Origin of the sequence: Kitasatospora setae KM-6054, from assembly GCF_000269985.1 — a bacterium.
GTDB classification, from domain to species: domain Bacteria; phylum Actinomycetota; class Actinomycetes; order Streptomycetales; family Streptomycetaceae; genus Kitasatospora; species Kitasatospora setae.
In genome coordinates this window covers 972,503-1,890,045 of the sequence record NC_016109.1, presented here as the reverse complement: position 1 = coordinate 1,890,045, position 917,543 = coordinate 972,503, and the positions used below count along the sequence as shown (strand labels likewise).

The following is a 917,543-nucleotide window of genomic DNA, read 5'->3' as shown; positions in this document are numbered from 1 at the left end:
AATGCCCCCGTAACTTCGGGAGAAGGGGGGCCATTGCTGGTGACGGGACTTAGCTCCCTGAGCTGGTGGTGGCCGCAGAGACCAGCGAGAAGCGACTGTTTACTAAAAACACAGGTCCGTGCGAAGCCGTAAGGCGATGTATACGGACTGACGCCTGCCCGGTGCTGGAACGTTAAGGGGACCGGTTAGTCACGATTCGTCGTGGCGAAGCTGAGAACTTAAGCGCCAGTAAACGGCGGTGGTAACTATAACCATCCTAAGGTAGCGAAATTCCTTGTCGGGTAAGTTCCGACCTGCACGAATGGCGTAACGACTTCTCGACTGTCTCAACCACAGGCCCGGTGAAATTGCATTACGAGTAAAGATGCTCGTTTCGCGCAGCAGGACGGAAAGACCCCGGGACCTTTACTATAGCTTGATATTGGTGTTCGGTTCGGCTTGTGTAGGATAGGTGGGAGGCTTTGAAGCCGTGACGCCAGTCATGGTGGAGCCATCGTTGAAATACCACTCTGGTCGTGCTGGATGTCTAACCTGGGTCCGTGATCCGGATCAGGGACAGTGTCTGGTGGGTAGTTTAACTGGGGCGGTTGCCTCCTAAAGGGTAACGGAGGCGCCCAAAGGTTCCCTCAGCCTGGTTGGCAATCAGGTGTTGAGTGTAAGTGCACAAGGGAGCTTGACTGTGAGACTGACGGGTCGAGCAGGTACGAAAGTAGGGACTAGTGATCCGGCGGTGGCTTGTGGAAGCGCCGTCGCTCAACGGATAAAAGGTACCCCGGGGATAACAGGCTGATCTTCCCCAAGAGTCCATATCGACGGGATGGTTTGGCACCTCGATGTCGGCTCGTCGCATCCTGGGGCTGGAGTAGGTCCCAAGGGTTGGGCTGTTCGCCCATTAAAGCGGTACGCGAGCTGGGTTTAGAACGTCGTGAGACAGTTCGGTCCCTATCCGCTGTGCGCGTAGGAGTGTTGAGAAGGGCTGTCCCTAGTACGAGAGGACCGGGACGGACGAACCTCTGGTGTGCCAGTTGTCCTGCCAAGGGCATGGCTGGTTGGCTACGTTCGGGAGGGATAACCGCTGAAAGCATCTAAGCGGGAAGCCTGCTTCGAGATGAGCACTCCCACCTCCTTGAGAGGGTAAGGCTCCCAGTAGACGACTGGGTTGATAGGCCGGATATGGAAGCCCTGTGAGGGGTGGAGTTGACCGGTACTAATAGGCCGAGGGCTTGTCCTCAGTTGCTCGCGTCCACTGTGTTGTTCTGAAACAACGACCCCCGCCGACACGGGTGGGTGGCGGACAGTTTCATAGTGTTTCGGTGGTCATAGCGTGAGGGAAACGCCCGGTTACATTCCGAACCCGGAAGCTAAGCCTCACAGCGCCGATGGTACTGCAGGGGGGACCCTGTGGGAGAGTAGGACGCCGCCGAACAATCATTGAGAGAAAGCCCCCCGACGGGATGTCGGGGGGCTTTCTCGCGTTTTGGGGAGGGGGCTGATTTTCCCGAGGGTGCTCAGCGGGCGCGTGCGTGGTGGTCGTTGGCGACCAGGACGCGGGCCAGGCGGGCGGCGGTGGTGGTGACGGCGGGCCAGGCCGGGGAGGTGAGGTGGTCGGCGGGGGTGGCGTCGGGTGGGAGGGTGCCGGCCAGGGTGTGCAGGGCGGTGCCTAGGTCGGCGGTGAGGGCGGCTTCTTCGCCGGTGCGGAGGGTGTGGCCGAGCCAGGGGAGGGGGGCGTCGGCGTCGCAGGCTTCGGTGAAGAGGGTGCTGAACAGGGCGGCGGGGTCGAAGGCGTCGTCCTGGAGGCCGGGGGCGGCCAGGGTGAGGACCGCGGTCACCAGTTGGTGGCGCAGCGCGGGGAGGGTGGGGCCGCGGTCGGTCACCGGGGGAGCGTACCGGCAAGGGGTGCGAGGGGTCAGGCGTAGGGGGCGAGTGGGGGGTCGAGCGGGGCGTCGGTGAGGCGGTTGGCGAAGGTGGAGAGGGTGTAGGCGCCGATGCCGAGGACGATTTCGAGGGCGTTGCGCGGGGTGAAGCCGTGACTGAGGAAGGCGGTGAGTTCGGGTTCGGGGACGGCGCCGGTGTGGTCGAGGACGGAGTGGACGAAGCTCCGGACGGCTTCCAACCGGGCCTCGGGCAGGGGCTGTTGGGTGCGGAGGGCGGTGATCAGTTCGGGGGCGGCGGCCAGTCGGGTGAGGGTGGCGGTGTGCATGGCGACGCAGACGTGGCAGCCGTTGCGGGTGGCCAGGGTGAGGATGACGGTCTCGCGGACCACCGGGTCGAGTTCGGTGGAGTCGAAGAGGGCGGTCAACTTGAGGAAGCCGTCGAGGAGTTGGGGGGCGTGGGCGAGCCGGGCGGCGGCGGAGGGCAGGTGGCCGAGGTGGCGGGTGACTTGTTCGAGTTGGCGTCGGGCGGCCGGCGGGGCGGTCTCGGGGGTGAGGTCGGGGAAGTGGGCGCCGGTGGTCGGGGTGGTGGGGGCGGGCGTGGGCATGGTGGTGCCTTTCTCGGGCGTCACGCGTGGTGCGGCACGGGGTGGCCGGGAGGACGGGTCGCGGCAGCGCGTCCTAGAATGGACAACGTGGTTGACCAAAACGTAAACCAGGTTGTCGATCTGCGCAACGAGGAACCGGATCTTCCGGTCCTTCCGGTCCGTCCGGCTCGCGACGGCTTCGAGCTGCCGCTGCTGCTGTTCGCCGGATTCCGCACGATCATCGACGAGTTGCACGCCGAGCTGGCCCGCGAGGGGCACCCGGACGCGCGGCCCGCGCACGGCTTCGCGCTCCAGGCGATCGGGGTCGGCGGGGCCACCGCCAGCGAACTCGGCCGCCGGCTGGGGGTGTCGAAGCAGGCCGCCGGGAAGACCGTCGACCGGCTGGAGGCGCTCGGCTACGCGGAGCGGGCGGACGATCCGCAGGACGCGCGGCGGAAGGTCGTCCGGCTGACTCCCGGCGGGCTGGACGTGCTGGCCAGGTCGGCGGCCGGGTTCGACCGGATCCGGGCCCGCTGGGCGGCCGCGCTCGGCGAGCAGCGGCTGCGCGAACTGGAGGACGGCATCGCCGAGTTGGTCGGGCCGTCCGGGTTCCGGCTGGACGCGGCGGGGTGGCTCGCCGGGTAGCGGGCTGCCGGGCCCGAGGGGCGCGGAGACCCGGCCGCCCCCCCGCGCCGGGGGGCGGCCGGGGGCGGGCGGGCAGGAGCGGTGGGCTACTTGCCGTTCTTGTCGGGGTCGGCGGCGAGGGTGATCACGCCGAGGTAGCCGTCGCCGTCCTCGGTGATCTTCAGCAGCATGGACTCCCGGTAGATGTTGTCGCCGTCGTTGAAGGTGTCGCGGCCGCTGTGCGAGCTGTACGGCGCCTTGCCGAACACCGTGGTGTTCAGCGACTCGTCCATCATCAGCTGGGTGGTCAGGGTGCGTTCGTTGTTGATGTGCACCATCGCGTGGACGTGCACGGTGCGGCCCGCGTACCAGCCCGGCCAGATGGTGGTGAACTCGACGATGCCGTCCTGGTTGGTGACCTGGGCGCCGCGCAGGTAGCGCTTGTCGTCCTGCGGGGTCAGGCCGGCCATGCCGTCGTTCGCACCGCCACCGCCACCGCCACCGCCACCGCCGATGTCCGGGCCGCCGGAGGGCGGGGGCCCGGTCGGGGCGCCGGAGGGCGGGGTGCCGCCACCGCCGGGGCCGTCGCCGAGACCACCGCCCGTGCCGCCGGCGCCGCCGGTGGAGAGCTGCTCGGCGCCCGAGTACCTGCCGCCGGCGTCGCAGTGCCAGATCTCCACCACCGCGCTCGGGACGGCCTGGCAGGTCTCGCTGTCCTGTACCCGGATCGCCAGGCGCAGCCTGACGCCCTCGCGGTCCTCGCGGATGTCGCTGCGGATCTTGTCGGCGTCGAAGTAGTACGGGCCCTGGGTGGTCTGGGCGGTCAGCGTGCAGGTGTTGGCGTCCGCGAACAGGCCGGTCAGGTCCTCGGTGGTGGACGCCTGCGGGGAGATCGAGGCGTCGGCCCCGGTGGTGGTCCTGGCCGGGGTGCCGCCCTCGCCGGAGCCGGAGCAGGCGGCCAGCAGCGCACCGAGGCCGATGCTGCTGATGCCCGCCAGTGCGCGCCGGCGGCTGACCCGCCGGCCCTCGTCGTGGTCGTGCCCGTCGTGCCCGTCGTGCCCGTCGTCCTCGGTGGGCCGCTGTGCGCGCTCCGCTGCCATGGGTTTCCCGTCCCTTTTCGGTCTCTTTACCGTCCCGCGCAGCGTAGGAACGGCAGATGAGCGTCGACTTGGGACGGGATGAGAGAAGTGCTCGGACGGGGGCGCGGACCGGGCGTCAGCGGGTGGCGCGGCGCTCGGCCTCCGCCTCGTCCTCGGCTTCGGCCTGTTCCGGGGTGGGGGCGGTGCCGCCGAGGGAGGCGGGCAGCCACCAGGAGTCGTCCGGGCCGGCCGGCTTCGCGGGGTAGTCGCGCTGGGCACGGTCGAGCATCTCGGCCATGGCGGCGCGCAGGCGGCGGGTCACCATCACGGGCTTGTCGGTCGGGGCCAGGTGGATCGGCTCGCCGATCATGATGGTCACCGGGACGTGACGCTTGGTCAGGGTCTTCGGGCGGCCCTTGGTCCACAGTTGCTGGGTGCCCCACAGCACCACCGGGAGCAGCGGGGTGCCGGAGTCGGCGGCCATCCGGGCCGCGCCGGTCTTGAACTTCTTCAGCATGAACGAGCGGCTGATGGTGGCCTCCGGGAACACCCCGACCACCTCGCCCTCGCGCAGTGCCTGCACCGCCGCCTCGTACGCGGGCTGGCCGTCGGTGCGGTCCACCGGGATGTGCTTCATGCCGCGCATCAGCGGGCCGGAGACCTTGTGCCGGAACACGTCGTCCTTGGCCATGAAGCGGGTCTTGCGGCGGGCGACCCGGTACGCGCCGAAGCCCGCGAAGATGAAGTCGAGGTAGCTGATGTGGTTGCTGACCAGGACGGCGCCGCCGGTGGCGGGCACGTGCTCGGCGCCGACGATGGAGATCCGCAGGTCCAGCGCCTTGAAGGCGGCCAGCGCGGTGCGGATCACCGGCGGGTACACGAACTCAGCCACGGTCAGCCCTACTTCCCACGGGCCATGCGCCCGGTCCGGTGGAACCCGGGGCGGGCGGGCTGGGCCGAGAGGTCGCGGCACGCCGCGGCGGCCACGGGTGTTTCCCCCCGATGATCCCCCGAACGGGCACGGTCTGTCACGCGGGGCCCCTGGCGGGGCCCGGTGACGGGCGGCTCAGACGCGCTTGAGGAGCAGGTAGAACTCGCAGCCGAGGCAGTAGTCGAAGGCGGCGTTGAGGAAGGCGGCGGCCAGGGCGAGGCCGGCCGCGGTGAGGGTGAGCCAGGGGAGGCCGGCCAGCGCGCCGAGGGTGGCGACGAGGGTGAAGCCGAGGCCGACGGACTGGGCGAAGCGCGGCGGGCGGGCGTCTTCCAGTTCGGCGGGCGGGCCGAGGCGCGGCCGGACCAGGACGCGGTAGAGCCAGCCGTACGGCGCGTAGCGGAGGCCGGCCAGCGCGCCGACGGCGAAGACCAGGGTCTGCAGCGCGAGCAGCAGGCCGCTGCCGGTGATCAGGGCGGCGGCGAGCACGAGGGAGGTGAGGACGGCGGCGAAGCGGGGGCCGCGGGGGTCGATCTGCGCGGACGGTACGGGCGCTGCGGACTCTGCGGGCCGCGCGGGCGGGACGGGGGGCACGGAGGCGCTCCGGAGGGGGAGTGGGCGGTCGGCTGACGGGGCGTCGGGGGACGGGCGGTCAGCGACAGCGGGTGGTGCAGGCCCGGCACAGGTCGATCACCCGGCGGCTGGTCAGCCGGGGGTTCGACGACGGGGTGCGGCGGGCGGTCACGCGGTCATGTTATCGGGGCGCGCCTTCCGGGCCCAGGGGTGGGTTTGTCACACTGGGTGGATGACCGGACTGATCGTGTGCCTGGTGGTGCTGGCGGCGGCCGGCGCGTTCGGATCGGTGCGCAAGGCGCGGGACGGGAGGCTGCGGGTGCGGGGCGAGGACGGTGCGGACGGCGCGGTGCGGCTGACCGGCGCGGAGCTGGGCGAGCCGTTGGGCGAGCGGGCGACGCTGGTGCAGTTCTCGACCTCGTTCTGCCAGCCGTGCCGGGCGACCCGGCGGACGCTGGCCGAGGTGGCCGGGATGGTCGAGGGCGTCGCGCACGTGGAGGTGGACGCCGAGTCGCAGCTGGAGCTGGTGCGGCGGCTGGAGATCCTGCGGACGCCGACCGTGCTGGTGCTGGACGCGTCCGGCCGGGTGGTGCGGCGGGCCGCCGGGCAGCCGCGGAAGGCGGACGTCATCGCGGCGCTGGGCGAGGCGGTCTAGCGGGTGGCCGGGCCCGGCCGTCGGCACCCGCCGGGGGTCGTCCGGCGGGTGCGGGGGCGTCCGATCTCACATGCTGATCGGGGGGCCGAGTGCGGTGCCGGGCGGACAGCGGGCTGTGGGCTGGGGCAGGATGGGCCACAGGTGGCGGGAGGGTGTCCGCCCGGGACCTGCGGCAGCGTAAGCTACTGGCGAGTAGTGACGGCTGGGCTACTCGTGAGTATGCTGCCGGGAGCTCCGGAGGGGCACCCGCGCACGCCGCTCGGGCCGCGGGCCCCGCGGGTGGGTCGGGCAGTGCCCGGCGCGCGCGGAGCAGGTGCCGCAGCCGCCGGATCGGACCAGTAACAGGAGAGCAGGCCGTGAGCTTGAGGATCGTTGTCTGTGTGAAGTACGTGCCCGACGCGACCGGTGACCGTCGCTTCGCGGACGATGCCACCACCGACCGGGAGGGCGTGGACGGCCTCCTGTCGGAGCTGGACGAGTACGGCGTCGAGCAGGCGCTGCGGATCGCCGCGGCCCACGAGGGCGCCGAGGTGACCGTCCTGACGGTGGGCCCGGACGACGCCAAGGACGCGCTGCGCAAGGCGCTGTCGATGGGCGCGGACAAGGCCGTGCACGTCAACGACGACGACATCCACGGCACCGACGCGCTCGGCACCTCCGCGATCCTGGCCGCCGCGCTGGAGAGGACCGGCTACGACCTGGTCGTGTGCGGCATGGCCTCCACCGACGGCGTGATGGGCGTGCTGCCCGCGCTGCTGGCCGAGCGCCTGGGCGTCCCGCAGGCCACCCTGCTCTCCGAGGTCACCGTCGAGGACGGCCAGGTCAAGGGCCGGCGCGACGGCGACGCGGCCTCCGAGACCCTCCAGGCCCCGCTGCCCGCCGTCGTCTCGGTCACCGACCAGTCCGGCGAGGCCCGCTACCCCTCCTTCAAGGGCATCATGGCCGCCAAGAAGAAGCCCGTGCAGTCCCTGGACCTCGACGACCTGGGCATCGACGCCGACACCGTCGGCCTCGCCGGCGCCTGGACCAGGGTCCAGGACGTCACCGCCCGCCCCGCCCGCACCCGGGGCGTCATCGTCACCGACCAGGGCGAGGGCGGCAAGCAGCTCGCCGCCTACCTCACCGAGCAGAAGTTCATCTGACCGGCCGCCGGGAACACAGGAATACGGAGCACCCCACCATGAGCGAGATCCTGGTCCTCGTCGACCACGCCGACGGCGCCGCCCGCAAGCCCGCCCTCGAACTGCTCACCCTCGCCCGCCGCCTGGGCACCCCCGCCGCCGTGGTCCTCGGCGCCGGCCCCGCCGCCGCCGACATCGCCGCCAAGGCCGCCGAGTACGGGGCCGCCACCGTCCACACCGCCGACGCCGACGAGTTCACCACCCACTCCGTCGTCCCCAAGGTCGACGCCCTCACCCAGATCGCCCAGGCCACCGGCGCCACCGCCGTCCTGCTCACCTCCTCCGGCGAGAACAAGGAGGTCGCCGCCCGCACCGCCCTGCGCCTGGGCTCCGGCCTGATCACCGACGCCGTCGACCTCGAACCCGGCGAGAACGGCCCCGTCGCCACCCAGTCGGTGTTCGCCGCGTCCTACCAGGTCAAGTCGACCGTCACCACCGGCACCCCGGTCATCACCGTCAAGCCCAACAGCACCGCCCCCCAGCCCGCCCCCGCCGCCGGCACCCTCCAGCGGGCCACCGTCGCCTTCACCGGCAACGCCGCCACCGTCACCGCCCGCACCCCCCGCGTCGCCACCGGCCGCCCCGAACTCACCGAGGCCGCCATCGTCGTCTCCGGCGGCCGCGGCGTCGGCGCCGCCGACGGCTTCACCGTCGTCGAACACCTCGCCGACGCCCTCGGCGCCGCCGTCGGCGCCTCCCGCGCCGCCGTCGACGCCGGCTGGTACCCCCACAGCAGCCAGGTCGGCCAGACCGGCAAGCAGGTCTCCCCCCAGCTCTACGTCGCCGCCGGCATCTCCGGCGCCATCCAGCACCGCGCCGGCATGCAGACCAGCAAGACCATCGTCGCCGTCAACAAGGACCCCGAAGCCCCCATCTTCGAACTCGTCGACTACGGCGTCGTCGGAGACCTCTTCAACGTCCTGCCCCAACTCACCGACGAGGTCAAGTCCCGCAAGGGCTGAACCGTCCGGTGAACGGGTCGAACGGATCGAACGGATGAAGGGCGCGTCCCCCGCGGGGGACGCGCCCTTCGCTCGTGCGGTCGTGCGGTCGTGCGGGGGGTCAGCGGCCCGCGAGGGAGTGCACGAAGCGGGTGCCGTCGACGGTGCCCAGGCCGGAGGACAGGTCGTAGCCCTTGGTGGCCTGGTAACCCGTCACCGACTCCCACGAGTTGTCGCCCGCGGTGACGTCGGTGATGCCGCTGGCCTGCTGCGGCAGCAGGGCCAGCGCGTACAGGCGCGGGTTGAGCTGGCCGAGGCGGTGGCCCGCCAGCTGGTTCGCCAGGGCGACGACGCCGGAGAAGATCGGGGTCGCCTCGCTGGTGCCGCCGACCAGGTGCCAGCCGACCCGGGTCGGGTCGTACGACTCGTACGTCCAGGCGGCGCCGTCCACGGCCGCGCTCATCGAGATGTCGGGCGTGCCGCGGTGGTCGCCGGTCACGTTCGCCACCGCGGCCTGGTACCACGGGCGTTCGAAGACGCCGGAGACGCCGCCGCCGCCCGCGCCGTACTGGTCGTGCCACACCTTGTCCGGCGCGGTGCGGTTGCCCGCGTCGTCCAGGGTCAGCTGGGTGCCGCCGACCGAGGTGACCAGCGGGTCGGCGGACGGCCAGGAGTTGACCCGGTACGGGTACAGGTCGCTGCCGTTCTCGGTCGCGTCGGTCGCGCCGTTGTCGCCGGAGGCGGCCAGCACGGTGACGTCCTTCGCGGCGGCGAACCGGAAGGCGTAGCGGAGCTTCTCGATCGACTTGAAGTCGCCCTTGTCGTAGCCCGGGAAGGTGTTCTCGGTGGCGCCGAAGCTCTGCGAGACCACGTCCACGTCGTGCGACTGGATGACGGCCTTCTCGGCGTCCATCATCTCCGGCAGGCCGGTGACGCCCTCGGTCTCCGCGACGCCCGTCTCCACCAGCACGATGTGCGCGTCCGGGGCGATGGCGTGCGCGTACTCGACGTCCAGGGTGGTCTCGCCGGCCCAGCCGGTGTGGTCGGCGTTGGTCGGGTCGAACACCGGGACGTTCCCCCACTTGACCACCTCCACCTGGGTGTCCGGGATGCCCCACTGCTTGTCGAAGGTCTCCAGGTCGTGCTGGACGGTCGGCGAGCCGAACGCGTCCACGATCACGATGGTCCGGCCCTTGCCCGTCACGCCCTGCCGGTAGAGCGGGTCCAGGTGGTAGGCGGTGCGGTACTGCAGCGGCGAGTAGCAGTGGATGCCGATCTGCGCCACGCAGTCCGAGGTCGATATCGGCGCGACCCGGCCGACCGCGTCGATCTGGCCCGCCGAGGCCGGCCGCAGCGTGAACGCCGCCGGGAGGTGCGCGGCGGACCGGGCGGTGGCGGTCGCCCCGGTCAAGGCGGTGGCCCCGACGGCGAACAGGGCGGCGGTGCGCAGCGCGGTGGAGCGACGGGTGCCCGCGGTGGCGGGGTGCGTGCCCAAGGGGACTCCTCTGGGAGTGGGGCCCCGGCCGGGTCCGGTCGGGGGCGCCCCCCATCCCATCGGCCGGGCCCGCCCCCTTCCATAGTCCGAGACGGCCGCCGGAGTGACCCCGGCAGGCCACCGGATTCGGTAAAGGGGACCGCCGGTTTCGGTAACGCCCCAGGCCCGCCCGGGCCGGACGGGGCACTGCTGCGCCCCGGGCGCCGAACTCGTAGAGTCAGGCCGCATGGGACTGCTGACAGCACTCGACGGCGGGTACGGGGACCGGGCGGACGCCGTGACGGTGGCCGGAACCGCGCTCTCCTGGGAGCAACTGCTGGGCGCCGCCGGAGCGGTGGCCGAACGTGCGGCCGGCGCGCCCGCGCTCGCCGTACTGGCCCGGCCGACCGCCGAGACGGTCGCCGCCGTGGTCGGCGGCCTGCTCGCGGGCGTCCCCGTGGTGCCGCTGCCGCCCGACTCCGGGCCGGTCGAACGCGCGCACATCCTGCGCGACAGCGGCGCCACCCTGCTGGCCGGCACCGCACTGCCCGAGGACGCCGAAGGGCTGACGGCCCTTCCGGTCGACCTGGCCGACCGGCCGGGCGGCGGCTGGCGGCCCGCCGCCGAGGACCCCGACCGGACCGCGTTCGTGCTGTACACCTCCGGCACCACCGGCGCCCCCAAGGGCGCGCTGATCCCGCACCGGGCCGTCGCCGCCGGGCTCGACGGCCTCGCCGACGCCTGGCAGTGGGACGCCGGGGACACCCTCGTCCACGGCCTGCCGCTGTTCCACGTGCACGGCCTGCTGCTCGGCGTGCTCGGCGCGCTGCGCACCGGCAGCCGGCTCGTCCACACCGGGAAGCCCACCCCCGCCGGGTACGCCGCCGCCCGCGGCAGCCTGTACTTCGGCGTCCCCACCGTCTGGTCGCGGATCGCCGCCGAACCCGACGCCGCCCGCGCGCTGGCCGGCGCCCGGCTGCTGGTCTCCGGCAGCGCCCCGCTGCCCGTCCCGGTCTTCGAACGGCTGCGCGCGCTCACCGGGCAGGCACCCGCCGAGCGGTACGGCATGACCGAGACGCTGATCACCGTCGCCACCCGCGCCGACGGCGAACGCCGGCCCGGCGCGGTCGGCGTGCCGCTGCCCGGCACCCGCACCCGGCTGGTCGGCGAGGACGGGCGGCCGGTGCCCGCCGACGGCGAGAGCGTCGGCGAACTCCAGGTCCAGGGGCCGACGCTGTTCGACGGCTACCTCGGCCGGGCCGAGGCCACCGCCGCCTCCCGGACCGCCGACGGCTGGTTCCGCACCGGCGACGTCGCCGTGATCGGACCGGACGGCTTCCACCGGATCGTCGGCCGGGCCTCCGTCGACCTGATCAAGAGCGGCGGCTACCGGATCGGCGCCGGCGAGGTCGAGGCCGCCCTCCGCGACCACCCCGGCGTCGCCGACGCCGCGGTCGTCGGCGCACCCGACCCCGACCTCGGGCAGGCCGTCGTCGCGTACGTCGTGGCGAACGGCGAACACGTGCTCGGAGAACGCGAGTTGATCGACTTCGTGGCGGGCCGACTGTCCGTGCACAAGCGGCCCCGGCGGATCGTGCTGGTCGGCGACCTGCCGCGCAACGCGATGGGCAAGGTGCTCAAGAAGCAGCTCCTGGAGGACGGCCGGTAGGCGCCACCCGCCGGGACGCCCTTTCAGGAGGGCGGGGAGTGGGTACCACTGGGGGTGGCGCGGGGGCCGGTGCCCCGGGCTGCCCGGCGAGCGGCCGGGCCGGTACCAGGAGGGGCAGGGGATGCTGTGATCGTCTGGGTCAACGGGGCGTTCGGGGCGGGCAAGACGAGCGCCTGCCGGGAGATGGTCCGACTGCTGCCGGGAAGCCTGCTGTTCGACCCGGACACCCTCGGGCCGGTCCTGCGCGCCGCCCGACCGGACACCGAACCGGCCGGCTTCCCCGAATCACCCGCCTGGCGGCGGCTCGCCGCCGAGAGCGCCGCCACGCTCGCCGCCGAAGCCGACGGACCCGTCCTCGTCCCCGCGACGCTCCTCCGGCAGGAGCACCGCGACGAGATCTTCGGCTCGCTCGCCGGCCGCGGCCTCCCCGTCCACCACATCGTCCTCGACCCCGTCGAGACGATCCTGCGCGCCCGGATCGCCACCCGCGAGGACGTGCCCGGCGACCCCGAAGCCACCGCCGAGCTGCGCCGGCGCGCCCGCGAAGCCCTCCCCGCCTACCTCACCGCCCGCGGCTGGCTGGCTGGCGACGCCCGCATGGTCGACAACGGCGTCCTCACCCCCCGGCAGACCGCCGAACGGATCGCCGACCTCGTCCGCAGCGGCGCCGCCCGCTGCCCCATCGTCCGCAGCGAAGGCGGCGACGGGGACACCGTCGCCGCCGCCGTCCTGCTCTTCGACGACCGCGACCGGGTCCTGCTCGTCGACCCCGCGTACAAACCCGACTGGGAGTTCCCCGGCGGCGTCGTCGACTGCGGAGAGTCCCCGACCGCCGCCGGCATCCGCGAGGTCGCCGAGGAACTCGGCCTCCGGCTCCACCCCGAAGAACTCCGCCTGCTCGCCGTCGACTGGGAACCCGGCGCCGGCCGCGGCCGCGGCGGACTCCGACTCGTCTACGACGGCGGCCGGCTCGGACCCTCCCAGGTCCTCCGACTGCGCCTGCCCGCCGGCGAACTCCGCGACTGGCACTTCGCGACCCTCCGCGAAGCCGCCGACATGCTGCCGCCCGCCCGGATGCGACGGCTCGTCGCCGCGCTCCAGGCCCGGGCGGACGGCGGACTCCGCTACCTGGAAGGCGGACGGCCGGCGGCGCGGGGGGCGGCCTCGACACGCTAGCCCTGCCGGGCGGGGGGCGGGTGGCGAGGCTGTGCCGCCCGCCCGCCCCGACCGCTGCGCGGGGGCGATGGGTGGTGGGGGCGCCGGGGGACGGGGTGGGCGGGTTCGGCGGGTGGGCTGCCCGCTGCGGGTGGGGCGGGGGAGGGGAGGGGCAGGGAGTCGAGGGCGTTCTGCGGGCGGGTGGGTTCGGCGGGTGGGTTGCCCGTTGCGCGCGGGGCGGGGGCGGGCGGGCAGGATGGGGGGATGCCGTTCACGTTGAGTCATGCCGCCGCCGTGCTGCCCGGGTTGCGGGCCGCGAAGCGGAAGGGGGCGCTGGTGGCCGCCGGGTTGGTGGCCGGGTCGTTGGCGCCCGATGTGCCGTTCTTCGCGGAGTCGTTCGTCCGGGGGGTGTACCGGCACGGTGGGTTGACCCACCGCTGGTGGGCCGCGCCGAGCGTCGACGTGCTGGTCGGGGCCGGGCTGGTGGCCGGCTGGTACGGGCTGTGGCGGGAGCCGGTGCGGGCGGCGGTGCCCGGGCGGTGGAACGCGGTGGTGCCCGACGGGCGGCCGGGCGGCGGCGAACTCGCCCTCGCGGCGGGCGCGTTGGCCGCCGGGGCGGCCACCCACCTGGTCTGGGACTCCTTCACCCACCACGGCCGGGCCGGCGTCCGCGCGCTGCCCGTGCTGGACCGGGAGGTCGGCGGCGTCCCGCTGCACGCCGCCCTGCAGTACGGGACGTCGCTGGCCGGCCTGGCCGTCCTGGCCCGGTACGCCGGGCCCTGGCGGGAGAGCCGGAAGGGCACGGCGGCGCTGCTGGCGGCCGCGGCCGTGCTCGGCGCGGGCGAACGGGTGCTGCGCGGCGAGCGGGGCGTCGTCGACGAGGCGTGCTTCGGCGCGGGCGCGGGGCTGGCGGTGGGGGCGGCGGTGCTCGGGCTGGTGGGCGGAAAGCGTCCCGAAACGGGGTGAACTCCACCCCGCTGCGGCGTGGTCGACCCTGCGGCGGTTCGTGTCGGGACGGTGCGCTGGGGTCTGCCGCGCCGTGCCCGGACGGGCGCGGCGGGGAGGGAGAACCATGGCGGCGTTGCAGGTGGCGGACCGGAAGCTGGGGCTGGCCCCGGAAGCCCGGAAGGCCGCGTTGCGGATGGACCGGTCCGAGCGGCCCCGGCTGATCGTGATCGTGATCGTGATCGGCATCGGCGAGGCTCTGCGGTTCTGCCGGGGAACGGGGGCCGGGGAACGGCGCGGTCGCGGGGCCGCCGTTCCCCGGGGTGGTCAGAGGTAGCCGTTGGTGGCGAGGTGGGCGCCGATGGCGCGGTAGGTGGCGGGGTCGTCCGGGGTGATGGCGGCGAGGCCGTCGACGTAGCGGTTGTACATGCAGAAGGCGGCGGCGATCAGGACGGTGTCGTGGATGGTCTCGTCGTCGGCGCCGGCGGCCCTGGCGGTGGCGATGTCGGCGGGGGTGACGGCGAGTCCGCTCTCGGCGACCTTGCCGGCGAGTCGGAGCAGGGCGCGCTGGAGGTCGGTGACGGGGGCGGTGGCGAGGTCGGTCTGGACGGCTTCGACGAGGGCGAAGTCGCCGTCGAGGCGGTGGGCGGCGGTGGCGCCGTGGGCGCCGGCGCAGTAGCGGGTGCGGTTGAGGGAGGAGACGTAGGCGGCGATCAGTTCGCGTTCGCCGGGGGTCAGCGGGGAGTCGCCGCGCAGGAGTTGTTCGGCGAGTTCGCTCAGGCGCAGGCCGGAGGCGGGCTTGGCGTCGAGCAGGCCCCGGATGCCGGGGGCGTCGGTGGGGAGCGTGATGTGGGGCATGGGGGTCACTGAAGCGGGTGGGGGACGGGCTTGGCAAGCCCTTGACCTGGGGGAGTCCGGCGGCGCGGGGACGCGGTGGGTGCGCGGCGCGGTGGCGGGTGGGCAGATTAGGATGGGCGACCGTGACTGACACCGGTAGCACCAAGGACCTGGACCCCGTCGAGCCGGTCGCGGCCTTCGCCGACGACGCCGGTGACGAGGAGTCGGAGGAGTTCGCCAGTACCGAGCCGCAGGACGCCGAGACGGCGGCGCTGCTGGACGGCGTGTGGGACGTGGTGGTGGTCGGCGCGGGCCCGGCGGGGTCCTCGGCGGCGTACGCGGCGGCGTCGAAGGGGCGGCGGGTGCTGCTGCTCGACAAGGCCGAGCACCCCCGGTACAAGACCTGTGGCGGCGGCATCATCGGCCCGTCCCGGGACGCGCTGCCGGAGGACTTCAAGCTGCCGCTGCAGGACCGGATCTCGGCGGTGACGTTCGCGCTGGACGGGAAGTGGACGCGGACCCGGCGCTCGAAGCGGATGCTGTTCGGCGTGGTCAACCGGGACGAGTTCGACCTGCGCCTGGTGCAGGCCGCCGAGCAGGCGGGCGCGGTGCTGGTGACCGGCGTGACCGCGACCGGCGTGGAGCAGCAGGGCGGGGACAGCCGCACGGTGTTCGTCACGCTGGCGGGCGGCCGGAGGGTGGAGGCGCGGGCGGTGGTCGGCGCGGACGGTTCGGCGAGCCGGATCGGCCGGCACGTGGGCGTCAGCTTCGACCAGATCGACCTGGGCCTGGAGGCGGAGATCCCCGTCCCCGAGTCGGTGTCGCGGTACTGGGCGGGCCGGATCCACCTGGACTGGGGCCCGCTGCCGGGCAGTTACGGCTGGGTGTTCCCGAAGACCGACTCCGGGACGCTGACGGTCGGGGTGATCTCGGCGCGCGGCGAGGGCGAGCGGACCAAGGAGTACCTGGCGGACTACATCCGCCGGCTGGGCCTGTCCGGTTTCGAACCGCTGGTGGAGTCCGGGCACCTGACGCGCTGCCGGGCCGAGGACTCGCCGCTGTCGCGCGGCCGGGTGCTGGTCGCGGGGGACGCGGCCGGGCTGCTGGAGCCGTGGACCCGGGAGGGCATCTCGTACGCGCTGCGCTCGGGTCGGCTGGCCGGCGAGTGGGCCGTGCAGGTGGCCGAGGCGTCCGGCGCGGCGGACGTGCGGCGGCAGGCGCTGAACTACGCGTTCGCGATCAAGGCCGGGCTGGGGGTGGAGATGCGGGCCGGCAAGGTGATGCTGGCCTCGTTCGAGAAGCGCCCGTACCTGTTCCACCTGGCGGTCTCGCTGATCAACCCGGCGTGGCGGGCGTTCGCCCGGACCACCCAGGGGCACACCACGTTCGCGCAGCTGATGCGGGACCACCGGGCGGCCCGCCGGCTGGCGGCGACCGCCGGGCGGTAGCCGCCCGGGACGGGGTGGAGCCGCTCGGCGGCGAGGACGACTCCTCGCCGCCGGGCGGCTCCCGTGCGCCCGGCGCCGGGGCGGCCGGGCGGGGCGCGGGGGTTGGGATTCGGGGGGCTTCCCCGCGCCCCGATCAGGGGGCCGGCCGGGGGTTCCCGGCCGGCTGGGGCCCAAGGGCCGGCCGGGGCCCACAGGCCGGTCGGGTTACTTGAGGCCGGTGTCCAGGGCGTTCATCAGGGTGCCGGACGGGGTGTCGCCGGACATCTCCCAGACCATCACGCCGAGCAGGTTCTTCGACTTCACCCAGGCGGTCTTCTGGCCGATCGACCAGGTGTCGTCGAAGGTCCACCACTGGCCGCCGTTGCCGGTGTAGCCGTAGGTGGAGACCGACACCGGGTCGTGGTAGACGGTCAGGTTGGGCACCGAGGTGATCAGGTTGTTGTAGCCGCGGGTGCCGGCCTCCTCGGCGAACTGGCCGGGCGCGGCGCCGCCCGCGGCCTGCCAGGCGCCGTGCGCGCCGCCGTCGGTGACGTTCTGCCAGCCGCGGCCGTAGAACGGGAAGCCGATGGTGAGCTTGCGCGGGTTGACGCCGGCGTCCAGGTACGCCTTGACGGCGCTCTCGATCGAGAAGTGGAACGGGTACGGGTCGGTGGGGTCGTTGTAGAGGTTGGCCTGCTGGCCGGTCTTGTTCGGCTCCCACGAGTTGTCGCTGCCGGAGCCGTGGAAGTCGTAGCCCTGCACGTTGGCGATGTCGAGGGACTGGAAGATCTGCGAGAGGTCCCAGCCCTGGCCGATCTTGGCCGGGTCGGCGGGGGTGAAGGCGGTGAGCAGCTTGTGCGAGCCGCCGAGGGCGTCGAGCTGGCGGCGGAACTCGGCCAGCAGCAGGGTCAGGTTCTGCTTGTCGTTCGCCGAGTAGTGGTTGCCGGCGTGGCCGTCGGGCGAGCCGGGCCACTCCCAGTCGAGGTCGATGCCGTCGAAGATCCCGGCGCCGGTGCCCGGGCCGCCCGCGCCGTTGTAGGCGGGCAGGTTGCCCTTGATCCAGATGTCGATGCAGGACGAGACCAGCTTCTTGCGGGAGGCGTCGGTGGCGGCCGCGTCCGAGAAGTACTTGGAGTAGGTCCAGCCGCCGAGCGAGACCACGACCTTCAGGTTCGGGTACTTCGCCTTGAGCTTCTTCAGCTGGTTGAGGTTGCCGCGCAGCGGCGACCAGCCGTCGTCGGCGACGCCGTCCACGGACTGGGCGGCGCTCATCGGGCGGGCGTAGTCGGCGTCGGCGTCACCGGCGCCGGTGCCCTGGTCGGGGTCCTGCGGGTTGGCGGTGGTGCCCTTGGTGACGCCCGCCAGGCAGGTCAGGTTGACCGGGTCGATGTTCTCGAACGCGTAGTTGACGACGTCGAGCTTGGCGGCGCTGCCGGAGGTGTCGAGGTTCTTGACGAAGTACTGCCGGCCGTAGATGCCCCACTGCACGAAGTAGCCGACCCGGGAGTACTTTCCGGGCCCGGCCAGGTCGCCGGTGGTGACGTTCAGCGTGGTGGAGGCGGGCGAGTTGTTGTCGGCCGCGTCGCGGGCCTTCACGGTGAAGGCGTACGGGGTGGCGGGGGAGAGCTGGCCGATGGTGGCGGTGGTGGTGGCGCCGGTGGTGGTCTGCACCAGGTTGCCGCCCTGGTAGACGTCGTACGCGGCGACCCGGTTGTTGTCGGTGGCGGCGTTCCAGGCCAGCGAGACGCTGGTGCTGGTCACGCCGGTGGAGCGCAGGTTGCCGGGCGCGGTCGGCGGCACGGTGTCGCTGGCCGGGTCGACGGTGGCGGCGCTCAGCACGGTGCTGACCGGGCCGGTGTTGCCGCGGGTGTCCTTGGCCCGGACGGTCAGGCCGTAGGTGGTGGCCGGGGTCAGGCCGGTCAGCGTGGTGGCGGTGCCGGTCGCCGAGCCGAGCACCACCGAGCCGTTCAGCACGTCGTACGAGGCGACCGGGAAGTCGCCCTTGGACGCGGCGGTCCAGCTCAGCGAGAGGCTGTGCGCGGTGGCGTCGACCAGGGTCGGCGCGCCCGGGGCGGTCGGCGGGACGTCCGGGGTGCCGTCGCACTTGTCGCCGTTGACGCGGCAGTTGAGCGGGGCGGCGATCGGGCCGTTGCCGATGAACCAGAAGCTGTACGGCTCGGTCGAGCCGTTGGCGGGCACCGTCGCGTTGTAGTACGCGTTGGTGGCGACCACGTGGCTGCCGGTGGTGGTCGAGGTGCCGTTGTAGGTGCCGGTCATCGTCACGCCGGACGGCAGGTCGAATTCGAGCGTCCAGCCGCTGACGGCGGTGGCGTTCGGGTTCTTGACGACGAACGTGCCCTTCCACCAGGACCCGTAGTTGTCGCTGGTGAAGGTGGCGGTCAGTTTGGCCGCGGCGTGCGCGGGCGTGGCGGCGAGCAGGGCGATCGGCAGGGCGAGCGCGGCTAGCAGGGCCAGCAGGCGGGCCCTGAGCCAATGCCTGGTGCGGACGTGCATCGGTACTCCCTGTCTGGTGTGGGGGATTCCGTACAGGGGTGCCGGGAGCGGCACTCAGGAGGGTAGGTGGACTGGACCAACCCGTCAACAGGTCTATACCTCAACGGAATTGACGATCTTCGGGGGCAAGGGTCGGGGCGGATCCCCGCCCCCCGGGCGCAAGGGTGGGGGCGTACGCCCGCGCCCGGACCCGCCCCCGGCGCCGGGGGCGGCGAAGCCCGCCGCCGGTCGGTCTCGGCCGCCGGGCCGGTCGCGCGGGCCCGCCGCGCGCCGTCGCGAAGCCCGGCCGGCCGCCGCGCGACCGGCCGTCCGGCCAGCGGATCCGTGCCGTTTCCGACCCCCGGCCGACGGACACCGGTAATGGCGGGAGAGGGCCTGTGCAAATAGTCGAAGTTGGGTTTATGGTGTTTCTCGTCTCACCATGCGGACGGGGGGTTGTCCTCGCATATGCTGGATGATCTGCTGCTGAACGGGGGGCGTCGAATGGCGACCCGGGGCGTGAACTCCCTTGTCTAGTGCGGGAGTTGTACGCCCGAATAGGGCATTTCGACAGGGGGGAAGCACGTGAGCGCCGCAGCGGTCAGCGTGGGAGCCCGGTCGGTCTGTTGTTCTTTGCGCTGCGCATTCCATTCTTGAGCGCCGGCCGCCTTCCGGCCGTGCCGCATTGAAGATTTCACGAACTTGCAACACATAACCGCGGATCCCATCGGGACGTCGGCCGCCCGCTATTGAAGGGCGGCTCCTTCGCCACGTGCTAAAGGGGTAAGTCTTGCGATTCCTGCACGATCTCATCGAGGAACAGTCCGGGGCCGGGGCGGCCCGCCCCGCCCTCACCGCCGACGGCGTCACCTGGAGCCGCGGCGAACTGCGCGACCACGCGGTCAGGTTGGCGGCGCGCCTGGCGGACGCGGGCGTGCGCCGGGGCGACCGGGTCGTCATCCACGCCCCGAACGGCCCCGGCACGGTGGCCGCGCTCTTCGCCTGCTCGTACGCCGGAGCCGTCGCGGTGCTCCTCAACCCGCGGGTCCGGCCCTTCCACCTCGCCCACATCACCGCCGACTGCGCACCCGTACTGGCCCTCGTCGCACCGGAGTTGACCGACGTCCACGCCGACACCGGGGTGCGGACCACCGTGCTGGAGGAGAGCCTCTGGACGGCGGCGGGAGAGGGAGGGCCAAGCGCGGGAACGGAGGCGGAGCCGCCGGAGGTCGGCGGGCGCTCGGAGGACGACCTCGCCTGCCTGATCTACACCTCGGGCAGCACCGGGATGCCCAAGGCCGTGATGTCCCCGCACCGGCAGATGCTCTTCGCGATCGGGGCGATCGGCGGGGTGCTCGGCTACGCGGCGGACGACACCGTCTTCTCCTGCACCCCGCTCTCCTTCGACTACGGCCTCTACCAGGTGTTCCTCGCCCAGGCGGTCGGCGCCCACCTGGTGCTGGACGGCGACGAGTCGGCCGGACCGGCGCTGCTGCGCCGGCTGGAGGAGACCGGCGCGACCGTCTTCCCGCTCGTCCCCGCGCTGGCCACCACCCTGGTGCGGCTGCTCGGCCGGGCCGGCACCCACCGGCTGAGGCTCCGGCTGGTGACCAACACCGGCGCCGCGCTCGGCGAGTCGCAGATCTCCGCGCTGCGGGCCGGCGTCCCCGGTCTGGCGGTCGCCCCCATGTACGGGCTGACCGAGTGCAAGCGGGTGTCGGTCCTGGCCCCGGCCGAGGTGGACGACCGGCCCGGCTCGGTCGGGCGCCCGCTGCCCGGCACCAGCTGCGCGGTGATCGACCCGGAGGGCCGGGTGCTCCCGGCCGGCGCCGTCGGCGAACTGGTGGTCTCCGGCCCGCACGTGATGCCCGGCTACTGGAACGCCCCGGAACTCACGGCGGCCCGCTTCCGCCCCGGCCCCGACGGCCGGCCCGCCCTCTACACCGGCGACCGCTGCCGGCTCGACCCGGACGGCTACCTCTACTTCCTCGGCCGGGACGACGACGTCTACAAGCGCAAGGGCTTCCGGGTCAGCACCCTGGAGATCGAACAGGCCGCGCTGGACGTCCCCGGCGTCGACCAGGCCGCCGCGCTCCCGCCCGTCGGGGACGGCCCGGCCCGGCTGTTCACCACCGGCAAGGCCGGCGCCCGGGAGATCCTGGCCGGCCTCCGCGAACGCCTGGAACCGCACAAGGTCCCCGACAGCTGCGAGGTGCTGGACGCCCTGCCGCTGACCCCGCACGGCAAGACCGACAAGGCCGCCCTCGGCGCCCTCACCCCGGCGGCGGCGAAATGACCGCCCGCGTCCCGGCCCCCGCCGCGAGCACTCCTCCCGCGACCGCTCCCGCCGCGACCACCCCGGAGGAGGCCGCCACCGCCTACGGCACACCGCTCTACCTCTACGACCTGGACGTGGTGGCCGCGGCGCACGCCGACCTGGTCGCGGCGCTGCCCGAGGGCGCCGTCATCCACTACTCGCTGAAGGCCAACCCGCACACCGAGGTGGCCGGCACGCTGGCCGCGCTCGGCTGCCGCGCCGAGGTCAGCTCCACCGGGGAGCTCGACGCCGCGCTGGCCGCCGGGTTCCACCCGGCGGACGTCACCTACAGCGGCCCCGCCAAGACCGCCGCCGAGATCGCCACCGCGCTGCGGGCCGGCGTCACCCGGTTCTCGGTCGAGTCCGTCCGCGACCTGGAGGTCCTGGAGGAGCTGGCGGACCTGGCCGACCCGGCGGAGTCGGCGGAGTCGGCGGGCCCGGGGGACCCGGCCGGGCCGGGCGGCGTGATCGAGTGCCTGCTGCGGATCAACGCCGACCGGCCGGTGCCCGGCATGGGACTGGCCATGGCCGGCGTCAGCACCAAGTTCGGGGTGGACTTCGCCCGGGTGCTCGCGACCCCGGAGGCGTTCCGGGACCGCGGCCGGGTCCGGATCACCGGCCTGCACCTCTACATGGGCACCAACCTGCCCACCGAGGACGTGCTGCTCGGCCAGTTCGAGGCCGGGCTCGCCATGTGCGGCGAACTGGCGGCCGCCCTCGGCCGGGACTTCGCCGAACTCGACCTCGGCGGCGGCTTCGGCACCCCGTACGCCGGGCCCGGCGAGCGCCCCGCCTACCCCGGGCTCCGGGCCGGCCTGGAGAAGCTGCTGGACCTGCACGTGCCCACCTGGCGCACCGGCGGACCGGCCGTCTCCTTCGAGTCCGGCCGCTACCTGGTCGGCTCCTGCGGCACCCTGGTGACCACCGTCGTCGACGTCAAGGAGTCGAAGGGCCAGCGCTACGCCCTGGTCGACAGCGGCATCCACCACCTCGGCGGCCTCGCCGGACTGCGCCGGCTGCCGCCGCTGCGCCCCGGCCTGCTCCGGCTGTCCGGCGGCGGCGACCCGGCTGTCGGGCGGGAGGCCGGGCCGGACGCCGGGCCGGTGACCGTGGCCGGGCCGCTCTGCACCCCGCTCGACCAGTGGGGCAGCTCGTCCGACCTCCCCCCGCTGCGGGCCGGCGACCTGCTGGCCGTCCCCAACACCGGCGCGTACGGCCTGACGGCCAGCCTGGTGGGCTTCCTCGGCTATCCGGCGCCGGTCGAGGTGGTCACGGGCAGCGGACGCCCCACCACCGCCACGCGCGCCGTCCTGACCCGCGTCCCCGTCGAGAGGACCCCGCACCATGACCACGCCTGACCCCGAACTCGTCGCGGTGCTCCGCCGCCACCTGCCGGAGCTCGCCGAGGACACGCCCATCGCCGAGGACACCCCGCTCGCGGAACTCGGCCTCGACTCGATGCGGGCGGTGGACCTGCTCTTCGACATCGAGGACACCTTCGGCGTCGTCCTCCCCGACGAGGCGCTCCGGGCCGACACCTTCACCAGCCCGGCCGGCCTGCGCGCCGCCCTCGACCGGGCCCGGAGCGGGGTGTCCGGATGAGCGCCGCCCCCACCCGGGAACCGTCCACCGCCACCAGCGTCACCACCGCCACCGCCACCGCCACCGCCGCCGACCCGGTCCTGACGGCACGTCAACTGTTCGGCGTGCTGCGGGAGAACGCCGCCGCCGACGACGAGAACGCGTCCTTCCCGGTCGCCTCGCTCGACGCGCTGCGCGCCTCCGGCCTGATGGGCCTCTCCGTCCCGGTCGAGTACGGCGGGCTCGGCGGCTCGCTCGCCGACCTGGCGGCCGTCGCCCAGGAGCTCGGCCGCGGCTCGCTCTCCACCGCGCTGATCTGGGCCATGCACTGCCAGCAGGTGGCGACCCTCGCCGAGTACGCCGGCCCCGCCCTGCGGAGCCGGCTGCTGCCCCGGATCGCCCGCGGCGAGGTCTACGTCGCCTCGGTGACCTCCGAGAAGGGCAAGGGCGGCCACCTGACCTCGGCCGCCGCCGCGCTCGGCCGGGAGGACGGCGACCTGCTGATCGACCGCGACGCCCCGATCGTCACCGGCGGCGCCCAGGCCGACGGGTTCCTGATCACCATGCGGGACTCCGCCGACGCCTCCGCGAACGCCGTCACCCTGGTCTACGCCGACCGGGAGCAGCTGGAGACCACCCAGCGCGACGGCTGGAACCCGATGGGGATGCGCGCCACCCACAGCGTCGCGATGACCCTGCGCGGAACCGTCCCCGCCGACCAGCGGGTCGGCGCGGCCGGCGGCTTCGCCGAAGCCTCCGCCGCCGTGTTCGCCCCCGCCGCCCACATCGGCTGGTCGGCGAGCTGGCTCGGCGCGGTCTGCGGCGTGCTGCGCGACGCGCTCACCACGCTCCGCGAACCGTCCGGCCGCCGGGACTTCGACCTGCGCTCCGAACTCGTGCTGGACCGGATCGCCCGGATCCGGCTGGACGTGGACGCCGTGGACGCGTTCCTCGCCCAGGTCGTCCGGGAGATCGAGGAGATCCGGCGCACCGGCGGCGACATCGGCGCCGCCCCCGTCCAGCTCCGGCTCAACGGGCTCAAGGTCTTCGCCTCGGAGACCCTGATGAGCGCCGCCGACCGCCTGATGGACCTGCTCGGACTGCGGCACGGCTACATGCGGGGCTCCGCGATCCCCGCCGAGCGGCTGTTCCGCGACCTCAAGTCGGCCCGGCTGAACTACTCCAACGACCGGCTCACCACCGCCAACGGCACCCTGGCCCTGTTCGACCCCGAGGTGTCCCTTGGCTGACCTCCGGGAACCGGTGTCCGTGCTGCTCGGCGGCGCCCGGGTGCACACCCTGCTCGGCCCGGTCCCCGCCGACCCCGACCTGACCCTGCTCGGCCCCGCCGAACGGGCCGCCGCCGCCCGGATGGCCCCCGGCCGGCGGGCCGAGTACGCCGCCGGCCGGACCCTGCTGCGCCGGCTCGCCGCCCGGGTGCTGCACCGGCCCGCCGCCGAACTCACCCCCGCCGAGGACACCGACGGCGGACCGCCCCGGTTCGCCCAGGCCCCCCGGCTCGGCACCAGCGTGTCGCACAGCGGCGGCCTGGTCGCCGTCGCGGTCTGCCTCGACCGCGGCGTCGGCATCGACGTCGAACCGGTCACCGCGCCGCACCCGGCGACCCTGCGCCGCTGGGCCGAACTCCCCGCCTACCGGGGCCTGGCCGACCTCGACGGCCCCGAGCGGGCCCGGCGCTTCACCCGCACCTGGACGGTCCAGGAAGCCTGCGCGAAAGCGATCGGCGCGGGCCTCGCCGCCCGGCCCTGGCGGATCCCCGTCGACCCCGCGCGGCGGCGCGGAAGCTGGGGCGAGGTCCGCTGGACGCGGCTCGACGCCGGCCGCGCCGCGGTCCGCCGGGGCGCCCCGGCGGCCCACGTCGCCCCGGCGGACCGCGCCGAGCTCGCGCTCGCGGTGGCCACCGCCCCCGCCGACGGCCACCGGCGGGAGTACGCGTGGTGACCGGGACCCCGGCCGCCGCCCGGCCGCACCTGCCCGCCGTCGACGGCGAACTGCTCTCCTGCTACGGCGCGGCGCTGGCCGCCTACCTCGACGCCATCGGTGGCGGCTGGCTCCCGGTGCTGGGCAGCGCCAGCCCGCTGGACGTCCGGCCCGAGGCGGACGGCGTCCTCGCCTTCCGCCACCTGCCGCCCGGCCTGCGCGCGGCGGGCGGCCCGCTGCCGCTGGTCCGGCGCGCTTCCCCGTCCGGCGCCGAGGCGCTGGCCGGGATCGGCGACGAACTCGCCGCCGCCGGGGCGGTCGTGGTGGTGGGCGACGCCTTCGACCTGCCCTGGCTCACCGCGCACGGGCGGCGGCACGCGCCGCACTGGTTCGTGGTCGACGGCCACGACGGCGGGCGCTGGCACGTCCGCGACGAGTTCCGGGCCAGCGACGACCTCGGCGACCAGACCCCCTGGAGCGGCTGGGCCGACGACGCGCAACTGCGGGCCTGGAACCGGCGGGTGCCCGACCTCACCCTCCCGTTCCTGCTCCAGGAGCGGCACGCCTTCGCCGACGAGGGCGAGGACGACGCGCACCTGCACGCCGACCACCAGTGGTTCGCCGTCCGGGGCCCCGCCGACCCCGCGCCGCCGCCCGACCCCCGCCCGGAGAGCTGGCACTCCGGGCCGGCCGCCCTGCACGCGCTCGCCGACCACTTCGAACGGCACGGCGGCCGCGAGGACGGCTACGTCCAGGCGGACGAGATCTGGACCGCCGCCCGCCAGCGCGCCCTGCACGCCCGGCACGCCGAGTGGCGCGCCGGCCCCGCCGCCGACCCGGCGGAGGCGGCCGCGGCGGCCGCCCTGGCCGAGTCGGCCGCCGACTGGGCGCGGCTGCCGATGATGATCCGCTTCGCCCGCCTGTCGCTGCTGCGCCCCGGCGAGCCGCGCACCGGACCGCTGGTGGCCGCCCTGCGGGAGCTGGCCGCCGCCGACCCGAACTGACCACCGCACCAAGCAACTCGGCCATCCCGTTCACCCCGTACGAGAGGACAACCGACCACCATGCCGAACACCGGTACCGACCAGCAGCTCCCGGCGCTCATCGTGCGCCGCCTCGCCGAGGCCGCGAGCCTCCCGCTGGACCCCGGGGTCGCGCTCACCGCGGAGATCGGCTCCGAGGAGCTGCCGATCGGGTCGATCGCGTACGTGCAGGGCCTGATCGCCGTGGAGGACGAGCTCGGCGTCGCCTTCGCGGACAAGCTGTTCGCCGAGGTCCGCAAGGCCACCCTGGGCGACGTCGTCGCGTACGCGTGGGCCGCCGTCACCGCTGCCGAAGGAGCCTGACCATGACCGGCATCCCCACCACCTGGTACAACATCATCCCCGACCTGCCGGAGCCGATCGCGCCGGACCAGCCGGCGCCCGGCGGGGGCGGCGGGCTCAACCCGCAGATCCCGACCGGGCTGGTGCGGCAGGAGCTCAGCCGGGCGAGCGAGATCGCGATCCCGGCCGAAGTCCTGGAGCACTACCGGGCGTTCCGGCCGACGCCGCTGCGCCGGGCCGAGCGGCTGGAGCGCGAAGTGGGCGGCGGCGCGCGGATCTACTACAAGTACGAGGGCGGCAACGTCAGCGGCAGCCACAAGCTGAACAGCGCGCTGGCGCAGGCCTACTACTACAAGCAGGCGGGCGCCAAGCGGCTGGTGACCGCCACCGGGGCCGGGCAGTGGGGCACCGCGCTGGCGGCGGCCTGCCGGGCCTTCGGGCTGGAGTGCCACGTCTACATGGTCGGCAACAGCTACCGGGCCAAGCCCTACCGGCGGGTGGTGATGGAGATGCTGGGCGCCACCGTCGTCCCCAGCCCCACCCCCGACACGGCCGCCGGGCACGAGGCGCTCGCCGCCGACCCGGCGACCGGCGGCAGCCTGGCCATCGCGATGGCCGAGGCGCTGGAGGACGCCCGGCGCGACAGCGGCAGCCGGTTCGCCACCGGCAGCGGGGAGTCCTACTCGCTGCTGCACCAGACCGTCATCGGCCTGGAGGCGCAGGAGCAGATCGCCGCGTTCGGCGAGACACCCGACGTGGTCGTCGCCAGCCTCGGCGCGGGCAGCAACTTCGGCGGCCTCGCCGGGCCCTTCCTGCGCGACCGGCTGCGCGGCGGCGAGGGCCCGCGCTGCATCGCGGTGGAGCCCGACGCCTGCCCGAAGCTGACCCGCGGCGTCTACCGCTACGACTACACCGACTCCTCGCGCTCCACCCCGCTGCAGAAGATGTACACGCTGGGGCACGCCTTCTCCCCGGCCGCCATCCACGCCGGCGGCCTGCGCTACCACGGCACCGCGAAGATCGTCAGCTCGCTGTACTCCACCGGCACGATCGAGTCCGTCGCGTACGGCCAGAACGAGGTGCTGGCCAGCGGGCTGCGGTTCGCCCGGGCCGAGGGGATCATCCCGGCGCCCGAGTCGGCGCACGCGGTGCACGCCGCGATCGTCGAGGCCCGGAAGGCGGCGGACGCGGGCACCGAGCCGGTCATCCTGCTCTGCCTCAGCGGGCACGGCCAGTACGACCTGGCGGCTTACGACGCCCACCTCCAGGGCACGTTGGAGGACAGCGGCCTCTCCGAGGAGGAGCTGGCCCTGTCGCTGAGCAGCCTGCCCGAGCAGCCGGAGGTCGCCGTCCGTGTCCACTGAGACCGATGACACCGCGGCGGCCCCGGCCGCCGGAACCGCCGCGGCCCGCCCGCCGGGCGGCCTGCGGCACCCGCTGCCGCCGCTGCTGGTCACGATGGCGCTGTGGGGCAGCGGCTTCGTGGTCTCGAAGATCGTCGTGGAGGACGTCCCGCACAGCGTCGCCGCGACCCTCAGGTTCGGGTCGGGCGCCGTCGTGCTGCTGCTGATCCTGCCGCTGATCCTGCCCGGCCGGGCCGGCATCCGGAAGGCCGAGATCAGGCCGCTGGCCATCGCGGGCCTGCTCGGCGTCTTCCTGTACAACGCCGTGCTGTTCTTCGGCCTGACCTACGCGCCCGCCGTGGACGGCGCGATCATCGTGCCGATCCTCAGCCCGATCCTGACCACCGCCGCCGCGCTCCTGCTCCGCTGGGAGAAGGCGCAGTGGCACCGGGTCGCCGGGCTGGCGGTCGGCGCGGCCGGCGCGGTGCTGTTCTTCCTCGGCGTCGCCGGGGCGGGCGGCGGCCGGGACCGGCTGCTGGGCGAACTGGCCTACGTGGTGGCCGCGGTGAGCTGGGCCGCCTACACGATGATCGGCAAGCGGATCCTGGTCCACATCGAACCGGTCCGGGCCACCGCCTACTCGATGGCCTTCGGCTCGCTGGTGCTCGCCGCGCTCGCCGCGCCGGACTACGGCGACGTCGACTGGGGCGGCCTCTCGGCCGGCTTCTGGTGGACGATGGCCTTCCTGGTGTTCGGCCCGACCGCGCTCGCCTACGCGTTGTTCTACCGCGGCGTGCGCGAGGTGGGCCCGACCACCGCGTCCGTGCTGATGTTCCTCGTCCCGGTCTCCGGCACGCTGCTCTCCTTCCTGCTGCTGGACGAGTCGATCGGCGTCGGCCAGAGCGTCGGCTCGCTGTTCATGCTGCTGGGCGCGGTGCTGGCGGTGACCGGACCGAAACTGTTCCGGCGCCGGACGGCGGAGCAGTGACCGCTCCCGCCGCCGTGCCCGCCGCCCCCGCCCTCGACCTCGCGCCCGCCGCCGACCTCGACCTGGACGCGTCCGGGCTGGACCTGGGGCGGTACCTCGAACGGATCGCCGCCCCGGGCGCGGACGCGCTCGCCGGCCCGGTCGCGGACGCGGCCACCCTGCGGCGCCTGCACCGGGCGCACCGGCTGGCGGTCCCGTTCGAGAACCTGGACCTGGTCCGGGGGCTCGGCGTCTCGCTGGCGCTGCCCGACATCGAGGCGAAGCTGGTCGGCGCCCGGCGCGGGGGCTACTGCTACGAGCAGAACCTGCTCTTCGCGGCGGTCCTGCTCCGGCTGGGCTACCGGGTGTCCGGGCTGATGGGCCGGACGCTGCTGGGCTCCGCGGTCCCCCGGCCGCGCACCCACATGCTGCTGCGGGTCGGCCTCGGCGCGGGCCCCGACGGCGCCGGTCCCGACGGCGGGGAGTGGCTGGCCGACGTCGGCTGCGGCAGCCTCGGGCCGCTGGAGCCGCTGCCGCTGGACCCCGGCCGGACGGTCGACCAGGACGGCTGGACCTACCGGATCGCCGGGACGGGCGGCCCGGGCGGGGAACTGGCGCTGCAGATCCGCCGCGGCGACTCCTGGTTCGGCCTCTACTCCTTCACCCTCCAGGCGCACCACCTGGTGGACTACCGGGTGGCGAACCACTTCAGCGCCGGGCACCCCGACTCGGTGTTCGTCCGGGACGTGCTGGTCCAACTCCCGGGCGCCGCCGCACGGATCGCCCTGCGCGGCCGGAACCTGGTCGAGGACCTCCCGGACGGCCGGACCGTCCAGCGGGAGCTCGCGGACGCCGGAGCGGTGCGCGCCGTGCTCGCCGAGCGCTTCGGCCTGGAGGTGGACCTCCCCGGCTAGCCGGGCGGGAACGGGCAGGCCCCCGGCCGACGCAGTGTCGGCCGGGGGCCCGTACGCCGTCATGCCGGCGCGTCAGGACGTCGGTCCGCCGGTCAGCAGCTGAGGTTGCTGCCGGTGGGCACGCCCAGGATCGCGGTGAAGCTGGTGTACGCGTTGACCCGGCTCTGCACCTGGGCGGGGTTGCCGCCGTTGCACTCCAGCGAGCCGTTGATGGAGCGGATGGTCTCGCCGAAGCCCTTGCCGTTGACCATGGCGTTGTGCGCGGTCATGGTGCCGGGGCCGTTCTGGGTCATCCAGTACCAGATGCCGGTCTTCCAGGCGACGGCCGCGTCGGTCTGCACCAGGTTGGGGTTGTTCAGCAGGTCGATGCCGAGGGCGTCGCCGGCCGCCTTGTAGTTGAAGTTCCAGCTGAGCTGGATCGGCCCGCGGCCGTAGTACGCGGCCTGGCCGGCCGGGCAGCCGTAGGGCTGGGTGGTGTCGCAGTAGTGCGGGTAGTTCGCGGTGTTCTGCTCGACCACGTACACCAGGCCACCGGTCTCGTGGTTGATGTTGGCGAGGAACGCCGCGGCTTCCTGCTTCTTCACGGTGTCCGAGCCGGTGCCCGCGAACGCCGGGTAGGCGCTCAGCGCGTTGACCAGGCCGGAGTACGTGTAGAACGGGTTCCGGTTCGGGAACATCTGGTTGAACTGGGCCTCGGAGACCACGAAGCCGCCCGGGTTGGGGGTGGTGACCGACGGGCTGGGGGTCGGGGTGTCGGTGCTGCAGGTGGTCGGGCTCCAGTACCAGGTGGAGATGGTCGGGTCGTAGCCCGGGTTGTCGTGGGTCGCCACGTAGAACTGGCCGTTCGGCACGTACTTCACGACGGTGCCGGTGGTGTACTGCGTGCCGGCCACCCAGATCGACAGCTCGCACGCCTTCGGGGTGGAGCTCGGGCTCGGGTTGGTGCTGACCGAGGTGCTGGGGGTCGGGCTGGTGGTGGTGCCGCCGCCGCAGGCGCCCTGGTCGGCCCAGACGCCGGAGCCGCCGGTGGTCGGGGTCTCGCCCTGGGTCCACCACTTGGCGTTCCAGTTGTGCCCGTTGTACGAGGCGGACATGCCGCCGGTGTACACCTGGGTCGCCGAGTACGGGGTGGTGCAGGCGGTCGCGGCGGTCGAGGTGGTGGGCACCATCACGGCCAGGCCGGTCGCGGCGAGCGCGCCGGTCAGCAGCGCGGCCACCTTGCCGCGGCGGGAGCCGGCCCGGTGCGCCGGACGGCTCGTGGTACGGGTGTTGCGGGTGTGGGACATGCGGCCACTCCTTGTGGGGGAACGAGCGGTGTACCCAGCACTCAAGCGAGGTTGTCCATCGACTGTCAATAGGTCTAGACCTTAAGGAAGTTGGGGACGTGTACGGAACTCCGCCCGGCGTGGCGGCGGCCGGCCCGGCCCCGGGCGCCCGGAAGATCGGGTACTGGTCAGTAGGGCCGGGGTGTGCCAGGGTGCACACGACGCCCCTCCGACCCACCCTCAGCCGGAAAGGCAGGCCACCGATGACCAGCGAAGCGCCACTCGTCCGCCGCACCACCGCCGACGCCGTCACCACCCTCCAGCTCGACTCCCCGCACAACCGCAACGCCCTCTCCACCCGGCTGATGGCCGAACTCACCGCCGGACTCGCCGCGGCCGCCGCCGACCCCGAGGTCCGCGCCGTCGTCCTCGGCCACACCGGCCGGGTGTTCTGCGCCGGCGCCGACCTCTCCGAGGCCACCGGCGACGACCCCACCGTCGGCCCGCGCGGCCTGGTCGCCCTGCAGCGCGCCCTCGTCGACTGCCCCAAGCCCGTCATCGCCCTGGTCGACGGCCACGTCCGGGCCGGCGGCCTCGGCCTGGTCGGCGCCTGCGACCTCGCGGTGGCCGGCCCCGACGCCACCTTCGCCTTCACCGAGTCCCGGCTCGGCCTCGCCCCCGCCGTCATCTCGCTGCCGCTGCGCCCCAAGCTCGACCCGCGCGCCGCCGCCCGCTACTACCTGACCGGCGAGACCTTCGACTCCGCCGAGGCGGCCCGGATCGGCCTGGTCACCGAGGCCGCCGACGACTCCGCCGCCGAACTGCGCACCGTCCTGGACGCGATCCGGCTCTGCTCGCCGCAGGGCCTCGCCGAGTCCAAACTGCTCGCCAACGCGGCCGTCCGGGAGTCCTTCGAACGGCACACCGAGGAACTGGTCGCGCTCTCGGCGAAGCTGTTCGGCTCCGAGGAGGCGCAGGAGGGCATGCGCGCCTTCCTGGAGAAGCGGCCCGCCCGCTGGGTGCGCTGACCTCGGCCTTCCGGGGCCGCGCGGACCGAAGTTACCGGCCGGTGTGAGTTTGGTCCCGTTGCGGGCCCAGCGGGCGCACCGGCCGCTACGGTGAGCGCATGTCGATCGTCCGCAGGCTGCTCGGACCCGTCCGCGAGAGGTCGCGCCGGGCGGCCGGGCACGCCGTGCACCGCGGCTGGCGGTGGCTGCGGGACGCGGGCGCCGTCAGCAACCGCAACCCCGGCCCGTACCGGTTCGGCGAACTCGGCGACGGCACCACGCTCGCGTTCCCGCTCGGCACCGTCTTCAACGAGCGCTGGATCACCATCGGCCCGTTCTCCATCATCGGCGAACAGGTCACCCTGTCGGCCGGGTTCCTGCCCGGGCTCGACCTCGGCCCCGAGCCGATCGTCCGGATCGGCGGCGGCTGCGTGATCGGCCGCGGCAGCCACATCGTCGGCCACCAGCGGATCGAACTCGGCGACGACGTGTGGACCGGACCCGACGTCTACATCACCGACCAGGCCCACGAGTACCGCGACACCGAAGTGCCGATCGGCAAGCAGTGGCCCCGCAACGAGCCCGTCTCGATCGGCGCCGGCTCCTGGATCGGCACCGGCGCCGTCATCCTCCCCGGCGCCCGGATCGGCCGCAACGTCGTCGTCGCCGCCAACTCCGTCGTCGCCGGCGAGGTCCCCGACTACGCCGTCGTGGCCGGCGCCCCCGCCCGCCAGGTCCGCACCTGGAACCCCGAGGACGGCTGGCAGCCCCCCATCCGCCACGACCCGCCCCGCCCCGTCCCCGACGGCCTCACCGCCGCCCAACTCCGCGCCCTGGTCGGCTGGGACCTCCGCCTCCCCGGCGAAACCCCCGCCGACAGCAGCCCACCGCCACCCGCCCCGTAGGGCCGGCGCCGGCCGAGCGCGAGGCGGGCTGCTCGGACCGTCGACGGGGAGGAAGCGGGCACGGTCTCAGCTCGGCTCGTACTCCGGGTGGGGGACGGCGAGGCGCCACACCGCCTCGAACGCCGAGCGGCAGAGCTCGACGGTGCCGGGCGCCGTGACGATCTCGTCGTCGACGAAGTCGCCCTCGCCGCTGAAGTGGTGGACGAGCAGGACGCCGTCGTCGACCAGCCAGAAGTCGTTCGGCGGCAGTGCCAGGCCGCCGGCCCGACGACGTGCGAGCCAGCGGACCTCCTCACCGGCAGCGATGTTTCGGAACGTCACATCGTGCTCGAAGCGCGTGTACTCCGACAGCGGCTCCGAGACGACGCGCGCCCGGCGCAGCCTTCGCCGCCCGCAGCCTTCGCCGCCGCGAGCAGTTCCAGCGCCCGCGTGCTGTCGCGCAGCAGGAGCTGTTCCTCCACTCGCAGGCCGACGGCCACCAGGTCGTCCGCGAGCTGCTGCGGGGTGCCGGTGTAGTGGTGTGCGACCGCCAGGCCGAGCGCTTCGGCGACCACCGCGGACGTCGTCACGCACCGCGGCATCACCTCGTCCAGCACGTCCCAGCCCTCGCCGCTGCCGGGGTACATCCACCTGATCAGCGCCGGGGCGTCGAGGACGACCTTGACGGCTCCCGGGGTCTCGAACTGGGCGAGCACCCGCCGGGCCCGCTCGGACGGGTCCGCCGACCGCACCTCCCCCCGCTCGAATTCGCCGGCCCGGACCGATGGTCGACGTCTTGGAGTTCAAGCTGTCGGGCGGTTGCGGTGAACTGTGGCCGGGCGGGGAAGGCTTGGGATATTTCCGGTGGTGGGGAGGGGGTAGCGGGCGTGGTTGCGGCGGATGGTGGGGATTCGGCGCTGCGGCGGGCGAGGCTGGCTCGGAACATGACGCAGGAGGACGTCGCCGAGGCATTGAACCTGATCACGAACCTGTCGGCGGACGGAAGTCTGGTGAGCGCCTGGGAGTCGGGCCGGCGGCGTACGGGGCAACGCAATCGTCAGGGGCTGTGCAGGCTGTTCGGGGAGAAGCCGGAGGTGCTGTTCGCCCATCAGGACGGTGAGGCCGTCAGCACGCTGGAGTCTTCGGGGACGGGCGTGGTGCTGAAGGTGCTCACGCGGTGGACGGATCTGGTGGAGGCGATGGTCGGCGTGGTGGCAGGCGCACGCGAGCAGTTGGTCGTCACCGGCAGCCGGTCACGGGAGAAGGCGTATCTGGCGGCGATCGAGACGGCGGTGGCGCGGGATCCGGGTCTGGTGCACTACCGGGTGCTGTACGGGCCGCCGCGTCACCGCGAGCTCGCGGACCACCTGGTGCGGCTGCTGGAGCTGCGTGATCCGGGTGAGCGCCGTCACGGCGTCAAGACGCTGCACATCGGCGTCGTCGAGGGGCCGGCGCTGGAGCGGTTCTTCGTGGCTTCGGAGACCCAGGCGGTCGTGCCGCTGCCGTCGCTGCACGGCTCCGACGGGTTCGACTGCGGGGTGCTGCTGGGGCGCGAGGCGGCGCAGGGCCTGGTCCACCATGGACGGGAAGCGGCTGCCGGGGCGCGCGCGGTGGAGACGTTCGAGACGGTGCGCGCGCTGCCGGTGCGGCACGGCTGACCAGTGGGGAGCGGGAAGTGAGCAGCAGTGCGGACGTCCGGGTCGGAGAGCGGGCGGCGTCGGTCGTCGAGCTGGCGCAGGCGCTGATCCGCCGGCCGAGCAGGGCCGGCATCGACGACTACGGGCCGGTGCTCGGGGCGCTGGAGGACTGGCTCGGTGCCCGGGGCCTGCCGCACCGGCGGCTGCACCACCGGGACGCGCCGGCGGGGCTGCTGGTGGAGATCCCCGGAGGCCGGCCGGGCCGCTGGTGGGCGCTGGACGCCTGCGTGGACACCGCCCCGTTCGGCGACGAAGGCACATGGTCGTTCCCCCCGGCCTGCGGTGACGTCGTATCGGGCTGGCTGCTCGGGCGGGGCAGCGCCGACTCGAAGCTCGCCGCCTCCTTGTTCTGCCACATCGCGGCCGACCTGTGGCCGCGTGCCGGCGACCTGTACGGCGGGCTCGCGGTGCTGCTCGACGTCGACGAGCACACCGGCGGCTTCGGCGGGGCGCGCGCCTACCTCGCCGACGAGCGCGCGGTGCGCCCGGCGGGCGTGATGATCGGCTACCCGGGGCTGGAGGAGGTGGTGGTCGGTGGTCGCGGCCTGTGGCGGGCGGTGATCTCCGTGTACGGCCCGTCGGGGCACTCCGGATCGAGCCGCACCCAGGTCGGTGCCGTATCCCGTGCCGCGCACCTGGTCCGCCTCCTGGACGGGGCGGGCCTGCCCGCGGCGGACGGCACCTCAGGGTTTCCACTGGGGCCGAAGCTGACGGTCACCGCCTTCCACGGCGGGGCGGGCTTCTCGACCGTGCCGGATCTGTGCGAGCTGAACGTGGACGTGCGCACCGTCCCCGGCTTCGACGCCCATGATGCCGAGAAGCTGATCCGGGGGGCGGTCGCCGAGCTGGACGCGGAGATGCCCTCCGCGCGGCCGAGCGAGGTTGCGCCGCAAGCGAGTTGGCCGCCGTTCCGTCTGGGGGCCGGCGAGCAGCCCGCCGCCGCCCTGTTCGCCGCGGCCGCGGCTCAGGGCCTCGATGTGCGCGCGAAGGTCGCCGGCCCGTCCAATATCGGCAACCTGCTCGCCGGAGAGGGGATCGCGGCGACCGCCGGCTTCGGAGTGCCGTACGAGGGGCTGCACGGCACCGACGAACGGGCGGACCTGGCGGCGCTGCCCGAGGTGTACGCCGTCTACCGGCAGGCCGTGCTGAGCCTGCTGTCCGCACCGGATTCGGTCCCGGAGCGGCCGGTGTCCTAGCCGTGTCCCGGATTTCTTCCAGCCGGATCCTATTCTCGTCCCAACTTCGTCTCTGGGAAGGAGAGTTGAGGCACGGTGCCATGGAGTCATCGTCCCGTTCTGTGCAGACGAGGAGCCCTCCATGGCCACCGCCGACCCGCTCACCCCCGCCATTTCCACCGCCCGCACCCGCCGTCCGCACCGCGCCACCACCGCGGACCGCCGCCCGGGCCGCGCCCGGCGGCCGGTCGGGGTGCTGGTCGACGGCATGGACCTCACCGGCAAAACCACCCTGGCGCGCCTGCTCGCCGAGCAACTGCAGGACTCGGGCCTGCGCGTGTTCCACCACCGCGGCGCCCTCGCCGAACGCCACCCGCTGCGCCGCTCGTTGGAGCGCACCGTGCCGGGGGAGCGCCCGGCCAGCAGTCGCCTCAACGCGGCGTTCATCGCTTCCGCCATGCTCGACCGCGTGCTGCCCGGCGTGCTGGACGACGTGCTGGTCGACGTGGTCGTCCAGGAGTCCTATGTGGATCGGGCCGTCGCCTACGGCGTCGCGGCGGGGAACTGGCCCGCCGCCCGATGGGCCGCCCGCCACCCGGGCGCTTTCCCGCGCTTCGACCTCGCGCTGATCACCCGCGCCGGCCACGTCGTGCGCCTGGAGCGCTTGGCCGGGCGCGACCGCGCGGACGGGGTGGACGCGGTCACCGTCGCGGACGCCGCCTTCGAGGGCCGCTTCTGCCGGGCCCTTCACCAGGTCGCCCGGCGCCACCGGCGCGTGCGGCACATCGACACTGCGGCCACCGCCTCCGAACAGGCCGCCCGCGCCGCCGCCGACCTGGTCCGCCGACTGGCCGCCGCGCGCGCCGCCGAGCAGATCGGTGCCGAGCGAGGGAGCGGGCGATGATCAGGATCGTCGTGGAGGGCATGGACTTCACCGGCAAGACCACCGTCTGCCGCCACCTCGCCGAGTACCTGGACCAGCAGGGCACGACGGTTGTGCGCTCGACCACCTCCCTGACCGGCGGCCCCATACCCGCCCTGATCGAGGCCGCCTACCGCATCCCGCACCTGCCCGACCCAGTGCGCTCCGCGCTGTTCCACCTCGCCTACCTGCCGGACCTCGCCGCCCGCCCCACGCCGCCGGGCGGCCACAACCCCGCCGGTCAGCAGGTCTGGCTCCAGGAGTCGTACGTGTGCCGGGTCTGGGCGCACGACCTCGCCCGCCGGCAAACCGTGCTCGCACGGTTCGCCGCGCGCCTCGCCCCGACGCTGCACCGCCGCGTCGACCTGGCCGTCCTGCTGCACAGCCCCCACGAGGTACGGCATGACCGCTACCTGCGCACCGGCGCACCCAACCTGCGAGACGACCGACGGTTTGGCCCCGACGCCGACCACCATCGGCGCGTTGAGGAGCACCTGACCCGCCTCGCGCAGGGCTTCGGCTACCACCTGATCGGCACCTCCGAGCAGCCGCCCCACGAGAGTGCGGCGCAGATCGCCGCGCTGCTCGCCGAACTCGCCCCGAGGCACCCGTGACGGCCCGCACCACGACAGCGGCCGACCCGGAGCCCGTCCGGCCGTGGCAGGTGCTGCCCGGCTTCCACATCGCCTCCGCCGCCACCGCCCACACCCTCTCGCACCAGCCCGCCACCGTCCTGTGCCTGCGCCGCCGCCCACCCGAGCGCGGCGACTACCCGCCCGCCTGGGCGCCGCCGACCACCCTGGTCCGCCACCTGCCCCTGACCTACTGGGACGAGACGGCACTGCCACGACTGCGCCGGGCCGTGCACGCCGTCCAGCACAGCCGGCGCCCGCTCCTCGCCCACTGCCTGCTCGGCCTGGACCGCGCCGGACTCCTCGCCCTGGCCATCCTCACCGCGAGCGGCGACACCCCCGCCCAGGCCCTCACCCGGTACGCGGAGCGCGGCGTGCGCCTGCCCGACGGCCAGGCCATGGACCTCCTGACCCGCTACACCCGAACCCTGAAGGAGCGCCGATGAACGACCTCGCCCTCGACATCCTCGCCCCCGGCACCCGCTACTTCCCGCCCGAACGGCTGGACAGCGGCCTCGGCGGCAACGAGGCCACCCTCCTCGCCTGGTGGCGCCACCTTCGCGTGCGCGGCGTCGCCGTGCGCGTCCTGCTCGGCGAGCCCGCCGCCGACCGGCCCCGCCCAGACGCCAGCCTCGCCGCGGACGGCTGGTGCACCCCCGCCACCGCCCCCGCACCCGGCCGCCCCACCCAGGCCGTCATCGCCTGGCGCAACGCGAACCTCCTCGCCGACGTCCCCGCCGGCGCCACCAGGGTGCTGTACATCGGGGACCGCTCCACCCCCGGCATCGCCGGCACCACCCCCGCCTGCGACCTCGCCTTCGTCGGCTCGAAGGCAGCCCACGCCCTGTACGCCCCACTGCTGACTCCCCGTCACGGCTACGTCGTCCACTCCTGCGGCCACGACATCGACCCCGCCCCGCTCGCCGACGTGCCGCGCCGCCGCTTCCACTGCGTGCACGCCAGCGTCCCCGAACGCGGCCTCGATCCGCTCCTCACCCTGTGGCCGCGCCTGCGCGAACAGATCCCCGAAGCAACGCTGACCGTGATGGGCGGCTACCGGCTGTGGGGCTACAGTCCCGACCAGGCCCGCTCGCTCGCCCACCACCAGGTCCCGGCGCTGACCCGGCTCCCCGACGGCGTCACCCACCTCGGTGAGGTCGACCGCACCACCTACCTGCGCACCCTCGCCTCCAGCGAGCTCATGCTCTACCCCACCGACTACGACGAGATGTGCTGCATCGCCGCCCTGGAGGCGTCCGCCTGCGGCACCGTCCCGGTCCTCTCCGACCGGGCCGCCCTGCGCGAGCGCGCCGCCGCCGGCACCGCCGGCCTCCTCGTCCCCGGCCCCGCCGCCCACCCCGACGTGCAGGCCGCGTTCGCCGACCGGGCCGCCGCGCTGCTCAACGACCAGCAGCGCCTGAACCGGCTGCGCGGCGCGGCGTACGCGCACGCCGCCCGGCACACCACCGCCCGCGTGATCGACCACCTGCTGGAGGTGATCCGACGATGCCGGTAACCCCCGCCCCCGCGACTGCCCCGGCCGTGGCGGTCGCGGTCGTCACCCACACCGCGCCCGCCACCCTGCCCCTGGTGCTGTCCGCCCTCGCCACCCAGGCCCCGTTCGGCGCGGTCACCGTCCTGTTCACCGGCGCTCCCGGCAGCACCGCCCACACCCGGGCCCACCGGGCTGCCGCCGCGGTCGGCGCGTGCGTGGACGAGACCGGGACTCCCCTGCGGATCGGAGCCGCCCGCGCCTGGCACCTCACCCACCTCGCCGCCACGGCGCCGCACCTCACCCACGTCGCGTTCCTCGACGACGACTGCCCGCCCCGCCCCGGCTGGTGGATGGCCGCCCTGGCTGCCGCCGACGGCGGAGCCGTGCTGGCCTTCGGCCCACGCCATCCGGCCCGCCCGCAGGGCGCCGGAGGCCGGATCCGCGCCTGGGAAGCCGAATCCTCCGCCAAGGTCACCGCCGCGCGCACCGCGCCCACCCTCGTGCGGCACGCGCCCTCGATGATGGTCGCCGGCGGGAACATGCTCGTCGACCTCCGCGTCGCCCACGCCCACGGAATCACGGCGCCCGCCTTCGCCTGCGGGGCCTTCGAGGACGTCGACTACCAACTCCGGCTCGCCGAGGCCGGATTCGCGGACCGGATCCGCTTCGACCCGCGGATGGCCACCGACCACCACGACCACCTCGGTGCCCGCGCGCTGCTGTACAAGAGCGCCCTGTCCGGCCAGGGCCTGGCCCGCTGCCGCACCCTCCACGGCGCCCGCCTGTGGAACCTGTCGCGGTGGCGGCCCTGCCGCACCCTGCTGCGCACCTGCCGGTCAGCCTACGGCGCCCACGAACTCCCTTATTCCTTGAGGCTGTTGACGCTGGTCCGCGCCGCGACCGTCGCGGCCGCGTACACGGCCGCCCGCCTACACCAGCTCGCGGCGCTCCGTGCCCGCGACCGCGACCACCAGACTCCACCGCTCCACCGCGATGCGGGCGGCGGCCTCCAGTTGGGCGGCGCCCCGCTCACCCCAGCCGAGCAGGTCGGCGGCGTCGGAGGGTGACACCAGTGCCCGCCCGTACGCCCGGCCCGTGCACGGGTCCGCCGCAACGGGGTCGGCGCGCTCCAGCAGCGCCGCGTACCGCACCTGCGCGTAGGGAGCGCGCTTCGCCTCTCGTACCACCTGGTAGCCCACCGGCGCCCAGTCTTTCAGGACGAGCCGGCTCTCCTCGTAGCACTCACGCTGCAGCGTGGCGACCAGATCGACGTCCTCCTCCTCGGGAGTCCCGCCGGGCAGGTTGTACCGCCCAGCATCGTCCTGGACCACCACAGCGCCGCTGGCAGCGTCGAACACCACCCCGTACACCTGCCGGACCGGCAACTCCTGCGGCGGCGGCCACTGCTCCACCCATTCGACCGTGAACACGAACTGCCTCCCAGAGCCCGAAACGCGGCTTCCAGCCTTCCACGCCCGACGCGCCCCGCACCTCGATTTCCAGCAACACCTTCAGCGGTCTGACGTGGTCACCACCTCATGGTGACCGGGAGCAGGACACCAGACCCGAAGATCCACTCCGTTGCCAGAAGGTTGTGCAGAGCTACTTGTCCGGTGGCGGCAGCTGTACGAGAGCAGAGCCTCCTCGGAGTGCGGTGGCCGATCGTTGTGCCAGAGCTTTCCGCATCCGACCGGGCGGGCGCCTCCAACTTGCCCGAACTTGCTCGGATACAAGGGGACCTGGCTGTCCGTCGGTTCTGATCGGCGGGTGGAATGGGGGGATTCGCCGGGTGTGGCACTGGGTGCAATGACTGTCACAGCTTCGCAACAGGGGAAACCGGGAGGGGCGGATCGGCGTGGTGGGGTCTGTCGGGTCGGGCAGGATGTCCGTCCGATGGATCTTGGAAGTGCAGGTCGGGCCGCGGGGGCGTCGACGGAAACACGGCCGGATTCGCGCTATTCACCTGTCATTGCTCATCTGGGGGGACTCGCACGATGCGTCTCAACCGTCTTGCCGTGGCCGCCGTTCTGGCTGCCTCCGCCCTCGCGCTCACCGCCTGCGAGCCGGACGGCTCCGCCCCGGCGGCCACCGCCGCCGCGACCACCGGCGTGCCGGCTGCCGCCACCTCGCCCGCCGCCGCGTCGAAGCCGGCCGCCGGCGGCACGGGAAAGTCCACCGCCGCGGCCACCGGAAAGGCCTCGAAGCCGGCCGCTGACTGCACGGCCGACGCGGCCGGCCGGACCGTGGTCGAGGCCACCGAGAACGCGTACGCGGTGCACGTCTGGATGCGGGCCAAGTCGGCGAAGTTCGTCTGCGGCCCCGACGTGCCGAACGACGGCTACTGGGAGGCGCAGGGCGCCGCGCGGCTCTACGAGTTCGACAACGACGTGAAGACCATGCTGCTGGACGACAAGCTGCAGGCCAAGAGCGTCGACCTGTTCGTCTTCATGAAGGCCCAGGAGGCCTGCCTGAAGAACGCCGAGCCGGCCGCGCCCTACCGCTGCTTCGGCAACCAGTACGAGATCAAGGTCGGCGGCGCCCAGAACAAGATCGTCAGCATCACCCAGCTGTACCACCCGTAGCGGAACGGCGGCGGAACGACGACGGCGGCGGCGGGCGGGCGGGTCAGGCCGCGCGGTGGCGGCGGACGGCGAGGGCGAGCAGCCCGGCCAGGGCGGAGCTGGCGGCGACCGTGAGCAGCGCGGCGGGCAGCGAGAGGGCGTCGGCGAGGAACCCGATCACCGGGGGGCCGACCAGCATGCCCGCGTAGCCGAGGGTGGAGGCGGTGGCCACGCCCTGCGGCCCGGCGGCCTCGCCCGCCTGGCCGATCGCCAGCGGGAAGACGTTGGCCAGGCCGATGCCGACCAGGACGAAGCCCGCCAGCGCCACCGGGACGGACGGCGCCAGCGCGGCGGTCGCCATGCCCGCGCAGGCGGCCAGGCCGCCCAGCAGCATCAGCCGGGTCTGGCCCAGCCGTTCGGTCAGCCAGGTGCCGGAGAGCCGCCCGGCCGTCATCGCGAAGGCGAAGGACGCGTAGCCGGTGGCGGCCAGCGCGGCGCTCGCGTGCACGTCGTCGGTCAGGTGCAGGGTCGCCCAGTCCGCGAGCGCGCCCTCGCCGTACGCGGTGCACAGCGCGACCAGGCCGAGCAGTACGACCAGCAGCCGGGCCTGCCCGGCGGACGGGCGGGTGGCGGACGGGCGGGTGGCGGACGGGGTGGTGGCGCGGGGGGCGGCGGCCGGGGTGCGCAGCAGGACGGCGCCGGCCAGCGCGGTCACGGCCAGGCCGAGCGCGGCGGCCGCGGCGAGCGCCCAGGCGGCGCTGATCCGGCTGGCGAGCAGGCCGCCGACCGCGGCGCCGAGCAGGCCGCCGAGGCTGTAGCCCGCGTGGAAGCTCGGCATGACGGGCCGCCGGAGTTCGGTGACCAGGTCGACCGCGGCGCTGTTCATCGCCACGTTGGCGGCGCCGTAGCCCGCGCCGAACAGCAGCAGCACCGCGCCGAGCGAGAGCACCGAGTGGGTGTGCGCGGGCAGTGCGGTGGCGAGCGAGAGGACGGCGAGCGAGGCGGCGGTGACCCGGCGCGAGCCGTAGCGCAGGCAGAGCCGCCCGATCAGGGCCATGGTGGCGACCGCGCCGACCGAGACGCACAGCAGGGCCAGGCCCAGCGCGCTGTGCGAGGCGGCGACCTGGGCGCGGACGTCCGGGATCCGGACCACCCAGGAGGCGAACAGGAAGCCGTCGACGGTGAAGAAGGCGGTGAGGGCGAGGCGTGCCGCCGACCAGGAGGAGCTGCGGCCGGACGGGGTCTCGGTGGCGGCGGCGGGGGAAGGGAGGGAGGAGCGGGCTTCTGTTTTGTTCAGTAGCGGCACAAAGTCAGAATAGAGGAGTGCCGCACACACCTTCAAGCCCGATGACGAGTCAGAGCCGGGGAGCGGGGCCGGAGCAGAGCCCGGACCAGAGCCCCGGTTCGAGTCTGGGCCAGCACCCGGCCCCGCCGACAGGCCCGTTCAAGCCGTCGCACCGCCGGGCCGCGCCCGACCGCGGCCGGACCCTGCTCGGGCCGGCCCTGCGCCTGATCCACACCGGCCAGGCCCCCACCCGCTCCGCGCTCACCGGCGCCCTCGACGTCACCCGCGCCACCGCCGGCGCCGTCACCGGCGAACTCGAGGCGCTCGGCCTGATCACCGTCGACTCCCGCCCGGCCGGCGGCGGCCGCGGCCGGCCCTCGCACCGCCTCGCCCTCGCCGACCCCGGCCCCGCCGTGATCGCCGCCCAACTGCACGCCGACGGCGTCTCGGTCGCGCTGGCCGGCCTCGGCGGCCGCCTGCACGACCCCGTGCACCTGCCGCTGCCCGCCGACACCGGGCCCGCCGCGCTGCTGCGCACCGCCGCCGAGGCCGGCGCCCGGCTCGCCCGGGCCGGCCGCCGCCGGGTCCTCGGCGCCGCGCTCGCCCTGCCCAACCCCGTCACCGAACCCGACGGCACGGTGCCCTCGTCCCTGCACTTCGCCTGGCCGCCCGGCACCCCGGTCGACGCGCTGTACGCCGCCGAGACCGCCCGCGCCGACCCCGGGCCGCGGGCCCGCGCCCCGCTGCCCACCGCCGTCGCCAACGACGCCAACCTCGCCGCGCTCGCCGAGCACCGGCACGGCGCCGGCCGCGGCGCCCGCCACCTGCTGCTCGTCACCTCCGGGCACCGCGGCGTCGGCGGCGCCCTGGTCGTCGACGGGCGGCTGCACACCGGCAGTTCCGGCCTGGCCCTGGAGGTCGGCCACCTGACCGTCGACCCGCTCGGCCGCCCCTGCGCCTGCGGCAACCGGGGCTGCCTCAACGCCGAGACCGACACCGACGCGCTGTTCGCCGCGGCCGGCCGCCGCCCCGACCCGGACCGCCCGCTGCTCCCGCAGGCCCGCGCGCTGGCCCGCGACCCGCACGCCGCGGACGCCGTCGCCCGGGTCGTCGACCGGCTCGGACTCGGTCTCGCCGGGCTGGCCAACATCCTCAACCCGGACCGGATCGTGCTCAGCGGCCTGCACCTCGACCTGCTCGCCGCCGCCCCCGACCGGCTCGCCGCGGTCGTCGCCGACCGCTGCCTGTGGGGCCGCAGCGGCCGCATCCCGATCGTCCCCGCGCAGGTGGCGCACGCCGGCCTGGTCGGCGCGGCGGAACTCGCCTGGGAGCCCTACCTGGACGACCCGCAGGCCGTCGCGGTGAACTGACGGGACGTCAGGAGGCGGTGCGGGTGGCGAGGGGGACCACCCGCGCCGTCACTGCTCCTTGTCCTTGCCGAAACGGAGCTTCCACGGCGCCAGCGCGGACTCCAGCTGCACGTCCAGGCTCATCTTCGACATGCCCTCGACCCGCTCCTCGAACCGGATCGGCACCTCGCTGATCCGCAGGCCCTGCTTGACCACCCGGTAGTTCATCTCGACCTGGAACGAGTACCCGTTCGAGTGCACCGACTCCAGGTCGACGCCGCGCAGCGCCCCGGCCTCCCACGCCTTGAAGCCCGCCGTCGCGTCCTTCACGCCCAGCTCCAGGATCGCGTTCACGTAGAAGTTCGCCCACGCCGACAGCGCCTTGCGGTGCCACGGCCACTCCGAGGCGGTCGACCCGCCCGGCACGTACCGCGAACCCAGCACCACCGAGGCGTCCGTGGTCAGCAGCTGCTCGACCATCACCGGGACGGCCGTGTGCGGGTGCGACAGGTCGGCGTCCATCTGCACCACGACGTCCGCGCCCTCGTCCAGCGCCCGCGTCATGCCCGCCACGTACGCCCGGCCCAGGCCGTCCTTCTCGGTGCGGTGCAGCACCGAGATCCGGCCGTCCGACTCCGCCGCCAGCTTGTCCGCGACCTCGCCGGTGCCGTCCGGGGAGTTGTCGTCGACCACCAGCACGTGCAGGTTCGGCATGCCCAGCTCGGCCAGCCGGCCGACCAGGATCGGCAGGTTCTCCCGTTCGTTGTAGGTCGGCACGACCACGACGATCTTCGGATGGGCCTCAACCATGTTTCATTACCCTCGGTGTAGAGAACTGCGTGACCAATCGGATGCGGCAGTCTAGAAGTTCGCCGCGCCCCCGGGCCCGCTGACCCCCGCCGGCCCGGCCCGGGGGATGATCGCGGGTATGACGCAGCCCTCCCCGGACACCACCGCCGAACCCCTCCAGTACGCGGCCTTCACCGCCGACCCGGCCGGCGGCAACCCCGCCGGAGTGGTCCTGGACGCCGCCGCCCTCGACGACCCGGCGCAACTCGCGCTCGCGGCCCGGCTCGGCCACTCCGAGACCGCCTTCCTCACCGCCGACCCCGGCCCGGAGGGCGACGGCGAAGGTGCTCCCGGCCCGGAGGGCGACGGCGGAGGCGCTCCCGGCCGGGAACGCCGCTACGCCGTCCGCTACTTCAGCCCGCTCGCCGAGGTGCCGTTCTGCGGCCACGCCACCATCGCCGCCGCGGTCGCCCTCGGCGAACGGCACGGCCCCGGCGAGTACCACTTCACCACCAAGGCCGGGCCCGTCCCCGTCACCGTCGCCGCCGACCCCGGCGGCGGCTACCGGGCCACCCTCACCAGCGTCCCCGCGAGCACCGCCGACGCCGCGCCCGAGGACGTCGCCGCCGCCCTCGACGCGCTGCGCTGGCGGGCCGCGGAACTCGACCCCCGCATCCCGCCCCGGATCGCCTACGCCGGCGCCCGCCACCTCGTCCTGGCCGCCGCCACCCGGGAGCGGCTCGCCGACCTCGACTACGACTTCGACGCGCTCGCCGCGCTGATGCGCCGGCTCGACCTCACCACCGTCCAGCTGGTCTGGGAGCGGGACGCCACCACCTACCACGTCCGCGACCCCTTCCCGGTCGGCGGCGTCGTCGAGGACCCCGCCACCGGCGCGGCCGCCGCCGCCCTCGGCGGCTACCTTCGCGAACTGCGCGGCCTCGGCACCACCCGGCTCACCCTCCACCAGGGCGAGTACCTCGGCCGGCCCGGCCTGCTGACCGTCGACCTCGCGGCCGGCGACGCGCGCGTCCGGGTGACCGGGCGGGCGGTCCGGATGCCCCTCGCGTCCCCGCGGGCGCACCCGTACGCATAAGGGGAAGCTGGGGCCTCGGTAATCGTCACTTATCGTAGTCGACTGTTACACTGGGTGGGGCATTCGGGGACCCGGCCGGGGGACCGTGCGGGCCCGGCCGGGGAGCCGGCGGGCGGCGAGGAGAGCGTGCGATGAGCGACCACACCCAGGACGTGGACCGGACCGACCCCGAGTACCGGGCCTGGCTGAAGGAGGCGGTCCGCCGCGTCCAGGCCGACGCCAACCGCTCCGCCGACACCCACCTGCTGCGCTTCCCGCTGCCCGCCGAGTGGGGCATCGACCTGTACCTCAAGGACGAGTCCACCCACCCCACCGGCAGCCTGAAGCACCGGCTGGCCCGCTCGCTGTTCCTGTACGGCCTGTGCAACGGCTGGATCCGGCCCGGCGCCCCGGTCATCGAGGCGTCCAGCGGCTCCACCGCCGTCTCCGAGGCGTACTTCGCGCAGCTGATCGGCGTCCCGTTCGTCGCCGTGATGGCCCGCAGCACCAGCCGCGCCAAGATCGAGCTGATCGAGTTCCACGGCGGCCGATGTCACCTCGTCGACAACGCGGGCGAGGTCTACGCCGCCGCCGCCGAACTCGCCGCCGAGACCGGCGGCCACTACATGGACCAGTTCACCTACGCCGAGCGGGCCACCGACTGGCGCGGCAACAACAACATCGCCGAGTCGGTCTTCGCCCAGCTCAGGCTGGAGCCCCACCCCGAACCCGCCTGGATCGTCGCCACCGCCGGCACCGGCGGCACCTCCGCGACCATCGCCCGGTACGTCCACTACATGCAGTACGACACCCGGATCTGCGTCGCCGACCCCGAGAACTCCTGCTTCTTCGACGGCTGGGTGCACCACGACCCCGACGCCCACTGCCCCACCGGCTCCCGGATCGAGGGCATCGGCCGCCCCCGGATGGAACCCTCCTTCGTGCCCGGCGCGATCGACCGGATGATGAAGGTCCCCGACGCGGCCTCGATCGCCGCCGCCCACCTGCTCGCCGACGTCCTCGGCAAGAAGGCCGGCGCCTCCACCGGCACCGGCCTGTGGAGCGCGCTGCGGATCGTCGCCGAGATGCGCCGCGAGGGCCGCAGCGGCAGCGTCGTCACGCTGATCTGCGACCCCGGCGACCGGTACCTCGACAAGTACTACGCGGACGAGTGGCTCGCCGCCGAACGGATCGACCCCTGCCCGCACCGCGCCGCCCTGGAGGGGTTCCTCGCGGGTGGCGACTGGGCGGAGGGCTGAGGGCCGGCCGAGGGCCGAGGGTCGGCCCGGGGCCGAGAGTCAGTTCCTGCCGTTCCCCGCCCGGCGCTCGGTGAGCAGCAGGGCGGCCGTGACCACCACGAAGACGGCGGTGGCGGCGTGCACGCCGAAGGCCGTCGCGGTGCTGCCGTGGTGCAGCAGGATGGTGGTGGCGTCGCCGAACGGCGTCACCGACTCGGCGAGCAGCGCCCAGCCGAGCGCCCGGCGGTGGCCGGTCAGCAGCAGGGCCAGCGGGACGAGGCCGGAGACGACGTCCCGGACGCCCTTCACGGTCAGGAAGTCGGCGGCCTCGCCCCGCGGCCAGACCGGCATCCCGAAGCCGGAGGCGGTCTGCTCCGGGGCGAACAGGTAGCTGACGCCGACGTAGCCGATGCCGAGCGCGACCAGGACCGTGAACACGGTGGCGAGGTTGACGCGCAGGCGGCCGCTGGGCTCGCGGACGGCGGTGCCGGTGCTGGTCGTGGTGCTGGTGAGTGCGGACATGGTGGTTCCCCCTGGTCTCTGACGCGGCGTGAAGTGCGGTGCGCCGCCGGTTGGTTAGCGGCGCTAGCGACAAGAATGATGCTAGACCGGCCGGCGGCCGGATGTCTAGCGATGCTAGGATTCCATTCATGGCTATCAAGGAACGCCGGGCGCGCGAACGCGCCGAACGGGAACAGCTGATCGTCCGCACCGCCCGCGAACTCGCCGAGGCCGAGGGCTGGGACGCCGTCACCACCCGCCGCCTCGCCGAACGCATCGAGTACAGCCAGCCCGTCCTCTACAGCCACTTCGCCGGCAAGGACGCGATCGTCGCCGCCGTCGCCGTCGAAGGCTGCGCCGAACTCGCCACCCTGCTCCGGGCCGCCGCCGCCGACGTCCCCGACCCCCGGGCGGCCTTCGCCGCCGTCGCCCGCGCCTACCTCGCCTTCGCCGAGGCCAACCCCGCCCTCTACGACGCGATCTTCACCCTCCCCAGCACCCTCCCCTTCGGCACCCCCGAAGCCCCCGCCCCCCTGCACGCCGCCTTCGCCGCCATCGCCGAACCCGCCACCCGCAGCGCCAACGCCGCCGGCCACGACCCCGGCGGCTACACCGAACTCGCCTGGTCCGCCCTGCACGGCATGGTCACCCTCGCCCGCACCGGCCGCCTCCGCCCCGACCTCGACCAGCCCCGCATCGACGCCTTCACCGCCGTCTTCTGACCCACCGTCTTCTGACCTGCCGTCTTCTGACCCGTCGTGCGCAGACCAGGTGCCCGACGGGCCGGGCCGGGCCGGCTCAGCGCGTCGAGACCTCGGCGAGCAGGTCGGTGAACGCGGTGGTCAGCCGGTCCGGGCGGGTGCGGGTGTAGGCGGCCAGGGCGCGGCGCACCGGCGGGTCGGGGCGCAGGACGGCGGCGTCCAGCCCGGCGGGGAGGACGGAGGCGGGCACCAGGGTCGGGCCGAGGCCGGCGGCGGCCAGGGCCGGGGCGGCGGAGGTCTGCTCGGTGCGGACGGCCGGGCGCGGGGTGAAGCCGGCCCGGGCGCAGGCGGCGTCCAGCACCTCGGCCAGGCCGTGCCCGGGCGCGTAGTGCACCCAGTCCCGGTCGGCGAGCGCGGCCAGCGGCAGGACCCCGCCGGGCGTCCCGGCCAGCGGGTCGTCCGGCGGCAGCACCAGGGCGAACTCCTCGACGCCCAACTCCCGTACGGGGCCGTCCCAGTCGTCCGGCAGCGGCCCGACCGCGAGGTCCGCCCGGCCGGCCGCCGTCGCGGCCCGCAGCAGCTCCGCGTGCGGGTACTCGCGCAGCCGGATCCTGACCCCCGGGTACCGGGCCCGCCAGGCCCGCAGTACCGGCGGCAGGAGGCCGAGCGCCACCGAGTGGACGGCCGCGACCTCCAGTTCGGCCTCCACCAGGCCGCCCGCCCGGCGGGCCGCCGCGTGCAGCCGCTCGGCGTCGGCGAGGACCGCCCGGGCGTGCGGGAGGACGGCCCGGCCGAGCGGCGTCAGCCGGACCGCGCGCGGCAGCCGCTCCAGCAGCGGGCCGCCCAACGAGCCCTCCAGCGCCCGTACCTGGTGCGAGAGCGCGGGCTGGGTGACGTGCAGCAGCTCGGCGGCCCGGGTGAACGAGCCGGTGTCGACCACGGCGGCCAGGTACGCCAACTGGCGAAGCGTTGCCATGCACGGAGTCTATGGGAACGGTCGAAAACAAGCCTTGGACCTATCAGGGCGGCACGCAGCAGGCTGGAGACCGGGCCGGGAGGAACCCCACCGGCCGCCCGATCCCCGCACCCCCGAGGAGAACCCGCCATGTCCGCAGACCTGTCCGGCCGCCGCCTGGTCGTCATCGGCGCCGGCTCCCGCACCGGCCGCCGGCTCGCCCGCACCGCCTCCGCCGCCGGCGCCGAACTCGTGCTGGCCGGCCCCGACCCGCGCAAGCTGGAGTGGACCGCCGGCGAACTGGCCGGACCGGCCACCGTGCTGCCCGTCGACCTCACCGAGGAAGCCTCGATCGAGGCGCTGGCCGCCCGGCTCGGCCGCTTCGACCACCTGGTCTCCACCGCCGCGGTGCCCGCCAACGGGCCGCTCGCCGAGCTCGAACCCGCCGCCGTGCGACGGGCGTTCGACGCCAAGGTGATCGGCCCGCTGCTGCTCGCCAAGCACCTCGCCGGGCAGATCGCCGCCGACGGCTCGCTCACCTTCTTCTCCGGCGTCGCCGCCTGGCGCCCCGTCCCCGGCCGCACCGTGATGGCCACCACCAACGGCGCCCTCGCCTTCCTGGTCCGGGCCCTCGCCGTCGAGATCGCCCCGGTCCGGGTCAACGCGGTCTCCCCCGGCATCGTCGACACCGGCTCCTGGGACGGCCTCGGCGCCGACAAGGCCGCCTTCCTCGCCTCGGTCGCCGCCCGCAACCCGGCCCGCCGGGTCGGCACCACCGACGACCTGGTCAAGGCCGTCCTGCACGCCATCGACAACCCGTACGTCACCGGCACCGTCCTGCACGTCGACGGCGGCGCCCGGCTGGTCTGAACCCCCGGACGCCGCCGGCGGCTTGACCCTGACGCAGGCGGCAGGGTTCGTCACCCGCGTGGTCCTGCCGGTGGACGGCGGCGCGGTCGTCGGATGAGCGCGGCGGTCCGGGCGGGTGGGAGGATCGGCCGGGTGAGGATCGGTCAACTGGCCGCCCGGACCGGCACCACCGCCCGGGCCGTGCGGCACTACGAGCAGGCGGGGCTGATCGACGCCCGGCGCGCCGACAACGGCTACCGGGTCTACGGCGAGGAGGCGGTCGTCCGGGTCCGCAACATCCGGGCGCTGCTCGCCGTCGGCCTCACCCTCGACGACGTCCGCGCCTTCCTGCCCTGCCTGGACGGCGACGTCACCGGCCACCGGCCCACCGACCGCACCCTCGCGGTGGCCCGCGACCGGCTGGCCGTCCTCGACCGCCGGATCGCCGAACAGACCGCCCTGCGCGACCGCCTCGCCGCCGCGCTGGCCGCCCACCGGCCCTGACGCGGCCCACCGGCCCCGGCGGCTCAGCGCCGGGCCCGGGACCAGTCCCACTCGTCCGCCCGGTGCACCTCGTCCAGCAGCACCCGTTGCAGCCGGTCCCAGACGCCCGACTCCTGCCAGTCCCGCAGCCGGCGCCAGCAGGTCATGCCCGAGCCGAAGCCCAGCTCCTGCGGCAGCCACTCCCACTGGATGCCGGTCAGCAGCACGAACAGGATCCCCTGGAGGCAGCGGCGGTCGTTCAGCGAAGGGCGGCCGGTCCCCTGCCGCCGGGCGGGCAGCAGGGGTTCGATCCGCCCCCACGACTCGTCGGAGACCAGCCACGGCGCTCTCTTGCCCACGGGGGGTTCAACGAGCGGGGCCGCGAACGGACATGGGCGGGGCCGGTCAGGCCGGGAGGTCGGTGGGGACGAGGAGTTGGAGGTCCTCGGTGGTGGGGGAGGGGAGGTGGGCGACCCGGGAGGCGTGGCGTTCGACCATGGTCTCGAAGACCTGGCGGGCGGTGCGGCCGTTGCCGAAGCCGGCCGAGCGGTCGATGGCGGTGAAGTGGCCGAGCAGGGCGGCCTCGGTGTCCTCGGACAGCCGGTACTCGTGTTCGGCGGCCTGGGCGCGGGCGATGTCGAGCAGCTCGGCGGCGCTGTAGTCGGGGAAGGTGACGGTGCGGGAGAAGCGCGAGGAGAGGCCGGGGTTGGCGGCCAGGAAGCGCTCCATCTCGGCGGTGTAGCCGGCCACGATGACGACCACCTCGTCGCGGTGGTCCTCCATCAGCTTGACCAGGGTGTCGATCGCCTCCCGGCCGAAGTCCCGGCCGCCGTCCTCGGGGGCGAGCGCGTACGCCTCGTCGATGAACAGCACGCCGCCGCGGGCCCGGTCGAAGGCGCCGGCGGTGCGGATCGCGGTGGAGCCGACGTGCTCGCCGACCAGGTCGAGCCGGGCGACCTCGACCAGGTGGCCGCGCTGCAGCACGCCCAGCGAGGCGAGGATCTCGCCGTAGAGCCGGGCGACCGTGGTCTTGCCGGTGCCGGGGGCGCCGGTGAAGACCAGGTGGCGGCGGGGCGAGGGCGCCTTCAGGCCGGCCCGCTGCCGGGCCCGGCCGACCGAGATCAGGTCGATCAGGGTGCGGACCTCCTGCTTGACCGTCGCCAGCCCGACCAGCGAGTCGAGCTCGGCCAGCGCCACCTCGGCGGGCCGGCAGTCCGGGATCGGCGCGATCGCGGCGGCCCCGGCCGGAGCGGACGAGGAGTGCTGGACGAGGGTGGCCAGCGGGGGAGCGGCCGGCGCGGCGGGCCCCGGGACGGCGGACGGTACGGCGGACGGTACGGCGGGCGCGGCGTCGTCCGAGGTGCAGCCCTCGGCGACCGGGCCCGGCTCGGAGAACTCGAACCCGGCCCGGGCGTTGCGCTCGGCCCGGCAGCGGATCAGCCTGGTCCGGCAGCCGTCGATCACGTGGAAGCCGAAGCCGCCGCCCTGCGAGACCCGTACGGTGTCGAACTCGCCGCGCCCCTGCGCCGACACGTACACCCCGGCCTCGCTCGCGCCGCGCACCGTGCACTCGCGCAGCACCGGGTCGGCGCCCTTGGTGACGATCACGCCGGTCGCCACGTCCGAGATCTCGCAGTCGGTCAGCAGGCCGCCCGAGCCGTGGTCGCGGAACCACAGGCCGGTGCCCGCGCCCTGGATCCGGCAGCTCGCCAGGTCGGCGCTGGCGCCGCCGCTGACCGAGACGGCGGACGAGCGGATCGCGCTGAACGAGCAGTCCCGGGCGGTCGCGGTCGAGCCCTGGTCGAGGACGAACAGCGCGTCCGGCAGGTCGTCCAGCGCGCAGTCGGCCAGCTCCACGGCCGCGCCGTCGCTCACCCAGAGCGCCGGGTAGTCGCCCTGCGCGGAGTGGAACCGGCAGCCCTCGGCCAGCACCCGGGTGCCGCCGTCCCAGACCGAGAGCGCGCCCCGGCCGAAGCCGTGCACGGTGGTCTGGCGCAGCGTCAGCTTCGCGCCGCCGCGCAGGTCGGCCGCGTTCTCCGGGACGTCGTGCACCCGGCAGGAGGACAGCTCCAGTTCGGCGCCGCTGTCCAGGCTCAGGCCGTTGCCGGACACCCGGTGCACCGCGCAGTCGAACAGCCGGCCGACCGCCTGCGCCTCCGCCTGCACGCCCGAGCCGCGCACCTCGGAGACCTCGCAGCCGACCAGCTCCGCCTCCGTCCCCGGATCGGCCAGCAGCACGCCCGCGCCGCCCGCCCGGCGGACCTTCACCCGCTCCGCGCGCAGCCGCGAACCGCCCAGCACCGCCAGGCCGCTCTGCCCGGCCGCCGCCAGCTCGCAGTCCACCAGCTCGGCCCGGGAGCGGGCGCGCAGCCGCACCCCGAGGCCGGCCGGGTTCTCCACCACGCAGTTCAGCAGCTGCCCGCGGGCGCCGTCGGCCAGCTCCACGCCCACCGAGGACGCGGCCTCCACCCGGCAGTCCGCCAGCACCGCGCCGTCCGCGCCGTCCGCCAGCAGCACCGCCGGGGCGGACCGGTCGGAGCCCTCCAGCACCAGGCCCCGGACGGTCGCCGCCGCCGTCACGGTCAGCGCCGGGCCGCCGCGCACCGCGCTGGCCGGCGGCGCGATCCGCACGCTGCCCGCGCCCTGCTCGGCGACCAGCGACACCGGCTTGTCGATCAGCACCGCCTCGCGGAAGGTGCCCGCGCGCAGGGTCAGGGTGTCGCCGGGTTCGGCGACCTCCAGGGCTTCGCGGAGCGTCGCGTACTCGCCACCGCGCCGGCGCCAGCGCGAGGCGCTGTCCTGCGTGACCCGGACCCTGAGCTCACCCATGGCGATCTGTCATCCCCGCCTTCGTCTGTTGAGTCGGTTGCGGCAGTTGCGTCGGTTGCGGCGGTTGCCTCGGTCGCGGCAGCTTGGGCTGTCGCGCCGGTCGAACCGGTCGCGCCGGTCGCGCCGGGGCGCGGTGCGGTCGGCCCCACCGTAGCGCGCGGGGCGGACCCGGCGGGCCGCCGTCCGGGCCCGGCGCCCGGTTCAACGAACGAGGCCGGGGGTGGTTCCGGTGGCGCGAAGCTGACGCCGGTCGGGGCGGTGCGCGGGACGGCGGCCGGGGCTCAGCGCCGCTCGGGCTCCGGCGCCGGGCCGCTCTCCAGCACCTCCACCTCGGCGCCGACCTCCAGCGTCCCGAGGACGTCGGCGCCCCGCGGGCCGCGCACCGGCACCAGGTTCTGGCCGAACACCAGCTTCTGGTCGAACCGGTGGTGGCGCCCCAGCGCGCGCAGCGGCTCGGGGCCGCGCCGCTCGCCGGTCTCCTGGTCGGTGGTGGTGACCAGGCAGCGGCCGCACGGCTTGACGACCCGGAACTCGACGGCGCCGACCCGGATCCGCCGCCAGCCGTCCTCGGCCCAGGGCGCGGTGCCGTCGACCACCAGGTTCGGCCGGAAGCGCTCCATCGGCAGCGCGGCGCCCTTGCGCGGGTCGTCGGGGTGGTCGTCGGCGATCCGGGCGTTCAGCTCGGTCAGCGAGGCGGTGGTGGTGACCAGCAGCGGGTAGCCGTCGGCCAGCGAGACGGTCTCGCCCGGGTCCGCGTACGCCGGGTCGATCGGGCGGCTGGTGGCGGGGCGGTCCAGGTGCACCAGGCGGACCTCGCCGAGGCCGGCGGGCAGCCGCTCGGCCAGCCAGCCGGAGGTCTCCTTCGGCGCCTCGGCGGCGGAGAAGCGCGTCCCGAAGACGGAGACCTCGGTCTCGGGGGCGCCGGCGGCCAGGGTCGGCGCGGCCAGCGTGTGGACGGCGCCGTCCGGGCCGGTCAGGGTGAGCGAGCCGCCGTCGGCGGACGGGACGGCCCGGAACTGCCCGATCGAGGGCTCGTCGCGCTGGGTGACCGCGGTGCCGGCGGCGTCCACCAGCATCCAGCGGCGGTCACCCGCCAGGCCCCAGGGCTGCACCGTCGCGGACGGCGGGCTGAGGCGGTACATCGACTTGACCGGGTACAGGTGCAGGGAGGCGAGGCGCGGCATGCCGCCTATCCTGCCAGGCGCCCGCACCCCGGTACGAGCGGTTCCCCGCACCCGGGGAACGGGGTGCGGGGAACCGGAGGGGTCCTTGGGACAGGGCCCGGGGGCCGGCCCGGGGCCGGCGGGTGTGGGGGATGAAACGCGTCGTCGCGTGGTGACCTTGCCCCCCGAGGGGTTCTCAGCCGGCCTGCGGGTACTGCCGGTACTGCGGGTACTGCTGCGGGGCCGCGGCCGGGCGCAGGCCGTTGCCGCCGAAGGAGTTGCCGCCGAACGACTGGTCGCCGAACTGCTGCTGCTGCGGGGCCGGCTGGGCCCCGAACTGCTGCGAGTTGAAGGTCGGCGTGAAGCTCTGCGGGGCGTTCGCGAAGCCGCTGCCCGGAGCCTGCGGCGCCGGGTAGCCCGGCGCGGGCTGCGGCGGGAACGGCGCGGCCGGGCGCTGGTTCGGGAAGCCCTGCGGGGCGCTCGCGTAGCCGCCCTGCTGCGGCATCGGCGCGGCCGCGTAGCCGCCCGGCTGGGCCGGGATGTACGGCGCCGGGGCCGGGGTGCTGCTGGGGCCGGGGCCGAGCGCGAGGCGGGCCGGGGGCAGCGCGGGCAGGTTCGACTGGGGGGCGTCGAAGCCGGTGCCGAAACCGCTGCCGTAGGCGGAGGACCAGGAGGAGGCCGGGAGGGCCGGGGGCACGTTGATGGGTGCGATCTGCGGAATGCCGCGCTCTGCGACCAGGCTGTCGTAGATGGGCGTGCCGGAGGAGAAGGACGGAGAGGGGTAGCCGACTCCGTCGTAGGAGCGGGGCGAGGTCATGGGGCATACCGTAAGCCCACAACACGCCCGCTGAGGAGAGCGGAACGGCCTGGAGTTCAACTGTTTACAGACTCTTCGCTCGCTTAAATCGGGCATTTGCGGGCATGGTCGGGCGAAATGACGTCTCGTTTCGGTCATCCGGGATCCATCGTCCGTGCACCACCCGCTCATCCGGGGTGGGACAAAAGCCCCCGATCGGCTCGTCGTAAGGTTCCGTTAAACCACCAGTGGTCCAGACCGGTGATCCACTTCGGGCGGCGCGCCCCCGACCCCGCCCGCGCTCCCGCCCGGAACGGGCCCGGCCCGGACGGCGGGAGCCGTCCGGGCCGGGGGTGCGCCGGTGCGGCGCGCGGGGTGCGGGCGCGTCAGCGGGCGGCCGCGGCCGCGGCGGCCTGGGCCGGGAAGCCCGGGCGGCCGGCGAGCTCGCTGGTGCAGTGCGCGCAGCGGGTCGCCGCGGCGGGCACGGTGCTGAGGCACTCGGGGCAGTCGGCCTTGGCCACCGGGGTGTCCTTGACCGGGTTGAAGCGGTTCTGCAGCTTGCCGACCGGCATCACCACGGCGAAGTAGATCACCGCGGCGACCAGCACGAAGCTGATCAGGGCCTGCAGGAACGCGCCGTACGGGAAGGTCACCCCGGTGACCGTGAACGCCTCCTTGCTGAAGTCGCCGACCGCACCGGAGGCGATGCCGATCAGCGGGGTCAGGAAGGCCGCGACGAAACCGGTGACGACGGCCGTGAAGGCCGCGCCGATGACGATGCCGACCGCGAGGTCGACGACGTTGCCGCGCAGCAGGAAGCTGCGGAATCCCTTGAACATGACGGCCATCCTGGCCCCCCAACCTCCCTTCGGTCCAACCGAGTTCACCTGATCCGACTAACGGCCGAACCGCCTTGCGAGGCTCGCTCAGGCGCGCCCGAGCGCCTCCCGGACCTCCGCCGCGAAGGGCTGGACACGCACCACCGCGTCGGCGACCCGGCGGACCGCCGCCGCGTCCATGTGCGACCACAGCGGGACGGTCAGTACCGAGGCCGCCAGCCGGTCGGTGCGCGGCAGCTCCTCCGCCTGCCCCAGGTGGGCGTACGCCTTCTGCCGGTTGACGGGCGGGTAGAAGTACCGGCGGGTGTCGATGCCCTCGGCCTTCAGTGCGTCGGCCAGCTGCCGGTTGTCCAGGCCGAACGCCTCGGCGTCCAGGATCAGCGTCAGGTCCTTGAAGGTCGACGTGTCGCCCTCCTCCGGCAGGGCCAGCCGCAGGCCGGGCAGGCCGGCCGTGGCGCGGGCGAACTCGGCGACCAGCGCGCCGCGGTGGGCGACCCGCTCGGGCAGGCCGGCCAGCCAGGTCAGGCCGACGGCCGCGTGCAGCTCGCTCATCCGGGCGTTCAGGCCGGGGAACAGCGTGTCGTAGTCGCCCGGGTTGCCGTAGTCGCGGGCGGTGCGGATGGTCCGGGCCAGCGCGGCGTCCCGGGTGGCGACCAGGCCGCCCTCGCCCGCCACCGCGACCTTGGTCGGGCTCATCGAGAACACCTCGGCCAGGCCGAAGCCGCCGACCGGCACGCCGCGCCGCTTCGAGCCCAGGCCGTGCGCCGCGTCGTACACCAGCGGCAGCCCGGCCGCGTCGGCGATCCGCCGCAGCTCCTCGGTCTGGCAGGGCGTGCCGTACACGTGGGTGGCCATGATCGCGGCGGGGGAGTCGGCCGTCTTCAGCCGGGCCTCGGCGTCCACCGGGTCGAGCGTGATGTCCTGCTCCCGGGCCTCGGCGAACAGCGGGGTGCCGCCCGCCCAGTGCGCGGCGTGCGCGGTCGCCGAGAAGCTGAAGCCCGGCATCAGCACCGGCCGCCCCCCGCCGACCCCGGCCGCCTGCAGCACCAGCATCAGGCCGGCCGTGCAGTTGGAGACCGCCACCACGTGCGGCACCTCCAGCAACTCGGCCGCCCGCTCCTCCAGTTCGCGCACGGTCGGCCCGTTGGTGAGCATCCCGGAGTCGAGCACCCCGGCCAGCCGCTCCAGCAGCCCCTCCCGGTCGGGCACCCGCACCCGGGTCAGCGGCAGGCCCTCGGGGAAGGCCGGAGCCCCGCCGAGGACGGCCGGGCGGTCGAGGTCGTGGGCCGTGCGGTCGGTCGTCATGAGGTCGAGCCCCCCTGGGTTCGAGACGGACCCGGCGCGCCGACGGCGGCCGGGAGTTCGGGGCCTGGCGGCCGGGCGGCGCCCCACTGGCCGGGCTGCGCGCGCCAGCGCGGCGGCCGCCGCCGGCCCCGGCGGGCCGGCCGGTCCGCGGCCGGCTTCGGGATCGCCAGCAGCACCAGCACCAGCGGCAGCACCTGCACCCGCTCGCGGGACAGGATGCCCATGTTGTTGATGGTCGAGAACGCCCAGCAGAACAGCAGCGTGTACACCACGGTGAAGGCCACGTACGAGCGCTGGACGAACAGCTTCGGGATCCGCGCCAGCTGCGGCCAGGCCCGGACGAACATCACCAGCAGCGCGAAGCACTCCACCGACTGGATCAGGTTCTGGATGTTCGACGCCTCGAACGGGAACGGCCGGAACAGCACGCTCACCACCGACATCGGCAGTTTCACCGGGTTCAGGCTGAACGCGGGCGCCGGCTCGTCCGCGGTCGCCGCGTTGATCACCGAGTCGCCCTGCGAGGTGCGCCGCGAGGTCTCCGACAGCACCTGGTTGACCGCGTCCCCGCCGGTGCCCGCGGTGCCGAAGAACGTCGACACCTGCTGGAGCATCAGCATCACGCCCACGCCCAGCACCGCCGCCGTCAGCACCGTCCGCAGCGGCCCCAGCGCCGACACCTGCTGCGGCCGCTTGCGCAGCAGGTACGCCACGCTCAGGCCCGCGCCCGCCAGCACCGTCACGTGCGGCCGCACCATCGCGGTGCCCAGCGAGCCCAGCGCGATGCACGCGAACGCGCCGAACCGCCGGTCCAGCAGCCGGGCCACCCCGTACGTGGTCAGGCCCAGGCAGAACATCATCCAGGCGTCCTTGCCGATGCTGGACGGCCAGAACAGCAGCGACGGCAGGAAGAACACCAGCTTCGCGTAGCGCCGCGAGTCCGCCTCCGGGAAGGCGATCTGGAGCGCCCGCCAGAAGAACAGCAGCCCCCAGAAGCCCATCCAGGAGAACACCAGGAACCCGCCGACCAGGGTCGGCCCGGTCACCGCGTACACCACGCCGGTCACGATGATGACGAAACCGGTGCCCGCGACCTTCATCCCCAGGTCGTAGTGCAGGCCCGCCGAGAAGTCCGCCGTGGTCAGGTAGCGGGCCAGCTCGGAGCCCTTCTGGTGGTACATCTTGGCGTCCGCCGCGCCGCCGTACAGCACGAACGCCATCAGGTAGCGGGGGAACGCGCAGGCCAGCTTCGCCGCCATCGCCACCATCAGCAGCTTGAACACCCCGCGCTCCGGGTTCGCCCCCGCCACCCGCGCCAGGATCGGCGTGCCGATCGCCATCAGCGCGGGCGCCACCAGCAGCGCCCCCCAGGTGTCGTACGTGGTGTGCACCATCGCCAGCACGAACACCGTCACGTAGGCCAGCACCACCGCCCAGGCCAGCAGCGTCAGCCGGCCCCGGCGCAGCACGCCGCGCAGCCCGGACGTGGCGGAGCGGGCCGCGACCAGCACCGCCATCAGAAGACCTCCAGGTCGCCGAGGCTGAACCGCCAGTCGGCCAGCGCCCGTCCGGCGGGCAGCGGGCCGGCCGGGGTGCGGGCCGCCAGCACCATGCCGGTGCGCGGCGCCCGCAGGCAGCCCGCCCGCAGGCCCGCCGCGGCCGCCTCGGTGCCCGGCGCCAGGTGGGTCGCCGCGTGGTCGCAGCCGGAGGCCGCCGCCGCCCGCAGCAGCCGGCCCGCCGTCTCCCGGTCGCCCGGGCGGACGATCAGCTCGGCCAGCGTGAACTCGGCCAGCGGGCCGCGCCGGCGCGGCCGCCCGAACGCCACCCCGACCAGCTCGCCGCCCCGCTCGACCGTCGCCACCCGGTAGTCCAGGCCCGGCGCCGCCCCGTACCGCCAGGCCAGGTACCCGGCGGTGCGGACGGTGTGCAGCCGCGGATCGGCCGCGTCCGCCCGCGCGCGCTCCGCCAGCAGCCCGGCCAGCCGCGGGTCCGGGCCGGCCAGCCAGTCGGCGGCGGACGGCAGTTCGCAGCGCGGCGGCCCGGACGGGCCCGGCCGCCGGGTCAGCGCCGCCCGGGCCCCCCGGGCGAACGACACCGGCCGGGCCACCCGCAGCGCCACCGGCACCCGGCCCAGCTCCCGCCAGCCCATCTTCAGGTAGCCCGGCAGGCTGTTCCCGTTCGGCGTGTTGAACACCAGCTCGGTGTCACCGGAGACCTGTTCGAGCAGCTCGGTGGTCAGCCGGCGGAAGATCCCCCGGCCCCGGAAGTCCGGGTGCGTCGCGGTGTCCACCGGGCGGACCGCCCGCACCGTCCGCCCCGCGCCGTCCCGCCACTCCCAGCGCAGGAACAGCCGCACCCCCACCACCCGGCCGCCGTCCGCCACCGCGACCAGGCCCGGGCTCGACCCGAACGGGTTCGCCCGGTGCTTCCAGTCGAAGAACTCCGCGCTGCGCCGCCCGGTCGGGCCGCCCGCCAGCGAGGCCGTCAACAGCTCCAGCACCGCCGGCACGTCCGCCGGCTCCAGCCCGCGGTACGTCAGTCCGTCACCCACGTCGTGCTCCGCCCCACCCGTTCGGTTCGCCGTCCAGTCCGCCGGTCAGTTCGCCGGTCGGTTCGCGTCCGCCAGGACCCGGGCGTACACCCGCTCGATCGCCCGCTGCGCGCCCGCCACGTCGAAGGACCTCGACCGCTCCCGGGCCGCCGCGCCCATCCGCTCCCGCAGGCCCGGATCGGCCAGCTCGCCCAGCGCCGCCGCCAGCGCCGCCGGATCGCCCGGCGGCACCAGCCGGCCCTGCACGCCGTCGTCCAGCACCTCCGGCATGCCGCCGACCCGGGTCACCACCGACGGCAGGCCCGAGGTCATCGCCTCCATCAGCGCCACCGGCAGGCCCTCCTGCCGCGAGCTCAGGCAGAACACGTCCCAGCCGGGCAGCAGCGCCGGGACGTCCGCCCGCGTGCCCGCGAACAGCACCCCCTCGCCCGCCCGGGCCCGCAACTCGGCCTCCAGCGGCCCCGAACCGACCAGCACCAGCCGGGCGTCCGGCTCCCGCTCGCGCAGCCGGGCGAACGCCGCCAGCATCGTCGCCTGGTCCTTCTTCGCCGTCAGGTTGCCGACCGAGCCGACCACCAGCGCGTCCGGCGGCAGCCCCAGCTCGGCCCGGGCCGCCCGGCGCGCCGCCGGCCCCGACGGCGCGCCGTCCAGGTCCGGGCCGTGGTGCACCACGCTCAGCCACTCGCCCGCCCGCCGCCGGGACACCCCCGCCGCCACCGCGTGCGACACCGCGATCACCGCGTCGTTGCGCCGGTACGTCAGCGCGTTCGCCCACCGGGTCGGCCGCCGGTAGCGCTCCCACAGGTTGTGCTCGGTGTGCACCAGCCGTGCCCCGCCCCGGCCCGCCGTCAGCAGCCGGGCCGCGACCGCCGGCACCGGCATGTGCGTGTGCACCAGGTCGTAGCGGCGCTCCGCCAGCAGCGCCCGCAGCCGCAGCGGCCAGCGCCACCCCGGCGCCCCGCCCAGGCAGTGCGCCTCGACGCCCGCCGCCGCCAGCGCCGGCACCAGCGCGTCCTTGTGCGGCAGCACGTACGCCACCTCGATGTCGTAGCGCGAACGGTCCGCGTGCCGCACGCAGTTCAGCAGCAACTGCTCCGCCCCGCCCCGGCCCAGGCCCTTCGCCAGCCAGAGCACCTTCACCCGGCCGCCGCTCACCGCTCCTCGCCCAGCCGCAGCTGCAGGGTGGTCTCCACCGGCTCCTCCGGCGGCAGCTCCGCCGGGCGGCGGCCCCAACTCGTCGTGCCGTCCCGCCGCGCCGCGCCCTCGCCCGCCGCGCCGTACACCGGCTCGCCCCGGCGGCCGTCCGCCGCCCGCTGGTGCTCCGCGCGGCGCGGCTCGGGCCGCCGCGGCTCCGGCCGCCGCTGCTCCGGCCGGGCCGACTCGGGCCGGTGCGGCTCCGCGCGGTGCGGCTCCGGGCGGTGCTGCTCCACCACCCGCTCCGCCGCCGCCGGACCGCCCGGCAGGGCCGGCCGGCCCGGCTCCGCGCCCGGCTCGCCGCGGCCGCCGCCGAGGCGGCCCGGCAGTCGCAGCCCCCGGTGGCGCCGCCCGGTGGCGACCTCCGCCCCGAGCAGCGCCACGCCCGCCACCGGCACCCCGGTGCGGGCCAGCAGCTCGGAGACCCGGTCGGCCTCCTCCGGGCGGACGTTGCCCGCCATCAGCGTCACCAGCACGGTGTCCGCGTGCTGCACCAGGTCGTACGCGTCGTTCGCGTTCAGCAGCGGCGAGGAGTCGATCAGCACCACGTCCGCGTGCCGCCGGGCCAGCGCCAGCACCTCCCCGGCGCGCAGCACCAGCGCCGCCGGGTACGCCGTCGCGTGGCCGCCCGAGATCATCGCCACGTTCGGCACCCGGGTCGGCCGGATCAGCTCCACCAGGTCGGTCCGCTGCTCGCCGGAGAGCAGCTCCGCCATGCCCGGGCCCTCGTCCATCCCGAACTGCTCGTTCAGCTCCGGCTGCCGGAAGTCGCAGTCCAGCACCAGCACCTGGCGGCCGGTCTCGCCGAGCGCCGCCGCCAGGTTCGCCACCGTGCTGGTCCGCCCGTCGCCCGAGCGGCCGGACATCACCAGCACCACCGGCGCCGGCTCCACCGCCCGCCGCACCCGCCGGTCGTCCGGGTCCAGGCCGCCCTGGCCGAGCTGCCCCGACAGCGCCTCCGGGCCGGTCAGCAGCAGCGTCGAGCGCAGCGAGCGGTACGCCTCGGTGGCCGGATCCGCCGGACGGGCCGTCACCAGCGGCTCGCGCAGCCGCCGCAGCCGGCGCGACAGGCTCGGGATCTCGCCGATCACCGGCAGGTTGAACGCCTCCTCGGTGCCGTCCCTGGTCCGCAGCCGGGTGTCCATCCGGGACAGCATCAGCGCCGCCACCACGCCCAGCGCCAGGCCCAGCACCACCGCCAGGGTCAGCCGCACCCCGCGCGAGGGCGAGGACAGCAGGCTGCCGCCCAGCTCCTTCGCGTCGATCGAGCCCCACTGCTGGATCGCGTCCGTCTGGCTGTAGTTCTGCAGGTCGGCGATGGCCCCGAGGGTCTTGGTCAGCGCCGCCGTCGCGGTCGACAGCTGCGGCTGCAGCTTGGCCTGATCGGACGCGTTCGCCTTGCTGAACGACTTCTGCAGGTCGTCCAACTGCTTCTGCTGGGCGTCCGCCTGGTTCTGCAGGCGTTTGATCGACTCGTCCGCGCTCTTCTTCGACTCCTGCGCGTAGCCGATGATCGTCGCCTCCGACAGCGCCGCCGCCAGCTCCAGGCAGGACGGCTGGGTCGGACCCGTCGTGGTGAACAGCAGCATCTGCGGCGACTCCGCCACCACCGTCCGGCGCGCGGTCAGCCCCGCGACGTCCGTCAGGTGCAGCTTCTGCGCCGCCGCCGTGGTCACCGCCGAACCCTGCGCGTACGACAGCACCTGGTCCGCGCGCACCGTGTCCGCCGCACCCGCCACCGGCGTTATCGCCACCTTGCACTGCCACTTGCCGTTGTCGACGGTGTCACCGGCCGGCGTCAGCAGGAAGCCCACGACCAGCGCGGCGGCCGTACAGGCCGCCAACAGCCGCCAGTACCGCCGCAGAACGGTGAACAGATTTGCCGGTTCCACCGGTTGGTTCCCCTCGCCTCGTCACGGTGCACACGCGCCCACGGCCGCCCCCCGCCCACCAGGGCGACGCGCATCGGTACGGCCGGCCCGGACACGCCGGACCACGGAATCCCCCTCGGGAGCGGCACCGGGCCCGGGCCCCGCGCGCCCCGGCTGCGGCCAGAGAAGAAAAATGAGACGCCAGAGGCCGCCCCCCAACGGCCCTCCCCTGCGCCCGATGCTTCCCGCCCCGGACCTGCGGCGCAAGCACTTTGGCCATACTGACACCTGGGTTTGGTCGGAATCCGGACGCCCGCAGACGAACTGACGTGACGTCATCAAATCCGCGTCCGAGGGCCGATCGGACGAGCGGCGCGGCGGGTGTCCGGCCGGGCGGTCCGGTCCGTGGCCGAACCGCCCCGCCGCCGTCAGGCCAGTGCGCGCCCGTAGAACTCCACCATCCGCGCCGACACCCGCTCCAGCGTGTACCCCGCCAGGAAGCGCGCCCGCGCCGCCTTCGCCCGCACCAGCGCCTCCTCGCGCTCCGCCAGCACCCGGGCCAGCGCCCCCGCCAGCTCCTCCGGCCGCTCCGGCGGCACCAGCAGCGCGCACTCCTCCGAACCGCCCACCGTCTCCCGCAGCGCCGCCACGTCCGCGCACACCAGCGGCACCCCCACCCCCATCGCCTCCATCGCCGCGCTGCCCAGCCCCTCCCAGCGCGACGGCACCGCGAACGCCTCCGCCGCCGCCATCAGGTCGAACACGTCGTCCCGCGGCCCCAGGAACCGCACCCCCGCCGTCCGGGCCGCCAGCTCCTCCAGCCGCGGCGTCTCCGCCCCCCGGCTGCCCGCCAGCAGCAGCACCGCGTCCGGCCGCGCCTCCCGCACCCGGGGCCACGCCGACACCAGCACGTCCAGGCCCTTCTGGTACTGCTGCCGGGCCGCCGCCAGCACCACCGGCACGCCCTCGTCCAGCCCCAGCCCGGCCCGCACCGCCGCCCGCCGCTCCGCCGTCACCCGCCCCAGCAGCAGCGGGTCCCGGCCGCGCGGCACCACGTCGATCCGCCGCCGCGACACCCGCAGCCGGCGCGCCATCACGTCCGCCACGTGCTCCGTCAGCGCGTGGAACCGCCGCACCCCCTGCGCCGTCGCCGCGTCCACCGCCTGAGCCGCCCGCACCTTCCACGGGCTCAGCCCCCGCGCGCGCAGGTGCTCCGGCCCGTACGCCGAGTTCACCAGGCTCGACACCACCGGCACCCGGGCCGCGAACGCCGCCGCCCGGCCCAGCACGTCCGACTCGTACAGCGTCGTGTGCACCAGGTCCGGCCGCAGCCGGGCGAACTCGCCCCGCAGCGCCGACACCCGCGCCCCCCGCGAACCCCGCAGCACCGGCAGCACCCCGGCCCCCGCCGCCCGCAGCTCCTCCTGGAACCCGCCCGGCGACTCCTTCAGGAACGCGACGTGCAACTCCACCCCGGCCCGCACCAGTAACGGGGCCATCGCCACCAGCCCCTGCTCCGCCCCGCCCACCCGACTCACGCTGTCGATGACGTACACCACGCGCACCGTGCCAACCCCCTCGCCCAGGCCACCCCCTGACCGCCGCTCAGCATCCCAGCCCGACCCGCCCCGCGTCCGCCGAAGCCCGGAACTGCCCGCCCGCCGGGCCGCCGTTCTGCGCCGAACCCCCGCCCCGCCCCCGCCCGCTCGCATAGGGTCGGCGCCATGGCCGAGCCGCGGGTACTCCACGTCATCACCGACCCCAGGGCCCGCGGCGCGCAGCGCCTCGCCCGCGACCTGCACCGGGAACTCTCCCGGCGCGGCCAGCACTCCGCCCTCGCCGCACTGCACCCGCACCCCGACGCCGGCCCCGACGCCGCCGACACCCCCGTGCTCGGCCCGTCCCGGCACCACCCCGCGACACTGCGCGCACTGCGCCGGGCCGCCGCCCGGGCGGACGTGGTGGTGGCGCACGGCTCGTCGACCCTCCAGGCGTGCGCCCTCGGCCTGTTCGCCTCCCGCACCCCCTTCGTGTACGTCAACATCGGCGACCCCCGGCACTGGACCGCCGACCCGCTGCGCCGCCTGCGGGTCGGCGCGTTCCTGCACCGGGCCGCCGCCGTCGCCGCGATCTCCCCGCAGGCCGCCGAAGTCCTGCGGACCCGCTTCCGGCTCCCGGCCCGCCGACTGCGGACCATCCCGAACGCCCGCCCCGCCGACCGCTTCCCGCCCGCCGCCACCCCCGCCGACCGCGCGGCCGCCCGGGCCGGGCTCGGCCTGCCCGCCGACGGCCCGCTGATCGCCTGGGTCGGCGCGCTCAGCCCCGAGAAGCGGCCCGACCTCGCGCTCGCCGCGCACGCCCTGCTCCCCGCCGACGTCCACCTCGCGCTGGCCGGCGGGGGCCCGCTGCGCGCCACCCTCGCCGCCGGCCCGCGCACCCACCTGCTCGGCCCGCTCGACGACCCGGCCGCGCTCTACCGGGCCGCCGACCTGCTGCTGCTCACCAGCGACTCCGAGGGCGTCCCCGGCGTGCTGATCGAGGCCGCGCTGGCGGGCGTCCCGGCGGTGGCCACCGACGTCGGCTGGGTCTCCGACGTGGTCCGCCCCGGCGTCAGCGGCCTGCTCGTCCCGCCCGGCGACCCCGCCGCCCTCGCCGCGGCCCTGCGCACCCTGCTGGCCGCCGACCGCGCCCGCTACGCGGCCGCCGCCCGCGCGCACGCCCTCGACCGGTTCGACCTCGCCCCGGTCGCCACCGCCTGGCAGGAACTGCTGCGCGAGACCGCCCGCGCCCGGTAGGTCCTGTTACGACGGAAAACCTTCAGGTGTACGAACCGGCCTTGTACGGAAGGTCGTTGACGCTCCGTCCGGCGGACCCGTGGCACAGCGTCCGTCACAGGGCTGTACCGGACGCCCCGGGCCGCAACCGTCCGGCAGCCGGACACCGTGATGACGCATGCCGCCGACCGGCGGCCCACCGCACCAGCATCACCCCACCCGGAGCACCAGATGAACGTCCGCAAGCCCGCCGTCCTCGCCACCCTCGCCGCCTGCGCCGTGCTGGCCCTGACCGCCTGCGACCCGGAGCCGGCCGGCCCCTCCGGCGCCGCGTCCGCCACCGCGTCCGGCGCGGCGTCCGGCGCGGCGGGCACCCCGGTCGCCGCCCCGCCCGCCCAGGCCACCGCCTCCACCGGCGGCAGCGGCACCGGCCCGGCCGCGTCCGCCGACCTGCCGATCTGCGGCAACTCCGAGAAGGAGAGCGACGTCAAGGTCGAACTGACACTCGACAGGAGCGCCAACCCGCGGATCAACGGCGTGATCAAGCTGACCAACACCAGCGGCCACGACTGCGTCGTCTACGGCCCCGCCGACCTGCGCACCAACCACGTGCCCACCGAGTTCACGAAGCTCAGGAGCGGCGTCCTGGGCGGCGGCAGCTTCGCCACCGACAAGGCGCACGGCACCGTCCTGCACAACGGCGTCCCGGTCTACCAGGCCGTCAGCTGGCTGGCGTCGCCGCCGGTCGCCGCCAACGCCACCTGCACCACCGGCGACGTGCTGCAACTGGTCCGCAACGGCGACGTGCTCTCGCTGGACATGCAGGTCAAGGACGGCCGTTACTGCCCGGTCGCCGCCGAGGGCACCGACCAGATCCAGATCGGCGTCCCGAAGACCAGCGAGGCCGAGGCCCGCGCCCAGTGGAAGCACGACGCCAAGTAGCACCGCTCCTCCCCGACACCAGGTGGGCGCCGGAGCGGGGGCGCGCCCGCCCACCGGACCGGCCGGGGAACACCCACCGGCCGCCCAACCCCCTTGCGGCGCAAGGACGGCGGCGCCAGGGGAGCAGACGGAGCCTCGAACGCCCGACGAACGTTCGAACCGCGCCGTCGCCGCACCGCCGCCGCGCTGCTCCGATCCGGCGAATTCCGCCGTCCGGGCCCCGCCGGCCTGGAACGCCGCACACCCGGCCTGCCAGGCTGCCCGGGTGAAGTCGCTGCTCCGAACCACTGTCCTGCTCGCCGTCGCCGGGGGCCTGCTGGCCGCCCCGGCCACCGCCGCCGAGGCCGTGTCCGCCGCCCCGAAGCCGCTGCTCGGCCCGAACGGCCTCTCCGCTCCGAACGGCCTGTCCGGCGCGCAACTCCCCGCCGCCTTCCGGCCGTCCGGCCCCACCCAGCAGCACCCGCCGGTGCCCGCCGACCGCCCGCTGGAGCCCGCCGCGCCCGCGAGCACCGCGCCCGCGAGCACCGCCGTGAAGTCCGAACGCGTCCACCAGGCCGTCGAGTTCTTCTGGTACGACTGCTCGCACTCCGCGCTGCTCGAACAGCCGCTGACCCGCTGGGCCGCCCGGCACCAGCAGGACGTCACGCTGCGCCGCGTCCCGGCGATCTGGACCGGCAGCCCCGACGAGGCCGCGCAGCGCGCCCACGCCCGGCTGTTCTACGCGCTGGACCGGCTCGGCGAGGTCGACCGGCTGCAGGCCGCGGTGTTCCGCGCCGTCCGCGAGCAGCGCACCGACCTGACCACCGAGCGGGCCGCTGCCGACTGGGCCGCCAAGCAGGGCGTGGACGCCGCGAAGTTCCGGGCCGCGTACGGCTCCGCGGAGGTCGACCGGGCGGTCGAGGAGGCCCCGAAGCTGTTCGCGCAGAACCGGGTCGCCGAGCTGCCCACCGTGGTGGTCGACGGCGCCGGCCGCACCTCGCCGAGCAAGGCGGGCGGCGTCGACGCGATGCCCGCCGCGCTCGACCAGCTGGTCGCCGAACAGCCCGCCCGCTGAGTCCCGTCCGGTCGCCGAGTCCCGTCCCGCCGGGCCCGCTCGGCCCCAACTCCCTGGCCGGAAAGGACGGTTCGGTCCGGAACCGTCCCGTACCGGGCTGAGCTGCCGCAATCTTCACCGAACCCGCCCCCGGCCCGCACACTCTGTGTCATTGTGGTCCGCGGGTCGGCCGGGCAGCACCGGCGGCCCGGCCCCGACGGCAGCGGTGCGTCCGGTTCCCCCGGCCGCGTCCCGCGCGCGGGGCGCGGCCGGGCCCGGCCGGGGGGATCGGCCGGGCGGGCCGGAGACGGCAGCCGGGCGGCGCAGGCACGCCGGACGGCACAGGCACCAGGGGCGAGCACAGCCTCCGGGGAGGGCGGGAGTCCGTGGGGGGACAGCGCGCGCAGGTCATCGACGAGCGGCAGGGGCGGGCCGCCCCGCCGGGCGCCCCGGTCCCGGCCGGGCCGCCGCCCGAGCTGGTCTTCACACGCCGGCTGCGCCCCGTCCAGGTGGCCCGCGAGCTGTGGGCGGCCCGGGAGTTGGTGCGGGCGCTGGCCGAGCGCGACCTGCGGGCCCGGTACAAGCAGGCGGTGCTCGGCTTCGCCTGGGCGGTGCTCACCCCGCTGGCGCTGTGCGCGATCTTCACCCTGGTGTTCCACCGGGCCGTCAAGATCGAGACCGGTGCCGTCCCGTACACCCTGTTCGCGTACCTGGGCCTGATCGTCTGGCAGTTCTTCTCGAACACGATGAACCAGGGCGCGCTCAGCCTGGCGAACAACCTGAGCCTGCTGAACAAGGTGTACTGCCCGCGCGAGGTGTTCCCGCTCGCCACCATGCTGGTCGCGACCGTCGACATGGTGATCGGCGTCGGCGTGCTGGGCCTGATGTTCCTGGTGTTCTGGACGGCCCCGGCCGCGACCTTCCTCTGGGTGCTGCCGCTGCTGGTGATCCAGTTCGCCTTCACCTACGGCATCGCGCTGATCCTCTCGGTCGCCGTGGTCTACCTGCGCGACGTGCGCCACCTGCTGCCGATCATCACGCAGATGGGCGTCTTCGCCACCCCGGTCGCCTACCCGCTGGCCAAGATCCCGCAGCGGCTCCAGGAGATCTACGTCGGCGTCAACCCGCTCGGCGCGGTCATCGAGGGCTACCGGAAGGCCCTGCTGTACGGCGAGGCGCCCGACGCCCGGATGACGATGATCGCCGCGGCCAGTTCGCTGGTCTTCCTGGTCGGCGGGTACCTGGTCTTCAAGAAGCTGGAAACGGGGATCGCCGATGTCGCGTGACTACCCTCTGGGCACCATCCGCACCGACCAGGTCTGGAAGCGCTTCCGCGCCGACCAGCAGCGGATGCTGCTGCGCGACCGGGTCGACCAGGTCGCCCGCCGCCTGCGCGGCGACCGCGGCGAGGACTGGCGCTGGGCGCTGCGCGACATCAACCTGCACATCGAGCCCGGCGAGTCGGTCGGCCTGATCGGCTCCAACGGCTCCGGCAAGTCGACGCTGCTGAAGATGCTGACCCGGGTGATGTACCCGTACGCGGGCGTGATCGACGTGCGCGGCCGGATCGGCGCCCTGATCGAGATCCGGGCCGGCATCCACCCCGACCTGACCGGCCGGGAGAACATCTACCTGTTCGGCGCGCTGCTCGGCCTCAAGCGCCGCGAGGTCGCCGGCCGGTTCGACGACATCGTCGAGTTCGCCCGGCTCGGCGGCGCGATCGACCGGCAGGTCAAGTTCTACTCGTCCGGCATGCAGATGCGGCTGGGCTTCGCGGTCGCCGCCTACCTGGAGCCGCACGTCCTGCTGGTCGACGAGGTGCTGGCGGTCGGCGACGCGGTCTTCCAGCAGCGCTGCCTGGACCGGATGCGCGAGGTCGCCGAGCAGGGCACCACGATCGTCTTCGTCTCGCACGACCTGCCCGCCGTCCAGTCGATCTGCCGCCGCGGCGTCTGGCTGGAGCAGGGCACCGTCCGGGTCGACGCGGGCATCAAGGACGCGCTGGCCGGCTACCGGGACTCGATCGAGGCCCAGTCCGAGGCGTCCGCCCGCACCGGCGAGCCCCTCCAACTGCTCAAGTACGAGGTGCGCGGCGAGGACGACGACGCCGCCACCCTGCACACCGACGAGCCCGTCACCGTCGAGCTCACCCTGGCCGGCGACTACCGCGGCGACGCCACCCTGCACCTGGGCGTCAGCGAGGGCACCTCCAGCCCGATCTTCCAGATCAGCCACGAGATCCGGATGACCGGCGGCGACCACAAGGTCGCCTGCGTCATCCCCCGGCTGCCGCTGCCGCGCGGCCGCTACACGCTCTGGACCGGCGTCTACTCGATCGGCAAGACCGACGGCGGCACCCTGATGAGCTGGCACTCGGCCGGCCAGTTCGACGTCTTCGGCCCGATGCTCGACACCCCGCCGCGCGCCGTCGTGATGGCCGCGCCGGTCTTCGTCCCGCACCAGTGGGAGGACTGACCGTGCGCTCCGTCCGGGTCCTGGTCCACCTCAACAACCTCGCCCTCGGCGGCGCCCAGCTCAACGCCGTCGACATCGCCCGCACCCTGCGCGACCGCGGCCACCAGCCCGTCCTCTTCGCCCAGGGCGTCGACGGCCCGGCCCCGCTGGTCGAACTCGCCGCCGAGCACGACCTCGACCTGGTGGTGGCCGGCGACCCGGGCACCCCGCACGCCGTGATCCGGGCCCGGCTCACCAAGCTCGCCGAGGAGCACGGCTCCCAGCTGGTCCACGCCTGGGAGGTCCGGGCCGCCCGCAACGCCTACTTCGGCCCCGGCCGCCAGGGCCGCCTCCCGATCGTCACCACCTTCTACGGCATCCGGATGCTCCGCGGCATGCCCCGCTACCAGCCGCTGGTCCTCGGCCTCGGCGCCCTGATGCCGGACGGCCGCGCCTTCGGCCACCGCGACCTGCGGCTGATCGAACCCCCGGTCGACACCGACGCCGACGCGCCCGGCACCGCCACCGACGCCGCCACCGCCTTCCGCGCCGAGGTCGGCGCCGCCCCCGACCAGCTCCTGCTCTGCATCGTCACCCGGCTGGTCTCCGGCCTGGAGAAGGACGCCGGCGTCTCCCGCACGATGGCCGCCGTCCGCCTCCTCGACGACCCGGGCCTGGTCCTCGCCGTCGTCGGCGGCGGCCCCAGCGAGGAACGCCTGCGCGCCGAGGCCGCCCGCCTCAACGAGGAACTCGGCCGCGAGGCGATCGTCCTCACCGGCCAGCGCCCCGACCCCCGCCCCGCCTACCAGGCCGCCGACCTCGTCCTCGGCATGGGCGGCTCCGCCCTGCGCGGCCTGGCCTTCGGCAAACCCGTCATCGTCCACGGCGCGAGCGGCTACACCGCCATCCACGAACCCGGCCCGCTGGTCGAACCGCACGCCTCCCGCTGCATGTACGGCCACGGCGACCACCCCGCCGACGCCAAGGCCCTCGCCGCCCAGATCCGCGCCCTCGCCGACGCCCCCGCCCGCCGCGCCGAACTCGGCGCCTGGGGCCGCGACTGGGTGGTCGGCCGCTTCTCCCTCGACCACGTCTCCACCGCCTTCGAGGAGATCTACCGCGAACTCCTCCGCCAGCCCCCCGGCCGCACCGCCTGGCTCCGCGACCTGGAACAGATGTCCCGCTACGAGTTCGTGAAGCCCACCGCCCGCCGCCTGCTGGGCCGCTGAACCCGTTCCGGTGGCGGCCCTCAACTCCCTTGCCGCAGCACCATCGTGACGAAACCGGCGCCGCCGCCACGGCTGCCCGGCCACCGCTCGCGCCAGCCGTCCGCCACCCGGAGGGCCTGCTCGCGGTCGGGGCCCGGCGGCTGGTCGAGGGCCCAGTCGGCGAGCGCGCCGGTCCGGGCCCAGGCGTAGGCGTCGAGCTCGGCGCGGCTGGAGGTGTGGCCGGCCACCGGCAGCCAGCCGGCGGCCCGGACGGCGGCGAGCGTCCCGGCCAGGTCCGGCAGCCCGCCGTCGGACGGCCCCGGCGGGCCGCCGCCCTCCCGGTAGGCCGTGCCGAGCAGCGCCGTGCCGCCCGGGGCGAGCAGCGGGCCGATCGCGGCGAGGGCCGGTCCGGGGCCGCCGAGGGCGGGCGTCGGGCCCACGCACAGGACGGCGTCGAAGGGCTCGGACGCGGTGAACTCCCGTACGCCGCCGTGGTGCAGGCCGATCCGCCGGTCGACGCCGAGCAGCCGGGCGGCGCGCTGGGCGGCGCGCAGCGCCTCCGGGTCGGGATCGGCGCCGACACCCCGCAGGGCGGGACGGGCGGCCAGCGCCCGCAGCAGCCACGGGGCCTCGCCGCAGCCGAGGTCGAGCAGCCGGCCGGCCGGGCGGTCCCGCAGCAGGCGGTCGAGCAGGGTGCGGACCGCCTCGTCGGACAGCGGGGCGGCGATCGGGTGGTCGCGGTGCGCGATCCGGGAGATCTCCTGACGCTCCATCGTCGGATCCTGCCCGCCGCGCCGCCCCGCTACTCGGCGGACGGCTCGGCCGGTTGCTCGGTGTGCGCGGGCGCGGGCGAGTGCGGCTGCGGCTGCGCGTGCGGCTGCGGCCGCGGGTAGGTGCGGCCCTTCCAGGCGGCGCCGCGGCCGCGCCAGTGCTGGACGGCCGAGTCGACCGTCATCAGCAGGTACAGCAGCGCGGTGAACGGCAGCAGCGGGGCGGCCGTGACGCGCTGCCGGTAGTAGCGGAGCATCGGCGCGTACGTCCCGGCCATCACCGCCCACGCGGCCAGGCCCGCCCCGGCGGTCCGCCACGAGCCGGCCGCGGCCCCGGCGACCGCCGCCACCGGCGGCACCAGGTAGACCAGCGCCAGGCCCGCGACCGTCCCGGCCAGCAGCAGCGGCGAGTACCGGAGCTGGGCGTACGCGCTGCGCGAGACCATCCGCCACAGCGGGCCCAGGCCGGGGTAGGGGCGGACCGAGTCGACCCGGTCGGCGAGGCCCAGCCAGGTCCGGCCGCCGGTGCGCTTGACCGCCCGGGCCAGTGACACGTCATCGATGACGGCGCCGCGGATCGCCGCGACCCCGCCCGCCCGCTCCAGCGCCGCCCGCCGCACCAGCGAGCAGCCGCCCGCCGCCGCGGCCGTCCGGGAGCCCGGCCGGTTGGCGCGCCGGAACGGGTACAGCTGGGCGAAGAAGTACACGAACGCCGGGACGATCAGCCGCTCCCACCGGCTCGCCACCCGCAGCCGGGCCATCTGCGAGACCAGGTCGAGCCCGGCGCCCTCACCCGCCGCGACCAGCGCCCGCAGCGAACCCGGACGGTGCGCGATGTCGGCGTCCGTCAGCAGCAGCCACTCCCCGTCCCCGGCCTGCCCGACGCCGTGCCGCAGCGCCCACAGCTTGCCCGTCCAGCCCTCCGGCAGCGGCGGGGGAGTGGTCACCGTCAGCTCCAGCCCCCCGGTCCGCGCCGCCAGCTCCCGGGCCAGCGCCCCGGTGCCGTCCGTGCTGTGGTCGTCCACCAGCACCACCCGGGCCCGCCCCGGATACTCCTGCCCGAGCACGCTCGGCAACGAGGACGGCAACACCTCCGCCTCGTCCCGGGCCGGCACCAGCACCACCACCGCCGGCCACACCGCCGGCTCCCCGTCCACCGCGGGCAGCCGCTGATCCGTCCGCCAGAACCCCCCGTGCCCCCACGCCAGCCCCACCCACACCACCAGCGACACCACCGAGACCCACCACAGGACCGTCACCCGGGCAGTCTGCCCGATCCGCCGCCGCCGACCCCCGAGGCGCGACGGCGCGGGGCTGCCGGGAGGGCGACGGGTTGCGGACGCGGCGGGTGCTCGCGGTGGCGGGGGCCCGGGCCGGGGGTCAGACGCGGGCGGCGGTCAGGAGTTCGCCCTGCGGGTAGGTGAGGGCTTCGGGCTGGAGGGTGGCGGGGCGGCCGGTGTGCAGGACGGTGAGGGTGGCGTCGCCGGGCGGGGTGGCGGGGGTGAGGCGGCGGAGGGTCTGGGCGGCGATGGCGTCGGCGGAGCCGTGCAGCCGGGCCGGGCCGGGGAGGGCGGCGGCGATCAGGTCGTCGATCAGTTCGTAGTGGGTGCAGCCGAGGACCACGTCGGTGGTGTCGGCGGGGGTGCGGGCGGCGGCGGAGGCGACGGCGGCGGCGATCGCGGCCCGGTCGGCCCGTTCGACGGCTTCGGCCAGGCCGTGGCAGGCGACCTCGTGGACCCGCGCGGCCCCGCCGAACTCCTCGATCAGTCCGCGCTGGTACGCGCTGCCGGTGGTCCGCGAGGTGGCCCAGATGGCGACCACGCCGCCGGCCGCGGCGGCCGGTTTGATCGCGGGGACGGTGCCGATCACCGGCAGCGCCGGCTCGAACTCGGCGCGCAGGTGCGCCAGCGCGTGCACCGAGGCGGTGTTGCAGGCGACCACGAGCGCGTCCGGCCGGTGCGCGACCGCGGCCCGGGCGCACGCCAGCGCGTGCGCGGTGATGTCCTCGGGGGTGCGCGGACCCCAGGGCATGCCGTCGGGGTCGCAGGAGACGACCAGGTCCGCGTCGGGCCGCAACCGGCGGATCGCGGCGGCGGCGGCGAGCAGTCCGATTCCGGAGTCCACGAGGGCGATCTTCACGAGCACCGACTCTACCCCGGGGGTGCGGGGAGCGACGGCCCCCGGTGGGCCGCCCGGCGCCGGCCCGGGGCGGGCGCGCGGCGGGCGCGGGGCGGGCGTGGCCTACGCCGTCCGGCTGACGGTATGACCGGTTTGCAGGCAGGTCCCGGTCCGTGACCGGCGGATCGCGGTGCGGCCGCCCAGGGTTGGGTCCCATGGGACAGCTGACAGCATCCAACGAGCGGAAACCGGCCGACGACCGGGTGTCGGGCACCGCTTGCACCAACCTGGTGGTGGCCACCATCGGCTTCGCGCTGACCTTCTGGGCGTGGAACCTGATCGCCCCGCTCGCGGGCGAGTTCGACAAGACCCTGCACATGTCGTCGTTCGCGCAGTCCTTCCTGGTCGCGGTGCCGGTGATCGTCGGCTCGCTGGGCCGGGTCCCGGTCGGGGCGCTGACCGACCGCTTCGGGGCGAAGCTGATGTTCCCGCTGATGTCGGCGCTGACGATCGTCCCGGTGCTGCTGCTGATCCCGGCCCGTGACTCGTACGGGGCGCTGCTGGCCGTCGGGTTCTTCCTGGGGCTGGGCGGCACCACCTTCGCGATCGGGGTGCCGCTGGTGAACTCCTGGTTCCCGCCGCACAAGCGCGGGCTGGGCGTCGGCGTGTTCGGGATGGGCATGGGCGGCGTCGCGCTGTCCGGGTACTTCACGCCGCGGCTGTGGAAGCACGGCCACGACCTGCCGTTCCTGGTGATGGCGGTCGCCCTGGCGGTGTACACCGTGGTCTCGTTCCTCCTGCTGCGCGACCGCCCCGACCGGGTGGTCCCGACCGCCTCGCTGGCTTCCCGGCTCGGCCGGGCGGGCCGGCTGCGGGTGACGTGGGAGCTGTCCGCGCTGTACGCGATCGGGTTCGGCGGCATCGTCGCGTTCGGCGTGTACCTGCCGACGTACCTGAAGACCTGGTACGAGCTGTCGGCCACCGACGCCGGCACCAAGGCGGCCGGGTTCGCGCTGGTCACGGTGGTCTTCCGGCCGTTCGGCGGCTGGCTGTCGGACCGGATCCACCCGGCCGTGGTGACCTGCTGGGCGCTGTCGGTCACCGCGCTGTTCGCGATCGTCCAGGCGTTCGACCCGGACCTCAGCCCGGTCGGCACCATCGCGTTCCTGGTGATGGCGGCCGGCCTCGGCACCACCAGCGGCTCCGTCTTCGCCCTGGTCGCGCAGGTCACGCCGGTCGCCCAGGTCGGCTCGGTGACCGGCATCGTCGGCGCGATCGGCGGCCTCGGCGGCTTCGTCCCGCCGCTGGTGATGGGCGCCATCTACAGCGCCAAGAGCAGCTACTCGATCGGCTTCATGCTGCTCTCCGACCTGGCGCTGGCGGGCGCCGTCTACGCGATCGGCCGGATGCGCGGCATCCGCCCCACCGCCGCCGACTGAGCCCGCGCCCGCCCGGCCGAGCGGCCCGCGCCCCCGGAGAGCCGAGGGGGTGCGGGCCGCTCCTCGCGTACCGGAGCCTCAGCCCTGCGCGCCGAGCAGCCGCCGCACGGCCGGCTCCAGGCCGGACAGGATGGTGTCGAAGCGCCGGGTCGAGGTGGTCGAGTCGACCTGGAGCCGGCTGATCCGCAGCGGGTGCTCCGGCAGCCGGGGGCCCAGCCGGTGGTCGGAGAGGAAGCCCAGCCGGTAGCCGAGCCGGCGCAGCACCGCGTCCGCCCGCTCGTCGTAGCCGCCGTCCGGGTAGGCGAACGCGGACGGGGCCTCGCCCAGCCAGCGGGTCAGCACCCGGTGCGCGCCGGCGATCTCCGCGTGCACGGTCGCCTCGTCGCAGCGCCGCAGCGAGGGGTGCCCCAGGGTGTGGTTGCCGACCGTGACGTCCGCGTCCCGCAGGACGCGCAGGTCCTCCGGGCGGAGCTGCTCGCGGGCCGGCGCGCGGCGGTGCGCGGAGACCCGCAGCTCGGCCAGGCTGCGCCGGCGGTCCGGGTCGGGCATCGCCTTCAGCAGCGCCAGCATCCGGTCCGGGTCGGCGCCGCGGGGCAGCAGCCGGGCCCGGCCGCCGTGCTGGGCGAGGAACCCCGCCTCGTGCCACCAGAACGGCTTCTCGGTGCCGACCAGCTCGGCGATCACGAACGCGGCCGCCGGGATCCGCCGCGCCACCAGCTCCGGCAGGGCGTGCCGCAGCACGGTGCGGTCCGGGTCGTCGAAGGTCACCAGCACCGAGCGCGGCGGCAGCGGCCGGCCCTCGGCCAGCGAGCGCTCCACGTCCCGCACCGACACCGGGGTGGCCAGCCGCCGCAGCCGGTCGAGCTGGGCGCCGAACGACCGCGGGTCGGTGATCCCGTGGTAGGCGAGGACGGCGAGGCGCTGCGCCGCCCGGGCCCGGAACAGCGGCTGGGCGGGGCTGAACCGCAGCCAACTGCCCCGGTCCCGCTCCCGCCCCCGCTCCCGGGGCCGGCGCGGGGCGGCGGCGGACGGCACGACGGGCTGGGGCGGGGCGCAGACGGCGGCGGCGGTGGTGGCGTACGACACGGTTCCCCCCTCGGTCGCCGGCAAGCGGCGTGGCGGTCCCGTCGGCAGGCGGAGCCCGGCCTCCGACCCCGGGCGCGGCGGCTCCGCACCCGAGTGATCTAGTCCGCGGCGGGCACTCCCGATCCCGTTCGTCGGACGGCTCCTGGATCGCTCAATGTAGTGGAGACCCACGACGTCCCGGGATGGTTGTACGCCGGACGGCGAGATTTCGCGGGCGGTCCGGAACCCGCCCGAAAGCACCCCTGAAGGGCACCGGAAGCGCTTGCGGACGGAGCCCCTCCGGGCGGCGTGCACAAGGGCACAAGGTCTGTGGCCCGCACCCCGGGACCGGGTTACCGTGGAGGGCATGGCAGACACCCGAAGTGACCGCGCCGTCACCCGCCGGTCCAGCGTGTTCGGCGGCTGCGCGCTGCGCCGGCACCAGCCGCTGCTGGCCCTGGTCGGCCTGGCGTGCGTGGGGATGGGCATCGCCGTCGCGGTGCTCGTCCCGGAGACCGACGGCCCCGCGTGGGCGATGGCCGTGGTCGGCTGCCTGGCGGCGGGCCTGCTGCTGCTGGCCCGGATCGGCCTGGCCCTGCTCCGCCCCGGCGGCGGCGCGACCCCCTGAGCCGGGCCCTGGGCCGGGTCTTGCGCCGGGCCCTGAGCCGGGCCGCCGCCGGGGCCGGACGACGCCCCGGTGACCGGCTCGCGACCGGAGAACGTCCACCAATGGGACAGGACCGGTCGGACCGGCTGATTTTCGGCCTACCTACGCACTTCTTTCACGTTTCCGGGGCAGCAGCCCCACAGTTCCCCCTACTGTGAAGCGCATCGCCCGCGGCAGCCGCGGGCCGGGGGAGTCACAGGGGTCGGTGCGGGGGCACCGCGAGGGGGAGTCATGGCGAGCACCGCCGCCCAGGCCGGTGGCATCCGGTCGAAGGTCAAGCAGCAGCTGGCCCGCGCGGCCGGCCGGGTGCCGGGCGAAGGCGCCACCGTCCTCATCTACCACCGGGTCGGCGGCGGCACGCCCGACGAACTCGACCTGGCCACCGCCGACTTCACCGCCCAGGCCGACCTGCTCGCCGAGCTCCCGCCCGGCCGGGTGGTCTCGCTGGACACCGCCGCCGACCGGCTCGAAGCCGGCCTGCGCACCCCCAGCACCGTCCTCAGCTTCGACGACGGCTTCGCCGACACCTACGAGACGGCCTGGCCGCTGCTCCGGGAGCGCGGCCTGCCGTTCACCGTCTACCTGGCCAGCGGCCTGGTCGGCGGCCCGATGCGCTGGGAGGGCTCCACCGCCAAGGGCGCCCCCGCCACCGGCCTCAGCTGGGAGCAGCTGCGCGAGATGACCGCCTCCGGGCTGTGCACCGTCGCCAACCACACCCGCAGCCACGCCCGCCCCGAACTGCTCACCACCAGCGAGCTCGACGCCTGCGGCGACGACGTCGAGCAGCACCTCGGCACCCGCCCCCGGCACTTCGCCTACACCTGGGGCCGCCCCGTCCCGCACATGGACGCCGCGCTGCGGGCCCGCTTCCGCACCTCCGCCACCGGCCGGGTCGGGCGGAACCTGCCCGGCTTCGACCCGGTCCGGTTCCACCGCGTCCCGGTCCGGCGGACCGACCCGATCGACTTCTTCCGGGCCAAGCTGTACGGCCGGCTGATCCCCGAACGCGCCTACGCCCGGATCGTCGCCACCGCGAAGGCGGTGGGCGCCGGTGCCTGACCAGCTCCCGCTCCGCCTGCGCGGCGAGGACGGCCGGCCGCTGCGGGTCGCCCACCTGACCACCGTCGACATGTCGCTGCACCTGCTGCTCGCCACCGAACTCACCGTCGACGTCGAGCACGGCCTGCACACCTACGGCATCAGCGCCCCCGGCCCCTACCTCGACCGGATCGAGCGCACCGGCGCCCGGCACCGGCCGCTGCCCTCGCTCACCCGGGCCTGGCAGCCGCGCGCCGACCTGGCCGCCGCCCGCGAACTGCTCGCCGCGCTGCGCGAGATCCGCCCCGACGTGCTGCACACCCACAACCCGAAGACCGGCGTGCTCGGACGCGTCCTCGGCCGGCTCGCCCGCGTCCCGGTCGTCGTCAACACCTGCCACGGCCTCTGGGCGCAGGCGCACGACCCGCTCGCCAAGCGGCTCGCCGTGCTCGGCGCCGAGGCGTTCGCCGCCCGCTTCTCGCACGCCGAGCTCTACCAGAACGCCGAGGACCACGCCACGCTCGCCCGCTGGGGCGTCCCCGCCCGGCGCGCCCGGGTCGTCGGCAACGGCGTCGACCTCGACCGGTTCCCCGCCCCCGGCCCGGACCGGGACGCCCTGCGTACCCGACTGCGCGCCGAACTCGGAGTCGCCGACGACGAGTTGCTGGTCGGCGGAGTCGGCCGCCGGGTCGCCGAGAAGGGCATCAGGGAGTACGCCGAGGCGGCCCGCGCGCTGGCCGGCAAGGCCCGCTTCGTCTGGATCGGCCCCGACGACCCCGACAAGCCCGACGCGCTGCGCGCCGCCGAGGCCGGCGTCGAGTTCCTCGGCGCCCGCGACGACATGCCCGCCGTGTACGCCGCCCTCGACGTCTTCGTCCTCCCCTCCTACCGGGAGGGCTTCTCCCGCTCCGGCATGGAGGCCGCCGCCAGCGGCCTGCCCCTGCTGCTCAGCGACATCCGCGGCTGCCGCGAGATCGGCACCCACGACCAGCACCTGCTGCTCACCCCGGCGGCCGACGCCGCCGCCCTGACCACCGCCCTGGACCGGCTCCTCACCGAGCCGGGCCTGCGGATACGCCTGGGCGCGGCGGCCCGCCGCCGCGCCCTCGACCGGTTCGACCAGCGCGCGGTCGCCCGGGTCTCGCTGGAGACCTACGCCGCCGTCGCCCGCGCCCGCGGGCTGCGCTGGACCACCGACTGAGCCCCGGCACACCCAGCACAGCGCACCGCCCGCACACCCAGCACCGACCACCGTCCGCACGACGACAGCCGTCCGCGCGCCGAGCAGCCCGAGGTGCGCCCGTGACGACACCACGCACCAACCCAGTTGGGGGAGAAATGAAGCGAGGGGGGGACCTCGCGATCACCACGCTGGCCGGGATCATCGCACTCCCGCTTGGCCTGCTGATCGCCCTCCTGATCCGCGCCACCATGGGCGGACCGGTGATCTTCCGGCAGATCCGCTCCGGCCGGCACGGCCAGGAGTTCCGCATCCTCAAGTTCCGCACCATGCGCGACAAGCAGTACGAGGACGAGCCCGACGCCCCGCGCATCACCCGCCTCGGCGCGCTGCTGCGCAAGACCAGCCTGGACGAACTCCCGCAGCTGTGGAACGTCGTCCGCGGCGACATGGGCGTCATCGGCCCCCGCCCCACCCTGCCCGAGCAGGTCGTCCACTACACCGACCGCCAGCGCGGCCGGCTCGCCCTGCGCCCCGGCCTCACCGGCTGGGCCCAGGTCCGCGGCCGCAACTCCATCACCTGGCCCGAACGCATCGAACTCGACCTCTGGTACATCGAGCACCGCGGCCTCCTGCTCGACCTGCGGATCCTCGCCCTCACCGCGAGGATGCTGCTGCGCCCCACCGGCATCACCGCCGCCGGCGGCGTCAACCCCGGCTTCCCCGTCCCGGCCCCCGCCGAGGCCCCCGCGCCGCGGATCGTCCTGCCCCGGCAGGCCACCGCGACCGCGCCCCGGCTGGCCCGGGAGGAACTGCGCGGTTGACCGGGGAGTAACGATTCGGCCGGGCGGCAGCGGGCGACCGCGACCGCCCGGCCGAGCACGTTGCCGGTGACGGACCCTCGCCACGCCCCCCACTGGCCCCCACTGGCCCCCCACTGACACTCACGAAGGACAGGAGAACGGCGCATGGTGTGGATCGCGGGCGCGGGCGGCGTCGGCCGGGAGGCGCTCGACGTGGCGCTCGCCGCGGGCGTCGGGGTCGCCGGGTTCCTGGACGACCGGCTGGCCGGCGGCGAGGTGCGCGGGCTGCCCGTCCGCAAGCCGTCCGAGCTGCCGGCCGGCGCCCCCTACCTGATCGGCATCGCCGACCCGGCGGTGCGCGCCCGGCTGGCCGCGGCCCTGGACGCGGCCGGCGGGCACCCCGTCACCCTGGTGCACCCCCGGGCGATCATCGCCCCGGAGACCGAACTGGCCGCCGGCTGCCTGGTGATGGGCGGCGCGCACGTCTCCAGCAGCGTCCGGCTCGGCCCGCACAGCCAGGTCCACTACAACGCGACGGTCGGCCACGACAGCCGGCTCGGCGCCCGCGTCACCGTCTACCCGGGCGCCAACGTCTCCGGCGCCGTCCGGCTGGAGGACGACAGCACGGTCGGCTCCGGCGCGGTCGTCCTCCAGGGCCGCACCGTCGGCCGCGCCGCGTTCGTCGGCGCCGCCGCCACCGTCACCCGCGACGTCCCCGCCGGGACCACCGTCATCGGCACCCCGGCCCGCCCGATGCCGCGCCGGGACGCCGAGGGGGCGCACTAGGCTGCCCGCATGGGAATCCCTGCGTTTCTGGCGGAACTGCGCGAGGTGGTCGGGCACCGGCCGCTGTGGCTGTCCGGTGTGTCGGCGGTGGTGGTGGACGAGGCCGGGCGGGTGCTGCTCGGCAAACGGGTGGACAACGGCCGGTGGGCGCTGATCGGCGGCATCATCGACCCGGGCGAGCAGCCCGCGGACACCGTGGTGCGCGAGTGCCGCGAGGAGACCGGCGTCACGGTGCTGCCCGAGCGGCTGGTCTCGGTCGCGGTCTCGCCGATGATCGAGTACCCGAACGGGGACCGCACCCAGTACCTCGACCTGGTCTTCCGCTGCCGCCCGCTCTCCGGCGAGGCCCGGGTCAACGACGACGAGTCGACCGAGGTCGGCTGGTTCCACCCGGACGAACTGCCCGAGCTGGAGGCCCGCGCGCTGGAGCACATCGCCCGCGCGCTGGCCGGCAAGGACCCGACCCACTTCGAACTGACCGAGGGCCGGGAGGGCTGACAGCGCCCGGCGCACGGCACCGGCGGGAGCGCGCGCCCGGCGCACTCCCGCCGGCCGGTGCGGCTCAGAGCGTGCGGAACCAGTCCGCGGTGCGCCGCAGGCCCTCCGCCAGCGGGACGGGCACCACGTCCGGGAACAGCTCGCGCAGCCGGGAGTTGTCGGCCTGCGAGTCCCGCACGTCCCCCGGCCGCGGCTCGACGTGCTCGGCCGCGACCGGCCCGCCCAGCACCCCGCCCAGCAGGTCGATCAGCTCCAGCAGCGAGGTCCGCGTCCCGAAGGCCAGGTTCACCGGGTCCGCGGAGACCACCCGGCGCAGCACCGCCTCGGCCAGCACCTGGGTGACCGTGCCGACGTAGGTGAAGTCCCGGCTCTGCCCGCCGTCCCCGTGCACCGTCACCGGCCGCCCGGCCAGCGCCGCGTCCAGGAACGCGGGCACCACCGCCGCGTACGCGTGCCCGGCCGGCTGCAGCGGGCCGAACACGTTGAAGAAGCGCAGCGGCAGCACGCCCAGGCCGTAGCAGTGGTGGTACGCGCCGAGGTAGGACTCGGCGGCGAGCTTGGAGACCGCGTACGGGCTCATCGGCACCGTGCGCATCGACTCCCGCTTGGGCAGCTCCCGGTTGGCGCCGTACACCGACGAGGAGGAGGCCGCCACCACGTACAGGCCGCCCGCCCGGCGGGCCGCCTCCAGCACCTCCAGGGTGCCGGTGGCGTTCGCCCGGTGGGTGGCCAGCGGGGCGGCGATCGAGCGCGGCACCGACGGCAGCGCCGCCAGGTGCACCACCGCGTCGGCGCCGGTGAACGCCGCGTCCAGCAGCGCCGGGTCGAGGATGCTGCCCTCGAAGAAGGCGGCGTCCACCCCGGCCAGGTTCGCCTTGCTGCCGGTGGACAGGTCGTCCACCACGCGGACCTCGGTCACCTCCCGGCGCGACGTCAACTCCCGGGCCAGATTGGCCCCGATGAACCCCGCTCCGCCGGTGATCACCACACGCATCGACGCGTACCACCCCTCGGTCGGGCCCCGGGACTCCCCCCGCCGGGCCGATGGGCCGACTCTAGCGGCGGACCCGTACCCGGCGTACGCGAAACCGGCACAGTCGCTGCCACACCGGAACGCATCGGACACCCCGGCCCGACCGGCGGCGCGGCCGGTCAGCGCTTCGGGAGGCGGGCGGTCTCCTCCGCCGCGTCCAGCACCGCCGCCAGGTCGCCGCCGGCCGTCGCGGTCGCCACCGCCGCGACCGCGCCCTCCACGAACGGGGCGTCCGCGAACCGGGTCGGGAACGGCAGGCCGTGCTCGTCGGCGGCCGCCAGCACCGCCAGCACGGTGCGGACCGGACCGTCCAGGTCGCACAGCACCGCGACGCCGTGCCCCTGGTCGACCCGGCGGGCCGCCGCGGCCACCAGCAGCGCGCTCACCCCCGGGCCGCCGTCCGCCGGGCCGTCCGCCGGGTCGCCGCCGGTCGCCGCCACCGGCGCCGGGTCGTCGGTCTCCGCCACGGCCAGCGCCAACGCCCGCACCGCCTCGGCCAGTTCCCGGCTGTGCGACACCAGCACCAGCCCCACCCGGCCCAGCCCGGACGGCCGGGCCGGGCGCGGCACCGACGGCGCCGGGGCGGTCACCGTGCCGGTGGCCGCCCCCACCGGCGGGGCCGACGGCGCGGTGCTGATCGGGATGACGTCGGCGCGGCTGCCGTCCCGCTGGTCCATCGGCTGCTCCCGGGTGCGTCGCTGACTGGCTCCTGCCCGCCCATCCTCACCCCGGCCCCGGCCCGATCCCGTCCTTTGGCGGCCTCTAGCACAGGTGTCGGCCGCGGACGGCCGGATCGGCCCATCTCCACACCCCGCCGGGGCCGCCCCGGCGGAACCGCCGGACCGGGCGCCCCCGAGTGGCTAGGGTGGACGCCCAGGACAACGGCCGGAAGCGGCCAGGAGCAAGGGGAGGGCACCCGCAATGGCGATGACGCCGGCAGAGGCGGCACAGGCGGCGGACGAGCGGCGCAAGATCGAGCTCGACCTCAGCGGGGCCGAGTGGCAGAACGCGGCCGGGGACGAGCAGGGCGTCCAGATCGCCTTCGTCGACGGCTACATCGCGATGCGCAACGGCGCGGAGCCGGACGGGCCCGCGCTGGTCTTCACCCCCGCCGAGTGGCGGGCCTTCGTGCTCGGGGCCCGGGACGGCGAGTTCGACCTGCGGAACCAGGGCCAGGGCCAGGGCCAGGGCCAGTAGCGGTAGCAGTATCCGACGGACGGCGGGCGATAGTGCCGGAGATGACCCGGTTCGCCCCCCGTTCACCGGCCCGTCACGCGGCGGAGGCCGGAGTTCCGGGGGCGCCGGCCCGGCCCCGGGGCCCGCGCGCAGGTGACGAGTGGGCATACGCCGAGGTTACAAAAGAGTTCTGATGGACCGAATCTTGTTGACTGGTCGACAAGCCTGCCAGCAGAGTAAGAGCAGGCAGACGCCGTGCCTACCGCCCCCACGCGGTATAGGCACGGCGCCCGCTTGTGCTGCCCGTCAACGGCGCCGATGACGGGCTCTCCCAACCCCACTGCCGCACAGGGGTGCGGCCGCCGTCGCAGCGGGAGTGACCCGACCGGGAAGAGCTACTCCCCGGCTGGGCCGAGCCCGGACCCCGCACGCCCCCACGCGGCGGTGATCCGGGCAAGGTCCGCGAGTGCGACGGCGAAGGGCCCCGCGAACCTGGCTCATGGTGTTATGTGGCTGTAGACGCACCGATCCTGATGGCGCGTGGACCGCCCGGAGCCGCCGGTTGATCACCCGCAGGCTCCAGGAACGGTCCAAGGACCATTGAATCAGCAAATGGTGCTCGGAGTTCACACGACCGCGTGCGCAGTGAGGGAATGCGCGCAAGGCACGCTGCGACAAACCGCTCCCTGTGGACATCGCCCCGGAGCGCCCGTCGTGCTGAACCGAACGTAGCCCGGACGGTTGCTCAGAGTCAACATTGGTCCCTGAGCGTAGATCTCGGCCTGATCGCGGACCCGCGCAGCGGCCCCCGCCCACCGGACACGTACGATGGGCCCATGTCATTTCTCCGCCGTCGCTCCGGACAGCCCGCGGGCCCGGACTTCGACGTACTGGCCATGGATCCGGGCGACTGGCCCGGCGACTACCAGGCCATGATCCTGGCCGGTCAGGACGGGTCCTGCCAAGGCATTTTCCTGCAGTACGACCTGCTCGGCGGCCGCGGCCCGGCCATGCTGATCGGCAACGTCCCGCAGGAGTCGCCCGCGCGCGAGAGCGAGGACGGCGTGCCCCTCGAAGCCCGCCAGCTGCTCGCCTCGTTGGAGAACGAGGAACCGGTCGACTTCGTCTCCGCCGAGGACTTCCCCGTCCTGCTCGGCGACGACCTGCTGATCGTCCGCAAGGTCAAGGTCAGCGAGGAGCGGCTCTACTGCTCCCAGTTCGGCCGCAGCGACGGGGTGCAGGTCACCATCGCCTCCTGGGACCGACCGATTTCGGACGACCTGTACCAGCTGCTCAAGCCGCTCCCGGCCGAGATGTTCCAGTAGGCCGGGCCCCGACATGCCCCGGCCGCTGCTGCTGACCCGACGCCTGCACGTGGACCTCCGGCGCACCGCCGGCGCGGCCTGTCCGGCTTCCTGACCGCCCCCAAGCCAAGTCACGGACGTCCGACAGCCCACGCCGCCCGCCCGGAGGCCCCGCCATGACCCGCACCGCCGCGCAGCCGACCGTCCCCACCCCCGCCGTGGCGGAGCCGACCGACGGCGCCGTCGACCGCGCCCTCGCCCGGCTGCCCCGGGTCGTCGACCTGCTGGCCGCCCGCGCCGCCGAGCACGACCGCGACGGCACCTTCCCCTACCAGGGCATCGAGACCGTCCACGAGGCCGGACTGCTCACCCTCACCGTCGGCCACCGCCACAACGGCCCCGGCGCCGGCCTCGCCGACACCGTCCGGGTGCTGGCCAGACTCGGCCGCGGTGACGCCTCCGTCGCGCTGCTCACCGCCAACACCCTGCTGCACCACGCCGAACAGGCCCGCACCGCGCCCTGGCCCGCCGCGCTCTACCGGCGGCTGCTCACCGAGTCCCGGCGCGGCCCCGCCCTGGTCGGCACGCTGCGCGCCCCGGCCGGCCGGCCGCCCGCCGTCACCGCGCACTGGCAGGGCGGCGCCTGGCGGCTCAGCGGCCGCGCCGCGCACTGCCCCGGCGCCGAGGCGCTCGCCTGGCTGGTCGTCGAGGCCCGCACCGCCGAGGGCCAGCCCCGGACCGGCCTGTTCCTGGTCCGCGCCGACAGCCCCGGCCTGGAGATCGACCCCGCCGCCGACCAGCTCGGCCTGCGCGCCGCGGCCGGCCACGACGTCCTGCTGGAGGACGCCCGGATCGGTACCGACGCCGCGCTGCTCCCCAAGGGCCCGGCCCCCGCCGCCGACCCCGTCGCCGCGGCCTGGCGGCAACTCGCCCTCACCGCCGTCCTGTTGGGCACCGCCCGGGCCGCCCTCGACTGGTCCGCCGGACGGCTCCGCGGCACCGCCGCCCTCCACCGCCGCCCGCTCGGCGAGCTCGACGCCGCACTGACCGGCGCCGAGGAACTCGTCCACGCCCTGGCCGCCCGCACCGACGCCGACCCGGAGGCCGCGAACCGCGCCCCCGCCGTCCAACTGCTGGCCGCCCGGACCGCCGCCGACACCGTGCAGCGGGCCCTCACCCTCACCGGCAGCGCCGGCCTCGACCGGCGCCACCCGCTGGAGCGCCACCTGCGCGACACCCTCAGCCTGCGCACCCAGCTCCCCGCCGAGGACGCCGTGCTGGACGCCCTCGGCGAGGCCCTGCTGACCGGTTGAGGCTCAGCGGGTGCCGACCGCCGCGCGGACCGCGCGGCGGGCCAGCGCCGCGTCGTCGTACAGCCGGCGGATCATGATCCGCTGCTCCTCGCCCGCGCCCGGGACGTCGTGCAGCCGCAGCTCGCGCATCAGCACCAGCACCAGGTTCACCAGGAACGCGTCCCGGGCCAGCGTGCCGCCGGACTGGGCGAGCTGGCTGATCTGCCGACGGGCCGCCGTGTCGCCGGAGAGCACGCTCCACAGCACCGCCAGGTCGTAGCCCGGCAGGTACCAGCCGGCCTGCTCCCAGTCCAGCAGGACCGGGCCGGACGGGGCCAGCAGGATGTTCCCCAGCAGCGCGTCGCCGTGGTTCAGCTGCCACGGCATCGAGGCCAGGCCGTGCAGCAGCCCGCGCAGGTCGCCCGCGTCCCGGTCGGTCAGCAGGCCCAGCGAGTGGAACCGGGCGATCTCGGTCTGGTAGTCCAGCGGCTTGCCGAACACGTCCGTCGGCGGCCGCCACAGGTTCAGCGTGCGCACCGAGCCGAGCACCGCGCGCACCTCGCCCGGCGTCGGCGCGTTCACCGGGTGCCGCTCGCGGGCCGCCGGACGGCCCGGCACCCGCTCCAGCACCAGCACGCAGCGGTCGTGGTCGGCCGCCACCAGCCGGGGCAGCCGGACCGGCGGACGGTGCCGGACGAACGCCCGGTACACCGCCACCTCGTGGTGGAACCGCTCGATCAGCTGCTCCGCCCGCTCCCCGCGCAGCGCCGCCGGCGCCAGGCACTTCGCCACCACCGGGGCCCGGCCGATGGTGCCCGCGATCAGGATGTGCCGGCTCCCCTCCCGCAGCACCTGGCGCGGCAGGAACGCCGGACATATCCGCGCGACGTTGGCGAGCACCGCCCGCACCGCCGGGGTCTGCAGCGCCGCCGGGTCCACCCGGTCCACGAACGCCTCCGGCGCCCGGCCCGCGGCGGGACGGCCCAGCCGCCCGGCCTGGTCGGTCAGCGGACGGGTCACCAGGGTGGTGCGCCCGCGCGGGTCGCGCAGCTCGGCGGCGCGCGGCGCGGGACGGCCCGCCCCGGCGGTCGGGGGGCGCAGGGCGGGGCGCGACGGGCGCGCGGTCGTGCCGTCCACCCCGGTCGGGGCGGAGGCGCGGCTACCGGTGCTGGCTGTCGAGTACATGGGCTGGTGAGGGTCCTTCCTTGACCGGCGGCAAAGCTGTGAGGGGCCCCTGGCTGGGGTCGGGGCCGGCCGGGTGGGGCGCGGGCGCCGGGCACGGTCGGCGGCCGCCCGGAACCGTCCGCACCCTGGGGAAGTGCGTCCGTCCCGACCTGCCGCGCCCTGCCCGGCGCCCCCGCGCCACCCGGTGCGCCACCCCCCGGTCCGCGACCTCCGGAAGGCCGCCTGACGTACCGTCGGATCGGAGTCCGGGCCGGTCGGGGGCCGTTCCGGCGCGGGGCCGGGGTGGCGCATACCTACCTGACACCCGAACGGCACTGGCACACCACGTAGCGCACCCTGGCGAACCCTGGCGAATGGTCGCTTGGCATGTGACAGAACGACTAGGGTCGACAACCAGCCGAGGATCCTGGGGGCTTCAGTTGAGCAAGGGGCCGAACACCAGACTGGCCGACCACTTCGCCCTGACCGGATGGTCCAAGGGCGAGCTGGCCCGGCTGGTCAACCGGCGGGGTGCCGCGCTGGGCGAGCAGCAGCTGTCCACCGACACCTCCCGGGTCCGGCGCTGGATCGAGCAGGGAGAGATCCCGCGCGACCCGGTGCCGAGGGTGCTGGCCGCCGTGTTCACGGAGCGGCTCGGCCGTGTCGTCACCACCGAGGACCTTGGTCTCGAACGACACCGGCCCACCAGGTCCGGCAGCAGCGCCACACCGCCGAAGGAGCCCTGGGCACCGGATCGGACGGCCGCGGTCCTCACCGAGTTCACGGGAATGGACCTCATGCTGAACAGACGCGGACTGGTCGGCGCCTCCGCCGCCCTCGCGGCCGGCGCGGTCATCGCCGACAACCTGCACGACTGGCTCACCGGCGGCGCCGTCGCCGAGGCGGCCGGCCGCCCCGGCCCCCGCCACGTCCTCACCCGGGGCGGGCCCCGCCCCGTCCTCGACGTCTACGAACCCGGACCGGTCGGCCACGAGGAGGTCGCCGCCCTCGAACACGCGGTCGAGGTGTTCCGGGCCTGGGACGCCTCGCGCGGCGGCGGCCTCCAGCGCAAGGCCGTGGTCGGCCAGCTCAACGAGGTCGGCGGCCTGCTCACCCACGGCCACCCGCCCGCGCTGGAGCGCCGGCTCTGGACGGTCGCCGCCAACCTCGCCGTGCTGGCCGGCTGGATGTCCCACGACGTCGGCCTCGAACCCACCGCCCAGCGCTACTTCGTGATCGCCGCGCAGGCCGCCCGGGAGGCCGACGACCGCCCCCGGGCCGGCGAGGCGATCTCCCGCGCCGCCCGCCAGATGCTCCACCTCGGCCGGGCCGACGACGCCCTCGAACTGATGCGGCTGGCCAACGCCAGCGCCGGCCCCCGGGACGGCACCCAGCCGCGCACCCGGGCCATGCTGCACACCGTCGAAGCCTGGGCGCAGGCCGCGCTCGGCCGCTCCGAGGACACCCGCCGCACCCTCGGCGAGGCCGAGGAACTGTTCGTCCGGGACAGCCCCGAACCGCCGCCCAGCTGGATGCAGCTCTTCAACGAGGCCGAACTGCACGGCATGCAGGCCCTGGTCTACCGCACCCTGGCCGAGCACGACCCCGCCGCCGCCCCGCTCGCCGTCCGGCACGCCAGGGCCGCCATCGCACTGCGCCAGAAGACCGGCCGGGAGCGCTCCGCGCTGCTCGACCGGATCACCCTCGCCTCCGTCCACTGGATCTCCGGCGAACCCGACGAGGCCCAGGTGCAGGCCAAGCTCGCCCTCGCCTCGATCAACGACACCTCCTCCAAGCGCACCTGGGACCGGCTGCGCGAGATGTACCGGCTCTCCACCCGCTACCGGGGCCTGCCCGAGGTCGCCGAACTCCGCGACCGGATCCACGCCGCGCTGCCCGCGCCCGGGAACGCCCGGCCGATCTGACCGGGGACCGGGGCGGCGGCCTTTCCGCGCCGCGCCCCGGCCGATTCGTGTCCGAACGCACAATGCATGGGGGAAGGGGCGGATCCGGTACGGACGGAACCGGTTTGTTGCGGCTGTGCTGCGGATATCCGTTGCCCTGTGTGCGGATCGGCCCCCCAGGCGGTAACCTTCGGTGATTCCGGCGCCCGGGCGCCTGAGCTGTGCCAACCGACCCCGGCGACGGAAATCCCGTTGCCACGACGACCGCCGCAACGGATGCTGACCTCATGTTCGAGCCAGTGATAGCGCCCAGCGCCAGCCTCCTCGGCCTCCTCCAGAGAGGCCGCGGAGACGGGCAGCTGCATGCGTTGGCCGCAGACCGCGACGAGGCGATCGCCGCCGTCGAGACCTGCGTCACCGACGACCCCCGCGCCGACTGGCAGGTCGAGAACCGCTCCCTGTACTACGCACGCCTCTACATGGAGCTCGAAGCCCCCCTCACCGGCATCGAGCTCCACCTGCACTCGCCGGAGGACAGCACCGACACCGACGAGGCCCGCACCGGCCTCGCCCTCTCCGTACTCGGACACCTCGCCGGCTACGGCCGCCGCGACGCCCTCGACCTGCTCCGCGCCTACACCACCACCGGAACCAACTGGGCCTGGGCCCTCGACGAACTCGCCCTGCGCGACACCGACGAGGCCCTGCTCGCCCTCGCCCCCGCCGTCCTGGACCGCTTCCCGGCCGGCCCGGAAGGCGACGCCGACCTGCGCGAGACCATCCGCGGCGCCTACGAACCGCGGGTCTGGCGACTGTGGGCCCCGCACCACCCCAGAGTGGCCGCCGCCGGCGAGCAGTCGCCGTTCGACCTCTGGCAACGCCAACTGAACCGCCCCGGCGTCACCCCCGGCTGGTCCACCGCCGACGTGCTCGCCTGGGCCGACCAGGGCGAGAGCACCGCACCCGACGCCCTCGCCCGCCGCGCCGCCGCCGCCGCCCGCTGCCTCACCGCCGTGGTCCGTCCGGAGGACGCACCGCTGCTGCACGACGCCGCCGGCTACGGCCCGGCCGGCGCCCGCTGCGCCGCACTGCGCCACCTCGTCGAACAGCGCGACCCGGCCGCCGCCGGACTCATCGAGACCGCCGCCGCCGACCTGGACCACCGGGTCGTCCGCGCCTCGCTGGAACTGCTCGGCCGGATGCGGGGTCCCGAGGCGCTCGCGCACGCCCGCCGCTGGGTCGACCCGGCGACCGGCGGCGCGGACAGCGCCCTCGCCCAGGCCGCCGCCCGGCTGCTCGCCGACGCCGGCGAACCCTGCGACGCCCCGCTGGTCGTCGCCGCCCTGCACCAGTGGATCTCGCTGAACGGCGTCACCGGCGCCGCCCTCGGCAGCCTGGTCGACGGCGTCGGCCGCCTGCACGCCACCGCCGCCGTCCCCGCCCTCCGGCACGTCTACGGCGAGGCCGCCTCCTCCGAGCTGCGCGGCCGGGCCGCCCAGGCGCTCGCCGTCACCGACCCGAACTTCGGGGCCGGCCCGGCCGTCGAGTGCCTCTGGGACTGCGAGGAGTCCACCCGCGAACTCGCCGCGACGCACGTCACCACCACCGGCGACGTCCGCGTCCTCGAACGGCTCCGCCGCCTCGCCGCCGACCCGGCCGAGGAGGCCGAGGTGCACGCCGCGGTCCGCGGCCGGCTGACCGCCCGCGACCGGTAGGGGTATCGGTACCGGCCGCACCGGTCCGGGTCGGGCGGGCGGCCGGGACCGGTAGGGTCGGCGGCATGCAGCCACCCACACGCCGCCACGGCCGGTACGTCGTCCCCGTCGCCCTCGCGCTGGGCCTGGTGCTCGGCGCGGCCGGGGCCGCGGCGGCGCACGTCGAGGTCGAGTCGTCGACCGCGCAGGCGCTCGCCGTCGGTGCCGAGGTCGCCTTCTCCGCCGAGGGCGAGTCCTCGACGGCGGGCATCGTCGACGTCAAGGTCGCCCTGCCCGCCGGGATCGCCCCCGCCGACATCACCCTGGTCAAGGCCCCGAGCGGCTGGACCCTCACCCCCACCGCCGACGGCTACGCGGTCGCCGGTCCGGCGCTCGCCCCCGGGGCGGCCGCCGACTACACGGTCAAGGTCCGGCAGCTGCCGGACGCCGAGTCGGTGGTGTTCAAGACCCTGGTCGACTACTCCGACGGCCACACCGACCGCTGGATCGAGCTCCCGCAGGGCGGCAGCAAGCCCCAGCACCCGGCGCCGGTGCTCGCGCTGAGCCCGGCCGCGCCCGGCGCGACGCCGCTGGCGGCGGCGGGCAGCCCGTCGGCCTCCGCTTCGGCTTCGGCCTCGGCTTCGGTTTCCGCGTCGGCCTCGGTCTCGGCTTCGGTCTCGGCGTCCGCGTCGGCTTCGGCGTCGTCGAGCCCGACCGCTGCCACCCAGAACGACGCGGACGGCGGCGGTGGCGGCAGCACCGCCGCGATCGTGCTCGGCGGCGTCGCCGGTGTCGCGGTGCTGGCCACGCTGGTGGTCCTGGTGCTGCGGCGGCGGAAGTCGCCGCCCGCGTAAGGGGGTTGTCGGTGGAGGCTGCCAGGATCACGGTCCATGAGCGTCATCGGCAGCTACCTGCGGCTGGCCCCCGCCGAGATCGCCCGCGTCCTCGCCGAGCCCGGCTGGGTCGCCGGGTTCAAGGCCGAGCAGGCCGCGCTGGAGCGCGGGCGCGGCCCGTCCGAGCTGCGGTTCCACGACACCGAGAAGGCCTGGGCGGGCCTGGCGCACCTGTACGCCCGGCGCGGGCTGCCGGTCGAGGTGGTCGAGGGCGGCGAGCCGCTGCCCGAGGAGGACGACTGGGGCTACGGGCCGCCGTCGCTGCTCGCGCCCGAGCAGGTCGCGGACGCCGCACGGCGGTTGGCGGCCGTCCCGTTCGCCGAGCTGGTCGACGGCCTCGACCCGACCGTCCTGGCCGCCGCCGAGGTCTACCCCGTCCGGATGTGGGACGACCCGTTCGCCTTCGAGTACCTGGCCGCGCACCACGCCGACCTGCTGCGCTACCTGGAGCGGGCCGCGCGCTACCGGCACGGGCTGCTGGTCTGGTACTCCTGACTGCTTAGATGACCGCAGCCGGGGCGGGGGCGGGGGTCGGGGCGGGGTGCGGGAGGCGGCGGACGGCGGGGGAGAGCAGCGGGAGCAGGGCGAGCGAGCCCTGGGCGAGGGCGGCGGCGGTGGCCAGCACGGGAGCGCCGAAGCGGGCGGTGAGCGGGCCGCAGGCGAGCTGGCCGAGCGGGATGGCCAGGTAGCAGAGCACGTCGGCGTTGGCCGAGACCCGGGACAGCACGCCGTTCGGCAGGTGCTCCTGGAGCGAGGTCTCCCAGGCGGTCGCCGACAGCGCCAGGCCCAGGCCGGAGGCGGCCGCCGCCGCGAACAGCAGCGCGGCCGGGGCGTGCCGGCCGAGGGCGAGCAGCGGCAACGGGAGCAGCAGCCCGGCGAGTTGGCCGGCGGCGAGCAGGCGGCGGGGCGCCAGCCGGTAGGCGGCGGCGTCGGCGAGCAGCAGTCCGGCGCCCCGGGCGGCCAGCAGGACGCCCCACAGCGCGGGGCCGGCCAGCGCCGGGCCGAGGATCTGCCAGGGGCCGACCAGCAGCAGGTTGGTGGCGCAGCAGGACCAGGTGGTCCACCAGAGCCAGCGGGTGTGCCGGAACACCGTCCAGCCCTCGCGCAGTTCCCCGTACAGGCCGGTGGGCCGGTCGGGGTCCCGGCGCGGGCCGGTCGGGAGTCCGGCCAGCAGGTAGGCGGCGGGCAGGTAGCTCGCCGCGTCCAGGGCGACCGCCCAGCCGGGCCCGGCGCCCGCGACCAGCAGGCCGGCCAGCACCGGGCCGAGCACCTTGCTGCCGTTGCCGGCCATGCCGAGCAGGGCGTTCGCGGGCCGCAGCCGGTCGGCGGGGACGAGCTCGGGCAGCACCCCGCGCAGCGCGGGCGCGGTGAACGCCGTCAGCGCGCCGTTCGCGAACTCCAGGGCGGCGAACGGCGCGAGCGCGTAGTGGCCGGTGAGCAGCAGCGCGGCGGCCGCGCCCTGGCTGAGGCCCGCGCCGAGGTGGGTGACCAGCAGGACGGTGCGCCGGGGCAGCCGGTCGGCGACCGCGCCGCCCAGCAGCATCAGGCCGAGCAGCGGCACCATCCGGACGGCCAGCACGGCGCCCAGGTCGGCGGCCCGCCCGTCGGCGGCGTCGAGGACGGCGAAGGCCAGCGCGACCGGGGCCATCGCGCTGCCCAGCAGCGAGACGGCCCGGCCGAGGAAGAAGCGGCGGAAGCCGGAGTGGTGAAGGAGTGGTGGAAGCACCCGCAGAGTGTGGGAGGGCGGGCGCCGGCGGCTCTATTGTTTCGGGTTCCACCGAAAGGTTGCCGCAAGCCGGTCGTGCGCTTGCCGTGCGCTTGCCGCGCGCTTGCCAGCGGCCGGCCGCGAGCCGGTCGGGGTCGTCGGGACGAAGGGAGAGGTGTGCCGTGGTCGTGCTGCGGCTGGACTCGTTGGCGCTGTCGCGCTCCCGGTTCGCGCTGTCGCCGTTCGCCGAGACGCTGGCGGCCGTCGTCCAACTGGCCCGCCCGTACAGCGAGCCGTGGGCCGCGGCCTGGCGGGAGCGGCACCGTCCGGCGTTCCTCGCCCGGCTGGCCGGGGACGGGTACGCGCGCGGGCTGGTCGAGCTGATCGCGGCGACCAAGTACCTGCCGGACCACCTGACGCTGCCGCCCGGCGGCGGCATGGAGACCACGCTGGAGTCCGAGCTCGCCGAGGTGGCGCGGGTCCCGGACGAGACGGCGGTCGCCGGACTGCGGACCGCGCAGCGACACGCCTGGGCCGGCCAGCGGCTGGACTGGCTGACCGGCCACGGCCACGGCGCCCGGGCGGCCGCGCTGTTCCGGGAAGTCTGGGACACGCACCTGGCCGCCGACTGGCCGACCCGGCGGGCCGCCCTCCAACGGGACGTCACCCACCGCGCCGGGCTGCTCGCCGCGCACGGCTGGCCGCGGGCGCTCCAACGGATGAACCGCACCAGCGAGTGGGTCGGCGCGGACGCCATCCGGTTCAGCGACCGGCCCGGCCCGGACCGGGTGGTCGGACCGGACGGCATGCTGTTCGTCCCGGTCACCGCGCAACGCAGCTCCTGGCTGTGCGAGGCCCCGGGCCGCCCGTTCGCCATGGTGTACGCGGCCCGCGGGACGGGCGAGGAAGCCGACGCCGCCCCGACCGGAGACGGCGAGGCGCTGGCCCGGCTGCTCGGCGTCGGCCGGGCACAGATCCTGCGCAACCTCGCCGTACCCGCCACCACCAGCGAACTCGCCCTGCTGCTCGCCCAGTCGGTCGGCACGGTCGGCGGCCACCTGGCGATCCTGCGCGACACCGGCCTGGTCGGCCGGACCCGGGTCGGCCGCCGGGTGCTCTACCACCGCACCGAGCTGGGCGACCGGCTGGCGGCGGGGCCGGGCTGAGACCTCCCCCGCGACGGGCCGGCCGACCGGCCAGGCGACGCAGAACTCGTTGCCCTCGGGGTCCACCCACACACAGAACTAGATGTTCTGGAGTGAGACATGGGTACGGCGCTGCTGGTCAGGGAGTCGGATACTGCGTCAGCCTCGGTCACTACGAGAACGACAAGCAGATTGCGGCCCGGTACGGGCGCGACACCAGCAAGGGCGGTAACTGACATGACCAACGATGTCGAGAAGGCCGCCGAGAAGGCGCGTTGTGCCGAGCGCGCTGCCGAGTACGACCGCGAGTTCGTGAAGTCCTGGCAGCAGCAGGCCGACGGGCACTCCACCCGGGGGCACGAACTGCATGCCGAATTCCTCGAACTCCTCTCCGCCGAACCGTGGTTCAGGGCATATGTTGCCCACCGCGCCGAGCGGTACAAGCGGGAGAAGACCCTCACTGCTGCGCAGAACGCGCAAGGCTACCTGGGACAGCCGGTCACGATGCCTGTGCAGCGCTGGTACGACCTGCGGTTCCTTGACGACCCCACCGGCGAAGTGGACAAGGCCGCGGAAGCTCTCGGCGCGACCTATGCCGCCGAACTGGAAGCCAAGCGCACTGCCTACGTTGAAGCCACGGCCTGACGTGGCTGTTGACGCGTTCGACCCGGGGCCGGACGGAACCTATCCGCATTTCCCCCGGGACGCGCAGGGGCAGCCTGTGTGGGCCGACTCCCCAACTGGTCTGCCAGTAGCCAACGGTGGGGACCCGATGCCGCGCGGGGTCCAGCGGATGCGCGACCCGGGATCCGGCCGTGTGCTGCTGGTGGACGTGACCCCGAGGCAGCCGAACGGTGAGCCGATCAACCCGCCGGCCGTTCCTCCGGCGGCTCCTGCATGAGGCGGCGGAGCGGTGAAAGGCCGACCATCCCACCTGCCGCTCACAACGTGGACGGCGGGCCCGGGTGGGCTGCGATACGCCGAGCGTTCCTCGGCCGGTATCCAATGTGCCAGGTGTGCGGAGAGGAAAAGGCTTCGCTGGTGCACCATTTCCCGCGCTCCCGGGAACAACTGCTCTCGGACGGCGTGCGCTACCCGAACGCGCCCGCTCGCCTTCGGGGCATCTGCGCGTTCTGCTACTACACGTCGTACGCCGCAGAGGTGCAGGAGGCAAACCTCCGATGCCGTGAAGTGGCGTCCGCGGAGCGGCGGCGGATCGTCCCGGTGCTCGAAGTGGCCGCCTGGCTCGGCGAAGTGGACCACTCGACCGTCAAGGACCTGTGCGTCTGCGTCGCCCGCATCGACCAGGCCGAACGCGACCTGTCGACACGCGGACTGATCGTCACCGCCGAGCGCGGCACCGTGAAGAACGGGGCCGCCACCATCGCAGCACAGTACCGATCACAACTCGCACGCTAAATAAGCGAGTTGGGACTCTCGCCGAGTTCACGGGCCGCCATCGCACCGCCGGAACCAGACGACGAATCCGACATCTGGGACTGAACACAAGTCCCGCCCTGTCCACCCCTGCGGGTGGCCGGGGCCGGGCTCTCTGTCGTTCCTGGGGCCCCGTGAGTGACCCTGGGCAACTGCGCGCCGAAGCGTGGGGCAGTCACTGCCCACCGCCTGACGGTCGAGTTGCCGAGGCTCGCGGCGTAGCTGGCGGTCCGCCGTTCGAGTGAATCGAGCGGCGGACTCTGTGGTTGGGTCCGGCGTAGGCTGCCGGTTATGACGACGGCGGTAGGGAGTTTGATCGAGGAGCTGCGCCGAGGGCTGGGCATGTCTCAGGACCAACTAGCAGCCCGTCTGAACAAGTTGGGGAACTGTACGACCATGACACGGCAGCTGATTTCCCGATGGGAGAACGGCTACCAGGGGCGGAAGCCTGGTCCGCGCTGGCTACCACACTTGGCTACTGCCTTGGAAGTACCTCTACATGCCTTGGAGAGTGCGGACGTGATTCGACGATCTTTCTTGACGAGCGTCGCCGCAACTGCGATAGCTCCCGCGGCCACTGCGGATTTGCTGTCCCATGGGTTCGCCGCCGCTCTCCACGGCGGGCCATCGGCAGACGACTGGCAGGGACGGCTGTATGTCTATGGCCAGGACTACATGTCTTCTGGCGCGGAGGAGATTCAGCGTCGCCTTGCCGCGGACATGGTGGTCCTGCAGCAACAGATCGAGGGGTCCCGCATGTGGGAGGTGGCGGCGAGACTGTCCGTGCTGTTCGCCAAAACCTTTCCGGGCAGCGACGCCGCCAGGACGACGACTTGGTACGGCATGGCCGCTGCTGCCGCTGACCGATCCGACGACCGGGGTACGCGGGTATGGGTGCGGGGGCGGGCTGCTATCGCTCTCGGCTACGAAGGAGCGTCCCTTGCCGTCGCGGAGAGGCTTGCGGACCAGGCGTTGGCAATCGACTCTCGCCCGTCCTTGGGCCGGCTCAACGCCATCATGGGCAAGGCGCATGCTGCCGCACTTCGGGGCGACCGGCGAGCGGCCTTGCAGCTCAACGACGAAGGATGGAGGGTGTTCGAACGAGTTGCATCACCCGCGAACGCACAGTCGGACTATGCAGTCCCCGAGTGGCGAATGAATGTCTTTTCGTCTCTGTTGCTTGCCCGACTCGGCGAGGAGAAGCGGGCCGAGTACGCGCAGGAGCAAGCGCGGGCGCTGCTCCCTCCGACGCTGCCGCGGTTCGCAACACACTTGGAACTTCACCGAGGGCTGATGCTCGCACAGGCAGGAGACCGAAGGGGTGGCGTGGCGTATGCCCGTGCTGCACTCAATGCGCTTCCCGCAGACAAGCAGTCCCTGACGCTGCGTCTGCTGCTGGCAGAAGTTGAAGCCGCGTAGCGGTTGGCTACCCCTTGTGGCTACCCCGTAACTGACAGGTAGTCATTAGTCGCAGATTTTCCCCGAACAGTTCGCACGGCTCGGGGAGACACCGCGTGATCTACTCGCTCGAACAGACTCGCCAGCAGTGGCGGGCCGCCGCACTGGCGGTCGGCCGCAACCCGCTGGACGACTACGACCCGAAGATCAACCAGCAGGTCGGCACTGGGTGGTCGGTCGGCTGGCCCGCGTGCCAGTGTTCCCGGCCGAAGTGCCCGTACCGCCCGGAGCCGACGTGATGGGGCCGAGCTGGCGGGCCCTCGCTGACGTCGCCCTGGCGGTCGTCGTCGGTGGCGTACCCGTCGTTCCGGTGGTCCTGGCGCTGCTCGACCAGAACAACGTACGGCGCTGGGCGTGGGTGTTCGTCGCCCTGGCGCTCGCCATGGTCATGGTGGCGTTCGGTCCCGGCTGGACGCTCCGCGCGCATCGCCGGTTCGGTCGCCGGCACCGCCGCAGACAGGGCCCCGGGTGAGAGCCCCGGGCACGATCCCGCCCGAGATGATCCGTGCCGCGCGGTGGTCCCCCGGGTGGTACTACCCGTGCGGTCGTGAGCGGTACTGGACCACCGCCGTGCCCGCGATGGGGCCACGCAGCGTGGTGACCGTATGCCGCGACCACCACCGGCCCTACCTGGTGCGGCCCGCCTAGGCTCGCCGACTTGCCCGCTGGTGCCGCGCGTTGAAGCGCCAGCGCAAGGGCATGTCGAACCCCTGATCTCCCGGAGCCTCCCCCCTTGCTCCGGGTTCCCCGCCGATCCCACCTCCAGTTGGCGGGGAGGCACGCGCCCCCGCGCGTGCCGGGTGTCCTGCCCACTACTTGAGCCCCGGGCAGGGCACCCCTTCCCCAACTCCCTTGCCACGGTCGAGCTGTACGGGGGCAGCTCGACCGAGACAAGGCCCGATTTCCGTCGGTCCCATCCGACGGAGGGGCGCGCCGGTCGCGTCCTGGTGTGCCCCGTCCCCTCCTCGGAACGACAGGGCGGGGCACCTCCTCCCAGCACCCTGCCCCGGTCGAGCCGTACGGCGGACAGCGCTCGACCGAGGGCGGGGCCCAACCACCACCACCGCGAGGACCGATGAACGTCTTCCAGCCGGCGGTCGAGCCGGTATCCGAGCCAACGCCCGAACAGCGGACTTGGCTGGTCGCCTTGTACGACGCGGGTACGCCCTTGTACCTGGTCGCACACGCCACGGGGCGCTCTGCGCCCTGGATGCGCAGACGGCTCGAACGGTGGGGGCGCCGGTCCGGGGGCACGAGGAGTCGCAGAAGATCCGAAGGAAGCGGGGGACGGAGGTTCCCACGCTCCCGGATTTCCCCGTCAGCGCCGGCGGAAGTGTTTTCGTGCCCGGGGGGTCCGAGGCCCAACGTGTGTATCTGTTCGGGCCCTCGCCCGGGTCGGTCGCGCTCGACACCCGAACCGACGGGCGGCACGGCATCGTGTGCAGCTCGGACACGGGCACCGTGTACCTGCGGGAGCCCGGTCGGAACGGGGCTCGATGGGACTGCCCGATGCAGTACATCGCCCCGCCGGCCCCCGACGCCGCCGCGCTCGTCCGGAAGCTTGACGCCCAACGGCCGCCGCACTCCGAGGGCAGTGCAGCGGCACCGCGGGCCGCCTAAACCCCCGCCCCCGGTGACGAGTGTCGGACGGCTCGGACGACCGGGGGCGGGGCCGACCCGATCACGACTCTGCAAGGGGCAACTCCCATGGGATACGCCGACGTTCCGGCCGACATGTACCAGCGGACCCGGCGGGGGGCTCAGGGCTTGGCCCGGGACGACCAGGGCCGGGTGCTGTTCGTCCGGACCCTGTACGGCAAGGGCTGGATCATGCCGGGAGGGGCGGTCCACGACGACGAGTGGATCCCCGACGCGATGGCCCGGGAGTGGGCCGAGGAGACCGGCCTGCACCGGGAGTTCGGCGCCCTGCTGGCCGTCGACCAGGTGCCGGCGGACCCGGACAGCGGGTCGAATCCCGGCATCGACTTCGTGTTCGACGCGGGCGTGTTCACGGACGGACAGGCGGCGGCGCTGCGGGTGCCCGTCGGCGCGGTGACCGAGATCGGCGGGTACGAGTGGGTGCACCCCGACAAGTTCGACGGGCACGAGTGCATCGCCGAGTACACCGCCCGCCGGGTCCGCCAGGCCCTCGCCGCCCACCGCGCGGGGCTGTGGGTGCCGTTCCTGCGCCACGGCGTCCCCGACCCTGCGGTGTAGCACGTCACAGATTCCGCCCGGGACTCGCTCACCGGGCGGTGCCGGACCCGGCGGTCGTCGCAGGAAAGCCTCCCGCCGGGGCAGGGCCGCCATCCCACAGCCCGGATACCGACCGGTGTTCGGTTCGCACCGACACGAGGAGCCGTCAGGATGAACACGCCCACGCCCGGCCCGAGCCACCCGCCCGTACCCGGCCCCATGCCGCCGGGAAGCAGCAGCGGCACCACGGCGGCGTAACAGCACACGTTCGATCAACCAGACGTAGAGAAGGAGTTGGACCATGGGTTGGGGAACCGGCAAGGGCGGCGAAAGCGGTGGCGGGAAGCACGGGGGTAAGAAGGACCCCGGTACGGCCACCCCGAGCCCCGACAGCCAGAGCGGCAAGAGCGGCAACAAGCACGGCAAGGACAAGTAGTTGACGGACCACGTGCACCAGTCGGAGCGGGCCGCCCTGCGCGGCCTGCTCTCGGCCGTCAGCGAAGATCTCGGCCACGACGTGGCCCCCGAATGGGTGGCGGCGGCCGAAGCCGCACCCCGGACGCTCTTCCTGCCCGATCGGATCTGGCTGGGAGACGAACACGGCGGCTACACGCCGTGCGATCGCCAGAGCGACCCGGTCGGCTGGGCCGCAGCAACGTACAGCAACGCGCCAGTAGTCACCCAAGTCAACGACGGAAAGGACCCCGGGGACGACCCGTGGCCGTCGTCGTCCGCTTCCGCCCCCGCGATCGTCTTCCGCATGCTCGACATGCTCGACCTTCACGACGGCGCGACCGTGCTGGAGATCGGGACCGGCACCGGGCTGACGGCCGCGTACATGAGCCACCGGCTCGGCTCCGAGAACGTGGTGACCGTCGAAGTCGACCCGGAAGTCACCGAGCTTGCCCGCGGCAATCTGGCACGGGCCGGGTTCCACCCGGAAGTGGTCTGCGGGGACGGTACGCGCGGGTGGGGGCTGCGGGCCCCGTACGACCGGGTGTCGGTGACCTGCGCGCTGCGGAGCGTCCCGGCCGCGCTGATCGAACAGACCGGGCGCGGGGGGAAGATCCTGACTCCCTGGGACAACCCGTGGATCTGCTGGGGTCTGCTGCTGTTGACCGTGACCGGGGGTGGCAACGCGGAGGGTCGTTTCAGTCCGTACAGCGCGTTCATGCTCGCCCGCAACCAGCGGACGGACCTGCGGATCTACCGGGACGTGGTGCGCGACGAGCACCTGCCCGAGGAGTCGCGCACCGAGCTGCCCGCCCACGACATCGCCGCGGACGGGTGGGAGTTGGCGTTCACCCTCGGGATGCTGCTCGGCGACGTGTGGAAGGCGTGGGACAACGAACCGGACGTCGACGGGGTCGCCCGCCGGCTCTGGCTCGCCACCACGGACGCGACGTCGTGGGCAGCCGTGGACCGGGCGGGTGAGGGGTCGGACGGGTTCACCGTGTGGCAGTACGGCGAACGGCGCCTGTGGGACGAGGTGGCCGAGGGTTACGCCTGGTGGCACGCCCAAGGGGAACCGGGACCGGAGCGCTTCGGGCTGACCGTCACGCCGGACGGCACGCATCGGTTCTGGCTCGACCGCCCGGAGAACAGCGTCCGAGTCCGGAGCGAGCGGGGTTAGGCCGTCGATACCGGGTATCGCGGGTGTTCGACTCGCTTCCCTGGTGCGACAGGTCGGGAATGCGGTATCGAGCCCTGGAGTGCTGGGCGGTGCCGCCCGAGAAGTAGCCGCAGTAGACAGCAAAATGCCCCGTTCGGCCAAGTGCCGGGCGGGGCTGTGTCGTTGGTGCTGGTCGTACCGGTGCGCTCAGAACCGGTAGTCAAGTGTGTCGGGGTCGCGGAGGATTCACCAATGGCCGGCCGGGCCCTGGTCCTGCTCCTCGATCCGGGTGGCGCCGAGCTTCTCCAGCCGGGTGACCACGGCTTCGAGTTCTCCGCCGGAGTGGATGTCGATGTGCAGCCGGTTCTTGCCCTGCTTCGGCTCCGGGACGTCCTGGAACAGGATCCGGCGGCCCTGGCCGATGCCGCTCACCGGGGCGTACGGGTCCTCGGGGTGGCGGACGGCCGAGTGGCCGCGGAACAGCTTGCGGCCGTCGCGTTCGAGCACCGCGGTGGCCGGGAGGGCGGCCGGCGGCGAGCAGGTCGTCGATCAGCGGGGTCGGGTCCTCGACAAATGGGGCCAGGATGGGGACATTTTTGCGTTCACGCCGTTAATCGCCCGACGGTGCTATCTGTAGGCGCATTCCTTCATATACTTCTCTCAGGTCCCGAGCATCGGAAATCCTTCGCACCTCTACTGCTTTGACGACTTCGAGGGCGCGCCAATGGTTAGATGGTGCGACTCGACCGGATAGCATGGCGCGCTGTGCCGAATCACATGCTTCATCCAATCGATCAGTGGCCATCAGGGAGAGTGCCAGATCAATATTTGCGGATGCCACCCGGCGAGGCCATTTGCTAACGTCGTCGGAGGGCGAGAGTCGCGAAATAACCTCTCGCGCATATGCTTCGGCTGCCGGATCGCCGAGCCATGCAAGTGTGGTCGCCGCATAGGCGAGCGACTTGGCCGGGTCATATTGGAAATGATGTTCCGGCCGATTTGGAATACCCATCGCTGCGGAAAGTGCCTGCACTCGATCTATTGCGGCATAGGTCTCGGTAGAATATCCCAAGCGTGCAAATGCTCGCCCCTGCTGCGCAAGGGACTGGATTTCAATCGAGCTTCCGGCGGGCGCCAACTGCTGAGCAGTAGCGCTGAGTTCTGCCGCCTTGGAGTAGTCGCCATCAGTGAGAATCCGCCAAGCATCAGTTTCAAAGCACCATGCCTGAATTTCTGAGTTCTCGGCATGCTGCGCTAGAGTCATCGCTGTTCGCAGCCTTGCCGTTGCTGCGTCTTGCTGATTGAGATCGATGTGCAGAGTTGCACCAAGGAGAGAGAACCAACCACCTATTACGAGTAGCTGTCGATGTTCGGCGAGGGTCTTCTTTGCTTCCATGAGTTTGGCTACATAAAGCGCATGTTTTCGCACCTGCCCCAAGAGTTCTTGCGGGGCTGCGGTCGGATATTTGGTTGCGAGATCATGAAAAGTCATCTCAAGACGGTCAAGAGTTTCTCGGCCTACGTCGCTGGCAGAGACCCTGCGCGCAAGCTCCAGTGCTTCGATCTCATCGTCATGTTCCAGCGTGATGGCGGAGGAGATTTCGCCCCGCGCAGGCTTCGGGGTGACTGTGGCGTATAGGAGAGAATCGAGCTCTATTAGCGTGACTCGCAATACCTTGGCCAGGGTTGGGCGCTGCCAATCCTGGGGGTCTACCTTCCCGCTTTCCCAGCGCGCCACAGTGGAGCGATCCACGCCAAGGTCCTGAGCAAAGGAGTCCTGAGTGAATCCAAGGGCCTTTCGCCTTTCAACAAGGGCCCTGCGTCGCTCTGCCATGCCGCCTCCCGGTCTCTGACCCCCGTTCTAGCAGGCCAGAGCACTCGATGCAGAGACTCTGAGACATGGATGCCACGCAGATGCGTCATCGCTGCTCTGTCCAAGTGCGAACAGCAGCCCTGTACTGGTGCATCACACAGTCCGGCGCTGATCGGAGGGACAGCAGTGAAACGCCCAAGCATCGTGACCGGCGCCCTGGTGGTCGCGGTCGCCCTCGGCCCGGCCGCTCTGGTCGCCCTCGGCGCGTTCGACTCCGGCCCTCACGGCGGCGTGTGGTGGTTCTTCGGCCTGGCGGTCGCCATGCTCGGTGTCGTCGACGGCGGAGACTGGGAAGCGTGTTGGCGCCGACGACGGGCCGTCCGGCGGTCCCGCCTGCGAATCAGGGTTCGCCACGTCCGATCCGGCGGGCCGCCGTGATGCTCGCGGCCGAGGCGTTTTCCACGCTGGTTGGGATCGGCGAGGCGGTACTACCGGGGCCGCCCGAGGAAGACGACGGGAACGAACGGGTACCCGGGGACTGCTGGCTCTACTGCGAACGCGAGTCGGTCCCGGTGCTCTGGCTCGGACCGGTCACCGCAGCCGGCGGGGTCCTGGCCGGGCTGCTCGCCTGCGCGGAGTGCATCGCCGTGCTTCACGGCAAGGCAGTGGCCGCGACGCTCGGGCGGGATCGTTCACCGCTCGTTCGCCCCGGTCGGGCCCGGCATGCCCGTTCCCGGTCCGCTTGATCTCCCCGGAGCGTAGACACCCCCGACGCTCCGGGGTTGCCGCCGGTCCGACCCGGCGGAAGGTGCGCGGTGGGGCGCAGCGCACCCGTTGCCCTGGTCCGGCTCCCCGGCAGGACCGGGGCGACACCCAAGACCCCCGGCGGAAACCTGTGCCCGCCGGGAAGCACAACCCCCGCCCCGGTGACGTGACGCGTGGACGGCACGGACGACCGGGGCGGGGCCCAAGACCAGAACTCAGGTACGGAGAGCGGCACATGAACGAGTGCCCCGAGGGGCCCGGACACAAGGTCGAGCGGTCCACGCAGCCCGGAGCCATGCAGAGCGGCCCGCAGGGGCCCGTCTGGCGGTGCCTGACCTGCGGCCGGTGGGGCGGCGTCATGACCGCAGAGTGGGCCGCCCTGTTCCCTGGTGAACCGGTGCTGTTCCCCCTCGGGTGGACACGTGCCGGCTCGCCCGTGCCGATCCGCAGCACCCGCGCGTAGCCGCGCCCTTGAACTCCCGTCCTGGCGGGCGGTCGGGAATCACCCCTTCCGCCAGGGCGGGCCCGACTCCCGCTCCGGGCACTTCAACCCCCATGCCCCGGGCGGGGCACGACCACCCCGCCCGGTTCGGCTCTGGACACGGCGAATCGGCCGGGGTGGGATAGGCAACTCGGTTTCATGGCCGAGGTGTTGAACTTTCGACGTTCGCAGGAAACGGAGGTACAGCACAGATGACGCAGGCGCCCGCACCGTGGGGCACTCAGCGAATGGGGCCGTACGCGGCCACCACCACGGTTCCGCAGTACACGCCCGTGATCGACCCCGAAACCCAGATCGCGGTGATCGTGGACGAGCACGGCCGGACGGTCGAGCTGGGCAGCCACGGCACCAGCACGAGCGGTTTGACGCCCACCACGACCACCCCGGGTGACGGGGCCGGGCCGGGTGGCGCGACCGACTCCGACAGCACCGAGTCGTACGACCAGGACCAGAGTTCCGGCTGATGCGTGACAGCAGGTCGGTACTGGTGCTGACCAACCCCTACGACGTGACTGCGGACGTGGTGCTGCGGCTCCTTGCCGAGCGCCGGGTTCCCGTGGTCCGTCTCGACCCCGGCATCGACCTGCACGCGGGTGCCTCGCTGACCGCCACGTACCGCACGGGCGACCAGCGGGGCACCCTGCGCACGGCGAGCCGGGAGATCGACACCACGCGGATTCGCTCCGTGTGGGTGCGCAGGCCCTCGCCCTACGAGGGGCCGCCGGGGTTGACCGGCCAGGACCGCCGGTTCGCCGCAGAACAGGCCCGGTGGGGAGCAGGCGGCATCTTGGCGTCACTGCCGGGCGCGCACTACGTCAATCACCCGTGGAACAACCGGGCCGCCGAGTTCAAGCCTGCGCAGCTCTCGACCGCGCAGCGCTGCGGGTTCCTGGTGCCCAGCACGGTGATCACCGACGACCCGCACGAAGCGCGGACGTTCGCCGCTCAGCAGTCCGGCGGAGTGGTCTACAAGCCCGTGTGGAACTCGCCCTACCGCGTGGAGAATCAGCCGCACAGTGTGTGGGTCCGGGAGGTGCGCGCGGCCGAGATCACCGACGCCGTGTCCGTCTGCCCCCACATGTTCCAAGCCAAGGTGGACAAGGCGTTCGACGTGCGGGTGACCGCCGTGGGCAGCCGACTGTTCGGGGTGCAGATCGACAGCCCCGATCTCGACTGGCGCTACCGTCAAGACCTGATGACGTGCACACCGATCGAGGTACCCGCGTCGGTCGCGCGTGCGGTTGCGGCCTATCTCGCCGAACTCCGTTTGCACTACGGCGCGTTCGACTTCGCTGTGACCCCTGCGGGTGACTGGTACTTCCTTGAGTGCAACCCGAACGGCCAATGGGCATGGCAGCCGGCGCAGACCACCGCCGCCATCGCACAAGCTTTAACCGACCAGCTGGAGAAAGGCCCCGAGACGTGAGCACATCGGCTCAGCTTCGCAGCGCCTTGGCGGACAGCCTCGCCGAGGACGGCACCCTCACCGAACCCGAGTGGCGCAGCGCGGCCACCACGGTTCCCCGCGAGCTGTTCACGGGGTCCTACTTCCTGCCGGTGGCGGGCAGTGTCCCCACGAGATACCGGCCTGTCCGGGAGGGTGATCCCGGGTGGCTGGAGGGTGTCTACTCCGATGAGACGCTGATCACCCAACTGGACGGCCGGATCAGGCCCGACGACGTGACCGAGGACGCCGTGACCGGCTCCCCGTCGTCGTCGTCCACCCTGCCCTCCCTGGTGCTGCGGATGTGGCGGCAACTCGGCGCGGAGGCCGGTCACCGGGTGCTGGAGATTGGCACCGGAACCGGGTACTCGACTGCCCTCGGTGCGCACCGCCTAGGGGACGCCAACCTGACCAGCATCGAGTACGACCCGGTGGTCGGCGGGGCCGCTGCCACGGCGCTCAAGGCGGCCGGGTTCGCGCCCCGGCTGATCATCGGTGACGGGCTGCGCGGCGACCCACAGGGCGGCCCGTACGACCGGCTGATCGCCACCTGTTCGGTCCGTTACGTCCCGCTGCCGTGGCTGCACCAGGTGAAGCCCGGCGGGAAGATCCTGGCCACCCTCTCCGGGTGGAGCTACGCCAACGCTCTCGCACTGCTCGACGTGACCGGCCCCGGAGAGGCCACCGGCCGGTTCCTCCCCGGGTACACCAGTTTCATGATCGCCCGGCCGCACGACCGGCCGCCCCGCCCGACGCTGGCCCTGCTGCCCGGAGAGGAGCGTCCGAGCCAGATCGACCCCGCCAAGCTCGACGACTGGACCGGCGGTTGGATCGCGCAACTCGCGGCCCCCTCCGCCGAACGCATGGGGGCGGGGGCGGAACAGATCCTCTGGGACGTCTCCACCGGTTCGCAGGCTCGGACCACCCCCAACACTGACGGTGGGTGGACCGTCGTCCAACGCGGTCCCGTGCGCCTCTGGGACCGGGTGGAACGAGCGGTGCAGCAGTGGCAGACCGCCAACGAGCCTCACCAGGAACGGTTCGGGATCACTGTCTCGGCCGCCGGACAGCGCGTCTGGCTCGGCGCCGAGGACGGCCCCGGGTGGGACCTGCCGATCTGACGCACGCGGGCCTGTGGGCCAACACCGTGCACCGCTCTGGCGGGTGGTCAGACAGCAAAACGCCCCGTTCGGCCAAGTGCCGGGCGGGGCTGTGTCGTTGGTGCTGGTCGTACCGGTACGCTCAGAACCGGTAGTCAGGTGTGTCGGGGTCGTGGAGGATCCACCAATGGCCGGCCGGGCCCTGGTCCTGCTCCTCGATCCGGGTGGCGCCGAGCTTCTCCAGCCGGGCGACCACGGCTTCGAGTTCGCCGCCGGAGTGGATGTCGATGTGCAGCCGGTTCTTGCCCTGCTTCGGCTCCGGGACGTCCTGGAGCAGGATCCGGCGGCCCTGGCCGATGCCGCTCACCGGGGCGTACGGGTCCTCGGGGTGGTGGACGGCCGAGTAGCCGCGGAACAGCTTGCGGCCGTCGCGTTCGAGCACCGCGGCGGCCGGGAGGGCGGCAGCCCGGAACTCGGCGAGGGCGGCGGCGTCCCGGGTGTCCACGACCGGTTTCCACGTGAGCGCCATGGCACGGGATTCAATCGGACGTCGGATCGAGTGGCAATCAGCGTGGGGGTGTGCCGGAACGGCGGCGGGGACGGGCGGCCGGGGGATCCGGCGGCCCGTCCCCGTGGGCGGCGGTGGGGCGGGGGGGTCAGTGTGCGGCGCCCGCGTCCGGTGCCAGGACGCCGGTGGTGACGAGGGCGATGATGGTGATGCCGAGCAGGATCCGGTAGATCACGAACGGCGTGAAGCTGTTGTGCGAGATGTACTTCAGGAACCAGGCGATGGCGGCGTAGCCGACCGCGAAGGCGATCAGGGTGGCCAGGATGGTCGGTCCCCAGGCGGGTGCCGGGCCCTCGCCGATCTTGAGCAGTTCCAGGCCGCCGGAGGCCAGCACGGCGGGGATGGCGAGCAGGAAGGAGTAGCGGGCGGCGGCTTCCCGGCTGTAGCCGAGGAAGAGGCCGGCGCTGATCGTGCCGCCGGAGCGGGAGACGCCCGGGATCAGGGCGAGCGACTGGGCGCCGCCGTAGATCAGGGCGTGCCTGAAGTTCAGCGACTCGATGCCGCGGGCGTTGCGGACGGCGCGGGAGCGGTCGGCGATCGCCAGGATCACGCCGAAGACGATCAGCGTGGTGCCGATCAGGCGCAGGTCGCGCAGGGTGGTCTCGATGGTGTCCTGGAACAGCTTGCCGAGGATGCCGATCGGCAGCGTGCCGAGGATCACGTACCAGCCGAGCTTCGCGTTCTGGTCGCGCCGCCACTCGGCGCGGAACAGCGAGAGCGTCCACGCCTTGACGATCGCGCCGATGTCCTTGCGGAAGTAGATCAGCACCGCCGACTCGGTGCCCAGCTGGGTCACCGCGGTGAACGCCGCGCCCGGGTCGTCCCAGCCGACCAGGGCGGAGAACACCCGCAGGTGGGCGCTGGAGGAGACCGGCAGGAACTCGGTCAGGCCCTGCACCAGGCCGAGCACGGCCGCGTGGAACCACTCGATCACCGGACACCCGCCGCGGATATCTCTCGGAGGCTCAGCATGGCGGTTGTCCTGTTCGCTCGTGGGGCGGTGGCGGTCCGGCGGCTCGGGGTGCTGTCCGGTGAGCCCAGATGATAAGGGGTCCGGGTGTCCCGAAGATCGCAAAGGGATACCGGATGACGAATCCGACTTATCGGACCGGGGTGGAGGGTTCGGCCGCCCACTCGGCGCGGGTCAGCGCGTAGACCACGTCGCCGTGCTCGCTGCCCGGGATCGGGTCCGGCCAGTCGACGAGGAACGACCGGACGTGGCGCAGGCCGGCCCGCTCCAGGACCCGGCGGGAAGGCGCGTTCACCGCCATCGTGGTGGCCACCACCCGCCCGGCCGCCCGCTCCGCGAACGCCGCCCGGACCAGCCCCGCCGCCGCCTCGGTGGCGTACCCCCGGCCCCGGGTGGCGGGCAGCAGGCGGTAGCCCAGCTCCAGGTCCGCCGGGTCCGGCCGCTCGACGAGTCCGACCGAGGACGGCGGGCGGAGCGCCGCCCAGCCCAGGAAGCGCCCGGCCGCCTCCACCGCCCAGCAGCCCAGCCCGTCCGGCAGTTCGGCGTACTCGCGCAGCAGGCCCGGCAGCAGCTCGTCCGCGACCCGGGCGGGCGGGACGGGGCGGCCGTCGTCGAGGTACCGCATCACCTCCGGGTCGCCGCAGAGCGCGGTGACGGCCGGCAGGTCGGCGGGGGTGAGGCGGCGCAGGACGAGGCGGGCGGTGCGCAGGCGCGGCGGGTGCGGTCGGGACGGGGGCATGTGGCGAGCAGAGCACCGGGGGCGGGGGCGGGGCAAGTGCTTTCCGCCGGGGGTGCTTCGAGGTGCTTCGAGGGGCGGAATGGAGGAGCGGGTCACTGTGTTGTCCTGGAAAGTTCACTGTGCTGAACTGTCCGTTCCATTCGACCCCGGGGGAAGCGTCATGATCGCCCTGCTGCTCGCGCTCGGCAGCTCACTCGCCTACGGCTGCGCCGACTTCCTCGGCGGCCTCGGCGCCCGCCGCGCGCACGTGCTGCGCACCGTCCTGATCGCCGCGCCCGCCAGCCTGGCCCTCGAACTGCTGCTCTGGCCGCTGCTCGGCGCCCGGTTCGAGGCCGGGGCGGTCGGCTGGGGCGCCGCCGCCGGGGCGGCGTCGGCGGCGGCGTTCGCGCTGCTCTACCGGACGCTGGCGATCGGCCCGATGAACGTGCTGTCGCCCGTCACCGCGCTGGTCTCGGCGATGCTGCCGGTCACCGTCGGCCTGCTGCAGGGCGAACGGCTCGGCGCCGCAGGACTGGTGGGCCTGCCGTTGGCGCTGGTCGCGGTGGTCCTGGTCAGCGCGGGGACGGCCGACGGGCAGGCCCGGGTCACCCGCCGGGCCCTGCTGCCGGCGCTCGGCGCGGGCACCGCGATCGCCGTCCAGCTGGTCTGCCTGCACCAGGCCCCCGCCGGCAGCGGCGTCGCCCCGCTGATCGTCGGCCGCGCGGTCACCTCGCTGCTCACCCTGGCCGCCGCCGTCCTGCTGCGCCGCCGCCTCGGCCCCGAACGCCCCGCGTACGGCCTGGCGGCCGCCGCCGGGGTGCTCGACTCGGGCGCGGGCGTGCTGTTCCTGCTGGCCGCCCGCGGCGGCGACCTCGCCGTGGTCGCCGTGATCACCGCGCTCTACCCCGCCGGCACCGTCCTGCTGGCCCGCGCCGTCCTCGCCGAGCGTGTCCACCGCGGCCAACTCGCCGGCCTCGCCACCGCCGCGTTCGCCGTCGGCCTGCTGGCGTTGGCCTGAGCCCCCGCCCGGCCCGGCGAGGTCCCCGGCCTACTCGGCGGCGGGCTGCGGGTGTTCGGCGAGCCATGCCTCCAGGGCGGGGCGGACGGCGTCGGCGACGCAGGCGCGGGCGGGGGCGTTGTCGAGGTGGCGGCGGGTGGCGCCGCCGAACTCGGGGACGTCGAGCTTGACCGAGACGACGGCGGTCAGGGCGGCTGGCGGGGCGGTGCGGCCGAGGACGGCGCGCAGGGCGTCGTGGAGGCCCTGGAGGTGGGTGCCCTCGCTGGTGGGGCGGCTGTTGGCGTAGCCGTGCAGGCCGCCGTGGCCGGTCCAGGAGAGGGCGAGGTCGAGGGTGCCGCCCATCCGTTCGTCGGTGGCGCGGACGGTGAGGGTCTCGGCGGGGTCGCCGCCGAGGTGGGCGACGAAGTCGGCGCAGGTGAGCCGGCGGAAGCGCTCGGTGCGGGGCGGGAAGGGGCGGGGAGGGGCCTTCCGGGGCGGGCGGGGGGAGGGGAATCCGGGGAATTCTCCGGGTGGGGCGGAGGTCAGCTGAAAGCCTCGACGCGGACGCCCGCGGAGGCGAGCGCGCCCCGTACCCGCCAGGCGAGTTGGGCGGCGCCGGGGGTGTCGCCGTGGACGCAGAGCGAGCGGGCCTGGACGCTGACGGGCTCGCCGCCGACCGCGGTGACGGTGGCGTCGCGGGCGATGCCGACGGCGCGGGCGATCACCTGCTCGGGGTCGTGCACGACGGCCTCCGGGTCGCGGCGCGGGACGAGGGTGCCGGCCCAGGTGTAGGCGCGGTCGGCGAACGCCTCGGTGACCACCGGCAGTCCGACGCCCTCGGCCACCGCCAGCAGCCGGGAGCCGGGCAGGCCGAGCAGCGGCAGCGGGCCGTCGCAGATCGCGCCGGCCCGCAGCACGCCCGAAACCACCGCCTCCGCCTGTTCGTTGTCGTGCACCACCCGGTTGTAGAGGGCGCCGTGCGGCTTGACGTAGGAGACCCGGGAGCCGGCCGCGCGGGCGAACACCTGGAGCGCGCCGATCTGGTAGGCGATCTCGTCGGCCAGCTCGTCCGGCGGGACGTCCATGGCGCGGCGGCCGAAGCCGGCGAGGTCGCGGTAGGAGACCTGGGCGCCGATCCGAACCCCGCGCTCGGCGGCCAGCGAGCAGACCCGGCGCATCGTGGACGGGTCGCCCGCGTGGAAGCCGCAGGCGACGTTGGCGCTGGTGACCACGGAGAGCAGGGCCTCGTCGTCGGTCAGGCTCCAGCGTCCGAAGCCCTCGCCCAGGTCCGCATTGAGGTCGATCACCGTGTCGGCCACTGTTCTCCTCGTCCGCCCTTCCGCGCGCGGGCCGATCCGGCCGCGAGGTCCGTTCCTGGGGGTGATCGTAGGGCCTGACTGTTTCGCCGGTGGTGGTGGTCGCCGTCCCGGCGCCAGGTTTTACCCGGGGGGTCGCGGACGGGCCGCGCGACGGCCACCCGCTCGGCGCAACGCCCGCCGGGGAGGCGGCGGGCGCGGGGTGTTGACGGCTGGTCAGGAGTGGGCGGCGAAGGCGCGGACGGGCGGGGCTCCCGGTCCGGCGGTGGTCAGGCGCGCGGCCAGGGGCGGCCCTGGATCCGTTCGATGTCGCGGTTGAAGCGTTCCAGCACCTCGGCGAACTCGGCCAGGTCGGCGGACGTCCAGCCGTCGACGACCCGGGCCAGGCCCTGGATCGACCAGTCGCGGTCCTGGTGCAGGCGGCGCAGGCCCTCGTCGGTGATCCGCAGCTTGCGGGCGACCCCGCCGTCCGGGTCGGGGATGCGGTCGACCAGGCCGGCCCGGAGCATCGCGGCGGTCTGCCGGTTGACGGTGGAGGTGTCCAGTCCGAACGCCTCGGCGAGTTGGCCGATGGTCAGCGGGCCCTCGGTCTCGATCCGGCTGAGCAGGGTGTAGGCGCTGCGCTCCAGGGCGTCGGGGCCCCCGTTGGTGCGGGCGGTGGCGAGCACCTGGTGCCGGGCGAGCAGCATCATTTCCCGTTCGATCAGAGCGAGTTCCTCGTCGCGCCGCATGCTCTTCCGGCTCCTCCGTCCCTGGTGTCACTTTTCGGCAGCATAACCCGCAGGGCTGCCATATGTATGGTACACATTGTATGCATCATGCATATGTAGTCAGAGCGAAGAGATGGAAGTACCCCATGAGTCAGGCACGCACCGGCCCCGTCGTCGGAGTGCTCGCCGGCGCGGGCATCGTGGTCTCGCTGATGCAGACCCTGGTCGTCCCGCTGATCCCCAAACTGCCGTCCCTGCTGCACACCTCGGCCGCCAACGCGTCCTGGGCGATCACCGCCACCCTGCTGGCCGGCGCCGTGGCCACCCCGGTGCTCGGCCGGCTCGGCGACATGTACGGCAAGCGCCGGATCCTGCTCGTCAGCCTCACCATGCTCGTCATCGGCTCGCTGATCTGCGCGTTCGGCAGCTCGCTCGCCCCGATGGTGATCGGCCGCGCGCTCCAGGGCGTCGGCGCCGGCGTCATCCCGCTCGGCATCAGCATCATGCGCGACGAACTCCCGCCGCAGAAGCTCGGCTCCTCGATGGCGCTGATGAGCTCCTCGCTCGGCATCGGCGGCGCGTTCGGCCTGCCGCTGTCCGCCCTCATCGCCCAGAACGCCAGCTGGCACGCGCTGTTCTGGATCTCCGCCGCGCTCGGCCTGGCGATCGCCGTCGCCGTGTTCCTGCTCGTCCCCGAGTCGCCGGTCCGCTCCGGCGGCCGCTTCGACGTGGTCGGCGCGATCGGCCTCACCGCCGGCCTGGTCGCCCTGCTGCTCGCCATCTCCAAGGGCAGCGACTGGGGCTGGGGCTCCGGCACCACCCTGGGCATGCTCGCCGCCGCCCTGGTGATCCTCCCGGTCTGGGGCTGGTGGGAGCTGCGCACCGAACAGCCGCTGGTCGACCTGCGCACCAGCGCCCGCCGCCAGGTGCTGATGACCAACCTGGCCTCCGTGGTGATCGGCTTCGCGATGTACGCGATGAGCCTGGTCGCCCCGCAGCTGCTCCAGCTGCCCACCGCGACCGGCTACGGCCTCGGGCAGTCGATGGTCCAGGCGGGCCTCTGGATGGCCCCCGCCGGCCTGGTCATGATGCTGCTCTCGCCGATCTCCGCCAAGCTCTCCAGGGCCAAGGGCCCCAAGGTCTCGCTGCTGGTCGGCGCCGTCGTCATCACCGGCGGCTACCTCGCCGCGCTCGGCCTGATGGGCCACGCCTGGGGCGTGCTGGTCTTCTCCTGCCTGATCAGCGGCGGCATCGCGTTCGCCTACGCGGCGATGCCCGCCCTGATCATGGGCGCCGTCCCGGTCTCCGAGACCGCCGCCGCCAACGGCCTCAACACCCTGATGCGCTCCATCGGCACCTCCAGCTCCTCCGCCGTCATCGGCGTGGTGCTGGCCCACATGACCACCGACTTCGGCGGCCACCCGCTGCCCTCGGAGAGCGGGTTCCGCACCGCCTTCCTGATCGGCGCGGGCGCGGCCGTCGCCGCCGCCCTGGTCACCCTGGCCATCCCCGGCGTCCGCCGCGCGGTCACCGGCGGCGGCGCCGGGGGCGTCGGCGGCCAGGCCGGCCCGAAGGACGCGGCCCCGCGGGGCGGCGTCACCGAGGGCGCGACCGCGCAGTAGCAGCAGAGCAGTAGCCGTCACCGGGGGCGCGACCGCGAAGCAGCCGGCCGCGCCCCCGCGTCGTCGCCGTGCCGGGCCCCCGCGCCCCCGCGTCGTCGCGTCGTCGCCGTGCCCGGCCGCGCCGGGCCATGGCTTTCGCGCAGGTCACGGCAGTAGGGTGCGCGGATGGCGACCCATGAGCGAGAGATCACCGCACCCGTCGAGCTGTGCCGCCCCGACGGGCGGCTCGACCCCGACGCCGTCGGCTGGTCGCGGACCCCGCTGCACCGGGCGAACCTGCGCGGGTGGGGGCGGACCAAGCGCTGGGAGTACTGGTGCGTGACCACGCCCACCCACCTGCTCGCGCTGACCGTCAGCGACCTCGACTACCTCACCCTCGACACCGCCTACTTCCTCTCCTGGGACGAGTACGGCGTCCTCGAGGACCACGAGCGCACCGCGATCGCCCCCGGTCTGCCCGGCCGCCGCACCGCCTTCCCCGAGGGCGTGGCCGGCTCCGGCGGCCCGTACGGCGGGGACCTCGCCGGCGGCCCCGCGCGGCCGAGCCGCCGGAAGGTCCGGATCTCGATCACCCACGAGCCCGGCGGCACCCGGCTGCGCGCCCGCGCCCTCACCGCCGACCTGCGCCCGCTGGAGGCCGACCTGCTGGTCGCCCTGCCGGACGGCCACGAGACCCTGTCGGTGGTGGTGCCCTGGGACGACGAGCGCTTCCAGTACACCTCCAAGCACACCGCCCGCCCCGCCACCGGCACCGTCCGGCTCGGCGACCGGGTGTACGACTTCGGCGCGGACGGCGACGCCTGGGGCGTGCTCGACCACGGGCGGGGCCGCTGGCCGCGCTCGCTCGGCTGGAACTGGGGCGCCGCCTCCGGCCGCACCGACGGGCACACCGTCGGCCTCCAGTTCGGCGGACAGTGGACGGCCGGCACCGGCAGCACCGAGAACGCGCTCTGCGTGGACGGCCGCCTCAGCAAGATCGGCACCGAGCTGGCCTGGCACTACGACCCCGCCACCCCGCTCGCCCCCTGGCGGATCACCACCCCCGGCAGCGACCGGGTCGACCTCGCCTTCGTCCCCTTCCACGACCGCCGCACCCGCACCGAGGCCGGCCTGATCGCCAACCGCACCGACCAGTGCTTCGGCCGCTACCGGGGCACCGTCCGCACCGACGACGGCCTGCGCGTCGAGGTCGACAACCTGCTCGGCTGGGCCGAGGACGTCCGGATGCGCTGGTGACGCCCCCGCCCATGTGCCGCCTGCACGGCCCGGGACCCGACCTCGCCGCCCTGGTCGGCCGCCGGCTGACCGCCGTCGTCGCGTCCTGGTACAGCCACGGCGGCGAGCGCGCCGCCGAGCCCGTGGTGGTCTGGCTGCGCGACGACCACGGCGGCTGCACCTTCGTCGGCACCGGCGCCGACTGGTGCCTGATCGTCGCCGACGACCGCCCGCACGCCGACGTCGACCTCGGCGACCTGGGCCGCCTCGACGTCCGCGACGCCCCGCACGGGACCCCCTTCGCCCCGCACCTCGGCCACCCCGTCCTCGCCGTCCGCCAGGAACACGCCCCGGGCACCGGCCGCACCGCCCTCGAACTCGACTTCCCCACCGGCACCGTCCGCTGCGAGTCCTGGGACGGCGACCTGCGGATCACCGCGCGGCCGGAGCACGCCGACGACCGGGCCGGCCGGAGGGCTTAGGGCCGGAGGCTCAGGGGCGGGCGGTTCAGGGGCAGGGGACGACGCGGGCGAAGTCGTGGTGGGTGGCGACGGCCTGCTGCCACTCCAGGGTGCGGATCATGCGGTGGACGATCAGCAGCGGGACGACGCCGACGACGCCGAACGACATGTCGACGAATTGCCAGAACAGCGGTATGCCGCGCAGCGGGCCGCAGATCAGGGCGAGCGGGATGACGCCGCCGCAGGCCAGCATGGCCCAGCGGACCACCCAGACGTTGCGGACCGGGTCGCGCAGCGGGCCCCAGAAGGCGGCGGCGATCACCAGGTGGGCGAAGGCGAGCCAGTCGGTGCCGTAGGCGAGGAAGGGGTAGTCGCCGTAGCCGGTGGCGACGCCCTCGCGGACGTGGTGCACCCAGGCGTCGAGGGCGGGGGAGAGGCCGTCCAGGCCGGTGGCGTCGACCAGCCGGGCCAGCAGCGAGGTCTCGGTCTGCAGGGGGAAGGCGGTCAGGCCGCTGAGGGCCAGGCAGACGACGAACAGGGCCAGCCAGCGCCGGATGCGGCGGCGGACGAGCGCGGTGTCGGCGGCGGGTGCGGAATCCGGTCCGGCCGTGGTGGAACCGGCCGGGACGGTGGCGGTGTCGGACATGGGGAGCCCCCCTCATGGCGCGGGTGCCGGAGACGGCACGCGGTGTCGCAGCAAGGACTCTAGACCTGAATTTGAACGCGTTCAACACGCCGGGACAGGCCCCCCAAAAGGGGTTTTTCGGACCTGTCAGGGGAAAGCCCTAATCTTGTCCCCCGTGACCGCCATCGCAGACCAGCCCACCCGGCCCGCTCCCGGCCCGGCCGCCGACGAGGGACTCGCCCGCCGGCTCAAGGCGCTGGCCTGCACGGCCCCGCTGCACGACCTGGACAGCCGCAAGGTCAACCTGGCCGGCGAGTACGCCTCGTACACGATGGCCGAGGTCGGCCTCGCCGCCATCGACCTGGTCACGCTCAACATGGACTTCGACACCGGCGCCGACCGGGACATAGTGCTGAGCCGCCTGCTGCCCCGGATCGCCGCGCAGAACCCCGGCCGGGCCGCCGCCGAGCACGAGCGGGTCGCCCGCTGGGTGCTGGAGTCGCTGATCAACGTCGGCAGCGTCGACCGCGGCTTCCGCGCCGTCTACGGCACCTTCGGCGCCGACGGCGGCTACACCCGGCGCGACTACGACTTCAAGCTGATCGAGGAGGTCCCCGGCCAGGACGGCGGGGTCTACCTGCGGACCACCGACGAGGCCGTCAACGTGCTGGTCGGCGCCCTCGACACCGACGTCACCAGCGCCCAGATCGCCGCCGAGGTCAAGCTGGAGGTGCTGATCCGGCGCGGCCGCCTCGCCGACGCCCAGCTCGCCGCCGAACAGGCCCGCTACCGCACCGTCCAGTACGCCGAGACGCTGCGCCGCGCCCTGGAGGCCACCCGGCGCAACGTCCGCGCGGTCGACTGGATGGAGACCGTCCCCGACCTGATCGACGAGGCGCTCGACCACATCGCCGACCGGTACCGGCACGAGAACGCGATCCTCACCAACATCCGCAAGGCCCGCGACGAGAGCGTCGACGGCGAGCACAAGCGCCGCGCCGCCGAACTCGTCGACATCGTCAAGGACTGCATCCGCCGGCACACCCAGCTGCAGACCCGGCTGCTGGAGGCCGGCCCGCTGTTCCGCGCCGAACAGGACCGGCAGGCCTTCGCCGCGCCCACCGCCCGCAGCGGCGTCGACCTGTACGGCCAACTGCTCGCCCCCGTGCTCACCCTCCCGCTCGGCGACGCCACCCGGCCCACCGACGCGTTCTTCGCCCGCGCCACCGGCCTGCGCACCCCCGTCTCGGTCCGGGTCGCCGACCTGGTCGACCTGCTGCTCACCCCGCCCGTCGAACGCGAGCACCTCGGCGCCGAGCTCCCCGAACCCGACCTGGTCGCCACCCCCGACGACAGCCGCTTCTCCGAGGCCCAACTGGAAGCCGCCCTCGACCTGCTCGACCTGCCCGCCGACGCCCCCCGCCGGCTCTCCGGCCTGCTCGCCGACGCCCGCGCCCGCGGCGCCGAACCCGGCGGCGACGGCGACGGCGAGGAACTCGCCTACCTGGTCACCCTGCTGGCCGTGCACGCCGCCAGCCCGCCGGTCGGCACCGCGTACCGGCAGGGCGAGGAACGGCTGCTGTTCGCCGTCGACGACGGCACCCGGCTGGACGACCCCGGCTTCGGCGGCGCCGACCTGATCGTCGGCAGCGCCCTGCTGGACGCCGCGGGCATGGCCGCCGACCGCAAGGACGCCAAGGGCACCGGGGCGGCCGGGTGACCCGTACGCGCACCGCCCGCACCCGCCGCACCGCCCGCACCCGCCGCACCGCCCGCACCCGTACCGCCTGCCGGACCCGCACCACTCGCACCGCCCGGATCGAAGGAGCCCTCGGATGACCACCACCAGCGAGGCGTGGACACCGCCCGAGAGCGAACCGGCCGCCGCCGCGCCCGCGCCGATCAGCCCGGCCGACGTCGCCGAGGCCGCCCGGCTGGTCTCCTTCGGCCTCCAGGCCAAGCTGCTGCCCGCGCGCGACGCCGAGTACGCCGAGCTGGTCCGCCGCTACCGGGACGACCCGTCGTTCGGGCGGCTCGCCGACGCCGTCGCCACCGGCATGGGCCTGGTCGTGCTGGAGGTCTCCGCCCGGGCCGGGATGGCCGTCGCCGCCGCCGAGGACTCGGTGTTCGCCGTCCGGATGGGCGACTACTCGCGGCGCGCCGCCTCCGAGTCCACCGACCGCTTCCTGCACGGCCTGGCGCACCTCGCGGTCGCCGCGCTCGCCTTCCCCCGCCCCGAGGACCTCGCCGACGACGGCTACCTCGGCCGGGTCACCGTCAACGGCGTGGACGCCTTCGTCCGGCAGGCGTGCCGCCGGCTGGAGGAGCGCGCCGAGGCCGAGGGCACCAACACCGACCCGGCCAGCGACGCCCCCGGCCTGGAGGCCGCCTGGCGGGTCTGGGCCCGCCGCTCCGCGACCGGCGCCACCAAGGACGCCCGCCGGCTGGCCGGCTCCACCACCGGCATCGTCTCCAAGGCGGTGTCCTTCCTGGTCGACTCCGGCTTCCTGCAGAAGACCTCCGACGACTCCGGCGGCACCTACCGCACCACCGCCCGCTACCAGCTCCAGGTCCGCGACCTGGCCGGCGGCGCCGCGATGGCCGAACTCCTCGACCTGGGCGTCGTCCCGGTCAGCGACGGCACCCCCACCCTGGCCCCGCCCGACGAGAGCGACGACCTGGTGGCCGACGCCGGCCTCCCGTTCCACGCCCTCTGACCCACCCACGGCACCGCCGCAACCGCTCCAGGAGAACCACCGCACATGTACGAGCTGAACCGGGTCCGCCTGTACTCGATCGGACCGGCCGGCGCCCGCTACGCCGACACGGTGCTCGACCTGCGCGGAGTCGGCGAGCCGGTGCCCGAGCCGCAGCCGCAGCAGATCGGCCTGTTCGGCGAGGAGCCCGAGGGCCCGCAGCGCCGCCCCGCGCCGGCCGGCGTGCTGTTCCTGGAGAACGGCGGCGGCAAGTCCGTGCTGCTCAAGCTGATCTTCTCGGTGATGCTGCCCGGCCACCGCAACACCCTGGGCGGCGCCTCCTCCGGCGTGCTGCGCAAGTTCCTGCTCGCCGACGACTGCGGCCACGTCGCCCTGGAGTGGCAGCACACCGTCACCGGCGAACTCATCGTGGTCGGCAAGGTCAGCGAGTGGCGCGGCCGCCAGGTCTCCTCCGACCCGCGGAAGTTCGCCGAACTCTGGTACTCCTTCCGCCCCGGCCCCGGCCTCACCCTGGACGCCCTGCCGGTCGCCGAACGCCCCGCCCTCACCGGCGACCAGCAGGCCCGCGGCCGCCGCCGCACCATGAAGGGCTTCCGCGACGCCCTCACCGAGGCCGGCAAGGCCCACCCCTACCTCGACGTCACCTTCGAGGAGATCCACGACCGCTGGATCGAGCACCTCGGCGCCCTCGGCCTCGACCCCGAACTCTTCCGCTACCAGCGCGAGATGAACGCCGACGAGGGCGAGGCGGCCGGCCTGTTCGCCGTCCGCAACGACGCCGACTTCACCGACCTGCTGCTGCGCGCCGTCACCGACACCCGGGACACCGACGGCCTCGCCGACCTCGTCCACGGCTTCGCCGCCAAACTCGGCCGCCGCGCCGAACTCGCCGCCGAACGCGACTTCACGGCCGGCTCGGTCGACCTGCTGCAGCGCATCGTCGACGCCACCGCCGCCCGCGAGACCGTCCGCGAGGGCCACCGCGCCGCCGACCGCCGCACCCGCCGGCTCGCCCTGTCGCTCACCGCCCGCTCCGGCGTCGAACGCGACCGCGCCCACGACCTCGCCGTCGAGGTCGCCGCCGCCGCGAGCGCCGTCACCGCCGCCGAGACCGACCGCACCCGGCACTCGCTGATCGTCTCCGAACTGACCTACCGGCACGCCACCCTCGGCCTGGAGGCCGCCACCGCCGACGCCGCCCGGCTGCGCCGCGAACTCACCGACGCCCGGGCCCAGTCCGCCGCCTGGCAGGCCGCCGAGGCCGTCCTGCGGCACCGCGCCGCCGCCGACCGGGCCGGCCGGGTCGCCGCCGCCATCCGGGAGGCCGAACTCGACGCCGCCCCCGCCCTCGCCGCCCGCGACCGCGCCGCCGGCGCCCTCGCCCGCGCCCTGGAGACCGCCGCCGCGAGCGCCGAGACCCGCGCCGACCAGGAGGAGCTGCGGGCCGACGAACTCCAGCAGGACGGCGCCACCGCCCAGGCCGAGGCCACCGCCGCCGCCACCGCCGCCCAGAAGGCCCGCTCCGAGGCCGAACACCTCCGCCAGCGCCTCACCGAGGTCGAGCAGGAGACCGCCGCCGCCGTCGACGCCGGCTGGATCGACGACTCCGGCGCCGAACCCGACCCGGCCCGCGCCGCCCTGCACGCCGCCGACGCCGAGACCGCCGCCACCGAGGCCCTCGACCGGGCCCGCACCGCCGCCGAGCAGAGCGCCGTCCGGGCCCGCGAGAGCGCCGCCGCCGAGGCCCGCGCCGAACTCGCCGCCGCCCGCGCCGCCGACGCCCGCACCGCCGCCGCCCGCGCCCTCGCCGCCGAACAGCGCACCGCCGAACAGCTCGCCGCCGAACCCCGGCTCGCCGAACTGCTCGCTCTCACCCCCTACCAGGACGGCGCCGACGAGTCCGAGGGCTTCCTCACCCCGCGAGTCCTCGACGCCGCCGCCGAAGACCTCCGCGAACTGCTCGACCAGGCCGTCGCCACCGCCGAACGCACCCTGTTCGACCTGCGCACCGCCGCCGCCGACGACTCCCGGATCCTCGCCGCCCTCGGCGACGGCGGCCTGCTGCCGCCCGGCCCCGACGTCCTCGCCACCGTCGAACACCTCGGCGAACAGGGCATCCCGGCGCTGCCCGGCTGGCGCTACCTCGCCCAGTCCGTCGACCCCGCCGACCACGACGCGATCCTCGCCGCCCGCCCCGAACTCGTCGACGGCGTCGTCGTCACCGACCCCGCCTCGCTCGACCGGGCCCGCGAAGCGCTCGCCGCCGCCGCCCTGCTGCCCCGCTCCACCGTCGCCGTCGGCACCGCCGCCGCGCTGATCGCCCCGATCCGGGAAGAACCCGCCTTCTTCCTGGTGCCGCCGAACCCGGCCATGCACAACGAGACCGCCGCCGACGACGAACGCCGCGCGCTGCGCACCCGCGCCACCGCCCGCGAGGAGCACATCCGCGAACTCGCCGCCCGGCTCGGCGGCGACCGCGCCCTCGCCGCCCGGCTCGCCTCCTGGCACGCCAGCTGCCCGCCCGGCACCCTCGCCGAACTCGCCGAGGCCGCCGCCGCGGCCGCCGGACAGGCCGAGACCACCGCCGCCGAACTCGCCACCCTGCGCGCCGACCACGCCGAGGCCGACGCCGAGCAGCAGGCCGCCGCCGCCCGCCACGAGGAGTGCCGGGAGGCCGCCCAGCGCGCCCGCCGCCGCGCCGACGCGCTGGCCGGCCTCGCCTTCCGCCTCCGCGAACGCGCCAACTGGACCCGCCGGCTGCGCGAACTCGCCGACGACACCGCCGAGTGCGAACGCCGCCAGGCCCAGTGCGCCGAACGCGCCCGCACCTGCGACGAGGACCGCCGCGCCGCCCAGCGCGCCGCCGACGACGCCCGCCGCACCGCCCGCACCCTGCGCGGCGAACGCGCCGAACTCGCCGCTGTCGACACCAGCGCCGAACCGCAGCACCCCGCCCCCGCCTCGCTGCCCGCCCTCCGCGAGGCGTACCGGGCCGCCGCCCAGCTCTACGAGAAGGTCGGCGTCGGCGCCGACCTGCGCGCCGAACAGGCCCGCGCCGAGAGCGACGAGACCGCCGCCGCCGCCGAACTCCAGCGCCTCAGCAACAAGGTCAAGGCCCGCGCCGAGGAACTCCTCGCCAGCCCCGACGGCGCCGACGGCCCCGCCCGGCAGGCCGCCGCCGCCCGCGCCGAGGAACTCGTCGCCCTGATCGAGGCCCGCTCCGACGCCGCCTCCGAGGAGGTCGGCCGGCTGCGCGGCGACGCCGAACGCTCCGCCCCCGCGGGCGGCGAGGCGCACACCGAACTCCCCGAGGACCTGCTCCCCGCCGACCCCGAGCACGCCCAGGCCCTGCTCCGCACCGCCACCGCGCTGCTCGCCGAACGCCGCGAACGCGTCGAGGCCGCCCGCACCGAACACGGCGACCTCCAGCGGACGCTGGACCAGGCGCAGGCCGCCGCCGGCGACTTCGAGGAACTCGCCGGACAGCTCCGCGACGCCCTGCGCGACAACGGCGAGGAGAGCGACGCCGAAGCCGACGCCTACCTCGGCTCGCTCGCCGCCGCCCGCTCCGCCGTCACCGACACCCGGCGCGCCATGCGGGCCGCCGCCACCGAGCTCACCGGCGCCGAACTCGCCGTCCGGGACGCCGCCGACGCCCTCGTCCGGCACGCCAACGCCGCCCGCTACGAGGCCGTCCGCACCCCCGCCCGGCAGCAGATCCGCGAGCTGCCCGCCGTCGCGCTGCCCGACCACGCCGCCGCCTGGGCCGCCGCGTTCGCGCCCCGGCTGCGCGTCCTCACCGACGAACTCGCCCAGCTGGAACGCAACCGCTCCTCCATCGTCGACCGGCTGCGCGGCCTGGTCGAGACCTCGCTCGGCACCCTGCGCGCCGCCCAGCGGCTCTCCCGGCTGCCCGAGGGCCTCGGCGAGTGGTCGGGCCAGGAGTTCCTCCGGATCCGCTTCGACGACCCCGACCACGCCGTCCTGGTCGAACGCCTCGGCGAGGTCATCGACGAGGCCACCCGCGCCGCCGTCAAGAAGAACTCGGACCTGCGCCGCGACGGCATGTCCCTGCTGCTGCGCGGCGTCGCCGCCGCGATCGGCCCCAAGGGCGTCTCGGTCGAGATCCTCAAGCCGGACGCCGTGCTGCGCGCCGAACGCGTCTCGGTCGGCCAGATGTCGGACGTCTTCTCCGGCGGCCAGCTGCTCACCGCCGCGATCGCGCTCTACTGCACGATGGCCGCGCTGCGCGCCAACGACCGCGGCCAGTCCCAGCTCCGGCACGCCGGCACGCTGTTCCTGGACAACCCGATCGGCCGCGCCAACGCGACCTACCTGCTGGAGCTCCAGCGCGCCGTCGCCGACGCGCTCGGCGTCCAACTCATCTACACCACCGGCCTGTTCGACACCACCGCGCTCGCCGAGTTCCCGCTGGTGATCCGGCTGCGCAACGACGCCGACCTGCGGGCCGGCCTGAAGTACATCTCGGTCGAGGAGCACCTGCGCCCCGGCCTGCCCGCCCCGCAGGCCCCCGACGGGCCGGCCGTCCACGGCGAGATCACCGCGACCCGGGTGTTCCGCAAGCCCGAGTAGCGGACGCGCGGAGGCCGCGGCCCCGGACGGTCGTCCCGTCCGGGGCCGCGGCCCCGTCATGCGCTCGTGCGGTGGTGCGGTGGTGCTACTGCCGGGTCGAGACGGTCACCGAGGAGACCCGCATCGGGTGCCCCGGCTCGGTCGCCGCGCCGGGCGAACTGCCGAACGCCTCCGGCAGGTTGCCGCCGATCGCGACGTTCAGGATCAGGAAGATCCCGTGGTGGACGGCCTGGTCCCAGGCGGCCGGGTCGACCCGGTCGGCGGTGACCTTGAAGTACTCCTGGCCGTCGCGCAGCCAGCGGACCTGCTCGGGGCTGGTGGAGCGGTCGACCTCGACGGTGTAGGTGTGGAAGGCGCCCCAGCAGTCCGCGCAGGGCCGCTCGCCGGAGCCCAGGCCGTTCGGCTCCTGGCAGGGGCCGCCGGGCGTGGTGCCGCAGTGCAGGGTGCCGAACACGCCGCGCCCGCCGACGGATTCGACCACGTCCAGCTCGCCGACGCCGGGCCAGCCGGTGTAGCCGTCGCGCAGCTTGCCGCCGAGCGCCCAGAACGCGGGCCAGTACCCGGCCGCGGCCTTGCCGCTGACGGCGGGCAGCGCCAACTCGGCCTCCACCCGCAGGACTCCGCCGGCCGGGGCGGCCAGGTCGGCCCGCCGGGACTCGATCCGGCCGGAGGACCAGCGGCCCGCCGCGTCCCGGGTCGGCGTGATCTCCAGCGCGCCCTTGCCGTCCAGGCGGACGTTGGCGGTCGAGTCGGTCATCGTCTCGACCTCGCCGGTGCCCCACCGGGCGGCCGGGCAGCCGGGGTAGCAGGTGCCCAGGTCGTACTGCCAGGTGGCGGCGTCGGGCCGGCTCCCGGCCGGGCCGTCGAACTCGTCCCGCAGCAGGGTGGTCCAGCCGGTGCCGAACACGCCCTGGTCGGTGAGGAGCTTGTCGAGCCGCGGGGTGAGCACCACGGCGGCCGCGTTGGTCAGGTGCGAGTCGTCGCGGTACAGCAGCACGTGCTCCAGGACGGCCGGGCAGCCGCGCCCGCTGGGCGGGCAGAGCACCGAGTTGACCTCGACGGTCTTGACGCCGGGGAACTTCCCGGCGGCGATCTCCTCGGCCAGCGGGTCGGCGTACAGGCCCTCGGTGCGCGGGAAGTCGCAGGCGGAGGTGGTGTTCGGGTGCCCGGAGACGCAGGCCGGGACGTCCCGGCCGGGGATCGGGGTGTCCTGCAGGTAGACGATCGGGACGCCCAGCTCCCGCAGCGGGGTGAGGGTCTGCTCCCAGCCGCGCAGCAGCGCGGCCCGGTCGCCGGTGTAGCGGTTCAGCGTGGAGACGACGATCAGCTTCGGCTTCGGGCCGTCCTTGAGCCGGGCCAGCGCGTTCGCCCGCCAGGTGTCGCACTCGTGGTAGGTGCGGCCCAACTGCGGGTTGACCACCTCGATCTCCGGCAGCGGGCAGCCCTGCTTCACCAACTCCTCCACGGAGAGGTGGTGCTGGGCGGCGATGCCGAGCAGCGCGGAGAACCACTGGCCGGCGTGCGAGTCGCCGAGCAGCACGATCCGGTCGTCGCCCGCGCCGAACCGGCACGGCGGGCTGGTGGTGTCGGCCGGGTTCACCTCGCAGGCGCCGTCCGGCGGGAAGTCCTGCCGGGCCTGGACGGGGTTGGGCACGGTCGGCGCGTGCGGCGGCGGCGCGGCGGCCAGCAGGCTGCTGCCCTCGCGGGCGCCCGGCGGCAGGCCGGACGGGTCCGGCGGGGTGGCCGGGCCCAGGTTGCGGATCGTGCCGGAGCCGACCACCAGCGCCAGCAGCACCGGGAAGACCACCGCGGTCAGGCCCAGCGACAGCCCGCGGCGCGGGATCTCGCCGAGCACCCGGCTGCGCCGCAGCGGCTGCTCCAGCCAGCGCAGCGCGGCGTACGCGGGCACGGCGGCGGCGGCGGTCAGCGCGGCCTTGACGCCCCAGTGCAGGGTGCCCCAGCGCGCCTCGGCGAGGACCAGCACCGGCCAGTGCCACAGGTACAGGTTGTAGGAGAGCCGGCCGATCGCGCGCGGCGCGCCGAGCGACAGCGCCCGGCCGACCAGGTGGGTGCCGCCGGAGCCGGCCAGGATGATCGCGGCGGTGGCGGCGGTCGGCAGCAGCGCGGCGTAGCCCGGGTAGCGGGTGCCGGCGTCGAACAGCAGGGTCGCGGCGAGCACCCCGGCCAGGCCGCCGAGGCCCAGCAACTCCCGTACCAGCCGGGGTATCCGGCGGATCGGCAGCAGGGCGACGACGGCGCCGGCGGCGAACTGCCAGGCCCGGGTCGGGGTGGAGAGGTAGGCGCCGGCGCTCCAGTGCAGCGAGAGCCAGAACGAGCCGGCGCCGAGCAGCACGGTCAGCCCGAGCAGGGCGCGGCGGCGCCAGGCCCAGCGGGCGGCGAGGGCCAGCAGCGGGGCCCAGAGCAGGTAGAACTGCTCCTCGACGGCGAGCGACCAGAAGTGCAGCAGGGCGCTCGGGTCGCGGCCGGCCGCCAGGTAGTCGGTCTGTTCGGCGATGAAGCGCCAGTTGGCGACGGACAGCGCGGAGGCGAGCACGTCGCGCTCCAGGTCGGCCCGGCGCAGCGGCGCGGTGAGCAGGGCGCCGAACACGGCGGTGACGGCCAGCACGACGGCGGCCGAGGGCAGCAGCCGGCGGGCCCGGCGGGAGTAGAACTCGGTCAGCCGGACGCGTCCGTGCCGCGCGGTCTCGGTGCGCAGCAGGCCGGTGATCAGGTAGCCGGAGACGACGAAGAAGACGTCGACCCCGACGAAGCCGCCGGCCAGGCCGGGAACGGCGGCGTGGAAGGCCAGTACGGCGAGGACGGCGACGGCCCGCAGGCCCTCGATGTCGGGGCGGAACTTCGGCCGCTCGACCGGTGCTTGGCTCAGCACGACGGTGAGCGGGGCGGTACTCGGGGCGGTACTGGTGGACACGGGAGCGTGGACCTTTCAGCCCAGCCAGGGCAGCATCGGGGCCGCCCAGCCGGAGGCGAGCAGGGCGATCAGGGCGAGCGTGCTCGTGACGGCGAGGGCCTCGGGCCAGCGCCGCGGCCGCATCGCCGGGCGGGCCCCGGATTCGGTGGACTCGGTGGCGCTGGGCCGGAGTTCGGCGTACAGGTCGCGGATCAGCGGCACCCCGAGGTGCAGCTGCACGGCCAGGTACAGGGCCAGGCCCCAGGTGGTGTTCCAGCCGTGCAGGTAGGTCGCGACGGCCACGCCGAGGCCGGTGGCGGCCAGCGTGCCGGCCGTCCAGACCAGTGAGGCGACCAGCACCTTGCGGGCCATGCCGCCGGAGCGGCCGGGCTTGGCGACGCCGGTGGGCACCCAGGCGGCGCTGCGGCCGCGGGCGGTGTGCCAGTAGGCGGTGGCGGCGGCGAAGCTCATCAGCACGTTGGCGCGCAGCACTTCGGAGCGCCAGCGGGTGCGGCTGACCCGGGGCAGCAGCACGTGCCACAGCCAGAGCAGCGAGAGCATCGGCAGCACGTACCAGGCGCGGACCTCGCCGGGGAAGGCGAACAGCATGACCAGCGGCGGCAGCGGCGCGGTGAGCACGTTGACGGCGGCGGCCAGGTAGCCGACGATGCCCTCGTCGAAGCAGCGGCGCATCCGCCAGGTCATCGCCTTGCGGGCGGCCCGGTCGCCGATCAGGTGCAGGTTGCCCATCGTCCAGCGGTACTGCTGGTTGACGAAGCTGGTGGTGGAGTCCGGCGAGGTGCCCTTGGCGACCAGCACCGGCACGTACCGGGTGGTGTAGCCCTGCTGGTGCAGGGCGAGGCCGGTGTACATGTCCTCGCTGTGGTCGAGCCGGGCGAAGCCGCCGGCGGCGTCGATCGCGGCGCGCCGGTAGACGGCGTTGGAGCCGCAGCAGATGGCCGCGTCGGAGGCGTCCCGGCTGGGCTGCACCCAGCGGAAGAACCACTCCTGGGCGGAGCCGGCGGCGCGCTGCACCCAGCCCATCGAGGCGTCGGTGTCGAAGCACTGCGGGCTCTGCACGATGCCGACCTTCGGGTCGCCGAAGTACGGCAGCAGGTGCCGCAGCATGTCGGCGCGCGGTGCGAAGTCGGCGTCCAGGATGGCGATGAACTCGCCGCTGCCGAGGGTCAGCGCGTGGTTGAGGTTGCCGGCCTTCTTGAACTCGCCGCGGTTCGGTCGGACCACGTAGTGATAGCCGAACTCCTTTGCCAGCGAGGCGACTTCGGGCCGGTCGGCGTCGTCGAGCACCCAGACGTCCAGCTGTCCGGGGTACTCGCTCCGGGCGACCGCGCGGTAGGCGTTCTCCAGGATGTCGAGCGGTTCGCCGCAGGTCGGCAGGTACAGGTCGACGGACGGCGGTGCGGCCGGCTGCCAGGCGGCGACCAGCAGTTCGTGGCCGGGCCGGGTGTAGCGGCGGCGGCGCAGTCCGTTCAGGCAGGTCAGCGCGAGTGCGACGGCGTTGACGCCCAGGACGGCGAGGAACGGCCACAGGGCCGGGGTGCGCAGCGAGAAGCTGAGCATGGTGCCCGCGCTGAGCGTGAAGGCGAGGGCGGAGAGCAGCGGGACCCAGCGGCGCTGAGGTCCGAAATACCAATAGAGCTCCTGATCGGATGGTGGTGACGGAAGGTGATTGGCAGTCATTGGGCCCCCCACGGCCAGACATTGACACCTGTCGCCGAGCAGATTACCTGATTGGTATAGACCAAATGACCACGCAGGATGAACACCGGGGCAACTCAGGTGAAGGCGGTGTGACCAGCCATGACCGTGTCAGGCGAGGGTGACGCCACGGTGGGCGAGTGGCCTCCGGGACGGGTGACGTGCAGAGTGGCACGGCGGTTCCGGGGCGCGGGTGGCGGGCGCTCGCCGGGCGTTCTGGCGGGATTCCGCCGAGACCTGACGGATCGTCAGGTGGCACTGGGTGACGATCGGGGCACCCGGTAACGGCCCTTCGGGGCAGCCGGCGGCGGCCCTTTCGGGCGCCCGCTCGGCGTTCGGTGCTCGGCTCTCGGTGCTCAGCGCTCGGCGGCGGTGGTGGTGGCAGCGGGGGAGAGCGCCGCGCAGGACGGGACGGCGGCCAGCACCGACTCCAGCAGGCCGGGGAAGCGGGCGGCCAGGTCGTCCGCGCGCAGCGCGTTCATCTTGGAGGTGCCGCGCCGGTGCTGGCGGATCAGCCCGGCCTCGCGCAGCACCCGGAAGTGGTGCGTCATCGTCGACTTGGTGACCGGCAGGTCGAACGCCAGGCAGTTCAGCTCGCTGCCGCCGCTGCCCGCGAGGTCGGCGACGATCCGCAGCCGCATCGGGTCCGCGAGCGCGTGCAGCACGGCGACCAGGTGCAGCTCCGACGCCGGGGGCTCGGGGAGCAGTCCCGGGCAGTTCGGGTCGTGGTCGAGGGGCGTGTCGCGGGGCACGTCGTGGGCCATGGGCCCATGGTACGACATCTCTCGTAGTTTGACAGTTCTCGTAGTACGGTGTGTATCGTACGAAGCGCGGCAAGGCCGCAAGACGCAGTGAAGCCGAGTCCGGAACCACAGGAAGGACGGGCAGCAGTGAGCGCCCTCTTCGAGCCCATCACCCTCCGTTCGCTGACCATCCCCAACCGGATCTGGCTCAGCCCGATGTGCATGTACTCGGCCGCCCCCGAAGGACCCGAGACCGGCGCCGTCACCGACTTCCACCTCGCCCACCTCGGTTCCCGGGCCGCCGGCGGCGCCGGACTGGTCATGGTCGAGGCGACCGGCGTCCGCCCCGACGGCCGGATCTCCCCGTGGGACCTCGGCCTGTGGAACGACCGCCAGCAGGAGCAGCTCGCCCGGGTCGCCGCGCTGATCGCCCAGCACGGCGCGGTGCCCGCGATCCAGCTCGCCCACGCCGGCCGCAAGGCGTCCAGCCAGAGCCCCGCCACGGGCAGCGGTCCGCTGCCGATCGACCAGGGCGGCTGGCAGGTCGTCGGCCCGTCCCCGATCCCGTTCGACGAGGACCGGCAGGTGCCCGCCGAGCTGACCGAGGCGCAGATCGCCGAACTGGTCGAGGACTTCGCCGCCGCCGCCCGCCGCGCGCTGGCCGCCGGGTTCCAGGTCGTCGAGGTGCACGGCGCGCACGGCTACCTGCTGCACCAGTTCCTGTCGCCGATCTCCAACCACCGCACCGACGGCTACGGCGGCGACTTCGCCGGCCGCAGCCGCCTGGCCCGCGAGGTCGCCACCGCGGTGCGGGCCGTCTGGCCGGCCGAACTCCCGGTGTTCTTCCGGGTCTCCGCCACCGACTGGCGCCCGGCGGAGCCCAGTTGGACGGTCGAGGAGTCCGTCCTGCTGGCCAAGGAGCTGCAGCTGATCGGCGTCGACCTGGTCGACGTCTCCACCGGCGGCAACGTCCCGCACGCCGAGATCACCATCGAGCCCGGCTACCAGGTGCCGTTCGCCGAGACCATCCGCCGCGAGTCCGGCATCGCGGTCAACGCGGTCGGTCTGATCACCGACGCCGACCAGGCCGAGCGGATCGTCGCCGACGGCCGCGCCGACGCCGTCATGCTCGGCCGCGAGCTGCTGCGCGACCCGTACTGGCCGCTGCACGCCGCCCGCGAACTCGGCGTGCCCCGCAACTGGCCCGCCCAGTACGGCTTCGCGGTCGGCCCGCGCGGCTGACCGCCACCGCCCCGACCGGCTCCGAACGCCCCCCGACCGGCCCCCGGACCTGCTGACAGGCTCGGGGGCCGGTCCGCGCGGCCCGGCCGCCGGGGCTTGCTAGGGTGCCTGCGATGAGTGAAGCGACGGCGCGGCTGCGAACGGCAATCGCGGGGAACCTGAAGCACGCCCGGCTGGTCCGCGGCCTGAGCCTGCGCGACCTGGCGGAGCGGGCCGGCGTGAGCAAGGGCCTGCTGTCGCAACTGGAGCACAGCGCGGCCAACCCGACGATCGAGGTGCTCGGCGCCGTCGCCGCCGCGCTCGGCCTGGAGGTCGCCGACCTGATCCGCACCCCGCTGTTCGAACCGCAGGTGCTCTCCGCCCGCTCGGCCGAAGAAGCCTCGCGCACGCTGTTCGCCGGCACCGAGGCCCGCCGGATCGCCCTCTACGAGACCGCGCTGCCCCCCGGCGGCACCCACGACAGCGCCCCGCACGGCCGCGGCTCCGAGGAGTTCGCCTACGTGCTGTCCGGCGCGGTCGTGCTGACCCTGGAACAGCGCTCGGTGGCGCTGCGCGCGGGCCAGGCGGTCCGCTTCTCCGGCGAGGGCGAGCACAGCTACCGGGCGGCCGAGGACGGCCCGGTCGAGCTGATCACGCTGCTCGCGATGCCCTCCGACTGACCGCTCGGGCGACCTGGGCGGCCCGGCGCCCAGGTCGCCTGACCGGCCGTCAGGGCTCCAGCAGGACCAGGCCGCGGTAGCTCGGGGTCCCGTACCAGGCGAGGCGGTCCAGGGTGGCGGCGGGGAGCGGGAGGTCGACGGCGTCGAGCCAGCTCTCGCCGAAGTTGGCGTCCGTCCACGGGTCGTGGGCGAGGAACACGTCGGGGCCCGCGGTGCCGTGGACGGTGATCCAGTGCGGGCAGCTCTCGTCGTGCATGCCGAACTGCTCGATCAGCACCAGGGCGACCGCGCCGCCGGCCAGCGCGGTGCGCAGGGTGTCGAGCGAGAACGCCTCGGTGCGGACGTCCAGGCCGCGTGCGGCGGCCTCGCGGCGGAACCCGTCCTGGAGGAAGGCCCGCAGGTCGCGCTCCTCGTCGTTGACGCACAGCTCCAGCAGCACCGGCTCCTCGGTGGAGAGCAGCACCCGGGCCCGGGCGCCCTCGTCCGCCGCGGCCAGCGCCAGGCCGACCGGCTCGCAGCCGCCGACCGTGGTGGCCCGCCGCCACAGCCGCAGCTCGGCCTCCCGGGTCGGCCGCCCGCGCAGGCCCAGCGCGGCCAGGCCGATCTGGAGCGCGGCCGGGCCGCAGGTGAAGTCGGTGGTCTGCCGCAGGTACGGGACCGCGCCGGGCTCGGCCGGGGACGGCTCGCGCAGCAGCACCTGGCCGCGCGGCGGCGCCGCGTGGAACGGGCCCGCCACCGGCCCCGACCAGCGCGGCGGCTCGGGCAGCGCCCGCCAGCCGGCCGCGAGCGAGTGCTCCCAGTCGGTGTCGTCGGCGTCCGGGGCGAACTCGCGCTTGACCGAGACGGCGCCCTCGGCCCAGGCCCGCGCGACCACCGCGTCCACCAGCCGCGCCGTCAGCGCGGCCCGCTCGGCGGGCTCGGCGGCCGCCGTCCAGACGTCCGCGATCTTGCGGTAGGCGGTCAGCGGGCGGTGCACCTCGAAGGCGGCGCCGACCAGTTCACCGTCCCGCCGGGCCGTGTACAGGGTCGCCACCTGCACCCCGCCGTGCCGGTTCCACCGCCGCAGCAGGGCCGGGGGCAGGGCGTCGAGTCCGGCGGCGACCGAGGTCACGTCGGCGGGGACGGGCAGCGCGTCGATCAGCGGGTCGGCGGCAGGCACGGTCAACAGGCTCCGTAGCTAGGGGAGTGGGAGGAGGATCAGCGGGTGGCGAGCAGCTGCCGGGTGTACGGGTGGGCGGGCGCGCCCAGCACCGTGCCGGCCGGGCCGTGCTCGACCACCCGGCCCCGGTGCATGACGTAGACGCGGTCCGCGACCTGGCGGGCGATGCCCAGGTCGTGGGTGATGAACAGGACGCCGAGGTCGAGTTCGCGGCGCAGCCGGGCCAGCAGGTTCAGCACCCCGGCCTGCACCGACACGTCCAGCGCGGACACCGCCTCGTCGCAGACCAGCACCCGCGGGCGCGGGGCCAGCGCCCGGGCGATCGCCACCCGCTGCCGCTCGCCGCCGGAGAGCTCGCGCGGGCGGCGGTCCAGGTGGTCGCGCGGCAGGCCGACGAGCGCGAGCAGGTCGGCGGGGTCGTCGCCGGGGCGTCCGGCGGCGCGCAGCGCCTCGCGCAGGGCGGTGCCGACGCTGTGCCCGGGGTTCAGCGCCGCGTACGGGTCCTGGAAGACGATCTGCACCCGGCCGGGGTCGGCCGTCCGCCGCCGGGGGGTGCCGGGGCTGCCGGGGTCGTCGGGGTCGGCGAGCGGGAACTCCACCGTCCCGGCGTCCGGCCGCTCCAGGCCGACCAGGCAGCGGGCCAGCGTGGTCTTGCCGGAGCCGGACTGGCCCAGCACCACCACCGCCTCGCCCCGGTCCAGCCGCAGGTCCACGCCGTCCACGGCGGGCCGCTTGGTCCGGGCGAACCGCTTGACCAGCCCGGACACCAGCAGCGCGGGCTCCGCGCCGACCGTCCCGGGCCGCTCCGCCGACCGTTCCGCCACCGCCGCCGCCACCGCCGCCGGGTTCGGGGCCGCCGCCTGGGTCTCGCCGATCCGCAGGCAGGCGGCCAGCTGGCCGCCACCGCCGGGGGCGGGGGCCAGGACGGGGGTGTAGCGGTCCCGGCAGTCGTCCCGGGCCAGCTCGCAGCGGTCCGCGAAGGCGCAGCCCGCGCCGACCGCGTGGGCGGCCGGGACCCGGCCGGGGATGGTCGGCAGCAGCGGCAGCCGCCGGTCCGCCGGGGGCTCGCAGGCGGCGAGCCGGGCGGTGTACGGGTGGGCGGGGGTGTCCAGCACCTGCGGGCCGGTGCCGGTCTCGACCAGCCGGCCCGCGTACATCACGCCGATCCGGTCGGCCCGGCGGCGGGCCAGGCCGAGGTCGTGGGTGATCAGGACGACGGCCATCCGGCGGTCCCGCTGGAGCCGGGCGATCAGCTCCAGCACCTCGTGCTGGGTGGTGGCGTCCAGTGCGGTGGTCGGCTCGTCGGCGATCAGCAGTTCCGGGTCGGCGGCCAGCGCGGCGGCGATCGCGACCCGCTGCCGCATGCCGCCGGACAGCTGGTGCGGGTACCGCCCGGCGGTGTCGGCGGGCAGGCCGACCTCGGCGAGCAGCGCGGCCACCCGCCCGGCCCGCTCGGCGCGGGAGGCCCGGGAGGCCCGGGAGGCGCGGGACGGTTTGCCGGGCAGCGCCCAGCCGATCTGCGCCCCGCAGGTGTGCACGGGGGAGAGCGAGGTGAACGGGTCCTGGAGCAGCAGCGCGATCCGGCCGCCCCGGACGGTCCGCCACTGCCGGGCGTCCGGGTCGAGCGGGACGGCTTCGCCCGCCAGCTCCAGCGCGCCGGTGGCCCGGACCCCGGCGGGCAGCAGGCCGCTGAGCGCCTTGACCGTCATCGACTTGCCCGAGCCCGACTCGCCGACCAGGGCCAGCGTCTCGCCGCGCTCGACCCGCAGGTCGAGGCCCGCCACGATCACCCCGGCCGGCCCCGTCACCCGCAGGTCGCGCACCGCCAGCAGCGGGACGGCGACCGCGGTGGCGGTGGCGGCGGGGGAGACCGCTGCCGGTTCGGCTCGGCTCATCGGACGGCCACCTTCCGGTCCAGGCGCTCGGCGAGCCAGTCGCCGAGCAGGTTGACGCTGGTCGCGGCCAGGATGATCAGTACGCCGGGCAGCACCGGGGCGAGCGGGTTGTCGACCATCACCCGCTGGCCGTCGGCCAGTTGGCGCCCCCAGTCGGCGGCGCCGGGCGCCACGCCCAGGCCCAGGAAGGAGAGCGAGGAGAGCGCGACCATCGCGAACGCGGTGTTCAGCAGCGCGTTGGCGACCGCGACCGGCGCGGTGTTCGGCAGCACGTGCCGCAGCATGATCCGGCCCGGCCGGATCCCCAGCACCCGCGCCGACTCGATGTACGGGCGGGTGGCCTGCTCCATCACCGCGGCCCGGACCAGCCGGACGTCCGTCGGCGAGAAGAGGACGACCAGTACCAGCACCGTCACCCAGTAGCCGCCGCCGAGCATCCCGACCACCACCATCGCCAGCAGCACGGCGGGCAGCGCCAGCAGCAGGTCCGCGTACCGGCCCACCACGGTGTCCAGCCAGCCGCCGCGGAACCCGGCCAGGGTGCCGAGCAGCAGGCCGACCAGCATCGAGCCGCCGGCCACCACGACCGGCCCGACCAGCGCCGAGCGGGCGCCGCGCACGGCGAGCGAGAGGACGTCCCGGCCCAGCGCGTCGGTGCCGGACAGGTGGCCCTCGACGCCGGCGCCGACCGTGCCCAGGTAGAGGTCCTGGTCGAGGGCGTGCGGCGCGAGCAGCGGGCCGGCCAGCGCGCAGAGCACCGCGACGGCGAGGAACAGCGCGCTCAGCAGCACCGTCAGCGGGGCGCGGCGCAGGGCGGCGAGGCGCGGCAGGGCGCGGCGCGGCGGAGCGGGGCGCGGCGGAGCGGGGCGGCCGGTCATCGGGCGTCCACCGCCCGGGCCCGCATCCGGGGGTCGATCGCCAGGTAGGCGAGGTCCACCGCCAGCGTGACCAGCGAGACGAGCAGGGCGATCGCCAGGGTCAGCGCCTGCACCACCGCGAAGTCCTTGAACAGCACCGAGGACTCCAGCAGCGAGCCGAGCCCGGGCAGCGCGAAGGTGGTCTCCACCAGGACGGTGCCGCCGAACAGGTAGGCGACCAGCAGGCCCAGGCTGGTGACGATCGGCACGGCCGCGTTGCGCAGCACGACGCCGAGCACCCGGCGCCCGCCGAGGCCGCGGCCGCGGGCGAACACCACGTAGTCCTCCTCCAGTTCGCGGACCACGGCGGCCCGGGTCAGCTTGACCACGAACGCGCCCAGGCCCAGCGCGAGCGCCACGGACGGCAGCGCCAGGTGCCACAGGCCGTCCAGGAAGCCGGTGCCGGTGCCGTACACCGGGAACCACTCCAGGCCGACGCCGAAGACGTACAGCAGCAGCAGGCCGACCGCGAAGCCCGGCGCGCTCACGCCGACCACCGAGCCGCCGACCAGCAGCCGGTCCAGCAGTCGGCCGCGCCGCAGCGCGGCGGCCACCCCGGCCGGGACGCCGAGCAGCACGGACAGGCCGAAGGCCAGCCCGCACAGCGCGGCGGTCAGCCCGAGCCGCTCGCCGAGCACGGACGACACCGGCTCGCCGGTCCGGACGGAGCTGCCGAGGTCGCCCCCGAGCAGGCCGGACAGCCAGCGCCCGTACTGCCGCAGGAACGGTTCGTCCAGGTGGTACTGGGCCCGGACCTGGGCCAGCGCCTCCGGGGTGGCGTTCCGGGTGCCCAGCAGGTTGCGGGCGATGTCCCCCGGGGCGAGGAACAGCAGGCCGTAGACCAGCAGCGACAGCAGGAACAGCAGCAGCAGGGCGGTGCCGAGCCGCCGCGCCACGAAACCCGCCAGCGGGCGCGCCCCGCCCGCGGCCGCCTGCACCGGCCCGGCCGGCTCGGGCTTTGTCACGGGCGCTTCGGGCGCGGGGGCTTCGGGCGCGCCGGGGTCAGACGGCCGCATGGATCCGGGTGGGCCACTGCGACACCATCGTGTAGGAGGTGTAGCCGGTGACGCCGACGGTGTCGCGCAGCGCCAGCGCCGACTGCCCCCACCAGAGCGGCGCGTAGGCGGCGTCGGCGGCCTGCGCCTGCTGGGCCTGGAGCAGCAGTTCGGCCCGGGCGGCCGGGTCGCCGGTCGTCGCGGCCCGGCCGACCAGGTCGGTGACCTGCGGGTTGGCGTACTTGGCCGGGTTGTCGGGGCCGAGCAGCCAGGAGACGATCTCGCCCGGGTCGCCGGTGGTGTTGAAGTACCAGAAGAAGGTCAGCCCGGGGAAGGAGTTGATCTCGGCGATCCACTGCTCCAGCGGCAGCTCCTTGACGTTCAGCGTGACGCCGATCTTCTTCAGCTCGGCGGCGAACGCCAGCGCGGCGGTGCCCAGGTGCGGTCCGCTGCTCGGGTATGACAGGTCGGCGGTGAACCCGCCCGGCACCTTCGACCGCGCCAGTTCGGCCTTCGCCTTCTCCAGCGAGTACTCGTACTGCGGGACGGTCGCCAGCTTGGCCGCGGCCTGCTCCGGCGTCCACAGGCCGCCGAACTGCTCGGGGGTGGAGAGCGCGGTGGCGACCCGGCCGTGCCCGTGCAGCACCTCCTTGACGATCGCGGCCCGGTCGACCGCGTGCGCGACCGCCTTGCGCACGTGCGGGTCGTCGAACGGCGCGACGGTGGTGTTGAAGGTCAGGCCCGCGTACGAGCGGTCGGGCGTGTAGACGATCCGGGTGCCGCCGATCGACTCCCACTGCCGGGCGGCGGTCAGCGGCACGTTCAGCGAGGCGTGCGTCTCGCCGGACTGCCAGGCCAGCCGCCGGGTGTTGTCGTCCGGGATGAAGTCGATCCGGAGCTTGGCGACCTTCGGCGCGGTGCCCCACCAGTGCGGGTTGCGGGTCAGTTCGAGGTGCGAGTCCGGCTTGAACTCGGTGACCTGGTACGGGCCGGTGCCGGTCAGCAGCGACGCGGCGGTGCCGATCTTCCCGCCGGTGCTCTCCCAGTACGCCTTGGGGGCGATCCAGAGCGCCTGCGCGGCGGTCGCCAGCCACTCGAAGGCGACCGAGCCGCTCTTGCTGACCAGGGTGACCTCGTTCGGGCCGGTCTGCCGCGCGGACTCCAGGTCGGCCCAGTAGCTCGCGGTGCCGGGGGAGACCGTGCTGTCCGCCGCCATCGTGACGGAGTGCAGGACGTCCTCGACGGTGACCGGGCTGCCGTCGTGGAAGCGGGCGCCCTCGCGCAGCGTGTAGACGTGCGTCCGGTCGTCGGTCTTCGTCACGGCGGAGGCCAGCGCCGGGACGAGCCGGCCGTCGCCGTCCACGCCGACCAGGCCCTCCATCGCGACGGTGGCCGCGTAGTAGTTGAGGATCCCGGACTCCTGCCCGGGGTACAGGTTGGAGAGCGAGCCCGGCAGCGAGACCCGCAGCAGCGGGATCTCCTTGCCGGTGTCCCGGCCCGCCGCGGCCTGCCCGCCGCCGTCCGCCGCCCGGTCGCCCCGGGAGGGCTGCGCCCCGCAGGCTTCCAGCAGCGCACCCACGGACAGCACGGCGGCGCCGGTGAGGGCGCCCTTGAGGATGCTGCGCCGCCGGAGGGCGGGCGGCGGGGAGACCTGGGACATCGTGTTGCCACCTGTGCGCGTGGTGCCGAAGCCCGTGTCCATTGGAACGGGCCATTTGGATTGAATTAGTAAACACCTGGCGCCTGAGGATGGCTACGGAGAGGGCTGTGACCTCTCTCGCAGTGGCCGAAAACATCCGCATAGTGAGACAGGAGCGTCCAATCCGACCCCCGGCGACCGACCCCGGGGCGGGGTCGGCGCACCACGGGTGAAAGTCCGGATGGCGGACGGTTCGATTCCGGATACTGGCGGCGGCCGGTCTCAGGAGGCCGCCGCGCTGCCCGCCGCGCTGCCCGCCGACGCGGGCGCCGGGTCCCCGGCCTCCGCGTCCCCGTCCCCGTCCTTCCAGCGGCCCGGCTCGACCATGAACGCCCCGAGCGCGACCCCCAGCAGCGGGACGGCCGGCAGCAGGGTCAGCACGCCCTGCGGGCCGTGCCGCTGGGCGATCAGGCCGAACAGCGGGGCGATCAGGCCGCCCACGCTGACCGCCAGGCCGAGCGTGACCCCGGCCGCCGTGCCCGGACGGTTCGGCAGGTAGTCCTGGCCGAGCTTCACCAGCACCGCGAACGGCAGGTTCAGCGTCGCCCCCGCCAGCACCGCGAACAGCAGCGGCGCCCACGCCCCCGGCGCCACCCGCAGCAGCACCAGCGCGGGCACGGTCAGCGCGGTGCCCCACTGCGCGGTGCGCACCATGCCGATCCGGTCGGCCAGCCGCCCGCCGCCCAGCGTCCCCGCGACGCCGCCCAGCAGGAAGCAGGTCAGCGCCGCCCCCGCCAGCAGGTGCGAGGCGCCCAGCTCCCGCAGCCAGTACAGCTCGATGAAGGTGCTCACCCCGAAGAACACCACTGAGCGGACGACCTCCACCCCGGTCAGCACCGCGAACGGCCGCCAGCGGTCCCGCCCGCCGCGCCGCGCCGCCCCGGCGGTGTGCGGGTACGTCCGGTGCCGGGCCCGGAACAGCAGCGCCGCCATCAGCAGCGCCGGCAGCGTGAACACCGCCGTCGCCCGCACCCCCCACGCCGCCAGCAGCGGCGTCGCCAGCACCGGCGCCAGGAAGAACCCGACGCTGCCGCCCGCCGCGAACACGCTCATCGCCCCCGCCGAGTCGCCCGCCGCCTCCCGGGCCGCGCGCCCCGCCGCCGGGTGGAACGCCGCCACCCCCAGCCCGGAGAGCAGCACCAGCACCCACACCAGCGGATAGCCGTCCGCCAGCCCGCTCAGCCCCGCCCCCAGCCCGGCCAGCGCCAGCCCGGCGGCCGCCAGCCAGGGCAGCGGCCGCCGGTCCACCAGCAGGCCCACCAGCGGCTGCGGCACCGCGCTGCCCAGCGTCGCCGCCAGCGTCAACCCGCCCGCCGCGACGTACCCGTAGCCGCGCTCCAGCACGAAGTACGGCACCACCGCGGGCACCAGGCCCTGGTACAGGTCGTCCACGGCGTGCGCCGCGCCCCACATCCGCATCCGGCGCCAGGTGCCGGCCGTGCCGCCCGCCGCCTCGTCCCTCACTTCGTTCGTCATGCCGACCAGGCTGGCGGTCGGGACGGGGTGCGGGCTTCCGGTACTCTGCCAATCCGTGTCGCCAACCCGCCAAACCGCCGTGGGCGGGCCGCCGCCCGCCGCGCGCCACCAGCCGGAGACCGGCCCGAGCCGGCACCCGCTCGCGCACCGGCAGCGGATCGACTGGCACTGGCACGACGTCAACCAGCTGATCACCCCCGGCCGCGGCGTGCTGGAGGTCAGCACCCCGCAGGGGCGCTGGGTCGTCCCGCCGCACCGCGCGGTGTGGCTGCCCGCCGGCGTACCGCACGCCCAACAGGCCCACGGGTCGAGTGAGTTGCGCTGCCTGATCTACCCGGCCGAGACCAACCCGCTGCGGCTGAGCGCGCCCGCCGTGCTCGCCGCCACCCCGCTGCTGCGCGAGATCATCGCCCACCTGACCGGCCCCGACGCCCCCGCCGGACGCCCGGCCCGGACCCTCGAACAGGCCGCCCTGGACCAGCTCGCGCACGCCCCCGAACTCCCGCTCGGCCTGCCGCGCCCCGCCGACCCCCGGCTGCGCGACCTGGCCGAACTGCTCGCCGCCGACCCGGCCGACGGCCGCTCGCTGGCCGAGCTCGGCCGCGCCGTCGGCGCCGCCGAACGCACCCTCAGCCGGCTGTTCCAGCGCGAGCTGGGCCTCGGCTTTCCGCAGTGGCGCACCCAACTGCGCCTCCAGCACGCCCTGTTGCTGCTCGCCGAGGGCCGCTCGGTGACCGGCACGGCCGCCGCCTGCGGCTTCCGCTCGCCGAGCGCGTTCATCGAGGCGTTCCGGCACGCCTTCGGCACCACGCCCGGCCGCTACCAGCAGGACTGACGCCGGGTCGGCGGTGCCTGGTCAGCGGTGCCGGGTCCGGGTCTGGACCTCCCGGCCGTATCCGCGCGAACCGTCCAGCGGGTCGGCCGAGTTGGGGACGCGGCGGCGGGAGGCGGCGACCTGGCGGGAGACCACCACGTCGATCAGGCACCAGGCGGTGAGGAAGACGCCCACCGCCATCAGCGCCAACGCCGGTGTCAGCAGGTCGGTGTGGGCCCAGGAGGCGAACAGCGCCACCACGAAGGCCACCAGGGTGAACGCGAACGACACCCCCGCCCGGACGGCGGCCGCCCGTACCTCGTCCGGCAGCCGACCGCGCCGACGAACGGCCATCGCCACTCCCTGTGCGTCCGTGTGCCCGGGCCCGCCCCCGCCGTCCGGGTGCGCCAAGACCTGGCCTGCCCAGCCCGGTTGAGGCTATGCCGCCGACCGGGCCAATCCCACCGGGAGCGGGCGTGTCGCGCCGATCTCGTCCCCCGTCCCCGTCAGGATCGTATTCGGCCCCGCAAGGGCGCCCTCCCGGCGGGCCCGCCGGGAGGCCGGCCGGCCGGGCGGCCGGGGGTCGGTCAACCGTGCGGGCGGGGTGGGGAGTTCAGTTCGGCAGGGTGGCGTCGAGTTCCTCCAGCGCGCCGACCACGATGGTCCGCATCGCCCGTTCGGCCAGCTCGGGGTCGCCCGCGCAGATCGCCTGGGCGACGTCCCGGTGCAGCTGCACCGCGTACTCGCGCGGGCGGTGCGGCATCAGCCGGTGCTCGGTGCGGCCGGTGAGGACGGCGCCCACGGTGTCCTTGAGGTGCGCGAACATCTCGTTGCCGGAGGCCCGGAGCACCGCCGCGTGGAAGGCGATGTCGTGCGCCAGGAAGGCGTCCAGGTCGGCGGCCCGCGCGGTGACGGTCAACTCGACGGCCAGCGCGCTCAGTTCGCGGCGGTCGTCGTCGCCGGCGTGCCGGGCCGCGAGCGCCGCCGCGGCGGGCTCCACCGCGACCCGCAGCGAGCCCAGCGAGCGCAGCTGCGCGGACCGGTCGGCGCCGGCCAGCCGCCAGCGGATCACCAGCGGGTCGAACACGTCCCAGTCGGCCTTCGGCCGGACGGTGATCCCGACCCGCCGGCGCGGCTCGACCAGCCGCATCGACTCCAGGATCCGCACCGCCTCCCGCACCACCGTGCGGGACACCCCGTACCGCTGCTCCAGCTCCTCGGCGCGCAGCACGGTTCCCTCCGGCAGTTCGCCGGAGGCGATCGCCGGGCCGAGGTCGGCGAGCAGGCGGCCGGGCAGGCCCTGGATCTCCATCGGCCCAGCTTATCGGCGCCCGTGGCGGGAAGGCGGTGCCCGTCCCGCCCGGCCGGACCGCCGCCCACCAGGCCGGACGCGTAAAAGTATGACGATTAGGTTTCGACCGCTTGAATAAGTCATACCTTTGCGTCAAGGTTGCCCACGCAAGCAGGCAAGGACAGGAGCACCACCCATGGCTCTCAGTGCCGAGAACCAGCAGCCGCCCGTCGTCGTGGTGATGGGCGTCTCCGGAGTCGGGAAGACCACCGTCGCCCGGCTGCTCGCCGACCGGCTCGGCCTCCCGTACGCGGAGGCCGACGACTTCCACCCCGCCGCCAACATCGCCAAGATGACCGCCGGCACCCCGCTCGACGACCGCGACCGGCAGCCCTGGCTGCGCGCGCTCGGCGACTGGCTCGGCGAGCGCGCCGCGGCCGGCAGCGGGGGAGTGGTCACCTGTTCCGCGCTCAAACGGGACTACCGCGACGTGCTGCGGGCCGCCTGCCCGGACGCGTTCTTCCTGCACCTGACCGGAACCCACGACCTGGTCGGCGACCGGCTGGCGCACCGCACCGGCCACTTCATGCCGCCCTCGCTGCTGGACTCCCAGTACGCCCTGCTCGAACCGCTGCGGGCGGACGAGGACGGCACCGCGCTGGACGTCGGCACCGACCCCGAGACGCTCGTCGACCGCGCCGTCGCGGCCCTGGCGCAGCGCAACCGCTGAACCCCCCCACCCCACCCCCACGTCACACCCCCGCCGCCGGACGCCCGACAGCCGGCCGGAGGCGGGCCGTCAATGGAGACCCCCGTGACCCCCACCCTGCTGGCCGCCGGCGCGCCGGCGCTGCCGCACACCGCGAGCAACGGCCAACTGCTGCTCGCCGTGCTGCTCGCCATCGGCGCCATCGTGCTGCTGATCACCCGGTTCAAGCTGCACCCGTTCCTGGCCCTCACGCTCGGCTCGGGGCTGCTCGCCGCCGTCGCCGGCGCGCCCTTCGACAAGCTGCTGGCCAGCTTCTCCACCGGCTTCGGCGCCACCGTCGCCTCGGTCGGCCTGCTGATCGGCCTCGGCACGATGCTCGGCAAGCTGCTCGCCGACTCCGGCGGCGCCAACACGATCGCCGACACCGTGCTGGCCCGCACCGGCCCGAAGCTGCTGCCCTGGGCGATGGCGCTGATCGCCGCCGTGCTCGGCCTGCCGCTGTTCTTCGAGGTCGGCGTGGTGCTGCTGGTGCCGATCGTGCTGCTGGTGGCCCGGCGCGGCAACGCGCCGCTGATCGCGATCGGCATCCCCGCGCTGGCCGGCCTCTCGGTGCTGCACGGCCTCGTCCCGCCGCACCCCGGCCCGCTGGTCGCGGTCGACGCCCTGCACGCCGACCTCGGCGTCACGCTGGCGCTCGGCCTGCTGATCGCCGTCCCGACCCTGATCGTGGCGGGCCCGCTGTTCGGCCGGCTCGCCCAGCGCTGGGTCGGCCCGCTGGAGCTGCCCGCCGAGACCGCGCCGGTGGAGACCGCGAAGCGCGAGCGCACCCCGCGGTTCGGCGCCGTGCTGGCGACCATCCTGCTGCCGGTCGTGCTGATGCTCGGCAAGGCGCTGGCGGACGTCCTGGTCGACGACCCGAAGGCGACCGTGCAGCGGGTCTTCGACTTCGTCGGCTCGCCGCTGATCGCGCTGCTCGCCGCGACCCTGCTGGCCATGTTCACCCTCGGCCGGGCGGCCGGCTTCGACAAGGGCAAGGTCTCCGAGACGGTCGGCTCGGCGCTCGGCCCGATCGCCGGCATCGTGTTCATCGTCGGCGCGGGCGGCGGCTTCAAGCAGACCCTGATCGACGTCGGCGTCGGCCAGGCGGTCAGCGAGTGGTCCGGCAAGTGGCACGTCTCCGCGCTGCTGCTGGGCTGGCTGATCGCGGTGCTGATCCGGCTCGCCACCGGCTCCGCGACGGTCGCCACCATCACCGCCGCCGGCATCGTCGCCCCGCTGGCCGCCGACATGTCGACCAGCCACTCCGCGCTGCTGGTGCTGGCGATCGGCGCCGGCTCGCTGTTCCTGTCGCACGTCAACGACGCCGGGTTCTGGCTGGTCAAGGAGTACTTCGGGATGAGCGTCGGCCAGACCCTGAAGTCCTGGTCGGTGATGGAGACGATCATCTCGGTGGTCGCCATCGCGCTGATCCTGCCGCTCAGCCTGGTCATCTGACCACGGCCGCACCCTCCCCGCGGACCGCGACGCCCTCCGGACTTCCCGCTTCTCCCGGAGGGCGTCGCCCTGCCCTCAGCCCCGCAGCAGCTCCGCGGTGCGCTTGCGCACCTCCGCGCCGTCCAGCCCGCGCACCGTCAGCGTGGTGCGCCGCCGCAGCACGTCGTCCACCGTGTACGCCCACTCCTGCTCGGCCGCGTACACCACCTGCGCCCACACGTCCGGCCCGTCCGGGTGGATCCGCTCGCCCAGTTCGGGGCGCTCGGCGATCAGCCGGGCGATCTCGAAGGAGAGCGTGCCGTAGTGGGTGGCCAGGTTGCGGGCCACCAGCGGGTCCATCCGGCTGCCGGGCTCGCGGTCGGTCAGCAGGCGGCGGGCGACGGCCTGCGGGGCGCCGATGCCCGGCAGCGGGACGGTCGGCGGGATCGGCGAGACGTCCTCGGCCAGCCCGACGCCCGGCGCCCGCTTGAGCTGCTCCAGGATCACCCGGCCGATGTGCCGGTAGGTGGTCCACTTGCCGCCCGCCACCGACAGCATCCCGGCCCGGCCCTCGGTCACCACCGTCTCCCGCTTCGCCGCCGCCGTCGACCCCGGCCCGCCCGGCAGCACCCGCAGGCCCGCGAAGGCGTACGTGATGTCCTCCCGCCGCAGGTGCTCGCCGCGCACCGCGTGCCCGGCCTCGGCCAGGATCTGGTCGACGTCCGCCTCGGTGGCCCGGACGTCCAGCGGGTCGCCGGTGTACTCCTCGTCCGTGGTGCCCAGCAGGACGTGGTCCTCCCACGGGATCGCGAACGACACCCGGTAGTGGTCGATCGGGATGGTCAGCGCCGCCCGCCACGGCGCCTGCCGCCGCAGCACCACGTGCGCGCCCTTGGACAGCCGGATCGACGGAGCCGCGCCCGCGTGCTCCATCCGCCGCAGGTGGTCCACCCACGGGCCGGTGGCGTTCAGCACCAGCCGGGCGTCCACCCCGAACTCGGTGCCGTCCAGCGCGTCGCGCACCTCCGCGCCGGTCACCCGGCCGCGGGTGAAGCGCAGCCCGGTCACCTCGGCGTGGTTGAGCGCCACCGCGCCCGCGTCCACCGCCGCCCGCACCGTCATCACGGCCATCCGGGCGTCGTTCATCTGGTGGTCGCCGTACACCGCGACCCGCCGCAGCCCCTCGGTGCGCAGCCCCGGCACCGCCCGGGCCGCCGCCGCGGGCGACACCACCCGGCCCAGCCCGTCGCGGAACGCCGACAGCGCCGAGTACAGGAACACGCCCGCGCCCAGCTTCGGCGCCGAGTGCGGCCCGTCCTCGTACACCGGGACGAAGAAGGTCAGCGGACTGACCAGGTGCGGCGCCACGTGGGTGGCCAGCGCCCGGCGCTCCCGGTGGTTCTCGGCGACCAGCCGCACCGCGCCGGTCTGCAGGTAGCGCAGCCCGCCGTGGACCAGCTTGGACGAGGCCGAGGAGGTCGCGCCCGCGAAGTCCCCGGCCTCCACCATGGCGACCTTCAGCCCGGCCTGGGCGGCGGTCCACGCGGTGGCGGTGCCGAGGATCCCGCCGCCGATCACCAGCAGGTCGTAGCGGGCCCGGCCGAGCAGCTCGCGGGTGGCGGCGCGGGAGGCGACGCGGCCGGCGGCGCGCTCGGCGCCCAGGGTCGGGACGGTGGCCGAGGTGGGCGGGGTGGTTGCCATGGCGTGTGTCGGACCGGCCCTGGGCCGGGTCCGCTGCTCCTTCCGGTCGGTGGGGGTGCTGCGAGGGCGGGGCGGGGCGGCCGCGGGGGCGGGCCCGGGTCAGGCCCCGGGCTGCTCGGGCTGCTGCTCGTCCTGGTCGATCCAGCCCATGGTGCGCTCCACGGCCTTCAACCAGTTGCGGTGCTCGCGCTCGCGCGTGTCGGCGGCCATCCGGGGCGTCCACTCGGCGGCCCGGTGCCAGTTGGCGCGCAGCGTCTCCAGGCCGTCCCAGAAGCCGACCGCCAGGCCCGCCGCGTAGGCCGCGCCGAGCGCGGTCGTCTCGGCCACGTACGGGCGCTCGACCGGGACGTCCAGCACGTCGGCGATGTACTGCATCAGCAGGTTGTTGGAGGTCATGCCGCCGTCGACCTTCAGCGCGGTCAGCGTCACGCCGGAGTCCTTCTCCATCGCGTCCACCACCTCGCGGGTCTGCCAGGCCGTCGCCTCCAGCACCGCCCGGGCCAGGTGCCCCTTGGTGACGTACCGGGTCAGCCCGGTGATCACGCCGCGCGCGTCGGAGCGCCAGTACGGCGCGAACAGGCCGGAGAACGCGGGCACCACGTACGCGCCGCCGTTGTCCTCGACGGTGCCCGCCAGGGTCTCGATCTCGGCGGCGGTCGAGATGATGCCGAGCTGGTCGCGCAGCCACTGCACCAGCGAGCCGGTCACCGCGATCGACCCCTCCAGCGCGTACACCGGCGGCCGGTCGCCGATCCGGAAGCCGACCGTGGTGAGCAGGCCGTGGTACGAGTTGACGATCTTCTCGCCGGTGTTCAGCAGCAGGAACGTGCCGGTGCCGTACGTCGACTTGGCCTCGCCCTCGGCGAAGCAGGTCTGGCCGAACAGCGCCGCCTGCTGGTCGCCGAGCGCCGCCGCGACCGGCACGCCCGCCAGGTCGCCGACCGCCTCGCCGTACACCTCGGCGGAGGAGCGGATCTCCGGCAGCATCGCGAGCGGGACGCCGATCGACTCGGCGATCCGCTCGTCCCACTCCAGCGTGTGCAGGTTCATCAGCAGCGTGCGGGAGGCGTTGGTGACGTCGGTGACGTGCCGGCCGCCGTCCACGCCGCCGGTCAGGTTCCAGATCAGCCAGCTGTCCATCGTCCCGAACAACACGTCCCCCGCCTCGGCGCGCTCGCGCAGGCCCTCGACGTGGTCCAGCAGCCAGCGGATCTTCGGCCCGGCGAAGTAGCTGGCCAGCGGCAGGCCGGTCTCCCGGCGGAACCGGTCCTGGCCGACGTTGCGGCCCAGTTCGCGGCAGAGCGCCTCGGTGCGGGTGTCCTGCCAGACGATCGCGTGGTGCACCGGGACGCCGGTGTGCCGGTCCCACAGCACGGTGGTCTCGCGCTGGTTGGTGATCCCGACCGCCCGGACGTCCGCCGCGGTCAGCCCCGCCCGCTCCAGCGCGCCGCGCACCACCGAGCGGACCCTGGTCCAGATCTCCGCCGCGTCGTGCTCCACCCAGCCGGGCTGCGGGAAGAGCTGCGCGTGCTCCTGCTGCTCGACGGCGACGATCCGGCCGTCCGCGTCGAACAGGATGCACCGGCTGGACGTGGTGCCCTGGTCGATCGCGGCGATGTGGCGGGCGGTCCTGCTGGCGGTCATGCGGTTCCTCGGCTCACGGACGTCGACGGGGCGGGGGTGACTCTTCGTCAGTCCCCGTGCGCGCGGGTCCGGCAAACCAGGCGGGCGGGCGGTCCGCCGAGCCTCTCCGGACTGCTGTTCGACAATGTCGAACAGCCTTCGGAAGCCAACCGCAGCCGGATGCCCCCCGTCAAGGCGGTGTGACGCAACCCGCCCGCCGCACGGGCGCGCGACCGGCCCGCCGCATGGGCGCGCGACCGGCCCGCCGCATGGGGCGCGGAAGTCGCCGGGGGCTCAGAACCGGTGCGCGCCCAGGTCCCGGGAGATCGCCCGGGCCGCCGTCCGCACCGAGGCCACCAGCGCCGGGCGCACCGCGCCGTCCGGGCCGCACACCGTCTCCACCGCGCCCGACACGCACACCGCGCCGACCGGGTTGCGCCGCCGGTCCTGGATCAGCGCCGCCACCGAGGCCACCCCCTCCCAGGTCTCCTCCACCGCGTCCGCCCAGCCGCGCTCGCGGACCAGCGCGCACTGCGCGTCCAGCGCCGCCGGCTCCGTCACCGTCCGGGCCGTGAACGGCTCCCACGGGCCGTCGCCCAACTCGCCGCGCGCCACCGGGTCGTACGCCAGCAGCACCTTGCCCAGCGCCGTCGCGTGCAGCGGCTGCATCGAACCGACCTCCAGCACCTGCCGCGAGTCGTCCGGCCGGAACACGTGGTGCACCACCAGCACCCCCCGCTGGTGCAGCACCCCCAGGTACACCGTCTCCCCGGCCGCCCGCGCCAGGTCGTCCGCCCACACCAGCGCCCGGGCCCGCAGCTCGTGCACGTCCAGGTAGCTCTGGCCCAGCCGCAGCAGCTCCGCGCCCAACTGGTACTTGCCGCTCTCCGGATCCTGCTCGACGAAGCCCTCCTGCTGCAGCGTCCGCAGGATCCCGTGCGCGGTGCCCTTCGCCAGCCCCAGCCCCGCCGCCACCTCCGACAGGCCGAGCCGGCGCTCCCCGCCCGCCAGCAGGCGCAGGATCGCGGCCGCCCGCGACAGCGACTGGATCGCACCGGGCACCCGCCCACCTCCACTGACCACCGGTCGACAATGCCGACCACCATGCCGGAACGGGGCGACGCGCCCCGGACGACCGTACTACCCGGCCGTCCGGTTCCGCCCGCCCGCCCGTTCCGGCTGCCCGGCATGGTCAGCCGCGGGTTCGCGGGCTCAGGCGTCGGCGTCGGCGTCGACGCCGGGCTCGGCGACCCAGCCCGCGATCAGGACCAGGCCGGTCGGCCGGTGCACCGCCAGGAACGCGAACGGCCGGTCGAACGCGGCGCGTGCCCAGCGGACCGGGAAGCGGGCGGAAGACCCCGAGGCGCCCCGGGGCACCTCCAGCTCGGTGACCGCGCCGGCCTCGAAACCCGCCGCGGAGAACTCGGCGGTGGCGGCCTGCCCGGCCCGGCCGACCTTGAGCGGGACGGTGCGGCTGATGCCGGGGAAGTGGCTGCCGTCGCCGGTGGCCGCGCGCAGGCCGAACGCCCCGGCGTGCGCCAGCAGGTCGTGCTCCACCCGGACCTCGAAGCCCGCCGTCACCAGCAGGGCCTGGTGCTCCGGCTCGCTCGACTCCACCGAGCGCAACCGCAGGCCGGGGCCCGGCGCACCGTCCGGCAGGTCGGTCAGCCGCCGCCGCTCCGCCGCGCCCGCCACCAGCTCGAACCCGGCCCCGACCACCGCCGCCGGCTCGGCACCGGGCTCGCCCAGCACGAGGTGGACGTCCACCTCGCCGCCGCCCGCGACCCGGACCTCCGTCACCGGGCCCGCCGAGGTCTCCGCGAGCGCGAGCCGCTCGAACAGCCCCGGGCCGGACGCCTCCAGCATCAGGGGCTCCAGCCCGGCCCAGGGCCCCTGCTGCGGCTGGTGCCGGCAGCGGTGGAACCGCCGTGCCCACCTGGTGCGCACCGTCAGCGCCGAGGCCAGCACCAGCAGCGCCCCGCTCGGTTCGATCGACAGCCCCGGCACCAGGCCGCCGGTCCGCTCCCGCGCCCAAGCGTCCAGCGCCGCCCGGTCCTTGGCGGCGTCGCCGGTCAACTGCCCCCACAGCGAGGCGTCCAGGCTCTCCCGCCAGCCGTCCTCGACCCCGGCGTCCGCCGCCGTCCACACGCCGAGCGCGGCCGCGCAGCCCGGCACCCTCCGGATCAGTTCCAGCAACTCCCGTGCCTGGGCGGGTGCTTGGTCGGCGGGGGCGCCCAGGGCCTGTGCCAGTTCGGTGCGGGCCGGGCCGGCGGCGCCCGCCGCCAGCGCCGCGAGCAGCGGCCAGACGCCGAGCGCCGTCCACGCCTGGTTGACGGTGTGGTCCAACTCCCGCCCCCAGCGCGCTCCCAGCGCGTTGACCCGTTCGATCGCGTCCGTCGCCATGCTCGTCCCCCCTCGGTCACGCGCCCGCTCAGGACGCGGTGCCGGGCTCGGCGACCCAGCCCGCCATCAGTACCAGACCGGTCGGCCGGTGCACCGCCAGGAAGGCGAACGGCCGGTCGAAGCTCGCGGTGGCGGCCCGGGGTCGCTCCCGGTGCGGCGGCACGCCCGCGCCCAGCCGGGCCCGGAGCGCGGTGACCGCGCCCGCCTCGAAGCCCGCGGCCGAGAAGGCCGCCAGCGTGCTCTGCCGGGCCTCCGCCACGTACAGCGGCATCCGGCGGCTGATGCCGGGGAACCAGCCCTCGTCCTCGGCCCCGGCGGCGGTCAGGCCGAACAGTTCGGCGCGTTCGCACAGGTCGTGCAGGGCGCGGACGGTGAACGCGACCGTCCGCAGGGTGCCCAGGTCCTGCTGGCGGCCGTCCGTGCGGGGCGCCAGCCGCAGGCCGGGGGCGGGTGTGCCGTCCGGCAGGTCGGTGAGCGGGATCCGGGGCAGCGCGCCCGCGACCAGGTCGAACCCGGCCGCGACCACCGCGCCGGGGGTGGCGGCCGGTTCGCCCAGCACGAGGTGGACGTCGATCCCGCCGCCGCCCGTGATCCGGACCTCCGTCACCGGGCCCGCCGCGCCCCGCGCCACCGAGATCCGCCGGAACAGCTCCGGTCCGCTGTGCTCCAGCCCGTCCACCGGGCGGCCCGCCCACGGCCCCGCCGCCACCTCGGCGAACCCGGGGCGGAACGGCACCGGCCAGCGGGTGCGCACCAGCAGGGCCGAGGCGAGCACCAGTTGGGTGTCCTGGTCGAGATCGAGCGGCAGCCCGGGGAGCAGTCCTTCGGTCTGCTCCCGGGCCCAACCGTCCAGCGCCGCCCGGTCCTTGTCCCGGTCGCCGGTCAACTCCCGGTGCGCGGAGGGGCCGAGCAGCGCGGCCCAGGCCGGTTCGACCCCGGCGTCCGCCGCCGTCCACACGCCGAGCGCGGCCGCGCAGCCCGGCACCCTCCGGATCAGCTCCAGCAACTCCCGCGCCTGGGCGGGCGCTTGGTTGGCGGGGACGCCCAGGGCCTGTTCCAGTTCGGTGCGGGCCGGGCCGGCGGCACCCGCCGCGAGCATGGCGAGCAGGGGCCAGACGCCGAGCGCCGTCCACGCCTGGTTGGCGGCGTGGTCCAACTCCCGTCCCCAGCGCGCTCCCAGCGCGTTGACCTGCCCGGTCGCGGTCGGCCGGGCGGGCGGCGCTCCGAGGGGCAGCGGCCGGTTCCGGTCCGGCGGGGGCGGGTTCCGCTCCGGCGGGGGCGGCGGCGAGGGGCGGTGGTTCACGCGGCGCCGCCCAACTGCCGCCAGAGGGCGTCGGGGTGGCGTACTCCGGTCCGGTAGGTCCAGTGGATCCGCATCCCGTCGTCCGGTGCTCCGAGCGCGTCGGCGGCCACCCCGGCGGGGAGCAGCCGTACCCGCGGCCACTCCGGGGAGGCCACCGCGAGCGGCTCGCCGGCCGCCTGGCGGTGGGCGAAGTGGGCGACCCAGCAGGCGTTCGACATCCGCGGGCATCCGCCGACGACCCGGTCCAGCGTGTCGCGCAGGGTGCTTCCGGCGGGGACGAGCCACTGGCCCTCGTGCGGGGCCCGGCAGTCGTCGCCCATGCAGACGCTGTCCCGGGTCGTGACGATTCTCATGCCCGGGAGCCTACCCGCTTTTCGTCGCTTTGACGATAAGCGGAGGCGGTTCAGGCCCGCAGCGCCGCCGCCAGCCGGGCGATCCCGTCCGTCCCGACCCGGCAGCAGCCGCCGACCAGCCGGGCCCCGGCCGCCACCCAGTCCGCCGCCAGGGCCGGGTCGAAGGCGGCCTCGCCCGTCCAGTCCCGGGCCGCCGCGTCCCAGCCCTCCCCGCTGTTCGGGTACGCCACCGCCGGCAGGCCGGTCACCTCCGCCGCCAGCGCCACCGCCGCGTCCACCTCGCGCGGCGCGCAGCAGTTCACGCCCACCGCGATCGTCTCCGGCACCTCCGCCACCAGCGCGAACACCTCCGACAGCGGCTCCCCGCCCCTGGTCAGCCCGTCCGCCGCGCCGAACGAGAACCACACCGGCACCCCCAACCCCCGTACGCAGTCCGCCAGTACGGCCGCCTCCAGCAGGTCGGGCACGGTCTCCACCGCCAGCACGTCCGGCCCCGCGGCCGCCAGCGCCTCCAGCCGGGGGCGGTGGAACTCCGCCAGCTCCGCCGCCGACAGCCCGTAGTGGCCCCGGTACTCGGAGCCGTCCGCCAGCACCGCCCCGTACGGGCCGACCGAGGCCGCCACCCAGCGCGGCCGGCCGTCGCCCAGCTCCGCCGACACCTCCTCGGCCGCCAGCCGGGCCACCTCCACGCTCAGCGCCAACAGCCGGTCGGTCTTCGCCGCGTCCACCCCGCGGGCGGCGAAACCCGCCCGGCTGGCCTGGTAGCTCGCCGTGGTCGCGACCTGCGCGCCCGCCGCGAAGTACGCCCGGTGTGCCGCCAGCAGCTGCCCCGGCTCGTCCAGCAGCAGTCGGGCCGACCAGAGCCCGTCCGACAGGTCGCAGCCCTGCTCGGCCAGCCGGTTCGACAGTCCGCCGTCGAGCAGCACCGGGCCGTCCGCCATCGCCGCCACCAGGGCCGCGCCGGAAGGGGAAGCACCGAAGTCCGTCACCATCCCTCCAGCCTGCACCCGCCCGCCGTCCCCGGCGAACCCGGGGGTGGTGGACCGGGGTGCGGCGGATCCGGGGCGCATTCCGGCCGACCGCGCGCCGGCCCCGCTCCGGGCTCCGGGCATCCTTCGATCCTAAGCCCGGTGCGATGCCCGGATGGTGGCGGAACGGGCCGGGTCACCCGCCCGGGAGCCGTCTGTCGAAACGGTTGACGCTGTCCCCAAATCGTGGTGCGGAGCCGCGAGTTCAGAGACCGTCGAACCGACGGAGCGTCAACGAACCGCGAAACTCACCCGGTTGGCGGCACGTGTGCGATCCGTTGCGCAGCGTGCCGGTAGTGTGACGTTCCGTTGCCACGCCGATTGTGTGACGGCCCGTCCGAACACACCGCGGGCGCCGGCTCGCCGACCCTGTCCCCGGGCCGCCCGCCGCCCGCGCCAGACCCACACTGGAGAACCTCCACCATGACCACTTCCGTGCAGCTCGACCGTACCCAGAAGCGCTTCGACCTCTGGGACGTGAACGGCGACGGCCAGATCGACCGCGCCGACTGGGACGCCGAGGCCCAGCGCATCCTGCAGGCGTTCGGCGAGGCCCCCGGCACCCCGGCCGCCCGCCAGCTGACCGACGCCTACCTCGGCATGTGGGGCTTCTTCGCCGACAAGGCCGGCATCGACGAGCAGACCGGCGCGCTCACCCCCGAGCAGTTCAACCACATCGCCGAGGAGCACGTCCTGGAGAACGGCGGCGCCGGCTTCGGCCGCGTCGTCACGCCGACCATCCAGGCCATCGTCGAGCTGGTCGACGTGGACGGCGACGGCCAGGTCAACCCGGCCGAGTTCAAGTCCTGGCTGGACGCGATCGGCGTCCACGACGTCAACCCGCTGGAGGCGTTCGCCCAGATCGACGCCAACGGCGACGGCCAGCTGTCCGTCGAGGAGCTGGTGCAGGCCGTGCGTGCCTACCACCTGGGCGACATCGACGTCCCGCTGCTCGGCCGCTGAGCGGTCCTGCCACCAGGCTGACCACCGAGGGCCCGGAACGGGGATGGCGCCCCCCGTTCCGGGCCCTGCCGCTGCCCCGTCCGTTCTTCCGACCCCGTTCCGCCTCGGCGGACCCCCGACCCCGTTCCGCCTCGGCGGACCCCCGACCCCGTTCCGCCTCAGCGGACCTCGTCCGCCGGGACGAAGCGCACCGGCAGCTCCGGCCGCAGGTCCAGCTTCTCGCCGGTGAGCAGGTGGTCGGCGGCGATCAGCACGTTGTAGTGGTTGGGGAAGTGGCAGCCGTCGAAGCCCAGCACCGTGCCCACCCGGTGCTCGCCGACGTACACCTCGTCGCCGCGGTCCAGCACCCCGGCGACCGCGATCTCCGCGAACCCCAGGAACCCGACCCGGTCGATCCGCGCGCCCGCCACGGTGTCCCGCTGGTCGGTGGTGACCAGCTCGTGCACCTCGCCGGCCCGCACGCACCGGCTGGCGAACGGCTCCAGGCTCATCCCGCGCTCGGTGCGGCTGTGCAGCAGCACCTTCACCAGCGTGCCGGTCACCGTCCGCTTCGGCCCGTTCTCGCGCAGCGGCGGCACGCCCTGCCAGTCCTGCCAGCCGGCCAGCGGGTCCCGGATCATCCGCGCACCCCCGCCCCGGCCGCGTCCGCCGCCGCCACCGCGGCCGCCTCGGCGCGGTACGCCGCCTCGACCACCCGCAGCGCGTCCACCCCGTCCGGGCCCCGGTCCGTCGGCCGGTCCGTCCCGCCGGGCCCTTCGCCGCGCAGCAGCCCGGCGAACTCGCCGACGATGCCCTCGTACTCGTGCCACAGCGACTGCTTGAAGCCCTCGTGCCCGGCCAGCAGGTCCGCCCGCAGCGCCGATCCGTCCGCCAACTCGACCTCGACGTCCTTGAGTTCGCCCGGGTACGACCAGTCCAGCAGGATCCGGCCGCGCACCCCGCCGGGGCCCGCCAGCTCCAGCTCGGCGGACCGGTCCACCCCGCCGCCGTCGCGCGCCACCCGGGCGCCGGTCAGCTCCAGCGGGCCGGCCAGCAGCCGCAGCAGGTCGTACGCGTTCGGGCCGTTGTCGGCGACACAGCCGCCGCCGCACCGCTCCGGGTCCAGGTACCAGCGGTCCCGGCCGACGTGCTCCTCGATCAGTTCGAAGTAGCGCGCGGTCACCGACCGTACGGGGGAGGGGTGTCGGGCCACGGTCGCGGCCAATTCCCGCACCGCCGTGTTGTAGCGCCGGTGGAAGGCGGTGAACAGCGGCACCCGCCGCTCGGCCGCCAGCGCCGCCAACTCCTCGCCCTCGACGGCCCGCAGGGCCAGCGGCTTCTCCACGCAGACCGGCAGTCCGGCCCGCAGCGCGTCCCGGGCGATCGCCAGGTGCAGGTCGTTCGGGACGGTCACCACCACGGCGTCCAGCCCGCCCGCCGCCAGCATCTCCCGGTGGTCGGTGAAGCACGCCACCCGGCCGCCGAACGGCTCCAGCACCGCCGCGTCCCGGTCGCACACCGCCGACAGCCGCACCCCCGGCACCCGCTCCAGCGCGGCCAGGTAGAACCGCGAGATCACCCCGAGCCCGACCACCCCGAACCGCAGCCCGCTCACCGGCCGCCCTCCCCGCAGGTGTCGGCGTCCACCGGTCGGATGCCGAACCGCCCGGCGATCTCCGCCAGTTCGGCCAGCAGCGGCGCGGCCAGCGGCACCCCGTCGCGGTACGACTCGGCGGTGCGCCGGGCCTCGTGCCAGCCCGGGTACGCCACTGGGCCCGAACTCCCTTCGGCCGGCGGGCAGTCCAGCACCGTGCCGAACAAGGTACGGGCGTCCAGCGCCAGTTGCCCGGGATCCCGGAGCGTCGCCGGGGCGATCGCCAGCGCGAACACGCCGATGTCGTCGTCCCGCCCGGACGGCCGTCCGTCGCCGGTCAGCGCGTCCGGCTCCGGGCCCAGGCCGGCGCCCGGCAGTAGCGCCGCCAGCACCTCCACCATCAGCCCCAGCCCGAAGCCCTTGAACTCGCCGCCCGAACCGGCCCCCAGCCAGAGCAGGTGCGCCTCGCCCCGGTCGAACGCCCCCGGGTCGGTCACCGGCTGCCCGTCCGGCCCGGCCAGCCAGCCCTCCGGGATCGACCGGCCCGCCCGCTCGGCCGCCCGGACCCGGCCGGTCGGCACCGCCGTGGTGCTCATGTCCAGGACGTACGGCGGCAGTTCACCGGCCGGCGCGGCCACGCTCCACGGGTTGGTGCCGAGCAGCGCCACCGCGCCGCCCGGCGGCCGGGCGATTCGCTGGCGGCCGCAGTTCGACGCCAGCAGCCCGATCATCCCGCGCCCGGTGACCCGCGCCGCGTGGTGGCCCGCACAGCCGAAGTGGGTGGCCCGGCGCACCGACACCAGCCCGATCCCGTACCGCTCGGCCCGCTCCGCCGCCAGCTCCATCGCCGCCCCGGCCTGCCACAGCCCGAGCGCCCCGGCCGCGTCCACCAGCACCGCCGCCCCCCGGTCGGCCAGCACCACCGGCTCCGCCAGCGGATCGGCCCGCCCCTCGGCCAGCAACGGCAGGTAGAGCCGGCCCAGGTTGGCCAGCCCGTGCGAGTCCATCCCGGCGGCGTCGCCGTAGCAGAGCGCCTCCGCCGCCTCCCGGGCGCGCTCGGGAGGCAGCCGGTGCGCGGCGAACACCTCGGTGGTGAAACGGATCAGGTCGGCGTACGGGACGCGGACGGTGCCGGCGGCACTGGGCGCGGACGCCACGGTGGTCACGGGGAACAGCCTCCAGTCGGGAAGGGGAATCAGGTGGTCTCGGGGTCGGCCGGGTCAAGGGCCGCCGGTTGGTCTCAGGTCCGGGGGTTGTTCTCAGGTCCGGGGGTTGTTCTCAGGCCGGGGGTTGTTCTCAGGCCGGCCGTTGGTCTCAGGCCCGGCGGCTGGTCTCAGGCCCGGCCGTGGCGGGCGAAGGCCACCAGCAGCCGGGCCACCGCCGAGGCGAAGGCGTCGAGCTGCGCGGCCTCGGCGAACTCGCCCGCCGCGTGCGCCCGGTTGGCGCCCAGCTCGCCCGGGCCGAGCACCACGGTGAACGCGTCGTCCGGCAGGCCGGCCGTCCAGATCGCGTCGCAGGTGAAGGCCGGTTCGGTGTCCGGCATCCGGGCGATCCCGGCCGGTCCGGTCAGCAGTTCCTCGAACGCCGGGTGCCGGTTGTCCAGGACGGGCAGGCCGCGCTTGGGCCAGTCGAGCCGGGTGATCCGCGCGCAGTCGGCGGCGGTCCGGGCGAACTCCGGCAGCCCGCCGAACAGGTGCCGGAACTCCGCCAGTCCGGAGCGGACCGCGGCCGCCACCGCCCGTTCCGCCCGGCGGCCCGAACCGGCCTCCCGGTAGGGGAGGTTGAGCAGCAGCTCACCGATCCCGTAGACCCGGTTGTGCAGCGGGCCGGTGCTCATCCCCGCCACGCAGACCGGGTCGCGCGGTCCGGCCGCGCCGCCCAACTCCCGTGCCAGGTGCTGGGCGAGGAAGCCGAGCAGGACCGTCGCGTTGTGGCCCGCCTCCGGGCAGTCGTCGATCGCGTCCTCGCCGCGCACCCGCAGCCGGGCGGTGGCGGCGGCGGTGGAGCGGGGCAGGAAGCGCAGGCCGGTCGGCTCGCAGAACACGTTCAGCGCGCCCACGTACCCGGCCTCGACCAGCGGACGGGTGCCGAACACGCCCATCGCGCCGCCCTCCTCACCGGACACCGCCTGCACCAGCACCGCGACCTCCCGCCCCACCCGGGGCTCCGCCGCCACCGCCGCCCGCACCCCGGCGAGCAGCGCCACCGCCGGGCCCTTGGCGTCGATCGCGCCCCGCCCGGTGAACCGCCGCCCGTCGAAGCCGACCGGCTCCCGGCCGGCCACCGTGTCCAGGTGCACGTTGAACATCACCGTCGCCGCCCGTGGCAGCGCGGGCCCCAGCCGCAGCACCAGGCTCGGCTGGCAGGCCAGGAAGCCAGGACCGGCCGCCGACCGCACCGCCTGCCGGACGGTCAACGGCACGTCCGGCCGGTCGAGTTCGGCCACCCCGGGCGCGCCCCGGTACAGCTCGGCCAGGCCCAGACCGGCCGCCGCCCGGGCGTACGCCTCCAGCGCCTCGGGCAGCAGCGGCGGCGGCGCGCCCGGCCCGGCCTCCAGCGGCCCGGCGGTCGGCAGCCGCAGCAGGTCGAGCAGCAACTCCCGCTCGCCCGGCGAGAGTCCGGCCTCCAGTGGAAGGGTCTCAGTGAGCACCGGACGCCACCCCCACGGCCGCGTCGGCGCTCGCGTCGGCGGGTTCCGCCTGCCTGGGCGTCGGTGCCTCCCAGGCCAGGCCGCCCGGGACGAGCCGCCAGCCGGGGGAGTGCGGCAGCACCTCGCGTTCCACCAGCGCGGTCAACGCCCGCCCGGCGGCGACGAATCCGCTCTCGGACCCGTTCTCGGAGCGGCCGTCCGCCGCCAGGCCCTCGTGCGGCCGGGTGGCCAGGTGCGGTTCCAGCGACCAGCCGCCGCGCCAGCCGCGCGCGGTCAACAGCCGCAGCGACTCGGCGAGTCGGGCGTCGCCCGTGCCGGGCAGCACGTACCGGGTCCGCTCGCCGTCGCCGACCGCGTCCTTGATGTGCACGTGGTCGACGTACTCGACGCTCCGGCGCAGCAGTTCGAACCCGTCGTAGCCGTACGGCACCCCGTTGCCGGTGTCGTGCAGCAGCCGCAGCCCGGGGTTGTCCACCGAGGTCATCAGGTCGAGCGTGTTCTCGATCGAACTCCCGCCCCAGCCCGCGCAGTTCTCGTGCAGCACGACCTGGTTGCCATGCTCCGCGCCGATCGCGAAGCCGTGCATCCGCTCCAGGGCCAGTCGGCGCCACTCGGCCGCCGGCAGGCCGGTGGCGTTGGGGTAGGACATGATCCGGATCCGGTCGGTGCCGAGCAGTTCGGCGCGGACGGCGAGCCGGTGGAACTCCAGGACGTCCGCCGTGGGGTCGCCGGTGATGTCGGAGGCCCAGTTGCCGATCCGGGAGGCCAGGCCGGAGACCCGGATGCCGTGCCGCTTCAGGGTGGTGGCGATCGACCTGACCTGCCGGGTGTGCAGGTCGGCGACCCAGACGCCGTCCACCGTGCGCAACTCCAGCTCGCGCCAGCCGAGTTGCTCCAGGGCGTCGATCTGTCCGGCCAGGTCGGGGGCGGCCTCGTCGCCGATCCCGCCGAACCGGATCGCGGGCCGCCGGGCCGCCGGTGTCCGGTCGTCCCGCCGCTGCCGGGCCCGCCCGCCCTCGCGGAGGGTGCTCACCGGGCGGCCGCCGTCCGCCGCGCCACGGCCCCGCCGCGCCCACCGCCCCGCCCACCGCCGGGCGCTCCGCCGGGCACCCCGCCCCGGCCGCCGTCGGCGGCGATCGCCTTGGCCCGGTCGAGCAGCCGCACCACCTGGGCGTTCACCCCCAGGTCGGGGTGCGGCCCGCGCCCCGACCCGGGCGCCGCGTAGTAGCCGTAGGTGTGCTCCAGGAAGCCGCCGAGCGCGTCGTCGCGCAGCAGTTCGGTGTGCTCGCCGTCCCGGTCGATGACGGTCAGCCGGGCGTACGCGTCGGCCTCGCTGCCGGGGAAGTGGCCGATCAGGGTGCCGTGCGCCAGTTCCAGGGTGACCCGGCGCTCGCGCACCGGCGAGGTGAGGTCGGAGCGGATCCGGGTCCACGCCCCGCTGTCGTGCTGGAGGTTGAGCCAGGCGGTGCCGAGCCGGGGCAGCACCCGGCCGCCGACCACCATGTCGGTGCCGCCCGCGCCGGTCACCTCGCCGGGTCCGGCCAGCGCCAGGCAGAGGCCCAGCGAGTGCGGCAGTTCGACGTCGAACGCGGTGGGGTGCCCGTCGCCGGCCAGCGAGCGGGAGAAGCGCGGCTTGCGCTGGACGACGTGGATCGTCCGCAGCGGCCCGTACGCGTCCTGGGCGAGCAGCGCGCGCAGCCGATCGGTCAGGCGGCTGCCCAGCCACTGGGCGACCACCACCAGGTCGATCCCGTACCGGTCGCGCAGCGCGAGCAACTCGTCCAGGCCGCGGCTGTCGGCGGCCACCGGCTTCTCCAGCAGCACCCGGCGGTAGCCGAGCCGCCCGAGCGTCTCCAGCGCGGCGGTCCGCTCGGTGGGCGGGGTGCACAGGTGGACGACGGTGCGCTCCGGGTCGGACAGCCGGGGCGCCTCGGCCAGGCTGGTCGGGCGCAGGTCGGCGGCGGCCCCGGGGCGGCGGTGCGGGTCGACGGCGAGCACCGGCCCGGGGGCGAACAGGTGCGCCGTGCCGGGCGCGGCGCGCAGCCGGCGCAGCACCGGGAGGTGGAGTCCGTGTCCGGCCCGCCCCATTCCGACGAGTAAGGTACCGAGTCCGTTCGACATGGCGAGACGTCATTCCTTCCGCGTCGTGGTACTGCCTCGTCCGGTATTCAAGCAGTACTTCGGCGGCGATCCGATCGGCCGTCAAATCCCTTACCAGGAAGGCCATTCGAAGGAGTGAAACCTGGCATCTCGGCAGTTGGACGCGGTGTACGGGGCATAGGTTCGAGGGCGGTTCTCTTGAGCCCGTCTAATCCATACAATCCGATGAGAGTTTCATGGGTGCCACTACCGCTCCGGACACCTCCCCGGCCGTCCCCTTCTTCACCCAGGCCGAGACCTTCGAATCCCTCTGGCCCACCACCCGGCGCCACCTCGACGCACTGATGGACCGCGGCAAGTACTCGCACGGCCCCAAGGTCGAGGAGTTCGAGACCGCCCTCGCCGCCTGGACCGGCGCCCGCCACGTGATCGGCGTCAACAGCGGCACCGACGCCCTCGTCCTGCTGCTGCGCGCCGCCGGACTGCGCCCCGGCGACGAGGTGATCGTCCCCGCCTACAGCTTCGTCGCCTCCGCCACCTCGGTCGTGCTGGCCGGCGGCCGCCCGGTCTTCGCCGACATCGACCCGGTCAGCTACGGCCTCGACCCGGCGAGCGTCGAAGCCGTCCGCACCGACCGCACCCGGATGGTCATGCCCGTCCACCTGTTCCACCAACTCGCCGAACTGGATGCCCTGCTGGCCACCGCCGACCGGCACGGCCTGACCGTCGTCGAGGACAGCGCCGAGGCTTTCGGCATGCGCTGGGACGGCCTGCACGCCGGCCTGCACGGCGCCGGCGGCGTACTCTCCTTCTTCCCCACCAAGACCCTCGGCGCGATCGGCGACGCTGGCGCCGTCCTCACCGACGATCCCGAACTCGCCGAAGCCGTCTCCGCGATGCGCCACCACGGCCGCACCGGCCGCACCCTGGACGACTTCCCCACCATCAACCGCCCCACCGAACTCCTCGGCACCAACAGCAAGATGGACGACATCCAGGCCGCCGTCCTGCTCGCCAAGCTCGGCCGCGCCGACCAGGACATCGCCCGCCGCGCCCACCTCGCCGCCGCCTACACCGAACGCCTCACCGGCACCCCCGGCCTCACCCTCCCCACCGTCGTCCGGCGGGACGCCGCCACCAATCCGGTCTGGTACGTCTACCTGATCGAGTCCGACCACCGCGACGAACTCGCCGACCACCTCGCCCGGCACGGCGTCCAGACCGAGACCTACTACCCGACGCCGCTGCACCTCCAGCCCTGCTTCGCCGAACTCGGCCACCGACCGGGCGAGTTCCCGCACGCCGAGGCCGCCTGCGGCCGCGCCCTCGCGCTCCCGCTCTACCCCGACCTCGCCGACCGCCAACTGGACCTGGTCAGCGACCTGGTCCGCGACTTCCAGCACGGAAAGCAGCGCTGACCCGCCGATGACCGCCACCACCACCGCCAGCGCGGCCGCCGCCGAAACCGCCGCCGCCACCATCCCGTTCTTCCCGCCCGACCTCTTCGAGGACGACCGCGACCTGCTGCTCGACACCGTCCGGGACGTCGCCACCGACCCCGCCCAGCGCTTCATCCTCGGCGAACGCACCGCCCGCTTCGAGGAGTTGCTGCGCACCGAACTCGGCGCCGGCCACGTCATCGCCTGCGGCAGCGGCACCACCGCGCTCACCCTGATCCTGCGCGCCGCCGGCCTCGGCCCCGGCGACCAGGTGATCGTCCCCGCCTACGGCTGCGCCCCGCTCGCCAACACCGTCCTCGGCGTCGGCGCCACCCCGGTCTTCGCCGACGTCGACCCGCACACCCTGGTCATCGACCCCGACGCCGCCGAAGCCCTGATCACCCCCCGCACCAAGGCGCTGCTGCCCGCCCACATGTTCTCCGTGATGGCCGACATGCCCCGGCTGCGCACCCTCGCCACCCGGCACGGCCTGCGGCTGATCGAGGACTCCGCCGTCGCCCAGGGCGCCGTCCTGGACGGCCGTCCGGCCGGCACCTGGGGCGACGCCGGCCTGTTCTCCTTCGTCCAGGTGAAGTCCTTCGGCGGCCCCGGCGAAGGCGGCGTCGTCATCACCGACGACCCCGAACTCGCCCGCACCGTACGGATGCTGCGCAACCACGGACAGGACGGCGTGCACCGCTTCCGACACCACCTGATCGGCCTGAACAGCCGCTTCGACGAGGTCCTCGCCGGCTTCCAGCTCCGCCGCCACCCCGGCCTGGCCGGCCGCCTCGCCCGCCGCGCCGAGATCGCCGCCCACTACACCGCCCACTTCACCCCGCTCGCCGACCGCGGCGTCCTCCCGCCCCCGCCCGGCACCAACGGCCGCTGCTACTACGTCTACACGCTGCTCGCCGAACGCCGCGACGACCTCAAGCGGCACCTCGCCGTCCACGGCGTCGACAGCCACGTCTACTACCCGCAGGCGCTGCCCCAGCAGCCCGCCTTCGCCCCCGCCGCCCCCGCCGACGGCCACTGGCCGCACGCCGAACGGGCCGCCCGGCAGAGCCTCTCGCTGCCGATCTACCCCCACCTCACGGACGCCCAGGTCGACCGGATCACCGAAGCCGTCCTCGCCTTCCCCGGCTGACCGCCCCCGCGCCGGGCGCCCCCGTCCGACACGGGGGCGCCCACCGGCTCACCCCGCCGCCCCCACCGCTTCCTCCGCTTCCTCCGCCTCCGCCGGTCCGGCCGCTTCCGCCGCCCGGACGGCCGCCGCCGCCAGCTCCGCGACCACCCGCCGGTCCGGCTTCCCGGAGCCGAGCAGCGGCATCCGCTCCAGCAGCACCAGCCGCTCCGGCAGCTTGTACCGCTCCAGGCCGCACAACTCCGCCAGGAACAGCGCCAGTTCGCCGAGATCGAGGGCCTGCCCGCGCGGCACCGCGCACACGCACATCCGCTCGCCGAGGTCCGGGTCCGGTACCGGCACGCACACCGCCTCGGCCACCTCCGGGTGCCCCTCCAGCAGGTGCTCCACCTCTGCGGTGGAGATCGACACCCCGCCCCGGTTCACCGTCTGCCGGATCCGGTCCAGCACCCGCAGCGAGCCGTCCGCCTCCAGCACCCCCCGGTCGCCCGAGCGCACCCAGCCCCCGTCCACCCGCAGCCGGGCGTCCAGCTCCGGTGCCCCGACGTGGCACAGCGGCGTCATCGGCCCGCGCGCCTGCAACTCGCCCGGCACCCCGGCCGGCACCGGCCGCCCGTCCGGCCCGCAGACCCGGAACTCCGCGACCGCCGGATCCGGCCGGCCCACCCGCAGCACGTCGCCGTCCGGATCCGTCCACCGCGCATGGCAGTTGAGCCCGTCGCTGGCCCCGTACACGTTCACCACCGGACAGCCGAACCGCCGCAGCGCCGCACCGAGCACCGCCGGGGAGAGCGCCGCCGCGCTCGACACCACCGCCCGCAGCGAGGACAGGTCCTCGCCCGGCGCCGGGAGCAGCTCCGCCATCCGGCGCAGCATGGTCGGCACCGCCGCCAGGTGCGTCGGCCGCCACCGCCCCACCGCCGCCAGCGCCCCCGCCGGGTCGAACCGCTCCCCGACCGGCGGCAGCAGCACCGTCGCCCCGCACCGCACCAGCGCCACCACCGCCAGCGAGCCGTACGCCGTCGCCGGGCTGACCAGCAGCAGCACCCGGGGCGGCGTGCCGTCCGCCGTCTCCAACACCCGCTCCACGTACCGTCCGCGCCCGCCCGCCAGGGCGTTGTGCGAGTACGCCACCAGCTTCGGCGCGGCCTCCGAACCCGAGGAGACCAGGATCCGGGCCGGCGCTTCCGCGTCCACCGCCACCGGGGCCCACCCCGCCCGCTCCGGCCACGGGTCCTCGCCCAGCACCACCACCTCGTGCAGGTCCGGCAGTTCCGGCCGCAGCCCGTCCACCAGGGCCTTCCACTCCGGCACCGTCACCACCGCGTCCACCCGCGCCGTCCCCCACACCGCCAGCAGGTCCCGCCGCCCGTGCCCCGGCGTGCACGGCAGCGCCACCGCGCCCAGCGCCGCCACCGCCAGATCCACCACCAGCGCCCGCCGGTCGGCGGGCACCTTCACCCCCACCACCGAGCCGGGCCGCACCCCCCGCCCGGCCAGCCCGGCCGCCAACCCCCGTACCCAGCTGTCCAGTTCGGCGTACGTCAGCTCACCGCCGCCGTCCACCACCGCCATCCGGCCGGGCACCGCCGCCGCCCGCTCCGCGAACAGTTCGTACAACCCCCGCCCCGGGCACCACCCTTCAGTCACCCAGCGCTCCCGCAGCGCCCGGTCCACCCGGTCGGGGAACTCCACACCCGCCACCGAAACCCACGTCACGACCACCACTCCCGTTCACGTTCCGAAACCGCCCGACCCACCCGAACTATCCGAACTCCCAAGGCGCGCGGACGAACGCGCACCCGTCCGCGCCGAACTCCAGCACCGCCGCCAGCCGCGGATCCCGCGCCAGGACCGCCAGGTCCGTGCACACCTCCGCGTCCACCACCCCGCCACCGGCACCCGTACCGGCGTCCCCACCCACCCCGCACAGCAGCCGGGCCGCCGACAGCAGCGAGGACTCCACCCGCTGCGCCCGCCCGGTCCGCTCGCGGGCCTCCAGCCCGGCCACCGTCCCCGCCGCGCACACCAGGCCGCCCAGCACGTCGCAGACCGTCAGCAGGGTCGGCCGCGGCGGCCCCCCGGCCGGGGCCAGCAGCGCGGCCAGCCCGGAGTGCGCCTGCACCGGGTAGTCGGTGCTCAGTCCGGGCCCGCCGCCGCTGGCCTGCGCGTACACCAGCCCGGGGCGCAGCGCGGCGACCGCCTCGGCGTCCAACCCGAGCCCGGCCACCTTCGCGGGTGCCAGACTGTGCAGCAGGACGTCCGCCCCGCCGATCAACTCCCGTACCGAGGAACGGCCTTCCGCGCTGCGCAGGTCCGCCTCCAGTACCCCCTTGCCGCGGTTCAGCGCCGCGAACCTGGCCGACACCGCCGCTCCGCCGACCTCCGCCAGCGGCGGCACCCCGCGCAGCGGGTCCCCGCCCGGCGGCTCGACCCGCACCACGGCGGCCCCGAGCAACGCCAACACCCGCCCGGCCAGCGGCCCCTGGACCCGCCGGGTGATCTCCACCACCGTCACACCGTCCAGCGGGCCGCGCGCGAAACCGGACCCGCCACCGCCCCCCACCGCCGCCGTCGCGCCGGCCCGCAGCCGCCACGGCATCCCGCCCAGTACGGCCGGCCGCTCCGCCACCGCCGTCAGCTCCACCCCGCACTCCGCCGCCACCCGCACCAGCCGCGCGTACCCGACCGCCCGCGCCGCCGCGAACAGCTCCGGCGGCAGCGGACACGCCGCCGTCCCGTACCGGCTCTGGAACGGCGGCCAGGCCCGGCCCACCACCCTTCGCGGTACGCCCAGTTCGGACCAGAACCGCAGCCAGCCGTCCGCCTCCAGCGCCTCCAGTTCGAACCACACCCCGTCCGCCGAGCCGAACGGCGGCCCGCCCGTCCCGGTCGGCTCCGCCCACCCCTGCTCCGGCGCGGTCGCCGCCGCCAGGTACTGCGACAGCCCGAGCAGCGCGCCCTGCACCACCGACACGCCCACCTCGCGGTACGCCGCCCCCAGCCGCCGGGCGCGCAGCGCCGCCAGCGCCCCGGTCGCCCCCAGCACCCCGGCGGCCACCGACGCGAAGTCCACCCCCAGCACCGTCGGCCCGCCGTACCGTCGCCCGTGCACGTGCGCCACCCCGCACGCCGCCTGCACCTCCCGCTCGCTGCCCACCGGCAGTGCCGACGGCCCGGCCCAGGACACCCGGCACGCCAACTCTCCGCCTACCTCAAGCACTTCCCCCTCCGCCACGCCCACCCCGGAGGCCCGCAGCAGCCCCGCCGCCACCTCCTCCGCCACCCGGGGCCGCACCCCGAGCGCCGCCGCCGCGCCCCCCGTCACGGCCGCCGCCCGCGCACCGCGTACACCACGTTCGAGCAGGCCAGGAACCGCGGATCGGCGAACAGCCCGCGCAGCTCGGCGAGTTCGTCGTCGCTCAGCCCCTCCCGGAGCAGCGCCTCGCGCAGGTGCCCGGTGTTGTGCAGTTGCATCTCCAACTGCGGTGTCCCGGGCGCCAGCAGGTCGATCCGGGCCCGCGCCTCGACATCGGTGAACCCGGCCCGGAGCAGCGCGTCGGCGCACTCGCGCCCCCAGCCCTGGTGCGAGCCGCGGGCCCGGAAGGCCCGCAACTTCGCCTGCTGGTACCGCTCGTAGAGCTGCCGGGCGCGCGCGTCCGGCGCGGTGAGCAGCGGCGCGTACTCGGCGTCGAACTCCAGCAGGTGCAGTACGCCGCCGGGCCGCAGCGCGGCGAACAGCCGGGCCAGGACGGCGTCCCGCTCGGGCAGGTGGGAGAGCACCAGTCGCGCGTGCACCAGGTCGAACGCGCCCTCGGGCAGCTCGTCCCGCACCACGTCGTGCCGCCGCACCACCAGGCCGGGCCGCTCCGGCACCGGCAGCGGCACCAGGTCGGTGGCCAGCACCGAGCCCCCGGGGGCGACTTGACCGGCCAGCCAGAGCGCGACGCTGCCCGCCCCGGTGCCCACGTCGAGGCAGCGCATCCCGGGCCGGACCCCGCCCGCCCGCAGCGCCTCGACGCTGACCGGGTCGAGCCAGGCCGCCAGGCAGCGGTGCTGCCCGGCGGCGTGCGCGCTCCCGTTGTCGAACAGGTACGAGCCGGTCGCGGCGGTCACCGGACACCCCCCGCCGCGCCCGCGCCCGCGCCCGCAGCCGCGCCCGCGCCCGCAGCCGCGCCCGCGCCCGCAGCCGCGCCCGCGCCCGCGCCCGCAGCCGCGCCCGCGCCCCGGACCGACCCCGACCCCGCCGCGTGCGCCAGCACCCGCCGCGCCGCCAACTTCCCGGACCGCACGGCCCCTTCGCTGCTCGGCCGGAGCATCACCCAGTCCCCGGCGTACTCGACGGCCCGGGTCGGCCGGTCCAGGAACGCGGCCCGCTCCCGGACGGCGGCCGGCGCGCCCTGCGGCAGCCCGAGCGGGAAGCGGTGCACCAGGGTCCGGACGGTCGCGGCCCGCAGGCCGGGCAGGAACCGCTCGGCCTCGGCGCAGAGCACCTCCGCGATCCGCTCGTCCGACTCGCCGAGCAGCCCGGGGGAGGCCCACGGCGAGGCGAACACGCTGACCAGGCCCTTGCCCTCGGGGGCCCGCCCTTCGGCCTTCAGGTGGTCGAGGATCAGCCCGGCGCACACCCGGCTCTCGCTCTCCGGCACCGACAGCGCGTAGCTGGACGCCCCGGTCGGGCCGGGCAGCGGCCGGTCCAGCAGGCAGGCCGTCTTGAGCATCGGCGTGTAGCTGCCGGCCGCGAGGTACGGCCGTTCGTCGGCCGGCAGGTCGTCCCCGCGCAGGTCGAGGGCGAGCGGCGCGGGCACCGCCAGCACGGCCTGCCGGGCGGTCACCCGGGTGCCGTCGGCGAACTCCAGCAGCACGCCGCCGTCGGATCCGGCCCGCTCCCGGACGGCGGTGACCCGGCGGCCGAGTTCGACCGGCAGCCGGTCGGCGAGCAGGCGGGCCAGGGTGTCCATGCCGTCCCGGTAGGTCATCCAGCGGGCTCCGGCGCCGCCGACCGAGAGCAGGGTGGCGGCCATCGGGGCGAGCGCGGAGTCGTCCGGCCGCCAGCCGAAGCAGTGGCCGGAGAGCGGTTGCAGCATGCCGGCGAGGAGTTCCCGTCGTCCGGCCGATCCGGCGCAGTACTCGCTCAGGGTGGCGTCCCCGCTGGGTGCGGTCTCCGGCCGGTCGGGGTCGAACCCGCGCCAGGCGGTGGCGAGTTCGGCGGCGAACCGGAGCCAGGCCCAGCGGCCCCGCCAGGACAGTCCGGCGCCGGTCAGCAGGCCCTTGGGGTGGCCGAGGTGCGGGTGGGCCCGGCCGTGCCGCCAGAGCGCGAAGCCGGGTTCGATCACCGGCACCCGCTCGGCGGGCAGGCCGACCGCCCGGATCAGCTCCCAGGTCGCCTCGTACCCGGCGCCGGCGATGGTCTCCGCGCCCTCGTCCAGCAGCCAGCCGTCCACCCGGCTGGAGGCCATCCGCCCGCCGACCCGGTCCGCGCCCTCGTAGACCCGCACCGACCGCCCGGCCGCGGCCAGGTGGTGCGCGGCGGCCAGTCCGGCGATCCCGGCCCCGACCACCGCGACGTCGACGCCCGACGTTTCCGATACTTCCGAGGTCATCTCAAACCACCTCCGCCGAAAGGGCGTTCACGTCCACAGTCCGGTTCCGATGCCGGCGCTCCCGGCCAGCACCCGCTCGCGCAGCTCGTGCCGCCGGACCTTCCCGGTGGCGGTCCGCGGCACCGCGTCCCAGCCGACCACCAGCGGTTCGGCCAGCGGCGGCAGGTCGCGCACCGCGTCCCGCCAGCGCGCCGGATCGAGCGCGCCGTCCGCGGTGACCAGCACCGGCTGCGGGCGGCCGTCGGCCACCGACAGCAGCACGGCCTCCTCGACGTCCGGCAGCCGCTCGTGCAGGACGTCCTCCAGTTCGACGCAGCTCAGCCCGGGCACCATGTCGACCTCCCGGTCGAGCACGAAGACCCGGCCGTCCCGGGTGCGGGTGCCGAGGTCGCCGGTGTTGAACCAGCCGCCGTCGAGCTTGCGCCCCCAGCGCTCCGGCTCGTCCAGGTAACCGAGGCAGAGCGCCCCGGTGCGGGCGTACAGCAGGCCGGTCTCGCCGGGCCGGGCGGTCCGGCCGGGCCGCCGCGGGTCGGCGACCTTGACCCGGACCCAGCCGGGCACCGGCCGCCCCAGGTCACGGGTGGTGGGGTGGCGCAGGCCGGACGCGGCCAGCGCGCCCCGGGTGAGGAAGCGGAAGCTCAGCGGCCCGGTCTCGCTCTGTCCCCAGCCCTGCATCCACAGCGGCCGCCGCCGCCGGGTGGCGTCCAGGAAGGCCCGGACGGTCGGCGGGTGCATCGCGTCGAAGGTCGAGATGAACAGCCGCACGTCCCGGAACGGGTTGTCCGCCCCGGCGGTCAGCGGCTGCCAGCGCACGTAGCTGGACGGCAGCGCCTCCAGCACGGTCGGCGGGTGCGCGCCGAGCAGCGCGGCGGCCGTCGCCGGGTCCGAGTCGGGCAGCAGCGCGACGGTCCGCGGCGCCCGCCAGAACGCGCTGACCGTCCAGGTCAGCGCCCGCCCGTGGGCGAACGAGATCGCGCTGGCCACGGTGTCCTCGCGGCGCGCCGACAGGACGGGCCAGGGCCGGGCCTCGAACGCGGACAGCCGCCGGATCAGCGTCCGGGTGGAGTGCACCACCAGCTTGGGGACGCCGGTGGTGCCCGAGGTGTGGATCACCGCCAGCGGCTCGTCCTCGCCCCGGGAGCGCACCGCGGGCACCGGCCCGCCGCGCAGCCCGTCCACCGTCAGCGCGCCCGCCCAGTCGCCGTCCAGGCAGACCGTCCGCCCGGCCGGCGCGGTCAGCTCCACCCCGGCCGCCCGCGCCCCGGCCAGCACGCCCCGCTGGGTGACCAGCACGTCCGCCCGCAGCCGCCGCAGCAGCGCGCCCAGCGCCTCGGGGGGCACCCGGTCGGACAGCAGCGCCGGCACCGCCCCGATCCGGGCCGCCGCGCAGGCCAGCAGCACGTAGTCCCAGTGGTTGCGCTTGACCACCGCCACCGACGACCCCGGCCCGGCCCCGGCCGCCGCCAGCCAGGCCGCGGTCTCCCGCACCAGCTCGGCCAGCTGCGCGGTGTCGTACCCGGTGCCGCGCTCCGGCGCCAGGTCCAGCGGACGGCCCAACCGGACGTCCACCGAAGGACGTTGCTCGGCCAGCGTGTCGAACAGCGGCCCCAGGTCGAGCGGCAGCCGCCGGAACAGCGGCCCGCGCCCGCCGCTCACGCCCCGGGCCCCCGCCCGCGCCCCCGCGCCGCGCCCGCCGCTCACAGCCCGCCGCCGGTCACCGCGAGCGCCAGGTCCACGCCGACCAGCAGCGCGCAGCAGACCCGGTGCAGCCGGATCCCCAGCCGGCGGGCGAGCAGGATCTCGCCCCGGACGAACCCGAGCACCCACTGCCACCCGCGCAGCGCCACCACCGGCGCCATCACCAGCGGGAACCACCAGGGCGCGAACCCGGCCACCGCCGAGCCCACCAGCAGCACCGCCTCCAGCGCCGAACACCCGGCCACGAACGCCGCGTTGCCGCGCGGCGGGAGCAGCACCGCGGCGGTCCTGCGCCCCACCGCGCGGTCGCCCGGGATGTCGTTGGTGTTGGAGTACACGCCGAACAGCAGCGGCCCGAGGCCGAACACCAGCGCCTGCACCACCGCGAAGCCGTCGGCCCGCCCGGTCAGCAGCCCGTACAGCGGCAGCACGAAGAACCAGCCGAGCGCGGCCAGGAAGAACTCCTGGAAGCCGTTGTAGCTGATCCGCAGCCACCAGGTGTACTGGAAGCCGAACACCGCCAGCGCCGCCGTCCCGGCCACCGCCCACCCGGGCCGGGCGGGCGCCACCGCGACGGCCGCCGCCCAGCACAGCACGCACAGCGCGACGGTCAGCCAGCCGAACCGGATCGCCTGCCGCTCCGTCAGGGTGCCCGCCACCAGCGGCTTGCGGGCCAGCCGCCGGGCCGGCGCGTCCGGCCCGTAGTTCACCGCGTCGCTGCCGTCCCGGTAGCCGGTGACGTCGTCGAAGGTGCACATGGCCGCGCTCATCGCGACCTCGCCGCCGAGGAACAGCACCAGCACCGCCAGGACCGCTCCGGCGTCCGCGCCCGTCCCCGCGGCCAAGACCAGCGCGGCCACCAGCGGGACGCTCAAGTAGTAGTCCCAGATGTCGAGTTTGGCCAGCCTGGCGTACGCCCGCCAGGGGATCGGGGCCACCTCGGGGGCAGCGGGAAGGGCGACGTGCTCCACGGGAAACGCAGTCCTCTCGACCGGGGGCGGCCGCAACCCGGGACGCGACTGCCGCGGGGGGCCGGAGACGAACGAGCCGACCGCGCGGAGGGTGCGCCCATTCGCCAGGACGGACCAGGGGTCGGCTGATCGCCATCATGGCATAGCGGGACCGTTCGGACGCATTTCTCCGATCGAATGCAAAAAGGGCGATCGGGTATTTCCCCGACCGCCCGTGCGATCATCCGACCGCCTATTCGCGCAGGCGCACTACGCGGAGAAGCTCCCCGCCCCGCCCGGCACGTGCGTCCCGTAGCCCGGCTGCACCACGACCGAGGGACCCAGGCAGAACGGGTTGCCGTAGACCTTCACCGGCCGGTCCGTCTGGTTGGTCAACACATGCGCCACCGTGGGAAGTTGCTGACAACCGACCGGGTCGCGGTAGACGTCCAGCGGCTGCGCCTCGGTCGAGAACACCACCACGTCGCCGCTCGCCGCCCGCCCCGCCGCCGGAGCCGGGGCCGCCAGGCCGAGCACCGCGCCCGCCGCCACCAGGGAAACCAGAATCGCTCGCACAATCATCCTTGACGAAGAGAGTTCCCGCACCGGTTCGCGGGATCACCCCCATCGCTATCGTGCGCACACCACCGCATTCCAATCCCGGTTCCCGGATTCACCCGCCCGGCCGGACCGCACCCCCGCCCGCCCCGCGTCACCGCACCCCCGCACGCCCCCACGAGCACCCGCCCGGCCCCACCGCCCCGACCCCGCCCCGCCCGTCACCCGTCCGCACTACCATCGCCCCCATGACGACCCAGCCGTCCGCCCGCCCCACCCCCTTCGGCCCCCACACCCACTGCCACTGGTGCGGAGCGCCCTACCCGGCCGGCACCGACGCCTGGCCGCGCACCTGCCCGGCGTGCACCGAGATCAGCTACCGCAACCCGCTCCCGGTCACGGTCGCGCTGCTCCCCGTCCACCACCCCGACGGCGACACCCGGCTGACCGTCATCCGCCGCACCATCGAGCCCGGCCACGGCCTGCTCGCCCTGCCCGGCGGCTACATCGACTACGGCGAGAGCTGGCAGCAGGCCGCCGTCCGCGAACTGCGCGAGGAGACCGGCATCCTGGCCGACCCCGGCGAGGTCCGGCTGGTCGCCACCGACTCCGACACCCTCGGCGGCTTCCTCTGCCTGTTCGCCCTCCTTCCGGCCCGCAACCTGGCCGACCTGCCGCCCTCCGTCCCCACCGACGAGACCGAGGGCTGGCAGCTCGCCACCGTCGACACCCCGCTCGCCTTCCCCTTCCACACCCGGGTGGCCCGCTCCTGGTTCGACGGCGAGTTCCCCCGCCACTGACCCCCGCCACTGACCCCGGCCCGGCCCCGGCCCGGCCCCGCCCCGACCCGACCCCGCCCCGCGACGGCGGTGTCGGGGCGGCGGCCGCCGCTACCGCCCCAGCACCGCCATCGCCGCGTTGTGCCCCGGGATCCCGCTCACCCCGCCGCCGCGCACCGCCCCGGCCCCGCACACCAGCACCCGCGGCCGCCCGGTCCCCACCCCCCACCGCCCGGCGTCCGCCGCGCCGCCCGGCTCCCCGTCCCGGAACGGGAACGCCAGGTCCCGGTGGAAGATGTTCCCGCCCGGCAGCCGCAGGTCCGCCTCCAGGTCCAGCGGCCCGCGCACCTCCAGGCAGGGCCGCCCCGCCGCGTCCACCGCCAGGCAGTCCGCCAACGGCTCCGCCAGCACCCCGTCCAGCGCCGCCAGCACCCCCGCCAGCGCCGCCGCCCGCACCCCGACCGGATCCTCGGCGAACAGCCGGGCGGGCAGCTGCAGCCCGAACAGCGTCAGCGTGTGCGACCCCTCCGGCACCCCCGGCCCCAGGATCGACCGGTCCGCCAGCGAGTGGCAGTAGATCTCCGACGGCGCGGGGGAGGGCAGCCGCCCGGCCGCCGCCGCCCGGTACGCGCCCTCCAGCTCCCGGTACGACTCCGCGACGTGGAACGTCCCCCCGAACGCGTCCCGCGGGTCCACCGCCCCGTCCCGCAGCCGGGGCAGCCGGCGCAGCAGCATGTTCACCTTCAGCTGCGCCCCCTCCGGCCGCTCCCCGCCGCGCCCCTCCCCGCCCAGCAGCCGCTCCAACTCGGCCGGCGCCGCGTTGCACAGCACCCAGCGCGCGCCCACCTGCCGCTCCACCCCGTCCGCGTCCAGGTACCCGACCTCGGCCGGCCCCGCCGCCCCGCCCGGGTCGACGGCCACCACCTCGCACCCGGTCCGCAGCTCCGCCCCGCCCGCCAGCGCCGCCTCCGCCAGCGCCCCGGTCACCGCCCCCATCCCGCCCACCGGCACGTCCCAGTCGCCCGTCCCGCCGCCCACCACGTGGTAGAGGAAGCACCGGTTCTGCCGCAGCGAGGGGTCGTGCGCGTGCGTGAACGTGCCGATCAGCGCGTCCGTCAGCACCACCCCGCGCACCACGTCGTCGGCGAACCGCCGCTCCAGCGCCTCACCCAGCGGCCGCTCGAACAGCTCCGCCCACGCCACCGGATCGTCCACCCGCGCCCGCAGCTCCGCCCGCGACGGCAACGGCTCGGTCAGCGACGGGAACACCCGCTCCGCCACCCGCCCGGTCATCCCGTAGAACTCCCGCCAGGCCGCGAACTCCCGCTCCCCACCCGTCAGTTCCCGGAACGACTCGCCCGTCCGCCCGGCGTCCCCGCCGTCCACCAGCAGCCCCCCGGCCCGCCCGTCCCGCTGCCACGGCGTGTACGAGGAGATCCGCCGCCGCCGCAACTCCACCCGCACCCCCAGGTCCGCCAGGATCCGCCGGGGCAGCAGGCTCACCAGGTACGAGTACCGCGACAGCCGGGCGTCCACCCCCGCGAACGCCCGCTCCGACACCGCCGCCCCGCCGACGCGCCCCAGCCGCTCCAGCACCAGCACCCGCAGCCCGGCCCGCCCCAGGTACCCGGCCGCCACCAGCCCGTTGTGCCCGCCACCCACGATCACCACGTCGTACGCCACCGTCATCCCGCCGGTCTACCACCCCCCGCCCGCCCCCACCAGTGCGCGTGCCCGCCCACCCTGGACCCCCGGACGCTCACGTGGCATGGTCAGCACCGTCAGCACCCCCAGGACGGCACGCCACCAGCCCGACCGTCCCCACCACGGCCTGGAGAACACCCACGTGAGCACCCCGCCGACCCCCCAGGACCAGCAGCAACCGCACCCCGAGCCGCTCTGGCGCCCCGACCCCGCCCGCGCCGCCGCCAGCCGCCTGGTCGCCTTCCAGCGCTGGGCCGCCGAACACCACGGCGCCCCCGCCGCCCCGCTCGCCCCGGTCAGCACCGACGCCGAGGCCGCCACCCGCTACGCGGACCTCCACCGCTGGTCCACCGACGACCTCACCCGCTTCTGGACGGCCGTCACCGCCTACTTCGACGTCCGCTTCCACACCCCGCCCACCGCCGTCCTCGCCGAACCCGCCACCATGCCCGGCGCGCGCTGGTTCCCCGGCGCCACCCTCAACTACGCCGAGCACGCCCTGCGCGCCGCCGAGGACCCGGCCAACGCCGACCGCCCCGCCATCCTGCACCTGGACGAGCGCACCGCCGAGCCGACCGCCACCACCTGGCCCGAGCTCCGCCGCCAGGTCGGCTCGCTCGCCGCCGCCCTCCGCGCCCACGGCGTCCGCCCCGGCGACCGGGTCAGCGCCTACCTGCCCAACATCCCGCAGGCCGCCGTCGCCCTCCTCGCCACCGCCGCCGTCGGCGCCACCTGGACCAGCTGCGCCCCCGACTTCGGCGCCCGCAGCGTCCTCGACCGCCTCCAGCAGATCGAGCCCACCGTCCTGTTCGCCGTCGACGGCTACCACTACGGCGGCAAGGACCACGACCGCACCGGGGTGGTCGCCGAGCTCCGCCGCGAACTCCCCACCCTCACCACGGTCATCCACGTCCCGCTGCTCGGCACCCCCGCCCCCGAGGGCACCCTCCGCTACGACGACCTGGTCGCCGCCGACACCGAGCCGGTCTTCGAACCCGTCCCCTTCGACCACCCGCTCTGGGTCCTCTACTCCTCCGGCACCACCGGCCTCCCCAAGGCCATCGTGCAGAGCCAGGGCGGCATCCTGGTCGAACACCTCAAGCAGGCCGCCCTCCACCTCGACCTCGGCCCCGACGACCGGTTCCTCTGGTACACGTCCACCGGCTGGATGATGTGGAACTTCCTGCTGGCCGGCCTGCTCACCGGCAGCACGATCGTCACCTACGACGGCAGCCCCGGACACCCCGACACCGGCGCCCTCTGGTCGGTCGCCGCCCGCACCCGCGCCACCGTCCTCGGCACCTCCGCCGCCTACGTCATCGCCAGCCGCAAGGCCGACCTGCACCCCGGCCGCGACCTCGACCTCTCCGCCGTCCGCTGCCTCGGCACCACCGGCTCCCCGCTCCCGCCCGACGGCTTCCAGTGGATCTACGACGAGGTCGGGTCCGACCTCTGGCTGGCCTCCGTCAGCGGCGGCACCGACGTCTGCTCCTGCTTCGTCGGCGGCGTCCCCACCCTCCCCGTCCACCTCGGCGAGATCCAGGCCCCCTGCCTCGGCGCCGCCGTCGAGTCCTGGGACGCCGACGGCCACCCGCACACCGACACCGTCGGCGAACTCGTCGTCACCAAGCCCCTCCCGTCGATGCCGATCGGCTTCTGGAACGACCCGGACGGCCACCGCTACCACGACAGCTACTTCGACACCTACCCCGGCACCTGGCGCCACGGCGACTGGATCACCGCCACCTCCCGGGGCACCGTCGTCATCCACGGCCGCTCCGACTCCACCCTCAACCGCCAGGGCGTCCGGATGGGCTCCGCCGACATCTACGAGGTCGTCGAACGCCTCCCCGAGATCGCCGAGTCCCTGGTCATCGGCCTGGAGGAACCCGACGGCGGCTACTGGATGCCGCTGTTCGTCGTCCTCGCCCCCGGCGCCGAACTCGACGACGCCCTCACCGCCCGCATCCGCACCTCGCTGCGCACCGAACTCTCCCCGCGGCACGTCCCCGACGAGGTGATCACCGTCGCGGGCCTCCCGCACACCCTCACCGGCAAGCGCCTCGAAGTCCCGGTCAAGCGCCTGCTCGGCGGCACCCCGCTCACCAAGGCGGTCAACCCCGGCTCCGTCGACGACCTCGACCACCTGCGCTTCTTCGAGCGGCTCGCCGCCACCCGCAAGCAGTCCTGACCCCGGCCCCGCACCCGGAAAGGCCCCGAAACGGCCCCGAGGGGTCCCGCTGCCACCCCCCACGGCGACAGCGGGACCCCTCGGGAGATCACTCCCCGCCCCTCACCCCTCCTCACCCCTCCTACCGGCCGGTCAGTACCCGCTCCGCCGCCGCCCGGGCCTCCCCGGCGGTGTCCGCCGCCCGCGCCGCCTCGGCCGCCCGCTGGCACTGCGCCAGCGTCGCCCCCGCCAGCGCCGACCGCACGTACGGGATCGCCGCCGCACCCATCGACAGGCTGGTCACCCCGAGCCCGGTCAGCACGCACGCCAGCAGCGGGTCCGACGCCGCCTCCCCGCACACCCCGCAGCTCTTCCCGACCGCCTTCGCCGCGTCCGCCGACGCCGCGATCAGGTCCAGCAGCGCCGGCTGCCACGGGTCCTGCAGCCGCGCCAGCGACCCGACCTGCCGGTCCGCCGCGAACGCGTACTGCGCCAGGTCGTTCGTCCCCAGCGACAGGAACTCCACCTCCCGCAGGATCGCCGCCGCCCGCAGCGCCGCCGACGGGATCTCCACCATCGCGCCGTACTTCGCGTCCAGCCCCACCTCCCGGCAGGCCGCCGCGAACGCCCGCGCGTCCACCCCGTCCGCCACCATCGGCGCCATCACCTCCAGGCGCACGGTCAGCCCCTCGGCCGCCCGCGCCAGCGCCCGCAACTGCGTGCGCAGCACCTCCGGGTGCTCCAGCAGCGTCCGCAGCCCGCGCACCCCCAGCGCCGGGTTCGGCTCGTCCCCGGGCGTCAGGAAGTCCAACGGCTTGTCCGCCCCCGCGTCCAGCACCCGCACCACCACCCGGCCGCCCGGGAACGCCTCCAGCACCTTCCGGTACGCCTCGACCTGCTTCTCCTCGCCCGGCGCCTTCGCCGAGTCGTCCAGGAAGAGGAACTCGGTCCGGAACAGCCCGACGCCCTCAGCCCCGTTCTCCAGCGCCGCCGGCACGTCCGCCGGACCGCCCACGTTCGCCAGCAGCGGCACCATGAACCCGTCCGAGGTCCGCCCCGGCCCGGTCGAGGCCGCCAGCGCCGCCTTCCGCTCCGCCGCCAGCCGCCGCAACTCCTCCTGCCGCTCCGCCGACGGCTCCACCAGCACCTCGCCCGAAGCCCCGTCGACCGCCACCACCACCCCCTCCGCCACCTCGGTCGCCCCCGCCAGCGCCACCACCGCCGGCACCCCCATCGCCCGCGCCAGGATCGCGCTGTGCGACGTCGGCCCGCCCTCCTCCGTCACGAACCCCAGCACCAGCGACGGATCCAGCAGCGCCGTGTCCGCCGGCGCCAGGTCCCGCGCCAGCAGCACGTACGGCTCGTCACTGTCCGGCACCCCCGGCATCGGCACGCCCAACAGCCGCGCCACGATCCGGTTCCGCACGTCGTCCAGGTCCGCCACCCGCCCCGCCAGGTACTCACCCGCCGCCGCCAGCAGCTCCCGGTACGCCGCGAACGCCTCGTACACCCCGCGCTCGGCGCTGCTCCCGGCCTCGATCCGCCGGTTCACGTCCGCCAGCAGCTCCGGGTCCTGCGCCATCAGCGCCTGCGCCTCCAGCACCGCCTGCGCCTCACCGCCGGCCAGGTTCCCGCGCGCGTTCAGGTCCGCCGCCACCGCCTCCACCGCGGCCCGCGCCCGGTCCCGCTCCCGCGGCACCTCCTCGGCCGGCACCTGGGTCACCGGTGGCTCCAGCACCGCCGTCCCCATGTGCCGCACCTGCCCGATGGCGACCCCGTGGCTGACCCCCACGCCCCGCAGCGTCCGCTCCATGGTTCCGAAACCCCTTCGCCGTCCGTCGCCGTCAGTTCCGTCAGTTCCAGATGAACAGCTCGCCGCCGGCCGTGACCTCACCGGACTCCGCCACCCCGCTCAACTGCTCCGCCGAAGCCTCCAGCGCCACGATCGGCGAGATCGGCGACTTCCCCGCCGCCTCCACCGCGGCCGGGTTCCACTTGATCACCGGCTGCCCCCGCTTCACCCGGTCCCCCTTGTGCACCAGCAGCTCGAACCCCTCCCCGTTGAGCTGCACCGTGTCGATCCCCAGGTGCGTCAGCACCCCGTGCCCGTTCTCGTCCATCACCACGAACGCGTGCGGGTGCATCGACACCACCTGCCCGTCCACCGGAGCCACCGCCTCGATCGGCTCCCGCAACGGATCGATCGCCGTCCCGGGCCCGACCATCGCCCCGGCGAACACCGGATCCGGAACATTGGCGAGGCCGACGGCGCGACCGGCGAGCGGCGACGTGACAGTGGTCATGGTGGAGCCTCCCAGGTACGGAGTACATCGCGTGCGGCCGCGGGGCAGCGGCCCATTGATCGACTGAACCCAAATTACGTCAACTTCGGACATCTCATGACATAACGCCCGCGAGCCGCCCGGGTGAAGATCGCCACCCGCCCTCATGGAAGCGCATACGAACCGACCGCCCCGCACCATCTCCGCCGCCCCCGCCACCCACAAGTGGTCTAGTCCTCTCGGCCGACCCGCCGCACTCTACGGCATCCGAGTGACCCCCCAACCGCCACGCCCGCACCCCTCACACGCGCCCAACCGGGCGACCCCGCCCGTCCCCCGATTAGGCGCCCGGCCACGGACCCGCTATGGTTGCTCAGGTCGCCGCGCAACGGCGGTAAACAGAGCAAGTCGGATGAGTAAAGCTTCGGTCAACGCCAAGCAAACAGTCTGATAAGCTCGAAACACGAAAGAACGAAGCGCCCGGAGATGCGGTCGGAAGGCCGGTCGAAGGAAGCGTCCGTTCCTTGAGAACTCAACAGCGTGCCAAAAGTCAACGCCAGATATGTTGACATCCCCGGCCGGCCGACTCGTTCGGTTGGTTGGAGATTCCTTTATGAAGTAACACTAGCGAGGACGCAGTGCGCGGGACCGCCCTATTCCGGCTGGTCGCCGCGCCGCTCTTTGTGAGAAGCATTCACGGAGAGTTTGATCCTGGCTCAGGACGAACGCTGGCGGCGTGCTTAACACATGCAAGTCGAACGGTGAAGCCCTTCGGGGTGGATCAGTGGCGAACGGGTGAGTAACACGTGGGGAATCTGCCCTGAACTCTGGGACAAGCCTTGGAAACGAGGTCTAATACCGGATACGACCGCTTCCCGCATGGGGGGCGGTGGAAAGCTCCGGCGGTTCAGGATGATCCCGCGGCCTATCAGCTTGTTGGTGGGGTAACGGCCCACCAAGGCGACGACGGGTAGCCGGCCTGAGAGGGCGACCGGCCACACTGGGACTGAGACACGGCCCAGACTCCTACGGGAGGCAGCAGTGGGGAATATTGCACAATGGGCGAAAGCCTGATGCAGCGACGCCGCGTGAGGGATGACGGCCTTCGGGTTGTAAACCTCTTTCAGCAGGGAAGAAGCGCAAGTGACGGTACCTGCAGAAGAAGCACCGGCTAACTACGTGCCAGCAGCCGCGGTAATACGTAGGGTGCGAGCGTTGTCCGGAATTATTGGGCGTAAAGAGCTCGTAGGCGGCCTGTCGCGTCGGATGTGAAAGCCCGGGGCTTAACCCCGGGTCTGCATTCGATACGGGCAGGCTAGAGTGTGGTAGGGGAGATCGGAATTCCTGGTGTAGCGGTGAAATGCGCAGATATCAGGAGGAACACCGGTGGCGAAGGCGGATCTCTGGGCCATTACTGACGCTGAGGAGCGAAAGCGTGGGGAGCGAACAGGATTAGATACCCTGGTAGTCCACGCCGTAAACGTTGGGAACTAGGTGTTGGCGACATTCCACGTCGTCGGTGCCGCAGCTAACGCATTAAGTTCCCCGCCTGGGGAGTACGGCCGCAAGGCTAAAACTCAAAGGAATTGACGGGGGCCCGCACAAGCAGCGGAGCATGTGGCTTAATTCGACGCAACGCGAAGAACCTTACCAAGGCTTGACATACACCGGAAACTGGTAGAGATATCAGCCCCCTTGTGGTCGGTGTACAGGTGGTGCATGGTTGTCGTCAGCTCGTGTCGTGAGATGTTGGGTTAAGTCCCGCAACGAGCGCAACCCTTGTTCTGTGTTGCCAGCATGCCTTTCGGGGTGATGGGGACTCACAGGAGACTGCCGGGGTCAACTCGGAGGAAGGTGGGGACGACGTCAAATCATCATGCCCCTTATGTCTTGGGCTGCACACGTGCTACAATGGCCGGTACAAAGGGCTGCGATGCCGCGAGGCGGAGCGAATCCCAAAAAGCCGGTCTCAGTTCGGATTGGGGTCTGCAACTCGACCCCATGAAGTTGGAGTTGCTAGTAATCGCAGATCAGCATGCTGCGGTGAATACGTTCCCGGGCCTTGTACACACCGCCCGTCACGTCACGAAAGTCGGTAACACCCGAAGCCGGTGGCCTAACCCGTGAGGGGAGGAGCCGTCGAAGGTGGGACCAGCGATTGGGACGAAGTCGTAACAAGGTAGCCGTACCGGAAGGTGCGGCTGGATCACCTCCTTTCTAAGGAGCACACGGCAGCTTCGGGCGAATGTCCCGGAGTGCTAGCTCATGGGTGGAACGTTGACTATTCGGCACACACGGTGATGGAGATCGCGAGTACTGCCCTTCCGGGGCGTGGAAAGCGGTGTTCCGGAGGCGGGTGTGTCGGGCACGTTGTTGGGTCCTGAGGGAACGGCCAGTGGTCGTTGTCTTCAGGTTGCCGGCCTCATGCCGGGCGTCCCTGTCTTGGGGGTGTCGGGTTTGGGTGTCTGGTCGTTGTTTGAGAACTGCACAGTGGACGCGAGCATCTGTGGCCAAGTTTTTAAGGGCGCACGGTGGATGCCTTGGCACCAGGAACCGATGAAGGACGTGGGAGGCCGCGATAGGCCCCGGGGAGCTGTCAACCGAGCTTTGATCCGGGGGTGTCCGAATGGGGAAACCCGGCAGTCGTCATGGGCTGTCACCCATACCTGAACACATAGGGTATGTGGAGGGAACGCGGGGAAGTGAAACATCTCAGTACCCGCAGGAAGAGAAAACAACCGTGATTCCGGGAGTAGTGGCGAGCGAAACCGGATGAGGCCAAACCTTGAGCGTGTGAGACCCGGCAGGGGTTGCGCTCAAGGGGTTGTGGGAAAGTTCTTCAGTCGTCTGCCGGCGGCTGGGCGAGTCAGAAACCGTATGGGTAGTCGAAGGACATGCGAAAGGTCCGGCGTAGAGGGTAAGACCCCCGTAGACGAAATCTGTACGGCTCGCTTGAGCTTCTCCCAAGTAGCACGGGGCCCGAGAAATCCCGTGTGAATCTGGCGGGACCACCCGCTAAGCCTAAATATTCCCTGGTGACCGATAGCGGATAGTACCGTGAGGGAATGGTGAAAAGTACCGCGGGAGCGGAGTGAAATAGTACCTGAAACCGTGTGCCTACAAGCCGTGGGGGCAGCCTTCGGGCTGTGACTGCGTGCCTTTTGAAGAATGAGCCTGCGAGTTTGCGGTGTGTAGCGAGGTTAACCCGTGTGGGGTAGCCGTAGCGAAAGCGAGTCCGAATAGGGCGTTCGAGTTGCATGCCCAAGACCCGAAGCGGAGTGATCTAGCCATGGGCAGGTTGAAGCGCGGGTAAGACCGTGTGGAGGACCGAACCCACCAGGGTTGAAAACCTGGGGGATGACCTGTGGTTAGGGGTGAAAGGCCAATCAAACTCCGTGATAGCTGGTTCTCCCCGAAATGCATTTAGGTGCAGCGTCGCGTGTTTCTTGCCGGAGGTAGAGCACTGGATAGGCGATGGGCCTCACCGGGTTACTGACCTTAGCCAAACTCCGAATGCCGGTAAGTGAGAGCGCGGCAGTGAGACTGTGGGGGATAAGCTCCATGGTCGAGAGGGAAACAGCCCAGAACACCGACTAAGGTCCCCAAGCGTGTGCTAAGTGGGAAAGGATGTGGAGTCGCAGAGACAACCAGGAGGTTGGCTTAGAAGCAGCCACCCTTGAAAGAGTGCGTAATAGCTCACTGGTCAAGTGATTCCGCGCCGACAATGTAGCGGGGCTCAAGCACACCACCGAAGTCGTGTCATTGCAGCATATAGGGCCAACGCCTGCTGTGATGGGTAGGGGAGCGTCGTGTGCCGGGTGAAGCAGCCGAGGAATCGAGTTGTGGACGGTTCACGAGTGAGAATGCAGGCATGAGTAGCGATACAAGAGTGGGAAACTCTTGCGCCGATTGACCAAGGGTTCCTGGGTCAAGCTGATCTGCCCAGGGTAAGTCGGGACCTAAGGCGAGGCCGACAGGCGTAGTCGATGGACAACGGGTTGATATTCCCGTACCCGCTTTGAAGCGCCAACGTCGAACCTCTTGATGCTAAGCCCGTGAAGCCGGCCCGGAGTCTTCGGACAAAGGGACGTGGTGGAGCCGGTGACCCAACGGGGTAGTAGGTGAGCGATGGGGTGACGCAGGAAGGTAGTCCAGCCCGGGCGGTGGTAGTCCCGGGGTAAGGGTGTAGGCCGAGTGATAGGCAAATCCGTCACTCATCAAGGCTGAGACCTGATGCCGAGCCGATTGTGGTGAAGTGGATGATCCTATGCTGTCGAGAAAAGCCTCTAGCGAGTTTCATGGCGGCCCGTACCCCAAACCGACTCAGGTGGTCAGGTAGAGAATACCGAGGCGTTCGGGTGAACTGTGGTTAAGGAACTCGGCAAAATGCCCCCGTAACTTCGGGAGAAGGGGGGCCATTGCTGGTGACGGGACTTAGCTCCCTGAGCTGGTGGTGGCCGCAGAGACCAGCGAGAAGCGACTGTTTACTAAAAACACAGGTCCGTGCGAAGCCGTAAGGCGATGTATACGGACTGACGCCTGCCCGGTGCTGGAACGTTAAGGGGACCGGTTAGTCACGATTCGTCGTGGCGAAGCTGAGAACTTAAGCGCCAGTAAACGGCGGTGGTAACTATAACCATCCTAAGGTAGCGAAATTCCTTGTCGGGTAAGTTCCGACCTGCACGAATGGCGTAACGACTTCTCGACTGTCTCAACCACAGGCCCGGTGAAATTGCATTACGAGTAAAGATGCTCGTTTCGCGCAGCAGGACGGAAAGACCCCGGGACCTTTACTATAGCTTGATATTGGTGTTCGGTTCGGCTTGTGTAGGATAGGTGGGAGGCTTTGAAGCCGTGACGCCAGTCATGGTGGAGCCATCGTTGAAATACCACTCTGGTCGTGCTGGATGTCTAACCTGGGTCCGTGATCCGGATCAGGGACAGTGTCTGGTGGGTAGTTTAACTGGGGCGGTTGCCTCCTAAAGGGTAACGGAGGCGCCCAAAGGTTCCCTCAGCCTGGTTGGCAATCAGGTGTTGAGTGTAAGTGCACAAGGGAGCTTGACTGTGAGACTGACGGGTCGAGCAGGTACGAAAGTAGGGACTAGTGATCCGGCGGTGGCTTGTGGAAGCGCCGTCGCTCAACGGATAAAAGGTACCCCGGGGATAACAGGCTGATCTTCCCCAAGAGTCCATATCGACGGGATGGTTTGGCACCTCGATGTCGGCTCGTCGCATCCTGGGGCTGGAGTAGGTCCCAAGGGTTGGGCTGTTCGCCCATTAAAGCGGTACGCGAGCTGGGTTTAGAACGTCGTGAGACAGTTCGGTCCCTATCCGCTGTGCGCGTAGGAGTGTTGAGAAGGGCTGTCCCTAGTACGAGAGGACCGGGACGGACGAACCTCTGGTGTGCCAGTTGTCCTGCCAAGGGCATGGCTGGTTGGCTACGTTCGGGAGGGATAACCGCTGAAAGCATCTAAGCGGGAAGCCTGCTTCGAGATGAGCACTCCCACCTCCTTGAGAGGGTAAGGCTCCCAGTAGACGACTGGGTTGATAGGCCGGATATGGAAGCCCTGTGAGGGGTGGAGTTGACCGGTACTAATAGGCCGAGGGCTTGTCCTCAGTTGCTCGCGTCCACTGTGTTGTTCTGAAACAACGACCCCCGCCGACACGGGTGGGTGGTGCACAGTTTCATAGTGTTTCGGTGGTCATAGCGTGAGGGAAACGCCCGGTTACATTCCGAACCCGGAAGCTAAGCCTCACAGCGCCGATGGTACTGCAGGGGGGACCCTGTGGGAGAGTAGGACGCCGCCGAACAATCATTGAGAGAAAGCCCCCCGACGGGATGTCGGGGGGCTTTCTTGTTGTAGGGTCAGTCCCGCACGGTTGTCGGTGGTTAGTACAGGAGGCTCCGCACGGTGGAGGTCCAGGAGACGCGAGTTCAGACCGACCGGGTCCTCACGATCCCCAATCTGCTGAGCATGGCTCGGCTGGTGGGCGTGCCGATCTTCCTGTGGTTGGTGCTGTGGCCGGTCTTCGGGGGGCCGAAGAACGACGGGTGGGCGATCGTCGTTCTGATGTTGAGCGGGGTCAGTGACTACCTGGACGGGAAGCTGGCTCGGCGGTGGGGGCAGATCAGCCGGCTGGGGCAGTTGTTGGACCCGGCCGCGGACCGGTTGTACATCGTTTCGACGTTGGTGGGGTTGACCTGGCGGGAGATCCTGCCGTGGTGGTTGACGGCGTTGTTGGTGGCGCGGGAGGCGTTCGTCGGGGTGGTGCTGTTGCGGCTCAACCGGGCGGGGTACGGGCCGTTGAACGTGAGTTTCCTGGGGAAGGCGGCGACGTTCAATCTGATGTACGCGTTTCCGCTTCTGCTGCTGGGGGTCGGTGAGGGGTGGGTGCACCGGGTTGCGGGAGTGGTGAGTTGGGCGTTCATCTGGTGGGGGACGACGCTGTACTGGTGGGCCGGCGCGCTGTACGCGGTGCAGGCCCGGCAGATCCTCCAGGCGGAGCGTTCGGCTGCCGTTTGAGATCAGCATGAGATGTTTTACACGGCCTCCACGGTGAGTCGGACGTTTTCTTCCGGGTAGACATGCGTCGGACCGGTTTGATGGACCCGCAGGGGTTCACCACCGCGAAGGAGGACGCACCCGTAATGAAAGCCGTTGTGATGGCGGGCGGGGAGGGCACTCGACTCCGCCCGATGACTTCCAGCATGCCCAAGCCGCTGCTGCCGGTGGCCAATAGGCCGATCATGGAGCACGTGCTGCGGCTGCTGAGGCGGCACGGCCTCAACGACACCGTGGTGACCGTGCAGTTCCTGGCCTCGTTGGTCAAGAACTACTTCGGTGACGGTGAGGAACTGGGCATGCACCTCACCTATGCCAACGAGGAAACACCGCTCGGTACGGCCGGCAGTGTGAAGAACGCCGAGGACGCGCTGCGGGACGATTCGTTTCTGGTCATCTCCGGTGACGCACTGACGGACTTCGACCTTTCCGATCTGATTGCCTTTCACCGTGAGAAGGGCGCACTGGTGACGGTGTGCCTGACCCGGGTGCCGAACCCGCTGGAATTCGGTATCACCATCACGGACGAGGAGGGGAAGGTCGAGCGCTTCCTGGAGAAGCCGACCTGGGGGCAGGTGTTCTCGGACACCGTGAACACCGGTATCTACGTGATGGAGCCGGAGGTCTTCGACTACGTGGCGGCCGGCGAGTCGGTCGACTGGTCGAGCGACGTGTTCCCGCAGTTGCTCAAGGAGGGCAAGCCGGTCTTCGGCTACGTCGCCGAGGGCTACTGGGAGGACGTGGGCACGCACGAGAGCTACGTGAAGGCCCAGGCGGACGTCCTGGAGGGGAAGGTCCAGGTCGAGCTGGACGGGTTCGAGATCTCGCCGGGCGTGTGGGTGGCCGAGGGCGCCGAGGTGGACCCGGAGGCGGTGCTGCGCGGGCCGCTGTACATCGGCGACTACGCCAAGGTCGAGGCCGGCGTGGAGCTGCGCGAGCACACCGTGCTGGGGTCGAACGTCGTCGTGAAGCGCGGGGCGTTCCTGCACAAGGCCGTGGTCCACGACAACGTGTACGTGGGGCCGCAGAGCAACCTGCGCGGGTGCGTGGTCGGGAAGAACACCGACGTGATGCGGGCCGCGCGGATCGACGAGGGGGCGGTGATCGGTGACGAGTGCCTGATCGGCGAGGAGTCGATCATCGCGGGCAACGTCCGGGTCTACCCGTTCAAGACGATCGAGGCCGGCGCGTTCGTCAACACGTCGGTGATCTGGGAGTCCCGCGGCCAGGAGCACCTGTTCGGGGTGCGGGGCGTGTCGGGCATCCTGAACGTGGAGATCACGCCGGAGCTGGCCGTGCGGCTGGCGGGGGCGTACGCGACCACGCTGAAGAAGGGCGCGACGGTCACCATCGCGCGTGACCACTCGCGCGGTGCGCGGGCGTTGAAGCGGGCGATGATCTCGGCGCTGCAGACCAGCGCGATCGACGTCCGCGACCTGGAGAACGTGCCGATGCCGGTGGCCCGGCAGGCGACGGCGCGGGGGAGTGCGGGCGGGATCTTCCTGCGGACCACCCCGGGGGTGCCGGACTCGCTGGACATCCTGTTCTTCGACGAGCGCGGGGCCGACCTGTCGCAGGCCGGGCAGCGGAAGCTGGACCGGGTGTACTCGCGGCAGGAGTTCCGGCGGGCGTTCCCGGGCGAGATCGGCGACCTGCTGCACCCGGCGAGCGTGTTCGACTCGTACGCGACGAACCTGTTGCGGGCGGTGGACACCTCGGGGGTGCGGGAGGCCGGGCTGAAGGTCGTGGTGGACGCGGCGCACGGCAGCGCGGGTCTGGTGCTGCCGAGCATCCTGGGCCGGCTCGGGGTGGAGACGCTGACGGTGGCCGGCGGCCTGGACGAGGCGCGGCCGACCGAGGACGCGGACTCGCGGAAGGCGGCGCTGGCCAGGCTGGGCGAGCTGGTGGCGTCCTCCCGGGCGGCCTTCGGGGTGCGGTTCGACCCGGTGGGTGAGCGGGTGTCCTTCGTGGACGAGCTCGGCCGGGTGATCCAGGACGACCGGGCGCTGCTGGTGCTGCTCGACCTGGTGGCGGCCGAGCGCCGCTCCGGGCAGGTGGCGCTGCCGGTGACGACCACGCGGATCGCCGAGCAGGTGGCGGCGTACCACGGCACCCAGGTGATCTGGACGACGACCTCGCCGGACGACCTGGCGAAGGCCGCGGCGGCGGAGGGCACGGTCTTCGGCGGGGACGGGCGCGGCGGTTTCGTGGTGCCCGAGTTCTCCGGCGTGCTGGACGGCGCGGCGGCGTTCGTGCGGCTGGTCGGCCTGGTGGCGCGGACGCAGCTCACGCTCAGCCAGATCGACGCCCGGATCCCGCAGGCGCACATCCAGAAGCGGGACATCGCGACGCCGTGGGCCGCCAAGGGCATGGTGATGCGCTCGGTGGTGGAGGCGGCCGGCAGCCGGAAGCTGGACACCACGGACGGCGTCCGGGTGGTCGAGCCGGACGGCCGCTGGACGCTGGTCCTGCCGGACCCGGCGGAGGCCGTCACCCACCTGTGGGCCGAGGGCCCGGACGACGAGGCGACCGAGCGGCTGCTCGACGAGTGGGCCACGGTCGTGGACGGCGCCGGGAGGTAACGCGGGGGAGACGTGGTGGGGGCGGGCCCGGCGGGCCCGCCCCCACCCGGGTTTGTCACGATCCTGTGCCGAAACCGTCCTGCGGGCCCGGGAGCTGGTCGTAAGGCACCTCGTGGTCGTGAAACGATGTCCCGCATGCCAGCAACGCCGACACCGAGTGACCCGGAGGGGCGCTTCCGCCGCCCGGACGCCTCGATGTCCCTGCTGACCACCGTCATGGAGCACTCGCTCGACGACGGGTACGCGGAAGCGGCCCGGGCGCGCGGCGCGGAGGGCAGCTCGCGGCTGCCGACGACGGCCAAGGGACGGCTGGTGCTGGCCGTCGGGCTGGCGCTGGCCGCGGTCGTGGTGACGGTGGGGGCGGTCAACACGCACGCCGCGGCGCCCGTCCTGGCGCAGGAGCGGGACGCCCTGGTCAGCCGGGTCAACGACGCCAACGCGGCGGCCGACGAGCTGCAGCGGCAGGTCGAGGAGGACCGCGACAAGGTCGAGCGGGCCCAGGACGCGGCGCTGCAGACCGGGGACGGCGACGCGGCGGCGCTGCTGGCGGCGCGGACCGGGACGGGGGAGATCACCGGGCCCGGCGTCAAGCTGGTGATCGACGACGCGTCCGGCAGCGGCTCCGGCGGCAACGTCAGCGATCCGCGCAACACGACCGCGTACGGCAAGAACGGGCGGGTCAAGGACCACGACCTGCAGTACGCGGTGAACGGGCTGTGGCTGGCCGGCGCGGAGGCGGTGTCGGTGAACGGGCAGCGGCTGACCGCGCTGTCGGCGATCCGGGCCGCCGGTGACGCGATCCTGGTGGACAACCGGCCGCTGGTGCCGCCGTACACGGTGCTGGCGATCGGGGACGGGCCGCGGCTCGCGCAGGCCTTCCAGGACAACCAGGGCGGCCGTTACCTGAAGATCATCCAGGACAGCTACGGGATCCGTTCGACGGTGTCGGCGCAGAAGTCGCTGACGCTGCCGGCCGCGCTGGGCGTGACGCTCCGGGTGGCCGGGGCGGAGGCGTCCGCGGAGCCGGGCGCGAGCCCGAGTCCGAGTCCGAGCGCGGGTCCGTCGTCGGGCGAGGCCGCGAGTCCGTCCCCGTCGCCTTCGGCGTCGGGGACGCCGAAGGCCGGGGTGCCGTCGAAGTCCGCGCGGTCGACCGCGAAGTCCACTCCCACCGGAACAGGAGCTGCTACACCGTGATTGCCGTACTGGGTCTGCTGATCGGCGTGGTCGTCGGCGTTTTCGTGCAGCCGGAGGTGCCGAACGCGGTCGTGCCGTACCTGCCGATCGCGGTGGTGGCGGCGCTGGACGCGGTGTTCGGCGGCGTGCGGGCGATGCTCGACGGGATCTTCGACGACAAGGTCTTCGTGGTGTCGTTCCTGTCGAACGTCGTGGTGGCGGCGCTGATCGTGTTCCTGGGCGACCAGCTGGGCGTGGGTTCGCAGCTGTCCACCGGCGTGGTGGTGGTGCTGGGCATCCGGATCTTCTCGAACGCGGCGGCGATCCGCCGGCACGTGTTCAGGGCGTAGGGGGCGGCTGTGAGCGAGGAGAAGGAGCCCCGGGAGCGGGCCGAGGAGCCGGCGGCGGAACCGGCCGCGCCGGAGGAGGCGACGGAGGCCGGGGCGGCCGGGGAGCGGTCGGACACGCCCGGGGCGGAGCCCGAGATCGGGCCGGAGCCGGAGCCTGCGCCCGAGCCCGAACCGGTGGGGGAGGCCGAGAAGCCGGCGGCGGCGTCGCGGGAGCCGGTGCCGCTGCCCTCGGACGGGCGGACGCGGCTGCTGGCGGCGGTGTGGCCGCCGCGGGTGTCGCGGGGGCAGCTGGTGGTGGCGCTGCTGCTGTTCGCGCTGGGGCTGGCGCTGGCGATCCAGGTGCGCTCGACCAACGACCACAGCGAGCTGCGCGGGGCCCGCCAGGAGGACCTGGTGCGGATCCTGGACGAGCTGGACGGCAAGCAGCAGCGCCTCCAGTCGGAGAAGACGCAGCTGGAGCAGTCCCTGGCGCAGTTGGAGAACTCGTCCAACCAGGCCAAGGAGGCCCAGGAGCAGACCCGGAAGAAGGCGGCCGAGCTGGGCGTGCTGGCGGGGACCGAGAAGGCGACCGGCCCGGGGATCGTGCTGACGATCGATGATCCCCAAGGGCAGGTGAAGGCGGATATGCTGCTGGACACCCTGCAGGAACTCCGAGCGGCGGGGGCGGAGGCGATTCAGATCAACGACGTGCGCGTGGTGGCCGGTACGTACTTCACCGACAACTCGTCGGGCGGCGTGCAGATCGACGGCAAGAGCGTCTCGCAGCCGTTCCGCTTCACCGTGGTGGGCAACCCGCAGGACCTGACTCCGGCGCTGAACATCCCCGGTGGCGTGGTGCGCAGCCTGGAGAACCACCAGGCCCGGGCGACCATCGTCCAGCAGCAGAAGGTGCTGGTGGACGCGCTGGCCACGCCGAAGCCGCTGCAGTACGGCAAGCCGGCGGCGAAGTGACGGGGCGCGCTCCGTACGGTTCGTCAGCTGCGGGCGCCCCCCGGTGGTGGGTTTCCGCGGCGGGTCGGCGACACTGGGTCTTACCGTTCGTCAGTCCCCGGTCCGATGCCGGGCCCACCGCCACACCGAGCCTTGAACCCTGCCCCGCGGGCGGTTCTGTCACACGCAAGGGGATTCGCCCGTGAGTTTTTTCTCGAAGCTTTTCGGCCGCAACAAGAAGGCGGCGGAGGCGCCCACCGCGCGCTACCGGCAGGAGGAGGCCGGGGTGCCCCCGATGCGTCCGGCGCCGGAGGGGCAGCGTCCGATGTACCGGGACGACGTGACCCAGGGCGCGGGCATCCAGACCGGGCAGTTCGACACGGCGTACGGCGCGTCGGTTGATTCGTCGGGCGGGCCGCGCATAGGTTTCGCGTCAGGACCCTCAACCTCCGGTGGAGGGTTTGCCCCGGACCCCTATGCCGGGCACGTCCAGTCGGGTGTGCCGCGCCAGGAGGCTGTGAACATGGCTGGCACCAGCCCGTGCCCGCGGTGCGGCAACCGGAACCCGGCGCAGGCCCGGTTCTGTTCGAACTGCGGTACTCAGCTGCGTGGCGGCGGGTTCCCGGAGGGCGCGGCCGAGACCACCTCGACCATCTCGATCTCCGGCATCGAGTCGTACGACCCGACGGCGACCTCGACGGGCGCCACGCCGGCGCTGTCGGCCGAGGTGATGGCGGCGATCGACGCGCTGCCGCCGGGCTCGGCGCTGCTGATCGTGCAGCGCGGCCCGAACTCGGGCAGCCGGTTCCTGCTGGACTCGGACGTGACCACGGCGGGGCGGCACCCGCAGGGTGACATCTTCCTGGACGACGTGACGGTGTCGCGTCGGCACGTGGAGTTCCGTCGGCAGCACGACGGCGGCTTCTCGGTCGCGGACGTGGGCAGCCTGAACGGCACCTACGTGAACCGGGAGCGGATCGACGAGGTGCTGCTCGGCAACGGCGACGAGGTGCAGATCGGGAAGTACCGGCTGGTGTTCTTCGCCAGCCACCACCGGGGGTACTGACCACTTCTCCGTTGGGAGCCCGAGTGACCCCACAGATTTCCACCCCGTCCCTCGGGACCTCGCCCGTGCCGGCCTCGCGCCGCACGGGCGAGGCGCGCCGGCGGGGCGACGAACTGCTGTCGATCGGCGCGGTGCTGGCCTTCCTCCGGGACGACTTCCCGGAGGTGACCATCTCCAAGATCCGCTTCCTGGAGGCGGAGGGCCTGGTCGAGCCGCAGCGCACCCCGTCCGGCTACCGGAAGTTCTCGGCGGCGGACGTGGAGCGCCTGGCGTACGTGCTGCGGATGCAGCGCGACCACTACCTGCCGCTGCGGGTGATCCGCGAGCACCTGGACGCGATCGAGCGCGGCGAGCAGCCGCCCGCGCTGCCCGGCGCGGAGAGCCGGCCGGGGCCGCTGGAGGAGGCGGACCGGGAGCTGGCGGCCGCCGCTGCCGCCGGGCCGGGCGGGGTGCGGCTGGGCCGGGCCGAGCTGATCGCGGCGGCCGAGGCGCAGGAGCGCGAGCTGGTCGAGTGGGAGGCCTACGGACTGGTCCAGCCGGGCCCGGACGGCGGCTACGACGGGGACGCGCTGCAGATCGCCCGGTTGGTGGCGGAGCTGGGCCGGTTCGGCCTGGAGCCGCGGCACCTGCGCGCGATGAAGGCGGCCGCCGAGCGCGAGGTCGCCCTGGTGGACCAGGTGGTCGCGCCGCTGCGGCGGCACCGCAACCCGCAGACCCGGGCGCACGCGGAGGCGACGGCGCGGGAACTGGCCACCCTGTCGGTGCGGCTGCACGCGGCGATGGTGCAGGCGGGACTGCGCTCCAGGAGCTGAAAGGCCGGTGACGGGCGGGCGGCGGCGGTCCTGATCCCGAGGGCCGCTGCCTGCTGCGCTTTCCTATCGGGGGCGCGCGCCCTAGGGTTGCTGGTGTGAATGAGCTCGACGTCGTGGGTGTCCGGGTGGAGATGCCCTCCAACCAGCCGATCGTGCTGCTGCGCGAGGTCGGCGGGGACCGCTACCTGCCGATCTGGATCGGGCCGGGGGAGGCCACCGCGATCGCCTTCGCCCAGCAGGGCATGACCCCGGTGCGGCCGTTGACGCACGACCTGTTCAAGGACGTGCTCGGCGCGCTCGGCCACCAGCTGACCGAGGTGCGGATCAACGACCTGCGGGACGGGGTGTTCTACGCCGAACTGGTCTTCGCCGGTGGTGTCGAGGTGAGCGCGCGCCCCTCGGACGCGATAGCGCTGGCGCTGCGCACCGGTACGCCGATCTACGGGAGCGAGGAGGTGCTGGCGGAGGCCGGCATCTCGATCCCGGACGAGCAGGAGGACGAGGTCGAGAAGTTCCGCGAGTTCCTCGACCAGGTCTCGCCGGAGGACTTCGGCGGCGGCCCGCAGTAGCCGTCGCGAGTGGTCGCGAGCGGTCGCCGGTTCGTCCGGACCGCTAGCCCGGGTGGTGGTGGGCCGCAACTCGGGATTGCTGAAAAGTCGTTCCGGTACCCGCGCATGGGGCACGAATAACCACTCGATGGGGTGAAGTTTGTGGAAGCCCCCGGCGTGGCGATCGTTGACGGTGCTCGGGCGACTGCCTACCGTCAGGTGATGGCCCGCCGGACGGGCCACCCGCAGCCCGGGGCCCGCCAGGGCTCCCGCGGGTCCCGTGGGGCCTTGGGCGGTACGGACGGAGGTTGGCGATGAGCGGCACCGGCGACGAGACGCGTTCCGGAGCGCTGTGCGCGGTGCACGTGCCGCGCGCCGGCCGGGCCCTGATCGGGCGGCCCTGGCGGCCCGAACCCGAGGCGGAGGAACTGCCCCGGCTCGGCCGCTTCCCGGCCGTCCAACCCGGGCAGCCCGCGATCGAGCGGCTGGCCCCGACCTCCGCGCTGGTCGGCTACCGCGGCCCGACGGCCTGCGCCGCGGCCGGCATCACCTACCGGCAGCTCGACTACTGGGCGCGCACCGGACTGCTGGAGCCCTCGGTGCGCTCCGCCTACCCGGCGGGCGCGCAGCGGCTGTACAGCTTCCGGGACATTCTGCTGCTGAAAATCGTCAAGCGGCTGCTGGACGCGGGCGTGTCGCTGCAGAACATCCGGGTGGCCGTCACCCACCTGCAGTCCGCCGACCAGGCCGGCCTGACCGGGCTGACCCTGATGTCCGACGGCGCGACGGTCTACGAGTGCACCTCGCCGCAGCAGGTGGTCGACCTGCTGAACGGCGGCCAGGGCGTGTTCGGCATCGCGGTCGGCGCGGTCTGGCAGGAGCTGGAGGGCACCCTCGGGCGGCTGCACGGCGAGCGCACCGACACCGGCGAGACGCTGGTCGGCAACGACCCGGGCGACGAGCTGGCGCAGCGGCGCAACCGCGCGGTCTGAGCGCGCGCCCGCGGCCCGCGGTGACGCGGCCGGGGAACCGGCGGGCGGGCCGGGGTCGTCCTGGTCGGTGTGTCGACGATCTTGAGGTGGGCGGGGCGGCGGGCCCGGAGCGGGTGGCTGGCGGTACGGCCGGCGGACCGGCGGCGGCAGCGCCGGTGGTTCCAGGCGGTGCTGCTCTGCTCCGTCCTCGGGCTGGCGCCGAACGCCTGGCTGTACCTCACCCAGTCCGCGAAGGTCGGCACGGTGGCGAGCGCCCCCGAGGCGCCCGTCGCGGTGGTGTTCGGCGCCGGGCTGGTGGACGGCGAGCCCTCCCCGTACCTGGCGCACCGGCTGGACGCCGCGCTGGAGCTGTACCGGGCGCACAAGGTGCGGGCGATCCTGGTCACCGGCGACAACGGCACCGTGCAGTACGACGAGACCGACGCGATGCGCGGCTACCTGATCGGGCGCGGGGTGCCCGCGGTGCGGGTGGTCGGCGACTACGCGGGCTTCGACACCTGGGACTCCTGCACCCGGGCGCACCGGATCTTCGGCGTCGACCGGGCGGTGCTGGTCAGTCAGACCTTCCACGTCCGGCGGGCGCTGGCGCTGTGCGAGGCCGCCGGGATCGACGCGTACGCGGTCGGGGTGGAGGAGTGGCACGACACCACCTGGAGGTACGGCGGGCTGCGGGAGACGGCCGGGGCGGTGAAGGCGGCGGCGAACGTGCTGCTGCGGCCGGACCCGACGCTGCTCGGGCCGCGCGAGGACGGGGTGGCGCGGGCGCTCGCGGACGCGGCCTCCGCCGGGTAGGCGGGATTGTCGGTGTGGCGGGGGATGATCGAGCGGTGCGGACCGTGCCGAGCATCATCCACCTCGACATGGACGCCTTCTTCGCCGCGGTGGAGCAGGCGTCCAAGCCGAGCCTGCGCGGAAAGCCCGTCATCGTCGGCGGCCTCGGCGGGCGCGGGGTGGTCTCCACCGCCTCCTACGAGGCCCGGAAGTTCGGCGTGCACTCGGCGATGCCGATGGCGCAGGCCCGCCGGCTCTGCCCGAACGCGGCGTTCCTGACCGGCCGGTTCGCGGCCTACCGGGCCAACAGCGAGATCGTCATGGGCCTGCTGCGGGAGCGCTCCCCGCTGGTCGAACCGCTCAGCCTGGACGAGGCGTTCGTCGACCTGGAGGCCGGACCGTACGGGCCCGCGCTGGCCGCCGCGACCACGCCCGCCGAGGCGGCCCAGCTGGTGCTGGCGCTGGCCGAGGACCTGCGGGCCGACATCGTCGAGCACACCGGGCTGACCGCGTCGGTCGGCGCGGCCGGCTCCAAGCTGATGGCGAAGATCGCCTCCGAGCGGGCCAAGCCGGACGGGCTGGTGCTGATCGAGCCCGGCTCCGAGCGCGCGGTGCTCGCCCCGATGCCGGTGCGCGCGCTGCCCGGGATCGGCCCCGCCACCGAGCAGGCGCTGCGCCGCGCCGGGCTCGCCACGGTCGCGGACCTCGCGGAGGCCGGCTACGGGGAACTGGTCGCGCTGCTCGGGAAGGCGCACGGCGCGGGCGTGTTCCAGATGTCGCTGGGCTGGGACGAGCGGCCCGTGGTGCCCGACCGGGACGCCAAGTCGGTGTCCGTCGAGGACACCTTCGAGGTCGACCTCGCCGACCGGGACCGCATCACGCGCGAGGTCGAACTGCTCGCCGCGCGCTGCGTGCGCCGGCTCCGGGCGACCGGGCGCTCCGGGCGGACGGTGGTGCTGAAGGTCCGGCGCTTCGACTTCTCGACGCTGACCCGCTCCGAGACGCTGCGCGGGCCGACCGACGACGAGGAGGTCATCACGGCGACGGCGCGCCGGCTGGCGGCGCAGGTCGACGTCACGGGCGGCGTGCGGCTGCTGGGGGTCGGCGTCGCGCAACTCGCGGACTTCACGCAGGAGGACCTGTTCGCGCAGTTGGAGCGGGAGGAGAAGGAGGCCCGGGAGGCCGGGGAGCAGGCGGTCGAGCAGGACGTGGTGGTGGAGGAGGAGGCGGCGGTCGCGGAGCCGGCGGCGCGGCGGTGGTGGCCGGGGCAGGACGTGACGCACCGCGAGTTCGGGCCCGGGTGGGTGCAGGGCAGCGGGGTCGGGCGGGTGACGGTGCGGTTCGAGACGCCGTACTCGGGGGTGGGGAAGGTGCGGACGTTCGCGGTGGGGGACGAGGAGCTGGAGCCCTCGGAGGCGCTGCCGTTGCGGGCCGCGGCGGGGTAGGGCGGGGAGCGGGGGCGGGGGAAAGGGACGGACCCCCGCGCCGATGCCCTTGGCGTGGGGGTCCGTCCGCTGCTCGCGTGTGTCCAGGACGCGAGGGGGCGCTGTCAGGCGCCGGTCTTGGTGAGGGCCGGGGAGGGCTGCTCGGTGGGGGCGGGGGCGGACTTGACGGTGCGGATGGCGAAGGGGACGGCGGCAGCGATCAGGCACATGGCGCCGGCCACCCAGAAGGCGCTCTGGTAGGCGTTCTCGGTGGGGAGCTGGATCGGGATCGGGAGCTTGAGGGTGTCGCCGGTCAGGATCGCGCTCATCACGGCGGTGCCGACCGCGCCGCCGACGGTGCGCAGGACGGCGTTCATGCCGTTGGCGATGCCGGACTGCTCGGCCGGGACGGCGCCGTTGATGTAGGCCGGCATCGCGGCGTAGGCGAGGCCGACGCCGAGGCCGAAGACCGCGGAGGAGAAGTAGAGGTCGAACTCGGCGCCGTGGCGCAGCGCCAGGTAGGCCATCGAGACGGCGCCGAGCAGGCCGCCGAGGACCAGCGGGAGGCGGGGCCCGCGGCGGGCGATCAGCAGGGCGCCGAGCGGGGCGGCGACCATCGAGCCGAGCGCGGAGGGCAGCAGCATGACGCCGGCGTGCAGGACGGTGGCGGTGAAGCCGTAGTGGGCGAGCTTCTCCGGGGTCTGCGCGAAGTTGCTGATCACCATGAACGAGCCGTACATGCCGAAGCCGATCAGCAGGCCGGAGATGTTGGTGAAGGCGACGGCGGGGCGGGCCATCATCGACAGGTCGACCAGCGGGTGGGCGACCTTGGACTCGACCAGGATCCAGAGCAGGGCGACCACGGCGGCGACGGCGAACAGGCCGAGGGTGCGGGTGGACGTCCAGCCCCAGTGGTTGCCCTGGCTGACGGCGATCAGCAGGGCGGAGAGCCAGCCGGCCAGGGTGAGCGCGCCGAGCGGGTCGGCGCCGCCCTCCTTGTCGACGACCGGGTCGGCGGGGACCCGCAGGACCACCAGGGCGACCGCGATCAGGCCGAAGACCAGGCCCATCCAGAAGATCGACTTGTAGCTCCAGTGCTCCAGCAGCAGGCCGGTGGCGACCAGGCCGAGGCCGGAGCCGACGCCCATCGAGGCGGAGATCGCGGCGACGCCGCCGGTGACCTTGTGCCGGGGCAGCTCGTCGCGGACGATGCTGATCGCCAGCGGCAGCACGCCGCCGCCCGCGCCCTGCAGCACCCGGGCGATCACCAGCCAGGTGAAGGAGTGGGTGCCCACCGCGAGGGCGGAACCGAGGACCAGGCCGGCCAGCGAGACCAGCAGCATGGGCTTGCGTCCGCGCAGGTCGCCGAAGCGGCCGAGCAGCGGGGTGAGGACCGCCGCGGAGAGCAGGTTGGCGGTCATCAGCCAGGTGATGTTGGAGCCCGAGACGTTCAGCTCGCGGGCCAGGCCCGGCAGGATCGGGACGACCGCGGTCTGCACCACGCTGAAGGCCAGCATGGCCAGGATCAGGGCGGGCAGGACCCGGGCACTGGTGGGCTTGGCGGCCGTGGGGGTGGGCTGTGGTGCCTCACGCACGGGGGACTCCTCCGACGGGTTGCTTCAGACGGTTGCTCCGGATGCCCGCTCCGCGGTGCTTCATGCGGGAGATAGTGCAGGAGCTGAAGTAACGATGTCGGGAGATGCTTCACTATGTCAAATATCGATTGGTGAAGCTTTGGCAAAGCGGCGACCCCGGCCCGCCGAAGCGGACCGGGGCCGGGGGGCTGGCGGACCGTCGCTCAGGAGCGCAGCGGCTCCGGCCGGGCGTGCTCGGCGCCGCCGTTCGCGGCGGCGGCCGACTGCGGCTTCGCCAGGGTCGGCGACTGCGGCTGCGCGTTCCACGGCTGGCGCTGCTGCGGCGCCTCGCCGTCCTGGCCGGCGGCGGCCGCGTCGTGCACCTCCACCTGCTCGCGGCGCAGCTCCTCGCGGACCACCTCCTCCTCGGTGTACCGCTCCACCACCAGCCGCACCCGCTCGATCGGCGCCAGGTACTTGCGCACCACCGGGCGCTCCTCGCGCAGCGTGACCTCCTCGACCGCCTCGGCGATCTCCTGCTCGCTCAGCGAGGCCCGCTCCGCGTCCGAGACCGGGATCCGCTCCACCCGCACCCGCTCGCGCACCACCGGCACCCGGCGCTCCACCTGCTCGGTGGTCACGTACTTGCGCAGCCGGGTGGTGCCCACCGCGTGCCACTCGGTGGTGATGTCGATCCGCTCCTCGCGGCAGGTGATCTCCACCGGCGCGGTCGGCTCCGCCGGCCCCGCGTGGGCGCCCGGGGCGGACGGCGACTGCGGGGTCTGCTGGGGCTGTTGCTGCGGCGGCTGCTGCTGCCGGGCGGGCTCGGCCTTGGCCGCCGCGAAGGCGGTCGGCGCGGCCACGGCGGCGGGGGCGGCCGGGGTCGGGGTCGGGGCCGGGGCGGAGGCGACGGTGCCGAAGTCGTGGTCCGCCGACGGCTCCTGGCGCGGCTGCTCCTTGGCGACCGTCCCGGCCGCTCCGGCCGCCGCGGCCGCCTTCGCCGCCGGCTCGGCCGCCGGGCCGGAGCCCGCGTCGCCGCCCGCGTCCAGCCCGTAGTAGCGGTACAGCTGCAGCTCCTGGGCGGGCGAGAGGTGCTGGCCCACGCCGAAGTCCGGCGACTCCTTGATCAGCGACTTGTCGTACGGGACGCGCAGCTCGTCGCCCGCGAACTCGCTGGTGGTCAGCGGGACGAAGGCGTCCCGGCCGAAGATCCCCGTGCGGACGGCCGCCCACTCCGGTTCGCCGGTGGCGTCGTCCAGGTACACCTCGTCGACCGTGCCGATCTTGTCACCGTTCCGGTCGACCGCCTTGTGCCCGATCAGGTCGCGCGGATCGATATCGGTCTGCACGCTGTCCTCCAGTCCTGCCGCTCCTCGGGGATGTTCGGGGGGCGGCCGGAGGAGCGTGGTGGGCCGCCACTCCACACCAAACGGCACGTAACGGACGGCGGCACTCCGGAAGCCGCCGTCCGGGGCAGATCACAGGGCCGCACCGGTGATACGCGGAGCCCGCGCTGGTAACCTCGGAGGCGACCGCCGAGCCCGCTCGGGAGAGTCCCGACCCCGCCGAGCAGGTGGGACGCGGGGCGCCGAAGGAGCAACCCCTCCCCGGAATCTCTCAGGCATCCGTACCGAACGGGACAGGTCACTCTGGAAAGCAGGGCAGGACCGTCGGCACCGGAGCCGGCGACCCCGGCCCTCGCCGACGGTGCAAGCCGCCCGGGCCCGCCCGGACGCGCGAAGCTCTCAGGTACCGATGACAGAGGGGGAGGCTGACGGGTTCGTACGCCCAGGCGCTCCCACGGCCGCCGACCGCGTGCGCACCACCGCCGGTCCGCGACCAGGAGGCCCGACCCCCATGAACGCCCAGCCGACGCTCAGCGACCTTGAGCAGGCCAGCCCCTTCGAGCACCGCCACATCGGCCCCGACAGCGAGGCCCAGCAGAAGATGCTGGCCCAGGTCGGCTACGCCTCGCTGGACGAGCTGTCCGCCGCCGCCGTCCCCGACGCCATCCGCAGCCTCACGGCCCTCGGCCTGCCCGCCGGCCGCAGCGAGGCCCAGGTGCTCGCCGAACTGCGCGAGCTGGCCGACCGCAACCAGGTCCTCACCTCGATGATCGGCCTCGGTTACTACGGCACCTTCACCCCGCCGGTCATCCTGCGCAACGTGCTGGAGAACCCGGCCTGGTACACCGCCTACACCCCGTACCAGCCGGAGATCTCGCAGGGCCGCCTGGAGGCGCTGCTCAACTTCCAGACCGCGGTCGCCGACCTGACCGGCCTGGACACCTCCGGCTCCTCGCTGCTCGACGAGGGCACCGCCGCGGCCGAGGCGATGTCCCTGGCCCGGCGCGTCACCAAGGTCAAGGGCGGCGTCTTCCTGGTCGACGCCGACACCCTGCCGCAGACCATCGCGGTGATCCGGACCCGTGCCGAACCGACCGGCGTCGAGGTCGTCGTCGCCGACCTGTCGGACGGCATCCCCGCCGAGATCGCCGAGCGCGGCGTCTTCGGCGTGCTGCTCCAGTACCCCGGCGCGTCCGGCGCCGTGCGCGCGATCAAGCCGGTCATCGACCAGGCGCACGAGCTCGGCGCGATCGTCGCGGTCGCCGCCGACCTGCTCGCCCTCACCCTGCTGCGCTCGCCCGGCGAGCTCGGTGCCGACATCGCCTGCGGCACCTCGCAGCGCTTCGGCGTCCCGATGGGCTTCGGCGGCCCGCACGCCGGCTACCTGGCCGTCCGCGCCGCGTACGCCCGCAACCTGCCCGGCCGCCTGGTCGGCGTCTCGGTCGACGCCGACGGCAACCGCGCCTACCGGCTCGCCCTGCAGACCCGCGAGCAGCACATCCGCCGCGAGAAGGCCACCTCCAACATCTGTACGGCGCAGGTGCTGCTCGCCGTGATGGCCTCGATGTACGCCGTCTACCACGGCCCCGACGGCCTCGCCGACATCGCCCGCCGCACCCACCGCTACGCCGCCGCGCTCGCGGCCGGCCTGCGCGCGGGCGGCGTCGAGCTCGCCCACGACACCTTCTTCGACACCGTCACCGCGGTCGTCCCGGGCCGGGCCGACGAGGTCGTCGCCGCGGCGCTGGCCGGCGGCGTCAACGTGTTCCGGGTCGACGGCGACCGGGTGTCGGTCTCCTGCGACGAGACCACCACCCGCGAGCACCTGGCGGCCGTGTTCGCCGCGTTCGGGGTGCCGGCGGAGATCGCCGAGGACGCGGACGCGCTGCCCGCCGCGCTGCTGCGCGAGGACGAGTACCTCACCCACCCGGTCTTCCACAGCCACCGCTCCGAGACCGCCATGCTGCGCTACCTGCGCCGGCTCTCCGACCGCGACTACGCGCTCGACCGCGGCATGATCCCGCTGGGCTCCTGCACCATGAAGCTCAACGCGACCACCGAGATGGAGCCGGTCACCTGGCCCGAGTTCGGCCAGCTGCACCCGTTCGCCCCGGTCGACCAGGCCGAGGGCTACCTGACGCTGATCCGCGGCCTGGAGCAGCAGCTGGTCGAGGTCACCGGCTACGACGCGGTGTCGATCCAGCCGAACGCCGGCTCGCAGGGCGAGCTGGCCGGCCTGCTGGCCGTCCGGGCGTACCACCGGGCGAACGGCGACACCCAGCGCGACGTCTGCCTGATCCCGTCCTCCGCGCACGGCACCAACGCGGCCTCGGCGGCGATGGCCGGCATGCGGGTCGTCGTGGTGAAGACCCTCGCCGACGGCGACGTGGACGTCGAGGACCTGCAGGCGAAGATCGCCCAGCACGGCGAGCAGCTGGCCGTCCTGATGGTCACCTACCCGTCCACCCACGGCGTGTTCGAGACCGAGATCACCCGGATCTGCGCCCTCGTCCACGAGGCCGGCGGCCAGGTGTACGTCGACGGCGCCAACCTCAACGCGCTGGTCGGCCTCGCCAAGCCCGGCAAGTTCGGGGCGGACGTCTCGCACCTCAACCTGCACAAGACCTTCTGCATCCCGCACGGCGGCGGCGGCCCCGGCGTCGGCCCGGTCGCGGTCCGCGCGCACCTCGCGCCGTACCTGCCCAACCACCCGCTGCAGGCCGAGGCCGGCCCCGCGACCGGCGTCGGCCCGATCTCGGCCGCGCCCTGGGGCTCGGCGGCGATCCTGCCGATCTCCTGGTCGTACGTCCGGCTGATGGGCGGCGAGGGCCTCAAGCGCGCCACCCAGGTGGCCGTGCTCAACGCCAACTACATCGCCAAGCGGCTCGCCCCGCACTACCCGGTGCTCTACACCGGCCCCGGCGGGCTGGTCGCGCACGAGTGCATCATCGACCTGCGGCCGCTCAGCAAGGAGACCGGCGTCAGCGTCGACGACATCGCCAAGCGGCTGATCGACTACGGCTTCCACGCGCCGACCATGTCGTTCCCGGTCGCCGGGACGCTGATGATCGAGCCGACCGAGTCCGAGGACCTGCACGAGATCGACCGCTTCTGCGAGGCGATGATCGCGATCCGCGGCGAGATCGAGAAGGTCGGCGCGGGCGAGTGGGCGGCCGAGGACAACCCGCTGCGCAACGCCCCGCACACCGCGGCGATGCTGGCCGGCGCCTGGGAGCACCCGTACACCCGCGAGGAGGCGGTCTTCCCGGCCGGCGTCAACCCGGCGGACAAGTACTGGCCGGCGGTGCGCCGGATCGACGGTGCGTACGGCGACCGGAACCTGGTCTGCTCGTGCCCGCCGCTGGACGAGTACGACGCGTAACGCATGACGGAGGCCGCCCGGCGGGGGAGTTCCCTCGGCGGGCGGCTTTTCCGCGTCTGCCCTTCCGTCTCGCGCAGTTCCCCGCGCCCCTGGCGGGGCGGGGAGGGGGCGCCTCCGGCGGGGGAAAAGGGCGAAGCCGCCCGGTGGAGGGGCGGCTTCGGGGGTGGGCGGGGTGGATCAGGAGTAGACGGGGCCGGTGAACTTCTCGCCGGGGCCGGAGCCGGGGGCGTCGGGGACGAGGGACGCCTCGCGGAAGGCGAGCTGGAGGGAGCGCAGGCCGTCGCGCAGGGGGGCGGCGTGGAAGTTGGAGATCTCCGGGGCCCCGGCGGTGACCAGGCCGGCGAGGGCGGTGATGAGCTTGCGGGCCTCGTCGAGGTCCTTGTCGGCCTCGCCGTTCTCGGCCAGGCCGCACTTGACGGCGGCGGCGCTCATCAGGTGGACGGCGACGGTGGTGATCACCTCGACGGCGGGGACCTCGGCGATGTCCCGGGTCAGGTCGTCGAAGCCGAGGGCCTGGTCGGACTCGTGCGCGTGGTCGGGCTGGCTGGTCAAGGCGTCACTCCGGGGTGCTGGTGCGAAAGCGCGGTACGGAAGGAGCGTACAAGGCGGGTGGGGAGGGGTCGGAATACCGGTCGGGCGGAAAACGCTGGTATGATTCGAGACTGACCGGCCAGGGGACCCTTCGGGTTGCCCGGCCAGCAAGTGGAGGCTCCACTCCAGGAGGCCCGAGAGGGCAACCGCGACAGTCTCCCACCTGATCGGCCGAAGGGTCGGCAGGTTCGGTCCGCGATGGGCGCCCGTACGGGAATGTTCGTCGACAGTGGTGCCCGCGAGGGCATCCCGGAACGTGTGGAGCCCCGCCTGTACCGTGCGGGGCTTTTTTCGTGCGCTCGGTGTCCTCCGCGGAGGACAGCGGAGCATGAATGAAGCCCCGCCCAGTGGTCGAAAACCACTACGTGCGACCGCCGCCCGACGGCCGCATCGGAAAAGGTGCAACCGAGGAGGCCCCATCAGCACCGAGCCCCGCATCAACGACCGGATTCGCGTCCCCGAGGTGCGACTCGTCGGTCCCAGCGGCGAGCAGGTCGGCATCGTCCCGCTCGCGAAGGCGCTGGAGCTTGCCCAGGAGTACGACCTGGACCTGGTCGAGGTCGCCGCCACGGCGCGCCCGCCGGTGTGCAAGCTCATGGACTACGGCAAGTTCAAGTACGAGTCCGCCATGAAGGCCCGTGAGGCGCGCAAGAACCAGGCGCACACGGTCATCAAGGAGATGAAGCTCCGGCCGAAGATCGACCCGCACGACTATGACACCAAGAAGGGTCACGTCGTTCGGTTCCTCAAGCAGGGCGACAAGGTCAAGATCACGATCATGTTCCGCGGTCGTGAGCAGTCCCGCCCCGAGCTGGGCTTCCGACTGCTGCAGCGGCTCGCGGACGACGTCCAGGAGCTGGGCTTCGTGGAGTCCGCTCCGAAGCAGGACGGCCGAAACATGATCATGGTTCTCGGCCCGCACAAGAAGAAGACCGAGGCCATGGCCGAGGCCCGCGCCGCCGCTGACGCCCGCAAGGCGGAGCGGCTGGGTCGCGGACCGGCCGCGGACGACGTCGACGACGACGTGGCGGAGGTCGAGGAGACCGAGGCCGTCGAGGCGGAGGTCGAGGCCGACGCCGCCGACGACGCCGCTGTCGTCGAGGACGCCGCCGCCGAGGTCGAGCAGCCCGCCGAGGCCGCCCAGGACGCCTGACCCCCGGGTCAGGAGCCGGGCAGCCGAGGCACCCGGTTCCGGGGCGTCCCGCCCTGGAGACGAGATCCATCCAGTTCCGGCCCGCACCGCACGGTGCGGGCCGGAACGGACCGACGAGGAGATACGGCGACATGCCGAAGCAGAAGACGCACAGCGGCGCCAGCAAGCGCTTCAAGATCACTGGCTCCGGGAAGGTGCTGCGCGAGCGTGCCGGCCGTCGCCACCTGCTCGAGCACAAGCCCTCGACGCTGACCCGCAAGCTGGCCGGCACCGTTGAGCTGGCCCCGGGCGACGCGAAGAAGATCAAGAAGCTTCTCGGCAAGTGATCGCCCGCCCGCGACCGGGTCGCGGGCACCAGCTGATCCTTTCCGACCGAATCGAATAACGGACCGCCGGCACGACCCGAGGTCCGGAACCAAGGAGTAATGAAGTGGCACGCGTCAAGCGGGCAGTGAACGCCCACAAGAAGCGCCGGGTCATCCTCGAGCGGGCCTCCGGCTACCGCGGTCAGCGTTCGCGCCTGTACCGCAAGGCCAAGGAGCAGGTCACCCACTCGCTCGTCTACAACTTCAACGACCGCAAGAAGCGCAAGGGCGACTTCCGCCAGCTCTGGATCCAGCGCATCAACGCCGCTGCCCGTGCCAACGGCATCACCTACAACCGCTTCGTCCAGGGCCTCAAGGCCGCGGGCGTCGAGATCGACCGCAAGATGCTGGCCGAGCTCGCGGTGAACGACTCCGTGGCGTTCCGCGCCCTGGTCGAGGTCGCCCAGAAGGCGCTCCCGGCGGACGTCAACGCCCCGAAGGTCGCCGCCTGATCCAGGCACTCGCCCTGAAAGCGTTCCCCGGACCCGCAGGCCGCCCGGCCTGCGGGTCCGTCGCGTACCGCGACCCCGTCGCGCGTCGCGCCCCCGCCCGTCCGTGACGAAGATCGTGAGCATGAGCACCGAGACCCCCCTGCTGACCTCCCTGCGCTCCCCGCGCGTCGTCGCCGCCCGCCGCCTCGCCAAGCGCAACCAGCGCGGCAAGGAGCGGCGCTTCCTGGCCGAGGGCCCGCAGGCCGTGCGCGAGGCGGTGGCGTTCGGGCGGCTGCCGGACGGCGAGCACGCCGTGGTCGAGGTGTACGTGACGGCGGAGGCCGCCGAGCGGCACGCCGACATCGTGGCCGCCGCGCGGGCGGCCGGGCGGCCGGTGCTGACCGCCACCGAGGAGGTCGTCGCGGACATCTGCGACACCGTCACCCCGCAGGGCATCGTCGCGCTCTGCCGGTTCATCGACACCCCGTTCGAGCAGGTGCTGGCGGCCCGGCCCAAGCTGGTCGCCGTGCTCGCGCACGTCCGCGACCCCGGGAACGCCGGCACCGTGCTGCGCACCGCGGACGCGGCCGGGGCGGACGCCGTGGTGCTGACCGACGCGTCGGTCGACCCGTACAACCCGAAGGCGGTGCGGGCGTCCGTCGGGAGCCTGTTCCACCTGCCGGTGGCGACCGGGGTGCCGGTCGAGGAGGCGGTGGCCCGGCTGCGGGCGGCCGGGGTGCGGGTGCTGGCGGCCGACGGCGCGGGAGAGCGCGACCTCGACCAGGAGCTCGACCAGGGCACCCTGGAGGGCCCGTGCGCCTGGGTGTTCGGCAACGAGGCCTGGGGCCTGCCGGAGGAGACGCGCGCGCTGGCGGACGCGGTGGTGCGGGTGCCCATCCACGGGCACGCGGAGAGCCTGAACCTCGCGACGGCCGCCGCCGTGTGCCTGTACGCCTCCGCGCGCGCCCAGCGCTCCCCGCGCGGGTGTCGCGCCGAGGGCTGAGCGCGCTAGGGTCGATTCCTGGGCCTGCGAGGGGGCAGGCGGGGGAGGACACCCTATGGGCGGCGTCAACTGGGCACCGGTCGCACCCGACGACCTGCCCGACGGACTGGTGGTCGCGGACGGACAGGGCCGGGTGGTGGTCTTCAACCGCGCCGCGGAACGCATCACCGGGCGCTCGGCACACTGCGCGATCGGCGTCGAACTGGCGCTCGCGCTCCCGCTGGAGGACCTGGAGGGCCGCCGCTGGTGGCCGCTCACCGACCCGTACGGCGGGCTCGCCACCCGCACCGGGCAGCCCGAGCGGAACCTGCTGTTGGACGGCCGCGAGGTGCTGGTCTGCGCCCGGTACGTGCGCGACGCGCCGCGCGGGCCGGTCCGGCAGGTGGTGGTCACGCTGCGCGGCACCGAGGCGCGGCGGCGCACCGAGCGCTCGCACGCCGAGCTGATCGCCACCGTCGCGCACGAACTGCGCTCGCCGCTGACCAGCGTCAAGGGCTTCACGGCGACCCTGCTGGCCAAGTGGGAGCGGTTCAACGACGGCCAGAAGCGGGTCATGCTGGAGACCGTCTACGCCGACGCCGACCGGGTGGTGCGGCTGATCGCCGAACTGCTCGACATCTCCCGGATCGACGCCGGCCGGCTGGAGATCCGCCGGCAGCGGGTCGACCTGGCGGCCGCGGTGCGCCGGCACGTGGCGGGCAAGGTCGCGGCCGGGATCCCCGCCGAGCGCTTCGACATCCGGGTCGACGGGCCGCCCGCCGAGCAGTGGGGCGACCCGGACAAGCTCGACCAGGTGCTGGCCAACCTGCTGGAGAACGCCGTCCGGCACGGCGAGGGCACCGTCACCATCGAGGTCGGCCCGGCCAAGGAGCTGGTCGAGGTGCCCGGCACGCCGCCGCGGGTGGTCGAGGGCACCGCGGTGACCGTCAGCGACCAGGGCGCGGGCATCCCCGAGGAGGCGATGCCCCGGGTGTTCACCCGGTTCTGGCGCGGCTCCAGGCGCGGCGGCACCGGCCTCGGCCTGTACATCGTGAAGGGCATCGTGGAGGCGCACGGCGGGGTGATCCGGATCAGCCGGGCCGACGGCGGCGGCGCCCGGTTCCGGTTCGTGCTGCCCGGCGGCGTCCCCGACTTCATGCTCTGAGCCGGTCCGCCGCGCGGTCCGTCGCGGTGGGCGGTCGCGGCCTGCGACTACACTCGACCCTTGGCGTTCCTGGACGCCCGGCGACGCAGCAGACCTGATCACGAGCAGGAGCACGGGAAAGATAGAGATGTCGGCACCCAATAAGTCGTACGACCCGGTCGAGGTCGAGGCCCTCAAGCCCGAGGTGGTGGAACAGGCCCGGGACGAGGCGCTCGCCGCCTTCGCCGCCGCCGCCGACCTCGACGAGCTCAAGCAGGCGAAGGTCGCCCACACCGGCGACCGCTCCCCGCTGTCGCTCGCCAACCGCGAGATCGGCGCGCTGCCCCCGCAGGCCAAGGCCGCCGCGGGCAAGCTGATCGGCCAGGCCCGCGGCGCCGTCAACCAGGCCCTGGCCGCCCGCCAGGTCGAGCTGGAGGCGGAGCGCGACGCCCGGGTGCTGGTCGAGGAGGCGGTGGACGTCACCCTGCCGTACGGCCGCGTGCCGCGCGGCGCCCGGCACCCGCTGACCACGCTCGCCGAGCGCATCGAGGACACCTTCGTCGCGATGGGCTACCAGGTGGCGTCCGGCCCCGAGGTCGAGGCGGAGTGGCTGAACTTCGACGCCCTCAACCTGCACGCCGACCACCCGGCCCGCTCGATGCAGGACACCTTCTTCGTCGAGGCGCCCGACGGCACCGCCGACTCCGGCATGGTGCTGCGCACCCAGACCTCGCCGGTGCAGATCCGCGCGATGCTGGCCGGCGAGCCGCCGCTGTACGCCGTCAGCCCCGGCCGGGTCTACCGGACCGACGAGCTGGACGCCACCCACACCCCGGTGTTCCGCCAGGTCGAGGCGATCGCGGTCGACGAGGGCATCACCTTCGGCCACCTCAAGGGCACCATCGAGGTGCTGGTCGAGAAGCTGATCGGCGGCGGCCTCGAACTGCGCTGGCGCCCCTCGTACTTCCCGTTCACCGAGCCCAGCGCCGAGATCGACCTGCAGTGCTTCGTGTGCCGCGGCGCCTCGGTGGGCAACCCCGACCGACCGTGCCGGACCTGCTCCTCGGAGGGCTGGATCGAGCTCGGCGGCTGCGGCGTGGTCAACCCGCGGGTGCTGGTCGCCGCGGGCATCGACCCGAGCCGCTACAGCGGATTCGCGTTCGGCCTGGGCCTGGAGCGGATCCTGATGAACCGCCACAACGTCGCCGACATGCGCGACATGGTCGAGGGTGACGTCCGCTTCACCCTCCCGTTCGGGATGGAGATCTGATGCGCGTCCCGCTTTCCTGGCTGCGCGAGTACGTCGACCTGCCGGCGGGCGAGACCGGCCGCGACGTCGCGGCCCGGCTGGTCCGCGCGGGTCTCGAGGTGGAGACCGTCGAGCAGCTCGGCACCGACATCAAGGGCCCGCTGGTGGTCGGCGAGGTGCTCTCCATCGAGGTGCTGTCCGGCTTCAAGAAGCCGATCCGGCACTGCTTCGTGAACGTCGGCAACGCCAACGGCACCGGTGAGCCGCAGGAGATCGTCTGCGGCGCCACCAACTTCGAGGTCGGCGACAAGGTCGTGGTGATCCTGCCCGGCGGCGTGCTGCCCGGCCCGTTCCCGATCTCCGCCCGGCAGACCTACGGCCACACCTCGGCCGGCATGATCTGCTCCGCCCGCGAGCTCGGCATGGGCGACGACCACAACGGCATCATCGTGCTGCCGCCCGAGTTCGAGGCCGGCACCGACGCCATCGAGCTGCTCCAGCTGGTCGACGAGGTCCTCGACATCGCGGTCACCCCCGACCGCGGCTACTGCCTGTCGATGCGCGGCGTGGCCCGCGAGGCCGCCGCCGCGTACGGCCTGCCGCTGGCCGACCCGGCGCTGCTGGACGTGCCGCCCGCCAACGCGTACGGCTACCTGGTGAAGGTCGCCGACCCGGTCGGTTGCGACCGGTTCGTCGCGCGCACCGTCACCGGTGTCGACCCGGCCGCGAAGTCGCCGATCTGGCTGCAGCGCCGCCTGCAGAAGTCCGGGATCCGCCCGATCTCGCTGGCCGTCGACATCACCAACTACGTGATGCTGGAGGTCGGCCAGCCGCTGCACGCCTACGACCGCGGCCGGGTCGACGGGCCGATCCAGGTCCGCCGCGCGGTCGAGGGCGAGACGCTGACCACGCTGGACGGCGTGCAGCGCAAGCTGTCCGCCGAGGACCTGCTGATCTGCGACAACTCCGGCCCGATCGGCCTGGCCGGCGTGATGGGCGGCGCCACCACCGAGATCCTCGACCCGGTCGTCGACGCCGAGACCGGCGCCGTCACCGGCACCACCGAGATCATCGTCGAGGCCGCGCACTTCGAGCCGATCGCGATCGCCCGCGCCGCCAAGCGCCACAAGCTGCCCTCCGAGGCGTCCAAGCGCTTCGAGCGCGGCGTCGACCCGGAGGCCGCCCGGGCCGCCGCGCAGCGCGCCGTCGACCTGCTGGTGCTGATCGCCGGCGGCACCGCCGAGGCCGGCGTCACCGACATCGCCGCCCCGCACCCGGTGCGCACCATCCCGATCGACGCCGACCTGCCCGACCGGGTGGCCGGCGCCGAGTACGGCCGGGAGACCGTCACCCGCCGCCTGCAGGAGGTCGGCTGCTCGGTCAGCGGCACCGACATCCTGGAGGTCACCCCGCCGTCCTGGCGGCCCGACCTGACCGACCCGTACGACCTCGCCGAGGAGGTCATCCGGCTGGAGGGCTACGACAACGTCCCCGCCCGGATGCCGGTCACCCCGCCCGGGCGCGGCCTGTCCGAGGCGCAGCGCTTCCACCGGCGGGTCGGCGTGGCGCTGGCCGGCGCGGGCTACGTGGAGATCAACGCGTACCCGTTCGTCGGCGAGGCCGCGTTCGACGGCCTCGGGCTGGACGCGGACGACCCGCGCCGGCGCACCGTCAAGCTGGTCAACCCGCTGAACGACGCCGAGCCGGCGCTGCGCACCACCCTGCTGCCCGGCCTGCTCGGCGCGCTGCGGCGCAACGTCGGCCGCGGCAACACCGACCTGGCGATCTTCGAGACCGGCACGGTGTTCCTGCCGAAGGCCGAGCCGAAGGTCGCGCCCCGGCTGCCGGTCGACCGCCGCCCCACCGAGGAGCAGCTCGCCGAGCTGGACGCCGCCCTCCCCGACCAGCCGCGCCGGGTCGCCGTCGCGCTGACCGGCGAGCGGCTGCCGTCCGGCTGGTGGGGCAAGGGCGCGCCGTCCGGCTGGGCGGACGCGGTCGAGGCCGCCCGGGTGGTCGCCGCCGCCGCGGGCGTCGAACTGACGGTGCGCCAGGCGCAGTACGCGCCCTGGCACCCGGGGCGCTGCGCCGAACTGCTGGTCGGCGACGAGGTCGTCGGCCACGCCGGCGAACTGCACCCGCGCGTCGTCAAGGCGCTGCACCTGCCGGAGCGCACCAGCGCGATGGAGCTCGACCTGGACCTGCTGTTCGCGGACGGCCGCCGGGTCTCCGGCCCGCCGGTCTCCGCCTACCCGGTGGCCACCCAGGACGTGGCGCTGATCGTCGACGCGGGCGTGCACGCCGCGGACGTCGAGTCGGCGCTGCGCGACGGCGCGGGCGAACTGCTGGAGTCGCTGCGGCTGTTCGACGTGTTCACCGGCGAGCAGGCGGGCGCGGGCAAGAAGTCGCTGGCCTACACGCTGCGCTTCCGCGCCACCGACCGGACGCTGACCGCCGACGAGGCGTCGGCGGCCCGCGAGGCGGCCGTCACGGTGGCCGGCGAGCGGACCGGCGCGGTGCTGCGCGGGGCCTGACGGCCCTTCGGAACGCGGTGGCGGAGCCCCGTCGCACCCCCTGGCGGGGGAGCGGCGGGGCTCCGTCGTGGGCGTGGGCGGGGCCGGCCGGACGGTCGGACGGACGGGCTTTGCGCGGCCCGGCCCGGGGGTGCTAGGTTCTCGTCGCCAGCCTTCGAACGCGCCCACGCGGCCGCGTCGGAGGCTTTTTTCATGACTGGTCATGGATATCTGGCGCTGCTGCGGCAGCGGGAGTTCGCGGGGTTGTACACGGGTTTCACCCTGCTGACGGGGGCCGGGACGCTGTCCGGGTTCGCGCTCGGCGTGCTGGTGCGGGAGCGCACGGGGTCGCCCTTCCTGACGGCGATGAGCATGTACGGCTCGTCGTTCGCGGCCGTGCTGGGCGCGCTGACGCTGATGTCGGTCGCCGACGGGGCGCGGCCGCGCCGGACGCTGGTGGCGCTGCACCTGCTGGCGCTGGCGGCGACGGCCGCGCAGGCCGTGCCCGGGCTGCCGCTGGCGGTGCGGTTCGGGCTGCTGCTGGTGGTCGGGCTCTTCCAGGCGCTGGGCACCGGGACCCGGATGGGCCTGCTGGCGGAGATCGTGCCGGCGGCGGGCTACGCGCGGGCCCGGTCGCTGCTGAACGTCACCGCGGGCGGGGCGATGGTGCTCGGCTTCGCGTCCGGCGGGGCGCTGCTGACGCTGCTGACCCCGTACCGGCTGATGGGCGTGGCCGCCGGGTTGACGGCGCTGGCGGCGGCCGTGGTGGCGGCGACGGTGCGGGAGCGGTCGGTGCGGCCGCCGCGCCGGTCCGGGCTGCGGGAGACCTGGCGGGGCAACGTCGAACTGCTGGGCCGGCCCGGGCGGCGGGCGCTGCTGCTCAACCTGTGGGTGCCCAACGGGCTGGTGGTGGGCTGCGAGGCGCTGTTCCTGCCGTACGCGCCCGGGCGGGCCGGGACGCTGTTGGCGGCGAGCGCGGCCGGGATGCTGGCCGGCGACCTGCTGGTGGGCCGGCTGCTGGACGCGGCCCGGCGGGCCCGGCTGGCGTACGGGCTGCGGCTGCTGCTGGCCGGGCCGTTCCTGCTGCTGGCGGCCGGGCCGCCGGTGTGGGCGGCGGCCGTGGCGGTGGGGCTGGCGGGCGTCGGGTTCGCGGCGACGCTGCCGTTGCAGGAGCGGCTGCTGGCGCTGACCCCGGACGCGGCGCGCGGCCAGGCGCAGGGCGTGGAGTCGGCGGGCCGGATCGCCTGGCAGGGCGTCGGCGCGGCGCTGGCGGGCGCCCTGGCGCAACTGGTCGGGGCGCGCTGGGCGATCGGGGCGCTGGCGGCGCTGTCGCTGCTGGTGACGGTGGTCTCCCGGCCGGCGGTGCGGCGGGCGGGGCGGGCGGCGGCGGGGGCTGGTGCGGCGGCCGGGGCCGGGGGCGCGGCGGTCGGGCCTGGGGGCGGGGTCACAGCGGTCGGTGCATGACGTACAGGTCGACGTAGCCGTGGCGGGGGTGGTGGAAGCCCTCCGGGACGGTGCCGACCACCGTGAAGCCGAGCGAGCGGTAGAGGCCGACGGCCGGGGCGTTGGAGGCGACGACGGCGTTGAACTGCATGGCGCGGAAGCCCTGTTCGCGGGCCCAGCGGAGGGCTTCCACGCACAGCGCGCGGCCGGTGCCGCGGCCGGCGTGGTCGGGGTCGACGAGGAAGCTGGCGCTGGCGACGTGGCCGCCGTTGCCCCACTGGTTGTTGTTCATCTTGGCGGTGCCGAGGACGGTGCCGGCGGCCTCGTCGACGGCGACCACGGTGCGGTTCGGGGCGTCCAGCAGCCACCAGTCGCGGGCGGTGTCGGACGTCAGGTCGGTCGGGTAGGTGAAGGTCTCGCCGGCGGCGATGACGCGCCGGAAGAACGGCCAGACGGCGGACCAGTCCTGCGGGGTGGCTTCACGGATCTCCATCCGGCCCAGGATGGCCGCCGCCGGCGCCGTCGGCCAGCGGTTTTCGGCGGGGGCGGGGCCGGGGGTGCGGCGGGGGCGGGGTGGGCGAGGGGGCGTTGGTGGCGGTTCGTTCGGTGGAATGTCGTACGCCGGATGCCGTCAGACGTCTTGCGGCGGCGTGATGCGGACGCTTCAATCTAAGTTAGGAAACTTTCCTAACCCTCATCCGCGGGCACCCCCGTGCCCGCGGCCGGCACCCCCAGACGGAGCGTCAGATGCACCCCAGCAAGCACCGCACCGCCCGCACCGCCCGCACCACCCGGGCCGCCCTCGCGATCCTGGCCGGCGTCCTCCCGCTGACCCTGGCCGCGACCGGCGCCGGCCACGCCGCCACCCCCGCGGCGGGTGGCACGAGCGCCGTGCGCGCCGCGGCGGTGGCCGCCGTCGGGCTGGACGACCCGGCGAAGAAGGAGATCGCGATGAAGCTGGTCTCCTCGGCGGAGAACTCCTCGCTGGACTGGAAGGCCCAGTACAAGTACATCGAGGACATCGGCGACGGCCGCGGCTACACCGGCGGCATCATCGGTTTCTGTTCCGGCACCGGCGACATGCTGGAGCTCGTCCAGCACTACACCGACCTCAAGGCCGGCAACGTGCTGGCCAAGTACCTGCCCGCGCTGAAGAAGGTCAACGGCACCGACTCGCACACCGGCCTCGGCAGCGCCTTCGTCAACGACTGGAAGACCGCCGCCAAGGACACCGTCTTCCAGCAGGCCCAGAACGACGAGCGCGACCGGGTCTACTTCAACCCGGCGGTCAAGCAGGCCAAGGCGGACGGGCTGCGCGCGCTCGGCCAGTTCGCCTACTACGACGCGATCGTCATGCACGGCCCCGGCACCAGCGCCGACAGCTTCGGCGGGATCCGCGCCGCCGCCCTGAAGAAGGCCAAGACCCCCGCCCAGGGCGGCGACGAGGCCACCTACATCAAGGCGTTCCTGGACGCCCGCAAGGTCGTCATGAAGCAGGAGGAGGCGCACGCCGACACCAGCCGGGTCGACACCGAGCAGCTGGTCTTCCTCAACGCCAAGAACTTCGACCTCAACCCGCCGCTCAAGTGGAAGGTCTACGGCGACCCGTACGAGATCAACTCCTGACGGCGGGCTGACGGGCCCCCGCCCGGCTGAGCCCCTCCCCGGCACCCGAACGGCCCGGCGTCCGCACGCGCCGGGCCGTTCGCTTCGCTGACGGACGGTCAGCACACTTGCTCCGCAAGGTTGTTACGGATCGGACACATTCCGTGCGGATCCCCCGCACGGCTCGTAGCGTCGCCCCTGACCCGTGTCCGTCCCGAGGGGAAACCATGCGCCGCACCCGAGCGATCGCCGCCCGCCTGACCGCCGCGCTGGTGCTGGCGCCGGTACTGGGGGCGGCGGTGGCGGGCTGCGGGGCGGACGGCGACGGCGCGGCGCGGGGCGCGGACGACGGCCGGCGGGCCGCGCTCGGCGACGTCGAGGTCACCGCCTGCCGGGTCGACGACGAACTGCGGTGGCCCTCCGCGACCGTCCGGATCACCAACCACACCGCGACCACCAGCAACTACGTGGTGCAGATCGCCTTCGAGGACGGCAACGGCAGGCAGGTCACCGTCGGCGTCGCCGCCGCCAGCGCCGTCCCGCCCGGCCAGGACGCCCTCGAACGCGCCCAGGGGACCGCCGACCCGTACGGCCCGGTCAGCTGCCGGGTCGCCGACGTCGCCCGCTACGCCAGCCCCTGAAGCCGGAGCCGGGCCGCCCGCGTCACGAAGCCGGGGCGGCCCGGAAGGCGGTGACGACCGGTCAGGACGCGGTGTAGTCGTAGAAGCCGCGGCCGGACTTCCGGCCCAGCAGGCCCGCGTCGACCATCCGGGAGAGCAGCGGCGGGGCCGCGTACAGGGGCTCCTTGTACTCGTCGTACATCGACTCGGCGATCGAGACGATGGTGTCCAGGCCGATCAGGTCGCACAGGCGCAGCGGGCCCATCGGGTGGGCGCAGCCGGCCTCCATGCCCTTGTCGATGTCGGCGGCGGTGGCGACGCCGGTCTCGAACATCCGGACGGCGGAGAGCAGGTACGGGACGAGCAGGGCGTTGACCACGAAGCCGGCCCGGTCGCGGGCGCGGATCGGCTCCTTGCCGAGCACCTCGACGGCGAACTGCTCGGCGCGGGTGGTGGTCTCGGCGGAGGTGGTCAGGGTCGGGATGACCTCGACCAGCTTCTGCACCGGCGCCGGGTTGAAGAAGTGCAGGCCGATCACCTGCTCGGGGCGGCCGGTCGCGGCGGCCAGCTTCACGATCGGGATGGAGGAGGTGTTGGAGGCGAGGATGGCGTCCCGCCGGGTCACCACCTGGTCCAGCGTCTGGAAGATCCTGACCTTGACGTCCTCGCGCTCGGCGACCGCCTCGACCACCAGGTCGCGGTCGCGGAAGTCGGCGAGTTCGGTGGTGAACGCCAGCCGGGCCAGCGCCGCGTCCCGGTCCTCCTCGGACAGCTTGCCGCGCCGCACCGCGGTCTCCAGCGAGTTGGTCAGCCGGGTCCGCCCCAGCTCCAGGGCCTCGCCGCTGGCCTCGGAGATCAGTACGTCCAGGCCGGCCCGGGCGAAGACCTCGGCGATGCCCGACCCCATGAGGCCGCAGCCGACTACTCCGACGCGCGCGATGTCGCTCACTCAAATGCCCTTCGGGACGGAGCCGGGGGTCACCCGGCCGGGGTGTCGCGGGCGCCGTGGCCCGCCCGGACGACGGTACTACCTGCCTTAACGCCCGTTCACATCGGTGCGGGCCGGACCGCCCCGCCCGCCGGGCGCGCCGGGCGCTCGGCCGAACGGGTGAGCGTCGGCGGTGCGCCGCGCGCGCTCCCCCCGCGCGCCCCCCGGCGGGGACCACAATGCGGCCCAGGTCCGGCCCGGAGACGGGACCGGAGGAGGGACCGGAGGAGGGAGCAGGCAATGGGGACGGGATCACTCGCCGGACAGGTCGGACTCGTCACGGGGGCGGGCAGCGGCATCGGCCGCGAGACCGCCATCGGACTCGCCGCCGAGGGCATGGCCGTCGGCCTGATCGGCCGCACCCAGGACAGGCTGATCGCCACCCTCAAGGAGTGCGTCCGGCACGGCGCCCGCGGCGTCGCCGTCACCGCCGACGTCACCCGCCCCGGCGCCGTCCGGGAGGCCGTCCGCTCGATCGAACGCGACCTCGGCCCCGTCGACCTGCTGGTCAACAACGCCGGACAGGTCGACCGCGCCGAAGTGCCGATCTGGGAGACCGACCCCGCCCAGTGGTGGCAGGTCGTCGAGACCAACCTGCGCGGCCCCTACAACCTGCTGCGCCACGTCCTGCCCGGCATGGTGCGGCGCGGCCGCGGCCGTGTCGTCAACCTCAACAGCGGCTTCGCGCTGCGCCCCGACGGCCGCTACACCGCGTACGCCACCTCGAAGGGCGCGCTGCTCCGGCTCTCCGACAACATCGCCGACTCGGTCGGCGAGCACGGCGTCGTGGTGCTCGACATCAGCCCCGGCGCCGTCGCCACCGAGATGACCGCCGGGATGGAGATGTTCCGGGACATGAAAGCCTGGGGCTCCATCCCCTACATGGTCGCCGTCACCGTCGACGCCGCCCGCGGCCGCTTCGACGGCCTGCACGGGCGCTTCCTGCACGCCGGACGCGACAACCTGGAGACGCTGGTCGCCTCCGCCGCCGCCATCCGCTCCTCCGACGCCCGCACGCTGCGGCTGCGCCCGTACGGGCCGGAGGACCCGATGGCGTAGCGGCGGCCTTCGGGAGGCTGCTCTCGGGAGGCGGCCTTCGGGAGGCTGCTTTCGGGAGGCGCTTCTCAGGAGGCGTCGAGCAGGGCGGCCAGGTCGGCGTCCGGGAGGGAGCCGGCCGGGCGGCCGGTACGGGCGAACTCGGCGGCCAGCCGCTGCAGGGCGGCGTTCAGCGGGGCCGGGACGCCGTGCAGGCGGCCCAGCAGGACGATCTCGCCGTTCAGGTAGTCCGCCTCGATGTCGCCGGTCCCGCGCGCCAGCGACTGCCAGGACGAACCGCCGCCGCGTACCGCGCCCGGCAGCGGCAGCAGCGTCACCCGCTCGCCGCGCACCGCCTGCTGCTCCTCCTCGGACGGGTGGGCGATCCCGGCCGCCGCCAGCACCGCCTCGCCCTCCGCCCGCACCCGCCGCCAGGCCCGCATCCGCAGCTCGCCGTCGATCGGGCCGGCCACCGCCTCCAGCGCGTTGCCCAGGTTGCTCAGCAGCTTCGCGTACTTCCAGGCCATCACGTCCGGGCGGGCGTACGCGTCGAAGTGCGCGCCGGCCAGGTCGGCGGCGATCCGGGCGGCGGTGGCGTCTGTGCCGTCGGTGGCGGCGTCGGTGCCGGGGGAGTGGTGCGGGGCGTGCGGGTAGCGGCCGAGGTGCAGCACGCCCGAGCACGGGGAGCCCGCCGCGGAGACCGCGCCCGGCTCCAGGTGGGCGGACGGCAGCCACACGCACATCCCGTAGACCCGCTCGAAGCGGCGCAGCGCCAAGCGCTCGTTCTCCACCCCGTTCTGCGCGCACACCAGCGGCAGCCGCTCGGCCGCCGTCCCGCCGCCCGCGACCGGGCGGGGCGCCCACTGCTCCAGCAGGGCCGTCGAGTGCTGGGTCTTCACCGCGAGCAGCAGGACGTCGTCCGGCGCCAGCTCGACCTCGTCCGGGCCGCCGACCGCCGGGACCGGCAGCCGGTGCGTGCCGTCCGGGACGGTCAGCCGCAGGCCGCCGGCGCGCAGCGCGGCCAGGTGCGGGCCGCGGGCGACCAGCAGGACGTCGTGTCCGGCCTGGTGCAGCCGGCCGCCGATGGTGCCGCCGACCGCGCCGGCGCCGATGATGAGGTAGCGCATGGGGTGGAGCATGCCACGGGCGGCAACCCGGTCGCCGGGGCGGGGAGTTGGTCAGGCGCAGAGCTCGGAGGCGGTCACCGCGTGCAGGCCCTTCTGGGTCAGGCCGTCCAGGATCGCCGGGAGGGCCGTCACCGTGCCCGGGTGGCCCATGTGCAGGGCGACCACCGAACCGGCCGCCGCCGCCTTCAGCACCCGGCGGGTCACCGTGTCCGCGCCCGGGTCCGCGTAGTCGTGCGGGTCGACGTCGAAGGACAGCACGTGCGCGTAGCCGACCTGCCGGGCCTGCTCCTTCACCATCGCGTTCGCGTACTGCGTGGCGGACGGCCGGAACCAGCGGCCGATCGAGCCGGTCAGGCGCTCCAGACGCTGCGCGCACTGCGCTATCTCCTCGTGCGCCTGCTCCGGGCGCATCGTCGAGATGTCCAGGTGGTTCTGGGTGTGGTTGCCCAGCTCGTGGCCCCCGGACAGGATCCGCTGGGCGATCTGCGGCTGCTCGTCCAGCCAACTGCCCACCGCCAGCACCGTCAGCCGGGCGCCGTGCTGCTCGGCCGTCGTCAGCAGCGCGTTGGCGATCGCCGGATCGCCCTGCCCGTGGAAGGTCAGCGCCAACTGCGGCCTGCTGTGCGGACCGGACACCACCTCCTGCGGAGTGTCCGGGGCGAGCGGCGGCAGCGCGAACGGCGTCGCGGACGGGGAGGCGCTCGCGGACGGGCTCGGGCTCAGGCTCGGGCCCGCGGACGGCGACTCGGCCAGGTGGGCGGGCTGCGGACGGGCCGCCACCGAGGGGCCGTTCGCCCCCTTGCCGTCGGAAGGGCCGCCGCACGCGGCGACGAGACCGCCGGCGGCACCGAACGCGGCCAGGCGGGAAGCGGAACGCAGAACACTGCGGCGGTCGACAGTCATCGCGGCCTACCCTATGCGGACGCCTCGGCAGGGCGGCAACGGCTACCGCCCGGACGAGTGGCCGGGCGGTGAAGAGGGAGGGGCGGGAGCGGGGGAGGGAGCAGGGACGGGGGAGGGAGCAGGGACGGGGGAGGTGCTCAGGGTGCCGAACAGCAGGGCGGCGGTGACCAGGGCCGCGCCGAACAGTTGCGGCACGGACGGGACGGCGCCGGCCAGCAGCGCCCCGGACAGCGTCGCGGTCAGCGGGACCAGCCCGCCGAACAGGCCCGCCCGGTCGGCGGGCAGCACGGTCAGCGCCGAGTACCAGAGCAGGAACGCGCCGCAGGTCAGCACCGGCCCCAGGTAGAGCAGGGCGGCCAGCTCGCCACCGGACGGCAGCCGCGGCGCGGCCGGCGCGAACGCCGCCAGGGCGGCGAACAGCGGCACCGCCAGCGCCGTGGTGTACGCCGACACCCGGACCGGCCCCAGCCGCGGCAGCAGCGGCACGGCGAGCAGCGAGAACGCCGCCTCGCACAGCAGCGTCCCGGTCGCGAACAGCAGGCCCAGCGCGTCGCCGTGCCCGAAACCCTGGGTCAGCGCCGCCCCGCACACCACCAGTACCGCCGCCACCAGCAGCCGGGCGGCCGGCCGGCGGCCCGCCAGCAGCGGGCCCGCCACGCCCAGCAGCAGCGGGGTGCAGCCCACCACGCTGCCGACCACCGCCGGGTCGGTGTGCCGCAGCGCCGCGACCAGCAGCAGGTTGAACCCGAACAGGCCGGTGCCGGAGAGCGCCAGCAGCAGGGCGAGTTCGCGGGCCGTCAGCCGGTGCGCGAGCCGCGGCCGCCGCCGGGCCAGCGGCAGCAGCACCGCCGACGCCAGGGCGTAGCGCAGGGCCTGGCCGCCGGCCACCGGGTACGAGGCGAAGACGGCGCTCACGCCGGTGGACGCGCCGAGCAGCGCCATCGCGGCGGCCGCGCGGGCGGTGCCGGCGGGAAGGGCGGCCCGGGAGGGCGGGGCGGTCTGGGCGGTTGGGGAGGGCGGGGCGGTCGGGGCGGTGGTTTCTGCCATGGGTGCCACGCTAGGAGCGAGGTGGTTCGGTTCCCAGGGCCACTTGAGGGCCTCCGGAGGGGACCACTTCGCGGGCGTGTCGGGGTTGCGGACCCGGCCCGGGACGGCGTGGACTGTACGGAGGGGGCCGGGGCCGGTTCTGGGGGCAGAGTCGGAGTCGGAGGAAGGAGCGGGCGTGGTACGGGAGTTGCTGGTCGCGTGGGAGCCGGCGGGCGGGGAGCTGACCGGACGGCTGGTGCGGGCGCTGCGGGACGCGGTGCGGGAGGGGCGGCTGGTCGGCGGGGAGCGGCTGCCCGCCAGCCGGGCGCTGGCCGTCGAGTTGGGGGTGTCGCGCGGGGTGGTGGTCGAGGCGTACGAGCAACTCGCCGCCGAGGGCTACCTGGTGGGGCGCCGGGGGTCGGGGACCAGGGTTGCGGAGGGGGTCGCGGTGGAGCGTCCTGAGCCGGCCGGGGCGGTGGCGGAGGCCGAGCCGCCGTACGACCTGAAGCCGGGCACGCCGGACCTCGGGGCGTTCCCGAGGGCGGCCTGGGCCGGGGCGGTGCGCAAGGCGCTGCAGGGCGCCGCGAACCGGGAGCTCGGGTACGGGGACCCGGCCGGACTGCCGCGGCTGCGCGGGGAGTTGGCCGCCTACCTGGGGCGGGTGCGGGCGGTGGCCGCGCGGCCGGAGCGGGTCGTGGTGGTCAGCGGCGTCGGGCAGGGGCTGGCGCTGCTGGCCGGGGTGCTGGCCCGGCGCGGCTGCGGGCGGATCGCGGTGGAGGACCCCGGCTCGCCCGGCACGCTGGAGCTGCTGCGCGCCCACGGGGTCGAGCCGGTCGGCGTACCCGTCGACGAAGAGGGCCTGGTGGTAAGGGAGTTGGCGGCTTCCGGGGCGGAGGCGGTGCTGGTCACGCCCGCGCACCAGTACCCGACCGGCGTCGCGCTGTCGGCCCGCCGCCGGGGCGAACTCGCCGCCTGGGCCCGGGCGGGCGGGCTGGTGGTGGAGGACGACTACGACGCCGAGTTCCGCTACGACCGCGAACCGCTGGGCGCCGTCCAGGGGTTGGCGCCGGAACGGACGGTGTACCTGGGCTCGCTCAGCAAGACCCTGGCGCCCGGGCTGCGGCTCGGCTGGGCGGTGCTGCCCGGCGGCTCGGGGAGCGGGCTGGGGGGACGGTCGGGGGGCCGGTCGGCGGGCGGGTTGGTCGAGGAGTTCCGGGAGGCCAAGCGCTACGCCGACCTCGGTACCGGTGCGGTCGACCAACTCGCCTTCGCCGCACTGCTGGAGGGCGGCGGCTACGACCGCCACCTGCGCGCCGTCCGCCCCCGCTACCGGGCCCGCCGCGATGCCCTGGCGGCCGCGCTCGGCGAGCACCTGCCGCAGGCCGTGCTGCGCGGCGTCGCGGCCGGGCTGCACCTGTACGCCGAACTGCCGTCCGGCACCGGCGAACGGGAGTTGGCCGCGGCGGCGCTCCGGCGCGGGGTGCGGGTCGCGCCGGTCGGGCCCGGGCGGCTGGCGCCCGGGCCGGCGGCCGTCGCGCTCGGCTACGCCGGGACGGCCGAGCGGCGGCTGCGCGAGGCGGCGGCACTGCTCGGCGCGGCGTACCGTGAGGTCGGCTGACGAGGAGAGTTGACGATGCGTCAGGAGAACGGCACGGCCTGGTCGGTGGCGATCACGATCACCACCGCGACCACGGCGAGCACCGCCGCCAGGTTGATCGCCTGGACGAGTCCGCGCTGCTGCTTGGGCGCGTAGCCGAGGGCGGCGCCGGCGGCCAGGCCGGTGAGCAGGCCGCCGAGGTGGCCCTGCCAGGAGGCGAAGCCCGCCGAGAGCGCCATCCACAGCACCAGGGTGACCATCATCTGGTTGCCGCCCAGCGGGTCGTAGCCCTGGCGGCGGCTGAGCACCCAGTACCCGCCGGCCAGGCCGAAGACCGCGCCCGAGGCGCCCAGCGCCAGCGTGTTCGGCGCGATCCAGTAGGTCAGGGCGGAGGAGCCCAGCGCCGACAGCAGGTACAGCGCGAGGAAGCGCAGCACGCCGAGCCGGTCCTCGACCACCCGGCCCAGGTTCCACAGCCAGTACATGTTGAACACGATGTGCAGGATGCCCATCGGCCACTCGGTCGGCCCCAGGTGCAGGAACGCGCCGGTGATCAGCCGCTCCCACTCGCCGTGCGCGATGCCCGACAGGTGCGGCACGTAGGTGGCCGGGTCGTAGTCCGCGGGCGGCGGCAGCACGCCCGAGCCGAGCACCGCGAACCGGTCCACCGTCTCCGGCCGGACCAGCTCGACCACGTACGCGGCCACGTTCAGCGCGATCAGCACGATCGTCGCGTACGGGCGGGAGGTGATCCGCCCGCCGAACGCCGTCCGGGCCTGCCGGACGTTCTGCCGGCCGGACTTGACGCACTCCACGCACTGGTAGCCGACCGCCGCGTCACGCCGGCAGTCCGGGCAGACGTTCCGGTCGCAGCGGGTGCAGCGGACGTACGACTCCCGGTCGGCGTGCCGGAAGCAGGTCGGCGACGGCGGCTCGGGAACCGGGGCTCCCGAGGCGGGATGCGTGGCGGCCATGAAACGGGTCCTCCCCTGGGCGGTGGCGCTCGGGCCCGGGGGTCTCCACGGCGAGCTTCCACGGCGAAACGGCGCTCACCCTAGAGCACGGCGCGGACGGTGCGTCCACCAGGGAGGGCGGGGAGGGCGCCGCCGCTCGGCGGCGCGGGGTTCACCGGCGGGTGGCGCTCAGGACCGTGAACTTCGGGCTGCCCGCCACCGTGCGGCAGTTGCCGAACAGGCGGCGCAGCCTGACGTGGTAGCCGAGGTGCCGGTTGCCGACCACGCGGAGTTCGCCGCCCGGGCGCAGGACGCGGCGGGCGCCGGTGAACATGCGGTGGGCGATGGCGTCGGTGGTGGCCTGGTGGGAGTGGAACGGGGGGTTCAGCAGCACCAGGTCGGCGGAGGCGGAGGGGACGTCGGCGAGGGCGTCGCCGACCAGGAACTCGGCGCGGCGGCCGGGGCCGAGATTGCCGCGGAAGGTCTCCTCGGCGGAGGCCACGGCCTGGAACGACTCGTCCACGAAGAGGAGTTCGGCGTCCGGGTCGGCGAGCGCGGCGGCCGTGCCGAGGATGCCGTTGCCGCAGCCCAGGTCGACGATCCGGCGCGGGGCGCCGGCGGGCTCCGGCAGGTGCTGGAGGAAGAAGCGGCTGCCGATGTCGAGGCGGTCCGCGCAGAACACGCCCGCCTGGTTGGCGACCTGGCGGCCCGACAGGACGCCGATCCCGTCCGGCAGCCGGTAGCGCAGCGGCCACGGGTTGGCGGGCCGGACGGGCTCCGGGGCCGGGGCGGTGTGGATCAGGCGGGCCTTGCGGACGGCGAGCGAGGTGCGGGTCGGGCCGAGGATCCGCTCGAACAGGTTCAGCGTGGAGGTGTGGATCTCGGTGACCATGCCGGTCCCGGCGACCACCGTGCCCGGGTGCACCGCCGGGGCCAGCCGGTGCAGCTGGTCCTCCAGCAGCGCCAGGCTCTTCGGGACGCGCACCAGCAGCACGTCGATCCGCTCCGGCGGCGCGTCCTGGGTGCTGCGGACCGCGACCGCCGCCGGGTCGGCGCCGTTGCGGGCGAGGTTCGCGGCGATCGCCCGGGAGGCGAGGTACGAGTCGGTGACCGCCGTCAGCGCGGCGCCCTCCGCCGCCGGAGCGGCGGCCAGCGCGGTCGACAGCGCGCCCCAGCGGTCGCCGAGCACGGTGACCGCCCCGTCCAGCGGCACCGCCTCGTCGTGCAGGTGCCGCAGCAGGTACTCGTCGGCGGCGTCCCAGGCGCGCAGCCGCTCCCGCGGGTCCTCCGGGAACCGGGCCAGCTCGAACTCGCCCCAGGCGGTGGTGAAACAGTTCATCGTGCCCACCAGGCTAGCGGAGGGCGCGATGGCGCTCGGATGACTACGGAGAGTGGCGAATGGACGGGCCGGGGCGGCGGCAGCGGGTGGTCGGGGCGGTGCTCGGCTCGGCGGTCGGGGACGCGCTCGGCGCGCCCTTCGAGTTCGGGCCGGCCGGGATGTCCGGGGCCAGGTTCCCCGGCCCGGCCGCGATGTGCGGCGGTGGCGCTGGACGAGGGTGGGCGCCGCTGAGCCGCCGGGGGCGTCAGGTGGTGAGGACCAGGGCCGCGTTGTGGCCGCCGAAGCCGAAGGAGTTGGTGAGGGCGGCGCCGGCCGGGAGCGGCCCGGAGGCGGTGAGCAGGTCGAGGGGGTGGAGGTCGGGGTCGGGGTCGGTGAGGTTGCGGACGGCCGGGGCGTACTGGTGGTGCAGCGAGTAGGCGGTGGCGAGGGCGGAGAGGGCCCCGGCGGCGCCGAAGAGGTGGCCGGTCATCGACTTGGTGGCGGTGACGGCGGGGCGGTGCGCGCCGAAGACGCGGGTCAGGGTCTCGGCCTCGGTGTGGTCGCCCAGCGGGGTGGAGGTGGCGTGCGCGTGGACGAGGCCGATCGCCTCGGGCGGCAGGCCGGCGTCGGCGAGGGCGGCGCGGACGGCGCGGGTCTGGCCGTCCGGGTGGCCGGCGGTGATGTGGTGGGCGTCGGAGGTGACGGCGGCGCCGGCCAGGGTGGCGTAGCGGCGGTGGCCGGGGCGCAGGGTGGCGCGTTCGAGGACGAGCACGGCGGCGCCCTCGGCGATGACGAAGCCGTCGCGGCCGGTGTCGAAGGGGCGGGAGGCGCCGGCCGGGTCGTCGTTGCGCAGCGAGTGCGCGCGGGCCTGGGCGAAGCCGGCCAGCGGGAGCGGGTGCAGGCAGGCTTCGGTGCCGCCGGCCAGCACGACGTCGGCGCGGCCCAGCCGGATCAGGTCCAGGCCGAGGGCGACGGCCTCGGCGCCGGACGCGCACGCGCTGACCGGGGTGTGGGCGCCGGCCCGGGCGCCGAGGTCGATGGAGACCCAGGCGGCGGGGCCGTTGGCCATCAGCATCGGGACGGTGTGCGGCGACACCTTGCGGACGCCGGAACGCTCCAGCACCCCGTTCTGGTCGAGCATCGTCACCGAGCCGCCGGTACCGGTGCCGATGACCACCGCGAGCCGCTCGCCCTCGACAGCGGGCCGGCCGGCGTCGGCCCAGGCTTCGCGGGCGGCGATCAGGGCGATCTGCTCGCTGCGGTCGAGCCGGCGGGCCTCGATCCGGTCGAGGACGGCGGACGGTTCGACGGCGAGCTGCCCGGCGATCCGGATCGGCAGCTCGGCGACCCAGGGGCGGTCGATGGCGCGGATGCCGTTGTGCCCCTCGCACATGGCCCGCCAGGTGTCGGGCGCGGTCCCGCCGAGCGGGGTGGTGGCCCCGAGACCGGTGACCACGACGCTGTCGTGTGCGGTGCGCATGGTGATACTCCCGTTGTGAAGGCAGCACAATGACCGGGCCCGTCGGCGGTCGGCCGGGCGGATCCGATGGGGCTCACTCTTCCAAGGGGGGAGGGCGGGGAGGGTTGCCGGGCGTGACTGAGTCGCCCCTGCTGGGTTTGTAGGGTTCACACAGGTTTGTCTGAGGGGGTGTCAGGAGATCGCGCGGCCGGGGGCGGCGCGGGTGCCGGTCAGGGCAGCAGGGTGCGGGCCCGGGTCAGCAGGGCGGTCAGTGCCAGGTCGAAGGCGGCGTCGGTGCGGCCCGGCCCGGCGGCGCGCAGTGCCTCGGCGAGGCGGGGGGTGTCGGCGTTCGGGTCCCAGACGGTCTCGGGGGCGGCCAGGTCGAGCACCGAGCCGAGCACCACGTTCTCCACGGCGGTGAGCAGCGGCATCGCGGCGGCCGGCGGGAAGCCGCTGTCGAGCAGCAGCGCGACGGCGCGCTCGTACTGGGCGAGCACCTCGGGGGCGGCGACCTGGCTGGTGGTGAGCAGCAGGATGGTGCGCGGGTGGGCGGCGAACGCGGCGCGGTACGAGCGGGCCCACGCCTCCAGGGCGGTGTCCCAGGGGCGCAGGTCGAGGGTGGTCAGGTCGATCGCGGCGGAGACCTGGACGCGCAGCAGTTCGACGATGCCGGCCCGCCCGTCCACGTGGTGGTAGACGGAGGCGGTCTGCACGCCGAGCCGGCGGGCGATCCGCGGGACGCTGAAGTCGCCGTCCTCGTCGACCAGGGCGAGCGCCGTCGCGCCGATCCGCTCGCGGTCGAGCAGGGCCTTGCTGGGCCGTCCCATGCGCTGCCGCCCCCGTCGCGATGTCCGTCGCCGCCGTCGTGACCTCGGATTCCGGGTCTTCCCAGAGGGTAGTGCGCCGGGCTAGGGTGCCAAAACCATCAACCTTTAGGTTTATGGTCGTCCGCAGTCGGGACCACCAGCCGGACCCCCCACCCGGCCGCCAGAAGGGCTCCCCATGACCGACACCCCCACGCTGCGCCGCGGCAGCCTCGGCACCGCCGACATCGCCTTCTTCGTGGTCTCCGCCGCCGCCCCGCTCACCGTGATGGCCGGCGTCGCCCCGCTCGCCCTGCTGATCGGCGGCATCGGTGCCCCCGCCGGCTACCTCGCCGCCGGTATCACGCTGGCCGTCTTCGCCGTCGGCTTCACCACCATGAGCCGGCACGTCCGCAACGCCGGCGGCTTCTACGCGTACATCACCCAGGGCCTCGGCCGCCCCGCCGGGTTCGGCGCCGCGCTGCTCGCCCTGCTCGGCTACCTCGGCATGAACATCGGCGTGTTCGGCCTGCTCGGCTCCGCCACCAGCGACACCGTCGAGGCGCTCACCGGCCACCGGATCCCCTGGCTGCTGCCCGCGCTGATCGGCCTGGCGGTGATCTGGTACGGCGGCTTCCGCTCGATCGACTTCGGCGCGAAACTGCTCGGCGTCCTGCTGCTCGCCGAGACCGGCATCCTGGTGCTGCTCGCCGCCGCCGTGCTGCTCAAGGGCGGCGCGCACGGCCTCAGCCTGCACTCCTTCGCGCCCGGCAACGTCCTCACCGACGGCATGCCCGGCGTGCTCGCGATGGCGTTCGCCGCGTTCACCGGCTTCGAGTCGACCGTCATCTACCGCCGCGAGGCCCGCGACCCCGACCGCACCGTCCCGCGCGCCACCTACCTGGCCGTCGCCTTCCTCGGCCTGTTCTACGCCTTCGTGGTCTGGACGGTCATCCAGGCGTACGGCGACACCGAGGTCGTCGCGGCCGCCGCCCAGGACCCGGGCGGCCTGTTCTTCACCGCCATCGACCAGTACGTCGGCGGCTGGGCCGCCGACCTGATGCACGTCCTGATCGTCACCAGCATCCTGGCCTCGCTGCTCGCCTTCCACAACGCCACCAGCCGCTACGGCCTCGCCCTCGCCGAAGAGGGCCTGCTGCCCCGCGCGCTCGGCCGGATCCACCCCCGGCACCGCTCCCCGTACGTCTCCGGGCTCGCCCAGAGCCTGCTCACCCTGCTCGTCGTCGGCGTGTTCGCCGCCGCCGGGGCCGACCCGTACACCCAGCTGCTGCTGTGGGTGAACACCCCCGGCATGCTCGCCCTGGTCGCGCTGCAACTGCTCGCCGCCGTCGCCGTGCCCTGCTGGTTCCGGCGCCGCCCCGGCCACGGTGAGGGCGCGCTGCGCACCGTCGCCGCGCCCGCCCTCGCCGCCGTGCTGCTGACCGGCGCGCTCTGGCTGGTGGTCGACCACATCGACCTGCTGACCGGCGCGTCCGACACCGTCAACCGGGTCCTGATCCTGATCGTCCCCGCCGTCTTCGCCGTCGGCGTGCTCTACGCGCTGCGCACCCGCGCCCGCCGGCCCGGGGTGTACGCGGCGTTCGGCGCCGAACCGGCCGAGGCCGTTGGCGCCGACGTCGCTGCCGCTGAAGCTGACGCTGGCGCACCCGCCGCGGCGACCCCCGGCCGCTGACCGAACCACCCCCGCACCACCAGGAGTCCACCGTGTCGCCCGACACCATCGTCCTCGCCCGCACCGTCCACACCCTCGACGCCACCACCGACGCCACCACCGCCGGCGCCACCGCCGTCGCCGTCGCCGACGGGCTGATCACCGCGGTCGGCACCGCCGCCGACGCCCGGCGGTGGCGCGGCCCCGGCACCGAGCTGATCGACCTCGGCGACGCCGTCCTCGTCCCCGGACTGGTCGACGGCCACAGCCACCCCGCGCTCGGCCTCGAACTCACCACCGGCACCGACCTGTCCGCCGTCCGCGACCTGGACGGCCTGCGCGCCGCCCTCGCCTCGGCCGAACGGCTCGACGGCTGGGTGCTCGCCTGGAACCTCGACCACAACGCGTTCGGCGACCGGCCCGTCCACCGCTCGGCCGTCGAGGACGTGCTCGGCCCCGACACGCCCGCCTTCATCCGCCTCTACGACGGCCACTCCGCGCTCGCCACCGGCCCCGCCCTGCGCGCCGCCGGCGTCACCGGCCCGCGCACCTTCGCCCAGCGCGCCACCGTCGTCTGCGACCCCGACGGAACCCCCACCGGCCACCTGATCGAACACGCCGCGATGGACCTGGTCACCGCCGTCATGCCCAGCCTCCCGCTCGACCAACGCCGGGACGCCCTGCACGCGTTGCTGCTCCGGATGGCCGGCGGCGGCCTCGCCGGGGCACACGTGATGGACGCCGGCGGCGACATCCTCGACCTGGTCCGCGCCATCGAGGACACCCGCCACCTGCCGCTGCGCCTGCGCATCGCCCCCTGGTGCATGCCCGGCACCGACGCCGACGGCCTGCGCGAACTCGCCGCGCTGCAAGCCGAATCCGGACGGAACTGGCTGGTCGGCGGTGTCAAACTGTTCGTCGACGGCACCGTCGAAGGCGGCTCCGCCTGGCTCGAACACCCCGACTGCCACGGCGAGGGCACCGCCGCGCTCTGGCTCGACCCCGCCGAATACACCGACGTCGTCCGGCAGTTGGACGCGTACGGGGTGCGCACCGCGACGCACGCGATCGGCGACGCGGGCGTCCGGCACGTACTGGACACCGTCGCCGCCCTGCCCGGCCGGGGCCGCGGCCGGCACCGGATCGAACACATCGAGACGCTCGGCGACGAACAGGCCCGCCGCTTCGCCGAGTTGGGCGTCCCCGCGTCCATGCAGCCCACCCACTCCGCGTACACCAGGGCCGACCACACCGACGCCTGGTCCACCCGCCTCGGCACCGAACGCGCCGACCGGGCCTGGATCTGCCGCACCCTGCGCGACACCGGCGCCACCCTCGCCCTCGGCTCCGACTGGCCGATCGCCCACCACGACCCGCGCGGCGTCCTCGCCTACGCCCGGCTGCGCCGCCACGCCGGCACCGACACCACCCCCGTCAACCCCCTCCAGGCCCTCACCCCGCTGATGGCCCTGGAGGGCTACACCACCCACGCGGCCCGCGCCGCCGGCGAATCCGACCGCACCGGCCGGATCGCCCCCGGACTGCGCGCCGACCTCACCGCCTTCGCCCTCGACCCGCTCACCGCCGACCCGGACGCCTTCGCCGGGACGGCCGTGCCGCTCACCATGTCCAACGGCGTGGTCACCAACCGGGGCGGGTCGTAGGCGGGTTCAGCCCGAAGCCGAAGGCTCCGCGGGCTCTGCGGGCTCCGAGGGTCTCGCGGACTCTTCGAGGTAGGCGTGCAGGGCGGCCGCGCCTGACAGCAGGGCGCGGCCGCGGGCGGTCAGCCGGTCCTGCCAGGCGGCCAGGGTGGGGCGGACGGCCTCCGGGTCCGCCCCGGCCGCCCGCAGCCGGTCCAGGATCTCGGCGGTCCGGGCCAGGCCGTGGCCGCCGCGCCGGAGCTGCTCGGCGAGCAGCGACTCGCGGACCTGTGCGGGCGGGTAGACGCGGTAGCCGGTGCGGGGGTCCCGCCGGGGGGTGACCAGGCCCGCGCGCTCCCACGCGCGCAGGGTGGCCGGGCGCAGGCCCAGGCGGTGGGCGAGCGGGCCGATGTGGGTGCCGGCGGCGGGCCCTCCGGTGCGGACGGCGGGCTCGTCGGCGTCGGTGTCGGCGGGCGGCAGGTGGTCGAGAGCGGTGCGGACCGCCGCCAGGGTCCGGCGGTCCTCGGCCAGCACGGCGTGGCCCGCGTCGACCAGGCGCAGCGCCTCCGGCAGGTCGCCCGAGGTGGCCGCCCGCACGATCGCGGTCGCCGCCTGGTGCCCGTGCCCCGGAACCAGCGCCAGGAACGCCCGCAGCGCCGCCGCGTGCCGCTCCCCGTACTGCCGGTAGCCGTGCGCCGAGCGGGCCGCGGGCGGCAGCACGCCCGCCTCCTCGTAGTTGCGCACCGCCTGGGTGGACAGGCCGTGCGCGCGGGCCAGGTCGATCGGGCGCAACGCCATGGTGTTTGAAGCTTTCCTGCTCGAATCCCGGGCTGAGAGCGGAAAAGTCTACACCGGGACTTCAACGATACGTTGGAAGCCATGACCGCCTCGCTCGGGAACGCCGCCCGCCCCTTCTCGCCCGCCGCCCTCACCGACCTCGTCCCCGCCGGCACCCGGCTGCTCGCCCTCGGCGAGCCCACCCACGGCGCCGAGGAGTTCCTCGACCTCCGCAACGAACTCCTCCGCCACCTGGTCACCGCGCACGGCTACCGCTCGATCGCCGTCGAGAGCGACTGCCAGGCCGCCCTCACCCTCGACGCCTACGCGGGCGGGGCGGGTGGTTCGGCTGGTTCGGACGGTTCGGACGGTTCGGACGGCGAGCTGGACACCGTGGTGCGGGCAGGGTTCAGCCACGGCTTCGGCGCGTACGCCGGGAACCGCGAACTCGTGCGATGGGTGCGGGAGTTCAACGCGGGAGTGGCGGCCGGCGAGCGGGTCAGGATCTACGGGGCGGACGGGCCGCTGGAGTACACCGGGGCCGCCGCGCCCGGCCCCGCGCTGCTCCGGCTGCGCGCCTTCCTGGCCGCCCGGCTGCCCAGCGAACTCCTGCCCACGGAAGCCGAGTTGCTGCGCCTGCACGGACCCGGCGCGCGCTGGACCGAACCCGCCGCCGCCCTCGACCCGGCCCGCTCGGTCGGCCGCACCGAGGACGCCGGCCGACTGCGGCTGCTCGCCGACGAGTTGGGCACCCTGCTGGCCGCACACCGGCCGCAGTTCCAGCACGAGGAGGACGCGCTCTGGCGCGCCGAACTCGACGCCCGCACCGCCGCCGGCCTGCTCCGCTACCACGCCGCCACCGCCGACCCCGGCCCCGGCCGGTTCGACTCGCTGATGCGGCAGCGCGACCTGATGATCGCCGACAACCTCGAAGCGATCCTCCGCCGCGAAGCCCGCCGCGGCCCCATCCTCGCCTTCGCCCACAACCGGCACCTCCAGCGCGAAGCCGGCCGCCTCACGCTCGCCGGCCGTCGACTCCACTGGTGGAGCGCCGGATCCCTGCTCGCCTCCCGCCTCCCCGACGGCTACGCCTTCCTCGCCACCACCTTCGGCACCCGCCTCCCCGACGACCACCCCGCCCCCGACACCCTCGAAGGTCTGCTCTCCACCCTCCCCGGCCCGCGCACCGTCCTCGACCCGGCCCGACTCGCTGCGGTCGTCAAGGAGTGGGGATGGGTGAAGGAGCGGGTCCCGGCCGACCACACCTACTTCGGACTGGACCCGGCCGAGCTGGAACGGGTGGACGGCGTACTGTTCGTCCGCGAGATCGCCCGCCAGCAGGGGCTGTTCGGCGGAACGGCGGACTGACCGGCCCGGGCCCGGCCCAGTCCGCGCGGCTCGGCTCGGCTCGTGCGGCTGTGCACGGCTCCGCGTGGCAGCGAAAACACCTGGCCGAGGGTGCGGCGGCCGGGGATGATGCCCGGATGAGGCGTGTGTGGGCCGGGCTGGCCGGGAATCCGGCGCTGCCCGCAGCGGTGCTGGAGTGGCTGGTCGGGCTGGAGGACCCCGATCTGGGGCTGGAGTTGGCCGAGCGGACGGACCTGACCGAACAGCAGGTCGAGGCACTGGCCGAGCGCGGGATCGCCGAAGCCGGACAGCTGGTCGCGGCCGGCCGGATACCGGCCGAGCGGGTCGACCCGCGACGGCGGCCGTTCGCCGCGCTGGCCCTGCTGCGGGCCGGGCGGGCGCCGGAACCGGACGAGTGGGCCCGTTTGCTGCTCGAACGACCCGACCTGTGGCGGGAGTTGGCGTCCACCGAACGGCTTCCCGCCGCAGCCGCCCGGCACCTGCTGGCCGCTGCCGACCAGGACGTCCTGATCGAACTCGCCGAGGCGCAGCCCGATCCGGGCGTCCTCGTCGCACTCGCCGCGCATTCCTCCTGGCACGTCCGGCGGGCCGTCGGCTGGAACCCCGCCGCACCGCCCGACGTCCTCGCCGACCTGCTGAACAACCGCCCGGCACTGGAGAGTTGCGAGGTCTGCGAGCGCCACCCCGTCCCCTGGACGCACCCGCCGGACTGCCCGGACCCCGCCTGCGACCTGCCCGCCGGAGCCGCCTGCGACGGCAGCCACCAGTACGCCCGGCACGCCATCGTCGAAGGCGCGCTCGCCCACCCGGCGGCGCCCGCCGCCGACGCGCTCCGCCAACTGGACGCACCGTCCGCGTTCCTGCGCGCCCGGCTCGCCGAACGCACCGACCTCGACCCGGACGCGTATGCCCAACTCGCCGACGAAAAACAGCTGTTCGTGCTCACCGCACTCGCCGAGAACCCGGCGATCGGTGAACCGCTGATCCGCCGACTGGCCACGATCGCCCACGAGTCGGTGCGCCGGGCGGTGGTCCTCAACCCCGCCGTCCCGCTCGACCTCCTCGACCGGGCCCGGGACGGCGTCGTCCTCAAGCTCGGCACTGCCCTGCCGCCCCGGATCGCCGCCGCCGACCCCGACGAGACCGAACGCCTCGCCGCATCCCCCGACCCCGAGATCCGCCGCCTGCTCGCCCTGCGCCGCGACCTGCCCCCGCACGTCCGCGACCGCCTCGCCGACGACCCGGCCGCCCGGGTCGCCAACGCCATCGCCCCCCACCCCGGCCTGGACACACGGCAGTTGACCTCCATGCACCGCCGCCACGGCCGCCACGTCGGCCCCGGCATCGCCACCAACCCGAACGCCCCCGCCACCCTGCTGCGCGCCCTCACCACCGGCGACCACAACGTCGCCACCCTGCGCGCCCTCGCCCGGCACCCCGCCGCCGACGGCCCCACCCTCACCGCCTGCCTACGCGACCGCCGCGCCCGCGAACAGGCCGCCACCCACCCCGCCCTCCCCCTCGACCACCTCCGCACCCTGCTCGCCGACCCCGCCACCACCCACCACGCCGCCGCCAACCCGTCCCTCCCACCCGCCGACCTGCTCCGCCTGCTGCCCCCGGGAGCCCTGCCGGACTGAGCCGCACAGGGCCGCGGGGCCCGCCCGGTCAGCGCCGCCGGCGGCAGCAGGCGCTCCGCCAGGGCGCGGGCGGCGGACGGGTCGGGTGGGGCGGGGGCCGGGTGGCGCGGGCCGTCGAGGGCGGCGGCGGGGAGCGAACGGGCGGGCAGCGCCGACCAGTCGGGGCGGTCGAGGACGTGGACGTGCGCCTCGGCGTGCGCCCGGCCGTCGTGCTCGCCGGACGGGGAGACGTGCAGCCGCAGCCGCCGGGCGTCCAGCCACTCGGCGCCCAGCACCCGGCGGCCGGGCGGGCCGGTGAGCAGCGGGACGGTCCGGCCGGTGTCCGGGCGCGTCGGCGCAGGCGACGGCGAGCAGTCGGCGGCCCGGGTCGGCGACGGCCAGGACGGGTTCGCCGAGCGGCTCGATGAGCGGGCCGGCGGACGGGGGCATGCGGGACTCCTCGGGACGGGCCGTCACCGGTCGGGCCGGTGGACGAGCGGGGTGAAGCAGCCGGGCGGTCAGCGAACGCGCCGACGCGGGCCGCCCCGGGCAGGGACGGCCCGCGACGGCGGGAGACCAGACAAGCAGGGATTCGGGTGAGCAGGGACTCAGGGGCTCAGCGGGTGGTCTTCTCCTCGCGGCCCTCGACCACGACGGCCGGTTCCAGCGGGGAGGCGATCTCCTGCGGCTTGCTGCGCGAGGCCCAGTCGCGGATGCCGAGCACCACCATGACGAAGAAGATCGAGTACACGATGCCGGAGAAGTACAGCTTCGAGTGCACCGCCAGCGGCACGCCGACCAGGTCCACCGCCAGCCAGACGAACCAGAACTCGATGTAGCGGCGGGCCTGGCTGTACATCGCGATGATCGAGCCGACGAAGATCCAGGCGTCCGCGCTCACCATCCACATCGGCGCGCCCGGGTAGAACGAGGCGTCCTGCCACTTCAGCACCGCGGCGAAGGCGATCGTGCCGAACACCATCGCGGCCATCAGCACCGCGCGTTCGTTCCAGTTCGCCCAGCGGACGTTGATGGCGCCTTCCTGTTCGCGGCTGCGCTTCCAGGTCGCCCAGCCCCAGGACGCCGAGATGATGATCACGACCTGCCTCGCGGCGTTGCCGCCGAGGTGCACGTTCAGGCTGGCGATCAGCAGGAACACCGAGCCGAGGATCTGCACCGGCCAGGCCACCAGCGACCGGCGCAGCGCCAGCCAGACGGTGGCGAGCGCCAGGATGTTGCCCAGGAAGTCGGACCAGTAGACGGGGAACAGGCCGAAGAAGCTGAACTGGCTGTTCAGCCAATTGAATGCGCTCATGACTCACACCTTTGTTCGTACGGAGCGAGGTGGTGGGGGAGGTGGCCGGCCCCCGGAGGGGAAGGGGGAGGGGCCGGTCGGGCACGCGGGCGTCGGGCGCGGTGACGAGGGTGGGGGGCGGGGGTGCGTGCCGGGGGAGAAGGGGATGGGTGGAGAACGGTCGGCCCCGCCGGGAAGCGGGGGAGAGGGCGGGGCCGACCGGGTCTGGGGGTGGGGTCAGGTCGGGGTCGCGGCCGTGGGGCGGGCGCGCAGGCCGGCGGGGGAGGCCAGCAGGGCGTCCGAGCGGCGGACGTCCTCGCGGGCGGCGGCGAGCAGGGCGTCGACGGTGGCGAACCGTTCGGTGTCGCGCAGCCGGGCGACGAACCACAGCTCGACCCGTTCGCCGTACAGGTCGTCCGAGGTGTCGTGGCAGTGCACCTCGACGTGCACCTCGGACGAGTCGCCGAAGGTCGGGTTGGTGCCGATGCTGACCGTCGCCCGGTGGACCCCGCCGGTGGCGGGGCGGGCCAGCCAGCCGCTGTAGATCGCGGGCGGCGGGACGACCGTGCCGGGGACGGGGGCCAGGTTGGCGGTGGGGAAGCCCAGGCCCTTGCCCCGGCCGGCACCGTGCACGACGGTGCCGGCGAGGGGTGGCGGGAGCGGGGCGTGCTCAGGCATGGGGGGTGAGCTCGCGGAACTGGCTGGTGTGGAAGACCAGCGGCTCCACGCCCGGGAACAGCCGGGCGGTGAGCAGCTCCAGCAGGACGATCTCGTGGTCCCCGCCGTCGTACACCGGGCCGACCCGGGCGGTCAGCCAGAGCGCCGCGTCGTGGATCAGTACCGCGCCGTCGCCGGTCGGCTGCCAGGGCGTGCCGTCGAACCGGTCGCCCGCCCGGGAGGCGAGCTTGCGGCACAGCGCGCCCTGGCCGTGGCTGAGCACGCTCAGCCCGAGCACCGGGGCCTCGGCCAGGCGCGGCCAGGTGGTGGAGGTGCGGGCCACGCTGATCGCGACCATCGGCGGTTCCAGCGAGATGGACACGAAGGAGCTGGCCGCGAACCCGACCGGTTCGCCGTCGCGCAGCGCGCCGATCGCGACCACGCCGGTCGGGTACGCCCCGAACGCCTGCCGCAGCGCGCCCGCGTCCAGCTCGCTCGGCTCGCTCGGCCCGGTCGGCCCGGCCGGCTCGCTCGGCCCGCTCGGTTCGGTGGGGTGGTGGGCGGGAGTGGCCATGGCCGTCGCCGTCCTCTCGTGGTGCTGGGGCGGATCGGTGGAACGGGTGGGAAAGGGTGGCGCGGCGGAGGTCAGTGCCGGTGCCGCGCGGCCGGGTGGCTGGCGGGCAGCGCCCGGTCGCCGGAGCCGGTCAGCCGCTCGCGCAGCGACTCGCCCGGCCCGTACGCGCCGCGGAACACGCCGCGCTCGCGCAGGATCGGCAGCACCGACTCGACGAACTCGACGGTCGAGGCCGGCTGCACGGGCGGCGAGAGCAGGAAGCCGTCCAGGTCGGCGCCCTCCGCCAGCGCGCAGATCTCGTCGGCGATCTCCTCGGCGGTGCCGACCACCGGGCGGGCGCCCACGCCGTGGGTGTGCCAGTCGGCCAGCACGTCGCCGACCGTCTTGTCCGCGAACCGGGCGACCTGGGTCTGCGACATCTCGGTCGACAGCTCGCTCATCGGGGTGTCCGGCGCGTACGAGGACAGGTCGAGGCCGGTGAACATCGCGTACGAGGCGACGGTGACCTCGGGGCGCTGCGCGTCCAGGATCCGCTGCCAGCGGCGCTCGGCGTCCGAGGTGGTGGCGCCGACCACGCAGGAGAACGCCGACATCACCTTGACCTCGTCGGCCTTCCGCCCGGCCCGCACGGCCTCCGCGCGGATCGCCTTCGTGTGGGCGGCCAGCTGTTCGACGCTGCCGCTGCCGACGAACATGCACTCGCCGTGCCGCCCGCCGACCCGGCGGCCCGCCGGGGAGGCGCCGGCCTGGAACAGCACCGGGGTGCCCTGCGGGGAGCGGGCGGTGTTGCCGTAGCCGTGCGAGCGGAAGTACGCGCCCTCGTGCTCGACCGGGTGCACCTTCGCCGGGTCGGCGAACCGGCCGGCCTTGTCCTTCTCCAGCGCGTCCGGCTCCCAGGCGCCCTCCCAGTACTTGTAGACCAGCTCCAGGAAGTCCTCGGCCATCGCGTACCGGTCGTCGTGCGCGACCATGTCCATCCCGAACGCCTTGACGGCGGTGTCGGCGGTGCCGGTGGTGACCACGTTCCAGCCGAGGCGGCCGCCGGAGAGCTGGTCCAGGGTCGCGAGCCGGCGGGCGAACGCGTACGGCGGCTCGACCAGCACCGAGCCGGTCACCACCAGGCCCAGGTCGGTGGTGGAGGCCAGCAGCGCCGAGGCGATCACGAACGGGTCCAGCCGGGGCAGGTCGAGGGTCTCCTCGGTGGCGATCGGCGGGCGGACCCCGTCGATCTCCGACCAGCCCCAGGCGTCGGCCAGGAACAGGAAGTCCAGCTTGGCGTCCTCGCACAGCCGCGCCACCTCCTGCCAGTAGCCGAGGGTGTCGAACAGGTGGCGGCGGCTGTCGGGGTGCCGCCAGGTGGCGGTGCCGCTGGCGTTGGTCTGGGCGTTCTCGAACAGGCCGAGCTTGAGGCTGCGCATGGGTGTTCTCCGTTGAACAGGACGGGCGGGAGGGAGGCGTGGGGGCGCCGGCGGCGCCGTCAGGACGCGGCGCGCGCGTCGAGCTGCTCCGCGTACGGCATCGAGGACTGGGCGCCGAGCCCGGTCACCGCCAGCGAGGCCGCCCGGACGGCGCGGGCCGCGGCGGCGGGCAGGTCGGCGCCGCGGGCGAGCGCGTCGGCGAGGGCGCCGCAGAAGGTGTCGCCGGCGCCGACGGTGTCGACGGCGTCCACCACGGGGGCGGGCAGGTGGACGCCCGGGCGGCCCGGCTGCTTGATCAGCGCCCCGTCCGCGCCGAGCGTCACCACCACGGCGCCGCACGGCAGTTCGGCGCGCTCCAGCAGTTCGCGGGCGGCGGCCGGGCCGGACACCGGCCCGGTGCCGAGCAGCGCGGCCAGCTCGCCCAGGTTGGGCACCAGGACGTCGACGGCGGCCAGCACCTCGGCGGCCACCGGACGGGCCGGGGCCGGGTTGAGGACGACCGTGCCGCCCTGCGCGCGGGCCCGCAGCACGGCGGCGGCCACCACCTCGGCGGACACCTCGTGCTGCACCAGCACCACCTCGCCGGGGGTGCGGGCCAGCCACTGCGGCAGGTCGTCGACCGAGAGGACGGCGTTGGCGCCGGGGTTGACCACGATGGTGTTCTCGCCGAGCCGGTCGACCACCACCGAGGCGATCCCGGTCCGGGCGTCCGGCGCGGTCAGCACCGCGTCCAGGTCGACGCCCTCGGCGGCCAGCGCCCGGCGGATCGGCTCGCCGTCCGACCCGACCCGGGCCACCAGCCGCACCTGCGAACCGAGCCGGGCGGCCGCGACGGCCTGGTTGGCGCCCTTGCCGCCGACGCCCTCGACGAAGCCCCGCGCGAGCACGGTCTCGCCGGGCCGCGGCAGGTCCTCGACGGTCAGGACGAGGTCCCGGTTGACCGAACCGACGACGGTGATGGACGGCATATCTGGGGCTCCTCGGGAACCGTGGGAGATCGATCTCCCACACTCTGGACCAGCACTCACGAAGCGTCAAGTACCCTCGTGCTGCGCATTCCGCCAGCTCAGGCGTGCCGGAGCGGCGCGGGCCGATCCGAGACCGGGCCGACACCGTTCCGACACCTCGACCGCCGCGAAACCGCACGCCACGCGCACCACACGGCACGCCGCACGCCGTACGCACCACGCCACCCGCACCACACGGCACGCCGCACGCACCACACACATCGCACACCGCACCGCCGCCACCACGCCGCCACACCGCACCGCCGCACCCCACACCGCCGTACCCCACACCGTTCCGACCGGGGAGGACCCCACGTGACAGCGCCCCGACTCCTCGACGTGGCCGCCGCCGCCGGCGTCTCCCGCGCCACCGCCTCCCGCGTGCTGGCCGGCACCCCGCGCAACGTCGACCCCGACCTGGCCCGCCGGGTCGAGGAGGCCGCCCAGCGCCTCGGCTACCGCACCAACCACTCCGCGCGGGCGCTGCGCACCGGCACCACCGGCACCGTCGGCGTGGTCGTCCCCTCGCTCGCCAACCCCTACTTCGTCCAGCTCGCCGACGCGATCGCCCAGCAGGTGCGGGCCGCGGGCGGGCAGCTGGTGGTCTCCGACGCGGCGAACTCGCCGACCATCGAGGCCGAGCAGATCGAGACCCTGCTGAGCGGGCGGGTGGACGGGCTGCTGGTCGTCCCGGTCTCCGCCGCGGCCTCCGGGGCGGCCGTCCGGGCCGCCGCCGGGCGCGCCCCCGTGGTGCTGTTCGACCGCTGGGCGCGCGGCTCCGGCACGGTCGCCGTCACGCTGGACAACGCCGCCGCGATGGGACTGCTGCTCGACCACCTGGACGGCCTCGGCCGCCGCCGGATCGCCATGGTCGCCGCCGGCCAGGCGTCCTCCTCCGGCGCGGAACGCCTCGCCGCCTTCACCGCCGCCCGCGGCGCCGACGCGCCCACCGTCCTGCTGCCCAGCTTCACCACCGACGCCGGCCGCACCGCCGGCCGCCGGATCGCCGGGCGCCGCGCCGAGATCGACGCCGTGGTCTGCGGCGCGGACGTCCTCGCCGTCGGCCTGGTCAGCACCCTGCAGCGGGCCGGGGTGTCGGTCCCCGGCGAGATCGCCGTCACCGGCTTCGACGACACCGAACTGCTGGAGCTCCTCGACCCCCCGATCACCTCGCTCCGGCACCCGCTCGCCGCGATGGCCGAACGCGCCCTCGCCCTCCTCCAGGCCCCCGCCGCCGACCGCACCGAGGACGTCGAGCGCTTCACCCCGCAGCTCGTCGTCCGCAGCTCCACCGACGCGAACGCCCCGGCCTGACGGACGCCCCGGCCCACCACCGCGGGTCCGGAGCCCGCTCCCCGAACCCCGCCGGCGCGCCGTCCGCCACCCGACCGGCTCGGCCGGCCGGCCGTTCCACGCGTCGGCCGGTTCCGGCGGCGCGAGGTGCACCCGGTTTCCCAGGCGCGGCACTGTGCGGTGCCCCGCCGACAGCGCGCCCCGGGCCCGGCGGCGCGCCCCGGTTCCGGCGGCGCGGGCCTACTTCCCGCGGCCCGTGAACCGGTTGACGTCGGCCCGCAGGCGCAGCCAGGTGGGGTCGCCGGGGGCGCTCTCGGTGACGGTGTCGAGCTTGTCGCGGTCCCAGTCGCGCTCGCCGTCGGTGTAGTGCAGGTGGGCTTCGAGGTCGCCGTCCGCGGGGGCCTCCTCGGTGGCGGCGAGGAACGCGGCCGCGTCCTCGGCCGGGGTGGTGGTCGCGGGGGCGGGGGCGGGGGCGGGGTCGTCGTCCTCGGGGAGGGGGGTCAGCAGGGTGAGGCCGCCGTTCTCCTGGGCGACCAGGAGTTCGCCGGCGGCGGTCGCGGCGAGCGCGGTGACGGCCAGGGTGGTGGGGCCCTGGTGTTCGACGGACTGCCCGGCCTCCAGGTCGAGTTCGATCAGCGAGCCGGTGGGGGTGCCGATCCACAGCACGCCGGGTCGCCGGCCGAAGGCGAGGTTGTGGCGCGGCCATTCCTCGTCCCGGGAGAGGACGGTGTGCAGCACCCGGCGGAGCGAGGGGAAGGCGAAGACGTCCAGCGAGTCGACGTAGGCGTTGCCGCGGAGGGCGAGGTGCCGGCCGTCGGCGCTGAACAGCGGGGCGCCGTAGCCGTCGACGTCGAGGATCAGCGCGCGCCGCAGTTGCCGCATCGCGCCGTCGGGGCCGCCGGGGCGGCCGAACACGCAGAAGGTGGCGCCCTGGTCGCTGACCAGGGTGGCGACCAGTTCGCCGGAGGGGTGGACGCCGATGCCGGTGTCCCACCAGCGGGCGGTGGTGGCGGCGCCGGTGGCGGGGTCGAGGACGGTCGAGCGCTCGCCGTCGTTGTCGGTCGAGGCCCACAGGGCGCGGCCGTCGGGGCTGTGGGCGAGCGCCTCGCAGCCCGCGGGGGCGGGGAGCGGTTCGGCCGGGCCGTCGGGCGTCCAGCGGCGCAGCAGCGCGCCGTCGGCGACGGTCAGCAGCGGTTCGCGCGGGTGCCAGGCGAGCGGGGGCAGGCAGGTGTCGTGCCAGGCGCTGGTGAAGAGTTCGACGTCCAGGCCGCCGAGGGCGCGCAGCTGCCCGTCGGAGCAGTCCCAGACCCGGATCCGCGAGCGGTCGGCGTCCTCGTCGGTGCTGATCCCGGCGGCCAGCGGGAGGCGGGGGTGGCAGGCGAGCAGGTCGACGGGGCGGCCGTCTTCGGTCAACAGCCCGGCCAGCGAGGCGAGATCGGTCATGGGGCCACCCTAGGAGGTGGGCACGACAGGTTTCCGGCCTGCCGGATCCTTGCATGATTTTGCTAGCCTGCGTATATTCATGCTGGGCTCCAGGAGGGAATGCCATGGTATTGCGAGTAGCGGTCGCGGGCGCGAGCGGGTACGCGGGCGGCGAGGTGCTGCGCCTGCTGCAGGCGCACCCCGAGGTGGAGATCGGCGCGCTGACCGGCGCCTCCAACGCGGGCCGGCCCCTCGGCGCGCTCCAGCCGCACCTGATCGGCCTGGCCGACCGGGTGCTGGAGCCGACCGACCCGCAGACGCTGGCGGGCCACGACGTCGTCTTCCTCGGCCTGCCGCACGGGCAGTCCGCCGAACTCGCCGCCCAGCTCGACGAGGACGTCCTGGTGGTCGACCTGGGCGCCGACCACCGGCTGAAGTCGGCGGCCGACTGGGAGCGGTTCTACGGCTCCGCGCACGCCGGGACGTGGCCCTACGGCCTGCCCGAGCTGCCCGGCCACCGCGAGGCGCTGCGCGGCAGCAGGCGGATCGCCGTCCCCGGCTGCTACCCGACCGCCGTCAACCTCGCCATGTACCCGATGTACGCCGCGGGCCTGGCCGAGCCGGAGGCGGTGATCACCGCCGCGTCCGGCACCTCCGGCGCCGGCAAGGCCGCCAAGACCCACCTGCTGGGCAGCGAGGTGATGGGCTCGATGAGCCCGTACGGCGTCGGCGGCGGCCACCGGCACACCCCGGAGATGTCCCAGGGCCTGTCCCCGGTCGCGGGCGAGCCGGTCACCGTCTCCTTCACGCCGACGCTGGCGCCGATGCCGCGCGGCATCCTCGCCACCTGCTCGGCCAAGGCGCGGCCCGGCACCACCGCCGACGGGCTGCGGGCGGCCTACGAGAAGGCGTACGGCGACGAGCCGTTCGTCCACCTGCTGCCCGAGGGCCAGTGGCCGCACACCTCGTCGGTGTACGGCTCGAACGCGGCCGTGCTGCAGGTGGTGCTGGACGAGCACGCCGGGCGGATCATCGCGATCAGCGCGATCGACAACCTGGTGAAGGGCACCGCCGGCGGCGCGGTGCAGAGCATGAACATCGCCCTCGGCCTCCCCGAGGAGCTCGGCCTCCCGCTGAACGGAGTCGCACCGTGACCACCCCCCAGGACCAGAACACCGGCGTCACCGCGGCCAAGGGCTTCCGCGCGGCGGGCGTCACGGCCGGCATCAAGGCGTCCGGCAACCCGGACCTCGCGCTGGTCGTCAACGACGGCCCGCTGCACGCCGCGGCCGGCGTCTTCACCTCCAACCGGGTGCACGCCGCGCCGGTCAAGTGGTCCCGCCAGGTGCTGAACGACGGCGAGTTGGCCGCCGTGGTCCTCAACTCCGGCGGCGCCAACGCCTGCACCGGCCCCGAGGGCTTCCAGGACACCCACGCCACCGCCGAGAAGGTCGCCGCCGAGCTCGGCGTCGGCGCGATCGAGGTCGCGGTCTGCTCCACCGGCCTGATCGGCGTCCGGCTGCCGATGGACAAGCTGCTGCCCGGCGTCGAACTGGCCGTCGCCGCGCTGTCGGAGACCGGCGGCGAGAGCGCCGCGATCGCCATCAAGACCACCGACAGCGTGCACAAGACCGCCCAGGCCACCGCCGCCGCGGGCTGGACGGTCGGCGGCATGGCCAAGGGCGCGGGCATGCTCGCCCCCGGCCTGGCCACCATGCTGGTCGTGGTCACCACCGACGCCGTGGTCGACTCCGCCGCCCTGGACGACGCGCTGCGCGCCGCCACCCGCACCACCTTCGACCGGGTCGACTCCGACGGCTGCATGTCCACCAACGACACCGTGCTGCTGCTGGCCTCCGGCGCCTCCGGGGTCGCCCCCGAGCAGGCGGAGTTCGCCGAGGCGGTGCGCGCCGTCTGCGCCGACCTGGCCCGCCAGCTGATCGGCGACGCCGAGGGCGCCTCCAAGGACATCCGGATCGACGTCGTGAACGCCGCCACCGAGGCCGAGGCCGTCGACGTCGCCCGCACCGTCTCCCGCAGCAACCTGCTCAAGTGCGCCATCCACGGCGAGGACCCCAACTGGGGCCGGGTGCTGTCCGCGATCGGCACCACCTCCGCCGCCTTCGACCCGGACCGGCTGGACGTCGCCATCAACGGCGTCTGGGTCTGCCGCGACGGCGGCGTCGGCGAGGACCGCGACCTGGTCTCGATGAAGGACCGCGAGGTCGTCATCACCGCCGACCTCAAGGCCGGTCGGGCCTCGGCCAGCATCTGGACCAACGACCTGACCGCCGAGTACGTGCACGAGAACAGCGCCTACTCCAGCTGACCCCAGGGGGACGACCCACCGCCATGCAGATCGCACCCAAGGGCGAACAGGCCCGCAGCAACGCCGCCCTGCCCAAGGCCCGCACCCTGATCGAGGCGCTGCCCTGGCTGGAGCGCTTCCACGGCAAGACCGTGGTCATCAAGTTCGGCGGCAACGCCATGGTGGACGAGGACCTCAAGGCCGCGTTCGCCCAGGACGTCGTCTTCCTCCGGTTCGCCGGCCTGCACCCCGTCGTGGTGCACGGCGGCGGCCCGCAGATCAGCGCCCAGCTGGAGAAGCTCGGCCTGGAGTCCTCGTTCACCGCCGGCCTGCGGGTCACCACCCCCGAGACCATGGACGTGGTCCGGATGGTGCTCGCCGGGCAGGTCCAGCGCGAACTCGTCGGCCTGCTCAACACGCACGGCCCGTTCGCCGTCGGCATGACCGGCGAGGACGCCCACACGATGACCGCCGCCAAGCGCTACGCCGTGGTCGACGGCGAGCAGGTCGACATCGGCCTGGTCGGCGACATCGTCAACATCGAGGCCGGCGCCGTGAAGGCGCTGATCGCCGACGGCCGGATCCCGGTGATCTCCTCGATCGCCCGCGGCACCGACGGCCACGTCTACAACATCAACGCCGACACCGCCGCCGCCGCCATGGCGGTCGCGCTCGGCGCCGAGATGCTGGTGGTGCTCACCGACGTCGAGGGCCTCTACAAGGACTGGCCCGAATCCGACGACGTGATCAGCCAGTTGAACGCCAGCGAGCTGGAGGAGATGCTCCCCACCCTGGCCTCCGGCATGCTCCCCAAGATGGAGGGCTGCCTGCGCGCCGTCCGCTCCGGCGTGGGCACCGCCCGCGTCCTGGACGGCCGGGTCCAGCACAGTCTGCTGCTGGAGATCTTCACCGACGAGGGCATCGGCACCATGGTCGTGCCCGACGACGACGGCACCGTCCTGGGGGGCCTGGCATGAGCGGCAACGACAGCATCACCGCGCGGTACCAGCAGAGCCTGATGAACAACTACGGCACCCCGCGGATCCCGCTGGCGCGCGGCGAGGGCTCGTACCTCTGGGACGCCGACGGCACGCGGTACCTCGACCTGGTCGGCGGCATCGCCGTCAACGCGCTGGGCACCGCCCACCCCGCGATCGTCGAGGCGGTGACCCGGCAGATCACCACCCTGGGCCACGTCTCCAACCTGTTCATGGCCGAGCCGACCATCGAACTCGCCGAGAAGCTGATCGAGCTGTCCGGACGCCCGGGCAAGGTCTTCTTCTGCAACTCCGGCACCGAGGCCAACGAGGCCGCCTTCAAGATCTCCCGGCTGACCGGCCGCACCCACCTGGTCTCGCTCCAGGGCGCCTTCCACGGCCGCACCATGGGCGCCCTCGCGCTCACCGCCCAGCCCGCCAAGCAGGACCCGTTCAAGCCGCTGCCCGGCGACGTCACGTACGTCCCGTTCGGCGACGTGGAGGCCCTGCGCGCCGCCGTCACCACCGACACCGCCGCCGTCTTCCTGGAGCCCATCCAGGGCGAGAACGGCGCCATCCCGCTCCCGGACGGCTACCTGGAGGCCGCCCGCGAGATCACCCGGGCCACCGGCACCCTGCTGGTCCTGGACGAGATCCAGACCGGCACCGGCCGCACCGGCCACTGGTTCGCCCACCAGGCGTACGAGGGCGTCGAGCCGGACGTCGTCACCCTCGCCAAGGGCCTCGGCGGCGGCCTGCCGATCGGCGCCGTGCTGGCCTTCGGCCCGGCCGCCGACCTGCTCGGCCCCGGCCACCACGGCACCACCTTCGGCGGCAACCCGGTGGTCGCCGCGGCCGGCCTGGCCGTGCTGCGCACCATCGAGGAGCAGGGCCTGCTGGAGCACGCCGCCAAGCTCGGCGAGCGGCTGCGCTCCGGCGTCGAGGCGATCGGCGACCCGCTGGTCGACCACGTCCGGGGCAAGGGCCTGCTGCTCGGCATCGTGCTGACCGCGCCGGTCGCCGCCCGGGTCCAGGCCGCCGCCCAGGAGGCGGGCTTCCTGGTGAACGCCGCCACCGCGGACGCCGTCCGGCTGGTCCCGCCGCTGGTGCTCACCGAGGAGCAGGCCGACGCCTTCCTCGCGGCGCTGCCCGCCATCCTCCGGACGGTCCGCGAAGCCGCCCCCGACGCGAACAGCTGAGCGTCTTTCAGGAGAATCATCAGTTATGACCGAACACCGACCCGAGCCCGCGACCCCCGCCAACGGCCCCACGCCGCAGGTCCCGCAGACCCGCACCGCGCGCCACCGGCGGATCGTGGACCTGCTGACCCGTCAGCCCGTCCGCTCGCAGAGCCAGCTCGCCAAGCTGCTCGCCGACGACGGGCTGGTGGTCACCCAGGCCACCCTCTCCCGGGACCTGGACGAGCTCGGCGCGGTGAAGATCCGCAACCGGGACGGCGCGCTCATCTACGCCGTCCCGGCCGAGGGCGGCGACCGCACCCCGCGCGCCCCGATGGGCGAGTCCGCCAGCGAGGCCCGGATGGCCCGGCTGGCGGGCGAGCTGATGGTCTCCGCCACCGCCTCCGGCAACCTGGTGGTGCTGCGCACCCCGCCCGGCGCGGCCCAGTTCCTGGCCTCCGCGATCGACACCGCCGAGGTGTTCGAGATCCTGGGCACCATCGCCGGCGACGACACCGTGCTGCTGATCAGCCGCGACGCGGCGGGCGGGCAGGCGCTCGCCGACCACCTGATGCAACTCGCCCAGGCCAAGTCGCAGTAGTTCCGGGCTGTTTTAAACACGCTGTGCGGTACTGGTTTGTGAACTCATACGCGGTGGTGCATACTTATGCCTAACGCCGCATGGAACCTGTGTTGTGAATGGAGATAGCCGTGACCGATCGCGTCGTACTCGCCTACTCGGGCGGTCTGGACACGTCCGTCTGCATCGGCTGGATCGCCGAGGAGACCGGCGCCGAGGTCATCGCGGTCGCGGTCGACGTCGGCCAGGGCGGTGAGGACCTCGACGTCATCCGCCAGCGCGCGCTCGACTGCGGCGCCGTCGAGGCCGAGGTCGCCGACGCCCGCGACGAGTTCGCCAACGAGTACTGCCTGCCGGCCCTCAAGGCCAACGCGCTGTACCAGGGCCAGTACCCGCTGGTCTCCGCGCTCTCCCGCCCGGTGATCGTCAAGCACCTGGTCGCCGCCGCGCAGAAGCACGGCGCCACCACCGTCGCCCACGGCTGCACCGGCAAGGGCAACGACCAGGTCCGCTTCGAGGTCGGCATCCAGTCGCTGGCCCCGAGCCTGAAGTGCATCGCCCCGGTCCGCGACTACGCGATGACCCGGGACAAGGCGATCGCCTTCGCCGAGGCCAAGAACCTCCCGATCGTCACCACCAAGAAGAACCCCTACTCGATCGACCAGAACGTCTTCGGCCGCGCCGTCGAGACCGGCTTCCTGGAAGACATCTGGAACGCCCCGATCGAGGACGTCTACGAGTACACCCAGAACCCGGCCACCGAGCGCGCGGCCGACGAGGTCGTCATCACCTTCGAGGCGGGCGTCCCGGTCGCGATCGACGGCCGCAAGGTCACCGTGCTCCAGGCCATCGAGGAGCTGAACAAGCGGGCCGGCGCCCAGGGCGTCGGCCGCCTCGACATGGTCGAGGACCGCCTGGTCGGCATCAAGTCCCGCGAGATCTACGAGGCCCCCGGCGCGATCGCCCTGATCACCGCCCACCAGGCCCTGGAGAACGTCACCGTCGAGCGCGAACTGGCCCGCTACAAGCGGCAGGTCGAGCAGCGCTGGGCCGAGCTGGTCTACGACGGCCTGTGGTTCTCCCCGCTCAAGCGCGCCCTGGACGGCTTCGTCAACGAGGCCAACCAGCACGTCTCCGGCGAGATCCGGATGGTCCTGCACGGCGGCCGCGCCGTCGTCAACGGCCGCAAGTCGGACCAGTCGCTGTACGACTTCAACCTCGCCACCTACGACACCGGCGACACCTTCGACCAGTCCATGTCCAAGGGCTTCATCGAGATCTTCGGCCTGTCCTCGAAGATCGCCGCCCGCCGCGACCTGGCCTGATCCACCGGCAGCACCCCGCCCCGGCCGCCCGCGGCGGCCGGGGCACCGCCACACCCAGACCCACCCCTCGAAGGAGCCCACGCGATGACCGCCGACCAGCCCGCAGACGTCCGCCTCTGGGGCGCGCGCTTCGCCGACGGCCCCTCCGAGGCCCTGGCCAAGCTCTCCGCCTCCGTCCACTTCGACTGGCGGCTCGCCCCGTACGACATCGCCGGCTCCAAGGCGCACGCCCGGGTCCTGCACAAGGCCGGGCTGCTCGCCGACGCCGAGCTCGACGGCATGCTGGCCGGCCTCGACCAGCTGCTGGCCGACGTCGAGTCCGGCGCCTTCACCGGCACCGTCGCCGACGAGGACGTGCACACCGCGCTGGAGCGCGGCCTGCTGGAGCGCCTCGGCGCCGACCTCGGCGGCAAGCTCCGGGCCGGGCGCTCGCGCAACGACCAGATCGCCACCCTGTTCCGGATGTACCTGCGCGACCACGGCAAGGCCATCGGCGCGCTGGTCCTCGACCTCCAGGAGGCCCTGGTCGGCCTCGCCGAGGCGCACCCGGCCACCGCGATGCCCGGCCGCACCCACCTCCAGCACGCCCAGCCGGTGCTCTTCGCCCACCACGTGCTGGCCCACGTCCAGGCCCTCGGCCGGGACGCCGAGCGGCTGCGGCAGTGGGACGCCCGCACCGCCGTCTCCCCGTACGGCTCCGGCGCGCTGGCCGGCTCCTCGCTCGGCCTCGACCCGGAGGCCGTCGCCGCCGAGCTCGGCTTCGAGCGCGGCTCGGTCGGCAACTCGATCGACGGCACCGCCTCGCGCGACTTCGTCGCCGAGTTCGCCTTCGTCACCGCGATGATCGGCATCAACCTCTCGCGGATCGCGGAGGAGATCATCATCTGGAACACCAAGGAGTTCGGCTTCATCACGCTGCACGACGCCTTCTCCACCGGGTCGTCGATCATGCCGCAGAAGAAGAACCCCGACATCGCGGAGCTCGCCCGCGGCAAGTCCGGCCGCCTGATCGGCAACCTGACCGGCCTGCTGGCGACCCTGAAGGCCCTGCCGCTGGCCTACAACCGCGACCTCCAGGAGGACAAGGAGCCGGTCTTCGACTCCTGCGACACCCTGGAGGTGCTGCTCCCGGCCTTCACCGGCATGGTCGCCACCCTGACCGTGCACCGCGAGCGGCTGGAGGAGCTGGCCCCGGCGGGCTTCTCGCTCGCCACCGACATCGCCGAGTGGCTGGTCAAGCAGGGCGTCCCGTTCCGGGTCGCGCACGAGGTGGCCGGCGCCTGCGTCAAGGTCTGCGAGGCCGAGGGCATCGAGCTCGCCGACCTGACCGACGCCCAGTTCGCCGCGATCTCCCCGCACCTCACCCCCGAGGTCCGCACCGTCCTGTCGGTGCACGGCGCCATCGCCTCCCGCGACGGCCGCGGCGGCACCGCCCCCTCGGCGGTCGCCGTCCAGCTCGCCGAGGTCAAGCAGGACCTCGCCGTCCAGCGGGCCTGGATCGGCTGAGCCCGGTCCGCCGTTCCCCGGGCCGCCGCCCGCCCCCGGGCCTACCCTTGAGCCATGGCCGAAGCAGCCGCCGCGCTCGCCGAGGGGTTCCGGGGCGAGATCCTGGTGCCCGGGGACGCCGGGTACGACGCGGCCCGCGCGGTGTGGAACGCCGCCGTGGACCGGCGGCCGGAGCTGATCGCCCGCTGCACCGGCGTCGCGGACGTGCTGCTGGCCGTCGCGGTGGCCCGGGAGCACGGCCTGCCGGCCGGGGTCCGCGGCGCCGGGCACGGCCTCGCCGGGCTGGGGACCTGCGACGGCGGGCTGCTGATCGACCTGTCCCGGCTGACCGGCGTCCGGGTCGACCCGGCCCGCCGGCTGGCCCGGGCGCAGCCGGGGGTGACCTGGGGGGCGTTCGACCACGAGACGCAGGCGTTCGGCCTGGCGACCACCGGCGCGCCGTACTCGGGCGCCGGGATCGCCGGGGCGACGCTCGGCGGGGGAGTCGGCTGGCTGGCCCGGGCGTACGGGCTGACCTGCGACAACCTGGTGGAGGCGGACGTGGTGACCGCCGACGGGCGGCTGCTGACGGCGAGCGCCGCCGCCCACCCGGAGCTGTTCGCGGGGCTGCGCGGCGGCGGCGGCAACTTCGGGGTGGTGACCTCGTTCACGTACCGGCTGCACCGGGTCGGCCCGCACGTGCTGTGCGGCGCGCTGTACGTGCCGGTGGAGCTGCTGGCGCCGACCCTGGCCGCGGTGCGCGACTTCATGGCGGACGCCCCGGACGGCCTGACGGTGGGCGTCGAGTTCGGCCGCCCGCGCGGCGTCCCGCGGCTGCCGGACCGGACGGCGCTGCGGATCGGCCTGTGCTGGTCCGGCCGGGCCGACCGGGGCCGGGAGGCGGTCGCCCCGCTGCGCGCCCTGCCGGGGGTGGTCGCCGACACCGTGCAGACCCGCCCGTACGCGCTCTGGCAGCGGATGCTGGACGCGGACCGGGGCCCGGGCGCGGGCAACTACGGCCGCTCCGAGTTCCTCTCGGTGCTGGACGGCGCGGCGATCGACCGGCTGGCCGCCCGGGTGGCGGCGATGCCCGGCCCGCAGGCCCGGCTGCAACTGGCCTTCCTGGGCGGCGCGGTGGCCCGGGTCGGCCCGGACGACACCGCCTACACGCACCGGACGGCGCCGTACCTGCTGAACGCGGTGGGGCGCTGGACGGACGGCCCGGCCCGGCCGCAGGTGGAGTGGGCGCGGGAGTGCTGGGAGGCGATGCGCCCCTTCTCCTCCGGCGGCGCGTACGTCAACCTGATGGGCCAGGAGGGGCAGGCCCGGGTGGTGGAGGCGTACGGGCTGGCGAAGTACGAGCGGCTGGTCGCGCTGAAGGACCGCTACGACCCGGCGAACCTGTTCCGGTTCAACCAGAACATTCGGCCGAGCGGGTGAGGACGCCACCCGAGGGGGCGTGACGCTCGCCACGTCGGGCGTCCGGAAGGTTGAGAACAGCCGGCGCCTGGGTAGAGCGGTGGCGAACGTCTCTCTTGACGGTCGTCCGGCCGCCCGGATACTGAGCGTGAGCGCGTCAGTCCCGGTGACCCGGACCACCGTCCGGCGGGACGCGTCGCGCTTCTCCCGGGCCGGGCCGATCCCCGTCCGGGCACACCTCGGAACAGGAACCGGTGCCAGACCCTCACTCGCACGCGCCGGGCACTTAACGATGGAGGCCCCCGCACATGGGCATGAGTGTGATCATCGCAGCGGCACGACCGGAAGAGGCGGAGCAGATCCTCAAGCTCCAGTACCTCGGCTACCAGAGCGAAGCGGAGCTGTACGGCGACTGGACGCTGGAGCCGCTGACCCAGACCCTGGAGAGCCTCCAGGCCGAGCTGTCCGAGCACCGGGTGCTGGTGGCCCGGCTCGGCGACGAGGTGGTGGGCAGCGTCCGCGGCTGGGTGGACGAGAACGGCGTCGGCCAGATCGGCCGGCTGGTGGTGCACCCGCGGATGCAGCGGCACGGCCTCGGCCGCCGCCTGCTGGAGGGCCTGGAAGCCCAGCTGACGGCCGACGGCGCGGCGGGCGGCTTCGAGCTGTTCACCGGCCACCGCAGCCTAGGGAACCTGCGGCTGTACCGCAGGCTCGGCTACCGCGAGACCGAGGTGCGCGAGGTGTCGCGCCGGCTGTCGATCGTGACACTGGCCAAGCCGGTGCCCGCCACCCTGGCCGCCTGACCCGCCTGACAGCATCCTGCGGCGCCCGACCCGAACGAGGGGTCGGGCGCCGCAGTGCTTGTGCCGCAAGGGTCGTGTCCGCAGTGTGGACGCCGAGTCCCGGAAAATGGGACGTGGACCAAATGTCTGATTTACTGGGTTCCATGACCACGACGACGACATGCATCCCCACCGGCGCGACGCCGGCAGGTGAGTCGCGCATGTGCTGCCGTCGAATGTGTCGCCGCTGAGGCACTCGCCCGGCACCCGTTGACGCCCCGTCCGCTGATGACTCGTTAGGGCCACGCCCACAGGCGGCCCGGCCGACCGGCGGACATGATCGTAGCGACGCCGGCCGCCCGCTCTTCCCCCGGCACCCGCGTGCCCCTCCCGCCACTGGCGCGGACGCCCCACGGCTGTCCGCAGACGAACAACGGAAGCAGCTGTGATCACCACCAACGGCCTGACCAAGGTCTACCGCTCCCAGGACCGCGAGGTCCGGGCGCTGGACGACGTCGACCTGCACGTGCGGCAGGGCGAGGTGTTCGGGGTCGTCGGCACCAGCGGCGCCGGCAAGTCCACCCTGATCCGGTGCGTCAACCTGCTGGAGCGGCCCACCTCCGGCACCGTCACCGTCGACGGCGTGGAACTGACCGCGCTGTCCGGCAGCGAGCAGCGCGCCGGGCGCGAGCTGCGCGCCGCCCGGCAGCGGATCGGCATGGTCTTCCAGCACTTCAACCTGCTCTCCTCGCGCACCGTCCAGGACAACGTCGAACTGCCGCTGGAGATCATCGGCCTGGACCGCCGCGAGCGCCGCCGCAAGGCCGCCGAACTGCTCGACCTGGTCGGCCTCGCCGACAAGGCCCGCAGCTACCCCGGCCAGCTCTCCGGCGGCCAGAAGCAGCGCGTCGGCATCGCCCGGGCACTGGCCGGCGACCCCAAGGTGCTGCTCTCCGACGAGGCCACCAGCGCGCTCGACCCGGAGACCACCCGCTCGATCCTCAGGCTGCTGCGCGAGCTCAACCAGCAGCTCGGCCTGACCGTCCTGCTGATCACGCACGAGATGGAGGTCATCAAGTCGGTCTGCGACTCGGCCGCCCTGATGCGCGGCGGCCGGGTCGTCGAGGCCGGGCAGCTCACCGACCTGCTCGCCGACGGCCACTCGCGGATCGCCCGGGACCTCTTCCCGCTCGGCGACTTCGGCACCGGCGGCGACCCGGAGCGCACCGTCCTGGAGATCACCTTCCAGGGCGACGCGCCCGCCCAGCCGTTCGTCTCCCAGCTGGCCCGCACCTACCAGATCGACATCAACATCCTCGGCGCGGCCGTCGAGACCATCGCCGGCCGGCTGGTCGGCCGGATGCGGGTCGAACTGCCCGGCAGCCACACCGACAACGTGGTGCCGATCGGCTACCTGCGCCAACAGGGCCTCCAGGTGGACGTCCTCGACCTGTCGAACGGAGCGGCGGCATGACCTGGGACCAGATGCAGGAACTCATGTGGCCCGCCACCTGGGAGACCTTCGGCATGGTCGGCATCGCCGGCCTGGCCAGCCTGGTGATCGGCCTGCCGCTCGGGCTGCTGCTGGTGCTCACCGACCGGGGCGGCCTGCTGCAGAACCTGGCGGTCAGCCGGGTGCTCGGCACGGTCGTCAACCTCGGCCGCTCCATCCCGTTCGTGATCCTGATGGTCGCCGTGCTCCCGCTCACCCGGGCGGTCGCGGGCACCACGCTCGGCTGGCAGGCCGCCAGCGTCCCGCTCGCGATCGGCGCGATCCCGTTCTTCGCCCGGCTGGTGGAGACCGCGATCCGCGAGGTCGACGGCGGACTGGTCGAGGCGCTCAAGTCGATGGGCGCCGGCACCGGCACCATCGTCCGCAAGACCCTGCTGCCCGAGGCGCTGCCCTCGCTGGTCGCCTCCGCCACCACCACGGTGATCGCCCTGATCGGCTACTCCGCGATGGCCGGCACGGTCGGCGGCGGCGGCCTCGGCGACCTCGCCATCCGCTACGGCTACCTGCGCTTCGAGACCGCCTTCATGTGGGTCATCGTCGCCGAGCTGGTCGTCATCGTCACCGCGATCCAGCTGCTCGGCGACTTCGCCGCCCGCCGGCTCTCGCACCGCGGCGACTACCGCAGCCCGCTCGGCTTCTTCCGCTCCGCCACGGCCAAACCGGACGGCACCGAGGAAGACCTGCTCTCCTCCCGCTGACCCGACTCCTCCGCCCCTCCGCTCCTCCGCTCCTCCTCCCACCGACTTCCCGTCCCCGCACCACGGGACGGGCACCCCCGGCCCCACCAGGGCCGTTCGCATCCCGCAGAAAGGCACTTTTCGTGCGTAACGTCCTGAAGACCACCGCCCTGACCGCCACCGCCGCCGGCCTCGCGCTCACCCTCGCCGCCTGCTCCTCGGACTCCGGCTCCGGCTCCGGCGCCTCCGCCGACCCGAACAAGCCCCTGGTGGTCGTCGCCAGCCCCACCCCGCACGCGCAGATCCTCAAGTTCGTGCAGGACAACCTGGCGGCCAAGGCCGGCCTCAAGCTGGACGTCAAGGAGGTCACCGACTACGTGACCCCCAACACCTCGGTCCAGGACGGCTCCGCGGACGCGAACTACTTCCAGCACCAGCCCTACCTGGACGACTTCAACAAGAAGAACGGCACCGACATCGTCTCGGTCGAAACCGTCCACCTGGAGCCGCTCGGCGTCTACTCCAAGAAGGTCAAGAGCGTCGGCGAGCTCAAGGACGGCGCCCAGGTCGCCGTCCCCAACGACGCCACCAACGAGGGCCGGGCGCTCAAGCTGCTCGCCGCCAACAACGTCATCACCCTCAAGAGCGGCGCCGGCACCACCGCCACCGTCCAGGACATCGCCACCAACCCGAAGAACCTCAAGTTCAAGGAGCTGGAGGCGGCCCAGCTGCCGCGCTCCCTCGACGACGTCGACGCCGCCGTCATCAACGGCAACTACGCGCTGGGCGCCAACCTCAAGCCCGCCACCGACGCCCTGGTGCTGGAGAAGGCCGAGGGCAACCCCTACGCCAACATCCTGGCCGTCAAGAAGGGCCACGAGAGCGACCCGCGGGTCAAGAAGCTCGCCGAGCTGCTGCACTCCGACGAGGTCAAGAAGTACATCAACGACAACTTCCAGGGCGCCGTCATCCCGGCGTTCTGACCCCTCGCCCGACCGTCCGGCACCCCCTCGGTGCCCCCGGCCTCCCCGCCGGGGGCACCGTGCTGACGAGCCGTGAGGTGCGGAGCGGGTACGCTGGCACGCCCGACGAAGGGGCGGGGCGTACGGTGTGTCCACGACCCGGCGAGGAGAGACGGCATGGTTGCGAACTTCCCCGAGACAGCGATCAGCACCGAACGGCTGCTGCTGCGCGCCCTTGAGGAGCAGGACGCCCCCGGACTGACCGCCATGCTCGGCGACGAACTCGTCCAGACCTGGACCGGCCACCCCCGCCCCTACCGGCCGGACGACGCCCGCGAACTGATCACCCGGCACGCCCCCGAACGGCGGGCCCGGGGACGCGGAATCGTCTTCGCCGTCACCGAACACCTCACCCAGCGGCTGGTCGGCCTGCTCGAACTCGACCGCACCGACTGGCACCTGCGCGCCACCGAGGTCCGCTTCGTCACCGCCCCCTGGGCCCGCGGCGAGGGCTACGCGCCCGAGGCCGTCCTCGGCACCGCCCAGTGGCTGTTCGAGGACCGCGGCTTCCAACGCCTCGAACTGCGCACCGCCGCCGGCAACACCGCCGCCCAGCAGGTCGCCCAGAAGACCGGCGCGATCAGCGAGGGCGTGCTGCGCAACGCCGCCATAGTCCGCGGCGGCGAATGGGGACCAGGCCCCGAGGAGCACACCGACCTGATCGTGTGGAGCCTGCTCCCCGAGGACCTCGACCCGCCGGAACCGGTCCATCCCGACGACCGCTACCACGCGCTGCCCCGCTGACGCCCCGGCCCGCTGACGCCCCGTCCCAGCCTGCTGACGCCCCGCCCCGCCGCGCGCCTCTCCGCGCCCCTCCGTACCTCTCCGCGCCCCTCCGCGCCCCTCCGCGCGCGGAGTCCGCACGTCCGTACGCCCGTTGTTCACACCCCGGCGCGCGCCACGGCTCCGCACCACCCCGGCCAGGCGGTAGCCTCTGCCCAGGGAGCGCCCCCGGCGCACCCCACCAGGGGCGGACACGGCGTAGGGAGAACAGCCGCAGATGGCTGACCGGATCACGGTCATCGGGTGGGACGGCACCCCACTGACCCAGGCCGCCGCCGGCGCGCTCGCCGGAGCCACCCTGGTCGCCGGGGCGGGCTACCAGCTCGCCGCCCTCCCCGTCCCCGAACGCGCCGAACGCATCGGCCTCGCCGACCTGCGGGCCGCCGCCCGCCGGATCGCCGACCACCGCGGCACCGCCGTCGTCGTCGCCGAGGGCGACCCCGGCTTCTTCGGCGTGGTGCGCACCCTGCGCCGCCCCGAGTACGGCCTCGAACTCGAAGTGCTGCCCGCCGTCTCCTCGGTGGCCACCGCCTTCGCCCGGGCCGGCATGGCCTGGGAGGACGCCCAGGTGGTCTCCGCCCACGGCGGGCGCCTGCGCCGCGCGGCCAACGTCTGCCGGGCGCACCCCAAGGTCGCCGTCCTCACCACCGGCGGCGCCGGCCCCAGCGAACTCGCCCTGATGCTGCGCGGCGTCCCCCGCACCTTCGTGGTCTGCGAGGCGCTCGGCACCTCCGAGGAGGACGTCACCGTCCTCACCTCCGAACGCGTCCCCGACCACGACTGGCGCGACCCCTCCGTCGTCCTGGTCATCGGCAACGTCCCGCCCGCCGAGGCCGCCGCCGGCTGGCTGGCCGGCAAACCCCTCGACCACCCCGGCGCCCAGCGCGGCTGGGCGCTCCCCAGCCAGGCGTACGCCGGAGCGGACGCCGAGGCCCGGCGCCCCCGCGCACTCCCGCCGCACGTCCGCGCGCTGGCCCTGGCCCGGCTCGCCCCCGCCCCCGGCGACCTGCTCTGGACGGTCGGCGCCGGGGACGGCGCGCTCGCCGTCGAAGCCGCCCGGTTCGGCGCCGCCGTGGTCGCCGTCGAGGCCGAGCCCGCCGACTGCGCCCGGATCTCCGCCAACGCCCGCAAGGCCGGCGTCGAGGTCGAGACCGCCGCCGGCTCCGGCCCCGAGGTGCTCGGCGCCCTCCCCGAACCCGACGCCGCCGCCGTCGAGCACGGCGGCCCCGCGATGGTCCGCGCCATCGCCGCCCGCAAACCCGAACGCCTGGTCGCCGTCGCCCGCACCCTCGCCGAGGCCACCGAGACCCGGCACATCCTGGACGGCGCCGGCTACCGCACCGACGGCCTGCTGCTCCAGTCGGCCCCCCTGCGCGCCGAACCCGCCGACGGCGCCGGACCCTCCTTCGGACGCGGCGACTACACCCTGCTGATCTGGGGCGAACCGTACGACTGAGCTCCGGAAGAGCTCCGAACGCGCCCCCGCGCGCTGTCCGGACCAAGGGGTACGGTGATCCCGGTCGCATCCGGACACGGTTTCGAGATCGGCCCCGGTTACGGCCGGTAGGGTTTCCCCGGGGGACCAACCCGTCGAAGCAGCACCGCGTCCGATCAGGTCCGGTTGCAGCCCATTTGACACGTTGCACCCCGGAACGGCCCGCTTCGCGGGCATTCGACGTGGTGCGCACCCGCCCGGAAGAATGCCGTGAGGGTCCGGAGCGGCCGCGCGGTCGTGCCGGTTGCCCGGGGCCGTCGTTGTTTCTGATGGCACGCCACCCGTGCGGGTGACGGCCGGTGGAGTAAGGGACGGGTCGGTGCGGTTCCGTTCCGGCGAAGTGGGCGGGGCCTCCGGGGACCTCGCCGAGGACGCGCAAGCGGCCTGGAAGGAGCATTGACATGACCGACGGCGGCCACGCCCCCAGCGCCGGTCCCCTCGCGCCCGAACCCGGGCCCGGCGGACCCGTTCCGGAGCCCCACCTCGGCGCGCCCCTCCAGCCCGCCGCGCCGGTCGCACCCGGTGCGCCCGCTGTACCCGGTGCGCCCGGTGCGCCCGGTGCGCCCGGTGTGCCTGGTGCACCCGCCGGGTCCTGGCACGGCGACCAGCGGCCCGCGTACACCTTCCTCGACCAGCCCGACGGCGACGAGGACGACGACGTCCTGCTGATGCCCGGCCCGCAGACCGCCTGGGGCGACGCCGTGCAGCCCGCCGCCGAGGGCGCGGAGGCGGCCGAAGCCGCTGCCGTGCCCGCTGGTGTTGCCGGTGTTGCCGGTACTGCTGGTGTCGCTGGTGTCGAGCAGCCGCCCGGCACGCCCGTCGCGCCGTCCTGGCCGCCGCTCGAACCGCCCGTCCTCACCCTCGCCGTGCCGGTCGAGGCCGCCGTGCCGGCCGCGCCCGCCGCGGTCGAGGCGCCCGCCGAGGAGGACGCCGCCGGCACCCTGCACCTCGGCGCCCCGCAGGCGCAGCCCGCTGCCGTCCAGCAGCCGGTGCCGCCGCAGCCGCGCCGCCCGCTGCACGCCGGACCGCCGATCCCGGACCCGTCCCTGATGACCGGTCACGTCCCGGTCCGCTCACTCGCCGACCGTGGCCCGTCCGTGCCCGGCGGCACGCCCGCGTACGGGGTGCCGGTGCCGGTTGCCGAGCCGGTGCAGCAGGCGGCGACGCCCGCGCAGGGTGTGCCGGTGCCGGTCGCGGTGCAGGCCGTCCCGGTGCCCGCGCCCGTGCAGCCGGAGGTGGTGGAGGCCGCCGCGGCCGTCGTCGCCGCCGTGCCGGTCGAGGCCGCGCCCGCCGCGAGCCTGGCCCCGGTGTTCGTCGAGCCGGTGGCCGAGGCGACCCCCGTCGCGGAGCCGGTCGCCGTCGAGCCCGCTGCCGTGCCCGCTCCCGCGACCGAGGCTGAGGCCGAGGCGGTGTCCGAGCCGGCCGCCGCCGAGGCGGTCGAGGTCGTCGAGCCCGCTGCGGCCGTCGTCGCCGAGCCCGCTGCGGCCGAGACCGAGCCTGAGACCGAGCCCGCTGCGGCCGAGGTCGTGAACGCGGAGACGGTGAGCGGCGAGGCCGTCGCGGAGCCGATCCCCGACGCGGCCGCCAAGTCGTCCGGACGGGGTGCGCACCGGCGCATCTCCGCCTTCCTCGCCGCGCCCGCCGGCCTGCCGCTGCTGGAGCCGGAGACCCCGGCCGCCGAGCCCGCCCCCGCCGAGGCCGTTGCGGTCGAGCCCGCCGTCGCCGAGCCGGTCGAGGCCGTGGACGCCGTCGAGCCCGTCGCCGTCGAGTCCGTCGCCGTCGAGTCCGTCGCCGTCGAGGTGGCGCCCGAGGCCGTCGAGGCCCCCGCCGAGGAGCCGGCGACCGAAGCCGAGCCCGCTGCGGAGGCCCCCGCCGAGCAGCCCGAGGCCGCGCAGCCCGAGCCCGCTGCCGAGGTCCAGGCCGAGGCCGAGGTCGCCACCGAGCCGGTCGCGCCGGTCGAGCAGCCCGAGGCCCCGGTCGAGGCGCCGGTCGTCGAGGTCGAAGCCGCGCCCGTCGCCGCCGAGCCCGAGGCAGTCGAAGCCGCCGCGCCCGTCGCCGCCGAGCCCGAGCCCGCCGTCCAGGCCCAGTCCGAGGCCGAGCCCGTCGCCGCCGAGGCCGAGCCCGAGGCCGGTCCCGTCGCCGAGGCCGAGCCCGAGGCCGGTCCCGTCGCCGAGGCCGAGCCCGAGGCCGGTCCCGTCGCCGAGGAGGAGCGCCCGCCCGCCGCGCCCGGCTACGACGAGGCCGGCCGGGAGGCCGTGCACCAGGTGATCCGGGAGCGGCGCGACATCCGCAACGGCTTCCGGTCGGACGCGATCCCGCACGAGGTGCTGATCCGGGTGCTGGAGGCGGCGCACACCGCGCCCAGCGTCGGCTACTCGCAGCCGTGGGACTTCGTGGTGATCCGTTCCGCGAAGACCCGCCGGAGGATGCACGAACTGGCGGAGCGCCAGCGCGAGGCGTTCGCGGACTCGCTGCCCAAGGGCCGGGCGAAGCAGTTCAAGGAAATCAAGATCGAGGCGATCCTGGAGACGCCGGTCAACATCGTGGTGACCGCCGACCGCACCCGTGGCGGCCGGCACACCCTGGGCCGGCACACCCAGCCGCAGATGGCCCCGTACTCGGCCGCGCTGGCGGTGGAGAACCTGTGGCTGGCGGCCCGGGCCGAGGGCCTGGGCGTCGGCTGGGTGAGCTTCTTCGACGAGGAGGAGCTGGTCCGCGAGCTCGGCCTGCCCGAGCACCTGGAGGTCGTCGCCTACCTGTGCGTCGGCTACGTGGACGCGTTCCCGGACGAGCCGGAGCTGCAGCAGCAGGGCTGGGCGAAGAAGCGTCCGCTCTCCTGGGTGGTGCACGAGGAGCAGTACGGCAACCGCGCGCTGCCCGGCGAGGAGCCGCACGACCTGCTGTCCGACACGCTGCGCGGCATCCGCCCGCTGGACGCCAAGGCGCTCGGCGAGGCGTGGGACCGGCAGAAGCGGATGACCAAGCCGGCCGGTTCGCTCGGCGTGCTGGAGCTGATCGCGGCCCAGCTGTCCGGCCTGGCCCGGCAGTGCCCGCCGCCGATCCCGGAGCCCGGCTGCGTGGCGATCTTCGCCGGCGACCACGGCGTGCACGCCCAGGGCGTCACCCCGTGGCCGCAGGAGGTCACCGCGCAGATGGTCGGCAACTTCCTGGCCGGCGGCGCGGTGGTCAACGCCTTCGCCGCGCAGGTCGGCACCGAGGTGTGCGTGGTCGACGTCGGCGTGGCCGCCGAACTGCCGGACGCGATCCAGCAGGGCCGCACCACCGGCCTGCTGCCGCGCAAGGTCAAGCCCGGCACCGACGACATGACCCAGGGCCCGGCGATGAGCCGGGACGAGGCGCTGCGCGCGATCGAGGTCGGCATCGAGACCGCCCGCGACCTGGTCGCGGCCGGCAACAAGGTGCTGATCACCGGCGACATGGGCATCGCCAACACCACCGCGTCCGCCGCGCTGATCTCGGTCTTCACCGAGACCGACCCGGCCGAGGTGACCGGGCGCGGCACCGGCATCGACGACGAGACGCACCTGCGCAAGGTCGAGGTCATCCGGCAGGCCCTCGACCTGCACAAGCCCGACCCGGCCGACCCGATCGGCGTGCTGTCGGCCGTCGGCGGCCTGGAGCACGCCGCGATCGCCGGGTTCCTGCTCGGCGCGGCCTCGCTGCGCGTCCCGGTGATCCTGGACGGCGTGATCGCCGGTTCGGCCGCCCTGGTCGCCAAGGCGATCGCCCCCGAGGTGCTGGCCGCCTGCATCGCCGGGCACCGCTCCGCCGAACCCGGCCACCAGACCGCGCTCGCCAAGCTCGGCCTGCGCCCGCTGATCGACCTCGACCTGCGGCTCGGCGAGGGCACCGGTGCCCTGCTGGCCCTCCCGCTGGTGCAGAGCGCGGCCCGGGCGATGCACGATGTAGCCACCTTCGACTCCGCCGGAGTCACCGAGAAGGTCTGACCCGCCGTTCCCGGCCGCCCCGGCCACCCCCACCAGTGCGAGAGGGGGCGGCCGGGGCCCCCACCCGTACCGGCTCAAGGGCGCGCCGGCACAGGGCTCCCGCCCACGGGCCGTCCGGCCCGCCGCCGGACCGCCCAGCACCGCCGCCACCCAGGAGCTCCCCCTCATGACCGCGCCCACGCCGCACCCGTCCACCCAGGGCCTCACCCCGTACCCGGTCGGGCTGCTGCTCGCCGGCCGCCGCGTCGTCGTCGTCGGCGGCGGACAGGTCGCCCAGCGCCGACTGCCCGCGCTGATCGCGGCCGGCGCCGAGATCCACCTGATATCCCCGGCCACCACCCCCGCCGTCTCCGCGATGGCCGACGCCGGCGAGATCACCTGGCACCAGCGTCCGTACGCGGACGGCGACCTCGCCGACACCTGGTACGCCCTGGTCGCCACCGACGACCCGGCGGTCAACACCGCCGTCTCCGCCGAGGCCGAGCGCCTGCGGGTGTTCTGCTCGCGCAGCGACGACGCCTCCGCCGCGACCGCCTGGACGCCCGCCTCCGGCCACGACTCCGGCGCCACCGTCGCCGTCCTCACCGGCGACCCCCGGCACTCCGCCGCGCTGCGCGACTCGATCGTGGCCGGCCTGCGCGACGGCTCCCTCGCCGCCCGCCAGTACCGCGCCCGCGGCGCCGGCGTCGCCCTGGTCGGCGGCGGGCCCGGCGACCCCGACCTGATCACCGTCCGCGGCCGCCGCCTGCTCGCCGACGCCGACGTGGTCGTCGCCGACCGCCTCGCCCCCCGCGAACTGCTCGCCGAGCTGCCCCCGCACGTCGAGGTGATCGACGCCTCCAAGATCCCGTACGGCCGCTACATGGCCCAGGAGGCGATCAACCGGACCCTGATCGAGCACGCCAAGGCGGGCCGGTTCGTGGTCCGCCTCAAGGGCGGCGACCCGTACGTCTTCGGCCGCGGCGGCGAGGAGCTGCTCGCCTGCGTCGAGGCGGGCGTTGCGGTCACGGTCGTCCCCGGCATCTCCTCCTCGATCAGCGTCCCGGCGGCCGCCGGCATCCCGGTCACCCACCGCGGCCTGACCCACGAGTTCACCGTCATCTCCGGGCACGTCGGCCCCGGCGACCGCTCGCTCACCAACTGGGCGGCCGTCGCCGGGATGACCGGCACCCTGGTGCTGCTGATGGCCGTCGACAAGATCAGCGCGATCGCCGCCGAGCTCGTCGCCCACGGCCGGGCCGCCGACACCCCGGTCGCGGTCGTCCAGGAGGGCACCACCGCCGGCCAGCGCCGGGTCGACGCCACCCTCGCCACCATCGGCGCCACCGTCGAGGCCGAGGGCGTCAAGCCCCCGGCGGTCATCGTGATCGGCGACGTGGTCCACGTCCTCGGCGGCTAGCCGGACGGCGCGCGCAGCGGGAAGGGGAACGGCCGCGGGCCGTTCCCCTTCGTCGTTTCCGGCCGCCGGGCCGCGGCCGCCGGGCTTGGGCGACACGCCGCCGGGCTCGGGCAACACGCCGCCGAGCTCAGGCGACACGCCGCCGGGCTCGGGCGGCAGGCTGCCCGGTCGGGGCGGTCCGGACGGTCCGGACGGTCCGGGCGGCGTGTCGCAGGTCGCGGGCGGCCAGGGCGATCATGACGGCGGGGATCAGCAGGTCGGTGGCCAGGATGCCGCCGGTGTTCCCGGCCGCGTGGTCGCCGTGGGCGAACCACTGGTGGAGGTGGCCGGCCGCCGCGCCCTGCGCCCGCTGGAGGCCGAGGGGTACGTGGCGGTCGACATCGACCCGGCCCACCGCCGCCGCCTGGTCACCCTCACCCCGCTCGGCCTGGCCGCCTTCCTGGCCGAGGGCAAACCGCTGGAGGAGGAGTTCCGCGCCGCCCTGCTGGAATCCGGCTTCCCCTACGAGCGGTACCTCGCCGACACCCGGCGGCTCGCCGCCCTGCTCGCCCCCGCCCCCGCCGCCGCCCCCGCCGCCCCCGTCCCGGTACGGCGCCCGGCGGGGAAAGCCGGGGAGGCCGGCTGAGCGCGGGCCGCGGCACCCGGCCCCGACGTGCGAAAATCGTCCGGTGTCCGAGCCACTCACCGTCACCGACGCCGCCGACCCCCGGCTGAGCGACTACACCGACCTGACCGACGTCGAACTGCGGCGCCGGCGGGAGCCCGCCGAGGGACTGTTCATCGCCGAGGGCGAGAAGGTGATCCGCCGGGCGCTCGCTGCGGGCTTCCGGATGCGGTCGATGCTGCTGACCGCCAAGTGGCTCGGCGTGATGGCGGACGTCATCGAGGGGACGGACGCCCCCGTCCACCTGGTCGACCCGGTCCTCGCCGAACGGGTCACCGGCTACCACGTGCACCGGGGCGCGCTCGCCTCGATGGAGCGCAAGCCGCTGCCCGGCGCGCCCGAGGTGCTCGCGGGGGCCCGCCGGGTCGCCGTCCTGGAGGGGCTGGTCGACCACACCAACCTCGGCGCGATCTTCCGCTCCGCCGCCGCCCTCGGCATGGACGCGGTGCTGCTCTCGCCGGACTGCGCCGACCCGCTCTACCGGCGGGCCGTCAAGACCTCGATGGGCGCGGTGTTCTCCGTCCCGTACGCCCGCCTCGACCCCTGGCCGGACGCGCTCGGCGCCGTCCGGGACGCCGGGTTCGAGCTGCTCGCCCTGACCCCCTCCGGCGCCGAGGACTTCACCGCCGCCCGCCCGCACCTGCTGCCCAAGGCCGCGCTGATGCTCGGCGCCGAGGGCGACGGCCTCACCCCGAAGGCCCTCGCCGCCGCCGACCAGCGGGTGCGGATCCCGATGGCGCACGGCATCGACTCGCTGAACGTCGGCGCGGCCGCCGCGATCGCCTTCTACGCCGTCAACCACGGCTGACCGGCCCGCCCGGGAGGCGCGTCGGCGAGCCCCCGGGAGGCGCGGGAGGCGGGCCTCAGGCCGCGGCGAACAGCGCCGCGTCCGCGTCGTCCAGCACGAAGCCGTTGTCGAAGCGCACCCGCACCGACGAGCGCGGGCCCAGCTCCCCGTACGCCCGCCAGCTCGGCTCCAGCTCGGCGAGCTGCGCCTCCAGCCGGCGCAGGCTCTCGGCGGGCATGGTGTGCCCGTAGTCCTCGAACAGGGCCCGCAGCCGCTCGTACTCGCGCACCTCCTCGGGCGGCGGCAGCTCCCCGGTGACCCGGACGACGGTGCCCTCGACGCCCGCGCCCAGCAGCAGGAAACCCGCCGGCGGGCCGTCCGCCCCGACGGACGCCCCGACGGACGCCCCGACGGACGCCCCGCCCAGCGCCAGGTCGTCGAGCAGCCTGACGCGCTCTCCCTCCACCAGGGCCATCGTCCCCGCACCTCCCGGATCACCGTCCGCCGCCGCCGGGACCGGCCGCGGTCGGACCCACTGGGCCGCGCCCACTGGTCACCCCCATTATCGGACGGCCGACGGACCACCGGACTTCCCTCCGCACCGGGTCCTCCGCTAGACAGTGCGGTGTGATCATCACCCTTGGAGAGCGCGCCCTCGCCCGACTCCGCGACTACGCCCGACTGCCCGGCTACCGGGGCCCGTTGGTGCTGGCCGCCCTGCTCGCCGCGGTGCTCTGCCTGCCGCACGGCTCAGTGCACGGCGCGCTGATGGTGGCCTGCGTCCTGGCCGGCTTCCTCGGCACGCTGCTGACCGTGCTCTTCGTACCGGTCACGCTCCCGCTGCTGGCCCTCGTCCTGCTGCCCGCCGGCTGGCTGGCCCACCGCCACCGCGCCCGGCTGCGGCCGCCCGCCCGCCCCGGCAACAGCGTCCTGCTCGGCTGCGCGCTCGGCGTCACCGCCCTGCTGCTCGGCTGCAGCGTGCCCGGCGCCGACTACGGACTGCTCGGACTCGGCGCGTTCACCCTGCTCGCCCTGCCCGGCGGCTGGCTGCTCTGGCAGCAGACCCCCTGGGCCCACCGGGACGCCCCCGCGCCTGGCCGGTGGCGCTGGGCCGCCGTCCCGCTGCTGCTCACCGCCGGCGCCCTGCTGATCCACTACGACGTCCCGGCCGACGCCCGGTTCGCGGCCTCCCGCGACACCCTCACCACCCACGCCCGGCACACCCTCGCCACCGGCTCCACCGACGCCGCCTGGGTGGCCGGCTACCGCCTCGAACACGCCGAACTCGCCTCCGGCGGCGTCACGTTCACCATCGCGGGCGCCGGCGTCTTCGCCCCGCACGGCTACGCCTACCTCCCGCAGGGCCTCCCCGCCAAGCCCACCGTCTCCTACACGGACCTCGGCGGCGGCTGGTACAGCTGGTCGGGCGCCGACCACTTCTGAGCCGGCCGCTGCCACGCCACGCCTTCCTACGCGGCCCGGCGGGCCGCCGGCGGGCTGATCGGTTGCGGCGCCGGCCGCCGCGGGTCGTGGTGCCGGCGGCCGGTCAGGTCGCCGACCCGCAGCACCAGGTCCGGCGCCGGGGGAGCGGGCCACAGCGTCAGCCGGTGCTCCTCCACCGCGCGGGCCGCCGTGTCCGCCTCCCGCCCCCGGTCCCGCCCCCGGGTCTGCACCCGCACCCGGTACCAGCCGCGCCCGGCCCGCGCCAGGTTCCCCGGCCCGGCGACGTCCACCCCGTCCCAGGCCCGTAGCCGCAACTCGCCGCTGCTGTACAGCGACAGCTCCACCACGCTCTCCCACTCCGGCCCCGGCTCCGGCGGCCGCCCCCCGGCGCTCCCCACCGCCAGCCGGACCAGCCCCGTGTGCGTCCCGCACAGCACCGTCAGGTGGTCCGGGCAGCCCGCGGCCACGCCGTTCCCGTGGAACAGCCGGTCCAGCGCGTGTGCGTCCCAGCCGTCCGGCAACTCCGGTCCGTACAGGAAGTACTGGCAGTACGCGACGTGCATCGCGTCGGTCGTCCACATCATGCGCACATGCTGCCGCCCCGTACTGACAAGCCGTCACCGCGCGTTCGGCCCCCTCCGGTAACGTCCCGGCCATGCCGACCGCACCGACACCCGTCGTCCTGGAGGGCCGCCTGGTGCGGCTCGAACCGCTCAGCACCGCGCACGTCCCCGCCCTGTTCGCCGCCGGCGGCCGCGACGAGGAGGTCTGGCGCCACCTCAGCGCCCCCACCCCGCAGACCGAGGACGACCTGCGCGCGATCGTCACCGCCCGCCTCGCCGACGCCGCCCGCGGCCACCGCCTCCCGCTCGCCGTCCTCGACCGGGCGAGCACCGCCGCCATCGGCACCACCAACCTGCACAGCTGGGACGTCCGCACCGGCCGGATCGAGATCGGCGGCAGCTGGCTCGGCCGCCGCTGGTGGCGCACCGGAGCCAACCGCGAGGCCAAGCTCCTGCTGATGGCGCACGCCTTCGACACCCTCGGCTTCACCGAGATCCGCTGGCGCGTCGACGCCGCCAACACCCGCTCCCGCCAAGCCGTCACCCGCCTCGGCGCCCGCCCCGCCAACCCCGCCGCCGCCTCCTCCGCGTCGCACGGCCTGCTCCACTACACGCTGCCCGCCACCACCTGGCCCGCCACCCGCACCCGCCTCACCGCCGACCGCTGAACGGAGCACCGACCGCATGCTGACCGGCCTCGCCGCCAACCCCGCGCTGCCGGCCGACCTGGTCGACCGCCTGCTCGCCCGCACCGGAGGCCGGTACACCCGCCAACTCGCCGCCCGCACCGACCTGACCGCGGGACAGCTCGCCACCCTGCTCGAACGGCACCCGACCTCCACCGTCCTCCACCAGCCGCTGCCCCGGGCCGAGCACCACCGCCTCGCCGACCACCCCGACGAGCGGGTCCGGGTGGCGCTGGTCCGCGCCGGCGCGCCCGACGACCGCCACCTGTGGGAACGGCTCGCCGCCGACCCGTCCCCCCGGGTCCGGACGACCCTCGCCGAGTCCGACCGCACCCCCGCCGACCTGCGCGCCCGGCTCGCCCGCGACCCCGACCCGGAGGTCCGCGCCGCCCTCGCCCAGTGGTGGCCCGACGCGCCCGAACCCGTCCGCCGCATCCTGCTGACCGACCCCGAGGAGCGGGTCCGGGCCGCCGCCTGCGCCCGGTACTTCCGCCGCCTGCCGCACCCCGTCCCGCCCGCCGACCTGGTGCCGGCCCTGCTCGCCGACCCGCCCACCCGGGCCGGCGCCGTCCCGCACTGCGACCCGGACACCACTGACCTCGACCGCCTCGCCGCCGACCCCGACCCGGAGGTCCGCCGCGCCCTCGCCACCCACCCCCGGCTGCCCGCCGCGATCCGCGACCGCCTCGCCGCCGACCCGCGCGCGACGGTCCGCCTCGCCGTCTTCGCCCGCCCCGACACCCCCGACGCCGACCGCGCCGCCCTCCACGACTCGCTCACCGGCCCGTTCGAACCACCGGGGGAGGACGTCGACGAGGAGACCGCCATCGAGATCGAGATCGACCGGTTCGAGATCGGTGTCGGGCTCTGGCTGCTGCACCTGCCCTGGGCCACCGCCGACCCGCTGCCGCACCTCGACTCGCCGTACGCCGTCATCCGCCGCTCCGCCGCCCGGGCACCCGGCCTGCCCACCGAGGCCCGCGCCCGGCTGCTCGCCGACCCCGACAACGAGGTCGCGCTCGCCGCCGCGGCGAGCAGCCCCGACCCGATCGACCTGGCCACCGCCGAACGCCTCGACCGCGAGCACCGCCCGCCCAAGCGGATGCACTGGCGCCCCGCCGACAGCCATCCGCTACCCGTCACCGCGCTGCGCCGCCTGGCCACCGATCCCGAACCCCGGATGCGCCAACTCGCGCTACGCGACTCCGAGTTGCCCGCCCACCTACTGGAACGCCTGGCCGCCGACCCGGAGCAGCGCGTCCGCCACACTGCCGCGAGCCACCCCGGCCTCACCCCGGCCTCACCCCGGCCTCACTGCGCGCGCTGCTCGCCGACCCGTCCGCGCCGGTCGCCGAGGCCGCCGCCGCCAACCCGGCACTGCCGGTCGAGGAGATGCGGGCGATGCTGGACGCCGCCGGGCTGTGACACGACCAGGCCCGCCGAGCCCGGTCAGGACCCCGCCCGACCCGCCGTCGGCAGAACGGCTAGCGCGCCGAGCCCGAGACGCCCGAGCCCGGCCAGGACTCCTCCAGGCCGCCGTCCGCGCGGACGGTGTACCGGGTCGAGGAGACCGCGCCGGTCCGGTCGACCTTCTCCTCGCGGATCAGCGCGCCGTTCTCCACCCGCCAGACCGCGCCGGCCTCCGGGTTGGCGGCCGAGGCCCGGTCGGCGATCAGGACGGGGGCGCCGCCGGTGAAGCCGTACAGCTGCACCAGGTCGACCGGCACCGCGCCCTCCAGCCGGCGCAGCACCACCAGCGCGGCCTGCGCGTCCCGGTAGCGGGCGGGCAGCACGGCGGCCAGCGAGACCGGCGGGCCGCCCTCGGTGGAGTGCCCGTCGCGCAGCCGGATCGCCGGGCCGCCGGACGGGTCGGTGTAGCTCAGGTTGGGCCAGTCGACCTGCGGCGGGGTGCCGAGGGACGGGGCGAGCCCGGTCTCCGCGTGCCCCGTGGCGCCCGCGCCGTCCACCGACAGCGCCGTCCCGGCGGCCTGCCCGGTCTGCCCGGCCTGGCCGGTCACCACGGTGTCGGGGCGCGGGGCGAGGCCCTGCGCGTCCCGGTTCTCACAGCCCTGCGCGACGGCGATGGCCAGTGCCACGCCGAGGGTGACCGTGACGAACACCACCAGCCGCTGCCGCAGCAGCCGCTGGCGGGGGGTCGGCCGCCCGCCCAGGGTGTGCGGGACGCGCCCGGGCGGGGGAGTGCGGTCGCGGCCGGGTACGGGGGTGCGCTGCCCGAGGTGCGCGGGGCGGCGCTCGCGGACGGTGTCGCCGTCCCGGGCCGGGTGCCGCCCGCCGGGGCCGCCGGGGCGGGCGGCGGGGCGCGCGGCGTCCTGCCGTGGCATCGCGGGCGCGGCCACCGCCCGGCCGCCGGGCCCGCCCGGGCCGTCCGCCTTCGCCGCCGGGCGCCCGCTCTCCGCCCGGCTGCCCGCCGGGCGGCCGCCGGCCACCGGGCGCCCGCCCGCCGCGCCCGGGCGGACACCGCCGCCCGCCGCCGCGCCGGGCCGGACCGGCCGCGCCTCGGCCTCCTCGACGTGAGCCGCCGGGGCCGCCGGAGCCGCCGGAGCCCCCGCCTCGTCCACCCGACCGGCGGCGGCGGCCGCCGCCCGTCCGGCCCGGCCGCCACCGCTCCCGCCGCGCGCCGCGAGTTCGCTGAGGCGCTCGTGCAGCGCCGCGGCCGGCGGGCGCTCGGACGGCTCCTTGGCCAGGCAGGCGCGCACCAGCGGCGCCAGCACCGGCGGGATGCCGGTCAGGTCCGGCTCCTCGTGCACCACCCGGTACAGCATCACCTCGGACGAGGCGCCCGACCCGAACGGCGACTCGCCGGTCAGCGCGAACGCCAGCGTCGCCCCGAACGCGAACACGTCGGTGGCGGGCGTGACGGCCGCGCCGCGCACCTGCTCGGGCGCCAGGAAGCCGGGCGAGCCGACGGCGGTGCCGACGTGGGTGAGGGTGGAGGCGCCGCGCGACCAGGCGATGCCGAAGTCGATGATCCGCGGACCCTTGGGGGAGAGCAGGATGTTCGACGGCTTGAGGTCGCGGTGCACCACCCCGGCCTCGTGCACCTTCACCAGCCCGTCGGCCAGCGCGGAGCCGATCCGCGCCGCGTCCGCCCAGGCCATCGGCCCCTCTTCGGAGACCTGCTTGTACAGCGAGGGCCCGGGCACGTACGCGGTGGCCAGCCAGGGCCGGTCCGCCTCGATGTCCGAGCCGACCACCCGGGCCGTGCAGCCGCCGCGGATCCGCGAGGCGGCGGCGATCTCCCGGGCGAACCGGGTGCGGAACTCGGCGTCCTCGGCCAGCTCGGCGCGGATCAGCTTCAGCGCGACCCGCTGCCCCTTGCGATCGGAGCCGAGGTACACCACGCCCATCCCGCCGGCGCCCAGCCGCCGGTGCAGCCGGTACGGGCCGACGATGCGGGGGTCCTCACGCCTCAGCCGCATCATTGCCATCTGCCCGTACCCGTTTCCGTTCCGTCCGCCCGCGGAGTGAGGCCCCGTCGGATCGGGGCATCGTCAGACGACTGTCTCGGGACAGCTTACGGACAGGCGGCGACCCCGCGTCGACACGCAACACGCGAACCGCCGGTCGGATTGTCGGATTGACGCCGTACGTGTGTTCCGGGGCCGCCCCGAACCCGCCCACCACCAGCGGCGATCCGGGCCCGAACCGATCCGCCCGCGCCGCCCGGCCACCCCCGCGCCAACCCCTCGCCCCACCCTCGCCGGCTCCCCGCCCCACCGCCGACAGCCCGTCAGCACCCCACCCCGCCCGCCGGGCTGACCGCCGGACCGCCCGGCCCCCAAGGGCCGCCCCCGGACCGGTCTAGGGGTACCGGCCACCCCGTCTCCGCCTCCAGGAGTACGCCGGAGCGCCGCGCCTCATCCCAGCGGAGGCGGTCGGAACCGTGCGCGGGCATGAGGACCCCGAAAGTCCCGCCGCATACGGTTGTTACCAGCGAGGGCGGCCCCGCTCGTCCCCCGAGAAGCCGCCCCCGCTGCCAACGGAACCGCACCCCGGTCCCACCCGACGAACCCGACCACGCAGCAGCACCAGCCCGGCAGGAGCACAGCACACCATGGCACCGCTCAGCAGAGCCCTTCGCCGCCGCCACCTCCCCGCCACGGAGACCCGGCACCCGGTCGTCGCCCTCGCCATCGTCCTGCCCTGCGCCGTGCTGCTGCTCGCCCTGTTCGGAGCGTGGGACCAACTGGCGACCCAGACCAAAGCGGTCGCCGACCTGATCGGGCGCTGACCCCCTCATGGGGTAGGGGTCTTCGCCGGCCGGAGCCGCCCTCACGGTCGTGGACGGACCGAGTGAGTGGCACAGGCTGCAGCTCCGGCCAGACGGACGGCCGGGAACGACACGTCGGTGAGGGCGTGCCGTTCCCGGCCCTTCGCCGTTCCCTTCCACCCCGCCCCGTCCCGTCCCGTTCCATCCCACCGCCGGAACGACGAGAGCCGCAGTCCGATGTCGGACTGCGGCTCTCAACCGTGGTGCGCGATACTGGGATTGAACCAGTGACCCCTACCGTGTCAAGGTAGTGCTCTCCCGCTGAGCTAATCGCGCGGGTGCGCCAGGACTTTCCGCAGGTGGGAAGCCTGAGTGCGCGATACTGGGATTGAACCAGTGACCCCTACCGTGTCAAGGTAGTGCTCTCCCGCTGAGCTAATCGCGCGGGTCGATCCGTCGGATCGTGATCCGAAGACCAGTGCGCGATACTGGGATTGAACCAGTGACCCCTACCGTGTCAAGGTAGTGCTCTCCCGCTGAGCTAATCGCGCGGGGAGGACCGTCGGTCGAGACCGAACGGAACCTCTTGGAGGTGGAGACGGGATTTGAACCCGTGTACACGGCTTTGCAGGCCGTTGCCTCGCCTCTCGGCCACTCCACCAGGCAACTTCTTGTACTGCTGTCCTACTGCTACTGCTGTGTTGAACTCCTGGAGAAAGATCCTACCCTGTTCTCCATCGAGCGGACGACGAGATTCGAACTCGCGACCCTCACCTTGGCAAGGTGATGCTCTACCAACTGAGCCACGTCCGCCTGTCTCCCGAGGTGCTTTCCGGTTTTTCCCGGCTGCGCTCCCTGGCGACGTGTTGAACTCTAGCGGATTCCCGGCCCAGCTGAAAAATCCGTTCCCGCAGCGTGGCGCGGGGGTGGCCGCCGGACGCCGAACCGCCCGGCCCGGCCCGGTCGTTCCCGGAGGCCCCCGACCTAGACTTCCCGGTACCGGGGCGATCCCCCGGGGCCCGCCCCGCGTCCGCGCGGACCAGCAGCGGGCAGCACCGAAATCCGCGCAGGAGAACCGTGTCCGGCCGCACCTCCCCGCCCAGCCCCGACCAGCCGATGGCCCGCTTCGCCGGCCGCCTCGCCACCGGGCTGCGCGAAGTCACCCACGACCCGGCCGCCTTCGAACACGGCGGATTCTGGGCCGTCGCCCACGACTTCGAGGGACGGCTCACCTGCGCCCGGTTCGCCGACGTCCGCCCCGATCCGGCCCCGCCCGCCACCGACCGCTGGCAGGGCCCCGCCCCGGACGCCTGGCACAGCTCCCTCGACGCCGACGCCTACCGGGCCGGAGTCCGCCGGATCCGCGAGCACATCGCCGCCGGCGAGGTCTACCAGGCCAACCTGTGCCGCGTCCTCAGCGCGCCGCTGCCCGACCCCGACCGCACCGACATCGACGCCCTCACCGGCCTGCTCGCCGCCCACAACCCCGCGCCGTACGCCGGAACGATCCGCCTCCCCGGGCACGGCGTCGAGATCGCCACCGCCTCGCCCGAGCTCTACCTCTCCCGGCGCGGCCGCACCGTGCTGTCCGGCCCGATCAAGGGCACCGGCCGCACCGAGGACGACCTGCTCGACAAGGACCACGCCGAGAACGTGATGATCGTCGACCTGGTCCGCAACGACCTCGGCCGGGTCTGCGGGACCGGCACCGTCACCGTCCCCGACCTGTGCGCCGTCGAGAAGCACCCCGGCCTGGTCCACCTGGTCTCCACCGTCCAGGGCACCCTGCGCCCCGACGCCGGCTGGCCCGAGCTGTTCGCCGCCACCTTCCCGCCCGGATCCGTCACCGGCGCCCCCAAGAGCAGCGCCCTGCGGATCATCCGCGCCCTGGAGACCGCCCCCCGCGGCCCCTACTGCGGAGCGATCGGCTGGGTCGACGCCGACCACGGCGAAGCCGAACTCGCCGTCGGCATCCGCTCCTTCTGGATCGAACGGACCGACCCCGGCGCGCCCGTCCTGAAATTCGGCACCGGCGCCGGAATCACCTGGGACTCCGACCCCGACCGCGAATGGCGGGAAACCGAGCTGAAAGCCGCCCGACTGGTGGCGATAGCCTCCACCGGCACCCCCGAGACACCCGAAGGAGCAACCCGCCGATGATCTGGGTCAACGGAACCCTCACCGCCGAGGACGACGCCGCACTCCCCGTCCTCGACCACGGACTCACCGTCGGCGACGGCGTCTTCGAAACGCTCAAGACCGAGCACGGCGAACCCTTCGCGCTCACCCGGCACCTCGACCGCCTCACCCGCTCCGCCCGCGGCCTCGGCCTGCCCGACCCCGACCACGACCGAGTCCGCGAGGCGTGCGCCGCCGTCCTCGCCGCCAAGCCGCTGCCGCTCGGCCGCCTCCGCATCACCTACACCGGCGGCACCTCCCCGCTCGGCTCCGAACGCGGCACCGCCGCCCCCAGCCTGGTCGTCGCCCTCGGCAGCGCCAACCCCCGCCCCGAGACCACCGCCGTCGTCACCGTCCCCTGGCGCCGCAACGAGCACTCCGCCGTCGCCGGCCTCAAGACCACCTCCTACGCCGAGAACGTCGTCGCCCTCGCCGCCGCCCACCGGGCCGGCGCCAGCGAGGCCCTGTTCGCCAACACGGCCGGCCGGCTCTGCGAGGGCACCGGCTCCAACGTCTTCGTGGTCCTCGGCGGCCGCCTCCTCACCCCCACCCTCGCCTCCGGCTGCCTGGCCGGCATCACCCGCCGCCTCGTCCTCGACTGGACCGGCGCCGAGGAGACCGACCTCCCCCTCGAAGCCCTCGCCGACGCCGAGGAGGTCTTCCTGACCTCCACCCTCCGCGACGTCCAGGCCGTCACCCGGGTCGACGACCGCGAACTGCCCGGCGTCGGCCGGGTCACGCGTGAGGCGATGGAGGTCTTCGCGGAGCGGGCGGCCAAGGACGGCGACCCGGTCTGACGACGGCCGGGGCGGGGTAGGACGGGCGGGGTAGAAGCGTGCCAGGGGCGGGAAGGGGAGACGGCATGACCACCACGTTGCGGCCCGACGGGGCCGAGGAGCCGGGGGTCGGCGGCGGGCGGACGCAGCGCTGGCACGTCATGGTGAACGGGCGGCGGGTGGGCGGGCTGCGGACCAACGCGTGGGCCCGCAGCGGCCGGTACCCGGGCGAGATCTGCGAACTGGAGATCGCCGAGCCCGACCGCCGCCGCGGCCGCGGCACCGTCGCCGTGCTGGCCGCCGAGGAGGTGCTGCGCTCCTGGGGCTGCGTCCGCGCGCAGCTCCTCGTCCCGGCCGGCGCCACCGTCGCGCTGCGCCTCGCGCAGACCCTCGGGTACGTCGAGCAGATGCGCAACCTCGACAAGGACCTCGGCGAACTCCCGCCGCTGCCCGCCGGGTTGACGGCCCATCCGATGACCGAGCAGGAGTTCCCGGCCTGGCGGCAGACCGCCATCGACGGCTACCGCGCCGACCTGGTCGCCGGCGGCCTCGGCGCCGACGAGGCCGCCACCCGGGCCGCCGAGGACCACCGCCGCGCCCTCCCGGCCGGCCTCGGCACGGTCGGGACGGTGCTGCGCCGCCTGCGGGACGCCGACGGCACCGTCCTCGGCACCGTCTGGGTCACCCTCCACCAGGACCGGCACCCCGACGGCGGCTCGATCGCCTGGGTGATGGTGGTCGAGGTCGCCCCCGAGCACCGCGGCCGGGGCCACGGCCGCGCCCTGATGCACCTCGCCGAGCGCGAGTGCCTGCGGGCCGGCGTCCGCCACCTCGGCCTCAACGTGTTCAGCACCAACGCGGTGGCCATCGGCCTGTACGAGTCGCTGGGCTACCGGCCCACCCGGTACGTGCTCAACAAGCCGCTGCTCTGACCGCCGGCCCGCCCGCCCGCCCGCTCAGCCGCTCAGCCGCTCAGCCGTTCCGCTCCAGCAGCCCGACGATCCGCTCCAGCAGCCCGTCCTGCGACTTCCCGCCGTCCAGCCGCTCCCCGGCCACCACGTACGTCGGCGTGCCCTCCACGCCGATCGCCCGGCCCTCGGCCACGTCCGCGTCGACCCACAGCATGTGCCGGCCGTCGATCAGCGCGGTGTCCACCTCGTCCGCGTCCAGCCCGACCGCGCCCGCGATCTCCACCAGCGCCCGGGCCCCGCCCCGTTCGACCTCCTCCAGCCGGTCCAGCACGGCCTCGGCGAACTCCCAGCCGCGGCCCTGCTCGAACGCCTCCGCCGCGGCCTCGGCCGCCGGGTACGCGTGCTTGTGCTTCTCCAGCGGGAAGTGCCGCAGCTCGACGGTCAGCGCGTCGCCGAACCGCTCCCGCAGCGCCCGGACGTCGTCCAGCGCGGTGCGGCAGTCGGGGCACAGCAGGTCGCACCAGAACTCGACCCGGGGCAGCGCGACGGGGGAGGGGGCGGGGGAGGAATCACTCATGCCGCCCAGTCTCCCAGGCCGCCACCCGCCCGCCGACCGCCCGGACCGCGCCGGGCCGCTCCGGATCGCTCCGGACCGCCGGGGCTCAGCCGCCGGTGGCCGGCACCGCCTCCGCCGAGCGCTGCCGGGCCCGGTACGCGGCGACGTGCAGCCGGTTGCCGCAGGTGCGGCTGTCGCAGTAGCGGCGCGAACGGTTGCGCGACAGGTCGACGAACACCCGGGCGCAGCCCGGTGCCTCGCAGCGGCGCAGCCGCTCCAGCTCGCCGGCCATCACGATGAACGCCAGCGCCATGCCGAGCTCCGCGGCCAGGTGCCGGCCGACCGCGGCGTGCGGGGCGAAGTAGTGGATGTGCCAGCCGTGGTCGTCGTGGTTGGTCAGCCGGGGCGTGGTGCCGGCCTCCGCGACCAGGGCGTTCACCAGTCCGGCGGCCCGCTCGACCGACCCGGCCGAGAACACCTCGCGCAGCCGGGAGCGCAGCTCGTGCACGGCGGCCAGGTCGGCCGGGCCGAGCGAGTCGATCTCGCTGATCTCCTGCCGGACCACGAACGCGCTCAGTGCCGCCACGTCGGGCAGCTGTTCGCTGCCGCACGCCTCCGGCGCCGTGTTCAGCAGCTCCACCAGGATGCTCAGCGCGCACTCGGTGTCATGGGTGATCAGCACGTGGGGGCTCCTCACGCGGCGCCGGCCCCGGGCCGTCGCGTCGGTCATCGCGCGCCGACTCTACCGGCCCGGGCCCCGGGCGGGGGCGAGACCGGGGCCTGCGGGCGGACGGTCGAGCGGGCCGGGACGCGACTGCGCCCCGGGTGTCCCCTCCGGTGGGAGGGGACACCCGGGGCGGGACCCCGAGGCCGCCGGGGCGGCTGCGAGCTGCGACCGTGCCCCCGAGTAGGACGGTGCGCATCGAGGCGTTCCCGCCGCCGCGCGACGGCGGGCGTACTCGTTCGGGGTTCAGTTCTCGGCGAGGATGTGGGACAGCTCCCGGTCGAGGTCGAAGTGACGGTGTTCGGTGCCGGGGGGCACCGCGGCGTCCGTCCGCTTGAGGAAGGACTCAAGCGCCCGGGCCGGGGCCTCCAGCAGGGCCTCTCCTTCCGGAGAGCTCAGGGCGATGCAAACCACGCCTTGACCGTGACTGCGGGACGGCCACACCCGGACGTCGCCGGTACCGGTCGGTCGGTGCAGCCCCTCCGCGAGGAGGTCGCGGGCGAACACCCACTCCACGGTCTCGTCTGCTCCGGTGTGGAACGTCGCATGCACGGCATAGGGGTCGGCAGTGTCGTAGCGCAGGCCCGCGGGGACGGGCAGTGAGGACTCGCTGGACACGATGAGGCGCAGGTGCAGCTCGCAGCTGACCGTGGTGTTCATAAGCGCCAGGGCCTTTCGCTCAGTGTGCGCTCGGGGAATCGCACGTCGGCGAACGGACCATCCCACCTGAAAGCCCGGTGTAAACCCGTCTGTCCCGATTCCGGTGCGAGTCGTACCCCTTCCGGCGCATTGCGGAATCCTCCGGCCGGTCCGGGTGCCGGGGCGGCGGGCCGGTAACGCCAGGGCATTACCGGCGGTCGCACCGGGGCGGGCCGCGGAGGAACTGGAGGAACCCACGAACCTGGCCCGCTCCGGGCCGGCCGGTCCGGAGCGGCGACCGCGCCGAGCCGGGCGGTCACTCGGCGTGGCCGGTCCGGGCGGATGGTCCGGTCGGTCGGTCGCGCCGCTGGTCGGGGGCGCCGCCGCCGGGCGTCCGCCGGGGCGCGGGGCCGGTGGCGGGCTCGGCGGGGGCGAGGGTGTTCGGAGCACCCGCGCGGATGGGGTAATGTTTTCCCTGCACCCGGGCGATTAGCTCAGCGGGAGAGCACTTCGTTCACACCGAAGGGGTCACTGGTTCGATCCCAGTATCGCCCACCGGAATGCACAGGCGTAGGGCTCCGACTTGTTTATCAGGTCGGGGCCCTACGCCTTTTCCGCGTGCTCCGACCGGAGTTCTGACGCGCATTCAACCTGCCCTCCCGGAAGGGGAACTGGGGGACCGTCCGCGGAACGGGGTGCGGAACGGGCCGGGGAACGGATTGTGAACCCGGCCCCAAGTGGTGCTACAGTTCTTCTCGTTGCCCGGGCGATTAGCTCAGCGGGAGAGCACTTCGTTCACACCGAAGGGGTCACTGGTTCGATCCCAGTATCGCCCACCGAGCACCAACCGCAGGCCCCGACCACGCCGTCGGGGCCTGCGGCGTTTTCCGACACGGCCCCACGCAGCCCGACACGGCCCGGCCCGGCACGCCGCTGACGGCCACTCAGGCCGCCAACTCGCAGGCGTGGCCCGGCTCCAGGCGTTCGCCGCAGCGGCAGCGGGCCGGACGCAGCGGCCAGGCGGTGTCCACCCGTTCCGGCCGCTCCTCCCGGTCGAACCACCGCTGCAGCCCGCGCGCCTGCGCCGCGTGCCAGACCGCCTGCCGCAGGTGCAGCTCGGCCGGCGTCAGCCCGCCCAGCTGCGCCGCGTGCCGGGCCGCCACCGCGCGGACCAGCTCCATCGCCGCCAGCGCGTCCGCCGCCGCGTCGTGCGCGCCCACCAGCGCGACGCCGTAGTGCGCGCACAGGTCGGTCAGCGTGCGCCGGCCCTTGCGGTAGCGGTCCGCCTGCTTGTCCAGCACCCGCGGATCGAGCACCAGCAGCTCCGCCCCGTCCAGCGCCTCCGCCAGCGAACCGGCCCGGTGCCGGCGCAACTCCCGGTCCAGCAGCGTCAGGTCGTACGGCGCGTTCATCACCACCAGCGGCACGCCCGCCCGGGCCTGCTCGGCCAGCGCCCGGGCCACCTCCAGCGCGACCGCGCGCGGCGGCCGCCCGTGCGCCCGCACCCGCTCGTCCGAGATGCCGTGCACCGCCCGGGCCGACTCCGGGATGGGCACGCCCGGATCCGCCAGCCACGTCCGGACGGTGGCCGTGCCGGCGGGTGCGGACTGCACCACCAGGGCGGCCGAGACGATTCTGTCCCGCTCGACGTCGACACCGGTGGTCTCGGTGTCGAAGGACGCCAGCGGACCGCGATACCAGGAACCAAGCTGCTGCATGACGCCCCCTCAGACGCCGCACGGTCCTTGCCGGGAGCCGCTGCCACCGAGGACCGGTGCCAGCGGCCGCACCGTGCTGGAGTGATACCGCACTCGGCGGCCCGCCAACCGTCCCGGTGGCCGAATGGTGGCGGAACGTGACCGAACGACCGCGCGGCCGCTCCCCGGGCCGTGGCGACGGGGACGCGGCCCGGCTCGGTACCATGCACGGTGCAGCGGTCGTGCTGCGCCAAGGTAGCCAGAACGTCAGGAGAGACCGGTGACGGACGTCCGGATCATCATCAACCGCGAACCCGATCGGGAAGAGCGCGTGGTGACCACGGGCACTACGGCCGCCGAGCTCTTCGCCGACGACCGCGCCGTGATCGCCGCCCGGGTCGGCGGCCAGCTCAAGGACCTCGCCTACGCCGTCCTGGACGGCGACGAGGTCGAACCCGTCGTGATCTCCAGCCCCGACGGCCTCGACATCCTGCGGCACTCCACCGCGCACGTGATGGCCCAGGCCGTCCAGCAGGTCTTCCCCGAGGCCAAGCTCGGCATCGGCCCGCCCGTCCGGGACGGCTTCTACTACGACTTCGACGTCGAGCGGCCGTTCCAGCCGGACGACCTCAAGGTCATCGAGAAGAAGATGCAGGAGATCATCAAGCGCGGGCAGAAGTTCTCCCGCCGCGTGGTCACCGACGAGGCCGCCCGCGAGGAGCTCGCCAAGGAGCCCTACAAGCTCGAACTGATCGGCCTCAAGGGCTCCGCCGCCACCGCCGGCGAGGGCGCCGACGTCGAGGTCGGCGCGGGTGAGCTCACCATCTACGACAACCTCGACCCGAAGACCGGCGAGCTCTGCTGGGGCGACCTCTGCCGCGGCCCGCACCTGCCCAGCACCCGGCACATCCCGGCCTTCAAGCTGATGCGCTCCGCCGCCGCGTACTGGCGCGGCAGCGAGCGCAACCCGATGCTGCAGCGCCTCTACGGCACCGCGTGGCCCACCAAGGACGAGCTCAAGGCCCACCTCGACTTCCTGGAGGAGGCCGCCAAGCGCGACCACCGCAAGCTCGGCAACGAGCTCGACCTGTTCTCCATCCCCGAGCAGATCGGCTCCGGCCTCGCCGTCTTCCACCCCAAGGGCGGCATCATCCGCCGCACCATGGAGGACTACTCGCGCAAGCGGCACGAGGAGGAGGGCTACGAGTTCGTCTACACCCCGCACGCCACCAAGGGGAAGCTGTTCGAGACCAGCGGCCACCTCGACTGGTACGCCGACGGCATGTACCCCCCCATGCAGCTGGACGAGGGCGTCGACTACTACCTCAAGCCGATGAACTGCCCGATGCACAACCTGATCTTCGACGCGCGCGGCCGCTCCTACCGCGAACTGCCGCTGCGCCTGTTCGAGTTCGGCACGGTCTACCGGTACGAGAAGTCCGGCGTGGTGCACGGCCTGACCCGCGCCCGCGGCTTCACCCAGGACGACGCGCACATCTACTGCACCCGCGAGCAGATGGCCGACGAGCTGGACCGCACCCTGACCTTCGTGCTGGACCTGCTGCGCGACTACGGCCTGAACGACTTCTACCTGGAGCTCTCCACCAAGGACCCGGAGAAGTTCGTCGGGTCGGACGATGCGTGGGAGGAGGCTACCGCCGTCCTCGCCAGCGTGGCCGAGAAGCAGGGCCTGCCGCTGGTGCCGGACCCGGGCGGCGCGGCCTTCTACGGCCCGAAGATCTCGGTCCAGGCGCGCGACGCGATCGGCCGGACCTGGCAGATGTCGACCATCCAGCTCGACTTCAACCTGCCGGAGCGCTTCGACCTCGAGTACACCTCGGCGGACGGCTCGCGGCAGCGGCCGGTCATGATCCACCGGGCGCTGTTCGGCTCGATCGAGCGCTTCTTCGCGGTGCTGCTGGAGCACTACGCGGGCGCGATGCCGCCGTGGCTGGCCCCGGTCACCGTCACCGGCATCCCGATCACCGACGAGCACGTGCCGTACCTGCTGGACGTCGCGGCCGAGCTGAAGAAGCACGGGATCCGGGTCGAGGTCGACACCTCGGACGACCGGATGCAGAAGAAGATCAGGAACGCGCAGAAGACCAAGGTCCCGTTCATGCTGATCGCGGGCAACGACGACGTCGAGGCCGGCGCGGTGTCGTTCCGCTACCGCAGCGGCGAGCAGAAGAACGGCGTGCCGAAGGACGAGGCGATCGCCGAGATCGTCGAGGCGGTGCGCAGCCGGGTGCAGGTCTGATCCCGGTAGGGCCGGTGTGACGGGCGGGGCGGTCTCCTTCGGGAGGTCCGCCCCGCACTGCTCTGTTCGTGGGCCGGGGCGCTTATGCTGGCGGGCATGACCAGTGAGCCGGAACTGCAGCGGGGCGTGGGGGAGCCGGACGGCTTCCGTCGCCTGTGGACACCCCATCGGATGGCGTACATCCAGGGCGAGAACAAGCCCACCGGCCCGGCTCCGGACGACGGTTGTCCGTTCTGCTCGATCCCGAAGCTGAGCGACGAGGACGGGCTGATCGTGCAGCGCGGCGGGTCGGTGTTCGCGGTGCTGAACCTGTACCCGTACAACGGCGGGCACTTGATGGTGGTGCCGTACCGGCACGTCGCGGACTACACCGAGCTGGACGGGCCGGAGACGGCGGAGCTCGGGGAGTTCACCAAGAAGGCGATGACGGCGCTGCGGGCGGCCTCGGGGGCGCACGGGTTCAACATCGGGATGAACCAGGGGGCGGCCGCCGGGGCGGGGATCGCCGCGCACCTGCACCAGCACGTGGTGCCGCGCTGGGGCGGGGACACCAACTTCATGCCGGTGGTGGGGCAGACCAAGGTGCTGCCGCAGCTGCTGGCGGACACCCGCAAGATGCTGGCCGAGGTATGGCCGGTTTGAGCCTGTCCCGGGTGGCGGGCTGACTATGCGTTCAGGGGCGTACGGGAGGTCTCCCGTACGCCCCTGAACGCGTGCCGCGGCGGGGCCGGCTCAGCCGGCGTCGTACTTGTCGGCGCGGAACGGGCGGGCGCCCTGGAGTTCGCCGCGCAGGACGTTGGAGCGGTTGGCGATCCGGTCGGTGGCGACGTCGTGCTCGTCCAGGAACTCGATCACGGCGGCGTGGATGATGCCGAGGACCGGGCTGGGCAGGTAGATCGTGTCGTCCGACTTGTAGCGGCTGTTCCAGGTCGGGTCGGCCCACGCCTGGCGCAGGCAGAGCGGTTCGGGGAAGGAGATGCCGCCGCCGAGCCACTTCTGCAGGCCGGGGATCTTGTGGAAGGGCGCCCGGACGGCCTGGCGGACCACCTCGTCGTCGGTGACGACCGGGAGTTGGACGGTGCGGGTCTCCCAGAAGCGGAGGGTCTTGGCGACGTCCTTCTCGGGGGTCTTCGGCTTGGAGGTGAAGTAGCCGTTGATCGGGCCGAGGGTGTGCGGGGTGACGTGGATCTGCAGGTTCTGCGCCAGCACCATCGTGTTGATGACGATGGTGGAGACCAACTGGCCCTTGTGCAGCACGAACTGGACGGCGATCCGGTGCCGGGTGTCGGCGCCGAGGCTCTGCTTGCTGGCCAGCTCCTGGACGGCGAAGTCGCGCATCCGGTCGCCGTCCATGTCGGGGCCGGAGGGGCGGCCGATCTCGTCGGCGCCCTCGCCGGTGTCCAGCACCACCCAGTGGCTGATCTGCGGCTTGGGCAGGCCGCCGTTGGGGACGTCGCTGCTGGTCAGCCGGGAGAGGCGGTCGGCGATCCGGCGGGTCAGGTCGGCGACGTGGAAGGTGCGGAAGTCGGGGTGGCCCTCGGCGGGGCGGAGGTCCTCGCGCAGCGACCACTCGGCCCAGCGGGCGCCGATCCCGAGGATGCCCTTGGGGCCCGCGTAGTGCTGGATGTTGGTGTTCTGCTCGGTGGTCAGCCGGTCCAGGCCGGCCTTCAGGGTGTTGGCCTTCTTGTCCAGGTGGTCCTTGGGCACGGCCTTGGGGACGACGGCGGCGACGGCGCTGCCGCCGACCAGGTCGCCCCAGCGGGCGCGCTGCTGCATCACGCTGGCGACCACGGTGCGCTTGGCGAGGTACCAGCCGAGGGCCGGGCCCAGCATGACCACCCGGAAGTACAGGCCGAGCAGGCCGTCGAACGGCGGGCGGATCAGCAGCAGCAGGGTCAGGCCGAAGGCGAGCAGCAGGGCGGCGGTGCCGACGAAGCCGTCCCGGGCGGCGGACTTCTTGCTGCCGAGCCAGGCGCGGGCCTGGTAGGCGGCCAGCCAGACCAGCGTGCCGGGGAGGAAGAGCACGCCGAACAGCAGGGTGAGGCCGGCCAGTCGGCGGTCCCGGGCCTCGCGCAGGTCCTGGGCGGCGAGGCAGTGCTCGACGACCATCCGGATGTCGGTGCCGTGCGAGGGGACGAGCGGCTTGCGGCCGCCGCCGAGGGTGCGGTCGATCAGCGCGCGGCTGAACGCCTCGCCGGCGCTGGGGCGGAAGAGCGCGAACCGGCCCTTCTTGATCCCGATCCCGGCGAGGGCCTCCAGCTCCGTGTACTCGCCGGTGCGGTACGCGGCGGAGGAGAACGCCTGGGTGACCGCGGTCTGGTTGCCGACGTCCGTCCGCGGTACCTGCGCGCCCGGCGTCATGTCGAGCTGAGTCACCTGTGCAGCTCCTTCTCCCCTGATCGATCTGCGGCAGGTTACCGTGCGGCGGCCCGGCTGTGCGGATCATCAGCTGATCCTGGGTCACATCTCGGCCGCGTGCGGTGGTTTCGGGGGGATGTTGCCCCGTGCGGGCGGGTTCGACGCCCCCGGTTTGTCGGCCGGCGCCGCGGGGGTGGAGGATCACCGCCATGACGAGTGCGTACGCACCGGGGCCGGTGCTGGTTTTCGACGGCGATTGCGCGTTCTGCTCCAGCTGCGTGCGGTGGGCGGAGCGGTACCCGCGGCAGAGCCTCTCCTCGGCGGGGTGGGACGCGGTGGCGTACCAGTTCGCCGACCTGGCGGCGCTGGCGGAGTTCACCGGCGGGGAGGTGTCGGCGGAGCGGGCCTCCCGGGAGGTGCTCTGGATCACGCCGGACCGCCGGGTGTACGGCGGGGCGCAGGCGGTGGCGCGGCTGCTGATGCGGTCGGGCGGGCTGTGGGCGTGGGCCGGCGGAGTGCTGGCGCTGGCGCCGGTCCGGCCGGTGGCGGACGTGGTCTACCGCTGGATCGCGAGGAACCGGGACCGGATGCCGGGCGGCACCCCGGCGTGCGCGCTGCCGCGCCGCTCCTGACCGCGGCTACCCGTCCGGGTGCCGGGCGGCGAGGTGCGCGGGCATCGGGGCGTGCCGCAGGTAGCGGCGGGTGAACCGGCCGGTGCCGTGCGAGAGCGAGCGCAGGTCGAGCGGGTAGCGGGCGAGTTCGAGCTCGGGGACCTCGGCGCGGACCAGGCTGAGGCCCTCGCCGCCGACCTCGGTGCCGAGCACGTGGCCGCGGCGGGCGGAGAGGTCGCCGAGGACGGCGCCCTGGTACTCGTCGGGCAGCAGCACCCGTACCTCGTCGACGGGTTCGAGGACCTCGACCGAGCCGTGCTCGGCGGCCTCCTTGAGGGCGAGCGCGGCGGCGGTCTGGAAGGCGGCGTCGGAGGAGTCGACCGCGTGCGCCCGGCCGTCGGTGAGGGTGACCCGGACGTCGGTCATCGGGTGGCCGCGCAGGCCCCGGGCGAGCTGGGCGCGGACGCCCTTCTCGACCGAGGGGACGAAGTGCCGGGGGACGGTGCCGCCGACCACCCGGTCGACGAACTCGAAGCCGCCGCCGGGCAGCGGTTCGACGGTGAGGTCGCAGATCGCGTACTGGCCGTGGCCGCCGGACTGCTTGACGTGCCGGCCGTGGCCCTCGGCGGGGGCGGCGAAGGTCTCGCGCAGCGCGACCTGGTAGTCGACGGTGTCGACCCGGACGCCGTGCCGGGCGGTGAGCCGGTCCAGGGTGACGGCGAGGTGGGCCTCGCCGGTGCACCACAGGACGAGCTGGCCGGTGTCCGGGTTCTGTTCGACGCGCAGCGCCGGGTCCTGGGCGGAGAGCCGGCCGAGGGCCTGGGAGAGCTTGTCGTCGTCGGCCTCGGAGCGGGCCCGGACGGCGGTCGGGAGCAGCGCCTCCGGCAGCGGCCAGGGCGGCAGGGCGGCGGCGTCGGGGGCGTCGGCGCCGGTGAGGGTGTCGCCGGTGCGGGCGCTGGTGAGCTTGGTGACGGTGGCGAGGTCGCCGGCGACGGCGTGCGGGACGGGGCGCAGCTGGTGGCCGAGCGGGCTGTGCGGGGCGGTGAGGTGCTCCTCGGTGCCGTCGGGGAGGCGGGCGGCGGTGTCGGGGCGCAGGGTGCCGGCGAAGACCTTGAGCAGGCTGAGGCGGCCGAGGTAGGGGTCCTCGCCGGTGTGCACGACCTGGGCGGTGAGCGGGGCGTCCGGGTCGGCGGGGGGCAGGTCGTCGGTGCGGTCGGCGGGGGAGGGGAAGGCGTCGGCGAGCAGGTCGAGCAGGGCGTCGCAGCCGGTCCGGTCGGGGGCGGTGGGGGCGGTGGCGAGGACGGGGTGCAGGGTGCCGGCCAGCACCTCGCGGCGCAGCCCGGCGGTGAGGGCGGGGAGGTCGAGCGGTTCGCCGTCGAGGTAGCGGGCGAGCAGGGTGTCGTCCTCGCCGGCCAGCGCCTCGACCAGCCGGGCGCGTTCGGCGGCCGGGTCGGGGGTGTCGCCGGGGGCGCCGTACGTCCGGCCGGTGAGCAGGTCGGTGAGGCCGTGCAGCCGGCCGTCGCGCAGGTCGACGTGGTGCAGCGGGCGGACGGTGTCGGGGGTGCCGAGGGTGTCCTGGAGCATCCGCAGGACGTCGTCGAGGCGGACCCGGGCGGTGTTCAGGTGGGTGAGGACGACCGCGCGGGGGAGCCGGGTCCGCTCGCAGCGGCGCCAGAGCTCCAGGACCGGGCGGGGCAGCTCGGGGTCGGCGGCGGAGTGCACGAACAGGGCGGCCTCGGCGGCCCGCAGGGCGGCCTGGAGCTCGCCGGCGAAGTCGGCGTAGCCGGGGGCGTCCAGCAGGTTGACCTTGTGGCCGCGCCAGGGCAGCGGGAGGAGCGCGAGCTGGACGGAGCGCTGCTGCCGGTGCTCGATCTCCTCCCAGTCGGCGGTGGTGGTGCCGTCGGGGACGGTTCCGGCCCTGGTCAGGACGCCGGCGGTGTGGGCGAGGGCTTCGGCGAGGGTGGTCTTCCCGGTGCCGCCGGCGCCGACCAGGGCCACGTTGCGCAGCAGGTCGGGCCGGTCGGCGCTCGGTGCGGGGGTGCGGGCCGTCCGGTCCGGCATGGCTGGCCTCCTGCCGCTCGATCAGCGTGGATACCATTGTCCGGCCGGGCGGGTGCATCCGCGCGGTCGCCCGGCGGGCTCAGGTCCTGTCCGGTCGAGCTTGTCGGACCGGCGCGCGGCGCCGTGCGCCCGGCGGGGCCGACCGGAGGGGACCCGGTGGCCCGCGGGTGCCATTCCGAGGAGCGGAGCGGACCGGAAGGCCATGCTCAACAAGTACGCGCGTGCCTTCTTCACACGTGTCCTCACCCCGTTCGCCGCGCTGCTGCTGCGCTGGGGCGTCAGTCCGGACGCGGTCACCCTGATCGGCACGGCCGGTTCGGTGGCCGGCGCGCTGGTGTTCTTCCCGCGCGGGGAGTTCTTCTGGGGCGTGATCACCGTCACGCTGTTCATCTTCTCCGACCTGGTGGACGGGAACATGGCCCGCCAGGCGGGCCGCTCCAGCAAGTGGGGCGCGTTCCTGGACTCGACGCTGGACCGGGTCGCCGACGCGGCGATCTTCGGCGGCCTGGCGATGTGGTACGCCGGGGGCGGGAACGACGACCTGCTGTGCGCGGTGGCGGTCTTCTGCCTGGCCAGCGGCCAGGTGGTGTCGTACACCAAGGCGCGCGGCGAGGCGCTGGGCTTCCCGGTGAACGTGTCGGGGCTGGTGGAGCGGGCGGAGCGGCTGGTGATCAGCCTGACCGCGGCGGGTGTCGCGGGCCTGCACACCTTCGGGGTGCCGTACGTGGAGTGGCTGCTGCCGGTCGCCCTGTGGGTGGTCGCGGCGGGCAGCCTGGTGACGGTGGCGCAGCGGATGCTGACCGTGCGCCGGGAGTCGGCGGAGCTGGAGGCGGCGGCCGCCGCCGAGGGGGTCAAGTGAGGGAACGGTTGGTCGACGCCGCGTACGCGGCCGGCTGGGCGGGGCTGCGGCACCTGCCCGAGCCGGTCGCGCGCGGCCTGTTCGACGCCATCGCCGACGTGGCGTGGCGGCGGCGGGGCAAGGGGGTGCGGCAGCTGGAGGCCAACCTGTCGCGGGTCCACCCGGACGCGGACGGGATCCGGCTGCGCGAGCTGTCCCGGGCCGGGATGCGCTCGTACCTGCGGTACTGGCGGGAGTCGTTCCGGCTGCCGGCCTGGAGCCGGGAGCGGATCGCCGGGGCCGTGACGGTGAAGAACCTGGAGCAGTTGGACGAGGCGATGGCGGCCGGGCGGGGCGCGGTGCTGGCGCTGCCGCACATGGCGAACTGGGACCTGGCGGGCGCGTGGATCGCGTCCGCCGGCGGGCGCCCGTTCACCACGGTCGCCGAGCGGTTGAAGCCGGAGTCGCTGTTCGACCGGTTCGTGGCGTACCGGGAGGGCCTGGGGATGGAGGTGCTGGCGCTGACCGGCTCCCAGGTCTCGGTGGTCGGGACGCTGGCCCGGCGGCTGCGCGAGGGCCGGCTGGTCTGCCTGGTCGGCGACCGGGACCTCTCGGAGGCCGGGATCGAGGTCGACTTCTTCGGCGAGCCGACCCGGATGCCGGCCGGCCCGGCGGCGCTGGCCCAGCGGACCGGGGCGGCGCTGTTCCCGGTGTCGCTCTGGTACGACGGGCCGGTGCTGCGGGCCGAGATCCACCCGGAGGTGCGGCCGTCCGGCGAGGGCACCCGGCAGGAGCAGACCGCCGCGATGACCCAGGCGCTGGCGGACGTGTGGGCGGACGAGATCCGCGCGCACTCGGTCGACTGGCACATGCTGCAGAAGCTGTGGCTGGCCGACCTGACCCCGAGGCGGGCCGCGGCATGAGGATCGGCGTGGTGTGCCCGTACGACTGGGACGTGCCGGGCGGGGTGCAGTTCCACATCCGCGACCTGGCGGAGCACCTGATCCGGCTCGGGCACGAGGTGTCGGTGCTGGCCCCGGCGGAGGACGAGGAGGCGCTGCCGCCGTACGTGGTCTCGGCCGGGCGGGCGGTGGCGGTGCCGTACAACGGGTCGGTGGCGCGGCTGAGCTTCGGGATCCTGTCGGCGGCCCGGGTGCGGCGCTGGCTGCGCGAGGGCCGGTTCGACGTGCTGCACGTGCACGAGCCGAACTCGCCGTCGCTGTCGATGCTGGCCGCGTGGGCGGCGACCGGGCCGATGGTGGGGACGTTCCACACCTCGAACCCGCGCTCGCGGGCGATGATCGCGGCCTCGCCGATCCTGCAGCCCGGCCTGGAGAAGATGTCGGGCCGGATCGCGGTGTCGGAGTACGCCCGGCGCACCCTGGTGGAGCACCTGGGCGGCGACGCGGTGGTCATCCCGAACGGCGTGGACGTGCGGTTCTTCGCGGACGCCGAGCCGAACCCCGCGTGGCAGGGCGGCGCGGCCGAGGGCGGGCCGGGCACCATCGGCTTCATCGGCCGGATCAACGAGCCGCGCAAGGGCCTGCCGACGCTGCTGGCCGCGCTGCCGCGGATCCTGGCCGAGCGGCCGGGCGTGCGGCTGCTGGTGGCCGGCAAGGGCGACGAGGCGGAGGCGGTCGCGGGCCTGCCCGCCGAGGCGCGGGCCCGGGTCGAGTTCCTCGGCATGGTCTCGGACCGGGACAAGGCCCGGCTGCTGCGCTCGGTCGACCTGTACGTGGCGCCGAACACCGGCGGCGAGTCCTTCGGCATCATCCTGGTCGAGGCGATGTCGGCCGGCGCCCCGGTGCTGGCCAGCGACCTGGACGCGTTCCGCCAAGTACTGGACGGGGGCGCGGCCGGCGAGCTGTTCCCGGTCGAGGACGCGGACGCGCTGGCCGCCTCCGCGGTCAAGCTGCTCGGCAGCCCCGAGCGGCTGGCGGCGCTGCGCGCGGCGGCCTCCCGGCACGTGCGGCGCTTCGACTGGGAGACGGTCGGCGCCGAGGTGCTGTCGGTGTACGAGACGGTGACCGACGGGCGGCCGCCGGTGGCCGAGGTCGAACCGTCCGACCGCCGTTCGCGTCCGAGTCGTTGAGCCGTCCCCGCAGAATCGCCCCCCGCAGAATCGGAAGAGGTAGCCCCGCATGCCGCTGATCACCGTCGACTACACCGACCGGCTCGCCGGCACCTTCGACCGGCGGGGCTTCGGCCTGGCGCTGAACCGGCTGGCGGTGAAGCTGCTGGACGCCAAGCCGGCCGGCTGCAAGACCCGGTTCCGGCGCACCGAGGAGGCCGTGGTCGGGGCGGACACCGAGACCTTCGCGCTGGTCGCGGTGAAGGTGGAGATCTTCCCGGGCCGGAGCGCGGAGGCCAAGGCGGCGCTGGGCGAGGCCGTGCTGGCGGCGCTGCCCGGCTACCTGGGCGGCGAGGCCGGGCCGGTGCAGGCCACCGTGCAGGTCGAGGAGTTCGACCACCGGGCCTACCGCTCGGCGGTGCTGGGCGGCTGAGCCGGTACCGTAGCGCCCCGTGGCTACCTGGATCTGGGCCGTTGCGGCCGTCGTACTGTTCGCCGTCTACCTGAGCTGGACGGCGGGCAGGCTCGACCGGCTGCACGCTCGGATCGACGCGGCCCGGGCCTCGCTGGACGCCCAACTGCTGCGCCGGGCCTCGGTGGCGGTGGAGCTGGCGACCTCCTCGCTGCTGGACCCGGCGGCGTCGATCCTGCTGCTGGAGGCGGCGCACGGGGCCCGGCAGGCCGAGGCCGAGCAGCGCGAGGTGGCGGAGAGCGCCCTGAGCCTGGCGCTGCGCGCCGTGCTGGACGAGCCGGCGCAGGTCGCCGCGCTGCGGGACGCGCCGGGCGGCGAGGAGGCGGTGCGCGACCTGGTCGAGGCGGTGCGCCGGGTACCGATGGCCAGGCGTTTCCACAACGACGCGGTGCGGGCGGCGCGCGCGGTGCGCGAGCACCGGCTGGTGCGCTACTTCCGGCTCGCCGGCCGGGCGCCGTTCCCGATGGCCTTCGAGATGGACGACGAGCCCCCGGCGGCCCTCACGCCCGAGGGCGCGCCCGCGTAGGCTTGGCACCGTTTCCCGCCCCAGCCGGATCGCTGGACCGATTGTCGTATGGCGGGGGTGGCCCTGGACCATGTGGCGTATGGGTCGAGGAGCCCCCGGGCCTACGATAGATCGATAGCACCGGTTCATTTCTGAGTGAGGTCTTCACGTGTCCACCACCCCCACTTCCGCCGAGCAGCCCCAGGTCGGCACCGCCCGGGTCAAGCGCGGCATGGCCGAGCAGCTCAAGGGCGGCGTGATCATGGACGTGGTCAACGCCGAGCAGGCGAAGATCGCCGAGGACGCCGGTGCGGTCGCGGTCATGGCGCTGGAGCGGGTCCCCGCCGACATCCGCAAGGACGGCGGCGTGGCCCGGATGTCCGACCCGAACATGATCGAGGAGATCATCGCCGCGGTCTCCATCCCGGTGATGGCCAAGTCCCGGATCGGCCACTTCGTCGAGGCCCAGGTCCTGCAGTCGCTCGGCGTCGACTACATCGACGAGTCCGAGGTGCTCACCCCGGCCGACGAGGTCAACCACTCCGACAAGTGGGCGTTCACCACCCCCTTCGTCTGCGGCGCCACCAACCTGGGCGAGGCGCTGCGCCGGATCGCCGAGGGCGCGGCCATGATCCGCTCCAAGGGCGAGGCCGGCACCGGCAACGTGGTCGAGGCCGTCCGCCACCTGCGCCAGATCAAGAACGAGATCGCCAAGCTGCGCGGCTTCGACAACAACGAGCTGTACGCGGCCGCCAAGGAGCTGCGCGCCCCGTACGAGCTGGTCCGCGAGGTCGCCGAGCTCGGCAAGCTCCCGGTCGTGCTGTTCTCGGCCGGCGGCGTGGCCACCCCGGCCGACGCCGCGCTGATGCGCCAGCTCGGCGCCGAGGGCGTCTTCGTCGGCTCCGGCATCTTCAAGTCGGGCGACCCGGCCAAGCGCGCCGCCGCCATCGTGAAGGCCACCACCTTCTTCGACGACCCGAAGATCATCGCGGACGCCTCCCGCAACCTGGGCGAGGCCATGGTCGGCATCAACTGCGACACCCTCCCCGAGGCCGAGCGCTACGCCAACCGCGGCTGGTAGCCACCCCGCGTGAGCGGCCCGCCGTGCGAGGTACCGGCACGGCGGGCCGCTGCGTGGAGTCCGGGCCCCGAAGTTCGAGAACGAAGAGGTAGTAGACCGTGAGCATCCCCACCATCGGCGTGCTGGCCCTGCAGGGCGACGTCCGCGAGCACCTGGTGGCGCTGGCCGCCGCCGACGCGCTGGCCCGGCCGGTGCGCCGCCCCGAGGAGCTGGCCGAGGTGGACGCGCTGGTGATGCCGGGCGGCGAGTCCACCACGATCTCCAAGCTGGCCGTGCTGTTCGGCCTGATGGACCCGCTGCGCGCGCGGGTCGCGGCCGGCATGCCGGTGTACGGCACCTGCGCCGGCATGATCATGCTGGCGGACAAGATCCTGGACGGCCGGGACGACCAGGAGACCGTCGGCGGCATCGACATGACCGTCCGCCGCAACGCCTTCGGCCGGCAGAACGAGTCCTTCGAGACCGCCATCCCGTTCGCGGGCCTGCCCGGCGACCCGGTCACCGGCGTGTTCATCCGCGCCCCCTGGGTCGAGGCGGTCGGCGCGGACGTCGAGGTGCTCGCCGAGGTGCCGGCCGCGGACGGCCCGGACGCCCGGATCGTCGCGGTCCGCCAGGGCAACCTGCTGGCCACCTCCTTCCACCCGGAGCTGACCGGCGACCACCGCGTCCACGAGTACTTCGTCCGGATGGTCGAGGCCGCCGGGCGCTGAACGCCCGTGCGGCGCGGTGACCGTGTGCCACCCGGCGGTGCGGCACCGGTAAGATCTCCCCTGTTCATTTCCCATTGGCGACGAAAAGGAGCTGGCGATGTCCGGCCACTCTAAGTGGGCTACCACCAAGCACAAGAAGGCCGCGATCGACGCCAAGCGCGGCAAGCTCTTCGCCAAGATGATCAAGAACATCGAGGTGGCGGCCCGCACCGGCGGCGGCGACCCGGCCGGCAACCCGACGCTCTACGACGCCATCCAGAAGGCGAAGAAGAGCTCCGTCCCGATCGACAACATCAACCGGGCCGTCAAGCGCGGTTCCGGCGCGGAGGCCGGCGGCGCCGACTACTCGACGATCATGTACGAGGGCTACGGCCCGAACGGCGTGGCCGTCCTGATCGAGTGCCTCACCGACAACCGCAACCGCGCCGCCTCCGACGTGCGCGTCGCGATGACCCGCAACGGCGGCAACATGGCCGACCCGGGCTCGGTCTCCTACCTGTTCAACCGCAAGGGCGTCGTGATCGTCCCCAAGGCGGACGGCGTGGACGAGGACAAGATCCTGGACGTCGTGCTGGACGCCGGCGCCGAGGAGGTCAACGACCTGGGCGAGGCCTTCGAGGTGATGTCCGAGGCCACCGACATGGTCGCGGTCCGCACCGCGCTGGTCGACGCCGGCATCGACTACGACTCGGCCGACGCCAACTTCGTCCCCAGCATGCAGGTCGAGCTGGACGCCGACGGCGCCCGCAAGATCTTCAAGCTGATCGACGCGCTGGAGGACAGCGACGACGTGCAGAACGTCTTCGCCAACTTCGACGTCTCCGACGAGATCATGGCCGAGCTGGACGCCTGATCCCGGCGATCCCGCGCCCTTCCCCGCCCGGCGGCCCGCTGACGGCCGCCGGGCGGAGGCGTGTCCGGGGCCGTGTCCGGAGCCGGTTGTCGGCGGCCGGGGGTAACCTGCGCAGATCGGAGAGAGGCGGCGCCGTGCGCGTGCTGGGTGTGGACCCTGGGCTGACCAGGTGCGGCGTCGGGGTGGTCGAGGGACTGCCCGGGCGGCGGCTCGACATGCTCGGCGTCGGCGTGGTGCGCACCCCGTCGGACGACGAGATCGGCCCGCGGCTGCTCGCCATCGAGCAGGGCCTGGAGTCCTGGCTCGACCGGTACCAGCCCGAACTCGTCGCCGTGGAGCGGGTGTTCGCCCAGCACAACGTCCGCACCGTGATGGGCACCGCGCAGGCCTCGGCGGTCGCCGTGCTCTGCGCGACCCGCCGCGGCATCCCCGTCACGCTGCACACCCCCAGCGAGGTCAAGGCCGCCGTCACCGGCTCGGGCCGGGCCGACAAGGCCCAGGTCACCGCCATGGTCACCCGGATCCTGCGGCTCGACGCCCCGCCCAAGCCGGCCGACGCGGCGGACGCCCTCGCGCTGGCGATCTGCCACATCTGGCGCGGCGGCACGACGAACCGGCTGACCGCGGCCATCAAGGCGCACGCCGCGGGCGGCGGCTCCTGGCACGGCGCCCGGCCGGACGGGCCCGACGGGCCCGGTCGGGCGGCGGCCGCCCCCCGGGCGGCCCGCGGCGGCGCGCCGGGCCGCCCGCGCAGTTCCCCGCGCCCCTGACGGTCGGGCGCGGGCAGACGGCAAGCACTGGAACCATCGAGAGGAACGACTTCACCGTGATCGCCTTCGTGCAGGGCCCGGTCGCCGTGGTGGGGGCCGGGGTGGCCGTGGTGGAGGTCGGCGGGGTGGGCATGGCGGTGCAGTGCACGCCGGCCACGCTGGCCACGCTGCGGGTGGGGGAGACCGCCCGGCTGGCGACCTCGCTGGTGGTCCGGGAGGACTCGCTGACGCTGTTCGGCTTCGTCGACGACGACGAGCGGGCCACCTTCGAGGTGCTGCAGGCGGCGCCCGGGGTCGGCCCGAAGCTCGCCCAGGCGATCCTCGGCACGCACTCGCCGGAGGCGCTCCGGGTGGCGATCGCCGGCGGCGACGAGAAGGCGCTGATCGCGGTGCCCGGCATCGGCAAGGCGAAGGCCGCCAAGCTGCTGCTGGAGTACAAGGACAAGCTCGGCGCCCCGCACGGCAGCGTCCCCGCGCAGAAGCCGGTGGCGGCCGGCCCGGCCCCCTGGCACGAGCAGCTGCACGCGGCCCTGGTGGGCCTCGGCTACGCTCCGCGGGAGGCGGAGGAGGCGGTCGCCCGGGTCACCCCGGAGGCCGAGGCGCAGTCCGTGCCGGACGTCGGCGCCCTGCTGCGACTGGCCCTGCGCGGGCTGAACCGGGCCCGCTGACCGGCGCCGGAGCAATGTGACGACACGTCACCAAGTCGACATGGAGAGCGGTTTACCGATGAGCCCGTACGAGTCCGACCCCGCTGACCGCCTGCTGACGGCGTCCGCCGACGGCGAGGACCAGGCGGTCGAGGCGGCGCTGCGCCCCAAGCTGCTGGACGAGTTCATCGGCCAGGAGCGGGTGCGCGAGCAGCTCTCGCTGGTCCTCCAGGCGGCCCGCAAGCGCGGCGCCGCGCCGGACCACGTGCTGCTCAGCGGCCCGCCCGGGCTCGGCAAGACCACCCTGTCGATGATCATCGCGGCCGAGCTGAACGCCCCGATCCGGATCACCTCCGGGCCGGCCATCCAGCACGCGGGCGACCTGGCGGCGATCCTCTCCTCGCTGACCGAGGGCGAGGTGCTGTTCCTCGACGAGATCCACCGGATGTCCCGGCCCGCCGAGGAGATGCTCTACATGGCGATGGAGGACTTCCGGGTCGACGTGATCGTCGGCAAGGGCCCCGGCGCCACCGCCATCCCGCTGGAGCTGCCGCCGTTCACGCTGGTCGGCGCGACCACCCGGGCCGGCCTGCTGCCGCCGCCGCTGCGCGACCGGTTCGGCTTCACCGGCCACATGGAGTTCTACGCCCCGGCCGAGCTGGAGCGGGTGGTGCACCGCTCGGCCGGCCTGCTGGACGTCGAGATCGACCCGGCCGGCGCGGCCGAGATCGCCGGCCGCTCGCGCGGCACGCCCCGGATCGCCAACCGGCTGCTGCGCCGGGTCCGGGACTTCGCCCAGGTCCGGCACGACGGCCTGGTCAGCCGGGAGATCGCGGCCCGGGCGCTGGAGGTCTACGAGGTCGACGCGCGCGGCCTGGACCGGCTGGACCGGGCGGTGCTGGAGGCGCTGCTCAAGCTGTTCGGCGGCGGCCCGGTGGGCCTCTCGACCCTGGCGGTGGCGGTCGGCGAGGAGGCCGAGACGGTCGAGGAGGTCGCCGAGCCCTTCCTGGTCCGGGAGGGCCTGCTGGCCCGCACCCCGCGCGGCCGGATCGCCACCGCGGCGGCCTGGCAGCACCTGGGGCTGACCCCGCCGCAGGCACCGGCGGCGGCGAGGGCGGCGCGGGGCGTCCGGCAGAACGGGCTATGGGCCGACGGGCAGGCATAACTCCGTCGCCTTATCGGGGGTTTATGTGCATGCCAAGGCTCGCCACTTTCGGCGGCACACTGGCATGCTTGGCGTTGTCCGTTCAGTGCGGGTCGCCTAGACTCCGCCGGACCGCCCCAGTCACCCGACGGGCCGACGTACACGCACTGGCCGCCGCACCGGCGGCCGACAAAGGACCCTGGCTGTGCAATACATCATCTTCCTCCTTCCGCTCCTCGCCATCTTCATGATGATGCGCTCGCAGAAGAAGCGTCAGGCCCAGGCGCAGAGCATGCAGAGCACGCTCCAGCCGGGGGCCGGGGTCCGCACCATCGGTGGCATGTACGCCCTGGTCAAGGCGGTCAACGACGAGACCGTCGAGCTGGAGGTCGCTCCCGGTGTGGTGGCGCACTACACCAAGGGCGCGATCGCGGCCGTCCTGGAGCCGCTGGAGTACGACGCGATCATCAACGGCCGTCCCGCCGAGGATGCGTCGGACGAGGCCGCCGAGGCCGTCGAGGCGGACGCCGAGGAGAAGCCGCTGAGCCTGTCCAAGGACGAGGCGAAGGCCGACGCCGAGGCTCCCGAGAGCAAGTAGTACGGTCGGGGGCGACCCTCGACCAGCGGCATCCGCCGCAAGCCCAACAGGACCTCTTGGGCCGTCGTGCGTCCGTCGTCCTCCGCTCCCGCCGCGCGGGGGAGGAGGCCGGCCGCCGGGCGGCATGGACAGGGAGAAACGAGCAAGGTGGCAACACCCAAGTCGCGGTCGCGCGACGGATACCCGGGACGGGCGCTGGCGCTCATCCTGGTGGTCACCGTCGGCCTTGTGGCCCTCATGTTCGGGACGGGCAACACCAAGCCCCGTCTCGGTATCGACCTCGCCGGTGGTACCAGCGTCACGCTGACCGCGAAGTCGGATGACCCCTCCGCGGTCAACAAGACCAATCTCGACACCGCGGTGAACATCATCCAGAAGCGTGTCAACGGCATGGGCGTCTCCGAGGCGGAGGTCCAGACCCAGGGCAATGCCAACATCATCGTCAACATTCCCGACGGTGGTAACACGCAGCAGTCCATCGACAAGGTCGGTGACACCGCCAAGCTCTACTTCCGCCCGGTGCTGGCCGCCGAGCCGTCCGGCGCGGCCGCCCAGCAGCCGAGCCCGTCCGCCAGCGCCTCCGGCGGCGCCTCGGCCTCGCCGTCGGCCGGCGCCTCCGCCGTGGCCGGCTCGCCGAGCGCCTCCGCGTCGGCCCCCGCCTCGGCCTCGGCCTCGGCGACCAAGGCCGGCCGCGCCCTCTCCGGCGCGCTGCAGGCCGACCCGACGGCGTCCGCCTCCGGCTCGGCCTCGGCCCAGCCGTCCGCCTCCGCCCAGGCTTCGGCGCCCGCCGCCAACCCGAGCGCCGCGCCGACCCCGGACGCCGAGACCCTCGCGCTCCAGCAGAAGTACGCCGCGCTGGACTGCAGCGACAAGGCGCAGCGGCTGAACTACCAGAAGACCAACGACCCGACCGCCCCGGCGATCGCCTGCTCGTACAACGACGAGCAGGGCCTCTGGTACAAGTTCGTGCTCGGCGGCGTCGCGGTCAACGGCCAGGACGTCACCAAGGCGCAGGCCGTGTACGACACCCAGACCGGCAAGGGCTGGATGGTCGACCTGTCGTTCAACGACACCGGCTCCAAGGCCTTCGCGGCCACCACCGGCCAGCTGGCCACCCAGTCCTCCCCGGCCAACCAGTTCGCGATCGTGCTGGACGGCCAGGTCGTCTCGCACCCGTACGTGCAGGAGTCGATCACCGGCGGCAACGCCGTGATCAACGGCACCTTCACCTCGGACGAGGCCAAGTCGCTGGCGAACGTGCTGAGCTACGGCGCGCTCCCGCTGGACTTCGTGAAGAGCGACGTCACCACCGTCTCCCCGCAGCTCGGCTCCGAGCAGCTGAAGGCCGGTCTGATCGCCGGTCTGATCGGCATGGTCCTGGTGGTCGCCTACTCGCTGGTCTACTACCGCGGCCTGGGCCTGATCTCGATCGCCGGCCTGGTCGTCTCGGCGGTCCTGACCTGGTCGATCATGAGCCTGCTCGGCGCGGGCATCGGCTTCGCGCTGAACCTGCCCGCGGTCTGCGGCGCGATCGTCGCGATCGGCATCACCGCGGACTCCTTCATCGTCTACTTCGAGCGGATCCGGGACGAGGTCCGCGAGGGCGCCCAGCTCCGGGCCGCCGTGCAGCGGGCCTGGCCGCGGGCCCGGCGCACCATCCTGGTGTCGGACTTCGTGTCCTTCCTCTGTGCCGCGGTGCTCTACCTGGTCTCGGTCGGCAAGGTGCAGGGCTTCGCCTTCACCCTGGGCCTGACCACCCTGCTCGACGTCGTGGTGATCTTCCTGTTCACCAAGCCGCTGATCACCCTGCTCGCCCGTACCAAGTTCTTCGCCAGCGGCCACCCGTGGTCCGGCCTGGACCCGAAGCGGCTCGGCGCCCGTCCGCCGATCCGCGGCTCCCGCCGCCGTTCCACCACCACCCAGGAGGTCTGACCCATGTCGCTCCGCAACATCGGTCACCGCCTCTACCAGGGCGAGGTCTCCTTCGACTTCGTCGGCAAGCGGAAGATCTGGTACTCGATCTCCGCGGTGATCGTCCTGGTGGCCGGCATCGGCCTGGCCATGGGCCTGCACCTGGGCATCGAGTTCAAGGGCGGCTCGGTCTACACCGTGCACAAGCCCGGCCTGTCGGCCTCGCAGGCGAAGGACACCGCCGACAAGATCATCGGCTCGAACACCGCGCTGGCGCAGACCACGGACAAGGGTGACGTCCGGATCCAGGTCAGCGCCCAGGAGTCGATCCCGGCGACGACCTTCACCAAGGAGTTCTCGCAGGCGATCGGCGTCCAGGAGCAGGACATCAACGCCCAGGTGATCGGCCCCTCCTGGGGCGCCGACATCTCCAAGAAGGCGCTGACCGGCCTGATCGTCTTCATGGTGCTGGTCACCATCTACATGGCGATCGCCTTCGAGTGGCGGATGGCGGTGGCCGCCCTGGTCGCCCTGATCCACGACCTCCTGATCACCATCGGCGTCTACGCCCTGGTCGGCTTCGAGGTCACCCCGGGCACCGTGATCGGCTTCCTGACCATCCTCGGCTACTCGCTCTACGACACGGTCGTCGTCTTCGACACCGTGAAGGAGAACACCCGGGGCCTCACCAAGCAGTCCCGCCGCACCTACAGCGAGGCCGCCAACCACGGCCTCAACCAGACCCTGGTGCGCTCCATCAACACCACGGTCGTCGCCCTGCTCCCGGTCTCGGCGCTGCTCTTCATCGGCGGCGGCTTCCTGGGCGCGGGCACCCTGAACGACATCTCGCTGGCCCTGTTCATCGGCCTCGCGGCCGGTGCCTACTCCTCCATCTGCGTGGCCACCCCGCTGCTCGCGCAGCTCAAGGAGCAGGCGCCGGACATGAAGGCGCTGGCCAAGCGGGTCGCCCAGCGGCGCGCCTCGGAAGCCAAGGCGAAGGCCGAGGCCGAGGCCAGGGGCGAGGAGTTCGACGAGGTCGAGGGCGAGGACGGCGACGGGGAGCAGGTCGCGGCCGGTATGGTCGGACAGCGTAACCAGCCGGTCAGCCGCGCCCGCGGCAAGGGACGGCCGTCCGGCAAGCACTGACCCTCCGCGAAGGAACCCCCGTGACCTCCACCACCGACCCCGCCCTGTCCGAGCTGCTCAACAGCCGGATCCGGGACGTGCGGGACTACCCGAAGCCGGGTGTCCTGTTCAAGGACATCGCCCCCCTGCTGGCCGACGCCGAGGCGTTCGGCGCGCTGACCCGGGCGCTGGCCGAGCGGGCGCGGGAGCTCGGCGCCACCAAGGTGGTCGGGCTGGAGGCGCGGGGGTTCGTGCTGGCCGCGCCGGCGGCGTTCGCCGCGGGCCTCGGGTTCGTCCCGATCCGCAAGAAGGGCAAGCTGCCCGGCGAGGTGTTCGCCCGCTCGTACGACCTGGAGTACGGGTCGGCGACGCTGGAGGTGCAGTGCGACGCGTTCGAGCCGGGCGAGAAGGTCCTGGTGGTGGACGACGTGCTGGCCACCGGCGGGACGATCGCGGCCTCGCTCGACCTGGTCCAGGAGGCCGGGGCCGAGCTGGTCGGCGTGGTCGTGCTGATGGAGCTCGGCTTCCTGACGGGGCGCGCGAAGCTCGCCTCGCACCTGCACGGGGCGCCGCTGGAGACCCTGGTCGTGGTCTGACGGCCCGCTGTTCGAGCACCGCCCGGGAACGGATCCGTTCCCGGGCGGTGGCGTTCCCCCGGCGGACGCGCCGCCGCGCGGGGGCGCGCTGTCGGTACGATGAAGGTTGATCCGACGTAGGAGTGTCCTTGCCCGACGAGGTTGTGCCCACGGCCGCTGCCGCCAGTTCCCGTTCCTCGCAGGGCGGGATGCGGGCTCGGCTTGCGCGGCTGGGCGGACAGCGCAGTTCGATGGTCAACCCGGTGCTGGAGCCGCTGTTCCGGACGATCCGGGCCAACGACCCCAAGGCCGACCCCGGGCTGCTGAAGGACATCGAGCGGGCTTACGCCGTCGCGGAGAAGTGGCACCGCGGGCAGAAGCGCAAGAGCGGCGACCCGTACATCACCCACCCGCTGGCGGTGGCCACCATCCTGGCCGAGCTGGGGATGGACGCGCCCACCCTGATGGCCGGGCTGCTGCACGACACCGTCGAGGACACCGACTACGGCCTGGAGACGCTCCGGCAGGACTTCGGCGACTCGGTGGCACTGCTGGTCGACGGCGTGACCAAGCTGGACCGGGTGAAGTTCGGCGAGGCCGCGCAGGCGGAGACCGTCCGCAAGATGGTCGTGGCGATGGCCAAGGACCCCCGGGTGCTGGTGATCAAGCTCGCCGACCGGCTGCACAACATGCGCACGATGCGCTACCTGAAGCGGGAGAAGCAGGAGAAGAAGGCCCGCGAGACGCTGGAGATCTACGCCCCGCTGGCGCACCGGCTGGGCATGAACACCATCAAGTGGGAGCTGGAGGACCTGGCCTTCGCCATCCTCTACCCCAAGATGTACGACGAGATCGTCCGGCTGGTGGCCGAGCGCGCCCCCAAGCGGGACGAGTACCTGGCCACCGTGATCGACCAGGTGCAGGGCGACCTGCGCGGGGCCCGGATCACCGCGCAGACCACCGGCCGGCCCAAGCACTACTACTCGGTCTACCAGAAGATGATCGTCCGGGGCCGGGACTTCGCCGAGATCTACGACCTGGTGGGCATCCGGGTCCTGGTCGACACCGTCCGCGACTGCTACGCGGCGCTGGGCACCATCCACGCGCGGTGGAACCCGGTGCCGGGGCGGTTCAAGGACTACATCGCGATGCCCAAGTTCAACATGTACCAGTCGCTGCACACCACGGTGATCGGCCCCGGCGGCAAGCCGGTCGAGCTGCAGATCCGCACCTTCGACATGCACCGCCGGGCCGAGTACGGCATCGCCGCGCACTGGAAGTACAAGCAGCGGGCGGTGGCCGGCGCGTCCAAGGTGCGCACCGACACGCCGACCCACGGGCGGCAGCACGACAAGGCCGACGCGGTCAACGAGATGGCCTGGCTGCGGCAGCTGCTCGACTGGCAGAAGGAGACCGAGGACCCGAGCGAGTTCCTCGAGTCGCTGCGCTTCGACCTGTCCAGCAACGAGGTGTTCGTCTTCACCCCGAAGGGCGACGTGATAGCGCTGCCCGCGCAGGCCACCCCGGTGGACTTCGCGTTCGCGGTGCACACCGAGGTCGGCTACCGGTGCATCGGCGCCCGGGTGAACGGCCGGCTGGTGCCGCTGGAGTCGACCCTGGAGAACGGCGACACCGTCGAGGTGTTCACCTCCAAGGCGGAGAACGCCGGCCCGTCCCGGGACTGGCTGAGCTTCGTCAAGTCGCCCCGGGCCCGGAACAAGATCCGCGCCTGGTTCTCCAAGGAGCGCCGCGAGGAGGCGATCGAGCAGGGCAAGGAGTCGATCGCCCGGGCGATGCGCAAGCAGAACCTGCCGATCCAGCGGATCCTCACCGGGGACTCGCTGGTCACCCTCGCCCACGAGATGCGCTACCCGGACATCTCCTCGCTCTACGCGGCGATCGGCGAGGGCCACGTCGCCGCGCAGGCGATCGTGCAGAAGCTGGTCCAGGCGATGGGCGGCGAGGAGGGCGCGGTCGAGGACCTCGCCGAGACCGCCACCCCCTCGCACCAGCCGCGCTCGATGCGCCGCCGCGCCAAGGGCGACCCCGGCGTCATCGTCAAGGGCGTCGACGACGTCTGGGTGAAGCTGGCGCGCTGCTGCACGCCGGTGCCCGGCGACCCGATCGTCGGCTTCATCACCCGCGGCAACGGCGTCTCGGTGCACCGCGCGGACTGCGTCAACGTGGAGTCCCTCCAGCAGCAGCCCGAGCGGATGATCGAGGTCGAGTGGGCGGCCACCCAGTCCTCGGTGTTCCTGGTCGCGATCCAGGTCGAGGCGCTGGACCGCTCCCGGCTGCTCTCGGACGTCACCCGGGTGCTCTCCGACCAGCACGTCAACATCCTCTCGGCGGCCGTCCAGACCTCCCGGGACCGGGTCGCGATGAGCCGGTTCACCTTCGAGATGGGCGACCCCAAGCACCTGGGCCACGTGCTCAAGGCGGTGCGCGGCGTCGAGGGCGTGTACGACGTCTACCGGGTCACCTCGGCGCGCAACAAGTAGCCGCCCCGCCCGCGCCGCCGCACCGCGCCCCGCCCGCTCCGGTCGCCGCCCGCCCCCGCCCCGCCGACACTGGCCGGGTGGGGGCGGTCGGCTTTCCGGGAGGCAGCGTGCACGGGATACGGGTGGCGACGGCGGTGGCGGGCGCGGCGCTCGTCGCGGCGCTGGCGGCCGGCTGCGGGAGCACCGGCGGGAGCGCCGCCGCGAACCAGGTGGCGCCCGCGGCCACCGGCGGGGCGGTGGCGGGGTCCCCGCTGGCGGCCTCGCGGGGCGGCGGCAACGGCGTCGAGCGGCTCACCGCGGACGAGGCGCTGGAGCGCTCGGTGGCGGCGCTCAAGGCGGCCGGCACCGTCCGGGTGGCCGGCGCGGTCACCGGCCAGGGCGGCCGGATCGAGATGGACCTGCGGATCGACACCGCCGGGAACTGCGCCGGCACGCTCAGCCAGTCCGGCACCGGCGGCTTCCAGGTGGTCAAGGCCGGCCCCGACCTGTGGGTCAAGCCGGACGCCGCGTTCTGGGCGGGCCACGGCGGCAGCGCGATGTCCGACCTGGTCGGCGACCGGTACCTGAAGACCACCGCCGACGACCCCGACTTCGGGGACATCGCCGAACTGTGCGACCTGAACACCATCGCCGACCAGCTCGGCGGCGCCCGGAGCGAACTCACCAAGGGCGAGCCCACCACCGTCCAGGGCCGCCCCGCGCTCCCGCTGGCCGGCGACGCCGGCAGCGGCACCGGCACCCTGTACGTGGCCGCCACCGGCGACCCGGTACCGCTGAAGCTGGAGAAGAGCACCGGCTCGGTCGAGTTCAGCGAGTTCGGCACCCCGGTGCCCAGCGCCACCCCCGGACCCGACCAGAGCCTCGACCTGGACCGGCTGGGCTCGCCCGAACCCTCCGCCAGCGTGGTCTGAGCACGCGCGAGGGGCCCCCGTCCGGTGCGGACGGGGGCCCCTCGCGGCGGGTGCGCCGGATCAGGAGGTGAACTCCTGCAGCGACTTCTGCGCCTGGTCGAGCAGCGCCTGGCGGCCCTCCAGCTCGGCCTCCAGCTTGGCGGCCCTGGACGCGTTGCCCGCGGCCCGCGCCTTGTCCAGGTCGGCGCGGAGCTTGTCCACGGCGGCCTGCAGCAGGGTGGTCATGCCGGTGGCGCGGGCCCGCGCCTCCGGGTTGGAGCGCTGCCACTCGGCCTCCTCGGCCTCGCGGACGGCGCGCTCCACGGCGCCCAGCCGGCCGTCCAGCTTCGGACGGGCGTCGCGCGGGACGTGGCCGATCGCCTCCCAGCGCTCGGAGATCTCGCGCAGCGCGGCCTTGGCGGCCTTCAGGTCGGTGATCGGCAGGATCGCCTCGGCCTCGACCAGCAGCGCCTCCTTGGCCTTCTGGTTCTCGCCCTGCTCGGCGTCGCGCTCGGAGAACGCGGCGGACCGGGCCTGGAAGAAGACGTCCTGGGCGCCGCGGAAGCGGGCCCACAGCTCCTCCTCCGCGTCCCGCTGGGCGCGGCCGGCCGCCTTCCACTGCGTCATCAGGTCCCGGTAGGCGGCGGCCGTCGGGCCCCACTCGGTGGAGCCGGACAGCGCCTCGGCCTCGGCGACCAGCTTCTCCTTCACCGCGCGGGCCGAGTCGCGCTCCGAGTCGAGCGCCGCGAAGTGCGACTTGCGGTGCTTGGAGAACACCGAGCGGGCGTGCGAGAAGCGGTGCCACAGCTCGTCGTCGCTCTTGCGGTCCAGCCGCGGCAGCGCCTTCCAGTTGTCGACCAGGGCGCGCAGCCGGTCGCCGGCCTCCCGCCACTGGTTGGACTCGGCGAGCTGCTCGGCCTCGGCGACCAGCGCCTCCTTGGCGGCCCGGGTCTCCTCCTGGGCCTTCGCCTTGGCGGCCTTGCGCTCGCCCTGCCGGGTCTCGATCTCGCCGGCCAGGGTCTCCAGGCGCTTGGCGAGCGCGTCCAGGTCGCCGACCGCGTGCGCCTCGACGACCTGCGCGCGCAGGTGGTCGAGCGCGGTCTGCGCCTCCTTGGCGGCCAGGTCGGTCTTGCGCACCCGGTGCTCCAGGAGGGCGATCTCCGCCTCCAGGCCCTGGAACTTGCGCTCGAAGTAGGCGAGGGCCTCCTCGGGGGAGCCGGCCTGCCAGGAGCCGACCTGGCGTTCGCCGTCGGCCGTCCTCACGTAGACGTTCCCCTGCTCGTCGACACGGCCCCACGGGTCGCTGCTCACAGCGCCTCCTCCACATGACGCCACGCCCACGGGCGGGAGCGTCGTCCACAGTTGATGTGCGGCGGACCGATGGAGTCCGCCGTCCCGAGCCGTCGTGGTGTCGCGCCGAGGGTGACGGCCGACGGTCAGGGCACCCTATACAACAGCAACATAGGCGACCAGCGCCGGTGCTGTCCGCATCCGGCGCCGGTCGATTTTCGCGGCGGGTCAGCCCTTGGCGGTGGTGATGCTCGCGACCTTGACCGGCGTGGCCGGCGCGCCGTCGCCGCCGCCGCCCTGGACGCCCGCGTCGGCGATCTTCTGCAGCACGTCGAGGCCGCCGGTGATCTTGCCGAACGGGGTGTAGCTGGGCGGCAGTTGGGTGTCCTTGTAGACCAGGAAGAACTGGCTGCCGTTGGTGTTCGCGCCGGAGTTGGCCATCGCCACGGTGCCCGCCGGGTAGGTGGCGCCGGTCAGGTTCTCGTCGGCGAACTGGTAGCCGGGGCCGCCGGTTCCGGTGCCGGTCGGGTCACCGCACTGCAGGACGTAGATGCCCTGCGTGGTCAGCCGGTGGCACTTCGTGTTGTCCCAGAACTGCTGACCGGCCAGGAACGCGAAGGAGTTGACCGTGTGCGGGGCCTTCGCCGCGTCCAGCGAGAAGGTGACCTTGCCCGCCGAGGTGTCCAACGTCGCGGTGTAGGCGGCCGCGGTGTCGATCGTCATGGCCGGCTCGGCCGCCCACTGCTTGCCGGAGGCCGACGGACTCGGCGCGGCCGAGGCGGCCTTGGAGTCCTTCTTGTCGTCCGAGTCGAGCGCGCCGCTGGCGACGGTCGCGATGCCGCCCACCACCACGACGGCCAGGGCGCCGGCCACGATCGCGTTGCGCCGCCTGCGCTTGGCGGCCGCCTCGGCGCGCGCCTGCGCCTGGCGCTCGTACTTCTCACGGGCGAGCTGCCGCCGCCGCTGTTCGCTGGTGACCACCGGACGTTTCTCCTGCTGGACGGTGTGGATGGGGGAGTTGCTGCTGTCGTGTGCGGATCATCGCACCCGCAGGCGGCCCAGTGTAAGGACCCCGCGCGTCAGGACGGGATCAGCGCGACATGAGAAAGGGCTGAACGCACCGGACAACCGGTTCGCCCGCGGCCCGGTGCCGCCGGTAGGCTGCGGGGGAAAAGCAGACCGCCACCGCATGGAACGTAAGGACTCGCGTGTTCGTCGCCGGATTCCCCGCCGGGGCCTGGGGCACCAACTGCTACCTGGTCGCACCCGCCGCCGGCGAGGAGTGCGTGATCGTCGACCCGGGCCACGAAGCGGCCGCCGGGGTCGAGGAGTTGATCCGCGAGCACCGGCTCAAGCCGGTCGCGGTACTGCTCACCCACGGGCACATCGACCACGTCGCCTCGGTCGTCCCGGTCTGCGGCGCGCGCGGCGTCCCGGCCTGGATCCACCCCGAGGACCGCTACATGCTGGCCGACCCGGAGAAGGCCCTGGGCCGCTCGCTCGGGCAGCAGCTGATGGGCTCGATCACCGTCGGCGAACCGGACGACGTCCGCGAGTTGACCGACGGCGGCGTGCTGGAGCTCGCCGGGCTGCACCTCACCGTCGACCACGCCCCCGGCCATACCGGGGGGTCGGTGACGTTCAGGACGCCCGCGTCGGCGGAGGTTCCGCCGGTGCTGTTCTCGGGCGACCTGCTGTTCGCCGGCTCCATCGGGCGTACCGACCTCCCGGGCGGGGACAGCGCGGCGATCATGCGCTCGCTGGCCCGGGTGTGCCTGCCCCTCGACGACGCGACCGTGGTGCTCTCCGGCCACGGCTCCCAGACCACCATCGGCCGTGAGCGCGCCACCAACCCCTACCTCCGGCAGGCGGGCGGTGCGCCGGGCGCGCCGGCCTTCCCGCGACGAGGAATGTGACGGAAGAGAAGTTGAGCACCTTCACCGCCCCCAAGGGCACCTACGACCTGCTCCCGCCCGAGTCGGCGACCTTCCTGGCGATCCGCGAGCGCCTCTCCGCGCCCGCCCGCCGCGCCGGGTACGGGTACATCGAGACCCCGGTCTTCGAGGACGTCAAGCTGTTCTCCCGCGGTGTCGGCGAGTCCACCGACATCGTCACCAAGGAGATGTACAACCTCACCACCAAGGGCGGCGACGAGCTCGCGCTGCGCCCCGAGGGCACCGCCTCGGTGCTGCGCGCCGCGCTCCAGGCGAACCTGCACAAGCAGGGCAACCTGCCGGTCAAGCTCTGGTACTCCGGCTCGTACTACCGCTACGAGCGCGCCCAGAAGGGCCGCTACCGCCAGTTCGCGCAGGTCGGCGCGGAGGCGATCGGCGCCGAGGACCCGGCGCTGGACGCCGAGTTGATCATCCTGGCCGACGACGCCTTCCGCTCGCTCGGGCTGCGCGACTACCGGCTGCTGCTCAACTCGCTCGGCGACCAGCGCTGCCGCCCGGCCTACCGGGCCGCCCTGGTCGCCTTCCTGGCCGGGCTCGACCTGGACGAGGAGACCCGCCGCCGCGCGGAGATCAACCCGCTGCGGGTGCTGGACGACAAGCGCGAGTCGGTGCAGGCCCAGCTCGGCGACGCGCCCAAGCTGCGCGACCACCTCTGCGAGGAGTGCAAGGCGTACGACGCGAAGGTGCGCGAACTGCTCACCGCCAACGGCGTCGCCTTCGTCGACGACCCCAAGCTGGTCCGCGGCCTGGACTACTACACCCGGACCACCTTCGAGTTCGTGCACGACGGCCTCGGCGCGCAGTCCGCGATCGGCGGCGGCGGCCGCTACGACGGCCTGTCCGAGATGATCGGCGGCCCGGCGCTGCCCTCGGTCGGCTGGGCGCTCGGCGTGGACCGCAGCTACCTCGCGCTGGAGGCCGAGGGCGTCGCCCTCGACCTGCCCGCCGCCACCTCGGTGTACGTCGTCGCGCTCGGCGAGGAGGCCAAGAACGTGCTGTTCGCCAAGGTGGTGGAGCTGCGCCGGGCCGGCGTGGCCACCGACCTGGCGTTCGGCGTCAAGAGCATCAAGAACGCCATGAAGTCCGCCGACCGCTCCGGCGCCCGCTTCGCGCTGATCGCCGGCGACCGGGACCTCGCCGAGGGCGTCGTCCAGCTCAAGGACCTGACCACCGGCGAGCAGACCCCCGTCGCCCTCGCGGCGCTCGTCACCACCCTGAAGGAGAAGCAGCTGTGATCCGCACGCACGACGCGGGCACGCTCCGCGCGGAGCAGGCCGGCACCACCGTCACCCTGGCCGGCTGGGTGGCCCGCCGCCGCGACCACGGCGGTGTGGCCTTCATCGACCTGCGCGACGCCTCGGGCACCGTGCAGGTCGTGGTCCGCGACCTGGAGTCGGTGCACGGGCTGCGCTCCGAGTACTGCGTCAAGGTGGTCGGCGAGGTCCGGGTCCGCCCGGAGGGCAACGAGAACCCGGACATCCCGACCGGCGCCGTCGAGGTCGTCGTCGAGTCGATCGAGGTGCTGTCCGAGGCCGCGCCGCTGCCGTTCCAGGTCGCCGAGTACGAGCCCGGCTCGGTCAACGAGGAGGTGCGGCTGCGCTACCGCTACCTCGACCTGCGCCGCGAGGGCCCGGCCCGCGCGCTGCGGCTGCGCTCGAAGGTCAACCACATCATCCGCACGGTGATGGAGGAGAACGACTTCCTCGACATCGAGACCCCGTACCTGACCCGCTCCACCCCCGAGGGCGCCCGCGACTTCCTCGTCCCGGTCCGCCTCCAGCCGGGCCACTGGTACGCCCTGCCGCAGTCGCCGCAGCTGTTCAAGCAGCTGCTGATGGTGGCCGGCATGGAGCGGTACTACCAGATCGCCCGCTGCTTCCGCGACGAGGACTTCCGGGCCGACCGGCAGCCCGAGTTCACCCAGCTCGACATCGAGGCGTCGTTCGTCGACCAGGAGGACGTCCTGGCGCTCGGCGAGAAGATCGTCGGCCGGATCTGGAAGGACGTGCACGGGTACGAGATCCCCGACCCGCTGCCCCGGCTGGCCTACGCCGACGCGATGGCCCGCTACGGCTCCGACAAGCCGGACGTCCGCTTCGGCCAGGAGCTGACCGACCTCACCGCGTACTTCCAGGGCACCGAGTTCCGGGTCTTCCAGGCCCCGTACGTCGGCGCGGTCGTGATGCCCGGCGGCGCCTCGCAGCCCCGCAAGCAGCTCGACGCCTGGCAGGACTGGGCGAAGGCCCGCGGCGCCCGCGGCCTCGCGTACGTCCTGGTGGACGCCGAGACCGGCGAGCTGCGCGGCCCGGTCGCCAAGAACCTGTCCGAGGAGCACCTGGCCGGCCTGGCCGCCGCGGCCGGCGCCAAGCCGGGCGACGCGGTGTTCTTCGCCGCCGGCAAGAAGACCGCCTCGCAGGAGCTGCTCGGCGCCGCCCGGCTGGAGATCGGCCGCCGCTGCGACCTGATCGACGAGTCCCAGTGGGCGTTCCTCTGGGTCGTGGACTTCCCGATGTTCGAGCCGATCGAGGACGACAAGGGCGAGTTCCAGGGCTGGCACGCCGTGCACCACCCGTTCACCGCGCCGACCGCCGAGTCGCTCGCCACCTTCGACACCGACCCGGGCAGCGCGCTCTCCAACGCGTACGACCTGGTGCTGAACGGCTCGGAGCTGGGCGGCGGTTCGATCCGCATCCACCAGCGCGACGTGCAGAAGCGGGCGTTCGACGCGATCGGCCTGTCCGAGGAGGAGGCGGCCGCGCAGTTCGGCTTCCTGCTGGACGCCTTCAACTACGGCCCGCCGCCGCACGGCGGCATCGCGCTCGGCCTGGACCGCGTGGTCACCCTGCTGGGCGGCTACGACACCATCCGGGACGTCATCGCCTTCCCGAAGACCTCCACCGGCGGCGACCCGCTGACCGGCGCCCCCACCACCATCACCCCGGCCCAGCGCCGGGAGGCCGGCGTGGACGCCCAGCCCAAGGCCAAGGACGGCGCCAAGGACGGCGTCAAGTCCGAGGCGGAGAGCGGCGCCTGACCCACCGTCAGGTGACCGTCCGGTCCTGACGGCGCATCACAAAGATCACGATTCGTCCCGGCCCCGGCCGGTGCGCGGCCACCAGGAGTAGGCTGCCACCGCCCGGGGCCGGAACGCTGCACCACCCGGTGGGCCGCACAACGGGGTGCAGAGCGCAAGAAGGGTCAAGGATGACCGTACGAACCAGAGTCGAACTCCCCTCCGACACCGCCGAGACGCGGCGGGTGCACATGGCGGCCTTCCCCGGCCCCGAGGAAGCGGACCTGGTGGACGCGCTGCGCCGCGACGCCGCCTGGCTGCCCGCCCTCTCGCTGGTCGCGGTGGACGACCGCGAGGTCGTCATCGGCCACGCGCTGCTCACCCGGCTGCGGATCGGCAACGGCAAGGGCCTCGCGCTCGCGCCCGTCGCGGTCGCCCCCGAGTGGCAGCGCAAGGGCGTCGGCACCGCCGTGGTGCGGGCCGCGCTGGACGCCGCCGCCCAGGCCGGCGAGCGCGTCGTGGTGGTGCTCGGCGACCCGGACTACTACGGCCGGTTCGGCTTCACCCCGGCCGCCGGGCACCGGATCACCGGCCCGTTCGACGTCCCGGAGACGTACTTCCAGGCCCTGCCGCTGCCCGGCGCCGACGGCGTCCCGCACGGCGTGTGCCGCTACCCCGCGCCGTTCGCCGAGGTCTGAGCGGCCGCCGCTTCGGGGGACCGGCCGCCACCGGTCGCCCGGAACTGCACCTCCAGGTGCAGCCGGCAGGACTCGGCGAACGCCTCCATGGCCGGCGTGGCCGGCCGCCCCGGCAGCCGGAACAGCCCCACCAGGCTCGGGCCCAGCCCGCGCACCGGCAGGCAGCGCACGTCCGGACGGCCCGCCCGGCGGCCCACCGAGCGCGGCGCGAAGCCGATCCCCTGCCCGCAGGCCACCGCGGCCATCCACTCGTCCGCGTTGTGCGCCACCGCGCCGATCCGCACCGGCCGCTCGCCGCGCTCCGGACCGCCCAGCCAGTAGCCGCGCCAGGCCCCGGACTGCTCCGGGATCGCCACGAACGGCTCGTCCCACAGCTCCGCCGCGTCCACCTCGGACCGGTCGGCCAGCCGGTGGTCGGCCGCCACCACCACCCAGCGCTCCTCGGTGCCCAGCGGCAGGCACGCGTACCGCTCGGCCAGCGCCGCCGGGGCGTGCCACAGCGCCAGGTCCAGCACGCCGGAGGCCAGGCCGGAGGACTCGTCGAACCAGTCGTTCTGCCGCATCCGGAGCCGCCAGCCCGGCATCCGGCGGGCGAAGTCCTCCACCGCGGCCCGGCCCAGCAGGTTGATCGTCGAGCCCTCGAAGCCGACCCGCAGCTCCCCGCCCGCCCCGGCCGCCGCCCGCCGGACCGCCCGCAGCGCCTCCTCCCAGCCGGCCAGCAGCGGCGCCGCGCGCGCCAGCAGCTCCGCGCCGGCCGCCGTCGGCGTCATCCCGGCCCGCGAGCGGTGGAACAGCTCCACCCCCAACTCCCGCTCCAGCGCCCGCACCTGCTTGGTCAGCGTCGGCTGGCTCACGCCCAGCCGGGCCGCCGCCGAGGTCAGCTGGCCCTCCTCGCCGACCACCGCGAGGCAGCGCAACATCCGGGTGTCCACATCCATGCCGCCAGGTTATGGACCAATGCATTGGACCGGGACCACCGGGGTGTCGCACAGTTGTCCGGCCTTCCCCGGCGCGACCGGCACCGGCGGCACGGGGGTCCGTCGGTGCCCGTCCGGGGAGGCCCGCCCGACCTGCGCGGACGCCCGCCGCGGCTTAGCCTGGGGGATCGTCATCGGCGCGGTGAGCGGAGGTACGCAGTGGCAGCGGCCAAGGGTGCGAAGGCGGGCAAGCGGGGATCCGGCGGCAAGCGGATGCCCAAGAAGGCGTACGAGGACGAACTGCTCCGGCTCCAGCGCGAACTGGTCAAGCTCCAGGAGTGGGTCCGCACCGAGGGCGTCCGGATGGTGATCGTCTTCGAGGGCCGGGACGCCGCCGGCAAGGGCGGCGCGATCAAGCGGGTCACCGAGTACCTCAACCCCCGGATCGCCCGGATCGCCGCCCTCCCGGCGCCCACCGAGCGCCAGCGCGGCCAGTGGTACTTCCAGCGCTACGCCGAGCAGCTGCCGGCGGCCGGCGAGATGGTCCTGTTCGACCGCTCCTGGTACAACCGGGCCGGCGTCGAGAAGGTGATGGGCTTCTGCACCGACGAGGAGTACTGGCAGTTCCTGCACCAGTGCCCCACCTTCGAGCGGATGCTGGTCGAGGCCGGGATCCTGCTGCGCAAGTACTGGTTCTCGGTCAGCGACGTCGAGCAGGAGCGCCGCTTCCGCGACCGGCTCGACGACCCGATGCGGCAGTGGAAGCTCTCCCCGATGGACGTCGAGTCCATCACCCGCTGGGAGGACTACTCGCGGGCCAAGGACGAGATGTTCGTCTACACCGACATCCCCGAGTCCCCCTGGAACGTGGTCGAGAGCGACGACAAGCGCCGGGCCCGGATCAACATGATCGCCCACCTGCTCTCCAGCGTCCCGTACCACGAAGTGGTCAAGCCCGCCGTCACCCTGCCGCCCCGCCCCGAGCCGCGCGGCTACCAGCGGCCCCCGCGCGACCTCCAGAAGTACGTCTTCGACCACGCCGCGGCCGTGCTGGCGCAGCACGGGCAGTAGGGTCGAGCAATGGCGAAGTACTTCGACGTGCACCCCGAGACGCCCCAGCCGCGCACCGTCTCCACCGTGGTGGCGAGCATCCGGGACGGCGCCCTCATCGCGTACCCCACCGACTCCTGCTTCGCGCTCGGCTGCCGACTGGACAACCGGGACGGGCTGGACCGGATCCGCACCATCCGCAAGCTCGACGAGCGCCACCACTTCACCCTGATGTGCGAGGACTTCGCCCAGCTGGGCAGGTTCGTCCAGCTCGACAACAACGTCTTCCGGGCGATCAAGGCCGCCACCCCCGGCAGCTACACCTTCATCCTCCCCGCCACCAAGGAGGTGCCGCGCCGGCTGCTGCACCCCAAGAAGAAGACCGTCGGCGTCCGCATCCCCGACCACGCGGTCACCCGGGCGCTGCTCGCCGAGCTCGGCGAGCCGCTGGTCTCCAGCACCCTGCTGCTGCCCGGCGAGGAGGAGCCGATGACCCAGGGCTGGGAGATCAAGGAGCGCCTCGACCACGTCCTCGACGCGGTCGTCGACTCCGGCGACTGCGGGACGGTGCCGACCACGGTGGTCGACTTCTCGGACGGCACCGCCGAGATCGTCCGGTACGGCGCGGGGGACCCGGAGCGCTTCGAGTAAGGCCGCGGAGCGGGGCTGTCGGCGGCGTCGCATAGGCTCGGGGCGTGGACGAGCCCGACCTTTTCACGCACGCCGCCGAGGAACGCCAGAGCACCGAGCCGGGGCGCGCCCCGCTCGCGGTGCGGATGCGGCCGCGGACGCTGGACGAGGTGGCCGGGCAGCGGCAGCTGTTGAAGGACGGCTCGCCGCTGCGCCGGCTGGTCGCCGGGTCGAAGGGCCCGGCGGCGACCAGCTCGGTGATCCTGTGGGGCCCGCCGGGAACGGGCAAGACCACGCTGGCGCACGTGATCAGCCAGGCGGTGGAGGGCCGGTTCGTCGAGCTCTCGGCGATCACGCACGGCGTCAAGGAGGTCCGGGCGGTGATCGACGGCGCCCGGCGCGCGGTCGGGATGAGCGGCCGGGAGACCGTGCTGTTCCTGGACGAGATCCACCGCTTCTCCAAGGCCCAGCAGGACTCGCTGCTGCCCGCCGTGGAGAACCGCTGGGTCACCCTGATCGCCGCGACCACCGAGAACCCGTACTTCTCGGTCATCTCCCCGCTGCTGTCGCGCTCCCTGCTGCTGACCCTGGAGTCGCTCACCGACGAGGACGTCCGGATCCTGCTGCGCCGGGCCACCGCCGACGAGCGGGGCCTGGGCGGCAGCGTCGAGCTGAGCCCGGAGGCCGAGGACCACCTGGTCCGGCTGGCCGGCGGCGACGCCCGGCGGGCGCTGACCACGCTGGAGGCGGCGGCCGGGGCGGCGCTGGAGCAGGGCGAGAAGGTGCTGACCCTGGCGGCGACCGAGACCGCGGTGAACCAGGCCGCGGTGCGCTACGACCGGGACGGCGACCAGCACTACGACGTGGCCAGCGCGCTGATCAAGTCGATCCGCGGCAGCGACGTGGACGCCACCCTGCACTACCTGGCCCGGATGATCGAGGCGGGCGAGGACCCGCGGTTCATCGCCCGCCGCCTGATGATCTCCGCCAGCGAGGACGTCGGCCTGGCCGACCCGACCGCGCTGCCCACCGCCGTCGCCGCCGCCCAGGCGGTCGCGCTGATCGGCTTCCCGGAGGCCCGGATCATCCTCTCCCAGGCCGCGATCGCGCTGGCCCTGGCGCCCAAGTCGAACGCCGCGTACCTGGCCATCGACGCCGCCCTGGCGGACGTCCGGCAGGGCCTGGCCGGCGCGGTGCCCGCGCACCTGCGGGACGCGCACTACGGCGGCGCGAAGAAGATCGGGCACGGCAAGGGCTACCAGTACCCGCACGACCTGCCGGAGGGCATCGCCGCCCAGCAGTACGCGCCGGACGAGGTGCACGGCAAGGAGTACTACCGGCCGACCAGGCGCGGCGGCGAGGCCCGGTACGCGGACATCGCGGAGTGGACCAGGGCCCGGCTCAAGGGGGAGTAGTCGGAGGGGGTCGGACGGTCCCGTATAGTAGGGGGGTGTGTCCCGGGCCCGGGGTTCCGCGAGGAACGACCGGCCGCACCAGCGGGGCACCGAACCGGGCTCTCCCGCAAGGGAGTTCCCCAGGAGCGGCGCGCACCGGCCTTCGGTGTCGCGGGCGTCCCCCCACCCTCACCGGTCGGCGGACCCCCGTGTGCAAGCACATAGTGCCCGGTCGCGGAGAGCGGCTGACCGTCCGGCAACGGGCGGTTTTTCTCCGGACCGCGAGAAGCGTCCTCCGTCAACACCTGGTGACAGCCGTAACTGAACAGGAAAAGGAAACATGGCGAACCAGAAGCGCCCCAAGGTCAAGATCGCCCGTGCCCTCGGCGTTCCGCTGACCCCGAAGTCCGTCAAGTACTTCGAGGCCCGTCCGTACCCGCCCGGCCAGCACGGCCGCGGCCGCAAGCAGAACTCTGACTACAAGGTCCGTCTGACCGAGAAGCAGCGTCTGCGCGCGCAGTACGACCTCAGCGAGAAGCAGATGGCGCGTGCCTTCGAGGCCGCCAAGAAGATCGAGGGCAAGACGGGCGAGGCCCTGGTCGGCCTGCTGGAGGTCCGCCTCGACGCCCTGGTCCTGCGTTCGGGCATCGCCCGCACCATCTACCAGGCCCGTCAGATGGTCGTGCACGGCCACATCGAGGTCAACGGCGCGAAGGTCAACAAGCCGTCGTTCCAGCTGAAGCCGGGCTACGTCGTCACGGTCAAGGAAAAGTCCAAGGAGAAGGTCCCCTTCCAGGTGGCTCGCGAGGGCGGCAACGCCGGCGAGGGCCAGACCCCGAAGTACCTCGAGGTCAACCTGAAGGCCCTGGCCTTCCGCCTGGACCGCGCGCCGCAGCGCCGCGAGGTCCCGGTCGTGTGCGACGAGCAGCTCGTCGTCGAGTACTACTCGCGCTGACCCGCGAGCGGAACGCCCCCTCGGTCTCCGGACCGCGGGGGCGTTTCCCGTTCCCGGGGGGACGGGCCGCCCTCCAGGGCGCGGCGGACCGCGGCGTCCAGGGCGAGCCGGGAGCCGAGCCGGAAGGCCGCCGCGTGCTCCTCCTCGGTCAGGCCGGCCCGGGCCCGCCGCTCGCACTCCAGGTGCGGGCCGTTGAACGAGCGGGAGCCGAAGAACGGGGTGCCGACGGCCCGCCAGAGCCGGTGCGCGGCGCCCTGCAGCACCCGGGCCTCGAACAGGTCGGCGCGCGGGCCCTCGGTGGCCAGCAGCGCCAGCAGGTCCATCGCCAGCACGATGCCCAGCAGGTCGCGGAACAGGTGGTTGAGCCGCATCGACTCGCGGGCGAGGGCCCGGGCCCGGCCCAGGTCGCCGGCCTGCCGCCGGGCGAAGGCCATCGCGTACAGGCAGTACCCGTACGCCCACTGCTCGCCGTGCTCCTCGCAGGTCTCCCGGACCCGCTCCATCCAGGCCCGGCCGTTCGCCTCGTCGCCCTGGAAGAGGTGGGCCAGGGCCAGTTCGAACATGGCCATCAGGACGTTGGAGTTGAGCTCGCCGAGCGCGTCGTAGTGCCACAGCGCCTCCTCGAACAGCTCGGCGGCGCGGGCCGGCTCGTCGCCGATCAGGGCCGCGCAGCCCTGCCGGTGGACGGCGTAGGCCAGCGCCCGGTCGTCGCCGGTCTCCAGGGCCTGCCGGCGGCACTCCTCCAGGACCGGGCGGGCCCGGTCCAGGTCGCCCTGGAGGGTGGCCAGGTAGCCGGTGACCCAGAGCGCCTTGGCCCGGGCGTCGGTGGGCTCGGGGGCGAGCGCCAGGGCCCGGTCCAGCCAGTGCCGGCCCTCGCCGAGGTGGCCGGTGCCGACCCAGAAGTACCAGAGGGTGCCGGCCAGCACGAGGGCCTGCTGCTCCTCGCCGGGCTCGGCGAGCGAGAACTCCAGCGCGGCGCGCAGGTTGGGGTGGGCGAGCCGGGTGCGCTCGGCGGTCTCGGGCTGCCGGGGGCCGAACCACTCGACCTCGCCCCAGGCGGCGACGCCCAGGTACCAGTCGCGGTGGCGGCGCCGCAGCCGGGGCTCGTCGTCGCCGGTCCGCAGCCAGCCGGCGCCGTACTCGCGCAGCGTGTCGAGCATCCGGAAGCGGGCCGGGCCCTCGCCGTCGAGCCGCTCCAGGACGGACTTGTCGACCAGCGAGTCGACGAGTTCCAGCACGTCGTCGGCGTCCAGGCCGTTGCCGGCGCAGACGTACTCGGCGGCGTCCAGGTCGAAGCCGCCGGCGAAGACCGCGAGCCGGGCCCAGAGGGAACGTTCCTGCATGGTGCAGAGTTCGTGGCTCCAGCCGATCGCGGTGCGCAGCGTCTGGTGCCGGGCCGGGGCCGTCCGGTCGCCGCCGGTGAGCAACCGGAACCGGTCCTCCAACCGGGCGGCCACCTGCTCGACCGAGAGCGCCCGCAGCCGGCCCGCCGCCAGCTCGACCGCCAGCGGGATGCCGTCCAGCCGACGGCAGAGCAGCGCCACGCCGTCCCGGACCCGGCCCTCCAGCCGGAAGCCGGGCAGCACCGCCGCCGCCCGGTCGGCGAACAGCAGCACCGCCTCTGCCTCGCCCCGGCCGGCGGCCGGCTCGACGGCCAGCGGGGCGAGCGGCAGCAGGTGCTCGCCCGCGGCGCGCAGCGACTGCCGGGAGGTGGCGAGCACCCGCAGGCCGGGCGCGGCGCGCAGCAGCGCGTCCACCAGCTCGGCGCAGGCGTCGACCAGGTGCTCGCAGCCGTCCAGCACCAGCAGGGCCTCGCGGTCGGCGAGTTGCTCGACCAGCACGTCCAGCGGCGGGCGGGCGGTGTGGTCGGTCAGCCGGAGCGCCTCCAGCACGGCGTGGCCGAGCAGCAGCGGGTCGCGGACCGGGCCGACCTCGGCCAGGTGCGCGCCGTCCGGGAAGCCGCCGGCCAGCCGGGCGGCGGCCCGCAGCGCCAGCCGGGACTTGCCCACCCCGCCCGGGCCGGTCACCGTGACCAGCCGGGCCCGGCCCACCAGCGCGGCCAGCGCGTCGAGTTCGGCGGCCCGGCCGACGAAGCTGGTCACCTCGGCGGGCAGCGGTCCGCGGCCCCCGGGCGCTGCCGACGTGCTGCCCATGGACGCCCCCGTCGCTAGGAAACCCGTCGGGCCGCCGGGAAACCCGCGACCCGTCGGCCTGTCGGCCCGCGCTGCGCGAGCCGAATCCCCCAACGAGGTGACCTGACGGTAGGTTACGCGCGGTTCCGGGGCGTCCGACCGGGACGGCGGCGGGGCGCGGACGGGGCGGCGGCGGGACGGGGACGGGCCCGGAACGGGTCGACCGGCGGATATACCGGTCGGGGAACGGGCCGTCGGCGCGATAGGGTTTCAGCGGACGTTGTCCAATTTCCGCAAAGACAGCGAGGGAGCGCGTCAAGGTGACCGTGGGAGAGCTGGCCGGGCTGCTGGTCGCCGTCTTCTGGGCGGTCCTGGTCACCCTGCTCGCCGTGGTGCTGGTGCGGCTGTCGAAGGTGCTGCGGGAGGCGACCGGGCTGGTCGCCGCCGTCACCGAGCAGGCCGTGCCGCTGCTGCGGGACGCGAACGCCGCCGTGCGCAGCGCGAACGAGCAGCTGGAGCGGGTCGACGAGATCACCGCCAACGTGCAGGACGCGGCGGCCGACGCGAAGGCGCTGTCGTCCACCGTGGCGGCGACGCTGGGCGGGCCGCTGGTGAAGATGGCGGCGTTCAGCCACGGCGTGCGCAAGGCCGTCGCCCGGCAGCAGGCCGGGCCGGTCGGGGTGCCCCAGCAGGCCGGTGAGCGCGAGGAGTTGGCCCGGATGATCCGGGCCGAGGTGCGGGCCGCGACGGCGCCGCGCGGCGGGTTGCTGGCCCGGGTCCGCCGGGCCGTGAGGGGCTGACGGCGATGGTGCGCAGGATCTTCTGGATGGCCGTCGGCGCGGGCGCCACGGTCTGGGCCATGAGCAAGGCCGACGAGGCGGTGCGCCGCCTCACCCCGGACTCGCTGTCCGGCACCGCGGCCCGCGGCGCCCTGCGGTTCGGCGACGCCGCCAAGCGTTTCGCCCGGGACGTCCGGACCGGGATGGAGGAGCGCGAGCGCGAGCTGCGCGCCGACCTCGGCCTGGACGGCACCGCGGTGGTCGAGCCGCCGCGCCGCCGCGCCCTGGGCGGGTCGGCCGCCGCCGACGACGGGGTCCGAGCTATCTCGGCGGCCCCGGGCTCCCCGGCCGCCGCCCTGCCCCCGTCCCCGCGCACCGAGCGCCGCACCACCCCCCAGACCATCGTTGCCAAGCCCCGACAGCGCGAGCTGCCGGGCCGCACGACCGATCGGAAGGACCCCCACTGATGGAGTCGGCAGAGATCCGCCGCCGCTGGCTGCGCTTCTTCGAGGAGCGCGGCCACACCGTCGTCCCGTCGGCCTCGCTGGTCGCCGACGACCCCACCCTGCTGCTGGTCAACGCCGGCATGGTGCCCTTCAAGCCGTACTTCCTGGGTGAGATCAAGCCGCAGTTCTCGCGCGCCACCAGCGTGCAGAAGTGCGTGCGCACCCTGGACATCGAGGAGGTCGGGAAGACCACCCGGCACGGCTCGTTCTTCCAGATGTGCGGCAATTTCTCGTTCGGCGACTACTTCAAGGAAGGCGCCATCAAGTTCGCCTGGGAGCTGCTGACCAGCCCGGTGGCGGACGGCGGCTACGGCCTGGAGCCGGAGAGGCTCTGGATCACCGTCTACCAGGACGACGACGAGGCCGAGCGGATCTGGCGCGAGGTGATCGGCGTCCCCGCGGAGCGGATCCAGCGCCTGGGCATGAAGGACAACTTCTGGTCGATGGGCGTCCCCGGCCCGTGCGGCCCGTGCTCGGAGATCAACTACGACCGCGGCCCCGCGTACGGCGAGGAGGGCGGCCCGGCGGTCAACGGCGAGCGCTACCTGGAGATCTGGAACCTGGTCTTCATGCAGTACGAGCGCGGCCACGGCGACGGCAAGGACGGCTTCGAGATCCTCGGCGACCTGCCGAGCAAGAACATCGACACCGGCCTCGGCCTGGAGCGCCTGGCCGCCGTCCTGCAGGGCGTCGACAACCTCTTCGAGATCGACACCTCGCGGATGATCCTCGACCGCGCCGCCGAGCTCACCGGCCACACCTACGGCGCCGACCACCGGTCGGACGTCTCGCTGCGCGTGGTCACCGACCACTTCCGCACCGCGCTGATGCTGGTCGGCGACGGCGTCACCCCCGGCAACGAGGGCCGCGGCTACGTGCTGCGCCGCATCCTGCGCCGGGCGATCCGCAACATGCGGCTGCTGGGCGCCACCGAGCCGGTCGCCAAGGACCTGATCGACATCTCGATCAAGGCGATGGCCCCGCAGTACCCGGAGCTGGAGACCGACCGCAAGCGGATCGAGACGGTCGTCGTCGCCGAGGAGAACGCCTTCCTGCAGACGCTGCGCTCCGGCACCAGCCTGCTGGACGCCGCGGTCACCGAGACCAAGCAGTCCGGCGGCGCGGTGCTCTCCGGCGAGCAGGCGTTCAAGCTGCACGACACCTACGGCTTCCCGATCGACCTGACCCTGGAGATGGCCGAGGAACAGGGCCTCCAGGTCGACGAGGCCGGCTTCCGCCGCCTGATGCAGGAGCAGCGCGACCGCGCCAAGGCCGACGCCAAGGCGAAGAAGACGGGCCACGCCGACGTCGCCGCGTACCGCGAGGTCGCCGACCGGGCCGGCGCCTCCGTCTTCACCGGCTACGCCCACACCGAGGGCGAGGCCACCGTGGTCGGCCTGCTGGTGGACGGCGTGCCGTCGCCCGCGGCCACCGAGGGCGACGAGGTCGAGCTGATCCTCGACCGCACCCCGTTCTACGCCGAGGGCGGCGGCCAGCTCGCCGACCACGGCCGGATCCGCCTCGACTCCGGCGCGGTCGTGGAGGTCCGGGACGTCCAGCAGCCGGTGCCCGGCGTGATCGTGCACTCCGGCGGGGTGCTGTTCGGCGAGGTGGTGCTCGGCGCGTCCGCGTACGCCACCATCGACACCGACCGCCGCCGGGCCGTCTCGCGCGCCCACTCGGCCACCCACCTGACCCACCAGGCGCTGCGCGACGCGCTCGGCCCGACCGCCGCCCAGGCCGGTTCGGAGAACGCGCCGGGCCGCTTCCGCTTCGACTTCGGCTCGCCCGCCGCCGTCCCCGGCTCGGTGCTGACCGACGTCGAGCAGAAGATCAACGAGGTGCTGGTCCGCGAACTCGACGTCACCGCCGAGGTGATGACGATGGACGAGGCCCGCAAGCAGGGCGCCATCGCGATGTTCGGCGAGAAGTACGGCGACTCGGTGCGCGTGGTCACCATCGGTGACTTCTCCAAGGAGCTGTGCGGCGGCACGCACGTCGGCAACACCGCCCAGCTGGGCCTGGTGAAGCTGCTCGGCGAGTCCTCGATCGGCTCCGGCGTGCGCCGGGTCGAGGCGCTGGTCGGCGTCGACGCGTACAAGTTCCTGGCCCGCGAGCACACCGTGGTCGCCCAGCTGACCGAGCTGGTCAAGGGCCGCCCGGAGGAGCTGCCGGAGAAGATCTCCGGGATGCTCGCCAAGCTCAAGGACGCCGAGAAGGAGATCGAGAGGTTCCGCGCGGAGAAGGTCCTGCAGGCCGCCGCGGGCCTCGCCGAGGGCGCCGAGGACGTCCGGGGCGTGGCCCTGGTCGCCGCCCGGGTCGGGGACGGCACCGGCGCGGACGAGCTGCGCAAGCTGGTGCTGGACGTCCGGGCCCGGCTCGGCTCCCGCCCGGCCGTGGTCGCCGCGTTCACCGTCGCGAACGACCGCCCGCTGACCGTGATCGCCACCAACGAGGACGCCCGCGGCCGCGGCATCAAGGCCGGCGAGCTGGTCCGCGCCGCGGCCAAGACCCTCGGCGGCGGCGGTGGCGGCAAGGACGACGTCGCGCAGGGCGGCGGCACGAACCCGGCCGCCGTCGCGGACGCCATCGAGGCCGTCCGGGCACTGGTGGCCGAGCGCGCGTGAGTGAGCAGCCCATGGAGGAGAAGGTCTTCCGGCGCGGCCGGCGGATCGCCGTCGACGTGGGCGACGCCCGGATCGGGGTCGCGGTCTGCGACCCCGACGGGCTGATCGCCACGCCGGTGGAGACCGTCCCCGCCGGGGGCCGCTCGCAGGCCCGGCTGAAGGCGATCGTCGAGGAGTACGACGCGGTCGAGGTCGTGGTCGGCCTGCCGCGCTCGCTGAACGGCAAGGAGGGCCCGGCCGCCGCCAAGGTCCGCGAGTACGCGGGCCGGCTGGCCGGCCTGCTGTACCCCGTCGGCGTGCGGCTGGTGGACGAGCGGATGACCACGGTCACCGCCGCCGCCGGGCTGCGGGCCTCCGGCCGGTCGTCCAAGAAGGGCCGCTCGGTGATCGACCAGGCGGCCGCCGTGGTGATCCTGCAGTCGGCCCTTGAGACCGAACGGGTGAGCGGTCGGGCGCCCGGTGAGAGTGTCGAACCGGTCATCTGATCGGGGCGGGTTAGCTTCCCGGTAGAGGGGCCCGTGCGGACGCGCGTCCGCACGGGCCCCTCTCTCCTTGCCCGCCGCCGGAAGGGCCCCCGTGACCGACCCGTACAGCGCGCCCGGACTCACCCCCGGCCACCTCGGCGCCCCCGTCGTCGAGCCCGAGGGCGCCCCGCCCGGACTCCCGTACGGCGTCGAACCGCCCGACCCCGAGCAGGTGCGCACCCGCGCCGCGTGCTGCCTGAGCGTCGCCGGACTGCTCGGCGTGGCGCTGTCGGCCGCGCTCGCGCTGGTCGTGCTCTGGCCCGAGGGCAGGCAGCCCGCCGCCGACTACGCGGGCGGCGGCAGCGGGCAGGTGCAGGTCTCGGTCCCGCAGGGGGCCAGCCTCACCCAGATCGGCAAGGTGCTGACGGCCAAGCACGTGGTCGCCTCCACCCGGGCGTTCACCGACGCCGCCGCCAAGAGCCCGGCGGGCAACCAGATCCACCCCGGCACCTACACCCTCAAGGAGAAGATGTCGGCGGCCTCCGCGCTCAACGTGCTGCTCGACCCCTCCAACGCCAACGCCCTGACCATTCCCGAGGGTTGGCGCTCCAGCCAGGTCTTCGGCGCGATCGACACCCGGCTCGGCCTGGCGGCCGGCACCGCCAAGACCACCGCCGAACAGCACCTCGCCGACCTCGGCCTCCCCGCCGACGCGGCCGGCCACCTGGAGGGCTACCTCTACCCCGCGACCTACCCCGTCACCGGCGACAGCACCCCGCTGACCCTGCTGAAGGACATGGTCAAGGAGGCCGGCGGCATCCTGGACGACCCCTCGGTCGCCGAGGCCGCGGCGGCCAACGGCGTCTCCCCGTACGGCCTGCTGGCCGTCGCCAGCCTCGCCCAGGCCGAGGCCGACAACCCCGAGGACATGGCCAAGGTCGCCCGGGTCGTCTACAACCGCCTCGCCAAGAACATGCCGCTGCAGCTCGACTCCACCATCAACTACGCGCTCGGCCGCTCCACCCTCACCACCACCCACGACGACACCCGGCTCGACTCGCCGTTCAACACCTACGCCCACCCCGGCCTGCCGCCCACCCCGATCGGCAACCCCGGCCGCGACGCGCTGCGCGCCGCCGTCCACCCCGCCGACGGTGACTGGCTGTACTTCGTCACGGTCCAGCCGGGCGACACCCGCTTCACCGACAGCGACGAGCAGCAGCGCAAGAACGTCGAGGAGTTCAACGCCTACCGAGCCCAGCACGCCCCCACCGCTCCCAGCGGCCCCGCCACCCCCTCACCCTGAACCACGGACGGTCCCGGCGCTTGGCTACGCTGCGGTACGGTAGCGTCTCCCACCACGTGCCATGCGAATGGCACGCAGGTTCGACGGGCATCCTGGACACACCCGGTGAGGGGATCGATGACTGATCAGAGCGGGCGCTACGGCTCCCAGGGCGACCAGCCGTGGTACCCGGGCGAGCAGCCCCAGGCCCAGGGCCCGTACGGCCAGCAGCAGGACTACGGCCAGCAGTACCCCCAGCAGCAGGGTTATCCGCAGCAGCAGGGCGGCGGTTCGTACGGCGGGCAGCAGCAGTTCGTCCAGCAGCCGGGCATGCAGGCGCAGCAGGGTTACCCGCAGCAGCAGCAGGGCGGCGGTTCGTACGGCGGGCAGCAGCAGTTCGTCCAGCAGCCGGGCATGCAGGCGCAGCAGGGTTACCCGCAGCAGCAGGACGGCGGTTCGTACGGCGGGCAGCAGCAGTTCGCGCAGCAGCCGGGCATGCAGGCGCAGCAGGGTTACCCGCAGCAGCAGGACGGCGGTTCGTTCGGCGGGCAGCAGCAGTTCGTCCAGCAGCCCGGGGCGCAGGCGCGGCAGGGCATGCCGCAGCAGGGCTTCCCGGCCGGGCAGCAGCCGCAGGCGCAGCAGGTGCGGCAGCCGGAGCCGGAGCCGGTGGGCGGGCCCGGGCCGGACGGGATCGACTGGGAGGCGGAGGCCGCCGCGCTGGAGAACCCGGGCGGTGGCGGGCAGCGGGCCGACCAGCGGGTGGACGAGGCCGAGGAGTGGGCCGAGGAGGAGTACCTGGAGGAGGAAGAGGAGCACGGCTCGTTCCTCTCCGAACAGGACGACTCCCGGGAGGCCGAGCGCAAGCGCAAGGAGAAGGGCAAGAAGTCGGGCCGCCGCAACGGCGGTGCCTGCCTGGTGGTCGCGCTGGTGCTGCTCGGCGGCGTGGGCGCCGCGGGCTGGTGGGGCTACGGCTTCTACCAGAAGAACTTCGGGCCGCCGCCGGACTTCGGCGGCGCCGGCACCGGCTCGGTGAACATCACGGTCAAGGAGGGCGCCCTCGGCGACTCGATCGGCCGGACGCTGGTGGACGCGGGCGTGGTGAAGAGCGTCAAGGCGTTCACCAACGCGTACGAGAAGGACTCCCGGGGCCGCGGCATCCAGCCCGGTGTCTACACGCTGAAGCACCAGATGTCCGGTGAGGCCGCGCTGGTGGAGCTGGTGGAGTCCAACGGCGGCAACGCGCTGATCATCCCCGAGGGCCTGAAGGCCGTCGACGTCTACGCCAAGGTCGACGGCAAGCTCAAGCTCCCGCCCGGCACCACCGCGAAGGTCGCCAAGGAGCAGGTCGGCAGCCTCGGCCTGCCCGCCTACGCCAACAACAACCCCGAGGGCTTCCTCTGGCCGACCCGGTACTCGGTCGCCGAGGGCATGAAGCCCGAGGAGGTGCTGAAGCAGATGGTCGCCAACGCCGTGCAGCGGTACGGCGACCTGAAGCTGGAGGAGGCGGCGCAGAAGCTCGGCCTGAAGAACGCGTACGAGGTGGTGACCGAGGCCAGCATCCTGCAGGCCGAGGGCAACAACTCGCAGGACTTCGGCAAGATGGCCCGCGCCATCTCCAACCGGCTCACCACCACCGTCACCCAGCACAAGCTGGGCCTGGACACCACCCTGCAGTACTCGCTGGGCCGCACCAAGCTCACCGACCAGGAGATCAACGACGCCTCGAACAAGTACAACTCGTACATCAACCCGGGCCTGCCGCCGACCCCGATCGGCAACCCCGGCGAGGAGGCGATCGAGGCGGTGCTCAACCCGCCGGCCGGCGACTGGGTGTTCTGGCTGGCGACCTCGCCGCAGGAGACCAAGTTCGCGTCGACCGGCGCCGAGCACGCCAAGAACACCCAGGAGTGGTGCGCCAGCCGGAACCTCAAGTACGACGCCAAGCACGTCACCTGCTCCTCCAACTGACCGGGGCGCGGACGGGCCGCGTCCGGTGGGCGATATCGCTTTGCGGGCGGAGCGGGTGGGGCGGGTAGCGTGATCCGGATGGAGACCACGGAGAGCGCCCCGCCCCTGTCCGAGCCCGTGACGCCGGAGGCCGTGACGCCCGAGCCCGCGCTGCTGGAGGCCGACCGCGTCGACGTGGTGCGGGGCGGGCAGTACCTGCTGCGGGACGTCTCGCTGACCGTCCGGGCCGGCGAGCACTGGGCCGTGCTGGGGGCCAACGGGGCCGGGAAGAGCACCCTGCTGTCGCTGCTCGGCGCCGTCGAGCACCCCACCGCCGGCACCGTCAAGGTGCTCGGGCGGCAGCTCGGCCGGGTCGACGTCCGGGAGCTGCGCGCGCACCTCGGGCACGTCAACCCGCGGCACCCGCTGCGCTCCCCGCTGACCGTGCGGCAGGTCGTGCTGACCGGCACCACGCAGACCATCGAACCCGACCTCTGGCACCGGCCGACCGCCGAACAGCTCGACCACGCCGAGGAGTTGATCCACACCCTGGGCATCGGCCACCGGGCCGAGCACGCCTGGACCACGCTCTCCCAGGGCGAGCGCGGCCGCGTCCTGATCGCCCGCGCGCTGATGCCCGAACCCCGGCTGCTGCTGCTCGACGAGCCCGCCACCGGACTCGACCTGACCGCCCGCGAACAGCTCCTGGAGAGCCTGGACGAACTGCGCGCCCGCTACCCCGAGGTGGCGTCCGTGCTGGTCACCCACCACCTGGAGGAGCTCCCCGGCAGCACCAGCCACGCCCTGCTGCTGCGCGACGGCCTGACCACCGCCGCCGGGCCCGCCACCGAGGTGCTCACCACCGAACTGGTCTCCGCGTGCTTCCGGCACCCGATCCGGATCACCCACAGCGAGGGCCGCTGGTCCGCCCGCACCCGCCGGGGCGCCGAGTGAGCACCGCCCCGGCGGGGCGGCCGGCGGCCGCCGTTCCCGCCTGGACGCTGCGCCCCGCCACCGCCGCCGACCTGGAGCCGCTCGCCGAACTGCGGGCCGCCGCGCTGCGCCCCGACCTGGAACGCCTCGGCCGCTACGACCCGCACCGGGTCCGGCAGCGGCTGCGCGACGCGTACCGGCCCGAGCACACCTCGGTGATCGAGGCGCCCGGGCCGGTCGGCTGCCTGGCGCTCGCCCCCGACGAGCGGCCCGGCACCCTGCTGCTGGAGCACTTCTACCTCGACCCGGCGCTGCACGGCCGCGGCCTCGGCACCGCCGTGCTGCGCGCGGCGCTGGCCCGGGCCGACGCCGCGGGCCTGGCCGTCCGGCTGAACGTGCTGAACGGCAGCCCCGCCCGGCGGCTGTACGAGCGGCACGGTTTCGCGCTGGAGTCCGAGGACCCGGTCGACGTGTACCTGTACCGCCCCGCCCGTCCCGCTGCCCCTGGAAAGGACGCTTCGTGACCACCCCGCACCGGGCCGCCGTGCTCGGCTCGCCGATCGCCCACTCGCTCTCCCCGGCCCTGCACACGGCCGGCTACGCCGCGCTCGGCCTGACCGGCTGGCGGTACGGCCGGCACGAGGTCGACGAGGCGGCGCTGGCCGGGTTCGTCGGCGGGCTCGACCCCGCCGAGTGGGCCGGGCTCTCGCTGACCATGCCGCTCAAGCGGGCGATCCGCCCGCTGCTGGACACCGTCAGCGACACCGCCCGCGCGGTGGACGCCGTCAACACCGTGGTCCTCGACCGCGACGGGCGGCGGCACGGCGACAACACCGACGTGCCCGGGCTGGTCAACGCGCTGCGCGAGCGCGGCGTCCACCGGGTCGAGTCGGCGGCCGTGCTGGGCGCCGGGGCCACCGCCTCCTCCGCGCTGGCCGCGCTCGCCGAGATCTGCGACGGCGAGGTCACCGCGTACGTGCGCGGCCCCGAGCGGGCCGCCGAGATGCGGGCGCTGGGCGAGCGCCTCGGCGTGCCGGTGCGCACCGCCGACTGGGCGGCGGGCGCGGACGCGCTGGCCGGGCCGCTGACCGTCTCCACCACGCCGGTCGGCGCCACCGACGGCTTCGCGCCCGGGCTGACCGCCGCGCCGGGCGTGCTGTTCGACGTGCTCTACCACCCGTGGCCGACCGCGCTGGCCGCCGCCTGCCTGGAGCGCGGCGGCACCGTGCTGGGCGGGCTCGACCTGCTGGTGCACCAGGCGGTGCTGCAGTTCGAGCGGTTCACCGGCGTCCCGCGCGGGCCGCTGGCCGCGATGCGGGCGGCCGGGGAGGCGGCGCTGGCCGGCTGAGGCGGCCGGGCGGGGGCGTTGTCCACGGACCTGACGGACGTTGTCCGGTACCCGGACCGTGGCCCCGACCACGTGCGGGACGTGAAAAGATCGGAGTCATCCCGCCGCTTCCCGGCGGCCGGGGGCAGGACGAGGCCGGGTCGGCCGCAGGAGCGCGGCGGGCCGCTGACGAAGGAGCTTTCGGTGGGTAGCTTGCGCTGGCTCACGGCGGGGGAGTCGCACGGCCCCGCTCTGGTCGCGACGCTGGAGGGCCTGCCGGCCGGGGTGCCCGTCACCACCGCCATGGTGGCCGACGCGCTGGCCCGCCGCCGGCTCGGTTACGGCCGCGGCGCGCGGATGAAGTTCGAGCAGGACGAGGTGACCTTCCTCGGCGGCGTCCGGCACGGCGAGTCCATGGGCTCCCCGGTCGCGATCATGGTCGGCAACACCGAGTGGCCGAAGTGGGAGCAGGTCATGTCGGCCGACCCGGTCGACCCCGAGGTGCTGGCCGGGCTGGCCCGCAACGAGGCGCTGACCCGGCCGCGCCCGGGCCACGCCGACCTGGCGGGCATGCAGAAGTACTCGATCGACGAGGCCCGGCCGATCCTGGAGCGCGCCAGCGCCCGGGAGACCGCGGCCCGGGTGGCGCTCGGCGCGGTCGCCCGCTCCTACCTCAAGGAGACCTGCGGCATCGAGATCGTCAGCCACGTGGTCGAGCTGGCCGCCGCCAAGGCCCCGGCCGGCGTGCTGCCGCTGCCCGCCGACGAGGCCCGGCTGGACGAGGACCCGGTGCGCTGCCTGGACGCCGACGCGTCCAAGGCGATGGTCGCCGAGATCGACCAGGCCCACAAGGACGGCGACACCCTGGGCGGCGTCGTCGAGGTGCTGGCGTACGGCGTGCCGGTCGGCCTGGGCTCGCACGTGCACTGGGACCGCCGCCTGGACGCCCGGCTCGCGGCCGCGCTGATGGGCATCCAGGCGATCAAGGGCGTCGAGGTCGGCGACGGCTTCGAGCTGGCCCGCGTCCCCGGCTCGCAGGCGCACGACGAGATCGTCCCGACCCCCGAGGGCGTCAAGCGCACCTCCGGCCGCTCCGGCGGCACCGAGGGCGGCCTGTCCACCGGCGAGCTGCTGCGGGTGCGGGCCGCGATGAAGCCGATCGCGACCGTCCCGCGCGCCCTGCAGACCCTGGACGTGCGCACCGGCGAGCCCGCCAAGGCGCACCACCAGCGCTCCGACGTGTGCGCCGTCCCGGCGGCGGGCATCGTCGCCGAGGCGATGGTCGCGCTCGTGCTGGCGGACGCGGTGGCGGAGAAGTTCGGCGGCGACAACGTCTCCGAGACCCGCCGCAACGTGCAGTCGTACCTCGACAACCTGATCGTCCGATGAGCACACCGGCCACGCCCGCGGTGGTGCTGGTCGGCCCGCCCGGCAGTGGCAAGTCCACCGTCGGGCGGGTCCTCGCCGAACGCCTCGGCCTGCCGTTCCGGGACACCGACACCGACATCGAGCGGGCCGCCGGCAAGCCGATCCCGGAGATCTTCGTCGACGAGGGCGAGCCGCACTTCCGGCAGCTGGAGCGGGACGCCGTCCGGGCCGCCGCCACCGGCCACCCCGGCGTGCTCGCGCTCGGCGGCGGCGCCGTGCTGGCCGAGGAGACCCGGGCGCTGCTCGGCCCGCTGCCCGTGGTCTTCCTGGAGGTCGCGCTCGGCGACGCGGTCAAGCGGGTCGGCCTGGACGCCCCCCGCCCGCTGCTCGCCGTCAACCCCAGGGCCCGCTGGCGCGAGCTGATGGAGGCCCGCCGCCCGCTCTACCTGGAGGTCGCCACCGCCGTGGTCGACACCGAGGGCCGCACCCCCGAACAGGTCGCCGACGCCGTACTCGAAGCACTGGAGTGGAGGAACCCCCGTGTCTGACACCGACATCGTCAGGATCCAGGTGGCCGGCAGCGACGGCCACGCCCCCTACGAGGTGCTGATCGGGCAGCAGCTGCTCGGCGAACTCGCCCCGCTGATCGGCCCGAAGGCCAAGCGGGTCGCGATCATCCATCCGGAGGCGCTGGAGGCCACCGGCGAGGCGATCCGCGAGGACCTCGCCGCGCAGGGCTACGAGGCGATCGCGCTCCAGGTGCCGAACGCCGAGGACGCCAAGAGCGCCGAGGTCGCCGCGTACTGCTGGTCGGTGCTCGGCCAGACCGGCTTCACCCGCAGCGACGTGGTGGTCGGCCTCGGCGGCGGCTCCACCACCGACCTGGCGGGCTTCGTCGCCGCCACCTGGCTGCGCGGGGTGCGCTGGATCTCGGTGCCCACCACGCTGCTCGGCATGGTCGACGCGGCCGTCGGCGGCAAGACCGGCATCAACATCGCCGAGGGCAAGAACATGGTCGGCGCCTTCCACCCGCCCGCGGGCGTGCTGGCCGACCTCGGCACCCTGGAGACGCTCGGCAAGCACGACTACGTCTCCGGCCTGGCCGAGGTGATCAAGGCCGGCTTCATCGCCGACCCGGTCATCCTCGACCTGATCGAGGCCGACCCGGAGGCCGCCACCAGCCCGGCCGGCCCGCACACCCTGGAGCTGATCCGGCGCGCCATCCAGGTCAAGGCCGACGTGGTCTCCGGCGACCTCAAGGAGTCCGGCCGCCGCGAGATCCTCAACTACGGCCACACCCTGGGCCACGCCATCGAGCGCAACGAGCGCTACAAGTGGCGGCACGGCGCGGCGATCTCCATCGGCATGGTGTTCGCCGCCGAACTCGGCCGCCTCGCCGGGCGGTTGGACGACGCCACGGCCGACCGGCACCGCGCCGTGCTGGCCTCCGTCGGCCTGCCGCTGACCTACCGGGCGGACGCCTGGCCGAAGCTGCTCGACGCCATGAAGATCGACAAGAAGTCGCGCGGCGACCTGCTGCGCTTCGTCGTCCTGGACGGCCTGGCCAAGACCTCCATCCTGGAGGGCCCCGACCCGTCCGTGCTGGTCGCCGCCTACGGGGAGGTCTCCGGATGAGCACCCGCGTCCTCGTCCTGAACGGCCCCAACCTGGGCCGGCTGGGCTCCCGCGAGCCCGACGTGTACGGCTCCACCTCGTACGCCGGACTGGTCGCGCGGTGCGCCCAGCTCGGCGCCGAACTCGGCCTCGACGTCGAGGTGCGGGAGACCAACTCCGAGGCGGAGATGGTCGGTTGGCTGCACGAGGCGGCCGACGCCAAGACCCCCGTGGTGATCAACCCCGGCGCGTTCACGCACTACTCGTACGCGATGCGGGACGCCGCGGCGCAGCGCACCGCGCCGCTGGTCGAGGTGCACATCTCCAACCCGTACACCCGCGAGACCTTCCGGCACACCTCGGTCATCGCCGCCGTCGCCTCCGGCACCATCGCCGGCTTCGGCCTCGGCTCGTACGAACTCGCGCTGCGCGCCCTCGCCGAGCAGCTCACCGCCCGCTGAGCGGTGCCCCGGCCCGGTGGCGGACTTGTGCCCGCCACCGGGCCGACGTGTACATTCGGCGCAGGGAGGTGACGGTGAGCCAGTACGCGCAGAACCAGCACGCGGGGGGCCAGGTGCCGCCCCGGCCGGCCGCGTCCCCGCAGCCCGCGGGCCCGCCGCCGACGGGCCCTCAACCGCCTTACCACGGCGGCACCCAGGCGATCCCGACGCTCGGGCCGACCGCCCCCAGGACGGACCGGCCGACCGTCCCGCTGAAGGCCGTCGGACCGGTCGCCCCCGGCGGCACCGGCCACTTCCTGCTCCCCGCCGGAGGAACCGTCCAACTCCCCGCCGCGCCGCCCCCGCAACCCGCGTTCCCGGCCCCGCAGCCCGGCTTCCCGGGCCCGCCGCCGCTCGGCCCGCTCGCCGTCCTGCTGATCGGCCCGGCCGGCGCCGGCAAGACCACCGTCGCCCGGTACTGGGCCGAGCGCCGTCCTACCCCCACCGCGCACATCAGCCTCGACGACGTCCGCGAGTGGGTCCAGGCCGGCTTCGCCAACCCGCAGTCCGGCTGGAACACCGCCTCCGAGGCCCAGTACCGGCTGGCCCGCCGCACCTGCGGCTTCGCCTGCCGCAACTACCTCGCCAACGGCATCTCCTGCATCATCGACGACGCCGTCTTCCCCGACCGCCCCGCGATCGGCCTCGGCGGCTGGAAGCGCCACATCGGCCCCGGCATGATCCCCGTCGTCCTGCTCCCCGGCCTCGACCGGGTCCTCACCCGCAACGCCGAACGCTCCGGCAACCGCCGCCTCTCCGACGACGAGGTCGCCCGCATCCACGGCCGGATGGCCGGCTGGCGCACCTCGGGCCTCCCGATCATCGACAACTCCAACCTGAGCGTGCCGGAGACGGCGGCGGCGCTGGACCGGGCGGTCATGAGCCGGCTGCAGGCGCGCTGAGGTCGCGCCGCGGGGCGGGCGGGGCGCGTGGGTCCCGCCGCCCGGGGTGCGGTCAGTCCTCGGTGAAGTAGTGGTCCTGGGCGAGGTCGTCGAGCAGGCCCGGGTGGGTCGGGTGCCAGTCCAGGAGGGCGCGGGTGGCAGCGGCGGAGGCGGGCAGGTCGAGCGGGACGACGCGGGCGAGGAAGCCGAAGTGCTCCTCGGCCCGGGCGGCGTCGACGGGGGCGGTGGGGAGGCCGAGGCGGGTGCCGACGCGTTCGGCGATCGCGCGGAAGGGGACGCCCTCGTCGGCGACGGCGTGCAGGCGGGTGCCGGCCGGGGCGTGTTCGAGGGCGAGGCGGTAGAGCCGGGCGGCGTCGCGGGTGTGGACGGCGGGCCAGTGGTTGGCGCCGTCGCCGAGGTAGCCGGAGACGCCGGTCGCGCGGGCGGTGCGGATCAGGATGGGGACGAAGCCGTGCCGGTCGAGCGGGCTGTGCACGACCGGGGGCAGCCGGACGACGGAGCTGCGCACGCCGTCGGCGGCCGCGTCGACCAGGGCCCGTTCGGCTTCGGTGCGCGGGGCGCCCGGGGCGACCCGGGACTCCAGGGCGGGCTGCCCGGGGGCGCCGCCCGCGGCGGTGCCCCCGGTGCCGACCAGCGGCTTGCCGGTGCCCGCGAGGGCTTCGACCAGGGCCCGGACGGCCTTCAGGTCGTCGGCCATGGCGCCCGCGTAGTCGCCGCCGAGCATCACCTCGTGCTTGAAGGCGAGGTGGACGACGCCGTCGGCGGCCGAGGCGGCGGCCCGCAGGCCGTCGAGGTCGTCGAGGTCGCCGCGCCGGACGTCCGCGCCGAGGGCGGTGAGCGCGGCGGCGGAGGCGTCGGAGCGGGCGAGGCCGGTGACGCGGTGGCCGGCGGCGAGCAGGTCGGGGACGAGGGCGGAGCCGAGGTGGCCGGTGGCTCCGGTGACGAGGACGCGCATGGGTGGACCTCCGGTTGATGAGACCTTGTCCCGTCACCATAGCCCGCCGGGGCCGGTGACGCGACCAAGTCCCGTCGCGTAGAATCCGGACCATGGCCAGATGGGACCCGAACGCCCGCGAGCGGCTGGTGCGCGCCGCGCTCGACCTCTTCGTCCGCCAGGGCTACGACCGCACCACCGTCGCCGAGATCGCCGAACGGGCCGGCCTGGCCAAGAGCACCTTCTTCCGGCACTTCGCGGACAAGCGCGAGGTGCTCTCCGGCGGCGACGCGCTGGCCCGGCTGTTCGCCGGCGCGGTCGCCGCCGCCCCGCCCGGGGCCGGGCCGCTGGAGGCCGCCGGGGCCGCGCTGGCCGCCGCCGGGGAGCACGCGTTCACCGCCGAGCGGTACCCGACCGTCCGCGAGCGCCAACAGGTGGTCGCCGCCAACCCCGAGCTCACCGAGCGCGAACTCCTCAAGCGCGAGGCCCTCGCCACCGCCCTGGCCGACGCGCTGCGCGAGCGCGGCGTCCCCGATCCGGCCGCCGTCCTCACCGCCGCGCTCACCCTGCTCGCCCTGGGCGCCGCCCTGGCCCGCTGGACCGACCGCCCGGGCCTGGACTTCGCCGCGCTGGCCCGCGAGGAACTCACCGCCCTGCGCGACACCGCCGCCACCCTCTGAGGAGCCCCCGTGCGCCCGCCCGTCGCCGACGTCGGCGAGCACGACGCCCTGATCGACCGCACCGCGCTGGCCGGCCCCGGCCACCCGCTGCTCGCCGTCACCACGCTGCGCCCCGAGGACTGCGCGGAGCCCGCGTGGTACGAGCAGGAGACCGCGTACGGCACCGAGTTCCGCGCCCCGGCGGCGGCCGTCGAGGAGATCAACGCCAACCTGTCGATCGGCAACCTCGGCTTCGAGGAGTTCGCCGCCGCCGCGCACCGCGACCCCGAGGGCCGGTACCGGCCGGGCGCCTGAGGCCGGGCCCGTCCGTCCGGCCTGGGAGAATGGACCCCTCGCCGACCACCACGACCGAGGAGTTGACGCCGGTGCCCGAGGGGCATGTGATCCACCGCCTGGCCGGGGAGCACGACGAACTGTTCGGCGGCCGCCCGGTGCGGGCGTCCAGCCCGCAGGGGCGGTTCGCCGAGGGGGCCGCGCTGATCGACGGGCGGGTGCTGGACGAGGCGCAGGCGCACGGCAAGCACCTGTTCCTCGGCTTCGGCGAGCACTGGCTGCACGTGCACCTCGGCCTGTACGGCACGTACGCCTTCGGGGCGGGCGAGCCGCCCGAACCGGTCGGGCAGGTCCGGCTGCGGATGGTGGGCGACACCGGCTACGCCGACCTGCGCGGCCCCACCGCCTGCGAGCTGCTCACCCCCGCCGAGAAGGCCGCCGTCCACGCCCGGCTGGGCCCCGACCCGCTGCGCCCCGGCGACGCGGGCGACGCGGCCTGGTGGCGGATCTCCCGCAGCGGCAGCACGATCGCCGCCCTGCTGCTGGACCAGAAGGTGCTGGCGGGCGTCGGCAACGTCTACCGCGCCGAGGTGCTGTTCCGGCTCGGGATCAGCCCGCACCGCCCCGGCCGCGCGCTCTCCCGCCCGGAGTGGGACGCGATCTGGGCCGACCTGGCCGCCCTGATGCGCGACGGCGTCGCCGCCGGCCGGATCGACACCGTCCGCCCCGAGCACACCCCCGAGGCGATGGGCCGCCCGCCCCGGGTCGACGACCACGGCGGCGAGGTGTACGTCTACCGCCGGTCCGACCGGCCCTGCCTGGTCTGCGGCACCCCGGTCCGCACCGAGGAGCTGGCCGCCCGGAACCTGTTCTGGTGCCCGCGCTGCCAGCGGGCGTGACGCCCCGTCAGCGGGTCAAGCCTTGACGCAAGGTTGACCACGCCTTGGGCGAGGGCTCCGGAACGGCGCTCCTATTGTCGGGTCCATGCCCGTGCAACCGTTCCAGGGCCCGCGCCCCACCCCGGCGCTCCCGGTCCTGCCGTACCGCAAGCCCACCAGGGGACGCGACTACTGGGTGCTGGACGACGTCCTCCCGGACCCGGACGCGGTGCGGGCCAGGCACCTGGCGCGCACCGACTGGGACGAGGGCTACCCGCACCGGCCGGAGTCCTGGCCCGGCCTGCGGGCGATGCCCGGGCTGGAACCGGACGAGCTGGCGCACGTCGAGGCGCTGGTGCGGGCGGCGACCGGGGCCGGGCGGATCTGGGCGCTGGACCAGGCCGAGGGCGGCACGTTCAACCACAACTGCGTGCAGGTGGTCGGCGCGGGGGAGTGCGAGCCGCGCCCGCACACCGACTCGCGCTCGCTCTGCCGGTACGCCGCCGTGCTCTACCTCAACCCGGCCGTGCCCAAGCGCTGCGGCACCAGCTTCCACCGGCAGAGCTTCCCCGGCGGCCGGCTCGGCGGCAACAGCGTGGTCGCCCCGCACGACAACCTGGTGGACGCCCTGGGCACCCGCTTCGTCCCGCCGGACTCGTTCACCGAGGACCTGGCCGTGCCGCACCGCTACAACCGGCTGCTGCTCTACACCGCCAACCTGATCCACACCGCGACCGAGTACCACGGCGCGACGCTGGAGGAGAAGCGGATGACCTGCGTCTTCTTCTGGATGGCCTGACAGTCCGTCACCACGTTCCTGACCAGGCGTGATCTGCGCCACCCGGGCCCCGGTGCGCTCTTGCCGCCGGGCCCGGGCCGGGCCTACGGTGGGCGGGCCGTGGTGTTCGGGAAGCCGGTGCACCGCGTCCGTCACGAGAGTGTGCGGCGCGGGAGTCCGGAGCGGCCCTCGCCACTGTGATCGGGGAGTCGTCGGCTCCCACCCCGTGCCACTGGCCGCCCGCGGCCGGGAAGGCCGGGAGCCGGCGCGCAACACCCCGTCAGCCAGGAGACCGGCCACGGCATCTCACGAAGTGATCCACGAGGTGCTGGAGCGTGAACGCGGATGACCGCGCATGAGTCGACCCTGCCCGGGAACGAACCCGGGACCCCCCTGCCCGCCTTCCGCTGGCGGCGCGAGGACACCCTGCGCACGGCCGGGCTGATGGCGGTGATCCTGGTGCTGCACGCGGTGGCGTTCGGGACGCTGCTGTTCCTGGTCGCGCCGCACCACTACGCCGTCGGCACCCAGGTGTTCGGCGTCGGCCTCGGCGTCACCGCGTACACCCTGGGCATGCGGCACGCCTTCGACGCCGACCACATCGCGGTGATCGACAACACCACCCGCAAGCTGATGGCGGACGGCCGCCGCCCGGTCTCGGTGGGCTTCTGGTTCGCCCTCGGGCACTCCTCGATGGTGGTGCTGATGGCCGCCCTGGTGGCCGGCGGCGCGGCGCTGGCCGGCACCCTGATGGACGAGGACTCCGCCACCCACCAGGTGCTCGGCACCATCGGCACCACCGCGTCCGGCGCCTTCCTCTACCTGATCGCAGCGCTCAACCTGGTCGCCCTGCTGGGCATCTGGCGGGTGTTCCGGGCGATGCGGGCCGGCGAGTACGACGAGGCCGAGCTGGAGAGGCATCTGGCGGCGCGCGGTCTGCTGGCCCGGCTGCTGAACCGGGCCACCCGCTCGATCAGCCGCCCCGGCCAGATGTTCCCGGTCGGGATGGTGCTCGGCCTGGGCTTCGACACCGCCACCGAGGTCACCCTGATGGTGATGGCGGGCTCCGGCGCGGCCTCCGGCCTGCCCTGGTACGCGGTGGTCTGCCTGCCGCTGCTGTTCGCCGCCGGGATGAGCCTGTTCGACACGCTGGACGGCACGTTCATGAACTTCGCCTACCAGTGGGCGTTCGCCAACCCGGTCCGCAAGGTGTACTACAACCTGACCATCACCGGGCTGTCGATCGCGGTGGCCTTCGTGATCGGCACCATCGAGCTGGTCGCCGTGCTGCACGACAAGTTCGACCTGGCCGACCCGGTCACCGGCTGGATCGCCGGACTCAGCCTGGACAACGTCGGCTTCGTGATCGTCGGCCTGTTCGTGCTGGTCTGGGCCGCGGCGATCGGCTACTGGCGGATCGCCAAGCGCTCCCGCGCGTTCGCCGGGGCCGGCGCCGGGGCGTCCTGACGGCGGGTTCTGACGGCGGGTCAACCGGTGGCCAGGAGCAGCGTCCCGGCCACCGCGAGGCCCGCGCCCAGCACCTGCACCCGCAGCAGCCGCTCCTTCAGCAGGCCGCGCGCCATCAGCGCGGTGACCACCGGGTAGAGCGAGGCCAGCACGGCCGCGACCGCCACCGGACCCAGGTAGGAGGCGGCCGCGTACAGGCCGTTCGCGGCCACGTCGGCCACCCCGACGGCGGTCAGCGCGGGCAACTCGCGCAGGCCCGCCCGCAGTTCGAGCGGCTGCCGGCGGGCCGCGGCGGCCAGCAGCCCGGCGCCGACCGCGGTGTTGGTCAGCCGCTGCACGCACAGCGTCAGCAGCAGTGCGCCGCCCGCGCCGGCGTGCGCGACCAGCGCCAGCACCGCGCCGAAGGCGAACGCCGCGCCCAGCGTGAGCGCCAGCACCCGCCCGCCGACCGCGGGCCCGCCGCGCTGCGGGCCGCCCGCCAGGGCGACCCCGGCGACCGCCACCGCGATGCCCGACGCCTGGACGGGGCCCGGCCGTTCGCCGAGGAACAGGCCGACCCCGATCGGCACCAGCACGCCGACGGTGGCCAGCGGCGAGACCACGCCCATCGGCCCGAGCGCCAGCGCCCGGTAGAACGCCAGCAGCGCGAACGGGCCGATCGCGCCCGCCGCCACCGCGTACCAGAGGGCCGGCCCGGCCCCGGCCCAGCCGCCGCTCGCGGTCACCGCCACCGCGAGCACCGCGGCGGCCGCCGCCTGCGAGAGCACCACCACGGTCAGCGCGGGCAGCCGCCGGGTGATCGCCCCGCCGCCGTAGTCGGCGACGCCCCAGAGCAGGCTGGCGAGCAGCGCGAACGCGGCGCTCATGAGGCGGCGGGCAGGGCGTGGGGGAGGGCGGGAGGGGCGGCGGACAGCATGGTGGACTCCGCAGTACAGTCGGTGGACCTGTCGATGCCGCCGCAGCATAGTTCACTCTGATGCACTGGCCCAAGCAGAATATTGGACTGCCCCGTGCTGGACGCCGATCTCGTCACCCAGGCCCTCGCCCGCAACCTCAAACGGCTGCGCCTCGAACGCGGCCACACCCTGGACGCCCTGGCCGCCCGCTCCGGGGTCAGCCGGGGCATGGTCGTCCAGATCGAACAGGCCCGCACCAACCCCAGCGTCGGCACCGTGGTCCGGCTCGCCGACGCGCTCGGCGTCTCGATCGCCCGGCTGCTCGACTACGACGCCTCCTCCGAGGTCCGGATCACCCCGGTCGAGGACGCCGTCCGGCTGTGGACCGGCCCCGGGGGCGGCAGCGGAACCCTGCTCGGCGGCACCGAGGCCCCCGGGCCGCTGGAGCTGTGGTCCTGGCGCCTGCACCCCGGCGAGGCGCACACCTCCGACCCGCACCCGCCCGGCACCGTCGAGATCGCCCGGGTCGACGAGGGCGTCCTCACCCTCACCCTGGACGGCCGCGACCACCGCGTCCCGGCCGGCTCCACCGCCTCCTACGAGGCCGGCACCGCCCACGGCTACCGCAACGACGGCGACGCGCCCTGCCTGGTCACCATGGTCGTCTCGGTGCCCCCGCCCGGGGCCTGAGCAGGCCGAAGGGCCCCGGGGGAGCCCGGGGCCCTGCGCGTCGTTCCGGTCAGCCGCCGTACCGGCGCCGGTACAGCTCGACCCGGCCCTCGGTGTCCATCAGGCGGGCCCGGCCGGTGTGGAACGGGTGGCTCGCCGAGGACGTCTCGACGTCGACCACCGGGTACGTCCGCCCGTCCGCCCACGCGACCGTGCGGTCGCTCGCGGCGGTGGAGCGGGTCAGGAACGACAGGCCCCCGGTCTTGTCCCGGAAGACCACCGGACGGTACTCGGGGTGGATTCCCTGCTGCATGACTGTTCCTCCTCGCCGGCTGCGTGCGCGGGTGCGCGCACGGGTGCGTGATCGATCGGACGGGTGCGGTGCGGGCGCCGCGGTCAGCGGGCCTCGCGGAACTCCACGTGGCGGCCCGCCACCGGGTCGAACTTCCGCAGGGCCATCCGGTCGGGGTCGTTGCGGCGGTTCTTCCGGGTCACGTACGTGAAGCCGGTGCCCGCCGTGGACCGGAGCGTGACCACCGGTCGCAGTTCGCTGCGTGCCATCGTCTCGTCCTTCCTCTCCCGGCAACGATTGCCGTTTTCATCAGGTCACAACGCGACGCCCCCCGCCCGCATTCCCGCCCGCGCCCCCGTTTCCCGCGCCCCCGTTCCCCGTGCCCGGCCGCGCCCCGCCCCCTACGGCCGGTCCCGACAGGCGCCCCGGCGGACCCGTTCGTACGCTCGGACCATGTCCGACGCGCACGCCGCCCGACGCGAACGCCTCCGCGAGTACTGCAGCGCCTCCGGAGCCGACGCCGCGCTGATCACGCGCGCGGCCAACGTCCGCTACCTGACCGGCTGCCCCCCGCTGGGCGCCGCGCTGCTGCTGACCCGGGAGCGGGCGGTGCTCGCGGTGCCCGAGGACGCCGAGCCCGGCGAGGGCGGCGAGCGGCCCGGCGACCCCGAGGTCACCCGGCTGCCGGTGCCCGCCGAGGGCGACGCCGCGTTCGCCGCCGCCGAGGCCGCCGCCCGGCTGCGGGTGCGCGACCTCGCGGTCGAGGAGCACGACCTGACCGTGGACCGGCACCGCGCCGTCGCCCGGCTGCTGGGGGCGACCCGGCTGCTCGACCTGGACCGGGCGGTGGAACGGCTGCGGGTGGTCAAGGACGAGTACGAGCTCGCCGACCTGCGGATCGCCGCCGAGATCGCCGACCAGGCCCTCGGCGAGCTGCTCGAATCGATCCTGGTCGGCCGCACCGAGCGGCACCTGGCGATGGAGCTGGAGCGCCGGATGATCGACCACGGTGCCGACCGGGCCGCCTTCCCGGTCTCGGTCGGCACCGGCAGCCACTCCGGCCTGGAGCGGCACCAGCCCACCGACCGCCGGGTCGAGGAGGGCGACTTCCTGACCGTCGCGCTCGGCGCCCGCTACCGCGGCTACGGCATCTCCACCGCCCGCACCTTCGTGATCGGCGCCGCCCCCGCCGCCTGGCAGGTCGAGCTGCACCGGCTGGTCTTCCGCGCCCAGCGGGCCGGCCGGGAGGCCCTCGGGCCGGGCGTCGAGCAGCACGTCCCGGACGACGCGGCACGTTCGATCCTCCAGGCCGCGGGCCACCCCGAGCGGTCCGTCCACGCGCTGGGACACGGCATCGGTCTGGAGATCCGGGAGGCTCCGCGCCTGGGGCCCGCCGACATGGGTAAACTGGACAACCGCGTGCCGGTCACCGTCGGTCCGGGGGTCCATCTCCCCGGTCGGGGCGGTGTCCGGATCGAGGACACGCTCGTGGTGCGGCCTCCCGAGGAGGGCGGGCCCGAGCTGCTCACCATCACCACCAAGGAGCTCCTCGCGCTGTGACCGGAAGCGGTCCCGGCGGCGCGCGGCTTGGTGTTCCTTGACAGCGGACATATCAGGAGTAAGTGCGCCCGTGGCTACCACGAACGATCTCAAGAACGGCATGGTCCTCAAGCTGGACGGCGGCAAGCTCTGGACCGTCGTCGAGTTCCAGCACGTCAAGCCCGGCAAGGGCCCGGCCTTCGTGCGCACCAAGCTGAAGGAGGTCCTGTCCGGCAAGGTCGTCGAGAAGACCTTCAACGCGGGCATCAAGGTCGAGACCGCCAACGTCGACAAGCGGACCATGCAGTACTCGTACCGTGACGGCGACACCTTCATCTTCATGGACCTCGACACCTACGACCAGGTCCCGGTCGAGGCCGCCACCGTCGGCGACGCCGCCAACTACCTGCTGGAGGGCTTCGAGGCCCTGGTCGCGCAGAACGAGGGCGTCCCGCTGTACATCGAGCTCCCCGCCGCGGTCGAGCTGGTCATCGCCGAGACCGAGCCGGGCCTGCAGGGCGACCGCTCCACCGGCGGCACCAAGCCCGCCACCCTGGAGACCGGCGCCGAGATCCAGGTGCCGCTGTTCGTCACCACCGGCGAGAAGGTCAAGGTCGACACCCGCGACGGCAGCTACCTCGGCCGGGTCAAGTAACCGTGGCAACTGCTCGTAGCAAGGCCCGCACCCGGGCCTTCCAGATCCTGTTCGAGGCGGACCACCGCGGTGTGTCCCCCGAACGGGTGCTCGCCGACTGGATCGCGCGGGCCCGCGACCCCCGTCCCGACGAGGGCATCCCGCAGGTCGCGGAGTACACGATGCAGCTGGTCGAGGGGTACGCGCAGCACGCGCGGACCATCGACGACCTGATCTCCACCTACGCGGTGGGCTGGACGATCGACCGGATGCCGATCGCGGACCGCAACGTGATCCGGCTCGGCGCGTACGAGCTGATCTGGGAGGACGGGACGCCCGACGCGGTGGTGCTGGACGAGGCGGTGGAGATCGCCAAGGAGTTCTCCACCGACGAGTCGCCGGCCTTCGTGAACGGCCTGCTCGCCCGCTTCATGGAGCTCAAGCCGAGCATCCGGCGCTGAGCCCGCACGCCCCTCGGAGGCCGCCGGACCTGTCGGTCCGGCGGCCTCCGCGCGTAAGCTACCGACAGGTAATGTCTTGCCTCGTCCTGTCCACAGCTTGTCACCTGCGCAGAAGGGCCGCGGAGCCATGCCCGAGACCACCCCCGCCACCCCCGCCTTCGAGTTCGACCGGGCCGTCGCGCTCACCCCGCACCCCGAGGAGGCCGGGCGCTACGACGGCGAACTCGGCGACGGCTGGCAGATCGGCGGCGGCGTCAACGGCGGCCTGCTGCTCGCCTTCGCCGCACGCGCCCTCGCCCTGGAGGCCGGCCCCGGCCACCCGCACCCGCTGACCGTCAGCGGCACCTACATATCGGCCTCCCGCCCCGGCCCGGCCACCGTCCGCACCGAGATCGTCCGGCGCGGCCGCAGCCTCGCCACCGGCAGCGCGGTGCTCTCCCAGGGCGGCACCGAGCGGCTGCGGGTCACCGCCGCCTTCACCGACCTGGCCGGCCTGGACGGCGAGGTCGCCACCACCGCGCTCCCGCCCGCCCTGCCGGCCCCCGAGCAGTGCGTCGGCGTCGAGCACGCCCCGCGCGAACTCCTCAGCCAGGCCGCCCTGTTGGAGCGCCTCGACCTGCGGCTCGACCCGGCCACGATCGGCTGGGCGCTCGGCCGGCCGTCCAAGGAGGGCCGGATCCAGGGCTGGTTCCGGCTCGCCGACGGCCGCCCCGCCGACCCGCTCTCGCTGCTGCTCACCGCCGACGCCCTCCCCCCGGTCACCTTCGACCTGGGCCGCCCCGGCTGGGCCCCCACCATCGAACTGACCGTCCACCTCCGCGCCCTGCCCGCCGACGGCTGGCTGCGGGTCTCGCACGCGACCCGGAACGTGGCCGGCGGCTACTTCGAGGAGGACTGCGAGATCTGGGACGAGAACGGCCGACTGGTCGCCCAGTCCCGGCAGTTGGCCATGGTGCCGCGCGCCTAGCACACCCGTGCTGACGGCCGGTTGCAGAGTTGTGACAGGCCGTGTGTGTGGGACGGGTGTGGGCGGGGAGGACTGGGTCAGCAGTTGCTCGACCGAGATACCCCGGGAGCCACCGATGTCCAGGAACAGCCGCCGGCCGCGCCGTTGCAGTGCAGAGCCCTCGCGTCGGGGCGAGGAGGCCTTCGTGACCGGGATCCTGACCAGCGAGGCGGACTTCGAGCGGGTCCGCGGCTGGCAGGTGACGGACGCGCCGGACTACCCCGGCTACCTGCGCGAGGCGGGCGAGCTGCTGGCCGAGGCGGTCGAGGAGTACGGGGTGGTCCGGGCCCGGATGTTCCACCCGGAGGACTTCGCGGACTACTGCCTGCTGCACGGGCTGGACGTGCGCGAGCAGGCCGCCCGGGACGGCTACCTGGTCAACCCGCCGCTGCAGACCCAGCTGGTCACCTACCGCGGCGAGGACCTCGCCGACTTCCTGCCCCGGCTGGTCCGGGCCCGGGAGGGCGGCCTCGCGCTCGGCCACGCGGACCTGCTGATGGACGGGGCGCTGCGCGGTGCCGGGCCGGCCGCCGCCGACCCGCGGGCGCGCTGGACGTACCAGCAGGCGTCCGAGGTGTTCCGCCGGGTGCTGGTCGGCGCGGGCTGCGGGGCGTACGAGTTCCGGGTGGTGGTGGACGCGCCGGGCGGGCCGCTGGAGGCGCGGGTCCGGGTGCTGCACTGGGAGGACGGCGCGGTCCGGATCAACGACGAGGACCTCGAACTGGTCACCGCGGTGCTCTGCGCCGGCCTGTACCGCGAGCTGCCGGGCGCGGCCGTGCTGCACGGGACGCAGGGCTCCGGCGCGCTGTGCGGCGAGTACCGGGAGGTGGCCTGGGCCTGGCGGAGCACCGGCTACGAGTGGTCGCCGGCCGGGCTGGCGGTGCAGGGCGTCGCGGCGGAGCCCGGCTTCAGCCTCGGCACGGTGGTCTGAGCCCGCTCCGGGGCGGGTCCGGGGACGGCGACAGCGGGGCGGGAGAACGGCTGGTGCCGTTCTCCCGCCCCGCTGTGACGTTTCTTCAAACGGGGGAGCCGACCGGAGGTCAGCCCGCGTCCTCCTCGCGGACGGCGCGGCGCGCGTCCGGGTTCAGCACGCCCCAGCTGATCAGCTGCTCGGTGAGGATCGAGGGGGACTGGTCGTAGATGACGGCCAGCGTGCGCAGGTCGTCCTGGCGGATCGAGAGCACCTTGCCGTTGTAGTCGCCGCGCTGCGACTGGATGGTCGCGGCGTAGCGCTGCAGCGGGCCGGCCTTCTCGGACGGGACCTGGGTCAGCCGCTCCAGGTCGAGGACCAGGCGCGGCGGCGGCTCGGCGGCGCCGCCCGGGGTGCCGCCGGGCAGCAGCTCCTGCACCGGGACGCCGTAGAACTCGGCCAGCTCGGCCAGGCGCTGCACGGTGACCGCGCGGTCGCCGCGCTCGTAGGAGCCGACGACCACAGCCTTCCAGCGACCCTGGGACTTCTCCTCGACGCCGTGCAGGGAGAGCCCCTGCTGAGTGCGGATCGCCCGGAGCTTGGCTCCGAGCTGCTTCGCGTAGTCGCTGGACAATGGATCTCCCCGGACGAGATTGCTTCGCGTGATTGCTTCGCGTGCGCTGAAAAGTGAGTCACCGAAGGGTCTCTGCGGAGCACCTTCGTAACTCACTGTGAGGTTACGTAGAGTGAGGGTTGCGCGTCAAGCCGAATGGGGCACTCGTGCGAACGGGCTCCGGGCGGGCCGCGATCAGCACACTGCTACCATGGGCGATGCCTCGACCGCGGTCGGGCCCCGGCTCCGGTCGGGAAATTCTCCAGACATCCTTTAAGGCCCGTCCCGTGAGGCGGGGAAGGAGGTCTGCTTCGGCATGACCACACCCAGTTCGAACCCGCGCGCCCCGCACCAGGTGCTGGACGCCACCGACATCGCCCGGGTCATCACCCGGATCGCCCACGAGATCGTGGAACGCGCCAAGGGCGCGGAGGACGTGGTGCTGCTCGGCATCCACACCCGCGGCGTCCACCTGGCCCGCCGGCTGCAGGCACGGCTGTCGCAGATCACCGGCTGGGACATCCCGTTCGGGACGCTCGACATCACCATGTACCGGGACGACCTGCGGCTGAAGCCGGCCAGGGCCCTGGAGCACACCGAGGTCCCCGCCGGGGGCATCGACGGCAAGCTGGTCGTCCTGGTCGACGACGTGCTGTTCTCCGGCCGGACCATCCGGGCCGCGCTGGACGCGCTCAGCGACATCGGCCGCCCGCGGGCCGTCCGGCTCGCCGTGCTGGTCGACCGCGGCCACCGGGAGCTGCCGATCCGCGCCGACTACGTGGGCAAGAACCTGCCCACCTCGCTGCGCGAGGCCGTCCAGGTCAGGCTGGTCGAACAGGACGGGCTGGACGCCGTCCTGCTGGGAGACCGCGACTACGCCGCCCGGTCCTCCCAGGCCCTGGCCGCCGACCCCGAACTCCCGGAGTAGAGCCGCGTGAAGTGCCACCCCGTCTCCACCGAAGCCCAGGAGGCCGCCCAGTGACCACCTACCTGATCCGCAACGCCCAGCTCCTCGGCGGCGCCCCCCAGGACATCCACATCGTCGACGGCGCCTTCGCCGCGATCGGCGAGAACCTGGACGTCCAGGCCGACATCGACATCGACGCGCACGGCCTGGTCGCCCTGCCCGGCTTGGTCGACCTGCACACCCACCTGCGCGAGCCCGGCCGGGAGGACGCCGAGACCGTCCTCACCGGCACCCGGGCCGCCGCGATGGGCGGCTACACCGCCGTGCACGCGATGGCCAACACCTTCCCGGTCGCCGACAGCGCCGACGTGGTCGAGCGGGTCTGGCGGCTGGGCCGCGAGTCCGGCTACTGCGACGTGCGGCCGGTCGGCGCCGTCACCGTCGGCCTGGAGGGCAAGGAACTCGCCGAGCTCGGCGCGATGCACGACTCCGCCGCCGGCGTCCGGGTCTTCTCCGACGACGGCAAGTGCGTCGACGACCCGGTGCTGATGCGCCGCGCGCTGGAGTGGGTGAAGACCTTCGACGGCGTCGTCGCCCAGCACGCCCAGGAGCCCCGGCTGACCGCCGGCGCCCAGATGAACGAGGGCGCGGTCTCCGGCGAGCTCGGCCTGGCGGGCTGGCCCGCCGTCGCCGAGGAGTCGATCATCGCCCGGGACGTGCTGCTCGCCTCGCACGCCGGCGCCCGGGTGCACATCTGCCACCTCTCCACCGCCGGCTCGGTCGAGATCGTCCGCTGGGCCAAGAGCAAGGGCTGGGACGTCACCGCCGAGGTCACCCCGCACCACCTGCTGCTCACCGACGAGCTGGTCCGCACCGACGACGCGGTCTACAAGGTCAACCCCCCGCTGCGCACCGCCGAGGACGTCGAGGCGCTGCGCCGGGCGCTGGCCGACGGCACCATCGACGCCGTCGCCACCGACCACGCCCCGCACCCCGAGGCCGACAAGGACTGCGCCTGGGCGGTCGCCGCGATGGGCATGGTCGGCCTGGAGACCGCGCTGTCGGTCGTCCAGCAGACCATGGTCGACACCGGCCTGCTGAACTGGGAGGGCGTCGCGGACCGGATGTCGCACCGCCCGGCCCGGATCGGCCGGCTCGCCGGGCACGGACGGCCGATCTCGGTCGGCGAGCCCGCCAACCTGGTGCTGTTCGATCCCGCGTACCGTGGAGTCGTGAACCCCGACACCTTCGCGACCCGCTCCCGCAACAGCCCGTACAAGGGGATGGACCTGCCCGGACGGGTGCACGCGACCTTCCTGCGCGGCGAGGCCACGGTGCTCGCCGGAGAGCTGGTCGAGCGCTGATGCCGCTCGCCACCGAGAAGGGCCAGGTCACCGACTGGCCCGGCTACATCGGCGCGACGGTCGGCCTGCTGGTCGTGATCGCGCTGGTGTACTGGCTGATGCGGCAGGGCTGGAACTGGCGGCGCACGCTCCAGTCCGACCTGCCCGAACCGCCCGCGGCGCCGGCCGAGACCGGCCCGGCGCTGCTGACGGCGCCCGGCCGCTACCACGGCTCCACCACCGCCGGGAACTGGCTGGACCGGGTCGTCGCGCACGGCCTGGGCACCCGCAGCCTCGCCGAACTGACCCTCACCGAGCGGGGCCTGCTGGCCCGCCGCCCCGGCGAGGACGACCTGTGGATCCCGGCCGCGGCGCTCACCGGCGCCCGCACCGACTCCGGCATCGCCGGCAAGGTCGTGCCCAGCGGCCTGCTGGTGGTCGGCTGGACGCTGGACGGCCGCGCGCTGGAGAGCGGCTTCCGCCTGGACGCCGCCGCCGGGCACGACGACTGGGTCGAGGCCGTCGAGGCACTAGTGACACGTACGAAGACGATGATGAAGACGGAAGAGGCCGCCACATGACCGCACCTGCCCCCACCACGCAGCGCACCAGGCGCGTGCCTGCCGTGCTCGTCCTGGAGGACGGCCGGACCTTCCGCGGCCAGGCCTACGGCGCGGTCGGCGAGACCTTCGGCGAGGCGGTCTTCAACACCGGCATGTCCGGCTACCAGGAGACCCTGACCGACCCGTCCTACCACCGCCAGGTGGTCGTGATGACCGCCCCGCAGATCGGCAACACCGGCTGGAACGACGAGGACGACGAGTCGCAGCAGATCTGGGTGTCCGGCTACGTCGTCCGCGACCCCTCCCGGGTCGCCTCCAACTGGCGGGCGAAGCGCTCGCTGGACGAGGAGCTGGAGCGCCAGGGCGTCGTCGGCATCAGCGGCATCGACACCCGCGCGCTCACCCGCCACCTGCGCGAGCGCGGCGCGATGCGGGTCGGCATCTTCTCCGGCCCGGCGCTCGCCGAGCAGGCCGAGCTGCTGGCCAAGGTGCAGCAGGCCCCGGAGATGAAGGGCGCCGACCTGTGCGCCGAGGTCGCCACCAAGGAGACCTACGTCGTCCCCGCGATCGGCGAGAAGAAGTTCACCGTCGCCGCCGTCGACCTGGGCATCAAGGGCATGACCCCGCAGCGGATGGCCGAGCGCGGCATCGAGGTGCACGTGCTGCCCGCGAACTCCACCGTCGAGGACGTCTACGCCGTCCAGCCCGACGGCGTGTTCTTCTCCAACGGCCCCGGCGACCCGGCCACCGCCGACCACCAGGTCGAGGTGCTGCGCGGGGTGCTGGCCAAGAAGACCCCGTTCTTCGGCATCTGCTTCGGCAACCAGATCCTCGGCCGGGCCCTCGGCTTCGGCACCTACAAGCTCAAGTACGGCCACCGCGGCATCAACCAGCCGGTGCAGGACCGCACCACCGGCAAGGTCGAGGTGACCGCCCACAACCACGGCTTCGCCGTGAACGCGCCGCTGGACAAGGTGAGCGACACCCCCTTCGGGCGGGTCGAGGTCTCCCACGTCTGCCTCAACGACGACGTGGTCGAGGGCCTCCAGGCGCTCGACATCCCCGCCTTCAGCGTGCAGTACCACCCCGAAGCGGCAGCCGGCCCGCACGACGCCGCCTACCTCTTCGACCGCTTCGTGAGCCTTATGGAGGGCCAGCGTGCCTAAGCGCACCGACATCAAGTCCGTTCTGGTCATCGGCTCCGGCCCGATCGTCATCGGCCAGGCGGCGGAGTTCGACTACTCGGGCACGCAGGCCTGCCGGGTGCTCAAGGCCGAGGGCCTGCGGGTCATCCTGGTCAACTCCAACCCGGCGACCATCATGACCGACCCGGAGATCGCCGACGCCACCTACGTCGAGCCGATCACCCCCGAGTTCGTCGAGAAGATCATCGCCAAGGAGCGCCCCGACGCGCTGCTGCCGACCCTCGGCGGCCAGACCGCGCTGAACACCGCGATCTCGCTGCACAAGGCCGGCACGCTGGAGAAGTACGACGTCGAGCTGATCGGCGCCGACGTCGAGGCGATCAACAAGGGCGAGGACCGCGAGCTCTTCAAGGGCGTCGTCGAGGCCGTCAACGCCAAGATCGGCCACGGCGAGTCCGCCCGCTCGGTGATCTGCCACTCGATGGACGACGTGCTGGCCGGTGTGGAGACCCTCGGCGGCTACCCCGTCGTCGTGCGCCCGTCCTTCACCATGGGCGGCGCCGGCTCCGGCTTCGCCCACGACGAGGAGGACCTGCGCCGGATCGCCGGCCAGGGCCTGGCCCTCTCGCCGACCACCGAGGTGCTCCTGGAGGAGTCCATCCTCGGCTGGAAGGAGTACGAGCTGGAGCTGATGCGCGACAAGAACGACAACGTCGTGGTGGTCTGCTCCATCGAGAACTTCGACCCGATGGGCGTGCACACCGGTGACTCGATCACCGTCGCCCCGGCGATGACCCTCACCGACCGCGAGTACCAGATCCTGCGCGACATCGGCATCGCCGTGATCCGCGAGGTCGGCGTCGACACCGGCGGCTGCAACATCCAGTTCGCGGTCGACCCGGTCGACGGCCGGGTCATCGTCATCGAGATGAACCCGCGCGTCTCGCGCTCCTCCGCGCTGGCCTCCAAGGCGACCGGCTTCCCGATCGCCAAGATCGCCGCGAAGCTCGCCGTCGGCTACACGCTGGACGAGATCCCCAACGACATCACCGAGCAGACCCCGGCCTCCTTCGAGCCGACCCTCGACTACGTCGTCGTCAAGGTGCCGCGCTTCGCGTTCGAGAAGTTCCCGTCCGCCGACGCCACGCTGACCACCACCATGAAGTCGGTCGGCGAGGCCATGGCGATGGGCCGCAACTTCCCCGAGGCGCTGAACAAGGCGCTGCGCTCGCTGGAGAAGAAGGGCTCGCAGTTCACCTGGGTCGGCGACCCGGGCGAGAAGGCCGAGCTGCTGGCCAAGGCCGTCGTCCCGACCGACGGCCGGATCAACACCGTCATGCAGGCGATCCGGGCCGGCGCCACCCCCGAGGAGGTGTTCGACGCGACCCGGATCGACCCGTGGTTCGTCGACCAGCTCTTCCTGATCAACGAGATCGCCGTCGAGCTCGCCGAGGGCGACAAGCTCGACCCCGAGCTGCTGCGCCACGCCAAGCGGCACGGCTTCTCCGACCAGCAGATCGGCGAGATCCGCGGCCTGAAGGCCGACGTGGTCCGCGAGGTCCGGCACGCGCTCGGCATCCGCCCGGTGTTCAAGACCGTCGACACCTGCGCCGCCGAGTTCGCCGCCAAGACCCCGTACTTCTACTCGTCCTACGACGAGGAGAGCGAGGTCGCCCCGCGCACCAAGCCCGCCGTGATCATCCTGGGCTCCGGCCCGAACCGGATCGGCCAGGGCATCGAGTTCGACTACTCCTGCGTGCACGCCTCCTTCGCGCTCGCCGACGCCGGGTACGAGACCGTCATGGTCAACTGCAACCCGGAGACCGTCTCCACCGACTACGACACCTCCGACCGGCTCTACTTCGAGCCGCTCACCCTGGAGGACGTGCTGGAGATCGTCCACGCCGAGCAGCAGGCCGGACCGCTGGCCGGCGTCATCGTCCAGCTCGGCGGCCAGACCCCGCTCGGCCTGGCCCAGGCGCTCAAGGACAACGGCGTGCCGGTCGTCGGCACCTCGCCCGAGGCGATCCACCTCGCCGAGGAGCGCGGCGCGTTCGGCCGCGTCCTGCGCGACGCCGGCCTGCCCGCGCCCAAGCACGGCACCGCGTTCTCCTTCGAGGAGGCCAAGGCGATCGCCGACGAGATCGGCTACCCCGTGCTGGCCCGCCCGTCCTACGTGCTCGGCGGCCGCGGCATGGAGATCGTCTACGACGAGCCCTCGCTCGCCTCCTATCTGGAGCGGCACGCCGGCCTGATCTCCGAGCACCCCGTGCTGATCGACCGCTTCCTCGACGACGCCGTCGAGATCGACGTCGACGCCCTCTACGACGGCGAGGAGCTGTACCTCGGCGGCGTCATGGAGCACATCGAGGAAGCCGGCATCCACTCCGGTGACTCCGCCTGCGCGCTGCCCCCGATCACCCTCGGCGGGTACGACATCAAGCGGCTGCGCTCGGCCACCGAGGGCATCGCCAAGGGCGTCGGCGTGCGCGGCCTGATCAACATCCAGTTCGCGCTGTCCGGCGACATCCTGTACGTGCTGGAGGCCAACCCGCGCGCCTCCCGCACCGTGCCGTTCACCTCCAAGGCCACCGCCGTCCCGCTGGCCAAGGCCGCCGCCCGGATCTCGCTCGGCGCCACCATCGCCGAACTGCGCGCCGAGGGCCTGCTGCCGCGCGAGGGCGACGGCGGCACCCTGCCCGCCGACGCGCCGATCTCCGTCAAGGAGGCCGTGATGCCGTGGTCGCGCTTCCGCGACGTGCACGGCCGCGGCGTCGACACCGTGCTCGGCCCGGAGATGCGCTCCACCGGCGAGGTCATGGGCATCGACCGGGTCTTCGGCACCGCCTACGCCAAGTCCCAGACCGGCGCGTACGGCGCCCTGCCCACCAAGGGCAAGGTGTTCGTCTCGGTCGCCAACCGCGACAAGCGCAACCTGGTCTTCCCGGCCCGCGCGCTGGTCGAGCTCGGCTTCGAACTGCTCGCCACCACCGGCACCGCCGAGGTGCTGCAGCGCGGCGGCATCCCCGCCACCGTGGTGCGCAAGCACTCCGACGGCGAGGGCCCGGACGGCGAGAAGACCATCGTCCAGCTCATCCACGAGGGCGGGGTCGACCTGATCATCAACACCCCGTACGGCACCGGCGGCCGCCTCGACGGCTACGAGATCCGCACCGCCGCGGTCTCCCGGGGCGTCCCCTGCCTGACCACCGTCCAGGCGATGGGCGCGGCCGTGCAGGGCATCGCCGAGCTGCGGCGCGGCGACGTCGGCGTGATGTCGCTGCAGGAGCACGCGGCGCTGATCAACTCCGGCCGCAACTAGGCCCTGTCCGGTCGATCTTGCCGGGCGCGCGACGCCGGATCATCCCGGCTGGAAGCACCGGCCCCACACCCAAGTACATCCAGTACGAGGGCGTGGGGCCGGCACTCCCAGCCGGGCGCCCGACGCCGCGCGCTGATCCGACAAGATCGACCGGACAGGACCAGGTCGAAACCGTGGGGGGCACGCCGGTCCGGTCACCGGCTGCCCCCCACGTCCATGTCCCGGCTCGGCTCGGCTCTCGGAGGTTCACCCCGCGATGTACAAGCTCCTGTTCAACCTGGTCTTCAAGAAGATGGACCCGGAGAAGGCCCACCACCTGGCGTTCTTCTGGATCCGGCTGGCCCACTCGGTGCCCGGCCTGCGCTCCCTGGTGCGGGCCCTGCTCGCCCCCCGCGACCCCCGGCTGCGCACCGCCGCGCTCGGCCTCGACCTGCCCGGGCCGTTCGGCCTCGGCGCGGGCTTCGACAAGAACGGCATCGGGATCGACGGCCTCTCCATGCTCGGCTTCGACTTCGTCGAGATCGGCACCGTCACCGGCGAACCGCAGCCCGGCAACCCCGCCCCCCGGCTGTTCCGCCTGGTCGAGGACCGCGCCCTGATCAACCGGATGGGCTTCAACAACCAGGGCGCCGCCCGGGTCGCCACCCGCCTCTCCACCCGCCCGCACACCACCAGCACCCCGGTGATCGGCGTCAACATCGGCAAGACCAAGGTCGTCCCGGAGGACGAGGCGACCGCCGACTACCTGAAGAGCGCGAAGGCGCTCGCGCCGTACGCCGACTACCTGGTCGTCAACGTCTCCTCGCCGAACACCCCCGGACTGCGCAACCTGCAGGCCGTCCAGGTGCTCGGCCCGCTGCTCTGGGACGTCCGCAAGGCCGCCGACGAGGTCACCAACCACCACGTCCCGCTGCTGGTCAAGATCGCCCCCGACCTCGCCGACGAGGACATCGACGAGATCGCCGACATGGCCCTCCACCTCGGCCTCGACGGCATCATCGCCACCAACACCACCATCGGCCGGGACGGGCTGCGCACCCCCGCCGCCCGGATCGAGGAGATCGGCATGGGCGGCCTCTCCGGCGCCCCGCTCAAGGCCCGCGCGCTGGAGGTCCTCGAACGGCTGCGCAAGCGCACCGACGGCCGGCTCGCCATCATCTCGGTCGGCGGCATCGAGACCGCCGAGGACGCCTGGCAGCGGATCCTGGCCGGCGCCGACCTCGTCCAGGGCTACTCCGCGTTCATCTACGAGGGGCCGTTCTGGATGCGCAAGGTGCACAAGGGCCTGTCGGCCCGGCTGCGCGCGGCCGGGTACGCGAACATCGGCGAAGCGGTGGGCAAGGGCAACCGCTAGGCCCCGGACGCCCGGCGGGGCGCCCCGCCGACGAGGAACACGACGAACACGACGGAAGACGGCAGATGACTGACACCACCCCCTTCGGCACCCGCCTGCGCACCGCCCTCGACACCCGGGGCCAGCTCTGCGTCGGCATCGACCCGCACGGCTCGCTGCTCACCGCGTGGGGCCTGAACGACGACCTGGCCGGCCTGGAGACGTTCTCCCGCACGGTGGTCGAGGCGCTGGCCGACCGGGTCGCCGTGCTGAAGCCGCAGGCCGCGTTCTTCGAGCGCTTCGGCAGCCGCGGCATCGCGGTGCTGGAGCGCTCGGTGGCGGAGGCCCGGGAGGCCGGGGCGCTGGTGCTGATGGACGCCAAGCGCGGCGACATCGGCTCGACCATGGCCGCGTACGCGGAGACCTTCCTGGCGCCGGACAGCCCGCTGTTCTCGGACGCGCTGACCGTCAGCCCGTACCTGGGCTTCGGCTCGCTGCAGCCGGCCGTCGACCTGGCGCACGCCAACGGCTGCGGCCTGTTCGCGCTGGCGCTGACCTCGAACCCGGAGGGGCACGAGGTGCAGCGCGCGGTCGGCGCGGACGGGCAGAGCGTCGCGCAGGCGGTGCTGCGGCGGCTGGCGGCGGAGAACGCGGGCGCCGAGCCGCTCGGGTCGTTCGGCGCGGTGGTCGGCGCGACGCTCGCCGACGCGGGCGTCGACCTGGCGATCAACGGCCCGCTGCTGGCGCCCGGAGTGGGCGCGCAGGGTGCCACCGCGGCCGACCTGCCGCGCGTCTTCGGCGACCAAGTCCGCAACGTCGTCCCCTCGGTGAGCCGTGACGTGCTCAAGCACGGGCCGTCGGTGCAGGCCCTCCGGCAGGCCGCGCAGGTGTTCGTCGACGATGTGAGGGCCGTCACAAACTGATGGGTACGGGGTTGCCAACTCGGTTGATTTGACCGGAAAACTCCCAGCTCGGCACCGGCTGACCTGGACTTTTCGTGTTCTTTTCCTGACGCGGCGGCCCAAGTTGGGTAGTGTCCGGCGGTAGGACGCCAGTTGGCGGTGGTCACGGCCACCTCCGCAGGTCAGAGCCTGTGGCGTCCGGGCACCACCCAGTCATGGCTCATCCCTTCCATCCACACCTGAGGTGAACGGCGTGGCTCTTCCGCCCCTTACTCCCGAACAGCGCACCGCCGCGCTCGCCAAGGCCGCCGAGGCTCGCCGGAAGCGCGCTGACGTCAAGAACCGGCTGAAGCACTCGGGCGCCTCGCTGCACGACGTCATCAAGGCCGGCAAGTCCGATGACGAGGTCATCGGCAAGATGAAGGTCTCCGCTCTGCTGGAGTCCCTGCCGGGCGTCGGCAAGGTGCGCGCCAAGCAGATCATGGAGCGCCTGGGCATCTCCGAGAGCCGTCGCGTGCGCGGCCTCGGTACGAACCAGATCGCTTCCCTGGAGCGGGAGTTCGGCGGCGCCGCCTCCTGAACGGAGGCCGGTGTCAGCGGAACGTCCGCGATCCGGGATAATCGGTACATGAGTGAGCGTCCGCGGCTGACCGTGCTCTCCGGCCCCTCCGGGGTCGGCAAGAGCACGGTCGTCGCTCATATGAGGAAGCAGTTCCCCGAGGTCTGGCTGTCGGTGTCGGCGACGACCCGGCACCCGCGCCCCGGTGAGCGCGACGGTGTGCAGTACCACTTCGTCGACCACGAGCAGTTCGACAAGCTGGTGGCCAACGGCGAGCTGCTGGAGTGGGCGGTCTTCGCCGGGAACCGGTACGGCACGCCGCGGCAGGCGGTGCTGGACAAGCTCGACAAGGGCGAGCCGGTGCTGCTGGAGATCGACCTCCAGGGCGCCCGGCAGGTCAAGGAGTCGATGCCGGAGGCCCAGCTGGTCTTCCTGGCACCGCCGAGCTGGGAGGAGCTGGTGCGCCGGCTCACCGGCCGGGGCACCGAGTCGCAGGACGTCATCGACGAGCGGCTGGCGGCGGCGAAGGTCGAGCTGGCGGCCGAGGCGGAGTTCGACACGACGCTGGTCAACACCTCCGTCGAGCAGGTGGCGGCCGAACTGCTAGCCTTGCTCGGTGTAGCCTGACCTGATCGGCTGCACCCAGCCGGTCCGGGATCTGGGTCCTGCGACACAGGTCCTGACAAAACCACTTCGGAAGGTTCAGCGTGTCCTCTTCGATGACCGCGCCCGAGGGCATCATCAACCCGCCGATCGACGAGCTGCTCGAGGCCACCGACTCCAAGTACAGCCTGGTGATCTACGCGGCCAAGCGCGCCCGCCAGATCAACGCGTACTACTCGCAGCTGGGCGAGGGCCTGCTGGAGTACGTCGGCCCGCTGGTCGACACCCACGTGCACGAGAAGCCGCTGTCGATCGCGCTGCGCGAGATCAACGCCGGCCTGCTCACCGCCGAGGCGGTCGAGGGCGTCTGAGCCCCGAGAGCCACCGCAGGGCCCGTTCCGACGCCGCAGGGCGGCCGGGGCGGGCCCTGCGCCGTTCGCGGGATCCGGGGGTGCGGGAGCCCGCGCGGTGTGCCCGGTGACACGTCGCGACGCCTCGCTGAGGGGTCGTAAGGTGGGCGCGAGTCCGTCGCAAGCGCCGTGGTGAAGGAGAGCCGACCGTCATGAACGCGTCCCGTGTGGTCCTCGGGGTGAGCGGCGGGATCGCCGCGTACAAAGCCTGTGAGCTGCTGCGGAGGTTCAGCGAGTCCGGGCACGAGGTGACGGTGGTGCCGACCGCGGCGGCGCTGCACTTCGTCGGCGAGGCGACCTGGGCGGCGCTCTCCGGGCGGCCGGCGGCGACCGAGACCTGGGAGCGGGTGCACGAGGTCCCGCACGTGCGGATCGGGCAGCAGGCGGACCTGGTGGTGGTCGCCCCGGCCACCGCAGACCTGCTGGCGAAGGCCGCCCACGGGATGGCGGACGACCTGCTGACCAACACGCTGCTGACGGCGCGCTGTCCGGTGGTGTTCGCGCCCGCGATGCACACCGAGATGTGGGAGCACCCGGCCACCCAGGAGAACGTGGCCACGCTGCGGCGGCGCGGCGCGATCGTGATCGAGCCCGCGGTGGGCCGGCTCACCGGTGTCGACACCGGCAAGGGCCGGCTGCCCGACCCGGGCGAGATCTTCGCGCTCTGCCGCCGGGTGCTCCAGCGCGGCGCGCTGGAGCGGGACCTGGCGGGCCGGCACGTGGTGGTCTCGGCGGGCGGCACCCGCGAGCCGCTCGACCCGGTGCGCTTCCTCGGCAACCGCTCCTCCGGCAAGCAGGGCTACGCGCTGGCCGCCACCGCCGCGGCCCGCGGCGCCCGGGTCACCCTGGTCGCCGCCAACACCGAGCTGCCCGCCCCGGCCGGGGTCGACGTCGTCCGGGCCGGCACCGCGCGGCAGCTGCGCGAGGCGGTGCTGCGGGCCGCCGAGGACGCCGACGCGGTGGTGATGGCCGCCGCCGTCGCCGACTTCCGCCCCGCCGAGTACGCCAGCGGCAAGATCAAGAAGGTCGACGGGATCGAGCCCGCGCCGATCGCGCTGGTCCGCAACCCCGACATCCTGGCCGAGGTCGCGGCCGACCGGGCCCACGACGGGCAGCTGGTGGTCGGCTTCGCCGCCGAGACCGACGACGTGCTGGCCAACGGCCGGGCCAAGCTCGCCCGCAAGGGCTGTGACCTGCTGGTGGTCAACGAGGTCGGCGACGGCAAGGCGTTCGGCCAGGACACCAACAGCGCCGTCCTGCTCGGCGCGGACGGCACCGAGGTCCACATCGCGGACGGTCCGAAGGACATCCTGGCGGACGCGATCTGGGACCAGGTGGTCGCCCGACTGCCCCGCCACAGCGCCGAGACGGAGCACTGAGCGGGACAACAGCCCTGCTCACTCGGCCAGTTGGCGCCCCCTGCGGCGGACCGCCCGGTGATCACCCGCGCTGAGCGGCGGCGATCCGGGCGGTGTGATTCGCGTCGCGGACACGACGGACCTCGCAGGGGAGCCCCCGCGATCGGTAGCCGACCGTTACACTCCACACCAGGAATCAAGTCTTTCCGGATGCCTCGGGACTTCCGAGCGCATTCAGTCAGCAGCCGCTGCAACCCCAGGGAGCGCTGTGTCTCGCCGCCTGTTCACCTCGGAGTCCGTGACCGAGGGACACCCCGACAAGATCGCTGACCAGATCAGCGACACCATCCTGGACGCCCTCCTGAAGGACGACCCGACCTCCCGGGTCGCCGTGGAGACCCTGATCACCACCGGCCTGGTGCACATCGCCGGCGAGGTCACCACCAAGGCGTACGCGCCGATCGCCCAGCTCGTCCGCGAGAAGATCCTGGAGATCGGCTACGACTCGTCCAAGAAGGGCTTCGACGGCGCCTCCTGCGGCGTCTCGGTCTCGATCGGCGCGCAGTCCCCGGACATCGCGCAGGGCGTGGACACCGCCCACGAGCACCGCGTCGAGGGCGACGACGACGAGCTGGACCGGCAGGGCGCGGGCGACCAGGGCCTGATGTTCGGCTACGCGTGCGACGACACCCCCGAGCTGATGCCGCTGCCGATCACGCTGGCGCACCGGCTCTCCCGCCGGCTGACCGAGGTCCGCAAGAACGGGACCATCCCGTACCTGCGCCCCGACGGCAAGACCCAGGTCACCATCGAGTACGACGGCGACCGCGCCGTGCGGCTGGACACCGTGGTGGTCTCCTCGCAGCACGCCTCGGACATCGACCTGGACTCGCTGCTGACCCCCGACATCCGGGAGTTCGTGGTCGAGCCGGAGCTCAAGGCGCTGGCCGAGCAGGGCATCAAGCTGGTCACCGAGGGCTACCGGCTGCTGGTCAACCCGACCGGGCGCTTCGAGATCGGCGGCCCGATGGGCGACGCCGGCCTCACCGGCCGCAAGATCATCATCGACACCTACGGCGGCATGGCCCGCCACGGCGGCGGCGCGTTCTCCGGCAAGGACCCGTCCAAGGTCGACCGCTCCGCCGCGTACGCGATGCGCTGGGTCGCCAAGAACATCGTCGCGGCCGGCCTGGCCACCCGCGCCGAGGTCCAGGTCGCGTACGCGATCGGCAAGGCCGAGCCGGTCGGCCTGTTCGTCGAGACCTTCGGCACCGAGACCGCGCCCGTCCTGAAGATCCAGGAAGCCGTCACCCGGGTCTTCGACCTCCGCCCGGCCGCGATCATCCGCGACCTCGACCTGCTGCGGCCGATCTACGCCCAGACCGCCGCGTACGGCCACTTCGGCCGCGAGCTGCCGGACTTCACCTGGGAGCGCACCGACCGCGCCGAGGCGCTGAAGGCCGCTGTCGCGGGCTGAGTCCGCTGCTGTTCCGGGAGCCGTCCGCCGGGGAGTCACCTCCCCGGCGGACGGCTCCGTCGTGCTGCCGGGGTCGCCGGGGTTGTCGGCGGGGTCCGCTAGGTTGGGGGGCGTGAGCAGCGCGGACGGCACCGGGGAGCAGTTGGCGTTCATCCGGGAGACGGTGCGCCGGGCGAAGCCGCGGGCCGCGCGCGGCGTCGTGCTCGCCGAACGGCAGCCGGTGGCCCGGGTGCTGGTCGACAAGGGCGTGCTGAGCCTCGACCAGTACTTCGACTACGCGGTGCCGGAGGCGATGTCCGCCGACGCCCGCCCGGGCGTCCGGGTCCGGGTGCGGTTCGGCGGGCGGGTCGGCGCGCACGGGCGGCGCGAGGGCGGCACGCTGCACGACGGGTTCATCGTCGAACGGCGGGACGACTCCGACTACGCCGGCCCGCTGGCCCCGCTGGCCCGGGTGCTCTCCCCCGAACAGGTGCTCACCTCCCGGCTGCTGCGGCTCTGCCGGGCCGTCGCCGACCGCTACGCCGGGACGCTCGCGGACGTGCTGCAACTCGCCGTCCCGCCCCGGCACGCCGGCGCCGAGAGCGAGCCCTCGCCGCGCCCGCTGCCGCCGCCCCCGGCCCCCGCGCCCGGCAGCTGGCAGCGGTACGCGCACGGCCCCGAGTTCCTCGCCTCGCTGGCCGGCGGGCACGCGCCGCGCGCGGTCTGGACGGCGCTGCCCGGGCCCGAATGGCCCGCCGAGATCGCCCGGGCCGTCGCCGCCGCCCTCGCCGCCGGGCGCGGCGCGCTGGTCGTGCTGCCCGACGGGCGGGCCGTCGCCCGGGTCGACGCGGCGCTGCGCGACCTGCTCGGCGAGGGCCGGCACGCCGTGCTGGCCGCCGAGGCGGGCCCGCAGGAGCGCTACCGGCGCTGGCTCGCGGTCAGCCGCGGCTCGGTGCGCGCCGCGATCGGCACCCGGGCGGCGGTGTTCGCCCCGGTCCGCGACCTCGGCCTGCTGGTGGTCTGGTCGGACGGCGACAGCAGCCACGGCGACCCCAACGCCCCCTACCCGCACGTCCGCGAGGTGGCGCTGCTGCGGGCCGCCGAGGAGGGCGCCGCGATGCTGCTGGGCGGTGTCTCGATGACGGTCGAGGCCGCGCAACTGCTGCGCTCCGGCTGGGCCCGCCCGCTGGCGGCCGACCGCGAGACCGTCCGGCTGACCGCGCCCCGGGTGCGCACCGTCACCGAGTACGACCAGGCGCGGGACGGCGCCGCGCAGGCCGCCCGGCTGCCCTCGGTCGCCTGGGAGACCGCCCGGGAGGCGCTCACCCGCGGCCCGGTGCTGATCCAGGTCCCGCGCAGGGGCTACGCGCCCCGGCTGGCCTGCGCGCGCTGCCGGGAGACCGCCCGCTGCCGGGCCTGCGGCGGCCCGCTGGAGTCGCCCGCGGCGGACAGCGCGCTGCGCTGCGCCTGGTGCGGCACCGAGGAGCACGACTGGCACTGCGTCGAGTGCGGCTCGTTCCGGCTGCGGGCCGCGGTCGTCGGCGTGCGGCGGACCGCGGAGGAACTCGGCAAGGCGTTCCCGCGCGTCCCCGTCCGCACCTCCGGGCGGGACGCCGTGCTCGCGACCGTGCCCGGCACGCCCGCGCTGGTGCTCGCCACGCCCGGCGCCGAACCCGTCGCCGACGGCCCCGGCTACGCGGCCGCGCTGCTGCTGGACGGCTGGGCCCTGCTCAACCGGCCCGACCTGCGGGCCGGCGAGGAGACCGTGCGGCGCTGGCTGACCGCCGCCGCGCTGGTCCGCCCGGCGGGCGACGGCGGCACGGTCGTGGTCGTCGCGGAGGCGGCGGCCCGGCCCGTCCAGGCACTGGTGCGGTGGGACCCGGCCGGGCACGCCGGGACGGAACTCGACGAGCGGGAGGAACTGCGCTTCCCGCCGGTCTCCCGGATGGCCTCGGTCACCGGCTCGGCGCGGGCGGTCGCCGACCTGCTGGGGCTGCTGCGGCTGCCGGCGGGGGCGGACGTGCTGGGGCCGGTGCCGGTGCCGGTCTTCGGGGGCGGCGGGGGCGGCGGGGGCGGTCTCCCGGGGGCGGGCGGGCCCGGGGGGGCGCGGGAGGACGGGCTGGAGCGTGCGCTGGTGCGGGTCGCGCCGGGGCAGGGGGCCGCGCTGGCGTCCGCGCTGAAGGCGGCGCAGATCGCGCGGCTGGCGTTGCGGGGGGCGGAGACGGTGCGGATCCGGGTCGATCCGACGGACATCGGCTGAGGCGCGGGCGGTCGGGCGCGGAGGGCGGGTGGGGCCTCAGTTGGCGAAGCCGCCCTTGGGCTGGATGATCTCCAGGTTGGTGCCGTCCGGGTCGTTGAAGTAGGCGACCTTGGTGCCGAGGGCGGCGTCCGGGGTGACCTCGCCCGGGAGGAAGGTGTAGGCGTCGCCGAGGAAGTCGTACCCGGCGTCCCGCATCCGGCGGTGGACGGCGTCCAGGTCGGAGACGGAGATGCCGACGTGCGCGGCGCGGGTCAGGTTCATCGGGGTGTCGGTCGCGGTCATGGGATCGGTTCCTCTCGTACGCGGGGCGGGGGTACGGGTGTGGGGGCGGCGTGCGGAATCGATTCTGCTTGGGGCCGGGGAGCGCGCGAGCGGCCGGATCCGTCCGGGGCGGTGAGGGGCCTCGGTGCGGAGCCGACCGCTCGGGGCGGGACTAGCGGGTGCGCTGGGGCATCAGCGGGCTGGCCTGGCGGGCCTGCGGGATCGGGGGGCGGCCGACGACGGGGACGATCGGCGCGGCGGGCGCGGGGGCGGGCGGGGGCGCGGGGGCCTCGGTCTCGCGCGGGGAGGGCAGCAGCTCGCCGGTGGGGCGGCGCATGCCGTAGCGGCGGTGGACGGCCTGCTTGGTGACGCCGAGCGCGGAGCCGACCGAGTCCCAGGAGAAGCCCAGGGCGCGGTCGAACTCGACGGCGGCGGCGACCAGGGTCTCGACGCTCTCGCGCAGCTCCTGGGCGAGGCGGACGGTCGGGGCGGGCGCGCGGCCGTAGACCACGAAGCCGGCGGAGGTGCTGGGGCGGCGGGGGCGGTAGACGTTGCCCAGTTGGGCGGTGAGCGTGCGCAGGGCGTCGACCTGGCGGCGGACCCGCTCGATGTCCCGCACCAGCAGGTGCAGGGACGCCCGGGCCCTGGCGTCGTGGTTGATCTGCTCGGCCATGGCCTCGTTGCCACCTCTCGGTCGGGTCGCGTGCTCGGGGCGCTCGCGCGTCCCGGTCAATTCGCATTGACCAACGCACGTCGGGTCGTTGGGTCACGCGTGGAGTACGACTCGGGATATGCCAGTGGCCGCTCCGGCCCGGTCGCGGGGATTGCATAGACTTCTCGGGGCAGCCCGTTTCCGTGTCGTCCGGCGTGCTGCGGCGGGCCGGTCCCGCGGGCGGTCCCGTGGGCGGTCGCGGGTGGTCGTCGTCAGTCGTCGTCGGTGCAGAGGGAGTCGCAGTCTTGGCAGTTCAGCCGATCCGGATCTTCGGTGACCCGGTGCTGCGGGCGACCGCGAAGCCGGTGACCGTCTTCGACAAGGAGCTGCGGAAGCTGGTGAAGGACCTCACCGACACCATGCTGGAGGCTCCCGGAGCCGGGTTGGCCGCGCCGCAACTGGGCGTCTCGCTGCGGGTGTTCACGTACAACGTGGACGGGGTGGTGGGCCACCTGATCAACCCCGACCTGTCGCTCACCGAGGAGGAGCAGGACGGCCCCGAGGGCTGCCTGTCGCTGCCCGGCCTGCGGTTCGACACCAGGCGGGCGTACGGCGTGGTGGCCAAGGGCGTCAACATGCACGGGGAGCCGGTGGAGGTGGAGGGCACCCAGCTGCTGGCGCGCTGCATCCAGCACGAGACCGACCACCTGGACGGGATCATCTTCATCGACCGGCTGGACCGGGAGACCCGGAAGGCCGCGATGAAGGCGATCCGGGAGGCGGAGTGGGGCGGCGGCCCCGCGCCGACGGTGCGGATCTCGCCGCATTCGACCTTCGGTCCGATTCGCTGACGCTCCGGTGCGGCGGGTGGTCGGCGGGTTCGCCGATCATCCGTTGGTCATTTTGGGAAAAGGTGATGGTCGGACGGTGCGGTGGTCGGACCGGGTGATCGTCCGACTGTCATCTTCCGACAATCCGATGGTCCGACCGCTCGATTCCAGTGCAGTACCAGTTGTCAGCTCCAGCCCCACTGAAAGGCCGTGCTCCGTGCGTCTCGTCTTCGCCGGTACCCCCGAGGTCGCCGTTCCCGCCCTGGACGCCCTGCTGGCCTCCCGGCACGAGGTGGTCGCCGTGGTGACCCGCCCCGACGCGCCGGCCGGGCGCGGCCGCAAGCTGGTGGCCAGCCCGGTCGCGCAGCGCGCCGAGGAGGCGGGCATCGAGGTGCTCAAGCCCGTCCGCCCCGGCGAGCCGGAGTTCATGGCCCGGCTGGCCGAGATCGCCCCCGACTGCTGCCCCGTGGTGGCGTACGGCGCGCTGATCCGGCCCGGCGCGCTGGAGATCCCGGTGCACGGCTGGGTCAACCTGCACTTCTCGCTGCTGCCCGCGTGGCGCGGCGCCGCGCCCGTCCAGCACGCGCTGATGGCGGGCGACGAGGTCACCGGCGCGTCCACCTTCCGGATCGAGGAGGGCCTGGACTCCGGGCCGGTGTACGGCGTGCTGACCGAGACCGTCAAGCCCGCCGACACCAGCGGCGACCTGCTCGGCCGGCTCGCGCACGCGGGCGCCGACCTGCTGGTGCGCACCATGGACGCGATCGAGGACGGGCAGGCCCGCCCCGAGCCGCAGCCGCTCGCCGGGGTGTCGCTGGCGCCCAAGCTGACCGTCGAGGACGCCCGGATCGAGTGGACCCACCCCGCGCTGCGGGTCGACCGGGTGGTGCGCGGCTGCGCGCCCGCGCCCGGCGCGTGGACCACGTTCCGCGGCGAGCGGCTCAAGGTGACCGGCCCCGTCCGCCTGCTGCCGGGCGAGACCGCGCTGGCGCCGGGCGAGTTGGCGGTCGCGAAGAACAGCGTCCGGGTCGGCACCGGCAGCCACGAGGTGGAGCTCGGCGAGGTCCGCCCGCAGGGCAAGAAGGCGATGCCGGCCGCGGACTGGGCGCGCGGCGCGCGGATCGAGTCCGGGGAGCGCTTCGAGGGCTGAGGCCGCCCGGGCCGCTGCGGAGCGGGTGCTGCGGAGAAGGTGCTGCGGCGGGTTCGGCCTAGACTTGGGGGAGACCCTCGTCGGGTCGGACCTGATCCGCAGCACCTTTTGTTTCGAGGCATTCGTTTTGAGCACCCCCGCCGGCGCGAAGCGCGCCCCCCGTCCGCACCGCCGTCCGAAGAAGGACCCCGCCCGGATCGTCGCGTTCCGCGCGCTGCGGGCCGTCGACGAGCGCGACGCGTACGCCAACCTGATCCTGCCGTCGCTGCTCCGCGAGGCCGAGCGCAAGGGCATGGAGCGGCGCGACGCCGCGCTCGCCACCGAGCTGGTGTACGGCACGCTGCGCGGCCAGGGCACCTACGACGCGGTCATCGCGGCCTGCGTGGACCGCCCGCTGCGCGAGGTCGACCCGCCGGTGCTGGACGTGCTCTCGCTGGGCGCGCACCAGCTGCTCGGCACCCGGATCCCCAGCCACGCCGCGGTGTCCGCCACCGTCGAGCTGGCCCGGGTGGTGCTCGGCGACGGCCGCGCCAAGTTCGTCAACGCCGTGCTGCGCAAGATCAGCGCGCAGGACCTGGCGGGCTGGGTCGCCCAGGTCGCCCCGCCGTACGAGGACGACGCCGAGGACCACCTGGCCGTCGTCCACTCGCACCCGCGCTGGGTGGTCTCCTCGCTGTGGGACGCGCTCGGCCGCTGGCAGCCCGCCGCGAGCGGGCGGCAAGCGATGGAGCAGCTGCTGGAGGCCGACAACGCCCGCCCCGAGGTGACCCTGGTGGCCCGCCCCGGCCGCTCCTCGGTCGCCGAACTGCGCGCCGCGCTGCCCGAGGTCGAGGACGGCCGCTGGTCGCCGTACGCGCTGCGGCTCACCGACGGCGGCGACCCCGCCGGGGTGGACGCGGTGCGGGAGAACCGGGCCGGCGTGCAGGACGAGGGCAGCCAGCTGGTCGCGCTCGCCCTCGCCAACGCGCCGCTGGACGGCCCCGACCGGCTCTGGCTGGACGGCTGCGCGGGCCCCGGCGGCAAGGCCGCGCTGCTCGGCGCGGTCGCCGCGGCGCGCGGCGCGGCGCTGGTCGCCTCCGAGAAGCAGCAGCACCGCGCCCGCCTGGTCGCCCGCGCGCTGGACGGCAACCCCGGCCCGTACGCCGTGATCACCGCCGACGGGACGCGCGGCGCCTGGGAGCGGGGCGCGTTCGACCGGGTGCTGGTCGACGTGCCGTGCTCGGGCCTGGGCGCGCTGCGCCGCCGGCCCGAGGCGCGGTGGCGCCGGCGCCCCGAGGACATCGCCGGATTCGGGCCGCTGCAGCGGGAGTTGCTGCGTTCGGCGCTGGACGCGGCGCGGGTCGGCGGGGTGGTCGGCTACGCGACCTGCTCGCCGCACCTGGCGGAGACCCGGGCCGTGGTCGACGACGTGCTGCGCGGCCGGGAGGACGTCGAGTGGATCGACGCCCGCCCGCTGCTGCCCGGCGTCCCCGACCTCGGCGAGGGCCCGGACGTCCAGCTCTGGCCGCACCTGCACGGGACGGACGCGATGTACCTGGCGCTGCTGCGGCGGACCGCCTGACGGTAAACTCCCTTCCCTGGCAAGGGAATCGGGGGAGCCGTGTCGGAGGACCCGGAGTTCGCGGTGCTGATCGCCTCGGTCGGCGAGCGGCGGATCGCGGTGTACCAGGAGCTGCGGAGAGCGGTTTCCTGGAGCCTGTGGGGGGCGAGCCGGGCGTTGGCCGAGCTGCCGCTGGAGCTGCCGTCGACCTGGCAGTTCCCCGAGGCCCGGCGGCTGGTGGCCGCCCTGCGGGCGGCCGGGGCGACGGCGGGCCTGCGGTGCGGCTGGTGCGCGCGGGCGGTGGATCCCGAGGTGCCGGCGGATCCGGGGCCGTGCCGGGAGCAGACGGGGTTCTACGGGGATCCGTGCCGCGCCTCGGCCTGACGGTGCGTCAGTCCGCCGTCAGGAGCGCGGTGATGAGGCGTTGCAGGCCGCGTTCGAAGGCGGCGTCCGGGTCGGGCGGGGCGCCGCTCTCGGCGAGGGTGGCGGTGAGGTTCGGGTAGCGGCCGGTGGCGGTGGCGGTCTGCAGGTAGCGGACCAGGTCGGTCAGCCAGCGGGCGCCGGCCTGCGCGGAGCGCTGCTGCCAGTCGGTGAACTGGCAGACGTACCCCGTCAGTTGGGAGAACGCCTCCATCTTGGCGGTGCCGCCGAGCGGAGTGCCGGCCAGCGTGGCCAGGTGGAACTCGGTGACCCGCAGGCCGTTCGGACCGAGGCTCGGGCGGTGCGTGATCAGCGTGGTGGCCCAGCCGTGCCTGGTCAGGATCCCCCGCAACTGCCGGGCCAGCATGGTGAGATCGGCCCGCGGGTCGCCGCTGGGCTCGGCCGGCAGGTCGTACTCCTCGGCCAGCAGGTCGACCAACAGGTCGAACAGGTGCTCCTTCTTCGGCACGTAGTTGTACAACGACATGGTGCCGGCGCCGAGTTCGGCCGCGACCCTGCGCATGGTGACCGCGTCCAGCCCCTCGCGGTCGGCGAGGCCGAGTGCGGCCCGCGCGATCGACGTGCGGCTGTGCGCCGGCCTCGGCCCGCGGCCGGAGTACTCCGGGCGCAGCCAGATCAGCTCGGGTTCCTCGCCGGACGACATTTCGCTTGATCACCTCGGGGGCCAGTCTAGGCGCTGCGGGGGAGGGCGGCTCGGGGCGTGCGGGGTGGTCCGGGTGTGCGAGGTGTTCCGGCTGTTCCGGGTGTTCCGGTTGTGCTGGGCTTCTTGGTCGCGCTTTTCTGCGTACGGCGTACCTAGTATGGTGGCGTTACTACGTACGATGTACTCGGAAAGGGCCTGCCATGAGCGACCCGGTCATTGCCGTACGCGGCCTGTCCAAGGGCTTCGGCGCCACCACGGCGCTCGACGGACTCGAACTCGACGTCCCGGAAGGGGCGGTGTGCGGCCTGCTCGGCCCCAACGGGGCGGGGAAGAGCACCCTGGTGCGGATCCTCGCGACGCTGGTGCGTCCGGACCGGGGGTCGGCGCGGGTCTGCGGGCACGACGTGGTGAAGGAGGCGGCCGCCGTGCGGCGGCGGATCGGGCTGGCCGGGCAGTACGCCGCCGTGGAGGAGGGCGTCACCGGCCGGGAGAACCTCGAACTGCTCGGCCGGCTGCACCACCTGGGCGCCGCCGCCGCCCGCGCCCGGGCCGCCGAACTGCTGGAGCGCCACCGCCTCACCGACGCCGCCGACCGCCTGGTGCGCGGCTACTCCGGCGGCATGCGCCGCCGGCTCGACCTGGCGGCCAGCCTGATCGCCCGCCCCCGGGCGCTGTTCCTGGACGAGCCGACCACCGGGCTCGACCCCCGCAGCCGACGCGAGATCTGGTCCGCCGTACGGGAGTCGGCCGAACAGGGCACCACCGTGCTGCTCACCACCCAGTACCTCGACGAGGCCGACCGGCTGGCCGACCGGATCGTCGTGCTCGACCGGGGCCGGACCGTCGCCGACGACACCCCCGCCCGGCTGAAGTCCGCGATCGGCACCCTGGTCGAGATCGTCCTCCCCGACGGCGCCGACCCGGAGCGGGCCCGCGCCGTACTGGCCGCGCTCACCGGCGGCCACCCCGCCACCGACCCCGAACACGGCCGGCTGAGCGTCGTCTCCGACCCGGCCCGGCCGCTCGCCCTGCCGCGCCTGGTACGGGAGTTGGACGCGGCGGGCGTCACCGCCTCGGACGTCGCGCTGCGCACGCCGTCGCTGGACGACGTCTTCCTCGCGCTGACCGGCGCGGGGGCCACCACCGCTTCGAGCCTCGGGAGCGCGGCGTGAGCGTGACGACGATGCCGCTGGACGCCGCCGCCTCGGCCCGGCGGATCCTGCTGGTGTACCGGCACTCGCCCGGGCTGCTGGCGTCCTCGCTGCTGGTGCCGGTCGCCATGGTCGGCGTGTTCGGCTACGTGTTCGGCAGCGCGATGAGCGTGCCGGGCGGCGGAGGCTACCGGGAGTTCCTGATGCCCGGCCTGTTCGCGCTGGTCGCGCTGAACGCCGTGCTGCCCGCGATGGTCGGCGGGGCCCGGGACGCCGGGCGCGGCGTCACCGACCGGCTGCGCTCGATGTCGGTGTCCCGGCTGGGCCTGCTCACCGGGCAGGCGCTCGCGGACCTGCTGGTCGCCGCCGCCGTCCTGGTGCCGACCGCGCTGATCGGCCTGGCGGCCGGCTGGCGGATCCGGAGCGGGCCGGGCCCCGCGCTCGGCGCGTTCGGGCTGCTGCTGCTGTTCCGGTTCGCCTGCGGCTGGCTCGGCACCGCGCTCGGCCTGCTCGTCGGCAAGGAGCAGACGGCCGGCCAACTCGGCGCCCTGACCATCCCGTTCGGCATGCTCACCAGCGCCTTCGTGCCCACCGGCGGGATGCCCGGCTGGCTGGCCGCGCTCGCCGAGTGGAACCCGGTCAGCGCCGTCACGGAGGCCGGCCGGCAGCTCTTCGGCAACCCGTCCGCGCCCGGCGGCGCCTGGCCCGCGCAGCACCCCGTGGCGGCGGCGCTCGGCTGGTGCGCCGTGCTGCTCGCGTGCGCCGTGCCGCTCGCCGTCCGGAGCTTCGCCCGCTCGGGGCGCTGAGACCGCCGTCCTGGGGCGCCCGTACCGTCCGGGGTTCGTCCCGGGGCATTCCGGGGCGTTCCGGGGCGTTCCGGGGGCGTTCCGGTGCGTGGAGACCGCGCGGGTGCCGAGACCGGACGGGGGTCGAGGCGGCTCGCCGGGGAGGTGTCTGGTCGGACGGGTCCGTCCGTCCGGCCGGACACTGGACAAGCGGGCCGGTGCGGCGGAGGGTGGGATCATGGAGTACACCCACCTCGGCCGCACCGGCCTGTCCGTCTCCCGGCTCTGCCTGGGCACCATGAACTTCGGCCCGCACACCGTGGAGGCCGACGCGCACCGGATCATGGACGCCGCGCACGGGCACGGCATCAACTTCTTCGACACCGCCAACGTCTACGGCTGGGGCGAGAACAAGGGCCTCACCGAGACGATCATCGGCAACTGGTTCGCCAAGGGCGGCGGCCGGCGCGAGAAGACCGTGATCGCCACCAAGCTGTACGGCGACATGGGCGACTGGCCCAACGAGGGCAAGCTCTCCGCGCTCAACATCCGCCGTGCCGTGGACGCCAGCCTGCGCCGCCTGCAGACCGACCACATCGACCTCTACCAGATGCACCACATCGACCGGGACACGCCCTGGGACGAGATCTGGCAGGCGATGGAGGTGCTCACCCTCCAGGGCAAGATCATCTACGTGGGCTCCTCCAACTTCGCCGGCTGGCACCTCGCCCAGGCCCAGGAGACCGCGAAGGCCCGCAACTTCCTCGGCCTGACCAGCGAGCAGTCGCTGTACAACCTGATCGAGCGCAGCGTCGAGCTGGAGGTGGCCCCCGCCGCCCAGCACTACGGCCTCGGCCTGATCCCGTGGTCCCCGCTGCACGGCGGCCTGCTCGGCGGCGTGCTGCGCAAGGAGCGCGAGGGCGTCCGCCGCGCCTCGGGCCGCGCCCTGGACACCCTGAACGAGCGCCGCGAGCAGATCCAGTCCTACGAGGACCTGTGCGAGGAGATCGGCCACGAGCCCGGCGACGTCGCGCTCGCCTGGCTGCACACCCGCCCGGCCGTCACCGCCCCGATCATCGGCCCCCGCACCGAGGAGCAACTCGACGCGGCGGTCCGCTCGTTGGACGTCGAGCTGGACGCCAAGACGCTCGAACGGCTGGACGCGATCTTCCCCGGCCACCGCACCGCGCCCGAGCACTACGCCTGGTGAGCCCGCGGGCGGCTCGGCGCACCCGGTGCGTGCGGCACGCGCGCGGCACGCTTCCGGGGGCGTCGGGCCGCCCGCCCGCCCGTTCGTTCGCCCGCTCGCTTGCCCGCTCGCCGTTTCGCCTGCGGTCGGGAGCGCTCAGAAATACACCGCGCAGCCGCGCTGTTCGAGGGCTTCGACCAGTCGCGGGGCGGGCGGGCGCGGAGTCCAGCGCAGGTCGAGCTTCTCCAGCGAGGGGAGTTCGGCCAGCCAGTCCGGGGCCTCGGTCAACGGGTTCCCGCGCAGGTCGAGTTCGCGCAGCACCGGCAGCGCCGCCAGTGCGGGCGGCAGCACGGTCAGCCGGTTCTCGCGCAGTTCGAGGCAGCGCAGTTCGCGCAGCCCGGACAGCGAACCGGGCAGCTCGGTGAGGGAGTTGCCGCGCAGCCGCAGCTCGCGCAGCCGGCTGAGGGAGCCAAGCCCGGCCGGGAGGGCGGTCAAGTGGCAGTTCTGTGCCCGGAGTTCGAGCAGGTGTGCCAAGTCGCCGAGAGCGTCCGGGAGTTCGGTGAGCGGGTTGTCGCCGACGTTGAGGTAGCGCAGTCGGTGCAGGCGGCCGAGGGAGGCGGGCAGCGCGGTCAGCCGGTTGTCGTGCAGGTAGAGGAAGTCGGTCAGCCCGTCGAGGCCGCCGATCCAGCCGGGGACGGCGGTGAGCGCGTTGTGCCCCAGGTCGAGCGTCCGCAGCCGGGGGAAACCGCCGACGGCGTCCGGGAGTTCGGTCAGCGCGTTGTCCGCCAGGATCAGCACCTCGGCGTCCGTCCGGGCCCACACCTCGTCCGGCACGCTGCTCAGGCCCGCGCGCCACAGGTTCACCGTCGCCCCGCTCACCGCGACCGCTCCGGGCGGCGCGCGGCGGACGGGGTGGCGGACGGGACGGCGCAGGAGATGGCGGGTGGGGTGCGGGTCTCGGTCAAGACGGCTCCAGGGGAAGGGCGTTGGAGGGTGCGGGCAGGACGGACGATACTGCGGGACCCCGGGGGCGTGGGCGGCCGCCCGTTCAGGCGGCGAGCTCCCGGGACTTCCCCGCCCAGCGGACCACCAGCGGCATGGCCAGGCCGGCCGCGACGAAGACGCCGCCCATGACCAGCCAGCCCGGCCCGCCCCAGCCCAGGCAGAGCAGGCCGAGCAGGCCCGGGGCGACGGTGTAGCAGAGGCCCATGCCGAGGCCGAACACGCCGGAGTACTGCCCCTGCGCGTGCGCGGGGGCCAGCCGGAACCGCAGCTCCAGCGACCCGGCCGCGTGCCACAGCGCACCCGCGGTGTGCACGGCGACGCCCGCCGCCATGACCGCCGCGGCGGCCCACCCCGGCAGGCCCGCGGCCGTCGCGATCACCGCCATGCCGACCAGGAACGCCAGCCCGGCGCGCCGGGTGGCCCGGGCGGCGACCCGCCCGCCGCTGACCCCGCGACTCGTCCGGACCTGGAGGACGACCACCATCACGGTGTTGACGGCGAGCGCGACGCCGGTGAACCAGCGCGGCGCCTGGGTGTGCAGCACCACCCACAGCGGCAGGGCGTAGGTCACCACCTCGCCCTGGATCCACAGGATGCCGTCCAGCACGACGAACGCCAGGTACGGCCTGTCCCTGAGCGCGATCCACCGGTTCGACGCGGTCGGCGCGGGCAGCGGCTCCAGCGCGGGCACCCCGCGCACGACGGCCGCGCAGCCCAGGAAGGTCAGGGCGTTGGCGACGATCAGCGCGCGGTAGGCGGAGCCGGAGTCGAGCTGGATCACCACGCCGGCGGCCAGCGCGCCGAAGGTACTGGCCAGGAAGGCGGTCGAGCGCAGGTAGGAGCGGAACCTCGGCACCTCGTCCCCGCCGAACCGGCGGATCATCGGGCCGCGCGCCGCACCCCCCGACGCGCCGGCCAGGTCGGTCACCGCCACGGACAGCACGAACGCCACGAACGAGTGGGCGAACAGCAGCGACAGCATGGCGGCGGCCTGCACCAGCAGGGAGGCCAGGAAGACGCCGCGCGGGCCCCGGCGGTCGGCGAGGTGCCCGACCGGCGGGCCGGCGAGCAGGCCGACCAGCCCCGCGATCCCCAGGCCGAGACCGACCTGCCCGATCGGCAGGCCGATCACCCGCAGCGCGTACAGCGGCGCCGTCGCCAGGAACGCCGCGGTGCCGAGCTGGTTGACGAACCCGCCGAGGGCCAGCCGGCGCCGGGGCCCGGGTTCGAGGAGTAACCCGCGGCGCACCAGCCAGGGCCGGCGGTCCGGGGCGTGGCTCTTCCGGTGGGACGGCGCGTCGGGGGAGGGGGCGTCGGGGGAGGGCGTGTCGGGGGACAGGGTGCCGGTCTGGCTCACGTGCTGCTCCTGGGCGTTGGGCACGGCGGGGGCGGGGCGCGGTGCGGAAACGGGCCGCGGTGCGGCACAGTACCCGGCAGCGGGTCGGGGGTCGGGCGCTTCAGCTGGGTCCGGCTTCCTCGGTGGGCGGTTCAGGGGGCGGTGGCGCGGCCGAGGACGTTCCGGCAACCGACGGCCGGGGCCTGGTCGCGCGGGCGCGCGGGTGGTGTCGGGGCGGCCTTCCGGGGGAGTGGGGGAAAGTGCGCCAGGATGGCGGGGTGAAGCCGATCAGCCATCAGGTGCCCTACTACTCCCAGTGGGAGTCGCCCGAACTCGTCCCCGACATCCTGGACGGCACGCTCCGGGCCGCCGACGACCCGCTGTGGGAGCGCTCCGGGGCCGCCGACGAGGAGGAGTACGAGTACTGGTCGTGGCGGCTGTGCGGGATGGCCTGCCTGCGGATGGCGCTCGACCACTGGTGGGGTGTCGCTCCCGCCGCCGTCCGCCTCGCCGAGGAGTGCCGGCTGGCCGGCGGGTACGTCCGGCACCCCGACGGGCGGCTCGACGGCCTGATCCACGGCCCGTTCGCCGGGTACGTCCGCACCCGCTGGGGGCTGCACGCCGAGGCCGTCAGTCCGCTGCCGGCCGGGCGGGTCGCGGCCGAACTCGCCGAGGGGCGGCTGCCGATGCTCTCGGTCCATCCCGGCATTCGCACGCTCGCGCCCGAAGTCCCGCGTACCGGGGGCCATTTGGTGCTCGCGGTCGGCGCCGACGACGACGCTCTGCTGATCCACAACCCGTCCGGGTTCCCCGACGGTTCGCAGCGGTACGCCCGGGTGCCCTGGGGCGACCTCGACCGCTTCTACGCGGGGCGCGGCATCGTGCTCGGTCCGCCGCCGTACTGAACCCGGCTGCGGGGCAGGGGGGTTCGGCGGACCGCGGGGTGGGGGCGAGGGCCCTGAGGGGCTTCGAGGGGGCTCCGAGGAGGCGGAGTGCTCCGGCCGGGCGTCGGGGTGCGGGCCGAGCGGCGTCCGGCCGGGGCGTACTGCCCTGGCGTCAGGCCGCGTTGGGGAGGCCGATCGGGGTGCTCGCCGGGAGGTCGGCACGGCAGGCGGCGGCGATCGGGCGCAGCGCGGTGAGGAGCTCGTCCAGCTCGAAGCGGTGGAAGTGGGTCGTCCAGACCCGGGAGGCGGAGAGGTCGGTGGCGGCCTCCAGGGCGAGGTGGCGGCGGCGGCCCCCGATGGTCAACGAGCCGTCCGGGGCGAGCCACTTGCGGTCGATCAGGCGGGCGGTGGCCTCGTCCCACTCGGTGTCGCTCCAGCCGCGCTGCGGCTGCAGGGTCTCACGGCGGGTGTCGAGGGCGCAGCGGACGACCAGCGCCTCGCAGCCGTCCAGGCCCTCGGCGACCAGGGCGGCGACGTGCCCGTCGCCGCGGTGCTCGCGCAGGACGGTGGTGGCCTGCCAGAGCCGGGCCAGGCGGTCGTCCGGGCGGGGGAGTTCGGCGTTCGCGGCGGCCAGCACGCGCCCCCAACAGTCGAGGCCGTCGACCGCGCGTTCCAGCAGCTCCACCGAACGGTCGATCAGGTCCGGCTTCACGTCCACCAGGACGCGCCGCAGGGCGCCCGTCGCACCCTCGACCCGGGCCTCCAACGCCCGCTCCGGAGTCACCAGCGACCAGACCTCCGGCAGCGCCCGCTCGACCATCTGCGGCGCGAAGTTGAAGAACGCGGTCACCACCGGCGCCGCGTCCACCGCCCCCAGCGGCGCCGAACGCCCGCCGAAGTAGCCGCGCCAGTAGCCGCGCAGCCCCGCCGCCTCGTACGCGGCGCGGGCCTCGGGGGAGAAGTAGGTGAGGGCGTGGACCGGCTCGAAGAGCCACCAGAGGGCACGTGCGGGGTGGACGACCTGGGTCATCGGACGCCTTTCGTGAGGGGCGAGCAGCGCAGAATCCGCCTGCTCTGGGAGCCTGCCAGAGTGCGCCGACACCGGAAAGGGAAAGTGTTTCGGGAGTGTGAACACTTCGGCAAACCCCTTCCGAAAGCGCCCTCCAGTAATCCTTTAGAGATGTTTCCGGGGCCTCCGGGTGCTTCCGCGAGGGGCCGGTGAGGTGCGGGTGAGGTGCCGGGGAGGGAGCCGCGGCAGGCAGGGGATGATGGTCGGGGGCGGTCGCACCGGCCGCCCGCACGGACCGAGTCGTGAAGGTACCCCCGCCATGGCGCAGATCAACCCGAGCATCCTGTCCGCGGACTTCGCCCGCCTCGCCGACGAGGCCGAGGCGGTGCGCGGCGCGGACTGGCTGCACGTCGACGTGATGGACAACCACTTCGTCCCCAACCTCACGCTGGGCGTGCCGATCGTCGAGTCGCTGGCCCGCGCCACCGGCACCCCGCTCGACTGCCACCTGATGATCGAACAGCCCGACCGCTGGGCCCCGCAGTACGTCGAGGCCGGCGCCGGCTCGGTCACCTTCCACGTCGAGGCCGCCGCCGCACCCGTCCGCCTCGCCCGGGAGATCCGCGCCAAGGGCGCCCGCGCCTCGATGGCACTGCGCCCGGCGACCCCGATCGAGCCCTACGAGGACCTGCTGCCCGAGCTCGACATGGTGCTGATCATGACGGTCGAACCCGGCTTCGGCGGCCAGGCGTTCCTCGACATCATGCTCCCGAAGATCCGCCGCACCCGGCAGCTGATCGACAAGCACGGCCTCGACCTGTGGCTGCAGGTCGACGGCGGCGTCGCCCCCGCCACCATCGACGCCTGCGCCGAGGCCGGCGCCGACGTGTTCGTGGCCGGCTCCGCGGTGTACGGCGCGGCCGACCCGGCGGAGGCCGTCCGCGCGCTGCGGGCCCAGGCGGAGGCGGCGAGCGCCGAGGCCTGGTGGTCCTGCAAGCACTGAGGCCGGGCGCGAGGCGCCGGGCGCTGCCGGGCGCGGGGCGCGGGGCGCGGGGTGCGGGGCGCGGAGGGGCGGGCGCGAGGCGTCGGGCGCTGTCGGGCGCTGCCGGGCGCGGGGCCGGTGGGCGGCCGATACTGGCGGGCATGAGCAACCTCGACCTGCGACCCGCCCCGGCCGTCTGCGGGCGGCAGGCCGCCACCGGGCCCGTCAAGGACCTGCTGCCCGGCCGGAACGTCCCGCTCGGGGAGTCGACCATGGTGCGGCGGCTGCTGCCGAGCCTCGGCCGGCGGATGGTCGGGGCCTGGTGCTTCGTCGACCACTACGGCCCGGACGACATCGCCGCCGAGCCCGGCATGCGGGTGCCGCCGCACCCCCACACCGGCCTGCAGACCGTCAGCTGGCTGCACGAGGGGAGCGTGCTGCACCGGGACAGCCTCGGCAGCCTGCGGACCGTACGCCCCCGCGAACTCGGGCTGATGACCGCCGGGCGGGCCGTCTCGCACTCCGAGGAGTCCCCGCGCGAGCACGCGCCGCTGCTGCACGGCGCCCAGCTCTGGGTCGCGCTCCCCGACGCGCGGCGGCACGTCGAGCCCGCCTTCGAACACCACCCCGAGCTGCCCGCCGTCACCGCCGGCGGCCTGCACGCCCAGGTCATCCTCGGCACCCTGGACGGCGCGACCTCGCCCGGCACCACCCACACCGCGCTCACCGGCGCCGACCTCACCCTGCGCGAGGGCGCCGCGCACCGGCTGCCGCTCGACCCCGGCTTCGAGTACGCGGTGCTCGCGATGAGCGGCTCCGTCGACGTCGACGGGGTGCCGGTCGAACCGGGCGCGCTGCTCTACCTGGGCTGCGGCCGCCGCGAACTGCCGCTGCGCGCCCGCACCGACGCGGCGCTGCTGCTGCTCGGCGGCGAACCGTTCGAGGAGCGGATCGTCATGTGGTGGAACTTCGTCGGCCGCTCGCACGAGGAGATCGCGCGGGCCCGGCTCGACTGGGAGCGGGGCGACCGGTTCGGGGAGGTGCACGGCTACGACGGGGCCCGGCTGTCCGCCCCGGAGCTCCCGGACGCGCCGCTCACGGCCCGCGGGAACCGGGACTGACCCGGCCGGAACCCGCGGACCGCGCGGACGGGTCAGCGGCGGCCCCGGCCGGCCCGGGAGATCAGCAGGGCGGCGATCAGGGCCAGGCCGTTGAAGACGTCCGGCACCCAGGCGGGCGCGCCCATCATGGTGAGGCCGGAGATGCCGATGCCCAGGGTGAGGACGGCCAGCACGGTGCCCACCACGTTGAGGTGCCCCCGGCGGGAGACCACCGCGCCGAGGAAGACCGCCGCGATCGAGCCGAGCATCACCGCACTGCCGCCGTCCGGGCTCGCCGACTGCAGGCGCGCGGTGTTGAGGACGCCCGCGAGCGCCGCGACCACCGAGCCGGCCAGCAGGCCCGCCGTCACGTAGCGCCGGGTCCGCACCCCGATCAGCTCCGCCGCCGCCCGCCCGGTGCCGCTCGCCCGCATCCGCCGGCCGTACGGGGTCCAGCTGATCACGTACGCCAGCACGCCCGCGACCGCCGCCGCGTACAGCACCAGGAGCGGCACGCCGGCCACGGTCGAGGCGACCAGGTCGTTGAAGCCGTTCGGGATGTTCCGGTACAGCGTCAGGCCGCCGGTGACCAGTTGGGCGAAACCGGTCAGCAGCGTGGTCATCGCCAGGGTGGCGATGAAGGAGTCCACCCGGAACCGGACCACCAGCAGGGCGTTCACCGCGCCGATCGCCAGCGCCGCGCCCAGGGCCAGCGCGACGGCCGGCCCGGTGCTCCAACCCCGGCCGTAGGCCCAGGCGGTGAGCACGCCGCTGACCGTCATCACCGCGCCGATCGAGATGTCGATCTCGCCGACGGTCGCCGAGACCAGCGCGGAGATCCCGACGATCACGGTGATCGACTGGGTGTAGAGGATGCTCCGGGCGTTGATCGCGGTGTCGAACTGCCCGTGCCGGGCGATCGAGAAGAACAGCACGAAGGCCAGCAGCAGGCCGGCCAGCGACCACTGCGCGGCGATCCGGCCGACCGAGCCGGCCGCGCGCCGCGTGGCGGTGGCGGCGCCGGTCGTGGCGGCGGTGCCGCTGGTGGGGGTGAGGGTGCTCATGCGGCGGTCTCCTCCGGGCTGGCCGGTACGGGCGGGCTGGTCGGTACGGGGGCGGTGGCGCCGGTCACGGCGTGGAAGAGGGCGTCGCGGCCGGTGCCGTCGAGGTCGAGCACGGCGGAGGGGCGTCCCCGGTCCAGGATCAGCACCCGGTCGGCCAGCTCCATCAGTTCGTCCAGGTCGGAGCCGGCCAGCAGCACCCCGGCGCCCCGGTCGCGCAGCGCCCGCACGGTGCGGGCGACGTGCTCGCGGGCGCCGATGTCGATGCCCTGGCTCGGCTCGTCCAGGACCAGCACGGCGGGCCGCAGCCGCACCGCCCGGGCCAGCGCCACCTTCTGCTGGTTGCCGCCGCTGAGTTCGGCCAGGACGGCCTCCGGCTCGGGCGGCCGGATGTCGAACTCGGCGATCAGCCGTTCGGCCTCGGCGCGCTCCAGCCGGCGGCGGAGCAGCCCCCGGCGGGTGACCGGCCGCAGGTCGCCCAGAGTCAGGTTCTCCCGGACGGTCAACCCCAGCAGCACGCCCTCGCGGTGGCGGTTCTGCGGCACGCTCGCGATCCCGGCGGCGAGCGCCGCGGCGGGCCCGCCGAACCGGTGCTCGGTGCCGTTCAGCAGGATCCGGCCGCCGGTCGGCCGCTGGGCCCCGGCCAGGATCCGGGCGAGTTCGCTGCGCCCGCAGCCCACCAGGCCGGTGACGCCCAGCACTTCGCCGGCGTGCAGGTCCAGGTCGACCCCGCGCAGCCGGGCGCCGGTCAGGCCGCGGACCGAGAGCAGCGGCGCCCCCGCCCGGTCCGCTCCGGCGCCCGGGCCGCCCGGGGCGCGCTCGAACGGGCGGCCGGTCAGCTGCTCCACCAGCAGGTCCGCGGTCAGGCCGGCATTGGGCTGGTCGGCGACCAACTGCCCGTCGCGCAGCACCAGGACGTGGTCGGCCACCTCCAGCACCTCCTCCAGCCGGTGCGAGATCAGCACGACCGAGGCGCCCTCGGCGGTGAGCCGGCGGACGGCGGTGTAGAGCCGGGCGACGTCGTCGGCGGCGAGCGCGGCGGTCGGCTCGTCCAGGAAGACCACCGGCCTGACCCCGGGCGGCACGTCCCCGAAGACCCGGGCGACCGCCAGCATGCCCTGCTGGGAGGCGGACAGGTCGGCGACGTGGGCGTCGGCCCGCACCCGCACGTCGAAGGCCGCCAGCAGCCGGGCGGCCCGCTCGGCCTCGGCGCGCCGGGAGACCGGGGCGAGCGCCCGGCCGGTCCCCTCCAGGGTCAGCGCCAGGTTCTCGGCGACCGTCAACTCCCCGACCAGACCGAGGTCCTGGTGCAGGAAGCGGAGGCCGGCGGCGCGGGCCCGGGCCGGGTCCAGCGGCAGCGGGACGTCCTGTCCGGCGATCCGCAGCCCGGTGTGCGCGGCGGGGTCCGGTGTGTGCACCCCCGCCAGCACCTTGACCAGGGTGGACTTGCCCGAGCCGTTCTCGCCGAGCAGCGCGGTGACCGTGCCCGGGCGCAGCCGGAAGGACAGCTCCCGGAGCACCCGGTGGCTGCCGAAGGACTTCGACAGGCCGGTCAACTCGATGGAGTGGTCCGTCACTTGACGCCCCAGAGGGTTCGGTAGTGGCCGGCGTAGTCGTAGCCGCCCTCGTACCGCTGCCCGGCCGGCGGCAGGTTGTCCGCGGTGAGCAGCCGCACCGGGACGCCGTCGTCCTGGGGCAGCGGGACCTTGTTGAAGATCCGGTTGAGGTCGTCGAACGCGGCCCAGGTGGCCCAGCCGTAGGAGACGGCGACGTCGCCGATCTGGCCCTGGCCGTTGCGGATGAAGTCGAGGTTGGGGGCGTCGCCCTCGTGCGAGATCTGCGGGGCCTTCGAGGCCAGCCCGGCGGCCCGGACGGCCGGCACGGCGCCGATCGCGATGCCGTCGAACTCGTCCCAGACCACGTTGACGTCCGGGTGGCCCTGGACGAACGCCACGGCGGCCTGGCCCAGTTGGGGCGAGCCGATCAGGCCGTCGGCGATCTGCTGCTCGGCGGTCACCGAGCCGCCGCCGTGCTGGGCGAAGTAGTCCTTGATGCCCTGGATCTCCTGCTGGTTGGAGGAGTTCGGCGAGGCCCGGAACAGGCCCAGGCGGGCCTGGCCGCCGGTGGCCAGCACCGCCTCGGCGGCGGCGAGCTGGCCCTGGAGGTAGTAGTGGTAGTCGACGATGTGGGTGATGCCCGGGTTCTTGGTGTTGAGGTCGGTGGTGCCGATGGTGAAGTCGATGTGCGGGATGCCGGAGGCGGCGATCTGGGCCAGCGCCTGGCTGTCCGCGTCGGCCTCGGTGACCTGCGAGATCAGGCCGTCCGGCTTGAGCTGCAGCGCCTGGGTCACGCCGGCGTTGAAGTCCTTGCTGACGTCCACCGCGACGAACTTCCACCCCAGGGCGGCGGCGGCCTGCTTGGCGGTCTCCACCACGTAGGAGTTGGTCTCGGAGAAGGTCCAGCGGTTGAGGAAGACGATGGTCTTGCCGGGGGCGACCGGCGGCGAGGAGGTCGGGCCGGTCCAGGCGGCGGTGGTGCTGGTGTAGGCGGCGGTGAACTGCTTGGCGGCGGCGACGGCCGGGTTGGCGGCGGCGTCGTTGCCGGCGGCGGCCTTGGCGGGCGCGGTGCCGTGGTCGGGCCGGGCGCAGCCGGCGGCGGTGAGCAGGGTGGCGGTGGCGGCGAGGGCGACGAGCGGGAGCAGGCGGGAGCGGGGCATGGCACGGGTCCTTGTCGAGTGGAGTGCGGGGAACGGGCGGACGGGCGCGGTGGGCGTGGTGGGCGCGGTGGGCGCCGTGGGCGCCGTGGGCGCGCTGGGCGTGGTGCGGGTGGTGCGGGTGGGCGTGGTGCGGGTCGTGCGGGCGGTCAGTGGTCGAGGTCGAGCAGCGGGAAGAGCAGTTCGGCCGTGCGGTGGGCCTCCTCGATCAGCGGGAAGCCGGAGAGGATGAAGTTCCGCACGCCGTGCGCGCGGTACTCGCGGATCCGGGCGGCGACGTTCTCGGCGCTGCCGACCAGGTAGGTGCCGGAGGCGGGGGAGACCACGTCGAAGCCGAACAGGCTCGGGCCGGTCCAGACGTTGGGGTGCACCTCCAGGTCCCGGACCTCGGGCAGCCGGCCGGCCCGCAGGGCGGCGAGCCGGCGCTCCACCCGGGGGTCCTCGATGCCGAACTCCTCCGGCCGGAAGCCCTCCAGGGTGCGGCCGCGCAGGTTCCAGCCGGCCAGTTCGACGGCGGTGGCGTGGCTGGTCCGGTGCAGCAGCTCCTCGGCGTGGGCCCAGGCCTCCTCCTCGGTGGGGCGGACGATCAGCTGGAACCGGGTGCCGAACTCCAGCCGGCGGCCCAGCGCTTCGGCCTGCGCGCCGACCCGGGCGAACTTGGCGCCGAGCCGCTCGGGGGTGTCGGCGAAGCTGAGGTAGGTGTCGAGCAGCCCGACCGAGTGCGCCACCCCGGCCGGCGAGGTGCCGGCGCCCCACAGCGGGACGGGCACCGGGTCGTTCGGCCAGGGCGACAACGGGCCTTCGTCGTCCGGGCGTTCGGCCAGGTGCAGGTGGGTGCCGCGGATCTCCTGGTGTTCGCCGCGGTGCACCCGCCGGTAGGCGTCCCAGTACTCGGCGCTGAACGCGTAGCGCTCGTCGTGCGGGTGGTGCACGCCGTAGCCGGCCAGCGTGGCGTCCTGGCCGTTGACCACGTTGAAGAGCAGCCGGCCGCCGGAGAAGCGCTGCACGGTGTCGGCGATCTGGGCGAGCTTCGCCGGGGAGTGCAGCCCGGGGTAGACCGCCGGGAGGAACCGCATCCGCCCGGTCTCGGCGAGCAGCGCGGCGGCCACGGTCAGCCCGTCGTCCCGGCCGGTGCCGAGCAGCGCGCCGTAGTAGCCCAACGAGTCGATGGCGCGGGCGAGTTCGCGCAGGTGGCCGAAGTCGGTCGGCCAGCGGCCGGCCGGCTCCCAGGGGGTCGGGCCGTCCGGGCTGGTCAGGTACCAGAGCAGGCGGACGGCGCCGTCGCGGTCGGTCATCGGTGGTTCTCCTTGGTACGGCCGTCGGTGCGGTCGTCGGTGCGGTCGTCGGTACGGCCCGCGCGGGGCCCGGGGGTGCGGTCGGCGCCGCGGATCAGGTCGGCGGCCCGTTCGGCGACCAGCAGGCTGGGCGCCATGGTGTGGCCGCGGGTGATCACCGGGATCACCGAGGCGTCGGCGACCCGCAGGCCGCGGACGCCGCGGACCCGCAGCTCGGGGTCGACCACCGCGTCCGGGTCGTCCGGGTGGCCGATCCTGGCGGTGCCGACGGGGTGGAAGACGGTGTCGGCGGTGGCCCGGACGTGCGCCTCGATCAGGGCGTCCGAGGCGTCGGCGGGCAGGTTCCGCTCGGCGGTCCAGGGCCGCAGCGCGGGCTGCTCGGTGGTGCGCAGCGCGGCCCGCACCCCGGCGACCAGCACCGGGAGGTCCCGGGGATCGGTCAGGTAGCCGGGGTCGAGCAGCGGGGCGGCGAGCGGGTCGGCCGAGGCCAGCCGGAGCCGGCCTCGGCTGTGCGGCTGGAGCAGCACCGGCGCCACCAGGTAGCCGGCCCGGTCCGGGTGGTCCTGGTCGGCGCCGGTGCCGAGCAGGAACTCGACGTCCGGGGCGGCCAGTTCGGGGTCGGTGCGGAGGAACGCCACGCCGCCGCCGGCCAGGTCGCGCAGCGGGCCTTCGCGGTGCCGCTCCCAGCGGCGCAGGTTCTCCGGGGTGGGCAGCGGAGCGGGCAGGTCGGTGGTGCCGGGCGCGGCCCGGCCGGTGACCGGCACCCGCAGGTGGTCGTGCAGGTTCCCGCCCACGCCGGGCAGGTCGACGCGGACCGGCAGGCCGAGCGCGCGCGACCGCTCGGCCGGGCCGATGCCGGAGAGCAGCAGCAACTGCGGCGAGCCGATCGCGCCGGCGGCGAGCACCACCTCCCGCCCGGCGTGGAAGCGCACCTCCCGCCCGGCGGCGTCCAGCGCGCGCACCCCGGTGGCCCGGTCGCCGTCGAAGAGCAGCCCGAGCACCCGGACGCCGGTCCGCACGGCCAGGTTGCCGCCGGCCGCGTTGCGGTGGGCCAGGCTCAGGTAGGCGGCGGCCGGGGTGATCCGCTCCCCGTCGACGAAGATCATCTCCTGGGTGTCGACGCCCTCCTGGCGCGGCCCGTTGACGTCCGTGCGGCCGCCGAACCCGGCCTGCTCCAGGGCGAGTTCGAGGGCGTCCCAGAGCCGGCCGCCGGGCCCGGCCGCGCGCAGCCGCAGCGGGCCGCCGGTGCCGCGCCAGGGAGCCGGGCCGCGTCCGCTGTCCTCGATCCGGCGGTAGAGCGGCAGCAGCGCCTCCCAGGACCAGCCGGGCCCGCCGAACCCGGCCCAGGCGTCGTAGTCGGCGGCGTTGCCGCGGATCCAGCCGCCCAGGTTGAGCGCGGACGAGCCGCCCAGCACCCGGCCGCGCGGCCACGGCACCCGGCGTCCGCCCAGGCCCGGCTGCGGCTCGGTGCGGTACTGCCAGTCGATCGCGCTGCCGAGGGTCAGCGGCCACAGGGCCGGGGCCAGCGCCTCGCGCTGGGTCAGCTCCCCGCCGGCTTCGAGCAGCAGCACGCTGGTGCCGGGGTCCTCGGCGAGCCGGGCGGCGAGCGCGGGCCCGGCCGTTCCGCCGCCGACCACGAGGTAGTCGGCCTGCTGGATGGTCATGCTGGTGGTTCTCCCTGTCGGTGAACTTCGCTGTCCCGGGCGGGGGTTCAGAGCTGGACGTAGACCGACTTGGCCTCGGTGTAGGCGTGGATCCACTCCCGGCCGTGCTCCCGCCCCAGCCCGGACTGCCCGAAACCGCCGGAGGGCGCGGAGAAGTCGTGCACCCCGTAGGTGTTGACCCAGACGGTGCCTGCCCGGAGGTCCCGGGCGAACCGGTGGGCCCGGCTGACGTCCCCGGTCCAGACGCCGGCGGCCAGGCCGTACGGGGTGCCGTTGGCCAGCCGGAGCGCCTCCTCCTCGGTGTCGAACGGCAGCACCGTCAGCACCGGCCCGAACACCTCCTCCTGGGCGATCCGCGCCTGCGGGTCCACGCCGGTCAGCACGGCCGGGGTGAGGTGGTGGCCGGGCAGCTCGGGCCGGGTCGCGGCCAGCAGCTCGGTCGCGCCATCCGTTCGGGCCTGGTCCAAGTAGCCCAGTACGCGCCGGAGTTGGCGGTCCGAGATGAGCGGGCCGAGCCGGCTGGCCGGGTCGGTGGCCGGGCCGGGGCGCAGCCGGGCGGCGTCCGCGGCGATCCGCTCGGCCAGCTCGCCGGCGATCGAGCGGTGGGCCAGCAGCCGGGTGCCGGCGAAGCAGATCTGCCCGGAGTGCTGCCAGGCCGTCGCGCCGGCGGCCTGGGCGGCGGCCGCCAGGTCGGCGTCGGGGAAGACGATGTTGGCGCTCTTGCCGCCGAGTTCGAGCAGCACCCGCTTGACCGTGCCGGCCGCCGCGCGCTGGATCGACTGGCCGGTGCGGGTGGAGCCGGTGAAGCCGACCAGGTCCACCCCCGGGTGCTCGACCAGCGCGGCCCCGGTGCTCCCGTCCCCGGTCAGCACCGCGAGCACGCCCTCCGGCAGCCCGGCCTCCCGGACCAGCCGGGCCAGCAACTGGGCGCTGAGCGGCGTCTGTTCGGCCGGCTTGAGCACCACGCTGTTGCCCGCCGCCAGCGCCGGGGCCAGCTTGAAGGCGGCCATCAGCAGCGGCATGTTCCACGGCACGATCGCCGCGACCACGCCCAGCGGCTGGCGCAGCGTGTAGCCGTGCAGGTCGGCCGCGGTCGGGTTGACGTCCCCGTAGAGCCGCCCGGTCCAGCCCGCGTAGTGCCGGAAGACCTCGGCGGCGACGTGCGCCAGGTGGTCGGAGGTGGAGCGCAGGATGCCGGCGTCCACCGACTCCAGCAGGGCGAACTCCTCGGCGTGCCGCTCCAGCAGCTCCGCGACCCGGTGCAGCACCGCGGCCCGCCGTTGGTGGGGGAGCGCGCTCCAGCGGCCGTCCGCGAAGGCGGCCCGGGCGAGCAGCACGGCCCGGTCCACCTCGACGGGGCCGGCCAGCGGCACCTCGGCGAGCGGCGAACCGTCGGACGGGTCCTCGACGGCCAGGGTGCGGCCGGAGACCGCGGTCAGGTCGTCCCGGTCGCCGATGAACAGGCCGGGTCGGGAAGCGAGGAACTCCCGCAGGGCGGGCGTGAGCGAGGGAGACATGTCGACCTTCGGTGCGATGACGGGTCGTCACCACGCGGGAAACCACGCGGCGCGGTGGGAGGCGGCGGAGGAGCCGGTCAGCGGTGGGCGGGCCGGCCGGCGGGCCGGAGGGCGTCGCGGCGACAGCGGCGCGACGACACCGCGCGCACCGGGCTGAACAGGCGAGTTGTGGTCATCGCGGACTGCTCCCCTCCGGTGCGGCGTGATCAAGTGCTGGCGTGAGGAGGCTGGCACGCCGACCGGGCGGCCAGCAAGCTTTCCATATCATGGGATCTGCTACGTGACAGACACTTCATGCCGGGCAACGATCCCGCCACATCCGCGCAACCAAGGCGCCCTCCGGACACGGGCGCGGGCAACGGGCACGGGCTGGGGCGCGGGCGGCGGGCGAGGCGTGGCTGCGCGAGTGGCGGGGGCCGCGAGCCTAGAGTGGCCTGGACGGATCCTTTCCGCACGCCGACCGGGAGCAGCAGATGGGCGAGACGACGCAGCCCGAGATCACCGACGCCAGGGACGCCAACCGCTACGAGGCGCGGTTCGGGCAGGAGTTGGCGGGCTTCGCGCAGTACATCCGGACACCGGAGCTGATCGCGTTCGTGCACACCGAGGTGGATCCGCGGTTCGAGGGCCGGGGCGTCGGCGGGGCGCTGGTGCGGGCCTCGCTGGACCGGGCGCGGGCGGAGGGGCTGGCGGTGCTGCCGACCTGCCCGTTCTACGCGGGGTGGATCGGGCGGCACCCCGAGTACGCGGACCTGGTGTACTCGGCGCGCAGCGCCGTCAGCGACTGAGCGGAGCAGGGCGGGGCGCGGCGGGGCAGGGCAGGGCGGGGCAGGGCAGGGCGGGGAGCGGCAGGGGGAACGGGGCGGGCCCGGCGACGGTGGGTCGCCGGGCCCGCCCCGGGGAGAGTGGGGGAGGGCCGGGGTCAGCTGTCGAAGCCGAGGCCGAAGCGGTCGAGGGTGCGCAGCCACAGGTTGCGGTGTCCGGCGTTGGCGTCGGCGCGGTGCAGGGCCCACTGGGTGATGCCGATGCCCACCGAGCGGACCGGCTCGGGCGGGAAGGGCAGCGGCTTGCGGCGGACCATCTCCAGCGCGGTGCGCTCGGTGCGCTCGCCGGCCAGCAGGTCGAGCATCACCTCGGCGCCGAAGCGGGTGGCGCCGACGCCGAGGCCGGTGTAGCCGGCGGCGTAGGCGACCCGGCCCTGGTGGGTGAGGTCGAAGAAGGCGGAGAACCGGGTGCAGGTGTCGATCGCGCCGCCCCAGGCGTGGGTGAACCGCAGGCCCTCCAACTGCGGGAAGGTGCGGGCGAAGTGGCGGGCCAGGGTGGCGAAGGTCTCCGGCCGCTGGTCGCGTTCGGCGCTGACCCGGCCGCGGTACTGGTGCACCACGTCGTAGCCGCCGAACAGGATCCGGTTGTCGGCCGACAGCCGGACGTAGTGGAAGTGGTTGTCGCTGTCGGCCCAGCCCTGCCGGTTCTTCCAGCCCACGGCGGCCAGTCGGGCGTCCGAGAGCGGCTCGGTCATCAGCGCGTAGTCGTAGACCGGCACGGTGTACGGGCGGTGGCGGCGCAGCAGGGACGGGAAGGCGTTGGTGGCGAGGGCGACCCGCCGGGCGCCGATCCGACCGTACGGGGTGCGGACGGTGACGCCGGTCGGGGAGGCGTCGAGCGAGGTCGCCGGGGTGTGCTCGTACAGGCGGACGCCCAGGTCGAGGCAGGCGCGGCGCAGGCCCCAGGCGAGTCGGGCCGGGTTGAGCATGGCGACGCCGTCGCGGTCCCAGACGCCGCCGAGGAAGGTCGGCGAGTCGATCTCGGCGCGCACCTCGTCGCGGTCGAGGACGTCGAAGCGGGTGCCGTGGCGGCCGGCGAGTTCGGCGAACTCCCGCAGTTCGGCGACCTGGTGGGGTTCGGTGGCGACGGTGAGGGAGCCGCTGCGCCGCCAGTCGCAGTCGATGCCGTAGCGCTCGACGGCGTCCTGCATGGCCTCCAGGTTGGCGTGGCCCAGGCGTTCCAGGGCGGCGAGCTCGTCCGGCCAGCGCTGGTGGCCGTTGGCGAGGCCGTGGGTGAGGCTGGCCTCGCAGAAGCCGCCGTTGCGGCCGGAGGCGGCCCAGCCGGTCTCGCGGCCCTCGATCAGCACGACGTCGCGCGCGGGGTCGCGCTCCTTGGCGATCAGCGCGGTCCACAGGCCGCTGTAGCCGCCGCCGACCACCAGCAGGTCGCACCGGGTGTCGCCGGTGAGGGCGGGGCGGGCCGCCGGGCGGTCGGGGTCGTCCAGCCAGAACGGGGTGGGCTGGGCGTCCCGGAGGGCGTGGACGGGGTCGGCGGCCATGGCGGAGGGCTCCTTCGCGGTGCATGGGGGTCTCCGGGCCCCGGAGCGGAGACGGCGGGGCCCGGGCCCCGCCATCAGAACGCGCGGGCGGCATTAACGTCAATGGCGTTGACATAAGGCTGCCGGGAGCCTTCGCCGCGCGGGCGGGGAGGGCGCGACGGGAGAGGCAGGGGTCTCCGGCCGTGCGGGTGCGAGGGCGCCGGCGGGCTCGGGGCTGCCGGCCTCCAGGACACCCGCCCCCTGCGGTAGGCCCCTCGCGGGCGCCGTGCACCGCGTCCGGGTCGGCTGCGTCCGCGACCTCGACCCCGGCGCCGACCGGCAGCGGCGCGAACGTGACCCGCTGCGCGGCGCCCGGGGGGCCGAGAATTACTGATGGATCGTCAATTCCATTGTCAGGGACGGCGAGTGGCGATCAGCGTGGCGAAGTCCGGCGCCAGCCGGACCTCGGTCACCGACAGCGCCGGGTGGTCGTACCAGACGGTGCGGCCGGTGTCCGGCTCGCCCCGGTAGGTCGGCGGCCAGGCGGTGAGCGGGGTCAGGTCGTCGACCACCAGGGTGCCGCCCGGGGTGAGCAGCCGCTCCGGATCGGCGGCCGCCGTCTGCTTGCCGTTGCCGCCCCCGTCCAGCACCAGCAGGTCGAACGGGCCGCGCTCGTGGATCCGGCTCCAGTCGCCGTGCAGCACCTCCAGGTCGGGCACGTCGGCGAACAACTCCCGTACCGCGTCCACGAGTCCGGCCTCCCGCTCGACGCTCACCACCCGTACGCCGGGCCGCCGGCCGGCCAGCAGCCAGCCCAGGCCGACACCGCACCCGGTGCCGGTCTCGCCGATCACCCCGCCGTCCGGGCCGGCGCCCGCCGCGAGGGCCCGCAGCAGCCCGCCCTGCTCCGGGCGGCAGGACTTGGTGAACCCGAGCCGCTGCGCCAACTCGACCGCCCGGGCGACCGGTTCGGGCAGGGCGGCGGTCTGGTCGGCGTAGGCGGCGGTACCGAGAATCGACATGCCGTCACCCTAGCGTGGCACAGGGTGACGGCATGGGGTGGATGGCGCGGACCGGCGGCCGGTGCCGGTGATCAGTGCCGGCGACGGCGGCGGGCCAGCAGCAGCGCCCCGGCGCCCAGCGCGCACAGGCCCAGCGCGGCGGCGCCCAGCCCCAGCGGGTTCCCGCCGGCGCCGGTGTCCGGCAGCGGCGGGACGGGCCCCGGGGAGGTGGGCGAGGCCGAGGTGGGCGCGGGGGAGGGGGTCGGGGTCGGGGACGGCGTGGGAGTGGGCTCCTCGGACATGGTCGGGGTCGGGGTGGGGGTCGGGGTGGGGGAGGGCGACGGGCTGGGGCTGGGGCTGGGCGACGGGCTCGGGCTCGGGCTCGGACTCGGGCTCGGACTCGGGCTCGCGCCGGTGCAGTTGGCGTGCACCTCGCCGAGCCGGGTGCTGGTGACCGCTCCGGTGTACACCTGCCGCCCGCCGAGGTCGTTGAAGGTGCCCGAGATGTCGATGTCCAGCCACGCCTCGGCGGTGTACCCGGCCACCTGGGTGGAGGGCACCGCGTGCTGCGTGACGGTGACGTCCAGGGTGGACGGCCCGATGTCGTTGCGGCCGAGGTCCGCGCCGGTGATCGCCAGCCGGGTGGTGCCGGGGCCCACCCGCTGCCCGAGCACGGTGATCTCGTCGTTGTCGGTGTGGTTGTAGGCCAGCGCGTACGGGCCGAACGGCGGCGGCACGCACTCCGCGTAGGAGTCCAGGGTGGCGACCGCCTCGCTCCGGGCCGGGTCGATCGGGGAGATTCGCAGCAGTTCCCGCCGTCCGTTGAACCAGACGACCAGGTCGGTGAGTTGGGCCTGGGCGAAGTACTTGGCGGTGGCGGTCTGGGTCATCGTGGTCCGGGTGGCGATGCTGATCCGGGACAACATCCCGTCCGGGTCGGACGAGAAGTCCGCCATGTCGGTGTCCGGCACCGTGCTGGAGCTCGCGGTGCCGTACGCCCCGTGGTACGCCGACAGGCCGATCGCCGGCACGTCCTGGTTGGTCAGCTGGACCAGCGTCGCGCTCGCCAGATCGCCGGGCGCCGCGTTCGCGGGACGGGCGGCGGGCAGCAGGACCGCCGCCGCGACAGTGCCGGTGGCGGCGAGGACGGCGGTGGCGGCGCGCAGCCGTGGCGCGCGGTTCCGGTTCGTGAGGGCCATCGAACAGACATAGCAGGGTATAAGCCGCAGAACGGACGCGGCGCGCCCGGTGCCGCCCGGGCGCTCCCCGCCGGACGGGCGCCGCCGCGGCCGGACGGCGCACCGGGTTCGTGTGCGACACTTCCAGGCGGTCCGGACACCCCCTCGGGCGTACGGCGGACGCGCGGGGCATGAGCATGAGCACGAGTACGAGCACGGGAGCAGGCTGGTGGAGCGGCAGGACGACACCGACGCCCGGGACGGTCGCGACCGCGACCGTGGCTGTGGCCGCGACCGCGTCCTGGCCGCCCTCGCCGAACGGCGGCGCACCGGCAGCCGGCCCGGCGAGCGCGCCGACGGCCTGCGGATCGCGCTCGCCGTCGAGGGCGGCGGCATGCGCGGCATCATCTCCGGCGGCATGGCCCTCGCCCTCCACGAGGCCGGCCTGACCGGCGCCTTCGACGCCGTCTACGGCGCCTCCGCCGGCGCCCTGACCGGCGCCTGGCTGCTCAGCGGCGACGCCGGCCAGTTGGCGGGCTGGGCCGACGCCGAGTACGCCCGGGCGATGGTCCGGCCCGGCAACGTGCTGCGCGGCCGGCCGGTCGTCGACCTGGACCACCTGGTCGAGCACCTGTACGCGCACGTCGCCCGGATGGACTTCGACGCCATCCTCGCCAACCCCACCACCCTGCACCCGCTCGCCACCCACACCCGCACCGGCGCCTCCACCGACCTCCACCCGCTGCTCACCGACCCCGTCCGGCTCCGGCTCGCGCTGCGCGCCAGCGCCGCCCTGCCGCTGCTCGCCGGGCCGCCCGTGGAGATCGACGGCAGCCACTACTACGACGCCGGGCTCGCCGAGTCCGTCCCGTTCCGCACCGCGCTCGCCCAGGGCGCCACGCACGTCCTGGTGCTCCGCTCGCGCGGCCCGCTCCCGGCCGCGGAGACCGCCCCGGAGACCGTCGCGGCCGGCCCCTCGCGCGGCTCCCGGCTGATCGCCCGGACGGTGCTGCGCCGCTACCCCGCGCCGCTGCGCGACTCCTACCTGGCGCGGGCCGAACGGCTGCGCGCGGACGAGGAGGCGCTCGGCCGGCACGACCTCGCGCCGCCCGCCGCCGGCCCCGCCGTGCTCTCCGTCCGCCCCGGCCCGGACGCCCCGAGGGTCGGTCGGCTGGCCCGCGACCCCGTGCTGCTGCGTGCCGCGCTGGAGGCCGGGCAGGCGGCGATGGACGAACTGATCGCCCGGCTGCCCTGACCCGCCCGCTGCCCGTTGCCTGCTGTGCGCGGCGGACGTGGCGGGCGCGGCGGGGACGCCGGGCGGCGGGCGGTGCGTTCAGCGGGCCCGGCGGAGCAGGACGCCGCGGCTGCCGGGGGCGACGGCGCGCTGGGCGGGCAGCGGGGCGGCCAGGTCGACCTCCTCGACCAGCAGCCAGCCCTGCTGCGCGGAGAGCCACGGGCGCAGCCGGAGGTCGAGCGCGGGCGGGGCCAGGGCGACGAACAGCAGGTCGGTGGGGAGGGCGTGCAGCAGTTCCAGGTCCTGGCCGGCCCGGAGGGTGTCGATCAGCAGGACGGCGCCGAAACGGCGGCGGACGGGCGGCGGGGCGGCCAGGTCGGCCCCGCTCAGCCGGAGCCGGGTCCGGCCGCGCAGCCGGTCCCAGAGCCGGGCCCGCAGCGCGGGGTCGGGTTCGGCGGCGTGCACGGTGTAGCCGGCCCGCAGCAGGCGTCCGGTCAACGCGCCTTCGCCGGCGCCGAGTTCGGCCAGTGCCCCGCTGCCCGGCGGCCGGTGCCGGGCGACCCAGGCGGCGGTGGCGTCCAGCCGTTCGGCCTCGTACTCGCAGGCGACCAGCGTCTCGGCCACGGCCACGTCCCGTCACAGGGGTCCAGGTGGCCGCAGATGCGGGCCGTTACCGACCCTAGCCACCTGCTTCGTTCGTGGTCCATACCAGTACGCCGAAAAGTTTACGGTTCACGGTCAATTCACGGGGGTGCGGCAGAGTGCAACAGGTCGGACCGCGTGGCGACTTGACCACACGCCGGTCAGCGGTCAGCGGCCGGAGAGCCGAGTGCCCCCGGCCGCCCGGCGGTGCCCTCGGCGGGGCGGTCGCGCGGGTGCCGGGGGCACTCGGTCGGTTCTGCCGGGCGCGCGGGGCGCCCGGGCGGGGTCACTCGGAGGCTTCCTCGTAGCCGTTGACGCCGTCCATCTCGTCGACGCCGTCGAGTTCGAGGTCGTAGTCGTCGTCGTAGCGGCCGTCGGACTGGCCCGCCGGCTCGTGCTCGGCCGGGGAGTGGCGCTGCGGGGTGACCCGGCCGAACTGCATGTTCGGGTACATGGCGCCGGTGGACGGGTCGACGCCGTTCAGGCCGTCGGGGCCGGTGGTGCCGTCCTGGCCCGCGCCGCCGCCGTTGGCGCCGGTGCCGTGGCCGGCCGAGCGGCGGGCGTTGCGGACGGCGGAGTTGCCGCCGACCGGGCCGTAGCCGCCGCCGTGGCCCATCGCCATCGCGCCCATCATGCCGCCCGGCGGCATCGCGCCGCGGCTGACGCTGTTGGTCGAGGTGCCGGGCGAGCCGGAGCCGCTGCCGCCGCCGGAGCCGCCGCCGTTCTCGGAGTTCTTCTGGGTCTCGATGCGGGTGCCGACCCGGCTGCCGCTGCTGCCGCCGTTGCCGGGCATCGCGAGCCGGGTGGCGAAGCCGCCCCCGAGGACGCCGCCGGAGCCGGAGCCGCCCGAACCGCCGGAGCCCCCGCTGCCGGAGCCGCCGCCGGACCCGCTGCCGCCGCCACCGCCGTGCGAACCGGGCAGCAGCGGCTCCTTGAGGCCGAGCGTGTTGATGCCGGAGCCGCTCCGGCCGCCACCCCCGCTGCCGCCGCCGATCGGGCCGAGCTTGGGCATCAGCGAGGCGAACGAGGCGAGCCCGGCGTCGCCGCTGAGGCGCGGCGAGTTCAGCGGGGCGGAGAGCGCGCCGCCCGTCGTCGCGTTCGGGCTGAGCGGGTTGGAGGCGAACGAGGTGAGGCTGTTCAGCACCGTGCGGTTGCTGTCCTCGTTCTCGTTCAGGTTGCCGGCGAGCCGGTCCATCTTGCCGGCGGTGTCGCGGTACGAGGCGAGGATCCGCTTGAGCACGTCCTCGGCGATGGTCTGCAGGATCTTCTGCGCGGCCTCGATGACCAACTTGCCGAACTTGTCGCCGGATTCGCCCATCCGCAGGCTCTGCACGATCCGCTTGAAGCTGTCGCCGTGCGACTCGATGTCGTCCGCGCCGCGGCGCAGGCCGGTCGCGCACTCGGCGAGCTGGGCGAGGTCGATGTGGAAGCCCTGGCCGTTGGAGTTGCTGGCCGGGGTGGGCAGGATCTTCTGCGCGGCGTTCACGATCATGTCCTCGATCGGCCGGGTGATGGCCTGGGCGAGTTTGCCGACCGCCGCCTGCAGCAGCTGGTTCATGATCTCGCGGCCCAGCCGCAGCACCGCCGCCGCGCTCCACGGGCCGGTGGACGACGCTGCCGCCAACTGGGCCTGGATGGAGAACAGTTGCGTGATGGACTGGGTCTTGGCCAGCTCGACCACCACCGCCGCCGCGCGCAGCACCTTGGCCACCGTGTGGCAGATCTCGGTGATCGTCTTGGAGTACTTGGTGATGGTGCTCCACAGCTCGGAGAGCCGGTCCGCGGAGTCGCCCTGGTACACCTCGTGCAGCATGGTCAGCGCTTTGTCCGCCGTCATCTGGGCGCTGTCCAGCGCCCCGGCGAACTTCTCCAACTGGTCGGCCAGTTGGTGGAGCTCGTCCTCGTTGGCGCCCGGAAAGCGCACGCCGAGTAGCCCGATGAGCTGGTTGAGCCCCGGTGGTAGTTGCACAGCCATTGCCGCCCCCAGCTGCTGCCCGCGGTAAGTCCCTGATCGCGCAGTGCGACGATACACACAGCGGACGACATCGACCACCTGAGCGAGCCGGTTGCGGGCACATTTACGGGCGCATTGTGGGCGAACCCGCACAACGTTACGGTGTCCGCCATGGCATGGGGATCATGGTGGCGCAGCCGGTCCGGGACCGGTCCGGGCGCGGCCGGCAGCAGCGCGGAACGGCCTTCCGCGCAGGTGGTGTTGGGTGCGGTGGCAGACGAACTGTCCGCGCTGCACGGCGAATCGTGGCGGGTCGAGGGCGAAGAAGTACGCGGGCCGGGCGAGTTGGCGGTGCGGCTGGGAGAAATTCCGGCAGCCGTCGCGGACGGTGACCCGTACCGGGTCGACCTGCTCTTCCTGGCCGACCGGAACCGCCCGGAGACCGCCGTTCCGGACCGGGTGACCCTCTTCGAGGGCGGAGTCGGGGGCGGAACCGGCAGTGACGGCGGCGACCAGGACCCGGTGCGCCGGGCGGTCGAGGTGTGGGCCTCCACCGCCGGTGCCGCGCTGATCGAACTCGTCGCGCACAACGGCCGGTTCGCCGGCCACCTGGACCCCGCCGACCCGGACGGCCTGCCCGGCTGGCACGCCATCCACGGCGGCGTGGTCGGCTGGGGCACCGGCAAGCGGTTCCACGACGTGCAGGACTGGCTGGTCCGCAACCCGGTGCTGCCCGCGCTCGCCGAGGCCCTGGGCGGCGACCTCGGACGGGAGCAACTCGTCGGCGTCCAGGTGTCGTTCGGCGCGGGCGGTGGCGAGTCGCGGGCCGAGGTGCTGGTGCACGGCACCCCGCACCCCGCCGCGTCCCGGGCGCTCGCCGGGCTGGACTGGCCGCGGGTCGCCGAGGGCGACTCGCACGCCCGGACCTTCGTCCTGCTGGTCCGCCGGGCCGGCGCCCGTCCTCCGGCCGAGGTCGGACTCCGGGCCGCCGGGCGGCAGTAGCGCGTCCGGAAGGCCCGCCGGGCCCCGCGAGGCCCCGGAGACCCCGGGAGACCTCGCGAGGCCCCGCCGGACTGCTGACGGGCCGTCAGGAGACCTGCGGGGCCGCCCGGTAGCGCCAGGTGCCGCCGGGGGCGCGGTAGTCCGGCAGCCAGGCCGCCAGGACCTGCGCGGACGGGTAGAACATCGGCTCGGGGAGCGCGTCCAGCGCGAAGCGCTCCCAGCCGGCGCAGGCGTGCGGCTCGGTGACCAGCGCCTCGGCCAGGCTCGGCGGGGCCAGCACCGCCGCCGTCACCCGGGTGCGGCCCAGCTCGTGGTCGAGCAGCACCGCCAGCACCCGCATCTCCGCGGCGGGCAGCACGATGCCGGTCTCCTCGGCCAACTCCCGTGCGGCGGCGGCCTCGAAGGACTCGCCGGGGTGGTCGACCTTGCCGCCGGGCAGGCTCCAGGTCGGCGGCTCGCCGGCCGTGGTGCGGCGGCCGAGCAGCACCCGGCCGTCCCCGGTCGGCACGATCACGCCCGCGCCGACCAGCGGCGGCACCGGGTGCACCGGGAGCGGGAGCCGGGCGTCCGTCACCACTTGCCCTTCTGGTAGTCCTTCAGGAAGCAGCCGTACAGGTCCTCGCCCGACTCGCCGCGGACGATCGGGTCGTAGACCCGGGCCGCGCCGTCCACCAGGTCGAGCGGGGCGTGGAAGCCCTCCTCGTGCAGCCGCATCTTCTCCGGGTGCGGGCGCTCGTCGGTGATCCACCCGGTGTCGACGGCGGTCATCAGGATGCCGTCGGTGTCGAACATCTCCTGCGCGCTGGTGCGGGTCAGCATGTTCAGCGCGGCCTTCGCCATGTTGGTGTGCGGGTGGCCCGAGCCCTTGTAGCCGCGCTCGAAGACGCCCTCCATCGCCGACACGTTCACCACGTACTTGCGGCGCGCCGGGGACGCGGCGAGCGCCGGGCGGAGCTGCGAGATCAGGATGAACGGGGCGGTGGAGTTGCACAGTTGCACCTCCAGCAGCTCGATCGGGCCGACCTCGGAGACGGTCTGCACCCAGCTGTTGGTGTCCGCCAGGTCGGGCACCAGGCCGCCCGCGTCGATCGCGGTCCCGGCCGCGATCCGCTCCGGCGAGGCCGAACCCGTCACCAGCGCCAGCGCGGTGACCTGCTCGGCGCTCACCGACGGCTGCTCGCCGCGGCTCTGCCCCGGCAGCGCGGGCACGTCCACCGCGCCCGAGCCGAACCGGCCGATCACCGTCGAGGCGGGCAGCGCCCCGGCCGGCAGCGGCGCGCTCTCGGCCGCGACCAGCTCGCGGTACGCCTCGGGGGAGCGGCGGACGGTCTGCGCCGCGTTGTTGATCAGGATGTCCAGCGGGCCGTCCGCGGCGACCTCGTCGGCCAGCGCCATCACCTGGGCCGGGTCGCGCAGGTCGATGCCGATGACCTTCAGCCGGTGGATCCAGTCGGCGCTGTCCGGCATCGCGGTGAAGCGGCGGATCGCGTCGTTCGGGAAGCGGGTGGTGATGGTGGTGTGCGCGCCGTCGCGCAGCAGGCACAGCGCGATGTACATGCCGATCTTGGCGCGGCCGCCGGTCAGCAGCGCGCGCTTGCCGCTCAGGTCCGCGCGGGCGTTGCGGCGGGCCCGGTTCAGCGCGGCGCAGTCCCGGCACAGCTGGTGGTAGAACGCGTCCACCTCGACGTACCGCTGCTTGCAGGTGTAGCAGGAGCGCGGCCGCTCCAGGATCCCGGCCAGCTCGGTGGTGGTCTCGGTGCTCAGCCCGAACACGCCCGCCGTCTCGTCGTCGATCCGCCCCGGCGCGCCGGTCGCGGTCTTCGCGGTCACCGCGCGGTCGTTGGCGGTCTTCCGGGCCCGGGTCTCCTGGCGGCGGCGCTGCTTCAGGGTGCGGAACAGGCCGCCGACCGCCAGCCGGACCCGGATCGCGTCCGGGTGGTCGACGTGGATCCCGTCCAGCTCGGCGAGCACCTCCAGGCACAGCTCCAGGCGCTCGGGGTCGATGCCCTTGCCGTAGTCGGTGTCGTCCTCGACCGGTGCGCTGCCCGGCCCGCTCTGCTGGTTCGTCACTGCCGATGCTTCCTCGATCGCCCCATCCGTACCGCCGAACTCTACGGGAGCGGCCCCCGCCGGGGCGAAGCCTGTGACCTGCCGCACTCTCCGGCGGCCGGGCTCAACCGCCGCCCAGTGACCAGGCGATGACCGACAGCGTCACCGTCGACACCAGCACCGCCGACCGCGCCAGCACCGGCGCCGCCCCGTACAGCCGCGCGTACACGTAGACGTTCTGCGCCGTCGGCAGCGCCGACAGCAGCACCGCCGCCCGCAGCTGCGGCCCCGGCAGCCGCCAGCCGGCCGCCGAGAACAGCGCGCCCAGGCCCGCGCCCAGGATCACCGGGTTGCGCAGCGGCAGCCGCGTCAGCCGCCGCAACCGGGCCGGCCGGGTCGCTCCGCCGGCCGCGCCGGTGGTCGCGTCCAGCACCGCCAGCACCACCGGTGTGACCAGCAGCACCTGGAACAGCAGCACCGGCGCGGCGTACGAGGCGTCGCCCAGCACCTGCGCGGCGACCGGGATGCCGAGGTTGCCCGAGTTCACGTAGCCCGCCGCCATCACCGCGACCGTCCGCTCGGCGGTGCTCCGCTCCCGGCGCCGCCCGGCGAGCAGGCCCAGCAGCGAGGCGAGCACCGTTCCGGCGGCGAAGGCCAGTACCCAGGTGTCGGCGAAGGACGCCAGGTCGGTGCGGGCCACCACGGTGAACAGCGCCGCGGGCATCGCCACGTGGAACACGAACCGGCCGAGCACCGCCTCCGCGTCCGCCCCAGCAGCCCGGTCCGCCCGGCCAGCCAGCCGACCGCGGTCAGCACCCAGATCGGCGCGAACGCCGCGAGCAGCGCCTCCATCCCGACCTCCCCGACCCCCCGGCCTCTCCGACCATCCCGGCCTCCCCGGGCCCCGCCGCAGTCAAGCAGGCCGGCCCGAACGTCCGGTCGGTGGGGCCGGTGGAGCGGGAAGGGGGCGGGCGGGATGTGGGCCGGGTCACCCGTGGGGCGGTCCGGGTGGCCGGGCGGCTGCGCCGGGTGACCGGGGGGAGAGCGGCGTCACAGGGCGGGGCGGTGGCCGGGGTCACACGGCGGGCGGCGGTCCGGAGGCGGCCGGGGCGGCCGGAAGCCTTGGCGGGACTGGGCGGGGGGCCAATCGGCCGGTGGGCGGGGGACGTTGGGCACCCCTGTGGCCTTCTTCACAGCCGGGGCGGAATACGGGGGGTCGAAAGCGGTGAACTCCCTTGGCGCGCAAGGGGATCCGGGTTGTGAAGGAGTTGTGGAGGGCTCATTTCCGGATGTTTGCCGCGCCGTTGGGCCTCCGGCAGTCTCGTGGTTGTGCCCCGAGCCGATCCCAGTGCTCACGGGGCTGACACGACGCAGCGGACCGCGAGACCAGCGCGGCGCACGCGTCCCCGGTGAGCAGGAGCCGCCGGGCCGGCCGTCCCGGGCCGAGGAACCCGCACCGAGCGGGGATCCCGCACGTCCACCCGGGCTCGGCGTGACCTGGAACCGACTCTCGGAGGTACCCGAAATGCGACGCATCAAGCACGGCCTCGGCCGACTCCCGCAGGTCCGGATGGGCCACCACCGCATGCCCGACGCCGTCCTCGGCTTCGGCCTGGTGGGCGCCATCGCCGTGGGCACCCTGCTGCCCGTCACCCAGGCGTTCGCCGCCCCGGCGTCCGACCGCGCCGACAGCGCGGCGGTCGCCGCCGCCGACACCGCCGCCGGCGCCGACGGGCAGGCCGCCTCGCGCGGCGAGCAGCGCGAGCCCGTCCAGCAGGAGCAGCCCGCCCAGGAGCAGCCCGCCCAGGAGCAGCCCGCCCAGGAGCAGCCGGCTCAGGAGCAGCAGCCGGCTCAGGAGCAGCCGGCCCAGCAGGAACAGCCCGCCCAGGAGCAGCAGCCCGCCCAGCAGGAGCAGCCGAAGGCCGAGGAGCCCGCCGCCCCCGCGAAGAAGACCTACGCGAACAACCTGGACGGCTGGATCGAGGAGGCCCGCGACGTGCTGGCCGCCAACGGCAAGCACGTCCCGTCCGCGAAGGCGATGCGGGCCGCCGCGATCGCCGAGTCCTCCGGCAACCCGAGCGCCCAGAACAACTGGGACTCGAACGCCAAGAAGGGCACCCCGTCGATCGGCCTGACCCAGATGATCCAGCCGACCTTCAAGGCGTACGCGCTGCCCGGCCACACGGACATCCGCAACCCCGTCGACAACCTGGTCGCCAGCTCCCGCTACTGCGACGCCCGCTACGGCAGCATGGACAACATGGCCTCCGCCCGCGGCTACGGCTCCCACTGGCGCGGTTACTAGACCCCGTCCGCGACCGCCTTCGGGAACGCCGGGGCCCGCGTCGTGGCCCGCACGGCCGGGGCCGCCGACTCGCCCGGGTCAGTTGGGCTTGGAGAACAGCGCGTCGAGTTCCGGGAAGGCCACGCCCTCGGCGAGGGAGCCGTAGCCGCCGGTGCCGAAGAGCTCCTGTGCGGCGCGGCGGACGGCGGCGTGGGCGACCTGCGCCACGCCTGGGCCGAGGCTGACGCGAGCCACTCCGAGGGTGCCGAGCTCGGCCACGGTCGGGGCGCCGGGGCCCGCCATGACGTTCAGCGGTACGGAGACGTCCCCGGCCAGTGCCGCGATGGTGGCGGTGTCGACGACGCCGGGGACGAAGATGCCGTCCGCGCCCGCGTCCACGTACATCTGCGCCCGGGCCAGGGTCTCCTCAAGCCGGGTGTCCGGGTCGCCGAGCCCGAACAGGAAGGTGTCGATGCGGGCGTTGAGGAACAGGTCCGCGCCTGCCCGGTCGGCGGCCTGCCGGGCCGCGGCCAGCCGGGCCGCGAGTTCTGCCGGCGGCCGGGTGCCGTCCTCGATGTTGACGCCGACCGCGCCCGCCGCGAGCACCCCCGCGACGGTCTCGGCAACGTCGGCGGCATCCGTTCCGTAGCCGCCCTCGATGTCCGCGGTGACCGGAACCGCGACGGCGGCGACGATCCGGCCGACCAGTTCCAGCGCCCGGTCGCGGGTGAGGAAGCCGCCGTCCGGGAGCCCCTGCGACCAGGCGACACCGGCGCTGGTCGTGGCGATCGCCGGGGCGCCTGCCGCCTCGATCACGCGGGCGCTCGCGACATCCCAGGCATTGGCGAGGGCGAGCGGCGCACGTGCGGTGTGCAGGGAGCGGAAGAGGCGGGCGTTGTCCGGCTGTGTGGTGGTCATGGACGCAGTCAAACATCGACCACCGCCCACCTTCTGGCGAGAATCCGGCACGGACGTCGTCCCCTCCGAGCCCCCTACGGCGCGTGGCGCGCGGTAGGGGGCTCGGGCGTTGTCCGGGGCGGTCAGTCGATCCGCCGGGAGGTGCCGGTGGCGGCCGAGCGTTCGAGGGTGGCGAGCAGGCGGTGGTGGGCCGCGGCGGCGTGGAAGTCCGGTGCGGGGGTGCGGCCGTGGTCGAGGGCGTCGGCGAACGCGCGGTAGCCGGCGGCGACGTTGGCGACCGGGCCGGAGTCGGGTCCGAAGGGGACGCCGGCCCGGTAGTGCGGGGGGACGGGGGCGGGCTCGCCGTCGATCCGGACCTCCCAGTCGCTCCAGTGCGGGTAGCTGCCGGGGCGCGGCGCGGTGGCGGTCAGGGTGCCGTCGGTGCCGACCAGCCGGAGCAGGAAGCCGTCCGGGCTGCCGCTGCCGCCGTGCACGGTGACGGAGGCGGCGGCGCCGTTCGCCAGGGTGCCGAGCAGCAGCACCTGGGAGGGCGCGCCGCCGCCGGGGACGGTGCGCCCGGTGCCGGCGACCTCGACGCGGTCGTGGGCGTGCGGGATCCGGGCGGTGGCCTCGGCCAGCGGGCCGGTGATCCGCAGCAGGACGGCCAGGAAGTGCCCGGCCATGATGCTCAGCAGCGTGGTGCCGCCCGCCGGGTCGGTGGACCAGGCCAGTTCGGGGGCGATCCGCGGGCCGCCCAGCGGGTCGCCCGCGGCGACCAGGACGGCGGCCTGGAGGCGGCCGATCCGCCCGCCGGCCAGCAGGTCGGCGACGTACCGGACGTCCGGCGAGTGCACCCCCTGGAGGTTCACGGCGTGCGCGACCCCGGCCGCGGCGGCCTCCCGGGCGAGCTGTCCGGCCTCGGCCGCGTCCACGCCGAGCGGCCACTCGGAGAGGACGTGCTTGCCCGCCGCCAGCGCGGCCCGGATCACCGCGGCGTGGCCGGCCGCCCGGACCGACACCACGACCAGGTCGACCTCCGGGCGGGCGGCGAGCGCGGCGGCGTCGGTGAGGGCCAGCGGGACGCCGTGGGCGGCGGCCACCCGGTCGGCGCTGTCCTGGCGGGTGGTGGCGACGGCGGTCACCGCGAAGCCGTCCAGTCCGGCGAGCGCGGGCAGGTGCGAGGAGGCGGCCCAGCCGCTCGCGCCGACGATTCCGACCCTGATCATGGTTCCCCCACGGGCTGGTGCCTAGTTTCTAACCGATCGGTTAGAAACTAGGCGAGGAGACGGCCGGGGATCAAGGGGTAACGTGCCGGACGGCCGGAGAACGAGGGTCGGACACCAGGAGGTACGGCATGCCAGGCGGTCGCCCGCGCGGCTTCGATCCGCAGGCCGCGCTCGACCGGGCGCTCGAACTGTTCCGGCGGCAGGGCTACGAGGGCACCTCGCTCACCGACCTGACCGCCGCGATGGGCATCAACCGCAACAGCCTCTACGCCACCTACGGCAACAAGGAGCAGCTGTTCCGGCAGGCCCTCGACCGCTACGCCGCCGGGCCCGGCGCCTTCGCCGCCGAGGCCCCCGCCGAACCGACGGCCCGCGCCGTGGTCGCCCGGATGCTGCGCGGCGCCGTCGAACTGACCTGCGGCGAGCACGCCCCGCCCGGCTGCCTCAGCGTCAACGCGGTGCACGCCTGCGGCCCGGAGTCCGCGCCCGTCCGGGCCGAGGTGGTCGCCCGGCGGGCGGCCGGCGAGGGCGTCCTGCGCGACCGCTTCGCCCGGGCCCCGGACCTGCCGCCCGGCTACGACCCGGCCACCCTGGCCCGGCTGGTGCACACCCTCACCGACGGCATCGCGGTGCAGGCGGCCAGCGGGCACGACCGCGAACAGCTGCTCCAGGTCGCCGAGTTGGCGCTGCGCGCGCTGTTCCCGGCGGGCCCGCCGGAGGTGGCCGGACGGTCGCCCGAGGAGGCCGGGCCCCGCGCGGCCGGGCGCCCGCGCGCCCTGCCGGAGGGCTGACGGGTCGGCGCGGTCCGCGGGCGCGACGGCCATTGGATGATCGTACGAAGGGGTTCCGGAATCCGGGGCCGCCGGTTGTGGTGATCTTCAGGATTCGGGCGTGGACTGGCCCGGCACGGGGGAAACCATCAGAATCGAACGTTGGGTGTGCGCGGCTCGGTCGCGCCGCGCCGTAACGTTTCTCCCCAGCCAGAGAGCCCCTTCATGCGCTTCCTGAATGACCTCAAGCCCGCGTACGACCTCACGTACGACGACGTCTTCATGGTCCCCAGCCGTTCCGCGGTGGGCTCCCGGCAGGGTGTCGATCTCTCCTCCAACGACGGCACCGGCACCACCATCCCGCTGGTGGTGGCGAACATGACCGCGATCGCCGGCCGGCGGATGGCCGAGACGGTGGCCCGCCGCGGCGGCCTGGTGGCGATCCCGCAGGACATCCCGATCGAGGTCGTCTCCGAGGTGATCGGCTGGGTCAAGCAGCGGCACCTGGTGCACGACACCGCGCTGACCCTCAGCCCCGGCGACACCGTCGCGGACGCGCTCTCGCTGCTGCCGAAGCGCGCGCACGGCGCGCTGGTCGTGGTCGAGGGCGGCAAGCCCGTCGGCGTCGTCACCGAGAGCGACTGCCAGGGCGTCGACCGGTTCACCAGCCTCTCCGAGGTGATGTCCCGCGACCTGCTGCTGCTGGACCAGGGCATCGACCCGCGCACCGCCTTCGACCGGCTGAACGAGGCGCACCGCAAGCTCGCCCCGGTGGTCGCCGCCGACGGCACCCTGGTCGGCCTGCTGACCCGGAAGAACGCGCTCCGCGCCACCCTCTACACCCCCGCCGTCGACGCCGCCGGCCGCCTGCGGATCGCCGCCACCGTCGGCATCAACGGCGACGTGGCCGGCCGGGCCAAGGCCCTGCTGGAGGCCGGGGCCGACACGCTGGTCGTCGACACCGCGCACGGCCACCAGGAGTCGATGATCAGCGCGCTGCGCGCGGTCCGCGGGCTCGACCCGCAGGTGCCGATCGTCGCGGGCAACGTGGTCTCGGCGGACGGCGTGCGCGACCTGGTCGAGGCGGGCGCGGACATCCTCAAGGTCGGTGTCGGCCCCGGCGCGATGTGCACCACCCGGATGATGACCGGCGTCGGCCGCCCGCAGTTCTCCGCCGTGCTGGAGTGCGCCGCCGAGGCCCGCCGGCTCGGCACGCACGTCTGGGCGGACGGCGGCGTGCGCCACCCGCGCGACGTGGCGATGGCGCTGGCCGCCGGCGCCTCCAACGTCATGGTCGGCTCCTGGTTCGCCGGCACCCTGGAGTCCCCCGGCGACCTGCAGACCACCGCCGACGGCCGCCAGTACAAGGAGAGCTTCGGCATGGCCTCGGCCCGCGCCGTGCGCAACCGCACCTCGGACGAGTCGGCCTACGACCGCGCCCGCAAGGGCCTGTTCGAGGAGGGCATCTCCACCTCGCGGATGTTCATCGACCCGGCCCGCCCGGGCGTCGAGGACCTGATCGACTCGATCGTCGCGGGCGTCCGCTCCTCCTGCACCTACGCGGGCGCGGCCGACCTGGAGGAGTTCCACCAGAAGGCGATCGTCGGCGTCCAGAGCGCGGCCGGCTACGCCGAGGGCAAGCCGCTGCACTCCAGCTGGGCGTGAGCGGGTGCGGTAGCGGCAGGTAGCAGGTAAGCAGGCAGGGGCCGGGCGGTTGCCCGGCCCCTGCGCGTTCGCGCGGGTCAGAAGCCGTAGCCGTAGCCGTCGCGCTCGTCCCACGGCACGTCCAGGTCGTCGAGGTGCACGTGCCACACCGCCCCCGGCAGCGCGCGCCGCAGCTCGGTCACCGCGCCCAGCAGGTGGGCGATCACCGGCAGTGCCCGTTCCGGGTCGGCCGGCAGCTTGGTCGAGCCGGCCAGCAGGTCGTCCGGCTCGCCGCCGGCGTCCCCGTAGAGGTACAGGCCCTCCTCGTCCGGGTACGGGAAGGCGGCCCGGTGGGCGGTGGCGATCCGTTCGACGGCCGCGCCCTCGGCGGCGGTGAGCGGCACCGGTCGGCGCGCGTGGTAGTAGAGGGAGACGCTCATGGGCCGAGCGTACGGACCGGGTGCGACAGGCGGGGCCGTCAGTCGATCCTCGGGGGCTGCCGGGTGACCGCGACGGTGCCGACGGTGTCGCCGTCGGGGCAGTGCACGTGGATCCAGCCCTGGGCGAACGCGCGGAGGTCGTCCCGCCCGCCCCGCCGGTCGGGCCGCCCGAACGGGACGTCCGCGCGGGCCGGTGCGGCGGGCATGCCGTCGACGAAGGCGGCGAAGCGCTCGGCCCGGTGGCCGCGGTCGCCGATCACCGCCTCGGCCACCAGACCGCGCCGGAGCACCAGCCGCACCCCCGGCAGGGCCCGCACGTGGGCGACCAGCGGGTGCGACTCCGGGCGGTCCAGCACGTCCAGGAAGAGCGTGAACTCGCCGGAGCGCCAGCGGTGGAGACCCGACGAGACGCTGACTCCGCGCAGGACCGCCGTCAGCGCGCGGGGCGTGCCGTCCGCCGCGCGCTCGACCAGCAGGTCGCGGTCGCCGAAGCGGTACAGCCCGGTGTCCCGGACGGTGGCCGACGGCGGGCCGAGGACCGGGAACGGGTCGAGCGCGGCGGCGGGCCGGCGGACGCTCAGCACCCGGCCGTCCTCGACCTGCACCTCGGTGCCGTCCGCGAAGGCCAGCAGCCGCCGGGTGAACCCGGACGAGACCGCCCAGCGCCGGTGCGCCCCGTCGGCCAGCGGGGCCGCCGCTCGGAAGGCCGGGCCCCGCTCGGGCTCGCCGACCACGGCGAGCAGCGCGCCGAGCGGGCCCGCCGGGAGCGGGCGCGGGGCCGGGCGCTCCAGGGTGACCACGGCCAGGCCGCCGTCGGCGTAGCCGAGCCGGACCAGGTCGCCCTCGACGGCGTGCACGTCGCCCTCCGCCGCCAGCGGTTCGCCCAGCACGGCCCGGGCGCGGGCGCGGTCGCTGCCCGGGCCGAGGCCGCCGATCAGCGCGGCCGGGCGCGGGTAGGCGCCGTCGCCGGTGAGGCGGAACACGGCGGTGGCGCCGGTGCCGGTGTCCGTACCGGCGGCGAGGGCGCGGGCGGCGGTGGCCGGCGGGCTGTCGGCGGGCTCGCCCAACGCGTCGAGGTGCCACCAGAGTTCACCCTCGAAGCGGGTCGGCAGCATCCGGCTCCGGGCCGGCGACCAGCGCTCCGGGGTCCAGGAGCCGCCGCCCGGGTGGAACAGCAGCAGGTCGTCGTGCTCGCCCCGCCAGCACTCGCCCTCGAACGGTCCCAGCCCCTCGCCGGCCAGCGCGGCCGCGTACTGCTCGTCGGTCAGCGCGAACAGCGCGTCCGCGGAGCCGTGGCCGACCTGCTGGTCGACGCCGACCCAGGCCCGGCCGGTCGACACCTCGACGCCGAGGGCGGGCCGCCGGGCGACCTGCACGAAGGTCCGGGGCTCCGGTCGGCGGCGCTCGGGCATCGGGGTTCCGTCCGTCCGGTCGGGTGGGCGTGCTGCGGGGACCATCATCGGGGACGGCGCCGTCAGTGCGGGTCGAAGGGCGTCAGCAGGGCGCGGCTGACCATGCCGACCGAGCCGGAGAGGGCCTCGGTGACCAGGGCGCGGGCGGGCGGCAGCCGGCGCAGCGCCCAGAGGGCGAGGACGGAGGCCCAGGCGGCGTCGCGGGCGCGGTCGATCGACCAGACGCCGATCACGTGCATCAGCGGGTCGGCCACCGGCAGGTCGTCCGGGCCGGGCAGCAGCGCGTCGCGGACCTGGTCCTCGACCCGGGCGAGCAGGTCGTTGATCCGGTGGTAGTCGGCGGCCAGCTGCCCGGGCTCGCGGCCCAGCCGGCGGCAGGTGTCCAGGACGGCGAGCGGCAGGTCGTGCTCGATGTGCGCGTTCATGCCGGCCAGCGCGTACTGCAGCGGGTGGACGCCCGGGGTGGCGCGCAGGTCGAACAGCGGCCGCCAGCACGCCTCCGGGCGGCGGCCGGCGCGGTCGGCGTCGACCGCGTCCAGGTAGCGCAGGGCGAAGTTCGCGTCGAGGTCGGCCATCGCGGCCGGGTCGTCGAAGAACGCCGCGTCCAGCCGCTCCCGGACCAGCCGGGTCACGGTCAGGTACATCGCGTTGAACACCGCGACCCCGTCGGCGGGCGGGAGTCCGGCGGCGAGGGCGGCCATCCGCTCGATCACCTGGTCGACCGTCGGCAGTTGGCTGGTCGTCATACCGTCATCCCATCGACTCGTCCGGGAGTCCCACTGTCGCACCGGACCGGACGGGGCTCCAAGCCACCGCGCGCACGCTGCACCGACCGGGGACGAACGGTCGGACGGGCGGTGAACAAGAGGGGCGACGGGAGTACCGCACCGTCACCGCCGCGCGCTAACCTTCCCGAAGCGAGGGGAAACCGGACAACTCCACGGGGGAGCTGTGGCGATAGAACTGCCCGACGAGCTGGTCTGGGTCATGGACCTGCTCGGCTTCAACTGGCCGCAGGTCAACGAGGACAGCGTCCGTGAGTTCGCCGGACACGTCCGCAAGTTCGCGGCCGACATCGACGGCACGCACGCGACCGCGTCGGCGATCATCCGGGAGATGGCCGAGCACTACCAGGCCGACTCCTACCAGCAGTTGGTCGAGCGCTGGAACACGATGTCGAACGACCACATGGACGAGATCGTCCAGATCTGCGGCGTGGTCGCCACCGTCCTCGACGTCGCGGCGGACGCCATCGTCGCCGCCAAGCTGGCGGTCATCACCCAGTTGGGGATCGCGGCCGCCGAGCTGGCGGCCGCCGCCGCCACCGCCGTGGTCACCCTCGGCGCCTCGGCGGCGGCCGAGGCCGCGCTGATCGAGGTCACCAAACGGGTCGTCAACGCGATCCTCCAGGAGGTCGAGCAGCAGATCATCGGCGAACTGGTCTCCCGGGCGGTCGAACCGCTGGAGGGCGTCGTCGAGCGGGCGATCAGCGGGCTGGTCTTCAAGGGCGTCCAGGCCGCGCTCAACGGGATCGCGTCGGGCGGCGGGGGCGGGGGCGGCGGGGGCGCCGGCTTCCAGGTCAACCCCGACGAGCTGCTGCGGCTGTCCAACGCGCTCCAGGACCACTCCCAGCAGGTGGTCGGCCACGTCCGTTCGTTCGCGACCGCCACCTCGGGGGTGTCGTTCAGTTGACCCATCCGATCGCCAAGGCCCTGGAAGAGGCCGCCGAGAAGATCGGCATGCGGCTCAGCAAGGAGGCCGGCCAGGCCGTCGCCGACATGTACGAGCAGGCCGGCCAGGGCACCGCGAAGGTCGTCAAGCACATCGTCGAGGCCGACCTGGCGCACCAGCGCGAGCTCATCAAGCTCGCCCAGCGGGTCGGCAAGAACGACGGCATGATCGGCCCGGGCGCCCGGGCCCGCGTCGTCCGGCAGGCCGAGGCCCGCACCAGGCTCGCCGGGCACTTCGGCGTCCGGGCCGACTACGACGCCGAGATCGTCGTCGACCGGGCCAGGTTCCCCGAGTCGGCCCGGCACATCGAGGAGGCCCAGCAGGGCACCATCTGGCGCGGCGACAGGTCGCAGCCGGGCCGGCCCAAGCCCTCGATCCTGACCATCGACAAGGACGAGGCGCACGCCGACGCCAACCGCGCCGACTCGCTCCGCGGCATCGCCACCCGCCCGCCGGACGACCGCGACGAGTACCCGCCCGCCATGTACCGGGAAGGCGGGAAGGGCGCGAGCGTAAAGTACATACCCAGCAGCGACAACCAGGGCTCCGGCTCCAGCATGGGCAGTGCCGTCCGCGGACTCTGGGACGGAGCCAGAGTACGCATACGAGTCAGATGACGAACAGCCGGAAGGAGCACGGGTGAACGCCGCCGAACGGCTGGTCTCCCAGGCCCGGCAGGGCCGGTTCGAGGAGGTGCTGCCCGACCTGCTGGCCACGGCCAGCCGCCCGGACGGCGACCGGGACGAAGCCTGGGAGGCCGCCGCGGCGGCCATCCAGGTCCTGTTCTGGCAGGACCGGTTCGCCGAGGCCGCCGACCTGGCCGAGGAGCTGATCGCCCGGGACGCCCCGCTCGGCGGCGAACTCTGCGACCAGGACACGCCCTTCCGCACCGCCCTGCTGGCGGGCGAACTGCACGCCGGAGCGCCCGCCCGGCCGCGCCTGCTGGCCGCGGCCGCCCGCGTCCCCGAGGGCCGGAACCTGGGCGACGACCTCTCCTGGCTCGCCGAGGAGCTCCCCGGGCGGCCGGTCGAACACCTGCTGCCCGGCCGCTCCGACTGGGGCGGCCCGGCCCGGCCGCTGGACCGCGTCGCCGCCCCGCTCGCCGAACGCGACTTCGACACGCTGGACGCCCGCGACCGGCACACCCTGTGGGAGGCGGCCGCCGCCGCCAACGACTTCGACCTGGCCCACCGGCTGGCCGAGACCTCCGGCCAACTGCCCGACCGCTACGCGGCCTGCCTCTGGATGGCGGGCTGGTACGCGGTGCGCGGCGACGTGCCCGGCGGCGAGCGGATGCTGCTGGCCGCCCACGACCGGTGGTGGCCCTACATGGCCTGGGACGCGATCCCGGACGACGCCGTCCTCCAGCCGACCCTGCGCCTGGTGACGACCGACCTGGTGCGCGCGCACTACCTGACCCGGCCGATCGGCCCCGAAGCGGAGAAGAACGCATGACGCAGAACGCCCTCGACCAGCTGCTGGGCCGGGCCCGCGGCCCGCTGGGTCCGGACGTCGACCTGGACTTCGGCGTGGAGTCGGGCCCGCTGGCCGAACTCGGCCGGCTGATCACCCGGATGAACGGCTTCTTCGCCTTCAACGCCGGCATCCAGGTGTTCCGGGTCGGCGAGGAGGGCCTCGGCCACGACCTGCTCTCCTGGAACACCGACGAGGTCTGGAAGGAGACCTACGACGGCCTGGCCGACGACCTGTTCTGCTTCGGCCAGGACATCTTCGGCGTCCAGTTCGCCATCCTCGGCCAGGACCAGGTGGTCCGCTTCAACCCGGAGACCACCGCGATCACGCTGATCGGCGACAGCCTGGAGGAGTGGGCCCGCTGGCTGCTCGCCGACCCCGACGTCAACGGCGCCAACTCCTTCGCCTACGCCATCCAGAAGGCGAACGGCCCGCTGGAGCCGCACGAGCGCCTCGTCCCGCTGCAGTTCTTCACGCTCGGCGGCGGCTACGACTTCGACAACATGGCCGTCCGCGACGCCGCCGACGCGATGCGGATCCGCGGCCCGATCGCGCAGCGGATCCACGACGCCCCCGACGGGTCGACGTTCCACCTCGGCACCGACTGACGGCCGTTCGCCCGGCGAGGGCTCCCCACCGCGACCGCGGGGGGAGCCCTCGGTGTTCGTGCGGCGTTCGTGCGGGGTGGGGGAGTTGGTGGGGGAGCGGGCGGGAAACAATTCGGGTGCGAGCGGCGGGGCGGCCGTGGCAGGATGTGCGGCGACGGCGCTGCCGGGCGCATTTCGCGCTCCCGCCGTTTCCTGTCCCCGGAGGCTCGCGTGGTGAAGCGATATTAGTGGCGGTGCACACCGCCCTACGGTCCGCCCCCTTTCCGTGCGGGTGACCGAGCCTCCCGGTTCCTCCTCCGGACCACCCCCGGCCTGACCTGTCGACGTGCCCCGCGCGGGTGCTGTCGGCGCGCGTCGGCGCGGGCCGTCCACCGCTGCCGCGAGTCATGGGCGGCCGTCCCGTCGCGGGCCGGCCGGCGCTCCCCGCCGTCCGGCCCCCTCCGAGCCCCCAGCACCCGCACCCCCGTTCGCGCCGCGCGGCCGCGCCCTGCCGCTGCCGCGCCGTGCGCCGACGCATCCCGAGAGGATGGCCATGACCGCCACCGTGTTCGACCGCAGTGCCGTGCAGCTCCGTGAACTCATCGAGGGCGAGGGGGAGTTGCGGGAGGGTCCGGAGCTGGCCCGGCTGCTCGGGCTGCTCGCCGAGCGCCGGGGCGCCGACCTGTCCGGCCTGCCCGCCCGGCGGCAGGCCGAGCTGCTCGGGGCGCGGGCCGCGCAGGTGCTGCCCGGCGGCGACCGGCTCGCCGAACTGCTCGCCGAAGGGCGGCCGTTGACCGTCAAGTTCGGCATCGACCCGACCGGCGCCGAGGTGCACCTCGGGCACGCCGTGCCGATGATCCTGGCCAGCCGGCTGCAGCGGATGGGCCACCGGGTGGTGTTCCTGGTCGGCGACATCACCGCCCGGATCGGCGACCCGTCCGGCCGCAGCGCCGAGCGCCCGCCGCTCACCGAGGACGACGTGCGGCGCAACGTCGCGACCTACCGGCAGCAGGTCGGTGCGTTCTTCGACTTCGAGCGGGCCGAGTTCCGGTTCAACAGCGAGTGGCTGGAGCCGATGACGCTGCCGCGCTTCCTGGAGGTGCTCGCCCGGCTGCCCGCCTCCGCCGCGCTCCAGCGCGAGGACTTCCGCAACCGGCTCGCCGAGGGCAGCGGGCTGACCCTGGCCGAGCTGGTCTACTCCGTGGTGATGGCGCTCGACTCGGTCGAGCTCGACGCCGACGTCGAACTCGGCGGCCTCGACCAGCTGTTGAACCTCCAGATGTGCCGCCGGGTGATGACCGCGACCGGCCGGCAGCCCGAGGTGGTGCTCGCCACCGGCCTGATCGAGGGCACCGACGGCACCGGCGCCAAGATGAGCAAGTCCAGGAACAACTACGTCGGACTCGCCTTCCCCGCCGAGGAGATGTTCGGCCGGCTGATGTCCTGCGCGGACCGGCTGCTCCCCGGGTACCTCCGGGCGCTCACCGAACTCCTCGACGAGGAGATCGACCTGCTGCTCGCCCAAGTCGACGACGGCCGCCGGCACCCGATGGCCGTGAAGACCCTGCTGGCCGCCGCCGTCACCGCCACCGTCCACGGCGAACCGGCCGCGCTCGCCGCCCGGGACTCCTTCCGGGCCCGGTTCTCGGTCCGCCGCTACTCCCAGGCCGGGCCGCTGCCCACCGTCGACCCCGCCGAGCACGGCGCGGCGACGCTCGGCGAACTCCTGGTCCGGGTCAGCGGCGAACTCCCCAGCCTCAACCAGGTCCGCCGGGTCGCCGAGGCGGGCGGCCTCAGATTCGTCGTCGAGCACACCGACGGCGGGCAGCAGACCGTCCCGCTCGGCCGCGACGACGCGGACGAACGACTGCGGGTCGTGCTCGGCGCGCACGACCTGGCCCGGCCGCAAGCGACCCGCCGGCTGTTCCTGCGCTGCGGGCGGAAGGTGCTCGAACTGGCCTGAGCCGAACGGTGCCGGCGCCGGCCTGTGGCGCGAGTCCGGCCCCGCGCTCGCCCAGCGGTTCCGGAAGGCCGCCGGCGGCTGACGCCCGCTCGGCTGACGCCCGCTCGGACGACGGTCGTCCACCCGACGGGCGTTCAGCGGGTGGCCATCCAGCGGGCCACCGGCAGCGGGACGGCGGGGTTGCCCGCCGCCGCCTCGGCGAGGTCGGGATCGGGGCCGCGGAGCAGGGCGGCCAGGGTCGCGGCGGGCAGGGTCGGGTGGCCGGCCGCGGCCCGGCGGACCGCCGGGTCCGGGTCGCCGAGCAGGGCGACGGCCGCCGTCGACGGCAGGCGCCGGTCCGCGGCGGCGCGGGCCCGGACCTCCGGGTCGGGATCGGCGGCGAGGCGCACGGCCAGTCCGGCCGTCGCGGCGGGGTCGTCCAGGGCGAGCAGCCGGTACCGGGGGCGGGGGTCGTCGGCGTGGCGGAGCAGGCCCGCGCGGGGGAAGTTCGGGTGGTCGCGGGGCCGGCCGGGGAAGCTGAAGCTGCCCGGCCACCAGCCCCACACGTCCAGCAGCGTCTCGGCGGGGGCGTCCGCGCAGGACTCGGTGAGGAACAGCCGCACCACCCGGTCCTCGTCCCGCCCCAGCCGGGCGGCGACGTCGGCCGGCAGCCGCGGCGCCCGGGCCACGCTGCGGCGCACCCACCGGTTCGGGTGGGCGGCCAACTGCCGCATCGCGTCCGGGTCGTCGAACAGCGCGCCGACCCACCAGAGGGCGTACGTCCGGTCCTCGGCCGGGATCTCGGGCACGGCGTCGGCGAGTTCGGCGATCTCCGCCGCCGTCCGGGGCGCCACCGGCGGGGACACCCCGAGCAGACCGGGCCGCTCCGCGCGGGCGGCGTCCTCGTCCCGCAGTTCGCGCAGCAGCGCGAGCCGGGCCGCGCCCGTGCCGCGCCGGGCGAGCGTCTCCAGCAGCCGCTCCCACTGCTCCGGTGACAGCGCCCCGGACTCGGCGGCCCGCCCCCACACGCCCTTGGACGGGTGCAGGACGGCCGCGTCCAGCACCGGCGCGGGCAGGTCGCGCCGGTACAGGAAGTACGGCGCGTCGCCGTCCAGCAGGGCGATCAGCACCTCGACCGGCGCGTCCGCCCGGTGCCCCAGCCCGGACCGCCACCGCCCGCGCAACTCCGCGTCCGGCCCGGCGCCCGCCCGGAACGCCTCCCACACCACCTCGTCGCCCACCGGGGCAGCCTAGTGCCGCGTCCGGCGACGTTCGCCCCGGTGACCACGTCGCGTAGGCGCTCTTCGGCTGCATGTCCGTTCCGCCGGCACCGCTTCGCCGTCAGGTGCGGCGAGCACGGGTAGCGGCAGAACTCCAGGAACTTCGACCTGCTCTCGGTCACCCTGACGTGCCCGTAGAGCTGGTCCTTGCCCAGGTCGTAGGCGGCGAACAGGTGCCGCACCCCGTCCGGTGTCCCGACGGACGATCCGCAGCAGCCGCCCGGGCGCGCCGCCGGCGGGGCGAGGTCAGAGGCCGGTCCTGGTGGTGATCCAGGCGCGGTAGGCGCCGACGTCGGTGTAGACGGAGGGGGAGAGGCCGTTGCAACTGGCGACGCCCCAGCTGGCGATGCCGATCACCCGGCCGTTCTGGGCGAGCGGGCCGCCGCTGTCGCCCATGCAGGCGGGGATTCCGCTGCCCTTGTCGTAGGTGCACACCTGCTTGATGTTGATGTTCTGCCCCGGCCAGCGCAGTTGGCAGTCGGCCACGGTCAGGACGGTGACGGTGGCCTGCTGGAGGGTGTTCGACGCGGTGCCGCTGCTGCCGCTGGTGTATCCCCAGCCGGTCAGGGTGGCGGTGCCGCCGAGGAGGTCCGGCAGGGCCGGCAGGGCGATCGGCTGGACCAGCGGGGTGTAGGCGAGCGGCGTGGCCAGCTGCAGCACGCCGATGTCGTTCGGCATGCCGGCGGCGTTCTCGTTGTACGCCTCGTGCCCGATCAGCTGCTGCACCGCGTACACGGTGCCTCCGGGGGAGAGCGTGTTCGACGTCGTCGGGAACGGCCGGATCCGGTGGCCGGGCTTCAGGAGCCGAGGGTGAGGGTGAGGTCGAAGAGCTGGCGTACGGAAGTCCCGTACGTGAGCAGTGCCGTCCCGCTGAGCAGGGCGAGCGCCCTCCTGGCCGGGACGGCTGCCCAGGTCCGGGCGCGGCGGGGGGTGTTCTGGGTGTTCACGGGTCTCCTGGAGGTTCGGATCGCGGGGTGATCATCGAACCACCAGGGCCTGGGCGCACGCCGGGAAAGATCGAAAATGACCGCCGTCCACCGTTCGCGATCGCGCCGACGGGCCCCCGTCCGTGTCGCGCGCAGCCGGACGGAGCCGGAGTCGGAGTCGGAGCCGGAGTCGGAGCCCGCTTCCGCTCCGCCCGCGCGGGACGCCGGGCCTCGTTCCCACCCCGGGCGGCAGCGGCGCGAGGTCCTGGGACACCCTTCCGTCCCGGCTGTGATTCACGCCACTGTCGGCGGCTCGGTGCAGCACTCGGCCCCGTTCCGCCGTCATGGGGGGCAGTGATCGGGACGGGACGAGGAGAGGAGGTCGGCGGGTGAGGTTTCGCAGGAGTGGTCCGGGCAACGGATTCACGGAGTTCGTCGCACAGCGGTCGGGAGCGTTGTTCCGCACCGCGTATGCGCTGACCGGTGACGTGCACGTGGCCGAGGACCTGGTGCAGGAGGCGCTGGAGCGGGCGTGCCGACGGTGGCGGAAGGTCGCGGTGGCGGACTCGCCGGAGGCGTACGTGCGCAAAGTGCTGGTGAACCTGGCCAACGACCGCTGGCGCCGGCTGTCGCGCCCGGGCGAGCGCCCCGGGCTGTCGGGGGTGCCCGAGACGGCCGACCCCCGGGACCGGTTCGGGCAGGTGGATCTGCGCGCGGAGCTGATCGAGGCCCTGCTCGGGCTGCCGATGGGCATGCGCAGCGTGGTGGTCCTGTACTACCTGCACGATCTGGACGCCCGGCAGGTCGCCGACGTCCTGGACATCTCTTCGAGTGCGGTGAGGTCCCAACTCGCCCGCGGCCTGGCCAAGCTGCGCGATTCCGTATCGGGCGCCCAGGCGCCGCACACGCCGTCGGCCGCTTTCGGAGGTACGAAGTGAGGAACACGTCGTCCGGACCGGCCCCGTTCGAGCCGGGCCTCGAAGCCGAGCTGCGTGCCGCGGTGGCCTCCTTCGCCGACGGGCCGACGGCGCCGGTCGTCGACGCGGCCGCGATCGAGCGAGCCGTCAGCCGCGGCCGCACCCGCCGGGCGCTCCTCGGCACCGCTGCGGCGTGCTGCGTGCTGGCGTGCGCCACGGTGGGGTTCTTCGCGCTGAAGCCCGTGCCGCCCGCGCCCGGCGCCTCCCCGTCCCTGTCCACACCGGCGAACGGGGCGTGCACCCCGCTCGCCACCGGCACCCCCAAGAGCGGAAGCGGCGAACCGACTCCGGCACAGGAGCAGGAGCAGACCGCGGCAGCGAGCATCGCGCTGCCGAACCTGGCCGGCATGCCGGTCGAACAGGCCGAAAGCCTGCTGCGCGGGCTCGGACTGAGCTGCACGATCATGCGGCACACGGACTGGAACGCTCCCGCCGGGCAGGTGATCAGCAGTGACCCCCGGGGCGGCGCACAACAGGTGGCACCGGGCTCGTCCGTCCTCCTGCTGGTCTCGACGGGCAAACCCGGCGGGACCTGACCGACCGGGCCCTTGGGCCCGCGCGCGCACCGGCAGGACGGCGCCCCGTCCTGCCGGTGCAGGGGAGCCACCCGGAGCGGGGGAACGGCTGCGGGTGGCGGGCTCCGGTGCCGTCGGCCGCGCGGCTCGCTCGGCACCGTCTGGGCCCACCGCCGGTGGGCGCCCTGCCGGGTGACCTGCGCGGCCGTCCCGACGGCCGGCCAGGACGCGCCCGCCCGCCGGGACGCGCCCGCCCGTCGGGACGCGCCCGCCCGCCGGGGGTTGAGCAACACCTCTGCGAAGGCCGGCGCCAAGCCCTCCCCGCCCTGGCCCCGCTGCCGGCCGCCGGCGCTCCCGTCCACGAGGGCCCCGCCACCTCCACCCGGCGGCTCTCCCTCGACCGCGCCGGCTTCACCCGGCTGCCGAACGAGGCCGCCGTCGGCGACACCATCCGCATCGCCGGCGCCGCCCGGCTCTTCCGCTCGGTGGCGGACATCCTCGCCCCGCGCCCGGTGCCGATCCGCCGCGGCCCGCACCTGCGGGTCGAGTCCGGGCTGCCGTCCGGCATCGACCTCGCCTCCGACGACCCCGGCACCAAGATGACGGTGAACGTGCTCGCCGCCGTGCTGGAGTTCCAGCGCGACCTGATCATCAGGGGCTTGCCGCTCACCGCGTCCTGATCGATCCCCGAGGCCGTTCGGGCGCCGCACGACCGAACCCCGGTGCGGAGGAAGGGTGAAGGCGCGGTGGGGGAACGACGGTCTAGCACCAGGGGTCGGGGACGGTCGGAGGTTTGCCGGAAGTGCCGCTCGTCCGGGTGAATCCGGCGTGGGGGACTACTGCGGGGGCGCGTGGTGCGACAAGCCTATGAGCCGGGCGCGGGGTGGTGCGAACCCTCCCGCCGGGCGCCGCGCGAGCCCCTCCGGCAGGGCAACTCTCCTGGGGGAAAAGGACTCTGACGAACCGTCAGATCCACCGTGCACCGGCTATGCTGCTTCGCGCCCCGGGCCCGCCGCACCGCCCGGCCCCGCCCACACCCCGTCCCCCCGAGCGTATGAGGAAGCCGATGCTTCGAGCCGGATCGTCACCAGACGGATCGTCGTCAGGAGGACGGCTGCCCGCGGCCGTCCTCGTCGGCCTGCTGCCCGCGGTGGTGATCGGCGCGGCCGTCGGCCTCGCCGCCGCGGCCCCGGGCGCGGCGACGACGGGGATCATCGGGTGCGGGCTGGTGGGCGCCGTGGCGGTGGCGGTCGCCGGGTACGAGGCGGTGCGCCGGGGCCGCGCGCTGGAGCTGCTCCGCGAGGACGCCGAGCGGCGGGACGCCGAACAGCGCCACCGGCTGGCCCGGCAGCAGGCCGGTATGCTCGAACTCGCCCGCAACGAACTCCCGCGGGCCGTCGCCCGGATGCAGGGCGGCGAGTTCATCACCGACGTGCTCCGCTCCTACGAGCAGCAGCACGTCAACAACGCGGGCGACGAGTTCCACGACTTCCGGTACGCGGTGCTGCGGGCCGTCCTCGACGCCGTCGACAACGAGGAGGCGATGCGCGAGTCCGCGCAGCGCGCCTTCGTCAACATCGCCCGCCGGGTGCAGGCGATCGTCCACCGGCAGGCCATCGACCTGCGCAAGATGGAGGACCGGCACGGCGACGACCCCGCCGTCTTCGACGACCTGCTGCTGCTCGACCACGGCAACGCGCTGATCGGCCGCCTCGCCGACTCGATCGCCGTGCTCGGCGGCGCCCGCCCCGGCCGCCAGTGGAACAACCCCGTCCCGCTGTACAGCGTGCTGCGCGGCGGCATCTCCCGGATCCTCGACTTCCGCCGGGTCGAACTGCACCCGGTCTCCGAGGTCGCCGTGGTCGGCCCCGCCGTCGAACCGCTGATCCACGCGCTGGCCGAGCTCCTCGACAACGCCACCCGCTACTCGCCGCCGCAGACCAGCGTCCACCTCACCGCCGTCGAGGTGCAGACCGGCATCGCGATCGAGATCGAGGACGGCGGCCTCAGCCTCGGCGAGGAGGGCCGCGCCCGGGCCGAGCGGATGCTCGCCGAGGCCGAGTCCGGCATCGACCTGAACGGCCTCGGCGAAGCCCCCCGGCTCGGCCTCGCCGTGGTCGGCCGGCTCGCCCGCGCGTACGGCTTCCAGGTCTCGCTGCGCCCGTCCGCGTACGGCGGCGTGCGGGCCGTGCTGATCGTGCCCGAGGTGTACATCACCACCGCGCCCGCGCCCAGCCGCGCCCACGGCATCGGCCGGATCGCCACCACCACCCCGCTGGCCTTCCCCTCGCACCCCGGACAGGCCGCGACCGAGGCGTACCCGGCCACCGGCGACACGGTCGACACCCCGCCGCGCCGCCGTCCCGCCGCCGCGACCCACACCCCCGCCGGGGGCTTCGCTGCCACCTCGGCCTTCCCCCGGGTCGCCGCCGCGCCGACCGCGTCCGGCGCGCCCGCCGCGCCCGCCGCCCCGGCCGGGCCCGCCGCGTACGGGGACGACGCGCCCCTGGTGCTGGAGCGCACCGCGAACGGGCTGCCGCAGCGCCGCCGGCACGCCGCCCCGTCCCGCTTCGGCGCGGCCCCGGCCCCGGCTCCCGCTCAGGTCCAGGCTCCCGCGCAGGCCCCGGCTCCCGCTCAGGCTCCCGCCCCGGTCACGGCGGCGCGGACCCCCACACCCGCATCCGCCCCCGAGCCGGTCCAGCCCGGCCTGTGGCTGGCCGCCTTCACCAACGGCGTGAACGGCACCGCGCCGCCCGCCGGACCGGTCGGCGGTCCCGGCCACGCCAGTGACGAGTCAGCAGGGAAAGGCGACAAGTGATTCAGCAACGGACCAACATGGACTGGCTGCTCAGGGACCTCGCGGAGACCGTTCCGTGCATCCGGCACGTCATCGTGCTGTCCGCCGACGGCCTGCGGCTGGCCCAGCACGGCACCGACCCCGACACCGCGGACCGGCTGGCCGCCGCCTGCGCCGGGCTGCAGAGCCTGGCCAACGCGGTCGGCCACGAGTTCCCGAACGGCGACGGCCGGATGCGGCTGGTGGTGATCGAGGTCGGCGGCGGGTTCTTCTACCTGATGGCGGCCGGCTCCCGGGCCTACCTGGCGGTCCTCGCCGACGAGGGCGTCGACGCCGGCCTGGTCGGCCAGCGGATGCGCGACCTGGTCGCCCGGATCGGCGAACACCTCACCACGCCCGTCCGCGGCAGCGAGCAGATCGCGTGATCCGCGGCGCCGCCCCGCCCGTCGCCGGGGCGGCAGGAACCACTGCAACCACTGGAACCACCGGAACACCGCCGGCGGGCCGACCGGCCGCCGGCCACACCGAGGTGCGGGGATGAGCAACCAGGACTGGGCGGACGCCAACCCGGAACGGCTGTACGTGATCAGCGGGGGGCGCGACCGGAAGTCCGCGACCGCCGGGTTCGACCTGGTCACGCTGGTGGTCGCCCGGGCCCGGCCGGAGCCCACCATGCAGCCCGAGCACGCCGCGATCCTGCGGATCTGCTCCTCCCCGCTGTCGGTCGCCGAGATCTCCGCCCACCTGCGGCTGCCGAACAGCCTGGTCACCGTCCTGCTGGCGGACCTGCTCGCCGAGCGCCGGATCGAGGTCCGCGCCCCCGTCCCGCCGGCCGCCCTTCCCGACCTTTCCCTGCTGGAGGCAGTGATCCATGGACTTCAACGGCTCTGAGCCGCACGGGCCGAACGAGCCGCACGGACTGCACGGGCGGCACGGGCTGAGCGAACCGTACGAGCCGTACGGGCTGAACGGGTTGAGCGAGCCGCACGGGCCGCGCGAGGCCGACCGGCTGCCGGCCGGGATGGCCACCGCCGTCAAGGTGGTCGTCGTCGGCGGCTTCGGGGTCGGCAAGACCACCCTGGTCGGCGCGGTCAGCGAGATCCGCCCGCTGACCACCGAGGAGACCATGACCGAGGCGGGCGTCGGCATCGACGACCTGGCCGGGGTCGAGCGGAAGAACTCCACCACCGTCGCGATGGACTTCGGCCGGATCACCATCAGCGACGAACTGGTGCTGTACGTCTTCGGGACCCCCGGCCAGGAGCGGTTCTGGTTCCTCTGGAACGGCCTGTTCGAGGGCGCGCTCGGCGCCGTCGTGCTGGTCGACACCCGCCGCCTGGAGGTGTCCTTCGACGTGCTCGGCCGGCTGGAGGACCGCGGCGTGCCGTTCGTGGTCGCGCTGAACGGCTTCCCCGAGTCGCCCGGCTACCCCGTCGAGGAGCTGCGCGCCGCGCTCGACCTGCCGCCCCACGTCCCGATCGTGCAGTGCGACGCCCGCTCCCGGGAGTCCAGCCGGGACGTCCTGATGGCCCTGATGCGCTACCTGTACGATCTCGCCGCCCGGCCCGCCGCCGCCCACTCGGCAGTCTGACGAATCGTCAACTTCCTTTTCTGCCAACGGAGTCACCCCTTGACGTACGAAGAGCACGGCCACCAGGGCGGGCCCGTCCCGCCGCCCGGCTGCCCCGCCCACCGCGCCCCCGGCGGGGGCGGGCCGCAGGACGGCGGGCTGCTGCGGCTGTTCGGCCCCGAGGCCGAGGCCGACCCGGCCGGTTTCTACGAGAAGCTGCGCGCCGAACACGGGGAGGTCGCGCCCGTCCTGCTGCACGGCGACCTGCCGGCCTGGCTGGTGCTCGGCTACTCGGCGAACCTGACCGCGATGCGCACCCCCTCCCGGTTCTCCCGGGACTCCCGGCGCTGGACCGAGTTCAAGCGGGGCCGGGTCGCCGCCGACTCCCCGGTGCTGCCGGTGATCGCCTGGCAGCCGACCTGCTCCTTCGTCGACGGCGAGGAGCACCGCCGGCTGCGCACCGCCGTCACCGACGGCCTGAACCGCTTCGACCGGCGCGGCATGCGGCGCTACGTCACCCGGTTCTCCGACCAGCTGATCGCCGGCTTCGGCGACGGCGGCCGGGCCGACCTGGTCTCCCAGTTCGCCGAGCACCTGCCGATGCTGGTGATGACCCAACTCCTCGGCATGCCCGAGGAGTACGGCCCCCGGCTGGTCGAGGCCGCCCGCGACCTGGTGCGCGGCACCGCGACGGCCGTCGCCAGCAACGAGTACGTGGTCGAGTCGCTGCGCCGCACCGTGCAGCGCAAGCGCGTCGAACCCGGGCAGGACCTGGTCAGCTGGCTGCTCGAACACCCCTCCGGGCTGACCGAGGAGGAGGTGCTGGAGCACCTCCGCTCGGTGCTGCTCGCCGCCAACGAGACCACCAGCAACCTGATCTCCGAGACGCTGAAGATGGTCCTCACCGACAGCCGCTTCCGCGCCCACCTCTCCGGCGGCCAGATGACCCTGCCCGACGCCCTCGACCAAGTCCTGTGGGACTCCCCGCCGTTCATGCTGGTGCCGGGCCGCTGGGCGACCGGCGACACCGAGCTCGGCGGCCGCGCCATCAGGGCCGGCGACATGCTGCTGCTCGGCGTCGCCGCCGGCAACGCCGACCCGGTCGTCCGGCCCGACCTGGACACCCCGCTGTTCGGCAACCGCTCGCACCTGGCGTTCGGCAGCGGCCCGCACGAGTGCCCCGGCCAGGAGATCGGCCGGGCGATCGCCGAATCCGGCATCGACATCCTGCTCACCCGGCTACCCGACCTCCAACTCTCGGTCGAGGAGGACGAGTTGGTGTGGCGCGGCAACTGGATGTCGCGGCACCTGACCGCGCTCCCGGCCCGCTTCACCCCGCCCGGCGAGCTGCACCCGCAGCGGCCGGCCGACGGCGCCGACACCACGGTGTCCACCCCGGCCCCGGCCACGGCGGCGCCCGCGCAGACCCCGATCCCCGGCCAGCGCTCCGGGACGTCCGCCACCGTGCCGACCACGCCGACCACGCCCCCGCCCCCGCCCGTCCCGCCGACCGCGCCCGCGCTACCGCCGCAGCGGCGCGGCTGGTGGGGCGCGCTGCTGGCCCGGCTGCGCGGCTGAGCGGGCCCCGGCGGGGGCTGTGGCGCCCGGCGGGCTACCGGGCCGTCGCGCGGGCCGCCGCCCGGGCCGTCGCCGCCTCGGCGAAGGCGCGGACGAACGGGTGCGGGCCCTCGTGCTCCGGGGTCAGCTCCGGCTGGAACAGCGAGGCCAACCAGAAGGGGTGGGACGGGAGTTCGGCCACCCGCAGCTCGCCGTCCAGGTCGTGCCCGGTGAACCGCATCCCGTGCGCCCGCAGCACCTCCAGGTACTCCTGGGCCAGCGTGTAGCCGCAGTTGTAGCGGGCGGTGACCCGTTCGGTGCCGAGCAGCCGGGCGGCCGTGGAGCCCGGCAGCAGCCGGATCCCGCCCTCCTGCCGGTACAGCGAGCAGGTCAGCGGGACGATCAGCAACTCCTCGGCCTCCGGCTGCTGTTCGGCGTGCGCCGCGCCGCCGATCCCGCACGCGTGCCGGGCGAACTCCAGCACCGCGTGCTGGAAGCCGCCGCACGTCCCGAGGAACGGCACGCCCCGCTCCCGCGCCGTCCGGGCCGCCGCCACCGCGCCCGCCTCGCTGCGGTACGGGCTGCCCGGCACCAGCCAGATCCCGTCGAACCCGGCCAGTTCGTCGGGGTCGACCTCGTCCGTCCCGATCCAGTACGGCTCGACGGCGGGCCCGTCCGCGTCCGCCAGCGCCGCCAGCATCCGCGGCCCGCCGCGGTGCGCCGGGACGTGCGGGGAACGGTCGCCGACCAGGGCGACCCGGGGAGTGTGTGCGGTGTCCATGGCCAGCCATCCTGGCCGCGCCCGGCCGGGGCGGTCCAACGCGCGTCGCTGCTGGCCCATCAGCGCCGCTGATCGGCCCGTCCGGCCGGTCGCGCACACTGGTGCGCGTGGACTCGCACCTGCTCAGGACCCTCGTCACGGTCGCCCGGCTCGGCTCGTTCTCGGCCGCCGCGCTGGAACTCGGCTACACCCAGTCCGCGGTGTCGCAGCAGATCGCCGCGCTGGAGGCCGAGTTGGGCGCGCCGCTGCTGCACCGCCGCCCGGTCGCGCCGACCGCCGCCGGGGAGCGGATGCTCGAACACGCCCGGCTGCTGCTGGAACGGATGGACGCCGCCCGGGCCGACGTGCGCCGCAGCGCGCTCCCCGAACGGCCCGAACTCCTGCTCGCCGCCTCCCCGTTGGCCCTGGACGCCGCCGTCGTCCGGGCACTCGGCCGGGCCCGGGCCGCCGAACCCCGGCTGCGGATCCGGGTCCGGGTGCTGGACCGGCGGGCGGTGGCCGCCGAGGTCGCGGCCGGACGCTGCGCGCTCGGCGTCACCGACGGCTACGCGGCACCCGGCGGGCCGCTCGCGCTCGGCGACCTCGGGCCGGTCCGGCAGGCCGGGCTCGGCGAGGAGCCGTGCGCGGTGCTCTGCCCGCCCGGGCACCCGCTGCGCCACCGCCCCGGCGTCGACCTCGACCGACTCGCCGACGCGCACTGGCTGGACGCCCCCGGCGTCGCCGCCCCGCTCGACCTGCTGCGGGCCGCGACCGGCGGCGGCGCGTTCCCGGCCACCGCCGGCCACGAAGGCCACGACCCGGCCGGACCGCTCGCCCTGGCCGCCGCCGGCCACGGCCTCGCCGTCCTGCCCCGCACCCTCGCCGCCCGCGCCGGCGCGGTCGCCCTGCCGGTCCGCGCGCCCCGCTTGGCCCACCGCCGGGAGGTGCTCTTCCCACCCGGCCTGGACGCCCCGGCCCGGGTCTTCCTGGACGCGCTGCCGCGCGGGGCGTGACGGGTACGGGCGTGACGTACGGTCAGCGGTCCTGCGGGGCCATGTCGTAGGTCACCCACATGGTGCGGGACGCGACCCGGTCGTACTTCGACCTGGCCCGGTGGTTGTCGTCGGCGGTGATCCAGCGGACCACGCTCCAGCCGCGCTCGGCCGCGGTCTCCCGCAGCCGGGCCAGCAGCGCGTCCGCCGCGCCGGAGCCCCGGGCGTCCGGGGAGACGAACAGGTCGTCGAGGTAGCAGCCGGTGCTCGCCGACAGCGGCCGGGCGAACGGCCGGTAGTGCGCCAGGCCGACCAGCCGCCCGTCCGCGTCCTCGGCGACCAGCGCGTTCACCTCGTGCGCCGGGTCCCGGATCCACGACCACACCAGGGCGGCGGCCTCCTCGGTCTGCTCGACCCGGTAGAACTCGGCGTAACCCCGGTACAGGGCGCGCCACTGGGCGAAGTCCCCGGCCGCGGCCGGGCGGACGGTCGGCAGCGGGTGGGCGGGGGCGGCTGCGGGGGTGGCTGACGTCATGACGACTCCGGGGCGGACGGGCCGGGATGCGGCGGATGCGGGTGCGGATGCGGACGTGGTCGGGAGGAGATCATGCTGGACGGGCCGCCCGGGCGGATCCACCGGGGTGTCGAAGCGGGGCGCGGCGGTGCGCCGCCGTGGACAACCGGACGGAAGGGCGGGGGTGGATCCGGGGTCGGGCGGGCCGGGAACGCAAGGGTTCGGCGAGGGTCGGTCAAGGGGTTGCACAAGGGTCTGGACGAGGGGGTGTGCAAGGGTCGGCCCGCCCGGTGCGGTCGGGCCGGGGAACGCGGAAGCCCCCGGCCGGGCGCCGCCGGGTGGGGCCGGGGCGTGGTCGGGGGCTTCGCGTCCTGCGGTGCAGCGGTGCAGCGGTGCTGCTGTGTTGCGGGTGGCGGTCCGGTCGCGGCCGGGCCGGGCGGCCCTCCCCCACAGGGGGCCGTCGGTCGGTCGGTCAGGTCCGCCGGGTCCTACGGGTGGTGGGCGGGGTCAGCAGGCGCCCAGGTCGTCCCAGACGCCCCACTGGCCGGTGCTGCCGGGCTGCTCGCCCTGGGTCCACCACTTGGCGCGCCAGTTGTGGCCGCCGTAGGAGACGGTCTCGCCGCCGTTGTAGACCGCGGTCGCGCTCCAGGCGGTGGTCTTGCAGCTGCCGGTGCCCCCGGTGGTGCCGCCGGTGGTGGTCCCGCCGGCGGTGGTGCCGCCCGTGGTCCCGCCGGTGGTGCCGCCGGTCGTCCCGCCGGCGGTGGTGCCACCGGTGGTGCCGCCCGTGGTGCCACCGGTCGTTCCGCCCGTGGTGCCGCCCGTGCCGCCGATGTTGACGTCGATGCAGGAGTAGAACGCGTTCGCGGTGTCCGAGACGTTCCACACCGCGAGGACCTTCTGGCGGCCGGTGAAGCTGCCGAAGTTCACGGTCTGGCTGAGGTCGGCCGGCGGCTGGGCGTTGTTGCCCGGGAACGTGGCGATCAGCTGGTTGCCGATGTAGTACTGCCAGTTCGCGGTGGAGTGCCGGGCGGTGAAGTGCCAGGTGAAGGTCTGGACGGAGGACACGGTGGTGACCTTCCAGCCCAGGTTGTCGTTGTCCAGCTCGGCGTACTCGGCGTGGCCGGCGGAGCAGCTGGTCAGGCCCTTCGGGCCCTCGACGCTCTGCGGCTCGTACTTGATCTGGCCACAGCTGACGACGTTGTTGGCGCACTGGTCCTGGCGGCTCGCCGGGTTGGTGACCCAGCCGTGCGCGCTGGCGGTGCCCGCCGTCATGGTCAGGCCGAGCAGGGGGGCGACCAGCGCGCCGACGACGGCGGTCACCTTTCTCTTGGTCTGCATGTGGGGTGCCTTCCTGATGTGGGGGGTCAGGTCCGTCCGGGCCGTCGGGGCGGGGAAGGGGCCGTCGTGACGCGGTGGGGCGGACACGAGCGGGTTCCCCGCGACCGGTGCGACAGGTCGGGAGACGGCCATAGGTCTAGACCGGATACTGAGGGAGACGATAGCGGTGTACAGGACCCGGTCAAGTGGTTGAGCGAAATGTCCGCCCGGGGTGCGCGGGGTGCGCCGAGGACCTGACCGAACGTCACCGGACCTGCACCGGAATGTGCGTGGGCGCGCACATTCCGGCCGAACGACGACAGGTGGACATCTTGTCCACGATGCGGACGCTTCCTGACCCCGACCGGCCCGGAGGTGGTAGCTTCCGTCCCATGTCGCAGCGCGTATTCCTCACCACCCGGGGTCACATCGACCTTCTGCGGGTGTGTTCCGCTGCCTGTCGTCGTAGCTGCTGTCGCGGCTGTCGCTGCGGCTGTCGCCGCGCCTGAGCGAGCCGCCGCCCCGGTCCGGGCACCGCGTCACCGCCGCCTGAGCGCGGCACCGCCCCGGCCCCGCCCGTAGGCCCCCGTATCCCCCGCGTCCGCAGGCCCGTACGTCCGCCTGCGGTAACGCCGGTACGCCCCCGCCACCGCACCCGACCCCGCACCGCCCGTACCCCGTCCGCTCCGCCGGCCGGTGCGGACGTGCGCGGGCCGGGCCCGGACACGTCCGCACCGGCCGGCGGAGGCGCACCGACCCGCCCCCGCACCCCGCTCCGCCACCTGCTCCGCCCCTGCCCCGGCCACCCCCGGAGAAGAGGATCCCGTGTCTCCCCGCACCCCCGTGCCTCCCCGCGCCCCCGAGTTCCACTGGTTCCTGCCCACCGGCGGCGACGGCCGCGACCCCGGCGGCGTCACCGCCGTGCAGGGCCGCACCGGCTCCGCGACCCGCCGGCCCGCCGACGTCGGCTACCTCGCCCAGGTCGCCAAGGCCGCCGAGCAGGCCGGGTTCGGCGCGCTGCTGGCCCCGGTCGGGCTCGGCTGCGTCGACCCGTGGATCCTCGCCTCCGCGCTCACCCAGCACACCAGCCGGATCGGCTTCCTGGTCGCCTTCCGGGCCGGCTTCGCCAGCCCCACCCTGCTCGCCCAACAGGCCGACACCTTCCGCCGGTTGGCCGGCGGCCGGCTCCGGCTGAACGTCGTCACCGGCGGCGACCCCGCCGAGCAGCGCGCCTACGGCGACCACCTGGCCCACGACGAGCGCTACGCCCGCACCGACGAGGTGATGGCCGCGCTGCGCGACCTGCTCGACGGCAAGCGCGTCGACCGGCGGGGCGAGCACCTGCACCTCGACGACGCCCAGCTCGTCGACCCCGCCGTCGACCACCCCGTCCCGCTGTACTTCGGCGGCGCCTCGCCCGCCGCCGAACAGGTCGCCGCCCGCCGCGCCGACGTCCAACTCCTTTGGGGCGAACCGCCGGTGGCGATCGGCGAACGGATCACCAGGCTGCGCGCCATCGCCGCCGAACAGGGCCGCACGCTGAGCTACGGACTGCGGCTGCACGTCATCGCCCGCGACACCGCCGAACAGGCGTGGGCCGAGGCCGACCGGATCCTGGCCGGCATCGACCCGGCGGCTGTCCGCGCCAGCCAGGCCCGGTTCGCCGCGATGGACTCCACCGGCCAGGCCCGGATGGCCGCCCTGCACGGCGGCGGCACCGCCACCGCCCGCGACCTGCTGGTCGCCCCCAACCTGTGGGCCGGCATCGGCCTCGTCCGGGAGGGCGCCGGCACCGCGCTGGTCGGCTCGCACGACGAGGTCGCCGCCCGGCTCGCCGAGTACCGGGCGCTGGGCGTCGACGAGTTCATCCTCTCCGGCTACCCGCACCTGGAGGAGGCGTACCGGGTAGGCGAGGAGGTCGTGCCCCGGGTCCGCGCGCTCGCCGCCGGGCAGGACGCGGCGCAGCTCGCCGCCGAGCAGGACGCGGCGCTCGCCGCCGGGCGGGGTGCGGTGTGAGCGCGGTGGGCATGGCCGTGAAGGCCGGGGCAGCGGCCGGGGCCGGGAGCGCCGCGCGCAAGCGCTTCGCCGAGGCGCTGCGCTGGACGGCGCTGCGCGCGCTCGCGCTCGCCGCGCTGCTGGCCGGCTGGCAGCTGGTCGTCCAACTGGAGCTCTGGCCGCGGGCGTTGGTGCCCTCGCCGGGCGAGGTGTGGCACCAGTTCGTGCTGGCCTCGACCGTGCACGACGGTGTCCGCGGCTACAGCGGCCACCTGCTCGGCGAGCACCTCGCCGCGAGCCTGCGCCGGATCGCCCAGGGCACCGGCTGGGCCGTGCTGTTCGGCACCGCGCTGGGCCTGGCGATCGGCACCCTGCGGCCGGTCGCGGTGGTGCTGGAGCCCGCCGTCACCTTCCTGCGCACCCTGCCGCCGCTGGCCTACCTGAGCCTGCTGGTGATCTGGTTCGGCATCGACGAGTCGCCGAAGGTCTGGCTGCTGCTGATCGCCGCGCTGCCGCCGGTCGCCGCCGCCACCGCGGCCGCCGTCCGAGGCGTCCCCGGCGACCTGCTGGAGGCGGCCCGGGCGCTCGGCGCGGGCCGCTGGTCGCTGCTCGGCGGGGTGGTGCTGCCCGCCGCGCTGCCGGAGATCCTCACCGGCGTCCGGATCGCCGTCGGCGTCGCCTACACCTCGGTGGTGGCCGCCGAGACGATCAACGGCGTGCCCGGCATCGGCGGCATGATCCGCGACGCCCAGCGCTACAACCAGACCGCCGTCGTGCTCGCCGGGATCATCACCATCGGCCTGTCCGGCATCGTCCTGGACGGCCTGCTCAAGGCCGTCGAACGGCTCGCCGTGCCCTGGCGCGGCCGCGCCTGACCACCCGGTCACCGCACCGCCAACTCCACTCAACTCACCGTCAGACCAACGGAGTCCACCATGAACCGCCGTACCGTCCTGCGCGCTGCCGCCACCGCCGCGAGCGCCGTCCTGCTGACCGCCGCGGCCACCGCCTGCTCCAGTTCCGGGGCCGGAAGCTCCGACGGCAAGGGCAGAACGACCGTCCGGATCGCCTACCAGGAGATACCCAACGCCGACCTGGTGGTGAAGGACAAGCGGCTGCTGGAGCAGGCGCTGCCCGACGCCGACATCAAGTGGGTGAAGTTCGACTCCGGCGGCGACGTGAACACCGCCGTGCTGGCCGGCTCGGTCGACCTCGGCCTGGCCGGCTCCAGCCCCGTCACCAAGGGCCTGTCCGCGCCGCTGAACATCCCGTACAAGGTGCTCTGGGTGCACGACCTGATCGGCGAGAACGAGGCGCTGGTCGCCCGCGGCGGCATCACCGGGGTCGGCCAGCTGGTCGGCAAGAAGGTCGCCACCCCGTTCGGCTCCACCTCGCACTACTCGCTGCTCGCCGCGCTCCAGGCGGCCGGCGTCGACCCGGCGAAGGTCAACGTCATCGACCTCCAGCCGCAGGACGCGCTGGCCGCCTGGAAGCGCGGCGACATCGACGCCGCCTACACCTGGACGCCCACCCTCACCGAGCTGGAGAAGGACGGCAAGGTGCTGGTGACCAGCCGTCAGCTCGCCGAGCAGGGCAAGCGCACCGCCGACCTCGGCGTGGTCACCAACGCCTTCGCGCAGGCCCACCCGGAGATCGTCACCGCCTGGCTGAAGGCCGAGGACCAGGCCGTCAAGCTCGCCAAGAGCGACCCCGAGCAGGCCGCCGCCTCGATCGCCAAGCAGCTCAACCTCAGCCCGGCCGACGCGCTCGCCCAGCTCAAGCAGCTGGTCCTGCTCACCGCCGCCGAGCAGGCCGGTCCCGAGTACCTCGGCAAGCCCGGCGCGCCCGGCAAGCTCGCCGACAACCTGCACGACGCCGCGGTGTTCCTGAAGGGCCAGCAGAAGGTCGACGCGGTGCCGGACGCCTCGGTGTTCGCCAAGTCGCTGGCCGTCGAGGAGCTGTCCCGTGCCGCCGGCTGACATCGCCGAACGGGCACCCGTCGCCGAACGGGCTTCCGCCGCCGTCGAGTTGACCGACGTCACGGTCCGCTACCGGGGGCGCGGCGGGGCGTCCGTGACCGCCGTCTCGGACGTCTCGCTGACCGTCGCCGAGGGCGAGTTCACCGTCCTGGTCGGCCCGTCCGGCTGCGGCAAGACCACCCTGCTGCGGGTGGTCGCCGGGTTCGAGCGGGCCGTCGAGGGGACGGCGGCGGTGCACGGCGGGCCGCCCCGGACCGGGCACGGCACCGGGCTGGTGTTCCAGCAGCCCCGGCTGTTCCCGTGGCGCACGGTCGGCGGGAACCTGGCCTTCGCGCTCGCCCGGCACGGCCTGCCCCGGGCCGAACGGGCCGCCCGCACCGCCGAGTTGCTCGACCTGGTCGGCCTGTCCGGCTACGCCGGGCGGCGCACCTGGGAGCTCTCCGGCGGCCAGCAGCAGCGGGTCGCGATCGCCCGCGCACTGGCCGGCCGCCCCCGGCTGCTGCTGCTCGACGAGCCGTTCGCCGCGCTGGACGCGCTCACCCGCGAGCGCCTCCAGGAGGAACTGCGCACCCTCACCGCCGAGGCCGGCACCGCCGTCCTGTTCGTCACGCACTCGGTGGACGAGGCGGTACTGCTCGGCTCCCGGGTCCTGGTGATGGCCGCGAACCCCGGCCGGGTGGTCGCCGACCTGCCCGTCGACCTCCCCCGGGACGCCGCCACCGACCCGGCCGCGCTGCGCGGCACCGCCGAGTTCGCCCGGCTGCGCGGCGAGCTGTCCCGCACCCTGCGGGAGGCGTCGGCGTCCGACTGACGGACCGCGCCACGGCCTGCGCCCGTCCGGCACGGCCTGCGCCCGGCCGCCGGGGCCGGCCGCCGTCCCGACCGGTCAGGCCCCGGCGTCCGCGGGGCCGTCCCCGGGGTCCGCCGCCGCCCGGTCGGCGCGGGGGCGGCGCAGCGCGGCCGGGGCGAGGGCGGGGGAGCGCCAGGCGCCGTCCGGCTGGTAGAGGTCGGTGCCGGGCGGGACGATCGCGTCGATCCGGTCCAGCACGTCGTCGTCCAGGGTGAGTTCGGCGCCCCGGAGCAGGCCGTCGAGCTGCTCGACGGTGCGCGGGCCGAGGATCACCGAGGTGACGGCCGGGTGGGCGAGCGGGAAGGCGACGGCGAGTTCGGGCAGCGTGCGGCCGAGCCCGTCGGCCAGCTCGACCAGCCGCTCGACGGCGTCCAGCTTGCGGACGTTCTCGGGCAGCGCCGGGTCGAAGCGGTGCGGGGTGAGCGCGGCCCGGCCGCTGGCCAGGTCGACCGCGCCGCCCCGGCGGTAGCGGCCGGTCAGGAAGCCGGAGGCGAGCGGTGCCCAGGTGAGCACGCCCATGCCGTACCGGCGGGCGACCGGCAGCAGGGTGGCCTCGACGCCCCGGGCGAGCAGCGAGTACGGCGGCTGCTCGGTCCGGAACCGGGGCAGCGCGCGGCGCTCGGCCGTCCAGTGCGCCTCGACCAGCTCCGCCGCCGGGAAGGTCGAGCAGCCGAACGCCCGGACCTTGCCCTGCCGGACCAGGTCGTCCAGCACCGCCAGGGTCTCCTCGACGTCCGTCCGGTGGTCGGGCCGGTGCACCTGGTACAGGTCGATCCAGTCGGTCTGCAGCCGCCGCAGGCTGTCCTCCACCGCGCGCAGGATCCACCGCCGCGAGTTGCCGCCCCGGTTCGGCCCCGGGCCCATCGGGAAGTGCACCTTGGTGGCCAGCACCACGTCGTCGCGCCGCCCCCGCAGCGCCTTGCCGACGATCTGCTCGGACTCGCCCGCCGAGTACATGTCGGCGGTGTCCACGAAGTTGATTCCGGCGTCCAGCGCGCGGTGCACCAGCCGCACGCCCTCGTCGTGGTCCGGGTTGCCCACCGAGCCGAGCATCATCGTGCCCAGGCAGTGCGTGCTCACCTCGATGCCGGTGCCGCCGAGAGTCCGGTAACGCATGATCGGTCCCCTTCCGTCCGTGTCCACTGGGGCGCGCCGCCGGCCACTCTAGGAGCTGGAGTCGGCTCTAGATCAACTCCCGGGGCGGCCCCCGGCGGCCCCCGCCCGGCGGGCTCCTATGCTGACCGGATGCCATCATCCGACGGACCCGCACCGACCCTCGGCATCGGCCAGGTCGCCGCCCGCACCGGCCTGAGCGTGCACGCCCTGCGCTTCTACGAACGCGAGGGCATCCTCGCCGACCCCGTCCGGCGGGCGAGCGGCGGACGGCGCCGCTACACCGAGGGCGACGTCGAGTGGCTGCGGCTGTGCACCATCCTGCGCGCCTCCGGCATGCCCATCCCGGAGATCCGCCGCTACACCGAACTCGCCCGCGCCGGAGCCGGCACCGAACCCGGCCGACTCGCCCTGCTGCGCGCCCACGAGCAGCGCGTCCTCGACCAGATCGCCGAACTGCGGCGCTCGCTGGACATCGTCCGGCACAAGGTCGCGGTGTACGAGGACTACCTCGACGGCGGCGACGCCGGCCGCGACTGCGGGCTCGACGGGCAGTCGGACTGAGCCGGGCTCACTCGTCGTCGTAGGTGCTGGTGCCCTCGTCCAGCAGCGGGCCGTCCGCCGCCGGGCCCGCCGTGAGGTGGGCGGGGGCCAGGGCGCGCAGGCCGTGGTAGCCGAGCAGGGCGATCAGGGTGCCGAGCGCGATGCCGCCCAGCTCGAAGTCGTCGGTGAACTTCAGCGTCACGTTGCCGATCCCGACGATCACGCCCGCCGCGACCGGCACCAGGTTCAGCGGATTGGTCAGGTCCACCCGGTTGTGGATCCAGATCTGCGCGCCCAGCAGGCCGATCATCCCGTACAGCACCACGGTGATCCCGCCCAGCACCCCGCCCGGGATCGCCGCGACGACCGCGCCGAACTTCGGACACAGGCCGAACAGGATCGCGAAGCCGGCCGCGCACCAGTACGCCGCCGTCGAGTACACCCGGGTCGCCGCCATCACGCCGATGTTCTCCGCGTACGTCGTCGTCGCCGGACCGCCCACCGCCGTCGACAGCACCGTCGCCGCGCCGTCCGCCATGATCGCGGTGCCCAACCGGTCGTCCAGCGGATCGCCCGTCATCTCGGACACCGCCTTCACGTGCCCCGCGTTCTCCGCGATCAGCGCCACCACCACCGGCAGCGCCACCAGCACCGCCGACGCGGAGAAGCTCGGCGCGTGCAGCGACGGCAGGCCCACCCAGTCCGCCCTGCCGACGCCCGACAGGTCCAGCCGCCAGTGCTCGGACGAGGCGCCGCCGCCCACCGGCGAGTCGATCCGCCCGAAGACCCGGTCGAACAGCCACGACACCGCGTACCCGAACAGCAACCCCAGGAAGATCGCGATCCGCGACCAGAACCCGCGCAACACGACGAGCGCCAGCGCGGTGAACGCCATCACCAGCAACGCCGTCCACTGGTCCTGCGGCCAGTACGTCCCCGCCGCCACCGGCGCCAGATTGAACCCGATCAGCATCACCACCGCGCCCGTCACCACCGGCGGCAACACCGCGTGGACCACCCGCGCCCCGAACCCCTGCACCACCGCCCCGCACGCCGCCAACACCGCACCCACCACCAGCAGCGCACCCGTCAACGTCGCCGCGTCCCCGCCCTGCGACCTGATCACCGCCGCCACACCCACGAACGACAGACTCGACCCCAGGTACGACGGGATCCGACCCTGCGTCACCAGCAGGAAGAACACCGTCGCCACACCCGACAGCATCACCGCGAGGTTCGGATCCAACCCCATGAGGACGGGAGCCACGAACGTCGCCCCGAACATCGCCACCACGTGCTGCGCCCCGAGCCCGACCGTCCGCCCCCACGACAGCCGCTCGTCCGGCCGCACCACCGCCCCGGGCCGCGGCGCCCGCCCGTCCCCGTGCAGCTTCCACCCGAACCCGACGTTCATGCCGCTCCCTGTCCCACTCGACCCGACCGCCCCGGAGCCCGGCCCCGGGACCACGCGCTGACCGGACCATGATCCCCTGGCCGCGCGGCGGACCGCCCGAGCCGGCTCCGGTGTCGGTGTCCCGCGTCAAGCACAGGCTCAAGCAGATCCAGTACCGCCCGTACCTCGTCGATGGCTGCCTCGTCGGCACTGAACTCACCTTGGACGGCTGACCGGCATCATCCGAACAAGTGCAGTCGCCCCTGTAGGGAAGGCTCGGGGTCCTGCTCCACACCCTGGGCGTGGAGCAGGACCCCGAGCCTTCGGGCTGGTGACTGGGGTGGGTGTCAGGCGGTGTCAGTGCTGATGAGGCCCACGATGAGGAAGTACGCGGCGGCTGCGGCGAGCGCGGTGCCGATCATGGCCAGGATCTTCCAGGGGGTGGGCAGGGGCTTCTTGGCGAGGGTGAGGTTGGCAGCGCTGGCGCCGCCGCCGAGGGCGCCGCCGATCAGGCCGCCGGCGAGCAGGAGGAGGGGGAGGAAGGTGAGGACGAGCTGCCAGGGCTTGAGGCCGTCGAAGGGGCCTTTGCCGAGCCCCCCGGGGAGGGTGGGCGGGTTTGCCATCGGGTGTCCTTCGGGTTCGGTGGGGATATCGGCCCGGCGGCGTCGGGCCGGGGTAGGGGGTCGGGCCGCTAGGCGGCGGGGGTGAAGGTCCAGCGTTGGGCCGGTGTGGTGTTGCAGTTGTAGAGCTGGATGCGGGTGCCGTTGGCGGTGTTGGCGTTGGTGACGTCGACGCACCGGCCGGAGGCCGGGTTGTAGAGGGAGCCGTCGCCGACCGGGATGAAGAGCTGGTTGGCGGCCGGGCCGTTGGCGGGGCAGGGCCAGTACTCGAGCGGCGTTCCGTTGCCGGTTCCGCCGCCGATCGCGTCGAGGCAGCCGCCGAGGACGCGGATGGTGCCGTCGGGTCGGATGGACCACTTCTGGCCGGGCAGGTTCGGGTCGCAGTCCCAGAGCTGGACGGCGGTGCCGTTGGCGGCTGTTCCTCCGGCGAGGTCGAGGCACTTGCCGTTGTTCGGTGCGCTGAGGGTGATGGCGCGGGCCTCGGAGCTCCAGGGGTCGGTGGCCCGGGGAAGTGCGGTGACGTCGCTGATGCCGCCCTTGAACGGGGAGTTGGGTGCGCCGTTGTACTTGTAGCGGCCGAGGGTCAGCGGCCCGTTGATGCCGGACTTCTGCGTGTGGTAGCCGGTGGAGGCGAGGGCGCCGTTGACGTAGAGGGACATGATGCCGCTGCTCGCGTTGTAGCTGGCGGTGATCTTGTCCCAGCGTCCGATTCGGTAGAACCCCGCGGACGTCACGCCGAGGTTGGTGAGGTCGTAGCTCCAGCCGGAGTCGGTGGTGCTCAAGCCGAAGTACCAGCGGCCGTCGGAATCGGGCCACACGATGAACCCACTGGTGTTGGCGCCGTCGGAGCTCAGGGACACGCCCTGGGCGGCGTCGGGCTTGATCCAGGCACTGACGGTGAAGGAGTTGCCGGTGTCGATGTTCGCGCCCGGCGCGGTGATCGATCCGTTGCCGGTGAACGTCGCGACGTTGCCGGTGGTGGTGCCGACGGTGGCCTGGCCGAAGGTGACGGTGCCGGTGATCTGGCCGGGGTGCTGGTTGGTGGTGTCGGCCGCGGTGGTGCTGCCGGCGGGGTCGTTGAGCGGCCAGTGGCCGGTCGGGGTGCGCAGGTCGGCCAGCGGGATCACGGAGTTGAAGCCGGTGACGTTGCCCGGGGTGCCGGTGCCGGTCCACACGACGAGCTTGCCGGTGGTGTCGAGCGCCCACAGGTCGGGGATGCCGTCGCCGGTGAGGTCGCCGTCGGAGGAGACGGTGGGGTAGGCGCCGGTGGTGGCGGACGGTGCGCCGGTGATGGTTCCGGCGGCGGGATCGGCGAGGGCGGAGTAGTCGGGGGTGCCGTCCGCCTTGCGGGTGACGCTGTAGGAGTGGAGGCTTCCGTCGGCCTTGCTCCTCGCCCACAGGGTGGGGATCGTGCGGGTGTAGGTGGTGCCGCCGGCGGTGGCGGTGGTGCTCTGTCCGCTGGCCTGGCCTGGGGCGATCAGGTCGTAGCTGTTCCAGTTGGTGCTGGTGGAGAGCTGCTGTGCGTAGGCGAGGTCTCCGCCGAAGTTCGGGGTGTAGAGCCAGAGGCTGCCGTTCTCGACGGCCAGCAGCGTGGTCTGGGTGGCCATCACGGTGGCGGAGGGGTTGCCCGGCTTGGGGCCGGGGCCCTCGCCGGTCGGGGTGCCGAAGGCGAGAACCTGGCTGGTGTTCGACCAGTCTCCGGCGGTGTAGCCGGCGGGGCAGGCGATGGTGGTCTTCGCCGCGTTCTTGCAGGTGCTGGGTTTGGTCAGGGCCGACTGCGTGCCGTCGAAGTGGCCGGCGCCGTCGTTGGTGGCCTTGAAGAGCGAGGCGGCCAGGTCGGAGCCGGGTTTGACGCTGTGGACGATCACGTCGTCGACGGTGCCACTGGTTCCCAGGCTGCCGCGGTGGGTGATCTGGTAGTCCTTCCAGGTGGTTCCCGGGTAGCCGGGGTCCTGTCCGAAGGGAGCGCTGATCCCGGCCGCGGCGGGCGAGCCTGCCGGGTCGTTCTTGGCGTTGACCATGCGCAGATTGCCGGCGGCGTCCGGCGTCAGGAGGTCGGGGCGGGCGTCGCCGGTGGTGTCGCCGAACAGGGGCTTGCTGTCCTTGTTCCAGGGGGCGTAGAAGCTGTACGCGACCGGCTGGGTGTAGTTCCCGGCGTTGTCCTGGGCCTGGACGTAGACGATGTTGGTGCCCCAGCGGCTCAGTCCGGGGACGTAGGAGAAGGAGCCGGTGTAGTTGTTGGTGCCGGCGACCTGGGTGGCGGGGACGATGCCCGCACCCTGGCCGTCGGTGCAGTGCCAGCCGGTCACGGCGGCCTGGGCGGGGTCAGCGGTCCACCGGAAGCAGCCGATGCCGGAGGCGCTTCCGGTGGCCGGGGCGGGGTCGGTGCCGGTGACGGTGAAGGCGCCGCCGGTGGTGTCACCGGCGAAGTGGGCCGGGTTGTTGTTCGGGGTCCCGGAGGGCGGCCAGTCGGCGGAGGCCACGCTGATGCCGGGCGGGGTCTTGTCGACCCGGAAGTAGCACCACGGGGTCTCGCTGGAGCCCAGGCCGGTGTCGGGTGAGGCGTAGTCGAAGGCGTTGGCGGTCCAGCCGTACTGGTGGCCGTCGGTCAGTGAGCCGATTCCCACGCTGACGCCGTTCGGGTTCCAGCTTCCGGTCCACCCCGAGTCCAGTACTTGGCCCCAACTGCTGTTGTTGTCGTCCCAGATGCGGAAGACGGTGTGCAGGTTGAGGTTGGCGGGTGACCAGCTGGACGTGACCAGGGAGACGTTCTGGTTGGCGCCGACCCACGCGGGGTTGTCCCACGGGTGCGCTCCGCCGGTGGTGCAGCTGTAGGGGGTGTTGGTGTTCGCGAAGCCGGGGGTGGGCGCCGTGTGAGCGCCCCAGATGCTCGGTGTGATGTCGTACGTGGTCGTGATGTGCGGGTTGTTGGACAGGCGGTGCCGGTAGGCGGGGTTGGTCTCGCTGTCCGGGATGATGGCGACGGTCCAGTTGCCCCAGTTGCCGGAGACGGCTTGGCGCATCGTGCTGGTCACGTCGTAGCTGATCGGTCCGGTGCCGGTGATCGAGAACGAGTCGCCGACCTTGGAGCAGCCCGACAGGCTGCCGTTGCAGGGCTGGTTCCCCCACGTGGTATCGGTCGAGATGGTGCCGGACACCGAGTAGAGGCCGAGCGGGGACGAGGCGCCGGGATTGGAGGCGGCGGTCGCCTGGCCGTAGAACGTCGAGCCGTAGATGGTCGGGGGCTGCGGCGCGCCCGTGGGCTTGGTGCCGAGGATCGGGTTGATGCCGATCTGGTAGTAGACCCGGTAGCGGCCGTAGCCGGTGCAGTTGTCGTAGCCGCAGTAGCCGGTGGCCGGGTCGGGGTTGCTCATGTTGATGCCGGTGGTGTCCGGGTGGTTCTCCTGAGCCTGTGCGGACAGGGTCGTGCCGCTGTCCGCGTTGACGCTCGGGTCGATGTACCAGGGGCCGGTGCCCTTGCCGATGATGTCCTCACCCACCGTCAGGTCGAGTGAGGTGGCGGTGAGTTGGGTGGCGATCGGAGCGACCTTGGCCCCTCCCCGGGAGCGATGGGGGTGGATCCGCCGGCCGGTGTGCCGCTGTCCTGGGGCGCCGCGAGCATGGACCTGGTGTTCACTGCGGTGCCGCCACGGGTGGGGGAGGCGGGCAGGGAGGAGTCCCACTGGAAGGGAGTGGGGCCGTGCAGACGGACCTTGCCGGCGGAGTCCTTGAAGGAGAGGTTGCCGGCCGCGTCGGTGGAGGCGGTCAGGCCGTTGCCCGAGAGCGGGAAGTGCAGCGTCCGCAGCGCCGGATCGGCCGCGGCCGCCGCGGTCTTGACGATGATGACGTCGCGCCAGCCGCCCTGGGGCAGCGCGGTGACCTGGAGGTCCACGTCGGCGAGGACGTTCGCGTAGGTCGCGGTCGCGCCGGAGACCGTGGGCTTGGGCAGGGCGAAGGGCGCGCCGACGGACAGGTGCTTGCTGTCGTCCGTGGTCAGGACGGCCATCGCCCCGCTGCCGCCGCCGGACAGCTTCAGGCCCAGCCGGGAGACCGCGGGGCTGAGCGAGCCGTCGGCGTTGACGTGCAGGGTCGGGTCCAGGTCGGCCCAGCCGGAGCCCTGCTTCAGCCGCGTGGGCAGCGCGTTGTCGGTGGTCGACAGGGTGCCGTCGGGGTTGGCGAGCGTCCTGGAGGTCTCGGTGGTCATCGCCTCGACGACCACCGGCTGGTTGGTCGACTTCGCCTTGGCGCGCGCGTCGACGATGGCCTGGGCCTCGGTGGACAGCGCCGGGGGAGTGCCCTGGACGGGCAGGTCGGTGCGCAGTGGCACGGGGGCGGTGCTGTCGGCGGCCTGTGCGGCGGGGGCGATCAGCATGCCGACGGTCAGGGCGGTTGCTGCGGAGAGTGAGACGGCGCGAGCCGCGAGCGTCCCGGAACCGGGCCTCCGGGTCCGAGAATGCGGTGTGCGCGGTATGTGGGACATGTGGTGGTTCGGGTTCCCTCCCTGTCGGCCCGCCCTACCGGGCGGGCGTTCGAGTGGGAACGATGCGTGGCCGACCTACGGAGGGTCAAGCCGGTTGGCGGGGCTGTGCGGGCATGTCCGAATTGGTCTCGTCCACTTGGTCAAGGAAGTACAAAGCCTCGTGGATTTGAGCCGGTTGGGGCTGTCGGAGTCGATCATCGTTCGTCTAGGGTCCGTTGCGTTTCGGATCGCGAGGGAGGCGGTCCGAACTTGACGACGCGTTGAACCGCGCTTGGGGAGTGGGCTGTGGGGGCTTGGCGTACGCGCACGCCGTTGGGACGATGGCTGTGGGGCCGGCACCGCGTGCTGGGGACAGCGGCCGCGCTCGCGGTCATGATGTCCATGGCGGCGGTGCCGTCCGCCGAGGCACTGGCCGCGAAGCGGGCACGCGACACCATCTGGACGCCGCCCAACACCCCGCTGGGCAGCCAGACCAAGTCCGTCGACGGCGAGAACCTCGTCCCGGGCCGCCTGCCCGGCCCCCTGGAGCCGGAACCGGCCGACTGGACACCCGGCGGACCGGCATCCGTGCCCGCTCCGGGCAGCGCGGACGTCACCCTCGGCTTCGACTCCGCGGAGGCCGCCGCCGCCCGCAAGGCCACCGGCGGCGCCGCCCCCGCCTCCGACGGCGCGGCCCTCCGCGCGGGCTCCCTCCCCGTCGTCATCGGCGCGGCGAAGGACGCCAAGAGCGGCGCCCACCGGATCCGCGTCGAGCTCGTGGACCAGGCCAAGAGCCGTGCCGCACACCTCGACAGCCCGCTGATCGCACTCACCGACACCGAGCCGGACACCCCGCCCTCCGGTCGGACCACGAAGGTGTCCCTCGACCTGAAGGGCATCGGCGCCCAGACCTGGGCGGACCGCGCGCGACTCGTCGCCCTGCCCGCCTGCGCCCTGGAGACGCCCGACAGGCCCGAGTGCCAGCAGCAGACCCCCGTGCAGAGCTCCGTCGACCTGCGCTCCGGACTGCTGACGGCCGAGGTCATTCTGCCCGCCGCCACCGAGGGCACCGCCCCGCCCACCAAGAGCTCCCTCGGCTCGGGCACCGCCTCCGGCGTCGTCCAGGCCGGCCTCACCACGGCGGCGCCCGCCAAGGCCGCGCCCACGGTGCTCGCCGCGACCGCCGGCGCGTCCGGCTCGGGCGGCAGCTTCTCGGCGACCTCGCTGTCGCCCTCCGCGGCCTGGGGCGCCGGCTCCAACGTCGGCAACTTCACCTACTCGTACCCGATCCAGACGCCTCCCTCGCTCGGCGGGACCGCCCCCTCCGTGGGCCTCGGGTACGACTCGTCCGCCGTCGACGGGAAGACCTCCGCGCAGAACTCCCAGTCCTCCTGGCTCGGCGAGGGCTGGGGCTACGAGGCCGGGTTCATCGAGCGCGGCTACAAGTCCTGCAACACGGCCGGCATCGCGAACTCCTCGGACATGTGCTGGGGCGGGCAGAACGCCACCCTCTCGCTGGCCGGCCACTCCGGCACCCTGGTGCGCGACGACACCACCGGCGTCTGGCACCTGCAGAGCGACGACGGCACGAAGATCGAACAGCTCACCGGCGCGCCCAACGGCCTGCAGAACGGCGAGCACTGGCGGATCACCACGACCGACGGCACGCAGTTCTACTTCGGCCGCAACCACCTGCCCGGCGGCGACGGCACCGACCCGGCGAGCAACTCCGCCTTCAAGGAACCGGTGTACTCGCCCAAGAGCGGCGACCCCTGCTACAACTCCTCCACCGCCACCGGCTCCTGGTGCACGATGGGCTGGCGCTGGAACCTCGACTACGCCGTCGACGTCCACGGCAACCTGATCACCTACACCTACGCCCAGGAGACCAACTACTACAGCCGAGGCGCCGGCCAGAACAGCGGCAGCGGCACCCTGACCGACTACACCCGCGCCGGCTACCTCACCCAGATCGCCTACGGCCAGCGCCTGAGCGAGCAGGTCACCGCCAAGGGCGCGGCCAAGGCCGCTGCCCTCATCACCTTCACCGCCGCGGAACGCTGCGTCCCGTCCGGCTCGATCACCTGCACCGAGGCACAGCGCACGACCGCGAACGCCTCGTACTGGCCGGACACCCCGCTCGACCAGGTCTGCGCCTCCACCGGCACCTGCACCCGGGCCGGCCCGACGTTCTTCACCACCAAGCGCCTCGCCTCCCTCACCACCCAGGTCCTGGTCTCCGGCGCCTACCGCACCGTCGACACCTGGACGCTCACCCATTCCTTCAAGGACCCGGGCGACGGCAACGCCAAGTCGCTGTGGCTCGACTCGATCCAGCGCACCGGCACCAACGGGCAGACCGCGGTCACCATGCCGCCCGTCACCTTCACGGCGGTGATGAAGCCGAACCGGGTGGACGGGGACCTCACCCTCAAGGACGGCACCAAGGTCACCGTCACCCCGTTCAACCGGCCCCGCCTCCAGCAGGTCACCACGGAGACCGGCGGCCAGATCAACGTCGTCTACACCACCTCCTCCGACGCCGCGCACCCCGCCTGCTCGCGCCTGGCCGGCACCATGCCCGCCGCGGCGGACGGCAACACCCTCGCCTGCGCCCCCGTCAAGTGGTACCTGCCCGGATCCAGCTCCCCGGACCCGGTCGACGACTGGTTCAACAAGTACCTGATCAGCGCCGTCACCGAACAGGACGCGATCAGCGGCACCACCCTGATCAAGGCCACCAACTACACCTACAACGGCGACGCCGCCTGGCACCGCAACGACGCCGAGTTCACCGACGCCAAGACCCGCACCTGGGACGGCTTCCGCGGCTACCAGTCCGTCACCAGCACCACCGGCAGCGCCTACCCGGGCGAGGCCCCCAGGACCCAGCAGACCGCGACCTACCTGCGCGGCATGGACGGCGACGTCAAGGCCGACGGCTCCACCCGCAGCGTCCAGGTCGCCAACCCGCTCGGCGGCCCGGCCCTCACCGACAGCCCGTGGCTGGCCGGCTCCAGCTTCGCCACCCAGACCTACGACCAGGCCGGCGGCACCGTCATCTCCGCCAACGGCTCCGTCGCCGGCGGCCAGCAGGTCACCGCCACCCACGCCCAGAGCGGCGGCATGCCGGCCCTGGTCGCCCGCTACCCCGCCTCCCAGGTCACCACCACCTCCAAGTCCAAGCTCTCCGACGGGACCTGGCGCACCAACACCACCGTCAGCACCAGCGACCCCGCGCACGCCAACCGCCCCCTCAGCAGCGACGACAAGGGCGACGGCACCCCCGGCGCCGAACTGTGCAGCACCAACGGCTACGCCACCGGCACCAACCCGATGATGCTGAACATCCTCGCCGAGCGGACGGTCACCAAGGGCGCCTGCGGCACCCCCGTGACCTCGGCCAACACCGTCTCCTCCGCCCGCACCCTCTACGACGGCAAGCCCTACGGCCAGGCCGGCGACCTCGCCGAGTCCACCAGCGCCCTGACCCTGGACCACTACGACACCGGCGGCAACCCCGTCTACGTCCACACCGCCGCCTCCACCTTCGACGCCTACGGCCGGCTTACCAGCGTCAGCGAGGCCAACGGCGCCACCTACGACGCCGCGGGCAACCAGCTCACCGCGCCCAACCTCACCCCCGCCACCACCCGCACCGCCTACACCCCGGCCACCGGCGCCATCGCCACCACCGTCACCCAGACCACGCCCACCGGCTGGACCACCACCCTCACCCAGGACCCGGGCCGCGCCGAAGCTCTGGTCTCCACCGACGCCAACGGCCGCGCCACCACCCAGCAGTACGACGGCCTCGGCCGCCTGACCGCCGCCTGGTCACCGGAGCGCGCGACCAACCTCACCCCCAGCCAGAAGTTCTCCTACGCGGTCAACGGCACCACCGGCCCCTCCGTCGTCACCTCCCAGTGGCTCAAGGAAGCCGGCGGCTACGCGTACAAGAACGAGCTGTACGACGGCCTCGGCCGCCTGCGCCAGGTCCAGCGCACCAGCGACACCTACTCCGGGCGGCTGATCACCGACACCGTCTACGACTCGCACGGCTGGCCCGTCAAGACCGCCAGCCCGTACTACGAGAAGACCACCGCGCCCAACAGCACCGTCTACCTGCCGCAGGACTCCCAGGTGCCCGCCCAGACCTGGGTCACCTTCGACGGCATCGGCCGGACCACCCGCTCCGCGTTCGTCTCCTACGGACAGCAGCAGTGGGCCACCACCACCGCCTACCCCGGCGCCGACCGCACCGACGTCACCCCGCCCAACGGCAAATACCCGACCAGCACCTTCACCGACGGCCGCAACCAGGTCAGCGCCCTGTGGCAGTACCGCACCGCCACCCCCACCGGCAACCCGGCCGACGCGACCGTCACCACCTACACCTACGACGCCGCCAACCGGCCCGCCACCCGCAAGGACGCCGCCGGGAACACCTGGAGCTACGGCTACGACCTGCGCGGCCGCCAGACCACCGTCACCGACCCCGACACCGGCACCACCACCACCGCCTACGACGTCAACTCGCGCGCCGTCTCCACCACCGACGGCAAGGGCAACACCCTCGTCGTCAGCTACGACCTGATCGGCCGCAAGACCGGCCTCTACCAGGGCAGCATCGCCCCGGCCAACCAGCTCGCCGGCTGGACGTACGACACCCTGCCGGGCGGAAAGGGCAAGCCCACCTCCTCCACCCGCTACGTCGGGGGCGCCGGCGGCTCGGCCTACACCCAGGCCGTCACCGGCTACGACGCCGGCTACCGGCCCACCGGCACCTCGGTGACGATCCCCGCCAGCGAAGGCAAGCTCGCCGGTACCTACACCACCGGCCTGACGTACAACCCGGTCCTCGGCACGCTCAAGCAGACCGACCTGCCGGCCATCGGCGCGGCGCCCGCCGAGAGCGTCATGTACACCTACAACATCTCCGGCGTCCTGCAGAAGTCCTACAGCGACACCTACTACGTCTACGACGTGCAGTACGACGCCTTCGGCCGCCCGGTCCGCACGACCACCGGCGACGCCGGAACCCAGGTCGTCTCCACCCAGCTCGACAAGACCGACTACACCTACAACCAGGCCGGCGACGTCACCTCGGTCACCGACGTCCAGAACGGCACCGCCACCGACGCCCAGTGCTTCACCTACGACCACCTCGGGCGCCTCACCCAGGCCTGGACCGACACCGCGGGCTCCACCAGCACCACCAGCGGCACCTGGACCGACACCTCCGGCACCGTCCACAACAGCGGCTCCTCCCAGTCCGTCCCCGCACTCGGCGCCTGCGCCAACGCCAACGGCCCCGCCAGCACCGGCAGCCCCGCCAAGCTCTCCGTCGGCGGCCCCTCCCCGTACTGGCAGAGCTACGGCTACGACAGCACCGGCAACCGCACCACCCTCGTCCAGCACGACACCACCGGCAACACCACCAAGGACACCACCACCACCCAGACCTTCGGCCCCGCCGGATCGGTCAACACCGCCACCGGCGCCCCCAACACCGGCGGCGGCACCGGCGGCCCGCACGCCCTGCTCACCAGCAGCACCACCGGACCCACCGGGACCCAGGTCACCAGCTACCAGTACGACCAGCTCGGCAACACCACCGCGGTCACCGAGACGTCCGGAACCACCACCCTCGCCTGGAACGGCGAGGACAAGCTCGCCTCCGTCACCAAGACCGGCCAGGCCCAGGCCACCAGCTACCTCTACGACGCCGACGGCAACCAGCTCATCCGCCGCAACCCCGGCAAGACCACCCTCAACCTCGGCAGCGACGAGGTCACCCTCGACACCGCCGCCAACTCCCTCACCGACACCCGCTACTACAGCGCCCCCGGCGGCATCAGCATCGCCCGCACCACCGGACCCACCGGCGCAAGCGCCCTCGCCTACCAGGCCTCCGACCCCCACGGCACCGCCAACGTCCAGATCAACGTCGACGCCGCCCAGACCACCACCCGCCGCCCCACCGACCCCTTCGGCAACCCCCGCGGCACCCAGCCCGCCCCCAACACCTGGGCCGGCGACAAGGGCTTCGTCGGCGGCACCAAGGACGACACCACCGGACTCACCAACCTCGGCGCCCGCGAATACCAACCCACCACCGGCCGCTTCCTCAACCCCGACCCACTCCTCGACGCCGGCAACCCCCAGCAGTGGAACGGCTACGCCTACAGCGACAACGACCCCGTCAACAGCTCCGACCCCAGCGGACTCATCACCAACGCCCTGGCCGACGGCGACACCTACGTCGCCCGCCCCGCCGCCTTCTGCGTCACCATGTCGTGCGTCGAGCAGACCAGCGGCCCCGGTTTCTGGGAGGACAAGCGCGTCGGTGACGCCGTCTTCGCCGCCGTCGTCCAGGCCACCACGCAGAGCAACGGCAACGGGTCATCCCAGACCAAGAAAGAGAAGGGCATCTGGGGCCAGGCCTGGGACTGGACCAAGAAGAACGGCGGCGCCATCCTCGGAGCGCTGGTAGAGGGAGCGGTCTTCAGCACATGCTTCATCGGAGCTGGATTCGCCGCACCTGCAACGGGAGGAATCACCGTCATCGCCGGTGCTGCGGCCTGCGGGGCTGTGGCCGGCGAGGCAGGGGCACTGACCACCAATATCCTCACCCCAGATGCCGACCACTCCGTCGACGGCATCACCAACGACATGGTCGTTGGTGAAATCACCGGGGCGGCTGTCAGCGCAGCGAGCGAGGGCGCAAGCTCCCTCGCCAAGCCGGCGGTCCGCAAACTCCTGGGCATGGAAGCCGAGGAAGGACTCGAGGCAGCAGGCCGCGCCGCCACCGGACCTTGCAACAGTTTCCCGGCCGGCGTCACCGTCCTCCTCGCCGACGGCACCACCAAGCCCATCGAACAGATCGCCCAGGGCGACCAGGTAACCGCCACCGACCCGCAGACAGGCACCACCCAGGCAGAACCCGTCACCGACACGATCATCGGCCACGACGACACGGAATTCACCGACCTCACCCTCACCAACGACGCAGACCCCCGCGCCCCGCCCAGCGAGATCACCTCCACCACCCACCACCCCTACTGGAACGCCACCACCAGCCGCTGGACCGATGCCGGCGACCTCAAGCCCGGCGACCACGTCCGCACCCCCGACGGCACCGAACTGACCGTCAACACCGTCTACAGCTACACCACACAACCCCGGACCGCGCGCAACCTCACCGTCGCAGACCTCCACACGTACTATGTGCTCGCTGGAAATACGCCGGTCCTAGTGCATAACACCGGCCCGGGATGTGGTGAGCCGGGATTCGTTAGTGACGCTGCTAATTCTCTCTCGGGCAGGCGCATCACCACGGGACAAATATTTGATGCGAGCGGGAATCCGATCGGGCCTGAGATCACGAGCGGCGGCGGCAGTCTGGCAGATAGGGCGCAGAGTTATCTTGCCGACTCCCCTAATATTCGAAATCTGCCCGCTAAGGCGAGATATGCGTCGGCTGACCACGTTGAGGCGCAATATGCAGTGTGGATGCGAGAAAATGGAGTGACCGACGCCAGTGTGGTCATCAATCAAAACTATGTATGTGGGCTGCCCCTAGGCTGCCAGGCGGCGGTGCCCGCTATCCTCCCTCGCGGCTCGACCATGACGGTATGGTATCCAGGGTCAGGAAGTCCCATCGTATTGCGGGGAGTGGGTTAACCGTGATCCTTAACGCCGTGATTCACGGTAGGTATTACTATGCCGAAACATGGTCGGAGATGTCGGAGCTGATCACTGAGGTCATCGAAAACCTCAAGCCTGAAGATGCTGGATCGCCATGGATCAGCCCTGGCGAGCAGGCATGCTTCATGTTTGCTGATGGGCGCCACACTGCAGACACTCGCACTTGGTGGCCAGATAACTATCTGTACGTCTCGGTGAACTCCTCGACGGGTTACGGCGGACTTACTTGGTTTGTCGGGGAAGAGCGCGCCGTTGAAGCGAATGGGATTTCAGACTATGTCTGGGTGTCCGACAACCCGGCGCCGCCAGCTTTTGATCCGCGCGTCGTGTCTGATCCTGGATTTCCGCTCTTCTATGCCCCTGGGAGTACTCTGCCTGTTTCGCAAGTGCGCGGGGCTTTGGAGGAATTCTGTCGAACTGGTACAGGCGATCGCCCCGAGAGTATTCAATGGGTTTGTGGGGAAACGAATGGGCAGCGAGTCGATTACGACTCGTAGTCACCCTTTTGTGCTCGATATAGAATACCTCCACCGGGTGAAAGTGAAAGTCTCGGCAGCGCCTGAAATTTGCTAGAGTTGTCTGCATCGAATTAGCGCGCACGAGACGTTAATGGCTTCCCCTGAAGGCGCCAAGAGGCCCCGCCGGTTGTGTTTCCGGTGGGGCCTCTGGTGTGTCTGACGGCAGTAGTTGACGGCAACGTCAGCGGACGGGTGCTGCACAAAGCGGTGGGTCGCCGTCGCCGTCGGTCTGACTGGTGGCCTCCGAGGGCTTGTGGAGGGTGCGGCCGAGGAGGTCGATGGCGTCGCGCTGGAGGCGGAGGTGGACGTGGGCGTACACCGTCGCTGTGACGCCGATGTGGGCGTGACCCAACAGCTCCATGGTGACGACGAGTTCGACGCCCTGTTCCAGGAGGAGGGTTGCGGTCGAGTGCCTCAGGTTGTGCAACCGGATCGCCTGGAGGTGGGCGCGGCGGGGGTGTGCGTTGAAGTTGCAGGTGAGGGTGGCGGGTTCGATGGGGTAGCCGTCCGGGCGGGTGAAGACGAGGCCGTTGTCCGCCCACTCTGCGCCGGCTTGTTGCTTCTCGCGGGCTTGCCGGTCACGGTGCGCGTGGAGTGAGGCGAGGCAGGCGGACTGGAGGGTGAGGCGGCGTTCCGAGTGGATGGTCTTGGTCGGCCGGGTGGTGAAGCCGCCGCTGTGGGGGCGCTGGAGCGTGCGGCGGATGTTGGCGGCCCCGGCGTCAAGGTCGAGGTCGTTCTCCCCGCGTGTGCGGGGGCTGCCTTGGTGGATGAGGGTGCGTGGTGCGGTGCCCAGGTTTTCCCAAGGCGGCGAGTTACTCTCGGGCTTCGGTCTCATCATGCTTCTGCCGGGGCCACGAACGTCGCCCCGAACATCGCCACCACGTGCTGCGCCCCGAGCCCGACCGTCCGCCCCCACGACAGCCGCTCGTCCGGCCGCACCACCGCCCCGGGCCGGCCTGCGGACGCCTGCGGAGCGGCCCGAACCGCCGGCCCGGGCCGGCGCGGAATTTCTGCTGCTCCTCCCGTGCGGCGGGTGACGGTCAGTGGCCGGGCTGCCGGGCGGGTTCGACGGTGACCTTGAGGTGCTTCATGATCGGCTGGTCGCTCTGGGTGGAGTAGTCGCCGATCGCGCACAGCACGTTCATCTCCGGCATGTAGCCGGCCGCGCAGCCGCGCGGGATGTCGTAGGGGACGGCGAGGTAGCCGTTGAGGGAGCGGGTGGAGCCGTCGCGGGCGGTGGCGGTGATGTCGACCGGGTCGAACCGGGCGACGCCGCGTTCGCGCATGTCGTCGGGGTTCATGAAGACCAGGGTGCGCAGGTTCTTGACGCCCCGGTAGCGGTCGTCGTCGGAGTAGATGGTGGTGTTCCACTGGTCGTGGGAGCGCATCGTGCCCAGGGCCAGGGTGCCGGGGGCGGGGACGACGTCGGGCAGCGGGGCGGCGGAGAACTCGGCCTTGCCGGAGGGGGTGAGGAAGACGAGTTCGCGGGCGGGCTGCTTGATCCGGAAGCCCAGCGGCAGGCGCACCCGGCGGTTGAAGTCCTCGAAGCCGTCCAGGACCTTCGCCATGGTGTCGCGGATGCGGTCGTAGTCCTCGACGTACCACTGCCAGGGGGTGGCGCTGTCCGGCAGCGCGGCGGCGGCCAGGCCGGCGATGATCGCCGGTTCGGAGAGCAGGTGCGGGGAGGCGGGGCGCTTCATGCCCTTGGAGAGGTGGACCATGCTCATCGAGTCCTCGACCGAGGTCTGCTGCTCGCCGCCGCGCTGCGCGTCCTTCTCGGTGCGGCCCAGGCAGGGCAGGATCAGGGCGCGGCGGCCGTGCACCAGGTGGCTGCGGTTCAGCTTGGTGGAGACGTGCACGGTCAGTTCGCAGGTGCGCAGGCCCGCGTAGGTGTAGGCGGTGTCGGGGGCGGCGAGGGCGAAGTTGCCGCCCATGCCGACGAACACCTTGACCTCGCCGCGGTTCATCGCCTCGATGGTGGCGACGGTGTCCTTGCCGTGCGCGCGCGGCGGGTCGATCCCGCAGACCTCGGCGAGCCGGTCGAGGAACTCGGGGGCGGGGCGGTGGTCGATGCCGCAGGTGCGGTTGCCCTGGACGTTGGAGTGCCCGCGCACCGGCGACGGCCCCGCGCCCTCGCGGCCCAGGTTGCCGCGCAGCAGCAGGAGGTTGACGATCTCGCGGACGGTGTCCACGCCGTGCTCGTGCTGGGTGACGCCCAGGCACCAGCTGATGATGCTGCGGTCGGCGTCCCGGTACACCCGGGCGGCGCGCAGGATCTGCTCGCGGTCGACCCCGCTCTGCCGCTCGATCTCCTCCCACGGGGTCTTCTCCACCAGGTCCCGGTACTCGGCGAATCCGGTGGTGTGCCGCTCGATGAACAGTTCGTCCAGCGCCTTCGGGTCGTGCGCCGACTGCTCCAGGACCGCCTTGGCCATGCCGCGCAGCAGGGCCATGTCGCCGCCGATCCGCGGCTGGACGTTCAGGGTGCTGGTCGCGGTCGCCTTGTTGAGCGCCATGTCGACGAAGTCGTGCGGGATGATCGTGCGGCGGGCGGCGGCCTCGACCAGCGGGTTGACGTGGACGATCTGCGCGCCGCGCTTGTGCGCCTCGGCGAGGGCGGTGAGCATCCGCGGGGCGTTGGAGGCGGCGTTGACGCCGAGGATGAACAGGGCGTCGGCGCTCTCCCAGTCCTTGAGGTCGACGGTGCCCTTGCCGGTGCCCAGGGCGGCCTGCATGGCGCGGCCGCTGGCCTCGTGGCACATGTTCGAGCAGTCGGGCAGGTTGTTGGTGCCCAGCTCACGGGCCATCAACTGGTAGAGGAACGTGGCCTCGTTGCCGAGCCGGCCGGAGGTGTAGAACGCGCCCTGGTTCGGGTCGTCCAGTTCCCGCAGGGCCTGTCCGACCAGTTCGAAGGCGTCCTTCCAGGAGATCGGGACGTAGTGGTCGGTGCCGGGGTCGTAGGCCATCGGCTCGGTGAGTCGGCCCTGGTCCTCCAGCGCGAAGTCGCTCCACCGCTCCAGTTCGGTGACGGTGTGGGCCGCGAAGAAGGCGCGGTCGACGCGCTTGCGGGTCATCTCCCAGGTGACGTGCTTGATGCCGTTCTCGCACAGGTCGAGCTTGAGGCCCTTGATGTCGTCCGGCCAGGCGCACCCGGGGCAGTCGAAGCCCCCGTTCTCGTGGTTCATCTTCAGGATCGCGCGCGGCCCGTCCACCCATTCGCCCTCCCGGGCCAGGAACTTCGTGACGCTCTTCGCCGCGCCCCAGCCGGCCGCCGGGTGGTGGTAGGGGGCGAACGACGGCGGCCCCGAGGGCGGCGCGCCGACGCCCGGCTCCACTCCGTCGGGCCCGGTCCCCGGGTTGTCGGCAGCGTTCACGGCACTCACCTTCCGCAGTCGGACAGCAGTCGAACAGGGTGGACGCCACGGTACGGCGTCCGCTCGTGGGTTCCCCCGGTTTCCGGTCCCCCTCCAGGAAACCGCCTGTCCGGGCGGCGCGCCTTCCGGAGGGCCGCAGGACGTACCGGGCGGTCAGCGTTCCCGGGCGGAGCACGGGCACGGCCGGGCGGTGGGCCCGTCCAGGACCAGGCACGCCCCCGCCAGGACGGTGGCGTGCAGGCCGCACGGCCCGCCCGCGGCGGCCTCGGGCGGGCAGCAGCCGCGCACCACGTCGCCCGGTTCGATCCCGGCTCCGGCGGTGGCGTCGGCGTAGGCCCGGGCGCGCAGCGTGCCGTGGTCGTGCGCCACTGGCGCGCCCGGTCCGGTGGCGTGGTGCAGGACGGCGGGGTCGTCGTCGGCGCGGTAGACGACCTCCGCGCGCAGCGGCCAGAACGCCAGCTGGTCCAGGAAGTCCGGGCCGACGGCGATCCGCACCGCCACGTCCCCGTCCTCCTCCTGACCTTCCCCGCGGCCCGTGGCGAAGAGCACCTCGGCCCCGTGCGCCCCGGTGCCGGCCCGCCCGCCGGGCAGCAGGACCGCCACCGCGCCCAGCCGCAGCACCCCGTAGAGCAGGACGGGCAGCGCGGTGCCCGGCGCGAGCGCCAGCGCCACCCGGTCGCCCGCCCGGACGCCGTGGGCGCGCAGCCCGCCGGCCACCCGGCCGGAGAACTCGTCCAGGTCGGCGTAGGACAGCAGTTCGCCGTCCGACCGCAGCGCCGGGCGCAGCGGGTACTGCCCGGCGGTGTCCTGGAGGTTGGTGGCGAGGTTCCCCATGGCTCCCGTGTCCTTGTCCTTCGCGGCGGTGTCCTCCGCAGGTGTCGATCCTCGCCCGGTCCGGGGCCGCGGGCCCATGGCGGCGCGGACAGTGTTCGCTGTCCCCGCGGACAACGGCCCGCCGCCGGACCGGCGGCCCTCCCCGTTCCACCCGGCCGGCCGGCCCCGGTGGCCTAGGCTCGGGCCGTGCACGGCGCAACGACGACAACACAGTCCCCGCTCACCGGGGTGGTACAGGCCCTCGAAGCACGGCTGGAGGACATCGTCGCGGCGATGGCCGACCTGACCGTCCGGGAGATCCCCTTCTACCGGGGCCCCACGGTCAGCCGGGAGGCGCTCTGCACCGGACTGCGCGGAAGCGCCGTCTTCCTCCTCACCCACCTCGCGGACCGCGGCGCGGCCCCCTACGACGTGTCGGCCCCCACCGCGACGGGCCGCACCCGCGCCCTGCAGGGCGCGCCGCTCGCGGACGTGCTGCGGGTCTACCGGCTCGGCTTCGCGTTCTTCTGGGAGCAACTCCTCGCCGAGTCCCGCACCTTCGGCGAGGACGCCACCCAGGCCCTGCTGGCCGCCGCCTCCCGGATCTGGGTCCTGGCCGACGCCTACTCGACCGCGCTCACCGACTCCTACCGGGAAGCCGCCGCCGAACGGATGGTGGAGGCCGACCGGCGGCGCTCCGCCCTCGTCGCCGCCCTGCTCGACGGGCCAGGCACCGACGGCGAGGAGGTGTGGGAGACCGCCCGCCTGCTGGGCTTCCCCCCGCAGGGCCGGTTCCTCGTCGCCGTCGCCGAGACCACCAGCCCCGGCGAGCCGCCACTGCCCGGACTCCAGCACCGCCTGCACGCCCTCGACACCGGCACCGCCTGGCGCGCCCGGTCGGGCTGCGAGATCGGCATCCTGTCCCTGCCCGCCCACGCGCAGGAGGCCCCCGTCCTCGACGCCCTGCGGGCCACCGCGACCGGCCGGGTCGGACTCAGCCCGCTCTACCGCTCCCTCGACCACACCCGCCGCTGCCTGCGCTACGCCCAGGTCGCCCTGGACTCCCTGCCGCCCGGCCGGGCCGGCCTGCGCCAACTCGACGACACCCCGCTCACCGACCTGGTCCTGGCCAACCTCGACAGCACCCGGCGCGCCGTCAACCGCGTCCTGGGCGGCCTGCTGTGCCTGCCCGACAACGACCGCACCACCCTGCTCGCCACCGCCCGGGCCTGGCTGGGCGCCCACGGCTCCGCCACCGACGCCGCCGCCGCGCTGTACTGCCACCCCAACACCGTCCGCTACCGCCTGCGCCGCCTGGAGGAACACCTGCGCGGCTCCCTCGAGGACCCCCTCGTCGTCGGCGAACTCGCCGTCGCCCTCGACGCCCTCGGCGCCTTCCCCACCCTCCTGCACGACCACCAGGCCCTCCCCGGGAGCTCCTGGGCCGACGGTCAGTAGGTGAAGCCGACCTGTCGGCCGGTGGTGCTGTTCCTGATCTTCGGGGCCGGGCTTCCGGCGGGAAAGTCCTGGAAACAGACGAAGTACTGGGCGCCCTTGGTCAGACGCACGGCGATCCGGGTCTCCTCGCGTACCTGGGTCGAGCGCACCGCCAGGCCGGTCCAGGCCACGGCCTTGTCCGCCGGGTACAGGACGGTGCTGCCGGTTCCGTCCTTGAGCCACAGGTAGAGATCGACGGACGCGGGCCGGTCCGCCTGGATGTAGGCGATCATGTAGACGTCGTCGCCCGCCCGCCGGTAGCAGACGTCGACCATGGTGTGGGGCGTGTAGCCCTGTACCGGCCCCCGGCACTGTTCACCGGTGGGACCCGGCGCGACGGCAGGCTCCGGGCCGGGACCGCGGGAGGGCCCTCCCGCGGTGGGGGAACCGGCCGGAGCGGGAGGAGGGGCGCCGCCGTGCGACAGCCCGTCCGCGGACTCCTGGCCGGGGCGGGTGTTTCCGGGGCCGTTCCTGTCCGTTCCGAGTAGCAGCACGGCGGCAACGGTGACGGCCACGACGACGACGGTGGCGAGGATCATCCAGGCAGGGCCTTTGACGACCGCCCTGACTCCCCACCAAGGGGCGTGGAAATCCGCGACGGCCTCCCGGCCGCGGTTCCTCCCGCTGCCGGGAGGGGGCTGTTGAGCCGTCCCGGGCCCTTCCGGAGCCGGTGCCTCGGGCGCCGGCCGCGAGGACTCGGCGCGACTCGCGCGCGACAGGCAGTCAGAAGCCTTCCGCCAGGCGGCTTTCAGGTGTTCGCGCTTCTCGGGAGGGTGCTGGGAGGCGAGCCGGGGGACGGAGCCCAGGTAGCTGACGAGAACGTCGAGCTGGTCCTTCGACGGCAGCGTCGTCCCGTTGAGGATGCGGCCCCAGGTGCTGGAAGCCCCCGGAACGTCCGGGCGGGTCCTGTCCCTGTGCGCGGCGATGGAGCGGGGATTGAGGTCCTTCAGTCCCCGCAGTGCTTCGGTCCAGTCCCGGACGTCGTCCGGAACCGGTGACGGGATTTTGCGACCTTCGCCCCTGCGGCCGGCCATCTTCCTCCTTCTCGGCAAGCCCTGAACTGCCCCACACGCTCCACACGCGGCACGGGCGCCGTGTGGAGCGTGTGGAGCGGAGACGGACGGCGGAAGCCTACCGATGCCCCTCGCCGCGGTGAGAACCTTGCGGCATCGGCGCTCGCCGACAGTTCCTCACCCGATGCCCGCCCCGGGCTCCTTCGCCCTGCCCGAGGCGGCACCACCGGCCACCGACGACGCCCACAACGGATGTGACGGCCGGTCACACCGTCGGTGCGTCAGGCAGGTCACCGACCCCTACGCCTTCACCCGGTCCGACCGCCGCCAACCTTTCCGGCCGTCCTTTTCCCCGTCCCGAACCACCTTTCCAAGACAAGGAACCCGAATCCCATGACCACGAACTCACCCGGCACCGGCGCGGGCTGCTTCGCCCGAAGGGTCCTCGCGCTGTTGGCCGTCGTGCTGACGCTCACCGGCCTCGCGGTCTTCGGCCCCGCGCCGGCCGCGTCCGCCGCCACCCGGCCCGGCATCGTCGCCGTCGCACAGGCGGAGGTCGGCGTGTCCGAACCGTCCGGCTGCGACAAGTACGGCATCGACTGCAGCAACCTCGGCTGGTGCGCTGCGTTCGCCAGGTGGGTGTGGGGCCAGGCAGGCGTCTCGCCCGTCCCCGACACCAACGTCGCCCGGGGAGTGGGCAAGTGGGGCGTGGACCACGGCCTGTTCAAGTACCGCTCCAACGGCGGCGGCAACCCGCAGCCCGGGGACATCGTCGTCTACGGCACGCCCGCCGACGTCTCCGGCGGCCACGTGGGCATCGTCGAATCGGTGAACTCCGACGGCACGATCACCACCATCGAGGGCAACTACAGCCAGAAGGTGACCCGCCGCTCCCACATCGACCCCGCCACCGCCATCGGCGGCCAGGACGCCTTGCACATCTCCGGCTACGTCGCGCCCCCCAACGCCGGCAGCGGCACCGTGAGCGGCACCGCGTCCGTCTACGGCGTCCTCGCCGACGGCCGCCTGACCTACACCGCCATCGACGCCGCCACCGGCGACCGCATCAGGACCGTCGTGTCCGGCGCCGCGCTCGGCTTCACCCCGAAGGCCATGGCCACCCTCGACTTCAACACCCTGCTCGTCACCTCCGACACCGGCCGGCTCTACCGCGTCGACATCATCACCAACAACACCTCCCTCGGCTTCCAGGCCCCCGTCGACCTCGGCGGCGGCTGGACCCACGACCTCCTCGCCTACGACGGCTCCGCCTACCTGTACGGCATCGCCGACGGCGTCCTGCACCGCTACACCCTCACCGCCACCAAGCCCACCGCTGCCGCCATCACCGCCAACACGACCATCGGCACCGGCTTCACCCTCAACACGTTGACCTCCACCGCGCCCGGCTGGATCGCCGGCACCACCACCGACGGCGAACTCCTCAGCTACCGCATCCGCGGCGCCGGTGACTGGAGTCGCTACCAACTGCGCGCCACCACCTGGGGCGCGATGACCCACCTGCTGTCCCCCGGCGGCGGCGTCCTGTACGGCCACACCGGCGGCGCCCTCTACCACTACCTCGACGCGAACCCCACCGACGGCACAGGTGCCGACCTCGACGGCTACGCCGACGACCCCGTCGATGCCACCGGCTGGACCCAGATCCTGCTCTCCGCCCAACCCGACAGCGTCAGCTGACGGACCGTCCCGAACCGTGGTGCTGCCGCCCGTCGGACGACGGGCGGCAGCACCACGACAGTTTCGGTGTGCCCACGAGCGCACCTACGAGACTGTGCGCACGGCTTCAGCAACCGGTCCGGGACAGGTCGCAGGTCTCTGGTGGCGTCCGGGCGCGGACGGATCGACAGCCCGTCTTCCCCGGACATCCTCCGATCGTCGTGCCTCCGTGGGACCACCGCACCATCCCGCAGCCGACCGCCGAGGCTCCCGGCGTAGGCGGGCCCGGTGGCCGTCAGCCGGGGGAGAGGCGTTGCAGCAGCAGGTAGGCGTGCTGTTCCGCGGCGGCGAGCCGGACCGGGTCGATGCCCGACTCCCACAGTTCGCCCGCCGCGGCGTCCGCGGCCTCGTGCAGTTCGACGACCGCGGCCGCCAGACGCGCCTGCGCCTGCGCCCCGGGCAGCGCGCCGCCAGTGGCCGGGGCCGCCGCCCGTTCGGCGTCCGCCGCCGCGGCCGCGCAGGCCGCCAGGGCCCGTTCGACCCGGACCGCGGCCCGGTCGTGGACCACCAGGAGCGCGCACAGCAGGCCGACGCCGATGCCCAGCACGCTGCCCAGGGCCCGGTCGCGCAGCAGGCCCAGCGTGCCGGTGGGCGCGACCAGGTCGCTCATCAGCAGCGCCAGGGGGGTCACGAAGACCACGCCGAGCGCGTAGTTGCGGACCACCAGGTACTCGAGCGCGAACTCCAGCACCACGATCACCAGGGCGAGCGCCATCGGGCCGGGCCCGGCGCCCAGCACGGCCAGGGCGATCAGCAGGCCCGCCAGGGTGCCCACGGTCCGCTGCACCGCCCGCTGCACCGTGGTGCGGACGCTGACCGAGTGCAGGACCGCCGCCGCCGAGATCGCCGCCCAGTAGCCGTGGCCGAGCCCGAGGAGCACCGCCAGCGTGCCGGCCGTACCCGTGCCGAGGGTCATCCGCAGCGCCGGCACCGCGAAGACCGCGGCCCGCCGGGAGGCCCGGTCGGCGCCGGAGCGCAACTCGGCGATCCGGCGCAGCGCCGCGTCGAAGCCGGAGGCCGGGACGCCGCCGGGGCGCGGCGCCCGGGAACCTCCGGTACCCGGCCGGCCGGGTACCGGGAGGGCGCCCACCAGCACGGGCGAGCGGTGGCGGCCGTCGGCCAGCAGCCCGGCCTGCGAACGCAGCCGCCGGGCCTGCCCCGGAGCGCCGGCGGGCGCGCGGTACGCGGAGCGCACCAGCAGCGACCAGCACACGTCGGCCAGCCGCAGGCACGCCCCGCCGCGGGCCCCGTCGGACGGCCCGGTCGGCGGCCCGGCCCCGAGCGAGGCGTACGCCTGCAGCACCGCGGCCGTCGCCCGGTACCGCGCCCGGGAGCGGGCCGCGCCGTCCGCGCTCTCCAGCAGGTCCGCCACCGCCCGCAGCGCCGCCGCCGTCACCAGCCGCTGCGGCCGGTCCGGGTGCCACAGCCGGCCCGACAGCGCCCACAGCCAGGCCGAGGCCGCGCCCACCGCCGCGGCCGCCGCCTGCGGCCCGACCTGCGCCGCCGTGGTGGCGCCGTTCGCCGCCACGGCGAACGCGAACAGCAGCAGCACCGCGCCCAGCCCGCCCAACCGGGCGGTGTCGCAGCAGAACTTCGCCGCCCCGGCGACCAGCGCGGTCGCCGCCACCACCGCCACCGCGCCGAGCCCGCCCTCCGAGGGCCGGGCCGCGACCGCGAGGGCCGAACCGCAGGCCACCGCGCACGTCATCGCCAGCGCGACCACGGCCAGCACCCGGGCCCGCCGCCGGTAGGGCAGGTTGCGCCCGAACGTCGTGGTGAACGCCCCGAGCATCGCGTACACCGCGAGCCGCGGCTCGCCCGCCGCGACCAGCGGCAGCGCCGGCAGCGCCATCGCCAGCGCCGCCCGGACCGCGAACCACAGCGCCCCGTCCACCCGGCCCAGCACCAGCGCCCCCCTCGGCGACAGCACCCGCAGCGCCTCCCGCACCCGGCCCGACCGGCCTACCCGGCCCGACCGGTCGGGGACGGGAGGCTGCGGCAAGGAGCGGGAACGGGACACCCCCGCTGTATACCAGCCGGAGCCGTCCCGCCCCCAACCGCCCTGCGCCCCCACGGGCCGAAACGCACAGGCCGGCGGGGTCCGCGGCGGCTCCCGCGGCGGAGCCGTCCGTGGGCGGGCGACTTTCGGGTGCACCCGGTTCCGGGGCCGTGTCCCCCGCTGGGCGGGATCGTTGATCGTCCTCGGGGGTGGGCCGGGTAGTCCGGCCGGGCCCGCTGCCGAGCGGCGGCCCCCTTCCCGTTCGCACCCGAGGAACTGGCCGACGCCGCACGGAAGATGATGTCCCGCGAGGCGTCCGCCCACGTCGCCGGCTGGGCTGGCCGGGAGCGGACCGTCGCGGCCGACGAGGCGGTGTCCGCACGCTGGGGGCTGACCCACCGGACCCTGCGCGACGGCCGGGCAGCCGACCCCTCGGCCACGGTCCTCGGCCGTACTCCGCCGCCTCCACCCCGCTCGAGGACGTCGCGCGGGCGGCCCCCGCCGGGCGGCGCTGGTTCCAGTCCGCCTGGCCCGGCGACGAGAAACCGGCCCGCTCCCTGCTGGGAGGTGCTCGGCGGGCCGACCGCACCGCCGTCGTGCCGCGGGGCGACTGCCACGTCGCCGGTCGGCGCCCCGCGAACTCGGCCACGGCTTCTCCCCCTTCACCCGCGCCCACGGCCAGGGTCTGGGCGGCTACCTCGCCGACCGCGCTCTCGCGAACTCGCCGGCCTGGCCGCCACCCCCGTCGGCGACCCGGCCGAGGCGGGCCCGGCCGCACCGGACTGCCCGCCCGGCGTCGTCGAGGCCGCCCGCGTCCGAGCCTGATCCCGCCGCCGTACGAGGGCTCGGAATGCGAACGGCTTCGAGCGCCTGGCCGACCCGAATCCCGTTCGGGTGAAAGGCGTATCGTTCCTGCTGCTCCTTCGGATTCCGGTTGTAGGTTTCCTGCGTTCCGGGACCGTGCGGCAATCGAACGCGGCCCGGAAATTTTTCTGCCCGGGGAGAGGGGGCGGAATTCCTTCCGTCGACCGACCGACCGACCAGTCGGGCCCGGGCGAGGGGCGGACGGGAACCACCCCGCCCACGACACGGGACACCGCTCCCGAAGGAGAGAACCGCCATCACCACGACATTCGAAACCGAGCGCTACGGGGACAGGCTCTTCGCCGCCTCCCACCGCGACGAGAACGAACGGCTGGAGTGCCTGGCCGGCACGTTCGACCCGGTCAGCGCCGAGAACCTGCTCGCCCTGGGGCTCGACGCCCGGTGGACCGCCCTGGACGTGGGCGCGGGCTCCGGCTCGCTGAGCGCCTGGCTCGCCTCCGTCGCCGCGTCGCCGGATCAGGTCACGGCCGTCGACCGCGACACCCGCTTCCTCACCCCTCTCGCGGCCGAGGGCGTGCGGGTCGTCGAGGCGGACATCACCGACCCCGCCTTCCACCCGGGCCGGTACGACCTCGTGCACGCCCGGTTCGTCCTGATGCACCTGCGGGACCGCGACGAGGTGCTGCGCCGCCTGGCCTCCTGGGTGAAACCCGGCGGGCTGCTGGTGCTCTCCGACGCGCTCGCGGCCGGCGGCGAGACCTCCCCCCACGAGGCGTACCGGCGGACGATCACCGCCTACTGGCGGATGCTCGCCGAGACGATCGGCAGCGACCGGCACTGCGTCGCCCAGTACCCCCGAGCGCTGACCGAACTCGGGCTGCGGGACATCGGCCTGCACACCCACCTGCCGGTCGTGGGCCTGCACGACGCCTTCAGCCGCTTCCTCGCGCTGACCCTGGACCAGAGCAGGGGCCGCCTCCTCGGGGCGGGGCTGCCCGAGGCCGCCTACGACGAGGCGGTCAAGCACCTGAACGACCCCTCGGCCCGGGAGGTGTTCTTCGCCATGGCGACCTGCTGGGGCCGGACGCCGGTCCTGCCCTGACCGCGCCGCCCCATGGGCCCGGCCCATCCTGTTCTTCCATCACATTATTTCACCCCGCCGGGTGAAGAATCGTTCATGCGCAAAATTCCGGTTCCGACTGCCGGAGAATTTTCCGTGCGACCGGCGGGAACCACTCCGCCGGTCTTTCCTGGGAAAAGGTGAAAAAATGCAGGACGAGGCAATCAAGCGCGCCGCGCTGATTTTCCGGCTGTTCGACGCCAACGGGAACGGAGTGCTCGACGCCGAGGACTTCACGCTGAAGGCCGACCGGGTGCTGGGTGCCGCCGAGGGTTCGCGGCCGGAGGCCCGGGAGGCGTTCGCCGACAGCCTGCGCAACTGGTGGGAGGTCCTGCTGAAGGGGCTCGACGAGAACGGCGACGGCGTGATCAGCCCGAAGGAGTTCGAGGCGTTCGTCCTCGACCCCGCACTCTTCGGCCGGGCCGCCGACCGCTTCGCCGACGCGCTCGCCGCACTCGGCGACCCGGACGGCGACGGCCTGATCGAGCGGGACCGCTTCCTCGCCCTGATGACCGGCTGGGGATTCGAGGTGCCCAACATCCACTCGCTGTTCGACGCCTTCGGGCCGGACGCCGCCGACCGGATCACCGTCACCTCCTGGGCCGACGGCATCCGCGACTACTACACCCCCGGCCTGGCCGGCATCCCCGGCGACCACCTGGTCGCGATCCCGGCCTGAACCGCCGACTGCCGGGCGGGCGGTCCAGCCACCACACCGCCACACCACCCGCCCGGCAGCCCCGGGCCCAGCGGCGCACGGCGTCGGCCGCGGGCCGGACCGCCAGGACGCGAAGAACCAGGCAGAACGGTCCGACCAGGGCCGGCCGGTGATCGGCCGGCGCACGTACTCCTCCTACGAGGCACCGCAAGTGACGAACCCACAGCCTACCGACACGACCACCCCGCCGCCCGGGCCCGGCAGCCGTTTCGCTGCGCCCCGGTCGCTGCCCGGGCCGAGCGGCCTGGGCACCTCGGCCGCCCGACTGCTGCACCGGCCCGCGCCGCAGCCGGAGCGTCCCACCGGACCCGGACCCGGGCGGCCCGCCGGCGGGCCGGATCTGGTGATCCCCCGCTTCGACTTCCCGTGGCCGTCGGCCTGCCACCCGCACGCGCGGCAGGCGGAGCAGGGCGCGCTGGCGTTCGCGGAGCGCCACGGCCTGGTGCCGACGGCCGCGTACCGGTCCCGGTTGGAGCGGACCAGGTACGGGTGGCTGGCGGCGCGCTGCTACCCGGACGCCGACGACGTGCTGCTGCAACTGTGCGCCGACTACTTCATCTGGTTCTTCATCGTGGACGACCTGTTCGTGGACCGGGTCGACACCCTCTCCGAGCGCACCATCCCCAACCTGACCGCGATGATCGACGTCCTGGACCACCACCGCCCGGGCGCCGAGCCGGTGTTCGGCGAGCACGCCTGGCTGGACGTCTGCACCAGGCTGCGCGCGTACCTGTCCGACGAGCACTTCCAGCGCTTCGCGCACGGCATGCGGATGTGGGCCGCCACCGCCGGCCTGCAGATCGCCAACCACCTGGGGGCCGACACCGTCGACGTCGCCCCGTACGAGACGATCCGCCGGCACACCAGCGGCACCAACCCGTGCCTGGCCCTCGCCGACGCCGCCAAGCACGGCCCCGTCACGCCCGCCGAGTACCACAGCCCGCCGGTCCAGCGGCTCGTCCTGCACGCCAACAACGTGGTCTGCTGGAGCAACGACGTGCAGAGCCTGAAAATGGAACTCAACCAGCCCGGCCAGTACTGGAACATGGCCGCCATCTACGCCCACCGCGGCCTGAGCCTCCAGCAGGCCGTCGACCTGGTCGCGCTGCGCGTCCGCGGCGAGATCGCCTCCTTCCAGAGCCTCGCCCTCACCCTGGAGCCGCACGCCTCCCGCCCGCTGCGCGGCTTCGTCGACGGCCTGCGGCACTGGATGCGCGGCTACCAGGACTGGGTCGAGAACGACACCCTGCGGTACGCGGACGCCTTCATCGCCGAGGACGCCGACGACACCGCCGTCCGGACCTGACCGCGGTCATCGGGTGTGGTGTCTCCGACGGCCCGGTAGCCTGGCGTCGCTGTACGTCGGGGGGAGCTGACCGTGGAGAACGTACTGTCCGTGGCCGTCGGGGCCGCTGTCGGTCTCGTACGGGTCGTGTCCTGGGCGTGGTTCACCGCGCGCCGACAGGACCGCATGTGGCTCCGCGAACAGAAGCTCAATGTCGGGACCGGCTTCAACCCCACCAGCTCCGGCAAGAGATCGCTAGCTCGTAGTCCCCACTGGCTCGCCGGGCGGACCGGAGGACGAAGCCTGCGATGTGGCGGGCTGCCGTGATGGGGGCGCCCAAGGACCCAGCGGGGGCAAGCATCGGAGATCGTTGACAGGGCCGGCTACGAAGTGCTGCGGTCCGTTTCGGTGCTCTCCTCGGCGGGCAGTCCGACCTCCTCGCGGTCCTCCTCGGTGCGCTCTCGTGTCGCCGCGATGGCCCTGGAGGACCCTGAGCGTCGCCGCTTCGGTGCCTCGCGCCACGGCTACCGGCTTCAACCGCCCTTGCCGGAGGAGGCGATCCGCTCCTTCGAGCACCTGCACGGCGTCACCCTTCCCGCCTCCTACCGGGACTTCCTGGGCACGGTCGCCGACGGCGGAGCGGGACCTCATTACGGACTGCTGAGCCTGACAGGGGAAGTGGATGACGACGAGGCCCTGCACGACCTTCGGGCCGAGTGCCTGCGAGCCGGCTTCCTCGCCACACTGTTCCCCCACACCACGGACTGGCCGGGGCCGGGCAGGGGGGAGACGCCGACTACTCGATCGCGGGCACCCTGGTCATCGGCGAGATCGGCTGCGGCACCTTCTCCCGCCTCGTCGTCACAGGCCCAAACGCCGGACAGGTCTGGCTCGACGACCAGTCCTGGGGTGGCCTGGCCCCAGGACCGGACTTCTACGACTGGTACACCGCCTGGCTGACATCCCAGTAGATCTCAAACGCGGTCCGAGATACATACGACGTTCCCTCAGCGGCCATTCATGATCCCTAAGCTCACGCCTCGTGAAGAACGTGAAGAGGGCGATCGTGTTGCTCGCCTTGATAATGAGCTGCTTCCCGCTGACCCCGACGGCGTTCGCGGCGGCCAAGTCGCCCGCGCAGGTGGCCGAGGACTGCGCCGACCCGAGGCCCACGCAGGCCGGGGACATCATCTACTGGGACCCCGAGTGCTACCTCACCCTCAAAAGCAGCAAGCAAGTGTGGGGCGAGGCCACCATGCCCGACACTCTCGGCAGTGGGAAGAGCCCCATCGCCTACGGCTGCACCAGTAGCGGCAGCGTGAGCGTCGCCGGAACCAAGAGCTCCTCCACCAGCTTCTCCTTCGGCCTCGACATAGGCGGGAAGAAGAAGTTCGGTGACTGGGAGGCCTCCGTCGGGCCCAAGCTCGGTTGGAGCTGGACCTGGAGCACCAGCGACACCCACACGCACACCGCCACGGTCCCCCAGGGCAGCGTTGGCTGGATCGAGGTCAGGGAGCCGCTGATCGAGGCGGTCGTCGACATCGATGCCCGCTACGACGGCAACAAGAACGAGCTCGTCAAGAACGCGGTCGTCCGGGTGCCGGACACCAGCCGGTCCTTCGCCTGGTTGTATCAGAGCCGTAAGATGACCGACGCGGAGCTGAGGGACATCTGCGGGCAGGACCCGCCGGCCACCAAGACCTACGACATGTGGTCGGCCGGCGGCAAGGCTCCCTACAAGAACCTGCTGAGCGGCAAGTGCCTGGCCATCGGCCCCACCGTCCCCAACGGCGGGCTCGTGGTGCAGCGTACCTGCGACGGCGGGGCCGCGCAGAAATGGAACGCCGTCAAGGCGAGCAACGGCTATTTCACCATCCGCAACAACAACGGCTACTGCCTCACAGTCCCCTACAACAACGGCACCCCGCCCGGCCAGAACACCCAGCTCATGTGGTGGGGCTGCGAGACCCGCTGGGACTCGGGCAACCAGCTCTGGTCGGTCAACCCGACCAGGATCAGCGGTACCTACACCTTCACCAACCAGTGGACGGGGCTCTGTCTCGCGCCGCACTCCAGTGAGATGACCAAGAACGGCGGCCGGGTGACCATCCGCAAGTGCGCGTAGCGGGATCGGTTGACCCCTCCTATCGGAGTCCTCTGCGACAGGAAGCGCCGCAGGTCAGCGGCATCCTGTCGGGTGACAGCGCGATTCTGGAGGGGCAGGTGTCCCAGCCCGGCGGGCATGGGCGATGATGTTCGGGCAGGCACGGTCTCGCTCGGTTCTCATGGGTCTCGACAACCACATGATCACCGGCACCGTGCCTGCACTGCGTTCCGGGGAACAACCATCCCCAGAACGAGACATGACATCACATCACAAGACCGCGAACCGGACCGATCTCGAACATGCAATGCCCCTGCCCACCGGAGCGGGAGCTCAATTCGCTCCGGGACCGACGTCGTTCTTGTGCCATTGGTAGTGCGCTTCGTTCGCCCTGGCGTGCTCTTCCAGCATTCTGGCGAGCTTGCTCTTCTCGTTGCCCGTGCGGTACGACGGCTGCGCCGCGAACGACTCGATGCGCTGGCGGCGGATCTCGCGCTCCTGCTCCCAGACGGCGGTCGACCACCACAGGTCGGGATTGCCGACCGGCGCGCGCACGTGCACGCCGCTGCCGTACCACTGCTCGGCGGTCAACCGGGTGACCCGTCCCGCCAGGGACCGCAGCCTCCTGCGGACGCTGCGCACCGAGGTGGGGCCGCTGCGGTCCACCGCCTCGGGCCCCCGGGCCGAGTCGATCGCCGTCGCGATCGACTCGACGGCGGCCGGCAGTTCCAGCGACTCCAGCACGGCCATGACTTCCTCCTGCGTGGCGGAGTGCCGAGACCGCAGCCACTGCGGAAATGCCATGTCTTCCCCCCGTTCCGGACCGCTGCCCGACCGGGGCGGTCGGTGGGGCCGGGACTCGGGTGGACAGTGTGCGGCCGTAGAGGCGCCGCCGTCCACCGAGCCGCCCTTGCCGGAACAGCCGACCGGCTGCCCGGTGCGTGCGTTGCGCGGAGGCGTCCGCGCTCCGGCCGGGGCGGAGGGCGGGTGGCCGTCCCGGCCGGGGGTCAGCCGGGCAGGCGGAAGGCGAGCAGGCGGGAGGCGGTGAGGGCGGTACAGGCCGCGGGAGTCCTGGACGCCGGTCCAGTAGCCGGTGGCCCCGGTGACCGGGTAGTGCCAGACCGGGCGGCCGCTCGCCGGGTCGAAGCCGTGGAGTCCGGCGGACGACTGGGAGACCGATCCGACCAGGAACATGCCGCCGGCCGCGCCGAGGAAGCTGAGGGCGCCCAGGTCGGTGCCGGCCTGCCAGCGGAGGCGGCCGGTGCGCGCATCGAGCCCGTGCAGGCCGCCGCTGTCCAGGTAGCAGGTGACTGCGTCGGCGACGGCGAAGGAGTTCAGCAGGCCGGTCGAGGGCCGGGCGCTCCACAGGGTGCCCCCGTCGGCCGGGTCGACGGCGATCAGCGGTCCGCCGCGGGTGCCGCCGAGATCGATCTGGTGGTAGCAGTACAGTCGGCCGCCGATCAGGGCCAGCGCCTGCTGGTCCAGGGGGGTCGACTTGTCGGTGGTGGACAGCGGGGTGTCCCGGCGCCAGATCCGTTCGCCGTCCGCGGCCCGCAGCGCGAGCAGTGACCGGTCCTGGTCGAAGGCGTACACCCGGTCGCCGGCCGCGCAGGGGATGTACAGGTTCTGCTTCCACAGCTGCCGTCCCGCCGGGTCGAGCCCGCGGAGGGTTCCGTTCGCGGAGCCGAGGACGACCTGGGCGGCGTCCGCGGACATGATCGTCGAGGGGCCGGTGCCCTCCGGGGCGGTGCTCCAGAGCTGCCGTCCGGTGGCCGCGTCGAGGGCGTGCAGCAGGCCGTCGGCGCGCACCGCGTACACCCGGCCGGGCGCGGTGGCGTACTGCGTGCCGTCGGCGTCGTGCCACAACCGCCGCCCGCTGTTCCGGTCGTACACCGAGACGGAGGACCGGCCGGTGCACAGGACGGTCCCGGGGTCGAGCCGGGAGACTTCGGCCTGGGCGTCCGGCACCTCGGCCGTCCAGACCGCTTCGGGCGCAGCTGCCGGGTGGCCTCCTGTTCGTACCGTGCGACCTGCTCCGCCAGCGGGGCGGGCCAGCCGGCGGCGGTGACGTCATCGCGGCGCAGGCGGTGCGGTACGTGGCCCCGGAGATCTGGAACGCCCTCGTCGAGCGGCACCGCGGCAAGGGCTGCGACGCGCGGCAGACCCCCCTCGCACGGGGACGACCCCTTCTTGACCTGGGGAATTTTAATGACTTTGCTATTTCTTGGCTGTACTGGGGTGTCAAGGAGCGGTGTGCCGATGCATCGTGCCACGGCCTACGACGCGGGAGGAGTTCGCTGAGTCCCCGCGCCGGATGGGCGAGGCTGGACCCTTCGATATGGCCCCCTGCAGATAGGTGGTCCCCTCTCCTACGGGAGCGATGAGGTGGTCCCCGCCGTCCAGCGGGTCGAAGCACGCGGATCCGGCGTCAACTCACCGATCCCTTGTGCGTTCTGACGCGTACTACCGCCCGGCGGGTGGCGGCGGGAGGATGGGACGCCGGGTGGCCAGGCCGTCCGACCGCTATGAAGGAGGAGGGGGAGCACGCCTTGGGCGAGCACGAGAAGCCCGCGCCGGATCCGGCCCAGGGGACGCCGCCGCCGGGAAACTCCGATGGTCAGGTCCCCCCGCCGCCGCCCGGTGACGGCAAGCACAAGAAGTAGGAGAGGGGCCCGGGTGGTCGCGGTGGACGATGCCGCTGTCCGAGCCGCCGCCGAGGCCAGACGGCGGCTGGATGAGGAGATGGCGGCCGGCGGGCTGTGGCCTCGGCGTTCGCCGTGGATCCGCGACGCCGTCGCCCGCCTCCCGCGCGACGAATTCGCGCCGGAGCGGCTGTGGGACTGGGACGGCCGCGCCTGGCAACCGGTCGACCGCGACTCGGACCCGGACCGCTGGCTTGAACTGCTGTACGGCGATCCGCACCGCGCCGCGGCCACCCAGGTGACCGAAGGACGGCCCACCTCCAGCGTCTCCGCCCAGGCCCTGGTCGTCGACATGCTCGACTCCCTCCGCCTCGAACCCGGCCGGCGCGTCCTCGAACTCGGCACCAGCCCCTCCGCCTGGAACGCCGCCCTGCTCGCCCACCGGGCCGGGCCCGGCCGGGTGACCACCGTCGAAGTCGACCCCGGCCTCGCGGCCGCCGGCGCCGCCCGCCTCAAGGCGGCGGGCCTGGACGTCGAGGCGATCGCCGGGGACGGCGGTCTCGGCCACCCGGCCGGCGCCCCGTACGACCGGGTCGTCGCCACCTACGCCGTCGAGCGGGTGCCGTGGGCCTGGATCGAGCAGACCCGCCCCGGCGGACACCTCGTCGTCCCCTGGGGCCGCCTCGGCCACGCCGCCCTCACCGTCGCCCCCGACCACACCCACGCCACCGGCTGGATGCAGGGCCTCGCCCAGTTCATGCCCGACCGCACCACCACCCCGACAGGCCCCCGCGACTTCACCGCCGTCCGCGCCCACACCCCGCCCTCCGGCCCCGAACAGCACACCACCCGCGACCCCGAACACCTGCGCACCGACTGGGGCCTGCTCTTCCACCTGCGCGTCGCCCTCCCCGAGCTGACGATCACCACCGCCGTCGACCAGGACGGCACCAGCGCCTGGATCCACGACAGCGCCGAATCCTGGACCACCCTGTCCACCACCCCCGACGGCACCTACCGCACCCAGGGCGGCCCCCGGCACCTCGCCGACCTACTGGACGACGCCTGGACACGGTGGGAACAACTCGGCCGACCGACGGGCTACGACTACGGCATGACCGTCACCCCCGACCGGCAGTGGATCTGGCACGCCGACCCCGACAACGGCCCACGCTGGCCCGACCCCACCTGAGCGTCCATCACCAGCCGATGCTCCCGAGCCGGTAGAAGGACACGGTGTCGTCCGCGGACAACACGGCTCAACTCGATTCCCCTCCACCGTCCGAAAGGACCCGACCCCGAGTTCGCAACCACTGCCCCGGGCTGCGGCGCCCGCCCGTACCCGACCGCCCCGGAGCCGGGCTTCGGGACCACGCGCTGACCGGGCCATGATTCCCTGGCGGTGCGGCAGACGGCCCGAGGAAGGCCGGGTGTCGGAAATCGCGCCTGGGGAAGCGCCCACCACTCCGACCGGTCCGCGAGGCGCCGGCCGCCTGCGCTGGCCGTGTCGGTCTCTGCTCGTGATCAATCGTGTCCGCCCCGGCGTCGACCCCTACCAGGTTCTCGTCGGCGGCGGTGTCGAAGACGAGGACAGCGGACTGGAAGCCGCCCTGCTGCGCGAGGTCCGGGAGGAGATCGCCGGTGAGGCCACGGACCTGCGCCCCTTCCACCGGTTCGAGAGCGACAAGGGCGAGACCGAGCACTTCTACACCGCCCGCGTCACCGCCTGGAACTTCGACGACCGCAGCGGCCCCGAGTTCTCCCGCGACGACCGGGGCGAGTACCTGTTCGAAGAAGTCCCGCTCACGGCCGAAGCCGTCGGTGCGCTGAACCTGATGCCCCCGCAGATCAAGGCCGCACTGCTGGCCGCCGTGGACGGGGGCGCCCTGCCCGCCGCGGCGTAGGCGGGAAGGCGCGGCGGCGGGCCCGGCAGTGGTTGCGACGGATTCGGTGGTCCGTGCGGGAACCGTGGTGCCGGGCCGGTGCCCCCACCCTGCGGCAGGGGCGCGGGCCGTGGGCAGCGGGTTCTCCCCGGCGCGGCAAACCCCGCCGTCGGTCAGATCTCCTTGCGGTCGAGGACCCGGGCGAGGAAGCGGCGGGTGGATTCGTGCCGGGGGTCGGTCAGGACCTGTTCGGCCGGGCCCTGTTCGCGGATGACGCCGTCCTCCAGGTAGCAGACCCGGTCCGCGGCGTGGCGGGCGAATCCCATTTCGTGGGTGGCCATCAGGATGGTCAGGCCGCGCTGCTTCAGGTCGGTGACCACGTCCAGCACTTCGCCGACGAGTTCCGGGTCGAGGGCCGAGGTGATCTCGTCGAAGAGGAGCAGTTCGGGTTCGGTGGCGAGGGCGCGGGCGATGGCCGCCCGCTGCTGCTGGCCGCCGGAGAGCCGGTCGGGGTAGTCGCCGGCCTTGTCGGAGAGCCCGAGCCGGGCCAGGAGTTCGCGGGCGTGCGTCTCCGCCTCGCGGCGTTTGACGCCGTGGACCTTGCGCGGGGCCAGGGTGATGTTGTCCAGCACGGTCAGGTGCGGGAAGAGGTTGTAGGCCTGGAAGACGATGCCGATCCGGCGGCGGGCCCGGTCCGGGTCCAGGCGCGGGTCGGTGAGTTCGGTGTCGCCGAGGTGGACGGTGCCGTCGTCGACCTCGTCCAGCAGGTCGACGCAGCGCAGCAGGGTGGACTTGCCGGAGCCGGAGCCGCCGATCAGGCAGACGACCTGGTGCTCGGAGACGTCCAGGTCGATGGAGCGCAGCACCGGGCGGCCGCCGTACTCCTTGCGCAGGCCGCGGATCCGCAGCAGGGGTGCGGTGGTGGTGGTCATCGGGCGGCCTCCGCGCGGGTGCGCTCGACCCGGCGGCGTTCCAGCCAGTCGGCGTACCGGGTCATCGGGATGGTGACGGCGATGAACATCACGGCCGCGCACAGGTAGGGGGTGTAGTTGAACTCGGAGTCGGCCGCGATCTGCGCCACCCGCAGGGCCTCCAGCGGGCCGAGGACCGCGACCAGCGCGGTGTCCTTCTGCAGCGCGATGAAGTCGTTGAGCAGCGCCGGCAGCACGTTGCGGACGGCCTGCGGGAGCACCACGCTGCGCATGGTCTGCTGCCTGCTCAGCCCGAGCGCGCGGGCGGCGTTGTGCTGGGCCGGGTGGACGCTGGTGAGGCCGGCCCGGAAGACCTCCGCCACGTACGCGGTGTAGGAGACCACCAGCGCGATCGCGCCGAGCACCACCGGCGACTTCGGGGTCCCCTGGAGCTGCATGGCGGGCACGCCGAAGCCGATCAGGAAGATCAGCAGCATGGTCGGCACGCCGCGGAACACGTCGACGTACAGGGCGGCGGTCGCGCGCAGCGGCAGCAGCCAGGGGGCGGTGGTGACCCGGAGCAGGGCGAGGCCCAGGCCGAGGACGAGGACGGCCGCCTCGGCCGCCAGGAACATCCGGACGTTCAGCCAGAAGCCGTTCAGCACCGAGCCGAAGTTGCCGGTGAACTGGTGGCCGTCCAGGAAGGTGGCCCGGAAGCTCTCCCAGCCGGGCGAGGCGAGGGCGCCGCCCACCACGACCGCGGCGAAGGCGACGGTGCAGGTGACGGATATCCAGGTGTTGCGCCGGTCGCGGGCCCGCCGGTAGGCGGTCCGCTCCTGCTGGCGGGCGCTGGGGCGGTGGGTCTCGTCGCCGGGGGCGACGAGCGTCGTGTCGGTCATGGTCGCTGCCGTTCGTCCGTTCGTCCGTTCGTCGCTGCCGGTTACCGGTCGAGCTTGGCGACGTCGGTGGAGGCGGACAGCCACTGGTCGGTGATCTTGGCCAGCGTGCCGTCGGCCTTCAGCGCGGCCAGCGCCTGGTTGACGCAGCCGGTCAGCCGGGAGCCCTTGCCCAGCAGCAGGCCGAACTGCTCCGAGGTGTCCGCGGCGTAGTCGAACTGGCCGAGGATCTTCCCGTTCTCCAGCTCGGCGTTGGCCAGGTAGAAGACCGTCGGCATGTCGGTCACCAGCGCGTCGATCTGGCCGTTCTGCAGCGCGTGGATCTCGTCGTTGGTGGTGTTGTAGACGGAGACCTGCGGGTTGGGTTTGATGACGTCCTTGACCGCCTGGTAGCTGGTGGTGGACACCTGGACGCCGATCCGGGCGTCCTTCAGCGCGCCGAGCGAGCCGGCGTTCGCGAACTTCGAGTCCTTCAGCACCAGCACGCCCTGGTTGGCCGTGTAGTAGCCGGTGGAGAAGTCCACCGCCTTCTGCCGGGCCGGGGTCACGGAGATCTGGTTGACGTCGAAGTCGAAGTCCTTGGCGCCCGGGGCGTACGAGCTGTCGAAGGGCTCCACCACCCACTTCACCTGGTCCTTGGTGAAGCCCAGCCGGTCGGCGACGGCGTAGGCCAGGGCGCTCTCGAAACCCTTGCCGTTGGACGGGGCGTTGTCCTCGAACCAGGGCGAGTACGCGGGGGAGTCGGTGGCGACCGTCAACTGGCCCGCCTTGTACAGGCCGGGGCTGCTCGGCGAGCAGTCCGCCGCGCCGCTCGCGCCGGCGCCGCCGGCGGCGGCCGGGGCGTTGCTGTTCGGCTGCGGCGCGCAGGCGCTCGCCGCGAGGCCGAGGGAGAGGAGGGCGGCGCCGGTGGCGGTCAGACGGGCAAGGGACACGGGAGTTCCTTCGGGGAGGGTGCGGGGAGCGAACGGGGGCGGGGCGGGGACGGTGCGGGGAGCGCGGACGTGCGGCGGTGCGCGGACGTGCGGGCCGTGGGTCAGCCCCGGGACAGTACCCGGTCGCCCTGGCGGAGCGCGAACAACTCGGCGGCCGAACCGCCGCGCACCACCAGCTCGGCGAAGCCGACGCCGGAGCTGCCGGTGGTGAACCCCGGTTCGCCGTAAGGGACATCGGGAAGCCGGTCGTAACACCGTACCGGGACCGTCCGGTCGTCGCGGCGGCTGCGCACCGCGATCGTGCCGCCCTCCGCGTAGCCGGGCAGCTCGGCCGCGGGGACGTCCAGCTTGCAGTTGCCGAAGTTGTCGATCACCGCGATGCGCGGGGACTCCTGCTCCGCGCGGGGCGGGGCCGCCAACGCCTGCGGGTGCCCGGGCACCGGGTGGCCGGCCACCAGCCAGTGCGCCAGCAGCGGCACGTACCACAGGCTGCGGAACTGGGTGCGGACGATCTCCTCGACCTGCTCCGCCGTGAACTCCGCCCACTGCCCGGCGGCCGCCTCGACCACCTCGCGGACGTCCGTGAGCCGCACCTCGGTGACGCCGAGGTGGGCGGCGAGCGGGGCCAGCACCCGCTGGTTCCAGCTGGAGACCACCAGGTGGCCGCGGTACTCGAACCAGCAGAACGGCGCGCCGTTCGGCCAGTGGCCGTCGCGCGGGGCGATGTTGACCAGCACCACCAGCGGGTGGGTGGGACCGCCGGTCAGGTCGACGGACCGGAGCAGGTCCAGCAGGGTCAGCGCGGCGACGCCCTCGGGGTCCGGTCCGGAGAGCGGGAGGATGTCGGGAGTGCTGCCGAAGAGCGCGGCGATCCGGGCGGCCTGGCGGGCCTGGGCGTTGGCGTCGGCGCAGTCGGTGAGGGCGACGACTGGTCGGTGGGTCATGGGAGCGTCCGTCCGTGGCGTTCGGGAAGTGCGGGGCGTTCGGGGCGTTCGGGAAGTTGCGGGGTGCTGGGGTGCCGGGGTGCTGCCGGGGGCGGGCGCCTGGCGGTGCCGGCGTTCGCGGGCAACAAAAAAGGGCCCTCCGTCTCCGGAGGACCCGCGGCAGTTGGGTGCGCGCACACGCTTCGCTAGCGAAGCGCCTCCGGTGGCGGGGGCATCATTCGCATCATGGCGAGGCAGGTGTGGCGCGGCATGCCGGGACACTAACACGCCCTCCCGGCCGCCCCGACCGATCCGTCCGGCATGTGGACACCTGCACCGCTGCCGTCCCCGCCGGGCTGCGCGGGGGCGATGGGGCGACGGCCGGGTCATTGTCGGACCAGAGGATCGAATGGTGATCTGAATGTATCGTTTTCGCTTCCGAATCACCCGATCGGGGAGTGGCGCTGTTCGATTTTTGGGCGCAATGATTCACTCTGCCCCCTCCGGGCAATTGCACGGGGGATTGCCCGGGTCGCTGACCTGTGGCGATCGTAAAAAGTATGACTGGCGGGGGCGACCGGTGTTTTTCGTACAAGAGGAGACGAGTCATGGGCCGTACGGACGAGCACTACAACGGAATGCCGGCAGCCGCGATCCAGTCGCCCCACCCCGCGCAGAAGGCGGTGAAGAGCCAGGGGCTCGGTGAGTGCGTGATGATGCAGCGCCTGCCCGACGGCCGGGTGGCGGTGTTCCACCAGAAGGACGCCACGGGGCCGGCGCTGGTCTTCACCCGGGCCGAGGTCGACGCCTGGCTGGACGGCGCGAAGAAGGAGGAGTTCGACCACTTGCTGGGCTGACCGGCCGGGGGTTTCCCGTCGCCACGGGAAACCCCCGGCGTGACGCCGCAGCCCCCTTTGTGTCAGGCTGGCCGGGAAGACTCAGCTTTTCACAAGGGGGGCCGCCTCGTGTCCGCTGATCCGTTCGACAGCGCGAATTCGAACGAAAACCTGGCGCCGATTTCCCGCGCGGCGGACCAGGGCGCGCCGGAATGGTCGGTGCCCGCCGCGCGGCTCGGCCGCAAGCTCCGGCTGCTGCGCGGCGGGCTGACGCTGAAGTGGCTGAGCACCCGGACCCACTTCTCGGTGTCGAAGCTCAGCCGGATGGAGAACGGCCAGCGCCGCCTGAACGACCCCCGGGACGTCGCCGTGATCCTGGACGCTCTCGGGACGAAGCGCGGCCCGGAGCGGGCGGCGCTGATGGAACTCGCCGCCGCCGCGTCGGAGAAGAACCCGCCCGGGTTCCACCGGGACGCGGGGGCCGGCGCGCAGCAGCGGCTGTCCGGGATGGTGTGGCAGGCGTCGCTGTTGATCGCCGTCGACGTGCACGTCGTCTCGGGCGCGCTGCAGACCGACGCGTACATGGCGGCGGTCACCGAGGCGACCGTGCTGCGCAGCCGGCGGCACGAGGCGCCCGCCGCCGTCGAGGCGCGTAAGGTGCGTCGGCGGGTGGTGCGGGAGTCCGGGGTCAGGTCGGTGTTCTGCATCCACCAGTCCGCGCTGTACCGGGTGATGGGCAGCCCCGCGACCACGATCGGGCAGTTGGAGAAACTGCTGGAGTACACCGAGACCCCGAACATCGGCGTGCGGATCATCCCGGTGGACCTGCCGCTGGCGCTCCAGGTCACCAACCTGACCCTGCTGCAGTTCGACGCGCCGGACGGCATCCCGGAACTGATCTACGTGGAGAACGGGGAACGGGAGGGGCACTACTACTACCCGGGCGCGGAGGACGCGGCGACCTTCGAGGACTACAAGGAGGTCCTGAACACCGTGGTGGCCAGGGCCGCCCTGCGCGAGCCGAGCCGGCAGCTGATCCGGGATGCCATCGCCTGGCACCGGGACCGGCAGCAGGACGGGCAGCAGGACCGGCGGCAGGACGGGCCGACCGGCTGAGCGTACGCCCGGGCCCGGCCGGCCCGTCGGGGTGCTACCGGACGAGGGCCAGGCCGCCGAACTCGATCCACTCGTCGGTGCGTTGCCGGGGGAAGACGTCCCGGTCGGGGCGCCAGTAGGTCACGTCGACCAGGCCCGGGTCCTGGATCACCAGCCGGTCGATGTCGAAGAAGGCCCGCACCTCGGCCTCGGTGCGCACGCGCCCCCAGTGCCCCCCGGTGCCCTCGTGCATGAGGCGGGTGACCCCGTCGCGGACCTCCGCGTCCTCGCTGACGAGCTGGCAGACCACGACGACGCTCCCCGAGGGCAGCGCGTCGACGGTGCGCCGGATCATGCCGAAAGGATCCTGCTGGTCGGTGAGGCAGTGGGCCACCGACACGAACAGGGCCGCGACGGGCTCCCGGAGGTCGATCCGGGAGCGGAAGTCCTCGTGCGAGAAGATGGCCGCGGTGTCGGTCATGTCGGCGTCTATCAGCGCGACCCGCGGGTTCTCGTCCAACAGCAGCCCGCTGTACGCCCGCACGTGCGGGTCGTTGTCGATGTAGACGACCCGGCAGTTCGGGTCGACGCGCTGGGCGACCTGGTGGACGTTGTCCTGGGTGGGCAGCCCGGAGCCGTGGTCGACGAACTGCCGGATCCCGTAGTCCCGGGCGATGATCCCGACCACCCGGCGCAGGAAGGCGCGGTTGTTCAGCGCCAACTCCTTGGTGCTGGGCGCGATCCGCAGCAGTTCCGCGACGGCGGCCCGGTCGGAGGGATGGTTGAAGCGCCCGCCCAGCAGGTGGTCGTACATCCTCGCGGCGGTCGGCTTGCTGATGTCGATCTCGTCCGGCAGTGATCCGCTCACGCGTTCCCCCTCGCGTCGCCAACTCGCTCTCGCGCCACCTACTGTGACGGCTCGTCATGCTATAGCGCAGGCATGGCGAAGAGGCATCACCCGTCCGGGTGGTGCCTGGCGCAGACGTGGCGAGCCCTGGCGCGGCTCCTGGCGGGGACCGCGCCGGCGCACCCCCCCCGAGGGGAGTGGAGGGGGCCGGCGGGCGGGCTCCGGTTGCTTGTTCCTAGGGGGTGGCGTACCTCCTCCGTTCGGCCAACAGGCGGCGGGCGAGCCGCAGTTGGACATGCAGTTCGGGCTCGGTGAGCCCCATCAGCTCCGCCGCCCGACCGGCCGGCATGCCGAGGCGCTCGTGCAGGATCACCGCGTCGGCGGCCCGGACGGGCAGCGTGCGGTGGAGCGAATCGGCGCCCGGGTACCGGGGGAGGGGCGCCAGGGCCACGGTCTCGCCCAGCACCCGCCAGGCGAACGCGGCGGGATCGGCGGCGAGCACCGCCGGCCAGCTCAACTCGGTGCGCCGCAGCGCGTGTCGGACCACCTGCCGGCTCACCTCGCCACCGCCCAGCCGGGCGCTGACGTACTGCTCGTACGGGTGGTGGCGCAACTGGACGAAGGCCGCGTAGCCGAGTGCTATCGCGGGCCGTTGACCGGACACCGGGACTCCTAGGGTGTCGACCCGGCGGAACGGCGGCTCCCGTTCCGGGCCGGGGAGGATCCCCGGCGCGCACGGAGCGCGCCGGGGCGTACGGCGGGCCGGGCGCAACATCCCGGCCGGTCGCGGGGGCGGGCGGCGCGGCCGGTCGCGGAACCGCCGGCCGCGGCGGCGCCGTCACCGGCGCCACGGGCCCTCAGCCGGTCGGGCCCCCGGTCGCGGGGGTCCGGGCCGGCACCTGCGGCGCCGGCGGTCCGCCGAGTCGCGCCGGGGAGCCGGCCGCGCGGGGTCGGGGCGTTTCGTCACCCGGCCCCCACGCCCTGCTAGCGTGGATGACCATCGAGGGCATGATCGCTCGGTCCTGAGCGGGTCGTTCAAGCATGTCACTGTCCTTGCTTCGAGCGGCCCTTCGCCGTGGCCGGTGTTGCCGCACCGGTCACGGCCTCCCCGCCTCTACGGTGGGTCGCGGCCTCGACACGCAACGCTACCCCGGGCCTCCGCGCGGGCCGTGCCAGAACGGGCCTCGTGCAAATGCGGGCAAAAGCCGGTCGGGAATGTCGTATTTGTCGGCTGGTTGCCCGCTGCGGAACGCCATCGGCCTTCCGGGGAACGGATGTTGGCGCCGTGCCGTCACCCCCCGCCGCCCCCGCTGTTTCGCCCCCGCCGCGCTACTCGGGGCGGGCGGGCGGGGGTGTGACGGCGCGGCGGAGGGGTTCCAGCCGGCGGGGGAGGGGGTGCCAGCCGGGCTGTCCGGCCATCTCGGTGTTGAGGTCGTCGACGGCGCGGGCGTAGGCGCGGGCGAGGCCGCGGAAGTGCAGGGGGAGGCCGGGGCGGGGGTGGCCGCTGGGGGCGACGCTGACCCAGAGGGCGTCGGTGGTCTGGTTGCCGGGGCCGGGGGGCGCGGCGGGGTCGCGGGTGGTGAGGCGGGCGCGGGCGGTGAGCCAGTGGCGGAGGGCGGCGCGGGTGGCGGCGGAGAGGGGGAGGGTCTCGGTGGCGGGCGGGGTGCGCGGGTCGCGGTGCTGGGGGAGGCGGGTGAGGCGGACCGTGCCGCGCCGCAGGTCGAGGTCGGTGGTGCGCAGCGCGCAGAGTTCGCCGGCCCGGCAGCCGGTGTCCAGGACGGTGCCGATGATCGCGAGGATCCGGGTGCGGGCGTCGCTGTGGCCGGGGCGGGTGGTCTGTTCGAGGTGGGCGAGCAGGAGGCCGCGCGGGCGGGCGGCGACCACCGGCCGCAGTTCGACCCGGGCCGGTTCGCGGGCGGGGAGCGTCACGGTGAGGCCCGCCGTGGCGGCGAGGATGCGCAGGCAGTCCTCCCGGACGCGGAGGGAGGCGGGCGGGGCGTGGTCGGGCCGGGCGGCGGGCTTGCGCCGCAGCAGGCCCTGCCCGGCGGCCGCGAGGTAGGCGGCGAGGGCGTCGGGTGCCAGCAGCGCGCCGAGCGAGCGGCCGGCGGCCGGCGGGAGCGCGCCGCGTTCCAGGGCGGTGCGCAACTCGCCTGCCACCCAGCGCAGTTGCTTGGCGCGGGAGGTGCCGGTGGGTGGTCGGCAGGCGTGGTCGACGAGGGTGTCCAGGGCCGCGATGGAAGGGGCCGCTGCCGCCGGGGTGTCCGCCATGGGCGCCACACTAACCGCTGGTCCGGGGTGCGGGCGTCGGCGCGTCTCCCCGTATGACAAGTATTAATAACTGGCTTGGGGCGGGATGGTCCCGCCGGACCGGGCGCGGTGGTGACCGCCCGCCCGGATCCGTCCCGCCCGGGTGGTTGCCGTCCTCCGGCCACCGGCGCGGACCGGGCCGGCGGCCGGGCCGGTCAGCCGGGGGCGTTCTCGGGGGAGCGGGCGGGGCGGGCGCGGCGGGCGCGGCGGGCGGTGGCGGTCGCGGTGAGGGTGAGGAGGGCGGCGGCGGTGCCGGGGAGGGCGATGGCGGCGTAGGCCCAGCCGGGGTGGCCGGTGTGGTCGGTGGCGAGGCCGGCGAGGGCGGTGCCGGTGGCGAGGGCGGTGTTCTGGAGGGTGATGGCCCGGCCGCGGCTGCGCGGGTCGGGGGTGCGGCCGGCCGCCTCGGCGGCGGCGGTGAGGGCGGGGGCGCAGCACAGGCCGGCCGGGAGGAGGGTGAGGGTGAGGGTCCACCAGTGGGTGGCGAGCGGGGTGAGGGCGCCGGCGAGCAGGGTGGTGAGAGCGAGGAGCAGGACGAGGGCGGGGAGTCGGGGCGGGCGGCGGGCGGCGCCGTGGAGGAAGCCGCCGAGCAGGGAGGCGGCGCACCAGAGGGTGATGACGGGGCCGGCCCAGCCGGGGTGGCCGAGGGCGCGGGTGGTGGCGACGATGCCGACGTCGGTGCCGGAGAGCATCAGGCCGGTGGCGGCGGCGCAGAGCAGGACGGCGGGGAAGTGCCGGCCGTACCGGGGGCGGTCGGGCGCGGCGGGGCCGGGTTCGGGGGCGGGGGCCCGGAGGTCGGGGGCGGTCAGGTACCAGCCGGTGGCGGAGAGGGCGAGGGCGGCGGCGAGGGTGGTGAAGACGGTGGTGCCGCTGGTGCGGGTGACGGCGAGGACGGCGAGGGCGGGGCCGGCCATCATGGCGACCTCCACGCCGATCGAGTCCAGGGCGAGGGCGGTCCGCAGCCGTTCGGCGGGGACGAGTGCGGTGAGCGACTGGCGGGCGAGCCGGTGGGTGGGCACGGGGGCGAAGGCCCGGACGAAGCCGGCGGCCAGCAGGGACCGGTAGTCGAGGTGGGGGACGGCGAGGAAGAACGCGCACTGGACGGTCCCGCCGAGCAGTACGGTCGGGCGCGCGCCCCGGCGGTCGACCCGGCGGCCGACCAGCGGCGCGGCCAGCAGGTCGCCGGCCGTGACCACGGCGAGCAGGGCGCCGGCCGCGCCGTAGCCGCGGTGCAGGTTCTGCACGCAGTGCAGGGTGAGGGCGAGGACGGCGGCGTACTTCGGCAGGCGGTCGCCGAGGGCGACCAGCAGGACCGGGCCGACCTTGGGCACGGCCAGGACGCGCCGGTAGGCGGTCGGATTCACCACGGGGATCCCAGCCCTCTCACGGATTCTGAACGAATGTTCAACACGCGGAGCGGCCAGGCGGGCGGTGCCGGTGTTGTTCGTTCCGGCATCATGGGTCAGAAAAAGAGTGGTTGGCAAACGGTATCGGCGGGGGTTTGGGTGCCGCCGACACCGTTTGACGGGAAATGAGAGGGAGAAGTTTCTGAACACCTGTTCAGAAACGGAGAGAGGTCAGGCCGGGGTGACGGCGTAGTCGCGGAACTCCAGCGCGGTGTTGTCGGCGCGCAGGCCCACCCCGCCGGGGCCGGTGATCCGGCGGGGGTCGTCGTCGACGGCGTCCAGCACGGTGCCGCCGTCGATGGCGAGGGTCAGGCGCACCTTGCCCTCGGCGGTGTCGCGGACGGTCGCGGTGACGGTGTGCCACTCGTCGTACGGGAAGGCGTGCCGGCCCTCGGCGAGGGTCTGGTAGTCGCCCTGCTCGGTGCCGTCACCGCCGCCGCCGGGGGTCTTGCGCTTGATCTCCAGGTGGCCGTCGCGCCGCCGGAAGCTGAGCGCGTACAGCTCCTGCGGGCTGCGGTAGCGCAGCCACAGGTGGGCGCCGTCCCAGTCCTGGGCGGGGGTGCGGGCGGTGGTCAGCGGGGCCTGGAGGCGGACGCGCGCGCTGACCGCGCAGCCGGTGAAGTCCCGGCGGCGGGTGACCAGGCGGAAGACCGCGGAGCCGGTGTGCCGGGCCGAGTCGGGGCCGGGGGAGTCGCCGTCGGGCGTCCCGGTGGAGCCGGTGCCGTCGTGGGCGAACAGCGAGCCGCTGGTGGCGACCCAGTCGGGGCTGGTGCGGGCGTCCGGTGCCTGCGCGTTGCGGAAGGCGTACTCGTTGGTGAGCAGCCCGTCGCCGTCCAGCGCGGGGCGGAAGGCGCCGTCGGGCCCGGCGCCGTCGGGCCACAGGTACCAGCCGGCGGCGGTGAGGGCGGTGAGGGCGGTGAGGCCGGAGCCGCCGAGCAGGAGCGCTCGGCGGCTCGGCCGCGGTCGGGGGTCGCTCACTTGACCTGCGCCTCGGTGACCTTGAACTGGCGGATGCTCGGCCAGGAGGCCTTGGTGACGTCCCGGTAGGCGGAGAAGGCGACGCCGCCGGTGCCGCCGCCGGTGGCGGGGACGGTGAAGTTGACGTTGCCGTCGACGGTGATCCAGGTGGTGTCGGTGCCGACGGTGATCACCACGTCGTGGTGGTCGGCGTCGGCCAGCGCCCGGCTGGCGACCAGCCTGCGGTTGTCGGCGTCGCCGGAGAGCACCTTCACGCCGCGCCGGCTGACCTGGACGCTGACCGCGGACGGGCTGCCGACCCGGGCCCAGACGGCGGCGGAGACGCCCGGGGTGTTGAGCCGCCGGACGGTGCCGCGGACGGTGTACCTGGTCCAGCCCGTGGTGCGGTCCTGCTCGAAGGCGGCGTAGTCGGACAGCGCCAGGCCGGTCGGGGCGAGCCCGTCGCCGCCGACCTTCATGCCGGAGGGGACGCCGGGCGCCGAGGTCCAGCTGGCCCCGGGGTCGAGCAGCACGGCCTTGGCCACGGTCAGCGTGGTCGGTCCGGACACGGCGGCGCCGGCCGGGACGGGCTCGACCTTGAGCGCGGTGAACTTGGGCCACGGCGCCTTGTCGGCGCCGTTGCGCACCGACAGGCCGATGCCGCCGGTGGCGTTGCCGCCGCTCTGCGAGGTCTCGGCGCTGATCTCGGTCCGGCCGTCGACCAGCACCTTGACGGTCTTCCCGGTCACGGTGATCTGCAACTGGTGGCTGGCCGCGGCGACCAGCGGCTTGGCGGTGATCTGCTCGCGCCTGTCGCCGCTGCCGCGCAGCAGGGTGACGGTCGAGCGGCTGAGGCCGACGGTGATCGGCTCCAGGCTGTCGCTGCGGGTGGTGACGTTGACGTTGTTGCCGCTGTCGGCGAGGTCGGCCACGGCCGTGCCGACGGTGTAGTCGGTCCAGTCGGCGGAGGCCAGCGGCAGCAGGTCGGCCGAGACGTACCCGGTCCGGCCCGGGTAGGGGCCCGCGCCGGTGAGGGCGCCGATGTCCTTGGCGCCGCTGGCGTCGGTGCGGGTCCAGGCGTCCGCGTCCCCGAGCGGGGCGTCGAGCGACGGCGGGACGAGCGTCCACTGCTTGACCTGGGTGAGCAACTGGTCGGCGGTGGTGGTCTGGAAGACCTCCAGGCGCTGGATCTGCCGGGCCGCCGCGGCCCGCCGGCCCGCCGGGAGCGGGCGGTGCGCCAGGTCGGTCAGGGTCGCGGTGAAGGTCTTCTCCAGGACGCCCTGCAGCGAGGGGCCGGGGATCGGCACGTTGATCCGCTCGCTCATCTCGGAGAACGGGTAGGCGAACAGCTGCGGGCGCGGCAGCCCGTGCTCCGCGAAGTCGGCCAGGCTCTGCGCGATGTCCGCGTCGAGGCGCTGCTGGTACTCCTCGACGCTCTCGATCCGCTGCTGCGCGGGCAGCCAGAGCCGGTTGGAGAGCGCGGAGGCCATGGTGCCGGCGGCGTCGACCTGGCCGCGCTGGTGCAGGTCGTGGGTGTGGTCCTGGAAGTCCCAGCGGCCGGAGGCCGACATCCGGGAGATCTCGGCCCAGGACAGGTAGTACGGCCGGTTGTGGTCGACCTTCCCGGTGATCAGGTAGGACGCGGCGTGCATGTGGTGCTTGGCGAGGATCCGGTCCCCGTACACCCACAGGCCGTTGGTGCCGTCGTCGAAGGTGATGTACACCGAGCGCGGCGGGGCCGGGCCGCCCTTCAGGTAGTCGACGAACTCGTCGGTGGTGAGGGTGCGGTAGCCGGCCGCCTCCAGGGCGGTGAGCTGCTGGTCGAACCGCTCGGGGGTGACGACGTACTCGCTGCGGTTGGTCGGGCTGATGTCGTGGTAGGTCAGCACGACCGGCGGCGCGGCCTCCGGCAGCTTCGCCGACTCGCCCTGCCAGGACGCCTGGACGGCGTGGTCCAGGTGGGTCGGGCCGACGGCGCTCTGCGGGGTGACGTCGCGCCGGAAGACGTAGTACTTCCAGCTGGCGTAGAACGGCAGGGCGAGCACCGAGAGCGCCAGCGCGACCAGCGCGAGCCGGGCCAGCCAGTGGGTGGCGCCGCGCCGGCCGGAACGGCCGTGCCGGCGGCGGCGGTCGGAGCGGGCGGTCACAGCAGACTCCCTCGGGAGAGCACGAGAGCGTAGACGCCCACGACGGCGGCGGTGGACAGCACGGCGGCGGTGAAGCGCGCGACGGCGCGCAGCGCCCTCACGTCGCGCTCCTCGACCAGACGCCGCGGCGGATGGTGGCGATCGAGTACGGCAGCAGCCAGGCCAGCAGCACCGAGGAGAGCAGGCTCATCACCGGCCGGTAGCGCCACCGGGTGTCGCCCGGGTTGTCGATCTTGAAGGCGAGTCCCCAGACCAGCCCCTTCAGGACCACGCCGCCCAGGTACAGCAGGGTCAGGAAGCCGGCGCCGTGCAGCGGCGCCCACAGCAGGTGCCGGAACGCCATCACCGGCGCGGCCACCACCCACAGCGCGTGGCCGTAGTAGAGCGCGGCCGGGCCGAGGCCCCGGCGCCACATGAAGGTGCCGGTGAAGCACATGTTCCGGATGAAGCTCTTCTTCCAGCGGATCTGCTGCTTCATGAACGGCCGGAACCGGGCCGGCACGTTGGTCCACACCCGGGCGGACTGCACGTAGCCGATCCGCCACTTGCGCTCCGGGTAGTTCGCGGCGGTGACGAACGGCGAGTCGGCGTACTGCCGCTTCAGCGCCCGGCCCTTCCACTTCTGGCCGAGCACGTAGCCGGTCAGCTGCCGGTCGGTGGCGAACCGGAACGGCGCGCCCATGAAGCGGTCGCCGGCCCAGGCCGGCAGGTAGTTGTAGATCGCGTCGCGGCGGAAGACGGCGAGCGGCCCGGAGACGCAGGCCACCGAGCCGAAGACCGCCTCGGCGGCCTTGGCGACCCGGAACTGCCCCTCGTACCAGACGTCCTGGGCCCGGGTGAAGACGCTGACCGGCGCGTTCAGCGCGCGGCAGTGCCCGCTGACGGCGCCCAGCTCCGGGTGCCGGACCAGGGCGTCGACGCAGCGGCGCAGCGCGTCCGGGGCGAGGATGCAGTCGGAGTCGGTGAACGCGATGACGTCGCCGTCGGCGATCTCGCAGGCCCGCACCAGGGCGTGCTTCTTGCCCAGGTTCTTCTCCAGGTACAGGACGGTGATGCCGAGTTCGGCCTCCAGGCGGCGCAGCACGGCGCGGGTGCCGTCCTCGGAGAGGTCGTCGACGACGACGATCTGCAGGTCGGGGTAGGCCGAGGCGGCCATCGAGCGGACGCAGTCCTCGATGCACTCCTCCTCGTCCTTGACCGCGAGCAGGAAGCTGACCCGCGGCACGGCGGGCAGCGGCGGGAAGTCGCCGAGCCGGCGCGGGCGCCTGCGCAGCTCGCGCACCGCCGGGTCGTCGTACTTGCTGTAGGAGATGTAGAGCATCGCGATGGTGCCGGCCAGCACCACGAAGCCGTAGCCGAGGATCAGCGGGCTCTGCGGCAGCCGGGGCGCCTCGCGGGCCAGGATCAGCAGCAGCGGCAGGATGCACAGCAGGGTCAGCACCCGGCGCACCCCGGCCCGGACGGCCGGGTCGACCCGGTCCATCGCCCGGCCGAGCGGCCCCGGGCGGCGGGCCGGGGCCCGGACCCCGGCGGGCAGCGGCGGGAGTATTCGCTCCGGGCCGTGCGGCCAGGTGGCCGGCACCGTCTCGGTGCGCGGCGGCTGGTCGAGGATCACAGGACCGCCTTCGCGGGGACGCCGGACAGCCGGTAGGTGGCGTCCAGCACCGGCTCCCGGCCGGCCAGCCAGGCCAGGTCGCTGCCGGGCTGGACGGTGTGCACGACGATCAGGTCCCACTCCTCGGCGGCCGGGTCGGCGACGCTGTGCAGCACCGCCCCGTGCAGCCGGGCGGACGGCACCAGCGGGTCGTGGAAGGCCGCTGAGGCGCCCAACTCGCCCAGCTCCTCCAGGATTTCCAGCGCCGGGGACTCGCGCAGGTCGGCGACGCCCGGCTTGTAGCTGACCCCGACCAGCAGCACCCGGGCGCCGGTCAGCGGGCGGCCGCGGTCGCCGAGCAGCTCCCGCACCCGCTGGACGACCTGGCGCGGCCGGCCGGCGATCGCGGTCATCGCGGTGTCGATCAGCGGCGAGGCGATCCGCAGCCCGCGCAGCTGCCACAGCAGGTAGTGCGGGTCGCACGGGATGCAGTGCCCGCCGACGCCCGGCCCCGGGTAGAACGGCATGAAGCCGTACGGCTTGGTGGCGGCGGCCTCGATCACCTCCAGCGGGTCGAGCCCGAGGCCGCGGCAGTTGTCCGCGAACTCGTTGGCCAGCGCGATGTTCACCGCCCGGAAGGTGTTCTCGTACAGCTTGCTCATCTCGGCGGCCTCCGGCGAGCTGACCCGGTGCACCGAGGGCGCCGTCAACAGCAGTGCCTCGGCGGCGAGTTCGGTGCAGCGAGGGGTCGCGCCGCCGACCACCCGGGGGGTGCGGTCCTGGGCGTGGTGCGCGTTGCCGGGGTCGATCCGCTCCGGCGAGAACGCCACGTGGACGTCCTCCCCGGGCGTGAGGCCGCGGGCCAGCAGCGGGCGGAGCACCAGGTCGCGGGTGCAGCCCACGTACGTGGTCGAGGTCAGCATCAGCAGTTGGCCGGGCACGGCGTGCGCGACCGCGGTGGCGCACGCGGCGGCCAGCGCGTCGAGGTCGGGGACCAGGTGCGCGTCGACGGGGGTCGGCACGCAGACGATCACGACCGAGGCGTCCGCGAGCAGCGCGGGGTCGTCGGTGAGGGCGAAGCGGGGGTCGTCGACCGCGGCCGCGAGCCGGTCCAGGTCGCTCGGCAGCAGGTCGACGTCCTGCCGGCGGATGGCCTCCAGTCGGGCCGGACTGACGTCGAGTCCGATGACGGTCCGTCCGGCGCCGAGCAGGGCGAGGGCGGTGGGCAGGCCGACGTAGCCGAGGCCGACGACGGCGACGGTTCCGGTGGAGGTGGGGCGGGAGGGCAGGGAAGGGCGTGACAGCGCAACTGTGGACAAGGTTCTTCCAAGATTCGTGGGCCAGGAGGGAGAGCAGGGCTGGCACCGGGGAATCCCTGAAGGATGGAGGTCCTGTGATCACGTCAGCAAATCAGTCATCAGCTGACAAACAGTACACAAAGATTAGGATATGCCCGTCTTGGTGACGCTTTCTTCCCGCCGCTTCGGTGTGGTTTCAAGCCTCGTGGGTGGGAGGCGTGATGGAAAAGTGATCACGGGCTAGTCATTTGTGCGTAGCTGGTGCGCGGGCCGTCGTTCCGGATCGGGGTCCGCAGGGGGGAGCGGTCGGGCGGCGGCGGGCGGGGGACGGGCCGGAGGCGGCCGTCTCGGCGGCGAGACGGGCCCGGATCTCGTCACAGGCTTTTCATGCGGCGTAGTCCGGCGTTCATCCGAGCGGAGACGCGTCCGGGCCCGGAGGAATCCCTCCGGGCCCGGAACGGTCGGTGACGATCCGTCAGGCGGTGGCGGCGACGGCCTCGGCGTCCGTCGCGTCCGCCGCGCCCTCGGCGCCCTCGATGGCCTTCGCGGCCAGCTGGTCGAGCACCTGGCGCAGGCCGGCCACCGCCTCGGCGTCGTCGGCGGGGTGGGTGGCGGCGAAGCGGGTGCCGGAGGAGGGGATGGAGAGGCGGGCCTCGTCCAGCACGGCGCCGCCGGCGATGCCGGCGGACTTGCGGGCCTCGTCCTGGGCCCAGACGCCGCCGTAGCCGCCGAGCGCGGTGCCGACCACGGCGACCGGCTTTCCGCTGATCGCGCCCGCACCGTACGGGCGGGACAGCCAGTCGATGGCGTTCTTCAGCACGGCGGGGATCGTCCCGTTGTACTCCGGCGAGACCAGCAGCAGCGCGTCCGCCTCCTGGGCCGCCGCGCGCAGCGCCGCCGCCGCGGCGGGCGCGGCGTCCGGCACGTCGAGGTCCTCGTTGTAGAACGGGACGTCGGCGAGGCCCCGGTGGATCTCGACGGTGACGCCCTCGGGTGCGTGCCGGACGGCGGCCTCCGCCAGCTGCAGGTTGTGCGAGCCGGCCCGGAGGCTGCCGACGAGGGCGAGGACGCGAACGGTCATGGTGCAACTCCTTGGTGAGAACCCGGCCGGCCCGACGGTGGTGGAACCGGCCAACTGTCCACGACTGTAGGGCCGGAAGCACATCGTCCGGATCGGCGCCCGCCCGGCGGCCGGGCCGGTGGGCCGCTGGTTCGGCGGTGGTTCGGCGGCGGTGGTGGCGGGTTGGCGGCGGGCGGAGATGGTTGGTGGGCAAACTGTTCTCGCGACCGCCGTGCGGGTCCGGCTCGTGCGGGGCGCGACTCGTGAGGAGAGGGACTTCCCCTGCGACGAACCGCGCGGCGACTGCGCGGCACGGCGGCACTGCTGGCCGCCCTGCTCGTGCCGGCTCCGGCCCCGGCCGCGGCCGGAGCGGCCGGGGCCCACCCGTTCTCGGCGACCATCACGCACGTCGAGTGCGTGGCACCGTGCGACGCCGAGGGCCTGGAGGCGGCCTTCGAGGGCCACCCCGACTTCTACGCCAAAGGTGTTCGTCAACGGCGTCGAACGCACCGACGCCCGCCACGAGACGCGGCGCGACGGCGACCTCGACCTGCTGCTGCTCTTCGACTCCGCCCCTCCGGCCTCCGGGCCGACGACACCGAAGCCTGCGTGAAGGGCTCCTACACCGACCGGGCGAGCGGCCGGGCCTTCCGCTTCCTCGGCTGCGACCGGGTCTTCATCGTGCCGTGACGGCCTTGCCCGACAAGGCACTCCGGCCTCCCGCGACGGATCGCGGGAGGCCGGAGCGCCGGTCAGGAGGCGGTGCCGTCCAGGTGGTAGAGGTAGTGGAAGGCCGGGCGGGGGTGCATCAGGAACTCGTGGTGCGAGATGTTCCAGGCGTACGCGCCGGCCATCGCGAACAGCAGCCGGTCGCCGGCGCGCAGTTCGGGGACGACCACGCCGGAGGCCAACACGTCCTTCGGGGTGCAGAGTTGGCCGCAGACGGTGACCGGGGCGGCGGTGACGGCCGGGCGCGGCCAGGGGTGCGGCCAGTGCGGGACGGGGAGGACGGTGAAGGGCTGCGTGTGGCCCCGGGTGGCGGGGGTGCGCAGGTGGTGGGTGCCGCCGCGGACCACGGCGAAGTCCTCGCCGTGGCTGTGCTTGACGTCCAGCACCTCGGTCGCGTACCAGCCGCAGTAGGCGGTGAGGGCCCGGCCGGGCTCCAGCCGGATCGTCAACCCCGGGCGCCGGTCGAGCAGTTCGGCCAGGCCGCGGCCGAAGGCGGGCCAGTCGAAGCGGGCCTCCGGGTCGGCGTAGTCGACGGCCATCCCGCCGCCGACGTTCACCTCGTCGAAGGCCAGGCCGTGCCGGGCGGCGAGCTCGGCTGACCAGTCCACGATCCGTGCGGCGAGCCGGAGTTGCTCGGCCGCCGCCAGACCGCTCGCCAGGTGGGCGTGGATGCCGCGCAGCCGCAGGTGGCCGAAGCCGGGGGAGGCCAGCAGCGCCAGGCAGCGCTCGACCCGCTCGGGGTCCAGGCCGAACGGGGTGGGCCGGCCGCCCATCGCCAGCGCGACGCCGTCCAGAGCGCCGTCACCGACCGGGAGGTTGACCCGCAGCAGCACGTCGACCGGCCGGTCGGCGGCCGCGGCGAGCGCGTGCAACTCCCGTTCGCTCTCCACGTGCCAGCGCCGGACGGCGGGCAGCCGGAGCGCGGCGGCGATCTCCTCGGCGGACTTGCCGGGCCCGCCGAACGCCAGCGGCGCGTCCGGCACGACGGCGTGCACGTGCGCCAACTCGCCCCCGGAGGACACCTCGTAGCCGTCGACCAGGCCGTGCAGCGCGGTCAGCAGCGGGCCGTCCGGATTGGCCTTCGCCGCGTAGTAGAGCTCGACCCGCTCCGGCAGCGCGGCCCGCACCCGCCGGACGTGCGCCCGCAGCGCCGCCAAGTCGTACAGGTAGGCCGGGAGTTCGGTCAGCGAGGCGGCGGTGGAGCGGATGTTCACGGGCACTCCTTCGGTCCGGCGGCGGCCCGCGCCGGGAGTTCGGTCAGCGAGGCGGCGGTGGAGCGGATGTTCACGGGCACTCCTTCGGTCCGGCGGCGGCCCGCGCCGGGAGTTCGGTCAGCGAGGCGGCGGTGGGGCGGACGCTCACGCGCACTCCTTCGGCCCGGCGGCCCGCGCCGGGATCGACAGCGGGGAGGCCAGCGGCACGTAGCCGGCCTCGCGGTCCGGGCGGCGGCTCCACCGGGTCAGCAGGTTGGCCTTCGCCGGCAGCGGGACGCCGGCCAGCAGCGCGGCCAGCCGGGGCGGGCAGCCGTGCGCGGCGGCGTACTCGGCCAGCACCGTCCGGACGTCCGCCCACAGCGCGGCCTCCAGCTCCGGGTGCCGGTCGGCGAGCGCGGCCAGCAGCTCGGCCAGGTGGTTGACGACCAGGCAGTACACCACCCGGTCCCAGCCGCGCCGCGCGTCGTACGTCATCGGCCCGGCGGTGCCGGCCGGGAGCGCGGCCAGCCGGGCCGCGTGCTGCTCGGGCAGCAGCTTGGTGCCCTCCAGGTCGCGGAACAGCACCTGCGCGGGCATGCCCCGCCCGTCCACGCAGACCAGCACGTTCTGCAGGTGCGGTTCGAGCACCACGCCGTGGTCGAAGTACGCGGCGAGCACCGGCGGGACGACCAGCCGCAGGTAGGCGCCCCACCACGCGCGGGCCCCGGCGGCGCCCGAACCGGCCGTCAGCGCGCCGACCTGGGCGCCGCTGGTCGGGTACTCGTCGGCGACGGCCCCCGCCAGCAGCGGGGTCAGCCCGGGCCGGACCACCCCGGCCAGGCCCTCGCGGACGATCAGCCCGAAGCCCTCGTACAGGCCCAGGTCGGGCTCCCCGTCCGGGCCGGGCAGCGCCAGGGTGCGGAACGCGGGCTCGCGCAGCACCGCCGCGTCCGGGAAGCGCTCGGCCAGGTCGGCCAGCGGCTCGGCGAGCAGCCGGGTCAGCGTGACGGCGCCGGCCAGCTCGTACGCGGAGTTCTTGCGCAGGCAGTTGGTGATCCGCACGTTCAGGCTGAACTTCAGGAACACGTCTTCGCCGTACAGCGTCCGCACCGAGGCGGTGGCCGCGAACGGGGTGCCGCCCTCGCCCAGGTCGAGCACGTCGCCGCGCGCCAGGGCGGCCGCCAGCAGCGGCTGGTCGGACAGCAGCCGGTACTGCCACGGGTGGACCGGCAGCAGGGTGTAGCCGTCCGGCACCGGGCGCAGCGCGTCCAGCCGGGCCGGCGCGGCCGGGTCGGCGGAGTCCTGCGCGATCAGCCCGGTGCGTACCGCGAGGTGCCGCAGCCGGAACGCGGCCCGCGCCTCGGGCGCGTAGTCGGACCACGAACCGCGCGGCGCGGAACGGGACTTGGGCGCCGGGTGGAAGCGGTGCCCGAACAGCAGCGCCTGCTCGGAGTCCAGGTACCGGTCCGCCCCGGCGGGCGGCCGGCCGGCCAGCGCGGCGGCCACGCCCCGGTGGCTGGAGGCGACCTGGTCGAGGAACTCCTCGTTGGCCACCCCGGTCCGCAGGGTCAGCTCGGCCCGGACGTGCTCGGCCAGCTCGCGCCAGCCCAACTCGCGCCAGCCGTCGCCCACCTGCTCGCTGACCGGGCCGGTGAAGCGGTGCCCGCCGAGCAGCGAGGTGCGGCGCAGCGCGACCCGCAGCAGCGCGCCCCGGCGGGGCAGCCGCAGCAGCAGGGTGCCGTCGGCGGCGGCGGTCTGGTGCTCGGGCCCGGAGACCTCGCGCAGCAGGCAGTTGAGCAGGGTGTGGGCCACGGCGTCGTCGGCGGCGGGCAGCGCGTCCGGGGCCGTCATCGGGGCGGCGGCGGGGCGGGGATCGGTCTGCGTGGTCATCGGGGGCTCCAGCGGGTCAGGAGGACGAGGGCGGCGGCGGACGCGGCTGCGGCGGTGCCGGCCAGTACGGGCGCGGTCGGGCCGAAGGCGCCGTTGACCGCGGCGGCCACCGCGCCCGCGGCGACCGCGCCGCCCTTGGAGACGAGTTCCAGGGTGCCGAACATCCGCCCCGGCGGCCGCCCTTCGGCGGCGGCCGCCGCCAGCACGGACAGGCAGACCAGGCCGAGCGTCATGCCGGCCCCCAGCACCGCCCTGGCCAGCACCAGGCCGGGCAGCACCAGTCCGGGCAGCCCCTGGGCGGCGCCGTGCCCGGCCAGGCCGAGGCCGACCAGCACGAAGGCGGTGAACAGGCCGGTGCGCGGCCGGTGGTGGAACAGCCGGTGCACCCGGCCCGCGGTCAGCAGGTACACCAGGTGCGGCAGCGCGAACAGCACGCCCGAAACCGTCCCGGAGACGCCGGGCAGGCGCCGCTCGACCAGCGCGATCAGGTAGGGGAACGAGACGATGGTGGCGAAGACGAACGCGAACTCGAACAGGTAGAGCAGGCGCAGCAGTCCGGCCGGCTGCCCGGCCGCCGCCACCCGCCCGCCGTCCGCCCCGGCCCCGGCCGGCCGCGCCGGCTCGGGCAGGAACGCCAGCAGCACCGCGGCCGCCAGCGGCAGCACCGCCATCAGCAGGTACTGCCGGTGCGGCCCGACCCACGGCGAGAGCGCGCCGACCAGCACCGGCGCGGCCACCAGCGCGGCCCGCGCGCTGCCCTGCATCAGGGTGAGCGCCCGGGACAGCTCGGTGCCGCGCAGCGCCGCCCCCAGGTACCCGTTGGTGGCGGCGAACGTCCCGCCGAGGAAGCCCTGCAGCACCAGCGCGGCGGTGAACGCGGGCAGCGAGTTCGCCGCGCCCGCCAGCAGGAACGAGACGGTCAGGCCGAGTTGGGCCCGCAGCAGCAGCCGCTTGCGGCCGAACCGGTCCGCGAGCCGCCCCCACAGCGGCGCGCCGAGCGCGCTGAACACCGTCGGCACGATGTACAGCAGCCCGGCCCACCGCCCCTCCGGGTCGCCCAGCGCGGGCAGGATCTCGGTCAGGTACGGCGGCAGCCCGAGCGCCGCGAACGAGGCGACGAAGTAGCAGGCCGCCACCGCGTGCACCTGCCGCCGCCCCAGCCCCCCGTCGTCGGCCCGTCCGCCGACCCGGCCCGGGCGCTCCAGTGCCCCGGTGCTCACGGCCGCTCCGCGGTGGACTGCGGGGCGAGTGAACTGTTTCGGACGAGAAGGTAGTTGGGCCCGTCCGTGTAGTGCTTGTTGATGTCCGCCGCGCCGGAGCGGTCCTTGCTGAGCAGGGTGCCGGCGGTGACCATCGCCTTGACCGGCAGCCGGTCGGCCTCCAGCAGGGCGGCGCGCAGCGGGGCGCCGGCGGGGCCGAGGCGGTCGACGGCGGTGGCGAGGGCGGCGCGGAGCAGGCCGAGGGTGGTGCGGAGCGGGGCGCGGCCGTGCTCGGCGAGGCCGAAGGCGAGCGAGGCGGTGCAGAGGTGGCCGGTGATGGTGGTGAACAGGTCGGTCAGCGGGCGGTCGTCGTCGCCGAGGATCCGGGCGTCGTCGAACCGCCTTCGGTGGTCGGCGAGTTCGCCGAGCCGGGTGCGGTTGACCCGGGGGCCGTCGTTGTCCTTGAGGAGCAGCCGCAGCCTGGTCCGGCCGGCGTGCTCGTCGAGGACCAGCGAGGTGTTCTGCTGGTGCGATTCGAGGGCGATGCCGTACCCGAACAGGGTGGTCTGCCAGTCGATCAGCAGCTCCAGCAGGTCGCGGTAGAACTCCAGCGGGGAGCCGCCGTGGAAGCGGTCGGCGAGGTGGTCGACCACCAGGCGGCCGCCGGGGGCCTCGGCCAGCAGCGCGGCCAGCGGGACGGTCAGCGCGTCGTCCGGGAGGGCCGGCTGGCGGCGGATCAGGACGGCGAGCAGCTCCTCGCCGGCGGCCTGCGCGTAGCTCTGCTCGTCGGCGTGCAGGATCCGTTCGGCGAACCGGGGTTCGCGCTCCAGGACGGCCCGCAGCAGGCTCTCCCCGGCGGCGCCGTCGGTGAGCGTGCCGGGCTTGATGGTGCGCCGGTTGCGCTGCCCCAGCGTCGAGGTGGCGAGCGGGAGTTTGAGGTGGACCGACGGGTCGCGGAGGACCGCGACGGTGCGCATCGACAGGGTCGGGACGACCTCCAGGTACGGCGTCTCGCTGAGGACCGCGCCGGGCAGGTCGGGCAGCTGGTCGACGGTCAGCGGGTGCACCGGAATGGCCAGGTACGGGCCGTCGACGCCGAGCTGTGCGGCGCTCGGCCACCACTCGGGCAGCGGGTCGAACCGCTGCGTGTCGGTCTCGCCGGCCGGCACCGCCAGCCAGCGCAGGGCGAAGACCGGGTGGAACTCGGGCGCGTACCGCCGGAGTTGCTCCTCGGTCAGGCCGGAGCGGCCGCGCGCGGTCGGGTAGACCGGGTGGTCCAGGTAGGCGGCCAGGGTGTCGAAGGCGAGGGAGGCGGTGGGACCGGTCCAGTACGCCGGGTCCGGGCCGTACGTCTCGGCCAGCAGCTCGTGCACCCCGGCGCGGACGGCGGCGTGCAGCTCCATGGTGGCCAGCGTCTGTCGGCACTCCTCGGCGAAGGCCAGGTGGCCGAGCCGGTCCGGCGGGTCGGCGGCGGCGGCCAGTTCGGTGAGGATCGGGCCGAGCCCGCGCAGTTCGGCGCCGCGGACGGCGAGCAGCGGCAGCCGGGCGGCGTACTCGCACTGGAAGCCCTCGGGCCGTACCGGCAGGGCGAGTTCGCCGCTGCGCAGCCAGGGCCCGTCGGGGCGCTGTTCGAGCACCGCGCCGCTGCGCAGTCCGAGGACGTCCTCGCGCAGCAGGGCGCTCAGCACGCGGAGGGTCAGCTGGTCGGCGGGGTGCCGGGCGCTCATGAGGTGATCTCCCAGCGCCCGGACGCGATGAACCCGGCGACCGCGTCGTCGACCCGCCGCTGGTCCGGGCCGACCGCCCAGACCACGCCGAGGTAGTCGCGGTTGGTGCGGTGCAGCTCGTGCCGCTCGCCGACCGCGCGCGTCGGCCGGTAGGAGAGGGTGACGCCGTCGGCCTCGGCGTCGTACGGGCCGGGGGCGGCGGTCAGCGTGCCGGGCCGGTCGGCGAGGACGGCCTCGTTGCGGGCGCGCCGGTCGGTGCGCGGGCCGAGGTCGGCGGGCAGCCGCTCGCCGAGGTGGGCGCGGAGCACGAGTTCGAACAGCGGGAGGTCGAGCAGCCGGGCCAGCATCAGGTCGCACTGGTCGCCGATGGCACGGTAGTTGACCTCGATGATCCGGGCCCGGCCGTCCGGCTGGACGACGAACTCGGTGTGGCAGGCGCCGAGTCCGACGCCGAGCGCGTCCAGCTGGGCGAGCACCTGCGCGGTGACCTCCGCCGGGTGGGCGGGGACGAAGACCAGGGCCTCCTCGATGAAGTCCGGCGGCGGGGAGAGCCGGGTGCGGAACCCGCCGAGGACGTGCCGGGTCCGGGTGTCGCCGAGGGTCTCCAGGGTGTGCAGCTCGCCGGCCAGGAACTCCTCGGCGACCAGCACGGCGTCGCCGCGCCGGGCGCCGATCTCCGCGCGCCGCAGGGCGAGTTCGGCCGGGTCGGCGACCAGCGAGACGTCCTCGCTGGCCACCCCCTCGCGCGGCTTCAGCACGCACGGGAAGGGCACGTCCAGCCCGGCGGGGTCGGCGCCGGGCGGCAGTTCGACGGAGCGGACGGTGTCCAGGCCGGCCAGCGCCAGGTGGCGGCGCAGCAGGCCCTTGTCCTTGGCGCGCAGCGCGGCCTTCCAGTCCTTGGCGGGCAGCCCGAAGTACTCGGCGGCCAGCGCGGTCTGGGTCTGCAGGTGGTCACTGTTGCTGAACACCGCGTCGGGGGCGTCGAGTTGCGAGATGGTGCTGATCACCGCGCGGAAGTCCCGGACGTCGCACTCGACCAGTCGCGGTCTGAACTCGCGTTCCGCGTAGGCCCGGTGGTGGGGCTCGGCGTGGTCCGTCAGGACGGTGACGTCGAGTCCGAGCGCGGCCGCGGCGGGCAGGAAGCCGTCGGTCACCGAGTCGGTGGGGTTCAGGGCGAGCAGGTAGAGCCGCAAGGTGATCGGTCTCCGTTCGAGGGGGGAGAGGGGAGGGGGAGGCGTCGGGCGACCCGGGCGCCCGGGTGGTGCGCGGGCGCCCGGAGTGGTCGACGGGAAGGGCTACTTGGGCGCGTCGACGCCGGCCGCCTTGGCGATGTCGCCGAGCATCCGGTCGGCGGCCTGGACGCCGATGCCGGACATCCAGGTCTCGTCCGGGACGGTGAAGACCTTGCCGTTCTTGACCGCGTTCAGGCCCTGCCAGACGGCGGTCTGCTGGACCTCGGCCTGCTTGGTCTTGGACGGGTCGTCGGAGGTGGTGACGAACACCAGGTCGGCGTCGGCCTGGTTGATCTGCTCGGGGCTGACGTCGAGCATCGACTTGTCGACGTCCGGGGCCTTGACCGCGCGGGCCAGGCCGACGTCCTTGAGCACCACGCCGCTGAACGAGGCGTTCTGGTAGAGGCGGGTCGGGCCGGCCACGAAGCGGACCACCGAGACGGTCGGTGCGGTGCCGTTGTACTTGGCCTTGATCTCCGCGCCGAGCTTGGCGGCGCGCGCCTCGTAGTCGGCCAGCGCCTTCGCGGCCTCGGTCTCCTTGCCGAGGGCCTGCGCGTACAGCTTGAGGTTGGCCTTCCACGGCTCGCCGGTGGTCTCGGCCATCACGGTCGGGGCGATCGCGTTGAGCTTGTCGTACACCTTCTCGTGGCGGACCTTCGAGGTGAGGATCAGGTCCGGCTTGAGCGAGGCGATCAGTTCGAGGTTCGGCTCGTTCATCGGGCCGACGTCCTTGGTGCCGTCGACCTTGCCCGCGAGGTACGCGGGGAAGCCGCCCTCGGTCTTCAGGTGCGGGGCGACCGCGCCGACCGGGGTGATGCCGAGCAGGGTGACGTCGTCCAGCTCGCCGGAGTCCAGCACCACGACCCGCTTGGGCTGGGACTTGATCTCGGCGGTGCCCAGCGCGTGCTTGACGCCGCGCGGGAACGCGGCGGCGCTGTCCCCGCCGGCGGCCTGGCCGGCGGCGGGCTGGGAGCCGGCGCCCTTGGCGTCGGCGGCGGAGCCCCCGCTGCCGCAGGCGGTCAGCAGGGCGGTGGAGAGCAGCGTGGCGAGCACGGCGGCGGAGAGCTTGCGATTGGTCATCTTCGGTTCCTCGCGGGGGAGTTGCGGGTTCGGGGCAGGGTGCTCCGGGCGCCGGGGAGTCGGCGTCCGGGCAGGGGTGGTCGCCGGTGGAGCGCGCGGGCGCCACCGGAGGTCAGGGGGAGGGGTCAGCGGCGGGCCAGCGGGACGACCAGCGGGGTGCCGGTCTCCGGGTCGGGGACGATCCGGCAGGGCACCTCGAAGACCCGCTCGACCAGTTCGGCGGTCAGCACCTCGCCGGGCGGGCCGGCCGCGGCCAGCTCGCCGTCGCGCAGGACGACCAGGTGGTCGGCGTAGCGGGCGGCCTGGCCGAGGTCGTGCAGCACCATGACGACGGTCCGTCCGGCGTCCCGGTGCAGGTCGGTCACCAGGTCGAGGACGTCCAGCTGGTGGCGCAGGTCGAGGAAGGTGGTGGGTTCGTCGAGCAGCAGCAGGTCGGTGTCCTGGGCGAGCGCGAGCGCGATCCAGGCGCGCTGCCGCTGGCCGCCGGAGAGCTGGTCGACCGGGCGGTCACGCAGCGCGTCGGTGCCGGTGCGGCGCAGCGCCTCCTCGACGGCGGCCTGGTCGGCGGCCGACCAGGGGGTGAGCATCCGCTGGTGCGGGTAGCGGCCGAGCCGGACCAGCGCCTCGACGGTGACCGCCTCCGGGGTGACCGGCTGCTGCGGCAGCAGGCCCATCCGGCGGGCCAGCGCCCGGGCGGGCATCCGGTGGATGTCGGCGCCGTCCAGGGTGACGGTGCCGGCCGCCGGGGCGAGCAGCCGGACCAGGCCGCGCAGCAGCGTCGACTTGCCGCAGGCGTTCGGCCCGACGATCGCGGTCACCGCCCCGCCGGGCAGTTCGAGGTCCAGGCCGCGCACCACCGTGCGGTCGCCGTAGCGCAGGTGCAGGTCCCGCGCGGCCAGCCGGTCGGGCGAAGGGGAGGGAGCGGGGGAGGGGACGGGGGCGGTGGTGGTCATCGGGAGCTCCTCTGCGGCAGGCGGCCCTGGCGGATCATCAGCGCCAGCAGCCAGGGGGCGCCGAGCGTCGCGGTGACGGCGCCGACGGGCAGGCCGTGCACCGGCAGCACGTGCAGGACGAGGTGGTCGGCGGCGGTCAGCAGCAGCGCGCCGGTCAGCGCGGTCAGCGCCAGTGAGAGCGGCGTCGGCGGGCCGGCCAGCAGCCGCACCAGGTGCGGTACGGCGAGCGCGACGAACCCGACCGGCCCGGCCAGCGCGGCGGCCAGCGAGGCCAGCACCACGGCGAGCAGCAGCAGGCCGAGCCGGGTCCGGTGCGGGTCGACGCCCAGGCCGCCGGCCGAGTCGTCGCCCAGGTCGAGCACCGCGACCCGGCGGTCCGCCAGGAAGACCACGGCGGTCACGGCGGCGATCGCCCCGCCGGCGCCCCACAGTTCGGGCCAGGTCCGCCCGTACAGCGAGCCGGTGGTCCACTGCAGCGCCTGCCCGGCCAGCTCGGCCGGGAAGCGGACGATCATCAGGTTGACGGCCGCCGCCAGGCCCGCCTGCACGGCCAGGCCGACCAGCACCAGCCGGGTCACCGCCATCCGCGAGCGCCAGGCGAACGCGCCGAGCAGCGCGGCCGCCAGCAGGCCGCCGCCGAGCGCCGCCAGCGGGGTCAGCGCCTGGGAGGCGCCGGTGGCCAGCAGCAGCACCGCGCCGAACGAGGCACCGCCGGTCACGCCGATCACGTCCGGCGAGGCCAGCGGGTTGCGGAACAGCCGCTGCAGCAGCGAACCCGCCACCGCCAGGCCGGCGCCCGCGACCAGCCCGGACAGCACCCGGGGCGCCCGGAACTCCCGCACCACCAGCACGTCGCCGGCCCCGCCGGAGCCGAACAGCGCGCGCAGCGCGTCCGGCAGCGGGATCGACACCTGGCCGCTGGACAGCGCCACCCCGGTCATCAGCACCAGCAGCACGGCCGCCGCCGCGATCAGCAGCAGGGTCCGCCGCCGGGCCCGGACCAGCGCGCCGGGCGCGGTACTGGTGGACGCTGCGGTACTGGTGGACGGGGGGGACGGCGTGGACGGCGCGGGGGTCAGGGTCTCCGGGTTCATCGGGCCGCCGCCGCCTTCCGGGCCAGCACCGCGAGCAGTGGCGCGCCGAGGAACGCGGTGACGATCCCGACCTCGATCTCGGACGGGCGCAGCACCAGCCGGCCCAGGACGTCGGCCAGCAGGAGCAGCACCGGGCCGGCGATCAGGCAGCCCGGCACCAGCACCCGGTGGTCGTTGCCCAGCAGCGGACGCACCAGGTGCGGCGCCGCCAGTCCGATGAACGCCACCGGCCCGGCGACCGCGACCGAGCCGGCCGCCAGCAGCACCACGGCCAGGCCGCCCGCCACCCTGATCCGGGCCACCGGCACGCCCAGCGCCTGCGCGGTCTCGTCGCCGAGCGCCAGCGCGTTCAGCGCCGGGGCGATCAGCAGCGCCAGCACCACCCCGACCGCGAGCAGCGGCAGCACCTGGTACAGCCCGTCCAGGCTCCGGCCGCCGATCGAACCGGCCAGCCAGAACCGGGCCTCGTCCAGGGTGCGCCGGCTCGCCAGCATCAGCGCCGACGTCCAGGACGCCAGCACCGCCGACAGCACCGTCCCGCCGAGCGCCAGGCGCACCGGGTCCAGGTCGCCCGAGCGGCGCGCCATCCCGTAGACCAGCAGCGCGGCGCCGGTCGCGCCCGCCACCGCGAACCAGACGTACTGCAGCGGGTGCGACAGGCCCAGCGCGAAGACCGCGGTCACCACGGCGAACCCGGCGCCCGCGTTGATGCCGAGCGTGGTCGGCGACGCCAGCGGGTTGCGGGTCACCCCCTGGGCGACCGCCCCGGCCGCGCCGAGCGCCGCGCCCACCGCGATCCCGATGACGGTGCGCGGCACCCGCAGGCCGAGCACCACGTCAGCGTCCGGGCCGTGCGCCCGACCTGACAGGGCGTCGAGCACGGCCGGGAGCGGGATCGACCGCGAGCCGAGGACGAGGCTGAGGGCCGCGCACAGCGCGAGCGCCCCGAGACCGGCGGCGAGCAGCAGGGACTGCCGCAGGAGCACGGGCCGGAGCGCCGGAGCGGTGGACACGGATGGTTCTGTTCTGAGCACAGAACGGAATTTTGGTTAGGCTAACCTAAATAAGTCAAGTGCCCGGTGGGGGCACGGGACGTGACCCGCGCCTCACTGCCGAAGGAAACCGCCATGCTCGACCTGCCCGCCCGGCCCGCCCCGACCACCGGGCCGCTCGCCCGAACCTACCGCCAACTCGCCGCCGCCTGCCCGGCATTGACGCTCACCCTGGTCGACCGGACGCCGGACGCCGAGGCCCCCCGGGGAGCCGGCGGCCCGCAGCGGCCTGACCACCCGTCAGCACCCGCCCGGGAGTGGATCCCCGTCGACCGGCTCGCCGCCGCCGCCGAACGCCTCGTCGAGGCCGAGACCGCCCGGATCCGCGACCGCCACGGCACCACCCCGCGCCCGCACGTCGCCGCCTCCCGGTTGCTCCACCACCACCTGTGGACGCACGCCCTGCTGATCACCGGCGTCTGGTACCTCGAACGGCGGATCCCGCTGCTCCCCGCCGACCGGATCTGGACCGACACCGCCACCGGCGACTTCGCGCTCCGCTCCGGCGACTCGGCCCCCGGCGACGAGGCCGCCCTGCGCGACACCGTCGCCGCCCACCTCGGCCCCGTCCTCGCCGCCTTCCAGCCGCACGTCCGCCGCGGCCCCCGCGCGCTGTGGGGCATGGCCACCGACGACCTGGTCTCCGGCATCTGGTACCTCGGCCGGATGCTCGGCCAGGAGGACCGCGCCGTCGCCACCGCCACCGCCCTGCTCCCGGCCGGCCCGGGCGCCGCCGCCGACACCGCCCCCTGGGCCGGGCCCGCCGACTTCCGCCGGGAGAACGGGAGTTGGACCCGCACCCGGCAGGGCTGCTGTCTCTACTACGCCATCGACCCGGCCAACCCCTGCGCCACCTGCCCGCGCCGCGCCTGACCCGCCGCCGCGCCTGACCTGCTGCCGCGCCTGACCTGCTGCCGCCCGGACCCGGACGCCCCCGGACGGCGGGTCAGCCGCCGGTCAGGTGGGCGTAGACCACGGTGTTGTCCTGGTAGCCGCCCCGGGAGCGGTCGAACGAGCCGCCGCAGGTGATCAGCCGCAACTCGGGCCGGGACGCGGGCGCGTACACCTCGTCCGGGACGCCGCTCTTCGGGTAGTTCACCACCCGGTCGACGGTGAACACGGCGCTGCCGCCGCCCGCCCGGTCGACCGTCACGCTCGCGCCCGGCGCGAGCCGGGACAGCAGGAAGAACACCGCCGGACCGGCCGGGGTGTCGACGTGCCCGGCGACCACCGCGGTGCCCCGCTCGCCCGGACTCGTCCCCGCCGCGTACCAGCCCGCGCTGTCGCCGCGCTCCGGCGGCGGGGGCCGCAGCGACCCGTCCGGCCCGAGCGCCAGCGGCAGCAGCCCGGCGTCGACCCCCAGCGCGGGGATCCGCAGCCGGGTCGGCACCGCCCGCGCCAGCGCCGGGGCGCCGGCCCCCGCCGGGAGGGCCGGCGCACCCGCGGACGCGGGCGGGGGCGGGGGCGGGGCGGGCGCGCCGGCGGTGGCGAACGCGGTGGCGGCCCCGGCGAGCGCGATCGCCACCGCGACCAGCCCCGCGACCAGCCCGTTCCCGCCCGCGCGGTGGCGGTCGGACGTGCCGACCGCCGTGCTGCCCACGCCGCCCCTCCCCGGAACCCGGCTCAGCGCCCGCTGTCGCGGGTACGGCGCCGGACGACCAGCGCCGCTCCGCCCGCCGCCAGCGCCAGCGCGCCCAGCACCACGACGGCCTGGGTGTGGTCGGCGGGCCCGTAGCCGGCCGCGACCGCACCGCGCGGCACCGCGGCCGTCGACGCGGACGCGGACGTGGCGGCCGAGGCCGGAGCGGACGCCGACGCGGAGGTCTGAGCGGACGCCGACGCTGCCGCCGAGGCCGACGTCGAGGCCGATGCCGAGGCGCTGGTCGAGGCGACGGCGCCCGCGGGCAGGTTCTCGCAGGCGATGCCGTCGTGGTCGGCGTCGAGGTTGTTCGGGTCGGAGCGGTCCGCGTCCAGTACCGCCTGTGCCTCCGGCTGGGTCTTGAAGTCGGAGCAGTTCTTCACGTCCGCGGCGGGTGCCAGCGCCTGTGCGGAGGTGGCCGAGGCGACCGGCACGAGTACGGCCGCGCCCAGGGTGGCGGCGGTGAGAACGGCGGAAACACGCATGGCCATCACGTTCCTTCACGGTGAGTGCTTGGACTGTCACCCATCGTGTCCGCCGTCGCCGCGCGCGCCACCGGAGCCGCCCCGCCCCCGCCCGCCGGACGCGGCCCGCCGCCCCGGTGGCGGCGGCCCGCCGGGCCCCGGCGAGGCCCCGGCCGTCGCTAGCCCGATCGGGGGCCGGGCCGTGCGGACGCCCCGCATTCACCCGTCCGAGGGCGCGGCGGCCCGACCGTCCGCCGGGGTGGCGCCGCAGACCGGGTCCGGCGGGTCGGGGTGGTGGGCATCGTCGCAGGTCAGAGTGGTCTTATCGCCTTTGAAAACCGTCATCGGTGCAGCCTTTGCCAAGGTGCGGGGCGGTGCGCTTCACTTCCCCGCGTCGAACGGCGGAACGGACGAGCGGGAACAGGGCGGGGGCACGGATGGGCGCGGGACACGACCACGGGCACGAGCGCGGGCACGACCAGGACGGACACGGGCACGACGGGCACGGGCACGGCGGGCACGGCGGCGGGGGCCACGACGGGCACGCGCACGGCGTGTCGGCCGACGCGGACCGGCGCTGGCTGGCCAGCGCGCTCGCGCTGATCTGCGGCTTCATGGCGGTCGAGGTCGCCATCGGCCTGGCCGCCGGCTCGCTCGCGCTGCTCTCGGACGCGGCGCACATGCTGACCGACGCCGCGTCCATCGTGCTGGCGCTGGTGGCGATGCGGCTGGCGGCCCGGCCGGCCCGGGGCGGGTTCACCTTCGGGCTGAAGCGCGCCGAGATCCTCTCCGCCCAGGCGAACGGCCTGTCGCTGATCCTGCTGGCCGCCTGGCTGACGTACGAGGCGGTGGAGCGGCTGGTCAGCCCGCCGGAGGTGACCGGTTCGCTGGTGCTGTGGACGGCGCTGGCGGGCATCGCGGTGAACGTGGCCGCGGCCTGGTGCCTGTCGCGGGCGAACCGCACCTCGCTGAACGTGGAGGGCGCCTACCAGCACATCCTGAACGACCTGTTCGGGTTCGTCGCGACCGCGGTGGCCGGGCTGGTGGTGATGACCACCGGGTTCGCCCGGGCCGACGCGATCGTCTCGCTGGTCGTGGTGGTGCTGATGGTGAAGTCCGGGTACGGGCTGCTGAAGGAGTCCGGCCGGGTCTTCCTGGAGGCCGCGCCGGCCGGCGTCGACCCGGACGCGATCGGCGACGCGATGGTGACCAGGCCCGGCGTCGTCGAGGTGCACGACCTGCACGTCTGGCAGATCACCTCGGGCCAGACCGCGCTGTCCGCGCACGTCCTGGTCGACCCCGACCGGGACTGCCACGCGGTGCGCGAGGACCTGGAGCGCGAACTCGCCCGCCGCGACGGCATCACCCACACCACCCTCCAGGTCGACCACGCGGCCGCCGAACTCCTCACCGTCGGCGCCCCGCGCCGCCCGGACGGCCACTGCGCCGAGCCGCACGGCGCCGTCCACCGCGAGGAGCCGCACCCGCACTGACGCCGACGCCCCGCCCGCGTCCCCGTCCTGCCCGTCCTGCCCGTCCCAGCGTTTAACCCAGCGGTAACAAGCATGATCGTTTCTCCGGCGGCCCGGCCTCGTTGAAAAGGCCGTGTCGATCACTCCTCTTTCCACCTCCCCGCTGGACCCCGCCGCCCTGGCCGAGGCGCTCTTCCGGGACGGCCCCGACGGCGACTACCCGCACCAGCACTGGCGCAAGGTCGTCGCGGACGAGCTGTTCCGCCACGACCCCGCGGCCCGCACCGCCGACCGCCACCGGCACGCCTACGACCGCCTGCGCGCCGTGAACGGCCAACTGCCCTCCCCCGCCGACTGGTTCGCGGCGGACCCGCGCGCCCTCGCGGCCCTGCACGAGTGGCTGGCGCTGGTCGACGGGGCCGCCGCCACCGTCGCCGGCATCCACTACAACCTGTTCCTCGGCAGCCTCCTGGACGACCGGGTCTCCCCGCCCCGCGACCTCGCCCCGTACACCGCCCTGGAGCGGATCGGCACCTTCCTGTGCACCGAGCGCGCGCACGGCAACGACGCCGCCGCGCTGGAGACCACCGCCCGCTACGACCGCGAGCGCGACGGTTTCGTCCTGCACACCCCGCACCCCGGCGCGGCCAAGTACATGCCCAACACCAGCCCCGCCGGCGGCCCGAAGAGCGCGGTCGTGGCGGCCCGGCTGCTCGTCGACGACACCGACCACGGCGTCTTCCTGTTCCTCGTCCCGCTCAGCGACGAGCGCGGCACCCGGCCCGGAATCACCGTCACCGCCCTGCCGGAACGTATCGGCAGCCCCGTCGACCACTGCGTCACCGCCTTCGACCGGGTCCGCCTGCCGCGCACCGCGCTGCTCCAGGGCCCGCACGGCCGACTGCGGCCCGACGGCACCCTCGACAGCGCGGTGGGCAGCCCGCGCAAGCGCTTCCTGCACGCCATCCGCCGGGTCACCGCCGGAAAGCTCTGCATGAGCGCCAGCACCCTGGGCGGCTGCCGGGCGGCGCTGGCGACCGCGGTGCGCTACGCCCACCTCCGGCACGTCTCCGGCCCGGTCGCCGGGCAGCGCGTCCCGCTGGCCGCCCACCGCAGCCACCACGCCCGGCTGCTCGCCTGCGTGGCCGCCGCCTACGCGATGACCTTCCTGCACCGGGCGGCCACCGAGCGGTGGATCACCCACCACCCGGCCGAACGCCCCGCCGCCGAACGGCTGGTGGCCGTCGCCAAGGGCTGGATCACCTGGCGGGCCCGGGACATCGTCACCGAGAGCCGCGAACGCTGCGGCGCCCGGGGCCTGTTCCCGGTCAACGGCCTGGCCGAGTACGCCGCCAACGTCGACGGCGCGATCACCGCCGAGGGCGACAACCTGGCGATCTGGTGCAAGGCCGGCGCCGAGATGATCTTCGGTCACGACCTCGCCGCGCAGCCCCCGCTCGCCACCGGGCGGGAGTCGACGACCGACCCCGCCTTCCTGCGCCGCGCCCTCACCGCCGCCGAACTCCACTGGCACCTGGCCGCCCGCCAGGACCTGCGGGCGACCGGCGACGGCGACGGCTCCGGCTCCGGCTCCGGGGCCGGTGACGGGCTCGGCCGCTGGAACCACGCCTCCGACGCCGCCCTCGCCCTGGTCGAGGCCCACACCGTCGGCCTGGCCGCCGACGCCTTCGCCGCCGCCCGCGCGGGCACCGCCGACCCCGCCGCCCGGGACGCCCTGGCGGCCCTGGAGGCGCTGTTCCTGCTCGGCGAGGTCGAGGCGCGCGGCGGACTCCTGCTGGCCCGCGGCGCCCTGACCGCCGCCCAGGTCACCGCCCTGCCACGGGCCCGCCGCGAACTGACCGCCCGCCTCGCCCCGCACCTGCCCGCCCTCACCGACGCCTTCGGGATCCCCGAGGAGCACCTCGCCGCGCTGCCGATGCTCGCCGGAGCCTGACCCCACATAGCGGGCGATTTCCCCCTAAAGTGGGCGCCATGTGCACCCGAGTGCTGTGGCGAGTCGACGGCGGCCCCGTCCTGGTGGGCCGGAACATGGACTGGAAGCAGAGCTTCCACACCAACCTGTGGGCGCTGGCCCGCGGCATCGACCGGGTCGGCGGGCCCGGCGGTGCCCCCAATCCGCTCCGCTGGCAGGCGCGTTACGGCTCACTGGTGGCGGGCGCGTACGACGCGGCGACCACCGACGGGGTGAACGAGGCGGGGCTGGCGGCGCACGTGCTGTGGCTGTCGGAGTCCGAGTTCGGCGCGCGCGACGCCGCCCTGCCCGGCCTGGCCGCCTCGATGTGGGCGCAGTACGCGCTGGACACCTGCGGCAGCGTCGCCGAGGCCGTCGAGGCGGTCGGGCGCTACCAGGTGATCGGGCAGCAGGACCCGTACGCACACGTCCGCTCCACCGTGCACCTGGTGCTGGACGACGCGGGCGGCGACTCCGCGGTGATCGAGGTGCTCGACGGCAAGCCCGTCGTCCACCACGGCCCGCAGTACGCGGTGGTCACCAACTCCCCGCCGTACGACCAGCAGTTGAGCGGCCTGAAGCAGTACGCCGGATTCGGCGGCACCCTCCCGCTGCCCGGCACCACGCTGCCCGCGGACCGCTTCGTCCGGGCCTCCTACTACCTGGAGCGGCTGCCCGCCCCCGCCGACCGGGCCGAGGCGTACGCCTCGCTGCTCAGCGTCATGCGCAACGCCGCGCAGCCCGCCGGGACACCCGACCCGGAGCGGCCGAACATCTCGATGACCCGCTGGCGCACCCTGGCCGACCTGAGCAACGGCGTCTACGCCTTCGAGTCCTCGTTCCGGCCCGACATCGTCTGGACCACCCTCGCCGACCTCGACTTCACCCGCACCGCCACACTCGACCTCACCCAACCCGACCTGGTCGGCGACGTCACCGCCCGCTACCGCGCCACCGAGCCGTTCACCTTCCTCACCGACTGAGGGGGCATCAGTCGGCGGCGGTCAGGAACGCGTCGCCGAACAGCCAGTTGCCGAGCGAGCCGGCGTCGTCGCTGGTCCAGAACTCCCATAGGGCGGAAGCGAGTTCGTCGACCGAGAGGGTGCCGTCGCCGTCCAGGTCGAGCCGCTCGAAGGTCTGTCCCGCGGTGCCCGGGGGCAGGCCCAGGGCGGCGTGGAAGCGGGCGAACTCCTCGGCGGTGACCCGCCCGTCGTCGTCGCGGTCGCAGAGCGCCCAGAGCGCCTCGGCGGCGGCCAGCGCGCCCGGGCCGGGCGGGCCGGCCTGGACGGCGGAGAGGCGGAGCAGGCCCGCCCGGTACTCGTCCGGGTCGATCCGGCCGTCGCCGTCGACGTCCAGCTCGGTGCGCAGCGCCTCCCACCAGGCGGAGCCGACCCGGAGCATCGCGACCGGCTTCGGCGAGTCGAACGGCACCCCGGCGGCGGCGATCAGCCGGGCCGTCAGGGTCAGCACGTCGGCGGCGTCGACCACCCCGTCGCGGTTCTGGTCGGCGAAGCCGAAGCACACGTCGATCTTGCGCTCCAGCACCCGGTTCTCCCCGGTCGCCCCGCTCGTCCCGCTCGCCCCGGTCATCGCCACCTCCGCCCTCCGGCCCGCCGCGCGGCCGCCGCGCCCGGGCCGAGCTAGGGCCCCGGTCCGGGCGCGGGCGCGGCGGCCGGCGGAACACGCCGGGCCGCTGCTCCGTCCGGATGACGGCGGGCGCGGGGACTCCGCGAGCAGGTCGACGGCGTCCATCAGCTGCCGCAGCCCTTCCGGGGCGTCCTTGAGGAACCGGGCGGCGGCGTTGACGGCCGGCTCGTCCCAGCCGATCGGGTAGCTCAAGCGGCGGGCGTCAGCCCTCGTCCGGGCCGTCCGGGCCGTCCGGGCCGTCCGGGCCGTCCGGGTCGTCCGGGTCGGTGATGCCGAGGTCGGCGCGCATGGTGCGGCGCAGTTCGGCGAGGCCGTCCCACGCGGTGTCGACGGCGGCGAAGCAGGACGACAGGTCCTCGCCGGGGCGGGCGGTGCCGTGCGCGATCCGGTTCAGGGCGCCGTACAGCGCGCCGAGGCGCCGGTTGGCGCGGGAGGTCCGGTCGAGCACCGCGTCCGGGACGGTCATCTGCGCCTCGGCGTACCGCTGCCGGAACTCGGCGCGGGCCGTCTCCACGGCGGTGGCGGCGGCCTCGGCGGCGGCGGGGTCCGGCGGTTCCCGGCGCAGCGCGTGCGCCTGGTCCTTGAGCGCGGTGAGGTACTGGCGGGCGGTGGTGTTGAGCGCGACGTAGCTGGCCCGCAGTTCGGTCCGGGCCGCGGCCCGCCGGGCCTCCGCGCGGTCCTCGCGCCGGGTGCGCTCGGTGAGTTCGCGCTCCTCGCGGCGGGCGGCGTCGCCGCGGCGCTGGGTGAGCACGGCGGAGGCGAGGGTGCCGAGCACGCCGACCACGGCGGCGATGACGGCGGCGAGGCCGGCGGCGTCCATCTGGGGTCCTTTCGGGGAACGGGGGAGGCGGTCAGCTGCCCTGGTAGCCGAAGGCGGCCCAGGCTTCCAGGGCGTCCAATCCCGTTGCGGCGTCGGCGAGTTCGTCGGGGACGCCGGGCGGGAGGCGGCGGTCGGGGTCGAGGGCCCAGAGCTGGGTGGCGCGGAGCGCCTCCGCCGGGGGCTCGCCGAGGCGGAGCCGACCGTGCAGAACGTACATCAGCAGGCCGACCTGGTCGTCCTGGACCTCCCAGCGGGAGCCGATCACGCCGGTCGCGCCGGCGGCCAGGAACGCCGTGGAGAGGGTGAGCGCCTCGTCGAGGTCGTCGTCGCTGTGGTCGCTGACGCAGGCGTCCAGCACGACCAGCCCGCCGGGCGCGGACGGCGGACGGCCCTGGGCCTGGCGCAGGATGTCCGCGACCGGCAGCCGCCCGCTGTCCGGCGGCCCGCCGGGGACGGGGGCCAGCTCCAGGTGCGCCTCCAGCGGGGAGCGGCCGAGCGGACGGGCGTGGCAGGCCAGGTGCAGCACCGAGGCGCCGGCCCGGCCCGGCGCGGGCAGCGCCGCCAGCACCTCGGCCGGCGTGCCCGGACCCCGCGCGCCCAGCACGTAGCCCAGCAGGGTGCCGTCCGGGTAGTGGTCGGCGTGCAGGTACTCGGCCTCGATCTCGGCCCCCGGCAGGTTGCGCGCCGGATCGCCGACGATCACCGGGTGCCGGTCCAGCGGCAGCCGCTCGCGCGCGACCGTCTGGCAGAACTGCCGCGCCGACGCGGCGTACGAGAGCACCACCCGCTCCGCCACCCGCACCGGACGGCTGCCGTCGCGCAGCCCGCTGCGCAACAGCCCGGCGTGCCACGGCACCCGCCCGAACTCGCCGAACGGCACCAGCACCAGCCGGGGCGGCGCCCCGCCGCCGGGGCGCAGCGCCGGGTGCCGCAGCAGCGGCCGCACGACGGCGATCCCCGCCCAGTCGCACAGCTCGGCCAGCGCCGCCCGCCAGCGGTGCCGGGCCGCCCGGCGCTCCGGATGGCGCCCCGGCAGCGCGAGGGTGGCCTGCCGGGCCCGGTGGGCGTCGCGGTACGCGGTGACCGTGCCCAGCGATCCGGCCCGGACCAGTGTCAGCGGCTGCAGCTCGACCCGCCCGTCCGCGGTCACCAGCACCGCCTCGCCGTTGCGCCCGCCGCCGGGCGGCAGCAGGTAGGCGAGCGCGTCCGCCCCCGCCGCCCGCAGCGCGGCACCGACCTCCGCCACGGACGGCGGCGTCGCGGGCCCCGACCCGCCCGGCCCGCCCGGCGCGGCCGCCAGCGCGGTCAGCGCGCGGCGCCGCAGGTCGTCCGGCATCGGGACCAGCGCACCGTCCGGCACCCCCGCCAGCAGGCTGCCGGGCTCCCAGCCGGCCGACCCCGCCAGCCCCGACAGCCCTGCCGCGGCCGCCGCACCACCATCCGCCGGGGACAGCGGGGACAGCGGAGGCAGTGGTGGCAGTGGTGGCAGTGGCGGCCCGGCCTGCCAGGCGGCGGCCAGCTCGGGGTGCCCGGCCGCCCGCAGCTGGTCGGGGACGTCGGTGGTGGCGGTCGAGGCGTGCAGCACCAGCCCGCGCCCGAGCTCCAACGCCTCCACCGCCCCGTGCAGCGCGGCCTGCCGCTCCGCCGCTCCGGCCGCTGGTACGCCGGTCGGTCCGGCCGCCGGCCCGTTCGCCGGTTCGGCTTCCCCGGCGCCGAGTTGGTGGTCGTCCAGGCACCAGCGGGCGATCTGCAGGGCCCGGGTGGCGGTGTCGCGGGCGACGGTGAGGGCGTGGCCGGCGGTGGCCTGGAGGAGGGCGGCGGCGGCCGTCTCGCGGAGGCCGGCCAGGCCGAGGGCGCGGCCGGTGGCCCGGTCGCCGGGGTCGAGGCGTTCGCGGTGCAGGTCGGCGAGCAGGCCGCTGACGGTGGCGAGGACCTCGGTGGGCGCGCCGTGGCGGAGGCGGTCGCGGACGGCGGTCGCGGCGGCGATCGCCGCCGCGCCGTCGGCCGGGCGGCGGGCGTGCCGGTAGCGGGCGCGCAGCAGGGTGGCCCGCATCAGGGCGCCGCGGATGCCCTCCAGGCTGTCCGGGTCGGTGTCGGCGAGGAAGCGGTCGAGGTAGTCGAGGGCGCCCCGGGCGCGGTGCTCGGAGAAGTCCGGCTGCACGGCGAGCACGGCGAGCGCGCCGGCGGCGCGCATGGTGAGCAGCGGCTTGTAGAGGTTGCCGGCCGGGGCGTCCTCGGCGGCCCGCACCATGATGCCGATCGCCCGGGTGGCGCGGTCGCCGTGGCCGGTGGTCATGGCGTGGACCAGCATGGCCGCGCCGAGGTCGCCGCGGGCGAGGTCGCCCAGCGGGTCGTCCGCGGCCAACCCGTCGGTGAGGACTTCGAGTTCCTCCACCGTCCGGCCCATCGTCGCGGTGTCCCGGACGGTCAGCGCGAGCTGGAAGGCGAGCATCAGCCGGTAGCGGCGCAGCACGGGCAGGTCGGCCCGCAGCAGTTCGGCGGCGGCGGCCTCGGTGCTGCCCTCGGGGGGCCGCGCGGTGGCGGCGTGGGCGAGCACCTCGTCGTAGTAGCGCAGCGCCGCGTCCAGGTCCTGCCGGTCGCCGCCGGCCTGGTAGCGCTGGTGCAGGCTGGTGGCGAGGTTCTGCAGGTAGACGACCCGGTTGAGGTCGTCCGGGCCGGCCGCGCGGAACGCCTCGGTCTGGTGGTGGATGGCCGCGTCCAGGTCCTGCGGCGAGTTGCTCAGGGTGAAGCGCCGGCCGAACGCGGAGCCGAGCGAGGCGTGCACGTGCTGGCTGAAGCCGGCGGTCCCGGTCGGGGTGCGCCGCAGTTCCCGCAGCAGCTCGATGGTGTCGTCGACCTGGCCCTGGTCGGTGCCGTACTGCCCGGCGACCAGCCGGGCGTGGGCGAGCTGGCTGGCGATGTCGGCGCGGCGGACGCCGTGGTCGGACTCCGCCATGGTCCGCACCGCCGTCTCCAGGTGGTGCACGCCCTCCGCGATCGGGTGGGCGAGCGGATCGCGCTGGTTGAGGGCGGTGAGCAGCGAACCGAGCACGGCGTGGCAGGGCGGCCGCAGCGGGTCGTCGGCGGTCAGCGCGGCGAGGTTCTCCCGCAGGGCGTCCGCGGCCTCGCGGGCCGGCGGGTCGGTGCCGGCGCCCCGCAGCCCGATCAGGGCCAGCTGGTTGGCGAGCAGCCAGCGCGCGGTGGCGCCGTACGGGTCGTCGGCGGGCAGCAGCCGGCGCAGGTCGCGCAGCCGGTCGATCCGGCGCTCCGCGTCCTCGGGCCGGGCCAGGCCGTCGGCGGCGCGCTCGGGGTACAGGTCGGCCAGCCGGAGCGCGGCGCGCAGCCGCAGCGGGTCGTCCGGCCCGCTGTCGGCGGCGACGTGTTCGAGCTGCTCGATCGCGCGGTCGCGCTGCTCCGGGGTGTCCGGGTGGGTGGTCAGCAGGACGGCGAGGCGCTCGCGGACTTCCCGCGCGAGCTGCGTCCGGCGGTCCGCCACCAGCTCCAGCGTGTACTCCAACCGGGCCGCGGCGGCGCGCAGTTCGGCCGTTCCGGGGGAGCGGTCGCAGCGGTCGGCGAGGGCGCAGCCGAGGGTGCCGGACAGCAGGGCGTGGGCGTCTGGGGCGAGCGGGCCGTGGTCCTCGTCCCGGCCGGCGGCGGGGGCGTCGACGGTGTGGTGGGCGGCCCGGTCGGCCGGGCGGTGGCCGAGCGCGGTGTGCAGCGCGCTGATCGACCGCTCCAGGTCGTCCGGCCGGGCCGCCGGGTCGGGGCGGTCGGCCTTGGTGTCCTCGGCGCGGGCGTGCAGGAGCAGGCCCAGCTGGGCGGCGGCGGTCGTCCGGTCCGGGGCGGCCGGGTCGAGCAGGCCCACGGCCAGGCCCAACAGGTCGGCGGCCTCGGCCCGTTCGCCGAGTGCGGCGGCCCGCAGGGCGGGATCCCCCGGAAACCCGGGCCGCTCGCGCAGCCACCAGTGCCGCAGCGCGTGGGCGAACCCGAGCAGCGCCCGCGCCTCGGCGAACTCGGCCTGCGCGGCCTGCTCGGCGGTGACTGCGGCGGACGTGGCGGGTGCGGACGCGGCGGTGGGCCCGCCGTCCCGGGCCAGCCGGGCGTAGCCGGCCGTCAGCACCTCCAGCGCGGCGTCGAGCCGGTCGGGGTCCGAGTCGGCCTCGTACGCCGCGAGGTGCGCGCGGCCCCGGTCGAGCAGCTCTCGGACGGCGGCCGTCACGGCCGCGCCCCGGTGCGCCGGTGGCCGTTCTCCGGCGCGCTCATCCGCAGGTCCGCCGCAGCGCGAAGCGTCCCGCGTAGCACGCGGACGGGAGGGCCAGCAGCAGTGCGGCCCAGAAGGTCTGCTGGCCCCAGAGCTCGGCGAGGGCGCGGAACCAGGAGCCGAGGACCGGGAGCCGGACGGCCTCCAGCGGGCCCAGGGGCGGGGGCCAGGCGCCCAGCAGCAGCGTGCCGGCGACCAGCCAGGAGAAGGCGCGGCGGGCGGCCGGGGCGCCGGCCAGCGCGGCCAGCGCGGAGCAGGCGGCGAGCAGCGGCAGGAAGTCGGCCTGGTAGGCGGCGCCGTCCGGGCGGGGTCCGGGCGGCGGGAGGTGGACGGCGAGGCGGACCTCGACGGCCGCCCACAGCAGCGCGGTCAGGGCGAGCGTGCCGGCGACCGCGAACGCGGCCTGCTCGCGGCGGCCGTGCCGCCAGCGGGCGACGGTGCCGGGAGCGGGCGCGGCGGGGACCTCGCGGCCGCCGTGCGAGGTGCGGTGGGCGGCGGCGAGCTGCGGGACGACGATCCGCCGGCCGAGCGAGACGGTCAGCGGGACCGCGGCGACGATCACCCAGCCCGACCAGTGGCCGGCGCCGCTGCCGAACAGCTGGATGCGTTCGGCCAGCCACGGCGGGGTGCGCAGCACGGTCATCGGCGGTCCCCAGCCGCCCAGGCCGACCGCCAGCGCGCCGGCGTGCGCGAGCAGCAGGATCCGCCGCCCGACCCGGCCCGGGAACAGCGCCACGGCGAGCGCGGCGGCGAGCGCCGCGCCCAGCACCAGCGGGAGTTGGCGGGACGCGGCCTCCGCCGCCGTGGCGAAGTGCGCGCCGAGCAGGTCGCTGTCGGAGTTGCCGGCCGCCAGGTCGTTGGCGATCCGCAGCGTCAGGCCGCTCCACAGCCACAGCGCCAGGGTCAGGGTCAGCACGGCCCCGGCCGCCACCCGCCGGGGCAGCGCCCGCAGCACGGCGCCCGCGGCGGCCCCGGCCCCGTTCGGCCGGGCGTCGCGCAGGATGTCCCGCCAGGCGCCGCGGGCCCGGCCGCGCCCGGCGCCGCGCTGCCGGGCGGCGTGCACGCTCAGCAGGTCGGCGGCGACCAGGGCGGCCCGGCCCCCGGCGGTGGCCGGGTCGGCGGCGAGCGCCGCCCGGCGCAGCGCGGGCCAGCGGCGGCGGAAGGCGGCCCGGTCGGCGGTGCGGTCGGCGGCCCGGTCGGCGCGCCGGAGCAGGTCGACGGCCGGGCGGACGGCGTCCGTGCCGACGGCCGCGGCCAGGTGGACGGCGCCTGGCAGCGGGGCGAGCGCGGCGGGCAGCGGGGTGATCTTGCGGACGGTGGCGGTGCGGGCCTCCGGGCGGGCGGTGAGCAGCACGGCCAGCCGCAGCGCGCGGTCCCGGTCGGCGGCGCCGAACGGCCGTCCGGTTTCGGCGGCCAGCCGGGCCGCCTCGTCGACCACGCCCGGCAGGCCGTCGAAGGCCAGCAGCCGGGCGCAGCGGTCCCGGGGGCAGCGGCGGTGGGCGCAGTGGAAGCGGGCGGCGTGGTTGGGGACGGCGTGCTGGACGAGTTCGCGGACCAGCGCCGAGGCGTTCTCCTCGGCGGCCAGCGCCGCGAGCCCCTCGGCGTCGACCGGCCGGCCCCGGTAGTGCGGGCGGACGTGCGGGGCGTAGGCGACGCCGAGGGCGAGCAGGGCGAGCGAGGCGGTGCGGTCCCGGTCGAGCGGGGCGGCGGTGGCCACGGCCCGCAGCAGGTGCAGGTCGACGGCGTTGTCGCCGATCTCCTCCAGCCAGTCGGCGAGCCGGGCGGCGCCCGCGAAGCCCAGCCAGCCGGTGGCCTCGGCCGAGCGGGCCATCATCGCCTCGACCAGCTCGGCGGGGCTCCGGTAGTCCTCGCCGCGGAAGTTGACCGGCCGGTGCGCGGGGCCCGCCGGGCCGGCCGCGGCGGGCCGGACCACCCGGGGGCTGCCGCCGGCCAGCCACTCCCGGACCTCGGCGGCCCGCCAGCGGTCGGCGGGCTCCCTGGTCAGCAGGCCGGAGAGCAGCAGCAGTTGCCGGGGGTCGGTGACGCCGGGCAGCTCCACCACGGCGTCCAGCACCAGGCGTTCGCGCTGCGCGTTCTCGCTGACCCGGCCGCCGTCGGTGCGCTCGTACAGGCTCCGGCCGGCGTACATCTCGTACACCATCACGCCGAGTGCCCACCAGGGGCCGGCCGCGTCGTTGCGGCCGGCCAGCTGCTCGGGCGCCATGTAGGCCGGGGTGACCTGGAGTTCGGCGGGGAAGGTCTGGCTGGCGGTCTGCTTGCGCACCCCGCCGAAGTCGGCGACCACGAACTCGGGCCGGCCGCCCCGGTCCCGGACCAGCACGTTGGCGGGCTTGAAGTCGACGGGGGTGCGCTCGATCACCCGCTGCCAGAAGTCCAGCAGGTCGGTGAGGCCCTCGACCACCCGGCGGGCCTCCGCCGCGCGGACCCGGCCGCCACCGCTGCCGCTGCCGTTCGTGCCACCGCCACCGCTGTTGCCGCCGGGGCGCAGCGCGGCCAGGTGGTCGGCGAGGGTGACCGGCAGGTACTCCATCACCAGGAAGGCGCGCACGTCGCCCGCGTGCACCAGCTCGCCGTGCTCGACGATCTCCGGGACGTGCCGGCGGAACTCCTCGGCACCCAGGTGCTCCAGCAGCTCCTGGTCGGCGGGCACCCCGGCCCAGCCGACCTTCACCGCGACCTCGCCGCCGCCGTCGGTGCGCTCGGCCCGCCACACGGTGCCCTCGCTGCCGGCCCCGGCGTGCGCCAACGGCCGGTAGCGGTCCGCCAGTTGCTCGGGGAAGTCACCCGTGCGCGGACCGGGGACGCCCCCGGCCCGCTGCACCCGGGTGGGGTCGCCGTCGCTGCCGCCGCCCGCACCCTGCCGGCGGGTCGGCGGGCTGCCGGGCCGGCCGGCGCCCTGCTTGCGGGTGGGTGGGCCGGCCGGCGCGCCGCCCTGCTTGCGGGTGGGCGGGCCGGACGGCTCGGGAGTGGCGGCCATCGCGCGGTGGGTCCTTGTCGCCGGCCCGCTCAGCGCGGGGATCCGAATTCGTCGATCTCGATCAGCTGCACGTCGATGTCCAGGGCGAACCGTAGCCGGTCGCCCGGCCCGACCGGGGTCGGGCCCTCGACGGGACAGCCGTCCAGGAAGGTGCCGTTGGTGGAGGCGAGGTCCTCGACGTGCGGCACGCCGTCGATCCAGCGCAGCCGGGCGTGGTGCCGGGACAGCTGGTCCAGCCCGGCCAGGCCCGGGACGGCCGCGCAGTCCGGGTCGTCGCGGCCGATCGCCAGCGTGCGGCCGGGGTGCAGCGGCAGCATCGTCCCGGCGAACACCAGGGCCAGCCGCGGCGCGGCGGGCCGCACCACCACCTTGCGGGTCGGCGCGCTCGCGGTCGGCGCCGCCCCGGACGTCTCGGCGGGCGGTTCGGCGGACGTCTCGGCGGGCGGCTCGGGACGGCGCTCGGCGGGGTGTGGCTCGGGACGGGCCTGCGGCGGCTGGTACGCCTCCAGGGCCTCGAACACGTGGACCGGGCAGTAGCCTGGCTCGGCGCTCTCCGGGCAGTCGTCCTCGCCGACCGGGCAGCGGTAGCTCAGGGCCGCCATGTGGTCTCCCGTACCGTCACGCCGCGCTCGCGCAGCTCCCGTTCGATCCGCCCGAGGTCGCCGGGGCGGGGCACGCCGATGATCCGCAACTCGCCGTCGCTGACCCGGACCTGGAGGTCGGGCCGCTCGGTGCGGCGCTCCAGGTACGGGGCGTAGCGGCGTTCGCCGAGCGCGCTGAGCGGGACGATCCGCTGGTTGGCGGAGCCGCGCCAGACCAGGTCGGTCGGCCGCCCGGCCAGGTAGCGGCCGGTGACCACGGCGTCGGCGCGGGCCAGCGCGGCGGCCGCCGCCGGGTCGGCCAGCGCGTCGGCGAGCTCCCAGCCGGTGTACACCAGCAGGTCGGCCTCGACCCCGGCGCTCCGCCGCACCCGGTCGGCGGCGGCGAGCAGCCCGGCGAGCGCGGCGGGCTGCTCCAGCGGCTCACCGCCGCTGACGGTCAGCCCGTCGACGCCGCCGGCCAGCGCGTCCCGCCACAGCCCGGCGAACCGTCCGGTGGTCAACTCCCGTCCCCCGGTGGGCTCCCAGGTGTGCCGCGACATGCAGCCGGGGCACGCCAGCGTGCAGCCCTGGAACCAGACGCCGAGCCGCCGGCCGGGGCCGAGCGCGGTCACCGGGGCGGCGACCTGGCTCACCCGGGCGGCGACCCCGTCCGTCTCGTCGTTCAGCTCGGCCAACGGGTCACCTCGACGGTGTAGCCGTCCGCCTCGCCGTCGCCCTCGACGGCGGTCACCTCGATCCGCTCGCCGCGCCGCGGCGGGTTCCGGAACACCTCCCGGGACAGCGGGTTGACCAGCGCCGACTCGACGGCGGTGAGGATGCCGCGGCCGCCGTGGTCGAGCCGCGCACCGGCCTCCATCCGCAGCACCTCCCAGGCGTCCTCGCCGATCTCCAGCGTGGCGCCGTGCACCTCCAGGACCCGGCCGGCCACCGCGGCGATCGCCTTGTCGAGGATCAGCGGCACCCACTTCTCCTGCATGAAGTCCATCGGGATGAAGTTGTCGCCGAAGCGGTTGCGCAGTTCGGGCCGCTTGATCTGGTCGTTGAAGAACAGGTCGAAGGCGTCCCGCAGGGCGAGGCGCACCGTGGTCGGGTCGTCGTGCCGGGTGAGCCGACGCACGGTGCCGGGCCGGTGCTCGGCCGGGGCCCCGCCGTCCGGGCCGTCGCCCGTGCCGTTGCCCGTGCCGTTGCCCGTGCCGTCGCCGCCTCCGGTCCGCGCGTCCTCGGCGCGCTGCGCGGAGGCGGCGACGCCCAGGTTGGAGGTGAAGATCAGCACGCACTCGGTGAAGTAGACGGTGGCGCCGCGGCCGTCGGTGAGCCGGCCGTCCTCCAGGATCTGCAGGAACAGGTCGAACAGCCGCGGGTTGGCCTTGTCGATCTCGTCGAACAGCAGCACGCTCATCGGGCTGGCCCGGACGGCGTTGGTGAGCTCGCCGCCCGCGTCGTGGCCGACGTAGCCGGGCGGGGCGCCGATCAGCCGGTCGCGGGCGTGCTCCTCGGCGAACTCGCTCATGTCGAAGCGGATCGGCCGGGCGTCCTTGCCGAGGATCATCTCGGCGATGCCCTTGGCCAGTTCGGTCTTGCCGACACCGGTCGGACCGGACAGGAACAGCGTGCCGCGCGGCCGGTTCGGCGAACTGGAGGACTGCGCGCCGCTCAGGCCGGCCGCGGAGCGCATGAAGATCTCCAGGGTGCGGCGCACCGCGTGCGGCTGGCCGATCACCCGGGCGTTCAGGAACTCCTCGCCGTCCCGGATCCGGTCGCGCAGCGCCTCGGTGGCCCACGGGTTGTCGGTCACGCCGACCCGGTACAGCCGGGCGGCCTCCTCCAGCCGGTGGGTCGGCAGGCCGCGGTCCACGGCCATCCGGCCGATCGCCATCACCTCGGAACTGCCCATGCCGTGCGAGGAGTCGGCGAGCGCCCGGGCCGCGGTCTCCCGGCCGGCCGGGTCCGGCCGGTCCGCCGCGTCCTGCCGGGCGGCCACCGCCTCCACCACGTGCCGGGCCGCCGCCAGCCGCTGGTCGTGCGGCGGCGCCGGAACGCTGATCACCCGGACGGCGCGGCTGCCGACCGGGAACTCCAACGGCAACTCCTCCTGCCGCTCGACCACCCAGAACACCGTGTTGTAGACGCCCACCGCCGCGCCCCGGCGCACCGGCCGGGCGGTGTGGCCCAACTCCTCCACCGCGGCGAACAGCCGGGCCACCTCCCCGGCCGCCGGGGCGCGGGCCGAACCGAGCCGGGCGGCGTACGGCACCAGCAGGCCGATCGGCGGGCCCGGGTGGCGGACGGCGGCCACCATGACGTCCCGCAGCCGGTCGGTCAGCGCGGGCTCCTCGTCCTCCTCGCCGGCCTCCTTGGCGCGCGCGGAACGGGCGTCGGCGGCCACCAACTCCCGGATCACCGGCGGCATCTCGTCCGGGGTACCGGCCAGCAGCCGGACCGCGATGTGGTCGGTCACCTGGTCGACGGCCGCCAGCGCGCCGTACCCGCGGGCCCGGCACACCGCGTCGACCACCCCGGCCAGGTCGAACGGCGCCAGCCGGGGGCTGCGGCAGTGCGGCAGGTCGCTGGGCAGCAGGTACTGGTCGCGGACGTTGCCGGTGAACAGGACCTGCGGGTGCACGGCGAGGGAGAGTTCGAGCTCGCGCACCCAGCTCGGCAGCGCCGCGCGGCGCCGCGCCACCTCGTCCGCGTCGTCCGTGCCACCCGCACCGGTGCCGTCCGTCTTGCCGCTCTTGCTCACGTCGACGGGGTCAGCGCTCACGGTAGCGCTCCTGCTGGTAGGGGGTCACGGTCCCGGAGCCGGTCCCGGAGCCGTTCCCGCTCCGGCGCTTGGCGGGCTTGGGCCGCTGCTCCGCCGGCTGCTCGGACGACTGCTCCGACGACTGGTCGGCAGAAACGGGCGCGGTGCGCGGCCAGGCCGACTCGGGCAGCAGGGGGGCGGCCATCAGGCCGGGCAGCATCGCGTGCCGGCGCTCCAGGTCCACGCCGTGCGCCCGGGCGCTCGACTCGATGGCCGGCAACTGGGCGTCGCAGAACCAGCGTTGGACCTCCTCGTCGCGCCGCCCGTCCGCGCCCGCGTCCGTGCCCGCGTCCGCGTTCGTGCCGGCGTCCGCGTGCGGCCCGCGCACCACGGCGGTGCTCACCGCGGAGGTCTCCCGGGAGAGCACCACCCGCAGGCCGTAGCCCTCGGCCGGACCGCCGCCGCCGGGCGCGTCGAACGGCACCACGGCCGCGCCGTCCTCGGCGAGCAGGTCCGCGAAGTCCTCGCCGACCAGGTAGTCCCGCTCGCGCAGCGCCGCCGCCAGCGCCTCGGCGACCCGGGCCCGGTTCCGGGCGGCGTCGGCCGCGGCGACCGCCCGGGCGACCCGGGGGCGCAGCGTCTCCGGGGCGGCGGCCGCGGCGAGCTCGGCGGTCAGCCGGTCCCGCTCGGCGGGTTCCGCGTCCTGCGCCAACTGGATCAGCCCGGAACGCAGTTCGTCCCGCTGGTCGGCGAGCCGGCGGCGCTCCACCGACCGCTGCACGCCGTCCGCCAGGTCGGTCTGCGCGGCGCGCACCGACTGGGCGCTCGGCGCGGTGTCCAACGCGCTTCGCAGCAGGGCGAGTTCGGGCAGGTCGGCGGGGTCGCAGCGGACCACCTCGCGGGCCAGCAGTGCCTCCGCCCCGGCCACCGCCCGCTCCCGGACGTCCGCCAGGTGCTCCTCGGCGGCCGCCCGGGCCGCGACGGCCCGCTCGGCGGGCGTCTCACCGCGACGGCGCGGCGCGGCCGGACGGGCGGGCGCGGTGGCGGCCTCGGCCACCAGCGCCGTCCACGCCCGGTCGACGGCCCGCGCCAACTCGCCCTCCGCGCGGGCGTTCTGCCGCTCGGCCAGGCGCACCGCCTCGGCCAGCTCGGCGGAGCTCGCGCCGTCCGCCACCGCGACCGTGCCGACCTCCACCCGCACGACCCGGTGGGTGCGTCGCAGATGACCGGCCTCGCCGCGCAACTCGGAGGCCCGTTCGGACAGTTCGTCCAGCTGGGCCCGCAGCCGCGCCCGCCGCAGGTTCTCCGCGCGCTGCGCCTGCTCGGCCAACCGCACGCGCAACAACCGCTGCCGCTCGGCCTCCCGGTCCTGGTACGTCCACCCGTACGCCGCGGAACTGCTCACCGTCCCCCTCCCGGAACCCTGGCACCGGCGGAGCGGAATGACCTCCTGTCACCCCCGGTGCGCAGGCGGCTGGTTCGCGTCCCCCTATGTCAGGGAGAACGCTACACCGGAGCGGCCCGGGCGCTACATTGTCGCGGGACGGTCCGAGCGGGGAACGGGAGGCGGGGAGATGCTGGTCCGGATGCTCCGCGCCCTGCGCGAGGACTGGTACGCGGTCTGGGTCCTGCTGGACGACGACGCCCGCCGCAAGCTCGCCGCGCTGCTGGCCGGCCCGGGCGACGACCCGGTGCGCACCGCCCGCACCGTCCAACGCCTGCTGAAGCGCGCCCTGCCCGCCGGACACCCGCTCTGGGACCCCGCCGACGCCACCGACTCGGCCCGCTACGCGGACGGCGGCGAGGACAGCCCGGAGGCGCTGCGCGCGGCGCTGGCCGCCCTGGGCGGATCGCTCGCCGATCTGGCCCCGGTGCTTCCGCCCTCCGACCAGGGCAAGGTCTTCGCCGTGCAGCACGGGGAGCAGCTGTTCTACGCTCCGTCCGCCGCGGGCCTCGCCCCGCCACAGGGCTTCGACGACCGCTTGCTGCGGGCGAGTTGGACCGAGATCGAGTGCCGTATCGCGGGCGCCGATCCCTTCGGGCCCGACCTGATCCGGCTGATCGACCACCAGGGCCGCCTCCTCCTCCCGTCGTTCCAGTTCGACCGGGCCACCGGCGAGCCGCTGGCGACCGTGCTGGACGTCAACCGCCTGCTGGACGCCGACGACGACCCGTGGGGCGTCGCCGACTGGTGGCTGGGCCGGAACGCCTGGCTGGCCGGCGTCCCGGCCGAACTGCTCGGCACCGGGCGGGAGTCCGAGCTGCTGCGCGCCGCCCGTGCCGAACTCGCGGACTGGTGACCGGATGCCCGACGTGATGGTCCCCGGCCCGGCGGTGCGTGCCACGCCGCACCGCGAACTGCTGCCCGCCGGAACGCCGTTGTGGCGGATGCACTCGGCCGGCCGCCCGCCCGCCGCCTTCAACCCCAACCCCGCGGACATGCACTGGGGCGGCGGCCGGTTCTGCTCCTTCACCGGCGACGGTGCCGAACTGCCTTACCTGTACGTCGGGTTCAACGAGCGCACCGCGCTGCTGGAGACCCTGGTGCGGGGCATCGAGTTCGACGAGTCGGGCTGGCGGCGGATCGTCCGCAGGGCGGTGGCCGGCAAGGTGCTGTCCCGGCTGGAGACCACCTGCGACATCCCGCTGGTCGGCCTGCGCACGCCCGAGCAGTTGGCGGCCGTCCACCAGGACGAGTGGCTGGTGCACGCCTCGGCCGCCGAGTACGGCCACACCCGGCGCTGGGCGGCCTGGATCCGCGGCCAGGCCCCCTGGGCACAGGGCCTGATCTGGACCTCCAAGCGGGACACCACCGCCGCCGCCTGCGTGCTCTACGAACGCCCCGGCTCGGCGGCCCTCCTCAAGCCGGCCGACCCGGAACCCGTCGCACTCGACACCCGGGCCGGCGCCGACCTGCTCAACCACCTGCTGGAGCCCTGCCGCGTCCGCATCGAGCGGCCGCGCCGCGACCCCTGAACGACGGCCTCGGCTGCCGGGAGCTGCCGGGAGCTTCCGGGAGCGCCCGCCCGGCCCCCGGCGCGGGCCCGTCGGCTTCCGGGGCGCGCTGCGGGAGCCGGGCCGGGCTGCGACGAGGACGGGGCGGGCGCTGTCCTCGTCGCGGCGGGTGCCCGTCCGGTGGTCTCGCGGGGGTTCTACGCGAAGATCATGCCGGCGCCGGTGGTGACGTTCGGGCCGGCCGTGGTCCAGGGGTCGGGGGAGGGGCCGCGGACCGGGCCGAAGTGGACGGGGACGGGGCCGTTGGTGCCGCAGGCCGGGTAGCCGTCGACGTCGGAGACCGCGACGGAGCCGCCCGGGGTGGAGAAGCCGGTGGCGCTGATCGCCTCGGTGCCCTGCCACAGGCCGGCGGTGGAGAGGTGGGCGAGCGTGATGGTGCCGTCGACGGCGACGTAGCCCACGGCGGTGCCGGCGCCGTTCTTCGCGGCCGAGACGATCGCGCCGTCCGGTACGGTGCCGGCGGGGGCGGTGGTGTTGGCCTGGAGGGCGCCGACGCGGCCTCCGCCGGCGCTGACCGTCGCCTGGTTGAGGCGTCCGTCGCGGCCGGCGAAGAAGACCGAGAAGCTGCCGGCGGAGGTGCCCGGGGCCGCCGCGATGCCGGCGCCCGGGCGGGCGCTGCCGGCCGGGGCGATCGTGTACGTGGTCAGTCCGCTGGTGGCTTGGGACGTCCAGCCGACCGTCACCGCGCCGGAGTCGCCGACGGTCAGGATCCCGGCGCGGCCGGCGATCGGGAGGACGGCGGCTGACGAGGAGGGCGGGTAGGCGGCGGGGGCCGGGAGTTCGCGCCAGTCGACGGTCAGCGGGAGGCAGGCGTCGCTGAACAGGGAAGCCGCCTTCGTCGGAGCCGCTGCCGCGCCCGTCCAGGCGGTGGTGACCAGGGTCAGCTGGGTGCCCGACCAGCCGGCGGCGATCCGGCCGCCGGGCTGGGCGCTGGTCGGGCCGCTGATCGCGAACGGCGCGGAGGCCGGGTAGTCCGCGCAGTACTCGTACAGCGAGCCGTCCGTCGCGGTGAAGTAGACGGCCGGCCGGTGGCCCGGCAGACGCACCGCCGCGATCCTGGCCCCGGGCGGGGCGAGTGCCGCCGGACCGAGGCGCGCGGCCGTGCTCCACGCGCCGGCCTGGTCCGAGTAGCGGTAGTTCCACAGGCCGCCGTCGGCCCCGATGTAGAACGCGTCCGCCTCGCCGCCGGCCGCCGCGGCGGTGGGCGCGGGGCCGGCCAGCAGTGCGGTGGCGGTCAGGACCAGCAGAGTGAGCAGGGCCCGGAGCCGACGGCCGGCGACCGGTCCGCGTGGGGTGCGTGGGGCGCTTGCTGTGCGTGTCGACATGGTGCTGTTCCTCTCCGGCCAGGGTGTGGGGCACGTAGTTTGACAGGACGCCGACATGATCTCCAGGGGTGGGGAGGTACGGGATTCGCCGATCCGCGGCGGCGCCGGGCGTGGGGGTGTACCTGGCACCACCATCAAGTCGGATGCGGGCACTACTGCCCCTGGCCTGCGCGAACGCCATGCTGAGGGGGCGCCCGAGGAGCGGGCGCGGTCCGCGCGAGCGCACCACGTGACGATGGTCCATCAAAGACGCCTCGACGGCCCGGATGGACGGTGGGGGGAAATGATGAGGCATGCGCGGGCACTGATCGGCGCGGGCGCCGCCGCCGCCGTCGCCACCTGGTGGTTCACCGACTCCGCACCCTACCCGTACTCCCAGCGCTGGCTGCTCGACCTGCCGCTGCCGTTCCTGACGCTACGGCGCCTGGACCGCGTGCTGCGGGCCCGGGAGGGCGAGCGGATCCTGGAGATAGGCCCCGGCACCGGCCTCCAATCGCTGCACGTCGCACCCCAGTTGGGCCCCGACGGCCGGCTGGACATCGTGGACGTCCAGCCGGAGATGCTCGACCACGTCGGCCGCCGCGCCAAGGAGCGGGGCATCGACAACATCGTGCCGAGCTGCACCGACGCGCACGAACTCCCGTACGCGGACGACTCGTTCGACGCCGCCTACCTGGTGACGGCCCTCGGCGAGATCCCGGACCCGACACGCACGCTGGCCGAACTGCGCCGAGTGCTCAAGCCGTTCGGACGGCTGGTGGTCGGCGAGTTCTTCGATCGGCACCAGATCCGCCCGTCCACCCTGATCGCCCTGGCCGAGGAAGCCGGACTCCGGGTCGCCCGACTGTACGGCCCGCCGTTCGCGTACTACGCGGTGCTGCGCCCGATCGGCGCCTGACGCGGCCCGGGGCCGTCCGGCGTTCCGCGAGGTCAGGACGTGCCGAACTCCCCGGCGACGGTGGCGGTGACGAAGGCCGTCCACGCGGTGGGAGCGAACTTCAGCACGGGCCCGGCGGGGTCCTTGGAGTCTCGGACGTGACCCGGGTGCGCGTCGTCCACTTCGATGCACCCGCCGCCACCGTTTGAGTACGAGGACTTGCGCCAGGCGGAGCCTGCCGGGCCAAGGGTGTCATTCATCGCGTTCGAGTTCCTTTCGTGCCTCCCGGATGAAGGCCGAACTGTCCAGCTGGCTGAGCGAGTTGACTTGCAGTCGATCGTATCGCCCCACCCACGTGGACACAGTATCGGCATCCTGCACCATATACCCGCGCTGCAAGGTTTCCGTGTACCCGACCAGTGCCCGGTTGGGCAGGGTCAGGATCGTCACCGGGTGCGAAAGCGATCGGTCCTGGGCGAGTCGGTACGGGGCGACTTGAAGGACCAGGTTCGGTCGCGCGCTCAGCGCTTCGAGGTGCAGGAGTTGTCGTGCCATCACCGCTCTCCCGCCGATCGGCCGGCGGAGTGCCGCTTCGTCCAGGACGACGTGCAGGGTCGCTCCGGAGTCCAGCTTGAGTTGGCGCTGCGCCAGGAGGGCGAGCCGTTCGTCCGCTTGCTCGCGAGTGACCTCACCTCGTCGCACGATCGCGGCTTCGTAGGCCGCGCTGTACTCCGGGTGTTGCAGCAGGCCCGAGACCATGTCGTTGTCGAAGAGCCGGACGCCGATCGCCTCCCGCTCCCGCCGCAGGTACTCCGGGAAGCCCGGGATCAACGAGCCGGTGCGCCAGCTCCAGTAGAGCAGCAGGAGGGTCCCCTCGGCCTGCAGCGCGGTGTCGACCCGCTCTGCGAACTTCAAGCTCGGAGCCTGTTTCGCGCCCTCGACGTTCGAGATGTAGACGTTGGAGTAGCTGACCTCCCGCCCCAGTCCCACCTGCGTCAGGCCCTGGGCCTCCCGTGACCTGGTGAGTTGTACCGCGAAGGCGTGGAGAGGGGATGACGTCGGGTCAACTACGCGACGGGCCAAGGCGTTTCCCTCTTTAAAGCCGGCCGAAGTGGAGATTTGAAACGCTTCCGATCGTAGCGGCGGGCGCCGATGCTGGTTGCACATTGTCGAAGGATCGGAGCGGAAGGTGACGAAGTGGGATGGTCGGGCCGGGCCCGAGGAGTGCTCGCTCGCCGAAGTGCCGCCGGCGGTCGGCGAACTGGTGCTGGAGCGGAAGTCGGGGAAGGTCGTGCGCTACATGGGCGAGTGGTGCGGGCTGCTGTGGGTCCGGCCGGTCGGCGGGGGGAGGGAGGTGTCCGTCCGGCCGGGTGGGCTCGGTCCCGCCGCCGGGTCGGAGGGCCGCGCCGGATCGGTCGGGAGGTGAGCCGCGGGGGTGGCGTCGCCGAGCGGGTGCGGTGGATCGGCGAGGCGCTGTACGAGTTGACGGGGCGTCGGCCGCTGGTCGAGCGCCGGGGCGGCGACAGGTTCCGGATCACCGTCCGGGTGGCGGCGCAGCCGGACCGGGTCGTGACGCGGGAGGTGCTGCGGGTGCTCGGCGCGGGGGACAGGTACGGGCACGGCAGTACGGCGCGGTGGGAGCGGCTGTGGACCGAAGTCGGCCCGCCGCCAGGGGAGGAAGGGGAGCGATGAACCGGGTGGAGTACTACCCGCAGGGCTATCCGGGGCTGGACTGGATGGCGGTCGGTGACGACCTCGACGGGGTCGTGCTGGCGACCTCGGACGCCGGGGTGGCGATCGCGCGGGCGACGGACCCCCGCACGGTACTGGTCGTCAATCCGGACGAATGGGCGGACCTGCGGTACGCCATCAAGCGGGGCCTGTTCGACCACCTGCTCGGGGACCGCCTGCTGTGTGCCGACCCCACGCCCAGGCCGCCGGTCGTGCCGGGGGAGCGGGTCTACGTCGTGGTCGTCGACCGTGAGGGCACCAGGCTCGCCGACGCGACGCTGTACGGCGAGCAGCGGGAGGACGCGGCGGGGCTCGGCGCCCGGGTCGCCGAACTCCTCCGCCGGGGCGCGTACGAAGCCGTCCCCGGCGCCCCGCGCTGATCCCGCCGCGCGGCACCCGGCCCCATCCGCTGGTCGAACCCGGCGGGTGGGGTCCGCGCCATCCGCGGTCGTCCTCGCCGGGCCGACGGAACCGCTATTCGCGCTTGCTAAGTACCGGTAGTCGGCGTTACTGTGTACTGGTACTCAATACCGCTGACTAGTGCAGGGAGGAGGTGTGACATGGCCAAACTGCTGACCGAGATGCTCAAGGGCACGCTGGAGGGCATCGTGCTGGCGCACCTGGCCGGCCGGCCCGCCTACGGCTACGAGATCACCGCGCGCCTGCGGGAGCAGGGCTTCGCCGACATCGCGGAGGGCACCGTCTACGCGCTGCTCACCCGGTTGGAGAAGCGCGGGCTCGTCGACACCGAGAAGGTCCCGTCCGAGTCCGGCCCGCCGCGCAAGGTGCACGCCCTGAACACGGAGGGCCTGCGGTACCTGGACGAGTTCTGGGACACCTGGGGCTTCCTGGCGGAGCGGCTGGAGGAACTCCGCGGCGCGGGAGCGGGCGGGGGAGTACGAGCAGGAGAGGGAACGGGAGGAGCGTAGCCATGTCCGACGACGAGAAGAGCGGCCTGATCGCCAGGGTGATCGGCCCGAAGAAGCGCTGGCGGGCCTACAGGGCCCGGATCAAGGAACTCCCCGCCGACTACCGCACCGCCGCCGAGGCGGTGGAGAAGTCGCTGATGTACTTCGTGCCGAACGACCACGACAGCAGCGCCTCGCTGTTCGAGGACCTGGCCGACCTGTTCGAGCAGGCGGTGGCGAACGGCACGTCGATCCGCGAACTGCTCGGCGACGAACCGGTGGAGTTCGTCAAGGAGTTCGCCGCGGCCTACACCGACGGCGGCTACTTCCCCACCCGGGCCCGCAAGCACCTGACCGACACCATCGACCGTCTCGCCGCCGACGCGGCCTGACCTTCCGGCCGTCCGGCCGATCCCGGTCGACGCCCCGGCCGGTGGGACTGGCGCCCGTCCCACCGGCCGGCCGTCGCACCGGCCCGCCGCTCGCCGCGCTGCCGACTCGCGCGCCCCGAGCCCCCGAACGTCCCGAACACCCTGACTCCTGCTCGCCGGGCCGCGCCTGACGCGCGCCCCTCCGACGTCCTTCCGTCGCGTCACGGGGAGAATCCCATGCGCTCCACTGCCATGCCCACGTCGCATCCGCTCGCCATCGCGGCGAACGGGCTGCGCAAGTCCTACGGCGACAAGACCGTGCTGGACGGCGTCGACCTCGCCGTCCCGACCGGCACCGTCTTCGCCCTGCTCGGCCCCAACGGCGCCGGCAAGACCACCGCCGTCAAGATCCTCTCCACCCTGGTCCGCCCCGACGCCGGACAGGTCACCGTCGGCGGCCACGACCTCGCCACCCACCCCCAGCGCGTCCGCGCCGCGATCGGCGTCACCGGCCAGTTCTCCGCCGTCGACGGCCTCATCACCGGCACCGAGAACATGCTCCTGATGGCCGACCTGCACCACCTCCCCAAGGCCGAGGGCCGCCGCACCGCCGCCCACCTCCTCGCCCGCCTCGACCTCACCGAGGCCGCCGACCGCCCCGCCTCCACCTACTCCGGCGGCATGAAACGACGCCTCGACATCGCCATGACCCTGGTCGGCGACCCCCGCATCATCTTCCTCGACGAACCCACCACCGGCCTCGACCCCCGCAGCCGCCACGACATGTGGCAGATCATCCGCCGCCTCGTCGCCGACGGCACCACCGTCCTGCTCACCACCCAGTACCTCGAGGAAGCCGACGAACTCGCCGACACCATCGCCGTCCTCCACCACGGCACCATCGCCGCCCAGGGCACCGCCGAGGAACTCAAACGCCTCGTCCCCGGCGGACACGTCCGCCTGCGCTTCACCGACCCCGCCGCCTACCGCGCCGCCGCCCACGCCCTCACCGAAGCCGCCCGCGACGACACCGCCCTCACCCTCGCCGTCCCCAGCGACGGCAGCCAACGCGCCCTGCGCTCCGTCCTCGACCGCCTCGACACCGCCGGCACCGAAGCCGACGAACTCACCGTCCACACTCCCGACCTCGACGACGTCTTCTTCGCCCTCACCGGCAACCCCGGCACCGTCGACCCGCTTGAGGAGAACGCCCGATGAGCAAGCCCGCCCTCGCCGTCCGCGACTCGTCCACCATGCTGCGGCGCAACCTGCTGCACGCCCGCCGCTACCCGTCGGCGACGCTGAACCTGCTGCTGGCGCCGATCGTCATGCTGCTGCTGTTCGTCTACGTCTTCGGCGACGTGATGAGCGCGGGCATCGGCGGCGGGCCGGACCGGGCCGCGTACGTCGCGTACGTCATGCCGGGCATCCTGCTGATGACCGTCGGTTCGACGGTGATCGGCGCGGCGGTGCACATCTCGATGGACATGAGCGAGGGGCTGATCGCCCGGTTCCGGACGCTGGCGATCCACCGCGGGTCGGTGATCATCGGGCACGTGCTGGGCAGCGTGCTGCAGTGCGTCGCCTCGGTGGTGCTGGTCGGCGCGGTCGCGCTGGCGATCGGGTTCCGCTCGCACGGCGCCACCGCGGGGGAGTGGCTGGCCGCGTTCGGCCTGCTGGTGCTCTTCTCGCTCGCCCTGACCTGGATCGCCGTCGGGATCGGCCTGGCCAGCCCCAACGCGGAGGCGGCGGCCAACGGCGCGCAGCCGCTGATCCTGCTCCCGCTGGTCTCCAGCGCGTTCATCCCGGCCGACACGATGCCCGGCTGGTTCCAGCCGATCGCCGAGTACCAGCCCTTCACCCCCGCCATCGAGACCCTGCGCGGCCTGCTGCTCGGCACCCCGATCGGCGACAACTGGTGGATCGCCCTGCTCTGGTGCGCCGCCCTCACCGTCCTCGGCTACCGCTGGACCCTGGCCCGGTTCGACCGCGACCCCGGCTAGTGTCCTGAGTCGGAGATTCGCTTACGGTCACTTGTTCGAGTGTCGGGGTGATGGCGTGGGCGAGTTGGACGCGGGAGTGGACGTCGAGTTTGCGGTAGACGCGGGTGAGGGTGGCTTCGACGGTTTTCACGCTGACGGTGAGGGCGGCGGCGATGTCGCGGTTGCTCGCGCCGGCCGCGGCGAGGCGGGCGCAGCGTTCCTCGGCGGAGGTCAGGCGGGGGCGGTCGTCGCGGTTCGGGGCGGGTTCCAGGCGGTGGAGGGCGTGGGCGGCGGCATCGGCCCAGGGGCGGGCTCCGTGGGCGGTGAAGAGGTCGGCGGCCCGCTGCGCGGCGGTGCGGGCGGCGGCGCGGCGGCGGGCGCGGCGTTCGGTGTGGCTGAGGGCGAGGAGGGTGCGGCCGCGTTCGAGGGGGAGGTGGCGCAGCTGCTCGGCGGCGTCGGTGAGGCGGCGGGCGGCGCCGTCGTGGTCGCCGCGGGCGGCGTCCAGCAGGGCCCGGGCGCGTTCCAGGGCGGGCAGGACGGATGTTCGGCCGAGGTCGCTGGCGGTGCGGTGGGTGTCGGTGAGCAGGTCGTCGGCCTCGTCGTGGCGGCCGACGGCGAGGAGGGCCTGGGCCAGGTCGGGGTGCCAGCGCAGGACGGACGGGTCGCGGACCTGTTGCCGCGTCTCCAGGGCGCGGACCTCCTCCAGTGGTTCCAGGGCCTCCTGCGGGCGGTCGGCGATCAGCAGCAGGTGTCCGAGGGCGTAGAGGTTGCGGGAGAGGAAGACCTTGTTGTCCTCGTACCGGGAGGCTTCGATGCCGCGGCGGGCGTGGGCCAGGGCGGCGCCGGTGTCGAGGGCGGTGCCCTCGAAGAGGGCGGAGGTGTAGCAGGCCGGGGCGGGTGACAGGGCGGTGCGGTCGGACAGTGCCTGGGCGCGGTGGGCGTAGTCGAGGGCCTTGGCGCAGCGTCCGGCGCGCAGTTCGGCCTCGGCGAGGCTGCGCAGCAGGTCGACGGTGGATTCGGTGTCCCCGGTCCGTCGGGCTTGGACGAGCAGGGGCAGCAGGGTGGTGCGGGCCTGTTCGGGGCGGTCGTCGAAGAGGGCGTGGCGGGCGGCGAGGTGTTCGGGGGTGGTGTTGACGGTGACGGGTGCGGTGCGGGGCAGGGACAGGGCGCGTTCCAGGCTGGTGCCGGCTCCGGGGTGGCCGAGGATGCGCTGCATGCGGGCCCGCATGGTCAGGGCCAGGGCGGCGGTGGTGGTGTCGTCGGCCGTGCGGGCGAGGCCGGCGGAGCGTTCGGCCAGGGCGGCGGCCCGGTGGGGGTCGCCCTCGTTGACGTTGGCCCAGATGGCTTGGCGGAGCAGGACCTGTGCGGTCAGGCCCGGTCGGCCGGCGGTTTCGTGGTGGGCGGCGGCGAACAGTTCGTCCGCGCTGTGCAGGCGTTGCCCGCTGGCGTCGAGCAGGGTCAGGAGGGCGCCCACGCGTTGGGCGGGGCTGGTGTCGTGTTCCAGGATCAGGCGGGCGGCGGCCCTGGCGCGGGGGAGGTCGCCGCAGTGCGAGGCGTCGCGCACCGCGGTCAGGGCCCGTTCGGTGAGCAGGCCGGTGTCCTCGTGCGGCGTGCGCTGGGCGGCGAGGAGGGAGAGTTCGGCGGCCAGCGGGTGTTCGCCGCGCAGCCGGGCGTGGCCGGCGGCGCGGGCGGCCTCGCGCGCGGTGTGCCGGGCGGTGCGCGGGTCGGCGGTGTCTGCGGCCAGGGTGGCGTGGCGGTCGCGGCGGGCGGGGTCGTGGCTGGCTTCGGCCAGGCGGGCGTGCAGGAGGCGGAGTGCGGTTTCGGGGAGCCGGGTGGTGAGTTCGGTGCCGATCGCGCTCGCGGTGAAGCGCACCGGCCCGGCGCCGTGCAGGGGGTCGATGAGCGCGGCCGTCTCGGCCTGGGCCAGCAGGTGGTCGGCGGCCGGGCCGACGAGGCGGGCCAGTAGTGCGCGCTCGGGGCGGTCGTCGAGCGCGGCCAGGGTCAGGAGCTCCTGAGCCTCCTCGGACACGGTTTCGAGCCATTCCCCGAGCAGTCGGCGGGCCGCCGGGGGCAGGGGAGGATCGTCCTGGGCGGCTCGGTCGACGGCCTCGGCGAGGGCCAGGGCCAGGGCGGGGTTGCCGCCGCTGCGGGTGTGCACCCGGGCGACCTCGCCGGGGGCGGGCCGGTACGGGGCCAGCAGCGCCGCGAGCTGGGGCTCCGTCAGGTGCGGGACGTGCACCGCGTACGCGTCCTCGCCGCTCCAGTGGCCTCCGCTGCCCGGCCGCCAGGTGCGTTCGGCGGTGATGACGGGCAGCTCCGGGGTCAGGCGCAGGGCCCAGCGCAGGACGGCCCGGCTGGCCGGGTCCAGCCACTGGGCGTTGTCCGCGACCAGGGTCACGGGCGGCGCGTCCCGCAGCGCGGCGGCGGTCAGCCGGCGCAGTCGCAGGGCCGGCCCGGTGCCGTCGGGGGCGGCCGCCGGGTCGGCGGCCTCGTCCAGGGCCGCCGCCAGGTCCCGCGCGGTGGGCGACGGCGGGAGCGCGAGGGCGAGTTCGAGCAGCCCGGTGTACGGGACGCCGGCGTCCTGCGGGCCCGGGGCCAGGCGCAGGACGGGCCGGCCCAGGCGTCGGGCCAGCAGGCCGGCCGCGGTGCTCTTGCCGATGCCGGGCGGCCCGAACAGCACCACCCGGCGGGTGCCGGGCAGATCGTCCGGCACCACCGGCAGCACGGCCACGGCCGGTTCCCGAAGCTCACTCACCCACGTCGCGGAGTCTGGCATCGGGCCATGGTGCGCCCCCGACGCCCCGCTGCGCCAGGACAAGGGATCGCCCTGATGTCGGCCGCCCCCGGCCTTCCCTAGCCTCATCGCCACAGCCGAGCTGTCCACGGCCGCCGGACGCCCCCCACCCCACGACGACGCCCGGCGTCCTCCTCCCCCTCAACCCCAGCTCGGCGGGAGGAATGTGATGTCCCGCAAGAACGCCCTCGCCGCCGCCGTCGCCGCGGCGCTCGCCCTGGGCACCCTGACCGTGGTGGCCACCCAGTCCACCGCGGCCGCCGGCACCACCGCCCGGCCCGGCGCCGGTTTCCGGGCGGTGAGCGCCGACGCCCGCGCCGAGGCGCTGCGCACCGCCGACCGGGAGGCCGCCGCCGTCGCGAAGTCGCTCGGCTTCGGCCCCGACGAGCGCCTGGTGGCCAAGGACGTGCTCCTGGACACCGACGGCGCCCGGCACGTGCGCTACGACCGCACCTACCGCAACCTGCCCGTCATCGGCGGCGACCTGGTCGTCCACTACGACAGCAACGGCAAGGCCACCGGCTCCGACCAGGCCCACCAGGGCGCGATCAAGGTGGCGGGGGTGACGCCGAAGCTCAGCGCCTCCGACGCCTCGGCCGCGGCCGCCAAGCACGCCAAGCACGTCAGGAACGCCAAGTCCGACAGCGCGGACGGCAGCACCCTGGTGGTGTACGCGGTCGGCAAGATCCCCGTCCTGGCCTACCGCTCCACCGTCACCGGCGACGGCGAGAGCGGCCCCGCCTCCCGCGAAGCGGTGATCGTCGACGCGGCCAGCGGCGCGCCGCTCGACCAGTACGAACTGCACCAGGGCGTCACCGGCACCGGCAACGGCGTCACCGCCGGCCAGGTCACCATCGAGACCACCCAGACCTCCGGCGGCTACACCCTCACCGACGCCTCCCACGGCGGCACCATCGTCTACGACTCGTACAACAGCCCGCAGTCCAACCCGAAGCAGAACGCCCGGACGTTCTCCAAGACCACCAACACCTGGGGAAACGGCTCGACTTCGAGCCGGGAGAGCGCCGCGGTGGACGCCTCCTACGGCCTGGCGAAGACCTGGGACTACTACCAGAGCACCTTCAACCGCAGCGGCATCCGCAACGACGGCCGCGGCGCCCCCGCGTACGTCCACGTCGACAGCGGCCTGCTGAACGCCTTCTACGACGACTCCTGCTTCTGCATGTCGTTCGGCGACGGCTCCTCGCAGAACGGCAACACCCCGGTCACCGCGCTGGACGTGGCCGGCCACGAGATGAGCCACGGCGTCACCGCCGCCACCGCCAACCTCACCTACTCCGGCGAGAGCGGCGGCCTCAACGAGGCCACCTCCGACATCTTCGGCACCATGGTCGAGTTCTACGCCAACAACCCGTCGGACCCCGGCGACTACTACATCGGCGAGAAGCTCAACATGTCGGCCGGCTCGCTGCGCCGGATGGACAACCCCGCCTCCGACGGCAACAGCCTCGGCTGCTGGACCTCCGGCGCCGGCCAGGTCGACGTCCACTACTCCTCCGGCATCGCCAACCACTTCTTCTACCTGGCCGCCGAGGGCACCGGCGCCAAGACCATCGGCGGCCTCGCCCACAACGGCACCACCTGCAACAACGACACCTTCACCGGCATCGGCCGCGACAAGGCCGCCGCCGTCTGGTACCGCGCCCTGACCACCTACATGACCTCCACCACCACCTACGCCTCCGCGCGCACCGCCACCCTCCAGGCCGCCGCCGACCTGTACGGCGCCAACTCGCGGGAGCGGTACCTGATCTCCAAGGCGTGGGCCGCCGTCAGCGTCGGCACCGCCCTGCCCGACCCCGGCACCGGCACCCCCACGCCGACCCCCACCCCCACGCCGACCCCCACCTCCTCGCCGACCGGCAGCCCGAGCCCGAGCGGCAACGCCCTGACCAACGGCGGCTTCGAGCAGGGCACCGCCGGCTGGACCCAGAGCGCCGACGACATCACCAGCTCCACCCTGCAGCCCGCCCACGGCGGCTCCTGGTACGCCGCGATGATGGGCTACGGCACCAACGCCACCGAGTCCCTCTCCCAGTCCGACATCGCCGTCCCCGCCACCGGGAGCCCCAAGCTCACCTTCTGGCTCAAGGTCAGCACCCAGGAGAGCGGCTACACCGCCTACGACACCCTCAAGGTCAACGTCAACGGCACCACCCTGGCCACCTACTCCAACGCCAACGCCTCCGCCGGGTACGTCCAGAAGACCGTCGACCTGTCCGTCTACAAGGGCCGGAGCGTGAAGCTGGAGTTCGCCGGCACCGAGGACACCTACCTGACGACGATCTTCCTCGTCGACGACGTCGCCATCGGCTGACCGACCCTCACTCTCCCGTGGCCGGCTCCGCGTGGGGCGTCGCCGGCCACGGGACTGCCGGGTTCCCGCGGGGTCGCAACGAACGCGGCAGCCTGCGGCCGACCTGATGTAGGGATGGTCGGCCGCAGGGACCACCACAGCCCGGACCCACCCCCCCCCGAACCCGCCGCCGAAACCCGGCTGCGCACCAGCGTCGGGCTCCACCACGTACCAGCAGCCGACACCCGGCCGCTGCGTGCTCCGGCAGGTCCCCACCGGGTCCTGCACCGGCTGGAGCCCGGCGCCCTCGCGGGGCCGCCCACACGGAACGAACGGACGGGCAGGCAGACGCCATGAGTGCGACCGGCGCTCCACGGCACGACGAACCCGACAACGCCCTCGTCTCCCGCCTCCTCGCCCGGCGCCGCGTACTGATCCTCAGCGGCGCCGCCGGCGCGGTGATCCTGGGCGGAGCGGGCACCGCCGCCGGCAGCACCCTCGACTCGGTGAAGCCGTCGCCGGTCTGGCAGGTGCCCTTGAAGGTGCTGCCGTCCGCCTTGTGGATCACGGTGGTCGCGCCCACCCGGTAGGGGCGGTGGCGGTCCGTCGTGCCGGGCTTGCGGGAGTTCAGGGCCGGGGCCTCGAAGGAGGGGTTCTCGGGCCAGATGCCCGTGTCGATGTCGCCGATGACGACGCCCTTGCCCGGCGGTCGTGGCGAGGGGGAGGCTGAGCGCGGCGAGGGCGGTGCTGTCCGGACAGCAGTGCACGGTGGCCGAGCTCGCGGAGAGCACCGGTGCCGGCGTGCCGCGTACCGGCCAGACGTTGAAGCGCCTGGCCGGTCTCGGCCTCGTACGGCGGGTGGGCCGGGGCCGGTGGGAAGCGGTGAGCCCCCGGTCGGCGCTCTCGGCCCTGCTGCACCGGCGTCGGTCCGAGGCGGAGGCGATGTACGGCGAAGTGGAGGCGGAGCTGTCGGGCCTCCACCGCCTCTACCGGGTCAACCAGTTGAGGTCGGACCCGGAAGCCCTGGTGGGGGTGCTCTCGGACCCGGAGGCGATCGCCCGGCGGATCGACGAGGTGAACCGGTCCGTCACCACCCATCTGTGGACGCTGGACAAGCCCCCGTACCTGGATGTGGTCGGTCAGCCGCACTTCCACGAGCGGGAGAAGACGACCACCCGCGAATGGGCGGAGCGCGGCTGGATCTGAGCCCGTCCGGGGCGGTCCGGCCCGCACGATGACCGCGGCCGGCGGACCTGGTCCGGTGCCCGGCCGGCCCCAGGGTGTGGGGCCGGCCGCAGGGTGCCGGGGATGCCCGCGCACCTGTCACCTGGTCGGAGTCCGCGCCGTAGGGGTTGGCCGGCGCGGGCCTCCTGCCGGGGGATCACCCGGACGCCACGACGATGACAGCAGGACGGTCCGCAGGCGACAGGCCGGGCATCATCACGCACATGTCGAGCGTGGTTCACTCGATCTGCAAGGGGCAGTGGAGCTTTCGGGGCGTGACCTGTGCGTGGCGCGCATGATTCGGGGAGTTGGCCGTGGACGCGATCGACCGTCATATCCTGACCATCCTCCGCAAGGACGGGCGAGCGCCCGTGTCGGAGATCGCGCGCGCCGTGGGCCTCTCGGCGGCTCCGTGCGCGCGCCGCATCGAGCGCATGGAGGGGACGGGTGTGATCCGCGGTTACACCGCGGTCATCGAGGACAGCCGGGCGGGCACGCTTCAGGCGTTCATCGAGATCCGACTGCTCGGCGCGACCGACAGCGACGAGATCCAGGGCATCGCCGAGAGCATCCCGGAGATCGAGGAGAGCCACAGCATCGCCGGCACCTCCGACGCCCTGCTCAGGCTCCGGGTCCGGGACGTGAAGCACCTTCAGCAGGTGATCAACGCCGTGCGCCGGACCGGCAAGGTGGAGGGCACCAAGACCTTCATCATCATGAACACCTGGACGCGGGTGACCGAGCACGCGGCCACCCCGTAGCCGCGAAACGGCATCACGCCCGAGGCCCGGAGGCCGTCCGCCTGTCGGCGGCCCAGGGCCGGACGGGGTGCGCGCGGAGCCAGGCCAGCACGCGGCCGGCGTGCTCGTCCGGCGGGAAGACCGGGTGGAAGACGTGCTCGACCGCGCCGTCCCGGACGATCAGCGTCAGCCGCCGGTAGAGCGTCAGCCCGTCGGCGGTGAAGGTCGGCAGGTCCAGCGCCCGGGCCAGGCGCCGGGCGGGGTCGGAGAGCATCCGGAACGGCAGGCGGAGCCGCGCGGTGACCTCGCGCTGGTAGTCGCCGTTCTGGCTGGAGAGGCCGTACACCCGGGCCGCGCCCGCCGCCAGCAGGTCCTGGTGGTGGTCGCGGAAGCCGCACGACTCGGCGGTGCAGCCGCGGGCGCCGGGGATCGCGTGCCAGCCCTCGGGCAGGTCGGTGTCGGGGCGGCCGGTCAGCGGGTAGACGTAGAGCACCGTGCGACCGGCGCCCAGCGCGCCGAGGTCGACGGTGGAGCCGTCGGTGGCCGGGAGTTCCAGCCGTGGCATCCGCGCCCCGGGCAGGTGGTCGGCGGCGCCGTCGTCCTCGGGGACGGGCAGCCCGGCGGGCAGGACCGCGTGGTCGGTGACCCGGGGATTCGACGGGACGTCCGTCGGGTCGTTCGTCGGGTCGTTCATCGGTTCCCCTCCGTGGGCCGGTGCGAAGCGGCTGTTGCGGTGGGCGGCCTCGCGCAGGTGCGCCATCAGGACCGCCCGGCGGGCGGTGAGGCCCTCGATCCGCTGCGTCAGCTCGTCGATGGCGTCCCGGTAGCCGGCCAGCGCGGCCGGGCAGTCGTCCGCGTGCCGGTGCCCCAGGGCCAGGCACTCCAGGAACGGCCGGGTCGCCTCGGCCGGGATGCCGAGCCGGCCCAGCGTCCGGATCTCCCGGGTGACCCGGACGTCGTGCTCGCCGTAGTCCCGGTAGCCGTTGGCCAGCCGGGCCGGCGCGAGCAGCCCGAGTGACTCGTAGTACCGCACCGCCTTGGTCGTCACGCCCGCCAGCCTGGCCAACTCACCGATCCGCATACCGCTCACCTCGAAGAACGCTAAACCTTGCCCCTGAGGGTAAGGTCAACCCCCGCTCCCGCCCCCGCTGCCCGTTGCCCGCCGCCCTTCGCCGTCAACATCGCGTCAGGGCGGGCCCGGTCCGCGTAGCCCCCGCGTCAAGGACCGGGACGGCCGACGGTCGGCGGGCGTGCACTGGAGACACGGGCGGGTCCCAGCCGAGGGCTCCCGCCGTCCCGGACGGAAGCGACCAGCGCCATGACCGACCTGCGGCTCCTGCCCACCCTCCCCGCCCCCGTCCCCGTCTCCCTCCCCCTCCCCGCGTCGACGCGGCCCGCGCCGCCCGCCGCCGCCCCGGACCGGCGCCCGTCCGCCCCGGTGGCGCCGGCGGGTCCGGCTGGTTCGGCGGCCGCCGGTGGGCACTGCCGCTTCGCCGCGTACTACGAGGAGTGACCCCCGCCCGCGTCCCCGTCCGAGCCCGAGCCCGTCCGACCAGGCCATGAGGAGAGTCCCCGCGATGACCACCCTGACCGCCCCGCCCGCCCCCTTCCGGCCGGCGGCCGGGCCGCTCGGCAGCCCGTGGCCCGCGTCCGCCGTGCCGGGACCGGGCGGTGACCTGCTGGTCGGCGGTGTCAGCCTGCGGGAGGCCGCCGAGCGCTTCGGCACCCCGCTGTACGTGTTCGACGAGGGCGAGGCGCGGGCCCGCGCCCGGGCCTACCGTCGGGCCCTGCCGGAGGCCGAAGTGCTGTACGCGGCAAAGGCGTTCCTGTGCACGGCGATGGCCGACCTGGTCGCCGAGGAGGGCCTGGGCCTGGACGTCTGCTCGGCCGGCGAGCTGCGGCTGGCCGCCGCGGCGGGCTTCCCGGCCGGGCGGATCCTGCTGCACGGCAACGCCAAGAGCCCGGACGAGCTGCGGCTGGCTCGCCGGCTCGGGGTCGGCCGGATCGTCCTCGACAACCTCGCCGAGATCCCCCGGCTGGCCGCCCTCGCCACGCCCGACCGCCCGCAGCGCGTCCTGGTGCGGGTCCTGCCCGGGGTCGCCGCCGGGCACCACGCCGCCGTCCGGACCGGCGTGGACGGGCAGAAGTTCGGCTTCTCGATCGCGAGCGGCGAGGCGGCCGAGGCCGTCCGCCGCACCCTCGCCCAGCCCGCGCTCCGGCTGGTCGGCCTGCACTGCCACCTCGGCTCGCAGATCACCGACCCCGCGCCCTACCGCACCGCCGTGGACCGGCTGGTCGAGCTGCTCGCCCGGATCCGCGACGAGCACGCGGTCGAACTGCCCGAACTCGACCTCGGCGGCGGCCACGGCGTCCGCTACCTCCCCGGCGATCCCGAGCTCACCCCCGCCGCCTTCGCCGCCGCGACCACCGCCCGGCTGGCCGCCCGCTGCGCCGAACACGCGCTCGCGGTACCGAAGTTGCTGATCGAGCCGGGCCGGGCGGTGGCCGCCCCGGCGGCGGTCGCCCTCTACCGGGTGCTGGCGGTCAAGCACACCGCCGAGGGCCGCGCCTTCGCCGCCGTCGACGGCGGGATGAGCGACAACCCGCGCCCCGCGCTCTACGGTTCGGCCTACACCGTCCGCGTGCTCGGCCGCGCCCCGAGGCTCGGGGGTGGAGGCGTGGTCGGGAGCGGCGCCGGGCCGACCCGGCCGTTCGACGTGGTCGGCTGCCACTGCGAGGCCGGCGACGTGCTGGCCCGGGACGCCCCACTGCCCGCCGACCTCCGCCCGGGCGACCTGCTGGCCGTGCCCGCCGCGGGCGCCTACCAGCTCGCGATGGCCTCCGGCTACAACCTGGTCGGCCGCCCGGCCCTGGTCGCCGCCCGCGACGGCCGGGCCCGGCTGCTGGTCCGCCGCGAGACGGTCGACGACTTCCTGGCCCGCGAGACCGGCCGCTGACCGCCGCATGGTTGTATGACCGCCGTGACCGCCGTGACCGCCGTGACCGCCGTGACCGCCGTGACCGCCCGCCGCCCGCTGTCGCCGCGGGCCGCGCGATGATCGAGGAGCACCTGGCCCGGGCGGTGCTCTCCGCGATCATGCTGCTCGACCACGCCTCGGCCGAGGAGATCGCCCCCGACACCGCCTCCCAGGGCCTGGAGAACATCGCGGCCGACCTGAACGCGATGGACGCCGCCGGGCGCCGCCACTTCCGCCGGGTGCTCGCCCGGCTCGCCGAGCAGGAGCCCGAATACGCCCCGTACAGCGAGGAGTTGCCCCGCCTGCTGGGCTGGTGAGCCGGGCCGGGCCGCGACGTCCGGCCGCAGCGTCCGGTGCTCCGGCGTGCTTTCAACTCGACCGCCGGTTTCAACCGTTGGCGGCGCCGACACGGTCCGGATGCGCGGTCGACCGGCCTGCTGGGCGACAGCATGAGGGCATCCCCGGTGCGACGTGATCCGCCGTGCGGAGGCGGTGTCCCGCGGCCTCCCGGCGGGCTGCTCCGTCGTGCCCTTCCCGTTCCCCGGAAGGAGACGTCCCCATGGGCCTGTTCGCCCGTTCCCGTACGGCCGCCGTCGCCGTCGTCCTCAGCACCGCCGCCAGCTGCGTGCTGGCCGCCGCCCCGGCCCGGGCCGCCGACGGCCCGGGGGCGGGGGAGCCGTGGGTGGTGTCGGTCGGCGACTCGTACATCTCCGGCGAGGCCGGGCGCTGGGCGGGGAACTCCGACTCGCTGCTGACCAACCCGACCGACACCGGGGCGGACGCCTACTTCGACAACGCCGACCACACCGCGGAGCGGATCCCCGGCTGCCACCGCTCGAAGTCCGCCGAGATCCACCTCGGCGGCGGCGTGCGCAGCGAGAACCTCGCCTGCTCCGGCGCCACCACCGCCACCGACGCCACCGGCGCGGCGTTCAAGCCCGGCATCGACTTCTACCAGGACGCGACCGGCCGCAAGGGGCAGGCGCGGATGCTCCAGGAGTTCGCGGCCGGGCACCGGGTGAAGATGGTCGCGCTGTCCATCGGCGGCAACGACTTCGGCTTCGCCGAGGTCGTGCAGAAGTGCCTGACCACCTTCGTCCTCGGCGTCACCCCGTACTGCAAGAACGACGCCACGGTCACCGGCAAGGTCGCCCCCGCCGAGGTCGCCCGGCTGACCGGCGCGATCGCCGGCGCCATCGACAACATCCACACCGCGATGGCCGGTGCCGGGTACGCCGACGGCGACTACACCATCGTGGTGCAGAACTACCCCGGCCCGATGCGCTCCCCGGCCGCCTCGAACAACCGCTACGGCGAGACCTACGGCCGGCAGACCACCGGCGGCTGCGGCGTCTACAACACCGACATCGACTGGCTCCTCGGCACCTTCCTCACCACCGTCAACAGCACCGTCGCCGCCTCGATCACCAAGGCCGCCACCGACCACCAGGTCACCAACACGAAGGCCCTGAACCTGCGCACCGCCTTCGACGGCCGCACCCTGTGCGAGAAGCCGGTGAACGTCATCGAGAACACCGACCTGGCCACCGGCACCTCGCCCGGCGCCCAGGACAAGCTCGAATGGGTCTCGCAGATCTACACCGCGACCGGCGTCCTCGGCAGCCACCAGCTCCAGGAGGGCCTGCACCCCGACTACTGGGGCCAGCTCGCCCTGCGCAACTGCCTCCGCCGGGCCTACGCCGACGGCACCCCGCAGAGCGGCACCTGCACCCGCGACACCGCCGGCGGCACCGACGCGCAGGGCGAGCCGGCGATGCTGCTCGGCTGATCGGCCGTCAGTCGGCGGGCCGTCCGACCCGATGCCGCCGCTCGGCCGGGCGCTCCCGACCGACGGTTCGAATTCGACCACTATTTGAAATGTCACACCTTGTCGGCCTGGTTACCCGTCAGGAACCATGGAGCCGAACGGGGGAGACGGGGGCGGAACGGGGGACGTGACGGGGCTCGCGGAGCCGGCGCGCAGGCGTCGGCCCCGCGCCGACCCCGTCCCGCCGCCGACCGCTCCCGCAGCCCCACGGAACGACGTCCCCCCACGGCAGGGCGGGCGGCACGAGAGGGACAGGCACACATGCGCAACACCGTCCGGACCCGTACGGCGATGCACCTGCTGGTGCCCGGCGGCCCGGCGCTCCGCACACCGGCGGACCTGGACTACGACACCGCCGACCCGCTCGCCGTCCGCCTCACCTTCCACCCGCCCGGTGACGGCCCCGTCGAGTGGGTCGTCGCCCGCACCCTGCTGCTCGCCGGCCTGAGCGGCCCGGCCGGCGAGGGCGACCTCCGGATCAGCCCCCTCGTCGACGCCGGCCTCGCCGAGGTCGCCCTCACCCTCCGCTCCCCCGAGGGCGAGGCGACCCTCCGTTCACCCGCCCCGCCCCTGCTCGCCTTCCTCGCCCGCACCGGCCGCCTGGTCCCGCTCGGCCGCGAACAGGTCACCGCCGACCTCGACCGCAAACTCGCGGGCATCCTCGCGGCGGGCTGACGGCGGGCGACGGTACAGCCGGTCCGGTCAGTCCGCCGTCGGACCGGTGCCCAGGTGCCAGGCCAGCGCGAGCACCGCCGCGTCGTCGGCGGTGCCGCCCGCGAAGGCGTGGGCCTCCCGCTGGAGGCGGTCCACCACCTCCCGGGGCGGCAGGCCCGCGCAGGCGGCCAGCCGGGCCGGCAGCGGGTAGAAGGCGCCGGAGCCGTCCCGGGCCTCGGACAGGCCGTCGGTGTACAGCAGCAGCGTGTCGCCCGGCTCCAGCCGGGCCACCGGCGGCGGGACGGTTTCGCCCCCGTCCCCGTCCGGCGCGCGCAGCCCCAGCGGGAGCCCCGGCCCGACCGGCAGCTCGGAGACCGCCGCCCCGCGCAGCAGCAGCGGCGCCGGATGCCCGCACGACAGGGCGCGGACACCCCCGTCCGCGCCCGCCTCCAGCAGCAGCGCCGTGACGAAGCACTCCGGATCGGTGAGGTACCGGCGCAGGCTGGTGTCCAGCCGCCCGGCCAGCGCCCCCAGCGACGGCGCGTCCAACACCGCCTCGTGGAACGCCCCCAGCACCACCGCCGCGGTCGCCACCGCGTCCAGCCCCTTGCCGCGCACGTCACCGATCAGCGCCCGCAACCCCGACGGGGTGTCCGCCACCGCGTACAGGTCGCCGCCGATCCGGGCGTGCCGCGCCGCCGCCCGGTACCCCGCCGCGATCGTGTACGGCCCCACCACCGCCGGCACCGGCCGCAGCACCGCCCGCTGCGCCGCCTCCGCCACCGTCGCCACGCTCACCAGCCGGGCCGCCGTCCGTTCCCGCCGCCGCACCACGAAACACGCCAGCGCCGCGATCCCGAAGATCACCAGCGTCGTCCCCACCGCCGCCCCCGTCCGCCCCGGATCCGACAGCGTGAACACCCAGCGGGTCACCGCAGCGACCAGCGCCGACGCGACGATCACCGCCGGACCGAACGCCAGCGCCACCACCGCCGGCACCGCCACCAGCACCGACGGCAGGTGCCAGCGCTCCGTCCCGTACTGCAGCCCCACCACCAGCCCGTACAGCACGACGGCACCCAGCAGCGCCACCGCCCGGGTCACCGGGGCGGAATCCTCCTCACCGTCCTCCGGGCGACCGTCGACGGGCGTACTCCCTGGTTCTCCTGCGGCCTTGCCGCCACGACCCAACACGCCAGACAGTTCACCAGCCGCCCCGCCCGCCCGACCGCTCCGACACGGGCACGGCCGACCGGCCCCCGGCGGCGGTTGCTCCCCCCGGGGGAAACCTTCCGGCAACCGGACCCGCCTGGAGGCGGCCGCCACCGGCAGCGCGCAGGGTAACCGTCAGCACGTCTGTGCCCGTTCCCGCATTCCGTTCCCGCGTTTCGTTCCCACACCTCGTTCCCGCACCCCGATGGAGGAGAACCATGTCCGAAGGACGCCAACTCGCCCAGACCGGCCTCGGCGGCGCCACCCTGTTCGGCGTCGCGCTCACCGAACGCTGGCTCCTGCTGCTGGCCCTCGGCGCCGTGCTCGCCGGCGTGCTGCTGCTGCGGACGGCCTGGCAGCGCGGCCGCGACCTGCGGGGCTGACCCGGGCCGCCCGGCCCGTCCGTTCGCCCCGTTCGCCCCGCTCGCCCCGCCCCGACTGCCCCGAGAGGTCCCGCTTGGCCCGCGTCACACCGGCGAGCGCGCTGCGCCGCCGTACCCTCCTGCTGCTCGGTACGGCGGCCCTGGCGCTCGCCTACCTGGCCGCGCACCACGTCCTGGCGGCCGGCCGGCTGCCCGACGGCGACGCCCCGCCCCTCGCCACCGTGTACGCGCTCGCCTTCGGCTGGTTCCTGCTGCGGACCGTCCTCGCCTACCTGGAACGCCCGTACCGCGCCACCCCCGCCCAGCAGGCCGCGCTCGACCGCGCCCACCTCGCCGCACTCGTCCCCGTCTACAACGAGGACCCCGGCTGGCTGCGCCGCTGCCTCGACTCGCTGCTGCGGCAGACCCGCCCACCGGACTCGATCCACGTCGTCGACGACGGCAGCACCGTCGACTACACCGCCGAACGCGACCGCTTCCGCGCCGCCTGCGCGGCGGCCGGCATCCGCGCCACCTGGCAGCGCACCCCCAATCGCGGCAAACGCGCCGCCCAGAGCGCCGCGAGTGAACAGGCCCCCGAAGCCGACTACTTCCTCACCCTCGACTCCGACGCCGACCTCGACCCCGCCGCCCTGCACGAACTGCTCCAGCCGTTCGCCGACGCCCGGACCCAGTCGGTCGCCGGAGTCGTCCTCGCCGCCAACGCCCGGACCAACACGCTCACCCGCTGCACCGACCTCTACCTGACGACCTGCCAGCTCAACGAACGCTCCTGCCAGTCCGTCCTCGGCTCGGTCCTGGTCAACTCCGGCGCCCTCGCCGCCTACCGGGCACCCGTCCTGCGCGAACACCGCGAGCTCTACCTCACCGAGACCTTCCTCGGCCGCCAAGTCGTCTTCTCCGACGACTCGATGCTCACCCTGTTCGCCAAACTCCGCGGCCGCACCGTCCAACAGCCCACCGCGTTCGCGCTCTCCGCGATGCCCGAGACCCTCGGCCACCACCTGCGCCAACAACTGCGCTGGATGCGCGGCTCCGCCATCCGCACCTGCTGGCGGCTGCGCCACCTCCCGCTGAACGGCTACGCCTTCTGGCTCCAGGCCGCCCACCTCTTCCTCGCCCTCGCCGGCGCCGCCGCCTTCCTCTGGCTCTGCCTGGCCCGCCCCCTCACCCTCGGCCCGGCATCACCCTGGCACCTGCTCGCCGTACCCGTCGCACTCTCCTACGTCGAATGCCTGCGCTACCTCACCGTCCGCCGCCACGACCACACCCCGCGCCAACAACTCGCCACCTTCGCCCTCGCCCCGCTCACCATGCTCTGGGTCCTGGTCGTCCTCCGCGCCCTCCGCTGGTACGGCGCCGCCACCTGCGCCCGCACCGGCTGGGGCACCCGCGGCCGGGTCGAACTGCACACCGCCCCCAGCCCGCCCGCCGGAGAACGGCACAGCCCGGAACACCCGCTCCCGGGCTGACCGCCCCGCCGGACACGCGCTCAGGAACGCCGGACCTTCCGGACGATCAGCCAGATCACCAGGCCGACCACCACGACCACCAGCACCAGCACGATCAGGAAACCGATCAGGCCGCCCTTCGACTTCTTCTTTTTCTTCGCCTTGCTCTTCGCCAACTGCGCGTGCTGCTCCGCCCGCTGCCCGACCGACGCCCGCACCGGCCCGTTTGCCGCAGGCGCCTGCTGCCCGCCCGCGGCCGCCGCCGCGACAGCCGTACGCGGCGCGGCCGCAGCCGCCGTCCCGCTCGCCATCGCGGTCCCGCCACCCACCAGCGCCAGCGCCAGCAGTACCCCCGCCAGACGTGTCCTCATCAGCCCCTGCCCCGTTCCCGCCCGGCCCCGTGGCCCGGCGTCCGGCCCACTGTCGCAGGGCCGGACCGGGCGGCGACAGGGGAACGGGGCGGGCCGTTCCCGGACTGTGACGGTGTAACGGGCGGGGCGGGGGTGGGGCGGTCACTCGAAGTCGAACCAGCTTTCGGCGGCGGCGACTTCGGCGAGGTGCGGGAGGGCGGCGCTTGGCATCTCCTGAGTGGTCAGGAGCCAGTCGCGGGAGTACTCGCCGGGATGGTCGAGGATGTCCCGGCGGAGTTCCGCCAGGGCGACGTGCCGTTCGGGGAAGGTTTCCGGATACCAGCGCTCCGTCTCCCGGACGAGGGGGCGGATCACCGCCCGTACCCGGTCCGGTGCCAGGCCGTCCAGCCGCTCCACCAGCACAGTGGAAATCGACGGGGCCGCGACATCGAATCGGCTCAGCGCGGCCAACTGCTCGGTCGACAGGCGGCGCAGCATTCCGACGCGCTCATCCGGGCGGGAGAGGGCGAGCAGGAGCGTGGTGACGGGGCTCGTCCGGCCGACCGTCTTCGGGGCGTTCTGCGGCCGCGGCCGCTTCCCGAGTAGACGACGGACGATGGTGGAGACCGTTCTGAGCAGGATTCCCGTCTCAACGGAGGGGAGCGCCGTGACGGCCTGGTCGAGCAGGTCCAGCAGCCCGATCGACACGAGCGGATCCCCGGCGATGACCAGGGCGAGCGCCCAGGTGGCGCGCGAGAGTGGATCGCGGTGCCGGTCGAACTGCTCGGCCCACCATTCCGGTGCGTTCCGGTGCCGGTCCAGGTGGTGGATCAGGGCGCGGTAGTCGGTTCGCGGGCCGAAGGGCTCCGTACGCGGGGCGCCGGGTGCGGGGGAGGGGCCCAGAACGGCGGCGATCACCGCTGCTTCGGCGGCGAGCCAGCACGGCCCGAAGACACTGCCGAGAGCCTGAGCCAGATCGCCCCAGTTCGGCTGTCCCTTCGGCGGGATCGCCGACCGCACGGCCGCAAGGCGTTCGTCCCGATCGACCAGCCGCTGCCAGGGCCGCTCCGGCTTGCTGCGGGAGATCGGCAATGCCCCGAACGAGAAGTGAGGCAGCAGCACTCGCAGCAGGTCTGTGGCCGTATTGGCTCCCTCCGGGATCGAAGCGGTTTGATGGCCGGCGAGCACGGCGCGGACCATCAGTGCTTCGATCGCCGAACCCTCGGCCGCGTACAGGCCCGCACTCATGGCCTCACTGGCTGCCGCCAGATCGCCGGAGGACAGCAGGGGGAGATCCCCGATCGGACGGGGGTTATCCACTCCGGAATAGGCGCCCAAGTACAGCCATCGCTTCTCGTCGTCACCTCCCGCGGCAGCCCGCAACCGGTCGGACCACCAGTCCTCGAAATCACTGCTCGCGGTCAGATGCCAGGAGGCGAAGAGGGCGCGGCTGCCCGCCAGGAGCGCGTACGGGTCCTGTTCCACGGCCTCCAGAAGAGCCCGGGACAGCTCCCGGCCACCCCGGTCCGGGGGGATCATCGGCAGGTCAGGGCCCAAGTGAAGCTGGGCGTCGAGGAGGCAGAAGCCCAGATCGTCGAGGAACAGGTCGACGACACGCCGCTGGACCCGGGGGCGGGCGCTGAACACGCCGTCGGCGAGCAGGGAGCAGGCGAGCATGAGCGCCTGGAGCGGGGTCTCGGAGGTCTCCTTCTCCTCCGCCAACACGTCGGCCAGGCCGGCGAGTTCGTTGGGCCGCGCGAATCCCGCGTAGAAGCGCGCGACCTCGGACCAGTACGGCCGCCGGACCAGCTCGCGCAGGACCTGACCGGAGTCGAAGTCGCGCCGGTCCGCGCCGGCGAACGCGGACAGGAAGCGGGCGGCGAAGTACTCGCGCATCGGCTGGATGTCGAACTCGAAGGTGCCCTGCACCTTGCTGGTGAGGGCCCAGACCCGCTCGGTGACGGCGGTGAACAGGGTGTCGATGTCGACGTGCGGCTTTTCGGTGTCGACCAGGTAGTGCTGGATGGTGCGTTGCAGCTTCTTCCAGGCCATCCGCCCGTCGGCGCCCTGCCGTTCGGCGTCCGCCTGGAGCCGCCAGCCGAGGAAGGCGGTGATCTCCTCCAAGTCCGCCCGGTGGTCGGCGACTTGGGGGCTCTTCTCGGCCTCGCGGTCGAGGAAGGTCTCCAGGTAGGAGGTGTAGAGCTCGGTCCGGGTGGTGGGCACCGAGACGCCGCGCCGGTGCAGCAGGTGCAGCAGGATGGTCAACTGCATCGGGTTGTCGGCGAGTTGGCTGATGTGCGGCTCGGCCGAGCGCTGCTGGAAGACGGCCTCCAGTTCGCGGCGGTCGCGCTCGCTGACGGCGCGGGCGGTGGCCCACTTCTGCAGGTAGGCTGCGCGTAGCTCCGGGCGCAGCCGGCTCAGTTCGATGGTCTCGAACAGCTCGCCGGAGGGCTCGGCCAGGCCGGCCGCGTTGGGGCGGGTGGTCAGCAGGATCTGCGGCGCCGGGACGTCGCGCGGCAGGCGGGAGCAGAAGTCCTCGATCTGCTTGACGGCCGTGCTGCGCACCTCCGGTCGTGCCACCTCGTCCAGACCGTCGAGGACCAGCAGGAACGGGGAGCGGGCGAGGAGGCGGCCGACGGTGGGGACGTCGACCGGATGGCCGCCGCTGAGGGCGCGCAGCAGGTAGGCCAGGAAGCCCTCCAGGGAGCGGGTGGGCTCAAATTGCGGCTGGGCGCGCAGCGGGTCCTCGCCCTCCAGCCAGGCCGCGTAGTCCCGGAGGTCGACCCGCAGCGGGACCCGCCTGGCCGCGCCGGGCGGCAGGGTGGCCAGCCCGGGGGCCGACCGGTCGAGCAGGGCGGCCCGGTGGACCTGGCAGAGGTACTGGCCGAGCGTCGACTTGCCCTGCCCGGGGGCGCCGCGGACCAGCGCGAAGGGCTGCGCCGGATTCATCAAGTAGGCGGCCGCACCGCCGAGTTTGTCGTTCTCTTCGAGAGGGCGGTACGACCCCAGGCGGACCGCCTCGACGTCGACGAACAGGTCGACCAGGTCGTGCGAGGTCAGTTCGGCCTGCTTGAACTTGACCTTGGAGTCCTCCTCCCACTGTGTGGCGACCGCCTTCCGGATCAACTCCCGCAGTGCGGAGTCCGGTTGGTCGTCCACGCGCAGGGAGCGGAGCAGGTCGTGGCCGGACAGCATGGCGGAGTACGACCACTTGAGCTCGTCGGGCGCGGCGTCCAGTCGGGCGTCCAGGTCGGAGCGCCACCACACCGTCATGGGGATGCCGAACTCCGCCGAGTAGCGGGCGAGTTCGGTGTCGAGGCGGTCGATCGTGCCGCGGCCGGGGACGGCGGTGCCGGAGACCGAGGTGAGCAGGTGGTAGGCGGTCGCGCCCTCCGCGACCAGGCGGCTGATGTTGGCCCGCTCCTCGCGGACGGCTGCGGTCAGCCAGCGGACCGGGTCCTGGAGCGGCTTGCCGGTCCACTTCACCTGGTAGACGGCCGACTTGCCGTCCGGGAGGGGGAGGAGGGCGTCGCGGCCGCCGTCGCTGTGGCCGACGGGGAAGCAGCGGATGCCGGGGAGGGCGTGGGCGAGCAGGGCGCAGCAGAGTTCCTGGAAGGGCTTCTCGCCGAGCTGCTCGTACCGGTACTTGCCTGTCAGCTCGGCCATTCGTCCCTCCGCGCCCACCCCTTGGAGCCATCGACCCTAGCCGAAGCGTCGGACAGTCGGGTCGATGGCTCCGCGGCGGGGCTGGGGGATCAGCCCTCGGGGGTGACGGGGGTGACGGGGGTGAGGGCCGGGGGCCAGTCGGGGAGGAGGTCCGCCGTCTGCGGGGCGTAGAGGCGGAGGGTGACGGTGAAGGTGCCGGAGGTGGGGATGGGGAGCCAGTTGGCGGCCTGCATCGCCGGGTCGGCGGGGGCCTCGGCCTGGACGTGGAGGGTGGTGGCGCCGTCGGTGCCGGTGAGGGGGGTGGCGAAGTGGCCGATGGCGTAGATGTCTTCGGGGTTGTCGACCAGGAAGCTGGCGGAGTTGTAGGCGGTGAGCGACCAGAAGGCGTTCACCGGCGGGAGTTGGCCGGCCGGGAAGGTGAGGGTGTACGCGAGGGGGGTGCCGTCGCCGTCGGTGGCGGCGTTGCCGGTCATCGGGTAGAGGGCGTCCTGCGGGAGGTTGGCGCCGAGGCCGATGCTGGCGACGTACGCGCGCTGCGGGTAGTCGGTGCCGTAGGTGCCGATGCCGGTGGTCATGAAGGTCCAGCCGTTGACCGGGGTGGGCCCCTGGTGGTGCTCGATGGCGTCGAGGCCGGCGGCCTTGGCGAGGTCGAGGGTCTCGGCGTCGGGGAGGCGGTCGGCGTCGTACGGGTGGAGGCCGAGTTCGGCGAGCAGGGCGGAGGTGCGGTCGTCCGGCGGGTCGAGGGGGGTGTGGGTCAGCAGGGCGGCGAGTTCGTCGAAGAACTCGGGGCCGGTGAGCCGGGTGATCGCCTCGGAGGGCGGGGTGGTGGGCAGGGTCGGGTCGTAGCTGCCGGCGGGGGGTGTGTAGTCGCCGCCGTCGGCCCAGACGTCCAGCGGGAGCAGGCGCATCTGGTCCTGGTAGCCGGTGACGGTCTGCACCTCGGCGTCGCTGGTGTCGTGCAGTTCGATCCGGCCGATCAGCCAGACGGTGTCCGTCGGGAACGCCACCTGCTGGAGGCCGTCCGGGAGTTCGCCCTGCCAGCCGGGGCCGGTCAGTGCGTACGAGTAGACCTGGACGTCCTGGGTCGGGTCGAGGTTCGGGGCGGTGAGCGGGGTGATGCTGCTGGGGGACTGCTCGCTGGTGTTGGACCAGGCGTCCATCAGCTGCATCAGCCAGTAGCGGCCCTCGTCCATGACCGGGACCTCCAGCACCAGCGGCCCGGCGGACAGGTCGATCCAGGCCTGGGTGTAGAGCGTGTCCAGGTTGGGCCGGACCACGTCCTTCATCTCGGGCGTCGGCAGCGTGGTGTGCTGACAGAACTGGTTGACCGGGGCCTGGGTCGCGTTGGGCTGCTCGGTGTTGGTCTGCAGCCGGCGGGTCAGCTCCATCATGATCAGCGCGTAGCCGAAGACGTAGGCGTCGGTGGCCTCGGCGAGCTGCGAACGCTGGGTCGGGTCGTTGGTCAAGTCCTCGCCCTTTCAGATGGGTTGGTGTTCCGACGCTAACGAGCGGGGACGGGCGGCCACAGCGGTGGATCAAGCCGTTGTGAAGGACGTGCACAAATGGACGATCTGATTCCGTTCTTCCCCGCCAGTCACAGTGATCACGGCCGCGGGGCCGCGCGGCGGACGTATCCGCTGGTCGGGGGAGGAGGGCGGGTGGGGGAGCGGCGCGCCCCGGGGGCGGGCGGTGGCGTGATCAAGACCATCGCCACCCGGGCGGGGGATGGGAGATGACGCATCGCCGGTCGAAGGGTGCGGCCGGATCGGCGGGCGCAGGGCTGTCGGGTCCTTGGCGGGAAGGTATGAATGGTGGTTCACTTCTTTCATGGCCTACCGCAAGACCCCAGCCGAAATCCGCCGGCTCGACACCGCCAGGGAGCGCCTGGTCGCCCGGGCCACCGAGGTGGTCGCCGAAGTGGGCTGGGCCCAGACCTCCGTCACGGCCGTCGCCGACGCCGCCGGCATCGCCGCCGGCTCCGTCTACCAGCACTTCCCCTCCAAGGCCGCGCTCGCCGTCGAGGTCTTCCGGCGCGCCGCCGGACGCGAGGTCGAGGTGCTCGGCGAGGTGCTGCACGGCCCCGGCGACCCGCTCGAACGGCTCGCCCGCGGCGTCCGGGTGTTCGCCCGCCGCGCCCTGGACAACCGCGGCCTCGCCTACGCCCTGCTCGCCGCCCCCGCCGAACCCGCCGTCGGCGCCGAACGCCTCGCCTTCCGCCGCCGCTACCGCGCGCTGTTCGCCGAAGTCGTCCGCGAAGGCGTCGCCACCGGCCGACTCCCCGCGCAGAACGACGAGATCACCGCCGCCGCGCTCACCGGCGCGATCGGCGAAGTCCTGGTCGACCCGCTCGGCACCCCCGCCGACGACGGCACCGACGACCTGCTCGCCGACCTCACCGCCCTCGCCCTGCGCTGCGCCGGCGCCCCGACGCCCTGAGCGCCGCATCGCCGTCCTGAGCACCCCGCCCCGACACCCTCCGGAGCCCCCGTGACCGCCAGCCACCCCACCGCCACCACCCACCACGTCACCAACCAGGCGCCGCCGCTGACCGGGCACGACGTTGCCGCCGACCCCGTCCTGCTGGAGGGGCTCGACCGTGAGGGCGCCGGCTGGCACCGCGCGGAACTCCACCGCCTCGGCCGCCTCGCGGGCAGCGAACAGGCCCAGCAGTGGGCCGACCAGGCCAACCGGCACGAACCCGAACTGCGCACCCACGACCGCTACGGCAACCGCGTCGACGAGGTCGAGTTCCACCCCGCCTACCACCACCTGATGGACCTCTCGGTCGGCGCCGGCCTGGCCGGCGCCGCCTGGGCCGACCCCCGCCCCGGCGCCCACGTCGCCCGGGCGGCCGGCTTCATGGTCGCCACCACCCTCGAACCCGGCCACCTCTGCCCGGTCTCCATGACGTACGCGGTCGTCCCCGCCCTCCGCCACGCGCCCGAACTCGCCGCCGCCTACGAGCCGTTGCTCACCAGTCGGACGTACGACCCCGGGCTGCGCGCGCCCGCCGGCAAGCGCGGGCTGCTGGCCGGGATGGGGATGACCGAGAAGCAGGGCGGCAGCGACGTCCGCGCCAACACCACCGCCGCCGTCCGACAGGCCGACGGCAGTTGGCGGTTGCGCGGCCACAAGTGGTTCACCAGCGCGCCGATGAACGACCTGTTCCTGGTCCTCGCGCAGGCGCCCGGCGGCCTGTCCTGCTTCCTGGTCCCCCGGGTGCTGCCCGACGGCAGCCGCAACACCTTCCGGATCCAGCGCCTCAAGGACAAGCTCGGCAACCGCTCCAACGCCAGCAGCGAACCGGAGTTCGACGACACCGCGGCCTGGCTGGTCGGCGCCGAGGGCAAGGGCGTGCGCACCATCATCGAGATGGTCACCATGACCAGGCTCGACTGCGTCCTGGGCTCCGCCGCCGGCACCCGCGCCGCCCTCGCCCAGGCCGCCCACCACGCCCGCCACCGGGCCGCGTTCGGCGCGCTGCTGATCGACCAGCCGCTGATGCGCAACGTCCTCGCCGACCTCGCGCTCGAATCCGAGGCCGCCACCACCCTCGCCCTCCGGCTGGCCGGCGCCGCCGACCGCGCCCAGCACGGCGACACCGGCGAGAAGGCCCTGCTGCGGATCGCCACCGCCGTCGCCAAGTACTGGGTCTGCAAGCGCCAACCCGCCGCCGTCGCCGAGGCGTTGGAGTGCCTCGGCGGCAACGGCTACGACGAGGCGTCCGGCCTGCCCCGGCTCTACCGGGAAGCCCCCCTCAACAGCATCTGGGAAGGCTCCGGCAACGTCACCGCCCTCGACCTGCAACGCGCCCTCGTCCGCGAACCCGAGACCCTCGACGCCCTCGCCGCCGAGATCGACCTCGCGGCCGGCGCCGACCCCCGCCTCGACGCCGCCTGGCACGCCCTGCGCGCCGAACTCCGCCCCACCCCGGACGCCCCGCTCCGCGCCCGTCGGGTCATCGAGCGCACCGCCCTCGTCCTCCAGGCCGCCCTGCTGGTCCGGCACGCCCCCGCCCCCGTCGCCGACGCCTTCTGCGCCTCCCGCCTCGCCGGCGACCACGGCCTCGCCTTCGGCACCCTCGCCCCCGGCACCGACTTCACCGCCCTGCTCGACCGGCTGCCGCAGTCCTGAACTCCCTTGCCGGGAAGGGGTGTTCAGCGCTTCACCCGGGAGCGGACGGCGAGCGCGGCCAGGCCGAGGAGGACCGGCTCGCCGAGGCGGGAGGCCATTTCGATCACGGTGCCGGGGAGGGTGAGGTTCTGGCCGCTGGAGCGGAAGACCACCGAGCCGACCACTACCGCCAGGGCGCCCTTCTCGGGCCGGTCAGGACTCCGGCTGGACGACGGCCAGGCCCCAGTGCGCGTCCTGGTCGGTGGTGCGGACGCTGACCCCGTAGTTGCCGGCCTGCTCGGGCGGGACGGTGGCGGTGCCGGTCGCGGTGCCGCCGGCCGGGCAGGCGACGGTGAAGCTGGTGGGGGCGGCCGTGCCGGAGGTCTGGGGGGTGAAGACGACGCGGGCCTCGGCGGGGGCGGCCGCGCCCCGGCAGGCGACGGTGACGGTGGCGGGCCGCCCGCCCGGGTTGCCGCCGCCGCTGACGGCGCCGCCGTTGCCGATCCAGTCGGGGATCCAGAGCAGCGCGTCGGCCCGGCCGGTGTTGGGGAGGATCTCGCCGTCGCCGGCCCGGCCGATCACGTCGGACACCGGGTCGTGCGCCCCGGCGCTCACCGAGCTGCCGCAGCCGGTGGCGGCGAAGGCCGCGACGGCGAGGCCGACGGCGAAGGTGCCGGCGCCGGGCCGGGCCAGGTTGGCGCGCTGCATGGTGGGTCCCCTCCCCGGTGGCCGGACCCGGTCGGACCGACGCGTACGAACTGTGCCGTTCGGGGCAGAGGCTACCGCCCGCGCCCGGCCGGACGGAAGGCGGGCCCGGCCGGAGGGTGCTCCCCCGGCCGGACCCGCGCCGGACCCGCGCCGGACCCGTGCCGGCGTCAGCCGAGCGTGCGGCAGACCGTCCCGTTCAGGCGGAAGACCGTCGGGTTCGGGTTGGCGCCGTCGTTGCCGCCGACGAAGCCGAAGTCCGCGGTGGTGCCGCCGCGCGGGGCGAGGTGCGCGTTGGAGGTGCCGTTGGTGACCCGGACGTGCTGACCGGTGGCGGAGACGTCCGCGTTCCACCAGGAGTTGACGGACTGTCCGGCGGAGGGCCAGTCGAAGTCCAGCGTCCAGCCGTCGAGGTCGGCGGGGCCGGTGTTGGTGACGGTGACGGCGGCGACGAAGCCGTTGCCCCAGCCGGTGGTGACCCGGTACGAGACGGTGCAGGTGCTGTCGTTCGGGGTGCCGGTGGTGAAGGTCAGCGGGACGGACGGGCGGGAGAGGTGCCCGGCCTGGTCGCGGGCCAGCACGTTGACGGTGTGCCGGGAGCCGGGCGGCAGGTTGTGGAGGGTCGCGGAGGTGCCGGTGGACGAGCCGAGCAGCTGCACGGTGGTGCCGAGCTGCTCGTACACCTCGTAGCGGTCCACCGCGCCGCTCGCGGCCGGCCAGCTCAGGGTGGCGGTGTCGGCGCCCACGGCGGTGGTGCGCGGGGTGCCGGGGGTGCCGGTGGTGGCGGCGGACGAGCCGGTGCCGGGCTTGGGGCGCACGGTCAGCACGGTGATCGAGTACGGGGGCAGGGTCGCGGAGGCGGCGCTCGCGGTGCCGGTCGCGTCGACCAGGCCGTCGTCGCCGGGCGCCCAGCGCCGCACGGCCGGGGCGGCGCCGTCCGGGGTGAAGTCCCGGTAGGCCAGGCCGACGGTGCGGGCGGCGGTGGAGCTCCGGTTCAGCAGCAGCACGCCGAGGCTGCCGTCGGCGCGCAGCACCGCGTGCGAGGAGACGTCGGGGGAGGAGGAGGCGGAGGCCAGCAGGGTGTCGCCGGGGCGGCCGAGCGCGCCGACCGCCTGGAGGCCGTGGTAGGGGGCGAACGGGGTGTTCACGGCCGGTTCGCAGACGCCGCCGGTGCAGGAGCCGTTCGACAGCAGGCCCAGGTCGCCGTAGTCGGTCTCGCCGTTGACGGTGGTGATCGGGCCGGCGCCGTTGTGGGTGTCCCACCAGTCGACGGTGAAGACGCCGTTCTCCAGCGCGGTGCTCACCGCCTCCGCCGCGAACAGGCCGTTCGGGCGGCTGGTCAGCGCGCCGTCGCCGGACTCGGCGTTGACCTCGGTCATCGCGATCCCGATCCGGGCCGAGTCGGCGCCCGCGTACCGGTCCAGCAGGTCGCGCACCTCGCGCAGCTCGCCGGGCAGTCGGCGCACCGCGGCCAGCGACCGGTCGCCGCCGCCCGCGTTCGGGTACCAGTGCACGCTGACGAAGTCGACGTCGTGCGCGACGGCCGCCAGCACGGTGTGGTTCCAGTCGCCGCCGTCACCGGCCCCGACGATGCCGTCCGGCCAGTTGCCCGGCATGGTCAGCACCGCGCCGATCTTCACCGTCGGGTCGACGGCCTTCATCGCCGCCGCGTACGCCTTGACCTCCCGGGCGTACTGGCCGGGCGACTTGTCGGCGTGGGTGTCGTTCTCCCAGCCGCTGCCGTACCCGCCGTTGCCGTAGATCTCGTTTCCGACCTCCCAGTACTTCGCCCCGTAACCCTTGGTCACGTTGGCGTACCGCACCCAGTCGGCGGCCTCCTGGGCCGTTCCCGACCCGTAGTTGGCGATCAGGATCGGCGTCGCGCCGGACGCCTTCACCGTCCCCATGAAGGCGTCGAACCCGGTGCCGGGCGCGACGTAGCCGCCCGGCGCGGTGTTGTCGACCCAGTGGTAGAGGTCCGCGTACGAGCCGCCCGGGTAGCGCAGCGCGCCGATCCCGGCCGCCCGGTACAGCGACACCACCTGCGGGTCGTTCATGTACGAGTCCCAGATCGCGGTGTTGACGCCGAGCGCGGCCGGGTCGAGGGTGCCCAGGCCCGCGTCGGCGTTGACCGTGACGGCGGCGTCGGGCGTAGCGGGCGCGGTGTCGGCGACGGCGGCGGGCGCGGCGGTCAGCGGCAGCGCGGCGGCGGCCAGGGCCAGCAGGGCCGCGGCGGCCGCGGCCGTCCTGCCGCGCGGGCGGGCGCGGAAGCGGAACAGCATCGGGGTCGTTCCTCCCGGGTGGGGGCGGCCGACCCGGGCCGGAGGGCGCGCCACGGGCCGGACGGTGGACGGGGAACTGTGCGGGTGGGGCGGCCCCCGGCATGAATGGGAGCGCTCCCATCGTGGGAGGGTCTCCCGGAGGTGTCAATCGCCCGGCCCCGCACCCGCCCGCGAACCCCGAGGTCGGACCGGCTCCGCGGGCCGCCCGCCCGCTGAAACGTTCGCGCCCGCCGGGGCGGCTATGATCGGTCAGCGCACGAACGGGTGAACGGGCGATCCACGGACTGGCGATCGACGGAAGGCGGTGGCGGCATGGTACTCGGAGTGGCCGTCCTGGCCGGCGCCGCCCTGCTCGCCTGCCTGCTGCTCTCCACCGCCCTCGCCTTCCTCGCCTCCGGCTCCCCCCTCAAACGGGCGGCCAAGGGCGGCGCGGCCGGCTGCGGGCTCCTGCTGTTCCCGCTCGCCGTCCTCGCCGCCCCGCTGTTCGTCCCGCTCGTCGCGTACGTGCTGGACCTGGGGGGCTGAACGCCCGCGGGCACTCAGCAGCCGCCGCCGGGCGAGCAGGATCCGCCCGCCGAGGGGGCGCCGAGGGTGATGAGCCGCGGGGTCGCGGGGATGGCGCAGCAGCCGTCGCCCCGGTCGGCGGCGGGCTCGTCGTAGCGTCCGGCGCCGCCGCAGACGCCCGTTTCGGGGAGGGTGAGTTCGACCCGGGCGGCGGCCTCGTGGTCGCCGGCCAGGGCGGCGGCCACCGAGCGGACCTGCTCGTAGCCGGTCAGGGCGAGGAAGGTCGGGGCGCGGCCGTAGGACTTCATGCCGACCAGGTGGACGTCCTGTTCGGGGTGGGCCAACTCCCGTGCGCCGTGCGGGTAGACGGTGCCGCAGGAGTGCTGGTTCGGGTCGATCAGCGGGGCGAGCGCGACCGGCGCCTGGAGGCGGTCGTCCAGGGCGAGGCGCAGTTCGGTGAGGAAGGACAGGTCGGGGCGCAGGCCGGTCAGCGCGATGACCTCGTCCAACTCCTCGGCCCGGGTGCCGTCTTCGGCGACGAGGGCGAGGCGGCCGTCGGCGGCCCGTTCGACGGCGGCGGTGCGGAAGCCGGTCAGCGCTTCGGCGTGGCCGCCGTCGACGGCGGCCTTGGCAGCCAGGCCCAGCGCGCCGCGGGCGGGCAGCTGGTCGGCGGCGCCGCCGCCGTAGGTGGAGCCGGTCAGGCCCCGGCGCAGCACCCACACCGCGTGCGTGCCGGGCTCCTCCTCGGCCAGGTCGGCGAGGGCGGCGAGCGCGGTGAACGCGGAGGCACCGGTGCCGGCCACGGCGGTGCGCTTCCCGGCGTACCGGGCCCGGACGGCGGGGTCGCGCAGGTCGGGGACCCGGTACGAGATCCGGTCGGCGGCGGCGCGTTCGCCGAGCGCGGGCAGGCCGTTCGCGCCCAGCGGGTTCGGGGTGGACCAGGTGCCGGAGGCGTCGACCACGGCACGCGCCGGCAGGCGCTCCTCGCGGCCGTCCGGGTGCTCGACGTGGACGGTGAAGGGCTGCCGCTCGCGGTCGGCGTCGACGATCCGGTCCCGTCCGGCGCGGGCGACCCCGGTGACCCGGGCGCCGTAGCGGACGCGCCCGCCGAGGGCGTCGGCGAGCGGCCGCAGGTACCGCTCGACCCAGTCGCCGCCGGTCGGGTAGCCGGCGCCGTCCGGGCGGGTCCAGCCGGTGGGGGTGAGCAGCCGCTCGGCGGCGGCGTCGACCAGCTCGGCCCACGGGGAGAACAGTCGCACGTGCGACCAGTCGCGCACGGCGGTGGCGGCCGACGGCCCGGCCTCCAGGACGAGCGGTTCGAGGCCGCGCTCCAGCAGGTGGGCGGCGGCGGCCAGGCCGATCGGGCCGGCGCCGATGACGAGGACGGGCAGGTCGGTTCGGTCGGAGGTCATGGCGGTGCTCTCCCTCGCGCGCTGCGGTGCGGTGGCGGCCGCGGCTCGATTGATTCGATGAACGTCGATGTGCTGTCGGGGTCGACCTTGCCTCCTGTATCGATGGATGTCAACATAGACGCATGTCGAATTCGAGGGTGGAACTGCCGGTGCTCGCGCCGGAGGTCGTCCCGTGCTGCCCGCCGCTGACCTCGGCGGAACTCTCCGAGGCGGACGCGGTGCGGATGGCCGCGATGTTCAAGGCGCTCGGCGACCCGGTGCGGCTGCGCCTCTTCTCGAAGGTCGCCGCGCACCCGGGCGGCGAGGCGTGCGTCTGCGACATCCAGGACGTCGGCGTCTCCCAGCCGACCGTCTCGCACCACCTGAAGAAGCTCCGCGAAGCCGGCCTGCTCGCCTCCGAACGGCGCGGCACCTGGGTCTACTACCGCGTCGACCCGTCCGTCCTCGCGGGCCTGTCCCACCTGCTCGACCTCGACCGCTGACCCGTCCCGTCGGCCCCAGCGCGAGGTGGCGTCCGCGTCGCCCGCGTCGACCGGACCGAACGACGGCTCCGGCCCGACCCCCGGTCGGGCGGGGCCCTCGTCGTTTGCGGGAGCTCGCGGCGCGGGGACGGCGAAGCCCCACCCCTTGACGTGCAAGCGGCGGGGCCCGTGGGGTGTTCGGTGAGGCTCAGACCTCGCCGAACTCGCCTGCGGCGGCGGTGACGAAGGCCGACCAGGCGGCGGTCGGGAACAGCAGGACGGCGCCCATCGGGTCCTTGGAGTCCCGAACGGGCATGACGGCGGCGTGGGCGCCGAGCGCCGCCTCGACGCAGTTGCCCCCGTTGCCGCTGCGACTGCTCTTCACCCACTGGACGCCGTGCAGGTCAATCGTGGAGGGCAATCAGGCAATGGGGAAACGCTCATGACGACCAACCGGCAAAAGACGGCGGGAACGCCTGCTGATGGGGCGGGCGTCGGGGGGCGCCGGCCCGGTGGGAGGTGCGGGATGACGCTCCGGGTCTACCGGGTCGGTGCCGACGGCTCTCGCGAGGAGTACCCGAGCTTCCTGTCGAAGGACCGGAGGCTCCCCACCCCTTCCTCCTCCTTGTCCGGCCTGTGGCCGGCCTGCCGGTGCCCCGCGCGCGAGACAACGGGGTGACGGGCGGCGTGCGGTGGCCCCTCCGTGGCGGCGGGAAGCGTTCGGTTGGGCGCATGGGTGATCAATTCTCAGGCAAGGGGCGGAAGTTGGAGAAGCATGGTCTGTGCGGTCAGGTGTTGCCACCGCAGAGCGGGGGCCCGGCCCGGTACGTGATCGGCGACCACTCGTACCGGAGTGTCGGCGTTTCAGTGCTGGTGGTCTGCGAGGACCCTGCGGGAGTTGGCCGGGTCGGACAGTGTGCCGACGCATTCGCTGGGGCCGGGCTGGGTGGAGGAGGGTGCCGGGGACGCGCACGACGTGTGCGACGGCGGGGCGGTGGCCTCCGAGGTGGTCTTCACGCATCCGGGCACCTCTCGGGCGGGGTGCTTCTGCTGCTCAGGGGCGGATCCGCAGATCAGCGCGCAGGGGGTAGGGTCCGTCGCTGTCTCTTTCCCCGTTCCCGTTCTTCTCCCCGTCCCCGGTCGAAGTCGAAGGAGCCCTTCGTGTCCGTCCCGGTTTTCCGGCCCGCCCCGATGCTGCCCGAGCATGCCGAGCAGGTGCTCGCGATCTACCGGGCGGGCATCGAGGAGGGGAACGCCACCTTCGAGACCGAGGCCCCGGAGTGGGCGGCCTTCGACGCGGCCCGGCTGCCCGGGCACCGGTACGTCGTTCTCGGCCCGGACGCGACGGTGTCGGGCTGGATCGCGGCGAGCGCGGTCTCCGCCCGGCCCGCCTACGCCGGGGTGGTCGAGCACTCCGTCTACGTCCACCCCGACCACCGCGGCCGGGGCATCGCGGGCGTCCTGCTGGCGCACCTGATCGACTCGACCGAGGAGGCGGGGATCTGGACGATCCAGTCCTCGGTCTTCCCGGAGAACACGGCCAGCCTCGCCCTGCACGCCGCCGCCGGGTTCCGTGTCGTCGGCACCCGCGAACGCGTCGCCCGCCACCGCGGTGTCTGGCGCGACACCGTCCTGATCGAACGCCGCAGCCCGCTGGTCTCCTGAGCCGGGTTCAGGCGGTGCGGCGGAGGGTGGCTGCGAGCTGGTCGACGGCGGTGCGGGCGGTGCGGCCGACGCCGGTCAGGGTGGCCGAGGCGGGGCCGGTCCAGTCGCCGTAGCCGAGCAGGTGGATCCGCGGGTCGGCGAGGACCCGTGTGCCGTCGGTGGGGACGCGGCCGGTGCGGTCGCGCAGGCCGAGGCCGCGCAGTGGGCCGAGGTCGGGGCGGAAGCCGGTGCACCAGACGATGGCGTCGCAGGGCCACCGCTCGTCGTCCTCCCACACCGCGCCTCCGGCGTCGAGGCGGTGGAACATCGGGTGCGCGGTGAGCCGTCCGGCGTCGCGGGCGGCCCGGACCGGCGGGACGGCGACCAGGTCGCCGAGGTCGCCGAGGCGCGGCCCGTCGCCCCGGACGTGGCGGGAGGCGAGGTCGAACAGGGCGCGGCCGTCGACCTCGTCCGGCAGGAAGCGCGGCGGTCGCCGGGTCACCCAGCGGACGGCCGCCGTTCCGGTCAGGTCGGCGGCGATCTGCGCGCCGGAGTTGCCGCCGCCGACCACCAGCACCCGCTGCCCGGCGAAGTCGGCGGCGCTCCGGTAGTCGCGGGAGTGCAGCTGGCGGCCGGTGAAGTCGCGCAGGCCGGGGACGGCGGGGACGAACGGCCGCCGCCGGCTGCCGGTGGCCATGATCAGCGCCCGGGCGTGCCAGTCGCCGGAGTCGGTACGGGCCGACAACAGGCCGCCGCCGTCCGGGCGTTCGACGTGCTCGACGCGTTCGACGCGTTCCACCCGGACGGGGCGCAGGACGGGCAGCTCGTAGCGCTGCTCGTACTCGGCGAGGTAGGCCGCCGTGTGGGCGGCGTCCGGCTGGTCGTGTCCGGGCTGCCGGGGCATCGGGCGCCCGGGGAGGGAGGAGTGGGCGGCGGGGGAGAACAGCCGCAGGGTGTCCCAGTGGTGCCGCCAGGCCCCGCCGGGCGCGGGCGCGGCGTCCAGGATCCGGAAGTCCAGTCCGGCGCGCCGCAGGTAGTAGCCGGCGGCGAGTCCGGCCTGTCCGCCGCCGACCACCAGCACCTCCGTGCGCCGGCCGGTCACGGGCGCACCCCGGCGGTGCGGAAGCGCTCGCGCCAGGCGAGCGAGACGTACACCAGGGCGATCAGCACCGGGACTTCGATCAGCGGGCCGACGACGCCCGCCAGGGCCTGGCCGGAGGTGACGCCGAAGGTGCCGATGGCCACGGCGATGGCGAGTTCGAAGTTGTTGCCGGCGGCGGTGAAGGCGAGGGTGGCGGTGCGGTCGTAGGTCAGGCCCAGGCCCTTGCCGAGGGCGAAGGTGCCGAACCACATGAGGGCGAAGTAGGCGAGCAGCGGCAGGGCGATCCGGGCGACGTCCAGCGGCTGGGAGGTGATCGTCTTCCCCTGGAGGGCGAAGAGGACCACGATGGTGAACAGCAGGCCGTACAGCGCCCAGGGGCCGATCTTCGGGAGCAGGTTGTTCTCGTAGCGTTCCCGGCCGAGCTTCTTCTCGCCGAGGCGGCGGGTGAGGAATCCGGCGACCAGCGGGATGCCGAGGAAGACGACGACGTTGAGGGCGATCCTCCCCATGGAGACGTTCAGGTGCTCGCCCTCGCCCAGGCCCAGCCAGCCCGGCAGCAGGTCGAGGTAGAACCAGCCCAGCACGCCGAACATGACGACCTGGAACACGGAGTTGAGCGCGACCAGGACGGCGGCGGCCTCGCGGTCGCCGCACGCCAGGTCGTTCCAGATGATCACCATGGCGATGCAGCGGGCCAGGCCGACGATGATCAGGCCGGTGCGGTACGCGGGCAGGTCGGCCAGGAAGATCCAGGCGAGGGCGAACATCACCGCGGGCCCGACGACCCAGTTGACCACCAGCGAGGAGGCCATCAGCCTGCGGTCGCCGGTGACGGTGTCGAGCCGGTCGTAGCGGACCTTCGCCAGCACCGGGTACATCATCACCAGCAGGCCGAGCGCGATCGGCAGCGAGATCCCGCCGACCTCCACCTTCACCAGCGCGTCGTTCAGCCCGGGGACCAGGCGGCCCAGCCCGAGGCCGAGGGCCATCGCGACGAGGATCCACACCGCGAGGTAGCGGTCGACGAAGGACAGCTTCCCGGCGACCGACGCCGCGGCCTCGGCGGGTCTGGTCTCGGGGGCGGGGGCGGTGCCGGGCATCAGCAGGACCTCTTGGTGTCGGCGTTCGCGCGGGCGGTGGCGGCGAGGTCGGCGAACCGCGCGGACAGCGACTCCAGCACCTCCGGGCGCAGCCGGTAGTAGGTGAAGCGCCCGCACGGCTCGGTGTCCACCACCCCGGCGTCCCGCAGCACCTTGAGGTGGTTGGAGAGGTTGGTCTGCCGGGCACCGGTCTCCTCCACCAGGTGCGTGGTGCACAGGGTCTCGCGGGCCAGCAGCGTCACGATCTGCAGCCGGAGGGGGTCGGACAGCACGCGCATCAACTCAGTGTCGACTGACATCACCATGGGCTGATACTTTCACATCAGCCGGGGCTGACACCAGCGGCAGCTGACACGTCCTGCGGTCGCTGCCGCCTGCCCGCCTCCGCCCGCCGCGGACAGCGCCGTCCGCGGGCACGGGGCCCCGGCCAGGATGCCCGAGACCGAACGAAGGACCACCTGCTGATGACCGCCACGCCGCTCGCCTCCGTGCTGTTCGTCTGCGTGCACAACGCCGGCCGCTCCCAGATGGCCGCCGGCTTCCTGGCCCACCTCGCCGGTGACCGCGTCGAGGTCCGCTCCGCCGGGTCCGCGCCCGGCCGCGAGGTCAACCCGGCGGCCGTCGCCGCGATGGCCGAAGTCGGCGTCGACCTCTCCGCGCAGCGGCCGAAGCTCCTCACCGCCGAGGCCGTGCAAGCCTCCGACTACGTCATCACCATGGGCTGCGGCGACGCCTGCCCGTTCTTCCCCGGCAGGCACTACCGCGACTGGCCGCTCGACGACCCGGCCGGCCAGGGCGTCGAGGCCGTCCGCCCGATCCGCGACGCGATCCGCGCCCGCGTCGAAGCGCTGATCGCGGAGATCGACGCCGCCGCGCCGTCGGCGGGCTGAGGGCACGCGCCGTCACCCGGAACGCGGCGGGACGGCCAGCGGCCAGGAGACCAGGTCGCGGTAGCGCCGCGGGGCCGGATCACCGACGGGGTTGCTGCCCACCAGGTGCAGGCGCGGCGTCCACCAGGGGCGGCCGGTGAAACCGGCCAGGACGGCGGCGCCCGCCGGGACGCCCTCGGGGTCGTCGCGGCGGGCCCGGGCCAGCGTGAGGTGCGGGTGCAGGGGGCGGTCGCGGTGGTCCAGGCCCTGCGCGCGGACCAGGGCGCGCACCTCGGCGGCCAGCCGGTGCAGGCCGTCCAGGTCGCCGGTGACGCCGCTCCACAGCAGCCGCCCGTCGAAGTGCCCGCCCCCGCGCAGCCCCAGCCGCAGCGCGGGGTGCCCGGCGGCGGTGGCCGCCAGCGCGGCCCGCAGCGGCGGGACGGCGGCCGCCCCGACCTCGCCGAGGAAGGCCAGCGTGACGTGCCAGTCCTCGATCCGGTTCCAGCGCAGCCGGGGGTGCGCCTCGTACGCGGGCCGCAGGGCCCGGGCGAGCTCGTCCTTCGCCTCGTCGGGCGGGGCCAGCGCGACGAAGACGCGCAGCGCGTCGGCCGGCACGGGGGGTTCGTCCACCAGGGATTTCTAGCACCTGGACGCGGGCGGTGCGCCGGACGGTGGCGAGCGGGGTTCCCGTCCGCCGTCACCGCCCGCCGCACCGCCCCACCGCCGCCGGTGGGAGGCGCACCGCGCGGGCGGCGCGGGCACGGTGACGCGGGACGGGAACGGGAGGCGGCGGGTGCCGGTCGAGCAGCGGGACGACGGGAGCCTGGTCTTCGGCTACCTGGACACCGGTTCGCCGGACCGGACGAACGCCACCGACACCGTCCTGGTCCGGGCCGGCCAGCCGTACCGGGCCGAACTGCGGCCCTACCGCTTCGGCGCGCTGAACGCCTGCGACATCAGCGGCGAGCAGGACGTGCGGGTCCAGCCCCGGCACTCGCCGGACGCCCGGCCGCAGGGCCCGCTGATCGGACTGCTGCTGTCCGGGCGCGGCAGCCTGGAGCAGGACGGGCGGCAGTGCGCGCTGGCCCCCGGCGGCTTCGTCCTCTACACCGGCGCCAGGCCGTTCCGGCTCGCCCTGGGCGGCGCGTACCGCTACGTGGTGTGGAGCCCCGCCGCGACCGCGGCCGGTCCGACCCCGGCCCCGGCCGGAGCCGACCCGTCCGGCACCGCCACCGGCCGGGTCCTGGGCGCGACGCTCGCCGAACTCGCCGAACGGGCACCCGCGATGAGCGCGCTGGCCCGGCACGAGAGGGGCGAGCACGTCACCGGCATGATCCGCACCCTGCTGCGGGACGCCACCGCCCCGGCCGCCCCGGACCGCCCCGGGGCCACCCTCGACCGGGTCCTCGACTGGATCGACGCCCGGCTCGGCGCGGAGCTCACGCCCGCCGCGATCGCCGCCGGGCAGCACATCTCGGTCCGCCACCTGCACGCCCTGTTCGCCCGGCACGGCGACACCGTCGGCGAGTACGTCCGCCGCCGCCGGCTGGAGCGGGTCCGCGCCGACCTCGCCGACCCCCGGCCGGCCCACCTCCCCGCGTACGCCCTGGCCGCCCGCTGGGGCTTCCGCGAAGCCAGCCACTTCGGCAAGCTGTTCCGGGCCCGCTACGGCCTCTCGCCCCGCGCCCACCGCGACTCGGCGCTGCGCGCCCCGGACTGACCGGCGGCCACCGCCGTTCCGGGCCCGGGCCGGTGGAAACGGCGGTTTACCCGGCCTTTCCGCAGGCTTTCCGGACGCTTTCCGGGCCGTCGGGGTTCGGTACCGAACAGGAGCAAACCCGTTGCCCGGCTGTCGTGCCCATCGACTAGAGTCCGCGACGGATACAAGCGGGGACGGCCGTCACGGGATGCGGAGACACCGCGCCCGAGCCGCCCCCAGGGGGAGAGACCCAGATGTTCAAGACCGGACGCACCTACCTCGCCGCCACCGCGGCGGTGCTCGCCCTGACCGCCACCGCCTGCGGCAGCAAGGGCGGCGACGGCGGCACCGGGGGCGGCGGCGGTGTCGCCCAGCCGGCTCCGGACAGCGGGAAGGGCGCGGACCTCGACCCGGCCGCGCTGCTCAAGCTGGTCGGGGAGAAGACCAGCGCGGCGAAGTCCGCCAAGGTGGAGATCAGCAACGACATCGGCACGGCCTCGAAGAGCAGCATGACGGGCGCGATCTCCTGGGAGCACGGCCTCCAGGGCGAGATGACCGGCACCATGGGCGGCGGGATGGCCGGCGCGCTCAGCAAGGCGGGCAGCGACGGCAGCTTCACCGCCCGCTACCTGAGCGAGGCGATGTACGTCAACATGGGCGACGGCATGGCCCCCCAGATCGGCGGCAAGCACTGGATCAAGTACGGCTACGCGGACCTCGCCAAGCTGATGGGCGCGGCCGGCGACAGCATGAAGAGCCAGCTGCAGAACGCCGACCCGATCTCCTCGGTGCGCGCCCTGATCGCCGCCGGCCAGGTCACCAAGGCCGGCCAGGAGACCGTGAACGGCGTCAAGGCCACCAAGTACACCGGTGACCTCGCGGTGGAGGACCTCGCCAAGTCCGGCGCCAAGGGCCTCAGCGCCGACCAGGCCGAGGCGCTGCGGAAGCAGTTCGCCGCGGCCGGCATCACCACCGACCACATCGAACTGTGGATCAGCGGCGACGACCTGCTGGTCAAGAAGGTCGAGAAGTTCTCGACCAAGGCCGGCGACGCGGTCTCCACGGCCTCCTACTCCGACTACGGCACCAAGGTCACCGCCGTCGAGCCGAACCCGCTCGACACGGTGGACTTCGTCGACCTGGTGAAGGCCAACAGCAACAAGACCGGCGCCTGAGCCGCGACGGCCGCCCGGCCGTCCGCCGCACCCGGGACGGGCGGGGCGGACGGGGCGGACGGGGCGCACGGTAGGGCGGTGGGGCAGCGGCAGGGAGGTGAGGGAGGGCCGGCGGCGCGCGGGCCCTCCCTCCGCCGCGTCCGGTGGCCGCCCGGGTCGGCGGCCCTGTTCGGCCGCCCGGCCCGGCGGGCCGGTTCAGTAGGCCGGCAGGCCGTCGACCGGCACGACCGGGAGTTCGTCGACCCGGGCGAAGCCGTAGCCGCGTTCGACCAGGCCCTCGATGATGCCGGGCAGGGCCGCGACGGTCTGCGAGCGGTCGCCGCCGCCGTCGTGCAGCAGGATCATCGCGCCGGGGCGGGCGTGTTCCAGGACGGTGCGGGTGATGGCGTCGGGGCCGGGCATCGACCAGTCGCTGGGTTCGACGTTCCAGAGCGCGATGGTGGCGCCCGACTCGCCGATCCAGCGCAGCACGTCGGGGCTCTGGCTGCCGTAGGGCGGGCGGAACATCCGGGGGCCGGGGTCGTCGCCGACGGCCAGCGAGATGGCCTCGTCGGTGCGGCCGAGCTGGTCGAGCAGCTCGGTGCGGGACAGGTCGGGCAGGTAGGGGTGGGACCAGGTGTGGTTGGCGAGCTGGTGGCCGGCGGTGGCCATCCGGTCGAGTTCGGCGCGGTGGGCGAGGGCGTGCAGGCCGACGCAGAAGAAGGTGGCGGGCACCGCGTAGCGGTCGAGGACGTCGAGGATCCGGTTGGTGTAGGGCGGGTTGGGGCCGTCGTCGAAGGTGAGCGCGACCACCGGCTTGTCGGCGCCGAGGTTGTTCCACAGGCAGCGGCCGGAGTGCAGCATCGCCTCCAGCTCGGCGGCGCCGGACTTGAAGGAGGCGATCATCTCCTCGGCCCGCCCGCCCAGCGTCCCGGTGTCGATGCTGAGCCGGACGACCGCGGCCGGATCGCGGAACGCCGTGCGGGCCAGCTCGGCGGCCGGGACGGAGCCGAACGCGGGGCGGGGCGGCAGCATCCACGGGTCGGCCCGGTAGACGGCCAGGCCGGCGGCCATCAGGCCGCCGTCCAGCATGCCGTTGGTGGAGTCGATGACGGTCACCAGCTCCTCGCCGGCCGCGGCGGCGGCCCGCTGCAGCTCCAGCAGGTGCGCGGTGACCGCGCCGACCCGGCCGGCCGCGAAGCGGGTCTCGGCGGCGGGCCGTCCCGCCGCGTCCAGCAGGGCGACCTCGAAGCCCGTACCCGTCCAGGCAACTCCCGTGAAGCGCATCGCTGTCCTGTCCCCGTCGCCGGTCGCGGCCCGGCGCCGCGTGAATGGTCAGGAAGCTTTCCAAACAGCTAACGGCACGTCAACGCTACTGACGAGAAAGGAAGTTGGGGCATGGCCGGTTGCCCCAACGGCCCGCCGGGATCAGTGTTCGAGGTCGGCCCGCATCGCGGCGAACAGCTTGGCGGCGTCGGTCGGCGCGGTCGCCGGGAACAGCGCCACCGCCGCCGTCGACGAGTCGACCCAGCCGCACAGCGCGTCCGAACCGAGCGGGAAGCACTCCAGGTTGCCGCCGAGCGGACCGGCCGGGTACGCGACCGAGGCGCCCGGGCTGCCGGTGCCGCCCTGGCCGGCCGCGTAGTCGATCAGGCCGCGCCACAGGTGCTCGCGCCGCTTGCTCGGCTCCTCGGGCACGTTGTCCACGCCCGCGAACAGCACCGGACGGCCCTTCTGCCGCTGGTAGTTGGTCTCCACCAGGGTCATCCCCTCGCGCATCTCGCCCGGGTCTACCGGCACGTCGCTCAGCTGCGCCTCCCCGGTGCCGCGGAGCAGCCCGCCGGCCGTCCGCGCCTCGGTCAGCCGCCGCTTGCCGTCGGCCGCCGCGGGCGCGCCGGAGGAGGCGGGCGGCGTCGCGATCGGGGTCGGCTTCGCCGTGCCGGTCGCGGGCTTCCCCGAGGAACTGCCCGAAGGAGTGCCCGCCGTGCTGCCCGAAGAGGCCGCGGCCGGCGCGGCGGCGTCGCCGTCCGTCCCCTCGGGGTCGCAGGCGGTGAGGGCGAGCGTCGCGGTCAGCACCGCGGCGGCGGTGAACAGGGCGCGGGCGGCGAGCGGTTGACGTCCGGTCATGGCGGGATTCCCCCCAGGAGGTGTGGTGAGGCGGCGCACCCGGGCTGCTGGACCCGGAGTGCGTGACGGGGCAGGACGCTATCGGCGCCGACCCCGCCCGGCGTGCGAAGACGCCGTTTCCGGACCGCATCGGGACCGGACGGTGACACGTCGACACATCACCTCCCGGACCCGCGCCCGGGCCGGCGTCCACGGAGCAGCCCGCACGGTCCGGGCCGCTTCGCGGACGGAAAACCGTTTCCGCCCGGCGGGCCGCCGCCGCGATGATGCGGACGGGCGCGCCCTTCGAACGGACGCGCCCCCACCGCCGAACCACGGCCGCGCCACCCCAGGAGGACACCGCGTGCACCCCGACCTCGCCAAGGCCCGCGAACTGCTCGACGCCGACGACCCGCAGGGCGCCGTCCGGGAGCTGCGGGCCGTCGCCGACGACCTGACGGCGGCCGAACTCGCCCCGCTCGTCGCCAGGCTGGCCGAACTGGTGGGGATCGACGACCTGGCCCGGGCCGCCGCCGCGCTGGCCGCCGCGGCTGCCCCGACTCCGACCGCCGCTGCCCCGACCGGCTCCGCGCCGACCGCCGCCGCGCCGGCCGGGGGGCCCGTCGCCCCCGGCGCGCTCTACGCGTACGGGTACGCCTGCATCGAGCACGGCCTGTCCGAACTCGCCGTCCCCGCGCTGCGCCAGGCGCTGTCCGGCGCGCTGCGCGGCGAGGGCGCGCCGGAGGCCAGGCGGCGGCTGTTCGGCCGCTCCCGCCGGGCCGCGGCCGAGGTGAACCCCCGGCAGGTGCTGCTGGAGCTGGCCGTCGCGCTGGAGGACGGCGAGCGGCACGCCGAGGCCGCCGAACTCCTCGACGGGCACCGGGAGCTCACCGGCGACTGGCCCGACCGCTACCTGCTGGCGCACAACGCGCTGATGGCCGGGCAGCTCGACCGGGCCCGGGAGGCGTTCGACGGCCTGTCCGCCCCCGACGAGACCTGGCGGCCCGCCGCCGACCGGATCCGCCGCACGCTGGCCCGCGCCGCCGCCGTCCCGCCCGCCGGCCCGGCCGACCTGCGCGGCTGGCACCACGTCCTCACCGGCGGGCTGCTCGCCACCCGCTCCCCGTTCGGGTACGACGCGGGGATGGCCGGCCGCTGGGCCTACCTCCAGGGCGGCTGGGACGACTGCCGGCTCGGCCTGGAGCGGCTGGGCGCGATCCTGGCCGCCACCGGCCGCCGCCCCGCCGCCGTCGCCCTGCTGCCCGACCGGGGCAGCCGGGCGCTCGGCCTGGCCGCCGCCGAACTGCTCGGCCTGCCCGCCGCCCCCTACCGGCCCGGCACGCCCGACGCGCTGGTGGTGGCGTACGACCTGAACGAGGTCGACCCGGAGCTGCTGGAGCAGCTGCACGAGCGGGCCCCCGGCGAGCTGCTGTACGAGCACGCCACCTGCTGGACCGACACCCCGGCCGTCTCGGCCGACGTCTGCGGCCTGCTGGTGCAGCGGATCGTCGCGCCCTGGGAGCCCCGGATGACGGTGGACGAGGACGGCGAGGTCTCCGAGGCCCCGGCCGACGGCCGCCCCGCCGAGGAGCTGGCCCGGGAGATCCTGGCCGCCTCCGCCGAGCCCGACCCGGGCGACGGCAGCGCCCCGCCGGACCCGCTGGAGGAGCTGGAGCGGTTCGCCGCCCGGGCCGCCGCCACCTGGGCGACCGGCACCCGGGACCGGATCCGCTCGGCGGGCCCGGTCCGCAGCTCCCGCTTCCACTGACCCGGGCCCGGCCGCCCGGCGCGCCGCCCGCCGGACCACGTGGTCCGGCGGGCGGCGCGTCCAGGGGCGTCGAGGGCCGGTGCGGCTACCTGCCGGGGCGGGACTTGCTCCAGGCGGGAGCGACGAAGGCGACCAGGACGACCGCGAAGCCGATCTGCAGGAAGTGCCGGATCCAGTCGATGCCCCCGGTGTGCCGGACGCCGATCCAGCCGGCCACCAGGTTCCCGAGCAGTGCGCCGGCCGCGCCGAGCAGCATGGTCAGCCACCACGGGATGGACTGCGGGCCGCGCAGGATCAGCTTGGCCAGCACGCCCAGCACGAAGCCGATCAGCAGAATCCAGAGGAGTTGGAACATCGAAACCCCTGCCTTTCCGGTCGGGTGCCGGTCCCTCGGGCGGTGGAGGCGGACGGCGGTGGGCGGACGGCGGTGAGCCGTGCGCGCGGGCCGGGAGTGGTCCGGTCCGCACCTGCCATGATCGCGCGCCCCGGCCGTCCGGGCATCTCGGCCAACCCGTGGACCTGCGGGTTTGCAAAGCTCCGGTAAAGGGTAGGCGGGCGTCCCGGAGCGGGCACCCCGGTGATTGCGCCACGGCGCGGTGTGGTGGGATAAACGTCCTGAACGGACGTCAAGTCCCATGGGGGGATACGGGATGGCAGCGGGTTTCGGCTACGAACTGGGCGAGCTGGCGAAGATCCAGCGGGAATTCCAGACGATCCAGCAGCGCATGGGCGAACTGTCCAAGCAGACCGGCCACATCAAGTCGGTGATGACCAAGGCCGTCACCACCGACCTGGCCGCGGGCGCCCTCGGCAACGTGATCGGCTTCGGCGCGGTGGTCGCCCAGGTCCGCGAGCGGGTCGAGGCGATCCAGAAGCAGATGGCGGCCCTGGAGCAGACCAAGAACGAGCTCACCAAGAACCTCGGCAGCGACGTCAGCAAGCTCGCCACCGTCGCCAAGCAGTACGCCGAGGCCGAGCGGCGCGCCCACGAGGCCGTCACCCAGCCCGGCAAGGGCAGCCACCCGCACCAGCCGAGCAGCCCGAAGAAGCCCGGCACCACCCGGCCCACCCACCCCACCGGCCCGGGCAAGCCCGGCCACAAGCCGATGCCGACCGGTCCGAACAAGCCCGGCCCCGGCGGCGGCACCGGCAACGACCCCAAGCCCACCGTGTCGCACGAGGGCGCGATCAAGGTCGGCGAGGTCACCTACGACGGCAAGGGCAAGTACAAGAGCGGCGAGGCCGCCTGCCGGGAGTACATCTCCCAGGCGCTGGACGCGATGGGCGTCACCGACCCGAAGGCCCGCGAGACGTGGACCGAGGGCATGCTGACCATCGCCAAGCGCGAGTCCTCGTACAACGCGCCGACCTCGCAGATCAACCTGACGGACAGCAACGCGCACGGCGCCAACGTCGGCGACGGCCACCCCGCCAACTGCTCGCGCGGCGGCTGGCAGTGCATCCCGACCACCTTCGCGGCCAACCACGTCAAGGGCACCTCCACCGACATCTACGACCCGGTGGCCAACGTCGCCGCGTCCATGACCTACATCCGCAGCACCTACCACGTCTCGCCGGACGGGCACGACCTGACGGCCAAGGTGCCGCAGGCCAACCCGAACCACCGGCCGCAGGGCTACTGAGACCCGCCGGGCCCGTCACCGGGCCCGCCGCCGGACCGTGACGGCCGCCCCCGCACCCGTGCGGGGGCGGCCCGTCGTCCGTTTCCACCGCCGTCCGACCCCCAGGGACACCCGTGCGTTCGCTCCGCCTCGCCGCCGCCGCGGTGGCCTGCCTCTCCACCGTCGCGCTCCTGTCGGCCTGCGACCCCGACGGCACCGGCGGCGGCGACACCGCCGCCTCCGCCCCGGCGGCCTCCGCCCCCTCCACCCCCTCCGTCCCCGGCTCGTCCGGTACGGCGAAGAGCCCGGCCGCGGGCGAGGGCACGCCCGGGAAGGCCGGGCGGCTGCCCGCCGGGGTGTGGATCGACCCGAAGGCGGTGCCGCTGAACGCCGCGCTGCACTGGAAGGCGCCCGGCAGCGCCGTCAAGGTGCTCGGCGAGCAGGGCGCGTTCCGGATCGAGACGCTCTGCCTGATCCCCCGCGACGACTCCTTCACCCAGCTGCCGATGGCGGAGACCGCCTCGCTGGGCGGCGCCGCCGGCGACTGGGCGGCCGACCAGATCGTCGCGAGCTTCGGCTCCTCGCAGAACTACAGCGGCCGGGCGCAGAGCGCGCACGCCGTGTTCACCACCCTGAAGGAGGGCGTGAAGAACTGCGCCACCACCGTGCCGGGCACGGTGGTGAAGATCGACTCCGAGGGCGGCACGACGCTGGCCGCCACCCTGAGCATCCCGCTGACCGGCGGCGGCACCGCCGAGGTGCACGAGTACCTGTCCACGCCGGACGGCTCGGTCGCCGAGCTGACCCTGCACGCCCAACTGCCCGCCGGCGCCCGCCCGAGGACCGCCTGGTCCGCCCCGGCCGCGACCGGCGTCCTGGACGCCCTCGGCAAGCCGCTCTGCACCGCCTTCGCCGACTGCTGAACCCGCTCGACCCGCTCGACCCGCTGAATCCATCCGCGTCCACCGGGCCGGCCCGCGCACCCCGCGGCCCGGCCCGGTGCCGTTCCCGGAACCGTTACACACTTCTCGCCGCTTCTCCCTCGACCGATACCTCGCAAGCAGAGCTAAAATCGGGGGGTGAGCCAAGCGCCGGAGGAGTACCGGTCCGCCGAGGAGCTTTCCGGCCTGCTCGTCGGCATCCATCGACTGATCCGCCGCCGTCTGCGGACGGGGGCGGACGGCCCGCGGCTGCGCGGTGCCCAGGTCGAGCTGCTGAGCCTGGTGCTGGACAGCCCGGGCGTCCGGGTCTCCGAGGCCGCCGAGGAGCTGTTCCTGGCCGGAAACTCGGTCTCCACCCTGGTCAACCAGTTGGTGGGCAAGGGGCTGCTGCGCCGCGAGGGCGACCCGGCGGACGGGCGGGCGGTCCTGCTGCACGCCACCGACGAGGCCGTCGAGCGGCTGGCCGTCTGGCGGGTCCGCCGGGCCGAGCTGATCGGCGAGGTCGCCGCGGAACTCCCCGAGGCGGACCAGGCCGCCCTGGTCGCCGCCCTCCCCGCCCTGCGCGCGGTCGCCGCCGGCCTGCGGGGACGGGAGCCCGGCGCCGTCGACGCGCGGGCGGCCGACGTCCCGGTGTGAGGCCGCAGGCGTACGGAGGCACGGACGCACGGATACGCGGACGCACGGGCGGGCCGGTCAGTCGGCGGGCCCGAGCCGGTCGGCCCAGGGGTGCGGGTGCGGTCCGGCGCGCTGGGCGGGGGTGAGCAGCGGGGCCAGGTCGCGGAAGTCGGCCTCGTCCTTGGGCCGGCGGTCGCGGGCCTTGAAGAGCAGGACCAGTTCGGGCGTGAGGTAGGGCAGTCCGCCGGGGGTGCGGCGGGTGAGGCCGGCCAGCGGCAGGCGGGTCCGGCGGCCGCGGTGGAAGACCCAGTCGGGGCCGTCGCTCTCGCCGACCAGGAGCTCCACGGGGACGGAGGTGCCGTCCGGGCTGAGCGTCTCGCGTCCGGGTTCGGGGGCGGTGCGGCCGTCCCAGCGGTGCCGGGCGCTGGTGCGGCGGTCGGTGACGGTGACCGGGCGGTCGGCGAAGTGCTGGGCCAGCAGCGGGAGTTCGCGGGCCAGTAGTTGGACGTCGACGTCCGAGTGGGGCCGGCGGTGGTGGCCGACCCGTAGGTCGACGGCCCAGCCGCCGGCGATCCACCAGGCACCGCGGTACCCCGAGAACAACCGCGCCACCTCCGGAAGCGGGGCACAGGCTCCCACGCTTCCGGGGACATCCCCCGTGAACACGCTCAGTACAATATCACATTTCCCAGAGGGTGGCGCGGCACCGCTCAGCAGCCCGGCTCCACCCCCGCCGAGCCCGCCGCCCCGGTCGGGCCGGTCGCCGCGAACAGCGCGTCCAGCGCCTCGTCCACCCGGGCCCGCTCGGCCTCCCCGCCGGGCGGCACCAGGCGCAGCGTCCGCCGCACCCAGGCCGCCACCAGCGCCGCCGGGGCCTGCAGGAAGGCGTCGCCCTCCGGCGAGCACAGCATCAGCGTCACCATCCGGCGGCCGTCCACCGAGGCCGGCCAGACCCGGACGTCCCCCAGCCCGGTGGGCCGCAGCAGCCCCTGCACCAGCAGGTCCCGGGCGAAGAACCAGCCGATCGGCTGCGCCGAGTCGACGTGGAAGGAGACGTGCACCGCGTACGGGTCGTCGGGGCAGTACACCAGCCGCGCCGGAACGGCGAAGACCTCCTCCGGCGACAGCAGCAGGTCCATCACCAGGTCGAGGCGCAGCTCGGCGGGGCTCTCCATCACGGGTGTCTTCTCCAGTGGTCCGGCCCGGCGGATCCGGGCTGGTCTGAGCAGGAGACTAGAGCCGCCCGGCGCACCCACGGGCGCCCTGGACGCCAACGCTGTCCGAACGAACAGCGCCGCCCCGCCCCGGCCTGTGGGCGGCGACAAAACGCTCCCCCCAACGGCCCGACGCCCCGTCAACACCCGCCCCCGCCCTCACCCGGGGAACGCCCGTACGGCCACCGGCCCCGTCCCGGCACCCCACGGCGTGCCCGCCCCGGCCCGCGCCCCCGCGCCGACCGTGCGCGCCGCTCCGCGCCGCCTAGGCTCGCCGCATGGGCACCCGACTCCCCGCGGCGCCGGCGGACTCGGCCGCACGACTGGCCGGCCACCTGCTGGACCGGCTCACCGCGCTCACCGAGGAAACGGTCCGCCGGATCCGCGACAACATGACCGTCTACCGCAGCGCCGGACCACTGCCCGCCGGGGACCTCACCGAATCCGTCCGCAGCAACATCGAGTTCACCCTGCGCCGGCTCGCCCACGAGGACGGCCTCTGCCTGGAGGCCCCCCGCCGCACCGGGCGGCTGCGCGCCGAGCAGGGCGTCCCGCTGGCCACCGTGCAGTCCGCGTTCCGGATCGGCTTCGCCCACCTCTGGGAGACGATGGCCGCCGAGTCGCTCCGCCACGGCCTGGCCACCAGCGAGGAGTTGGTGCAGATGGCCACCGACGTCTGGCGGTTCAACGAAGAGTCGACCAACGCCATGATGAACGCCTTCAGCCAGACCACCGCCCTGCTGATGGTCCGCCGCGACCAGGAGCGCTCCGCCCTGGTCGACGTGGTGCTGCGCGGCGGCATGGGCAACCCCGGCTCCGTCCTGGAGGCCGCCGACATGCTCACCCTCCCGTACGACGGCACCTTCGCCGTGGTCGTCGCGCACGCCCCCGGGCTCGCCCGGCAGGCCCTGCCCGACATCGAACCCACCCTGCGGCAACACGACATGGGCTCCGCCTGGCGGCTCACCCCGGACGCCCACATCGGCATCGTCTCGATGCGCGCCGCCGCCGCGATCGACCTGCTGGTCGACACCCTGCGCAGCCAGACCGTCCGCCGGGCCGGCGTCAGCCCCTGCTACACCCGGCTCGACCAGACCCCGCAGGCCCTGCACCTGGCCCAGGTCGCGCTCGCCAGCTCGGCCCGGCCGGACGAGACGGTCACCCTGTTCGACGACAACCCGCTGCCGATGCTGGTCGCCAGCGCCCCCTCCACCGCCTCCCGGATCGGCAACCAGGTGCTCGGCCCGGTGATGGAACTCCCCGACGGCCAGCGCGAACAGCTGCTCACCACGATGTCCACCTGGTTCGCCGTCGACGGCTCCGCCGACAAGGCCGCCAAACTGCTCTACTGCCACCCCAACACCATCCGCTACCGGCTCCGCCGGATCGAGCAGCTCTCCGGCCGCTCCTTCGAACGGCGCCTGGACTCCGCCGAGTTGTACATCGCGCTGCAGGCCGTCCTGCACCTGCCCGAGGTGGTGCGCGACCCGCTGGAGTGAACTCCCTCGGGCGGCAGGGGAGTCGGAGATGTCGGCGGTGTACGGCATGATCCCCGTCATGAGTACGTCGATCGAACACTCCACCGGCGACTGGGCCGAGGTACTGCCGCTCTTCGGCGCGGGCGAAGAACCGCCGGACCGGCTGCGCCCCCGGATCGACCGGGCCCGCGACGCCGCCCGGCGCCGCTACTCCGGGAGCGGCCTGCCGCTGCCCGTCCCCGAGGCGCTGGAGCACCTGATCGCCGGGCACACCGACTCCACCGCCGAGTACGCGGGCAACTCCTACCAGCGGGCCCTGCAGCTGCTGGTCGCCGAGTGCGGCTCCGACACCAACACCTTCGCCACCTTCTCCAGTCCCGAGAGCCTCTACCGGGGGCTCGACGAGCAGCTCTCCGCCGCCGGCGTCCCCGCCGAACTCCTGCCCTGCGCCTACCTGTTCGGCGGCCCGCCCGAGCAGTTCCCGGACATCCCGCGCTCCGTCGACGGCTACCCCGCCCTCGGCCACCTCCCGACGGCGCGGGCCGGCGCCGTCGCGGCCGCCTACCGCGCCGCCCAGGACCGGGTCGATCCCGCGTACCGGTACGAACTGGACCGGCTGACCACCCTGTTGGAGCTGGAGGACCAGAGCTGGGTGTCCTACCGCGAGGACGAGTCCTACCCGCGGCTGACCCTCTTCTTCTACCTCGGCTGACCGGGCGCGGTTCCGGCCCCGGTCCCGGCCGCGGTGCCAGCTGGCCGGCTCGCCGCAGCCGCGGCGGCGGCCACCGGCAGCGGGTCGCGCGGCGGGCGGCCCAGCAGTTCCGCGAGGTCGGGGGAGGTGCCGGCCAGGAAGCCGTGCCGGACGGTGGTGGCGATCGAGGCGAGCATGGCCGGCTGGAACGGCAGCAGCCCCGGCATCGCCGTGCGGACCGCCTCCCGATGCTCGCCCAGGCCGACGGTGCGGTGCGCGACCCCGAGCCGCTCGGCCACCAGGCCCGCCGTGACCGGCACCCCGACCAGGTCGTACACCCGCCCGGCGTGCCGCGCCGGATCCGCCGCGACCCGCGCCGCCGCCTCGGCCAGGTCGGCCCGGACGACCGCCGCCAACGCGCCGCCGCCGAACGGGGAGACCAGCCCGGAACCGTCGTCCTCCCAGCTCAGCAGCGCGCCGAACAGTTCGGCGTACAGGCCGTTGCGCAGGACCGTCCAGGCCGGGCCCGCCTCCCGCAGCAGGCGCTCGGTGGCGCGGTGCGCCAGCGCGAAGGCGAGGTGGTCGCCCGCCGTGGTCAGGCTGGTGTACACCACGTGCCGGACGCCGTCGCGGGCCGCCGCCGCGAGGACCGCCGCGTGCCGGGCGACCACCCGGTCGTCCTCGGCGTAGCCGGCCGAGACCAGCACCAGGGTGGACACCCCGGTCAGGTCGAGGCCCGCCGGCTCGTCGAAGTCGAGGCGCCGCACGCCCTCCCCGGGCGTCCGGCTGCCGCCGGCCACCGCCCGCGCGCCGTCCGCCCGCAGCGCGGCGAGGACCGCCGCGCCGAGGTTCCCGTTCGCACCCGTCACCAGGATCATGCCGCTCGCCGTCCTTCACCGCGGTTCCCGCCGGCGCTGCACCGGCTGACTAGGCTTGATCCTCGATCGCGCCCGCACCGCCCACAAGGAGGCAGTTCGATGTCACCGACGCACACCGCGGTAACCACCCCCGCCGAGCTCGACCCCTGCGGGCACCAGGGCCACCCCGATTGCGGCATCCGCGACGTGCAGGACCGGCTCGGCGACAAGTGGTCGGTCCTGGTCATCGTCGAACTCGCGGGCGGGCCACGGCGGTTCCGCGAACTCCAGCGCGCGGTCGACGGCATCTCGCAGCGGATGCTCACCCTCACCGTCCGCCGGCTCGAACGCGACGGCTTGGTCCGGCGCACCGTCTACCCGACCGTCCCCGCCCAGGTCGACTACCGCCTCACCGAGACCGGCACCGGCCTCACCCACCTGGTCAAGGCGCTCGCCGACTGGTCGCTCGCCCACCGCACCGCCATCGCCGACGCCCGCCACGCCTACGACCTCGCCCACCCCGGCCACGACATCCGCTGACCGCCCGCCCGGCCGCTGAGGCCCCTCCGCCGGAGTCTGATCCCCGCTCAGCCCGGAGCGGAGGGCCGCCGCCCCGGTCGGCTGCCAGTGACGGAACGCCAACGGCCCCGGTCCCGGCCATGGTTCGCCGCTGCTCCAAGCCCGTCGCCGTCCGCCGCCCGCCGCATGTCCCGGCCTTGCCCTCGACCAGGTCGAGCCCCCTACCGTCGGCCGCCATGAGAACCGCCGCCACCGCACGCCCCGCCCACCCCGCACCCGCCGCCGGCCCGGGCCGACTGCCCCGGGCGTACCTGTGGTGGCTCGCGGGCACCCGCGTCTCGGCGGTCGGCGACGCCGCGCTCGGCTGGGCCCTCGGGTGGGCCGCGGCGGGGCACGGCGGGACGGCGGCCGGGCTGGTCCTGGCCGGGACCACACTGCCGCGCACCCTCCTGCTGCCGCTGGGCGGGGCCGTCGCGGACCGGATCGGGCCCCGGCGGGCGGCGCTGGCCGGGGACGCCGCGATGCTGCTGGCCGTCCTCGCGCTCGCCGCCACCCTCGCCGCCGACCGGACGGCGGGCCGCACCCCCTGGACGCTGCTCGGCTTCGCGCTGCTGCTCGGCACCGTCGACGCCCTCCAACTCCCCGCGAGCGGCGCCCTGCCGCGCCTCCTGGTCGCCCCGGCCCAGCTGCCCCGCGCGCTGGCCCTGCGCCAGGCCGGCGGCCAGGCGGCCGTCCTGCTCGGGGCGCCGCTGGGCGCCCTGCTGGTCGGCGCCACCGGGCTGGCCGGCACCGCGCTGGCCGACGCGGCGACCTTCGCGGCCGTCCTCGCCGTGACCCTCCGGATCCGCCCGGCCGCGACCCTTCCCCCCGCCCACGCCCCCGGCGGGCTGTTCGCGGCGGTGGCCGACGGCGTACGGGTGGTGCGCCGGGACGGGGCACTGCGGGCCGCGGTCGGGCTGGCCGCCGTCGCCGCCGCCGGGGTGCTGCCGGTGGTCGCGCTGCTCGCCCCGCTGCTGGTCCGCGAACGCGGCTGGGGCGCGGCGGCCGCCGGGGCGGTCGCGGCGGGCCAGGCCGTCGGCACGCTGGCGGCCGCCCTGGCCGCGGCCCGGCTGGGCACGCTGCGCCGTCCCGGTCGCGGTGCCGCCCTCGGCCTGCTCGCCGCCGCCCTCGGCAGCGCCGTCCTCGCCCTCGCCGCCGCCCCGGCCACCGCGGTCGCGGCCGCGACGGCGGTCGGCGCCGGTTCGAGCCTCTTCGCCGCCCACCTGGGCCCGGCCGTCCTGGCCGCCGCCCCGCTCTCCCACCTCGCCCGGGTGCAGTCCCTGCTGACCTTCGCCCAGAGCGCGGCCCTGGCCCTCGCCACCCCGGCCTGGGGCGCCCTGGCCGGCCTCCTCGGCACCCCGTCCGCCCTGCTCGCCTGCGCCCTGCTGACCGCCCTCGCCGCCACCGCGGCGGCCCTGACTGGCAGCGGACGCCGCTGAGGACTGGCGCAACTCCCGCGCGGCGGGCGGTCCTTGCAGAAAGATTTTTCGGTCGGGTGGGCGGATTCGCCCTGCTGTGCCCACAGGCGGGTGAGGTCAAGGAGTCTTTACAGCCCGGTCATGCCTCAGTAACCTCCTGGAAGTTCTTGCATGTACTTGCGCAAGCACCCCCACCCATTCCCCTGCCGCGAGGCAGTTCCCCACCGCCCGCGGCCCCAGTACCGAGGGACACTCCCTTGACCAGACGAGCACGGCACCGGCGGCGCCCCATCGCCGCCGTACTGACAGCGGCGGCGGCACTCACCGCGAGCCTGCTGTCCACGGCTCAGTTCGGCGTCACCGCGAGCGCGGCGACCGACACCACGGCGGCCGGCGGCAACACCGCCACCGTCTTCTACTACACCAAGACCCGCAACTGGTCGGCGTACGACCTGCACTGGGCCCCGGACGGCGGCAGTTGGACCACCGTGCCGGGCACCGCCATGCAGGCGGCCTGCACCGACTGGGTGAAGAAGACCGTCGACCTGGGCAGCGCGACCGGCCTGCAGGCGACGTTCACCAACGGCTCCGGCACCTGGGACAACAACGGCGGCAAGAACTACGCCCTCGGGACCGGCACCGTGGTGGTCAAGGACGGCGTGGTCGCCCACAGCGACCCCTGCGGCACCGACAACGGCGGTACCGGCAGCCCGAGTTCCAGCCCCAGTCCGACGCCGAGCCCGTCGTCGACCGGTGCGAGCGCGACCGTCTACTACTACACCAAGACCCGCAACTGGTCGGCCTACGACCTGCACTACGCCCCCAACGGCGGCACCTGGACGACGGCGCCGGGCGTGGCGATGGAGCCGGCCTGCACGGACTGGGTGAAGAAGACCGTCCCGCTGGGCGGCGCGACCGGCCTGCAGGCGACGTTCACCAACGGCTCCGGTACCTGGGACAACAACGGCGGCAGGAACTACGCCCTCGGGGCGGGCGTGGCGACGGTCAGGGACGGCGTCGTCGGCAGCACCGCGCCGTGCGCCACCGACACCCCGAGCCCGACTCCGACCCCGAGCGCCAGCGCGTCCCCGTCCCCGTCCCCGTCCCCGTCGGCGAGTGGCGGCACGCCGGCCGGGAACAGCGCCACCGTGTTCTACTCGACCGCCGTGGTCGGCTGGAGCATCGTCAACCTGCACTACGCCCCGGCGGGCGGGGCGTGGACGGCGGTGCCCGGCGTCGGGATGCAGGCGGCCTGTCCGGGCTGGTTCAAGCGCACCGTCGACCTGGGATCCGCGGCCACCATGGCGGCGACGTTCAACAACGGCCTGGGCACCTGGGACAACAACAACGGCGCCAACTACGTCGTGCCCAAGGGCGTCTCGATCGTCCAGAACAGCAAGGTGATCGCGAACGCCACCGACCCGTGCGCGGCGGTCGTGCCGGACACCACCGCGCCGAGCGTGCCGGGCGCGGTGAGCGCCTCCGCGACCGACACCTCGATCGTGCTGACCTGGGAGCCGTCCACCGACGACACCCGGGTGACGGGCTACCAGGTGACCCGCAGCGGTGGCAGCAAGGGCGCCTCGGTGATCAACGTCGGCTCGACCGTGTACGCGGACACCGGCCTGGAGCCGCGCACCGTCTACACCTACACCGTGAAGGCGCTGGACGCGGCCGGGAACGTCTCCGCCGTCTCCGCCGCCGCCGTGGCCACCACCGGGGACGCGCCGCCGGCCGCCAAGGCCGGGGAGATGATCGGCACCGACCCGCGCAAGGACCCGATCTACTTCGTGCTCACCGCCCGCTTCTACGACGGCGATTCCTCCAACGACCGGGGCGGCAACCAGGACGTGAAGTCCGGCAACGCGGCGAACAACGACCCGATGTTCCGCGGCGACTTCAAGGGCCTGGTGCAGAAGCTCGACTACGTCAAGGGCCTCGGCTTCTCGGCGATCTGGATCACCCCGGTGGTGCTGAACCGCTCCGACTACGACTACCACGGCTACCACGGCTACGACTTCTACAAGGTCGACCCGCGGCTGGAGTCGGCCGGCGCCTCCTACCAGGACCTGATCAACGCGGCCCACGCCAAGGGCATCAAGATCTACCAGGACGTGGTCTACAACCACAGCTCCCGCTGGGGCGCCAAGGGCCTGTACGTGCCGACCGTGTACGGCGTCCGGGACGCGCAGTGGTCCTGGTACTACGACGAGAAGCAGGCCGGCTTCGAGTACGACGGCCTGACCGTCGAGCCGAAGAGCGGCAAGTCGTACTACAACGGCGACCTGTGGTCGACCACCCAGCCCGCCGGGCAGACCTGCGTCGGCTGGGGCAACCCGACCCAGTACAAGAGCCCCGAGGGCTACACCATCTACAACTGCCAGTGGCCGAGCCCGACTTCCGGCATGTTCCCGTCCCGCTACTACCACACCTGCTGGATCGGCAACTGGGAGGGCGAGGACTCCCGCTCCTGCTGGCTCGCCGACGACCTGGCCGACTTCAACACCGAGAACGCCGACGTCCAGAACTACCTGATCGGCGCGTACGACAAGTACATCGACATGGGCGTGGACGGCTTCCGGGTCGACACCGCCGTGCACATCCCGCGCGTCACCTGGAACCGGCGCTTCCTGCCGGCCATCCAGCAGCGGGTCACCCAGGACTGGGGCGCGGCCAAGGCGCGCAACTTCTTCGTCTTCGGCGAGGTCGCCGCGTTCGTCAACGACAAGTGGAACCGCGGCTCGGTCAACCACTCCGCGCAGTTCTACACCTGGAAGGAGCGCAAGGACTACACCGCGGACGACGTGCAGGCCGCGCTCGACCAGTACACCTACGAGGAGCAGCTGGGCACCGGCAACCAGCCGACGTCCGCCAACGCCTTCCTGGACGGCAACACCTACCACGCGCCCGACCACTCGAAGTCCTCCGGCATGAACATCATCGACATGCGGATGCACATGAACTTCGGCGACGCGCACAACGCGTTCGGCAACGGCAAGGACTCCGACGACTCCACCAACGACGCCACCTACAACGTGGTGTACGTCGACAGCCACGACTACGGGCCGAACAAGTCCAACGTGCGCTACGCCGGCGGGACGGACGCCTGGGCCGAGAACATGGCGCTGATGTGGACCTTCCGCGGCATCCCCACCCTCTACTACGGCTCCGAGATCGAGTTCCAGGCCGGAAAGCAGATCGACTGCGGCCCGTCCTGCCCGCTCGCCACCACCGGCCGCGCCTACTACGGCGACAAGATCGCCGGCAACGTGACGGCCAGTGACTTCTCGGTGGTCTCGGCGGCGGACGGCGCGGTCGCCACCACGCTCCAGCAGCCGCTGGTCAAGCAGGTGCAGCGGCTCAACCAGATCCGCCGGGCGATCCCCGCCCTGCAGATGGGCCAGTACTCCACCGAGGGCGTCAGCGGCGGCATCTCCTTCAAACGCCGCTACACCGACGCCGCCACCGGCACCGACTCCTTCGCCCTGGTCACCGTCACCGACGCCGCCACCTACACCGGCATCCCCAACGGCACCTACCAGGACGCCGTCACCGGCGACGTCCGCACCGTCACCAACGGCACGCTGTCCGTCGCCGCCCCCGGCAAGGGCAACCTGCGGGTCTACGTCCTCGACCTGGGCGGCAAGAACGCCGCCCCGGGCAAGATCGGCACCGACGGCCCGTACCTGAAGTAACGCGCCGTCCGCACGCGCCGGCCGCGGCCGCCGGGTACGCCCCGGCGGCCGCTGCTAGCGTTCCCGGCATGGACGCGCCCCGACACCTGACCGACGACGAAGGCCACCCCGTACGCCTGCCGGCCGCCGTCCGGCGGGTCGTCTCCCTCGTCCCCTCCCTCACCGAAGCCGTCGCCGCCACCGCCCCCGGGCTGGTGGTCGGCGCCACCGACTGGTGCAGCCACCCCGCCGAGCTCGACGCCGCCCGGATCGGCGGCACCAAGAACCCTTCGCCGCAGGCGATTTACGCCCTCCGGCCCGACCTGGTCATCGCCAACGAGGAGGAGAACCGGGCCCCCGACCTGGCCGCCCTGCGCGCCGCCGGCATCCCGGTCTGGACCACCCGGATCCGCGACCTCGACCAGGCCCTCGAATCGCTCCGCCGACTGCTCGTCGACGCCCTGCAACTCCCGCCCCCCGACTGGCTGGTGGCCGCCCGCCGAGCCTGGGACTTCCCGCCGCCGCCCCGCCCCGTCCGCGCGATCGCCCCGATCTGGCGCCGCCCCTGGATGGTCCTCGGCCAGGACACCTTCGCCGCCGACCTGCTCCGCCGCCTCGGCGTCCACCTCCTCCCCGCCGCCCACCCCGACCGCTACCCCCGCCTCACCCTCCCCGAACTCCACGCCCTGCAACCCGAGTTGCTCCTCCTCCCCGACGAGCCCTACCACTTCACCCCCACCGACGGCCCCGACGCCTTCCCCACCCTCCCGCACACCCTGCTGAGCGGCCGCCACCTCACCTGGTACGGCCCCTCCCTGGCCGAGGCCCCGGCCGTCCTCGGTGCGCAGCTCCGGGGCTGAGGCGCGGCGCGGCGTCGGTGCCCTCAGGGTATCCCGAGGGGCACCGACGCCGTCTTCAGGAGAGAGCCGGGCCGACGCGCTTCCAGGAGAGCTGTCCGAGCCCCTTGCGGGGGGCTCGGACAGCTCTACTTCGGTTTCTCCGCCGTCTCGATCAGGAATCCGCGCAGCTTCGACGCTGCCGCGGACGGGCCGCATCGGTCTCACGCCGCCGAGCGCGGCCTTCCGGATCCAAGAGGGTCAGCCGTGGGGGCTCGTTAGTTGCGTCACGAACCTTTTCGGTCGATGCGCTCCGCGGATTCGAGCAGGAATGGTGGGAGTTTTGAGTCGGCCGCCAGCACCTCGATTCCGATGAGTACTCCGCTCCGGTCGAAGTCCAGGTTGATCATGCCGTCAACCGCTATCGGGTCACAAGGGTACGTGTATGCCGACTTGGGTTGGACCTGGGGGTCGGTGAGGTAGATGTAGGCCGCATTGGCTTCCCCGTCGTAGGTTACCTTCAGGGGTTTCATGGCTTTACCTTCTTGAGTCTGTCGACGTAGGCCTGGTTCGTGACGATCACCGTATTGATATTCCCATCAATTGTCTTCCCTACAAATGTTCCGGTCGTCGGGTCGAAGTGCCCCACTTTCCACTGGCCCTCGTGGTAGTAGGGAAATGATTCCCTCTGAAGAGTTTTTTGGATCTGCTCATCCGAGACTTCGCGGCCATCCATGCGTTGCAGGGAGTGCCCAGTCTGCTGCGCCTCCTTCGGGGGGATCGGGCGGAGGATGACCTCCTCACCCCAGTTGCAGTAGCAGGAGGCCGCGTGAGTGGTGTCGCCGCACGCATTGTGCACGAGCACCGGAGTGCCCCCGGCCAGCACATAGTAGGTGTGGATACCCCTGATCGTGAGGTTGTACGCAGTCTGTGGAGTCCTCTGCTCTGTGGACGCCGTCGTGATGGTGACGGTCCGACCGTCGGCGGTGAGCAATTGCTCCCCGGGTTCCAGGTCGGTCGCAAGTACCCAATGGCCGGTGGTCGCATCCCAGTACGGGTGGTGCGCCGTGGAGGTGATGGTAGCCGACCCGTCAGGGGCGGCATCGATCGTCAGGTCGGTGAATTCGCTGTCGTCTGCAGTGGAGATCGTTGCGTCGACCTCCGCAGAATCGGTGATTCTCCCTTCCGGATCGGTTGCCACGACCAGGTCGCCGATCTCAAGCTGATCGATGGACTTCGTCGACCCGTCTGCCATGAGGACTTGGGTGCCTGCGGGGAAGCTGTTGGCACAACCGGGGAAGGTGAAAAGCGTCGTACCGGTCGACCCCGACGTGATGAGGCTCCCCGGAACTGAGGCGTTCTCCCCGCCGAAGGGCGACGGTCCTTCCTCCAGGGAGTAACTGATCGCCGCTGTGGCCAGTCCGCACCCGCCGTCGTAGAAGGCACATGACCTGACGAAGAGGAAGGACGCGCCGCCGGAGATCACCCCCTCCTGGACCCAGGAGTTCATCACCTGGTTTGCCCCGAGCGCCTCCATGAGTTGCTTGCTGCAGTGGGCATCCGGGTTCTCGCAGAGCTTGTACCAGTACTGCTTGACGTCCCACTGCGGTGCGACGTTGAACTGAGTCCAGCCGCCGTTGGGGTCGCTGAGGACCAAATCCTTGTACCACTTGGCCAGTTGGTCGGTGAGCCCGTTGCCGTTGTCCTCGACGAAGACCGTGGAGCTGATCTGGACGTAGGTCGTCGAGTACGTCGACCCGGTCGTGCCCGTGGGGGAGGGGGCCGGCGGGATGAGGCCGTTGCCGTCCTTCTTCGCGCCCGGGTCGTGGGTGGCGGGGGTGCCGCTGCCGCCGGTGGCGTCGACGCAGCTCTGGGTGACGCAGTAGGGGCCGTAGAGGCCGGTGGGGTCGCTGATGGTCAGCGGGTTGTTGTTGGCGTAGGTGTAGGCGGCGAGGGACTGCGGGTCCTCGGTGACCAGCAGGGGGTCGACGCTGGTGAAGCGTCCGGTGGCGGGGTCGTAGTCGCGGGCTCCTAGGTGGGTGAGGCCGGTGGGTTCGTCGGTGCCGCCGAGGAAGCCGCGGGTGCCGGACCAGCCGGTGGGGGTGGTGCCGCGGGTGGCGCCGAAGGGCAGGGTGCGGCGTTGCTGGACGGTGCCGGTGGTGGCGTCGATGTCGGTTTCGGCGGTGCCGTGGTGGTCCGCGGTCTGGAAGGTGAGCCTGTTGTCGTCGGTGCGGACGGCGGTGGCGTCGCCGAGGGAGTAGTAGCGGGTGGCGGTGGCCGTGCCGGCGCCCTTGGTGAGCTTGAGTTCGGTGGCGCCGAGGTAGAGGGTCCAGTTCTCGGCGGCCGGGTTGGCGGTGTCGAGGGTGTGGCCGATGAGGCGGCTGCCGTCGGCGTCGTAGAGGTAGTCGGTGGTCTGGGTGGTGGTCGTGGTGGTGGAGCCGGTGGTGGTCTTGACCGTGGCGGCGAGTTGGCTGAGCTTGCCCTCGGTGTTCCAGGTGAGGGTCTGGTCGCTGGTCTGGTTGCCGGAGGGTTTGAGGGTGCGGGTGGTGGTGTTGCCCGACGCGTCGTAGCCGTAGCTCTCCACGACGGGGGTGCCGAGGGCGCCGGTGGTGGTGGAGGTGGAGGTGAGGGCGTGCGGGCGGTTGGCGGGGTAGGTGTAGGTGGTGGTGGCGTCCTGGGCGGTGTTGCCGCTGGTGTTGTGGCGGGTCTCGGTGGCCCGGGTGCCGTTGGTGTTGTAGGTCCAGCTGGTCCAGTAGGGGGCGGGGCCGCCGAGCTGGGTGCCGCTGGGGGCGGTGCAGCTGCCGGTGTTGGGGGTGTAGGCCTGGGTCAGGCGGGCCAGGTAGTCGTAGCCGAAGCACTGGCGGTCGGTGCCGGCCGCGGAGGTGTCGGTGACGGAGGTGACGTTGCCGGCCTGGTCGTAGGTGTAGGCGGCGGCTCGGACGGGGGTGGCGACGCCGTACCGGTCGGTGCGGCTGGAGGCGAGGCGCTGGGTGCCCCACTCGTAGGAGTTGGTGACGTAGACCTGCTTGTCGGCGGTGCCGTTGCTGAACGTGGCCTGCAGTGGTTTGCCGGTGAGGCTGTAGGTCTGGCCGGTCTGGTACTTGGTCAGGCCCTCGATGGTGGTGGGCCGGTGCAGGCCGTCGTAGCCGAAGACGACCGCCTCGCCGGGCAGACTGCCCGCCTTGGGGTAGGTCACGCTCTGCGGCTGGCCGTCGAGGCGGTAGCCGACGGTGCTGACGTAGTCTCCGGCCAGGGCCTCCTGTCCGGGGACGGCCGGCACGGTGACGGTGGTGCTGTTGGGGCGGCCGAGCGAGTCGAAGACCGCGTACGTGGTCTTGTACTCCCAGGTCTTGGCGCCGACGGTGACGTAGCGCGAGCTGGAGGCCAGTGCGCCCTTCTCGCCGGTCGGGTCCCAGGTCTGCGAGGTCAGCAGCGGGCCGGTGGGGGAGCCGTCACGGGTCTCCACCAGGCGGGACAGGTTGTCGTAGAGGTTCGCGACGGTCTGGCCGCGCGCGCTGGTGCTGGTGACCAGCTCGCCGCGGTCGTTGTAGGTCGACAGGGTGGTGCCGCTGTCGGGGTCGACGGCCTTGGTCAGCCGTCCGAACCTGTCGTGGAGCCAGGTCCAGGTGGTGCCGGACGGTCCGGTCAGCCGGTTGAGGTAGCCCTTGGCGTCGTAGCCGTAGGTGGTGGAGTCGTAGGCGCCGGTTGGCGTCGCGGACTTGTACTGGCGCAGCTCGGTGGTCTGCCCGAGCGCGTCGGTGAGGGTGGTGGTGGGGGTGCCGCCGGCCGGCGGGGTCACGGTGACCCGGTCGCCGCCGTACTCGGTGAGCGTGGTGGCCAGCGGGGTGCCGACGCCGTTGCCGGCCAGGGCGGTGGACTTGACGACCCGTCCGAGGCCGTCGAACTCCTGCTTGACCTGGGTTTCGACGCCGGTGGTGTCGTCGACGTTGCGCAGTGTCGCGGACGGGGCGCCGGTGGCGTAGTAGGCGGCGTAGGACAGGGCGGCCTGGCCGCGGGCGTCGTAGAAGGTGTCGGTGAGGATCCGGCCGCCGCTGTCGCCGGGCGACTGGGTCTGCCGGGTCCGGCCGAAGCCGTCGTACAGGGTGTAGGAGGTCTGCTGGCTGCCGTCCTCGTTGAGGGTCTTGTCGGCGACGGCGGAGATCTGCCCGTCGGCGACGCTGTAGCCGTACTCCTGGTTCGGGAGTTCTCCGTCCGCCTTGGAGCGGTTCGGCAGCCAGACCTTCAGGGTGCGGCCGAGCGCGTCGTAACTGACGTCGGTGCGGCGGCTGTTGGCGTCGGAGCTGCTGGTGGGCAGGCCGCGCAGCTGGTCGTAGGTGGTGCTGGAGACCGCGGCGGTGCTACTGACGCCGGCCTTCGCGGGCGGCGAGGTGATCGTGACCTTGACCGGTCGGCCGGTGGCCGGCTGGTACGCCGTGGTGGTTGTCAGCGCGGTGCCGGAGGCGGTGGTGGTCGCGGTCGTGCCGGAGAGGTCGTAGACCGTGCTGGACGCGGCCTCGGTGGAGGTCAGCGTGCGGCCGTACTTGTCGAAGGTCGCGGCGTTGTCCAGGTAGGTGGCGCTGTTCCCGGTCCGGGTCTTGAGCAGTTGGGTCAGCGTCGCGTCGCCCTTGACCGGGGCGGCGCCGTACGCCTGGCCGTCGTAGCGGTAGCGGGTGTCGGACAGGACCGCGGAGGTGTCGTCGGCCTGGGTGTCGCGGTTGACGGTCGCCGCGCAGTTCGCCGCGACCGTCTCGGTGCGGATGGTGCCGGAGAGGATCCACAGCGCGGTGTTGTCGGCGTACGTGGTCCGGGTGCACTTGTCGTCGGCGCCGGTCGAGACGTCGCCGAAGCTGTCCACCGCCACCGGTCGGCTGTAGTCGTCGAAGACGGTGGTGGTGCGGGTCTCGCGCCAGGACGCGCCGGCGCCCTTGTCGAGCGAGGTGAACGCCCGGGAGGTGCTGACGCCCGACATGTTGGCGGTGGTGGTGCCCCAGTCGCGGACGCGTACGGCGGTCTGCTTCTTCCACGGGGTGTTGACGGTCTTGCCGATGACGACGCCGCCGGGCTTGTCGTACTGCTCGACGCGGTACTCGACGCCGGCCCACGCCTGGTCGTCGGTGAGAGTGGTGCCCTCGCCGTCGTCGACGGTGACGGCGCGCTTGGCGTTCTTGTCGGTCGGGCTGCTGCGGTCGCCGTCCATGCCGCGCAGGAACCAGTGGTCGGCCTGGGTGGCCATGCCGTCCACGCCGCCGGTCTGCACCCGGGCGTGGGCGTAACCGCGCCACTGGGACCAGGTCTTGAACTTCTCCTTGGTCAGGCCGTCCTCGTCGTCGAAGTGCCAGGCGGCGTCACCGAGGTAGGTGTAGCGGGTGACCATGGTGGGGGCGCCGCCGGTGCGGTCGGTGCCGAGGACCGACTCGACGACGTACTTGTTGAACCACTCGGTGGTGACCGGGTCCGTGTCGGCGGCCTGGTACATCTGCGGGAAGCAGCGGGTGGTATTGCTCTGCGGGGTCGGCAGGGCGGCCCAGTCGCAGGCTTCTGCCGAGTAGTTGACGTCGATCTGGCCGCCGTACTCGTCGGTGACGGTGCCCAGGCGCTGCTTGACGAAGGGCATCCGGCCGTCGCCGGTCCGGTCGAGCCGGTTGACCATCGCCTTGTAGGCGAGGGCGGTCGGGGGCAGCGGGATCGCGGGGGTGGCGGAGGAGCCGGTGTGCTTGATCGTGCTCAGCAGCAGCTGGTAGTCGAAGTCGGCGGTGCCCCACTTGTACGCCAGGTCCCAGGTGTCCATGGGCGCGTAGGCGCCGTTGGCCTGGAGGGTCTTGGCGACGACCTGGGTGAGCCGGGTGCGGCCGAAGAAGGTCGGCGAGAACTGCGCGGTGCAGTCGGTGCCGTCCTTGCAGATCTGGTCCCACGGGGTGTCGTACCAGTACTGGTGGTTGGTGTCGATCGCGGCCGCGTCGCAGACCCCGGCCGTGGTCTCCAGGCAGCGCTCGGCGGTGGCGAAGTCGACCCGGCCCGTCGGCTTGACGGTGGCGGAGTAGAGGTCGGTCTTCTGCTGGCCGTACTCGATGTGGTCCAGGTGCCCGCCGCGGACGTACGGGGTGCGGTTGGCGGGGTTGAGGTTGCGGCTGTAGTTGTTGGTCTCGGGGGCGTACCAGTAGGTGATGTCGTTGCCGTGGGCGTCGACCACCAGGTCGAGGTTCCACCGCCAGCCCTGCTGGCACCAGGACGCGGCGAAGTTCGCGCCGTTGCACGGCTCGCCCGCGTTGTTGCCGAAGACGGGCACGGTGTAGACCGACTTGGTCTCCGGCTGGCCGCTGGTCCAGTTGGGGAGGCGGTTGTAGCCGAAGTGGTAGGTGGTGCCGTCGGGGGTGGTGGCCTTGAAGTACTCGCCGTCGTTGTCGCCGTTGCCGCGCGCGCCGTCGCGGACCCGGACGACCTTGGTGGCGTCGTCGTTCTTGATCCGCCACTCGTCGGCGGAGACCGGGATCAGCTCGCCCGAGTGCCCGGCGAAGCTGATGGTCGCGTTGTCGGTGCCCCAGCACTGGTCACCGGGGCTGTAGCCGTTGGACTTCGGCGCGCCGTCGTCCGCGCACGGCTTGTAGGAGCGTTCGACGAACCCGGGCGAGATGTCGAAGCCGTCGCCGGCCCACGCCGACTGGTTGTTGCTGTTGGAGGTGCGGCCGTCCACCGAACCCGAGTTGTACGACAGGCCGATGCTGGGAGTGAGCCCGCCCGGCATCGAGGACAGCGGCATGCTGTACGACCAGGTGAACGAACCGTTGTTCAGCGAGGTCGACCAGGACGAGGCGCTCGACAGGGGCGTCGCCTTGTAGTCCCCGCCGGGCCCGGCCGGTCCGGCCGTCGCCGCCAGCACCGCCGCACCGCCGGCGGCCTGGATCCGGGTCGACCCGGCCGGGGCCGCGGTCAGCGCCTCGGCACTGACGGTCTGCGCCTCGGTGTCGTTGCCGCCGGGCAGCGGGGTCTGCGTCCGGCACTCGGCCAGCTCGGGCGTGGTCAGCGCGCAGTCGGGCAGCCGGACCAGCTTCAGCCGGGAGCCGAAGCCGGAGCCCGCCGCCTGCGTGAAGGCGGAGTAGTCGACCGACACGCCGGTGCCGTCGCCCGCGCCCGCCACGGTGAACAGCAGGCCGTTGACGCCGGCCTTCGCGGCGGCGTCCTGGCCGAGCAGTTCGACCCGGGCGCCCTTGGCGGCCGTGCCGGAGGACGTCAGTGCGACGGGCAGTGCGCCGGCCTTCACCGCCCTGCCGCGCTCACCGGGAAGGTCCAGGGTGGCGCCGCCCTTGCCGGGCAGCAGGCCCTTCCGGCCGTCCGTCTTGCTGACGGTGGTGTCGGCCTTGCGGTCCTTGGTCCTGGCGTCGGAGCCCTTGACCGGCTTCTCGGGGGAGACCGCCGAGGGTTTCTGGTAGCCGGCCGCCGCGGCGGCCGCCATCGGGAGCGTCGGCAGCAGCGACCCGAGCAGGGTGGCCGCGATGACCGCGGACGTCCTGCCCCGGGCCCGCCGGGCGACGGACCTTCCTGATCTCATCACGTGTGGGTTCCTCGTCGGACCAGCCCGCCCGGACGGTCCGGGCGGGAGCGTGGGGACCGCGGGCCGGACGGGGGTTCGCCCGTCCGGCCCGCGGTGATCGATGGGGTGTCAGATGCCGGTACGGCTGTCCAGCGCGTTCCCGCCGGCGGCGAGCTTCAGGACCTGCGTCACCGTCAGGGCGTTCTGGAAGGCCCAGACGTCGTCCAGCTCGCCGGACAGGTCCTCCGCCCAGCCGCCGCCCTGCCGCGAGCGGCCGAACTGCAGCGCGCCACCGCCCTCGTAGGGCTGCGGGGCACCGATGTCGGAGGCGTACGGGACGCAGTCCGTCGGGGTGCCGGCGCAGGTCTGGTTCTGCGGGACGCCGTTGACGTACAGCACCAGCCGGTCGGTGAACGCGTCGTAGGTCACCGCGAGGTGGATCCAGCCGCCGCGCTGGCTGCCCCGGCTGTGGGTGGCGGTGGTGCGGACGGCACCGCTGCCGTCCCCGTCGCGGACCTCGGCCTGCCATTCGCCGTACGGCTCGTAGTCGGCGTTCAGGCCCTTGGAGTGCCAGCGCAGCACCACCGCGCTGTTGTTCGTTCCGGCGACCGACAGGACGGTCATGTCCCGGTCGGGGACGCCGGCGGTGTTCACCCAGCCGGCGAGCGTGAAGCTCTGGTTGGTGTGCAGCGGCAGGGTGCCGGTGGCCGCGTAGTCACCGCTCCCGTCGAGGGCCAGGGTGCCGCCGGGGGTCAGGATCCCGCCGCCGGAGTGGATCGCGGCGTCGCCGCCGAGGGTCGCGCCCGCGCCGGGCAGCAGGTCCTCGGGAGCGGTGGCGGGGGTGCCGGTGGCGCTGTCGAGCTTCCAGCGGCCGATCAGCTGCGGATTCTGCTGGACCATCGCGGCGGCCTCGGCCGAGGTCACCACCCGGTCGTAGAGCCGTACTTCGCCGATGTCGCCCTTGAAGTACTCCAGGTTCTGGTTCGAGCGGCTGCCCGCGCCGAGCTGGACCGGGCCGGGGGCGGCCCAGGGCGCGGTCTGGGTGTAGTCGGACTCGCCGACCGGATAGCCGTTGACGTAGAGCCGGGTCTTCTTCGCGACGCTGTCGCTGACCCCGATCAGGTGCACCCACTCGTCGGTCGCGCCGGCGAAGCACGGCACGCCGTTGGTCACGGTGCCGGGCGCGCAGTCGGGCTGCCGGGCGCTCACCAGGGTGCTGGTGAGGCTGTCCTCCTTGTAGCGGCCGAAGACCCACTGGTTCCAGGCGGTGGAGTAGTACAGCGTGAACTCGCCGGCGTACTGGCCGGTCTGGCTGACCGCGACCTTGGCGGCGGTGTCGCCCGCGGCCGGCTTGGACAGCCTGACCCAGGCCGAGACGGAGAAGTCCCGGCTGCCGTCGACCTGCGGACGGGTGCCCCGGGCGTAGTCGTCCACACCGTCGAAGTGCACCGCCTTGCCGACCGGACCGGTCTGGCCGGGCAGCGCGCCGCCGGAGAGCGTCAGGGCGTCGGCCTCGCCCGCGCCGACCGGATTGGCGGCGGTCCCGTCGAAGCTCCAGGCCGCCTTGGCGCCCCGGCCGGTGGTGACCGGCTGGTCGGTGGCGACCCGGGCGACGTCGGCGGCGCCCAGCGCGCGGTCCCAGACCTTGACGTCGTCGACCGAGCCCTTCCACGGGTCGGTCATCGCGCCGCGGTACTTGGAGCGGCCGATCTCCAGCGGGCCGCTGGACTGCCAGGCGGCGGCGGAGGCGACCGGGGTGCCGGCCACGCCGTTGACGTACAGGGTGTACGTCTGGGCGGCGGGGTCGTACACGCCGGTCAGGTGGGTCCACTGCCCGTACACCACCGGTGCGGTGGAGGAGGCCAGTTGGAAGGCGAAGCCCTCGGCGTCCTTGTCGGTGGTCCACATCCGCCACTGGTCGTTCATCATGCCCAGGGCGAAGCGGCTCATGTGGGTGCCGATCTGGCTGACCGCGGTCCGGTTGCGGGTGCCCTCGGTGAGGTTGACCCAGGCCGAGACGGTGAAGCCCCTGGTGGTGTCGAGCACCGTGCCGCGGGTCTCGGCGTAGCCGTTGGGCGAGCCGCCCACGGAGGTCGTGCCGTCCATGCTGATCGCCTCACCGGTGTGCCCGGCCGCGCCGACGGTCACACCCGACGAGGAGGTCAGCGTGTAGCTGCCGCCGGTGCCGGCCAGTGTGGTTCCGGAACTCTCCGCCATGGCCCAGCCGGAGCGCTGCGGCTGCCCGCTGAGCACGTTGAAGTAGTACGTCGTGGGCACCGAGACGTTGCCGGCGCCGTCGACGGCCCGCACCGAGAGCGTGTGCAGTCCCGGCGTCTGGGGCTGGACCGTGATGGTCTGCGCCGCGCCGCCGCTGGTGGTCACCTTGTTGCCGGGGGACGGGGAGGTGTCCAGGCCCCACTCGTACCTGACCACGTCGGTGGAGGACGACTTCACGGTGAAGCCGCCGGTCCGGCCCACGCCGTCGCTCCAGGGCAGGGACGCGCCGGAGCTGGTGGAGCCCGGGAAGATCGGCGAGCTGATGTCCGGGCCGGGCGGCGCGGTGCTGTCGACGCTGAAGTAGCAGGCCGTCGCGCCCCCTTCGGAGGACCACGGGCTCCAGGCGTAGCCGTCCCAGACCCGGGCCTCCCAGCTGATCTGGGAGTTCTGCGGCAGGTTCAGGGTGGTCGGCAGCGGCCAACTGAACAGCGAACCGGACGCCTTGAAGTCCGCGGACGACGGCGGCGTCGCCTCCGCCCCGGTGGACCACCAGCGGCGGGTGAAGCCCGTGCCGTCGTCCCAGTTCAGGGCGAACTGGACGCCGATCGCCTCGCCGTCCGGGTCGGTGGCCCGCTTGACGGTGGCCTCCGGGACCTTGTTGACCTTGACGCTCGTGGCCTGGGGCTGGCACGCCGAACCCGGCGATATCGCCATGTCGGCGGTGGAGATCTGGTTCGGGCGCGCGTTGTAGTAGACCTGCAGGTAGGCGTCGTCGGTGAAGCGCTTCCAGCCGTACGCGTCCGACTCGTTCTCCGCCTTCAGACCGAGGGTGACGGTCGGCCAGCCCCAGTTCGCCGCGTCCTGGACCAGGGCCTTCAGCCCCGGATCGGCATCACCGCCCCACTCCAGCCAGCCGCCGCCGCAGCCGGTGTAGCCCTTCGCCGCGTTGATGGTCTGCACCTTGCGGCTCCAGAACCCGGCCGCGTTCTGCTTGTTCCAGGTCAGGCCGGAGTTGATGTAGTTGGTGTTCCACAGCTCCACCGGGCGCGCCGAGCACGAGTACGAGTGGCTCTCGTACGTGCCGAAGGTGGCCTTCAGGATCTGCTTCCCGACGAACCCGTCGCTCGGGACCTGGAAGAACGCCCGCTTCACGTCCAGCGGCGCGCAGCGCGAGGTGTCGCCGCAGTAGCCGACACCCCAGTCGTGCACGTACGTGTCGTAGGTGAAGTGCCAGTAGGTCTGGTTCGGGTACGTGCGCGAGACGCCGGCCCAGTCCGTCGCCACCGGGGTGTTCCAGGCCGGGTCGATCATCACCGGGTAGACCGTGGCCGGGTCGTCCAGCATCGCCCGGTCCGGAGCGAGGACCATGCCGTCCTTCGGCAGGCCCACCTTCAGCCGGGTCATCTTCGCGCCCTCGCCGGGCGCGTCCTTCCTGGCGGCACTCTTCTCGAGGGCGTCCTTCTCGGAGGTGCCCTGCTCGGCGGCGTCCTTCCCCGTACGGCCCTTGTCGGACGGGGACTTCGCGTCCTGGCCGGCAGTCGACGGGGCAGTCGGGGCAGTCGGGGCAGTCGGGGCGGTCGGGGCGGGAAGTGCCGCCGAGTCCCACATGACGGGCACGGGGGTCTCGAAGACGGTGCCGCTACCGGCCGCGTCCACCGCCTTCAGCGAACCGTCGGCCTCCTGGCGCACCGTCAGGCCGTCGGCCCGCAGACCGAGGCGGAGCGCGTCCAGCTCGGGGTTCTTCGCGGCCGCCGGGGTGTGCACCACCAGGACCTGGCTGAACCCCGTCGGGGACGCGGTCAGCCGCAGGTCGACCCCGGGCAGCACCGAGCGGTACTCCGCGGTCGCGCCGTCCACCACGGGCGTCGGCAGCGCCTTCGGCCAGGCCAGCCGCAATTCCCTCCCGGCCCGGGTCATCCGCACCAGCGGTTGGCTGCCGCCGCCCGAGAACTCCAGGTCGGCCGTCGTCGCCTTCGGCGCCACCGCACCGCTCGGCAGCACCGCCAGCGTCGGGTCCAGGTCCACCCAGCCGCCGGCCTTGCGCACCCGCTGGGGCCGCACGTAAGTCGTCGACAGCAGCCGGCCGTCGGGCTGGGCCACCACGTCGGAGTTCTCACTGCGCAGCACCGCGACCTCCACCGGCCTGCCGGTCCGCTGCGCCTCGGCGACCGCCAGCGACTCCGCGCTCTCGGTCGGGGGTGCCGACACCACGGGAGGGGCCACCGGCTCCTGCCCGTCACCGCCGGACGCCGCCGCCCCCGGAGCGCCGAACGCCCCCGCCGTCATACCAGCGGAGAGCAGGAACGCGGTCAGCCCGCGTCCCCATCCTCTCCGCACGGATCTTTCTCGCACGTCACACTCCCGCGGGACTGACAATCATCAGATGCGGCTCGGATCATCATGGATTTCCCAATGAAGTGTCAATGAAGTAGATGAGTTCGGGATTTGAAGGTTATTCAGGTGGTGATGGTTTGGCTGGTGATGGCCTATCAGCTCCGATGGTGGGGCGCATGTACCGATTGGAGTCGAATCGGTCCGAAGGCGATGGTTTGTCGCCGAAGGAGGGCCGGTCGAGGGATTTACGCAAACCGTCTGCGTAAATGGCCGGGCGGGGTGCGGTGTCCGATCTCGGCGGTTTCATCCGGTGGAAAGTATTTGACTGGGTGTCAAATTCAATTGGCATGCCCAATGAAATCCGCCGGGAAAGCGCCCCTGGTGATTCCCGCATCCTCGCGGAACTCCACCCGGTGGAAGGCGAGTTGCTCGCAGGATCGCACGCTTGGCCGAGGCTCCGGCCGTGCTCAAGAGCGGGCGCCGGCCGGCCGGTGCCCGCTCAGCGCCCCGGTGGTCGGGTGAGCACGCAGTCGCCGCACAGGCCGCCGGCCGGCACCCGGTAGTACAGGCAGCACGACGCCCGGCGGAACGCCAGTGGGCCGCCGGGCGCCGACACCGCGCCCGTCCCCGCCAGCGCCGGACGGGCCAGCAGTTCGCGCGTCAGCTCGGCCGCCGGCGCCCGCAGGTGCGGCACCGACCCCAACTGCCGGGCCGCGCCCACCAGCGCGGAGGCCGCGTTGCCCGCCAGCAGCCCCGGCGCGAGCGGCGTCAGCGTCCGCACCGCCGCCGCCAGCGGCGCCAACTGCCCCTCCCACACGAGTCGTTCCAGCACCTCGACGTCCGCCGCCACCCCGCCCGCCGGTACCCACAGGTCGAACGGTCCCTGCGGCGGTAGCGCGAACCACGCCCGGCCCAGCTCCGGCACCCGCCCGGTCGCCACCGCCGCCCCCAGCGCCACCGACCACAGCCGCGCCGCCAGCCCCAGGTGCGCCGTCGACGCCGCCACCCGCGGCTCGCCCGTCCCCAGCACCCGCGCCACCTCGGCCACCCGCGCCGCCAACGGCCCCCGCTCCCCGTACAGTTCGGCCAGCGGCCGGAACCCCGGCGGCGGCGCCGGGTCGGCGCGGACGGCGAAGTACGGGCCGAGCGCGGCCAGCGGGTCGGCGGCCGTCATCGGCGGGCCGGGGCGTACGGAGCACGGGGGAGGGGCACCCCGCGGAGTGTAGTGCGGCGCCCCGCTCCGGAGCGACGAGCGGCCCGGCCGCGGCGACCGGCCGGAGACCGTCCGGGGGCTCGGTCGGGCGCTCGGGCGGGAGGGCCTGACCGGCCTGTTCGGCGTCTCGGCCAACGACCACGAGCCGCACGGCGCCGACTTCTGCCGATGAGCCCCGGTGCCGGGCGTCAACGCCGGGTGCCGGCGGGTGCGGGTGCGGGTGCGGGTGCGGGTGTCGGCGGATGCGGTTGTCGGGACGGGGTGGCAGGCTGGGACGCATGTGCGGTCGTTTCGTCTCCACCACCCCTCCCGCGGACCTGGTCCCGCTGCTCGGCGTCACCGACTGGGACCCGACCGAGGCCCTCGCGCCGAACTGGAACGTCGCCCCGACCGCCCCGATCACCGCGGTGCTCGACCGGGTGGACGCCGACACCGGCGAGGTGAGCCGCCAACTGCGGGTGCTGCGCTGGGGATTGGTGCCGTCCTGGGCGAAGGACCGGTCCGGCGCGGCCCGGCTGATCAACGCCCGCTCGGAGACCGTCGACCAGAAGCCCTCGTTCCGCCGGGCGTTCGCCAAGCGCCGCTGCGTCATCCCCGCCGACGGCTACTACGAGTGGCGCCCGGTGCCCGCCGCCGACGGCCGCAAGGCGTACAAGCAGCCGTACTTCCTCTCCACCGGCGGCGTCATGCTGATGGCCGGGCTGTACGAGTTCTGGCGGGACGCCACCCTCCCCGAGGACCACCCGGCGGCCTGGCTGGCGACCGCGACCATCCTCACCACCGACGCCACCGACCGGGCCGGCCGGGTGCACGACCGGATGCCGCTGCTCGTCCCGCCCGCCGCCCTGGACGACTGGCTCGACCCCGCCCGCACCCACCGGGACGACCTCCGCCACCTGCTGGAACGCCCCGCCGACGGCGACCTGCGGGTCCGGGCCGTCCCGACCACCGTCAACCGGGTCGCCGACAACGGCCCGGAACTGCTCGCCGACGCCCCGGACCCGCTCGGCCTGTCCGACCAGGCGTAGGCCCCCGGCCGCCCGCACCTGGGCACCGGCCGCCCCGGGCCCGGTCGGGGCCCTTCCGGCGCGCTCGCCGGTACGGGCGGGGGCCGGTACCACAGCACCGGGTCGGTTGCGGCCGCTATCCGGTCAAGACGGGCCGGAATCTCACACCTCGTCAAACTCCTTAATTTCCAGGTCAACAGTCGCTTCCGGCGGTCGGCCGAACCTTGCGGCGGACAGTGGTCCAGGCCAATATCTCCCCCGTCCGGATCGGCGCCGCGCTCGGCGCCGGGCCGGACGATCGCAGCGCACCGTGTCGGGCCTCCCTGCCCTTGGCGTACCCACCATCGACGACCAGGAGAAGATCCACCGTGTCCCGATTCCGCGTTCTGCGCCGTCCGCTCGCTCTCGCCGTGGCCGCCACCGCCCTGGCCGCCGGCGGCACCATGGTCTCGGCCGGTGCCGCCTCGGCGGCCGGCGGTTCCGGCGTGACCTGCGACTCCGCCCCCCGCTACGGCACCGGCGGGGCGGCCGGCTACGCCGACCAGGTCTGTATCGACATGCTCAACTACCAGGCCACCGGCAGCAACATGGTCAAGCAGTCGTCGGGCAGCACCGACGTCCGGTTCTGGGTCGAGCTCCAGATGGTCTGCAACGGCGTCCTGTCGACCCCGCAGAACAGCCTGCACGTGTACCCGGGCGGCTCCGGCTCCGTCAGCGTCAACGTCACCAGCGCCGCTGTCTGCAAGGTCCGCGCCCACGGGTGGATCAGCGAGTCCGGCAAGACGTCGGCCGACAGCTACACCGCCTGGCTCAGCTGACCGCCCGCACCCGCGCCGCCGCCGTCGCGGCCCCGCCCCGTGCTGGGCGGGGCCGCGACGGCGGCCTCGGCCATCGGCCGGACCCCGCGCCCGGCACCCGCGACCGGCACCCGCGACCGGCGCCCGCGACCGGCGCCCGCGCCCGTGACCTGCGCCCGCGCCCGCCGGAGCGCCAGGGCCCTCAGGACCCCGAGGAGCCGTCGACCCCGCCGGCGTCACCCGAGTTGCCCGGGTTCGAGGTCGGCAGCAGCTGCCGGTTCCGGTTGCGGCGCCCCCAGCGGGCCACCCGGCCCGCGCCGAGCGTCACCCGGGCGACCCCCCGCACCCACTTCGGCCCGCCGCGCTCGGCCCACACCACGCAGCCGCAGCCGCCCACCACCAGCAGCAGGACGACGATCAGCACCGCACCGACCACGGGGAACCACCTCTCACGCGCCACCTTCGTACCGTCAGATCATCGCAGGCCGCCGCCGCGAACCGGGCCCGCCGGAAGGGGGTTGACAACCGCCCCGCCGAGCCGGTCCGATGGGCCGGGTATGACTGATCCCTCTGACGACCCCGTGTTCGACGCCCTCCAGGGCCTGTCCGTCGGCGACGCGCTCGGCGCCCAGTTCTTCGTCCCCGACACCGCCCGCCGCCACCTCGACGCCCGCACCGACCCGCCCGCCCCCTGGCCGTGGACCGACGACACCGAGATGGCCTGCTCGGTGCACGCCGCCTGGCGCGAGCGCGGCACCATCGACACCTTCGACCTCACCCACGCCTTCGCCCGCCGGCACGACTTCGACCGCGGCTACGGCCCGGCCGCCAACCGGCTGCTGCGGCTGATCCGCGAGGGCGGCGACGCCCGCCGCCTCGCCGCCGAACTCTTCGACGGCCAGGGCTCGTTCGGCAACGGCGCGGCCATGCGCACCGCCCCGCTCGGCGCCGCCTTCGCCGCCGACCCGGCCGCCGCCGTCCGCCCGGCCGCCGACACCGCCGTGATCACCCACACCCACCCGCAGGCCGTGGACGGCGCGATCGCGGTGGCCGTCGCCGCCGCCCTCGCCGTCCGCGCCCGCACCGAACCCACCACGCCCGCACGGCACTTGCGGGCCGTCGCCGCCCTCACCCCACCCGGCGCCGTCCGCCGCGGCCTGGCCGACGCGGCCCGGATCACCGACCGTACCGACCCAGGCGCGGCCGCCGCCCTGCTCGGCAACGGCAGCCGCACCAGCGCCGCCGACACCGTCCCGTACGCGCTGTGGTGCGCCGCGCACTGGCTGGACGACTACCCGGGCGCCGTGTGGGCCGCGATCGGCGCGGGCGGCGACGTCGACACCGTCGCCGCGATCACCGGCGGCGTGGTCGCCGCCCGCACCGGCACCGCCGGGATCCCGGCCCGCTGGCTGGCGGCCCGCGAACCCCTCCCCGGCTGGGCGTTCCCCGCCCCGCTGCGCCCCGCCCCGCGCCCGCTCACCCCGATGCGGCTGCCCCGCGCCCACCCGGTGCCCGACCTGCGCTGGTCCGACCACCACTGGCACCGCTACCGCACCGGCCTGCGCACCCCGCACTGGCTGACCCGCACCACCGAGGGCGTCCTGCACCTGCACCGCGCCGACACCGGAGCCGAGACCTGGTCGCTCGCCTTCGCCGCCGCCAAGGACGGCTGGCGCCCGGTCGCCGCCCACGCCGAGGCCCACCCCGCCCACTTCGCGGGCCCCGCCCGGCTGACCGACGCCCTGCTCGAACTGGAGGCGGGCGCCTGAACGGCGCACCGCCGGATGAGCGCCGAGTGGCCGGGTGGTGACGGCCAGTCGGCGGCCGGTAGGGTGAACGGGCACGGCGGAGGGGGCGACGAGGGGGCGGGCAGTGATCGAAGCGGTGCTGTTCGACCTCGACGGCACGCTGATGGACCACGAGGGCGCGGCCGAGGCGGCCGTCCTGGCCGGGGTCGCGGCGGAACTGCCCGGACGCGACTTCGACCGCGACGAGGTGCTGCGGGTCTGGCGCCGCCTGGAGCGCCGCGACTACGACCGCTACCTGGCGGGCGAGTTGACCGTCCAGCAGCAGCGCCGGAGCCGGGCGACCGCCTTCGCCGCGCACCTCGGCCTGGGGGAGTGGCCGGCCGAACGGGCCGACGCCTGGTTCGCCGGTTTCCTGCGCCGCTACGAGCGCTCCTGGCGGGCCTACCCCGACGCGCCGCAGGCGGTGCGCGAGGCGGGCAGCGGGCGGCGGCTCGGCGTGATCACCAACGGCGAGGGCGACATCCAGCGCCGCAAGCTGCGCGCCGTCGGCCTGGCCGAACTCGCCCCGCACACCACCGCCTCCGCCGAGGCGGGCTGCGCCAAGCCCGATCCGGCGATCTTCCACCTGGCCTGCCGCACCCTCGGCGTCGCCCCCGAACACACCGCGTACGTCGGCGACCGCCTCGACGTGGACGCCGAGGCGGCCACCGCAGCCGGCCTGCTGGGCATCTGGCTGGACCGCGAGCCGAGCGGCGAACGCCCGTCCGTCCCCCGGATCCACTCCCTCGCCGAACTCGCCCTCCTGCTGGGCTGACCCCCGCGCGCACGCCCCGCCCTGACGGTGGGCGGGGCGTGCTCGCGGGGGCGTGCGCGCGGGGGTGTGCGCGCGGGACGTCGGCGCTGCGGTCAGCTCCGGCCGAACAGCCGGGAGAACCACGAACCGGCCGGAGCCGCCGCGCCGTTCGCGCCCACAGCGCCCTTCGCGCCCTTCGCGGCCCTGGCCGCCTTCGCGTCCGCCGCGCACGAGCAGCGCTGCGACTTCGGCACGCCGGCCAGGACCTGTTCGACGTGCATGCCGCAGCCGGCGAAACCCGGCTTGCCGCAAAACTTGCAGGTGGTGCGACGACACATGGGAGTGCTTCCTTTCAACGGGGGGTGATCAAGCGGGGGAGAGGGAGACGGGGTCAGGAGTGCGAGAACGGGATCCTCGGCAGGACGCGGTCCAGCCACCGGGGCGTGTGCCAGGCGGCCCGTCCGGCCAGCCGGAGCATGACGGGCAGCAGCACCAGTCGGACCAGCGCCGCGTCCAGCAGCACGGCGACGCCCAGCACGATGCCCATCTCCTTGGGCGGCAGCGGTCCGGAGATGGCGAAGGTGAAGAACACCGCGACCATCACGGCGGCCGCCGCGAAGACCACCCGGCCGGAGTGGGCCAGCGCGCCGACCATCGCCTGCCGGGGGTCGCCGGTGCGCTCGTACTGCTCCTTGGCGGAGGCGAGCAGGAAGACGGTGTAGTCCATCGCGATCGCGAAGATCATCGCGAAGAAGAAGACCGGCGCCCAGCCGTCCAGGAAGCCCTGCGGGGTGAAGCCGAGCAGTCCGGCGCCGTGCCCGTCCTGGAAGACCAGCCGGGCGACGCCGAACGCGGCGCCGGTGGAGAGCAGTCCGGCGACGGTGCCGAGCGCGGCGATCAGCGGGGCGCGCAGCGCGAACAGCAGCAGGACGAAGCCGAGCGCCATGACGACGCCGATCACCAGCGGGGTCTTCTCGGTCAGCAGGTGCTGGAGGTCGAGGTTCTCCACCGAGGCGCCGCCGACCAGTGCGCGGTCGGGCAGTTCGGCGCGCAGCGTGTCGACGGTGTGGCCGAGCCGCGGGTCGGACGGGTCGACGGTCGGCACGGCCTGCACCATCGTCCAGTCGGTGCCGTCGGCGGCCGGCTGGGCGGGCAGCACGCCGGCGATGCCGGGGTTCGCGGTGACGGTCCGGACGGTGGCCTCGGCCTGGTCGGCGGGGGTGAGGATCTGCAGGGTGCCGGGGGTGCCGGCGCCGAACGCCTGCTGGACGGCGGTGTAGCCGGCCCGGGCGCTGGCGTCGCCGGGCAGCACGTCGATCGAGGGCATCGCGGTGCGCAGCCCGAGGACGGGCGCGGCGAGCGCGAGCAGCACGGTCAGCGCGAGGGCGCCCCAGCGCAGCGGGTGCTTCCAGAGCCGCTCGCCCCAGGCGGCGAACCGCGGCGAGGTCTGTGCGGTCCGCCGCTTCGCCCAGGGCAGGGCGAGCGCGTCGACCCGGTGGCCGAGCCTGCCGAGGACGGCGGGCAGCAGGGTCAGGGTGGCGGCGAGCACGAACAGCACGGCGAGCATGATGCCGCCGGCCATCGAGCGGAACGCGGGCGCGGGCACCAGCATCACGGCGGAGAGGCTGACCAGCACGGTCGCGCCGGAGAGCAGCACGGCCTTGCCCGCGGTGTCCATGGTCTCGGCGACGGCGCGCGGCCCGTCCTTCCCGGCGGCCCGGGCGGCGCGGAAGCGCACCACCAGGAACAGCGCGTAGTCGATGCCGAGGGCGAGCGCGAACATCATCGCGAAGTTCATCGCCCAGACCGAGATCGGGAACAGGTGGCTGATCAGCACCAGCGACCCGGCGGACGCGGCCAGGCCGGCCATGGTGAGCAGCAGCGGCAGTCCGGCGGCGACCAGCGAGCCGAAGGCCAGCACCAGGATGCCCAGGGTGACCGGCCAGGACATCACCTCGGACTTCATCATCGCGTCGTGGTTGGCCTTGTTGAAGTCGCTCCACAGCACGGAGGCCCCGGTCGCGGTGACCTCGACGCCGTCGCCGGAGAGGGCGCGCAGCGGCTCCTTCAGGTCGTCGGCGGCCCGCACCATGTCGTCGGGCGAGGCGGCGGCCCCAGCCAGCAGGACGGCGGTGCGGCCGTCCGGGCTGACGGTGGCGCCGGGCTGCGGCGGTATCACGGTGGAGACCCGGCTGTCGGCGGCGGCCAGCGCGGCGGCCCGGTCGACCACCTGCCGCACGCCCGGATCGTCGACCGGACGGTCGGCGGTGACCACGATCTGGATCGCGGACGAGGCGTTCCCGGCGAAGTGCCGCTCGGCGAGCGCGCGGACCTGCACCGAGTCCGAGCCGTCGGCCTGCCAGCCCGCGCCGGACAGCGCCGAGGTGACCTGCGGGGCGAACGCGCCCAGTCCGATCACCAGCACCAGCCAGCCGGCCAGCACGGTCTTGAAGTGGTGCACGGACCACACGCCGAGCCGGCCCAGCAGGCCCGGGCGGGGCGGGTCGGCGACGGCCGCCGGCGGGGCCGTCGGGGCGGGGGCGGAGCGGTTCACTGGTCTCTCTCCAAGCGCGAGGGAACGAATAATACCCTGGGGGGTATGAAAAAGGTCAGGCGTCGCCCCGGGCGGGAGCGCCCGCCCGGGGGTGCGCGGGTTCAGTCCGCCAGCGAGCCGAGCGCCGCGCGCAGCCGGCCGGCCGCCTCGTCCGCGACCTCGGCGAGCTCCGGGCGCCCGGTGAACTCCACCATCAGCTCCGGGTCCATCGCCTCGACCAGGATGCCCTCCGGGACGGCGCGCAGCACCACGTTGCAGGGCAGCAGCAGGCCGATCCGGCGGTCCGCCTCCAGGGCGCGGTGGGCGATCGGGGGGTTGCAGGCGCCGAGGACCAGGTAGTCCTCCAGTTCGACGCCGAGCTTGGCGCGCAGGGTGGCCGTCATGTCGATCTCGGTGAGCACGCCGAAGCCCTGCCCGGCGAGCGCCGCGCGGACCTTCTCGGCGGCCGCCGCGAAGGGGATGCCGGTCAGCGTGGCGGTGATGCCGTTCGCCATGTCGTCGAACCTCTCTCGTCGATACCCCCCTGGGTATTCAACCGTACGTCGGGTGCAACCCGGAGCCCCGCAGCCGCATTCCCCGGCGCGGCGCGACCCGCCGTGACCCGCGCCACCCGCGCCGCCGCTCAGCCGTTGTAGCGGTGCCGCAGACGGGGGTCGTCCAGCCACCACGGCCGCTCGCCCTCCTCCGGAGCGACCCCCGCCCCGGCCCCCGCCTCGACTGCCGCCGCCCGCGCCGCCGCCTCGGCCTCCGCCGCGTCCAGTGCCGCGTCCACCGCCGCCGTCTCGGCCCGCCCGGTCACCACCATCCGCCGGATCAGCGCGCACAGGAACGGCAGGCCGACCAGGTCGCCGAGGATCCAGATCGCGTTCCCGCCGACGAACTGGTCCCGGGCGAGCGACGGCCCCCAGTCGCGGGCCAGCTGCGCGTAGTACGGCTCGGCGACCAGGTGGCCGCCGTACAGCAGGACGAGCGCCAGCGCCGCGTCGAACACCACCTCGACGAAGGTGATCACCACGCCGATCAGCAGCGGGTACGGGCGGGCCACCGGGTCCAGTTGCAGCCGCGGCCAGAAGTACAGCAGGCCCAGCAGCACCAGCAGCAGGTGGAAGCCGGTGTTCCCGGCCCGGCTGGTCAGCGTCGCCTCGTACCACGGCGTGAAGTACAGCAACCACGGCGGCGCGACCAGCAGCACCGTCGACACCAGCGGGAACATCAGCACCCGCGACACCCGCCCGCCCAGCGCCGCCCGCAGCCGGGCCCGGCCCGCCGCCGGCAGCGCCGCGTCCAGCAGCGAGACCGGCGCGCCCAGCGCCAGCAGCATCGGGACGAGCATCAGCAGCAGCACCAACTGCGCCGCCCGGTCGGTGAACAGCACCCGCTCGTACACGCCCAGGCCCGAGCAGGTCGTCCAGACCCAGACCGCCAGTCCGCCCAGGAACGCCGCCGTGCGGTACCACGGCCAACCGCCCGCCCCGCCCGCCCGGTGGCGGCGCGCGCCCGCCAGGTAGCCGGCCGCGAGCAGCGCGCAGAGCGCGGCCACCACCGGCTCGACGGTCCAGGTGTCGGCCAGCGCCGACCAGTGCCAGGGCGCCACGGCCACGGGGTGGGACATGCGGCGGATCTCCTTCGGGGGCCGTGCCGGCCCGGGCGGGGTCGGGCGGGTTCGGGCGGGACGGTGGAACCCGAACGGCCCCGCCGGGCGTCGTCGCAGGGTCGGTCGTGAACCGCGGGCCGCACTCCGACGTCTACACCGCTGTAGAATCTACCGAGTGGGGGAGCCCGGGTGAAAGCCGCCCCGCGCGCCGTCGGCCGACGCCGCGCCGCACAGCGCCGCAACCGCGAACTCGCCCTGCTGCTCCTCGCGGTGGCGGTCTGCCTGGCCGGCTGGACCAGCGCGAGCCTCGCCCTGCGCGGCACCCTCCCGCCCGACCTGGCCCGCTACGGCGCCGGCCTCGGCGCGCTCGCCCTGCTGCTGCACCTCGCCGTCCGCCGCTTCACCCCGTACGCGGACCCGCTGATCCTCCCGCTCGCGGTCCTGCTCAGCGGCTTCGGACTCGTCCTGCTCGACCGCCTCGACCACTCGTACGCGCTCTGGCACGCCGCGAAGGGCGACTGGCAGAAGCTCCCCGCCGCGCCCGCCCAGGTCCGCTGGACGGTGATCGCCGCGCTGCTCGCGATCGCCGTGCTCGCCCTCACCGACCCCTTCGGCAAACTCCTCGCCACCGGCCTCGCCGCCGCCCTCGCCCTCCAGGTCTTCGTCGTCACCGGCGTCGTCACAGGCCTCATCCCGCTCACCGGCAAAGCCCTCCCCTTCCTCGCCGCCGGCGGCTCCTCCCTCACCGCGAACTGGCTGCTCACCGCCATCCTGATCAAACTCTCCGACGCGGCGGGCCGCACCGAGCTGGAGCCGGCGGCCCGCTGACGGCGGTTCCGGCAGCGGGCGGGAGGGTGACGGGGGAGCGCCTGCGGCGGGCGGGCGCGGGACGGGCAGTGGGACGCGGCGGGCCGCACCGAGCTGGAGCCGGCGGCGGCGCCTGCACCGAGGCCGGCGCCCCGGTAGCCCGCCCGCTCCCGCCCGCTCCCATCCCCCGCTCGCGCCCTCCCGTCAGTGCCGGCGGCGGCGACGGGCTGCGGCCAGCAGGGTTCCCCCGGCGCTGAGCAGCACGCCGGCGGAGACCGCGCCCAGCAGCGGGAACGGCGAACTCCCGGTCTCCGGCAGGCCCCCGGCGGGCGGCGGAGCGGCGGGGCTCGGCGCCGTCGGTGTCGTCGGTGTCGTCGGCACGGTGGGGGACGGCGACGGGCTCGGGTCGGTGCTCGGCGAATGGCTCGGCGAGGGGCTCGGGGACGGCGAGGGCGACGGGCGGGTCAGCCGGTTGGTGACGGTGACCGTCGAGGAGCGTTCCGCCGGGACGGTGAACTCCCGTCCCAGTGCGACGGGTTGCTCGGTGCCGTCGGTGTCGTCGCGCAGGACGGCGGAGGTCGCGGTGTCGATGCCGGTGGCCGCGCCGGTGGCGGGTTCGGTGAGGACGCAGCTGGTCGGGGTGGTGAAGGTCCGCCGGCCGAGGTCGGCGCGCGGGCGGCCGGGGTCGACCAGCAGGGCGGCGGGGCTCTCGTCGCCGGTGCAGCGCAGTTCGAGCCGGGCGGCGAGCGGGCGCAGCGCGGTGTCGTCGGTGGTGAGTTTGACGACGTCCAGCCGGGTGACGCGGTGGAAGCGGTTGGTGAACCGGCAGGTGGGGGTGGGGTCCTCGGCGGTCAGGAGGACCTCGACGAGGGCCCGCTCCAGGTCCGGGGCGGAGCCGGCCTGGCCGCAGTCGACGGATTCCAGGGCCCACCAGCCGTCGGCGGTGGGGGCGGGCAGCAGTTCCTGCACGCTGTAGCGGTACAGCGGGCCGACCGGGAGCAGGGTCGCGGCGGGGCCGGGGGAGCCGTCGGCGCGGACGGCGGTGGCGGGGGTGTCCTCGGCGGTGGTGGTGGCGACGGACTGCTGCGGCGGCGGGATCGGCGACCGGCCCGCGCGGGGGACGGGCCGGCCCTGGACCACGTACCGGAAGGTGCCGGTGCCGCCGCGGGTGACCTTCTCGATGCCGATGTGCCCGCCGGGCACGAAGCGGTTGGTGAGCAGGCAGGAGGCGGTGGTGTCGGGCGCCAGGTCGTACCCGGCCAGCCAGGTGCCGTTCGGCGCCTCGGGCGTGGCGGGGCCGAGGGTGACGGGCAGTTCGGTGCCGTCGCAGAACGCGGTCGGCGTCTCCCAGTACCCGGTGCCGTCGGGGGCCGGGACGGTCTCGCTCAGCCCGTAGTGGCCCGGCGGCGGGTGCTCGGCGGAGGCCACCGTGACCGGCACTCCCTCGGCGGTGGTGGTGACCGGCGAGGTGACCAGCACGTCGGCGCCGGGCGGCGGGGTGACGTCGAGGTCGAAGGTGCCGGTGCCGCCGATGCTCTCCTTCTGCAGCAGCGCCTGCCCGGCCGCCCGGCTGTTGGTGAAGACGCAGGTCACGTGGTCGCCGGCGGTGAGCCGCACGGAGACCAGGCCGGTGCTGTCGGCGAGCAGGACGCTGGTGCCGGGGCCGCCGTCGGCGCCGACGGCCGTGCAGTCGGGCTGCCCGGCGGGCAGCCAGCCGCTGCCGGGGTCGACGTCCTCCTGGAAGGTCCACGGGTCGTCGCCCGTACGGGTCTCGCCGCGGACGAAGTCCATCGAGGACTGCTGGGCCGCGCTCGCGGTCAGCAGGAAGTCGTTGACCCCGTCGCCGTTGGTGTCCGCGTAGGACAGGTTGCCGTCGAAGCGGAACACGCCCTGGCCGTTGGAGCCCGGGGCGACCCGCTTGACCACGGTGATGGTGCCCGCGCCGGGCGGCGGGGTGATCGCGTAGTAGTAGCAGAACACGTGCCGCGCGCCCGCCGGGTAGGTCAGGTACTCGACGTTGTCGCCGTTGACGGCGTCCTGGGCGCAGCGCAGCGCCGCGAAGCCGTACCGGTCCTGCATCCCGTTCAGCGGGGCGGACTTGGTGCCGCCGGCGGCGACCAGCGAGTTGCGCCGGGCGGCGTCCTGCTCGGCGGCGGTGAGCGGCACGGTGACGGCGCCGTCCAGGGTGCGGCCGGTGGGGTTGCCCCGGGCGTCGAGTTCGGGGGTGCTCGCGGCGGTGGTGATGTCCTCGCGCAGGACGCCGGTGAGGGTGGTGAGCTGGAGGGTGGCCGGGGTCTTGCCGGTGAACCCGGTGCCGGTGCCGAACGTCCAGCCGGGCAGCGGCCGGCAGGGCGGCGCCGGGGTTCCGGCCTGCTCCCGGGCCGGGTTGACGGCTTCGCCGCCCGGGTAGTTGGAGTCCGGCCCGAGGTCGCGCAGCGACTCCTGGATGTTGTTGCGGGCCTTGTTGGCCATCACCTGGTCGTACCGGTCGCAGACCCGGGCGACGTACGTCACCAGCAGCGGCCCGGTGTCGGCGGGCGCGGCGGCGGCCGGGCCGGGGAGCCCCGCCAGCAGGGCGGCGGCGAGCAGGAACCGCAGAGTGCGCATGACGGCCCGTCAGGTCGGGGGGTGGAGCCCCGAGCGAAACACGACGGCCGCACATCGGAGGGCAGCTGGCGCGCCGACGTACTGCCGGCCGCCCGAACGGCGGCACCCGAACGGGAGGCCCGGCCCGTCCGCACCGTCCCGCCGCCGCCGTCAGGGGAGCGGCAGTTCGTGCGCCCCGGTGGTGCAGTGCCACACGGCCGTTCCGGCGGTGAGCGCGGGGTGCACGCCGGTGCGGTGTTCGGGGCAGACGGGCCAGACCACCCGGTGTGCCTCGGCGAGGAAGGACTGCACCGCCCCCGCCACCGCGGCCAGCGCCTCCGGGAGGCCGACGGCGCGGATCTGCTCGCCGTGCACCTCGACCTCGCCCGACGGCTCGTAGTCGCTGTGCGCGTCGGCTCGGACGCGCAGGTCCGGCGCGATGCCCAGGTCCCGTTCGGCGGCGTCCCGCAGCAGGTCGAGCGCGGTGCGGGCGAGCGCGCCCCGGCGTTCGAACAGAAGGTCGAGCAGGTACGCCGGGGGGACCTCGCCGTGCGCGTCGAAGACGTTCGCCAGCCACCGCCGACCGCTCTCCGACAGCGGGGTGAGGCAGGACCCGGTGTCGGGGTCGTGCCGCACGGTCTCCAGCCAGTCGGCGAACGCCGCCTGCCGTGGTTCGGGCATGGCCTCGGGGCCTCTCGCGGATGGGGATGGGGGCGGTGGTGGGGGCGGGGCTCGGGGCCCGGGGACGGGGGTGCCGCATCGGCTGCCGGAACGGGCCGGGCCCGGCCTCGACACCGTCAGTATCGAGGCCGGGCCCGGGGGCCGTCCATCCGCCCGGCGGCCGGTGCCGCGCGTGCTCAGGAGTAGCTGCCGCCTCCGCCGAACCAGGCGTCGACCGACCAGACCTCCGTCCGCCGGCAGTCGATGATGGCCCGCCCGGCGGCCCGGAAGGTCACGGTGTCGCCGGGGTCGAGCCACAGGCTCCAGAAGCTGGCGTACCGGTAGTAGCCCGGCCCCTTGTTCCGGTCGTTGCTGTACCAGTCGCCGTGGAACATGTAGCTGCCCCCCTCGGAGTGGCTGTAGCGCCCGCCGCCGACCTTCCAGTAGCTGACGAACACCGCCCAGTCCCAGCCGCCCAGGATGGTGGCGTAACGGTACTTCCCGCGGAAGCTGAGGTCCCAGTTCAGGTAGCAGCGCCACTGGTCGTTGCAGACCCGCCGGATCCGCAGCGAGTACGTCGAGGTGGTCTGGGTCTGGGTGCGTTCCCGCCAGTAGGTGCCGGTCAGGTCGGTCTTGTTCACCGGGTCGGCCGCGCCGTACTCGTACGCGTTGAGGCTGCCGCCCTCGACCGGGTCGGTGGACAGGAAGCGGCCCGTCGCCGGGTTGTACAGGCGCGCGCCCATCAGCACCAGACCGGAGAGCGCCTCGCCGGAGCGCTGCTGCGCGCCGTGCCAGCCGTACCGCGGCGGGGTCTGCGCGGTGCGGGCGTTGCCGTACTCGTCGGCGTCCTGGACGGTCGGGGTGAGCGAGGCGTCCAGCGGCAGCCGGAGGGTGACGTCGCCGTGTAGGTTGGCCAGTTGCAGCACGACCGCGCCGGTCCGGCCGGTGGTCGCGGCCAGTCCGCCGTCCAGGCCCCGGACGTTCCGGGTCAGGTCGCCGGTCGCCCGGTCCTCGACGATCCAGGTCGGGCTGTCGCACTCGCAGCCGTAGTGGTTGAGCTTCGAGGCGGTCTGGTTCCAGCCGCCGGTGCCGGAGGTCTCGACGGTCCAGCCGCGGACGCGCTGGGCGGAGTCGAGGGTCCAGGTCTGCCGGGTGGTCCCGGTGGTCTCCTGGTGGGCCCGGTCGTTGGAGTAGTAGGAGAGGGACGTGCCGCCGGGCAGGGCGGTGGTGCGGCCGAGGGCGTCGTAGGCGTAGCCGGGGTCGACGATCCGGTCGGCGGTGTCGTAGGTGTGGTTGGCGGTGGTGCCGCCGGTGGTGCCGCAGGGGGCGCCGGCGGCACCGGTGGTGGTGGTCAGCGCGGTGCGGTTGGAGTGCCGGTCCAGGGTGTAGGCGCGGTCGGTGCACACGCCGGCTGCGGTCTCCTGCACCTCGACCAGCCGGCCCGCCTTGTCGTACAGGTACTTCTGGCTGCCGGGCGTGACGCTGTTGGCGTGCGTGGTGACCTGGTCGTGGATCGAGCGGGTCTCGCTGTCGGCCATCACGACCGTGCCGTCGGAGTCACGGGTGTAGGTGACGTTGACGACCTGCCCGACCGTGTTCCGGGTCTGCTTGGCGGTGTAGCCGCCGGGCAGGTGCTGGGCCGTGACGGTGCCGTCCGGCCCGTACTCGGCGGTGATGGTGCCCGCGACGGAGTCCACGATCCGCACCGGCTGGCCGCCGGGCTCGACGGCGGAGTCGTACGCGTACGTGGTGGTGGAGGGGGCGCTGTCGGTGACGGTGAGTACCCGGCCGAGCGGGTCGTAGGAGGTGGTCGTGGTGCCGCCGTCGGCGTCGGTGTAGGAGACGACCCGGCCGAGGGCGTCGTAGTCGCGGCTGACGGTGCCGCCGCCGGTGGACGAGGTGCTCACCGGGCGGCCGTTGGTGCCGCTGTAGGCGGTGGTCACGTCCGTGAGCGGCTGCCCGGTGTTGCCGGTCAGGTGGCTGGTGACCAGCCGGCCCGCGTTGTCGTAGCTGAGGAAGGTGTTGCGGTAGGTGCTCCCGGAGGTCTCGTCGGTCTCCGTGATCTGCCCCCAGCGGCCGTACTCGAAGCTGGTGTCGGTCTGCTGCTGCGGGTTGGCGCCGCCGCCGGCGATGTCACCGGCCGGGCCCTTCCAGCAGACCTGGTCGGCCCACTCCGGTCGGCCCTGGCACCAGCCGGTGCCGTCCCCCTTCCAGTAGACGGTCACCCGGGCGCCGGCGTCCGCGCCGTTGCTGCCGGGCATCTGCTCGGAGACGATCCGGCCCTGTGCGTCGTAGCCCGTGCCGTAGCTGAGCGCGACGCCCGCGCCGTCCTTGATGGTGAGCTTCGGCAGGCCCTTGGCCCAGTCGTACTGGGTCTCGGTGACCCGCTTGTCGGCGAGGATCGAGTTGTACCCGTTGACCCGCAGGCCGCTGGTGGTGATGGTCAGGCGGTTGGAGGTCACGGCACTGCCGTCGGTCGGCCGTCCCGTGTCGTACTCCTTGACCGCCCAGGCCCGCGCGGCCACCGAGGTGCCGGCCGTCAGCAGGACGGTGGTGCCGGACTTGAAGTCCGAGACCAGGTCGACCCGGTGCAGCGGCCCGAAGGTCTCCAGTTCGCGCATGCCGTCGGCGCTCCAGACCGAGCGGTCCTCCAGCAGGGCGGCCCGGTCGGCGCTGCCGAGCGAGGCGATGCCGAGGTCCCGCTGGGCGGCCCGGTCCGCTTCGGTGAGGCCGAGCGCCACCGAGCGGTTCCCCGCGCCGAGGGCGCGGACCACGTTGCCGTAGCGGTCGTACTGGGTGCTGCTGATGCGGCCGCCCGGCTCGGCCAGATCGACGTCCTGGCCCGAGGCGTCGACGTACTGGACGGTGGCCCGCCGGTAGTCGGCGGCGGTCAGGTCGGCGCCGTCGTGCGAGGCCGGGACCTGGTCGGCGGGGAAGACCGCGGTGGCGTCGCTCGGGGCGACTTCCTGGTGCCAGCCGCGCACGTCGGAGGTGGCGAGCTGGTACGGCGCCCGGGTCCCGCTGACCGGCACGTTGTAGACGAGGCTGCTGACGGCGTCGGTGCCGTCGGTGGTGCTCGCCGTCCCGGGCCGGAGGTTGGGCCGGGAGACCGCGAGCAGCATGCCGTCACCGGCGACCGAGGAACCGCCGACCTTGCCGTAGGCCATCGTCCAGGGCAGCTCGCCGGGCGGGGTGAGGCCGGTCAGCCGGCCCGCGGCATCGTAGCCGTAGGCGGTCTTGAGCGGGGTGGACAGCCGGGGGTCCCAGGACTCCCGGAGCCGGCCCGCGCTGTCGTAGGCGTACGCCGCGACGCCGGACGCGGTGGCCGCGGCGGCACCGGGGACGGTGGTCCACAGCTTGACCTGCCTGACCTGGCCGGTGAAGTCGCCGAAGGCGTTGCCGCTCGCCGTGGTGGCGCCCGCGTAGTCGAACTCCAGCACTCGGCAGCCCTTGGTGGCGGGCGTGGCGGCGCAGGTCGCGTTCGGGACGGCGCTGGTGGGTGCGACCACGTACTTGGGACGGGCGACGACCTGGCCGTTCACGGTGGCCTTCTCCGAGACCACCGCGGTGGTGGAGTTGTCGGTCGCCAGGAAGCTGGTGGCGAGGGCCCACGTGGTCGCGGCCGGGTCCACCTTGGCGAAGGTGGCGGTCGTGCCCGCGGTGTCCTTGAGCGTGAAGGAACCGGTCAGCGAGCCGGTCAGGGTCAGCTCGCCGGCGCCCGGCTCGCCGACCCAGCCGCCGTCCGCGGTGGCGGTGAAGCCGACTCGGCCGCCGTCGCCGGAGACCAGCGCCACCGACGTCGCGGAGGTCTGCTGGACGGCGGACCAGCTGGTGCCGGTCAGCTCTGCCTGGATGCCGGAGGACCACTGCGGGCCGAAGATCGCGGCCTGCCCGGCCCGGGCGGAACCGGCGTCGGGCTGCCGTGAGGAGGTGCTGCGGGTCACGCTCAGCCCGAAGAACGACGCGTCGGTCGAGCCGACGGTGAAGTCGCCGGTGAGCAGGTTGACGTTGCCCGGGCCGAGCTGCCGGGCCGGCGCGCTGCCCGCGGTGCGGTCCACCACGACGGTGGACGCCTGGGTGTAGCCGGTGCCGCCGTCGGCCCGGACGAACTTCGCCTGGACGTCGACCGGGCTGTCGGCGGCGAGGGTGTCGGTGACGTTCCAGGTGAGCGGGGCGGAGTTGCCGCCCGAGACGGCGAGTGGCCAACTGACCTGACCGCCCGCCGTCTTGGTGACGGCGGAGGCCGGGATGTCCTTCCAGCCGTCCGCGGCGCCGAGCCGGTACTGGTAGGTCACGCCGGTGTAGTCGGTTTTCCCGAGCGCGGACAGCGCGAGCCGGCGCGCCGTGCGCTCGCCCCCGAGCGGGGTCAGCAGGGCCGCGGCACCGGGGCCGACGCCGAAGCTGTAGGCGGTGGTGTCGGTCGACTCGTTGCCGGCCGCGTCGATGGTCCGCGCGTACAGGGTGTGCCAGCCCGCGCCGGGGGAGACGTTGACGGTCAACGTCTTCCCGGTGCCGGTGCCCGCGGTGTCCCAGGCCCGCTGCGAGGCGGAGTAGTCGTCCAGGCCCCAGGCGTAGCCCTGGCCGTCGGCCGCGCCGGTGGACAGGGTGCACGGGCTCTCCGCGGGCACCGAGGCGGTCCAGTCCCCGGCCGGGGCGCCCGCGCAGCTGATGGTCGGTGCGGCGGGAGCGGCGGCGTCCACCGTGTAGGCGGTGTACCCGCTCCAGGCGCCGTAGTTCGTGCCGTCGTAGGCCCGCGCCCGCAGCCGGAGGTGGACGCCCTGCGGCAGAGCGCTGCTCGCCGGGACGGTGAGGAGCGCGACCGCGCCCGACGCGGTGAGCGCGGACGTGCCCGTGAACGCGTACGCGGTGTCGTTGAACGCCGGGTCCGGGGTCATTTCGAACTGCGCCTGGTAATTGCCGGCTGCGGCGGTGGCCATGGCGCGCAGCGTCGGTGTGGCACTGGTGGCGTAGCCGAGCCGGTTGTAGGCGTTCGACCACCAGGGCGACAGGCCGGTGACGGTGGGGACGTCCGGGGGCGAGGCGGCCGCCCGGGCCTGGATGGGGGCCAGGATCCATTCCGCGCCCTGGACCAGGCCCACGGACAGTGCCAGGCAGACGCCGATGGCGACGGGTCTGAGCCGCCCCGTCGATCTTCCGCCACGAGTTGTGCGCACGCGACTTCCCCTTCGGATCGGAGACGCAAGTCGATCTTGCGGGGGCGAGCGTATAGCTCATAAAGGACGCGTAAAGTCCATATTTGATCACGATTGAATACCACCTTTTCTTTGCTCGAAGAAGAGGTGGGACTTGCCGTTTGCAGGTGTTCTGCGATAGGAGGAGGCGTGCGCCTGCGGACTTCCGGCCGCGGAAAAAATGGATGCCTCGGGCAACTTCTTGAAATCCGCGCCGGAGTGGTCAGCGCCCCTCGCGCAGCGCCGCCAGCGAGGCCACCGCCAGTGCGGCGGCCCGTTCGGTGGTGGGGCGGTACGGGGCGCCGGACTCCAGGGCGGTGACGGCGGCGTTGACCAGGCCCTGGAGCAGTTGGGCGGTGCGCAGCGGCGTCCGGTCGCCGAGTTCGGTGAGGGCGGTGACCAGGGGGGAGAGCAGTCGGCGGTGGGCCTCGCCGGCGGCCTCGCGGAGCGCCGCCGCGTCCCGGTCGCCGGCCAGCGCGCGGGCGATCCGGTGCTCGCCGTCGCGGACCAGCTCGCACTGGGCCCGGACGTACGCGGCGACCCGCTGTTCGGGGTCGTCGGCGGCGGCCATCGCGGCGGTGATCCGCTCGGTCCACACCGGGGTGGACTCGTGCACGACGGCGGCCAGCAGCGCGGCCCGGTCGGCGAAGTACTTGTAGACGCTGTTGCGGGCCAGGCCGGTGCGGCGGGCGACGGCGGTGAAGGTCACGGCGGCGGCGTCGCCCTCGGTCTCCAGCAGTTCGCGGGCGGCCGCGACCAGCGCCCGGTGCTGCTGGGCGCGGTGGTCGGCGACGGAGGCGGCACTGATCTTCGGCACCCGCCCAGTCTAGGAGGCCCGGACGCGGCTCCGGGCCCCCGAGTTGGGGACGGAGTGTCGCCATGCCCTATGTTGGGGACGCCACGTCCCCAACCTGGAAGGAGCACGGTGTACCTCGCCCTGCTCGAACTCAAGGCCGCCCGCGGCCGCTTCCTGCTCATGGGCTGCGTCGTCCTGCTGGTCGCCGCCCTGGTCGGGATCGTCTCCGGGTTCACCACCGGCCTCGGCGACGACACCGTCTCCGCCCTGCGCCGCCTGCCCGCCACCCACCTGGCGTTCTCCCCGGACGCCGAGTCCGACCAGTTCGCCCGCAGCCTCGTCCCCGCCGAGACCCTGGAGCGCTGGCGGGAGCAGCCCGGCGTCCGGGCCACCCCGCTCGGCGTCTCGATCGCCCGCGGCACCACCGACCGGCACACCGAGGTCGACCTGGCCGCGTTCGGCGTCGAACCCGGCTCCTTCCTCGACCCCGGCGCCGAGGACGGCCGACCCCTCGGCGGCGACGACCAGCTGGTGATCTCCCGCAAGCTCGCCGACGAGGGAGTCCGGATCGGCGACACCCTCACCGTCGACCGCCTCGGCATCGCCCTGAAGGTCACCGGCATCACCGCCCGCGCCTCCTACGGGCACGTCCCCGCCGGGTACGTCACCACCGCCACCTGGCAGCGGATCCGCTTCACCACCCCGGGCGCGACCACCCCCGCCGCCGAACTCCCGCGGCAGTACGGCGCGATCGCCCTGCGCACCACCGGCGGAGCCCGGCTCGCCGCCGCCGACCGGCAGCTCGGCACCCGCACGCTCACCCTCGACGCGGCGTACGCGGCCGCCCCCGGCTACACCGGCGAACGCGTCACCATGACCTCCATCCAGTTCTTCCTCTACCTGATCGCCCCGCTGGTGGTCGGCGCGTTCTTCGGCGTCTGGACGGTGCAGCGCCAACCCGAACTCGCCCTGCTGCGCGCGATGGGCGCCTCCCGCCGCCGGCTGCTCGGCCACACCCTGGCCCAGGCCGCCGCCGTCGTCCTCGGCGGCACCCTGGCCGGCGCCGCCCTCGCCTCGGCCGTCGGACTCCTGGTCGGCACCGAAGTCCCGTTCAGCCTCCCCGGGTTGTCCCTCACCGCCACCATGGGCGCCGTCGCCCTCGCCGCCCTCGCCGGGGCCGCGCTCACCCTCCGCCGGGTCGCCAAGGCCGACCCGATGACCATGCTCGGGGCCGCACGATGACCGAACTGACCCTGCACGGCGTGAGCGTCTCGCTCGGCCGCGGCGACGCCCGCACCCCCGTCCTGCGCGCCGTCGACGCCACCTGCGCGCCCGGCGTCCTGACCGCCCTGGTCGGCCCCTCCGGCTCCGGCAAGTCCACCCTGCTCGCCGTCGCGGGCGCCCTGCTGCGCCCCGACGAGGGCCGGGTCCTGCTCGGCGGGACGGACCTCGCCGCGCTCACCGACGCCGAACGGGCCCGGGTCCGCCGCGAACGCGTCGGCTACGTGTTCCAGAGCGGCAACCTGCTCGGCGGCCTCACCGCCGTCGAACAGCTCCTCGCCGCGGCCTCGGTGGCCGGCCGCCCCGCCAGGCGGCTGCGCGCCGCGGCGGAGAGCGCCCTCGCCGAAGTCGGCCTCGCCCACCGCCTGCACCACCGCGCCGACCGGCTCTCCGGCGGCGAACGCCAACGCACCGCCCTCGCCCGCGCCCTGTTCCTCGAACCCGACCTCCTGCTGATCGACGAACCCACCGCCGCCGTCGACCGCACCCAGGCCGCCGCCCTCACCGCCCTCATCGCCACCACCGCGAAGCAGCGCGGCTGCGCAACCCTGGTCGCCACCCACGACCCGGTCGTGGCGGAGGCGGCGGGCGCGACGATCGCGAGGTGAACGCAGGGGTGCGGGGAGCCGTCCGGCTCCCCGCACCCCTTTCCGCGGTCCCCCGCAGGTCGCTCCGCGGTCCTACCGCAGGTTGTTGCGCTCCGCGGACCGCTCGCTGCGCGAGGCGTCCAGCATGCCGACCCGGTCGACGACCTTGACCCGCTCGCGGCCCTCGGCCGCGCCGAGGGCCTTCTCGTGGGCGTCGAGGTGGTGCCAGCCCTCCCAGGTGGTGAAGTCGACGCCGCGGGCGCGCAGGAAGTCGACGACGGCGTCCTCGGCGGGTTCGGCGGCGGGCCGGAGCAGGCCGGCGGCGTGGTCGGCGACCAGGCAGGCGACGGTCTCGTTGGCGTCGCCCTTGGTGTGGCCGATCAGGCCGACCGGGCCGCGCTTGACCCAGCCGGTGACGTAGACCGAGGGCAGGTGGACGCCGTTCTCCTGGACCCGGCCGGCCTGGTGCGGGACGGTCGAGCTGAGCGGGTCGAAGGGCAGCTTGGGCAGTTCGTCGGAGCGGTAGCCGACCGCCCGGTAGACGGCCTGCACCGGCCACTCGCGGAAGGTGCCGGTGCCCACGGTGTTGCCGGTGCCGTCGAGTTCGGTGCGCTCGGTGCGCAGCGCGACGACCCGGCCGTCCGCGCCGAGCACCTCGACCGGGTTCTCGAAGAAGTGCAGGTGGATCCGGTGCGGCCGGTCGCCGACGTCGCGGATCGCCCAGTTCTCCAGCGTCGAGGCGACCATGTCGGCCTGCTTGTTGGCGCGCCGGGTGGCGATCGAGGCGTCGTCGTAGTCGATGTCCTCCGGGGCGACGATGACCTCGATGGTGGGGGAGTGGTCGAGCTCGCGCAGTTCCATCGGCGAGAACTTGGCCTGCGCGGGGCCGCGCCGCCCGAACACGTGCACCTCGACGGCGCGGTTCGCGGCCAGGCCCTCGTACACGTTCGGCGGGATCTCGGTGGGCAGCAGCTCGTCCGCGGTCTTGGCGAGGACGCGGGCGACGTCGAGCGCGACGTTGCCGACGCCGAGGACGGCGACCTGCTCGGCCTCCAGCGGCCACTCGCGCGGGACCTCGGGGTGGCCGTCGTACCAGGAGACGAAGTCGGCGGCGCCGTACGAGCCGTCCAGCCCGATGCCGGGGATGTCCAGGTCGCGGTCGGCCTCGGCGCCGGTGGCGAAGACCAGGGCGTCGTAGAAGCGGTGCAGCTCGTCGAGCGACAGGTCGCCGGGGTAGTCGACGTTGCCGAGCAGGCGGACCTGGGGCTTGTCGAGGACCTGGTGCAGGGCGGTGATGATGCCCTTGATCCGGGGGTGGTCGGGGGCGACGCCGTAGCGGATCAGGCCGAAGGGGGCGGGCAGCCGCTCGATCAGGTCGATGGAGACGCCGGGGGCGGCGGCCAGGTCGGACTTCAGCAGCGCGTCGGCGGCGTAGATCCCGGCGGGGCCGGAACCGACGATGGCCACCCGGACGGGGCGGGGCATGGGCAGGTACTCCTGTTCGACTCGGGGCGCGTACCGCCCAGCCTCGCGGCCGGCGGGCGCGCCCGGTACGGGGCTCCGGCTTATGCCGTCATAAGTCGGAGCTATGCCTGCTCAAAGTTCTGCCTATGCCGTGTCGGCGCGCAGGCCCGTACCTCCAGCGTGCACCCGACGCTACCTCCGCTTATCCGCCGCCGGTCCGGGTCCGCGGGCCGCCTCAGGCCTGCAGCGGCACCGGGTGCACCTCGTCCGCCGGGTGCCCGGTCCGCTCGTGCACGCGCTGCACGGCCTCCCGGCTCGGGGCGGAGGAGAGGCAGTAGACGGTCCCCGAGTCGGGGTCGGCCCAGGCCTGCCGGAACTCGACGCCCTCCTCGCCCTGCGCCGCGAGGTCCGCCGCGTGCGCGGCCTTCAACTGCTCGGCGGTGATGCCCGCCATCCCGTGGTGGACGTCCATGAACATCGCCATCGGGCTCAACTCCTCGGCCGGGAGTTCTCCGTGTGGAGAACTATTCCCTCCCACCGTGCACTTTCGGAGTGAACCAGGCCACAGGACGCGTTCCTTGCGGAGGGAGTGTCCGCGCGTGCAAGAATGTTGGTGCAGTCAATCAGTGACGTTCAGCGCACTCCGGGGTCGGTGAAAATCCGAACCGGCGGTTACAGTCCGCGACCCGTCCGCAGCCAGCGGCCGGTTGACCAGGTGAAATTCCTGGACCGACGGTTAAAGTCCGGATGGGAGGCGTGCGCGGCGGACGAAGTGTGTCACCACCACGGCCACCCGAGGCCGGGGTGCGAGCAGGACGGCAGTGAACCCGAGCCCGGGGCGGCACCACGCCCAGGCGGCCCCCGGGCGCACTCCCGCCCGACGCACGTCCGCAGTCAACTCCCATGAGCCGCCCCGGAGTCCGCGCCCTACAGCGCGAGGAGAACCCGGGTGTTCACCGGCATCATCGAAGAGCTCGGCGAGGTCGTCTCCATCGAGGAGATCGGCGAATCCTCGCGCATCCGCCTGCGCGGCCCGGTCGTCACGGCCGACGCCCGGCACGGCGACTCGATCGCGGTCAACGGCGTCTGTCTGACCGTCCTCGACGACAACGAGCAACTGGCCGCCCGCGACGGCGAGTTCAGCGCCGACGTGATGCGCGAGACGCTGCAGCGCTCCAGCCTCGGCGTGCTCCGCCCCGGCTCCCGGGTCAACCTGGAACGGGCGATGGCGCTCGGCGCCCGGCTCGGCGGCCACCTGGTGCAGGGGCACGTCGACGCCACCGGCACGCTGCTCTCCCGGGAGCCCGGCGACCTCGACGCCGACGGGAACCCGCGCTGGGAGGTGCTGCGCTTCACCCTGCCGCAGCCGATCGCGCGCTACCTGGTGGAGAAGGGGTCGATCACCGTGGACGGCGTCAGCCTCACCGTCGTCGAGGCGGCCCTCGACTCGTTCACCGTCTCGCTGATCCCGGCCACCCTGGCCCTCACCACGCTGGGCGCCAAGCAGGTCGGCGAGCCCGTCAACCTCGAGGTGGACGTCCTCGCCAAGTACGTCGAGCGCCTGCTCGACACCCGCGCACTGCCCGACACCCTGGGGGGAACCAAGTGAGTTCGTTCGGAGAGCTGGCCTTCACCGCGTTCGGCGAGCAGGTGAAGGTCGCCGACATGACCGGCAACCTGATCGGCCTGGCCGGCCTGGCCCTCGGCTGGCGCCGCTCGGTGCTGACCTGGCCCGCGCAGTTCCTGGCCGGCACGGTGCTGATCCTGGCGTTCTGGGGCGGGCACGTGCCCGGCCTGATCGGCAAGCAGGCGATCGTCATCGTCGCCTCGGTCTGGGGCTGGACGCAGTGGCGGCGCGGCCGCCGCGACACCGGCCAGGTCGAGGTCCGCTTCGCGACCTGGACCGAGCGGGCCCTGCTGGTCCTCGGCACCGCGGCCGGCACCGCCGCCGTCGCCGCGCTGTTCCACGCCGTCCCCAAGCTGTCCTGGGCCCCGCTGTTCGACGCCTACATCTTCGTCGGCACGCTGGCCGCGATGTACGCCCAGGCCCGGGGCTGGGTCGAGTTCTGGTTCGCCTGGCTGGCCGTCGACCTGGTCGGCGTGCCCTACGCCTACCAGCACGGCTACACCTTCACCGCGCTGACCTTCACCGTCTACTTCGTCCTGGTGCTGGCGGGCCTGGCCAGCTGGTGGACGAAGGCCCGCGCGTCCCGGCCCGCCCCGCTCGCCAAGGGAGTCACCGCATGAGCACCGAGTCCGCCGCCCAGCCGCTCGCCCTCGACCCGGTCGAGCGGGCGATCGCCGACATCGCGCTCGGCCGCGCCGTGATCGTGGTCGACGACGAGGACCGCGAGAACGAGGGCGACATCGTCTTCGCCGCCTCCGCCGCCACCCCCGAACTGCTCGCCTTCACCGTCCGGTACTCCTCCGGCGTGATCTGCGCCCCGATGACCGGCGACGAGCTGGACCGGCTCAAGCTCCCCCCGATGACCCGGGTCAACGAGGACCGCAAGGGCACCGCGTACGCCGTCTCGGTCGACGCCCGCGACGGCGTCTCCACCGGCATCTCGGCCGCCGACCGGGCCCGCACCGTCAAGCTGCTGGCCAGTGCCGGCACCGAGGCCGCCGACCTGACCCGCCCCGGGCACGTCTTCCCGCTGCGCGCCGTCGACGGCGGCGTGCTGGTCCGCCCCGGCCACACCGAGGCCGCCGTCGACCTGGCCCGGCTGGCCGGCCTCCCGCCGGCCGGCGGCATCGCCGAGGTGGTCAACGACGACGGCACCATGGCCCGGCTGCCCGAGCTCCACGCCTTCGCCCGCGAGCACGGCCTGGCGATCATCTCGATCGAGGACCTGATCGCCTACCGCCGCCGCACCGAGCTGCACGTCGACCGCGCCGCCGTCACCGCGCTGCCCACCGCGCACGGCGAGTTCACCGCCGTCGGCTACCGCGGCACCATCGACGGCACCGAGCACCTGGCCCTGGTGGCCGGCGGCCTGGACGCCGACGGCCGGCTCCCCGACGGCGAGGACGTCCTGGTCCGGCTGCACTCCGAGTGCCTGACCGGCGACGTGTTCGGCTCGCTGCGCTGCGACTGCGGCCCGCAGCTGGAGGCTTCGCTGGCCGCCGTCGCCGAGGCCGGCCGCGGCGTGGTGCTCTACCTGCGCGGCCACGAGGGCCGGGGCATCGGCCTGGCCCACAAGCTGCGCGCCTACCAGCTCCAGGAGCAGGGCCGGGACACCGTCGACGCCAACCTCGACCAGGGCCTGCCCGCCGACGCCCGCGACTACTCGATCGGCGCGCAGATGCTCACCGACCTGGGCGTCCGCTCGCTGACCCTGCTCAGCAACAACCCGGCCAAGCAGACCGCGCTCACCGAGCACGGCCTCAAGGTCGCCGCCCGCCGCCCGCTCCCGACCGCCGCCGGCGAGCACAACCTGCGCTACCTGCGCACCAAGCGCGACCGGATGGGCCACGACCTGCCGTGGCTCGACGACGACGGCGAGTAGCCGCACCCGCCGAAGCACCCGCACCCGCCGAAGCACCCGCACCCGCCGAAGCACCCGCACCCGCCGAAGCATCCGCACCCGCACCCGACGAAGCACCAGCGACGAGCAGAGAGAAGACGAACATGGCCGGCCACGGAGCCCCCGTCCTGTCCCCGGAGAACCTGGACAACACCGCCGACCTGCGGGTCGCGGTGGTCGCCGCGCAGTGGCACCGGCAGGTGATGGACGGGCTGCTGGACGGCGCCCGGCGCGCCCTGAAGGAGCTCGGCATCGACGGCGCGACCGAGCTGCGCGTCCCCGGCACCTTCGAACTGCCGGTCGCCGCCAAGCGGCTGGCCGACGCCGGCTACGACGCGGTGGTCGCGCTCGGCGTGGTCATCCGCGGCGGCACCCCGCACTTCGACTACGTCTGCCAGGGCGCCACCCTCGGCCTCACCCAGGTCACCGTGGACACCGGCGTCCCGGTCGGCTTCGGCGTGCTGACCTGCGACGACGAGCAGCAGGCGCTGGACCGGGCCGGCCTGCCCGGCTCCGCCGAGGACAAGGGCCACGAGGCGGTCACCGCCGCCGTCGCCACCGCGGCCGCGCTGCGCGGGGCCCTCGGCCCCCGCCGCTGACCGGCGGGTTCCGGCACCGCCGGGCTGTCCACCGGACCGTCCACGGTGCGAAACCGTTTACCGTCCGTCAGCCCGCACCCCGTAAGGTGAGCCCATCATGGCTTCCAAGACATTCGAGGAGCTCTTCGCCGAGCTCCAGCAGAAGGCCGCCACCGGCGACCCCCAGACCTCCCGCACCGCCCAACTGGTGCAGCAGGGCGTCCACTCGATCGGCAAGAAGGTCGTCGAGGAGGCCGCCGAGGTCTGGATGGCCGCCGAGTACCAGTCGCCCGCGGAGGCGGCCGAGGAGATCTCGCAGCTCCTCTACCACGTCCAGGTGATGATGATCGCTCGCGGGCTGACGCTCGAAGACGTCTACAAGTACCTCTAAGCACACCTCCATTGATCGCCAACGCGAAGGGTTCGCCTCTCATGCTCCGCATCGCCGTCCCCAACAAGGGTTCGCTCTCGGGTCCCGCGGCGGAGATGCTCCATGAGGCCGGGTACCGGCAGCGCAAGGAGGCCAAGGAGCTCGTCCTGGTCGACCCGGACAACCAGGTCGAGTTCTTCTTCCTGCGCCCGCGCGACATCGCCGTGTACGTCGGCTCCGGCCGGCTCGACGTCGGCATCACCGGCCGCGACCTGCTGCTGGACTCCGCCTCGGAGGCCGAGGAGGTGCTCGCGCTCGGCTTCGCCGGCTCGACCTTCCGGTTCGCCCGGCCGGTCGGCACCGGGATCGCCGGCGTCCGGGACCTGGAGGGCCTGCGGATCGCCACCTCGTACACCGGCCTGGTCGAGCAGCACCTCGCCGAGCACGGCGTGAAGGCCGCCGCCGTCACCAAGCTGGACGGCGCGGTCGAGACCGCCGTGCACCTGGGCGTCGCCGACGTGATCGCCGACGTGGTGGAGACCGGCACCAGCCTGCGCAACGCCGGCCTGGAGGTGTTCGGCGACCCGATCCTGGTCTCCGACGCCGTGGTGATCCGCCCCAAGGGCGCCGGCGAGGACCCCGCGGTCGAGCAGTTCCTGCGCCGCCTGCAGGGCGTGCTGGTGGCCCGCCGCTACGTGCTGATGGACTACGACATCCGCGCCGAGCAGGTCGGCGCGGCCGTCGCCCTCACCCCGGGCCTGGAGTCGCCGACCGTCTCGCCGCTGCACACCGAGGGCTGGGTCGCGGTCCGCTCGATGGTGCTCCGCAAGGAGGCGCAGCGGATCATGGACGACCTGTGGGCGATCGGCGCCCGCGCCATCCTGGTCACCAACATCCACGCCTGCCGCATCTGACCCGCCACCGGACGGGGGCCGCCGGCCGCGGCCCCCGCCGCCGGTCGCGGCCCCCGCCCCACCCTGGAGCCACCCGTGTCCACCGCCAGCACCGCCACCGCCCTGCCCGTCACCTGGGCGCCCCGCCGCAACCGCGTCGTGCTCTGCGCGCTGAGCGCCGTGCTGGTGGTGCTGTTCGCGGTGCTCGCCGTCGCGCTGCCGGAGAGCTGGCAGTTCAACGACCGGGTGATGATGGTCGGCTCCGGCGTGCTGTTCGCCGCGGTCGGCCTGATGCTGGCCCGCCCCGAGGTGGTCGCCGACGCCGAGGGCCTGACCGTGGTCAACTTCGTCCGCCGCCGCCGGCTCTCCTGGGCCGAGGTGGTCCGGGTGAACTTCAAGGCCGGCGACCCCTGGGTGACGCTCGACCTCGCGGACGGCACCGCGCTGGCCGCCGTCGGCATCCAGCCCGGCGGCGGGCGCGAGCAGGCGATCGCCGCCGCCCGCGCCCTGCGCGACCTGGTCGAACAGCAGCACGCCGCCGCCCGGGGCTGACACGCCCCCGGAGGGACGGGTCGAACAGGCTCCGAGAAGCGTTCGGGTATCGTCTACGCTGGTAAAACCGCGGCAAAGCCCACCCGAGAACCGGGCTGCCCGCGTCCACCCGCGACCAGAGGAGTGACACCTCCCCTCGATGGACGATCCGTCCGGTAGTACCCGCGCCGCCACGCACGTTTCCAGCCAGGGAAGGCGGGCGGCCCGATGACCACCGCCTGGCTCCTGCTGCTCGCGGCATTCCTGCTCATCCTCGCCAACGGCCTGTTCGTGGCCGCCGAGTTCGCGTTCGTGACCGCCGACCGCGGCACCGTCGAACGCGCCGCGGCCACCGGCGACCGGCGCGCCAAGAGCCTGTCCAAGGCCCTGCAGCAGCTGTCCTTCCAGCTCTCCGGCGCCCAGCTCGGCATCACCATCACCTCGCTGGTGGTCGGCATGCTCGCCGAACCGGCGCTCTCCACCCTGCTCGGCCCGGTGTTCACCGCGATCGGCCTGCCCGAGTCGGCGGCCCGCGGCACCGCGGTCGTCGTCGGCCTGGTGCTCGCCACCGTGATCCAGATGGTGATCGGCGAGCTGGTCCCGAAGAACTGGGCGATCTCCCGCCCGATCCAGGTCGCCTACGCCGTCGTCGGCCCGCAGCGGGTGTTCTCCGCCGCCTGCCGGCCGCTGATCTCCTTCCTGAACGGCTCCGCCGACCGGATCGTCCGCGCCTTCGGCGTCGAACCGCAGGAGGAGCTCGGCCACGCCCGCACCGCCGACGAACTCGTCGCCCTGGCCCGGCACTCCTTCCAGGCCGGCGTGATGGACGAGCAGTCCGCCACGCTGTTCGTCCGCACCCTGGGCCTGCGCGAGCTGACCGCCGAGTCCGTGATGACCCCGCGGATCGACGTCGCCGCCCTCCAGGAGGACGCCACCGCCACCGACGTGCTCAACCTGACCCGGGCCACCGGCCTGAGCCGCTTCCCGGTGTACTCCGACAGCCTCGACGAGGTCACCGGAACCGTCACCCTCAAGGACGCGCTCGCGGTCCCGGCCGGGCGCCGCGACCACACCCGGGTCCGCCACCTGGCGGCCCCGCCGCTGCTGGTCCCCGAGACGATGCCCGTCGAGCGGCTGCTCGACCTGCTGCGCGGCCGCGAACCGATGGCCGTCGTGGTCGACGAGTACGGCGGCACCGCCGGCGTCGCCACCATCGAGGACATCGTCGAGGAGGTGGTCGGCGAGGTCCAGGACGAGCACGACCCCGCCGACACCCCCGACCTGCGCCCGCTCGCCCCGCAGGGCGGCCTGCCGGTCTGGGACGCCGACGGCCGGGCCCGGCTCGACCAGCTCGCCAAGATCGGCCTGCACGCCCCCGACGGCCCGTACGAGACGCTCGGCGGCCTGCTCGCCGACCTGCTCGGCAAGCTGCCCGCCGTCGGCGAGCGGGCCCACCTGCCCGGCTGGGAGCTGACCGTGACCGCGGTCGACCGGCACCGCACCAGCCGGGTCGAGGTCCGGCGCGTGCACGAGGACCACGAGGACCACGAGGACCGGGACAACCACCGATGAGCGCCCTGCAACTCGCCTTCTCACTGCTCCTGCTGCTCGGCAACGCCTTCTTCGTCGGCGCCGAGTTCGCCGTCATCTCGGTCCGCCGCAGCCAGATCGAACCGCTCGCCGAGGCCGGCGACAAGCGCGCCCGCACCGTGCTGCACGCGCTGTCCAACGTCTCCGCGATGCTGGCCGCCGCCCAGCTCGGCATCACCGTCTGCTCGCTGCTGCTCGGCGCGCTCGCCGAACCCACCATCGCGCACCTGCTGGAGCCGGTCTTCCACGCCCTCGGCGTGCCCGACTCGGCGATGCACCTGCTCAGCTACGCCGTCGCGCTCAGCATCGTGGTGTTCCTGCACATGGTGATCGGCGAGATGGTCCCGAAGAACCTCGCGCTGGCCGGCCCGGAGAGGGCCGCGCTCTGGCTCGGCCCGCCGCTCGACCGGCTGGCCCGCTGGCTCGCCCCGTTCATCTCCTTCCTGAACGCCTTCGCCAACGGCGTGCTGCGGCTGTTCCGGGTCGAACCCAAGGACGAGGTCGACTCGGTCGCCACCAGCGAGCAGCTGCGGCTGATGCTGACCGACTCCGGCGAGGCCGGGCTGCTCGACGACAGCCGCCGCGAACGCCTGGAGGACGCCCTGGAGATGGGCAGCCGCCCGGTCACCGAGGTGCTGCTGCCGTCCGAGCAGCTGGTCACCGTCGGCCGCGAGGTCACCGGCGAGGAGATCCAGCGGCTCGCCGTCCGCACCGGCTTCTCACGCTTCCCGGTCGCCGACGAGCACGGCACCGTCCTCGGCTACCTGCACGTCAAGGACTCGCTGGAGGCCGACGACCTGAGCTCGCCCGTCCCGGCCCGGCTGTGGCGGCCGATCACCGTGCTGCGCTCCGGACTGCCGCTGGACGACGCGCTCGCCGCGATGCGCCGGGCCGCCGCCCACCTGGCGGCCGTGGTCGACCCGGACGGGCACCAGCTCGGCCTGGTCGCCCTGGAGGACGTGCTGGAGGAGCTGGTCGGCGAGGTCCACGACCCCGACCACCGGCCCCCCGCGCCCACCCAGCGCTGACCGCGGCACCGCACCGCGACGGACGGCCGGCCCCCGTGTCCGCACGGGGGCCGGCCGTCCGGCCGTTCCGGGTGGTCCGTTCGCCCGGGTCAGGCCACGGTCACCGTGACCTGGGTGAAGCCCAGCGAGCCCAGCAGCCCGGTCAGCATCGCCTTGGTGTTGTTCTCCGCGGTCGCCGTCAGCCCGCTCTCCTTCGCCGCCTTGTCGATCTTGTCGACGGCCAGCAGCTCCACCTTGTGCTGGTCCTCCGAGGTGCTCGACGAGAACAGGTCGCCGAGCCGGTCGAACAGGCCGCGCTCCTGCGAGTACATGTACGAGCGCTTCACGTCGAGCGCCGCCCCGGCGAGCTGCCCGTGCGGGATGGTGATGGACGCCGTCCGCCGGTCCTCGGAGACGTGCACCGCGTCCGCCCCGAGCTTCCCGAGGTCCACGTACGCCTCGACGCTGCCCGCGCCCACGTACAGGCTGCGGGTGCCCAGGATCGCCGACGGCAGGAACCTGGCCTCGTTGGCGAGGTCCACGATGACCTGGAAGTCGCCGGTCGCCGCGTTGTAACGGCTCATGTCCCGCACCGACTTGAGGACCGCGGGCTGGCTGCGGTCGACCGTCTTCTCGGCGAACGGGTTCGGCAGGCCCGGCAGCCAGCCCAGGTTCCCCATCGCCAGGAACAGCGCCGCGATCACGGCCAGCGTGACCGGCAGCGAGACGTACCAGGGCACCCGCCGCGCCGACCGGACCGCGCGCGGCCCGTCCGCCGCCCGCTCCGCCGCCCGGCGCGGCGCCGGCACGCCCGCGCCCGCCACGTCGTCCGCGTCCTCCACGTCGTTCGCGTTCTCCACGTCGTTCGCGTTCTTCACGTTCTTCACGTCACCCACGTCGTCCGTGCCCCTCACGTCCTCCGGCCGCTCCGGCCGGCCCTCCCGCGGGCCGCTCACTGGCGGCCGTCGATCAGCTCGCCGTACGCCTGCAGCAGGTCCGGCAGGCGCAGCGTGGCCAGGTCCTCCCGGGAGGGGGTGCCGCGCTGGCCGGAGAGCCGCAGGTCCCGGTACGCGCAGGACTTCTCGTACAGGGTGCGGACGAAGCGGCCGTTGCCGAGCTGGTCGATCCAGCCCTCGGTGACCACGTGCCCGCAGATCGAGGACAGCTCCTCGGTCGCGTCCACGTCCCAGCCGTCGCCGTCGGCCCGCGCCAACTGCAGGCCGATGTCGGTCAGTTCGGCGGGCCGGTAGGAGGGGAAGTCGACCCGGGTGGTGAATCGGGAGTTCAGCCCCGGGTTCGTTGCCAGCAGTCGATTCATGCCGTCCGGGTACCCCGCGAGGATGACGACCAATCGGTCCCGGTTGTCCTCGGCCCGCTTCAGCAGCACCTGCAGCGCCTCGTCGCCGTACGCGTCGCCCTTGCTGTAGCCCGAGTTGGCCAGCGAGTACGCCTCGTCTATGAACAGCACGCCGTCCAGCGCCGAGTCGATCAGCTCGTTCGCCTTCACCGCCGTCTGCCCCAGGAACTCGCCCACCAGGTCGGCTCGTTGGGCCTCCACCAGGTGGTCGCCGGAGAGCAGTCCGAGGGCGTGGAAGACCCGGCCGAGGATCCGCGCCACCGTGGTCTTGCCGGTGCCGGACGGGCCGGAGAACACGAAGTGCCGCTTCGGCGGCTGCACCGGCAGGCCGCGGTCCGCCCGCAGCCGGGCCATCCGCAGCTGCGCGGACAGCGCCCGCACCTGCCGCTTCACCGGGTCCAGGCCGACCATCGCCTCCAACTCGGCCAGCGCCTGGTCCAGTTCCAGCCGGGCGGCCGGCGCCGGGTTCGGACCCGCCGCCGGAACCGCCTGCGCGGCGGGCCAGTTGCCCGGCCGCGGTGGCAACGCCGAGGCGCCGGAGGCCCGTTCGGCCAGCTGCGCCCGCCCGGCCTCGGCCGGCGCCGGGCCGTCGTCCTCGGCGCACGCCTCCTCGCTGACCCCGCCCGAACCGCCGCGGAACTCCACCGGCGCGCCCGGCTCCTCGAACGGCCCCGGCGCGCCGAACCCGCCGCCCGGCGCGCCCGGTTCGCCGTACCCGCTCGGCTCGCCCAGCTCGCCGAAATCGTCCAGCGTCTCCAGCGGAACCGCCGCCGCGCCCCGGTAGCCGCCGAACTCCTCGCCGTCCAGCAGCCCGTCCTCGGCCGCGATCGCCGCCAGCCGCTGCTCGGTGTCCATGAACGCCGGGTCCGCCCGGTGCACCGCCCGGTACAGCGGCAGCGCCGCCGCGCTGCGCCCCGCGCCCTCGTACGCCCGGGCCAGCCAGTAGCGCAGCTCCTTGCGCTGCGGCTGCTCGGAGCGGCAGCGCGCCAGCGAGGCGGCCAGCGGGCGCTGGGCCTGCGCGCACATGTCGAGCCGGACCCGGGCCATCCCGGCGAACAGGCCGGCCTCGATGCCCAGCAGCGGGTCGTCCAGCAGCCGGTCGGTCTCCCGGACCAGCTGCTCCCAGTCCTTCAACAGGTAGGCGCGGCAGGCGTGCAGGAACCGCACCGCGGGTTCCCGCTCCGGCGGCGGGCACAGCGTCAGGGCCTGGTCCAGCTCGGCCAGGTGGCGGCCGTCCAGCCAGTGCGAGGCGTGCGCCAGCGCCAGGTCCTGCGGGGTCTCCAGCACCGGCTGCACCCACCAGCCCAGCCAGTACCAGGAACTGAGCGGGCGGCGGTGCCGCTCGCGCTGCTCGCCGAACCGGTCGCGGTGCCGCTGCATCGCCAGCAGCGCGCCCGCGGTGTCGCTGCGCAGCGCGTGCAGGCCGAGCCAGGCGTCGGCCATGCCCGGGTCGGTGTAGACCGCGGCGCGGAACTCCTCCTCCGCGCGGGCGTACGAACCGGCCGTGTAGGCGTCCATGGCGCGCGACCAGGCGCGGTCGGCGTCCGGATCCGGACCCGCCGCGGCGGGACCCTTGCCGCCGGAACTCTCCACCGTCACTGACGCCCCCCGCCAGAACCATCGGGGCGCTACCTCTGCGCGCCTGCGTGGCATGGTACCGGCGCGGCGCTGATCCGTAAGGGTGCCGCGCGGTTCGAATGGCGCGAGACGATCGCATCCCGGCACGCGGCGGGCGCCCGGGGAGAGGGCAGGACGGCGCCTCCGGCTCACGGGGGAACAAACCGGAGACGCCGTGTCTGTGGTTGCGGATTCAACTGATTTCCGCGACAGGCAGAACTTAAATCCTGATGATGTCGCAGGTCAAGAGCGGTCTACGCGGTTCACTCAGGGTGCTCCGAAGGATTCGCCCGGTGACCCCGTCGATCCGGACGTCGGCGTGCGGACGGCTCGGATCGGCCGCGAAGTGCGCCTGTTCCGCACACGCCCAACCCGCCCAGAACTCGGCCAGTTCCGGACCGTCCCGCAGCTCCCCGCGGGCCCGCGCGGCCGCCTGGTCCAACTCCATCCACAGCAGCGCCGCCAGGTGCGGCCGCACCGCCCGCCGGCCCGCGCCGACCCCCTCCAGCAGCACCACCGGCGCCACCGGCACCTCCCGGTCGCCGCCGAAGGCCCCCGCCGACCAGTCGTACACCGCGTGCCGCCCGGCCGCGCCGCGCGCCAGCGGCTCCAGCACCTGCGCGCGCAGCCGCTCCGTCCAGCCGAACGGCTCCCGGTGCGTCGCCAGGTTGTCCAGGTGCACCACCGGCGCCCCGCCGAGCGCGGCGGACAGCCGCCCCGCCAGCGTCGTCTTGCCGGAGCCCGCGTGCCCGTCCACCGCGACCAGCCGCACCGGCCCCAGCGAGGGCGGCAGCGCGAGCAGGGCGGCGGCCAGCGCGGGCGGGACGGGGGCGGCGGGATCCATCCGGCCAGGGTACGGGTCCGGCCCGGGCGGGCTCGGACGTACGGGGGCTGCTCCCGGAGGGCACCGCGGACGGTGCCCTCGCCAGGACGTCGGACCGGTGGGGCGGTCCGGCTCTCGGTGAACCGCGGAACGGGCCTCGCGACGGAACCGGGCGGGCGTCACGGCCCAGTCGGCGCCCGGGCCGTCCCGGGCCGGGCCCGGCCCGGGCTCAGGCCGCGCGGCGGTCGCGCTGCGCGGGCACGAGCGCGCGCACCGCGCGGTGGGCCCCGGCGTGCGAGAACGGCTGGGTCCGCCAGTCCAGCGCGCCCGGCAGCGCCACCAGGTTGTCCGTCCCGTCCCGCGCCGGGAGCTCCTCGAACTCCGGCAGCTCGGCGGTCGGCGCGCCGGTGCCCCGGCAGATGGCCGGCTGGAACGGGTTCCAGGCGGAGGTCAGCACCGCGTGCTGCGGCAGGCGCTCCTCGTCCCCGATCAGGGCGATCGGGCGGTCGCAGACCGGGCACTGCACCCGGACGCTCTCCCAGGTGTCGGCCGCGCCCGAGTCCGCCCCGAAGGGCGCCTCGGGCGCGCCGGGTTCGTCCTCGACGTCGGAACGCAGGTCGGTGGAAGGCATGGTGATCCCCCTTGGATCGGGCCGGAATCTTCGTCGTCCGGGCCACCAGCAGCACTTCCCAGTGACGGGGTGTCATAACCCTGCGCTCCGGCGCACGGTGATGCACCGGCGGTGTTCCTCGCCACATTCCCTTGGCATGTGCCCCCCGGATGCGCCCCCCGGCGCCGCCTGCGCGGCCCCGGCGCGATCGAGTAGGTTGACGCCTTGTGGAGGAACTAGACCAGCGCATCGTCCAGCTGCTGCTACAGGACGGACGGATGAGCTACACCGACCTGGGCAAGGCCACCGGCCTGTCCACCTCGGCCGTGCACCAGCGGGTGCGCCGCCTCGAACAGCGCGGCGTCATCCGCGGCTACACCGCGATCGTCGACCCCGAGGCGGTCGACCTGGCGCTCACCGCGTTCATCTCGGTCAAGCCCTTCGACCCCAGCGCCCCCGACGACACCCCCGAGCGCCTGGTCGCCCTCCCCGAGATCGAGGCGTGCCACAGCGTCGCCGGCGACGAGAACTACATCCTCAAGGTCCGCGTCCCCGGCCCCGGCGACCTGGAGGACCTGCTGGCCCGGATCCGCACCGCCGCCGGCGTCTCCACCCGCACCACCGTCGTCCTCTCCACCCCGTACGAGGCCCGCCCGCCCAAGCTCTGACCGGCGCCCCGGCCCCGGTCCGGGCCCCGGTGCCCGCGGTGCGAGACTGGACGCCATGACCGAACGCACCGACCGGACCGTGCTGCTGCGCGGCGGCAACGTCTACAGCCCCGCCGACCCCTTCGCCACCGCCATGCTGGTCGAGGGGCAGCACATCGCCTGGGTCGGCAGCGACGGCGCCGCCGAGGCGTACGCCGACAGCGCCGACGAGATCGTCGAACTGGCCGGCGCCCTGGTCACCCCCGCCTTCGTCGACGCCCACGTGCACGCCACCTCCACCGGCCTCGCGCTCACCGGCCTCGACCTCACCGGCAGCGCCTCGCTCGCCGAGGCCCTGGACCGGATCGGCGCGTTCGGCGCGAGCCACACCGGCGGCGCCCTGATCGGCCACGGCTGGGACGAGACCCGCTGGCCCGAGCACCGCGCCCCCTCCCTCGCCGAGCTCGACGCGGCCGCCGGCGGCGCCCCGCTCTACCTCTCCCGCACCGACGTGCACTCCGCGCTCGCCACCAGCGCGCTGCGCGCCCTCGTCCCCGGCCTGGACACGCTCCCCGGCCACGACGCCGCCGGCCCGCTCACCCGCGACGCCCACCACGCCGTCCGGCAGGCCGCGCTGGCCCACCTCACGCCGCTCCAGCGCCGCGACGCCCAGCAGGCCACCCTGCGCCGGGCCGCCGCACTCGGCATCGGCACCCTGCACGAGTGCGCCGGCCCGCAGATCTCCTCCGCCGAGGACCTCGCCGCGCTGCTCGCCCTCGCCGCCGAGACCGACGGGCCCGAGGTCTACGGCTACTGGGGCGAACTCGGCCCCGAGGGCGTCGCCACCGCCAAGCGCCTCGGCGCGGTCGGCGCCGGCGGCGACCTCTTCGTCGACGGCGCCCTCGGCTCGCACACCGCCTGCCTGCACGACCCCTACGCCGACGCCCCGCACACCGGCACCGCCTACCTCACCGCCGCCGAGATCGCCGAGCACGTCACCGCCTGCACCGAGGCCGGCCTGCAGGCCGGCTTCCACGCCATCGGCGACGCCGCGCTCACCGCCGTCGTCGAGGGCGTCCGGGCCGCCGCCGACCAGCTCGGCCTCGACCGGGTCAAGGCCGCCCGGCACCGGGTCGAGCACGCCGAGGCGCTCGGCTACGAGACGCTCGCCGCGTTCGCCGAACTCGGTCTCACCGCCTCCGTCCAGCCCGCCTTCGACGCCGCCTGGGGCGGCCCCGACGGCATGTACGCCGCCCGGCTCGGCGCCGAGCGCGCCGCCGCGCTCAACCCCTACGCGGCGATGCTGCGCACCGGCGTCCCGCTGGCCTTCGGCTCCGACGCCCCGGTCACCCCGCTCGACCCCTGGGGCACCGTCCGGGCCGCCGCCTTCCACCGCACCCCCGAGCACCGGATCTCGGTCCGCGCCGCCTTCACCGCCCACACCCGGGGCGGCCACCGGGCGCTGGGCCACGACACCGATGGCGTGCTCGTCCCCGGCGCGCTCGCCTCCTACGCGGTCTGGGCCACCGGCGACCTGGTCGTCCAGGCCCCCGACAGCCGGGTCGCCGGCTGGTCCACCGACCCCCGCTCCGGCACCCCCGGCCTGCCCGACCTCACCCCCGGCGAGCCGCTTCCCACCTGCCTGCGCACCGTCGTCCGGGGCCGCACCGTCCACCGCTCCTGAAACCCCGGAGTTCCCGGGAGCGGCGGATTTCACCCGAACGGCCCACCTGGGCTCGGCGCGGCGCCGGGCGGGCCATTCGGATGGCCGCATGGCTACTACTGACGATGGTGCGAGACCGATCACGAACACGAGCTGGGACCCGGGGCCGCTGCCGGGCACGGGCGGGGCTGGGCCGGTCAGGAGGAGGACGGAGGGCGGCCTGCCGGGCGGGCCGATCGTCAAGCACACCTGGGAGATGCCCCTGGTGTGGGTGTTCACCGCCGTGGTGATCGCCGCGTCGGTGACCGTCCCGGTGTACGGTCCGCCCCAGCTGACCGCCGTCGCCGGACTGGTCCTGCTGGCCGGTGTCGGGGTGTTCCTCAGCCGCGGCATGCTCTACGCCCAGCAGCGGCTGTCCGGGGTGCGGATCACCCCCGAGCAGTTCCCCGAGGCGCACGCCATGCTCGTCGAGGCCGCCAAGGCGTACGGGCTGCGCAAGGTCCCGGAGGGCTTCGTGGTGCTCGGCAACGGCGTGCTGAACGCCTTCGCCTCCGGCCACGGGCAGCGCCGGTTCGTGGTCTTCAACTCCGACCTGTTCGAGGTCGGCGGCCGGCTGCGCGACCCGGAGGGCTTCCGCTTCGTGCTCGGCCACGAGGTCGGGCACATCGCGGCCGGCCACACCAGCTACCTGCGGATGCTGCTCTCCTCGATCAGCTCGGTGCTGCCCGTCGCCGGGGCCACCCTCTCCCGGGCCCAGGAGTACACCGCCGACAACCACGGCTACAGCCTCACCCCGGACGGCTCCCGCGGCACGACCGTGCTCGCCGCCGGCCGCTACCTCTACCCCCGGGTCGACTTCGACGCGATGGCCGACCGCGGCGCCACCGAGCGCGGCTTCTTCGCCTTCGTCGCCAACGCCGTCTCCTCCCACCCCGTCCTGGTCAAGCGCTTCGCCGCGCTGCGCGACCGCTCCAGACCGGGCCGGCTGTTCCGCTGACCCCGCACCGCCGCACGGCCCGTCCGCCCGCTGACGGGCCGTCGGCCTGCCGGGGCCGGCGGGGGAGTGAGGTACCTTTCCTGGGACGTCGAACGAGGTGGGACCCGCGGGTCCCTTCGCGCGCGCGGAGACGATCCCGAGGTAGAGAGGTGGTGCGCAGGTGGCACTGCCCGTTTCGCACGAGCAGGGCGAACGGCACGAGGAGGAGCCGGCGGCCGCGGAGGCCCCGGCGGCCCCGGCCTCCGCCCCCGCCCGCGGCGGCCGCCGGGGCTGGTGGGCCCGGACCGGCCTGGCCGCGCTCTCCGGCCTCGCCCTGGCCCTCGCCTTCCCGCCCTACGACCTGTGGCCGCTGTCGATCCTCGCGGTGGCCGCGCTGGCCCTGCTGACCCGCGGCCGCCGGGCCCGGCACGGCGCCTGGCTGGGCTTCGCGTTCGGCGTGCCGTTCTTCGTGGTGCTGCTGTCCTGGCTGCGCCCGGTCGGCTGGGACGCCACGGTCGGCCTGTCGCTGATCGAGGCACTGTTCCTGGCGCTGATGGGCGCCGGCCTGGCGCTGACCTCGAAGCTGCGCGGCTGGCCGCTGTGGGGCGCGATGCTCTGGGTCACCCAGGAGTGGATGCGCGACCGGCTGCCGTTCGGCGGCTTCCCCTGGGGCCGGCTGGCGTTCGCCAACACCGCCAGCCCGTTCACGCCGCTGGCCGCGCTCGGCGGCGCCCCGCTGGTGACCTTCGCGGTCGCCGCCAGCGGCACCCTGCTGGCCTGGGCGGTGCTCTCCGCGGCCCGCGCCCGGCGCACCGACACCGAACTGCCGTGGCGCACCGCGGCCGGCGCGGTCGGCGCCGTCGCGCTGGTGCTGGTCGGCTACGCGGTGCCGGTGCCGACCTCGGCCGACGACACCGTGAAGGTCGCCCTCGTCCAGGGCAACGTGGACCGCCCCGGCATGGACTTCCTGGGCCGCCCGATGGAGGTGCTGGACAACCACGCCACCGCCACCGAGAAGCTCGCCGCCGACGTCGCGGCCGGCAAGACCGCCAAGCCCGACGTGGTGATCTGGCCGGAGAACGCCTCCGACCTCGACCCGTTCACCGACCCGGCGGCGTACGCCCGGATCGACGAGGCGGTCAAGGCGGTCGGCGTGCCCACCCTGGTCGGCGCCCTGGTCGACGGCCCCGACGCCCAGCACGTCCAGAACGAGGGCATCGTCTGGGACCCGGCGACCGGCCCCGGCGCCTCCTACACCAAGCAGCACCCGGTGCCGTTCGGCGAGTACGTGCCGTTCCGGCAGGAGCTGTCCAAGGTGATCAGCCGCCTGCAGCGGGTCGCCCGCGACTTCTACCCCGGCGACCACAACGGCGTCATGCAGCTCGGCCCGGTCCGGATCGGCGACGTGATCTGCTTCGAGGTGGCGTACGACGGGATCGTCCGCGACACCGTCAACGACGGCGGCCGGATCCTGGTCGTGCAGACCAACAACGCCACCTACAACAACACCGGCCAGACCGAGCAGCAGCTCGCGATGTCCCGGCTGCGGGCCGTCGAGCACGGGCGGGCGGTGCTGATCGCGGCGACCAGCGGCGTCTCCGCGGTGATCGCCCCCGACGGCACCGTGCAGCAGCGCACCGGCGAGATGGAGCAGGCCGTGCTGAGCGCGCTGGTGCCGCTGCGCGACGGCAAGACCGTCGCGGACCGGGTCGGCGCCGCGCCCGAGTGGGCGCTGGCCCTCGGCGGCGTGCTGGCCTGCGCGTTCGTGGTGGCCGGCGGGGTGCGCCGGCGCCGGGCCGCCCGGAAGGCCGGGGCCGGGGCCGCGAGCGAGACCGCGAGCGAGGCCGCGCACACGGTCTGAGCAGCGGCGGGGCGACGGCCCCGGGGCGCGCCGAGGAACACGGCGGGCCCCGGGGCCGTTGTGCTGGGTGGTGCCGTGGACGCGGCCGGAGAGGCCGGCCGCCGCGGAGAGCACCGCGATGGAGTGGATCCGTACCGTGTCCCAGCAAGCAACCCCGGCCCGCCCGGCCCGCCGCGGCCGGCTCGCCCGAACCGTGCCGCTGCTGACCGTGGCCTGGCTGGTGCTGGAGATCTGGCTGGTCACGGTGGTGGCCGGCTGGATCGGCTGGTTCCTCACCCTGCTGCTGCTGGTCGGCGGCGTCTTCCTGGGCGGCACGCTGATCAAGCGCGCCGGGGCGCGGGCGTTCCGGGCGGCCGTCGAGCTGTCCAGGGACCCGCAGTCCGCGCAGCCGCAGACCGGCACGTCGATGACGGTGCTGGCCGGCGTCCTGCTGATGATCCCCGGCTTCCTCTCCGACCTGCTCGCCGCGACCTTCCTGCTGCCGCCCACCCGCGCCCTGTGGCGCGCCGTCGGCCGCCGGATCAGCGGCTCGGCGCTGCGCTCCACCTCCCCGGTCGGCGCGGACCGGTTCGCCGACGCGGTGCGGCTGCAGGAGCAGCTGCGGATCCACCGCCCCGACGGCAAGGTCGTCCAGGGCGAGGTCGTCGACCCGCCGACCGGCCCGCGCGGCCCGTCCGGCCCGGACACCGACTACCGGCCGCCGATCGCGCCCTGACACCGGCGGTTTGTCTTGCGCCAGTCCGGCGTGCGTGACAGGCGGGAACGCCGAAGGGCCCCGGCGGGGAACCGGGGCCCTTCGGCGTTGGTGCTCTTCGGTGCGGCGTGCGCCGGTCCGCGTCAGGCGGACTTGCGCGAGTCGCGCGGGTGGATCGCCAGGTTCATCCCGCCGGAGCGCAGGACGGCCAGGCGCTCGGCCAGGACCTCCTCCAGCTCCTCGCGGGTCCGGCGCTCCATCAGCATGTCCCAGTGGGTGCGGGTGGGCTTGGTCTTCTTCTCCTCCGGCTCCTCGCCGTCGAGGAGGGCCGCCTCCTGGCCGCAGAAACGGCACTCCCACACCACGGGGATCTCCGCCTCGACCGAGAACGGGACCTCGAACCGGTGTCCGTTCTGACATGCGTACTCGACGGTCTGGCGCGGTGCCAGGTCAATGCCGCGGTCGGTCTCGTAGCTGGTCGCCCCGAGTCGCGTGCCGCGGAGAGCTCGCTCGCTCATGAATCGTGCCTCCCGGGCTTCTTGCCCACACAGGACTAGTGGTCGCTGTCTTCGTCGATGGGTCCAACGCCCGACCTTTGACGAAGATTCCCGGTCGGGACATACGTCGCCTGTCGTGCCGCCCCTGTTTGTACCCATGGTCGCCCGTTTTGTCACATCTGAGCGGTGTTATCACCCGGCGTGTCACATTTTGTGCACGTATGGTCCGTCCGGGTTCGCCGGTCCGACCGGCGCCTCCGGACCCGCTCCGCCACCGGCAATTCCTACCAGACCGGCCGCGAGCGGACCGGAGCGGCCTCCGGCAGCGCCTCCTTGGTCAGGTCGGCCGGCCCGGCCGGAGCCTGCGCGGGCGGCAGCGGCGGGACGGGCGGCACCGGCGACGCGTCGCCGATCCGGGTCGCCCCGGCGGGCTCGCCCGCGAGCGAAGCCGAGACCGGGGCCTCGGCGGGCGCCGCCGTCCGCGGGGCGCGGTGCGGGAGCAGCGCGGCCACCGCGTCCCGCAGCTGCTCCGGGGCGTCCTCGTCCAGCGGGTCGACGGTCACCGGGACCTGCAGCCGGACCGGCCCGGTGGTGCCGATCCGGGCGTAGCCGCGGCCGGGCGGGGTGTGCGCGGCGGGCGCGATGTCCAGCGGGCCGCCCAGCGCGGCCGGGCCGGACTCGGCGTTCACCGGGCCGAGCACCACCCGGGCCCGGGCGCAGGTGCGGACGGTCGGCGAGATCCGGCCGAGCGCGTCCAGCCCGTCCGCGAACACCACCGTCACGCGGGCCGCCCGGCCGTGCCGCAACGGCACCTCCAGCAGCTCCTGCGGGTCGGTGCGGCCCTCGGCGTGCGCCAGCTCGGACAGCTCGGTGACCCGGTCCAGCAGGATCCACAGCGGCCGGGTCACGTCGGCGGGCGCCGCCAGCCCGTGGTGCCGGGCGGCGTTCAGCGCGACCAGCCGGCGCTCGGTCTCCTGCGCGCACCACTCCAGCGCGGCGAGCGCCCCGTGCAGGCTGGTCTCCACCGTGTGCACGCCCGGACGGTTCACCAGGCAGGCGTGCTCGCCGGTGCTCGCCCCGTCCACCACCACCAGGTCGCCGTGCGGCAGCGCCTGCAGCGCGATCGAGCGCAGCAGCGTCGAGGTGCCGTGGCCCGGCGCGCCCAGCGCCAGCAGGTGCGGCTCGGCCGAGCGCGGCCCGACCCGCCACACCACCGGCGGCTGCTGCTCGGTGACGCCGCCCTGCTCGACCGGGATGGTGCGCCGGCTGCCCTCGCCGTCGGTGAAGCCCAGCACGATCTCGCCCGGCGCCGTCACGAAGCGCTGCGCCGCGATGTCGGCCGGCAGCGGCGCCAGCGCCGTCACCCGCAGCCGGTTGGACTCCTCGTCCCAGTCGAAGCGGTACTCCCGGGAGCGCCCCGCCTTGCCCTGCACCACCTGCTCGATCCGGGCCCGGGCGGACGGCTCGGTGTCGGTGAAGTACGCCGGGTAGCCGATCTCCAGCGCGGCCAGCCGGCCGTCCTGGTCGAACTCCCAGTCGCCGAACGCCGCCTTCCAGTCGCCCTCCGGCCGGTACGGCGCGCCCGGGTCGTCGAAGCCGCCGAAGTACGGGGTGAGCGCCGCGTACAGGGCGGGCAGCTTGGTGTCGGCCGGGTCCGGTGCGGGCTCGGCCGGGGTCTTCGGGCGGCGGCCGACCCAGGCGGCCGAGGCGAGCAGCGCGACGATCGCCAGCAGCGGGCCGTGCGGCAGCAGGAAGACGCCGAGCACCACGGCCGCGCCTACCAGCAGCGTCGGGCCGCGCCGCTCCTTCGGGGTGGCCGCCCAGCGGGCCTTCGCCCAGTCGGCGTGGCTGCGCAGGCCGCGGCCGATCAGGGTCAGCGGCGCGAAGACGTCGGCGGCGTGGTCGCCGGCGCTGCGGGCCATCTCGCGGCCGCGGGAGAAGTGGCGGGTGAGGGACATGCGGGCTCCGGGGGCAGGGGGCTGCGGTGGGGACTGCGGGGGAGGGGACGGGGGTGGCAGAAGGCCCGGGGCGGTGGGATCTCCGCGCCCGGGCCGTAAGGAGCAGGGACCGCTCAGAACTTCAGGCCGCCGATCAGGCTGGCCAGGCTCGCGCCGCCCGCCTGGATGCTCGGGGCGATCGAGGAGCCCGCGACGTAGAAGCCGAACAGCGCGCACACCAGGGCGTGCGAGATCTTCAAGCCGTCCCGGCGGAAGAACAGGAAGGCGATCACGCCGAACAGGACGATGCCGGAGATGGAGAGAATCACGGGATTGCTCCTCACGAGGGGCGGGACGATGTAACAGAAAGTGCCTCAATGGTGACAAAAAGTAATAGATGATGGGGGGCGGCAAACGGGTGGATCTCACCCGGGCACCCGCATCGGCGGTATACGTCCCGCTGTTCGGTCGCGCACAGGGCCAGTGGATCGCACCGGCGCACTCAGGCGTCCCCGCGCCGGGCGCGGCCGCGCCCCGCCCATCCGGAATTCGCCCGTACGGCGGTACCGCACCGCGGCCCGGCGCCGTCCGCTAGCGTTCGCGGTGGCACGACCAGACGCGGGCCGGCCCGGACGGCCGGACGCGTGACGGTCCGTACGGCGCGTACGGCCGCTGACCCGGAAGGCGGAACACCCCCGATGACCGACCCCACCGTGCAGGCCGACCCCACCACCGTCGGCACCGGCGTCGACGAGGAGGTGATCGAGCTCGCCGGACGGCTCTTCGACGCCGCCCGCACCGGCGACGCCGCGCTGCTCGCCGCCTACCTCGACGCCGGCACCCCCGTCGAACTCACCAACGACCGCGGCGACACCCTGCTGATGCTCGCCGCCTACCACGGCCACGCCGCCGCCGTCACCGCGCTGCTGGAGCGCGGCGCCCAGGCCGACCGGGCCAACGACCACGGCCAGACCCCGCTGGCCGGCGCCGTCTTCAAGGGCGCCACCGAGGTCGTCGACGCCCTGCTCGCCCACGGCGCCGACCCGACCGCCGGCGCCCCCTCCGCCCTCGACGCGGCCCGGATGTTCGGCAAGGACGAGCTGGTCGCCCGCCTCACCCGCCGCTGACCGGCGGCCGGCCCGCGGCTGGTTCGCCGCCGGTCCGGCGCCCGGTACGGGCCCGCCACCGCAGGTCGGGGCGGGCCCGTACCCTTGGCCGTCATGGAGATCCGCACCACCGGCTTCGGTCACCCCGACGCCCAGCAACTCGCCGCCGACGTCCAGCAGGAGTACGTCCGCCGGTACGGCGACGGCGACCAGACCGCCATCCACGCCGACCACTTCGACCCGCCCGCCGGGCTGTTCGTGATCGGCTACCAGGACGACGGCCGGCCGGTGGCCTGCGGCGGATGGCGCGCCAAGGAGCGCGACGCCGACGGCCTGCGCGACGGCGACGCCGAACTCAAGCGGATGTACGTCGTCCCCGAGGCCCGCGGCCGGGGCCACGCCCGCGCCGTGCTGCGCCACCTGGAGGCCAGCGCCGTCGCCGCCGGCCGGACCAGGCTGGTGCTGGAGACCGGCACCCTGCAGCCCGAGGCGATCGCGCTCTACGTCTCCGAGGGCTACGCCGAGATCGGCAAGTTCGGCTACTACAAGGACCACGAGCAGAGCGTCTGCATGGGCAAGGAGCTGGCCGGCGCGCGGGAGCTGTAACTTTCTCGTCCGCTCGGCCGCTCGGGGCGGCCGCAGGCCCGGTGGCCCGGGCCCGCGGCCGCTTCGTCGTTTCGGTATTCCGCCGCAGGTCGGAGCAGTGGGCGTCGAACGAGAGTCGAACGTCCTTCGAAATTTTCGGAACCCGGTGGGTGGCCCGGGGAGTCGGGGCCGTCCGGCCCGTCGTTGCCGGGCCCGCGCGGCCCGCCGTACGGTCCGGGCACCCCACCCACCCCCCCCGGAAGGACGAACCATGGCTGCACAGTCGCACGCAGCACGCCGTCCCGGGCGAGCCCTCGCCGCGCTCGCCCTCGCCGCCGCCGGCGGACTGCTGGCCGCCGCCACCGTCGGCAGCGGCCCGGCCGGCGCCGCCGGCACCACGCTGCGCGACCTCGCCGAGGCCAAGGGCAGCTACTTCGGCACCGCCCTGACCCAGTCCAACCTGAACAGCTCCACCATCACCGCCATCGCCGGCGCCCAGTTCGACGTGGTCACCCCCGGCAACGAGATGAAGTGGGACACCACCGAACCCTCCGCCGGGAACTTCAACTTCGGCCCCGGCGACCAGATCGTCTCCTTCGCCAAGGCCCACAGCATGCGGGTCCGCGGCCACACCCTGGTCTGGCACAGCCAACTCCCCTCCTGGGTCGGCAACCTGCCCGCCAACCAGGTGCAGGCCGCGATGGAGAACCACGTCACCACCGAGGCCACCCACTACAAGGGCCAGGTCTACTCCTGGGACGTCGTCAACGAGCCCTTCAACGAGGACGGCACGCTGCGCGCCGACGCCTTCTACAACGCGATGGGCACCGGCTACATCGCCGACGCGCTGCGCACCGCGCACGCCGCCGACCCGAACGCCAAGCTCTACCTGAACGACTACAACATCGAGGGCCTGGGCGCGAAGAGCGACGCCATGTACCAGCTGGTCTCCTCGCTCAAGCAGCAGGGCGTGCCGATCGACGGCGTCGGCTTCGAGAGCCACTTCATCGTCGGCCAGGTGCCCGGCAGCCTGAAGGCCAACATCCAGCGCTTCACCGCGCTCGGCGTGAACGTCGCCATCACCGAACTCGACGACCGGATGCCCGTCCCGGCCAGTGCCGCCAACCTCGCGCAGCAGGCCACCGACTACGCCTACGTGGTCAACTCCTGCCTCGCGGTGGCCGGTTGCGTGGGCGTCTCGCAGTGGGGCGTCGGCGACCCGGACTCCTGGATCCCGGACTTCTTCTCCGGCTACGGCGCGGCCACCATGTACGACGCCAACTACCAGCCGAAGGCCGCCTACAACGCGGTGGTGACGGCGCTCGGCGGCACCGGCTCCGGCTCGCCGTCCCCGTCCGCTTCCGCTTCGGCTTCGGCGTCCTCCTCGCCCTCGCCCTCGACCTCGGTGCCGCCGGCCGGGGCCGGGTGCAAGGTGAGCGCCCAGGTCAGCGCCTGGAACACCGGGCTGACCGAGAACATCACCGTCACCAACACCGGCGCCAGCGCCGTGAACGGCTGGAGGCTGGCCTTCACGCTGCCCGGCGGGCAGACCGTCACCAACGCCTGGAACGCGACCGTCAGCCCGGCCGGCGGCCAGGTCGGCGCCAGCAACCTGGCGTACAACGCGGCGATCCCGGCCGGGGGCTCCACCAGCTTCGGCTTCCAGGCCGACCACACCGGGAACGCGGCCGCCGCGACCGGCTTCACCCTCAACGGGGTGGCCTGCTCGGCGGGTTGATCCCGCCCCGGGCAGCAGGGGTGCCCCGGGCCGACCGCCCGGGGCGCCCGTCGGACCAGGACCGGACGGGAAGCGGACCGCGCGAGACGGGGGCGGTCCGCCTTCCGTCCGGATCCGAACCGGCCGCCGCGCGGGCGGCGGCCGGCGGCGCGGTGGGGGCGGTGCGGCGCCCCCACCGCGCGCTCCGTTGCCGTGGGCCGCCGCCGGGTGACACGCCCGGGGCGGAAAACGCCTGGCGGCGGGCGGTGCGGTACGGCAGGGTGGCGGGCGATGACTGACAACGACGAGGGTGTGCGGGAGTCCGGGGACGGCGAGTTGGCGCCCGGAGAGCTGGAGCGGATCGCGGAGCGGCTGGCGCGGGTCGCCGGGGTGGTCGGGGTCTGCCTCGGCGGGAGCCGGGCGCGCGGGGCGCACGGCCCCGGGTCCGACTACGACCTCGGCCTGTACTACCGGCCCGGGGAGCTCGACACCGGCGCGCTGCGCGAGACCGCCGCCGAACTCTGCGGCCGACCGGTCGAGGTCTCCGAACCCGGCGACTGGGGCCCCTGGGTGGACGGCGGCGCCTGGCTGGACATCGGCCCCGCCCGGGTCGACTGGCTGTACCGGGACGTCCGGCGGGTGCGCCACTACGCCGCCGAGGCCCGCCACGGCCGGTACGTCAGCGGCCAGCAGGCCGGGCACCCGTACGGCGTGCCCTCCTACGCGTACCTCGGCGAACTCGCGCTCGCCCGGGTGCTGGCCGACCCCGACGGCGAACTGGCCGCGCTGCGCGGAGAAGTGGCGCAGTTCCCGGCCGAGTTGGCGCGGACGGTGGAAACCGACGCCGGCTGGGAGGTCCCCTTCGCGTTGGCCAACGCCCGCAAGGGCGCCAAGCGCGGCGACGCCGGATACGTCGCCGGCTGCCTGTTCCGGGCCGTCGGACTGCTGGCGCACGCCCTGCACGCGCGGGCCGGGCAGTGGCTGGTCAACGAGAAGGGCGCGATCGCCGAGGCCGGCCGACTGCCCTGTGCCCCACCGGAGTTCGAGCTCCGCGCGCAACGGCTCTTCGCGTTCGGCGGCACCGACCCGGAGAGCCTGGCGGCCGTGCTGGACGCCGCCGACGGACTGGCCGCCGAGGTGCTGGCGGATCGAGCTCCGGCGGAGGGGGTGCCGGCGGATCGAGTTCCGGTGGACGGGGTGCCGGCCGTCCGGGGTGCGAACGGGGGTGGCCGGGATGGGCATTGAGATCGAGCTGTACGCCGAGCGGCCGAACCGCCGCTCCCGCCCGCTGCGCGGCTCCTACCGGAACGGGGAGGAGCTGGCCCTGGTTCTGTCCCGACTTCCGTACGGCGAAGGCCGGTTGGGCCGGGTCAACCCCTACGGGGACACCGCGCTGAACGAGCAGGACGCGGGCGCGGCACTCGCCGAACTGGACGCCCTGGCCGCGCTCGCCCGGACGCCGGGGCAGCGGGAGGCGGTCGAGGACCTCGGGCGGATGCTCGCCGAGTGCGCCGCCACGCCCGGCAGTTGGGTGCTGTTCGTCGGTGATTGAACGGACCGGTGATGACGGAAGGAAAGTGGAGACGATGCGGGTGATCCGCGAACTGGCCACCCCACGGCTGCTGTTGCGCCAGTGGAAGGACACCGACCTGGACCGGTGGGCCGAGCTCAACGCCGACCCCGAGGTGCGCCGCCACCTCGGACCGGTGCTCGACCGGGCGGAGGCCGCCGCCGCACTGGAGCACTTCCGGACGGAGCTGGGCCAGCGCGGCTGGGGCTGGTGGGCGGTCGAACTCCGCTCCGAGCAGCGCTTCCTGGGCTTCGCCGGGCTCGACCCGGTGGACGACGGAATGCCCGTCACCGGCATCGAGGCCGGCTGGCGACTGCACCGCGACGCCTGGGGCCACGGCTACGCCACCGAGGCCGGGCGGGCCGTACTCCACTACGCCTTCGAGGAGTTGGGGCTGCCCGAGATCCTGGCACTGATCGCCGCGGACAACGCGCCCTCGCGGGCGGTCGCCCGGCGGCTCGGCATGGCGCACGACCCGGCGGCCGACTTCCTCGACCCGGACCTGCCGCCCGGGCCCGGACAGCGCGCGGTGGTGTACCGGCTGGCCCGGCCCTGAGCTCTCGGTCGTCGGTTCCGAGTCGTCAGCCCGCCGCGGGCAGCAGCAGGCGGTGGGCGCGGCGGAGCAGGAGGCCGAAGCGGTCCGGGTCGGCGAGGCTGAGCAGGTGGCCGCCCGGGGTGTGGAACAGCCGGGCGGGCGTGCCGGTGGCGCGGACCGCGGCCAGGAAGCGGCGCTCGTCGGCCCGGAACGGCAGGTCGGAGCGGCCGTTGAGGAACAGCGTCGGCGTGGTCAGCCGGGCGGCCAGCGCGAGGAAGTCGTGCCGGCGCAGCTCGGCGACGCCCGCGCTCAGCGCGGGCAGGTGGAAGCCCCCGGCGAGGGCCGCTTCGGCCGACTCCGGCGGCAGCATCCGGCGCAGCGCCCGGGCCTGGAGGCGGGCCGAACGCTCGTGCCCGAGGCGGTCGTTCAGTCGCCCGGCAGCCGCGTACAGGCCGATCCGGCGGCCGGTGGTGCGGGCGGTGCAGGCGTGCAGGAGCAGCCCCGCCGGGCCCTCGGGGTGGCGGGCGGCGTGGGCGAGCGAGACGTAGCCGCCGAGCGACATCCCGGCCAGCAGCGGGCGCCGCCCGGTCGATTCGTACGCCTCCCGGACGGCCGCGTCGACGGCGGCGACGGCCGCGTCCAGGGTGAACGGGCGGTCGGCGAGGGCGCCGTGGCAGGGCAGGTCGGGGGTGCTGACCCGGAACCCGGGGGCGAGCCGGCGGGCGTGCGGGCGCCACATCGTGGCGGACAGCCGGATGCCGTGCACCAGGACCAGCGGGGGAGCGCTGTCCGGCCCGAACACCGTCAGGCCCGGGGTGAGTCGGCGCCCGGTCACCGGGCCTCCCGCGCCGGGTCCCTCAGCATGTGCTCCTGGAGCAGGCCCAACACGTCGGCGGCCCGGCCGAGTTGCTCGGGCGGGGTGGCGCCGAACGCCTCGGCCAGCAGGCCCCGGCGGGCGGACCGGATCCGTTCCAGCGCCCGGCGGCCCTCCTCGGTGATCGCGATCACGGCGGACCGGCCGTCGGCCGGGTCGGTGCGGCGGACCACCAGCGCGTCGGCGCGCAGCCGGCGCAGCTGCAGCGAGACCGTCGAGACGTCCACCCGCAGGCACTCGGCGATGTCGGAGACCCGCTGCGGGCCCGCCGCCGCGAAGTGCTCCAGCAGCCGCAGCGCGCTGGCCGGCATGTCGCACCCGGCCTGCCGGGCCACCTCGGCGCGCACGTGCCGGCTCTCGCTCCACCGGACCAGCGCGGACAGCGCCGCCTCCAACCGCGCCAACTCCGGTGCGGCGGCGGACGGCGGGGGCGGGGTCGAGGTCATCCGCCCAGCCTACCCGGCCGCTTCGTCGGGTCGGCAACTGGCCTCCCGGCCTGGGCAGTTGCGATCGCGCCTCGCCCAATGCTTTGATGTGTCAAATCACTTGGGGCAGCGGAGGGGAACCATGGCCACGGCAGTGATCACCGGCGGGACGGACGGCATCGGCCGCGCCCTCGCCACCACCTACCTGCGGCGCGGACACCAGGTCCTGGTCGTCGGGACCGACCCGGCCAAGGGCGCGGCCTTCCGCGCCGAAGCCGACCGGGCGGGCGCCGGCGAACGCGCCCGCTTCCTGACCGCCGATCTCGGCCTCGTCGCCGAGAACCGCCGCCTGATCGACCACGTCACCACCCACTACCCGGCGGTGGACGTCCTCGTCCTCGGCGCCCGCTACCACCGCTCCACCCGGACCGAGACCGCCGACGGCCTGGAGAGCAACTTCGCCCTCTACTACCTCAGCCGCCACCTGCTCTCGCACGGCCTGCTGCCCCTGCTGCGGCGCGCCGCGAACCCAGTGGTGCTCAACTTCGGCGGCGCCGGCCAGACCGGCCCCGTCCGCTGGAACGACCTCCAACTGCGCCACGACTACCCCGGCACCGGCGCCCTCGGCCACGGCGGCGCCCTCTGCGACCTGCTCGCCGCCCACCTCGCCCACCTGCACCCCGACGTCCCCCAGGTGGTCAACCACCCCGGCCCCACCGCCACCAGCTTCGCCGGCGAGTACGACCCCGCCACCGCCGCCCACGTCCGCCGCCTGCGCACCCACGGACGCCCCGTCGCCGAAGCCGTCGCCCAGATCCTCCCCCACCTCGACAACCCCGCCCCCGGCCTCACCGCCGTCCTCGAAGGCCGCCGCGTCCGCACCGACACCCCCGCCTTCGACCCCGCCGCCGCCCTGCGCCTGCACACCGCCACCGAGCGACTGCTCGCCGCGCTCTAGCCGTTCCGCCCCGGCCTGCGCGTTCATTCGGCGTCCAGTGGCCGGGGGCAGGATCGGCGGCTACGGCGGCAGGGGAGGGGCGGGGCGGATGGACCAGGGGCGGTTCCCGGGCGGTGGTGTCGGCGGTGGCGGTGGCGGTGGCGGCGGTGGGGCCGGCGGCGGGGCGCTGCGGCGGGTGGTGCACGCGGCCCGGCGGGCCGGCGACGCGGTGGCCGTCTTCGAGGAGGCCGCGCCCGTCCTGGCCCGGACCCTGCCGTTCGACGTCTGGGCCGGCGTCCTGCTGGACCCGGTCACCCTGTTCAACGTCGGCGGCAGCTTCCGGCACGGCGTCGGCGCCGCCTGGCTGCCCCGGATGCTGGACATCGAGTACCGGGAGGGCGACGTCAACCTGATGCCCCAACTCGCCCGCCAGGAAGCCCCCGTGGGCAGCCTGGCGACCGCCCTCGACGTTCGCATGGGTTGATCCCCCTTGTCGCATCGACCCCGGCCCCGAGAAGCCCCCCGGGCCGGTGTCACCACCCTCCTCCCGCCGCCCGGCCCGCGAACATCCCAGAAACCTGGTGCCTTCCGGGGCCGGGCCCTCAGCCCGCCCGGACCTGGTGGTCGGGGCGGCCGGTCGCCGGGTCGAGGGCGACGACGAAGACCTCGCCGCCCTCGGTGGCCAGCCTGATCCGGTCGGGGCCGTCCCACTGGGCCGAGGCGAGGGCGTTGTCGGGGGCGTCGCCGTTGAAGTAGCCGACCCGCCAGCGGTGCGCGGTCAGGCCGGAGCCGACGTCCACCGAGACCCACCAGAGTGGATCGATCACCGCGGTGCCCTCGTGGATCACCAGGCTGCGGTCGGATCGGCCGGGGGCCGGGCGGTCCGCGGTCCGGTGCGGGGCGCTGCCGAAGCCGAACAGGGCGAGGGGCGAGACCAGCAGCGCGCCGCCGAGGATCGGGACCAGCAGCAGCGCCCTCGTCCCCCGGGAGCGGAACCCGACCAGGACGGCGAGGACGATCAGCGCCAGCACCGCGGCGCCGTACGGCAGCGGGTGGTGGAAGACCTCGATGAGCACCACCAGTCCGCCGTTCCGGGCGGCCCGGGCGGCGGCGTAGACCAGGGCGATGAGCAGCAGTGCGAGCGCGAGCAGTCCGCCCGCGATCGCCCGCCGCCCGCGCTGCCACCGGCCCGGCCGGCCCGGCTGGTCCGGCTGCTCCGGGGGGACGTGCGCCCGGGCAGGCGGTGCGGGGTGGGGCGGTGCCAGGTGGGTGGGGGGCGGCGGTGGGCCCGCCGTCTTCCGCGTGGTGCTGTCCTCGGAGGTCGGTTCCCCCGTTGCCCGTCCGTTCCCGTCCACAGCACCGTCCCCAGTCATGGCACCCCCGCCGAGTCGATCGATCCGGGGGCACAGGCTACGGCTTTGGCCCGCCGGTCCGGGGACGGACCGTGGAACCTGCCCGACCGGCCCCCTGCTGCCGGAGGGCGGGCGGGGGCCGGTCGGGGTGGGGCGGGTTGGGACGGGGTCAGAGGAGGGTCGACCAGTAGAACCAGAAGCGGTTCAGGATGAGGAGGAGGATCACCAGGTAGGCGGCGGTGGGGACGAGCCACTGGTGGCGGAGGGCGGCGAGGCGGCGGACGGGGGCGGGGGCGGGGAGGAGGCCGGTGCGGAGGTTGTGGACGGTGGTGGACCAGAAGGCGGTGAGGACGACGGCCCAGACGACCATGCAGTAGGGGCAGAGGGCGCCGATCTCGTACAGGGCCTGGTCGATCAGCCAGGCGACGAAGCCGAGGCCGAGGAGGGTGCCGGCCTGGAGGGAGAGCCAGAACCAGCGGCGGTACGCGGCGCCGGCGAGGAGGCCGGCGCCGATCGCGGAGAGGGCGCCGAAGGCGGCCAGGCCGATCAGCGGGTTGGGGAAGCCGAACGCCTCGGCCTGGGCGGTGCGCATGATCGAGCCGCAGCTGATGATCGGGTTGATGTTGCAGCTGGGCTGGTAGGCCGGGTTCTGCAGCAGCTTGATCTTGTCGAGGGTGAGGACGGCGGAGGCGGCCAGGCCGATCAGGCCGGTCAGCAGCAGCGTCCAGGCGTGGCCGCGGGAGGCGGGGACCGGGGTGCGGGTGGCGGAGGTCATCGGGTCACCCGCCGGTGGTCTGCCGGACCAGGGCGGTGAACTGTTCGCCGGTGACCGGCTTGCCGTCCTGGCCGATCACGGCGAGGGTCCTGCCGTCCAGCTTGACGGTCGGGGTGCCGGAGACGCCGCTCTTGTTGAACGCGGTGGAGACCTTCGCCGCCCAGCCCTTGTAGGTGCCGTCGGTGACGGCCTTGGTGAACGCCTCGGTCTTCAGGCCCGGGACCTGGCCGGCCAGGTCGAGCAGGTGGTTGACGTCGCCGAAACCGTCCTCGGTCTCGGACGGCTGGTTGGCGTACAGCACGTCGTGGAACGCCTTGAACTTGTCGACGCCCTCGTTCAGCGCCGCGCCCGCCGCGGCCAGCGCCGCCTTGGAGCCGCTGCCGCCCAGGTTGTTGTCCAGGAACGTGGCCAGGTGGTACTCGATCTTGTAGTCGCCCTGGTCGGCGAGCTGCTGGACGGTCTGGCCCGCCGAGGTCTCGAACACCTGGCAGACCGGGCAGCGGAAGTCCTCGTACACGGCCAGCGTGTGCGGGGCGTCGGCGTTGCCGTACACGACGACCGTGTCGTCGGTGGCGGAGGTGTGGGCGGGCGCGACGACGGCTGCGGCGGACGCGGAGCCGTCGTCCTTCGAGGCGGTGGACACCGCCAGGGCGGTGCCGCCCGCGATCACCGCCACCGCGGCGGCCACCGACACGGCGACGGTCAGGCCGCGGCGGCGCTTGGCCGACCGGGCCTCGGCCCGCCGGGCCCGCTGGAGGCGCTCGCGGGCGGTGGTGTCGTTCTTCTTCGGGTCAGGGGTGCTGGTCATCGGGATCCGTCGTCTCCTCGGCACCCGTCCGTCCGCCCGGCCGGTGGCGAGAAGAGCACGGCACGGCACGGCGCGGTACGGCGGGATGCGGGTCACAGGGTGGGCGAGCTGCGGCAGCGGCGCCCGGACGGAACGGCGTGCGGCACACGGCGCACTACGTACTTCGTACGGCGTGGCGGGAGCGGTCCGTCAGCGGGCGCAGGCCGGCTGCGGAGGGCCGCGACGCGGAGCGGGGGAGAGCAGCAGCACCTGCGGACGGCGCCGGACCGGCTCGGTGCCGGCGGCCGGCAGCAGCGCGGCCGGGCAGCCCGGACGGGCGGCCAGCAGCAGGGCGCGCCAAGGCGCGGGCAGCAGGCGGGCCAGCGCCTCCAGGGCCTCGGCGACACCGCTCAGCGCGGCGTCCGCCAGGCGCAGCCAGGCCGCGGCGGCCAGCGCCAGCGCCACGTGCACGGCCAGGACCAGCACGCGCAGCAGGCCGGCCGAACCGTGCGTCCACTGCGCGAACCACTCCGAGGCACCGACCGAGTCGCCGCCGCAGACCAGCAGGTCCACCCCGCGGGCCGGGCGCGCACAGGCGTCCTGACCGAGGTTGAACGCCGTGTTCAGCAGCAGCTCCACCGGCACCAGCACGGAGGACAGCAACAGGAAACGGCGGCGCGCCCCGTCGAGGACCACCGCCAGCAGGAAGACCGCGACACTCGCCGCCGCGACCAGGGTGAGCGGCAGCGCGCGCCCGGTGATCGCCACCTGGCCGAACGCGGCCAGCGGCACGGCGAGCGCGGTGAACACCGCGCCCCGCAGGGCCTTGGTCGCGTGAATGCCGGTCATGGTGAAGGAGTATGGCACGCCGAACGTCCCGGGGACGAGGGCCGGACGGCCCCCGCCGCGACCGCCCCCAAGATGAATAAGCCCTGTGTAAAGGGGGTGTCGGGCGGACGGCGCACGGGCGGGAGGGGGTGCGGCGGGGGTGGCGGGGGCCCCGGGGGAGGCGTCGCGGGAGGGAGCGGGGTGGGGAGCGTCACGCGGGCGCAGTGGCGCCCGCCACAGCCGCGGGCCCGTCTTCCCGAGGGCGTGCGCGGACGGACCCGAAAGCGCCGTCGGACGCCGTCCGTGCCCTCGCCGCCGGCCCGACCCCCGAGATCCGCCGTGTCATCGCCGGTCGGCCCCCCGGCTCACCCCCCCCCCCGCTGCTGGACGGGCTGCTTGGTGGGCTGCTGGAGGGTTTTCCCGCGGTGGCGGTCCGTGGTCGTTAGGGTGGGAAGCGTTCCGGCAGCGCAGACCAGCACGGCAGGAGACCGCCTTGACCACGACGGCAGCCACCAGTGTTCCGCCCGAACTCGACGCCGGGGCGCTGGCCCGCTGGCGGGACGGCGGCGGAAAGCTGATCGAACTGTTCGAGGCCGCACGGGAGTTGGGTCCGGTCGCCGGGTTCCGGCTGGGGGAGCGGCGGATCGTGCTGGTGACCGGTGCCGAGCAGGTGCAGCACGTGCTGGCGAAGAACCCCGACACGTACGTGAAGCACGGGCACCGGGCCAAGGTGCTGCTCGGCGACGGGCTGCTGTGCGCCTCCGGGGAGCCCTGGAAGCGCCAACGGAAGGTGCTGCACCCGCAGTTCACCGGGCGCGGGATCCGGGCGTACGAGCCGCAGATCCGGGCGGCGGTCGCCGGGATCGCCGAGCGGTGGGCGGCGGCCGCCGCGACCGGGGAGGCCCGGGAGATCGACGCCGACCTGCGGCACTTCTCGCTCGAGGTGATCTGGCGCTCGCTCACCGCCCACCCGCTCGACCCGGAGACCCACCAGCGGCTGATCGCCGCCGGGGACAGCCTCGCCGCGATCCCCGCGTTCGCGCCCGCGACCGGCGAGATCGCCGACGACTTCCGGGAGGCCAACGAGCGGGCCGACGTCGCGGCCGCGCACGCCATCGCGCTCGCCGGTGAGGCGGAGGAGCCGCACCTGCTGGCGGTGCTGCTCAAGGCGGCGGCCGAACTCCCGGACTACACCGAGCGGTTGGTCCGCGATGAGCTGCTCACCCTGGTGGTCGCCGGCTACGAGACCACCGCGACCGCGCTCAGCTGGCTGTTCCTGCTGCTCGACGCCCACCCCGAACAGCGCGACTGGGCGCTGGCCGCCGGCCCGGTCGGCTCCCCCGAACGGGCCGCCGCGATCCGGGCGCTGGTCGACGAGACGCTGCGGCTGTACCCCGTCGCCTGGCTGATGCCCCGGTACGCCGCCGCCGCGGACACCCTGGACGGCCTGGCCGTCGAGGCCGGGATGACGGTGCTGCTCTGCCCCTACCTGACCCACCGGGACGCGGAACTCTGGCCCGATCCGGAGGAGTTCAGGCCGCAGCGCTTCCTGGAGGCCGGGCGGCGGCCGGTGCCCGGGGCGTACTTCCCGTTCGGGCTCGGCCCGCGCGCCTGCGTCGGGGCGCAGTTCGCCGTGCGCGAGATGGTGCTGCTGCTGGAGGAACTGCTGCCCGCCTACCGGGCCGAGATCCGCGAGACGCCCGAAGAGGTCGGCTACGCGATCACCGTGCACCCCGCCGGCCCGGTCCGGGCGGTGCTGCACCCGCAGGGGGAGTAGGGGAGCAGGGGGCGCAGGGGGTGGGGCGGGAAATGGTTTGTCAGGCGGGTTGACGAACTGTCAGGATCGGGCGCCGTGAGAGCAGAAGAGAACCGGGCGCCCGTCCGTCCCGTCGCGCTGGTGACCGGCGTCGGCCGGACGGTCGGCATCGGAGCCGGCATCGCCGAGCGCCTCGCCGCCTCGGGGTGGGACGTCGCCCACAGCTACTGGACGCCCTACGACGACCGGATGCCCTGGGGCGTCGAGGAGGGCGCGGCGGCGGCCGTCGGCGCCGCGCTCGGGGCGCACGGGGCCCGCCATCTCGCGGTACCGGCCGACCTGGCCGATCCCGAGGCGCCCGCCCGGCTGTTCGACCGGGTGGAGGCCGGGCTCGGCCCGGTCACCGCCCTGGTGCTCAGCCACGCCGAGTCCGTCGACTCCGGGCTGCTGGACACCACGGTGGAGAGCTTCGACCGGCACTTCGCGGTCAACGCCCGGGCGAGCTGGCTGCTGATCCGCGAGTTCGGACTGCGCTTCACCGGCCCGTTCGGCACCGGCCGGATCGTCGCGCTGACCAGCGACCACACCGCCGGCAACCTCCCGTACGGGGCCAGCAAGGGTGCGCTGGACCGGATCACCCGCGCCGCCGCCCGCGAACTCGCCCACCTCGGCGTGACCGCCAACGTGATCGATCCCGGCCCGACCGACACCGGCTGGATGAGCGGGGAACTGCGCGAGGAGATGACCCGGCAGACCCCGCTGGCCCGGCTCGGCACCCCGCGGGACGCCGCGCACCTGGTCGACTTCCTCTGCTCGCCGCAGGGGCAGTGGGTCAACGGCCAACTGCTGCAGAGCAGCGGCGGGTTGAAGTAGGGGAAGGGGGAGGGGCGGGGCTGGGCGGCGGGGGTCAGGCGGGCTGTTCGGTGCGGGCGCGCAGGTCGCGGGTGCGCACGGCCATCTCGTCGAGGCTCAGTTCGCCGGTCCGGTCGACCAGGTGGCCCAGGGTGCTGCCGTCCGCCCAGGAGCAGGCCGCGACCTGTTCGCCGGCCTTCCCGATCATCGCGCAGGCGAGCGTGCCGCCGAGCGGGCCCGGTTCGAAGGTCCGCATGTCCGTGACCGGGGTGCCGTCGGAGAGCGAGCTGCCCTGGGGCGAGTAGCCGCCCAGCATCTCGGTCGCGGCCCGGGCGGCGTCCGGCACCGTGCCCTCCATGGCCACCGCCAGCAGTTCGCTCTCCCGCAGGCCGGTCGCGCCCGGCCGCCCGTACCCCTGGACGTCGGCGGCGTGCCGACCGTAGCGCCGGCTGTTGTCCCGTTGGTAGGAGAGCCGCAGGCCGGCCAACTCCTGGTCGTCGGCGACCCGGGGCAGCCCCGCGGTGTCGGTCGGCAGCACCACCCGGTACCGCTGCGCACCGGAGTCGACCGCGCTGATCGCCAGGAAACCGGCCGACACCGCCGTCAGGCAGGCCGCCACGACGAGGACCCGCCTGCCGCTGATCCGCCGGTACCAAGGCGGCACCGGCTGCGGCTCGCCGCCCGCCGCCCAGATCGAGCGCAGGCTGTCGATCGACCGGGTGCGCTGCGGTTCCTGCTCGGTGTCCGGCACGGGGGTCCCCCACGAATGGCGAAGAAGCGGAATTCGATATTCCGTTCGGTGTGAGCGGGTACCCTACCGCAGGCCGGACGGTCCGATCACCGGGAGGGCTGCCCGCGCCGCGTGGTCACCGGGGCACGCGGTCACTGGGGCACGCGGTCACCGGCGGGTGCGGTCACCGGCGGGCGCGGGACAGCGCCCGGCCGACCGCGCAGACCAGCAGCGCCGCCGCCACCAGCAGCGCCGCCGAACGGAACGGGCCGGTCGGCGACCGGAGGGTCGCCGCGGCGAGCAGCGGACCGGCGACCGCACCCAGGTTCAGGGCGGCCGTCGCGTACCCGCCCGAGAGCGTCGGCGCACCCGAACCCTCGTACAGCGCCCGGGTGATCAGCGTCGCGCCGACCGCGAACGCCAGCGCGCCCAGCAGCAGGACCAGCGGCAGCAGGACGGCCGGACGGCCCGCGGCCGCGGCCAGCGCCGGCCAGCCGAGCAGCAGCGACGGGCCGCCCACGAGCAGCAGCCCGCGGGAGTGGCGGTCGGCCAGCCGGCCGGCCGCGTTCACCCCGAGGAAGGTGCCCGCGCCGAACAGCACCAGCACCACCGGCACCCAGCCCCGGCCCAGCCCCGCCGGGCCGGTCACCACCGGGGCGAGGAAGGTGAACGCGCCGAACGTCCCCGCGTTCACCAGCGCCGCCGCCAGCAGCGCCGACCACAGCCCGGGCCGGGCGAGTTGGGCGAGCTCGACGCGCAACGCCGGTGCCCCCGCCCCGCCCGCCCCGGCCGGAACGCCCAGCAGCACCCCGAGCGCTGCCGGGACGCACAGCACCGCCACCGCCCAGAACGCGGCCCGCCAGTCCAGCAGTTGGCCGAGCAGCGCCCCCGCCGGCACCCCCGCGACGGTCGCCGCCGTCGTCCCCGACAGCAGCACGCCCAACGCCCGGCCCCGGCGCTCGGGCACCACCAGCGCCGCCGCCGTGGCCACCGCCAGCGCGAGGAACCCGGCGTTCGCCAGCGCCGCCACCACCCGGGTGGCCAGCAGCACGTGGAACGAACCGGTCAGCGCACCGGCCGCGTGCGCCGCCGCGAACACCGCCACGAACCCGAACAACCCGGCCCGACGCGGCCACCGGCGGGCCCACACCGCCATCAGCGGCGCGCCCACCACCATCCCGAGCGCGAAGGCGGACGCCAGCGCGCCCGCCGTCCCGACCGACACACCGAGACCGGCGGCCAGTTCGGGCAGTAGGCCGGCCGGCAGGAACTCCGAGGTGCCCATGGCGAAGACCGCCAGGGCGAGCAGGTAGAGAGAGAAGGGCATGGAGGTGACTCCGGGGTGGGAGGGGGACGGAACGGGGACGTCGTCTCGTCACCACCGCCAACTCCCCCGTACGAGCGGCCCATGAGCGCGCGGATGCACGGCCGCGCGGATGCACGGCCGCGCGGGCGTACGGGCGCACCGGCGCGTCCGGCTGCGGACGGCACCGGGAGCCGCCCGAACGGGCCCGGCTGTCAGGGCGGTTCAGGCGGTTCGGGCGTTCGGGACTTCAGGGGCTGACGGCGTGACCGAAAGCCCCCACCTCGTCCGACTCAGGGCTCACCACGTCCGGCAGCCTACCCCGCGCCGCCGCAACCGTCAGCAGGCGAACGTGAGTTCGCCGCTGAGGCGGTCGTGCTCGTTGGCGGAGACGAAGACGGCCAGCGCCGGCCGCGAGCCGACCGCCAGCTTGCGGGTGGCGACCGCCGCGACCACCGTCACCGCCGCGACGGCGAGTTCAGCGGTCGGGAAGCGGCGCGGGGTGGCCGGGCGGGCCGAGTGCCGGTCGAGGGTCGCGGCGGGCACCCACACCATCACCGTGAACAGCGCCGCCACCGGGATCCGCGACAGGGCCGGCCCCGGCAGCGGGAACGCCCCGGCCGGGGCCACCGCCGCCGAGACGGTCACCGCCGTCGTCGTCGTGGCGTCCGGCCCGGGCGAGTTCCGCGTCGTAGTCGCGGGCGTCGAAGCGCAGCGCGGCGACGCCCGGCAGCGGAGCGGCGTGCTCGTGGTGGCGGAAGTCGCTCCAGCGCACCTCGCCCGCCACCCGCCGCACGGTCACCCACAGCGCACCGCAGCACGCTTCGCCACAGGACGCCTCCGCCAGCCGCACCGCCTGCGGCTCCCGGCTGGCCCGCAGCGGGCCGCCGCCCGACGGCGGGCCGCCGTCCAGCAGTTCGGCGGGGCCGAGCGTCGGCCCGTGCGGGAACAGGCGGGGGACGAGCGGGAGCCCGTCGACCAGCAGTCGGGCCTCCGAGCGGCCCGGGCGGGCCGGATCCGGCTCCACCACCGCGATCCGGAACCGGCCGGCCGGCGCGGGCGCTTCGAACAGGCGGTGTCCGGCGCGGCGGACCCAGCCGGTCCGCGCGGCCGCGCCGGGCCGCCGCCCGATGGCGGCGACCACCGCCGTCCAGGCCGGTTCGGCCAGCACCCGGCCGAGTTCGGCGAGCAGCGCGGACCGCCGGACCGGTGAGTGCCCGGGGAGCAGCGCGGCGGTGCCGCTGTCCAGGTCGTGCGCCAGCGAGAGCAGCAGCGCGACGTGCTCGAAGCGCGGGACGAGCGTGCCCGCCCGGCCCACCACCCGCGCGTACAGGCCCGGCGCCGCGCGGCAGGCGAGCAGGTCGGCCGGGTCGCAGGCGGCGGCCGTCCGGACCAGCAGCCGGCCGGTGGCGGCGACCAGCAGGGTGTCGTGCGGGAAGGCGTCCAACAGCGCGGCCGCGTCGAACGCCTCCAGGATCCGGCGGGCGTCGGCCGGGTCGACCGTCGGCAGGTCGGCGGGCAGCCCGAGCAGGGCCTTGCGCCGGACCCGGTGGTCGGCGGAGCGCAGCACCCGCAGCAGCGGCCCGACCGTCGCCCGCTCACCCCGGACGGTCAGGTGCAGGACGGCGGCGGCCCGCCCGTCCGGCCCCGCCGGCCCCGCTGCTTCCTCCAACCGCTCCAGTGCGGCGACGGCAGGAGCGTGCAGCGCGTTGGCCGTGCCGAGGAGCGAGAGCAGCGGGACGTCCGCCGCCGTGCCGAACCGGCCCAGCAGCGCGATGCCCGCGGCGACGGCGGGCAGCGAGCGTCCCTGCGCCGCCAGCAGCCGACCCGCCGCCCGGGCCGCTGCCGGATCGGCGACCGGCAGCGCGGCGGCGGCGGACGCGACCAGCCGGGCGCAGCGCTCGGGCAGCCGGAGCCGCTCCAACTCCCCGGCCAGCACGGCGAAATCACCCGACCACGCCTCGAACACCGCTCGGACGGCCAACTGCGCCGAAGCCCAGGGCGTCGCCCCCGCGCCCACGGGCACTGGTGCGGCCGGACGCAGCCGCCGGAAACCCGACCGGGGCGGAAGACCGTCGGGCGACGCGCGGGTCAGGCCCAGCAGGACCTCGTACAACGGGGGCTCGTGCGGGGTGGATCGGTGCGGCGCGGACGTGTGCGGCGCGGGGTGGGCGCGCTGCGGCTCGGCGCTCACCGGGGGAGGACGGACTCGATTCGGTAGGACATGCGCCGATTCTGATCCTCCGTCACCGATCGTGTCGAACGGTTTTCCGGGGGCGGTGCGGGAGCGCTCAGGAGTGGCTGCTGCGCCACTCGGCGACGACCGACTCGACGTCCACCGGGGCCAGGCCCAGCGGCGGCCCCTCGATCGGGCGGCGCAGGGCGGCCTCGATCCGGGCGTTGGCCTCGGCGAGGCGGCTGCGCAGCAGGGGTTCGGTCGGGGCCAGCCGGGCGGTGTCGAGCGCGTCCCGGAGTTCGGCGCGCAGGACCAGCGACGGCGGCAGGTAGGAGAGGCCCTCGCGTTCCATCTTCTCCCGGATCCACCACATCTCGTGGTACGGCTGGTTCTCGTTGGCCAGCGGCTTGCCCGCGCCGGGCAGATCGTCGAACGCACCGCGCTCGGTGGCCTCGCGGATCTGCCGGTCGACCCAGCTCTCGAAGGTCACACCGGGGGGCTTGCGTTCCGTCATGCGATGGTCCTCCCGTGCAGCAGCAGAAAGGGGTGTCCCTGCCGATCCTACGGGAGCCCCCGCCACCGGGGACCCCGGGGACGGGGAGCGCGGAAGGGAAGGGGCGCATCCGTGAGGGACGAGGGGCGCACCCCGGTCCGCGCGCCCGGAACAGGGGCGGCGGCCGGCGGCGGGGCGAGGCGCGGGCCGAGCAGCAGGACGCTGTCGTCCCCGGCGGCGACCAGGCTCGGTGGCACCGCCGGGCGGAACGTCCGGGTGGAACGTTCGGGGTGACGGCGCGGTGGTGTCCCGGCCGGACCACCCCGGCGCGCGGGCGGGCACGGGGTCGGGTGGTCGGGTGGGTCAGGGGTGGGTGGTGGCGGGGCGGGTGAGGGCGGCGGCGCCGATCAGGCCGGCGTCGGTGCCGAGGAGGGCGGGGTGCAGGGTGAGGTGGCGGGTGAAGGGGAGGGTCGCGTAGTCGGCGAGGTGCCGGGTCAGCGGCTCGAACAGGACGGATCCGGCCTGGGCGACCCCGCCGCCGATCACGGCGGCGTCGAGTTCGACCAGCGTCGCGGTGGCGGCGATGCCGGCGGCGAGGGCGCGGGCGGCCCGGTCGAAGGCGGCCAGCGCGAGCGGGTCGCCGGCGTGGGCGGCGCGGGCGACGGCGCCCGCGGTGGGGTCGCCGTCGGGGCCGGGGCGCCAGCCGAGTTCGGTGGCGGTGCGGGCGATCGCGGTGCCGGAGGCGAGCCCTTCGAGGCAGCCGCGCGAGCCGCAGGGGCAGGGGCGGCCGGCGAAGTCGACGGTGATGTGCCCGAGGTGGCCGGCGTTGCCGGTGGTTCCGGTGTGCAGGACGCCGTCCAGGACGATCCCGGCGCCGATGCCGGTGGAGACCACCAGGCACAGCGCGTTGCGGTACGGGCGGGCCGCGCCCCGCCAGTGCTCGGCGGCGGTCATCGCGATGGCGTCGCCGCCGAGGACGATCGGCAGGTGGGCGGCGGCCGGGTGCCGGGCGGTCTCCGCGCGCAGCGGGAACTCGCGCCAGCCGGGGAGGTTCACCGGGCTGACGGTGCCGCGCGCGGTGTCGACGGGCCCGGCGCTGCCGATGCCGAGCGCGCGGACGCGGAGCCAGTCGGGGTGGCGGGAGAGGTCGTCCAGGACGTGGTCGACGGCGGTCATCAACTCGTCGCGGTCACCGGTGGCGGGGGTGGGGACCCGCACCCGGTGGCGCAGGACGCCGTGCTCGTCGACCAGCCCGCCCGCGATCTTGGTGCCGCCGATGTCGAGGGCCGCGATCAGCGCCCCGGGCGCGCCGGCACCGTCCGGCGCGGGCCCGTCGGGCCCGTGAGGCCCGGCTGTGACGGCGGTACCGGCCATGTCGTAACTCATCGTGACGTCTCCGCGGGTGTGGCAGGGGAGCGCCGTGGTGCAGGGCAGGGCGCCGCCGGGTTGCTCCGGCTGATTCTGGCCCGCCCTGACAACGTTGTCCAGCCGCTCCGGTCGCGGTCCGAGGACCCGGCGCACCCGCGTACGCCCCCCGCTCGGCACGGCCGGAAGCGGACGCGGGAAGGAGCGGGCCTGCCAGGCGCAGGGGTACGCGCACTATCCTCCCTGCCATGACCAGCAGCCCTGCCGGCGGCACCCGCGGCACCCGCGGTACCCGCGGCGCCCGCCCCACCATGAAGGACGTCGCGGCCGCCGCCGGGGTCGGGCTGAAGACGGTCTCCCGGGTGGTGAACGGGGAGAGCGGCGTCACGCCCGAGATGGCCGCCCGGGTGCGGACCACGATCGAGGCGCTCGGGTTCCGGCGCAACGACAGCGCGCGACTGCTGCGCACCGGCCGGACGGCGAGCGTCGCCCTGCTGCTGGAGGACATCAGCGACCCGTTCTCCTCCGCGCTCTCCCGCGCCGTCGAACAGGTCGCCGCCGCCGAGGGCTGCCTGCTGTTCACCGGCTCCAGCGCCGAGGACCCGGACCGCGAACGGGAGTTGGCGCTGGCGTTCTGCGCCCGCCGGGTGGACGGGCTGATCGTCGTCCCGGCCGGGGACGACCACCGCTACCTGCTGCCCGAGATCGAGTCCGGCACGCCCGTGGTCTTCCTGGACCGCCCCGGCAGCCGCATCGACGCCGATGCCGTGCTCAGCGACAACGCGGGCGGCGCCCGGGTCGGCACCGCCCACCTGATCTCCCGCGGCCACCGCCGGATCGGCTTCGTCGGCGACCTCCCGTCCATCCACACCGCCGCCGAACGCGCCCGCGGCTACCGCACCGCGATGGCCGAGGCCGGCCTGCCCGTCGACGAACGCTGGGTCGACTGCGGCCCCACCGGCCGGGCCCGGGTCGCCGCCGCCGTCCACCGCCTCACCACCGGCCCCGACCCCGTCACCGCCCTGTTCACCGCCAACAACCGGGTCACCCTGGCCGCCCTCCACCACCTCCCCGCCGAACGCCGCCCCGCCCTGGTCGGCTTCGACGACCTCGAACTCGCCGACCTGCTCACCCCCGCCCTCACCGTCGTCGCCCAGGACCCCGTCGCGCTCGGCGCGCTCGCCGCCCGCCGCCTCTTCGACCGCCTGGCCGGCGACACCACCGCCCCCGCCCGCCTGGAGATCCCCACCCTGCTCATCCCGCGCGGCTCCGGCGAGGCCCCGCCGCCGGACTGACCCGCCCCGGCCTCCGGCCGACTCCGACTCCGACTCCGACTCCGGCTTCGAGGCCGGTCCGCTGCCGCGCGGCTCCTGCCGGAGCACGGGGACGGCCCGCCGGCTGAACCGGCGGGCCGTCCGGGGTGGAGGGGGCAGGAGGCGAGGGAGGCCAGCCGGGCCGGTTCGCGCGGCTCAGCCTCGCAGGGACAGTTCCAGCCAGTAGCGCTGTTCCGGGCCGATCCGGTCCTCGGGTTGGGCGAGGAGCCAGGCCACCGTCTCGGGGCCGACCGGGAGTTCGCGGTGGAAGCCGAGGTGGAGGTCGGGGAGGCGGGCGTCGTGCAGCCAGCTGTCGAGGGTGCGGGTGAGGTGGCGGTCGGCGGTGGGGGTGCGGGTCGCGGACCAGGTGGTCAGCCAGGGGGTGACGGTGCCGGTGGCGACGGCGAGGGTGGCGAGGACCTCTTCGGCGGGGGCGGCTGGGTCGTCGAGGGTGGCGGGCCACCAGGCGTCCAGGACGTCGCGGACGAGGTCGGCGCGGTGCCAGTCCGTCCAGGCGGCGGCGACCAGGCGGGCGGCGATCAGCGGGCCGTCGACGGCGAGGGTGCGGGTGGTCAACTGGCGGAGCAGGCGCGGGGCGAGGCGCCGGTAGAGGGTGGGGAAGTCCGTCCAGTGGGCGGGGGACTTCGCGGCCGCGGAGTGCAGCAGCCGGTCCGGGATCAGGTCGGGCGGGCCGGACAGGGCGGCCAGTTGCGCGGGGGTGTAGCAGTGGCCGCAGCCGTCGACCGCCGGTCCGGGGCGGGCGGTGCGGCCGAGGGCGTCCAAGGCGTGGTGCAGGCGCTGCTGCGCGGTCGTCGCGGTGGTCATGCCGTCGGATCCCCGTTCGGGGTACTCCAACCGGGGTGCCCGGCGGAGGGTGCGACGTTACCAGGGTCTGATCCGGCGTCAGGTGCGGGGGTCCGTCCGGGCCCGGGCGGGCGGCGGCCGCGCCGGGAGGGGGCCGCGCCGGGAGGGGGCCGCGCCGGGAGGGGATGTGCCGTCGCGCGGCGGTGACCTGACAGGATGGGGATCCGCGGGGCGCGGGCGAGGCGGGCGGACCGGCCCACCGGCCAAGTCATCAGGCGCTGTGAACGCGCACACCTAGGCTGGCCGGATGGACCAGGGTGTGCGGGCGGTGCCGAGCAGTGTGGCGGGTGGGGGCGGGCGGTTCGTCGATCCGCTGTGGCGGGTGGAGGTGCGGCTGGCGCCGGTGGAGGTCGAGTTGCTGCGCTGCGAGCCGGTGCGGCGGCTGCAGTACGTGGCGCACGCCGGGGCGTCCGCGCTGACCACCCTGCAGTCGTACTCCCGGCTCGAACACTCGCTGGGCGTCCTGGCGTTGGCCGCGCACTTCCGGCCGGAGGACGAACTGCTGCGGGTCGCCGCGCTGTTGCACGACATCGGGCACCTGCCGCTGAGCCACACCTTCGAGGGCGTCGGCGGACTCGACCACCACGCCCTGGGCGCCGGGCTGTTGTCCGCCGAGCCGGTCCGCCCGGTCCTGGAGCGCCACGGTATCCGCCCCGAGGCGGTGGCCGCGCTGCTCGACGGCGAGCCCCGGACGCCGCTCACCGGGCACCCCGGCCTGCTCAGCCTCGACCACCTCGACTCGTACGTCCGCAGCGGCCGGGCGGGCGGTCAACTCGACGTGGATCCGGCCGAGTTGCTGGGCCGGCTCCGGTTGGCGGGCGCGGCGGTCTCGACCGACCGGGAGACCGCCGCCGTGCTGGTCGCCCTGGTCGGGGCGGAGGCCCGGCTGCACACCTCCTGGGACAACGTCGGCCCGGTCTCGGTCACCCGCCGCCTCGCCCGACGGCTCCTCGACAGCGGCGGGCCGAGCGCGCGGCGGCTGGTCCGGCTGACCGACGCCGAGTTCTGGGCCGCGCTCGACGCCTGCCCCGCCACCCGGGACGAGAGCCGCCGACTGCGCTACCAGCCGCACCAACTGCTGGTCGCCACCGGCACGGCGGACGGGGAGGGATGGGGGTTCTCGCTGCGCAAGATCTACCGCTCCGCGCCGCTGGTGGCGGGCCGGACGGTCGAGCAGGCCGCGCCCGAACTCGCCGAGGAACTCGAGCGGTTGGCGCTGTTGCCGCTCGAATTCCGGGTCCGCTGGGCGAGTTGAGGCCGGTCGGCCGCGGAGCAGGGCGAGGGCGAGCGCCACTCCGCGCCGGAACGGGCTTGCCTCGGACGGGAGTTCGGGCAGTGCGCCGAGCATGGGCAACGCGCGCAGCACGTCCCGCTCCGGGTCGAGCCGGGCGATCAGGCCGGCGCCGGGCAGCTCCGGGGCGCCGGTGAGGCGCCGGTGGGCCTCGGCGGCGGCGGTCCGGCCGTGCGGGCGGCGGTCCGCGAGCAGCGCGGCGACCGGTGCCCGCAGGGGCGCCAACGGCGGCGCTGTCGGCGGTGGCGGCCGGCGGACCCAGCGGGACCGGCGCGGCCGGCGCCCAGGAGGGGTCGGGGGCGGCGAGCGGTTCGGGCAGGACGCGCGGCGCGAGGACGAGGCGTCCGGCCGGCCGGTCGTGGGCGACGGCCGCCGACTCGCGCAGCAGGGCGAGGAGTTCGGGCGTGAGGTCGGCGGCGGGCGTCCGGTCGACCGCCGTGCCGGGCGGCCGGGTTATCGTCGTCGGCGGGGCCGATCACCCGGCCCGGAGCGAGGAGGAGCCGATGAAGCGCGGCACCGGAGCGGGCCCGGCGGCGGCCGTCCTGGCCGTCCTGGCGGTCTTGGCCGTCCTGGTCACCGCCTGTGCGGGCAGCGGGACGGCCACCGGTTCGGGCGGTTCGGCCGGTGCGAGCGGCTCGGCGGCCGCGCAGGGCTCCCCGTCGGTGCTGCCGGTGTTGCGGGTGATGCCGCTCGGGGACTCGATCACCGCCGGGTACGCGAGCAGCAGCGACGCCGGCTACCGCGGGCCGTTCGCCGAACTCGTGGCCGGGCGGGGCGGTTACGTCGTCGACCTGGTGGGTTCCCGGCACAACGGCGCGGTGCCCGACCCGGACAACGAGGGCCACACCGGGTTCACGGTCGACCAGATCGCGGCCGGGATCGACGGGTGGCTGGCCGCCGCCGAGCCGGACGTCGTGCTGCTGCACATCGGCATCAACGACCTGAACCGGGGCACCGACCGCGAGCACACCGCGGACCGGACGTCGGCGCTGATCGACCGGATCCTGGCCGACCGGCCCGGCGTGACCGTCCTGGTGATGGGCCTGATCCCGACCACGCCGACCGTGCTCGACGCGGTCGCCGACCACAACGCGACGCTGAGCCGGGCGGTCGAGGCGAAGCGGGCGGCCGGCGCCAAGGTCCGTTACACGGCCGCGCCCGCGCTGACCCCGGAGGAGCTGCCGGACCGGCTGCACCCCAGCGACGGGGGCTACCGGCGGCTCGCGGAGACCTTCGACCGGGCGCTGGCCGCCGCCGTCGCGGAGGGCCTGGCCACGCCGGTCGCCGGAACGGGAGACCGAGCGCGGTGAGCCCGGTGAGCGGGGGCGGGGCGCGGGCGGGGCGGCGGGGGAGCGGGGTGGTGCGGGGCGGTGCGGAGGTCGACGTGGTCGTCACCGCCCGCACCCTGGTCCGCGACCTGCTGGTGCAGGCCGACCGGATCGACCCGGCCGCCACCGCCGACCGCGGCCTGACCACCCTGCTGCCCGGCGAACGCGCCGTCATCCGGATCCGCGGCCTGGCCGCCACTCCGAGCGGCGCGTGGGTCCGGGCGGCCGTCTTCTGTGTCGAACCTTCCTGAACCTCCCTGCGGGACAGGTGAGTTGAGCGGTGGCGGCGCGGCCCGGCCCGATCGCCGGCCCGATCGCCGGTCCGGTTCCGGGTGCGGACGGGGGACGGCTGTGCCTTCAATGGTCGAGGTGTCGCCGTCCCGCCGCTCCCGGCCGCACGGGCGCACCGTCACCCCGCCCATCCCCGCCGGGCCCGCCGAGCGCGGCGCCCCGGCCCCGGATCGGAGACGCACATGCCCCACTGCACCACCCGCGACGGCGTGGAGATCTTCTACAAGGACTGGGGGAGCGGCCGCCCGGTCGTCTTCATCCACGGCTGGCCGCTGAACGGCGACGCCTGGCAGGACCAGCTGAAGGCCGTCGCCGACGCCGGCTACCGCGGCATCGCCCACGACCGGCGCGGCCACGGCCGCTCCACCCCGGTCTGGGACGGCTACGACTTCGACACCTTCGCCGACGACCTGAACGACCTGCTGACCAGCCTCGACCTGCGCGACGTCACGCTCGTCGCGCACTCGATGGGCGGCGGCGAGCTGGCCCGCTACATCGGCCGGCACGGCACCGGCCGGGTCCGCTCCGCCGTGCTGCTCTCCGCCATCCCGCCGCTGATGCTCCAGGGCCCGGACAACCCCGAGGGCGTCCCGGAGTCCGTCTTCGACGGCATCAAGGCCGGGATCGTCAACGAGCGCTCGCAGTTCTGGAAGGACACCGCGGTCGGGTTCCTGTCCGCGAACCGGCCCGGCACCAAGGCCACCGAGGGCAACAAGGACGCCTTCTGGTACATGGCGATGGCCGAGACCATCCAGGGCGGCGTCGCCTGCGTCGACGCCTTCGCGTACACCGACTTCCACGAGGACCTGAAGAAGTTCGACATCCCGCTGCTGGTCGTCCACGGCGACGACGACCAGGTCGTCCCGATCGACGCCACCGGCCGCAAGACCGCCAAGCTCGTCCCCGGCGCCGTCCTCAAGGTCTACGAGGGCGGCTCGCACGGCATCGCCGTCGTCCCCGGCGACAAGGAGCGCTTCAACCAGGACCTGCTCGACTTCCTCAAGACCTGACCCCGCCTCCTGCCGGAGGCCGTCGCGCGGCCCGGACGGTTCAGCCGAGCCGTCCGGCCCGCGCGACGGCCTTCGCGGCGAACGCGTGCAGCTCGGCCGGGGAGAACGCGTCCGGGCCGGTCCGCACCACGTGCAGGTAGACCAGCAGGCCGCCGCGCCGGACGTAGAGGGTGCTCCAGTCGCTCTGCCCCAGGTGGCGGTGGAAGTAGCGGGCCTCGTCCCCCAGGTCGCGGAACGCCGCCGCGTCCTGCTCCTCCGGCCGGCCGGACAGGACGTTCAGCTCCTCGACGAGCCGGCCCAGCCCGTCCGCGGCCTCCGCCGGGCCGACCCGCCGGAGCAGCTCGTCGGCCACCTCCAAGCCGCCGTGCGCCCCCGGGAACTGCGCGGTCTGGGTGTCCTGGGTGTCGTCGCACGGCGGGGTCGAGGGGGCGGCGGCGAAGCCCGGCGGGACGTCCTCGGCGGTGATCAGGGCCCGGCAGAGCGAGCCCCCCGGGCCCGGGCCCGCCGCCGCGTCCTTGCCGCCGCCCCCCGAGGTGCAGGCCGCCGCACCGAGCAGCAGCGCCGCCCCCGCCAGTGCCGCCCTGCCCCGCCAGGTCCGTCCCCGCGCCCCCGAAAGCCCCATCCGTCCCCTCCGAACCGTCCGAACCGTCCGTACCAGGACGCGGAGCCTAGCGGGCCGGGCCCACCCGCCGTAACCCGGCCCGGCGGGCGGGCCGCTCAGGCCACCGGGGCGTCCAGCAGGGCGAGTTGGGCGTCGGTGAGGCGTAGCGCCCCGGCGTCCAGGTTCTCGGCGAGGTGGGCCGGGTCCCTGGTGCCGGGGATGGCCAGGACGTGCGGGCCGCGGTGCAGCGTCCAGGCGAGGCGGACCTGGGCGGGGGTGGCGCCGTGCGCGGCGGCGACGGCCCGGACCCGGGCGTCCCGTTCGGCGGTGGGGGCGGACTCGCGGGCCAGGCCGGAGATGGCGAAGAACGGCACGAAGGCGATGTCGAGTTCGCGGCAGAGCTCCAGCAGGCCGTTCTCGTCGGCCAGCCGCCGGTCGAGGCCGTACGAGTTCTGCACGCAGACCACGGGCGCGATCTCCCGGGCCTGGCGGACGTGTTCGGGGCGGGCGTTGGACAGGCCCAGCTCGCGGATCAGCCCGGCCCGCCGGAGTTCGGCGAGCACGCCGAAGTGCTCGGCGACGGACTCCAAGCCGGGCCCGTTGCGGCGCAGGTTGACCAGGTCGAGGCGGTCGGTGCCGAGCTGGCGCAGGTTCTCCTCGACCTGGGCGCGCAGCTGGTCGGGCCGGGCCATGGTGTACCACTCGCCGTCGGGGGTGCGGCCGGGGCCGACCTTGGTGGCGACGGTGATCCGGTCGGCGCCGGGCCAGCCGGCCAGCGCCCGGCCGATCAGCTCGTTGGCGGAGCGCAGCGGCGAGAAGTAGAACGAGGCGGTGTCGACGTGGTCGACGCCGTGCTCGAACGCGGTGTGCAGCAGCCGGACGGCGGCGGCCCGGTCGACCGGCGGGCCGTCGGAGTTGCCGTGCATGCCGTTGCCGGTCAGGCGCATCGCGCCGTAGCCGAGCCGGTTGACGGTCAGTTCGCCGAGGCGCCGGGTGCCTGCGGCGGAGGCGTGCGCGGTCATGGTTCCCCCTGGGGTCCGCGGCCGCGCGGATGCGGCCGGGGGACGGAGTATCCGCTGGTCGGGGGCGGTGGCGACAGGGGTGCGGGCGTTGAGCGATCTCACACCCGGACCGGGAACGGACGGGTGGGCGCGGCGCGTTGGATCCGGTGTGCGCGGCCCGCCGGGAACCGCCCGGCGGCGGCGGGCGTTGGCTGCGGGGAAGCGCTCGGCGGGGTGAGTGGGAGCGGTTAGGCTGACCCGGCTGGTTCTTTGCCGAAATTTTCCTGTGTGCCGTACGACGTGTCGGCGGCCTTGTCCTGCCCTGACGGAGGTACTCCGCCTTGCACGTCGACCAATGGTTCAACGACGTCCCACCGGCCCTGGTGTACGCGTTGATCGGCCTGATCATCGGCCTGGAGAGCCTCGGCATCCCGCTGCCCGGCGAGATCGCCCTGGTCACCGCCTCGCTGCTGGCCGCCAACGGGACGGTCAGCCCCTGGGGCGTGGCGATCTGCGCGATCGCGGGCGCCATCATCGGCGACTCGATCGGCTACGCGATCGGCCACAAGGGCGGCCGGCCGCTGTTCGAGAAGCTCGGCCGCAAGTTCCCCAAGCACTTCGGGCCCGAGCACCTGGCCACCGCCGAGGCGCAGTTCCAGCGCTGGGGCATGTGGGCGGTCTTCTTCGGCCGCTTCATCGCCCTGCTCCGGATCTTCGCGGGCCCGCTGGCCGGCACCCTGCGGATGCCGTACTGGAAGTTCCTCACCGCCAACGTGCTCGGCGGCGTGGTCTGGGCCGGCGGCACCACGCTGCTGGTCTACCAGGTCGGCAAGGTCGCCGAGAAGTACCTCCAGGGCGCCTCGTACATCGGCCTCGGCGCGGCCGTGCTGTTCGGTGCCGGGTCGGCGCTGCTGCTCAAGCGGAAGGCCGCGAAGTCCCGCGCCGCGCACCCCGAGCAGTCCGGCGGCAAGAGCGGCGAACCGCTCGCCGAGACCTTCGCCGAGAGCACCGACTGATCCGGGGCCGCCCCCGCCGGCCCGAGGCCGCCGCACCCCCGCCGGGTGTGGCGGCCTCGGCGTTCTCCGGGGTGTTCCGGATGCTTCCGGGGCGGGTAGGTGGTCGGCGGATTCGGTTCGGAACGATCGCGGAACGATCACGGAACGTGGGGAGAAGCACTGTGCAGGAGAACGACCCGCAGCTCTGGGCGGACGTCGACGAGTACGCCGAGGCGCTGCTGATCGGGCCGGACGCGGCACTGGACGCGGCGGGCGCGGCCGCCGAGGAGGCCGGGCTGCCGCCGATCGCGGTGGCCGCCAACCAGGGCAAGCTGCTGCACCTGCTGGCCCGGATCCAGGGCGCCCGGCGGATCCTGGAGATCGGCACGCTGGCCGGCTACAGCGCGATCTGGCTGGCCCGCGCGCTGCCCGCCGACGGCACCCTGACCACGCTGGAGATCGACCCGGCGCACGCCGCCGTCGCCACCGCCAACCTGGAGCGGGCCGGCCTCGCCGACCGCGCCGAGGTCCGGCTCGGCGCCGCGAGCGACACGCTGGCCGAGCTGATCGCGCGTGGGGTCGAACCGTACGACTTCTTCTTCGTCGACGCCGACAAGGCCAACATCCCGCACTACGTGGAGTCCGCGCTGGCCCTCGCCCGGCCCGGCTCGGTGATCGTGGTCGACAACGTGGTGCGCGAGGGGAAGCTCGCCGACGCCGACAGCACCGACCCGGCGGTCGTGGGCGTGCGGCGGATGCACGAGCTGATCGCGGGCGAGAAGCGGCTGGACGCCACCACCGTGCAGACCGTCGGCAGCCGGGGCCACGACGGGTTCACCCTGATCAGGGTCCTGGAGGGGTAGGCCCCGCCGGGCGGTGCCGGGGTGGAAGACTGGGCGCCATGCGCATCGGACTCCTCGGCACCGGCCCCTGGGCGGGCTTCGTGCACGCCCCCGCCCTGGCCGCCCACCCCGACGTCACCTTCGCCGGCCTCTGGGGCCGCCGCCCCGAAGCCGCCGCCGAACTCGCGGCCGTGCACGGCGTCCCCGCCCACCCGACGGTCGACGCCCTGCTCGCCGACGTCGACGCGGTCGCCATCGCCCTCCCGCCGGACGTGCAGGCCGAGTACGCGGCCCGGGCCGCCCAGGCCGGCAAGCACCTGCTGCTGGACAAGCCGATCGCCGCGACCGTCGACGCCGCCCGCGCCGTCGAGGACGCGGCCGCCGCCTCCGGCGTCGCCTCCACGGTCTTCTTCACCACCCGGTTCGGCCCCACCCAGCGGGCCTGGATCGCCGAACAGGCCGCCGCCGGCGGCTGGTTCACCGCCCACTGCCACTGGATCGGCTCGGTCTTCACCACCGACAGCCCGTTCGCCGCGTCCCCCTGGCGCCAGCAGAAGGGCGCGCTCTGGGACGTCGGCCCGCACGCGCTCTCCGTCCTGCTGCCCGTCCTCGGCGACGTCGAGCAGCTCACCGCCGTGCCCGGCCCCGCCGACACCGTCCACCTGGTGCTGCGCCACCGCGGCGGCGCCTCCAGCACCGTCACCCTCAGCCTGACCGCCCCGCCCGCCGCCTCCGCCCGCGGCGCCGCGCTCGAACTGCGCGGCGCGGCCGGCGTCACCACCCTGCCCGAGCGCGACACCGAGGCCGTCGCCGCCTTCGGCCTGATGGTCGACGCCCTGCTGGAGTCGGTCCGCACCGGCGTCCCGCACCCCTGCGACGTCCGCTTCGGCCGCCGGGTGGTCGAGGTGCTGGCCACCGCCGAGGAGCAGCTGCTGCGCGGCGGGAAGTAGCCCGCCGCCCGGCGGCGGGGGAGCGCACCGGCGGTCACGCCGATCCGGAGGGCTCCTCCGCCGCCTGCGCCGGCGGCTCCAAAGCCGGGGCCGGGGCCGACCCCGGCTCCGGGCGGGGGCGCCGCCAGGGGCGGGGGATCCGGGCCACCAGCGAGCTTCCGGCGGGCACCGCCGACCCGTCCCCGGCGGCGCCGCCCTCGGCCTCCTCGGAGCCCTCGGCCTCCTCGGCCTCCTCGAAGCCCTCCACGTCGATGACGTCCTCGTCACCGGTCCCCGGGCCGCCGGGCCGGGCCAGCGCCAGGCCGGCCAGGTGGTTCTTCAGCCGCTTCGCCATCGGGAGGTACGTCGCCAGGGTGAGGCCGCCGGAGAGCAGGGCCCCGACGACGGGGACGGCCTTCGAGACGCCTTTCGCGAAGCTCTGCTTGGTGATCTCCACGCCGAGGTAGGCCGCGACCTTCTTCACCACGGGGTAGACGACGCCCTGGGTGAGCGCCCTCCGGGGCAGCTGCTTGACGACCTGCTCCGATATCTGGGTCGCGAGCTTGCCCACCGCGCTGTTCGCCGACTGGGTGCCGAACATGACGCCCATGAAGAGGATCAGCACGTTCTTGGTCGCGTCGTCGAGGTCGTCCTGGTCGGAGAACAGGTCGGGCCAGCTGTAGAGGTAGGCGAGTTTCTGCGCGATCCGCAGCATGTGGCCGAAGTACTGGGCCAGGTCGGCCGGGACGGTGGCGGGCAGGAAGAGCAGGCCGGGGAGCCCGGCGGCGGCCGACAGCGCGCTGACCTTGCCGGCCTCGTAGCGGATCGACTCGTTGGCGGCCTTCTCCAGGACCTCTGGCGGGATGCCCGCCGCCGCCGGGCTCTCCTCGACCGCCCGGCGGACCTGCTCCTCCGAGCAGACCCGGCCCAGCGTCCTACGGAGGTACGCCTCCCGTTCGATGCGCACCCCGGGGAGGTTCGCGGCGTACACCAGCACTGCGGAGAAGCGCAGTTCGGGATTCTCGATCGTCTTGCCGTCGGCCATGGCGGGCAACCTATCGCATCCGGAGCACACCGAAGCTCCGCCAAGCCTCCACGACCGCACGACAGTTGGCCCGCCGGCTCAGGGCGTGGCGGGCCGGCGGTCGGCCGGGCGGCGGGGCGGGACGGGGGTCGCCGGGAAATCGCGCGGGCCGGTCCAGAGCGCCGGGACGGCGTCCGCGCGGCGGGCCAGCTCGTAGGCGACCGCCTCGTAGTTGACCCGCCAGCCGCGGAAGTGCGGCCACGCCTCGGCGACCGTCCGCTCCAGGCCCATCCCGGCCGCGGTGACCAGCTCCGCCGCCGCGTCGAACTCCTCGTAGGTCAGCCGGATCGGCCCGTCCGGGTCCGGGTCCGGGTCGAACGGGATCCGCAGCGCCGTCGCGATGTCGCGCAGCGCGGTGAACCCGGCGCGCAGCATCAGCCGGGCCTCCGGCGGGGCCGAGCGCGGGTTCAGCGCGAGCTGCATCGCGGCGGCGTCCATCACCGCGATCAGGCCCACCACCCAGCTGCGGTACGGCTGCGGGGAGCGGAACGAGATCAGCACCGGGTAGTTGGAGTGCCCCTCGCCGAGGTCCGCCGCCAGCCGCTCCCAGTTCCGGTACAGCTCCGGCAGTTCGCTCTCGGTGCGCACCAGCGCCTGCCGGGCCAGCAGCTCCGGCCCCCAGGCCGGCTCGCCCGCCCGCGACTGCAGCAGCGTCACCTCCAGCTCCCGCCGGTTGTACGCTCCGTACAGCGTCGGCAGGTAGGCGATCAGCAGGGCGATGATCAGCGGGCCGTTGGCCGCCGCCAGGAAGTCGATCACCGACAGGTGCAGCCGGTCGCCGCTGGCGAAACCCAGCGTGAACAGGCTCGACCCGGCCTCCCGGAACGCCACCCGCCAGCCCAGGTCGGACGTCCCGCGCAGCAGCAGCGTGTACGCGCACAGCGTCGACAGCAGCCAGCAGCCCAGCATGCCGAGCAGGATCAGCGGCGCCAGCCAGGTCTGCGCCCGGTCGATCGCCCGGTAGCCGCCGAACGGTGCCGCGACCGTCCGCACCACCCGGCGCAGCACCGACCACAACCGGATCACCAGCGCCGAGTACAGGCCGCGCGGCACCACCAGGGTCCGCAGGATGCTCGCGGCCGTGGCCAGCAGCAGGACGGCCCCGGCCAGCGTGCAGATCACTCTCATGCGGTCATTGTGACGTCCGGCCGGGCGGGCCCGGCCCGGGCGGCCCCCCGGGACCGCCCCGGGGACCCCGCCGCGGAACCTCCCGGGGTCGTCCGGGGTCGTCCGGGCGGCCCGGCTTGTAGGCTCGCAGGTGACAGCTCCGAACTTGCAAGGGGGATCCGGTGCGCGCCCGTCGGTGGATAACTGTGCTCTGTGGAGTCGTCGCGCTGAGCGGCCCGACGCTGGCGTACGCCCGCGGCGGCGGTGGCAGCCACGGGTTCGGCGGCGGCGGTGGCGGCGGCAGCCACGGCGGCTCCCACGGGTTCGGCGGCGGCTTCGTCTTCTTCGGCGGTGGCGGCGGCGGTGGCGGCGGGCTGCTCCCGCTGCTGGTGCTGATCGCCGTCGTGGTGCTGGTGCTGTGGCTGATGCGCCGGAAGCGGAAGGCCAGGCAGGCCGCCGGCCTGAACACCGTCTCGGACCGCACCGCGCACCGCTCGGACGAGCAGGCGCGCGAGCGCGCCGCGCAGATCGGGGCCCGGGTCGACGCCCTCGCCGAGACGGACCCGACCTTCGAGCGCGGCGCCCTCGAACAGCGGGCCGTCTGGCTGTACACGACCGCCCAGCAGGCGTGGACCCGGCAGGACCACGCGATGCTGCGGCAGATCCTCTCCCCGGTGCTCTACGGCAAGTGGGCCGAGGAGCTGCACGACTACGCCTCGCGCGGCGAGACCAACGTGGTGGAGATCGTGGCCGGCCCCGAGGTCGAGCTGGTCGACCTCGCCAACCGCACCGGCGAGCTGAACGACACCGTGACCTTCCGGATCACCGCCACGCTGAACGACTACGTCCGCCGCCAGTACGGCGAGGACAGCGCGCGCAAGGACGGCTCGACCCGCCCGGTCGAGTACTGGACGCTGCGCAAGGGCCCGGCCGGCGAGTGGATCGTCTCCTCGATCGAGCAGGCCGCCGAGGGCGCGCACCACCTGACCAACGCGATCGAGACCGACGGCTGGGACCAGAAGGAGGTCGCCCGCGAGGCGGTCCTGGAGGTCGCCGGAAAGACCGCGGTCCGGGGCGCGGGCGACATCCTGGCGCTCACCAACATCTCCTGGAGCGAGGACGCCGACGCCGCCGCCGGCGACCTGAGCGTGCTCGACGGCCGGTTCGACCGGGCCGTCTTCGAGGTCGCCGTCGAACGGTTCCTGGAAGAGTGGATCATGAACGACGGCAGCCTGGACTTCACGTCCGTGCGCACCGTCGACCGCACCGTCCTGCGCGACGCCGCCATCCGGAAGGTCACCGTGCGCGCGCTGGTCGCCCGCGAGCCGATCGTCTTCCGGGTCGCGGCCGACGTCGAAGGCGTCTACTACGAGGTCGACCGCCGCACCGAGCAGGTCCTGCGCGGCGACCCCCGCGCCCGCCGGCCGCTCACCCTCGCCTTCACCCTCCGGCTGGACGACGCCGGGGCCGGCGGCTGGACCGTGATCGCCACCGACCTGGAAGGAGCGGGGACGGGACTCCCCGGTCGGACCAGTTGACGTGCGGCGCAAGGACGGGTCCCTGAGGGTGACGGATCGGGACACCGCCGCGTGCCACCACCGACACCGACACCGACACGGACACCGACCGACCGATCCCACCGTCGAGCCAGAGGAGTGGAGCCGCCCGTGCCGCACGCGCCCGAGATCCGCACCGACACCCCCGGCTCCTTCGCCCGGGCCGTCTTCCACGAACGCCACCCCGTACTGATCGGCCGACTCCTCGACGCCCTCCCGTACGGCCCCGCGCAGCGCGCCGCCCTGGCCGACCTGCTCGCCGCCAGCACCGGCGGGGCCCGGCTGGAACCACCCGCCGCCGAGCCGCCGCCCGCCGACGCCGAGCAGTGGCGCGAGTGGGGCGCGTCCTGGTGGGGGCGCCGCTGGGACGAGGCCCCGTTCCTCTGGGCGGAGAGCTACTTCTACCGCCGACTCCTCGACGCCACCGGCTACTTCCGCCCCGGCGACCCCTGGTACGGCATCGACCCGTTCGCCCCGCTCAAGGCCGCCGAACTGGCCGGCCCCGCCGTCGACGGCGAACTCGCCGCCCTCGACGGCCACCCGCCCACCCGCGACGCCCTGCTCGCCGCCGCCCTCTGGGGCAACCGCGCCGACCTCGGCTTCCGGCTCACCGCCGAGGACGGCGACACCGCCACCGGCCTGGTCGCCGACGACACCGCCGCCCTCTGGGCCCACCTCGAACACGCCCCCGGCGGCCGGATCGCCCTCATCGCGGACAACGCCGGCCGCGAACTCCTCCCCGACCTCGTCCTGCTCGACCACCTGCTCACCAGCGGCCTCGCCGGCCACGCCGACCTGTACGTCAAACCCCAGCCGTACTTCGTCTCCGACGCCACCACCGCCGACACCCTCGCCGCCCTCACCCGGCTGCGCACCGCCCCCGGCCCCGCCGCCGCCGCGACCGGCGCCCGGCTCTGGCAGGCGCTCACCGACGGCACCCTCACCCTCCGCACCCACCCGTTCTTCTGCGCCCCGCTGCCCTACCAGGCGATGCCCGCCGACCTGCGCCGCGAACTCACCGGCGCCACCCTCACCCTCCTCAAGGGCGACCTCAACTACCGCCGCCTGGTCGGCGACCGCCACTGGCCCGCCACCACCCCCTTCGCCCCGCTCACCGCCCACTTCCCGACCCCGGTGGCTGCTCTGCGCACCCTCAAGTCCGACGTCGTCACCGGCCTCACCCCGGCCACCCTCGCCCGCCTCGACGCCACCGGCACCCCCTGGCGGACCAGCGGCCGACACGCCCTCGTCCAACTGGCGGCCGCTCGGAGCACGGCGCCGTAGCCCGACCGCAGGCCCGTCGGAGCGCGGCGCCGTGGCCCGTCGACCCGGCGAGCCAGAACGCCGGCCACGGGACGCCGCTCCCGCCGGCCGGCCCGGCCCGGCCCGGCCCCGGGCATGATCCGCCGACGGGTGTGGCCAGGAGCCGGGCGTGGTCAGGAGCCGGTGTGCCCGTCCAGCAGTTCGCGGATGATGTCGAGGTGGCCGTTGTGGCGGGCGGTCTCCTCGATCAGGTGGAGCAGGATCCACCGCAGGTCGACGTGGCGGCCGTCGCGGATCGGGCGCTGCGCCTTGTCGTCCAGGCCGTGGGACGCGACCAGTTCGCGGTAGCGGACGCTCTGCTCCTCGTACTCGGCGAGCAGTCGGGGCAGCGGGACGTCGACCGCCGTGCGCATCTCCGGGTCCGGGTCGTCGTCGCTGATCAGGACCATCGGGCCGGCCGGCTCCCCGCCGAGGAACACCACCTCCAGCCAGTGCTGCTCCACCCAGCGCAGGTGGCTGATCAGCCCGCAGGCCGTCATCAGCGGAGAGCCGGGCAGCGGCGACCGCCGGGCGTCCTCGGCGGACAGGCCCTCGCACTTGGCCACCGCGGTGGCCCGGGCGTAGTCGAGGAAGGTGGACAGCTGGGTGCGCTCGTCCCAGGAGGGCGGCGTGTCGGTTCGCTCAGTCATCGGGGGCAGTCTGCCGCAGCCCCGCCCGGGCGTCGATCGGATTAGCCCGCGGTGCGACCGCGCACCGGGTGCGGGGCGGTGCGGGTGCCTGCCGTCAGCGTCCGCTCCCGCTCCCCCTACCGCTCCGGGGAGCGGGGATCCTCGGCAGCAGTTCCCACAGCGGCCGGCCGCTGGAGGCCCAGTCCGCCAGGACCTCGCGGTCCACCAGCAGGACGCCCTGCTGCCGGCCCCACTCCACCGACTTCCGGGAGAAGCGCCCGTTGGTCACCACCACCGGGACCTGGGCCCGGTGCACCCGCTGGTACGTCCCCAGCAGGCTGTACAGGACCCCGACCGGCACCGGCTTGCCGCGCAGCGGGTCCTGCTTGTGCTTGCACTGCAGCGCCCAGCGCCGCCCGAGCGGGTCGTCGGCCAGGACGTCCACGCTCTGGTCGTTGCTCCGGCCGACCTTCTCCGCCCGGCAGCCGTCACGGCGCAGCAGGTCGCGCACCGCGAACTCGAAGGCGTCCGGCGCCAGCGAGTCCAGCCCGCCGGGGCCGGTCAGCGCCATCCGCAGCCGGCTCGTCCGCTCCCGGTCGGCCCGCGCCCGCGCCTGCCGCTGCCAGGCGAACGCCGCGGCCGCGCCCAGGGCGGCCAGCACCAGCAGCAGCACCACCCACCGGTGCGCCGCCAGCCATCTCAGCAGCGCCGTCAGCAGGCCGACCCCCACGAGCGCCCCGACGACGGGCAGCGTCCGGTCCCCGTCGCCGCTCCGCCCGGCCGGCCTCCTGCGTGCGCTCAACCGCGCTCCCTCCCCTCGCGTCCGTCCCGCGTCCGGGCACACCCGTGGCCACCCAGCACAGCAGCCACCCCCGGCGGCACGCCAGCAGCGCACGGAAGCACACCGCCGGGCCGGAGCGGGCGCCGCGCACCACCCGCGCGCGGGGGAGGCGGCGTCCGCTCCGGCCCGGCGGAACGGCCGTCAGCGCCCGGTGCGGCGCAGCAGGGCCGCCGTCTCGGTGCGGCGGGCCCAGGCGATCACCGCCAGCGGCACCATGAACAGGAACGGGGTGCCCGCGTTCTCGCCGTGCATCGCGGTCAGCTGGACGGCGAACGCGCACAGCAGGAACGCGATCAGCGCCGTCGCGGCGGGCCCGGCCAGCCGGGGCAGCAACAGGCCGACGGCACCGGCGAGTTCGACCACGCCGGTCAGGTACATGAACCAGGCGCCGACGCCCATCGCGTCGAAGACCTCGGTCGCGGCGGGCAGCGCGAGCAGCTTGGGCAGCGCGCTGGCCAGCGCGAAGAACAGCGCCATCAGGATCCGCAGCGTCCAGACCGTCCGGAGCAGGGCCTTGCCGGACTTCGCGGGCTTCGCGGCGTGGGTGGCGGTGTCGGTCGCGGTGGTGGTGTTGTTGGCGGCGGTGGTGGCGGCGGGGGTGGTCATTTCGGTGTGCTCCCTGGCGGTCGTCGTTGCTCTCACCGGCTTCGACGGGCACCGCCGCGCGAACTCATCGGTCCGGGCCGGAAGTTTTTTTCGCGGGCCGGTCCGCAGCGGCCGCCCCGGCCCCGCCGGCCCCGCCGACGCTGCTGCGATCATGGACGGATGGAGCCCACCCGCCGGCCGCCGGCCCGGACCACGCCGCCGCGCCCGGTCGACGTCGAGGCGCGCTGGCCCGCGCTGGCCGCGCACCGGACGGATGGCGTCCGGCTGCACCCGCGGCGCGGGGAGCCCGGCCCGTACGGGAGTTCGCTGGGCGGCCCGGTGCTGTGGCCGCGCGGCGCCCCCTGGCCGCACTGCGCGCGGCGGCACCCGCGCCGCGGCGCGCGGGTCCGGCCGCCGCGCGGGCCGGTGCCGCTGGTGCCGGTGCTGCAACTGTTCGCCGCCGACCTGCCGGACGGCGGCCCCCGGTTGCCGTTCCCGGCCGGGGTCGACCTGCTGCAGGTGCTGTGGTGCCCGTTCGACCACCACCGGCGGTACCTGCCGCACCCCGAGCTCCGCTGGTGGGACTCCGCCCGCCCCGGCCTCGTCCCCGCCGACCCGCCCCGCCCGGCGGGCGCCCCCGCCGGGTACCTGCCGCTCCCGTGCGTGCTGCACCCCGAGCGGGTCGTCGAGTACCCGGTGCTGGACCTGTCGGACGAGGAGTACGACGCGCTGGAACCGGAGTTCCGCCGGTGCGAGGCGCAGACCGGTTGGTCGTACCAGGCGCACCTGGCGGCGCCCGGCGGCACCAAGGCGGCCGGCTACCCGGTCTGGGCCGGTGATCCCGACTGGCCGCACTGCGCGGGCTGCGGGCGCCGGACCGTCCACCTGCTGTCGATCGGCGCGCCCGAGTGCGCCGCCGCCGAGCTCGGCCCGGCCGGCCGCCGCGCCTGGCTGCCGGTCGAGGACGACCCGGCCGGCGACCCCGAGGCGCTGCGCCGCCCGCACGGGCTGGCGCTGGGTGACCCGGGCGGCATCCAGCTCTTCGTCTGCGCGCACTGCCCGGACCGGCCGCACACGCTCCGCCACGGCTTCTGAACACGTTGTCGCTAAAGAGTTTGGAGAAGACCGCCGGGCCGGGTAGAAAGATCGGGTTTGCCGGAAGACTCGACGACGGAGGAGGGGGAGCGGCGATGGCACTCCCGGAGGGCATGACGGTACGGCCCGCGGAGTTGGAGGACGCGGCGGCGGTCTGCGCGCTGCTGAACCAGGTGGACGAGATCGAGATCGGCCGGGCCGAGACCGAACTCGGCGAGGTGAGCGAGGAGTTGGCCCGCTCCGAGGTGGATCTCGCCCGGGACTCCTGGCTGTTGCACGACGCGGACGGACGGCTGGTCGGCTACGGGCTGGTCCGGGACCGCTCCGGCGGCGCGCGGATCGACCTCGACCAGTACCTGCTGCCCGGCCAACTCGCGGGCGGACTCCACCTGTTCGAGCTGATGGAGGCCCGCGCCACCGAACTCGCCCGGGACAACGGCGCCGAGCAGGCCGTGCTGCACCTGCTGCTCAACACCGAACCCACCACCGACATCGAGGCGATGCGTGCCCGCGGCTGGCAACTGTCCCGCCGCTACCACGCGTTGACCCGGCAGGTCGACCCGGCGACCGACCCGCTGCCCGAGCCGCCCGCCGGCGTCCGGCTGCGCGACTGCGCGGCGGAGCCCGACCGGCGGATCGCGCACGGGCTGCTGCAGCGGACCTTCGCCGACCACCACGACTTCAAGCCCCGCGACTACGAGCAGTGGCTGGCCGACATCAACGCCGACACGGTCGACTGGTCCCGGGTCTGGGTCGCCGAACTCGACGGCCAGGGCGACGTCGCCGTGCTCCGCACCAGCGCCCGACTCCCCACCCAGGCTTGGGCGTTCAACATCGGCGTGCTCCCCGCCGCCCGCGGCCGCGGCCTCGGCGGCTACCTGCTGCGGCACTTCTTCGCGGTCTACGCCGCCGACGGCCTGCCCACCGTCGGCCTCGGCGTCGACACCGGCAACCCGACCGGCGCGCCCGAGCTCTACCGCAAGCACGGCATGACGGTCGACTTCGCCGTCGACACCTGGGAGTTGACGCTGCCGACGGCACTGCCGGCCGGGCGCTAGCCGGCCCCCGCCGGGCCGGCCGAGCCGCGCGCTGTCGGGTTCGCGCCGCCGGGCTCGCGCCGCCGGGGGGAGTTGGAGGCCGCCGCGGCACGGGTGGACTATCCCGTGCGGCGGCGGCGGAGCACACTCTATGATTAAGGTGTGACATTGCACAAGGGCGGTTCGGCGGAGCGACTGCGCGTCGCGGTCCTGGTCTCGCACGGGGGCTCCAACCTCCGCGCCCTGCACGCGGCTTCGCTGCTCCCCGGCGCGCGGTTCGAGGTCGCGCTGGTGGTGAGCAACAACAGCGGCGCGGCGGGCCTGGCCTTCGCCCGCGAGCAGGGCATCGCGGCCCGGCACCTCTCCGGTCGCACCCACCCCGACCCGGCCGCGCTGGACGACGCGCTGTGCGCGGCGCTCGCCGAGACCGGCGCGGGCCTGCTGGTGACCGCCGGCTACCTGCGCCGGCTCGGGCCGCGCGCGCTGCGGGAGTTCGCCGGGCGGGCGGTCAACGTCCATCCGTCGCTGCTGCCCGCGTACGGCGGCCCCGGGATGTACGGCGAGGCGGTGCACCGGGCGGTGCTGGCCGCGGGGGAGCGGCGTTCGGGCGCGTCGGTGCACCGGCTGACCGCCGAGTACGACGAGGGCCCGGTGCTGGCCCGCGCCGAGGTCCCGGTCGAGCCGGACGACACCGTCGAGTCGCTGGCCGCGCGGGTGCTGGCGGCCGAGCACGAGCTGCTGCCGCGGGTGGTCGCCGGGTTCGCCGACGGCACCTGGTAGCCCCGGGGGACGGCGGGCGGACGGGAGGGCGGGTGGGAGGGCCCGCCCGCGGCCGGTGCGGGGCGTGTTCCGGCCGGGGGCGGGTCCGCGCGGTCAGTCGCGAGCCGCGAGCCGCGAGCCGCGAGTCGCGAGTCGTGGGGCGTGAGTCGTCGGGCGTCAGCCGTTGGCGAGCGCCTGGACGCGGTCGAGCGCGCCGTTGAAGTAGTTCTGGTCGCCGGGCAGCGTGCCGGAGTCGGAGTACTGCCAGATGGTCTGGTAGGCCCAGCCGGCCGGCAGGGTGCCGACCGAGGTGGAGTAGCGGGCTATCCAGAGCGGGTTGGTGGCGCCGAAGGAGGCGTTGCCGCCGGTGCAGGTGTTCCACCAGTCGGTGGTGGTGTAGATGGTCGGGTAGCGGCCGGTCTTGGTGTGCACGGTGTTGGAGAAGTCGCGGATCCAGCTGACCATCCCGGCCTGGCTGAGGCCGTAGCAGGTCGCGCCGTACGGGTTGTACTCGATGTCCAGGGCGGGCGGCAGGGTCTTGCCGTCCTTGGACCAGCCGCCGCCGTGGGCGACGAAGTAGGCGGCCTGGGTGGCGCCGCTGGAGGCGTTCGGCAGCGCGAAGTGGTAGGCGCCGCGGATCATGCCGACGCTGTAGGAGCCGTTGTACTGCTGGGCGAAGTACGGGTTGGTGTAGCCGGTGCCCTCGGTCGCCTTGACGTAGGCGAACCGGCCGCCGTTCGCGTAGGCGGTGCTCCAGGCGACGTTGCCCTGGTAGCCGGACACGTCCATGCCCTTGGTCTGGGTGACGGCCAGTGCTGCGAAGGCGCTCGCGGTGTCGGCTGCCGACGCGTGGCCGCGGCCCTCGTGGGCGGCGACGGTGGAGCCGGCGAAGTCCTGTTCGGGGTGGAACCCGGCGGGGGTGCCGGGCTTGGCGGCCTGCGCGGGGACGGCGGCGACGACGCCGACCAGCAGGGCGGCGCAGGCGGCCGCGGTGGCGGCGCGGCGGAGCGCGAGGGTGCCGGGGCGGCGCGCCGTGGTGGTGCGAGGGCGCGCGGGGATGGTGCCGGAAGCGGGCATGACGACTCCTCAATCCGGTTGCGGCGGCCGGGGTCGGCCGCATGCGGAGAAGATATAGTCATGGCCCCGTCAGTCAACAGAGTGTTGAAACCACACATCGGATGACAGTATGTAGAGTGAACAGCCATAGATGTGACAATCGAACACCCGCTGTTCCGTTGCATGTTGACGTCACGTCGGAAAACCGGACCCGCTGGCGCGCCGCCCGCGCCGGAGGTAGCGTGTCAACGCGCGTCCCGCTGCCGGGACACGTGGACCGGAGTGACACCAGGATGGGGGAGCGGTGCCGGACGGACGTCTGCTCGCGGTGAGCGACCTGCACCTCGGCATCACCGAGAACCACGCCTTCCTCGAACGGCTCCGGCCCACCGGCCCGGACGACTGGCTGATCGTCGCCGGCGACGTCGGCGAACGCGTCGAGACGGTCGAGTGGGCCCTCGCCTCCCTCGCCGAACGCTTCGCCAAGGTCATCTGGACCCCCGGCAACCACGAGCTGTGGAGCACCACCGACGAGCACGCCCACCTCACCGCCCCCGAGCGCTACCGCCTGCTGGTCGACCGCTGCCGCGCCCACGGCGTCCTCACCCCCGAGGACCCGTACGCCGTCCGCACCGACGGCCCGGCCGGACCGTACGCCGTCGCCCCCGTCTTCACCCTGTACGACTACACCTGGCGGGTCCCCGGCGTCACCGACAAGCGGCAGTCGCTCGCCCGCGCGCACGAGAACGGCGTCGTCTGCACCGACGAGTACCGGATCGACCTCGGGCCGTACGCCGGCCTGGAGGACTGGTGCCGGGAGCGCGTCGAGGCCACCGAGAAGACGCTCGCCGCGCACGACCCCGAGGTCCCGCTGGTCCTGGCCAGCCACTGGCCGCTCGACCGCCGCCCCACCGACATCCTGCACTACCCCGACTTCGCCCAGTGGTGCGGCACCGAGCTCACCGCCGACTGGCACCGCCGCTTCCACGTCACCGCCGCCGTCTACGGCCACCTGCACATCCCCCGCACCACCTGGTACGAGGGCGTCCGCTTCGAGGAGGTGTCGCTCGGCTACCCGCGCGAGTGGCGCCGCCGCGGCCACCCGCGCGGCCTGCTCCGCCAGATCCTCCCGTACCCCGGCCCCTCCGAGCAGCCCGTCCCCGCGCCGGACGCCTGACGTCCGACGCGCGGTGCCTGTCGGGCCCCGTGGCTAGGCTCGGAACCTCCGGAGAGCGGGAGGGGAACGCCGTGGGCGGCATCGAACTGACGGCGGCGCGGGTCCGCGCCTGGCGGCTGCGCCGACAGCACCTGGACGGCGCGGAGCGCGCGGACGGGCCGGTCGCCGCCGTCCGGCGGCTGGTCGGCGTCCAGGCCCAGGTCCCGGCCGCCGCCGCGCTCGCCGTCGCCCTGCGCACCGCCCCCGGCGCCGAACCGGTCGCCGCCGCCCTCGCCGACGGCCGCCTGCTGCGCACCTGGGCCCAGCGCGGCACCCTGCACCTGCTCGACCCGGCCACCGCCGCCGACGCGCTCGCCCTGATCGGCTCCGCCCGGACGTGGGAACGCCCCGCCTGGACCAGGGAGTTCGGCGCCACGCCCGCCCAGGTCGCCCAACTGGTCGAGACCGTCGCCGAGTTGCTGCACGGCACGGTGCTGACCAGGGAGGAGCTGACCGCCGCGCTGGCCGCCGACCCCCGGTTCGCCCCGCTCGCGGAGCAGCTCGCCTCCGGCTGGGGATCGCTGTTGAAACCGCTGGCCTGGCAGGGCGCGCTCTGCCACGCGCCCGCCCCCGGCGGCCGCGCCGCCTTCACCCACCCGGCGAGCCACTGCCCCGACTGGCCCGGCCTGCCGCCGGTCGAGGAAGCCGGGCCGCGCCTGCTGGCCGCCTACCTCGGCGCGTACGGCCCGGCCGACCTGGCCCGGTTCGACGCCTGGCTGTCCCGGAACAGCCTGCGCAAGACCGTCCTGAAGGGTTTCGCCGCCGCGCTCGGCGACCGGCTGACCGAGGTCACCGTCGACGGCGCCCCCGGCTACGCGCTCACCGCGCTGCTCGACGACCTGGCCGCCGCCCCGCCCGCCGACTCGGTGCACCTGCTCGGCGCGTTCGACCAGTACGTGCTCGGGCCCGGCACCAAGGCCGCCGAACTGCTGCCCGCCGCGCACCGGGCGAAGGTCAGCCGGGCCGCCGGCTGGATCGCCCCGCTGCTGGTGGTGGACGGCGAGATCACCGGCACCTGGGAGCGGGACGGCGACCTGCTCACCGTCACCCCCTTCGGCCCGGCCCCGGCCCCGTCCGGGGAGCGGCTGGCCGCCGCGGCCGGACGGCTGGCGGGCCCGGGGGAGGCGGCGCCGACCGTCCGGGTCGCGGGCTGACGGGCTGGCCCCGGGGGGAGTCAGTGCGGCCGGCCCCCGGCCCGGGGCCGGCCGCACTGGTCATTGGGGGACGGGCGGGCGCTGTGCGACCATGGCGGTCCCGCCGCCGTGACCCGAGGAGCAGCACCGATGACCGCCGCCGAGCCGACGCCCGCCCCCGCAGACCTCGCCGCCACCGCGCCGGTCGCCCAGCCGGTCGTCCGGGCGGCCGAACTCCGGGACGTGCCGGCCGTGGTGGCGCTGGTCGAGTCGGCGTACCGGGGCGACTCCAGCCGGGCCGGCTGGACCACCGAGGCGGACCTGCTGGAGGGCCAGCGCACCGACGAGGCCGCCGTCACCGAGCTGTTGACCCGCCCCGACTCGGTGGTGCTGCTGGTCGAGCGGGACGGCGCCCCGATCGCCTGCTGCCACGTCGAACGGCGCGGTGGCGCCGCGTACTTCGGCATGTTCTCGGTCTCCCCGGCGATCCAGGGCGGCGGCCTGGGCCGCCTGCTGCTGGCCCGGGCCGAGGAGTGGGCCCGGACCGCGTGGGGCGCGACCGCGATGGAGATGACGGTGATCGAGCAGCGCGCCGAGCTGATCGCCTGGTACGAGCGCCGGGGCTTCGCCCGGACCGGCGAGTTCGAGCCGTTCCCCTACGGGGACCTGCGCTTCGGCGTGCCGCTCCGCACCGACCTGCGGTTCGCCAAGCTGGCCAAGTCGCTGGTGTAGCGGCGGCGGCCCGGCCGGTCAGCGCCGGGTCACCACGCGGACGGGGCCGGCGGGGCGACCACCGGCGGGCGGTCGTCGCAGGTGAGGGTGTTGGGCAGTTCCCAGGGCGCCAGCCAGGCGCCGGTGGTGCCGCCGCCGGAGTTGCCGCCCAGGTCGTTGACCGTGAACTCGGAGCCGGCCGGGGTGAAGTGGAAGGTGCCGCAGTTGTTGACGCCGACGGCGCCGACGTTGCGGGCGGTGACGTTCTCGAAGCCGGCCGAGCCGGCGACGCGGGCGCTGAGCACCGAGGTGCCGGTGCCGTCGATCCGCACGTCCTTGAACGCCAGGTTGGCGAGCTTGTACCGGTCCTTCACGCCCCACTCGGCGACCGCCATGATCGCGTTGTAGGTGGAGTCCAGGTAGTGGTCGCCGGTGACCTTGATGTCGGCGTCGATGTCCCGGTCCAGCACCTCGAACCAGATCGCGCCGAGGCCGATGTTCCAGTTCAGCTCGTAGGCGCCGGCCCGCACGGTGGTGTTGTCGGTGAAGTGCAGGTACCCGGCGAACGGCTCGGCGCCGAACCGCGAACCGGCGTGCAGGCCGGAGCCCTCGCGGACCGGGTCGGCGACCAGGTTGGCGGAGACGGTGGTGTCGGTGCCGCCGTAGACGGCGATGGCGTTGGCCAGGGTCGGCGACTGCACGGTGTTGTGGTCGATGGTGATCCGGGCGTCCGCGGTCTTCTCGGACCAGAGCGCGATGCCGTCGTCGCCGGTGTTGCGCAGGAAGTTGTCGCGGATCACCGAGTCGGTCACGCCGGTGTGGAAGTTGATGCCGTCGGCGATCTGGTCGGCGATCTGGTTGCCGGTGATCCGCAGGTTCCTCATCGGGCCGTCCAGCCAGATGCCGACCTTGGTGTGGTGCAGGTACAGGCCCTCGATGCTGGAGTCGCTGAACGCGCCGCCGACGGCGTTGACCTGGTCGGTGTCGATCCGCTCCCGGACGTCGCCCTCGATCGCGAAGCCGGAGAGGTGCACGTCGTGGCTGCCGCCCTGCGCCGCGTCCTTGCCGTAGAGGCCGACGCCGGTGTGCACGCTGCCGTCCGGGGCGGGGGCGGCCAGGGTCTGCTGGGTGCCCTTGAGCACGGTGTACCAGCTGCCCGCGCCGATCAGCGTCACGTCGTCGACCGCCAGGTGCCGGTTGACCTGGAACACGCCCGGCGGCAGGTAGACCGGCAGGTGCACGGCCCTGGCCAGCCTGATCGCCCGCTCGATGGCGTCCGCCGAGTCGCGCCGCCCGGTCGGGTCCGCGCCGAGCGCCAGCACGTTGACGGCCTTCGGCTCGACGTGCGGCGCGGCCACCAGCTGCGAGTCCAGCAGGTCGATCGCCGCCCACGGCGCCTTCGACCCGGCGGGCAGCGCGATCCGGACCTTGTCGCCCGCCTGGTAGGTGCGGCCGAGCAGCAGCCGCTGCTCGTCGTACAGGTGGCCCGGCCGGAACGGGGTGGCCACGGTCGGCGCGGGGGTGGTCGCGGCGGGCACGCAGCCGCACTCGGTGATCCACCAGTCCGGGTGCAGCAGCCCGGCCTTCGGGTCGTTGCTGAACGGGTACTGGTTGTACAGCCAGGAGTACTGGCTGGTCGCCGAGAGCTGCCGGCGGTCCTTGCCGTTGACCGTGACGTCCAGCGGCGCGCTGATCCCGCCGCCGTTCTCGGCGTCCGGCAGGCTGTAGCGGACGGTGATCGCGTTGGCGGCCGCGGGCAGCGTGAACTCCACGTACTGCCCCGGGGCCAGCTTCACCGCGCTGCGGCCCGAAGCCTCCGCGGCGAGCGTGTACGCGGTGCGGTCGGCGGCGATCACGCTGCCGGTGGTGGCCGCGTGCTCCGCCTCCTGCTCCAGGAAGTCCACCCGGGCGCCGCGGCCCGCGGTCAGCGCCGGATCGATCCCGGCCCGGGTCACCACCGCGCCGCCGGCCGGGCCCGCCGAGGCGGCCTGCGCGGCCGGGGCGCACAGCGCCACCCCCAGCCCGAGCACGGAGGCGACCACGACCGCCCCGGCGCGGGCCGAACGGGACGAGCGGGCCGAACGGGACGGGGCGGAGGAGGGCGAGGGGAGGGCGGGGGCAGCAGGCATCGGGGACCGGCTCTCTGGAAGGCGTGGTGGAGGTGAGCCGACAGTAGGGGCGCCTCCGGCCCTGCCACAAGAGCGTTGCGCGGAAATTTCTTCCTGATGTCAGATTCTTGCGAGCCAAAAGTCAATCGTTGCGATGCGATCAGCCCTCGACGGCCGGTGCCCCCGCCTCCCGCCCACGCTCCGCCGTCCACTCCACGTACCGCCCCGCCTCGCGGGTCAGCCCCATCAGGAACCACAGCAGCAGCGCCGTGTCGTCACCCCAGCCCAGCAGCGGGATGACGTCCGGCACCGCGTCGATCGGGCTCAGCAGGTACACCCCCACCGCCACCGTCAGCGCGGCCAGCTTCCCCGGACCCACCCCCGGGTAACGCCCCGCCAGCACGTCCCGCAGCAGGCGCGGCAGCGCCCACAGCCGCGCCGCCAGCCCCGGCGCGCCCGGCCGCCGGGTCTCCCGGTACAGCCCCCACGCCGACCGGGTCACCGCGACCCCGTCCAGCCCGCGCACCCGCCCGGCCACGCCCTTGCCGCTCTTGCCGCTCTTGCCGTCCTTGCCCCTGCCCATCGCGGTCCTCCCGGGACGCAGCCTCCGACTCCCTCCACGGTACGGGAGCGCGCCCGCGCTCCCGGGCCCTCGCACCGGACCGTGACACGCCGGGGACACGCCAGGGACACGCCGCCCGGACGTGCGCACCGCGCGGGCCCGGCCGATGCTGGCCGCATGACGAGCCCCAACCCCAGCACCAGCCCCAGCACCAGCGCCGGCCCCGGCGGCACCACCGGCGGCGCCGAAGAGCCCCTGGTCCGGATCGCCGAGTTCCGCACCGACAGCCGCTACCGCCTGGTCCACTTCCAGGGCGCCGGCTGGAAGCCGCTCGCCCCCGAGGAGTTCGAACCCGAGCTGCACCGCCACTTCCCCGACCTCGACCCGCGCGACCCCGTCCGGGTGCACTGGGACGACCGCCCCTGGGAGTGGCCCGCCTGGCACCCCGGCGAGGTCTGAGCCGGGCTTCCGCTCCGCTCCGGTGCGCGGGACGCTCAGCGGGTCGCGGCCAGCAGCGCCAGGACCTCCGCGGTGCTGCCGGTCTCGCCCAGCCGCGGGAAGATCCAGCGCACGCTGGTGCGGTGCGCCTCCGCGTCCAGGTCGGTCATCGCGTCCACCGCCAGCGTCACGTGGTAGCCGTGCTCGTGCGCGGCCCGCGCCGTCGACTCCACGCCGATGCTGGTCGCGATGCCCGCCAGCACGACCTGGGTGACGCCCCGGCGCCGCAACTGCACGTCCAGGTCGGTGCCGTGGAACGCACCCCAGTTGTGCTTGGTCACCACCAGGTCGGACGGCTCGGCCAGCCCCGCCGCGAGCCGGTCCCAGCCCTCCGGCCGGGCCGGACCTCGACCGCCCCGCTGCTGCTCGGTCCGGCCGGGCGGCACGTCGCCGCCGTCGGCCGCGAAGGACACCCGCACCAGCACCACCGGCAGCTTCGCGGCCCGGAACGCCCCGGCCAGTTCGACGGCCCGCCCCAGCACCTCGGCGGCGGGGTACGGCGCGGTGGGGGCGGCGAGAACGCCCTGCTGCAGGTCGATGACGACCAGCGCGGAGTTCGGGTCGAGCGCGGTGACCGGCACGGCGGAGCCTTTCGTCGGGCGTGCGGACGGCCCGGGGCCCGGAGCGTCCAGTTCCACTGCGCAGGTTACCTGTACAGTTCGGACGCTCCGGGCCCCGGACCGCTCGGGCTCGGCCCGCTCCGGCTCAGCCGGCCAGCTGCGCCTCGATCGCGGCCACCAGCTCCGCCGACTCCGGCTCGGTCCGCGGCCGGAACCGCCCGACCACCTCGCCGTCCGCCGCCACCAGGAACTTCTCGAAGTTCCACTGCACGTCCCCCGCCTCACCGGTGGCGTCCGCCGCCTCGGTCAGCCGGGCGTACAGCGGGTGCCGCCCCGCCCCGTTCACGTCGATCTTCTCGAACAGCGGGAAGGACACCCCGTACGTGGTCGAGCAGAACTCCTGGATCTCCTCCGCCGACCCCGGCTCCTGCCCCAGGAACTGGTTGCACGGGAACCCGAGCACCGTGAACCCGCGCTCCCCGTACTTCTCCTGCAGGCGCTCCAGACCCGCGTACTGCGGCGTCAGCCCGCACTTCGACGCCACGTTCACCAACAGCAGCACCCGGCCGCGGTACGCCTCCAACGAGGAGGGCTCGCCCGCCAGCGTCCGGATCGGGAGCTCGAACAGCGAATCCGCCATGACCCACACCTGCCTTCGTCTTGAATCGACACGCCAACGCCCCCGAACCTACCCCGCCACCCCACCCCGGCGGAGCGTTCCGGACACGCGGTGCGGGCCCGGGGGCGCCGGCGGAACCCGGCCGCAGGCTGCCCGTCGGCATCGAGCGCGTCGACGGCGAGGCGGTACGCCGCCGCGAGGGCGGGTCCGTACCGGCCCGGGTTCCCGGGCCGCTTCGTCGGCGCCCCGCCACACGTCGGCGGGGCCGCCCGAGAGGAGGCGGCGCCCCCGTCCGGTCAGAGCCGTGGCGAGGGACGCCCGCGCGGCCTCCGCGCGCCGGTCCGCGGGCCCTGCCGCCCCGCAGGCACTGCCCGAACGCGGAACGCGGCAGCGCGACGGCCGGCGTCGCGGCCCGTCAACAAGCACCCCGCTCTGGGGTCATCCCCGCGCGGGCGGGGGCGGGGCCCTTTCGAGCCGTAGCGGTCCCTGGTGCAGGGGTCGTCCCTGCGGGCCCCGGTGTTGTCGAGTGGTCAGGCCCGGCCGAGGTGGAACACGGTCACGGTGACCGTCTGGTCGTGGACCTCGTACTGGACGCGGTAGAAGCCCACCTGGACCCGGTAGATCCCGCTGCTCCCGACCGTGAAGGCGCCCGCCGGCCTGGGGTTGTCGGCGAGCAGGTCGACGGCCTGGAAGACCTGCTCGATCCCGGCCCGGTCGCCGGCGGCGTACTTCTGCGCCACGGCCAGGGCCTCGGGCTCCCAGACGATGCGGTAGGTCACGAGGCCTCTCCGAGGACCCGGCGGCGGGCCTCGTCGTGGGGAACGGCCGGCCCGGTCTCGCCGCGGGCCTTGCGCGCCAGGTACTCGGCGGCGGCCCGGTGGTACTCCAGTTCCTCCAGCTCGGCCGGGCTGATCAGGACGGCCATGGTCTGGCCCCGGTCCGAGAGGGCGATGTGCTTCTGTTCGGCGCTGACCTGCCGCGCCAGGGCCCCGAGCTTGTTGCGGGCCTCGGTGATCGGGTAGGTGTCCATGTGTCGAATCTATCAGTAGTGCGCACTTCCGCGCGGAATATCGCAGTACGGGCCTGTGGTGCCCGAGGACTGGGCCGCCCCCGAAAGCAGGGCGAGCCAGTCGACTGCTGACGCGCTCGGTTCAGACGCGGGACCGACCCCGCGGGCGCGGGGAGCAGCTCGGACGCCAAGATGCCCGCGGCCCACCGTTGGGGCCATCCCCGCGCGGGCGGGGATGGCCCCTTACAGCCTGCAGCACCCGGGGTACGTCGTTCCGTCGCAGGCGGACGCGGGCTGGGGCAAGACGGAGACGACTTCACCGATCGGAGCGCCACGTTCATGACGTGGAACCGGTTGCACCTGGCGCGGATGCTGAAGGATGTGGCGCGCTGGTAGGTGAGTTGGGTCGGTACCGCCCGGGAGTCGGGCGCTTCTCCGCCGCCCGCAGCGGCCGGCTTTCGGCGGGTCGGGGCGAGGTCCATCCGGGTCGGCAGGGACTCCTCGACTCCTCGCGCATCTGCTGCGCTCGGCGGCCGGCGGACACGCTCACCGGCCGCCCCCCGGCCAGGGCGCCCGTCCGCGTCGGTGGCAGGTGCCACGCGCGGGTGGTCCGGGAATCCGGTGCCGGGGAGGGTGGTGGCGCGGCCGGTTGTCCCGCCGGAGCACGGGAAGGACGTCGCGGTGTCCTGGCGTGGGCACCGGTCGCGAGGTGGCGGCGGGCGGGTGCCCGGTGTTTCAGGGGCGGGGGGCGTCTCCGGCTGGTCTGGCACCGGTCATTCTGGCTGCGCCGGGATGCCGAGCGTCCAGCAGAGGAAGCTCAGTTCGTCGACGTCCTGTTCGATGAGGGCCGACCGGGTGGTTCCTCCGCTGTGGCCGGAGTCGCGCAGTGGTACCAGGAGGTAGGGGCCGCCCTGGGGGGCGTCGGTTTGGAGGGCGGCGATCATCTTGAGCGGGTCGTGCGGCGGTACGGTGCGGTCGTTGAGTGCGGAGACGATCGCCATCACCGGGTAGCGGCGATCGGGGCGCACGTTGTGGTAGGGGGAGTAGGCGGCGAGGTAGGCGCACTCGTCGGGGTCGTCCGGCGAGCCGTATTCGACGGTGGTGCCGCTGAGGTTGGGGAAGGCGGGGAAGCGCAGCATGTCGAGCAGGGGTGCGCGGCAGTAGACGGCGCCGAACGCTTCGGGTGCCTGCAGTGCGGTGACGGCCACCAGCAGACCGCCGTTGCTGTTGCCGCGCGAGGCGATCCGGTCGGGGGCGGTCCATCCGGTGGCGACCAGGTGGCGGGCGGCGGCGACGTAGTCGTCGAAGGCGTTCTGGCGTCGTGTGCCGACGGCGGCCTGGTGCCAGTCGCGGCCGTACTCGCCGCCGCCGCGGATGTTGGCGTAGGCCAGCACTCCGCCGAGTCGGAGCCAGGCGGCGTTGACGGCCGAGAAGCGCGGTTCCACGGGGATGTTGAAGCCGCCGTAGCCGCTGAGCCGGACCGGTCGCCGTCCGTCGCGCGGCAGGTCGGCGCGGTGGACGAGGAACATCGACACGGGGGTGCCGTCGGCCGACTCGTACCAGACCTGTCGGGTGGTGTACGCGGCCGGGTCGAGGCCGGCGTCCGGTACGTGGTAGGGCTCCAGGCGGTCGTGGGCGTAGTGGTACGTGTAGACCGACGGCGGCTGCACGAACGAGGTGAAGGCCACCCACACGTCATCGCCGTGCCACGAGCCGGTGACCCCGCTGACGACGCCCTCCCCCTCGTTCCGGTTGACCGTGCCGAGGGACGGGAGCGCGAGGTCCCGCAGGTGGCTGCCGTCCTCGGCGTGCACGGCCACCCGGTGCGAGGCGGCGTGCGAGTAGACGGCGTAGAGGCGGCCGCCGATCCCGGTGACGGTCTGCAGGATGTCCGGGCCCTCCGGGATGAGCGTGTGCCAGGAGGTCGGGTCGGCGAGGGGCGCACGGCACAGGCGTCCGCGCGGCGCGTCGAGGTCGGTCCACACCAGGACCGAGTCGTCGATGACCTGCACCTGGTTGACCGACCGCATTCCGGTGGCCACCGGGATCAGCTCGCCGTCGGCCAGGCGCAGCAGGGTGACGTCGTTGGCGTGCACGAAGTCCCACACGGTGATGACGGCGTACCGGCCGCACTCGCTGGTGCGCACGGTGCACCAGCGGTCCTTGTCGCGATCGTCCCCGAAGACCTTGCGGGCCGGGGCGGCCGAGCCGATCCGGTGCTCGTGGACGGCGTGCCAGTAGGCCGCCTCGCCGGGCGGGACCTCGCCGGGCTCCGGGCGGGCGGTGTAGAAGAACCCGGACGAATCGGGTCGCCAGGCCACCGAGCCGTGGTCGGTGCCTCGCGGACGGTCGGGCAGCAGCCGGCCGGTCTCGACGTCGAGGACGCGGATCACCGCGCCGTGCGTGCCGCCGCCGGCCCGGCCGAACGCCACCAGGGCGCCGTCGGGGGACGGCTCGGCGAACACCAGGACGTCGCCGGCCGGCCAGGCGCCCGGGTCGAGCACGGTCTCCGCGGGGGAGCCGGCCGAGCGGTGCATCACCAGGGCGGACTTCTCGTCGTCGGCACCGGCCTGCCAGCGGAAGGTGCGCCCGTCCCGGCCCGCGGGGATCGGCGGGGACAGCCGCGCGTGACGAGCGGAACGGGCGACGGCGGCGCGCAGACCGTCGCGGCCGGGGACGCCGTCGAGCACGGTGCGGGTGACGCTCTCCTGGGCGGCGATCCAGTCGACCGTCTCGGTGTCGTCGAGCCGCTCCAGCCAGACGTACGGGTCCTCGTAGTGCCGACCGTGCAGCGTGTAACCGCCCTCGGGGGCGCGGCGCGTCGGGGGGACCTCCACGGGCAGCGTCAGCCTGACCATCAGATGCCTCTCTCACGGGCCGGCGCACGGCCCCGGGAAGTTGTCCGGGATAAAACGGCCCCCAATCCAAGCAGACGTCCCGGCCACCGCGCACGAGTAACCTCCGTCGGTCCCGCACCACCGGGCCGATGCGCCCTTTCCCGGCCATCCGGGGGGACCGTGGCGCGGGCTCGGGGGAGGGGCCGGGGCGCGGGGTCGGGGCGCGGTCGGCCCGTCGGGACCGGGCCCGGGGCGCAGGCCCGGGGCGGTTCGGCGGCAAAGTTATGCTGGGCGGCGTCAGCGTTCAGCGTTCAGGGGGATTGCGTGCCGCCCTACTACAGCAGTCTCTCGGGGCCGCGCCCGCACCGTCGGCTGCGGCTGGCCCTGGGCGCGGTGGCGGGGGTGCTGTTGCTGGGCCTGGTGCCCGCGGTGCGGCACGGTGCGGGGGCGGTGGTCGGGGTGGGCGGCCCGACGGCGGGGCCCCGGCTGACGGTGGCGACCTGGAACATGTGCGGGGAGGCCGCCTGGGGGTGCGGCAAGTACGGCGGCGGGGAGCAGAAGGTCGGGGCGCTGCGCTCGCTGGTGAAGGACCACGGGGCGCGGGCCCTGCTGCTGGAGGAAGCCTGCCGGGGCGACCTGGAGCGGGCCAGGGCCGAGCTCGGCGCCGACTGGCAGCTCGCCTTCCAGCCGTACGAGCAGGTGGACGGCGCGGGCGGCGCGACCCCGGTGGACTGCGGCGACGGCCGCGGCGACGCCGGTATCGGCATCCTGGCGGCGGCCCCGCTCGCGGACGTCTCCCCGGTCGTGGCGCCCCAGTCCGAGCGCGGTCTGCACCGCGGCATCCTGTGCGCGGCGACCAGGACCGCGACCGGCACGTCCGCCGCGTCCGGCGCCTCTCCGGCCGCCGCGCCCGGTGCCGGCCTGCGGCTGTGCGTCGCGCACCTCTCGCTGCCGCCCACCGACCGGTCGGACCGCGCCGCGGAGTTCCGGGACGACCAGTTGGCGGCGCTGCTCGCCGCCGGTACGGCCGCGGTGCCGGGTACGGCCGGCTCGGTGTTCGGCGGCGACCTGAACTCCTCGCCGCCGGGATCGGACCGCCGGGACGCCTGGATCTGGCCCGCCGCCTACTTCGACACCGTCCGGGAGTGCGCCCAGCAGGCGCCGGAGCAGCGTTCCGGCTTCGCCGCCACCCACGAGAACGGGCACAAGCTGGACTACCTGTTCACCGCACTGCCCCGGCACGGCTGCGACCGGGTGGACACCGGCTTCTCCGACCACGAGGCGGAACTGCTCACCGTCGCCGCGACCCTCTGACGGCCGGGCAGCCGCCACGGCGCCGCCGGGGCCCGGGGGGCGAGTTCGCCCCGGTCGGGGCGGAGGGTCCCCAGGAGGGCGGGGTGTGGCCTAGGCTCGGAGGCATGTCGAACCCTGACGGGCTGCTCGTCGACATCGCCGCGATGGTGGAGTCCGAGCACAGCAACCAGATGTCCGTGACAGTGGTGGTACCGGGAGCGGTGATCACCGGGCGGCTCGCCCCGGTGGCCCTGTGGTGGGAGCGGGTGGCGGACGTCCTCCAGTCCTCGGACCACCTGAAACCGTTCGCCGCCCTCTTCGCCACGCCCCCGCCGCCGCCCCCGCCCGGCGGCTCCCCCGAACCGCCCACCCACCTGCACCTGCACCGGGCCCGGATCCTGCAGGGCGACTTCGGGCTCCCGCACACCGGCGGCATGTACCGGATCGCCATCGCCGACATCAGCGCCTGGTCGGTCGGCGACCTCAGCTACTCCGACGCCTGACCGAACCCGCCCGTCCCCGTCCGCCCCGCCCCCGGCCCGACCGCCGGGGGCGGGGCGTTCACCGGGGTGTTCAGCGGGGTGTTCGGCGGGGTGTTCAATGGGGCGCATGGACGGGAACGGGCGCGCGGCGAGCCGGACGGCGGTACTGGTCTGCCAGGGGCGGGCGGCCGCGGACGGGCGGCTCGGGGCGGGGCGGTTCGCCGACCCGGTGGCCGGGCGGCTGCTGCGGGACGGCGAGCGGGCCGTGGTCGCGGAGGTCCGGGCCGGCCGGCCGCCGGAGGGCTGGCGGGAGCGCGCCGGCTACGAGAGCGTCCGGGCTTGCGCCGAGGTCGCGGTGCCCCGGACGGTCGCGATCGACGAGGCGCTGCGCGACCGCCCGGCCGGCCAACTCGTCATCCTGGGCGCCGGACTGGACACCCGCGCCTGGCGGCTCGACGCCCTCGCCGGCACCGACGTCTGGGAGGTCGACCACCCCGCCTCGCAACGCGACAAGCGCGACCGGCTGGCCGCCGCCGGGGCCGACCCCGCCGCCCGCTCGGTGCGCTTCACCGCCGTCGACTTCGCCACCGACGACCTCGGCGCCGCGCTCGCCGCCGCCGGCCACGACCCGTCCGCGCCCACCAGCTGGCTCTGGGAGGGCGTCGTCCCCTACCTGACCCGCGACCAGGTCCGCGACACCCTCGCCGCCCTCGCCGCGCGCACCGCCCCCGGCAGCGCGCTCGTCCTCAACTACCAGGCGCCCTCGCTGAAGGCGACCGCCGGACGCCGCCTCACCCGGCTGCTCGGCGACCCGGCCACCGCCGGCGAACCCTGGCGCTCGCTCTGGAGACCCGGACGGATGGCCGCCCTGCTCGCCGACCACGGCCTGCGCGTCACCGCCGACCACGACCTGCTCACCCTCGCCCGCGGCCTCGGCACCCCCGCCACCGCCCGCTCCTCGCTCCGCTCCGGCCGGGTCGCGGTGGCGGTGAAGGCGGCCGCCGACGGCGCCGGATGACCGGGAGCCCGGTGGTCCGGCGCGCGGCGGGCACCCGGCCCGGGCCCGGAACGCGAACTCCCCTGGCGCACCGCCGGTTTCGCGGTGCGCCAGGGGAGTACGGGGCGGGCGTCAGACCCGGACGCCGGGCTCCTCGGGGAGCGGCTGCGGCTCGGCGGCCGGGGCCGGGCCGCGCCGGGTCAGGCGGGCGGCGAGCGGCTCGGTCCAGCGGGCGGCGAGCGGGCCGATGACGACCAGCAGCAGGACGTACGCGGTGGCCAGCGGGCCGAGCGAGGGCTCGATGCCGGCGGCGACGGCCAAGCCGGCGATCACGATCGAGAACTCGCCGCGGGCGACCAGCGCGCCGCCCGCCCGCCAGCGGCCCTTGGCGGCGATGCCGGCCCGGCGGGCGGCCCAGTAGCCGGTGGCGATCTTGGTGAGGGCGGTGGTGACGGCCAGCGCCAGGGCGGGCAGCAGCACCGGCGGGATGCTGGCCGGGTTGGTGTTCAGGCCGAAGAAGACGAAGAACACGGCGGCGAACAGGTCGCGCAGCGGGCTGAGCAGGGTGTGCGCGCCCTCCGCGGCCTCCCCGGACAGCGCGATGCCGACCAGGAACGCGCCGACCGCCGCCGACACCTGCAACTGCTGCGCGATGCCCGCGACCAGCAGGGTCAGGCCGAGCACCACCAGCAGCAGCTTCTCCGGGTCGTCGTGCGAGACGAACCGGGAGATCAGCCGCCCGTACCGGAGCGCGACGAAGAGGACCGCGCCGGCCGTCGCCAGCGCGACGGCGAGGGTGACGCTGCCGACCAGCAGCCCGGCCCCGGCCAGCAGGGCGGTCAGGATCGGCAGGTAGACCGCCATCGCCAGGTCCTCCAGCACCAGGATGCTCAGGATCACCGGCGTCTCCCGGTTGCCCAGCCGCCCCAGGTCGCCGAGCACCTTCGCGATCACGCCGGACGAGGAGATCCAGGTGACGCCGGCCAGCACGACGGCGGCGACCGGGCCCCAGCCCAGCAGCAGCGCCATCGCCGCGCCGGGCAGCGCGTTGAAGGCGAAGTCCACCATCCCGGCCGGGTACTGGCTCTTCAGGTTGGTGACCAGGTCGGCGGCCGTGTACTCCAGGCCGAGCATCAGCAGCAGCAGGACCACGCCGATCTCGGCGCCGGTGGCGACGAACTCCTCGCTGGCGCTCAGCGGCAGCAGCCCGCCCTGGCCGAACGCGAGGCCGCCGAGCAGGTACAGCGGGATGGGGGAGAGGCCGTAGCGGGAGCCTATGCGCCCGAGCAGCCCCAGGGTGAGGATGATCGCGCCGAGCTCGATGAAGATCGTGGCGGTGTGCAAGCGTTCACTCCCTTCCGAGGATCGCGGCGGCGGCGTCCACGCCTTCGCGGGTGCCGATCAGGATCAGGGTGTCCCCGCCGGCCAGCCGGAAGTCCGGCGCGGGGGAGGGAACGGCGCCGGTCCGGCGCAGCACCGCGACGATCGACACGCCCGTGTCGGTGCGCATCCGGGTCTCGCCCAGCGCGCGCCCGTTCCAGAACGAGGAACCGGACAGCTCGACCCGCTCGGCGACCAGCCCGAGACCGGAGGTGTGCAGCACGTTCGGGCTGTGGTGGGACGGCGTCAGCGCGTCCACCAGCGCCGCCGACTCACCCTCCGTCAGCCGCAGCGAGTGCGCGCACGCGTCCGGGTCCTCACGGCGGTAGGTGTTCAGGGTCCGGGTGCCGTCCCGGTGCGCGATCACCGACAGGTGCTGGTGTTCTCGGGTGGTCAGGTCGTACTGCACGCCGATGCCGGGCAGCGGGGTCGATTGCATGCGTGAGACGGGCACGGGGGATCCCTTCGGACACGGGCTGTGGTTGGCTCGCACCACCTTTTCAGAGAGGGGACCGGGCCCGAAAGGTCAATCGAAGGTAAAGGGATCGTCAAAAGGGTGACATTTCCCACGTCCCGCCCGGTCGGGCCCGGGCAGGAGCACCTGGTGAGGCCCGTGGTGGAATCCCTCGCCGAGGCGTACGTGCGTCCCGGGGTGGCGTGGCCGCGGCTGATCGTCGACGGGGAGCGGGCGGTCGGGTTCCTGATGGCGTTCCTCGACATCGACTTCAAGGGGGACGGCAGCGGCACCGACCTCCGCTCCGGCCTGTGGCGGCTCAACATCGCGGCCGGCGAACAGGGCCGCGGCTACGGCCGGTTCGCGGTGCGGGCGGTGGCCGACGAGATCCGCCGCCGCGGCGGGACCCGGATGACCGTCACCTGGCGCCCGGGCCCCGACGGTCCCGAGGGCTTCTACCTGGGCCTCGGCTTCCGGCGGACGGGCGAGACCAGCGGCACCGACCTGGTCGGCGAGTGGGAACTGGGGCCGGCTCCGGCTCCTGCTTCGGCTCCGGCTCCTGTTCCGGCTTCGGCCGATGGCGGCGCCGCGCTGCGCTAGCCTCGAAGTACCAGTCGGCGGGCGGATGTTGGAGGACACGATGCGGACGCTCTGCGACCCCGCCGGGGCCGACCGGCCGGGAGCCGTCGCGTGAGCGGGTGGCGGATCTGGCTGCAGGACCAGCCCGCCCACACCCTGGTCGAGATCTCCAAGGCCGACGGCGACCTGTTCGCCCTCGTCAACGCCGTCCTGGTGCTCCTCGACGACCGCGCCGGCACCCCGGTCGACGAGTGGGGCGACCTGCGCAGCGTCGTCCTCGCCCCGACCGTCACCGCCGAACTGTTCGTCGACCCCGACGAGCGCACCATCGACGTGCTGCGCCTGGTCTGGCTCCCCGCCTGACCGGGCGCGGCGGGCACGACGCCGTCGTGCTGTCGCGCCGTCGTTCCCCTTCCGGCCCGAGTGTCCGGCCGGTTTCCTCCCCCAGCGCGTGTGGATGTCCGCGCTGACGCTGCGACGGGAGAGCGCTCTCCCGTTGCGATCCGGCGGGACGGAGATCTTGCCGTCAGGGTCTCTACTTTTCTCTCGCCATGAACTAACCTGATGCGGCGGCGTTTCCTCCAGGTGAAGCCCAGGTTTCAAGTCGTCCCCACAGAAGACTTGACGCCCGATGCGGCCTGCCATGAGACTCCGTTAGGAGAGCGCTCTCCAGAGTTTTCCCCACCCCACCCCACCCACCGCTCACAGCAGGAGGAGCCAATGCGGCTCACCCCTCCCCCCTCCGGTGCCCCCATGCGCCGGACGCCTGCCGTCCTCGCCGCCGCGGCCCTCGTCGCGGGTGTCGTCACGATGGTCCCGGGCACCGCGCAGGCCGCGGACTCGGTGATCTCGCAGGGCAAGGCCGTCACCGCCTCGTCGAGCGAGAACGGCGGCACCCCGGCCACCGCCGCCGTCGACGGCGACCTCGGCACCCGCTGGTCCTCGGCCGCCTCGGACCAGCAGTGGCTGCAGGTCGACCTGGGTTCCGTCGCGAGCATCAGCAAGGTGCAGCTCAACTGGGAGACCGCGTACGGCAAGGCGTACCAGATCCAGACGTCCGCGGACGGCACCACCTGGACCACGGTCTACTCCACCACCACCGGCTCCGGCGGCACCGAGGTGCTGAACGTCTCCGGCTCCGGCCGCTACGTCCGGATGAACGGCATCACCCGCGGCACCGGCTACGGCTACTCCCTCTGGGAGTTCCAGGTGTACGGCTCGTTCGGGAGCACCGCCCCGACCTGCTCCACGGACAACGCCGCGCAGGGCAAGGCCGCCACCGCCTCGTCCACCGAGAACGGCGGCACCCCGGCGTCCGCCGCCGTCGACGGCAACACCGGCACCCGCTGGTCCTCGGCCGCCGCCGACCCGCAGTGGCTGCAGGTCGACCTCGGCACCGTGCAGCAGCTCTGCCAGGTCGACCTCAGGTGGGAGTCCGCCTACGGCAAGGCGTACCAGATCCAGACGTCCAACGACGGCACCACCTGGGCGACGGTCTACTCCACCACCACCGGCGCCGGCGGCACCGAGACGCTCAGCGTCTCCGGCTCCGGCCGCTACGTCCGGATGTACGGCACCCAGCGCGGCACCGGCTACGGCTACTCCCTCTGGGAGCTGGGCGTGCACACCGCAGGCGGCGGCTCGACCGTCCCGCCGGTGCAGGGCGGCGGCGACCTCGGCCCGAACGTGCTGGTCTTCGACCCGTCCACGCCGAACATCCAGGCCACGGTCGACGACGTCTTCAAGAAGCAGGAGTCGAACCAGTTCGGCACCGAGCGCTACGCGCTGCTCTTCAAGCCCGGCACGTACAACAACATCAACGCCCAGATCGGCTTCTACACCTCGATCGCCGGCCTCGGCCTGAACCCGGACGACACCACCTTCAACGGCGACGTCACCGTCGACGCGGGCTGGTTCAACGGCAACGCCACCCAGAACTTCTGGCGCTCCGCCGAGAACCTGCACCTCAAGCCGGTCAGCGGCACCGACCGCTGGGCCGTCTCGCAGGCCGCGCCGTTCCGCCGGATGCACGTCGAGGGCGGCCTCAACCTGGCCCCCGCCGGTTACGGCTGGGCCTCGGGCGGCTACATCGCCGACTCGAAGATCGACGGCCAGGTCGGCAACTACTCGCAGCAGCAGTGGTACACCCGCGACAGCTCGATCGGCGGCTTCTCCAACGGCGTCTGGAACCAGACCTTCTCCGGCGTCCAGGGCGCGCCCGCCCAGGGCTTCCCGAACCCGCCGTACACCACGCTCGACACCACGCCCACCTCGCAGGAGAAGCCGTTCCTGTACCTGGACGGCAACGCCTACAAGGTGTTCGTGCCCGCCAAGCGCACCAACGCCCGCGGCACCTCCTGGGGCAACGGCACCCCGCAGGGCAGCTCGCTGCCGCTCAGCCAGTTCTACGTGGTGAAGGACGGCGCCACCGCCGCCGGCATCAACCAGGCGCTCGCCCAGGGCCTCAACCTGCTCTTCACCCCCGGCGTCTACCACGTCGACCAGACCATCAACATCACCCGCCCGGACACCGTGGTGCTCGGCCTCGGCCTCGCCACCGTCATCCCGGACAACGGCGTCACCGCGATCAAGGTCGCCGACGTCGACGGCGTCAAGGTCTCCGGCCTGCTGCTGGACGCCGGCACCGTCAACTCCCCGGCCCTGCTCCAGGTCGGCAACGACACCCCCGGCGCCAACCACGCCGCCGACCCGACCGTCATCCAGGACGTCTTCGTCCGGGTCGGCGGCGTCACCGCCGGCAAGGCCACCAACGGCATGGTGATCAACAGCAACAACACCATCGTCGACCACACCTGGATCTGGCGCGCCGACCACGGCGCGGGCGTCGGCTGGGAGAGCAACCGCTCCGACTACGGCTTCGTCGTCAACGGCAACGACGTCCTCGCCACCGGCCTGTTCGTCGAGCACTTCAACAAGTACGACGTGTGGTGGAAGGGCAACGGCGGCCGGACGATCTTCTTCCAGAACGAGAAGGCGTACGACGCGCCCAACCAGGCCGCGATCCAGAACGGCGCCACCAAGGGCTACGCCGCCTACAAGGTCGAGGACAACGTCACCACCCACGAGGGCTGGGGCCTGGGCAGCTACTGCTACTTCAACGTCGACCCGACCATCGTGATGGACCACGGCTTCGAGGTCCCGAACGCGCCCGGCGTCAAGCTGCACGACGTCCTGGTCAACTCGCTCGGCGGCAACGGCCAGTTCCTGCACGTGGTCAACAACACCGGCGCCGGCACCTCCGGCACCGGGACCGTCCCGTCCAACCTGGTCTCCTACCCGTAACCACCCGGGAGCCGAGACCGGCACCGCGACCGGCACCGAGACCGGCGGCCACCGTCCCCACGCCCGGGGGCGGTGGCCGCCGCCCGTCACTCCCGGGCCCCGCCCAGCGCCAACTCCCGTCCCCGCCAACGGCGGCGCAGCCAGCGGTCGTGCCCCGCCAGCACCACCGCACCCGGGCCGTCCGTGCCGATCGCCTCCTCCAACTCGTCGCACAGCAGCGGCGAGAGGTGGTTGGTCGGCTCGTCCAGCAGGAGCAGCCGGGGCGGGCGGGCCACCAGCAGCGCCAGCGCGAGCCGGCGGCGCTGGCCCACCGACAGCGCGCCGACCGGGCGGTCCAGGTCGGCCGCCGCCAGCAGGCCCAGCGCCGACAGCGGCACCCGCTCCGCCGCGTCCGGCCCCAGGGCCCGCGCGTAGGTGGCGCGGGCGGTGCGGTCCGGACGGGCGAACACCGTGTCCTGCTCCAACAGGCCGACCGTCAGGCCGGGTTGCCGCCACGCCACGCCGTCCGCCGCCAACCGCCCGGCCAGCACCGCGAGCAGCGTCGACTTGCCCGTCCCGTTCCCGCCGGTCACCAACAGCCGGTCGCCCGCAGTGAGTTCCAGCGAGACCGGGGCCAGCCGCCCCGGCACGCCGGCCTCCCGCAGGACGAGCAGCGGGCCCGGCTCCACCGTCTCCACCGCCTCCACCGTCTCCACCGCCTCCACCGCCTCCACCGCCTCCACCGGAGACGGCGGAGACGGCGGGGTGAAGCGCAGCGGGACGGGCGGCTCGGCGACCCGCGCGCGCTCCAACTCGTCGAGCCGCCGGGACGCGTCGCGCACCCGGCGGGAGACCTGCTGCTGCACCCGGCCCGCCCGGTGTCCGTACCCCATCTTCTCGTTGTCGGTGCGCCCCCGGTCCGGGGCCACCCGGTGCGCGGTCACCCCCGCCGCGTGCCGCAGCCGCTCCGACTCCTGCTGTTCCTCGGCGTACCGGCGCTCCCAGCGGGCCCGGGCGGCCCGCCGCGCGGAGAGGTAGGCGAGGTAGCCGCCGCCGAAGCGCACCGGACCGTCCGCCGCCGGATCCAGGTCGACCAGGTCGGTGCAGACCGCCTCCAGGAACGCCCGGTCATGGCTGGCGACCACCACCGCGCCCGGCAGCGCGAGCAGTTGGGCCTCCAGGAAGGCGGCCGCGGCGTCGTCCAGGTGGTTGGTCGGCTCGTCCAGCAGGACCGCCGCCGGCCGGCGCACCAGCAGCGCCGCCAACGCCAGCCGGCCGCGCTGCCCGCCGGAGAGCGAACCGAGGGCACGCTCCGCTCCGAGGCCGGACAGGCCCAGGCCGTCCAGGGCCAGGGCGGCCCGGCGGTCGGCGTCCCAGGAGCCCCGGGCCTCGGCCAGCTCCAATCGGCGCCCGTACTCCGCCAACAGGCCGTCCAGCGCCGGGTGCTGATCCGGCAGGGCGGCCATCTCGGCGCCCAGGCGCTCCAGTTCGGCGAGATCGGCCCGGGCCTCGCGCAGCGCCCCGGCCAGCACCGCGCCGACCGTCGCCCCGGCCTCGAACGGCAACTCCTGGTGCAGGAAGCCGAGTTCGGAAGGCCGGGTGACACTCCCCGCGTCCGGCTCGTCGACCCCCGCCAGCACCCGCAGCAGCGTCGACTTGCCGCAGCCGTTCTCGCCGATCAGGCCGATCCGGCGGCCCGGCGCGGCCGTCAGCGACAGCCCGTCCAGCACCCGGCGGCCGCCCAGTACCCGGACCACCTCGTGCGCGACCAGCGCCGTCACGCCGCCACCTCCGCCAACTGCCCGTCCGCCAGCAGCAGTCGGCGTCCGACCCCGATCTCCGCCAGGAACCGCTCGTCGTGGCTGACCACCACGAACGCGCCCCGGTACGCCTCCAGCGCGCTCTCCAACTGGCCCACGCCCACCAGGTCCAGGTTGTTGGTCGGCTCGTCGAGCAGCAGCAGCCGCGGCGCCGGCTCGGCGTACAGCACGCACGCCAGCGTCGCCCGCAGCCGCTCGCCGCCCGACAGCACCCGTACCGGCAGGTGCGCCCCCGCGCCCCGGAACAGGAAGCGGGCCAGCAGGTTCATCCGCTCCGCCTCCGGCCGCTCCGGCGCGAAACGGGCGAAGTTCTCCGCCACCGAACGCTCCCCGTCCAGCAGGTCCAGCCGCTGCGACAGGTACGCCACCCGGCCCTCGCCGCGCCGCAACTCCCCGCCCGCGAGCGGCAGATCGCCACCGATCAGCCGCAGCAGGGTGCTCTTCCCGGCGCCGTTCGGCCCGGTCAGCGCGATCCGCTCCGGTCCCCGGACGGTCAGGTCCACCCCGCCGGGCCCGAACACCTCCGCGCCGCCGAGGACCGCCCGCATCCCCTCGCCCTGGAACAGCGTCCGCCCCGCCGGGACGTGCGTGTCCGGCAGCTCCAGGCTCAACCGCTGCTCCTCGCGCACCGCCCGCCCCGCCTCGTCCAGCCGGGCCCGCGCCTCGTCCACCCGGGCCGCGTGCACCTGCCCCGCCCGGCCCGCGGACTCCTGCGCGCCGCGCTTCATGGTGCCGGCGAAGATCTTCGGCAGGCCGGCGCTCTTCAGGTTCCGCGCCGCGTTGCCCGCCCGCCGGTCGGCCCGCTCGCGGGCCTGCTGCAACTCGCGCTTCTCCCGCTTCAGGTGCTGCTCGGCGTTGCGGACGTTGCGCTCCGCGACCTCCCGCTCGGCCCGGACCGTCTCCTGGTACGCCGTGAAGTCACCGCCGTACAGCCGTAGTTCGCCGCCGTCCAGCTCGGCGATCCGCTCCATCCGGTCCAGCAGCGCGCGGTCGTGGCTGACCAGCAGAAGAGAGCCGTTGAACTCGGCGAGGACGTCGTACAGGCGGCTCCGGGCCGCCGAGTCCAGGTTGTTGGTCGGCTCGTCCAGCAGCAACACGTCCGGGCGGCGCAGCAGTTGGGCCGCCAGGCCGAGCGAGACCACCTGGCCGCCGCTCAGCGTGCCCAGGGTCCGGTCCAGGGCGAGGCCGCCCAGGCCGAGCCGGTCGAGCTGGGCGCGGGTGCGCTCCTCGACGTCCCAGTCGTCGCCGATCACCGCGAAGTGCTCCTCCGCGACGTCCCCCGACTCGACGGCGTCCAGCGCCCGGATCACCGCGTCGACCCCCAGCACCTGCGCGACGCTCAGCCCCGCTGTCAGCGGCAGGCTCTGCGGCAGGTACCCGAGCGTCCCCGAGACGCTCAACGAGCCCTCGGTGGGCTTGAGTTCACCGGCGATCAACCGCAACAGGGTCGACTTGCCGGAACCGTTCGGCGCGACCAGGCCGGTCCGGCCCGGCGGCACGCTGAACGACAGGTCACGGAAGACCGGAGTGTCGTCCGGCCAGGAGAAGGACATGCGGGAACAGACGACGGCGACGTCGGACACGATGAGACCTCGAAGGATGCGGACGGGCGGGCGGGAGCCGGGACCGGCCGCCGCCGCCCGAAGAACGGTGGGGGAAGGGGAAAAGGGGACGACGAGACGGACCACTCCGGCAGCGCTCCTGTGCGCCGGCCCGGTGGCCGTCAGAACCGGGTCTCACCCGGAGATGTCGTCGTCACCCGCCACGTCTGTCCCTCTTCCACGCGATGCCCGCGATACCTGCGCTGTCCGCGACTTCCCGTGCCGCCCGCGATGACCGCGGCACGTGTGCGCACCCGTTGCGCCACCTCCGACTGTAACAGGCGCCCCGGCGGTGCTACTGGAGGCACCAGCGGTGCGGGTGCGCCGGATCGGCCGGGCAGGCGAAGACGTTCAACTCGCCGAACCGGCCCACCTCCACCCCGGTCGGGCACGCCCCCCGGTCCCGGTCCTCCAGCGGCCGCCAACTGCGGCTGCCGCCGTCCCACTCCGAGCTGTCGACGGTCAACAGCAGCTCCATCGCCGCCCCGCAGACCCCGCAGTCCACCGGGTACGGGTCGGTGGCGTGCCAGGACGCGAAACCGCCCGCCCGCCAACCCGGCGGGATCGACAGGTCGTACTGGTAGCCGACCGCCTCGACGCCGGCCGCCCGCGCCGCCGCCTCGTTCGCCTCGTCCCAGGCGTCCAGCCGGGCGCACAACCCCGCCGGCAGCAGCCCGGCGAACCGGTACGTCGCCACCTGCTCCGGGTGCAGCACGCACGGCCGCGGCAGCAGCCGGTCGGTGTCGACCACCAGCGGCTCCGGCCGGGTCCGCAGCACCCGCCCGACCTCCGCCGACCGGCGCCAGCGCAGCAGCAGCTCCGACCCGTACCCGTGCGGGCCGTGCGTGCGGAACGGGCACCACAGCACCTGCAGCAGGTCGCAGCCGTCCGGCCCCGGCCGCAGGTCCGGCACGTCGCGCCGGTACAACTGGGCCAGCGCGATCATCGGGACCGGCGCCAGCGGATCGGGCAGCCGGTGCCGACGGCCCAACTCCTCGAAACGCGCCAGCGCCCGCGCGCTACGGGGCCGGTCCGCGAGGTCCGCCAGCATCCGCCGGCAGTGCCGGACGTCCGCCGGCCGCAGCCCCTCCCCGACCCCGTGGAACGCGCCGCACACCGGCCACGGCTCGTCCGCCGGCCACAGCAGCGGCCCGCCCACCGAACTCTCCGCCACCGTCGGACGGCCCGGACGCGGATGCAGCCGGGTGGTGGTGCCCCGATGGGCGGCCAACTCCGGGAAGAGCGCCTCGACATCGAGCGGGCGCGGCGGCGTGGTCCTGGTCACGGGGAGACCCTAGGCCGGGCCGGACGCCGTGCGCCGCCGCTTTTCCGTCCGGTCGGGAGCGGAGCCGCTTCGGGGGGTGGAGCGGGGAACGGGGTCGGGCACCGCGCCCCGGGCAGGGGGGAGGGCGCGGTGCCCGACGGGTGCCCTGCCGGGTCGGGGTGGGGCCGCCGGGGAGGGGCCCGGACCCGGCAGGGGCGGGAGGGCGCACGGGCGGTGGGGGACGCCCGTGCGCCGGGATCAGGGGGTGCCGGCGGCGGGTCGGCGGTCGCGTGCCATGGTGTCGTTCCCTCCTCCGTCGGTGCGCGCACCCGGGTGCGCACGTATCGGAGACCCCGTCCGACGCCCCGGATAACGGAAATTCCGCGCCGGGCCGGAAATTTCTGTTGGCGGCCACCCCCGCGGACGGTCTCCGGAACGGAGCACACCGCCGCCGCACCCAGAGGAACACGCCCATGCCGCAGACCAGACGCAGTGGACCCGACCCCGCGACGGTGACGGCGGCCCGGGACGGCGACCGGCGCGCGCTGGAGGAACTGGTGGCCCAGAGCCTGCCACTGGTCTACAACATCGTCGGACGCGCGCTGAACGGCCACGCCGACACCGACGACGTCGTACAGGAGACGCTGTTGCGCACCCTCCGCGGCCTGCCCGACCTGCGGGACCCCGCCGCCTTCCGCTCCTGGCTGGTCGCCATCGCCGTCCGGCAGGTCCGCACCCGGCAGTCCGACCGGGCCGCCGCCCTCCACCGCTCCGCCCCGCTGGAGGACGCCGAGGCGATCCCCGACCCCGCCCTCGACTTCGCCGGCCTGACCATCCTGCGCCTCGGACTCACCGCCCAGCGCCGCGAGACCGCCGAAGCCACCCGCTGGCTCGACCCCGACGACCGCGAACTGCTCGCCCTGTGGTGGCTCAAGGAGACCGGCGAACTCGACCAGTCCGACCTGGTCGCCGCCCTCGGCCTCAGCGCCGGCCACACCGCTGTCCGGACCGGCCGGATGAAGAAGCAGCTCGAACTCTCCCGCCTGCTGGTCCGCGCCCTCGCCGCCGAACCCCGCTGCCCCGGCCTTGCCGCCGCCACCACCGGCTGGGACGGCACCCCCGGCCCGCTCTGGCGCAAACGCCTCGCCCGGCACGTCCGCGACTGCCCGCGCTGCACCGAGGAACAGACCGGACTGCTCCCCGCCGAACAACTCCTTTACGGCCTGCCGCTGTTGGCCGTCCCGCCGCACCTCGACCCGGCCCGGATCGTGGCCGCCTTCCGGGGCGGCGGCGGGGTGTCCGGTGGGGTGCGGGCGGTGCTCGCCAAGCCGGTGCTCGGCGGTGCGGCGGTGGCGCTGGCGGCCGTCGCCGTCCTGGTGGGTGCCGAGCTGACGCCGGGGCAGCCGGCCGTCCCGGCGGTCGGCACCGTCGCCCCTGTCGCGCCCGTCGCGCCCGTCGCGCTGCCGACGCCGGAGGGGGCGGCCGTCCCGCCGGGTCCGTCCGCGTCCGGGGCGGTGTCCTCGGTGCCCGCGTCGGTGCCCGCTTCGGTGCCCGCGTCGGTGCCCGCTTCGGTCTCGCCGTCGCCGTCCGCCGTGTCGGCCGCGCCCGTCGTCGCCGCGCCGACGCCGTCGGACGGGGTGGTCGCGTCCGTGCGCAAGGGGGTCGGGGTGTGGCAGTTCGACGGGGTGAGCCAGGCGCTCGCGGCGTCGGGGGCGGGCTGGTACTACACCTGGTCGACGCAGCACCCGGGGATCAGCACGCCGGCGGGGGCGTCGTTCGTCCCGATGGTGTGGGGCGCGGACGCGGTCACCGACGCCGCGCTCGCCCAGGCCCGGGCCAACGGCCCCTACCTGCTGGGCTTCAACGAGCCGGACATGGCCGCGCAGTCGAACCTGACGGTCGAGCGGGCGCTGAGCCTGTGGCCGCAGCTGATGCGGACCGGGCAGGCGCTGGGCAGCCCGGCCGTCGCGTACGGGGCCGACACGCCCGGCGGCTGGCTGGACCGGTTCATGGCGGGCGCCGCCGCGCAGGGCTGCCGGGTCGACTTCATCGCGCTGCACTGGTACGGCGGCGACTTCCGCACCCCGCAGGCCGTCCAGCAGCTGACCGCCTACCTGGACGCGGTCTACCGGCGCTACCACAAGCCGATCTGGCTCACCGAGTACGCGCTGATCGACTTCTCCCAGGGCGTCCGCTTTCCCACCGCGGACCAGCAGGCCGCCTTCGTCACCGCCTCCGCCAAGGCCCTCGACGCGCTGCCCTACCTCCAGCGCTACGCCTGGTTCGGCCTCGGCGCGGACCCGGCGAAGCCCAGCAGCGGCCTGTTCACCGACGGCCGGACCCCGACCGCCGCCGGCCGCGCCTACCAGGCCGCCCGCTGATCCCCGGACCAGCCCTCCCGGTTCCCCGCCGACACCGGACAATGGAGCCGACCGGACGACGGAGCCGGGAGGACACCCGCGAGGAAGGAGCCGGGGCGTGCGCGACGAGCCGCCGCACGGGGTCGTCGAGGGCGGGCTGACCCGGCTCGTGCCGACCGCCGAGGCGGACCTGGAACTGCTCGCCGGGTGGTTCGCCGACCCCGGGTTCGTGCGGTACTGGGGTGGACGGCCGCTCACCCGCGCGGAGGTCGCCGCCAAGTACACGGGCCGGCGCCGCCCCGCCGTCGAGTCCTTCCTGGTCCTCGCCCGGAGCACCGCCGCCCCGGTCGGCTACATCCAGTACGCCGCCGCCGACGGTGGCGGCCCGGAGCGGGGCGGCGGCATCGACCTGGTCCTGCTGCCCGGGGCCCAGGGCGAGGGCCTCGGCCCGGACGCCGCCCGCGCCCTCGTCCGGCACCTCCACACGGAGCTGGGCTGGCGGCGGGTGACCGTCGACCCCGAGGCGTCCAACACCCGCGCCGTCCGCGCCTGGACGAAAGCGGGCTTCCGCTTGGTCGACAGGCGGGGAAGCCGACTGCTGATGGAGTGCCGTCCCGCCCCGGGCCGTCCCGCCCCGGGCCCTGCCGGCTGACCCGGTTCAGCGGTCGGCCGGGCGCGGTGGCGGCGGGCGGAAGCCGCCGAGGTGTTCCTCCAGGAGTTCGGCGAGGCGGAGCGGGGTGCGGTCCTCGTACATCGGGCCGATCAGCTGGACGCCGACCGGGAGGCCCTCGGTGGACGGGCCGGTGGGGACGGCGGTGGCGGGGAGGCCCGGCATGGTGGCGAGGCCGGCCCAGACCAGTTGGTCGAGGTAGCGGTGGTCGGTGCCGGCGATGGTGATCCGGCGGTTCAGCAGGTCCGGGTCCTGGTGGTGCGGGAAGGCGGCGGTCGGGGTGATCGGCGCGACGACGGCGTCGAACTCGGTGAACAGCCGTCGCCAGGACCGCCGGTGGAGTTCGCGCCGGTGGTCGGCGGCCAGCCAGTCGCGGTGGGAGAGCGTCGCGCCGCGCAGCCGCGCGGCGTGCAGGCTGCGGTCGTCCGCGCCCAACTCGGCTGCCAGGCTGCGTACCTGCTCGTACGCGGCGGCGGGGAAGCGGGCGGTGGAGATGGCGAACAGCAGCAGCATGTAGAGTTCGGCGGCCTCGGCGAGGTCGGGCAGCAGCGGGCTGTGCCGGACGACCCGGGCCCCGCCGTCGGCGAGCGCGTCGGCGGTCCGGGCGATGCCCGCGCGGACGTCGGCGCCGGTCGGCAGCAGCGGGTGCTCGTCCAGCACCAACACCCGGAAGCCGTCCAGCCGTTGGTGCCGGGCGGGCGGCAGTGCGGTGGTGTCCGACCGGCCGCGGGTCAGCGGGTCGGGGCCGAGCAGCACGTCGAGCAGCAGCGTCAGGTCGCCGGCCGAACGGGCCATCGGGCCGGCCACGGCGAGTTCGATGTCGGTCGGCAGCGCGGGTCCGGGCGGCGGGCTCATGCCGCGGGTGGGCAGCAGGTGCAGGGTCGGCTTGTGCGCGTGGACGCCGCAGAAGTGCGCGGGGGTGCGCAGCGAGCCGCCGATGTCCGAGCCCAGCGAGAGTGCCCCGAACCCGGCGGCCAGCGCCGCCGCCGAACCGCCGGAGGAGCCGCCCGGGGTGCGGGCGAGGTCCCACGGGTTGTTGGTGGTGCCGTGGATCTCGTTGTACGTCTGGATGTCCCGCAGCCCGAGCGGCACGTTGGTCTTGCCCAGCACCACCGCGCCCGCCGCTCGCATCCGCTCCACCAGCAGCGCGTCCTCCGCCGCCAGGTGCCCGCGGAACTCCGGGTTCCCCCAGGTGGTGGGCAGCCCCACGGCGTCGAACGACTCCTTCACCGTGACCGGAACCCCCAACAGCGGCCGCCGCCGGCCGAGTTCGCCGCGCGCCCCGCCTTCCCCGCCTCTGCCGTGCGCCCCGCGCGCCAGCGCCAGGTCGGCCTCCCGCGCGGCCGCCCTGGCCCGCTCGAAGTCCGGTGCGCAGACCGCGTTCAGCGCCCCGTCCGCCTGCTCGATCCGCTCGATCGCCTGCTCGGTCAGCTCCGTCGAGGTGACGTCCCCGGCGCGCAGCGCCGATGCCAGTTCCCCGGCCGTCGGATAGGTCCATCGCTCCATGGACAGGACCGTACGTGCACCCTCGGAAGGGCACGAAATACCGTTCCGGGCAAGCGAATCGGGGCACGTTCGCGCGGGCGGGGCGCGCTGACGGCGCGCTGACAGCGGGGTGTGGGCGCGCTGTCGGCGGCCGGGCCGAGAGTGGTGGGCGGAGCCGGCCGGAACCGACCGGCGCGGAGCACCCGAACACGGGGGAGAGCACGATGGACGAGACGCTGACCGCGCGGATGCGCGCGTACCTGGCGGCGGGCACGGCGATGGACCTGGCGGCCCTGGAGGCGCTGTACGACGAGGAGTTCGAGAACGTCCGCACCGACGAGGCCGGCCAGGTCGCGGTGCTGACCAAGGCGCACTTCATGGCCCGCTTCCGCGCCCTCGCCGAGCAGGGCCGCTCGGTCGGCGAGGGCGGCACCGAGGACGTCCGCTTCCTGTCCGCCGCCCGGCACGGAGATCAGGGCACCGTCGTCATGTACCGCTGCGAGGACGGCGTGCCGGCCCGCTACGTCTTCGTCTGGCGCTGGTCCGACGGCCGATGGTCCACCCTGGTGCGGGAGTTCACCTTCGAGCGGGACGTCACGCCGCTCCTGCGGATGCTGGCCGCCGCGAGCCGCGGCGGTGGTGGAGGCGCCGGGTGACCGATCGGCGGCTCGGTGCGCGGCGGCCGATCGGCGGCCCGCCGCCTCGCCGGGCACCTCGGGAACGGGCGGTCACCCGAGGGGCTCCGGCGGCTTCCTCAGAGGTTGGTCTGGCCCTTGCGCAGCGGCAGCAGGCGCTCCTGGGGGCCGTTGCCGTCCTGCCAGTGCAGCCGGACGGTGAACCGGCGGTCGCCGCGGTGGTCGGCGCCGGTGGGGAGCCAGGGGAGGGGGTAGCGGCCGTCGCGGTCGATCCGGGGCAGCGGGAACTCGTCCGGACCGAGGTCGGCGAGCTCGACCGGATCGCCTTCGGCGGCCGCGAGTTCGATGCGTACGGCGGTGGCGGGGGCGGGGCCGCGGTTCCAGATCACCAGGTGGTAGCCGGCTTCCCGGATCGTGCCGTCGGGGAGCTTCACCCGGGCGAACTCCGCGGTCCGGTGGAAGTACGCGGTGACCTCGGCGGCCCGGGACTCCCGCCCCCGGCTGCGGTGCTGCTGGTACGCGGTGGCGGCGGACAGGGCCAGCGCGGCCAGTGCGATCACGGTGCCCAACCAGGCGTTCATGCGGACGGATCCCCCTCTGTGCTGTGCTCGTCGTCCGGCGTTCCCGGGCGACCGACCCGCTCAGCGTAGGGGCGGGCCGGTAGTGGCGGTGGCAGCGGCCGTGCTGGTCAGGGGAGTTCGTCGAGCGGGTGGGCGTCCGGGGGCGGGGCGGGGGAGTGCAGGCGGCGGAGGAAGGCGAGGACTCCGGTGGTGCCGGTGGCGTGGCCGGGGGACTGGCGGACCAGGCCGGCGTCGGGGAAGGCCGGGCGGTCGGCGGGGCCGGCCGAGCGGGCCAGGACGAGGGCGGCGACGGTGTGCGCGGCTTCGTGGAACTCCGGCGCGCCGGGGGCGAGTCGGAGCATCAGGTCACCGACTCCGGCGAGGCCGCAGCACTGGGTGACCAGGGGCATCCGCGGCGCCAGCACGAGGCAGGCGCGGGCGCAGTCCTCGGCGAGGGCACGGTGGGCGGGGTCGCCGAACCGTTCGGCGGCGCCGGCCAGGACGGCGCCGATCCCGGCCAGGCCGCGGCACCAGGAGCCGTAGCGGCGGGTGGCGTCCGGGCGGCCGGCGGCGGTGAGCAACGCGGGTGTGGCGGCGGCGAGTTGCGCACAGGCCCGGAGGGCGTGGCGGTCCGAGAGCGGGTCGCCGGTGGCGTGGGCGTGGGCGAGGAGGAAGTGGGCGACGCCCGCGTCGCCGTGGGCCAGGCCCAGGGTGAGCGCGGCGTCGCCGGCCCGCGCAATGACGGGCGGCGTCAACTTGGCTGTTCCGTTGATGAGTTGGTCGCGGCAGGCGGTGGCGGTGGCCAGGTGCCGGGCGGCGGCGGCCGGGTCGGCCCGGGCGAGCAGCAGATGGCCGAGGCCGAGGCCGGCGGCCCCGTCGATCAGGTCGGCCTCCGGCGGCCCGCCGTCCGCGCGGCGGGCCGGCGGTGAGTCGGTCGCGGCCTCCCACGCCGGTGTTCCGGCGGCGGCCAGGAACAGGTCGACACCGGCCCGTCCGCAGTACAACCCGGCCGGGAGGGTGCGGTGTTGGCGTGCTGTCCAGTCGGCGAGCGCCGCGACGGCGGCGGGCACGCCGGGCCGGTGCAGGTGCCGGACGAGCTCCAGTCCGAGCCCGGAACTCCCGCCGTACACGTCGAGCGGCGTGGGAACGCCGCCCCGGTCGGCCCGCACCGGATCGGCGATCCGGTGCGCCTCGGCGACGCAGTACGCGACGGTGTGCTCGACGATTTCGGCCAGTCGGTCGGGCGGGAGCGGCACGGCCCTGGCACGCGGGGCGAACGCGGGGGTGGAGTGCGGGCCGTAGTGCGGGCCGTAGTGCGGGCCGTAGTGCGGGCCGGGTTCCGGTGTGGAGCGCGGGGCGAAGTCCGTTGGGCGGGAAGGGAGTCGGTCGAAGGCGGCGGGGCCGCCGGCGCGCAGCCGCTCCGCGCCGAGGAGCCGGATGCCGGGGTCGGGGTCGGTCAACTCGGCTACCAGGGTGCGCAGTCGGTGGTGCGCCGAGCCGGGGAGGGCGAACTCCAGGCAGGCCAGGGTGCGTTCGCGGTTGACGGCGTGGTCGGCGTCGAGCACGACCGGGTCGAGGCCGGTGGCGGCGAAGTACAGGGTCATGCCGAGGGTGTGGTGGTCGTCGGCGGCGAGCGGCGCGGCGCCGGGCCGGTGGACGGGGGCGCTGTAGCCGGGCGTCGAGCCGTCCGGGCCGCTGCCGTGCCGGGCGCTGATGCCGAAGTCGACGAGGTGGCAGTCCCCTTGGGAGTCCAGGACGATGTTGTCCGGCTTGAGGTCGCGCACCACCACGCCCCGCCGGTGGATCCCGTCCAGGACGTGCAGCAGGCGGACGGCGAGCGGGCCCGGGGCGGCGAGCGGGCCGCGCAGGTGCACCTCGCGGCGCAGGTCGCGGCTGCCGCGGTCGTCGGTGACCAGGTACTCGTCGGCGCGGTGGCGGAAGTAGTCGAGGGCGCGCGGGACGCCGGGGAGGCCGTCGAGCGCGGTGAGGACGGCGTGTTCGTTGCGGAGGCGGTCGCGGGCGTCGGAGCCGTCGGTGTCCTCGGCGACGTGGGCGCGGGCCTGCTTGACCACCACGGCCAGCCCGGTCTCCCGGTCCACCGCGCGGTAGACGTTGCCCTGCGCCTTGCGGGCGATCCCGCCGGTCACCCGGTAGCGCCCGCCGCCGAAACCGGTGGGGGCGGCCGTGGAGCTCTCGGACGAGGTGGCGGAGGGCGCGGGGGCCGGGCGGGCGAACGGGTCCTCGGCCCACGGCGGGCAGCGGTACGCGGTGCCCGCCAGGCCGTCGAAGAGGCGCCCGTCGGGCCCGGTCATCACGGATTCGAGGCGCCCGCTGCGGCCGGTCCGGTAGTCGCCGGTGAACGGCCCGTACCGGTAGTAGACCGGCGCGTCGGGGTCCAGGCGGCGGTCGCCGGTGATCGGCGGGCCCTGGTGGCCGCGTAGGGTGGCGGCCAACTCGGCCGCGAGCGGCAGGAGTTCGTCCGGGGCCGGGTAGACGGTGACCGCCTTGCCGACCGAGGTGGCGTTGCGCGTACCGGAGTTGAGGATCCGCAGCACCTCGGGGTCGCGGGCCCACTTGGCGTGGCAGACGTGCCGGGCCAGCACCGGCAGGACGAGGGCGAGGACGGCGTCCAGGGTGCCCGGGCGGGCGGAGACGTGCAGCTTCCAACCGTGCTCCATCGCCGGCATCCGCGGATCGTTCAGGTACGACCAGGTGTCGTCGGACCAGGGGCGGCGACCGGCGATGGGCCCGGCCACCGTCAGGAGTTGAAGTCGCAGCCGACGCGGGTGGTCGCGGTGACCCACGGGTCGGCCAGACAGGCCGTGGGGTCGAGGTCGGTGCGGTCGTCGTCCTCGAACAGCAGGGTCTCGTCGTCCACGGCCAGCGGGCCGGCGTCGCGGATCGCGGTGGGGGTGGCAACGGGCATGTGACGCCTCCAGGTCTTGTCGAGGTCTTGTCGCGCCTCCGGCGCCGCCGCGGGTTCGCGGTCGGCGCCGTGGACCGCTGGGCCCGGTCGGGCCGAAGTCCTGGAGCATGAAGGTAGGCAGGAACGGTGCACCTGACAAGGGGGCGGACGGGCCGGTTCCGCACCGCCGGCGGAAGGCCGGCTCGGATCGTTCGCTGACCTGGTCTTCCACCCTCCACTCTCTCCCGTGGCCTTCGGCCTTCAGAGCCGGAAGGGGTTGCCGCCCAGTGCGCCGAGCACGTACCAGGCGGTCGCGCCGGTGTGCGACGGGGCGCGGCGCGGTGCGGGGCGAGTCGATGCCTCCGGTCCGCGAGGGCCGGGCGGTCGACGTTTCGTCCGATTGCCGTCCCTGGCGTTCCCCGGGCGGCGGTCACCAGCTTTCCCGCGCGTCGGCCTCGCCGGAAGGCGTTCCGGCTGTCACCTGTCGGACTGGCTGGAACCGGACGGAATTGCATGGGCACGTCATGAATGCCGAGGGGGTGGCCCCCAGCGCGTGGCCGGAGAACCGCGCCGGGCAGCTCGGGGGCGGCTCGGCAGCATGCTGTCCGTGGCCGACGTCAACGAGGCCGCGGCCGCCGGTCGTCGAGCCGTCCGAGACCCGGTTACCGCAGGTCGGGGCGGGGGAGGCGGTCGGTCCAGGCACGCTGCTCGGCGGTGTCCGGCACGGCGAGGCCGCGGGCCCGGCCGATCCGCGCCCACGCGTCGTCCGGGTCGGCCCCCGAGCGGATCAGGACGGACGCGGCCAGCAGCGAGGAGCGCCCGATCCCGGCCCGGCAGTGCAGCACGACGTGCCCGCCGGCTGCCAGTCGCCGCGCCAACCCGTCCACCACCGGGAGGACTTCGGCCGGCGCCGGCACCGAGAGGTCCGGGATCGGTACCGACGTGAACCGCAGCCCCGCCGCCCGGGCGCACTCGGCCTCCGCCGTCAGCCCGAGCTCGGCGCACTCCGCCGGGGTGAGCGCGCTGACCAGCTCGTCCACCCCCGCCGCCGCCAGCCCGGCCATCTCCTCGGCCAGCCAGTCGCCGCCGCGCGGCCGGGCCATGGTGCTGAGCCGGCCCGGTCCGGGCCGGTCGATCGTGAACAGGGTGGGACGCATGGCGGGAGCCGACCTCCGGACGGGGTGGGGTGTTCGGCCGTGCGGAAGGGCATCGGCCGGTGCGCGGTGCGCGGTGCGCGGTGGTGTGCGGGGCGCGGTGCCGGCCCGGCGGTCGGCAGGACAGCGGACCGGGGCCCCGGCGGCGGGGAACGGCCGGCCGGCCGGACGGGCGCGCGCGGACGAGCGGGCGGGCGCGGCACGGTGGCGGGCGGTGCACCGAGGCTAGCACCACCCGCCGGGCGCCAGGGGAAACCCCCGGCCCGGCCCCTCCGGCCGGTTCAGGACCGGGACGTGCCGAGGAAGCGCAGCACGGCCAGGACGCGGCGGTGGCCGGTGTCGGCGACCGGGAGGTCGAGTTTGGCGAAGATGTTGTTGATGTGCTTGGCGACGGCGCTCTCGCTGATCGTCAGGGACTCCGCGATGCCGGTGTTGGAGTGCCCCTCCGCCATCAGGGCCAGGACGTCCCGTTCGCGGGGGGTCAGCCGCTCCAGCGGGTCGTTGCTGCGGCGCAGCAGCAGTTGGGCGACGACCTGCGGGTCCAGCGCGGTGCCGCCGCCGGCGACCCGGCGGACCGTCTCGACGAACTCGGTGACGTCGGCGACGCGCTGTTTGAGCAGGTAGCCGACGCCGCTGGTGTCGGCGGACAGCAGGTCGGCCGCGTAGCGCTCCTCGACGTACTGGGAGAGCAGCACCACCGCCGTCCCCGGCCGGCTGCGGCGGATCTCCAGGGCGGCGCGCACTCCCTCGTCGGTGAAGGAGGGCGGCATCCGGACGTCCACCAGGGCGAGTTCGGGGCGGTGCCGCTCGACCGCCGCCAGCAGGGCGGTCGCGTCGCCGGCCTCCGCGACGACCTGGAAGCCGCCCATCTCCAACACCTTGACCAGGCCGACCCGGAGCAGCACCGAGTCCTCGGCGATCACCGCGCGCACGGCAGCTCCGCGGTCACGGTGGTGGGGCCGCCGACGGGGCTGCTGACGTGGAAGGCGCCGTCGACCGCGCCGACCCGTTTGGCCAGCCCGCCGAGCCCCGTCCCGGCGGAGGGGTCGGCGCCGCCGAGGCCGTCGTCCGTGACGTTCACCCGCAGCAGCGCGCCGACCTGTCTGACCGTCACCTCGGTGCGGGTCGCCCCGGCGTGCTTGATCACGTTGGCCAGGGCCTCGGAGACCACGAAGTACGCCACCGACTCCACGCCGGGCGGCACTCGCGCGTCGAGTTCGACCCGCAGGCGCACCGGCAGCGGGAGCCGGGCGGCCAGGCCGGACAGGGCCGCGTCCAGCCCGCGGTCCTCCAGCACGGCGGGGTGCAGCCCCCGGACCAGGTCGTTGAGCTCGGCGATCGCCTGCTTCGCCTCCAGGTGGGCCTCGGCGACCGCCGCGCGGGCCCCGTCCGGCAGGTCGGGGGTGGTGGCCAGGACCAGGCCGAGGTTGACGGCGAGCGAGACCAGCCGCTGCTGGGTGCCGTCGTGCAGGTCCCGCTCGATCCGGCGGCGCTCGGCGTCGACCGCCTCGATCAGGCCGGTGCGGCTCTCCGCCAGGTGGTCGACCCGCTGCTGGAGCCGGCGGAGCCGCTCGGACCGGCCGGGGCCGAGCAGGGCCGCCGCCGCGCGCGACTCGCCCCGGGCGGCCGCGCCCGCCAGCCAGGGCAGGGCGCCGAGCAGGAGCAGCCCGCCCAGCGTGTAGCACGGCAGCTGCGCGGCGTACCCGAGCCGGCTCTGGCGGGCCTGCGCGGGCACCGCCCAGGCCCAGCCGTAGGAGGTGGCGCCCGCCAGGCCCGCGGCCGCGGCGGTCAGGACCAGCGACTCCGCGGCGGCCAGCAGCGGGCCGAGCAGCAGGTGGTAGCCGACCCGGCGCCAGGTCTGCGCCGCGGACAGCCGGCCGGGCAGCCGCCGGGCCGCGGCCGCCCACGACGTGCGGTCGGCGGCGGTGGGCGCCGTCGGGGCGACGTCCACCCCGAGCAGGACGCGGTGGCGGGCCCGCTGGGCGGCCGTCAGCAGCGGGGCGCCGAGCACGACCAGGGGCGCCGCCACCAGCAGGGCCGGTATCCACTGCCCCGTCCGGTCGGCGAACGTCCAGGCCCAGGCCCACACCGGCACCAGGGCCAGGTGCGGCAGGACGCCGGTGGCCAGGAAGCCGACGTCGCGCCGCACCCGCCGCGCTCGGAGTACCGGGCGCCTCAGCCCGGGTCGAATCATCACGGCTCGACGGTAGGACACCGCCGCGACAGCGCGCCATGAAGCCCGCACCCGACTTCATGGTGAACCCAGCACCACCCCGCCCCACCACCCCGCCCACCCCGCCCACCTCGGACGCAGCCCCGCCCACCGAACCGCGCGGTTGGGGTGTCACGGCCGTCACCGGGGGAAGTACGGGGGCATGCGGACGAAGCCGACCTCTTGGGCCAGGGCACTGGCGGAACACGAACTCGCCGGCCCGCTGCCCCGCCGCTGGGCGCACACCCGGGGCGTGGCGGAGCGGGCCGGCCGCCTGGAAGGGGTTCTAGGTCGGAAAGCCGGCCTCCTCGTCCGTGCCGCCCTGCTGCACGACATCGGCTACGCGCCGAGGTTGGCGGCCACGGGGTTCCACCCGCTCGACGGCGCGCGGTTCCTCCGTGACGCCCACGGGGCGGACGATCAGCTCACGCGGCTGGTGGCGAACCACTCGTTCGCGCTGCTCGAAGCGGAGGAGCGTGGCCTTCGGGAGGTACTGGAGGCCGAGTTCCCGCTGGTGGAGGACCAGCGCTTGGTCGACGCCCTGGTGTGGTGCGACATGACGACGACGCCCGACGGGATCCCGACCACGGCCGAGGCGCGCGTGGCGGAGATCCTCGGCCGCTACGGGGCGCAGAGCGTGGTGGGGCGGTTCGCCCGCCGGGCGTCGCCGGAGATCCTCGCGGCCGTGGCGCGGGTGGAGGCGGCGTCGCCGGTTCAGCCCAGGTAGGGGTAGGTGCCCGCGAGGTAGTCGCTGATCTGCTGGCGCATGCTGGGGTGGATGTCGTACTGGTCGAGGTCGGCGGGCCGGACGAAGCGGACGCCGTCGGCCTCGTCGTTGATCGTGGGTTCGCCGCCGACGGGGCGGCCGATGTAGGTGTTCTCGTACTGCTGGCGGATCTCGCCGTCGGCGTAGGCGACGATGTGGTGGGGGTTGGTGTAGACGCCGAGGAAGCCGGTGATCTCGGCGACGATGCCGGTCTCCTCCAGGCACTCGCGGACCGCGCACTGGGCGGCGGTCTCCCCGATGTCCTGGGCTCCGCCGGGTAGTGCCCACTGGCCCGTGTCGCGGCGGCGCTGCAGCAGGACGGCGCCGGAGTCGTCGACGACGAGCAGGTTGCTGGCGGGGACGAGGGTGTTGGCCTTGGGAGCGTTCGGGTCGTTGTAGTACTCAGTCCTGCCCATGCGCGGCGATCCCCTCCTGGTCGGGCGTCCAGGGCCGCGCTCGGGCCCAGACCGCTTCGAAGCCCTGAGCGTAGTTGTCGAACCAGCCGCTGGTGTCCACCCGCTTGAGGTGGAGCAGGGGGTTGGCGCTGGCCGGCCGGCCGTAGATGTGGGAGTTGACCAGCAGGTCGTCGTCGTAGCGGAAGAGGGAGTTGTACAGCGTGGTGTCGTGAAGCCGTACCTCGCACCCCTCCTCCGTGAGCAGGGAGCGGTAGTAGGTGAGGGAGGCCCGGATCTTGGCGGCGAGGGTGTCGCCGATGCCTTCCTCCCGCCCCCGGACGGAGGCGGTCCGTCCGCTCGGGTCACCGAAGCACAGCCGGACCCGGACGCCGTCGGCAGCCCGTTCGGCGAGCATCTCGGCGACGTGCGGATTGGACTGCGCGAAGAACGTCCCGGAGAAGACCAGCACGTCGATCCGCTGCCGGGCCTCCTGCAGCAGGGTCAGCCAGGTCTCGCGGGGCACACTGGCCCGGTTCCGGTAGGTGCCGACGAGTTCGGCGCCCGCCCCGCCCGGCCCCAGACCCGCCCGGGGCAGTGGGTCCGGCCAGAGGAAGGCCTCCTCCACGCGCAGGAAATGGGCGGCGCGGAAACGGTGCCTCGGATGGGGCACCCGTCCGCCGAGCCAGCGGCCGACGGTCTTCGGGTCCACCGCGCAGGCTTCGGCGAGCGCCTCGGGGCCGACGCCCCGCCGGGCCAGCACGGAGTGGAGTCGCTCGTTCACGGAGACCATCCAAGCGGGGCCGGACGGGACGGTGCAAGGAGGCCGCCGGGCGTTCGGGCGGAGCTGACGGCCCGACAAGCTGCTTACCCTGACGGCATGCAGCTCATCGTCCTGTGGGACATCGACCACACCCTCATCGAGAACGCGGGGGTGAGCAAGGAGATCTACGCCGCCGCGTTCACCGCGCTGACCGGAATCCCGCCGGTCACGGGCGCGTCGACGGAGGGCCGCACCGACCGCCTGATCATGCGGGACATGTTTCGCGGGCACGGCCTCCCGGAGCCCGACTGGTCGGCCGTCGAGGCTGCTCTCACCCGGTCCGGCGAGGAGCGCCTGGGCGAACTGCGGCGACGTGGGACGGCGCTCCCGGGTGCGCTCGACGCCCTCGAAGCCGCTTCGTCCCGTGCCGGTTGGGTGTCCTCGGTGCTGACCGGCAACATCGCGGCGAACGCCCGGGTGAAACTGGCGGCGTTCGGCCTCGACGGCTCGCTGGACCTCCGCGTCGGGGCCTACGGCACTGACGCGGAGCAGCGCCCTGACCTGGTCGACGTCGCCCGCAGGCGGGTGCGGCGCCACCGTGGGCTGCCCGTCGGCGTTCCGGTGGTTCTGGTGGGAGACACACCGCGGGACGTCGAGGCGGCGCTCACCACGGGTTCCGGGATCGTCGCGGTCGCCTCCGGTGTGCACGGCCGTGCCGAACTCGAGGCGGCGGGTGCTCCGGTGGTGCTGCCCGACCTGTCGGACACGGCGGCTCTCCTCACGCTGCTGGAAAACGTCCCGGGACGTCCCTGAACCGTCCGCGAACGCGGTGGCGCGGTCCGTGCGGGCTCCGCGACCATCGGGTTCCCGAGGAAAGGCGCACGCGGATGACCGACTGGGAGTTCGTGAAGGACCGGACCGCCGCCGACGGCGCGGTGTGGAGGTCGGCGGACGGCCTGCTCTACAAGCGGACCGGCGGTGAGGACCTGCGGGCGGAGGGCGAGTTTCAACGACTGGTTGCCGGCCTCGGCTACCCGGTGCCGGAGATCGTCGACCAAGGCTCGGAGAGCGGGCGCCGTTTCGTCGTCGAGCGCGCCATCGGCGACACCTCGCTGCACGAGGAGGCGCTGGCCGACGCCGGGCGGGACGGTCGGGTCGGCCACCGGGTGATCAGTACGGCGGCTGCTGTCGCCTCGAAGCTCCTACGGGCCCAGGCGAGGCATCCCCTCCCCGCCACGCCGTGGTTCGAGCGGGCGGCCTTCGCGACCGAGGTCCTCGAGGAGAACCCGGACTTCGACGTCCCGCGCGTCCACGAGGCGGTCGAGCACGCCCTCGGCCGACTGGCCCGGCTCCCGACGGTGCGCGGACACCTGGACTACGGCCTGCCCAACGTCCTCCGGGCCGGCGTCATCGACTGGCAGCACCACGGGCCGGTCCCGCTCGGCTACGACGTCTACCCCGCGCTCGACATCGTGGCCTTCAAGGGCGGTGGCAAGGGCTACGGCATCACCCCGGAACAGCGCGCCGCCTACACCGCCGCGCTCGACGAGACCACCGTGTCCCTGATCGGGCGGCGGGTGAGCGAGCACCTGGGCGACTTCCTGTTCGTCAAGTGCTTCTTCTTCCTCGCCCTCATGCGGCCCACCGACCCCACGCGGCACGACAAGCACCTCAAGTGGCAGTACCGCCGCGCCCTCTTCATGACGGGACTCGATCAGTATGAGTCGTCCCACACGATCGACACCGGCACCTTTCCCACCCTGGAACGGTTCACCGCCGAACACCGGTAGGCCGGTTCCCACCGTCCGCGACCGCGACTACCTGATGGACCAGCACGGCGTCGTCTTCAAGGTCATCGGCGACAGCCACCCCGGCAGCCACTACCTCGGCTACGTCAAGTACCACCCCGACGAGAAAGGCGACCGGCGGCTCTTCGACCGGACCTACCGGCAGAACAGCGTCGTGTCGAAGTCCTTCGGCATCCTCGCCGGAAGGCCGGAGTGCTACGTCTACTCCGACACCCTCGGCTGCGTCATCACCGGCCTCCCGCGCGAGGACGCGGCCGTCCACTACTCCTGCCGCCAGGCCCTCGCCGCCATCCACGAGGACCCCGGCGCGGTCGCCGACAACCCGGCAGGCAAGGACCTCCTGGCGATCACCGAGTGGATCACCGCGAACGGCGCCCAGGACCTGATCGGCGTCACCGGCTCCTTCCTCGTCGGCTGCTTCAACGAACGCTCGGACATCGACCTCGTCTGCTACGGGCCCGAGGGCTACCAGGCCGCACAGGAGCTGTTCCGGCAGACCGACCTGATCCGGCCGTACGACGGGAACGACCTCACCCGGCTGTACCTGCGCCGGGCCAAGTACCTGGAGGGCAGTTCCTTCGACGCCCTCGTCAAACAGGAACGCCGCAAGCTCCAAGGACTCACCGCCGACGCCGGCGCGCACGTCAACTGCGAGCCCCTCCGCTCCGACCGCGACAAGACCTTCGCCCGGATCCGCTCCAAGGAGATCGGCGAGATCTCCCTCCTCGCCAAGATCACCGACCACGCCGAGGGCCTCACCACCCCGGCCGTCTACGGGATCAAGGTCAAGACCATCCTCCACTCGACCATCGACGAGGCCGACTCCTTCGCCCGCCGGATCACCCACATGCGCTCGTACCTCGGGGCCTACACGGGCGCGTTCCGATCCGGCGACACCGTGCACCTGTCCGGCAGGCTCGTCCACACGCAGGACGGCGAACGCAGCGGCTTCGGCATCGAACTCACCCCCTGGGCCGTCAGCGGCTCCTACGCCGCCGGCCTCGCCGGTCAGTGCGGCTAGGAAGCGCACACGACGCCGCCCGTCAGCCGACAGGCCGAGTCCGTCGAGAACGCCGACAAGTACCACGACTCCCGCCACCCCGCCGCTCCAGGAGGAGCCTGTGCGACACCTGTTCCTCAACGGGCCCGTCCAGAGCGGCCCGTTCACCTTCGACGCTCGCCCCGGCAAGGCCGTCGGCATCCGTCTCGCCGCCGCCCTCAACGCCATCCTGGGTGCCCCGCCCGCGCCCCACCTCTGGAACACCGCGACCCTCGCCGGAGACCTACGCCACCGTGAGGCGGACGGGTCGGCGATCTCCCGCCGACGGTTCGAGGCCGACCTGATAGCCGGCACGTATCCGTCCGGACAGCCTCCGGCGGGCGGCGTCATGACCGATGCCGATGCCGAGGTGGCCGACCTCGCCCTGGAGGTGATCGAGAACAACCTCCGTGTCGGCACTCTCGGCATCAGCCGCGAGACCGTTCCCACCTGCCGCACCTGCGGACACATGACCGGCACCGGCGGCCACCCCTGTCGCGCCTGCGGCAGTACGGACAGCCGGAAGGAACGCGCCGGCCTCCACCTCGTCGCCGAACCCGCGCGGGACCGCCCCGTCCTCGACCGCTCCGACATCCACGCAAGCCACCGCCGGCAGCCCAAGCACCTCCAGCACACCGCCGGCGCCGCCGCCGGGCGGCTGATCCTCTCCCGGACCCGCGACCACGGCATCGACCTCGCCCCCCTCGGCCTGCACGGCCTCGTCCTCGACCCGCGCGCAGGCGTCCACGTCACCGTCCTCACCGCGGCCCGACGGCACCTGGTGGAGACGGCCGTCATGACCGTCACCCCGAACGCGGTCAACCACATCGCGGCCCACGGCCGGTACTTCCGTGAACACGACGGCACCCGCCTGCGGTACGCCCTGCACGGCCACCTCCCCTACGGCGACCTCGCGGACCTGCATCCGCTGCACGAGGCGTACCGGGCCGCTCCGGAGGCCAAGGACGACTTCGCGCAGTGGTTCCTGCCGCTCTTCGCCCTCACGGCCAGCAGCGGAACCCGGTCCGGCCGGCTGCCCGGGCTCTTCACGTACTACATGCGCGCGCGGCTGGCTCGGCCGGACCCGGTGGACGCGACCGTCCTCGAAGCCGTGCGGTGTTCCGTCCGGGCCGGGCGGACGGACTGGGTGATGGTCGGGCGGGTGCTGGCCGTGGTGATGGCGGGCCGGTGAGGCGGCGGGGCAGCCGGGGCAGGGGGAGGGAAAAGGCACCGGCCGACCTCCGGGGGACGGGGTCGGCCGGTGGGGAGGGGACGGAGGGGTCAGCGGGCGCCGAGGAGGTGTTCGATGGCGAGCTGGTCGAGGTGTTCGAAGGCCATGCCGCGTTCGGCGGCGGCGGTGACGTCGAACTCCTCGAAGGCGGAGCGGTCGGCGAGCAGGGCGGCCAGGCCGTCGGCGGCGGTCGGCAGGGCGAGCTGGTCGAGGCGGGCGGCGCGCAGCGCGTCCTGGACCTGGGGGTCGGCGCGGAAGGCCAGGGCGCGCTCCTTGAGCAGCAGGTAGTTGCGCATGTTGCCGGCCGCGGACTCCCAGACGCCGGCGAAGTCCTCGGTGCGCGGCGGCTTGAAGTCGAAGTGCCGCGGGCCCTGGTAGTCGGACGACTCCAGCAGGTCGACCAGCCAGAACGCCTGCCGCAGGTCGCCCGCGCCGAACCGGAAGTCCTGGTCGTACTTGATGCCGGACTGGCCGTTCAGGTCGATGTGGAACAGCTTGCCGGACCAGAGCGCCTGGGCGATGCCGTGCGGGAAGTTCAGGCCCGCCATCTGCTCGTGGCCGACCTCCGGGTTGAGGCCGACCAGCTCGGGGCGCTCCAGCCGGTCGATGAAGGCGAGGGCGTGGCCGATGGTGGGGAGGAGGATGTCGCCGCGCGGCTCGTTCGGCTTCGGCTCGATCGCGAAGCGCAGGTCGTAGCCCTGCTCCGTGACGTAGTCGCCGAGCAGGTCGAACGCCTCCTTCAGCCGGTCCAGGGCGACCCGGACGTCCTTGGACGCGCCGTGCTCCGCGCCCTCCCGGCCGCCCCAGGCGACGTACACGCTCGCGCCCAGCTCGACCGCGAGGTCGATGTTGCGGATGGTCTTGCGCAGCGCGTAGCGGCGCACGTCGCGGTCGTTGGCGGTGAACGCGCCGTCCTTGAAGACCGGGTGGGTGAACAGGTTGGTGGTGGCCATCGGGACCCGCAGGCCGGTGGACTCCAGGGCGGTCCGGAAGCGCTTGACGATCGCCTCGCGCTCCGCGTCCGAGGAGCCGAACGGCACCAGGTCGTCGTCGTGGAAGGTCACGCCGTACGCGCCCAGGGCGGCCAGCTTCTCGACCGTCTCGACCGGGTCCAGGGCCGGGCGGGTGGCGTCGCCGAACGGGTCGCGGCCCTGCCAGCCGACCGTCCACAGGCCGAAGGTGAACTTGTCGGCGGGGGTGGGGGAGAGCTGGCTCATCACGTACTCCAGGGGGGTGAAGGGGGCGACCGGCGGCCCGACGAGGCCCGGGGGCTATTCGTCAGGCCGGATGACAAATTAGTATGGCCGAGCCCGCGAGGGAAGTCCCCCACGCGGAACACCCCCGTTCGCCCGGCTCCCCGCCCGCCTCCCCGCCCGCCCGGGGCCGGGCCGGGGAGCGGCCGCCGCAGCACAGACAGGAGCACCCGGATGGCACACCCGCAGGTGGTGATCGGCGTCGACAGCTCGACCCAGTCCACCAAGGCCCTGGCCGTCGACACCGAGACCGGCGAGGTCCTCGGCGAGGGCCGCGCCCCGCACCTGGTCGACTCCCGCGACGGCGGCCGGCAGAGCGACCCCGACCAGTGGTGGGACGCCCTGAACACCGCCGTCGCCGCCACCGGCTGGGCCGACCGCGCCGCCGCCCTCGCCGTCGGCGGCCAGCAGCACGGACTCGTCACCCTCGACGCCGCCGGCCGGCCCGTCCGCCCCGCCCTGCTCTGGAACGACGTCCGCTCCGCACCGCAGGCCGCCGAACTGGTCCGCGACTTCGGCGCCCACTGGTGGGCCACCGAACTCGGCAGCGTCCCCGGCCCGTCCTTCACCGCCGCCAAGTGGGCCTGGCTGCGCGCCACCGAACCCGGCAACGCCGACCGCACCGCCGCCGTCCGCCTCCCGCACGACCACCTCACCGAACGCCTCACCGGCACCGCCACCACCGACCGCGGCGACGCCTCCGGCACCGGCTGGTGGACCCCCGACGGCTACCACGCCGCCGTCCTCGACCGGATCGGCCTGGACCCCGCCCTGCTCCCCGCCGTCACCCCCGCCGGCACCGCCGCCGGCCACGCCCGCCCCGGCGGACCGCTGCGCCCCGGCACCCCGGTCGCCACCGGCACCGGCGACAACATGGCCGCCGCCCTCGGCCTCGGCCTCACCCCCGGCACCCCCGTGCTCAGCCTCGGCACCTCCGGCACCGTCTACACCGTCGCCCGCAACCGCCCCGCCGACCCCACCGGCACCGTGGCCGGCTTCGCCGACGCCCTCGACGGCTGGCTCCCGCTCGCCTGCACCCTCAACTGCACCCTCGCCGTCGACCGGATCGCCACCCTGCTCGGCCGCGACCGCCAGGCCGTCGAACCCGGCGGCAGCGCCGTCCTGCTGCCCTACCTCGACGGCGAGCGCACCCCCGCCCTCCCGCACGCCAGCGGCCTGCTGCACGGCCTGCGCCACGACACCACCCCCGGCCAACTGCTCCAGGCCGCCTACGACGGCGCCGCGTACTCGCTGCTCGCCGCCCTCGACGACGTCCTCGCCGTGGACGGGGCCGAGCACGCCGACCCCGAGCAGCCGATCCTGCTGATCGGCGGCGGCGCCCAGGGCCCGGCCTGGCAGGACACCGTCCGCCGGCTCTCCGGCCGCCCCGTCCGGCTGCCCGCCGCCCGCGAACTGGTCGCCCTCGGCGCCGCCGCCCAGGCCGCCGCGCTGCTCACCGGCGAACGCGCCGACGCCGTCGCCCGTCGCTGGGGCACCGCCGACGGCCCGCTGCTGCCCGCGCTGGAGCGGGACGACGCCGCGCTCGAACGGATCGCGACTACCATTTCGCAGACCGCCGCCCTGCAGGGGGACGGCGCGCACTGACGGCCACCGGCCCGGGCGGTGCGGGGCCGGGCGCCGAGCCGGGCGGTGCCGAGCCGGGCGGTGCGCGGCCGGGCGGGACCAGCGAGCAGCGAGCAGCGAGGGACGGGGCAGACGTGACAGAGGACGGGCAGCAGCAGTCCGACGGCGGCCTCGCGGCCCGCCGCGGCCCCGCCTCCCAGCAGGACATGCGGCGGCAGAACCTCGCCCTGGTGATGCGGACCGTCGTCGACGCCCACCCGCTCTCCCGCGCCGACGTGGCCGGCCGGACCGGCCTGACCCGCACCGCCGTCTCCAGCCTGGTCGACGAACTCATCGGCGGCGGGCTGCTGTTGGAGGGCGAGCTGGAACGCAGCGGCCGGGTCGGCCGCCCCGGCCGGGCGCTCGCCCCGAACGGCGACGGCCCGGCCGGGCTCGGCCTGGAGATCGGCGTCGAGCACCTCGGCGCGACCGTCCTCGACCTGCGCGGCGAGGTCCGGGTCGCGCTGCACCGCGCCGCCCCGAACGCCGGGCGCTCCGCCGCGGAGACCCTCGCCGAGCTCGCCGAACTCGCCGAGCGGGCCGAGCGCGAGGCCGTCGGGCTCGGCCTGCGGGTGGTCGGCCGGGTGCTCGCCGTGCCGGGCAGCGTCCCGCTCGACAGCCCCGGCAGCCGGGTCGAGCACGCCCCCAACCTCGGCTGGCACCGGGTCGACGTCGCCGAGCTGTGGCCCGGCCCCGGCGCCGCCCCCGCCGTCGAGAACGAGGCCAACCTCGGCGCGCTGGCCGAACTCTGGCAGGGCACCGGCAGCGGCACCTTCGTGCACGTCTCGGCGGGCGAGGGCATCGGCGGCGCGCTCGTCCTGGACGGGCGGCTGTTCCGCGGCGTGCAGGGCTTCGCCGGCGAGCTCGGCCACCTCACCGTCCACCCCGGCGGGCACCTCTGCTCCTGCGGCGCCCGCGGCTGCCTCGAACCGTACGCGGGCCTGGCGGCGGTGCTCCGCTCCGCCGGGGTCGCCGACCAGCTGGACGAACTGGTCTCCGGCGGAAGTGAATTGACGGATCGTCAGGAGATCGATCCGATCGCCGAGTTGGCCCGCCGGGCCGAGGCCGGGGACGCCGGCACCCGGCGCGCGCTGCGGCAGGCGGGCACCGCGCTCGGCACCGCGCTGGCCGCCGCCGTCAACCTGATCGACCCGGCCACGCTCGTCCTCGGCGGCGGCTACGCCGACCTCGCGCAGTGGCTGCTGCCCGCGATGCGGGAGGAGCTGGCCGCGCTGATCCGGGTCCGCCCCTGGCCCGAAGAGGCGCTGCGCGCCTCGCCGTTGGGCCGCCGGGGCCCGGTCCTCGGCGCGGCCCTGGTCACCGTCCGCCGGCTGCACACCGACCCGGCGGCGCTCTGGCTGCCGGAGGCCGGCTGACCACCGGGAGGCGCCCGGACGCGCGACGGCGGGGCCCCGTGCGGGGCCCCGCCGTCGTTCTTGCGGCCGCTGTCCGGCGGCTCCCCGACTACCGTGCGGACCAGGGCGGTCGGGGAGCTACCGGGTTCAGCGGTGGGCGCCCTTGCGGCGGCGCGAGACCAGGTAGCCGCCCGCGCCGAGCAGCGCGACGCCGGCCACCGTGGTGCCGATGACGCTGGCACCGGTGAAGGCCAGGCTGCCGTCCTTCGGGCCGCTGCCGGTGGAGGCCGAGGCGCTCGGCCCGGCGGCCGGGCCGGAGGTGCTGCCCGAGGGGCTCGGGGTGCCCGAACCGGACCGGCTCGGCGACCCGGAGGCGGAGGCGGACGCGGACGCGGAGACGGAGACGGAGGCGGACGCCGAGACCGAGGCCGAGGGGGACGGCGACTCCGAACCCTTCGGGCTCTCGGAGGCCGAGGGCTTCGGGTTCTCCGTCGGCGGGGTCTTCGGCGGCGGGGTGGTCTCGGTCACGCTCGCCGGGCAGGTGTGCGAGAGGTTGAACTTGGGCTGGTCGCCGCCCTCGACCTCGGCCACGGCCGAGACCAGCGTGGCGCCCTTGGCGGACCCCACGTAGGCGTGCTTGCCGGCCGGGTTGTTGGGGAAGCTGGTGACGACCTGCTGGCCGCCCGGCTCGAAGACCACGGTGAGCTTGACGAACGAGGCGTCGTTGCCCGGGAGGACGAAGTGCCAGCCGTCCTGGGTGGCCGGGATCTCGGCGCAGGTCTTCTGGTGCTCGCCGTCGAACCCGGCGGCGGTGACCGGGACGGGCTGCCGCAACTGCGAGGGGTAGACGCCCCTGGAGGCGAACGCCGAGCCGGCGGCCGGCGCGACGGATATCAGCCCGGCGGCGGCCACGACGGCGGCCGCACGGAGGGCTATGGATCGGTGCATGTGCTACCTGTCCACTCTTCGGTGCTGGGTGAGTTTCGGCCACGGGGGACCCGTGGCGGCCCCAATCTCTCCAGTCGCCGCGGCCCGGGTCAAGCCCCGGGCCGGACCGTGGGACGGGGCGGGCGCCGGGGCCCTTCCGGAACCCCGCCACCCGCCCCGTCCGCGCCGTGAACTCACCTACGGCGCAAGGATCTCGGCGGTACGCCCGTCAGTGCCGGGCACCGCGGGCGCACCCGCCGGACCGGTTCAGCGGTGCGCGCCCTTGCGACGGCGCGAGACCAGGACGGCGCCCGCGCCGACCAGGCCGACACCGATCACGGTGGTGCCGATCACGGTGGTGCCGGTGAACGCCAGGCTGTCCTGCGCCGGGGCGGCCGGAGCCGGCACCGAGGCGGACGGCACGGCGGCCGGGGTCGTGCTGCCGGACGGCACCGGGACGGCCGACTCCGAGGCGGAGGCGGACGGCGTGGCGCTGGTCGAGACCTTGCCCGACGGGGTGCCGGACGGGCTGGTCGACGTCTTCGGGCTCTCGCTCGGCGACGCGGACGGGCTGGTCGACGCCTTGGGGCTCTCGCTCGGCGACGCGGACACCGACACCGACGCCGACGCGGACGCCGACGGGCTCGGGCTGGACGACGGCGAGGGCGACGCCGAGAACGACTCCGACGGGGAGGCGGACGGGGAGGCACTGGTGCTCGGCGACCCCGACGGCGAGGCCGACGGGGAGGCCGAGGACGACGGGCTGCCGCTCGGCTTGGCCGAGTTGCTCGGCGACGGCGACGGCGACGGGGTGGTCTCCGTCTTGGTCGCCGGGCAGGTGTGCGACAGGTTGAAGTTCGGCTTCTTCTTCGAGTCGCCGCCGACCGCCTCGGCGGTGGCGGAGAGCAGCTTCGCGCCCTTCGCCGAACCGACGTAGGCGTGCTTCCCGCTCGGCGGGCCGAAGTTGGTGATGACCTGCTCGCCGCCGGGCTCGAAGGTCACGGTGAGCTTGACGAAGTTGGCTTCGCCCGAACCGAGGACGAAGTGCCAGCCGTCCTGGGCGGCCGGGATGCCGGCGCAGTCGTTCTTGTGCTCGCCGTCGAAGCCGAGGGCGGTCAGCGGGAGCTTCTTGGCCTGGTTCAGCTCCAGGCCGTACGGCGTGTCGCCGCTCGCCGCGAACGCCGTGTAGAGGACCGGCGCGGTGATCAGCCCTACGGCGGCCGATATCGCGGCCACGCGGAAGGCTCTGGGATTGCGCATGTGCTACCCACTCACTGGTGCATGGGATGGGAACAAGCCACGGAGAGTCCGATGTGGCGCAAACTGTTCCGGCCAGGTAAGCAGCGGGTCAAGTCTCTTGACGTATCATCTGACCGGTTATGAGCGGTATGTCCGCATCTGCCGCATGACAACGATCCGATGAACTCGCGCGGGGTGATCGCACGCCGAGTCCGTGGTGGGCGGGCTGCGGTTCCGCCGGCGGCCGGGCGCGTGGTGCCGCGCGAAGGGTGTCAGGCCCCGGCGGGCGGCGGGGCGGTGCTGGTCCGGACGACCAGGCTGGTGGCGAGGTCGACCCGGGTCGCGGTGGGCTGTTCGCCGCGGCCGAGCCCGATGGCGAGCCGGGCCGCCGTCTCGGCCATCTCGATCAGCGGCTGGCGCACGGTGGTGAGCGGCGGGCCGACCCAGCGGGCCAGCGGCAGGTCGTCGAAGCCGACCACCGAGAGGTCCTCCGGCACCCGCAGGCCGAGTTCGCGGGCGGCCTCGTACACGCCGAGGGCCTGGAGGTCGTTGCCCGCGAAGATCGCGGTCGGCCGGTCGGGGCGGGTCAGCAGGGCGTGGGCCGCGGCGTACCCGGCCTCGTGGTGGAAGTTGCCCTCGACGATCAGCTCCGGGTCGACCGGCAGCCGGGCCGTCCCCAGCGCTGTGCGGTAGCCGTCGACCCGGGCGCGGCTGCACATCATGCCGGACGGGCCGGAGATCATCCCGATCCGGCGGTGGCCGAGGTCGAGCAGGTGACGGGTGGCGGCCAGGCCGCCCTGCCAGTTGCCGGTGCCGACGGCGGGCACCCCCTCGGCCGGGTCGCCGGCCGGGTCGAGCACCACGAACGGGATGTCCCGGCTGGTGAGTTGGTCGCGCTGGGCGGCGTCCAGCTCGGACAGCACCAGCACCACGCCGGCCGGGCGGCGGGCCAGCACGCCGTCCACCCAGGTCTGCCCCGGGGTGAGCCGCCCGGCGGACTCGGACAGCACCACGCTCAGGCCCTCGGCCCGGGCGACGTTCTCCACCCCGCGGATCACCTCCATCGCCCAGGCGCTGTCGAGCTGGTGGAAGACCAGGTCGAGCAACCGGGACGGCGACGCGGTGCTCCGCCGGCGCTGGTAGCCGGTGCGGCGCAGGATCTCCTCGACCTTGGCCCGGGTCGCGGGTGCGACGTCGGCCCGGCCGTTCAGCACCTTCGAAACTGTCGGCGCCGAGACGCCGGCCGCCCGGGCGATCTCCGACAGGGTCGGTGCGGGGTCGGGTTCGAGTTCTGCAGCGCTCATGGCTCGGATAGTAGCGCCCCGGCGGCCCGCGGAGGGGCCGGCCGCCGACCGGGAAACCCGCTGGCGGGCAGCGCCGGCACCGGCACCCGGCGGGCTGCGGTCGCCGAAACATTCGGACCGATCCGGCCCGGTCCGGGCGCTCCCGGCCCGGTCCGGGCGCTCCCGGCCCGGCCGGGAGCTGCCCGGTTCAGGCGGCGGGGAAGCCGTACGCCGTCCAGTCGTCCAGCACCCGCTGCCGCAGTTCGGCCGGGAAGGAGCCGGTGAAGGACGCGGTGCGGCCCCGAAACCCCTGCGGGAGCAGGCAGTTGGTGACCGACTTGCCGCCGCGGCCCGCCTTCGCCTCGGCGGCGGTCAGGTACGGGACCATCGGGATGCCGGGGGTCTCCGGGTAGAGCCGGGTGCCGGTCTGCGGGTGGTGGCGGGTGGCCAGCGCCCAGACCACCTGGGAGACGTCCGTGACGTCGATGTCGTCGTCCACCACGATCACCTTCGGGACCAGCCAGCCCGCGTGCGAGGCGAACAGCGTCTCGCCGATCAGCTCCGCCAACTCGTCGTCCGCCAGTGCGAGTTCGGCGCGCCGGGCGCGCTCGACCGCGACCACGATCCAGCAGGTCGCCGCCTCGTACGAGCACCAGGCGAAGTCCACCGGCAGGCCCGCCCGGCGCAGCACGTCCAGCGCCGCCGCCGAGATCATCGTCCCCCAGACGGTGTGGTTCTCCTCCGGCGGCAGGCCGGCCGCGCAGACCGGCAGCACCGGGTCGTCCCGGAAGGTGACCGCCTCGACGTGGAAGACCGGCTGCGCCTTGCCCTCCGGGAAGGCGTAGCCGTGATACTCGCCCATCGGGCCCTCCGCGGCGAGTTCCTCGACCTCCACCCAACCCTCCAGCACGATCTCGGAGTTGGCGGGCACCAGCAGGTCGTTGGTCTCCGCCCGGACCACCTCCACCGGCGCTCCGGCCAGCGCCCCCACGTAGCCGTCCTCGCTCACCCCGGCCGGCAGCGGCATCCCGGCCGCGGCCAGCGCGGCCGGCGGCGCGCCCAGCACCATCGCCCACGGCATCCGCTCGCCGCGCCGCAGCCACTGCTCGCGCACCAGGCCGACGTGCTGCTGCGGCATGACCGGGCCGACCAGGCTGGTGGCGTCCCGCAGCATCGTCCTGGCTACCGACCAGCTGGTCCAACTCCCGTCCGGGGTACGGACGATGTGGAACCCGTAGGTACCGAGGTAGCGGCCGCCGTCCTCCGCGTGCAGCAGCGGCACCGGGAAGCGCTCCAGGTCCACCTGCCCGCCGGTCAGCACGTTCTGCTTGCACGGCCCGGTCGCGACCAGCCGCGGCGGCACCGGCTCCGCGTGCATCGCCGCGACCAGCCGCTCCACGATCTCCCGCGCCCCCGCCGTCCGCCCCAGGCCGACGTGCGCCGCGAGCCGGCCGTAGCGGGCGTCCGGATCGCGGTTCAGGCCGGCCGGCGCGCCGAGGATCCGGCAGCCCGGCGCGCCGGCGGTCAGCGCGGTGAACAGCGGCGCGGGCGCGGCGGTCTCGTACACCCGGCGGGTGACCGCGCCGACCTCCAGGTGCGGGTCGACCGGGCGGCGCACGGCCACCGCGTCGCCGTCGGCGAGCAGGCGGTCGACGAAGGCGCGGAAGTCGAGGGCGGGTGCGGGTGCGGGTGCGGGAGTGGGAGTGGGAGTGGGGGTGCTGGGTGCGGACATCGGGGCTCCAGGGGGTGTTGTCGCGAAGGCCGTGGCGGCCGGTCGGTCGGCCGGGGGAGTCGGCCGGGGGGCGTTGCTCAGGGGAGGTGGGCCGCGCGGGCCGCGCGCATGCCGGACCAGCGGCGGGCGCCGGGGTCGGGGAGGTCGAGCTGGTCGAGGATCCGGGCCACCAGGTGGTCCACCAACTCCTCGACGGTGGAAGGACGGTGGTAGAACGCGGGCATCGGCGGGACGATCCGGACGCCCATCCGGGCCAGCGCCAGCATGTTCTCCAGGTGGATCTCGCTCAGCGGTGTCTCCCGGGGCACCAGCACCAGCGGACGGCGCTCCTTCAGCACCACGTCCGCCGCCCGGCCGACCAGGCCCTCCGCCCAGCCGGCCCGGATCCCGGCCAGCGTCTTCATGCTGCACGGCACGACCACCATCCCGTCGGTCCGGAACGACCCCGAGGAGATCGCCGCCCCCTGGTCGTCCGGCCCGTGCACCACCTCGGCCAGCGCGGACAGCTCGCGCACCGTCCGGCCGGTCTCCAGTTCGACGGTGGCCCGGGCCCAGCGGCTCAGCACCAGGTGGGTCTCCACCTCCGGGTTCGCCGCCAGCCGCTCCAGCAGCCGCACCCCGAGGACGGCGCCGGTCGCGCCGGTCATCCCGACGATCAGTCGCATGCGTGACTGCCTTTCGCTTCGCTGTGCAGTTTCGGTCAGGACCGGCGCGCGGACGCGGCGGCCCCGACCGGCCGGTGACGATCACGCTAGGTGCGGAAAGGGCCTTACCGGCGGCTAGACTCGGGCAGGAGATGAGCAGAAACGGACAGCCTGTCGCCCGGACGCCGCTGGTCGCCGACTTCCCCTTCCCCACCACCCCCGGCGGCCCGCCCGGCATCGAGGTCACCGACCCGGCCGGCTGGAGCGCCCGGCTGGCCCGCCTCGGCGTCCCCGCCTCGGACAGCCCCGTCCGCCCGTCCTTCCACCTGCTGGTCACCGTCCGGCACGGCGCCCTGCGCTGCCTGGTCGACCTGACCGAGTGCCGGATCGACCCCGGCCACTGGCTCTGGGTCCGCCCCGGGCAGGTGCTCCGCATCCTCGACCTGGGGGCGGGGCCGGGGGCTGAGGCGGGGCCGGAAGCCGGGGCGGCCGCCGACGCCGTGTTCGTCCTCTTCCAGGCCAGCTTCCTCGACCCCGCGACGGTCGCCGCCGCCCGCCTCGACCGCCGTGCCTGGCGCCTGCCGCTGCTCCCCGCGCCCGCGGCCCGCCCGGCGGTGGAGCGCACGCTGGAACTGCTGGAGGACGAGTACCGCGAGCTGCGCGACCTCCCGCTGGAGGTCCACGTCGAGGTGGTCCGCCACCTGCTGGCCGTCCTGGTGCTGCGGCTCTCCCACCTGCCCGGCGGCGAGCGGCGGCGGACGCCCGGCGACGAGACCTTCCGCCGCTTCCGGCAGGCCGTCGAGGCCGACCACCCGCGCACCCACCGGGTCGAGGACTACGCGGCCCGCCTCGGCTACAGCGTCCGCACCCTCACCCGCGCCACCCTCGCCGCGACCGGCCACGGCGCCAAGGCGTTCATCGACGACCGCCTCGTCCTGGAGGCGAAACGCCTCCTCCTGCACAGCGACTCCACCACCGCCACCATCGCCGACCGCCTCGGCTTCCCCGCCACCACCGTCTTCACCCGCTTCTTCCACCACCGCACCGGCGAGACCCCGGCCGCCTTCCGCTCCCGCGCCCGGATCACCCCGCCGCCGGGGGAGGGCTGAGCCGCGCCCCGGCGCGACGGCGCCGGCGCCGGCACCGGCCCAGGGGCGCGGCGGGGGCCTGGCAGGATGGCGATCATGAGTGACCGCCCGTTCGACGCCCTGCTGTGCGACCTGGACAACGTCCTCCGGTTCTACGCGTACGACGAGGTGGCCCGGCAGGAGCGGGCGGCCGGGCTGGCGCCCGGGAGCACCGCGGCGATCGCCTTCGCCCCCGAGCGGGACCTGCCGCTGCTGCTGGGACGGATCGGGCGGGAGGAGTGGACGGCCGCGATCGCGGCGGAGCTGGCCGTCCGGGTTCCGGCCGGGCGGGCGGCCGGGCTGGCGCGGGCGTTCGCGTACGCGCCGTCCCGGGTGGACCGGGAGGTGGAGGGGCTGCTGCGGCGGGTCCGTGGGCGCGGCGTCCCGCTGGTGCTGGTCACCAACGCGACGCCGTGGCTCGACGAGGACCTCGACCGGCTGGGGCTGGCCGACCTCGCGGACCACGTCGTCAACAGCTCCCGGATCGGCCTGGCCAAGCCCGACCCCGCGGTCTACGCGCTGGCGGTCGGGTTGGCGGGCGTCCCGGCCGGCCGCTGCGCCTTCGTCGACGACAGCGGCGCCAACGTCGAGGCGGCCCGTGCCGCCGGGCTGACGGCCGTGCACTACCGGGGCGCCGCCGGCCTGCGGCGGCTGGTCGCCCCGGTGCTCGGTCCGACATCCGCTCCGGCGGCCGGGCCGGTGCCCGGTTCGACACCCAGCCCGGTGCCCGGTCCGGTGCCCGCCCCGGGGGGAGTGAGCGGTCAGGCGGGCGGGAGCATCGCGCGGCGGCCCGGGGCGGCGGAGGACTGCATGGTCATTCCGCCGTCCACGACCAGGAGTTGGCCGGTCAGGTAGCGGGACTCGTCGGAGGCGAGGAACACCATGGTGTGGGCGATGTCCTCCGGTTCGCCGAGGTAGGGCAGGGCGTTGCCGGCCAGCAGCGCGTCGATCACCGACTGCGGGAGGTTGTCGCGCAGCGCCGGGGTGAGGACGGCGCCGGGGGCGATCGCGTTGCAGCGCACGCCCTGCGGGCCGTACTGCACGGCGACCGACTTGGTGATGCTGACCACCGCGGCCTTGACCGCGCCGTACGCGGTCTGGGTGACGTCGCCGACCAGGGCGGCGACCGAGGCGGTGTTGATGACGGAGCCGCCGCCGGCCCGGATCAGGTGCGGCAGGGCGAGCCGGGTGCCGATCAGGGTGGAGCGGACGTTGCGGGCGACGGCGCGGTCGAACTCCTCGAAGTCCATCCGCAGCAGGTCGAGGTCGCGGCGCGGATCGGTGCCGCCGACGTGGTTGCAGAGCACGTCGAGGGTGCCGAACTCGCGGACGGCGGTGGCGAACAGCTCCTCCAGGGAGTGCTCGTCGGTGACGTCGACGGTGAGCGGCAGGGCGTGCCGGCCGGCCGCCTCGACCAGGCGGGCGGTCTCCTCGGCGGCCGCGCCGTCGTAGTCGGCGGCGACCACCAGGGCGCCCTGGGCGGCCATCAGTTCGGCGGCGGCGCGGCCGATGCCGCTGCCGGCGCCGGTGATCACCGCGACCTTGTCCTTGAGGCGTTCCATGGTGTGGGTCCCTTCCGTGCTTCCTGCGGTCGACCCCCCGTTCATATGCATAGTACATACTCTGTGCATGGTGCATATTCTGCGGTCCGCGGGAGGGCTGGGGCAAAGGCCGGGCAATGCCCGGGTGAATTGCCGGGCACGGCTCGACCGCGTCGGTGAGGGGCTCGCAAAGCTCCCCGCATTAACAAGGGAGAACTTCGGGGCGAACAGCGTCGGCGCGGGAGGGATTCCACTTCCGGATGTCCTCCGTGCACACATAGCGTTCGCGGCGTGACGATGTGCGTCCGGTTCGCGGTCCACGCGGGTCGGCAGAGTGCCCGGGGGAGCGGCCGAAGAACGGCCGTGACCCGGCGGACGATCCGGGGGTAGCGCGGTGCGCGGGGAGGGCCTGTTCACGGAGCGGGCGCCGAACGGGCGGTTCCAGTGGCAGCTCAAAGCGATGAACGGGCGGGTGGTGGCGGTGTCCTCCTCTGTCCACGAGTCGTCCGCCGACGCCGAACGGGCGTTCGCGGAGCTGGTCGCGCTGGGACCTGCGCTGGTGGCGCGGATCACCCACGTCCGCGACGGACTGGGGTGGACCTGGGTGGTTCCCGGACCGCGCGGCAATCCACTGGTCAAGTCGAGCCGGGCGTACGAGCGGTACGCCACCTGCCAGAACGCGTTCCGGCGGTTCATGGCGCTGGTGGCCCGGATGTCCGATGCCGGGGCCGAGGCGCCCGGTGACGGCGGCGGGGGCGGTGGCGGCGATGGCGGTGCCGGAGACGGAGCCGGGGCCGCTTCCGGCGTCGGCTCCGGTGTCGGCTCCGGCGTCGGCTCGGGTGTCGGGTCGTGAGCGCGCCGGAGGCCGGACGGGGGCCCCGGCTGGTGCCGGTGCGCGGGGCGGACGGCCGGGTCGGCTGGTCGCTGGTCGCCGCGAACGGCCGACGGCTGGCCGCAGCCGTCCGCGCCTACCGCAGCGATCGTGAACTCGCGGCCGGGATCGGCGAGTTGCTGGCCGAACGGGCCGCCCTGCGGTTCGTCCTCAGCCAGCGTGAGGACCGCCTCTGGGTCTGGACCGCCCATCTCCCGGCCCGCACCACCCGGGCCGGCGCGGGCAGCGGCGAGGCGATCGCCCGCAGTGCCCGCGGCTACCTGCGCCGCGACCAGTGCCGGCAGAGCGTCACCGCCTTCCTGCAGGGCGCCGACCACGTCCAGCGGCTGCGCCGGCTGGGCGGCGGGCCGGCCCTGCCGACCGCCTGGTAGCCCGCTCCTGCCCTGCCCTGCCCTGTCCTGCTCCGCCCTGTCCTGCTCCGCCCCGTCCCGTACGCGCCCTGCCGCCTTCCGTCGCGGTGGGGCGTTTCGGTGTTTCCGGGGCGGCGGCGTATCGTGAACCCCCCTGCTGTTTCCGGGGGTTGCGCCGATGGGCGGTCGAGTGTTTCGTCAACTCTCCTGAGCAAGAGCAGAATTGACGAAGCATCAGATGAGCAGATGCGCGTGGCCGACGTACGGTCGGCGCGCGGGCCGGGTGCGCGCCGACGGGTGCGACCGGTGCGCGGGGGGTGCGGGGGTGGTGCGCGGGGGTGAAGCGGAGGTGGCCGGGGTGACCCCGTGGGCACACCTGGAGAATAACGCGTCCGGAGTGGAACGCCTGATCGCTGGGCCGTCAACTCGCGCGCTGACCAGGGCATTCGGCGCCACGGCGGGGCGGCGGCGGGCGGGGCGGGAGCGGCGGCCGGTGCTTCCGGGGGGAAGGGGCGCGCCGAGAGGATCGCTCCGCCGGGAAGCCGCGGAGCTCTCCGGCACCGGTCCCCGCCAGGACCGGTCCAGCTAGGACTTTCCTTTATGGAGGAACAGGACCATGCGTCACACCGCTGCCAAGGCGTTCGCGGCTCTCGCGATGACCACTGCCGCCCTCGCGACCGTCTCGGTCCCGGCGATGGCCGACCCGACCGTTACCCCCGCCGCCCAGGACATCGTCGGTGCGGGTTCGGACACCACGCAGGCTCTGCTCAACCAGCTCTCCAGCGACTACAACGCCACCATCCCGGCCACCACGCCGCACCTGTACAGCTGGGACGCCACCGGCTCCAGCTCGATCACCCCGAAGACCGGCGCCAGCACCATCCTGCGCCCGAACGGCTCCGGCGCCGGCATCTCGGCGCTCAACGCCAACACCAGCGCGACCCTGGACTTCGCCCGCTCCTCCCGCCCCCGCTCGGCCAGCGACCCGTCCACCATCCTGTTCGTGGCGTTCGCCAAGGACGCGGTGACCTGGTCGGCCCCGAGCGGCGGCCTCGCCCCGGCGAACCTGACCACCCAGGACCTCAACGACATCTACTCCTGCAAGGTCGGCAAGACCGACTGGTCGAACTTCGGCGGCTCCGCCGGCACGATCAAGCCCTACCTGCCCCAGCTGAGCTCCGGCACCCGCTCCTTCTTCCTGGGCGCCATCGGCAACCCGACCCTGGGCTCCTGCGTCCAGACCTACACCCCGGAGGAGAACGAGGGCACCGACGCCGCGCTGCAGACCGCGGACGTCATCTTCCCGTACTCCGCCGGCCACTGGGTGGGCCAGGCCAACGGCCACGTCACCGCGACCGACAACAAGGGCAACCTGACCCTGCGCAGCATCAACGGTGTCGCCCCGCTGACCACCGCCGGCGCCCTGAACGCCGCCTTCGCCAACCCGACCTACGGCCGCGTGCTCAACAACGTGGTCCGCGCCGCCGAGTGGAACGCCAGCCCGGCGACCACCCAGAGCACCGCGCTGCGCGCGATCTTCGGCCCGACCGGCTACATCTGCTCCACCCCCGGCAAGGCCGCCATCGCGAACTACGGCTACCTGACCCTGCCGGCCGCCGCCTGTGGCCTGACCAGCTGACCCGACCCCTCCGGGGACCCGTCACACCCGCACCACCCGCAGTAGTACCCGCACCACCCGCCGCCCGTCCCGCAGCACCAGCCGCCGGGACGGGCGGCGGCCCTTGACGGCACCGCACCGCGTACGACCGAGCGGCACGCAGCACCGGGCGGCACACGGCACCGGGCGGGACGCAGCACCGAACAGCACGCAGCACCGAGCACCGGACGCAGTACTGAACGGCACTCAGTACTGGGGAACGCGCAGTACCGAGCGACACGCACGACCGAGCAGCACGCACCGCGCACGACCGCGCACCAGGTAACCCCGCCCGAAGGAGCCACGATGTCCCGTCTCACCGTCCGGATCGCCGCTGCGGCCGCCGGCCTCGCGCTCATCGCCACCGCCGCCTCCGCCACCACCGCCTCCGCCGCCCCGGCGGCCGGCAGCGCGGTGATCCACGAGAGCAACGCGTTCTTCCAGCAGGCCGCCGAGGCCGGCATCGTGGCCGTCCCGCTGCCCACCGCGACCGCGGGCTACGACGCGGCCAGCGGCCTGTCCGCGAGCTTCCCGGTGACCGACGGCACCGGCAGCATCCGCGACTTCTTCGGCCACGTCGCGCTCGGCGGCGGCCTGCTCTTCGTCGACGCGAAGACCGGCCGTGCGGTCACCTTCCACCAGCTGTCCTTCTCCTTCGACGACTGGGCGGTCACCGCGGTGCCGGACGGCTCCACCACCCCGGTCGCGCTGTTCGACCCGGCCGGCAACAACTCCTTCAACTACACCGGCACCACGCAGAACCTGAGCTCGGACTCGCTGGTGCTGGACGCCGCGGGCGCCCAGTACCTGAACACCAAGCTGCGCACCGACTTCTTCGTCGCGGGCCAGAGCGTCGGCACCTTCAACGTGGCCTACACGCCCGCCTCCTGATCCCGGCGGCCCCGATACCCCGTACCGCCCCCGTACCGCCCGACCGGTCACCGGTCGGGCGGTACGCGTGCGTTCGGGGCGGGTGCCGGTGCCAGGGCGGGGCGGGGCCGGGGTGGGGCCGGGTGGGGCCGGGTGGGGCCGAAAACCACCCGTCCCACCCGCTCCGTCCGTCCCGCTGGCGCGCGGGCGTGCCGCCCGTATGGTTTCGGTCGGGTCACGGAGGTTCCTGACGGTGCACCAAATCTCTTGATTCGAGCACCAATTGGGGTCTCGTACACCTGGCGGACAGGGTTCGGCCAGACGCGACTGGCCGAATATCGTCGGGGCCGTCGAACGGTCGCCCCGCTCCCTTGTCACCCGTGCGTGCCCGCTCTGGCGCGCCGTCGCCGGAGGTGCTGCGCCGATGAGAATCCGCCCGTCAGGGCTGAGAGCCGGATCGCGTCCGTGGAGGGCCTACCTGGCCGCCGTGCTGACCTGGACGGTGGCCGCCGCCGTCGTGTTCCTGCCGCTCGGCGGGCCGGGCGTGCAGCCCGCGTCGGCGGCCGGGGGCACGACCGTGGAGGGCCCGGCCCGGTTCGACCCGAACACCTGGCAGGACGGCCCGAAGGGCACCATCACCGTCTCGCAGGTCGGCGACCTCAGGAACCAGGTGGTGCACGTCAGTTGGACCGGTTTCACGCCGACCGTCGACCTCTACGGCCAGCCGGTCCAGTTCGTCCAGCCGATGATCAAGGACGCCTTCTACGCCGTCCGGATCTACCAGTGCCGCGGCGACAACCCGGACATCACCGACTGCTACGGCTCCACCCTGTACGGCGGTGACCCGGCCAAGGGCTTCCTGCAGCCGGAGCCGGCCGCCGGACCGGCCCCCGAGTTCCCGTCCAACATGGTGATCGCCGCGACCCGCCCGGACGGCACCGGCGAGGCCGACATCGAGCTCTGGACCGCCCAGCAGAGCCAGGGCCTGAACTGCGACAACACCCACAAGTGCTCGCTGGTGGTGGAGCCGAACTACGGCGGCGACTCGATCGGCGCCAACAGCTTCCCCGATCTGGTCATCAACTGCGACGACCACTCGATCGACATGGACGGCTTCATCTTCAACACCGCCACCGACGGCTCCTTCCAGCTGAAGCCCAACGGCCTGCTGCCCGGCGAGTCCTGCGCCTGGAAGCGGCACGTCACCATCCCGCTGCAGTTCGCGCCGACCCCCGACTCCTGCACCGCCGGCGACGCCGCGTTCTCCGCGATCGGCCTGGAGATGGCCGACCGCGCCATGCAGCAGTGGCGCACCGGCAGCTGCCTGGCGGCCGACCCGCTGCGCGTGCAGTACAGCGTCGGCAACGGCGAACCGCAGGCCCGCGGCGCCTTCCTGCGCCGCTCCGGCGCGGACGTCGCGCTGACCTCGCTGCCCAACCCCGACCCGCCGACCCGCCCGTACGTCTACGCGCCGCTCGCCAACAGCGCCGTCTCGGTGGCGTACGTGGTCGACGACGGCCGGACCCGGCAGCAGGTCCGCCGACTGCGGCTCAACCAGCGGCTGCTGGCCAAGATGCTCACCCAGAGCTACCGGCACTACAACGACGACGACACCGACACCGTCCGCGGCAACCCGATCTGCATGTTCGACGACCCGGAGTTCCGCAAGCTCAACGCGGACGTCGCGGCCGGCGTGACCTGGCCCGAGTGCGGCAACGTGGCCAACACCGAGCCGGTCGTGGTCGGCGGCACCACCGACCTGGTGCACCGGCTCACCGAGTGGATCGCCGCCGACCCCGACGCCGAGCAGTTCCTCCAGGGCTCCCCCGACCCGTGGGGCACCCACGTCAACACCAAGTTCCTGAAGCCCGGTTACGCCGGCTACCCGGTCGACTCGTTCCAGACCCTCGACTACACCGGCAAGAACAACCACAAGCAGTACGAGTGGAACCCGGTGCTCGGCGGCCTCGGCCAGGTGCTGCGGATGACCCTGCAGAACCAGCTGTCCTGCCAGCTGCCCTACGTCAACGCCAACGGCCAGCACGACAAGTGCTTCGCCCCGAGCACCGGCAAGCGCGCCCTGTTCGCCGTGATGGACAGCGGCAACGCCCAGGCGATGGCCCTGCCCGAGGCCGAACTTCCCAACCCGGCGGGCGCGTTCACCACGCCGACGATCGCCTCCATGCAGGCCGCCGCCCGCGACATGCCGTTCGACCAGGCCACCGGCACCCAGAGCCTGCCCTACGACGACGAGAACTCCGCCTACGCCAAGGACCCGAAGGCGTACCCGCTGACCATGGTGCAGTACGCCATGCTGCCCACCGACGGCCTCGGCCGGGACAAGGCCGCCGCGGTCAGCCGGTTCGTCCGCGGCGTCACCGAGCAGGGCCAGGTCTACGGCCAGGGCCCCGGCCAGCTCGCGGCCGGCTTCGCCGACCTGACCAAGCCGCAGCTCGCCCAGGCGAAGGCCGCCGCCGACCACGTCGCCGCGCAGGACGGCAGCAAGCCCGAGAAGCCCGCCGAGACCGGCGGCGACAACGGCGCCGGCGGCTCCGGCACCAGCGGCTCCGGGACCAGCGGCGGCGGCTCCACCGGCTCCGGCACCACCGGCGGCACCGGCACCGGCGGCAGCTTCGGCGACAGCGGCGGCTCCACCGGCGGCGACACCTCCGGCGCGGGCGGCGCCAACGCGCTCGCCGCCCCGGCCGCCGCCTCCTCCGCCACCGCCAAGCCCGGCGGCAGCGCCTCGCCCGGCCTCGCCGCCGCCCCGGTCGGGGAGGCCGCGGCCGACCGGGCCGGGATGGCCCGGCTGCTGCTGCCGGTCGTCCTCGCCACCGGCGCCGTCCTGCTGGTCGGCGGCCCCGCCGCGCTGTTCCTCGGCGGCACCCCGGCCGGCGCGAACCTCCGCCGCGGCACCGGGCGGCTCTGGTCCCGGCTGCTGCGCCGCGGCTGACCCCGCCCCCGCCGGACGGGCGCCCCGCGCGCCCGTCCGGCGACCACCGTCGTCCCAGCCCAGGAACCCTCACCGCGCGGAGAGTTGACACCATGACAGCCGCCGTCCAGCCGACGGACACCCGCGTCCCACCGCCGACGCCCGACCCCGACCGGCCCCGCCCGATCAGCGCCCCCGCCTCGCCCGCCGACCGGGCCTTCCGCGGCGTGCTGCGCACCGCCGGACTCTCGGTGTTCGTGCTGATGGGCCTGATCGCCTTCTTCCTGCTGATGCGCGGCACCGAGGCGCTGAACGCCGTCGGCTGGTCCTTCCTGACCGAGCAGAACTGGCGCACCGCCGCGCACACCTTCGGCATCGCCGCCGTGCTGCCCAACGGCATCCTGATCGCCGTCATCGCGCTGTGCATCGCCGTCCCGGTCTCGATCACCGCCGCGCTGTTCATCTCCGAGTACGCGCCCGTCCGGCTGCGCCCGACGCTGATCTCGCTGGTCGACCTGATGGCCGCGATCCCCAGCATCGTGTACGGCCTGTGGGGCCTGTTCTTCCTGCAGCCGCGGTTCGTCGGCACCTCCCGCTGGCTGGCCAACCACCTCGGCGGGACGCTGCCGTTCCTGGAGGTGCGCACCGGCGACACCCCCACCTCGTACACCTCCTCGACGTTCATCGCGGGCACCGTGGTCTCGCTGATGATCATCCCGATCATCACCTCGCTCAGCCGCGAGGTGTTCTCGCAGGCCCCCTCCGGCGAGCGGGAGGGCGCCTACGCGCTCGGCTCGACCCGCTGGGGCATGGTGCGCACCGTGGTGCTGCCGTTCGGCCGCGGCGGCGTGATCGGCGCCGTGATGCTCGGCTTCGGCCGCGCGATGGGCGAGACCATCGCCGTCGCGCTGATCATCTCGCCGGTGTTCCGGCTCGCCTGGCACGTCCTGGAGAACGGCGGCGGCTCGATCTCCTCGCTGATCGCGCTGCGCTTCAGCGAGTCCAACGGCCTGTCGCTGTCCGCGCTGATGGCCGCCGGCCTGGTGCTGTTCGCCCTCACCCTGCTGGTCAACGTGGCCGCCGGGTTCGTCATCAGCCGGTCCCGGTCCGGCGCCTCGACCTCGGACTGACCGGAGGAACCCGATGCACCCCACACCCCCCGAGACCACCGCTACCGCCGACACCACCGCCGGCAGCGGCACCGGCAGCGCGCCGGTCGAACCCCCCGAGCAGCGCCGGATCAAGCTCGGCGGCACCACCCGCGAGGAAGTCCTCACCATGCTCGGCGCGGGCGCCGGCTCGCTCGGCCTGGACTGGCTGCTCTACGAGCGGGTGCTGCCGTTCAGCGGCGCGTTCGGCTTCCTGCTCTGCTGGTACCTGCTGTTCCTGGCGCTCTACACCCTCACCGGCCGGCTCCAGTGGGACGCCCTGACCGTCCGCGAACGCCTCGCCACCGCCGTGGCCTGGAGCTCCGGCCTGCTGGTGGTCGCCGTCATCGTCGAGCAGATCGGCTACGTCGCGCTGCGCGGCTTCGACGCCGCCCGGCACTGGAACTTCTTCACCGAGACCATGCGCACCACCGCCCCGCTGTCGCCGATCACCTCCGGCGGCTGCCTGCACGCCGTGGTCGGCTCGCTCGAACAGCTCGGCCTGGCCACCCTGTTCTCGGTGCCGCTCGGCGTGCTGACCGCCGTCTTCCTGGTCGAGGCCGGCAGCACCCGGCGCGGCGCCCGGATCGTCAAGCCGGTCCGGGTGCTGGTCGAGGCGATGACCGCGCTGCCGTCCATCGTGGCCGGCCTGTTCGTGCTCGGTGTGGTCATCCTCACCCTGGGCGCCGAGAAGAGCGGCCTGGCCGCCTCGCTCGCGCTCACCGTGATGATGACGCCGATCGTCACCCGCGCCGCCGAGGTGGTCGTCCGGCTCGTCCCCGGCACCCTCAAGGAGGCGTCCTACGCGCTCGGCGCCAGTCAGTGGCGCACCGTCTGGCACGTCGTGCTGCCCACCGCCCGGCCCGGCCTGACCACCGCCGTGGTGCTCGGCATGGCCCGCGGCGTCGGCGAGACCTCCCCGGTGCTGCTCACCGCCGGCTTCACCGCCCGGATGAACTTCGACCCGCTGCACGGCAACCAGGCCAGCCTGCCGCTGTACATCTGGAACTACGTCAAGCAGCCCTACCCCGACATGGTCGCCCGGGCGTTCGCCGGCGCGCTCACCCTGATGCTCGTCGTGCTGGTGCTCTTCGTCACCGCCCGCCTGCTGGGCCGCCACCGCAGCGCCACCGACCGGCCCACCCGGCGCCCGCTGCGCCAGGCCCGCCCGGTCCGGACCGCCCCGATCGGCGGCGCCCAGCCCGCGCCCGCCCTGGCCACGACCGCGCTCGCGGTGGAGACCCGATGAACCGGCAGAACGACACCCCGCGCCGTCAGAGAAGGAAGACCCGTCCCGTGCGACTCCGCCACCTGGCCTCGGCACTGCTCACCGCCGCGCTGGCCCTGCCCACCGCGCTGCTCGGCGCGGCCCCCGCGCACGCCGCGACCTCGCTGAACGCCGACGGCTCCAGCTGGGCCGGCCCGGCCATCGACCAGTGGCGGCGCGACGTCGGCCCGATGGGCATCGAGATCGACTTCAACCCGGTCGGCTCGGCGGCCGGCCGGGTCCAGTGGGCCGCCGGACAGGACGACTTCACCGCCTCCGACGTCCCGTTCCGCAGCAGGAACGACAGCGGCGTCGACCCGACCAAGCAGAACGGCGGCCTCGGCGGCGCGGAGAACCCGCAGTACGGCTACTCGTACGTGCCGATCACGGCCGGCGGCACCGCGCTGATGTACCACCTGGAGCTCGGCGGCAAGAAGATCACCGACCTGCGGCTGTCCCCGGACACCATCGTCGGCATCTTCACCAACCGGATCACCTCCTGGGACGACCCGAAGATCACCGCCGACTACGGCAAGGCGCTGCCGAAGATCCCGATCACCCCCGTGGTGCGCTCCGACGGCTCCGGCGCCACCGCCCAGTTCACCCGCTGGATGCAGCACACCCACCAGGGCGAGTGGGAGGCGTACTGCACCAGGGTCAACGGCGTCCCCTGCGGCGACTACACCGAGTTCTTCCCGCCGTCCGGCCGGATGACCGCGCAGAACGGCTCCGACGTGGTGGCCGGCTACATCCAGTCGCCGACCGGCATCGGTGCGATCGGCTACGACGAGTACGCGTTCGCCAAGCGCAGCAACTGGCCCGTCGTCAAGGTGCTCAACCCGGCCGGGTACTACACCCTGCCGACCGCCTCCAACGTCGCGGTGGCGCTGACCGCCGCCCGGATCCGCGGCGTCGACGACAACACCTCGCCGAACGACCCGGACTACCTCCAGCAGAACCTCGACGCCGTCTACAGCAACAACGACGCCCGCTCCTACCCGATCTCCTCCTACAGCTACCTGATCGTGCCCCGGGCCGGCGCCGCGCTCCCGGTGGCGCCCCGCTTCAACGACACCAAGGGCAACGCGCTCAGCCGCTACCTCGCCTACGTGCTGTGCGCCGGACAGGGCGAGGCGGACGAGCTCGGCTACTCGCCGATCCCGCGCAACCTCGTCCGCGGCGGCCTGCTGCAGACCCAGCACATCCCCGGCAACGCCAGCCCCGTCGACCCGAACAGCCTCAACAACTGCCCCAACCCGACGTTCAACTCGGCCGGCGAGCTGACCGTGCTGAAGAACGCGCCGCAGCCCTCCCCGTGCGACAAGGCCGGCAGCCCGCTCAACTGCACCGTGCAGAACGGCCAGGCGGTCAAGACCGGCAGCGGCTCCGGCTCCGGTACCTCCGGCGGTTCCGGCTCCGGTTCCGGCACCGGCGGCACCTCGGGCGGCTCCGGCACCGGCACCGCCACCGGCTCCGGCGGTGCCTCCGGAGGTGCCGGCACCGGCGCCGGCACCTCCGGAGGCTCCGGCTCCGGCTCCGGCGACGGCAGCCAGCCGGTGGTCGACCCGCAGACCGGCGAACTGCTCGCCTCCGACGGTGGCGGCGGCGGTTCGAACGGCGGCGGCGGAGCCGCCCCCGCCCAGGTGGTCGCGCTCGGCGGCCGCCCGCAGGACTGGCTGCTCTCCTCGCTCACCGCCGTCGAACTGCTCGGCGTGGTCACCGTCCCGCCGCTGCTGGCCGCCTGGTGGCGCCGCCGCGACCGGACGGCGGGCAACCGGTGAACCCCGTCCCGCCGGTTCCGGCCGCCCCGTCCGCACCGGTCTTCGCACCCGAGGAGAGCAGCAGATGACCGCGCCCGCCCTGGAACGGTCGGCCACCACGACGGCCGGCGCCCCGCCGGCCCCGCGGCCGGACCCGAAGGCCGACCCGAAGGCCGATCCGAAGGCCCCGGCCAACGCCCCGGCCGCCCCGCCGCCGGGCCCGCTGATGGTCGCCGCCCGGGCGGTGACACTGGCCGCCGTGCTGCTGCTCGGCTTCGCCGGCTACCTGCTGGGCCTGTCCGGCCTCCAGGAGGCCCGGCACCAGTCCACCGCCTACGCCACCCTGCGCGACCGGCTCGCCAACGCCACCGCGCCGACCGGCCCGACCGAGGACGGCGCGCCGCTGGCCGTCCTCGACATCCCCGCGCTCGACCTGCGCCAGGCCGTCGTGGTCGAGGGCACCACCGGCCGCGACCTGATGCGCGGCCCCGGCCACCGGCGCGACACCGTGCTGCCCGGACAGCCCGGCGTGGCCGTCCTGTTCGGCCGCTCCACCGCGTTCGGCGCCCCGTTCGCCGACCTCGGCCGGCTCAAGGTCGGCGACCGGATCGACGTCACCACCGGCCAGGGCAGCTTCCACTACACCGTCAACACCTACGGCGACGGCGACCACCCGATCAAGGACACCGCCCCCAACCGGCTGGTCCTGGTCACCGGCGACTCCGACTGGATCCCGACCAGCACCGTCCTGGTCGGCGCCCGGCTCGACGGCGACCCCGAACCGGCCGGCGCCAAGCGGCCCGCCACCACCGCCACCGACAAGGTGCTGGCCGCCGACAAGGGCGCCCTGTCCGCACTCCAACTCTGGTCGCTGGCCCTGCTGCTGGCCGTCGTCGCGGCCGTCTGGACGGCCCGCCGCTGGCGCCGCTCCGCCGCCTACCTGTGCTTCGCGCCGGTCGCCGCCGCCCTGCTCTGGTCGGTGTACGAGAACGCCGCCGCCCTGCTCCCCAACGTCTACTGAACCGCCCCGGCTCCCTGGGAAAGGACCGCCCGCCGATGACCGAGACCGCCCCGCCCCCCTTCCCCGTCCAGCACGCCGGAGCGCACGACGACCCGCCCACGATCCCGCTGCCGCCCGTCCCCGGCACCGCCCCGGAACCGGGACGCGCGCTCTCCGGCCTGGAGACCCGCGACGTCACCGCCTGGTTCGGCCAGCGCAAGGTCCTGGAACGCGTCTCCTTCGCGATGCGGGCCGGCGAGATCACCGCGCTGATCGGCCCGTCCGGCTGCGGCAAGTCCACCTACCTGCGGATCCTCAACCGGATGCACGAGATGGTGCGCGGCGCCGCGCTGGCCGGCGAGGTCCTGCTGGAGGGCGAGGACGTCTACGCCCCCGGCCGCCGCCCCGCCGAGGTCCGCCGCCGGATCGGCATGGTCTTCCAGCGCCCCAACCCGTTCCCCGCCATGTCGCTGTACGACAACGTGGTCAGCGGGCTCAAACTGGCCGGCATCAAGGCCACCCGGGAGGAACGCGACCACCTGGTCGAGTCCAGCCTGCGCCAGGCCGGTCTCTGGAACGAGGTCAGCAACCGCCTCGGCACCCCCGGCGGCGCGCTCTCCGGCGGCCAGCAGCAGCGCCTGTGCATCGCCCGCTCGCTCGCGGTCGCCCCGGAGATCCTGCTGATGGACGAACCCTGCTCCGCTCTCGACCCGACCTCCACCCGCCGGATCGAGGAGACCATCGCCGAACTGCGCCACCGGGTCACCATCGTCATCGTCACCCACAACATGCAGCAGGCCCAACGCGTCTCCCAGTCCTGCGCGTTCTTCCTCGCCAGCCACGACACCCCCGGCCGGATCGTCGAATCCGGCCCCACCGAACGGCTCTTCACCGATCCCGCCGACCAGCGCACCGCCGACTACGTCAACGGCCGCTTCGGCTGATCCCCCTGACACCCCGTCGGCCGCGTGTCACGCGCGGCCGGACGGGGCGCAGCGCCTAGCGTGTGCGGGGGACCGGCCACCCCGGCCCACCCCCCCGCACACGCCAAGCGTCGCGCACGCCACGCGGCGCGCACGCCACCAGGAGAGAGCGCCGACCATGACCGTCAGCCTGCCCGAACTCACCGGGGACTACGTCCTCGACCCGACCCACACCCGGATCGGTTTCGTCGCCCGCCACGCCATGGTCACCAAGGTGCGCGGTGCCTTCCACCAGTTCGAGGGCACCGCCCACCTGGACGGCGCCGACCCGGCGAAGTCCACCGGCCAGGTCGTGATCAAGACCGAGAGCATCGACACCGGCGTCGAACAGCGCGACCAGCACCTGCGCACCAACGACTTCCTGGACGCGCCGAACTTCCCCGACATCACCTTCCGCACCACCCAGGTCGAGCAGAAGTCCGACACCGACTACCGGGTCACCGGCGACCTCACCATCAAGGACACCACCAAGCCGGTCACCATCGACTTCGAGTACACCGGCAACGCCGTCGACCCCTACGGCAACCTGCGGGTCGGCCTGGAGGGCTCGGTCACCATCAGCCGCAAGGAGTTCGGCGTCACCTGGAACGCCGCGCTGGAGGGCGGCGGCGTGCTGGTCGGCGACAAGATCGTGCTGGAGTTCGACGTCTCCGCGATCAAGCAGAGCTGACGGCGCAACCGGCCGCGCACGTACGGCGGGCCGCCGCGCCGGAGGCCGCCGCCAGGTCCCCCTCCGGGACCTCGCGGCGGCCTCCCGGCTTTTCTCCGACCTTCCCGGCCGATCCCGGCCGATCCCGGCCGATCCCGGCCGCTCCCGGGTGCTCCCGGCCGCTCAGGACCGCCAGGCGGGCGACAGCGCGATCGCCTTCAACGCCGCCAGGTCGAGCGCCGGATCGCCCGGCGCCGCCTCGTACGACCGCTCGCCGTTCCACTCGCCGAGCACCAGTCGGGCGCCGTCCGGGTAGTACACCGTCACCACCCAGTGCAGCAGCGGGTAGGTCGCGCTCTTGCCGTCGCCGAACGCCGTGGACACCACGAACCCGCCGCCCGGCAGCGGCTCGCGCACCTCCAGCTCCGTCCTCGGCGTCCCCGGCAGGTCGGCCAGGTCCGCCAGCCCGCGCGCCGAGGGCGGCTCGTACGCCACCGTCAGCGAGCTGCGCCGCCCGGCCGCCGCCACCGCCAGCGCGGTGTGCGCGGTGTTCCGGGCGCCGGTCTCCGTACCGGCCGGGAGCAGGTCGGTCAGCCGGTCCAGCAGCGCGTCGGCCGACACCGCGGGGCTCGGCGCCGGCCCGGTGCCGCCGGTCTCCGGGGCCGTCGGGGCCGTCGGGGCCGGGACCGGGACCGGCGTCAGCGCGGCGAACACCTCCGCCCACAGCGGCGAACTCGCCATCGCGCCCAACGCGGTGTCCGCCAGCGGCGGCTGCTGCCGGTTCGGCCGGCTCGGCTCGCCGTTGAACTCGATCACGGTCACCAGCCGGCCGTCCGGCGCCGCCCAGACGCCGCGCCACTCCTGGCCGTTGTCGACGTGCTGACTGCGCAGCTTGTCGACGATCAGCACCGAGCCGTCCGGCCGGAGCACCCGGTCACAGGAGCCCGTCGGCGTGTCGAACGCGTCCAGGCAGGTGATCGCCTCGACCGGGACGCCGCTGTACTGCACCTTGACCGTGACGATGCTCGCCCCCGCCCCGTCGTCGAAGGTCAGCGCCACCCCGATCTCGTGCGGATCCGGCTTCGGACCGGCCGGCACCAGCCCGCTGACGGTGCCCGGCGGCAGCAGCGAACCGACCAGCTCGGCGAACCGCTCGTCCGAGATCCGCGGACCCGCCGCGGCCGGCCCCGGCGACGGCCGCCCCCCGAACGCCGCGAGACCCGCCGCGCCCGCCACCAGCACCGCCGCCACCGCCCCCGCCAGCACCGCCCGCCGCCGCCCGCGCCGCCGCAGGCCCGCCCGGCGGGCACCCGCCGCCAGCCGGCCGTGCACCGGCTCGGGCGCGCCCGCCGCCGCCCCGTCCAGCACCCGGGAGAGCACCGCCGTCAACTCCTCGTCAGTGGGCATGCCGCGCCCCCGCCCTCTCGTAGTCGTCCGTACCCGCCGGGGCCGCCGAGCGGCCCACCAGGGCGTCCAGGTCGGTGCCGAGCACCGCCCGCAACCGCACCAGCGCCCGCCGGGTCCGGGTGCGCACCGCGCTCTCCCCGATCCGCAGCACCCCGGCGGTCTCCTCCACGCCGCGGTCCTCCCAGAACCGCAGCACCAGCACCGCCCGGTCGGCCGGCGACAACCCCGCCAGCGCCCGCAGCAGCGTCAGCCGCAGCGCCGGGTCCGGATCGTCCACGCCGGTCTCCGGCAGCACGTCGGTGACCCGCTCGGTACTGGAACGCCGCCGCCGGTACGACAGGAAGGTGTTCACCAGCGCCGCCTGTGCGTACCCGCTCGGATTCTCCATCCGGGACACCCGGCGCCACTTCAGGAACACCCGCCCCAGCGCCTCCTGCACCAGGTCCTCCGCCAGGTGCGCGTCCCCGCCGGTCAACAGGAACGCCGTCCGCAACAGGTGCCGCTCCCGGCCCGCCACGAACTCCTCGAACCCCGGCACCCGCTCCGCCCCCGTCGAACCCTCCGGCCCCGCCGGCCCCGCCCGCTTCGATGAGTGATCCATGCCCAAGTAACGCATCGGGCCCGGCGGTACGTGACACCCCGGTCCGGCGGCGTGCGCCCGGTCTCCCCGGGAGGGGAAACGGGAGGCAACGAGTGGAAACTCATCGTGTCCAAGCCACAGCGGAGTGTGTATCCGGCCACTTTCCGGGGAGTCGCCTCCGGTCGAACCGGCCATGGTCATCCTGGAACGTTCGTCACCGACCGAGGGGAGAATGGTGGACGTTCCACACCTGCACGCGCGGAATCCGGAGGTCGTCGGAAAGACGGCCGCACTGCTCGGATTCCTCCGCGAAGTGGTGCAAAGCGGCACCCAGCGTTCCAGGGACACCCGTTCCTGGGGGCACTTGTGGCTGTGCGATCTGCCGACGACGGTGGCGAAGCCGGACGGACAGCCGGACCGCCCGCTGTTCGTCCTCGACCACGTCCCGCAGAGCGCGCCGCCCGAGATCCCCGCCGAACTGCTCGGCTGGCTGGACAGCCGGGACGTGCAGAACCCGGACAGCGACCCGCCACTGGCCGAACCGGGGCCGGAAGGCGAACCGGCACCGGAGCGCGGGCACCGGCAGGACACCGGCGCGACGGTCGCGCGCCGAGCGGCGGACGAGGTGCTGCGCTCGTACGGCAGTTGGCTGGTCCGTTGGCGGCGCTGGGCCGAACGCGAACGGTCGGACCGGCCGTTGCGGGAGCTCTACGAGACCGTCTACCGCTGGCACCAGCGGCTGGTCCAGCAGGACGACCAGGTCGAACTCGTCCTGGGCACGGGACTGCTGACCTGGAGCGACCCGCGCGGGGCGGTCCTGCACCGCCACCTCCTCGCCTGCCGGGCGGTCACCGAGGTGGACCAGCGCACCGCGCGGATCACCGTGAGGCTGTCCAACGACAGCGGCGTGCGGCTGGAGGACCAGGACTTCCTCGACAGCGACGACGGCCTGGTGCCGGAGCGCTCCGCGGTGCTCGCCAAGGAACTGTCGGCGGACCCGGTGCATCCACTGGGCCAGGAAGCCCTCGCGTACCTGACCAGGTGGCAGGGGCTCGTCCTGCCCCGCCCGCTCTCCTTCCACCCGGGCTGGCAACCGCCCGACGCGCCCGGAGCGGGCCTGCGGCTCACTTTCGCGCCCGCACTGATGCTGCGTCCGATGAGCCGCAACGCGCTGCTGCGCCGCTACGAGCAGATCGCTCAGACCGTGGTCGCGGAGCGGCAGGCGCCGCTCGGCCTGGCCCAGCTGGTCATGACCATCGGCCCGCAGGCACGAGCCGGGTGGAGCGCGGATTCCGCCCGCGGCCTGTTCGACGAGGAACCGCTGTTCCCGGGCAAGACCAATGCCCAGCAGCGCGCCGTGCTTGACCGCCTCCAGCGCGACACCGGGGTGGTCGTGCAGGGGCCGCCCGGAACGGGCAAGACCCACACCATCGCCAATCTGCTCAGCGCACTGCTCGCGCAGGGGCAGCGGGTCCTGGTCACCAGCGCCCGCGACCACGCCCTGACCGTGCTGCGGGACAAGCTGCCGCCGGCCGTCCGCGACCTGTGCGTGCTCCTGCTCAGCGGCGTCCGGCAGGACGGCGCGGGCGAACTCGAACGGACCGTCAACGCGCTGAGCGACCAGGTGGCGTCCGGGGACCCGGGCCAACTGAACGAGGAGATCCGGCGACTGACCCAGCGCCGGCAGGAGGTCACCAGCCGTCGCAAGCTGCTGACCGAACAGGTCATCGCACTTCGGGAGGCCGAGCTCTACCAGCACCCCGAGGTCGCGCCGGGCTACTCGGGCACGCTCGCCGGGATTGTCCGGAAGGTCCAGGAGCAGGCCCCCGCGCTGTCCTGGATCGGCAGCCTCTCCGACCGGGCCCCCTCGGTGCCGCCGCTCGGCGCGCTTGAGGCCGAAGAACTGCTGGTCCTGCTCCGGGAGGGGGCCGCGGAACTGGTCGCCGGCCCCATGCCGCCCGCGCCCGCGTCGCTGCCCACCCCCGGGCAGGTGGCCACCGCCGTGGCGGAGGAGTCCCCGGCCTCCGGACTGCCGGACGAGGCCGCCGCCCTGCGCGACCGGCTCACCGCGCTCGACACCCCGACCACCGACCACCTGGTCGGGCTGCTCGGCTCGGGCCGGGCCCTGCTGCACCGCCTCGGTGCTCCGTGGGAGGCCGAGCGGTGGGGCGACAGCGAGTGGTCACGGCGGGCCCTCGCGGACCGACTGGCCCGCCGCCGTGGCGACCTGTGGGACCGGGTCGCGGAGGCCGGGGCGGCGGTCGACGCCGTGGTCGACGGGCTCGCCGGGGCAGGTGTCCGCACGGTCGCCCTGCCGGAGGGCCTCACGCCGGAACAAGCCACCCGGCTCACGGCCGCCGTGTCCGAACTGCGCGCGAATCCGGCCGGACGCCGAGGAGTGCGCGCACTCGTCACCCCGAAAGCGCAGCGCCAGGCCCGCGAACTGCTGGACGGCTGCCGCGTCGACGGCCGTCCGCCGACCGACGCCGCCGACTTCGAGGCGCTGCACGCCCACCTGAGGGCCGGGCCCGTACTGGCGACCGTCGCGGTCCGCTGGGACCAGGTCGGCGCACCGCTGGAGGACGGGCCGCTGGAAGTCCGGGTGGCGACACTGCGGGAGCGCTACCGGCACCTGGAGTCGGTGGCGGCCTTCGGCGGCCTCCGGGAACGGGTGGACGACCTGCTGGTCGGCCGCGGGATCTACCTCGACCTGACCACACCCCGACAGTGGGACCACTTCACCTCCGCGGTGTTCGCCCTGGCCGGACGGCAACGGGCCGAAGACGCCACCACTCGCCTCGCCGGCTGGGAACGCGTCCTGCGCGGAGGGAACGACGGGCACTCCCCGACCCTCGAATCGCTGGCCATGGCCCAGGCCCTCGCCGACCGCGACCTCGACCGCTACCGCAAGGAACTGGACGCCTACACGGCTGCTCACGCCAGGCAACGGCAGGCTTGGCGCTGCTCCGAACTGCTCGACGCGCTGCGCGTCGCCTCGCCCGCGCTGGCGAACCGGATCGTCGCGGAGTGCCACGCCCCGGAATGGGACGAGCGGATGGGCCGCCTCGCCGACGCGTGGGCCTGGGCCGGAGCCTGCCGCTTCGTCCACGAGGAGCGCGCCCCCGGACGGGAGCAACGGCTCGACGCCGAACTCACCGAGTGCGAGAGCAGACTGGAGGAACTGACCGGCGACCTGGCGGCCGCCAAGGGCCGATTGCACTGCCTGCAGCGGATGACCCCCGAACAGCGCTCCGCCCTGCAGGCGTACCGCAGCCACATGGCCTCCTACGGCAAGGGCAAGGGCAAGATCGCCGCCGAGTTCGGGGCCGCCGCCCGCAGCGCCATGCGGATCGCCCAGGGCGCCGTGCCGGCCTGGGTGATGCCGATCTCCCGGGTCGCCGAGATGATCGAACCGCACCAGAACGCCTTCGACGTGGTGATCGTGGACGAAGCCAGCCAGGCGGGGATGGACGCGCTGTTCCTGATGTGGCTCGCCCCGCGGATCATCGTGGTCGGCGACGACAAGCAGTGCACCCCGGCGGTGGCCGGCTTCGGCCGCGTCCAGCAGATCCAGGACCGGCTCACCGCCCACCTCCCGGACGTGCCCCGGCACCTGAGGCAGCTCTACACCCCGCAGTCGAACCTCTACCAGCTGCTCTCCACCTTCTTCCCCTCGACGATCCGGCTCCAGGAACACTTCCGCTGCATGCCGGAGATCATCGGCTGGTCCTCGGCGATGTTCTACAACCCGCCCGGGCTGACACCCCTGCGGCAGTACGGCGGCGAACGCCTCGATCCGCTGCTGACGCACTACGTCGCCGACGGCGTCGCCGAAGGCCGCGACCACCGGATCCGCAACCCCCGGGAGGCCGAGGCGATCGTCGACCGACTGGTCTCGTTCACCGCCGATCCCGCCTACGAGGGCCGGACCATGGGCGTCATCGTCCTCCAGGGCGGCTACGGCGGCCAGGTGAAGCTGCTGGAACAACTGATCGAGCAGCGGATTCCCGCCCCCGTTCGGGAGAAGCACCGCATCAGGGTCGGGACCCCCGCCATGTTCCAGGGCGACGAACGCCACGTCATCCTGCTCTCGATGGTGGTCGACAAGGTCCGCAAGGTCGCGGGCGGGCTGCGGAGCGAGCAGCAGGCGTACAACGTGGCTGCCAGCCGGGCCCAGGACCAGATGATCCTGTTCTACTCGGTCCCCCCGGACCGGATGAAGCCCGGAGACCTGCGGTCGAGTCTGCTCGGCTACATGCGCAACCCGCCGGCCGCGCTCGCGGAGGCGGACGACCTCGGCACCGTGTTGCCCGACGTGCCCCGCAAGCCCTTCGATTCACTGTTCGAGCAGCAGGTCTACCTGCGGATCAAGGAACGCGGCTACCACGTCGTCCCGCAGTACCCCGCCGGGAACAAACGGATCGACCTGGTGGTCATCGGCGCCCGCGGCCGCATCGGCGTCGAGTGCGACGGCGACCACTACCACTCCACGCTCGAACAACTCCGCCACGACCAACAGCGCGACCGCGAACTCCAGCGCGTCGGATGGCGGTTCTGGCGGATTCCGGAGAGCGAATTCCGGTTCGACCCCGACCGGGCCCTGGCCGGCCTCTGGCAGGAACTCGACCGGCTGGGCATCGCCCCCGCGACCTACCACCGACGTCCCGACGAAGCCCCCTCCGACGGACCGCGGACACCGTGGACGCCGATGGTCCTGCCCGAGGGCGACGACCCGTCCGCCGAGCACACCGACGACCCGACCGACCGCCCGACCGGCGAAACCCGCCGCACCCCTCCCGAAGGAAACCGATGAACACCCGACCGCCTCTGCCCGACAGCCTGCTGCTCGACGAGAACACCGTGGCGGAACTCGCCAGGGTGGTCACCGGAGACGACGACCTCTACTACCGCAAGGGGTACGAGATCGAGGGCTTCCTGCGCCGGGCCGGCTGGCAGGACGTCCCCGCCTACGACGGCCAGTACCGTCGTGAATGGGCCCTCGAACTGCTGATGGAACGTCGCGACCGGCCCGCCGAGATCGAGAAGGTCCTGCTGCGCCTCGCCGACGCCCGCGAGTACCTCGACGAGCCCGAACTCCTCGCGGACGTCCTCGCCGCGGTCAACTCGTTCCTGGTCCACGAGGGCCTCCGGCTGGAAGCCGGCGGCAACGGCCCCCGACTGCTGGCCTGCGACCCGGCGCTGGCACACCCCTCGGAGTACGGGGCGACCGAACTCCGGGTGGCGATGGCCGACATCATCCAGGACCCGGCCATGGTCCAGCTGCTGCAGCGCCGCCTGGACGAGGCCCGGACCTGCTACGCACACGGCGCGCACGTGGCGGCCATCGTCATGCTGGGCAGCCTGATGGAGGGCGTCCTGCTGCAGACCGTGGTGGAACGGGACCGCACGCTGCTGGGCAACACGGCACCGCGGAACGCGAAGTTCGAAGGCCTGATCGACCTGTGCCACACGGCCGGCTGGATCGACGGTGACGCCCAGAAGTTCAGCCACGTGCTCCGCCGATACCGGAACTTCGTCCACCCCGATCTGGAAGCCCGCGAGGCACACCGGCCCGACCGGGACACGCTCGGAATCTGCTGGCAGGTGGTGAACGCCGCGCTCAACGACCTCGCGGCCTCGGCGGGCGGTACGCAGGGGAGCCGCTAGACCGGACCGCCTGTGCACCGCCCGGCCCGGCAGTGCACAGGCGGATCGGGAGGCCAGCCGTGAGCCGGACCAACGGAGTGCCGTCCGTGCGGCACGATGGGGCCCTGACCGGCCGTCACGGGGCGGCGGGGCGAGGCGAGAGGGCCGGTGGACGCGGATGGGAACCGAACGCGACAGCTACGACCTGGTGGTGATCGGCGGCGGCCCGACCGGGGAGAACCTCGCCGACCGGGCGCACGCCGGCGGGCTGAGCGTGGCACTGGTCGAGAGCGAACTCGTCGGCGGCGAGTGCTCCTACTGGGCCTGCATGCCCAGCAAGGCGCTGCTCCGCCCGGCCGCCGCGCTCGCCGACGCCCGCCGGGTGGCCGGCAGCCGGGAGGCGGTCGGCGGCGGGCGGCTGGACGCCGCCGCCGTGCTGGAGCGCCGCGACGCGTTCGCCTCGCACTGGCACGACGACGGGCAGGCCCAGTGGCTCGCCTCGGCCGGCATCGACCTGGTCCGCGGCCACGGCCGGCTGGACGGCGAACGCCGGGTCGCCGTCGACACCCCCGACGGCGGACGCCGCGTCCTCACCGCCCGGCACGCCGTCGCCGTCTGCACCGGCACCCGCGCCGCCCTCCCCGACCTGCCCGGCCTGGCCGGCGCCCGGGTCTGGACCAGCCGCGAGGCCACCTCCGCGCGGGCCGTCCCCGGCCGGCTCGCGGTGGTCGGCGGCGGCGTCGTCGCCGTCGAGATGGCCACCGCCTGGCGCGCCCTCGGCAGCGAGGTCACCCTGCTGGTCCGCGGCGGCCGACTGCTCGACCGCACCGAGGAGTTCGCCGGGCAGCTCGTCTCGGACGGCCTGCGCGCCGCCGGCGTCGACGTCCGCCTCGGCGCCTCCGTCACCGCGCTGCGCCGCGAACCCGACGGCACCCTGCTGCTCGACCTCGCCGACGGCACCCGGCTGCCCGCCGACGAGGCCCTGTTCGCCACCGGCCGCCGCCCCGCCACCGCCGACCTCGGCCTCGACACCGTCGGCCTCGAACCCGGCGGCTGGATCGACACCGACGACACCGGCCGCGCCACCGCCGTCCCGGCCGGCTGGCTCTACGCCGCGGGCGACGTCAACCACCGCGCGCTCCTCACCCACCAGGGCAAGTACCAGGGCCGGATCTTCGGCACCGCCATCGCCGACCGCGCCGCCGGCCGCCCGCTCGACCTCGCCCCCTGGGGCCGCTCGGTCGCCACCGCCGACCACGCCGCCGTCCCGCAGGTGGTCTTCGCCGACCCCGAGGTCGCCGCCGTCGGCCGCACCCTGCGCGAGGCCCGGGACGCCGGACTGCGGGTGCGCGCCGTCGACTACGACCTCGGCGCGGTCTCCGGCGCCGCCCTGTACGCCGACGGCTACCGCGGCCGGGCCCGGGCCGTCGTCGACCTCGACCGGGAGGTCCTGGTCGGCGTCACCTTCGCCGGGCCCGGCGTCGCCGAACTGCTGCACTCCGCGACCGTCGCCGTCGCCGGGGAGGTGCCGCTCGCCCGGCTCTGGCACGCCGTCCCCGCCTACCCCACGATCAGCGAGGTGTGGCTGCGGCTGCTGGAGGCGTACCGGGGCTGACGCCGCGTCGGCCGGCGGGTGGGGTCGGTGGGTGGGGCCGCGTCGGCCGGCGGGTGGGGTCGGTGGGTGCGGTGGATGCGGGGGCGGAAAATCCGTTGCGGGGGGATTCGGCGGGGTTCTACCCTGGCGGCGCCGGTCAGCGGACCGGCGCCGCCGACGGTTCCGTGCCGTCCGGTGCCGCTGTCGTTCCACGCAGGAGAGGAGGTCGTGATGCCAACCCCGCCATCGGCGCGCCCGACCTCCCCCGCGACCCCGCTGACCATGCGGTAGGGGCGATCGGGCCGCGCCTCCGGTACCCGCCCGCACCACTCCCGGAGACGCCGTGATCTTCCGCCCCACCGTCGAGGCCGACCTCGACGGCCTCCTCCCGCTGCTCGTCACCGACCCCGCCAGCACCCTGACGCCCGAGACCTACACCGCCCGGCTCGCCACCGGCGAGTACCGGCCGGAACGGACGTGGATCGCCCAGGACGCCCCAGGCGCCGCGCCGCGCGCCCTCGCCGTCTGGTGGGGCGGCCCGACGGACGCCGAACCGGCCGCGCTCGACGCCCTGTTGGTCCCCGGCACCGACCGTACGGGCGCAGGCCCTTCGGCCGCCGAGCGCGGCGAGGGCGGCCAGGACGGCGAGGGCGGACGGCTCGACGACGAACGCACCGCGCTGGCCGCCGAGTTGCTCGCCGCCGCGCACGCCGCGTACGGGCACGCCCCCGCCTACCACCTCTTCCTCCCCAGCGACTGGCACGACCTCCCCGACACCCGGGCCGCCGTCGCCTGGCGCCGGGAGGCCGCCCGCCGGGCCGGCCTCCCCGGCACCCTGGAGCGGCTGCGCTACGAATGGACGCCGAGCGCGGGCCTCCCGGCCCCGACCGGCCGGCTGGAGTTCCGCCCCGAACCGGACGACGAGGTCTTCGTCGACCTGTTCCGCCGCGTCCTGGCCGGCACCCTCGACGCCACCTCCCGCACCGCCGCCGCCGAGCACGGCGCCGAGGCCCAGGCCCGGGCCGACGTCGCCTTCTACCGGGACGGCATGTCCGGCGAACGCGCCTGGTGGCGCACCGCCCACACCCCCGACGGCGAGCCGGTCGGCTTCGCCGTCCCCTCCCGCAACCCGGCCTCGCCCGTGGTCGGCTACCTCGGCGTCCTGCCCGAACACCGGGGCCGCGGCCACGCCGAGGAGATCCTCGCCGAGACCACCCGGATCCTGGCCGCCGAGGCCGCCGCCCCACAGGTCCGCGCCGACACCGACCTGGCCAACGCCCCGATGGCCGCCGCCTTCGAACGCGTCGGCTACCGCACCACCAGCCGCCGCCTGGTCCTCACCGCCGAGCCACCCGTGAGCTGACGGCCCGCCAGGCCGGCAGCCCGGCAGCCCGGCAGCCCGGAAGCCCGGCGGACTCGGCAGCCCGGCGGGCCTGGCGGCCGGGCTGTGCGGGGCCGGGGGAGGGGGCACTGTTGCGGGAGCATGGCGCCACGTCACAATCCCGACCGACCGTTGATCACCACCACCCGGATGTGTGACCGTGGCGGAACCCCGGAGACCCGCTGACCGGAGACCGAACGACCCGAGGAGGACCCCGGTGCCCACCCCCGACCGCCCGCTGCGCTCGCTGGGATTCCTGACCATCGGCCTGTTCGACGAGCACGACCCGGCCGGCGGCCACGAGGCCACCCTGCGGCTGATCGAGCTCGGCGAACAGCTCGGCTTCGACAGCGCCTGGCTCCGCCACCGCCACCTCCAGTACGGGATCTCCTCCCCGCTGACCGTCCTCGCGGCCGCCACCCAGCGCACCCGCCGGATCGCCCTCGGCACCGCCGTCACCCCGCTCGGCTGGGAGAACCCGCTCCGCTACGCCGAGGACCTGGCCACCGTCGACGTGCTCTCCGGCGGCCGGCTCAACCCCGGCGTCAGCGTCGGCGTGCCCGTCCACTTCGAGGACGTGAAGGACGCGCTCTACCCCGACACCGCCGACCGGGAGGACTTCGGCTACACCCGGGTCCAGCGCCTGATCGACCTGCTGGCCGGCCGCCCGGCCAGCAGCTTCCAGGGCACCGAGGGCATCGAGGCCTACTCCGACCACGTCCAGCCGCACGTCCCCGGCCTGGCGGCCCGGGTCTGGTACGGCGGCGGCAGCCTGCGCTCGATGCGCTGGGCCGGCGAGCACGGCCTGAACCTGCTCACCAGCAGCGTCGTCCGGGCCGAGGAGGGCACGGACTTCGCCGCCAACCAGCTCGCCCTGATCCGGACCTTCCGCGCCGCCCACCCCGACGGCGAGAAGGCCCGCGTCTCGCACGGCCTGGTCGTCATCCCCACTGACAGCGCCACCCCCGAGCAGCGCGCCAAGTACCACGCCTACGCCGCCTCCCGCTACGAGCGCACCCGCACCCCCCAGGGCCCCAACCGGATGCTCTTCGCCCCCGACCTGGTCGGCACCAGCGAGCAGCTCGCCGAACAGCTCTACGCCCACGCCGCCTTCCGCGAGGTCGACGAGGTCGCCATCCCCCTCCCGTTCACCTTCGCCCCGGAGGACTACGTCCAGATCCTCACCGACCTCGCGACCCGCCTCGGCCCGCTCCTGGGCTGGCGCCCGGCGGAGTGACGGCCCCGAGGGGCCCGGAAGCCCGGTACCGCAGGCCGACGAGCCTCCGCCCCCGCACCTGCGGGGAAGCCCTCCGGGCCCCTCAGCGGAGGGGTGACCCCACCCGGTGCAGGGTGCCGTCCGGGTCGACGTAGGCGAACTCGCGCAGGCCGTACGGGGTGTCGGCGGGGGCGGTGAGGCGGCCCGGGGGGTCGGCCTCGGTCCATTCGGCGTGGACGGCGTCCGCGTCCGCGACGTACAGGTAGAGGGCCGTGGCGGTGCGCAGCGGGTCGTGGTCGGGCCACTCGGTCAGGTGGAGTTCGACCGGGCCGCGGGCGGCGAACCCGTAGCCCGCGTCGCCTTCGTACGGGTGCGCGGTGAAGCCGAGGCGGCGGTAGCGGGCGAGCGCGGTGGCCAGGTCGCGGACGGGGACGACCGGGGCGACGCGCTCGAACGCGGCGGGGGCGGGCTGGGCGGGCACGTGCTCCTCCAAGGGGTCGGCCGGGGCGGGGCCGAGCCGGGGCCGGGCGTGGGCGGCGTTCCTGCGGGTTCAGGAGAAGTATCTGACCGCGGCCGCCGCCAGGAGGAGGAACGCCAGCGGGAAGGCCAGATTGTGGAACACCCGGGCCCGCACGTGGGCGCCCACCGCGCCGACGAAGAACAGCAGCAGCCCGACGGCCGCCGCCAGGCCCAGCCGGGCCGGGCCGAACAGCCCGGCCGCCACGCCGACCGTCCCCGCGCCCTCCAGGAGGGCCAGCCAGGGCAGCCAGCGGGGGGCGAGGCCGACCTCGGCGGAGTTCCGCACCACGAACTCCGCCCGGAGCAGCTTCGCCACCACCTCGAAGCCGTTCGCCAGCACGCAGCACACCGTGGCCACGAGCAGCGCGCCCGCCGACCCGCCGCTCACCGCGCCCACCCCGCGTCCGGGTCGTCGGCGCCGGGTAGGCTCGGGGCCGTACGGTGGCCGTTCGCAGCGGCCGTCATCGGGTCCATCGCACTCTTCTCCGCTCTCCTGCACGCGTTCCTCGCGGACGCGGTCATCGGTTCATGGGTTCTTGGGTTCATCGGTCCGTGAGGTCATCTGTCCGTGGGGTCATCGGACTGTCGGGTCGTCGGGTCGTTCCTTCGCTCGCACCCCTCCTGACGACACGCACCCCCGAAAGGTGACCCCGCCGATGGACCTGATCGAACACTTCGAGGCCGAGCGCCCCCGCCTGCTCTCGCTGGCCCACCGGATGCTGGGCTCCCGGCAGGACGCCGAGGACGTCGTGCAGACCGTCTGGACCAGGACGCAGGGCGTCGACGGGATCGACAACCCGGGCGGCTGGTTCACCACCGTCACCGCGCGGCTCTGCGCCGACCGGCTTCGGGCCTGGCGACGGCGACCCGAACTGCCGCTGCTGGAAGTCGACTTCGAGTCGGCGGAGCTGGCCGCAGAGGAGGAGTTCCTGCGCCGCGAGCAGGTGTCCCGGGCGCTGCTGGTGCTGCTCGACGCGCTCTCCCCGCGCCAGCGGGTGGCGTACGTCCTGCACGACCTGTTCGCGTTGCCGTTCGAGCAGGTCGCGGAGGTGCTGGCGGTCCGCCCCGACGCCGCCAAGAAGCTCGCCAGCCGCGCCCGGACAGCCGTCCGCGCCGTCCACCCCGGTTCCGTTCCGGCGGCCGGCGGGGCCCGGGCGGTCACCGAGGCGTTCCTCGCCGCCGCCGGGGGAGGCGACCTGGCCCGCCTGGTCGCCCTGCTCGCGCCCGACGCCGTCCGCCGGGCCGACCCCCGGCTCCTGCCGCCCGGCACCCCCGCCGAGGTCCGCGGCGCCGAGGCGATCGCCGCCGAGACCCGCCGCTTCGCCGCCCGGATCGCCCTCGCGACCGCCCTCGCCACCCCGACCCCCACCGCCGTCATCGCCCCGGCGGGCCGGCCCTACGCCCTCGTCCGCCTGGAGCTCGACGCCCGCGGGCTGATCACCCGCGTCACCATCGAGCCGCTCGCCCGCCTCCCGCTCGCCGCTTTCGCGCGCTGACGCTTTCGCGCGTCGACGCCGCCGCGCCACCCGGCCACGGGGCCGGGTCGGGCGCGGAGGCGTCGGCGCGGCCGCCGCGCTACCCGGCGGCAGGACCCTCGTCGGGCCAGCGGCCCTCCAGGTGGCGCCGGATCAGGGCGGCGTGGGAGAGCGGGCTGCCGGTGTCGGCCACGTCGCCGTTGGTCGTGTAGTCGAGCAGCACCAGGTGCTCCTCGGCGCGGAGCCGCTCCAGCAGGTCCGGGACGCGGTGCTCCAGCGTCCACCGGTAGGCGGGCAGGTAGATGCGCCGCCGGGCCTCCTGGTAGGGGAGCAGCTCCGTCCCGTCCAGGCCGGCCCGGTGGCCCCGGACGGGGCCGAAGCGGCGGACCGTCCGCTTCAGGCCCTTCATGGTCGTGACGTCCAGTTTGGCGGGGTCGGTGTCGACGGATTCGAACACCTTGAGGGCCTGCCAGATGCCCTCGACCGACTGGGCGGTGACACCAGGCGAGAACGGGACGGGGATCCCGCCGTGCGGGTAGAAGGGGCTCAGCCGGACCCACGGGTCGGGCGCCTTCGACGTCGTGTCGACGATCACGGCGCCGGGGAACTCCGCGGCGAGGCTCTTCGCCGAGCGGCGTCGGCCGGCAACGTGGATCGGCATGCGCGGACCTCCGGTGGGTCGGCAGAAGCCGCGGTCGGCGGGCTCTGCGGGCGGGCTGGAGCGGAGCCGGAGCCTAGCCCGCCGCGCTGACAGCCGGGAGCGTTCCGCGCCGCTCCTGCCGCTCCTGCCGCTCCTGCCGCTCCGCGGCGACCGGGCGGCGCGGCCCGCGCCGGAACCGTCCCCGGCCGTCTCGGGCGGCCCGTGAGCCCTCGGCCGACCCCGGGGCCCCGGGCCGGTCCGTCCGCCGCCCGGGGCCCCGCGGTCGGCCGGGCCCTTGCGGAATCAAACAGTCCGGATATCCTGCCGCGATGAACCGCCCCCCGCGCCGCGCCGACCGCCCGCCGACCAGCCGCTGGTACCGGCAGGTCGGGCAGCGCGGGTGGAAGGCGTTCGGCGCCGCCTGGGCCGGCTACGTGCTGGACGGGTTCGACTTCGTGCTGATCACCCTGGTGCTGACCGAGGTGAAGGCCGAGTTCGGGCTCGACGCGGTGCGGGCGGCCTCGCTGGTCTCGGCGGCGTTCGTCAGCCGCTGGCTCGGCGGGATGCTGCTGGGCGCGCTGGGCGACCGGTACGGGCGGCGGGCCGCGATGACGGCGAGCATCCTGCTCTTCTCGCTCGGGACGCTGGGCTGCGGGCTGGCCGGCGGCTACGCGGGGCTGTACGCGGCCCGGCTGGTGGTCGGGCTGGGCATGGCCGGGGAGTACGGCGCCAGCGCGACGTACGTGATGGAGAGCTGGCCGGAGCGGATGCGCGGGCGGGCCAGCGGGTTCCTGATCTCGGGCTACTCGATCGGGACGGTGCTGGCCGCCCAGGTCTACAGCCAGGTGGTGCCCGCGCTCGGCTGGCGGTGGATGTTCTACCTGGGCGTGCTGCCCGCGCTGTTCGCGCTCTGGATGCGCCGGGCGCTCCCGGAGGCCGCGGAGTGGGAGGACTGGGAGGAGGCGACCGCCGCCGGGGCGGCGGCCCGGCCGAACCCGTTCCGCCCGCTGTTCGCCCGCCCCGGCGACGGGACGTTCTCGCCGGCCCGCGCCGCGCTGCACCTCGCCCTGGCCGCGACCGCCTTCGGCACCCTGCTGGCGCTGTTCACCGGCCGCGCCGGGGACGCCGCCTGGCCGCTCGCACTGCTCGCCGCGGGCGCGCTCGGCACGCTCGCCGTCCGCCTCGGCGGCCCCGGCCACCGGGTGCTCTACCTGGCGCTGACGGTGACCGTCTTCGCCGGCTTCCTCTACACCTGGCCGATCCAGGCCCTGCTGCCCACCTACCTCAAGACCGAGCTGCACCACAGCGCCGAACAGGTCCGCGACGTGCTGTTCTGGGCCGGGTTCGGGACGGCGGCCGGCTGCGTGCTGGCCGGGTTCACCGGCGACCGCTTCGGCCCGGCCAGGGCGTACGCGTGCACCCTCGCCGCGTCGCTGCTGTTCGTCTTCCCGGTGTTCGCCGTGCACGACGACCTGCTGCTGCTCGGCGTGCTGCTGTTCCTGCTACAGGCCACCAGCTTCGGGATCTCCGGCCTGCTGCCCCGCTACCTGGGCGGCCACCTGCCGGTGGAGCGCCGGGCCTCCGGCCTCGGCTTCGTCTACAACGTGGGCGCGCTCGGCGGCGCCGTCGCCCCGCTGCTCGGCGCCCGCCTCGCCGAGGGCCGCCCGCTCGGACAGTCACTGGCGCTGCTGACCTTCGGCCTCAGCCTGGTCGTCATCACGCTGATCGGCCTGGACGTCCCCGGCCGGCTGCACCGCCTCGCCGACCGGCCGACGACACCCGGACCGCAGCCGGCGGCGACGCCCGGACCGGAGCTTGCGGCCGAGCCCGGACCGGAGCGGCCGGCGGCGCTCGGGCAAGGCCGGGCTTGAGGGGCGGGCCGGTGGCGGGCCGGGGGCGGGCCGGGGGCGGGTCGGGGGCGGGTCAGGGTCTGACCAGGGGCCGACCAGGGGCTGATCAGACATCGGATGTCCGCGAACCGGGCTGGTAGGCTGACAGCCCCCGTGGCCCGGCGCCACGCGGCGGGAGACGCGAGCGATCAGCGGAGAAGGGGGACGGCACCGGTGGCCGAGACCAGCCGAACCACGAGCCCGGGCCGGAGCGCCGGGTCGACCCGTCCGCTGCGCCGGCACGAGGTGGCCGAGCGGATCAAGCGCTACATCATCGACAACCGGCTGCGCCCCGGCGACCTGCTGCCCAGCGAGGGCGAGTTGTGCGAGGCGCTCGGCGCCAGCCGCTCCAGCGTGCGCGAGGCGGTCAAGACGCTGGACGCGCTGGACATCGTCGAGGTCAGGCACGGCCACGGCACCTACGTGGGGCGGCTCAGCATGTCCGCGCTGGTCGAGGGGCTGACCTTCCGCGGGCTGCTCAGCCCGGACGACGACTTCAAGGTGCTGGAGGAACTCGTCGACGTCCGGGAGGTGTTGGAGCGCGGCATGGCCCAGCGGATCCTGGCCACCCTGCACGCCGACCACATCAGCACCCTGGAGGAGCTGGTCGACGAGATGGAGGCCGGGCTGGCGGCCGGCCGGGACGTCATCGCGGTCGACCGCCGGTTCCACGCGCTGCTGGTCGAACCGCTGAGGAACGAGATCATCAGCCAGTTCTCCTCGGCCTGTTGGGACGTCTACGGCGTCGTCGCCCCGCACCTGCACGTGATCACCAAGCAGGACGAGCTGGACACCGTCAACGCCCACCGCGCGGTGGTCGCCGCCGTCCGGGCCGGCGACCCCGCCGCCTTCGACCGCGCGGTCGAGGCGCACTACCGTCCGGCCCGCCGCCGGATCGCCGCCGCCCGGGAGCGCAACGCCAGGGCGGCGGAGCAGCAGGCGAACTGACGGGCCGTCAGGATCCGGTCACCCAGGCGGTGGTGAAGTTGGTGTACACGATGCCGCCGGTGCCGCCGATCTCGTACAGGTCGGCCACCGTCCCGTCGTCGAGCACCGCCGCGCTGGAGTAGCCGCTCGGGCCGGCCTTGAGCAGGGCGCGGTGCGGCCAGCTGGCGCCGTCGTCCTGGCTGATCCGGACGGTCAGGTCCTGGCGGGTGGAGTTGTTCGCGGTGGCGGTGTTGGAGAGGACCGCGGTGGAGCTGAGCAGTGGGTTCCCGGCGGCGTCGGTGTCGGTCGGGCGCAGGTAGGAGACCTCGTCGCCGTTGCAACCCGGGTCCAGCAGGCCGGAGTTCCAGGCGGTGCCGAATCCGCCGGCCACGTCGGAGCCGCCGGCGGCGGTGGCGTACCAGCGGTTGCCGCCCGCGTTGGAGCGCATGTTCTGGACGACCTTGCCGGTGCCGCGCTGGATCGCCTTGGACTCGTTGACGCCGGTCGCCGCCGAGCCGCCCGCGTGCCAACTCGCGCCGTGGTCGTCCGAGTAGAGGTTCGCCGCGTGGTCGCCCGCCGCGTCGCGGTACACCATCGGCTGCACCAGGCGGCCCGAGGCGAGCTGGATCCCGTGCCCGGACGAGGCGAACATGCCCGCCCAACTGCCGTCCCGGACAGACGGGTTGAGGTCGACCGGGGTGCTCCAGGTGGCGCCGTCGTCGTCCGAGGTGACGTACCTGACGTGGGTGTTGGTGGTGGCGGTGGCCGAGGTGTCGCCGGCCGTGGAGCCGTAGTAGCCGACGCCGGCCTTGGGCGAGTAGGTGAAGAAGCAGAACACCCGCCCGGTGGCGCGGTCCACCAGCAGGCTGGAGTCGCCGTAGCCCTCCTTGGTGGTCGGCGGGTGCGCGATGATCCGCGGCGCGGAGAACGTCACCCCGCCGTCGGTCGAACGGACCATCACCACCTGGATGTTGTTCGTCCCGCCGCCGAGGTCCGCGCCGCCGTCGATCCGGGCGTCGGCGGTGGCGATCACCGTGCCGGACGCGGTCTGGGCCAGCGCCGGGATCCGCACCGACTTCGCGGTGGCGGTCGTGGTGGTGTACGAGACCCCGTCGGCGGCCAGGGTGTTGACGCCGCTGATCGGGGTGGCGGTGGTCAGCACGGTCTGCGCGTTCATGCCCGGCGTGCCGGCGGCCAGGCCGCAGCTCGCGGTGCCGGACTCGGTGTCGGTCCAACTGCTCCCGGCCACCGAGAGGTTGAAGGTGTACGGGGTGCCGTTCGGCAGCGTCCAGTACAGCGAGGAGTCGCCGGACATCGCCGGGACGGTCACCGTCCAGGGCGAGTAGGCCCGGCCGGGCCAGGCCACGGTGAAGGTCTGGGCGGCGGCGGTGCGGTTGTCCAGCGTCACCCGCAGCCGGTGGCCGGCGGGCAGCGAGCCGTCGGCGTCGCGCGGGCACTCCAGGCTGACGTTGGCGGCCAGCGCGTTCGCGCAGTCCAGGGTGCCGCTGACGGTGCTGTCGTAGCCCTGCGGGGTGGTGGTGCGGAAGGTGTAGGCCGTGCCGGACGGCTTGGTGAAGTAGAAGTGGCCGGAGTCGAAGGCCGCGACGGTCGCGGTCCAGCTGCCGTTGCCCGGCCAGGTCAGGGTGAACGTGGTGGGGGTGGCGGTGTTGTTCACCACGGTCTGCTGGATCCGGCCGCCGGAGGCGCAGTCCTGGCTGACCACGGCCGACTGGCCGACCGGGGTCGCGGCGGACGCGCCGGTGGCACCCAGCGGGAGCGCGGCGAGGGTGAGGGCGCCGACCGCGAGGAGGGCGCGGGCGGGCGGAGGGGAGAGGGCCACGGAGGTGCTCGCAATCGTCCGAGGGGGAGCCGCGTACGCCGACCGGCCCGGAGCGCGAAGGGGGATCGCGGGTGGGGGTGGCCGGTCGGCGGGCGGGCGGGGAGTGAGAGGCCAGAGCAAGGACATCTGATGTCTCGTCAACGACCCTAGGGAGAGCGGTGGGTGACGGTCAAGGGGTATGACGTAGGACATCTGATGTCCTGTGCTGGGCGGGCGGGGAGCGGCACTGGACGCCGGCCTGTCGCCCGCCCCAGGCCGTAGGATCGCCCGGACCGGAGGCGCGGGCCTCGGGCCCGCCTGGCGGCGTCGCTGCCGGAAGCGGGGAGAAGGGGAGGGGCGGGCGTGGCGAACGACATGCGGACCATCAAGGACCGGGGCCTGATACCGGAAGGCGCGGAGGTCACCGTCAACCCGGATCTGTGCGACATCATCCCCGAGGCGAACAAGCGGGAGATCCGGGAGTGGCTGCGGCGGCACCCCGAGTTCGAGGCCGCCGTGTGGACCGGCGACCGGCGGCCCGGCCGGACGCTGTACTCCGCCGCCGCGGGCGAGCGCTTCGGCGCGGAGTCCTGGAGCGCGACCGAACTGTTCCGGCAGGTGTACCTGGCGGCGTGCCCCGAGCGGAAGCACACCGTCGACCGGCGGAGCCCGGGCTTCCACGCGCGCAACATCTGGACGTACGAAGGGGCGACGCTCAAGCAGATCGCCGAACGGGCCGCGGAGCTGCCGTGACCGGCTGCGCGGCGGAGCGGGCGGGCGGAGTGGGCCGGTGGAGCCGGTCCGTCGGGGTCAGCTCGAAGCGGGGAGGTCGGCCGGGCGCGGCCGGTGCGCGGCGTCGACCTCGGCCGCGAACCAGCGGGTCAGCGAGGTCGGGTGGGTGATCGCGGTGCCCACCACGACCGCGAACGCGCCGGCCTCCAGCGCGGCGCGGGCCTGGGTGGGGGAGTGGATCCGGCCCTCGGCGACCACCGGGACGTCCAGCGCGGCGGCCAGCCGGGCCACCAACTCCAGGTCGGGGCCCGGCAGTCGGGGTGAGTCGTCGGTGTAGCCGGACAGCGTCGTGCCCACCACGTCCGCCCCCGCCTCGGCGGCCCGCAGGCCCTCCGCGAAGGTCGCCACGTCCGCCATCACCAGCGCGCCCGCCGCGTGCGCGGCCGCGAACGACTCCGCGTACGGCCGTCCGTCCGGCCGGGGCCTGGCCGTCGCGTCCAGCGCCACGATCTCCGCCCCCGTCGCCGCCACCTCCCGGACGTGTGCGGCGGTCGGCGTGATCACCACCCCCGCCGCGCCGTCCTTCCACAGCCCGATCAGCGGGACGTCCGCCGCCGCCCGGATCGCCCGCAGGTCCGCCAGCCCCTGGGCCCGGATGCCCGCCGCCCCGCCCTCCAGCGCCGCGAGCGCCATCCGGCGCATCGCGTCCGGGTCGCGCAGCGGCTCGCCCGGATACGCCTGGCAGGAGACGACCAGCCGGCCGCGCAGGCGCTCCAGGACGGCGGGGGGTCGAGGATCGTTCATGAGTGCTCCGAGTGGGGGGAGGGGGAGGAGGACGGCGGAGGGGCCCGGCGGGAGGCGCCGCCCGGCGGGGGTCAGCGCAGCTGCTGCCAGGCCAGCCGGGCCGCGCCGACGATCGCGGCGGTGGGCCCCAAGGCGCAGGGGGTGAGCCGGAGTTCGCCGAGCGGGGGGAGGAGTTCGGCGGCGAAGGCGGCGCGCAGCGGGTCCCACCAGGCGGGGCCGCAGTGGGCGACGCCGCCGCCGATCAGGACCAGGTCCGGGTCGAGGACGTTGGCGAGGCCGCCGACCGCCCGGCCCAGGGCGCGGGCGCCGGTGGCCAGGACGTCGGCGGCCGGCGGGTCGCCCTGCGCGGCGCGGGCGGCGACGGCCCGCAGGTCGGGAGCGTCCGGGGAGCCGCCCGCGCGGCGGTACGCGGCCTGCAGGGCGGGCCCGGCGGCGACCGCCTCGACGTGGCCGGTGCCGCCGCAGGTGCAGGGCAGGCCGGTGGCGTCCGGGACGGCGAGGTGGCCGAGGTGCCCGGCGACCTGCCGGGCGCCGTGGTGGACCCGGCCGTCGATCAGCAGCGAGCCGCCGACGCCCGTCCCGACGGCCACCAGCAGGACGCAGCGGGCGTCGCGGGCGGCCCCCGTCCACGCCTCGCCGAGGGCGTGCGCGTGCACGTCGTTGTCGACGGCGACCGGCAGTCCGAGCAACTCGCCCAGCCGGGAACGGAGTTCGGTGCCCGCCCAGCCCGGCATCGCGTCGGTCGCGGAGAGCACGCACCCGCGCCCCGGGTCGATCACCCCGGCGCTGCCGACCCCGACCGCGACCGGATCGCCGCCCAGCGCCCGCACCGCTCCGGCGACCGCCGCCAGTACGGCGGCCGGGCCCTCGGCGGCGGGCGTGGGCACGGTGACCACCGGCCCGACCGCGCCGTCCGGCCCGACCAGCGCGGCGGAGGTCTTCGTTCCGCCGACGTCCACCCCGGCGACGACCGGGCCGGCGGTGACCGGGCCGGCGGTGACCGGGCCGGCGACGACCGGGCCGGCGGTGACCGGGCCGGCCGGAACGACAGGCCCAACGCGCGTGCCGTGCAGCGGCGTTACGCCATCCGAACCGCCCGCCGTCCCACCGGATCCCGTCGTATCGCAGCCCGCCCGCTCGGATCCCGCCGGCCCGGATCCCGCCGGACCGCCGCCGGAGGAGGGTGCCACGGCGAGCCTCACCGCAGCCCGGCCCGGTCGAGCAGGGCGGCGACGGCGGCGGTCTGTTCGGTGTCGTACGGGGCCATGGGGGTGCTCATCGCGTTGGTGGCGATGATGCCGCGCAGCATCAGCGCGGTCTTGAACGCGCCGAGGCCGGCGGCGGTGCCGGAGGTGTCCTTGGCGACGGTGACGATCTCGAACAGCCGGGCCAGCCGGTCCTGTTCGGCGGCGGCGGCGGTCCAGTCGCCGGCGGCGGCGTGGTCGGCGAGGCGGCGGTAGCCGTGCGGGTCGACGTTGCCGAGGCCGGGGACGACGCCGTCCGCGCCGCCGAGCAGCGCGCCGTCGACCACCACCTCGTGGCCGGTGAGGACCGCGAAGTCGGGCAACTGCCGTGCTCCCAGGCAGAGGTAGCGGAAGGCCACGTCGTCGCCGGAGGAGTCCTTGACGCCGGCCAGCACGCCGTCCGCGGCCAGTCGCAGCAGCATGCCGGTGTCCAGCTTGTTGTGCACGCAGACCGGGATGTCGTAGGCGAACAGCGGGAGTTCGGCGGCCGCCGCGATCTCGCGGAAGTGCCGCTCGATCTCCACGGGGTGGGTGCGGGTGTAGAACGGCGCGGTGGCGACCACCGCGTCCGCGCCCGACTGCCGTGAGATCAGGGCCCGTTCGATCACCCGGTTGGTGGTGGTCTCGATGCAGCCGGCGATCACCGGCACCTGGCCGGCGTTCGCGCCGACCACCACCTCCAGGACGCGAGTGCGCTGGGCCTCGGTCAGGTAGGCGGTCTCGCTGGAGCTGCCGAGCGCGAACAGGCCGTCCACGCCGCCCTCCAGCAGGAAGCCGACCAGGCGTTCCAGCGAGGCGGTGTCGATCTCGCCGTCGGCGGTCAGCGGGGTGACGACGGGCGGGACGACGCCGGAGAAGGCGGGGCGGCGGGCGGTCATGAGGTGCTCCTTGCGGGGGTGGTCTCGGGGTGGACGCAGTGCCAGCTCCGGGTGTCGTCGCCGTCGGCGGCGGGGAAGGCGGTGGCGCAGGCGTCGTCGGCCTTCCAGCAGCGGGTGCGGAAGGGGCAGCCGGAGGGCGGGTTGGTGGCGGAGGGGACGGGCCCGTGCAGGACGATCCGCTCGGTGTCCTCCAGCAGGCTGGGGGTGGCGGAGAGCAGGGCCCGGGTGTACGGGTGGGCGGGCGCGGCGGCGACCCGTTCGGCGCGGCCCTCCTCGACCACCCGGCCGAGGTAGAGCACGGCGAGGCGGTCGGCCAGGTAGCGCACGGTCTGGATGTCGTGCGAGATGAACACCATGCCCAGGCCCAGGCGTTCGCGCAGGTCGACCAGCAGGTTGAGGACCTGGGCGCGGACCGAGACGTCCAGCGCGCTGGTCGGCTCGTCGGCGACGACGATCTCCGGTTCCAGGGCCAGCGCCCGTGCGATCGCGACGCGTTGGCGCTGGCCGCCGGAGAGTTGGCCGGGCAGGTTGCGCACCACGTGGCCGGGCAGGCCGACCAGGTCGAGCAACTCCTCGACGCGGGCGTCGCGTTCGGCCGGGGTGCCGCGCCGGTGGACGTCCAGCGGGTCGCGCAGGATCCGGCCGATCGGCAGCCGCGGGTTGAGCGCGGTGGAGGCGTCCTGGAACACCATGCCGACGCTGGAGCCGAATTCGCTCCGGCGGCGGGCGGCGGGCAGCGCCCACAGGTCCTCGCCGCGGAAGGCGACGGTGCCCTCGGTGGGGCGCTGGAGTCCGGTCAGCACCCGTGCCAGGGTGGACTTCCCGCAACCGGACTCGCCGACCAGGCCGAGGATCTCGCCCCGGCCGACGGTGAGGTCGGCGTCGGTCAGGGCGTGCACCGCGTCCCGCTTGAACAGCCCGCCGCCGCGGGCCCGGTGGCGGACGTGCACACCGCTCAAGGTCAGTACCGGAGTGGTCATCGCAGGCTCCCTTCGAGGCGGGCGGCCGCCGGGTGGTGGCAGGCGAAGGCGTGCCCGGCGGTGCGGTCGGCGGCCTGCGGCGGGGTGGTGCGGCACAGTTCGGTGGCGGCGGCGCAGCGGCCGGCGAACCGGCAGCCGGCGTTGAAGCGCTGCGGGGCGGGCACCACGCCGCGGATCTGGTGCAGCCGCTCCGCGCCGGCCTCCAGGGAGACCACCGAGCCGAGCAGGCCGCGGGTGTAGTGGTGCGCCGGGTCGGTCAACAGGGCGTCGGTGTCGCCGAGTTCGGCGAGCTGTCCGGCGTACATGACGGCCACCCGGTGGGCCAGGTCGCCGACCAGGGCGAGGTCGTGGGAGACCAGCACCATGGCGAAGCCGAGCTCCTCGCGCAGCCGGACCAGCAGTTCGACGACCTGGGCCTGCACGGTGACGTCCAGCGCGGTGGTCGGCTCGTCGGCGATCAGCAGCTTCGGGTCGCGGGAGAGCGCCATGGCGATCAGGACGCGCTGGCGCTGGCCGCCGGAGAGCTCGTGCGGGTAGGAGCGCAGGGTGCGGTCGGGGGAGAGGCCGACCAGTTCGAGCAGTTCGGCGGGGCTCTTGGTGCCGCCGCGCGAGGTGAGTTGGCGCAGTTGCCGGCCGACCAGCACGGACGGGTTGAGCGAGGAGAGCGCGTCCTGGTAGACCATGGCGATCTCGGGTCCGGCCAGCGCGCGGCGCTCCCCGGCGTCCAGGGTGAGCAGGTCGCGGCCGCGGTACTCGATCCGGCCGGAGACCTCGGCGCCCCGGGCCAGCAGGCCCATCACGGCGAGCGAGGTGATCGACTTGCCGCAGCCCGACTCGCCGACCAGGCCCAGGGTCTCGCCCTCCCGGACGGTGAAGGACAGGCCGTCGACGACGGCCACCTCGCCGTACCGCTCGGGGAACCGGATCGACAGGTCGCGCACCGCCAGCAGCTCGGGCGCGTCCGCCGGGACGGGCGCCACCGGGGCGGGCCGGGCGGCGATCCGCTCGGCGAGCACCGCCAGCGCGGCCGGGACCCGGGCGTCCTCGGGCTCGACGGCGACCGCGGCGGGCTCCGAACCGCCCTGCACCGGAACGGACTTGGCGGGCGAGGCGGTCGCGTCGGTGAGCCCCTCGGCGAGCACGTTCAGCGCCAGCACGGTGACCAGGATCGCCAGACCGGGGAAGAGCGTCGCCCACCAGCCACCGGCCAGCAGGATCTGCTGCCCGTACGCCAGCACGTTGCCCCAGCTCGGGTTGGGCTGCTGCACGCCGGCGCCGAGGAAGGACAGGCTGGCCTCGAAGATGATCGCCTCGGCGACCAGCACGGTGGCGAACACCGCGACCGGCGCGGCGCAGTTGACGGCGACGTGCCGCAGCACGATCCAGCCGCGCCGGGCGCCGATCACCTGCTCGGCGGCCACGTAGTCCTCGCCGTACTGCGACTGGACGTTGGCGCGCACGACGCGGGTCAGCATCGGCACGTAGACGAAGGCGATGGTGCACACCAGGATCGGCACGCTGGTGCCGAAGATGGTCACCAGCACGGCGGCCAGCGCGATCGGCGGGAAGGCCATCACCACGTCGAGGGTGCGCATCACGCCCTCGTCGCCGGCCTTCCGGGAGGTCGCGGCGAACGCGCCCAGCACGCTGCCGAGCAGCAGCGCGACCAGGGTCGCGCCGAGGCCGATCACCAGCGAGTAGCGGGCGCCGCCGACCACCCGGGCGAACACGTCGCGCCCGGCCCGGTCGGTGCCGAACCAGTGGGCGCCGCTGGGGGGTTGGACCGGCAGGCCGGTGGCCAGCGGGTCCTGGGTGAACAGCGGGCCGAGGGCGGCGGCGAACAGCACCACCAGCAGCACGCCGAGGGCGATCCGGGAGGCGGTCGGCAGCCGACGGAAGGCGATGCCGGGCCGGGCCAGCGAGCGCAGGAGTCCGATACGCATGGGTCACACCGTCCTGACGCGGGGGTTGACGAGCAGGACGAGCAGGTCGACGAGGACGTTCACGGCCAGGAAGACCACCGCGATGGTCAGCACCGTGCCCTGCACCAGGGCGACGTCGCCGCCGGTGACGCCCTCGAGGATCAGCTTGCCCATGCCGGGCAGGTCGAAGATGGTCTCGATCACGACGGCGCCGGACAGCAGGTAGCCGACCCGCAGGCCCAGCACCGTCAGCGGGGTCACCAGCGCGTTGCGCAGCACGCCGCGGATCACCACGGCCCGCGGCAGGCCGTTGCCGGTCGCGGTGCGGACGTAGTCGCGGTCCAGCTCGGCGACCATCGCGGTGCGCACCAGCCGGGCCAGTCCGGCGGCCACCGGGATCGCCAGCGAGACCGCCGGCAGGATCATCGTCTCCAGCCAGCCGCCCAGCGAGTCGGCCGGGTTGACGTACCCGCCGGTCGGCAGCAGCGAGCGGTTCAGGGCCAGTTCCTGGATCAGCACGATGCCGAGCCAGAACGACGGGATCGCCACGCCGGAGATCGACAGCACCCGGGTCAGCTGGTCGGGCCAGCGGTCGCGGTACAGCGCGCCGGTGACGCCCAGCGCGAGCGCGAGGACGATCGCGATCGCCAGTCCCAGCAGGGTGAGTTGGAGGGTCAGCGGGAACGCGGTGGCGATCCGGTCGGCGACCGGCCCGCTGGGCGGCACGGTCAGGCCGAGGTCGCCGTGCAGCAGGTCGCCGAGGAAGCGGACGTAGCGCACCGGCAGCGGGTCGTCCAGGCCGTTGGCGGCGGCGAACGCCTGCCTGGCCTGCTCGGAGGCGCCGTCACCGAGGGCGTTGTACGCCGGGTCGGCGGGCGAGAACTGCAGCACCACGAAGACCAGCAGGGTCACGCCGAGGACCATCACCGGCAGCATCGCGAGCCGCCGCAGCGCGAGCCGGAGGAATACGAGCATGAGGAGTCCTAGTTCAGGAGGGGCGGCGCCGGGGCCCGGCCCGGAGCGGCGGTCCGGGCCCCGGCGCCCGTCGAGCGGGCGCGCCGGCTACGCGGCGGAGACGCCGAGGAAGGACAGGCCGGTGGTGGGCAGCGGCTTGAAGCCGGTCAGCTTCTGGTCGTTCCACGCGGTGGGCAGTTTGCGGTGCACCACCGGGTAGAGCACGGCCTGTTCGGCGACCAGGTCGATCGCCTGGTTCCACAGCGCGGTGCGGGCCGCCGGGTCCGCCGTCCCGGCGGCCTGGTCGAGCAGGCCGCGGACCTGCTCGTCCTCGGGCGAGCCCGCCCAGCGGAAGCGCTTGGTGGTCCACACGCCCGCGCCGTAGAACCAGCGCAGCAGCAGGTCGACGTCGTTGCCGAACACCGAGGGGTCGCCGGGCGCGGCCATCACGCCGAAGTCGCCCGCGTCCACCTTCTTGTACTGGCCGGAGGAGTCGCCGATGTCGAGCGTGGTCTTCACCCCGACCGCGTCCCAGCTCTCCTTGATCAGCGGCGCGATGTCGTTCACCCAGCCGGTGTTGGTGGTCAGCAGGGTGACCGCCAGGCCGCCCGCGCCGGCCTCGGCGAGCAGTGCCTTGGCCTTCTCCGGGTCGTGCCGGTAGACGGTGGCCGCCTGGTGGTAGTCGGGGTGGCTGGGCTGCAGGTAGCTGGTGGAGGCGATGCCGTTGCCGTACATCGCGGTGGTGACGATCTTCTCGACGTCCAGCGCGTAGTGCAGCGCCTGGCGGACCCGCTTGTCGTCGAACGGCTTGCGGGCGAAGTTGAACATCAGGAACAGGTTGCCGAAGCTCTCCACCGACTCGGTGACGGCCTTGCCCTTCAGCCCGGCCACGTCGACGTACGGCACGTCCTCGATCGCCCGCACCCGGCCCGACACCAGTGAGGAGACCCGCGCGGTCGGGTCCGAGGTCAGCCGCCACACCATGGACGCGGCCTTGGCCGGGCGCGGGCCGTTGTAGGCGTCGTGCCGCTGGAAGACGATCTTGTCCTGCCGGGTCGCCTCGACCACCCGGTACGGGCCGGAGCCGGTCGGCTTGGCGTCGAACGCCTTCTGGTCGGCCTCGACGACCTTCTTCGGGACGACCTTGACCACCGAGATCCGGGTCGCGAACAGCGGGAACGCGTACTTCAGCCGGAACTCGACGGTGTCGGCGCCCACCGCCGTGACGGTGTCCAGGAACGGCAGGAACTGCACGATCAGCGAGGAGTTGGCCGGGTCGAGGATCCGGGTGAAGGAGAACACCACGTCCTCGGCGGTGACCGGCGAGCCGTCGTGGAAGGTCGCGCCGGAGCGCAGCCGGGCCCGCCAGGTGGTGTCGTCGACCTGCTCCGGCAGCGCGGTGGCCAGCGCCGCGTACGGCGCGCGGCTGGCCGGGTCGAGGTCGACCAGGCCCTCGAAGACGTGCAGGTTGGCGGCGACCGGGGTGGCGCCCGAGGAGGTCATCGGGTCGAAGCCGGTGGACAGCGCGTACGAGATGCCGGCCTCGATGGTGCCGTCGTTGCCGCCCTTGGCGTCACCGCCGGCGGCGGAGCCCGCGGCCGTGGACGACGGGCCGCCGCAGGCGGCGACCGAACCGGCGATCGCGGTGGCGGTGGTGAGGGCGCCGACCAGGCGCAGGAAGCCGCGGCGGTCGACTTCCTTGGACGTCCGTTCCAGCACGGGAACTCCTTGTGGGGGAGGGCGGAGTGAGGGGCTGTCGGTGCGCGGGCCCGAACGGGCGGGCCCCGCGAGGGGTGTCGGCCCGGGCCCTGACAGGGGGCCGCGGGCGGGGTGCCGGGTCGGAATCCCGGGCGGTGCGGTGCGAGTGGAGGGCAGCTCATCCGTCATCAGACATCTGATGTCTGAGCTGTTAGGGTGTGAACGTAGCCGCCGCCACAGGGGAGGGTCAAGGGATGACGACCACCGCAGGTTCACGATTCGGCAACGGGCCCACCGGTCGGGCCACCCCGCCGACCTGGGCGTTCCGCGCCGACCCCGGCCCGGTGAAGCCGTCGGTGGTCGAGCAGATCAAGGGGTACATCCTGCGGAGCCGGCTGCGGCCGGGCGACCCGCTGCCCAGCGAGGGCGAGCTGTGCGAGCTCTTCGGCGCCGGCCGCTCCAGCGTCCGCGAGGCGGTCAAGGTGCTCGACGCGCTGGACATCGTCCAGGTCCGGCACGGGCACGGCACCTTCGTCGGCCGGCTCAGCCTCTCCGCCCTGGTGGAGAGCCTCAGCTTCCGCGGGCTGCTCAGCCCGGACGACGACTTCCGGGTGCTCTCCGACCTGGTCGACGTCCGCGAGCTGTTCGAGCGCGCCATGGCCGGGCGGATCATCGACGCCCTGCTGCCCGTCCACCTGGAACAACTCGCCGACCTGGTCGGCGAGATGGAGCAGCGGCTGCGGCTCGGCCGGGACATCGTGGCGACCGACCGGAGCTTCCACGCGCTGCTGCTGCAGCCGCTCGCCAACGAGCTGGTCGCCCAGCTCTCCTCGGCCTGCTGGGAGGTGCACGCGGTGGTCGCCCCGCACCTGAACATCGTCACCGCGCAGGACGAGGCCGACACCGTCGAGGCCCACCGCGCCATGGTCGAGGCGCTCCGGATCGGCGACGCCCGCCGCTTCACCGAGGCCGTCCGCCGGCACTACGTCCCGGTCCGCCGCCGGATCGCGGCCGCCCGCGCGGAGGCCGTCGCCAACCGGGCCTGAACTCTCCGGCAGGTCGACAGACGTCTGATGTCTGACCTACGATCCGGGTGCTCCCGCCACCGCGCCCCTCCGGAGAACACCCGTGCCGCTCACCGACCTCACCCTCGACGAGTGCCTGGCCTACCGCCCCCACCTCCCCGAGCCCGCCGACCTGGACGCCTTCTGGCACCGCACCCTCGCCGAAGCCGGCCCCGCCGTCGAACGCCCCGCCCTCACCCCCGTCCCCAACGGCCTGACCCTGGTGGACACCTACGCACTCACCGTCCCCGGCTTCGGCGGCCACCCCGTCCACGGCCGCCTCCACCTCCCCGCCGGAGCCGACCGGCCGCTCGGCTGCGTGGTCGAGTACCTCGGCTACGGCCGCGGCGCCGGACTCCCGCACGAGAACCTCACCTACGCCTGCGCCGGCTACGCCCACCTGGTGATGGACACCCGCGGCCAGGGCTGGTCCGCCGCCCCCGGCCGCACCCACGACCCCGCCCCGCAACTCGCGGGCGCCGTACCCGGATTCCTCACCCGCGGGCTCGACCACCCCGACGACTACTACTACCGCCGGGTCTACACCGACGCCGTCCGCTTCCTGGCCGCCGCCCGCACCCTCCCGCAGGTCGACCCCGCCCGGATCGCCGTCACCGGCATCAGCCAGGGCGGCGGCATCTCCCTCGCCGTCGCCGCGCTCACGGACGGCCCGCTGGCCGGCGTCCTGCCCGACGTCCCCTTCCTCTGCGACTTCCCGCGCGGCGTCCGCACCGCCCCGCAGCCCCCGTTCACCGAGATCGCCGAGTACCTGCGCCTGCACCGCGACCGCACCACCCGCGCCTTCGCCACCCTCGCCTACTTCGACGCCGCCCTGCTGGCCACCCGGATCCAGGCCCCGGCCCTCTTCTCCATCGCGATGATGGACCCGATCTGCCCGCCCTCCGGCTGCTTCGCCGCCTACCACGCCCACCCCGGCGAGAAGGCGCTGCGCGTCTACGAGTTCAACGGCCACGAGGGCGGCGGCGAAGTCCACCTGGCGGCCAAGCTGGCCTGGCTGCGCGAACGGATCGGCTGACCGGCAGGCCGCTTCGCCGACCGGTCGGGAGAACCGTCCGCACCGGCCCGTCCTTCGAGGCAGGGGAGCGCGCCGCGGCGCGGGCCCCTCCTCCGTCGCGTCCGACCACCAGGAGTACCAGGAGCACCAGGAGCACGGGTCGGACCGACGACAGGAGACACCCATGCCCACCGAGACCCTGCACGTCCCGACCCCGGACGGCGGACCCGGGCGGCTACGGCCGGCCGGAGCGGTGGAAGAGCGGGTCGGCGGCGACGACGCACAGGGCGTGCATCGGGTCGTCGGTGCGGTCCGGGTCGAAGAAGCCGACCCAGTCGTCCCGGTAGCTCTCGCCGCGGCGGTGGACGCCGGGGTCGGTGGCGACGGACTCGCCGGCCTCGGTCAGCGAGTCGCCCATCCAGAAGAGGAGTTCGGGCCGGGCCAGGACGAAGGACGTGCCGGCGTGCTCGGCGAAGCGGGCCGGGTGGCGGTCGGCCAGCCGGCGGACGGCGTCCGGACGGTCGGCGGGGCGCGGGGCCGGGGCGGTGACCGTCAGCGGGGCGGCGGCGTGACGCGCGGCCCGGCGGAGGGCCGGCCAGTCGGACGGGCGCAGGCCGGTGTCCTCCCGGGCCACCAGCAGGGAGGTGGTCCTGGCCTCCAGCGGGCCGGGGCCCGGCGGCGCCGGGACGTGCAGCGCGCTGCGCGGGCTGGTCGCGGCGAGCCGGAACAGCGCGCCGAGGCGCAGCAGGTCGGCCCGGCTCACGTACAGGAACGCGACGTGCGGGTCGGGCGGGTGGAAGAAAGTGCGGCTCAGCATCGGCCCGGTGTCCAGCACCTGGCCGAGGCGCATGCCGGTGGACACCGGCCGACTGCTCACCCGCAGCCGCAGCCGCATCCGCCCGCCGCCACCGCCGTCACCGCTGCCGCCACCACCGTCGCCGCTGTCCGCCATCCGCCGAGTACAGCACGCGTTCCGCCGCCCCGGCCAGCGCGTTTCCGGGAGTGCGCCGGAGTCCGGTGAGCGGGCCGCCGGAGCCGTCAGTCGAGCGGCCGACCGGTGAACAGCCGGGCCAGCGCCGGGAGGAGGGCGGGCAGCAGCACCGCGTTGCCGCGCCCCAGCGGCACCTGGAACACCGGCTCCGGGCCCCCGCCCGCCCGGTACAGCGACACGAAGCCATCCGCCACCCGTACGGGGGCCAACTCGCCCCAGGGCAGCTCCCGTTCGGTGGTCTTCCGACCGCTGCCGGTCTTCGCGCTCGCGCCCTCCCGGTCCAGCCGCAGCGCGCCGATCGACACCGCCCCGCCGGCCGCGACCACCTCGAAGTGCCGCTCCAGCAGCCGGGGTTCGACCTCCCTGCGGACCAGGTCGACCAGCGCGGTCCACTCCCGCGGCGGCTCGGCGTTCTTCCGGAAGGTGGTGAACCGCAGGTCGCCGAGCGCGCGGCCGGCCGGCCCGACCCCGAACCCGTACGTGGTGGTGTACGAACTCGGGCCGAGGAAACGGCGGGTGACGGTCCGGGAGACCGGGTAGCAGACCCATTCGACGTCGGCGAGCGCGATCGACTCCTCGCCGTACGCGATCCGCCCGCCGTCGGCGTACAGCCGCTTCCACGCGTGCTTGACGTCCACCACGGGCGCGGGTGCCTCAAGTACCGGCACCGGCGACGGCACCGATACCGGCGGCTCGGCGGCCAGGTGGCGGGTCAGCCAGGCGGGGACGGCCGGGCGCGGGTAGGCGAACAGGTCCTCGCGGTAGTGCACGGCGGCCAGCAGGTCCTCGTCCGGCAGCGGTTCCTCGCCGAGGTCGTAGTCGACCAGCGCGCCGCCGGAGCCGAGTTCCGCGTCGGCCTCCACCAGCAGCCGGTACCAGGGCCCCTCGGCGGTCCGGGCAGCCAGGTGGCGCTGGCGGCGGACCAGCACCAGCAGCTTCTCCGGGACGCGCACCACGGTCTCCCGGCGGCCGCGCCGGAAGGCCAGCCGGGCGGTCTCGGCGCCGACGGTGCAGGAGAAGACGGCGGTGAGGCTCTCCCAGCCCTTCGGGCCGAGCCCGGCGAGCTGCTGCACGATCGGGTCGAGCAGCCCGGCGGCCTGTTTGATCAGGGTGGTCTCGGCGGGCCGTCGCGCCGCGCGGGACGGGGCGGGCGGGGCGCCCGGCGGCCGGGTGGCGGCCTCCCACAGGTCGGCCTCCTCGTCCCGCAGCGCCTCCCGCTCCGGCGTCCGGCGGAGGAACGCCTCCTCGGCGCGGAAGCGTTCCCGCAGCACGGCGGGCGGCAGCGAGGTCGCGGCCTCCCGGATCCGGCCCAGGTCGCCGACCAGGAACGCCGAGCCGCGGCCGTCCGTCCGGGCCGGGTCGTGCACGTGCCAGCCGCCGGGGAAGCGCTCGGCGACCAGTGCGTCCACCGGCTGCCCGGCGCCGGTCGCCGCGATCCGCTCGGCGACCAGCCGCAGCGCCTCGGTCCGCTCCAGTTCGCCGCGCCCGCCCGGGTCGGGTTCCCCGGCCAGCGGGTGGCCGGGGTCGTCGCGGCCCGGGGCGGGGTAGTGGTGCAGCAGGTCGAACCAGAGCACCAGCTCCCCGGAGGCGTGCCGGTCGGCGTGGTCGGACAGCAGGTGCCAGCGGCCGCCGCCGTCGCGGGCGAACACCATCTGCCCGTCCTCGTGGTCGACCTGCACGTACCCGGCCCCGTGCCGGTCGCCGAACGCGCCCATCGCGGCCACGTCGGGCCGCTCGCGGTCGCTCCGGTGGCCGTGCACCGTCCCCGTCACGTCGAGCGCCATCACGTCGTACCGGCCGTACGGGTCCCCCCGGCCGTACGGCTCGTCCCGGTCGTCCTGGCCGTCCTGGCCGTCCTGGTCGTGCCGGGCCATCGGCGGTGCTCCCTCCACGCCTGCCCCGCGCGCGCCGATGCGGACGGGTGCAATGGCCAACGACCCTAGCCCGGGCCGGACGCCGCCGGGGCGGCCTCCACGGAACCTCCAACTCGCTTGTGGCACGCACGGGTTGTCAGACCGGGAGTCAGCAGGACTGGCGCACCACCAGATGGGTCGGCAGCACCACCGACCGGCCCGGCGCCGGGTCCCGCAGCAGCTCCACCGCCCGGGCGCCCAGGTCCTCGACCGGCTGGCGGACGGTGGTCAGGCCCGGCCGGGCCGTCGCCGCGGCCGGCGAGTCGTCGAAGCCGACCACCGCCACGTCGTCCGGCACCCGCCGCCCGAGCCGGCGCAGCGCCCGCAGCGCGCCCACCGCCATCGCGTCCGACGCGGCGAACACCGCGTCCACGTCCGGGTACTGGTCGAGCAGCCGGAGCATCGCGTGCTCGCCGGAGCGCGACCCGAAGTCGCCGTACGCCACCGCGCAGCGCGCCGGGTCGCCCTGGTCGGCCAGTGCCCGCCGGTAGCCGGCCAGCCGGTCCGCGCCCGCGGCGGTGTCCGGCGGCCCGGCGATGGTCGCGATCCGCCGCCGCCCGGCCCGGTGCAGCAGGTGGACGGCGGCGCGCGCGCCGCTCAGGTTGTCGGCGTCCACGTGCGCCAGTCGCTGCGACTGCGGCGGCCGCCCCAGCGACACCACCGGCACGCCCGCGGCCTGCAACAGCCCCGGCAGCGCGGGATCGCCCCACCGCCCGACCAGCAGCACGCCGTCCACGTGCCCGCCGCACAGATAGCGCACCAGCGACGGCCGGGCCGGTCCGGGGCCCGCCGCCATCACCACCAACTCCCGCTCCGGAGCCACCCGTTGGGCGCCCGCCAGCAGCCGCACCGGAAACGGGTCGGCATGGAAGCGCAGCAGGTCGGCGAACGCCACCACGGCGATCGCCCCGGTGTCCCGGGCCGTCGCGGCGGGCGCCCGGCGGCGGACGTAGCTCAACTCGCGGGCCGCGCGCTCGACCCGCGCCGCGATCTCCGCGGACACCGGCGCGGACCGGTTCAGCACCCGGGACGCGGTGGCGCTCGACACGCCCGCGCGGGCCGCGACCTGGGCCAGCGTCGGCGCCTCCACGCACGCAGCCTCGGCGTACGGCGGCTCGTACGGGACCTGGTGCTCGTAGGGGGTCGGCTGCTCGTACGGGGTCGGGAACGGGAGGGCGCCGCCCGGCTGGCGGGGGGCGCTCGTCGGCTGGGGGAGCGGGTGAACGGGCAACGCGGTCGCCCTTCCTGGCGCGGGGTGGGGGAGGCCGCTGGCCACCCGCCCGGGGCCATCGGTGACCGCACCGTAGGGTCCTGGTCGGTGGACCGTCAAGGCTTCTGACAGGACCCGCCCGCCCACCGCCCCGCCGCGCTCAGCGCTGCCGTGCTCAGTGCCGCGTGCCGTACCCGACCGGCACGGGGGTGCGCAGCGGAGCGGCGGCGTCCTCGGGCGGCAGGCGGTGGAACGGGTCGCGCCCGGCCAGCGCGTCGAGCAGGAAGTCGACGGCCGGCGCCCAGGCGTCCGCGGCCCGGGAGAGCAGCAGGTGTCCGGCGCCCGGTACTTCCAGCCGGCGCAGCGCGGTGGCCGCGCGGGCCCGTTCGGCGTAGGCGAGCGACTGCGCGGCCCCGGCCTCGCCGTGGTCCCGGTCCCCGTGCACGATCAGCGCGGGACGGCCGGCCAGCTGTCCGACCGGTTCGCCGGCCGGCAGCCACGGGGCGACGCCCGCCACCGCCACCACGCCGGGGTGGTCCGCCGCACGGAAGGCGGCCCGGCCGCCGAGCGAGTTCCCCAGCAGCGCGATCCGCACCCCGTCCCCGTGCGCGGCGCGGACCGCGTCCAGCGCCCAGCGGGTGTCGGCCAGGGTGTCGGCCGCCGGGCCGTTCCAGCCGCGGAACCGGTAGCGCAGCCGCAGCACCGCCACCCCGTCCGCCCGCCCCTCCCCGGCCAGCCGCCGCCCGGGCGCGGCCATCCCCCAGGCGGCCACCCGGGACGCCCGCCCGTGCCCGCGCACCGCCCCGCCGGGCAGCAGCAGCGCGACCCCGCGCACCGCACCCGCCCCGGCCGCTCCGCCCAGTGCCAGGAGCTCCGGCGTCCGTCGCTGGTTCCCGCTCAACTCGTCCCCCTCGTGGTCCCGGTGGTCCTCGTCGTCCCGCCGTGACCACGATCATCCGGCGGCGCGGGGCCGGCCCGGCAGTGTCGGCGGTCCGTGATCACCCATGACGGATGTCACGCGGCGCCCGCCGACGGGCGGGGGGTGTAGCGGGCGAGGAAGAGGTCGACGCCGGCGGCGATCTGGGTGGCCAGGGTGGCGGGGTCGGCGGGGGTGGTGGGGGCGAAGGTGTGGATGAGCTGGGGGATGCCGGCGGTCGCGGCGAAGAGTTGCTGGACGGCCAGGGACGGGTCGGGGAGGTCGAGTTCGCCGCGGGTGGCGAGGGCGGTGAGGGCCTCGACCAGGGGGGCGTTGTTCATGTCGTAGGTGACGCGGTACCAGAGGGCGCCGAGCTGGGGGAAGCGGTCGATCTCGCCGATGACCAGGCGGCGCAGCGACATGATCTCGGGGCGCAGCAGGATCCGGGCCAGTTCGGTGGTGTGGCGGATCAGTCCGGTCCGCAGGTCGGGCGCGGTGGCGAGGGTCGTGCCGGCCGGGGTGAGGTCCGCGTACGTCTGGGGCAGGACGCCGCCGACGACGGCGAGGAAGAGGCGCTCCTTGCTGCCGACGTGCTTGTAGACGGTGGCCTTGGAGACGCCGGAGCGCTTGGTGATGGAGTCCATCGAGGCGGCGGAGTAGCCCTCGGCGAGGAACTCGGCGAGGGCGGCGTCGATGATGGCCCGGCGCTTGCGGGAGGCGGCCTCGGACGGGTCGGGGATGGTCGGGATGCCGTACTCGTCGAGCGGGTCGCGGGGGTGGTCGGCGCTCATGGTGCGGCCCTTCGGTGGTGGGGTCGGGGGTGGCCCAGTGTATGAACTGAACCGTTCGGTCTGCAACGACGGCGGCCGCCGGACCTGCGGTGACGCCCGGCAGGACCGGCGGGCCCGCCCCGGGGGCCGCGCCGCCGAGTCGGCGGTCAGAACGGCATCCGCCCCGTCGCGCCGCGGGTGAAGTCCTGCTGGGCCTGCCGGAGTTCGGCGGCGGTGTTCATCACGAACGGGCCGCCGCGGGCCACCGGTTCGCCGATCGGCTCGCCGGCCGGCGCCAGCACCAGCACCAGCGCCTCGGCGGGGCCGCCGTCGGCGCGCACGGTGAAGCGTTCGCGGCCGGTGCCGAGGACGGCGAGGCGGCCGTCGGGGAGCGTGCTGCCGCCGGCGGTGGCGCGGCCGGTCAGGACGTGGGCCGCGGCGTTGTGGTGGGCGGGGGCGGGGCGGCGGTCTCGGTGAGCATGGCCCAACTGAACTGTACTGAGCAGTTCACTGTCAAGACTGAACCGTTTGGTTGACAAGCTGAACTGATCCGTTTAGTTTTCTCGGCATGACCGCAACCAAGATCCTCGCCATCTCCGGCTCGCTCCGCGCCGACTCGCACAACACCCGGCTGCTGCGCGCCGCACAGAAGCACACGCCCGCCGACCAGCAGATCGAGATCTACGACGGCCTGCGCGAACTGCCCCCGTACGACTACGACCTGGACACCCCCGAGCTCCGCCCGGCCACCGTGAGCGAGCTGCGCCGCAAGGTCCAGGAGGCGGACGGACTGCTGATCGCCACCCCCGAGTTCAACTACTCGATCCCCGGCGTGCTGAAGAACGCCCTCGACTGGCTGAGCACCGACTGGACCCGCACCGAGGGCCTGCCGCTGCACCGCAAGCCCACCGCGATCCTCGGCGCCGCGCCCACCAACTTCGGCTCCGTCCGGGCCCAACTCGCCCTGCGTCAGGTGTTCGTGTGGACCGAGAGCGACGTCGTGGTGAAGCCCGAGGTGATCGTCTTCCGCTCCCACGAGCGCTTCGACGCCGAGGGCAACCTCACCGACGAGACCACCGTCGGCCTGCTCCAGGGGCTGCTCACCGCCCTGCAGGAGAAGATCGACGCCCGCTGAGCCCCGCCGCCGGCCACTTCGCGCCGGAGAGCCGCGGCCCCGAAATCGCCGCACTCATCCGGGAGTTCCTGGTCCGCGTCCGCTGAGCGGGCCGCCCGCCCCGGGACCGCCCGCCCCGCCGACCGCCGACCCCGGCGGAACCAGGACGGAAGGCGGGACGGCCGGCGCCGCCGCTCACCCGTCCGGTCCGCCGGGGTCGCCGCCCGGCGGGGGCGCCGGAAAAGTGGCGGAGAGCGCCGGGCGGAGCAGGCTGGAGAAGCGGGCGGCCGGCAGCAGGCCGGCAGCAGGCATGGCAGGCCGGACGGACCGGACGGACCGGACGGACCGGACGGGTGAGCGGGGGAGCACCGAGCGGAGGGAGGAGGGCCGCGGTGGACGGGCGACCTGAGCAGGCCGATCGGGGCGAGTCCCTGCGCCGCACCGTCGAGCGGTTGCGCGGGGAGCAGCGCCTGGTCCGGCCGGTCGAGCCGCCGGGGCCGCCGCCGATCGTCCCGGAGGAGGCGCTGGACCCGGAGCTGGCCCGGCCGCCGGACCCCGACCTGCACCACCTGCTCGACGCCGTCCCGCAGCCCGCCGTGCTGGCGGAGCCGGTGCCGGGTGCCGGCGGGGGCGTCCGCGACCTGGCCGCGGTGATCCTGAACGAGGCCGCCGTCCGGCACCCGTTCCACCCGGGCCCGGCCTACCAGGAGGCCGGCGCGGGCGGTGGCATCTCGCTGCGCGAGGCGTATCCGGGGCTGTGGACGGCCGCGTTCGCGGACGCCGTCGCCGAAGTGCTGCGGACGGGGCTGGCGGCCCGGGCCGTCCCGGTGCGCTGGCGTGCGGTGCTGTCCGGCGGCCGCACCCGGCTGCGGCACGAGCGGGTCACCGTGCACCGGCTGGGCCGCCGGCTGCTGCTGGTGTGGCCGGACGACCGCACCGAGCAGATCGCCCGCGCCGCGCAGCGGATCGCCCGGGTCGGCTGGGCCGAGTGGGGCCTGCGCGACGGCCGGCTCGACATCTCGCCCGGCCTGGCCGTCCTGCTCGGCCTGCCGCCGGACACCGCCGTCGTCCCCCCGGGCCGGGCGCTGCGCCGGGTCACCGAGACCGCCCGCCCGGCCCTCTACCAGGAGCTCGACCGGCTGCTGACCACCGGCGCGGACATCGACGTGCTGACCGAGCTGTACGGGGTCGGCCGGCCGCGCCGGATCCGGCTGGTGGCCGAGGTGGTGCGGGAGGAGGACGGCCCGGTGGAGGGCCTGCGGGCGGTGCTGCAGGACGTCACCGAGCTGTCGGAGAGCCGGCGGCGGTTGCGCGAGCAGGAGGAGGAGACCGAGCGCCAGGCCCGCCGCGCCGACGCCGAGCACCACGTCGTCCAGCGCCTCCAGGAGGCCCTGCAGCCGCACTCCGCCGTCCTCACCGGGCTCGGCGTCAGCACCGCCGCCGCCTACCGCCCGGCCGAGGCCGGGGTCGGCGGCGACTGGTACAAGGTGCGCCAACTCCCGGACGGTCAGGTGCTGTTGGCGGTCGGCGACGCGCGCGGGCACGGGCTGGACGCGGTCGCCCTGATGTCGATGCTGCGGCACGCGCTGGCCGGGCTGGCGTTCACCGGCGCGCTGGTCGAGTCGCTCGGCGGCTGGCTCAACCGGATCGCCTGCGACGAGGGCGACGAGGCCACCGCCACCGCGGTTGTCGCCCGCTACTACCCGGGCCGGCGCCTGCTGCGCTGGATCTGCGCCGGCCACCCGCCGCCGGTCCTGCTGCGCGACGGCCGGGTCGAGCCGCTGGAGGCCGACGTCGGCCCGCCGCTCGGCGTCCTGCCCGAGGTGTCCTACCGCGCGGTGGAGACGTACGTCCGCCCCGGCGACACCGTGCTGCTGTACACCGACGGCCTGGTCGAGCGCCGCGACCAGGACATCGACGTCCGGATCGAGGCGCTCTGCGCGGCCGTCCGCAAGCACGCCGTCCGGGACTGCGCGACCGGCCCCGACCTGCAGGAACTGGTGGACGCGGTGGTGCGCGAGATGTCCGGACCGCTCTCCGAGGACGACGCCACGCTGCTGGCGTTCCGCTTCGACCGGTAGGCGGATCCGGAGCGTCCGCCCCGCCGGCACCGGGGGAGGCGGCGCGGCGGGACGGACGCGGTCGGGGCCGGGCCGGGGCCGGTCAGTCGTGCGGGACGACGGCGACCGGCGCCTGCGCGTGGTGGATCACCGCGTGGGCGACCGAGCCCAGCCTGCTGCCCAGGCCCAGGGTGCGCCGGCGGCGGCCGACCACCACCAGGTCGGCCTGCTCGGACGCCTCGACCAGCGCGGCCGCGCCGCCACCGGTGCGGACGTCCTCCAGGACCAGCGTGCGCGGGTACTTCTCCCGCCACGGGGCGACCGCCTCGGCGACCATGCCGACCGCCAGCGCGCCCAGCTCCTGCTGCTCGGTCTCGATCGGGATCCACCCCGCGTACCCGTAGGTCGGCGGCAGCTCCCAGCCGTGCACCACCCGGACCCGGGCGCCGCGCAGCCGGGCCTGCTCGAAGGCGAACTCCAGCACCGCGTCGTTCGGCTCCAGCGCGTCCAGGCCGACCGCGACCTCCGGCTCGTGCGACGGCTGCTCCGGGCGGCCCTCGCGGACCAGCACCACCGGCGCCGCCGACCGGCCCGCCACGCCCAGGCTGACCGAGCCGACCAGCAGCCCCCGGAAGCCGCCCAGGCCCCGGGTGCCGATCACCAGCAGCTGCCCCTGCCCGGCGGCCGCCGTCAGCCCGTCGATCGCCGCGTCCGGCACCAGCTCGCCGGTCACCTCCAGGCCCGGGTAGGCGGCCCGCAGCTCCTCGGCGACGTCGCCGAGCATCGCCTGCGCGCCGCTCTCCAGGTCGTCGGCCTTCACCAGGTCGTTCGCCTTCCGCCCCAGGTAGGGCCAGGCGTGCAGCAGCCGCAGCGGGGCCTCCCGCCGGCCGGCCTCCTGGGCGGCCCAGTGCGCGGCGGCCCGGCTGCGGACGGACGCGTCTACTGCGGCGAGAACGGGACGAGTCATGGCAGTGCCTTCCCTGTGCTTCCCCGCGCGGCTTCCCTGCGCGGCTTCCCCGTGCGGACCCCCGTCGCCCGGCGCCGGGGGTCCGGACCGGGGCGGGGTCGTGGCCCACTCTGCTCCCGCCCGCGCGGGCCCGCCAGGGTCGGCGGGCCCGGCCGGGCAGGGCCGTTGGTCCCGGATTCGAGCCTCGAAGCGGGGTTCGAAGGTCCGGTCGGGGTCCAAGGCCCCTGCCCGGAGCGGCCCCCGATCCCGCACCATGGAGGTACCGACCGGACCGGGCGTCCGCGAACGTCCAGGGCCGCCGGCCGGACCGAACGACCCACGGGAGGTGACCGAAGTGACCACCGACCACGCCCCGGCCCCCGGGACCGCGCTCGCCCACCGCTTCGCCGACCGCCTCGCCGACCTCGGCCTCACCGAGGCGCAGGCAGCCGCCCAGGCGGGCATGTCGACCGCCTACCTGCACCGCGTCCTGGAACTCGGACGCGACTTCGACCCGCCCGCGCTGCTCCGGCTGGCCGCCGTCCTCGGCCTGGAGTACGAGGAGCTGGTGGCCGGTCGACCCGCCGAACGGGTGAAGCGCCCGGACGGCCCCGCCCTGGTCGGCCCGCCGGTCCTCGGCGAGCTCAGCGTCGCCGAGTGCTGGCAGCGCCTCGGCTCCAACGGCCTCGGCCGGATCGCCCGCACCGGGCCGGACGGGCCCGTGGTGCGCCCGGTCGGCTACCTCGCGCACGACCACACCGTCCTCTACCGCACCACCGAGGACGGCCTGCTCGCCCCCGGCCCCGGCGGCGACGCCGCCTTCGAGGTCGACCGCGCCGACCGGGACCTGCACGAGGGCTGGAGCGTGCTGATGGTCGGCCCGCTCGACTACGTCACCGAACCGGCCCTGCTCGCCGAACTGCCCAAACCCCCCGCGCACGGCCGCTGGGTCCGGCTCACCCCCACCACCGTCACCGGACGGACCATCCGGGCGGCCGGCGGCCGGGCCGCGGCGTAGCCGTCCCGACCCGGGGGGACCGGGCGGAGCGGAAGTCCGCCCGGGCCCCCCGGGAGAAGCCCCCCGCCCCCCGCCCGGCACCGCGTCCACGGGCACGCGGCCCCCGATCCACCCGCGGAGCGATCCGCGGCCGGGGCGGCTCCGAAGACGAGGGAGAAGAATCGGAGGGGGGACAGGGGGCCGACCGGAGGAGACGACGTGCGCTGTCTGGTGACCGGTGCCACCGGGTACCTCGGCGGGCGACTGGTGCCCGAACTGCTCGCGGACGGGGCCCGGGTGCGCTGCCTGGTGCGCGACCCCGCCCGGCTGCGCGACCACCCCTGGCGGGCCGCCGTGGAGACCGCCACCGGCGACGTCACCCGCCCCGAGACCCTGGACGGGGCCTTCGACGGCGTGGACGTCGCCTACTACCTGGTGCACTCGCTCGGCACCGGCCCCGACTTCGAGACCGTCGACCGGGACGCCGCCCGGGCCTTCGGCCGCGCCGCCGCCCGGGCCGGCGTCCGCCGGATCGTCTACCTCGGCGGCCTCGTCCCGCCCGACCTGCCGGAGGGCGCGCTCTCCCCGCACCTGCGCTCCCGGGTCGCCACCGGCCGGGCGCTGCGCGAGGGCGGCACGGCCGTCACCGAACTGCGCGCCGCCGTGGTGATCGGCTCCGGCTCGGCCTCCTTCGAGATGCTCCGCCACCTCACCGAGCGCCTCCCGGTGATGGTCACCCCGCGCTGGGTCGACACCCGGATCCAGCCGATCGCCGTCCGCGACGTGCTGCGCCTGCTGACCGCCGCCGCCCACCTGCCCGACGACCCCGGCACCGACCGGGTCTTCGACGTCGGCGGCCCCGAGGTGCTCACCTACCGCGCCATGATGCAGCGCTACGCCCGCGTCGCCGGCCTGCACCGCCGGCTGATCCTGGCCCTGCCCGTCCTCACCCCCTCGCTCTCCTCGCACTGGGTCGGCCTGGTCACCCCGGTGCCCGGCGGGCTGGCCCGGCCGCTGGTCGAGTCGCTGCGCCACGAGGTGGTCCGCTCCGAGCACGACCTGGAGCGCTGGATCCCCGATCCGCCCGGCGGCCCGATCGGCTTCGACCGCTCGGTCGAGCTCGCGCTGCGCCGGGTCCGCGACGACGAGGTGGCCACCCGCTGGTCCTCCGCCTCGCTGCCCGGCGTGCCCAGCGACCCGCTGCCCACCGACCCCGACTGGGCCGGCGGCAGCCTCTACCAGGACGTCCGGGAGCGCCGGGTCGACGCCCCGCCCGAGGCGCTCTGGCGGGTCGTCGAGGGCATCGGCGGCGAGCACGGCTGGTACTCCTTCCCGCTCGCCTGGGTCGTCCGGGGCCTGCTCGACCGGCTGGCCGGCGGCGTCGGACTGCGCCGCGGCCGACGTTCACCCGGACGGCTCAGGGTCGGCGACTCGCTCGACTTCTGGCGGGTCGAGGAGATCGAACCCGGCCGGCTGCTCCGGCTGCGCGCCGAGATGCGGCTGCCCGGCCTCGCCTGGCTGGAACTCACCGTCACCCCCGACGGCACCCGCTCGTGCTACCGCCAGCGCGCCCTGTTCCACCCGCACGGCCTGGCCGGGCAGCTCTACTGGTGGTCGGTCGCCCCGTTCCACGCCGTGGTCTTCGGCGGGATGGCCCGCAACATCGCGGCCCGCGCCGAGTCCGACCCGGAGGCCGACCGGACGGCGGAGCGGCCCCACAGGTAGAGACCTCACCGGCGACCCGACCGGGGGGTTGGTTGCGGAGACACCCCCGGGACGAGATATCTTGACATCAAGACGTTGCAGACGTGGAAGCTGGAGCTACGGTGACTGACTCGACCATCATCTACACCCACACGGACGAGGCCCCCGCCCTCGCCACGTACTCGTTCCTGCCGGTCGTCCAGGCGTACGCCGCCACCGCCGGTGTGAGCGTGGAGACCCGCGACATCTCGCTGGCCGGTCGGATCATCGCCGTCTTCCCGGAGTACCTCCAGGAGGACCAGCGCATCGCGGACGCCCTCGCCGAGCTCGGTGAGCTGGCCAAGACCCCCGGCGCCAACATCATCAAGCTGCCGAACATCTCGGCCTCGGTGCCGCAGCTCAAGGCCGCGATCGCCGAGCTGCAGGCCCAGGGCTACGCCCTGCCCGAGTACCCGGACGAGCCGCAGACCGACGAGGAGCGCGACGTCCGCGCCCGCTACGACAAGGTCAAGGGCTCCGCCGTCAACCCGGTGCTGCGCGAGGGCAACTCCGACCGCCGCGCGCCGCTGTCGGTCAAGAACTACGCCAAGACCCACCCGCACCGGATGGGCGCCTGGACGGCCGACTCCAAGACCAACGTCGCCACCATGGGCGAGAACGACTTCGCGTCCACCGAGAAGTCCGCCGTGATCGCCGCCGACGGCGCGCTGCGGATCGAGCTGGTCGCCGAGGACGGCACCGTCACCGTGCTGCGCGAGAAGGTCCCGGTGCTGGCCGGCGAGGTCGTCGACGCCTCCGTGATGCGCGCCGCCGCGCTGAACGAGTTCCTGGCCGCGCAGGTCGCCCGCGCCAAGGCCGAGGGCGTGCTGTTCTCGGTGCACCTCAAGGCCACCATGATGAAGGTCTCCGACCCGATCCTGTTCGGCCACGTGGTCCGCGCCTTCTTCCCGAAGACCTTCGCCGCGTTCGGCGCCGACCTGGCCGCCGCGGGCCTGAACCCGAACAACGGCCTCGGCGGCATCCTGGCCGGCCTGGACAAGCTCGCCAACGGCGCCGAGATCAAGGCGTCCTTCGACGCCGAGCTCGCCGACGGCCCGGCGCTGGCCATGGTCGACTCCGACAAGGGCATCACCAACCTGCACGTCCCCAGCGACGTCATCGTGGACGCCTCGATGCCGGCCATGATCCGCACCTCCGGCCACATGTGGGGCCCGGACGGCCAGGAGGCCGACACCCTCGCCGTCATCCCGGACAGCTCCTACGCGGGCGTCTACCAGGCCACCATCGACGACTGCCGCACCAACGGCGCCCTCGACCCGGCCACCATCGGCTCCGTCCCGAACGTCGGCCTGATGGCCCAGGCCGCCGAGGAGTACGGCAGCCACGACAAGACCTTCGAGATCCCCGCCGCCGGCACCGTCCGCCTGGTCGACGCGGACGGCGAGACCGTCCTGGAGCAGGCCGTCGCCCCCGGCGACATCTTCCGCGCCTGCCAGACCAAGGACCTGCCGATCCAGGACTGGGTCAAGCTGGCCGTCACCCGCGCCCGCGCCACCGGCGACCCGGCCGTGTTCTGGCTGGACGCCGAGCGCGCCCACGACGCCGTGCTGATCGAGAAGGTCAAGGCGTACCTGCCCGAGCACGACACCGAGGGCCTGGACATCCGGATCCTCACCCCGGTCGAGGCCACCAAGCTCTCGCTGGAGCGCATCCGCCGCGGCGAGAACACCATCTCGGTCACCGGCAACGTGCTGCGCGACTACCTGACCGACCTGTTCCCGATCCTGGAGCTGGGCACCAGCGCCAAGATGCTGTCGGTCGTCCCGCTGATGGCGGGCGGCGGCCTGTTCGAGACCGGCGCCGGCGGCTCCGCCCCCAAGCACGTCCAGCAGCTGGTCAAGGAGAACTACCTGCGCTGGGACTCGCTCGGCGAGTTCTTCGCGCTGGCCGCCTCCTTCGAGCACCTGGCCGCCACCACCGGCAACGCCGGCGCCCAGGTCCTCGCCGACACCCTGGACCGCGCCACCGGCACCTTCCTCAACGAGGACAAGTCGCCCTCGCGCCGCCTCGGCGGCATCGACAACCGCGGCAGCCACTTCTACCTCGCCCTGTACTGGGCCCAGGAGCTGGCCGCCCAGACCGAGGACGCCGCGCTCGCCGCCGCGTTCGCCCCGCTCGCCCAGACCCTGACCGAGCAGGAGCAGGTCATCGTCGACGAGCTGATCGCCGTCCAGGGCCAGCCCGCCGAGCTCGGCGGCTACTACCAGCCCGACCCGGCCAAGGCCGCCGCCGTGATGCGCCCGTCGAAGACCCTCAACGACGCGCTCGGCTCGCTCGCCTGACCCCTCGCCGGCCGCTGACGCCGCCGCCGGCCGCCCCCTCCCCGGGGGTGGCCGGCGGCGGCGTCCCGCGTTCCCGGCCCCTCCGGCGGCGGGGGTGGCGCTCCCCGGGCCCCGGGCGGGCGCGCACTACAGTGCACCGTATGCCGACTCCCCAGTTCATCCTGGACCTGCGCGAACACATCGGACACGACCCGCTGTGGCTGTCCGGCATCACCGCGGTGGTGGTCGAGGACGACCGGATCCTGCTCAACCGGCGCTCCGACACCGGGCGTTGGGCCCTGCTGCACGGGATCGTCGAACCCGGCGAGCAGCCCGCCGACACCGTCGTCCGCGAAGTCCGGGAGGAGACCGGCGTCACCGTCCGCCCCGAGCGGATCACCAGCGTCCTCAGCCTGCCCGCCTTCGCCTGCGCCAACGGCGACCGGGTGCAGTACCTCGACATCGCCTTCCGCTGCCGCCCGCTGGCCGGCGAGGCCGTAGTCAACGACGACGAGTCGCTCGCGGTCGCCTGGTGGCCGCTCGACGCGCTCCCGCCGCTCACCCGCAACGACACCCTGCTGCTGGAGAAGGCCCTCGCCGACGGGCCCGCGCCCTGGTTCGCCCTGGGCTGACGGCCGCCCGGAACCGCCCGGCCGCGCCCGTGAGTCGAGCCGGTCAGGAGGCTGCCATGATCCAGCACACCGCCCCGACGTTTCCGCCGGCCCGGCTCCCCGGGCGCGGACCCGGCTGGTACCGGGGCGACCCGCACGTGCACTCGACCCGCTCCGACGGGGAACTCACCCCCGCCGAGCTGGTCGCCGCGGCCCGGGCCGCCGGGCTCGACTTCCTGGCCGCCACCGAGCACAACGCTCCGATGGCCGCCGGGAGTTGGGCCGGACTGGGCGGCGACGACCTGCTGGTCCTGCTCGGCGAGGAGGTCACCACCGCCACCGGCCACTGGCTGGCCCTCGGCCTGCGCCCCGGCCGACTCGCCGACTGGACGCACCGGGTGGGCGACCCGGCCTTCGCCGAGGTGCTGCGCGGGGTGCGCGCGGAGGGCGGCCTGTGCGTCGCCGCGCACCCCCACGCGCCGTACCCCGGCGGGGAGTTGATGTACCCGCTGGAGTCCTTCGACGCCGTCGAGGTGTGGAACGGGCAGTGGTCCGGCGACCTGCCGTGGCAGGCCGACAACGAGGCCTCGCTCGCCGAGTGGGGCCGCCGCCTCGGCGCGGACACCCTGGCCGGCCGGCCGGGTTGGCAGCCCGCCGTCGGCAGCAGCGACACCCACCTGCCCGGCCGGCTCGGCACCCCGCAGACCGTCGTGCACGCCGAGGAGCTGAGCGCCCCCGCCGTCCTCGCCGCGCTCCGGGCCGGACGCAGCTGGATCGCCGAATCCGCCGCCGTACAGCTGGAGTTCACCGCCGAAGCGGCCGGCCGCAGCGCCGCCGTCGGCGAACGCCTCCGCACCGCCGGCGCCCCCGTCGAACTGGCCCTGCGCCTCTCCGGCGTCCCCGACGGCAGCACCGTCCACTTCCGCACCCGCCGCGGCCGGGCCCACCGGGCCCCGGCCGACGCGCTGCTGCGCTGGCACACGGACGCCGCGGAGAGCGGGTTCGTCCGGATCGAGGTCCGCCGCCCGGACGGGCGGCCGGCGGCGCTGACCAACCCGGTCCTGCTGGGGTAGCCGGGCCGCTACCGGGGCGGGTGGCGGACGCCGAACCACTGTTCGGCGCCGAACTCCTCGAAGCGCTCCAGCTCGGTGAAGCCGAGCCGTTCGGCGAGCCGGACGGAGGCGGTGTTGGCGGTCTGGGTGCAGAGCCCGACCGGCTCGCCGGGCCGCACGCCGGCCAGCCAGTCGAGCGCGGCGGCGCACGCCTCGGTGGCGTAGCCGCGCCCCCAGGCACGGGGGAGGAACAGGTAGCCGAGTTCGCGTTCGCCGTCCGCGGGGCGCAGGTGCTCGGGGTGCAGGCGGCCGGGACGGTCGGGGGCGCGCAGGTCGAGGGTGACGACGCCGATCAGCTCCCCGTCCAGGTCGACCGCCAGCAGGCCGGGGCGGCCCTGCGGCGCCGCGTCGAGCCTCCGCTCGAACTCCTCGCGCGGGCGCGGGCCGCCGATGTAGGTGCCGACCTCGGGGGAGGTGAACAGCTCGACGACCGCGGCCCGGTCGCCGGCGACGGGTTCGCGCAGCAGCAGCCGGGCGGTCCGGATCGGGGCCGGGGGCCAGGGCAGGGGCGTGGCCGGGGTTTCGATCATGCGCGCCAACGTACCGCGCGCGCTCGACGCGCCGTCAAGGGGCGGCCGCGGTGCGTCGCCGTCAGGGGGCGACGAGGTCGCGGCACCAGGCGACCTCGTCGGCCAGCGAGCCGTCCGCCAGGTACCGGCGGACCTGCGGGGCGTCGGGGAGCGCGGCGGCGGCCTCCGGGACGGGGACCTCGCGGAAGCCCATCCGCTGCCAGAACGCGCCCGCGTCGGTGGAGAACAGGTAGACGCGGTGGACCCCGCCGGCCGCGGCCTCGGCCAGCACGTCCTCGACCAGGCGGCGGGCGGTGCCGGTGCCGCGCCGGTCCGGGCGGACGGCGACGCTGCGCAGCAGGGCGGCCCGTCCGGACGGCTCCAGGGCGGCGCTGGCGGTCGGGCCGGCGGCGTCCCGGATCGTCCACAGCAGGGTGCCGGGCTGGTCCAGGCCGTCCGGGTCGAGGCCCTGGGCGTGCAGGAAGGCGGCGAGGTCGTCGGCGGCGGTGCGCATCGGGCGGGTTCCCTCCGGGGTGGGCGGCGGTTCGGACGCTAGCCGAGGCTTGTTGCGCACAGTGGCGCGCGGGGTATCGGGCGTGTGAAACGTCCCGTTTCGTCACCCCCTCCGCGCGGGCCGGGCCCGTCCGCGCGGGCCGGGCCCGCCGGTGTGGCGTGACGTGCCATCAGGAGGACGGGAGCGGCGGGGGCGGCGGCGGTCCGACCTCGGCCCACAGCCGCTCGCGCTGCCGCCGGTCGCGGTGCCCGAACCGGTCGGCCGTGCCGAGCACCCGGAGCACCGCGGCCGCCACCGCCGGGTCCGGGGGCTCCACGACCCGGACCGTGACCCGGTAGCCCCCGCCGGGCACCTGCTCGACCAGCGGCGGCGATCCGGTCAGCTTGTGCAGCGCGTCGCCGATCCACCGGGCCCGGGCGGCGGGCGTGTCGTCTTGGTCCACGGGACGATCCTCCCGCCCCGAGCCGGACCCGGGGCGCGAACCGGCATTTCGGCCCATCGGCCCGGTAACCCCCCTATCCTGGACAGCCGTCGGCACGGCCGCCGGCGCCCCCCCGGGGAGGGCTCAGGCCGGGCCGAGCACGATCCGTTCGACCACCTGGTCCGGGTGGGCCGCCTCGCCGTGCAGGGTGGCCGGGTGGAGGTGGCCGGCGCGGTCGAGGGTGAACAGCAGGTCGTGGCCGGGCGGGAGGGCGCCGTCGGCCGGGCGGCGCAGGATGCGGGCGCCGGCGGCGTGGCGGCGGGCCAGCTCGGGGCCGGTCAGGGCGGCGGGCAGCAGCATCGCGGCGGGCGCGTCGCCGACCACGCCGGGGCCGGACGCGGCGGCGGGCAGCCGGAACACCGGGATGCCGGGCTCCTCGTCCAGGACGGCCGCCGCGAGCGCGTTGAACTCGTCCTCGGCGGTCAGCAGGTACACCGCGGTGACGCCCTCCTGTTCGGCGCCCTCGCCGCTCGCGGTGGCGAGGAGTTCGCCGTCGGCGAGTTCCAGTCCGGCGGCGGAGATCCGGGCCCGCTGCTCGTCCCGTCCGGCCCAGAGCAGCACGTCCAGGCCGGCCGAGCGCAGCACGGTGGCCAGTTCGACCGTCCAGGGCTCGCCGCCGACCAGCAGCGGGCGGGAGCGGGCCGGGCGGGTGACCCGGAGCAGCCGGGCCACCGGGACGGCGGTCAGGCCGTACAGCGTGACGGTCAGCACGATCACCAGGAAGGTGGCCGGGAGGATCCTCTCCGCGCCGCCGATGCCGGCCGCGGCCAGCCCCGCCGAGAAGGTCGCGGCGGTGGACGCGGCGACGATGCCGCGCGGCGCCATCCAGCCGAGGAACGCCCGTTCGCCCTCGGCCAGGTCCGTGCCGGCGGTGGAGAGCGCCGCCACCACCGGCCGGACCAGCACGACCAGCACCGCGGTCAACCCCAGCGAGGGCAGCAGCACCGGCTGGACCGACGCCCAGGTCACCGTCGAGGAGATCGACACGAACAGCACGCCGACCACCAGCGACACCAGCGTCTCGAAGAACGTCCGCCGGGCCGGCAGGTCGAACGCGGGCACCGTCGCCACCACCACGCCCATCACGATCGCCGCGATCAGCCCGGTGTCCTCGCGCAGCGCGTCGCAGAGCGCCGCGACGCCCACCACCGCCGCCAACTGGGCGCTGGTGCCCAGTACTTCGCCCAGCCGCACGCGCACCAGCAGCCCCCACAGCACCGCCGCGCCGAGCAGCCCGCCGAGCAGGCCCAGGCCCACGCTGAGGACGAACTCCAGCAGGCCGAGGCCGAACGCGCGGTGCTGCTCCTCGACCAGGGCGTGGAAGACCAGCGCGCCCAGGATGCCGCCGACCGCGTCGATCAGCGAGCCCTCCCAGACCAGGATCCGCTGCACCCGCTCGGTCGGGCGGACGAAGTTCAGCAGCGGCCCGACCACCGTCGGCCCCGACACCACCAGGATCGCGCCGAGCATCGCCGCCGCCTGCCCCGACATCCCGAGCAGCGGCGCGGCCGCGAACGCGGCGGCCGGCGCCGTCACCAGGGTGCCCACCCACACCAGCCGGACCACCGCGTGCCGGGTGTGGCCGGTCAGCTTGCGCAGGTCCAGGCCGAGCCCGGCGTCGTACAGGATGACCGCGACGGCGAGCGAGACCAGCGGGGAGAAGGCCGCCCCGAGCAGCCGGTCCGGGTGGACGTCGTCGGTGACCGCGCCCGCCGCGAAGCCCACCGGCAGCAGCACGATGATCGCCGGGATGCGCAACCGGGCGGCCAGCAACTGGGAGGCGACCGCGAGTACCACGGTCAGGCCGGACCCGATCAGGATCTGCTCAGAGGTCATCCCGCCATCCCACGCCGCCGACCCGTCCCCCCGCACGCCACGCGCCCGCCGGGTCCCCCGTCCGGCCCAGCGGCACCGGGCGCCGAACGGCCGTGCGACGCGGCGAGGGCCCGGGACGTTGCACCGTCGGCCGGAAGCGGACAGCGCGGCCGGAGCGAACCGGGGCGTTCCGGCCGCAAGTGGGAAACCCCTTGGGGGCCAAGGGAGTTGACAGGTGCGGAAAAAGCGGCCGGATCGTGCACGACTGGTGACTATCCGCTCCCGTCGCCCCTACCGTACGGTCATGAATCCGAGGGGTGGGGCGGCTGAAGGCCGCGGTACGGCGGTGGTGATAGGCGGTGGCCTGGCCGGGTGCCTGGCCGCCTGGGCGCTGCACGGCGTCGCGGAGCGGATCGTGGTGGTCGAGCGCGACCGGTACCCGGACGGGGTCGGCTTCCGGGCCGGCGTGCCGCAGGCCCGGCACTGCCACCTGCTGTTGGAGGCCGGGCGGCGCACCCTGGACGAGCTGATGCCGGGCATCGTCGGCGAACTCGTCGCGGACGGCGCCAACCGGATCCTGCTCGGCGGCGTCAGCTGGCTGACCGCCGAGGGCTGGCTGGCCCGGCACCAGAGCGACCTGGCGGTGCTGATCTGCAGCCGCCCGCTGATCGACCACGCGGTGCTCAAGCGGGTCCGGGCGCTGCCGAACGTCGAGTTCCGGACCGCCACCGAGGTCACCGGCCTGCTCGGCGACGGCGGTACGGTCACCGGCGTGCGCCTGGTCGGCCGGGGCACGGGCAACCAGGGCACGGACGGCCGGGGCACGGACGGCGAACCGGAGACCGAGATCGCGGCCGAACTGGTCGTCGACGCCTCCGGGCGCCGGACCCGCGCCCCCGAGTGGCTGGCCGCGCTCGGCGTCCCCGCCGTCCCGGAGGAGCGGGTCGACGCCGGCATCTCCTACGCCACCCGGTTCTACCGGCGGCCCGCCGGCACCCCCGACGACCTGGCCTACTACCTGCAGTGCAAGGCCCCCGAGCGCGGCCGGCTCGGCCTGCTGATGCCGATCGAGGGCAACCGCTGGATGGTCGGCCTGGGCGGCATGCGCGGCTTCGAACCCTCGGTCAAGGAAGAGGAGTTCGAGGAGCAGCTCGGCGGGCTGCGCCACCCCGGCGTCGCCGAGGCGATCGTCGGCGCCGAGCCGATCGGCCCGATTCGCGGCTTCGCTCCCGGCCCGAGCGTGTGGCGGCACTACGAACGCTCCGCGCTGCGCGGCTTCCTGGCGATCGGCGACTCCTCCTGCGCCTTCAACCCGGTCTACGGCCAGGGCATGTCGGTCGCCTCGTTCTCCGCCCGGGCCCTGCGCGACGCCGCCCGCAAGCACGAGGGCATCGGCGAGGCCGTCGTCCGGGAGACCCGGCAGGCCGTCTCCGCCGCCGCCAAGGGCTCCTGGGAGCTGGCGGCCGGCGAGGACGTCCGCTTCCCGGCCACCGTCGGCGGCCCCGCCGGCCTCCCGGTCCGGCTCCAGCACCGGCTGATGGACCGGGTGCTGGCCCGCGCCGCCACCGACGGCAAGGTCGCCGACGCGTTCCTCCGGGTCGCCTCGCTGGTCGCGCCGCCCACCCTGATGTTCCGCCCGTCCGTGCTCGGCCGGGTGCTGTTCGGCCGCTGAGCGGCCGCCGACCGGGACACGCGTCGGCCGGCGGCACGCGTCGGTCGGCTGCGCGCGCCGCCCGCCGGGGGCGCCGGAGGGGCCCGGCGGCATCCGGACAACCCGGGCGGTGCCGGGCGCAAGGGGTGAAAGCGCCCCGGGCGCCCGGCACTTGAACGTGCGGGTCCGGCGATCGAAGTGCGGGGATCCGGTGACTGTGAGCGCCGCTTCCCTTACTGTACGGACATGAGTTCTAGGGGAAGCGCGGCCGCCGACCGCGGCACGGCAGTGGTGATCGGCGGCGGCCTGGCCGGGTGCCTGGCCGCCTGGGCGCTGCACGGCGTCGCGGAGCGGGTCGTGGTGGTCGAGCGCGACCGGTACCCGGACGGGGTCGACTTCCGTCCGGGCGTCCCGCAGGCCAAGCACGGCCACCTGCTGCTGGAGGCCGGCCAGCGCACCCTGGACGAACTGCTGCCCGGCGTCCTCGCCGAACTCCTCGCCGCCGGGGCCGCCCGCGTCCCGCTCGCCGGCGGCCTGCGCTGGCTCACCGCCGCCGGCTGGCTGGCCCCGTACGAGAGCGGGGGCGGGGGCGAGGGGCAGGCCGCGGGGGCGGGCGCCCTGGCGGTGCTGACCTGTAGCCGTCCGCTGATCGACCACGCGGTGCTGCGGCGGGTCCGGGCCGCGCCGAACATCGAGTTCCGGACCGGCACCGAGGTCACCGGCCTGCTCGGCGACCGGCACACGGTGACCGGCGTGCGGCTCAGCGGCCGCGGCGGGGCCGGGGCGGCGGAGACCGAGCTGTCCGCCGGCCTGGTGGTGGACGCCGCCGGGCGCTCCACCCGGGCCGCCCGCTGGCTCTCGCTGATCGGCGCCCCCGCCGTCCCGCGCGAACGGGTCGACGCCGGCGTCTCCTACGCCACCCGGTTCTACCACCGGCCCGCCGACGCCCCCGCCGACTCGGCCCTCTACCTGCAGAGCCGGGCCCCCGGGGAGGGCCGCTTCGGCGTCCTGCTGCCGGTCGAGGGCGACCGCTGGATCGTCGGCATGGGCGGCATGCGCGGCTTCGAACCCTCCATCCAGCCCGAGGAGTTCGAGAAGCAGCTCGGCCAGCTCCGCGACCCCGGCATCGCCGACGCGGTCGCCGGCGCCAAGCCCACCGGCCCGGCCCGCGGCTTCGTCCCCGGCCCGAGCGTGTGGCGGCACTACGAACGCTCCGCGCCGGCCGGCTTCCTGGCGATCGGCGACTCCTCCTGCACCTTCAACCCGGTCTACGGCCAGGGCATGACGGTCGCCTCGCTCGGCGCCCTCGCGCTGCGCGAGGCCGTCCACCGGCACGGCGACCTCGGCCCCGCCGCCGTCCGGGAGACCCGGGACGCGATCGCCGGCGTCACCCGCAACCCCTGGCAGATGGCGGTCGGCGAGGACGTCCGCTTCGCCGGCACCACCGGCGGCCCCTCCGGCTTCCAGGTCCGCCTCCAACAGCGGCTGCTGGACCGCGTCCTGGAGCGCGCCGTCACCGACGCCCGGATCGCCGAGGCCTTCCACCGGGTCGCCGCCATGGTGGAACCGCCGACCCTGCTGTTCCGTCCCTCCGTGCTGGGACCGGTCCTGTTCGGCAGCTGATCCCGCCGGCCCGCGCCGGACGCCGAACCTGCCCCGGACCCGTACCGGCGCGCCACCGCGGCGCGGCGGCCTGGGCGACGCATCCACACGGCACCTGGCAAGGGGTTGGGCAGCGAGCATGAGCGAGATCCACTTCGGCAACAACCACCGCGACCTCAGCGAACAGCACGGCACCGGCGCCGGCTTCCAGTTCGAGTTCTCCTGCGCGCGCTGCTACGACACCTGGCGCTCCGCGTTCGAGCCCTTCCGTACCGGCCAGGCCGCCGGCTGGATCAACAAGGGCGTCAGCGCCGCCTGGAGCCTGCTCGGCGGCAGCGCCTCCAACGGCCTCAGCAACGCCGCGGACGGCCTGGCCGGGGCGAGTTGGGGCAGCGGCCGGGACGCCGCCTTCCAGCGCGCCGTCGGCAACGCCCAGCAGCACTTCCACCGCTGCGCCCGCTGCACCCACCACGTCTGCGGCCGCTGCTGGAACGCCGCCCAGGGTCTCTGCCTCGGCTGCGCCCCCGACACCGCGGCCGAGGCCGCCGCGGCCCGCCAGCGCGGCCTCAACGACGCCGTCACCGAGAACGCGTACGCCCACGGCCAGTCCCGCGCCGGGCAGTTCGACGTCACCGCCGACCGCCAGCTGGTCTGTCCGCAGTGCCGCGCCGAGACCCACGGCACCGCGTTCTGCCCCGGCTGCGGCTACCGCCTCGCCCGGCCCCCGCAGTGCGGCTCCTGCCACGCCGAACTGCCCGCCGACGCCGCCTTCTGCCCGGGCTGCGGCACGCGCCGCTGACCGCGGCCCGGGACGGCCCGGACGACCGGCTGTCGGACGGGTGCTGCCCGCGACGGCGCCGGTCTGCTGGAGTGGGGCCTCCAACGGAAGATGATCAAGGGGGGCGCGAGCCGTGAACAGGAACGCAGTGGCGGGGATCGGGTACGCGGTGGCCATCGCGGGCGGGGTGCTCGCCTATCTGACCTGGGACGGCTCCCCGGTGCTGGCGGGCACCGCCGCGCTGGTCTCGCTCGCCCTGGCCGGCGCCGCGCTGGGCGTCTCGCTCTCCAAGGGCGTCCAGCAGGCGGCCGGGCGCGGCGAGGACGCGCGGGGCTGAACGCCGTCCGGCCGCGCGGCGGGCCCCGGCCCCCGCGCGGCCGGCGGGCCTCCGTGGACCGCGCCGGTCCAGGTCGCCTCCCGGTAGTGCGTGATGAGGTTGTAGCTGTCGCCGCCGCCGTGGGGGTAGGAGAAGACGACCGCGTCGCCCCGGCCCTTCGGTACCGCGTAGGAGCCCAGCACGGTGGCCTGTTCACCGGGGGCGAGCGTCTTCGGCGGGAACACCAGGTTGCCCGCCCGGTACGAGCTGATGAAGAGCAGGGCGCCGGTCGAGTCCTTCGCGGAGACGGACCCCGAGCCCGACATCGAGATGTCCGCCGGGCCGGTGTTCTCCACGATGATCTTGACGTGGACGTACGTCGCGTCCGCGGGGTTGTTGCGCAGGTCGTCCGCCTGCGGGGTGAACTCGACCAGCGGGGCCATGGTGACCTTCAGGCCGTCCTCGAAGGTGTAGGTGCCGCCGAACCGCATGTCGCGGGCCCGCTCGTCGGCGGCCTGGGCAGCCCGCTCGGCCTCCCGCGCGGCCTGGTCGGCCTCGCGCAGGGCCTTGGACGCGTCGCGTTCGGCCTCCCGCTGCTTGGCCTGCGCATCGGCCCGCGGATCGGCCGGCGGATCGGCCCGCGGCGAGCCGTCGACGAGCGTCCGCCCCGCCGCCTCCTCCCCCCGGGCCGCGGCGTGGTCCGTCGTGCCGATCGCGTACCCGGCCAGCACCAGCAGCGAGGCCCCGACGGCCAGGCCGGGCAGCAGCAGCGGCGTCCGGGCCAGCAGGCCCGGACGGGCCGGGGCGGCGGCCGCGCCGGCCCACGGCTGCGCGGCGGCCGGGGGCGCCCACGGATTGCCTGGCACCGCCCACGGGTTGGCCGCCGACGCCGGTGCGGCGGACGCGGCCGGGGCGTGCGGCGCGGCCGGTACGTGCGACGCGGCCGGGGGCGCCCACGGGTCGGCGGGCTCCGGCGCGGCGAGTTCCGGCCCGGCGAGCTGCGGGTCGGCGGGCTGCGAGTCCTCGTACGGGTCGGGGCGGATCATGCGGCACCTCGGGGTCGGCAACTGCGTTCAGCGGTCGGTGTCGTGACACCGACCGCGCAGTCTTTCGCAGTTCCCCGTCGTCAGCGAACTGATTTCCGTACTGTTCGTCGATCGATTCCGGATCGTTTTCATACGGTCTGACAGTCCGTCCGCTCCGCCTGCCCTGTCCGGGCCGGGACGGGCCGGTTTCAGGTGCCGTGGGTGGGCAGCAGCAGGATCTGCTCGGGGTCGTAGCGCCGCCAGGCGGGGTCCGTGCCCGCGCCGAGCAGGCGCAGGCGGCACCAGGGGTCGCCCTCGGGGGAGTGCCACCAGGCGTTGATCCGGCCGAGGATCCAGGTGTCGGTGTCGTCGAGGCGCACCTCCACCGGCTGGTAGGCGTGCCGGACGTCCTGTTCCGGCGGGGACCAGGCGGGTTCGGTCTGTAGCTGCGGAGGGAGCACTGCGGGCCTCCTTCGAGTCCGGTCGGCGGGGGCGGCGGGTGAGGGGTGCCCGAACGGCCCGGCGGTGGCGGTCGGGAACACTCTACAGAGGTGTAGATACCGATGGCGGCCAATCCGCCACCGCGGCGCAACGCCGCCGCCCGGACGGCGGGTTCGAGCCACGGCGGCCGCGGTGCCGACGGTCCGGCCTCCCGCCCGGCCGTCCGTCTCCGGTCCGTCCGTCTTCCGCCTGCCCGTCCGGTCATAGACTCGGCGGATGACTGCTGAGGACTCCTCGATCGAGGCCGTCGGCGCCCTCGCCGACCCGGTGCGGCGCGCCCTCTACCGGCACGTGGCCGACGCGCCGGAGGAGGTCGGCCGGGACGCGGCCGCCGCCGCGGTCGGTGTCTCCCGCACGCTCGCCGCCCACCACCTCGACAGGCTGGTCGAGGCCGGCCTGCTGGTGGCCGCGTACCGCCGCCCCTCCGGCCGCACCGGCCCGGGCGCGGGCCGCCCGGCCAAGCTGTACCGCCGCGCCGCCGCCGAGATCGCCGTCGCCCTGCCGCCCCGCTCCTACGGCACGGCGGGCCGGCTGCTCGCCGAGGTGGTCGAACGGGCCGGACTCGACCGCCGCCTGCAGGACGCGGCCCGCGCGGAGGGCGAGCGGGAGCGGACCCCGGACGCGGACCTGCCGGCCGTGCTGCGCGAACGCGGCTACGCGCCGTACCCCGACGGCCCGGGCGACCCCGGCGGCCCCGGCGGCTCGGGCGGCTCGGGCGGTGAGGTGCTGCGGCTGCGCAACTGCCCCTTCCACGCGCTGGCGGACGAATTCCCGGCGCTGGTCTGCGGAATGAACCTGGCCCTGCTGGAGGGGTTGGCGGGCGAGGGGTGGACGGTCGCGATGGACCCGGGGCCGGAGGGCTGCTGCGTCTCGTTCTCTAAAAACAATATCCATTGACTATAGAAGCCAGGTCGGGCCATGCTGGCGGCATGACCCCCCTTCAGCCCGCCCCGCCCACCCAGCCGATCCAGCCCGACCGCTTCGCCCAGCCGCCCGGCACCCAGCTCGCCCAGGTCAACATCGGGCGCACCGTCGCCCCGCTCGACAGCCCCGCGCTGGCCGGGTTCGTCGCCCAGCTGGCCGAGGTCAACGCGCTCGCCGAACGCAGCCCGGGCTTCGTCTGGCGGCTGGTCGACGACGCGGGCGCCGACGCGACGGGGCTGCGCCCCGACCGGGACGACGACCTGCTACAGATCAACTGCTCGGTCTGGGAGTCCGTCCGGGCGCTCCACGACTACGTCTACCGCAGCGACCACCTGCGCGTCCTGGCCAGCCGCCGCGACTGGTTCCAGCCCCCGGCCGCCGCCCACCTGGCCCTCTGGTGGGTCCCGGCCGGCCACCGCCCGGACGTCGCCGAGGCGATGGCCAGGATCGCCACCCTCCGCGAGCACGGCCCGGGCCCGGACGCCTTCACCTTCCGCGAACTGCGCGGCGCGCGCTGAGGCGTCCGGCCCGGGCCCCGGTCACTGGATCGGGCTCAGCCGGATGCCGGATGCGGTGACCGCCTCGACGGTGCTGGGGCCCGGGCCCGGGTTCTCCAGGGCGAGGGTGCGGGTGGCGGGCGCGGGCTGGTCGAGCCGGTGGGCGGGGGTGGTGACGACCAGCCGGGAGACCCGGCGGCTGGCGGCGACCAGCAGGTACGGGGTGCCGTTCGGGGCGCGCCAGCGGTACTGCGCGACGGTGTCCTGCTCGTAGCGGCTGCAGGCCCGGCCGTCCGCGTGCGCGAGCCGTTCCGCCGGGGCCCGGTTCGGTGGGAGGACGGCCGCCGCCGCGCTGCCGGAGCCGTCCCAGTGGTCGGCCCGCAGACAGGCCCAGGCCAGTTCGCCGGCGTTCTGCGGGAGCTTCTGGTCGGCGAACTCCCACAGGTTCAACTGTCGTACGCCGGGCCCGGATTCGGGAACGGCGCAGGCGCCCGCGGCCCAGCGCTGGAGGGCCTGCGGGCCGACCGCCTCGCGCGGCGGACGGGCCGGGGCGGCGGGGTCCGGCGGCGGGGTGTAAGTGAGGTGCGCGGGGGTGAGGCCGCCGAGGTCGGCCAGCAGGAAGGCGTGCTGCTCGGCCACCACCGGGTCCGAGCGCAGTTGCAGCACCGGCCCGGGGCAGCCGGCCGCGGCCGTGCCGGGGACGGGGTCGGTCACCCCGGCGGGGAAGGCGAGCGGACGTTCCGCCTCGTCCGGCCGGTCGAGCCGCCGGGTCGCGGCGGCGGCGATCCAGGGCGCCAACAGGTACCGGGCGCCGCGCGCGTCGCGGCGCAGCACGACGGCGGCCCCCGCCGTCACGTCGCTGTCCCCGGCGGCGGACAGCGCCAGGGCCGGGGCGGCGGCCGGTTCGGCGGCCGGTCCGTTGGCGGGTCCGTTGGCCTGGGGCTCGGTGTAGCGGGCCAGGGTCCGGCCGTCCGCGAGCAGCACCACGGCGGTGCCGTCCAGCCGTCCCGCGTACAGCAGTCGGGGGGTGGCGGCGGGCGGTCCGGGGCGGCTGCCCGGTTCGGCGGCGGTGTCCGGTCCGGCCTGCCGCCAGGCGCTGACGGCGCGTCCGACCAGGGCCGGGTCGTCCCGGAGTTCGCCGCGGGCGGGCCAGACGTCGAGGCCCAGCTTCGCGGTCTTCCGCCACAGGTCGTCGGCGCCGCGTTCGACGGTGAGCGGCCCGGCGGCGGGCGGTGGCGCGGCCGGACGGTCGGAGCGGGCCGGGGCCAGCAGCGGGACGGCGGAGACGGTGACCGCGACCGCGACCGCCGCCACGGCCAGCGCGGTCAGCCGGCGCCGCCGCAGCAGCAGGTCGCCCGGCTGCAGGTGCACCGCGCACGCGTCGTAGCCCGGCGGGAGGTCGGCCCAGGCGGGCGTGTCGAGGGCGCGCAGCAGTTCGGAGCCGGCCCGGACCGACTCGGCGGGCGTCTCCACCCCGGCCCAGGCCAGCACCTCGGCGGCCTCCGGCCCGGTCAGGCCGTCCAGCGCCCGGAGCGCGAACCCGGCCCGGGCCGGTGCCGTCAACTCGGCGAGCCGGGCGTCCAGTTCGGCGTCCACCTCGGTCGGCGGCGTGAACAGTCGCACCCCCCACACCCGGGGGAACACCGCCCCCGGCCGGCGCCGCCGGCGCACCGCCGCCCGCACCACCCGGACCCGCAGCGCCGCGTACCCGTCCTCGCCGGGGCCGGTCCCGTCGCCCACCGCGCGCCCGGCGCGCACCGGCAGCGCCCGCTGCACCACCCCGTGCGCCGCCAGCACCCGGGCGTGCCGCCCCCGGTCGGTCGGCAGGGTCAGGTACGCCAGGCACACCAGCCGCCGGTAGTTCCGCACCAACACGGCCTCCGCGGAGCCCGGTCGGCCTCCGGTGGCGGCCACCCCGGGCCGCGGCAGCGTCTTGAGATCCATCGGCCCCTCCAAGGCGCGGGAAGTCGAACCCCGTACGTCGGACGGACCAACGAGTGGATCATCGGATGGTTGCGCCATCCGGGTCGCTCCCCGCTCCGGCACCGGCACCGGCTGCGGTTTCGGCCGCGCCACCGGTCCCGGACTCGGTCCGCTCCTCCGGGGCCCGGGTGCGGTGCGCGTTCTCCAGCCACCACACGTGGTCGCGCTCGCTCTCCTCCAGGTGCTCGGTCCGCCGTCCGACGTGCGCGACGAACTCGGCGGGCAGCCGGACCGCGTGGTCGACGACGTAGTGGGTCAGCCCCTCGGGCCAGATGTAGTGGCCGTCGGAGTAGTCGCGCCACCCGTTGACGCGTCCGCACAGCCGGCAGCGGGAGGAGCCCATCCAGTGCCCGGCGATCTGCCCGCGCTCCAGGTAGGCGGCGACGAAGCCGCGTTCGGATTCGTCCCAGCCGGGGTCGACGAGGTCGGCGGGGTTCGGCAGCGGGCCCCGTTCGCCCTTGGGGGCCCAGAAGCCGAGGCTGCGCAGGGGGCCGGCGTCACCGGCGAGTGGTTCGGACATGGGCCGAGGCTGGCACGGCGGCGCTCCCGGTGTCACCCGAATTGCCCGCGCCGCCAGCGGAGTTCGCCGCGGGCGCTCCCGGCGTCCGCCGAACCTCCCCGGGGCCTCCTCCGGGCCTCCTCGAATTCGCCGCCGTACGGGTGAAGACCGCTGCTCTGAGTAGTCAGTCGGTAGCGCTCTGCTGCTATCAATTGCGGTGCGCTCACTCACGAGCCGCCACCGCAAACGACGGTCGGCATGCGAAGCGTGCGACCGCAGCGAGAACGGACTCCTCCCGATGGCATTCGCACTCCGTAGGACCCTCGCCCTGACCGCCCTGGCCCTCACGGCCTCCTTCCTCCCGGCGGGCCAGGCGGGCGCGGCCGCCCCGGCGCCGCACCCGGGGGTCTACTGCCTGGCCAACGCCTGGGGCACGTCGAACATCGGCACCAAGCCGTGCGACGCCAACGACAAGGGCCAGCACTTCACCACCGGCGGCGAGCGGATCTCGCTCACCAACGCGCCCGCGTACTGTCTGGCCAACGCCTGGAACACGCCGAACGTCGGCACCAAGCCGTGCGACCCGACCGACCTCGGCCAGTACTTCAGCGTCTCCGGCCAGCAGATCGCGCTGACCTACGCGCCCGGCTACTGCCTGGCCAACGCCTGGGGCACGCCGAACGTCGGCACCAAGCCGTGCGACGCCAACGACCCGGGCCAGCACTGGGTGGTCTTCAACGACCAGATCAGCCTGGCGTACGTCTGATCCGTCCTGCCGGTGCGACGGGAGCCCCGGACTCCCGTCGCGCCGGTTCCGCCGCGCCCGTCACGGTCGGACCGGTCACGGTCGGACCGGGCCGTCGTGGCGGGCGCTGGAGCGCCAGTCGGCGGTGCGGACCAGGCACTCCAGGTGGGCGAGGCGGAACGGGCCCAGGCCGGGATCGGCGCACAGGGCCGCGACCGCCGGCGTCCAGGAACCGCCGGGCCGGAACGGCGCGGTGTCGAGCGAACGGGCCGGGAAGCGCTCGCCGGTGGAGACGGAGACCGGCGGCGTGCGGTCGCCGTCGCGGACGCCGAGCAGGCTCCCGGCCGGCTCGCCGGGCTCCGGGCGGACCGCGACCCGGACCTGGCCGTGGTGCGCCGCCACCAGGTAGGCCACCAGCGCCGGATCGGCGGCCGTCGGCGCCGGGCCGGTGTCGGACGGGGGACGGGGGTGCCAGTGGTCGCCGCTCAGCAGCAGGAGCGCGCTGACCAGCTCGTGCCGGAAGTACGGGCGGGCGGAAACCCCGGTGCTCCAGGGGGACTTGGACTTGGCCAGCAGGCCGTCCGGCGGGTCGCCGCCGCCCCCGCCGCGCAGCTTGTCCTGGAACACGTCGTGGCACTTGCCGAGGTCGTGCAGCCGGGCCGCCAGCGCCACCGCCGCCCGCTGCGGGCCGGACAGGCCGGGCAGGAGGGCGGTCAGCGCGCGGGCCTCCTCCTCGGTCTCCCGCAGGTGCCGGTCCAGGCTCACCCAGGCGGTGCACGCGGTGGTGGCCGGCGTCCGGCCGGTGAACAGCGACGGCACCGGCGCCGCGCTGTCCGGCGACCAGCCCGCGCCCGGCAGGTGCCCGCCGCGCGCCGCGTCGAGGGTCAGCAGCGCACCGGCCCGCAGGTCGTCGGCGCGGGCGGGCCGCCAGCGCCCGTCGGCCCGGTCCCGCAGCCAGGCGCCGTCCGGCACCTCGTCCAGCGGCACCTCGCACTGCTCGGCCCGCCCCGGCTCCGGCTCGTCCGGCGCGGGCTGCCCGCCGGCCCAGGCGCGCCAGGCGACGAAGGCCGTACGGCCGGTGTCGGTGTCGGTGTCCGGGTCGGAGTCCGCGTCGAGGTCGGTGGCGGGGGCGGGGTACAGCCACCGGCTCGGGTCGGCGGGTTCGGCGCCGCGCGAGGTGTCGAACAGGGCCGCGAGCTCGGCCGCGCCCAGCGCGGGGGAGCGGACGCGGGCCGGTGCGATGCCGGCCCGGAACAGCTCCCCGGCATCGACGGCCGCCCCCTCGTGCGCCGCCAGCCAGCGTTCGACCCCGGGCTCGGCGCCGGTACCCGCCGACGAGCCCGGCCGGCCCGGCAGGCCCGGCGGGCCCGGCAGGCCCGGCGGGCCCGGCAGGCCCGGTGGCAGGCACCACAACAGCTCGCCGCCGTCCGGGAGTTCGCCGTGCCGGTTGCACCGCCCGGCCCGCTGGACGAGGGCGCTCCACGGCGCGAGCTCGGTCAGCACCACCCGGGCCGACAGGTCCGACCCGGCGTCCAGCGCCCGGGTTGCGACCAGGAACCCGTCCGCCGGCAACTCCCGTACCAGGGAACGCCGTTCGTCCGAGCGCAGGTAGGGGTGCAGCAGTACGACCGGCTGCCCCGGGGCCGCCGCGCGCAGCGCGTCGCGCAGGGCGCGGGCCCGCCGCCGGTCGCCGAGGACGGCGATGCTCCGGGTGCCGGGCCGGTGGGCGGCGAGCAGCGCCGCGACCAGGCCGGGCAGGTACCGGGCCGGGTCCGGGTCGGCGGGCACCCGGCGGATCCGGCGCAGCGCGCCCGGCCGGATGCTGCCCGGCGGGGGAGCGGAGCCGTCGCCGACCGCCGACAGCCAGGTGCTGCCGGTCGGCGCGGTCGTGCCGAGCCGATCGCGCAGCTCCTGCAGCCGCTCGCCGGCGGCCAGCGCCGGGCCCAGCAGGTGGGCCTCGTCGAACACCCAGTGCGCGTCGTTGTTGAGCAGCGCGAACGACACCGGCGCCATCGTCCGGGCGTCGGCGAGGCCGCGCATCAGCGCCCGGCTCAGCAGCGCGTCGTGCGTGCCGACCAGGATCGCGGTCCGCTCCGGCCGTCGCCGCCAGGCGCCGTTCTGCGCGTCCGGCCCGGCCAGCAGGTGCAGGTCGACCGCGTCGGCCAGGCCCAGCCGGTGCAGCCAGTCGCCGATCCGGTCGTGCGTCCAGTCCGCGAGGCTGCCCCGCGGCAGCACGTACACCAGCCGCCGAGCCGTCTGCCCCGGCGCGGACACCGTCCGCCGGTACAGCCACGCCAGCACCGCCGCCGCGCTCTTCCCACCCCCCGACGGGACCCGGGCCGCACCCGGCAGCCCGTGCTCGGCCCACGCGCGCTGGTAGGCGTACGGCCGGTGGCCGGTCGCGGTCCGGAAGAACTCCGGGTAGTCCCCGAACTCCCCTGGTCGGCCCGTCATTTCTCCACGCCCCCCTCAACGCTCCGGAATACCCCGGGGCCCGTCTTCGAACCCCCGGCAGCGGCCCTGCGGCTCACCCGGCCTCGGGCCGGGCGGCGCCCCCTCGGTGCCCGCGCTCCCGGCGGGCCCGGCGGGGGCCGCGCACTCGGACGCGCTCGGCCTTGCGCCCCGGTGCGGCGAGCGGGCCCCCGCTGCCCGGCGGCGGGCGAGGAGGGCGCGTGCCGGGCGTCGCGGGCCGGGCGGGGGTTCGACGGGCCCCAGGGCACCCCGCCGACGGGCCGGCACCGTCAGAGCAGGGTGGCCGGATCCGTGTTGGCCCCGCACAGCACCACGCACACCCGCTCGTCCGGGGCCGGCAGGTAGCCGGAACCGACGGCGGCCAGCGCGGTGGACGCGGCGTGCTCGACGGCGAGCCGGTGCTCGGCCCACAGGGCGCGGCGGGCCTCGACGATCGCCGCGTCCGGGACGAGGACGGTCCGCACGTCCGGGTGCCGGGCCGCGGCGAAGGCGTCCGCCGAGACCCGGCGGGCGCCCAGCGAGTCCGCGGCGACCGAGTCGACGGGCACGTCCACCGGCGCGCCGGCCGCCAGCGCGGCGTCCAGCGCCCGGCAGTTCTCCGGCTCCACCGCGACCACCCGCACCCCGTGCGCGCGCGCCGCCGCGGCCACGCCCGCGAACAGGCCGCCGCCGCCCACCGACACCACCAGCGTGTCCAGGCCCGGGAGTTGCGCCAGCACCTCGGGCACCAGGGTGCCCGCGCCCGCCGCCACCAACGGGTGGTCGTACGCGTGCGAGGCCAGCGCGCCGCTCGCCGCCGCGAACTCCTCGCAGGCCGCCAGCGCCTCCGCGTACTCGCCGCCCGCGAACCGCACCTCCGCGCCGTAGCCGCGCAGCCGCTCCACCTTCACCGGCGGCGCGCCCACCGGCAGGAACACCGTCGCCCGGACCCCCTCCCGGCGGGCCGCCCAGGCGCACGCCAGCCCCGCGTTCCCGCCCGACGCGATGGTCACCCCCGCCTCCGGCAGCGCACCCGAATCCCGGTGCGCCCGGAGGAAGTTGACCGCGCCACGGGCCTTGAACGACCCGGTGTGCTGCAGGTGCTCCAACGCCAGCCACACCCCGCCGGGCCCACCCGGCACCACCCCGACCGGACGGACCAGGCCGGCGATCCGCCCGGCCGCCTCCCGGACGTCGGACTCGCTCAACTGTCGGGACGGGTCGTACACCTGGGGCACGGGGACTCCGATCGGTCACGGCGGGAACGGACCGTCCCAGCTTGCCACCCATCCGGGGCCGGGCCGGCTCCGAATCGGTGAACGGCAGCACCCGCCCCCACCCCGGACGGCCCCCCGCACCATCCGGCAGACCACCCGACGACCCGACGAGCAGACGACCGGACCACCCGGCAGACGACCGGACCACCCAGGTGTCGGCAGGAACCCGACCCGACACCGCCAGGCACCCGTACGGAAACCAGCGCCATGACACTCGCCATCGTCCTGTTCACCCAGGACCTGCGCCTGCACGACAACCCCGCCCTGCACGCCGCCCACACCCGGGCCGACCAGGTCGTCCCGCTGTTCGTCACCGACCCGGCGGTCGCCGCCGCCGGCTTCGCCGCCCCCAACCGGGTCGCGTTCCTCTCCGGCTGCCTCGCCGAACTCGACGCCGCGCTGCGCCGCACCGGCAGCCGCCTCACCGTCCGCGAGGGGGACACCGCCGAGCAGACCGCGAAGCTCGCCGCCGAGACCGGCGCCACCGCCGTCCACGTCGCCGCCGGGGTCAGCACCTACGCCCGCCGCCGGGAACAGCGGCTGCGCCGGGCCCTCGGCGAACGGCTGCACGTGCACGACGGCTCGCTCACCGCCGTCCCGCCGGGCGCCGTCCGGCCCATCGGACGCGACCACTACGCCGTCTTCACCCCCTACCTGCGCGCCTGGCAGCAGACCCCCCGCCGCGCCCCCCTGCCCGCGCCCCGCGCCCTGCGCACCCCCGACGACCTGCCCAGCGCCCCGCTGCCCACCGCCACCCCCACCGCCCGCCGCCTCCCCGACCCCGGCGAGGCCGCCGCCCGCCGCACCTGGCAGCACTGGCACGCCGACGACTACGCCGACCTGCACGACGCCCTCGCCGACGACGCCACCTCCCACCTCTCGCCCTACCTGCACTTCGGCTGCCTCTCCGCCAACGAACTCGCCCACCTCGCCGAACAGCGCGGCGGCACCGGCGCCGAAGCCTTCGCCCGGCAACTCGTCTGGCGCGACTTCCACCACCAGGTCCTCGCCGCCCGCCCCGCCGCCGCCCACTCCGACTACCGCCCGCGCCCCGTCCCCTGGCACAACGACCCCGACGAGTTCGCCGCCTGGCGCGACGGCCGCACCGGCTTCCCCGTCATCGACGCCGCCATGCGCCAACTCGCCGAGACCGGCTGGATGCACAACCGCGCCCGGCTGCTCACCGCCAGCTTCCTCAGCAAGTCCCTGCACCACGACTGGCGCCCCGGCGCCGCCCACTTCCTGCACCACCTCGTCGACGGCGACCTCGCCAACAACCAGCTCAACTGGCAGTGGACCGCCGGCACCGGCACCGACACCCGCCCCAACCGCGTCCTCAACCCGCTCGTCCAGGCCGACCGCCACGACCCCGAGGGCACCTACGTCCGCCGCTGGCTCCCCGAACTCGCCCACCTCCCCACCCAGGACATCCACCGCCCCTGGCAGTCCCTGCTCTGCCCCGCCGACTACCCCGACCCGATCATCCCGCCGGACGCCACCGGCCACCGCCTGCGGACCGCCCTCGGCAAGTGAGGCCCGGCGCCGCGCCGTTGACCGACCCGGCACCGCCGGCCGGGGTCCGCACGCGCGGGGACGGCCGTGGCCCCCGGCCGCTCAGGGCGTCGGCGGCGCTGTCGGGTCCGTCGGCGGCGCCGGGGTCATCAGGACGAAGTCCGCGCCGGACGGGTCGACGCAGACGGACATCCGGCCGATGCCCGGCGCGGTCTCGGGCGGCATGACGACGAGGCCGCCGCGCTCCTGGACGGTGGCGGCGGCCGCGTCGCAGTCGGGGACGGCGAAGACCGGGTGCCAGGCGGGGACGCCGCCGGAGAGGGTGAGGGCGGCGGGGGAGACCTGGAGCAGGCCTCCGTGCATGCGCTCGGCGGGCTGGCCGGCCGGGGTGAGGACGGTGTAGGCGGTCTCGGGGGTGCCGGGCATCGGGGTCGCCTCGTGCTGCCAGCCGAAGACCGCCTCGTAGAAGGCGAGGGCGGCGCCGGCGTCGGTGGTGTAGAGCTCGGTCCAGCAGAGCGAGCCGGGGCGGTCGGCGGCGGCCAGGCCGCCGCCCGGGCCGGGGGTGCAGACCGCGAACCTGCCGCCCTGGGGGTCGGTGAACCGGGCCGCCGTCGAGGCCCGGCCCGGAACGTCGCGCGGCCCGACCCGGACGGTGCCGCCGGCCCGCAGCACGGAGGCGGCGGTCTCGTGGACGTCCGGGGTGAAGAAGTACGGCGTCCAGGCCGGGCGGGCGCCGCGCTCGACGAGCGGGCCGAGGCCGGCGGCGGCGAGGCCGTCGGTGGTGGCGAGCAGGGAGTCGTCCGCGCCCCCGGGCCGCTCGAACCGCCAGTCCAGGACCGGGCCGTAGAACGCGGCCGCGGCGGACACGTCGGGTGCGCCGAGTTCCAGCCAGCAGGGCGAGCCCGGAACGAAGTCGGTGGTGAGCACGGCGTTCTCCCTTCGCCGGACGGCTACGGGGTGTTCCCTTCCCCCAGCCTGGCACCAGCCGGTGCCGGGCGCGTCCCGGCGGCGCGGAGGCGGACCGCGGGGGACGGACCGCGCCCCGGTTGGTACCGCCAACCGGAGGAAATCCTGTGCAGATCGTCTGGCCGGGCAGCGAATTCGACCGTAGAGCGGACTCCGGGCATGACATTTCGCGGAAATTACTCCTTCCAGCCGCTAAATCGTCACCTGGAACAGGGTTGCCGCCGGAGGAAACGGGCAGGGGGCCGCATACCCCAAGCGGCCCCAGAGAAAGGCAACAGAGTGGCACTGAGCGTGAGCTACGGGGAGCGATACGGCTGGACGGTGGTCCAGGTGGCGGGCGAGGTGGACATCAGTGGCGTCGCCGCCCTCCGGGAACGCCTCCAGCGACTGGTCACCGACGGCTGCCTGCGCATGGTGGTCGACATCAGCCGGGTCGACTTCTGCGACTCCACGGGCTTCGCCGTCCTGGTGGCCACCCGCCGCATGCTGTCCTCCCGGGACGGACAACTGCGGCTGGTCCTGCCCGGACCCGACGTCCACACCCGCAAGATCCTCCAACTGTTCGGCATCGAGCGGATCTTCGACGTGCACGACTCCGTCGACGAGGCGCTCGCCGACCTGCGCGAGGCCGTCCTGACCGGAGACACCGCCCTGAGCGGCGCCGCCGCCCCGAGCGGGGACGCGGTCCTGAGCGGTGGCGCGGTCCTGAGCGGGGACGCCGCCGACGCCGTCCCCCGCCCCCGGGAGGGCACCCGCGCCAGCACCGGCGACTGACCCGCGCGGCCGGGAGCGGAGGGCGGGAGCCCGCCGGGCGGACGGCGCCGTCGACGGCGTCAGCGCGGCGTACCGAAGTCCTGCGTCCACCAGGGCCCACCACCGCCCAGGTGGACACCCACACCCAGCTCGGTGAACTTGCAGTTCAGGATGTTCGCCCGGTGCCCCGGGCTGTTCATCCAACTGTCCATCACCGCGGCCGCGTCCTTCTGACCGCGCGCGATGTTCTCACCCCAACCGCTCCACGCGTACCCGACGGCGTCGATCCGCTGCTGCGGACCGGCGCCGTCCGGGTTGGTGTGGTCGAAGAAGTTCCGCGCCGCCATGTCCTCGGAGTGCCCCAGCGCCGCCGCCGCCAACTTCGCCTCGGCCGCCACCGGCCCGCAACCCGCCTGCGCCCGCTGGGAGTTGACCAGCTCGACGACCTGCTGCGCGAGATCCGCCGAACGCTTCGAGGCGGACGCGGAGACGGCGGCCTGCGCGGCGGACCCGGACGGCGACCCGGGCGGCGACGTGCGGGAGGGCCGGGGCGGGGGCGGGGACAGGGAGGGACTGGGGGACGCCGTGGGCGCGGGGGTGAGGCTGGGGGACGGAGTCGGGGCCGGGTCCGGTGCGGTGGCGCCCGTCGGGTCGACCAGCGGCAGCGCGGACGAGGGCGCCGACGGCCGCGGGTCGGCCGGGCCCGCCGCCGCGGTGGGCGCGTCCGAGTCGCCGACCACCACCAGCAGCCCGGTCACCACCGCCAGCGCGGCCACCACCCCGCCGCCCAGCACCACCGCCCCGGGCCCGCGCCGCCGGGCCCGCCGACGGCCGCGCCGCGCACCCGCCCGGTGCGAGCCACCCTGCCGGTGCGAGCCACCCCGCCGGTGGGAGCCCGGGGCGGAGGAGGCACCGGGGGAGTCGGTGGAGTCGGTGGGGGAACCGGCGGGAAAGGCGGTCGGCAGGCCCGGGTACCCGGCGCCGGGCGGCAGCGGCAGCATGGCCAGGCCCGCCAGCAGGCCCTCGGCCGGGACCAGGCCGCGGCGCTGCTCGTCGCAGACCGCGCACTCCCGGGCGTGCCGGCCGATCCGCTTGCGCCACAGCGCGCCGGGGACGCCGTCCCAGCCGGCGGTGGCCTCGGCCAGCCACGGGCAGCCGGGCACGGCCGCCAGCGCCCGCACCACCACCCGGGCGGCCTGCAACTGCCCCTTCATCCGCTGGACCCGGACCGCCGCGTGCTGCGGGGTCACCTCCAGCGCGGCGGCCAGCTCGGCCCGGGAGAGCTCGCCCGCCGCCTCCAGCCACCACAGCGCCAGCAGGTCGCGGTCGTCCGGGTCGAGCCAGCGGGTCGCCTCCGCGACCTCGCGGCGCTGCTCGGACAGGCCGAGCCGGACGATCGTCAGGCCGACGAAGTCCGCCCCCGGGTCGGCGACCGCCGTCGGGTCCGGCACCGCCTCCAGCTCCCGGGACTCCCGCAGCCGGCGGCGGGCCTGGTTCAGCGCGATCGCCACCAGCCAGCTCCGGAACGCCTCCGGGTCGCGCAGCCCGGCCAGGCCGTCGACCGCCCGCAGCATGGTCTCCTGCACCACGTCGTCGGTGTCCGGGTGCCCGGACAGCGCCCGGCCCACGACGTTGTACACCAGCGGCAGGTGCCCGCCGACCAGTTCCGCCACCGCCTGCCGGTCACCGCGCTGCGCCCGCCCGACCAGCGCCGCCGCCCGCCCACTGTCCACAGCCCGGCCCGTCCTCGTGTTCTCGCGTCCTGCCCTCACACCCTCGGAGATCCGCCGGGCAGCGGCGGATAACGCAAAAGCCGCCGGAACCTGCCCCGCCGTCCCCGGCCGTCCCGGCAGTCCCGAAGCATAGAGCGGGCGGCCCGGGCGGTGGAACGCCGGAACGCCGGAGCGGGCCCGCGCGGACTGCGCGGACCCGCTCCGGGGGACGGCCGGGATCAGTACCAGTGGTGGGACTGCCAGAACGACCAGGCGCCGCAGGGGCTGCCGTACCGGCTGTTCATGTAGTTCAGGCCCCACTTGATCTGGGTGGCGGGGTTGGTGCGCCAGTCCGCACCGGCCGAGGCCATCTTGGAGCCGGGCAGCGCCTGGACCAGGCCGTAGGCGCCGGACGACTTGTTGGACGCGGTGTAGTCCCAGCCGCTCTCGCGCTGCACGATCTGGCTGAAGCACTGGAACTGGGCGTCGTCGCCGATGATCTGCCGGGCGGTGTCCTGCACCGAGCCGGCCGGGATCGAGGCCAGCGCGCTGACCGACGCGGCCTGGTTGGCCGCCTCCTTGGCCTTCTTCGCCTCGGCGGCCTTCTTCGCGGCGGCGTCCGCCTCGGCCTTCTTGGCGGCCGCCGCGTCGTCCGCGGCCTTCTGCGCGGCGGCGTCGGCCTCGGCCTGCTGGGCGGCCTTCTCCGCGTCGGCCTTGGCCTGGGCGTCGGCCGCGGCCTGCAGGCGGGCGGCCTCCTCGGCGGCCTTCTTCGCGGCGGCGTCGGCGGCGCTCTGCTGGGCGTCGGCCTGCCGGCCGATGCCGTCGCTGACGTGCTGGGCCCGCTCCCCGGTGGGCGCGTCCGCGAACAGCGTGGCGCTCGCGACGTCGACCGTCTGGACGGGCTTTCCCTCGCTGCCCGCAGCCACGCCGACGACGGCGCCGACGGCGGTCACCGCGGTGGCGGAGACGACAGCGACACCCCGGACCGAGATCCGAGTCACATGCTTTCCTTCCGGCATCGCCCGGCGAGGTGACCGTACGGGCGCACATCTGCCCCGGGCACTGGCCTCCGTCGAGCACTGGTCACGGGAGGCGCTGGCTCGGCCGTCCGTCCGGGCGGACCCGGCAGGAGCGGCACGATCGAGCGGCGTACGGCGCTGCGGTTGGTTCAGTTGTCCGCCCGCCGACCGGAGTTGCCGGGCATTCAGGGCCGTACGCGGGGCCTGACGTCGATTCACCCTGCCGCACCCGGACGCGTCCACGCAATCGCCTGGGCCGTGGCGGATCTCACACCGCCCCCGCCCCGGGACGCACGGTGCGGGGAAAGTGACGTACCGTCAGTTCCGGAGCCGCTCGGAAAGCCCCCGCACCTGACCGTGGCCGGTCAGAGCCGGTGCGGCCCCCGCACCCGCCCCTGGAGCACCAGGAGAAGAAGGAGACGGACGGATGGACACTCGATCACCCCGGCCCTGGTTGCGCGCGGCGGCGGCCCGCGGGTTCTCGCTCGGCTCGACGGGCTCGTTCCTCTCCATCGGCTCGGTCGGCTCGTTCCTGTCGATCGGCTCGGTCGGCTCCGCGCTCTCGATCGGCTCGATCGGCTCCGCGCTGTCCGTGCTGTCGATCAGCTCCTGGCGCAGCACCGCCGCCGTGCTCTCCGCCGAATCGACCCTCGCCGTCCTCTCCTACCGCTCGGTGTGCGCCGTCCAGGCCGCCCACCGCCGCCGCGGCGGCAGCGGGCGCCGCTGAACTCCCCGCGCTGCCGCGCCCTCCGTGCCGTTCCGGGGAATGTCGGTGGCGCCTGGGAGCGTGTACGGATGAACGAGCCGCTCACCCCCGTCGCCGCCTACTGGAACGCCGCCGCCCCCGCCTTCGACCGGGAGCCCGACCACGGCCTGCGCGACCCCGCCGTCCGGGCGGCCTGGCGCCGCCGCCTCGCCGAGTGGCTGCCCGGCGCGGGGCTCGACGGGCGCGACGGGGGCGACGGGCGCGACGGGTTCGGGGGGACCGCAGGGCTCGACGTGCTCGACGTCGGCTGCGGCACCGGCTCGCTCGCCCGGCTCCTCGCGGAGGCCGGGCACCGGGTCACCGGCGTCGACCTCGCCCCCGCGATGGTCGACCTCGCCCGGGAGAAGTTCGCCGCCGCCGGGCTGACCGGTCGCTTCCTGGTCGGCGACGCGAGCCGCCCCCCGACCGGCGGCGACCGCTACGACGCGGTGCTCTGCCGCCACCTGCTCTGGACGCTGCCCGACCCCGTCGCCGCGCTCCGCGAGTGGACCGCCCGCCTGCGCCCCGGCGGCCGGCTGCTGCTCGTCGAGGGCCGCTGGCGCGAGGCCGGCGCCCCGGTCGAGCCGTACGCCCCCGGCGCCGAGGGCCTCCCCTGGGCCGGTGGCGTCCCCGCCGGAACCCTCACCGCCGCCCTCCGCCCCCTCGTCCGCACCCTCCGCGTCCACTCCCTGGCATCCGAGCCGGCCCTCTGGGGCGGACCGGTCCACGACGAGCGCTACGCGGTGCTGGCCCACCTGTAGCCGCGCGGCTCCCCGCCGCTTCACCACTCCTCGTCCGGCACGGGCGCGCCGCCGATCTCGACCCACAGGTACTCCCGGCCGCGCGCCTTCCGGTGCCCGAACCGGTCGCCCCGGGCCAGGACGGCGAGGACGGCCGCCGCCCGCTCCCAGCCGCGCCCGTCGCGCACCCGCACGGACACCCGTACCGCGCCGCCGCCGGTCCAGGTGATCGAGGGCCGTTCGCCCATCAGCGTCCGCAACTCCCCGGCGAGAGCGCCCGCTTTCGCGCGGGCCGCTCGGGCCGCCGCCAACTCCCGGTCCGTCAGCGGGTCGTACGGCTCGCCGCCCTGCACGTCCGGTACTCCTCGGGCACCTGCCCGCATCTACCGCTCCTTCGTCAACTCCGGCTCCCACCAAGGGTCTACCGGAGCGGGCCCGGCCGCGCAGCGGAAACCCGGAAGGTGTCCCGGCGGCTCGCGCGTGATCAGCGCGACTCCCCGAACCGCTGGTGCGCGACGCCGCCCCCGGGAGAGGCTGTCGGGGGCGGCCCTTCGGGCCCATCGGCTGGGGACGGAACGGAGCGGGACGGTGGAACTGATCATCCTCGGAGACGACGGCGACGCGATCGAGGCCCTGGCGGCGATCGCCGGGGAACGCGGCATCACCGACGCGGCCGTGGTCTCGCTCGTCGGCGCGGCCCGCTCCTTCACGGTCTCCACCATGAACGCCGACCGCCCCTGGGAGAAGGTCCACACCGCCGGCCGGCTGGCCGAGGTCGCCGGCAACGGCGAGATCCGCGACGGCGTCCCGAACATCCACGTCACCTGCGGCCTGGAGGGCGGCCGAGCCCTCTCCGGCCACCTGGAGACCGCCGAGGTCGGCGGCCCCTACACGCTGCACGTCTACCTCCAGCGGCTCTGAGGCACCGGCCCGGCGACCTGGGGGGCCTGGAGGCGGAGGCTCAGAGCAGCGCCGAGTCGTCCGCGCCGAGCCAGACGCGGGCGGCGGTGTCGAGGGGGAGGTCGAGCGCGGCGCAGAGGCCGACGACGGTGCCGAAGCCGGGGCTGGGGAGACGGCCCATCTCGATCTTGCGGAGGGTCTCGGGGGAGATGCCGGCGCTCTGCGCGACGGTGGCGGGGTCGCGGCCGGCCCGGGTCTCGCGGAACAGCGTGCCCAGGCGGCGGCCGGCCTCGATCTGCTCGGGGGTCAGGGGGACTCGCACCATGCGGACACGCTACCGGGTCCGGTCGGGGCGGCCGGTGCGGTGGCGGTGGGGCGGTGCCGGTGCTGCGCGCCCGCACCTCCGGGGGCGCCCCGGCCGCCGGGCCTCCGGCCGGGCCCGGCTCAGCGCAGCGGCAGTTCGGGGCCGCCGCGTTCGGACGCCGGGCGGGGGCCGTGGATGCGCCGGTCCGCGGCGGTGATCCGGACGTCGTCGATGCTGGCCTCGCGGCGGCGCATCAGGCCGCGGGCGTCGAACTCCCACAGCTCGTTGCCGTGGCTGCGCCACCACTGGCCGTCCGCGTCGTGCCACTCGTACTGGAAGCGGACGGCGATCCGGTCGTCCTCGAACGCCCAGAGGTTCTTGCGCAGGGCGTACTCGTGCTCGCGCTGCCACTTCGCGGTCAGGAAGGCGGTGACCTCGGCGCGGCCGGTGAGGAAGATGTCGCGGTTGCGCCAGACCGTGTCGGGTGTGTAGGCGAGGGCGACGCGTTCGGGGTCGCGGGTGTTCCAGGCGTCCTCGGCGGCCTGGACCTTGGCCAGCGCGGTGGCGCGGGTGAAGGGCGGGTGGGGCGGGCGGTCCTCGGACATGGCGGCCTCCGGCGGCTCCGGGCGATGGTGGAGAACGTACGTTCTCCATCCTGGTGAGGCCTACGCTAGGGAACGACCGTTCTCCACGTCAAGGACCAGCCCGCCGGAGCCGCCGATGCCCGCCCCGCTCACCGAGGACCAGACCCGCCAGGACGGCGAGGTACTGCTCGACGCCGCCGAGGCGCTGTTCTACGAGAAGGGGTTCCGCGCCGTCGGCATGGACGAGGTGCGGGCCGCCTCGGGCCTGCCGCTGAAGCGGATCTACCGCCTGCACCCGGCGAAGGACGACCTGGTGGTGGCCGTACTGCGCCGCCGCGACCTGCGCTGGCGGGCCCGGCTGACGGCTGCGGTCGAACGGGCGGCGGAGCCCCGGGCCCGACTGCTGGCCGCCTTCGACTGGCTGGGGGAGTGGTTCGCCGAGCCCGGCTACCGGGGCTGCGCCTGGATCAACGCCTTCGGCGAACTGGGCCCGGCCTCCCCGGCGGTGCTCGCCGAGGTGCGGGCGCACAAGGACGCCTTCCACGCCCTGCTCGACGACTGGGCCCGGGCCGCCGGCCTCGCCGACCCGGCGCCGGTCCGGCTGCTCGCGGAGGGCGCCATCGTGACCGCCGCGATCGGCGGCGACCCCGCCCCGGCCCGCCAGGCGAGGGCCGCCGTGCAGGCGCTGCTCGATGCCGCCCGCTGAGCCGCCCCCGCCTGGCGGGGCCGGGGGGCGCGACGGCGCCCCCGCGATCGTCCGGGCCGGTGCCGCGGTGCTCCCACGGTGCCGCTGCGGCCGTGCTGCGGTATTTGAATACCGGAATGCTGCTAGCGTGTCGCTGTCCATCGCCGGTATTTGAATACCGGCTGTCCTCACGACCGGGCGGCCGGGCGGCCGCCGGGCAGGGAGCTGTGCCGTGATCGAGCTGAAGACCCCGCAGGCGATCGAGAAGATGGCCGTCACCGGCCGGTTCGTCGCCCAGACGCTGGCCGAGCTGTCGGCGCTCGCCGAGGTCGGGCGGGACGTGATGGACCTGGAGCTGCGGGCCCGGAAGCTGGTGGCCGACCGCGGTGCCGAGTCCTGCTACTGGGACTACGAGCCGTCCTTCGGCCGCGGCCCGTTCCGGAACGTGATCTGCCTGTCGGTGAACGACGCGGTGCTGCACGGGCAGCCGCACCCCTATGTCCTGCGGGACGGGGACGTGCTGAGCCTGGACTTCGCGGTGTCGATCGACGGCTGGGTGGCCGACTCGGCGGTCACCGTCATCGTCGGCACCCCGGACGAGCGGGACGTCCGGCTCGCCGAGTCGACCCGGACCGCGCTGGACGCGGCGATCGCCGCCGCCGTCCCCGGCAACCGGATCGGCGACATCTCGGCGGCCATCGCCGAGGTCGGCCAGGGCGCGGGCTACCGGATCAACGGCGACTTCGGCGGCCACGGCCTGGGCCGCACCATGCACGAGGAGCCACACGTCGCGAACCTCGGCCGCCCCGGGCGCGGCCTCGAACTGCGCCCCGGGCTGACCCTGGCGCTGGAGCCGTGGTGGTGCGCGGGCTCGGCGAAGCTCCGGGTCGACGCCGACGGCTGGACGCTGCGCTCGGCGGACGGCTCGCGCGGCGCGCACTCCGAGCACACGGTCGCGATCACCGAGGACGGGCCGCGGGTGCTCACCACCCTCTCCTGAACGGGCCTCCCCGGAGGGCTGGTTCGGCCACGGCGGGTGACGGCGCGGTGCACGGTGGGTGGCCGCTGTGGCCCGTCCCATAGCCGGATCGCTGGACAGTCGGCGCGCGGTCAACGGGGGGCCACGGAGGGTGCGCGCTTCCCCGGCCGGGGGCGGTCAAAACCGGTGAGGCCGGTCACAGCGGCCGGCGGCCGGGCCCGGGAAATCGCGGTCCGTCCGCCCGCCGGAGGCCGTTGTACCGGCGGTAACCAGCCTCTGACCTGGATAAACCTTGGAATGCTTGGAGTTCCGTCGGATCGCCCGTAACTTCGTAACCAGTGCAGGGCGCACTACCCGGGATCACCCGAAACCAACGCCCCGGTGCGGCAGACCAGCCGCCCGACGGGCAGGGTGACCGCGACGGAGAGCGGGTCGGACATCGACCGCCCCGTCCGATCCACAAGCGCGAGAGACCGAAGGCCCTTCCGGGCCCCTGGTTCCGCCTTGCCTGCCCGGGGCATCCGAAAGGAATCGCATGATCTTCCGTAACGAGACTGCCGCCACCAAGACCGCCACCACCGCCGACCAGGGCAACCGGAAGCGCAACCGCGTCCGTGGCGCCATCGTCGCGGGCACCGCGGTGGCCGTTCTCCCGGTGGCCGGCCTCGTGACGGCGACCTCGGCCTCGGCCGCGGACGTGTCCACCTGGGACAAGGTCGCCCAGTGCGAGTCGACCGGCAACTGGTCGATCAACAGCGGCAACGGCTTCTACGGCGGCCTGCAGTTCACCTCCTCCACCTGGGCCGCCTTCGGCGGCACCGCCTACGCCCCGCAGGCCAACCAGGCCACCAAGGCGCAGCAGATCGAGATCGCCGAGAAGGTCCTGGCGTCCCAGGGCCCGGGCGCCTGGCCGGTCTGCTCCGTGCAGGCGGGTCTGACCCAGGGCGGCGCGGCCGCCAAGGTCGACACCTCCAGCAGCTCCACCGCCGCGAGCAGCACGAACAGCAGCAACGCGACCTCCGGCAACACCAGCAGCAGCACCAAGTCCGCGAAGTCGGCCACCACCCAGACCGACTCCGCCTCCACCAACACCGACAGCTCCGCCTCCGCCTCCGCCGACCAGGGCCGCCAGTCCTGGAAGAAGAGCACCACCACCAACGCCGGTGGCGGCAGCTACACCGTCAAGTCCGGTGACACCCTGAGCGCCATCGCGGCCGCCAACGGCACCTCGGTGGACGCGCTGTACAGCGCCAACGCCCAGACCATCGGCGCCTCCGCCGATGTCATCTACCCGGGCCAGGTCCTCTCCGTCTGATCGGCCTGATCAGGCTCCGGTAGGACCGGACCGCACGCACGACGCCGGACGGCCGCCCCTCATGTCGGGAGGGGCGGCCGTCCGGCGTTCTCGCACGTCAGCGGCGTGGCCGCCGGAGGTGCGACCAGTGAGGGGTGCGGTCAGTCGAACCAGTCGGGGTCGGCGGCGTCGAGCAGCCCGCGCAGCGCCGCCCGGTCGCGGAACGCCTCCGCCAGCAGCGCCCCGAGCTCGCGCAGCGCCGCCCCGTCGTCCCCGTACGCGACGAACATGCCGGCCTCCGGGTCGTACCGGAACCGGCCCTCCAGGTGCGGCGCCCGGGTGCGGACGGCGGAGCGCGCCACCGCCTCCCAGCCGTAGCCGCCGTTCTGCTGCCCGGCCGCCTCGAACGCCTCGTCGACCTCGACCATCCGGTCGTCCGTCAGCAGCAGGCCGTACGAACCCGGCCGGTGGTCGTACTCGATCAGCACCAGCGGGTCGAAGGTCTCACGATCAGCAGTCATGGCACGGACGCTAGCGGCGCCCACCGACAGCGCCCGCCGACAGCGCCCCGGCGGGGGCGTCAGGACGGCAGGACCTCCTCGACCGCGCTGGTGCCCGAGCCGGGGCGGGACTCCCAGTCCCAGGTCTCGTCCAGTCGCAGCCGGCCGTCCGGGAGGCGGGTCAGGACGCTGACGCAGTGGCCGGAGTTGGTCTCGCCGGCCCGGTTGAGCTGCACGTACCGGAAGTCGACGGTGTCGCCGGTGCGGGTGCCGACCAGGTGGCCGTGCACCACCTCGCCGCCGCGGTAGTCGGCCCACACCAGGCCCTCGTCCTCGTGGTAGGCGAACCGGGTGCCCGGGTCGACCTCGCCCTGTTCGGGGCGGGAGACCGGGGCGAACTCCAGTCCGTCCAGCGAGGGCAGCGCGAACAGCATGACGGTCTCCCTGGGGTGCGAGGAGGGGGGCGCGTCCAGTCGACCACGCCGGGCCGTCCGCCGACCGGGGCATCCGCATCATGGACAGCCCGGTCGGTCGGGTCATGTGAGGGTCATGACAGTGTCATGGTCGGGCAATTGCCCTTCTGGCAAAGGTAAGTGACCGAACCTCACACTTTGGTACAGACCATTGACGCCTATTCGGCCCGCTGCCTAGCGTTTCGCTCACATTCGCCGGGACCGTCCGCAGACGTGCGCCCGGCCGTACGGGGGAGAACCACCATGAAGCGATCCGTCCTGCCCGCGCTCGGGCTGACCGCCGCCCTGCTGCTCGCCGCCACCGGCTGCGGCTCCGACGGCTCCGAGACGACCACCGCCACGAGCAGCGCGGCCGCCGCCGAGACCTACGGCTGCCTGACGCCCGCCCAGAGCGCGGGCGCGTTCCGACTCGCCGCCCCCGGCGCCGATCTCGGCGCCTACTACCGCGACTCCACCGCCGGGAAGGCCGCCGTCGGCCTGGTCTTCGCCCCGCAGGCCGGCGGTTCGCTGTGCGACTGGCAGCCGTACTACGACGAGTTCACCGCCGCCGGGTACGCGGTGGTCGGCTGGATGGCCGGCGGCGGCGGGCCCGGCGACGTGAAGGCCGCGATCCAGCTGCTCAAGTCGCACGGCGCCACCTCGGTCGCGCTGGTCGGCGCCTCCAAGGGCGCCAGCGCCTCGCTGGAGGCCGCCGCCGACCCGGCCGGCGCGCCGCTGCCGATCAAGGCGGTCGTCTCGCTCAGCTCCCCGGAGGGCTACCCCGGCGAGTCCGACGCGGCGAAGGCCGTCCTGACCGGCACCGTGCCGAGCTTCTTCGCCGCCGAGGAGGGCGACGGCCGCTTCCCCCGGACCGCGACCCAACTGCACGCCACCGCCGTCGCCCCCGTCAAGCAGCTCAAGATCTACCCCGGCTCCCGCCACGGCGCCTTCCTGCTCGCCGACGGCGCCCTCCCCGACGTCCGCGCCTTCCTGACCGCGCACGCCCCGGCCCAGGGCTGACCCCGGCCCAGGGCTGACCCCGGGCCGGACGCCCCGGACGCCGGCGCCCCGGTCAGGAGCCGTCGTCCGCCCGCTTCCCGTCCGGCGGCCGCTCCCCGTCGTCCGGCCGCTCCCCGTCCGGCGGCGGGTCCTCGAAGCCGACGTCGACGCGCTGCTCCGGGCGGCGCTCCTCCTGGCGGGCGATGTCGGCCAGCACCCGCTCGTCCGGGCCGGTCAGCGGCGGTTGCAGCAGGGAGCGCGGCCACAGCCGGCGGGCCAGGACGGTGTTGGACTCGGCGGCGTACACGGTGACCTGGGCGGCCAGGTAGAGCCAGGACAGCAGGCCGATCACCGTCGCGAAGAACCCGTAGACGGCGGTGGCGTGCCGCAACTGGTGCGCCACCAGGACCGCGCCGAACGCCTGCAGCACGGTGAACAGCGGCCCCGCGAGCAGACTCCCGGGCAGCAGCGCGCGGGCCGCCACCTCCTTCGGCGTGAGGATCCGCAGACAGGCCAGGAACAGCAGCGAGTTGAGCACCGCCGACAGCAGCAGCCCGCCCACCCGCGCCGCCGGACCGCCCAGCGCCGCACCCACCAGCGCCGCCGCGGCGGTGCTCAGCAGCAGCCCGCCGCCCAGCACCCCGAACAGCGCCAGACTGCGCCCCAGCCGCGACCAGTAGCCCGGCCGCCGGACCCCGGGCACGTTCCACACCTCCGCCATCGCGTGCTGCAGCACCTGCGCGATCCCGAGCGCGCCGTAGAGCAGCCCCGCCACCCCGACCACCAGCGCCAGACCACTGCCCCGCACCGAGTGCACGTTCCCGCGCAACTGGTCCCCGATGATCGGGAAATCGGCGAGCGCCGAGTCGAGCACCGCGCGCTGCGCCTCCGGGTGCCCGTGCAGGACGAAGCCCAGCGCGGTGGAGAGCAGGAGCAGCAGCGGCACCAGCGACACGAAGCCGTAGTAGGTGATCAGCGCGGCCAGCAGCCCGCCCCGGTCGTCGCCGTACTTCTTCACCACCCCGACCACGAAGGCCGGCCCCCGGTGGCGCTGCTGGGCGCGGTCGGTGGCGCGCAGGGCGCGCTCGACGGGGTTCATGGGCGCTGCTCCGGGATGGTGACGGGGATGGGGGCGGGGGTGGCGGCATGGTCGGTGGCGCGCGGGGCTGGTTCGACGGGGTGCACGGCGGGTGGCTCCTTCCTCGGCGGTCCGGTCCGGCGGTCCGGTGGCGACTGCGCGTATGCCCCGGTGGCGGGTGTGAACCCGCCCGGGGCGGAAAGGCGGCGGGGGATCCGGAGTCGAGGGCGTCAGGAGGCCGGGCCGGTGTGGTGGTGGAGCGCGGTGCGGCTGGTGGCGGCCGGTGCGGCGGTGGGGCTGGTGCTGTACGGGGTGGACCGGCTGGTGGAGCCGGTGGCGCGGCGGCTGCCGGCCCGGGCCGGGACGGTGCCGCAGGTGCTGCGCGGGTGCCGGAAGCCGATCCTCGCGGTGGCCGCCTGCGGGCTGCTGCTGGCCGCCGGCCCGTGGGTGCGGGCGCCCGGCGGGGTCGGGCACCTGCTCGTGCTGGTCACCATCGGGGCGTGCGGCTGGCTGGCCGCCCGGGCCGCCGGGCTGGTGCTGGACGGGGCGGTGCGGCTCGCGGTGCGGCGCCGGGACGCGGCCTGGGCCGGGCGGGCCCGCACCCAGGCGGGCCTGCTGGGGCGGATCCTGCAGGCGGCGATCGCGGTGCTGGCGCTGGCCGCGATGCTGATGACCTTCCCGGCGGTGCGGGTGGTCGGCACCAGCCTGCTGGCCTCGGCGGGACTGGTCGGCGTGGTGGCGGGCATCGCCGCGCAGAGCGCGCTGTCGAACCTGTTCGCGGGCATCCAGATGGCCTTCGGCGACCTGGCCCGGATCGGCGACGTGGTGGTGGTCGGCGGCGAGTGGGGCACCGTCGAGGAGATCACCCTGACCGCCGTGGTGATCGCCACCTGGGACCAGCGCCGGATCGTCATGCCGATGTCGTACTTCGCCGGCCGCCCGTTCGAGAACTGGTCGCGCCGCTCCGACCGGATCACCGGCACCGCCCTGCTGCACCTCGACCACCGCACGCCCGTCGACCTGCTGCGCGCCGAGTTCGACGCCTACCTGGCGAAGAACCCGCGCTGGGACGGCGAGGGCAGCGCCCTCCAGGTCGTCGACACCACCCCCACCACCCTGGTGGTGCGCGCCCTGGCCACCGCCGCCAACGGCGCCGACGCCTTCGAACTGCGCTGCGAGCTGCGCGAGCACCTGGTGGCGTTCCTGCGCGAGCAGCACCCGTACGCGCTGCCCCGGCTCCCGGTCTCGGCCGCCCCGGGCGAGCCGGGCGCGTCGGGTGTGTCAGGCCAACCGGGCGGGCCGGAGCGGGAGCGGTGGCCGGAGCAGCGGCAGCGGCCGGCGCGGGTGGAGGCCGACGACTGAGGCCGATCCGACCGGGGCGGTCACTGCTGGCGGGAGAGGCGGACGTCGTCGAACCCGTCCTGCTGGGCGATCAGGTGGCCGTCGTCGGTGAGGGTGAAGACGATCTTCAGGGCCACGTCGCCGGCGCAGCTCCCGCTGGGCGACGTGGCGGTCTCCAGGACGGTGACCGTGTTGCCGCTGACCGAGGCGAGCTCGTCCACCGCGCCGCAGGGGACGCCGACGCTCTCCCAGGTGGTCGAGGCGCGGCCGACGTTGGCGCCTGGGTTGCCGGGGGAGAACTGGATCCGGTACGTGCCCAGGGCGTCCTTGTCGATGTGGTGGACGCCGCCCTGCCAGACGCCCAGGAAGGCGGCCGGCACCAGACTGGTCGGCGACGGCGACGGCGACGGCGAGGGGCTCGGGGACGGGCTGGGGGACGGGCTCGGGGAGGGAGCCGAGGCGGCGGGGGCGGGCCCGGAGCTGTGCGCGGGGGCGGCGGTGTCACGGCTGAGCCAGAGCGCGACCCCGCCGGCGGTCACGGCCACCGCGACGGCCGCGCCGAGGACGATCGGCAGGGCCCGGCGGCCGGTCCGGCGGTGCGGTGCGGTCGGCCTGCCGAGCACCACCGGCTGCTCGCCCGACGGCCGTTCGGCGGGCGTCGGGCCGTCGGTGGCGGTCGGCGGGTGCGTCGGGGCCGCGTCGACGGGCTCGACGGCGCTGGCGGGCTCGCCGGGTTCGGCGGGCTCGGCGGGTTCGGCGGGTTCGGCGTCCAGGGCGAGGAGTTCGACGGCGAGTCGGCCGACCGACTCGGAGACGGCGGCGGGCAGCCAGCCGTGCCGGCCGAGCCGGACGGTCTCCGGGCCGGCGGCGGTCAGGCGGCGGCGCAGTTCGGCGGGGTCGGGCCGGTCCTCCGGCTCCTTGGCCAGGCAGTCCAGGACCACCGCGCGCAGCGCGCCGTCCAGCCCGCCGAGATCGGGCGCCTCGTACAGGACGCGGTAGAGCAGCACGGCCGCGGTCACGCCCTCCCCGAACGGGGCGGTCCCGGTCGCGGCGAAGGCGAGCGCCGCGCCGAGCGAGAAGACGTCGCCGGGCGGTCCGGCGGGGCGGCCGCCGGCCTGCTCGGGGGACATGAAGCCCGGCGAGCCGACCACGTGTCCCGAGCGGGTGAGGGCGGTGGTCGCGTCCAGCGCGCGGGCGATGCCGAAGTCGATCAGGCGCGGCCCGTCCAGGGCCAGCAGGATGTTGGACGGCTTGATGTCCCGGTGGACCAGGCCCATGCCGTGCACGTGCGCCAGCGTCTCGGCCAGCCCCGCGCCGAGCGCCCGGACGACGGCCGGCGGCAGCGGGCCGAACTCGCGGACCGCGCCGCTCAGCGGCGGCCCGGCGACGTACCCGGTGGCGACCCACGGGTGCGCGCCCTCGGTGTCGGCGTCCAGCACCGGCGCCGTCCACTGCCCGCCGACCCGGCGGGCCGCCGCCACCTCCTGGCGGAAGCGGTCGCGGAACTCCCGGTCGGCGGCGTACTCGCCGCGGACCAGTTTGACCGCCACCGTCCGCCCGCCCGGGCTGCGGCCGAGGTAGACCTCGCCCATGCCGCCCGCACCCAGCCGCCGCAGCAGCCGGTACTCACCGACCCTCCGCGGGTCGCCCGGCCGTAACGCGTCCACGTCCCACCCCACTTCGTCCGTCCCCTGCCCCGAAGGTAGCGGCTGGGAACGCCGCCCGGGGCCGTTGTCCGGATGACCGGCCACGGCGACGCGCGGGCGCCGCGTCCGGGCCCCGAGGGGTACGGGCCGGGGACGCCCGCAGGCCCCAGGACGTCCGGCAAGCCGACCGAACCTGCCGCCCCCGCGGTTGCCTGCCTGCCTCGCCGGGCCACGGCCCCCGGTCCGACCGGTTCCGGCGACGGGGCTCAGGCCGGGCCGATCCGGCTCGCCCGGCGGGTGCGGTTGCGGCGCAGCGCGCCCGGGGGTTCGGGGGTGCCGGGGGCGGCGGCGGCCAGGATCGCGTCCGGGTGGGTGAGCGCGCCCCACCGGGCGGCCTGGTCGTCCTCGTCCTCCTCGGCTGCGGGGTCGGCGGGCAGCCAGGCGGCGGAGGCGGACAGCAGCACGTGCTCGCCGGGCGGCAGCGCGGGCAGCGTCCAGTGCAGCGCGGGCCGTCCGGGCGGGTAGTGCTCGCCCCAGCCGACGGGGGCGAGCCCGGCCCAGCGGGTCGGCACGTCCGGGTCGGTGGCCGCGAGCAGGCCGATCGCCTCGGCGTCCGGGCCGTGCAGGGTGAGCCGGTGGCCGCCGCCGTCGACCTCCAGGGCGGCGACGTGCTGGCCGCCGTCGTAGCCGGAGCCGGTGCCGGGCGGCGGGTCGGTGAGCGCGGCGGTGAACGCCGGGCGCACCTCGCGGCGGGCGCGCAGGCACCAGAGCGCCCCGCAGGCGCCCGTGGCGGTGCGGGCGGGGTCGAGCGGTTCGGGCCGGTACGCGGTGACCAGCAGTTCGAGCTCGGTGTCCGGTCCGGACCAGCGGGCGAGCAGCGCCCCGGACGGCAGCCGCCACAGCCGGTCGGGCCGGGCGGGCAGCGCGGTGCCGTCCGGGGCGGCGGTGAACGCGAGCGGGCCGAGCGGCGTCGCGAAGTCCGGCGCGGCGGCCGGGACGGGGGTGCGCCGAGCCTGCGGCAGCAGCAGCGGCCTCACCGGCACGGCTCCGACGACGGGGGGTCACGGCGCCGGGGTGCGGGCCAGCCACAGCCGGGTGCCGGTGTGCAGCGGGCCCGGGATCAGCAGGTAGGCGAGCCGGCCGCCGCGCTTGCGCTCGGCCGCCGCCACCCGGCGGGAGACCACCAGCAGCCCGGCGGCGGCGCCGGCCGGCAGGGCGCCGCCGGGGAACTGCTTCACCACGTCGGCCACGGTCAGGATCACCAGCGCCGGCAGCATCGCGAGGGCCAGTCGGCGGACCGTCGCCCTGAACTCCTCCTGCTCGGGCGCGAGTTCGAGCCCCGGGGGGAGGCCGTCCAACGGCCGGGTCAGTCGCTTGGCGAAGTAGCGGAGCCACCACCACACGGTGCCCGCGAAGGCGGCGCCGAACATCGCGCCGGACACCACCGCGAGCGCCCCCGGCCCGTACGGCTCGTGCCGCCACAGGAACACCGGCAGCAGGGTGGGCAGCGACAGCAGCAGCATCATCACCGCCGAGGTGCGCAGCAGGTCGGCGGCGCGCACCAGGTGCGGCTCGCGTCTTCCGGAACTCACGACACCCTCGGCACGCACGGCACGCACGGAACCCCCCTAGGTTCGAACGCCTTCGACGGCGGTCGGGCGGCATCGTAACGCCCGGAGCGGCCCGCCGCTCGGGCATTCGGCCCGGGCGGGGGCCGGGCGGGGGCAGAGCGAGCCGCAGCCGGACGCCGGTGACCGCCGGGCCCCGGGCCCTCAGAGGTAGTCCTCCAGGCGGGCGACGGCGAAGCCCTGCGCGGTGGCGGCGTCGACCACCCGGCGGAGCATGTCGGGCATGGTGCCCTTCCAGTCGGCGGCGGGGGCGCGGAAGTGGGTGAGGACGATGTCGCCGGGGTGGAACTTCTGGTCGGCGTAGCGCCACTCCAGGTGGTCCGGGAAGGCTTCCTCGTTCCACAGCGGGACGGCGGTGACCCCGCAGGACGCGGCGGTGCGCAGCGCGGCCTCGGTGTACTCGCCGTACGGGGGCCGGAACAGCCGGGGGCGGGCGCCGGTCTCCTGCTGGAGGCGGTCCTGCTGGCCGCAGATCTCGCGCTGCAGGGCGTCCGGGCCCAGTCGGCGCAGGTCGGGGTGGGTGAGGGTGTGGTTGTCGATGCCGACGCCGTGCGCCTGCAGGGCGCGGAAGTAGCCGTAGTCGGAGCGGGCCAGGTAGTCGGAGAGGAACGCCGTCATCGGGACGCCCAGCTCGGCGGCCATCGCGGCGAACCGCGGGTCCTTCTCGGCGCCGTCGTCGACGGTCAGGAAGATCACCCGGTCGCTGGTCGGAACGCGGTAGACCACCGGCGGCAGCCCCGCCGCCCGCTTGACGCCGGGCCCGTCGGCCAGCTCGGGCTTGACGGCGGGCGGGGCGGGCGCGCGCAGCGGCAGCCCGGCCAGGCCCCAGCGCTGGGCGGCGGCCAGCGCCTGCCGGACGACGGCCTCGTGCTCGGCGGCGGAGACCCGGCCGTTCAGCTCCTGCCCGGTGGCGGCCTGCGGGCGGGCGGCGGGCATCGCGGCGAGAGCGGCCTGTGCGGCCTGTGCGGCCTGCGCCGCTTGTGCCGCCTGGACGGCGGGGGCGGCCTGGGCACCGGCCTGGGCTTCGGCGGCGGCGACGGCGGGCGGGGCGGCCGGGACGGAGCTGCGGCCGGCGTCCTGCTCCGGCGCGCCGCCGAGGGCCGAGCAGCCGACGGCGAGGGTGGCGAGCACGGTGAGGGCGGCCAGGCTGCGGCGGTGCCGGCGGTCGGGGCGGGGCGGGCGGGGGCCGACGGGCGCGGCGGACGGTGCGGTGGAAGGCGAGGCGGAAGGCGTCGACATACCGGCCGATGATCCCCTTGTCATACCTGTCCTACCGACGCGCCGTTGCGCGTCACCCGGACGGCCCGCGCCCGTCCCCCGTTTGACGCCCCGACCGGCCCCGCCGCGACGGCCACCGTGCGGACGACGTCGCGGTGCTGATCACACGAATGTGCGGGTGCGGGGTCAGTCCGGGGGGACCAGGCCGGCCCGGTGGGCGAGGACGACGGCCTGGACGCGGTCGCGGAGGCCGAGTTTCGGGAGGATCCGGCCCAGGTGGGACTTCACGGTGGCCTCGGCGAGGTGCAGGGCGGCGGCGATCTCGGCGTTCGACAGGCCGCGGCCGACCTGGACGAGGACCTCGTGCTCGCGGGCGCTGAGCCGCGCCGACGGGTCGGGGAGGTCGCGGTGGTCGCGGTGGTCCGGGGCGGCGGGCAGGTGCGGGCGGACGTCCTCCAGCAGGCGGCGGGTGATCCGGGGGGAGAGGACGGCGTCGCCGGCGGCGACGTCGCGGATCGCGGCGAGGAGCTGCTCGGGCCGGGTGTTCTTCAGCAGGAAGCCGGACGCCCCGGCGGCCAGCCCGGCGAAGGCGTACTCGTCGAGGTCGAAGGTGGTCAGGATGAGCACCTTGGTGCCGGGGCACTCCCGGACGATCCGCCGGGCCGCCTCGATCCCGTCGGTGCCGGGCATCCGGACGTCCATCAGGACCACGTCCGGACGCAGCTCCCGGGCCAGCCGGACGGCCTCGGTGCCGTCCGCCGCCCCGCCGACCGGCAGCAGGTCGGGCTGGGTGCCGAGGACGGTGTCGAAGGCCAGCCGCAGCAGCGCCTCGTCGTCGGCGACCAGCACCCTGATCGGGGTCATCCGGACGCCGCCGCCGCGCCGTCCAGCCGGAGCCGGGTGTGCACGCCCCAGCCGCCGCCCGGGAGCGGTCCGGCCCGCAGCGTGCCGCCGTACGCGGCGGCGCGTTCGCGCATGCCGGACAGGCCGTGGCCGGGCGGGGCGGACCGGGCGCCGAGCCGGGCCGCGGCCGGGTTGTCGTCGGTGACGTCGACCGTGACGGCCCGGGCCGAGCAGTCGATCCGGACCTCGGCGCAGGTGCCCGTCGGGGCGTGCTTGAAGGTGTTGGTCAGGGCCTCCTGCACCAGCCGGTAGACGGTCAGTTGGGCGGTGGCGGGCAGCCGGGCCGCGTCGCCCCGGACGTCCACCCGGGTTGGCAGCCCGGCGGCCCGCATCCGCTCGGCCAGCTCCGCGAGCTCGGCGACGCCGGGCAGCGGCTGCAACTCCCCGTCCGGGTCCGGGGCGTCGGCGCGCAGCAGGCCGAGCGAGCGCCGCATGTCGGCCAGCGCCTGTCGGCCGGTCTCGGAGACGCCGAGCATCGCGGTGGCGGCCCGGTCGGGCGCCTGCTCCCGGGCGTGCACGGCGGCGTCGGCCAGCGCGACCATCACCGACAGGTTGTGGGTGACGATGTCGTGCACCTCCCGGGCGATCCGGGTCCGCTCCTCGGCGACGGCCAGCCGGGCCAGCTGCTCCTGCCGCTGCTCCAGGTGCGCGGCCCGCTCCGCCAGCACCGCGAGGTGGGCCCGGCCGGTCCGGACGCCGGTGCCCAGGGCGGCGGCCGCGACGACCGTCGCGGTCAGCGCGACGAACGTCGCCGGGAACGCGCCCGGGCCCGCCCAGCGCAGGCAGGCCAGCAGCGCCCCGGCCTCCGCGACCGCGCCGGCCAGCAGCGTCCCGCGCCGCCCGGTCCGCGCCGCCAGCCCGTGCAGCGCCACCAACAGCGCCGCGTCCGCCGGGAGTTGGACCCCCGCCAGCCACTGCACCAGCGCCGCCCCCGCCACCGCCCCGAACACCGCTCGCGGCGCCCGCCACCGCCACGCCAGCGGCAGCACCAGCGCGACGGTCAGCACCGCCGCGAGCGGCAGCCCCGCCGCCGGGCGGGTGGCCGCGGCGTGCAGCAGCAGCGGCGGCAGGAACAGCAGCGGCGGCACCGACTCCCGTACGGCGGGCGGCAGTCGGCGCAGGACGGTGGCGGGCTCGGCGGTGGCGGGCTCGGTGGTGCTGGTGGCGGTGCGGGTCATCGCGCGTTCCTCTCGCCCGGGGGACGGGACCGCCGCGGCCCCGGCGGCCCGGGGCGTGGCGTGCTTCCGTCGGTCGGTGCTGCGGACGGTTCGGACGGGGTGGACGGGGCAGGTGGGGCCGGGCGGGGCCGCCCGGCACGGCCACGGTAGGCCGGGGCCGGGCCGGTGCGCATGATCCCGGCGGGGGACGGGGGCGGGGGCGGGTACGACCGGAGGAGGAGGGCCGGTACCGACCGGAGTCGCAACGCGGCCGCCCGCCGGGCCCGCCGGGGCGCTCCGGGGTGCGACCGGGGTGGCAGCGCGGTGGCCCGCCGGGCGGTCCGGGGTGGCAGCGCGGTGGCGACCGGAGGCCGATGTGCCGGGCGGGGTGCCGCTCGCAGGATGGCGGCGTGATCGAGACCATCGCGGGACCGTCGATGTCCCCTCCGGAGTTCCTGGCCGTCCTGGCCGCCCTCGCGCTGCTCGCGGTGCGCTGGCTGCCGCCCGCCGCCCGGCCGAGGGCCGCCGTCGCGGCGGCGGGGGCGTTCGTCCTCGCCGCGGCGCTGCTGGGCGTGCTCGGGGTGCGCTGGCAGCTGGTGCCGGTGCTGGCGGGCGGCGCCCTCGCGCTGCCGTTCGTCCTCGCGCCCGCGCTGCGGCGTCCAGTGGTTCCGGGCCGTCCGGCGTGGCGGGCCCGCTGGTGGTCGGCGGTGCCGGCGACGGCGGCCGGGGTCGGGCTGGTGGCGGCCGGGCCGGTGGCGGCGTGGGCGTTCGCGGTGCCGGTGTTCCCGGTGCCGTCGGGCCCGTTCGCGGTCGGCACCCGGGTGGTGCAGTGGACCGACCCGGAGCGCCCCGAGACCTTCACCGCCGACCCGGCCGACCGGCGCACGGTCGTCGTCCAACTCTGGTACCCGGCTCGGAAGATGCCCGCCGGCACGCCGCGCGCCCGCTACCTCGGGCGGACGGCGGCGGAGGCCAGGACGGTGGCCGACGCGCTGGCGGGCGCGGTCAAGCTGCCCGGGTTCCTGTTCGACGACGCGGCCGGGGCCCGGACCAGGTCCGTCCCGGACGCCCCGCCGGCCGACGGCGGCGGGCGGTTCCCGGTGGTGCTGTTCTCGCCCGGATCGGGCGGCGCGCGCACCCAGAACACCGCCTGGGCCGAGGAGTTGGCCTCGCACGGCTACCTGGTGGCGGCCCTCGACCACCCGTACGACAGCGCCGCCGTGCTGCTCGACGACGGCCGGACCGTCCGCACCGCGACCTCCTCCACCGGCGACCGGGACGCGGACCAGCGGCTCGCCGCCGAGTGGACCGCCGTCCGGGCCGCCGACCTGCGCTTCGCCCTCACCGAACTGACCGCCCTGGACGCCGGAACCGACCCGCTGGCCGGCCGGATCGACACCGGCCGGGCCGCGGCGGCCGGACACTCGATGGGCGGCGCCGCCGCGCTCCAGGCCGCCCGGCAGGACGCCCGGTTCGCCGCCGCCGTCGACCTCGACGGCTTCCCGCACGGCCCCGCCGACCCCGCCCTGCACCGGCCGGTGCTCGCCCTCACCCAGGAGCCCACCCCGGCCACCGATCCGCGCTACCTGCCCCGGCTCACCGAGGCGCTGGCCGCCGACAGCGCGCCCAGCTACCGGGTCACCGTCCCCGGCGCCGCCCACCTCGGCTTCACCGACGCCCCGCTCTACCTGCCCCCGCTGCCCGCCGTCGTCGGGACGCTCGGCCGCACCGCCAGCCCCCGACTGACCGCCGCCGCCACCCTCGCCTTCCTGGACGCCGTCCTGCGCCCCGCCCCCGCCGACCGCACCCACCCCGCCGCCGCCCTGACCCGCTACGGCAGCCTCACCGTCCACCGCCCGGCCGCCCCGGACGCTCCTGCGGGGTGAGCGGGTCGGTGACCGCGCGGCGTACCCCGCCGGGGGCGCCCGGCAGGAGGCGGTGCTCCCGAGGGGTCGGCCCGGTGGGAGCCCGCTCCTCCAGCAGGCGGCGGTCGGCCAGGGCCGGACCAGGCGCCGGCCGTACGCGTCGTGCTCGTCGTGCTCGTCGCGGGAGCGGTCGAGCGGTTGAGCGGTCGAGCGGGCCCGCGAGCCGAAGCCGTCCGCGCCCGCCGCGGCGACGCCTTCCGGCAGCCGCCGAACTCGGTTGCCAGGACGGCTGGTCCACCGGCAGGGTGGAACGGCGGGCGAGCCGTACGGGGGTCGGGATGGCGCTGCTGGACGTCCTGGTCACCACCGCGGCGGGCGCGCTCTCCGCGAGCGCGGGCGTGCTGCTCGGCGGGTTCGTCACCCGGCGCGGGCAGGACCGGCAGTGGTCGCGCGACCGGCAGTTGGAGGTCTGCCGCGAACTGCTCGGCCACTACGCCGCGTTCGCCACGCTGCTCAAGCGCGCCCACGCCGACCGGACCGCCTGGGACTACGACTGGGCCGAGTGGAGCGCCGTGCTGACCCGGGTCGGCCTGGTCGCGCCCGCCGACGTCGCCGCCGAGGCCGACCGCTTCGGCCGGGCCGTCGACACCTTCCTCGACCGGGTCGCCCGCACCGCCGGACCGCTCCGGGCGCCGCTCACCGAGGCCGAGTTCCTGGCCGCCGGACGGGACGTCGCCCGCGCCCAGGTCCGCCTGGTCAACGCGATGCGCCGCCCACTCGGCCACGGTGGCCCGCCCCTCGCCCGTCCGATCGGCGGCTCGCACACCGACGCGTAGCGGGGCGGCGCCCCGACCCCGGCCCCGGTACCGGTCGCGGCTCCGGTTCCGCCGACGAAGGTCGGTGCGCGGCGGCGACTTTCGGCGGCATCGGGGCGGGCCGGGCGCTCGCTAGGGTCGGGGGGTGAGGATGCGGACGTGGATCGGACGGGCGTTCCCGGGGCCCTGGCGGTGGCGGCTGGCCGTGCGGGAGGTGCTGGGCGGGCTGTCGGTGTGCGGGCTCGCCGCGCTGCTGCAGGCGGCGGACAACGGCGGGTGGCCGTCCGCGCTGGTGGTGGGGTCGAGCGCGGTGCTGTTCGCGCTGCGGCGCGGGCTGCCCGGGCCGGTGCTGGTGCTGGCGGCGGCCGGGATGGGCGGGCCGCTCGGGTTCCTGCCGCTGCTGGTCACCGCCGGCTACTCGGCCGGCCGCCGGCTGAACCGGCCCTGGCGGGCCCCCGCCGTGCTGGCGCTCGGCTTCCTCGGGCTGCTCGGCAGCGGCGTCCTGCACAACCGCCGCCAGGACCACCTGCCGCTGCCCGTCCTGCTCGGCCTGTGCGTCGCCGGCTACCTGCTGGTCGGCGTCCTGCCCGCCGTCATCGGCCGCTACCGGGCCCAGCGCGTCGCCCTGCTCGACAGCCTGCGCGAACGCAACGAGCAGCTGCTCCGCGAACGCGTCATGATCGCCCGCCAGGCCCGGCTGCGCGAACGCCACCGGATCGCCCAGGACATGCACGACAGCCTCGGCCACCAGCTCGCCCTGATCGCCGTGCACACCGGCGCCCTGGAAGTCGACCGCACCCTCGGCGAGCGGCAGCGCGAGGCCGTCGCCGTGCTGCGCCAGGCCGCCACCGGCGCGATGCGCGAACTGCGCGAGGTGGTCGGCCTGCTGCGCGAGGACACCGCCACCGCCCCCGGCGGCGTCGACGCGATCGACCGCCTCGCCGAGACCTCCGGCGCGGCCGGCGCGCTGGTCGAGCTGCGCCACCGCGGCACCCCCCGCCCGCTCGCCGCCGCCACCGGCCACGCCGCGTACCGGATCGCCCAGGAGGGCCTCACCAACGCGCACAAGCACGCCCCCGGCGCGGCGATCACCCTGACCGTCCGCTACGAGCCCGACGCGCTGGTGGTCGAGGTCGCCAACGGCCCCGGCACGGACGGCAGCGCGGCGGTCTCCGGCGGCCAGGGCCTGACCGGCCTGCGCGAACGCGCCCGGCTGCTCGGCGGCATGGTGCACAGCGGACCGCTCCCGGACGGCGGCTTCCGGCTGGCCGGCGTGCTGCCCTACACCTCCGAGGGCGCCCGCGCCGCCGTCCCCGAGGACGAGGAGCTCGCCCTGCTCGCCGGCGGCGGCGCCGCCGAACCGGACAAGCGCCGCCGCAGCCCCGCCGTCGGCTGCGCGATCGGCGCGCTGGGCGTGCTCGGCGCGGTCGCCGCCGTCGCCGTGGTCGGCGCCCTGATGTTCGTCAGCTCCCTGCGCGACGCCACCGTCCCGATGCGGCTCTACGACTCGATCGAGGTCGGCCAGAGCGAGCAGTCCGTCAACGAACGCCTGCCCGTCGGCAGCGACTTCCTCACCGGCGACTTCCGCAAGCTCGGCCCGCCGGTGCCCGCGGGCGCGCACTGCCGCTGGTTCGCCAGCGACAGCAAGACCGACTCCGACAGCGACCAGGACATCCTGCGGTTCTGCTTCGAGGACGGCCTGCTGGTGGAGAAGCAGCACTTCCATGGCAAGGTGTAGCCGGACCGGGAACGAAGGGTGCGTGCGGTGATCCGAGTGCTGGTGGCCGACGACGAGCCGCTGATCAGGGCCGGCATCCGGATGATCCTCACCTCCGCCGAGGACATCGAGGTGGTCGGCGAGGCCCCCGACGGCGCCCAGGCGCTCCGGCTGGCCCGCGAACTCGCCGCCGACGTCCTGCTGTTGGACATCCGGATGCCGGTGCTCGACGGGCTGAGCGCGCTCGCCGAACTGCCCCGCGCCGCCCCCGGCACCCGGGCCCTGGTGCTCACCACCTTCGGCGAACGCGAGAACGTGCTGCGCGCGATCACCTCCGGCGGCGCCGGGTTCCTGCTCAAGGACACCGCCCCCGCCGAACTCATCCAGGCCGTCCGGGCCGCCGCCACCGGCAACGCCTTCCTCTCCCCGGCCGCCACCCGGCACATCGTCGACACCCTCGCCGAAGGCCCCGCCACCGCGCGCGGCGAACAGGCCAGACGCCGACTGGCCGTGCTCACCGCGCGCGAACGCGACGTGGTCGGACTCCTCGGCGAGGGGCTCTCCAACGCCGACACCGGCGCCCGGCTGCGGATGAGCGAGGCCACCGTGAAGACCTACGTCAGCCGGATCCTCGCCAAGCTCGGCTGCGAGAACCGCGTCCAGGCCGCCCTGCTGGCCCGCGACGCCGAACTCTGACGGGCGCCCGGAGCGCCTGATGCCTCGTCAACTCGGCTGCGGGGGGAGCGGGATGCCGAGTGCGACGGCCCGGTGCCGTCAAGGCCGGGAGCGGCGGAGGGTCTAGACCACGGCGGCGGCCAGCCGGTCGCCGATCGTGTCGAGTTCCGCCGCGAGCTGGGCGCGCAGGGCGGGGAGCAGGGCGAGGGCCGCGCGGGCGGCGTCCGGCTCCGGGCGGAGGTCGTCGTGCGCGGCCGCGACCGCCGTCCGCAGCGGCAGCACCGCCAGCGCGGTCTCCCAGGCCGTGCGGTGCACGCCGGCCGCGTAGCGGGCCGTCAGGTACTCCAGCGGGGTCAGGGCCAGGCCGTCCCGGTCGGCCGGGCCGGCCAGCCGGTGGTCCGGCAGCAGCCACGCCACCCCGTCCCGCGCCACCAGGTCGAACGCCCGGGACAGGTCCGGCGCCGCCGGGCCCCGCGCCGACTCGGCGGTCGCCGCCGCCAGCAGCCGCTCCAGCATCGCGGCCTCGCGCGGGCCCTCCGGCCGGTCCGGGTGCTCCCGTTCCGCCAGCAGCCGCTCCAGGTGGTAGCGCTGCCCCCAGCTCCCCACCGCCCGGTGCATCGCCCCCGCCCGGGTCTCCCGGATCGCCGCCAGCGCCAGCGCCCGGACCGTCACGTCCCGCCGCACCGCGAAGTCCGCCGCCGCCACCCCGTCCGGCAGCAGCCGCCCCAGCGCGCACCGCACCGCCGCCACCGTCGGCCCGTCGTACCAGCGCAGCGTCCACCGTCCGCCGGCCGGCTCGTCCTGCGGCTCGACCGGCACCCGGAAGCGCGCCGACAGCCGGTCGGCCACCCGCCGCGCCTCCGGCCCCCGGACCGCCCGGCCGGGCCCGGCCCGGTCCGGCGTCAGGGCGGGCGGCTGTGCCGGGGCTTGCGCGAGGGCCTCGCGCCGGGGCGGGTGGGGTGCGGGGGTGGCCATGGCCGGAGAGTAGCCAGGGGCGGGTGCGGGGGCGGGCGACGCGCGGGGCGGCTCAGCCGTTCGCCGCAACCCGGGGGGCGGCGCCGAGGCGCGGCGCGGGCACCTGCGGGGCGGGGAGCTGCGGGGCGGGCACCTGCGGGGCGGGGGTGAACTCGATCGCGCGGAGGCGGGCGGCGGCCTCGCGCGGGAGCAGGACGGCGGAGGCCAGGCCGGGTGGCAGCGGGCCGTCGGCGGTGGCCAGGGCCCGCAGGGCGCCCCAGGCGCGGCGGTGGCGGGCGAAGGCGTACCGGGAGACCCGTCGCCCGCGCCGGAGTTGGCCGTCGGCGGCCTCGGCGGGGCTGGCGTCGAGCAGCAGCAGGTGCAGCCGGCGGCCCTGCCGGGCGGTGGCCCGGGCCAGGGCGCGGCGGACCCACGGCAGGGTGCCGCAGTCGTGCACCACCAGCGGGCCGCCGGCCCGCACCGCCGCGCGCAGCCCCCGGTAGTGGGCGATCCGGACCAGCGGCCGGTACAGCGCGTACGGGACGCGGGGCAGGGCGCGGGCGAAGGCGGCCCGGGTGTGCTGGGAGTCGATCACCCGGACGCGGGCGCAGCGCCGCATCAGGGTGCTCTTGCCGCTGCCGGGCAGGCCGGAGACCACCAGCACGTCGTCCGCCGGGTAGGCCAGCCGGGCCGGGGCGGGACGGTCGGTCAGGTCGTGCCGGGCGTGCGGTCGCAGCAGCGGGTGCACACGGTCCTCCTCAAAGAGTGTGCCAAGGGGGCGTCATGTGAACGTCATGCCCGGGCCCGGCGGTTCCAGCCGCCCGGCGACCCGGCTGTGACCCTGCTGTATCCGTTCCCGGACACCCTGGGTGAAATCCGGCGGATGATCCGTGGGAGGGTGGTCCGATGCGATCCGCCCCGGGGGAGTCCGGCGGGGGCGGAGGGGAACAGTGGGAATGGGGTGGGGGCACGTGGGTCACATGAGGTTCTGCTTCCTGGTGGAGGAGCACTACCGCAACGACGGCATGCCGTTGGCGGTGGTCGACCACCTGCGGGCCACCGGTCACCGGGTCGACGTACTGCGGCCGGGCGCCGACCTGCTCGACCTCGCCAAGCTGGTGCGCGCGGGCAAGCACGACGCCTGGGTGCTGAAGACCGTCTCCGGCGGACCGGGCCTCGGCCTGCTGGAGTCCGCCGCCGCGGCCGGCCTGACCACCGTCAACGACGCCCGGGCGATCCGCCCGGTGCGGGACAAGGCGCAGGCCGCCGTGGTCGCCGCGCTGCACGGCCTGCCGATGCCGCGGACCTGGGCCGCCGCCGACCCGGCCGCGTTCGCGGCGGTCGCCGCGCGCCGCTACCCGCTGGTGGTCAAGCCCGCCGACGGCTCCTCCGGCCGCGCCGTCCACCTGATCGAACACCCCGATCAGCTCGCCGAGTTGACCGCCCCCGCGGACGGCGGCCTGCTGATCGCCCAGCCCTACGTCCCGAACGACGGCTGCGACCTGAAGGTGTACTGCGCGGGCGGCGAGTTCTTCGCCACCCGGCGCACCTCGCCGCTGCACCCGCACCACCCCGCCGTGGAGCGCCCGGTGCCGATCCCGCGCGAGGTCGCCGCGCTGGCCGCGCAGGTCGGCGAGGTGTTCGGCCTCGACCTGTACGGGCTGGACGTGCTGATCGGCCCGGACGGCCCGGTGGTCGTCGACATCAACGACTTCCCGAGCTTCCGCCAAGTCCCGCGCGCCGTCGAGCGGGTGGCCGACGCGGTGGTCCGGCTCGCCCGCACCGGCTCGTCCTGGCCGACGCCCGCCGCCGGCCAGCTGCTCAGCGACGCCCGGGCCGCCCGGTGACCGTGCGCCCGGACCGCCCGGTGACCGTGCGCCCGGACCGCCCGGCGACCGCCGGCCGGCACCGCCCGGCGACCGCACGCCCGGGCGCGGTGCGGGTCGCGCTGGTCGCCCGCGAGCCCGGCCACCCGCTGCTGGCCGGCGCCCGCGCCCTCCTGGAGGCGGACGGGCACCTGTTCGTCCCGGACGGCGAACCGGCGGACGTCGTCCTGCTCAAGGCCCGGAGCCCCGAGGCGCTCCAACGCGCCGCCGCGTACCGGGAGTCGGGCGCGGCCGTCCTCAACTCGCCCGAGGCGACCCGGGACTGCCAGGACCGCGACCTGATGGAGCGCACCGCCCGGGCCGCCGGCCTGCCCTTCGCGCCCACCCTCGCCCTCGGCGTCCTCGGCGAACTCCGCTGGGACGGACGGCCGGTGGTGGTGAAGAGCCGGCACAGCCGCAAGGACGACCTGGTGGCCCGCGCCGACACCGCCGAGCGGTGGCGCGCGCTCGCCGCGCGGTGGCCCGGCGAACCGGTGCTCACCCAGCGCCCGGTGGGCGGCGACGGCTGGGACCGCAAGGTCTGGGTGGTCGGCGACCGGGTCTTCGCCGAGCAGCGCCGCTCCGAACTCGCCGACGGCGCCCCCGAACGCCGCCCCTGGACCCCCGACGAGCGGGAACGCGCCCTCGCCCTCGCCGCCGGGCCCGCCTTCGGCCTCCAGGTGTACGGCGTCGACCTGCTGCCCGGCCCGGACGGCCCGGTCGCCGTCGACGTCAACGCCTTCCCCGGCGTCCGCCACCAGCCGGGCGCCCCCGAGGCGCTCGCCGCGCTCGTGCTGCGCACCGCCCGCCGCTGAACCCGGCCGCCCCGGGCCGGGGCGGCGCCGCTCCGGCCGCGCGCCCGTGCGCCATGACCTGCCGGTTCCGGCCTATCGCATTCGCACCCCGTTGGTCCACCCGGCCCCGGGCGTCTGCGAGAATCGGCGACAGGGACCGGGACGAGGAGGAACGCGGTGCGCCAGGAGGAACCGCGGTCGCGGCTCCCGCAGCTGAGGCTGGACGAGCTGCTGGCCGAGCTGCAGGCCCGCATCGACGTGGCCCGGGGCACCCGGGACCGGGTGCACAGCCTGCTGGAGGCCGTCCTGTCGGTCGGCCGGGAGCTGGAACTGACCCAGGTGCTGCGCCGGATCGTGGAGGCCGCGGCCGTCCTCGCCGACGCCAAGTACGCGGCGCTCGGCATCATCGGCCCGGACGGCGACACCCTCTCGCAGTTCATCACGGTCGGCCTGACCGAGGAGGAGATCGCCCTGATCGGCCCCTACCCCACCGGGAAGGGCCTGCTCGGCGAACTCATCCGGCACCCGCAGCCGCTGCGCCTGGAGGACCTCAAGCGGCACCCGGCGTCCACCGGCTGCCCCGCCCACCACCCCGAGATGCGGACCTTCCTGGGCCTGCCGGTCCGGGTCCGCGACGAGGTGTTCGGCAACATCTACCTGACCGACAAGCGCGGCGCGGCCGGCTTCGACGACGACGACGAGTCGGTGATCGCCACCCTCGCGGTGGCCGCCGGAGTCGCCATCGACAACGCCCGGCTGTACGAGGAGGCGCAGCGCAGGCAGCGCTGGCTGACCGCCACCGCCGAGATCAACCGCCGTCTGCTGTCCGGGAGTTCGCGTACCCAGGTGGTGGAGCTGATCGCCCAGCGGGCCTGCGACATCTCCGGCGCGAAGCTCGCCGAGGTGCTGACCGCGCTGCCCGACGGCAGCGGACTGCGGATCGAGCTGGCGCTCGGCGGCGACGTCAACGGCCGGGTCGGGCTGGACGTCGCGCTGGAGGGCACGATCTCCGGCGCGGCGTGCGCGGCCGGCTTCCCGGTGACCTCGCCCGACCTGGCGGGGGACGCCCGCTACCCCGGCTGCGTGCCGCGCTTCGAGGGCATGGGCCCGGCCGTCGCGGTGCCGCTGGGACGGGCCGAGGGCCACACCGAGGGGGTGCTGCTGCTGGTCCGCGGCAGCGGCGAGCCCGAGTTCACCGAGCGCGAGACCGACCCGCTGCTGGGCTTCGCCGACCAGGCCGCGCTCGCCCTGGAACTGGCCGAACGACGGCGCGACGCCGAGCAGTTGGCCGTCCTGGAGGACCGCGACCGGATCGCCCGCGACCTGCACGACCTGGCCATCCAGCGGCTGTTCGCGACCGGCATGACGCTGCAGAGCGCGTCCCGGTTCATCGACCACCCCGGGGCGTCCGACCGGGTGCTGCGGGCGGTCGGCGACCTGGACGAGACCATCAAGATCATCCGGTCGACGATCTTCGGCCTGCGGGTCCGCGAGGCCGGCGCCGGACAGGGCCTGCGGGCCCGCGCCGTGCACGTGGTCGAGGAGGCCCAGGCCGCCCTCGGCTTCGCGCCCCGGCTCAGCATGGAGGGCCTGCTCGACACCGACGTGCCGCCCGCCGTCGCCGACCACCTGGTCGCCGTCCTCGGCGAGGCGCTCAGCAACGCCGCCCGGCACGCCAGGGCCGGCCGGGTCGAGGTCACCCTCCAGGCGGCCGGCGGCCAGGTCGCCCTCACCGTCCAGGACGACGGCATCGGCATCCCCGCCCAGGGCCGCCGCAGCGGCCTGCGCAACATCGAGGAGCGCGCCCGCACCCTCGGCGGCGCCCTCGCCGTCACCGCCCCGCCCACCGGCGGCACCGTCCTCAACTGGACCGCCCCGCTCGGGCACTGAGGGCCCGGCACCCGCCCGGCGGGGGCCGGCGCCGCGCGCTCCCCAGGCCGGTCGGGTGCTTCCGGTGCTGCCCGTCGGGTCGTGTTGCCGGTGCGGTTCGTGCCGCCGGTGCGGGTCGTGCCGCTCCGGGGCCCGGCCGTCGTTCAGTCCAGGGCGGCCGCCTTGCGGAGCAGCACCGCGCGTTCGCGGGCGTTGCGGCAGCGGCGGGCGGCGAGTTCGAGCTCGGCGCGGGCCTCGGCGGTGCGGCCCAGGCGGGCGAGCAGTTCGCCGCGGACGCCCGGCAGCAGGTGGGAGCCGGGCAGCCGGTCGGTGGCGAGCAGGTCGTCGACGATGGCCAGCCCGTCCGCCGGGCCGCTCGCCATCGCGACCGCCACGGCCCGGTTCAACTCGACCACGGGCGACGGCGCGACCCGGCCGAGCGCCTCGTACAGCAGCACGATCCGCTCCCAGTCGGTCTCCGCGACCGACGGCGCCCCCGCGTGGCAGGCCGCGATCGCCGCCTGCAGCCCGTACGGCCCGAGGCCGCGGCCGATCGCGCCGGCCCGGCCGAGGGCGGCCAGGCCGCGGCGGGTCGCGCCGTGGTCCCAGCGGGTGCGGTCCTGGTCCTCCAGCAGCACCGCCTCGCCGTCCGGCCCGGTGCGGGCCGGGAAGCGGGCCGCCGTCAGCTCGAACAGGGCCAGCAGGCCGTGCGGTTCGGGCTCGTCGGGCAGCAGCGCGGCCAGCGTCCGGGCCAGCCGGACGGCCTCGTAGGCGAGGTCGGTGCGGAGCAGGTCGGTGCCCGCCGTCGCCGTCGCGCCCTCGGTGAACACCACGTACAGCACGCTCAGCACCGCGCCCAGCCGGGCCCGGCGCTCCTCGGCGGGCGGCAGCGCGAACGGGACGCGGGCGGCCGCGATGGTCTTCTTCGCCCGGGTGATCCGGGCCTGCACGGTCGGCACCGGCACCAGGAAGGCGCGGGCGATCTCCTCGCTGGACAGGCCCGCCACCACCCGCAGGGTGAGCGCCACCCGGGCCTCCGGGGCGAGCACCGGGTGGCAGGCGGTGAACACCAGCGCCAGCACGTCGTCGTCGATCCGGTCCGGGTCCCAGGGCAGCTCGTCCCGCCCGTCCGCCGCCGGGGCGGCCGCGCCCGTCACCGCCCCGCCCTCGGTGAGCTGCCCCGCCAGCAGCGCGTAGCGCTCGTCCAGCGCCGACCGGCGGCGGAAGGCGTCGATCGCCCGCCGCCGCGCGGTCGCCAGCAGCCAGCCCACCGGGTTCGCGGGCGCGCCGTCGCGCGACCAGGACACCAGCGCCTCGGCCAGCGCCTCCTGCGCGACGTCCTCGGCGAGCGCGAAGTCGCCGGTGTAGCGGGCCAGCGCCCCGACGATCCGGGCGGACTCGATCCGCCAGACCGCCGCGACGGCCCGCCGGGCCGGCTCGCCGACCGCCGCCGCGTCGGTGCCGGTGCCGGTGCCGGTGCCGGTGCCGGTGCCCTTGTCCGGGCCCGGGTCCGGGCCCGGCAGGCCGTCGTCGTCGGTCGGGGACATCAGAGCTGGCCGGTCCGCTCGCGCCAGGCCCGCTCCAGCGCGACCCACTCGTTGTCCTGCGGGAACTCGTCGATGCTCGGCACCCGGCGGACCTCGCACTTCGAACCCGGCAGCGCCGGGAGCCGCTTGGCCCACTCCACGGCCTCCTCCTTCGAGGCGACGTCGATCAGGTAGAACCCGCCGAACAGCTCCTTCGTCTCGCCGTACGGGCCGTCCGTGACCACCGGCTGCTCACCCGCGAAGTCGACCACCACGCCCTGCGACGGGTCGTCCAGGCCCTCGGCGGCGATCAGCACGCCCGCCCGGATCAGCTCCTCGTTGAACCGGCCCACCGTCTCCAGCATCTGCTCGAAGGGCGTCTCCATCATCTTCGCCAGGGTCTCGTCCGTCGCCCGCATGATCAGCATGTACTTGGCCATCGCCGTCTCCTCGTTCCTGGTTCGCCGGGCCGTGCTCCGACCCTCTCTATCCCAAGGTCGAACGGCGCGGGCGCGGATCGACACGGGCGTGAGAAGTTTCCGGATCTTTTTTCCGGAGCGGCGCCGGCCCGGGGTTTCGGTAGGCTGCGGGCTTCCGGAGTGATGATCATTCCAGGAGGCGGAGGGGTGGTGCCAGGGTGGCGGGACGGATCGCCGGACGAGGGGCGGGCCTGGCGCCGACGGTACTGGCAGTACTGGCGGTGCTGGTGGTGCCGGCGGTGTCCGGGTGCAACCCCCTGCTGGGAGACCGGTTCGAGGTCAAGGGGGCCTCCTGCGCCGACAGCCGGGACCGGCTGTCCGTCCTGGAGGGCCTCGCGATCGGCAGGGCCGCGCCGCCCGGGGCGGTGCTCGTGACCCGGCCCGCCGGCACCGTCCACGCCGGCCTGCCGGTCGACACCGCCTGCGTGGGCGGCGACTCCCTCGACACCCCCTGGCTGCACTCCGCCCGGCTCTACCGCCACCCCGGCCCGCGCGCCGAGATCGCCGACTTCTACCGCACCGCCGCCGCGGCCGACGGCTGGCGGCTCGACCGGGAGCGGCCCGACGGCGGCCTGTGCCTCTCCCGGCAGGCCGAGGGCCACCCCACCCTGCTGACGCTGAGCTTCCGGCCCGCGTCCGCGTCCGGCGCCGGTGCCGACGGCTGGCCCTCGGCCGAGTACGCCCTCGGTCCCGACGTCTACCGCCTGGCCCTCGGCCACAGCACGTACGACCCCGAGACCGGCTGCGGGGACCCGGCCGAGCAGAGCGGGACTCCCGCGCCCCGGCCGACCGGCTGACGGGCGTTCCGACGAGCGGAAGGAGCGCGGTCCGGTGAAGTGGGTCGTGCGGTGGGGAGCGGTCACGGTGATCGCGGTCGTGGTGGCGGGCGGGTACGCGTTCGGGGTCTTCGACGAGTCCGCCCCCGGCCGCGGCTGCCGGGGCAGCGGTGACCGGGTGCGCGGCCTGGAGGCCGCGGTCACCGCCCTCGGCCTGCCCGCCGGTGCCGCGCCGGACGTCCCGGAGCAGGCCGGGAACGGGGGCGGGGCCGGGCGGTCCGGGCCGGTCACCGAGTCCGGCTGCTTCGACGACCACTCCGGCATCCCCTGGGTGTACGCCGGCGGCGCCTACAGCGGCCCCGGCCCGCGCGAGCGGATCCGCGAGCACTACCGCGGCGCGGCCGTCGCCGCCGGCTGGCGCTACGAACCCGCCGCCGACGAACCGGACGGCGGCCTCTGCTTCACCCGCACCGTCGACGGCCACCCCAGCCTGCTGACCGTCAGCTTCGCCGGGTACGCCCCCGACAGCGGCGGCTACCGGGTCGAGGCCGGGCACTCGGCCGACGACTCCGCCGCCCGCTGCCACGTCCCGACCATCACCCGGTACTGAAACCCCTTGCCGGGAGCGGGCGTTCAGCGCCTGGTGACCTGCGCGGTACCCGGGCGGCCGGTGGCCGGGTCGAGGACGAAGACGGCGACCTCCTCGTCCGAGGTGACCGTGATCCGGTCCGGGCCGGACCACTCGGCGCTCTGGTAGGAGCCGTGCCCGCTGCCCTCACCCCACTCGCCCAGCTCCCAGTGCCGGGCCGACCAGCCGGTGCCGGCCAGCACCTCCACCCGGTAGAACGGGTCGATCGAGCCCGAGATGTCGGTCACGGTCAGCGTCCGGTCCGGGTGCTCGGGGTGCGCCTGCCGCTTCACCGGCCGGCCGTCGCCGCCGAAGACCAGGATCAGGAAGGCGTACGGCGCCGTGACGCCGATCAGCGCCACCAGGGCGATGGCGCAGCCGATCTGCGAACTCCTGGTCCGGAACTCGAACTCGACGATCAGCGAGACCACCACCAGGACCAGCGCCGTGCCGAGCAGTTGCACCGGGTAGTAGAACAGCCGCTCCGCCTCCACCAGCCCGCCCGAGCGGGCGCCGTACCCGCCGAACAGGTGGACCAGGACCAGCAGCAGCGCCAAACCCCGCAGGGACCAGGCAAGTTGACGGCGGCGGCGCAGAGTCATCGGTTCCCGTTCGTGAGCGGTCCGGCGAGCCGCGCTACCCGGCCGCCGGAAGGGAGGACGCCGGGGCCCCGGGCCCGGTTGCCTCCTCCTGGTGCAGATCGAGAGCGGTCAGCAGGTGGATCGCGGCGTCCGCCCAGCGGAGCGGCACCGGGTCGGCGGCCAGCGCGTCCAGCAGGGCGGCCGCGCCGCGCAGACCGGTGCGGCGCAGCAGGGCGGCGGCCGGGGCGAGCCGGTGCGGGAGAGCCGACTCCAGCCCCGTGCGGGCGAGTTCGGCCAGCGCGGTGCGGCCGGCGGCCAGCGCCTCCGTCAGCGGATCACCGCCGGCCGACGGCAGGACGGCGAACGGGCGCGGGTCGGTCTCGGCCGCCAGGTCCGGATGGACCAGGCGGTCCGCGCCGCGCACCGCCAGCGGATCGAGCACCGGACGGCCCGCCTCCTGCCGGAGCAGGCCGCTGACGTGCGACACCGCACCGGACTCCAGGGCCGCCGCCAGCGCGTCGACCCGGCCCGGGCACAGCGCGTCGTGCTCGGCCGAGAGCAGCACCGCCGTCCCCGACTCGTCCCGCAGCACCGCCTCCAGGCGCTGCCGCGCCGGGTCGTAGCCCAGCGGGCCGACCTCCGCGATGGCCAGCACGTGCGCGTTCTCCGCTTCGATCCGCGGCCGCACCAACCGGGGCGGACGCCCGCCCAGCGCGCGCAGCCGGGCCGCCGCGTCGCGCAGCAGCAGCGGCGCGGGCAGTGACGCCCAGGCACCGCCCAGCGGCGTGACGCTGGTGGACGCGATCCGGCCGCGCTCGATCGCCACCGCCCGCCCGGCGCTGCGCGACACCGACTCGCTGACCAGGTTCGCCCCCGCCAGCGCCCGCACTGGATGGCCCAGCAGCCGCCGCGCCGCCAGCGCCGCCCCGGTGCCGTCCTGGCCCTCCGCCAGCGTCCAACTCCGGCGCAGCACCAGGGCGATGGCGGCGTCCGGCTGCGCGAAGTAGAGCGCCACCTCGCGCTCCGCCGCGCTCCGGCCGGACACCCGGCAGCCCAGCGCGACCAGTCTGGTCCGGCGCAGCTGCGTGACGGCGCTCTCCCCGGTGCCCAGCGCCAGCGCCCGGTCCGATGCCCGGTGCCGCGCGCACAGCTCCGCCAGCAACTCGGCCACCCGGTCCGGGTCGTGCCGGGTGTCCCGGGCCGCGTACGCCTCCAACTGCCCCCGCAACTCGGCCGCCGCCGCGGCCGGCCAGTGCGCCGAGGCGGACGTCAGGTCGCGCTCCAGACGGGAGAGTTGGGCCAGCAGCACCGGGCCGCTCCGGGAGGTACCGGTGCGCAGCAGCTCCTCGGCGAGCGCCGTGACGGCGGCGAGCGCGGGCGGGGCGGCGGCGGTGCGCGCACCGCTCTTCGCGGTGGTGCTGGTGGTGCCGTCTGCGGTGGTACGCCGGGGAGTTCGGGCCGGGGCTGCCGTGGCATCGCCGGACGAGGGCGCTGTGGCCGCCGGTTCGGCGGTCGGTTCGGCGGTCGGTCCGGTAGCCGCCGCGCGGCCACCCGCCGTGCGGGTCGCGCCGGACGGGGTGCCGTCCGCGTCGGCGGACCGGAACGCCCACACCGCGAGTGCCACCAGCTCGCCGTGCCGGGCCGAAGTCGCGCCGCTCAGCGCGAAGTTCAGGCTGTGCGGGACGGGGAAGCGGACGGTGCAGCTGGGCAGCTCCACCGAGGGGGCCGGGTGCTCGGCGTCCACCCGCTGCACCGTCACCCGGACGCCCCGCTCCCAGGCCCGCCGGGCCGCCGCCAGGGCCGGCCGGCCGAACGCGGTGAGCAGCGCCGCGTCGTCGAACTCGGTCGGCGACCAGGGCAGTTCGGGGAGCGGTTCGTCCACCGGGGCGTCCTGCCGCGCCTGGTAGGCGAGGACCAGCCCGACCAGGTGCCGGCACACTCCCGGCGCCGCGCAACTGCACGTCCCGGCGTCCAGCGGCACGCCCGCCGGCAGCGCGGCCCGGCTGCCGTCCGGGAAGACCGCGGACACCTCGCCGTCCGCGCCCAGCTCTGTCGACGGGCCGGTGCCCGCCTCCAGTTCGCGGGCCGCCCGCTTCACCAGGCCGCGGTTGGCCAGCGCGGCCAGGGTGTCGGCGTCCAGCGCCAGCAGGTCCGCCCGGGGCGCGCTCACCGGCCCACCTTCTCCGCCACGAACGCGGCCAGCGCGCCCGGCGTCATCGCCCCCACGTGCGCCCCCAACCCGACCATCCGGGCCGCCAGTTCGCGGTCGTACACCGGGTCGGCCTCCTCGTCCAACGCCGCCAGCCCGAGCACCGTGCTGCCCTGCTCCACCAACTTCCGCACCCCGTACAGCAGTCGGCCCGGGTCGCCGCCCTCGAAGAAGTCCGACACCAGCACCACGATGCTGCGCCGCGGGTTGTCCAGCAGGCCGGCCCCGTAGTCCACCGCCCGGGCGATGTCCGTGCCGCCGCCCAACTGCACCCGCATCAGCAGCTCCACCGGGTCGGCCACCTCCTCGGTCAGGTCCACCACCGAGGTGTCGAACGCCACCAGGTGGGTGCGCAGCCCCGGCAGGTTCCACAGGCAGGCCGCCGTCACCGCGGAGTGGATCACCGAGCCGGCCATCGAGCCCGACTGGTCGACCAGCAGCACCAGTTGCCACTGCTCCAGGGTGCGCCGCGTCCGGGTGTGGAAGTACGGCCGCTCGATCAGCAGGCGCCGGTGCTCCGGCTGGTAGTGCGCCAGGTTCGCCCGCACGGTGGAACGGAAGTCGAAGTCCCGGGCCAGCGGGATCCGGCTGCGGCCCGGCGCCCGCGCGCCGGTGAACGCCCGGCGCACCTCCGGACGCAGCCGGTCCAGCAGGTCGCGCACCACGGCCTCCACCAACCTGCGGGCCAGGGAGAGGAGTTCGGGGTTCATCAGGTGCTTGGTGCGCAGCACGGCGCGCAGCAGCGACTGGCTCGGCTCGACCCGGGACAGCACCTCCGGATCGGTGACGATCTCGTCGATCCCGTAGCGCTCCACCGCGTCCCGCTCCAGCCGCTCCACGGTCTCCTTCGGGAACAGCCGGTGCACGTCCTCCAGCCAGTCCACCGGCGTCACCCGGGACGCCTCGCCGCCGCCCCGCCGCGACCCGCCGGAGCGGCGGACCCCGCGCCGACCCGCCTCCGGGTCGCGCCCGTACAGCCACTCCAGCGCGGCGTCCCGCGCGGCCGCGTGCTCGCCGAGGCCGCCGGTGCAGCGCTCGGCGGCCGCGCCGAGGATCAGCCGCCAGCGCTCCAGGCCCTCGTCGGGGAGGGCGGCGGTCGGGGTGGTGCTCGGGGGCAGGGGCGTGGCGGGCGTCTCGGCGGTCGGCGCCTCGGTGGGCGGGGCGAGGGTATCCGGGACGTCCGGGGCCGTCGGGGTCAGGCCGTAGCGGGACAGTAGGTCGGTGACGCCGAGTTCCAGGGCGGCGGCGCGGGCGAGCAGGGCCGGGTCGGCGCTGGTGCGCAGCAGGGCGCGGGCCGAGCCGGTGCGGCCGCGGCGGGCCAGCAGGCGCTCCGCGATCCGCTCGCGCTCGCGGGGCGGGAAGTAGCCGAACGCCTGGCGTAGTGCGGGCAGGCCGGAGAGGAAGTCGCCGTCCGGCAGCCCGGTGACGATCGTGTCCAGCGAATCGAACAGTGACGTGTCATCGACCGATTCCAGGGCGGGCCCCGTCAACTGCTCGCGCGCCAGCACGAACACCCCCGACAGCCAGTCGCCCAACCGCTCCGGCTGCCCGGCCCACGCCCGAGCCTGCCGGGCGACCGCCTCGGCCGAGAACCCGACGGAGCCGGCGGACCCGACGGGCCCGGTCGCGTCCGGGGCCGGTTCGGCGGCGGTCAGGGACCAGCACAGGCCGAGGGCCGCGCCGCGCAGGTCGGGCGGGGCGGCCGGGTCGGCGGCGACGCGGGTGGCGGTGGCGAGGGCGGTGGGGCGGTCCAGGGTGAGGACGGCGGCGGCGTGCCGGAGGGCGTCGCGGGCGGCGGCGGTGGCGCGCAGCCGGGCGTGGTCGACGCCGGTGCCGCCGTGCAGGCCCTCGGCCAGCCAGAGCACGCGGTGCAGCGCGGCGTCGACCAGTCCGGCGAGCCGGGGATCGGCGGCCACCCCGTAGATCCGGTCATGCCGCCACAGGTCCAGGGTGGTGGCCAACACCTCGCCGACCGCGCCGAGTTCGGGGGAGCGGCCGATCCGCTCGGCCAGCGTGTCGAGCAGTTCGCCGGCCAGCGTGCCGACGCCGCACAGCACGGCGTCGAACAGCAGCCCGGCGAGGTCCGCCGGGTCCGCGTCGGCGGCGCGGGCCCGCCCGGCGAGGGCGACGGCGGCCGCGTCGGCCAGCCGGGCCCCGTACGCGCCGGCCTCGATCAGCGCGGCGTCGCGCCGGTGCGCCCAGCCGCCCGGGGCGGGCTCCCAGCGCTCGGTGAAGACCGGGTCGCCGCCGCCGGTCGGCCCGGCCGCCCGGACGTGCCCGGGGATCTCCAACACCCGCAGCCGGTGCAGGAAGCGGCTGCGCCGCAGGCCCTCCGGCGTCGTCAGGTCGGCCGCCGCCGCCTCGCCCGGCTCGACGCCGCAGACGGCCTGCTCGGCCGCCACGTCGTGGACCAGCGGCGGCGCGGGCGTGTCCGGGTGGAGCCGGCCGCGCCGGTCGCCGGTGCCCGCCGCGACCAGCGCCCGGACCAGCGGGTCGCCGCCCGCATCCGGACGGCCGCGCTCCTGCCAGGGCAGCGGCCGCTCCAGGGCCTCACCGACCAGCCCGGAGACCAGGCCGTCGAGCACGTCGGCGCGCGAGCGCGTCCGGTGGCCGCGCAGGGCGGCCAGGCCCTCGGCGAGGGTGCGGGCCGCGATCAGGTCGGCCGTCGACACCGGCACCTTCGCCGCCCGCAACTGCCGCACCGCGCGCTCGACCAGGCCGTCCGCCGCGCCCACCGGGCCCAGCTCCCACAGCAGTTGGTAGTAGCCGGGGGAGGGCATGCCGGCCTGGTAGCCGCCGAACGCGTCCAACTGGGCGAAGGAGTACGGCACCAGGTGGCTCCCGCCGACCGCGCCCGCCGGCGGCTCCGGCACCGCCGGCCAGCCGGGCTCCGGCGCGCCGGACGCCACCAGCGCCCGCAGCGCGGGCGTGTGGAAGCCGCCGGTGACCACCAGCACCGGCCCGTCCCGCCGGGCCAGCGCGGCCCGCACCCAGCGCGCCATGTACGCCTCGCGGGCCGCGTCGCCCTCGTCCGCCGCCGCGTCGCCGCGCACCAACTCGAAGTAGGCGTCCAGCCGTTCGGCCAGGCCGGCCTGGTCGGGGAGCTCGACCAGGCCGTCCCACAGGGTGTCCGGCGAGTCGGTGCCGAACGCCTCGCACAGCCGCGCGGTGGCCCGCGCGTACCGGGCCTCGGAGTCCGCGAACCGGTTCGCCAGCGGGCGGGCCCGGTCGGTGAACGCCGCGTGCCAGGCCGGCAGGTCGACGAAGCGCACCCGCGCGCCCGCCGCCCGGCCCTCGGTCAGCGCCACCCACTCCGGCGAGTACGCGCACAGCGGCGCCCAGGACGTCGCCGTCCGCGCCTCGTCCCGGTAGTGGCTGAACACCGCGACCGGCAGCTCGTGGCCGAGCAGCAGCTCGTCCAGCCGGGGGTTCAGGTCGGCCGGGCCCTCGATCAGCACGTGCGCGGGCCGCACCTCGGCGATGGTGCGCGCCACCAGGGCCGCGCAGGCCGGCGAGTGGTGCCGGACGCCCAGGAAGAGCGCCTCGGCCGGTCGGGCGGGGCGTGCCATCAGTCGGCCAACAGGTGCCGGGCGTCGTACAGTTCGCGCCAGCGGCCGCCCTTGCGCTGCTTGGCCTGCTGCTCCAGGAAGCGCCGCAGCCGGGCCAGGTCGTCCGGGCTGTCCTTGGCCGCAGTTCCGGCCAGGCAGGTCACCAGATCGGCCGCGCTGCCCGGCTCCTGGCGCAGGAACCAGCCGCGCACGCCCACCGCGTGCGCCACCGAGACCGCCTCGGCGGTGCTCAGCACCGCCGAGGAACCGCCCCGTCCGCCGCTGCCGCCGTCCGGTGCCCGCAGCTCGCGGAAGGTCGCCACCAGCACCTCCAGCAGGTCCCGGTCCGGGGCCGGCTCGACACCCGACCGGCGCAGCAAAGCCGTCGACTCGGCCTCCACCAGAGCGACTTCGGTGGCGAAGTCGGCGATCGGGAAGACCGTCTCGAAGTTGAACCGGCGCTTGAGCGCGGCGCTCATCTCGTTGACGCCCCGGTCCCGGGTGTTCGCCGTGGCGATCACGTTGAACCCGGCGCTCGCGAACACCATGCCGTCCGGGCCCTCCAACTCCGGCACCGCCAGCACCCGTTCGGACAGCAGCGAGAGCAGGCAGTCCTGCACCTCCAGCGGGCAGCGGGTGATCTCCTCGAACCGCACCACCTTGCCCTGCGCCATGCCCTTCAGCATCGGCGCGGGCACCAGCGAACGCGTCGACGGGCCCTCCGAGACCAGCAGCGCGTAGTTCCAGCCGTACTTGATCTGGTCCTCGGTGGTCGCCGCACCGCCCTGCACTGTCAACGTGGACGTGCCGCTGACCGCCGCCGCGATCAGCTCCGACAGCAGCGACTTCGCCGTCCCCGGCTCACCCACCAGCATCAGTCCGCGATCCGTCGCCAGCGTCACCAGCGCCCGCTCCACCAGCGTCGCGTTCCCCACGAACTTCCGGCTCACCCCGGCCCGCTCGTCACCCACCACGAACCGCCGCGCCGCCCGCAGACTCAACGCCCAGCCCGGCGGCCGCGGATCCGCGTCCTGCTCGCGCAGCGCCGCCAACTCCGCCGCGAACCGCACCTCGGCGGGCGGCCGCTGCAGGACGGGACGGTCGGCGGCAGCGGTCGGAACGGGCATCGCGCAATCCTCGGGTAGCAGCAAGGGGGAAAACCGGTCTGGCGGAAACGATCCTCTCAAGCCCCGCCGGACGCCCGCACCCGGGCTCCTCGCCCCGGCCGGACCGTCCACCACGTACCGACGCTACCGGCCGCCACCGACAGCGCCCCCGGTGGCAGGGCACGGGGGAGAGGCTCGGGGGAGAGGCTCAGGGAGGGCCGGGACGGGCAGGACGGGCGCCATGAACGAGCCCCCGGTCCCGCCGGTCGCCGCCTCCTGGCGGCGGATCGACGCCTGGCCGCCCCGGCACGCGCCCGCCTCGCTCGCGCTGCTGCGCCCGCCCGCCACTCCCGGCGCGCCGGCCGCGGCGGAGCGGGTGCTGGGCCGGCCGCTGCCGGCCGAGCTGCGCGAGTCGCTGGGCTGCCACGACGGCGTGCGCGAGTGGGCGACGCTGCTGCCCGAGCAGTCCCCGCTGAGCGGGGCCGGGATCGCCGGGCACTGGCGGATGTGCATGGACGTCGCGGCGGAGAACGACGGCCTGGCCGTCCGTCCCCGGGACGACGAGCCCTGGTGGCACCCGGACTGGCTGCCCTGGGCCGAGACCGCCGACGGCCGCGCCCACGTCCTCGACCTGCGCCCCGGCCCGGAGCACGGCCGGCTCGGCTGGGCCGGCTGGGCCGGCCACTCCGGCGGCGGGGACTTCACCGACCCCTGCCCCGGCCTCCTACCTGCACGAGGTCGCCGAAGCCCTGCACACCGGCGGCGGCGTCCGCGGCGCGCACCCCGGCCTGACGGCGGATGGTCGGCTCGACCGGGAGGCCGGTCCGGCCGCCGGTCCGCTCTGACGGCTCCAGGCGGCCCGGGCGGCCCGGGGGTTGGGCTAGGCTCGGCCGGGGACGGATCGATCGGTCGAAGGGGCGAACGCGTGTCCGGTGAAGGCAAGTTCAGCGTCTACGGTCGGCTGACCGCGCTGCCCGGTCGGCGCGACGAGCTGGTCGCGGCGCTGTTGGAGGGGCTCCGGGCCGGTGGCGAGTCCGGCGGGCTGGTCGCGTACAGCATCAACACCGCGCTCGACGACCCGGACGCGGTCTGGCTGACCCAGCTGTGGACCGACCAGGCGGCGCACGACGCGACCACCCGCTCCGAGCCGGTCGCCGCCGCCACCCGCCGGGTCGCCCCGCTGCTGGCCCGGCGGCCCGAGGGCGCCTACGGCCACGCCGTCCACACCGCCCACGTCGGGGACCGGGCCACGGGGTCCTGAGCACCGGGTCCTGAGCGCCGGGCCCCGAGCGCGGGCGCCGCGCGGCGCGGCGCGAAGATCGTCATGGTTCTGCCACAGTGCGGGCACCGACCGTTCGGCCGCGGTGCAGCCGGTTAGCGTGGCCGGATGAACCTGACGACGGACGAGGTGGCGGCCGCGGGCGCGGCCTGGGTGTGGCGGCCGGACGACGCCGAGGTCTTCGCGGACGGGACGTGCACCGTGCTGCGGCTGCCCGACCGGTACGCCTTCGACCTGTCGGTGGTCTCCTTCACCCCGACCGGCCCGCTCGGTGCGGCCGTGGACGCCGTGCTGGCGCTGGCCCGGACGCTCGGGCCGCCGGTGCTGGACTGGCAGGTGCTGATCGGCGACCCGCCCGGGCTGGGCGCCGAACTCGCCGCGCGCGGCGGGCGGGTCAAGCTCGGACTGGAGATCCTGGCCGCCGACCTCTCGGCCGGCGCACCGCCGACCGTCGCGTCCGGGGCCGCGTCCGGGGCCGCGACCGAGCTGCGCTGGGTGCGCGACCCGGCCACCGCGCGGGACGCCGCGGCCATCGAGGTCATCGGCTTCGGCGGTGAACTCCCGCCCGCCGCCTGGTACGAGGACGCGGCGGCCCGCGGCGGGGCGAGCGTCCCGGCGGGCCGTGGCGGCACCCTCGTCGCGTACGCGGACGGCACGCCGGTCGGCGCCGCGAGCCTCGAACTCGTCGACGGCGTGGCCCGGTTGACCGGCGGCGTGGTCGTCCCGTCCTGGCGCGGGCGGGGGGTCTACCGGGAACTGCTGGGCGCCCGCCTCGCGTACGGGGTGGCGAACGGTGCCCGGCTGGCCCTGGTCAAGGCCAATCCGGACACCTCCGGTCCGATCCTGCGCCGCAACGGCTTCACCGGGTTCGGCCAGGAGCCGGTCTACGTGGTCCGGTTGGGCTGAGCGACGGCCGAGGGCCGTGCTACACCGTCCGGTTGGGCGGTGCGGAGGGGGAGGAACTCCCGGTGCCCGCGGTGTCGGTGCCGAGCGGGATCCGGTTCTCGACGGCCTGGGTCAGTGGGACGAGCAGGGTGACCAGCTCGTTGTAGTCCGCGGTCCGGCCGTCGGCCCACTGGGCCATGCCGATCAGCATGCCGTGGTCGTGCACCGCGAAGTTCTGCACGATGCCGCTGTCGGCCGCGAGCGCCGTCAGCCCCGAGGTCTTGGGCGGGAGCAGGACGGCGACCTGGGGCTCCCGCACGCCGCTCAGCCGGTTGACCAGGTCGATGGAGTCCATCGGGTCCACCATGGTGAACAGCGCCAGGTTGTACTGGTTGCCGGCGGCGTCCCGGTACAGCGCCTGGGCGATGCCGGCGCAGCCGGCGCCCTGGGTGATCAGCCCGGCCAGTGTCGGGCTCACCGTCTCGGCCCCGGTGCAGACCGGGTTCTCCTGCTTCGCCACCAGGGTGTAGCCCTGCACCTGCTGCGGGAACACCGACAGCGGGATCGCCCCGCTCAGCGCGCCGGACGACGGCGCCGCGGCCTTCGCCGAGGGCGACGCCTTCGCCGACGGCGTCGCCTTCGGGGAGGCGGCGGCCGCCGAGGAGGAGGCGGAAGCGGAGGCGGAGGCGGCGGGCGCGGACGAGGCCGGTGCGGCCGCCGCCCCCGTCCCCGAATCCGAGCGGGCCGAGTCGAACGCGTACGCTCCCGCGCCGCCGATCACCAGCAGGCCGACCACCAGGGGTATCAGCACCCTGCGGGTCGAGCGGCGCGGTTTCGACGCCTCCGCCTGCCCGGACTGCTGCGGCGACTGCCGCGCGCGTTCGGCGGCACTCGGTTCCTTGACGGCGTTGTTCTTCTCGAATTCCTTGACGAACTCGTCCCACAGTTCGTCACCGGATCTACCCTTGTCCACGACATCCAGACCTTAGTGATTCCCGGCGCGCCTTGGGAAGTGCCGTATACGCTCGGGTGCGGAGAAATCCCGCTTGTCAAGACCACGCCGAACAGGGTGGACGGACGGACGCGCGGACGGACGAGGGGGCGCGGACAGATGCTGATCGCGATGGCGGGCCTGCCCGGTGCGGGCAAGAGCACGGTCGGCCAGGCGCTGGCGCGCCGGCTGGCGGCGCCCGTGGTGTCGGTGGACCCGATCGAGGCGGCGATGCGCCGGGCCGGGGTGGCCGCCGACCAGCCGACCGGCCTGGCCGCGTACGTGGTGGCCGAGGCGGTCGCGGACGGGGTGCTGGCGCTCGGCCAGCACGTGGTCGTCGACGCCGTCAACGCGGTGGAGGCGGCCCGCGCGCAGTGGCGCGCGCTGGCCGCCCGGCACGGCGTGCCGGTGGCGTTCCTGGAGGTGGTCTGCCCGGACCAGGACCTGCACCGGGCCCGGCTGGCGGGCCGCCGGCGCGGCATCGCGGGCTTCCCGGAGCCGAGCTGGGCGGCGGTCCAGCGGCTGCGGGCCGCGTACCAGCCCTGGCCGGCCGCCCGGCCGGGCGAGCCGGAACCGCTGCGGCTCGTGCTGGACAGCACGGTCGAGGTGGAGCCGAACGTCTCGACCGCGCTGGCTTTCCTGGGCGTGCGCTCCTGAAGGCCAAGGCCAAGGCCACGGCCCGAGCGGGCGGGGCCGGTCAGAGCGTCGCGCCGGTCAACTCCTCCAGTTCGACCAGGAGTTCCGAGAGTGCGGCGGCGTCCAGCCCGGCCAGCGGCCGGGCGTGCCCGTCGCCCGGGGCGTACTCGCCGGGCCGGGTGCCGAACCAGACCTCGCGCACGACCTGGTCGGGCTGGGTGGTGATCGAGGCGCCGTGCAGCCCGGGGGCCAGGGTGACGCTCAGGTACCGGCCGTCCGGCAGCCGCTTGTAGACCGCCGATCCGGCGGCGCCGAGCTCCTGCGGCCCGCGCACCCAGTCGCGCCCGCGCCGCACCAGCTCCTGCGCCGCCTCGTAGCCGACGATCCGCCCCTCGAACCCGGGCAGCCGGTGCCCGGCCGCCTGCTCCGGTGTCAACGACCTGACCGGGCGGCCGAGTTGGGCGAACGGCTGGACCAGCAGGTAGTCGGTGAAGAGCTCCGCCCAGCCGGTCAGGTCGCCGCCGAGCCGGGCCGGGTGGACCAGACGGACGGTGGCGTCGGCGGGCAGCTCGAACGGCTTGTCGTCCAGGTCGGCGAAGGTGCGGTCCTCGGCGACCCGGAACGCCCCCGCCGCCTGGGCGGCGCCGCGGCCGGTGGTCCACAGCAACTGCTGCCCGAGCCGGCCGAGCAGTGGATGGGCAAGGAACAGCGACCTGAACTCATCGGAACCCCAAGGACGTTCGTCGATCATGGCGGCTTCGAGCCGGGCGATCTGCTCGGCCCCGACGGTGCGCAGCTCCTTCTTCAGCGCCGCGTACCGCTTGCGCTCGGCCGGGGCCAGCTCCGGATCGTCCCGCTCGCCGGGCGTGGGCAGCGACGCGCGCCGCCTGCCCGCCGCGTCCAGCACGCAGGGCTGCAGGTGCGGGTCCAGGGTGACGGTGAACTCCCTTGGCCCGTAGTCGAACCGGGCCGTGCCGTCGGCGGCCAGGCCGAGATCCGGCACCAGCCGGTCGGCCAACTGGTCCGGCGTCAGGCAGAGTTGGAGCGCCACCTCGGCGACCTTCTCCCCGGCCCGAGCGCGGATCCCGGCGAAGCGCACCCGCTGGGCGATGCCGTGCAGGGCGGTCAGCGCGGTGTCCGTGCCGATCGCCGCCAGCACGTCCAGCCCCTCGGTCGCCCGCCGGCTCGCCTGCTGGCCCGGCCACAGTCGCAGCACCGGAGCGAGCCGCCGGGCGGTCTCGTCGCCGCCGAACTCGCCGAGCAGCGACAGCGCCCAGCTCTCCGCGGCGGGCATCCCGGCCAGCCGCCACTCCTCGAACACCGCCCAGCAGAACGCCTCCCACGCCTCCGCCCCGCACGCCCGCGCGACCAGTGCCAGCCCCGGGTAGGGGGCGCCCGGCTTCGACAGCGCCAGCATGGCCAGCACCCGCCGCACGGCGGCCTCCGGCAGCACGGCGCCGACGCCGGCCTCCGCGCCGACGCCGGCCTCCGCACCGGCCTCCGCCCCCGCCCCCGAGTCCGCCCCCGCCCGCAGCGGCAGTGGCGGCAGCAGCGCCGGGTCGAGCCAGTGCGGCGGTTCGGGCCGCCGGGCGGGCAGCGCGGCCACCAGCGGATCCACCGCCAGGACCGCCGCGACGGCCTGCGCCGCCTCCGCCCCGTACCGCTCGGCGGTCGCCGCCGTCAGCGCGTCCGGGCCGGTCCGCGCGGCGACCAGGCGCAGCGCCTGCTCGGCCGCCGTCCGGGGACGGCCCGGGGTGCCCACCGCGTCCGGGACGAGCAGCAGGGCGCCCGCCACCCCGTGCCGGGCGAACCACGAACCGGCCGTGGTGCGAACCGACTTGAGGGTGACCAGGCCCTCCGCCATCAGCCGCGCCGCCGCCACGTCCAGCACCGGCAGCAGCAGGGGCGCCAGCTGGGTCGGCCGCAGCCGGGCGGTGTGCAGGGCCACCGGTACGGCGAAGACGCCGTACTTGGCGAGCACCGGGCGCAGCGAATCGACGCCCTGGTAGATCAGTTCGGGCCGCCAGCGGACCAGGAACGGGGCCAGCTCCGCGACCGGCGCCCGCCGCAGCAGCCGGCAGGCCGCCCACATGCCGCTGCCGGAGAACGCCTCCCGCGCGAGCGCCGCCCAGTCGGTCTCCGCCGGGCCGGTGCCGGTCGGGCCGGTGCCGGTCGGGTCGCCCCACAGGTCCTCGTCCGGGTCGGCCGGGACCGCCCAGGCTTCCTGTTCGCCCGGCAGCCAGCGCAGTTCGGTCGACTCGTCGACGGCCGGCCCGGTCACCACCCGGGGCCGTCCGGTCGGCCGGGGCCGCTCCCAGGGCGGAGACGCCAGCACGGCGGGCCAGTCCGCTTCGGCGGCGAGCGGTCCGGCGGGACGCGCGGCGGGCAGCGCGCGGACGAACGCGGCCGTCCGCGTGTCGAGTCGGGCCAGCAGCGGTTCCGACTCCCCGGCCAGGCCGCGCAGTCGGCGGTCCAGCAGGTGCCGGGCGGTCGTCCACGTGCTCCCGGCGGTCCCGGTCGTCCCGCCCTCTCGCGCGGCCGCCGCCAACAGCCGCAGGCCGCGCACCGGGTAGCGTTCCACGGCCTCCCACAGCACCGGCGCCACCGACTTGTCGTCGGCCCGCTCCAGCAGCGCCAGCATCGCCTCGTCGCTCGGGAACTCCAGCAGCAGCGCGGCGAGCCGGCGGGCGTCGTCGCCGCTGTCCAGCCGGCGCAGCGCCCGGGCGAGCAGCGGCACCGCGCCGGTGCCCAGGCCGTCCGCGACGGTCGCCGCCGTCGCCGCGTCCCAGGAGAACCAGGCCGTCCGGACGGCCAGCCGCTCGGCCTGCGCGCGCTCGCCGAGCGCGGACAGCAGCAGCGCCCACAGCGAGCGGTCCCGCCGCTCCTGCGGCAGCTCGGCGATCCACTCGTCCACCCAGCCCGGCACCTCGGGGAAGAGGAACCCGGCGCCCGCCCGGTGCAGTCGCCCGCCGGGGCGCAGCTCCCCGGCCGCCGCGCGGGCGGCCAGGTACTCGGGCTCGGCGGCGGTGGAGAGCAAGTGCCGTGCCCAGCGCAGCAGTTTGGCCTGCTCCCGGCCGAACGTGGGCGAGTCCGGGTTCCCCGGCAGCAGGCGTTCGGCGGCGCACTTCGGCCACGCGTGCGCGTGGCCGACCTCCAGCGAGGCGACCGCGGCGCGGACGGCGAACACCAGGCCGTGCCGCGCCGTCCAGGCGTCGACCAGCAGCGCCCCGCCCGCCGCGCCCTCCTCGTACAGCGGGGGCAGCATCGAGGCGACGCAGGCCGCGCCGAGCGGGTCCGCCGCGCCGTCCAGGTAGGCCCGCGCGGCGCGCACCAGCGCCGGGTCGGAGTGCGGGGACCCGCAGACCCGGTCGATCCACTCGCGGTGCTCGGCGGTCAGCGCGTCCTCGGCGGCCACCGCCGCGCGCCCGGGCCACTCGGCGGACGACACCGCCCCGCCCCCGCGCCGCGGCACCACCAGCGCCCCCCAGGCCGCCGGCCACGCGAAGGCGTCCTCGTCCGTCTCCCCTTGCCGCAGCACCGCGCCTCCCGCACCCGTACCCTCTGGCGTACCCACCGGCCGACCAACGTCGCTGCCCACCCTAGTGCCGCGTCAGGCAACCTTCGCCCGTCGCGACGCCCGGCACGCGCCCTCCTTGCCCGCCACCGGGCAGGAGGGGCCCGCTCGCCGCACCGGACGAAAGCCCAAGTACATCCAGTACGAGGACTTCCGGCCGGCACGCCGATAGCACGCACCAAGGGGGCACCTCCCAGCCCCCCTTGGGGCTGGGGGAGCCGCTCCTTGACGGCAAAGGTTGCCTGACGCGGCACTAGCCAGTGGCCCCGACACCGCCGGGTGCGGCGGTGCCGGGGCCGTCGGTGCCGGGGTCACCGGCCCTCAGCGGGTCAGAACGCCGAGGTGTAGGCCAGCAGGAAGGGCGCCGCGACGGGGGCGCCGCCGGGGTTGAAGCAGAGCGGGGTCAGCTGCACGGTGCTCCCGCTGCGGAGCCAGGGCTGCGCGAGGTGGCACCAGCCGGGGCCGCTGCCGTACGCGGTGACCTGGGCGTGGTCGGACGGGACGGCGACGCCCGGCAGCACCACGGAGGACGGCACGCCGATGCTCCAACTGTTCACGCCGCCGACCGAGTTGAAGTTCGTCCCGGCCGGGACCGAGCCGTTGTACCAGAGGTAGCCGAAGGACTTCGGCGGCAGCGCGGGCCCGTGCACGGCCCGCTTGACCGAGTAGCTGAGCGTCCAGGCGGTGTCGTACGGCGCGTTGGCGGCGTCGAAGCAGGCGACCAGGAAGGTCTGGCCGGTGCTCGCCGGGTACCAGTTCGCGATCTTGCAGCGCGCGCCCTGGCTGGAGTCGACTGCGGTGACCTGCACGTTGCCGACCTCGACCGAGGAGCCCAGGTTCGGCAGCCAGGCCTTCCAGATGCCGGTGGAGCCGTGGCTGGACAGGTTGGCGCCGCCCGCCGAGTTGTACTGGGTGACCAGCGCGCCGGAGGGCAGCGAGTACAGGTAGCCGTAGTTGCCGGGCGTGGTGGGCGTGCCGCTGCTGCTGGTGAACAGCACGGTGAACGCCGAGGGCGCGGGCGCGCCGGACGGGTCGTAGCAGGCGACCTTGACGTCGAGGCCGGTGCCGACGGTGCCCCAGCCCTGGATCTGGCACCAGGTGCCGGTGCGGTTCACGGCGGTGGCGTGCGCGATGCCGCCGGGGCCGCCGATCAGCGGGAAGTGCACCACGTACCCGCCGGCCGAGACCTGGTCGACCTTCACCGGGTTGCTCGCCGGAGTGGGCCAACTGCCCCACTGGCGGCTCGGGTCGGGGACGTAGCCCGGCGGCGGCGTCGGGTTGTCCAGGTACGCGAAACCCCACCGGTCGGGCACGGCGGCGTGCGCCGGGGCGGCGGCCGGGACGGCCACCGCCAGCAGGGCGGCCAGCAGGGCCAGGACGAGCGGGACGAGGCGCAGAGGTCTGCGCGCGGACAGGGCGGAGCGGACGGCCATGGGTGTGACTCCAGGGGTGGTGGGGGACAGGTGCCGACTGCGTGCGGGGCGTGCGCTGAGAACTCCCGCCCGGGGCAGGGGGAACGGCCGTCCTGGGACGGTGCCGTGCCGATGCCGGGCGGGTCGAACGGTTCGGAGCGGGGAGCCCGACGTCACCGCGGCGGCGCCGCGGTGCGCGGTGGAACCCGGACGCGGCCACGGAAAACCGAGGCGTCCGGTGCTGTCCGATCGGCGCCGGCTGCAACGGCGCCCGGCCGCCCGGGACTTCGGCCCCCGGCGGCGACTCACATGCTAGGAGCGCCGCCCCCCGGCGGCCCAGCCCCCGGAGCCGCCCGGCCCCGGCGGAACCCGGCCGATCCCCGGCCGGCCCCCCGCGCCCCGCGACCGCCCACCATCCCCAGCACCCCCACCGGCCCGCCCCACCCGGCCCGCCCGCCGCGCCCGCCCCGCCACCCCCGCCCGGAGCGGGCCCGGGGCGGGCCCGGAGCGGCCGGAAACCGGCGCCGGAACCCACCCATCCGGAGGTCGACGCCTCCGGTTCACCGAGCGGTTCGGCGGCGCGGACGGCCTGCGGGTCGCCCGCGAGATCGCCGCCTCGCACCACCGGCAGCTCCGCGCGGCCGCCCGACCGACCGCCGGCCCGACCGCCCGCCCGAGTGCCGGACCACCAGCGGGTTCCGGACCCGCCGGGAGGTATCGTGGCGCGGGTGGACTATCTGGTGGAACTCCGGCGCGAACTCGACGAGTTCGGCGCGCTGCTGAACGGCGACCTGACCGCTTCCGTCGAGCACTGCGGCGACTGGACGCTGACCGACCTCGCCCGGCACATGGGGGCGGGCAACCTGTGGGTGGTCGCCGCCGTCCGGGAGAAGCGCGGCGACCGCTACGACGAGGACGCCGCGCCCGCCGACCCGGCCGCGCTCCGGGCCTGGTACGCGCAGAGCGCGGACGCCCTGGTGGAGGCCCTGTCGGCCGACCCCGACACCGAGGCGTGGACGTTCTTCCCGCCGCACACGGTCGGTTTCTGGCGCCGCCGCCGCGCCCAGGAGACCCTGGTGCACCGCTGGGACGCCGCGCACGCGCTCGGCGCGCCCCGCCCGCTCGACCCGGAACTCGCCGCCGACGGCGTCGCCGAGGTCTTCGAGGTGATGGCGGGCCGGATGGTCACCCGCGGCGCCGCCACCGCACCCGAGCGGGCCGTCCGACTGACCGCCACCGACCTCGGCCGGTCCTGGACGTACGGCCCCGGCGAGCCGGTCGCCGAGGTCTCCGGCACCGCCGAGGACCTGCTGCTGACCCTGTGGGGCCGCAAGCCGCGCGACACCGGCGAACTGCACTGGTCCGGCGACCGCGCGGCCGGGCTGGCGGTGCTGGCCGGACCGCTGGTGCCCTGAGCCCCCGGCGGCCGGTCAGGCGGAGGTCAACTCCTCAAGTTCCAGCAGCACTTCGGAGGCGGTGACCGGCGCCAGGTCGGCGAAGCGCTCGTCGTACGGGTACCGGCCCGGCCAATAGTCGCCCGGCGCCGTGCCGAGCCACACCGCCTCGAAGGTCTGGTCGCCCAGCTCGTTGACCAGGCCGACCACGATGCCCGGGTTCAGCGCGATCACCACGAACCGGCCGTCCGGCAGCGGCTTGTGGATCCAGCACTCGACGCCCGCGTCCATCGGCGTGCCGCGCTGCCAGCCGCGCGCGGTCAGCCCGAGCACCCGGCCGACCGGCACGGTGTGCTTCTCGAACCGGTGCAGCCGGTGCCCGGCGGCCTCCTCCTCGGTCAACCGGACGACCGGGCGGCCCAGTTGGCGGAACGGCTGGACCAGCTCGTAGTCCGCGAACACCTCGCCCCAGGCCGCGGCCGCCGCCGGGTCGAGGTGCAGCGGGTGGGCGAGGCGGACGGTGGCGTCGGCGGGCAGGGTGAACGGCCGGTCGTCGTGGTCGGCGAGGGTGCGGTCCTCGGCGACCCGGAAGGTGTCCGGGCCGGTGGTCCAGAGCAGGCGGCGGACCAGGTGGCCGAGCAGCGGGTGCCCGACCAGCAGTTCGGTGAACTCGGCCGCGCTCCAGGCGCGTTCGGTGGTCATGGCGGTTTCGAGGCGGGCCAGCTGGTCGCCGGCCAGGGTGCGGGCGTCCTTCTTCAGGGCGGTGAAGCGCTTGCGTTCGGCGCTGGCCAGGGCCTGGTCGTCGCGGGTGCCGACGGCGGGCAGGTCCTTGCGGCGCCTGCCGTCCGAGTCCAGGACGTACGGGCGGAGCTGCTCGTCGAAGCCGACGGTGAAGGTCCGCGTCCCGTAGTCGATGACGGTGGTGCCGTCGGCGTCCAGCCCGAGGGCCGGCACCAGCCGGTCGCCCAACTGCTCGGCGCTCAGGCCGAGTGCCTCGGCGATCTCGGTGATCCGCTCCTGGGCCCGGGACTTGAGCGCCTTGAACTTCACCCGCTGGGCGATGCCGTGCAGTTGGGTCAGCGCGGCGTCGGTGCCGATCGAGGCCAGCACGTCCAGGCCCTCCACCGCGCGCTGGTGGGCGGCCTGGCCGGGCCACTCGCGCAGCACCGGGGCCAGCCGGCGGGCGGTCCCGTCGTCGCCCAGGCCGCCGAGCCCGTACAGCGCCCAGCCGTCCTTGGCCGGCATGCCCGCCTGCCGCCACTCCTCGAACACCGCCCAGCCGAACCCGGCCGCCGCCGCCCGCCCGACCTGCTCGGCGACCGGCGCCAGACCCGGGTACGGCTCGCGCGGCTTGCTCAGCTGCAGCATCGTCACCAGGTTCCGCACCGCCTGCGGCGGCAGCGCCCCGCCGCCGCCCGCCAGCGCCACCTGCGGCAGTGCCTCCAGCCGCAGCCAGTCCGGGAGTTCGGGCAGCTTCGCGGGCAGCGCGGTCTCCAGCGGATCGGAGGCCAGCGCCTCGGCGACCGCCGCCGCGGCCGGCTCGCCGTACCGCTCCGCCACCGCCGCCAGCAGCACCGGCTCACCCTCCCGCGCCGCGACCGCCCGCAGCGCGTGCTCCGCCGCGACCCGCCCCCGGCCGGCCTTGCCGACCGCCGCCGGGACGAGCGGCAGCACGCCCGCCACCCCGTGCCGGGCGAACCACGAACGGGCCACCGGCTGAACGGACTTGAGCCGCACCAGGACGTCCGCCATCAGGGCCGCCGCGGCCGCGCCGCGCACCGGCAGCAGCACCGCCGCCGCCTCGCTCGGCCGGGCCTGCGCCGCGCCGAGCACCAGCCGCAGCGCCGCCGTCCCGAACCTGGCCAGCAGCGGCGGAAGTTGGTCGGTGGACTCGGCCAGCGCCCGCGGCTCCAGGCTCTCCAGCAGCGGCGCCACCAGCTCGTCCGGGCCCTGCACCAGCAGCCGGCCGAGGTCCCACGCCCTGGAGGGCTGCTGCGCCTTCTTCAGTTCGGCCCGCCAGTCGGTGGCCGCCGGGTACTGCCAGTAGTGGGCGGTGGCGGCCGCGAACGACGCCGACTCGCCCTCCTCCCACAGCAGTTCGGCATCCTGGTCGGCGGCCGGGACGGTCAGCGCCTTCGGCGGCCGGGCAGCGCGCGGCCGCTCCCACGGCGGCGAGGCCAGCAGCGCGGGCAGCGCGGCGGGCGCGGCCTCCGGCAGCGGCTCCCGCGCGCCGTCCAGCGACCGGACGAACGCCGCGGTCGCCTCGTCCAGCCGGGGCAGCAGCTCCGCCAGCCGCGAACGCAGCCGCGCCACCAGCCCGTTGAGCATCAGCCGGGCCGCCGCCGCGTCCGCCCCGCCGCGCCGGGCCGCCGCCGCGTCCGCCCCGCCGCGCCGGGCCGCCGCCGCGTCCGACCCGCCGCGCCGGGCGGCCGCCGCCAGCAGCCGCAGCGCCCGCACCGGCTGCCGCTCGACCGCCCCCAGCAGGGCGACCCGGGCGTGCTTGTCGGCGATCCGGTCGATCAGCTCGGCCAGTGTCCCGTCGGTCGGGAACGCGGCCAGGAACTCGGCGTACCACTCGCTGTCGTGCGCGTAGCCCTCCGGCACCGCCCCGGCCCGCACCAGCGGTGCCCCGGCCGTCCCGGCCCCGTCGGCGAGGGTGGCGACCAGCTCGTGCCGCCAGGCGTACCGCAGCACCCCGTCGGCATCCCCGAACCGCGCCACCTGCTCCGCACTGCCCAGGGCGTACGCCAGCAGCGTCCGCACCAGCGGATCGGCGGACGCGGACGGGTCGGCCAGGCAGGCGTCCACCAGTGCGGTCCGCTCCGGCGTCAGGTACGCGATCACCGCGCGCCGCAGCGGCGTGTCGCGGGCGCCGTCCAGCGCCGCCAGCGCGGCCTGCCGCACCGGCTCCTCGGCGCCGGCCAGCATCCGGCGGGCGGCGGCCAGCAGGCCGAGTTCCAGCGTCACCGCGTGCACGGTGTCCACCGGATCCCGCCGGAACCCCACCCCCCGGTTCTGCCACATCGCCCACAGCGGGGTGCCCCGCACCTCCAGCGCCCGCAGCGCCGCCCGCACCGCGAACTCCGGGCCGAACCGCACCACCCAGGAGTCGAACTGCCGGCGCGCCGGATCGTCGGCGTGCCGCGGGTTCAGCACCGCGGCCAGCGCCGCCGCGCCGACCGGGTCCGGCGCCCCCGCCAGGTGCGCCCGCACGGCCCGCACCACCTCCGGGTCGCCGTGCTTCGAGGACAGCACCTTCTCGACCGCCCGCTCCTCCTCGGCGAGCAGCCGCTCCTCCCACTCGACGGCGCCCTCCGGCCCCACCGACGGCCGCCACGGCCCGGCCGGCACCCCGCCACCGCGACGCGGCACCACGTGGGCCCGCCACGCCGCGGGCAGCACGAAGACGTCCTCGTCGGGCAGCGCGGCGGGCGCGACGGGCTCAGCGGCGGGCTCGGCACGTGAAACGGGCGCGGCAGGCGCGGCGGGCGCGGCGGCGGGCTCCGCCACGGCAGCCGCCGCGTACCCCTTGCGCTCCTTCTCCGCGATCAGCCTGGCGAGGTGCGCGGCGGCCGCCGCCGGGTCGGCCAGTTCCTTGGTCCTGAGCTGCCCGGCCGTGCCGATCCGCCCGTACCGGACGTGCACCGCGGCGCCGTCGGCCGCCGCCTCCCAGAACTTCGCCGAACCGCCGTCGACCAGCTCCCAGCGCCGCACCGTTCCTCCACCTGCTCGACCGCCGCCGCTCGCCGACGACCTGGGCGAACCCTAGCGAGCGGCCCGGACAACGCGTCGAGCGGCAGGCCGGACGGCGCCCGCGCTCAGTGCCCGCGCTCGGTGCCGCCGGACTGGGCGGCCAGGGTCTGGGTGGCGATCACCGCGGCCTGGACGCGGCGCTCCACGCCGAGCTTGGCGAGCAGCCGGGAGATGTGGTTCTTCACGGTCTTCTCGGCGAGGTACACCCGCTCGCCGATCTGCCGGTTGGTGAGGCCCTCGCCGATCAGCGCCAGGATCTCCCGCTCCCGGTCGGTCAGTTGCGGGAACTCCGGCGCGGGCGCCGGCGACTCGCCGCGCATCCGGGCCATCAGCCGGGTCGCCGCGCCGGGGTCGAGCATCGACTGCCCGGAGGCGACCGTGCGGATCGCGGTGACCAGGTCGGTGCCGCTGATCTGCTTGAGCACGTAGCCGGCCGCGCCCGCCATGATCGAGTCGAGCAGCGCCTCCTCGTCGTCGAACGAGGTGAGCATCAGGCAGGCCAGCCGCGGCATCCGCGAGCGCAGTTCCCGGCAGACCGTGACGCCGTCGCCGTCCGGCAGCCGCATGTCGAGCACCGCGACGTCCGGGCGCAGCGCGGGCACCCGGGCCAGCGCCTGCTCGACCGTCCCGGCCTCGCCGACGACCTGCAGGTCCGGTTCCGAGTCCAGCAGGTCGTGCACCCCGCGGCGGACCACCTCGTGGTCGTCCAGCAGGAACACCCTGATCGGCGCCGAACCCTCGGACATGGCAGCAACTCCTCCTCGCGGACCCCTACACCCGGCAGTCTGCCAAACCCCGCCCGCCGACCGACAGGGCCACCCGCCCCCGCGCCCGCTCCGGGGCCGGACCCGACCGGCCCTCGGCACGGCCCCGACCGGCCCTTGACAGTTTCCGCCCGGACGTGCTCGACCCCCCGCCGGATCCGACCGCCTCAGCGCCCCCCGTCCCGTTCCCCGTCCCGCCCGAAGCCCCTCCCGAAGCCCCTCCCGAAGTCCCCGCACCCGTCCCCGCGCCCGCACCCGTCCCCGCCCCCGTGCCCGCCGTCCGCCCAGGGCAGTGCCCGGCCCGACCAGAGCGGCTCGACCCGCCGCCAGGAGCGCTCCCAGGCTTCCGCCGCCCGCCGTTCCAGCGCCCGCAGCCGCCAGCGCAGCCCGGCGGCCCCGGCGGCCGCGACCGTTCCGGCCGCCAGCAGTCCGAGCAGCGCCCGGTCCACCGTCCGGTACGGGCCGCTGGCCAGCGCCGCGGGGAGCAGCCGGGGCGGGGCGAGCCAGCCGGCCGCCGCGCCGGCGGCCAGCGCGGCGGCGAGGACGCAGCACGCCAGGGCGACCGCCCGCCGCCGGGCGCGGTCCACCCCGCGGCGGAGCGGGTTGCGGCGCGCGCCCCGGCCCCACCGGCGGTGCGGCTCCTGACGGCGGTGGTACTGGCGGCGGGTCAGCAGGCGCACGGACGGGCGGCGCGGGTGGGGCACGCGCGGATTCCTCTCCTCGGTGCCGCGACCGGCCCCCCGTGGGCGTGCCGCGACGCTGGCAGCGTCCCGAAGCCGCTCGGCGCGCGGATAGGGCCGGGGGTCCCGTCCACGGGGCCGATGGTCCCGAAACGGACGAACCGGCACGATTCGCGGCCGTCCGGCAAACCAACGCCCAACGGCACCCCAAGGACACGTCAACGCCCCGGGACCGCCGCCTGGTTGGGCCAAAGGGTGGGGCTACGCTCCAGCCTGCCCCGGACGGCGGCGGACGTGACCTACATTGACGTGGGAGTTCGCCCGGCGGGCCGGAGCGTCCGGCGGCCCGGGGCGTCCCCCACCCCGACAGGAGCAAGCACCGTGGTCGATCCCGCCCCCGCGGACGGAGGGACGGCGCGGCAGCGGCTGCGCGCCTGGCTGCTCGAGGGCCTGTCCGACATGGCCAAGCAGCACCCCGGCCCGCACGCCCAGGCCACCGACCAGCAGCACGGCCAGCGCTGGTGGAAGGTGATGTGCCTGACCGGCCTGGACTACTTCTCCACCCTCGGCTACCAGCCCGGCATCGCCGCCCTCGCGGCCGGCCTGCTCTCCCCGGTCGCCACCATCGTGCTGGTGCTGGTCACCCTGTTCGGCGCGCTGCCGGTCTACCGCCGGGTCGCCCGGGAGAGCCCGCACGGCGAGGGCTCGATCGCCATGCTGGAACGCCTGCTGTCGTTCTGGAAGGGCAAGCTGTTCGTCCTCGCCCTGCTCGGCTTCGCCGCCACCGACTTCCTGATCACCATCACCCTCTCCGCCGCCGACGCCACCGCCCACCTGGTCGAGAACCCGCACCTGACCGGCGCGCTCGGCGGCCACCAGGTGCTGATCACGCTGCTGCTGGTGGCCGGTCTCGGCGCGGTCTTCCTGAAGGGCTTCAGCGAGGCGATCGGGGTGGCGATCGTCCTGGTCGGGGTCTACCTGGCGCTGAACGTGGTGGTGGTCGCGGTCGGCCTGTGGCACGTGGTCACCGCGCCGTCCCTGATCACCGACTGGACGCACGCGCTGAGCGTCGAGCACGGCAACCCGGTCGCGATGATCGGCGTCGCCCTGGTGGTCTTCCCCAAGCTCGCGCTCGGCCTGTCCGGCTTCGAGACCGGCGTCGCCGTGATGCCGCACATCGAGGGCGACCCGGAGGACACCGAGCAGCACCCCGCCGGACGCGTCCGCGGCGCCCGCCAGCTGCTCACCACCGCCGCCGTGATCATGAGCTGCTTCCTGATCGCCACCAGCTTCCTCACCACCCTGCTGATCCCCGCCGAGGACTTCCAGCCCGGCGGCCCCGCCAACGGCCGCGCCCTCGCCTACCTGGCCCACCAGTACCTGGGCGGCGCGTTCGGCTCGGTCTACGACCTCTCCACCATCGCCATCCTCTGGTTCGCCGGCGCCTCCGCGATGGCCGGCCTGCTCAACCTGATGCCCCGCTACCTGCCCCGCTACGGCATGGCCCCGCACTGGGCCCGCGCGGTGCGCCCGATGGTGCTGGTGCTCACCGCGATCGCCTTCCTGGTCACCTGGCTGTTCGACGCGAACGTCGACAAGCAGGGCGGCGCGTACGCCACCGGCGTCCTGGTGCTGATCACCTCCGCCGCGATCGCCGTCACCATCGCCGCCCGGGCCGCCCGCCAGCGCGGCTGGACGATCGGCTTCGCGGTGATCGCCGCGGTCTTCCTCTACACCACCGCGATCAACATCGCCGAACGCCCGGACGGCGTGAAGATCGGCGCCTGCTTCATCGCCGGCATCGTGCTGGTCTCGCTCGCCTCCCGGCTGGCCCGCGCCTTCGAACTCCGGGTCACCGACGTCCGGTTGGACGAGGTCGCGGAGCGCTTCGTGCGCGACACCGCGCACCGCACGATCCGCCTCATCGCCAACGAGCCGGCCGGCCGCGACCTCGCCGAGTACCGCGACAAGGTGCACCAGATCCGCGCCGACAACGACATCCCGGCCGAGGACGACCTGGTCTTCGTCGAGGTCACCGTGCTCGACCCGTCCGACTTCGAGGCCGAACTGCACGTGCGCGGCGAGGTGCTGCACGACCGCTACCGGGTGCTCACCCTCGAACACTCCAGCGTGCCCAACGCGCTCGCCGCGATACTGCTGCACGTGCGCGACACCACCGGCCAGCTGCCGCACATCTACTTCGAGTGGACCGAGGGCAGCCCGTTCGCCCAGTTCCTGCGCTTCTTCCTGTTCGGGCAGGGCGAGGTCGCCCCGGTCACCCGCGAGGTGCTGCGCGAGGCCGAGCCCGACCGGGCCCGCCGCCCCCGCGTCCACGTCGGCTGACCCGGGCCCGGCCCGGGCCGGGCGTCAGGACTTGTCCGGCGCCCAGGCCCCGACGCCGAGCTTCCCGGTGGTGCCCAGGTCCAGCTCCGGCGTCACCATCACCGGCGCCGCGTCCGGCGTCGCCCGCACCCGCACGTACGGGGCGTTCACCGGATCCGACCCGAGGTCGGTGGTGTTGCGCCAGACCAGCGCCGAGGACGCCGCGCCGCCCGGCGGCACGGTGAACCGGCGCGGCGGCGCGTCCGCGCCGGTGCCGGTGGTGATCGCCGAACCGCCCTTCAGCACCCGCACCGACTCCACCAGCGCGTGCGCCTCGTCCAGCACCTGCACCTGCGGGTAGCCGTCCAGCACGACGTCCTTCGTCCCGCAGTTCACCAGGTGCAGGCCCACGGCCCGCAGCCCCATCGCCGCGTCCCCCTCGTCCGTGTACACCCGCACCCCGGACGCCGGGCACTCCCCGCCCGCCGACGGCGCCTCGGCCGTCGGCACGCTGCGCACCCGCAGCACCTTCACACCGGGCGCGGCCGCCGGGGGCCCGGACGGCGTGGCCGAGGCCGGCGGCAGCGTGGCCGCCGACGACGGGCGGCCGGTCCCGGCTCGGTCGGGGCCGGACGGGCTCGCGGGAGCGGACCCGGGCGCGGTCTGTCGGTCGGGGCCGGACGGGGGGCTGCCGAACGGCCGCTGCGGCTGCGGCTCGCGGCCCGACAGCACCAGCGAGCCGGTCACGGTCGCGCCCGGCGGCACCGCCCGCCGGACCGCCGTCGGATCGAACGAGAGCCGCTCCCCGCGCCCCGACCAGCCGAACAGCACCGTCAGGTCGGCGGTCTCGGCACTCCGGTTGGTCACCTCGTACTCCAGGCAGGCCGCGCTCACCGAGAGGATCCGCACCCCGTCCAGGCTCCACCCGTCCGGCCGCGCCGTCGGCGCCGTCCCGCAGGCGGGACCCGCCTGCCCCGACGGATCGGCGGCCGCGCCGCCCGGAACGGCCGCCGACGCGCAACCGCCCGCCAGTCCCGCCGCCAGCACGACACCCACACCCGCCCGAACCGCCCGCATCAGCACCATCCGGAGAGTCGACCACGAACCGCCCCCGCAGGCTGTGACCCGCATCACGCCACCTGCAACAGCCCTGCAACGGTCGACGGCCGACGCGCCGTCAGGCCCGCGCCACCGGTACGCCGTCGGCCCGCCCGGCCAGCAGTGCCGCGACCTGCTCGGCGCAGCGCAGCGCGGCCCGCTCCATCGCCTGCCGGGTCATCCCCGCCACGTGCGGCGTCAGCAGCGCGCCCGGCGCGCCGAACAGCGGCGAGGCGAACGCGGCGTGCTCGTGCTCGAAGGTGTCGACGGCCGCGCCCGCCAGCGGGTGCGCCGGGTCGCGCAGGGCGGCGGCCAGCGCGGCCTCGTCGACGATGCCGCCGCGTGCCGTGTTCAGCAGCAGCGCGCCCGGCCGCAGCAGCGCCAACTCCCGGGCGCCGATCAGCCCGCGGGTGTCCGGCGTCAGCGGCAGGTGCAGCGAGAGCACGTCGCTGCCCGCCAACAGCCGCTCCAGCTCCGCCACGTGCTCGACTCCGTTGACGGCCACCGGAGTTCGCGACCAGCCCAGCACCCGGGCGCCGAGCGCCACCGCCCTGGCGGCCAGCGCCCGGCCGATCAGGCCGAGTCCGGCGATCCCGAAGGTCAGCTCGGAGAGCGAGCGGGACGGCCCGCCGGAGGTCCAACGCCCTTCGTGGCAGGCCGTGTTGAGCTCCGGCAGCCGCCGGGACAGCGCCAGCGCCTGGGCCAGCGCGAACTCGGCCACCGCGTCCGCGTTCGAGCCCGGCGTGTGGGTGACCGCCACCCCGAGCCGGGCGGCGGCCGGCAGGTCCACGTGGTCGGTGCCCGCGCCCGCCCGCCCGATCACCCGCAGCGGCCGCCCCGGCCCCGGGGCGGCCGCCGCCGCCAGGAACGCCGCCCGCAGCGGCACCCCGCCGCGCGACTTCAGCGCGTCGTACCCCCGCCCGTCCCGTCCGTTCCGGCTGAACTCGGCCTGTAGCGCGCCGGGTTGGAAGGCGTCGAAGTCGGTGAACGCGATCCGTCCGGCCCAGCCGGCCCGTACCGAGGCCGGCTCCGCGACCCGCCGCAGGTTCAGCGTGACCGCCAGCCCGAGGTCGAGGTACCGGCCGAGCTCGCGCTCCAGCAGTTCGCCGGGCGCGGCGTCCAGCAGCAGGACCCGGGCCGGCGCGTCCCCGGTCAGAACGGCAGCGAGTGCAGTCGGACCGCCCCGCCCTCCGGCCAGCGCGCCCCCGGGGCCAGCCCGATCCACATCGCGCCCAGCGGCACCGGCGCGGGCCCGTCCGGCTGGTCGGCCGTCACCGGGCCGGGCAGCGGCGTCCAGCCGAGCCGGGCGTACAGCGGCGCCCAGTCCGGCAGGCAGAACAGCAGCCCGAACCGCAGCCCGTCGGCCCGCGCCGCGTCCAGCGCCGCGCCGACCACCGCCCGTGCCAGCCCGTGCCCGCGCCAGCGCGGCGAGACCAGCACCCCGCCGATCCCCGCCACCTCGAACCGCCGCCCGCCCACCTCGACCGGCGCCACCACGAACCCGGCGTGCGCCACCAGCCGCCCCGCCAGGTGCACCCCGACGTGCCGGTCCTTGGGCCGCCAGGCGATCCCGGCCGCCGACACCTCGAACGGGTCCGCCGCCTCGCCCAGCTCCTGCAACGCCGGCCAGCCGCCCCACTCGGCCAGCTCGGCGGCCGCCGTGAAGTCCGGCCGGGTGTCGTCCGTCATCGTTCCGTCGTTCCGTCGTTCCGTCGTTCCGTCGTTCCGTCGTTCCGTCGTTCCGTCGTTCCGTCGTTCCGTCGTTCCGTCGTGCTGGTGTCTCGTAGGTGGGCCGGGCCGGGCCGCCCGCTCAGGCGCAGGCGCCGCAGCAGGAGAGGCACTCGCAGACCGCCCCGCAGCCGCTGCAGCAGCCGCCGTCGTCGCAGTTGCCGCACCCGCCGCAGTTGCGGTCGCAGAAGCTCTCCCGGCGCTCCCGGGTGAACGGGTGGTCGTGCTCGCAGCACAGCAACTGGCAGGTGCAGGCCATGGTCGCCCAGGCCAGACACCCCATGACCAGCCCGCGCGGCGGCTTCTGCGGCCGGGGCGGCTTCGGCGGCTTCGGCGGCCGCCTCTTCGGCCCGTCGGACCCGCCGGAACCACCCGCGCCGCCGTACCCGCCACGCCCGCCCGAGCCGCCGGCCCCGCCCGAGCCGCCCGGCGCGCCGGGGAGGTCGTAGCCCTCCGGAGCGCCGAAGGCACCGAGCGGCTTCTGCAGCGGAACACCCTGACCGCCCTGACCGCCCGCGCCCGATCCCGCCCCCGCGCCGAGGCCGTCGTCGTACGGCGAGGCGGTGGCGGACGCGTTCCGGTGGGCGCAGGACTCGTGGTGCCGTTCTCGTCCGAAGACGCGGTCGACGGCTTCGCCGGTTTCGTGGGCGAGGAGGAGGTGGGCGAGGGTGCGGTCGGTGAACTCGACTTCCTTGAGGGCGAGTCGGATGCCCTGGACGGCGTCGCGGCAGAGGCGTTCGGCTTCGTCCGGGGTGGTGCCGGTGACGGTGAGCGGGTTCCAGTGGCCGTGGGTTTCGTCGTCGTGGCGGTCCTCGGCGGCGTCCAGGAGGTGGGCGAGGCGGCCGAAGAGGCGGCCGGCTTCGGCGAGGGGGGCGGCGTTGCGGGGGCGGTTGGCGAGGTGGGCGGTGTGGGCGAAGGCGGCGGCGGTGGCCTCTTCGGTGGGTGCGGTGGCCAGCAGGAGGGGGCCGCCGGCGGTGACGGCGGTTTCGGCGGCTTCCTGGCGTCGGGCGGCGGCGAGGAGGACGCCGGTGTCGAAGCCGACGGCGGCGGCGCTGTCGGCGCTCTGGCGGTCCCAGCGCCGGGTGACGCGCCGGGCTCCGGCGGCGACGGGCCGGCGGGCGAACACGCCGTCGCCGTCCAGGACGTGGTCGCGGACCTTCACCGACGCCAGCGCCAGCGACACGGCCGCCGCCAGCCGGGCACCCTCGCCCCGCGCCACGGGAGCACTGCGCATCCCGCGCAGCGGGCACGGCCCGGCGGTGCGCCGCTGGGTGTCCGTCACCGGGCTCTGGGCCTCGACCAGGACGGAGATCACCAGCCCGTCGTAGTTCGTCGCGGTCCGCGCCAACTGCCCGTGGTCGTCGCGCAGCGCGAGGCACAGCCCGCACAGGTGCGCCATCCAGGAGGCGTGCATCCGCTCCGACAGCCGGTGCCGACACGGCCTGATGATTCCGAACACGCCCGTCCCCCAGTTCCCCGTCCACCCCTGATGATCATGCGTTGGTCATCCTAGTGAGACGGGGCGCCCGACAGAAGGCGCACGGTACGAACCTCCGGTCGGCGGCGGTTCGGGGCTCAGAACGCGGCCGAGCCGTCCGGATCGCCGGTGTGCAGCGGGCCGCCGGTGTACAGCGGGCCGGCGGGGGAGGAGAGCTGCCAGGGGTGGGCGGGGCCGCCGGGGGCCGGGTCGGGGGCGACGGCCAGCACGTGGCCGGTGTCGAAGGAGAGCTGGAGGCCGCCCGCCGGGGTGACCGTCGTCGCGGTGACGACGGCGCCCGCGAGCCGTTCGAGGGGGCCGGCGGGGGAGAGGCCGAGGGCGGGGTAGAAGTGGTCGACCGCGGCGCCGTGGCGCAGCCGGAAGTCGTTCCGGACGGTCAGCCGCAGCCCGTCGTCGAGGTCCAGCACCAGCCGGTCGCCGCCGCGGAGCGACCGCACCGCGCGGCCCTCCAGTTCGGATCCGAGCGATTCCGCCACCCCGCACCACCTCCCGACCTCCGCGCCGCACCCGCGCGCGCCACCGTCCCGACCTGCCTATTCATACCCGCCCGGCCCGCCGGAACCCGCCGCGAACCGCCGCCGGAGCCGTCACCCCGGCTGTCACCCCGGCTGTCACCCCGGCCGTCATCCGGGCCGTCACCCCGTGGCCGCCGGGGCGCCGTTCAGCAGTTCGGCCGGTCCGGCGGTCGGCGGCAGCGCGCGCACGGCCAGCGCGGCGGCCAGTCGGCGGGCGGCGGGCGGCAGCAGGACCCGGGCGGCCTCCCGCGGGGTGAACAGGCGCCACTCGGCGATCTCCTCGGGCTGGATCCGGACGGCGGCCAGCTGCTCGGGGCCGAGTGTCCCGCCGTCGTAGGCCAGCACCAGGTGCGGCGGGTCCCAGGGGTGTTCGGAGACCCAGTCGACGGCGAGCAGCCGGCCGGGCTCGCGGTCCAGGCCGAGTTCCTCCAGGGTCTCCCGGCGGGCTCCGGCCCGGGGCAGCTCCCGGTCGGCCTCGATCGAGCCGCCGGGCTGCACCCACGGCGACAGGCCGCGCCACGGGTGCAGGCGGACCAGCAGCACCCGCCCGTCCGGGTCGGTGAACAGCATCCGGGCCTTGGCCCGGATCCGCGGGCGGCTCGCGTAGTACTCCTCCCGGCCCATCGGCGGCGGCGGCGCGTCCCGCCCGGCGCCCGGCGGCAGCAGCCCGTCCAGCGCGGCCGCGCCGAGGTACGGGGGCGCGGGCCGGGGCGGCAGGTGCGGGGCGCAGTGGCCGAGCGGCAGGCCGTCGGCGAGCTCCAGCGGCGCGGCCGAGCGGGGCGCCCGCAGGCAGGCGCCCATCCGGCGCGACAGCAGCGGCGGCACGGCGGACAGCAGCAGGCGGGGCGGCAGGTGCACGATCGCGTCCAGTTCGGCGGCCTCCAGCCGGACGGCGGCCCGCTGCGCGGCGGTCAGCGGGTCGGCCCAGTACAGGAACGCGGCGATCGGCGGCCGGTGGTGGTCCCGGGACCAGTCCAGGCAGGCGAGTTCGCGCAGCACGGGCGTGACGCCCAGCTCCTCGCGGATCTCCCGGACGGCGGTGGCCCGGGGCGAGGCGTCGGCCGCGTCCCAGCCGCCGCCCGGCACCGCGACCGGGTGCTTCGTCCGGTACGAGGTGCGCACCACCATCACCCGTCCGTCCTCGTCCGGGAACAGCACCCCCGCCGCCGCCATGATCCCCTGCCCGTCCGCCACCGCAACCCCCTCGCCCGTCCGGTCCGTACCCGTCCAGCATGCCCCGCCCCGGCGCCGCCGAGCCCCGCCGGCACCCGCCCGTACCGGTACGGCGACGGGCCCGTGACACCGGCCGTCCGGTCTGTCACGGGCCCGCCGCCGGCGCCGTCAGGCGTTGACCGGAGTCTCCAGCAGCTGCGCGTACGGGGCCAGCTTGCGGATCGACTCGATGCTCTTCAGGCACTGCTCGCGGGACTGCTCCGGCTCCCCGGTCACCACGACCGAACCGTTGCTCGCCTTCAGGCGGAAGCGGTGGTTGCCCGACTCGTCCACGTACAGCTCGAACTTCCCAGCCATGGAAATGCACACCTCTCGCTCGGGTAGCCCCCCGTCGGCCAACGTAGGGTCAACTCCCTCCCCCCGCCTCCCGGGTGTGCCGTTCGAGTGCGGGGCCGGCACCAGGGCGGGACCGCCGGGGCCCCGGTTCAGGGGGCGAGGAGGAGGGCGCGGGCCGCGGGGTTCTTCTGGTAGGGCTTCAGCGAGGCCCGCATGATCGCGGCCGCGCGGTTCAGGCGCTTCGACCGGATGCCGCCCCCGATCGCCAGGAACTCCTTCCAGCTGGCGCAGGCGGCTTCCAGGTGGCCGCGTTCCAGTTCGAGCTCCGCCTGTCGGGCCAGGATCAGCGCGCGCGATCTGCTCTCGTGCGGGGGGCGCAGCCGGGTGGCTTCCTTCAACGCGGCGAGCGCGCCCCGCGAGTCGCCCAGGTGGCGGTTGAGGGCGGCTCGCTGGTGTGCGAGCGAGGCGCTGTTGTAGGCGCCGATGGCCGGGGTCAGCAGGGTGTCGGCGCGGCTGAGGCTCAGCTCGGCCGCGGTGAACCGCTCCAGGCTGGACTTCCGGTGGCCCGCCGCGGCGAGGCTGACGGCCAGTTGGCCGTTCAGGAACGCCACGGTGCCGGGTTCGCTGCGCCGCCCCGTGTCGACGGCGGCCTCGGCGAGTCGGTGCGCCTGCCGGTAGTGCCCGAGGTAGCGGGCCTGGACGCTCAACGCCCGTAGGGCCACGGCCAGTCCGTTGCTGTCCGCGGCCTCGTGGGAGAGCGAGGCGCTGAGCCGGTAGTAGTGCTGGGCGGCTCCCTGGAGGCCCTCGTCGAAGTACAGGAAGCCCCCCAGGTAAGCCAGTTGGGACAGTTGGGTCAGCAGCTCGCCCCGGATCGCCGGGCGCGCCGGCAGTCCGGTCCAGGGGACCGCGACGTCGTGGAAGAACGAGGTGAACGCCTGCTTCGCGGTTCCCCCTCCCAGTGCCTGGTCGGTCCGTGACAGCAGAGCGGCCATGTCGTGCACGGCGGTGACGTGCGCCCTGTCCAGCCGCTGTCGGGTGGGGGCGGTGGCCCGTGGCCGCTGGGCCTTCCCGCCCAAACCGGTGGGGACGTGACGCAGGGCCTCCAGCGCGTAGGTCGGGTGGACCGGTGGGCGGGTCAGCTCCTCGTGGGTGATCGACGGCCCGGCCGTCCGCTCCGCCCCGCCCAGTCCGATCTCCGCGATGGTCACTTCGCGTCCGAGGCGGCGGCTGAACGCCTCGGACAGCAGGGCCCGCACCTCCGTTCTCGGGGACGAGCCCGCGAGCCACTGCGCCACGGACGGCCGCCGGTACCTGAGACGGAGGCCGTTCTCCGCTCCCAGCGCGTTCAGTGCGGCGGCCAGCCCGTCCCCACTCCATCCGGCTTCTTTGAGCAGGGCCCGGAGCAGCATGTTCTCGGAGCGCGGAGAAGACATGCCTGGTTCCTCTCCCGGCCGTGGCGGCGCCCCTCCGACCGGGACCGGCGGAGCACCGCCGCGGCTACTGGTGGTAGTCGACAGAAGTCCTTATGTAATCACCGTGGGGCGGCGGTCCACCAGTGGACCCGGCCGCCTCCGCCCGCTGGCATGCATACGAACCGACCGGCCGCCGTGGAGTCCCGGTTCGGCTGACGCCCGTTCAGCGAACCGGGGTGAGCGGGCTCTGGTAGACGTTCGTGCTGACGGTGGTCCGAACCGAGTGGTGGACGACGCTGAGGGGGCCGATGCCCGCCAGGACGTCGAGCACGTCCGTCACCCCCAGGCCGGCCCGGGCGCCCGCGCCGGCGGGACCGTCGGCCTCGATCAGCCCGATGGTCGCCGCCCCGCGGACGTCCTCGGGGGAGAGGTCCGCGAGGGAGCGGACCGTCCGCAGCCGTCCGATGCCGACCGGCAGGTCGGGGAGGTGCCCGGCGCCTCCGAGGCACAGGGTCAGGTCGCTGGCCTCGATCACGGCCTTGCTGGTCCGCGCCATGTCGGTGGACGAGTAGCACCACTGGTCGGGGTGCTGGCCGCGCAGGGCGGGAAAGCGCTCCCGCAGGGCCCGTAGAAGTGGGGTGACCTTGTCGATGACGGCGCAAGCGCCCACGACGAACGACACCCGGGCCTCGTCCTCCGGGGCCAGCTCCCCGATCGCTTCGAGCGTGCCCACCTCCACGACCTCGCCCCTCCGGACCGGGCCTCGTCCGGCGCGTCCGTCACGACCCCCCCGTGCGCGCGGGTCGAGCAGCAGGACGCAATCCCCGCGCTCCCGGTAGGAGGCGATCGTGTCGTCCGTGGCCGCAGGAGTCCGGCACGCGCCCGGGCGGCCGGCCGCGGAGGGGCGTGGGACGGGAATCCGCGCGCCGCCGCTCCCGTCGGCGGGGCAGTGCGGCGACGGCAGCGCGATCAGCGCCCTCCGGGTCCTGAGTGTGGAACTCCAGCGGTCCACGGCCTCCTGGGCCAGGTGGGCGGAGGCGGCTCCCCCCGCCGCCGCGATGCCCACGGCTCGGCCGTCGAGGTCGAGATAGGTCGTCACCGCCATCCGGTCGGAAGGCGTCCGCGGGTCCGCCGCGCCCAGTGCTCCGCCCACGGCCGATCCGAGGTCGCGGATGACCGCGGGGTGGCCTTGGCCGATCAGCCAGGCCGCGACCAGGGGGGCGGCGGGGCAGTGGACACGCCCGCGCACGGGGTGGGTGAAAGCGCTGGCGACGACGACGCCCCCTCCTGGCGGGACCGGCAGGTGGTAGACCTCAGAAAGCCGCGTCCTGTTCATACATGCATACCTTTCGGTGGCTGGGATTTGCCCTCCGGGGTGGGAATGGGGCCCGTTTTGTATCCGGCGCCGGGACGGGATCGGATTCCCTGAATCAACGAAAGGATGAACGTTTTTGACTCCCCGTCGGTCGATTGATCGCGCGCATATAATGTCTCGCCCGCTTTTTGCGGGATTACGAAACTTGTCCGGAATATTCCTCCGGAGCCGTGATCGCTGCCGTTCCCCGGCGCCGCCAGGGGGCGCCGGTGGGCGCCGGCGGGGGCGGGCCGCCGCGGGTCAGCGAGGGGTGACCCGAATATCAGGGGCATTCGGCACACTTGGTGATGCGGCCACCTCACCGGCGAATCAGGGGAGGTGTCCGGGAGAGGTACCCGAAGTGGTCTAACGGGGGCCGGGTTCGCCCGGTCGGGTGGAAGCCCGCGCAGGTTCGAATCCTGCCCTCTCCGCCGTGCATCGTGCCGGTGGGTCGGTGGGGTGCGTGGGAGAGGTACCCGAAGTGGTCTAACGGGGGCCGGGTTCGCCCGGTCGGGTGGAAGCCCGCGCAGGTTCGAATCCTGCCCTCTCCGCCGAACGTCCCATCGCAGTGCGGCCGTTCGTCCCGGGCACGCGGAACCGGCCGACGGACCGAGGAGGAAGCGTGGCACATGTCGGCCCGGCCGGGGTCCCCGGCCGGACGGTCATCATCGCCAATCCCCGAGCGGGCGGCACCGACGAGGGCCTGGTCGGCCGGGTGGAGTCGGCATGCCGGCGCCACGGCGGTCGGGTGGACGTCCGCTGGACCCGGGGGCACGGCCATGCGGCCGGTCTCGCGCGAAAGTGCCTGGAGTCGCCGGACTCCCCCGACCTGATCGTCTCGATCGGCGGAGACGGAACCTTCAGCGAGGTCGCCACCGGAGTCGTCGGGGCTCCCGCGCTGGGCCGTGCGGTGTCGCTGCTCGTGCTGCCCGGCGGCACGGGCAACTCCAACTACCGCTCCCTGTGGGACGACGCACCCTGGCACCGGGCCGTGGAGGCCGCCTTCACCGGCTCCGGTGCCGAACGCCGCCTGCTCGACCTGGCGCGCGTCCCCGATCCGGAGCGCCTGGTGGTCCTGGGCGCGAGCACGGGGCTCTTCGCCGCGGCCACCGCCGAGGCGCGGGGCCTGGCCATCGCCGGCCGGTCGCGCTACCGGGCCGCGCTCGCCTCCGCCACCGCCTCCTTCGTCCCGTACCCGGGCCGGGTCACCGTGGACGGAGAGGTGCTGCACGAAGGCGAAACGCTGCTGGTCAACGTCGGCGGCGGCCGGCACCGTGCGGGGGTGCTGAACGTCCTGCCGCTCTCCGTGCGCGACGACGGCCTCCTGGACGTGTGCGTGGTCGGCGCCGGTGCCGCTCCTGCCCGCGTCCTGGAGTCGATGCGCGACGGTGCGCACCTGGGCCTGCCCGGGGTCCGCTACGCGACCGGGCGCCGGATCGTGGTCGAGCGGACCGACGGGCGGGTGCTGGAGTGGGAGAGCGACGGGGAGGTCGGGCCCGCCGACCGGAGCCGGCTGGTCCTGGACGTGCTCCCCGGCCTGCTGCCGGTCATCGCCTCGGCCGACCGCCCCGGCGGCTGAACGGGCCAGGGCTCCGGCGGAGTTCGCCGGCCCGCCCCGCCGCTCCGGTGCTCCACGCCCCGCCGTCCACCGCCCGTCCCGACGTGCGCTGGGCGTCGTCCACGCTCCTCCTCCCCCCGAGACCGGAAAGAGACCTCTCGTGAACGCACTGACCCGGCTGGGCGAGTGGGCGAGCGCACTGGAGCTCGACCAAGTCCCGCCTCATGTCATCGATCTGACGTCCAGTCACATCCTGTCGCAGCTGGCGGCGATCCGGCTGGGCCTGGCGCAGGAGGAGGGCCGGCGGCTGGCGCTGGCGCTGGGCGGCCCCCTCCAGGACGATCCAGTCGGTTCGGCCCGCACGCTGGCCGGTGTCGGTGCCTGGTTGAACATGGACGACACCGCCTACGCGGGCCACCTCGGCCCTTCGACGGTGGCGGTTCCGCTGGCCCTGGCCCGGGCCCGGGGGTGGACGGGGGCGCAGCTCCTCCGCGCGGTCCTGCTCGCCGACGAGTGCGCGGCCAGGGTCACCGCAGCGGCCACGCTGGGGCCGTTCCGCGGTCAGACCGCCCTGCACACCCACCTGATCGGCACGGTCGCGGCACGGCTCGGCGGTGAACCGGCATCGGCGTCCCGGTGGGCGGATTCGATGGCGCTGGCGCTCGGTTCGCCGCCGTGGACCCTGCTGCGGGGCTTCATCGAGGGCGACGCGCGGCTCCTGCACGTGCCGACCGCGGTGCGCACGGCGCTCGACGCGTGCGAGGCGGTGGACGGCGGACTGTCCGGGCCGGTCGACATCCTCGAGCACCCGGACGGCTTCCTCGCCCAGTTCGCGACCGTCCCGCTGGCCGAGGCGGTCACCGCCGGCCTCGGCCGGAGGTGGCACACCGAGACCCTCTCCTTCAAACTCCACCCCGGCGGACCGGGCACGGACGCGGCCATCGACTGCGCGATCGACATCCACCCGCGGCTGGCCCGACTGGACCCCGACGACATCCGGGAGGTGGTCGTCGAGGTCTCGCTGTACACGGTCGCCACGGCTCGCCGCGCCCGGCCCTACTTCGACGGACCGCGGACACCCCTGGGCGCCCTGGTGCTCGACCCGGCCTACACGGTCGCGACCGCCCTGCTCACCGGGGGACTGGAGATCGAGGACCTCCGCCGTCCCGCCCTCGACGACCCCGGGCGCTGGGCGCTGGCCGGGCGGACCCGGTTGGTGCACGACCCGCGGATGACCCGCGAACTCTTCGACGGGGTGGCACCGTTCGGGGAGGCGGTGCGTCACGCCGGAGCCCGTGCCGAGGAGTGGCTGCGCGCCTTCGGGGGCACCGAGCTGGTGGAACTGCTCGGCCCGGTCGGCGCGCCTCCGCAGGAGGACTTCACCCGGGCGGCCAAACCCACTCCGGCCCGGGTCACCGTGCTGCTGCGGAGCGGACACCGGATCTCCTGCGTCCGCTCCGTCCCGCGCGGCGGGGCGGGGCCCGTACTGCGCGGGGCGCACCGGCAGTTCGTGGAGAAGAAGTTCCTGCACTGCGGCGGGCCCCGGGAGGTGCTGGACGCGTGGCCCCGGCTTCCCCTGATGGGGCCGGCGGAGCTCCGCGCGCTCGTGGAGCGGGCGCTGACCGCCTGAGCGGCGGCTCCCGCCCCCCCGTCAGCGGGCCCGGAACATCGCCGGGTCCTGGTGCAGGATGGCGTGCTCCAGCTTCCGCACGGTCGGTGACGGGTCGATCCCCAGGTCCTGCAGCAGCACCGCGCGGTGCCGCCGGCAGGCATGGAGGGCGTCGGCCTGCCGCCCCACCCGGCAGAGCGCCACCACGAGCTGCACCAGGAAGCGCTCCCGGTAGGGGTGGGCGGCGACGAGGCCCTTCAGCTCGGCGATGATGTCGGGGCGACCGCCCTCGTCGATCTCGCACTCGTAGCGGAACTCCAGCGCGTGCAGCCGCAACTCCTCGTACCGAATCGTCGCGGCCGCGCAGACGCTTCCTCCGGTCAGCCCGCCCAGGACGGGCCCGCGCCACAGCTTGAGCAGGTCGGCCACCTCGGACGAGTGCAAGGTCCCGCCCGCCGCCTTCGTCCGGACCCGTTCGAGCCCCTCGGTGAACACCGAGGCGTCCAGGTCCCTGCTCCGGATGTCGAGGAGGTAACCGCCGGACAGCGCGGCCAACCTGACGGATCCGGACGACAGCGAGGACAGCCGCCGGCGTAGCCGGCTGACCTGGGCCTGCAAGGCGTTCAGCGCGCCGGACGGCGGGCTGTCCCCCCAGATCTCGTCGACCAGGGCCTCGGTGGTCATGAAATGGCCGTCGCTCACCAGGAGGGACGACAGGAGGATGGCCTGGCGCCCTCCGTTCGGCTGCCACGCGTCTCCGGGGGCTCCGATTTCGAGGGGTCCCAGGATCCTGAAGAAAAGCACAGCAACTCCCTTGTCGGAACGTCGGTGCGTGCTGTCGGGAAGGCAGGGCGCAGGGGAGGGGAACCCCGCCCGCTCCCTCGGGGTGGGCGATCGAACACGACCGGCGGCCCGGTCGGCGGGCCCGTGGGTCGGGAGACTCCGGCGGGACGTCCCGCGACGACCGGACGCACGGTCGGGCGGGTGCCGCACCGTCCGCTCCGGAGGGCCCGGTCCCCGCAGGCGGTGACCACCGGCCGGTCCGGTCGCGGGAGTCGTCCCGTCGCCCGGGTGGAGGCCGTTTGCCCACGGCCGCCCGGGCTCCGCCGCCCCCGTCCCCAGGGGCGCGGTCCCGCTCGGTCCGCACCACGAGCGGGACCGGAGCACACGCACGTGCTTCGAGGAGATCGGGCGCTGCCTCCGTCGGCCCCCTGACGGACAGTGCGCCCAGCCGCTACGGTCCGCCATTCGAACACCAGATGGCAAGCCGTTTCGAACGGACTTCTGTTCAGTTCGGCGGCGGAGTTAAGGAGCACGGCCCGCCGCGGCACGGGAGGGCCACCGCCGAGGCGATGCCGGACCGGCCGGATGCGCGGAGCGGCCGGCGGACGGGCCGGGCGGCGGTGTCACCCCGCAGTCAGCAGCGCGTCAGGGGCACCGGGCAGCATGGGACGGGGGAACGCACGGTCGTTTCCACCGCGGGCCCCTCCGGCGAGTGGCACCCGTCGCCGCGCGACGCGGCGGAGGCGGCCCGGCGCGGGCGCCTTCCGGCGCGGGCCGGGCGCGCGAACACCTCCCCTGGCGGAAGTCCCCTCCCGGGGAACGCGATCACCACCCCCACCACCCCCCCGGCCCCCGGGGGAGACCGGCCCGCGCCACCACCCTCCCCACCCGGCCGCGCGGCTCCCGCGCACCGGTGCCCCATCGCGACGGCACACGATCCGATCCCAGCGGGCGACCTTCGCGGGACGCCGCTCCCTCCAGGAGGCAATCCGTGCACCCTCTGCGTGACCTGCTCTCGCCGGAGGCCGTGACCGCGCTCGCGCGGCGCGGGTACCGGCTCGACGCCGACTCCCTCGCGGAGCTCGCCGCACTCCGTTCCCGCCTGGTGGCCGAACGGGACGCCCTGCACGCGGCCATCCGGATCACCACCCGCCGGCACCGGCCGGCGACGCAGGAGGACGCCGCCGAAGGCCGCGACCTGCGGCAGCGCGCCGGCGACCTCGCGGCACAGCTCCGCGAGGCGGAGCAGCGGCTGCGCGACTTCCTGCTCGCGGTGCCGAACACCCCGCTGGAGTGCGTGCCGCCCGGTCGGGCCGACGAGGCGGCGGTCGAGCTGCGGCAGTGGGGCGCCCGGCCCGAGTTCGGCTTCGCCCCCCGCGACCACGTGGCGCTCGGCGCGGGCAGCGGCATCCTCGACCTCGAACGGGCGGGGCGGGTCTCCGGGGCGCGCTTCGCCGTCCTGCGGGGAGCCGGGGCGAGGCTCGAACGCGCGCTCGCCTCGTTCCTGCTCGACCTCCACACGCGCGAGCACGGCTACGTCGAGATGAGCGTCCCCCACCTGGTGACCCGCGAGAGCATGACGGCCACCGGCCAGCTCCCGAAGTTCGCCGACGACCTGTTCGGCACCCGGGCGGCCGAGCGCGAGCTCTTCCTGATCCCCACGGCCGAGGTCCCCCTGGTCAACCTGTTCCGGGGCGAGACCCTGTCGTCCGCCGCGCTGCCGCTCGCGGTGACCGCGCACACCGCCTGCTTCCGCTCCGAAGCCGGTTCCTACGGCCGGGACACCCGGGGCGTCATCCGCCTGCACGAGTTCGCCAAGGTGGAGCTGGTCCGCCTCTGCGCGGCCCAGGACGCCCGGCACGAGCACGAGGTCCTCCTCGGGCACGCCGAGGAGGCACTGCGCAGGTTGGGCCTGCACTACCGGGTGGTCGAGCTGCGCACCGGTGACCTCGGGTTCTCGGCCCGCCGCACGTACGACCTGGAGGTCTGGCTCCCGGGCCAGCAGAGGTACCGCGAGATCTCCTCGGTCAGTGACTGCGGCACCTTCCAGGGACGTCGCGCCGGCATCAAGGTGAAGACCGCGGGGGCCAACGAGTTCGCGGCCACGCTCAACGGTTCGGGGCTGCCGATCGGACGGACCATGGCGGCGCTCCTGGAGCAGTTCCAACGCGAGGACGGCTCGGTCGCCGTCCCCGCCGCACTGGTCCCCCACACCGGCTTCGAGGTCATCGCCCCGGACGGTGGCGTGAGGTGACCCGGTCGGGCCGGCCCCGGGGGAGCGGGGCGGGCCCCGGGGCGCGCGCGGAGCGGACCCCGTCAGTCCCGGCCGTCCGGGCGGGCCGCCCCGCCGCGGCCGGCGTGCTCCACCCCGGCCAGGGCCGCGTACCGCTCGCCGTGCCTGGCCCGCATCCGGTGGGCGTGGCCGACCCCGATCGCGCCGGCCAGGGGGAGCAGCCACGGCAGGGCCGTCACCACGGGATTGGTCGTCCCCGTCAGGACGGGGAAGTTCCGCACCACCAGGACCGCCGCGGCCACCAGACCGACCGCGCCGAGGGCCGGCGCCATCCTGGTCCGCCACCAGTGCCCCCGCCGCCGCCCGCGGTAGTAGCCCAGGACGGAGAGCGACGCGAGCGCCTGCAGGGCGATCACGCCGAGCGTGCCGAGGCCCAGCATGCTCGTGGACATTCCCAGGTAGGGGTCGATCCCCGCCGCCGCGAAGAAGGCGGCCACGACGGCGCTGGTCACGCTCTGGGCGACGCACGCGTGGTGCAGCGCCCCGTGCCGGGGATGGACCGCGTCCAGCCACCGGGGCAGCACCCGGTCACGCCCGAGGACGAACATGTACCGGTTCGCGGCGTTGTGCAGGGCCAGCCACCCCGCGAACAGGCTCGTGCACAGCAGCACCTGCATGACCGTGCTCGTCACGCCGCCGAGATAGCTGTCGCCCAGGTCGAAGAAGAGGTCGTCCAGGTGGCCGGACGCCGTGGCGCGCACGTTCGCCGGGCCGACGGCGCCCACGGCCACCCAACTGGTCAGCGCGTAGAAGCCGGCGACCAGCAGCACGGCGATGACCGTGGCGCGCGGAACGCTCCGCCCGGGATCGCGGGCCTCCTCCCCGTAGAGCGAAGCCGACTCGAAACCGATGAACGAGGCGAAGGCGAACATCACCGACACGCCGAGGCCGGGGGCGGCGATCAGCCCGGGGGAGAAGGACTGCGCGGGCAGCGCGGCCAGACCCCGGTGCGCCAGCACGGCGACGTCGAGCGCGAGGAGCACCGCCATCTCGCACACCATCAGGACCGAGAGCACCCGGGCGCTGAACTCCACGTGGCGGTAGCCGAGGACGCCGATGGACAGCAGCCCCGCGCCCGCCCACGCCTCCCAGGGCACGTCGAGGCCGTACGAGGCGGTGACGCTGTGCGCGAAGTAGGCGAACGCCCCGAGCAGCCCGATGGTCACGGTGTTGTAGGCGATCACCGCGATCAGACCGCCCGCCACGGCGACGGGGCGGCCGAGGCCCGCCGCGATGTAGGTGTAGAAGCCGCCGGCGTGGCTGATCCGGCGGCTGATGGCGGCGTAGCCGGAGGTGAAGCAGAGCAGCGTCAGCCCGGCGAAGACGAAGAGCGCGGGCACGCTCGGCCCGGTGCCGATCGAGAAGGCGAGCGGCACGGTGAAGACCATCGCGGCCAGCGGTGCGGCGGCGGCGATGATGATGAAGACGATCTTCGGAGTGGTGAGGGTGCGCACCAGCCGCCCGTCACGGGCGGGCGGTTCGGAGGCGGTCATGCGGACTCCCGGAAGGAGCGACGGGGAAAGGGGACGGGGGCCGCTCCGGGGCGTGGCGGGCGGCCGGGCGCACGGTCTCCCCGGCTGCCGAGGCTCTTCGCGGCGTCGAGCGGTCGGCGCCGGCGCGCTTCACGCGGGCGCCGGGGCGGGAGCGGGGCCCGCGGGGTCGGGCGGGTCGGTGGCGAGGTCCGTCGGATCGGTGTTCGCCCCGCACAGGACGACCGCCACCCGCTCGCCGGGTTCCGGGGCGTAGCGACCGGAGAGCAGGGCGGCGAAGGCCGTGGCTCCCCCGTGCTCGACGCCGAAGTGGTAGCGCTGCCACAGGGTCCGACGGGCCGCGACGATCGTCTCGTCGGGCACCAGGAGCGAGTCGGCGCCGGACGCGCGCGCCCAGTGCAGCGCCATCTCGCTGGCGCGACGCGCGCCCAGCGCGTCGGCGGCCACGGAGTCGACCGCCACGTCGACCACCGCGTCGGCCTCGATGGCGGCGTTCAGGCACCGGCAGGTACGGGGCTCGACGGCGACGACCCGGACGCCGTGGGTGGTGGCGGTGATGGCGGTCCCGGTGAACAGGCCGCCCCCTCCGGCGGCCACGACGACGCTGTCGAGCCCGGGGACCTGGTCGAGGATCTCCAGCAGGAGCGTGCCGGCGCCGGCGGCGATGTGGGGATCGTCGTAGGCGTGCGAGGGGAGCGCGCCGGTGGCGTCCGCGAACGCGGCCGCCGCGGCCGCCGCGTGGGCGTACTCGGTGCCGACCCGGCGCACCTCCGCGCCGTACGCGAGGAGCTTGGCGACCTTGACCCGCGGCGCGGTCTCGGGCACGAAGACCGTGGCCCGGACCGCGTGCAGCCGGGCGGCCCAGGCGCACGCCAGGCCCGCGTTCCCGCCGGAGGCGATCACCACGCCGGCCTCGGGCACCGTGCCCGACTCCAGGTGCGCGGCGATGAAGTTGGCCGCGCCGCGGTCCTTGAAGGAGCCGGAGTTCTGGATGAACTCGGGCACCAGGTACACCTCGGAGCCGCCGAAGGCGTCGGCGTCCCCCGCGACGACCGGGACGCGGCGCACGACGCCGGCGATGCGCCTGGCGGCGGCCTCGACGTCGTCGTAGGCCGGAAAGGCGGGGTCGTTCACGGGTGCGCTCCAGGGTCGGGAAGGCGGTCGCCGGTCATTGGACGTAGTCGGCGAGGAACCGCTCGATGCGGTTGACGGCGGTGTCGATGACCTCGACACGGGGGAGCGTGAGCATCCGGAAGTGGTCGGGCGCGGGCCAGTTGAAACCGGTGCCCTGCACGATCTGGACCCGCTTGCTCCGCAGCAGGTCCAGGGCCAGCCGCCCGTCGTCGTGGATCTTGTAGACCTCCGGGTCCAGCCGGGCGAAGGCGTACACGGCCCCCATCGGCTTGACGCAGCTGACCCCGGGGATGGCGGTCAGCCGTTTCCACGCCTGTTCGCGCTGCTGGTGCAGCCGGGCCCCGGGAAGGGCCAGGTTGAGGGTCCCCCGGGACTCCGGGTCGGCGAGGGCGACCTCCACCGCGCACTGGCCCAGGGTGTTGGCGCACACCCGCAGGGACGCCAGGGCCAGCAGCCCCTCGAAGTAGTCCCGGGCGCTGCTCCGATGACCCGACAGGACCACCCACCCGGCGCGGAAGCCGGCGACCCGGTACGACTTGGACAGGCTGCCGAAGGTGAGGCAGACCACGTCGGGGCCCAGCGCGGCCGGGCGCTGGTGCACCGCCCCGTCGTACAGGATCCGGTCGTAGACCTCGTCGGACAGCACCATCAGGCCGTGCCGGCGGGCGATCTCCAGCACGCCCTCGACGGTCTCCCCCGGGTAGACCGCACCGGTGGGGTTGTTGGGGTTGATGAGGACCACCGCCCGGGTGCGGGAGGTCACCCGGGCGGCCAGGTCGTCGAGATCGGGCAGCCAGCCGGCCGACTCGTCGCACCGGTAGTGCACCGGGCGCCCGGAGGCGAAGGAGGTGTTCGCCGTCCAGGCGGGGTAGTCGGGGGAGGGGACCAGGACCTCGTCCCCCGGCTCCAGGAGCGCCTGGAGGGCCATGGCGATCAGTTCGGAGGTCCCGTTGCCCAGGACCACGTCCCCGGCGCCCACGTCCGCCACCCCCTGGGCGCGGTACCACTCGGCCACCGCCTGCCGGGACTCCAGGAGTCCGCGGGCGTCGCTGTAGCCGTTGCTGTGGCGGGCCCTGAGGAGCACCTCGGCGAGGAAGGCGGGCGGCGGACGGAAGCCGAAGGCCGCCGGGTCCCCCGTGTTCAGCCGGAGCACGGTCCTGCCGGCCTCCTCCAACACCCGCGCCTCCTCGCTCAGCGGCCCGCGGATCTCGTACCTGACCTCCGCGAAGCGGCTCGACCGGATGAACACCATCTGTCCTCCTCGGACGGTTCGGGCACCGCTACCGGCGGTGTTCCCGGACGAACTCGGCGGTGGTGACGTCGGACAGGGCGTCCTTGAGGCAGAGGATCGCGCTCAGGCCCCGGGGGAAGCCGGCGTACGGGCTCATCTGGATGAACAGGTCGGCGATCCGGGCGGGCGATATCCCCAACTGGAGGGCGGCCCGCAGGTGCAGGCGGAGCTCGTAGTCCAGACCGCCCTGGGCGGCGAGCGTGACCAGGGTGACCTGCTCCTTCTCCAACAGGTCCAGTTCGCCCTCGCGGCTGTAGATCTCGCCGTAGATGAAGTCGGAGACGTAGTCCCTGAACTCGGGGGACACGTTCCGGAGGTTCTCCAGGAACCGCTCCTTGAGCTCGGTTCCCGCCACCTCCTCGAGTTTGGCCAGGCCGCTGGTGTGCCGTTCTTCCGCGTTCCGGTAGGTGGTCATGGTGTTCCTCTCGGGTCGGGGGGAGGTTCGGGTGTTCATCCGGTCGGATCGACGAGGGCGCGGACCGCCGGCAGCAGCTCGGTGGCGATCCGTTCGAGGTGCGGGGCGAAGTCCATGGAGCCGACGCGCAGGACGAAGTGCTCGGTACCGGCGAGGGCGAACTCGGCGAGCTCCTTCGCGCACTCCTCGACCCCGCCCGGTACGCACAGCTGGAAGGCGGACATCTCCGCCAGGGAGCGCCGGTAGTAGCGACCCAGGTAGCCGTCCATCTCCCGCGCGGCCCGCGCGCGGTCCGCCGCGAGGGTGACGGTGGCGTACAGGGCCGGCACCACCTCGCCGCGCGGCCGGCCCGCCAGGTCCAGGTGCTCCCCGACGCGCCGCCAGGCCCGCCGGTAGGCGTCGGCGGAGGGGAGGAAGGGGAGCCAGCCGTCGTAGGTGGCGGCCACTCGGCGCAGCACCCGCGGCGTGTCGCTGCCGGCCAGCCACAACGGCGGGCCCCCCGCGCGCAGGGGCGGCGGCAGGAGGTGGGGTCCGGCCTCGGCACCGGAGGCCGCCCACGCCTCGCGCCAGCGGGACACCGTCTCCCGCAGCAGTCGGCCGCGCGCGGCGTACTCGACCCCGGCGGCGGAGAACTCCGCCTCGGTCTCCGGAAGGGGGAAGCCCGCCCCCAGCCCCAGCGTCAGCCGCCCCCCGCAGACGTGGTCCAGCGCGGCGACCATGTTGGCCCCGATCAGCGGGTGGCGCAGGACGGGAATCATGGCGGCCGTGCCCAGCGTGACGCGCCGGGTCACGGCACCCGCCGCCGACAGGGTGACCAAGGGGTCGAAACGGGGGCGGGCGGTCAGGGAGTCGCCCGCCCACAGCGAATCGAATCCCAGCTCCTCGGCCCGCCGGGCGAAGGCCAGCAGCGCCCCCGCGTCGTACCGCCCGGTGACGGCCTGTTCCCTGGTCGGCAGCAGCACGCCGAACCGCAGGGGCCGGCGGGGAGCGCTCATGCCGCCGCTCCCCCGGCGAACGCCCCCGGCTGCCCGAGGTCCCGCAGCAGCGCGTCGATCAGGCCCTCGGTCACGTGCGGCACCACGTACAGGTGGGCGTAGGGGCGCTCCACACCGTCCACCAGGAGCGTCTCGTACGCCAGCGAGTAGCGGCGCAGGATCGCCTCGTCCGGGCGGCGGAAGCGCACGGCCAGGGACCACGGGCTGCGCGAGACGAGGAGGTCGACGCCGAGGCCGCTCTGCAGCTTCAACAGCCGCTCGTGGGCCAGCCGGGCGAGGCGGTCGCACTCGGCGGCCTGCCGGGCCAGGTCGTCGTAGGAGTGGTGGGCGAGGTAGTCCCACATCAGCAGGGCGGAGAAGCCGTTGCGCGATCCCGACAGCGTCGTGTCGGTGCCGCCGATGTACTCGGAGGAACGCGGCGGGGGCATCCGCAGCCCGTTGCGGGTCATGAAGACGCCGCAGGGCCAGGGGGCGCCCATCCACTTGTGGGCGCTCACCGTGAGGGAGTGGACCTGCGGCAGCCGGAAGTCGAAGGGGGGCGGTGCCGACTCGACCAGGCCGGCCGCTCGGGCCATCCGCAGGTAAGGAACGTAGGCGGCCCCCAGCGCGGCGTCCACGTGGATCCAGTAGCCGGGCCGGGGCCTGGCGCCGGTCCCTTCCCGGTCGGAGGGGAAGGTCCGTTCGGCCATGCCGTACTCGGCGCAGATCTCGTGCACCGCCCGGGCGGCTTCGGGCACGTCGTCGAAGGCGCCCTTGAAGGTGGAGCCGTAGTTGAGGTTGACGAACACCGGGTGTCCCCGGCGGACGAAGAAGCGCACCAGCAGGGACAGCTTCTCCACGTCGATGGCGCCGGGCCCGTCGACGCCCCCGACGCACGGGACCTCGGTGGGCCACTCGGTGCCGGGGCCCAGGGGGTTGGCGTCCGGATAGCGGCTGCTGCCCAGCGCGTGGAAGGTGTCGAGCCCCAGGAGGTTGACCGCCTTGGTGAGCGAGTAGTGCGTCTCCCGGCTGAAGAACACCACCGGGTGCCGCGCGTTCGGGTTCTCGTGGGCGGTGTCCGCCGGGAGGCGCGGCTGCCCGGCCAGCGGTTTGCCGGACAGGCACTCGCGGGCGTTCCACAGGGCCTGGATGTTGCCCTCGCTGGCTCCCATGGTCAGGACGTAGCCCCAGTAGGACTCCGGGTCCCCGGCCCGGTGCGGCCACTTGGCGTTCCACAGCGAGGCGAAGTAGTCGAGGACCGCCCGTTCCAGCACCTTCGAGTTCGGCATGAACGCGCCGTGCTGGTACGGGTCCCCGATGTTGTTCAGCTGGAGCCCGAGGTAGGGCGCGAGCCTGCGGGCGAAGTCCTCGGACCAGTGCAGCTGGTAGCCGAGGCTGCGGGAGGAGTGGTCCTCGACGTAGCGGCGGAAGAGGTCCTCGGCCTGGGCGTACTCGGTCGCGTCCAGGCCGCGCGCGGGCAACTGGAACCTTCCCGGCGGTAGTTCCGGCAGCTGGGGGTAGGTCTCGCGCGGATCCGCGCTGGGTGCGGACACCCGGGTGGCGCCGGCGGTGCGCAGCCGGTCGAGGCCCGTGCTCCAGGCAGCGTCGTCCGGTCCGAACGGTATGCCCGTGGGAAGGGCGGCCATCGGTGTTCCTTCCTGCCGGTGGTCCGGCTCTGTCGTGCCCGTCGGCTCAGTCGGTCAGGCGCAGCAGGTCGATCGCCTCGGGCAGGCCCATGTGGACCAGGCGGGCCGCCGCCATCCGGTCGGTCCACTGCTCCGCCATGGCGTAGCGCTGCTCGGGGGTGGTCGACAGCAGGGGCTGGCCGGGCCACACCTCGTAGCCGGCCAGCAGGTCGGCGTGCTCCCGCATCCCGGCCTGGAACAGCTCCTCGCGGCGCAGGACGTGCTTGCGGTCGGGGATGCCGTCCCAGATCTCCCGCCCCCGGCGGACGATGTCGAGCAGCGCCGCCTTGCGCTCCGGCCGCCGCAGCAGGTGCCGGCGCACCACGGAGCTGCCGACCGTCAGGTGGCGGACCTCGTCGATCGCGGCACCGCGGGCGATGGCCCCCGCGGCCGGGTCGAGCAGGTTCCACTTGCGCTCGCTCAGCTCGGCGGCCGGCGCCAGCACGCCTTCGATGATGATGGTGAAGACGGCGACGCCCCCGACGAAGTCCCCTTCGTCCCTGACCGTGGTCAGGGCGAAGTCGAGGATCGGTTCGAGGACCTCGCGCCGGTACTCGGCGGAGACCTCGGCGATGCTCGCGTGCAGCCGGTCCGCGGGCACGCCCATGGCGAGCAGGTGCCGGCGGAACACCATGGAGTGCCGCGCCTCGTCGACCAGCTGGGTGGTGAAGAACTCCAGCTCGACGATGTCCGGAGCCTGCGCCACGTAGTGGGCGAGGACCCGGGTGGCCTGCGCCTCCGCCACCGAGCGGCAGGACAGCTCCAGGACCTGGGCGTCGCGCAGCGGTCCGTCGGCCCGCATGTGCTCCGGCGTCGGCTCGGCGTCGGTGTGACCGGTCTCGGCGCGTCCGGCCAGGGTGCCCTGGGCGACGCCGCGCAGCCAGTACCCGAGGTCGCACTGCTCCGGGGTGAGGTCGAGGGTCATCGCCCCCTCCAGGAGACCGGGGGCGGAGTCCCATCCGGTTTCCGCGGGGATCGGTGCGGACATCGTGCTCCTCCTAGTCGAGGACGGGTTCGTGGGCGCGGGGGCGCCATCCGGGCCGGCGGACGACGGCGTTGAACTCGGGGTCGAGCAGGCGGCCGTCGTAGTTGACCAGGGGGTTGCCCCGGCCTGCTTCCGCCGCGGTCACCTCGGCGATGATCAGGTCGTCGTCGGCACCCACCGCCGTCCGGCCGACGATCCGGCAGGTGAGCAGCGCCAGGTGGTCCGTCAGCACCGGGATGCCGGTGGCGGTGTCGGTGCGCCAGTCCACCGGGCCGAACTGCGCGCGTCCCCGCGGCCGGCGCGGGAAGGCGAACCAGTCGGCGAGCACCGCCTGCCGGGAGGTGAGCACGTTGACGACGAAGTACCCCGACAGGGTGGCGAGTTCGGCGAGCACCGAGTTCCGGCGCAGCGAGACGGCCAAGGTCAGCGGCTGCTGGGAGAGGACGGCGACCGTGCTCGCCGTGGCCGCGTGCACCGAGCCGCCGTGGGCCGAGGTCAGGACCGACACGCCGGTGGTGAGCCGGCGGGAGACGGCGTGCGGGGTGGCCGCCGGAGCCTGTCCCGACGGCCGCGTCACGTCGCGCTCTCCGGAGTCCGGGCCGGATTCCCCCCGCGCGTCCCGCGGGGGAAGAGCCGCGCGGTCAACTCGGCGAACCGCTGGTCGGGCACGGGCTCGAAGGGCAGGGCCAGGGGCTTGAGGAAGTTCCCGAAGATCCCGCGGTCCGCGCACAGGTGGATGGGGATGGCGAGCAGGGCCCATTCCGCTCCCCAGGCCCAGATCCACACGCCGGCGACCAGTCCCTGGGTCAGCGCGCTGTGCATCAGGTTGTAGGCCCGGTAGTAGTTCTTGGAGATCCGGCCGCCGGGCGTCCGGCGGTAGGCGACGGCCCCGGGGAGGTAGCCGATCACGTCGATGTAGACGAAGAGCAGGACCGCGGGCAGCCAGCGGACCCGGTCGGCGTGGGCGACGAACAGCCCGACGGAGACGGCGAAGGCCGCGAGGTACTCGGCGCGGTGCAGGCGCATGGTGGTCGGTGACTCGAAGGCGTTGGCTTGGTCCATGGGTGGGCACTCCCTGCGGGTGGCTCGGAGCCGGACGGTCAGATCCGCAGCGCTCCGCCGTTGTAGTAGTCGATCAGGTGCCGGGAGGAACTGGTGCGCCCCGGCGGGTGGAAGGCGAGCGGCTGGAGGGCCGAGCAGAGGTAGGCGATCTCGGGCTCGCGGATGAACGCGATCCCGCCGAGCAGCTCCGCGGCCTGGTCGGCTATCCCGGCCAGTGCCCGCTGCACGGCGAACCGGGTGGTCAGGGCCGCCGCCACGGCGTCCTCGCCGGCCAGCCCGGCGTCCACCGCGCGCGCGGTGCCCTCCGTGAGGAGCACGGCCGACTCGGTCAGGACCGCCAGCGCCGCGCGGTCGGTCGTGCTGCCCCGCCCGCGCTGCAGCACCATCTCGGTCAGGGCCGAGGCGGCACCGACGTAGGCGCAGGTCACCAGGAGTTCGAACCAGACGAAGGTGCCGCTCTGGATGTCGTCGAGCCGGTCGGGGTCGTCGGCGGTTCCCCGGACGACCAGCCGCTCCGGTACGTGGACGTTCTCCAGCCGCACTTCGTCGCTCTGCGCCGCGGCGAGGACCGGGCTGTCCCAGAACGGGTGCACCGAGATGCCCGGGGAGTCCGCGGGGATGAGCAGCAGCACCAGCGACGTTCCGCCGTCATCGTCGGGCAGGATGGTGCTCGCGGTCAGCAGGTCCATGGAACGGGCCAGCGAGCAGGGCTTCTTGGAGCCGTTGACGAGGAAGCCCCGCTCGGTCGGTTCGGCCGTCATCACCGGGTCGAGGATGTCCTGCTGGGTCCGGCCCTCGGCCCAGCCGGAGGCGAGCAGCATGCCCTCCGGCGCGATCCGCGCCAGGATCCGCGCCTGCTCCGGCCCCGGCGGCACCACGCGCTCGGCGAGCGCGAACAGCAGCGCGGCGGTGAAGTTGTGCATCGCGGAGGCCGCGGCCAGCGACGGGGAGTGGGCGCCGATCGCCCGGGTCACCCGGACCGCGTCGAGGGCGCTCGCTCCGAGCCCCCCGTAGGCGGCCGGCACCAGCAGCCCCGGCCCGCCGTGCCTGCGGAAGACCTCGACCACGGAACTCCCCTTGGCCTCGCGCTCCATGAGGGGGACCTCCAGGAACGACTTGATCATTCCGGGGTGCAGCCGCTCACAGGAATCACGGGCGATGTCGAGCGATCGCATGGATGCGTCCTCCGTATTCTCTCGGCTCGGACGAGAGCATGGCACGGCAATGTGACGGTCGACCTACCGATCGCTGATGCTGATGCCCCGCTGACAATCCCGAGAAAAACGCGGACGGGGAATTGAACGCCGTGTTCCGCCGGAAGATGATGGCGGCATGCGCGAACACCCGTCCCTGGACTACGTCCTCGAAATGATCAGCATTCACGCCGAGTCCGACAATCCGAGTTCGTTCCTCGCGGTCAACGAGGGGAACTCCTACTTCGCCCTCCCCGGGCGGGACGGCGTGATCGTCTACCGGCCGGCCGGCCGCTACCTGGTGCAGTTCGGGGGGCCCTTCGCCCCGGCCTCCTCGTACGCCGATCTGGTCGACGGTTTCGCCGAGTTCGCCCGGCGGCAGCGGCGCACGGTGGTCGGCATCCAACTACAGCACCGCGACGCCCTGATCCACGCCCGGCACGGCTACACCCTCAACCAGGTCGGCGCCTCCTACGCGGTGGACCTGGAGGGTTTCACCCTCGCCGGATCCCGGCACATGCAACTGCGCAACAAGATCTCCCGCGCCCACCGCGGCGGCCTGACCGTCCTGGAGGCGCCCTACGACGAATGGGCCGGGGCCGTCGCCGACGTGGACCGCCGCTGGCTGCCGCTCAAGGGCGAGGGCGCCAAGCCGCTGGAGTACCTGGTCGGCCAGACCGGCGGACCGATGCAGCGCCACCGCCGACTCTTCGTCGCCGTCGTCGGCTCCGAACTGGTGGGCTACGTCTCGTACTCCCCGGTCTACGGCTCCCGCCCCGGCTGGATGCACGACCTCAGCCGGCGGCTGCCGGACGGCCAGACCGGAGTCATGGAGGCGGTCAACAAGGCCGCGCTGGAGACCTTCCGGGAGGAGGGCACGCGCTGGCTGCACTTCGGATTCACCCCGTTCACCTCCCTCGCCGACGAGCGGGAGATCGACAACCACAGCCCCGGATTCTCCTGGCTCATGCGGCACCTGTGGAGCCGGGGAGGCGTGGTGTACCCGGCGGCGACGCAGCTGGCCTACAAACAGAAATGGGACCAGAGCGTCATCACCACGGAATACGTGGCCTTCTCCGGGAAGCCGAGCATAGAGGCGTTCGTGTTCGTCTGGCGGGCCGCCAACGGGGTGTGATCCGATGCGGACCGAAAACTGCGAGAGAGGAAGGAAACGGCCGTGAAACCCGCACCTGAAAGCTCGGAACTGGAAGCCGTGCGAGCCCGTACGGTCGACCTGTTCATCATGCTCTGCGGCAACCCGGACGACAGCGCCCTCGGCGCCGAGACCGACCGGGCCCTCGCCGAACTCGACCGGCTGCTGACGGCTCCCCCCGGCGACTGAGCCCTTTCGGGCCGGGAACCGGTCGGCTGACCGCCGCGGGCCGGGCGGAGCCCGTCCGACCGGCCCGCGGCGGTCAGCCCACGACCTCGCAGAACTCCCCCCGGTGGTCCGCCTCCTGGCAGTCGTCGCAGGTGTAGGACGAGCAGCCGGTGCACGCCCGGATGTTCTCCAGGCTCCAACTGACGCCGCAGCCCGGGCAGTTGATGCGATGGCGGAGCAGGGCGTCCCAGCCGGGGCCGCCGCCGGCGGCGGTTCGGCACGCTGCGAGGTAGTCCCGGAGGGCGGGGGTGGCCGGCCGACCCGGGGTCATCGACCAGCAGTTCAGCAGGAAGAACGCCGTGCCGCCGGCCAGCCAGCGGTCGGACCTCCCGTCGGCCTCCCAGAGTCCGACCAGGCGGGCGACCCGCTGGGCGAACGGTCCGGTGGCGGGGCGCGCGCCCGTGGCGAGCAGCACCGCGTCGGCGCCGGGCGCCGACGGCTGCTGGTTCCCGATCTCCGACAGGGCGGCCTCCGGCTCGATGCGTGCTTCGGGGCGGGCCGTCCGTCCGGCCGGTCCCCAACGACCCTGCCATGCTAGGCCGTTGGGCAGGCCCGGCGGGCGGTTTCCGGTCGCCGGGGGCCGCTGCACCCGCCTCGGCGGGCGACCGCACGCCCGTCGCATCGTAGCGACCGCGCCGCCGCCCGGTCCGGGAAGTCGCCGAAAGCCACCCCGAAGCGGGACGGCGCCCCCGGCGCCCCGCATGCGGGCCCGGCGGCGCGGGCAGGCTCGTCCCCGGCAGCCGCCCCCGTGCCGAGCGGCCCGGCGGGCGACGACGGACGCGGCGGGGACGGAGTTGGTGCACGGTGGAACGACGGATGCCGGTGGCCACGCACTGGGGCAGTTTCGTCGCGGTGGTCGACTCCGGCCGGCTGGTCAGGATCGAGCCGGCGCCGGACGACCCGGCGCCCTCGCCGATCGGCCCCGGCATGGTGACGGCCGCCGACGACGCCGCCCGGGTGCTGCGCCCCGCCGTGCGCAAGGGCTGGCTGGACGGCCTGCCGCGGACCGGCGACCGGGCGCGCGGCGCGGACGCCTTCGTCGAGGTCGGGTGGGACGAGGCGCTCGGGCTGGTCGGCGGCGAACTGCGCCGGGTCCGGGAGCGGTACGGGGACGCCGCGGTGTTCGGCGGCTCCTACGGCTGGGCGAGCGCGGGCGCCTTCCACAGCGCGCAGGGGCAGTTGCAGCGCTTCCTGGCGCTCGGCGGCGGCTACACCGACTCGCGCAACACGTACAGCACCGCGGCGCTGGAGGTGGTCCTGCCGCACGTGATCGGCGGGCACCCGTGGAGCTACCAGTCCCGGATGCCGATGTGGGACGAGATCGCCGAGCACGCCGAACTCGTGGTGGCGTTCGGCGGCCTGGCCCTGAAGAACAGCCAGATCAACCCGGGCGGCCTGGCCCGGCACCGGACCCGCGACCTGCAGCGCCGCTGCCGCGACGCCGGGGTGCGGTTCGTCAACGTCAGCCCGATCCGCAGCGACACCGCCGACTTCCTCGACGCCGAGTGGCTGCCCGTCGTCCCGAACACCGACACCGCCGCGATGCTCGGCATCGCGCACACCATGCTGGTCAACGGCTGGCACGACGAGGACTTCCTGCGCCGCTGCTGCACCGGCTTCGACCGCTTCGCCGACTACCTGCTCGGCGGGGCCGACGGCGTCCCCAAGGACGCCGCCTGGGCCGCCCGGATCACCGGCCTCGACCGGGCGGCGCTCACCGGCCTGGCCCGCCGCCTCACCGAGCGGCGCTCGGTGGTCATGGTCAACTACGCGGTCCAGCGGGCCGACCACGGCGAACAGCCGATCTGGATGTCCGTGGTGCTGGCAGCGATGGCGGGCTCGATGGGACGCCCCGGCGGCGGCTGGGGCGCGGGCTACGCGACGATGGACGCGACCGGCGTCGCCCCCGGCCGCCCCCCGGTGGCCTCGGTGCCCGCCGTCCCCAACCCGGTGCCGGACTTCATCCCGGTCGCCCGGATCGCCGACACCCTGCTGCACCCGGGCCGGACCATCGACTACGACGGCCGCCGCCTCACCCTGCCCGAGCTGCGCCTGGTCTACTGGTGCGGCGGCAACCCGTTCCACCACCACCAGGACCTGCACCGGCTGGCCCGGGCCTGGCAGGCGCCCGACACGGTGGTGGTGCACGAGGCGTGGTGGAACACCTCGGCCAAGTTCGCGGACATCGTCCTCCCGGTCGCCACCGGCCTGGAGCGCGAGGACTTCGCGGCCGGCTTCTCCGACCCGCACCTCACCGCGATGCCGAAGGTCCGCGAACCGGCCGGCGAGTCGCGCACCGACCACCGGATCTTCGCCGAACTGGCCGAACGGCTCGGCTACGGAACGGAGTTCACCGAGTCGCGGACCGAGTCCGAGTGGGTCAGGCACCTCTACGAGCAGACCAGGAGCGCGCTCGGCGAGGCCGCCGCGCTGCCGGACTACGACGAGTTCCGGCGGCGCGGCGGCGCCCCGCTCCCGCCGCTGACCGGGCCGTTCCCCGGCGGCTTCGCCGAGCTCCGGGCCGACCCGGCGGCCCACCCGCTGCCGACGCCGTCCGGCCGGATCGAGGTCTTCTCGGCCGAGATCGACTCCTTCGGCTACGACGACTGCGCCGGGCACCCGACCTGGTACGAGCCGGCCGAGTGGCTCGGCGGCGAGCGGGCCGGCCGCTTCCCGCTGCACCTGGTCTCCAACCAGCCGGCCTCCCGCCTGCACAGCCAGTACGACAACGGCGGCCACAGCCTCGACTCGAAGATCCGCGGCCGCGAACCGGTGACGATCAACCCGCTGGACGCGGCCGCGCGCGGCATCGCGGACGGCGCGGTCGTCCGGGTCTTCAACGACCGGGGCGGCTGCCTGGCGGGCGCGATCCTCTCGGACGAGGTGATGCCGGGCGTCGTCCGGCTCTCCACCGGCGCCTGGTGGGACCCGGACCAGCCAGGCCTGAGCGGCACGCTCGACCGTCACGGCAACCCGAACGTCCTCACCGCCGACCGGCCGTGCTCGCGCCTCTCGCAGGGGCCGAGCGCGCTCAGCGCGCTGGTCGAGGTCGAACCCCATGGCGAACCCCTGCCCGATGTGCGGGCCTTTGCCCCGCCGGAAATCGAACGCTGATCGGGGCGTCCGGCCGCCGCCCGCCCGTTCGATTGCCCGCGGCCGGGCGGCTCGATACCGTGCGTCACCATGACTGGACTGCAAGACCGCAAGTACGGCCGGTGGTTCAAGGGTGCCGACATCGACGGCGACGGATTCATCACCCGGCGGGACGTCCTGCTGATGAGCGAGCGCTACATCACCGCCCGCGGCCTGCCGCCCGACTCCGAGGGCGCCCGGCTGCTCGCCGGGCAGATGGACGGCTTCTGGACGAACGTCATCGCCCCGATGGACCAGGACGGCGACGGGCGGGTCGACCTCCGCGAGATGACCGACGGCTTCAAGCGCGCGCTCGGCGACGCCGCCCAGTACGCGCGGCAGATCGGGCCGGTCGCCGACTGCTTCTTCGACCTGGTCGACCTCAACGGCGACGGGAAGATCGACCTGTCCGAGTTCCGGCTGATGTTCGACGCGGTCGCCGCGGTCCCCGGCGGGGACAGCGCCGAGGTCTTCGCCGCGCTGGACCTGGACGGCTCCGGCGGACTGGACCGGGGCGAGTTCCACCAGGCGATCCTGGAGTTCTTCTACGGCGACGACCCGGACGCCGCCGCCAACCACCTGTTCGGCCGGATCGACGTCTGACGGCGGCGCGCCGGCCCGGCGACGCGAACCGGGGCGGGCCCCCGGTTCGGGCCGCCGGGCGGACCCCCGGTGGCGTACGCCGTACGCCAGGCGTCCGCGGGTGCAGCCCTCCCCGCCGGGCCCCGCCGCCTTCCGCGCCGTGTCGGCGCCCCGCTCCCCGCCTCCGTACCGCACCGCGACCGCCCGTCCCGCGCGCCGAACCGGAGTCGACCGCCATGCACCGCTTCATCCTCACCGGCGCCCCGGGCGCCGGAAAGACCACCCTGCTACGGGAGTTGGCCGCCCGCGGCCACCGGACCGTCCCGGAGGCCGCCACCGACGTGATCGCCCGGGCCCAGGCGGCCGGCGAGGCCGAACCGTGGACCGACCCGGACTTCCCGCTGCGGGTGCTCGCCCTGCAGCGGGAACGGCAGCGGGAACGGCAGTGGGAACGGCAGAACGCACGACAGGGCGCGACGGCCGCCGGGGCCGTCCTGCTGCACGACCGCTCGCCGGTGTGCACGCACGCGCTGGCGGTGTACCTGGGGCGTCCCGTCCCGCCCGCGCTGGCCGCCGAACTGGAACGGATCGTCGACGAGCGGGTGTACCGGCGCGAGGTGTTCCTGGTCCGCCCGATCGGCTTCTGCACCCCGAGCGCCGCCCGCCGGATCGACTACCCGGCCTCGCTCGCGTTCGAGCGCGTCCACCAGGACTCCTACCGCCACTACGGCTTCCGGCTGCTCGACGTCCCGCCCGGACCCGTCCCCGCCCGGGCCGACCTGGTCGCCGACACCCTGGCCCGACTGGCCCCCGGCTGACACCCCGCCGGGCCGGGGTCGTTCCGCCGGGGAGAACCTCGCCGAAGTCGCTCGGCCGACCCCTTGGCGGTGGCGACGAGCGGCTCGGGAACGTTCCGCGGTGATCGCCCGCGCCGTGATCCGTCAGCCGTTATCGTGTCCGGCGACGCCAGGAGCCAGGGGAGGGGACGGCGACATGGACATCGAACTCGCTGACGCGGTGGCAGCCGTGCGGGACGAACTGCTGAAGGCCCAGAGCAGGGGGGCCGCTTCCGACCTGGTCTTCGAAGTCGGCCCGCTGGAGATGGAGTTCGAGGTCGAACTGCGTGCCGACGCCAAGGTCGGCGGCAAGTTCCGGGTCTGGGCGGTCTCCGCCGACGCCGAGGCCGGCGTCTCGCGCGGCGCCACGCACCGGGTCACCTTCACCCTGACGCCGAGACTGCGCGACGGCCGCCCGGCCCTGTTGATCCACGGCGACCCCGACGCCCCGGCGGGCCCCGGCGACCTCGACGGCTACGTGGAGAACTGAACCGGTGGCCGAGACGCGGGTGGTCCTGGTCGACGGACCGCACGGCAAGGGATCCGGCTACCTGATCGGCCCCGCGCTGGTGCTGACCTCGGCCCATGTGGTCGAAGGCGCCGAAGCCGTGCCGGTCCACCGGCCCGGCGACCGGCAGCCGACGACCGCCGCTGTGGTCTGGCGGGGCACCGGCGGCGGACGCGATGACGCCGCGCTGCTGCGGGTGGCGGACCCGCGCTGGCGGGCGGCGGGTACGCCGGGCGCGCGCTGGGGGGAGTTCGTCACCGACCTGACGGACCGTGCGTGCCAGGTCCAGGGCTCGCCCGAACTCGCCCAGTACCGCGCCACGGCCGACGGGCCCGCCCGCAAGGCCTACACCGACGTGTGGCAGGAGAGCGGCACCGTCAACCCCGCCAGTCTGGCGCTGTCCAACCGCTACGTCGTCGACCTCGGCACCCCGCTGCCGCACTGGACGGGGGAGGTCGTGCCCTGGGGCGGACTCTCCGGGGCCGCCCTCCTCTGCGACGGCTTCGTGGTCGGGGTGGTGGCCGCCGAGGTGGCCCACTCCGAGCACGGCCGGCTCGAAGCCGTGCCCGCCTACCTGCTGCTCCGCGACGCCTCCTTCCGCGCGGCGCTGGCGGAGCACGGCGCGGACGCGCTCCACTTGGAGGCCGTCGAGTTCGCCCCGCTGGCCGGCCCCGAGTCGCTCGGCCTGGCGGGCGCCGACCGCTCACCCAGCGCGCTGCTGCGGCCCGAACGGGAGACGGTCGGGTTCCACGGCCGGCGGGACCTGCTGTCCGACCTGGTCAACTGGTGCCGGCAGGACGGGGTCGAAGCCCTGCTGCTGCACGGCCCCGGCGGCCAGGGCAAGACGCGGCTGGTGCGGGAGCTGGCCCGGCAGCTGGTCACCCCGTCCGACGGCGCCGACCACGGCCGCTGGACCGCGGTCTGGCTGCGCTCCGACGAGGAGCTGACCGCCGAGCGGCTCACCCCGCTCCAGCGGACCACCCGCCGGATGCTGGTGGTGCTCGACTACGCGGAGAACCGGCTCCAGCAGGTCGGCCGGTTGCTGGCGGTCACCCGGCCGCGCGAACTGTCGTTCAAGGTGGTGCTGATCGCGCGCACCGACGGCGACTGGTGGGACCACGCGCGCGAACTCAGCCCGGCCACCGCCGCCGTGCTCGGGCGCGCCGCGGCGATCCCGCTGCCGCCGCTGGGCGAGGACCCCGACGGACGCCCGGCGCTGTACCGCGCGGCGGCGCTCGCCTTCGCGGCCCGGCTCCCGGCCGCGGAAGGCCGCACCCCGTGGACCGCACTGGCGGCCGCCCTACCCGAGCGCGACCTCGCCGACCCCGGCTTCGCCAACCTGCTGACCCTGCACATGACCGCGCTGGCCGACCTGTTGGACGCCGGCGGGCCGACCGACCCGCCGAAGCCCGCCGGCCGGTCCGGCCTGATCGGCGACCCCGGGCGCCCCGACGACGTCGAGCAACGCCTGCTGGGCCACGAAGCACGCTACTGGAACGGCCTGCTGGCGGCCCGCGGCATCCCGACCGACCAGGCGCCCGACGCCGAGCTGTTCCGGGACGCCCTGGCGGCCGTGGTGCTGCTCGGCGCGGACACCCCCGAGCGGGTCGACGGAGCCCTGCGCCGGGTGCGCGGACTGGCCGACGAAGGGAACCGCTGGAAGTTCGGCGACTGGCTCGCCGCCGCCTACCCACCCGACCGCACCGGTCTCGCGCACTGGGGCGGACTGCAACCCGACCGGCTGGCCGAACGCTTCGCGGGCGGCCGCGTGCTCACCCGTCGCCACCTGCTGCCCGCGCTGGCCGCCGGAGCCGACGGCCCGTCAGCCGAGCGGATGCTCACCGTGCTCAGCCGCGCGGCCGGCCACCAGCCGCTGCGGGCCGAGCTGGGCCCGGTACTCACCCGGCTCTGCGCCGACCGGCCCGACGAACTGGCCCTGCCCGCCCTCGCCGTGGTGCCCCAGGTCGAGCGGCCCGAACCGCTGCTCGCCGCGCTGGAGGCACTGCTCGACGCCCCGGGGACGGACATCGGGCGACTGGAGGCGTGGCTGGACGTCCTGCCCGACCACTCCTACCACCTCGGGCCCTGGGCCGTACGGCTGATGGAGCGCCTGGTCGCGCACCGCCGGGCCGCCTTGGTCGGCAACGGGCCCGACCTGCTGGCGCTGGTCACCGACCTGCGGGCGCTGGGCAAGGGGTACGCCGACACCGGGGAGTGGGGCCGCGCCCTGGCGGTGGTCGAGGAAGCCATCGCGCTGCTCCAACCCGCGCTGGCCGAGCACGGGTTCGCGACCGAACTCGGGACGGCCCACCGGAACAAGCTGAGCGGGTGCCTCAACAACCAGGCGCTCTTCCTGCTCAGCCTGGGCCGGCCGGCCGAAGCACTCGCCCCGGCCGCGCAGGCCGTCGCCCTCAACCGGGAACTCGCGGAGCGCGGCGCCCTGGAGAAGCCGGAGTACCTGCCCATCACGGTCGGCACCCTCGCCAGCGTGCACGGCGACCTCGGCCAGCCGCAACTCGCGCTGCCGCTCCGGGAGGAGGCGGTGGCACGACTGGAACGCCTGGTCGCCGCCACCGGCGGTGAGGCGCTCGCGATCTCGCTGGTCCGCGCACTGCACAACCTGGCGTTGCACCACAACGAGGCGGGACGCAACGCCGAAGCCCTGGACCGGAGCCGACAGGCGACCACCCTGCTGCGCCCGCTGGCCCGCCAACGGCCGGACGCCCACCAGCCGTTGCTGGCCATCGCGCTGGGCACGCTCTCCAACTGCCTCGCCGACGCCGGCCGCGACCAGGAGGCGATGCGGGCCGTCGAGGAGTCCGTGGCCGTCCGCCGCCGCCTCGCCGAGGGCCGGCCGGCCGCCTACCGGGACGGACTGGCCCAGGTGCTCAACTCGTACTCCATCGCCCTGCGACGGGTCGGCCGGAGCACCGAGGCGCTGGCCGCGGTGAGCGAAGCCGTGCAGATCTACGAAGAAGTGACGGAGCGTCAACCATTGCCCCACCGCGACATGTTCGCGATGACGCTCAACTCGTACGCCAACGAGCTGTACACGGTCGGCCGGGCGGCGGAGGCGGTGCGCGCGGCCGAACGCGCCGTCGCCCTCTACGCCGAGCTGCACCGCGAACTGCCCGACGCCCACGCCACCGACCACGCGATGGCGCTCTGCACCCTGGCACTGTGCCTGGGTGCCGCCGACCGGCCGGCGGAGTCACTCGCCAAGCTGGAGCAGGCGGTCGGCATCTACCGCGCCCTCCCCGGCCACCTGGCCGGCCCCGCCCGGCCGAACCTCGCACGCAGCCTGAACAACATCGCCGACGCCCACCGGCTGGCCGGCCGCCCCGCCGAGGGACTCCCCGCCTGCGCGGAGGGCGTACGGATCGCCCGGGAACTGGCCGCCGAGGACCCCGACGCCCACAACCCGCTGCTGGCCCGGTTGCTCACCACCCACGCGATCTGCCTGGACAAGACCGGACGGCGGGAAGAGGCGGCCGACCTGGCCGCCGAGGCGGTCACGGCCGCGACACCCACGGCGGCCCACCCCGAGTCCGCGGGCATCCTCGCCACGCTCAGCGCGCTGCTGGGCCTGGCCGGCCGGCCGGAGGAGGCACTGGCGGCGCTGCGCGTGGTGATCGCGGCACAGCGTGAACTGGCGCTGGTCGACCCCGACCACCACCAGCCGGAGCTGCTCGCCAACCTCACCCACTTCCAGTACCAACTCGTCGGCAGCGGACGGCTGCTGGAAGGCGCCGAGATCGCGGCCGAGGTGCTGGCGATCCATCGCGAACGCTGGGAGGCCGAGCCGACCCCCGAACGGCGCGTCGCCCTCGCCCGGGCCCTCGCCGACCTCGCCGGCGTGCTGAGCCGACTGGACCGCGCGAGCGAGGCCGCGGCCCACATCACCGAGTCCGTCGAACTGTGGCGAGCGCTGTCCCGCAGCGAGTGGAACGCGCAGATGCCCGCACCGGCCCTGGCCCTGACGACCCAGGTCCCGGTGCTCTGGGCAGCCGGCCGACAGACCGAGGCACTGGACGTGCTGGAGGAGATCCGCGCCGCCTTCGAACGGACACCGGACGGCGACCCCAACCGCCACGCCGGGATCGCGATGACGCTCACCACGCACGGCGCGCTGCTCGACGACCTGGACGAACCGTCCGCCGCCGAAGTTCTGGACCGCGCGGTCCGGGCGGCCCGGCAGATCAACGGCAGCGGCGCGGAAGCCTTCGAAGGCATCGTGGCCAACGCCCTGACGACCCGGGCCCGCGTCCGGGCACGCCGGCGGCCGCCGCTCCCCGGAGCGCTGGACGACGCCACCGAGGCCGTCGACCTCCAGCACCGGATGCACCAGGCCAACCCGGGCCGCGGCCAGGCCAACCCGGGCCGCGGCCAGGCCGCGCTGGCCGCGGCCATGGCCGTACTGGGCCTCTGCCTGGCCCACGACGGCCAGGGCGAGCAGGCGGCGGAGACCACCACGCGGGCCGTCACCCTGCTACGCGACAGCGAGGCCCCGACCGGACTCCTGATCGTGGACGCCCTCTACCTCTACGGCGAGGTGCGCCTGCTGACCGGCACCGACCTCGACACGGCGCGCGCCGGCCTGCGCGAGGCCATCGACCGGCTGCGGAGCGTCGCCGAGGACCAGCCCGCACTGGTCCAGCCCGGCCTGGCCCGGTGCCTGCGACTGCGGGACGCGCTGGACGCCCGCTCGGCCTAGGGCGTCCGCGACGCCGGTCACCAGGCGGGGCGCGACCTCGACCAGCTGACGAAGGTGTCGGAGGACGCGCGGCAGCGGCCGAAAGACCCGGTGGACCCGCCGGACCGGCGGGCTGTCGGGGCTCTCGGCCACGGTGCGCGCGGACGGCGCGTGCGACTGGCGCCACCCCTTCGGCTGCGGTGCGCGGTCCCCGACATCGACCAGCGGGCCGAGCCTCACCGTGGACCGGCAGCCGCCCGGGCCGAGTCGACGCTGCCCCGCGTTCAACGGCGGCGGCTACCCGCACCATCGCGGTGACGAGTGGAGCGGCGCCCGGCGGGTCCGGCCCGGGCCAACTGAAATCCCTTCGACGGCACGGGGGTTCGCCTGCTGTGATGGCGCCGGGACGACTGCCCGGCCACGGAGGGAACCCGGCGATGGCGGAGATCACCCTGCACCTGACGGTCCGTGACCTCACCGACGCCGACCTGCCCGTCTGCGGCTGGACCGGCTCGCCCGAGCACGTGCGCGACCTCGCCCACCAGCTCCGCCGCGCCGAGGCGGGCGAGGTCGACTACCTGGCGGTGTGCACGCCGGTCGGCCTCCCCGTCGCGGTCGGCGGCGTCGACTACACCACCACCCCCGGCGCCGGCACCCTGTGGCAGCTCGGTGTCCACCCCGCCCTGCGGTCCTGCGGCCTCGGCACCCTGCTGGTCCGGGCCGCCGAACAGCGCATCGCCGCTCGCGGCCTGACCCGCGCCCACCTCGCCGTCGAGGACACCAACCCCCGCGCCCGCGCCCTCTACGAACGCCTCGGCTACCGCCGCTACGGCCGCGCCCCCCGCCGCCGGGTCGACCGGTCAGAACCGGAACGCCTTCACCACGGCGTGCCCGGCCGCCGCCGACCGGCCGTAGAACTCCGCCAAGTCCCGGTGTCCGTACAGCCGGTGGGCCTTCTCCTCCGCCGCGCTCCCACCCAGGACCCGGATCTCCCCGCCCGCGACCGCCCACAGCGCGTCGAAGTCGACCCCGGCCAGGTAGGCCGCCGCCCGCGCCACCGCGTCGGGCGCCAGCACCAGGAACGGCGGCTGCCCGTCCGCCCGGAACACCGCCTCGCCGCCGAACACCGGCAGCGTCCGGACGTCCGCCGGATCGTCCGGCACCTCGACCCCGCCGGTGTAGAGCAGCGCGTGCGCGGCGAAGTCCTTCTCGATGGCGGTCGCGATCCCGGCCGCGCACTCCTCCTCGAACCGGCGCCACGCCGCCGTCGTGAACGCGGCCAACCACTCCGGCTCGACGACGAGTTCGGTCGGTGGGACGGCACGGAACTGCTGGTGGAAGCTCACGGGGGCACCTTCGGGACGGGGCAGCGGATCGGCGCCCACCCTACGGCCCGCCGCCGACGGCAGCGCCCCGAAGCCGCTCCCGTGGGCAGTCCCGCCGCCGCCCCTCGCGCTCAGGCCCGCAACGCCCGTTCCAGCAGCGGCCGTTGCTCCGCTAGCCAGGACTGCAGCCGGTCCCAGCGGGACCAGCCGCCGTAGCCGTCGAAGTAGGCGGTGAACACGGCGTCACCGGCCGCGACCCGGCGGGCGACGAAGTTCCGGCAGACGGCGGTGGCCTGCTCCAGGACGGTCGGCAGGGCCAGCCGGTCGGCGGGGGAGAGGCCGTACGCGTCGGCGAACAGGGCCAGCCGGGCCGGTACTTCGAGGTGCGCGCGGGCGGTCTCGGCGGCCGTCGCCGGGTCGAGCACCGGCGTCCAGTAGCGGACGGTCAGCGCCACGTCCCAGAGCGGCCGGCCCGGGGCGGCGAAGTCGAAGTCGATCAGCGCGACCGCCTCACCGGCGCCGCCGGTCGCTCCCACGCCGCCGGTCGGCCCTGTTCGGAAGACCACGTTCTCCAGGCAGACGTCGTTGTGGCAGAGCAGCGGCCCGCCCTCCGGATCGGCGAACTCGCCGGGCCAGGAAGCCTTCCGGTCGAACGGCGTGCGGGCGCTCGCCTCGTGCCAGCGCCGCAGCAGCCGCGCCACCGACACCAGTGCGTCCCCGCCCAGCGCCCACGCCGGGTACGGCGGTACCGCGACGGCCCCCGGCAGGAACTCCAGCCGCTCCCGGCCGCCCTCGACCGCTCCCGCCGCGACCGGCGCCCCCGGGAAGCCGCCCGCCCGCAGCCCCGCCAGGAAGTCGTGCAGCGCGGCGGCGTGCGGCGGCGCGGGCCGTTCCACCACGCCGCCGCGCCGCACCACCGCGCCCGCGTTCGCCAGCCCGCCCGCCAACGGCTCCTCGTCCATCCCGCGATCCTCCCACGGGAGTTCGGGGTCGAAGGGCGGCCCGGGCGGGCGGGTCAGAGCAGTCGGGCGGTCACCGTCTTGGGTCGCTGGTACTCGCGCAGTGCCAGCACCGACAGGTCGGTGCCCGCGCCGGAGGAGCGGCGGCCGCTGTGCGGGAGTTCGGCGGACTGCGCGAGGTGGCAGTTCAGCCAGACCTCGCCGGCCGAGAGCCGGTCGGTCAGGGCCAGCCCGGTCGGCAGGTCGCGGGTCCAGACCGAGGCGGCCAGCGCCTGCGGGACGGACTCGGCCAGCGCGACGGCCGCGTCGAGCGTCGCGGCGCGCTGGACGGTCAGCAGCGGGCCGAACACCTCCTCGACCACCGCCGGGTCACCGTCCGGGAGTTCGGCCAGCACCGTGGCCGGCCGCCACAGGCCGTCGCTCCGCCCGGGCGCGGTGTGCACCGCCTTCGCGCCGGACGAGGCCACGATCCGGTCGTAACGGGCCGCCTGGTCCGGGTTGTTGAGCGGACCGAAGTCCCGCCCGGCCCGCCGCCCGGCCATCGCCGCGGCCAGCGCGGCCACCGCCGCCTCGTACGCCTCGTCCAGCACGATCACCCGGGCCGGGGCCGCGCAGCTCTGCCCGGCGTTGTAGGTGCACGCGGCGGCGAGCTGCTCCCAGGTGTCGGCGGGCGCGTCCGGCAGCACCAGCACCGGGCTGTTGCCGCCCAGTTCGAGGCTGACCGGGGTCAGTCCGGCCCGGGCCGCGACGTCCGCGCCGCCCGCCGGGCTGCCGGTGAAGGCGATCAGGTCGCAGCCCGCGCCGACCAGCAGCCGGCCGGTCTCCCGGTCGCCCGGCAGCACCGTCAACACGCCCGCTCCGAGCGCCTGTTCGGCGTGCGCGGCGAGCAGCAGCGCGCTGTCGGGGGTGGTCTCGGCGGGCTTCAGCAGCACCGGGTTGCCCGCCGCCAGGGCCGGCGCGCAGCGCCAGCCGGCCATCAGCAGCGGGTAGTTCCACGGCACCACGGCCGCCACCACGCCCACCGGCTCCCAGCGCACCCAACTCTGGTGCCCGGCCAGGTAGTCGCCGGCGGCCGGCGCGGTCGCGGCCCGCGCCGCGCCCCCGTAGAACCGGAACAGGTCGGCCACCTCGGCGACCTCGCCGGCCGCCTCCGCCGCCGGCTTGCCGGTCCCCGCGCACTCGGCCGCCACGTAGTCGTCCGCGTGCCGCTCGACCAGCTCCGCCAGCGCGCCCAGCCGCCGCTGCCGCTCGCGCGGCGTGAGCGCCGCCCAACCCGCCCGCGCGGAACGGGCCGCGGCCACCGCGCCCGCCACCTCGGCCTCCCGGGCGGGGAGCCGGGTGCCGCGCACGGCGCCGGTACGGGGGTCGATCAGTTCCATCAGCGGTTCTCCGTCACTGCTCATACCGATTGGGCTCACAAGTCGTAGGCGCGCAGCCACAGTTCGAGGGTGAGTAGCAGCCACAGCTTGCCGCCCTGCCGGGGCAGCAGCAGCCCGCCGCCGCGCATCCAGGTCTCCACCGTGTCCGGCCGGAACAGGCCCCGGGCGCGGGCGGTCGGGCCGAGCAGCAGGTCCGCCGCCAGCTCGCTCAGCGGGCCGCGCAGCCACTGCTGCACCGGCACCCGCATACCGCTCTTGGGCCGGTAGGTGACGGTGTCCGGCAGCAGGTCGCGCACCGCCTCCTTGAGGATCCACTTCTCCTCGGTGCCGCGCAGCTTGAGCGCCGGCGGGGTGGCGAACGCGTGCTCCACCACCGCCCGGTCGAACAGCGGCGAGCGCCCCTGCACGCCCTGCGAGGCGGTCAGCCGCTCCACCTTGGTGAGGATGTGGTGCGCGCCCTTGGTCCGCAGGTTGCAGTGCAGCAACTGGTCGAGCAGGGACGGCATCCGGGCGTCCGACAGGTACGGCTCGACGTGCCGGCGCGGGTGCGGGGCCGACTCCAGCGCGGCCAGCGCCTCGCCGGTGAGCAGCACCGGCAGGTCCTCCCAGCACTTGCGGTACGTGTGCAGGTAGGCGTCCGCCCGGGCCCGCGCCGAACCGTCCTCCCGCATCAGCTCGAACACCAGCATCGGCAGGTTCTTCGGCCCGCCGAACACCGGGTCGCCGCCCTCGCCGTTCAGCGACACCGCGATCCCGTCGCCCGCCACCGCCTCCGCCAGCATCAGGTTCGGCACCGTCAGCGGGTCGCCCACCGGGCTGTCCAGCAGCGCCACGGTGTCCGCCAGCCGCGCCGCGACCTGCTCCCCGGGCACCGTCAGCACCCGGTGCGCCGTCCCGCAGTGCGCCGCGACCAGGCCCGAGTAGCCCAGCTCGTTGGGCAGTTCGGCGCCGAAGCTGATCGAGTACGTGCGCACCGCCCGTTCGTGCAGCCGCGCCGCCAGCGCCGTCACCAACGAGCTGTCCACCCCGCCGGAGAGCAGCACCGCCACGTCCTGCCCGCCCTCGGGCAGCCGGATCCGCACCGCCCGCTCCAGCAACTCCCGCAGGCCGTCCGCGTGGTGACGGACCGTCGACTCCGGCTCCGCCGAACCGGATTCCGGCTCCCAGAACACCTCGACGTCCACCCGCCCGTCCGGCCGCAGCCGGGTGATCCGGCCCGGCAGCAGCTCGCAGACGCCGCGCAGCAGCGTCTCCTCGCCCGGCAGGTAGGCGTAGGTCAGGAAGGAGCGGACTGCCGACATGTCCAACCCGGTTTCCACGTCCGGCCGTTCGCGCAGCGCCCGGAGCGAGCTGGAGGCCGCCCAGCCGCCGTCCGCCGTCCGGCAGTGGAACGCGGTCCGGGTGCCCGCGTGGTCGCGCAGCAGCACCAGGTCCGGGCCGTCCAGCACCGCCAGGGTGAACATGCCGTCCGCGATCCGCAGCCCGGCCGCGCCCAGCGCCAGCCAGCAGCGCAGCAGCAACTCGCCGTCCGGGCAGGAGGGTTCGGCCGGGCGGCCGACTGCCGCCAGTGCGGTCAGCAGCGGCGCCCGGTCGTGCAGCACCACCTCGCCGACCGCGGTGCGCCCGTCCACCGTGAACGGGCCGTCCGCGAAGCCCGGCACGCCGGTCAGCAGCGCCGCCGACACCCGCCGCCCGGCCGCCTCGAACGGACCGGCCACCAGGCCGGGTTCGGGGCGGCCGGCGGTCGGCAGCGAGCTGACCGTGTAGCGGGCCGAGCGGTGCCGGTCCGGCCGGCGCGGGTCGGCCCGGAGCGTCGTCTCCCGGCGCGGCTCAGCCAAAGTCGTCCCCGTCCCAACCGTCGTCCACCGGGTCGACGCCGTCCGCGCCGTCTCCGGAACTCCCGAAACCGTCCGAGTCGAAACCGTCCGGGCCGCCGCTGCCACCGCCGCCGTCGGGCCGGTGCCGGTCGTCGTCGCCGAAGCCCCCGCCGTCGAAGCCGTCGTCGAACCCGCCGTCACCGCCGCCGTCGCCCCCGCCGTCGCCGCCGGAGCGGGCCCGCTCGGCCTCCCGGCGGCGCAGCTCCTCCTCGTCGTCGGCGGAGAGGAAGTCCGGCGCGTAGTGGGCGGCGGCGATGCCCGCGCCCAGGCCGAGCGCGCCGAGCACCACGCCGAGCCGGCCCGGGAACGAGCTGCGGTTGACCAGCACGTACTGGCCCTGGCCCCAGACCGTGCGCCCGTAGCCGATGTCGCGGCCGTAGCCGATCCCGCCGTTCGCGTGGACGCGCTTGACCAGGTCGCGGCCCAGCCGCTCGTCGGTGCCCGCGTCGCCCCGGTCGTCGCGCCAGTGGATCCGGCCGTCGCCGCCGCGGCTGCGCCATTCGCTGCGGCCGTCGGAGTACCGGCGGTGCACCGTTCCGTCGGCCAACAGCTCGTCGCTGTAGGTGATTTCGGGTGGCTGGGTCATCGTCCTCGTCCTCGGGGGGTCAGGGCGTCGGCCAGGTCAGGAAACCGGTGTCGCGGGCCCGGGTGGGCGCGGCCGGACGGGCGGGCGGGGCGAAGCCGCCGCCGCGGACGGTGCGCAGGACGGTCCGCAGCAGCCGGGCCGGCCGGACGGCGGCCAGCTCGGCGACCCGGCCGCCCGCCAGCCAGGCCCGCTCGGCGGCGGGCAGCTCGGCGGGCAACTCCTCGGCCCGGCAACGGGGTTGACCGCCGAGCGCGGCCAGGTGCAGGGCGGCGGCGTGCCGTGGCAGCAGCCCCGCCGTGCGCACCCGCAGCCGCGGCCCGGCGTGCTCGCGGACCCGCAGGAAGAGCGCGAGGCCGGCGGGCGAGGCGTCGTGCAGGACGTGCACCACCGCCCCCTCGGCCCGCTCCATCGCGGCCAGCAGCCGCCCGTCCAGCGGCAGCCGCTCGGGCGTGAGGATCGGGCAGGCGCCCTCCAGGTGCAGCCGGTTGGCGCGCAGCATGCCGGCGATCGCCGGGTCCTGGCAGACCAGCAGCCGGGGGAAGGCGTAGTCGTACAGGTCGCCCTCCGGCCCCGGGCGGTGCGGGGACGGCGGCAACTCGTCGGGTAGGACGTCCAGTTCGGGGTGCCGGGCGAGCGCGGCCGCGAACCGTCCGGCGTCCAGCAGCGGCCGGGTGGTGTACCGCAGCCGGTGCGGCCCGTGGTGCAGCGGGAACAGCGTCCGGTCCGTCTCGTAGTACAACTGCCGTCCGGTGAAGGCGAGTTGCCCGGGCCGGGCGCAGCGCTCGGCGGCCCGCCGCAGGGCGCGGTCGAGCAGCCGCTCCGGCAGCGGGATCATCGGCCGCCCTCCTTCGGGTCCGGCTCCGACTTCAGCAGCTTCGACGCGGGCGCGGGCGCGGGCGCGGGTGCGCCGGAGCCGGACCGGGGCGCGGGGACGGCCTGCGGCCAGGTCAGGAAGCCGATCCGCTCGGCCCGCCGCCGGGTCTCGGCGGCGCTCTCCGGCGCGTGGGCGGGCGCCGCCGGCGGGGCGGGCCGGACCGGCGGGGCGGTGACGGCGCGCTCGACCGCCTTGTCCAGCAGGGACATCAGCTTGACCGGCGGCAGCGAGACCAGCGGCGAGGACCAGCCGTCGAGCAGCCACTCCCGCTCCTGCGCGGGCAGCCGCCGCCACCCGGGGGAGTCGGCCAGCACGGCTGGTGCCCGCTGCGTCCGCGCGTCGTGCGCGCGCAGCCGGACGATCCGCGCGGGCACCTGGACGTGGCGCGGCAGCAGCCCGCAGTCCACCACCCGGCGGCCCGCGAACCGCGCGCGCAGCTCCGTCGTCCGGGCCAGGGCGGCCAGCGAGAGGTCGCGCACCACGATCACGGGCAGTTCGGCCGGCACCTCCGAGACCGTCCGCGCCACCAGCACCCGGTGCCGGGCGGCGAACTCGTTGATCCGCAGGAACGCCGTCACGGACGGCAGTTCGCACAGCACCACGGCCCGCGGATCGGCCGGCCGGACGAAGTGGGCGGCGGACGGCGCCTCCACCAGCCCGTCCGGCAGCGACCCGTACACCTGCCGCCAGCGGCCGACCACCCGCTCCTCGAAGGTGTCCAGGGCCAGCCAGTACCGGAACGGCTCCGGCGGGCGCTCACGGCCCGCGCCCCGGAACTGCCGGCCGGACAGGAGGCCGAACAGCAGCGCGGGCAGGCCGAGGAGCGGCAGGGCGAGGCCGCCGACGCCGACGGCCGGCGCGGCGAGCACGACCGTGATCACCGCCAGCACGGTCCCGGCGGTCACGCTGCCGCGCCGCTCCCGGCCGGTCGGGAAGCGGTGCAGGCGGCGGGCGTTGGCCCAGAACAGCTGCTCGACGGTGATCCGCAGCCCGGCCGGCGCGGAACGCGCCACCAGCTCGCGGAACTTGATGTCGTGCAGACGCCCGGGATCGGTCTTCGGGTCGAGCGCGAACACCTTCCGGCAGTGCGAGCAGATGTGGTTGGTGCGCTCCCGCTGTCGGCGGTTGTTGCGGCAGTGCGGACAGATCATCGGGCGTCCTCCCAGGTCGACGCGCGGCCCACGACGGGGGCGGCCGCCGGCGGGCACCCCGGCGGGCACCCCGTCGGACGACGCTCCCACGGACGCCGCCCGCGGGCGGCGGGTCGCGCCCGGACGGCCGCTGCCGTCACCGGCCCTCCTCCAGCGCGGCGGCGGCCCGGCGCAGCCGCAGTGCCAGCCGCTCCCGGAGGGTGACCGTACCCGGCCGCTGGGCAGCCGTCACCTCCCGCAGGGCGGCGGCCAGTTCGGCCTCGCCGCGCCGGTCGGCGGCCTCGGCGGTGATCGCGTAGTCCTCGTGGTCGATGCCGTAGCCGGTGTTCGCGGCCAGGATCGCCAGCCGCTCGCCGCTCCGGTTGCCGAACGAGTGCGGCATCAGCTCGGGTATCCGGATCAGCGTGCCCGGCGCCAGCCGCACCTCCACCACCTGCCGCCGCCGGGTGTCGTACAGGCCGCAGGAGGCCGGGCCGAGCGCCAGCACCAGGTGCTCGCCGCCGTGCGCGTGCGGGGTGAACGCGCTGTGCGGGGCGACCAGGCCCAGCTTGTACGTCGCGTTCGACGGGCGCTCGGGGGAGGTCGCGGCGTCCCCGATGAAGTAGTGCGCCCACTGCCGGTCGTCGATGAAGCGCAGCAGCCCGCTCTCCGGGTCCTGCGGGCCGAGCTCCCGCGCCCCGGTCCGGTCCGCGCGCAGCACCCGCCCGTCCGGGCGCAGCCGGTACAGCTCGGCGCCGTCCGGCAGCCGGGACGCCAGCCGCTCCAGCGCGCGCAGCCCGCCGCGTACCGTCATCAACGCCCCCCGTAGTCGGTGCCCGCCGTGATGCTACCCGGGCTGCCGGGGGCGCTGACCAGCGGGATACTCGAACGGACGTTGAACTCTGCGGAGGTGAGAGCGATGTCCGCGACCGCTGTCGGAACAACGACCGGAACGCCGAGATCCGGCCCGTTCCGTCGATTCGTCGCCTGGCTGACCGCCAAGCACAACTCCTCGCTGGTCTTCCTGCTCGCGCTGTCGCTGGGCCTCGCCCTGGTCGCCCCGCAGACCGACCTGGCCTGGCTGATGGTCGTCTGCTCGGTGGTGTGGGGCGTCACCGTGATCGCGTTCGCGGCCCAGTTCGCCGGCCGCCACGAACGCGCCCACCCGCGCCACGCCCGCCCGGCCTGACGCGCCCGGCCGGTCCGACGCGCCCGGCCGCTGCCACGGACCGCCGGGGCCGGCACGGAGGGTGCTTCTCCGTACCGGCCCCGGCGTCCCTTCTCGCTGGCCGTGCTTCGGTGCCCGCGTCTCGCTGGCCGTGTCTCGGTGCCCGTGCCCGCCCTATGGCCGTCCCCCCGTCGTTCCGCGTGCGGAACGGCTCAGTTGCCCGACCACACCGTGGTGATGTTGCAGAACTCGCGGATCCCGTGACCGGACAACTCCCGTCCGTAGCCGGAGCGCTTGATCCCGCCGAACGGGAACGCCGGGTGCGAGGCGGTCATGCCGTTGAAGAACACGCCGCCCGCCCGCAGGTCGCGCACGCACCGCTCGCGCTCCGCGTCGTCCGTGGTCCAGACGTTCGAGCTCAGGCCGAACGGCGAGTCGTTGGCGACGGCGACGGCCTCGTCCAGGTCGGCGACCCGGTACACGGTGGCGACCGGGCCGAACGCCTCCTCGCGGTGGATCCGCATCCGGGGGGTCACCCCGGTCAGCACCGTCGGCAGGTAGTACCAGCCGGCCGCCAGCGCCGGGTCGTCCGGCCGGCCGCCGCCGCAGGCGACCGCCGCGCCGTGCCCGATCGCGTCCGCGACCAGCACCTCCAGGTCGGTGCGGCCCTGCTCGGTGGCCAGCGGGCCGACCTCGGTGCCGTCCGCCGCCGGGTCGCCGACCGTCAGCGCCCGCATCCGCGCCGTGAACGCGGCCAGGAACTCCTCGTACACGTCCGTGTGCACGATGAAGCGCTTCGCGGCGATGCAGGACTGCCCGTTGTTCTGCACCCGGGCCGTCACCGCCCGCTCGGCCGCCGCCGCGACGTCCGCCGAGGGCAGCACCAGGAACGGGTCGCTGCCGCCCAGTTCCAGCACGGTCTTCTTCACCTCGTCGCCGGCGATCGCCGCCACCGACCGGCCCGCGCCCTCGCTGCCGGTCAGCGTCACCGCCGCGATCCGCTCGTCCCGGATCACCGCCTCCACCGCGCCCGAGCCGATCAGCAGCGTCTGGAAGCACCCCAGCGGGAACCCGGCGCGGGCGAACAGCTCCTCCAGCGCGAGCGCCGTCCGCGGCACGTTCGAGGCGTGCTTGAGCAGGCCCACGTTGCCCGCCATCAGGGCCGGCGCGGCGAACCGCACCACCTGCCAGAACGGGAAGTTCCACGGCATCACCGCCAGCACCGGCCCCAGCGGCCGGTACCGCACGTACGCCGACGCACCGCCCGAGTCCGCGACGTCCGCCGCCGCCGGGTGCTCGTCGGCCAGCAGGTCCTCGGCCCGGTCCGCGTACCAGCGCATCGCCTTCGCGCACTTCGCGGCCTCGGCCCGGGCCTGCGTCAGCGGCTTGCCCATCTCCAGCGTCATCGTCCGGGCGACCTGCTCGTTCGCCTGCTCCAGCAGTTCCGCGGCCCGGTGCATCAGCTCGGCGCGGTGCGCGAAGGTGGTCAGCCGCCAGGACTCGAACGCGGACTGCGCGCGGGCCAACCGGCGCTCCACGGCCGCTTCGTCCAGCGGATCGAAGACCTCGACGGTACGGCCGTCGGCCGGATTGACGGTGGCGATGGCCATCGGGCCACTCCCTCCTCGACTGCCGCCCGGCCAACCGGGCGGGGGCGGACATCGAGGGGAGCGAGGAGGTGGAGACAGGAATCGAACCTATGTACGCGGCCCTGCAAGCCGCTGCCTCGCCTCTCGGCCACTCCACCAGGCTCCCTCGCGTGACTCAAAAGCTAGCAGCGGGCCGCGCGCGAGCGGGCATCCAACCCACCCCGAACTCACCCAAATGCCATGGAAGGGAAGAAGTGTGACAAACGGGCCGGAGATCATCGAATCATCTTCTGATGATGGTCGGACCAGCCGACTACCCTGGGGTCCGTGCAGATCGACGACCTCAAGCGCCTCCGCAGGGCCCGCGACACCATGGACCGCGACTACGCCGAACCCCTGGACGTCGCCGCCCTCGCCAAGGTCGCCCTGATGTCCGTCGGCCACTTCCAGCGCAGCTTCCGCGCCGCGTACGGCGAAACCCCGTACAGCTACCTGATGACCCGCCGGATCGAACGCGCCAAGGCGCTGCTGCGCCGCGGCGACCTGTCCGTCACCGACGTCTGCATGGCCGTCGGCTGTACCTCGCTGGGCTCGTTCAGCACCCGGTTCACCGAACTCGTCGGCGAGAGCCCCAGCGCCTACCGGGCCCGCGACCACAGCGCCGCCGAACACATCACCGCCTGCGTCGCGATGTACCTGACCCGCCCCATCCGGGGCACCGACACCGGCCGGCCGCAGCAGGCGCCCGAGCGGGCGCCGTCCGCCGGGGAGACCGGGCAGCGGATCAGGAGCGGAGAAGCGTCCGGCGGCGCGGATCAGTAGCGTCGGGGGCATGGACATCAAGCTCTCGCAGTGCTTCATCGCCGTCGACGACCACGACGCCGCCCTCGGCTTCTACCGGGACGCCCTCGGCCTGGAGGTGCGCAACGACGTCGGCTTCGAGGGGATGCGCTGGGTCACCCTCGGCTCCGCCGCCCAGCCGGACGTCGAGGTCGTGCTCGAACCCCCGGTCGCCGACCCCGGCGCCACCGCCGCCGACCGCCAGGCCGCCGCCGAACTGCTCGCCAAGGGCCTGCTGCGCGCCGTCAACTTCCGCACCCCCGACTGCGACGCCACCTTCGAGCGGATCCGCGCCACCGGGGCCGACGTGCTCCAGGAGCCGATGGACCAGCCCTACGGCGTCCGCGACTGCGCCTTCCGCGACCCGGCCGGCAACATGGTCCGCTTCGCCCAGCCCCGCCAGTAGCCCCGCACCGGGCGCGCCTGGCACGCCAGGCGCGGGCCGGCGCGCCCGGGCCTCAGCCCGCCAGCAGCGGATAGTGGTCGGACAGGTCGGTGTACGTGTACGAGGTGCCCCAACTGCTCACCGTCCAGGGCGCGCTGTGGAACCGGTGCACCGTGTTGGCGTACTGCTGCGGGCGGGCGTGGTCGGCCCGGTACAGCACGTAGTCCAGGTCCTCCTTCGGCTCGCCCGGGTACCGGTAGGCCGCGATCGAGTTGTCGGCCGGGTCGAAGGAGTTCGCCCAGCCGGTGCGGGCGGTCGCCGGGGCCAGGCCGCCGTTGGCCAGCAACGCCGGGTACTCGCCGCCGTGCGAGTCGATGTTCAGGTCGCCCGCCAGCACGACCGGCTCGCCCGCCGGGATCCGCTTGGCGTCCAGGAACGCCCGCACCGCCCGCAACTGCCGCGCCCGGACGTCCGCGGCCTGCCCGCTCGCGCAGCCCGGGTCGGTGGACTGCAGGTGCGTGCCGACCACGTGGGTGAGCTGCCCGTTCACGTCGATCTCCGCGTAGGCGAACCCCTTGTTCGACCACCGGTCCGACCCGCACGCGTCCTTGAACACGTACTGTTCCTTGCGCAGGATCGGCCACCTGCTGAGCAGCAGCACCCCGCCGTCCTCCGGCGTCGCGCCGCTGTAGCCGCCGGACGTCGCGTCCCACCCGGACGTCGAGCGGCCCACCACCGGCGTCCGGTACGGGTACGCGGCGGACGCTTTCGCCGCCAGCGCGTCCGAGGCCGCGTTGTCGAACGCCTCCTGCAGGACGACCACGTCGTGGCCCTGGAAGAAGTCCGCGCCCGCGATGGCCTGGGCGCGCTGCGCCTGGCCCCAGTTCGGGTACAGCGAGGTGCTCATCAGGAAGGTGTTGTAGCTGAGCACGTCCAGCGGGGCGACGGCGGCCGGCGCGGTCTCGGCGTGCGCGAGGGTCTGAGTGGACGTCAACAGGCTTGCGGCGATGGCGAGTACGGCGGCGGTGCGGGCGGCGCGGAGGGCGGACACGGAGGCTCCGGGGGTGAGGGGCGGTCGATGTTGTGCAGTCAACTCGGGCCCGCGTGACGCGGACAAGACAGCGGGCGGCGGGTGGGTGAACTCGACCGAAACACCACCTACCGGCGAGTAGGGACCGGCCGGAAGGAGGCGTCAACCCAAGGTTGACACTCGCGCGACTGTCAACCTAAGGTTGCCTCATGGCTGACACCACCGGAGCGAAGAAGCCCTCCATCCGGCTCGACGACCTGATCGAGGGCATCAAGAACTCGTACCCCGAAGCGCTCGACCAGCTCTCCAACGCGGTGCTGGTCGCCGACCACCTCGGCGACGTCGCCGACCACCTGATCGGCCACTTCGTCGACCAGGCCCGCCGCTCCGGCGCGTCCTGGACCGACATCGGCCGCAGCATGGGCGTCACCCGGCAGGCCGCCCAGAAGCGCTTCGTCCCCAAGGACCCGGGCGAGGTCACCGAGATCGACACCGCACAGGGCTTCAACCGCTTCACCCCGCGCGCCCGCAACGTGGTGATGGCCGCCCACCAGGCCGCCAAGGACGCCCGCAACGACGAGGTCCGCACCGAGCACCTGGTGCTCGGCCTGCTCGCCGAACCCGAGGGCCTCGCCACGGCCTACCTCGTCACCAGCGGCGTCCCGCTCGACACCGTCCGGGAAGCCGCGCTGGCCGCCCTCCCGCCCGCCGTCGAGGACGCCCCCGAACTCGTCCCCTACGACGCCGGCGCCAAGAAGGCCCTGGAGCTCACCATGCGCGAGGCCCTCCGCCTCGGCCACAACTACGTCGGCACCGAACACCTGCTGCTCGCCCTGATCGAGCACGAAGCCGGCGACGGCATCCTCACCTCCCTCGGCCTCGACAAGACCGCCGCCGAGACCGAGTTCCTCGCCACCCTCGCCCAACTCACCCCCGAGGGCTGACCGTTCACCCGCCCCCCGATACCCCGCGAGCGGCGGGGCCGCCCAGGACGGGAGCGGCCCTGCCGCTCCCGGTCGTGCCTATCGCCCGAGCGCGGCGAGCAGGTGCGCGGCCAGCCGGCCCGAGGAGGCCGGGTTCTGGCCGGTGTACAGGTTGCGGTCGGCGGTGGTGAACGGCAGCAGCGGGAGGCGGCCCTTGACGTAGTGGGCGCCCTCGGCGCGCAGCCGGTCCTCCAGCAGCCAGGCGGCCTTGCGACCGAAGCTGTTCAGCTTCTCCTCGGTGTTGGACAGCGCGGTCATCCGGTAGCCGGCGAACGGCCAGGAGCCGTCCGCGTCCCGGGCCGCCAGCAGCGCCGCCGGGGCGTGGCAGAGCAGTCCGAGCGGACGGCCGGAGCGCAGCGCGCGGGTCAGCAGCGCGCCGGAGACCGGGTCGTGCGAGAGGTCCTCCATCGGGCCGTGGCCACCGGGGTAGAAGACGGTGTCGAAGTCGTCCGGGTCGATGCCGTCCAGCGCGGCCGGGTGGGCCAACTCGTCCCGGATCGAACCGAGATAGGCCGCGACCTCGCGCAGCGTGCCGGGCAGTCCGGCGGTGCGCGACATGCTGAGCCGGTCCAGCGTGGGCGGCGTCCCG

Annotated in this window: 808 protein-coding genes, 10 tRNA genes, 5 rRNA genes, 8 pseudogenes and 3 riboswitches (2 of these 834 running past the window's edge); of the genes and pseudogenes, 449 read left to right on the top strand and 382 right to left on the bottom strand. The window is 74.7% G+C overall.

All coding sequences use genetic code 11. From position 1 onward, the window contains the following. Both KSE_RS08345 and rrf (KSE_RS08340) read left to right on the top strand, forming a co-directional pair. Positions 1-1,231: ribosomal RNA gene (locus KSE_RS08345) — 23S ribosomal RNA — on the top strand (it extends 1,876 nt beyond the left edge of the window). A gap of 78 nt (positions 1,232-1,309) precedes the next feature. Continuing rightward, a 5S ribosomal RNA gene (gene rrf, locus KSE_RS08340) occupies positions 1,310-1,426 on the top strand. Positions 1,427-1,508: 82 nt separating this feature from the next. Here rrf (KSE_RS08340) and KSE_RS08335 read toward each other — a convergent pair. Then, positions 1,509-1,874, bottom strand: coding sequence for an SCO4402 family protein (locus KSE_RS08335; protein WP_014134845.1), 366 nt, complete (start codon positions 1,872-1,874; stop codon positions 1,509-1,511). Between the two features lie 32 nt (positions 1,875-1,906). Continuing rightward, positions 1,907-2,479, bottom strand: a complete 573-nt coding sequence (locus KSE_RS08330) for a carboxymuconolactone decarboxylase family protein (RefSeq protein ID WP_014134844.1) — start codon at positions 2,477-2,479, stop codon at positions 1,907-1,909. Positions 2,480-2,557: 78 nt separating this feature from the next. Between KSE_RS08330 and KSE_RS08325 the strand changes: the two genes are divergently transcribed. Further along, on the top strand, positions 2,558-3,103 hold the full coding sequence (locus KSE_RS08325; protein WP_014134843.1) for a MarR family winged helix-turn-helix transcriptional regulator: 546 nt from the start codon (positions 2,558-2,560) through the stop codon (positions 3,101-3,103). 86 nt (positions 3,104-3,189) lie between these two features. Here KSE_RS08325 and KSE_RS43225 read toward each other — a convergent pair whose 3' ends face one another. From KSE_RS43225 to KSE_RS08310, 3 genes are all read right to left on the bottom strand, one after another. Continuing rightward, entirely contained in the window at positions 3,190-4,182 is a 993-nt protein-coding gene (locus KSE_RS43225) for a peptidase associated/transthyretin-like domain-containing protein (RefSeq protein WP_014134842.1), read from the bottom strand. A 115-nt stretch (positions 4,183-4,297) separates the two neighbouring features. Then, positions 4,298-5,053 carry a lysophospholipid acyltransferase family protein gene (locus KSE_RS08315; RefSeq protein WP_014134841.1) on the bottom strand — a complete coding sequence of 252 codons (756 nt, stop codon included), beginning with the start codon at positions 5,051-5,053 and terminating at the stop codon, positions 4,298-4,300. 174 nt (positions 5,054-5,227) lie between these two features. After that, positions 5,228-5,683 (bottom strand): DUF4395 domain-containing protein, encoded by a 456-nt coding sequence (locus tag KSE_RS08310; protein ID WP_014134840.1) that lies wholly within the window; start codon positions 5,681-5,683, stop codon positions 5,228-5,230. A gap of 211 nt (positions 5,684-5,894) precedes the next feature. On the opposite strand from KSE_RS08310, the gene KSE_RS08305 reads away from it, so the two are divergent. The 3 genes from KSE_RS08305 (at position 5,895) to KSE_RS08295 (ending at position 8,460) form a co-directional block, all read left to right on the top strand. Further along, a complete protein-coding gene (locus tag KSE_RS08305; protein WP_014134839.1) occupies positions 5,895-6,317 on the top strand; it encodes a TlpA family protein disulfide reductase in 423 nt (140 codons plus the stop codon). Positions 6,318-6,673: 356 nt separating this feature from the next. After that, entirely contained in the window at positions 6,674-7,459 is a 786-nt protein-coding gene (locus KSE_RS08300) for an electron transfer flavoprotein subunit beta/FixA family protein (RefSeq protein WP_014134838.1), read from the top strand. Between the two features lie 38 nt (positions 7,460-7,497). Then, the gene (locus tag KSE_RS08295) at positions 7,498-8,460 is read left to right on the top strand and encodes an electron transfer flavoprotein subunit alpha/FixB family protein (protein WP_014134837.1); all 963 of its coding nucleotides are present in this window, start codon (positions 7,498-7,500) and stop codon (positions 8,458-8,460) included. Between the two features lie 100 nt (positions 8,461-8,560). Here the strand turns inward: KSE_RS08295 and KSE_RS08290 are convergent, their stop codons facing one another. After that, positions 8,561-9,934: a S53 family peptidase gene (locus KSE_RS08290; protein WP_014134836.1), complete on the bottom strand. Its 1,374-nt coding sequence runs from the start codon at positions 9,932-9,934 to the stop codon at positions 8,561-8,563. A 226-nt stretch (positions 9,935-10,160) separates the two neighbouring features. Here KSE_RS08290 and KSE_RS08285 point away from each other — a divergent pair, with 226 nt between their 5' ends. The 3 genes from KSE_RS08285 (at position 10,161) to KSE_RS08275 (ending at position 13,703) form a co-directional block, all read left to right on the top strand. Continuing rightward, positions 10,161-11,582: an acyl-CoA synthetase gene (locus KSE_RS08285; RefSeq protein WP_014134835.1), complete on the top strand. Its 1,422-nt coding sequence runs from the start codon at positions 10,161-10,163 to the stop codon at positions 11,580-11,582. Positions 11,583-11,708: 126 nt separating this feature from the next. Further along, positions 11,709-12,758, top strand: coding sequence for an NUDIX hydrolase (locus KSE_RS08280; RefSeq protein ID WP_014134834.1), 1,050 nt, complete (start codon positions 11,709-11,711; stop codon positions 12,756-12,758). A 243-nt stretch (positions 12,759-13,001) separates the two neighbouring features. Continuing rightward, positions 13,002-13,703: a DUF4184 family protein gene (locus KSE_RS08275; protein ID WP_014134833.1), complete on the top strand. Its 702-nt coding sequence runs from the start codon at positions 13,002-13,004 to the stop codon at positions 13,701-13,703. 306 nt (positions 13,704-14,009) lie between these two features. Here the strand turns inward: KSE_RS08275 and KSE_RS08265 are convergent, their stop codons facing one another. After that, positions 14,010-14,540: a carboxymuconolactone decarboxylase family protein gene (locus tag KSE_RS08265; protein ID WP_014134831.1), complete on the bottom strand. Its 531-nt coding sequence runs from the start codon at positions 14,538-14,540 to the stop codon at positions 14,010-14,012. Positions 14,541-14,662: 122 nt separating this feature from the next. Here KSE_RS08265 and KSE_RS08260 point away from each other — a divergent pair, with 122 nt between their 5' ends. Then, complete coding sequence (locus KSE_RS08260; protein ID WP_014134830.1) at positions 14,663-15,967, top strand: geranylgeranyl reductase family protein; 1,305 nt, start codon at positions 14,663-14,665, stop codon at positions 15,965-15,967. 204 nt (positions 15,968-16,171) lie between these two features. Here KSE_RS08260 and KSE_RS08255 read toward each other — a convergent pair whose 3' ends face one another. Continuing rightward, on the bottom strand, positions 16,172-18,460 hold the full coding sequence (locus tag KSE_RS08255; protein WP_014134829.1) for a glycosyl hydrolase family 18 protein: 2,289 nt from the start codon (positions 18,458-18,460) through the stop codon (positions 16,172-16,174). Between the two features lie 769 nt (positions 18,461-19,229). Here KSE_RS08255 and KSE_RS08250 point away from each other — a divergent pair. The 10 genes from KSE_RS08250 to KSE_RS08205 are packed head-to-tail and all read left to right on the top strand — an operon-like array spanning position 19,230 to position 28,827. Beyond that, positions 19,230-20,735, top strand: a complete 1,506-nt coding sequence (locus tag KSE_RS08250; RefSeq protein WP_014134828.1) for a class I adenylate-forming enzyme family protein — start codon at positions 19,230-19,232, stop codon at positions 20,733-20,735. Further along, entirely contained in the window at positions 20,732-22,114 is a 1,383-nt protein-coding gene (locus KSE_RS08245; RefSeq protein ID WP_014134827.1) for a type III PLP-dependent enzyme domain-containing protein, read from the top strand. Before KSE_RS08250 ends, KSE_RS08245 begins: the two co-directional genes overlap by 4 nt. After that, positions 22,101-22,358 carry an acyl carrier protein gene (locus KSE_RS08240; protein WP_014134826.1) on the top strand — a complete coding sequence of 86 codons (258 nt, stop codon included), beginning with the start codon at positions 22,101-22,103 and terminating at the stop codon, positions 22,356-22,358. The genes KSE_RS08245 and KSE_RS08240 overlap by 14 nt, the downstream gene beginning before the upstream one ends. After that, positions 22,355-23,587 (top strand): acyl-CoA dehydrogenase family protein, encoded by a 1,233-nt coding sequence (locus tag KSE_RS08235; RefSeq protein WP_014134825.1) that lies wholly within the window; start codon positions 22,355-22,357, stop codon positions 23,585-23,587. The genes KSE_RS08240 and KSE_RS08235 overlap by 4 nt, the downstream gene beginning before the upstream one ends. Continuing rightward, positions 23,580-24,299: a 4'-phosphopantetheinyl transferase family protein gene (locus KSE_RS08230; protein ID WP_051055131.1), complete on the top strand. Its 720-nt coding sequence runs from the start codon at positions 23,580-23,582 to the stop codon at positions 24,297-24,299. The genes KSE_RS08235 and KSE_RS08230 overlap by 8 nt, the downstream gene beginning before the upstream one ends. Continuing rightward, on the top strand, positions 24,296-25,282 hold the full coding sequence (locus tag KSE_RS38230; RefSeq protein ID WP_014134823.1) for a hypothetical protein: 987 nt from the start codon (positions 24,296-24,298) through the stop codon (positions 25,280-25,282). Before KSE_RS08230 ends, KSE_RS38230 begins: the two co-directional genes overlap by 4 nt. A 60-nt stretch (positions 25,283-25,342) precedes the next feature. Then, positions 25,343-25,624: a hypothetical protein gene (locus KSE_RS08220; RefSeq protein WP_014134822.1), complete on the top strand. Its 282-nt coding sequence runs from the start codon at positions 25,343-25,345 to the stop codon at positions 25,622-25,624. Positions 25,625-25,626: 2 nt separating this feature from the next. Next, entirely contained in the window at positions 25,627-26,967 is a 1,341-nt protein-coding gene (locus tag KSE_RS08215; protein WP_033258561.1) for a TrpB-like pyridoxal phosphate-dependent enzyme, read from the top strand. After that, on the top strand, positions 26,957-27,934 hold the full coding sequence (locus KSE_RS08210; RefSeq protein WP_014134820.1) for a DMT family transporter: 978 nt from the start codon (positions 26,957-26,959) through the stop codon (positions 27,932-27,934). The genes KSE_RS08215 and KSE_RS08210 overlap by 11 nt, the downstream gene beginning before the upstream one ends. Next, on the top strand, positions 27,931-28,827 hold the full coding sequence (locus KSE_RS08205; RefSeq protein ID WP_014134819.1) for an arylamine N-acetyltransferase family protein: 897 nt from the start codon (positions 27,931-27,933) through the stop codon (positions 28,825-28,827). Before KSE_RS08210 ends, KSE_RS08205 begins: the two co-directional genes overlap by 4 nt. A gap of 92 nt (positions 28,828-28,919) precedes the next feature. On the opposite strand, the gene KSE_RS08200 is transcribed toward KSE_RS08205, so the two are convergent. After that, on the bottom strand, positions 28,920-29,996 hold the full coding sequence (locus tag KSE_RS08200) for a glycoside hydrolase family 19 protein (RefSeq protein ID WP_407927468.1): 1,077 nt from the start codon (positions 29,994-29,996) through the stop codon (positions 28,920-28,922). Between the two features lie 359 nt (positions 29,997-30,355). Here KSE_RS08200 and KSE_RS08195 point away from each other — a divergent pair, with 359 nt between their 5' ends. Together KSE_RS08195 and KSE_RS08190 are read left to right on the top strand one after the other, a co-directional pair. Then, on the top strand, positions 30,356-31,120 hold the full coding sequence (locus KSE_RS08195) for an enoyl-CoA hydratase family protein (RefSeq protein WP_014134817.1): 765 nt from the start codon (positions 30,356-30,358) through the stop codon (positions 31,118-31,120). Between the two features lie 98 nt (positions 31,121-31,218). Then, entirely contained in the window at positions 31,219-32,004 is a 786-nt protein-coding gene (locus KSE_RS08190) for an acyltransferase (protein ID WP_014134816.1), read from the top strand. A 66-nt stretch (positions 32,005-32,070) separates the two neighbouring features. On the opposite strand, the gene KSE_RS08185 is transcribed toward KSE_RS08190, so the two are convergent. Together KSE_RS08185 and KSE_RS38225 are read right to left on the bottom strand one after the other, a co-directional pair. Continuing rightward, positions 32,071-32,355: a DUF6879 family protein gene (locus tag KSE_RS08185; protein WP_202523625.1), complete on the bottom strand. Its 285-nt coding sequence runs from the start codon at positions 32,353-32,355 to the stop codon at positions 32,071-32,073. Further along, entirely contained in the window at positions 32,322-32,735 is a 414-nt protein-coding gene (locus KSE_RS38225) for a hypothetical protein (protein ID WP_014134814.1), read from the bottom strand. Before KSE_RS38225 ends, KSE_RS08185 begins: the two co-directional genes overlap by 34 nt. A 192-nt stretch (positions 32,736-32,927) precedes the next feature. On the opposite strand from KSE_RS38225, the gene KSE_RS08180 reads away from it, so the two are divergent. From KSE_RS08180 to KSE_RS08155, 6 genes are all read left to right on the top strand, one after another. Further along, positions 32,928-33,641 (top strand): helix-turn-helix domain-containing protein, encoded by a 714-nt coding sequence (locus KSE_RS08180; protein ID WP_051055737.1) that lies wholly within the window; start codon positions 32,928-32,930, stop codon positions 33,639-33,641. A gap of 17 nt (positions 33,642-33,658) precedes the next feature. Further along, positions 33,659-34,876 carry a M20 family metallopeptidase gene (locus KSE_RS08175; protein ID WP_014134812.1) on the top strand — a complete coding sequence of 406 codons (1,218 nt, stop codon included), beginning with the start codon at positions 33,659-33,661 and terminating at the stop codon, positions 34,874-34,876. Positions 34,877-34,997: 121 nt separating this feature from the next. Next, positions 34,998-35,759 carry a hypothetical protein gene (locus tag KSE_RS08170; RefSeq protein ID WP_014134811.1) on the top strand — a complete coding sequence of 254 codons (762 nt, stop codon included), beginning with the start codon at positions 34,998-35,000 and terminating at the stop codon, positions 35,757-35,759. Then, positions 35,756-36,391 carry a hypothetical protein gene (locus tag KSE_RS08165; protein WP_014134810.1) on the top strand — a complete coding sequence of 212 codons (636 nt, stop codon included), beginning with the start codon at positions 35,756-35,758 and terminating at the stop codon, positions 36,389-36,391. The genes KSE_RS08170 and KSE_RS08165 overlap by 4 nt, the downstream gene beginning before the upstream one ends. After that, positions 36,388-36,855 carry a tyrosine-protein phosphatase gene (locus KSE_RS08160; protein WP_014134809.1) on the top strand — a complete coding sequence of 156 codons (468 nt, stop codon included), beginning with the start codon at positions 36,388-36,390 and terminating at the stop codon, positions 36,853-36,855. The genes KSE_RS08165 and KSE_RS08160 overlap by 4 nt, the downstream gene beginning before the upstream one ends. Further along, positions 36,852-37,925 (top strand): glycosyltransferase, encoded by a 1,074-nt coding sequence (locus KSE_RS08155; RefSeq protein WP_014134808.1) that lies wholly within the window; start codon positions 36,852-36,854, stop codon positions 37,923-37,925. Before KSE_RS08160 ends, KSE_RS08155 begins: the two co-directional genes overlap by 4 nt. A 908-nt stretch (positions 37,926-38,833) precedes the next feature. On the opposite strand, the gene KSE_RS39790 is transcribed toward KSE_RS08155, so the two are convergent. Then, positions 38,834-39,334 carry an NUDIX hydrolase gene (locus KSE_RS39790; RefSeq protein ID WP_081539350.1) on the bottom strand — a complete coding sequence of 167 codons (501 nt, stop codon included), beginning with the start codon at positions 39,332-39,334 and terminating at the stop codon, positions 38,834-38,836. Positions 39,335-39,919: 585 nt separating this feature from the next. Here KSE_RS39790 and KSE_RS41015 point away from each other — a divergent pair. Continuing rightward, positions 39,920-40,486 (top strand): hypothetical protein, encoded by a 567-nt coding sequence (locus KSE_RS41015; protein WP_014134806.1) that lies wholly within the window; start codon positions 39,920-39,922, stop codon positions 40,484-40,486. Positions 40,487-40,529: 43 nt separating this feature from the next. Here KSE_RS41015 and KSE_RS08140 read toward each other — a convergent pair whose 3' ends face one another. After that, on the bottom strand, positions 40,530-41,771 hold the full coding sequence (locus KSE_RS08140; protein ID WP_014134805.1) for an MFS transporter: 1,242 nt from the start codon (positions 41,769-41,771) through the stop codon (positions 40,530-40,532). 41 nt (positions 41,772-41,812) lie between these two features. On the opposite strand from KSE_RS08140, the gene KSE_RS08135 reads away from it, so the two are divergent. Beyond that, on the top strand, positions 41,813-43,120 hold the full coding sequence (locus KSE_RS08135; protein ID WP_014134804.1) for an ROK family protein: 1,308 nt from the start codon (positions 41,813-41,815) through the stop codon (positions 43,118-43,120). A gap of 48 nt (positions 43,121-43,168) precedes the next feature. On the opposite strand, the gene KSE_RS08130 is transcribed toward KSE_RS08135, so the two are convergent. After that, the gene (locus tag KSE_RS08130) at positions 43,169-43,909 is read right to left on the bottom strand and encodes a polyprenol monophosphomannose synthase (protein ID WP_014134803.1); all 741 of its coding nucleotides are present in this window, start codon (positions 43,907-43,909) and stop codon (positions 43,169-43,171) included. Between the two features lie 118 nt (positions 43,910-44,027). Between KSE_RS08130 and KSE_RS08125 the strand changes: the two genes are divergently transcribed. Beyond that, a complete protein-coding gene (locus KSE_RS08125; RefSeq protein ID WP_033258562.1) occupies positions 44,028-44,984 on the top strand; it encodes a PhzF family phenazine biosynthesis protein in 957 nt (318 codons plus the stop codon). Between the two features lie 131 nt (positions 44,985-45,115). Next, a complete protein-coding gene (locus tag KSE_RS08120) occupies positions 45,116-46,222 on the top strand; it encodes a PLP-dependent cysteine synthase family protein (protein WP_014134801.1) in 1,107 nt (368 codons plus the stop codon). Positions 46,223-46,261: 39 nt separating this feature from the next. Here the strand turns inward: KSE_RS08120 and KSE_RS08115 are convergent, their stop codons facing one another. Beyond that, a complete protein-coding gene (locus KSE_RS08115; RefSeq protein ID WP_014134800.1) occupies positions 46,262-46,723 on the bottom strand; it encodes a DUF4267 domain-containing protein in 462 nt (153 codons plus the stop codon). A 128-nt stretch (positions 46,724-46,851) separates the two neighbouring features. Here KSE_RS08115 and KSE_RS08110 point away from each other — a divergent pair, with 128 nt between their 5' ends. After that, positions 46,852-47,424: a TetR/AcrR family transcriptional regulator gene (locus tag KSE_RS08110; RefSeq protein WP_014134799.1), complete on the top strand. Its 573-nt coding sequence runs from the start codon at positions 46,852-46,854 to the stop codon at positions 47,422-47,424. A 76-nt stretch (positions 47,425-47,500) separates the two neighbouring features. On the opposite strand, the gene KSE_RS08105 is transcribed toward KSE_RS08110, so the two are convergent. Then, positions 47,501-48,379 (bottom strand): LysR family transcriptional regulator, encoded by an 879-nt coding sequence (locus tag KSE_RS08105; protein WP_014134798.1) that lies wholly within the window; start codon positions 48,377-48,379, stop codon positions 47,501-47,503. A gap of 129 nt (positions 48,380-48,508) precedes the next feature. On the opposite strand from KSE_RS08105, the gene KSE_RS08100 reads away from it, so the two are divergent. Together KSE_RS08100 and KSE_RS08095 are read left to right on the top strand one after the other, a co-directional pair. Beyond that, positions 48,509-49,228: an SDR family oxidoreductase gene (locus KSE_RS08100; RefSeq protein ID WP_014134797.1), complete on the top strand. Its 720-nt coding sequence runs from the start codon at positions 48,509-48,511 to the stop codon at positions 49,226-49,228. 132 nt (positions 49,229-49,360) lie between these two features. Then, complete coding sequence (locus tag KSE_RS08095; RefSeq protein ID WP_014134796.1) at positions 49,361-49,711, top strand: MerR family transcriptional regulator; 351 nt, start codon at positions 49,361-49,363, stop codon at positions 49,709-49,711. 32 nt (positions 49,712-49,743) lie between these two features. Here the strand turns inward: KSE_RS08095 and KSE_RS08090 are convergent. The 11 genes and pseudogenes from KSE_RS08090 to KSE_RS08040 form a co-directional block, all read right to left on the bottom strand. Next, positions 49,744-50,049: pseudogene (locus KSE_RS08090) on the bottom strand (transposase); the annotation flags it as partial. A 46-nt stretch (positions 50,050-50,095) separates the two neighbouring features. Then, entirely contained in the window at positions 50,096-52,519 is a 2,424-nt protein-coding gene (locus KSE_RS08085) for a right-handed parallel beta-helix repeat-containing protein (RefSeq protein ID WP_014134794.1), read from the bottom strand. Positions 52,520-52,800: 281 nt separating this feature from the next. Beyond that, a complete protein-coding gene (locus KSE_RS08080; RefSeq protein ID WP_014134793.1) occupies positions 52,801-53,703 on the bottom strand; it encodes an MOSC domain-containing protein in 903 nt (300 codons plus the stop codon). Between the two features lie 175 nt (positions 53,704-53,878). After that, positions 53,879-54,499 carry a DUF6643 family protein gene (locus KSE_RS08075; protein WP_014134792.1) on the bottom strand — a complete coding sequence of 207 codons (621 nt, stop codon included), beginning with the start codon at positions 54,497-54,499 and terminating at the stop codon, positions 53,879-53,881. A gap of 365 nt (positions 54,500-54,864) precedes the next feature. Next, positions 54,865-55,317, bottom strand: coding sequence for a large conductance mechanosensitive channel protein MscL (gene mscL / locus KSE_RS08070; RefSeq protein WP_033258584.1), 453 nt, complete (start codon positions 55,315-55,317; stop codon positions 54,865-54,867). Positions 55,318-55,404: 87 nt separating this feature from the next. After that, on the bottom strand, positions 55,405-56,622 hold the full coding sequence (locus KSE_RS08065) for a DegT/DnrJ/EryC1/StrS family aminotransferase (protein ID WP_014134790.1): 1,218 nt from the start codon (positions 56,620-56,622) through the stop codon (positions 55,405-55,407). After that, the gene (locus KSE_RS08060) at positions 56,619-58,139 is read right to left on the bottom strand and encodes a hypothetical protein (RefSeq protein ID WP_014134789.1); all 1,521 of its coding nucleotides are present in this window, start codon (positions 58,137-58,139) and stop codon (positions 56,619-56,621) included. The genes KSE_RS08065 and KSE_RS08060 overlap by 4 nt, the downstream gene beginning before the upstream one ends. Beyond that, positions 58,139-59,173, bottom strand: a complete 1,035-nt coding sequence (locus tag KSE_RS08055; RefSeq protein ID WP_014134788.1) for a GNAT family N-acetyltransferase — start codon at positions 59,171-59,173, stop codon at positions 58,139-58,141. The genes KSE_RS08060 and KSE_RS08055 overlap by 1 nt, the downstream gene beginning before the upstream one ends. 45 nt (positions 59,174-59,218) lie before the next feature. Beyond that, positions 59,219-60,328 carry a glycosyltransferase gene (locus KSE_RS08050; RefSeq protein WP_014134787.1) on the bottom strand — a complete coding sequence of 370 codons (1,110 nt, stop codon included), beginning with the start codon at positions 60,326-60,328 and terminating at the stop codon, positions 59,219-59,221. Next, on the bottom strand, positions 60,325-62,259 hold the full coding sequence (locus KSE_RS45700; protein ID WP_051055129.1) for a P-loop NTPase: 1,935 nt from the start codon (positions 62,257-62,259) through the stop codon (positions 60,325-60,327). The genes KSE_RS08050 and KSE_RS45700 overlap by 4 nt, the downstream gene beginning before the upstream one ends. A 407-nt stretch (positions 62,260-62,666) precedes the next feature. After that, complete coding sequence (locus KSE_RS08040) at positions 62,667-63,794, bottom strand: glycosyltransferase family 4 protein (RefSeq protein ID WP_231873142.1); 1,128 nt, start codon at positions 63,792-63,794, stop codon at positions 62,667-62,669. A gap of 168 nt (positions 63,795-63,962) precedes the next feature. Here KSE_RS08040 and KSE_RS45695 point away from each other — a divergent pair, with 168 nt between their 5' ends. From KSE_RS45695 to KSE_RS08010, 6 genes are all read left to right on the top strand, one after another. Further along, complete coding sequence (locus KSE_RS45695) at positions 63,963-65,033, top strand: glycosyltransferase (RefSeq protein WP_014134784.1); 1,071 nt, start codon at positions 63,963-63,965, stop codon at positions 65,031-65,033. 210 nt (positions 65,034-65,243) lie between these two features. Continuing rightward, a complete protein-coding gene (locus KSE_RS08030) occupies positions 65,244-65,954 on the top strand; it encodes a hypothetical protein (RefSeq protein WP_033258563.1) in 711 nt (236 codons plus the stop codon). Positions 65,955-66,219: 265 nt separating this feature from the next. Next, positions 66,220-67,008: a thiol:disulfide interchange protein DsbA/DsbL gene (locus KSE_RS38210; protein WP_014134782.1), complete on the top strand. Its 789-nt coding sequence runs from the start codon at positions 66,220-66,222 to the stop codon at positions 67,006-67,008. Positions 67,009-67,373: 365 nt separating this feature from the next. Next, entirely contained in the window at positions 67,374-68,273 is a 900-nt protein-coding gene (locus KSE_RS08020) for an ABC transporter permease (RefSeq protein WP_014134781.1), read from the top strand. After that, positions 68,263-69,462, top strand: a complete 1,200-nt coding sequence (locus tag KSE_RS08015) for an ABC transporter ATP-binding protein (protein WP_014134780.1) — start codon at positions 68,263-68,265, stop codon at positions 69,460-69,462. Before KSE_RS08020 ends, KSE_RS08015 begins: the two co-directional genes overlap by 11 nt. A gap of 2 nt (positions 69,463-69,464) precedes the next feature. Beyond that, on the top strand, positions 69,465-70,670 hold the full coding sequence (locus tag KSE_RS08010; protein ID WP_014134779.1) for a glycosyltransferase family 4 protein: 1,206 nt from the start codon (positions 69,465-69,467) through the stop codon (positions 70,668-70,670). A 20-nt stretch (positions 70,671-70,690) separates the two neighbouring features. Here the strand turns inward: KSE_RS08010 and KSE_RS08005 are convergent, their stop codons facing one another. The 3 genes from KSE_RS08005 to KSE_RS07995 all read right to left on the bottom strand — a co-directional run bounded on the left by KSE_RS08005 (position 70,691) and on the right by KSE_RS07995 (position 73,558). Next, a complete protein-coding gene (locus KSE_RS08005; RefSeq protein WP_014134778.1) occupies positions 70,691-71,422 on the bottom strand; it encodes an SAM-dependent methyltransferase in 732 nt (243 codons plus the stop codon). Between the two features lie 29 nt (positions 71,423-71,451). Continuing rightward, a complete protein-coding gene (locus KSE_RS08000) occupies positions 71,452-72,678 on the bottom strand; it encodes a glycosyltransferase (RefSeq protein ID WP_014134777.1) in 1,227 nt (408 codons plus the stop codon). 121 nt (positions 72,679-72,799) lie between these two features. Beyond that, positions 72,800-73,558: a glutamate racemase gene (locus tag KSE_RS07995; protein ID WP_014134776.1), complete on the bottom strand. Its 759-nt coding sequence runs from the start codon at positions 73,556-73,558 to the stop codon at positions 72,800-72,802. Between the two features lie 194 nt (positions 73,559-73,752). On the opposite strand from KSE_RS07995, the gene KSE_RS07990 reads away from it, so the two are divergent. Further along, entirely contained in the window at positions 73,753-74,976 is a 1,224-nt protein-coding gene (locus KSE_RS07990; protein ID WP_014134775.1) for an MFS transporter, read from the top strand. 78 nt (positions 74,977-75,054) lie between these two features. Here KSE_RS07990 and KSE_RS07985 read toward each other — a convergent pair whose 3' ends face one another. Beyond that, entirely contained in the window at positions 75,055-76,062 is a 1,008-nt protein-coding gene (locus tag KSE_RS07985; RefSeq protein WP_014134774.1) for a polysaccharide deacetylase family protein, read from the bottom strand. A gap of 346 nt (positions 76,063-76,408) precedes the next feature. Between KSE_RS07985 and KSE_RS07980 the strand changes: the two genes are divergently transcribed. From KSE_RS07980 to KSE_RS41000, 6 genes are all read left to right on the top strand, one after another. Next, on the top strand, positions 76,409-76,669 hold the full coding sequence (locus tag KSE_RS07980; RefSeq protein ID WP_014134773.1) for a hypothetical protein: 261 nt from the start codon (positions 76,409-76,411) through the stop codon (positions 76,667-76,669). 270 nt (positions 76,670-76,939) lie between these two features. Continuing rightward, positions 76,940-77,767, top strand: a complete 828-nt coding sequence (locus KSE_RS07975) for a polysaccharide deacetylase family protein (RefSeq protein WP_014134772.1) — start codon at positions 76,940-76,942, stop codon at positions 77,765-77,767. Next, the gene (locus KSE_RS07970) at positions 77,760-78,947 is read left to right on the top strand and encodes a glycosyltransferase (RefSeq protein ID WP_014134771.1); all 1,188 of its coding nucleotides are present in this window, start codon (positions 77,760-77,762) and stop codon (positions 78,945-78,947) included. Before KSE_RS07975 ends, KSE_RS07970 begins: the two co-directional genes overlap by 8 nt. Before the next feature lie 137 nt (positions 78,948-79,084). After that, positions 79,085-79,750, top strand: a complete 666-nt coding sequence (locus KSE_RS07965) for a sugar transferase (RefSeq protein WP_014134770.1) — start codon at positions 79,085-79,087, stop codon at positions 79,748-79,750. Positions 79,751-79,894: 144 nt separating this feature from the next. Further along, positions 79,895-80,515, top strand: a complete 621-nt coding sequence (locus KSE_RS41005) for a NeuD/PglB/VioB family sugar acetyltransferase (protein WP_014134769.1) — start codon at positions 79,895-79,897, stop codon at positions 80,513-80,515. 9 nt (positions 80,516-80,524) lie between these two features. Beyond that, positions 80,525-81,013 carry an NUDIX hydrolase gene (locus KSE_RS41000; protein ID WP_014134768.1) on the top strand — a complete coding sequence of 163 codons (489 nt, stop codon included), beginning with the start codon at positions 80,525-80,527 and terminating at the stop codon, positions 81,011-81,013. Between the two features lie 64 nt (positions 81,014-81,077). Here KSE_RS41000 and KSE_RS07950 read toward each other — a convergent pair whose 3' ends face one another. Both KSE_RS07950 and KSE_RS07945 read right to left on the bottom strand, forming a co-directional pair. Then, a complete protein-coding gene (locus tag KSE_RS07950) occupies positions 81,078-82,007 on the bottom strand; it encodes an NAD-dependent epimerase/dehydratase family protein (RefSeq protein WP_014134767.1) in 930 nt (309 codons plus the stop codon). A gap of 158 nt (positions 82,008-82,165) precedes the next feature. Next, positions 82,166-82,723 carry a PTS-dependent dihydroxyacetone kinase phosphotransferase subunit DhaM gene (locus KSE_RS07945; protein ID WP_014134766.1) on the bottom strand — a complete coding sequence of 186 codons (558 nt, stop codon included), beginning with the start codon at positions 82,721-82,723 and terminating at the stop codon, positions 82,166-82,168. A 244-nt stretch (positions 82,724-82,967) separates the two neighbouring features. On the opposite strand from KSE_RS07945, the gene KSE_RS07940 reads away from it, so the two are divergent. The 4 genes from KSE_RS07940 (at position 82,968) to KSE_RS07930 (ending at position 85,839) form a co-directional block, all read left to right on the top strand. After that, positions 82,968-83,243: a DUF397 domain-containing protein gene (locus KSE_RS07940; RefSeq protein ID WP_014134765.1), complete on the top strand. Its 276-nt coding sequence runs from the start codon at positions 82,968-82,970 to the stop codon at positions 83,241-83,243. Positions 83,244-84,058: 815 nt separating this feature from the next. After that, a complete protein-coding gene (locus KSE_RS07935; protein WP_014134764.1) occupies positions 84,059-84,547 on the top strand; it encodes a hypothetical protein in 489 nt (162 codons plus the stop codon). Positions 84,548-84,560: 13 nt separating this feature from the next. Next, on the top strand, positions 84,561-84,641 hold the full coding sequence (locus KSE_RS46305) for a putative leader peptide (protein WP_341869173.1): 81 nt from the start codon (positions 84,561-84,563) through the stop codon (positions 84,639-84,641). Between the two features lie 61 nt (positions 84,642-84,702). After that, a complete protein-coding gene (locus KSE_RS07930) occupies positions 84,703-85,839 on the top strand; it encodes an acyl-CoA dehydrogenase family protein (protein ID WP_014134763.1) in 1,137 nt (378 codons plus the stop codon). 3 nt (positions 85,840-85,842) lie between these two features. Here the strand turns inward: KSE_RS07930 and KSE_RS07925 are convergent, their stop codons facing one another. After that, the gene (locus KSE_RS07925; RefSeq protein WP_051055128.1) at positions 85,843-87,003 is read right to left on the bottom strand and encodes an aminoglycoside phosphotransferase family protein; all 1,161 of its coding nucleotides are present in this window, start codon (positions 87,001-87,003) and stop codon (positions 85,843-85,845) included. 419 nt (positions 87,004-87,422) lie between these two features. On the opposite strand from KSE_RS07925, the gene KSE_RS07920 reads away from it, so the two are divergent. The 4 genes from KSE_RS07920 (at position 87,423) to KSE_RS07905 (ending at position 91,968) form a co-directional block, all read left to right on the top strand. After that, on the top strand, positions 87,423-88,907 hold the full coding sequence (locus tag KSE_RS07920; protein ID WP_014134761.1) for a DNA-binding protein NsdB: 1,485 nt from the start codon (positions 87,423-87,425) through the stop codon (positions 88,905-88,907). Positions 88,908-89,173: 266 nt separating this feature from the next. Continuing rightward, positions 89,174-90,601 (top strand): hypothetical protein, encoded by a 1,428-nt coding sequence (locus KSE_RS07915; protein ID WP_014134760.1) that lies wholly within the window; start codon positions 89,174-89,176, stop codon positions 90,599-90,601. 65 nt (positions 90,602-90,666) lie between these two features. Beyond that, complete coding sequence (locus KSE_RS07910) at positions 90,667-91,434, top strand: DUF1775 domain-containing protein (RefSeq protein WP_014134759.1); 768 nt, start codon at positions 90,667-90,669, stop codon at positions 91,432-91,434. A gap of 36 nt (positions 91,435-91,470) precedes the next feature. Then, positions 91,471-91,968 carry a YfbM family protein gene (locus KSE_RS07905; protein ID WP_014134758.1) on the top strand — a complete coding sequence of 166 codons (498 nt, stop codon included), beginning with the start codon at positions 91,471-91,473 and terminating at the stop codon, positions 91,966-91,968. A 4-nt stretch (positions 91,969-91,972) separates the two neighbouring features. Here KSE_RS07905 and KSE_RS07900 read toward each other — a convergent pair whose 3' ends face one another. After that, entirely contained in the window at positions 91,973-93,199 is a 1,227-nt protein-coding gene (locus tag KSE_RS07900; protein WP_014134757.1) for an MFS transporter, read from the bottom strand. 161 nt (positions 93,200-93,360) lie between these two features. Between KSE_RS07900 and KSE_RS07895 the strand changes: the two genes are divergently transcribed. The 9 genes from KSE_RS07895 to KSE_RS07855 all read left to right on the top strand — a co-directional run bounded on the left by KSE_RS07895 (position 93,361) and on the right by KSE_RS07855 (position 101,047). Then, complete coding sequence (locus KSE_RS07895) at positions 93,361-94,344, top strand: ArsR/SmtB family transcription factor (RefSeq protein ID WP_014134756.1); 984 nt, start codon at positions 93,361-93,363, stop codon at positions 94,342-94,344. 216 nt (positions 94,345-94,560) lie between these two features. Next, complete coding sequence (locus KSE_RS07890) at positions 94,561-94,968, top strand: hypothetical protein (RefSeq protein ID WP_014134755.1); 408 nt, start codon at positions 94,561-94,563, stop codon at positions 94,966-94,968. 369 nt (positions 94,969-95,337) lie between these two features. Then, complete coding sequence (locus KSE_RS07885) at positions 95,338-95,742, top strand: P27 family phage terminase small subunit (RefSeq protein ID WP_231873141.1); 405 nt, start codon at positions 95,338-95,340, stop codon at positions 95,740-95,742. A 309-nt stretch (positions 95,743-96,051) separates the two neighbouring features. After that, positions 96,052-97,179, top strand: coding sequence for a helix-turn-helix domain-containing protein (locus KSE_RS07880; RefSeq protein WP_014134753.1), 1,128 nt, complete (start codon positions 96,052-96,054; stop codon positions 97,177-97,179). 95 nt (positions 97,180-97,274) lie between these two features. Next, a complete protein-coding gene (locus KSE_RS07875; protein WP_033258565.1) occupies positions 97,275-97,457 on the top strand; it encodes a hypothetical protein in 183 nt (60 codons plus the stop codon). Continuing rightward, positions 97,457-97,690 carry a hypothetical protein gene (locus tag KSE_RS07870; RefSeq protein WP_148283073.1) on the top strand — a complete coding sequence of 78 codons (234 nt, stop codon included), beginning with the start codon at positions 97,457-97,459 and terminating at the stop codon, positions 97,688-97,690. Before KSE_RS07875 ends, KSE_RS07870 begins: the two co-directional genes overlap by 1 nt. A gap of 1,235 nt (positions 97,691-98,925) precedes the next feature. Then, positions 98,926-99,435 (top strand): NUDIX domain-containing protein, encoded by a 510-nt coding sequence (locus tag KSE_RS38205; protein WP_014134752.1) that lies wholly within the window; start codon positions 98,926-98,928, stop codon positions 99,433-99,435. A 280-nt stretch (positions 99,436-99,715) separates the two neighbouring features. Next, a complete protein-coding gene (locus tag KSE_RS45690; protein WP_255518935.1) occupies positions 99,716-99,850 on the top strand; it encodes a hypothetical protein in 135 nt (44 codons plus the stop codon). After that, positions 99,851-101,047, top strand: a complete 1,197-nt coding sequence (locus KSE_RS07855; protein WP_014134751.1) for a methyltransferase domain-containing protein — start codon at positions 99,851-99,853, stop codon at positions 101,045-101,047. A 225-nt stretch (positions 101,048-101,272) separates the two neighbouring features. Here the strand turns inward: KSE_RS07855 and KSE_RS07850 are convergent. Both KSE_RS07850 and KSE_RS39770 read right to left on the bottom strand, forming a co-directional pair. Beyond that, a pseudogene (locus tag KSE_RS07850) lies at positions 101,273-101,612 on the bottom strand (VOC family protein). 24 nt (positions 101,613-101,636) lie between these two features. Further along, positions 101,637-102,860 carry a helix-turn-helix domain-containing protein gene (locus tag KSE_RS39770; RefSeq protein ID WP_014134749.1) on the bottom strand — a complete coding sequence of 408 codons (1,224 nt, stop codon included), beginning with the start codon at positions 102,858-102,860 and terminating at the stop codon, positions 101,637-101,639. 165 nt (positions 102,861-103,025) lie between these two features. Between KSE_RS39770 and KSE_RS07840 the strand changes: the two genes are divergently transcribed. The 4 genes from KSE_RS07840 (at position 103,026) to tgmC (ending at position 106,671) form a co-directional block, all read left to right on the top strand. Next, positions 103,026-103,277 (top strand): hypothetical protein, encoded by a 252-nt coding sequence (locus KSE_RS07840; RefSeq protein WP_033258568.1) that lies wholly within the window; start codon positions 103,026-103,028, stop codon positions 103,275-103,277. 1,056 nt (positions 103,278-104,333) lie between these two features. After that, on the top strand, positions 104,334-104,570 hold the full coding sequence (locus KSE_RS07830; protein ID WP_231873140.1) for a putative ATP-grasp-modified RiPP: 237 nt from the start codon (positions 104,334-104,336) through the stop codon (positions 104,568-104,570). Continuing rightward, positions 104,570-105,532, top strand: coding sequence for an ATP-grasp ribosomal peptide maturase (gene tgmB / locus KSE_RS07825; protein ID WP_014134744.1), 963 nt, complete (start codon positions 104,570-104,572; stop codon positions 105,530-105,532). The genes KSE_RS07830 and tgmB overlap by 1 nt, the downstream gene beginning before the upstream one ends. Further along, a complete protein-coding gene (gene tgmC / locus KSE_RS07820) occupies positions 105,529-106,671 on the top strand; it encodes an ATP-grasp peptide maturase system methyltransferase (protein WP_033258569.1) in 1,143 nt (380 codons plus the stop codon). The genes tgmB and tgmC overlap by 4 nt, the downstream gene beginning before the upstream one ends. Before the next feature lie 121 nt (positions 106,672-106,792). On the opposite strand, the gene KSE_RS07815 is transcribed toward tgmC, so the two are convergent. The 3 genes from KSE_RS07815 to KSE_RS07805 form a co-directional block, all read right to left on the bottom strand. Next, complete coding sequence (locus KSE_RS07815; protein ID WP_014134742.1) at positions 106,793-107,179, bottom strand: VOC family protein; 387 nt, start codon at positions 107,177-107,179, stop codon at positions 106,793-106,795. 127 nt (positions 107,180-107,306) lie between these two features. Continuing rightward, positions 107,307-108,149, bottom strand: a complete 843-nt coding sequence (locus tag KSE_RS07810) for an undecaprenyl-diphosphate phosphatase (protein ID WP_033258598.1) — start codon at positions 108,147-108,149, stop codon at positions 107,307-107,309. Positions 108,150-108,318: 169 nt separating this feature from the next. After that, positions 108,319-108,927, bottom strand: coding sequence for a GNAT family N-acetyltransferase (locus KSE_RS07805; RefSeq protein ID WP_014134740.1), 609 nt, complete (start codon positions 108,925-108,927; stop codon positions 108,319-108,321). Positions 108,928-109,087: 160 nt separating this feature from the next. Here KSE_RS07805 and KSE_RS07800 point away from each other — a divergent pair, with 160 nt between their 5' ends. Beyond that, positions 109,088-109,924, top strand: a complete 837-nt coding sequence (locus KSE_RS07800; protein ID WP_014134739.1) for an EamA family transporter — start codon at positions 109,088-109,090, stop codon at positions 109,922-109,924. Between the two features lie 30 nt (positions 109,925-109,954). On the opposite strand, the gene KSE_RS07795 is transcribed toward KSE_RS07800, so the two are convergent. The 3 genes from KSE_RS07795 to KSE_RS07785 all read right to left on the bottom strand — a co-directional run bounded on the left by KSE_RS07795 (position 109,955) and on the right by KSE_RS07785 (position 111,950). Then, the gene (locus KSE_RS07795) at positions 109,955-110,266 is read right to left on the bottom strand and encodes a hypothetical protein (protein WP_014134738.1); all 312 of its coding nucleotides are present in this window, start codon (positions 110,264-110,266) and stop codon (positions 109,955-109,957) included. 179 nt (positions 110,267-110,445) lie between these two features. Further along, positions 110,446-111,222, bottom strand: a complete 777-nt coding sequence (locus tag KSE_RS07790; RefSeq protein WP_033260008.1) for a LamB/YcsF family protein — start codon at positions 111,220-111,222, stop codon at positions 110,446-110,448. Positions 111,223-111,488: 266 nt separating this feature from the next. After that, positions 111,489-111,950 carry a MarR family winged helix-turn-helix transcriptional regulator gene (locus tag KSE_RS07785; RefSeq protein WP_014134736.1) on the bottom strand — a complete coding sequence of 154 codons (462 nt, stop codon included), beginning with the start codon at positions 111,948-111,950 and terminating at the stop codon, positions 111,489-111,491. A 125-nt stretch (positions 111,951-112,075) separates the two neighbouring features. Here KSE_RS07785 and KSE_RS07780 point away from each other — a divergent pair, with 125 nt between their 5' ends. From KSE_RS07780 to KSE_RS42735, 3 genes are all read left to right on the top strand, one after another. Beyond that, complete coding sequence (locus tag KSE_RS07780; protein WP_197540703.1) at positions 112,076-113,551, top strand: MFS transporter; 1,476 nt, start codon at positions 112,076-112,078, stop codon at positions 113,549-113,551. Between the two features lie 165 nt (positions 113,552-113,716). Next, positions 113,717-114,787, top strand: a complete 1,071-nt coding sequence (locus KSE_RS07775) for a DUF2804 domain-containing protein (RefSeq protein WP_014134734.1) — start codon at positions 113,717-113,719, stop codon at positions 114,785-114,787. Then, entirely contained in the window at positions 114,784-115,248 is a 465-nt protein-coding gene (locus KSE_RS42735; protein ID WP_157850099.1) for a hypothetical protein, read from the top strand. Before KSE_RS07775 ends, KSE_RS42735 begins: the two co-directional genes overlap by 4 nt. Before the next feature lie 25 nt (positions 115,249-115,273). On the opposite strand, the gene KSE_RS42010 is transcribed toward KSE_RS42735, so the two are convergent. Beyond that, on the bottom strand, positions 115,274-115,873 hold the full coding sequence (locus KSE_RS42010; RefSeq protein ID WP_014134732.1) for a hypothetical protein: 600 nt from the start codon (positions 115,871-115,873) through the stop codon (positions 115,274-115,276). 154 nt (positions 115,874-116,027) lie between these two features. Here KSE_RS42010 and KSE_RS07760 point away from each other — a divergent pair, with 154 nt between their 5' ends. Genes KSE_RS07760 through KSE_RS07750 form a run of 4 tightly spaced genes read left to right on the top strand, consistent with a single transcriptional unit; the run spans position 116,028 to position 123,162 of the window. Beyond that, positions 116,028-117,572, top strand: a complete 1,545-nt coding sequence (locus tag KSE_RS07760; RefSeq protein ID WP_014134731.1) for a hypothetical protein — start codon at positions 116,028-116,030, stop codon at positions 117,570-117,572. Further along, entirely contained in the window at positions 117,569-117,691 is a 123-nt protein-coding gene (locus tag KSE_RS45685) for a hypothetical protein (RefSeq protein ID WP_255518933.1), read from the top strand. Before KSE_RS07760 ends, KSE_RS45685 begins: the two co-directional genes overlap by 4 nt. Next, a complete protein-coding gene (locus tag KSE_RS07755) occupies positions 117,688-118,569 on the top strand; it encodes a hypothetical protein (RefSeq protein WP_014134730.1) in 882 nt (293 codons plus the stop codon). The genes KSE_RS45685 and KSE_RS07755 overlap by 4 nt, the downstream gene beginning before the upstream one ends. A 45-nt stretch (positions 118,570-118,614) precedes the next feature. Further along, positions 118,615-123,162, top strand: coding sequence for a hypothetical protein (locus KSE_RS07750; protein WP_014134729.1), 4,548 nt, complete (start codon positions 118,615-118,617; stop codon positions 123,160-123,162). A gap of 85 nt (positions 123,163-123,247) precedes the next feature. Here the strand turns inward: KSE_RS07750 and KSE_RS07745 are convergent, their stop codons facing one another. From KSE_RS07745 to KSE_RS07735, 3 genes are all read right to left on the bottom strand, one after another. Then, positions 123,248-126,094 (bottom strand): acyltransferase family protein, encoded by a 2,847-nt coding sequence (locus tag KSE_RS07745; RefSeq protein ID WP_014134728.1) that lies wholly within the window; start codon positions 126,092-126,094, stop codon positions 123,248-123,250. A gap of 15 nt (positions 126,095-126,109) precedes the next feature. Continuing rightward, complete coding sequence (locus KSE_RS07740) at positions 126,110-127,774, bottom strand: glycosyltransferase family 2 protein (protein ID WP_014134727.1); 1,665 nt, start codon at positions 127,772-127,774, stop codon at positions 126,110-126,112. 374 nt (positions 127,775-128,148) lie between these two features. After that, positions 128,149-128,556 (bottom strand): ArsR/SmtB family transcription factor, encoded by a 408-nt coding sequence (locus tag KSE_RS07735; protein ID WP_014134726.1) that lies wholly within the window; start codon positions 128,554-128,556, stop codon positions 128,149-128,151. 126 nt (positions 128,557-128,682) lie between these two features. On the opposite strand from KSE_RS07735, the gene KSE_RS07730 reads away from it, so the two are divergent. Then, on the top strand, positions 128,683-129,777 hold the full coding sequence (locus tag KSE_RS07730; protein WP_014134725.1) for an NADH:flavin oxidoreductase/NADH oxidase: 1,095 nt from the start codon (positions 128,683-128,685) through the stop codon (positions 129,775-129,777). A 113-nt stretch (positions 129,778-129,890) separates the two neighbouring features. Continuing rightward, a complete protein-coding gene (locus KSE_RS07725; protein ID WP_014134724.1) occupies positions 129,891-130,436 on the top strand; it encodes a helix-turn-helix domain-containing protein in 546 nt (181 codons plus the stop codon). A 49-nt stretch (positions 130,437-130,485) separates the two neighbouring features. Here the strand turns inward: KSE_RS07725 and KSE_RS07720 are convergent, their stop codons facing one another. From KSE_RS07720 to KSE_RS07695, 6 genes are all read right to left on the bottom strand, one after another. Beyond that, positions 130,486-131,595 (bottom strand): peptidase C39 family protein, encoded by a 1,110-nt coding sequence (locus tag KSE_RS07720; protein WP_014134723.1) that lies wholly within the window; start codon positions 131,593-131,595, stop codon positions 130,486-130,488. Positions 131,596-131,633: 38 nt separating this feature from the next. Further along, entirely contained in the window at positions 131,634-133,490 is a 1,857-nt protein-coding gene (locus KSE_RS07715) for an ABC transporter ATP-binding protein (protein ID WP_033260009.1), read from the bottom strand. Beyond that, the gene (locus KSE_RS07710; protein ID WP_014134721.1) at positions 133,487-134,368 is read right to left on the bottom strand and encodes an ABC transporter permease; all 882 of its coding nucleotides are present in this window, start codon (positions 134,366-134,368) and stop codon (positions 133,487-133,489) included. Before KSE_RS07710 ends, KSE_RS07715 begins: the two co-directional genes overlap by 4 nt. Next, complete coding sequence (locus tag KSE_RS07705; protein ID WP_014134720.1) at positions 134,365-135,372, bottom strand: ABC transporter permease; 1,008 nt, start codon at positions 135,370-135,372, stop codon at positions 134,365-134,367. Before KSE_RS07705 ends, KSE_RS07710 begins: the two co-directional genes overlap by 4 nt. 37 nt (positions 135,373-135,409) lie before the next feature. Continuing rightward, complete coding sequence (locus KSE_RS07700; protein ID WP_033260010.1) at positions 135,410-137,062, bottom strand: ABC transporter substrate-binding protein; 1,653 nt, start codon at positions 137,060-137,062, stop codon at positions 135,410-135,412. A 261-nt stretch (positions 137,063-137,323) separates the two neighbouring features. Next, positions 137,324-138,577, bottom strand: a complete 1,254-nt coding sequence (locus tag KSE_RS07695) for an MFS transporter (RefSeq protein WP_051055124.1) — start codon at positions 138,575-138,577, stop codon at positions 137,324-137,326. Positions 138,578-138,656: 79 nt separating this feature from the next. Between KSE_RS07695 and KSE_RS07690 the strand changes: the two genes are divergently transcribed. Further along, positions 138,657-139,412, top strand: a complete 756-nt coding sequence (locus KSE_RS07690; RefSeq protein WP_014134717.1) for an AraC family transcriptional regulator — start codon at positions 138,657-138,659, stop codon at positions 139,410-139,412. 21 nt (positions 139,413-139,433) lie between these two features. Here KSE_RS07690 and KSE_RS07685 read toward each other — a convergent pair whose 3' ends face one another. Both KSE_RS07685 and KSE_RS07680 read right to left on the bottom strand, forming a co-directional pair. Next, positions 139,434-139,745: a hypothetical protein gene (locus tag KSE_RS07685; protein ID WP_051055123.1), complete on the bottom strand. Its 312-nt coding sequence runs from the start codon at positions 139,743-139,745 to the stop codon at positions 139,434-139,436. 259 nt (positions 139,746-140,004) lie between these two features. Beyond that, positions 140,005-140,703 (bottom strand): FadR/GntR family transcriptional regulator, encoded by a 699-nt coding sequence (locus KSE_RS07680; protein WP_014134715.1) that lies wholly within the window; start codon positions 140,701-140,703, stop codon positions 140,005-140,007. A 175-nt stretch (positions 140,704-140,878) separates the two neighbouring features. On the opposite strand from KSE_RS07680, the gene KSE_RS07675 reads away from it, so the two are divergent. Next, a complete protein-coding gene (locus tag KSE_RS07675; RefSeq protein ID WP_014134714.1) occupies positions 140,879-141,412 on the top strand; it encodes a gluconokinase in 534 nt (177 codons plus the stop codon). A gap of 72 nt (positions 141,413-141,484) precedes the next feature. Next, positions 141,485-142,885 carry a GntT/GntP/DsdX family permease gene (locus tag KSE_RS07670; protein WP_051055122.1) on the top strand — a complete coding sequence of 467 codons (1,401 nt, stop codon included), beginning with the start codon at positions 141,485-141,487 and terminating at the stop codon, positions 142,883-142,885. A gap of 75 nt (positions 142,886-142,960) precedes the next feature. Here KSE_RS07670 and KSE_RS07665 read toward each other — a convergent pair whose 3' ends face one another. The 7 genes from KSE_RS07665 to mmuM all read right to left on the bottom strand — a co-directional run bounded on the left by KSE_RS07665 (position 142,961) and on the right by mmuM (position 151,239). After that, a complete protein-coding gene (locus KSE_RS07665) occupies positions 142,961-144,565 on the bottom strand; it encodes a glycerol-3-phosphate dehydrogenase/oxidase (RefSeq protein WP_014134712.1) in 1,605 nt (534 codons plus the stop codon). A gap of 99 nt (positions 144,566-144,664) precedes the next feature. Beyond that, the gene (gene glpK / locus KSE_RS07660; RefSeq protein ID WP_014134711.1) at positions 144,665-146,209 is read right to left on the bottom strand and encodes a glycerol kinase GlpK; all 1,545 of its coding nucleotides are present in this window, start codon (positions 146,207-146,209) and stop codon (positions 144,665-144,667) included. Between the two features lie 273 nt (positions 146,210-146,482). Further along, positions 146,483-147,250, bottom strand: a complete 768-nt coding sequence (locus tag KSE_RS07655; RefSeq protein WP_014134710.1) for an IclR family transcriptional regulator — start codon at positions 147,248-147,250, stop codon at positions 146,483-146,485. Positions 147,251-147,400: 150 nt separating this feature from the next. Beyond that, complete coding sequence (locus KSE_RS07650) at positions 147,401-148,591, bottom strand: serpin family protein (protein ID WP_014134709.1); 1,191 nt, start codon at positions 148,589-148,591, stop codon at positions 147,401-147,403. A 28-nt stretch (positions 148,592-148,619) separates the two neighbouring features. Continuing rightward, positions 148,620-149,894, bottom strand: coding sequence for a serpin family protein (locus tag KSE_RS07645; RefSeq protein ID WP_014134708.1), 1,275 nt, complete (start codon positions 149,892-149,894; stop codon positions 148,620-148,622). Then, positions 149,891-150,247: a hypothetical protein gene (locus tag KSE_RS44370; RefSeq protein ID WP_014134707.1), complete on the bottom strand. Its 357-nt coding sequence runs from the start codon at positions 150,245-150,247 to the stop codon at positions 149,891-149,893. Before KSE_RS44370 ends, KSE_RS07645 begins: the two co-directional genes overlap by 4 nt. A gap of 50 nt (positions 150,248-150,297) precedes the next feature. Next, positions 150,298-151,239 (bottom strand): homocysteine S-methyltransferase, encoded by a 942-nt coding sequence (gene mmuM / locus KSE_RS07635; protein WP_081539343.1) that lies wholly within the window; start codon positions 151,237-151,239, stop codon positions 150,298-150,300. Positions 151,240-151,698: 459 nt separating this feature from the next. On the opposite strand from mmuM, the gene KSE_RS07630 reads away from it, so the two are divergent. Next, a complete protein-coding gene (locus KSE_RS07630; RefSeq protein ID WP_014134705.1) occupies positions 151,699-152,238 on the top strand; it encodes an EF-hand domain-containing protein in 540 nt (179 codons plus the stop codon). 158 nt (positions 152,239-152,396) lie between these two features. On the opposite strand, the gene KSE_RS07625 is transcribed toward KSE_RS07630, so the two are convergent. From KSE_RS07625 to KSE_RS42005, 6 genes are all read right to left on the bottom strand, one after another. Beyond that, positions 152,397-152,858, bottom strand: coding sequence for a DUF6917 domain-containing protein (locus KSE_RS07625; RefSeq protein WP_014134704.1), 462 nt, complete (start codon positions 152,856-152,858; stop codon positions 152,397-152,399). After that, on the bottom strand, positions 152,855-153,832 hold the full coding sequence (locus tag KSE_RS07620; RefSeq protein WP_014134703.1) for a Gfo/Idh/MocA family protein: 978 nt from the start codon (positions 153,830-153,832) through the stop codon (positions 152,855-152,857). The genes KSE_RS07625 and KSE_RS07620 overlap by 4 nt, the downstream gene beginning before the upstream one ends. Continuing rightward, positions 153,829-154,977 carry an Ldh family oxidoreductase gene (locus tag KSE_RS07615; protein WP_014134702.1) on the bottom strand — a complete coding sequence of 383 codons (1,149 nt, stop codon included), beginning with the start codon at positions 154,975-154,977 and terminating at the stop codon, positions 153,829-153,831. Before KSE_RS07615 ends, KSE_RS07620 begins: the two co-directional genes overlap by 4 nt. A gap of 167 nt (positions 154,978-155,144) precedes the next feature. Next, positions 155,145-156,461 carry a M20/M25/M40 family metallo-hydrolase gene (locus tag KSE_RS07610; RefSeq protein ID WP_014134701.1) on the bottom strand — a complete coding sequence of 439 codons (1,317 nt, stop codon included), beginning with the start codon at positions 156,459-156,461 and terminating at the stop codon, positions 155,145-155,147. Continuing rightward, on the bottom strand, positions 156,451-157,494 hold the full coding sequence (locus KSE_RS07605; protein ID WP_014134700.1) for a sugar phosphate isomerase/epimerase family protein: 1,044 nt from the start codon (positions 157,492-157,494) through the stop codon (positions 156,451-156,453). Before KSE_RS07605 ends, KSE_RS07610 begins: the two co-directional genes overlap by 11 nt. Then, positions 157,491-158,582 carry a Gfo/Idh/MocA family oxidoreductase gene (locus KSE_RS42005; RefSeq protein WP_193365998.1) on the bottom strand — a complete coding sequence of 364 codons (1,092 nt, stop codon included), beginning with the start codon at positions 158,580-158,582 and terminating at the stop codon, positions 157,491-157,493. Before KSE_RS42005 ends, KSE_RS07605 begins: the two co-directional genes overlap by 4 nt. Positions 158,583-158,797: 215 nt before the next feature. Here KSE_RS42005 and KSE_RS07595 point away from each other — a divergent pair, with 215 nt between their 5' ends. Both KSE_RS07595 and KSE_RS07590 read left to right on the top strand, forming a co-directional pair. Then, a complete protein-coding gene (locus KSE_RS07595; protein ID WP_014134698.1) occupies positions 158,798-159,979 on the top strand; it encodes a DegT/DnrJ/EryC1/StrS family aminotransferase in 1,182 nt (393 codons plus the stop codon). A 7-nt stretch (positions 159,980-159,986) separates the two neighbouring features. Beyond that, positions 159,987-161,150, top strand: coding sequence for a DegT/DnrJ/EryC1/StrS family aminotransferase (locus tag KSE_RS07590; RefSeq protein WP_014134697.1), 1,164 nt, complete (start codon positions 159,987-159,989; stop codon positions 161,148-161,150). 48 nt (positions 161,151-161,198) lie between these two features. Here the strand turns inward: KSE_RS07590 and KSE_RS07585 are convergent, their stop codons facing one another. The 7 genes from KSE_RS07585 to KSE_RS07555 form a co-directional block, all read right to left on the bottom strand. Further along, entirely contained in the window at positions 161,199-162,866 is a 1,668-nt protein-coding gene (locus KSE_RS07585; RefSeq protein WP_051055726.1) for a class I adenylate-forming enzyme family protein, read from the bottom strand. A 46-nt stretch (positions 162,867-162,912) separates the two neighbouring features. Continuing rightward, positions 162,913-164,475, bottom strand: a complete 1,563-nt coding sequence (locus KSE_RS07580; RefSeq protein ID WP_231873138.1) for a CoA transferase — start codon at positions 164,473-164,475, stop codon at positions 162,913-162,915. Continuing rightward, a complete protein-coding gene (locus tag KSE_RS07575; protein ID WP_014134694.1) occupies positions 164,472-165,263 on the bottom strand; it encodes a class I SAM-dependent methyltransferase in 792 nt (263 codons plus the stop codon). The genes KSE_RS07580 and KSE_RS07575 overlap by 4 nt, the downstream gene beginning before the upstream one ends. Continuing rightward, positions 165,260-166,750 carry an NAD(P)/FAD-dependent oxidoreductase gene (locus tag KSE_RS07570; protein ID WP_014134693.1) on the bottom strand — a complete coding sequence of 497 codons (1,491 nt, stop codon included), beginning with the start codon at positions 166,748-166,750 and terminating at the stop codon, positions 165,260-165,262. Before KSE_RS07570 ends, KSE_RS07575 begins: the two co-directional genes overlap by 4 nt. Positions 166,751-166,777: 27 nt before the next feature. Then, positions 166,778-168,406 (bottom strand): AMP-binding protein, encoded by a 1,629-nt coding sequence (locus tag KSE_RS07565; RefSeq protein ID WP_014134692.1) that lies wholly within the window; start codon positions 168,404-168,406, stop codon positions 166,778-166,780. Positions 168,407-168,447: 41 nt separating this feature from the next. Beyond that, the gene (locus tag KSE_RS07560) at positions 168,448-169,419 is read right to left on the bottom strand and encodes a UbiA family prenyltransferase (protein ID WP_014134691.1); all 972 of its coding nucleotides are present in this window, start codon (positions 169,417-169,419) and stop codon (positions 168,448-168,450) included. A 249-nt stretch (positions 169,420-169,668) separates the two neighbouring features. Further along, positions 169,669-169,980: a hypothetical protein gene (locus KSE_RS07555; RefSeq protein ID WP_014134690.1), complete on the bottom strand. Its 312-nt coding sequence runs from the start codon at positions 169,978-169,980 to the stop codon at positions 169,669-169,671. 224 nt (positions 169,981-170,204) lie between these two features. Between KSE_RS07555 and KSE_RS07550 the strand changes: the two genes are divergently transcribed. Next, a complete protein-coding gene (locus tag KSE_RS07550; RefSeq protein WP_014134689.1) occupies positions 170,205-170,756 on the top strand; it encodes an NUDIX domain-containing protein in 552 nt (183 codons plus the stop codon). A gap of 90 nt (positions 170,757-170,846) precedes the next feature. Here KSE_RS07550 and KSE_RS07545 read toward each other — a convergent pair whose 3' ends face one another. Then, positions 170,847-172,424, bottom strand: a complete 1,578-nt coding sequence (locus tag KSE_RS07545; RefSeq protein WP_014134688.1) for a phytoene desaturase family protein — start codon at positions 172,422-172,424, stop codon at positions 170,847-170,849. Positions 172,425-172,503: 79 nt separating this feature from the next. Between KSE_RS07545 and KSE_RS07540 the strand changes: the two genes are divergently transcribed. Continuing rightward, positions 172,504-174,630 (top strand): acetoacetate--CoA ligase, encoded by a 2,127-nt coding sequence (locus KSE_RS07540; RefSeq protein WP_081539342.1) that lies wholly within the window; start codon positions 172,504-172,506, stop codon positions 174,628-174,630. 121 nt (positions 174,631-174,751) lie between these two features. Here KSE_RS07540 and ptsP read toward each other — a convergent pair whose 3' ends face one another. Then, the gene (ptsP, locus tag KSE_RS07535; protein ID WP_014134686.1) at positions 174,752-176,422 is read right to left on the bottom strand and encodes a phosphoenolpyruvate--protein phosphotransferase; all 1,671 of its coding nucleotides are present in this window, start codon (positions 176,420-176,422) and stop codon (positions 174,752-174,754) included. Between the two features lie 40 nt (positions 176,423-176,462). Beyond that, entirely contained in the window at positions 176,463-176,912 is a 450-nt protein-coding gene (locus KSE_RS07530; RefSeq protein ID WP_014134685.1) for a PTS sugar transporter subunit IIA, read from the bottom strand. A gap of 672 nt (positions 176,913-177,584) precedes the next feature. Here KSE_RS07530 and KSE_RS07525 point away from each other — a divergent pair. From KSE_RS07525 to KSE_RS07460, 14 genes are all read left to right on the top strand, one after another. Next, positions 177,585-179,108, top strand: a 16S ribosomal RNA gene (locus KSE_RS07525). A 291-nt stretch (positions 179,109-179,399) separates the two neighbouring features. Beyond that, a 23S ribosomal RNA gene (locus KSE_RS07520) occupies positions 179,400-182,507 on the top strand. A 78-nt stretch (positions 182,508-182,585) separates the two neighbouring features. Further along, positions 182,586-182,702 (top strand): 5S ribosomal RNA (rrf, locus tag KSE_RS07515). The 16S, 23S and 5S rRNA genes sit together here, the layout of an rRNA operon. Before the next feature lie 101 nt (positions 182,703-182,803). Continuing rightward, positions 182,804-183,415 carry a CDP-alcohol phosphatidyltransferase family protein gene (locus KSE_RS07510; protein ID WP_014134684.1) on the top strand — a complete coding sequence of 204 codons (612 nt, stop codon included), beginning with the start codon at positions 182,804-182,806 and terminating at the stop codon, positions 183,413-183,415. A 125-nt stretch (positions 183,416-183,540) separates the two neighbouring features. Next, a complete protein-coding gene (locus KSE_RS07505) occupies positions 183,541-186,036 on the top strand; it encodes a mannose-1-phosphate guanyltransferase (protein ID WP_014134683.1) in 2,496 nt (831 codons plus the stop codon). Positions 186,037-186,162: 126 nt separating this feature from the next. Continuing rightward, positions 186,163-187,230, top strand: coding sequence for a DUF881 domain-containing protein (locus KSE_RS07500; RefSeq protein ID WP_014134682.1), 1,068 nt, complete (start codon positions 186,163-186,165; stop codon positions 187,228-187,230). Further along, complete coding sequence (locus KSE_RS07495) at positions 187,227-187,559, top strand: small basic family protein (protein ID WP_014134681.1); 333 nt, start codon at positions 187,227-187,229, stop codon at positions 187,557-187,559. Before KSE_RS07500 ends, KSE_RS07495 begins: the two co-directional genes overlap by 4 nt. Before the next feature lie 9 nt (positions 187,560-187,568). Continuing rightward, the gene (locus tag KSE_RS07490; RefSeq protein ID WP_014134680.1) at positions 187,569-188,510 is read left to right on the top strand and encodes a DUF881 domain-containing protein; all 942 of its coding nucleotides are present in this window, start codon (positions 187,569-187,571) and stop codon (positions 188,508-188,510) included. Between the two features lie 181 nt (positions 188,511-188,691). Next, entirely contained in the window at positions 188,692-189,555 is an 864-nt protein-coding gene (locus tag KSE_RS44365; RefSeq protein ID WP_014134679.1) for an FHA domain-containing protein, read from the top strand. Positions 189,556-189,620: 65 nt separating this feature from the next. Further along, positions 189,621-190,367: a transcriptional regulator FtsR gene (gene ftsR / locus KSE_RS07480; protein ID WP_014134678.1), complete on the top strand. Its 747-nt coding sequence runs from the start codon at positions 189,621-189,623 to the stop codon at positions 190,365-190,367. A 95-nt stretch (positions 190,368-190,462) separates the two neighbouring features. Next, complete coding sequence (locus tag KSE_RS07475) at positions 190,463-190,936, top strand: bifunctional nuclease family protein (protein WP_014134677.1); 474 nt, start codon at positions 190,463-190,465, stop codon at positions 190,934-190,936. A 293-nt stretch (positions 190,937-191,229) separates the two neighbouring features. Next, positions 191,230-191,907: a MerR family transcriptional regulator gene (locus KSE_RS07470; protein WP_014134676.1), complete on the top strand. Its 678-nt coding sequence runs from the start codon at positions 191,230-191,232 to the stop codon at positions 191,905-191,907. A gap of 69 nt (positions 191,908-191,976) precedes the next feature. Continuing rightward, positions 191,977-192,699 carry a SanA/YdcF family protein gene (locus KSE_RS07465; protein WP_014134675.1) on the top strand — a complete coding sequence of 241 codons (723 nt, stop codon included), beginning with the start codon at positions 191,977-191,979 and terminating at the stop codon, positions 192,697-192,699. Between the two features lie 35 nt (positions 192,700-192,734). Continuing rightward, positions 192,735-194,123, top strand: a complete 1,389-nt coding sequence (locus KSE_RS07460) for a DNA polymerase IV (RefSeq protein WP_014134674.1) — start codon at positions 192,735-192,737, stop codon at positions 194,121-194,123. 104 nt (positions 194,124-194,227) lie between these two features. Here KSE_RS07460 and KSE_RS07455 read toward each other — a convergent pair whose 3' ends face one another. Together KSE_RS07455 and KSE_RS42730 are read right to left on the bottom strand one after the other, a co-directional pair. Continuing rightward, on the bottom strand, positions 194,228-195,697 hold the full coding sequence (locus tag KSE_RS07455; RefSeq protein WP_014134673.1) for an MFS transporter: 1,470 nt from the start codon (positions 195,695-195,697) through the stop codon (positions 194,228-194,230). A 203-nt stretch (positions 195,698-195,900) separates the two neighbouring features. Next, complete coding sequence (locus tag KSE_RS42730) at positions 195,901-197,025, bottom strand: PRC and DUF2382 domain-containing protein (protein WP_014134672.1); 1,125 nt, start codon at positions 197,023-197,025, stop codon at positions 195,901-195,903. A 187-nt stretch (positions 197,026-197,212) separates the two neighbouring features. Continuing rightward, positions 197,213-197,319: riboswitch (glycine riboswitch) on the top strand. Between the two features lie 214 nt (positions 197,320-197,533). Here KSE_RS42730 and gcvP point away from each other — a divergent pair. Continuing rightward, positions 197,534-200,404, top strand: a complete 2,871-nt coding sequence (gcvP, locus tag KSE_RS07445) for an aminomethyl-transferring glycine dehydrogenase (RefSeq protein ID WP_014134671.1) — start codon at positions 197,534-197,536, stop codon at positions 200,402-200,404. A gap of 177 nt (positions 200,405-200,581) precedes the next feature. On the opposite strand, the gene KSE_RS07440 is transcribed toward gcvP, so the two are convergent. Next, positions 200,582-200,956 carry a DUF1844 domain-containing protein gene (locus KSE_RS07440; RefSeq protein ID WP_014134670.1) on the bottom strand — a complete coding sequence of 125 codons (375 nt, stop codon included), beginning with the start codon at positions 200,954-200,956 and terminating at the stop codon, positions 200,582-200,584. A gap of 457 nt (positions 200,957-201,413) precedes the next feature. Between KSE_RS07440 and infC the strand changes: the two genes are divergently transcribed. The 8 genes from infC to KSE_RS07400 all read left to right on the top strand — a co-directional run bounded on the left by infC (position 201,414) and on the right by KSE_RS07400 (position 210,293). Continuing rightward, positions 201,414-202,148: a translation initiation factor IF-3 gene (infC, locus tag KSE_RS07435; RefSeq protein WP_051055720.1), complete on the top strand. Its 735-nt coding sequence runs from the start codon at positions 201,414-201,416 to the stop codon at positions 202,146-202,148. A 131-nt stretch (positions 202,149-202,279) separates the two neighbouring features. After that, entirely contained in the window at positions 202,280-202,474 is a 195-nt protein-coding gene (rpmI, locus tag KSE_RS07430) for a 50S ribosomal protein L35 (protein ID WP_014134668.1), read from the top strand. 104 nt (positions 202,475-202,578) lie between these two features. Beyond that, positions 202,579-202,965 (top strand): 50S ribosomal protein L20, encoded by a 387-nt coding sequence (gene rplT, locus KSE_RS07425; protein ID WP_014134667.1) that lies wholly within the window; start codon positions 202,579-202,581, stop codon positions 202,963-202,965. A gap of 121 nt (positions 202,966-203,086) precedes the next feature. After that, a complete protein-coding gene (locus tag KSE_RS07420; protein WP_014134666.1) occupies positions 203,087-203,947 on the top strand; it encodes a TrmH family RNA methyltransferase in 861 nt (286 codons plus the stop codon). A 55-nt stretch (positions 203,948-204,002) separates the two neighbouring features. Next, positions 204,003-205,091 carry a sensor histidine kinase gene (locus tag KSE_RS07415; RefSeq protein WP_014134665.1) on the top strand — a complete coding sequence of 363 codons (1,089 nt, stop codon included), beginning with the start codon at positions 204,003-204,005 and terminating at the stop codon, positions 205,089-205,091. 127 nt (positions 205,092-205,218) lie between these two features. Then, positions 205,219-206,340, top strand: a complete 1,122-nt coding sequence (pheS, locus tag KSE_RS07410; RefSeq protein ID WP_014134664.1) for a phenylalanine--tRNA ligase subunit alpha — start codon at positions 205,219-205,221, stop codon at positions 206,338-206,340. Further along, a complete protein-coding gene (gene pheT, locus KSE_RS07405; protein WP_014134663.1) occupies positions 206,340-208,850 on the top strand; it encodes a phenylalanine--tRNA ligase subunit beta in 2,511 nt (836 codons plus the stop codon). The genes pheS and pheT overlap by 1 nt, the downstream gene beginning before the upstream one ends. A 192-nt stretch (positions 208,851-209,042) precedes the next feature. Beyond that, positions 209,043-210,293, top strand: coding sequence for an MFS transporter (locus KSE_RS07400; protein ID WP_014134662.1), 1,251 nt, complete (start codon positions 209,043-209,045; stop codon positions 210,291-210,293). On the opposite strand, the gene KSE_RS07395 is transcribed toward KSE_RS07400, so the two are convergent. Beyond that, a complete protein-coding gene (locus KSE_RS07395) occupies positions 210,274-210,765 on the bottom strand; it encodes a GNAT family N-acetyltransferase (RefSeq protein ID WP_014134661.1) in 492 nt (163 codons plus the stop codon). The genes KSE_RS07400 and KSE_RS07395 overlap by 20 nt on opposite strands. Before the next feature lie 254 nt (positions 210,766-211,019). Between KSE_RS07395 and KSE_RS07390 the strand changes: the two genes are divergently transcribed. Both KSE_RS07390 and KSE_RS07385 read left to right on the top strand, forming a co-directional pair. Further along, positions 211,020-211,898, top strand: coding sequence for a chitosanase (locus KSE_RS07390; protein ID WP_014134660.1), 879 nt, complete (start codon positions 211,020-211,022; stop codon positions 211,896-211,898). Between the two features lie 206 nt (positions 211,899-212,104). Next, positions 212,105-212,518 (top strand): hypothetical protein, encoded by a 414-nt coding sequence (locus KSE_RS07385; protein ID WP_014134659.1) that lies wholly within the window; start codon positions 212,105-212,107, stop codon positions 212,516-212,518. A gap of 61 nt (positions 212,519-212,579) precedes the next feature. Here the strand turns inward: KSE_RS07385 and KSE_RS07380 are convergent, their stop codons facing one another. After that, a complete protein-coding gene (locus KSE_RS07380) occupies positions 212,580-213,446 on the bottom strand; it encodes a 3-hydroxybutyryl-CoA dehydrogenase (protein ID WP_014134658.1) in 867 nt (288 codons plus the stop codon). A 279-nt stretch (positions 213,447-213,725) separates the two neighbouring features. Here KSE_RS07380 and KSE_RS07375 point away from each other — a divergent pair, with 279 nt between their 5' ends. After that, positions 213,726-214,544, top strand: coding sequence for an SDR family NAD(P)-dependent oxidoreductase (locus KSE_RS07375; protein WP_014134657.1), 819 nt, complete (start codon positions 213,726-213,728; stop codon positions 214,542-214,544). Between the two features lie 65 nt (positions 214,545-214,609). Here KSE_RS07375 and KSE_RS07370 read toward each other — a convergent pair whose 3' ends face one another. The 3 genes from KSE_RS07370 to KSE_RS07360 are packed head-to-tail and all read right to left on the bottom strand — an operon-like array spanning position 214,610 to position 217,597. Beyond that, complete coding sequence (locus KSE_RS07370) at positions 214,610-215,647, bottom strand: ketopantoate reductase family protein (RefSeq protein ID WP_014134656.1); 1,038 nt, start codon at positions 215,645-215,647, stop codon at positions 214,610-214,612. Between the two features lie 51 nt (positions 215,648-215,698). Then, a complete protein-coding gene (locus KSE_RS07365; protein ID WP_033259478.1) occupies positions 215,699-216,550 on the bottom strand; it encodes a polysaccharide deacetylase family protein in 852 nt (283 codons plus the stop codon). 42 nt (positions 216,551-216,592) lie between these two features. Continuing rightward, on the bottom strand, positions 216,593-217,597 hold the full coding sequence (locus KSE_RS07360) for a DMT family transporter (RefSeq protein ID WP_014134654.1): 1,005 nt from the start codon (positions 217,595-217,597) through the stop codon (positions 216,593-216,595). A 175-nt stretch (positions 217,598-217,772) separates the two neighbouring features. On the opposite strand from KSE_RS07360, the gene pdxR reads away from it, so the two are divergent. Next, positions 217,773-219,194 carry a MocR-like pyridoxine biosynthesis transcription factor PdxR gene (pdxR, locus tag KSE_RS07355; RefSeq protein WP_014134653.1) on the top strand — a complete coding sequence of 474 codons (1,422 nt, stop codon included), beginning with the start codon at positions 217,773-217,775 and terminating at the stop codon, positions 219,192-219,194. A 20-nt stretch (positions 219,195-219,214) separates the two neighbouring features. Here the strand turns inward: pdxR and KSE_RS07350 are convergent, their stop codons facing one another. After that, positions 219,215-220,147: a rhomboid family intramembrane serine protease gene (locus KSE_RS07350; RefSeq protein WP_014134652.1), complete on the bottom strand. Its 933-nt coding sequence runs from the start codon at positions 220,145-220,147 to the stop codon at positions 219,215-219,217. A 151-nt stretch (positions 220,148-220,298) separates the two neighbouring features. Further along, positions 220,299-221,465, bottom strand: coding sequence for a methyltransferase (locus KSE_RS07345; protein ID WP_014134651.1), 1,167 nt, complete (start codon positions 221,463-221,465; stop codon positions 220,299-220,301). A gap of 59 nt (positions 221,466-221,524) precedes the next feature. Here KSE_RS07345 and KSE_RS44360 point away from each other — a divergent pair. Beyond that, positions 221,525-221,692: pseudogene (locus KSE_RS44360) on the top strand (ADP-ribosylglycohydrolase family protein); the annotation flags it as partial. Positions 221,693-221,709: 17 nt separating this feature from the next. Here the strand turns inward: KSE_RS44360 and KSE_RS07340 are convergent. After that, the gene (locus tag KSE_RS07340; protein WP_014134650.1) at positions 221,710-222,924 is read right to left on the bottom strand and encodes a beta-ketoacyl-[acyl-carrier-protein] synthase family protein; all 1,215 of its coding nucleotides are present in this window, start codon (positions 222,922-222,924) and stop codon (positions 221,710-221,712) included. A gap of 209 nt (positions 222,925-223,133) precedes the next feature. Further along, complete coding sequence (locus KSE_RS07335) at positions 223,134-223,730, bottom strand: TetR/AcrR family transcriptional regulator (protein WP_014134649.1); 597 nt, start codon at positions 223,728-223,730, stop codon at positions 223,134-223,136. A 175-nt stretch (positions 223,731-223,905) separates the two neighbouring features. Between KSE_RS07335 and KSE_RS07330 the strand changes: the two genes are divergently transcribed. Continuing rightward, positions 223,906-225,399 (top strand): APC family permease, encoded by a 1,494-nt coding sequence (locus KSE_RS07330; protein ID WP_014134648.1) that lies wholly within the window; start codon positions 223,906-223,908, stop codon positions 225,397-225,399. Between the two features lie 32 nt (positions 225,400-225,431). After that, complete coding sequence (locus KSE_RS07325) at positions 225,432-227,042, top strand: amidohydrolase (protein WP_014134647.1); 1,611 nt, start codon at positions 225,432-225,434, stop codon at positions 227,040-227,042. 6 nt (positions 227,043-227,048) lie between these two features. On the opposite strand, the gene KSE_RS07320 is transcribed toward KSE_RS07325, so the two are convergent. Next, positions 227,049-227,816, bottom strand: a complete 768-nt coding sequence (locus KSE_RS07320; RefSeq protein ID WP_014134646.1) for a MerR family DNA-binding transcriptional regulator — start codon at positions 227,814-227,816, stop codon at positions 227,049-227,051. A gap of 81 nt (positions 227,817-227,897) precedes the next feature. On the opposite strand from KSE_RS07320, the gene KSE_RS07315 reads away from it, so the two are divergent. After that, positions 227,898-229,163 carry an erythromycin esterase family protein gene (locus tag KSE_RS07315; RefSeq protein ID WP_014134645.1) on the top strand — a complete coding sequence of 422 codons (1,266 nt, stop codon included), beginning with the start codon at positions 227,898-227,900 and terminating at the stop codon, positions 229,161-229,163. A 116-nt stretch (positions 229,164-229,279) separates the two neighbouring features. After that, positions 229,280-230,803, top strand: coding sequence for a hypothetical protein (locus tag KSE_RS07310; protein ID WP_041293882.1), 1,524 nt, complete (start codon positions 229,280-229,282; stop codon positions 230,801-230,803). A 595-nt stretch (positions 230,804-231,398) separates the two neighbouring features. Here the strand turns inward: KSE_RS07310 and KSE_RS07305 are convergent. The 5 genes from KSE_RS07305 to KSE_RS07285 form a co-directional block, all read right to left on the bottom strand. Further along, on the bottom strand, positions 231,399-232,097 hold the full coding sequence (locus tag KSE_RS07305) for a nicotinamide mononucleotide transporter family protein (protein ID WP_014134643.1): 699 nt from the start codon (positions 232,095-232,097) through the stop codon (positions 231,399-231,401). A gap of 216 nt (positions 232,098-232,313) precedes the next feature. Beyond that, the gene (locus KSE_RS07300; protein ID WP_014134642.1) at positions 232,314-232,754 is read right to left on the bottom strand and encodes a riboflavin kinase; all 441 of its coding nucleotides are present in this window, start codon (positions 232,752-232,754) and stop codon (positions 232,314-232,316) included. Beyond that, positions 232,747-233,307, bottom strand: a complete 561-nt coding sequence (locus tag KSE_RS07295; RefSeq protein ID WP_014134641.1) for a flavin reductase family protein — start codon at positions 233,305-233,307, stop codon at positions 232,747-232,749. Before KSE_RS07295 ends, KSE_RS07300 begins: the two co-directional genes overlap by 8 nt. A 71-nt stretch (positions 233,308-233,378) precedes the next feature. Then, complete coding sequence (locus tag KSE_RS07290; protein WP_014134640.1) at positions 233,379-234,725, bottom strand: NtaA/DmoA family FMN-dependent monooxygenase; 1,347 nt, start codon at positions 234,723-234,725, stop codon at positions 233,379-233,381. 59 nt (positions 234,726-234,784) lie between these two features. After that, the gene (locus tag KSE_RS07285) at positions 234,785-235,693 is read right to left on the bottom strand and encodes a ribokinase (RefSeq protein ID WP_014134639.1); all 909 of its coding nucleotides are present in this window, start codon (positions 235,691-235,693) and stop codon (positions 234,785-234,787) included. Between the two features lie 354 nt (positions 235,694-236,047). Here KSE_RS07285 and KSE_RS07280 point away from each other — a divergent pair, with 354 nt between their 5' ends. Continuing rightward, the gene (locus KSE_RS07280) at positions 236,048-237,046 is read left to right on the top strand and encodes a LacI family DNA-binding transcriptional regulator (protein ID WP_014134638.1); all 999 of its coding nucleotides are present in this window, start codon (positions 236,048-236,050) and stop codon (positions 237,044-237,046) included. A gap of 219 nt (positions 237,047-237,265) precedes the next feature. Here the strand turns inward: KSE_RS07280 and KSE_RS07275 are convergent, their stop codons facing one another. Next, on the bottom strand, positions 237,266-238,468 hold the full coding sequence (locus tag KSE_RS07275) for a TolB-like translocation protein (protein WP_014134637.1): 1,203 nt from the start codon (positions 238,466-238,468) through the stop codon (positions 237,266-237,268). Positions 238,469-238,572: 104 nt separating this feature from the next. On the opposite strand from KSE_RS07275, the gene argC reads away from it, so the two are divergent. From argC to cobA, 16 genes are all read left to right on the top strand, one after another. Next, entirely contained in the window at positions 238,573-239,601 is a 1,029-nt protein-coding gene (gene argC, locus KSE_RS07270; protein ID WP_014134636.1) for an N-acetyl-gamma-glutamyl-phosphate reductase, read from the top strand. After that, positions 239,598-240,776, top strand: a complete 1,179-nt coding sequence (argJ, locus tag KSE_RS07265; protein ID WP_014134635.1) for a bifunctional glutamate N-acetyltransferase/amino-acid acetyltransferase ArgJ — start codon at positions 239,598-239,600, stop codon at positions 240,774-240,776. Before argC ends, argJ begins: the two co-directional genes overlap by 4 nt. A gap of 23 nt (positions 240,777-240,799) precedes the next feature. Continuing rightward, complete coding sequence (gene argB / locus KSE_RS07260; RefSeq protein WP_014134634.1) at positions 240,800-241,732, top strand: acetylglutamate kinase; 933 nt, start codon at positions 240,800-240,802, stop codon at positions 241,730-241,732. After that, on the top strand, positions 241,729-242,931 hold the full coding sequence (locus tag KSE_RS07255; RefSeq protein WP_014134633.1) for an acetylornithine transaminase: 1,203 nt from the start codon (positions 241,729-241,731) through the stop codon (positions 242,929-242,931). Before argB ends, KSE_RS07255 begins: the two co-directional genes overlap by 4 nt. A gap of 25 nt (positions 242,932-242,956) precedes the next feature. Continuing rightward, entirely contained in the window at positions 242,957-243,511 is a 555-nt protein-coding gene (locus tag KSE_RS07250) for an arginine repressor (protein ID WP_014134632.1), read from the top strand. A 110-nt stretch (positions 243,512-243,621) separates the two neighbouring features. Continuing rightward, positions 243,622-244,815 carry an argininosuccinate synthase gene (locus KSE_RS07245; RefSeq protein WP_033258152.1) on the top strand — a complete coding sequence of 398 codons (1,194 nt, stop codon included), beginning with the start codon at positions 243,622-243,624 and terminating at the stop codon, positions 244,813-244,815. Between the two features lie 84 nt (positions 244,816-244,899). Continuing rightward, positions 244,900-246,321, top strand: a complete 1,422-nt coding sequence (gene argH, locus KSE_RS07240) for an argininosuccinate lyase (protein ID WP_014134630.1) — start codon at positions 244,900-244,902, stop codon at positions 246,319-246,321. Between the two features lie 54 nt (positions 246,322-246,375). Continuing rightward, positions 246,376-247,740 carry an FAD-binding oxidoreductase gene (locus KSE_RS07235; RefSeq protein ID WP_014134629.1) on the top strand — a complete coding sequence of 455 codons (1,365 nt, stop codon included), beginning with the start codon at positions 246,376-246,378 and terminating at the stop codon, positions 247,738-247,740. Positions 247,741-248,027: 287 nt separating this feature from the next. Beyond that, positions 248,028-248,522: a GNAT family N-acetyltransferase gene (locus KSE_RS07230; RefSeq protein WP_014134628.1), complete on the top strand. Its 495-nt coding sequence runs from the start codon at positions 248,028-248,030 to the stop codon at positions 248,520-248,522. A 424-nt stretch (positions 248,523-248,946) separates the two neighbouring features. Beyond that, the gene (locus KSE_RS07225; protein ID WP_014134627.1) at positions 248,947-249,975 is read left to right on the top strand and encodes a methionine ABC transporter ATP-binding protein; all 1,029 of its coding nucleotides are present in this window, start codon (positions 248,947-248,949) and stop codon (positions 249,973-249,975) included. Further along, positions 249,972-250,712, top strand: coding sequence for a methionine ABC transporter permease (locus tag KSE_RS07220; RefSeq protein ID WP_014134626.1), 741 nt, complete (start codon positions 249,972-249,974; stop codon positions 250,710-250,712). The genes KSE_RS07225 and KSE_RS07220 overlap by 4 nt, the downstream gene beginning before the upstream one ends. Before the next feature lie 122 nt (positions 250,713-250,834). Then, the gene (locus tag KSE_RS07215) at positions 250,835-251,674 is read left to right on the top strand and encodes a MetQ/NlpA family ABC transporter substrate-binding protein (RefSeq protein ID WP_014134625.1); all 840 of its coding nucleotides are present in this window, start codon (positions 250,835-250,837) and stop codon (positions 251,672-251,674) included. Between the two features lie 156 nt (positions 251,675-251,830). Continuing rightward, on the top strand, positions 251,831-252,457 hold the full coding sequence (locus KSE_RS07210; RefSeq protein ID WP_014134624.1) for a GNAT family N-acetyltransferase: 627 nt from the start codon (positions 251,831-251,833) through the stop codon (positions 252,455-252,457). A 256-nt stretch (positions 252,458-252,713) separates the two neighbouring features. Then, entirely contained in the window at positions 252,714-253,952 is a 1,239-nt protein-coding gene (gene cbiE / locus KSE_RS07205) for a precorrin-6y C5,15-methyltransferase (decarboxylating) subunit CbiE (protein ID WP_014134623.1), read from the top strand. Positions 253,953-254,560: 608 nt separating this feature from the next. Further along, entirely contained in the window at positions 254,561-257,959 is a 3,399-nt protein-coding gene (cobT, locus tag KSE_RS07200; protein ID WP_014134622.1) for a nicotinate-nucleotide--dimethylbenzimidazole phosphoribosyltransferase, read from the top strand. 166 nt (positions 257,960-258,125) lie between these two features. Next, positions 258,126-259,358: a uroporphyrinogen-III C-methyltransferase gene (gene cobA / locus KSE_RS07195; RefSeq protein ID WP_014134621.1), complete on the top strand. Its 1,233-nt coding sequence runs from the start codon at positions 258,126-258,128 to the stop codon at positions 259,356-259,358. A gap of 127 nt (positions 259,359-259,485) precedes the next feature. On the opposite strand, the gene KSE_RS07190 is transcribed toward cobA, so the two are convergent. Next, complete coding sequence (locus KSE_RS07190; protein ID WP_033258151.1) at positions 259,486-259,752, bottom strand: DUF6790 family protein; 267 nt, start codon at positions 259,750-259,752, stop codon at positions 259,486-259,488. Here KSE_RS07190 and KSE_RS07185 point away from each other — a divergent pair. Together KSE_RS07185 and KSE_RS07180 are read left to right on the top strand one after the other, a co-directional pair. After that, on the top strand, positions 259,726-259,983 hold the full coding sequence (locus tag KSE_RS07185) for a hypothetical protein (RefSeq protein WP_051055120.1): 258 nt from the start codon (positions 259,726-259,728) through the stop codon (positions 259,981-259,983). The genes KSE_RS07190 and KSE_RS07185 overlap by 27 nt on opposite strands. 43 nt (positions 259,984-260,026) lie before the next feature. Then, complete coding sequence (locus tag KSE_RS07180) at positions 260,027-260,830, top strand: TrmH family RNA methyltransferase (RefSeq protein ID WP_014134619.1); 804 nt, start codon at positions 260,027-260,029, stop codon at positions 260,828-260,830. A gap of 55 nt (positions 260,831-260,885) precedes the next feature. On the opposite strand, the gene KSE_RS07175 is transcribed toward KSE_RS07180, so the two are convergent. After that, positions 260,886-261,275 (bottom strand): hypothetical protein, encoded by a 390-nt coding sequence (locus tag KSE_RS07175; protein WP_407927430.1) that lies wholly within the window; start codon positions 261,273-261,275, stop codon positions 260,886-260,888. Between the two features lie 161 nt (positions 261,276-261,436). Between KSE_RS07175 and KSE_RS07170 the strand changes: the two genes are divergently transcribed. Continuing rightward, complete coding sequence (locus KSE_RS07170) at positions 261,437-262,252, top strand: hypothetical protein (protein ID WP_014134617.1); 816 nt, start codon at positions 261,437-261,439, stop codon at positions 262,250-262,252. 26 nt (positions 262,253-262,278) lie between these two features. Here the strand turns inward: KSE_RS07170 and KSE_RS38195 are convergent, their stop codons facing one another. Then, positions 262,279-262,836 (bottom strand): hypothetical protein, encoded by a 558-nt coding sequence (locus tag KSE_RS38195; protein ID WP_014134616.1) that lies wholly within the window; start codon positions 262,834-262,836, stop codon positions 262,279-262,281. Positions 262,837-262,907: 71 nt separating this feature from the next. Here KSE_RS38195 and KSE_RS07160 point away from each other — a divergent pair, with 71 nt between their 5' ends. Both KSE_RS07160 and KSE_RS46480 read left to right on the top strand, forming a co-directional pair. Then, positions 262,908-263,483 carry a GNAT family N-acetyltransferase gene (locus KSE_RS07160; RefSeq protein WP_014134615.1) on the top strand — a complete coding sequence of 192 codons (576 nt, stop codon included), beginning with the start codon at positions 262,908-262,910 and terminating at the stop codon, positions 263,481-263,483. A 16-nt stretch (positions 263,484-263,499) separates the two neighbouring features. Further along, a complete protein-coding gene (locus tag KSE_RS46480) occupies positions 263,500-265,197 on the top strand; it encodes a hypothetical protein (protein ID WP_014134614.1) in 1,698 nt (565 codons plus the stop codon). Between the two features lie 517 nt (positions 265,198-265,714). On the opposite strand, the pseudogene KSE_RS46475 reads toward KSE_RS46480, so the two are convergent. Next, positions 265,715-266,950, bottom strand: a pseudogene (locus KSE_RS46475) (protein kinase domain-containing protein); the annotation flags it as partial. 626 nt (positions 266,951-267,576) lie between these two features. Here KSE_RS46475 and KSE_RS42725 point away from each other — a divergent pair. After that, on the top strand, positions 267,577-267,753 hold the full coding sequence (locus KSE_RS42725; protein WP_014134612.1) for a hypothetical protein: 177 nt from the start codon (positions 267,577-267,579) through the stop codon (positions 267,751-267,753). A gap of 240 nt (positions 267,754-267,993) precedes the next feature. On the opposite strand, the gene KSE_RS07145 is transcribed toward KSE_RS42725, so the two are convergent. The 5 genes from KSE_RS07145 to KSE_RS07125 all read right to left on the bottom strand — a co-directional run bounded on the left by KSE_RS07145 (position 267,994) and on the right by KSE_RS07125 (position 268,545). After that, positions 267,994-268,068 (bottom strand) — tRNA-Val (locus tag KSE_RS07145). Between the two features lie 37 nt (positions 268,069-268,105). Then, positions 268,106-268,177, bottom strand: a tRNA-Val gene (locus KSE_RS07140). A gap of 34 nt (positions 268,178-268,211) precedes the next feature. Then, positions 268,212-268,283 (bottom strand) — tRNA-Val (locus tag KSE_RS07135). Between the two features lie 36 nt (positions 268,284-268,319). After that, a tRNA-Cys gene (locus KSE_RS07130) sits at positions 268,320-268,393 on the bottom strand. Positions 268,394-268,472: 79 nt separating this feature from the next. Further along, a tRNA-Gly gene (locus tag KSE_RS07125) sits at positions 268,473-268,545 on the bottom strand. A 303-nt stretch (positions 268,546-268,848) separates the two neighbouring features. Between KSE_RS07125 and KSE_RS07120 the strand changes: the two genes are divergently transcribed. From KSE_RS07120 to KSE_RS07110, 3 genes are all read left to right on the top strand, one after another. Next, positions 268,849-269,892, top strand: a complete 1,044-nt coding sequence (locus KSE_RS07120) for a chorismate-binding protein (protein ID WP_033258165.1) — start codon at positions 268,849-268,851, stop codon at positions 269,890-269,892. After that, entirely contained in the window at positions 269,889-270,707 is an 819-nt protein-coding gene (locus tag KSE_RS07115; RefSeq protein WP_014134610.1) for an aminotransferase class IV, read from the top strand. The genes KSE_RS07120 and KSE_RS07115 overlap by 4 nt, the downstream gene beginning before the upstream one ends. Positions 270,708-270,772: 65 nt before the next feature. Continuing rightward, positions 270,773-271,618, top strand: coding sequence for a GNAT family N-acetyltransferase (locus tag KSE_RS07110; RefSeq protein WP_014134609.1), 846 nt, complete (start codon positions 270,773-270,775; stop codon positions 271,616-271,618). A 40-nt stretch (positions 271,619-271,658) separates the two neighbouring features. On the opposite strand, the gene KSE_RS07105 is transcribed toward KSE_RS07110, so the two are convergent. The 3 genes from KSE_RS07105 to KSE_RS07095 form a co-directional block, all read right to left on the bottom strand. Next, positions 271,659-272,174, bottom strand: coding sequence for a DsbA family protein (locus tag KSE_RS07105; RefSeq protein WP_014134608.1), 516 nt, complete (start codon positions 272,172-272,174; stop codon positions 271,659-271,661). Positions 272,175-272,259: 85 nt separating this feature from the next. Then, on the bottom strand, positions 272,260-272,835 hold the full coding sequence (locus KSE_RS07100) for a CGNR zinc finger domain-containing protein (protein WP_014134607.1): 576 nt from the start codon (positions 272,833-272,835) through the stop codon (positions 272,260-272,262). Between the two features lie 288 nt (positions 272,836-273,123). Continuing rightward, entirely contained in the window at positions 273,124-273,537 is a 414-nt protein-coding gene (locus KSE_RS07095) for an SsgA family sporulation/cell division regulator (protein ID WP_030459107.1), read from the bottom strand. 462 nt (positions 273,538-273,999) lie between these two features. Here KSE_RS07095 and KSE_RS07090 point away from each other — a divergent pair. Both KSE_RS07090 and KSE_RS07085 read left to right on the top strand, forming a co-directional pair. Continuing rightward, positions 274,000-274,071 (top strand) — tRNA-Val (locus KSE_RS07090). Positions 274,072-274,280: 209 nt separating this feature from the next. After that, positions 274,281-274,352, top strand: a tRNA-Val gene (locus KSE_RS07085). A gap of 108 nt (positions 274,353-274,460) precedes the next feature. On the opposite strand, the gene KSE_RS07080 is transcribed toward KSE_RS07085, so the two are convergent. After that, a complete protein-coding gene (locus KSE_RS07080) occupies positions 274,461-275,234 on the bottom strand; it encodes an exonuclease domain-containing protein (protein WP_014134605.1) in 774 nt (257 codons plus the stop codon). A gap of 259 nt (positions 275,235-275,493) precedes the next feature. Between KSE_RS07080 and thrS the strand changes: the two genes are divergently transcribed. Then, positions 275,494-277,473 (top strand): threonine--tRNA ligase, encoded by a 1,980-nt coding sequence (thrS, locus tag KSE_RS07075; protein WP_014134604.1) that lies wholly within the window; start codon positions 275,494-275,496, stop codon positions 277,471-277,473. Positions 277,474-277,557: 84 nt separating this feature from the next. Further along, positions 277,558-278,115: an HIT family protein gene (locus KSE_RS07070; protein WP_014134603.1), complete on the top strand. Its 558-nt coding sequence runs from the start codon at positions 277,558-277,560 to the stop codon at positions 278,113-278,115. 90 nt (positions 278,116-278,205) lie between these two features. Here KSE_RS07070 and KSE_RS07065 read toward each other — a convergent pair whose 3' ends face one another. Next, positions 278,206-279,849, bottom strand: a complete 1,644-nt coding sequence (locus tag KSE_RS07065) for a hypothetical protein (protein ID WP_014134602.1) — start codon at positions 279,847-279,849, stop codon at positions 278,206-278,208. Positions 279,850-280,040: 191 nt separating this feature from the next. Here KSE_RS07065 and KSE_RS07060 point away from each other — a divergent pair, with 191 nt between their 5' ends. After that, positions 280,041-280,463, top strand: a complete 423-nt coding sequence (locus KSE_RS07060) for a thiol-disulfide oxidoreductase DCC family protein (RefSeq protein ID WP_014134601.1) — start codon at positions 280,041-280,043, stop codon at positions 280,461-280,463. 6 nt (positions 280,464-280,469) lie between these two features. On the opposite strand, the gene KSE_RS07055 is transcribed toward KSE_RS07060, so the two are convergent. After that, positions 280,470-282,503: an elongation factor G gene (locus KSE_RS07055; protein WP_014134600.1), complete on the bottom strand. Its 2,034-nt coding sequence runs from the start codon at positions 282,501-282,503 to the stop codon at positions 280,470-280,472. A 202-nt stretch (positions 282,504-282,705) separates the two neighbouring features. Here KSE_RS07055 and pgsA point away from each other — a divergent pair, with 202 nt between their 5' ends. From pgsA to KSE_RS06970, 17 genes and pseudogenes are all read left to right on the top strand, one after another. Continuing rightward, positions 282,706-283,362 carry a phosphatidylinositol phosphate synthase gene (pgsA, locus tag KSE_RS07050; protein WP_014134599.1) on the top strand — a complete coding sequence of 219 codons (657 nt, stop codon included), beginning with the start codon at positions 282,706-282,708 and terminating at the stop codon, positions 283,360-283,362. Beyond that, positions 283,359-284,264 carry a phosphatidylinositol mannoside acyltransferase gene (locus tag KSE_RS07045; protein ID WP_033258149.1) on the top strand — a complete coding sequence of 302 codons (906 nt, stop codon included), beginning with the start codon at positions 283,359-283,361 and terminating at the stop codon, positions 284,262-284,264. The genes pgsA and KSE_RS07045 overlap by 4 nt, the downstream gene beginning before the upstream one ends. Further along, entirely contained in the window at positions 284,261-285,433 is a 1,173-nt protein-coding gene (locus KSE_RS07040) for a glycosyltransferase family 4 protein (RefSeq protein ID WP_014134597.1), read from the top strand. Before KSE_RS07045 ends, KSE_RS07040 begins: the two co-directional genes overlap by 4 nt. A gap of 49 nt (positions 285,434-285,482) precedes the next feature. Continuing rightward, complete coding sequence (locus tag KSE_RS07035) at positions 285,483-285,845, top strand: 5-carboxymethyl-2-hydroxymuconate Delta-isomerase (RefSeq protein WP_014134596.1); 363 nt, start codon at positions 285,483-285,485, stop codon at positions 285,843-285,845. A 19-nt stretch (positions 285,846-285,864) separates the two neighbouring features. Beyond that, complete coding sequence (locus KSE_RS07030; protein ID WP_014134595.1) at positions 285,865-286,410, top strand: hypothetical protein; 546 nt, start codon at positions 285,865-285,867, stop codon at positions 286,408-286,410. Positions 286,411-286,558: 148 nt separating this feature from the next. Beyond that, a complete protein-coding gene (pdxS, locus tag KSE_RS07025) occupies positions 286,559-287,470 on the top strand; it encodes a pyridoxal 5'-phosphate synthase lyase subunit PdxS (protein WP_014134594.1) in 912 nt (303 codons plus the stop codon). Between the two features lie 98 nt (positions 287,471-287,568). Continuing rightward, positions 287,569-288,180, top strand: a complete 612-nt coding sequence (gene pdxT, locus KSE_RS07020; protein WP_014134593.1) for a pyridoxal 5'-phosphate synthase glutaminase subunit PdxT — start codon at positions 287,569-287,571, stop codon at positions 288,178-288,180. A 97-nt stretch (positions 288,181-288,277) separates the two neighbouring features. After that, positions 288,278-289,033 carry a YebC/PmpR family DNA-binding transcriptional regulator gene (locus KSE_RS07015; protein ID WP_014134592.1) on the top strand — a complete coding sequence of 252 codons (756 nt, stop codon included), beginning with the start codon at positions 288,278-288,280 and terminating at the stop codon, positions 289,031-289,033. Between the two features lie 134 nt (positions 289,034-289,167). Next, positions 289,168-289,803: a crossover junction endodeoxyribonuclease RuvC gene (gene ruvC / locus KSE_RS07010; RefSeq protein WP_014134591.1), complete on the top strand. Its 636-nt coding sequence runs from the start codon at positions 289,168-289,170 to the stop codon at positions 289,801-289,803. Between the two features lie 56 nt (positions 289,804-289,859). After that, positions 289,860-290,471 (top strand): Holliday junction branch migration protein RuvA, encoded by a 612-nt coding sequence (ruvA, locus tag KSE_RS07005; RefSeq protein WP_014134590.1) that lies wholly within the window; start codon positions 289,860-289,862, stop codon positions 290,469-290,471. Positions 290,472-290,529: 58 nt separating this feature from the next. Further along, positions 290,530-291,615 (top strand): Holliday junction branch migration DNA helicase RuvB, encoded by a 1,086-nt coding sequence (gene ruvB, locus KSE_RS07000; protein ID WP_106437611.1) that lies wholly within the window; start codon positions 290,530-290,532, stop codon positions 291,613-291,615. Positions 291,616-291,799: 184 nt separating this feature from the next. Continuing rightward, entirely contained in the window at positions 291,800-292,192 is a 393-nt protein-coding gene (gene yajC / locus KSE_RS06995; protein WP_014134588.1) for a preprotein translocase subunit YajC, read from the top strand. 147 nt (positions 292,193-292,339) lie between these two features. Further along, complete coding sequence (secD, locus tag KSE_RS06990) at positions 292,340-294,124, top strand: protein translocase subunit SecD (protein ID WP_014134587.1); 1,785 nt, start codon at positions 292,340-292,342, stop codon at positions 294,122-294,124. A gap of 3 nt (positions 294,125-294,127) precedes the next feature. Continuing rightward, positions 294,128-295,249: a protein translocase subunit SecF gene (secF, locus tag KSE_RS06985; protein ID WP_014134586.1), complete on the top strand. Its 1,122-nt coding sequence runs from the start codon at positions 294,128-294,130 to the stop codon at positions 295,247-295,249. 20 nt (positions 295,250-295,269) lie between these two features. Next, positions 295,270-295,824: an adenine phosphoribosyltransferase gene (locus tag KSE_RS06980; RefSeq protein WP_014134585.1), complete on the top strand. Its 555-nt coding sequence runs from the start codon at positions 295,270-295,272 to the stop codon at positions 295,822-295,824. Positions 295,825-296,009: 185 nt separating this feature from the next. Further along, positions 296,010-298,304 (top strand): annotated as a pseudogene (locus tag KSE_RS06975) (RelA/SpoT family protein); the annotation flags it as partial. A 107-nt stretch (positions 298,305-298,411) separates the two neighbouring features. Beyond that, positions 298,412-299,215 carry a hypothetical protein gene (locus KSE_RS06970; RefSeq protein ID WP_148283071.1) on the top strand — a complete coding sequence of 268 codons (804 nt, stop codon included), beginning with the start codon at positions 298,412-298,414 and terminating at the stop codon, positions 299,213-299,215. 60 nt (positions 299,216-299,275) lie between these two features. Here the strand turns inward: KSE_RS06970 and KSE_RS06965 are convergent, their stop codons facing one another. Together KSE_RS06965 and KSE_RS06960 are read right to left on the bottom strand one after the other, a co-directional pair. After that, positions 299,276-300,505, bottom strand: coding sequence for a DUF349 domain-containing protein (locus KSE_RS06965; protein ID WP_014134582.1), 1,230 nt, complete (start codon positions 300,503-300,505; stop codon positions 299,276-299,278). Positions 300,506-300,712: 207 nt separating this feature from the next. Continuing rightward, positions 300,713-301,465, bottom strand: coding sequence for a peptidylprolyl isomerase (locus KSE_RS06960; protein WP_014134581.1), 753 nt, complete (start codon positions 301,463-301,465; stop codon positions 300,713-300,715). A 227-nt stretch (positions 301,466-301,692) separates the two neighbouring features. Here KSE_RS06960 and KSE_RS06955 point away from each other — a divergent pair, with 227 nt between their 5' ends. From KSE_RS06955 to KSE_RS06940, 4 genes are all read left to right on the top strand, one after another. Beyond that, positions 301,693-302,400 (top strand): MBL fold metallo-hydrolase, encoded by a 708-nt coding sequence (locus tag KSE_RS06955; RefSeq protein ID WP_014134580.1) that lies wholly within the window; start codon positions 301,693-301,695, stop codon positions 302,398-302,400. Positions 302,401-302,411: 11 nt separating this feature from the next. Beyond that, the gene (gene hisS / locus KSE_RS06950; protein ID WP_033258148.1) at positions 302,412-303,674 is read left to right on the top strand and encodes a histidine--tRNA ligase; all 1,263 of its coding nucleotides are present in this window, start codon (positions 302,412-302,414) and stop codon (positions 303,672-303,674) included. After that, complete coding sequence (gene aspS, locus KSE_RS06945) at positions 303,671-305,473, top strand: aspartate--tRNA ligase (protein WP_014134578.1); 1,803 nt, start codon at positions 303,671-303,673, stop codon at positions 305,471-305,473. Before hisS ends, aspS begins: the two co-directional genes overlap by 4 nt. A 170-nt stretch (positions 305,474-305,643) precedes the next feature. After that, complete coding sequence (locus tag KSE_RS06940) at positions 305,644-306,150, top strand: GNAT family N-acetyltransferase (protein ID WP_014134577.1); 507 nt, start codon at positions 305,644-305,646, stop codon at positions 306,148-306,150. Here KSE_RS06940 and KSE_RS06935 read toward each other — a convergent pair. Further along, complete coding sequence (locus KSE_RS06935) at positions 306,123-307,088, bottom strand: LysR family transcriptional regulator (RefSeq protein WP_081539339.1); 966 nt, start codon at positions 307,086-307,088, stop codon at positions 306,123-306,125. The genes KSE_RS06940 and KSE_RS06935 overlap by 28 nt on opposite strands. 252 nt (positions 307,089-307,340) lie before the next feature. Here KSE_RS06935 and ppk2 point away from each other — a divergent pair, with 252 nt between their 5' ends. The 4 genes from ppk2 (at position 307,341) to rpsD (ending at position 311,096) form a co-directional block, all read left to right on the top strand. Then, a complete protein-coding gene (gene ppk2, locus KSE_RS06930; RefSeq protein WP_014134575.1) occupies positions 307,341-308,138 on the top strand; it encodes a polyphosphate kinase 2 in 798 nt (265 codons plus the stop codon). Between the two features lie 9 nt (positions 308,139-308,147). Further along, a complete protein-coding gene (locus tag KSE_RS06925) occupies positions 308,148-308,768 on the top strand; it encodes an L-threonylcarbamoyladenylate synthase (RefSeq protein WP_014134574.1) in 621 nt (206 codons plus the stop codon). Positions 308,769-308,812: 44 nt separating this feature from the next. Further along, positions 308,813-310,162 carry a replication-associated recombination protein A gene (locus KSE_RS06920; protein WP_014134573.1) on the top strand — a complete coding sequence of 450 codons (1,350 nt, stop codon included), beginning with the start codon at positions 308,813-308,815 and terminating at the stop codon, positions 310,160-310,162. Between the two features lie 319 nt (positions 310,163-310,481). Further along, positions 310,482-311,096: a 30S ribosomal protein S4 gene (rpsD, locus tag KSE_RS06915; protein WP_014134572.1), complete on the top strand. Its 615-nt coding sequence runs from the start codon at positions 310,482-310,484 to the stop codon at positions 311,094-311,096. Here the strand turns inward: rpsD and KSE_RS06910 are convergent. After that, positions 311,084-313,249, bottom strand: a complete 2,166-nt coding sequence (locus KSE_RS06910; protein ID WP_014134571.1) for an ATP-binding protein — start codon at positions 313,247-313,249, stop codon at positions 311,084-311,086. The two genes, rpsD and KSE_RS06910, sit on opposite strands and share 13 nt — an antisense overlap. Positions 313,250-313,548: 299 nt before the next feature. On the opposite strand from KSE_RS06910, the gene KSE_RS06905 reads away from it, so the two are divergent. From KSE_RS06905 to KSE_RS06840, 14 genes are all read left to right on the top strand, one after another. Further along, entirely contained in the window at positions 313,549-314,028 is a 480-nt protein-coding gene (locus KSE_RS06905; protein WP_014134570.1) for a DUF948 domain-containing protein, read from the top strand. 5 nt (positions 314,029-314,033) lie between these two features. Continuing rightward, positions 314,034-314,474 (top strand): hypothetical protein, encoded by a 441-nt coding sequence (locus tag KSE_RS43580; protein ID WP_014134569.1) that lies wholly within the window; start codon positions 314,034-314,036, stop codon positions 314,472-314,474. Next, a complete protein-coding gene (gene alaS, locus KSE_RS06895; RefSeq protein ID WP_014134568.1) occupies positions 314,474-317,140 on the top strand; it encodes an alanine--tRNA ligase in 2,667 nt (888 codons plus the stop codon). The genes KSE_RS43580 and alaS overlap by 1 nt, the downstream gene beginning before the upstream one ends. 11 nt (positions 317,141-317,151) lie before the next feature. Then, complete coding sequence (gene ruvX, locus KSE_RS06890; RefSeq protein ID WP_014134567.1) at positions 317,152-317,625, top strand: Holliday junction resolvase RuvX; 474 nt, start codon at positions 317,152-317,154, stop codon at positions 317,623-317,625. 91 nt (positions 317,626-317,716) lie between these two features. Then, a complete protein-coding gene (mltG, locus tag KSE_RS06885; RefSeq protein WP_014134566.1) occupies positions 317,717-318,910 on the top strand; it encodes an endolytic transglycosylase MltG in 1,194 nt (397 codons plus the stop codon). A 117-nt stretch (positions 318,911-319,027) separates the two neighbouring features. Beyond that, positions 319,028-320,857, top strand: a complete 1,830-nt coding sequence (mltG, locus tag KSE_RS06880; protein ID WP_014134565.1) for an endolytic transglycosylase MltG — start codon at positions 319,028-319,030, stop codon at positions 320,855-320,857. A gap of 78 nt (positions 320,858-320,935) precedes the next feature. Beyond that, positions 320,936-321,790 (top strand): ABC transporter ATP-binding protein, encoded by an 855-nt coding sequence (locus tag KSE_RS06875; RefSeq protein ID WP_033258157.1) that lies wholly within the window; start codon positions 320,936-320,938, stop codon positions 321,788-321,790. Further along, positions 321,787-322,293, top strand: a complete 507-nt coding sequence (locus KSE_RS06870; protein ID WP_014134563.1) for a GNAT family N-acetyltransferase — start codon at positions 321,787-321,789, stop codon at positions 322,291-322,293. Before KSE_RS06875 ends, KSE_RS06870 begins: the two co-directional genes overlap by 4 nt. Continuing rightward, positions 322,290-323,117 (top strand): shikimate dehydrogenase, encoded by an 828-nt coding sequence (locus tag KSE_RS06865; RefSeq protein ID WP_014134562.1) that lies wholly within the window; start codon positions 322,290-322,292, stop codon positions 323,115-323,117. Before KSE_RS06870 ends, KSE_RS06865 begins: the two co-directional genes overlap by 4 nt. Before the next feature lie 183 nt (positions 323,118-323,300). After that, a complete protein-coding gene (aroC, locus tag KSE_RS06860) occupies positions 323,301-324,485 on the top strand; it encodes a chorismate synthase (protein WP_106437608.1) in 1,185 nt (394 codons plus the stop codon). Further along, positions 324,482-325,012 (top strand): shikimate kinase, encoded by a 531-nt coding sequence (locus KSE_RS06855; protein WP_014134560.1) that lies wholly within the window; start codon positions 324,482-324,484, stop codon positions 325,010-325,012. The genes aroC and KSE_RS06855 overlap by 4 nt, the downstream gene beginning before the upstream one ends. Next, positions 325,005-326,099, top strand: coding sequence for a 3-dehydroquinate synthase (gene aroB / locus KSE_RS06850; RefSeq protein WP_014134559.1), 1,095 nt, complete (start codon positions 325,005-325,007; stop codon positions 326,097-326,099). Before KSE_RS06855 ends, aroB begins: the two co-directional genes overlap by 8 nt. Then, positions 326,096-326,539, top strand: a complete 444-nt coding sequence (aroQ, locus tag KSE_RS06845; RefSeq protein ID WP_014134558.1) for a type II 3-dehydroquinate dehydratase — start codon at positions 326,096-326,098, stop codon at positions 326,537-326,539. The genes aroB and aroQ overlap by 4 nt, the downstream gene beginning before the upstream one ends. Before the next feature lie 74 nt (positions 326,540-326,613). Continuing rightward, positions 326,614-327,480, top strand: coding sequence for an AAA family ATPase (locus KSE_RS06840; protein ID WP_231873136.1), 867 nt, complete (start codon positions 326,614-326,616; stop codon positions 327,478-327,480). Between the two features lie 52 nt (positions 327,481-327,532). Here the strand turns inward: KSE_RS06840 and KSE_RS06835 are convergent, their stop codons facing one another. Further along, positions 327,533-328,435, bottom strand: coding sequence for an SDR family oxidoreductase (locus tag KSE_RS06835; protein ID WP_014134556.1), 903 nt, complete (start codon positions 328,433-328,435; stop codon positions 327,533-327,535). A gap of 92 nt (positions 328,436-328,527) precedes the next feature. Here KSE_RS06835 and KSE_RS06830 point away from each other — a divergent pair, with 92 nt between their 5' ends. The 5 genes from KSE_RS06830 (at position 328,528) to nicT (ending at position 332,490) form a co-directional block, all read left to right on the top strand. Continuing rightward, positions 328,528-329,094: a helix-turn-helix domain-containing protein gene (locus KSE_RS06830; RefSeq protein ID WP_014134555.1), complete on the top strand. Its 567-nt coding sequence runs from the start codon at positions 328,528-328,530 to the stop codon at positions 329,092-329,094. Positions 329,095-329,103: 9 nt separating this feature from the next. Next, complete coding sequence (locus KSE_RS06825) at positions 329,104-329,388, top strand: DUF6924 domain-containing protein (protein WP_014134554.1); 285 nt, start codon at positions 329,104-329,106, stop codon at positions 329,386-329,388. A 71-nt stretch (positions 329,389-329,459) separates the two neighbouring features. Next, the gene (locus KSE_RS06820) at positions 329,460-330,266 is read left to right on the top strand and encodes an Fpg/Nei family DNA glycosylase (RefSeq protein WP_014134553.1); all 807 of its coding nucleotides are present in this window, start codon (positions 329,460-329,462) and stop codon (positions 330,264-330,266) included. Positions 330,267-330,351: 85 nt separating this feature from the next. Beyond that, positions 330,352-331,044 carry a DUF6445 family protein gene (locus tag KSE_RS06815; RefSeq protein ID WP_014134552.1) on the top strand — a complete coding sequence of 231 codons (693 nt, stop codon included), beginning with the start codon at positions 330,352-330,354 and terminating at the stop codon, positions 331,042-331,044. An 83-nt stretch (positions 331,045-331,127) separates the two neighbouring features. After that, positions 331,128-331,338, top strand: a riboswitch (cobalamin riboswitch). A 30-nt stretch (positions 331,339-331,368) separates the two neighbouring features. Beyond that, entirely contained in the window at positions 331,369-332,490 is a 1,122-nt protein-coding gene (gene nicT / locus KSE_RS06810) for a Nickel transporter NicT (RefSeq protein ID WP_014134551.1), read from the top strand. A 20-nt stretch (positions 332,491-332,510) separates the two neighbouring features. Here nicT and KSE_RS06805 read toward each other — a convergent pair whose 3' ends face one another. Next, complete coding sequence (locus KSE_RS06805; protein ID WP_014134550.1) at positions 332,511-333,356, bottom strand: DMT family transporter; 846 nt, start codon at positions 333,354-333,356, stop codon at positions 332,511-332,513. A 144-nt stretch (positions 333,357-333,500) separates the two neighbouring features. Between KSE_RS06805 and KSE_RS06800 the strand changes: the two genes are divergently transcribed. After that, the gene (locus KSE_RS06800; RefSeq protein WP_014134549.1) at positions 333,501-334,076 is read left to right on the top strand and encodes a helix-turn-helix domain-containing protein; all 576 of its coding nucleotides are present in this window, start codon (positions 333,501-333,503) and stop codon (positions 334,074-334,076) included. 49 nt (positions 334,077-334,125) lie between these two features. Here the strand turns inward: KSE_RS06800 and KSE_RS06795 are convergent, their stop codons facing one another. Then, positions 334,126-334,368: a type B 50S ribosomal protein L31 gene (locus KSE_RS06795; RefSeq protein ID WP_014134548.1), complete on the bottom strand. Its 243-nt coding sequence runs from the start codon at positions 334,366-334,368 to the stop codon at positions 334,126-334,128. Between the two features lie 83 nt (positions 334,369-334,451). Next, the gene (gene rpmG / locus KSE_RS06790; RefSeq protein WP_014134547.1) at positions 334,452-334,616 is read right to left on the bottom strand and encodes a 50S ribosomal protein L33; all 165 of its coding nucleotides are present in this window, start codon (positions 334,614-334,616) and stop codon (positions 334,452-334,454) included. 184 nt (positions 334,617-334,800) lie between these two features. Between rpmG and KSE_RS06785 the strand changes: the two genes are divergently transcribed. The 5 genes from KSE_RS06785 to KSE_RS06765 all read left to right on the top strand — a co-directional run bounded on the left by KSE_RS06785 (position 334,801) and on the right by KSE_RS06765 (position 338,918). Then, entirely contained in the window at positions 334,801-335,907 is a 1,107-nt protein-coding gene (locus KSE_RS06785; protein ID WP_014134546.1) for an aminopeptidase P family protein, read from the top strand. A 70-nt stretch (positions 335,908-335,977) separates the two neighbouring features. Next, entirely contained in the window at positions 335,978-336,541 is a 564-nt protein-coding gene (efp, locus tag KSE_RS06780) for an elongation factor P (protein ID WP_014134545.1), read from the top strand. A gap of 2 nt (positions 336,542-336,543) precedes the next feature. Next, positions 336,544-336,981, top strand: a complete 438-nt coding sequence (gene nusB / locus KSE_RS06775) for a transcription antitermination factor NusB (RefSeq protein ID WP_014134544.1) — start codon at positions 336,544-336,546, stop codon at positions 336,979-336,981. A 127-nt stretch (positions 336,982-337,108) separates the two neighbouring features. Continuing rightward, positions 337,109-337,948, top strand: coding sequence for a thioesterase family protein (locus KSE_RS06770; RefSeq protein WP_014134543.1), 840 nt, complete (start codon positions 337,109-337,111; stop codon positions 337,946-337,948). A 184-nt stretch (positions 337,949-338,132) separates the two neighbouring features. Continuing rightward, positions 338,133-338,918 carry a hypothetical protein gene (locus tag KSE_RS06765; protein ID WP_033258147.1) on the top strand — a complete coding sequence of 262 codons (786 nt, stop codon included), beginning with the start codon at positions 338,133-338,135 and terminating at the stop codon, positions 338,916-338,918. Positions 338,919-339,027: 109 nt separating this feature from the next. On the opposite strand, the gene bldD is transcribed toward KSE_RS06765, so the two are convergent. After that, positions 339,028-339,531 (bottom strand): transcriptional regulator BldD, encoded by a 504-nt coding sequence (bldD, locus tag KSE_RS06760; protein ID WP_014134541.1) that lies wholly within the window; start codon positions 339,529-339,531, stop codon positions 339,028-339,030. A gap of 295 nt (positions 339,532-339,826) precedes the next feature. Here bldD and pyrR point away from each other — a divergent pair, with 295 nt between their 5' ends. The 13 genes from pyrR (at position 339,827) to KSE_RS06695 (ending at position 355,671) form a co-directional block, all read left to right on the top strand. Further along, complete coding sequence (pyrR, locus tag KSE_RS06755; protein WP_014134540.1) at positions 339,827-340,438, top strand: bifunctional pyr operon transcriptional regulator/uracil phosphoribosyltransferase PyrR; 612 nt, start codon at positions 339,827-339,829, stop codon at positions 340,436-340,438. A 50-nt stretch (positions 340,439-340,488) separates the two neighbouring features. After that, positions 340,489-341,781 (top strand): dihydroorotase, encoded by a 1,293-nt coding sequence (locus KSE_RS06750; protein ID WP_014134539.1) that lies wholly within the window; start codon positions 340,489-340,491, stop codon positions 341,779-341,781. Next, positions 341,781-342,341 carry a PH-like domain-containing protein gene (locus tag KSE_RS06745; protein WP_014134538.1) on the top strand — a complete coding sequence of 187 codons (561 nt, stop codon included), beginning with the start codon at positions 341,781-341,783 and terminating at the stop codon, positions 342,339-342,341. The genes KSE_RS06750 and KSE_RS06745 overlap by 1 nt, the downstream gene beginning before the upstream one ends. Next, positions 342,338-343,489, top strand: coding sequence for a glutamine-hydrolyzing carbamoyl-phosphate synthase small subunit (gene carA / locus KSE_RS06740; RefSeq protein WP_014134537.1), 1,152 nt, complete (start codon positions 342,338-342,340; stop codon positions 343,487-343,489). The genes KSE_RS06745 and carA overlap by 4 nt, the downstream gene beginning before the upstream one ends. Beyond that, positions 343,482-346,790: a carbamoyl-phosphate synthase large subunit gene (gene carB / locus KSE_RS06735; RefSeq protein ID WP_014134536.1), complete on the top strand. Its 3,309-nt coding sequence runs from the start codon at positions 343,482-343,484 to the stop codon at positions 346,788-346,790. The genes carA and carB overlap by 8 nt, the downstream gene beginning before the upstream one ends. A gap of 256 nt (positions 346,791-347,046) precedes the next feature. After that, positions 347,047-348,144 carry a quinone-dependent dihydroorotate dehydrogenase gene (locus KSE_RS06730; RefSeq protein WP_014134535.1) on the top strand — a complete coding sequence of 366 codons (1,098 nt, stop codon included), beginning with the start codon at positions 347,047-347,049 and terminating at the stop codon, positions 348,142-348,144. Positions 348,145-348,209: 65 nt separating this feature from the next. After that, positions 348,210-349,046 (top strand): orotidine-5'-phosphate decarboxylase, encoded by an 837-nt coding sequence (gene pyrF, locus KSE_RS06725; protein ID WP_014134534.1) that lies wholly within the window; start codon positions 348,210-348,212, stop codon positions 349,044-349,046. A gap of 232 nt (positions 349,047-349,278) precedes the next feature. Continuing rightward, entirely contained in the window at positions 349,279-349,605 is a 327-nt protein-coding gene (mihF, locus tag KSE_RS06720; RefSeq protein WP_030459182.1) for an integration host factor, actinobacterial type, read from the top strand. A 48-nt stretch (positions 349,606-349,653) separates the two neighbouring features. Beyond that, positions 349,654-350,211 (top strand): guanylate kinase, encoded by a 558-nt coding sequence (gene gmk, locus KSE_RS06715; RefSeq protein WP_014134532.1) that lies wholly within the window; start codon positions 349,654-349,656, stop codon positions 350,209-350,211. Positions 350,212-350,291: 80 nt separating this feature from the next. Next, positions 350,292-350,558 (top strand): DNA-directed RNA polymerase subunit omega, encoded by a 267-nt coding sequence (gene rpoZ / locus KSE_RS06710; protein ID WP_033258145.1) that lies wholly within the window; start codon positions 350,292-350,294, stop codon positions 350,556-350,558. A gap of 191 nt (positions 350,559-350,749) precedes the next feature. Beyond that, on the top strand, positions 350,750-351,976 hold the full coding sequence (coaBC, locus tag KSE_RS06705; protein ID WP_014134530.1) for a bifunctional phosphopantothenoylcysteine decarboxylase/phosphopantothenate--cysteine ligase CoaBC: 1,227 nt from the start codon (positions 350,750-350,752) through the stop codon (positions 351,974-351,976). A gap of 247 nt (positions 351,977-352,223) precedes the next feature. Further along, positions 352,224-353,432 carry a methionine adenosyltransferase gene (gene metK / locus KSE_RS06700; protein WP_014134529.1) on the top strand — a complete coding sequence of 403 codons (1,209 nt, stop codon included), beginning with the start codon at positions 352,224-352,226 and terminating at the stop codon, positions 353,430-353,432. Between the two features lie 64 nt (positions 353,433-353,496). Then, a complete protein-coding gene (locus KSE_RS06695; RefSeq protein ID WP_407927467.1) occupies positions 353,497-355,671 on the top strand; it encodes a primosomal protein N' in 2,175 nt (724 codons plus the stop codon). 36 nt (positions 355,672-355,707) lie between these two features. On the opposite strand, the gene KSE_RS43790 is transcribed toward KSE_RS06695, so the two are convergent. Continuing rightward, complete coding sequence (locus KSE_RS43790) at positions 355,708-355,953, bottom strand: VOC family protein (protein WP_014134527.1); 246 nt, start codon at positions 355,951-355,953, stop codon at positions 355,708-355,710. A gap of 151 nt (positions 355,954-356,104) precedes the next feature. Then, complete coding sequence (locus tag KSE_RS06685; RefSeq protein WP_014134526.1) at positions 356,105-356,605, bottom strand: hypothetical protein; 501 nt, start codon at positions 356,603-356,605, stop codon at positions 356,105-356,107. 284 nt (positions 356,606-356,889) lie between these two features. On the opposite strand from KSE_RS06685, the gene def reads away from it, so the two are divergent. The 4 genes from def to KSE_RS06665 all read left to right on the top strand — a co-directional run bounded on the left by def (position 356,890) and on the right by KSE_RS06665 (position 360,488). After that, positions 356,890-357,435, top strand: a complete 546-nt coding sequence (def, locus tag KSE_RS06680; RefSeq protein WP_014134525.1) for a peptide deformylase — start codon at positions 356,890-356,892, stop codon at positions 357,433-357,435. A gap of 196 nt (positions 357,436-357,631) precedes the next feature. Continuing rightward, complete coding sequence (gene fmt / locus KSE_RS06675) at positions 357,632-358,564, top strand: methionyl-tRNA formyltransferase (RefSeq protein WP_014134524.1); 933 nt, start codon at positions 357,632-357,634, stop codon at positions 358,562-358,564. Positions 358,565-358,691: 127 nt separating this feature from the next. Continuing rightward, positions 358,692-360,125 carry an RsmB/NOP family class I SAM-dependent RNA methyltransferase gene (locus tag KSE_RS06670; RefSeq protein ID WP_014134523.1) on the top strand — a complete coding sequence of 478 codons (1,434 nt, stop codon included), beginning with the start codon at positions 358,692-358,694 and terminating at the stop codon, positions 360,123-360,125. A gap of 39 nt (positions 360,126-360,164) precedes the next feature. Continuing rightward, positions 360,165-360,488, top strand: coding sequence for a hypothetical protein (locus KSE_RS06665; RefSeq protein WP_014134522.1), 324 nt, complete (start codon positions 360,165-360,167; stop codon positions 360,486-360,488). Between the two features lie 7 nt (positions 360,489-360,495). Here the strand turns inward: KSE_RS06665 and KSE_RS06660 are convergent, their stop codons facing one another. Next, positions 360,496-361,188: a TetR/AcrR family transcriptional regulator gene (locus KSE_RS06660; protein WP_014134521.1), complete on the bottom strand. Its 693-nt coding sequence runs from the start codon at positions 361,186-361,188 to the stop codon at positions 360,496-360,498. Between the two features lie 200 nt (positions 361,189-361,388). Between KSE_RS06660 and KSE_RS06655 the strand changes: the two genes are divergently transcribed. From KSE_RS06655 to KSE_RS06645, 3 genes are all read left to right on the top strand, one after another. Continuing rightward, a complete protein-coding gene (locus KSE_RS06655; protein ID WP_014134520.1) occupies positions 361,389-362,360 on the top strand; it encodes a daunorubicin resistance protein DrrA family ABC transporter ATP-binding protein in 972 nt (323 codons plus the stop codon). After that, positions 362,357-363,145, top strand: coding sequence for an ABC transporter permease (locus KSE_RS06650; protein ID WP_014134519.1), 789 nt, complete (start codon positions 362,357-362,359; stop codon positions 363,143-363,145). Before KSE_RS06655 ends, KSE_RS06650 begins: the two co-directional genes overlap by 4 nt. A 217-nt stretch (positions 363,146-363,362) precedes the next feature. Further along, complete coding sequence (locus KSE_RS06645) at positions 363,363-364,334, top strand: aldo/keto reductase (RefSeq protein WP_014134518.1); 972 nt, start codon at positions 363,363-363,365, stop codon at positions 364,332-364,334. A gap of 135 nt (positions 364,335-364,469) precedes the next feature. Here the strand turns inward: KSE_RS06645 and KSE_RS06640 are convergent, their stop codons facing one another. Continuing rightward, entirely contained in the window at positions 364,470-365,192 is a 723-nt protein-coding gene (locus KSE_RS06640) for a leucine-rich repeat domain-containing protein (protein WP_014134517.1), read from the bottom strand. A 169-nt stretch (positions 365,193-365,361) separates the two neighbouring features. Next, the gene (locus KSE_RS06635; RefSeq protein WP_231873134.1) at positions 365,362-366,675 is read right to left on the bottom strand and encodes an MFS transporter; all 1,314 of its coding nucleotides are present in this window, start codon (positions 366,673-366,675) and stop codon (positions 365,362-365,364) included. 257 nt (positions 366,676-366,932) lie between these two features. On the opposite strand from KSE_RS06635, the gene KSE_RS06630 reads away from it, so the two are divergent. Then, positions 366,933-367,559, top strand: coding sequence for a C39 family peptidase (locus KSE_RS06630; protein WP_231873133.1), 627 nt, complete (start codon positions 366,933-366,935; stop codon positions 367,557-367,559). A 151-nt stretch (positions 367,560-367,710) separates the two neighbouring features. Here KSE_RS06630 and KSE_RS06625 read toward each other — a convergent pair whose 3' ends face one another. Next, the gene (locus tag KSE_RS06625; protein ID WP_014134514.1) at positions 367,711-368,568 is read right to left on the bottom strand and encodes an SCO6745 family protein; all 858 of its coding nucleotides are present in this window, start codon (positions 368,566-368,568) and stop codon (positions 367,711-367,713) included. Positions 368,569-368,866: 298 nt separating this feature from the next. On the opposite strand from KSE_RS06625, the gene rpe reads away from it, so the two are divergent. Both rpe and KSE_RS06615 read left to right on the top strand, forming a co-directional pair. Beyond that, on the top strand, positions 368,867-369,550 hold the full coding sequence (gene rpe, locus KSE_RS06620) for a ribulose-phosphate 3-epimerase (protein WP_014134513.1): 684 nt from the start codon (positions 368,867-368,869) through the stop codon (positions 369,548-369,550). A 140-nt stretch (positions 369,551-369,690) separates the two neighbouring features. Further along, entirely contained in the window at positions 369,691-370,650 is a 960-nt protein-coding gene (locus KSE_RS06615; RefSeq protein ID WP_014134512.1) for a pirin family protein, read from the top strand. A gap of 32 nt (positions 370,651-370,682) precedes the next feature. Here the strand turns inward: KSE_RS06615 and KSE_RS06610 are convergent, their stop codons facing one another. The 6 genes from KSE_RS06610 to KSE_RS06585 all read right to left on the bottom strand — a co-directional run bounded on the left by KSE_RS06610 (position 370,683) and on the right by KSE_RS06585 (position 378,879). Further along, positions 370,683-371,693 (bottom strand): ABC transporter permease, encoded by a 1,011-nt coding sequence (locus KSE_RS06610; protein ID WP_014134511.1) that lies wholly within the window; start codon positions 371,691-371,693, stop codon positions 370,683-370,685. Beyond that, positions 371,690-373,267: a sugar ABC transporter ATP-binding protein gene (locus KSE_RS06605; protein ID WP_014134510.1), complete on the bottom strand. Its 1,578-nt coding sequence runs from the start codon at positions 373,265-373,267 to the stop codon at positions 371,690-371,692. Before KSE_RS06605 ends, KSE_RS06610 begins: the two co-directional genes overlap by 4 nt. After that, complete coding sequence (locus KSE_RS06600) at positions 373,264-374,406, bottom strand: sugar ABC transporter substrate-binding protein (RefSeq protein WP_014134509.1); 1,143 nt, start codon at positions 374,404-374,406, stop codon at positions 373,264-373,266. The genes KSE_RS06605 and KSE_RS06600 overlap by 4 nt, the downstream gene beginning before the upstream one ends. 146 nt (positions 374,407-374,552) lie before the next feature. Next, positions 374,553-375,698 carry an LLM class flavin-dependent oxidoreductase gene (locus KSE_RS06595; protein ID WP_014134508.1) on the bottom strand — a complete coding sequence of 382 codons (1,146 nt, stop codon included), beginning with the start codon at positions 375,696-375,698 and terminating at the stop codon, positions 374,553-374,555. Next, positions 375,695-377,362, bottom strand: coding sequence for a GMC family oxidoreductase (locus KSE_RS06590; RefSeq protein WP_014134507.1), 1,668 nt, complete (start codon positions 377,360-377,362; stop codon positions 375,695-375,697). The genes KSE_RS06595 and KSE_RS06590 overlap by 4 nt, the downstream gene beginning before the upstream one ends. Positions 377,363-377,409: 47 nt before the next feature. After that, the gene (locus KSE_RS06585; RefSeq protein WP_014134506.1) at positions 377,410-378,879 is read right to left on the bottom strand and encodes an aldehyde dehydrogenase family protein; all 1,470 of its coding nucleotides are present in this window, start codon (positions 378,877-378,879) and stop codon (positions 377,410-377,412) included. Positions 378,880-379,352: 473 nt separating this feature from the next. On the opposite strand from KSE_RS06585, the gene KSE_RS06580 reads away from it, so the two are divergent. Next, positions 379,353-379,667 carry a GNAT family N-acetyltransferase gene (locus tag KSE_RS06580; protein ID WP_014134505.1) on the top strand — a complete coding sequence of 105 codons (315 nt, stop codon included), beginning with the start codon at positions 379,353-379,355 and terminating at the stop codon, positions 379,665-379,667. Positions 379,668-379,801: 134 nt separating this feature from the next. Here KSE_RS06580 and KSE_RS06575 read toward each other — a convergent pair whose 3' ends face one another. The 3 genes from KSE_RS06575 to KSE_RS45680 all read right to left on the bottom strand — a co-directional run bounded on the left by KSE_RS06575 (position 379,802) and on the right by KSE_RS45680 (position 383,381). Next, positions 379,802-381,202, bottom strand: a complete 1,401-nt coding sequence (locus tag KSE_RS06575) for an NAD(P)/FAD-dependent oxidoreductase (protein WP_014134504.1) — start codon at positions 381,200-381,202, stop codon at positions 379,802-379,804. A 392-nt stretch (positions 381,203-381,594) separates the two neighbouring features. Next, positions 381,595-382,203: an O-methyltransferase gene (locus tag KSE_RS06570; RefSeq protein WP_014134503.1), complete on the bottom strand. Its 609-nt coding sequence runs from the start codon at positions 382,201-382,203 to the stop codon at positions 381,595-381,597. A gap of 71 nt (positions 382,204-382,274) precedes the next feature. Next, positions 382,275-383,381, bottom strand: coding sequence for an LPXTG cell wall anchor domain-containing protein (locus KSE_RS45680; RefSeq protein ID WP_014134502.1), 1,107 nt, complete (start codon positions 383,379-383,381; stop codon positions 382,275-382,277). 208 nt (positions 383,382-383,589) lie between these two features. On the opposite strand from KSE_RS45680, the gene KSE_RS06560 reads away from it, so the two are divergent. After that, complete coding sequence (locus tag KSE_RS06560; protein WP_014134501.1) at positions 383,590-384,615, top strand: patatin-like phospholipase family protein; 1,026 nt, start codon at positions 383,590-383,592, stop codon at positions 384,613-384,615. A 78-nt stretch (positions 384,616-384,693) separates the two neighbouring features. Here KSE_RS06560 and KSE_RS06555 read toward each other — a convergent pair whose 3' ends face one another. Both KSE_RS06555 and KSE_RS45675 read right to left on the bottom strand, forming a co-directional pair. Continuing rightward, the gene (locus KSE_RS06555; protein WP_051738452.1) at positions 384,694-385,218 is read right to left on the bottom strand and encodes a methyltransferase domain-containing protein; all 525 of its coding nucleotides are present in this window, start codon (positions 385,216-385,218) and stop codon (positions 384,694-384,696) included. Positions 385,219-385,522: 304 nt separating this feature from the next. Next, on the bottom strand, positions 385,523-387,160 hold the full coding sequence (locus KSE_RS45675; protein WP_051055116.1) for a WXG100 family type VII secretion target: 1,638 nt from the start codon (positions 387,158-387,160) through the stop codon (positions 385,523-385,525). A 300-nt stretch (positions 387,161-387,460) separates the two neighbouring features. On the opposite strand from KSE_RS45675, the gene KSE_RS06545 reads away from it, so the two are divergent. After that, a complete protein-coding gene (locus KSE_RS06545) occupies positions 387,461-388,192 on the top strand; it encodes a DUF6348 family protein (protein ID WP_014134498.1) in 732 nt (243 codons plus the stop codon). 85 nt (positions 388,193-388,277) lie between these two features. Here the strand turns inward: KSE_RS06545 and KSE_RS06540 are convergent, their stop codons facing one another. The 3 genes from KSE_RS06540 to KSE_RS06530 all read right to left on the bottom strand — a co-directional run bounded on the left by KSE_RS06540 (position 388,278) and on the right by KSE_RS06530 (position 390,995). Continuing rightward, positions 388,278-388,766 (bottom strand): nucleotide triphosphate diphosphatase NUDT15, encoded by a 489-nt coding sequence (locus KSE_RS06540; RefSeq protein WP_269450286.1) that lies wholly within the window; start codon positions 388,764-388,766, stop codon positions 388,278-388,280. After that, positions 388,763-390,262: an SDR family NAD(P)-dependent oxidoreductase gene (locus KSE_RS06535; RefSeq protein ID WP_014134496.1), complete on the bottom strand. Its 1,500-nt coding sequence runs from the start codon at positions 390,260-390,262 to the stop codon at positions 388,763-388,765. The genes KSE_RS06540 and KSE_RS06535 overlap by 4 nt, the downstream gene beginning before the upstream one ends. A gap of 103 nt (positions 390,263-390,365) precedes the next feature. Beyond that, on the bottom strand, positions 390,366-390,995 hold the full coding sequence (locus tag KSE_RS06530) for an AEC family transporter (RefSeq protein ID WP_014134495.1): 630 nt from the start codon (positions 390,993-390,995) through the stop codon (positions 390,366-390,368). A 771-nt stretch (positions 390,996-391,766) separates the two neighbouring features. Between KSE_RS06530 and KSE_RS43570 the strand changes: the two genes are divergently transcribed. After that, positions 391,767-392,546: a transglycosylase SLT domain-containing protein gene (locus tag KSE_RS43570; protein WP_014134494.1), complete on the top strand. Its 780-nt coding sequence runs from the start codon at positions 391,767-391,769 to the stop codon at positions 392,544-392,546. A gap of 78 nt (positions 392,547-392,624) precedes the next feature. Here the strand turns inward: KSE_RS43570 and KSE_RS06520 are convergent, their stop codons facing one another. Together KSE_RS06520 and KSE_RS06515 are read right to left on the bottom strand one after the other, a co-directional pair. Beyond that, the gene (locus KSE_RS06520; protein ID WP_033259524.1) at positions 392,625-393,443 is read right to left on the bottom strand and encodes an isocitrate lyase/PEP mutase family protein; all 819 of its coding nucleotides are present in this window, start codon (positions 393,441-393,443) and stop codon (positions 392,625-392,627) included. 122 nt (positions 393,444-393,565) lie between these two features. Next, positions 393,566-394,648, bottom strand: coding sequence for a Gfo/Idh/MocA family protein (locus KSE_RS06515; RefSeq protein ID WP_014134492.1), 1,083 nt, complete (start codon positions 394,646-394,648; stop codon positions 393,566-393,568). A gap of 128 nt (positions 394,649-394,776) precedes the next feature. On the opposite strand from KSE_RS06515, the gene KSE_RS06510 reads away from it, so the two are divergent. Both KSE_RS06510 and KSE_RS06505 read left to right on the top strand, forming a co-directional pair. Further along, a complete protein-coding gene (locus KSE_RS06510) occupies positions 394,777-395,439 on the top strand; it encodes a TetR/AcrR family transcriptional regulator (protein WP_014134491.1) in 663 nt (220 codons plus the stop codon). A gap of 204 nt (positions 395,440-395,643) precedes the next feature. Then, entirely contained in the window at positions 395,644-397,083 is a 1,440-nt protein-coding gene (locus KSE_RS06505; RefSeq protein WP_014134490.1) for a GuaB1 family IMP dehydrogenase-related protein, read from the top strand. A 77-nt stretch (positions 397,084-397,160) separates the two neighbouring features. Here the strand turns inward: KSE_RS06505 and KSE_RS06500 are convergent, their stop codons facing one another. The 3 genes from KSE_RS06500 to KSE_RS06490 all read right to left on the bottom strand — a co-directional run bounded on the left by KSE_RS06500 (position 397,161) and on the right by KSE_RS06490 (position 399,660). Then, positions 397,161-397,502, bottom strand: a complete 342-nt coding sequence (locus tag KSE_RS06500; protein ID WP_014134489.1) for a hypothetical protein — start codon at positions 397,500-397,502, stop codon at positions 397,161-397,163. A 38-nt stretch (positions 397,503-397,540) separates the two neighbouring features. Next, the gene (locus KSE_RS06495) at positions 397,541-398,914 is read right to left on the bottom strand and encodes a hypothetical protein (protein WP_014134488.1); all 1,374 of its coding nucleotides are present in this window, start codon (positions 398,912-398,914) and stop codon (positions 397,541-397,543) included. A 62-nt stretch (positions 398,915-398,976) separates the two neighbouring features. After that, positions 398,977-399,660 (bottom strand): DUF5995 family protein, encoded by a 684-nt coding sequence (locus tag KSE_RS06490; RefSeq protein ID WP_014134487.1) that lies wholly within the window; start codon positions 399,658-399,660, stop codon positions 398,977-398,979. A 205-nt stretch (positions 399,661-399,865) separates the two neighbouring features. Here KSE_RS06490 and KSE_RS06485 point away from each other — a divergent pair, with 205 nt between their 5' ends. The 5 genes from KSE_RS06485 to tyrS all read left to right on the top strand — a co-directional run bounded on the left by KSE_RS06485 (position 399,866) and on the right by tyrS (position 404,668). Beyond that, complete coding sequence (locus tag KSE_RS06485; RefSeq protein WP_014134486.1) at positions 399,866-400,606, top strand: WXG100-like domain-containing protein; 741 nt, start codon at positions 399,866-399,868, stop codon at positions 400,604-400,606. After that, entirely contained in the window at positions 400,603-401,262 is a 660-nt protein-coding gene (locus KSE_RS06480; RefSeq protein WP_014134485.1) for a NucA/NucB deoxyribonuclease domain-containing protein, read from the top strand. The genes KSE_RS06485 and KSE_RS06480 overlap by 4 nt, the downstream gene beginning before the upstream one ends. Before the next feature lie 22 nt (positions 401,263-401,284). Further along, on the top strand, positions 401,285-402,100 hold the full coding sequence (locus KSE_RS06475) for a hypothetical protein (RefSeq protein ID WP_014134484.1): 816 nt from the start codon (positions 401,285-401,287) through the stop codon (positions 402,098-402,100). Beyond that, positions 402,097-402,726, top strand: a complete 630-nt coding sequence (locus KSE_RS06470) for a hypothetical protein (protein WP_014134483.1) — start codon at positions 402,097-402,099, stop codon at positions 402,724-402,726. The genes KSE_RS06475 and KSE_RS06470 overlap by 4 nt, the downstream gene beginning before the upstream one ends. Positions 402,727-403,252: 526 nt before the next feature. Further along, the gene (gene tyrS / locus KSE_RS06465) at positions 403,253-404,668 is read left to right on the top strand and encodes a tyrosine--tRNA ligase (RefSeq protein ID WP_014134482.1); all 1,416 of its coding nucleotides are present in this window, start codon (positions 403,253-403,255) and stop codon (positions 404,666-404,668) included. 134 nt (positions 404,669-404,802) lie between these two features. On the opposite strand, the gene KSE_RS38175 is transcribed toward tyrS, so the two are convergent. The 3 genes from KSE_RS38175 to KSE_RS44345 all read right to left on the bottom strand — a co-directional run bounded on the left by KSE_RS38175 (position 404,803) and on the right by KSE_RS44345 (position 406,874). Beyond that, positions 404,803-405,888 carry a hypothetical protein gene (locus KSE_RS38175; protein WP_014134481.1) on the bottom strand — a complete coding sequence of 362 codons (1,086 nt, stop codon included), beginning with the start codon at positions 405,886-405,888 and terminating at the stop codon, positions 404,803-404,805. A gap of 285 nt (positions 405,889-406,173) precedes the next feature. After that, positions 406,174-406,653 (bottom strand): S1 family serine peptidase, encoded by a 480-nt coding sequence (locus tag KSE_RS06455; protein WP_231873132.1) that lies wholly within the window; start codon positions 406,651-406,653, stop codon positions 406,174-406,176. A gap of 71 nt (positions 406,654-406,724) precedes the next feature. Continuing rightward, positions 406,725-406,874, bottom strand: coding sequence for a hypothetical protein (locus KSE_RS44345; protein WP_231873131.1), 150 nt, complete (start codon positions 406,872-406,874; stop codon positions 406,725-406,727). Positions 406,875-407,242: 368 nt separating this feature from the next. Here KSE_RS44345 and KSE_RS06450 point away from each other — a divergent pair, with 368 nt between their 5' ends. The 8 genes from KSE_RS06450 to KSE_RS06415 all read left to right on the top strand — a co-directional run bounded on the left by KSE_RS06450 (position 407,243) and on the right by KSE_RS06415 (position 414,290). Continuing rightward, entirely contained in the window at positions 407,243-407,791 is a 549-nt protein-coding gene (locus KSE_RS06450; RefSeq protein ID WP_014134478.1) for a SigE family RNA polymerase sigma factor, read from the top strand. Continuing rightward, positions 407,788-408,366 (top strand): PASTA domain-containing protein, encoded by a 579-nt coding sequence (locus KSE_RS06445; protein ID WP_014134477.1) that lies wholly within the window; start codon positions 407,788-407,790, stop codon positions 408,364-408,366. The genes KSE_RS06450 and KSE_RS06445 overlap by 4 nt, the downstream gene beginning before the upstream one ends. Before the next feature lie 155 nt (positions 408,367-408,521). Then, positions 408,522-409,025, top strand: a complete 504-nt coding sequence (locus tag KSE_RS39745; protein WP_014134476.1) for a recombinase family protein — start codon at positions 408,522-408,524, stop codon at positions 409,023-409,025. Between the two features lie 386 nt (positions 409,026-409,411). Then, the gene (locus KSE_RS06435; RefSeq protein ID WP_033259522.1) at positions 409,412-411,163 is read left to right on the top strand and encodes a sensor histidine kinase; all 1,752 of its coding nucleotides are present in this window, start codon (positions 409,412-409,414) and stop codon (positions 411,161-411,163) included. Beyond that, positions 411,160-411,567: a roadblock/LC7 domain-containing protein gene (locus KSE_RS06430; protein WP_014134474.1), complete on the top strand. Its 408-nt coding sequence runs from the start codon at positions 411,160-411,162 to the stop codon at positions 411,565-411,567. The genes KSE_RS06435 and KSE_RS06430 overlap by 4 nt, the downstream gene beginning before the upstream one ends. Before the next feature lie 112 nt (positions 411,568-411,679). Then, complete coding sequence (locus tag KSE_RS06425; protein WP_014134473.1) at positions 411,680-412,033, top strand: DUF742 domain-containing protein; 354 nt, start codon at positions 411,680-411,682, stop codon at positions 412,031-412,033. A 130-nt stretch (positions 412,034-412,163) separates the two neighbouring features. Beyond that, positions 412,164-412,733, top strand: a complete 570-nt coding sequence (locus tag KSE_RS06420) for a GTP-binding protein (protein ID WP_106437872.1) — start codon at positions 412,164-412,166, stop codon at positions 412,731-412,733. A 39-nt stretch (positions 412,734-412,772) separates the two neighbouring features. Further along, a complete protein-coding gene (locus tag KSE_RS06415; RefSeq protein WP_014134471.1) occupies positions 412,773-414,290 on the top strand; it encodes a cytochrome P450 in 1,518 nt (505 codons plus the stop codon). A 34-nt stretch (positions 414,291-414,324) separates the two neighbouring features. Here the strand turns inward: KSE_RS06415 and KSE_RS06410 are convergent, their stop codons facing one another. Then, positions 414,325-415,050 carry a CTP synthase C-terminal region-related (seleno)protein gene (locus KSE_RS06410; RefSeq protein WP_014134470.1) on the bottom strand — a complete coding sequence of 242 codons (726 nt, stop codon included), beginning with the start codon at positions 415,048-415,050 and terminating at the stop codon, positions 414,325-414,327. Between the two features lie 107 nt (positions 415,051-415,157). On the opposite strand from KSE_RS06410, the gene KSE_RS06405 reads away from it, so the two are divergent. Further along, positions 415,158-416,042, top strand: coding sequence for a LysR family transcriptional regulator (locus KSE_RS06405; protein ID WP_014134469.1), 885 nt, complete (start codon positions 415,158-415,160; stop codon positions 416,040-416,042). A 22-nt stretch (positions 416,043-416,064) separates the two neighbouring features. Here the strand turns inward: KSE_RS06405 and KSE_RS06400 are convergent, their stop codons facing one another. Then, entirely contained in the window at positions 416,065-416,556 is a 492-nt protein-coding gene (locus KSE_RS06400; RefSeq protein WP_014134468.1) for a GNAT family N-acetyltransferase, read from the bottom strand. A 486-nt stretch (positions 416,557-417,042) separates the two neighbouring features. Continuing rightward, complete coding sequence (locus KSE_RS06395) at positions 417,043-417,873, bottom strand: lytic polysaccharide monooxygenase (protein ID WP_014134467.1); 831 nt, start codon at positions 417,871-417,873, stop codon at positions 417,043-417,045. 804 nt (positions 417,874-418,677) lie between these two features. Here KSE_RS06395 and KSE_RS06390 point away from each other — a divergent pair. From KSE_RS06390 to KSE_RS06375, 4 genes are read left to right on the top strand one after another with little or no spacing between them, the layout of a single operon-like run. After that, complete coding sequence (locus tag KSE_RS06390; RefSeq protein ID WP_231873130.1) at positions 418,678-419,868, top strand: LLM class flavin-dependent oxidoreductase; 1,191 nt, start codon at positions 418,678-418,680, stop codon at positions 419,866-419,868. An 11-nt stretch (positions 419,869-419,879) separates the two neighbouring features. Next, positions 419,880-420,722, top strand: coding sequence for an ABC transporter permease (locus KSE_RS06385; RefSeq protein WP_033259530.1), 843 nt, complete (start codon positions 419,880-419,882; stop codon positions 420,720-420,722). Positions 420,723-420,782: 60 nt separating this feature from the next. Beyond that, complete coding sequence (locus KSE_RS06380; protein WP_014134464.1) at positions 420,783-421,826, top strand: taurine ABC transporter substrate-binding protein; 1,044 nt, start codon at positions 420,783-420,785, stop codon at positions 421,824-421,826. Next, the gene (locus tag KSE_RS06375; protein ID WP_014134463.1) at positions 421,813-422,637 is read left to right on the top strand and encodes an ABC transporter ATP-binding protein; all 825 of its coding nucleotides are present in this window, start codon (positions 421,813-421,815) and stop codon (positions 422,635-422,637) included. Before KSE_RS06380 ends, KSE_RS06375 begins: the two co-directional genes overlap by 14 nt. Positions 422,638-422,712: 75 nt before the next feature. Here KSE_RS06375 and KSE_RS06370 read toward each other — a convergent pair whose 3' ends face one another. Further along, a complete protein-coding gene (locus KSE_RS06370) occupies positions 422,713-423,792 on the bottom strand; it encodes an aldo/keto reductase (protein ID WP_014134462.1) in 1,080 nt (359 codons plus the stop codon). Between the two features lie 129 nt (positions 423,793-423,921). Between KSE_RS06370 and KSE_RS06365 the strand changes: the two genes are divergently transcribed. Then, on the top strand, positions 423,922-424,353 hold the full coding sequence (locus tag KSE_RS06365) for a MerR family transcriptional regulator (RefSeq protein WP_014134461.1): 432 nt from the start codon (positions 423,922-423,924) through the stop codon (positions 424,351-424,353). 7 nt (positions 424,354-424,360) lie between these two features. On the opposite strand, the gene KSE_RS06360 is transcribed toward KSE_RS06365, so the two are convergent. The 4 genes from KSE_RS06360 to KSE_RS06345 all read right to left on the bottom strand — a co-directional run bounded on the left by KSE_RS06360 (position 424,361) and on the right by KSE_RS06345 (position 430,717). Further along, entirely contained in the window at positions 424,361-425,746 is a 1,386-nt protein-coding gene (locus KSE_RS06360; protein ID WP_014134460.1) for a uracil-xanthine permease family protein, read from the bottom strand. Between the two features lie 326 nt (positions 425,747-426,072). Continuing rightward, the gene (locus KSE_RS06355; protein ID WP_014134458.1) at positions 426,073-426,348 is read right to left on the bottom strand and encodes a hypothetical protein; all 276 of its coding nucleotides are present in this window, start codon (positions 426,346-426,348) and stop codon (positions 426,073-426,075) included. A gap of 68 nt (positions 426,349-426,416) precedes the next feature. Next, the gene (locus KSE_RS06350; protein ID WP_014134457.1) at positions 426,417-429,845 is read right to left on the bottom strand and encodes a ricin-type beta-trefoil lectin domain protein; all 3,429 of its coding nucleotides are present in this window, start codon (positions 429,843-429,845) and stop codon (positions 426,417-426,419) included. Positions 429,846-429,847: 2 nt separating this feature from the next. Further along, the gene (locus KSE_RS06345) at positions 429,848-430,717 is read right to left on the bottom strand and encodes a hypothetical protein (RefSeq protein WP_014134456.1); all 870 of its coding nucleotides are present in this window, start codon (positions 430,715-430,717) and stop codon (positions 429,848-429,850) included. 450 nt (positions 430,718-431,167) lie between these two features. On the opposite strand from KSE_RS06345, the gene KSE_RS45670 reads away from it, so the two are divergent. Both KSE_RS45670 and KSE_RS39740 read left to right on the top strand, forming a co-directional pair. After that, the gene (locus tag KSE_RS45670; protein WP_148283070.1) at positions 431,168-438,490 is read left to right on the top strand and encodes a DddA-like double-stranded DNA deaminase toxin; all 7,323 of its coding nucleotides are present in this window, start codon (positions 431,168-431,170) and stop codon (positions 438,488-438,490) included. A gap of 2 nt (positions 438,491-438,492) precedes the next feature. Continuing rightward, positions 438,493-439,011, top strand: a complete 519-nt coding sequence (locus KSE_RS39740) for an Imm1 family immunity protein (RefSeq protein ID WP_231873129.1) — start codon at positions 438,493-438,495, stop codon at positions 439,009-439,011. A gap of 202 nt (positions 439,012-439,213) precedes the next feature. Here KSE_RS39740 and KSE_RS06335 read toward each other — a convergent pair whose 3' ends face one another. From KSE_RS06335 to KSE_RS06325, 3 genes are all read right to left on the bottom strand, one after another. Continuing rightward, complete coding sequence (locus KSE_RS06335; RefSeq protein WP_081539334.1) at positions 439,214-439,870, bottom strand: tyrosine-type recombinase/integrase; 657 nt, start codon at positions 439,868-439,870, stop codon at positions 439,214-439,216. Positions 439,871-440,072: 202 nt separating this feature from the next. Further along, complete coding sequence (locus KSE_RS06330; RefSeq protein WP_014134452.1) at positions 440,073-442,367, bottom strand: FdhF/YdeP family oxidoreductase; 2,295 nt, start codon at positions 442,365-442,367, stop codon at positions 440,073-440,075. A 192-nt stretch (positions 442,368-442,559) separates the two neighbouring features. Further along, a complete protein-coding gene (locus KSE_RS06325; RefSeq protein WP_014134451.1) occupies positions 442,560-443,240 on the bottom strand; it encodes an AMP-binding protein in 681 nt (226 codons plus the stop codon). Between the two features lie 186 nt (positions 443,241-443,426). Between KSE_RS06325 and KSE_RS06320 the strand changes: the two genes are divergently transcribed. Then, positions 443,427-444,677 carry a PucR family transcriptional regulator gene (locus KSE_RS06320; protein ID WP_051055114.1) on the top strand — a complete coding sequence of 417 codons (1,251 nt, stop codon included), beginning with the start codon at positions 443,427-443,429 and terminating at the stop codon, positions 444,675-444,677. Here KSE_RS06320 and KSE_RS41985 read toward each other — a convergent pair. After that, positions 444,671-445,750, bottom strand: a complete 1,080-nt coding sequence (locus KSE_RS41985; RefSeq protein WP_148283069.1) for a hypothetical protein — start codon at positions 445,748-445,750, stop codon at positions 444,671-444,673. The genes KSE_RS06320 and KSE_RS41985 overlap by 7 nt on opposite strands. 372 nt (positions 445,751-446,122) lie before the next feature. On the opposite strand from KSE_RS41985, the gene KSE_RS39735 reads away from it, so the two are divergent. After that, positions 446,123-447,430: a CHAP domain-containing protein gene (locus KSE_RS39735; RefSeq protein ID WP_014134448.1), complete on the top strand. Its 1,308-nt coding sequence runs from the start codon at positions 446,123-446,125 to the stop codon at positions 447,428-447,430. A gap of 274 nt (positions 447,431-447,704) precedes the next feature. On the opposite strand, the gene KSE_RS06305 is transcribed toward KSE_RS39735, so the two are convergent. Then, complete coding sequence (locus tag KSE_RS06305; protein ID WP_014134447.1) at positions 447,705-449,471, bottom strand: FUSC family protein; 1,767 nt, start codon at positions 449,469-449,471, stop codon at positions 447,705-447,707. Between the two features lie 206 nt (positions 449,472-449,677). Here KSE_RS06305 and KSE_RS46300 point away from each other — a divergent pair, with 206 nt between their 5' ends. The 6 genes from KSE_RS46300 (at position 449,678) to KSE_RS06280 (ending at position 455,541) form a co-directional block, all read left to right on the top strand. Continuing rightward, positions 449,678-450,775 carry an alpha-hydroxy-acid oxidizing protein gene (locus KSE_RS46300; RefSeq protein WP_231873128.1) on the top strand — a complete coding sequence of 366 codons (1,098 nt, stop codon included), beginning with the start codon at positions 449,678-449,680 and terminating at the stop codon, positions 450,773-450,775. After that, entirely contained in the window at positions 450,664-451,395 is a 732-nt protein-coding gene (locus tag KSE_RS06300) for a methyltransferase domain-containing protein (RefSeq protein WP_202523549.1), read from the top strand. Before KSE_RS46300 ends, KSE_RS06300 begins: the two co-directional genes overlap by 112 nt. Before the next feature lie 166 nt (positions 451,396-451,561). Further along, on the top strand, positions 451,562-452,092 hold the full coding sequence (locus KSE_RS06295; protein WP_014134445.1) for an EF-hand domain-containing protein: 531 nt from the start codon (positions 451,562-451,564) through the stop codon (positions 452,090-452,092). 382 nt (positions 452,093-452,474) lie between these two features. Continuing rightward, positions 452,475-453,437, top strand: coding sequence for a terpene synthase family protein (locus KSE_RS06290; protein WP_014134444.1), 963 nt, complete (start codon positions 452,475-452,477; stop codon positions 453,435-453,437). 695 nt (positions 453,438-454,132) lie between these two features. Continuing rightward, complete coding sequence (locus tag KSE_RS44320; protein ID WP_014134441.1) at positions 454,133-454,387, top strand: hypothetical protein; 255 nt, start codon at positions 454,133-454,135, stop codon at positions 454,385-454,387. 113 nt (positions 454,388-454,500) lie between these two features. Then, on the top strand, positions 454,501-455,541 hold the full coding sequence (locus KSE_RS06280; protein WP_033259519.1) for an RICIN domain-containing protein: 1,041 nt from the start codon (positions 454,501-454,503) through the stop codon (positions 455,539-455,541). 312 nt (positions 455,542-455,853) lie between these two features. Here KSE_RS06280 and KSE_RS06275 read toward each other — a convergent pair whose 3' ends face one another. Then, on the bottom strand, positions 455,854-457,488 hold the full coding sequence (locus tag KSE_RS06275) for a PQQ-binding-like beta-propeller repeat protein (protein WP_014134439.1): 1,635 nt from the start codon (positions 457,486-457,488) through the stop codon (positions 455,854-455,856). Between the two features lie 717 nt (positions 457,489-458,205). Between KSE_RS06275 and KSE_RS06270 the strand changes: the two genes are divergently transcribed. Together KSE_RS06270 and KSE_RS06265 are read left to right on the top strand one after the other, a co-directional pair. After that, a complete protein-coding gene (locus KSE_RS06270; RefSeq protein WP_033259526.1) occupies positions 458,206-459,354 on the top strand; it encodes a methyltransferase domain-containing protein in 1,149 nt (382 codons plus the stop codon). Positions 459,355-459,682: 328 nt separating this feature from the next. Further along, entirely contained in the window at positions 459,683-460,066 is a 384-nt protein-coding gene (locus KSE_RS06265; protein ID WP_014134437.1) for an NUDIX domain-containing protein, read from the top strand. 152 nt (positions 460,067-460,218) lie between these two features. Here KSE_RS06265 and KSE_RS06260 read toward each other — a convergent pair whose 3' ends face one another. The 4 genes from KSE_RS06260 to KSE_RS06245 form a co-directional block, all read right to left on the bottom strand. Further along, on the bottom strand, positions 460,219-460,977 hold the full coding sequence (locus KSE_RS06260) for an amino acid ABC transporter ATP-binding protein (protein ID WP_014134436.1): 759 nt from the start codon (positions 460,975-460,977) through the stop codon (positions 460,219-460,221). Further along, on the bottom strand, positions 460,974-461,855 hold the full coding sequence (locus KSE_RS06255; protein ID WP_014134435.1) for an amino acid ABC transporter permease: 882 nt from the start codon (positions 461,853-461,855) through the stop codon (positions 460,974-460,976). Before KSE_RS06255 ends, KSE_RS06260 begins: the two co-directional genes overlap by 4 nt. A 41-nt stretch (positions 461,856-461,896) precedes the next feature. Beyond that, positions 461,897-462,784 carry an ABC transporter substrate-binding protein gene (locus KSE_RS06250; protein WP_014134434.1) on the bottom strand — a complete coding sequence of 296 codons (888 nt, stop codon included), beginning with the start codon at positions 462,782-462,784 and terminating at the stop codon, positions 461,897-461,899. Between the two features lie 101 nt (positions 462,785-462,885). Continuing rightward, a complete protein-coding gene (locus KSE_RS06245) occupies positions 462,886-463,728 on the bottom strand; it encodes an SAM hydroxide adenosyltransferase (protein ID WP_014134433.1) in 843 nt (280 codons plus the stop codon). Positions 463,729-464,315: 587 nt separating this feature from the next. Between KSE_RS06245 and KSE_RS06240 the strand changes: the two genes are divergently transcribed. Continuing rightward, the gene (locus KSE_RS06240) at positions 464,316-464,564 is read left to right on the top strand and encodes a DUF397 domain-containing protein (protein WP_014134432.1); all 249 of its coding nucleotides are present in this window, start codon (positions 464,316-464,318) and stop codon (positions 464,562-464,564) included. 198 nt (positions 464,565-464,762) lie between these two features. Beyond that, complete coding sequence (locus KSE_RS06235) at positions 464,763-465,659, top strand: Scr1 family TA system antitoxin-like transcriptional regulator (protein WP_014134431.1); 897 nt, start codon at positions 464,763-464,765, stop codon at positions 465,657-465,659. A gap of 34 nt (positions 465,660-465,693) precedes the next feature. Here KSE_RS06235 and KSE_RS06230 read toward each other — a convergent pair whose 3' ends face one another. The 9 genes from KSE_RS06230 to KSE_RS06190 all read right to left on the bottom strand — a co-directional run bounded on the left by KSE_RS06230 (position 465,694) and on the right by KSE_RS06190 (position 477,272). Continuing rightward, positions 465,694-466,506 (bottom strand): SAM-dependent methyltransferase, encoded by an 813-nt coding sequence (locus KSE_RS06230; protein WP_014134430.1) that lies wholly within the window; start codon positions 466,504-466,506, stop codon positions 465,694-465,696. A gap of 214 nt (positions 466,507-466,720) precedes the next feature. Then, entirely contained in the window at positions 466,721-467,149 is a 429-nt protein-coding gene (locus KSE_RS06225) for a hypothetical protein (protein WP_014134429.1), read from the bottom strand. A gap of 665 nt (positions 467,150-467,814) precedes the next feature. Next, positions 467,815-468,753 (bottom strand): site-specific integrase, encoded by a 939-nt coding sequence (locus tag KSE_RS06220; protein ID WP_014134428.1) that lies wholly within the window; start codon positions 468,751-468,753, stop codon positions 467,815-467,817. 194 nt (positions 468,754-468,947) lie between these two features. Further along, positions 468,948-470,156: an MFS transporter gene (locus KSE_RS45665; RefSeq protein WP_014134427.1), complete on the bottom strand. Its 1,209-nt coding sequence runs from the start codon at positions 470,154-470,156 to the stop codon at positions 468,948-468,950. Between the two features lie 210 nt (positions 470,157-470,366). Further along, positions 470,367-471,173 carry a LamG domain-containing protein gene (locus KSE_RS06210; RefSeq protein WP_014134426.1) on the bottom strand — a complete coding sequence of 269 codons (807 nt, stop codon included), beginning with the start codon at positions 471,171-471,173 and terminating at the stop codon, positions 470,367-470,369. Then, positions 471,170-473,299 carry a polysaccharide deacetylase family protein gene (locus tag KSE_RS06205; RefSeq protein ID WP_014134425.1) on the bottom strand — a complete coding sequence of 710 codons (2,130 nt, stop codon included), beginning with the start codon at positions 473,297-473,299 and terminating at the stop codon, positions 471,170-471,172. Before KSE_RS06205 ends, KSE_RS06210 begins: the two co-directional genes overlap by 4 nt. A 97-nt stretch (positions 473,300-473,396) precedes the next feature. Continuing rightward, positions 473,397-474,914 (bottom strand): glycosyltransferase family 2 protein, encoded by a 1,518-nt coding sequence (locus tag KSE_RS06200; protein WP_407927424.1) that lies wholly within the window; start codon positions 474,912-474,914, stop codon positions 473,397-473,399. Continuing rightward, a complete protein-coding gene (locus KSE_RS06195) occupies positions 474,911-476,212 on the bottom strand; it encodes a nucleotide sugar dehydrogenase (protein ID WP_014134423.1) in 1,302 nt (433 codons plus the stop codon). Before KSE_RS06195 ends, KSE_RS06200 begins: the two co-directional genes overlap by 4 nt. Before the next feature lie 454 nt (positions 476,213-476,666). Beyond that, positions 476,667-477,272, bottom strand: coding sequence for an NAD(P)H-dependent oxidoreductase (locus KSE_RS06190; RefSeq protein WP_014134422.1), 606 nt, complete (start codon positions 477,270-477,272; stop codon positions 476,667-476,669). A 463-nt stretch (positions 477,273-477,735) separates the two neighbouring features. Between KSE_RS06190 and KSE_RS45660 the strand changes: the two genes are divergently transcribed. Continuing rightward, positions 477,736-477,864 (top strand): hypothetical protein, encoded by a 129-nt coding sequence (locus KSE_RS45660; protein WP_255518926.1) that lies wholly within the window; start codon positions 477,736-477,738, stop codon positions 477,862-477,864. Between the two features lie 139 nt (positions 477,865-478,003). Here KSE_RS45660 and KSE_RS06185 read toward each other — a convergent pair whose 3' ends face one another. The 9 genes from KSE_RS06185 to KSE_RS06145 all read right to left on the bottom strand — a co-directional run bounded on the left by KSE_RS06185 (position 478,004) and on the right by KSE_RS06145 (position 489,361). Further along, positions 478,004-479,194 carry a type III PLP-dependent enzyme gene (locus KSE_RS06185; RefSeq protein ID WP_014134421.1) on the bottom strand — a complete coding sequence of 397 codons (1,191 nt, stop codon included), beginning with the start codon at positions 479,192-479,194 and terminating at the stop codon, positions 478,004-478,006. Positions 479,195-479,338: 144 nt separating this feature from the next. Then, positions 479,339-481,063: an IucA/IucC family protein gene (locus KSE_RS06180; protein WP_014134420.1), complete on the bottom strand. Its 1,725-nt coding sequence runs from the start codon at positions 481,061-481,063 to the stop codon at positions 479,339-479,341. Next, a complete protein-coding gene (locus KSE_RS06175) occupies positions 481,060-482,283 on the bottom strand; it encodes an MFS transporter (RefSeq protein ID WP_014134419.1) in 1,224 nt (407 codons plus the stop codon). Before KSE_RS06175 ends, KSE_RS06180 begins: the two co-directional genes overlap by 4 nt. After that, positions 482,280-483,989: an IucA/IucC family protein gene (locus tag KSE_RS06170; RefSeq protein ID WP_014134418.1), complete on the bottom strand. Its 1,710-nt coding sequence runs from the start codon at positions 483,987-483,989 to the stop codon at positions 482,280-482,282. Before KSE_RS06170 ends, KSE_RS06175 begins: the two co-directional genes overlap by 4 nt. Then, positions 483,986-485,182: an ATP-grasp domain-containing protein gene (locus KSE_RS06165; RefSeq protein WP_014134417.1), complete on the bottom strand. Its 1,197-nt coding sequence runs from the start codon at positions 485,180-485,182 to the stop codon at positions 483,986-483,988. The genes KSE_RS06170 and KSE_RS06165 overlap by 4 nt, the downstream gene beginning before the upstream one ends. Positions 485,183-485,284: 102 nt before the next feature. Then, positions 485,285-486,301, bottom strand: a complete 1,017-nt coding sequence (locus KSE_RS06160; protein ID WP_014134416.1) for an ABC transporter substrate-binding protein — start codon at positions 486,299-486,301, stop codon at positions 485,285-485,287. Positions 486,302-486,426: 125 nt separating this feature from the next. Then, entirely contained in the window at positions 486,427-487,254 is an 828-nt protein-coding gene (locus KSE_RS06155) for an ABC transporter ATP-binding protein (protein ID WP_014134415.1), read from the bottom strand. Then, entirely contained in the window at positions 487,251-488,348 is a 1,098-nt protein-coding gene (locus KSE_RS06150; protein ID WP_014134414.1) for a FecCD family ABC transporter permease, read from the bottom strand. Before KSE_RS06150 ends, KSE_RS06155 begins: the two co-directional genes overlap by 4 nt. Continuing rightward, a complete protein-coding gene (locus KSE_RS06145; RefSeq protein WP_014134413.1) occupies positions 488,345-489,361 on the bottom strand; it encodes a FecCD family ABC transporter permease in 1,017 nt (338 codons plus the stop codon). The genes KSE_RS06150 and KSE_RS06145 overlap by 4 nt, the downstream gene beginning before the upstream one ends. 114 nt (positions 489,362-489,475) lie before the next feature. Here KSE_RS06145 and KSE_RS06140 point away from each other — a divergent pair, with 114 nt between their 5' ends. Continuing rightward, positions 489,476-490,273 (top strand): (2Fe-2S)-binding protein, encoded by a 798-nt coding sequence (locus KSE_RS06140; RefSeq protein WP_014134412.1) that lies wholly within the window; start codon positions 489,476-489,478, stop codon positions 490,271-490,273. A 73-nt stretch (positions 490,274-490,346) separates the two neighbouring features. On the opposite strand, the gene KSE_RS06135 is transcribed toward KSE_RS06140, so the two are convergent. Both KSE_RS06135 and KSE_RS44310 read right to left on the bottom strand, forming a co-directional pair. After that, positions 490,347-491,000, bottom strand: a complete 654-nt coding sequence (locus KSE_RS06135) for a class F sortase (RefSeq protein ID WP_014134411.1) — start codon at positions 490,998-491,000, stop codon at positions 490,347-490,349. A 23-nt stretch (positions 491,001-491,023) separates the two neighbouring features. Further along, positions 491,024-491,524 carry an excalibur calcium-binding domain-containing protein gene (locus KSE_RS44310; protein WP_231873127.1) on the bottom strand — a complete coding sequence of 167 codons (501 nt, stop codon included), beginning with the start codon at positions 491,522-491,524 and terminating at the stop codon, positions 491,024-491,026. Between the two features lie 416 nt (positions 491,525-491,940). On the opposite strand from KSE_RS44310, the gene KSE_RS06125 reads away from it, so the two are divergent. The 3 genes from KSE_RS06125 (at position 491,941) to KSE_RS06115 (ending at position 495,930) form a co-directional block, all read left to right on the top strand. Next, on the top strand, positions 491,941-492,996 hold the full coding sequence (locus tag KSE_RS06125) for a cation diffusion facilitator family transporter (RefSeq protein ID WP_014134409.1): 1,056 nt from the start codon (positions 491,941-491,943) through the stop codon (positions 492,994-492,996). A 112-nt stretch (positions 492,997-493,108) separates the two neighbouring features. After that, a complete protein-coding gene (locus tag KSE_RS06120; protein WP_014134408.1) occupies positions 493,109-494,929 on the top strand; it encodes an acyl-CoA dehydrogenase family protein in 1,821 nt (606 codons plus the stop codon). Between the two features lie 38 nt (positions 494,930-494,967). Next, positions 494,968-495,930, top strand: a complete 963-nt coding sequence (locus KSE_RS06115; RefSeq protein ID WP_051055712.1) for a linear amide C-N hydrolase — start codon at positions 494,968-494,970, stop codon at positions 495,928-495,930. A 7-nt stretch (positions 495,931-495,937) separates the two neighbouring features. Here KSE_RS06115 and KSE_RS06110 read toward each other — a convergent pair whose 3' ends face one another. Genes KSE_RS06110 through KSE_RS06075 form a run of 8 tightly spaced genes read right to left on the bottom strand, consistent with a single transcriptional unit; the run spans position 495,938 to position 509,423 of the window. Beyond that, positions 495,938-496,786 (bottom strand): EF-hand domain-containing protein, encoded by an 849-nt coding sequence (locus tag KSE_RS06110; protein WP_014134406.1) that lies wholly within the window; start codon positions 496,784-496,786, stop codon positions 495,938-495,940. Between the two features lie 10 nt (positions 496,787-496,796). Further along, a complete protein-coding gene (locus tag KSE_RS06105; protein WP_014134405.1) occupies positions 496,797-497,414 on the bottom strand; it encodes a hypothetical protein in 618 nt (205 codons plus the stop codon). A gap of 31 nt (positions 497,415-497,445) precedes the next feature. Then, a complete protein-coding gene (locus KSE_RS45655) occupies positions 497,446-501,633 on the bottom strand; it encodes a CHAT domain-containing protein (RefSeq protein ID WP_014134404.1) in 4,188 nt (1,395 codons plus the stop codon). Between the two features lie 40 nt (positions 501,634-501,673). Further along, positions 501,674-504,673 (bottom strand): protein kinase domain-containing protein, encoded by a 3,000-nt coding sequence (locus tag KSE_RS06095; RefSeq protein ID WP_014134403.1) that lies wholly within the window; start codon positions 504,671-504,673, stop codon positions 501,674-501,676. 29 nt (positions 504,674-504,702) lie between these two features. After that, a complete protein-coding gene (locus KSE_RS06090) occupies positions 504,703-505,275 on the bottom strand; it encodes an FHA domain-containing protein (protein WP_014134402.1) in 573 nt (190 codons plus the stop codon). Beyond that, positions 505,263-505,949 (bottom strand): 4Fe-4S cluster-binding domain-containing protein, encoded by a 687-nt coding sequence (locus KSE_RS06085; RefSeq protein ID WP_014134401.1) that lies wholly within the window; start codon positions 505,947-505,949, stop codon positions 505,263-505,265. The genes KSE_RS06090 and KSE_RS06085 overlap by 13 nt, the downstream gene beginning before the upstream one ends. Further along, positions 505,937-508,039 carry an AAA family ATPase gene (locus KSE_RS06080; RefSeq protein WP_014134400.1) on the bottom strand — a complete coding sequence of 701 codons (2,103 nt, stop codon included), beginning with the start codon at positions 508,037-508,039 and terminating at the stop codon, positions 505,937-505,939. The genes KSE_RS06085 and KSE_RS06080 overlap by 13 nt, the downstream gene beginning before the upstream one ends. Then, positions 508,029-509,423 (bottom strand): coiled-coil domain-containing protein, encoded by a 1,395-nt coding sequence (locus KSE_RS06075; protein ID WP_014134399.1) that lies wholly within the window; start codon positions 509,421-509,423, stop codon positions 508,029-508,031. Before KSE_RS06075 ends, KSE_RS06080 begins: the two co-directional genes overlap by 11 nt. A 169-nt stretch (positions 509,424-509,592) precedes the next feature. Between KSE_RS06075 and KSE_RS38160 the strand changes: the two genes are divergently transcribed. Beyond that, positions 509,593-510,318: a hypothetical protein gene (locus tag KSE_RS38160; RefSeq protein WP_014134398.1), complete on the top strand. Its 726-nt coding sequence runs from the start codon at positions 509,593-509,595 to the stop codon at positions 510,316-510,318. Positions 510,319-510,322: 4 nt separating this feature from the next. Then, positions 510,323-510,994, top strand: coding sequence for an RES family NAD+ phosphorylase (locus KSE_RS06065; protein ID WP_014134397.1), 672 nt, complete (start codon positions 510,323-510,325; stop codon positions 510,992-510,994). Positions 510,995-511,170: 176 nt separating this feature from the next. Here KSE_RS06065 and KSE_RS06060 read toward each other — a convergent pair whose 3' ends face one another. Beyond that, the gene (locus KSE_RS06060) at positions 511,171-512,358 is read right to left on the bottom strand and encodes a hypothetical protein (RefSeq protein ID WP_014134396.1); all 1,188 of its coding nucleotides are present in this window, start codon (positions 512,356-512,358) and stop codon (positions 511,171-511,173) included. A 283-nt stretch (positions 512,359-512,641) separates the two neighbouring features. Between KSE_RS06060 and KSE_RS06055 the strand changes: the two genes are divergently transcribed. Continuing rightward, positions 512,642-513,256, top strand: coding sequence for a class I SAM-dependent methyltransferase (locus tag KSE_RS06055; protein WP_033259441.1), 615 nt, complete (start codon positions 512,642-512,644; stop codon positions 513,254-513,256). A 32-nt stretch (positions 513,257-513,288) separates the two neighbouring features. Here KSE_RS06055 and KSE_RS06050 read toward each other — a convergent pair whose 3' ends face one another. Next, positions 513,289-513,495 (bottom strand): DUF397 domain-containing protein, encoded by a 207-nt coding sequence (locus tag KSE_RS06050; protein WP_014134394.1) that lies wholly within the window; start codon positions 513,493-513,495, stop codon positions 513,289-513,291. Beyond that, entirely contained in the window at positions 513,488-514,402 is a 915-nt protein-coding gene (locus KSE_RS06045; protein WP_081539327.1) for a helix-turn-helix domain-containing protein, read from the bottom strand. The genes KSE_RS06050 and KSE_RS06045 overlap by 8 nt, the downstream gene beginning before the upstream one ends. A gap of 22 nt (positions 514,403-514,424) precedes the next feature. Between KSE_RS06045 and KSE_RS06040 the strand changes: the two genes are divergently transcribed. The 7 genes from KSE_RS06040 (at position 514,425) to KSE_RS06010 (ending at position 518,248) form a co-directional block, all read left to right on the top strand. Further along, positions 514,425-514,661 (top strand): hypothetical protein, encoded by a 237-nt coding sequence (locus tag KSE_RS06040; protein WP_014134392.1) that lies wholly within the window; start codon positions 514,425-514,427, stop codon positions 514,659-514,661. Then, positions 514,658-514,927 (top strand): hypothetical protein, encoded by a 270-nt coding sequence (locus KSE_RS06035; protein ID WP_014134391.1) that lies wholly within the window; start codon positions 514,658-514,660, stop codon positions 514,925-514,927. The genes KSE_RS06040 and KSE_RS06035 overlap by 4 nt, the downstream gene beginning before the upstream one ends. Next, positions 514,924-515,346, top strand: coding sequence for a hypothetical protein (locus tag KSE_RS06030; protein ID WP_014134390.1), 423 nt, complete (start codon positions 514,924-514,926; stop codon positions 515,344-515,346). The genes KSE_RS06035 and KSE_RS06030 overlap by 4 nt, the downstream gene beginning before the upstream one ends. A 180-nt stretch (positions 515,347-515,526) precedes the next feature. Further along, positions 515,527-515,895, top strand: a complete 369-nt coding sequence (locus tag KSE_RS06025) for a PadR family transcriptional regulator (RefSeq protein ID WP_014134389.1) — start codon at positions 515,527-515,529, stop codon at positions 515,893-515,895. Between the two features lie 2 nt (positions 515,896-515,897). Next, a complete protein-coding gene (locus KSE_RS06020) occupies positions 515,898-516,266 on the top strand; it encodes a DUF1048 domain-containing protein (protein WP_014134388.1) in 369 nt (122 codons plus the stop codon). A gap of 231 nt (positions 516,267-516,497) precedes the next feature. After that, on the top strand, positions 516,498-517,463 hold the full coding sequence (locus KSE_RS06015) for a daunorubicin resistance protein DrrA family ABC transporter ATP-binding protein (protein WP_014134387.1): 966 nt from the start codon (positions 516,498-516,500) through the stop codon (positions 517,461-517,463). Continuing rightward, entirely contained in the window at positions 517,460-518,248 is a 789-nt protein-coding gene (locus tag KSE_RS06010; RefSeq protein WP_014134386.1) for an ABC transporter permease, read from the top strand. Before KSE_RS06015 ends, KSE_RS06010 begins: the two co-directional genes overlap by 4 nt. Here the strand turns inward: KSE_RS06010 and KSE_RS06005 are convergent. Further along, a complete protein-coding gene (locus KSE_RS06005) occupies positions 518,193-520,982 on the bottom strand; it encodes a helix-turn-helix transcriptional regulator (RefSeq protein WP_231873125.1) in 2,790 nt (929 codons plus the stop codon). The two genes, KSE_RS06010 and KSE_RS06005, sit on opposite strands and share 56 nt — an antisense overlap. A 208-nt stretch (positions 520,983-521,190) precedes the next feature. Between KSE_RS06005 and KSE_RS06000 the strand changes: the two genes are divergently transcribed. From KSE_RS06000 to KSE_RS05985, 4 genes are all read left to right on the top strand, one after another. Then, complete coding sequence (locus KSE_RS06000; protein ID WP_014134384.1) at positions 521,191-523,359, top strand: M4 family metallopeptidase; 2,169 nt, start codon at positions 521,191-521,193, stop codon at positions 523,357-523,359. A gap of 332 nt (positions 523,360-523,691) precedes the next feature. Further along, positions 523,692-523,928: a hypothetical protein gene (locus KSE_RS05995; protein WP_014134383.1), complete on the top strand. Its 237-nt coding sequence runs from the start codon at positions 523,692-523,694 to the stop codon at positions 523,926-523,928. A 178-nt stretch (positions 523,929-524,106) separates the two neighbouring features. Continuing rightward, positions 524,107-524,544, top strand: a complete 438-nt coding sequence (locus tag KSE_RS05990; RefSeq protein WP_148283067.1) for a hypothetical protein — start codon at positions 524,107-524,109, stop codon at positions 524,542-524,544. Positions 524,545-524,876: 332 nt separating this feature from the next. Next, positions 524,877-525,323 (top strand): Lrp/AsnC family transcriptional regulator, encoded by a 447-nt coding sequence (locus tag KSE_RS05985; RefSeq protein WP_197540702.1) that lies wholly within the window; start codon positions 524,877-524,879, stop codon positions 525,321-525,323. Between the two features lie 13 nt (positions 525,324-525,336). On the opposite strand, the gene KSE_RS45650 is transcribed toward KSE_RS05985, so the two are convergent. Then, complete coding sequence (locus KSE_RS45650; RefSeq protein WP_014134380.1) at positions 525,337-526,383, bottom strand: MerR family DNA-binding transcriptional regulator; 1,047 nt, start codon at positions 526,381-526,383, stop codon at positions 525,337-525,339. Positions 526,384-526,620: 237 nt separating this feature from the next. Between KSE_RS45650 and KSE_RS05975 the strand changes: the two genes are divergently transcribed. The 5 genes from KSE_RS05975 to KSE_RS05955 all read left to right on the top strand — a co-directional run bounded on the left by KSE_RS05975 (position 526,621) and on the right by KSE_RS05955 (position 530,783). Further along, positions 526,621-526,815, top strand: coding sequence for a hypothetical protein (locus KSE_RS05975; RefSeq protein WP_041293880.1), 195 nt, complete (start codon positions 526,621-526,623; stop codon positions 526,813-526,815). Positions 526,816-526,879: 64 nt separating this feature from the next. Beyond that, positions 526,880-528,259, top strand: coding sequence for a diaminopimelate decarboxylase (gene lysA / locus KSE_RS05970; protein ID WP_033258527.1), 1,380 nt, complete (start codon positions 526,880-526,882; stop codon positions 528,257-528,259). A 98-nt stretch (positions 528,260-528,357) separates the two neighbouring features. Next, a complete protein-coding gene (locus KSE_RS05965; protein ID WP_033258528.1) occupies positions 528,358-528,597 on the top strand; it encodes a hypothetical protein in 240 nt (79 codons plus the stop codon). Between the two features lie 242 nt (positions 528,598-528,839). Then, positions 528,840-530,069: an SGNH/GDSL hydrolase family protein gene (locus KSE_RS45645; protein ID WP_014134377.1), complete on the top strand. Its 1,230-nt coding sequence runs from the start codon at positions 528,840-528,842 to the stop codon at positions 530,067-530,069. 300 nt (positions 530,070-530,369) lie between these two features. Further along, positions 530,370-530,783, top strand: coding sequence for an SsgA family sporulation/cell division regulator (locus tag KSE_RS05955; RefSeq protein ID WP_014134376.1), 414 nt, complete (start codon positions 530,370-530,372; stop codon positions 530,781-530,783). 27 nt (positions 530,784-530,810) lie between these two features. Here KSE_RS05955 and KSE_RS43565 read toward each other — a convergent pair whose 3' ends face one another. Further along, a complete protein-coding gene (locus tag KSE_RS43565) occupies positions 530,811-531,866 on the bottom strand; it encodes a PP2C family protein-serine/threonine phosphatase (protein ID WP_014134375.1) in 1,056 nt (351 codons plus the stop codon). Positions 531,867-532,192: 326 nt separating this feature from the next. Between KSE_RS43565 and KSE_RS42720 the strand changes: the two genes are divergently transcribed. Both KSE_RS42720 and KSE_RS05945 read left to right on the top strand, forming a co-directional pair. Then, positions 532,193-532,357 (top strand): hypothetical protein, encoded by a 165-nt coding sequence (locus KSE_RS42720; RefSeq protein ID WP_014134374.1) that lies wholly within the window; start codon positions 532,193-532,195, stop codon positions 532,355-532,357. Positions 532,358-532,431: 74 nt separating this feature from the next. Then, a complete protein-coding gene (locus KSE_RS05945; RefSeq protein WP_014134373.1) occupies positions 532,432-533,829 on the top strand; it encodes a glycosyltransferase in 1,398 nt (465 codons plus the stop codon). A gap of 20 nt (positions 533,830-533,849) precedes the next feature. On the opposite strand, the gene KSE_RS41975 is transcribed toward KSE_RS05945, so the two are convergent. The 3 genes from KSE_RS41975 to KSE_RS05935 all read right to left on the bottom strand — a co-directional run bounded on the left by KSE_RS41975 (position 533,850) and on the right by KSE_RS05935 (position 539,290). Then, positions 533,850-534,179: a hypothetical protein gene (locus KSE_RS41975; RefSeq protein ID WP_148283066.1), complete on the bottom strand. Its 330-nt coding sequence runs from the start codon at positions 534,177-534,179 to the stop codon at positions 533,850-533,852. 141 nt (positions 534,180-534,320) lie between these two features. Beyond that, entirely contained in the window at positions 534,321-537,824 is a 3,504-nt protein-coding gene (locus KSE_RS05940) for an NACHT domain-containing protein (RefSeq protein ID WP_014134371.1), read from the bottom strand. A gap of 89 nt (positions 537,825-537,913) precedes the next feature. Beyond that, a complete protein-coding gene (locus KSE_RS05935; RefSeq protein ID WP_014134370.1) occupies positions 537,914-539,290 on the bottom strand; it encodes a DUF1254 domain-containing protein in 1,377 nt (458 codons plus the stop codon). A 361-nt stretch (positions 539,291-539,651) separates the two neighbouring features. Here KSE_RS05935 and KSE_RS05930 point away from each other — a divergent pair, with 361 nt between their 5' ends. Both KSE_RS05930 and KSE_RS05925 read left to right on the top strand, forming a co-directional pair. Further along, positions 539,652-540,260, top strand: a complete 609-nt coding sequence (locus KSE_RS05930; protein ID WP_014134369.1) for a TetR/AcrR family transcriptional regulator — start codon at positions 539,652-539,654, stop codon at positions 540,258-540,260. A 51-nt stretch (positions 540,261-540,311) separates the two neighbouring features. Beyond that, a complete protein-coding gene (locus KSE_RS05925; RefSeq protein WP_014134368.1) occupies positions 540,312-541,958 on the top strand; it encodes an acyl-CoA dehydrogenase family protein in 1,647 nt (548 codons plus the stop codon). Positions 541,959-541,981: 23 nt separating this feature from the next. Here KSE_RS05925 and KSE_RS42715 read toward each other — a convergent pair whose 3' ends face one another. From KSE_RS42715 to KSE_RS45640, 3 genes are all read right to left on the bottom strand, one after another. Continuing rightward, positions 541,982-542,122, bottom strand: coding sequence for a hypothetical protein (locus KSE_RS42715; RefSeq protein WP_014134367.1), 141 nt, complete (start codon positions 542,120-542,122; stop codon positions 541,982-541,984). 28 nt (positions 542,123-542,150) lie between these two features. Continuing rightward, on the bottom strand, positions 542,151-542,645 hold the full coding sequence (locus tag KSE_RS38155) for a hypothetical protein (RefSeq protein ID WP_014134366.1): 495 nt from the start codon (positions 542,643-542,645) through the stop codon (positions 542,151-542,153). A gap of 167 nt (positions 542,646-542,812) precedes the next feature. Continuing rightward, complete coding sequence (locus KSE_RS45640; RefSeq protein WP_014134365.1) at positions 542,813-544,924, bottom strand: cellulose binding domain-containing protein; 2,112 nt, start codon at positions 544,922-544,924, stop codon at positions 542,813-542,815. Positions 544,925-545,236: 312 nt separating this feature from the next. On the opposite strand from KSE_RS45640, the gene KSE_RS05910 reads away from it, so the two are divergent. After that, positions 545,237-545,449: a hypothetical protein gene (locus tag KSE_RS05910; protein ID WP_014134364.1), complete on the top strand. Its 213-nt coding sequence runs from the start codon at positions 545,237-545,239 to the stop codon at positions 545,447-545,449. Positions 545,450-545,463: 14 nt separating this feature from the next. Here KSE_RS05910 and KSE_RS05905 read toward each other — a convergent pair whose 3' ends face one another. Then, on the bottom strand, positions 545,464-546,840 hold the full coding sequence (locus KSE_RS05905) for an NAD(P)-binding domain-containing protein (protein ID WP_014134363.1): 1,377 nt from the start codon (positions 546,838-546,840) through the stop codon (positions 545,464-545,466). A 122-nt stretch (positions 546,841-546,962) separates the two neighbouring features. Between KSE_RS05905 and KSE_RS05900 the strand changes: the two genes are divergently transcribed. Then, positions 546,963-547,322: an ArsR/SmtB family transcription factor gene (locus KSE_RS05900; RefSeq protein ID WP_014134362.1), complete on the top strand. Its 360-nt coding sequence runs from the start codon at positions 546,963-546,965 to the stop codon at positions 547,320-547,322. 187 nt (positions 547,323-547,509) lie between these two features. On the opposite strand, the gene KSE_RS05895 is transcribed toward KSE_RS05900, so the two are convergent. Then, positions 547,510-547,722 carry a DUF397 domain-containing protein gene (locus KSE_RS05895; RefSeq protein WP_014134361.1) on the bottom strand — a complete coding sequence of 71 codons (213 nt, stop codon included), beginning with the start codon at positions 547,720-547,722 and terminating at the stop codon, positions 547,510-547,512. 770 nt (positions 547,723-548,492) lie between these two features. On the opposite strand from KSE_RS05895, the gene KSE_RS05890 reads away from it, so the two are divergent. Further along, on the top strand, positions 548,493-548,966 hold the full coding sequence (locus KSE_RS05890) for a GNAT family N-acetyltransferase (protein ID WP_051055706.1): 474 nt from the start codon (positions 548,493-548,495) through the stop codon (positions 548,964-548,966). 7 nt (positions 548,967-548,973) lie between these two features. Here KSE_RS05890 and KSE_RS05885 read toward each other — a convergent pair whose 3' ends face one another. The 3 genes from KSE_RS05885 to KSE_RS05875 are packed head-to-tail and all read right to left on the bottom strand — an operon-like array spanning position 548,974 to position 551,452. Continuing rightward, positions 548,974-550,047 (bottom strand): ArsO family NAD(P)H-dependent flavin-containing monooxygenase, encoded by a 1,074-nt coding sequence (locus KSE_RS05885; protein ID WP_014134359.1) that lies wholly within the window; start codon positions 550,045-550,047, stop codon positions 548,974-548,976. Further along, positions 550,044-551,147, bottom strand: coding sequence for an ACR3 family arsenite efflux transporter (arsB, locus tag KSE_RS05880; RefSeq protein WP_014134358.1), 1,104 nt, complete (start codon positions 551,145-551,147; stop codon positions 550,044-550,046). The genes KSE_RS05885 and arsB overlap by 4 nt, the downstream gene beginning before the upstream one ends. After that, positions 551,147-551,452: an ArsR/SmtB family transcription factor gene (locus KSE_RS05875; protein ID WP_014134357.1), complete on the bottom strand. Its 306-nt coding sequence runs from the start codon at positions 551,450-551,452 to the stop codon at positions 551,147-551,149. Before KSE_RS05875 ends, arsB begins: the two co-directional genes overlap by 1 nt. Positions 551,453-551,611: 159 nt before the next feature. On the opposite strand from KSE_RS05875, the gene KSE_RS05870 reads away from it, so the two are divergent. Continuing rightward, positions 551,612-552,037 carry an arsenate reductase ArsC gene (locus KSE_RS05870; protein WP_014134356.1) on the top strand — a complete coding sequence of 142 codons (426 nt, stop codon included), beginning with the start codon at positions 551,612-551,614 and terminating at the stop codon, positions 552,035-552,037. A 12-nt stretch (positions 552,038-552,049) separates the two neighbouring features. On the opposite strand, the gene thpR is transcribed toward KSE_RS05870, so the two are convergent. Beyond that, positions 552,050-552,646 (bottom strand): RNA 2',3'-cyclic phosphodiesterase, encoded by a 597-nt coding sequence (thpR, locus tag KSE_RS05865; RefSeq protein WP_033258530.1) that lies wholly within the window; start codon positions 552,644-552,646, stop codon positions 552,050-552,052. Between the two features lie 163 nt (positions 552,647-552,809). On the opposite strand from thpR, the gene KSE_RS05860 reads away from it, so the two are divergent. After that, positions 552,810-553,736 (top strand): helix-turn-helix domain-containing protein, encoded by a 927-nt coding sequence (locus tag KSE_RS05860; RefSeq protein ID WP_033258531.1) that lies wholly within the window; start codon positions 552,810-552,812, stop codon positions 553,734-553,736. A 233-nt stretch (positions 553,737-553,969) separates the two neighbouring features. Then, complete coding sequence (locus KSE_RS05855; RefSeq protein WP_014134353.1) at positions 553,970-554,890, top strand: hypothetical protein; 921 nt, start codon at positions 553,970-553,972, stop codon at positions 554,888-554,890. 195 nt (positions 554,891-555,085) lie between these two features. On the opposite strand, the gene KSE_RS05850 is transcribed toward KSE_RS05855, so the two are convergent. Both KSE_RS05850 and KSE_RS38150 read right to left on the bottom strand, forming a co-directional pair. Then, positions 555,086-556,156: a polysaccharide deacetylase family protein gene (locus KSE_RS05850; RefSeq protein ID WP_014134352.1), complete on the bottom strand. Its 1,071-nt coding sequence runs from the start codon at positions 556,154-556,156 to the stop codon at positions 555,086-555,088. A gap of 141 nt (positions 556,157-556,297) precedes the next feature. Continuing rightward, positions 556,298-556,996, bottom strand: a complete 699-nt coding sequence (locus KSE_RS38150) for a hypothetical protein (protein ID WP_014134351.1) — start codon at positions 556,994-556,996, stop codon at positions 556,298-556,300. Positions 556,997-557,339: 343 nt separating this feature from the next. On the opposite strand from KSE_RS38150, the gene KSE_RS05835 reads away from it, so the two are divergent. Next, entirely contained in the window at positions 557,340-558,743 is a 1,404-nt protein-coding gene (locus KSE_RS05835) for a hypothetical protein (RefSeq protein WP_014134350.1), read from the top strand. An 85-nt stretch (positions 558,744-558,828) separates the two neighbouring features. On the opposite strand, the gene KSE_RS05830 is transcribed toward KSE_RS05835, so the two are convergent. Further along, on the bottom strand, positions 558,829-559,098 hold the full coding sequence (locus KSE_RS05830) for a GlsB/YeaQ/YmgE family stress response membrane protein (protein WP_014134349.1): 270 nt from the start codon (positions 559,096-559,098) through the stop codon (positions 558,829-558,831). 295 nt (positions 559,099-559,393) lie between these two features. On the opposite strand from KSE_RS05830, the gene KSE_RS44270 reads away from it, so the two are divergent. The 3 genes from KSE_RS44270 to KSE_RS05815 all read left to right on the top strand — a co-directional run bounded on the left by KSE_RS44270 (position 559,394) and on the right by KSE_RS05815 (position 561,942). Then, on the top strand, positions 559,394-560,386 hold the full coding sequence (locus tag KSE_RS44270; protein WP_014134348.1) for a transglycosylase SLT domain-containing protein: 993 nt from the start codon (positions 559,394-559,396) through the stop codon (positions 560,384-560,386). Between the two features lie 113 nt (positions 560,387-560,499). Continuing rightward, positions 560,500-561,288, top strand: coding sequence for a hypothetical protein (locus tag KSE_RS05820; RefSeq protein ID WP_014134347.1), 789 nt, complete (start codon positions 560,500-560,502; stop codon positions 561,286-561,288). A 156-nt stretch (positions 561,289-561,444) separates the two neighbouring features. Next, entirely contained in the window at positions 561,445-561,942 is a 498-nt protein-coding gene (locus KSE_RS05815; RefSeq protein ID WP_014134346.1) for a MarR family winged helix-turn-helix transcriptional regulator, read from the top strand. A gap of 57 nt (positions 561,943-561,999) precedes the next feature. On the opposite strand, the gene KSE_RS45635 is transcribed toward KSE_RS05815, so the two are convergent. Next, on the bottom strand, positions 562,000-562,524 hold the full coding sequence (locus tag KSE_RS45635) for a nucleotidyltransferase domain-containing protein (RefSeq protein WP_051055109.1): 525 nt from the start codon (positions 562,522-562,524) through the stop codon (positions 562,000-562,002). Between the two features lie 107 nt (positions 562,525-562,631). Next, positions 562,632-563,096 (bottom strand): SsgA family sporulation/cell division regulator, encoded by a 465-nt coding sequence (locus KSE_RS45630; protein ID WP_033258532.1) that lies wholly within the window; start codon positions 563,094-563,096, stop codon positions 562,632-562,634. Positions 563,097-563,413: 317 nt separating this feature from the next. Between KSE_RS45630 and KSE_RS05800 the strand changes: the two genes are divergently transcribed. Continuing rightward, a complete protein-coding gene (locus tag KSE_RS05800) occupies positions 563,414-564,634 on the top strand; it encodes a PucR family transcriptional regulator (RefSeq protein ID WP_014134343.1) in 1,221 nt (406 codons plus the stop codon). Between the two features lie 58 nt (positions 564,635-564,692). Then, positions 564,693-565,325, top strand: coding sequence for a DUF7691 family protein (locus KSE_RS05795; RefSeq protein ID WP_014134342.1), 633 nt, complete (start codon positions 564,693-564,695; stop codon positions 565,323-565,325). Here the strand turns inward: KSE_RS05795 and KSE_RS05790 are convergent. Beyond that, positions 565,313-566,182, bottom strand: coding sequence for a Rossmann-fold NAD(P)-binding domain-containing protein (locus KSE_RS05790; protein WP_014134341.1), 870 nt, complete (start codon positions 566,180-566,182; stop codon positions 565,313-565,315). The genes KSE_RS05795 and KSE_RS05790 overlap by 13 nt on opposite strands. 99 nt (positions 566,183-566,281) lie before the next feature. Between KSE_RS05790 and KSE_RS05785 the strand changes: the two genes are divergently transcribed. From KSE_RS05785 to KSE_RS05770, 4 genes are all read left to right on the top strand, one after another. Next, positions 566,282-566,701 carry a winged helix-turn-helix transcriptional regulator gene (locus KSE_RS05785; protein WP_014134340.1) on the top strand — a complete coding sequence of 140 codons (420 nt, stop codon included), beginning with the start codon at positions 566,282-566,284 and terminating at the stop codon, positions 566,699-566,701. Positions 566,702-566,916: 215 nt separating this feature from the next. Further along, entirely contained in the window at positions 566,917-568,158 is a 1,242-nt protein-coding gene (locus KSE_RS05780) for an MFS transporter (protein ID WP_014134339.1), read from the top strand. Between the two features lie 236 nt (positions 568,159-568,394). Further along, positions 568,395-571,832, top strand: a complete 3,438-nt coding sequence (locus KSE_RS41970) for a carbohydrate binding domain-containing protein (RefSeq protein WP_014134338.1) — start codon at positions 568,395-568,397, stop codon at positions 571,830-571,832. Between the two features lie 68 nt (positions 571,833-571,900). Further along, positions 571,901-572,671, top strand: coding sequence for a helical backbone metal receptor (locus tag KSE_RS05770; RefSeq protein ID WP_014134337.1), 771 nt, complete (start codon positions 571,901-571,903; stop codon positions 572,669-572,671). A 263-nt stretch (positions 572,672-572,934) separates the two neighbouring features. Here the strand turns inward: KSE_RS05770 and KSE_RS05765 are convergent, their stop codons facing one another. The 4 genes from KSE_RS05765 to KSE_RS05750 form a co-directional block, all read right to left on the bottom strand. Next, positions 572,935-573,180, bottom strand: coding sequence for a DUF2283 domain-containing protein (locus KSE_RS05765; RefSeq protein WP_014134336.1), 246 nt, complete (start codon positions 573,178-573,180; stop codon positions 572,935-572,937). Further along, the gene (locus tag KSE_RS05760) at positions 573,177-580,193 is read right to left on the bottom strand and encodes a polymorphic toxin-type HINT domain-containing protein (RefSeq protein ID WP_051055107.1); all 7,017 of its coding nucleotides are present in this window, start codon (positions 580,191-580,193) and stop codon (positions 573,177-573,179) included. Before KSE_RS05760 ends, KSE_RS05765 begins: the two co-directional genes overlap by 4 nt. A 111-nt stretch (positions 580,194-580,304) precedes the next feature. Next, the gene (locus KSE_RS05755; protein WP_158413050.1) at positions 580,305-584,615 is read right to left on the bottom strand and encodes a LamG-like jellyroll fold domain-containing protein; all 4,311 of its coding nucleotides are present in this window, start codon (positions 584,613-584,615) and stop codon (positions 580,305-580,307) included. 610 nt (positions 584,616-585,225) lie between these two features. Then, complete coding sequence (locus KSE_RS05750) at positions 585,226-585,900, bottom strand: (2Fe-2S)-binding protein (RefSeq protein ID WP_014134333.1); 675 nt, start codon at positions 585,898-585,900, stop codon at positions 585,226-585,228. A 317-nt stretch (positions 585,901-586,217) separates the two neighbouring features. Here KSE_RS05750 and KSE_RS05745 point away from each other — a divergent pair, with 317 nt between their 5' ends. Together KSE_RS05745 and KSE_RS05740 are read left to right on the top strand one after the other, a co-directional pair. Then, the gene (locus KSE_RS05745) at positions 586,218-586,967 is read left to right on the top strand and encodes an SOS response-associated peptidase (RefSeq protein WP_014134332.1); all 750 of its coding nucleotides are present in this window, start codon (positions 586,218-586,220) and stop codon (positions 586,965-586,967) included. 347 nt (positions 586,968-587,314) lie between these two features. Beyond that, positions 587,315-587,764, top strand: a complete 450-nt coding sequence (locus KSE_RS05740; RefSeq protein ID WP_041293879.1) for a hypothetical protein — start codon at positions 587,315-587,317, stop codon at positions 587,762-587,764. Positions 587,765-587,945: 181 nt separating this feature from the next. On the opposite strand, the gene KSE_RS05735 is transcribed toward KSE_RS05740, so the two are convergent. Then, positions 587,946-588,203, bottom strand: a complete 258-nt coding sequence (locus KSE_RS05735) for a hypothetical protein (protein ID WP_407927421.1) — start codon at positions 588,201-588,203, stop codon at positions 587,946-587,948. 97 nt (positions 588,204-588,300) lie between these two features. On the opposite strand from KSE_RS05735, the gene KSE_RS05730 reads away from it, so the two are divergent. Then, entirely contained in the window at positions 588,301-589,512 is a 1,212-nt protein-coding gene (locus tag KSE_RS05730; RefSeq protein WP_014134329.1) for an ADP-ribosylglycohydrolase family protein, read from the top strand. A 103-nt stretch (positions 589,513-589,615) separates the two neighbouring features. Next, positions 589,616-590,305: an HAD family hydrolase gene (locus KSE_RS05725; RefSeq protein WP_014134328.1), complete on the top strand. Its 690-nt coding sequence runs from the start codon at positions 589,616-589,618 to the stop codon at positions 590,303-590,305. 92 nt (positions 590,306-590,397) lie between these two features. On the opposite strand, the gene KSE_RS41965 is transcribed toward KSE_RS05725, so the two are convergent. From KSE_RS41965 to KSE_RS05705, 4 genes are all read right to left on the bottom strand, one after another. After that, positions 590,398-590,622 (bottom strand): hypothetical protein, encoded by a 225-nt coding sequence (locus tag KSE_RS41965; protein ID WP_014134327.1) that lies wholly within the window; start codon positions 590,620-590,622, stop codon positions 590,398-590,400. A 53-nt stretch (positions 590,623-590,675) separates the two neighbouring features. Continuing rightward, a complete protein-coding gene (locus KSE_RS05715) occupies positions 590,676-592,838 on the bottom strand; it encodes an MMPL family transporter (RefSeq protein ID WP_014134326.1) in 2,163 nt (720 codons plus the stop codon). Positions 592,839-592,939: 101 nt separating this feature from the next. Continuing rightward, entirely contained in the window at positions 592,940-593,332 is a 393-nt protein-coding gene (locus KSE_RS05710; protein WP_014134325.1) for a DUF302 domain-containing protein, read from the bottom strand. Between the two features lie 128 nt (positions 593,333-593,460). Then, the gene (locus tag KSE_RS05705; protein WP_014134324.1) at positions 593,461-594,450 is read right to left on the bottom strand and encodes a cytochrome c oxidase assembly protein; all 990 of its coding nucleotides are present in this window, start codon (positions 594,448-594,450) and stop codon (positions 593,461-593,463) included. A 573-nt stretch (positions 594,451-595,023) separates the two neighbouring features. Here KSE_RS05705 and KSE_RS46470 point away from each other — a divergent pair. Continuing rightward, a pseudogene (locus KSE_RS46470) lies at positions 595,024-595,260 on the top strand (FtsW/RodA/SpoVE family cell cycle protein); the annotation flags it as partial. Positions 595,261-595,443: 183 nt separating this feature from the next. Here KSE_RS46470 and KSE_RS05695 read toward each other — a convergent pair. From KSE_RS05695 to KSE_RS05680, 4 genes are all read right to left on the bottom strand, one after another. Next, positions 595,444-597,846, bottom strand: coding sequence for a prealbumin-like fold domain-containing protein (locus KSE_RS05695; protein ID WP_014134322.1), 2,403 nt, complete (start codon positions 597,844-597,846; stop codon positions 595,444-595,446). Positions 597,847-597,996: 150 nt separating this feature from the next. Beyond that, positions 597,997-598,506, bottom strand: a complete 510-nt coding sequence (locus KSE_RS40930) for a hypothetical protein (RefSeq protein WP_014134321.1) — start codon at positions 598,504-598,506, stop codon at positions 597,997-597,999. Between the two features lie 176 nt (positions 598,507-598,682). Then, the gene (locus KSE_RS45625; RefSeq protein WP_014134320.1) at positions 598,683-603,584 is read right to left on the bottom strand and encodes an RHS repeat-associated core domain-containing protein; all 4,902 of its coding nucleotides are present in this window, start codon (positions 603,582-603,584) and stop codon (positions 598,683-598,685) included. Positions 603,585-603,900: 316 nt separating this feature from the next. Beyond that, a complete protein-coding gene (locus KSE_RS05680) occupies positions 603,901-604,494 on the bottom strand; it encodes a TetR/AcrR family transcriptional regulator (RefSeq protein ID WP_014134319.1) in 594 nt (197 codons plus the stop codon). A 108-nt stretch (positions 604,495-604,602) separates the two neighbouring features. Here KSE_RS05680 and KSE_RS05675 point away from each other — a divergent pair, with 108 nt between their 5' ends. Further along, complete coding sequence (locus KSE_RS05675) at positions 604,603-605,715, top strand: ABC transporter permease (RefSeq protein ID WP_014134318.1); 1,113 nt, start codon at positions 604,603-604,605, stop codon at positions 605,713-605,715. Further along, a complete protein-coding gene (locus tag KSE_RS05670; protein WP_014134317.1) occupies positions 605,712-606,362 on the top strand; it encodes an ABC transporter ATP-binding protein in 651 nt (216 codons plus the stop codon). Before KSE_RS05675 ends, KSE_RS05670 begins: the two co-directional genes overlap by 4 nt. A gap of 72 nt (positions 606,363-606,434) precedes the next feature. On the opposite strand, the gene KSE_RS05665 is transcribed toward KSE_RS05670, so the two are convergent. Together KSE_RS05665 and KSE_RS05660 are read right to left on the bottom strand one after the other, a co-directional pair. Continuing rightward, positions 606,435-607,826, bottom strand: a complete 1,392-nt coding sequence (locus tag KSE_RS05665; protein WP_014134316.1) for an FAD-dependent oxidoreductase — start codon at positions 607,824-607,826, stop codon at positions 606,435-606,437. Between the two features lie 214 nt (positions 607,827-608,040). Next, positions 608,041-608,289 carry an SCO4226 family nickel-binding protein gene (locus KSE_RS05660; RefSeq protein WP_014134315.1) on the bottom strand — a complete coding sequence of 83 codons (249 nt, stop codon included), beginning with the start codon at positions 608,287-608,289 and terminating at the stop codon, positions 608,041-608,043. 151 nt (positions 608,290-608,440) lie between these two features. After that, positions 608,441-608,568: riboswitch (FMN riboswitch) on the top strand. Positions 608,569-608,754: 186 nt separating this feature from the next. Here KSE_RS05660 and KSE_RS05655 point away from each other — a divergent pair. From KSE_RS05655 to KSE_RS05615, 9 genes are all read left to right on the top strand, one after another. Next, a complete protein-coding gene (locus KSE_RS05655; RefSeq protein WP_014134314.1) occupies positions 608,755-609,414 on the top strand; it encodes a riboflavin synthase in 660 nt (219 codons plus the stop codon). Further along, positions 609,411-610,052 carry a nicotinamide mononucleotide transporter family protein gene (locus KSE_RS05650; RefSeq protein WP_014134313.1) on the top strand — a complete coding sequence of 214 codons (642 nt, stop codon included), beginning with the start codon at positions 609,411-609,413 and terminating at the stop codon, positions 610,050-610,052. Before KSE_RS05655 ends, KSE_RS05650 begins: the two co-directional genes overlap by 4 nt. Next, positions 610,049-611,314 carry a bifunctional 3,4-dihydroxy-2-butanone-4-phosphate synthase/GTP cyclohydrolase II gene (locus KSE_RS05645; protein WP_014134312.1) on the top strand — a complete coding sequence of 422 codons (1,266 nt, stop codon included), beginning with the start codon at positions 610,049-610,051 and terminating at the stop codon, positions 611,312-611,314. The genes KSE_RS05650 and KSE_RS05645 overlap by 4 nt, the downstream gene beginning before the upstream one ends. A gap of 122 nt (positions 611,315-611,436) precedes the next feature. Continuing rightward, positions 611,437-611,931 (top strand): 6,7-dimethyl-8-ribityllumazine synthase, encoded by a 495-nt coding sequence (gene ribH / locus KSE_RS05640; RefSeq protein ID WP_014134311.1) that lies wholly within the window; start codon positions 611,437-611,439, stop codon positions 611,929-611,931. Between the two features lie 97 nt (positions 611,932-612,028). Continuing rightward, positions 612,029-612,301 carry a phosphoribosyl-ATP diphosphatase gene (locus tag KSE_RS05635; RefSeq protein ID WP_014134310.1) on the top strand — a complete coding sequence of 91 codons (273 nt, stop codon included), beginning with the start codon at positions 612,029-612,031 and terminating at the stop codon, positions 612,299-612,301. Positions 612,302-612,342: 41 nt separating this feature from the next. Further along, positions 612,343-613,194 (top strand): ATP phosphoribosyltransferase, encoded by an 852-nt coding sequence (gene hisG, locus KSE_RS05630; protein ID WP_014134309.1) that lies wholly within the window; start codon positions 612,343-612,345, stop codon positions 613,192-613,194. Positions 613,195-613,269: 75 nt separating this feature from the next. After that, positions 613,270-613,725, top strand: a complete 456-nt coding sequence (locus KSE_RS05625; protein WP_014134308.1) for a PH domain-containing protein — start codon at positions 613,270-613,272, stop codon at positions 613,723-613,725. 207 nt (positions 613,726-613,932) lie between these two features. Further along, the gene (locus tag KSE_RS05620) at positions 613,933-615,276 is read left to right on the top strand and encodes a hemolysin family protein (RefSeq protein WP_014134307.1); all 1,344 of its coding nucleotides are present in this window, start codon (positions 613,933-613,935) and stop codon (positions 615,274-615,276) included. Continuing rightward, positions 615,273-616,322 carry a hemolysin family protein gene (locus tag KSE_RS05615; protein ID WP_014134306.1) on the top strand — a complete coding sequence of 350 codons (1,050 nt, stop codon included), beginning with the start codon at positions 615,273-615,275 and terminating at the stop codon, positions 616,320-616,322. The genes KSE_RS05620 and KSE_RS05615 overlap by 4 nt, the downstream gene beginning before the upstream one ends. Before the next feature lie 89 nt (positions 616,323-616,411). Here the strand turns inward: KSE_RS05615 and KSE_RS05610 are convergent, their stop codons facing one another. The 4 genes from KSE_RS05610 to KSE_RS05595 form a co-directional block, all read right to left on the bottom strand. Then, positions 616,412-617,197, bottom strand: coding sequence for a DUF4230 domain-containing protein (locus tag KSE_RS05610; RefSeq protein ID WP_014134305.1), 786 nt, complete (start codon positions 617,195-617,197; stop codon positions 616,412-616,414). A gap of 56 nt (positions 617,198-617,253) precedes the next feature. Further along, positions 617,254-619,176: an AAA family ATPase gene (locus KSE_RS05605; protein ID WP_202523528.1), complete on the bottom strand. Its 1,923-nt coding sequence runs from the start codon at positions 619,174-619,176 to the stop codon at positions 617,254-617,256. Positions 619,177-619,495: 319 nt separating this feature from the next. Further along, the gene (locus KSE_RS05600) at positions 619,496-620,119 is read right to left on the bottom strand and encodes a uridine kinase family protein (RefSeq protein ID WP_014134303.1); all 624 of its coding nucleotides are present in this window, start codon (positions 620,117-620,119) and stop codon (positions 619,496-619,498) included. A 208-nt stretch (positions 620,120-620,327) separates the two neighbouring features. Beyond that, entirely contained in the window at positions 620,328-620,729 is a 402-nt protein-coding gene (locus tag KSE_RS05595; RefSeq protein ID WP_014134302.1) for a hypothetical protein, read from the bottom strand. A 206-nt stretch (positions 620,730-620,935) separates the two neighbouring features. Here KSE_RS05595 and KSE_RS05590 point away from each other — a divergent pair, with 206 nt between their 5' ends. The 5 genes from KSE_RS05590 to fxsA all read left to right on the top strand — a co-directional run bounded on the left by KSE_RS05590 (position 620,936) and on the right by fxsA (position 626,570). Continuing rightward, positions 620,936-621,376, top strand: coding sequence for an Lrp/AsnC family transcriptional regulator (locus KSE_RS05590; RefSeq protein ID WP_014134301.1), 441 nt, complete (start codon positions 620,936-620,938; stop codon positions 621,374-621,376). Positions 621,377-621,431: 55 nt separating this feature from the next. Further along, complete coding sequence (locus tag KSE_RS05585; protein ID WP_014134300.1) at positions 621,432-623,039, top strand: amidohydrolase; 1,608 nt, start codon at positions 621,432-621,434, stop codon at positions 623,037-623,039. A gap of 235 nt (positions 623,040-623,274) precedes the next feature. Next, a complete protein-coding gene (locus tag KSE_RS05580; protein ID WP_106437601.1) occupies positions 623,275-624,015 on the top strand; it encodes a M48 family metallopeptidase in 741 nt (246 codons plus the stop codon). A gap of 160 nt (positions 624,016-624,175) precedes the next feature. Next, entirely contained in the window at positions 624,176-625,855 is a 1,680-nt protein-coding gene (gene lnt, locus KSE_RS05575; protein WP_014134298.1) for an apolipoprotein N-acyltransferase, read from the top strand. A 136-nt stretch (positions 625,856-625,991) separates the two neighbouring features. Then, positions 625,992-626,570, top strand: coding sequence for an FxsA family membrane protein (fxsA, locus tag KSE_RS05570; RefSeq protein WP_231873124.1), 579 nt, complete (start codon positions 625,992-625,994; stop codon positions 626,568-626,570). Between the two features lie 122 nt (positions 626,571-626,692). Here the strand turns inward: fxsA and KSE_RS05565 are convergent, their stop codons facing one another. The 3 genes from KSE_RS05565 to KSE_RS05555 all read right to left on the bottom strand — a co-directional run bounded on the left by KSE_RS05565 (position 626,693) and on the right by KSE_RS05555 (position 629,312). After that, positions 626,693-627,067, bottom strand: coding sequence for an RNA polymerase-binding protein RbpA (locus KSE_RS05565; protein ID WP_014134296.1), 375 nt, complete (start codon positions 627,065-627,067; stop codon positions 626,693-626,695). 263 nt (positions 627,068-627,330) lie between these two features. Then, positions 627,331-629,004, bottom strand: coding sequence for an FtsK/SpoIIIE domain-containing protein (locus tag KSE_RS05560; protein ID WP_014134295.1), 1,674 nt, complete (start codon positions 629,002-629,004; stop codon positions 627,331-627,333). A 113-nt stretch (positions 629,005-629,117) separates the two neighbouring features. After that, positions 629,118-629,312, bottom strand: a complete 195-nt coding sequence (locus tag KSE_RS05555) for a hypothetical protein (RefSeq protein WP_014134294.1) — start codon at positions 629,310-629,312, stop codon at positions 629,118-629,120. 369 nt (positions 629,313-629,681) lie between these two features. On the opposite strand from KSE_RS05555, the gene KSE_RS05550 reads away from it, so the two are divergent. The 6 genes from KSE_RS05550 (at position 629,682) to KSE_RS05525 (ending at position 634,517) form a co-directional block, all read left to right on the top strand. Further along, positions 629,682-630,110 (top strand): ankyrin repeat domain-containing protein, encoded by a 429-nt coding sequence (locus tag KSE_RS05550; RefSeq protein ID WP_014134293.1) that lies wholly within the window; start codon positions 629,682-629,684, stop codon positions 630,108-630,110. A 93-nt stretch (positions 630,111-630,203) separates the two neighbouring features. After that, complete coding sequence (locus KSE_RS05545) at positions 630,204-630,695, top strand: GNAT family N-acetyltransferase (RefSeq protein WP_014134292.1); 492 nt, start codon at positions 630,204-630,206, stop codon at positions 630,693-630,695. A gap of 250 nt (positions 630,696-630,945) precedes the next feature. Next, positions 630,946-632,412, top strand: a complete 1,467-nt coding sequence (locus tag KSE_RS05540; protein ID WP_014134291.1) for an endo-1,4-beta-xylanase — start codon at positions 630,946-630,948, stop codon at positions 632,410-632,412. 270 nt (positions 632,413-632,682) lie between these two features. Continuing rightward, complete coding sequence (locus KSE_RS05535) at positions 632,683-633,636, top strand: nucleotidyltransferase domain-containing protein (protein WP_014134290.1); 954 nt, start codon at positions 632,683-632,685, stop codon at positions 633,634-633,636. Then, positions 633,626-633,943, top strand: a complete 318-nt coding sequence (locus tag KSE_RS05530) for a hypothetical protein (RefSeq protein WP_033258558.1) — start codon at positions 633,626-633,628, stop codon at positions 633,941-633,943. Before KSE_RS05535 ends, KSE_RS05530 begins: the two co-directional genes overlap by 11 nt. A gap of 34 nt (positions 633,944-633,977) precedes the next feature. After that, positions 633,978-634,517: a GNAT family N-acetyltransferase gene (locus KSE_RS05525; RefSeq protein ID WP_014134288.1), complete on the top strand. Its 540-nt coding sequence runs from the start codon at positions 633,978-633,980 to the stop codon at positions 634,515-634,517. A gap of 25 nt (positions 634,518-634,542) precedes the next feature. Here KSE_RS05525 and KSE_RS05520 read toward each other — a convergent pair whose 3' ends face one another. Continuing rightward, positions 634,543-635,331, bottom strand: coding sequence for an alpha/beta fold hydrolase (locus KSE_RS05520; protein WP_014134287.1), 789 nt, complete (start codon positions 635,329-635,331; stop codon positions 634,543-634,545). After that, positions 635,328-635,816, bottom strand: a complete 489-nt coding sequence (locus tag KSE_RS05515) for a MarR family winged helix-turn-helix transcriptional regulator (protein WP_014134286.1) — start codon at positions 635,814-635,816, stop codon at positions 635,328-635,330. The genes KSE_RS05520 and KSE_RS05515 overlap by 4 nt, the downstream gene beginning before the upstream one ends. Positions 635,817-635,937: 121 nt before the next feature. On the opposite strand from KSE_RS05515, the gene KSE_RS05510 reads away from it, so the two are divergent. Both KSE_RS05510 and KSE_RS42710 read left to right on the top strand, forming a co-directional pair. Beyond that, the gene (locus tag KSE_RS05510; protein WP_014134285.1) at positions 635,938-636,753 is read left to right on the top strand and encodes an SDR family NAD(P)-dependent oxidoreductase; all 816 of its coding nucleotides are present in this window, start codon (positions 635,938-635,940) and stop codon (positions 636,751-636,753) included. 88 nt (positions 636,754-636,841) lie between these two features. Continuing rightward, positions 636,842-637,216, top strand: a complete 375-nt coding sequence (locus KSE_RS42710) for a hypothetical protein (protein WP_014134284.1) — start codon at positions 636,842-636,844, stop codon at positions 637,214-637,216. 118 nt (positions 637,217-637,334) lie between these two features. On the opposite strand, the gene KSE_RS05500 is transcribed toward KSE_RS42710, so the two are convergent. From KSE_RS05500 to KSE_RS05485, 4 genes are all read right to left on the bottom strand, one after another. Next, positions 637,335-638,087, bottom strand: a complete 753-nt coding sequence (locus KSE_RS05500; protein WP_014134283.1) for a hypothetical protein — start codon at positions 638,085-638,087, stop codon at positions 637,335-637,337. A 166-nt stretch (positions 638,088-638,253) separates the two neighbouring features. Then, the gene (locus KSE_RS05495; protein ID WP_014134282.1) at positions 638,254-638,859 is read right to left on the bottom strand and encodes a vitamin K epoxide reductase family protein; all 606 of its coding nucleotides are present in this window, start codon (positions 638,857-638,859) and stop codon (positions 638,254-638,256) included. 4 nt (positions 638,860-638,863) lie between these two features. Further along, the gene (locus KSE_RS05490; protein WP_033260439.1) at positions 638,864-639,667 is read right to left on the bottom strand and encodes a DsbA family protein; all 804 of its coding nucleotides are present in this window, start codon (positions 639,665-639,667) and stop codon (positions 638,864-638,866) included. A gap of 189 nt (positions 639,668-639,856) precedes the next feature. Beyond that, positions 639,857-640,495: a hypothetical protein gene (locus KSE_RS05485; protein ID WP_033260438.1), complete on the bottom strand. Its 639-nt coding sequence runs from the start codon at positions 640,493-640,495 to the stop codon at positions 639,857-639,859. A 472-nt stretch (positions 640,496-640,967) separates the two neighbouring features. Here KSE_RS05485 and KSE_RS05480 point away from each other — a divergent pair, with 472 nt between their 5' ends. Both KSE_RS05480 and KSE_RS05475 read left to right on the top strand, forming a co-directional pair. Continuing rightward, on the top strand, positions 640,968-642,251 hold the full coding sequence (locus tag KSE_RS05480) for a cytochrome P450 (RefSeq protein WP_014134279.1): 1,284 nt from the start codon (positions 640,968-640,970) through the stop codon (positions 642,249-642,251). Between the two features lie 75 nt (positions 642,252-642,326). Continuing rightward, positions 642,327-643,103, top strand: coding sequence for an SDR family oxidoreductase (locus KSE_RS05475; RefSeq protein WP_033260283.1), 777 nt, complete (start codon positions 642,327-642,329; stop codon positions 643,101-643,103). A gap of 34 nt (positions 643,104-643,137) precedes the next feature. Here KSE_RS05475 and KSE_RS05470 read toward each other — a convergent pair whose 3' ends face one another. The 6 genes from KSE_RS05470 to KSE_RS05445 form a co-directional block, all read right to left on the bottom strand. Beyond that, positions 643,138-643,833 (bottom strand): hypothetical protein, encoded by a 696-nt coding sequence (locus KSE_RS05470; protein WP_014134277.1) that lies wholly within the window; start codon positions 643,831-643,833, stop codon positions 643,138-643,140. Positions 643,834-643,996: 163 nt separating this feature from the next. Beyond that, positions 643,997-645,139: a Cmx/CmrA family chloramphenicol efflux MFS transporter gene (locus KSE_RS05465; RefSeq protein ID WP_014134276.1), complete on the bottom strand. Its 1,143-nt coding sequence runs from the start codon at positions 645,137-645,139 to the stop codon at positions 643,997-643,999. A 315-nt stretch (positions 645,140-645,454) separates the two neighbouring features. After that, a complete protein-coding gene (locus KSE_RS05460; protein ID WP_033260282.1) occupies positions 645,455-645,661 on the bottom strand; it encodes a hypothetical protein in 207 nt (68 codons plus the stop codon). After that, complete coding sequence (locus KSE_RS05455; RefSeq protein ID WP_148283064.1) at positions 645,594-647,099, bottom strand: hypothetical protein; 1,506 nt, start codon at positions 647,097-647,099, stop codon at positions 645,594-645,596. The genes KSE_RS05460 and KSE_RS05455 overlap by 68 nt, the downstream gene beginning before the upstream one ends. A 307-nt stretch (positions 647,100-647,406) precedes the next feature. Beyond that, positions 647,407-647,805, bottom strand: a complete 399-nt coding sequence (locus tag KSE_RS05450) for a DnaJ family domain-containing protein (RefSeq protein WP_014134273.1) — start codon at positions 647,803-647,805, stop codon at positions 647,407-647,409. Positions 647,806-648,147: 342 nt separating this feature from the next. Next, on the bottom strand, positions 648,148-649,170 hold the full coding sequence (locus KSE_RS05445) for an ROK family protein (RefSeq protein ID WP_231873123.1): 1,023 nt from the start codon (positions 649,168-649,170) through the stop codon (positions 648,148-648,150). A 227-nt stretch (positions 649,171-649,397) separates the two neighbouring features. Here KSE_RS05445 and KSE_RS05440 point away from each other — a divergent pair, with 227 nt between their 5' ends. After that, on the top strand, positions 649,398-650,444 hold the full coding sequence (locus KSE_RS05440; protein ID WP_014134271.1) for a LacI family DNA-binding transcriptional regulator: 1,047 nt from the start codon (positions 649,398-649,400) through the stop codon (positions 650,442-650,444). A 174-nt stretch (positions 650,445-650,618) separates the two neighbouring features. On the opposite strand, the gene KSE_RS05435 is transcribed toward KSE_RS05440, so the two are convergent. Further along, a complete protein-coding gene (locus KSE_RS05435) occupies positions 650,619-651,287 on the bottom strand; it encodes a hypothetical protein (protein ID WP_014134270.1) in 669 nt (222 codons plus the stop codon). A gap of 286 nt (positions 651,288-651,573) precedes the next feature. Between KSE_RS05435 and KSE_RS05430 the strand changes: the two genes are divergently transcribed. The 4 genes from KSE_RS05430 (at position 651,574) to KSE_RS05415 (ending at position 655,246) form a co-directional block, all read left to right on the top strand. Next, on the top strand, positions 651,574-652,581 hold the full coding sequence (locus KSE_RS05430) for an HD domain-containing protein (RefSeq protein ID WP_106437600.1): 1,008 nt from the start codon (positions 651,574-651,576) through the stop codon (positions 652,579-652,581). Between the two features lie 539 nt (positions 652,582-653,120). After that, complete coding sequence (locus KSE_RS05425; protein WP_148283063.1) at positions 653,121-653,927, top strand: SGNH/GDSL hydrolase family protein; 807 nt, start codon at positions 653,121-653,123, stop codon at positions 653,925-653,927. Between the two features lie 50 nt (positions 653,928-653,977). Further along, the gene (locus KSE_RS05420; protein ID WP_033260281.1) at positions 653,978-654,196 is read left to right on the top strand and encodes a hypothetical protein; all 219 of its coding nucleotides are present in this window, start codon (positions 653,978-653,980) and stop codon (positions 654,194-654,196) included. A 222-nt stretch (positions 654,197-654,418) separates the two neighbouring features. Further along, entirely contained in the window at positions 654,419-655,246 is an 828-nt protein-coding gene (locus tag KSE_RS05415) for an alpha/beta fold hydrolase (RefSeq protein ID WP_014134013.1), read from the top strand. A gap of 40 nt (positions 655,247-655,286) precedes the next feature. Here KSE_RS05415 and KSE_RS05410 read toward each other — a convergent pair whose 3' ends face one another. Continuing rightward, positions 655,287-655,868, bottom strand: a complete 582-nt coding sequence (locus tag KSE_RS05410; protein ID WP_014134266.1) for a hypothetical protein — start codon at positions 655,866-655,868, stop codon at positions 655,287-655,289. Between the two features lie 95 nt (positions 655,869-655,963). Beyond that, positions 655,964-656,869, bottom strand: a complete 906-nt coding sequence (locus tag KSE_RS05405) for an aldo/keto reductase (RefSeq protein ID WP_014134265.1) — start codon at positions 656,867-656,869, stop codon at positions 655,964-655,966. 320 nt (positions 656,870-657,189) lie between these two features. On the opposite strand from KSE_RS05405, the gene KSE_RS05400 reads away from it, so the two are divergent. The 3 genes from KSE_RS05400 to KSE_RS05390 all read left to right on the top strand — a co-directional run bounded on the left by KSE_RS05400 (position 657,190) and on the right by KSE_RS05390 (position 659,635). Then, a complete protein-coding gene (locus KSE_RS05400; RefSeq protein ID WP_014134264.1) occupies positions 657,190-657,864 on the top strand; it encodes a DedA family protein in 675 nt (224 codons plus the stop codon). Positions 657,865-658,010: 146 nt separating this feature from the next. Next, complete coding sequence (locus KSE_RS05395; RefSeq protein WP_407927420.1) at positions 658,011-658,706, top strand: O-methyltransferase; 696 nt, start codon at positions 658,011-658,013, stop codon at positions 658,704-658,706. 38 nt (positions 658,707-658,744) lie between these two features. After that, positions 658,745-659,635 carry a Gfo/Idh/MocA family protein gene (locus KSE_RS05390; protein ID WP_014134262.1) on the top strand — a complete coding sequence of 297 codons (891 nt, stop codon included), beginning with the start codon at positions 658,745-658,747 and terminating at the stop codon, positions 659,633-659,635. A gap of 34 nt (positions 659,636-659,669) precedes the next feature. Here the strand turns inward: KSE_RS05390 and KSE_RS05385 are convergent, their stop codons facing one another. Further along, positions 659,670-660,659 carry a hypothetical protein gene (locus tag KSE_RS05385; RefSeq protein ID WP_014134261.1) on the bottom strand — a complete coding sequence of 330 codons (990 nt, stop codon included), beginning with the start codon at positions 660,657-660,659 and terminating at the stop codon, positions 659,670-659,672. 78 nt (positions 660,660-660,737) lie between these two features. Next, the gene (locus tag KSE_RS05380; RefSeq protein ID WP_033257845.1) at positions 660,738-661,826 is read right to left on the bottom strand and encodes a hypothetical protein; all 1,089 of its coding nucleotides are present in this window, start codon (positions 661,824-661,826) and stop codon (positions 660,738-660,740) included. 185 nt (positions 661,827-662,011) lie between these two features. Here KSE_RS05380 and KSE_RS05375 point away from each other — a divergent pair, with 185 nt between their 5' ends. Beyond that, on the top strand, positions 662,012-663,343 hold the full coding sequence (locus KSE_RS05375; protein ID WP_014134259.1) for a TIM44-like domain-containing protein: 1,332 nt from the start codon (positions 662,012-662,014) through the stop codon (positions 663,341-663,343). Between the two features lie 129 nt (positions 663,344-663,472). Then, positions 663,473-664,645 (top strand): damage-control phosphatase ARMT1 family protein, encoded by a 1,173-nt coding sequence (locus KSE_RS05370; protein ID WP_231873122.1) that lies wholly within the window; start codon positions 663,473-663,475, stop codon positions 664,643-664,645. A gap of 152 nt (positions 664,646-664,797) precedes the next feature. Here KSE_RS05370 and KSE_RS05365 read toward each other — a convergent pair whose 3' ends face one another. From KSE_RS05365 to KSE_RS05355, 3 genes are all read right to left on the bottom strand, one after another. Beyond that, positions 664,798-665,313, bottom strand: coding sequence for a DinB family protein (locus tag KSE_RS05365; protein ID WP_014134257.1), 516 nt, complete (start codon positions 665,311-665,313; stop codon positions 664,798-664,800). Between the two features lie 94 nt (positions 665,314-665,407). Next, entirely contained in the window at positions 665,408-666,094 is a 687-nt protein-coding gene (locus KSE_RS05360) for a restriction endonuclease (protein ID WP_014134256.1), read from the bottom strand. A 180-nt stretch (positions 666,095-666,274) separates the two neighbouring features. Beyond that, complete coding sequence (locus KSE_RS05355) at positions 666,275-666,739, bottom strand: DoxX family protein (RefSeq protein WP_033257842.1); 465 nt, start codon at positions 666,737-666,739, stop codon at positions 666,275-666,277. Between the two features lie 159 nt (positions 666,740-666,898). Here KSE_RS05355 and KSE_RS05350 point away from each other — a divergent pair, with 159 nt between their 5' ends. The 3 genes from KSE_RS05350 to purN all read left to right on the top strand — a co-directional run bounded on the left by KSE_RS05350 (position 666,899) and on the right by purN (position 669,630). After that, positions 666,899-667,813, top strand: coding sequence for a hypothetical protein (locus tag KSE_RS05350; protein ID WP_014134254.1), 915 nt, complete (start codon positions 666,899-666,901; stop codon positions 667,811-667,813). Between the two features lie 95 nt (positions 667,814-667,908). Beyond that, positions 667,909-668,871 (top strand): GNAT family N-acetyltransferase, encoded by a 963-nt coding sequence (locus KSE_RS05345; protein WP_014134253.1) that lies wholly within the window; start codon positions 667,909-667,911, stop codon positions 668,869-668,871. Positions 668,872-669,012: 141 nt separating this feature from the next. Next, a complete protein-coding gene (gene purN / locus KSE_RS05340; protein WP_197540701.1) occupies positions 669,013-669,630 on the top strand; it encodes a phosphoribosylglycinamide formyltransferase in 618 nt (205 codons plus the stop codon). 156 nt (positions 669,631-669,786) lie between these two features. On the opposite strand, the gene KSE_RS05335 is transcribed toward purN, so the two are convergent. After that, positions 669,787-670,686: a lysozyme gene (locus tag KSE_RS05335; protein ID WP_014134251.1), complete on the bottom strand. Its 900-nt coding sequence runs from the start codon at positions 670,684-670,686 to the stop codon at positions 669,787-669,789. A gap of 283 nt (positions 670,687-670,969) precedes the next feature. Between KSE_RS05335 and KSE_RS05330 the strand changes: the two genes are divergently transcribed. From KSE_RS05330 to KSE_RS05320, 3 genes are all read left to right on the top strand, one after another. After that, complete coding sequence (locus KSE_RS05330) at positions 670,970-671,842, top strand: metallophosphoesterase family protein (protein WP_014134250.1); 873 nt, start codon at positions 670,970-670,972, stop codon at positions 671,840-671,842. A 71-nt stretch (positions 671,843-671,913) separates the two neighbouring features. After that, positions 671,914-673,035, top strand: coding sequence for a DNA glycosylase AlkZ-like family protein (locus KSE_RS05325; RefSeq protein ID WP_014134249.1), 1,122 nt, complete (start codon positions 671,914-671,916; stop codon positions 673,033-673,035). A gap of 129 nt (positions 673,036-673,164) precedes the next feature. After that, positions 673,165-673,746, top strand: coding sequence for a GNAT family N-acetyltransferase (locus tag KSE_RS05320; RefSeq protein WP_014134248.1), 582 nt, complete (start codon positions 673,165-673,167; stop codon positions 673,744-673,746). 29 nt (positions 673,747-673,775) lie between these two features. On the opposite strand, the gene KSE_RS05315 is transcribed toward KSE_RS05320, so the two are convergent. After that, on the bottom strand, positions 673,776-675,854 hold the full coding sequence (locus KSE_RS05315) for a glycosyl hydrolase family 28-related protein (RefSeq protein ID WP_014134247.1): 2,079 nt from the start codon (positions 675,852-675,854) through the stop codon (positions 673,776-673,778). Between the two features lie 139 nt (positions 675,855-675,993). Then, entirely contained in the window at positions 675,994-676,416 is a 423-nt protein-coding gene (locus tag KSE_RS05310) for a YkvA family protein (protein WP_014134246.1), read from the bottom strand. Positions 676,417-676,572: 156 nt separating this feature from the next. Here KSE_RS05310 and KSE_RS05305 point away from each other — a divergent pair, with 156 nt between their 5' ends. Then, on the top strand, positions 676,573-676,854 hold the full coding sequence (locus KSE_RS05305) for a hypothetical protein (protein ID WP_231873121.1): 282 nt from the start codon (positions 676,573-676,575) through the stop codon (positions 676,852-676,854). Between the two features lie 35 nt (positions 676,855-676,889). Here the strand turns inward: KSE_RS05305 and KSE_RS05300 are convergent, their stop codons facing one another. The 4 genes from KSE_RS05300 to KSE_RS05285 form a co-directional block, all read right to left on the bottom strand. Continuing rightward, the gene (locus tag KSE_RS05300) at positions 676,890-677,474 is read right to left on the bottom strand and encodes an isochorismatase family protein (protein ID WP_014134244.1); all 585 of its coding nucleotides are present in this window, start codon (positions 677,472-677,474) and stop codon (positions 676,890-676,892) included. A gap of 124 nt (positions 677,475-677,598) precedes the next feature. Then, positions 677,599-678,093, bottom strand: a complete 495-nt coding sequence (locus KSE_RS05295; RefSeq protein WP_033257840.1) for a glutathione peroxidase — start codon at positions 678,091-678,093, stop codon at positions 677,599-677,601. A gap of 509 nt (positions 678,094-678,602) precedes the next feature. Next, the gene (locus KSE_RS05290) at positions 678,603-678,851 is read right to left on the bottom strand and encodes a type II toxin-antitoxin system RelE family toxin (RefSeq protein WP_014134242.1); all 249 of its coding nucleotides are present in this window, start codon (positions 678,849-678,851) and stop codon (positions 678,603-678,605) included. Beyond that, positions 678,848-679,102: a type II toxin-antitoxin system Phd/YefM family antitoxin gene (locus KSE_RS05285; protein WP_014134241.1), complete on the bottom strand. Its 255-nt coding sequence runs from the start codon at positions 679,100-679,102 to the stop codon at positions 678,848-678,850. Before KSE_RS05285 ends, KSE_RS05290 begins: the two co-directional genes overlap by 4 nt. Positions 679,103-679,325: 223 nt before the next feature. On the opposite strand from KSE_RS05285, the pseudogene KSE_RS44245 reads away from it, so the two are divergent. Further along, a pseudogene (locus KSE_RS44245) lies at positions 679,326-679,462 on the top strand (flavodoxin family protein); the annotation flags it as partial. A 392-nt stretch (positions 679,463-679,854) separates the two neighbouring features. Here KSE_RS44245 and KSE_RS05280 read toward each other — a convergent pair. Continuing rightward, positions 679,855-681,939 (bottom strand): prolyl oligopeptidase family serine peptidase, encoded by a 2,085-nt coding sequence (locus KSE_RS05280; protein ID WP_014134240.1) that lies wholly within the window; start codon positions 681,937-681,939, stop codon positions 679,855-679,857. Positions 681,940-682,242: 303 nt separating this feature from the next. On the opposite strand from KSE_RS05280, the gene KSE_RS05275 reads away from it, so the two are divergent. The 3 genes from KSE_RS05275 (at position 682,243) to KSE_RS05265 (ending at position 684,711) form a co-directional block, all read left to right on the top strand. Beyond that, complete coding sequence (locus KSE_RS05275) at positions 682,243-683,232, top strand: endonuclease/exonuclease/phosphatase family protein (RefSeq protein WP_014134239.1); 990 nt, start codon at positions 682,243-682,245, stop codon at positions 683,230-683,232. Positions 683,233-683,336: 104 nt separating this feature from the next. Next, positions 683,337-683,714: a hypothetical protein gene (locus tag KSE_RS05270; RefSeq protein ID WP_014134238.1), complete on the top strand. Its 378-nt coding sequence runs from the start codon at positions 683,337-683,339 to the stop codon at positions 683,712-683,714. Between the two features lie 106 nt (positions 683,715-683,820). Then, complete coding sequence (locus tag KSE_RS05265) at positions 683,821-684,711, top strand: class I SAM-dependent methyltransferase (RefSeq protein WP_014134237.1); 891 nt, start codon at positions 683,821-683,823, stop codon at positions 684,709-684,711. Between the two features lie 111 nt (positions 684,712-684,822). On the opposite strand, the gene KSE_RS05260 is transcribed toward KSE_RS05265, so the two are convergent. Both KSE_RS05260 and KSE_RS05255 read right to left on the bottom strand, forming a co-directional pair. Then, positions 684,823-686,034 carry a cation:proton antiporter gene (locus KSE_RS05260; RefSeq protein WP_014134236.1) on the bottom strand — a complete coding sequence of 404 codons (1,212 nt, stop codon included), beginning with the start codon at positions 686,032-686,034 and terminating at the stop codon, positions 684,823-684,825. Positions 686,035-686,038: 4 nt separating this feature from the next. Then, positions 686,039-686,509, bottom strand: coding sequence for a cation:proton antiporter regulatory subunit (locus KSE_RS05255; protein ID WP_033257839.1), 471 nt, complete (start codon positions 686,507-686,509; stop codon positions 686,039-686,041). A gap of 117 nt (positions 686,510-686,626) precedes the next feature. Here KSE_RS05255 and KSE_RS05250 point away from each other — a divergent pair, with 117 nt between their 5' ends. The 3 genes from KSE_RS05250 to KSE_RS05240 all read left to right on the top strand — a co-directional run bounded on the left by KSE_RS05250 (position 686,627) and on the right by KSE_RS05240 (position 690,406). Beyond that, positions 686,627-687,124, top strand: a complete 498-nt coding sequence (locus KSE_RS05250; RefSeq protein WP_014134234.1) for a GNAT family N-acetyltransferase — start codon at positions 686,627-686,629, stop codon at positions 687,122-687,124. A gap of 90 nt (positions 687,125-687,214) precedes the next feature. Further along, positions 687,215-687,466: a hypothetical protein gene (locus tag KSE_RS05245; RefSeq protein WP_014134233.1), complete on the top strand. Its 252-nt coding sequence runs from the start codon at positions 687,215-687,217 to the stop codon at positions 687,464-687,466. 390 nt (positions 687,467-687,856) lie between these two features. After that, entirely contained in the window at positions 687,857-690,406 is a 2,550-nt protein-coding gene (locus KSE_RS05240; RefSeq protein ID WP_014134232.1) for a discoidin domain-containing protein, read from the top strand. A gap of 86 nt (positions 690,407-690,492) precedes the next feature. On the opposite strand, the gene KSE_RS05235 is transcribed toward KSE_RS05240, so the two are convergent. From KSE_RS05235 to KSE_RS05225, 3 genes are all read right to left on the bottom strand, one after another. Beyond that, positions 690,493-692,166, bottom strand: a complete 1,674-nt coding sequence (locus KSE_RS05235; protein ID WP_014134231.1) for an ABC-F family ATP-binding cassette domain-containing protein — start codon at positions 692,164-692,166, stop codon at positions 690,493-690,495. Beyond that, entirely contained in the window at positions 692,163-693,788 is a 1,626-nt protein-coding gene (locus KSE_RS05230; RefSeq protein ID WP_014134230.1) for an ABC-F family ATP-binding cassette domain-containing protein, read from the bottom strand. The genes KSE_RS05235 and KSE_RS05230 overlap by 4 nt, the downstream gene beginning before the upstream one ends. A gap of 313 nt (positions 693,789-694,101) precedes the next feature. After that, a complete protein-coding gene (locus tag KSE_RS05225) occupies positions 694,102-695,091 on the bottom strand; it encodes a hypothetical protein (protein WP_014134229.1) in 990 nt (329 codons plus the stop codon). Between the two features lie 452 nt (positions 695,092-695,543). Here KSE_RS05225 and KSE_RS05220 point away from each other — a divergent pair, with 452 nt between their 5' ends. Beyond that, positions 695,544-697,451: a sigma-70 family RNA polymerase sigma factor gene (locus KSE_RS05220; protein WP_014134228.1), complete on the top strand. Its 1,908-nt coding sequence runs from the start codon at positions 695,544-695,546 to the stop codon at positions 697,449-697,451. A gap of 97 nt (positions 697,452-697,548) precedes the next feature. Beyond that, positions 697,549-698,082 (top strand): GNAT family N-acetyltransferase, encoded by a 534-nt coding sequence (locus tag KSE_RS05215; protein WP_014134227.1) that lies wholly within the window; start codon positions 697,549-697,551, stop codon positions 698,080-698,082. A 6-nt stretch (positions 698,083-698,088) separates the two neighbouring features. Here the strand turns inward: KSE_RS05215 and KSE_RS05210 are convergent, their stop codons facing one another. Further along, positions 698,089-699,606: an amidase gene (locus KSE_RS05210; protein ID WP_014134226.1), complete on the bottom strand. Its 1,518-nt coding sequence runs from the start codon at positions 699,604-699,606 to the stop codon at positions 698,089-698,091. Between the two features lie 203 nt (positions 699,607-699,809). Between KSE_RS05210 and KSE_RS42705 the strand changes: the two genes are divergently transcribed. Beyond that, the gene (locus KSE_RS42705; RefSeq protein ID WP_014134225.1) at positions 699,810-700,241 is read left to right on the top strand and encodes a DUF4440 domain-containing protein; all 432 of its coding nucleotides are present in this window, start codon (positions 699,810-699,812) and stop codon (positions 700,239-700,241) included. Positions 700,242-700,339: 98 nt separating this feature from the next. Here KSE_RS42705 and KSE_RS05200 read toward each other — a convergent pair whose 3' ends face one another. The 6 genes from KSE_RS05200 to KSE_RS05180 all read right to left on the bottom strand — a co-directional run bounded on the left by KSE_RS05200 (position 700,340) and on the right by KSE_RS05180 (position 706,988). Then, entirely contained in the window at positions 700,340-700,801 is a 462-nt protein-coding gene (locus tag KSE_RS05200; RefSeq protein ID WP_014134224.1) for a hypothetical protein, read from the bottom strand. A gap of 107 nt (positions 700,802-700,908) precedes the next feature. Then, positions 700,909-703,536: a class IV lanthionine synthetase LanL gene (gene lanL, locus KSE_RS43555; RefSeq protein WP_014134223.1), complete on the bottom strand. Its 2,628-nt coding sequence runs from the start codon at positions 703,534-703,536 to the stop codon at positions 700,909-700,911. Between the two features lie 2 nt (positions 703,537-703,538). Continuing rightward, entirely contained in the window at positions 703,539-703,706 is a 168-nt protein-coding gene (locus KSE_RS43305; protein ID WP_014134222.1) for an SflA family class IV lanthipeptide, read from the bottom strand. A gap of 641 nt (positions 703,707-704,347) precedes the next feature. Continuing rightward, entirely contained in the window at positions 704,348-704,842 is a 495-nt protein-coding gene (locus KSE_RS05190) for a protein-tyrosine phosphatase family protein (protein WP_014134221.1), read from the bottom strand. A 278-nt stretch (positions 704,843-705,120) separates the two neighbouring features. After that, the gene (locus KSE_RS05185) at positions 705,121-705,771 is read right to left on the bottom strand and encodes a response regulator transcription factor (protein ID WP_014134220.1); all 651 of its coding nucleotides are present in this window, start codon (positions 705,769-705,771) and stop codon (positions 705,121-705,123) included. Further along, positions 705,759-706,988 (bottom strand): sensor histidine kinase, encoded by a 1,230-nt coding sequence (locus KSE_RS05180; protein ID WP_014134219.1) that lies wholly within the window; start codon positions 706,986-706,988, stop codon positions 705,759-705,761. Before KSE_RS05180 ends, KSE_RS05185 begins: the two co-directional genes overlap by 13 nt. Positions 706,989-707,214: 226 nt before the next feature. Here KSE_RS05180 and KSE_RS05175 point away from each other — a divergent pair, with 226 nt between their 5' ends. Then, complete coding sequence (locus KSE_RS05175; RefSeq protein WP_033257838.1) at positions 707,215-707,778, top strand: HD domain-containing protein; 564 nt, start codon at positions 707,215-707,217, stop codon at positions 707,776-707,778. Here KSE_RS05175 and KSE_RS05170 read toward each other — a convergent pair. Together KSE_RS05170 and KSE_RS05165 are read right to left on the bottom strand one after the other, a co-directional pair. Beyond that, positions 707,766-708,233 (bottom strand): NUDIX hydrolase, encoded by a 468-nt coding sequence (locus KSE_RS05170; RefSeq protein ID WP_014134217.1) that lies wholly within the window; start codon positions 708,231-708,233, stop codon positions 707,766-707,768. The genes KSE_RS05175 and KSE_RS05170 overlap by 13 nt on opposite strands. Further along, positions 708,220-708,993 carry an XRE family transcriptional regulator gene (locus KSE_RS05165; RefSeq protein ID WP_193365916.1) on the bottom strand — a complete coding sequence of 258 codons (774 nt, stop codon included), beginning with the start codon at positions 708,991-708,993 and terminating at the stop codon, positions 708,220-708,222. The genes KSE_RS05170 and KSE_RS05165 overlap by 14 nt, the downstream gene beginning before the upstream one ends. 96 nt (positions 708,994-709,089) lie before the next feature. Between KSE_RS05165 and KSE_RS05160 the strand changes: the two genes are divergently transcribed. The 4 genes from KSE_RS05160 to KSE_RS42700 all read left to right on the top strand — a co-directional run bounded on the left by KSE_RS05160 (position 709,090) and on the right by KSE_RS42700 (position 713,011). Next, a complete protein-coding gene (locus tag KSE_RS05160) occupies positions 709,090-709,785 on the top strand; it encodes an HAD family hydrolase (RefSeq protein WP_014134215.1) in 696 nt (231 codons plus the stop codon). A gap of 74 nt (positions 709,786-709,859) precedes the next feature. Beyond that, entirely contained in the window at positions 709,860-710,762 is a 903-nt protein-coding gene (locus KSE_RS05155) for a phosphotransferase (RefSeq protein ID WP_014134214.1), read from the top strand. Positions 710,763-710,796: 34 nt separating this feature from the next. After that, positions 710,797-711,801: a hypothetical protein gene (locus KSE_RS05150; protein ID WP_014134213.1), complete on the top strand. Its 1,005-nt coding sequence runs from the start codon at positions 710,797-710,799 to the stop codon at positions 711,799-711,801. Between the two features lie 100 nt (positions 711,802-711,901). Next, positions 711,902-713,011, top strand: a complete 1,110-nt coding sequence (locus tag KSE_RS42700) for a hypothetical protein (protein WP_014134212.1) — start codon at positions 711,902-711,904, stop codon at positions 713,009-713,011. Positions 713,012-713,100: 89 nt separating this feature from the next. Here KSE_RS42700 and xylA read toward each other — a convergent pair whose 3' ends face one another. Then, positions 713,101-714,267, bottom strand: coding sequence for a xylose isomerase (gene xylA / locus KSE_RS05140; RefSeq protein WP_014134211.1), 1,167 nt, complete (start codon positions 714,265-714,267; stop codon positions 713,101-713,103). A 210-nt stretch (positions 714,268-714,477) separates the two neighbouring features. Here xylA and xylB point away from each other — a divergent pair, with 210 nt between their 5' ends. Both xylB and KSE_RS05130 read left to right on the top strand, forming a co-directional pair. After that, a complete protein-coding gene (xylB, locus tag KSE_RS05135) occupies positions 714,478-715,908 on the top strand; it encodes a xylulokinase (RefSeq protein ID WP_014134210.1) in 1,431 nt (476 codons plus the stop codon). Positions 715,909-716,021: 113 nt separating this feature from the next. Continuing rightward, a complete protein-coding gene (locus KSE_RS05130; protein WP_014134209.1) occupies positions 716,022-717,302 on the top strand; it encodes an ROK family protein in 1,281 nt (426 codons plus the stop codon). A 126-nt stretch (positions 717,303-717,428) separates the two neighbouring features. On the opposite strand, the gene KSE_RS05125 is transcribed toward KSE_RS05130, so the two are convergent. From KSE_RS05125 to KSE_RS05100, 5 genes are all read right to left on the bottom strand, one after another. After that, a complete protein-coding gene (locus KSE_RS05125) occupies positions 717,429-718,229 on the bottom strand; it encodes an LPXTG cell wall anchor domain-containing protein (RefSeq protein ID WP_033257837.1) in 801 nt (266 codons plus the stop codon). Positions 718,230-718,475: 246 nt separating this feature from the next. Beyond that, positions 718,476-719,468, bottom strand: a complete 993-nt coding sequence (locus KSE_RS39695) for a hypothetical protein (protein WP_193365915.1) — start codon at positions 719,466-719,468, stop codon at positions 718,476-718,478. 251 nt (positions 719,469-719,719) lie between these two features. Then, entirely contained in the window at positions 719,720-720,751 is a 1,032-nt protein-coding gene (locus KSE_RS05110) for a LacI family DNA-binding transcriptional regulator (protein WP_014134206.1), read from the bottom strand. A gap of 187 nt (positions 720,752-720,938) precedes the next feature. Then, a complete protein-coding gene (locus tag KSE_RS05105) occupies positions 720,939-722,462 on the bottom strand; it encodes a UbiD family decarboxylase (RefSeq protein WP_014134205.1) in 1,524 nt (507 codons plus the stop codon). Positions 722,463-722,539: 77 nt separating this feature from the next. Further along, positions 722,540-723,127 carry a UbiX family flavin prenyltransferase gene (locus tag KSE_RS05100; RefSeq protein ID WP_014134204.1) on the bottom strand — a complete coding sequence of 196 codons (588 nt, stop codon included), beginning with the start codon at positions 723,125-723,127 and terminating at the stop codon, positions 722,540-722,542. Positions 723,128-723,258: 131 nt separating this feature from the next. Between KSE_RS05100 and KSE_RS05095 the strand changes: the two genes are divergently transcribed. Together KSE_RS05095 and KSE_RS05090 are read left to right on the top strand one after the other, a co-directional pair. Next, a complete protein-coding gene (locus KSE_RS05095; RefSeq protein WP_014134203.1) occupies positions 723,259-724,215 on the top strand; it encodes a helix-turn-helix transcriptional regulator in 957 nt (318 codons plus the stop codon). A 75-nt stretch (positions 724,216-724,290) separates the two neighbouring features. Next, complete coding sequence (locus KSE_RS05090) at positions 724,291-725,088, top strand: HAD family hydrolase (protein WP_231873120.1); 798 nt, start codon at positions 724,291-724,293, stop codon at positions 725,086-725,088. Here the strand turns inward: KSE_RS05090 and KSE_RS05085 are convergent. Further along, on the bottom strand, positions 724,995-725,795 hold the full coding sequence (locus tag KSE_RS05085; RefSeq protein ID WP_014134201.1) for an SDR family NAD(P)-dependent oxidoreductase: 801 nt from the start codon (positions 725,793-725,795) through the stop codon (positions 724,995-724,997). The genes KSE_RS05090 and KSE_RS05085 overlap by 94 nt on opposite strands. Positions 725,796-726,168: 373 nt before the next feature. On the opposite strand from KSE_RS05085, the gene KSE_RS05080 reads away from it, so the two are divergent. From KSE_RS05080 to KSE_RS05030, 11 genes are all read left to right on the top strand, one after another. Continuing rightward, positions 726,169-726,627, top strand: a complete 459-nt coding sequence (locus KSE_RS05080) for a DUF1508 domain-containing protein (RefSeq protein WP_014134200.1) — start codon at positions 726,169-726,171, stop codon at positions 726,625-726,627. Next, entirely contained in the window at positions 726,624-727,037 is a 414-nt protein-coding gene (locus KSE_RS05075) for a hypothetical protein (RefSeq protein ID WP_014134199.1), read from the top strand. Before KSE_RS05080 ends, KSE_RS05075 begins: the two co-directional genes overlap by 4 nt. Before the next feature lie 595 nt (positions 727,038-727,632). After that, positions 727,633-728,655, top strand: a complete 1,023-nt coding sequence (locus KSE_RS38135; RefSeq protein WP_014134198.1) for a PstS family phosphate ABC transporter substrate-binding protein — start codon at positions 727,633-727,635, stop codon at positions 728,653-728,655. Positions 728,656-728,979: 324 nt separating this feature from the next. Beyond that, entirely contained in the window at positions 728,980-729,564 is a 585-nt protein-coding gene (locus tag KSE_RS05065; protein ID WP_014134197.1) for a hypothetical protein, read from the top strand. A gap of 466 nt (positions 729,565-730,030) precedes the next feature. Continuing rightward, positions 730,031-732,496 (top strand): hypothetical protein, encoded by a 2,466-nt coding sequence (locus tag KSE_RS42695; protein ID WP_014134196.1) that lies wholly within the window; start codon positions 730,031-730,033, stop codon positions 732,494-732,496. Positions 732,497-732,588: 92 nt separating this feature from the next. After that, on the top strand, positions 732,589-733,605 hold the full coding sequence (pstC, locus tag KSE_RS05055; protein ID WP_014134195.1) for a phosphate ABC transporter permease subunit PstC: 1,017 nt from the start codon (positions 732,589-732,591) through the stop codon (positions 733,603-733,605). Between the two features lie 13 nt (positions 733,606-733,618). Continuing rightward, positions 733,619-734,872: a phosphate ABC transporter permease PstA gene (gene pstA / locus KSE_RS05050; protein WP_014134194.1), complete on the top strand. Its 1,254-nt coding sequence runs from the start codon at positions 733,619-733,621 to the stop codon at positions 734,870-734,872. Positions 734,873-734,919: 47 nt separating this feature from the next. Next, on the top strand, positions 734,920-736,671 hold the full coding sequence (locus tag KSE_RS05045; RefSeq protein ID WP_014134193.1) for a substrate-binding domain-containing protein: 1,752 nt from the start codon (positions 734,920-734,922) through the stop codon (positions 736,669-736,671). 64 nt (positions 736,672-736,735) lie between these two features. Then, a complete protein-coding gene (locus KSE_RS05040) occupies positions 736,736-737,671 on the top strand; it encodes a sortase (RefSeq protein ID WP_014134192.1) in 936 nt (311 codons plus the stop codon). A gap of 35 nt (positions 737,672-737,706) precedes the next feature. Further along, positions 737,707-738,594 (top strand): phosphate ABC transporter ATP-binding protein, encoded by an 888-nt coding sequence (locus KSE_RS05035; RefSeq protein WP_014134191.1) that lies wholly within the window; start codon positions 737,707-737,709, stop codon positions 738,592-738,594. Between the two features lie 157 nt (positions 738,595-738,751). Beyond that, positions 738,752-739,303: a YceI family protein gene (locus tag KSE_RS05030; protein ID WP_014134190.1), complete on the top strand. Its 552-nt coding sequence runs from the start codon at positions 738,752-738,754 to the stop codon at positions 739,301-739,303. A gap of 162 nt (positions 739,304-739,465) precedes the next feature. Here the strand turns inward: KSE_RS05030 and KSE_RS05025 are convergent, their stop codons facing one another. Both KSE_RS05025 and KSE_RS05020 read right to left on the bottom strand, forming a co-directional pair. Continuing rightward, positions 739,466-740,689, bottom strand: coding sequence for a hypothetical protein (locus KSE_RS05025; protein ID WP_014134189.1), 1,224 nt, complete (start codon positions 740,687-740,689; stop codon positions 739,466-739,468). Beyond that, positions 740,679-741,290, bottom strand: a complete 612-nt coding sequence (locus tag KSE_RS05020) for a SigE family RNA polymerase sigma factor (protein WP_014134188.1) — start codon at positions 741,288-741,290, stop codon at positions 740,679-740,681. Before KSE_RS05020 ends, KSE_RS05025 begins: the two co-directional genes overlap by 11 nt. Before the next feature lie 370 nt (positions 741,291-741,660). Here KSE_RS05020 and KSE_RS05015 point away from each other — a divergent pair, with 370 nt between their 5' ends. The 5 genes from KSE_RS05015 (at position 741,661) to KSE_RS04995 (ending at position 751,127) form a co-directional block, all read left to right on the top strand. Next, a complete protein-coding gene (locus KSE_RS05015; protein ID WP_158413049.1) occupies positions 741,661-746,082 on the top strand; it encodes an AAA domain-containing protein in 4,422 nt (1,473 codons plus the stop codon). Continuing rightward, positions 746,079-746,936 carry a hypothetical protein gene (locus KSE_RS05010; RefSeq protein ID WP_014134186.1) on the top strand — a complete coding sequence of 286 codons (858 nt, stop codon included), beginning with the start codon at positions 746,079-746,081 and terminating at the stop codon, positions 746,934-746,936. Before KSE_RS05015 ends, KSE_RS05010 begins: the two co-directional genes overlap by 4 nt. 157 nt (positions 746,937-747,093) lie before the next feature. Continuing rightward, complete coding sequence (locus tag KSE_RS05005) at positions 747,094-748,530, top strand: dihydrolipoyl dehydrogenase family protein (RefSeq protein WP_014134185.1); 1,437 nt, start codon at positions 747,094-747,096, stop codon at positions 748,528-748,530. Between the two features lie 322 nt (positions 748,531-748,852). After that, a complete protein-coding gene (locus tag KSE_RS05000) occupies positions 748,853-749,872 on the top strand; it encodes a GNAT family N-acetyltransferase (RefSeq protein WP_014134184.1) in 1,020 nt (339 codons plus the stop codon). A 235-nt stretch (positions 749,873-750,107) separates the two neighbouring features. After that, positions 750,108-751,127 (top strand): LLM class flavin-dependent oxidoreductase, encoded by a 1,020-nt coding sequence (locus KSE_RS04995; RefSeq protein ID WP_014134183.1) that lies wholly within the window; start codon positions 750,108-750,110, stop codon positions 751,125-751,127. 82 nt (positions 751,128-751,209) lie between these two features. Here the strand turns inward: KSE_RS04995 and KSE_RS04990 are convergent, their stop codons facing one another. Both KSE_RS04990 and KSE_RS04985 read right to left on the bottom strand, forming a co-directional pair. Then, entirely contained in the window at positions 751,210-751,587 is a 378-nt protein-coding gene (locus KSE_RS04990) for a bleomycin resistance protein (RefSeq protein ID WP_033257833.1), read from the bottom strand. Positions 751,588-751,656: 69 nt separating this feature from the next. Further along, the gene (locus tag KSE_RS04985; RefSeq protein ID WP_033257857.1) at positions 751,657-752,013 is read right to left on the bottom strand and encodes a DoxX family protein; all 357 of its coding nucleotides are present in this window, start codon (positions 752,011-752,013) and stop codon (positions 751,657-751,659) included. 268 nt (positions 752,014-752,281) lie between these two features. On the opposite strand from KSE_RS04985, the gene KSE_RS04980 reads away from it, so the two are divergent. Next, entirely contained in the window at positions 752,282-753,121 is an 840-nt protein-coding gene (locus KSE_RS04980; RefSeq protein WP_014134180.1) for a sigma-70 family RNA polymerase sigma factor, read from the top strand. Positions 753,122-753,200: 79 nt separating this feature from the next. Here KSE_RS04980 and KSE_RS04975 read toward each other — a convergent pair whose 3' ends face one another. Then, entirely contained in the window at positions 753,201-753,761 is a 561-nt protein-coding gene (locus tag KSE_RS04975) for a DUF6939 family protein (RefSeq protein ID WP_014134179.1), read from the bottom strand. Positions 753,762-754,069: 308 nt separating this feature from the next. On the opposite strand from KSE_RS04975, the gene KSE_RS04970 reads away from it, so the two are divergent. Beyond that, positions 754,070-755,611: a sialate:H+ symport family MFS transporter gene (locus KSE_RS04970; protein WP_014134178.1), complete on the top strand. Its 1,542-nt coding sequence runs from the start codon at positions 754,070-754,072 to the stop codon at positions 755,609-755,611. 192 nt (positions 755,612-755,803) lie between these two features. Continuing rightward, positions 755,804-756,577, top strand: coding sequence for a FadR/GntR family transcriptional regulator (locus tag KSE_RS04965; RefSeq protein ID WP_014134177.1), 774 nt, complete (start codon positions 755,804-755,806; stop codon positions 756,575-756,577). 7 nt (positions 756,578-756,584) lie between these two features. Here KSE_RS04965 and KSE_RS38130 read toward each other — a convergent pair whose 3' ends face one another. Beyond that, positions 756,585-758,396, bottom strand: coding sequence for an exo-alpha-sialidase (locus KSE_RS38130; RefSeq protein WP_014134176.1), 1,812 nt, complete (start codon positions 758,394-758,396; stop codon positions 756,585-756,587). A gap of 342 nt (positions 758,397-758,738) precedes the next feature. Here KSE_RS38130 and KSE_RS04955 point away from each other — a divergent pair, with 342 nt between their 5' ends. Then, entirely contained in the window at positions 758,739-759,128 is a 390-nt protein-coding gene (locus tag KSE_RS04955; protein WP_014134175.1) for a hypothetical protein, read from the top strand. Positions 759,129-759,185: 57 nt separating this feature from the next. On the opposite strand, the gene KSE_RS04950 is transcribed toward KSE_RS04955, so the two are convergent. From KSE_RS04950 to KSE_RS04920, 7 genes are all read right to left on the bottom strand, one after another. Then, positions 759,186-759,911 carry an N-acetylmannosamine-6-phosphate 2-epimerase gene (locus tag KSE_RS04950; protein ID WP_014134174.1) on the bottom strand — a complete coding sequence of 242 codons (726 nt, stop codon included), beginning with the start codon at positions 759,909-759,911 and terminating at the stop codon, positions 759,186-759,188. A 71-nt stretch (positions 759,912-759,982) separates the two neighbouring features. Then, positions 759,983-760,870, bottom strand: a complete 888-nt coding sequence (locus KSE_RS04945) for an ROK family protein (protein WP_014134173.1) — start codon at positions 760,868-760,870, stop codon at positions 759,983-759,985. 239 nt (positions 760,871-761,109) lie between these two features. Beyond that, a complete protein-coding gene (locus tag KSE_RS04940) occupies positions 761,110-762,033 on the bottom strand; it encodes a dihydrodipicolinate synthase family protein (protein ID WP_014134172.1) in 924 nt (307 codons plus the stop codon). Further along, positions 762,030-763,013: an oligopeptide/dipeptide ABC transporter ATP-binding protein gene (locus tag KSE_RS04935; protein ID WP_014134171.1), complete on the bottom strand. Its 984-nt coding sequence runs from the start codon at positions 763,011-763,013 to the stop codon at positions 762,030-762,032. The genes KSE_RS04940 and KSE_RS04935 overlap by 4 nt, the downstream gene beginning before the upstream one ends. After that, complete coding sequence (locus tag KSE_RS04930; RefSeq protein ID WP_014134170.1) at positions 763,010-764,956, bottom strand: dipeptide/oligopeptide/nickel ABC transporter permease/ATP-binding protein; 1,947 nt, start codon at positions 764,954-764,956, stop codon at positions 763,010-763,012. Before KSE_RS04930 ends, KSE_RS04935 begins: the two co-directional genes overlap by 4 nt. Positions 764,957-764,959: 3 nt before the next feature. Further along, positions 764,960-765,910, bottom strand: a complete 951-nt coding sequence (locus KSE_RS04925; protein WP_014134169.1) for an ABC transporter permease — start codon at positions 765,908-765,910, stop codon at positions 764,960-764,962. A gap of 87 nt (positions 765,911-765,997) precedes the next feature. Further along, positions 765,998-767,608 carry an ABC transporter substrate-binding protein gene (locus KSE_RS04920; RefSeq protein ID WP_014134168.1) on the bottom strand — a complete coding sequence of 537 codons (1,611 nt, stop codon included), beginning with the start codon at positions 767,606-767,608 and terminating at the stop codon, positions 765,998-766,000. A gap of 233 nt (positions 767,609-767,841) precedes the next feature. On the opposite strand from KSE_RS04920, the gene KSE_RS04915 reads away from it, so the two are divergent. Then, complete coding sequence (locus KSE_RS04915; protein ID WP_014134167.1) at positions 767,842-768,633, top strand: FadR/GntR family transcriptional regulator; 792 nt, start codon at positions 767,842-767,844, stop codon at positions 768,631-768,633. An 82-nt stretch (positions 768,634-768,715) separates the two neighbouring features. Then, positions 768,716-769,687 (top strand): acetylxylan esterase, encoded by a 972-nt coding sequence (locus KSE_RS04910; protein ID WP_014134166.1) that lies wholly within the window; start codon positions 768,716-768,718, stop codon positions 769,685-769,687. Between the two features lie 214 nt (positions 769,688-769,901). On the opposite strand, the gene KSE_RS04905 is transcribed toward KSE_RS04910, so the two are convergent. The 6 genes from KSE_RS04905 to KSE_RS04875 form a co-directional block, all read right to left on the bottom strand. Further along, positions 769,902-770,618 (bottom strand): hypothetical protein, encoded by a 717-nt coding sequence (locus tag KSE_RS04905; RefSeq protein WP_197540700.1) that lies wholly within the window; start codon positions 770,616-770,618, stop codon positions 769,902-769,904. An 86-nt stretch (positions 770,619-770,704) separates the two neighbouring features. Continuing rightward, positions 770,705-772,531 (bottom strand): hypothetical protein, encoded by a 1,827-nt coding sequence (locus tag KSE_RS04900; protein ID WP_014134164.1) that lies wholly within the window; start codon positions 772,529-772,531, stop codon positions 770,705-770,707. 148 nt (positions 772,532-772,679) lie between these two features. Further along, on the bottom strand, positions 772,680-773,801 hold the full coding sequence (locus tag KSE_RS04895) for a LacI family DNA-binding transcriptional regulator (RefSeq protein ID WP_014134163.1): 1,122 nt from the start codon (positions 773,799-773,801) through the stop codon (positions 772,680-772,682). Positions 773,802-773,955: 154 nt separating this feature from the next. Further along, positions 773,956-774,681, bottom strand: coding sequence for a dienelactone hydrolase family protein (locus KSE_RS04885; protein ID WP_014134162.1), 726 nt, complete (start codon positions 774,679-774,681; stop codon positions 773,956-773,958). Between the two features lie 113 nt (positions 774,682-774,794). Next, the gene (locus KSE_RS04880) at positions 774,795-775,487 is read right to left on the bottom strand and encodes a TetR/AcrR family transcriptional regulator (protein WP_014134161.1); all 693 of its coding nucleotides are present in this window, start codon (positions 775,485-775,487) and stop codon (positions 774,795-774,797) included. Between the two features lie 146 nt (positions 775,488-775,633). Beyond that, entirely contained in the window at positions 775,634-775,954 is a 321-nt protein-coding gene (locus tag KSE_RS04875) for a pirin-like C-terminal cupin domain-containing protein (protein ID WP_014134160.1), read from the bottom strand. Between the two features lie 80 nt (positions 775,955-776,034). Here KSE_RS04875 and KSE_RS04870 point away from each other — a divergent pair, with 80 nt between their 5' ends. Beyond that, a complete protein-coding gene (locus KSE_RS04870; RefSeq protein WP_014134159.1) occupies positions 776,035-776,601 on the top strand; it encodes an NADPH-dependent FMN reductase in 567 nt (188 codons plus the stop codon). A gap of 371 nt (positions 776,602-776,972) precedes the next feature. After that, a complete protein-coding gene (locus tag KSE_RS04865; RefSeq protein WP_014134158.1) occupies positions 776,973-778,661 on the top strand; it encodes a PP2C family protein-serine/threonine phosphatase in 1,689 nt (562 codons plus the stop codon). An 82-nt stretch (positions 778,662-778,743) separates the two neighbouring features. Here KSE_RS04865 and KSE_RS04860 read toward each other — a convergent pair whose 3' ends face one another. Continuing rightward, the gene (locus tag KSE_RS04860) at positions 778,744-779,607 is read right to left on the bottom strand and encodes a universal stress protein (protein WP_014134157.1); all 864 of its coding nucleotides are present in this window, start codon (positions 779,605-779,607) and stop codon (positions 778,744-778,746) included. A 334-nt stretch (positions 779,608-779,941) separates the two neighbouring features. Between KSE_RS04860 and KSE_RS41960 the strand changes: the two genes are divergently transcribed. The 5 genes from KSE_RS41960 (at position 779,942) to KSE_RS04835 (ending at position 786,292) form a co-directional block, all read left to right on the top strand. Continuing rightward, positions 779,942-780,604 (top strand): helix-turn-helix domain-containing protein, encoded by a 663-nt coding sequence (locus KSE_RS41960; RefSeq protein WP_051055101.1) that lies wholly within the window; start codon positions 779,942-779,944, stop codon positions 780,602-780,604. A gap of 198 nt (positions 780,605-780,802) precedes the next feature. Further along, on the top strand, positions 780,803-782,308 hold the full coding sequence (locus tag KSE_RS04850) for an SDR family oxidoreductase (RefSeq protein WP_014134155.1): 1,506 nt from the start codon (positions 780,803-780,805) through the stop codon (positions 782,306-782,308). A gap of 101 nt (positions 782,309-782,409) precedes the next feature. Further along, a complete protein-coding gene (locus KSE_RS04845; RefSeq protein ID WP_014134154.1) occupies positions 782,410-784,629 on the top strand; it encodes an NADP-dependent isocitrate dehydrogenase in 2,220 nt (739 codons plus the stop codon). Positions 784,630-784,769: 140 nt separating this feature from the next. Continuing rightward, positions 784,770-785,240, top strand: coding sequence for an NUDIX hydrolase (locus KSE_RS04840; protein ID WP_014134153.1), 471 nt, complete (start codon positions 784,770-784,772; stop codon positions 785,238-785,240). Positions 785,241-785,296: 56 nt separating this feature from the next. Further along, positions 785,297-786,292 carry a CehA/McbA family metallohydrolase gene (locus KSE_RS04835; RefSeq protein WP_014134152.1) on the top strand — a complete coding sequence of 332 codons (996 nt, stop codon included), beginning with the start codon at positions 785,297-785,299 and terminating at the stop codon, positions 786,290-786,292. A gap of 8 nt (positions 786,293-786,300) precedes the next feature. Here KSE_RS04835 and KSE_RS04830 read toward each other — a convergent pair whose 3' ends face one another. The 4 genes from KSE_RS04830 to KSE_RS04815 form a co-directional block, all read right to left on the bottom strand. Beyond that, complete coding sequence (locus KSE_RS04830; RefSeq protein ID WP_014134151.1) at positions 786,301-786,861, bottom strand: GNAT family N-acetyltransferase; 561 nt, start codon at positions 786,859-786,861, stop codon at positions 786,301-786,303. 61 nt (positions 786,862-786,922) lie between these two features. Continuing rightward, positions 786,923-787,354: a GNAT family N-acetyltransferase gene (locus KSE_RS04825; protein WP_014134150.1), complete on the bottom strand. Its 432-nt coding sequence runs from the start codon at positions 787,352-787,354 to the stop codon at positions 786,923-786,925. Between the two features lie 169 nt (positions 787,355-787,523). Further along, positions 787,524-787,796, bottom strand: a complete 273-nt coding sequence (locus KSE_RS04820) for a hypothetical protein (RefSeq protein WP_014134149.1) — start codon at positions 787,794-787,796, stop codon at positions 787,524-787,526. A gap of 123 nt (positions 787,797-787,919) precedes the next feature. Then, the gene (locus KSE_RS04815; protein ID WP_014134148.1) at positions 787,920-789,671 is read right to left on the bottom strand and encodes a cation:proton antiporter; all 1,752 of its coding nucleotides are present in this window, start codon (positions 789,669-789,671) and stop codon (positions 787,920-787,922) included. Positions 789,672-789,954: 283 nt separating this feature from the next. Between KSE_RS04815 and KSE_RS04810 the strand changes: the two genes are divergently transcribed. The 3 genes from KSE_RS04810 to KSE_RS04800 all read left to right on the top strand — a co-directional run bounded on the left by KSE_RS04810 (position 789,955) and on the right by KSE_RS04800 (position 793,702). Next, a complete protein-coding gene (locus KSE_RS04810; protein ID WP_014134147.1) occupies positions 789,955-791,322 on the top strand; it encodes an NAD(P)/FAD-dependent oxidoreductase in 1,368 nt (455 codons plus the stop codon). A gap of 225 nt (positions 791,323-791,547) precedes the next feature. After that, positions 791,548-792,924, top strand: coding sequence for an NAD(P)/FAD-dependent oxidoreductase (locus KSE_RS04805; protein ID WP_014134146.1), 1,377 nt, complete (start codon positions 791,548-791,550; stop codon positions 792,922-792,924). Positions 792,925-793,042: 118 nt separating this feature from the next. Further along, positions 793,043-793,702 carry a double zinc ribbon domain-containing protein gene (locus KSE_RS04800; RefSeq protein ID WP_014134145.1) on the top strand — a complete coding sequence of 220 codons (660 nt, stop codon included), beginning with the start codon at positions 793,043-793,045 and terminating at the stop codon, positions 793,700-793,702. Between the two features lie 174 nt (positions 793,703-793,876). On the opposite strand, the gene KSE_RS38125 is transcribed toward KSE_RS04800, so the two are convergent. Both KSE_RS38125 and KSE_RS04790 read right to left on the bottom strand, forming a co-directional pair. Beyond that, the gene (locus tag KSE_RS38125; RefSeq protein ID WP_014134144.1) at positions 793,877-795,043 is read right to left on the bottom strand and encodes a hypothetical protein; all 1,167 of its coding nucleotides are present in this window, start codon (positions 795,041-795,043) and stop codon (positions 793,877-793,879) included. A gap of 188 nt (positions 795,044-795,231) precedes the next feature. Beyond that, on the bottom strand, positions 795,232-795,483 hold the full coding sequence (locus tag KSE_RS04790; RefSeq protein ID WP_014134143.1) for a hypothetical protein: 252 nt from the start codon (positions 795,481-795,483) through the stop codon (positions 795,232-795,234). A gap of 256 nt (positions 795,484-795,739) precedes the next feature. Between KSE_RS04790 and KSE_RS04785 the strand changes: the two genes are divergently transcribed. Continuing rightward, positions 795,740-796,420 carry a helix-turn-helix transcriptional regulator gene (locus tag KSE_RS04785; protein ID WP_014134142.1) on the top strand — a complete coding sequence of 227 codons (681 nt, stop codon included), beginning with the start codon at positions 795,740-795,742 and terminating at the stop codon, positions 796,418-796,420. A gap of 32 nt (positions 796,421-796,452) precedes the next feature. Further along, the gene (locus KSE_RS04780; RefSeq protein WP_014134141.1) at positions 796,453-796,965 is read left to right on the top strand and encodes a DUF3291 domain-containing protein; all 513 of its coding nucleotides are present in this window, start codon (positions 796,453-796,455) and stop codon (positions 796,963-796,965) included. A gap of 21 nt (positions 796,966-796,986) precedes the next feature. On the opposite strand, the gene KSE_RS45620 is transcribed toward KSE_RS04780, so the two are convergent. Both KSE_RS45620 and KSE_RS43550 read right to left on the bottom strand, forming a co-directional pair. Next, a complete protein-coding gene (locus tag KSE_RS45620; protein ID WP_014134140.1) occupies positions 796,987-798,888 on the bottom strand; it encodes a hypothetical protein in 1,902 nt (633 codons plus the stop codon). A gap of 58 nt (positions 798,889-798,946) precedes the next feature. Further along, complete coding sequence (locus KSE_RS43550) at positions 798,947-799,447, bottom strand: hypothetical protein (protein ID WP_014134139.1); 501 nt, start codon at positions 799,445-799,447, stop codon at positions 798,947-798,949. A 277-nt stretch (positions 799,448-799,724) separates the two neighbouring features. Between KSE_RS43550 and KSE_RS04765 the strand changes: the two genes are divergently transcribed. Further along, entirely contained in the window at positions 799,725-800,192 is a 468-nt protein-coding gene (locus KSE_RS04765) for a ricin-type beta-trefoil lectin domain protein (protein WP_014134138.1), read from the top strand. A gap of 75 nt (positions 800,193-800,267) precedes the next feature. On the opposite strand, the gene KSE_RS04760 is transcribed toward KSE_RS04765, so the two are convergent. Both KSE_RS04760 and KSE_RS04755 read right to left on the bottom strand, forming a co-directional pair. Beyond that, positions 800,268-802,625, bottom strand: coding sequence for a CRISPR-associated endonuclease Cas3'' (locus KSE_RS04760; protein ID WP_014134137.1), 2,358 nt, complete (start codon positions 802,623-802,625; stop codon positions 800,268-800,270). 287 nt (positions 802,626-802,912) lie between these two features. Further along, positions 802,913-803,860, bottom strand: a complete 948-nt coding sequence (locus tag KSE_RS04755) for a threonine/serine dehydratase (protein ID WP_014134136.1) — start codon at positions 803,858-803,860, stop codon at positions 802,913-802,915. A gap of 246 nt (positions 803,861-804,106) precedes the next feature. Here KSE_RS04755 and KSE_RS04750 point away from each other — a divergent pair, with 246 nt between their 5' ends. After that, entirely contained in the window at positions 804,107-805,432 is a 1,326-nt protein-coding gene (locus KSE_RS04750; protein ID WP_014134135.1) for a cryptochrome/photolyase family protein, read from the top strand. Between the two features lie 81 nt (positions 805,433-805,513). Here the strand turns inward: KSE_RS04750 and KSE_RS04745 are convergent, their stop codons facing one another. After that, positions 805,514-806,338, bottom strand: a complete 825-nt coding sequence (locus KSE_RS04745) for a VOC family protein (RefSeq protein ID WP_014134134.1) — start codon at positions 806,336-806,338, stop codon at positions 805,514-805,516. Positions 806,339-806,656: 318 nt separating this feature from the next. On the opposite strand from KSE_RS04745, the gene KSE_RS38120 reads away from it, so the two are divergent. Next, on the top strand, positions 806,657-807,151 hold the full coding sequence (locus KSE_RS38120) for an STAS domain-containing protein (protein WP_014134133.1): 495 nt from the start codon (positions 806,657-806,659) through the stop codon (positions 807,149-807,151). Positions 807,152-807,210: 59 nt separating this feature from the next. On the opposite strand, the gene KSE_RS04735 is transcribed toward KSE_RS38120, so the two are convergent. Then, complete coding sequence (locus KSE_RS04735) at positions 807,211-808,863, bottom strand: sigma-70 family RNA polymerase sigma factor (protein ID WP_014134132.1); 1,653 nt, start codon at positions 808,861-808,863, stop codon at positions 807,211-807,213. A 218-nt stretch (positions 808,864-809,081) separates the two neighbouring features. Beyond that, positions 809,082-809,843, bottom strand: coding sequence for an aggregation-promoting factor C-terminal-like domain-containing protein (locus KSE_RS04730; protein ID WP_033259768.1), 762 nt, complete (start codon positions 809,841-809,843; stop codon positions 809,082-809,084). Positions 809,844-810,288: 445 nt separating this feature from the next. Here KSE_RS04730 and KSE_RS04725 point away from each other — a divergent pair, with 445 nt between their 5' ends. Continuing rightward, positions 810,289-810,588, top strand: a complete 300-nt coding sequence (locus KSE_RS04725; protein ID WP_193365914.1) for a hypothetical protein — start codon at positions 810,289-810,291, stop codon at positions 810,586-810,588. A 68-nt stretch (positions 810,589-810,656) separates the two neighbouring features. After that, positions 810,657-811,367 (top strand): class I SAM-dependent methyltransferase, encoded by a 711-nt coding sequence (locus KSE_RS04720; protein WP_014134129.1) that lies wholly within the window; start codon positions 810,657-810,659, stop codon positions 811,365-811,367. 20 nt (positions 811,368-811,387) lie between these two features. Here the strand turns inward: KSE_RS04720 and KSE_RS04715 are convergent, their stop codons facing one another. Continuing rightward, positions 811,388-811,729, bottom strand: a complete 342-nt coding sequence (locus tag KSE_RS04715; protein ID WP_106437595.1) for a hypothetical protein — start codon at positions 811,727-811,729, stop codon at positions 811,388-811,390. 205 nt (positions 811,730-811,934) lie between these two features. Here KSE_RS04715 and KSE_RS42690 point away from each other — a divergent pair, with 205 nt between their 5' ends. Further along, on the top strand, positions 811,935-812,267 hold the full coding sequence (locus KSE_RS42690; protein WP_014134127.1) for a PCC domain-containing protein: 333 nt from the start codon (positions 811,935-811,937) through the stop codon (positions 812,265-812,267). A 40-nt stretch (positions 812,268-812,307) separates the two neighbouring features. Here the strand turns inward: KSE_RS42690 and KSE_RS04705 are convergent, their stop codons facing one another. Beyond that, positions 812,308-812,571, bottom strand: a complete 264-nt coding sequence (locus KSE_RS04705) for a helix-turn-helix domain-containing protein (protein ID WP_014134126.1) — start codon at positions 812,569-812,571, stop codon at positions 812,308-812,310. Between the two features lie 119 nt (positions 812,572-812,690). Then, the gene (locus tag KSE_RS04700) at positions 812,691-813,155 is read right to left on the bottom strand and encodes a nuclear transport factor 2 family protein (RefSeq protein WP_014134125.1); all 465 of its coding nucleotides are present in this window, start codon (positions 813,153-813,155) and stop codon (positions 812,691-812,693) included. Positions 813,156-813,270: 115 nt separating this feature from the next. Between KSE_RS04700 and KSE_RS04695 the strand changes: the two genes are divergently transcribed. The 3 genes from KSE_RS04695 (at position 813,271) to KSE_RS04685 (ending at position 816,113) form a co-directional block, all read left to right on the top strand. Next, a complete protein-coding gene (locus KSE_RS04695; protein WP_014134124.1) occupies positions 813,271-813,840 on the top strand; it encodes a TetR/AcrR family transcriptional regulator in 570 nt (189 codons plus the stop codon). Between the two features lie 211 nt (positions 813,841-814,051). Continuing rightward, positions 814,052-814,819, top strand: a complete 768-nt coding sequence (gene map / locus KSE_RS04690) for a type I methionyl aminopeptidase (RefSeq protein ID WP_014134123.1) — start codon at positions 814,052-814,054, stop codon at positions 814,817-814,819. A 514-nt stretch (positions 814,820-815,333) separates the two neighbouring features. Further along, a complete protein-coding gene (locus KSE_RS04685) occupies positions 815,334-816,113 on the top strand; it encodes a transglycosylase family protein (protein ID WP_014134122.1) in 780 nt (259 codons plus the stop codon). A 140-nt stretch (positions 816,114-816,253) separates the two neighbouring features. Here KSE_RS04685 and KSE_RS04680 read toward each other — a convergent pair whose 3' ends face one another. Both KSE_RS04680 and KSE_RS04675 read right to left on the bottom strand, forming a co-directional pair. After that, entirely contained in the window at positions 816,254-816,613 is a 360-nt protein-coding gene (locus KSE_RS04680; protein ID WP_014134121.1) for an immunity 51 family protein, read from the bottom strand. Positions 816,614-816,672: 59 nt separating this feature from the next. Beyond that, the gene (locus KSE_RS04675; protein ID WP_014134120.1) at positions 816,673-817,026 is read right to left on the bottom strand and encodes a hypothetical protein; all 354 of its coding nucleotides are present in this window, start codon (positions 817,024-817,026) and stop codon (positions 816,673-816,675) included. A 282-nt stretch (positions 817,027-817,308) separates the two neighbouring features. Here KSE_RS04675 and KSE_RS04670 point away from each other — a divergent pair, with 282 nt between their 5' ends. Beyond that, entirely contained in the window at positions 817,309-818,064 is a 756-nt protein-coding gene (locus tag KSE_RS04670; protein WP_014134119.1) for an alpha/beta fold hydrolase, read from the top strand. 52 nt (positions 818,065-818,116) lie between these two features. On the opposite strand, the gene KSE_RS04665 is transcribed toward KSE_RS04670, so the two are convergent. Further along, the gene (locus tag KSE_RS04665; protein WP_014134118.1) at positions 818,117-819,142 is read right to left on the bottom strand and encodes a YihY/virulence factor BrkB family protein; all 1,026 of its coding nucleotides are present in this window, start codon (positions 819,140-819,142) and stop codon (positions 818,117-818,119) included. 225 nt (positions 819,143-819,367) lie between these two features. On the opposite strand from KSE_RS04665, the gene KSE_RS04660 reads away from it, so the two are divergent. Then, a complete protein-coding gene (locus KSE_RS04660) occupies positions 819,368-820,483 on the top strand; it encodes a mechanosensitive ion channel family protein (RefSeq protein ID WP_014134117.1) in 1,116 nt (371 codons plus the stop codon). A 20-nt stretch (positions 820,484-820,503) separates the two neighbouring features. On the opposite strand, the gene KSE_RS04655 is transcribed toward KSE_RS04660, so the two are convergent. From KSE_RS04655 to KSE_RS04630, 6 genes are all read right to left on the bottom strand, one after another. Then, positions 820,504-822,129, bottom strand: coding sequence for a serine/threonine-protein kinase (locus tag KSE_RS04655; RefSeq protein ID WP_014134116.1), 1,626 nt, complete (start codon positions 822,127-822,129; stop codon positions 820,504-820,506). A 245-nt stretch (positions 822,130-822,374) separates the two neighbouring features. Further along, positions 822,375-823,145 carry a hypothetical protein gene (locus tag KSE_RS04650; RefSeq protein WP_014134115.1) on the bottom strand — a complete coding sequence of 257 codons (771 nt, stop codon included), beginning with the start codon at positions 823,143-823,145 and terminating at the stop codon, positions 822,375-822,377. 24 nt (positions 823,146-823,169) lie between these two features. Beyond that, positions 823,170-823,700, bottom strand: a complete 531-nt coding sequence (locus KSE_RS04645) for a hypothetical protein (RefSeq protein ID WP_014134114.1) — start codon at positions 823,698-823,700, stop codon at positions 823,170-823,172. Between the two features lie 180 nt (positions 823,701-823,880). After that, on the bottom strand, positions 823,881-824,975 hold the full coding sequence (locus tag KSE_RS04640) for a polysaccharide deacetylase family protein (RefSeq protein ID WP_014134113.1): 1,095 nt from the start codon (positions 824,973-824,975) through the stop codon (positions 823,881-823,883). 165 nt (positions 824,976-825,140) lie between these two features. Next, the gene (locus KSE_RS04635; RefSeq protein ID WP_014134112.1) at positions 825,141-825,818 is read right to left on the bottom strand and encodes a response regulator; all 678 of its coding nucleotides are present in this window, start codon (positions 825,816-825,818) and stop codon (positions 825,141-825,143) included. After that, positions 825,815-827,035, bottom strand: coding sequence for a sensor histidine kinase (locus tag KSE_RS04630; RefSeq protein WP_014134111.1), 1,221 nt, complete (start codon positions 827,033-827,035; stop codon positions 825,815-825,817). The genes KSE_RS04635 and KSE_RS04630 overlap by 4 nt, the downstream gene beginning before the upstream one ends. A gap of 389 nt (positions 827,036-827,424) precedes the next feature. On the opposite strand from KSE_RS04630, the gene KSE_RS04625 reads away from it, so the two are divergent. The 4 genes from KSE_RS04625 (at position 827,425) to KSE_RS04610 (ending at position 832,107) form a co-directional block, all read left to right on the top strand. Beyond that, the gene (locus KSE_RS04625; protein ID WP_014134110.1) at positions 827,425-828,900 is read left to right on the top strand and encodes an alpha/beta hydrolase family protein; all 1,476 of its coding nucleotides are present in this window, start codon (positions 827,425-827,427) and stop codon (positions 828,898-828,900) included. A 317-nt stretch (positions 828,901-829,217) separates the two neighbouring features. Then, a complete protein-coding gene (locus KSE_RS04620; RefSeq protein WP_014134109.1) occupies positions 829,218-829,715 on the top strand; it encodes a hypothetical protein in 498 nt (165 codons plus the stop codon). A 130-nt stretch (positions 829,716-829,845) separates the two neighbouring features. Next, entirely contained in the window at positions 829,846-831,432 is a 1,587-nt protein-coding gene (locus KSE_RS04615) for a sensor histidine kinase (protein ID WP_014134108.1), read from the top strand. A gap of 27 nt (positions 831,433-831,459) precedes the next feature. Further along, positions 831,460-832,107, top strand: a complete 648-nt coding sequence (locus KSE_RS04610; protein WP_014134107.1) for a response regulator — start codon at positions 831,460-831,462, stop codon at positions 832,105-832,107. Positions 832,108-832,209: 102 nt separating this feature from the next. On the opposite strand, the gene KSE_RS04605 is transcribed toward KSE_RS04610, so the two are convergent. Together KSE_RS04605 and KSE_RS04600 are read right to left on the bottom strand one after the other, a co-directional pair. Then, positions 832,210-833,061 carry a hypothetical protein gene (locus tag KSE_RS04605; RefSeq protein ID WP_014134106.1) on the bottom strand — a complete coding sequence of 284 codons (852 nt, stop codon included), beginning with the start codon at positions 833,059-833,061 and terminating at the stop codon, positions 832,210-832,212. A gap of 52 nt (positions 833,062-833,113) precedes the next feature. Then, positions 833,114-833,788 (bottom strand): AAA family ATPase, encoded by a 675-nt coding sequence (locus tag KSE_RS04600; RefSeq protein WP_014134105.1) that lies wholly within the window; start codon positions 833,786-833,788, stop codon positions 833,114-833,116. A gap of 232 nt (positions 833,789-834,020) precedes the next feature. Between KSE_RS04600 and KSE_RS04595 the strand changes: the two genes are divergently transcribed. The 3 genes from KSE_RS04595 to KSE_RS04585 all read left to right on the top strand — a co-directional run bounded on the left by KSE_RS04595 (position 834,021) and on the right by KSE_RS04585 (position 837,589). Then, positions 834,021-834,887, top strand: coding sequence for an ATP-grasp domain-containing protein (locus KSE_RS04595; RefSeq protein ID WP_014134104.1), 867 nt, complete (start codon positions 834,021-834,023; stop codon positions 834,885-834,887). A 20-nt stretch (positions 834,888-834,907) separates the two neighbouring features. Beyond that, positions 834,908-835,720 carry an ATP-grasp domain-containing protein gene (locus KSE_RS04590; protein ID WP_331457812.1) on the top strand — a complete coding sequence of 271 codons (813 nt, stop codon included), beginning with the start codon at positions 834,908-834,910 and terminating at the stop codon, positions 835,718-835,720. A gap of 156 nt (positions 835,721-835,876) precedes the next feature. Then, complete coding sequence (locus KSE_RS04585) at positions 835,877-837,589, top strand: sensor histidine kinase (RefSeq protein ID WP_014134102.1); 1,713 nt, start codon at positions 835,877-835,879, stop codon at positions 837,587-837,589. A 143-nt stretch (positions 837,590-837,732) separates the two neighbouring features. Here KSE_RS04585 and KSE_RS04580 read toward each other — a convergent pair whose 3' ends face one another. Together KSE_RS04580 and KSE_RS04575 are read right to left on the bottom strand one after the other, a co-directional pair. Then, positions 837,733-839,115 carry an RNA polymerase sigma factor gene (locus KSE_RS04580; protein ID WP_014134101.1) on the bottom strand — a complete coding sequence of 461 codons (1,383 nt, stop codon included), beginning with the start codon at positions 839,113-839,115 and terminating at the stop codon, positions 837,733-837,735. Next, the gene (locus KSE_RS04575; RefSeq protein WP_014134100.1) at positions 839,115-839,534 is read right to left on the bottom strand and encodes a YciI family protein; all 420 of its coding nucleotides are present in this window, start codon (positions 839,532-839,534) and stop codon (positions 839,115-839,117) included. Before KSE_RS04575 ends, KSE_RS04580 begins: the two co-directional genes overlap by 1 nt. Positions 839,535-839,731: 197 nt before the next feature. Between KSE_RS04575 and KSE_RS04570 the strand changes: the two genes are divergently transcribed. Beyond that, complete coding sequence (locus KSE_RS04570; RefSeq protein ID WP_148283060.1) at positions 839,732-840,370, top strand: hypothetical protein; 639 nt, start codon at positions 839,732-839,734, stop codon at positions 840,368-840,370. Positions 840,371-840,404: 34 nt separating this feature from the next. After that, entirely contained in the window at positions 840,405-840,959 is a 555-nt protein-coding gene (locus KSE_RS04565; RefSeq protein WP_014134098.1) for a hypothetical protein, read from the top strand. A gap of 23 nt (positions 840,960-840,982) precedes the next feature. On the opposite strand, the gene KSE_RS04560 is transcribed toward KSE_RS04565, so the two are convergent. The 4 genes from KSE_RS04560 to KSE_RS04545 form a co-directional block, all read right to left on the bottom strand. Then, positions 840,983-841,534: a hypothetical protein gene (locus KSE_RS04560; protein ID WP_014134097.1), complete on the bottom strand. Its 552-nt coding sequence runs from the start codon at positions 841,532-841,534 to the stop codon at positions 840,983-840,985. A 79-nt stretch (positions 841,535-841,613) separates the two neighbouring features. Beyond that, positions 841,614-843,728, bottom strand: coding sequence for a hypothetical protein (locus KSE_RS38115; RefSeq protein ID WP_014134096.1), 2,115 nt, complete (start codon positions 843,726-843,728; stop codon positions 841,614-841,616). Further along, positions 843,725-847,336: a DUF5682 family protein gene (locus KSE_RS44235; protein WP_014134095.1), complete on the bottom strand. Its 3,612-nt coding sequence runs from the start codon at positions 847,334-847,336 to the stop codon at positions 843,725-843,727. The genes KSE_RS38115 and KSE_RS44235 overlap by 4 nt, the downstream gene beginning before the upstream one ends. Further along, complete coding sequence (locus tag KSE_RS04545) at positions 847,336-848,442, bottom strand: ATP-binding protein (protein WP_014134094.1); 1,107 nt, start codon at positions 848,440-848,442, stop codon at positions 847,336-847,338. Before KSE_RS04545 ends, KSE_RS44235 begins: the two co-directional genes overlap by 1 nt. Positions 848,443-848,662: 220 nt before the next feature. On the opposite strand from KSE_RS04545, the gene KSE_RS44230 reads away from it, so the two are divergent. Both KSE_RS44230 and KSE_RS04530 read left to right on the top strand, forming a co-directional pair. Next, on the top strand, positions 848,663-849,682 hold the full coding sequence (locus KSE_RS44230) for an antibiotic biosynthesis monooxygenase (RefSeq protein WP_014134093.1): 1,020 nt from the start codon (positions 848,663-848,665) through the stop codon (positions 849,680-849,682). A 126-nt stretch (positions 849,683-849,808) separates the two neighbouring features. Further along, positions 849,809-850,606: a GNAT family N-acetyltransferase gene (locus KSE_RS04530; RefSeq protein ID WP_014134092.1), complete on the top strand. Its 798-nt coding sequence runs from the start codon at positions 849,809-849,811 to the stop codon at positions 850,604-850,606. A 19-nt stretch (positions 850,607-850,625) separates the two neighbouring features. Here KSE_RS04530 and KSE_RS41950 read toward each other — a convergent pair whose 3' ends face one another. After that, positions 850,626-851,558, bottom strand: a complete 933-nt coding sequence (locus tag KSE_RS41950) for a hypothetical protein (RefSeq protein ID WP_014134091.1) — start codon at positions 851,556-851,558, stop codon at positions 850,626-850,628. Between the two features lie 138 nt (positions 851,559-851,696). On the opposite strand from KSE_RS41950, the gene KSE_RS04520 reads away from it, so the two are divergent. Beyond that, a complete protein-coding gene (locus KSE_RS04520; RefSeq protein ID WP_014134090.1) occupies positions 851,697-852,233 on the top strand; it encodes an AAA family ATPase in 537 nt (178 codons plus the stop codon). Positions 852,234-852,273: 40 nt separating this feature from the next. On the opposite strand, the gene KSE_RS04515 is transcribed toward KSE_RS04520, so the two are convergent. Then, on the bottom strand, positions 852,274-855,750 hold the full coding sequence (locus tag KSE_RS04515; RefSeq protein WP_014134089.1) for a DUF4132 domain-containing protein: 3,477 nt from the start codon (positions 855,748-855,750) through the stop codon (positions 852,274-852,276). Between the two features lie 365 nt (positions 855,751-856,115). Beyond that, the gene (locus KSE_RS04510) at positions 856,116-857,219 is read right to left on the bottom strand and encodes a hypothetical protein (RefSeq protein ID WP_014134088.1); all 1,104 of its coding nucleotides are present in this window, start codon (positions 857,217-857,219) and stop codon (positions 856,116-856,118) included. A 707-nt stretch (positions 857,220-857,926) separates the two neighbouring features. On the opposite strand from KSE_RS04510, the gene KSE_RS04505 reads away from it, so the two are divergent. Continuing rightward, a complete protein-coding gene (locus KSE_RS04505) occupies positions 857,927-858,613 on the top strand; it encodes a maleylpyruvate isomerase family mycothiol-dependent enzyme (protein ID WP_014134087.1) in 687 nt (228 codons plus the stop codon). Positions 858,614-858,628: 15 nt separating this feature from the next. Here KSE_RS04505 and KSE_RS04500 read toward each other — a convergent pair whose 3' ends face one another. From KSE_RS04500 to KSE_RS04490, 3 genes are all read right to left on the bottom strand, one after another. Beyond that, the gene (locus KSE_RS04500) at positions 858,629-862,306 is read right to left on the bottom strand and encodes a DUF4132 domain-containing protein (RefSeq protein WP_014134086.1); all 3,678 of its coding nucleotides are present in this window, start codon (positions 862,304-862,306) and stop codon (positions 858,629-858,631) included. Between the two features lie 104 nt (positions 862,307-862,410). Further along, positions 862,411-863,091 (bottom strand): response regulator, encoded by a 681-nt coding sequence (locus KSE_RS04495; RefSeq protein ID WP_014134085.1) that lies wholly within the window; start codon positions 863,089-863,091, stop codon positions 862,411-862,413. Positions 863,092-863,276: 185 nt separating this feature from the next. Continuing rightward, positions 863,277-863,813: a hypothetical protein gene (locus KSE_RS04490; RefSeq protein ID WP_014134084.1), complete on the bottom strand. Its 537-nt coding sequence runs from the start codon at positions 863,811-863,813 to the stop codon at positions 863,277-863,279. A gap of 435 nt (positions 863,814-864,248) precedes the next feature. Here KSE_RS04490 and KSE_RS04485 point away from each other — a divergent pair, with 435 nt between their 5' ends. Next, a complete protein-coding gene (locus KSE_RS04485; RefSeq protein WP_231873327.1) occupies positions 864,249-866,132 on the top strand; it encodes an APC family permease in 1,884 nt (627 codons plus the stop codon). Between the two features lie 24 nt (positions 866,133-866,156). Here the strand turns inward: KSE_RS04485 and KSE_RS04480 are convergent, their stop codons facing one another. From KSE_RS04480 to KSE_RS41945, 9 genes are all read right to left on the bottom strand, one after another. Further along, positions 866,157-867,020, bottom strand: coding sequence for a DUF4232 domain-containing protein (locus tag KSE_RS04480; protein ID WP_063747433.1), 864 nt, complete (start codon positions 867,018-867,020; stop codon positions 866,157-866,159). A 268-nt stretch (positions 867,021-867,288) separates the two neighbouring features. Then, complete coding sequence (locus tag KSE_RS04475; protein WP_014134081.1) at positions 867,289-868,434, bottom strand: NAD(P)-dependent oxidoreductase; 1,146 nt, start codon at positions 868,432-868,434, stop codon at positions 867,289-867,291. Next, a complete protein-coding gene (locus tag KSE_RS04470) occupies positions 868,362-868,898 on the bottom strand; it encodes a GNAT family N-acetyltransferase (protein ID WP_014134080.1) in 537 nt (178 codons plus the stop codon). Before KSE_RS04470 ends, KSE_RS04475 begins: the two co-directional genes overlap by 73 nt. Before the next feature lie 121 nt (positions 868,899-869,019). Then, positions 869,020-870,396, bottom strand: coding sequence for a DUF5685 family protein (locus tag KSE_RS04465; protein ID WP_106437593.1), 1,377 nt, complete (start codon positions 870,394-870,396; stop codon positions 869,020-869,022). 116 nt (positions 870,397-870,512) lie between these two features. After that, entirely contained in the window at positions 870,513-870,911 is a 399-nt protein-coding gene (locus tag KSE_RS04460; RefSeq protein ID WP_014134078.1) for a DUF6188 family protein, read from the bottom strand. Between the two features lie 159 nt (positions 870,912-871,070). Continuing rightward, on the bottom strand, positions 871,071-872,144 hold the full coding sequence (locus KSE_RS39675) for an NUDIX hydrolase (protein WP_014134077.1): 1,074 nt from the start codon (positions 872,142-872,144) through the stop codon (positions 871,071-871,073). A gap of 147 nt (positions 872,145-872,291) precedes the next feature. Next, positions 872,292-872,480, bottom strand: a complete 189-nt coding sequence (locus KSE_RS04450; protein ID WP_014134076.1) for a YegP family protein — start codon at positions 872,478-872,480, stop codon at positions 872,292-872,294. Between the two features lie 128 nt (positions 872,481-872,608). Further along, positions 872,609-873,892: a tetratricopeptide repeat protein gene (locus KSE_RS04445; protein WP_014134075.1), complete on the bottom strand. Its 1,284-nt coding sequence runs from the start codon at positions 873,890-873,892 to the stop codon at positions 872,609-872,611. 202 nt (positions 873,893-874,094) lie between these two features. Further along, complete coding sequence (locus tag KSE_RS41945) at positions 874,095-874,604, bottom strand: hypothetical protein (protein ID WP_148283058.1); 510 nt, start codon at positions 874,602-874,604, stop codon at positions 874,095-874,097. A gap of 967 nt (positions 874,605-875,571) precedes the next feature. Between KSE_RS41945 and KSE_RS04435 the strand changes: the two genes are divergently transcribed. The 4 genes from KSE_RS04435 to KSE_RS04420 all read left to right on the top strand — a co-directional run bounded on the left by KSE_RS04435 (position 875,572) and on the right by KSE_RS04420 (position 878,413). Continuing rightward, positions 875,572-875,656, top strand: a tRNA-OTHER gene (locus KSE_RS04435). 35 nt (positions 875,657-875,691) lie between these two features. Continuing rightward, positions 875,692-875,776, top strand: a tRNA-OTHER gene (locus KSE_RS04430). 71 nt (positions 875,777-875,847) lie between these two features. Further along, a complete protein-coding gene (locus tag KSE_RS04425) occupies positions 875,848-876,804 on the top strand; it encodes a diacylglycerol/lipid kinase family protein (RefSeq protein ID WP_014134073.1) in 957 nt (318 codons plus the stop codon). Positions 876,805-876,943: 139 nt separating this feature from the next. Continuing rightward, the gene (locus tag KSE_RS04420; protein ID WP_014134072.1) at positions 876,944-878,413 is read left to right on the top strand and encodes an MmgE/PrpD family protein; all 1,470 of its coding nucleotides are present in this window, start codon (positions 876,944-876,946) and stop codon (positions 878,411-878,413) included. A 21-nt stretch (positions 878,414-878,434) separates the two neighbouring features. Here the strand turns inward: KSE_RS04420 and KSE_RS45615 are convergent, their stop codons facing one another. Next, positions 878,435-879,640 carry an AfsR/SARP family transcriptional regulator gene (locus KSE_RS45615; protein WP_106437591.1) on the bottom strand — a complete coding sequence of 402 codons (1,206 nt, stop codon included), beginning with the start codon at positions 879,638-879,640 and terminating at the stop codon, positions 878,435-878,437. Positions 879,641-880,166: 526 nt separating this feature from the next. Between KSE_RS45615 and serS the strand changes: the two genes are divergently transcribed. After that, on the top strand, positions 880,167-881,429 hold the full coding sequence (gene serS / locus KSE_RS04410) for a serine--tRNA ligase (RefSeq protein WP_014134070.1): 1,263 nt from the start codon (positions 880,167-880,169) through the stop codon (positions 881,427-881,429). Between the two features lie 62 nt (positions 881,430-881,491). On the opposite strand, the gene KSE_RS04405 is transcribed toward serS, so the two are convergent. From KSE_RS04405 to KSE_RS04360, 10 genes are all read right to left on the bottom strand, one after another. Beyond that, complete coding sequence (locus KSE_RS04405) at positions 881,492-882,961, bottom strand: APC family permease (protein WP_014134069.1); 1,470 nt, start codon at positions 882,959-882,961, stop codon at positions 881,492-881,494. Positions 882,962-883,090: 129 nt separating this feature from the next. Next, complete coding sequence (locus KSE_RS04400; RefSeq protein ID WP_014134068.1) at positions 883,091-884,092, bottom strand: serine/threonine dehydratase; 1,002 nt, start codon at positions 884,090-884,092, stop codon at positions 883,091-883,093. 34 nt (positions 884,093-884,126) lie between these two features. Beyond that, positions 884,127-885,344 carry a pyridoxal phosphate-dependent aminotransferase gene (locus KSE_RS04395; protein WP_014134067.1) on the bottom strand — a complete coding sequence of 406 codons (1,218 nt, stop codon included), beginning with the start codon at positions 885,342-885,344 and terminating at the stop codon, positions 884,127-884,129. Positions 885,345-885,372: 28 nt separating this feature from the next. After that, a complete protein-coding gene (locus KSE_RS04390) occupies positions 885,373-885,798 on the bottom strand; it encodes a carboxymuconolactone decarboxylase family protein (protein ID WP_014134066.1) in 426 nt (141 codons plus the stop codon). Between the two features lie 35 nt (positions 885,799-885,833). Further along, positions 885,834-886,793: an LLM class flavin-dependent oxidoreductase gene (locus KSE_RS04385; protein WP_014134065.1), complete on the bottom strand. Its 960-nt coding sequence runs from the start codon at positions 886,791-886,793 to the stop codon at positions 885,834-885,836. Beyond that, complete coding sequence (locus KSE_RS04380; RefSeq protein ID WP_014134064.1) at positions 886,790-888,418, bottom strand: pyridoxal-dependent decarboxylase; 1,629 nt, start codon at positions 888,416-888,418, stop codon at positions 886,790-886,792. The genes KSE_RS04385 and KSE_RS04380 overlap by 4 nt, the downstream gene beginning before the upstream one ends. 46 nt (positions 888,419-888,464) lie before the next feature. Further along, positions 888,465-889,445, bottom strand: coding sequence for a ferritin family protein (locus KSE_RS04375; protein ID WP_014134063.1), 981 nt, complete (start codon positions 889,443-889,445; stop codon positions 888,465-888,467). A gap of 10 nt (positions 889,446-889,455) precedes the next feature. Then, positions 889,456-890,019: a flavin reductase family protein gene (locus KSE_RS04370; protein WP_014134062.1), complete on the bottom strand. Its 564-nt coding sequence runs from the start codon at positions 890,017-890,019 to the stop codon at positions 889,456-889,458. Next, the gene (locus KSE_RS40875; RefSeq protein WP_014134061.1) at positions 890,016-890,504 is read right to left on the bottom strand and encodes a hypothetical protein; all 489 of its coding nucleotides are present in this window, start codon (positions 890,502-890,504) and stop codon (positions 890,016-890,018) included. Before KSE_RS40875 ends, KSE_RS04370 begins: the two co-directional genes overlap by 4 nt. Before the next feature lie 38 nt (positions 890,505-890,542). After that, positions 890,543-891,679 (bottom strand): acyl-CoA dehydrogenase family protein, encoded by a 1,137-nt coding sequence (locus KSE_RS04360; protein WP_014134060.1) that lies wholly within the window; start codon positions 891,677-891,679, stop codon positions 890,543-890,545. A 157-nt stretch (positions 891,680-891,836) separates the two neighbouring features. On the opposite strand from KSE_RS04360, the gene KSE_RS04355 reads away from it, so the two are divergent. Together KSE_RS04355 and KSE_RS45610 are read left to right on the top strand one after the other, a co-directional pair. Then, positions 891,837-892,832 (top strand): bifunctional lysylphosphatidylglycerol flippase/synthetase MprF, encoded by a 996-nt coding sequence (locus tag KSE_RS04355; protein ID WP_014134059.1) that lies wholly within the window; start codon positions 891,837-891,839, stop codon positions 892,830-892,832. A 78-nt stretch (positions 892,833-892,910) separates the two neighbouring features. Continuing rightward, positions 892,911-893,039 (top strand): hypothetical protein, encoded by a 129-nt coding sequence (locus tag KSE_RS45610; protein WP_255518920.1) that lies wholly within the window; start codon positions 892,911-892,913, stop codon positions 893,037-893,039. A 73-nt stretch (positions 893,040-893,112) separates the two neighbouring features. On the opposite strand, the gene KSE_RS40870 is transcribed toward KSE_RS45610, so the two are convergent. Then, positions 893,113-893,667, bottom strand: a complete 555-nt coding sequence (locus KSE_RS40870; protein WP_148283057.1) for a hypothetical protein — start codon at positions 893,665-893,667, stop codon at positions 893,113-893,115. Between the two features lie 227 nt (positions 893,668-893,894). Between KSE_RS40870 and KSE_RS04345 the strand changes: the two genes are divergently transcribed. From KSE_RS04345 to KSE_RS44220, 6 genes and pseudogenes are all read left to right on the top strand, one after another. Next, the gene (locus tag KSE_RS04345) at positions 893,895-896,192 is read left to right on the top strand and encodes a molybdopterin-dependent oxidoreductase (protein ID WP_033258677.1); all 2,298 of its coding nucleotides are present in this window, start codon (positions 893,895-893,897) and stop codon (positions 896,190-896,192) included. A gap of 69 nt (positions 896,193-896,261) precedes the next feature. Then, positions 896,262-896,813, top strand: coding sequence for an EF-hand domain-containing protein (locus KSE_RS04340; protein ID WP_014134055.1), 552 nt, complete (start codon positions 896,262-896,264; stop codon positions 896,811-896,813). Between the two features lie 215 nt (positions 896,814-897,028). Continuing rightward, complete coding sequence (locus tag KSE_RS04335; protein ID WP_014134054.1) at positions 897,029-897,610, top strand: AAA family ATPase; 582 nt, start codon at positions 897,029-897,031, stop codon at positions 897,608-897,610. 175 nt (positions 897,611-897,785) lie between these two features. Continuing rightward, entirely contained in the window at positions 897,786-898,118 is a 333-nt protein-coding gene (locus tag KSE_RS04330; protein WP_014134053.1) for a trypco2 family protein, read from the top strand. 4 nt (positions 898,119-898,122) lie between these two features. Then, positions 898,123-902,850 (top strand): P-loop NTPase, encoded by a 4,728-nt coding sequence (locus KSE_RS45605; protein ID WP_014134052.1) that lies wholly within the window; start codon positions 898,123-898,125, stop codon positions 902,848-902,850. A gap of 374 nt (positions 902,851-903,224) precedes the next feature. Beyond that, positions 903,225-903,671: pseudogene (locus tag KSE_RS44220) on the top strand (GNAT family N-acetyltransferase); the annotation flags it as partial. Between the two features lie 18 nt (positions 903,672-903,689). On the opposite strand, the gene KSE_RS44215 reads toward KSE_RS44220, so the two are convergent. The 8 genes from KSE_RS44215 to KSE_RS04285 form a co-directional block, all read right to left on the bottom strand. Further along, positions 903,690-904,175, bottom strand: coding sequence for a hypothetical protein (locus KSE_RS44215; RefSeq protein ID WP_014134051.1), 486 nt, complete (start codon positions 904,173-904,175; stop codon positions 903,690-903,692). A 110-nt stretch (positions 904,176-904,285) separates the two neighbouring features. After that, a complete protein-coding gene (locus KSE_RS04315; RefSeq protein WP_014134050.1) occupies positions 904,286-905,116 on the bottom strand; it encodes a phosphotransferase in 831 nt (276 codons plus the stop codon). 53 nt (positions 905,117-905,169) lie between these two features. Then, on the bottom strand, positions 905,170-906,516 hold the full coding sequence (locus tag KSE_RS04310) for an aldehyde dehydrogenase family protein (RefSeq protein ID WP_081539310.1): 1,347 nt from the start codon (positions 906,514-906,516) through the stop codon (positions 905,170-905,172). 11 nt (positions 906,517-906,527) lie between these two features. Further along, a complete protein-coding gene (locus KSE_RS04305; RefSeq protein ID WP_014134048.1) occupies positions 906,528-908,330 on the bottom strand; it encodes an asparagine synthetase B family protein in 1,803 nt (600 codons plus the stop codon). Then, positions 908,323-908,955 (bottom strand): hypothetical protein, encoded by a 633-nt coding sequence (locus tag KSE_RS04300; RefSeq protein WP_014134047.1) that lies wholly within the window; start codon positions 908,953-908,955, stop codon positions 908,323-908,325. Before KSE_RS04300 ends, KSE_RS04305 begins: the two co-directional genes overlap by 8 nt. A 19-nt stretch (positions 908,956-908,974) precedes the next feature. Next, a complete protein-coding gene (locus KSE_RS04295; RefSeq protein ID WP_014134046.1) occupies positions 908,975-909,790 on the bottom strand; it encodes a hypothetical protein in 816 nt (271 codons plus the stop codon). Next, positions 909,787-910,980, bottom strand: a complete 1,194-nt coding sequence (locus tag KSE_RS04290) for a hypothetical protein (RefSeq protein WP_014134045.1) — start codon at positions 910,978-910,980, stop codon at positions 909,787-909,789. The genes KSE_RS04295 and KSE_RS04290 overlap by 4 nt, the downstream gene beginning before the upstream one ends. 136 nt (positions 910,981-911,116) lie before the next feature. Continuing rightward, positions 911,117-911,773: a cupin domain-containing protein gene (locus KSE_RS04285; protein WP_014134044.1), complete on the bottom strand. Its 657-nt coding sequence runs from the start codon at positions 911,771-911,773 to the stop codon at positions 911,117-911,119. Between the two features lie 105 nt (positions 911,774-911,878). Between KSE_RS04285 and KSE_RS04280 the strand changes: the two genes are divergently transcribed. After that, complete coding sequence (locus tag KSE_RS04280) at positions 911,879-912,148, top strand: hypothetical protein (protein ID WP_014134043.1); 270 nt, start codon at positions 911,879-911,881, stop codon at positions 912,146-912,148. Between the two features lie 191 nt (positions 912,149-912,339). On the opposite strand, the gene KSE_RS04275 is transcribed toward KSE_RS04280, so the two are convergent. Together KSE_RS04275 and KSE_RS04270 are read right to left on the bottom strand one after the other, a co-directional pair. Continuing rightward, positions 912,340-913,737 (bottom strand): NADP-dependent succinic semialdehyde dehydrogenase, encoded by a 1,398-nt coding sequence (locus KSE_RS04275; RefSeq protein WP_014134042.1) that lies wholly within the window; start codon positions 913,735-913,737, stop codon positions 912,340-912,342. 66 nt (positions 913,738-913,803) lie between these two features. Next, positions 913,804-913,874, bottom strand: a tRNA-Cys gene (locus KSE_RS04270). Between the two features lie 214 nt (positions 913,875-914,088). Between KSE_RS04270 and KSE_RS04265 the strand changes: the two genes are divergently transcribed. Further along, entirely contained in the window at positions 914,089-914,538 is a 450-nt protein-coding gene (locus tag KSE_RS04265; RefSeq protein WP_081539811.1) for a helix-turn-helix transcriptional regulator, read from the top strand. A gap of 10 nt (positions 914,539-914,548) precedes the next feature. Then, positions 914,549-914,962 (top strand): VOC family protein, encoded by a 414-nt coding sequence (locus tag KSE_RS04260; RefSeq protein ID WP_014134040.1) that lies wholly within the window; start codon positions 914,549-914,551, stop codon positions 914,960-914,962. Between the two features lie 52 nt (positions 914,963-915,014). On the opposite strand, the gene sph is transcribed toward KSE_RS04260, so the two are convergent. Beyond that, positions 915,015-915,992: a sphingomyelin phosphodiesterase gene (gene sph, locus KSE_RS04255; RefSeq protein ID WP_014134039.1), complete on the bottom strand. Its 978-nt coding sequence runs from the start codon at positions 915,990-915,992 to the stop codon at positions 915,015-915,017. Between the two features lie 188 nt (positions 915,993-916,180). On the opposite strand from sph, the gene KSE_RS04250 reads away from it, so the two are divergent. Then, positions 916,181-916,915 carry a Clp protease N-terminal domain-containing protein gene (locus KSE_RS04250; protein ID WP_014134038.1) on the top strand — a complete coding sequence of 245 codons (735 nt, stop codon included), beginning with the start codon at positions 916,181-916,183 and terminating at the stop codon, positions 916,913-916,915. Positions 916,916-916,993: 78 nt separating this feature from the next. Here the strand turns inward: KSE_RS04250 and KSE_RS04245 are convergent, their stop codons facing one another. Next, positions 916,994-917,543: the 3' portion of a type 1 glutamine amidotransferase domain-containing protein gene (locus tag KSE_RS04245; RefSeq protein WP_014134037.1), read on the bottom strand. Its footprint extends 161 nt past the window's final position; only the last 550 of its 711 coding nucleotides appear in the window; its start codon lies off the right edge, out of view — the gene reads right to left on this strand; its stop codon occupies positions 916,994-916,996.

What these genes read in the sequence shown, in the direction of transcription:
- KSE_RS06255 (WP_014134435.1), bottom strand. Translation starts at nt 461,855, where the DNA reads ATGACCGACACGACGCTCGTCGCCCCCGGCGACGAGACCCACCGCCCC.
- KSE_RS05975 (WP_041293880.1), top strand. Translation starts at nt 526,621, where the DNA reads ATGACCGACCTGCGGCTCCTGCCCACCCTCCCCGCCCCCGTCCCCGTC.
- KSE_RS05350 (WP_014134254.1), top strand. Translation starts at nt 666,899, where the DNA reads ATGGAGCCCACCCGCCGGCCGCCGGCCCGGACCACGCCGCCGCGCCCG.
- KSE_RS08170 (WP_014134811.1), top strand. Translation starts at nt 34,998, where the DNA reads ATGGCCACCGCCGACCCGCTCACCCCCGCCATTTCCACCGCCCGCACC.
- KSE_RS06355 (WP_014134458.1), bottom strand. Translation starts at nt 426,348, where the DNA reads ATGGCAAACCCGCCCACCCTCCCCGGGGGGCTCGGCAAAGGCCCCTTC.
- KSE_RS07925 (WP_051055128.1), bottom strand. Translation starts at nt 87,003, where the DNA reads ATGTACTCGACAGCCAGCACCGGTAGCCGCGCCTCCGCCCCGACCGGG.
- KSE_RS07880 (WP_014134753.1), top strand. Translation starts at nt 96,052, where the DNA reads ATGACGACGGCGGTAGGGAGTTTGATCGAGGAGCTGCGCCGAGGGCTG.
- KSE_RS08165 (WP_014134810.1), top strand. Translation starts at nt 35,756, where the DNA reads ATGATCAGGATCGTCGTGGAGGGCATGGACTTCACCGGCAAGACCACC.
- KSE_RS07330 (WP_014134648.1), top strand. Translation starts at nt 223,906, where the DNA reads ATGACCGACACCCCCACGCTGCGCCGCGGCAGCCTCGGCACCGCCGAC.
- KSE_RS05530 (WP_033258558.1), top strand. Translation starts at nt 633,626, where the DNA reads ATGGGCATTGAGATCGAGCTGTACGCCGAGCGGCCGAACCGCCGCTCC.
- KSE_RS38125 (WP_014134144.1), bottom strand. Translation starts at nt 795,043, where the DNA reads ATGATCCGCCCCGACCCGTACGAGGACTCGCAGCCCGCCGACCCGCAG.
- KSE_RS08120 (WP_014134801.1), top strand. Translation starts at nt 45,116, where the DNA reads ATGAGCGACCACACCCAGGACGTGGACCGGACCGACCCCGAGTACCGG.
- KSE_RS06655 (WP_014134520.1), top strand. Translation starts at nt 361,389, where the DNA reads ATGAGCGACCCGGTCATTGCCGTACGCGGCCTGTCCAAGGGCTTCGGC.
- KSE_RS05905 (WP_014134363.1), bottom strand. Translation starts at nt 546,840, where the DNA reads ATGACCTCCGACCGAACCGACCTGCCCGTCCTCGTCATCGGCGCCGGC.
- KSE_RS07695 (WP_051055124.1), bottom strand. Translation starts at nt 138,577, where the DNA reads ATGACGAACGAAGTGAGGGACGAGGCGGCGGGCGGCACGGCCGGCACC.
- KSE_RS05310 (WP_014134246.1), bottom strand. Translation starts at nt 676,416, where the DNA reads ATGGGCAGGGGCAAGGACGGCAAGAGCGGCAAGAGCGGCAAGGGCGTG.
- KSE_RS04300 (WP_014134047.1), bottom strand. Translation starts at nt 908,955, where the DNA reads ATGACCCAGCCACCCGAAATCACCTACAGCGACGAGCTGTTGGCCGAC.
- KSE_RS04335 (WP_014134054.1), top strand. Translation starts at nt 897,029, where the DNA reads ATGCACCGCTTCATCCTCACCGGCGCCCCGGGCGCCGGAAAGACCACC.
- KSE_RS07935 (WP_014134764.1), top strand. Translation starts at nt 84,059, where the DNA reads ATGTCATTTCTCCGCCGTCGCTCCGGACAGCCCGCGGGCCCGGACTTC.
- KSE_RS07035 (WP_014134596.1), top strand. Translation starts at nt 285,483, where the DNA reads ATGCCGCTGATCACCGTCGACTACACCGACCGGCTCGCCGGCACCTTC.
- KSE_RS05955 (WP_014134376.1), top strand. Translation starts at nt 530,370, where the DNA reads ATGCGCAACACCGTCCGGACCCGTACGGCGATGCACCTGCTGGTGCCC.
- KSE_RS06260 (WP_014134436.1), bottom strand. Translation starts at nt 460,977, where the DNA reads ATGACCACCACCACCGCACCCCTGCTGCGGATCCGCGGCCTGCGCAAG.
- KSE_RS05390 (WP_014134262.1), top strand. Translation starts at nt 658,745, where the DNA reads ATGCGCATCGGACTCCTCGGCACCGGCCCCTGGGCGGGCTTCGTGCAC.
- KSE_RS45695 (WP_014134784.1), top strand. Translation starts at nt 63,963, where the DNA reads ATGGCCGAGCCGCGGGTACTCCACGTCATCACCGACCCCAGGGCCCGC.
- KSE_RS05385 (WP_014134261.1), bottom strand. Translation starts at nt 660,659, where the DNA reads ATGGCCGACGGCAAGACGATCGAGAATCCCGAACTGCGCTTCTCCGCA.
- KSE_RS04810 (WP_014134147.1), top strand. Translation starts at nt 789,955, where the DNA reads ATGAATCCGAGGGGTGGGGCGGCTGAAGGCCGCGGTACGGCGGTGGTG.
- KSE_RS06190 (WP_014134422.1), bottom strand. Translation starts at nt 477,272, where the DNA reads ATGACCGTTCGCGTCCTCGCCCTCGTCGGCAGCCTCCGGGCCGGCTCG.
- KSE_RS39695 (WP_193365915.1), bottom strand. Translation starts at nt 719,468, where the DNA reads ATGCGCAATCCCAGAGCCTTCCGCGTGGCCGCGATATCGGCCGCCGTA.
- KSE_RS07800 (WP_014134739.1), top strand. Translation starts at nt 109,088, where the DNA reads ATGATCGCCCTGCTGCTCGCGCTCGGCAGCTCACTCGCCTACGGCTGC.
- KSE_RS04905 (WP_197540700.1), bottom strand. Translation starts at nt 770,618, where the DNA reads ATGGCGGACAGCGGCGACGGTGGTGGCGGCAGCGGTGACGGCGGTGGC.
- KSE_RS42710 (WP_014134284.1), top strand. Translation starts at nt 636,842, where the DNA reads ATGGACCAGGGGCGGTTCCCGGGCGGTGGTGTCGGCGGTGGCGGTGGC.
- mmuM (WP_081539343.1), bottom strand. Translation starts at nt 151,239, where the DNA reads ATGGTGACGGACTTCGGTGCTTCCCCTTCCGGCGCGGCCCTGGTGGCG.
- aroQ (WP_014134558.1), top strand. Translation starts at nt 326,096, where the DNA reads ATGAGCACCCGCGTCCTCGTCCTGAACGGCCCCAACCTGGGCCGGCTG.
- KSE_RS04290 (WP_014134045.1), bottom strand. Translation starts at nt 910,980, where the DNA reads ATGATCTGTCCGCACTGCCGCAACAACCGCCGACAGCGGGAGCGCACC.
- KSE_RS07775 (WP_014134734.1), top strand. Translation starts at nt 113,717, where the DNA reads ATGGCGACCCATGAGCGAGAGATCACCGCACCCGTCGAGCTGTGCCGC.
- mscL (WP_033258584.1), bottom strand. Translation starts at nt 55,317, where the DNA reads ATGTTCAAGGGATTCCGCAGCTTCCTGCTGCGCGGCAACGTCGTCGAC.
- KSE_RS04275 (WP_014134042.1), bottom strand. Translation starts at nt 913,737, where the DNA reads ATGGCCATCGCCACCGTCAATCCGGCCGACGGCCGTACCGTCGAGGTC.
- KSE_RS04915 (WP_014134167.1), top strand. Translation starts at nt 767,842, where the DNA reads ATGACGACCACCGCAGGTTCACGATTCGGCAACGGGCCCACCGGTCGG.
- KSE_RS04445 (WP_014134075.1), bottom strand. Translation starts at nt 873,892, where the DNA reads ATGTCTTCTCCGCGCTCCGAGAACATGCTGCTCCGGGCCCTGCTCAAA.
- KSE_RS06935 (WP_081539339.1), bottom strand. Translation starts at nt 307,088, where the DNA reads ATGGATGTGGACACCCGGATGTTGCGCTGCCTCGCGGTGGTCGGCGAG.
- KSE_RS07595 (WP_014134698.1), top strand. Translation starts at nt 158,798, where the DNA reads ATGGGTGCCACTACCGCTCCGGACACCTCCCCGGCCGTCCCCTTCTTC.
- KSE_RS05220 (WP_014134228.1), top strand. Translation starts at nt 695,544, where the DNA reads ATGCCGCAGACCAGACGCAGTGGACCCGACCCCGCGACGGTGACGGCG.
- KSE_RS07910 (WP_014134759.1), top strand. Translation starts at nt 90,667, where the DNA reads ATGCAGCCACCCACACGCCGCCACGGCCGGTACGTCGTCCCCGTCGCC.
- KSE_RS44230 (WP_014134093.1), top strand. Translation starts at nt 848,663, where the DNA reads ATGAACGAGCCCCCGGTCCCGCCGGTCGCCGCCTCCTGGCGGCGGATC.
- KSE_RS07975 (WP_014134772.1), top strand. Translation starts at nt 76,940, where the DNA reads ATGGCGAGCACCGCCGCCCAGGCCGGTGGCATCCGGTCGAAGGTCAAG.
- KSE_RS06295 (WP_014134445.1), top strand. Translation starts at nt 451,562, where the DNA reads ATGCAGGACGAGGCAATCAAGCGCGCCGCGCTGATTTTCCGGCTGTTC.
- KSE_RS06325 (WP_014134451.1), bottom strand. Translation starts at nt 443,240, where the DNA reads ATGGGGAACCTCGCCACCAACCTCCAGGACACCGCCGGGCAGTACCCG.
- KSE_RS07080 (WP_014134605.1), bottom strand. Translation starts at nt 275,234, where the DNA reads ATGCAGCAGCTTGGTTCCTGGTATCGCGGTCCGCTGGCGTCCTTCGAC.
- KSE_RS07275 (WP_014134637.1), bottom strand. Translation starts at nt 238,468, where the DNA reads ATGACCGATCTCGCCTCGCTGGCCGGGCTGTTGACCGAAGACGGCCGC.
- KSE_RS05490 (WP_033260439.1), bottom strand. Translation starts at nt 639,667, where the DNA reads ATGACCAGCACCCCTGACCCGAAGAAGAACGACACCACCGCCCGCGAG.
- KSE_RS08195 (WP_014134817.1), top strand. Translation starts at nt 30,356, where the DNA reads ATGACCAGCGAAGCGCCACTCGTCCGCCGCACCACCGCCGACGCCGTC.
- KSE_RS44370 (WP_014134707.1), bottom strand. Translation starts at nt 150,247, where the DNA reads ATGAGAATCGTCACGACCCGGGACAGCGTCTGCATGGGCGACGACTGC.
- pheT (WP_014134663.1), top strand. Translation starts at nt 206,340, where the DNA reads ATGCGCGTCCCGCTTTCCTGGCTGCGCGAGTACGTCGACCTGCCGGCG.
- ptsP (WP_014134686.1), bottom strand. Translation starts at nt 176,422, where the DNA reads ATGGAGCGGACGCTGCGGGGCGTGGGGGTCAGCCACGGGGTCGCCATC.
- KSE_RS06910 (WP_014134571.1), bottom strand. Translation starts at nt 313,249, where the DNA reads ATGGGCAGCACGTCGGCAGCGCCCGGGGGCCGCGGACCGCTGCCCGCC.
- KSE_RS06380 (WP_014134464.1), top strand. Translation starts at nt 420,783, where the DNA reads ATGAACCGCCGTACCGTCCTGCGCGCTGCCGCCACCGCCGCGAGCGCC.
- KSE_RS04405 (WP_014134069.1), bottom strand. Translation starts at nt 882,961, where the DNA reads ATGACCGCCTCCGAACCGCCCGCCCGTGACGGGCGGCTGGTGCGCACC.
- alaS (WP_014134568.1), top strand. Translation starts at nt 314,474, where the DNA reads ATGGAGTCGGCAGAGATCCGCCGCCGCTGGCTGCGCTTCTTCGAGGAG.
- KSE_RS04380 (WP_014134064.1), bottom strand. Translation starts at nt 888,418, where the DNA reads ATGGCCGCCCTTCCCACGGGCATACCGTTCGGACCGGACGACGCTGCC.
- KSE_RS04395 (WP_014134067.1), bottom strand. Translation starts at nt 885,344, where the DNA reads ATGGTGTTCATCCGGTCGAGCCGCTTCGCGGAGGTCAGGTACGAGATC.
- KSE_RS08060 (WP_014134789.1), bottom strand. Translation starts at nt 58,139, where the DNA reads ATGGCGGTGCTGGTCGCGGCCCGCTCCGCCACGTCCGGGCTGCGCGGC.
- KSE_RS06170 (WP_014134418.1), bottom strand. Translation starts at nt 483,989, where the DNA reads ATGAGCGCCCGGCACCCCGCCGACCAGCTGACCCTCCGCGTGCTGAGC.
- KSE_RS06335 (WP_081539334.1), bottom strand. Translation starts at nt 439,870, where the DNA reads ATGATGAGACCGAAGCCCGAGAGTAACTCGCCGCCTTGGGAAAACCTG.
- KSE_RS05355 (WP_033257842.1), bottom strand. Translation starts at nt 666,739, where the DNA reads ATGACCACCCCCGCCGCCACCACCGCCGCCAACAACACCACCACCGCG.
- KSE_RS08235 (WP_014134825.1), top strand. Translation starts at nt 22,355, where the DNA reads ATGAGCGCCGCCCCCACCCGGGAACCGTCCACCGCCACCAGCGTCACC.
- KSE_RS07700 (WP_033260010.1), bottom strand. Translation starts at nt 137,062, where the DNA reads ATGTCCCAGGTCTCCCCGCCGCCCGCCCTCCGGCGGCGCAGCATCCTC.
- KSE_RS05730 (WP_014134329.1), top strand. Translation starts at nt 588,301, where the DNA reads ATGACTGATCCCTCTGACGACCCCGTGTTCGACGCCCTCCAGGGCCTG.
- KSE_RS05600 (WP_014134303.1), bottom strand. Translation starts at nt 620,119, where the DNA reads ATGGATCCCGCCGCCCCCGTCCCGCCCGCGCTGGCCGCCGCCCTGCTC.
- KSE_RS07235 (WP_014134629.1), top strand. Translation starts at nt 246,376, where the DNA reads ATGGCCGAAGCAGCCGCCGCGCTCGCCGAGGGGTTCCGGGGCGAGATC.
- KSE_RS07305 (WP_014134643.1), bottom strand. Translation starts at nt 232,097, where the DNA reads ATGAGCGCATTCAATTGGCTGAACAGCCAGTTCAGCTTCTTCGGCCTG.
- KSE_RS05105 (WP_014134205.1), bottom strand. Translation starts at nt 722,462, where the DNA reads ATGTCCGCACCCAGCACCCCCACTCCCACTCCCACTCCCGCACCCGCA.
- KSE_RS05335 (WP_014134251.1), bottom strand. Translation starts at nt 670,686, where the DNA reads ATGCCCGCTTCCGGCACCATCCCCGCGCGCCCTCGCACCACCACGGCG.
- KSE_RS42005 (WP_193365998.1), bottom strand. Translation starts at nt 158,582, where the DNA reads ATGTCGAACGGACTCGGTACCTTACTCGTCGGAATGGGGCGGGCCGGA.
- KSE_RS04485 (WP_231873327.1), top strand. Translation starts at nt 864,249, where the DNA reads ATGGCCAAGCAGCACCCCGGCCCGCACGCCCAGGCCACCGACCAGCAG.
- KSE_RS05760 (WP_051055107.1), bottom strand. Translation starts at nt 580,193, where the DNA reads ATGAGATCAGGAAGGTCCGTCGCCCGGCGGGCCCGGGGCAGGACGTCC.
- KSE_RS06140 (WP_014134412.1), top strand. Translation starts at nt 489,476, where the DNA reads ATGCTCGACCTGCCCGCCCGGCCCGCCCCGACCACCGGGCCGCTCGCC.
- KSE_RS04975 (WP_014134179.1), bottom strand. Translation starts at nt 753,761, where the DNA reads ATGCCGATCCACGTTGCCGGCCGACGCCGCTCGGCGAAGAGCCTCGCC.
- KSE_RS06115 (WP_051055712.1), top strand. Translation starts at nt 494,968, where the DNA reads ATGTGCACCCGAGTGCTGTGGCGAGTCGACGGCGGCCCCGTCCTGGTG.
- KSE_RS05495 (WP_014134282.1), bottom strand. Translation starts at nt 638,859, where the DNA reads ATGACCTCCGCCACCCGCACCCCGGTCCCCGCCTCCCGCGGCCACGCC.
- KSE_RS06155 (WP_014134415.1), bottom strand. Translation starts at nt 487,254, where the DNA reads ATGACCACCACCGCCCCCGTCCCCTCCCCCGCTCCCTCCCCTTCGCCC.
- KSE_RS44270 (WP_014134348.1), top strand. Translation starts at nt 559,394, where the DNA reads ATGGCAGCGGGTTTCGGCTACGAACTGGGCGAGCTGGCGAAGATCCAG.
- KSE_RS06050 (WP_014134394.1), bottom strand. Translation starts at nt 513,495, where the DNA reads ATGAATGACACCCTTGGCCCGGCAGGCTCCGCCTGGCGCAAGTCCTCG.
- KSE_RS04840 (WP_014134153.1), top strand. Translation starts at nt 784,770, where the DNA reads ATGCCGACTCCCCAGTTCATCCTGGACCTGCGCGAACACATCGGACAC.
- KSE_RS05295 (WP_033257840.1), bottom strand. Translation starts at nt 678,093, where the DNA reads ATGGCGGATTCGCTGTTCGAGCTCCCGATCCGGACGCTGGCGGGCGAG.
- KSE_RS05095 (WP_014134203.1), top strand. Translation starts at nt 723,259, where the DNA reads ATGAGCAGAAACGGACAGCCTGTCGCCCGGACGCCGCTGGTCGCCGAC.
- KSE_RS05410 (WP_014134266.1), bottom strand. Translation starts at nt 655,868, where the DNA reads ATGGGGCTTTCGGGGGCGCGGGGACGGACCTGGCGGGGCAGGGCGGCA.
- KSE_RS08220 (WP_014134822.1), top strand. Translation starts at nt 25,343, where the DNA reads ATGCCGAACACCGGTACCGACCAGCAGCTCCCGGCGCTCATCGTGCGC.
- KSE_RS07780 (WP_197540703.1), top strand. Translation starts at nt 112,076, where the DNA reads ATGAGTCAGGCACGCACCGGCCCCGTCGTCGGAGTGCTCGCCGGCGCG.
- KSE_RS04280 (WP_014134043.1), top strand. Translation starts at nt 911,879, where the DNA reads ATGTCCGCGACCGCTGTCGGAACAACGACCGGAACGCCGAGATCCGGC.
- KSE_RS04825 (WP_014134150.1), bottom strand. Translation starts at nt 787,354, where the DNA reads ATGCGCACCGCCGCCGACGACCTCGCCGCCTTCCTGCACGCCCAGGGC.
- KSE_RS07360 (WP_014134654.1), bottom strand. Translation starts at nt 217,597, where the DNA reads ATGGCAGAAACCACCGCCCCGACCGCCCCGCCCTCCCCAACCGCCCAG.
- KSE_RS05780 (WP_014134339.1), top strand. Translation starts at nt 566,917, where the DNA reads ATGAGAACCGCCGCCACCGCACGCCCCGCCCACCCCGCACCCGCCGCC.
- KSE_RS04880 (WP_014134161.1), bottom strand. Translation starts at nt 775,487, where the DNA reads ATGAGCGCCGACCACCCCCGCGACCCGCTCGACGAGTACGGCATCCCG.
- KSE_RS08305 (WP_014134839.1), top strand. Translation starts at nt 5,895, where the DNA reads ATGACCGGACTGATCGTGTGCCTGGTGGTGCTGGCGGCGGCCGGCGCG.
- KSE_RS07530 (WP_014134685.1), bottom strand. Translation starts at nt 176,912, where the DNA reads ATGACCACTGTCACGTCGCCGCTCGCCGGTCGCGCCGTCGGCCTCGCC.
- KSE_RS05580 (WP_106437601.1), top strand. Translation starts at nt 623,275, where the DNA reads ATGCCCCTGGTGTGGGTGTTCACCGCCGTGGTGATCGCCGCGTCGGTG.
- KSE_RS05560 (WP_014134295.1), bottom strand. Translation starts at nt 629,004, where the DNA reads ATGTCCCTCACCCGCCACTTCTCCCGCGGCCGCGAGATGGCCCGCAGC.
- KSE_RS41985 (WP_148283069.1), bottom strand. Translation starts at nt 445,750, where the DNA reads ATGGCCGGCCGCAGGGGCGAAGGTCGCAAAATCCCGTCACCGGTTCCG.
- KSE_RS05440 (WP_014134271.1), top strand. Translation starts at nt 649,398, where the DNA reads ATGACCAGCAGCCCTGCCGGCGGCACCCGCGGCACCCGCGGTACCCGC.
- KSE_RS04670 (WP_014134119.1), top strand. Translation starts at nt 817,309, where the DNA reads ATGAAGCGATCCGTCCTGCCCGCGCTCGGGCTGACCGCCGCCCTGCTG.
- KSE_RS06400 (WP_014134468.1), bottom strand. Translation starts at nt 416,556, where the DNA reads ATGACGTCAGCCACCCCCGCAGCCGCCCCCGCCCACCCGCTGCCGACC.
- KSE_RS06805 (WP_014134550.1), bottom strand. Translation starts at nt 333,356, where the DNA reads ATGAGCGCCGCGTTCGCGCTGCTCGCCAGCCTGCTCTGGGGCGTCGCC.
- KSE_RS07930 (WP_014134763.1), top strand. Translation starts at nt 84,703, where the DNA reads ATGACCCGCACCGCCGCGCAGCCGACCGTCCCCACCCCCGCCGTGGCG.
- KSE_RS06745 (WP_014134538.1), top strand. Translation starts at nt 341,781, where the DNA reads ATGCCGCTCGCCACCGAGAAGGGCCAGGTCACCGACTGGCCCGGCTAC.
- KSE_RS07630 (WP_014134705.1), top strand. Translation starts at nt 151,699, where the DNA reads ATGACCACTTCCGTGCAGCTCGACCGTACCCAGAAGCGCTTCGACCTC.
- KSE_RS43580 (WP_014134569.1), top strand. Translation starts at nt 314,034, where the DNA reads ATGGTGCGCAGGATCTTCTGGATGGCCGTCGGCGCGGGCGCCACGGTC.
- mltG (WP_014134565.1), top strand. Translation starts at nt 319,028, where the DNA reads ATGACTGATCAGAGCGGGCGCTACGGCTCCCAGGGCGACCAGCCGTGG.
- KSE_RS06370 (WP_014134462.1), bottom strand. Translation starts at nt 423,792, where the DNA reads ATGCGTTACCGGACTCTCGGCGGCACCGGCATCGAGGTGAGCACGCAC.
- KSE_RS07070 (WP_014134603.1), top strand. Translation starts at nt 277,558, where the DNA reads ATGCTGGCGGGCATGACCAGTGAGCCGGAACTGCAGCGGGGCGTGGGG.
- KSE_RS04640 (WP_014134113.1), bottom strand. Translation starts at nt 824,975, where the DNA reads ATGTCGACGCCTTCCGCCTCGCCTTCCACCGCACCGTCCGCCGCGCCC.
- KSE_RS04390 (WP_014134066.1), bottom strand. Translation starts at nt 885,798, where the DNA reads ATGACCACCTACCGGAACGCGGAAGAACGGCACACCAGCGGCCTGGCC.
- KSE_RS04265 (WP_081539811.1), top strand. Translation starts at nt 914,089, where the DNA reads ATGGACCGCGACTACGCCGAACCCCTGGACGTCGCCGCCCTCGCCAAG.
- KSE_RS07815 (WP_014134742.1), bottom strand. Translation starts at nt 107,179, where the DNA reads ATGGCGCTCACGTGGAAACCGGTCGTGGACACCCGGGACGCCGCCGCC.
- KSE_RS05345 (WP_014134253.1), top strand. Translation starts at nt 667,909, where the DNA reads ATGGCACTCCCGGAGGGCATGACGGTACGGCCCGCGGAGTTGGAGGAC.
- KSE_RS05790 (WP_014134341.1), bottom strand. Translation starts at nt 566,182, where the DNA reads ATGATCCTGGTGACGGGTGCGAACGGGAACCTCGGCGCGGCGGTCCTC.
- KSE_RS06570 (WP_014134503.1), bottom strand. Translation starts at nt 382,203, where the DNA reads ATGTCGATTCTCGGTACCGCCGCCTACGCCGACCAGACCGCCGCCCTG.
- KSE_RS05445 (WP_231873123.1), bottom strand. Translation starts at nt 649,170, where the DNA reads ATGAGTTACGACATGGCCGGTACCGCCGTCACAGCCGGGCCTCACGGG.
- KSE_RS07750 (WP_014134729.1), top strand. Translation starts at nt 118,615, where the DNA reads ATGTACGAGCTGAACCGGGTCCGCCTGTACTCGATCGGACCGGCCGGC.
- KSE_RS05995 (WP_014134383.1), top strand. Translation starts at nt 523,692, where the DNA reads ATGAGTGCGACCGGCGCTCCACGGCACGACGAACCCGACAACGCCCTC.
- KSE_RS04520 (WP_014134090.1), top strand. Translation starts at nt 851,697, where the DNA reads ATGCTGATCGCGATGGCGGGCCTGCCCGGTGCGGGCAAGAGCACGGTC.
- KSE_RS06505 (WP_014134490.1), top strand. Translation starts at nt 395,644, where the DNA reads ATGCGCTTCCTGAATGACCTCAAGCCCGCGTACGACCTCACGTACGAC.
- gcvP (WP_014134671.1), top strand. Translation starts at nt 197,534, where the DNA reads ATGAACGCCCAGCCGACGCTCAGCGACCTTGAGCAGGCCAGCCCCTTC.
- tyrS (WP_014134482.1), top strand. Translation starts at nt 403,253, where the DNA reads ATGGCCATGACCGCCACCGTGTTCGACCGCAGTGCCGTGCAGCTCCGT.
- KSE_RS05850 (WP_014134352.1), bottom strand. Translation starts at nt 556,156, where the DNA reads ATGCGCTTCACGGGAGTTGCCTGGACGGGTACGGGCTTCGAGGTCGCC.
- KSE_RS08215 (WP_033258561.1), top strand. Translation starts at nt 25,627, where the DNA reads ATGACCGGCATCCCCACCACCTGGTACAACATCATCCCCGACCTGCCG.
- KSE_RS05090 (WP_231873120.1), top strand. Translation starts at nt 724,291, where the DNA reads ATGAGTGACCGCCCGTTCGACGCCCTGCTGTGCGACCTGGACAACGTC.
- KSE_RS04530 (WP_014134092.1), top strand. Translation starts at nt 849,809, where the DNA reads ATGAACCTGACGACGGACGAGGTGGCGGCCGCGGGCGCGGCCTGGGTG.
- KSE_RS04345 (WP_033258677.1), top strand. Translation starts at nt 893,895, where the DNA reads ATGCCGGTGGCCACGCACTGGGGCAGTTTCGTCGCGGTGGTCGACTCC.
- KSE_RS06160 (WP_014134416.1), bottom strand. Translation starts at nt 486,301, where the DNA reads ATGACCAATCGCAAGCTCTCCGCCGCCGTGCTCGCCACGCTGCTCTCC.
- KSE_RS42720 (WP_014134374.1), top strand. Translation starts at nt 532,193, where the DNA reads ATGTCCGAAGGACGCCAACTCGCCCAGACCGGCCTCGGCGGCGCCACC.
- KSE_RS04330 (WP_014134053.1), top strand. Translation starts at nt 897,786, where the DNA reads ATGGACATCGAACTCGCTGACGCGGTGGCAGCCGTGCGGGACGAACTG.
- KSE_RS04900 (WP_014134164.1), bottom strand. Translation starts at nt 772,531, where the DNA reads ATGGCCCGGCACGACCAGGACGGCCAGGACGGCCAGGACGACCGGGAC.
- tgmB (WP_014134744.1), top strand. Translation starts at nt 104,570, where the DNA reads ATGCGTGACAGCAGGTCGGTACTGGTGCTGACCAACCCCTACGACGTG.
- KSE_RS04950 (WP_014134174.1), bottom strand. Translation starts at nt 759,911, where the DNA reads ATGAACGATCCTCGACCCCCCGCCGTCCTGGAGCGCCTGCGCGGCCGG.
- KSE_RS06495 (WP_014134488.1), bottom strand. Translation starts at nt 398,914, where the DNA reads ATGCCCGAGCGCCGCCGACCGGAGCCCCGGACCTTCGTGCAGGTCGCC.
- KSE_RS04375 (WP_014134063.1), bottom strand. Translation starts at nt 889,445, where the DNA reads ATGTCCGCACCGATCCCCGCGGAAACCGGATGGGACTCCGCCCCCGGT.
- KSE_RS45640 (WP_014134365.1), bottom strand. Translation starts at nt 544,924, where the DNA reads ATGCTGTTCCGCTTCCGCGCCCGCCCGCGCGGCAGGACGGCCGCGGCC.
- KSE_RS06030 (WP_014134390.1), top strand. Translation starts at nt 514,924, where the DNA reads ATGAACCGGGTGGAGTACTACCCGCAGGGCTATCCGGGGCTGGACTGG.
- KSE_RS05380 (WP_033257845.1), bottom strand. Translation starts at nt 661,826, where the DNA reads ATGAGAGTGATCTGCACGCTGGCCGGGGCCGTCCTGCTGCTGGCCACG.
- xylA (WP_014134211.1), bottom strand. Translation starts at nt 714,267, where the DNA reads ATGAGCCAGCTCTCCCCCACCCCCGCCGACAAGTTCACCTTCGGCCTG.
- KSE_RS04705 (WP_014134126.1), bottom strand. Translation starts at nt 812,571, where the DNA reads ATGGTGCGAGTCCCCCTGACCCCCGAGCAGATCGAGGCCGGCCGCCGC.
- KSE_RS07830 (WP_231873140.1), top strand. Translation starts at nt 104,334, where the DNA reads ATGGGGCCGTACGCGGCCACCACCACGGTTCCGCAGTACACGCCCGTG.
- KSE_RS38195 (WP_014134616.1), bottom strand. Translation starts at nt 262,836, where the DNA reads ATGATGTGGACGACCGACGCGATGCACGTCGCGTACTGCCAGTACTTC.
- KSE_RS07505 (WP_014134683.1), top strand. Translation starts at nt 183,541, where the DNA reads ATGAAAGCCGTTGTGATGGCGGGCGGGGAGGGCACTCGACTCCGCCCG.
- KSE_RS07915 (WP_014134760.1), top strand. Translation starts at nt 89,174, where the DNA reads ATGTTCGAGCCAGTGATAGCGCCCAGCGCCAGCCTCCTCGGCCTCCTC.
- KSE_RS06815 (WP_014134552.1), top strand. Translation starts at nt 330,352, where the DNA reads ATGCCCGTGCAACCGTTCCAGGGCCCGCGCCCCACCCCGGCGCTCCCG.
- pyrR (WP_014134540.1), top strand. Translation starts at nt 339,827, where the DNA reads ATGACCACACCCAGTTCGAACCCGCGCGCCCCGCACCAGGTGCTGGAC.
- KSE_RS06730 (WP_014134535.1), top strand. Translation starts at nt 347,047, where the DNA reads ATGTACAAGCTCCTGTTCAACCTGGTCTTCAAGAAGATGGACCCGGAG.
- KSE_RS08075 (WP_014134792.1), bottom strand. Translation starts at nt 54,499, where the DNA reads ATGACCTCGCCCCGCTCCTACGACGGAGTCGGCTACCCCTCTCCGTCC.
- KSE_RS07555 (WP_014134690.1), bottom strand. Translation starts at nt 169,980, where the DNA reads ATGATTGTGCGAGCGATTCTGGTTTCCCTGGTGGCGGCGGGCGCGGTG.
- KSE_RS05430 (WP_106437600.1), top strand. Translation starts at nt 651,574, where the DNA reads ATGGACCAGGGTGTGCGGGCGGTGCCGAGCAGTGTGGCGGGTGGGGGC.
- KSE_RS06795 (WP_014134548.1), bottom strand. Translation starts at nt 334,368, where the DNA reads ATGCAGCAGGGAATCCACCCCGAGTACCGTCCGGTGGTCTTCCGGGAC.
- KSE_RS07680 (WP_014134715.1), bottom strand. Translation starts at nt 140,703, where the DNA reads ATGGAGATCCAGGGCCTGCCCGGCCGCCTGCTCGCCGACCTCGGCCCG.
- KSE_RS06435 (WP_033259522.1), top strand. Translation starts at nt 409,412, where the DNA reads ATGCTTCGAGCCGGATCGTCACCAGACGGATCGTCGTCAGGAGGACGG.
- KSE_RS04940 (WP_014134172.1), bottom strand. Translation starts at nt 762,033, where the DNA reads ATGACCGCCCGCCGCCCCGCCTTCTCCGGCGTCGTCCCGCCCGTCGTC.
- KSE_RS05710 (WP_014134325.1), bottom strand. Translation starts at nt 593,332, where the DNA reads ATGGCGAACGGCATCACCGCCACGCTGACCGGCATCCCCTTCGCGGCG.
- gmk (WP_014134532.1), top strand. Translation starts at nt 349,654, where the DNA reads ATGAGTGAGCGTCCGCGGCTGACCGTGCTCTCCGGCCCCTCCGGGGTC.
- KSE_RS07015 (WP_014134592.1), top strand. Translation starts at nt 288,278, where the DNA reads ATGTCCGGCCACTCTAAGTGGGCTACCACCAAGCACAAGAAGGCCGCG.
- pstC (WP_014134195.1), top strand. Translation starts at nt 732,589, where the DNA reads ATGACAGCCGCCGTCCAGCCGACGGACACCCGCGTCCCACCGCCGACG.
- KSE_RS05405 (WP_014134265.1), bottom strand. Translation starts at nt 656,869, where the DNA reads ATGACCGCGCACGCCTCCGCCGCAGGCACCCGGCGCCTCGGCGAACTG.
- KSE_RS08110 (WP_014134799.1), top strand. Translation starts at nt 46,852, where the DNA reads ATGGCTATCAAGGAACGCCGGGCGCGCGAACGCGCCGAACGGGAACAG.
- KSE_RS07300 (WP_014134642.1), bottom strand. Translation starts at nt 232,754, where the DNA reads ATGCCTGAGCACGCCCCGCTCCCGCCACCCCTCGCCGGCACCGTCGTG.
- KSE_RS07335 (WP_014134649.1), bottom strand. Translation starts at nt 223,730, where the DNA reads ATGGGACGGCCCAGCAAGGCCCTGCTCGACCGCGAGCGGATCGGCGCG.
- KSE_RS05005 (WP_014134185.1), top strand. Translation starts at nt 747,094, where the DNA reads ATGGGAACCGAACGCGACAGCTACGACCTGGTGGTGATCGGCGGCGGC.
- KSE_RS05160 (WP_014134215.1), top strand. Translation starts at nt 709,090, where the DNA reads ATGCAGCTCATCGTCCTGTGGGACATCGACCACACCCTCATCGAGAAC.
- argB (WP_014134634.1), top strand. Translation starts at nt 240,800, where the DNA reads ATGCAGATCGCACCCAAGGGCGAACAGGCCCGCAGCAACGCCGCCCTG.
- KSE_RS06625 (WP_014134514.1), bottom strand. Translation starts at nt 368,568, where the DNA reads ATGACCCAGGTCGTCCACCCCGCACGTGCCCTCTGGTGGCTCTTCGAG.
- KSE_RS07890 (WP_014134755.1), top strand. Translation starts at nt 94,561, where the DNA reads ATGACCAACGATGTCGAGAAGGCCGCCGAGAAGGCGCGTTGTGCCGAG.
- KSE_RS04700 (WP_014134125.1), bottom strand. Translation starts at nt 813,155, where the DNA reads ATGTCCGAGGACCGCCCGCCCCACCCGCCCTTCACCCGCGCCACCGCG.
- KSE_RS07590 (WP_014134697.1), top strand. Translation starts at nt 159,987, where the DNA reads ATGACCGCCACCACCACCGCCAGCGCGGCCGCCGCCGAAACCGCCGCC.
- KSE_RS04870 (WP_014134159.1), top strand. Translation starts at nt 776,035, where the DNA reads ATGACCGCAACCAAGATCCTCGCCATCTCCGGCTCGCTCCGCGCCGAC.
- KSE_RS06015 (WP_014134387.1), top strand. Translation starts at nt 516,498, where the DNA reads ATGCCCACGTCGCATCCGCTCGCCATCGCGGCGAACGGGCTGCGCAAG.
- KSE_RS04260 (WP_014134040.1), top strand. Translation starts at nt 914,549, where the DNA reads ATGGACATCAAGCTCTCGCAGTGCTTCATCGCCGTCGACGACCACGAC.
- KSE_RS07870 (WP_148283073.1), top strand. Translation starts at nt 97,457, where the DNA reads ATGGGGCCGAGCTGGCGGGCCCTCGCTGACGTCGCCCTGGCGGTCGTC.
- KSE_RS04980 (WP_014134180.1), top strand. Translation starts at nt 752,282, where the DNA reads ATGGACCTGATCGAACACTTCGAGGCCGAGCGCCCCCGCCTGCTCTCG.
- KSE_RS05670 (WP_014134317.1), top strand. Translation starts at nt 605,712, where the DNA reads ATGACCGAACTGACCCTGCACGGCGTGAGCGTCTCGCTCGGCCGCGGC.
- rpe (WP_014134513.1), top strand. Translation starts at nt 368,867, where the DNA reads ATGGCGCAGATCAACCCGAGCATCCTGTCCGCGGACTTCGCCCGCCTC.
- KSE_RS06875 (WP_033258157.1), top strand. Translation starts at nt 320,936, where the DNA reads ATGGAGACCACGGAGAGCGCCCCGCCCCTGTCCGAGCCCGTGACGCCG.
- KSE_RS07650 (WP_014134709.1), bottom strand. Translation starts at nt 148,591, where the DNA reads ATGGCGACGGACGCGATCGAACGGGTCAACGCGCTGGGAGCGCGCTGG.
- KSE_RS06645 (WP_014134518.1), top strand. Translation starts at nt 363,363, where the DNA reads ATGGAGTACACCCACCTCGGCCGCACCGGCCTGTCCGTCTCCCGGCTC.
- KSE_RS07940 (WP_014134765.1), top strand. Translation starts at nt 82,968, where the DNA reads ATGGCGATGACGCCGGCAGAGGCGGCACAGGCGGCGGACGAGCGGCGC.
- KSE_RS07230 (WP_014134628.1), top strand. Translation starts at nt 248,028, where the DNA reads ATGGGCATGAGTGTGATCATCGCAGCGGCACGACCGGAAGAGGCGGAG.
- pheS (WP_014134664.1), top strand. Translation starts at nt 205,219, where the DNA reads ATGTCGGCACCCAATAAGTCGTACGACCCGGTCGAGGTCGAGGCCCTC.
- KSE_RS04250 (WP_014134038.1), top strand. Translation starts at nt 916,181, where the DNA reads ATGGCTGACACCACCGGAGCGAAGAAGCCCTCCATCCGGCTCGACGAC.
- KSE_RS08265 (WP_014134831.1), bottom strand. Translation starts at nt 14,540, where the DNA reads ATGCCCCACATCACGCTCCCCACCGACGCCCCCGGCATCCGGGGCCTG.
- pstA (WP_014134194.1), top strand. Translation starts at nt 733,619, where the DNA reads ATGCACCCCACACCCCCCGAGACCACCGCTACCGCCGACACCACCGCC.
- KSE_RS06425 (WP_014134473.1), top strand. Translation starts at nt 411,680, where the DNA reads ATGAGCAACCAGGACTGGGCGGACGCCAACCCGGAACGGCTGTACGTG.
- KSE_RS07965 (WP_014134770.1), top strand. Translation starts at nt 79,085, where the DNA reads ATGAAGCGAGGGGGGGACCTCGCGATCACCACGCTGGCCGGGATCATC.
- KSE_RS45680 (WP_014134502.1), bottom strand. Translation starts at nt 383,381, where the DNA reads ATGGCCCTCACGAACCGGAACCGCGCGCCACGGCTGCGCGCCGCCACC.
- KSE_RS45690 (WP_255518935.1), top strand. Translation starts at nt 99,716, where the DNA reads ATGGGTTGGGGAACCGGCAAGGGCGGCGAAAGCGGTGGCGGGAAGCAC.
- KSE_RS05965 (WP_033258528.1), top strand. Translation starts at nt 528,358, where the DNA reads ATGATCGAGGAGCACCTGGCCCGGGCGGTGCTCTCCGCGATCATGCTG.
- KSE_RS39770 (WP_014134749.1), bottom strand. Translation starts at nt 102,860, where the DNA reads ATGGCAGAGCGACGCAGGGCCCTTGTTGAAAGGCGAAAGGCCCTTGGA.
- KSE_RS04835 (WP_014134152.1), top strand. Translation starts at nt 785,297, where the DNA reads ATGATCCAGCACACCGCCCCGACGTTTCCGCCGGCCCGGCTCCCCGGG.
- KSE_RS04830 (WP_014134151.1), bottom strand. Translation starts at nt 786,861, where the DNA reads ATGATCGAAACCCCGGCCACGCCCCTGCCCTGGCCCCCGGCCCCGATC.
- KSE_RS38160 (WP_014134398.1), top strand. Translation starts at nt 509,593, where the DNA reads ATGCTGGTCCGGATGCTCCGCGCCCTGCGCGAGGACTGGTACGCGGTC.
- KSE_RS05635 (WP_014134310.1), top strand. Translation starts at nt 612,029, where the DNA reads ATGGCTTCCAAGACATTCGAGGAGCTCTTCGCCGAGCTCCAGCAGAAG.
- KSE_RS04925 (WP_014134169.1), bottom strand. Translation starts at nt 765,910, where the DNA reads ATGCTCGTATTCCTCCGGCTCGCGCTGCGGCGGCTCGCGATGCTGCCG.
- KSE_RS05855 (WP_014134353.1), top strand. Translation starts at nt 553,970, where the DNA reads ATGTTCAAGACCGGACGCACCTACCTCGCCGCCACCGCGGCGGTGCTC.
- KSE_RS06615 (WP_014134512.1), top strand. Translation starts at nt 369,691, where the DNA reads ATGAGCAACCTCGACCTGCGACCCGCCCCGGCCGTCTGCGGGCGGCAG.
- pgsA (WP_014134599.1), top strand. Translation starts at nt 282,706, where the DNA reads ATGCTCAACAAGTACGCGCGTGCCTTCTTCACACGTGTCCTCACCCCG.
- KSE_RS07365 (WP_033259478.1), bottom strand. Translation starts at nt 216,550, where the DNA reads ATGACTGTCGACCGCCGCAGTGTTCTGCGTTCCGCTTCCCGCCTGGCC.
- KSE_RS04580 (WP_014134101.1), bottom strand. Translation starts at nt 839,115, where the DNA reads ATGTCCCCGACCGACGACGACGGCCTGCCGGGCCCGGACCCGGGCCCG.
- KSE_RS07665 (WP_014134712.1), bottom strand. Translation starts at nt 144,565, where the DNA reads ATGGCAACCACCCCGCCCACCTCGGCCACCGTCCCGACCCTGGGCGCC.
- nicT (WP_014134551.1), top strand. Translation starts at nt 331,369, where the DNA reads ATGACCGCGCATGAGTCGACCCTGCCCGGGAACGAACCCGGGACCCCC.
- KSE_RS07290 (WP_014134640.1), bottom strand. Translation starts at nt 234,725, where the DNA reads ATGCGCAGCCTCAAGCTCGGCCTGTTCGAGAACGCCCAGACCAACGCC.
- KSE_RS04315 (WP_014134050.1), bottom strand. Translation starts at nt 905,116, where the DNA reads ATGGACGAGGAGCCGTTGGCGGGCGGGCTGGCGAACGCGGGCGCGGTG.
- KSE_RS05745 (WP_014134332.1), top strand. Translation starts at nt 586,218, where the DNA reads ATGTGCGGTCGTTTCGTCTCCACCACCCCTCCCGCGGACCTGGTCCCG.
- KSE_RS07385 (WP_014134659.1), top strand. Translation starts at nt 212,105, where the DNA reads ATGCGCCGCACCCGAGCGATCGCCGCCCGCCTGACCGCCGCGCTGGTG.
- KSE_RS05910 (WP_014134364.1), top strand. Translation starts at nt 545,237, where the DNA reads ATGGTACTCGGAGTGGCCGTCCTGGCCGGCGCCGCCCTGCTCGCCTGC.
- KSE_RS05255 (WP_033257839.1), bottom strand. Translation starts at nt 686,509, where the DNA reads ATGCAATCGACCCCGCTGCCCGGCATCGGCGTGCAGTACGACCTGACC.
- KSE_RS07105 (WP_014134608.1), bottom strand. Translation starts at nt 272,174, where the DNA reads ATGAGTGATTCCTCCCCCGCCCCCTCCCCCGTCGCGCTGCCCCGGGTC.
- KSE_RS04450 (WP_014134076.1), bottom strand. Translation starts at nt 872,480, where the DNA reads ATGGCTGGGAAGTTCGAGCTGTACGTGGACGAGTCGGGCAACCACCGC.
- KSE_RS05485 (WP_033260438.1), bottom strand. Translation starts at nt 640,495, where the DNA reads ATGACCGGCATTCACGCGACCAAGGCCCTGCGGGGCGCGGTGTTCACC.
- KSE_RS04620 (WP_014134109.1), top strand. Translation starts at nt 829,218, where the DNA reads ATGGCGCTGCTGGACGTCCTGGTCACCACCGCGGCGGGCGCGCTCTCC.
- KSE_RS38150 (WP_014134351.1), bottom strand. Translation starts at nt 556,996, where the DNA reads ATGACCGGACGTCAACCGCTCGCCGCCCGCGCCCTGTTCACCGCCGCC.
- rpmI (WP_014134668.1), top strand. Translation starts at nt 202,280, where the DNA reads ATGCCGAAGCAGAAGACGCACAGCGGCGCCAGCAAGCGCTTCAAGATC.
- KSE_RS04295 (WP_014134046.1), bottom strand. Translation starts at nt 909,790, where the DNA reads ATGATCCCGCTGCCGGAGCGGCTGCTCGACCGCGCCCTGCGGCGGGCC.
- KSE_RS05830 (WP_014134349.1), bottom strand. Translation starts at nt 559,098, where the DNA reads ATGTTCCAACTCCTCTGGATTCTGCTGATCGGCTTCGTGCTGGGCGTG.
- KSE_RS04595 (WP_014134104.1), top strand. Translation starts at nt 834,021, where the DNA reads ATGAGGTTCTGCTTCCTGGTGGAGGAGCACTACCGCAACGACGGCATG.
- KSE_RS05285 (WP_014134241.1), bottom strand. Translation starts at nt 679,102, where the DNA reads ATGGACACCTACCCGATCACCGAGGCCCGCAACAAGCTCGGGGCCCTG.
- KSE_RS07905 (WP_014134758.1), top strand. Translation starts at nt 91,471, where the DNA reads ATGAGCGTCATCGGCAGCTACCTGCGGCTGGCCCCCGCCGAGATCGCC.
- KSE_RS07110 (WP_014134609.1), top strand. Translation starts at nt 270,773, where the DNA reads ATGACCACCACGTTGCGGCCCGACGGGGCCGAGGAGCCGGGGGTCGGC.
- KSE_RS06220 (WP_014134428.1), bottom strand. Translation starts at nt 468,753, where the DNA reads ATGGCGGACACCCCGGCGGCAGCGGCCCCTTCCATCGCGGCCCTGGAC.
- KSE_RS05550 (WP_014134293.1), top strand. Translation starts at nt 629,682, where the DNA reads ATGACCGACCCCACCGTGCAGGCCGACCCCACCACCGTCGGCACCGGC.
- ruvX (WP_014134567.1), top strand. Translation starts at nt 317,152, where the DNA reads ATGGAGGAGAAGGTCTTCCGGCGCGGCCGGCGGATCGCCGTCGACGTG.
- KSE_RS08295 (WP_014134837.1), top strand. Translation starts at nt 7,498, where the DNA reads ATGAGCGAGATCCTGGTCCTCGTCGACCACGCCGACGGCGCCGCCCGC.
- KSE_RS04340 (WP_014134055.1), top strand. Translation starts at nt 896,262, where the DNA reads ATGACTGGACTGCAAGACCGCAAGTACGGCCGGTGGTTCAAGGGTGCC.
- KSE_RS07375 (WP_014134657.1), top strand. Translation starts at nt 213,726, where the DNA reads ATGGGGACGGGATCACTCGCCGGACAGGTCGGACTCGTCACGGGGGCG.
- KSE_RS04630 (WP_014134111.1), bottom strand. Translation starts at nt 827,035, where the DNA reads ATGACCCGCACCGCCACCAGCACCACCGAGCCCGCCACCGCCGAGCCC.
- KSE_RS46305 (WP_341869173.1), top strand. Translation starts at nt 84,561, where the DNA reads ATGCCCCGGCCGCTGCTGCTGACCCGACGCCTGCACGTGGACCTCCGG.
- KSE_RS04635 (WP_014134112.1), bottom strand. Translation starts at nt 825,818, where the DNA reads ATGACCCCGATCAGGGTGCTGGTCGCCGACGACGAGGCGCTGCTGCGG.
- KSE_RS04765 (WP_014134138.1), top strand. Translation starts at nt 799,725, where the DNA reads ATGGCATTCGCACTCCGTAGGACCCTCGCCCTGACCGCCCTGGCCCTC.
- KSE_RS07395 (WP_014134661.1), bottom strand. Translation starts at nt 210,765, where the DNA reads ATGGAGATCCGTGAAGCCACCCCGCAGGACTGGTCCGCCGTCTGGCCG.
- KSE_RS05100 (WP_014134204.1), bottom strand. Translation starts at nt 723,127, where the DNA reads ATGCGACTGATCGTCGGGATGACCGGCGCGACCGGCGCCGTCCTCGGG.
- KSE_RS04510 (WP_014134088.1), bottom strand. Translation starts at nt 857,219, where the DNA reads ATGGCCGTCCGCTCCGCCCTGTCCGCGCGCAGACCTCTGCGCCTCGTC.
- KSE_RS06065 (WP_014134397.1), top strand. Translation starts at nt 510,323, where the DNA reads ATGCCCGACGTGATGGTCCCCGGCCCGGCGGTGCGTGCCACGCCGCAC.
- KSE_RS05660 (WP_014134315.1), bottom strand. Translation starts at nt 608,289, where the DNA reads ATGGCGATGTTCATGGACGTCCACCACGGGATGGCGGGCATCACCGCC.
- KSE_RS07540 (WP_081539342.1), top strand. Translation starts at nt 172,504, where the DNA reads ATGGTCAGCACCGTCAGCACCCCCAGGACGGCACGCCACCAGCCCGAC.
- KSE_RS06345 (WP_014134456.1), bottom strand. Translation starts at nt 430,717, where the DNA reads ATGCTGATCGCCCCCGCCGCACAGGCCGCCGACAGCACCGCCCCCGTG.
- KSE_RS07310 (WP_041293882.1), top strand. Translation starts at nt 229,280, where the DNA reads ATGAGGCGTGTGTGGGCCGGGCTGGCCGGGAATCCGGCGCTGCCCGCA.
- KSE_RS08245 (WP_014134827.1), top strand. Translation starts at nt 20,732, where the DNA reads ATGACCGCCCGCGTCCCGGCCCCCGCCGCGAGCACTCCTCCCGCGACC.
- KSE_RS05565 (WP_014134296.1), bottom strand. Translation starts at nt 627,067, where the DNA reads ATGAGCGAGCGAGCTCTCCGCGGCACGCGACTCGGGGCGACCAGCTAC.
- KSE_RS05040 (WP_014134192.1), top strand. Translation starts at nt 736,736, where the DNA reads ATGACCGCGCCCGCCCTGGAACGGTCGGCCACCACGACGGCCGGCGCC.
- KSE_RS43550 (WP_014134139.1), bottom strand. Translation starts at nt 799,447, where the DNA reads ATGTCCGAACCACTCGCCGGTGACGCCGGCCCCCTGCGCAGCCTCGGC.
- KSE_RS07370 (WP_014134656.1), bottom strand. Translation starts at nt 215,647, where the DNA reads ATGCGCTACCTCATCATCGGCGCCGGCGCGGTCGGCGGCACCATCGGC.
- KSE_RS05035 (WP_014134191.1), top strand. Translation starts at nt 737,707, where the DNA reads ATGACCGAGACCGCCCCGCCCCCCTTCCCCGTCCAGCACGCCGGAGCG.
- KSE_RS04310 (WP_081539310.1), bottom strand. Translation starts at nt 906,516, where the DNA reads ATGAGCAGTGACGGAGAACCGCTGATGGAACTGATCGACCCCCGTACC.
- KSE_RS08180 (WP_051055737.1), top strand. Translation starts at nt 32,928, where the DNA reads ATGACGCAGGAGGACGTCGCCGAGGCATTGAACCTGATCACGAACCTG.
- KSE_RS04715 (WP_106437595.1), bottom strand. Translation starts at nt 811,729, where the DNA reads ATGCGGGCAGGTGCCCGAGGAGTACCGGACGTGCAGGGCGGCGAGCCG.
- KSE_RS04695 (WP_014134124.1), top strand. Translation starts at nt 813,271, where the DNA reads ATGCCCGCCCCGCTCACCGAGGACCAGACCCGCCAGGACGGCGAGGTA.
- KSE_RS08275 (WP_014134833.1), top strand. Translation starts at nt 13,002, where the DNA reads ATGCCGTTCACGTTGAGTCATGCCGCCGCCGTGCTGCCCGGGTTGCGG.
- KSE_RS06770 (WP_014134543.1), top strand. Translation starts at nt 337,109, where the DNA reads ATGCCCGAGACCACCCCCGCCACCCCCGCCTTCGAGTTCGACCGGGCC.
- KSE_RS04680 (WP_014134121.1), bottom strand. Translation starts at nt 816,613, where the DNA reads ATGACTGCTGATCGTGAGACCTTCGACCCGCTGGTGCTGATCGAGTAC.
- KSE_RS07340 (WP_014134650.1), bottom strand. Translation starts at nt 222,924, where the DNA reads ATGCGCACCGCACACGACAGCGTCGTGGTCACCGGTCTCGGGGCCACC.
- KSE_RS06360 (WP_014134460.1), bottom strand. Translation starts at nt 425,746, where the DNA reads ATGAACGTCGGGTTCGGGTGGAAGCTGCACGGGGACGGGCGGGCGCCG.
- KSE_RS05940 (WP_014134371.1), bottom strand. Translation starts at nt 537,824, where the DNA reads ATGGCCGAGCTGACAGGCAAGTACCGGTACGAGCAGCTCGGCGAGAAG.
- KSE_RS04815 (WP_014134148.1), bottom strand. Translation starts at nt 789,671, where the DNA reads ATGACCTCTGAGCAGATCCTGATCGGGTCCGGCCTGACCGTGGTACTC.
- KSE_RS08080 (WP_014134793.1), bottom strand. Translation starts at nt 53,703, where the DNA reads ATGCCGCGCCTCGCCTCCCTGCACCTGTACCCGGTCAAGTCGATGTAC.
- KSE_RS07345 (WP_014134651.1), bottom strand. Translation starts at nt 221,465, where the DNA reads ATGAACTGTTTCACCACCGCCTGGGGCGAGTTCGAGCTGGCCCGGTTC.
- KSE_RS04805 (WP_014134146.1), top strand. Translation starts at nt 791,548, where the DNA reads ATGAGTTCTAGGGGAAGCGCGGCCGCCGACCGCGGCACGGCAGTGGTG.
- hisG (WP_014134309.1), top strand. Translation starts at nt 612,343, where the DNA reads ATGCTCCGCATCGCCGTCCCCAACAAGGGTTCGCTCTCGGGTCCCGCG.
- KSE_RS05010 (WP_014134186.1), top strand. Translation starts at nt 746,079, where the DNA reads ATGAACACCCGACCGCCTCTGCCCGACAGCCTGCTGCTCGACGAGAAC.
- KSE_RS04355 (WP_014134059.1), top strand. Translation starts at nt 891,837, where the DNA reads ATGCGCGAACACCCGTCCCTGGACTACGTCCTCGAAATGATCAGCATT.
- KSE_RS05795 (WP_014134342.1), top strand. Translation starts at nt 564,693, where the DNA reads ATGAGTACGTCGATCGAACACTCCACCGGCGACTGGGCCGAGGTACTG.
- KSE_RS05535 (WP_014134290.1), top strand. Translation starts at nt 632,683, where the DNA reads ATGACTGACAACGACGAGGGTGTGCGGGAGTCCGGGGACGGCGAGTTG.
- KSE_RS05645 (WP_014134312.1), top strand. Translation starts at nt 610,049, where the DNA reads ATGAGCACCGAGTCCGCCGCCCAGCCGCTCGCCCTCGACCCGGTCGAG.
- KSE_RS05875 (WP_014134357.1), bottom strand. Translation starts at nt 551,452, where the DNA reads ATGGTGATGTCAGTCGACACTGAGTTGATGCGCGTGCTGTCCGACCCC.
- KSE_RS06365 (WP_014134461.1), top strand. Translation starts at nt 423,922, where the DNA reads ATGCCATCATCCGACGGACCCGCACCGACCCTCGGCATCGGCCAGGTC.
- KSE_RS05525 (WP_014134288.1), top strand. Translation starts at nt 633,978, where the DNA reads ATGCGGGTGATCCGCGAACTGGCCACCCCACGGCTGCTGTTGCGCCAG.
- KSE_RS04495 (WP_014134085.1), bottom strand. Translation starts at nt 863,091, where the DNA reads ATGTCCGAGGGTTCGGCGCCGATCAGGGTGTTCCTGCTGGACGACCAC.
- KSE_RS07500 (WP_014134682.1), top strand. Translation starts at nt 186,163, where the DNA reads ATGTCCCGCATGCCAGCAACGCCGACACCGAGTGACCCGGAGGGGCGC.
- KSE_RS05665 (WP_014134316.1), bottom strand. Translation starts at nt 607,826, where the DNA reads ATGCCCCGCCCCGTCCGGGTGGCCATCGTCGGTTCCGGCCCCGCCGGG.
- KSE_RS07320 (WP_014134646.1), bottom strand. Translation starts at nt 227,816, where the DNA reads ATGGCGTTGCGCCCGATCGACCTGGCCCGCGCGCACGGCCTGTCCACC.
- KSE_RS38205 (WP_014134752.1), top strand. Translation starts at nt 98,926, where the DNA reads ATGGGATACGCCGACGTTCCGGCCGACATGTACCAGCGGACCCGGCGG.
- KSE_RS07210 (WP_014134624.1), top strand. Translation starts at nt 251,831, where the DNA reads ATGGTTGCGAACTTCCCCGAGACAGCGATCAGCACCGAACGGCTGCTG.
- KSE_RS07550 (WP_014134689.1), top strand. Translation starts at nt 170,205, where the DNA reads ATGACGACCCAGCCGTCCGCCCGCCCCACCCCCTTCGGCCCCCACACC.
- KSE_RS39735 (WP_014134448.1), top strand. Translation starts at nt 446,123, where the DNA reads ATGACCACGAACTCACCCGGCACCGGCGCGGGCTGCTTCGCCCGAAGG.
- cbiE (WP_014134623.1), top strand. Translation starts at nt 252,714, where the DNA reads ATGGCTGACCGGATCACGGTCATCGGGTGGGACGGCACCCCACTGACC.
- KSE_RS07095 (WP_030459107.1), bottom strand. Translation starts at nt 273,537, where the DNA reads ATGAACACCACGGTCAGCTGCGAGCTGCACCTGCGCCTCATCGTGTCC.
- KSE_RS42010 (WP_014134732.1), bottom strand. Translation starts at nt 115,873, where the DNA reads ATGTCCGACACCGCCACCGTCCCGGCCGGTTCCACCACGGCCGGACCG.
- KSE_RS07040 (WP_014134597.1), top strand. Translation starts at nt 284,261, where the DNA reads ATGAGGATCGGCGTGGTGTGCCCGTACGACTGGGACGTGCCGGGCGGG.
- KSE_RS04385 (WP_014134065.1), bottom strand. Translation starts at nt 886,793, where the DNA reads ATGAGCGCTCCCCGCCGGCCCCTGCGGTTCGGCGTGCTGCTGCCGACC.
- KSE_RS05190 (WP_014134221.1), bottom strand. Translation starts at nt 704,842, where the DNA reads ATGCGTCCCACCCTGTTCACGATCGACCGGCCCGGACCGGGCCGGCTC.
- KSE_RS06830 (WP_014134555.1), top strand. Translation starts at nt 328,528, where the DNA reads ATGGCCAGATGGGACCCGAACGCCCGCGAGCGGCTGGTGCGCGCCGCG.
- glpK (WP_014134711.1), bottom strand. Translation starts at nt 146,209, where the DNA reads ATGACCGCCAGCAGGACCGCCCGCCACATCGCCGCGATCGACCAGGGC.
- cobA (WP_014134621.1), top strand. Translation starts at nt 258,126, where the DNA reads ATGACCGCGCCCACGCCGCACCCGTCCACCCAGGGCCTCACCCCGTAC.
- KSE_RS07120 (WP_033258165.1), top strand. Translation starts at nt 268,849, where the DNA reads ATGGCCCGCTTCGCCGGCCGCCTCGCCACCGGGCTGCGCGAAGTCACC.
- KSE_RS05870 (WP_014134356.1), top strand. Translation starts at nt 551,612, where the DNA reads ATGACCGCCACGCCGCTCGCCTCCGTGCTGTTCGTCTGCGTGCACAAC.
- KSE_RS05750 (WP_014134333.1), bottom strand. Translation starts at nt 585,900, where the DNA reads ATGACGGCCGCCGACCCGCTGGCCGCGCTCGGCCCGTACTTCGCCGTC.
- KSE_RS04675 (WP_014134120.1), bottom strand. Translation starts at nt 817,026, where the DNA reads ATGCTGTTCGCGCTGCCCTCGCTGGACGGACTGGAGTTCGCCCCGGTC.
- KSE_RS06500 (WP_014134489.1), bottom strand. Translation starts at nt 397,502, where the DNA reads ATGAGCGTCTCCCTCTACTACCACGCGCGCCGACCGGTGCCGCTCACC.
- KSE_RS07670 (WP_051055122.1), top strand. Translation starts at nt 141,485, where the DNA reads ATGGAGACCCCCGTGACCCCCACCCTGCTGGCCGCCGGCGCGCCGGCG.
- KSE_RS07115 (WP_014134610.1), top strand. Translation starts at nt 269,889, where the DNA reads ATGATCTGGGTCAACGGAACCCTCACCGCCGAGGACGACGCCGCACTC.
- KSE_RS04750 (WP_014134135.1), top strand. Translation starts at nt 804,107, where the DNA reads ATGACACTCGCCATCGTCCTGTTCACCCAGGACCTGCGCCTGCACGAC.
- KSE_RS06685 (WP_014134526.1), bottom strand. Translation starts at nt 356,605, where the DNA reads ATGGCCGAGCAGATCAACCACGACGCCAGGGCCCGGGCGTCCCTGCAC.
- KSE_RS41965 (WP_014134327.1), bottom strand. Translation starts at nt 590,622, where the DNA reads ATGTGTCGTCGCACCACCTGCAAGTTTTGCGGCAAGCCGGGTTTCGCC.
- KSE_RS06785 (WP_014134546.1), top strand. Translation starts at nt 334,801, where the DNA reads ATGTCCGACGCGCACGCCGCCCGACGCGAACGCCTCCGCGAGTACTGC.
- KSE_RS06420 (WP_106437872.1), top strand. Translation starts at nt 412,164, where the DNA reads ATGGCCACCGCCGTCAAGGTGGTCGTCGTCGGCGGCTTCGGGGTCGGC.
- KSE_RS05510 (WP_014134285.1), top strand. Translation starts at nt 635,938, where the DNA reads ATGGCCACGGCAGTGATCACCGGCGGGACGGACGGCATCGGCCGCGCC.
- KSE_RS06055 (WP_033259441.1), top strand. Translation starts at nt 512,642, where the DNA reads ATGATGAGGCATGCGCGGGCACTGATCGGCGCGGGCGCCGCCGCCGCC.
- KSE_RS06105 (WP_014134405.1), bottom strand. Translation starts at nt 497,414, where the DNA reads ATGGACGCCGCCGGCCTCGCCGCCGTCATCGCCGCCGTGGTCGGCGTG.
- KSE_RS05540 (WP_014134291.1), top strand. Translation starts at nt 630,946, where the DNA reads ATGGCTGCACAGTCGCACGCAGCACGCCGTCCCGGGCGAGCCCTCGCC.
- KSE_RS07980 (WP_014134773.1), top strand. Translation starts at nt 76,409, where the DNA reads ATGGCAGACACCCGAAGTGACCGCGCCGTCACCCGCCGGTCCAGCGTG.
- KSE_RS46480 (WP_014134614.1), top strand. Translation starts at nt 263,500, where the DNA reads ATGCTGACCGGCCTCGCCGCCAACCCCGCGCTGCCGGCCGACCTGGTC.
- KSE_RS42705 (WP_014134225.1), top strand. Translation starts at nt 699,810, where the DNA reads ATGGACGAGACGCTGACCGCGCGGATGCGCGCGTACCTGGCGGCGGGC.
- KSE_RS05800 (WP_014134343.1), top strand. Translation starts at nt 563,414, where the DNA reads ATGGGCACCCGACTCCCCGCGGCGCCGGCGGACTCGGCCGCACGACTG.
- KSE_RS07950 (WP_014134767.1), bottom strand. Translation starts at nt 82,007, where the DNA reads ATGCGTGTGGTGATCACCGGCGGAGCGGGGTTCATCGGGGCCAATCTG.
- argC (WP_014134636.1), top strand. Translation starts at nt 238,573, where the DNA reads ATGGTATTGCGAGTAGCGGTCGCGGGCGCGAGCGGGTACGCGGGCGGC.
- KSE_RS07285 (WP_014134639.1), bottom strand. Translation starts at nt 235,693, where the DNA reads ATGCCGTCCATCACCGTCGTCGGTTCGGTCAACCGGGACCTCGTCCTG.
- KSE_RS06515 (WP_014134492.1), bottom strand. Translation starts at nt 394,648, where the DNA reads ATGATCAGGGTCGGAATCGTCGGCGCGAGCGGCTGGGCCGCCTCCTCG.
- KSE_RS07220 (WP_014134626.1), top strand. Translation starts at nt 249,972, where the DNA reads ATGACCTGGGACCAGATGCAGGAACTCATGTGGCCCGCCACCTGGGAG.
- KSE_RS07990 (WP_014134775.1), top strand. Translation starts at nt 73,753, where the DNA reads ATGGGACAGCTGACAGCATCCAACGAGCGGAAACCGGCCGACGACCGG.
- KSE_RS07545 (WP_014134688.1), bottom strand. Translation starts at nt 172,424, where the DNA reads ATGACGGTGGCGTACGACGTGGTGATCGTGGGTGGCGGGCACAACGGG.
- KSE_RS08240 (WP_014134826.1), top strand. Translation starts at nt 22,101, where the DNA reads ATGACCACGCCTGACCCCGAACTCGTCGCGGTGCTCCGCCGCCACCTG.
- KSE_RS04605 (WP_014134106.1), bottom strand. Translation starts at nt 833,061, where the DNA reads ATGGCCACCCCCGCACCCCACCCGCCCCGGCGCGAGGCCCTCGCGCAA.
- KSE_RS05605 (WP_202523528.1), bottom strand. Translation starts at nt 619,176, where the DNA reads ATGGACGCCTACACGGCCGGTTCGTACGCCCGCGCGGAGGAGGAGTTC.
- KSE_RS05265 (WP_014134237.1), top strand. Translation starts at nt 683,821, where the DNA reads ATGGACGGGAACGGGCGCGCGGCGAGCCGGACGGCGGTACTGGTCTGC.
- KSE_RS05025 (WP_014134189.1), bottom strand. Translation starts at nt 740,689, where the DNA reads ATGCCCACTGACGAGGAGTTGACGGCGGTGCTCTCCCGGGTGCTGGAC.
- KSE_RS05270 (WP_014134238.1), top strand. Translation starts at nt 683,337, where the DNA reads ATGTCGAACCCTGACGGGCTGCTCGTCGACATCGCCGCGATGGTGGAG.
- KSE_RS04930 (WP_014134170.1), bottom strand. Translation starts at nt 764,956, where the DNA reads ATGCGTATCGGACTCCTGCGCTCGCTGGCCCGGCCCGGCATCGCCTTC.
- KSE_RS06000 (WP_014134384.1), top strand. Translation starts at nt 521,191, where the DNA reads ATGTCCCGCAAGAACGCCCTCGCCGCCGCCGTCGCCGCGGCGCTCGCC.
- KSE_RS07805 (WP_014134740.1), bottom strand. Translation starts at nt 108,927, where the DNA reads ATGCCCCCGTCCCGACCGCACCCGCCGCGCCTGCGCACCGCCCGCCTC.
- KSE_RS06585 (WP_014134506.1), bottom strand. Translation starts at nt 378,879, where the DNA reads ATGTCTCCCTCGCTCACGCCCGCCCTGCGGGAGTTCCTCGCTTCCCGA.
- KSE_RS06490 (WP_014134487.1), bottom strand. Translation starts at nt 399,660, where the DNA reads ATGACGACCAGCCAACTGCCGACGGTCGACCAGGTGATCGAGCGGATG.
- KSE_RS05425 (WP_148283063.1), top strand. Translation starts at nt 653,121, where the DNA reads ATGAAGCGCGGCACCGGAGCGGGCCCGGCGGCGGCCGTCCTGGCCGTC.
- KSE_RS04575 (WP_014134100.1), bottom strand. Translation starts at nt 839,534, where the DNA reads ATGGCCAAGTACATGCTGATCATGCGGGCGACGGACGAGACCCTGGCG.
- KSE_RS05900 (WP_014134362.1), top strand. Translation starts at nt 546,963, where the DNA reads ATGTCGAATTCGAGGGTGGAACTGCCGGTGCTCGCGCCGGAGGTCGTC.
- KSE_RS07060 (WP_014134601.1), top strand. Translation starts at nt 280,041, where the DNA reads ATGACGAGTGCGTACGCACCGGGGCCGGTGCTGGTTTTCGACGGCGAT.
- KSE_RS08085 (WP_014134794.1), bottom strand. Translation starts at nt 52,519, where the DNA reads ATGGGTGAGCTCAGGGTCCGGGTCACGCAGGACAGCGCCTCGCGCTGG.
- KSE_RS05175 (WP_033257838.1), top strand. Translation starts at nt 707,215, where the DNA reads ATGCGGACGAAGCCGACCTCTTGGGCCAGGGCACTGGCGGAACACGAA.
- KSE_RS06855 (WP_014134560.1), top strand. Translation starts at nt 324,482, where the DNA reads ATGAGCACACCGGCCACGCCCGCGGTGGTGCTGGTCGGCCCGCCCGGC.
- KSE_RS43570 (WP_014134494.1), top strand. Translation starts at nt 391,767, where the DNA reads ATGCGACGCATCAAGCACGGCCTCGGCCGACTCCCGCAGGTCCGGATG.
- KSE_RS06385 (WP_033259530.1), top strand. Translation starts at nt 419,880, where the DNA reads ATGGCCGTGAAGGCCGGGGCAGCGGCCGGGGCCGGGAGCGCCGCGCGC.
- KSE_RS07055 (WP_014134600.1), bottom strand. Translation starts at nt 282,503, where the DNA reads ATGCCGGACCGGACGGCCCGCACCCCCGCACCGAGCGCCGACCGGCCC.
- KSE_RS05200 (WP_014134224.1), bottom strand. Translation starts at nt 700,801, where the DNA reads ATGAACGCCTGGTTGGGCACCGTGATCGCACTGGCCGCGCTGGCCCTG.
- KSE_RS07315 (WP_014134645.1), top strand. Translation starts at nt 227,898, where the DNA reads ATGACCGCCTCGCTCGGGAACGCCGCCCGCCCCTTCTCGCCCGCCGCC.
- KSE_RS43305 (WP_014134222.1), bottom strand. Translation starts at nt 703,706, where the DNA reads ATGCCCGTTGCCACCCCCACCGCGATCCGCGACGCCGGCCCGCTGGCC.
- KSE_RS43790 (WP_014134527.1), bottom strand. Translation starts at nt 355,953, where the DNA reads ATGACCGCGACCGACACCCCGATGAACCTGACCCGCGCCGCGCACGTC.
- KSE_RS05320 (WP_014134248.1), top strand. Translation starts at nt 673,165, where the DNA reads ATGACCGCCGCCGAGCCGACGCCCGCCCCCGCAGACCTCGCCGCCACC.
- ppk2 (WP_014134575.1), top strand. Translation starts at nt 307,341, where the DNA reads ATGCCCAAGAAGGCGTACGAGGACGAACTGCTCCGGCTCCAGCGCGAA.
- KSE_RS08105 (WP_014134798.1), bottom strand. Translation starts at nt 48,379, where the DNA reads ATGGCAACGCTTCGCCAGTTGGCGTACCTGGCCGCCGTGGTCGACACC.
- KSE_RS45650 (WP_014134380.1), bottom strand. Translation starts at nt 526,383, where the DNA reads ATGCGGATCGGTGAGTTGGCCAGGCTGGCGGGCGTGACGACCAAGGCG.
- KSE_RS04615 (WP_014134108.1), top strand. Translation starts at nt 829,846, where the DNA reads ATGCGGACGTGGATCGGACGGGCGTTCCCGGGGCCCTGGCGGTGGCGG.
- KSE_RS05125 (WP_033257837.1), bottom strand. Translation starts at nt 718,229, where the DNA reads ATGCACCGATCCATAGCCCTCCGTGCGGCCGCCGTCGTGGCCGCCGCC.
- KSE_RS07945 (WP_014134766.1), bottom strand. Translation starts at nt 82,723, where the DNA reads ATGGACCAGCGGGACGGCAGCCGCGCCGACGTCATCCCGATCAGCACC.
- KSE_RS07755 (WP_014134730.1), top strand. Translation starts at nt 117,688, where the DNA reads ATGACCACCACCAGCGAGGCGTGGACACCGCCCGAGAGCGAACCGGCC.
- rpmG (WP_014134547.1), bottom strand. Translation starts at nt 334,616, where the DNA reads ATGGCACGCAGCGAACTGCGACCGGTGGTCACGCTCCGGTCCACGGCG.
- KSE_RS06010 (WP_014134386.1), top strand. Translation starts at nt 517,460, where the DNA reads ATGAGCAAGCCCGCCCTCGCCGTCCGCGACTCGTCCACCATGCTGCGG.
- KSE_RS07725 (WP_014134724.1), top strand. Translation starts at nt 129,891, where the DNA reads ATGAGTGAAGCGACGGCGCGGCTGCGAACGGCAATCGCGGGGAACCTG.
- KSE_RS06925 (WP_014134574.1), top strand. Translation starts at nt 308,148, where the DNA reads ATGGCGAAGTACTTCGACGTGCACCCCGAGACGCCCCAGCCGCGCACC.
- KSE_RS06240 (WP_014134432.1), top strand. Translation starts at nt 464,316, where the DNA reads ATGGGCCGTACGGACGAGCACTACAACGGAATGCCGGCAGCCGCGATC.
- KSE_RS41975 (WP_148283066.1), bottom strand. Translation starts at nt 534,179, where the DNA reads ATGAGGACACGTCTGGCGGGGGTACTGCTGGCGCTGGCGCTGGTGGGT.
- KSE_RS05170 (WP_014134217.1), bottom strand. Translation starts at nt 708,233, where the DNA reads ATGGGCAGGACTGAGTACTACAACGACCCGAACGCTCCCAAGGCCAAC.
- KSE_RS04545 (WP_014134094.1), bottom strand. Translation starts at nt 848,442, where the DNA reads ATGCCCGTTCCGACCGCTGCCGCCGACCGTCCCGTCCTGCAGCGGCCG.
- KSE_RS05435 (WP_014134270.1), bottom strand. Translation starts at nt 651,287, where the DNA reads ATGACCACCGCGACGACCGCGCAGCAGCGCCTGCACCACGCCTTGGAC.
- KSE_RS07710 (WP_014134721.1), bottom strand. Translation starts at nt 134,368, where the DNA reads ATGACCGGCCGCCCCGCTCCGCCGCGCCCCGCTCCGCCGCGCCGCGCC.
- KSE_RS04360 (WP_014134060.1), bottom strand. Translation starts at nt 891,679, where the DNA reads ATGCGATCGCTCGACATCGCCCGTGATTCCTGTGAGCGGCTGCACCCC.
- KSE_RS07740 (WP_014134727.1), bottom strand. Translation starts at nt 127,774, where the DNA reads ATGACTGCCAATCACCTTCCGTCACCACCATCCGATCAGGAGCTCTAT.
- KSE_RS05280 (WP_014134240.1), bottom strand. Translation starts at nt 681,939, where the DNA reads ATGGTCAGGCTGACGCTGCCCGTGGAGGTCCCCCCGACGCGCCGCGCC.
- KSE_RS05465 (WP_014134276.1), bottom strand. Translation starts at nt 645,139, where the DNA reads ATGCCCTTCTCTCTCTACCTGCTCGCCCTGGCGGTCTTCGCCATGGGC.
- KSE_RS04725 (WP_193365914.1), top strand. Translation starts at nt 810,289, where the DNA reads ATGGACACTCGATCACCCCGGCCCTGGTTGCGCGCGGCGGCGGCCCGC.
- KSE_RS05065 (WP_014134197.1), top strand. Translation starts at nt 728,980, where the DNA reads ATGTCCCGTCTCACCGTCCGGATCGCCGCTGCGGCCGCCGGCCTCGCG.
- KSE_RS07685 (WP_051055123.1), bottom strand. Translation starts at nt 139,745, where the DNA reads ATGGCCGTTCGTCGGCGCGGTCGGCTGCCGGACGAGGTACGGGCGGCC.
- KSE_RS05695 (WP_014134322.1), bottom strand. Translation starts at nt 597,846, where the DNA reads ATGCGCACTCTGCGGTTCCTGCTCGCCGCCGCCCTGCTGGCGGGGCTC.
- KSE_RS07160 (WP_014134615.1), top strand. Translation starts at nt 262,908, where the DNA reads ATGCCGACCGCACCGACACCCGTCGTCCTGGAGGGCCGCCTGGTGCGG.
- KSE_RS05930 (WP_014134369.1), top strand. Translation starts at nt 539,652, where the DNA reads ATGGCCTACCGCAAGACCCCAGCCGAAATCCGCCGGCTCGACACCGCC.
- KSE_RS05210 (WP_014134226.1), bottom strand. Translation starts at nt 699,606, where the DNA reads ATGGAGCGATGGACCTATCCGACGGCCGGGGAACTGGCATCGGCGCTG.
- KSE_RS06660 (WP_014134521.1), bottom strand. Translation starts at nt 361,188, where the DNA reads ATGTCGTCCGGCGAGGAACCCGAGCTGATCTGGCTGCGCCCGGAGTAC.
- KSE_RS07470 (WP_014134676.1), top strand. Translation starts at nt 191,230, where the DNA reads ATGAGCGGCACCGGCGACGAGACGCGTTCCGGAGCGCTGTGCGCGGTG.
- KSE_RS08015 (WP_014134780.1), top strand. Translation starts at nt 68,263, where the DNA reads ATGTCGCGTGACTACCCTCTGGGCACCATCCGCACCGACCAGGTCTGG.
- KSE_RS40930 (WP_014134321.1), bottom strand. Translation starts at nt 598,506, where the DNA reads ATGCCCGAACCACGGCAGGCGGCGTTCGCCGACTGGCTGGAGACCGTG.
- KSE_RS06580 (WP_014134505.1), top strand. Translation starts at nt 379,353, where the DNA reads ATGGGCGAGACGACGCAGCCCGAGATCACCGACGCCAGGGACGCCAAC.
- KSE_RS06045 (WP_081539327.1), bottom strand. Translation starts at nt 514,402, where the DNA reads ATGTGCAACCAGCATCGGCGCCCGCCGCTACGATCGGAAGCGTTTCAA.
- KSE_RS08115 (WP_014134800.1), bottom strand. Translation starts at nt 46,723, where the DNA reads ATGTCCGCACTCACCAGCACCACGACCAGCACCGGCACCGCCGTCCGC.
- KSE_RS06610 (WP_014134511.1), bottom strand. Translation starts at nt 371,693, where the DNA reads ATGAGCACCCTCACCCCCACCAGCGGCACCGCCGCCACGACCGGCGCC.
- KSE_RS05305 (WP_231873121.1), top strand. Translation starts at nt 676,573, where the DNA reads ATGACGAGCCCCAACCCCAGCACCAGCCCCAGCACCAGCGCCGGCCCC.
- KSE_RS06835 (WP_014134556.1), bottom strand. Translation starts at nt 328,435, where the DNA reads ATGCGCGTCCTCGTCACCGGAGCCACCGGCCACCTCGGCTCCGCCCTC.
- KSE_RS07570 (WP_014134693.1), bottom strand. Translation starts at nt 166,750, where the DNA reads ATGACCTCGGAAGTATCGGAAACGTCGGGCGTCGACGTCGCGGTGGTC.
- KSE_RS08200 (WP_407927468.1), bottom strand. Translation starts at nt 29,996, where the DNA reads ATGGTGCCCACCACCTCGACCGCCGCGACCGCCTGCACCACCCCGTAC.
- KSE_RS08100 (WP_014134797.1), top strand. Translation starts at nt 48,509, where the DNA reads ATGTCCGCAGACCTGTCCGGCCGCCGCCTGGTCGTCATCGGCGCCGGC.
- KSE_RS04285 (WP_014134044.1), bottom strand. Translation starts at nt 911,773, where the DNA reads ATGACGGTACGCGGCGGGCTGCGCGCGCTGGAGCGGCTGGCGTCCCGG.
- KSE_RS07675 (WP_014134714.1), top strand. Translation starts at nt 140,879, where the DNA reads ATGGCTCTCAGTGCCGAGAACCAGCAGCCGCCCGTCGTCGTGGTGATG.
- KSE_RS05450 (WP_014134273.1), bottom strand. Translation starts at nt 647,805, where the DNA reads ATGACGGAACGCAAGCCCCCCGGTGTGACCTTCGAGAGCTGGGTCGAC.
- KSE_RS06180 (WP_014134420.1), bottom strand. Translation starts at nt 481,063, where the DNA reads ATGACCACGCAGACCGATCCCCGCCCCGCCGCCGCCCCGATGACGGCC.
- KSE_RS42725 (WP_014134612.1), top strand. Translation starts at nt 267,577, where the DNA reads ATGGCACCGCTCAGCAGAGCCCTTCGCCGCCGCCACCTCCCCGCCACG.
- KSE_RS07415 (WP_014134665.1), top strand. Translation starts at nt 204,003, where the DNA reads ATGGGCGGCGTCAACTGGGCACCGGTCGCACCCGACGACCTGCCCGAC.
- KSE_RS06280 (WP_033259519.1), top strand. Translation starts at nt 454,501, where the DNA reads ATGAGCTGCTTCCCGCTGACCCCGACGGCGTTCGCGGCGGCCAAGTCG.
- KSE_RS45630 (WP_033258532.1), bottom strand. Translation starts at nt 563,096, where the DNA reads ATGGAGAGCCCCGCCGAGCTGCGCCTCGACCTGGTGATGGACCTGCTG.
- KSE_RS06940 (WP_014134577.1), top strand. Translation starts at nt 305,644, where the DNA reads ATGACCGTACGAACCAGAGTCGAACTCCCCTCCGACACCGCCGAGACG.
- KSE_RS05585 (WP_014134300.1), top strand. Translation starts at nt 621,432, where the DNA reads ATGACCGAACGCACCGACCGGACCGTGCTGCTGCGCGGCGGCAACGTC.
- KSE_RS05705 (WP_014134324.1), bottom strand. Translation starts at nt 594,450, where the DNA reads ATGTCCCACCCCGTGGCCGTGGCGCCCTGGCACTGGTCGGCGCTGGCC.
- KSE_RS06150 (WP_014134414.1), bottom strand. Translation starts at nt 488,348, where the DNA reads ATGAACCCGGAGACCCTGACCCCCGCGCCGTCCACGCCGTCCCCCCCG.
- KSE_RS06590 (WP_014134507.1), bottom strand. Translation starts at nt 377,362, where the DNA reads ATGACCATCCAGCAGGCCGACTACCTCGTGGTCGGCGGCGGAACGGCC.
- KSE_RS07785 (WP_014134736.1), bottom strand. Translation starts at nt 111,950, where the DNA reads ATGCGGCGCGACGAGGAACTCGCTCTGATCGAACGGGAAATGATGCTG.
- arsB (WP_014134358.1), bottom strand. Translation starts at nt 551,147, where the DNA reads ATGCCCGGCACCGCCCCCGCCCCCGAGACCAGACCCGCCGAGGCCGCG.
- KSE_RS08325 (WP_014134843.1), top strand. Translation starts at nt 2,558, where the DNA reads ATGGACAACGTGGTTGACCAAAACGTAAACCAGGTTGTCGATCTGCGC.
- pyrF (WP_014134534.1), top strand. Translation starts at nt 348,210, where the DNA reads ATGACTGACACCACCCCCTTCGGCACCCGCCTGCGCACCGCCCTCGAC.
- KSE_RS05365 (WP_014134257.1), bottom strand. Translation starts at nt 665,313, where the DNA reads ATGACTGAGCGAACCGACACGCCGCCCTCCTGGGACGAGCGCACCCAG.
- KSE_RS43225 (WP_014134842.1), bottom strand. Translation starts at nt 4,182, where the DNA reads ATGGCAGCGGAGCGCGCACAGCGGCCCACCGAGGACGACGGGCACGAC.
- secF (WP_014134586.1), top strand. Translation starts at nt 294,128, where the DNA reads ATGTCGCTCCGCAACATCGGTCACCGCCTCTACCAGGGCGAGGTCTCC.
- KSE_RS06395 (WP_014134467.1), bottom strand. Translation starts at nt 417,873, where the DNA reads ATGCAGACCAAGAGAAAGGTGACCGCCGTCGTCGGCGCGCTGGTCGCC.
- KSE_RS08255 (WP_014134829.1), bottom strand. Translation starts at nt 18,460, where the DNA reads ATGCACGTCCGCACCAGGCATTGGCTCAGGGCCCGCCTGCTGGCCCTG.
- KSE_RS44310 (WP_231873127.1), bottom strand. Translation starts at nt 491,524, where the DNA reads ATGCGTGTTTCCGCCGTTCTCACCGCCGCCACCCTGGGCGCGGCCGTA.
- KSE_RS38135 (WP_014134198.1), top strand. Translation starts at nt 727,633, where the DNA reads ATGCGTCACACCGCTGCCAAGGCGTTCGCGGCTCTCGCGATGACCACT.
- KSE_RS08135 (WP_014134804.1), top strand. Translation starts at nt 41,813, where the DNA reads ATGACGAGTCAGAGCCGGGGAGCGGGGCCGGAGCAGAGCCCGGACCAG.
- KSE_RS05020 (WP_014134188.1), bottom strand. Translation starts at nt 741,290, where the DNA reads ATGGATCACTCATCGAAGCGGGCGGGGCCGGCGGGGCCGGAGGGTTCG.
- KSE_RS06245 (WP_014134433.1), bottom strand. Translation starts at nt 463,728, where the DNA reads ATGACCCACCGACCAGTCGTCGCCCTCACCGACTGCGCCGACGCCAAC.
- KSE_RS05515 (WP_014134286.1), bottom strand. Translation starts at nt 635,816, where the DNA reads ATGACCTCGACCCCGCCCCCGCCGTCCGCCGCCGCACCGGAGTTGGCG.
- KSE_RS05030 (WP_014134190.1), top strand. Translation starts at nt 738,752, where the DNA reads ATGACCGTCAGCCTGCCCGAACTCACCGGGGACTACGTCCTCGACCCG.
- rpsD (WP_014134572.1), top strand. Translation starts at nt 310,482, where the DNA reads ATGGCGAACCAGAAGCGCCCCAAGGTCAAGATCGCCCGTGCCCTCGGC.
- KSE_RS05620 (WP_014134307.1), top strand. Translation starts at nt 613,933, where the DNA reads ATGACCACCGCCTGGCTCCTGCTGCTCGCGGCATTCCTGCTCATCCTC.
- KSE_RS06410 (WP_014134470.1), bottom strand. Translation starts at nt 415,050, where the DNA reads ATGGACACCGCACACACTCCCCGGGTCGCCCTGGTCGGCGACCGTTCC.
- KSE_RS06025 (WP_014134389.1), top strand. Translation starts at nt 515,527, where the DNA reads ATGGCCAAACTGCTGACCGAGATGCTCAAGGGCACGCTGGAGGGCATC.
- KSE_RS08065 (WP_014134790.1), bottom strand. Translation starts at nt 56,622, where the DNA reads ATGACGACCGACCGCACGGCCCACGACCTCGACCGCCCGGCCGTCCTC.
- KSE_RS05110 (WP_014134206.1), bottom strand. Translation starts at nt 720,751, where the DNA reads ATGAGCGCTGCAGAACTCGAACCCGACCCCGCACCGACCCTGTCGGAG.
- xylB (WP_014134210.1), top strand. Translation starts at nt 714,478, where the DNA reads ATGGCACACCCGCAGGTGGTGATCGGCGTCGACAGCTCGACCCAGTCC.
- KSE_RS07350 (WP_014134652.1), bottom strand. Translation starts at nt 220,147, where the DNA reads ATGGCCGCCACGCATCCCGCCTCGGGAGCCCCGGTTCCCGAGCCGCCG.
- KSE_RS04720 (WP_014134129.1), top strand. Translation starts at nt 810,657, where the DNA reads ATGAACGAGCCGCTCACCCCCGTCGCCGCCTACTGGAACGCCGCCGCC.
- coaBC (WP_014134530.1), top strand. Translation starts at nt 350,750, where the DNA reads ATGAACGCGTCCCGTGTGGTCCTCGGGGTGAGCGGCGGGATCGCCGCG.
- KSE_RS07255 (WP_014134633.1), top strand. Translation starts at nt 241,729, where the DNA reads ATGAGCGGCAACGACAGCATCACCGCGCGGTACCAGCAGAGCCTGATG.
- KSE_RS08330 (WP_014134844.1), bottom strand. Translation starts at nt 2,479, where the DNA reads ATGCCCACGCCCGCCCCCACCACCCCGACCACCGGCGCCCACTTCCCC.
- KSE_RS04935 (WP_014134171.1), bottom strand. Translation starts at nt 763,013, where the DNA reads ATGACCACTCCGGTACTGACCTTGAGCGGTGTGCACGTCCGCCACCGG.
- KSE_RS06020 (WP_014134388.1), top strand. Translation starts at nt 515,898, where the DNA reads ATGTCCGACGACGAGAAGAGCGGCCTGATCGCCAGGGTGATCGGCCCG.
- KSE_RS04470 (WP_014134080.1), bottom strand. Translation starts at nt 868,898, where the DNA reads ATGACGGACGACACCCGGCCGGACTTCACGGCGGCCGCCGAGCTGGCC.
- KSE_RS08030 (WP_033258563.1), top strand. Translation starts at nt 65,244, where the DNA reads ATGAACGTCCGCAAGCCCGCCGTCCTCGCCACCCTCGCCGCCTGCGCC.
- KSE_RS07420 (WP_014134666.1), top strand. Translation starts at nt 203,087, where the DNA reads ATGAGCACCGAGACCCCCCTGCTGACCTCCCTGCGCTCCCCGCGCGTC.
- KSE_RS05150 (WP_014134213.1), top strand. Translation starts at nt 710,797, where the DNA reads ATGGACCAGCACGGCGTCGTCTTCAAGGTCATCGGCGACAGCCACCCC.
- KSE_RS44235 (WP_014134095.1), bottom strand. Translation starts at nt 847,336, where the DNA reads ATGGCACGCCCCGCCCGACCGGCCGAGGCGCTCTTCCTGGGCGTCCGG.
- KSE_RS07250 (WP_014134632.1), top strand. Translation starts at nt 242,957, where the DNA reads ATGACCGAACACCGACCCGAGCCCGCGACCCCCGCCAACGGCCCCACG.
- KSE_RS04665 (WP_014134118.1), bottom strand. Translation starts at nt 819,142, where the DNA reads ATGAACCCCGTCGAGCGCGCCCTGCGCGCCACCGACCGCGCCCAGCAG.
- ruvB (WP_106437611.1), top strand. Translation starts at nt 290,530, where the DNA reads ATGAGCCCGTACGAGTCCGACCCCGCTGACCGCCTGCTGACGGCGTCC.
- KSE_RS07390 (WP_014134660.1), top strand. Translation starts at nt 211,020, where the DNA reads ATGCACCCCAGCAAGCACCGCACCGCCCGCACCGCCCGCACCACCCGG.
- KSE_RS05315 (WP_014134247.1), bottom strand. Translation starts at nt 675,854, where the DNA reads ATGCCTGCTGCCCCCGCCCTCCCCTCGCCCTCCTCCGCCCCGTCCCGT.
- KSE_RS45615 (WP_106437591.1), bottom strand. Translation starts at nt 879,640, where the DNA reads ATGGCGGACCGTAGCGGCTGGGCGCACTGTCCGTCAGGGGGCCGACGG.
- KSE_RS05415 (WP_014134013.1), top strand. Translation starts at nt 654,419, where the DNA reads ATGCCCCACTGCACCACCCGCGACGGCGTGGAGATCTTCTACAAGGAC.
- KSE_RS04785 (WP_014134142.1), top strand. Translation starts at nt 795,740, where the DNA reads ATGACTGCTGAGGACTCCTCGATCGAGGCCGTCGGCGCCCTCGCCGAC.
- lysA (WP_033258527.1), top strand. Translation starts at nt 526,880, where the DNA reads ATGACCACCCTGACCGCCCCGCCCGCCCCCTTCCGGCCGGCGGCCGGG.
- KSE_RS05770 (WP_014134337.1), top strand. Translation starts at nt 571,901, where the DNA reads ATGGACGCGCCCCGACACCTGACCGACGACGAAGGCCACCCCGTACGC.
- KSE_RS04800 (WP_014134145.1), top strand. Translation starts at nt 793,043, where the DNA reads ATGAGCGAGATCCACTTCGGCAACAACCACCGCGACCTCAGCGAACAG.
- KSE_RS05785 (WP_014134340.1), top strand. Translation starts at nt 566,282, where the DNA reads ATGTCACCGACGCACACCGCGGTAACCACCCCCGCCGAGCTCGACCCC.
- KSE_RS04685 (WP_014134122.1), top strand. Translation starts at nt 815,334, where the DNA reads ATGATCTTCCGTAACGAGACTGCCGCCACCAAGACCGCCACCACCGCC.
- KSE_RS06060 (WP_014134396.1), bottom strand. Translation starts at nt 512,358, where the DNA reads ATGTCGACACGCACAGCAAGCGCCCCACGCACCCCACGCGGACCGGTC.
- KSE_RS04780 (WP_014134141.1), top strand. Translation starts at nt 796,453, where the DNA reads ATGACCCCCCTTCAGCCCGCCCCGCCCACCCAGCCGATCCAGCCCGAC.
- KSE_RS08005 (WP_014134778.1), bottom strand. Translation starts at nt 71,422, where the DNA reads ATGGAGCGTCAGGAGATCTCCCGGATCGCGCACCGCGACCACCCGATC.
- KSE_RS04970 (WP_014134178.1), top strand. Translation starts at nt 754,070, where the DNA reads ATGAACCGCCCCCCGCGCCGCGCCGACCGCCCGCCGACCAGCCGCTGG.
- KSE_RS06520 (WP_033259524.1), bottom strand. Translation starts at nt 393,443, where the DNA reads ATGACCACCACACAGCCGGACAACGCCCGCCTCTTCCGCTCCCTGCAC.
- KSE_RS05595 (WP_014134302.1), bottom strand. Translation starts at nt 620,729, where the DNA reads ATGCCTTCCACCGACCTGCGTTCCGACGTCGAGGACGAACCCGGCGCG.
- KSE_RS06470 (WP_014134483.1), top strand. Translation starts at nt 402,097, where the DNA reads ATGACGCAGAACGCCCTCGACCAGCTGCTGGGCCGGGCCCGCGGCCCG.
- KSE_RS08125 (WP_033258562.1), top strand. Translation starts at nt 44,028, where the DNA reads ATGACGCAGCCCTCCCCGGACACCACCGCCGAACCCCTCCAGTACGCG.
- KSE_RS07735 (WP_014134726.1), bottom strand. Translation starts at nt 128,556, where the DNA reads ATGGCCCACGACGTGCCCCGCGACACGCCCCTCGACCACGACCCGAAC.
- KSE_RS05545 (WP_014134292.1), top strand. Translation starts at nt 630,204, where the DNA reads ATGGAGATCCGCACCACCGGCTTCGGTCACCCCGACGCCCAGCAACTC.
- KSE_RS06510 (WP_014134491.1), top strand. Translation starts at nt 394,777, where the DNA reads ATGCCAGGCGGTCGCCCGCGCGGCTTCGATCCGCAGGCCGCGCTCGAC.
- KSE_RS06575 (WP_014134504.1), bottom strand. Translation starts at nt 381,202, where the DNA reads ATGGCCGCCGACCCCGTCCACGCCCTCCGGGACGCCCAGCCCACCCCG.
- KSE_RS08285 (WP_014134835.1), top strand. Translation starts at nt 10,161, where the DNA reads ATGGGACTGCTGACAGCACTCGACGGCGGGTACGGGGACCGGGCGGAC.
- KSE_RS05615 (WP_014134306.1), top strand. Translation starts at nt 615,273, where the DNA reads ATGAGCGCCCTGCAACTCGCCTTCTCACTGCTCCTGCTGCTCGGCAAC.
- KSE_RS06090 (WP_014134402.1), bottom strand. Translation starts at nt 505,275, where the DNA reads ATGGCGGCCCTGAGCTACCGCTGCCCGGTCGGCGAGGACGACTGCCCG.
- KSE_RS45620 (WP_014134140.1), bottom strand. Translation starts at nt 798,888, where the DNA reads ATGGATCTCAAGACGCTGCCGCGGCCCGGGGTGGCCGCCACCGGAGGC.
- KSE_RS06095 (WP_014134403.1), bottom strand. Translation starts at nt 504,673, where the DNA reads ATGGCCGCCACTCCCGAGCCGTCCGGCCCGCCCACCCGCAAGCAGGGC.
- carA (WP_014134537.1), top strand. Translation starts at nt 342,338, where the DNA reads ATGACCGCACCTGCCCCCACCACGCAGCGCACCAGGCGCGTGCCTGCC.
- KSE_RS07795 (WP_014134738.1), bottom strand. Translation starts at nt 110,266, where the DNA reads ATGGGCGGCACCCTCGACCTCGCCCTCTCCTGGACCGGCCACGGCGGC.
- KSE_RS05085 (WP_014134201.1), bottom strand. Translation starts at nt 725,795, where the DNA reads ATGGAACGCCTCAAGGACAAGGTCGCGGTGATCACCGGCGCCGGCAGC.
- KSE_RS05890 (WP_051055706.1), top strand. Translation starts at nt 548,493, where the DNA reads ATGCTGCCCGAGCATGCCGAGCAGGTGCTCGCGATCTACCGGGCGGGC.
- KSE_RS07715 (WP_033260009.1), bottom strand. Translation starts at nt 133,490, where the DNA reads ATGAGCCGAGCCGAACCGGCAGCGGTCTCCCCCGCCGCCACCGCCACC.
- KSE_RS08130 (WP_014134803.1), bottom strand. Translation starts at nt 43,909, where the DNA reads ATGGTTGAGGCCCATCCGAAGATCGTCGTGGTCGTGCCGACCTACAAC.
- KSE_RS06595 (WP_014134508.1), bottom strand. Translation starts at nt 375,698, where the DNA reads ATGACCGACCGCGACGGCGCCGTCCGCCTGCTCTGGTACCTGACCAGC.
- KSE_RS07295 (WP_014134641.1), bottom strand. Translation starts at nt 233,307, where the DNA reads ATGGCCACTCCCGCCCACCACCCCACCGAACCGAGCGGGCCGAGCGAG.
- KSE_RS07625 (WP_014134704.1), bottom strand. Translation starts at nt 152,858, where the DNA reads ATGATCCGGGACCCGCTGGCCGGCTGGCAGGACTGGCAGGGCGTGCCG.
- KSE_RS04760 (WP_014134137.1), bottom strand. Translation starts at nt 802,625, where the DNA reads ATGACGGGCCGACCAGGGGAGTTCGGGGACTACCCGGAGTTCTTCCGG.
- KSE_RS41000 (WP_014134768.1), top strand. Translation starts at nt 80,525, where the DNA reads ATGGGAATCCCTGCGTTTCTGGCGGAACTGCGCGAGGTGGTCGGGCAC.
- KSE_RS08155 (WP_014134808.1), top strand. Translation starts at nt 36,852, where the DNA reads ATGAACGACCTCGCCCTCGACATCCTCGCCCCCGGCACCCGCTACTTC.
- KSE_RS41005 (WP_014134769.1), top strand. Translation starts at nt 79,895, where the DNA reads ATGGTGTGGATCGCGGGCGCGGGCGGCGTCGGCCGGGAGGCGCTCGAC.
- KSE_RS04860 (WP_014134157.1), bottom strand. Translation starts at nt 779,607, where the DNA reads ATGACTCGTCCCGTTCTCGCCGCAGTAGACGCGTCCGTCCGCAGCCGG.
- ribH (WP_014134311.1), top strand. Translation starts at nt 611,437, where the DNA reads ATGGCCGGCCACGGAGCCCCCGTCCTGTCCCCGGAGAACCTGGACAAC.
- KSE_RS05765 (WP_014134336.1), bottom strand. Translation starts at nt 573,180, where the DNA reads ATGAAACCCCTGAAGGTAACCTACGACGGGGAAGCCAATGCGGCCTAC.
- KSE_RS05240 (WP_014134232.1), top strand. Translation starts at nt 687,857, where the DNA reads ATGCGCCGGACGCCTGCCGTCCTCGCCGCCGCGGCCCTCGTCGCGGGT.
- KSE_RS06600 (WP_014134509.1), bottom strand. Translation starts at nt 374,406, where the DNA reads ATGCCCCGCTCCCGCCTGCTCCCGCTCGTCGCCCTCGCCGCCACCGCC.
- KSE_RS07400 (WP_014134662.1), top strand. Translation starts at nt 209,043, where the DNA reads ATGACTGGTCATGGATATCTGGCGCTGCTGCGGCAGCGGGAGTTCGCG.
- argH (WP_014134630.1), top strand. Translation starts at nt 244,900, where the DNA reads ATGACCGCCGACCAGCCCGCAGACGTCCGCCTCTGGGGCGCGCGCTTC.
- KSE_RS05155 (WP_014134214.1), top strand. Translation starts at nt 709,860, where the DNA reads ATGACCGACTGGGAGTTCGTGAAGGACCGGACCGCCGCCGACGGCGCG.
- KSE_RS38155 (WP_014134366.1), bottom strand. Translation starts at nt 542,645, where the DNA reads ATGCAGCGCGCCAACCTGGCCCGGCCCGGCGCCGGCACCTTCGCCGTC.
- KSE_RS06125 (WP_014134409.1), top strand. Translation starts at nt 491,941, where the DNA reads ATGGGCGCGGGACACGACCACGGGCACGAGCGCGGGCACGACCAGGAC.
- KSE_RS08190 (WP_014134816.1), top strand. Translation starts at nt 31,219, where the DNA reads ATGTCGATCGTCCGCAGGCTGCTCGGACCCGTCCGCGAGAGGTCGCGC.
- KSE_RS40875 (WP_014134061.1), bottom strand. Translation starts at nt 890,504, where the DNA reads ATGGACCAAGCCAACGCCTTCGAGTCACCGACCACCATGCGCCTGCAC.
- KSE_RS45645 (WP_014134377.1), top strand. Translation starts at nt 528,840, where the DNA reads ATGGGCCTGTTCGCCCGTTCCCGTACGGCCGCCGTCGCCGTCGTCCTC.